The organism is Enterobacter cloacae complex sp. 418I7 (genome assembly GCF_050030705.1).
Lineage (GTDB): Bacteria > Pseudomonadota > Gammaproteobacteria > Enterobacterales > Enterobacteriaceae > Enterobacter > Enterobacter intestinihominis.
In genome coordinates this window covers 1143549-2066294 of sequence record NZ_JBLGUU010000001.1, presented here as the reverse complement: position 1 = coordinate 2066294, position 922746 = coordinate 1143549, and the positions used below count along the sequence as shown (strand labels likewise).

General features: G+C 55.3%; 888 protein-coding genes, 18 tRNA genes, 3 other RNA genes, 11 pseudogenes, 2 riboswitches and 1 other annotated feature (2 of these 923 running past the window's edge). Of the genes and pseudogenes, 419 read left to right on the top strand and 501 right to left on the bottom strand.

Annotated features, from left to right (window positions below):
• The 5 genes and pseudogenes from ynfE to ACQG0S_RS10015 form a co-directional block, all read left to right on the top strand.
• Positions 1-1808, top strand: a pseudogene (gene ynfE / locus ACQG0S_RS10035) (selenate/tellurate reductase subunit YnfE); it begins 625 nt to the left of the window's first position.
• A 10-nt stretch (positions 1809-1818) separates the two neighbouring features.
• A complete protein-coding gene (locus ACQG0S_RS10030; protein ID WP_022647979.1) occupies positions 1819-2436 on the top strand; it encodes a DMSO/selenate family reductase complex B subunit in 618 nt (205 codons plus the stop codon).
• Position 2437: 1 nt separating this feature from the next.
• Positions 2438-3292: a dimethyl sulfoxide reductase anchor subunit family protein gene (locus ACQG0S_RS10025; RefSeq protein ID WP_045308503.1), complete on the top strand. Its 855-nt coding sequence runs from the start codon at positions 2438-2440 to the stop codon at positions 3290-3292.
• 45 nt (positions 3293-3337) lie between these two features.
• Positions 3338-3952 carry a Tat proofreading chaperone DmsD gene (gene dmsD / locus ACQG0S_RS10020; protein WP_048966584.1) on the top strand — a complete coding sequence of 205 codons (615 nt, stop codon included), beginning with the start codon at positions 3338-3340 and terminating at the stop codon, positions 3950-3952.
• Positions 3953-4060: 108 nt separating this feature from the next.
• Positions 4061-4372, top strand: a complete 312-nt coding sequence (locus tag ACQG0S_RS10015; RefSeq protein WP_022647976.1) for a YebG family protein — start codon at positions 4061-4063, stop codon at positions 4370-4372.
• A gap of 56 nt (positions 4373-4428) precedes the next feature.
• On the opposite strand, the gene catA is transcribed toward ACQG0S_RS10015, so the two are convergent.
• Together catA and ACQG0S_RS10005 are read right to left on the bottom strand one after the other, a co-directional pair.
• Positions 4429-5088 (bottom strand): type A chloramphenicol O-acetyltransferase, encoded by a 660-nt coding sequence (catA, locus tag ACQG0S_RS10010; RefSeq protein WP_023300000.1) that lies wholly within the window; start codon positions 5086-5088, stop codon positions 4429-4431.
• Positions 5089-5174: 86 nt separating this feature from the next.
• Entirely contained in the window at positions 5175-6059 is an 885-nt protein-coding gene (locus tag ACQG0S_RS10005; RefSeq protein ID WP_046620166.1) for a LysR family transcriptional regulator, read from the bottom strand.
• Positions 6060-6173: 114 nt separating this feature from the next.
• Here ACQG0S_RS10005 and ACQG0S_RS10000 point away from each other — a divergent pair, with 114 nt between their 5' ends.
• The 7 genes from ACQG0S_RS10000 (at position 6174) to clcB (ending at position 13453) form a co-directional block, all read left to right on the top strand.
• On the top strand, positions 6174-7301 hold the full coding sequence (locus tag ACQG0S_RS10000) for an alpha/beta hydrolase (protein WP_072050125.1): 1128 nt from the start codon (positions 6174-6176) through the stop codon (positions 7299-7301).
• Positions 7302-7600: 299 nt separating this feature from the next.
• Entirely contained in the window at positions 7601-8344 is a 744-nt protein-coding gene (locus tag ACQG0S_RS09995) for a YoaK family protein (protein ID WP_048966585.1), read from the top strand.
• A 261-nt stretch (positions 8345-8605) separates the two neighbouring features.
• Positions 8606-9316: an osmoprotectant ABC transporter permease OsmY gene (gene osmY / locus ACQG0S_RS09990; protein ID WP_048966586.1), complete on the top strand. Its 711-nt coding sequence runs from the start codon at positions 8606-8608 to the stop codon at positions 9314-9316.
• Between the two features lie 18 nt (positions 9317-9334).
• On the top strand, positions 9335-10234 hold the full coding sequence (osmX, locus tag ACQG0S_RS09985; protein ID WP_048966587.1) for an osmoprotectant ABC transporter substrate-binding protein OsmX: 900 nt from the start codon (positions 9335-9337) through the stop codon (positions 10232-10234).
• 8 nt (positions 10235-10242) lie between these two features.
• Entirely contained in the window at positions 10243-10890 is a 648-nt protein-coding gene (gene osmW, locus ACQG0S_RS09980; RefSeq protein ID WP_022647970.1) for an osmoprotectant ABC transporter permease OsmW, read from the top strand.
• The gene (osmV, locus tag ACQG0S_RS09975; RefSeq protein ID WP_022647969.1) at positions 10890-12038 is read left to right on the top strand and encodes an osmoprotectant ABC transporter ATP-binding protein OsmV; all 1149 of its coding nucleotides are present in this window, start codon (positions 10890-10892) and stop codon (positions 12036-12038) included. Before osmW ends, osmV begins: the two co-directional genes overlap by 1 nt.
• Before the next feature lie 104 nt (positions 12039-12142).
• Complete coding sequence (gene clcB, locus ACQG0S_RS09970; protein ID WP_048966588.1) at positions 12143-13453, top strand: voltage-gated ClC-type chloride channel ClcB; 1311 nt, start codon at positions 12143-12145, stop codon at positions 13451-13453.
• Here clcB and bioD (ACQG0S_RS09965) read toward each other — a convergent pair.
• The 3 genes from bioD (ACQG0S_RS09965) to ACQG0S_RS09955 form a co-directional block, all read right to left on the bottom strand.
• Positions 13388-14083, bottom strand: a complete 696-nt coding sequence (gene bioD, locus ACQG0S_RS09965; RefSeq protein WP_038415982.1) for a dethiobiotin synthase — start codon at positions 14081-14083, stop codon at positions 13388-13390. The two genes, clcB and bioD (ACQG0S_RS09965), sit on opposite strands and share 66 nt — an antisense overlap.
• A 131-nt stretch (positions 14084-14214) precedes the next feature.
• On the bottom strand, positions 14215-15435 hold the full coding sequence (gene mlc, locus ACQG0S_RS09960; RefSeq protein ID WP_022647966.1) for a sugar metabolism global transcriptional regulator Mlc: 1221 nt from the start codon (positions 15433-15435) through the stop codon (positions 14215-14217).
• A gap of 121 nt (positions 15436-15556) precedes the next feature.
• Complete coding sequence (locus tag ACQG0S_RS09955; protein WP_169441077.1) at positions 15557-16462, bottom strand: LysR family transcriptional regulator; 906 nt, start codon at positions 16460-16462, stop codon at positions 15557-15559.
• A gap of 121 nt (positions 16463-16583) precedes the next feature.
• On the opposite strand from ACQG0S_RS09955, the gene ACQG0S_RS09950 reads away from it, so the two are divergent.
• The 5 genes from ACQG0S_RS09950 to ACQG0S_RS09930 all read left to right on the top strand — a co-directional run bounded on the left by ACQG0S_RS09950 (position 16584) and on the right by ACQG0S_RS09930 (position 20950).
• Complete coding sequence (locus ACQG0S_RS09950) at positions 16584-17837, top strand: MFS transporter (RefSeq protein ID WP_022647964.1); 1254 nt, start codon at positions 16584-16586, stop codon at positions 17835-17837.
• A gap of 74 nt (positions 17838-17911) precedes the next feature.
• The gene (locus tag ACQG0S_RS09945) at positions 17912-19396 is read left to right on the top strand and encodes a carboxypeptidase M32 (RefSeq protein WP_048966590.1); all 1485 of its coding nucleotides are present in this window, start codon (positions 17912-17914) and stop codon (positions 19394-19396) included.
• Between the two features lie 148 nt (positions 19397-19544).
• Entirely contained in the window at positions 19545-19850 is a 306-nt protein-coding gene (gene asr, locus ACQG0S_RS09940; RefSeq protein ID WP_046620052.1) for an acid resistance repetitive basic protein Asr, read from the top strand.
• Positions 19851-19942: 92 nt separating this feature from the next.
• The gene (locus ACQG0S_RS09935; protein ID WP_057979992.1) at positions 19943-20026 is read left to right on the top strand and encodes a hypothetical protein; all 84 of its coding nucleotides are present in this window, start codon (positions 19943-19945) and stop codon (positions 20024-20026) included.
• A 102-nt stretch (positions 20027-20128) separates the two neighbouring features.
• A complete protein-coding gene (locus ACQG0S_RS09930) occupies positions 20129-20950 on the top strand; it encodes a trypsin-like serine peptidase (protein ID WP_023299991.1) in 822 nt (273 codons plus the stop codon).
• A gap of 5 nt (positions 20951-20955) precedes the next feature.
• On the opposite strand, the gene mdtI is transcribed toward ACQG0S_RS09930, so the two are convergent.
• From mdtI to ACQG0S_RS09915, 3 genes and pseudogenes are all read right to left on the bottom strand, one after another.
• Positions 20956-21285, bottom strand: a complete 330-nt coding sequence (gene mdtI, locus ACQG0S_RS09925; protein ID WP_022647960.1) for a multidrug/spermidine efflux SMR transporter subunit MdtI — start codon at positions 21283-21285, stop codon at positions 20956-20958.
• Positions 21272-21634 carry a multidrug/spermidine efflux SMR transporter subunit MdtJ gene (gene mdtJ / locus ACQG0S_RS09920; protein WP_032624865.1) on the bottom strand — a complete coding sequence of 121 codons (363 nt, stop codon included), beginning with the start codon at positions 21632-21634 and terminating at the stop codon, positions 21272-21274. The genes mdtI and mdtJ overlap by 14 nt, the downstream gene beginning before the upstream one ends.
• A 117-nt stretch (positions 21635-21751) precedes the next feature.
• A pseudogene (locus ACQG0S_RS09915) lies at positions 21752-21922 on the bottom strand (hypothetical protein).
• A 132-nt stretch (positions 21923-22054) separates the two neighbouring features.
• On the opposite strand from ACQG0S_RS09915, the gene ACQG0S_RS09910 reads away from it, so the two are divergent.
• Positions 22055-23095, top strand: a complete 1041-nt coding sequence (locus tag ACQG0S_RS09910) for an AI-2E family transporter (RefSeq protein WP_003857467.1) — start codon at positions 22055-22057, stop codon at positions 23093-23095.
• Here ACQG0S_RS09910 and ACQG0S_RS09905 read toward each other — a convergent pair.
• Both ACQG0S_RS09905 and ACQG0S_RS09900 read right to left on the bottom strand, forming a co-directional pair.
• Positions 23092-24039 (bottom strand): zinc-dependent alcohol dehydrogenase family protein, encoded by a 948-nt coding sequence (locus ACQG0S_RS09905; RefSeq protein ID WP_048966591.1) that lies wholly within the window; start codon positions 24037-24039, stop codon positions 23092-23094. The genes ACQG0S_RS09910 and ACQG0S_RS09905 overlap by 4 nt on opposite strands.
• Positions 24032-25066 (bottom strand): LLM class flavin-dependent oxidoreductase, encoded by a 1035-nt coding sequence (locus ACQG0S_RS09900; protein ID WP_048966592.1) that lies wholly within the window; start codon positions 25064-25066, stop codon positions 24032-24034. Before ACQG0S_RS09900 ends, ACQG0S_RS09905 begins: the two co-directional genes overlap by 8 nt.
• Positions 25067-25274: 208 nt before the next feature.
• Here ACQG0S_RS09900 and yajD point away from each other — a divergent pair, with 208 nt between their 5' ends.
• On the top strand, positions 25275-25622 hold the full coding sequence (gene yajD, locus ACQG0S_RS09895) for an HNH nuclease YajD (RefSeq protein WP_006808895.1): 348 nt from the start codon (positions 25275-25277) through the stop codon (positions 25620-25622).
• A gap of 67 nt (positions 25623-25689) precedes the next feature.
• On the opposite strand, the gene ACQG0S_RS09890 is transcribed toward yajD, so the two are convergent.
• Entirely contained in the window at positions 25690-26136 is a 447-nt protein-coding gene (locus ACQG0S_RS09890; protein ID WP_048966593.1) for a hypothetical protein, read from the bottom strand.
• A gap of 255 nt (positions 26137-26391) precedes the next feature.
• On the opposite strand from ACQG0S_RS09890, the gene ACQG0S_RS09885 reads away from it, so the two are divergent.
• The 7 genes from ACQG0S_RS09885 (at position 26392) to pqqF (ending at position 33044) form a co-directional block, all read left to right on the top strand.
• Positions 26392-27411 (top strand): dipeptidase, encoded by a 1020-nt coding sequence (locus ACQG0S_RS09885; protein ID WP_048966594.1) that lies wholly within the window; start codon positions 26392-26394, stop codon positions 27409-27411.
• Between the two features lie 138 nt (positions 27412-27549).
• Entirely contained in the window at positions 27550-27621 is a 72-nt protein-coding gene (gene pqqA / locus ACQG0S_RS09880) for a pyrroloquinoline quinone precursor peptide PqqA (protein ID WP_002905689.1), read from the top strand.
• 55 nt (positions 27622-27676) lie between these two features.
• Entirely contained in the window at positions 27677-28594 is a 918-nt protein-coding gene (gene pqqB / locus ACQG0S_RS09875; protein ID WP_048965714.1) for a pyrroloquinoline quinone biosynthesis protein PqqB, read from the top strand.
• A gap of 2 nt (positions 28595-28596) precedes the next feature.
• Positions 28597-29352, top strand: a complete 756-nt coding sequence (gene pqqC / locus ACQG0S_RS09870; RefSeq protein ID WP_023306095.1) for a pyrroloquinoline-quinone synthase PqqC — start codon at positions 28597-28599, stop codon at positions 29350-29352.
• A gap of 2 nt (positions 29353-29354) precedes the next feature.
• A complete protein-coding gene (gene pqqD, locus ACQG0S_RS09865; protein ID WP_003857508.1) occupies positions 29355-29633 on the top strand; it encodes a pyrroloquinoline quinone biosynthesis peptide chaperone PqqD in 279 nt (92 codons plus the stop codon).
• On the top strand, positions 29620-30762 hold the full coding sequence (pqqE, locus tag ACQG0S_RS09860) for a pyrroloquinoline quinone biosynthesis protein PqqE (protein WP_045308495.1): 1143 nt from the start codon (positions 29620-29622) through the stop codon (positions 30760-30762). The genes pqqD and pqqE overlap by 14 nt, the downstream gene beginning before the upstream one ends.
• Positions 30763-30767: 5 nt before the next feature.
• Positions 30768-33044 carry a pyrroloquinoline quinone biosynthesis protein PqqF gene (gene pqqF / locus ACQG0S_RS09855; RefSeq protein WP_048965713.1) on the top strand — a complete coding sequence of 759 codons (2277 nt, stop codon included), beginning with the start codon at positions 30768-30770 and terminating at the stop codon, positions 33042-33044.
• Positions 33045-33129: 85 nt separating this feature from the next.
• Here the strand turns inward: pqqF and ACQG0S_RS09850 are convergent, their stop codons facing one another.
• Positions 33130-35559, bottom strand: coding sequence for a glucose/quinate/shikimate family membrane-bound PQQ-dependent dehydrogenase (locus tag ACQG0S_RS09850; protein ID WP_169441061.1), 2430 nt, complete (start codon positions 35557-35559; stop codon positions 33130-33132).
• Between the two features lie 634 nt (positions 35560-36193).
• Between ACQG0S_RS09850 and ACQG0S_RS09845 the strand changes: the two genes are divergently transcribed.
• Positions 36194-36394 carry a hypothetical protein gene (locus ACQG0S_RS09845; RefSeq protein WP_022647949.1) on the top strand — a complete coding sequence of 67 codons (201 nt, stop codon included), beginning with the start codon at positions 36194-36196 and terminating at the stop codon, positions 36392-36394.
• 46 nt (positions 36395-36440) lie between these two features.
• Here ACQG0S_RS09845 and ACQG0S_RS09840 read toward each other — a convergent pair whose 3' ends face one another.
• Entirely contained in the window at positions 36441-37307 is an 867-nt protein-coding gene (locus ACQG0S_RS09840) for an aldo/keto reductase family oxidoreductase (protein ID WP_048965712.1), read from the bottom strand.
• Positions 37308-37451: 144 nt separating this feature from the next.
• Here ACQG0S_RS09840 and tcp point away from each other — a divergent pair, with 144 nt between their 5' ends.
• Positions 37452-39110, top strand: coding sequence for a methyl-accepting chemotaxis citrate transducer (tcp, locus tag ACQG0S_RS09835; protein WP_048965711.1), 1659 nt, complete (start codon positions 37452-37454; stop codon positions 39108-39110).
• Positions 39111-39119: 9 nt separating this feature from the next.
• Here the strand turns inward: tcp and smrA are convergent, their stop codons facing one another.
• Positions 39120-39683 carry a DNA endonuclease SmrA gene (gene smrA, locus ACQG0S_RS09830; RefSeq protein WP_048965710.1) on the bottom strand — a complete coding sequence of 188 codons (564 nt, stop codon included), beginning with the start codon at positions 39681-39683 and terminating at the stop codon, positions 39120-39122.
• Positions 39684-40033: 350 nt separating this feature from the next.
• Entirely contained in the window at positions 40034-40945 is a 912-nt protein-coding gene (locus ACQG0S_RS09825; protein WP_046620072.1) for a LysR family transcriptional regulator, read from the bottom strand.
• A 175-nt stretch (positions 40946-41120) separates the two neighbouring features.
• Between ACQG0S_RS09825 and ACQG0S_RS09820 the strand changes: the two genes are divergently transcribed.
• The 6 genes from ACQG0S_RS09820 (at position 41121) to uspE (ending at position 47993) form a co-directional block, all read left to right on the top strand.
• The gene (locus ACQG0S_RS09820; protein WP_048965709.1) at positions 41121-42431 is read left to right on the top strand and encodes a M20 family metallo-hydrolase; all 1311 of its coding nucleotides are present in this window, start codon (positions 41121-41123) and stop codon (positions 42429-42431) included.
• Positions 42431-43876 (top strand): M20 family metallopeptidase, encoded by a 1446-nt coding sequence (locus ACQG0S_RS09815; RefSeq protein WP_048965708.1) that lies wholly within the window; start codon positions 42431-42433, stop codon positions 43874-43876. The genes ACQG0S_RS09820 and ACQG0S_RS09815 overlap by 1 nt, the downstream gene beginning before the upstream one ends.
• 41 nt (positions 43877-43917) lie before the next feature.
• Positions 43918-45444 carry a p-aminobenzoyl-glutamate transporter gene (abgT, locus tag ACQG0S_RS09810; protein ID WP_022647942.1) on the top strand — a complete coding sequence of 509 codons (1527 nt, stop codon included), beginning with the start codon at positions 43918-43920 and terminating at the stop codon, positions 45442-45444.
• A 9-nt stretch (positions 45445-45453) separates the two neighbouring features.
• Positions 45454-45969, top strand: a complete 516-nt coding sequence (ogt, locus tag ACQG0S_RS09805; protein ID WP_023306088.1) for a methylated-DNA--[protein]-cysteine S-methyltransferase — start codon at positions 45454-45456, stop codon at positions 45967-45969.
• A gap of 183 nt (positions 45970-46152) precedes the next feature.
• The gene (fnr, locus tag ACQG0S_RS09800; RefSeq protein ID WP_000611906.1) at positions 46153-46905 is read left to right on the top strand and encodes a fumarate/nitrate reduction transcriptional regulator Fnr; all 753 of its coding nucleotides are present in this window, start codon (positions 46153-46155) and stop codon (positions 46903-46905) included.
• A 137-nt stretch (positions 46906-47042) separates the two neighbouring features.
• Complete coding sequence (uspE, locus tag ACQG0S_RS09795; RefSeq protein ID WP_003857535.1) at positions 47043-47993, top strand: universal stress protein UspE; 951 nt, start codon at positions 47043-47045, stop codon at positions 47991-47993.
• A 38-nt stretch (positions 47994-48031) separates the two neighbouring features.
• Here the strand turns inward: uspE and ACQG0S_RS09790 are convergent, their stop codons facing one another.
• From ACQG0S_RS09790 to pntA, 3 genes are all read right to left on the bottom strand, one after another.
• Positions 48032-49144 (bottom strand): mechanosensitive ion channel family protein, encoded by a 1113-nt coding sequence (locus ACQG0S_RS09790; protein WP_022647940.1) that lies wholly within the window; start codon positions 49142-49144, stop codon positions 48032-48034.
• A gap of 107 nt (positions 49145-49251) precedes the next feature.
• Positions 49252-50640, bottom strand: a complete 1389-nt coding sequence (pntB, locus tag ACQG0S_RS09785) for a Re/Si-specific NAD(P)(+) transhydrogenase subunit beta (protein ID WP_022647939.1) — start codon at positions 50638-50640, stop codon at positions 49252-49254.
• Positions 50641-50650: 10 nt separating this feature from the next.
• Complete coding sequence (gene pntA, locus ACQG0S_RS09780; RefSeq protein WP_017384575.1) at positions 50651-52180, bottom strand: Re/Si-specific NAD(P)(+) transhydrogenase subunit alpha; 1530 nt, start codon at positions 52178-52180, stop codon at positions 50651-50653.
• 535 nt (positions 52181-52715) lie between these two features.
• Between pntA and ydgH the strand changes: the two genes are divergently transcribed.
• The 3 genes from ydgH (at position 52716) to folM (ending at position 55990) form a co-directional block, all read left to right on the top strand.
• Positions 52716-53660: a DUF1471 family protein YdgH gene (gene ydgH / locus ACQG0S_RS09775; RefSeq protein ID WP_048966461.1), complete on the top strand. Its 945-nt coding sequence runs from the start codon at positions 52716-52718 to the stop codon at positions 53658-53660.
• Positions 53661-53845: 185 nt separating this feature from the next.
• Positions 53846-55228 (top strand): amino acid permease, encoded by a 1383-nt coding sequence (locus ACQG0S_RS09770; RefSeq protein WP_023306086.1) that lies wholly within the window; start codon positions 53846-53848, stop codon positions 55226-55228.
• Positions 55229-55267: 39 nt separating this feature from the next.
• Positions 55268-55990, top strand: coding sequence for a dihydromonapterin reductase (gene folM / locus ACQG0S_RS09765; RefSeq protein ID WP_048966460.1), 723 nt, complete (start codon positions 55268-55270; stop codon positions 55988-55990).
• Here the strand turns inward: folM and ACQG0S_RS09760 are convergent.
• A complete protein-coding gene (locus tag ACQG0S_RS09760; protein WP_022647934.1) occupies positions 55987-56322 on the bottom strand; it encodes a GlpM family protein in 336 nt (111 codons plus the stop codon). The two genes, folM and ACQG0S_RS09760, sit on opposite strands and share 4 nt — an antisense overlap.
• 127 nt (positions 56323-56449) lie before the next feature.
• Here ACQG0S_RS09760 and rstA point away from each other — a divergent pair, with 127 nt between their 5' ends.
• The 4 genes from rstA (at position 56450) to tus (ending at position 60603) form a co-directional block, all read left to right on the top strand.
• Positions 56450-57166: a two-component system response regulator RstA gene (gene rstA / locus ACQG0S_RS09755; RefSeq protein ID WP_032671147.1), complete on the top strand. Its 717-nt coding sequence runs from the start codon at positions 56450-56452 to the stop codon at positions 57164-57166.
• Positions 57167-57555: 389 nt separating this feature from the next.
• The gene (iraM, locus tag ACQG0S_RS09750; protein WP_048966459.1) at positions 57556-57975 is read left to right on the top strand and encodes an anti-adapter protein IraM; all 420 of its coding nucleotides are present in this window, start codon (positions 57556-57558) and stop codon (positions 57973-57975) included.
• 325 nt (positions 57976-58300) lie between these two features.
• On the top strand, positions 58301-59599 hold the full coding sequence (gene rstB, locus ACQG0S_RS09745) for a two-component system sensor histidine kinase RstB (RefSeq protein ID WP_048966458.1): 1299 nt from the start codon (positions 58301-58303) through the stop codon (positions 59597-59599).
• 74 nt (positions 59600-59673) lie between these two features.
• A complete protein-coding gene (gene tus / locus ACQG0S_RS09740; protein ID WP_022647930.1) occupies positions 59674-60603 on the top strand; it encodes a DNA replication terminus site-binding protein in 930 nt (309 codons plus the stop codon).
• Here tus and fumC read toward each other — a convergent pair whose 3' ends face one another.
• Together fumC and fumA are read right to left on the bottom strand one after the other, a co-directional pair.
• Positions 60604-61998, bottom strand: coding sequence for a class II fumarate hydratase (gene fumC / locus ACQG0S_RS09735; RefSeq protein ID WP_022647929.1), 1395 nt, complete (start codon positions 61996-61998; stop codon positions 60604-60606).
• A gap of 182 nt (positions 61999-62180) precedes the next feature.
• The gene (gene fumA, locus ACQG0S_RS09730) at positions 62181-63827 is read right to left on the bottom strand and encodes a class I fumarate hydratase FumA (RefSeq protein WP_063137517.1); all 1647 of its coding nucleotides are present in this window, start codon (positions 63825-63827) and stop codon (positions 62181-62183) included.
• 199 nt (positions 63828-64026) lie between these two features.
• Here fumA and manA point away from each other — a divergent pair, with 199 nt between their 5' ends.
• Both manA and ACQG0S_RS09720 read left to right on the top strand, forming a co-directional pair.
• Complete coding sequence (gene manA / locus ACQG0S_RS09725; RefSeq protein WP_426750272.1) at positions 64027-65202, top strand: mannose-6-phosphate isomerase; 1176 nt, start codon at positions 64027-64029, stop codon at positions 65200-65202.
• Positions 65203-65301: 99 nt separating this feature from the next.
• On the top strand, positions 65302-66828 hold the full coding sequence (locus ACQG0S_RS09720) for a YdgA family protein (protein WP_022647926.1): 1527 nt from the start codon (positions 65302-65304) through the stop codon (positions 66826-66828).
• Between the two features lie 55 nt (positions 66829-66883).
• On the opposite strand, the gene ACQG0S_RS09715 is transcribed toward ACQG0S_RS09720, so the two are convergent.
• Positions 66884-67912, bottom strand: coding sequence for a Mal regulon transcriptional regulator MalI (locus ACQG0S_RS09715; RefSeq protein ID WP_022647925.1), 1029 nt, complete (start codon positions 67910-67912; stop codon positions 66884-66886).
• A 179-nt stretch (positions 67913-68091) separates the two neighbouring features.
• On the opposite strand from ACQG0S_RS09715, the gene malX reads away from it, so the two are divergent.
• From malX to add, 3 genes are all read left to right on the top strand, one after another.
• On the top strand, positions 68092-69684 hold the full coding sequence (malX, locus tag ACQG0S_RS09710) for a maltose/glucose-specific PTS transporter subunit IIBC (RefSeq protein ID WP_023299967.1): 1593 nt from the start codon (positions 68092-68094) through the stop codon (positions 69682-69684).
• Positions 69685-69733: 49 nt separating this feature from the next.
• Entirely contained in the window at positions 69734-70906 is a 1173-nt protein-coding gene (locus ACQG0S_RS09705) for a MalY/PatB family protein (RefSeq protein WP_048966443.1), read from the top strand.
• A gap of 96 nt (positions 70907-71002) precedes the next feature.
• Positions 71003-72001, top strand: a complete 999-nt coding sequence (add, locus tag ACQG0S_RS09700) for an adenosine deaminase (protein WP_022647922.1) — start codon at positions 71003-71005, stop codon at positions 71999-72001.
• A 56-nt stretch (positions 72002-72057) separates the two neighbouring features.
• Here the strand turns inward: add and ACQG0S_RS09695 are convergent, their stop codons facing one another.
• The gene (locus ACQG0S_RS09695) at positions 72058-73098 is read right to left on the bottom strand and encodes an oxidoreductase (RefSeq protein WP_023306015.1); all 1041 of its coding nucleotides are present in this window, start codon (positions 73096-73098) and stop codon (positions 72058-72060) included.
• A 239-nt stretch (positions 73099-73337) separates the two neighbouring features.
• On the opposite strand from ACQG0S_RS09695, the gene blr reads away from it, so the two are divergent.
• From blr to gstA, 12 genes are all read left to right on the top strand, one after another.
• The gene (gene blr, locus ACQG0S_RS09690) at positions 73338-73463 is read left to right on the top strand and encodes a division septum protein Blr (RefSeq protein ID WP_151884424.1); all 126 of its coding nucleotides are present in this window, start codon (positions 73338-73340) and stop codon (positions 73461-73463) included.
• A gap of 229 nt (positions 73464-73692) precedes the next feature.
• Positions 73693-73908: a transcription modulator YdgT gene (ydgT, locus tag ACQG0S_RS09685; RefSeq protein WP_000217941.1), complete on the top strand. Its 216-nt coding sequence runs from the start codon at positions 73693-73695 to the stop codon at positions 73906-73908.
• Positions 73909-73993: 85 nt separating this feature from the next.
• Complete coding sequence (locus ACQG0S_RS09680) at positions 73994-74434, top strand: DUF2569 domain-containing protein (RefSeq protein ID WP_015570663.1); 441 nt, start codon at positions 73994-73996, stop codon at positions 74432-74434.
• Positions 74435-74510: 76 nt separating this feature from the next.
• A complete protein-coding gene (gene rsxA, locus ACQG0S_RS09675) occupies positions 74511-75092 on the top strand; it encodes an electron transport complex subunit RsxA (RefSeq protein ID WP_022647920.1) in 582 nt (193 codons plus the stop codon).
• Positions 75092-75670, top strand: coding sequence for an electron transport complex subunit RsxB (rsxB, locus tag ACQG0S_RS09670; protein ID WP_048966444.1), 579 nt, complete (start codon positions 75092-75094; stop codon positions 75668-75670). Before rsxA ends, rsxB begins: the two co-directional genes overlap by 1 nt.
• Entirely contained in the window at positions 75663-77684 is a 2022-nt protein-coding gene (gene rsxC / locus ACQG0S_RS09665; RefSeq protein WP_048966445.1) for an electron transport complex subunit RsxC, read from the top strand. Before rsxB ends, rsxC begins: the two co-directional genes overlap by 8 nt.
• Positions 77685-78737, top strand: coding sequence for an electron transport complex subunit RsxD (rsxD, locus tag ACQG0S_RS09660; RefSeq protein WP_022647918.1), 1053 nt, complete (start codon positions 77685-77687; stop codon positions 78735-78737). It begins immediately after the preceding gene.
• Between the two features lie 10 nt (positions 78738-78747).
• Positions 78748-79368, top strand: a complete 621-nt coding sequence (gene rsxG / locus ACQG0S_RS09655; protein WP_022647917.1) for an electron transport complex subunit RsxG — start codon at positions 78748-78750, stop codon at positions 79366-79368.
• 2 nt (positions 79369-79370) lie between these two features.
• The gene (locus ACQG0S_RS09650) at positions 79371-80057 is read left to right on the top strand and encodes an electron transport complex subunit E (RefSeq protein WP_003857592.1); all 687 of its coding nucleotides are present in this window, start codon (positions 79371-79373) and stop codon (positions 80055-80057) included.
• Entirely contained in the window at positions 80054-80689 is a 636-nt protein-coding gene (nth, locus tag ACQG0S_RS09645) for an endonuclease III (RefSeq protein WP_015570668.1), read from the top strand. Before ACQG0S_RS09650 ends, nth begins: the two co-directional genes overlap by 4 nt.
• Before the next feature lie 608 nt (positions 80690-81297).
• A complete protein-coding gene (gene dtpA / locus ACQG0S_RS09640) occupies positions 81298-82806 on the top strand; it encodes a dipeptide/tripeptide permease DtpA (protein WP_023299961.1) in 1509 nt (502 codons plus the stop codon).
• Between the two features lie 105 nt (positions 82807-82911).
• The gene (gene gstA, locus ACQG0S_RS09635; protein ID WP_023299960.1) at positions 82912-83517 is read left to right on the top strand and encodes a glutathione transferase GstA; all 606 of its coding nucleotides are present in this window, start codon (positions 82912-82914) and stop codon (positions 83515-83517) included.
• 60 nt (positions 83518-83577) lie between these two features.
• Here gstA and pdxY read toward each other — a convergent pair whose 3' ends face one another.
• The 5 genes from pdxY to anmK form a co-directional block, all read right to left on the bottom strand.
• Positions 83578-84438 (bottom strand): pyridoxal kinase PdxY, encoded by an 861-nt coding sequence (gene pdxY / locus ACQG0S_RS09630; protein ID WP_022647914.1) that lies wholly within the window; start codon positions 84436-84438, stop codon positions 83578-83580.
• 66 nt (positions 84439-84504) lie between these two features.
• A complete protein-coding gene (gene tyrS, locus ACQG0S_RS09625) occupies positions 84505-85779 on the bottom strand; it encodes a tyrosine--tRNA ligase (protein WP_022647913.1) in 1275 nt (424 codons plus the stop codon).
• Positions 85780-85904: 125 nt separating this feature from the next.
• Positions 85905-86561 carry a pyridoxamine 5'-phosphate oxidase gene (gene pdxH, locus ACQG0S_RS09620; RefSeq protein WP_003857601.1) on the bottom strand — a complete coding sequence of 219 codons (657 nt, stop codon included), beginning with the start codon at positions 86559-86561 and terminating at the stop codon, positions 85905-85907.
• 57 nt (positions 86562-86618) lie between these two features.
• Complete coding sequence (mliC, locus tag ACQG0S_RS09615; protein WP_100248986.1) at positions 86619-86948, bottom strand: C-type lysozyme inhibitor; 330 nt, start codon at positions 86946-86948, stop codon at positions 86619-86621.
• Positions 86949-87035: 87 nt separating this feature from the next.
• Positions 87036-88160, bottom strand: coding sequence for an anhydro-N-acetylmuramic acid kinase (anmK, locus tag ACQG0S_RS09610; RefSeq protein WP_048966446.1), 1125 nt, complete (start codon positions 88158-88160; stop codon positions 87036-87038).
• Positions 88161-88415: 255 nt separating this feature from the next.
• Here anmK and slyB point away from each other — a divergent pair, with 255 nt between their 5' ends.
• Positions 88416-88883, top strand: coding sequence for an outer membrane lipoprotein SlyB (gene slyB / locus ACQG0S_RS09605; protein ID WP_048966447.1), 468 nt, complete (start codon positions 88416-88418; stop codon positions 88881-88883).
• 196 nt (positions 88884-89079) lie between these two features.
• Positions 89080-90441 (top strand): sensor domain-containing diguanylate cyclase, encoded by a 1362-nt coding sequence (locus tag ACQG0S_RS09600; protein ID WP_038415948.1) that lies wholly within the window; start codon positions 89080-89082, stop codon positions 90439-90441.
• 38 nt (positions 90442-90479) lie between these two features.
• Here ACQG0S_RS09600 and slyA read toward each other — a convergent pair whose 3' ends face one another.
• Positions 90480-90920, bottom strand: a complete 441-nt coding sequence (slyA, locus tag ACQG0S_RS09595; RefSeq protein ID WP_032623345.1) for a transcriptional regulator SlyA — start codon at positions 90918-90920, stop codon at positions 90480-90482.
• Positions 90921-91107: 187 nt separating this feature from the next.
• On the opposite strand from slyA, the gene ACQG0S_RS09590 reads away from it, so the two are divergent.
• From ACQG0S_RS09590 to ACQG0S_RS09580, 3 genes are read left to right on the top strand one after another with little or no spacing between them, the layout of a single operon-like run.
• Entirely contained in the window at positions 91108-91344 is a 237-nt protein-coding gene (locus ACQG0S_RS09590; protein WP_022647907.1) for a DUF1656 domain-containing protein, read from the top strand.
• Positions 91345-91346: 2 nt separating this feature from the next.
• The gene (locus ACQG0S_RS09585; protein WP_038417029.1) at positions 91347-92207 is read left to right on the top strand and encodes an efflux RND transporter periplasmic adaptor subunit; all 861 of its coding nucleotides are present in this window, start codon (positions 91347-91349) and stop codon (positions 92205-92207) included.
• On the top strand, positions 92207-94240 hold the full coding sequence (locus ACQG0S_RS09580) for an FUSC family protein (protein ID WP_426750799.1): 2034 nt from the start codon (positions 92207-92209) through the stop codon (positions 94238-94240). Before ACQG0S_RS09585 ends, ACQG0S_RS09580 begins: the two co-directional genes overlap by 1 nt.
• On the opposite strand, the gene sodC is transcribed toward ACQG0S_RS09580, so the two are convergent.
• From sodC to ACQG0S_RS09565, 3 genes are all read right to left on the bottom strand, one after another.
• Complete coding sequence (gene sodC, locus ACQG0S_RS09575) at positions 94219-94737, bottom strand: superoxide dismutase [Cu-Zn] SodC (RefSeq protein ID WP_022647904.1); 519 nt, start codon at positions 94735-94737, stop codon at positions 94219-94221. The genes ACQG0S_RS09580 and sodC overlap by 22 nt on opposite strands.
• Positions 94738-94817: 80 nt before the next feature.
• Complete coding sequence (locus ACQG0S_RS09570) at positions 94818-95714, bottom strand: aldo/keto reductase (protein WP_048965665.1); 897 nt, start codon at positions 95712-95714, stop codon at positions 94818-94820.
• Positions 95715-95762: 48 nt separating this feature from the next.
• Positions 95763-96002 carry a DUF1289 domain-containing protein gene (locus ACQG0S_RS09565; protein ID WP_023299951.1) on the bottom strand — a complete coding sequence of 80 codons (240 nt, stop codon included), beginning with the start codon at positions 96000-96002 and terminating at the stop codon, positions 95763-95765.
• 148 nt (positions 96003-96150) lie between these two features.
• Between ACQG0S_RS09565 and eptA the strand changes: the two genes are divergently transcribed.
• The 5 genes from eptA (at position 96151) to rnt (ending at position 100831) form a co-directional block, all read left to right on the top strand.
• Complete coding sequence (gene eptA / locus ACQG0S_RS09560; RefSeq protein WP_048965667.1) at positions 96151-97776, top strand: phosphoethanolamine transferase EptA; 1626 nt, start codon at positions 96151-96153, stop codon at positions 97774-97776.
• 41 nt (positions 97777-97817) lie between these two features.
• On the top strand, positions 97818-98417 hold the full coding sequence (locus tag ACQG0S_RS09555; RefSeq protein WP_022647900.1) for a TetR/AcrR family transcriptional regulator: 600 nt from the start codon (positions 97818-97820) through the stop codon (positions 98415-98417).
• Positions 98418-98470: 53 nt separating this feature from the next.
• Entirely contained in the window at positions 98471-99568 is a 1098-nt protein-coding gene (locus ACQG0S_RS09550; protein ID WP_426750267.1) for an alkene reductase, read from the top strand.
• 99 nt (positions 99569-99667) lie between these two features.
• Positions 99668-100075 (top strand): lactoylglutathione lyase, encoded by a 408-nt coding sequence (gene gloA, locus ACQG0S_RS09545; RefSeq protein ID WP_022647898.1) that lies wholly within the window; start codon positions 99668-99670, stop codon positions 100073-100075.
• Positions 100076-100171: 96 nt separating this feature from the next.
• Positions 100172-100831, top strand: a complete 660-nt coding sequence (gene rnt, locus ACQG0S_RS09540) for a ribonuclease T (RefSeq protein ID WP_003857625.1) — start codon at positions 100172-100174, stop codon at positions 100829-100831.
• 78 nt (positions 100832-100909) lie between these two features.
• Here the strand turns inward: rnt and grxD are convergent, their stop codons facing one another.
• A complete protein-coding gene (grxD, locus tag ACQG0S_RS09535) occupies positions 100910-101257 on the bottom strand; it encodes a monothiol glutaredoxin 4 (RefSeq protein ID WP_003832760.1) in 348 nt (115 codons plus the stop codon).
• 338 nt (positions 101258-101595) lie between these two features.
• Here grxD and ACQG0S_RS09530 point away from each other — a divergent pair, with 338 nt between their 5' ends.
• A complete protein-coding gene (locus ACQG0S_RS09530; RefSeq protein ID WP_048966162.1) occupies positions 101596-102354 on the top strand; it encodes a C40 family peptidase in 759 nt (252 codons plus the stop codon).
• A gap of 122 nt (positions 102355-102476) precedes the next feature.
• Positions 102477-103058 carry a superoxide dismutase [Fe] gene (gene sodB, locus ACQG0S_RS09525; protein WP_017693553.1) on the top strand — a complete coding sequence of 194 codons (582 nt, stop codon included), beginning with the start codon at positions 102477-102479 and terminating at the stop codon, positions 103056-103058.
• A 37-nt stretch (positions 103059-103095) separates the two neighbouring features.
• On the opposite strand, the gene ACQG0S_RS09520 is transcribed toward sodB, so the two are convergent.
• Both ACQG0S_RS09520 and ACQG0S_RS09515 read right to left on the bottom strand, forming a co-directional pair.
• Positions 103096-104262: an MFS transporter gene (locus ACQG0S_RS09520; RefSeq protein WP_045622824.1), complete on the bottom strand. Its 1167-nt coding sequence runs from the start codon at positions 104260-104262 to the stop codon at positions 103096-103098.
• 160 nt (positions 104263-104422) lie between these two features.
• Complete coding sequence (locus ACQG0S_RS09515; protein WP_003857632.1) at positions 104423-104512, bottom strand: YnhF family membrane protein; 90 nt, start codon at positions 104510-104512, stop codon at positions 104423-104425.
• Positions 104513-104809: 297 nt separating this feature from the next.
• On the opposite strand from ACQG0S_RS09515, the gene purR reads away from it, so the two are divergent.
• Positions 104810-105835 carry an HTH-type transcriptional repressor PurR gene (gene purR / locus ACQG0S_RS09510; RefSeq protein WP_006809011.1) on the top strand — a complete coding sequence of 342 codons (1026 nt, stop codon included), beginning with the start codon at positions 104810-104812 and terminating at the stop codon, positions 105833-105835.
• A 17-nt stretch (positions 105836-105852) separates the two neighbouring features.
• On the opposite strand, the gene punR is transcribed toward purR, so the two are convergent.
• Complete coding sequence (gene punR, locus ACQG0S_RS09505) at positions 105853-106764, bottom strand: DNA-binding transcriptional activator PunR (protein ID WP_048965705.1); 912 nt, start codon at positions 106762-106764, stop codon at positions 105853-105855.
• Between the two features lie 112 nt (positions 106765-106876).
• On the opposite strand from punR, the gene punC reads away from it, so the two are divergent.
• Entirely contained in the window at positions 106877-108076 is a 1200-nt protein-coding gene (punC, locus tag ACQG0S_RS09500; RefSeq protein WP_023299943.1) for a purine nucleoside transporter PunC, read from the top strand.
• A gap of 298 nt (positions 108077-108374) precedes the next feature.
• Positions 108375-109523: a cyclopropane fatty acyl phospholipid synthase gene (gene cfa / locus ACQG0S_RS09495; protein WP_022647893.1), complete on the top strand. Its 1149-nt coding sequence runs from the start codon at positions 108375-108377 to the stop codon at positions 109521-109523.
• A gap of 30 nt (positions 109524-109553) precedes the next feature.
• Here cfa and ACQG0S_RS09490 read toward each other — a convergent pair whose 3' ends face one another.
• Positions 109554-110195, bottom strand: coding sequence for a riboflavin synthase (locus tag ACQG0S_RS09490; protein ID WP_022647892.1), 642 nt, complete (start codon positions 110193-110195; stop codon positions 109554-109556).
• A gap of 225 nt (positions 110196-110420) precedes the next feature.
• Between ACQG0S_RS09490 and mdtK the strand changes: the two genes are divergently transcribed.
• From mdtK to ACQG0S_RS09470, 4 genes are all read left to right on the top strand, one after another.
• Positions 110421-111794, top strand: a complete 1374-nt coding sequence (gene mdtK, locus ACQG0S_RS09485) for an MdtK family multidrug efflux MATE transporter (protein WP_048965706.1) — start codon at positions 110421-110423, stop codon at positions 111792-111794.
• Positions 111795-111947: 153 nt separating this feature from the next.
• Positions 111948-112024 (top strand) — tRNA-Val (locus ACQG0S_RS09480).
• Positions 112025-112028: 4 nt separating this feature from the next.
• Positions 112029-112105: transfer RNA gene (locus tag ACQG0S_RS09475), tRNA-Val, on the top strand.
• Positions 112106-112227: 122 nt separating this feature from the next.
• Positions 112228-113823, top strand: a complete 1596-nt coding sequence (locus ACQG0S_RS09470; protein WP_169441058.1) for an FAD-NAD(P)-binding protein — start codon at positions 112228-112230, stop codon at positions 113821-113823.
• A gap of 28 nt (positions 113824-113851) precedes the next feature.
• Here the strand turns inward: ACQG0S_RS09470 and ACQG0S_RS09465 are convergent, their stop codons facing one another.
• Together ACQG0S_RS09465 and ACQG0S_RS09460 are read right to left on the bottom strand one after the other, a co-directional pair.
• Entirely contained in the window at positions 113852-114487 is a 636-nt protein-coding gene (locus ACQG0S_RS09465) for a carbonic anhydrase (protein ID WP_022647889.1), read from the bottom strand.
• A gap of 72 nt (positions 114488-114559) precedes the next feature.
• Positions 114560-115342, bottom strand: coding sequence for an MBL fold metallo-hydrolase (locus ACQG0S_RS09460; RefSeq protein ID WP_169441056.1), 783 nt, complete (start codon positions 115340-115342; stop codon positions 114560-114562).
• Positions 115343-115467: 125 nt separating this feature from the next.
• On the opposite strand from ACQG0S_RS09460, the gene ACQG0S_RS09455 reads away from it, so the two are divergent.
• Positions 115468-115608 carry a hypothetical protein gene (locus ACQG0S_RS09455; RefSeq protein WP_003857665.1) on the top strand — a complete coding sequence of 47 codons (141 nt, stop codon included), beginning with the start codon at positions 115468-115470 and terminating at the stop codon, positions 115606-115608.
• Positions 115609-115664: 56 nt separating this feature from the next.
• Here the strand turns inward: ACQG0S_RS09455 and ACQG0S_RS09450 are convergent, their stop codons facing one another.
• From ACQG0S_RS09450 to ACQG0S_RS09425, 6 genes are all read right to left on the bottom strand, one after another.
• Complete coding sequence (locus ACQG0S_RS09450) at positions 115665-117071, bottom strand: DUF1996 domain-containing protein (RefSeq protein WP_048965525.1); 1407 nt, start codon at positions 117069-117071, stop codon at positions 115665-115667.
• Between the two features lie 144 nt (positions 117072-117215).
• On the bottom strand, positions 117216-117383 hold the full coding sequence (locus tag ACQG0S_RS09445) for a hypothetical protein (protein ID WP_022647883.1): 168 nt from the start codon (positions 117381-117383) through the stop codon (positions 117216-117218).
• A gap of 118 nt (positions 117384-117501) precedes the next feature.
• Complete coding sequence (gene fumD / locus ACQG0S_RS09440) at positions 117502-117711, bottom strand: fumarate hydratase FumD (RefSeq protein ID WP_003857676.1); 210 nt, start codon at positions 117709-117711, stop codon at positions 117502-117504.
• 108 nt (positions 117712-117819) lie between these two features.
• Positions 117820-118632, bottom strand: a complete 813-nt coding sequence (locus ACQG0S_RS09435; protein ID WP_003857677.1) for a MetQ/NlpA family ABC transporter substrate-binding protein — start codon at positions 118630-118632, stop codon at positions 117820-117822.
• A 23-nt stretch (positions 118633-118655) separates the two neighbouring features.
• A complete protein-coding gene (locus tag ACQG0S_RS09430) occupies positions 118656-119324 on the bottom strand; it encodes a methionine ABC transporter permease (RefSeq protein ID WP_048965523.1) in 669 nt (222 codons plus the stop codon).
• Positions 119317-120339, bottom strand: a complete 1023-nt coding sequence (locus tag ACQG0S_RS09425) for a methionine ABC transporter ATP-binding protein (protein WP_048965521.1) — start codon at positions 120337-120339, stop codon at positions 119317-119319. The genes ACQG0S_RS09430 and ACQG0S_RS09425 overlap by 8 nt, the downstream gene beginning before the upstream one ends.
• Positions 120340-120738: 399 nt before the next feature.
• On the opposite strand from ACQG0S_RS09425, the gene ACQG0S_RS09420 reads away from it, so the two are divergent.
• From ACQG0S_RS09420 to lpp, 5 genes are all read left to right on the top strand, one after another.
• Positions 120739-122109 carry a pyridoxal-phosphate dependent enzyme gene (locus ACQG0S_RS09420; protein ID WP_063150599.1) on the top strand — a complete coding sequence of 457 codons (1371 nt, stop codon included), beginning with the start codon at positions 120739-120741 and terminating at the stop codon, positions 122107-122109.
• Between the two features lie 12 nt (positions 122110-122121).
• On the top strand, positions 122122-123267 hold the full coding sequence (locus tag ACQG0S_RS09415) for a trans-sulfuration enzyme family protein (protein ID WP_048965651.1): 1146 nt from the start codon (positions 122122-122124) through the stop codon (positions 123265-123267).
• Positions 123268-123355: 88 nt separating this feature from the next.
• Complete coding sequence (locus tag ACQG0S_RS09410) at positions 123356-123637, top strand: hypothetical protein (protein WP_418517247.1); 282 nt, start codon at positions 123356-123358, stop codon at positions 123635-123637.
• Between the two features lie 7 nt (positions 123638-123644).
• On the top strand, positions 123645-125066 hold the full coding sequence (pykF, locus tag ACQG0S_RS09405; protein ID WP_015570703.1) for a pyruvate kinase PykF: 1422 nt from the start codon (positions 123645-123647) through the stop codon (positions 125064-125066).
• A 312-nt stretch (positions 125067-125378) separates the two neighbouring features.
• Positions 125379-125615 (top strand): murein lipoprotein Lpp, encoded by a 237-nt coding sequence (gene lpp / locus ACQG0S_RS09400; RefSeq protein WP_001082307.1) that lies wholly within the window; start codon positions 125379-125381, stop codon positions 125613-125615.
• A 60-nt stretch (positions 125616-125675) separates the two neighbouring features.
• Here lpp and ldtE read toward each other — a convergent pair whose 3' ends face one another.
• The 9 genes from ldtE to ACQG0S_RS09355 all read right to left on the bottom strand — a co-directional run bounded on the left by ldtE (position 125676) and on the right by ACQG0S_RS09355 (position 134763).
• The gene (gene ldtE / locus ACQG0S_RS09395; RefSeq protein WP_022647878.1) at positions 125676-126689 is read right to left on the bottom strand and encodes a L,D-transpeptidase LdtE; all 1014 of its coding nucleotides are present in this window, start codon (positions 126687-126689) and stop codon (positions 125676-125678) included.
• Positions 126690-126786: 97 nt separating this feature from the next.
• Positions 126787-127203 (bottom strand): cysteine desulfuration protein SufE, encoded by a 417-nt coding sequence (gene sufE / locus ACQG0S_RS09390; RefSeq protein WP_003857730.1) that lies wholly within the window; start codon positions 127201-127203, stop codon positions 126787-126789.
• A gap of 14 nt (positions 127204-127217) precedes the next feature.
• Positions 127218-128438 (bottom strand): cysteine desulfurase SufS, encoded by a 1221-nt coding sequence (gene sufS, locus ACQG0S_RS09385; RefSeq protein WP_048965653.1) that lies wholly within the window; start codon positions 128436-128438, stop codon positions 127218-127220.
• Entirely contained in the window at positions 128435-129706 is a 1272-nt protein-coding gene (gene sufD / locus ACQG0S_RS09380) for a Fe-S cluster assembly protein SufD (protein WP_048965654.1), read from the bottom strand. The genes sufS and sufD overlap by 4 nt, the downstream gene beginning before the upstream one ends.
• Positions 129681-130427 carry a Fe-S cluster assembly ATPase SufC gene (sufC, locus tag ACQG0S_RS09375; protein WP_022647874.1) on the bottom strand — a complete coding sequence of 249 codons (747 nt, stop codon included), beginning with the start codon at positions 130425-130427 and terminating at the stop codon, positions 129681-129683. The genes sufD and sufC overlap by 26 nt, the downstream gene beginning before the upstream one ends.
• 9 nt (positions 130428-130436) lie before the next feature.
• Complete coding sequence (gene sufB, locus ACQG0S_RS09370; protein WP_003857739.1) at positions 130437-131927, bottom strand: Fe-S cluster assembly protein SufB; 1491 nt, start codon at positions 131925-131927, stop codon at positions 130437-130439.
• Positions 131928-131935: 8 nt separating this feature from the next.
• Positions 131936-132304 carry a Fe-S cluster assembly scaffold SufA gene (gene sufA / locus ACQG0S_RS09365; RefSeq protein ID WP_022647873.1) on the bottom strand — a complete coding sequence of 123 codons (369 nt, stop codon included), beginning with the start codon at positions 132302-132304 and terminating at the stop codon, positions 131936-131938.
• 321 nt (positions 132305-132625) lie between these two features.
• A complete protein-coding gene (locus tag ACQG0S_RS09360; protein WP_048965655.1) occupies positions 132626-133354 on the bottom strand; it encodes a MerR family transcriptional regulator in 729 nt (242 codons plus the stop codon).
• A 188-nt stretch (positions 133355-133542) separates the two neighbouring features.
• Positions 133543-134763, bottom strand: a complete 1221-nt coding sequence (locus tag ACQG0S_RS09355; protein ID WP_023299928.1) for a diguanylate phosphodiesterase — start codon at positions 134761-134763, stop codon at positions 133543-133545.
• Between the two features lie 339 nt (positions 134764-135102).
• On the opposite strand from ACQG0S_RS09355, the gene ycgZ reads away from it, so the two are divergent.
• The 4 genes from ycgZ to fdhF all read left to right on the top strand — a co-directional run bounded on the left by ycgZ (position 135103) and on the right by fdhF (position 138314).
• Positions 135103-135342 (top strand): regulatory protein YcgZ, encoded by a 240-nt coding sequence (gene ycgZ / locus ACQG0S_RS09350; protein WP_022647869.1) that lies wholly within the window; start codon positions 135103-135105, stop codon positions 135340-135342.
• A gap of 4 nt (positions 135343-135346) precedes the next feature.
• Positions 135347-135667 carry a hypothetical protein gene (locus ACQG0S_RS09345; RefSeq protein WP_032622175.1) on the top strand — a complete coding sequence of 107 codons (321 nt, stop codon included), beginning with the start codon at positions 135347-135349 and terminating at the stop codon, positions 135665-135667.
• A 29-nt stretch (positions 135668-135696) separates the two neighbouring features.
• Positions 135697-135975, top strand: coding sequence for a biofilm/acid-resistance regulator YmgB/AriR (locus ACQG0S_RS09340; protein ID WP_022647868.1), 279 nt, complete (start codon positions 135697-135699; stop codon positions 135973-135975).
• A 188-nt stretch (positions 135976-136163) separates the two neighbouring features.
• On the top strand, positions 136164-138314 hold the full coding sequence (fdhF, locus tag ACQG0S_RS09335; protein WP_048966242.1) for a formate dehydrogenase subunit alpha: 2151 nt from the start codon (positions 136164-136166) through the stop codon (positions 138312-138314).
• 52 nt (positions 138315-138366) lie between these two features.
• On the opposite strand, the gene ACQG0S_RS09330 is transcribed toward fdhF, so the two are convergent.
• The 6 genes from ACQG0S_RS09330 to ACQG0S_RS09305 are packed head-to-tail and all read right to left on the bottom strand — an operon-like array spanning position 138367 to position 144371.
• A complete protein-coding gene (locus ACQG0S_RS09330; protein ID WP_022647866.1) occupies positions 138367-139020 on the bottom strand; it encodes a helix-turn-helix transcriptional regulator in 654 nt (217 codons plus the stop codon).
• Positions 139021-139061: 41 nt separating this feature from the next.
• A complete protein-coding gene (locus ACQG0S_RS09325) occupies positions 139062-139574 on the bottom strand; it encodes a fimbrial protein (RefSeq protein ID WP_022647865.1) in 513 nt (170 codons plus the stop codon).
• An 11-nt stretch (positions 139575-139585) separates the two neighbouring features.
• A complete protein-coding gene (locus ACQG0S_RS09320) occupies positions 139586-140533 on the bottom strand; it encodes a fimbrial protein (RefSeq protein WP_032676314.1) in 948 nt (315 codons plus the stop codon).
• A 1-nt stretch (position 140534) separates the two neighbouring features.
• A complete protein-coding gene (locus ACQG0S_RS09315; protein WP_048966243.1) occupies positions 140535-143078 on the bottom strand; it encodes a fimbria/pilus outer membrane usher protein in 2544 nt (847 codons plus the stop codon).
• Between the two features lie 27 nt (positions 143079-143105).
• Entirely contained in the window at positions 143106-143783 is a 678-nt protein-coding gene (locus ACQG0S_RS09310; protein WP_022647862.1) for a fimbrial biogenesis chaperone, read from the bottom strand.
• A gap of 57 nt (positions 143784-143840) precedes the next feature.
• Positions 143841-144371, bottom strand: coding sequence for a fimbrial protein (locus ACQG0S_RS09305; protein ID WP_022647861.1), 531 nt, complete (start codon positions 144369-144371; stop codon positions 143841-143843).
• A gap of 354 nt (positions 144372-144725) precedes the next feature.
• Between ACQG0S_RS09305 and ACQG0S_RS09300 the strand changes: the two genes are divergently transcribed.
• Both ACQG0S_RS09300 and ACQG0S_RS09295 read left to right on the top strand, forming a co-directional pair.
• Positions 144726-145385 (top strand): winged helix-turn-helix transcriptional regulator, encoded by a 660-nt coding sequence (locus tag ACQG0S_RS09300; RefSeq protein WP_022647860.1) that lies wholly within the window; start codon positions 144726-144728, stop codon positions 145383-145385.
• Between the two features lie 77 nt (positions 145386-145462).
• Positions 145463-146092, top strand: a complete 630-nt coding sequence (locus ACQG0S_RS09295) for a helix-turn-helix domain-containing protein (protein ID WP_023299922.1) — start codon at positions 145463-145465, stop codon at positions 146090-146092.
• A 46-nt stretch (positions 146093-146138) separates the two neighbouring features.
• On the opposite strand, the gene ACQG0S_RS09290 is transcribed toward ACQG0S_RS09295, so the two are convergent.
• The 3 genes from ACQG0S_RS09290 to ydiJ form a co-directional block, all read right to left on the bottom strand.
• Complete coding sequence (locus tag ACQG0S_RS09290; RefSeq protein WP_003857766.1) at positions 146139-146333, bottom strand: YdiH family protein; 195 nt, start codon at positions 146331-146333, stop codon at positions 146139-146141.
• Positions 146334-146418: 85 nt separating this feature from the next.
• Positions 146419-146829, bottom strand: coding sequence for a 1,4-dihydroxy-2-naphthoyl-CoA hydrolase (gene menI, locus ACQG0S_RS09285; protein WP_023305978.1), 411 nt, complete (start codon positions 146827-146829; stop codon positions 146419-146421).
• The gene (ydiJ, locus tag ACQG0S_RS09280; RefSeq protein WP_426750256.1) at positions 146826-149882 is read right to left on the bottom strand and encodes a D-2-hydroxyglutarate dehydrogenase YdiJ; all 3057 of its coding nucleotides are present in this window, start codon (positions 149880-149882) and stop codon (positions 146826-146828) included. Before ydiJ ends, menI begins: the two co-directional genes overlap by 4 nt.
• A 199-nt stretch (positions 149883-150081) precedes the next feature.
• Here ydiJ and ydiK point away from each other — a divergent pair, with 199 nt between their 5' ends.
• Together ydiK and rprA are read left to right on the top strand one after the other, a co-directional pair.
• The gene (ydiK, locus tag ACQG0S_RS09275; RefSeq protein WP_022647856.1) at positions 150082-151197 is read left to right on the top strand and encodes an AI-2E family transporter YdiK; all 1116 of its coding nucleotides are present in this window, start codon (positions 150082-150084) and stop codon (positions 151195-151197) included.
• Between the two features lie 209 nt (positions 151198-151406).
• Positions 151407-151514: antisense sRNA RprA (gene rprA / locus ACQG0S_RS09270), an RNA gene on the top strand.
• 400 nt (positions 151515-151914) lie between these two features.
• On the opposite strand, the gene ACQG0S_RS09265 is transcribed toward rprA, so the two are convergent.
• The 4 genes from ACQG0S_RS09265 to ppsA all read right to left on the bottom strand — a co-directional run bounded on the left by ACQG0S_RS09265 (position 151915) and on the right by ppsA (position 158872).
• A complete protein-coding gene (locus ACQG0S_RS09265) occupies positions 151915-152121 on the bottom strand; it encodes a hypothetical protein (RefSeq protein WP_022647855.1) in 207 nt (68 codons plus the stop codon).
• Positions 152122-152479: 358 nt separating this feature from the next.
• Positions 152480-154855, bottom strand: a complete 2376-nt coding sequence (locus ACQG0S_RS09260; RefSeq protein WP_126490264.1) for a glycoside hydrolase family 3 N-terminal domain-containing protein — start codon at positions 154853-154855, stop codon at positions 152480-152482.
• A gap of 3 nt (positions 154856-154858) precedes the next feature.
• Positions 154859-156259, bottom strand: a complete 1401-nt coding sequence (locus ACQG0S_RS09255; RefSeq protein WP_038415905.1) for an MFS transporter — start codon at positions 156257-156259, stop codon at positions 154859-154861.
• A gap of 234 nt (positions 156260-156493) precedes the next feature.
• Complete coding sequence (ppsA, locus tag ACQG0S_RS09250) at positions 156494-158872, bottom strand: phosphoenolpyruvate synthase (RefSeq protein WP_048966246.1); 2379 nt, start codon at positions 158870-158872, stop codon at positions 156494-156496.
• 335 nt (positions 158873-159207) lie between these two features.
• Between ppsA and ppsR the strand changes: the two genes are divergently transcribed.
• The 8 genes from ppsR to ACQG0S_RS09210 all read left to right on the top strand — a co-directional run bounded on the left by ppsR (position 159208) and on the right by ACQG0S_RS09210 (position 167338).
• A complete protein-coding gene (gene ppsR / locus ACQG0S_RS09245; protein ID WP_017384644.1) occupies positions 159208-160041 on the top strand; it encodes a posphoenolpyruvate synthetase regulatory kinase/phosphorylase PpsR in 834 nt (277 codons plus the stop codon).
• 150 nt (positions 160042-160191) lie between these two features.
• Entirely contained in the window at positions 160192-161238 is a 1047-nt protein-coding gene (gene aroH, locus ACQG0S_RS09240) for a 3-deoxy-7-phosphoheptulonate synthase AroH (RefSeq protein ID WP_038415903.1), read from the top strand.
• 209 nt (positions 161239-161447) lie between these two features.
• A complete protein-coding gene (gene hemP / locus ACQG0S_RS09235) occupies positions 161448-161636 on the top strand; it encodes a hemin uptake protein HemP (protein WP_022647850.1) in 189 nt (62 codons plus the stop codon).
• A 76-nt stretch (positions 161637-161712) separates the two neighbouring features.
• A complete protein-coding gene (locus ACQG0S_RS09230) occupies positions 161713-163695 on the top strand; it encodes a TonB-dependent hemoglobin/transferrin/lactoferrin family receptor (RefSeq protein ID WP_169441050.1) in 1983 nt (660 codons plus the stop codon).
• Positions 163696-163730: 35 nt separating this feature from the next.
• Positions 163731-164759: a hematinate-forming heme oxygenase ChuS gene (gene chuS, locus ACQG0S_RS09225; protein ID WP_038417025.1), complete on the top strand. Its 1029-nt coding sequence runs from the start codon at positions 163731-163733 to the stop codon at positions 164757-164759.
• Positions 164756-165574 carry a heme/hemin ABC transporter substrate-binding protein gene (locus ACQG0S_RS09220; protein ID WP_032624390.1) on the top strand — a complete coding sequence of 273 codons (819 nt, stop codon included), beginning with the start codon at positions 164756-164758 and terminating at the stop codon, positions 165572-165574. Before chuS ends, ACQG0S_RS09220 begins: the two co-directional genes overlap by 4 nt.
• Positions 165574-166566 (top strand): FecCD family ABC transporter permease, encoded by a 993-nt coding sequence (locus ACQG0S_RS09215; protein WP_023299913.1) that lies wholly within the window; start codon positions 165574-165576, stop codon positions 166564-166566. The genes ACQG0S_RS09220 and ACQG0S_RS09215 overlap by 1 nt, the downstream gene beginning before the upstream one ends.
• Positions 166559-167338: a heme ABC transporter ATP-binding protein gene (locus ACQG0S_RS09210; protein WP_169441048.1), complete on the top strand. Its 780-nt coding sequence runs from the start codon at positions 166559-166561 to the stop codon at positions 167336-167338. Before ACQG0S_RS09215 ends, ACQG0S_RS09210 begins: the two co-directional genes overlap by 8 nt.
• Here ACQG0S_RS09210 and selO read toward each other — a convergent pair.
• The 14 genes from selO to thrS all read right to left on the bottom strand — a co-directional run bounded on the left by selO (position 167335) and on the right by thrS (position 179977).
• A complete protein-coding gene (selO, locus tag ACQG0S_RS09205; RefSeq protein WP_155025363.1) occupies positions 167335-168777 on the bottom strand; it encodes a protein adenylyltransferase SelO in 1443 nt (480 codons plus the stop codon). The genes ACQG0S_RS09210 and selO overlap by 4 nt on opposite strands.
• A 61-nt stretch (positions 168778-168838) precedes the next feature.
• Positions 168839-169552, bottom strand: a complete 714-nt coding sequence (locus tag ACQG0S_RS09200; protein WP_022647843.1) for an EAL domain-containing protein — start codon at positions 169550-169552, stop codon at positions 168839-168841.
• Positions 169553-169844: 292 nt separating this feature from the next.
• Positions 169845-170309, bottom strand: coding sequence for an NlpC/P60 family protein (locus ACQG0S_RS09195; protein WP_015570730.1), 465 nt, complete (start codon positions 170307-170309; stop codon positions 169845-169847).
• 72 nt (positions 170310-170381) lie between these two features.
• Positions 170382-171137 (bottom strand): vitamin B12 ABC transporter ATP-binding protein BtuD, encoded by a 756-nt coding sequence (gene btuD, locus ACQG0S_RS09190; protein ID WP_046618262.1) that lies wholly within the window; start codon positions 171135-171137, stop codon positions 170382-170384.
• Positions 171137-171688, bottom strand: coding sequence for a glutathione peroxidase (locus tag ACQG0S_RS09185; RefSeq protein ID WP_022650905.1), 552 nt, complete (start codon positions 171686-171688; stop codon positions 171137-171139). The genes btuD and ACQG0S_RS09185 overlap by 1 nt, the downstream gene beginning before the upstream one ends.
• Positions 171689-171721: 33 nt before the next feature.
• Positions 171722-172702 (bottom strand): vitamin B12 ABC transporter permease BtuC, encoded by a 981-nt coding sequence (gene btuC / locus ACQG0S_RS09180; RefSeq protein ID WP_023299909.1) that lies wholly within the window; start codon positions 172700-172702, stop codon positions 171722-171724.
• A gap of 103 nt (positions 172703-172805) precedes the next feature.
• Positions 172806-173105 (bottom strand): integration host factor subunit alpha, encoded by a 300-nt coding sequence (ihfA, locus tag ACQG0S_RS09175; protein WP_003857805.1) that lies wholly within the window; start codon positions 173103-173105, stop codon positions 172806-172808.
• Positions 173106-173109: 4 nt separating this feature from the next.
• On the bottom strand, positions 173110-175497 hold the full coding sequence (pheT, locus tag ACQG0S_RS09170; RefSeq protein WP_063137544.1) for a phenylalanine--tRNA ligase subunit beta: 2388 nt from the start codon (positions 175495-175497) through the stop codon (positions 173110-173112).
• A 15-nt stretch (positions 175498-175512) separates the two neighbouring features.
• Complete coding sequence (gene pheS, locus ACQG0S_RS09165; RefSeq protein ID WP_022647837.1) at positions 175513-176496, bottom strand: phenylalanine--tRNA ligase subunit alpha; 984 nt, start codon at positions 176494-176496, stop codon at positions 175513-175515.
• Positions 176497-176558: 62 nt separating this feature from the next.
• Positions 176559-176683, bottom strand: a sequence feature (Phe leader region).
• Positions 176634-176678, bottom strand: coding sequence for a pheST operon leader peptide PheM (gene pheM / locus ACQG0S_RS09160; RefSeq protein ID WP_001386830.1), 45 nt, complete (start codon positions 176676-176678; stop codon positions 176634-176636). (Overlaps the previous feature by 45 nt.)
• Before the next feature lie 117 nt (positions 176684-176800).
• Positions 176801-177157 carry a 50S ribosomal protein L20 gene (gene rplT, locus ACQG0S_RS09155; RefSeq protein WP_000124850.1) on the bottom strand — a complete coding sequence of 119 codons (357 nt, stop codon included), beginning with the start codon at positions 177155-177157 and terminating at the stop codon, positions 176801-176803.
• Positions 177158-177207: 50 nt separating this feature from the next.
• Positions 177208-177405: a 50S ribosomal protein L35 gene (rpmI, locus tag ACQG0S_RS09150; RefSeq protein WP_001124225.1), complete on the bottom strand. Its 198-nt coding sequence runs from the start codon at positions 177403-177405 to the stop codon at positions 177208-177210.
• A 97-nt stretch (positions 177406-177502) separates the two neighbouring features.
• Entirely contained in the window at positions 177503-178045 is a 543-nt protein-coding gene (gene infC, locus ACQG0S_RS09145; protein ID WP_059443439.1) for a translation initiation factor IF-3, read from the bottom strand.
• Between the two features lie 3 nt (positions 178046-178048).
• On the bottom strand, positions 178049-179977 hold the full coding sequence (gene thrS, locus ACQG0S_RS09140; protein ID WP_006809077.1) for a threonine--tRNA ligase: 1929 nt from the start codon (positions 179975-179977) through the stop codon (positions 178049-178051).
• A gap of 323 nt (positions 179978-180300) precedes the next feature.
• On the opposite strand from thrS, the gene yncL (ACQG0S_RS09135) reads away from it, so the two are divergent.
• Positions 180301-180393, top strand: a complete 93-nt coding sequence (gene yncL / locus ACQG0S_RS09135) for a stress response membrane protein YncL (protein ID WP_071785204.1) — start codon at positions 180301-180303, stop codon at positions 180391-180393.
• Positions 180394-180491: 98 nt separating this feature from the next.
• A complete protein-coding gene (gene yniD, locus ACQG0S_RS09130; RefSeq protein WP_003857815.1) occupies positions 180492-180599 on the top strand; it encodes a small membrane protein YniD in 108 nt (35 codons plus the stop codon).
• A gap of 149 nt (positions 180600-180748) precedes the next feature.
• On the opposite strand, the gene ACQG0S_RS09125 is transcribed toward yniD, so the two are convergent.
• From ACQG0S_RS09125 to ACQG0S_RS09115, 3 genes are all read right to left on the bottom strand, one after another.
• On the bottom strand, positions 180749-180982 hold the full coding sequence (locus tag ACQG0S_RS09125; protein WP_032622263.1) for a hypothetical protein: 234 nt from the start codon (positions 180980-180982) through the stop codon (positions 180749-180751).
• Positions 180983-181246: 264 nt separating this feature from the next.
• Entirely contained in the window at positions 181247-182005 is a 759-nt protein-coding gene (locus ACQG0S_RS09120; RefSeq protein WP_022647833.1) for a DUF481 domain-containing protein, read from the bottom strand.
• 5 nt (positions 182006-182010) lie between these two features.
• The gene (locus ACQG0S_RS09115; RefSeq protein ID WP_022647832.1) at positions 182011-182283 is read right to left on the bottom strand and encodes a hypothetical protein; all 273 of its coding nucleotides are present in this window, start codon (positions 182281-182283) and stop codon (positions 182011-182013) included.
• A gap of 17 nt (positions 182284-182300) precedes the next feature.
• Here ACQG0S_RS09115 and pfkB point away from each other — a divergent pair, with 17 nt between their 5' ends.
• The 3 genes from pfkB to ACQG0S_RS09100 all read left to right on the top strand — a co-directional run bounded on the left by pfkB (position 182301) and on the right by ACQG0S_RS09100 (position 184581).
• Complete coding sequence (gene pfkB / locus ACQG0S_RS09110) at positions 182301-183233, top strand: 6-phosphofructokinase II (protein ID WP_048966334.1); 933 nt, start codon at positions 182301-182303, stop codon at positions 183231-183233.
• A 91-nt stretch (positions 183234-183324) separates the two neighbouring features.
• Positions 183325-183615 carry a type V toxin-antitoxin system endoribonuclease antitoxin GhoS gene (ghoS, locus tag ACQG0S_RS09105; RefSeq protein ID WP_003857822.1) on the top strand — a complete coding sequence of 97 codons (291 nt, stop codon included), beginning with the start codon at positions 183325-183327 and terminating at the stop codon, positions 183613-183615.
• Between the two features lie 105 nt (positions 183616-183720).
• Complete coding sequence (locus tag ACQG0S_RS09100) at positions 183721-184581, top strand: fructosamine kinase family protein (protein ID WP_048966333.1); 861 nt, start codon at positions 183721-183723, stop codon at positions 184579-184581.
• 32 nt (positions 184582-184613) lie between these two features.
• Here ACQG0S_RS09100 and ACQG0S_RS09095 read toward each other — a convergent pair whose 3' ends face one another.
• Positions 184614-185150: a YniB family protein gene (locus tag ACQG0S_RS09095; RefSeq protein WP_048966331.1), complete on the bottom strand. Its 537-nt coding sequence runs from the start codon at positions 185148-185150 to the stop codon at positions 184614-184616.
• A gap of 140 nt (positions 185151-185290) precedes the next feature.
• Here ACQG0S_RS09095 and hxpB point away from each other — a divergent pair, with 140 nt between their 5' ends.
• The 4 genes from hxpB to tcyP all read left to right on the top strand — a co-directional run bounded on the left by hxpB (position 185291) and on the right by tcyP (position 189057).
• Positions 185291-185962 (top strand): hexitol phosphatase HxpB, encoded by a 672-nt coding sequence (gene hxpB / locus ACQG0S_RS09090; protein WP_048966330.1) that lies wholly within the window; start codon positions 185291-185293, stop codon positions 185960-185962.
• A 128-nt stretch (positions 185963-186090) separates the two neighbouring features.
• The gene (gene kduD / locus ACQG0S_RS09085) at positions 186091-186852 is read left to right on the top strand and encodes a 2-dehydro-3-deoxy-D-gluconate 5-dehydrogenase KduD (RefSeq protein ID WP_048966329.1); all 762 of its coding nucleotides are present in this window, start codon (positions 186091-186093) and stop codon (positions 186850-186852) included.
• 95 nt (positions 186853-186947) lie between these two features.
• A complete protein-coding gene (locus ACQG0S_RS09080) occupies positions 186948-187538 on the top strand; it encodes a metal-dependent hydrolase (RefSeq protein WP_015570742.1) in 591 nt (196 codons plus the stop codon).
• A 127-nt stretch (positions 187539-187665) separates the two neighbouring features.
• Complete coding sequence (gene tcyP, locus ACQG0S_RS09075; protein WP_022647826.1) at positions 187666-189057, top strand: cystine/sulfocysteine:cation symporter; 1392 nt, start codon at positions 187666-187668, stop codon at positions 189055-189057.
• 48 nt (positions 189058-189105) lie between these two features.
• On the opposite strand, the gene cedA is transcribed toward tcyP, so the two are convergent.
• Complete coding sequence (cedA, locus tag ACQG0S_RS09070) at positions 189106-189345, bottom strand: cell division activator CedA (RefSeq protein WP_022647825.1); 240 nt, start codon at positions 189343-189345, stop codon at positions 189106-189108.
• Between the two features lie 201 nt (positions 189346-189546).
• Between cedA and katE the strand changes: the two genes are divergently transcribed.
• Positions 189547-191796, top strand: a complete 2250-nt coding sequence (gene katE / locus ACQG0S_RS09065) for a catalase HPII (protein WP_038415893.1) — start codon at positions 189547-189549, stop codon at positions 191794-191796.
• A 92-nt stretch (positions 191797-191888) separates the two neighbouring features.
• Here katE and chbG read toward each other — a convergent pair whose 3' ends face one another.
• The 7 genes and pseudogenes from chbG to osmE all read right to left on the bottom strand — a co-directional run bounded on the left by chbG (position 191889) and on the right by osmE (position 197739).
• A complete protein-coding gene (gene chbG, locus ACQG0S_RS09060; protein ID WP_038415892.1) occupies positions 191889-192638 on the bottom strand; it encodes a chitin disaccharide deacetylase in 750 nt (249 codons plus the stop codon).
• Positions 192639-192649: 11 nt separating this feature from the next.
• Entirely contained in the window at positions 192650-194005 is a 1356-nt protein-coding gene (locus ACQG0S_RS09055; protein WP_063137546.1) for a 6-phospho-beta-glucosidase, read from the bottom strand.
• A 108-nt stretch (positions 194006-194113) separates the two neighbouring features.
• Entirely contained in the window at positions 194114-194959 is an 846-nt protein-coding gene (chbR, locus tag ACQG0S_RS09050; protein WP_255248587.1) for a transcriptional regulator ChbR, read from the bottom strand.
• 2 nt (positions 194960-194961) lie between these two features.
• Positions 194962-195309 (bottom strand): PTS N,N'-diacetylchitobiose transporter subunit IIA, encoded by a 348-nt coding sequence (gene chbA, locus ACQG0S_RS09045; RefSeq protein ID WP_022647820.1) that lies wholly within the window; start codon positions 195307-195309, stop codon positions 194962-194964.
• A 47-nt stretch (positions 195310-195356) separates the two neighbouring features.
• Positions 195357-196715, bottom strand: a pseudogene (gene chbC, locus ACQG0S_RS09040) (PTS N,N'-diacetylchitobiose transporter subunit IIC).
• An 80-nt stretch (positions 196716-196795) separates the two neighbouring features.
• On the bottom strand, positions 196796-197119 hold the full coding sequence (gene chbB / locus ACQG0S_RS09035) for a PTS N,N'-diacetylchitobiose transporter subunit IIB (protein WP_225303350.1): 324 nt from the start codon (positions 197117-197119) through the stop codon (positions 196796-196798).
• 275 nt (positions 197120-197394) lie between these two features.
• A complete protein-coding gene (gene osmE / locus ACQG0S_RS09030) occupies positions 197395-197739 on the bottom strand; it encodes an osmotically-inducible lipoprotein OsmE (protein ID WP_022647818.1) in 345 nt (114 codons plus the stop codon).
• 231 nt (positions 197740-197970) lie between these two features.
• Between osmE and nadE the strand changes: the two genes are divergently transcribed.
• Positions 197971-198798, top strand: coding sequence for an ammonia-dependent NAD(+) synthetase (nadE, locus tag ACQG0S_RS09025; RefSeq protein WP_022647817.1), 828 nt, complete (start codon positions 197971-197973; stop codon positions 198796-198798).
• 115 nt (positions 198799-198913) lie between these two features.
• Positions 198914-199792, top strand: a complete 879-nt coding sequence (gene cho, locus ACQG0S_RS09020; RefSeq protein ID WP_032624399.1) for an excinuclease Cho — start codon at positions 198914-198916, stop codon at positions 199790-199792.
• On the opposite strand, the gene ves is transcribed toward cho, so the two are convergent.
• The 7 genes from ves to astC form a co-directional block, all read right to left on the bottom strand.
• Entirely contained in the window at positions 199770-200327 is a 558-nt protein-coding gene (ves, locus tag ACQG0S_RS09015) for an environmental stress-induced protein Ves (protein ID WP_022647815.1), read from the bottom strand. The genes cho and ves overlap by 23 nt on opposite strands.
• Before the next feature lie 167 nt (positions 200328-200494).
• On the bottom strand, positions 200495-200989 hold the full coding sequence (gene spy, locus ACQG0S_RS09010; protein WP_022647814.1) for an ATP-independent periplasmic protein-refolding chaperone Spy: 495 nt from the start codon (positions 200987-200989) through the stop codon (positions 200495-200497).
• Between the two features lie 337 nt (positions 200990-201326).
• The gene (gene astE, locus ACQG0S_RS09005) at positions 201327-202292 is read right to left on the bottom strand and encodes a succinylglutamate desuccinylase (RefSeq protein ID WP_048966327.1); all 966 of its coding nucleotides are present in this window, start codon (positions 202290-202292) and stop codon (positions 201327-201329) included.
• Positions 202293-202301: 9 nt separating this feature from the next.
• Positions 202302-203627 (bottom strand): N-succinylarginine dihydrolase, encoded by a 1326-nt coding sequence (gene astB, locus ACQG0S_RS09000; RefSeq protein WP_023299902.1) that lies wholly within the window; start codon positions 203625-203627, stop codon positions 202302-202304.
• Positions 203614-205101, bottom strand: coding sequence for a succinylglutamate-semialdehyde dehydrogenase (astD, locus tag ACQG0S_RS08995; RefSeq protein ID WP_048966326.1), 1488 nt, complete (start codon positions 205099-205101; stop codon positions 203614-203616). Before astD ends, astB begins: the two co-directional genes overlap by 14 nt.
• Complete coding sequence (astA, locus tag ACQG0S_RS08990) at positions 205098-206132, bottom strand: arginine N-succinyltransferase (protein ID WP_022647810.1); 1035 nt, start codon at positions 206130-206132, stop codon at positions 205098-205100. Before astA ends, astD begins: the two co-directional genes overlap by 4 nt.
• Entirely contained in the window at positions 206129-207349 is a 1221-nt protein-coding gene (gene astC, locus ACQG0S_RS08985; protein WP_426750248.1) for a succinylornithine/acetylornithine transaminase, read from the bottom strand. The genes astA and astC overlap by 4 nt, the downstream gene beginning before the upstream one ends.
• A gap of 433 nt (positions 207350-207782) precedes the next feature.
• On the opposite strand from astC, the gene xthA reads away from it, so the two are divergent.
• From xthA to ACQG0S_RS08955, 6 genes are all read left to right on the top strand, one after another.
• Complete coding sequence (gene xthA / locus ACQG0S_RS08980) at positions 207783-208589, top strand: exodeoxyribonuclease III (RefSeq protein WP_023299900.1); 807 nt, start codon at positions 207783-207785, stop codon at positions 208587-208589.
• A 6-nt stretch (positions 208590-208595) separates the two neighbouring features.
• A complete protein-coding gene (locus ACQG0S_RS08975; protein WP_048966325.1) occupies positions 208596-209279 on the top strand; it encodes a TVP38/TMEM64 family protein in 684 nt (227 codons plus the stop codon).
• 6 nt (positions 209280-209285) lie between these two features.
• The gene (locus ACQG0S_RS08970; RefSeq protein ID WP_074174430.1) at positions 209286-210455 is read left to right on the top strand and encodes an ABC transporter substrate-binding protein; all 1170 of its coding nucleotides are present in this window, start codon (positions 209286-209288) and stop codon (positions 210453-210455) included.
• Positions 210428-211957: an ABC transporter permease subunit gene (locus ACQG0S_RS08965; protein ID WP_048966324.1), complete on the top strand. Its 1530-nt coding sequence runs from the start codon at positions 210428-210430 to the stop codon at positions 211955-211957. Before ACQG0S_RS08970 ends, ACQG0S_RS08965 begins: the two co-directional genes overlap by 28 nt.
• The gene (locus ACQG0S_RS08960) at positions 211957-212577 is read left to right on the top strand and encodes an ATP-binding cassette domain-containing protein (RefSeq protein WP_048966323.1); all 621 of its coding nucleotides are present in this window, start codon (positions 211957-211959) and stop codon (positions 212575-212577) included. The genes ACQG0S_RS08965 and ACQG0S_RS08960 overlap by 1 nt, the downstream gene beginning before the upstream one ends.
• Before the next feature lie 73 nt (positions 212578-212650).
• Entirely contained in the window at positions 212651-213958 is a 1308-nt protein-coding gene (locus ACQG0S_RS08955) for a sulfurtransferase (protein ID WP_048966338.1), read from the top strand.
• Here the strand turns inward: ACQG0S_RS08955 and ACQG0S_RS08950 are convergent.
• Entirely contained in the window at positions 213955-214572 is a 618-nt protein-coding gene (locus ACQG0S_RS08950) for a CDP-alcohol phosphatidyltransferase family protein (protein ID WP_048966322.1), read from the bottom strand. The genes ACQG0S_RS08955 and ACQG0S_RS08950 overlap by 4 nt on opposite strands.
• Complete coding sequence (locus tag ACQG0S_RS08945; protein WP_038415879.1) at positions 214562-215134, bottom strand: carboxymuconolactone decarboxylase family protein; 573 nt, start codon at positions 215132-215134, stop codon at positions 214562-214564. The genes ACQG0S_RS08950 and ACQG0S_RS08945 overlap by 11 nt, the downstream gene beginning before the upstream one ends.
• Before the next feature lie 75 nt (positions 215135-215209).
• On the opposite strand from ACQG0S_RS08945, the gene ACQG0S_RS08940 reads away from it, so the two are divergent.
• Positions 215210-215626, top strand: a complete 417-nt coding sequence (locus ACQG0S_RS08940; RefSeq protein WP_022647800.1) for a pyrimidine (deoxy)nucleoside triphosphate diphosphatase — start codon at positions 215210-215212, stop codon at positions 215624-215626.
• Here ACQG0S_RS08940 and ACQG0S_RS08935 read toward each other — a convergent pair.
• Positions 215586-215858, bottom strand: coding sequence for a YnjH family protein (locus tag ACQG0S_RS08935; RefSeq protein ID WP_045621416.1), 273 nt, complete (start codon positions 215856-215858; stop codon positions 215586-215588). The genes ACQG0S_RS08940 and ACQG0S_RS08935 overlap by 41 nt on opposite strands.
• Before the next feature lie 225 nt (positions 215859-216083).
• Between ACQG0S_RS08935 and gdhA the strand changes: the two genes are divergently transcribed.
• Positions 216084-217427: an NADP-specific glutamate dehydrogenase gene (gdhA, locus tag ACQG0S_RS08930; RefSeq protein WP_022647798.1), complete on the top strand. Its 1344-nt coding sequence runs from the start codon at positions 216084-216086 to the stop codon at positions 217425-217427.
• A 115-nt stretch (positions 217428-217542) separates the two neighbouring features.
• Here gdhA and ACQG0S_RS08925 read toward each other — a convergent pair whose 3' ends face one another.
• The 3 genes from ACQG0S_RS08925 to ACQG0S_RS08915 all read right to left on the bottom strand — a co-directional run bounded on the left by ACQG0S_RS08925 (position 217543) and on the right by ACQG0S_RS08915 (position 221181).
• Positions 217543-219465: a DNA topoisomerase III gene (locus ACQG0S_RS08925; protein ID WP_048966320.1), complete on the bottom strand. Its 1923-nt coding sequence runs from the start codon at positions 219463-219465 to the stop codon at positions 217543-217545.
• 4 nt (positions 219466-219469) lie between these two features.
• A complete protein-coding gene (gene selD, locus ACQG0S_RS08920; protein ID WP_022647796.1) occupies positions 219470-220513 on the bottom strand; it encodes a selenide, water dikinase SelD in 1044 nt (347 codons plus the stop codon).
• 116 nt (positions 220514-220629) lie between these two features.
• Positions 220630-221181, bottom strand: coding sequence for an NAD(P)H nitroreductase (locus ACQG0S_RS08915; protein ID WP_022647795.1), 552 nt, complete (start codon positions 221179-221181; stop codon positions 220630-220632).
• 167 nt (positions 221182-221348) lie between these two features.
• Between ACQG0S_RS08915 and sppA the strand changes: the two genes are divergently transcribed.
• The 4 genes from sppA to ACQG0S_RS08895 all read left to right on the top strand — a co-directional run bounded on the left by sppA (position 221349) and on the right by ACQG0S_RS08895 (position 226412).
• Positions 221349-223205, top strand: a complete 1857-nt coding sequence (gene sppA / locus ACQG0S_RS08910; protein WP_023299888.1) for a signal peptide peptidase SppA — start codon at positions 221349-221351, stop codon at positions 223203-223205.
• A 62-nt stretch (positions 223206-223267) separates the two neighbouring features.
• Positions 223268-224284, top strand: a complete 1017-nt coding sequence (gene ansA / locus ACQG0S_RS08905) for an asparaginase (protein WP_048966337.1) — start codon at positions 223268-223270, stop codon at positions 224282-224284.
• Between the two features lie 9 nt (positions 224285-224293).
• Positions 224294-224935 (top strand): bifunctional nicotinamidase/pyrazinamidase, encoded by a 642-nt coding sequence (gene pncA, locus ACQG0S_RS08900; RefSeq protein ID WP_426750242.1) that lies wholly within the window; start codon positions 224294-224296, stop codon positions 224933-224935.
• A 223-nt stretch (positions 224936-225158) separates the two neighbouring features.
• Entirely contained in the window at positions 225159-226412 is a 1254-nt protein-coding gene (locus tag ACQG0S_RS08895; protein ID WP_022647792.1) for a glycoside hydrolase family 18 protein, read from the top strand.
• A 51-nt stretch (positions 226413-226463) separates the two neighbouring features.
• Here ACQG0S_RS08895 and ACQG0S_RS08890 read toward each other — a convergent pair whose 3' ends face one another.
• Positions 226464-226736: a YeaC family protein gene (locus ACQG0S_RS08890; protein ID WP_022647791.1), complete on the bottom strand. Its 273-nt coding sequence runs from the start codon at positions 226734-226736 to the stop codon at positions 226464-226466.
• Between the two features lie 41 nt (positions 226737-226777).
• Positions 226778-227191: a peptide-methionine (R)-S-oxide reductase MsrB gene (gene msrB / locus ACQG0S_RS08885; protein WP_022647790.1), complete on the bottom strand. Its 414-nt coding sequence runs from the start codon at positions 227189-227191 to the stop codon at positions 226778-226780.
• A 341-nt stretch (positions 227192-227532) separates the two neighbouring features.
• Between msrB and gapA the strand changes: the two genes are divergently transcribed.
• The gene (gene gapA, locus ACQG0S_RS08880; protein ID WP_006809136.1) at positions 227533-228528 is read left to right on the top strand and encodes a glyceraldehyde-3-phosphate dehydrogenase; all 996 of its coding nucleotides are present in this window, start codon (positions 227533-227535) and stop codon (positions 228526-228528) included.
• A 74-nt stretch (positions 228529-228602) separates the two neighbouring features.
• Positions 228603-229487, top strand: coding sequence for a D-hexose-6-phosphate mutarotase (locus ACQG0S_RS08875; RefSeq protein WP_022647789.1), 885 nt, complete (start codon positions 228603-228605; stop codon positions 229485-229487).
• A gap of 66 nt (positions 229488-229553) precedes the next feature.
• Here the strand turns inward: ACQG0S_RS08875 and ACQG0S_RS08870 are convergent, their stop codons facing one another.
• Positions 229554-230300 carry a MipA/OmpV family protein gene (locus ACQG0S_RS08870; protein ID WP_023299885.1) on the bottom strand — a complete coding sequence of 249 codons (747 nt, stop codon included), beginning with the start codon at positions 230298-230300 and terminating at the stop codon, positions 229554-229556.
• Positions 230301-230732: 432 nt separating this feature from the next.
• On the opposite strand from ACQG0S_RS08870, the gene yeaG reads away from it, so the two are divergent.
• Together yeaG and ACQG0S_RS08860 are read left to right on the top strand one after the other, a co-directional pair.
• Entirely contained in the window at positions 230733-232667 is a 1935-nt protein-coding gene (yeaG, locus tag ACQG0S_RS08865; RefSeq protein ID WP_006809140.1) for a protein kinase YeaG, read from the top strand.
• An 89-nt stretch (positions 232668-232756) separates the two neighbouring features.
• Positions 232757-234040, top strand: coding sequence for a YeaH/YhbH family protein (locus tag ACQG0S_RS08860; RefSeq protein WP_137048206.1), 1284 nt, complete (start codon positions 232757-232759; stop codon positions 234038-234040).
• A 257-nt stretch (positions 234041-234297) separates the two neighbouring features.
• Here the strand turns inward: ACQG0S_RS08860 and ACQG0S_RS08855 are convergent, their stop codons facing one another.
• The 27 genes and pseudogenes from ACQG0S_RS08855 to ACQG0S_RS08725 form a co-directional block, all read right to left on the bottom strand.
• On the bottom strand, positions 234298-234618 hold the full coding sequence (locus ACQG0S_RS08855) for a hypothetical protein (protein ID WP_137048204.1): 321 nt from the start codon (positions 234616-234618) through the stop codon (positions 234298-234300).
• Complete coding sequence (locus ACQG0S_RS08850) at positions 234618-234857, bottom strand: hypothetical protein (protein WP_134677274.1); 240 nt, start codon at positions 234855-234857, stop codon at positions 234618-234620. The genes ACQG0S_RS08855 and ACQG0S_RS08850 overlap by 1 nt, the downstream gene beginning before the upstream one ends.
• A gap of 82 nt (positions 234858-234939) precedes the next feature.
• On the bottom strand, positions 234940-236280 hold the full coding sequence (locus tag ACQG0S_RS08845; RefSeq protein WP_426750239.1) for a phage tail protein: 1341 nt from the start codon (positions 236278-236280) through the stop codon (positions 234940-234942).
• Between the two features lie 58 nt (positions 236281-236338).
• On the bottom strand, positions 236339-236572 hold the full coding sequence (gene cor / locus ACQG0S_RS08840; protein ID WP_017382566.1) for a phage exclusion lipoprotein Cor: 234 nt from the start codon (positions 236570-236572) through the stop codon (positions 236339-236341).
• A 107-nt stretch (positions 236573-236679) separates the two neighbouring features.
• Positions 236680-237351, bottom strand: coding sequence for a hypothetical protein (locus ACQG0S_RS08835; RefSeq protein ID WP_048240576.1), 672 nt, complete (start codon positions 237349-237351; stop codon positions 236680-236682).
• Positions 237352-237666, bottom strand: coding sequence for a hypothetical protein (locus tag ACQG0S_RS08830; RefSeq protein WP_216316167.1), 315 nt, complete (start codon positions 237664-237666; stop codon positions 237352-237354). It abuts the gene before it with no gap.
• A 42-nt stretch (positions 237667-237708) separates the two neighbouring features.
• Positions 237709-241557 carry a phage tail protein gene (locus ACQG0S_RS08825; protein WP_426750237.1) on the bottom strand — a complete coding sequence of 1283 codons (3849 nt, stop codon included), beginning with the start codon at positions 241555-241557 and terminating at the stop codon, positions 237709-237711.
• 52 nt (positions 241558-241609) lie between these two features.
• The gene (locus ACQG0S_RS08820; protein WP_022650859.1) at positions 241610-242194 is read right to left on the bottom strand and encodes a tail assembly protein; all 585 of its coding nucleotides are present in this window, start codon (positions 242192-242194) and stop codon (positions 241610-241612) included.
• Positions 242194-242904, bottom strand: coding sequence for a C40 family peptidase (locus tag ACQG0S_RS08815; protein WP_023296258.1), 711 nt, complete (start codon positions 242902-242904; stop codon positions 242194-242196). The genes ACQG0S_RS08820 and ACQG0S_RS08815 overlap by 1 nt, the downstream gene beginning before the upstream one ends.
• Positions 242905-242906: 2 nt before the next feature.
• The gene (locus ACQG0S_RS08810; protein ID WP_016240208.1) at positions 242907-243665 is read right to left on the bottom strand and encodes a phage minor tail protein L; all 759 of its coding nucleotides are present in this window, start codon (positions 243663-243665) and stop codon (positions 242907-242909) included.
• A complete protein-coding gene (locus tag ACQG0S_RS08805; protein WP_047731790.1) occupies positions 243662-244000 on the bottom strand; it encodes a phage tail protein in 339 nt (112 codons plus the stop codon). The genes ACQG0S_RS08810 and ACQG0S_RS08805 overlap by 4 nt, the downstream gene beginning before the upstream one ends.
• Positions 244001-244002: 2 nt before the next feature.
• Positions 244003-247494, bottom strand: coding sequence for a phage tail tape measure protein (locus ACQG0S_RS08800; protein WP_426750234.1), 3492 nt, complete (start codon positions 247492-247494; stop codon positions 244003-244005).
• Positions 247495-247552: 58 nt separating this feature from the next.
• Positions 247553-247894 carry a hypothetical protein gene (locus ACQG0S_RS08795; RefSeq protein WP_071698626.1) on the bottom strand — a complete coding sequence of 114 codons (342 nt, stop codon included), beginning with the start codon at positions 247892-247894 and terminating at the stop codon, positions 247553-247555.
• Positions 247895-247980: 86 nt separating this feature from the next.
• Positions 247981-248265: a phage tail assembly protein T gene (locus ACQG0S_RS08790; protein ID WP_045342758.1), complete on the bottom strand. Its 285-nt coding sequence runs from the start codon at positions 248263-248265 to the stop codon at positions 247981-247983.
• An 8-nt stretch (positions 248266-248273) separates the two neighbouring features.
• Positions 248274-248657, bottom strand: a complete 384-nt coding sequence (locus ACQG0S_RS08785; protein ID WP_001549114.1) for a phage tail assembly chaperone — start codon at positions 248655-248657, stop codon at positions 248274-248276.
• A 32-nt stretch (positions 248658-248689) separates the two neighbouring features.
• Positions 248690-249109 (bottom strand): annotated as a pseudogene (locus tag ACQG0S_RS08780) (phage tail tube protein); the annotation flags it as partial.
• A gap of 59 nt (positions 249110-249168) precedes the next feature.
• On the bottom strand, positions 249169-249516 hold the full coding sequence (gene gp17 / locus ACQG0S_RS08775) for a tail completion protein gp17 (RefSeq protein WP_022648886.1): 348 nt from the start codon (positions 249514-249516) through the stop codon (positions 249169-249171).
• Complete coding sequence (locus tag ACQG0S_RS08770) at positions 249513-249962, bottom strand: HK97-gp10 family putative phage morphogenesis protein (protein WP_040117538.1); 450 nt, start codon at positions 249960-249962, stop codon at positions 249513-249515. Before ACQG0S_RS08770 ends, gp17 begins: the two co-directional genes overlap by 4 nt.
• Positions 249959-250297, bottom strand: a complete 339-nt coding sequence (locus ACQG0S_RS08765; RefSeq protein ID WP_022648888.1) for a phage head closure protein — start codon at positions 250295-250297, stop codon at positions 249959-249961. The genes ACQG0S_RS08770 and ACQG0S_RS08765 overlap by 4 nt, the downstream gene beginning before the upstream one ends.
• 8 nt (positions 250298-250305) lie before the next feature.
• Positions 250306-250632, bottom strand: coding sequence for a head-tail connector protein (locus tag ACQG0S_RS08760; RefSeq protein WP_032667407.1), 327 nt, complete (start codon positions 250630-250632; stop codon positions 250306-250308).
• A 42-nt stretch (positions 250633-250674) separates the two neighbouring features.
• On the bottom strand, positions 250675-251886 hold the full coding sequence (locus ACQG0S_RS08755; protein ID WP_426750231.1) for a phage major capsid protein: 1212 nt from the start codon (positions 251884-251886) through the stop codon (positions 250675-250677).
• Between the two features lie 9 nt (positions 251887-251895).
• Positions 251896-252744 (bottom strand): head maturation protease, ClpP-related, encoded by an 849-nt coding sequence (locus ACQG0S_RS08750; protein ID WP_023305924.1) that lies wholly within the window; start codon positions 252742-252744, stop codon positions 251896-251898.
• 13 nt (positions 252745-252757) lie between these two features.
• Complete coding sequence (locus ACQG0S_RS08745; RefSeq protein WP_426750229.1) at positions 252758-254062, bottom strand: phage portal protein; 1305 nt, start codon at positions 254060-254062, stop codon at positions 252758-252760.
• Positions 254062-255798, bottom strand: coding sequence for a terminase large subunit (locus tag ACQG0S_RS08740; protein WP_426750227.1), 1737 nt, complete (start codon positions 255796-255798; stop codon positions 254062-254064). The genes ACQG0S_RS08745 and ACQG0S_RS08740 overlap by 1 nt, the downstream gene beginning before the upstream one ends.
• Positions 255798-256271 carry a phage terminase small subunit P27 family gene (locus tag ACQG0S_RS08735; RefSeq protein ID WP_113787965.1) on the bottom strand — a complete coding sequence of 158 codons (474 nt, stop codon included), beginning with the start codon at positions 256269-256271 and terminating at the stop codon, positions 255798-255800. The genes ACQG0S_RS08740 and ACQG0S_RS08735 overlap by 1 nt, the downstream gene beginning before the upstream one ends.
• Positions 256272-256428: 157 nt before the next feature.
• Positions 256429-256779 carry an HNH endonuclease gene (locus ACQG0S_RS08730; RefSeq protein ID WP_044703918.1) on the bottom strand — a complete coding sequence of 117 codons (351 nt, stop codon included), beginning with the start codon at positions 256777-256779 and terminating at the stop codon, positions 256429-256431.
• Positions 256779-257369, bottom strand: a complete 591-nt coding sequence (locus ACQG0S_RS08725) for a hypothetical protein (RefSeq protein WP_426750797.1) — start codon at positions 257367-257369, stop codon at positions 256779-256781. Before ACQG0S_RS08725 ends, ACQG0S_RS08730 begins: the two co-directional genes overlap by 1 nt.
• Positions 257370-257534: 165 nt before the next feature.
• Between ACQG0S_RS08725 and ACQG0S_RS08720 the strand changes: the two genes are divergently transcribed.
• On the top strand, positions 257535-257792 hold the full coding sequence (locus tag ACQG0S_RS08720) for a hypothetical protein (protein WP_332941976.1): 258 nt from the start codon (positions 257535-257537) through the stop codon (positions 257790-257792).
• Here ACQG0S_RS08720 and ACQG0S_RS08715 read toward each other — a convergent pair.
• From ACQG0S_RS08715 to ACQG0S_RS08610, 22 genes are all read right to left on the bottom strand, one after another.
• Positions 257746-258081: a hypothetical protein gene (locus ACQG0S_RS08715; RefSeq protein ID WP_332941975.1), complete on the bottom strand. Its 336-nt coding sequence runs from the start codon at positions 258079-258081 to the stop codon at positions 257746-257748. The two genes, ACQG0S_RS08720 and ACQG0S_RS08715, sit on opposite strands and share 47 nt — an antisense overlap.
• A gap of 11 nt (positions 258082-258092) precedes the next feature.
• Positions 258093-259550, bottom strand: a complete 1458-nt coding sequence (locus tag ACQG0S_RS08710) for a glycosyltransferase family 2 protein (protein ID WP_426750223.1) — start codon at positions 259548-259550, stop codon at positions 258093-258095.
• A 554-nt stretch (positions 259551-260104) separates the two neighbouring features.
• The gene (locus ACQG0S_RS08705; RefSeq protein WP_023305915.1) at positions 260105-260332 is read right to left on the bottom strand and encodes a hypothetical protein; all 228 of its coding nucleotides are present in this window, start codon (positions 260330-260332) and stop codon (positions 260105-260107) included.
• 65 nt (positions 260333-260397) lie between these two features.
• Positions 260398-260592 carry a hypothetical protein gene (locus tag ACQG0S_RS08700; RefSeq protein WP_023305914.1) on the bottom strand — a complete coding sequence of 65 codons (195 nt, stop codon included), beginning with the start codon at positions 260590-260592 and terminating at the stop codon, positions 260398-260400.
• A gap of 68 nt (positions 260593-260660) precedes the next feature.
• Entirely contained in the window at positions 260661-260897 is a 237-nt protein-coding gene (locus tag ACQG0S_RS08695; RefSeq protein WP_032671572.1) for a hypothetical protein, read from the bottom strand.
• A 66-nt stretch (positions 260898-260963) separates the two neighbouring features.
• The gene (locus ACQG0S_RS08690) at positions 260964-261098 is read right to left on the bottom strand and encodes a hypothetical protein (protein ID WP_032671062.1); all 135 of its coding nucleotides are present in this window, start codon (positions 261096-261098) and stop codon (positions 260964-260966) included.
• A 4-nt stretch (positions 261099-261102) separates the two neighbouring features.
• A complete protein-coding gene (locus ACQG0S_RS08685; RefSeq protein WP_023296246.1) occupies positions 261103-261372 on the bottom strand; it encodes a hypothetical protein in 270 nt (89 codons plus the stop codon).
• A gap of 7 nt (positions 261373-261379) precedes the next feature.
• The gene (locus ACQG0S_RS08680) at positions 261380-262009 is read right to left on the bottom strand and encodes a glycoside hydrolase family 19 protein (protein ID WP_400176941.1); all 630 of its coding nucleotides are present in this window, start codon (positions 262007-262009) and stop codon (positions 261380-261382) included.
• Entirely contained in the window at positions 262009-262290 is a 282-nt protein-coding gene (locus ACQG0S_RS08675) for a phage holin family protein (RefSeq protein ID WP_045338888.1), read from the bottom strand. The genes ACQG0S_RS08680 and ACQG0S_RS08675 overlap by 1 nt, the downstream gene beginning before the upstream one ends.
• Positions 262277-262672, bottom strand: a complete 396-nt coding sequence (locus ACQG0S_RS08670; protein WP_017145563.1) for a phage holin family protein — start codon at positions 262670-262672, stop codon at positions 262277-262279. Before ACQG0S_RS08670 ends, ACQG0S_RS08675 begins: the two co-directional genes overlap by 14 nt.
• Positions 262673-262762: 90 nt before the next feature.
• The gene (locus ACQG0S_RS08665; protein WP_426750219.1) at positions 262763-263548 is read right to left on the bottom strand and encodes a hypothetical protein; all 786 of its coding nucleotides are present in this window, start codon (positions 263546-263548) and stop codon (positions 262763-262765) included.
• Between the two features lie 134 nt (positions 263549-263682).
• A complete protein-coding gene (locus ACQG0S_RS08660; RefSeq protein WP_032668764.1) occupies positions 263683-264261 on the bottom strand; it encodes a DUF1133 family protein in 579 nt (192 codons plus the stop codon).
• Positions 264262-264273: 12 nt separating this feature from the next.
• Positions 264274-265263, bottom strand: a complete 990-nt coding sequence (locus ACQG0S_RS08655; protein WP_232946186.1) for a DUF968 domain-containing protein — start codon at positions 265261-265263, stop codon at positions 264274-264276.
• Positions 265260-265649: a RusA family crossover junction endodeoxyribonuclease gene (locus ACQG0S_RS08650; protein ID WP_022650833.1), complete on the bottom strand. Its 390-nt coding sequence runs from the start codon at positions 265647-265649 to the stop codon at positions 265260-265262. Before ACQG0S_RS08650 ends, ACQG0S_RS08655 begins: the two co-directional genes overlap by 4 nt.
• Entirely contained in the window at positions 265646-265966 is a 321-nt protein-coding gene (locus tag ACQG0S_RS08645; RefSeq protein ID WP_232946184.1) for a LexA family transcriptional regulator, read from the bottom strand. The genes ACQG0S_RS08650 and ACQG0S_RS08645 overlap by 4 nt, the downstream gene beginning before the upstream one ends.
• Positions 265963-266190 carry a hypothetical protein gene (locus tag ACQG0S_RS08640; RefSeq protein ID WP_023305905.1) on the bottom strand — a complete coding sequence of 76 codons (228 nt, stop codon included), beginning with the start codon at positions 266188-266190 and terminating at the stop codon, positions 265963-265965. Before ACQG0S_RS08640 ends, ACQG0S_RS08645 begins: the two co-directional genes overlap by 4 nt.
• On the bottom strand, positions 266187-266846 hold the full coding sequence (locus tag ACQG0S_RS08635) for an MT-A70 family methyltransferase (protein WP_232946182.1): 660 nt from the start codon (positions 266844-266846) through the stop codon (positions 266187-266189). The genes ACQG0S_RS08640 and ACQG0S_RS08635 overlap by 4 nt, the downstream gene beginning before the upstream one ends.
• The gene (locus ACQG0S_RS08630; RefSeq protein WP_232946180.1) at positions 266846-267340 is read right to left on the bottom strand and encodes a hypothetical protein; all 495 of its coding nucleotides are present in this window, start codon (positions 267338-267340) and stop codon (positions 266846-266848) included. Before ACQG0S_RS08630 ends, ACQG0S_RS08635 begins: the two co-directional genes overlap by 1 nt.
• The gene (locus tag ACQG0S_RS08625; protein WP_232946178.1) at positions 267337-268263 is read right to left on the bottom strand and encodes a conserved phage C-terminal domain-containing protein; all 927 of its coding nucleotides are present in this window, start codon (positions 268261-268263) and stop codon (positions 267337-267339) included. Before ACQG0S_RS08625 ends, ACQG0S_RS08630 begins: the two co-directional genes overlap by 4 nt.
• A complete protein-coding gene (locus ACQG0S_RS08620) occupies positions 268226-268432 on the bottom strand; it encodes a DUF4222 domain-containing protein (protein ID WP_044703888.1) in 207 nt (68 codons plus the stop codon). The genes ACQG0S_RS08625 and ACQG0S_RS08620 overlap by 38 nt, the downstream gene beginning before the upstream one ends.
• Before the next feature lie 163 nt (positions 268433-268595).
• Positions 268596-269150 (bottom strand): YmfL family putative regulatory protein, encoded by a 555-nt coding sequence (locus ACQG0S_RS08615; RefSeq protein ID WP_023315870.1) that lies wholly within the window; start codon positions 269148-269150, stop codon positions 268596-268598.
• 22 nt (positions 269151-269172) lie between these two features.
• The gene (locus ACQG0S_RS08610) at positions 269173-269388 is read right to left on the bottom strand and encodes a Cro/CI family transcriptional regulator (protein WP_232946177.1); all 216 of its coding nucleotides are present in this window, start codon (positions 269386-269388) and stop codon (positions 269173-269175) included.
• 99 nt (positions 269389-269487) lie between these two features.
• Between ACQG0S_RS08610 and ACQG0S_RS08605 the strand changes: the two genes are divergently transcribed.
• Entirely contained in the window at positions 269488-270114 is a 627-nt protein-coding gene (locus ACQG0S_RS08605; RefSeq protein WP_023315868.1) for a LexA family protein, read from the top strand.
• A gap of 117 nt (positions 270115-270231) precedes the next feature.
• Positions 270232-270459, top strand: coding sequence for a ClpX C4-type zinc finger protein (locus ACQG0S_RS08600; protein ID WP_062932511.1), 228 nt, complete (start codon positions 270232-270234; stop codon positions 270457-270459).
• Here ACQG0S_RS08600 and ACQG0S_RS08595 read toward each other — a convergent pair.
• Positions 270449-270685 carry a hypothetical protein gene (locus ACQG0S_RS08595; RefSeq protein WP_058647394.1) on the bottom strand — a complete coding sequence of 79 codons (237 nt, stop codon included), beginning with the start codon at positions 270683-270685 and terminating at the stop codon, positions 270449-270451. The genes ACQG0S_RS08600 and ACQG0S_RS08595 overlap by 11 nt on opposite strands.
• A 682-nt stretch (positions 270686-271367) precedes the next feature.
• Here ACQG0S_RS08595 and ACQG0S_RS08590 point away from each other — a divergent pair.
• The 10 genes from ACQG0S_RS08590 to ACQG0S_RS08545 all read left to right on the top strand — a co-directional run bounded on the left by ACQG0S_RS08590 (position 271368) and on the right by ACQG0S_RS08545 (position 276619).
• Positions 271368-271727 (top strand): hypothetical protein, encoded by a 360-nt coding sequence (locus ACQG0S_RS08590; protein WP_426750213.1) that lies wholly within the window; start codon positions 271368-271370, stop codon positions 271725-271727.
• A complete protein-coding gene (locus tag ACQG0S_RS08585) occupies positions 271727-272554 on the top strand; it encodes a chromosome partitioning protein ParB (protein ID WP_426750211.1) in 828 nt (275 codons plus the stop codon). The genes ACQG0S_RS08590 and ACQG0S_RS08585 overlap by 1 nt, the downstream gene beginning before the upstream one ends.
• On the top strand, positions 272551-272967 hold the full coding sequence (locus tag ACQG0S_RS08580; RefSeq protein ID WP_426750209.1) for a hypothetical protein: 417 nt from the start codon (positions 272551-272553) through the stop codon (positions 272965-272967). The genes ACQG0S_RS08585 and ACQG0S_RS08580 overlap by 4 nt, the downstream gene beginning before the upstream one ends.
• The gene (locus ACQG0S_RS08575) at positions 272964-273251 is read left to right on the top strand and encodes a hypothetical protein (protein ID WP_063444214.1); all 288 of its coding nucleotides are present in this window, start codon (positions 272964-272966) and stop codon (positions 273249-273251) included. The genes ACQG0S_RS08580 and ACQG0S_RS08575 overlap by 4 nt, the downstream gene beginning before the upstream one ends.
• On the top strand, positions 273248-273784 hold the full coding sequence (locus ACQG0S_RS08570; RefSeq protein WP_341844276.1) for an ead/Ea22-like family protein: 537 nt from the start codon (positions 273248-273250) through the stop codon (positions 273782-273784). The genes ACQG0S_RS08575 and ACQG0S_RS08570 overlap by 4 nt, the downstream gene beginning before the upstream one ends.
• 1 nt (position 273785) lies before the next feature.
• Positions 273786-273995 carry a hypothetical protein gene (locus ACQG0S_RS08565; protein WP_063932246.1) on the top strand — a complete coding sequence of 70 codons (210 nt, stop codon included), beginning with the start codon at positions 273786-273788 and terminating at the stop codon, positions 273993-273995.
• A complete protein-coding gene (locus ACQG0S_RS08560) occupies positions 273992-274483 on the top strand; it encodes a hypothetical protein (RefSeq protein WP_242664559.1) in 492 nt (163 codons plus the stop codon). Before ACQG0S_RS08565 ends, ACQG0S_RS08560 begins: the two co-directional genes overlap by 4 nt.
• Before the next feature lie 35 nt (positions 274484-274518).
• Entirely contained in the window at positions 274519-274782 is a 264-nt protein-coding gene (locus ACQG0S_RS08555; RefSeq protein WP_022650818.1) for an excisionase, read from the top strand.
• The gene (locus tag ACQG0S_RS08550; protein WP_086523917.1) at positions 274757-275899 is read left to right on the top strand and encodes a phage integrase Arm DNA-binding domain-containing protein; all 1143 of its coding nucleotides are present in this window, start codon (positions 274757-274759) and stop codon (positions 275897-275899) included. Before ACQG0S_RS08555 ends, ACQG0S_RS08550 begins: the two co-directional genes overlap by 26 nt.
• A 219-nt stretch (positions 275900-276118) precedes the next feature.
• Positions 276119-276619, top strand: coding sequence for a YbaK/prolyl-tRNA synthetase associated domain-containing protein (locus tag ACQG0S_RS08545; protein WP_023299826.1), 501 nt, complete (start codon positions 276119-276121; stop codon positions 276617-276619).
• A 20-nt stretch (positions 276620-276639) separates the two neighbouring features.
• Here the strand turns inward: ACQG0S_RS08545 and yoaI are convergent, their stop codons facing one another.
• Entirely contained in the window at positions 276640-276741 is a 102-nt protein-coding gene (yoaI, locus tag ACQG0S_RS08540; protein WP_017384693.1) for a small membrane protein YoaI, read from the bottom strand.
• A gap of 285 nt (positions 276742-277026) precedes the next feature.
• Between yoaI and ACQG0S_RS08535 the strand changes: the two genes are divergently transcribed.
• From ACQG0S_RS08535 to ACQG0S_RS08525, 3 genes are all read left to right on the top strand, one after another.
• A complete protein-coding gene (locus tag ACQG0S_RS08535; protein WP_023299825.1) occupies positions 277027-278358 on the top strand; it encodes a glycoside-pentoside-hexuronide (GPH):cation symporter in 1332 nt (443 codons plus the stop codon).
• Between the two features lie 15 nt (positions 278359-278373).
• Positions 278374-280410, top strand: coding sequence for a glycoside hydrolase family 31 protein (locus ACQG0S_RS08530; protein ID WP_169441044.1), 2037 nt, complete (start codon positions 278374-278376; stop codon positions 280408-280410).
• Positions 280411-280516: 106 nt separating this feature from the next.
• The gene (locus ACQG0S_RS08525; RefSeq protein ID WP_003857881.1) at positions 280517-280963 is read left to right on the top strand and encodes a DUF441 domain-containing protein; all 447 of its coding nucleotides are present in this window, start codon (positions 280517-280519) and stop codon (positions 280961-280963) included.
• Here the strand turns inward: ACQG0S_RS08525 and ACQG0S_RS08520 are convergent.
• On the bottom strand, positions 280947-281738 hold the full coding sequence (locus ACQG0S_RS08520) for an AraC family transcriptional regulator (RefSeq protein ID WP_023305889.1): 792 nt from the start codon (positions 281736-281738) through the stop codon (positions 280947-280949). The genes ACQG0S_RS08525 and ACQG0S_RS08520 overlap by 17 nt on opposite strands.
• Positions 281739-281837: 99 nt before the next feature.
• Between ACQG0S_RS08520 and ACQG0S_RS08515 the strand changes: the two genes are divergently transcribed.
• Positions 281838-283025 (top strand): CynX/NimT family MFS transporter, encoded by a 1188-nt coding sequence (locus tag ACQG0S_RS08515; RefSeq protein WP_023305888.1) that lies wholly within the window; start codon positions 281838-281840, stop codon positions 283023-283025.
• A 32-nt stretch (positions 283026-283057) separates the two neighbouring features.
• On the opposite strand, the gene ACQG0S_RS08510 is transcribed toward ACQG0S_RS08515, so the two are convergent.
• Entirely contained in the window at positions 283058-283765 is a 708-nt protein-coding gene (locus ACQG0S_RS08510) for a CTP synthase C-terminal region-related (seleno)protein (protein WP_022647780.1), read from the bottom strand.
• Positions 283766-283915: 150 nt separating this feature from the next.
• On the opposite strand from ACQG0S_RS08510, the gene ACQG0S_RS08505 reads away from it, so the two are divergent.
• Positions 283916-284260 (top strand): DUF488 domain-containing protein, encoded by a 345-nt coding sequence (locus ACQG0S_RS08505; RefSeq protein WP_022647779.1) that lies wholly within the window; start codon positions 283916-283918, stop codon positions 284258-284260.
• Here the strand turns inward: ACQG0S_RS08505 and ACQG0S_RS08500 are convergent, their stop codons facing one another.
• Both ACQG0S_RS08500 and ACQG0S_RS08495 read right to left on the bottom strand, forming a co-directional pair.
• Positions 284261-284566, bottom strand: coding sequence for a hypothetical protein (locus tag ACQG0S_RS08500; protein ID WP_023299820.1), 306 nt, complete (start codon positions 284564-284566; stop codon positions 284261-284263).
• Between the two features lie 80 nt (positions 284567-284646).
• Positions 284647-284901 (bottom strand): putative hemolysin, encoded by a 255-nt coding sequence (locus ACQG0S_RS08495; RefSeq protein WP_080465260.1) that lies wholly within the window; start codon positions 284899-284901, stop codon positions 284647-284649.
• Between the two features lie 232 nt (positions 284902-285133).
• Here ACQG0S_RS08495 and ACQG0S_RS08490 point away from each other — a divergent pair.
• The 3 genes and pseudogenes from ACQG0S_RS08490 to yoaJ form a co-directional block, all read left to right on the top strand.
• Positions 285134-286222 (top strand): annotated as a pseudogene (locus tag ACQG0S_RS08490) (sensor domain-containing diguanylate cyclase); the annotation flags it as partial.
• A gap of 53 nt (positions 286223-286275) precedes the next feature.
• Positions 286276-286374, top strand: coding sequence for a YoaK family small membrane protein (locus tag ACQG0S_RS08485; protein WP_015570793.1), 99 nt, complete (start codon positions 286276-286278; stop codon positions 286372-286374).
• A complete protein-coding gene (gene yoaJ / locus ACQG0S_RS08480; protein ID WP_071785224.1) occupies positions 286375-286449 on the top strand; it encodes a protein YoaJ in 75 nt (24 codons plus the stop codon).
• Between the two features lie 52 nt (positions 286450-286501).
• Here the strand turns inward: yoaJ and ACQG0S_RS08475 are convergent, their stop codons facing one another.
• The gene (locus ACQG0S_RS08475; protein WP_022647775.1) at positions 286502-286750 is read right to left on the bottom strand and encodes a GlsB/YeaQ/YmgE family stress response membrane protein; all 249 of its coding nucleotides are present in this window, start codon (positions 286748-286750) and stop codon (positions 286502-286504) included.
• Positions 286751-287120: 370 nt separating this feature from the next.
• Here ACQG0S_RS08475 and yncL (ACQG0S_RS08470) point away from each other — a divergent pair, with 370 nt between their 5' ends.
• Together yncL (ACQG0S_RS08470) and ACQG0S_RS08465 are read left to right on the top strand one after the other, a co-directional pair.
• Complete coding sequence (yncL, locus tag ACQG0S_RS08470; protein ID WP_071524166.1) at positions 287121-287213, top strand: stress response membrane protein YncL; 93 nt, start codon at positions 287121-287123, stop codon at positions 287211-287213.
• A 123-nt stretch (positions 287214-287336) separates the two neighbouring features.
• Positions 287337-288836, top strand: coding sequence for an EAL domain-containing protein (locus ACQG0S_RS08465; RefSeq protein ID WP_045621396.1), 1500 nt, complete (start codon positions 287337-287339; stop codon positions 288834-288836).
• Between the two features lie 4 nt (positions 288837-288840).
• On the opposite strand, the gene ACQG0S_RS08460 is transcribed toward ACQG0S_RS08465, so the two are convergent.
• Complete coding sequence (locus ACQG0S_RS08460) at positions 288841-289086, bottom strand: DUF2543 family protein (RefSeq protein WP_022647773.1); 246 nt, start codon at positions 289084-289086, stop codon at positions 288841-288843.
• A gap of 76 nt (positions 289087-289162) precedes the next feature.
• Complete coding sequence (gene icd / locus ACQG0S_RS08455) at positions 289163-290413, bottom strand: NADP-dependent isocitrate dehydrogenase (protein ID WP_003857898.1); 1251 nt, start codon at positions 290411-290413, stop codon at positions 289163-289165.
• Positions 290414-290530: 117 nt separating this feature from the next.
• On the opposite strand from icd, the gene rluE reads away from it, so the two are divergent.
• From rluE to purB, 5 genes are read left to right on the top strand one after another with little or no spacing between them, the layout of a single operon-like run.
• Complete coding sequence (gene rluE / locus ACQG0S_RS08450; RefSeq protein WP_022650805.1) at positions 290531-291193, top strand: 23S rRNA pseudouridine(2457) synthase RluE; 663 nt, start codon at positions 290531-290533, stop codon at positions 291191-291193.
• Positions 291193-291666 carry an NUDIX hydrolase gene (locus ACQG0S_RS08445; protein WP_045623090.1) on the top strand — a complete coding sequence of 158 codons (474 nt, stop codon included), beginning with the start codon at positions 291193-291195 and terminating at the stop codon, positions 291664-291666. The genes rluE and ACQG0S_RS08445 overlap by 1 nt, the downstream gene beginning before the upstream one ends.
• 40 nt (positions 291667-291706) lie before the next feature.
• Positions 291707-292819 carry a tRNA 2-thiouridine(34) synthase MnmA gene (mnmA, locus tag ACQG0S_RS08440; protein ID WP_032103856.1) on the top strand — a complete coding sequence of 371 codons (1113 nt, stop codon included), beginning with the start codon at positions 291707-291709 and terminating at the stop codon, positions 292817-292819.
• A 27-nt stretch (positions 292820-292846) separates the two neighbouring features.
• Positions 292847-293476 carry a high frequency lysogenization protein HflD gene (gene hflD, locus ACQG0S_RS08435; RefSeq protein WP_006809213.1) on the top strand — a complete coding sequence of 210 codons (630 nt, stop codon included), beginning with the start codon at positions 292847-292849 and terminating at the stop codon, positions 293474-293476.
• 19 nt (positions 293477-293495) lie between these two features.
• Positions 293496-294866, top strand: coding sequence for an adenylosuccinate lyase (purB, locus tag ACQG0S_RS08430; protein WP_023299813.1), 1371 nt, complete (start codon positions 293496-293498; stop codon positions 294864-294866).
• An 84-nt stretch (positions 294867-294950) separates the two neighbouring features.
• On the opposite strand, the gene ACQG0S_RS08425 is transcribed toward purB, so the two are convergent.
• Positions 294951-295343, bottom strand: a complete 393-nt coding sequence (locus ACQG0S_RS08425) for a hypothetical protein (RefSeq protein ID WP_022647769.1) — start codon at positions 295341-295343, stop codon at positions 294951-294953.
• A gap of 475 nt (positions 295344-295818) precedes the next feature.
• Between ACQG0S_RS08425 and phoP the strand changes: the two genes are divergently transcribed.
• From phoP to ACQG0S_RS08410, 3 genes are all read left to right on the top strand, one after another.
• Positions 295819-296490 carry a two-component system response regulator PhoP gene (phoP, locus tag ACQG0S_RS08420; RefSeq protein WP_026094318.1) on the top strand — a complete coding sequence of 224 codons (672 nt, stop codon included), beginning with the start codon at positions 295819-295821 and terminating at the stop codon, positions 296488-296490.
• Entirely contained in the window at positions 296491-297954 is a 1464-nt protein-coding gene (phoQ, locus tag ACQG0S_RS08415; RefSeq protein WP_023299812.1) for a two-component system sensor histidine kinase PhoQ, read from the top strand. It begins immediately after the preceding gene.
• A gap of 91 nt (positions 297955-298045) precedes the next feature.
• Positions 298046-299167 carry a cupin domain-containing protein gene (locus ACQG0S_RS08410; RefSeq protein WP_048965701.1) on the top strand — a complete coding sequence of 374 codons (1122 nt, stop codon included), beginning with the start codon at positions 298046-298048 and terminating at the stop codon, positions 299165-299167.
• 92 nt (positions 299168-299259) lie between these two features.
• On the opposite strand, the gene ACQG0S_RS08405 is transcribed toward ACQG0S_RS08410, so the two are convergent.
• Positions 299260-299751: an REP-associated tyrosine transposase gene (locus ACQG0S_RS08405; RefSeq protein WP_022647766.1), complete on the bottom strand. Its 492-nt coding sequence runs from the start codon at positions 299749-299751 to the stop codon at positions 299260-299262.
• Positions 299752-299851: 100 nt separating this feature from the next.
• A complete protein-coding gene (pepT, locus tag ACQG0S_RS08400; protein ID WP_032624465.1) occupies positions 299852-301075 on the bottom strand; it encodes a peptidase T in 1224 nt (407 codons plus the stop codon).
• A 237-nt stretch (positions 301076-301312) separates the two neighbouring features.
• On the opposite strand from pepT, the gene potA reads away from it, so the two are divergent.
• The 4 genes from potA to potD are packed head-to-tail and all read left to right on the top strand — an operon-like array spanning position 301313 to position 305121.
• Entirely contained in the window at positions 301313-302461 is a 1149-nt protein-coding gene (gene potA, locus ACQG0S_RS08395; protein ID WP_169441329.1) for a spermidine/putrescine ABC transporter ATP-binding protein PotA, read from the top strand.
• Entirely contained in the window at positions 302445-303302 is an 858-nt protein-coding gene (gene potB / locus ACQG0S_RS08390; RefSeq protein ID WP_426750201.1) for a spermidine/putrescine ABC transporter permease PotB, read from the top strand. The genes potA and potB overlap by 17 nt, the downstream gene beginning before the upstream one ends.
• Entirely contained in the window at positions 303299-304090 is a 792-nt protein-coding gene (potC, locus tag ACQG0S_RS08385; protein ID WP_023305879.1) for a spermidine/putrescine ABC transporter permease PotC, read from the top strand. The genes potB and potC overlap by 4 nt, the downstream gene beginning before the upstream one ends.
• On the top strand, positions 304087-305121 hold the full coding sequence (potD, locus tag ACQG0S_RS08380; RefSeq protein WP_048966194.1) for a spermidine/putrescine ABC transporter substrate-binding protein PotD: 1035 nt from the start codon (positions 304087-304089) through the stop codon (positions 305119-305121). The genes potC and potD overlap by 4 nt, the downstream gene beginning before the upstream one ends.
• Before the next feature lie 34 nt (positions 305122-305155).
• Here potD and cobB read toward each other — a convergent pair whose 3' ends face one another.
• From cobB to lolC, 5 genes are read right to left on the bottom strand one after another with little or no spacing between them, the layout of a single operon-like run.
• Positions 305156-305977 carry a Sir2 family NAD+-dependent deacetylase gene (cobB, locus tag ACQG0S_RS08375; protein WP_022647760.1) on the bottom strand — a complete coding sequence of 274 codons (822 nt, stop codon included), beginning with the start codon at positions 305975-305977 and terminating at the stop codon, positions 305156-305158.
• Between the two features lie 14 nt (positions 305978-305991).
• Positions 305992-306903, bottom strand: coding sequence for an N-acetylglucosamine kinase (nagK, locus tag ACQG0S_RS08370; RefSeq protein ID WP_023299807.1), 912 nt, complete (start codon positions 306901-306903; stop codon positions 305992-305994).
• A 54-nt stretch (positions 306904-306957) separates the two neighbouring features.
• Positions 306958-308202, bottom strand: coding sequence for a lipoprotein-releasing ABC transporter permease subunit LolE (lolE, locus tag ACQG0S_RS08365; protein WP_022647758.1), 1245 nt, complete (start codon positions 308200-308202; stop codon positions 306958-306960).
• On the bottom strand, positions 308202-308903 hold the full coding sequence (gene lolD, locus ACQG0S_RS08360) for a lipoprotein-releasing ABC transporter ATP-binding protein LolD (protein ID WP_048966195.1): 702 nt from the start codon (positions 308901-308903) through the stop codon (positions 308202-308204). The genes lolE and lolD overlap by 1 nt, the downstream gene beginning before the upstream one ends.
• A complete protein-coding gene (lolC, locus tag ACQG0S_RS08355; RefSeq protein WP_017384712.1) occupies positions 308896-310095 on the bottom strand; it encodes a lipoprotein-releasing ABC transporter permease subunit LolC in 1200 nt (399 codons plus the stop codon). Before lolC ends, lolD begins: the two co-directional genes overlap by 8 nt.
• Positions 310096-310351: 256 nt before the next feature.
• On the opposite strand from lolC, the gene ACQG0S_RS08350 reads away from it, so the two are divergent.
• From ACQG0S_RS08350 to ldtC, 3 genes are all read left to right on the top strand, one after another.
• Positions 310352-311425: an acyltransferase family protein gene (locus ACQG0S_RS08350; RefSeq protein ID WP_022647756.1), complete on the top strand. Its 1074-nt coding sequence runs from the start codon at positions 310352-310354 to the stop codon at positions 311423-311425.
• Between the two features lie 145 nt (positions 311426-311570).
• Positions 311571-315017 (top strand): transcription-repair coupling factor, encoded by a 3447-nt coding sequence (gene mfd, locus ACQG0S_RS08345; RefSeq protein WP_032624473.1) that lies wholly within the window; start codon positions 311571-311573, stop codon positions 315015-315017.
• Between the two features lie 144 nt (positions 315018-315161).
• Positions 315162-316127 carry a L,D-transpeptidase LdtC gene (gene ldtC / locus ACQG0S_RS08340; RefSeq protein ID WP_426750198.1) on the top strand — a complete coding sequence of 322 codons (966 nt, stop codon included), beginning with the start codon at positions 315162-315164 and terminating at the stop codon, positions 316125-316127.
• Positions 316128-316201: 74 nt separating this feature from the next.
• On the opposite strand, the gene bhsA is transcribed toward ldtC, so the two are convergent.
• Positions 316202-316459: a multiple stress resistance protein BhsA gene (gene bhsA / locus ACQG0S_RS08335; protein ID WP_006809234.1), complete on the bottom strand. Its 258-nt coding sequence runs from the start codon at positions 316457-316459 to the stop codon at positions 316202-316204.
• Positions 316460-316704: 245 nt separating this feature from the next.
• Here bhsA and ACQG0S_RS08330 point away from each other — a divergent pair, with 245 nt between their 5' ends.
• The gene (locus ACQG0S_RS08330) at positions 316705-317340 is read left to right on the top strand and encodes a TetR/AcrR family transcriptional regulator (protein ID WP_023305873.1); all 636 of its coding nucleotides are present in this window, start codon (positions 316705-316707) and stop codon (positions 317338-317340) included.
• A 60-nt stretch (positions 317341-317400) separates the two neighbouring features.
• On the opposite strand, the gene ACQG0S_RS08325 is transcribed toward ACQG0S_RS08330, so the two are convergent.
• From ACQG0S_RS08325 to hinT, 8 genes are all read right to left on the bottom strand, one after another.
• Positions 317401-317940 (bottom strand): glycine zipper 2TM domain-containing protein, encoded by a 540-nt coding sequence (locus ACQG0S_RS08325; protein WP_017384715.1) that lies wholly within the window; start codon positions 317938-317940, stop codon positions 317401-317403.
• 194 nt (positions 317941-318134) lie between these two features.
• Entirely contained in the window at positions 318135-319439 is a 1305-nt protein-coding gene (locus tag ACQG0S_RS08320) for an NAD(P)/FAD-dependent oxidoreductase (RefSeq protein WP_017693633.1), read from the bottom strand.
• Between the two features lie 236 nt (positions 319440-319675).
• A complete protein-coding gene (ycfP, locus tag ACQG0S_RS08315; protein WP_022647750.1) occupies positions 319676-320218 on the bottom strand; it encodes an alpha/beta hydrolase YcfP in 543 nt (180 codons plus the stop codon).
• A 31-nt stretch (positions 320219-320249) separates the two neighbouring features.
• Positions 320250-321275 carry a beta-N-acetylhexosaminidase gene (gene nagZ, locus ACQG0S_RS08310; RefSeq protein WP_022647749.1) on the bottom strand — a complete coding sequence of 342 codons (1026 nt, stop codon included), beginning with the start codon at positions 321273-321275 and terminating at the stop codon, positions 320250-320252.
• Positions 321276-321286: 11 nt separating this feature from the next.
• The gene (thiK, locus tag ACQG0S_RS08305) at positions 321287-322111 is read right to left on the bottom strand and encodes a thiamine kinase (protein ID WP_048966196.1); all 825 of its coding nucleotides are present in this window, start codon (positions 322109-322111) and stop codon (positions 321287-321289) included.
• Positions 322092-322736 (bottom strand): penicillin-binding protein activator LpoB, encoded by a 645-nt coding sequence (gene lpoB / locus ACQG0S_RS08300; RefSeq protein ID WP_085929697.1) that lies wholly within the window; start codon positions 322734-322736, stop codon positions 322092-322094. Before lpoB ends, thiK begins: the two co-directional genes overlap by 20 nt.
• Before the next feature lie 13 nt (positions 322737-322749).
• Complete coding sequence (locus tag ACQG0S_RS08295) at positions 322750-323124, bottom strand: YcfL family protein (protein WP_038415836.1); 375 nt, start codon at positions 323122-323124, stop codon at positions 322750-322752.
• Between the two features lies 1 nt (position 323125).
• Entirely contained in the window at positions 323126-323485 is a 360-nt protein-coding gene (gene hinT / locus ACQG0S_RS08290; protein ID WP_006809243.1) for a purine nucleoside phosphoramidase, read from the bottom strand.
• Positions 323486-323838: 353 nt separating this feature from the next.
• On the opposite strand from hinT, the gene fhuE reads away from it, so the two are divergent.
• Positions 323839-326028, top strand: a complete 2190-nt coding sequence (gene fhuE, locus ACQG0S_RS08285) for a ferric-rhodotorulic acid/ferric-coprogen receptor FhuE (protein WP_032622149.1) — start codon at positions 323839-323841, stop codon at positions 326026-326028.
• Between the two features lie 138 nt (positions 326029-326166).
• On the opposite strand, the gene ptsG is transcribed toward fhuE, so the two are convergent.
• The 14 genes from ptsG to yceD all read right to left on the bottom strand — a co-directional run bounded on the left by ptsG (position 326167) and on the right by yceD (position 338493).
• On the bottom strand, positions 326167-327600 hold the full coding sequence (gene ptsG, locus ACQG0S_RS08280; RefSeq protein WP_006809245.1) for a PTS glucose transporter subunit IIBC: 1434 nt from the start codon (positions 327598-327600) through the stop codon (positions 326167-326169).
• Positions 327601-327897: 297 nt separating this feature from the next.
• Positions 327898-328692, bottom strand: a complete 795-nt coding sequence (locus ACQG0S_RS08275; RefSeq protein ID WP_023299800.1) for a metal-dependent hydrolase — start codon at positions 328690-328692, stop codon at positions 327898-327900.
• 10 nt (positions 328693-328702) lie between these two features.
• Complete coding sequence (holB, locus tag ACQG0S_RS08270) at positions 328703-329707, bottom strand: DNA polymerase III subunit delta' (RefSeq protein ID WP_048966197.1); 1005 nt, start codon at positions 329705-329707, stop codon at positions 328703-328705.
• The gene (gene tmk / locus ACQG0S_RS08265; protein ID WP_022647743.1) at positions 329704-330345 is read right to left on the bottom strand and encodes a dTMP kinase; all 642 of its coding nucleotides are present in this window, start codon (positions 330343-330345) and stop codon (positions 329704-329706) included. The genes holB and tmk overlap by 4 nt, the downstream gene beginning before the upstream one ends.
• Entirely contained in the window at positions 330335-331357 is a 1023-nt protein-coding gene (yceG, locus tag ACQG0S_RS08260; protein ID WP_038415832.1) for a cell division protein YceG, read from the bottom strand. The genes tmk and yceG overlap by 11 nt, the downstream gene beginning before the upstream one ends.
• Positions 331358-331359: 2 nt before the next feature.
• On the bottom strand, positions 331360-332169 hold the full coding sequence (pabC, locus tag ACQG0S_RS08255; protein WP_023299796.1) for an aminodeoxychorismate lyase: 810 nt from the start codon (positions 332167-332169) through the stop codon (positions 331360-331362).
• 120 nt (positions 332170-332289) lie between these two features.
• Entirely contained in the window at positions 332290-333531 is a 1242-nt protein-coding gene (gene fabF, locus ACQG0S_RS08250; protein WP_022647740.1) for a beta-ketoacyl-ACP synthase II, read from the bottom strand.
• A gap of 91 nt (positions 333532-333622) precedes the next feature.
• On the bottom strand, positions 333623-333859 hold the full coding sequence (acpP, locus tag ACQG0S_RS08245) for an acyl carrier protein (protein WP_003857954.1): 237 nt from the start codon (positions 333857-333859) through the stop codon (positions 333623-333625).
• Between the two features lie 154 nt (positions 333860-334013).
• Positions 334014-334748, bottom strand: a complete 735-nt coding sequence (gene fabG / locus ACQG0S_RS08240) for a 3-oxoacyl-ACP reductase FabG (protein WP_022647739.1) — start codon at positions 334746-334748, stop codon at positions 334014-334016.
• A 12-nt stretch (positions 334749-334760) separates the two neighbouring features.
• Entirely contained in the window at positions 334761-335690 is a 930-nt protein-coding gene (gene fabD / locus ACQG0S_RS08235) for an ACP S-malonyltransferase (RefSeq protein WP_022647738.1), read from the bottom strand.
• 15 nt (positions 335691-335705) lie between these two features.
• Positions 335706-336659 carry a beta-ketoacyl-ACP synthase III gene (locus tag ACQG0S_RS08230; RefSeq protein ID WP_003857960.1) on the bottom strand — a complete coding sequence of 318 codons (954 nt, stop codon included), beginning with the start codon at positions 336657-336659 and terminating at the stop codon, positions 335706-335708.
• 6 nt (positions 336660-336665) lie between these two features.
• Complete coding sequence (plsX, locus tag ACQG0S_RS08225) at positions 336666-337700, bottom strand: phosphate acyltransferase PlsX (protein ID WP_152811225.1); 1035 nt, start codon at positions 337698-337700, stop codon at positions 336666-336668.
• A gap of 81 nt (positions 337701-337781) precedes the next feature.
• Positions 337782-337955: a 50S ribosomal protein L32 gene (rpmF, locus tag ACQG0S_RS08220; RefSeq protein WP_003857964.1), complete on the bottom strand. Its 174-nt coding sequence runs from the start codon at positions 337953-337955 to the stop codon at positions 337782-337784.
• A 16-nt stretch (positions 337956-337971) separates the two neighbouring features.
• Positions 337972-338493: a 23S rRNA accumulation protein YceD gene (gene yceD / locus ACQG0S_RS08215; RefSeq protein ID WP_003857966.1), complete on the bottom strand. Its 522-nt coding sequence runs from the start codon at positions 338491-338493 to the stop codon at positions 337972-337974.
• Positions 338494-338633: 140 nt separating this feature from the next.
• Here yceD and ACQG0S_RS08210 point away from each other — a divergent pair, with 140 nt between their 5' ends.
• A complete protein-coding gene (locus ACQG0S_RS08210; protein ID WP_032624478.1) occupies positions 338634-339218 on the top strand; it encodes a Maf family protein in 585 nt (194 codons plus the stop codon).
• 79 nt (positions 339219-339297) lie between these two features.
• Here ACQG0S_RS08210 and rluC read toward each other — a convergent pair whose 3' ends face one another.
• Positions 339298-340245 (bottom strand): 23S rRNA pseudouridine(955/2504/2580) synthase RluC, encoded by a 948-nt coding sequence (gene rluC, locus ACQG0S_RS08205; RefSeq protein ID WP_072202596.1) that lies wholly within the window; start codon positions 340243-340245, stop codon positions 339298-339300.
• Between the two features lie 570 nt (positions 340246-340815).
• Here rluC and rne point away from each other — a divergent pair.
• Positions 340816-343923 carry a ribonuclease E gene (gene rne, locus ACQG0S_RS08200; protein ID WP_048966504.1) on the top strand — a complete coding sequence of 1036 codons (3108 nt, stop codon included), beginning with the start codon at positions 340816-340818 and terminating at the stop codon, positions 343921-343923.
• 40 nt (positions 343924-343963) lie between these two features.
• Here the strand turns inward: rne and ACQG0S_RS08195 are convergent, their stop codons facing one another.
• Positions 343964-344902, bottom strand: coding sequence for a LysR family transcriptional regulator (locus ACQG0S_RS08195; RefSeq protein WP_048966505.1), 939 nt, complete (start codon positions 344900-344902; stop codon positions 343964-343966).
• Positions 344903-345011: 109 nt separating this feature from the next.
• Here ACQG0S_RS08195 and ACQG0S_RS08190 point away from each other — a divergent pair, with 109 nt between their 5' ends.
• On the top strand, positions 345012-346223 hold the full coding sequence (locus ACQG0S_RS08190) for an MFS transporter (RefSeq protein ID WP_048966506.1): 1212 nt from the start codon (positions 345012-345014) through the stop codon (positions 346221-346223).
• Positions 346224-346298: 75 nt separating this feature from the next.
• On the opposite strand, the gene flgL is transcribed toward ACQG0S_RS08190, so the two are convergent.
• From flgL to flgB, 11 genes are all read right to left on the bottom strand, one after another.
• A complete protein-coding gene (gene flgL, locus ACQG0S_RS08185; protein WP_022647731.1) occupies positions 346299-347252 on the bottom strand; it encodes a flagellar hook-associated protein FlgL in 954 nt (317 codons plus the stop codon).
• A gap of 15 nt (positions 347253-347267) precedes the next feature.
• The gene (gene flgK / locus ACQG0S_RS08180; RefSeq protein ID WP_045307939.1) at positions 347268-348908 is read right to left on the bottom strand and encodes a flagellar hook-associated protein FlgK; all 1641 of its coding nucleotides are present in this window, start codon (positions 348906-348908) and stop codon (positions 347268-347270) included.
• A gap of 75 nt (positions 348909-348983) precedes the next feature.
• Positions 348984-349937: a flagellar assembly peptidoglycan hydrolase FlgJ gene (flgJ, locus tag ACQG0S_RS08175; protein WP_426750192.1), complete on the bottom strand. Its 954-nt coding sequence runs from the start codon at positions 349935-349937 to the stop codon at positions 348984-348986.
• Positions 349938-351035: a flagellar basal body P-ring protein FlgI gene (locus ACQG0S_RS08170; RefSeq protein WP_022647728.1), complete on the bottom strand. Its 1098-nt coding sequence runs from the start codon at positions 351033-351035 to the stop codon at positions 349938-349940.
• Positions 351036-351047: 12 nt separating this feature from the next.
• The gene (gene flgH, locus ACQG0S_RS08165) at positions 351048-351746 is read right to left on the bottom strand and encodes a flagellar basal body L-ring protein FlgH (RefSeq protein WP_023305861.1); all 699 of its coding nucleotides are present in this window, start codon (positions 351744-351746) and stop codon (positions 351048-351050) included.
• Positions 351747-351803: 57 nt separating this feature from the next.
• Positions 351804-352586, bottom strand: coding sequence for a flagellar basal-body rod protein FlgG (gene flgG / locus ACQG0S_RS08160; RefSeq protein ID WP_000625853.1), 783 nt, complete (start codon positions 352584-352586; stop codon positions 351804-351806).
• A gap of 11 nt (positions 352587-352597) precedes the next feature.
• Positions 352598-353353, bottom strand: coding sequence for a flagellar basal body rod protein FlgF (locus tag ACQG0S_RS08155; RefSeq protein ID WP_022647727.1), 756 nt, complete (start codon positions 353351-353353; stop codon positions 352598-352600).
• Positions 353354-353373: 20 nt separating this feature from the next.
• Positions 353374-354624, bottom strand: coding sequence for a flagellar hook protein FlgE (gene flgE / locus ACQG0S_RS08150; RefSeq protein ID WP_048966508.1), 1251 nt, complete (start codon positions 354622-354624; stop codon positions 353374-353376).
• Positions 354625-354650: 26 nt separating this feature from the next.
• On the bottom strand, positions 354651-355361 hold the full coding sequence (gene flgD / locus ACQG0S_RS08145; protein ID WP_048966509.1) for a flagellar hook assembly protein FlgD: 711 nt from the start codon (positions 355359-355361) through the stop codon (positions 354651-354653).
• Positions 355362-355372: 11 nt separating this feature from the next.
• Complete coding sequence (flgC, locus tag ACQG0S_RS08140) at positions 355373-355777, bottom strand: flagellar basal body rod protein FlgC (protein WP_003857997.1); 405 nt, start codon at positions 355775-355777, stop codon at positions 355373-355375.
• 3 nt (positions 355778-355780) lie between these two features.
• Positions 355781-356197, bottom strand: coding sequence for a flagellar basal body rod protein FlgB (gene flgB, locus ACQG0S_RS08135; RefSeq protein WP_045622629.1), 417 nt, complete (start codon positions 356195-356197; stop codon positions 355781-355783).
• A gap of 157 nt (positions 356198-356354) precedes the next feature.
• Between flgB and flgA the strand changes: the two genes are divergently transcribed.
• From flgA to flgN, 3 genes are all read left to right on the top strand, one after another.
• The gene (gene flgA, locus ACQG0S_RS08130; protein WP_022647723.1) at positions 356355-357014 is read left to right on the top strand and encodes a flagellar basal body P-ring formation chaperone FlgA; all 660 of its coding nucleotides are present in this window, start codon (positions 356355-356357) and stop codon (positions 357012-357014) included.
• A 93-nt stretch (positions 357015-357107) separates the two neighbouring features.
• Complete coding sequence (gene flgM / locus ACQG0S_RS08125) at positions 357108-357401, top strand: flagellar biosynthesis anti-sigma factor FlgM (protein ID WP_003858002.1); 294 nt, start codon at positions 357108-357110, stop codon at positions 357399-357401.
• 4 nt (positions 357402-357405) lie between these two features.
• Positions 357406-357831: a flagella biosynthesis chaperone FlgN gene (gene flgN / locus ACQG0S_RS08120; protein WP_022647721.1), complete on the top strand. Its 426-nt coding sequence runs from the start codon at positions 357406-357408 to the stop codon at positions 357829-357831.
• A gap of 58 nt (positions 357832-357889) precedes the next feature.
• On the opposite strand, the gene murJ is transcribed toward flgN, so the two are convergent.
• The 4 genes from murJ to rimJ form a co-directional block, all read right to left on the bottom strand.
• The gene (murJ, locus tag ACQG0S_RS08115; RefSeq protein ID WP_426750189.1) at positions 357890-359425 is read right to left on the bottom strand and encodes a murein biosynthesis integral membrane protein MurJ; all 1536 of its coding nucleotides are present in this window, start codon (positions 359423-359425) and stop codon (positions 357890-357892) included.
• Between the two features lie 129 nt (positions 359426-359554).
• On the bottom strand, positions 359555-360478 hold the full coding sequence (locus tag ACQG0S_RS08110) for a Gfo/Idh/MocA family protein (RefSeq protein WP_048966510.1): 924 nt from the start codon (positions 360476-360478) through the stop codon (positions 359555-359557).
• Between the two features lie 2 nt (positions 360479-360480).
• A complete protein-coding gene (locus ACQG0S_RS08105) occupies positions 360481-361131 on the bottom strand; it encodes a YceH family protein (protein WP_048966511.1) in 651 nt (216 codons plus the stop codon).
• A 9-nt stretch (positions 361132-361140) separates the two neighbouring features.
• On the bottom strand, positions 361141-361725 hold the full coding sequence (rimJ, locus tag ACQG0S_RS08100) for a ribosomal protein S5-alanine N-acetyltransferase (protein ID WP_003858007.1): 585 nt from the start codon (positions 361723-361725) through the stop codon (positions 361141-361143).
• A gap of 236 nt (positions 361726-361961) precedes the next feature.
• Here rimJ and mdtH point away from each other — a divergent pair, with 236 nt between their 5' ends.
• From mdtH to ACQG0S_RS08055, 9 genes are all read left to right on the top strand, one after another.
• Positions 361962-363170, top strand: coding sequence for a multidrug efflux MFS transporter MdtH (gene mdtH / locus ACQG0S_RS08095; protein ID WP_048966512.1), 1209 nt, complete (start codon positions 361962-361964; stop codon positions 363168-363170).
• Positions 363171-363290: 120 nt separating this feature from the next.
• Positions 363291-363851, top strand: a complete 561-nt coding sequence (locus ACQG0S_RS08090; protein ID WP_023305855.1) for a lipoprotein — start codon at positions 363291-363293, stop codon at positions 363849-363851.
• A 128-nt stretch (positions 363852-363979) separates the two neighbouring features.
• Entirely contained in the window at positions 363980-365026 is a 1047-nt protein-coding gene (gene pyrC / locus ACQG0S_RS08085; RefSeq protein ID WP_022647716.1) for a dihydroorotase, read from the top strand.
• A 75-nt stretch (positions 365027-365101) separates the two neighbouring features.
• Entirely contained in the window at positions 365102-365347 is a 246-nt protein-coding gene (gene dinI, locus ACQG0S_RS08080; RefSeq protein WP_022647715.1) for a DNA damage-inducible protein I, read from the top strand.
• Positions 365348-365621: 274 nt separating this feature from the next.
• Positions 365622-365876, top strand: coding sequence for a biofilm formation regulator BssS (gene bssS / locus ACQG0S_RS08075; RefSeq protein WP_023299782.1), 255 nt, complete (start codon positions 365622-365624; stop codon positions 365874-365876).
• 114 nt (positions 365877-365990) lie between these two features.
• A complete protein-coding gene (gene solA, locus ACQG0S_RS08070; RefSeq protein WP_048966095.1) occupies positions 365991-367109 on the top strand; it encodes an N-methyl-L-tryptophan oxidase in 1119 nt (372 codons plus the stop codon).
• A 50-nt stretch (positions 367110-367159) separates the two neighbouring features.
• A complete protein-coding gene (locus tag ACQG0S_RS08065) occupies positions 367160-367273 on the top strand; it encodes a YceO family protein (RefSeq protein WP_022647713.1) in 114 nt (37 codons plus the stop codon).
• Positions 367274-367499: 226 nt separating this feature from the next.
• Positions 367500-368066, top strand: a complete 567-nt coding sequence (locus tag ACQG0S_RS08060) for a cytochrome b (protein WP_022647712.1) — start codon at positions 367500-367502, stop codon at positions 368064-368066.
• Between the two features lies 1 nt (position 368067).
• Positions 368068-368646, top strand: a complete 579-nt coding sequence (locus ACQG0S_RS08055) for a YceI family protein (RefSeq protein WP_022647711.1) — start codon at positions 368068-368070, stop codon at positions 368644-368646.
• A gap of 38 nt (positions 368647-368684) precedes the next feature.
• Here ACQG0S_RS08055 and ACQG0S_RS08050 read toward each other — a convergent pair whose 3' ends face one another.
• Positions 368685-369734 (bottom strand): rhodanese-related sulfurtransferase, encoded by a 1050-nt coding sequence (locus tag ACQG0S_RS08050; protein ID WP_045307930.1) that lies wholly within the window; start codon positions 369732-369734, stop codon positions 368685-368687.
• Positions 369735-369952: 218 nt separating this feature from the next.
• Between ACQG0S_RS08050 and ACQG0S_RS08045 the strand changes: the two genes are divergently transcribed.
• The 3 genes from ACQG0S_RS08045 (at position 369953) to ACQG0S_RS08035 (ending at position 372710) form a co-directional block, all read left to right on the top strand.
• The gene (locus ACQG0S_RS08045; RefSeq protein WP_023305852.1) at positions 369953-370879 is read left to right on the top strand and encodes a Kdo(2)-lipid IV(A) acyltransferase; all 927 of its coding nucleotides are present in this window, start codon (positions 369953-369955) and stop codon (positions 370877-370879) included.
• 141 nt (positions 370880-371020) lie between these two features.
• Positions 371021-372256 carry a multidrug efflux MFS transporter MdtG gene (mdtG, locus tag ACQG0S_RS08040; RefSeq protein ID WP_048966096.1) on the top strand — a complete coding sequence of 412 codons (1236 nt, stop codon included), beginning with the start codon at positions 371021-371023 and terminating at the stop codon, positions 372254-372256.
• 79 nt (positions 372257-372335) lie between these two features.
• Positions 372336-372710 (top strand): MysB family protein, encoded by a 375-nt coding sequence (locus tag ACQG0S_RS08035; RefSeq protein ID WP_003858026.1) that lies wholly within the window; start codon positions 372336-372338, stop codon positions 372708-372710.
• Positions 372711-372717: 7 nt separating this feature from the next.
• Here ACQG0S_RS08035 and ACQG0S_RS08030 read toward each other — a convergent pair whose 3' ends face one another.
• The 3 genes from ACQG0S_RS08030 to mdoG form a co-directional block, all read right to left on the bottom strand.
• Positions 372718-372945, bottom strand: coding sequence for a YceK/YidQ family lipoprotein (locus ACQG0S_RS08030; RefSeq protein WP_003858030.1), 228 nt, complete (start codon positions 372943-372945; stop codon positions 372718-372720).
• Between the two features lie 84 nt (positions 372946-373029).
• A complete protein-coding gene (gene mdoH / locus ACQG0S_RS08025; RefSeq protein WP_022647707.1) occupies positions 373030-375558 on the bottom strand; it encodes a glucans biosynthesis glucosyltransferase MdoH in 2529 nt (842 codons plus the stop codon).
• Positions 375551-377104 carry a glucans biosynthesis protein MdoG gene (mdoG, locus tag ACQG0S_RS08020; protein WP_032622136.1) on the bottom strand — a complete coding sequence of 518 codons (1554 nt, stop codon included), beginning with the start codon at positions 377102-377104 and terminating at the stop codon, positions 375551-375553. The genes mdoH and mdoG overlap by 8 nt, the downstream gene beginning before the upstream one ends.
• A 255-nt stretch (positions 377105-377359) precedes the next feature.
• On the opposite strand from mdoG, the gene mdoC reads away from it, so the two are divergent.
• The gene (gene mdoC / locus ACQG0S_RS08015) at positions 377360-378499 is read left to right on the top strand and encodes a glucans biosynthesis protein MdoC (RefSeq protein ID WP_426750185.1); all 1140 of its coding nucleotides are present in this window, start codon (positions 377360-377362) and stop codon (positions 378497-378499) included.
• Positions 378500-378540: 41 nt separating this feature from the next.
• Here the strand turns inward: mdoC and ymdB are convergent, their stop codons facing one another.
• From ymdB to csgB, 5 genes are all read right to left on the bottom strand, one after another.
• Positions 378541-379077, bottom strand: coding sequence for an O-acetyl-ADP-ribose deacetylase (gene ymdB, locus ACQG0S_RS08010; RefSeq protein WP_022647704.1), 537 nt, complete (start codon positions 379075-379077; stop codon positions 378541-378543).
• A gap of 80 nt (positions 379078-379157) precedes the next feature.
• A complete protein-coding gene (locus ACQG0S_RS08005) occupies positions 379158-379478 on the bottom strand; it encodes a type 1 fimbrial protein (protein ID WP_045307928.1) in 321 nt (106 codons plus the stop codon).
• A 153-nt stretch (positions 379479-379631) separates the two neighbouring features.
• Positions 379632-379964: a curli assembly chaperone CsgC gene (gene csgC, locus ACQG0S_RS08000; RefSeq protein ID WP_048966097.1), complete on the bottom strand. Its 333-nt coding sequence runs from the start codon at positions 379962-379964 to the stop codon at positions 379632-379634.
• Between the two features lie 56 nt (positions 379965-380020).
• A complete protein-coding gene (gene csgA / locus ACQG0S_RS07995) occupies positions 380021-380476 on the bottom strand; it encodes a curli major subunit CsgA (RefSeq protein WP_003858043.1) in 456 nt (151 codons plus the stop codon).
• A 39-nt stretch (positions 380477-380515) separates the two neighbouring features.
• A complete protein-coding gene (gene csgB, locus ACQG0S_RS07990; RefSeq protein ID WP_023299774.1) occupies positions 380516-380971 on the bottom strand; it encodes a curli minor subunit CsgB in 456 nt (151 codons plus the stop codon).
• Positions 380972-381714: 743 nt separating this feature from the next.
• Between csgB and csgD the strand changes: the two genes are divergently transcribed.
• Genes csgD through csgG form a run of 4 tightly spaced genes read left to right on the top strand, consistent with a single transcriptional unit; the run spans position 381715 to position 384062 of the window.
• Positions 381715-382365 (top strand): biofilm master transcriptional regulator CsgD, encoded by a 651-nt coding sequence (gene csgD, locus ACQG0S_RS07985; RefSeq protein ID WP_006809293.1) that lies wholly within the window; start codon positions 381715-381717, stop codon positions 382363-382365.
• A gap of 4 nt (positions 382366-382369) precedes the next feature.
• Positions 382370-382759, top strand: a complete 390-nt coding sequence (gene csgE / locus ACQG0S_RS07980; protein ID WP_003858052.1) for a curli production assembly/transport protein CsgE — start codon at positions 382370-382372, stop codon at positions 382757-382759.
• Between the two features lie 26 nt (positions 382760-382785).
• Positions 382786-383202 carry a curli production assembly/transport protein CsgF gene (csgF, locus tag ACQG0S_RS07975; RefSeq protein ID WP_003858054.1) on the top strand — a complete coding sequence of 139 codons (417 nt, stop codon included), beginning with the start codon at positions 382786-382788 and terminating at the stop codon, positions 383200-383202.
• Positions 383203-383228: 26 nt separating this feature from the next.
• Positions 383229-384062: a curli production assembly/transport protein CsgG gene (csgG, locus tag ACQG0S_RS07970; protein WP_023299773.1), complete on the top strand. Its 834-nt coding sequence runs from the start codon at positions 383229-383231 to the stop codon at positions 384060-384062.
• 43 nt (positions 384063-384105) lie between these two features.
• On the opposite strand, the gene ACQG0S_RS07965 is transcribed toward csgG, so the two are convergent.
• The 4 genes from ACQG0S_RS07965 to ghrA form a co-directional block, all read right to left on the bottom strand.
• Positions 384106-384588 carry a DUF1097 domain-containing protein gene (locus ACQG0S_RS07965; protein ID WP_072200882.1) on the bottom strand — a complete coding sequence of 161 codons (483 nt, stop codon included), beginning with the start codon at positions 384586-384588 and terminating at the stop codon, positions 384106-384108.
• 96 nt (positions 384589-384684) lie between these two features.
• On the bottom strand, positions 384685-385239 hold the full coding sequence (locus tag ACQG0S_RS07960) for a TorD/DmsD family molecular chaperone (protein WP_048966098.1): 555 nt from the start codon (positions 385237-385239) through the stop codon (positions 384685-384687).
• A 19-nt stretch (positions 385240-385258) separates the two neighbouring features.
• Complete coding sequence (locus tag ACQG0S_RS07955) at positions 385259-385996, bottom strand: phosphatase (RefSeq protein WP_022647697.1); 738 nt, start codon at positions 385994-385996, stop codon at positions 385259-385261.
• An 84-nt stretch (positions 385997-386080) separates the two neighbouring features.
• The gene (gene ghrA / locus ACQG0S_RS07950) at positions 386081-387019 is read right to left on the bottom strand and encodes a glyoxylate/hydroxypyruvate reductase GhrA (RefSeq protein ID WP_048966099.1); all 939 of its coding nucleotides are present in this window, start codon (positions 387017-387019) and stop codon (positions 386081-386083) included.
• A 229-nt stretch (positions 387020-387248) separates the two neighbouring features.
• Between ghrA and ACQG0S_RS07945 the strand changes: the two genes are divergently transcribed.
• Both ACQG0S_RS07945 and ACQG0S_RS07940 read left to right on the top strand, forming a co-directional pair.
• Positions 387249-387336, top strand: a tRNA-Ser gene (locus ACQG0S_RS07945).
• A gap of 44 nt (positions 387337-387380) precedes the next feature.
• Positions 387381-387517, top strand: a non-coding RNA gene (locus ACQG0S_RS07940) — RtT sRNA.
• 62 nt (positions 387518-387579) lie between these two features.
• Here ACQG0S_RS07940 and ACQG0S_RS07935 read toward each other — a convergent pair.
• Positions 387580-388485: a LysR family transcriptional regulator gene (locus ACQG0S_RS07935; protein WP_023299771.1), complete on the bottom strand. Its 906-nt coding sequence runs from the start codon at positions 388483-388485 to the stop codon at positions 387580-387582.
• A gap of 109 nt (positions 388486-388594) precedes the next feature.
• Between ACQG0S_RS07935 and ACQG0S_RS07930 the strand changes: the two genes are divergently transcribed.
• From ACQG0S_RS07930 to ACQG0S_RS07915, 4 genes are all read left to right on the top strand, one after another.
• A complete protein-coding gene (locus ACQG0S_RS07930) occupies positions 388595-389455 on the top strand; it encodes a pirin family protein (RefSeq protein WP_022647694.1) in 861 nt (286 codons plus the stop codon).
• A gap of 20 nt (positions 389456-389475) precedes the next feature.
• Positions 389476-390153 carry an isochorismatase family protein gene (locus tag ACQG0S_RS07925; protein WP_003858068.1) on the top strand — a complete coding sequence of 226 codons (678 nt, stop codon included), beginning with the start codon at positions 389476-389478 and terminating at the stop codon, positions 390151-390153.
• 137 nt (positions 390154-390290) lie between these two features.
• Positions 390291-390378 (top strand) — tRNA-Ser (locus ACQG0S_RS07920).
• Between the two features lie 45 nt (positions 390379-390423).
• Positions 390424-390561, top strand: a non-coding RNA gene (locus ACQG0S_RS07915) — RtT sRNA.
• Positions 390562-390774: 213 nt separating this feature from the next.
• Here the strand turns inward: ACQG0S_RS07915 and ACQG0S_RS07910 are convergent.
• The 5 genes from ACQG0S_RS07910 to efeU form a co-directional block, all read right to left on the bottom strand.
• The gene (locus tag ACQG0S_RS07910) at positions 390775-392280 is read right to left on the bottom strand and encodes an alanine/glycine:cation symporter family protein (RefSeq protein ID WP_022647693.1); all 1506 of its coding nucleotides are present in this window, start codon (positions 392278-392280) and stop codon (positions 390775-390777) included.
• Between the two features lie 419 nt (positions 392281-392699).
• Positions 392700-393491: a phosphate starvation-inducible protein PhoH gene (phoH, locus tag ACQG0S_RS07905; protein ID WP_017384762.1), complete on the bottom strand. Its 792-nt coding sequence runs from the start codon at positions 393489-393491 to the stop codon at positions 392700-392702.
• 499 nt (positions 393492-393990) lie between these two features.
• On the bottom strand, positions 393991-395274 hold the full coding sequence (gene efeB, locus ACQG0S_RS07900; protein ID WP_063137566.1) for an iron uptake transporter deferrochelatase/peroxidase subunit: 1284 nt from the start codon (positions 395272-395274) through the stop codon (positions 393991-393993).
• A gap of 3 nt (positions 395275-395277) precedes the next feature.
• Positions 395278-396405 carry an iron uptake system protein EfeO gene (gene efeO, locus ACQG0S_RS07895; RefSeq protein WP_022647690.1) on the bottom strand — a complete coding sequence of 376 codons (1128 nt, stop codon included), beginning with the start codon at positions 396403-396405 and terminating at the stop codon, positions 395278-395280.
• A 41-nt stretch (positions 396406-396446) separates the two neighbouring features.
• Entirely contained in the window at positions 396447-397280 is an 834-nt protein-coding gene (gene efeU / locus ACQG0S_RS07890; RefSeq protein ID WP_038415809.1) for an iron uptake transporter permease EfeU, read from the bottom strand.
• A gap of 251 nt (positions 397281-397531) precedes the next feature.
• Between efeU and ACQG0S_RS07885 the strand changes: the two genes are divergently transcribed.
• Positions 397532-398716 carry a NupC/NupG family nucleoside CNT transporter gene (locus tag ACQG0S_RS07885; protein WP_045307918.1) on the top strand — a complete coding sequence of 395 codons (1185 nt, stop codon included), beginning with the start codon at positions 397532-397534 and terminating at the stop codon, positions 398714-398716.
• Positions 398717-398798: 82 nt separating this feature from the next.
• On the opposite strand, the gene ACQG0S_RS07880 is transcribed toward ACQG0S_RS07885, so the two are convergent.
• Together ACQG0S_RS07880 and putP are read right to left on the bottom strand one after the other, a co-directional pair.
• Entirely contained in the window at positions 398799-399218 is a 420-nt protein-coding gene (locus ACQG0S_RS07880) for a DUF3574 domain-containing protein (protein ID WP_023305840.1), read from the bottom strand.
• A gap of 72 nt (positions 399219-399290) precedes the next feature.
• The gene (gene putP, locus ACQG0S_RS07875) at positions 399291-400799 is read right to left on the bottom strand and encodes a sodium/proline symporter PutP (protein ID WP_022647686.1); all 1509 of its coding nucleotides are present in this window, start codon (positions 400797-400799) and stop codon (positions 399291-399293) included.
• 422 nt (positions 400800-401221) lie between these two features.
• Between putP and putA the strand changes: the two genes are divergently transcribed.
• Both putA and ACQG0S_RS07865 read left to right on the top strand, forming a co-directional pair.
• Positions 401222-405184 carry a trifunctional transcriptional regulator/proline dehydrogenase/L-glutamate gamma-semialdehyde dehydrogenase gene (gene putA / locus ACQG0S_RS07870; protein ID WP_048965881.1) on the top strand — a complete coding sequence of 1321 codons (3963 nt, stop codon included), beginning with the start codon at positions 401222-401224 and terminating at the stop codon, positions 405182-405184.
• 101 nt (positions 405185-405285) lie between these two features.
• Positions 405286-405681, top strand: a complete 396-nt coding sequence (locus tag ACQG0S_RS07865; RefSeq protein WP_022647684.1) for a lysozyme inhibitor LprI family protein — start codon at positions 405286-405288, stop codon at positions 405679-405681.
• On the opposite strand, the gene rutR is transcribed toward ACQG0S_RS07865, so the two are convergent.
• Complete coding sequence (gene rutR, locus ACQG0S_RS07860; RefSeq protein ID WP_022647683.1) at positions 405678-406316, bottom strand: HTH-type transcriptional regulator RutR; 639 nt, start codon at positions 406314-406316, stop codon at positions 405678-405680. The two genes, ACQG0S_RS07865 and rutR, sit on opposite strands and share 4 nt — an antisense overlap.
• A 245-nt stretch (positions 406317-406561) precedes the next feature.
• On the opposite strand from rutR, the gene rutA reads away from it, so the two are divergent.
• Genes rutA through rutG form a run of 7 tightly spaced genes read left to right on the top strand, consistent with a single transcriptional unit; the run spans position 406562 to position 411990 of the window.
• Complete coding sequence (gene rutA / locus ACQG0S_RS07855) at positions 406562-407653, top strand: pyrimidine utilization protein A (RefSeq protein ID WP_048965880.1); 1092 nt, start codon at positions 406562-406564, stop codon at positions 407651-407653.
• The gene (gene rutB, locus ACQG0S_RS07850; RefSeq protein WP_022647681.1) at positions 407653-408342 is read left to right on the top strand and encodes a pyrimidine utilization protein B; all 690 of its coding nucleotides are present in this window, start codon (positions 407653-407655) and stop codon (positions 408340-408342) included. Before rutA ends, rutB begins: the two co-directional genes overlap by 1 nt.
• Before the next feature lie 11 nt (positions 408343-408353).
• Positions 408354-408740, top strand: coding sequence for a pyrimidine utilization protein C (gene rutC, locus ACQG0S_RS07845; RefSeq protein WP_015570870.1), 387 nt, complete (start codon positions 408354-408356; stop codon positions 408738-408740).
• Positions 408741-408747: 7 nt separating this feature from the next.
• Positions 408748-409548: a pyrimidine utilization protein D gene (rutD, locus tag ACQG0S_RS07840; protein ID WP_022647680.1), complete on the top strand. Its 801-nt coding sequence runs from the start codon at positions 408748-408750 to the stop codon at positions 409546-409548.
• A gap of 9 nt (positions 409549-409557) precedes the next feature.
• On the top strand, positions 409558-410148 hold the full coding sequence (locus tag ACQG0S_RS07835; protein ID WP_022647679.1) for a malonic semialdehyde reductase: 591 nt from the start codon (positions 409558-409560) through the stop codon (positions 410146-410148).
• A 9-nt stretch (positions 410149-410157) separates the two neighbouring features.
• Entirely contained in the window at positions 410158-410652 is a 495-nt protein-coding gene (gene rutF / locus ACQG0S_RS07830; protein ID WP_023299762.1) for an NADH-dependent FMN reductase RutF, read from the top strand.
• A 21-nt stretch (positions 410653-410673) separates the two neighbouring features.
• The gene (gene rutG, locus ACQG0S_RS07825) at positions 410674-411990 is read left to right on the top strand and encodes a pyrimidine utilization transport protein G (protein ID WP_048965879.1); all 1317 of its coding nucleotides are present in this window, start codon (positions 410674-410676) and stop codon (positions 411988-411990) included.
• Positions 411991-412091: 101 nt separating this feature from the next.
• Here the strand turns inward: rutG and ACQG0S_RS07820 are convergent, their stop codons facing one another.
• Positions 412092-413012 (bottom strand): DMT family transporter, encoded by a 921-nt coding sequence (locus tag ACQG0S_RS07820; protein ID WP_048965878.1) that lies wholly within the window; start codon positions 413010-413012, stop codon positions 412092-412094.
• 117 nt (positions 413013-413129) lie between these two features.
• Entirely contained in the window at positions 413130-413300 is a 171-nt protein-coding gene (locus ACQG0S_RS07815; RefSeq protein ID WP_048965877.1) for a general stress protein, read from the bottom strand.
• A gap of 391 nt (positions 413301-413691) precedes the next feature.
• On the opposite strand from ACQG0S_RS07815, the gene wrbA reads away from it, so the two are divergent.
• Together wrbA and ACQG0S_RS07805 are read left to right on the top strand one after the other, a co-directional pair.
• The gene (gene wrbA / locus ACQG0S_RS07810) at positions 413692-414288 is read left to right on the top strand and encodes an NAD(P)H:quinone oxidoreductase (RefSeq protein WP_022647675.1); all 597 of its coding nucleotides are present in this window, start codon (positions 413692-413694) and stop codon (positions 414286-414288) included.
• Positions 414289-414306: 18 nt separating this feature from the next.
• Positions 414307-414534 carry a YccJ family protein gene (locus ACQG0S_RS07805; protein WP_022647674.1) on the top strand — a complete coding sequence of 76 codons (228 nt, stop codon included), beginning with the start codon at positions 414307-414309 and terminating at the stop codon, positions 414532-414534.
• 32 nt (positions 414535-414566) lie between these two features.
• Here ACQG0S_RS07805 and agp read toward each other — a convergent pair whose 3' ends face one another.
• Both agp and ACQG0S_RS07795 read right to left on the bottom strand, forming a co-directional pair.
• A complete protein-coding gene (gene agp / locus ACQG0S_RS07800; RefSeq protein WP_045622221.1) occupies positions 414567-415808 on the bottom strand; it encodes a bifunctional glucose-1-phosphatase/inositol phosphatase in 1242 nt (413 codons plus the stop codon).
• 105 nt (positions 415809-415913) lie between these two features.
• Positions 415914-416414: a DedA family protein gene (locus ACQG0S_RS07795; protein ID WP_048965876.1), complete on the bottom strand. Its 501-nt coding sequence runs from the start codon at positions 416412-416414 to the stop codon at positions 415914-415916.
• 158 nt (positions 416415-416572) lie between these two features.
• Positions 416573-416742: riboswitch (M-box (ykoK) riboswitch) on the top strand.
• Between the two features lie 60 nt (positions 416743-416802).
• Between ACQG0S_RS07795 and ACQG0S_RS07790 the strand changes: the two genes are divergently transcribed.
• The gene (locus tag ACQG0S_RS07790; protein WP_023299757.1) at positions 416803-417804 is read left to right on the top strand and encodes a magnesium transporter; all 1002 of its coding nucleotides are present in this window, start codon (positions 416803-416805) and stop codon (positions 417802-417804) included.
• A gap of 42 nt (positions 417805-417846) precedes the next feature.
• On the opposite strand, the gene ACQG0S_RS07785 is transcribed toward ACQG0S_RS07790, so the two are convergent.
• A tRNA-Ser gene (locus tag ACQG0S_RS07785) sits at positions 417847-417934 on the bottom strand.
• A 277-nt stretch (positions 417935-418211) separates the two neighbouring features.
• Between ACQG0S_RS07785 and ACQG0S_RS07780 the strand changes: the two genes are divergently transcribed.
• Positions 418212-419063, top strand: a complete 852-nt coding sequence (locus ACQG0S_RS07780; protein WP_023299756.1) for a hypothetical protein — start codon at positions 418212-418214, stop codon at positions 419061-419063.
• A gap of 17 nt (positions 419064-419080) precedes the next feature.
• Positions 419081-419608, top strand: coding sequence for a helix-turn-helix domain-containing protein (locus ACQG0S_RS07775; protein WP_023305829.1), 528 nt, complete (start codon positions 419081-419083; stop codon positions 419606-419608).
• Between the two features lie 37 nt (positions 419609-419645).
• Here ACQG0S_RS07775 and ACQG0S_RS07770 read toward each other — a convergent pair whose 3' ends face one another.
• On the bottom strand, positions 419646-421253 hold the full coding sequence (locus ACQG0S_RS07770) for a mechanosensitive ion channel family protein (protein ID WP_048965531.1): 1608 nt from the start codon (positions 421251-421253) through the stop codon (positions 419646-419648).
• Positions 421254-421426: 173 nt separating this feature from the next.
• Between ACQG0S_RS07770 and ACQG0S_RS07765 the strand changes: the two genes are divergently transcribed.
• The 3 genes from ACQG0S_RS07765 to ACQG0S_RS07755 are packed head-to-tail and all read left to right on the top strand — an operon-like array spanning position 421427 to position 424295.
• Entirely contained in the window at positions 421427-422434 is a 1008-nt protein-coding gene (locus ACQG0S_RS07765) for an ABC transporter substrate-binding protein (protein ID WP_048965530.1), read from the top strand.
• Entirely contained in the window at positions 422431-423462 is a 1032-nt protein-coding gene (locus ACQG0S_RS07760; RefSeq protein WP_038415793.1) for a FecCD family ABC transporter permease, read from the top strand. The genes ACQG0S_RS07765 and ACQG0S_RS07760 overlap by 4 nt, the downstream gene beginning before the upstream one ends.
• Positions 423459-424295: an ABC transporter ATP-binding protein gene (locus ACQG0S_RS07755; RefSeq protein WP_237764894.1), complete on the top strand. Its 837-nt coding sequence runs from the start codon at positions 423459-423461 to the stop codon at positions 424293-424295. The genes ACQG0S_RS07760 and ACQG0S_RS07755 overlap by 4 nt, the downstream gene beginning before the upstream one ends.
• On the opposite strand, the gene ACQG0S_RS07750 is transcribed toward ACQG0S_RS07755, so the two are convergent.
• Positions 424282-424369, bottom strand: a tRNA-Ser gene (locus ACQG0S_RS07750). The two genes, ACQG0S_RS07755 and ACQG0S_RS07750, sit on opposite strands and share 14 nt — an antisense overlap.
• A 144-nt stretch (positions 424370-424513) precedes the next feature.
• A complete protein-coding gene (locus ACQG0S_RS07745; protein ID WP_038415792.1) occupies positions 424514-426142 on the bottom strand; it encodes an ABC transporter substrate-binding protein in 1629 nt (542 codons plus the stop codon).
• 270 nt (positions 426143-426412) lie between these two features.
• On the opposite strand from ACQG0S_RS07745, the gene yccA reads away from it, so the two are divergent.
• Together yccA and tusE are read left to right on the top strand one after the other, a co-directional pair.
• On the top strand, positions 426413-427072 hold the full coding sequence (gene yccA / locus ACQG0S_RS07740; RefSeq protein WP_003858127.1) for an FtsH protease modulator YccA: 660 nt from the start codon (positions 426413-426415) through the stop codon (positions 427070-427072).
• Positions 427073-427160: 88 nt separating this feature from the next.
• Positions 427161-427490, top strand: coding sequence for a sulfurtransferase TusE (gene tusE, locus ACQG0S_RS07735; RefSeq protein ID WP_003858129.1), 330 nt, complete (start codon positions 427161-427163; stop codon positions 427488-427490).
• Here the strand turns inward: tusE and yccX are convergent.
• Entirely contained in the window at positions 427487-427768 is a 282-nt protein-coding gene (gene yccX, locus ACQG0S_RS07730) for an acylphosphatase (RefSeq protein ID WP_003858131.1), read from the bottom strand. The two genes, tusE and yccX, sit on opposite strands and share 4 nt — an antisense overlap.
• Before the next feature lie 93 nt (positions 427769-427861).
• On the opposite strand from yccX, the gene rlmI reads away from it, so the two are divergent.
• Together rlmI and hspQ are read left to right on the top strand one after the other, a co-directional pair.
• Complete coding sequence (gene rlmI, locus ACQG0S_RS07725; protein WP_063137578.1) at positions 427862-429052, top strand: 23S rRNA (cytosine(1962)-C(5))-methyltransferase RlmI; 1191 nt, start codon at positions 427862-427864, stop codon at positions 429050-429052.
• 60 nt (positions 429053-429112) lie between these two features.
• Complete coding sequence (hspQ, locus tag ACQG0S_RS07720) at positions 429113-429430, top strand: heat shock protein HspQ (protein ID WP_003858136.1); 318 nt, start codon at positions 429113-429115, stop codon at positions 429428-429430.
• Between the two features lie 32 nt (positions 429431-429462).
• Here hspQ and ACQG0S_RS07715 read toward each other — a convergent pair whose 3' ends face one another.
• The gene (locus ACQG0S_RS07715) at positions 429463-429876 is read right to left on the bottom strand and encodes a CoA-binding protein (RefSeq protein ID WP_006809337.1); all 414 of its coding nucleotides are present in this window, start codon (positions 429874-429876) and stop codon (positions 429463-429465) included.
• A 171-nt stretch (positions 429877-430047) separates the two neighbouring features.
• On the opposite strand from ACQG0S_RS07715, the gene csgI reads away from it, so the two are divergent.
• Together csgI and mgsA are read left to right on the top strand one after the other, a co-directional pair.
• Positions 430048-430710, top strand: coding sequence for a curli synthesis inhibitor (csgI, locus tag ACQG0S_RS07710; RefSeq protein ID WP_045308867.1), 663 nt, complete (start codon positions 430048-430050; stop codon positions 430708-430710).
• 80 nt (positions 430711-430790) lie between these two features.
• Positions 430791-431249 (top strand): methylglyoxal synthase, encoded by a 459-nt coding sequence (gene mgsA, locus ACQG0S_RS07705; protein WP_003858146.1) that lies wholly within the window; start codon positions 430791-430793, stop codon positions 431247-431249.
• A gap of 53 nt (positions 431250-431302) precedes the next feature.
• Here mgsA and helD read toward each other — a convergent pair whose 3' ends face one another.
• Positions 431303-433357 (bottom strand): DNA helicase IV, encoded by a 2055-nt coding sequence (gene helD, locus ACQG0S_RS07700; RefSeq protein ID WP_048965560.1) that lies wholly within the window; start codon positions 433355-433357, stop codon positions 431303-431305.
• A 122-nt stretch (positions 433358-433479) separates the two neighbouring features.
• On the opposite strand from helD, the gene ACQG0S_RS07695 reads away from it, so the two are divergent.
• Entirely contained in the window at positions 433480-433926 is a 447-nt protein-coding gene (locus tag ACQG0S_RS07695; RefSeq protein WP_022647660.1) for a YccF domain-containing protein, read from the top strand.
• Positions 433927-433944: 18 nt separating this feature from the next.
• Positions 433945-436107: a YccS family putative transporter gene (gene yccS / locus ACQG0S_RS07690; RefSeq protein ID WP_023299744.1), complete on the top strand. Its 2163-nt coding sequence runs from the start codon at positions 433945-433947 to the stop codon at positions 436105-436107.
• Here the strand turns inward: yccS and ACQG0S_RS07685 are convergent.
• Positions 436064-436690 (bottom strand): TfoX/Sxy family DNA transformation protein, encoded by a 627-nt coding sequence (locus ACQG0S_RS07685; RefSeq protein ID WP_023299743.1) that lies wholly within the window; start codon positions 436688-436690, stop codon positions 436064-436066. The two genes, yccS and ACQG0S_RS07685, sit on opposite strands and share 44 nt — an antisense overlap.
• A 217-nt stretch (positions 436691-436907) precedes the next feature.
• Here ACQG0S_RS07685 and sulA point away from each other — a divergent pair, with 217 nt between their 5' ends.
• Positions 436908-437417: an SOS-induced cell division inhibitor SulA gene (gene sulA / locus ACQG0S_RS07680; RefSeq protein WP_032610196.1), complete on the top strand. Its 510-nt coding sequence runs from the start codon at positions 436908-436910 to the stop codon at positions 437415-437417.
• 356 nt (positions 437418-437773) lie between these two features.
• The gene (gene ompA / locus ACQG0S_RS07675; RefSeq protein WP_017694761.1) at positions 437774-438826 is read left to right on the top strand and encodes a porin OmpA; all 1053 of its coding nucleotides are present in this window, start codon (positions 437774-437776) and stop codon (positions 438824-438826) included.
• Between the two features lie 65 nt (positions 438827-438891).
• Here the strand turns inward: ompA and matP are convergent, their stop codons facing one another.
• Entirely contained in the window at positions 438892-439344 is a 453-nt protein-coding gene (gene matP, locus ACQG0S_RS07670) for a macrodomain Ter protein MatP (protein WP_006809347.1), read from the bottom strand.
• 186 nt (positions 439345-439530) lie between these two features.
• On the opposite strand from matP, the gene ACQG0S_RS07665 reads away from it, so the two are divergent.
• Both ACQG0S_RS07665 and fabA read left to right on the top strand, forming a co-directional pair.
• Entirely contained in the window at positions 439531-441291 is a 1761-nt protein-coding gene (locus tag ACQG0S_RS07665) for an AAA family ATPase (RefSeq protein WP_023305819.1), read from the top strand.
• A gap of 68 nt (positions 441292-441359) precedes the next feature.
• Entirely contained in the window at positions 441360-441878 is a 519-nt protein-coding gene (gene fabA, locus ACQG0S_RS07660; protein WP_000227926.1) for a bifunctional 3-hydroxydecanoyl-ACP dehydratase/trans-2-decenoyl-ACP isomerase, read from the top strand.
• 71 nt (positions 441879-441949) lie between these two features.
• Here the strand turns inward: fabA and rmf are convergent, their stop codons facing one another.
• From rmf to rlmKL, 6 genes are all read right to left on the bottom strand, one after another.
• Positions 441950-442117: a ribosome modulation factor gene (rmf, locus tag ACQG0S_RS07655; RefSeq protein ID WP_003858162.1), complete on the bottom strand. Its 168-nt coding sequence runs from the start codon at positions 442115-442117 to the stop codon at positions 441950-441952.
• 253 nt (positions 442118-442370) lie between these two features.
• The gene (gene pqiC / locus ACQG0S_RS07650; RefSeq protein ID WP_022647654.1) at positions 442371-442937 is read right to left on the bottom strand and encodes a membrane integrity-associated transporter subunit PqiC; all 567 of its coding nucleotides are present in this window, start codon (positions 442935-442937) and stop codon (positions 442371-442373) included.
• A complete protein-coding gene (gene pqiB, locus ACQG0S_RS07645) occupies positions 442934-444574 on the bottom strand; it encodes an intermembrane transport protein PqiB (protein WP_022647653.1) in 1641 nt (546 codons plus the stop codon). The genes pqiC and pqiB overlap by 4 nt, the downstream gene beginning before the upstream one ends.
• 4 nt (positions 444575-444578) lie before the next feature.
• Entirely contained in the window at positions 444579-445832 is a 1254-nt protein-coding gene (gene pqiA, locus ACQG0S_RS07640) for a membrane integrity-associated transporter subunit PqiA (protein WP_426750175.1), read from the bottom strand.
• A 13-nt stretch (positions 445833-445845) separates the two neighbouring features.
• Positions 445846-447753 (bottom strand): ABC transporter ATP-binding protein, encoded by a 1908-nt coding sequence (locus tag ACQG0S_RS07635; RefSeq protein WP_022647651.1) that lies wholly within the window; start codon positions 447751-447753, stop codon positions 445846-445848.
• A gap of 12 nt (positions 447754-447765) precedes the next feature.
• Positions 447766-449874 carry a bifunctional 23S rRNA (guanine(2069)-N(7))-methyltransferase RlmK/23S rRNA (guanine(2445)-N(2))-methyltransferase RlmL gene (rlmKL, locus tag ACQG0S_RS07630; RefSeq protein WP_426750172.1) on the bottom strand — a complete coding sequence of 703 codons (2109 nt, stop codon included), beginning with the start codon at positions 449872-449874 and terminating at the stop codon, positions 447766-447768.
• A gap of 98 nt (positions 449875-449972) precedes the next feature.
• Here rlmKL and ACQG0S_RS07625 point away from each other — a divergent pair, with 98 nt between their 5' ends.
• On the top strand, positions 449973-451082 hold the full coding sequence (locus tag ACQG0S_RS07625) for a YcbX family protein (protein WP_022647649.1): 1110 nt from the start codon (positions 449973-449975) through the stop codon (positions 451080-451082).
• On the opposite strand, the gene zapC is transcribed toward ACQG0S_RS07625, so the two are convergent.
• Complete coding sequence (zapC, locus tag ACQG0S_RS07620) at positions 451079-451621, bottom strand: cell division protein ZapC (RefSeq protein WP_023299740.1); 543 nt, start codon at positions 451619-451621, stop codon at positions 451079-451081. The genes ACQG0S_RS07625 and zapC overlap by 4 nt on opposite strands.
• Positions 451622-451787: 166 nt before the next feature.
• Positions 451788-452798, bottom strand: a complete 1011-nt coding sequence (gene pyrD, locus ACQG0S_RS07615; RefSeq protein WP_023299739.1) for a quinone-dependent dihydroorotate dehydrogenase — start codon at positions 452796-452798, stop codon at positions 451788-451790.
• Between the two features lie 249 nt (positions 452799-453047).
• Between pyrD and ssuE the strand changes: the two genes are divergently transcribed.
• Genes ssuE through ssuB form a run of 5 tightly spaced genes read left to right on the top strand, consistent with a single transcriptional unit; the run spans position 453048 to position 457288 of the window.
• Positions 453048-453623 (top strand): NADPH-dependent FMN reductase, encoded by a 576-nt coding sequence (ssuE, locus tag ACQG0S_RS07610; RefSeq protein WP_048965565.1) that lies wholly within the window; start codon positions 453048-453050, stop codon positions 453621-453623.
• Positions 453616-454578: a sulfonate ABC transporter substrate-binding protein gene (locus tag ACQG0S_RS07605; protein WP_048965566.1), complete on the top strand. Its 963-nt coding sequence runs from the start codon at positions 453616-453618 to the stop codon at positions 454576-454578. Before ssuE ends, ACQG0S_RS07605 begins: the two co-directional genes overlap by 8 nt.
• Positions 454575-455720, top strand: coding sequence for an FMNH2-dependent alkanesulfonate monooxygenase (gene ssuD, locus ACQG0S_RS07600; RefSeq protein ID WP_038415787.1), 1146 nt, complete (start codon positions 454575-454577; stop codon positions 455718-455720). The genes ACQG0S_RS07605 and ssuD overlap by 4 nt, the downstream gene beginning before the upstream one ends.
• Before the next feature lie 9 nt (positions 455721-455729).
• Complete coding sequence (ssuC, locus tag ACQG0S_RS07595) at positions 455730-456521, top strand: aliphatic sulfonate ABC transporter permease SsuC (RefSeq protein ID WP_003858185.1); 792 nt, start codon at positions 455730-455732, stop codon at positions 456519-456521.
• Complete coding sequence (gene ssuB, locus ACQG0S_RS07590; RefSeq protein WP_022647644.1) at positions 456518-457288, top strand: aliphatic sulfonates ABC transporter ATP-binding protein; 771 nt, start codon at positions 456518-456520, stop codon at positions 457286-457288. Before ssuC ends, ssuB begins: the two co-directional genes overlap by 4 nt.
• A gap of 89 nt (positions 457289-457377) precedes the next feature.
• Here the strand turns inward: ssuB and pepN are convergent, their stop codons facing one another.
• A complete protein-coding gene (gene pepN / locus ACQG0S_RS07585) occupies positions 457378-459990 on the bottom strand; it encodes an aminopeptidase N (RefSeq protein ID WP_048965567.1) in 2613 nt (870 codons plus the stop codon).
• A 253-nt stretch (positions 459991-460243) separates the two neighbouring features.
• Here pepN and pncB point away from each other — a divergent pair, with 253 nt between their 5' ends.
• The 4 genes from pncB to ACQG0S_RS07565 all read left to right on the top strand — a co-directional run bounded on the left by pncB (position 460244) and on the right by ACQG0S_RS07565 (position 466055).
• Positions 460244-461446, top strand: a complete 1203-nt coding sequence (gene pncB / locus ACQG0S_RS07580) for a nicotinate phosphoribosyltransferase (RefSeq protein WP_023299736.1) — start codon at positions 460244-460246, stop codon at positions 461444-461446.
• Positions 461447-461614: 168 nt separating this feature from the next.
• Positions 461615-463015 carry an asparagine--tRNA ligase gene (asnS, locus tag ACQG0S_RS07575; RefSeq protein WP_003858191.1) on the top strand — a complete coding sequence of 467 codons (1401 nt, stop codon included), beginning with the start codon at positions 461615-461617 and terminating at the stop codon, positions 463013-463015.
• 606 nt (positions 463016-463621) lie between these two features.
• Complete coding sequence (gene ompF, locus ACQG0S_RS07570) at positions 463622-464680, top strand: porin OmpF (protein WP_022647640.1); 1059 nt, start codon at positions 463622-463624, stop codon at positions 464678-464680.
• Positions 464681-464864: 184 nt separating this feature from the next.
• Positions 464865-466055 (top strand): amino acid aminotransferase, encoded by a 1191-nt coding sequence (locus ACQG0S_RS07565; RefSeq protein WP_048965695.1) that lies wholly within the window; start codon positions 464865-464867, stop codon positions 466053-466055.
• 52 nt (positions 466056-466107) lie between these two features.
• Here the strand turns inward: ACQG0S_RS07565 and ACQG0S_RS07560 are convergent, their stop codons facing one another.
• The 7 genes from ACQG0S_RS07560 to cmoM all read right to left on the bottom strand — a co-directional run bounded on the left by ACQG0S_RS07560 (position 466108) and on the right by cmoM (position 476744).
• Positions 466108-466755 carry an MBL fold metallo-hydrolase gene (locus ACQG0S_RS07560; RefSeq protein WP_023299733.1) on the bottom strand — a complete coding sequence of 216 codons (648 nt, stop codon included), beginning with the start codon at positions 466753-466755 and terminating at the stop codon, positions 466108-466110.
• A gap of 20 nt (positions 466756-466775) precedes the next feature.
• A complete protein-coding gene (locus ACQG0S_RS07555) occupies positions 466776-467327 on the bottom strand; it encodes a YcbK family protein (protein ID WP_003858202.1) in 552 nt (183 codons plus the stop codon).
• A gap of 175 nt (positions 467328-467502) precedes the next feature.
• Positions 467503-469326 (bottom strand): L,D-transpeptidase, encoded by a 1824-nt coding sequence (gene ldtD, locus ACQG0S_RS07550; protein ID WP_048965696.1) that lies wholly within the window; start codon positions 469324-469326, stop codon positions 467503-467505.
• A gap of 179 nt (positions 469327-469505) precedes the next feature.
• Positions 469506-473954, bottom strand: a complete 4449-nt coding sequence (gene mukB, locus ACQG0S_RS07545; RefSeq protein ID WP_023299731.1) for a chromosome partition protein MukB — start codon at positions 473952-473954, stop codon at positions 469506-469508.
• Positions 473954-474658, bottom strand: coding sequence for a chromosome partition protein MukE (mukE, locus tag ACQG0S_RS07540; RefSeq protein ID WP_003858208.1), 705 nt, complete (start codon positions 474656-474658; stop codon positions 473954-473956). The genes mukB and mukE overlap by 1 nt, the downstream gene beginning before the upstream one ends.
• Positions 474639-475961, bottom strand: a complete 1323-nt coding sequence (gene mukF, locus ACQG0S_RS07535) for a chromosome partition protein MukF (protein ID WP_022647635.1) — start codon at positions 475959-475961, stop codon at positions 474639-474641. The genes mukE and mukF overlap by 20 nt, the downstream gene beginning before the upstream one ends.
• 3 nt (positions 475962-475964) lie before the next feature.
• On the bottom strand, positions 475965-476744 hold the full coding sequence (cmoM, locus tag ACQG0S_RS07530) for a tRNA uridine 5-oxyacetic acid(34) methyltransferase CmoM (RefSeq protein ID WP_006809373.1): 780 nt from the start codon (positions 476742-476744) through the stop codon (positions 475965-475967).
• A 120-nt stretch (positions 476745-476864) separates the two neighbouring features.
• Between cmoM and elyC the strand changes: the two genes are divergently transcribed.
• Positions 476865-477644, top strand: a complete 780-nt coding sequence (elyC, locus tag ACQG0S_RS07525) for an envelope biogenesis factor ElyC (RefSeq protein ID WP_022647634.1) — start codon at positions 476865-476867, stop codon at positions 477642-477644.
• Here elyC and ACQG0S_RS07520 read toward each other — a convergent pair.
• From ACQG0S_RS07520 to ACQG0S_RS07460, 13 genes are all read right to left on the bottom strand, one after another.
• Positions 477621-478514 carry a YcbJ family phosphotransferase gene (locus ACQG0S_RS07520; RefSeq protein WP_023299729.1) on the bottom strand — a complete coding sequence of 298 codons (894 nt, stop codon included), beginning with the start codon at positions 478512-478514 and terminating at the stop codon, positions 477621-477623. The genes elyC and ACQG0S_RS07520 overlap by 24 nt on opposite strands.
• A 130-nt stretch (positions 478515-478644) precedes the next feature.
• Positions 478645-479391 carry a 3-deoxy-manno-octulosonate cytidylyltransferase gene (gene kdsB, locus ACQG0S_RS07515; RefSeq protein WP_023299728.1) on the bottom strand — a complete coding sequence of 249 codons (747 nt, stop codon included), beginning with the start codon at positions 479389-479391 and terminating at the stop codon, positions 478645-478647.
• On the bottom strand, positions 479388-479570 hold the full coding sequence (ycaR, locus tag ACQG0S_RS07510) for a protein YcaR (protein ID WP_003858220.1): 183 nt from the start codon (positions 479568-479570) through the stop codon (positions 479388-479390). Before ycaR ends, kdsB begins: the two co-directional genes overlap by 4 nt.
• A gap of 45 nt (positions 479571-479615) precedes the next feature.
• The gene (locus ACQG0S_RS07505; protein ID WP_048966411.1) at positions 479616-480845 is read right to left on the bottom strand and encodes a winged helix-turn-helix domain-containing protein; all 1230 of its coding nucleotides are present in this window, start codon (positions 480843-480845) and stop codon (positions 479616-479618) included.
• 43 nt (positions 480846-480888) lie between these two features.
• Positions 480889-481866, bottom strand: coding sequence for a tetraacyldisaccharide 4'-kinase (gene lpxK / locus ACQG0S_RS07500; RefSeq protein WP_048966412.1), 978 nt, complete (start codon positions 481864-481866; stop codon positions 480889-480891).
• Positions 481863-483611 carry a lipid A ABC transporter ATP-binding protein/permease MsbA gene (gene msbA / locus ACQG0S_RS07495; protein ID WP_003858227.1) on the bottom strand — a complete coding sequence of 583 codons (1749 nt, stop codon included), beginning with the start codon at positions 483609-483611 and terminating at the stop codon, positions 481863-481865. Before msbA ends, lpxK begins: the two co-directional genes overlap by 4 nt.
• 36 nt (positions 483612-483647) lie before the next feature.
• Positions 483648-485912: a ComEC family protein gene (locus tag ACQG0S_RS07490; RefSeq protein WP_063137587.1), complete on the bottom strand. Its 2265-nt coding sequence runs from the start codon at positions 485910-485912 to the stop codon at positions 483648-483650.
• Between the two features lie 212 nt (positions 485913-486124).
• Complete coding sequence (gene ihfB / locus ACQG0S_RS07485) at positions 486125-486412, bottom strand: integration host factor subunit beta (protein WP_003858233.1); 288 nt, start codon at positions 486410-486412, stop codon at positions 486125-486127.
• Positions 486413-486582: 170 nt separating this feature from the next.
• Positions 486583-488256 carry a 30S ribosomal protein S1 gene (rpsA, locus tag ACQG0S_RS07480; protein ID WP_003858235.1) on the bottom strand — a complete coding sequence of 558 codons (1674 nt, stop codon included), beginning with the start codon at positions 488254-488256 and terminating at the stop codon, positions 486583-486585.
• A 111-nt stretch (positions 488257-488367) separates the two neighbouring features.
• Positions 488368-489051 (bottom strand): (d)CMP kinase, encoded by a 684-nt coding sequence (cmk, locus tag ACQG0S_RS07475; protein WP_015570968.1) that lies wholly within the window; start codon positions 489049-489051, stop codon positions 488368-488370.
• A 185-nt stretch (positions 489052-489236) separates the two neighbouring features.
• Positions 489237-490520, bottom strand: a complete 1284-nt coding sequence (gene aroA / locus ACQG0S_RS07470; RefSeq protein ID WP_038415776.1) for a 3-phosphoshikimate 1-carboxyvinyltransferase — start codon at positions 490518-490520, stop codon at positions 489237-489239.
• Positions 490521-490588: 68 nt separating this feature from the next.
• Entirely contained in the window at positions 490589-491677 is a 1089-nt protein-coding gene (serC, locus tag ACQG0S_RS07465; RefSeq protein WP_022647627.1) for a 3-phosphoserine/phosphohydroxythreonine transaminase, read from the bottom strand.
• A 162-nt stretch (positions 491678-491839) separates the two neighbouring features.
• Entirely contained in the window at positions 491840-492532 is a 693-nt protein-coding gene (locus ACQG0S_RS07460; RefSeq protein ID WP_023299721.1) for a DUF421 domain-containing protein, read from the bottom strand.
• Positions 492533-492659: 127 nt separating this feature from the next.
• On the opposite strand from ACQG0S_RS07460, the gene ycaO reads away from it, so the two are divergent.
• The 4 genes from ycaO (at position 492660) to pflA (ending at position 498961) form a co-directional block, all read left to right on the top strand.
• Positions 492660-494420 carry a 30S ribosomal protein S12 methylthiotransferase accessory factor YcaO gene (gene ycaO / locus ACQG0S_RS07455; RefSeq protein ID WP_022647625.1) on the top strand — a complete coding sequence of 587 codons (1761 nt, stop codon included), beginning with the start codon at positions 492660-492662 and terminating at the stop codon, positions 494418-494420.
• A gap of 405 nt (positions 494421-494825) precedes the next feature.
• The gene (focA, locus tag ACQG0S_RS07450; protein ID WP_017384832.1) at positions 494826-495683 is read left to right on the top strand and encodes a formate transporter FocA; all 858 of its coding nucleotides are present in this window, start codon (positions 494826-494828) and stop codon (positions 495681-495683) included.
• Between the two features lie 51 nt (positions 495684-495734).
• On the top strand, positions 495735-498017 hold the full coding sequence (gene pflB, locus ACQG0S_RS07445; RefSeq protein WP_022647624.1) for a formate C-acetyltransferase: 2283 nt from the start codon (positions 495735-495737) through the stop codon (positions 498015-498017).
• Between the two features lie 203 nt (positions 498018-498220).
• Positions 498221-498961, top strand: a complete 741-nt coding sequence (pflA, locus tag ACQG0S_RS07440; RefSeq protein WP_003858250.1) for a pyruvate formate lyase 1-activating protein — start codon at positions 498221-498223, stop codon at positions 498959-498961.
• 36 nt (positions 498962-498997) lie between these two features.
• Here pflA and ACQG0S_RS07435 read toward each other — a convergent pair whose 3' ends face one another.
• The 10 genes from ACQG0S_RS07435 to lrp all read right to left on the bottom strand — a co-directional run bounded on the left by ACQG0S_RS07435 (position 498998) and on the right by lrp (position 513008).
• Positions 498998-499519, bottom strand: coding sequence for an anti-virulence regulator CigR family protein (locus ACQG0S_RS07435; RefSeq protein WP_032624534.1), 522 nt, complete (start codon positions 499517-499519; stop codon positions 498998-499000).
• A 123-nt stretch (positions 499520-499642) separates the two neighbouring features.
• The gene (locus ACQG0S_RS07430; RefSeq protein WP_022647622.1) at positions 499643-500791 is read right to left on the bottom strand and encodes an MFS transporter; all 1149 of its coding nucleotides are present in this window, start codon (positions 500789-500791) and stop codon (positions 499643-499645) included.
• Between the two features lie 274 nt (positions 500792-501065).
• Positions 501066-501929: a dimethyl sulfoxide reductase anchor subunit family protein gene (locus ACQG0S_RS07425; RefSeq protein WP_023299719.1), complete on the bottom strand. Its 864-nt coding sequence runs from the start codon at positions 501927-501929 to the stop codon at positions 501066-501068.
• 1 nt (position 501930) lies between these two features.
• Positions 501931-502548 (bottom strand): DMSO/selenate family reductase complex B subunit, encoded by a 618-nt coding sequence (locus ACQG0S_RS07420; RefSeq protein ID WP_017384545.1) that lies wholly within the window; start codon positions 502546-502548, stop codon positions 501931-501933.
• A 10-nt stretch (positions 502549-502558) separates the two neighbouring features.
• A complete protein-coding gene (dmsA, locus tag ACQG0S_RS07415; protein WP_023299718.1) occupies positions 502559-505003 on the bottom strand; it encodes a dimethylsulfoxide reductase subunit A in 2445 nt (814 codons plus the stop codon).
• Between the two features lie 211 nt (positions 505004-505214).
• Positions 505215-506507 carry a serine--tRNA ligase gene (serS, locus tag ACQG0S_RS07410; protein WP_003858266.1) on the bottom strand — a complete coding sequence of 431 codons (1293 nt, stop codon included), beginning with the start codon at positions 506505-506507 and terminating at the stop codon, positions 505215-505217.
• Positions 506508-506599: 92 nt separating this feature from the next.
• A complete protein-coding gene (gene rarA, locus ACQG0S_RS07405; protein ID WP_048966914.1) occupies positions 506600-507943 on the bottom strand; it encodes a replication-associated recombination protein RarA in 1344 nt (447 codons plus the stop codon).
• A gap of 9 nt (positions 507944-507952) precedes the next feature.
• Positions 507953-508567 (bottom strand): outer membrane lipoprotein chaperone LolA, encoded by a 615-nt coding sequence (gene lolA, locus ACQG0S_RS07400; RefSeq protein WP_022647618.1) that lies wholly within the window; start codon positions 508565-508567, stop codon positions 507953-507955.
• A 127-nt stretch (positions 508568-508694) separates the two neighbouring features.
• Positions 508695-512378: a DNA translocase FtsK 4TM domain-containing protein gene (locus tag ACQG0S_RS07395; protein WP_048966913.1), complete on the bottom strand. Its 3684-nt coding sequence runs from the start codon at positions 512376-512378 to the stop codon at positions 508695-508697.
• Between the two features lie 135 nt (positions 512379-512513).
• On the bottom strand, positions 512514-513008 hold the full coding sequence (lrp, locus tag ACQG0S_RS07390; RefSeq protein ID WP_000228469.1) for a leucine-responsive transcriptional regulator Lrp: 495 nt from the start codon (positions 513006-513008) through the stop codon (positions 512514-512516).
• A gap of 543 nt (positions 513009-513551) precedes the next feature.
• On the opposite strand from lrp, the gene trxB reads away from it, so the two are divergent.
• From trxB to infA, 5 genes are all read left to right on the top strand, one after another.
• Positions 513552-514520 carry a thioredoxin-disulfide reductase gene (trxB, locus tag ACQG0S_RS07385; RefSeq protein WP_022647616.1) on the top strand — a complete coding sequence of 323 codons (969 nt, stop codon included), beginning with the start codon at positions 513552-513554 and terminating at the stop codon, positions 514518-514520.
• Positions 514521-514634: 114 nt separating this feature from the next.
• Positions 514635-516401, top strand: a complete 1767-nt coding sequence (gene cydD, locus ACQG0S_RS07380; protein WP_032624541.1) for a heme ABC transporter permease/ATP-binding protein CydD — start codon at positions 514635-514637, stop codon at positions 516399-516401.
• On the top strand, positions 516401-518122 hold the full coding sequence (gene cydC / locus ACQG0S_RS07375) for a heme ABC transporter ATP-binding protein/permease CydC (RefSeq protein WP_048966912.1): 1722 nt from the start codon (positions 516401-516403) through the stop codon (positions 518120-518122). Before cydD ends, cydC begins: the two co-directional genes overlap by 1 nt.
• A gap of 45 nt (positions 518123-518167) precedes the next feature.
• Positions 518168-518872, top strand: a complete 705-nt coding sequence (gene aat / locus ACQG0S_RS07370; RefSeq protein ID WP_023299713.1) for a leucyl/phenylalanyl-tRNA--protein transferase — start codon at positions 518168-518170, stop codon at positions 518870-518872.
• Between the two features lie 284 nt (positions 518873-519156).
• Positions 519157-519375 carry a translation initiation factor IF-1 gene (gene infA, locus ACQG0S_RS07365; protein WP_002211347.1) on the top strand — a complete coding sequence of 73 codons (219 nt, stop codon included), beginning with the start codon at positions 519157-519159 and terminating at the stop codon, positions 519373-519375.
• A 71-nt stretch (positions 519376-519446) separates the two neighbouring features.
• Here infA and ACQG0S_RS07360 read toward each other — a convergent pair whose 3' ends face one another.
• From ACQG0S_RS07360 to clpS, 3 genes are all read right to left on the bottom strand, one after another.
• On the bottom strand, positions 519447-519896 hold the full coding sequence (locus ACQG0S_RS07360) for a hypothetical protein (protein WP_048966911.1): 450 nt from the start codon (positions 519894-519896) through the stop codon (positions 519447-519449).
• 253 nt (positions 519897-520149) lie between these two features.
• Entirely contained in the window at positions 520150-522429 is a 2280-nt protein-coding gene (gene clpA / locus ACQG0S_RS07355) for an ATP-dependent Clp protease ATP-binding subunit ClpA (RefSeq protein ID WP_022647611.1), read from the bottom strand.
• Between the two features lie 27 nt (positions 522430-522456).
• Positions 522457-522777: an ATP-dependent Clp protease adapter ClpS gene (clpS, locus tag ACQG0S_RS07350; protein ID WP_006174393.1), complete on the bottom strand. Its 321-nt coding sequence runs from the start codon at positions 522775-522777 to the stop codon at positions 522457-522459.
• Between the two features lie 267 nt (positions 522778-523044).
• On the opposite strand from clpS, the gene cspD reads away from it, so the two are divergent.
• Positions 523045-523266 carry a cold shock-like protein CspD gene (cspD, locus tag ACQG0S_RS07345; protein WP_006174390.1) on the top strand — a complete coding sequence of 74 codons (222 nt, stop codon included), beginning with the start codon at positions 523045-523047 and terminating at the stop codon, positions 523264-523266.
• A gap of 70 nt (positions 523267-523336) precedes the next feature.
• On the opposite strand, the gene macB is transcribed toward cspD, so the two are convergent.
• Together macB and macA are read right to left on the bottom strand one after the other, a co-directional pair.
• On the bottom strand, positions 523337-525277 hold the full coding sequence (gene macB, locus ACQG0S_RS07340) for a macrolide ABC transporter ATP-binding protein/permease MacB (protein ID WP_169441030.1): 1941 nt from the start codon (positions 525275-525277) through the stop codon (positions 523337-523339).
• Positions 525274-526389, bottom strand: a complete 1116-nt coding sequence (gene macA, locus ACQG0S_RS07335) for a macrolide transporter subunit MacA (protein WP_022647609.1) — start codon at positions 526387-526389, stop codon at positions 525274-525276. Before macA ends, macB begins: the two co-directional genes overlap by 4 nt.
• Positions 526390-526548: 159 nt before the next feature.
• Here macA and ACQG0S_RS07330 point away from each other — a divergent pair, with 159 nt between their 5' ends.
• Positions 526549-527505: a VirK/YbjX family protein gene (locus tag ACQG0S_RS07330; RefSeq protein ID WP_169441028.1), complete on the top strand. Its 957-nt coding sequence runs from the start codon at positions 526549-526551 to the stop codon at positions 527503-527505.
• On the opposite strand, the gene ACQG0S_RS07325 is transcribed toward ACQG0S_RS07330, so the two are convergent.
• The gene (locus tag ACQG0S_RS07325) at positions 527502-529160 is read right to left on the bottom strand and encodes an ATP-dependent endonuclease (protein ID WP_426750164.1); all 1659 of its coding nucleotides are present in this window, start codon (positions 529158-529160) and stop codon (positions 527502-527504) included. The genes ACQG0S_RS07330 and ACQG0S_RS07325 overlap by 4 nt on opposite strands.
• Positions 529161-529451: 291 nt before the next feature.
• Here ACQG0S_RS07325 and aqpZ point away from each other — a divergent pair, with 291 nt between their 5' ends.
• From aqpZ to ACQG0S_RS07285, 8 genes are all read left to right on the top strand, one after another.
• Positions 529452-530147 carry an aquaporin Z gene (gene aqpZ, locus ACQG0S_RS07320; protein ID WP_026080729.1) on the top strand — a complete coding sequence of 232 codons (696 nt, stop codon included), beginning with the start codon at positions 529452-529454 and terminating at the stop codon, positions 530145-530147.
• A gap of 177 nt (positions 530148-530324) precedes the next feature.
• The gene (locus tag ACQG0S_RS07315; protein ID WP_022647606.1) at positions 530325-531224 is read left to right on the top strand and encodes a lysine exporter LysO family protein; all 900 of its coding nucleotides are present in this window, start codon (positions 530325-530327) and stop codon (positions 531222-531224) included.
• A 144-nt stretch (positions 531225-531368) separates the two neighbouring features.
• Positions 531369-533021 carry a hydroxylamine reductase gene (gene hcp / locus ACQG0S_RS07310; RefSeq protein WP_426750162.1) on the top strand — a complete coding sequence of 551 codons (1653 nt, stop codon included), beginning with the start codon at positions 531369-531371 and terminating at the stop codon, positions 533019-533021.
• A 10-nt stretch (positions 533022-533031) separates the two neighbouring features.
• A complete protein-coding gene (hcr, locus tag ACQG0S_RS07305; RefSeq protein ID WP_023299707.1) occupies positions 533032-534000 on the top strand; it encodes an NADH oxidoreductase in 969 nt (322 codons plus the stop codon).
• 238 nt (positions 534001-534238) lie between these two features.
• Positions 534239-535957 carry a ubiquinone-dependent pyruvate dehydrogenase gene (gene poxB, locus ACQG0S_RS07300; protein WP_022647603.1) on the top strand — a complete coding sequence of 573 codons (1719 nt, stop codon included), beginning with the start codon at positions 534239-534241 and terminating at the stop codon, positions 535955-535957.
• 38 nt (positions 535958-535995) lie between these two features.
• The gene (ltaE, locus tag ACQG0S_RS07295) at positions 535996-536997 is read left to right on the top strand and encodes a low-specificity L-threonine aldolase (protein WP_032624552.1); all 1002 of its coding nucleotides are present in this window, start codon (positions 535996-535998) and stop codon (positions 536995-536997) included.
• Between the two features lie 10 nt (positions 536998-537007).
• On the top strand, positions 537008-538444 hold the full coding sequence (locus tag ACQG0S_RS07290) for an SDR family oxidoreductase (protein WP_045623357.1): 1437 nt from the start codon (positions 537008-537010) through the stop codon (positions 538442-538444).
• Positions 538445-538536: 92 nt separating this feature from the next.
• The gene (locus tag ACQG0S_RS07285; protein WP_022647600.1) at positions 538537-539550 is read left to right on the top strand and encodes an NAD-dependent epimerase/dehydratase family protein; all 1014 of its coding nucleotides are present in this window, start codon (positions 538537-538539) and stop codon (positions 539548-539550) included.
• Positions 539551-539694: 144 nt separating this feature from the next.
• Here the strand turns inward: ACQG0S_RS07285 and ACQG0S_RS07280 are convergent, their stop codons facing one another.
• From ACQG0S_RS07280 to gspC, 15 genes are all read right to left on the bottom strand, one after another.
• Positions 539695-541521, bottom strand: a complete 1827-nt coding sequence (locus tag ACQG0S_RS07280; protein WP_426750159.1) for a glycoside hydrolase family 19 protein — start codon at positions 541519-541521, stop codon at positions 539695-539697.
• 134 nt (positions 541522-541655) lie between these two features.
• The gene (gene iagB / locus ACQG0S_RS07275; protein WP_023299704.1) at positions 541656-542096 is read right to left on the bottom strand and encodes a type III secretion system invasion protein IagB; all 441 of its coding nucleotides are present in this window, start codon (positions 542094-542096) and stop codon (positions 541656-541658) included.
• 102 nt (positions 542097-542198) lie between these two features.
• Complete coding sequence (locus ACQG0S_RS07270) at positions 542199-544901, bottom strand: glycosyl hydrolase family 18 protein (protein ID WP_023299703.1); 2703 nt, start codon at positions 544899-544901, stop codon at positions 542199-542201.
• Between the two features lie 253 nt (positions 544902-545154).
• Positions 545155-545952 (bottom strand): prepilin peptidase, encoded by a 798-nt coding sequence (locus tag ACQG0S_RS07265; protein ID WP_169441026.1) that lies wholly within the window; start codon positions 545950-545952, stop codon positions 545155-545157.
• A complete protein-coding gene (gene gspM, locus ACQG0S_RS07260) occupies positions 545949-546434 on the bottom strand; it encodes a type II secretion system protein GspM (RefSeq protein WP_022647595.1) in 486 nt (161 codons plus the stop codon). Before gspM ends, ACQG0S_RS07265 begins: the two co-directional genes overlap by 4 nt.
• The gene (gspL, locus tag ACQG0S_RS07255) at positions 546431-547564 is read right to left on the bottom strand and encodes a type II secretion system protein GspL (RefSeq protein ID WP_063152058.1); all 1134 of its coding nucleotides are present in this window, start codon (positions 547562-547564) and stop codon (positions 546431-546433) included. Before gspL ends, gspM begins: the two co-directional genes overlap by 4 nt.
• Positions 547565-547579: 15 nt before the next feature.
• A complete protein-coding gene (gene gspK / locus ACQG0S_RS07250) occupies positions 547580-548590 on the bottom strand; it encodes a type II secretion system minor pseudopilin GspK (RefSeq protein WP_169441024.1) in 1011 nt (336 codons plus the stop codon).
• On the bottom strand, positions 548587-549240 hold the full coding sequence (gspJ, locus tag ACQG0S_RS07245) for a type II secretion system minor pseudopilin GspJ (protein ID WP_169441022.1): 654 nt from the start codon (positions 549238-549240) through the stop codon (positions 548587-548589). The genes gspK and gspJ overlap by 4 nt, the downstream gene beginning before the upstream one ends.
• Positions 549237-549617, bottom strand: coding sequence for a type II secretion system minor pseudopilin GspI (gene gspI / locus ACQG0S_RS07240; protein ID WP_022647591.1), 381 nt, complete (start codon positions 549615-549617; stop codon positions 549237-549239). The genes gspJ and gspI overlap by 4 nt, the downstream gene beginning before the upstream one ends.
• Positions 549610-550095 carry a type II secretion system minor pseudopilin GspH gene (gspH, locus tag ACQG0S_RS07235; protein WP_023299697.1) on the bottom strand — a complete coding sequence of 162 codons (486 nt, stop codon included), beginning with the start codon at positions 550093-550095 and terminating at the stop codon, positions 549610-549612. Before gspH ends, gspI begins: the two co-directional genes overlap by 8 nt.
• Positions 550095-550544 (bottom strand): type II secretion system major pseudopilin GspG, encoded by a 450-nt coding sequence (gspG, locus tag ACQG0S_RS07230; RefSeq protein WP_038415752.1) that lies wholly within the window; start codon positions 550542-550544, stop codon positions 550095-550097. The genes gspH and gspG overlap by 1 nt, the downstream gene beginning before the upstream one ends.
• Positions 550545-550547: 3 nt before the next feature.
• Positions 550548-551756 carry a type II secretion system inner membrane protein GspF gene (gene gspF / locus ACQG0S_RS07225; RefSeq protein WP_155024278.1) on the bottom strand — a complete coding sequence of 403 codons (1209 nt, stop codon included), beginning with the start codon at positions 551754-551756 and terminating at the stop codon, positions 550548-550550.
• Positions 551756-553234 carry a type II secretion system ATPase GspE gene (gene gspE, locus ACQG0S_RS07220; protein WP_058676879.1) on the bottom strand — a complete coding sequence of 493 codons (1479 nt, stop codon included), beginning with the start codon at positions 553232-553234 and terminating at the stop codon, positions 551756-551758. Before gspE ends, gspF begins: the two co-directional genes overlap by 1 nt.
• 14 nt (positions 553235-553248) lie before the next feature.
• Positions 553249-555171 carry a type II secretion system secretin GspD gene (gspD, locus tag ACQG0S_RS07215; RefSeq protein WP_023299693.1) on the bottom strand — a complete coding sequence of 641 codons (1923 nt, stop codon included), beginning with the start codon at positions 555169-555171 and terminating at the stop codon, positions 553249-553251.
• Between the two features lie 13 nt (positions 555172-555184).
• Positions 555185-555916 (bottom strand): type II secretion system protein GspC, encoded by a 732-nt coding sequence (gspC, locus tag ACQG0S_RS07210; RefSeq protein WP_032671003.1) that lies wholly within the window; start codon positions 555914-555916, stop codon positions 555185-555187.
• 300 nt (positions 555917-556216) lie between these two features.
• Between gspC and ACQG0S_RS07205 the strand changes: the two genes are divergently transcribed.
• Positions 556217-557779 carry an ExeA family protein gene (locus ACQG0S_RS07205; protein WP_048966122.1) on the top strand — a complete coding sequence of 521 codons (1563 nt, stop codon included), beginning with the start codon at positions 556217-556219 and terminating at the stop codon, positions 557777-557779.
• The gene (locus tag ACQG0S_RS07200; protein ID WP_426750154.1) at positions 557779-558411 is read left to right on the top strand and encodes a hypothetical protein; all 633 of its coding nucleotides are present in this window, start codon (positions 557779-557781) and stop codon (positions 558409-558411) included. Before ACQG0S_RS07205 ends, ACQG0S_RS07200 begins: the two co-directional genes overlap by 1 nt.
• Before the next feature lie 3 nt (positions 558412-558414).
• Here the strand turns inward: ACQG0S_RS07200 and ACQG0S_RS07195 are convergent, their stop codons facing one another.
• The 3 genes from ACQG0S_RS07195 to ACQG0S_RS07185 all read right to left on the bottom strand — a co-directional run bounded on the left by ACQG0S_RS07195 (position 558415) and on the right by ACQG0S_RS07185 (position 560450).
• Positions 558415-559038 (bottom strand): helix-turn-helix domain-containing protein, encoded by a 624-nt coding sequence (locus tag ACQG0S_RS07195; RefSeq protein ID WP_022647582.1) that lies wholly within the window; start codon positions 559036-559038, stop codon positions 558415-558417.
• Positions 559039-559299: 261 nt separating this feature from the next.
• Positions 559300-560130, bottom strand: a complete 831-nt coding sequence (locus tag ACQG0S_RS07190) for an N-acetylmuramoyl-L-alanine amidase (protein ID WP_046618480.1) — start codon at positions 560128-560130, stop codon at positions 559300-559302.
• On the bottom strand, positions 560127-560450 hold the full coding sequence (locus ACQG0S_RS07185) for a heavy metal-binding domain-containing protein (RefSeq protein WP_003858361.1): 324 nt from the start codon (positions 560448-560450) through the stop codon (positions 560127-560129). The genes ACQG0S_RS07190 and ACQG0S_RS07185 overlap by 4 nt, the downstream gene beginning before the upstream one ends.
• A 97-nt stretch (positions 560451-560547) precedes the next feature.
• On the opposite strand from ACQG0S_RS07185, the gene ACQG0S_RS07180 reads away from it, so the two are divergent.
• From ACQG0S_RS07180 to artJ, 6 genes are all read left to right on the top strand, one after another.
• Positions 560548-561066: a lipoprotein gene (locus tag ACQG0S_RS07180; protein ID WP_022647580.1), complete on the top strand. Its 519-nt coding sequence runs from the start codon at positions 560548-560550 to the stop codon at positions 561064-561066.
• Positions 561067-561292: 226 nt separating this feature from the next.
• Positions 561293-562021 carry an arginine ABC transporter ATP-binding protein ArtP gene (gene artP, locus ACQG0S_RS07175; RefSeq protein WP_006809439.1) on the top strand — a complete coding sequence of 243 codons (729 nt, stop codon included), beginning with the start codon at positions 561293-561295 and terminating at the stop codon, positions 562019-562021.
• An 18-nt stretch (positions 562022-562039) separates the two neighbouring features.
• Positions 562040-562771, top strand: coding sequence for an arginine ABC transporter substrate-binding protein ArtI (gene artI, locus ACQG0S_RS07170; RefSeq protein ID WP_006174322.1), 732 nt, complete (start codon positions 562040-562042; stop codon positions 562769-562771).
• Between the two features lie 6 nt (positions 562772-562777).
• Entirely contained in the window at positions 562778-563494 is a 717-nt protein-coding gene (artQ, locus tag ACQG0S_RS07165) for an arginine ABC transporter permease ArtQ (protein ID WP_003858367.1), read from the top strand.
• The gene (gene artM / locus ACQG0S_RS07160; protein WP_022647579.1) at positions 563494-564162 is read left to right on the top strand and encodes an arginine ABC transporter permease ArtM; all 669 of its coding nucleotides are present in this window, start codon (positions 563494-563496) and stop codon (positions 564160-564162) included. Before artQ ends, artM begins: the two co-directional genes overlap by 1 nt.
• 173 nt (positions 564163-564335) lie before the next feature.
• Positions 564336-565067: an arginine ABC transporter substrate-binding protein ArtJ gene (artJ, locus tag ACQG0S_RS07155; RefSeq protein ID WP_015571008.1), complete on the top strand. Its 732-nt coding sequence runs from the start codon at positions 564336-564338 to the stop codon at positions 565065-565067.
• Positions 565068-565142: 75 nt separating this feature from the next.
• Here artJ and ACQG0S_RS07150 read toward each other — a convergent pair whose 3' ends face one another.
• The 11 genes from ACQG0S_RS07150 to nfsA form a co-directional block, all read right to left on the bottom strand.
• A complete protein-coding gene (locus ACQG0S_RS07150; RefSeq protein ID WP_023299687.1) occupies positions 565143-566612 on the bottom strand; it encodes a sensor histidine kinase in 1470 nt (489 codons plus the stop codon).
• Positions 566596-567303 carry a response regulator transcription factor gene (locus ACQG0S_RS07145; RefSeq protein ID WP_063199656.1) on the bottom strand — a complete coding sequence of 236 codons (708 nt, stop codon included), beginning with the start codon at positions 567301-567303 and terminating at the stop codon, positions 566596-566598. The genes ACQG0S_RS07150 and ACQG0S_RS07145 overlap by 17 nt, the downstream gene beginning before the upstream one ends.
• Before the next feature lie 72 nt (positions 567304-567375).
• Complete coding sequence (rlmC, locus tag ACQG0S_RS07140) at positions 567376-568503, bottom strand: 23S rRNA (uracil(747)-C(5))-methyltransferase RlmC (protein WP_046618486.1); 1128 nt, start codon at positions 568501-568503, stop codon at positions 567376-567378.
• A gap of 40 nt (positions 568504-568543) precedes the next feature.
• Positions 568544-569041: a YbjO family protein gene (locus ACQG0S_RS07135; RefSeq protein ID WP_087878582.1), complete on the bottom strand. Its 498-nt coding sequence runs from the start codon at positions 569039-569041 to the stop codon at positions 568544-568546.
• Positions 569042-569083: 42 nt separating this feature from the next.
• Entirely contained in the window at positions 569084-569929 is an 846-nt protein-coding gene (gene potI, locus ACQG0S_RS07130; protein WP_022647574.1) for a putrescine ABC transporter permease PotI, read from the bottom strand.
• Positions 569926-570879: a putrescine ABC transporter permease PotH gene (gene potH / locus ACQG0S_RS07125; protein WP_022647573.1), complete on the bottom strand. Its 954-nt coding sequence runs from the start codon at positions 570877-570879 to the stop codon at positions 569926-569928. Before potH ends, potI begins: the two co-directional genes overlap by 4 nt.
• 9 nt (positions 570880-570888) lie before the next feature.
• Positions 570889-572022: a putrescine ABC transporter ATP-binding subunit PotG gene (gene potG, locus ACQG0S_RS07120; RefSeq protein ID WP_006809449.1), complete on the bottom strand. Its 1134-nt coding sequence runs from the start codon at positions 572020-572022 to the stop codon at positions 570889-570891.
• Positions 572023-572165: 143 nt separating this feature from the next.
• Complete coding sequence (gene potF, locus ACQG0S_RS07115; RefSeq protein WP_048966121.1) at positions 572166-573278, bottom strand: spermidine/putrescine ABC transporter substrate-binding protein PotF; 1113 nt, start codon at positions 573276-573278, stop codon at positions 572166-572168.
• 351 nt (positions 573279-573629) lie between these two features.
• Complete coding sequence (locus ACQG0S_RS07110) at positions 573630-574106, bottom strand: YbjN domain-containing protein (protein WP_022647571.1); 477 nt, start codon at positions 574104-574106, stop codon at positions 573630-573632.
• Positions 574107-574169: 63 nt separating this feature from the next.
• Positions 574170-575072, bottom strand: a complete 903-nt coding sequence (gene rimK, locus ACQG0S_RS07105; RefSeq protein ID WP_032621711.1) for a 30S ribosomal protein S6--L-glutamate ligase — start codon at positions 575070-575072, stop codon at positions 574170-574172.
• A gap of 64 nt (positions 575073-575136) precedes the next feature.
• Entirely contained in the window at positions 575137-575859 is a 723-nt protein-coding gene (gene nfsA, locus ACQG0S_RS07100; RefSeq protein ID WP_048966120.1) for a nitroreductase NfsA, read from the bottom strand.
• 185 nt (positions 575860-576044) lie between these two features.
• Here nfsA and ACQG0S_RS07095 point away from each other — a divergent pair, with 185 nt between their 5' ends.
• Positions 576045-576314 carry a GrxA family glutaredoxin gene (locus ACQG0S_RS07095; RefSeq protein WP_014169305.1) on the top strand — a complete coding sequence of 90 codons (270 nt, stop codon included), beginning with the start codon at positions 576045-576047 and terminating at the stop codon, positions 576312-576314.
• Positions 576315-576344: 30 nt separating this feature from the next.
• Here the strand turns inward: ACQG0S_RS07095 and ACQG0S_RS07090 are convergent, their stop codons facing one another.
• Positions 576345-576719 (bottom strand): inner membrane protein YbjM, encoded by a 375-nt coding sequence (locus tag ACQG0S_RS07090; RefSeq protein ID WP_023299682.1) that lies wholly within the window; start codon positions 576717-576719, stop codon positions 576345-576347.
• A 274-nt stretch (positions 576720-576993) separates the two neighbouring features.
• On the opposite strand from ACQG0S_RS07090, the gene ACQG0S_RS07085 reads away from it, so the two are divergent.
• Positions 576994-578679: an aspartate:alanine antiporter gene (locus tag ACQG0S_RS07085; RefSeq protein WP_001024855.1), complete on the top strand. Its 1686-nt coding sequence runs from the start codon at positions 576994-576996 to the stop codon at positions 578677-578679.
• A gap of 235 nt (positions 578680-578914) precedes the next feature.
• Here the strand turns inward: ACQG0S_RS07085 and ACQG0S_RS07080 are convergent, their stop codons facing one another.
• From ACQG0S_RS07080 to ACQG0S_RS07070, 3 genes and pseudogenes are all read right to left on the bottom strand, one after another.
• Positions 578915-579493, bottom strand: coding sequence for a hypothetical protein (locus ACQG0S_RS07080; protein ID WP_048966119.1), 579 nt, complete (start codon positions 579491-579493; stop codon positions 578915-578917).
• 100 nt (positions 579494-579593) lie between these two features.
• Positions 579594-579791: pseudogene (locus ACQG0S_RS07075) on the bottom strand (ogr/Delta-like zinc finger family protein).
• 22 nt (positions 579792-579813) lie between these two features.
• Positions 579814-580211, bottom strand: a pseudogene (locus ACQG0S_RS07070) (hypothetical protein); the annotation flags it as partial.
• A 64-nt stretch (positions 580212-580275) separates the two neighbouring features.
• On the opposite strand from ACQG0S_RS07070, the pseudogene ACQG0S_RS07065 reads away from it, so the two are divergent.
• Positions 580276-581109: pseudogene (locus tag ACQG0S_RS07065) on the top strand (phage portal protein).
• Positions 581109-582122 (top strand): HNH endonuclease, encoded by a 1014-nt coding sequence (locus tag ACQG0S_RS07060; RefSeq protein ID WP_226842120.1) that lies wholly within the window; start codon positions 581109-581111, stop codon positions 582120-582122. The pseudogene ACQG0S_RS07065 and the gene ACQG0S_RS07060 overlap by 1 nt, the downstream one beginning before the upstream one ends.
• A 53-nt stretch (positions 582123-582175) precedes the next feature.
• Here the strand turns inward: ACQG0S_RS07060 and ACQG0S_RS07055 are convergent, their stop codons facing one another.
• A complete protein-coding gene (locus tag ACQG0S_RS07055; protein WP_225303551.1) occupies positions 582176-583414 on the bottom strand; it encodes a DUF4062 domain-containing protein in 1239 nt (412 codons plus the stop codon).
• A 161-nt stretch (positions 583415-583575) separates the two neighbouring features.
• Between ACQG0S_RS07055 and ACQG0S_RS07050 the strand changes: the two genes are divergently transcribed.
• The 4 genes from ACQG0S_RS07050 to arsC all read left to right on the top strand — a co-directional run bounded on the left by ACQG0S_RS07050 (position 583576) and on the right by arsC (position 587103).
• On the top strand, positions 583576-584379 hold the full coding sequence (locus ACQG0S_RS07050; RefSeq protein ID WP_048965813.1) for a DUF3800 domain-containing protein: 804 nt from the start codon (positions 583576-583578) through the stop codon (positions 584377-584379).
• Positions 584380-585014: 635 nt separating this feature from the next.
• Complete coding sequence (locus tag ACQG0S_RS07045) at positions 585015-585335, top strand: metalloregulator ArsR/SmtB family transcription factor (protein ID WP_048965812.1); 321 nt, start codon at positions 585015-585017, stop codon at positions 585333-585335.
• Positions 585336-585375: 40 nt separating this feature from the next.
• On the top strand, positions 585376-586665 hold the full coding sequence (locus ACQG0S_RS07040) for an arsenic transporter (RefSeq protein ID WP_048965811.1): 1290 nt from the start codon (positions 585376-585378) through the stop codon (positions 586663-586665).
• Positions 586666-586677: 12 nt separating this feature from the next.
• Complete coding sequence (gene arsC, locus ACQG0S_RS07035; protein ID WP_023299678.1) at positions 586678-587103, top strand: glutaredoxin-dependent arsenate reductase; 426 nt, start codon at positions 586678-586680, stop codon at positions 587101-587103.
• A gap of 27 nt (positions 587104-587130) precedes the next feature.
• On the opposite strand, the gene ACQG0S_RS07030 is transcribed toward arsC, so the two are convergent.
• Positions 587131-587682, bottom strand: coding sequence for a TetR/AcrR family transcriptional regulator (locus ACQG0S_RS07030; protein WP_032624580.1), 552 nt, complete (start codon positions 587680-587682; stop codon positions 587131-587133).
• A gap of 82 nt (positions 587683-587764) precedes the next feature.
• On the opposite strand from ACQG0S_RS07030, the gene ACQG0S_RS07025 reads away from it, so the two are divergent.
• Positions 587765-588979, top strand: coding sequence for an MFS transporter (locus ACQG0S_RS07025; RefSeq protein ID WP_157508127.1), 1215 nt, complete (start codon positions 587765-587767; stop codon positions 588977-588979).
• A complete protein-coding gene (locus ACQG0S_RS07020) occupies positions 588969-589781 on the top strand; it encodes a Cof-type HAD-IIB family hydrolase (protein WP_022647558.1) in 813 nt (270 codons plus the stop codon). The genes ACQG0S_RS07025 and ACQG0S_RS07020 overlap by 11 nt, the downstream gene beginning before the upstream one ends.
• 495 nt (positions 589782-590276) lie before the next feature.
• Here ACQG0S_RS07020 and ACQG0S_RS07015 read toward each other — a convergent pair whose 3' ends face one another.
• A complete protein-coding gene (locus tag ACQG0S_RS07015) occupies positions 590277-591509 on the bottom strand; it encodes an MFS transporter (RefSeq protein WP_022647557.1) in 1233 nt (410 codons plus the stop codon).
• A 167-nt stretch (positions 591510-591676) separates the two neighbouring features.
• On the opposite strand from ACQG0S_RS07015, the gene ACQG0S_RS07010 reads away from it, so the two are divergent.
• The 3 genes from ACQG0S_RS07010 (at position 591677) to deoR (ending at position 593847) form a co-directional block, all read left to right on the top strand.
• On the top strand, positions 591677-592405 hold the full coding sequence (locus ACQG0S_RS07010) for a phosphatase PAP2 family protein (RefSeq protein ID WP_023299675.1): 729 nt from the start codon (positions 591677-591679) through the stop codon (positions 592403-592405).
• Positions 592406-592412: 7 nt separating this feature from the next.
• Positions 592413-593021: an undecaprenyl-diphosphate phosphatase gene (ybjG, locus tag ACQG0S_RS07005; protein ID WP_022647555.1), complete on the top strand. Its 609-nt coding sequence runs from the start codon at positions 592413-592415 to the stop codon at positions 593019-593021.
• Positions 593022-593088: 67 nt separating this feature from the next.
• Entirely contained in the window at positions 593089-593847 is a 759-nt protein-coding gene (gene deoR / locus ACQG0S_RS07000; protein WP_048965571.1) for a DNA-binding transcriptional repressor DeoR, read from the top strand.
• A gap of 86 nt (positions 593848-593933) precedes the next feature.
• On the opposite strand, the gene dacC is transcribed toward deoR, so the two are convergent.
• Positions 593934-595139, bottom strand: coding sequence for a serine-type D-Ala-D-Ala carboxypeptidase (gene dacC / locus ACQG0S_RS06995; RefSeq protein WP_023299674.1), 1206 nt, complete (start codon positions 595137-595139; stop codon positions 593934-593936).
• Positions 595140-595382: 243 nt separating this feature from the next.
• Between dacC and ACQG0S_RS06990 the strand changes: the two genes are divergently transcribed.
• Positions 595383-596009: a glutathione S-transferase family protein gene (locus ACQG0S_RS06990; protein WP_048966820.1), complete on the top strand. Its 627-nt coding sequence runs from the start codon at positions 595383-595385 to the stop codon at positions 596007-596009.
• Here the strand turns inward: ACQG0S_RS06990 and ACQG0S_RS06985 are convergent, their stop codons facing one another.
• Entirely contained in the window at positions 596010-597128 is a 1119-nt protein-coding gene (locus ACQG0S_RS06985; protein WP_046618555.1) for a PQQ-dependent sugar dehydrogenase, read from the bottom strand.
• Between the two features lie 106 nt (positions 597129-597234).
• Entirely contained in the window at positions 597235-597618 is a 384-nt protein-coding gene (gene bssR, locus ACQG0S_RS06980; RefSeq protein ID WP_038415734.1) for a biofilm formation regulator BssR, read from the bottom strand.
• A gap of 217 nt (positions 597619-597835) precedes the next feature.
• On the opposite strand from bssR, the gene rimO reads away from it, so the two are divergent.
• Complete coding sequence (rimO, locus tag ACQG0S_RS06975) at positions 597836-599161, top strand: 30S ribosomal protein S12 methylthiotransferase RimO (protein WP_023299671.1); 1326 nt, start codon at positions 597836-597838, stop codon at positions 599159-599161.
• A 119-nt stretch (positions 599162-599280) separates the two neighbouring features.
• Here the strand turns inward: rimO and gsiD are convergent, their stop codons facing one another.
• The 5 genes from gsiD to iaaA are packed head-to-tail and all read right to left on the bottom strand — an operon-like array spanning position 599281 to position 605503.
• Positions 599281-600192 carry a glutathione ABC transporter permease GsiD gene (gsiD, locus tag ACQG0S_RS06970; RefSeq protein WP_048966435.1) on the bottom strand — a complete coding sequence of 304 codons (912 nt, stop codon included), beginning with the start codon at positions 600190-600192 and terminating at the stop codon, positions 599281-599283.
• A gap of 1 nt (position 600193) precedes the next feature.
• The gene (gene gsiC, locus ACQG0S_RS06965) at positions 600194-601114 is read right to left on the bottom strand and encodes a glutathione ABC transporter permease GsiC (RefSeq protein WP_048966434.1); all 921 of its coding nucleotides are present in this window, start codon (positions 601112-601114) and stop codon (positions 600194-600196) included.
• A gap of 5 nt (positions 601115-601119) precedes the next feature.
• The gene (gene gsiB, locus ACQG0S_RS06960) at positions 601120-602658 is read right to left on the bottom strand and encodes a glutathione ABC transporter substrate-binding protein GsiB (protein WP_023299669.1); all 1539 of its coding nucleotides are present in this window, start codon (positions 602656-602658) and stop codon (positions 601120-601122) included.
• Positions 602659-602681: 23 nt separating this feature from the next.
• On the bottom strand, positions 602682-604553 hold the full coding sequence (gene gsiA, locus ACQG0S_RS06955; protein WP_426750145.1) for a glutathione ABC transporter ATP-binding protein GsiA: 1872 nt from the start codon (positions 604551-604553) through the stop codon (positions 602682-602684).
• An 11-nt stretch (positions 604554-604564) separates the two neighbouring features.
• Positions 604565-605503 carry a beta-aspartyl-peptidase gene (gene iaaA / locus ACQG0S_RS06950; RefSeq protein WP_048966432.1) on the bottom strand — a complete coding sequence of 313 codons (939 nt, stop codon included), beginning with the start codon at positions 605501-605503 and terminating at the stop codon, positions 604565-604567.
• 189 nt (positions 605504-605692) lie between these two features.
• Between iaaA and moeA the strand changes: the two genes are divergently transcribed.
• Together moeA and moeB are read left to right on the top strand one after the other, a co-directional pair.
• Entirely contained in the window at positions 605693-606925 is a 1233-nt protein-coding gene (gene moeA / locus ACQG0S_RS06945; RefSeq protein ID WP_048966431.1) for a molybdopterin molybdotransferase MoeA, read from the top strand.
• A 1-nt stretch (position 606926) separates the two neighbouring features.
• Positions 606927-607679: a molybdopterin-synthase adenylyltransferase MoeB gene (gene moeB, locus ACQG0S_RS06940; RefSeq protein ID WP_048966430.1), complete on the top strand. Its 753-nt coding sequence runs from the start codon at positions 606927-606929 to the stop codon at positions 607677-607679.
• Positions 607680-607777: 98 nt separating this feature from the next.
• Here moeB and fsa read toward each other — a convergent pair whose 3' ends face one another.
• Positions 607778-608440 (bottom strand): fructose-6-phosphate aldolase, encoded by a 663-nt coding sequence (fsa, locus tag ACQG0S_RS06935; RefSeq protein WP_426750142.1) that lies wholly within the window; start codon positions 608438-608440, stop codon positions 607778-607780.
• 127 nt (positions 608441-608567) lie between these two features.
• Here fsa and ACQG0S_RS06930 point away from each other — a divergent pair, with 127 nt between their 5' ends.
• The 4 genes from ACQG0S_RS06930 to ACQG0S_RS06915 all read left to right on the top strand — a co-directional run bounded on the left by ACQG0S_RS06930 (position 608568) and on the right by ACQG0S_RS06915 (position 614293).
• Positions 608568-609467 carry a glycyl-radical enzyme activating protein gene (locus tag ACQG0S_RS06930; RefSeq protein WP_048966429.1) on the top strand — a complete coding sequence of 300 codons (900 nt, stop codon included), beginning with the start codon at positions 608568-608570 and terminating at the stop codon, positions 609465-609467.
• Positions 609468-609471: 4 nt separating this feature from the next.
• A complete protein-coding gene (locus ACQG0S_RS06925) occupies positions 609472-611904 on the top strand; it encodes a formate C-acetyltransferase/glycerol dehydratase family glycyl radical enzyme (protein ID WP_048966428.1) in 2433 nt (810 codons plus the stop codon).
• 166 nt (positions 611905-612070) lie between these two features.
• The gene (locus ACQG0S_RS06920; protein WP_023299662.1) at positions 612071-612886 is read left to right on the top strand and encodes a Cof-type HAD-IIB family hydrolase; all 816 of its coding nucleotides are present in this window, start codon (positions 612071-612073) and stop codon (positions 612884-612886) included.
• A 150-nt stretch (positions 612887-613036) separates the two neighbouring features.
• Positions 613037-614293, top strand: a complete 1257-nt coding sequence (locus tag ACQG0S_RS06915) for a DUF1479 domain-containing protein (protein ID WP_169441020.1) — start codon at positions 613037-613039, stop codon at positions 614291-614293.
• On the opposite strand, the gene ACQG0S_RS06910 is transcribed toward ACQG0S_RS06915, so the two are convergent.
• Positions 614290-615363: a LacI family DNA-binding transcriptional regulator gene (locus tag ACQG0S_RS06910; protein WP_032676354.1), complete on the bottom strand. Its 1074-nt coding sequence runs from the start codon at positions 615361-615363 to the stop codon at positions 614290-614292. The two genes, ACQG0S_RS06915 and ACQG0S_RS06910, sit on opposite strands and share 4 nt — an antisense overlap.
• 285 nt (positions 615364-615648) lie before the next feature.
• Between ACQG0S_RS06910 and ACQG0S_RS06905 the strand changes: the two genes are divergently transcribed.
• Positions 615649-616950 carry an MFS transporter gene (locus ACQG0S_RS06905; RefSeq protein ID WP_022647536.1) on the top strand — a complete coding sequence of 434 codons (1302 nt, stop codon included), beginning with the start codon at positions 615649-615651 and terminating at the stop codon, positions 616948-616950.
• Positions 616951-616967: 17 nt separating this feature from the next.
• Positions 616968-619331 (top strand): glycoside hydrolase family 31 protein, encoded by a 2364-nt coding sequence (locus tag ACQG0S_RS06900; RefSeq protein ID WP_169441018.1) that lies wholly within the window; start codon positions 616968-616970, stop codon positions 619329-619331.
• Between the two features lie 92 nt (positions 619332-619423).
• Here ACQG0S_RS06900 and ACQG0S_RS06895 read toward each other — a convergent pair whose 3' ends face one another.
• Entirely contained in the window at positions 619424-621019 is a 1596-nt protein-coding gene (locus ACQG0S_RS06895; RefSeq protein ID WP_023299657.1) for an ABC-F family ATPase, read from the bottom strand.
• Between the two features lie 222 nt (positions 621020-621241).
• On the opposite strand from ACQG0S_RS06895, the gene ldtB reads away from it, so the two are divergent.
• Positions 621242-622162, top strand: coding sequence for a L,D-transpeptidase (gene ldtB, locus ACQG0S_RS06890; protein ID WP_169441016.1), 921 nt, complete (start codon positions 621242-621244; stop codon positions 622160-622162).
• A gap of 41 nt (positions 622163-622203) precedes the next feature.
• Here ldtB and ACQG0S_RS06885 read toward each other — a convergent pair whose 3' ends face one another.
• The 9 genes from ACQG0S_RS06885 to mntR all read right to left on the bottom strand — a co-directional run bounded on the left by ACQG0S_RS06885 (position 622204) and on the right by mntR (position 632856).
• The gene (locus ACQG0S_RS06885; protein WP_015571043.1) at positions 622204-622920 is read right to left on the bottom strand and encodes a GntR family transcriptional regulator; all 717 of its coding nucleotides are present in this window, start codon (positions 622918-622920) and stop codon (positions 622204-622206) included.
• A gap of 14 nt (positions 622921-622934) precedes the next feature.
• Positions 622935-624257, bottom strand: a complete 1323-nt coding sequence (locus ACQG0S_RS06880; protein ID WP_023299655.1) for a PTS sugar transporter subunit IIC — start codon at positions 624255-624257, stop codon at positions 622935-622937.
• Positions 624258-624308: 51 nt separating this feature from the next.
• Positions 624309-625685, bottom strand: coding sequence for a glycoside hydrolase family 1 protein (locus ACQG0S_RS06875; protein WP_426750138.1), 1377 nt, complete (start codon positions 625683-625685; stop codon positions 624309-624311).
• Positions 625686-625846: 161 nt separating this feature from the next.
• A complete protein-coding gene (locus ACQG0S_RS06870; RefSeq protein ID WP_048966423.1) occupies positions 625847-626887 on the bottom strand; it encodes an aldo/keto reductase in 1041 nt (346 codons plus the stop codon).
• Positions 626888-626989: 102 nt separating this feature from the next.
• Positions 626990-628513: an efflux transporter outer membrane subunit gene (locus ACQG0S_RS06865; protein ID WP_022647530.1), complete on the bottom strand. Its 1524-nt coding sequence runs from the start codon at positions 628511-628513 to the stop codon at positions 626990-626992.
• Complete coding sequence (locus tag ACQG0S_RS06860; protein ID WP_022647529.1) at positions 628513-630084, bottom strand: DHA2 family efflux MFS transporter permease subunit; 1572 nt, start codon at positions 630082-630084, stop codon at positions 628513-628515. The genes ACQG0S_RS06865 and ACQG0S_RS06860 overlap by 1 nt, the downstream gene beginning before the upstream one ends.
• Positions 630081-631175 carry an HlyD family secretion protein gene (locus ACQG0S_RS06855; RefSeq protein ID WP_022647528.1) on the bottom strand — a complete coding sequence of 365 codons (1095 nt, stop codon included), beginning with the start codon at positions 631173-631175 and terminating at the stop codon, positions 630081-630083. Before ACQG0S_RS06855 ends, ACQG0S_RS06860 begins: the two co-directional genes overlap by 4 nt.
• A 101-nt stretch (positions 631176-631276) precedes the next feature.
• Positions 631277-632386, bottom strand: a complete 1110-nt coding sequence (locus tag ACQG0S_RS06850) for an anion transporter (protein ID WP_023299650.1) — start codon at positions 632384-632386, stop codon at positions 631277-631279.
• Positions 632383-632856: a manganese-binding transcriptional regulator MntR gene (gene mntR / locus ACQG0S_RS06845; protein WP_022647526.1), complete on the bottom strand. Its 474-nt coding sequence runs from the start codon at positions 632854-632856 to the stop codon at positions 632383-632385. Before mntR ends, ACQG0S_RS06850 begins: the two co-directional genes overlap by 4 nt.
• Positions 632857-633038: 182 nt before the next feature.
• Here mntR and mntS point away from each other — a divergent pair, with 182 nt between their 5' ends.
• Positions 633039-633167: a manganase accumulation protein MntS gene (gene mntS / locus ACQG0S_RS06840; protein WP_022647525.1), complete on the top strand. Its 129-nt coding sequence runs from the start codon at positions 633039-633041 to the stop codon at positions 633165-633167.
• 268 nt (positions 633168-633435) lie between these two features.
• Positions 633436-635019, top strand: coding sequence for a phosphoethanolamine transferase (locus ACQG0S_RS06835; protein ID WP_022647524.1), 1584 nt, complete (start codon positions 633436-633438; stop codon positions 635017-635019).
• A 554-nt stretch (positions 635020-635573) separates the two neighbouring features.
• Here ACQG0S_RS06835 and ompX read toward each other — a convergent pair.
• A complete protein-coding gene (ompX, locus tag ACQG0S_RS06830) occupies positions 635574-636092 on the bottom strand; it encodes an outer membrane protein OmpX (protein ID WP_003858450.1) in 519 nt (172 codons plus the stop codon).
• A 355-nt stretch (positions 636093-636447) separates the two neighbouring features.
• Between ompX and rhtA the strand changes: the two genes are divergently transcribed.
• The 6 genes from rhtA (at position 636448) to ybiO (ending at position 643057) form a co-directional block, all read left to right on the top strand.
• Positions 636448-637335: a threonine/homoserine exporter RhtA gene (rhtA, locus tag ACQG0S_RS06825; RefSeq protein WP_023305742.1), complete on the top strand. Its 888-nt coding sequence runs from the start codon at positions 636448-636450 to the stop codon at positions 637333-637335.
• A gap of 298 nt (positions 637336-637633) precedes the next feature.
• Complete coding sequence (dps, locus tag ACQG0S_RS06820; protein ID WP_000100801.1) at positions 637634-638137, top strand: DNA starvation/stationary phase protection protein Dps; 504 nt, start codon at positions 637634-637636, stop codon at positions 638135-638137.
• 361 nt (positions 638138-638498) lie between these two features.
• The gene (gene glnH, locus ACQG0S_RS06815; protein WP_003858455.1) at positions 638499-639242 is read left to right on the top strand and encodes a glutamine ABC transporter substrate-binding protein GlnH; all 744 of its coding nucleotides are present in this window, start codon (positions 638499-638501) and stop codon (positions 639240-639242) included.
• A gap of 93 nt (positions 639243-639335) precedes the next feature.
• Positions 639336-639995 (top strand): glutamine ABC transporter permease GlnP, encoded by a 660-nt coding sequence (gene glnP / locus ACQG0S_RS06810; RefSeq protein ID WP_010428919.1) that lies wholly within the window; start codon positions 639336-639338, stop codon positions 639993-639995.
• Positions 639992-640714 carry a glutamine ABC transporter ATP-binding protein GlnQ gene (glnQ, locus tag ACQG0S_RS06805; RefSeq protein ID WP_022647522.1) on the top strand — a complete coding sequence of 241 codons (723 nt, stop codon included), beginning with the start codon at positions 639992-639994 and terminating at the stop codon, positions 640712-640714. The genes glnP and glnQ overlap by 4 nt, the downstream gene beginning before the upstream one ends.
• 120 nt (positions 640715-640834) lie before the next feature.
• Positions 640835-643057, top strand: a complete 2223-nt coding sequence (gene ybiO / locus ACQG0S_RS06800) for a mechanosensitive channel protein (RefSeq protein ID WP_426750795.1) — start codon at positions 640835-640837, stop codon at positions 643055-643057.
• A 43-nt stretch (positions 643058-643100) separates the two neighbouring features.
• Here ybiO and rlmF read toward each other — a convergent pair whose 3' ends face one another.
• On the bottom strand, positions 643101-644012 hold the full coding sequence (gene rlmF, locus ACQG0S_RS06795; protein WP_023305741.1) for a 23S rRNA (adenine(1618)-N(6))-methyltransferase RlmF: 912 nt from the start codon (positions 644010-644012) through the stop codon (positions 643101-643103).
• A 242-nt stretch (positions 644013-644254) separates the two neighbouring features.
• Between rlmF and mcbA the strand changes: the two genes are divergently transcribed.
• The 3 genes from mcbA to ybiJ all read left to right on the top strand — a co-directional run bounded on the left by mcbA (position 644255) and on the right by ybiJ (position 645449).
• Positions 644255-644518 (top strand): DUF1471 family periplasmic protein McbA, encoded by a 264-nt coding sequence (gene mcbA, locus ACQG0S_RS06790; RefSeq protein WP_022647519.1) that lies wholly within the window; start codon positions 644255-644257, stop codon positions 644516-644518.
• Positions 644519-644636: 118 nt separating this feature from the next.
• Positions 644637-644903: a DksA/TraR family C4-type zinc finger protein gene (locus tag ACQG0S_RS06785; RefSeq protein WP_022647518.1), complete on the top strand. Its 267-nt coding sequence runs from the start codon at positions 644637-644639 to the stop codon at positions 644901-644903.
• A gap of 285 nt (positions 644904-645188) precedes the next feature.
• The gene (ybiJ, locus tag ACQG0S_RS06780; protein ID WP_003858474.1) at positions 645189-645449 is read left to right on the top strand and encodes a DUF1471 family protein YbiJ; all 261 of its coding nucleotides are present in this window, start codon (positions 645189-645191) and stop codon (positions 645447-645449) included.
• 116 nt (positions 645450-645565) lie between these two features.
• Here ybiJ and ybiB read toward each other — a convergent pair whose 3' ends face one another.
• A complete protein-coding gene (gene ybiB / locus ACQG0S_RS06775) occupies positions 645566-646528 on the bottom strand; it encodes a DNA-binding protein YbiB (protein ID WP_023305740.1) in 963 nt (320 codons plus the stop codon).
• Between the two features lie 256 nt (positions 646529-646784).
• Between ybiB and ACQG0S_RS06770 the strand changes: the two genes are divergently transcribed.
• The 5 genes from ACQG0S_RS06770 (at position 646785) to ACQG0S_RS06750 (ending at position 652152) form a co-directional block, all read left to right on the top strand.
• Complete coding sequence (locus tag ACQG0S_RS06770; protein ID WP_022647516.1) at positions 646785-647321, top strand: fimbrial protein; 537 nt, start codon at positions 646785-646787, stop codon at positions 647319-647321.
• 69 nt (positions 647322-647390) lie between these two features.
• Positions 647391-648065: a fimbrial biogenesis chaperone gene (locus ACQG0S_RS06765; RefSeq protein ID WP_022647515.1), complete on the top strand. Its 675-nt coding sequence runs from the start codon at positions 647391-647393 to the stop codon at positions 648063-648065.
• Between the two features lie 22 nt (positions 648066-648087).
• Positions 648088-650631 carry a fimbria/pilus outer membrane usher protein gene (locus ACQG0S_RS06760; protein ID WP_157858533.1) on the top strand — a complete coding sequence of 848 codons (2544 nt, stop codon included), beginning with the start codon at positions 648088-648090 and terminating at the stop codon, positions 650629-650631.
• A gap of 22 nt (positions 650632-650653) precedes the next feature.
• Complete coding sequence (locus tag ACQG0S_RS06755) at positions 650654-651643, top strand: fimbrial protein (RefSeq protein ID WP_022647513.1); 990 nt, start codon at positions 650654-650656, stop codon at positions 651641-651643.
• 5 nt (positions 651644-651648) lie between these two features.
• A complete protein-coding gene (locus ACQG0S_RS06750) occupies positions 651649-652152 on the top strand; it encodes a fimbrial protein (protein ID WP_023299643.1) in 504 nt (167 codons plus the stop codon).
• On the opposite strand, the gene dinG is transcribed toward ACQG0S_RS06750, so the two are convergent.
• Both dinG and rhlE read right to left on the bottom strand, forming a co-directional pair.
• Positions 652139-654316 (bottom strand): ATP-dependent DNA helicase DinG, encoded by a 2178-nt coding sequence (gene dinG, locus ACQG0S_RS06745; RefSeq protein WP_038415719.1) that lies wholly within the window; start codon positions 654314-654316, stop codon positions 652139-652141. The genes ACQG0S_RS06750 and dinG overlap by 14 nt on opposite strands.
• A 96-nt stretch (positions 654317-654412) precedes the next feature.
• Entirely contained in the window at positions 654413-655795 is a 1383-nt protein-coding gene (gene rhlE / locus ACQG0S_RS06740; protein ID WP_017693771.1) for an ATP-dependent RNA helicase RhlE, read from the bottom strand.
• 204 nt (positions 655796-655999) lie between these two features.
• On the opposite strand from rhlE, the gene cecR reads away from it, so the two are divergent.
• The 5 genes from cecR to ACQG0S_RS06715 are packed head-to-tail and all read left to right on the top strand — an operon-like array spanning position 656000 to position 661688.
• The gene (cecR, locus tag ACQG0S_RS06735) at positions 656000-656677 is read left to right on the top strand and encodes a transcriptional regulator CecR (protein ID WP_023299641.1); all 678 of its coding nucleotides are present in this window, start codon (positions 656000-656002) and stop codon (positions 656675-656677) included.
• Positions 656674-657669 (top strand): secretion protein HlyD, encoded by a 996-nt coding sequence (gene hlyD, locus ACQG0S_RS06730; protein ID WP_038415716.1) that lies wholly within the window; start codon positions 656674-656676, stop codon positions 657667-657669. Before cecR ends, hlyD begins: the two co-directional genes overlap by 4 nt.
• Positions 657662-659401 (top strand): ATP-binding cassette domain-containing protein, encoded by a 1740-nt coding sequence (locus ACQG0S_RS06725; protein ID WP_022647508.1) that lies wholly within the window; start codon positions 657662-657664, stop codon positions 659399-659401. The genes hlyD and ACQG0S_RS06725 overlap by 8 nt, the downstream gene beginning before the upstream one ends.
• Positions 659391-660524: an ABC transporter permease gene (locus ACQG0S_RS06720; RefSeq protein ID WP_022647507.1), complete on the top strand. Its 1134-nt coding sequence runs from the start codon at positions 659391-659393 to the stop codon at positions 660522-660524. Before ACQG0S_RS06725 ends, ACQG0S_RS06720 begins: the two co-directional genes overlap by 11 nt.
• Positions 660525-660581: 57 nt before the next feature.
• Complete coding sequence (locus ACQG0S_RS06715; RefSeq protein WP_022647506.1) at positions 660582-661688, top strand: ABC transporter permease; 1107 nt, start codon at positions 660582-660584, stop codon at positions 661686-661688.
• Here ACQG0S_RS06715 and ACQG0S_RS06710 read toward each other — a convergent pair.
• The gene (locus ACQG0S_RS06710; RefSeq protein WP_003858499.1) at positions 661650-662060 is read right to left on the bottom strand and encodes a YbhQ family protein; all 411 of its coding nucleotides are present in this window, start codon (positions 662058-662060) and stop codon (positions 661650-661652) included. The two genes, ACQG0S_RS06715 and ACQG0S_RS06710, sit on opposite strands and share 39 nt — an antisense overlap.
• Positions 662061-662193: 133 nt before the next feature.
• Between ACQG0S_RS06710 and ACQG0S_RS06705 the strand changes: the two genes are divergently transcribed.
• The 3 genes from ACQG0S_RS06705 to ACQG0S_RS06695 are packed head-to-tail and all read left to right on the top strand — an operon-like array spanning position 662194 to position 665152.
• Positions 662194-662955: an endonuclease/exonuclease/phosphatase family protein gene (locus ACQG0S_RS06705; protein WP_022647505.1), complete on the top strand. Its 762-nt coding sequence runs from the start codon at positions 662194-662196 to the stop codon at positions 662953-662955.
• Positions 662952-664190, top strand: a complete 1239-nt coding sequence (gene clsB / locus ACQG0S_RS06700) for a cardiolipin synthase ClsB (RefSeq protein WP_022647504.1) — start codon at positions 662952-662954, stop codon at positions 664188-664190. The genes ACQG0S_RS06705 and clsB overlap by 4 nt, the downstream gene beginning before the upstream one ends.
• Positions 664190-665152 carry a lysylphosphatidylglycerol synthase domain-containing protein gene (locus ACQG0S_RS06695; protein WP_003858505.1) on the top strand — a complete coding sequence of 321 codons (963 nt, stop codon included), beginning with the start codon at positions 664190-664192 and terminating at the stop codon, positions 665150-665152. Before clsB ends, ACQG0S_RS06695 begins: the two co-directional genes overlap by 1 nt.
• Before the next feature lie 532 nt (positions 665153-665684).
• On the opposite strand, the gene ACQG0S_RS06690 is transcribed toward ACQG0S_RS06695, so the two are convergent.
• The 6 genes from ACQG0S_RS06690 to moaA form a co-directional block, all read right to left on the bottom strand.
• Positions 665685-666392, bottom strand: coding sequence for a Bax inhibitor-1/YccA family protein (locus ACQG0S_RS06690; protein WP_003858508.1), 708 nt, complete (start codon positions 666390-666392; stop codon positions 665685-665687).
• 58 nt (positions 666393-666450) lie between these two features.
• Complete coding sequence (moaE, locus tag ACQG0S_RS06685; RefSeq protein ID WP_022647503.1) at positions 666451-666903, bottom strand: molybdopterin synthase catalytic subunit MoaE; 453 nt, start codon at positions 666901-666903, stop codon at positions 666451-666453.
• A gap of 1 nt (position 666904) precedes the next feature.
• Positions 666905-667150, bottom strand: a complete 246-nt coding sequence (gene moaD, locus ACQG0S_RS06680; protein WP_022647502.1) for a molybdopterin synthase sulfur carrier subunit — start codon at positions 667148-667150, stop codon at positions 666905-666907.
• Positions 667143-667628 carry a cyclic pyranopterin monophosphate synthase MoaC gene (gene moaC, locus ACQG0S_RS06675; RefSeq protein ID WP_006809528.1) on the bottom strand — a complete coding sequence of 162 codons (486 nt, stop codon included), beginning with the start codon at positions 667626-667628 and terminating at the stop codon, positions 667143-667145. The genes moaD and moaC overlap by 8 nt, the downstream gene beginning before the upstream one ends.
• A gap of 3 nt (positions 667629-667631) precedes the next feature.
• Complete coding sequence (gene moaB, locus ACQG0S_RS06670; RefSeq protein WP_022647501.1) at positions 667632-668144, bottom strand: molybdenum cofactor biosynthesis protein B; 513 nt, start codon at positions 668142-668144, stop codon at positions 667632-667634.
• 24 nt (positions 668145-668168) lie between these two features.
• Positions 668169-669158 (bottom strand): GTP 3',8-cyclase MoaA, encoded by a 990-nt coding sequence (moaA, locus tag ACQG0S_RS06665; RefSeq protein WP_022647500.1) that lies wholly within the window; start codon positions 669156-669158, stop codon positions 668169-668171.
• A riboswitch (molybdenum cofactor riboswitch) is annotated at positions 669146-669279 on the bottom strand. Its footprint overlaps the gene before it by 13 nt.
• Before the next feature lie 226 nt (positions 669280-669505).
• Between moaA and yvcK the strand changes: the two genes are divergently transcribed.
• Positions 669506-670414 carry a uridine diphosphate-N-acetylglucosamine-binding protein YvcK gene (yvcK, locus tag ACQG0S_RS06660; RefSeq protein WP_023299636.1) on the top strand — a complete coding sequence of 303 codons (909 nt, stop codon included), beginning with the start codon at positions 669506-669508 and terminating at the stop codon, positions 670412-670414.
• Positions 670415-670492: 78 nt separating this feature from the next.
• Here the strand turns inward: yvcK and uvrB are convergent, their stop codons facing one another.
• Complete coding sequence (gene uvrB / locus ACQG0S_RS06655) at positions 670493-672508, bottom strand: excinuclease ABC subunit UvrB (protein WP_003858519.1); 2016 nt, start codon at positions 672506-672508, stop codon at positions 670493-670495.
• Positions 672509-673256: 748 nt separating this feature from the next.
• Here uvrB and ACQG0S_RS06650 point away from each other — a divergent pair.
• Positions 673257-673979 (top strand): ABC transporter ATP-binding protein, encoded by a 723-nt coding sequence (locus tag ACQG0S_RS06650; protein ID WP_048966374.1) that lies wholly within the window; start codon positions 673257-673259, stop codon positions 673977-673979.
• Here the strand turns inward: ACQG0S_RS06650 and bioD (ACQG0S_RS06645) are convergent.
• Genes bioD (ACQG0S_RS06645) through bioB form a run of 4 tightly spaced genes read right to left on the bottom strand, consistent with a single transcriptional unit; the run spans position 673942 to position 677569 of the window.
• Positions 673942-674643 carry a dethiobiotin synthase gene (gene bioD / locus ACQG0S_RS06645; RefSeq protein WP_072200992.1) on the bottom strand — a complete coding sequence of 234 codons (702 nt, stop codon included), beginning with the start codon at positions 674641-674643 and terminating at the stop codon, positions 673942-673944. The two genes, ACQG0S_RS06650 and bioD (ACQG0S_RS06645), sit on opposite strands and share 38 nt — an antisense overlap.
• Positions 674636-675391 (bottom strand): malonyl-ACP O-methyltransferase BioC, encoded by a 756-nt coding sequence (gene bioC / locus ACQG0S_RS06640; RefSeq protein ID WP_048966376.1) that lies wholly within the window; start codon positions 675389-675391, stop codon positions 674636-674638. Before bioC ends, bioD (ACQG0S_RS06645) begins: the two co-directional genes overlap by 8 nt.
• The gene (gene bioF, locus ACQG0S_RS06635; RefSeq protein WP_022647495.1) at positions 675375-676532 is read right to left on the bottom strand and encodes an 8-amino-7-oxononanoate synthase; all 1158 of its coding nucleotides are present in this window, start codon (positions 676530-676532) and stop codon (positions 675375-675377) included. Before bioF ends, bioC begins: the two co-directional genes overlap by 17 nt.
• A complete protein-coding gene (gene bioB / locus ACQG0S_RS06630) occupies positions 676529-677569 on the bottom strand; it encodes a biotin synthase BioB (protein ID WP_017384942.1) in 1041 nt (346 codons plus the stop codon). Before bioB ends, bioF begins: the two co-directional genes overlap by 4 nt.
• A gap of 86 nt (positions 677570-677655) precedes the next feature.
• Here bioB and bioA point away from each other — a divergent pair, with 86 nt between their 5' ends.
• Positions 677656-678945: an adenosylmethionine--8-amino-7-oxononanoate transaminase gene (bioA, locus tag ACQG0S_RS06625; protein WP_032621683.1), complete on the top strand. Its 1290-nt coding sequence runs from the start codon at positions 677656-677658 to the stop codon at positions 678943-678945.
• A 47-nt stretch (positions 678946-678992) separates the two neighbouring features.
• Entirely contained in the window at positions 678993-679469 is a 477-nt protein-coding gene (locus ACQG0S_RS06620; RefSeq protein WP_003858531.1) for a kinase inhibitor, read from the top strand.
• A gap of 85 nt (positions 679470-679554) precedes the next feature.
• Here ACQG0S_RS06620 and hutH read toward each other — a convergent pair whose 3' ends face one another.
• The 5 genes from hutH to hutI form a co-directional block, all read right to left on the bottom strand.
• Complete coding sequence (gene hutH, locus ACQG0S_RS06615; RefSeq protein ID WP_048966832.1) at positions 679555-681075, bottom strand: histidine ammonia-lyase; 1521 nt, start codon at positions 681073-681075, stop codon at positions 679555-679557.
• Positions 681072-682760: a urocanate hydratase gene (gene hutU / locus ACQG0S_RS06610; RefSeq protein WP_003858533.1), complete on the bottom strand. Its 1689-nt coding sequence runs from the start codon at positions 682758-682760 to the stop codon at positions 681072-681074. The genes hutH and hutU overlap by 4 nt, the downstream gene beginning before the upstream one ends.
• Before the next feature lie 127 nt (positions 682761-682887).
• Positions 682888-683622: a histidine utilization repressor gene (locus ACQG0S_RS06605; protein ID WP_022647491.1), complete on the bottom strand. Its 735-nt coding sequence runs from the start codon at positions 683620-683622 to the stop codon at positions 682888-682890.
• A 19-nt stretch (positions 683623-683641) separates the two neighbouring features.
• Positions 683642-684580 carry a formimidoylglutamase gene (gene hutG, locus ACQG0S_RS06600; protein WP_048966833.1) on the bottom strand — a complete coding sequence of 313 codons (939 nt, stop codon included), beginning with the start codon at positions 684578-684580 and terminating at the stop codon, positions 683642-683644.
• Positions 684577-685800, bottom strand: a complete 1224-nt coding sequence (gene hutI, locus ACQG0S_RS06595; protein ID WP_063138031.1) for an imidazolonepropionase — start codon at positions 685798-685800, stop codon at positions 684577-684579. The genes hutG and hutI overlap by 4 nt, the downstream gene beginning before the upstream one ends.
• Positions 685801-686023: 223 nt before the next feature.
• On the opposite strand from hutI, the gene ACQG0S_RS06590 reads away from it, so the two are divergent.
• Positions 686024-687307 (top strand): putative acyl-CoA thioester hydrolase, encoded by a 1284-nt coding sequence (locus ACQG0S_RS06590; RefSeq protein ID WP_048966835.1) that lies wholly within the window; start codon positions 686024-686026, stop codon positions 687305-687307.
• 103 nt (positions 687308-687410) lie between these two features.
• On the opposite strand, the gene pgl is transcribed toward ACQG0S_RS06590, so the two are convergent.
• Positions 687411-688406, bottom strand: a complete 996-nt coding sequence (gene pgl, locus ACQG0S_RS06585) for a 6-phosphogluconolactonase (RefSeq protein ID WP_023305719.1) — start codon at positions 688404-688406, stop codon at positions 687411-687413.
• Between the two features lie 119 nt (positions 688407-688525).
• Between pgl and ACQG0S_RS06580 the strand changes: the two genes are divergently transcribed.
• Entirely contained in the window at positions 688526-689344 is an 819-nt protein-coding gene (locus tag ACQG0S_RS06580; protein ID WP_022647486.1) for a pyridoxal phosphatase, read from the top strand.
• Here the strand turns inward: ACQG0S_RS06580 and modC are convergent, their stop codons facing one another.
• The 4 genes from modC to ACQG0S_RS06560 all read right to left on the bottom strand — a co-directional run bounded on the left by modC (position 689345) and on the right by ACQG0S_RS06560 (position 692199).
• Entirely contained in the window at positions 689345-690403 is a 1059-nt protein-coding gene (gene modC, locus ACQG0S_RS06575) for a molybdenum ABC transporter ATP-binding protein ModC (RefSeq protein ID WP_017384950.1), read from the bottom strand.
• Positions 690403-691095, bottom strand: a complete 693-nt coding sequence (gene modB, locus ACQG0S_RS06570; RefSeq protein ID WP_006809548.1) for a molybdate ABC transporter permease subunit — start codon at positions 691093-691095, stop codon at positions 690403-690405. Before modB ends, modC begins: the two co-directional genes overlap by 1 nt.
• Entirely contained in the window at positions 691092-691868 is a 777-nt protein-coding gene (gene modA, locus ACQG0S_RS06565) for a molybdate ABC transporter substrate-binding protein (RefSeq protein WP_023299624.1), read from the bottom strand. The genes modB and modA overlap by 4 nt, the downstream gene beginning before the upstream one ends.
• A gap of 178 nt (positions 691869-692046) precedes the next feature.
• Positions 692047-692199: an AcrZ family multidrug efflux pump-associated protein gene (locus ACQG0S_RS06560; protein WP_003858549.1), complete on the bottom strand. Its 153-nt coding sequence runs from the start codon at positions 692197-692199 to the stop codon at positions 692047-692049.
• A gap of 127 nt (positions 692200-692326) precedes the next feature.
• Between ACQG0S_RS06560 and modE the strand changes: the two genes are divergently transcribed.
• The 7 genes from modE (at position 692327) to gpmA (ending at position 700143) form a co-directional block, all read left to right on the top strand.
• Entirely contained in the window at positions 692327-693115 is a 789-nt protein-coding gene (modE, locus tag ACQG0S_RS06555; protein WP_022647484.1) for a molybdenum-dependent transcriptional regulator, read from the top strand.
• 67 nt (positions 693116-693182) lie between these two features.
• Complete coding sequence (modF, locus tag ACQG0S_RS06550) at positions 693183-694655, top strand: molybdate ABC transporter ATP-binding protein ModF (protein ID WP_048966836.1); 1473 nt, start codon at positions 693183-693185, stop codon at positions 694653-694655.
• 201 nt (positions 694656-694856) lie between these two features.
• Entirely contained in the window at positions 694857-695873 is a 1017-nt protein-coding gene (gene galE, locus ACQG0S_RS06545) for a UDP-glucose 4-epimerase GalE (protein ID WP_022647482.1), read from the top strand.
• Between the two features lie 9 nt (positions 695874-695882).
• The gene (gene galT, locus ACQG0S_RS06540; RefSeq protein ID WP_048966837.1) at positions 695883-696929 is read left to right on the top strand and encodes a galactose-1-phosphate uridylyltransferase; all 1047 of its coding nucleotides are present in this window, start codon (positions 695883-695885) and stop codon (positions 696927-696929) included.
• Positions 696930-696931: 2 nt separating this feature from the next.
• Positions 696932-698080, top strand: a complete 1149-nt coding sequence (gene galK, locus ACQG0S_RS06535) for a galactokinase (RefSeq protein WP_048966838.1) — start codon at positions 696932-696934, stop codon at positions 698078-698080.
• Entirely contained in the window at positions 698074-699117 is a 1044-nt protein-coding gene (galM, locus tag ACQG0S_RS06530; RefSeq protein ID WP_023299620.1) for a galactose-1-epimerase, read from the top strand. The genes galK and galM overlap by 7 nt, the downstream gene beginning before the upstream one ends.
• 273 nt (positions 699118-699390) lie before the next feature.
• Complete coding sequence (gene gpmA / locus ACQG0S_RS06525) at positions 699391-700143, top strand: 2,3-diphosphoglycerate-dependent phosphoglycerate mutase (RefSeq protein ID WP_003858562.1); 753 nt, start codon at positions 699391-699393, stop codon at positions 700141-700143.
• Between the two features lie 61 nt (positions 700144-700204).
• On the opposite strand, the gene aroG is transcribed toward gpmA, so the two are convergent.
• Positions 700205-701257, bottom strand: a complete 1053-nt coding sequence (gene aroG, locus ACQG0S_RS06520) for a 3-deoxy-7-phosphoheptulonate synthase AroG (RefSeq protein ID WP_022647478.1) — start codon at positions 701255-701257, stop codon at positions 700205-700207.
• Between the two features lie 304 nt (positions 701258-701561).
• Between aroG and ACQG0S_RS06515 the strand changes: the two genes are divergently transcribed.
• Together ACQG0S_RS06515 and zitB are read left to right on the top strand one after the other, a co-directional pair.
• Positions 701562-701921, top strand: a complete 360-nt coding sequence (locus ACQG0S_RS06515; protein ID WP_022647477.1) for a protein YbgS — start codon at positions 701562-701564, stop codon at positions 701919-701921.
• Positions 701922-702020: 99 nt separating this feature from the next.
• A complete protein-coding gene (gene zitB, locus ACQG0S_RS06510) occupies positions 702021-702959 on the top strand; it encodes a CDF family zinc transporter ZitB (protein ID WP_048966839.1) in 939 nt (312 codons plus the stop codon).
• Here zitB and pnuC read toward each other — a convergent pair.
• From pnuC to mngA, 20 genes are all read right to left on the bottom strand, one after another.
• Entirely contained in the window at positions 702956-703675 is a 720-nt protein-coding gene (gene pnuC / locus ACQG0S_RS06505) for a nicotinamide riboside transporter PnuC (RefSeq protein ID WP_048966840.1), read from the bottom strand. The genes zitB and pnuC overlap by 4 nt on opposite strands.
• A gap of 22 nt (positions 703676-703697) precedes the next feature.
• Positions 703698-704741, bottom strand: coding sequence for a quinolinate synthase NadA (gene nadA / locus ACQG0S_RS06500; RefSeq protein WP_426750129.1), 1044 nt, complete (start codon positions 704739-704741; stop codon positions 703698-703700).
• A 330-nt stretch (positions 704742-705071) separates the two neighbouring features.
• Positions 705072-705147 (bottom strand) — tRNA-Lys (locus ACQG0S_RS06495).
• Between the two features lie 31 nt (positions 705148-705178).
• A tRNA-Lys gene (locus tag ACQG0S_RS06490) sits at positions 705179-705254 on the bottom strand.
• A 41-nt stretch (positions 705255-705295) separates the two neighbouring features.
• Positions 705296-705371: transfer RNA gene (locus ACQG0S_RS06485), tRNA-Lys, on the bottom strand.
• A gap of 3 nt (positions 705372-705374) precedes the next feature.
• Positions 705375-705450: transfer RNA gene (locus ACQG0S_RS06480), tRNA-Val, on the bottom strand.
• Positions 705451-705477: 27 nt separating this feature from the next.
• Positions 705478-705553, bottom strand: a tRNA-Lys gene (locus tag ACQG0S_RS06475).
• A gap of 161 nt (positions 705554-705714) precedes the next feature.
• A complete protein-coding gene (gene cpoB / locus ACQG0S_RS06470; protein WP_048966164.1) occupies positions 705715-706503 on the bottom strand; it encodes a cell division protein CpoB in 789 nt (262 codons plus the stop codon).
• Positions 706504-706512: 9 nt separating this feature from the next.
• Complete coding sequence (gene pal / locus ACQG0S_RS06465) at positions 706513-707034, bottom strand: peptidoglycan-associated lipoprotein Pal (RefSeq protein ID WP_003858578.1); 522 nt, start codon at positions 707032-707034, stop codon at positions 706513-706515.
• 34 nt (positions 707035-707068) lie between these two features.
• On the bottom strand, positions 707069-708361 hold the full coding sequence (gene tolB, locus ACQG0S_RS06460; protein WP_022647472.1) for a Tol-Pal system beta propeller repeat protein TolB: 1293 nt from the start codon (positions 708359-708361) through the stop codon (positions 707069-707071).
• A gap of 129 nt (positions 708362-708490) precedes the next feature.
• Positions 708491-709744, bottom strand: a complete 1254-nt coding sequence (tolA, locus tag ACQG0S_RS06455) for a cell envelope integrity protein TolA (RefSeq protein WP_023299616.1) — start codon at positions 709742-709744, stop codon at positions 708491-708493.
• A 28-nt stretch (positions 709745-709772) separates the two neighbouring features.
• Positions 709773-710201, bottom strand: a complete 429-nt coding sequence (tolR, locus tag ACQG0S_RS06450; RefSeq protein ID WP_003858589.1) for a colicin uptake protein TolR — start codon at positions 710199-710201, stop codon at positions 709773-709775.
• Positions 710202-710204: 3 nt separating this feature from the next.
• Complete coding sequence (gene tolQ / locus ACQG0S_RS06445) at positions 710205-710897, bottom strand: Tol-Pal system protein TolQ (protein ID WP_022647470.1); 693 nt, start codon at positions 710895-710897, stop codon at positions 710205-710207.
• A complete protein-coding gene (ybgC, locus tag ACQG0S_RS06440; RefSeq protein WP_003858593.1) occupies positions 710894-711298 on the bottom strand; it encodes a tol-pal system-associated acyl-CoA thioesterase in 405 nt (134 codons plus the stop codon). The genes tolQ and ybgC overlap by 4 nt, the downstream gene beginning before the upstream one ends.
• Before the next feature lie 148 nt (positions 711299-711446).
• The gene (gene ybgE, locus ACQG0S_RS06435) at positions 711447-711737 is read right to left on the bottom strand and encodes a cyd operon protein YbgE (protein WP_003858596.1); all 291 of its coding nucleotides are present in this window, start codon (positions 711735-711737) and stop codon (positions 711447-711449) included.
• Entirely contained in the window at positions 711737-711850 is a 114-nt protein-coding gene (gene cydX / locus ACQG0S_RS06430) for a cytochrome bd-I oxidase subunit CydX (protein ID WP_014169181.1), read from the bottom strand. The genes ybgE and cydX overlap by 1 nt, the downstream gene beginning before the upstream one ends.
• Positions 711851-711864: 14 nt before the next feature.
• Positions 711865-713004, bottom strand: coding sequence for a cytochrome d ubiquinol oxidase subunit II (gene cydB, locus ACQG0S_RS06425; RefSeq protein WP_022647469.1), 1140 nt, complete (start codon positions 713002-713004; stop codon positions 711865-711867).
• A 15-nt stretch (positions 713005-713019) separates the two neighbouring features.
• Positions 713020-714588, bottom strand: coding sequence for a cytochrome ubiquinol oxidase subunit I (gene cydA / locus ACQG0S_RS06420; RefSeq protein ID WP_023299615.1), 1569 nt, complete (start codon positions 714586-714588; stop codon positions 713020-713022).
• A gap of 681 nt (positions 714589-715269) precedes the next feature.
• A complete protein-coding gene (mngB, locus tag ACQG0S_RS06415; RefSeq protein ID WP_063163807.1) occupies positions 715270-717906 on the bottom strand; it encodes a mannosylglycerate hydrolase in 2637 nt (878 codons plus the stop codon).
• Positions 717907-717929: 23 nt separating this feature from the next.
• Entirely contained in the window at positions 717930-719846 is a 1917-nt protein-coding gene (gene mngA, locus ACQG0S_RS06410; RefSeq protein ID WP_048966895.1) for a PTS 2-O-a-mannosyl-D-glycerate transporter subunit IIABC, read from the bottom strand.
• A gap of 171 nt (positions 719847-720017) precedes the next feature.
• Here mngA and ACQG0S_RS06405 point away from each other — a divergent pair, with 171 nt between their 5' ends.
• On the top strand, positions 720018-720734 hold the full coding sequence (locus ACQG0S_RS06405) for a GntR family transcriptional regulator (RefSeq protein WP_032676359.1): 717 nt from the start codon (positions 720018-720020) through the stop codon (positions 720732-720734).
• Between the two features lie 86 nt (positions 720735-720820).
• Here ACQG0S_RS06405 and sucD read toward each other — a convergent pair whose 3' ends face one another.
• The 8 genes from sucD to sdhC all read right to left on the bottom strand — a co-directional run bounded on the left by sucD (position 720821) and on the right by sdhC (position 730483).
• On the bottom strand, positions 720821-721690 hold the full coding sequence (gene sucD, locus ACQG0S_RS06400; RefSeq protein WP_006809578.1) for a succinate--CoA ligase subunit alpha: 870 nt from the start codon (positions 721688-721690) through the stop codon (positions 720821-720823).
• On the bottom strand, positions 721690-722856 hold the full coding sequence (gene sucC, locus ACQG0S_RS06395) for an ADP-forming succinate--CoA ligase subunit beta (protein ID WP_046618869.1): 1167 nt from the start codon (positions 722854-722856) through the stop codon (positions 721690-721692). The genes sucD and sucC overlap by 1 nt, the downstream gene beginning before the upstream one ends.
• A gap of 96 nt (positions 722857-722952) precedes the next feature.
• Positions 722953-724179, bottom strand: a complete 1227-nt coding sequence (odhB, locus tag ACQG0S_RS06390; protein WP_023299612.1) for a 2-oxoglutarate dehydrogenase complex dihydrolipoyllysine-residue succinyltransferase — start codon at positions 724177-724179, stop codon at positions 722953-722955.
• Positions 724180-724193: 14 nt separating this feature from the next.
• Complete coding sequence (sucA, locus tag ACQG0S_RS06385; RefSeq protein WP_022647462.1) at positions 724194-727001, bottom strand: 2-oxoglutarate dehydrogenase E1 component; 2808 nt, start codon at positions 726999-727001, stop codon at positions 724194-724196.
• A 238-nt stretch (positions 727002-727239) separates the two neighbouring features.
• The gene (locus ACQG0S_RS06380) at positions 727240-727956 is read right to left on the bottom strand and encodes a succinate dehydrogenase iron-sulfur subunit (protein ID WP_048966893.1); all 717 of its coding nucleotides are present in this window, start codon (positions 727954-727956) and stop codon (positions 727240-727242) included.
• Between the two features lie 15 nt (positions 727957-727971).
• The gene (gene sdhA, locus ACQG0S_RS06375) at positions 727972-729738 is read right to left on the bottom strand and encodes a succinate dehydrogenase flavoprotein subunit (RefSeq protein WP_003858619.1); all 1767 of its coding nucleotides are present in this window, start codon (positions 729736-729738) and stop codon (positions 727972-727974) included.
• Complete coding sequence (sdhD, locus tag ACQG0S_RS06370) at positions 729738-730085, bottom strand: succinate dehydrogenase membrane anchor subunit (protein WP_003858621.1); 348 nt, start codon at positions 730083-730085, stop codon at positions 729738-729740. Before sdhD ends, sdhA begins: the two co-directional genes overlap by 1 nt.
• Positions 730079-730483: a succinate dehydrogenase cytochrome b556 subunit gene (sdhC, locus tag ACQG0S_RS06365; RefSeq protein ID WP_026080740.1), complete on the bottom strand. Its 405-nt coding sequence runs from the start codon at positions 730481-730483 to the stop codon at positions 730079-730081. Before sdhC ends, sdhD begins: the two co-directional genes overlap by 7 nt.
• Positions 730484-731122: 639 nt before the next feature.
• On the opposite strand from sdhC, the gene ACQG0S_RS06360 reads away from it, so the two are divergent.
• Positions 731123-732406: a citrate synthase gene (locus ACQG0S_RS06360; protein WP_006809584.1), complete on the top strand. Its 1284-nt coding sequence runs from the start codon at positions 731123-731125 to the stop codon at positions 732404-732406.
• A gap of 84 nt (positions 732407-732490) precedes the next feature.
• Here the strand turns inward: ACQG0S_RS06360 and nei are convergent, their stop codons facing one another.
• The 7 genes from nei to ACQG0S_RS06325 form a co-directional block, all read right to left on the bottom strand.
• Positions 732491-733282, bottom strand: coding sequence for an endonuclease VIII (gene nei, locus ACQG0S_RS06355; RefSeq protein WP_032624649.1), 792 nt, complete (start codon positions 733280-733282; stop codon positions 732491-732493).
• Positions 733283-733300: 18 nt separating this feature from the next.
• Positions 733301-734041, bottom strand: coding sequence for a 5-oxoprolinase subunit PxpA (pxpA, locus tag ACQG0S_RS06350; RefSeq protein WP_032624650.1), 741 nt, complete (start codon positions 734039-734041; stop codon positions 733301-733303).
• Positions 734028-734960 carry a 5-oxoprolinase subunit PxpC gene (pxpC, locus tag ACQG0S_RS06345; protein WP_038415695.1) on the bottom strand — a complete coding sequence of 311 codons (933 nt, stop codon included), beginning with the start codon at positions 734958-734960 and terminating at the stop codon, positions 734028-734030. The genes pxpA and pxpC overlap by 14 nt, the downstream gene beginning before the upstream one ends.
• The gene (gene pxpB, locus ACQG0S_RS06340) at positions 734954-735610 is read right to left on the bottom strand and encodes a 5-oxoprolinase subunit PxpB (RefSeq protein WP_022647457.1); all 657 of its coding nucleotides are present in this window, start codon (positions 735608-735610) and stop codon (positions 734954-734956) included. Before pxpB ends, pxpC begins: the two co-directional genes overlap by 7 nt.
• Positions 735611-735624: 14 nt before the next feature.
• Positions 735625-736368: a type 2 GTP cyclohydrolase I gene (locus ACQG0S_RS06335; protein WP_003858635.1), complete on the bottom strand. Its 744-nt coding sequence runs from the start codon at positions 736366-736368 to the stop codon at positions 735625-735627.
• 10 nt (positions 736369-736378) lie between these two features.
• Positions 736379-737791, bottom strand: coding sequence for a deoxyribodipyrimidine photo-lyase (gene phrB / locus ACQG0S_RS06330; protein WP_426750123.1), 1413 nt, complete (start codon positions 737789-737791; stop codon positions 736379-736381).
• A 598-nt stretch (positions 737792-738389) separates the two neighbouring features.
• Positions 738390-738596 carry a YbfA family protein gene (locus ACQG0S_RS06325; RefSeq protein ID WP_014069366.1) on the bottom strand — a complete coding sequence of 69 codons (207 nt, stop codon included), beginning with the start codon at positions 738594-738596 and terminating at the stop codon, positions 738390-738392.
• Positions 738597-738906: 310 nt separating this feature from the next.
• Here ACQG0S_RS06325 and kdpF point away from each other — a divergent pair, with 310 nt between their 5' ends.
• The 9 genes from kdpF to potE all read left to right on the top strand — a co-directional run bounded on the left by kdpF (position 738907) and on the right by potE (position 750839).
• Positions 738907-738996: a K(+)-transporting ATPase subunit F gene (gene kdpF / locus ACQG0S_RS06320; RefSeq protein ID WP_003858638.1), complete on the top strand. Its 90-nt coding sequence runs from the start codon at positions 738907-738909 to the stop codon at positions 738994-738996.
• Positions 738996-740675: a potassium-transporting ATPase subunit KdpA gene (kdpA, locus tag ACQG0S_RS06315; protein WP_048965910.1), complete on the top strand. Its 1680-nt coding sequence runs from the start codon at positions 738996-738998 to the stop codon at positions 740673-740675. Before kdpF ends, kdpA begins: the two co-directional genes overlap by 1 nt.
• An 18-nt stretch (positions 740676-740693) precedes the next feature.
• On the top strand, positions 740694-742742 hold the full coding sequence (kdpB, locus tag ACQG0S_RS06310; RefSeq protein WP_426750121.1) for a potassium-transporting ATPase subunit KdpB: 2049 nt from the start codon (positions 740694-740696) through the stop codon (positions 742740-742742).
• A 12-nt stretch (positions 742743-742754) separates the two neighbouring features.
• Positions 742755-743330 (top strand): potassium-transporting ATPase subunit KdpC, encoded by a 576-nt coding sequence (gene kdpC, locus ACQG0S_RS06305; protein ID WP_048965909.1) that lies wholly within the window; start codon positions 742755-742757, stop codon positions 743328-743330.
• A complete protein-coding gene (gene kdpD, locus ACQG0S_RS06300) occupies positions 743331-746018 on the top strand; it encodes a two-component system sensor histidine kinase KdpD (protein ID WP_048965908.1) in 2688 nt (895 codons plus the stop codon). It abuts the gene before it with no gap.
• On the top strand, positions 746015-746692 hold the full coding sequence (gene kdpE, locus ACQG0S_RS06295; protein ID WP_022647450.1) for a two-component system response regulator KdpE: 678 nt from the start codon (positions 746015-746017) through the stop codon (positions 746690-746692). Before kdpD ends, kdpE begins: the two co-directional genes overlap by 4 nt.
• A gap of 278 nt (positions 746693-746970) precedes the next feature.
• Positions 746971-747075: a leader peptide SpeFL gene (gene speFL, locus ACQG0S_RS06290; RefSeq protein WP_003858645.1), complete on the top strand. Its 105-nt coding sequence runs from the start codon at positions 746971-746973 to the stop codon at positions 747073-747075.
• Between the two features lie 255 nt (positions 747076-747330).
• A complete protein-coding gene (speF, locus tag ACQG0S_RS06285; protein ID WP_048965907.1) occupies positions 747331-749529 on the top strand; it encodes an ornithine decarboxylase SpeF in 2199 nt (732 codons plus the stop codon).
• Positions 749526-750839: a putrescine-ornithine antiporter gene (gene potE / locus ACQG0S_RS06280; RefSeq protein ID WP_022647448.1), complete on the top strand. Its 1314-nt coding sequence runs from the start codon at positions 749526-749528 to the stop codon at positions 750837-750839. Before speF ends, potE begins: the two co-directional genes overlap by 4 nt.
• A 110-nt stretch (positions 750840-750949) precedes the next feature.
• Here potE and pgm read toward each other — a convergent pair whose 3' ends face one another.
• Together pgm and seqA are read right to left on the bottom strand one after the other, a co-directional pair.
• Positions 750950-752590 carry a phosphoglucomutase (alpha-D-glucose-1,6-bisphosphate-dependent) gene (gene pgm / locus ACQG0S_RS06275; protein WP_022647447.1) on the bottom strand — a complete coding sequence of 547 codons (1641 nt, stop codon included), beginning with the start codon at positions 752588-752590 and terminating at the stop codon, positions 750950-750952.
• Positions 752591-752614: 24 nt separating this feature from the next.
• Complete coding sequence (gene seqA, locus ACQG0S_RS06270) at positions 752615-753160, bottom strand: replication initiation negative regulator SeqA (protein ID WP_003858650.1); 546 nt, start codon at positions 753158-753160, stop codon at positions 752615-752617.
• A 183-nt stretch (positions 753161-753343) separates the two neighbouring features.
• Here seqA and ybfF point away from each other — a divergent pair, with 183 nt between their 5' ends.
• From ybfF to fur, 4 genes are all read left to right on the top strand, one after another.
• Entirely contained in the window at positions 753344-754117 is a 774-nt protein-coding gene (gene ybfF, locus ACQG0S_RS06265; protein ID WP_048965596.1) for an esterase, read from the top strand.
• 128 nt (positions 754118-754245) lie between these two features.
• A complete protein-coding gene (gene ybfE, locus ACQG0S_RS06260; RefSeq protein WP_003858652.1) occupies positions 754246-754533 on the top strand; it encodes a LexA regulated protein in 288 nt (95 codons plus the stop codon).
• 155 nt (positions 754534-754688) lie between these two features.
• On the top strand, positions 754689-755219 hold the full coding sequence (gene fldA, locus ACQG0S_RS06255) for a flavodoxin FldA (protein WP_003858653.1): 531 nt from the start codon (positions 754689-754691) through the stop codon (positions 755217-755219).
• Between the two features lie 291 nt (positions 755220-755510).
• Positions 755511-755957 carry a ferric iron uptake transcriptional regulator gene (gene fur, locus ACQG0S_RS06250; RefSeq protein WP_003858655.1) on the top strand — a complete coding sequence of 149 codons (447 nt, stop codon included), beginning with the start codon at positions 755511-755513 and terminating at the stop codon, positions 755955-755957.
• A gap of 92 nt (positions 755958-756049) precedes the next feature.
• Here fur and chiQ read toward each other — a convergent pair whose 3' ends face one another.
• The 4 genes from chiQ to nagE all read right to left on the bottom strand — a co-directional run bounded on the left by chiQ (position 756050) and on the right by nagE (position 762055).
• Positions 756050-756376 carry a ChiQ/YbfN family lipoprotein gene (gene chiQ, locus ACQG0S_RS06245; RefSeq protein ID WP_048965598.1) on the bottom strand — a complete coding sequence of 109 codons (327 nt, stop codon included), beginning with the start codon at positions 756374-756376 and terminating at the stop codon, positions 756050-756052.
• 47 nt (positions 756377-756423) lie between these two features.
• Positions 756424-757821: a chitoporin ChiP gene (gene chiP, locus ACQG0S_RS06240; RefSeq protein WP_017694280.1), complete on the bottom strand. Its 1398-nt coding sequence runs from the start codon at positions 757819-757821 to the stop codon at positions 756424-756426.
• 447 nt (positions 757822-758268) lie between these two features.
• On the bottom strand, positions 758269-759936 hold the full coding sequence (gene glnS / locus ACQG0S_RS06235; protein ID WP_015571127.1) for a glutamine--tRNA ligase: 1668 nt from the start codon (positions 759934-759936) through the stop codon (positions 758269-758271).
• Positions 759937-760105: 169 nt separating this feature from the next.
• Positions 760106-762055 (bottom strand): PTS N-acetyl glucosamine transporter subunit IIABC, encoded by a 1950-nt coding sequence (gene nagE, locus ACQG0S_RS06230; protein ID WP_022647444.1) that lies wholly within the window; start codon positions 762053-762055, stop codon positions 760106-760108.
• Between the two features lie 325 nt (positions 762056-762380).
• Between nagE and nagB the strand changes: the two genes are divergently transcribed.
• The 12 genes from nagB (at position 762381) to ACQG0S_RS06170 (ending at position 769245) form a co-directional block, all read left to right on the top strand.
• Entirely contained in the window at positions 762381-763181 is an 801-nt protein-coding gene (gene nagB, locus ACQG0S_RS06225) for a glucosamine-6-phosphate deaminase (protein WP_003858663.1), read from the top strand.
• A gap of 54 nt (positions 763182-763235) precedes the next feature.
• A complete protein-coding gene (nagA, locus tag ACQG0S_RS06220) occupies positions 763236-764384 on the top strand; it encodes an N-acetylglucosamine-6-phosphate deacetylase (protein ID WP_003858664.1) in 1149 nt (382 codons plus the stop codon).
• 8 nt (positions 764385-764392) lie between these two features.
• On the top strand, positions 764393-765613 hold the full coding sequence (gene nagC / locus ACQG0S_RS06215) for a DNA-binding transcriptional regulator NagC (protein ID WP_022647442.1): 1221 nt from the start codon (positions 764393-764395) through the stop codon (positions 765611-765613).
• Positions 765614-765658: 45 nt separating this feature from the next.
• On the top strand, positions 765659-766411 hold the full coding sequence (gene nagD, locus ACQG0S_RS06210) for a ribonucleotide monophosphatase NagD (protein ID WP_003858667.1): 753 nt from the start codon (positions 765659-765661) through the stop codon (positions 766409-766411).
• Positions 766412-766661: 250 nt separating this feature from the next.
• Positions 766662-768326, top strand: a complete 1665-nt coding sequence (gene asnB / locus ACQG0S_RS06205; RefSeq protein ID WP_015571128.1) for an asparagine synthase B — start codon at positions 766662-766664, stop codon at positions 768324-768326.
• Between the two features lie 225 nt (positions 768327-768551).
• Positions 768552-768628, top strand: a tRNA-Met gene (locus tag ACQG0S_RS06200).
• 8 nt (positions 768629-768636) lie between these two features.
• A tRNA-Leu gene (locus ACQG0S_RS06195) sits at positions 768637-768721 on the top strand.
• A 23-nt stretch (positions 768722-768744) separates the two neighbouring features.
• Positions 768745-768819: transfer RNA gene (locus ACQG0S_RS06190), tRNA-Gln, on the top strand.
• A gap of 32 nt (positions 768820-768851) precedes the next feature.
• A tRNA-Gln gene (locus ACQG0S_RS06185) sits at positions 768852-768926 on the top strand.
• Positions 768927-768943: 17 nt separating this feature from the next.
• Positions 768944-769020 (top strand) — tRNA-Met (locus tag ACQG0S_RS06180).
• A gap of 41 nt (positions 769021-769061) precedes the next feature.
• A tRNA-Gln gene (locus tag ACQG0S_RS06175) sits at positions 769062-769136 on the top strand.
• A 34-nt stretch (positions 769137-769170) separates the two neighbouring features.
• Positions 769171-769245, top strand: a tRNA-Gln gene (locus tag ACQG0S_RS06170).
• A gap of 546 nt (positions 769246-769791) precedes the next feature.
• Here ACQG0S_RS06170 and ubiF read toward each other — a convergent pair.
• The gene (gene ubiF, locus ACQG0S_RS06165) at positions 769792-770967 is read right to left on the bottom strand and encodes a 3-demethoxyubiquinol 3-hydroxylase (protein WP_048966698.1); all 1176 of its coding nucleotides are present in this window, start codon (positions 770965-770967) and stop codon (positions 769792-769794) included.
• Between the two features lie 135 nt (positions 770968-771102).
• Here ubiF and miaB point away from each other — a divergent pair, with 135 nt between their 5' ends.
• From miaB to rihA, 10 genes are all read left to right on the top strand, one after another.
• Positions 771103-772527, top strand: a complete 1425-nt coding sequence (gene miaB / locus ACQG0S_RS06160; RefSeq protein WP_023305691.1) for a tRNA (N6-isopentenyl adenosine(37)-C2)-methylthiotransferase MiaB — start codon at positions 771103-771105, stop codon at positions 772525-772527.
• Between the two features lie 163 nt (positions 772528-772690).
• Complete coding sequence (locus ACQG0S_RS06155) at positions 772691-773737, top strand: PhoH family protein (protein ID WP_003858674.1); 1047 nt, start codon at positions 772691-772693, stop codon at positions 773735-773737.
• Positions 773734-774201: an rRNA maturation RNase YbeY gene (gene ybeY / locus ACQG0S_RS06150; protein WP_003858677.1), complete on the top strand. Its 468-nt coding sequence runs from the start codon at positions 773734-773736 to the stop codon at positions 774199-774201. Before ACQG0S_RS06155 ends, ybeY begins: the two co-directional genes overlap by 4 nt.
• 84 nt (positions 774202-774285) lie before the next feature.
• Positions 774286-775164, top strand: a complete 879-nt coding sequence (gene corC / locus ACQG0S_RS06145; protein ID WP_003858679.1) for a CNNM family magnesium/cobalt transport protein CorC — start codon at positions 774286-774288, stop codon at positions 775162-775164.
• A gap of 5 nt (positions 775165-775169) precedes the next feature.
• Positions 775170-776708 (top strand): apolipoprotein N-acyltransferase, encoded by a 1539-nt coding sequence (gene lnt, locus ACQG0S_RS06140; protein WP_048966700.1) that lies wholly within the window; start codon positions 775170-775172, stop codon positions 776706-776708.
• A 383-nt stretch (positions 776709-777091) separates the two neighbouring features.
• The gene (locus ACQG0S_RS06135; protein ID WP_022647438.1) at positions 777092-777997 is read left to right on the top strand and encodes an amino acid ABC transporter substrate-binding protein; all 906 of its coding nucleotides are present in this window, start codon (positions 777092-777094) and stop codon (positions 777995-777997) included.
• Positions 777998-778152: 155 nt separating this feature from the next.
• The gene (gene gltJ / locus ACQG0S_RS06130; RefSeq protein ID WP_015571133.1) at positions 778153-778893 is read left to right on the top strand and encodes a glutamate/aspartate ABC transporter permease GltJ; all 741 of its coding nucleotides are present in this window, start codon (positions 778153-778155) and stop codon (positions 778891-778893) included.
• On the top strand, positions 778893-779567 hold the full coding sequence (gene gltK, locus ACQG0S_RS06125; RefSeq protein ID WP_022647437.1) for a glutamate/aspartate ABC transporter permease GltK: 675 nt from the start codon (positions 778893-778895) through the stop codon (positions 779565-779567). Before gltJ ends, gltK begins: the two co-directional genes overlap by 1 nt.
• Positions 779567-780292: an amino acid ABC transporter ATP-binding protein gene (locus ACQG0S_RS06120; RefSeq protein WP_006809622.1), complete on the top strand. Its 726-nt coding sequence runs from the start codon at positions 779567-779569 to the stop codon at positions 780290-780292. The genes gltK and ACQG0S_RS06120 overlap by 1 nt, the downstream gene beginning before the upstream one ends.
• 119 nt (positions 780293-780411) lie before the next feature.
• Complete coding sequence (gene rihA, locus ACQG0S_RS06115) at positions 780412-781353, top strand: pyrimidine-specific ribonucleoside hydrolase RihA (protein ID WP_048966701.1); 942 nt, start codon at positions 780412-780414, stop codon at positions 781351-781353.
• Between the two features lie 67 nt (positions 781354-781420).
• Here the strand turns inward: rihA and ACQG0S_RS06110 are convergent, their stop codons facing one another.
• Entirely contained in the window at positions 781421-781903 is a 483-nt protein-coding gene (locus ACQG0S_RS06110; RefSeq protein WP_032621827.1) for a zinc ribbon-containing protein, read from the bottom strand.
• 214 nt (positions 781904-782117) lie between these two features.
• On the opposite strand from ACQG0S_RS06110, the gene leuS reads away from it, so the two are divergent.
• The 14 genes from leuS to lipA all read left to right on the top strand — a co-directional run bounded on the left by leuS (position 782118) and on the right by lipA (position 797073).
• A complete protein-coding gene (leuS, locus tag ACQG0S_RS06105) occupies positions 782118-784700 on the top strand; it encodes a leucine--tRNA ligase (protein WP_015571136.1) in 2583 nt (860 codons plus the stop codon).
• A gap of 14 nt (positions 784701-784714) precedes the next feature.
• Positions 784715-785284: an LPS assembly lipoprotein LptE gene (lptE, locus tag ACQG0S_RS06100; protein ID WP_022647432.1), complete on the top strand. Its 570-nt coding sequence runs from the start codon at positions 784715-784717 to the stop codon at positions 785282-785284.
• Positions 785284-786315 (top strand): DNA polymerase III subunit delta, encoded by a 1032-nt coding sequence (holA, locus tag ACQG0S_RS06095; RefSeq protein WP_022647431.1) that lies wholly within the window; start codon positions 785284-785286, stop codon positions 786313-786315. Before lptE ends, holA begins: the two co-directional genes overlap by 1 nt.
• Complete coding sequence (gene nadD / locus ACQG0S_RS06090) at positions 786308-786973, top strand: nicotinate-nucleotide adenylyltransferase (RefSeq protein WP_023299589.1); 666 nt, start codon at positions 786308-786310, stop codon at positions 786971-786973. The genes holA and nadD overlap by 8 nt, the downstream gene beginning before the upstream one ends.
• 268 nt (positions 786974-787241) lie before the next feature.
• The gene (rsfS, locus tag ACQG0S_RS06085) at positions 787242-787559 is read left to right on the top strand and encodes a ribosome silencing factor (RefSeq protein WP_003858696.1); all 318 of its coding nucleotides are present in this window, start codon (positions 787242-787244) and stop codon (positions 787557-787559) included.
• A gap of 3 nt (positions 787560-787562) precedes the next feature.
• A complete protein-coding gene (gene rlmH / locus ACQG0S_RS06080) occupies positions 787563-788030 on the top strand; it encodes a 23S rRNA (pseudouridine(1915)-N(3))-methyltransferase RlmH (protein ID WP_003858701.1) in 468 nt (155 codons plus the stop codon).
• Between the two features lie 28 nt (positions 788031-788058).
• Positions 788059-789960: a peptidoglycan DD-transpeptidase MrdA gene (gene mrdA / locus ACQG0S_RS06075; RefSeq protein WP_015571138.1), complete on the top strand. Its 1902-nt coding sequence runs from the start codon at positions 788059-788061 to the stop codon at positions 789958-789960.
• 2 nt (positions 789961-789962) lie between these two features.
• The gene (mrdB, locus tag ACQG0S_RS06070) at positions 789963-791075 is read left to right on the top strand and encodes a peptidoglycan glycosyltransferase MrdB (protein ID WP_048966702.1); all 1113 of its coding nucleotides are present in this window, start codon (positions 789963-789965) and stop codon (positions 791073-791075) included.
• 16 nt (positions 791076-791091) lie between these two features.
• Entirely contained in the window at positions 791092-792198 is a 1107-nt protein-coding gene (gene rlpA / locus ACQG0S_RS06065; protein WP_048966703.1) for an endolytic peptidoglycan transglycosylase RlpA, read from the top strand.
• A 139-nt stretch (positions 792199-792337) separates the two neighbouring features.
• Positions 792338-793549, top strand: coding sequence for a D-alanyl-D-alanine carboxypeptidase DacA (gene dacA, locus ACQG0S_RS06060; RefSeq protein WP_003858714.1), 1212 nt, complete (start codon positions 792338-792340; stop codon positions 793547-793549).
• Between the two features lie 107 nt (positions 793550-793656).
• The gene (gene ybeD / locus ACQG0S_RS06055) at positions 793657-793920 is read left to right on the top strand and encodes a DUF493 family protein YbeD (RefSeq protein ID WP_003858718.1); all 264 of its coding nucleotides are present in this window, start codon (positions 793657-793659) and stop codon (positions 793918-793920) included.
• A 94-nt stretch (positions 793921-794014) separates the two neighbouring features.
• Positions 794015-794656, top strand: coding sequence for a lipoyl(octanoyl) transferase LipB (gene lipB, locus ACQG0S_RS06050; RefSeq protein ID WP_023299587.1), 642 nt, complete (start codon positions 794015-794017; stop codon positions 794654-794656).
• A 291-nt stretch (positions 794657-794947) separates the two neighbouring features.
• Entirely contained in the window at positions 794948-795901 is a 954-nt protein-coding gene (locus ACQG0S_RS06045; protein ID WP_426750115.1) for a YbeF family transcriptional regulator, read from the top strand.
• A 206-nt stretch (positions 795902-796107) separates the two neighbouring features.
• Positions 796108-797073, top strand: a complete 966-nt coding sequence (gene lipA / locus ACQG0S_RS06040) for a lipoyl synthase (protein WP_048966704.1) — start codon at positions 796108-796110, stop codon at positions 797071-797073.
• A gap of 80 nt (positions 797074-797153) precedes the next feature.
• On the opposite strand, the gene tatE is transcribed toward lipA, so the two are convergent.
• Both tatE and ACQG0S_RS06030 read right to left on the bottom strand, forming a co-directional pair.
• Positions 797154-797357, bottom strand: coding sequence for a twin-arginine translocase subunit TatE (tatE, locus tag ACQG0S_RS06035; RefSeq protein ID WP_022647424.1), 204 nt, complete (start codon positions 797355-797357; stop codon positions 797154-797156).
• A gap of 128 nt (positions 797358-797485) precedes the next feature.
• On the bottom strand, positions 797486-798274 hold the full coding sequence (locus ACQG0S_RS06030) for a deaminated glutathione amidase (RefSeq protein ID WP_048966705.1): 789 nt from the start codon (positions 798272-798274) through the stop codon (positions 797486-797488).
• 67 nt (positions 798275-798341) lie between these two features.
• Between ACQG0S_RS06030 and crcB the strand changes: the two genes are divergently transcribed.
• Positions 798342-798725, top strand: a complete 384-nt coding sequence (gene crcB, locus ACQG0S_RS06025) for a fluoride efflux transporter CrcB (protein WP_017382474.1) — start codon at positions 798342-798344, stop codon at positions 798723-798725.
• 219 nt (positions 798726-798944) lie between these two features.
• On the opposite strand, the gene cspE (ACQG0S_RS06020) is transcribed toward crcB, so the two are convergent.
• The 7 genes from cspE (ACQG0S_RS06020) to ACQG0S_RS05990 all read right to left on the bottom strand — a co-directional run bounded on the left by cspE (ACQG0S_RS06020) (position 798945) and on the right by ACQG0S_RS05990 (position 806407).
• Entirely contained in the window at positions 798945-799154 is a 210-nt protein-coding gene (gene cspE, locus ACQG0S_RS06020) for a transcription antiterminator/RNA stability regulator CspE (protein WP_002439184.1), read from the bottom strand.
• Between the two features lie 190 nt (positions 799155-799344).
• Positions 799345-799920 carry a lipid IV(A) palmitoyltransferase PagP gene (pagP, locus tag ACQG0S_RS06015; protein WP_032621658.1) on the bottom strand — a complete coding sequence of 192 codons (576 nt, stop codon included), beginning with the start codon at positions 799918-799920 and terminating at the stop codon, positions 799345-799347.
• Between the two features lie 161 nt (positions 799921-800081).
• A complete protein-coding gene (locus tag ACQG0S_RS06010; protein ID WP_426750112.1) occupies positions 800082-803198 on the bottom strand; it encodes an efflux RND transporter permease subunit in 3117 nt (1038 codons plus the stop codon).
• Positions 803195-804394: an efflux RND transporter periplasmic adaptor subunit gene (locus ACQG0S_RS06005; RefSeq protein WP_048966707.1), complete on the bottom strand. Its 1200-nt coding sequence runs from the start codon at positions 804392-804394 to the stop codon at positions 803195-803197. The genes ACQG0S_RS06010 and ACQG0S_RS06005 overlap by 4 nt, the downstream gene beginning before the upstream one ends.
• Positions 804391-805647: a TolC family protein gene (locus tag ACQG0S_RS06000; protein WP_023305683.1), complete on the bottom strand. Its 1257-nt coding sequence runs from the start codon at positions 805645-805647 to the stop codon at positions 804391-804393. Before ACQG0S_RS06000 ends, ACQG0S_RS06005 begins: the two co-directional genes overlap by 4 nt.
• A gap of 11 nt (positions 805648-805658) precedes the next feature.
• Positions 805659-805952, bottom strand: coding sequence for a copper-binding protein (locus ACQG0S_RS05995; protein WP_046618907.1), 294 nt, complete (start codon positions 805950-805952; stop codon positions 805659-805661).
• Positions 805953-806005: 53 nt separating this feature from the next.
• The gene (locus ACQG0S_RS05990; RefSeq protein ID WP_023299582.1) at positions 806006-806407 is read right to left on the bottom strand and encodes a hypothetical protein; all 402 of its coding nucleotides are present in this window, start codon (positions 806405-806407) and stop codon (positions 806006-806008) included.
• Positions 806408-806749: 342 nt separating this feature from the next.
• Here ACQG0S_RS05990 and dcuC point away from each other — a divergent pair, with 342 nt between their 5' ends.
• A complete protein-coding gene (gene dcuC / locus ACQG0S_RS05985; protein WP_017382481.1) occupies positions 806750-808117 on the top strand; it encodes an anaerobic C4-dicarboxylate transporter DcuC in 1368 nt (455 codons plus the stop codon).
• Between the two features lie 94 nt (positions 808118-808211).
• Complete coding sequence (gene rna / locus ACQG0S_RS05980) at positions 808212-809021, top strand: ribonuclease I (protein ID WP_048966708.1); 810 nt, start codon at positions 808212-808214, stop codon at positions 809019-809021.
• Here rna and ACQG0S_RS05975 read toward each other — a convergent pair.
• Positions 809015-809641 (bottom strand): flavin reductase family protein, encoded by a 627-nt coding sequence (locus ACQG0S_RS05975; RefSeq protein ID WP_023299579.1) that lies wholly within the window; start codon positions 809639-809641, stop codon positions 809015-809017. The two genes, rna and ACQG0S_RS05975, sit on opposite strands and share 7 nt — an antisense overlap.
• 262 nt (positions 809642-809903) lie before the next feature.
• On the opposite strand from ACQG0S_RS05975, the gene rnk reads away from it, so the two are divergent.
• The gene (gene rnk, locus ACQG0S_RS05970; protein ID WP_022647414.1) at positions 809904-810314 is read left to right on the top strand and encodes a nucleoside diphosphate kinase regulator; all 411 of its coding nucleotides are present in this window, start codon (positions 809904-809906) and stop codon (positions 810312-810314) included.
• A 139-nt stretch (positions 810315-810453) separates the two neighbouring features.
• On the opposite strand, the gene ACQG0S_RS05965 is transcribed toward rnk, so the two are convergent.
• Complete coding sequence (locus tag ACQG0S_RS05965) at positions 810454-811692, bottom strand: zinc-dependent alcohol dehydrogenase (protein ID WP_015571156.1); 1239 nt, start codon at positions 811690-811692, stop codon at positions 810454-810456.
• 179 nt (positions 811693-811871) lie between these two features.
• On the opposite strand from ACQG0S_RS05965, the gene uspG reads away from it, so the two are divergent.
• On the top strand, positions 811872-812300 hold the full coding sequence (gene uspG / locus ACQG0S_RS05960; RefSeq protein ID WP_046618911.1) for a universal stress protein UspG: 429 nt from the start codon (positions 811872-811874) through the stop codon (positions 812298-812300).
• A gap of 60 nt (positions 812301-812360) precedes the next feature.
• On the opposite strand, the gene ahpF is transcribed toward uspG, so the two are convergent.
• On the bottom strand, positions 812361-813926 hold the full coding sequence (gene ahpF, locus ACQG0S_RS05955; RefSeq protein ID WP_048965630.1) for an alkyl hydroperoxide reductase subunit F: 1566 nt from the start codon (positions 813924-813926) through the stop codon (positions 812361-812363).
• A gap of 188 nt (positions 813927-814114) precedes the next feature.
• Positions 814115-814678, bottom strand: a complete 564-nt coding sequence (ahpC, locus tag ACQG0S_RS05950) for an alkyl hydroperoxide reductase subunit C (RefSeq protein ID WP_014882974.1) — start codon at positions 814676-814678, stop codon at positions 814115-814117.
• Positions 814679-815299: 621 nt separating this feature from the next.
• On the opposite strand from ahpC, the gene citR reads away from it, so the two are divergent.
• The 3 genes from citR to ACQG0S_RS05935 all read left to right on the top strand — a co-directional run bounded on the left by citR (position 815300) and on the right by ACQG0S_RS05935 (position 818183).
• A complete protein-coding gene (gene citR, locus ACQG0S_RS05945; protein ID WP_022647411.1) occupies positions 815300-816220 on the top strand; it encodes a DNA-binding transcriptional repressor CitR in 921 nt (306 codons plus the stop codon).
• A gap of 128 nt (positions 816221-816348) precedes the next feature.
• Entirely contained in the window at positions 816349-817572 is a 1224-nt protein-coding gene (locus tag ACQG0S_RS05940) for a phosphoadenosine phosphosulfate reductase (protein WP_045308962.1), read from the top strand.
• Positions 817557-818183 carry an IbrB-like domain-containing protein gene (locus tag ACQG0S_RS05935; RefSeq protein ID WP_032624678.1) on the top strand — a complete coding sequence of 209 codons (627 nt, stop codon included), beginning with the start codon at positions 817557-817559 and terminating at the stop codon, positions 818181-818183. Before ACQG0S_RS05940 ends, ACQG0S_RS05935 begins: the two co-directional genes overlap by 16 nt.
• On the opposite strand, the gene ACQG0S_RS05930 is transcribed toward ACQG0S_RS05935, so the two are convergent.
• The gene (locus ACQG0S_RS05930) at positions 818184-819344 is read right to left on the bottom strand and encodes a pyridoxal phosphate-dependent aminotransferase (protein WP_032676370.1); all 1161 of its coding nucleotides are present in this window, start codon (positions 819342-819344) and stop codon (positions 818184-818186) included.
• A 122-nt stretch (positions 819345-819466) separates the two neighbouring features.
• On the opposite strand from ACQG0S_RS05930, the gene ACQG0S_RS05925 reads away from it, so the two are divergent.
• From ACQG0S_RS05925 to ACQG0S_RS05915, 3 genes are read left to right on the top strand one after another with little or no spacing between them, the layout of a single operon-like run.
• Entirely contained in the window at positions 819467-820081 is a 615-nt protein-coding gene (locus tag ACQG0S_RS05925; protein ID WP_022647407.1) for a methylthioribulose 1-phosphate dehydratase, read from the top strand.
• Entirely contained in the window at positions 820078-820767 is a 690-nt protein-coding gene (gene mtnC / locus ACQG0S_RS05920; protein ID WP_022647406.1) for an acireductone synthase, read from the top strand. Before ACQG0S_RS05925 ends, mtnC begins: the two co-directional genes overlap by 4 nt.
• Entirely contained in the window at positions 820764-821306 is a 543-nt protein-coding gene (locus tag ACQG0S_RS05915; RefSeq protein ID WP_058645960.1) for a 1,2-dihydroxy-3-keto-5-methylthiopentene dioxygenase, read from the top strand. Before mtnC ends, ACQG0S_RS05915 begins: the two co-directional genes overlap by 4 nt.
• Positions 821307-821427: 121 nt before the next feature.
• Here the strand turns inward: ACQG0S_RS05915 and ACQG0S_RS05910 are convergent, their stop codons facing one another.
• Positions 821428-821652, bottom strand: a complete 225-nt coding sequence (locus tag ACQG0S_RS05910) for a helix-turn-helix transcriptional regulator (protein WP_058677436.1) — start codon at positions 821650-821652, stop codon at positions 821428-821430.
• A 106-nt stretch (positions 821653-821758) separates the two neighbouring features.
• On the opposite strand from ACQG0S_RS05910, the gene ACQG0S_RS05905 reads away from it, so the two are divergent.
• Positions 821759-822031: a helix-turn-helix domain-containing protein gene (locus ACQG0S_RS05905; RefSeq protein ID WP_169441004.1), complete on the top strand. Its 273-nt coding sequence runs from the start codon at positions 821759-821761 to the stop codon at positions 822029-822031.
• Positions 822032-822092: 61 nt separating this feature from the next.
• Here the strand turns inward: ACQG0S_RS05905 and ACQG0S_RS05900 are convergent, their stop codons facing one another.
• Positions 822093-822563: an SRPBCC family protein gene (locus ACQG0S_RS05900; protein ID WP_045622238.1), complete on the bottom strand. Its 471-nt coding sequence runs from the start codon at positions 822561-822563 to the stop codon at positions 822093-822095.
• 43 nt (positions 822564-822606) lie between these two features.
• The gene (gene mtnA, locus ACQG0S_RS05895; protein ID WP_022647401.1) at positions 822607-823623 is read right to left on the bottom strand and encodes an S-methyl-5-thioribose-1-phosphate isomerase; all 1017 of its coding nucleotides are present in this window, start codon (positions 823621-823623) and stop codon (positions 822607-822609) included.
• Between the two features lie 102 nt (positions 823624-823725).
• Here mtnA and mtnK point away from each other — a divergent pair, with 102 nt between their 5' ends.
• On the top strand, positions 823726-824925 hold the full coding sequence (mtnK, locus tag ACQG0S_RS05890; protein WP_169441000.1) for an S-methyl-5-thioribose kinase: 1200 nt from the start codon (positions 823726-823728) through the stop codon (positions 824923-824925).
• Between the two features lie 87 nt (positions 824926-825012).
• On the opposite strand, the gene ACQG0S_RS05885 is transcribed toward mtnK, so the two are convergent.
• The 4 genes from ACQG0S_RS05885 to ACQG0S_RS05870 form a co-directional block, all read right to left on the bottom strand.
• A complete protein-coding gene (locus tag ACQG0S_RS05885) occupies positions 825013-826254 on the bottom strand; it encodes an LVIVD repeat-containing protein (RefSeq protein ID WP_023299569.1) in 1242 nt (413 codons plus the stop codon).
• An 83-nt stretch (positions 826255-826337) separates the two neighbouring features.
• Positions 826338-827402, bottom strand: coding sequence for a sugar ABC transporter substrate-binding protein (locus ACQG0S_RS05880; protein WP_023299568.1), 1065 nt, complete (start codon positions 827400-827402; stop codon positions 826338-826340).
• Between the two features lie 19 nt (positions 827403-827421).
• On the bottom strand, positions 827422-828417 hold the full coding sequence (locus tag ACQG0S_RS05875) for an ABC transporter permease (RefSeq protein ID WP_022647397.1): 996 nt from the start codon (positions 828415-828417) through the stop codon (positions 827422-827424).
• Positions 828414-829916, bottom strand: coding sequence for a sugar ABC transporter ATP-binding protein (locus tag ACQG0S_RS05870; protein ID WP_169440996.1), 1503 nt, complete (start codon positions 829914-829916; stop codon positions 828414-828416). Before ACQG0S_RS05870 ends, ACQG0S_RS05875 begins: the two co-directional genes overlap by 4 nt.
• Positions 829917-830075: 159 nt before the next feature.
• Here ACQG0S_RS05870 and ACQG0S_RS05865 point away from each other — a divergent pair, with 159 nt between their 5' ends.
• The 4 genes from ACQG0S_RS05865 to ACQG0S_RS05850 all read left to right on the top strand — a co-directional run bounded on the left by ACQG0S_RS05865 (position 830076) and on the right by ACQG0S_RS05850 (position 832830).
• Positions 830076-831164 carry an oxidoreductase gene (locus ACQG0S_RS05865; RefSeq protein ID WP_063150844.1) on the top strand — a complete coding sequence of 363 codons (1089 nt, stop codon included), beginning with the start codon at positions 830076-830078 and terminating at the stop codon, positions 831162-831164.
• A gap of 57 nt (positions 831165-831221) precedes the next feature.
• Complete coding sequence (locus ACQG0S_RS05860) at positions 831222-831965, top strand: SDR family NAD(P)-dependent oxidoreductase (RefSeq protein ID WP_006809669.1); 744 nt, start codon at positions 831222-831224, stop codon at positions 831963-831965.
• A 183-nt stretch (positions 831966-832148) separates the two neighbouring features.
• Positions 832149-832451 carry a type II toxin-antitoxin system RelE family toxin gene (locus ACQG0S_RS05855; protein ID WP_169440994.1) on the top strand — a complete coding sequence of 101 codons (303 nt, stop codon included), beginning with the start codon at positions 832149-832151 and terminating at the stop codon, positions 832449-832451.
• On the top strand, positions 832426-832830 hold the full coding sequence (locus ACQG0S_RS05850; protein ID WP_022647392.1) for a helix-turn-helix domain-containing protein: 405 nt from the start codon (positions 832426-832428) through the stop codon (positions 832828-832830). Before ACQG0S_RS05855 ends, ACQG0S_RS05850 begins: the two co-directional genes overlap by 26 nt.
• Here ACQG0S_RS05850 and ACQG0S_RS05845 read toward each other — a convergent pair.
• Positions 832827-833024, bottom strand: a complete 198-nt coding sequence (locus ACQG0S_RS05845) for a YbdD/YjiX family protein (RefSeq protein WP_006809671.1) — start codon at positions 833022-833024, stop codon at positions 832827-832829. The genes ACQG0S_RS05850 and ACQG0S_RS05845 overlap by 4 nt on opposite strands.
• A 104-nt stretch (positions 833025-833128) precedes the next feature.
• On the bottom strand, positions 833129-835234 hold the full coding sequence (gene cstA / locus ACQG0S_RS05840; RefSeq protein WP_022647390.1) for a pyruvate/proton symporter CstA: 2106 nt from the start codon (positions 835232-835234) through the stop codon (positions 833129-833131).
• Positions 835235-835502: 268 nt separating this feature from the next.
• Here cstA and ACQG0S_RS05835 point away from each other — a divergent pair, with 268 nt between their 5' ends.
• Genes ACQG0S_RS05835 through ACQG0S_RS05825 form a run of 3 tightly spaced genes read left to right on the top strand, consistent with a single transcriptional unit; the run spans position 835503 to position 837785 of the window.
• On the top strand, positions 835503-836198 hold the full coding sequence (locus ACQG0S_RS05835) for a nucleoside recognition domain-containing protein (protein WP_063149477.1): 696 nt from the start codon (positions 835503-835505) through the stop codon (positions 836196-836198).
• The gene (locus tag ACQG0S_RS05830; protein ID WP_023305665.1) at positions 836195-836659 is read left to right on the top strand and encodes a YjiG family protein; all 465 of its coding nucleotides are present in this window, start codon (positions 836195-836197) and stop codon (positions 836657-836659) included. Before ACQG0S_RS05835 ends, ACQG0S_RS05830 begins: the two co-directional genes overlap by 4 nt.
• 13 nt (positions 836660-836672) lie before the next feature.
• The gene (locus tag ACQG0S_RS05825) at positions 836673-837785 is read left to right on the top strand and encodes a M20 family metallopeptidase (RefSeq protein ID WP_169440992.1); all 1113 of its coding nucleotides are present in this window, start codon (positions 836673-836675) and stop codon (positions 837783-837785) included.
• A 90-nt stretch (positions 837786-837875) separates the two neighbouring features.
• Here the strand turns inward: ACQG0S_RS05825 and entH are convergent, their stop codons facing one another.
• From entH to entC, 5 genes are read right to left on the bottom strand one after another with little or no spacing between them, the layout of a single operon-like run.
• Positions 837876-838289 (bottom strand): proofreading thioesterase EntH, encoded by a 414-nt coding sequence (entH, locus tag ACQG0S_RS05820; RefSeq protein WP_022647384.1) that lies wholly within the window; start codon positions 838287-838289, stop codon positions 837876-837878.
• Entirely contained in the window at positions 838289-839041 is a 753-nt protein-coding gene (entA, locus tag ACQG0S_RS05815; protein WP_015571174.1) for a 2,3-dihydro-2,3-dihydroxybenzoate dehydrogenase EntA, read from the bottom strand. Before entA ends, entH begins: the two co-directional genes overlap by 1 nt.
• A complete protein-coding gene (locus ACQG0S_RS05810) occupies positions 839041-839895 on the bottom strand; it encodes an isochorismatase (protein ID WP_058677445.1) in 855 nt (284 codons plus the stop codon). Before ACQG0S_RS05810 ends, entA begins: the two co-directional genes overlap by 1 nt.
• A gap of 10 nt (positions 839896-839905) precedes the next feature.
• Positions 839906-841516 (bottom strand): (2,3-dihydroxybenzoyl)adenylate synthase EntE, encoded by a 1611-nt coding sequence (gene entE, locus ACQG0S_RS05805; protein ID WP_063138051.1) that lies wholly within the window; start codon positions 841514-841516, stop codon positions 839906-839908.
• 9 nt (positions 841517-841525) lie between these two features.
• Positions 841526-842701 carry an isochorismate synthase EntC gene (entC, locus tag ACQG0S_RS05800; RefSeq protein WP_063138052.1) on the bottom strand — a complete coding sequence of 392 codons (1176 nt, stop codon included), beginning with the start codon at positions 842699-842701 and terminating at the stop codon, positions 841526-841528.
• A gap of 188 nt (positions 842702-842889) precedes the next feature.
• Between entC and fepB the strand changes: the two genes are divergently transcribed.
• Positions 842890-843849, top strand: coding sequence for a Fe2+-enterobactin ABC transporter substrate-binding protein (gene fepB / locus ACQG0S_RS05795; RefSeq protein ID WP_063138053.1), 960 nt, complete (start codon positions 842890-842892; stop codon positions 843847-843849).
• Between the two features lie 77 nt (positions 843850-843926).
• On the opposite strand, the gene entS is transcribed toward fepB, so the two are convergent.
• On the bottom strand, positions 843927-845153 hold the full coding sequence (gene entS, locus ACQG0S_RS05790; protein WP_023299557.1) for an enterobactin transporter EntS: 1227 nt from the start codon (positions 845151-845153) through the stop codon (positions 843927-843929).
• Between the two features lie 108 nt (positions 845154-845261).
• Here entS and fepD point away from each other — a divergent pair, with 108 nt between their 5' ends.
• Genes fepD through fepC form a run of 3 tightly spaced genes read left to right on the top strand, consistent with a single transcriptional unit; the run spans position 845262 to position 848052 of the window.
• Positions 845262-846266, top strand: a complete 1005-nt coding sequence (fepD, locus tag ACQG0S_RS05785; RefSeq protein ID WP_022647378.1) for a Fe(3+)-siderophore ABC transporter permease — start codon at positions 845262-845264, stop codon at positions 846264-846266.
• Positions 846266-847255, top strand: coding sequence for an iron-enterobactin ABC transporter permease (fepG, locus tag ACQG0S_RS05780; RefSeq protein ID WP_074142848.1), 990 nt, complete (start codon positions 846266-846268; stop codon positions 847253-847255). The genes fepD and fepG overlap by 1 nt, the downstream gene beginning before the upstream one ends.
• Positions 847252-848052: an iron-enterobactin ABC transporter ATP-binding protein gene (gene fepC, locus ACQG0S_RS05775; RefSeq protein ID WP_063138055.1), complete on the top strand. Its 801-nt coding sequence runs from the start codon at positions 847252-847254 to the stop codon at positions 848050-848052. Before fepG ends, fepC begins: the two co-directional genes overlap by 4 nt.
• Positions 848053-848140: 88 nt before the next feature.
• Here the strand turns inward: fepC and entF are convergent, their stop codons facing one another.
• The 3 genes from entF to fes are packed head-to-tail and all read right to left on the bottom strand — an operon-like array spanning position 848141 to position 853417.
• Positions 848141-851998, bottom strand: coding sequence for an enterobactin non-ribosomal peptide synthetase EntF (gene entF, locus ACQG0S_RS05770; protein ID WP_063138056.1), 3858 nt, complete (start codon positions 851996-851998; stop codon positions 848141-848143).
• On the bottom strand, positions 851995-852207 hold the full coding sequence (locus ACQG0S_RS05765) for an MbtH family protein (protein WP_032624700.1): 213 nt from the start codon (positions 852205-852207) through the stop codon (positions 851995-851997). The genes entF and ACQG0S_RS05765 overlap by 4 nt, the downstream gene beginning before the upstream one ends.
• Positions 852208-852217: 10 nt before the next feature.
• Positions 852218-853417 (bottom strand): enterochelin esterase, encoded by a 1200-nt coding sequence (fes, locus tag ACQG0S_RS05760; RefSeq protein WP_038415624.1) that lies wholly within the window; start codon positions 853415-853417, stop codon positions 852218-852220.
• Between the two features lie 146 nt (positions 853418-853563).
• Between fes and ACQG0S_RS05755 the strand changes: the two genes are divergently transcribed.
• Both ACQG0S_RS05755 and entD read left to right on the top strand, forming a co-directional pair.
• Positions 853564-855804, top strand: a complete 2241-nt coding sequence (locus ACQG0S_RS05755; RefSeq protein WP_046618946.1) for a TonB-dependent siderophore receptor — start codon at positions 853564-853566, stop codon at positions 855802-855804.
• 518 nt (positions 855805-856322) lie between these two features.
• Positions 856323-857012: an enterobactin synthase subunit EntD gene (gene entD, locus ACQG0S_RS05750; RefSeq protein WP_155025043.1), complete on the top strand. Its 690-nt coding sequence runs from the start codon at positions 856323-856325 to the stop codon at positions 857010-857012.
• On the opposite strand, the gene ACQG0S_RS05745 is transcribed toward entD, so the two are convergent.
• The 7 genes from ACQG0S_RS05745 to betT form a co-directional block, all read right to left on the bottom strand.
• Positions 856948-857787 (bottom strand): metal ABC transporter permease, encoded by an 840-nt coding sequence (locus ACQG0S_RS05745; protein ID WP_063139125.1) that lies wholly within the window; start codon positions 857785-857787, stop codon positions 856948-856950. The genes entD and ACQG0S_RS05745 overlap by 65 nt on opposite strands.
• A complete protein-coding gene (sitC, locus tag ACQG0S_RS05740) occupies positions 857784-858632 on the bottom strand; it encodes an iron/manganese ABC transporter permease subunit SitC (RefSeq protein ID WP_063137873.1) in 849 nt (282 codons plus the stop codon). The genes ACQG0S_RS05745 and sitC overlap by 4 nt, the downstream gene beginning before the upstream one ends.
• Positions 858629-859435 (bottom strand): iron/manganese ABC transporter ATP-binding protein SitB, encoded by an 807-nt coding sequence (gene sitB, locus ACQG0S_RS05735; protein ID WP_023299548.1) that lies wholly within the window; start codon positions 859433-859435, stop codon positions 858629-858631. The genes sitC and sitB overlap by 4 nt, the downstream gene beginning before the upstream one ends.
• A 2-nt stretch (positions 859436-859437) precedes the next feature.
• Positions 859438-860349, bottom strand: a complete 912-nt coding sequence (gene sitA / locus ACQG0S_RS05730; protein ID WP_032624705.1) for an iron/manganese ABC transporter substrate-binding protein SitA — start codon at positions 860347-860349, stop codon at positions 859438-859440.
• A gap of 211 nt (positions 860350-860560) precedes the next feature.
• Positions 860561-860845, bottom strand: coding sequence for a NadS family protein (gene nadS, locus ACQG0S_RS05725; RefSeq protein WP_003858821.1), 285 nt, complete (start codon positions 860843-860845; stop codon positions 860561-860563).
• Between the two features lie 2 nt (positions 860846-860847).
• Entirely contained in the window at positions 860848-861102 is a 255-nt protein-coding gene (locus tag ACQG0S_RS05720; RefSeq protein ID WP_032621825.1) for a hypothetical protein, read from the bottom strand.
• Positions 861103-861240: 138 nt separating this feature from the next.
• Positions 861241-863274 carry a choline BCCT transporter BetT gene (gene betT, locus ACQG0S_RS05715; RefSeq protein ID WP_022647365.1) on the bottom strand — a complete coding sequence of 678 codons (2034 nt, stop codon included), beginning with the start codon at positions 863272-863274 and terminating at the stop codon, positions 861241-861243.
• Positions 863275-863402: 128 nt separating this feature from the next.
• Here betT and betI point away from each other — a divergent pair, with 128 nt between their 5' ends.
• Genes betI through betA form a run of 3 tightly spaced genes read left to right on the top strand, consistent with a single transcriptional unit; the run spans position 863403 to position 867154 of the window.
• The gene (gene betI, locus ACQG0S_RS05710; protein ID WP_023299544.1) at positions 863403-863990 is read left to right on the top strand and encodes a transcriptional regulator BetI; all 588 of its coding nucleotides are present in this window, start codon (positions 863403-863405) and stop codon (positions 863988-863990) included.
• 13 nt (positions 863991-864003) lie between these two features.
• Positions 864004-865476 (top strand): betaine-aldehyde dehydrogenase, encoded by a 1473-nt coding sequence (gene betB / locus ACQG0S_RS05705; protein ID WP_048966883.1) that lies wholly within the window; start codon positions 864004-864006, stop codon positions 865474-865476.
• Between the two features lie 13 nt (positions 865477-865489).
• The gene (betA, locus tag ACQG0S_RS05700; RefSeq protein WP_048966882.1) at positions 865490-867154 is read left to right on the top strand and encodes a choline dehydrogenase; all 1665 of its coding nucleotides are present in this window, start codon (positions 865490-865492) and stop codon (positions 867152-867154) included.
• A gap of 93 nt (positions 867155-867247) precedes the next feature.
• Here betA and ACQG0S_RS05695 read toward each other — a convergent pair whose 3' ends face one another.
• The 5 genes from ACQG0S_RS05695 to budA form a co-directional block, all read right to left on the bottom strand.
• Positions 867248-867946: a GNAT family N-acetyltransferase gene (locus tag ACQG0S_RS05695; RefSeq protein WP_048966886.1), complete on the bottom strand. Its 699-nt coding sequence runs from the start codon at positions 867944-867946 to the stop codon at positions 867248-867250.
• A 107-nt stretch (positions 867947-868053) separates the two neighbouring features.
• On the bottom strand, positions 868054-868527 hold the full coding sequence (locus ACQG0S_RS05690) for a cold-shock protein (protein WP_022647360.1): 474 nt from the start codon (positions 868525-868527) through the stop codon (positions 868054-868056).
• 130 nt (positions 868528-868657) lie between these two features.
• Positions 868658-869428, bottom strand: coding sequence for a (S)-acetoin forming diacetyl reductase (locus ACQG0S_RS05685; protein WP_022647359.1), 771 nt, complete (start codon positions 869426-869428; stop codon positions 868658-868660).
• A gap of 20 nt (positions 869429-869448) precedes the next feature.
• Positions 869449-871170, bottom strand: a complete 1722-nt coding sequence (gene alsS, locus ACQG0S_RS05680; RefSeq protein ID WP_152811382.1) for an acetolactate synthase AlsS — start codon at positions 871168-871170, stop codon at positions 869449-869451.
• Complete coding sequence (gene budA, locus ACQG0S_RS05675) at positions 871142-871921, bottom strand: acetolactate decarboxylase (protein ID WP_088581799.1); 780 nt, start codon at positions 871919-871921, stop codon at positions 871142-871144. Before budA ends, alsS begins: the two co-directional genes overlap by 29 nt.
• Positions 871922-872026: 105 nt before the next feature.
• On the opposite strand from budA, the gene ACQG0S_RS05670 reads away from it, so the two are divergent.
• The gene (locus ACQG0S_RS05670) at positions 872027-872923 is read left to right on the top strand and encodes a LysR family transcriptional regulator (RefSeq protein WP_048966881.1); all 897 of its coding nucleotides are present in this window, start codon (positions 872027-872029) and stop codon (positions 872921-872923) included.
• A 226-nt stretch (positions 872924-873149) separates the two neighbouring features.
• Here ACQG0S_RS05670 and cspE (ACQG0S_RS05665) read toward each other — a convergent pair whose 3' ends face one another.
• Complete coding sequence (gene cspE / locus ACQG0S_RS05665) at positions 873150-873362, bottom strand: transcription antiterminator/RNA stability regulator CspE (RefSeq protein ID WP_022647355.1); 213 nt, start codon at positions 873360-873362, stop codon at positions 873150-873152.
• Positions 873363-874065: 703 nt separating this feature from the next.
• Here cspE (ACQG0S_RS05665) and ACQG0S_RS05660 point away from each other — a divergent pair.
• The 3 genes from ACQG0S_RS05660 (at position 874066) to ACQG0S_RS05650 (ending at position 875662) form a co-directional block, all read left to right on the top strand.
• A complete protein-coding gene (locus ACQG0S_RS05660) occupies positions 874066-874521 on the top strand; it encodes a hypothetical protein (RefSeq protein WP_023305643.1) in 456 nt (151 codons plus the stop codon).
• Between the two features lie 200 nt (positions 874522-874721).
• Positions 874722-875132, top strand: a complete 411-nt coding sequence (locus ACQG0S_RS05655) for an ASCH domain-containing protein (RefSeq protein ID WP_023299534.1) — start codon at positions 874722-874724, stop codon at positions 875130-875132.
• Between the two features lie 200 nt (positions 875133-875332).
• The gene (locus tag ACQG0S_RS05650; protein ID WP_032671566.1) at positions 875333-875662 is read left to right on the top strand and encodes a type II toxin-antitoxin system HigB family toxin; all 330 of its coding nucleotides are present in this window, start codon (positions 875333-875335) and stop codon (positions 875660-875662) included.
• Positions 875663-875745: 83 nt separating this feature from the next.
• Here ACQG0S_RS05650 and ACQG0S_RS05645 read toward each other — a convergent pair whose 3' ends face one another.
• The 19 genes and pseudogenes from ACQG0S_RS05645 to ACQG0S_RS05555 form a co-directional block, all read right to left on the bottom strand.
• A complete protein-coding gene (locus tag ACQG0S_RS05645; RefSeq protein ID WP_023299532.1) occupies positions 875746-876309 on the bottom strand; it encodes a hypothetical protein in 564 nt (187 codons plus the stop codon).
• Positions 876310-876441: 132 nt separating this feature from the next.
• The gene (locus ACQG0S_RS05640; RefSeq protein ID WP_023299531.1) at positions 876442-876780 is read right to left on the bottom strand and encodes a barstar family protein; all 339 of its coding nucleotides are present in this window, start codon (positions 876778-876780) and stop codon (positions 876442-876444) included.
• 198 nt (positions 876781-876978) lie between these two features.
• The gene (locus tag ACQG0S_RS05635) at positions 876979-877305 is read right to left on the bottom strand and encodes a hypothetical protein (protein WP_048966880.1); all 327 of its coding nucleotides are present in this window, start codon (positions 877303-877305) and stop codon (positions 876979-876981) included.
• A gap of 252 nt (positions 877306-877557) precedes the next feature.
• Positions 877558-877995: a hypothetical protein gene (locus ACQG0S_RS05630; RefSeq protein ID WP_065421698.1), complete on the bottom strand. Its 438-nt coding sequence runs from the start codon at positions 877993-877995 to the stop codon at positions 877558-877560.
• A pseudogene (locus ACQG0S_RS05625) lies at positions 877988-879685 on the bottom strand (RHS repeat-associated core domain-containing protein); the annotation flags it as partial. The gene ACQG0S_RS05630 and the pseudogene ACQG0S_RS05625, both read right to left, overlap by 8 nt.
• A 663-nt stretch (positions 879686-880348) precedes the next feature.
• Positions 880349-880705 carry an SMI1/KNR4 family protein gene (locus tag ACQG0S_RS05620; RefSeq protein ID WP_048966233.1) on the bottom strand — a complete coding sequence of 119 codons (357 nt, stop codon included), beginning with the start codon at positions 880703-880705 and terminating at the stop codon, positions 880349-880351.
• Between the two features lie 109 nt (positions 880706-880814).
• Entirely contained in the window at positions 880815-881252 is a 438-nt protein-coding gene (locus ACQG0S_RS05615) for a hypothetical protein (RefSeq protein ID WP_045309195.1), read from the bottom strand.
• 184 nt (positions 881253-881436) lie between these two features.
• The gene (locus ACQG0S_RS05610; protein WP_048966232.1) at positions 881437-881820 is read right to left on the bottom strand and encodes an Imm50 family immunity protein; all 384 of its coding nucleotides are present in this window, start codon (positions 881818-881820) and stop codon (positions 881437-881439) included.
• A 187-nt stretch (positions 881821-882007) separates the two neighbouring features.
• A complete protein-coding gene (locus tag ACQG0S_RS05605; RefSeq protein ID WP_048966231.1) occupies positions 882008-882454 on the bottom strand; it encodes a hypothetical protein in 447 nt (148 codons plus the stop codon).
• Positions 882454-883065, bottom strand: a pseudogene (locus tag ACQG0S_RS05600) (RHS repeat-associated core domain-containing protein); the annotation flags it as partial. The pseudogene ACQG0S_RS05600 and the gene ACQG0S_RS05605, both read right to left, overlap by 1 nt.
• Positions 883066-883156: 91 nt before the next feature.
• Positions 883157-883537, bottom strand: a complete 381-nt coding sequence (locus ACQG0S_RS05595; protein ID WP_045309197.1) for a hypothetical protein — start codon at positions 883535-883537, stop codon at positions 883157-883159.
• A gap of 356 nt (positions 883538-883893) precedes the next feature.
• Positions 883894-884298, bottom strand: a complete 405-nt coding sequence (locus ACQG0S_RS05590; RefSeq protein ID WP_048966229.1) for an SMI1/KNR4 family protein — start codon at positions 884296-884298, stop codon at positions 883894-883896.
• 207 nt (positions 884299-884505) lie between these two features.
• A complete protein-coding gene (locus tag ACQG0S_RS05585) occupies positions 884506-884880 on the bottom strand; it encodes a hypothetical protein (RefSeq protein WP_341474832.1) in 375 nt (124 codons plus the stop codon).
• 703 nt (positions 884881-885583) lie between these two features.
• Positions 885584-885886, bottom strand: coding sequence for a hypothetical protein (locus tag ACQG0S_RS05580; protein WP_045309199.1), 303 nt, complete (start codon positions 885884-885886; stop codon positions 885584-885586).
• 426 nt (positions 885887-886312) lie between these two features.
• The gene (locus ACQG0S_RS05575; protein WP_071892814.1) at positions 886313-886690 is read right to left on the bottom strand and encodes a hypothetical protein; all 378 of its coding nucleotides are present in this window, start codon (positions 886688-886690) and stop codon (positions 886313-886315) included.
• Positions 886691-887031: 341 nt separating this feature from the next.
• A pseudogene (locus tag ACQG0S_RS05570) lies at positions 887032-887546 on the bottom strand (RHS repeat-associated core domain-containing protein); the annotation flags it as partial.
• 361 nt (positions 887547-887907) lie between these two features.
• Entirely contained in the window at positions 887908-892089 is a 4182-nt protein-coding gene (locus ACQG0S_RS05565) for a glycohydrolase toxin TNT-related protein (RefSeq protein ID WP_162268820.1), read from the bottom strand.
• Between the two features lie 17 nt (positions 892090-892106).
• On the bottom strand, positions 892107-892544 hold the full coding sequence (locus tag ACQG0S_RS05560; protein ID WP_048965638.1) for a DcrB-related protein: 438 nt from the start codon (positions 892542-892544) through the stop codon (positions 892107-892109).
• A gap of 117 nt (positions 892545-892661) precedes the next feature.
• Positions 892662-893552, bottom strand: a complete 891-nt coding sequence (locus ACQG0S_RS05555; RefSeq protein ID WP_048965637.1) for an oxidoreductase — start codon at positions 893550-893552, stop codon at positions 892662-892664.
• A 105-nt stretch (positions 893553-893657) separates the two neighbouring features.
• On the opposite strand from ACQG0S_RS05555, the gene ACQG0S_RS05550 reads away from it, so the two are divergent.
• A complete protein-coding gene (locus tag ACQG0S_RS05550) occupies positions 893658-894779 on the top strand; it encodes a YbdK family carboxylate-amine ligase (protein ID WP_048965636.1) in 1122 nt (373 codons plus the stop codon).
• Here ACQG0S_RS05550 and ACQG0S_RS05545 read toward each other — a convergent pair.
• The 3 genes from ACQG0S_RS05545 to ACQG0S_RS05535 form a co-directional block, all read right to left on the bottom strand.
• The gene (locus tag ACQG0S_RS05545) at positions 894709-897864 is read right to left on the bottom strand and encodes an efflux RND transporter permease subunit (RefSeq protein ID WP_048965635.1); all 3156 of its coding nucleotides are present in this window, start codon (positions 897862-897864) and stop codon (positions 894709-894711) included. The genes ACQG0S_RS05550 and ACQG0S_RS05545 overlap by 71 nt on opposite strands.
• A gap of 9 nt (positions 897865-897873) precedes the next feature.
• Positions 897874-898938 (bottom strand): efflux RND transporter periplasmic adaptor subunit, encoded by a 1065-nt coding sequence (locus ACQG0S_RS05540; protein ID WP_048965634.1) that lies wholly within the window; start codon positions 898936-898938, stop codon positions 897874-897876.
• 111 nt (positions 898939-899049) lie between these two features.
• Positions 899050-901758 carry a cation-transporting P-type ATPase gene (locus ACQG0S_RS05535; RefSeq protein WP_048965784.1) on the bottom strand — a complete coding sequence of 903 codons (2709 nt, stop codon included), beginning with the start codon at positions 901756-901758 and terminating at the stop codon, positions 899050-899052.
• Between the two features lie 488 nt (positions 901759-902246).
• On the opposite strand from ACQG0S_RS05535, the gene ACQG0S_RS05530 reads away from it, so the two are divergent.
• Positions 902247-902495: a DUF1158 domain-containing protein gene (locus ACQG0S_RS05530; RefSeq protein ID WP_048965785.1), complete on the top strand. Its 249-nt coding sequence runs from the start codon at positions 902247-902249 to the stop codon at positions 902493-902495.
• Here ACQG0S_RS05530 and ACQG0S_RS05525 read toward each other — a convergent pair.
• Positions 902481-904049: an alpha/beta hydrolase-fold protein gene (locus ACQG0S_RS05525; RefSeq protein WP_048965786.1), complete on the bottom strand. Its 1569-nt coding sequence runs from the start codon at positions 904047-904049 to the stop codon at positions 902481-902483. The genes ACQG0S_RS05530 and ACQG0S_RS05525 overlap by 15 nt on opposite strands.
• 123 nt (positions 904050-904172) lie before the next feature.
• On the opposite strand from ACQG0S_RS05525, the gene ACQG0S_RS05520 reads away from it, so the two are divergent.
• Positions 904173-906317, top strand: a complete 2145-nt coding sequence (locus ACQG0S_RS05520) for a TonB-dependent siderophore receptor (RefSeq protein ID WP_048965787.1) — start codon at positions 904173-904175, stop codon at positions 906315-906317.
• 106 nt (positions 906318-906423) lie between these two features.
• Here ACQG0S_RS05520 and ACQG0S_RS05515 read toward each other — a convergent pair whose 3' ends face one another.
• Positions 906424-906765 carry a RamA family antibiotic efflux transcriptional regulator gene (locus ACQG0S_RS05515; protein ID WP_017694370.1) on the bottom strand — a complete coding sequence of 114 codons (342 nt, stop codon included), beginning with the start codon at positions 906763-906765 and terminating at the stop codon, positions 906424-906426.
• A gap of 32 nt (positions 906766-906797) precedes the next feature.
• Entirely contained in the window at positions 906798-907901 is a 1104-nt protein-coding gene (locus tag ACQG0S_RS05510) for a RomA family MBL fold metallo-hydrolase (protein WP_048965788.1), read from the bottom strand.
• 192 nt (positions 907902-908093) lie between these two features.
• Here ACQG0S_RS05510 and ACQG0S_RS05505 point away from each other — a divergent pair, with 192 nt between their 5' ends.
• The 3 genes from ACQG0S_RS05505 to nfsB all read left to right on the top strand — a co-directional run bounded on the left by ACQG0S_RS05505 (position 908094) and on the right by nfsB (position 909816).
• A complete protein-coding gene (locus tag ACQG0S_RS05505) occupies positions 908094-908684 on the top strand; it encodes a TetR/AcrR family transcriptional regulator (protein WP_023299509.1) in 591 nt (196 codons plus the stop codon).
• A complete protein-coding gene (locus tag ACQG0S_RS05500) occupies positions 908674-909042 on the top strand; it encodes an MmcQ/YjbR family DNA-binding protein (protein ID WP_022647330.1) in 369 nt (122 codons plus the stop codon). The genes ACQG0S_RS05505 and ACQG0S_RS05500 overlap by 11 nt, the downstream gene beginning before the upstream one ends.
• A gap of 120 nt (positions 909043-909162) precedes the next feature.
• Positions 909163-909816, top strand: coding sequence for an oxygen-insensitive NAD(P)H nitroreductase (gene nfsB / locus ACQG0S_RS05495; protein WP_003858884.1), 654 nt, complete (start codon positions 909163-909165; stop codon positions 909814-909816).
• Positions 909817-909843: 27 nt separating this feature from the next.
• On the opposite strand, the gene ACQG0S_RS05490 is transcribed toward nfsB, so the two are convergent.
• Positions 909844-910026: a hypothetical protein gene (locus ACQG0S_RS05490; protein WP_223861950.1), complete on the bottom strand. Its 183-nt coding sequence runs from the start codon at positions 910024-910026 to the stop codon at positions 909844-909846.
• 109 nt (positions 910027-910135) lie between these two features.
• Positions 910136-911005: a helix-turn-helix transcriptional regulator gene (locus ACQG0S_RS05485; protein ID WP_022647328.1), complete on the bottom strand. Its 870-nt coding sequence runs from the start codon at positions 911003-911005 to the stop codon at positions 910136-910138.
• Positions 911006-911112: 107 nt separating this feature from the next.
• Here ACQG0S_RS05485 and ACQG0S_RS05480 point away from each other — a divergent pair, with 107 nt between their 5' ends.
• On the top strand, positions 911113-912549 hold the full coding sequence (locus tag ACQG0S_RS05480; RefSeq protein WP_048965789.1) for an MFS transporter: 1437 nt from the start codon (positions 911113-911115) through the stop codon (positions 912547-912549).
• Between the two features lie 67 nt (positions 912550-912616).
• The gene (locus ACQG0S_RS05475) at positions 912617-913861 is read left to right on the top strand and encodes a mechanosensitive ion channel family protein (RefSeq protein ID WP_022647326.1); all 1245 of its coding nucleotides are present in this window, start codon (positions 912617-912619) and stop codon (positions 913859-913861) included.
• Here the strand turns inward: ACQG0S_RS05475 and ACQG0S_RS05470 are convergent, their stop codons facing one another.
• The 7 genes from ACQG0S_RS05470 to ACQG0S_RS05440 form a co-directional block, all read right to left on the bottom strand.
• On the bottom strand, positions 913862-914833 hold the full coding sequence (locus tag ACQG0S_RS05470; protein WP_023305626.1) for a LacI family DNA-binding transcriptional regulator: 972 nt from the start codon (positions 914831-914833) through the stop codon (positions 913862-913864).
• Positions 914834-914908: 75 nt separating this feature from the next.
• Complete coding sequence (locus ACQG0S_RS05465; protein WP_048965790.1) at positions 914909-916051, bottom strand: Gfo/Idh/MocA family protein; 1143 nt, start codon at positions 916049-916051, stop codon at positions 914909-914911.
• Complete coding sequence (locus ACQG0S_RS05460) at positions 916044-917069, bottom strand: sugar phosphate isomerase/epimerase family protein (RefSeq protein WP_048965791.1); 1026 nt, start codon at positions 917067-917069, stop codon at positions 916044-916046. The genes ACQG0S_RS05465 and ACQG0S_RS05460 overlap by 8 nt, the downstream gene beginning before the upstream one ends.
• Before the next feature lie 15 nt (positions 917070-917084).
• Complete coding sequence (locus tag ACQG0S_RS05455) at positions 917085-918320, bottom strand: MFS transporter (protein ID WP_023299501.1); 1236 nt, start codon at positions 918318-918320, stop codon at positions 917085-917087.
• Positions 918321-918628: 308 nt separating this feature from the next.
• A complete protein-coding gene (gene pheP, locus ACQG0S_RS05450) occupies positions 918629-920017 on the bottom strand; it encodes a phenylalanine transporter (protein WP_048965834.1) in 1389 nt (462 codons plus the stop codon).
• Positions 920018-920119: 102 nt separating this feature from the next.
• Positions 920120-922093, bottom strand: a complete 1974-nt coding sequence (locus ACQG0S_RS05445; protein ID WP_038415570.1) for a PhoX family protein — start codon at positions 922091-922093, stop codon at positions 920120-920122.
• A gap of 127 nt (positions 922094-922220) precedes the next feature.
• Positions 922221-922746 carry the 3' portion of a TonB-dependent receptor gene (locus ACQG0S_RS05440; protein ID WP_048965833.1) on the bottom strand. Its footprint extends 1658 nt past the window's final position, so 526 of the gene's 2184 nt are visible here — the last part of the coding sequence; its start codon lies beyond the right edge, outside the window; its stop codon occupies positions 922221-922223.

Genomic DNA, 922746 nt, shown 5'->3' with positions numbered 1-922746 from the left:
CCTACGGCAGCAACGACGGCAACAGTACATCAGATATCGAAAACACCAAACTGGTGGTGATGTTCGGCAATAATCCGGCAGAAACGCGCATGAGCGGCGGCGGGATCACTTACTACCTTGAACAGGCACGTGAACGGTCTAACGCACGAATGATCGTTATCGATCCGCGCTACACCGACACCGCCGCAGGCCGCGAAGACGAGTGGATCCCGATTCGTCCGGGCACCGATGCCGCACTGGTGGCAGGTATTGCGTGGGTGCTGATTAATGAAAACCTCGTCGATCAGCCTTTCCTTGATAAATACTGCGTGGGTTATGACGAAAAAACCCTGCCGGAAGGCGCACCTGTTAACGGTCATTACAAAGCCTATATTCTCGGCCAGGGTGATGACAAAACCGCGAAAACCCCGGAATGGGCGTCGCGCATTACAGGCATTCCTGCCGATCGCATTATTAAGCTGGCCCGTGAAATCGGTTCGGCAAAACCGGCCTACATTTGCCAGGGCTGGGGCCCGCAGCGTCAGGCCAACGGCGAGCAGACATCCCGCGCCATCGCCATGCTGCCGATCCTGACCGGCAACGTCGGCATTAACGGCGGCAACAGCGGCGCGCGCGAATCGACCTACACCATCACCATCGAACGTATGCCGCTGCCGGAAAATCCTGTGAAAACGCAAATCTCCTGCTTCAGCTGGACGGATGCCATCGTGCGTGGACCGGAGATGACCGCCCTGCGCGACGGCGTACGCGGCAAGGATAAGCTGGATGTGCCGATCAAGTTCATCTGGAACTATGCGGGTAATACCATCATCAACCAGCACTCTGATATCAACAAAACTCACGACATTTTGCAGGATGAGAGTAAGTGCGAAACGATCGTCGTTATCGACAACTTCATGACCTCGTCCGCGAAGTATGCCGATATTGTCCTGCCGGACCTGATGACCGTTGAGCAGGAAGATATCATCCCCAACGATTACGCCGGCAACATGGGATACCTGATTTTCCTCCAGCCGGTAACCGCCCCGAAGTTTGAGCGCAAACCCATCTACTGGATCATGAGCGAAGTAGCGAAACGTCTCGGACCGGATGTCTATCAGAAATTCACCGAAGGCCGTACGCAGGAGCAGTGGCTGCGCTACCTTTACGCCAAAATGGTTGCCAAAGATCCGCTGCTGCCGTCCTACGACGCGCTGAAAAAAATGGGTATTTATAAGCGCAAAGATCCAAATGGACATTTTGTGGCCTATAAAAAATTCCGTGACGATCCGGATGCCAATCCGCTGAAAACCCCGTCGGGGAAAATCGAGATCTACTCCAGCAAGCTGGCGGATATTGCGGCAACCTGGGAACTGCAAAAAGACGAAACCATCACCCCGCTACCGGTCTATACCTCAACCTTTGAAGGCTGGGACGCGCCCGAGCGCAGCAAATTCCCGCTGCAACTGTTCGGTTTCCACTTTAAAGCCCGTACCCACTCCAGCTACGGCAACGTGGATGTGCTCCAGGCCGCCTGTCGCCAGGAGGTGTGGCTTAACCCTGTAGACGCCGAGAAGCGCGGCATTAAAAACGGTGACACGGTGCGCGTGTTTAACGATCGCGGCGAAGTGCGCATTGCCGCCAAAGTCACCCCGCGCATTATGCCTGGTGTGAGCGCGATGGGCCAGGGCGCCTGGCATGACGCCAACATGAACGGCGATCGTGTCGATCACGGCTCCTGCATCAATACCCTGACCACACACCGCCCGTCACCGCTGGCGAAAGGCAATCCGCAGCACACGAACCTGGTGCAGATCGAGAAGGCATAAGGATTAACCGATGACAACCCAGTATGGATTTTTTATTGATTCCAGCCGCTGCACCGGGTGTAAAACCTGCGAGCTGGCCTGCAAGGATTATAAAGACCTGACCCCGGACGTCAGCTTCCGTCGTATTTATGAATACGCGGGCGGCGACTGGCAGGAGGATAACGGCGTCTGGCATCAGAACGTCTTCGCCTATTACCTGTCGATTGCCTGCAACCACTGCGAAGATCCGGCCTGCACCAAGGTCTGCCCGAGCGGGGCAATGCACAAGCGAGACGACGGTTTTGTGGTGGTGAACGAGGATGTCTGCATCGGCTGTCGCTACTGCCACATGGCCTGCCCGTACGGTGCGCCGCAGTATAACGCGGCTAAAGGCCACATGACCAAGTGCGACGGCTGCCACAGCCGCGTGGCGGACGGCAAAAAGCCCATCTGCGTCGAGTCCTGCCCGCTGCGCGCGCTGGACTTTGGCCCGATTGAAGAGCTGCGCAAAAAACACGGCCAGCTTGCTGCGGTCGCGCCGCTGCCGTCTGCGCACTTCACGAAGCCGAGTATTGTGATTAAACCTAACGCCAACAGCCGTCCGACGGGTGACACCACCGGCTACCTGGCAAACCCGAAGGAGGTGTGAGATGGGAAGTGGATGGCATGAATGGCCGCTGGTGATCTTCACCGTTTTCGGGCAGTGCGTGGCTGGCGCATTAATCGTGATGGGCTTCGCCTGGCTGAATGAACGTGATGACAAGGCCAGAATACGCATCGTGCGCAGCCTGTTTTTTCTCTGGCTGGTAATGGGTATTGGGTTTATGGCCTCGGTACTGCATCTTGGCTCCCCGCTGCGCGCCTTCAACTCGCTTAACCGCGTGGGAGCGTCAGCGCTGAGTAATGAGATCGCGGCGGGTTCGATCTTCTTTGCCGTGGGCGGTTTCTGGTGGCTGGTGTCGGTTATCGGTAAAATGCCCCCAGCTTTAGGCAAAATCTGGATGGTTGTCAGCCAGCTCCTGGGTGTCGTTTTTGTCTGGGCGATGACCCGGGTCTATCAGATCGATACCGTTCCGACCTGGTATACGGGCTACACCACGTTGGCCTTCTTCCTGACGATGGCTCTTACTGGCCCGATGCTGGCCGCGCTGCTGCTGCGGGTCGCAAACGTGACATACAAAGGTACCCTTGCCGCGTCTGTCAGCGTACTGGCACTCATCGCCTGCGTGGCGGTCGTCGTGTTGCAAAGCAATACGCTGGGGACGATCCAGAGTTCAATCCAGCAGGCTAACGCCCTGCTGCCGGATTATGGTTCGCTTCAGGTATGGCGCATCGCGCTGCTGGCGGCGGGTTTAGGCTGCTGGATCTGTCCACTTATTCGTCGTCAGGAACCGAAAACGCTCGGCCTGTTTGCAGGTTTCGTGCTGGTGGCGGGGGGTGAAATGATTGGCCGTGGGCTATTTTATGGTTTGCATATGACCGCAGGGTTAGCAATTGCAGGTTAACACAGGTGCGCGGGCTACCCCCGCGCACAAGTAAGGAAAGTTGTAATGAATGACGTCTCACACCGCGAATCGTTCGCGTTCAGCGCCCGGGTACTGGGCGCGCTGTTTTATTTTGCCCCGGACAGCGAGCAGGCCGCACCGCTGGTGAGTGCCCTGACCGCAGGTGACTGGGTGCAGGACTGGCCGCTGGCGCAGGAAAGCCTGCAGCCCGTGGCCAGTATGTTTAAGAACCCGTCGGACGAAGCGTTGAAAGACGCCTGGCAGCGTCTGTTTATTGGCCCGTATGCCCTGCCCGCCCCCCCGTGGGGCTCCGTCTGGCTCGATCGCGAGTCCGTGCTGTTTGGCGATTCGACCCTTGCATTGCGCCAGTGGATGCGTGAAAACCATATCGCCTTTGAGATGCAGCAGAATGAGCCGGAAGATCACTTCGGAACGTTGCTGATGCTGGCGGCATGGCTTGCCGAGAACGGTCGCGACACAGAACGCGACCAGCTTATGGCCTGGCATCTGCTGCCGTGGAGCACGCGTTTCCTTAGCGTATTCGTTGAAAACGCGGCCCATCCGTTCTATACGGCGCTGGGTAAACTTGCCCAGCTGACGCTGGCAGAATGGCAGTCCACTTTGCTGATCCCGATTGCAGAAAAAACGCTGTACCGATAACAGCTCCTGGCTTGTACATCCGTTGTGTAAGCCAGGTTCGGACATTTTTGCTGCAACGCAGATCCGGAACTGCTATACTGTATATAATTACAGTGCTGGAGGTGCAAAATGGCTGTTGAAACAAAATTCGTGGTCGTAAGAAAAGGTGAAGAGAAAATGACTTTTGCCAGTAAGAAAGAGGCTGACGCTCACGACAAACTGCTCGACATGGCAGAAGCGTTCACCGACTGGCTGCTGCAAAGCGGAATGCAGATGGATGAAACGCAGGCGGAAAACCTTGGTCTGTATCTTGCCGAGCAGAAAGAGTCCGTGCAGCATATCCTGCGTACCAGCAAGCTTCCCGAGCTCAATGCTGCAACGGATAAAACAGCGCCAGAGGCGGATAGCAGCAAAAAAATCCGGGCCGTCAAAGCCGCCTGATCGTCAGAACGACTCATCACCTGTCCTGCTGCCGCGGGCCGGAAACGGCTCGCGGCTTAATAGTGCGGTAAATTATCACACAACTCTTGCAACTCGTTGATTAGTCTGGCCACATGGAAACCATCACAGACAGAATGATGAACCTGAACGGCGAAAGGCAACAAGACTTTTCCATCCTGGTTAAAGTATTTTCCAAACGTGAACATGGGCGCAAAAAAGTTCTGCATGTTAGCCACGTTGATATTAAAACTGGTAAAACTGACCCACGGAATATCCGATATGAAGAATATATTTTCCCGGTACTCTTCTTTGGGCCAGTAGGCAAGATTATCACCATAGCGAGAAACGTCTTCTGCATAAACGTTCTGAAAGTGATGAATATTCCCGTCGAAGTGACTCCATAATGATGAAAACGTCTCCGTCTCTTTATGGAAAAGGGTATAGCTGGGATGCACCTCATTCCATATTACAAGCTCATTATCCTTCATAGCCATACGGAACTCAGAATGGCGATTAACGACTGTCGAAATAAGGGAAATAATCGAAGGATAAAATTTCCAGCCAACCTGTTTGATATGTTTCAGCAGCGCAGTGATATCCAGCTGAACCGTTTGGTTAATCGTGCATTGAGCAAAGCTCTGAAAGACTTCAAAATGTTCTTTCCTTGCCCAACTCGATAAGTCTACAGCCGTATATTCTGGCGTTATTTTTGTCATTTCTTTGCCTTAATTAAGCAGCGCTATATAAAATAGTAGCGTACCACAAACCCAGGAGCTGTATAGACCGTCGAGCAGAGGCTGCCTTAAATTTTCAACGTATCAATAACCGCTCTTAGCGCCGGGGACACGTTGCGGTGCGGGTAATAGAGGTAAAGCCCGTCCATCCGCAGGCTGTAGCGCTGTAAGACGCGTATAAGCGTGCCACGCTCCAGATCGTCAGACACCAGCTCAACCGGGACATAGGCCAGCCCGAGTTCCAGCCGGGCCGCTTCGGCCTCCATGTAGCTGTCGGAAAAGGCCCATTGCCCCTCAGGCCGGTGCGTAACTCGTTTCCCGTCCTGAACAAGCTCCCATTGATAGTGGTTACCGTCTGCAAACTGGTAGGCAATGCAGGGATGAGCATCCAGATCGGCGGGCGTCTGCGGGAAACCATAGCGCCGAAAATGCGCCGGGGCGGCAACCACAGCCATCTCCATATCGGGCGTGATGCGCACCGCAATCATTCCTTGTCCCACCTCCGGTCCCAGCCGGACGCCCGCGTCGAATCGCTCCGCAATGATATCCACGAACCGGCTCTCATTCATCAATTCCAGACGGATATCCGGGTAACGCTGTTTGAAGATAGCGAGCTTTGGCAGCAGACATTTCTCGATGGCGTGCTGGCTGGCATTAATGCGCACCGTGCCGGACGGCGTCTGACGGTAATGCGCCAGTCTGGTCAACCCGGTATCAAGCGCATCAAAGGCGGAGCCGGCGGTCTGGTAAAGCTGTTCCCCGGCGTGTGTCAGCGACAGCTTGCGCGTAGTACGCACCAGAAGCTGCACGCCCAGCCGCTCTTCCAGCTCACGAACCGATCGGCTGATCCCGGATTGCGCCAGCCCGAGCCGCTGTGCGGCTGCCGTGAAGCTTCCCTCCCGCACCACCTGGATAAAGAGATACAGTTCATTATAGTTTTCCCGCTTCGCCATCATGCCTCGTCAATTCATAACAAAATGATATTAATCCTAGCAGCTTTCGGCCTCTAATCAGCACTATTTCTGCTAACTATAATGGCCTCATTACAAAAACACACGGTACCTCTTATGAAAACATTCACCCAAAAACTGTCCGTTGCGCTGCTGTTATGCGCATCATTAAGTGGAGTGACAACAATGAGTTATGCAGAAACGCTAAATCCTAACGCCCCCGTTTCGATGGTGACAACCTGGGATAAAACCTTCGCCGAGAGCAATAAAGTCAACCACCGCAAAGTGACGTTCCAGAACCGGTACGGGATCACTCTGGTGGGCGATCTGTACATTCCCAGGAACCACGGCGACCAGAAATTGGCGGCGATAGCTGTCAGTGGGCCGTTCGGCGCGGTTAAAGAACAATCCAGCGGTCTGTACGCCCAGACTCTGGCTGAACAGGGGTTCGTGGCCCTGGCCTTCGACCCATCCTACACGGGGGAAAGTGGCGGCCAGCCGCGTAACGTTGCCTCCCCTGACATCAACACCGAAGACTTTAGCGCCGCTGTGGATTTCCTGGGGTTACAGAAAGAGGTCGACCGTAACCGTATCGGCATTCTTGGTATCTGCGGCTGGGGCGGTATGGCGCTGAACGCGGCATCCATGGATACCCGCGTGAAGGCGGTCGCCACCAGCGTAATGTACGATATGAGCCGCGCGATGGGTCACGGCGTGGGCAACGGGAAAGATCGCTATTCAGCGGCCGATCGTCGGGCCGTGTTGCAGTATCTGAACGCGCAGCGCTGGAAAGATGCTGAAAGCGGCACTTTCGCCCATGGCGGCCACGATATTAATGTCGATGAGAATGGCAAGGTGACGGCGGCCGAGCGCATTCTGCCGGAAGCACTGCCCACCGATCCGCATCCGGTACTGAAAGAGTTCTATGATTACTACCGTATGCCGCGCGGTTTCCATGCCCGTTCCGTAAACTCCACCGGCGCGTGGACTGCGACCATGCCGTTATCCTTTATGAATATGCCGCTGCTGAGCTATGCCGGGGAGATCACTATCCCAACGCTGATTGTGACCGGTGAAAACGCACACTCTCGTTATTTTGCGGAGGATGCGTTCAAGGCCGTCGGCAGCAAAGAGAAAGAGCTGGTGATTGTTCCCGGTGCAAACCATGTTGATCTCTACGATAACGTCGCAGGAAAAATCCCGTTCGCGCAGTTTGAGCAGTTCTTCAAAACCAGTCTGAAATAACATTCTAAGCCCCCGAAAATCACGGGGGCATCTCTTCTCATCGTCGTGAATGAGACCTATGTCTACACTGAATCAAATCCCATCCCGCTACAGCGAGCATGCACACTGGGACAGTATTTTTGCCCGTCAGTCTGCTCGTGGCATCTGCAATAAGGCATTATATTAACAGGGTTATTTTATTTAATTACAAAACCTCGCACTCCTCCCGTTGAAATAATAATTAAGCAATATCCTGGTCAGTCGGCGACATCACTTTGTTAGCTTGAGAAGTCAGGCAAAGCTCAAACTGGAGGTATTCTTTGCTGATTAAATTAAAGAAAGAACGAACGCATCAGGAGGATCGTCGTCTTGCACTCTGGCTGGCGACCTCCGCGGGACTGCTGAATGCCATTGCGCTGGGCGCGTTCGGCTTTTTCCCCTCTCATATGACGGGTAATACATCGCAGTTATCCAGCGAAGTTTCCTCCACCGATCTCAGTGATATTCTTTTTTTTGGCGCCATTATTCTGTCGTTTGTCACTGGCGCCATTGTTGCGCGGATTATTGTTATCTGGGGAATTATCCATAACGTCAGGCTTATATTCAGCCAGGTTTTATTTGTTGAAGGGCTATTACTTACCGGGGTATCCCTTTATGAAATGTATTTTCACTCCTTCGCCACGAATCAGGAGATTATTCTTTTCCTGTGCGGTTTGATGGGAATTCATAACTCCACCTCCACTCAGCTTTCCGGCGGTCGGGTGAGATCCACGCACATTACCGGTACGCTGACCGATGCCGGCATTTCGCTGGCCTCCGTTATGGTCGCCATGTTGCGCCGGGATTATTCCAAAGACACGGCCGCGCAAAAGAGCCAGCTCAAAACCCATTTAACCACCCTTTTCTCGTTTATTACCGGCGGGATTGCGGGGCTGATCCTCTTCAGAGAGTTTGGATTCCACGCGATGCTGGCACTGGGCCTGATGTTGGTGTTTATCGCCGCCTTTTCAATCGTTCGTATCTCGTGGCGCGTTCGAAAGGTACGCGCCGCGCTTAGTCGATAGGGTGATCAGCACGCCTCAAGTGACGTTGTCACTTGAGGCGTGCTTCTTTAAGACTATTCTGCCTTCCCACTGACAGCCCTTACGCCATAAGGCTTAACTCAGGTTGTCACTAATTTCATAGGGTTACTGTTTTACCCCCTTTGCTGGAACCCTTCCGTTTCGCTTGCTATAGGTGAAGTACCCCTGCCGAAACATGGCATAACAACAGGCAACCGCAACAGGTGGTTGCTATAACGCATGCGCACAGGGAGACACACCGCAATGCACCCATTACTTAAACGTTCGCTGCTTTTTGTCGGCGCGATTATCGTGGTCCTCGCTCTCCTCACCTGGGGAATTGGACTGGAGACGATTAAGGCGCGCCAGGTTGACCTGCTCTACCTCGGTCAACAGCACCTGATTCTGGTCTTTTCATCAATGTTCTTTGCCCTGCTGGTGGGCATTCCAAGCGGTATTCTGCTGAGCCGTCCGGCGGCACGGGGTATCGCCGAATACGTGATGCAAATCTTTAACGTGGGCAACACCCTGCCGCCGCTGGCCGTTCTGGCGCTGGCGATGGTGGTGATTGGCATCGGTGATAAACCGGCCATTATCGCCCTCTTTCTCGCTTCTTTGCTGCCAATTGTGCGTAACACCTATGCCGGGCTGTGCTCTGTTCCCGCGTCGTTGCTGGAAGCGGCAAACGGCATCGGCATGACCAAATGGCAGCGCCTGCATCAGGTCGAAATTCCTAATGCCTGGCCGGTGATGCTTTCCGGTATTCGCATTGCCACTGCGATTAACGTCGGTACCGCACCGCTGGCATTCCTGATTGGCGCCAGCAGCTACGGCGAGCTGATTTTCCCGGGGATCTATCTGAATGACTTCCCGACGCTGATCCTGGGCGCGGCGGCCACCGCCCTGTTCGCCCTGATTCTGGATACGCTGCTGGCGGCACTGGGTCGACAACTGAGCCCGCATCTCGCGCGATAATTATAACAAGGAGCTTCTATGAGACTGTTTTCCGGCCTGACGGCGCTGTGCGCCGCCGCGCTCTTCACCAGCCAGGCGCTCGCCGCGCCACTGATCCTGGCAACAAAGAGCTTTACCGAGCAGCACATTCTCTCGGCCATGACCGTACAGTATCTGCATAAGAAAGGATTTCAGGTGCAGCCGCAGACTAATATTGCGACGGTGATTTCCCGTAACGCGATGATTAACAAGCAGATTGATATGACCTGGGAGTACACCGGCACGTCGCTGATCATCTTCAACCATATCAACAAACGCATGTCGCCGCAGGAGTCATACGAGACGGTGAAACGCCTCGACGCAAAGCACGGTCTGGTGTGGCTTAAACCTGCCGATATGAACAATACCTATGCCTTTGCCATGCAGCGCAAGCGCGCCGAGGCTGAACATATCAATACCATGTCTGAGATGGTGGCAAAGATTGAGCAGATCCGTAAAACCGATCCAGATAACAACTGGCTGCTGGGCCTTGACCTGGAATTTGCCGGGCGTAGCGACGGGATGAAACCGTTGCAGGCGGCCTACAACATGGAGCTGGACCGCCCGCAGATCCGCCAGATGGATCCGGGGCTGGTCTATAACGCGGTGCGCGACGGGTTTGTCGATGCCGGGCTGATCTACACCACCGACGGGCGCGTGAAGGGCTTCGATCTTAAAGTGCTGGAAGACGATAAAGGCTTCTTCCCGAGTTACGCCGTGACGCCAGTTGTTCGAAAAGACACGCTGGAGGCTAACCCGGGGCTGGAGGAGGCGCTGAACACCCTCTCAGCCCAGCTCAATAACGACGTTATCACCGAACTGAATAAGAAGGTGGATATCGACCATCAGTCACCGCAGCAGGTCGCCCGTGATTTCCTGCGTAGCAAACAGTTGCTGTAGGAGGCGCTATGGAGACGATTCACTATATTCTCGACAACTGGGACTATCTCTTAACCCTGACGCTGCAACACCTGTGGCTGGTGGCGCTCGCCGTCGGCCTGGCGATTGTGATTGGCGTGCCGCTGGGCATTTTAATTGTCCGCCATAAATGGCTGGCAACGCCGGTGCTGGGGATTGCCACCATTGTGCTCACCATCCCGTCAATTGCGCTTTTCGGCCTGATGATCCCGCTCTTTTCGCTGATCGGTCAGGGCATTGGCGCCCTGCCCGCGATTACGGCGGTGTTCCTCTATTCACTGCTGCCGATTGTGCGCAACACCCACACGGCGCTCGACAGCCTGCCACCCGGCCTGCGCGAAGCGGGACGCGGCATCGGCATGACCTTCTGGCAGCGTCTGCGCTGGGTGGAAATCCCAATGGCGCTGCCGGTCATTTTTGGCGGCATCCGCACCGCCGTGGTGATGAACATCGGCGTCATGGCGATTGCTGCCGTGATTGGCGCGGGCGGTCTGGGCCTGCTGCTGCTTAACGGTATTGGCGGGAGTGATATTCGTATGTTAATTGCGGGCGCGCTGATGATTTGTCTTTTAGCGATTGTGCTCGACTGGTTGCTGCACCGTTTGCAGGTGGTACTGACTCCGAAGGGGATTCGATAATGATAAAACTGGAAAACCTCACCAAACAATTTTCACAGAAGCACGGCCAGACGTTTAAGGCCGTCGACAACGTCAATCTGAACGTGCCTGAAGGGGAAATGTGCGTGCTGCTCGGCCCGTCCGGCTGCGGAAAAACCACTACCCTGAAGATGATTAACCGTCTCATTACGCCAAGCAGCGGGACGATCCTGATTAACGGCGAAGACACCAGCGGGATGGACACCGTGACCCTGCGCCGCAACATTGGCTACGTGATCCAGCAGATTGGCCTGTTCCCGAACATGACTATCGAAGAGAACATTACCGTCGTGCCGCGCATGCTGGGCTGGGACAAAGCGCGCTGTAAATCCCGTGCCGAGGAGCTGATGGATATGGTGGCAATGGATCCACATAAATTCCTTCACCGCTATCCGCGCGAAATGTCCGGCGGTCAGCAGCAGCGTATCGGCGTCATCCGCGCGCTGGCAGCGGATCCTCCAGTCCTGCTGATGGATGAACCATTCGGCGCGGTTGACCCGATTAACCGTGAGGTGATCCAGAACCAGTTCCTGGAGATGCAGCGCAAGCTGAAAAAGACCGTGATGCTGGTGAGCCACGATATTGACGAAGCGCTGAAGCTGGGCGACCGTATTGCCGTCTTCCGTCAGGGGCGTATTGTTCAGTGCGCCAGCCCGGACGAGCTGCTGGCGAAACCCGCCAATGAGTTTGTCGGCTCGTTTGTTGGTCAGGACCGGACGTTGAAACGCCTGCTGCTGGTATCCGCGGGCGACGTCACCGACCAGCAGCCGACGATTACGGTACGCGAATCGACGCCGCTGCCAGAGGCCTTCGCCACCATGGATGACAACGATATTCGCGCCATTACCGTGGTTGATGATCTCGGCAAACCGCTGGGCTTTGTGAAGCGCCGCGAAGCGCGTAATGCCAGCGGCAGCTGCGGTGATATTCTGCATCCGTTCCGCATGACAGGTAAGGCCGAGGATAACCTGCGCGTGGTGCTTTCTCGCCTGTATGAGAGCAACACCAGCTGGATGCCGATTGTGGACGAGGACGGACGCTATAACGGCGAGATATCCCAGGATTATATTGCGGAGTATTTGAGCTCAGGGCGTACGCGCCGGGCGTTGAATATTCATAGCGAGAGTTAAGCATTCAGGCCGGGTACTGCCCGGCCTTTTTCCGCACGCATACCTTTTGCTAACCTCACGTTTTCCCGCCACAATATCGTATCGTCCCCGTTAATCACGACTTCATGCAACGTCTTCACGCTTACCCCGACATCCGCGCGATGTTTCGCCGTCTCCTGATTGCTACTGTCACCGGCGTGCTGGCAGCGCTGGCCGTTGCGGTGTTCCGCCACAGCATGTATCTGCTGGAGTGGTTGTTTCTCAGCAACGAAAGCGGAAGCCTGGTGAATGCCGCTGCCGCGTTATCGCCCTGGCGGCGGGCGCTCACGCCTGCGCTGGGTGGTCTGGCCGCGGGAGTGCTACTGTGGGGATGGCAGCGCATGACGGCACAACGTCCCCACGCCCCGACCGATTATATGGAGGCGCTGGAGACGGGTGATGGCCAGTTTGATTACGGCGCCAGCCTGGTGAAATCCCTCGCCTCGTTGCTGGTGGTCGCCAGCGGCAGCGCCATCGGCCGGGAAGGCGCCATGATCCTGCTTGCCGCCCTCGCTGCCTCCTTTTTTGCACAACGTTGTACGCCGAAATCCGAATGGAAACTGTGGATCGCCTGCGGTGCCGCCGCCGGGATGGCCAGCGCCTATCATGCGCCGCTGGCGGGCAGCCTGTTTATCGCAGAGATCCTGTTTGGCACACTTATGCTGGCCTCCCTCGGCCCGGTGGTGATTGCCGCTGTGGTGGCCCTGCTGACCACGCGCCTGTTAAGTCCCGGCGCGAATACGCTATATGATGTCCATCTCAGCGAGATGCTTACGGCGGTGGATTATTTCCTGATCGTTGGCGTGGGTCTGATGGCTGGCGTTTGCGGCCCGCTGCTGATGTGGCTGATGGCGGCCAGCCACAGGCTGTTTCTGCGTCTCAAACTTTCACCGCCTTGGCAGCTGGCGCTGGGGGGGCTGATCGTCGGGCTGCTGTCGCTGCTGACGCCGAAGGTATGGGGGAATGGCTATAGCGTGGTTCAGGCGTTTTTGCAGTCGCCGCCGCTGCTGTCGGTAATTGCCGGCGTCTTTATCTGCAAGCTCCTGGCGGTGCTGGCAAGCAGCGGGTCCGGCGCACCGGGAGGCGTGTTTACGCCAACCTTGTTCGTTGGTATGGCAACGGGAATGCTGTTTGCGCAGATCTTTGCGCTGTGGTTTCCTGGCTCTGAGACGGCGATCCTGCTTGGGCTGGCAGGAATGGCGACGCTGCTCGCCGCCACAACGCATGCGCCAATCATGTCGGCCTTGATGGTATGTGAGATGACCGGGCAGTATTTTTTACTTCCCGGTTTGCTGGTTGCCTGTGTTGTGGCGTCGGTATTGTCGAGAACGCTACGCCACGACTCGATCTACGGCCAGCATACCGCCGAAAGCCGAGAGATCGATATAGTGCGCTAATTCGCGCTGCTCGGCGCGGGGCAGATAAGGCAGTTCGCCTGCCAACGGGCCAGGCAGCTTTTTGCTCAGCACGTCGATGATTTCTGCGTAGTGCGCAAGGCCCGGGTTAATACGGTTCGCCACCCAACCAATCAGTGGCAGGCCGTCATTAGCGATAGCCTGCGCCGTCAGCAAGGCATGGTTGATGCACCCTTCCTGAATGCCCACGACCATAATCACCGGCAGCTGCTCCTGCACCACCCACTCGGAAAGGGGACGTAAATCGTTCATCAGGCTGCGCCAGCCACCGGTCCCTTCAACGACAACGTGATCAACCTTTTCACTCAGATTTGCCAGGCCATCAGAAAGCAGACTGTAGTTGATAAGCCCACTGTGAGCGACGCTGCTTTCCTCTTCGCTTAACGCGATGGGATTGACGGCATCATAAGGCAGTTCCAGAGACGAGACGCTTTGCAGAACCAGGGCGTCCTTATTGCGCAGCCCTTCTGGCGTCTCTTTACTGCCTTTTGCTACCGGCTTGTATCCTGCAACGCGTTTACCGCTTGCCGCCAGGGCCTGAAGTAACGCGCGGGATACGACGGTCTTCCCGACAGACGTATCCGTACCAGTAATAAAGAAACGCTTAAGCATGACTCATTCCACCTCTTGGGTATGCTTCAAAAAATATAAACCAGGTAAATAATTCAGTGGGGAAAGTCTACGGGAAGCGTGCGCTACCCGGCTTGAGATAGCGCAATTTTTCGTACATCTATGGAAAAGAGTTAGCCCTGAAGCAAACGAATCAGTAACGAGCCGTTGTACATCGCATCTTTTACCAGCGCGGCGCCAGCCATCGTACCCTGGTTGGAAAATTGCGTACTTTCGACCACGATGTTTTTACTGTACGCGGGAAGCGCCTGCTGGTTGATGCAGGCGGAAATTGCCGGAAAGAGGATATCCGCCGCCTGGCTGAGCGGGGAGCCGATCAGTATTTTTTGCGGGTTAAACAGGTTCACCATAATGGCCAGAATGCGCCCGACATTATTGCCCACGCCGGTAATGATGTCCTTCGCCAGCAGATCGCCCTGTCTTGCCGCTGTGCACAATGCCTCGACGCTCAACGGTTGACCGTGCAGCGTGGAGCTCATTGACTGGCTGAGCCGCACCTGCGCCAGCTCCAGCACGCTTTCGACGCTGGCAATCGTCTCCAGACAACCATGATTACCACAGTAGCAGCGTTTTCCGTACGGATCGACCTGCGTATGGCCAATCTCCACCAGGCTACTGCTGCCAGCATGCAACAGACGCCCGTCGGTGATCACACCTGCGCCAACGTTATGATCAATCACCACCTGAATTACGTCGCGCGCGCCCCGGGAAGCGCCAAATAACGCCTCCGCCATCGTCCAGGCGCTGATATCATGCTGAATGTAGACCGGTACACCGGTGTGGTTTTCCAGCACGTCGCCCAGCGGCATCTCTTTGACGTTTTCATAAAACGGCATGCGGTGCACAATGCCATTTTCGGTATCAATAATTCCCGGCAGGGTGATCGCAATCGCCGTTAAACGTTCAAGGCGCTGCTGGTGACGAATAAAGAACTGGTCGATATGGGTCAGAATGGCATCGAGGAGTGGTTGCTCTGCATCGAGCGGGAGTTCCAGCCGGTCTTCCACCACCAGCTTGCTGCTGAGGTCGCGCAGCGCGAGGAAGATTTCCCCGCGGCTAATTCGCAGCGACAGGTAGTGCCAGGCTTCCGTTTCCACCACCAGCCCTACCGCCGGACGGCCACGGCTGCCCGGCTCCTGAATTTCTGTCTCCTGAACCAGATGGGCTTCCAGCATTTCGCGGACAATCTTGGTAATACTGGCGGGTGCCAGTTGTGCCAGGCGCGAAAGATCGATACGCGAAACCGGACCCAGCTGATCAATCAGGCGATAAACGGCGCCCGCGTTGGTCTGCTTGATCTGATCGATATGCCCTGGCTGACTATCAGCAACCACCTCGTACTCCCTTATTTTCGAGCTTCGAAATAAACTGAGGGCTATGGTGAAGCACTTCAATGGCTGACGTCAAATTTTTACTTAGCCATGTGATTTACTGCACATTTTCGCCCGCTTTTCCCTATAAATAACGCCCGTGAGAAGCGGTAATTAATTGTTCTTTGAAACGCTGTGCCGCATGGCTCTGTTCATGATGTTTAGACCACACCAGCCACATCTCCGAGACCGCATCCTGCTCGGCAATATTCACCCAGCGCATTTCCGGCAGTTGTACCCGTTTAAACGAGGCCGGGAGAATCGACACGCCAAGTCCTGCGGCAACGAGACCAATGATCGTCATGGCTTCCCCCACTTCCTGCGCGATAGTCGGGACAAAGCCATATCGCCGCATCAGACCAAGAATATCGTCATACAATCCGGTACCCACCTGTGGGTCAAAAAAGACAAAGGGTTCTTTCGCCAGTTCAGCCAGCGTGACGCTATGCTGCGCGGCGAGCGGGTGATCCCGGGGGATCATCGCCATCAGCGGTTCGCGGAGGATCACCTGCCACGCCAGGGTATCAGGCAACTGCGTGTTACGCATTAGCCCCAGGTCGAGCGATCCTTCATTAAGCGGCGATATTTGCTCCCGGGTATTTATTTCGCGCGTCTGAATATGCACATCCGGAAAGTTACTGCGAAACGAGGATAGCGTTTGTGAAACAGCGCTGATGAAGGGGGCCGACGAGGTAAACCCGATGCGCAGCTCTCCCGTCTCCCCGAGATGAAGCCGTTCCGCTCTGGCGGCGGCGTCCACCACCATACTCAGGATCTGTCGGCTATCGGCGAGAAACTGTTTTCCCGCCGCCGTCAGGCTCACGCTGCGGTTGGTTCGCGCCAGCAGACGCGCCCCAACCTGCTGCTCAAGGATCTGGATCTGTTGGCTCAGCGGTGGCTGGGAGATATTCAGCCTTGCCGCAGCACGACCAAAATGGAGCTCTTCGGCGACGGCGACAAAATAGCGCAGATGGCGCAGCTCGATATTCATATTTTTAAAGTATCATTTGAGATTATTAATATATTAGACAGAATATTTACATTTTCCTACCCTAATCTTGTGGTCATACCCGTCACCAGAAACCACGGGGAAGTTTAAGCAAGGATTATGTGTGAGCCGTACAACGACCGTTGATATCGCGCCGGCCAGCGACATTGATGATTTACCCGCAGTACCGCAGCCGGTTCAGTTTATAAAACGTGGTACCCCCCAGTTTATGCGTGTCACGCTGGCGCTCTTCTCAGCGGGTCTCGCCACTTTCGCCCTGCTCTACTGCGTTCAGCCGATCCTGCCGGTCCTGTCGCATGAATTTGGCGTGTCGCCAGCCAGCAGCAGTATTTCGCTCTCCATTTCAACCGGGATGCTGGCGATCGGTCTGCTGTTCACCGGGCCACTTTCAGATGCCATCGGGCGTAAGCAGGTCATGGTAACGGCGTTAATGCTGGCCTCCGTGTGTACCTTGCTGTCCACCATGATGACTAGCTGGCACGGCATTCTGGTCATGCGCGCGCTGATTGGGTTATCTCTCAGCGGCGTGGCGGCGGTCGGGATGACCTATCTCAGCGAGGAGATCCACCCGAGTTTCGTGGCCTTCTCCATGGGGCTGTACATTAGCGGGAACTCTATCGGCGGGATGAGCGGACGCCTGCTCAGCGGTGTGTTTACCGATTTCTTTAACTGGCGCATTGCGCTGGCCGTAATCGGCTGCTTCGCCCTCGCTTCGGCGCTAATGTTCTGGAAAATCCTGCCGGAATCGCGCCATTTCCGCCCGACTTCTCTGCGTCCGAAAACACTGTTTATCAACTTCCGTCTGCACTGGCGCGACAAAGGTTTGCCGCGATTGTTTCTGATGGGATTCCTGCTGATGGGGTCATTTGTCACGCTGTTTAACTATATTGGCTACCGGCTGATGCTTTCACCGTGGCATCTTAGCCAGGCATTGGTGGGTTTGCTCTCTGTGGCGTATCTCACCGGGACGTGGAGTTCGCCAAAAGCGGGCGCCATGACCGCGCGCTTCGGCCGTGGTCCGGTGATGCTGGTGTCCACCGCTGTGATGTTGTTCGGACTGCTGATGACGCTTGTCTCTTCCCTGTGGCTGATTTTTGCCGGAATGCTGCTCTTCTCTGCGGGATTCTTTGCCGCGCATTCTGTTGCCAGCAGCTGGATTGGCCCACGCGCGCGCCGCGCCAAAGGTCAGGCTTCGTCTCTGTATCTGTTCAGTTACTATCTCGGTTCCAGCATTGCCGGGACTCTCGGCGGGGTGTTCTGGCATAACTACGGCTGGAACGGCGTGGGCGGATTTATCGCGCTGATGCTGTGCGCGGCACTGCTGGTGGGCGCGAGCCTGCATAAACGACTGCATTAACATTCAGCCCTCTTCGTGTTTAAATCGAGCCGATGCTAATTTTTGTCATCGGCTGATTCAGACACGAGGACTTCATGAAAAACAATAACTATCAACAACTCACCCGCACCTTCCAGCGCCTCTCCCGCTTCTCTCACCTCTCCTCCATCGCCAGCTGGGACATGTTTACCATGATGCCGCCCGGCGGCAGCGCCGCGCGCGGTGAAGCGCTGGCGGAGATGAGCGTCCTGCAACATCAGATCCTGACCGATAAAAAAGTGGGTGAATGGCTGGCGGCGGCAGCAGAAGAAGATCTGAACGACGTTGAGCAGGCCAACCTGCGTGAAATGACGCGCCACTACCAGCAGGCCACTTTACTGCCGGAATCGCTGGTGGAGGCCAAATCGCTGGCGGGCAGCAGGTGTGAACACGCCTGGCGTACTCAGCGTCCGGCCAACGACTGGCAGGGCTTTTCAGCCAACCTGAAAGAGGTGGTGAAACTCAGTCGTGAAGAGGCCCGCCTGCGCGCCGAGGCTAAAGGCTGCACGCCTTACGACGCGCTGCTGGATATCTTTGAACCCGACATGACCAGCGCTCGCCTGGATGTGCTGTTCGGCGATCTGAAGTCCTGGCTGCCGGAGCTGCTGGCAAAGGTTGTGGAAAAACAGGCTCAACGATCGTTCGTTCCGCCACAGGGTCCCTTCCCCACCGCCACCCAGCGCGAGCTGGGCCTGGAAGCGATGAAAATGCTTGGCTTCGATTTTAACGGCGGTCGTCTGGACGTTAGCGCCCACCCGTTCTGCGGCGGCGTTCCGGAAGATGTGCGTATCACCACGCGTTACGATGAAGACGAGTTGCTCAGCGCGCTTTTCGGCGTGATCCACGAAACCGGACATGCCCGCTACGAGCAAAACCTTCCGCGAGCGTGGGCCGGCCAGCCCGTTGCGCTGGCGCGCTCTACGGCGATCCATGAATCCCAGAGTCTGTTTTTTGAAATGCAGCTGGGCCGCAGTGAGGCTTTCCTGAAGCATTTGCTTCCGGCGGTCCATGCCCGTTTCGGCAGCCAGGCGGCATTCAGTGAAGAGAATTTTATTGCCTGGAATCAGCGCGTGAAACCGGGCTACATCCGCGTTGACGCAGATGAAGTGAGCTATCCGGCGCATGTGGTATTGCGCTATGAGATTGAGCGCGCGCTGATCAATGGCGAAATCGAAGTGGATGATATCCCCGCGTTATGGGATGAGAAAATGCAGGCCTGGCTTGGATTATCCACCAAAGATAACTACCGCAACGGCTGTATGCAGGACATCCACTGGACCGACGGCGGTTTTGGCTACTTCCCGTCTTACACGCTGGGGGCAATGTATGCGGCACAGCTGTTCCATGCCGCCAAAACTGCGCTGCCCGGGTTGCAGGCATCCATTGCCGGGGGCGATTTCTCGGCGCTGTTTGACTGGCTGCGTCAGAATATCTGGCAGCACGGCAGCCGTTTCAGCACGTCGCAGCTCATCACCCAGGCCACGGGTGAAGATCTGAATATCCGCTACTTCCGCGAACACCTGACGTCCCGCTACCTGTAAACGAACGCGCCGGGGGCCACCCCGGCGTTGTACATATGGTTACACGCCGATACCAATCACTCACGGAAACCCCGAATTTACAGGGATATAGTTATTTCAACGGCCCCGCAGTGGGGTTAAATGAAAAACCAAATTCGAGGGTATGAAAATGAAAAAAGTATTAGCGCTGGTTGTTGCCGCTGCTATGGGTCTTTCTTCCGCTGCATTCGCGGCTGAAACTACCGCCACCGCAGCGCCTGCGGCATCCACCGCTGCTCCGGCCAAAACGGTTCACCATAAAAAACATCACAAAGCGGCTAAACCAGCGGCAGCACAGAAAGCGCAGGCCGCGAAAAAGCACCACAAAAAAGCGACAAAACCTGCGGTAGAGCAGAAAGCCCAGGCGGCTAAAAAGCATCACAAAAAAGCGGCAAAACACGAAGCGGCTAAACCTGCTGCACAGCCAGCAGCGTAAGAGTACAAGCTTAACCGTGCCCTTCGGGGCACGTTGGTAAACCGGCGCTGAACGGGATTGCGGTCAGCGCCGTTTTTTTATCCGGAGGGCGTATGCTGCGGCGCTATCGGTTTGAGTTCATTCTTATCCTGCTAATTTTATGCGCGCTCATCGCCAGCCACTTTTATCTTTCCTGAATGTAGCACGCTGATTTTACTCCCACTTTCTCGCCGTCGCGTCTATAGTATTTTCATAGGGTTCACTTTTAATAATCATAATTACCCCCACCAGAGTGTGATATGCGTAAATCTGTTGTGTTGTTACTGGGAACGTTTAGCCTTTTTGCAGGCTTTTCACATGCGGATGAGGGCGACGATGACGCCATCAGCGCCAAAGAGGTAAAGACGCTGTTTTTTGGTCATGACGATCGTACGCGTGTCACCGATCCTACCGAAGCGCCCTGGGATGCCATCGGGCAACTGGAAACCGCCAGCGGCAATCTATGTACCGCAACTCTCATAACGCCACGCCTTGCGCTGACGGCGGGTCATTGCCTGTTAATGCCGCCCGAAGGCAAACCGGATAAAGCGATCGCCCTGCGCTTTGTCTCGCAGAAAGGGATTTGGCGCTACGAAATTCACGGTATTGAGGGGCGGGTGGATCCGTCGCTCGGGAAACGCCTGAAACCGGATGGCGATGGATGGATTGTGCCGCCCGGGGCGGCATCCTGGGATTTCGGTCTGATCGTTTTACGTTATCCGCCGTCCGGGATCGCTCCGCTACCGCTCTTTGATGGTGACAAAGACGCGCTCACCGCCGCCCTGAAAGCCGCCGATCGAAAAGTGACGCAGTCAGGCTACCCTGTTGATCACCTCGATTCGCTGTACACCCATACGGACTGCGTGGTGACGGGCTGGGCGCAAAACAGCGTGCTTTCGCATCAGTGCGATACGCTACCGGGTGATAGCGGATCGCCCCTGATGTTAAAAACCGTTAACGGCTGGCAACTGATTGGCGTTCAGAGTTCTGCTCCGGCAGCGAAAGACCGCTGGCGCGCCGATAACCGAGCGTTGGCGGTGACCGGTTTTCGCGACCGGCTGGAAGCCCTGGCGCAGCAGTAGGTCACTCAGGCCAGTTTAATCATGATCATGCCAGCGAGCAGTAATACCAGCCCTATCCAGCCTTTATGGTTTAAACGCTGCCCGAACATAATCCAGCCTGCCGCCAGGGTGGCGGCAATACCGAAGCCGCCCCACAGCGCGTAGGCCACGGAAAGATCGATGCCTTTCACCGCCTGCGACAGGGCGCTAAACGCCCCCAGAACCGCGGCAATCGATAACAGGCCGTAGGCTTTGCGACGAAAGCCGTCGGAGAACTTCAAAAAGACGTTCGCAATAATTTCCAGAACGATGGCGAAAGCCAGCCAGGCCGCGTGGATCCATTCAAACTGCTGCATGGGTCTGCTCCTTCTGCTGTTTGGCTGGTTTGCGCGTACCCGATTTAATCAGCACGATACCTGCCACCAGGGTCGTCAGCCCGGCAATTTTCATTGTCGTCAGGGTTTCATCAAATATCATGACGCTGAACAGCGTAATCAATAAAATACCAACACCTTCCCACAAAGCGTATGCCACGCCCAGCGCGATTTTTTTAACCGCGAAAGAGAGGAATATATAGGAAAGCGTAATCATGACCAGCATCAAAATAAATCCGGTGCTGCCGTCACTCACGCTCGCCCATTTCATCGACAAGGTGCCGGTAATTTCAGCAACGATAGCCAGAGCTAATAAAATCCAGTAAAACATGTTTTTCTCCTGCTTGAGAATATAATCCATCGAGGCTCGCTGCGAACAGCAAACCAAAAAAGTGGGAATTAAATCAGTTAGCTAAGCGCATAGCGCCAGCTCAGGCAGAAGACGTGACTATAGCGCGGAACGCCAGTGTTGTTCACCGGAAAGCGTGCAGAGGGAGGTAGAAAACAGAGCAGAGTTGTTTGAAAAATACGTCCTGAACAAATTGTCCATAAAATTACAATTATCCGCGGTGTTGCTTCTCGTCTTTGCGGATGAAAATTGTCCTCAGTAGTTGAACACGCCTGATTTGTATCATAAGCCAGGAATTTACTCAAAGCCTTTTCATTTCTTTACCCAGTCTGTTTGATTTTGGTTAGTTTTTTTAATCTGCTTTCCCCTCTATTATAAATAAAAAACTGTTCAGGAACGTCCATGGCCAAACCCATTATCACCCTCAACGGGCTTAAGATCGTCATCATGCTGGGCATGCTGGTGATCATTCTGACCGGCGTTCGTTTTGCGGCCGATATCATCGTGCCTTTTATCCTGGCGCTTTTTATCGCGGTGATCCTCAATCCACTGGTGCAGCGAATGGTGCGGCTGCGCATCCCGCGTGTGCTGGCGATAAGCCTGCTTATCAGTATTATTATCGTTGCGATGGTGCTGTTAGTCGCCTATCTGGGAACCTCCCTGAACGAGCTGGCGCGGACGCTGCCGACATACCGCTCTTCCCTGGCGACCCCGCTGCTGCAAATTGAACCCTGGCTGCAACGCGCGGGTATCGAAGTCTCGGTTGAGGAACTGCTTAAATACATCGATCCGAATGCCGCCATGACGATTGTCACCAGCCTGCTGGCACAGCTCTCCAACGCCATGACCTCGATTTTCCTGCTGTTCCTGACGGTTGTGTTTATGCTGCTGGAAGTTCCACAGCTGCCTGCAAAACTCCAGCACATCATGGTGCGTCCGGTAGAGGGAATGGGTGCTATACAGCGCGCGCTCGACAGCGTTTCACGCTATCTGGTGCTGAAAACGGCCATCAGCCTGGTGACGGGATTAGTGGTCTGGGGGATGCTCGCCGCGCTGGATGTGCGTTTTGCCTTCGTCTGGGGGCTGCTGGCCTTTGCGCTCAACTATATTCCTAACATTGGCTCCGTGCTGGCGGCGATCCCCCCTATCCTTCAGGTGCTGGTTTTCAGCGGTTTGTATGATGCCCTGATTCTGCTGGCAGGCTATCTGGTGATTAACCTTGTCTTCGGGAACATTCTCGAACCACGGATAATGGGACGCGGGCTGGGGCTTTCAACTCTTGTTGTGTTCCTGTCCCTGATTTTCTGGGGCTGGCTGCTCGGGCCTGTCGGCATGCTGCTCTCCGTTCCGCTGACAATTATTGTCAAAATTGGCCTCGAGCAGACCGCCGGTGGACAAAGTATCGCTGTACTGCTGAGCGACATGAGCCATAAGGCCGATTAATTGTCCATCGACAGCATAGGCTTGCCCGTTCTTCCCGCTTCGCGGTAGTTGCCCACTGCCCGCTGCCATTCCGACAGCGGGTAGAGGGTAACATCGCTACACTGGCTGGCGCGCAGTTTAGGCCAGATGCGCCGAAATTCCGCCTGCCACGCCTCAGCGCTCAGCGCGTCCAGATAGTTACGAATGTGAAACCACGCCACGCGCGGCAACAGCCGCTGCTGCCGGAAGGTCTGCCCGGAGAGTAGCCCGTAGCAGACAAAGGTACCGGTTTCGGGCATCACGCTCAGGATCGCCTCCGCCAGGCTGCCGCCCGTGGCGTCGTACACCACCTCCGCTTGCGCGGCGGCAGCGTTGACGGCGGCCGTATCATCTTGCGCAATCGGGACGATCCCCATTTCAGCCAGACGTTGAGCGTGCACGGGCGAGCGATGGATCCCGTAAACCGCCTCGGCACCCGCCTGGCGTGCCCATTGCCCGAGCAGAACGGCGCAGTCAGAACCGGCAGCGGTGAGCAGCACCGTTTTCCCGGCCGGAGGATAACGGTCCAGCATCATCTGAGCGGCAAGCGGGTTGATATACGCCCGCGCGGCAAGAAGCGAGTCGACGTCGTCCGGGACGGGAACCGCATACGCCACCGGGCAGTCGACATAGCGCTGCCAGGTTCCCTGCCCCCGTAACGGCAGGACCCGCTTGCCCAGCAGCGCCGGGTAAGCGGCGGGCGTTTCGGTCACTATTCCGACCCCTTCATAACCGGCTATTGCGGGCAGCGGCGTGCGATGGCGATATGCCCCGGTGATGGGGATGAGATCGGAGGCGTTCACCGGAGAAAAAAGCATGCGCACACGTATCTCTCGCGGCTGTCGCGGTGACAATGGTGTGGTTTCCGCTTGCAGTACCGATTCAGGCTCACCAAACCGGCGATACCAGAGGGCCAGATTACGCATTGCGATCGCGCCATCCCATTTCCGGTGCGACATGTTTCAGGATGGACTCGATCACATGTGCGTTGTATTCCACGCCCAGCTGATTCGGCACGGTAAGCAACAGCGTATCCGCTTCCGCGATCGCTTCATCCTTTTTCAACTGTTCAATCAGCTTGTCTGGCTCTGTGGCATAGCTGCGTCCGAAAATGGCCCGCGTTTTCTCATCCAGATAGCCAACGCTGTCGCTCTCATTGCGGCTTGAACCGAAATACATCCGGTCGCGATCGTCCATCAGGGCAAAAATACTGCGGCTGACCGAAACGCGTGGCTGACGGGTATGCCCTGCCTCGGCCCAGGCCTGTCGGTAGGCACGGATCTGTTTTGCCTGCTGAATATGGAACGGCTCGCCGGTTTCATCATCTTTCAGCGTTGAGCTTTGCAGGTTCATCCCCAGTTTTGCCGCCCATACTGCCGTTGCATTGGAGCCAGCCCCCCACCAGATACGATCGCGTAAGCCCTCTGAATGCGGCTCCAGACGCAACAATCCCGGCGGGTTTGGGAACATCGGCTGTGGGTTAGGCTTCGCAAACCCTTCACCGCGTAATACATCAAGCAGTACCTCAGTGTGACGGCGCGCCATATCAGATTCGTTTTCCCCGTCCTGCGGCACGTAACCAAAATAACGCCAACCATCAATCACCTGCTCCGGGGAGCCCCGGCTGATACCAAGCTGTAATCGCCCGCCGGAGATGAGATCTGCCGCGCCAGCATCTTCCGCCATATACAGCGGATTCTCGTACCGCATGTCGATCACGCCCGTCCCGATTTCGATGCGTTTGGTTTTCGCGCCTATCGCAGCCAGCAAGGGGAATGGCGAACTGAGCTGGCGGGCAAAGTGGTGCACGCGGAAATAAGCCCCGTCCGCGCCCAGCTCTTCAGCGGCGACAGCCAGATCGATGGACTGTAGCAGCGTGTCAGCTGCGGTTTGCGTGCCGGACTGGGAAGACGGCGTCCAGTGACCAAACGACAAAAATCCGATCTTTTTCATAGTGGAGTATCCTGATAAAGCATTGCGTTATCCCTACTCTACGCATTAACCGATGAGAATAAATGGTGATTATTTAACGGAATGCTTCAAATAAACTGACAGAAATACGCAAATCGCACGCTGCCTTCCCGCAGAGGAGGCATTCTCCTGGCATCTCAAAATGGGATATAGTGTGAACTGTTCTCTTTTTTAACAGGTAACATCAGCAATGGCTCTGATCCCCAAAAACTACGCACGGCTGGAAAGCGGCTACCGTGAAAAAGCGCTAAAAATTTACCCGTGGGTCTGTGGACGCTGCTCGCGGGAGTTTGTGTATTCGAATCTTCGTGAACTCACGGTCCACCATATCGACCACGATCACACCAATAATCCGGAAGATGGCAGTAACTGGGAGTTGTTGTGCCTGTTTTGCCATGACCACGAACACTCAAAGTACACCGAAGCGGATCAGTATGGCACCACCGTTGTCGCAGGTGAGGATGCGCAAAAAGACGTGGGTGTCGCCACGTTTAACCCCTTTGCCGATCTCAAGGCGATGATGAACAAGAAGAAGTAATATCGGCGGCTTTACTGCCCATACCTGCCGTATGGGCAGTCAGAAAGATAAAGGTAATGTATTCCAGTCACAGATTGAACAAGGAGACGGCCTTAATATCGGCTTCAGGATTCACGCGTTTTACAGCCTCTAAAAACGCAGCAAAGTTTTGATTAAACACCGTCAGATTATTATAAAACTGCACCTGTTTTTCACGGGTTCCCTCAAGATAGCTCACAGACCAGATCCGCCTGTTATTTACCACTGTCGAGCCCGGCTTAATTTTTACGATAGCCGCCAGCTCAATTTTACGGGTGACGCTATTTATGACCTCGTATAAATACTGCTCATCATAAAAGTAGGTTTTACCTGACGATCCGCCAAACCAGGAAGGATGGGTAGAGATTTTTTTCATTCCCCGGCTGTCGGCAACGATGCGCTTTGGATGCCGAATACGCCTGATGAAAAAGCGCATCACCATAATCAGTGCCGTGAAAGACAGCACCACGAAAATAAAATTAATGCTCTCCCGCATATTTCGTTACCTGCCACGCATAACTCAAAGTGGCGAAGTATAGCGTAGCCCGGTAGCTCAGGGAACGTACGCGATGCAATCGCAGATGGAACGGGAAATGCTCTTATCTCGCCACGCAATATGATGTGCGGATCTCCTCACGGTTAAGCGTTATTAACAATTGCTGCTAAGTTGTAAGTTTCTCCTTGCCGGACCGGACAAATCGGTTATCGTGCCAGGCAACTTTCGCAGCAATAAAAAACAGTGGGATGCGCTATGGCGATTTTTGATGGTCACAATGACCTGTTGCTTAATTTATGGCTTCATCATCGCCAGGATCCGGTAACGGCCTTCTTTTCCGGCATTGAGAACGGACACCTCGATTATCCGCGCATGCAGCAAGGCGGATTTTCCGGCGGGCTGTTCGCGCTGTTCGTGCCGCCGCAGGAGTATATCGCCCGCATGGCGCCGAACTACGCCAGCGAGCCGTGGCAACCGATCGACATTCTCTGGCAACAGTTGACGATCCTCAAGCAGCTTGTCGCACACTCCGATGGACGGGCGCGATTGTGCCTGAGCGCGGCAGATATCGAACGCTGCCGTCAGGATAAGGTGCTGGCGATGGTGGCGCATATTGAGGGTGCGGGCGGTTTTGACGGCGAGGGTGGCGATCTACAGGCTTTCTATGCCGCTGGCGTGCGCAGCATTGGGCCTTTCTGGAACATTGCTAACCGTTTTGGCACCGGCGTTAACGGGGCGTTTCCCGGCAGCCCGGACAGCGGCCCAGGGCTTACCGCAGAGGGTATCGCCCTCATTAAGCACGCTAACGCCCTGAACATGCTGATTGACGTTTCTCATATGAATGAAAAGGCGTTCTGGGATACTGCTCGTCATTCCTCTTCACCGCTGGTCGCCACCCATTCCAACGCCCATACGCTGTGCCCGCAACCGCGTAATCTGACCGATCGGCAACTGCTGGCTATCCGCGACAGCGGCGGCGTGGCAGGGGTCAATTTCGGCAACGCCTTTCTGCGCGCCGACGGTAAACGCGATAGCGATACCCCGCTGAGCACAATCGTTCGCCATATCGACTATCTTATTAACATCATGGGCGAAGATCATGTTGCGCTGGGCTCCGATTTTGACGGCATCACGTTACCTGATGATTTGCATGATGTGAGTGGTTTACCGCGGCTAATCAGCGCGTTGCGTGACAGCGGCTATGATCAATTTGTGCTGAATAAGCTGCTGTGGGGCAACTGGCAAAAGGTATTGCAAAATGTTTGGCAACAATAGGTTACGTTGTAAACATTACGTTAATTCCTTACATCTTTCGGGTTGAGCTTTGCCCCACTGTGACGCATTATTTGATGACCATCACAAAACTGGCACAAACAATGGTGTTGGTGCTGCATTTTTAAAGAGGAAAATACGATGTGGAAGAAACCTGCTTTTATTGATTTACGTCTTGGCCTGGAAGTGACGCTGTACATTTCCAACCGCTAATCGCTCAGCCCGCCATCCGTGCGGGCATTTTTGTTTTACTACCTGGCCTATCTTCATGTTTATTAAAGTCCTCGGTTCCGCCGCCGGCGGCGGTTTCCCTCAGTGGAACTGTAATTGCGCCAACTGTCAGGGTTTGCGCAACGGTACCCTTCAGGCGACCCCCCGCACCCAGTCGTCGATCATCGTCAGCGATAACGGCGAAGAGTGGATACTGTGTAACGCCTCGCCCGATATCAGCCAGCAGATTGCCCATACGCCAGAACTGAATAAGAAAGAGGTTCTGCGCGGCACGCATATTGGCGGCATTATTCTCACCGACAGCCAGATTGACCACACCACCGGGCTGCTCAGCCTGCGCGAAGGGTGTCCGCATCAGGTATGGTGTACGCCGGAGGTGCATGAAGATCTTTCCAGCGGATTCCCGATTTTTACCATGCTCCGGCACTGGAACGGCGGCCTGGTCCATCATCCGATTGCGCCGCTCACCGCCTTTAGCGTGGAAGCCTGCCCTGATTTGCAGTTTACCGCTGTCCCCATCGCCAGTAACGCACCGCCCTATTCGCCGTGGCGCGACCGCCCGCTACCGGGGCATAACGTGGCGCTGTTTATCGAAAACCGCCGCAACGGTCAGACGCTGTTCTACGCGCCGGGTCTCGGTGAACCCGATGACGACATCCTGCCGTGGCTTAAAAAAGCGGACTGTCTGCTGATTGACGGCACAGTCTGGCAGGACGATGAACTGCAGGCCGCTGGCGTCGGGCGCAATACCGGCCGCGATATGGGCCATCTGGCGCTCGGCGATGAACACGGCATGATGGCGCTGCTGGCCTCACTGCCGGCAAAGCGCAAGATTCTGATTCACATTAATAACACTAACCCGATCCTTAACGAGCAGTCGCCGCAGCGTCACGCCCTCACGCAGCAGGGAATTGAAGTGAGCTGGGACGGGATGACCATCACGCTTCAGGACTAACTATGCACATTCGTGAAACGCTCTCGCCGCAAGAGTTTGAACACGCCCTCCGGGCGAAAGGCGCCTACTATCATATTCACCATCCGTACCATATCGCGATGCATAACGGCGAGGCCAGCCGCGAGCAGATCCAGGGCTGGGTGGCGAACCGGTTTTACTACCAGACGACGATCCCGCTGAAAGATGCGGCCATTATGGCGAACTGCCCGGATCCGCACACGCGTCGAAAATGGGTGCAGCGGATCCTCGATCACGACGGCAGCAACGGTCATGACGGCGGGATCGAAGCCTGGCTACAGCTGGGCGAAGCCGTAGGGCTTAGCCGCGACGACTTAATCAGCGAACGCCACGTGCTGCCCGGCGTTCGTTTTGCCGTGGACGCTTACGTTAACTTCGCCCGCCGCGCCAACTGGCAGGAGGCGGCATGCAGTTCGCTCACCGAACTGTTTGCCCCGCAAATTCATCAGTCGCGTCTCGACAGCTGGCCGCAGCACTATCCGTGGATCAAAGAGGAAGGCTATTTTTATTTTCGCAGCCGCCTCAGCCAGGCCAGCCGCGACGTTGAACACGGTCTGGAGCTGGCGAAGAGTTACTGCGATAGCGCAGAAAAGCAGAATCGGATGCTGGAGATCCTTCAGTTCAAACTCGATATCCTATGGTCGATGCTCGACGCGATGACCATGGCCTACGCGCTACAGCGTCCGCCTTATCACACGGTCACCGACAAAGCGGCCTGGCACACAACCCGACTGGTATAAGCATGCAAAAAAACTCCATCGTCGCCTTTCGTCGCGGCTATCGCCTGCAATGGGAAGCCGCTCAGGACAGCCATGTCATCCTTTATCCGGAAGGCATGGCTAAACTCAATGAGACCGCGGCCGCAATCCTCGAACTGGTCGATGGCCAACGCGACGCGGCGGCCATCATTGCCATACTCAACGAACGGTTCCCGGAAGCCGGCGGCGTGGATGACGACGTCGTAGAATTCCTGCAAATCGCTTATCAACAGAAGTGGATTATTTTCCGTGAGCCAGAATAAACCCACCGTCAATCCACCGCTGTGGCTGCTGGCGGAACTGACCTATCGCTGTCCGCTACAGTGTCCTTACTGCTCTAACCCGCTGGACTTTGCCCGGCAGGATCAGGAGCTGACCACTGAACAGTGGATTGAGGTTTTCCGCCAGGCGCGGGCGATGGGCAGCGTGCAGATAGGTTTTTCCGGCGGCGAACCGTTGACGCGTAAAGATCTGCCGGAGCTGATCCGCGCCGCCCGCGATCTCGGTTTTTATACCAACCTGATCACCTCGGGAATTGGCCTGACGGAAAGCAAGCTCGACGCGTTCAGCGAGGCCGGTCTGGACCATATCCAGATTAGCTTCCAGGCTAGCGATGAAGTGCTCAACGCCGCGCTGGCGGGGAATAAAAAAGCCTTCCAGCAGAAGCTGGCGATGGCCAAAGCGGTCAAAGCGCGCGATTACCCGATGGTGCTGAATTTCGTCCTGCACCGGCACAACATCGACCAGATCGATAAAATCATCGAGCTGTGCATCGAACTGGACGCCGACGACGTCGAACTTGCCACCTGCCAGTTCTACGGTTGGGCGTTCCTTAATCGTCAGGGCCTTTTGCCGACGCGGGAACAGATTGCCCGCGCGGAACGCGTGGTTGCCGACTATCGGCAAAAAATGGCCGCCAGCGGCAATCTGACCAACCTGCTGTTCGTCACCCCTGATTATTACGAAGAGCGACCAAAAGGCTGTATGGGCGGCTGGGGGTCGATTTTCCTCAGCGTGACCCCGGAAGGCACGGCGCTGCCCTGCCACAGCGCGCGCCAGCTACCGGTGGAGTTCCCCTCGGTGCTTGATCAGAGTCTGGAATCCATCTGGTATGACTCTTTCGGCTTCAACCGCTATCGCGGGTTTGACTGGATGCCGGAGCCGTGCCGCTCCTGCGATGAAAAGGAGAAGGACTTCGGCGGCTGCCGCTGCCAGGCCTTTATGCTCACCGGGAATGCTGATAACGCCGATCCGGTGTGCAGCAAATCGCCGCATCATCATAAAATTCTGGACGCGCGACGCGAAGCAGCCTGTAGCGACATGAAAATCGGCCAGCTTCAATTCCGCAACCGTACCCGTTCGCAGCTTATCTATAAAACCCGGGAACTGTAGCGATAATGACCCCCCGCATCGTGGAGCTGGCAGGCGGTTTACGCGCAACGCTGGTGCATCAGCCGCAGGCGACACGCGCGGCGGCGCTGGCGCGCGTGAGTGCCGGAAGCCATCACGAGCCACCGCGCTTCGCCGGTCTTGCGCATTTACTTGAGCACCTGCTGTTCCGCGGTAGCCAGCGCTATCAGGGCGACGATCGACTCATGGCCTGGGTCCAGCGTCAGGGCGGTAGCGTCAATGCCACCACGCTGGCTCGCCACAGCGCATTTTTCTTCGATGTGGCCGCCGATAACCTGTCCGACGGCATCGCACGACTGCGGGATATGTTGCAGGCGCCGCTGCTTTCATGCGATGACATACAGCGCGAAGTGGCGGTCATTGATGCGGAAAACCGGCTCATCCAGCAGCATGATTCCGCCAGGCGCGAAGCGGCGGCACGCCACGCGATGGAAGAACCCACAGTTTTTCGCCGTTTTCAGGTAGGTAGCCAGGATTCTCTGGGGCAGGACACGGGATCGCTGCAAACCGCGTTGCGCGACTTTCATCGGCGCTATTATGTGGACGGACATCTGCAATTGTGGCTGCAAGGGCCGCAAACGCTGGATGCGCTGGCCGAGCTTGCCCATACGTTTGCGTCCGGTTTTGCTTCTGGTGGCATGCCTGAAACCGCTCCCCCGTTGCGTCTTAGCGCTGAAGCAGATTTTCAGCTGGCAGTGACAGAGCGACCCGCACTGTGGCGTTGTCCGTTAATTCGAAAAAGTGACAACGTCACCTTATTTCGGGAGTTTTTACTGGACGACGCCCCCGGAAGCCTGATTGCCGGGCTGCGGGCGCGAGGGCTGGCAGAAGATATCACACTGAACTGGCTTTATCAGGATAACGATAACGGCTGGCTGGCGCTAACGGTTGATAGCGAACGACCCGAGGAGAGTGACCCGCATATTACCCACTGGCTACGGGCGCTACAGCAAACGACGGATGAGCAGCAGCGGCATTATTATCGGCTGGCACAGCAGCGTTTCAGCGCCCTGCCGACGCTGGAGCAGCTGCGCCAGCGGGCGTTCGGTTTTGCGCCCGGTGCGGCGCCCGTAAGTTTTTCTGCCTTTTGTGCCGATTTACTGGCGGCGCCCACCTCGTATCTGGCCTGCAAAAAAATTGAAACCGCTGAAATTATCGCCAGTCAGGGGTTTGCTCTGCCGCTTAGCCATTGGCGTCGCCAGCCGGTTGCAGATGATAGCCCCATCGCGTTTTCCTTCTACCCGCAGACTGCCAGGTATGTTACGCCAGCCCCGACGTCAGAAGCCGCTCCGCTGCTGCATTTGTCGGCGCAGACACAACCGCCAACGCTGATCCTGCGCAGGCCTTTTTATTCGTGCCTGGAACGGGCGCAGGGGGTGGCGATGGGCAAACAGTTACGCCCTCTTCTTGCTGAACTGCGCCATATTGACGGCAGCGGCGAGTGGCAAACGGTTGACGGTAGCTGGCAGCTCACCCTGCGGCTTCCTGACGCCGTAGCTACGGCGGAACACATCATCGGGGCGATAATCGATCGCCTCTCCCACCCCGCCCCGGCTCTTACGCCAGTGCCAGAAGGCATTGCCATCCGTGAGCTGCTTCAGCAATTGCCTGAACGTCTGGCATCGGATCCGCCACGGGACGGCTGGCTGGCGGCGCTAGTTGGCGGCAGCGTCGCACACGCGCACGGGTTAGCCCGGCAGCTTGGCCTGCTCCGGGCGCCGGTTAACGCTAAGCCGACGCCATTAAGCGGTTGTCCCGGCGGGATCGAACACATTCCGCACGCCAGCGCGGATTCGGCGCTGCTGGTGTTTATTCCCCTGCCGCCGGGCGCGTCGCTCGCCGCGCTGCGGCTGCTGGCATTATGCTGCGAACCGCAATTTTTCCAGCGCCTGCGCGTGGAACAGCAGATTGGCTACGTGGTCAGCTGTCGTTATCAGCGTATTGCCGATCGCGATGGCCTGCTGCTGGCGTTACAGTCGCCTGACCGCTCTCCCGTGAACCTGTTGGGTTGCTGCAAACAATTTTTGCGTGAGCTGACTCTGTGCGATGAGACGGCGTTCAGCGTATTGCGACAGCAGCTGGCGATGCAAATCCGGTCACCGATGAATGCCAGCGCCACGGCAGTAGCCGCCCTGCGCCAGCGCTATGGTTTACCGGTGTTAACGCCGCAGGCTGTTGATGCCCTGCAACATGACGAGATAATCGCACTATGGCGCGAGATGACTCGCCATCGCCGTCGCTGGCGGGTGCTTTTCACGGGCTGACCGGACCCGCCGCTTTCTTCATATCCGTGTTTTTAGTCAAAAAAAAGCCCCGTACTTCGACGGGGCCAGGTTGCTTATTTCGCTGTTATTTATCCAGCGCGTAGGCAATCACGTAGTCACCACGATCCGGCGACTGGCGTGCACCGCCAGCAGAGATCAGAATGTACTGTTTGCCGGTTTTCGGTGATACATAGCTGATAGGTCCGCCCTGGCTACCCACCGGAAGACGCGCTTTCCACACTTCTTCCCCCGTAGAGGAATCAAAGGCGCGCAGGTAGTAATCCTGGGTTCCCGCAATGAAGACCAGACCGCCCTGCGTGGCCAGCGTACCGCCCAGCGTCGGCATACCGACAGGCATTGGCATACGCATTTTTACCCCAAACGGACCGGTATCCTGTACGGTACCGACCGGCACCTGCCAGACGATTTTCTGCGTTTTCAGGTCAATGGCGGAGAGAGAGCCAAACGGTGGTTTCTGGCACGGAATGCCCAGCGGTGACATGAAACGGTTTTTGTTGACCGAATACGGCGTTCCTTTCATCGGAACGGCGCCCATCCCGGCGTTCACGGCTTCACCACCCGTATTTGCCACCGCGCTCTGCGGATCTTGCTTAATCAGCTGAACCCACAGGCCCAGACGCATGTCATTGACGAAGATATACTGGTTGTTCGGATCGGTGGACAAACTGCCCCAGTTCATTCCCCCCAGCGAGCCCGGGAAGCTCAGGGAAATATCGGTTCCCGGCATCGTGTACAGACCGTCATAACGCATTGATTTGAAGCTGATACGACAGGCCAGCTGGTCAAACGGCGTCGCCCCCCACATATCCGATTCTTTCAGGGTTTCTGCGCCAATCTGCGGCATCCCCACAGAGCGAGGCTGCGTTGCCGGGTACTGTTCACGTGGAATATCCGCTGGTTTTACCGAAACCTCTTTCACTTCAGTGAGCGGTTTACCCGTCAGGCGATCGAGAACGTAAATTTGCCCCGCTTTAGTGCCCACTACCACCGCGGGCTTGTTGCCCTCTTTCGTTGGGAAATCAACCAGGCTCGGCTGCATCGGGATATCGAAATCCCAGAGGTCGTTATGCACGGTCTGGTATACCCACTTCTCTTTCCCGGTAGTCGCATCCAGCGCGAGAATTGAGGTGGCGTATTTGTGATCTTCCGGAATACGGTCAGCGCCCCACAGGTCGACAGAGGAACTTCCCATCGGGATAAACACGGTATTCATCGACGCATCCCAGGACATAGGGGCCCAGGAGTTTGCGGAGCTGCGTTTGTAGTGTTCGCCCGGCTTCAGAACATAGTTCGGATCCGGATTACGCGGATCGAACGCCCAGCGCAGCTGGCCGGTGATCACGTCATAACCACGTATTACGCCTCCCGGCATATCGGTGCTGACATTATCCGCAACGCGGCCGCCAACCACGACCGTGGTACCCGCCAGCGTCGGGGCCGACGTCAACACATAGGTTGGATCTGACGCGTCGCCCATTCCTTCATGCAGGTTAACGCTGCCGTCAGTGCCGAAATCCGGGCAGAATTTGCCGTTATCGGCGTCTAACGCGATCAGCTTACCGTCAATGGTATTCATCAGGATACGGCGCTGGCATGCCGCGCCCGGTGCGACCTGCGCTGGCAGAACCGGCGTGGAGCCGGCTACCGTTGGCTGTGCCAGCGGTTTGGTGGCATCAAAGTACGCCAGGCCACGGCAGCGCATCCAGATGGCAGACTTAGCGTTGATTTCCGCTTTCCAGATCTCTTTCCCGCTATCGGCATCCACGGCGATCACGTTGTTATGCGGCGTACAGAGGAAGACACGATCGTCTACCTGTAGCGGCGTTTGCTGATCTTCTGCGCCATTGCCATCCGGACTTTGCGGAATATCACCGGTATGGTAGGTCCAGACCGGTTTCAGGTTTTTCACGTTGTCACGGGTTATCTGGTCCAGCGCCACAAAGCGACTACCGCCAGCCGTATTACCGTAGTGATCCCAGTTCTGCTGTTTCGCCTCTTCTTTTACCGGCACCAGCGGGCGCTTTTCGCCGCTAAACGGCACGGTCGGATGGGGTTGAAACATCTGAACAAAGGTGACACCCATGCCGATAATAAGGACCGCGCAGACCGCTATCGCCCCTTTCGTGGAGGACGGTTTTCCTTCACGCTTACGCAATGCAGGCCAGGTGGCTGCTGCCAGCACCATCAGCCCGGCGGGTACCATTAATCGGGAAACCAGGGGCCAGAAGTCGAGTCCGGCATCGAAAAATGCCCAAATCAGGGTGCCAAGAAACACCAGAGCAAACAGCCCTACGGCAGAGGATTTGCGGCGGAAAAACTGAATAGCAGAGAGCAGCGTGAAAACCCCGGCAATGAGAAAGTACCAACTCCCCCCCAGGGAAGCCAGTTTAAAACCGCCGATGGCAAAAAACAGCCCCGTCACAAGAAGTACCACACCCACCAGCAGGCACCACGGGCCTAACCAGCCCAATGGGCGGGGATTATTGTCTGACATAAAAATGAATCTCCTGATTACTTTATATAAAGCAGGGTTTTATTAACTGCCACGATGTTAAAACCCTGCACAACGCTAATTGTTCGTATGCGAAGCATAAATTAAAAAGAGACCGTAGACAAAATCTATTATGTCGGAAGAAATGAAAACCAGCGAAATTACATGGGTTTAACAGGGTTAAAATAGCGAATATCGCTAACTACGTCACCTATGCTGGAATATATGACCAGCCGGAAGTTGCTTAAAGGATTAATATCAGGATTCCCCCAAGGCCGGTCTTATAGCGTCAGATTTTTACAGCTGAGCCTTCAAACAGAAGATTTAATTAAGCAATAACCATGAATAAGCACAGGGATAAACCTGAGTTAAGTTTCAGGAAGAAATTATCAATAATTTTAGAGCGTCTGGTGCGTTGAACATTCCGTCATTATCAGCACTGAAAATGTGACTTTCCGCATCAAAGCGGACTCACAGAGTGACAATACAAACACTATTAAATCACTTAATGAAGTCTTGAATCACAGAAAATCCAAACAGTAATTCACTGCGCCTTCACTAGCCATTGACTTTAAACCAAGACTAGCGCATATTTTACAGCACAAATTAACAAGACAATTTTTGGAGGACGTTTTCTATGCCAGCCCGTGATTATCCCGACAAGCGTGTTGCTCGCGGTGTAGCAAAGGAGGCCGATCTCAGGATGTTAAGTGCGCGCATCGATCCAGCGCTGATGGAGTACATCCGCATTACTGCGTATGAAACACGGAAAAGTAAGCAGGAAATCGTGGCGGAAGCGTTAGCACTTCACCGCCAAAGGAATCAGATTGCGTCATAAACACCAAAAGCCCGAAAAATCCCCCGGGCTTTTGCTGCTGTCTGGATTACTCCACCAGCGTATTTAACGTCTCCAGCGCCTCAGGCGGCAATACCAGATCGGCTGCCGCCAGGTTTTCACGCAGATGCGCCACCGAAGAAGTACCCGGGATCAAGAGGATATTTGGCGAGCGTTGCAGCAGCCATGCCAGCGCCACCTGCATAGGCGTCGCATCCAGTGAATCCGCCACCGCCTGTAGCCCGGAAGATTGCAATGGCGTGAAACCACCCAGTGGGAAGAACGGCACCCAGGCAATCCCCTGCTGCGCCAGCGAATCTACCAGCGCATCGTCACCGCGATTCACCACGTTGTACATGTTCTGTACGCATACCACGGAAACCATCTTCTGCGCTTCACCCACCTGCGAAGCGGTGACGTTGCTCAGCCCAATATGGCGAACCAGCCCCTGCTGTTGCAGCTCCGCGAGGGTGCTCAGCGGCGCGGCAATCGAGCCTTCCGCTGGTCCGTGGGCGCTAAACATAATCCGCAGGTTAACCACGTCCAGCACATCTCGCTTCAGGTTACGCAGGTTGTCATGCACCGCCTGCGTCAGCTCCTGGGCGGAAAACGCCGGCAGCCAGGAGGCGTCCTCGCCGCGTCGGGCTCCGATCTTGGTCACAATCGTAAGGTCGTCCCGGTAGGGATGAAGCGCCTCGCAAATAAGCTGGTTGGTCACATGGGGGCCGTAAAAATCGCTGGTATCAATGTGATTTACCCCCGACTCTACCGCTTCACGCAACACCGCCAGCGCCGCATTTTTGTCTTTTGGCGGACCAAAAACGCCAGGTCCGGCAAGCTGCATCGCGCCATAGCCAAACCGTTTAACCGTACGCGTTCCGAGCGTGAATGTTCCGCATTTATCTATGCTGCTCATGCTGACCTTCCTCATAAAAATGATCCGGGTTTACAACAGGTTCCGCAACGAAACCATTAGTTAAGCAATAGTAAAATTAAAGTTTAAATTCGCTACGACGATAGTATTGATGTAACCCTGCCTCTTCTATTACGGATGACCGCCATGCTGAAAAATCTGCACGTGATTACCGGTATTATCTTTGCCCTCACCATATTCTGTCTGCTGCAAGTTGTCACGGGAGGGTTGTTCTACTCTGCCGTTAACAACGATCGTCACAACTTTCAGAACTCCGGGTTGCTCAATGCCCAGCAGGAGAGCCTGAGCGACAGTGTGAACACCCTGGTGAAAACGCGCGTTACCGTCACCCGCGTGGCGATCCGCTACCTGAAAAACCAGCGCGACCCGGCCTCTCTCGCGGCAATCAATACGCTGCTGGGCACCGCGAACGGTTCGCTGGCCAAAGCCGAAGACTATTACAAAAACTGGCAGGTGATTCCGCAGGTGAAGGGGCAAAATGCCGCGCTCACCGAAGAGATGCAGAAAGCCTGGAAGAACATGCACGAGGTAATGCGCTTGTCCATTGCGTACTTGCGCGCCGATAACTATCAGGCCTATGGCGACCTGGACGCCCAGCAGGCACAGGATGAGATGGAGGCGGTCTATACCCGCTGGCGCGCGGAAAACAACGTCCTGCTGAAAGCCGCCGCCGAAGAGAACCAGAACAGCTTTACCCAGATGCAGTGGACGCTGGCGGCGATCTTCCTGACCGTTATCGCCGTGCTGGTGGTGATCTGGCAGGGTTTACAGCACCTGCTCCTGAGACCGCTCAACGCCATCATGAACCATATTCGCACCATCGCGAGCGGCGATCTGACGCAAAACGTCGCGATTACCGGGCGCAACGAAATGGGCCAGCTGGCCGCCGGTCTGCATGAGATGCAACAGTCGCTGGTCAGCACCGTCAGCGCCGTGCGCGGCAGCACAGATTCTATCTACACGGGCGCAGGAGAAATTGCCGCCGGGAGTAACGACCTTTCCGCCCGAACCGAGCAGCAGGCAGCCTCGCTGGAAGAGACCGCCGCCAGCATGGAAGAGCTGACGGCCACGGTGAAACAGAACTCGGATAACGCTCGTCAGGCGACGCTGCTGGCAAAGAATGCGTCTGAAACCGCCGCACGCGGCGGCCAGGTGGTGAATAATGTAGTGCGTACCATGAATGACATTGCCGACAGTTCTCAGCAAATTGCTCATATCACCGGCGTTATCGATAGCATTGCCTTCCAGACCAACATTCTGGCGCTCAACGCGGCGGTTGAAGCCGCCCGTGCCGGCGAACAAGGCCGCGGCTTTGCGGTCGTGGCAGGCGAAGTACGGACGCTGGCCAGCCGCAGCGCGCAGGCGGCAAAAGAGATCAAAGGGCTTATTGAAAACTCCGTCAGCCGGGTGAATACCGGCTCGGAACAGGTGAGCGAGGCGGGTGCGACCATGAAAGAGATCGTCGCGGCCGTGACACGCGTAACCGATATTATGGCTGAAATCTCGTCGGCGTCTGACGAGCAAAGCCGCGGTATTGAACAGGTCAGCCTGGCGGTCTCGCAGATGGACAGCGTAACGCAGCAAAACGCCGCGCTGGTACAGGAGTCGGCAACGGCGGCGGCGGCGCTGGAAGATCAGTCTGAACAGCTGCGCCAGGCCGTGGCGGCATTCCGGCTGAACATGCAGGAAAACACCGCTCCGCGGCCAAAAAATACAAAAGCACCGCAACTGTTGCGTCCCGCCACGGTCAGTGCCTCAGGTGACACAAACTGGGAGACGTTCTAGGCCTTACCGTTAACGGCTGCGCTTGGCGTGACGTTCCCAGTTCTCCTGTTTCGCCTCATCGGATTTTTGGAGTGAAACATAACATGCCCCGCTGCCGCCGTGATGCGGCAGCGCCACGCAGAAAGCCTGCACGTCCTCGAACTCGGTTAACCAGCGGGCAAGATAACTGCGCACCACGTTCGGGTGCGAATTCTGCTCGCGGCCCTTCCCGTGAATGATAATCAGGTTACGTAAACCGTCGCGGCTGGCCTGGCGAATGAAGGCGTACAGCATCTGGCGGCAGCGTTCGGCGGGCTGACGCAACAGATTTAAGCTGGCCTGTCGGGCGTATTTACCCGAGCGCAGCTTGTCAATAACGCCCTGCTGAACGCCCTCGCGCTGGAACATCAGCGGCTCTTCAAGCGGCAAGAGTTCCAGGAAACCCAGTGTGAGAAAGTTGTCGAGCTGCTCGGTATCGATCTCCTGGCGAACCCGGGTATTACGGCTTTGCTGCCAGTGGATATCGGTGCAGCGTTTCAGGGGCTGGACATCCTCCATGGCGTCAAGAAAAAGTGATTTGTCGTCAGGGTTCATGGAAATCCTCCGGGCACATCGGGGCTTGTACTATACCTGCACCGGGCAGGGGCCTCAATAACCCTTACCGCAAGGGGCAAGATAAATATTAATCTGATGAATATATATAGCTACCATTAAAGTTATTTAAATATTACTTAACTAAAACTACAGCAGAGTTAAAATAAGTGATTTGCGTTGAAATTTTGTAAAACCAATGACGTGCCGCCTTTCTTTTTTCAGGAAAGATGTTATACCTAAATATACCTGCCTCATGGATATAATACCCAGGATTTGCGAAAGGACGCACTGCTGTGTGTACTGTAGGGTCTGTCTGATGTCGGACAGGCTCTATTTTTTCTTTGGCAATTTCACGATAAAACTATTTTTCTCGCTTCCCTTCTGAATTGTGTAATTAATGATTCAGCCAGGGGCGTCTGGCGTGCATCACGGCGCTGAATTAAATAATAGGCCGCTCTGGGAAGTGTTTCCACAACCGGCAGCATGACCAGCCGGTGCGCCAGCAGCGGGTCGCAGCCCAACTCCTGCGGCAGCACGCTCAGGAAGTCACTTTGTGCGACAAGGCTAATACAGGACGAAAAGGTTTCGCAAACGACGCCAATACGCGGTATCTGCGAGCGATGATGAAATATATCCTCAAGCTGCTTATAATAACTTCCCCGCGGCGTTGGCATTGTCCAGTTATAATGAAGAAGTTCATTAATAGAGGTAGCCCCCAACGCCGGATGTCCTTCCCGACAAAATACCGCAAAAGGTTTCTCAAAGAGTTTTTCAAACGTAAATTCGTGATCGTAAGGCCCCTGATAATAGGTATTGATGGTAAAGTCCAGCTCACCCTGGCGTAATTCATTGATCATTGATACCAGCTGACCTTCCATAATCCGCACCTTGATCTGAGGATGCTGCGCATGAAAACGGGAGATAACGGCGGGCATCAGGCTGCGCGCCACGCTGGCACCCATCCCAATATTGATCTGCCCGGTCAGCTCCCCCTGACGCTGACGGATATCATCCTGCGCTGCGCGAAGCTCTTCCAGAATCAAATTAGCGCGGTGATAAAACCCTTCCCCGCACTCGGTCAGGGCGACACCTTTACTCCGGCGCACAAACAGCTGTGCCGCCATGCCCTCTTCCAGCTCTTTAATGGATTTAGTCAGCGCGGGCTGCGAAAGATTCAGCACCCGGCTGGCTCCGCGAATACTGCCCTGACGCGCCACTTCGACAAAAGCCCGAATTTGATGAAATTTAATCTGAAATGACATAGCCCGACCGATAACCGTTGTTTATCAGAGTAAAGAAACTGTCATCTACTTTAATGGAATCGGATGTGCGAGGGTAATTCCTGAACGGTTAAAACTGTGAAAAATCGCTTAGTGATAAGTAAAAACTATCACAGCGTGAAGCAGTTCACATATTTTAATGATGACAGGAAAAGATATGAACGCACTGGCGCAGTACATCCACACATTATCCCCCCAACTGAGCGCATGGCGTCGCGATTTTCACCATTTCGCGGAATCCGGCTGGGTGGAGTTTCGCACAGCCGCGAAAGTCTCGGAGATCCTGGACTCGCTGGGTTACGAGCTGGCGATGGGTCGCGATGTCGTGGATGCCGAAAGCCGGATGGGGTTGCCCGATGACGCAACCCTGGCGCGGGAATTTGCCCGCGCCCGCGCGCAAGGCGCACCGGAGAAATGGCTCGCGCCGTTCGAAGGCGGGTTCACCGGCATTGTCGCGACCCTGAATACTGGTCGCCCCGGCCCGACGCTGGCCTTTCGCGTGGACATGGATGCGCTTGATCTGAGCGAAGCGCATGACGACAGCCACCGGCCGTACCGCGACGGTTTTGCCTCCTGTAACCCGGGCATGATGCACGCCTGCGCGCATGACGGCCACACCACCATTGGTCTGGGGCTGGCGCAGGTGCTTAAGCAGCATGAAGCCCAGCTCAACGGCACCATCAAACTGATCTTCCAGCCTGCCGAAGAGGGTACGCGCGGCGCCCGCGCTATGGTCGCTGCAGGGGCGCTGGACGACGTGGACTACTTTACCGCCATTCATATTGGAACCGGCGTTCCGGAAGGGACGGTGATCTGCGGCAGCGATAACTTCATGGCGACCACTAAATTTGACGTGCGCTTTACCGGCGTTGCCGCACACGCTGGCGGTAAACCGGAAGAGGGCCGTAACGCCCTGCTCGCGGCGGCCCAGGCCGCTATCGCGCTGCATGGCATCGCGCCCCACAGCGAAGGCGCGTCCCGGGTTAACGTCGGAGTCATGCAGGCGGGCAGCGGACGCAACGTGGTTCCGGCTAATGCGTTACTTAAGGTTGAAACCCGCGGTGAAAGCGAGGCCATTAATCAGTATGTCTTCGATCGCGCGCAGGCGGTGATTACCGGCGCGGCAGCGCTCTACGGCGTAACAGCCGGGATAAACCTGATGGGGGCGGCGACCTCCAGTGCCCCCTCCCCGGCCTGGGTCGATTATCTGCGCGAACAGGCAAGCCAGGTGCCCGGCGTGACTCATGCCATTAATAAGGTCAAAGCGCCTGCGGGCTCCGAAGATGCCACGCTAATGATGGCCCGCGTGCAGCAGAACGGCGGCATGGCCTCGTATATGGTCTTCGGCACCGAACTGAGCGCCGGACATCACAACGAAAAATTCGATTTTGATGAGCAGGTGATGAACGTTGCTATCGAAACACTGGCGCGAACTGCGCTTAATTTCCCGTGGACGCGAGGTGTGTAATGCAGGAGAACTACGCTTTTATCGCTGATGCCATCGACACGCGATGTCAGACGTTTACCGATATTGCCGACGACATCTGGGATCATCCCGAAACGCGCTTTGAAGAGTTCTGGTCCGCCGAACGGCTTGCCAGCGCGCTGGAAGCCGAGGGCTTTACCCTGATGCGGGAAGCCGGAGGCATTCCCAACGCCTTTATTGCCAGCTACGGCAGCGGCAAGCCCGTTATCGCCCTTCTGGGCGAATACGACGCCCTGGCCGGGTTGAGCCAGCAGGCGCACTGCGCGACGGCGCAATCCGCCACCCCGGGGGCTAACGGCCATGGCTGCGGGCATAACCTGTTGGGTACTGCTGCCTTTGCCGGTGCGGTGGCGGTGAAAAGCTGGCTGGAACAGCACGGCGGCAGCGGAACGGTACGATTTTACGGCTGCCCCGGCGAGGAAGGCGGCTCCGGTAAAACCTTTATGGTGCGTGAAGGATTATTTGACGACGTGGACGCTGCCGTGACCTGGCATCCGGAAGCCTTTGCCGGGATGTTTAACGTCAGCACGCTGGCCAATATTCAGGCCGCCTGGCGGTTTAAGGGGATCGCCGCCCACGCCGCAAACTCCCCACATCTGGGACGTAGCGCGCTAGATGCCGTGACGTTGATGACCACCGGCACAAACTTCCTCAACGAACACATCATTGAAAAAGCGCGCGTTCATTACGCCATCACCGATACCGGCGGAATTTCGCCTAACGTGGTGCAGGCTCAGGCAGAAGTGCTGTACCTGATCCGCGCTCCGGAGATGGCCGATGCGCAGCAGATCTACGCGCGCATCGAGAAAATCGCCCAGGGCGCAGCGATGATGACCGAAACCACTGTCGAGTGTCGCTTTGATAAAGCCTGCTCCAGCTATCTGCCGAACCGTACGCTCGAAGCGGCCATGTACCTTGCATTGCAGCATTACGGCACGCCGGACTGGACGGAAGAAGAACGCGAATTTGCCCGTGAAATCCGCGCCACGCTCACGGCAAACGACCTGCAAAACAGCCTGAAAAACATTGCCGCAACGGGAGCCGAAGAGGGAAAAGCCTTTGCCCGACGCCATCAGGAGACGCTGCTGGTGGATGAAGTTGCCCCTTACGCCATCACCGATAACGTGCTGGCTGGCTCCACCGACGTGGGGGATGTCAGCTGGAAGATGCCTGTCGCACAGTGCTTTAGCCCCTGTTTTACCGTCGGCACCCCGCTGCATACCTGGCAATTGGTGGCGCAGGGGCGTACCTCTATTGCCCATAAAGGCATGCTGATGGCCGGAAAAGTGATGGGGGCGACCGCGCTGCATCTGCTTCAGGATGCCGACCTGCTGCGAAAATGTCGGGAAGAATTCGAACAACACATAACACAAAAACCGTACGAGTGTCCGATCCCGCAGGACGTGACACCGTCACCTTTAAAATAAAAAAACACAACACAACACAACAACAGTCCCGAGGAACGCCCATGAGTATGTCTTCCATACCTTCGCATTCCCCATCCGGTAAGCTCTATGGCTGGGTTGAAAGGATCGGCAATAAAGTGCCGCACCCTTTCCTGCTTTTTATCTATTTAATTGTCATCCTGATGGTCGCGACAGCCGTGCTGTCCGCCTTTGATGTGAGCGTGCGCAGCCCGGCCGACGGCAGCATGGTGGCCGTAAAAAATCTGCTCAGCGTGGAGGGGTTGCACTGGTTTTTGCCGAACGTGATTAAAAACTTCAGCGGTTTTGCGCCGCTGGGTGCCATCCTGGCGCTGGTGTTAGGCGCGGGTCTGGCCGAACGCGTGGGTCTGCTGCCCGCGCTGATGGTGAAAATGGCCTCGCACGTCAGCGCGCGTTATGCCAGCTATATGGTGCTGTTTATTGCCTTCTTCAGCCATATCTCGTCCGACGCGGCGCTGGTGATCATGCCGCCGATGGGAGCGCTGATTTTCCTCGCCGTTGGCCGTCATCCTGTTGCGGGCCTGCTGTCGGCGATCGCGGGCGTCGGCTGTGGGTTTACTGCTAACCTGCTTATCGTGACCACCGATGTGCTGCTCTCCGGCATCAGCACGGAGGCAGCCAGCACCATCGATGCGGCCATGCACGTCAGCGTGATCGACAACTGGTACTTTATGGCCAGTTCGGTGATTGTCCTGACGATTGTCGGGGGGCTGATTACCGATAAGATCGTTGAGCCGCGCCTGGGTAAATGGGAAGGCCGGAGCGATGAAAAGCTGGAGACGCTGAGCAAAGAGCAGCAGTTCGGCCTGCGCGTCGCCGGGATCGTCTCGCTGGCATTCATTGCGGCTGTGGCGCTGATGGTGGTGCCGGAGAATGGCGTGTTGCGCGATCCGATCAAACACACCGTACTTCCCTCGCCGTTTATTCAGGGTATTGTGCCGCTGATAATTCTCTTCTTCTTCGTCGTTTCGCTCGCCTACGGCATCGCTACCGGAAAAATCCGCCGTCAGGGAGATCTGCCGCACCTGATGATCGAGCCGATGAAGGAGATGGCGGGTTTTATCGTGATGGTGTTCCCGCTGGCGCAGTTTGTGGCCATGTTTAACTGGAGCAACATGGGCAAGTTTATGGCCGTGAGCCTGACGGACGCGCTGGAGGCGGCGGGGTTGAGCGGGGTTCCGGCGTTTGTCGGCCTGGCGCTGCTGTCGTCCCTGCTGTGCATGTTTATTGCCAGCGGGTCGGCCATCTGGTCGATTCTGGCCCCCATCTTTGTCCCCATGTTTATGATGCTCGGCTTTCATCCGGCGTTCGCCCAGATCCTGTTCCGTGTCGCCGATTCTTCGGTGATCCCGCTGGCGCCCGTGTCACCCTTCGTTCCGCTGTTTTTAGGCTTCCTGCAACGCTACAGACCGGAGGCTAAGCTGGGTACCTACTATTCGCTGGTCTTGCCCTATCCGCTTATCTTCTTAGGGGTATGGCTGGTGATGCTGGTGGCGTGGTATCTTGTCGGCCTGCCGATTGGACCGGGTATTTACCCGAGGCTGAACTAAGGAATACTGATGCTGAGATTACTCGAAGACAAGATTGCGACACCGCTGGGGCCGCTGTGGGTTATCGCGGATGAAGCGTTCAATCTTCGCGCTGTTGAGTGGGAAGAGCACAGCGACCGGATGGTTGAGCTGCTCAACATTCATTATCGCGCCGAGGGTTACGAGCGTATTACAGCCCGTAATCCTGGCGGGCTGAGCGATAAACTGGCGGCCTACTTCGAGGGCGATCTCAGCATTATTAATACCCTGCCAACCGCCACGGCGGGTACCCCTTTTCAGCGCGAGGTGTGGCAGGCGCTACGTAACATTCCCTGCGGGCAGGTGATGCACTACGGTCAGCTGGCAGAGCAGCTTGGCCGTACCGGCGCGGCGCGCGCAGTCGGTGCGGCGAATGGCTCAAATCCCGTCAGCATTGTGGTGCCTTGCCATCGCGTGATCGGGCGCAACGGCACCCTCACCGGCTATGCCGGGGGCGTACAGCGTAAAGAGTGGCTGCTGCGTCACGAAGGGTATTTTCTGCTGTAATTCCCAGGCTTTTTGTGCTTAATTTTCTTCCTGTTAGGCTAATAATCCTTAATCATTCTGTGGAATTTCAAGGAGATGGCAACTCGCTGCCGTCTCTTGTCTTTATTGGGGGTTTGCCAGACTTACGTCCTTACCAAAAAGATGTTAAAATTGACCAATATCAATTAAGGCTTGAGCAAACCTATGATCCCGGAAAAGCGAATTATACGACGCATTCAGTCTGGCGGTTGTGCTATCCATTGCCAGGATTGCAGCATCAGCCAGCTCTGTATCCCGTTTACTCTGAATGAGCATGAACTCGATCAGCTTGACAATATCATCGAGCGCAAAAAGCCTATTCAGAAAGGGCAGACGCTGTTTAAAGCGGGAGACGAACTGAAATCGCTCTATGCTATCCGTTCTGGCACCATCAAAAGCTACACCATTACCGAACAGGGCGACGAGCAGATCACTGGCTTCCATCTGGCGGGCGATTTAGTCGGCTTTGACGCCATCGGCAGTGGCCATCACCCGAGCTTTGCTCAGGCGCTGGAAACCTCTATGGTTTGTGAAATCCCGTTTGAAACGCTGGACGATCTGTCCGGTAAGATGCCGAACCTGCGTCAGCAGATGATGCGTCTGATGAGCGGTGAGATCAAAGGCGATCAGGATATGATCCTGCTGCTTTCCAAAAAGAATGCCGAAGAGCGTCTGGCCGCCTTTATCTATAACCTCTCCCGCCGTTTCGCGGAACGTGGCTTCTCCCCACGCGAATTCCGTCTGACCATGACGCGTGGCGATATTGGTAACTATCTGGGCCTGACCGTGGAAACCATCAGCCGTCTGCTGGGTCGTTTCCAGAAGAGCGGAATGCTGGCGGTTAAAGGTAAGTACATCACCATTGAAAACGGTGAAGCCCTGGCCATTCTGGCGGGTCACTCACGTAACGTGGCATAACTCTCCCGGATATCTTATGCCAGGTCGATAAATTTTCATGATTATTGATCTGGCAAAAACTTCCCCCCTGTTTCATTCAAGATATATAGGTTACTCTTTTACTTACAGACTGTGGTGACAGTAGTAAGGAGACCTGTATGGCAAAGTATCAAAATATGCTGGTGGCTATCGATCCGAATCAGGACGATCAGCCAGCATTACGACGTGCTGTGTATTTACATCAACGGATTGGTGGCAAAATTAAAGCCTTTTTGCCGATTTATGACTTCTCATACGAGATGACCACCCTTCTGTCGCCTGACGAGCGCACCGCTATGCGTCAGGGAGTGATCAGCCAGCGTACCGCGTGGATCCGCGAGCAGGCGAAGTATTATCTGGAAGCGGGCGTACCTATCGATATCAAGGTGGTCTGGCACAACCGTCCTTTCGAAGCCATTATTCAGGAAGTGGTGGCCGGTGGGCATGACCTGCTGCTGAAAATGGCGCACCAGCATGACAAACTGGAATCCGTGATTTTCACCCCGACCGACTGGCACCTGCTGCGCAAATGCCCTTGTCCGGTATGGATGGTGAAAGATCAGCCGTGGCCTGAGGGCGGGAAAGCCGTCGTGGCGGTCAATCTGGCCAGCGAAGAGGATTATCACAATTCGCTGAACGAGAAGCTGGTGAAGGAGACCCTTCAGCTTGCCGACCAGGTTAACCATACCGAAGTCCATCTGGTGGGAGCCTATCCGGTTACGCCAATCAATATCGCCATCGAGCTGCCTGAATTTGACCCGAGCGTGTATAACGACGCGATTCGCGGTCAGCATCTGCTGGCCATGAAAGCGCTGCGCCAGAAATTCAGTATCGATGAGAACATGACCCACGTAGAAAAAGGGTTACCGGAAGAGGTTATTCCGGATCTGGCGGAGCATTTGCAGGCCGGGATTGTGGTGCTGGGCACCATTGGCCGGACCGGTATTTCTGCCGCGTTCCTGGGTAATACCGCCGAGCAGGTGATCGACCATCTTCGCTGCGACCTTCTGGTTATCAAGCCGGATCAGTATCAGACGCCGGTTGAACTGGACGATGAGGAAGACGATTGACCCCAAAATGAAAGCCCGCCGGTAACGGCGGGCTTTTTTTATTGCGCTTCGCTCAACCGTTGCGCCGGTGCCTCGTCGCCAGCATTCATCCAGGGCGCGTGCAGAACCATGCTCGGCAGCGCCAGCTTGATTTCCTGCTGGTTCAGCCCCTCCAGAATACGAATATTGATCTCCTGCTGAATATCCATGTACTTGTTGTAATCCGCCGTATTAACGATATGGACCACCTCGAAGGTCAGGCGATCGCGATCGAAGCCCAGGAAATGGGCGCGGTCAAACTTCGTTTCCCCGACGTCGGTAATGATCTGTTTGACCATATCACCCACTGAACGCAGTTTTTCCGGCGCCGTGTCGCTGGCGACCCCGAAGGTAAAGACGATCCGGCGCGTTTGCATCCGCTTGTAGTTATGCAGCGTCTGTTGCAGCAGGATGGCGTTCCCGCAGACAATCTGCTCCCCGCTCAGGCTACGGATACGGGTGGTTTTCAGGCCGATGTGCTCTACCGTCCCGGCGACATCGTTAAACACCACAAAATCGCCGATTTCGAACGGCTTATCAAAACCGATGGAGAGCGATGCAAACACGTCGCTCAGGATCGTTTGCACCGCGAGGGCGATAGCAATACCCCCTACCCCAAGGCTGGCAACCAGAGCAGTGATGTTGACGCCCGCGTTAGCAAGGATAGACAGCAGCATCACTGACCAGACAATGGCACGGAGGATAAGCCCCGTGATCACCAGCGTCACCGGGTTTTTATGGCTTCCCGGCGCCAGCATGACGTGACGAAGCCACGACACCACCCCCTGATCCATCCACAGCGCCACCTGGATAGCGAAGACCAGAAACCAGGCGTGGCTCACGGTACCAAAGAGATGATCCGGTAAGTCGACGAAACGCAGGCTGAACAGCAGCGCCACGACAAAAAGCAGGAAGCGGCTGGTGCGGTTAAGCATATCCGTCAGGATAAAACGCATCCGGTTGGTGGTGGGATGCTTGTCGCCCCAGGTGGTGATCCCTTTCTTAACAAAGGCGATCAGGCGCGTCAGCAGCCAGTACACCAGCAGAGTTACAAAGACTACCGTGGCGACGCCAATCCAGAATGATGGCGTCATCATCAGCGCGATGATGTCAAAGCGGGACAGAAATTGCATTACACCTCCTCGTATTACACAAAGGGTAAAGTATAGACAGAGGAGAATGGCTGACCGCAGAAATAAGAAAACCGCCCCCAGGGGCGGTTTGACAGGATGAAGCGGAATTAAAGAGATTTCAGAATCGCATCCACGCTGGCCTTGGCGTCGCCAAACAGCATGTGGGTGTTATCTTTAAAGAACAGCGGGTTCTGCACGCCAGCATAGCCGGTGTTCATAGAGCGTTTGAAGACAATGACGTTCTGCGCCTTCCACACTTCGAGAACAGGCATACCCGCAATCGGGCTGCGCGGATCGTCCTGCGCCGCCGGGTTAACGGTGTCGTTGGCGCCAATCACCAGCACGGTGTCGGTGTCGGCGAAATCATCGTTGATCTCGTCCATTTCCAGCACGATGTCGTAAGGCACCTTCGCTTCCGCCAGCAGCACGTTCATGTGGCCTGGCAGACGCCCCGCCACCGGGTGAATACCAAAGCGAACCTTGATACCGCGCGCGCGCAGTTTCTCGGTGATTTCCGCCACCGGATACTGCGCCTGCGCCACCGCCATGCCATAGCCCGGGGTGATGATAACGGAATGCGAGTTTTTCAGCATCTCTGCGGTGTCTTCCGCACTGATTTCACGGTGTTCACCCACTTCCTCATCAGAACCGGTTGATGAACCGTCAGAACCGAAGCCACCCGCGATGACACTGATAAACGAGCGGTTCATCGCCTTACACATGATGTAAGACAGGATCGCACCGGAAGAACCGACCAGCGCACCGGTGACAATCAGCAGGTCGTTGCTCAGCATGAAGCCTGCTGCCGCCGCTGCCCAACCGGAGTAGGAGTTCAGCATGGAGACGACTACCGGCATATCTGCCCCGCCGATAGACGCCACCAAATGCCAGCCGAAGGCCAGCGCGATAATGGTCATCACCAGTAACGCCAGCACCTGCAAGCCTACGCTTTCGGTACGCACGAAGACCACCAGCAGCACAAAGGAAACGACCAGCGCCGCCAGATTCAGCTTGTGGCGGTTAGGCAGCATCAGCGGTTTGGAAGAGATCTTCCCGCGCAGTTTGCCGAACGCCACGATTGAGCCGGTGAAGGTCACCGCGCCAATGAAGATGCCGAGGAACACTTCGGTCAGGTGGATGTTCACCAGAATCGGTTCCAGACCCGGTTCGTGGTACAGATAGCTGTTGAAGCCCACCAGCACCGCGGCCAGACCCACGAAGCTGTGCAGAATAGCAACCAGCTCCGGCATCTCGGTCATTTCAACGCGTTTCGCCAGACGAATACCAATCGCACCACCGATGATCATCGCCACCAGGATCCACGCCACGTTGCCGGTGTCCGGCCCAAAGATGGTGGCAATCAGCGCAATCGCCATCCCGGCGATACCAAAGTTATTTCCCTGCTGAGACGTTTCGTGTTTGGAAAGCCCCGCCAGACTGAAAATAAACAGGATTGCAGCAACAATGTATGCGGCTGTAACTAATCCTCCAGACATATGCTACCCCTTAGCCTTTACGAAACATTTTCAGCATGCGCTGAGTCACGGTGAAACCACCGAAAATATTGATACTGGCGATCAGCACTGCAATGAAGCTCAGGAAGCTGATCCAGCCGCCATGACCAATTTGCAGCAATGCCCCAACCACGATAATCCCGGAGATGGCATTGGTAACCGACATCAGCGGGGTATGCAGCGCATGGGAAACGTTCCACACGACGTAGTAACCCACCACGCAGGAGAGCGCGAAGACGGTGAAGTGGCCAAGGAACTCTTTTGGCGCGACGTCCGCCAGCCAGCCAAACAGGATAATGACCAGCGCCATGATGGCGTATTTGCGCCACGGCGACGCAGGTTTCGCTGGTTCTGCAGGCTCAGGCGCCGCTTTCGGCGCAGCCTGAGGCTGAGCGGAAACCTGTATCGGCGGTGCAGGCCAGGTGATTTCCCCTTCACGCACCACGGTCACGCCGCGCACCACCACATCATCAAAATCAACGGTGATGTTGCCGTCTTTCTCTTTGCAGAGCAGCTTCAGCAGATTAACGAGGTTCGTGCCGTACAGCTGAGAGGACTGGGTTGGCAGACGTCCTGGCAGGTCGGTATAACCGATCACCTTCACGCCGTTCGCGGTCGTCGTGACCTGATTTGGCACGGTATACTCACAGTTACCGCCGTTTTGCGCCGCCAGATCGACAATCACGCTGCCCGGCTGCATGGAATCCACCATCTCACGGGTGATCAGCTTCGGCGCCGGTTTACCCGGAATAAGCGCGGTGGTGACAATGATGTCCACCTCTTTTGCCTGCGCCGCAAAGAGCGCCATTTCCGCCTTAATAAAGGCTTCAGACATGACCTTCGCGTAACCATCACCGCTGCCCGCTTCTTCCTTGAAGTCCAGCTCAAGGAATTCGGCGCCCATACTCTGCACCTGCTCCTTCACTTCCGGCCGGGTATCAAACGCACGAACAATAGCGCCCAGGCTGTTTGCGGCCCCAATAGCGGCAAGACCTGCCACACCGGCACCAATTACCATCACCTTCGCGGGTGGTACTTTGCCTGCGGCCGTAATTTGACCGGTAAAGAAGCGACCAAACTCATGCGCAGCTTCGACAATGGCGCGATAGCCGGCAATGTTTGCCATAGAACTCAGCGCATCCAGAGACTGCGCGCGCGAAATACGCGGCACGGAATCCATCGCCATCACGGTGACACCGCGTGCCGCCAGCTTCTCCATCAGCTCCGGGTTTTGGGCTGGCCAGACAAAGCTCACAAGCGTCGTGCCCGCGTTCAGCAGTTCAATTTCACTCTCTTCCGGTGCGTTTACCTTCAGAATAATGGGTGATTGCCAGACCTCAGCACCGTCCACTACGTCCGCGCCAGCCTGAGTAAAGGCCTCGTCATCGAAACTCGCCAGTTTGCCCGCGCCGCTTTCAATCGCGACGGTAAAACCCAGTTTAAGCAGTTGCTCCACCGTTTTTGGTGTTGCCGCTACGCGGGTTTCATTGGCTAACCGTTCTTTTGGTACCCCAATACGCATAGTTTTCCCTTCCATCGGTTTGTGATGATGGTTTGTCGATAATTGCCCGCGGTTCGTATCAATTTTCACCATCGCGATAACGACGGAAAATGATTAACCCCGGAAAATAAAACAGTAACAAACTTTCTATAACCTACTGAAAATAGCGCCCGTGATCTACCGCCAGAAAACACTATTTCTTATTTTATCTGTGAAAAATAAGCGATCGGGGTCACTGACAGAGATATTTACCTTAAATTCGCCTTCAGGACCGATAAATCGCGCAAGCGAAGCGGTAAAAACATGATATAGCGCCATAAAAGAACAACTCATTAACATTAAATTAACTTGTAAAAGTCATATGCTTAATCAGTTTTTCTTGTGAAACGCCTGTTTTTTTCACATATCACAAAATGTTATCGAATCAGGTCCTTTGCTGAGCACAGGCTGTGAAAAATGCCGCAGACAGCGACGGGTGTTAAATGCCATAATCGGGACCGTCTCAAATTAACAACAACACCAGTACATGGTTTGCGCAAGGCGAAGGATTATTTTTATGAAGCTTAAGAACACACTCCTGGCGTCCGCACTTTTTTCCGCGACCGCCCTGTCAGCGAATGCTGCGACAGAGTTGACGCCGGAGCAAGCGGCAGCGTTAAAACCTTTTGACCATACGGTCATTGTGGGTCGGTATAATTCCATTGGCGATGCCGTCGCCGCCGCATCAAAAGCCGCCGATAAAAACGGCGCTGCCTCGTTTTACGTTGTTGACCAGTCCGATCAGGGCAACAGCGGTAACCAGCGCGTGACTGTTGCGCTGTACAAAGAGAATGCCCCAAAGGCAGATGAACAGAAAAACCGCGTGATTAACGGCATTGTTGAACTGCCGAAAGATCAGGCTGTTCAGCTGGAACCGTATGACACCGTGACCGTTCAGGGCTTCTACCGCAGCCAGCCTGAAGTTAACGATGCCATCACCAAAGCCGCGAGAGAAAAAGGCGCTTACGCGTTTTATATCGTGCGTCAGGTTGATGCCAACCAGGGCGGAAACCAGCGCATTACCGCCTTCATCTATAAGCAAGATGCGAAAAAACGCGTAGTGCAAAGCCCGGATGCGATTCCAGCGGATTCAGAAGCCGGTCGTGCTGCGTTAGCAAAAGGCGGTGAAGAAGCGAAGAAAGTTGAAATTCCGGGCGTAGCAACGTCTGCGGCACCAAGCGCTGAAGTGGGTCGTTTCTTTGAAACCCAATCCACCAAAGGCGGTCGTTATACCGTTACGTTACCAGACGGCACGAAAATTGAAGAGCTGAACAAAGCCACTGCCGCGCAGATGGTGCCGTTCGACAGCATCAAGTTTACGGGCAACTATGGCAACATGACAGAAATCTCCTATCAGGTGGCGAAGCGTGCTGCGAAGAAAGGCGCGAAGTATTACCACATCACCCGCCAGTGGCAGGAACGTGGCAACAACCTGACCATCAGTGCTGATCTGTACAAGTAACAAAACGGTTTCATAAAGGCGGCGCAGTGCCGCCTTTTTTGTTACTTTTTTTCTGATTTCTGCCCCATGTCATTGCATGCATCCGTCACACTCCGTAAAATCCCGCGCCTTAGCGTGATCCACCATTTTTATGCGCCTTAGCGAAATAATTATTCTGGATTTGGACTTTTCATAACAGGAAGCCAATGGAAAAGAAACTTGGCCTGAGTGCGTTAACTGCACTTGTATTGAGCTCAATGCTGGGCGCGGGCGTATTCAGTTTGCCGCAGAACATGGCGGCCGTCGCCAGCCCGGCCGCATTACTAATTGGCTGGGGCATCACCGGCGTCGGGATTTTGCTGCTGGCGTTCGCCATGCTGCTGCTGACCCGTATCCGACCGGATCTGGACGGCGGAATATTCACTTACGCCCGTGAAGGTTTTGGCGAGCTGATTGGCTTCTGCTCCGCCTGGGGCTACTGGCTGTGCGCGGTGATCGCCAACGTCTCCTATCTGGTTATCGTCTTCTCGGCGCTCAGTTTCTTTACCGATACGCCCGAACTGCGCCTGTTTGGTGACGGCAATACCTGGCAGTCCATCGTCGGCGCCTCGGTGCTGCTGTGGATTGTTCACTGGTTGATTTTGCGCGGTGTTCAGACCGCGGCCAGCATTAACCTGGTGGCGACGCTGGCCAAGCTGGTGCCGCTTGGCCTGTTCGTCGTGCTGGCCTTCCTCGCCTTCCGTCTCGATGTCTTTACGCTCGATTTCAGCGGTATTGCGTTGGGCGTTCCCGTCTGGGAGCAGGTGAAAAATACCATGCTGATTACCCTGTGGGTGTTCATCGGTGTTGAAGGTGCCGTCGTGGTCTCTGCCCGCGCGCGTAACAAACGCGACGTGGGACGCGCCACGCTGCTGGCCGTCCTGGCGGCGCTGGGCGTTTATCTGCTGGTGACGCTGCTGTCGCTCGGTGTGGTGGCCCGCCCTGAACTGGCGGAGATGCGTAATCCGTCCATGGCCGGGCTGATGGTGAAAATGCTCGGTCCCTGGGGTGATGTGGTTATCGCGGCAGGTTTGATTGTCTCCGTCTGCGGCGCGTACCTGAGCTGGACCATTATGGCGGCGGAAGTTCCGTTCCTGGCCGCCACGCACAAAGCGTTCCCGCGCCTGTTTGCCCGTCAGAATAAAAACAGTGCGCCATCGGCTTCTCTGTGGCTCACCAACATCAGCGTGCAGGTCTGTCTGGTGCTGATCTGGCTCACAGGTTCGGACTATAACACGCTGCTGACCATCGCCTCCGAGATGATTCTGGTACCCTATTTCTTAGTGGGCGCATATCTGTTAAAAATTGCGACCCGCCCGGCACACTATGCGGTAGGCGTAGGTGCCTGTATTTACGGTCTATGGTTATTGTATGCTTCCGGCCCGATGCATCTGCTGCTGTCCGTGGTGCTCTACGCGCCAGGCCTGCTGGTATTTATCTACGCTCGCCGTACGCATCAGCTTGATAATGCCCTTAAGCGCCGCGAAATGGCGTTGATAGGTTTGCTGTTAGTCGCTGCCGTACCGGCAACGTGGATGTTAATGGGATAGCGCCGCCTGTCCCATTGTTGAACTGAAAAGGAGATTACGATGGGACACACGCAGCAACGCCCAATATTGATCACTGGCGCAGGCCGTCGCATCGGCCTCGCCCTCGCCCATCACTTTCTCAATCTTCGCCATCCGGTTATCGTCAGTTACCGCACGGAATATCCCTCCATTGAAGGGCTACGACATGCCGGAGCCGTCTGCATTCAGGCGGATTTCTCCACGGATGAAGGTATTCTTGCTTTCGCGGAAAAAGTGAAATCGACCACCCCCGGGCTGCGGGCGGTTATTCACAACGCCAGTACCTGGCTTCCTGAAAAAGCAGGACATTCGCTCAGCGAAACGCTCGCCTGCATGATGCAGATCCACGTTAATGCGCCTTATCTGCTCAACCATGCCCTACAGGATCTGCTGCGCGGACACGGCCATGCCGCAGGCGACATTATCCATTTCACCGATTACGTGGTGGAGCGAGGCAGCGATAAACACATCGCCTACGCGGCCAGCAAAGCCGCGCTGGATAATATGACTCGCTCGTTCGCGCGCAAGATGGCCCCCGAGGTAAAAGTCAACGCGATTGCCCCGGCGATGATTTTATTTAACGAGGGCGATGATGCCGAGTATCGTCAGCAGGCGCTTAACAAATCGTTGATGAAAATTGCGCCCGGCGAGAAAGAGGTGATCGACCTGATCGATTATCTGCTGACCAGCTGTTACGTCACGGGAAGGACGTTTGCCGTGGACGGTGGCCGCCCGCTGCGCTAGTGAAAGCGGCTCCAGAAGAAGATGAGCACCCAGGCGCTGAGGCTCCAGCAGACCACCGCCCCGCCCAGCGCCAGGGGCAGACGCAGAAAACCGGTGAAGTACCACAGCGACAGCAGATAAATGAAATACGGGATGATTGACCACATCCCGAATACAATGGTGGCCCGCAGCGCCTCTATACCCCGCTCAGAGGCCACAATATAGTGCGCAATTAACGCAAAGGTGGGAAACAGCGGGATAAGCCCGGCAATGTAGTAGTTCTTCGTTTTAGCCAGCACCCCAATCAGCAGCACGACCAGCGCACCCAGCGCGGCTTTGATCAACAGCCCCATTCTTTTCCCTTAACAATCAAATAACATTCCCGTGCAGGATAACGGAACTCCGGCTAATTATGAAAGATTAATGGAAGGTTAAGGTTGTGCGGTGTATGTTGACGTTTTTCGCGATGACAGACGTAGTATGAATAAGATTGTTTATGTTGAAGATGAACCCGAAGTGGGTCAATTAATCGCCGCTTATCTGGGTAAACATGATATTGAAGTGGTTGTCGAACCTCGTGGCGATCGCGCTGAAGACGTCGTCACCCGCGAAAATCCGGACCTGGTGTTGCTGGACATTATGCTGCCCGGAAAAGATGGCATGACGCTTTGCCGGGATCTGCGCGCGAAGTGGGACGGCCCGATCGTGCTGCTGACCTCTCTCGACAGCGATATGAATCATATTCTGTCCCTTGAGATGGGCGCGAATGACTACATCCTGAAAACCACGCCGCCGGCGGTCCTGCTTGCCCGTTTGCGCCTTCATCTGCGTCAGCGTGCCAGCGCTGAGCGTGAAGCGCCTGCGCCCTCTTTAACGCCGCATAAGGCGATGCGGTTCGGCACGCTTTCTATCGACCCGGTCAACCGACAGGTTATGCTTTCCGGGGAGCTAATTGCGCTCTCAACCGCAGATTTTGACCTGCTGTGGGAGCTGGCAACTCATGCCGGGCAAATTATGGACCGGGATGCATTGCTGAAAAATCTGCGCGGCGTAAGTTACGACGGAATGGATCGTAGCGTTGATGTGGCGATTTCTCGCCTGCGAAAAAAACTGCAGGACAGCGCCACCGAGCCCTACCGCATTAAAACCGTACGTAATAAGGGCTACCTGTTTGCCCCGCACGCATGGGAAACCTGAAAAAAAACTACACAGTAAATTTCGAAAAATAACTTGCGATGCATCAGGAATGTTATCGGTATACGTCGTAAGTTTTCGATTATATGCATCGTTAGTCATGAAATATCCCTTGATCACATTCCTCTTACCTGTTCAATTTCGATGTGCATTTTTCGCGTAAACAAAAGTAGCTCTAATGTATTTCATTGCTATAGTACAATATATATTCAGCAGTTCAGGAACCATTATCGATCAAAAATCCGTCACTTAAATGCACATTGTGTTAAAAATGAACTTTACAATTGACTAAATTATTATCTTATCCTTATGAAAACAAAGGGGATATAGTTAGCATATAAATAATATTGATCTTTTTCAATAGCTTACGCGTTTGCAGAAATCTAATTCTCATGCTAAACCTTATACTCTCTCAATTATTTAATGAACGAGGTATAGCAATGTCATGGAGAGTCATTAGCTCGGTAATTTGTCCTAACACGGGGATCGTTTATTCAAGCATCTTGGGACTCAAGTTCTTGAAACTCATCATTTGGTATGAAAGCGATGTTTATTTGTACCCCGGCGATAGGATATATCCGACAAAGAATGGCGTCTTCATTAATGGTGTTTTCAAGCCAATATCGATATACAACATCTCCCCTTACAACGAGATGTTATGGAGTGAAATTAAAAACAAGATGGCCTGCCCATACAATCGAAACCAGGAAGAGGAGATATGTACCTACGCGGTGCATTGCAACGCGCGTAAGTGTCCGCATGGGTTTGCCACGAATCCACTGATTGTCAGCACAGTCAAATCCAGACATTAACGAATGTTGGTAATGTTCAGGTTACAAAGATAAGTATCTTTGTCGCACCGTTTGCGCCGGATACCTCTCACTGGTAAACACCATAAATAAAGCCACCCGCAGGTGGCCTTTGTCATTGTTATTCTGATTCACAAATACTCTCAATCGCAAATAAACTCGTATAGCGAAGCGTAAACGGATTACCCGGGCATTGATGGAATAAAGCGATGCCGTGTTTTATTACCTTTCGACGATTACCCCTTTTCAACGCATCATGCCTGACTTGCGCCCATAGCGACCCTGCTGGTAAAAGACGTGTAGTGAAGCCCCTGTTTCGGTGAAATTAATGAAGAAGCTGTTTGTTCAGTTTTATTTACTGCTGTTTGTCTGCTTTCTGGTGATGACCATGCTGGTCGGGCTGGTCTATAAGTTCACCGCAGAGCGTGCGGGCAGACAATCCCTGGACGATCTGATGAAAAGCTCGCTCTACCTGATGCGTAGCGAGCTGCGCGAAATTCCTCCGCATGACTGGGCACGTACGTTAAAAGAGCTGGATCTGAATCTGTCGTTTGATCTGCGTATCGAACCCCTGAAGGATTTTGATTTAGCGCCGCCGGCGATGCAGCGTTTGCGCGATGGAGTCATCGTCGCCCTGGACGAGAAATATACCTTCATTCAGCGTATTCCGCGCAGCCACTATGTCCTGGCCGTCGGGCCAGTGCCCTATCTCTATTACCTGCACCAGATGCGCCTGCTGGATCTCGCCCTTCTGGGCTTTATTGCCATCTCGCTCGCTTTCCCTGTGTTCATCTGGATGCGACCGCACTGGCAGGACATGCTGAAACTGGAATCCGCCGCACAGCGTTTTGGGGAGGGTCATTTAACTGAACGCATACATTTCGACAGTGGTTCCAGTTTTGACCGTCTCGGTATTGCCTTTAACCAGATGGCCGATAACATCAACGCCCTGATTGCCAGCAAGAAGCAGCTTATCGACGGCATTGCGCATGAACTGCGCACTCCGCTGGTACGCCTGCGTTATCGCCTGGAGATGAGCGAGAACCTCACCGCCGCGGAATCGCAGGCCCTCAATCGGGATATTGGCCAGCTTGAAGCGCTGATTGAAGAGCTGCTGACCTATGCCCGCCTCGATCGGCCTCAGACGGAGTTGCACCTCAGTACGCCGGATCTTCCCGTCTGGCTACAGACGCATATTAACGATGTGCAGAGCGTTAACCCTCAGCGAAAACTGCTTACAGCCATTACCCCCGGCGCGTACGGCGCGCTGGACATGCGCCTGATGGAACGCGTGCTGGATAATCTGATGAACAACGCCATGCGCTACAGCGAAACCACGCTGCGCATAGGTTTAGATTTGCAGGGGAGCCAGGCAATTCTGTGTGTGGAAGACGATGGCCCCGGTATTGAGCCAGCGGAGCGTGAAAAAGTTTTCGAGCCGTTTGTGCGCCTCGACCCCAGCCGCGACCGTGCTACCGGCGGCTGTGGTCTGGGGCTGGCTATCGTCCGTTCTATTGCCCAGGCAATGGGCGGTTCGGTTCGCTGCGAAGCGAGCGAGCTGGGCGGGGCCCGGTTCGTCTTTAGCTGGCCGATCTATCACAACATTCCTCTTCCCATACCTGCCTGAACTAAACCGCACGCTGGCCTGACCCGGCGTGTTGTGCTATATCAGTAGTATGTTGTAACTAATTAAGGGCTATTATGGCGACTTACGATCTCATCGAAAGGCTTAACACCACATTTCGGGAAATAGAGCAGGCGTTACTGACCCTGACGGCGCAACTACAGGGCTGCCGCCTGCTGGCCGCCCGCGTCTTTTCCCTGCCCGAGGTGGCGAAAGGCGCGGAACACGACCCGCTGAACACCATTGAGGTAACGCAGCATATCGGTAAAGTGGCGCTGGAACTGACGTTGCAGCACTATCGCCGCCTTTTCATCCAGCAGCAGTCCGAAAATCGCAGCAGTAAGGCCGCCGTTCGCCTGCCCGGCGTCATCTGTCTGCAAACGGATACCGCAACGCGTGAAGCCATTGAGGCGCAAATTACGCATATTAATACGCTGAAAGCCGCCTTCGAGAAAATCGTGACCGTTGAGTCCGGGCTGGCACCGGCTGCCCGTTTTGAATGGGTGCATCGCCAGCTTCCGGGGCTGATCACCCTGAATGCTTACCGCACGCTGACGGTACTGCGCCACCCCGCCACGCTGCGCTTCGGCTGGGCCAACAAGCACATCATTAAAAACTTCACGCGCGACGAGATCCTGGCTCAGCTGGAGAAAAGCCTGAAATCGCCGCGAACGGTCGCCCCGTGGTCGCGGGAACAGTGGATTGAACGGCTGGAGCAGGAGTACCACAGCATTGCCTCCCTGCCGGCTGATACCCGTCTTAAAATAAAGCGTCCGGTCAAGGTGCAGCCTATCGCTCGTGTCTGGTATGCGGGACAGCAAAAGCAGGTGCAATACGCCTGCCCGACACCGCTGATTGCGCTCTACGATGCCGATCAGGGTGCGGTGGTGCCGGATATCGGAGAACTGCTGAACTACGATGCTGAAAACGTTCAGCATCGCTATAAACCCCAGGCACAGCCGCTACAGCTGATTATCCCGCGGCTGCACCTGTATGTGGCGCAGTGATTACCTGATGCTGCCCACCATCGCTTCCGGGCGGACCCAGGCATCAAACTCGGCGTCCGTCAGGTAGCCCAGCGCCAGCGCAGAGGCTTTCAGGGTAAGCCCCTCTTTGTGCGCTTTTTTAGCGATTTCGGCCGCTTTGTCATAACCAATATGGGTGTTTAGCGCCGTGACCAGCATCAGGGACTCATTCAGCAGCTGGCTGATTCGCTCGCGATTAGGCTCAATGCCCACCGCGCAGTGCTCGTTAAAGCTCTCCATGCCATCGGCCAGCAGACGAATCGATTGCAGTACGTTGTGGATCACCATCGGGCGATAGACGTTAAGCTCGAAGTTACCCGACGCGCCGCCCATGTTGACCGCAACGTCATTACCCATCACCTGACAGCACAGCATGGTCATGGCTTCGCACTGCGTCGGGTTTACTTTACCCGGCATAATGGAGCTACCCGGCTCGTTTTCCGGAATGCTGATTTCGCCGATGCCGCAGCGCGGGCCGGAGGCCAGCCAACGCACGTCGTTGGCGATTTTCATCAGCGAGGCTGCCAGCCCTTTCAGCGCGCCATGGGTATGGACCAGCGCATCACAGGTCGCCAGGGCTTCGAATTTATTCGGGGCGGTAACAAACGGCTGCCCGGTGATCTTCGCCAGCTCTTCGGCCACACGCACCGCGTACTCGGGATGGGTGTTTAACCCGGTGCCAACCGCCGTTCCGCCGAGCGCCAGCTCCGCCAGATGCGGCAGGCTGTTGTCTATATGCTTAAGATTGTGCTCCAGCATCGCCACCCAGCCGGAGATCTCCTGGCCAAGCGTCAGCGGCGTGGCGTCCTGCAGGTGCGTACGACCAATTTTTACAATGTCGCCGAAAGCCTGCGCTTTCTCGTTAAGCGTAGATTTGAGCACGTTGAGTTGCGGGATAAGCTGCTCGCGGATAGCGATGACGGCCGCCACGTGCATGGCCGTCGGGAACACGTCGTTGGAACTCTGGCTTTTATTCACGTCATCGTTCGGGTGAACCTTCCGCTCCATGCCGCGCACGCCGCCAAGGAGCTCGCTTGCGCGGTTCGCCAGCACCTCGTTCATGTTCATGTTGCTCTGGGTGCCTGAGCCGGTCTGCCAGATGGCAAGGGGGAATTCGTCGGGATGTTTGCCCGCCAGCACTTCGTCGGCGGCATTGATGATGGCGGAGGCTTTATCGGCATCCAGCAGGCCCAGATCCTGATTGACTTTGGCGGCAGCGCGTTTGGTCAACGCCAGCGCCTGGATTAGCGAGACGGGCATTTTCTCTGTCGAAATGCGGAAATGCTCCAGCGAACGCTGGGTTTGCGCGCCCCATAGCTTGTCGGCCGGGACGTCGATGGCGCCCATGGAGTCTTTCTCGCGGCGATGCATTGTCATTACTTACTCCTTGATAGCAAAGAAGGGATTGCTCACATGCTTAAGAGATAAGTATTGATGACTTCTGAGAAACGTTATGGCGCTTTGTGCGCTCTTTTTGATGTCGGGTGGCGGCTGCGCCTTACCCGACCTACGAGAATGTAGGCCGGGTAAGCGTCAGCGCCACCCGGCAATTTACAGAATTACTTCACACACGCCGAACACTGGGAAGACTGGATCTGTTTGAAGAAGTCGTTACCTTTGTCATCCACAAGAATGAACGCCGGGAAGTCTTCCACTTCAATTTTCCAGATCGCTTCCATACCCAGTTCCGGGTACTCCACGCACTCCAGGCTCTTGATACTGCCCTGTGCCAGCACCGCTGCCGGGCCGCCGATGCTGCCGAGGTAGAAGCCGCCGTGCTTGTGGCACGCGTCCGTCACCTGCTGGCTGCGGTTGCCTTTCGCCAGCATGATCATGCTGCCACCGTTGGCCTGCAACTGGTCGACGTAGGAGTCCATACGGCCCGCCGTCGTTGGGCCTAACGAGCCGGAAGCATACCCATCAGGCGTTTTTGCCGGGCCTGCGTAGTAGATGGGGTGATCTTTAATGTACTGCGGCAGCCCTTCACCGTTGTCCAGGCGCTCTTTCAGCTTCGCATGGGCGATGTCGCGGCCCACGATAATCGTCCCGTTCAGGGAAAGGCGCGTTGAAACCGGATACTGCGAAAGCTGCGCCAGGATCTCCTTCATTGGGCGATTCAGGTCAACGCGTACCGCTTCGCCCTCACCCGCTTTACGCAGTTCTTCAGGGATGTATTTGCCCGGGTTGTTCTCCAGCTTTTCGATCCAGATGCCGTCGCGGTTGATCTTCGCTTTGATGTTACGATCCGCAGAGCACGACACGCCCATCCCCACTGGACAGGATGCACCGTGGCGCGGGAGGCGGATCACGCGAATGTCATGCGCGAAGTATTTGCCGCCAAACTGCGCGCCCAGCCCCAGATTCTGCGCTTCGGCCAGCAATTCCTGCTCAAGCTGCACGTCGCGGAACGCCTGACCATGTTCGTTACCTTCCGTTGGCAGGCCATCGTAGTATTTGGTTGAGGCCAGCTTAACGGTTTTCAGGGTGCTTTCAGCAGACGTACCGCCAATCACAAACGCGATATGGTACGGCGGGCAGGCCGCAGTGCCGAGGGTGCGCATCTTCTCAACCAGATAGTTCTTCAGCTTGCCCGGGGTAAGCAGCGCTTTGGTTTCCTGGTAAAGATAGGTTTTGTTGGCTGAACCGCCGCCTTTGGCGATGCAGAGGAATTTGTACTCGTCACCGTCGACACTGTAGAGGTCAATCTGCGCAGGCAGGTTGGTGCCGGTGTTCACCTCTTTGTACATATCCAGCGCCGCGTTTTGCGAATAGCGCAGGTTATCTTCGGTGTAGGTATTGTAGACGCCGCGCGCCAGCGCCGCTTCGTCACCGCCGCCGGTCCAGACGCGCTGGCCTTTTTTACCGGTGATAATCGCCGTGCCGGTGTCCTGGCAGGTTGGCAGAATGCCTTTCGCCGCGATATCAGAGTTACGCAGGAATTGCAGGGCAACGTACTTATCGTTCTCGCTGGCTTCCGGGTCGCTCAGAATATCGGCAACCTGCTGCTGATGCGCCGGACGGAGCATAAAGGAAGCATCGTGGAAGGCTTGCTGCGCCAGCAGCGTCAGCGCCTGCGGGTCAACTTTGAGGATCTTCTGCCCTTCAAACTCAGAGACAGAAACGTAATCGCGGGTTAACAGGTAATACTCGGTCCGATCCTGACTGAGGGGGAAAGGATCCTGATAATGGAAGGGTTTATTCGACATTGTTCTCTCACTTACTGCTTCGGTCTGTTTATTCAGGGCAGATGTTCCGCTGCCCGGCTTAAAAGCGAGTCAGCTTATCCTACACAATTTTTTAACAAAAACTGAGACTAGTACGACTTTTTACATCCGCAGGTTACTTCCATTCGGTTTATTGCTTTAATACGCGAAGTTAATTCCACATATGAATCAGGGCTTGATAATGCAAAAACTCATCAACTCAGTGCAAAACTACGCCTGGGGAAGTAAAACTGCGTTAGCGGATCTCTACGGTATCGCCAACCCGGACAACCTGCCGATGGCAGAGCTGTGGATGGGCGCGCACCCGAAGAGCAGCTCAAAAATTGAAGATGCCAGCGGCCAGGTGCGCAGCCTGCGTGATGTCATCGATGCCGACAAAGCCGCGCTGCTCGGCGATAAAGTGGCGAATCGTTTTGGTGAGCTGCCTTTTCTGTTCAAGGTATTGTGCGCCGACCAGCCGCTCTCCATTCAGGTTCACCCGAACAAAAAAGCCTCTGAGCTGGGCTTTGCCAAAGAAAATGCCGCCGGTATTCCGTTAGACGCCGCAGAGCGTAACTACAAAGATCCTAACCACAAGCCGGAACTGGTTTTCGCCCTTACCCCTTTCCTGGCGATGAATGCCTTCCGCGAGTTTTCCGAGATCATCTCCCTGCTGCAACCGGTCGCTGGGGCTCACAACGCGATCGCCCACTTCCTGGAAAACCCGAACGCAGAAGCCTTGAGCGCGCTGTTTGCCAGCCTGCTGAATATGCAGGGCGAGGAAAAATCCCACGCGCTGGCGGTGCTGAAAGCCGCGCTGAACAGCCAGCAGGGTGAACCATGGGACACGATTCGCGTAATTTCCGCGTTTTATCCGGACGACAGCGGCCTCTTCTCTCCGCTGCTGCTGAACGTGGTGAAGCTCAACCCAGGCGAAGCGATGTTCCTGTTCGCTGAAACCCCGCACGCCTACCTGAACGGCGTGGCGCTGGAGGTGATGGCTAACTCCGATAACGTACTGCGCGCGGGCCTGACGCCAAAATACATCGACATCCCTGAGCTGGTTGCCAACGTGAAGTTCGTGGCGAAACCTGCTGCGGAGCTGCTTACTCAGCCGGTGAAAAACGGCTCAGAGCTGGACTTCCCGATTCCGGTTGACGATTTTGCCTTCTCCCTGCATGACCTCAGCGCAGACGAAACCGCCATTGCACAGGAGAGCGCCGCGATCCTGTTCTGTGTGGAAGGCGAAGCGACGTTGCATAACGGTAGCGAGCGTCTGCTGCTTAAACCGGGGGAGTCCGCTTTTGTCCCGGCAAACGAGTCGCCTGTCTTAGTGAGCGGCACTGGTCGCCTGGCGCGCGTTTTTAATAAGCTTTAGGGACTTACTGAATTTTTTAACAACTCTTGCTAAGCTAGTAACAGGCGTTGTAACACCAGGCGGTTTTAACCGCCTGGTTTCATTTTAGGGATAATCGCAATGAAAAAATCGGTCGTAGCGGTAGGAGTGATTGTTGCTTTAGGCGTGATCTGGACGGGTGCTTCCTGGTATACCGGGAAACAGCTGGAAAGCCGTCTGGCAGAGATGATGGCGCAGGCAAACAGCGAAATTAAGCGCAGCGCGCCTGAAGCAGGTCTGGAGCTGAGCTACCAGAACTACCAGCGTGGCGTCTTTACCAGCCATATGCAGGTGGTGGTGAAGCCGGTAGCGGGCAATCAGAACGCCTGGCTGAAACCGGGCCAGAGCGTGGTACTGGATGAAGTGGTCAGCCACGGTCCGTTCCCGCTGGCACAGTTGAAAAAGTTTAACCTGATCCCCTCTATGGCATCCGCCAGAACCGTACTGGTAAATAACGAGGTGACGAAGCCAATTTTCGATATGGCGAAAAATGAGTCGCCGTTCGAGATCAATACCCGCATCAGCTATGCCGGTGATACGCGTTCCGACATCGACCTGAAAGCGCTGAATTACGAACAAGGCACCGATAAAGTCGCCTTCAGCGGCGGTAATTTCCAGCTTGATGCCGATCGCGACGGCAAGAATGTCTCTCTGACCGGCGATGCCGCCAGCGGCCTGGTGAATTCAGTCAATGAATATAACCAGAAGGTCCAGCTTACCTTCAACAACCTGAAAGCCAGCGGCAATAGCCGTATGACCGATTTTGACGAGCGTATTGGCGATCAGAAGCTGAGCCTCGATAAGATCGCCATTGCGATTGAAGGTAAAGAGATGGCAGTGCTGGAAGGCATGGATCTGGACGGCAAGTCTGACGTTTCCAAAGACGGTAAAAGCATCAACACCCAGCTGGATTACAGCCTGAAAAGCCTGAAAGTACAGAATCAGGACCTGGGTACCGGCAAGCTGTCACTGAAAATTGGCAACATTGACGGCCAGGCATGGCACGAATTTAGCCAGAAATACAGCAAAGAGAGTCAGGCTCTGCTGACCGATGCCGCCCTGCAACAGAACCCGCAGGCGTACCAGCAGCAGGCGATGGCCGTGCTGTTTAATAACCTGCCGATCCTGCTGAAAGGCGAGCCGGTAATTACCGTTGCGCCACTGAGCTGGAAAAACGACAAAGGCGAAACCAACTTCAACCTGTCGCTGTTCCTGAAGGATCCGGCGGCCGCGACCGGCGAGCCGCAGACCCTGGCGCAGGAAGTTGACCGCAGCGTGAAATCGCTCGACAGCAAGCTGACCATCCCGATGGATATGGCAACCGAGTTCATGACGCAGATTGCGAAACTCGAAGGGTATGGTGAAGAAGATGCAGGTAAACTGGCAAACCAACAGGTGAAAGGCCTGGCGGCGATGGGCCAGATGTTCCGCATCACGAAGGTGGAAGACAACACCATTTCCACCAGCCTGCAATATGCTAATGGCCAGGTAACGCTCAACGGCGACAAAATGCCGCTGGAAGATTTTGTCGGCATGTTTGGTATGCCGACGCTGGGCATTCCGGCACCGGCTGAACCGGCTGCGCCGCCGGCAGTACCGCAGCAGTAAACGAAAAACCCCTCGCATGAGGGGTTTTTTATTGCCGGGCGATGTGCAGCGGAGATTACTTCACCGTCACTAACCGCGCCGCCACAATCTGATGCCCGGCCTGCACGTCCGTATTTTCAATACGCTGCATAATTCGGTCTGCCAGGGTGTACCCCATTTCACGAGCCGGCGTCGTCGCCCAGACGATGGGGAGATCGTCTAGCGCATTTTCACCGACATCCGCAAATGCCCCCAGCGCCACCTGATGGCCGAAGAACGTTTCTACCCCGCCCTCACCGCTCTGGCGTCCGGCGCGGATCAAGCCGAACCACGCCCCCATCGCAATCACATCGTTATAGCAAATCACCGCGCTGATTGTCGGGCTGTTGCGAAGCAACGTGCCGATGGCTTCGGCGGCTTTTTTCTGGCTGGACTCACACTCCACCACCCATTCGCTGTGAAACGGCAGGCCGTATTTGATGAGCGTGGAGCAGTAACCGCCCACCCGCTCCGCACGCGTCAGGGACGAGCTTTTACCGCCGAGCCAGGCGATGCGCTGATGGCCGCGATGAATAAGATGCTCGGTCAGCATTTGCGCGGCCTGCATGTTATCCGGCCGAAGGGTATCGGCTTCGTCGAGATAGCTGGCGCGCGACGCAAACACCAGCGGTACGCCTTTCTGCGCCGCGCGCTCACACAATTCACTGCCCACACCGGACGCGCCGGCCACGATCACCCCATCCACCCCTTGCGTCAGCAGCATATCCAGCCTGGAGAGCAGTTGCTCCGGTTCGCGCCCACCGTGGAGCAGGAAAACCATTCGTCCCTGCGCTTCAAGCGCCTCGGTAAGCCCGGCGGTCAGTTCTGCATAAAACGGCGACGCGAGGTCGCGAACAATCAGCCCTATCACCCCGCTTTGCCCACCGCGCAGCGCCGACGCCTGGCGATTACGCACAAAGCCCAGTTGCTCAACGGCCTCGTTGACGCGCTGACCCGTAGCAGGAGAGATGCGCCCCTTCCCGCTCAATACCAGCGAAACGGTGCTAACGGAAACCCCCGCCGCCAGCGCGACATCGTTGATGGTGATCTTTTTCGCTACAGCCATGTGGTGGCGTGACTCCTTGATAATGAGATCGCTAAAACGTTTTATCAATACGTTATCTTTATACTACCAGTAAAAGCCTGAGAATGTGATTTAGCGCGCACTAAAGTTTGATAAAACGTTTTATCTTCTCGCACCATCGCGGTCGTTAAATCTCTTTCTACCATTTAAGGAGTCGTTTTATGACGACGAAAGCAGCACAAAAAATATCGCTGTGGGAGTTTTTCCAGCAACTGGGCAAAACCTTTATGCTGCCCGTGGCGCTTCTCTCTTTTTGCGGGATCATGCTGGGGATCGGCAGCTCGTTAAGCAGCCACGACGTCATTACCCTGATCCCTTTCCTCGGAAATCCGGTACTGCAGGCGATCTTTATCTGGATGAGCAAGGTCGGATCGTTTGCCTTTAGCTTCCTGCCGGTGATGTTCTGTATCGCCATTCCTCTGGGTCTGGCGCGGGAAAACAAAGGCGTGGCGGCGTTTGCGGGCTTCGTTGGCTATGCGGTCATGAACCTTGCGGTTAACTTCTGGCTGACCGCCAAAGGGATCCTGCCGACGACCGACGCGGCGGTACTGAAAGCCAATAACATTCAGAGCGTGATTGGTATTCAGTCCATCGATACCGGGATCCTTGGAGCCGTGATCGCGGGAGTGATCATCTGGATGCTGCACGAGCGCTTTCATAACATCCGCCTGCCCGATGCGCTGGCCTTCTTCGGCGGCACCCGCTTTGTGCCAATCATTACGCTGGTTGTGATGGGTCTGTTTGGTCTGATCATCCCTCTGATTTGGCCGGTTTTTGCCATGGGAATCACTGGTATTGGCCGCATTATCAACGGCGCGGGTGATTTCGGCCCGATGATTTTCGGTACGGGTGAACGTCTGCTGCTGCCATTTGGTTTACAGCATATCCTGGTTGCCCTGATCCGCTTTACTGAAGCAGGCGGCACTATGGACGTTTGCGGTCATTCCGTTAGCGGCGCGCTGACCATCTTCCAGGCCCAGCTGAGCTGCCCGACCACGCACGGCTTCTCTGAAAGTGCGACGCGTTTCCTCTCTCAGGGGAAAATGCCTGCCTTCCTCGGCGGCCTGCCGGGCGCTGCGCTGGCGATGTACCACTGCGCCCGTCCGGAAAATCGTCATAAAATTAAAGGCCTTCTGATCTCCGGCGTTATTGCCTGCGTGGTGGGCGGTACGACAGAACCTATTGAGTTCCTGTTCCTGTTCGTGGCACCGGTGCTGTACCTCATCCACGCCGTACTGACAGGCCTGGGCTTTACCGTGATGGCTGTGCTCGGTGTGACCATCGGTAACACCGACGGTAACGTGATTGACTTCGTGGTATTCGGTATCCTGCATGGCCTGTCCACCAAGTGGTACCTGGTGCCGGTTGTGGCCGCCATCTGGTTCGCGGTTTACTACGGGATCTTCCGCTTCGCCATCACCCGCTTTAACCTGAAAACGCCTGGCCGCGATACCGATACGGCCACCAGCGTTGAACAGGCAGTGGCCGGTACCGTTGGGAAATCCGGATATAACACGCCGGCTATTCTGGCGGCGCTGGGCGGTGCGGATAACATTACCTCTCTGGATAACTGCATCACCCGCCTGCGTTTGTCTGTGGCGGACATGTCCAAAGTGGATACCAACGCACTTAAAGCTAACCGGGCTATCGGCGTGGTACAGTTAAATCAACACAATTTGCAGGTCGTCATTGGCCCGCAGGTACAGTCAGTGAAGGATGAGCTGGCAACCCTGATGCGAACCGTCGAAGCCTGATGCCTCGCCCCCCTCGTCATGAGGGGGTTTTACTTTACGGAGCACCGTCATGTTTGATTTTTCTACCGTCGTGGATCGACACGGCACCTGGTGTACCCAGTGGGATTATGTCGCTGACCGTTTTGGGGCTGCCGACCTGCTGCCCTTCACCATCTCTGATATGGATTTCGCTACCGCTCCCTGTATTACCGATGCGCTGCACCAGCGCATCAACCACGGCGTGTTTGGCTACAGCCGCTGGAAAAATGACGAATTTCTGGCTGCCGTGGCGCACTGGTTCCGGCAACGCTTTAACAGTCAGATTGATACCGAAACCGTAGTGTATGGGCCGTCGGTCATTTATATGGTCTCGGAGCTGATCCGCATATGGTCCGCGCCTGGCGACGGTGTGGTGGTTCATACCCCGGCTTACGATGCCTTTTATAAAGCCATTGAAGGCAACCAGCGTACCGTTGTTTCCGTGCCGATGCAGAAAACGGCGCGTGGCTGGGACGGCAATATGGCCGCGCTGGAAGCGGCGCTGGCAAAACCGGAAAACACGGTTCTGCTGCTGTGTAGCCCGCAAAATCCAACCGGCAAAGTCTGGACGCGGGAAGATCTGGCCACAATTGCAACGCTTTGCAGCCGTCATGATGTGGCGGTAATCAGCGACGAAATTCATATGGACATGGTATGGGGCACGCATCGCCATACCCCGTGGAATGAGGTTGCGGACGGTAAATGGGCGCTGCTGACCTCGGGTTCTAAAAGCTTCAATATTCCGGCACTGACGGGCGCCTGGGGGCTTATCGCCGATGACGACAGCCGTAACGCCTATCTGAATGCCTTAAAAGGGCGGGACGGACTCTCTTCCCCTTCCGTGCTGGCGCTGACCGCGCACATTGCTGCTTACCGGCAGGGCGAACCCTGGCTGGACGCGCTGCGGGCCTATCTCGAAGAAAACCTGCGCTACATTGCTGACGAACTGAATGCTGCATTTCCAACACTCAACTGGCAACCGCCAGAGGCCACCTATCTGGCCTGGATTGATCTCAGCCCACTCGGTATTGATGACAATACGCTGCAAAACGTGCTGATTGAACAGCAAAAAGTGGCCATCATGCCGGGATATACTTATGGGGATGAAGGAAAAGGCTATGTGCGACTGAACGCTGGCTGTCCGCGTAGTAAGCTTGAACAGGGCGTTCAGCGCCTTATCGCTGGCATCAACAGTCTGCTGTAAATTATTTGCGCAACGGAATATTCCCTTGCGCAAATAGCTTTTTCCCCCGTTTTGTTTTTATAATATGGCGCACTTTAACCAGCAAAGAGTGCGACCATGATTGATACACGCCTGCCTTTAACTGATATTCACCGCCACCTCGACGGGAACATTCGTGCCCAAACCATTCTCGATCTTGGTCGCCAGTTCAATTTAACGCTTCCTGCCGAAACGCTTGAAACCCTGATCCCCCATGTCCAGGTGACATCGAACGAGCCGGATCTGGTAAGTTTTCTGAGCAAGCTTGACTGGGGTGTGAAGATGCTGGCCTCGCTCGATGCCTGTCGCCGTGTCGCCTTTGAAAACATCGAAGATGCCGCTCGCAACGGCCTGCACTATGTCGAACTGCGTTTCTCTCCGGGCTATATGGCGATGACCCACAGTCTCCCCGTAGCGGGCGTGGTTGAAGCGGTCATTGAGGGCGTGCGTGAAGGTTGCAAAACCTTTGACGTTCAGGCGCGTTTGATCGGCATTATGAGCCGTACCTTCGGTGAAGCGGCCTGTCTTCAGGAGCTGGAAGCGTTACTGGCGCATCGCGACCAGATCACCGCCATCGACCTGGCCGGTGATGAGTTGGGCTTCCCGGGCAGCCTGTTCCTGTCTCATTTCAACCGCGCACGTGATGCAGGATGGCATATTACCGTTCATGCTGGCGAAGCCGCGGGGCCGGAAAGCATCTGGCAGGCCATTCGTGAACTGGGTGCGGAACGTATTGGTCACGGTGTGAAAGCCATTGAAGATCGCGCGCTGATGGATTTCCTCGCCGAACAACGTATTGGAATCGAATCCTGCCTGACCTCCAATATTCAGACCAGTACAGTGGCGTCGCTGGCGCAACACCCGCTGAAAACCTTCCTTGAACACGGGGTGCTGGCTTCACTGAACACGGACGATCCGGCGGTTCAGGGCGTGGATATTATTCACGAATACAACATCGCCGCGCCGCAGGCCGGGCTGAGCCGCGAGCAGATCCGTCAGGCGCAAATCAACGGGCTGGAGATCGCCTTCCTGACGCCTGAAGAGAAACAGGCGCTGCGCGATAAAGTTGCTCAGTAGTCCTCTTTACTGCCGGGTGGCGCTGCGCTTACCCGGCCTACGAAAGCGTTTGGCACTTATGCCAGACAGAGCGTTGCGCGATGTTTGGCAGATTCGATCCCCAGCTCGATGAGCTCCATAATCTGGATTGCCTGGCTCGCCGGAACCGGATTTTCACCTGAACCGTTCAGCGCGTCACGAATTGCGGCGTAATACGCCGGATAGTTCCCAGGCTGGGTCAACACCGTCTCTTCAACCAGTACCTCACCCTCCGCACGCGTCACCACCCCGTCCCGCATGTCGTAGCCCCAGTCCTCCTGCGGTAAGCGTTCGCCATTTTTGAGGCGCTCTTCCTGCGGATCCAGGCCGAACTTCACATAGCTGCCGCGCGCCCCGTGAAGGATATAGCGGGCCGATTCCGCCGCCGCAAGCATTGTCCCGTGCAGCACAATGCGCCGCTGCGGATAACTCAAAACGGCGTGGAAATAGTCGGTGGTCTGCGCCCCCGGCCTGAGCTGAGCTAAATCGACCGTCATGCTTACGGGCAGACCAAACAGATGAACGGCCTGATCGAGAAGATGCGGCGCTAAGTCATACCAGATGCCGCTGCCCGGTCCCGCCTGCTCGCGCCAGCGATCTCGCACCTGCGGACGATAACGATCGAAGTGAGACTCAAAAAAAGCAATTTCGCCGAGCGTGCCTTCGTTTATCAGCGCTTTGATCGTCAGGAAATCACTATCCCAGCGCCGGTTGTGAAAGACCGACAATAACCGACCCAGGCTTCGCGCCAGCGCATCCAGCTCGCGCGCCTGTGACAACGTCACGGTAAAAGGCTTATCGACAACGACATGTTTGCCAGCCTCCAGCGCCGCTTTCGCCAGGGGGAAATGGGTGTCGTTAGGGGTGGGAATGACAATAAGGTCAATATTAGGATCGTTAAACAGATGCTTAGGCTCCGTTACCACCGGCACGGCTGGCCAGTCGGCATGGACTTTGGTTTCATCGCTGCTTGTGATAGCCGCCAGTTCCATTCCCGGCGTGCCGGCAACCAGCGGCGCATGAAAGGTTTTGCTTGCGTACCCGTAGCCAATAAGACCGACGCGGATGTTTTCACTCATCGTATGCCCCCTCGCTGTGCGCTTATTTATCACTGGCCTTGTGCTTAACGCACAGATTAATAATGTGCCCTGTGAGTTAAAATAGCATCTCGCGACAGCTTTTTTTGTTACCTCGCATTAAAGTGTGTATATGGGGCCCGGGAATCGTTCCCAAAGCGCTTGCTCTGTCGAAAAGGCCGCTGTAACATTTGTAATCTGTATTTATGGATAAATTACAAACACAAAATATGTCATCAATAATTAATCGAATCATTGAATTAGCGGGATGGATTGTCCTTGGCGTTTCAGTCGTGTTGCTCGGTATTGCCAGCCATATCGATAACTACCAGCCGCCGGAGCCTGTTACTGTTGCTCAACAAAAGTAAGCCGCATCGTCATAAAGCGTGACACATTACGTCATGGAACGTATTGCCAGCCGTAATGAACGGGGTTACCCTTCTCTTCCAGGCATCTGCTGATGCCTGAATCTTCGCAAAGAAAACTCCTAATTTCGTCGCGTTACCCGAGTGGACAGTTTACGTCTTTATTAATCCGTTTATTATTCGAACGCATTACCTTTATGGGTATTACCCTTTTATATGGAAACTTATTAATATGACAGTTCAGGACTATTTATTAAAATTTCGCAAGATCAATTCCCTCGAAAGCCTGGAAAAACTGTTTGACCATCTGAACTACACGCTGTCGGATAATCAAGACATCATCAATATGTACCGCGCGGCTGACCATCGTCGCGCCGAACTCGTCTCTGGCGGTCGTCTGTTCAACGTGGGGGAAGTACCTAAATCTGTCTGGCGTTACGTTGTATAAGAAAGTAGCCTTCGGCGTGAAATGTTATATACTCTCCGCCCTGCAAATTTCTGTATAACATTTCGCGCAGACTATGGGAGAGCGTATGACCGCATTGCCTGGAGAGAGAATTGGGGGCTGGTTAATCGCCCCGCTGGCATGGCTGCTGGTGGCTTTATTAAGCGCTTCGCTGGCGCTGTTGCTTTACACCACTGCACTGGTTACTCCTCATGCTATCCAGACACTGATGTCTCAGAGCGCGCTCAATATTGCGACGTGGTTTGTGTCGTTCGTTTTCGCAATCGCGATGTGGTACTACACGCTTTGGCTGACCATCGCCTTCTTCAAACGCCGCAAAAGCGTGCCGAAACATTACATTATCTGGCTGCTGGTCTCCGTGCTGCTTGCCGTCAAAGCGTTCGCTTTTTCGCCAGTTTCTGACGCACTGGCGGTTCGCCAGCTACTCTTTCCGTTGCTTGCAACGGCGCTTCTGGTGCCCTATTTCAAGCGGTCGACGCGCGTTAAGAAGACCTTCGTTAACCCGTAATAACCTTACAGTTAACCTGTTGTGGCCTGTTGTCGTTTATCCGATAATAGGCGGCTCTTTTATTTCAGGCTAAATAATGACCGATTACTTACTGCTCTTTGTCGGAACTGTGCTGGTTAATAACTTCGTGCTGGTGAAGTTCCTTGGCCTGTGCCCGTTTATGGGGGTCTCCAAAAAGCTGGAGACGGCAATGGGCATGGGGCTGGCCACCACCTTCGTGATGACGATGGCCTCCATTTGCGCATGGCTGATTGATACCTGGATCCTGATCCCGCTGGACATGCTCTACCTGCGCACCTTGTCCTTTATTCTGGTCATTGCGGTGGTGGTGCAATTTACCGAAATGGTAGTGCGTAAAACCAGCCCTGCCCTGTATCGCCTGTTGGGTATTTTTCTGCCCCTCATCACCACCAACTGTGCTGTGCTGGGCGTGGCGCTGCTCAACATCAACCTTGGGCATAATTTCATGCAGTCGGCGCTGTACGGTTTTTCCGCGGCGGTCGGTTTCTCTTTTGTTATGGTCCTGTTCGCGTCGATTCGCGAGCGTCTGGCAGCGGCGGATATTCCCGCGCCGTTTCGCGGTAACGCCATCGCTCTGGTGACCGCAGGTTTAATGTCTCTGGCCTTTATGGGCTTTAGTGGTCTGGTGAAGTTGTAATGAGTACTATCTGGATTGCCATCGCGTCCATCAGCGTACTGGGACTCGTCTTTGGCATCATTCTGGGTTATGCCTCCCGCCGGTTTGCGGTGGAGGACGATCCGGTGGTTGAAAAAATTGATGAGCTTTTGCCGCAGAGCCAGTGTGGGCAGTGCGGCTACCCTGGCTGCCGTCCTTACGCTGAGGCGGTGGGCGTGCAGGGAGAAAAGATCAACCGCTGCGCGCCGGGTGGCGAAGCGGTCATGCTTAAAATAGCTGCCCTGCTGAACGTCGATCCGCAGCCTGTCGACGGCGATGAACAGGCGCAGGAGCCCGTTCGTGCCCTTGCTGTTATCGACGAAGCCAACTGCATCGGCTGCACCAAATGTATTCAGGCGTGCCCTGTCGACGCCATTGTAGGCGCAACCCGCGCCATGCACACCGTTGTGGCGGACCTGTGCACCGGCTGTAACCTCTGCGTGGCCCCCTGCCCGACGCAGTGTATAGAACTCCGCCCGGTTGAAACGACGACCGAAAGCTGGAAATGGGATCTTCAGACCATTCCGGTTCGCAATATTCCTGTGGAACAACATGCTTAAGTTATTTTCTGCTTTCAGAAAAGAGAAGATCTGGGACTTCGACGGCGGTATCCATCCCCCGGAAATGAAAACCCAGTCAAACGGTACGCCGCTGCGTCAAATTCCGCTGGCGACCCGCTACGTGATGCCATTGAAACAGCACATCGGCGCGGAAGGCGAGCTGTGCGTGAAAGAAGGCGATACCGTCCTTCGCGGCCAGCCGCTGACCTTTGGTCGTGGACGTATGTTGCCGATACATGCCCCGACTTCGGGCAAGGTGGTGGCTGTTGCCCCCCATACCGTTGCCCATCCCTCGGCGTTGTCTGAGATGAGCGTCATCATTGAAGCCGATGGGGAAGATCGCTGGATCGATCGTGACGGCTGGAGCGACTACCGTTCCCGCAGCCGTGAAGCGCTGATTGAACGCATTCATCAGTTTGGCGTAGCAGGTCTTGGAGGCGCTGGCTTCCCGACCGGCGCCAAGCTTCACGGCGGCGGCGATAAAATCGAAACGCTGATTATTAACGCCGCCGAGTGCGAACCGTACATCACCGCCGATGATCGTCTGATGCAGGACTGTGCCGCGCAGGTGGTGGAAGGTATTCGCATTCTTGCGCATATCCTGCAACCCCGCGAAGTGCTCATCGGTATTGAGGACAATAAACCGCAGGCCATTTCGATGCTGCGCGCGGTGCTGGCGGACAGCCATGATATCGCCCTGCGCGTGATCCCAACCAAATACCCATCCGGCGGGGCGAAGCAGCTGACGCAGATCCTGACCGGAAAACAGGTCCCCCACGGGGGCCGTTCGTCCGATATCGGCGTGCTGATGCAAAACGTGGGTACTGCCTACGCGGTGAAACGTGCGGTGATTGACGGAGAGCCATTGACCGAACGCGTCGTCACGCTGACCGGCGAGTCCGTCTCCCGTCCCGGCAACGTCTGGGCGCGTCTGGGTACGCCGGTGCATCATCTGCTGGAACAGGCTGACTTCTGCCCGGGGAGCGAGCAGATGGTCATTATGGGCGGCCCGCTGATGGGCTTTACCCTGCCGTGGCTGGATGTGCCAGTGGTGAAGATTACCAACTGCCTGCTCGCCCCTTCCCCAACGGAGATGGGCGAAACGCAGGAAGAGAAAGGTTGTATACGCTGTAGCGCCTGCGCGGATGCGTGTCCGGCAGACTTGCTGCCGCAGCAGTTGTACTGGTACAGCAAAGGCCAGCTGCACGATAAAGCCCAGGCGCATAACCTGGCTGACTGTATTGAATGCGGTGCCTGTGCCTGGGTCTGCCCAAGCAATATTCCGCTGGTGCAGTACTTTCGTCAGGAGAAAGCCGAAATCTACGCTATCTCCATGGAAGAAAAACGTGCCGCTGAAGCGAAGGCCCGCTTTGAAGCGCGCCAGGCGCGACTGGAGCGCGAGAAACAAGCCCGTCAGGAACGCCATAAGCAGGCTGCCGTGCAGCCTGCGGCGAAAGATCAGGATGCGATTAACGCTGCCCTCGCCCGTGTGCGGGAGAAGAACGCGACTGCCGCTCAGCCGGTAGCGATCGTGGCTGGCCAAAAGCCGGACAATAGCGAAGCGATTGCCGCCCGCGAAGCGCGTAAAGCCGAAGCGCGCGCACGTCAGGCGGAGAAGGCGCAAAACGCCAAACCGGAAGCCGACACAGACCCGCGTAAAGCGGCGGTGGAAGCGGCTATCGCCAGGGCAAAAGCCCGTAAAGCCGGTCAGCAGACAGTGGTGGTTGAACAGCAAGCGACCGATCCGCGCAAGGCGGCCGTTGAAGCCGCTATCGCCCGCGCCAAAGCACGTAAAGCGGCACAGCTTCAGCCTGCCGAAGAGAGTGAAGCGCCTGTCGACCCACGTAAAGCCGCCGTTGAAGCGGCCATCGCCCGTGCCAAAGCACGAAAAGCGGCACAGCAGGACGAACGGCCTGCGGCCGCCAACGACGATCCACGCAAAGCCGCAGTCGCCGCCGCGATTGCGCGTGTTCAGGCAAAGAAAGCCGCGCAGCAAGCCGTTAACGAGGATTAAATGGTTTTCAGAATTGCAAGTTCCCCTTATACCCATAACCAGCGCCAGACATCGCGTATTATGATGCTGGTGTGCCTGGCCGCGTTGCCAGGTATTGCCGTACAGTGTTGGTTTTTCGGCTGGGGTACGCTTTTCCAGTTAGTTCTGGGTTGCGCCAGTGCCGTCGCAGCGGAAGCAGCGATCCTGAAGCTGCGCAAAATGGAGGTGACTCGCATCCTGAGCGATAACTCCGCCCTGTTGACCGGCCTGTTGCTTGCCATCAGCATTCCCCCGTTCGCCCCGTGGTGGATGGTAGTATTGGGAACGGTGTTTGCGGTGATCATCGCCAAGCAGCTGTACGGTGGGCTGGGCCATAACCCGTTTAACCCGGCAATGATTGGTTACGTGGTGCTACTGATCTCCTTCCCGGTACAGATGACCAGTTGGCTGCCGCCGCATGAGATCGCCGCCACGGTGCCCGGCTTTATGGATGCCCTGAACGTTATCTTTACTGGCCACACCGCGATGGGCGCGGATATGAACGCGCTTCGCATGGGTGTGGATGGCATCAGCCAGGCCACCCCGCTCGATACCTTTAAAACCTCCCTGCGTGCCGGCCACAGCGTCGAGCAGGTGATGAAATCGTCTATTTACAGCGGCGTACTGGCGGGTGCGGGCTGGCAGTGGGTCAATCTGGCCTACCTGTTGGGCGGTGCCTTCCTGCTGCAACAAAAAGCGATCCGCTGGCATATTCCGGTGAGCTTCCTGGTGACGCTGGCCGTCTGTTCAACGCTCGGCTGGGTCATCTCACCTGAGTCACTGGCCAGCCCACAGCTCCATCTGCTCTCCGGCGCGACCATGCTCGGGGCATTCTTTATTCTCACCGATCCGGTCACCGCCTCTACCACCAACCGAGGTCGTCTGATTTTCGGCGCGCTGGCGGGCTTGCTGGTCTGGCTTATTCGCAGCTTTGGTGGCTATCCGGACGGCGTGGCATTTGCCGTACTGCTGGCTAACATCACCGTTCCGCTCATCGACTACTACACGCGTCCACGCGTGTACGGTCATCGCTAAGGGTTACGCCATGCTAAAGACTATGCAAAAACACGGCGTCACGCTGGCGATCTTCGCCGCCGCCCTCACCGGGCTGACCGCGCTGGTAAATGAACTGACGAAAAGCACCATTGAAGAGCAGGCAATGAAGCAGCAAAAGGCGTTGTTCGATCAGGTGATCCCATCAGACTTCTATGATAATAACCTGCAAAAAAGCTGCTTTGTCGTGCAGGCCCCGCAGCTCGGTAAAGGAAGCCACCGCGTTTATATTGCCCGTAAGGGCGAGAACCCGGTGGGTGCCATCATGGAAGCCACCGCGCCGGACGGTTACTCTGGCGCAATTCAGCTGCTGGTAGGCAGCGATTTTTCCGGCACCGTGCTGGGTACGCGCGTGACGGAACATCACGAAACGCCGGGCCTTGGCGACAAAATTGAAACACGCCTGAGCGACTGGATTTTACACTTTGCCGGTAAGATGATTCATGGCGAGGACGATCCTGCTTTCGCGGTGAAAAAAGATGGCGGTGAGTTTGACCAGTTCACGGGCGCCACGATTACGCCCCGCGCGGTCGTCAACGCCGTCAAACGCGCCGGTCTGTATGCCGAAACGCTGCCCGCGCAGATCAATCATCTTTCCGCCTGTGAGGAGTGACCATGAGCCAGGTTAAAGAGGTTATCGTCCAGGGACTCTGGAAGAACAACTCGGCATTGGTACAGCTGTTGGGATTGTGCCCGCTGCTGGCGGTGACGTCTACCGCCACCAACGCGCTCGGGCTGGGGCTGGCGACCACGCTGGTGCTGACCCTGACCAACTTCTCCATTTCTGTTTTGCGCCGCTGGACGCCATCGGAAATCCGTATTCCGATTTATGTCATGATCATTGCATCGGTGGTCAGCGTCGTGCAAATGCTGATTAACGCCTACGCATTTGGCCTGTACCAGTCGCTCGGGATCTTCATTCCGCTTATCGTGACTAACTGTATTGTCGTGGGACGCGCTGAAGCCTTCGCGGTGAAAAACAACCCGGCAATTTCCGCGCTGGATGGGTTTTCCATCGGCATGGGCGCGACTGCCGCCATGTTCGTCCTCGGCTCTCTGCGTGAAATTCTGGGCAACGGTACGCTCTTCGACGGTGCGGACGCGCTGCTTGGCGGCTGGGCGAAATCGCTGCGTATCGAGGTGTTCCATACGGACACCCCATTCCTGCTGGCCATGCTACCGCCAGGCGCCTTCATTGGCCTTGGGATGATGCTGGCGTTAAAATACCTGATTGATGAAAAACGTAAACGCCGCGCCGCTGAACGCAGCGTACAGGAAGGGATCCCCGAGAAAGCAGTATGAATAAAGAGAAACGCATTGCGATCCTGACGCGCCTGCGCGATGAGAATCCTCATCCAACGACAGAGCTGAATTTTAACTCGCCGTTTGAACTGTTGATCGCGGTGCTGCTCTCTGCGCAGGCCACTGACGTGAGCGTCAACAAAGCCACGGCCCTGCTCTACCCTGTAGCCAATACGCCGCAGGCCATGCTGGAGCTGGGGGTTGAAGGGGTAAAATCCTATATCAAGACCATCGGCCTGTTTAACAGTAAGGCCGAAAACGTCATTAAGACCTGCCGGATCCTGCTTGAGCAGCACGGCGGTGAAGTCCCGGAAGATCGCGCAGCGCTGGAAGCGTTGCCAGGCGTCGGGCGTAAAACGGCAAATGTCGTGCTCAACACGGCGTTTGGCTGGCCGACGATCGCCGTGGACACTCACATCTTCCGCGTTTCTAATCGCACCCGGTTCGCGCCGGGTAAAAACGTGGAAGAGGTGGAAGAAAAGCTATTAAAAGTGGTCCCTGCGGAATTTAAGGTAGATTGCCATCACTGGCTAATCCTTCACGGGCGCTATACCTGTATTGCACGTAAGCCACGCTGCGGCTCCTGCATTATCGAAGATCTCTGTGAATACAAAGAAAAAGTCTATCCCTGAAGGTACATCCACTTGTTACTGTTCAAGCCCTTAGATTAAACAAGGGCTCTGATATCTTCTCCCTTGGCCGTAATTTTCCCTCTCATTGTCCATAAAGTGTTGTCGATTCTGCGGATATTTAACACTCAAACAGGTTAATAGTTTTTTCATCACCAAAAATTTCTATACATCTGTGATCGCGATCACTCTGATAACTTGATGTTGGATTTTTGTTGTTAAAACCCTCTCCACGCCTTTGCCAGACAAGATCTCATCCATTACTCACCGCATATAAGACCAGTCATTTTTCAGAATATGGGCTATATCACTGCCTTTCACCCAAAATAGCAGAACATATCGCCATACAGCCATTCATCAGGGTCATTTACAGTGAAAAAAACCACCAATTCTCAACGGATGAAATTTAACGCTGCATAACATTTGCGTGAACCGATGATTATACCGCCACAGTTATATGTAACAGATTATTACAAACGTATTGCCAGATGGGGCTGGATAGTGAACATTACCCGCCGTTTCCCCTCCCAATATAACTATAAAGCGGATGGACTACGGTCATCACGCTATGAACACCCCCGTTAATATGGGATGTAAAAAAAGAGGTATATGTGTCTACTGCAAACAATAAACCAACAGATGAGAGCGTAAGTCTTAACGCTTTCAAACAGCCTAAAGCGTTCTATCTCATTTTCTCTATCGAATTATGGGAGCGTTTTGGCTACTACGGCCTGCAAGGGATTATGGCCGTTTACCTGGTTAAGCAACTGGGTATGTCCGAAGCCGATTCCATCACGCTGTTCTCGTCCTTCAGCGCTCTGGTCTATGGCCTGGTCGCCATCGGCGGCTGGTTAGGCGATAAAGTTCTCGGTACGAAACGTGTCATTATGCTGGGCGCCGTGGTTCTGGCGATTGGCTATGGTCTGGTTGCATGGTCCGGGCACGATGCGGGCGTGGTATACATGGGCATGGCTACCATCGCGGTAGGTAACGGCCTCTTTAAGGCTAACCCTTCCTCCCTGCTTTCTACCTGCTACAACAAAGATGATCCGCGTCTGGACGGTGCATTTACCATGTACTACATGTCCATCAACATCGGTTCATTCTTCTCTATGCTGGCAACCCCATGGCTGGCCGCGAAATTCGGCTGGAGCGTAGCGTTTGCGCTGAGCTTCGTGGGTATGCTGATCACCGTTGTGAACTTCCTGTTCTGTCGCAGCTGGGTTAAAGATTATGGTTCTAAACCAGACTTCGAACCCGTGCATATGGGCAAACTGCTGGCAACCATCGTCGGCATTGTGATCCTGGCCGCTGTCGCTACCTGGCTGCTGCACAACCAGGGTATTGCACGTGCCGTACTGGCCGTGGTTGCGCTGGGTATCGTGATTATCTTCGCTAAAGAAGCCTTCGCGATGCAGGGTGCGGCACGTCGTAAGATGATTGTGGCGTTCATCCTGATGCTGGAAGCGATTATCTTCTTCGTCCTGTACAGCCAGATGCCAACGTCCCTGAACTTCTTCGCAATCCGCAACGTTGAGCACTCCATCCTGGGTATCGCGTTCGAGCCGGAGCAGTACCAGGCACTGAACCCGTTCTGGATCATGATTGGTAGCCCGATTCTGGCCGCTATCTATAACAAGATGGGCGACCGTCTGCCGATGCCGCACAAGTTCGCTATCGGTATGGTGCTGTGCTCTGGCGCATTCCTGGTGCTGCCGCTGGGGACGAAATTCGCGACCGACGCGGGTATCGTGTCTGTTAACTGGCTGATCCTGAGCTATGCGCTGCAATCCATCGGTGAGCTGATGATCTCCGGTCTGGGCCTGGCGATGGTTGCACAGCTGGTCCCTCAGCGTCTGATGGGCTTCATCATGGGTAGCTGGTTCCTGACGACCGCTGGCGCAGCCATCATTGCAGGTAAGATTGCGAACCTGATGGCGGTACCGGACAACGTTACCGACCCGCTGGTCTCCCTGAACGTCTACGGCACCGTGTTCATGCAAATTGGTATCGCGACAGCCGTAATTGCCGTGCTGATGCTGCTCACCGCACCAAAACTCAATCGTATGACGCAGGACGACGACAAATCCGCTAAAGCGACCAACACCGCGAACGCGTAATGTCATCGGGAAACGACTGAACAGAAGCCGCTAATTGATTAGCGGCTTTTTTTTTATCTGAACGCGCACTAACATAGCGGGAACCTCAGCAAAAAGGAGTTACCGATGAAACTGTTCTATAAACCGGGCGCCTGCTCTCTTGCTTCGCATATCACCCTTCGCGAGAGCGGTAAGGATTTCACGCTGGACGGCGTTGACCTGATGAAAAAGCGCCTGGAAAACGGGGATGACTTTTTTGCGATTAACCCAAAAGGGCAGGTTCCGGCCCTGCTGCTGGATGATGGTACGCTGCTGACCGAAGGCGTGGCGATAATGCAGTACCTGGCCGACAACGTGCCTGATCGTCAGCTGCTGGCACCAACAGGCAGTATCTCTCGCTATAAAACCCTTGAGTGGCTTAACTACATCGCGACCGAGCTGCACAAAGGCTTTACGCCGCTGTTCCGCCCGGATACTCCGGAAGAGTACAAACCGACCGTACGTGCGTTACTTGAGAAAAAGATGCAGTACATTAATGAATCACTGAAAGACGATCAGTGGATCTGCGGTGCGCGTTTCACCATTGCTGATGCGTATCTGTTTACCGTTCTACGCTGGGCGCGCGCGGTGAAGCTGAACCTGGAAGGATTAGATCATATTGCGTCGTATATGGAACGCGTAGCGGCACGCCCTGCGGTTGCAGCGGCGCTGAAGGCAGAAGGGTTGAATTAATCCGAGCGCGCTGTATTGCCGGGTGGCGCTGCGCTTACCCGGCCTACACTATCCCTGCTCTTACAATTGGGTTGCGCTGAAATAATGCTCGGGCTTCGCGATGCGATCCTGCGCCGCGACCACCTGGAGCTCATATTCCTGCATCGTCTTCGTCGCAATCATGATTTCATAAACGGCTGCGGTTACGTGCTCCAGCGCATCGCGCAGGCTTGCGCCCTGCAATAGCTTCACCAGCAGCAAACCGCTGGTCACATCCCCAACCCCGACAGGCTGACGTGTACCGAAATCCACCAGCGGTCGACTGATGTGCCAGGCTTCATCCTTCGTCACCAACAGCATTTCAAAACGGTCCTGGCTCAACCCTGCGCGTGCCAGGTGCTTAACCAGCACAATCTCTGGCCCCTGGGCGATCAGCTCGCGAGAGGCGCGTACAGCCTCTTCTACGCTGTTGACTGGATGCTCGCACAGGATCTCAAGTTCAATCAGGTTGGGCGCAATAATATCGCTGGCAGGCAATGCATGACGGACATGAAACTCCGCAACGCCCGGCGCGACGATGCAGCCTTTTTCCGGATGACCCATCACCGGATCGCAGAAATATTTCGCCGCGGGGTTTGCCGCTTTCACCTGGCGCACAATGCCGAGGATATGTTCCCCCTGCTCCGCCGAACCCAGATAACCGCTCAGTACGGCATCGCAGCGTTTAAGCTGGTCGATATCCGCAATCCCCTGAACGATCTCCGTCAGATGCGACGGCGGCATCACGCAGCCGGTCCATTTACCGTACTGGGTGTGATTCGAGAACTGAACGGTATTGAGGGGCCAGACGTTGGCCCCGAGGCGGCGCATCGGGAATTCCGCAGCGCTGTTGCCAGCATGTCCAAAAACAACGTGGGACTGAATGGCGAGGATGTTCTTCATGTTGTACTTACCAAACCCTGTCAAAACAAAAGGGGCGTGGTTTCCCACGCCCCTGCGTACTTTTAATTACTTCCAGCAGACCAGACAGTAATTTTTCTTACCGCGACGCAGCAGCGTGTAGCGACCATAGAGACGGTCGTTCTCGGTAAAGGTGTATTCCGGATCGGCCTGTTTTTCGCCATTAATGGTGATCGCGTTAGAGGCGATGGTTTTACGCGCCTGACCGCGAGACGGCTGGAGCTCGGAGTCCACCAGCGCCTGCATCAGATCGGCGCCTTTTTCCATCTCTACCATCGGCACGCCATCCTGCGCCAGCTGTTCGAAGTCCGCTTCGCTTAAATCGCTCAGGGTCCCGTTGAACAGGCTCGCCGTAATGCGTTTCGCCGCTGCCAGACCTTCTTCACCGTGAACCAGTTTAGTCACTTCGTCGGCCAGCACATACTGGGCGCGCGGTGCTTTACCGCTGTTCTTGTCTTCTTCTTCCAGCGCATTGATTTCTTCGATATCCATAAAGGTGAAGAATTTCAGGAAGCGATAAACATCGGCATCCGCCGTGTTGATCCAGAACTGGTAGAATTTGTACGGGCTGGTTTTCTTCGGATCCAGCCATACTGCGCCGCCTTCGGTTTTACCAAACTTGGTACCGTCTGCTTTGGTGATCAGCGGCACGGTCAGACCAAACACCTGATTCTGGTGAAGGCGACGGGTCAGATCGATACCGGAGGTGATGTTACCCCACTGATCAGAACCGCCAATTTGCAGCGACACGCCGTGCAGCTTGTTCAGGCAGGCGAAGTCATACCCCTGCAACAGGTTGTAGGAGAACTCGGTGAAAGAGATACCCTGATCGTCACGGTTAAGACGCTGCTTGACCGCTTCTTTATTAATCATCTGGTTAACAGAGAAGTGTTTGCCGATGTCACGCAGGAACGTCAGCACGTTCATGCCACCAAACCAGTCGTAGTTGTTCGCCGCAATCGCAGCGTTGTCACCACAGTTGAAATCCAGGAACGGTGCAACCTGTTTACGGATCTTATCCACCCACTCCTGCACGGTGTCTTCGGTATTCAGCTTACGCTCAGCGGCTTTGAAACTTGGGTCGCCAATCAGACCAGTCGCACCGCCAACCAGGGCAACAGGCTTATGACCCGCCATCTGGAAGCGTTTCAGGCATAACAATGGAACAAGATGCCCCAAATGCAAGCTGTCAGCGGTGGGATCGAAGCCGCAATAGAGCGCGATCGGGCCTTGCGCCAGTCGCTCTGCTAACGCTTCCTCGTCCGTCACCTGGGCCACCAGGCCCCGCTCTTGCAATTGTTTAATCAAGTTACTGCTTGCCATCAAATTCTCCATGTATAAACGACTGCACCTTTGCCGGTACACGACTTTTCGCCTGATGCGAAAGGACCATAGAATAAAGCGCCAGCGCGGTGTGCGCTAGCGCTTAAATCAACAAATTTTGGGGATTACGGTGCCAGTCGGTCTATTTTCCAGCCACCGTTGTCGCGCTGGTATAAAAAGCGGTCGTGCAGGCGGTGCTCACCGCCCTGCCAGAATTCCATCTGCTCAATGGGGATGCGGAACCCGCCCCAGAAACTCGGCAGCGGCACTTCACCCTGCTGAAACTTCTGTTTGAGTTCGAGGAATTTACTTTCAAGTACGCCGCGGGCCGAGATTCGGCTGGACTGTTTAGAAACCCAGGCGCCAATCTGACTGTCGCGCGGTCGGCTGTGGAAATATTTCACCACTTCGAGCGTAGAGAGGCGCTCTGCCTTGCCGGTAACCATCACCTGGCGCTCAAGCATATGCCACGGGAAGAGCAGGCTAATACGCGGATTATTTTCCAGGTGATGCGCTTTACGACTACCAAGGTTGGTGTAGAACACCAGCCCTTTCTCGTCATAATGCTTAAGAAGAACGATGCGTTGATACGGCTGACCGTTTTCATCAACCGTGGCAACGACCATCGCCGTCGGGTCGGCCAGTTTCGCTTCGCAGGCCTGTTTCAGCCAGCGTTCAAAAAGCACCAGCGGTTCGGCGGGAAGATCCTGGCGGCGCAGACCGCCTTTGGTGTATTCACGGCGCAGATGCGCAATTTGCTGTAGTTCGTCGTTATCTGACATGGCGTTAGCTGAAAGTGAGATTGGGTGGCGCTATTGTGCGCGCCCCCTTCAAAAATCTCAACGCTTCGGATTTTCCAGCTGACAATTGTTCAGCACAATGCGGTCTCGCTTATAGACGGTGGCGCTGTCACCTTTTGACCAGAAGACGTAGATCCCATCCGTGTAACGCGCCCCGGAGGCGGACATCCCCTGCTTCAGCGTCAACAACTTATTGTCATAAACAAAGCTGGCTTCCTGGCGAGTGTTGTTCAGCTTCACCGTCAGCGGTTTTTCATCACAACGATATTCCAGCTTATCGGTTTGCATACGCTCAACGAACTGGTTATAGACGCTGCATCCGGTCATAAGAAAAGGTACAGCAATGAGAAGAAGTTTTTTCATGGGCAGATTCCGAAGACTATCCTGGTCCTGGAGGGCCTAACCGCCCTCCTGTTTTTCCCTATTTTACGGGTTATGCCTCCCGCTGAATTTCAGTTAACTCTGATTATGGCGCGGATTTGCCGGGAAAATAGCACCGAGGACGCTCGCCTCTCGCGCACCGGTTACGGAGGGTAAATTCCCGGGCAGACCGGCAACCGTACGCCAGGCAAGCCAGGCGAAGGCCAGCGCTTCCATGTCGTCTCCGCTGATCCCGGCTTCGTCAGTGGTCGTGACTTCGGTGCCCGGCAGCAGGGCGGCGAGGCGTGCCATCAGGAGGGGGTTGCGGCTTCCGCCTCCGCATACCAGCAGACGCTCGCACCCGCCGCTGAGCAACACCTGTTCAGAAATCGACACGGCGGTAAGCTCAGTCAGCGTAGCCTGCACATCCTGAGGCGCAAGGCCGGGGAAGCGTGCCAGATGACGTTCAAGCCAGCCGTAGTTGAAATACTCTCGCCCCGTGCTTTTCGGCGCTGGCAGGGCAAAGAATGGATCGCTTAACAGGGCTTGCAGCAAGGGAAGGATCACTTTCCCCTGGCTGGCCCACTGCGCGTCTTTGTCGTAGGGTTTACCGTTCTGACGCCAGATCCAGGCATCCATTAGCATATTACCGGGCCCGGTATCGTATCCACGCACGGGCTGCCCGGGAATGAGCATCGACAGGTTGGCAATCCCGCCAATGTTCAGAACCATTCTGCGCTCCACCGGGTGCGCCAGCAGCGCCTGATGAAATGCCGGAACCAGCGGCGCCCCCTGCCCGCCGAGGGCCATATCGCGTCGACGGAAATCCCCCACCACCGTCACGCCGGTTTTTGCCACAATCTGGTTATTATCGCCAATTTGCATCGTGTGCGGCGCCTCGCCGACAGGTTCATGCCAGACGGTCTGCCCATGGCAGCCTATTGCCACGACATCCTGCGGATGAAGTCTTTCTTGCTGCATCAGGGCCAGTACCGCATCAGCAAACAGCGATCCCAGACGCACATCCAGTTGGCCCAGTTGGGAAAGCGTCAGCTGTTGCCCCTGGCAGATGCTCAGGATCTCTTCTTTTAACGAGACCGGAATAGGCCAGGTCAGGCTTGCCTGCTGCGCCACCATGTTTTCATCAATGGCGGCCAGAACGACATCCACACCGTCAAGACTGGTACCAGACATCACACCGATATAGCGACCCGATTTCATGCGCTTTCCTTACGTTACATGGGCTAAGTGCAACCACTCCATCATAAATAACGCTGCTTTGCTATCCGGTGATAATATTTTTTAACAATCTCAGACCTGTAGCACAGACGGTTTTTGTTTATGTCCCGTTAAGCCCCGTTCAGGTAAAATTTATCTATTCGGCATGCAAAGATATGAACTGTGGTCAGGAATGCCATATAATTTAGCCATAACGGATGCCCCAACCGGGCGTTTTTTGGTGAACAGGAGAGTCAAATGATTTTACGTGTACTGGGCGTTTCGCTGATTGGTTTAACACTGGCGGGTTGTGTGAACGACAATTCACTCTCCGGCGACGTATATAGTGCTTCTGAAGCTAAACAGGTACAGAACGTGACCTACGGTACTATCGTTAATGCCCGTCCTGTTCAGATTCAGGGTGGTGATGACACGAACGTCGTGGGCGCAATCGGTGGTGCTGTGCTGGGTGGTTTCCTGGGTAACACCATTGGTGGCGGCACCGGTCGCTCTCTGGCTACCGCAGCAGGCGCAGTTGCAGGCGGCGTAGCGGGTCAGGGCGTTCAGGGTACGATGAACAAAACTCAGGGCGTTGAGCTGGAAATCCGTAAAGACGATGGCAGCACCATTATGGTTGTGCAGAAACAGGGTAATACTCGCTTCTCTGCAGGCCAGCGTGTTGTACTGGCAAGCAACGGTAGCCAGGTCACCGTCTCCCCGCGTTAATATCCCGACGGATGCGGTCCTTTCGGGCCGCATCCATTTACAAAAACTATCATTTTAAAAAATGTATTTATAAAAATACATTCACACGGCGTATAATTAATTCCCTCTGATATTGTTCCTGCGCAAAGTATTTTTTATTTCCCTCCTTTAGACTCGTCTGATTCTCTTTTTCCTCTTTTTAATTTTTTAACATTCTATGCTTGCGAACTGTCGATTTGTAATGAACCGCTTTGTGGCCTTTGCACTTGGGTGCATTTTTATCATTGCCGTGTTACAAGGTTGTTTTATAAAACTTGTTGAATGGGTTCCTTCATTCTCTCCGCTATTTTTCCCTACGCTCACTATTTTTCTTCTGGTATTCCATCTGTTTATCGCCTGTTTTATGGCAATGAAATACTGGTGTGATAAAAAACGGCTATATCTCGTTCCGATTGCGTCAGCCTTTGCCGGTTCAGCACTGCTGATGGTGGGTACGCTATCCAGTTTTCCAGGTTGGCTGGATCTCTATCAGTTCAACGAGGCGAACTATAATGACGCGATGATCTTTTATATGTTCCGACACCTCTTAATGGCGGTGCTCATGATGGCCTCAGCCTTACTTTATACGCTTCGCGTTTCCCCCCTTTCACGAAGCACCCACATCGGTATTGTTGTCGGATCGGCTCTCTTTACGGGCTGCATGCTTTGGCTGGCGTGGTTCTATTCCAGCCATTCCACGACGTTAACCCTGGATCTTGTGGATAATGAAACCCGGCAGTTCATGATTCTCTGGAGCCAGACCATCAACATCATTTTGGTCATTCTTTGGGTTGTCACATTAATCACCCTGATGGTCGTGACCCGGATAAGAAATTTGTTCTGGGCGGGCGGCAATTTTTTATGCGTCTGTTATGTCGTCACGCTGTTAATGCTGTTGTTAGGTGGATACGTAGAAGATGTATCATGGTACCGCGCCCGGTTATTCGAAACTGTCGCGACATTAATGATTATTTTCATTTTGCTTTCCGACGTCTTTAATTTGTATCGTGACTCGCACGTCAAATACCAGCAGTCATATCAAAATTCAATCCGCGACCCGCTTACCCGTCTTTATAATCGCAGCTATTTTTATGATTCATTAAACTACGCCCTCAGCACTGCAACGGAGGCACACCCGGTATCGGTGGTAGTAAGCGACCTTGACCGTTTCAAGCGTATCAACGACTGTTACGGGCATTTGCAGGGAGATAAGGTATTACAGTTCGTCTCTAATCTGCTGACGGATTCCGTGCGCCCCCAGGATATCGCGGCCCGAATCGGTGGTGAAGAGTTTGTGTTGATGCTGACAAATACCCCTTCAGACGCCGCGAGGCAGGTGGCCGAGCGCATTCGCCTCAAGCTGAGCGGGTTTGATAAAGCCAGCAGCGGCGGTCATCTGCCGGAACCTATTACCATCAGCATGGGCGTATTCACCGCAACCTCGCCGGAAACCAGTGCGGAAACCTGCGTGGAGAGCGCGGATAAAGCCATGTATGAGGCAAAAGAGACAGGGCGCAATCGGGTGGTGGTGTTCAGATAATAAGAAAGGCCTTGATTTCGCAAGGCCTTTACGTTCGGTCAGTCGCGAGACTGCAGATCGTGGATGTTCTGCTCAAGACGGGCGATGAGTCCTATCAGCATCTCCAGCTCAGCGGGGGAAATACCTTCAAGGATCTCCCCACGCGTTTTACTGATGACAGCTTCCATCTCAGTAATAATCGGGGCCGCTTTTTCCGTCAATTTGATCCGCTTGGCGCGACGGTCGCTGGCGCAGGTTTGTCGGGAGATAAGTCCCTTCTCTTCCAGTTGGTCAAGAGTGCGCACCAGTGACGGCTGCTCAATGCCAATCGCTTTTGCCAGTTGGATCTGTGACTGGTCGGGCGGGAGCTGATGAATGTTATGCAGCGTAACCCAGTGCGTCTGCGTGAGTTCCAGAGGTTTCAGGCGATGGTCAATCAGAGCACGCCAGATGCGTACCAACCTTGCCAGATCAGAACCTAATGGCGATTCCAATTTCATCTCCTTATAATTAGCTTGCTAAGTGATTATAGTGATTTTAGAATAGTTTGCAGTATTTGTATTGCCAAAACAAATGCAATCACGGTATTCATCATTCCTGAAAGGATGATTTACACTGAACGGTAATGCGCCATCGCATTGAAATATGCCATTGTGGCCCTCACCCCACTGCAAAGGATCACTGCTTGTGACGTTCTTTTCCCTCTCCGCAGGGTTGCCCCTCCAGGATCTGATTGTCGGCGCATCGGTCTACTTTCCGCCACTGTTTAAAGCCGTGATGGTCGGTTTTGTGATCTGGCTCATTGCGCATCGTCTGCTGCGCGACTGGATGTATTCCGGTGAAATCTGGCACCCGATGTTAATGGATCTCTCCCTGTTTACCCTTTCCGTCTGTCTTGGCCTTGCCGTGTTAACCGTGTGGTGAGAATAGCATTGAAAACGTTAAAATATTTTTCCACTCTTTTCGTTTTAGCGCTGGCGCTTATGGCCGGCTGGTGGCTCTGGAATTATTACATGCAGTCGCCCTGGACGCGTGACGGCAAGATCCGCGCAGAACAGGTCAGCATCACGCCACAGGTGTCCGGCAGTATCAGCGCGCTGCTGGTGAAGGACAACCAGTTCGTTCATGCGGGCGATGTGTTATTCCGCATCGATGAGACCCCTTTCCACATTGCGGTGCTCAATGCCCAGGCGCAGCTCGCAAAAGCTCAATCAGATCTGGCAAAAGCCAATAACGAAGCCGAACGTCGCCGACATCTGTCGAGGAATTACATCTCTGCGGAAGATCTCGATACCGCCAATATCAATGTAAAAGCCATGCAGGCCAGCCTGAAGGTTGCAGAGGCAACGCTGAAACAGGCCGAGTGGCAACTGACCCAGACCGTTGTCAAAGCTCCGGTGGATGGATGGATCACGAGCCTGTCGACCCGTGTGGGGGATTACGCCACCACAGGCCAGCCGGTCTTTGCCCTGGTAGATAGCCACTCTTTCTATGTTGTAGGTTATTTTGAAGAGACCAAGCTGCGCCATATCCGCGAGGGTGCGCCTGCCCGGATCACGCTTTACAGCGGTGCAGAAAAGTTACAGGGTCACGTTAGTAGCATAGGTCGGGCAATTTACGATCAGAGCGTGGAAACCGATTCTGGTCTGGTGCCTGACATCAAACCCAACGTACCGTGGGTGCGTCTGGCTCAGCGGGTGCCTGTTCGCGTCGAGTTAGAGCAACTGCCGAAAGACATTACTCTGGTCTCTGGCACAACCTGCACCGTCGCCATCGGATCGCGATGATGAACCTGGGAGCTTTCTCCTGGCGCAATACGCCGTGGATAAAAGCGACACGGCCGCAGTGGCGTTACGCGCTGCGTAACGGCATCGCCATGTGCCTTGCGCTTACGGTTGCCTATTATCTGAATCTGGATGAGCCTTACTGGGCGATGACCTCTGCGGCGGTCGTCAGCTTCCCTACCGTCGGGGGCGTTATCAGTAAAAGCCTCGGGCGCGTGGCGGGTAGCCTGCTGGGTGCGACCGCTGCACTGCTTCTTGCCGGCCATACCCTGAACGATCCCTGGCTCTTTCTGTTAAGCATGTCGGCATGGCTGGGGCTGTGCACCTGGGCCTGCGCCCATTTTACCAACAACGTTGCGTACGCGTTTCAACTGGCAGGTTACACCGCAGCCATTATCGCCTTTCCGGTCGTCAACGTGCTGGATACCACCGAGCTATGGGACATCGCCCAGGCACGCGTATGTGAAGTGATGGTCGGCATTCTGTGCGGCGGCGTCATGATGATGATCCTGCCCAGCACCTCGGATGGCACTACGCTTATCACCGCCCTTAAAACGATGCACGCGCGTTTGCTGGAACATGCCAGCCTGCTCTGGCAGCCTGATAGCAGCGATAACATCCGTCTAGCACACGAAAAGGTCATCGGCCAGATCCTGACCATGAACCTGTTACGCATCCAGGCATTCTGGAGCCACTACCGTTTTCGTCTCCAGAACACGCTCCTGAACTATTTACTGCACCAGCAATTGCGGATGACGAGTGCGATCTCAAGCCTTCGCCGGATGTTGCTGAACTGGCCTGCGCCGCCAGCCCATACCCGGGAAGTTATCGAGGCGCTGCTCGCCGCCCTTGCGCGTCCGGATACCGATATCTATACCGTGGCCCGCATTATCGCGCCGCTCGCCCCAACGGATGAATATGATTACCGGCACCGCGCCTTCTGGCAGCGTCTGAACTATTTCTGCCGCCTGTATCTGCGCAGCAGCCGCTGGTTAAAAGCCGTCGAAAATGCCACGCCCGTCACCGAATTTTCCGTTCCCGGTAGCCCAGCTCTGGCGCGCCATACCGACGCAATGGAGGCGCTGTGGAGCGGTTTTCGTACGTTTTGCGCGTTGACGGCCGTGGGCGCATGGGCCATCACCACGCAATGGGATGCGGGCAGTGCAGCCCTGACGCTTGCGGCAATCAGCTGCGTGCTCTATTCCGTCGCAGCTTCCCCGTTTAATTCCCTGACGCTTCTGCTGCGTACGCTGGTACTGCTGTCGCTGTTCAGCTTCGTGGTAAAATTTGGTTTGATGGTGCAGATAACCGACCTCTGGCAATTTCTGCTGTTTCTCTTCCCGCTATTAACCACCATGCAGTTGCTCAAACTGCAAATGCCAAAACTGGCCGGTCTGTGGGGGCAGTTGATTGTTTTTATGGGCTCATTTATCTCTGTAACGAATCCTCCGGTTTACGATTACGCTGATTTTCTCAACGATAACCTGGCGAAGATCCTCGGCGTGGGGCTGGCGTGGCTGGCTTTCGCCGTGCTACGCCCGGGCTCGGATGCGCGTAAAAGCCGCAGGCATATTCGTGAGCTGCGCAGGGGTTTTGTCGATCAACTGAGTCGCAGCCCGCATCTGCGTGAAAGCGAGTATGAATCGCTGGTTTACCATCATGTCAGCCAGCTGAACAACAGCCAGGATTCACTCTCCCGTCGCTGGCTACTGCGCTGGGGCGTGGTGCTGCTGAACTGTTCGCACGTGGTGTGGCAGCTGCGTGCCTGGGAGACGCGTTCCGACCCGCTTTCGCAGGTCCGCGATAATTGTATTTCCATGCTCCGCGATGTGATGAGCGAGCGCGGAGTTCAGCAACGCCCCCTGAGCGTCACGCTCGCCGAGCTTCAGCGTATTTGCGACGCTCTGGCGCACCACCATCAGCCTGCGGCCCGCGATCTGGCGTCCATTATCTGGCGGCTGCACTGCTCCCTGTCACAGCTTGAACAGGCGCCGCCACCCGGAACAATTGGCGATCAGATCACGCCGCAGGCATAGCGCGCCCCGCCGCCGCCAAGCGGTTTAGGTTGATCGGACATGTTATCGCCGCCCACATGGACCATCAGCGCCTTGCCTTTGACCTCGTCAATCTTTTTCAGCCGGGGCGCAACAACCGGATCGGTGGCTTTACCGTCGTTATTCACCACCAGCACCGGCAGATCGCCGAGGTGCCCCATACCTTCCGGGCCTTCATGCTTACCAGAGTTGTGCGGATCCAGATGCCCCCCAGCGGCCTCAGCGGCTGAAGGTTTCCCCTCTTTCATTGCAGGTTGACAGCTGCCTTTGGCATGAACGTGAAAACCATGTTCACCGGGTGGAAGGGCCTTGAGATCGGGAGCAAATTCCAGCCCTTTATCGGTTTCGGTGATTTTCACCGTCCCGATGGACTGGCCTACTCCCTGAGAAGTGACGAGATTCATTTCAACTTCTTCGCTGGCTGCCTGCGCTCCTGCGCAAACAACCAGCGTGACCACTGCCAGAGCAAAACGCTTCATATGACCTCCACGGGTTATTTTTTGCACCTTAAGTCTATACCAGAGGCGCAGATTTCACCGGAAAGTCAGACTCCACGCACTCAGGGTACGTCGTAGCCCAGCGCCGCCTTGCGGATGCGGAACCACTGCTGACGCGTCATATCCAGCTCTTCAGCAACAAGCGCAGCGCGGACGCGCTCAATTTTGCCGGAGCCGATAATCGGCAGCGGTTTAGACGGCAGGCGCAGGATCCAGGCGTAAACCACCTGCTCAATACTCTCCGCATTCAGTTCGCGGGCCACGGTTTCAAGCTCGTTACGCAGCGGCTGGAAGGCCTCATCGTTAAACAGGCGGCCGCCTCCCAGGCAAGACCAGGCCATCGGACGAATGCGTAACTGTTGCAGCTGATCGAGCGTTCCGTCCAGCAGCAGCGGCTGGTGAACAGGCGAGATCTCCACCTGATTCGTCGCCAGCGTAAACGGCAGGCGAGACTGCAATAGCGCAAACTGTGCTGGGGTGAAGTTAGACACGCCAAAATGACGCACTTTGCCGCTCTGGTGTAGCGTCAGGAACGCTTCCGCAACCTCATCCGCTTCCATCAATGGATCGGGACGGTGGATAAGCAGCAGGTCGATACGATCGGTGGCCAGGTTGACCAGTGACTGCTCGGCGCTTTTAACGATATGCGCGCTGTCAGTGATGTAATGCCCAAGTGCATGCTCCGGTTTTGCTGTGGTGGCAATACCGCATTTGGTCACAATCTCCATACGTTCACGCAGCGCTGGCGCACGCTTCAGCGCTTCGCCAAAAGCGGCCTCGCACTGATAGCCGCCATAAATATCAGCGTGATCGACGGTGGTGATCCCGAGATCGAGATGCTCTTCTATAAAGTCCGCCAGCTGGACCGGAGACATATTCCAGTCCATAAGGCGCCAGTAGCCCATAACGAATCGGGAGAATTCCGGGCCCTGCGGGGCAAGGGTAATACGCTGAACCATAACATTTTCCTCAAGGAAGTCATGTCACCAGTATACGCAATTACCCTGCTAAAACAGTGAAGGTTGCTGAGGTTCTTCGGTTTCAACCGCTTTGTTTGCACGAATTTTGCGCAGCAGACGTTGTCGGCAGAGCCGTAAGACCTCCTGCTTTTGCGCGTCGCTGAAATTTTGCCAGTTAAAACGTTCATCGCGTGTGCGCATGCAGCCACGGCAGTATCCTCGTTCATCAACCTGGCAAATACCCCGGCACGGGCTCTGGACAGGGAAAAATTCCAGTTGCTCTGCCACACCTACCTCCAGAACGTCATTATTCCCTACAGTGAAGACCCTAAATGGCCTGCATGCAAGGAGTGTCCGTCACAAACAGGGCATTAAGGTTTCGCTAATCTTCCCTTCTTATACTCGCCGCATTGATATAATGAATGGTCTGGTCATCATGTGGCTCACTAAAAAGTTACACTGTAACGATACGAAATTTACCCTCGCCTGTGCGCTTTTCTTCACCGTGTTCAATGCGCTGTTTATCCAGCGCAGCTGGTCAATTATCGCACCTGCCCGTCTGCACGACGTGCTTTTTGCCGCCAGTGTGCCGCTGGTTCTGTTCTGCGGCTGGGTCATTGTTTTTAGCCTGCTGAATATTCCCTTTATTCGCAAGCCGCTCATGATTGCCCTGACCATAGGATGCGCCGCCGCGACCTGGTTTATGTATACCTATGGCGCGGTTATCGATCAGAACATGATTGTGAACGTGTTTGAGACTAACTCCCAGGAAGCGACAGCCCTGGTAACGCCGCAGCTGATCCTGTGGCTGGCCGTCGCGGGTCTGGTCCCTTCCGTCATCTTAGCCCTGACGCGCATTCGAACCGGAAAATGGTGGTATGCCCTGCTAACACGTTTCGCCGCTATACTCGGTGCGCTGCTGGTGATCATTCTCGTCGCGGCAGTGTTCTATAAAGACTATGCTTCGCTGTTCCGCAATAACAAAAGCATCGTCAAAATGGTCACTCCGGCGAACTACGTGAGCGCCGTTGTGAAGTACAGCAAAATGCGCTGGTTTGCCGGCGACCAGACGCTGGTCCGCATTGGCGAGGATGCCCATAAAGGGGCGCTGATTTCCGGCCAACGTAAGAAAACCGTGCTGGTTCTGGTGGTGGGTGAAGCCTCCCGCGCTGCAAACTATTCGTTAAATGGTTACCCCCGTGAAACCAACCCCGAGCTGAAAAAGCGGGATGTCATCAACTTCCCACAGGCCTCCTCCTGTGGCACGGAAACCGCCGTTTCCGTCCCCTGCATGTTCTCCGGCATGACGCGAAAAAAATATGACGCGGACCTCGCCCATCATCAGGAAGGACTGCTCGATGTGCTTAACCACGCCGGGTTCAACCTGCTGTGGCGCGACAATGACGGCGGGTGTAAAGGTGCCTGCGACCGCGTGCCGCACACGGATATGACCCAGTGGAAACTGGAACAGTTCTGTAAGGACAAATCCTGTATCGACGACGTCAACCTGTACCGCCTGGACAACGTGCTGGACGGAATAAAGCAGGATACCGTACTGGTTATACACCTGATGGGCAGCCACGGTCCGGCTTATTACAACCGTTACCCGGACCGCTTCCGGAAATTCACCCCAACCTGCGATACCAATGAAATTCAGGATTGCGATCATCAGTCGCTGATCAATACCTATGACAACTCGATTCTGTATACCGATAGCGTGCTCAGCCGAACCATCGACGCGCTAAAAGCCCGGAAGGCCAGTATGAACACAGCGCTCATTTACCTCTCCGATCACGGCGAATCGCTGGGCGAAAGCGGAATTTACCTGCACGGTACGCCGTATATGCTGGCCCCGGAGCAGCAAACGCATATTCCGTTTATGTTCTGGCTCTCCCCGGACTATGCGAAAAACTTCGGCGTAAACACGGATTGCCTGCGTAACCATGCTGCAAAAGAGGCAGTTTCACAGGACAATTTGTTTGCCACGGTTCTGGGCATGATGGACGTGAAATCAGTGGTTTATCAGCCGCAGCTGGATATTTTGTCGCAATGTCGTCGCTAAGCGGGCTTGCATTAGACCGAACGGTCTATTAGAGTAAGAGCATGAGCAGACATACAGAACACGATACACGAGAACATTTGCTGGCTACCGGCGAGCGCCTTTGCATGCATCGCGGGTTTACCGGTATGGGGCTGAGTGAGTTATTAAAAACCGCTGAAGTGCCTAAGGGATCGTTTTATCACTATTTTCGATCCAAAGAGGCGTTTGGCGTAGCCATGCTGGAGCGGCACTACGCCAGCTACCATCAGCGTCTGGCAGCCCACTTCGCCAGCGGCGAAGGTGACTACCGGGATCGTGTTCTGAACTACTATCAGGAAACGCTGACGCAGTTCTGTCAGCAGGGCATCATCAGCGGGTGCCTGACGGTAAAACTGTCTGCCGAAGTGTGCGATCTCTCCGAAGATATGCGCACCGCCATGGATAAAGGGGCCAGCGGCGTAATCGCTCTGCTGGCTCAGGCGCTGGAAAAAGGCCGCGATGAAACAACGCTCTCCTTCTCCGGCGATCCGCTCACGCAGGCACAGGTGCTCTATTCCCTCTGGTTAGGCGCCAACCTGCAGGCAAAAATGTCTCGCAGCGCCGTGCCGCTCGAAAGCGCGCTGGCGCATGTGAAAAACTGTATTACCGCGCCTGGCGTGTAGCCGGCGTTTTTATTTACCCTTTTACTAGTCGACTGGTCTACTCAGGAGCCATTATGTCCGCTGAAAAGCTATTTACCCCACTGAAAGTGGGTGCCGTTACTGCCCCAAACCGCGTGTTTATGGCCCCACTTACCCGTCTGCGCAGCATCGAGCCGGGAGATATCCCAACGCCATTGATGGGTGAGTATTACCGTCAGCGCGCCAGCTCGGGCCTGATTATTTCCGAAGCCACGCAGATTTCTGCCCAGGCTAAAGGCTACGCCGGTGCGCCGGGTCTTCACAGCCCGGAACAGATCGCCGCGTGGAAAAAAATCACCGCAGGCGTTCATGCTGAAGATGGCCGTATTGCGGTTCAGCTGTGGCACACCGGTCGTATCTCGCACAGCAGCATCCAGCCTGGCGGTCAGGCGCCCGTTTCTGCCTCTGCCCTGAATGCGAATACCCGCACTTCCCTGCGCGATGAAAACGGTAATGCTATTCGTGTCGACACCACCACGCCACGCGCGCTTGAGCTGGACGAGATCCCGGGTATCGTGAATGATTTCCGTCAGGCCGTCGCCAACGCCCGTGAAGCGGGCTTCGACCTGGTTGAGCTGCACTCTGCGCACGGCTACCTGCTGCACCAGTTCCTGTCACCGTCTTCCAATCAGCGTACCGACCAGTACGGCGGCAGCGTTGAAAACCGCGCGCGTCTGGTGCTTGAAGTGGTAGATGCCGTGTGTAATGAGTGGAGCGCAGATCGCATTGGTATTCGAGTTTCCCCAATTGGTACCTTCCAGAACGTCGACAACGGTCCGAACGAAGAAGCGGATGCGCTGTATCTGATTGAAGAGCTGGCTAAACGCGGTATCGCGTATCTGCACATGTCCGAGCCGTACTGGGCAGGCGGCAAGCCCTACAGCGAAGCCTTCCGCCAGAAAGTTCGCGAGCGCTTCCACGGCGTGATTATCGGGGCGGGCGCTTATACGGCAGAGAAAGCCGAGGATCTGATCGGTAAAGGTCTGATCGACGCCGTGGCCTTTGGCCGTGATTACATTGCTAACCCGGATCTGGTTGCCCGTTTGCAGAAGAAAGCCGAACTGAACCCGCAGCGCCCTGAAAGCTTCTATGGCGGCGGCGCGGAAGGTTATACCGACTACCCTTCACTGTAATCCCGCTTTGTACATTGATAGCGGCGACCTTTCGCCGCTATACTAAAACATCGTTTCTGTTCAAAAAGATAATCCATTCCACTGGTTAATGAGGAAATTATGCGCCTACTTCACACCATGCTGCGTGTTGGCGACCTGCAACGTTCCATCGATTTCTACACTAACGTTCTGGGCATGAAGCTGCTGCGCACCAGCGAAAATCCGGAATATAAATACTCTCTGGCGTTTGTCGGTTACGGCCCGGAATCTGAAGAAGCGGTCATCGAGCTGACCTACAACTGGGGCGTGGACAGCTACGAGCTGGGTACGGCTTACGGCCACATCGCGCTGGAAGTGGATAATGCGGCTGAAGCCTGCGAACGTATCCGCAGCAATGGCGGTAACGTCACCCGTGAAGCCGGTCCGGTTAAAGGTGGCACCACCGTGATTGCGTTTGTTGAAGATCCGGACGGGTATAAAATCGAACTGATCGAAGCTAAAGACGCTGGTCGCGGTCTGGGCAATTGATCCCGCAGGGCGCACTATGCGCCCGTTGTTTTGCTGCATCCCCTCTCAAAATTTGCCATAATGCGCACTGCTTTTTCCCCCTTGTAAGAGACCCTGATGTCCGATAACGCTCAATTTACCGGTCTGTGCGACCGTTTTCGTGGTTTTTATCCCGTTGTCATTGATGTAGAAACAGCCGGATTTAACGCTAAAACCGATGCGCTGCTTGAAATTGCCGCCATCACGCTGAAGATGGATGAACAGGGCTGGCTTGTACCGGACACCACGCTGCATTTCCACGTTGAACCCTTTGAAGGGGCAAACTTACAGCCAGAGGCGCTGGCCTTTAACGGTATCGATCCGACAAACCCGCTGCGCGGGGCGGTAAGCGAATACGAGGCGCTGCACGCCATTTTCAAAATGGTGCGCAAAGGCATGAAAGAGAATGACTGTAGCCGCGCCATCATGGTGGCCCACAACGCTACGTTCGATCACAGCTTCACCATGGCTGCCGCCGAGCGCGCCTCGCTAAAGCGTAATCCATTCCATCCGTTTGTGACCTTCGACACCGCCGCGCTGAGCGGCCTGGCGCTGGGGCAAACCGTGCTCTCTAAAGCCTGCATCACGGCGGGTATTGCGTTTGACGGCACTCAGGCGCATTCCGCGTTATACGATACCGAGCGTACGGCGGAGCTGTTCTGTGAGATCGTCAACCGCTGGAAACGTCTGGGTGGCTGGCCGCTGCCGATGGGCGACGAGGCCGATCTTCAATCGTAGACTGGGTAATCAACAGCCCCACAGGACAAAAAAAAGCGACCAACATAATGTGGTCGCTTTTTTATATCCGCAGAAAACTTATTCTGCGTCCGGCTCTTCGGTTTTATACTTCGCCGCAGTCTCTTTGATCAGCTGTTGCAGTTCGCCGCGCTGATACATTTCAATCAGAATATCACAGCCGCCAACCAGTTCACCGTCAACCCACAGCTGTGGGAAGGTCGGCCAGTTTGCGTATTTTGGCAGCTCAGCGCGGATGTCCGGGTTTTGCAGGATATCAACGTAAGCAAAACGCTCACCACAGGCGGACAGCGCCTGAACCGCTTGCGCGGAGAAGCCGCAGCTTGGCAGCTTCGGAGAACCTTTCATGTACAGGAGAATCGGGTTTTCAGCGATCTGGCGCTGAATTTTTTCAATAGTGGTGCTCATGTCTTGCTTCCTTTAACTTCTGTTACGGCATCAGTCTGACATTGTAGCGGGTCAGGCCGACATCGGAAAATAACATTTTTGTCACGTCTCATTATTTTATCCGCTATCGCGTAAAGTTGCATTGATAATGACGTTTAAGGCTGCGCGCCGTGCGGTTTTGCTTAAGGAGCGAACAAGAGTGCGACAGAATGGTGAATTTTTTTGCACTTGCTAACGAAACACATTTTTTGAATGAAAAATGCTATTAACTTATTCCGATTTTATGGATTAGAATCGACTGGTTTTGTAAATCTCATGCGGGTATGTATTTTGGCTCGCACTTATCAGGGGACTGCCCAGTGGCGCGGATAACTAAAATCTCGATGACGCTCTGTGCTTTACTGTTTACCACACTCTCATTTACGCCAGCGGCGAACGCCTCCGAACAGGCACGGCATTCTGCTGTACAAAAAACGCATCTGGCAAAAACCACAGAACGTAAGAAAAAAACCACCAGCAAAACAGTAAAGAAGAAAACCACCGCTCACACCAAAAAAACCCCCTCCAGTAAAACCAAAACTCTCCGTTCCGGCACGCACAAAACCACCCGTACGACCGCCAGCCTGGTGAATGATAAATGCACCGTGCGCAAAGGCCATAAAACGAAATGCGCCAAAGTGACGAAGCTGGCTGACGTGCATAAAGCGCGTATGCAGAAAGCGCAAAAAACGGCGATGAATAAACTGATGGGGCAAATAGGTAAACCATATCGCTGGGGTGGCACCTCTCCGCGCACCGGTTTTGACTGTAGTGGGCTGGTTTATTATGCCTATAAAGATCTGGTGAAGTTTCGCATTCCGCGCACCGCCAATGAGATGTACCATCTGCGCGACGCCGCGCCTGTAAACCGTGGCGAACTGCAAAATGGCGACCTGGTGTTCTTCCGCACCCAGGGACGCGGCACGGCCGATCACGTTGGGGTGTATGTGGGTAACGGTAAATTTATCCAGTCACCGCGCAGCGGTCAGGACATTCAGATCACCTCCCTCAGTGAAGATTACTGGGTGCGCCACTATGTGGGTGCGCGCCGAGTGATGACGCCAAAAACCATTCGCTAGACCCTGCCCTGCCGCCTCCGTGGCGGGGTAAGTTCCTCTTTTGCATACCCTTTCAATTTGCTATTCTGTCCTTGTTGTCTGTAGGGTTATTGGCAACGTATAAAACTATAAGGAGAGTAGCAATGTCGTTCGAATTACCTGCACTACCGTATGCAAAAGACGCCCTGGCTCCGCACATTTCTGCGGAAACCCTGGAGTACCATTACGGCAAGCATCACCAGACCTATGTCACCAACCTGAATAACCTGATCAAGGGCACCGATTTTGAAGGCAAAACGCTGGAAGAGATTGTGCGCAGTTCAGACGGTGGCGTATTCAACAACGCCGCCCAGGTGTGGAACCACACCTTCTACTGGCACTGCCTGGCTCCAAATGCAGGCGGAGAACCTACCGGTGAGCTGGCCGCAGCGATTAACGCCGCGTTCGGCAGTTTCGCGGATTTCAAAGCGAAATTTACTGACGCAGCCGTTAAAAACTTTGGCTCCGGCTGGACCTGGCTGGTAAAAGAGGCTGATGGCAAACTGGCTATCGTTTCCACTTCTAATGCGGGTACCCCTCTGACCACCAGCGCAACGCCGCTGATGACCGTGGACGTATGGGAACACGCCTATTACATTGATTACCGTAATGCGCGCCCGAACTACCTGGAACATTTCTGGGCACTGGTTAACTGGGAATTTGTTGCGAAGAACTTCGCCGCATAAGGGACACGCAGAAGGGGCAACCCTTCTGCGTTTTTATTTATTCCGCCGTACACACCGCTTCTGGCTGTTTACGCCCGGACATCAACACCAGCAGCAAGCCGAGTGCGGCGATGATCGCCCCCATCACCGGCACAAAGCTGTAACCTAAACCACCGGAAATCACCGCCCCGCCCGCTGCGGCTCCCAGCGCATTTCCCAGGTTAAACGCACCGATATTCACGGATGATGAGAGCCCCGGCGCCTCATGCGCAACACGCATCACGCGCATCTGCAACGGCGGCACCACGGCAAAGGTTGCGGCGCCCCACACCACCATGGCAACCGCGGCGCCCACTTCGTTACGCGCCAGCCACGGGATCGCCACCATGATGACAATCAGCAGCGTTAAAAAACCTTTCAGCGTCCCGCTGACGGAGCGATCTGCAAATTTCCCGCCGAGATAGTTGCCAATCGAGAACCCGACACCAATCAGCACCAGCATCGCGGTAACAAAGAGTGGCGTTGCGTGGGTTATGTCGTGCAGCACCGGGGAGATATAGGTGTAGAGCGTAAACATCGCCCCTGCCCCCAGCACCGTGGTGAGCAGCGCGGACAACACCTGAGGACGCATCAGCACCGCCAGCTCTTTACGTACTTCCGGACGTTCTCCCGCACTCCCTTTGGGCAGCGAGAAGAACAGCGCGACCATCGCGACCACGCCCAGTCCGGCGGTTGCGAGGAAAGACATACGCCAGCCGATGGCTTCTCCGAGCCAGGTGGCAGCGGGAACGCCGCCGATATTAGCGATGGTGAGGCCCATAAACATAGTGGCTACCGCGCTGGCCTGCTTATGTTTTGGCACTACGCTTGCGGCAACAACCGAGCCCAGCCCGAAGAAAGCGCCGTGGTTCAGGCTGGTCAGAATACGGGAAAGCATCAGCGTGGTGTAATCCGGCGAAATCGCGGAAAGCACATTTCCGAGAGTAAAAATTGCCATCAGGAAAATCAGCGCATTGCGTCGCGCGCGGTGCGAAAGCAGCAGCGTCATCAGCGGTGCGCCCACCATCACGCCGATCGCATAGGCGCTAATCAACATACCGGCCGCAGGGATAGAGACGTCCACACCCCGGGCGATAACAGGCAATAACCCCATCGGGGAGAATTCAGTGGTGCCAATCCCAAAGGCGCCAATCGCCAGGGCCAGCAGGGGAAAATTGATTTTCATGAAAAGACTCCGGATACCGTGCCGTTACCCGGCACAGACTAAGAAGGCAAAAGCATGACATCAATCACAAAAAATGAGAAGTTAACATTTTGGCAAAAGATTTTTGCCGGAGAGGTAACAATAGCGGCAAGGGAGGGAGAAGACTCTCCCTCCACCTAAATCAGTGCAGCGCAGCGGTTAAACCACCCGCAACAATCAGGGCAAGAACAACAATGGTGGTAAACAGCGAAAACTTCAGATCGGTACTCATCAATTTTTCTCCTTTTATTCACCCTACGAAAAGTGAGCTTGCTCATTTTTACACAGTTCAGGTCAAAAATCTTCCAGGATTTAAACGGATATCCACTTTACCTCTTCCCCTTTTCATCAAGATAGGACAAAATTCCACGCTAAATTTATTAGCGTACCGGCCACTGACCCCCTCCTGACGTCCTGTGTCGTTTTCCCGGCGTGTCGCAACTCATGTTTGCGTAATAAGGGTGAGAGAAGGCAAACGTTTACCTTCATTTTTTTCAGGAGCTTAGGATATGGTCTGGAGTGACATTTAATGGCAACAATTAAAGACGTAGCAAAACGCGCAAACGTTTCCACTACAACCGTATCACATGTTATTAACAAAACGCGTTTCGTCGCAGAAGAGACGCGTAATGCCGTTTGGGCAGCAATCAAAGAACTGCACTACTCGCCAAGTGCGGTCGCCCGTAGCCTGAAGGTTAATCACACCAAATCGATTGGCCTGCTGGCCACCAGCAGTGAAGCGGCTTACTTTGCTGAAATCATCGAAGCCGTTGAAAAAAACTGCTTTCAGAAAGGCTATACCCTGATTCTGGGCAACGCGTGGAACAACATTGAAAAACAGCGCGCTTACCTGTCGATGATGGCGCAAAAGCGCGTCGACGGCCTGCTGGTCATGTGTTCTGAATACCCTGAGTCGGTGCTTTCCATGCTGGAAGAGTATCGCCACATTCCGATGGTAGTGATGGACTGGGGCGAGGCGCGCGCAGACTTCACCGACTCTGTTATTGATAACGCCTTTGAAGGCGGCTACATGGCCGGGCGTTATCTGGTAGAACGCGGGCATCGTGAAATTGGCGTGATCCCGGGCCCGCTGGAGCGTAACACCGGTGCTGGCCGTCTGGCCGGTTTCATGAAAGCGATGGAAGAGGCGCTGATTACCGTGCCAGAAAACTGGATTGTCCAGGGCGATTTCGAGCCGGAGTCGGGCTATCGCGCCATGCAGCAGATCGTCTCCCAGCCGCATCGCCCTACCGCTGTGTTCTGCGGCGGCGATATCATGGCAATGGGCGCGCTCTGCGCGGCGGATGAACTCGGCCTGCGCGTTCCGCAGGACATCTCGGTGATCGGCTATGACAACGTGCGCAACGCCCGTTTCTTTACCCCGGCGCTGACCACCATTCACCAGCCGAAAGATTCGCTGGGTGAAACGGCCTTCAATATGCTGATGGACAGGATCGTCAACAAGCGAGAACAGTCCCAGTCCATTGAAGTCCACCCGCGCCTGATTGAACGCCGTTCCGTTGCCGACGGTCCGTTCCGCGACTACCGACGTTAATCTCTTTACGGGGCCAGCTACGCTGGTCCCCGCAACCACTCCCGGTTCAGCGTTTCGCTGTCTCCCAGATAATCCAGTAGCCAGGCCATGGCGGGCGAGACGTCGTTTTGCTGCCACGTCAGACAGCATGCAGCATCCGGGAAAGGATTTTCCAGCGTCAGAGCCACCCACTCTCCCGCGTCGATGCGCGGGCGCGCAAAATGCACCGGCACCATGCCAACGCACAGCCCCGCGCTCAGACAGGTGGCTGACGACTCCCAGTCCGGCGCAACCACGCGGCGCTGATTATCCAGCAGCCAGGTAATGCGCTTGGGCAGCGAGCGGGAGGTATCTTCCAGCACCAGCGAAGGCCAGTTGCGTAAGGTGTCATCACTCAGCGGCCCGTCCAGCGCCGCCAGCGGGTGATCGCGCGCGACCACGCAGGTCCAGCTCAGCATGCCCATGTCGCGGAACGCGTAGCGCCCGCCAACCGGGATCGCCTGGGTTGCACCAATTGCCATCTCCGCCCTGCCGTCCGCCAGCGCATCCCATACGCCGTTGAACACTTCCTGCGACACACGCAGTTCGACGTCGGAAAAATGACGATAGAAATCGACGATCATCTGCCGGGTCCGTTCCGGCTTAACGATGTTATCCACCGCGATAGCGAGATGTCCGCGCCAGCCGTTGGCGATCTGCTGGCACTGCTCACGGGTGATCTGCATTTTTTTGATAACAGACCGGCCTTCCTTCAAAAACCACGCGCCGGCAGGCGTGAGCTCCACGTCGCGATGACGCCGCTCGAACAGCGGGACTGCCAGCCACCCTTCCAGCTGGCGCACCGTATAGCTGATAGCCGAGGGAACGCGGTGCAACTCCTGGGCGGCACCAGTAAAGCTGCCGTTACGCGCCACGGCATCAACCACTTCAAGGGAATAATCTGACCACATCTTTAGCCTGCAAATTTTTTGAATGCACCCACCAAATATTAGCGTTTCACAAGCCGCTTTGCACTCCCTACACTCTGCGCCAACGTACACCTGCCTCCTCAGGAGAAAAAAAGTGCAACCCAGGAAAGGATTTTTAGTCTGGCTCGGCGGCTTAAGCGTGCTGGGCTTTTTGGCGACCGACATGTATCTGCCCGCCTTCGCCGCGATGCAGGAAGATTTGCAAACTCCTGCCGCCGCCATCAGCGCCAGTTTGAGTTTATTCCTTGCAGGTTTTGCTTTTGCGCAACTACTCTGGGGACCGCTCTCTGATCGTTTTGGCCGTAAGCCCGTTCTGTTGCTGGGACTGGCGATTTTTGCCGTAGGCTGTCTGGGCATGCTGTGGGTCCGCGATGCCGCCTGGTTATTGGTGTTGCGCTTTATTCAGGCGGTCGGCGTCTGTGCCGCAGCGGTCACCTGGCAGGCGCTGGTGACCGATTACTACCCCGCCTCACGCACTAACCGCATTTTCGCCACCATCATGCCGCTGGTCGGCCTGTCTCCGGCGCTCGCTCCGCTGCTGGGCAGCTGGATCCTGGCGCATTTCGACTGGCAGGCCATTTTCGCCACGCTCTTTGCGATCACGCTGGTCCTGATGCTGCCCGCGTTCGGGCTTAAACCTGCGCATAAAAAAGAGACGCATCCGGACGCGAAGCCCATCACCTTTACCTCTTTACTGCGGTCGAAAGCCTATCGCGGTAACGTGCTGATTTATGCCGCCTGCTCTGCCAGCTTCTTTGCCTGGCTGACCGGTTCGCCGTTCATTTTGCATGACATGGGCTACAGCCCGGCGGCTATCGGCCTGAGCTATGTACCACAGACCATCGCCTTCCTGGTGGGTGGCTATGGCTGTCGCGCCGCGCTGCAAAAATGGGAAGGCCAGCAGATGCTGCCCTGGCTGCTGGTGCTGTATGCGCTAAGCGTGATTGCGACCTGGGCTGTCGGCTTTATTCCCGGCGCCGGGCTTGCAGAAATTTTGATTCCGTTCTGCGTCATGGCGATCGCTAACGGGGCCATTTACCCTATTGTTGTAGCCCAGGCGCTGCGTCCATTCCCTCAGGCGACAGGCCGCGCTGCCGCGCTGCAAAATACCCTGCAACTTGGCCTGTGCTTCCTGGCAAGTCTCGTGGTCTCTGCATTGATTGCAACCCCGCTGCTCACCACCACCAGCGTGATGCTGGTCACCGTTGTGCTGGCAGGATTGGGTTATCGCATGCAGTCCTCCGCCCATCGCGAGCAGAGTGAAAACGCGCAGACAGAAACGTCGCACGCCTGATTACGCGGGAAACTATGTTAAAAACCAGTGATTAGGTTGCTAACAATTTTCTGTTGAATCACCAAATTTTGCGGCCTATACTGAATTTGGTTCGATTAAATACGATAAATATTAAGTGTTAACGGGAGCCGGAGCGCTCCCGTTTTACCATGGAAGGCATTTCGGCAAGGGTTATCTCCCTTCCTCTGTTCTACGTCGGATATTAGCCTCGCGGGCATTTACCGTGAGATTTCTCACAAACCAAAAAAGCGTCTACGCTGTTTTAAGGTTCTGATCACAGCAAGGTGATGGAGAAGCTATGAGTTCATCGTGTATAGAAGAAGTCAGCGTTCCGGACGATAACTGGTCCCGGATCGTCAGTGAACTGTTGGGACGTGCGGGCATTACGATTAATGGCTCATCCCCCTCCGACCCCCAGATTAAACATCCCGATTTTTTCAAACGCGTGTTACAGGAGGGATCGTTAGGGCTGGGTGAAAGCTATATGGACGGCTGGTGGGAGTGTGAGCGGCTGGATATGTTCTTCTCCAGCGTTTTACGCGCCGGTCTTGAAAATCAGCTCCCTCGTCATTTCAAAGATACGTTACGTATCGCCTCCGCCCGCCTGTTCAATCTGCAAAGTAAAAAGCGCGCGTGGATCGTCGGTAAAGAGCATTATGACCTGGGCAACGATCTTTTCAGCCGTATGCTCGACCCGTTAATGCAGTACTCCTGCGGATACTGGAAAAAAGCGACAACCCTGGAAGAGGCGCAGCAGGATAAGCTACAGCTGATTTGCGATAAGTTGCAGTTGCAGCCCGGCATGCGCGTGCTGGACATCGGCTGTGGTTGGGGCGGCCTTGCCTGGTTTATGGCGAAACATTACGGTGTCAGCGTAGTCGGCGTCACGATTTCAGCTGAACAGCAGAAGATGGCACAGGAACGGTGTCTGGGTCTGGATGTCGATATTCGGCTTCAGGATTACCGCGACCTGAATGAGCAGTTCGATCGGATTGTTTCCGTGGGTATGTTCGAGCACGTGGGGCCAAAGAACTACAAGACTTATTTCGACGTCGCCGACCATAACCTGAAGCCTGACGGAATTTTCCTGCTACACACCATCGGCTCTAAACGCACCGATAACAATGTGGATCCCTGGATCAACAAATATATCTTCCCGAATGGTTGTTTACCCTCTGTTCGCCAGATTGCGAACGCCAGCGAACCGCATTTTATTGTGGAAGACTGGCATAACTTCGGCGCAGATTACGACACCACGCTGATGGCCTGGCATGAACGTTTCCAGGCTGCATGGCCTGAAATCGCCGACAACTATTCGGAACGATTCAAACGGATGTTCAGCTATTATCTTAATGCCTGCGCGGGTGCGTTCCGCGCGCGGGATATACAGCTGTGGCAGGTGGTGTTTAGTCGTGGGATTGAGCACGGCCTGCGCGTGGCCCGCTGAAAAATAACCCCGGGTAACCGGGGTTATTTTTTATTCTTCTTCCACGGCCTTTATTATCGCCGCCTCTTTCGCCGCCAGCACGCGCTCAACGGTATCCACGACCGCCTGGGTCTGCGGATCAATTTCGATATTTACGCGCTGCCCCAGTTTTTTTGCGCCAAGCGTAGTACGTTGCAGCGTTTCAGGAATTAAATGCACGCAAAAACGCGTCGGCGTCACTTCACCGACGGTCAGACTAATCCCATCGATGCCAATAAATCCTTTATAAAGGATGTATTTCATTAATGACGGATCCTGCACCTTAAACCAGATTTGACGGTTATTTTCCGAGGTCACGATTTTCGCCACTTCTGCGGTGGTCATAATATGGCCCGACATCAGATGCCCGCCAATCTCATCGCTGAATTTCGCCGCACGTTCAACGTTGACGGTATCCCCCACCACCAGCTCACCCAGGTTAGTGATGCGCAGCGTCTCTTTCATTAAATCAAAGCTTATCTGGTTACCGTTAATTTCGGTCACCGTCAGGCAGCAGCCGTTATGCGCTATCGACGCCCCGGTTTCAATGCCGTCGAGCATATATTCAGGCAGCTCAACTACGTGAGTGCGGAAATTCGGTTTTTCATCAATGGACACCACTTTGGCAGTGCCCTGCACAATACCAGTAAACATGCTTACAGCTCCTGTTCATTCCGAACGGCGATGACACCGTATAATCCCACCACAATAACAGTTGAAAAAACAGGTTGCCAGTGATGCGCAATTTCTGGCGATTTTTTCACTAGATAATTAGTTAAACCCCGCTACAATAGCTGGCATCCCTCTGTTTTTTCTTCTTGCTGCCAGTAACGGCGGCCTTTTTAGTCTCTCAAATAACTACAATACAAAGGTGTTCACGTGCAGAAGTATATGATCGAAGCGCGTCAGTTATTGGCACTGGCCATACCGGTGATCGTCGCGCAGGTAGCCCAAACCGCAATGGGATTTGTGGATACGGTAATGGCCGGTGGTTACAGCGCCACCGATATGGCCGCCGTGGCGATCGGAACCTCAATCTGGCTCCCGGCCATTCTGTTTGGTCACGGCCTGCTGCTGGCGCTGACGCCCGTTATCGCGCAGCTTAACGGCTCCGGTCGACGCGACCGCGTAGCCCATCAGGTGCGCCAGGGCTTCTGGCTGGCCGGGGGTGTCTCCGTCCTGATTATGATCGTCCTGTGGAACGCCGGGTATATTATTCGCGCCATGCATAATATCGACCCGGCGCTGGCAGATAAAGCAGTCGGTTATCTGCGCGCCTTGCTCTGGGGCGCGCCCGGTTATCTCTTCTTCCAGGTGGCTCGTAACCAGTGTGAAGGGCTGGCAAAAACCAAGCCGGGCATGGTGATGGGCTTTATCGGCTTGCTGGTGAACATTCCCGTGAACTACATCTTCATCTACGGTCATTTTGGCATGCCGGAACTCGGCGGCGTGGGCTGTGGCGTGGCGACGGCTGCGGTGTACTGGGTGATGTTCGGCTGTATGCTCACCTACGTTAAACATGCGCGATCCATGCGCGACATTCGTAACGACACCGCCTTTAGCACGCCTGACTGGTCGATGATGAGCCGCCTTACCCAACTGGGTCTGCCCATTGCGCTGGCGCTGTTCTTTGAAGTGACGCTGTTTGCCGTTGTCGCCCTGCTAGTCTCGCCGTTAGGGATTATTGACGTGGCAGGCCACCAGATCGCCCTGAACTTCAGCTCTTTGATGTTCGTCCTGCCGATGTCCCTGGCTGCTGCGGTGACGATTCGCGTGGGCTTCCGTCTGGGGCAAGGTTCGACGCTGGATGCGCAAACGGCAGCCCGCACCGGGCTGGGCGTCGGCGTCTGCATGGCAGTCTGTACCGCGCTCTTTACCGTGCTGTTGCGTGAGCAAATTGGCCTGCTCTATAACGACAACCCGGAAGTAGTGACTCTGGCCTCACACCTGATGCTGCTGGCGGCCATTTACCAGATCTCTGACTCCATCCAGGTAATTGGCAGCGGCGTGCTGCGTGGGTATAAAGATACGCGTTCCATCTTCTTTATCACCTTTATCGCTTACTGGGTTCTGGGCCTGCCGAGTGGGTATATTCTGGCGCTCACGGATCTGGTGGTGGATCGCATGGGGCCAGCCGGATTCTGGATGGGCTTTATCATCGGCTTAACGTCTGCGGCCATTATGATGATGCTGCGCATGCGTTTCCTGCAACGTCAGTCGTCTGCGGTAATTTTGCAACGCGCTGCGCGTTAATGACACAGTAGCCGCCGGCTGGCGGCTACTTTCTCTTCACTTTGCGCGGTAATGAAGCAATCGCGTGAAATCAGAGAGAAAAATGCATTTTCCCTCTTGCCACCTTGGGGCTGTGCCGCTAATATTCGTCCCCGTTGTCACCGACAACACAATGCGTTCATAGCTCAGTTGGTTAGAGCACCACCTTGACATGGTGGGGGTCGTTGGTTCGAGTCCAATTGAACGCACCATTCTGCGTCCGTAGCTCAGTTGGTTAGAGCACCACCTTGACATGGTGGGGGTCGGTGGTTCGAGTCCACTCGGACGCACCATTTCAGTCCTGAAATGGTGCAAAAATCCTCTTCTGAACGTCTTAATTTTTCCCTTTATTGAATGACTTAACCTTTCTCCTGCTACGCTTATTCTATGGTTCAGAAACGCAGGAACGCTTTCGATGAAAAAAATCGCCATTATCGGCTCAGGCCCAACAGGGATTTACACCTTCTACTCACTTCTTACCAACGCAGCGCCCCTTTCGATCACCGTGTTTGAGAAAGCAGATCAGCCCGGCGTCGGTATGCCTTACAGCGATGAAGATAACTCCCGACTGATGCTGGCGAATATCGCCAGTATCGAAATCCCGCCCATTTTTATCACCTATCTCGACTGGCTTAAACAGCAAAATGCAGCCCATCTTGCCCGCTATTGCGTCGACAAAGACAAACTGCACGACCGGCAGTTTTTGCCCCGTATTCTGCTGGGTGAATATTTCCACGACCGTTTTCTCGCCGTCGTTGCCGAGGCGAAAAAGGCTGGGTTTCATATCGAGGTTCACCCCAACGCAGAAGTCACTGATATTAAGGCTGATGCAGACGGTGTGGTCCTATCAGTGAACGATGCCCCTTTCTCAAGGCGGTTTGATCTTGCAGTGGTCGCCACCGGTCACGTCTGGCCTGATGAAGATGAATCCACCCGCGACTATTTCCCAAGCCCATGGTCGGGGCTGATGGACGCGGATATCCGAGCCTGTGAGGTGGGGATTATGGGTACCTCCCTCAGCGGACTGGACGCTGCTATGGCGGTAGTAATGCAGCATGGTCGGTTTAGCGGGGAGCAGTTCGTTGTCAATAAAGGTAGTGAGGGGCTAAACATCACGCTGATGTCCCGCTCGGGCGTTCTTCCGGAGGCCGACTTTTACTGCCCTATCCCTTATGAACCGCTGTCGGTGTTAACGGAGTCTGTGGCAGAAAGCGAAATTGCCAAAGGCCCTGACGGGCTGCTTGACCGCATCTTTGCGCTGATGGTGAAAGAGCTTGAGCTGGCCGATCCGCGCTGGTGCCAGGCGATAGCGATCGGCACGCTGAATGCTGACACGCTTCGTGATGTCTGGTTTGAGGATCGTAAAAAGCATGGTCCTTTCACCTGGGCCGAAGCGAATCTGAAAGAAGTGGAGCGCAATAAGTGCGAGAAACGCACCGTTGCCTGGCGCTATACCGTGCTTCGTCTGCATGAAGTAGTTCAGGCCATTGTCCCTTCACTCAATGAACGTGACAGAGAACGGTTTAAATCCGGGCTGGAGCGTGTGTTTATTGATAACTATGCCGCCATTCCACCGCAGTCTATCCGCCGGTTACTGGCACTGCGCGAGGCAGGGATCATTAGCGTAGTCGCACTCGGTGATGATTACGACCTGGATATCGGCAGCGATCAGACCGTCATCACCACGAAAGAAAAGCGTTATCGCTTCGACGTCTTTATCGATGCCCGCGGGCAGAAACCGCTCAGTAATAAGGATATTCCCTTCCCGACGCTGCGCAAACAGCTTGAGGAAACGGGGGATGAAATACCGGACGTGGGGGAAGACTACACGTTGCTGTCACCTGCGTCTCTGCGCGGACGTATCGCTTTTGGGGCGATCCCCTGGCTGATGCACGATCATCCGTTTGTTCAGGGTTTGTCTGAGTGCGCTGAAATTGGTAAAGCGATGGCGAAAGCGGCGGGGAATCCTGCATCTGGCGTGCGACGGAAGTTACCTTACACGGAGTTTTAACAGGGCTTCCCTGCCCTGCGGTGACGGATTACTCGAAGAAGACTTCCGGGTTTTCCGACAACGACACGAAGGATTTAGTGTTCTTGTCCAGGGCAAGGATTTTGCCGCTTTCAATATCATACACCCAGCCGTGCAGGCGAATGGCGTTGTTGCGCAGGCCTACCGCCACCGACGGATGGGTCTTGATGTTGCTCAGCTGAGCAAAGACGTTCTCCTGCACCATCGCATTCACTTTATCGATTGGCTGATCCCAGGTTTTCTTCTCAACCACCGCTTTTGCCGCATCAGAATAGCGCAGCCAGTGGGAAACGGCTGGCATCGGCTCCAGATCGGCGTTGTCAGCAATCGCCTTCATCGCGCCGCAGTTGGAGTGGCCGCAAATAACAATATCGGTCACGCCAAGGGCCACTACCGCGTATTCGATGGTTGCAGAGACACCGCCAGGCTCCGGCCCGAACGGTGGCACAATGTTGCCCGCGTTTCGAATGACAAAGAGCTGTCCTGGCTCCTGCTGCGTGACCAGTTCCGGAACCAGACGGCTGTCGGAGCAGGAGATAAACAGCGCTTTGGGATTCTGACTGGACGCTAAACTACGAAAAAGCTCTTTACGTTGCGGGAAAATCTCTTTTTGAAAGCTGAGAAAACCTTCAATGATATGTTGCATAGCCATTTCTCTTTTATCTGTTTTAGTTTAGGTATGATCGCGATCACACTCGTAAAATTTAACCACCGTGCCTTAGCGGAGACAAGCAATATATTTCTGGCCCGACCGCTGCACAATCTCATCTGCGTTCGCCGGGATGTTTTGCCCTTCAAAGGCCCCGTACAGTCGCTGGTACGTTTTCCCGGTCAGTCGACCGATCACCGATTCAACGGTGCGGGCAGGCAGCGGCAGCATATTCGGATAACTCCACATAAACGACACGGCGTCCTTACCAGGCGTAACCTGCAAAATATCACCGGCCAGCAGCACGCCGTCGCCTGACTGCCAGTGCAGCACCGTGCCGCCTGCAAAATGCCCGCCCAGACGCAGCAGCGTCACCGACGGCATAATCTCCAGGGCGTCCTCCTCCCAGAAGCGTATCGCCGGACTGTCACGCATCACCCACTGCCGATCGCTGGCGTGCAGATAGATCGGCGCGTTAAACGCGGCGGCCCACTCCTGCATGGTGGTGTAGTAATGTGGGTGCGAAATCGCGATCGCGCTGATGCCCCCGAGCGCGTCAACTAACGCTCTGGTCGCCGGATCGAGGTTGGCGATGCAGTCCCACAGAACATTGCCCTGCGGCGTACTCAGCAGAAGCGCCCGCTGGTTGATGGCAAAAGCGGGAACGGTTTTGATGCTGAACAGCTGCGGCTCCAGCTGTTGCCATTTGTTGGTGTGCGTGGTCGTAAGGCTGTCGAAGTCCGTCCATGCCTGGCCCGTCACCGGGACATACTGGCGCTCATCGTCGCAAATCGGGCAGTTTTTGGGCTGTTCATCGTAAGCGGTACCGCAGGTTTTACAGAGTGTAATCATCGGCTTTCCTCAGCAATAAAGCACTGAGTATGGCAGGGATTATCCATATGTGCTGAGGGGTGCCTGGCCCGCTTTTTTTGACTTATACTGTGCCAGTATCAAAAACTGAATAACGCAGGTGGCACATGGAAATTGATCTCGATAACTTAGTCTTTAACGGGCTGGATGAAGCAGAAGAGCGCAACGCGGAACGTCTCGACGATGCGGATAAAAAAGCCCAGGCGATTGTCGCCGATGACGACTGCGGCGATGCCTGCAAGATCTGACGAGAAAGCACCGGAAGCCCCGGTGCTTTTTTTATGCATGAGGTTTTCACGCGCTATCAGATCTCCGGCGTTTTGCTAAACCCGGTCAGCATCAGGATCAGGCTTTGTTGAGATGACCCCGTCTCAAACTGATAGTGATTTCCCTGACGATCGCCGCCGATATACCACGAAATATCGGTTTTCCCTTCTGCCAGCGCCTTGCGCACCGCTTTATCCACGTCCACCATCCGGTATTCGCGGGAGTGGTTCAGGTAAAGCACCGCATCCGAACGATAGTTGCAGGGCGGCCGTGAATGCCAGCTCACGGTGGCCGGATCCCAGTCGTTACTCGCCGGATAGAAGAAGATTTGATCCGCGCCGTTGGTTTCCACTTTCCCGCCATAAATTCTCACGCGGTATTTAAACTGGGCAGGATCCTGTCCGGCAGGCAGCGGAGGGATGTTGAACTTCACCAGCGACAATGTTTCGCTGTTTTTCGTGCGTCCACCGTTCTTCCAGTTATCCTGCACCAGTAAGACCTGGGGATCGGGCTGTGAAAGTGCGGGTTCCATGCTGCTGAGCCAGACGTTGGCCTTCGCTTTTGAATAACCATACGGCACGGTGGTGCCGCAATCCATTCCGCGGTTCATGCACAGGTCGGTCATAAAGCGCGCGGCATCTTCCGTCCAGCCGTTCATGAAGTCAGCATGCGCCGTATACAGGCTCCCCCATCGCTCTTCACGTTCACTGCCATGCATGGTGGGGTCGAGGGAAAGCTGGACTTTGCTGGTATCCAGAGAGCTAATTGTCGGAAGCACGTACGCAATATTCATGTTCACCGTCGGGATCTTCACCGGGAAGGCGGACGGACACTGTCCTTTCGTATCGTAGGTGGCGTTAGCCAGGCCGTGGGCGGGCTTCAGGTTGACCCCGTCCCAGCAGTTCGGGAACTGAATGCCGATATTAAACTGCACGGCATCCTTCGCCTTGCGTAAGCCGCAGACTTCACCCGTTCTGGTGGTGTAGCCCTTGCCGTTGGCGCATAAAAAGGTGATATGTGGATTTGGCGCGGTGCCGTGATGATCGCCCGCCAGCAGCGACAGCCCCGCCGGGAACGGGTGCAGCGGCCAGGCGTCAACGTTCGATGCCTGATAATAGGTTTTTTGATAGGCGGGTTTGACCACCGTTCCGTCCGGTAATTTTAGCGACGGAGCCCAGTAGGCCGAGCTGTCTGCTTTGTTATCGCAGGTGGTCTTTTCCTGGATACGCAGCGATTCACGGCTGGAGTAAGCATCCGTTTGCACGTTACCAAAAAAATCGTGCAGCATGGCCTCGTTGGGCATGCCGTACATCATAATGGCATCATCGCCGAGGGTATGGGAATAACTGCATACAACATGCGCCTGTGGACCAGCGTGTGCCGCCTGCATGGCAAGCAGTAGTACGGTGGCAGAAAGCGCGGGGGTTAACACTGTCCGTTTCATTATCATCTCCATCTGAGAAAGGAGATAGTGGTAACAAAACGGCTATCGTTTACCGAGGATTAGCCAGGGCATTTTTCCCTTCATTCTCACTTTACACGCATCACGCACAGCTCATTCCAGTACATTTCGCGCGTCCGGCGAAGTTCAGCGTGACGTTTTAACATAGAACCACTCCGGGTCGATGTTGGCTACGTCCACGCCATAGAGGCTGGCGACAGGCAGTATTGACTCAAGAACACGTTGCGCGCTGTTCTCCGCATTCGCTGGTCGGGGCGCAAAAAACCGCCGTAACGTGCTTATCCATTTTTTCATCGTCATTACCCTTCTCGCTTAACCTGGAGTCAGTTAAACACGCCTTCATCATGAAGAGGAAATAACAATAATGACTGTTGATATGCGGGATCTGAAAAACTCGCGAGACGCTGTCGTCCTAACCGGCCAGCGCTTTAACCACCGTTTCCATCGCTTTGGTGGTCAACTCACTGCGCTTAACGCGCTGGTTCGCCAGCGCGGTACGCAATACCCCGGCAATCACGATATGCTTGGGCTCCTGCCCTAAGTCACGCATCTCCAGAACGACCTTGCCAACCACCCGACACATCTCCTGGTACAGCGCTTCGTCTTTGGTCACATTGCCCATTGCCATCACTCCGTTGCCCTAAACCGTCAGCTTAAATCATTCGTCGGCTGGATACAAAAAAGAAGCCCGGCGTGTTGTTCGCCGGGCTTCGTCTGGAAAATCAGGCGATTAGTTGTTTACCGGGATGACCGCGCCTTTGTATTTGGTGCGGATCCAGTCCTGAATCTCTTTGGAGTGCAGCACGTTCACCAGCGCGACGATATCCTTCTTCTTCTCATCACCGCGATGAACGGTAATGATGTTGGCGTACGGGTTATTCTCACCGCTTTCAACCGCAATTGGATCGTGGACCGGATCCAGACCAGCATCAATTGCGTAGTTGGCGTTGATCACCACCGCAGCACCTTCGTCGTTGTTGTACATCTGCGGCAGCAGAGATGCCTCGACGTTAGGGGTGAATTGCAGCTTTTTCGGGTTCTCCACAATATCGCTGATGCGCGCGGTCACTTTATCGATGCCTGGCTTCAGTTTGATCACGCCCTCTTTTTCGAAGATGGAGAGAATACGCCCTTCCTCGGAAACCGCATCACGCATGATGATTTTGCCGCCTTCCGGCAGATCCTTCAGCGATTTGTATTTTTTTGAATAGATACCGATCGGCTCAATGTGGATTGCGCCTGCACTGACAAAATCATAATCCTTATCGCCCGCATGGTCTTTAAGCACGCTGTTCAGGTAAGGGATGTGCTGGAAATAGTTGGCATCAATGTCATGCCCTGCCAGCGCCGTGTTTGGCAGAATGTAGTCCTGGAACGGTTTAATCTCCAGATCAATACCCTGCTTCGCCAGAATCGGCTTAGCCTGCTCCAGAATTTCCGCGTGCGGGGTGTTGGACGCCCCCACGGTGAGCGTGTCCGCCCAGGAGGCAAAGCTCAGGGCGCTCAGGGTGGCTGCGGCGATCAGTGTCAGTGTCTTTTTCATGATGTGGTTCCTGTGTGTATTTATTAGCGTTTATCTAACAGTGAAGTAATGGCATCGCCGCAGAACTGGATAATGAACACGATGATCAGAATGGTCACCGTTGCCGCCAGCGTGACGTCACCATGGTTGCGCTGGAATCCTTCCAGATAAGCCAGATTTCCCAAACCGCCGGCACCTATCACCCCCGCCATTGCGCTGTAGCTCACCAGCGCAATCAGCGTCACCGTCATACCTGAAACCAGTGCGGGTGAAGATTCCGGCAGTAAAACCCGAAACACTAACGTGCTCAGCCGCGCGCCCATCGAACGCGTGGCTTCAATTACCCCTTTATCCACTTCCCGCAGGGCAATCTCGACCAGACGGGCGTAGAACGGCGCGGCGCCCACAATCAGGGCGGGCAGCGCGGCGTTAGCGCCAAGAATGGTCCCCACAACGGTCTTGGTGAACGGGATCAGCAGAACAATGAGAATGATGAACGGAATCGAGCGGAACACGTTCACCACAATCGACATCACGCTGTAGACCGTGCGGTTGTGGAATAACCCGCCGCGGGCGGTTAAAAACAGCGCCAGACCGAGCGCGATCCCCAGAACAAACGTCGCCACGCCGGAAAGCGCGGTCATGTAGAGCGTCTCCTGGGTTGCAGCCCAAAGCTGATCCCACTTCAGGTGCGGAAAGAGTTCTTCAGCCATGCTTGATTACCTCGCCTTCAATATCGCTTTGCTTCAGGTCGGCGAGGATATTGTTCAGTTGTCCATCCGATGCCACCACGTGCACCCAGAGCTGCCCGAAAACACCGTGAGCGGTTTGCGTCATTTTGCCGTGCAGGATGTTAAACGGCAGGCCGTAGCGCAGGGTCAGTTCACCGACGATCGGCCTGTGCGTGCTGTGCCCGGTGAAGGTGAGCTTGATGACCGCGCCCTCCAGCTCATTTGCCAGTTCGGTATTGAAGGTCTCTTCCTCCGCGTACTGGCTCACCTGGCGGACAAACTGCCGGGTGATTGGCTGCTGAGGATGCGTAAACACGCTCAGCACCTCCCCCTCTTCCACCACCTTGCCGTTCTCCATTACCGCCACGCGGTCGCAGATTTTGCGCACCACGTGCATCTCATGCGTAATGAGTACGATGGTCAGGTTAAAACGACGGTTAATGTCCAGGAGCAGATCGAGGATCTGATCGGTGGTCTGCGGATCCAGCGCCGAGGTAGCTTCGTCACACAGCAGTACGTCCGGATGATTGGCCAGCGCGCGGGCAATGCCCACACGCTGTTTTTGCCCGCCGCTCAGCTGGGACGGGTAGGCATTCTCGCGCCCCTTCAGGCCGACCAGCTCCACCAGCTCGGCAACGCGAGCCTGAATTTGCGCTTTTGGCACACCGGCAATTTGCATTGAAAAGGCGATGTTTTCCTTCACCGTGCGCGACCAGAGCAGATTAAAGTGCTGGAACACCATGCTGATTTTCAGGCGTGCCTGACGCAGCGCTTCTCCCTTCGCGGCGGAGATATCCTGACTGTTAATGGTGACGCTGCCGGTGCTGGGCTTTTCCAGACCGTTCAGCAGACGGATAAGCGTACTTTTCCCGGCCCCGCTGTAACCAATGATCCCGTAAATCTGTCCCTGCTCTATCGTCAAGTTGACGTTATCAACGGCTGTCAGCGCCAGCTTCCCGTTGTCAAAAACCTTCGAAATATTACTGAGTACGATCATTTTTATTCGTTATCCGTTACGCATATAGCGGTTTAGCAGTATGGATGTCCAAAAGATAGTAAACAGCCGTTATCAGCTTTTAAATGACCAAAAAAGAATTTCTTATAATGCGGCGGAATAAGCAGCGAACTGGCGGGTGAAAAGCATTTAGATGAATATCTGCAATAATTATCTGCCTTTTGCATATCAGGTCTCATTCATCCGACGAAATTGGTTAATTTTGCAGCACTATGTACTGATATAGCCATCCTCACATCCGGACAACTTTACGTCTTGCTGTCTTTCCACCCCAAAACATAAGGATTATTCCTTTCTGTTCTAAAACCCAGTGAAACGTTCTTTATTGAGAAAATTTAGTGGTCCTATCATCCGGTCATCACCTCTTCACAGGACATGACCATGACGCTTTACCACTCCGTCACCGAACTAATTGGCCATACGCCACTCATCCAGCTGCACAAGCTGGATACCGGCCCCTGCTCGCTGTTTCTGAAGCTGGAAAATCAGAATCCAGGCGGCTCGATTAAAGACCGCGTCGCGCTGTCGATGATTAACGAAGCCGAGCGTATGGGGCAGCTACGGCCCGGCGGCACCATTATTGAAGCCACGGCGGGGAACACCGGCCTGGGGCTGGCGTTGATTGCGGCGCAAAAGGGATACTCGCTGATCCTGGTGGTGCCGGACAAAATGAGCCGCGAGAAGATTTTCCACCTGCGCGCGTTAGGAGCGCAGGTCGTGCTGACCCGTTCAGATGTGAATAAAGGGCATCCGGCCTACTACCAGGATTATGCCCGGCGGCTGGCGAACGAACTGCCAGGCGCGTTTTATATCGACCAGTTCAATAACGCGGCGAATCCGCTGGCGCACCGCACCACTACCGCACCGGAACTGTTTGAACAGCTTGACGGCCAGATCGATGCCATCGTCGTCGGCGTGGGGTCCGGCGGTACGCTGGGTGGCTTACAGGCGTGGTTTGCAGAACATTCGCCGCAGACGAAATTTGTGCTTGCCGATCCGGCCGGGTCGGTACTGGCGGACCAGGTTGAGACCGGACGCCATCACGATGCCGGATCGTGGCTGGTTGAAGGGATTGGCGAAGACTTTATCCCTCCGCTGGCGCACATCGAAGGGGTTAACCGCGCCTGGCGCATTACCGATCGTGAGGCGTTCACCACCGCCCGCGATCTGCTAAAAACGGAAGGGATCCTGGCAGGCTCCTCCACCGGCACGCTGCTGGCGGCGGCGCTGAAATATTGCCAGGCGCAGACTACGCCAAAACGTGTGGTCACCTTCGCCTGCGACAGCGGCAATAAATACCTCTCGAAGATGTTCAACGACGACTGGATGCGCCAGCAGGGGTTGATTTCGCGTCCGCAGGCAGGCGATCTCTCGGACTATATTGCCCTGCGCCACGATGACGGCGCGACGGTGACTGCCGCCCCGGACGACACGCTTTCCACCGTGCTGGCCCGCATGCGCCTGTACGACATCTCCCAGCTGCCGGTGCTCGATAACAACAATGTTGTCGGCATCATCGACGAGTGGGACCTGCTGCGGCACATTGAGGGAAATGCCGATCGCTTCTCTCTCCCCGTAACGGCGGCCATGACGCGTCAGGTCGAATATCTGGATAAGCTGGCCCCGGAGAGCGCCCTGTACACCATCTTTGACCGTGGCCTGGTGGCGATTATTTATGACGAAGACCGCTTTCTGGGTCTGATCACACGCAGTGACGTACTCACCACCTGGCGTAACCGCCTGACGAAATAAAAGGAGCAAAAGATGAAAAACCTGGCCACCCTCAGCGTGCACAGCGGTGAGTATCACGACACGCACGGCGCCGTGATGCCGCCAATTTACGCCACGTCGACGTTTGCGCAACCGGCACCGGGTGAACATAGCGGCTACGAATACTCCCGGAGCGGCAACCCAACCCGCCATGCGCTGGAGACCGCCATCGCCGAACTGGAAGGCGGCACGCGCGGGTACGCCTTCGCGTCAGGGCTGGCGGCCATTTCCACCGTGCTCGAACTGCTGGATAAAGACAGCCATATCGTTGCCATTGACGACGTGTATGGCGGTACGTATCGCCTGATCGAAAACGTGCGCAAGCGCAGCACCGGGTTACAGGTGAGCTGGGTTAAGCCGGACGATGTAGCCGGACTTGAGGCCGCCATTCGCCCGAACACCCGCATGATCTGGGTGGAAACGCCGACGAACCCGCTGCTGAAACTGGCCGACCTGGAGGCCATCGCAGACATTGCCCGGCGCCATAATGCGATCAGCGTGGCGGATAATACCTTCGCCTCCCCGGTCATTCACCGGCCGCTGGAGGCGGGGTTCGACATTGTGGTTCACTCCGCCACCAAATATCTCAACGGTCATTCAGACGTGGTTGCCGGGCTGGCTGTTGTCGGGGCAAATAAGGATCTCACGGAGCGTCTGGGCTATCTGCAAAACGCGGTTGGCGGCGTTCTGGATCCGTTCAGCAGCTTCCTGACGCTACGGGGGATTCGCACCCTCTCCCTGCGCGTTGAGAAGCACAGTGCCAACGCGCTGGCGATTGCGCAATGGCTGGAGCAGCATCCGCAGATAGAGAGCGTGCTCTATCCCGGGCTGGAGTCACACCCCCAGTATGCGCTTGCCCGCAGACAAATGGCGCTGCCGGGCGGCATGATCTCCGTTGTGATTAAAGGCGATGCGCAACGCGCGACAGAGGTGATTCGTCATCTTACGCTCTTTACCCTGGCGGAAAGCCTGGGCGGGGTGGAGAGTCTGGTGAGCCAGCCCTACAGCATGACCCACGCCTCCATTCCACTGGCGCAGCGTCTTGCAAACGGCATTGTGCCGCAGCTGATACGCCTGTCGGTGGGGATTGAGGATGCGAAGGATCTGATCGCCGACCTTCAACAGGCGCTGGAAAACTGAGCAAAAAACGGCGGGCGTTGCGCCTGCCGTCATAAGATGACATTAGGCCTTAACGCCTTGATAACAAACTTATGTGAATCTGCACAGAATGTTTTTGAAACGCTGTTTCCATTTTCCTTTTTACTGTGAATCAGCGTATAATGCGCGCCAAATCCCTGGTGAATGGTTTCAGCGCTTGGAATACAAAAAACAACGTACAACTTCTCCTCTCCTTCGTTGGGCTGGCACTCAGGCACACTTTCTTCTGCACGCTCATTTGATGTCACCTATTCTTAGTGCGTGTCATATACTCTTTCGCAACACAGGTTTGACTCCGCGGCGGTGCGCCCCCGGAGCGAGATTTCCATATCCTTCCCAACTTAAAGACTAAGACTGTCATGAAAAAGACGAAAATTGTTTGTACTATCGGCCCGAAAACCGAATCCGAAGAGATGCTGAGCAAAATGCTGGATGCCGGCATGAACGTGATGCGTCTGAACTTCTCCCACGGCGACTATGCTGAACACGGTCAGCGTATTCAGAACTTGCGCAACGTGATGAGCAAGACCGGGAAAAAAGCGGCAATCCTGCTCGACACCAAAGGTCCTGAAATCCGCACCATCAAACTGGAAGGCGGTAACGACGTTTCCCTGAAAGCGGGCCAGACCTTCACCTTCACCACCGACAAATCCGTTGTAGGTAATAACGAAATCGTTGCCGTGACCTACGAAGGCTTCACCAGCGATCTGTCCGTTGGCAACACCGTGCTGGTGGATGACGGCCTGATCGGCATGGAAGTGACCGCGATTGAAGGTAACAAGGTTATCTGTAAAGTGCTGAACAACGGCGATCTGGGCGAAAACAAAGGCGTTAACCTGCCGGGTGTGTCCATTGCTCTGCCAGCGCTGGCTGAAAAAGACAAACAAGACCTGATCTTCGGCTGCGAACAAGGTGTGGACTTCGTTGCGGCGTCCTTCATCCGTAAACGTTCTGATGTGGTTGAGATCCGTGAGCACCTGAAAGCGCACGGTGGTGAGAACATTCAGATCATCTCCAAGATCGAAAACCAGGAAGGCCTGAACAACTTCGACGAAATCCTTGAAGCGTCTGACGGTATCATGGTAGCGCGTGGCGACCTGGGCGTAGAAATCCCGGTTGAAGAAGTGATCTTCGCGCAGAAGATGATGATCGAGAAATGCGTTCGCGCGCGTAAAGTGGTTATCACCGCAACGCAGATGCTGGACTCCATGATCAAAAACCCACGCCCTACCCGTGCTGAAGCCGGCGACGTGGCGAACGCCATCCTCGACGGTACCGATGCCGTTATGCTGTCTGGCGAATCTGCAAAAGGGAAATACCCTCTGGAAGCGGTCGGCATCATGGCGACCATCTGTGAGCGTACCGACCGCGTGATGAAAAGCCGTCTGGATTACAACAACGACAGCCGTAAACTGCGCATCACCGAAGCCGTGTGCCGTGGTGCGGTAGAAACCGCCGAGAAACTGGAAGCCCCACTGATTGTCGTGGCGACCCAGGGCGGTAAATCTGCGCGTGCCGTGCGTAAATACTTCCCGGATGCGACCATTCTGGCGCTGACCACCAACGAAACCACCGCGCGTCAGCTGGTGCTGAGCAAAGGCGTGATCCCACACCTGGTGAAAGAGATTGCCTCTACCGATGATTTCTATCGTCTGGGTAAAGAAGTGGCTCTGGAACTGGTTGATTGTGGCCTGGCTCAGAAAGGCGACGTGGTGGTTATGGTTTCTGGTGCACTGGTACCAAGCGGTACAACCAACACTGCATCTGTCCACGTACTGTAATATTTCAGGAACAAATTATTGTTTTGTTAAAAAGCGTCCTTCGGGGCGCTTTTTTTATTCCCGCCATTAACCAGAACTATTCAAAAAGCAAATCGGGTTTTTCTATTTAATCGCGATTTATCTAAGATGAATCCGATGAAAAATGCCTTTTTTAACATAGCTTTTTCGTCAAAATTGCCGATTTCGTTGCTTCTTTGAGCGAACGATCAAAAATAGGCGTAATCCCATCAAAAAAATATTCTCAACCCAAAAAACTTTGTGTAATACTTGTAACGCTACATGGAGATTAACTCAATCTAGAGGGTATTAATAATGAATCGTACTAAACTGGTACTGGGCGCGGTAATCCTGGGTTCTACTCTGCTGGCAGGTTGCTCCAGCAACGCTAAAATCGATCAGCTGTCTTCTGACGTTCAGACTCTGAACGCTAAAGTTGACCAGCTGAGCAACGACGTGAACGCAATGCGTTCCGACGTTCAGGCTGCTAAAGACGACGCAGCTCGCGCTAACCAGCGTCTGGACAACCAGGCTACTAAATACCGTAAGTAATAGTACCTGTTAATAAAATGGCGCACATTGTGCGCCATTTTTTTTGCCTTCGTCAAACCTCTACTGAAGCGCTTTCTCTCCCTCGCCTTCCGTCACCGCCGCTGAGACACGACTGTTCTGAACCGAAAGGACAGAATTGCTGGCTGACGAACCATTGCCTGCTGAAACGGCAACCGGGATCCCGGCTCTGCGCGCCAGAGCTTTGTCGATTAGCGTTTTATCGCTACCTGATTCCGCTGCGAAGGCGGTAAACGCCGCTGAGTGCGTGAACGGCACCGTCTGTGGGTTTTCGCCCTCAGCCTGCGCCAGCGGCCTGTGCACCTCGATATAACGTTTGCCGTCCGGCTCGACGGAGAACTTCACCGGCTCATTGATAATCTGCACCCGCGTACCGACGCGCACTCGTTCAAACAACGCTTTGATATCCGGCGCGTTCATTCGCATACAGCCCGAGCTGACCCGCAGCCCTACGCTGTCCGGCGCGCTGGTGCCATGAATAAGATATTCCCCATTCCCGATGCCCAGACGCAGCGCAAAGCGCCCCAGCGGGTTATTTGGCCCTGCGGGTACCACAGGCGGCAGTTTAATGCCCTGCGCCAGTGAGCGCGCTCTGATGCCCGCTGTGGGGGTCCAGGTAGGGTTAGGGATTTTCTGACTCACACGGGTGGTGCTGACCGGTGTTTCCAGCCCAAGCTGACCAATACCCAGCGGATAGACCTGCACGATATTTTCGCCAGGCGGATAGAAGTAAAGACGCAGCTCCGCCAGATTCACCACAATGCCCTCACGCTCGGTGTCCGGGAGCAGCATCTGGGAAGGAATGGTAATGACCGTTCCTGGCGCAGGGTTTACCGGTGCAATGGTATTATTGGTTTCAAGGATAAGCTGTGCGGCGGTATTAAACCGACGAGCGATAGCCTGGAGCTTATTGTCGCCTTCCTGAATGGTGTATGTCTGATTTTGCCCAATCAGGCGGCTGCCTGCGGGCGGTAAAGGATAATCAACCGCCCTGGCTGAATTAACAGCACTGAGCGAACCAAGGAGTAATAGAGTTATTAGAGACGCGCGCTTCATGCTGAGATTCCTTATTCACTGACCAAACGTCAGAAAGCTGAAAAACCAGCGAGGTGGAAACCACCCCGCGAAACAGAATGAATGCTGTTCTGTCAGTTTAGCTAAGGATTGCGGCTTTGGCGCGTATGGCGCGGATCATCGCTTCCAGTCCCTGGGAGCGGGACGGGGTGAGGTGTTGGGTTAAGGCCATTTTTTCAAACCAAGGGCGAACGTCAAAGGCGACAATATCCTGCGCCGACATCTGGTGATAAAGAATAAATACGACGGCAATAAGCCCCTTCACAATGGCCGCATCGCTGTCACCCTGTAAATCGATTACGCCATCATCCGTCTGCTGCATCTGGATCCAGACCTGGCTCTGGCAGCCCTGAATGATGTTGTCCGGGTTATGCGCTTCTTCGCTGAGCGGCGGCAGGCGCTGACCTAGCTCGATAATATAAAGGTATTTCTCTTCCCAGTTTGCGCAACGCCCAAAGTTACGCAGCAATTTATCTCTGTCCGGCAAATCTGCCATCTCTCGCCTCTCCGTTAGCCAAGCAGCTGGTGAATACGTTTTAGTCCCGCCACCAGTCTGTCGACCTCTTCCGTTGTGTTGTACATCACCAGCGATACGCGGCACATGGCCGGTACCTGATAATACGCCATCAGTGGCATCGCGCAGTGATGCCCGGTACGTACGGCGACGCCGTAATTATCCAGGAAACTGCCCACATCATAAGCGTGATGCTTGCCGAGGTTGAAGGCTATCACACCCAGACGGTCAGCAGGGCCATATAAGGTCAGATCCGGGACGCCGGCAAGCTCCTGCAAGGCATATTGCATCAGCAGCTGTTCGTACTCCTGAATCGCCGCCAGCCCCGTTTCAGATACGTAGCTAATGGCCGCGCCCAGCCCGATGATCCCGCCCGTGTTTGGCGTGCCCGCCTCGAAGCGCCAGGGCGCCCGGGCGTAGGTTGTGCCTTCCGTCAGGCTGACGGTGGCAATCATTGACCCGCCCCCTTCCCACGGCGGCATGGCCTGGAGAATATCCTCCTTCACATACAACACGCCGATGCCCGTCGGACCATACAGCTTGTGCCCGGAGAAGACGTAGAAATCGCAGTCCAGGGCCTGAACGTCAACCGCATGGTGCATCACCGCCTGGGCGCCATCAATCAACACTTTCGCACCGGCCTGATGGGCTTTGTCGACGATCAGCGCCACCGGATTTTCCGTCCCCAGCACGTTTGAAACGTGGGTCACCGCTACCAGCCGCGTTCTGTCGTCAAGCAGGGCGTCCAGCTGTTCAAGCTGAAGCGTACCGTCTTCGTTTAGCGGGATCACCCGCAGTTGCGCCCCCATACGCTCACAGAGCATCTGCCAGGGCACGATGTTAGCGTGGTGCTCCATCTGGGTGATGATGATGTTATCCCCCGCGTGCACCTGCGCATTGCCCCAGCTGTTAGCCACCAGGTTGATCCCTTCGGTGGTGCCACGCACGAACACCAGCTCTTCCGGCGAACGCGCGTTGAGAAACGCCGCAACCTGCGTGCGCACGTTTTCCATGCGCTGGGTCGCCTCGGCGCTCAGAGTGTGGATCCCGCGATGGACCGCCGCATAACCGTGGCGGTAAAACTCGGCTTCCGCATCCACCACCTGATTCGGTTTTTGCGCGCTGGCCGCACTGTCGAGATAGGCCAGCGGCAGACCGTTCACTTCACGGGTCAGTACCGGAAAATCTGCCCGGACTTTCTCTACGGGAAATGTCATGCTTCGCCTCCAGGCAGCCGCTGACCGATACGGGCCAGCACCTGCTGTTTAAGTCCGCCATCGGGCAGCGCTTCCGTCAGCTCAGCCGCAAAGGCGTAAATAATCATCTTTTGCGCGGCCTGCTGGTCTATCCCGCGAGAGCGCAGGTAGAACATCTGCTCATCGTCAATACGCCCGACCGTTGCGCCGTGGCTGCATTTCACGTCGTCCGCATAAATTTCCAGCTGTGGTTTGGTGTCCACCTCTGCCAGACGTCCCAGCAAAAGGTTGTTGTTGGTCATCTGCCCGTCAGTTTTGATGGCGTGCTGCGCCACATTGATCAGGCCGTTAAACACCGCACGTCCTTTGTCGCTGACGATGGTTTTGTGCAGCTGACGGCTGTTGCAGTAGCCTTTGTTATGCTCAAGCCAGGTGCGCGTGTCGCACACTTCTGACTTCACCGGCATCGCCAGGCTGTTAATACGCAGCGTAGTGTTCTCACCGTTCAGTTGGGTGCTGGTATTGTGGCGCAGCACCGCGCCGCCAAGCAGAAAGCTGTGGCTATACGCCGCGGCATCCTGGCCCAGCAGAATATCGTTGTGGGCGAAGTGGTGACTGAGCGAATTCTCAAACGCCAGCTTGATATGGTGCAGTTGGGCGTTAGCCGCCACGTTCATCGTCAGACGCGAGCCGGTAAAATGGCGGGTGTCGTTCAGACTAACGTAATGCTCAATTACCGTCGCTTCTGCCCCTTCTGCCAGCTCGAGATGGTGGCGATAGTGGGCGGTGTTGATCTCGTCGCCCTCAACACCCTGGGTGATATGCATCAGCAGCAGCGGTTTCGCCGGGCGCTGGTTACGCTTAACGTGAATATGGGTTAAAGACTGAGACAGGCTCTCTGTCAGATGCAGGAAGACTTCAGGCTGAACGGGCGCGTTCAGCGACTGACGCTCATCATTAATGGCGATATCGAACCCGCTCTCCTGTACGCTGTCGCTGAGTTCCTCACGAAACTGCCCGTCTACAAACACCAGACGCACGGCATCCACGCTCAGCGCCAGCACATCGCGCTGGCCGGGGCTAACCTGCGCCAGACGGGTGACAAACTCGCCGTTCAGCAGGCCGTCCAGCGGGGTATATTTCCAGTTCTCATGCTTACGCGTCGGTAAACCGAGACGCAGCATCTGCTGGAGATGGTGCTGAGCCTGTTCAGAGCGCGCTCCACCCTGGGCTTCAAACAGCCGGTGCCACTGCTGGAGTGCATTACTGCTGTTCGGTAAGCCAGCCATAACCCTGCTCCTCCAGTTGTTTAACCAGCGTAAAGTCACCGGATTTCACAATGCGCCCCTGATAAAGCACGTGGACATAGTCCGGTTTGATGTAGTCCAGAATACGCTGGTAGTGAGTCACGATAATAAATGAGCGGTTACCGTCACGCAGAGAGTTTACGCCGTCGGCAACGATCTTCAGGGCATCAATATCCAGCCCTGAATCGGTTTCATCGAGAATGCACAACTCCGGCTCAAGAACCGCCATTTGCAGAATATCGTTACGTTTTTTCTCACCGCCGGAGAAACCCACGTTCACCGAGCGGGTGAGCAGATCTTCGGGCATTTTCAGCAGCTTGATTTTCTCTTCCATCAGATCCTGGAAGTCAAAGCGATCCAGCGCCTCAAGCCCGCGATACTTGCGCACCGCGTTCAGCGCGGTTTGCAGGAAGAACTGGTTGCTGACGCCCGGGATTTCCACCGGATACTGGAAGGCCATAAAGATGCCCTCACCGGCACGCTCTTCAGGCGACATCTCCAGCAGATCCTTGCCGTTAAACTCAACGGAGCCGCTGGTGACCTCATAATCTTCGCGTCCTGCCAGCGTCGCTGAAAGCGTACTTTTCCCGGAGCCGTTTGGCCCCATGATGGCGTGAACTTCACCCGGTTTGACGTCAAAATTGAGCCCACGCAGGATCTCTTTCTCTTCCACGCTAACCTGTAAATCTTTAATGCTTAACATGTGCTTTCCTTAACCGACGCTGTGTTCAAGACTAATGGCGAGGAGTTTCTGGGCTTCAACGGCAAATTCCAGCGGCAGTTCAGAGAACACGTCCTTACAGAAGCCGTTAACAATCATTGAAATCGCATCTTCTTCACTGATCCCGCGTTGCAGGCAGTAGAACAGCTGATCTTCACCGATACGTGACGTAGTCGCCTCATGCTCGAGCTGGGCGCTGTTATTGCGGCATTCGACATAGGGGAAGGTATGCGCCCCGCAGTCCGCACCAATCAGCATGGAGTCGCACTGGGTAAAGTTACGTGCGTTGGTGGCTGTCGGCATGATTTTCACCAGCCCGCGATAGCTGTTCTGGCTGTGACCGGCAGAGATCCCTTTGGAGATGATGGTCGATTTGGTGTTTTTACCGATGTGGATCATCTTGGTGCCGGTATCGGCCTGCTGATGACCGCTGGTCAGCGCCACGGAGTAAAACTCACCGATGGAGTTGTCGCCGCGCAGAATACAGCTCGGGTATTTCCAGGTAATGGCGGAGCCGGTTTCTGACTGCGTCCAGGACATCTTACTGTTTTCACCTTCGCACAGCGCACGCTTGGTGACGAAGTTCAGAATACCACCGGTGTTGCCATCGCCCGGGAACCAGTTCTGTACCGTAGAGTATTTCACTTCCGCGTCTTTATGGATGATCACCTCTACCACCGCCGCGTGCAGCTGGTAGCTGTCGCGCACCGGCGCCGAACAACCTTCGATATAGCTGACGTAGCTGCCTTCATCGGCCACCAGGATGGTGCGTTCAAACTGGCCGGTTTTTTCCGCGTTGATGCGGAAATAGGTTGAGAGCTCCATCGGGCAGCGCACACCTTTAGGCACGTAGATAAAGGTGCCGTCTGACGCCACCGCCGCATTCAGTGCCGCGAAGAAGTTATCGTTACTGGGTACCACGGTGCCAATGTACTTTTTCACCAGCTCCGGGTGATCGTGAATGGCTTCCCCAAAGGAGCAGAAAATTATCCCCTGCTCCGCCAGCTTTTCACGGTAGGTGGTTGCCACCGAGACGGAGTCAAAAATGGCGTCCACCGCCACCTCTTTACCTTCGCGCACGGGCACGCCGAGCTGATTGAAGGCCTCTTCCACCTCTTTACTCAGGAAGCTGTTCTCGGCACCGGTTTGCTGTACCGCGCCGGGCTGCGAGGCACAGGTATCATCGCAGCTGCCGCATGAGGGCGCGGAGTAGTAGCTGTAATCCTGATAGTTCAGCTTATCGTAATGCGCTTTCAGCCAGTGGGGTTCTTCCATCTCCAGCCACGCGCGGAATGCGCTCAGGCGAAACTCCAGCATCCACTCCGGCTCGTTACGTTTCGCCGAAATGGCGCGCACGACCTCTTCGTTGATGCCTTTCGCCAGCTCATCGGTTTGCAGCTGCGTGAAGAAACCCTCTTTATAGTTGAGGTGTCCGCCGCTCCAGGTGTTTACATCACTCGTTGCTTCAGTATTACGAGACATAGTACCGCCTATACCCCAAAGCTTTCGCCGCAGCCGCATTCGTTCTGGGCTTTCGGGTTATGAAATTTGAATAACTGGTTTAAACCTTCCCGAACGTAGTCGACTTCGGTTCCATCAATAAACGGCATAGCCTGTAGCGCGACGTATAACTTTGCACCGTCGGTTTCAAAGACCAGATCGTCCTTTTTGGGTTCGGTTACGGTATCCAGCACGTAGCCAAATCCCGCGCAGCCCGTCTGCTTAACGCCTAAGCGTACGCCGAGGATGTCGGGATTTTTTGCCACCAGCTCATGAATATGCGCCGCCGCCGCGGGCGTCAGCGTTAAGCCACGCCAGGCAAAATCGGCCGGATTGAAGGTTTCTGAATGCAGTTCCATAGGTCCACCTCATCTGATAAGCCACCAGGGCATAACACCATGTTAGTGATAACGATTATCACTTCAACCCCCTGCGAGCAGGGGCTTTGGGCTAAACCGCCCTTTTTGGCTACTTTCATTAAGCATAGACCCTGTGACGGGATGCGGATGGGAGGGTTAGTTTTGTTCAATGCATTGATAAATAATGCATTTCATAAGAAAGGCGGTAAGGTGGCGGGCAATAATAAAAATTGTATTGAAAATACCTATTTTTAAGATAGCTATCTTCCATTAAGAAAGCGGACTCGAAAAGACAAAAAGGCCCTGACGGACCCCTTAACATCAGTGATGGAACGAGACGGCGAAACCCTGTTCACGCCAGTGGTCGAGCTGCTCCTGTTGACGAGGCGTAGGCGCTTTACCGGTCCAGACGAAAATTTTTTGCCCGGGAAAGAGTTCCGGACGCGGAGAATCAATCGGCTCAGCCAGCACGTCAATATGCCAGCCCTTATAGGCAAGACGGGCAGCTTCCAGCCACAAATGCGTACGGTCGTCGCACTCCCACCCAATCAGCAGCGCATCCTTACCTGCTTTTTTTCGCGACTCACCCAGGCTTGTAACGGCAAACTCAATCAGGACACCGTCGAGCAGGCTCGCCATGTGACGCACCGTATTCTGGTCCTGGTTCATTCGCTGACGCACAGGGGTGATGATGTTATCTATCAGAACATCCATCGCATGGTCGCGGCGGAACTCGCCGATTTTGGCGCGCAGTTTTGCCGGGCTGGCATAGCGCAGAACGGTTAACATTTCTTCCTGAAACGATGCCCAGTTCCCATGCGTCATCACTTCTGTATTTTCAAGAAGCGCTTTTACTTTACCGACCGAAACACCCGTTTTCATCAGGCGTTTGATCTCTTCGATACGCAGGATATCTTCATCGTCAAACTGACGATGACCCCCTTCACTTCGCTGCGGCTTCAACAATCCATAACGGCGCTGCCAGGCACGCAGCGTAACGGGGTTGATACCGCATCGTTCGGCCACTTCGCCGATACTGTAATAGGCCATTAACTCCCTCACGCACAATACTTCCATACCTAACCAAACCAACCTTATCAGATTGTACAAATCATTTGTATAACTAACTCCTCGTTCTGAGACAAGTGAATGGCTCAAAGAACCCCTCACTCGTTAATGTATTGTTGTATAAATTTAGCCGTACGTACAGGTCACTATAAAGAGTTACGTACAGGTTTTTATAAATCGTACTTTTTCTCGGGCCAGGCAATCGCCGGAATGCCCCCCAGACGCGGGCTGGCGAAAAGGTGCCCCTGGAACTGAGAAATCCCGGCAGATTCCAGCCACATCCACTCTTCAGCCAACTCTACGCCTACCGCACAGAACAGAATTTCCAGGGACGCGCAGCATTTAATAATTGACTGAATGATCGCCTGACGCGGGCCGCTCTTGTGCACGTTGGCAATCAAATCACGGTTGATCTTGATTCTGTCCGGCTGAAACTGGGCCAGCAGTTGCAGACCGGCGAATCCCGCGCCAAAGTGATCGATGGCCACGCTGATCCCGGCGCTTTTAAGCTGTCTGACCGCGCTGGTGAACTCTTCGAAGCGCGAGATGGCCTCGCTCTCGGTGAACTCGACTACAATTTGCTCCGGCACAAAACCGTTCGCCTCAATTGCCGTCAGTAAAAAATCGACGGCGCCAGGAACATTGACCAGCGTCATCGGCAGCAGATTAATGGACAACGTTTGAGTCTGTAGGCCCAGCGCGCTGGCCATCGACAAAGCCACCTGTTTACTCTTCAGATCCGATTCGTACAGCGCCTCACGCGACAGGTGGGCAAAATAGCTTTCCGGGGACTCACCGGACGGCGTGCGGATCAGGGCTTCCCAGGAAACTACCTGCTGCATAAACGGATCGACGATAGGTTGAAATGCGAAACTACAGTCCGCGCCCTTTGCCACTACTGTCGGCTGGGAGGATAACGGCGTATTTTCGGTGACAAACTCCCAGGCGTCAGCCGGAGGCAGCTCAAAGTAGTTGGCTTTTTCAGTGGCCTCAACGAAGGTGCGGAAAAATTGCAGGGCGCGATCGTTATAGGTCAGCTGATAGCGCGTTGTGCCTTTATCGAGTACCTGTTGCAGCACTTCGTTGGTGTCGTACTGACGAAGGTCGAAGAGCTCCATACCCACATTGCCAAAACGTCTTGAAGGCCCGTGATCGCTCAACAATTCGACCACGTTGTGATGCCGTGGGTCACGGCAGATGAGCTCATAGATCTCCTTAACGTTATCAGCGGGCCCTTCAAGTAACTGAAAAAAGTGTGTGCCGTTAAACAGCAAAATCCCCGTCACATCGAACTGGCGATTTCTACAATTTGCAGCAGCGACCATGTCTTCCAGCGCTTTCACTGGAACGTCCTCGCAGATATGACTGCGGTAAATGATGGTTGTGAGCATGCTAATCCTGAAGATTGAGGGGGTGACCACGAAAACACGTGGGGAAAACTCTGTTATAGCACATTAATTGCCCAACAAATAATTTACATCTCAACGATTTACACGGCTTTTTTGCGTCATTTACGGGCTTGTACAACTCTGCGACGCCGCTTCGGATTGTACAATATATCTTGTGAATACCGCAGTAAATCGTATAAGAATAAGCATATGATAAATAATGATTTTATAAAATATATTATAAAATATTTAAAAAATTGTACATTTTAAATGTACAGATTTGAAAATTATGTATACCTTAAATGTAACGTTACTGATTACAGAATTTTACAGGAGCGAAACATGCAGCAGAACGGATACGTCGCAGACTCAGCAACAGCGATTGCGCAGTACTTCGAAAAAGCCGCGCTTCCAACCCAACAGGAAACCCTGGGTCAGGTTGTTGTTGAAATCCTTAGCGATGGGCGGAATCTGAATCGCAAATCGCTCTGCACAAAACTGTTGAGTCGCCTTGAAAGGGCCAATGGTCCGGAAGAGGAACATCATTATCACCTGCTTCTTGGTCTGCTCTTCGAACGTTAATGTTATGAACAGCAGTGATGCGGACCGACTGATCGACCAGCTTATTGGAGAAGCCGCTCTTTCACTTTTGAAGGAGCGCGGTCCCGTGACGACCGAGGGATTGGTTCAGCGTCTGCGTAACATGCAAGCCTGTGAGACGGATCCCCAGCGGCGGGAGACATTAGCGAGGGTGATAGCTGAAATCAGCACAGGCACTGTCGCTTTTAAAGGTCGCAGAACCGCACAAGGACGAATACAGAGAGAGGGATCTCTCAAAAATAATCGAGACAATGTAGTGCCGTTATTTGGAAATGGAAAACCGTCCGATCCCAAAAAGATGCATTGACTACAACTTTACAGCAACGGTGAGAACAAATGAGACAAAATATTCAGCTTCAACCCGAATACCACTCCGCCTTTTTAGATAGCGCGTTGTCGGAGTATTTCCGTCACGCAGGCGATCGCTTTGCTGAAGAGTCTGCCATTTTTTCGACTGCGGTTCGTTGTGTTCTCGCTTCTGAAGGTCATCTGACCAACAAAGCGATCATTCTCTGGCTGATCCAGACGCTGGAAACTACCGACGATGTCGTTAAGGCGGATGTGATCCGCAAGACGCTGGAAATTGTTGTCGGTTATACCATGGACGATCTTTAACGCCTCTCCCTTCCCTACGGATAGCGTGTCATCGTCAATACTGACGAACAGACTGACGATGACACACCCTCTCTTCCCTGACGCCCTGTTAATCAAGCACGCTGAATGTGGCATGGATCCTGCTTAGTCAGCTAAGGGACTGGGCTTTCCAGTAAACATTGCTTCATTTCTTAACAGGTCTGTTATTGATGAAAAAAATCGCCAGCGTCTGCCCTTACTGTGGTGCAGGCTGCAAACTAAACCTCGTCGTGAAAAATAACCGGATTATCCGTGCCGAAGCCGCTGATGGCGTAACCAATCAGGGCACGCTTTGCCTGAAAGGATTCTACGGCTGGGACTTTCTTAACGACACACGGCTGCTTACCCCCCGTCTGACGCAGCCCATGATCCGCTACAGCAAAGGCGAGTCCTTTACCCCTGTTACCTGGGAAGAGGCCATTCGCTATACTGCTCACAGGCTTAAAAGCATCAAAGATCAGTACGGCCCTCGATCCATTATGACCACGGGGTCCTCGCGGGGAACGGGCAATGAGACCAACTATGTGATGCAAAAATTTGCCCGTGCGGTGCTGAACACTAACAACGTCGACTGCTGCGCCCGCGTCTGTCACGGTCCGTCCGTTGCCGGTTTACAGGAGACCCTCGGCAACGGTGCCATGAGCAATTCCATTAACGATATTGAAAACTCAAAATGCCTGCTGGTGTTCGGCTATAACTGCGCCGACTCTCACCCCATCGTCGCCCGACGCGTGCTTAAAGCACGTGAAAATGGCGCAAAAATCATCGTCTGCGATCCGCGTCAGATTGAAACGGCACGCATTGCCGATCTTCATCTTCAGTTGAAAAACGGCAGTAACATGGCGCTGGTCAATGCCTTTGGCTATGTCCTGCTTGAAGAGGAACTGTACGACAAAAACTACGTTGCCCGCTTCACAGAAGGGCTTGAGGCTTACCGACTGACGGTAAAAGATTACGCACCCGAGCAGGTTGAACATCTGACGGGCATTCCCGCGCGGGATGTTCGTCAGGCAATGCGCATGTTCGCGGCGGCGCCTTCAGCAACGGTAATGTGGGGAATGGGCGTTACGCAGTTTGGTCAGGCGGTTGATGTGGTGAAAGGTCTCTCCAGCCTGGCGCTGCTCACCGGCAACCTGGGCCGCCCTGCCGTCGGCGTAGGTCCGGTTCGCGGGCAAAATAACGTTCAGGGTGCCTGCGATATGGGCGTTTTGCCCAATATGTTCCCCGGCTACCAGGATGTCACTGACCCGGCGGTCAGACTGAAATTTGCCGATGCGTGGAAAATCAATGTCAGCCGGATGGACGATCGCGTCGGGACGCGTATCACCGAAGTGCCGCATCTCGCGCTGGAAGGTAAGATCAAAGCCTATTACATCATGGGGGAAGATCCGCTTCAGACAGAAGCCGATCTGGGCCTAGTCCGCCGCGGCTTTGAGTCCCTCGATTTTGTGGTGGTTCAGGACATCTTTATGACCAAAACGGCAGAGGTGGCTGACGTACTGCTCCCTGCCACGTCATGGGGAGAACATGCTGGCGTGTTCACCTGCGCCGATCGCGGCTTCCAGCGTTTTGGCAAGGCCATTGAGGCCAGCGGCAACGTCAAGCGCGACTGGGAGATCATCAGCCTGCTGGCCACGGAGATGGGCTATCCCATGCATTACGAGAATAACCAGCAGATCTGGGACGAAATGCGCGAGCTGTGCCCCCTCTTCTACGGCGTGACCTACGAAAAAATGGGCGAGATGGGCCATGTCCAGTGGCCCTGCCCAACCCTTGATCATCCCGGCACACCCTATCTGTACAGGGATAATCAGTTCGACACCCCCACTGGCAAAGGCCAGCTGTTTGCTGCCCCCTGGCGCGCTCCGGCCGAGACACCGGATACGGATTACCCGCTGGTACTTTGCACGGTGCGCGAAGTCGGTCACTACTCCTGTCGCTCAATGACCGGGAACTGCGCGGCGCTGCAAAGCCTGGCCGACGAGCCGGGCCGGGTGCAAATGAACCCGGCCGACGCGGATGAGCGTGGGATCGCCGACGGCCAATTGGTCTGGGTACGTTCACGCCGGGGTAAAGTGATCACGCGCGCCAGCATCAGCGAGCGCATCAATGCGGGAGCAATCTATATGACCTACCAGTGGTGGATTGGCGCCTGTAATGAGCTGACGCAGGATAATCTAGACCCGATCTCCAGAACGCCTGAAACGAAATATTGCGCCGTGCAGATGGAGGCGATCGAGGACCAGCGCTGGGCGGAGGATTTTGCGGCTTCTGCGTACCAGACCATGAAGACGCGGTTGATCGCTGCGGTTAACGTTTAAATGCATTGCCGGGTGGTGGCTATCACTGCCCGGCCAGCTATCCGCTGGCGTTTTACGCTATCTGTTCTGCATAATTATTTTCAAGGTAATCGCGAAGCAGGTTCGGACGGCTCTTTTTCTCCATCAGCCTTCTCAACAGTACGATCAGCTCGTAATCGCTTCGCAGATTAAATTTTTGCATCAGCATATATTTATGGGTAAAGACCGTTTTCTGGCTCATCTCCAGCGCCTGAGCGGTCTGCACTACCGACAGCCCTCGGTAAAAATTGACCAGAATACGAATTTGTTGCCGGGATAACCCTTTATGCTGGCAGTCGAAGCAGTTATGTTTAGTCCATGTGTAACCCGGTAATTGCGTCCTGAACCACGCGATAAACAGTACGCCACTGATACGATCAAGCGATGCACGGCGAGGGAGAAAAATAATGTCCTGAAAGCAGGAGGGCAACGCCGAAAAGCGCAGTTCATCGTCGACAAACCCTAGCACAATCCCTTTTTGCCGGGCGAGTAACTCGGGAAAACAGGTCAGTGTTTCACCCTGGCATAATGACAGGACAATAATATCGGCCTGACTGACGTTTTCATGGGTCAGCGCCAGGTTAAATGTGATGGCACGATGAAAGTTATGTTTAAAAAAATCCTCGAAAAATTCATGTAGCCCAGCCTGAAAAAATAGATCGGTTTCCTGAATCAGAATATTTAACATAGCTCATACCAACGTCTTTAAAAAAGGCATATCACCGGCGCTCAGTTGTACTGCATCGTCATCACCACAACTGCACTGATGCTTCCCGGCGTGACGCCACCCGTCACGGATTTAACCGAGGCCTGCATAGCCATTGTCGCGGTTCTGTCGGCACCAATAGTTTGAGTCATGCCAGAGCCTGTTCCTTTAAGCGTACCCGTTTGGGCATCGCGCATGGCTATCGCCACGTGCGTGGCCGAACCGCTGTTCATAAAATAGTCCGCGCCCGCCGCGGGATCGGGGCTGCCGGTAAAAGAGACGGTCACACTCTGCGTTCCCGTTGGGCACTGGGTGAACAGCAGACTAAATGGCACCGGATCCGATGTTGAGCCCGGCGTCGCCATATTGGTTGCCTGAATATTGCCCAGATTGACATCGAGGCTGTTACTCCCGCCATTAAATATGCACGGCGACGCAACGATATTTCCCGTCACACCGATGTTGACGCTATCAGCGGTGAAAGCCTTCCCGCTGAGTAAAGCCAGTAACAGCAGTGTCCCGTATATTATTTTCATCTTCGTACCTGCTACTGATAGGTCAAATTAAGGGTGGCGGAGGCATTTGCTGAACCTGACTCCACGCGGTTCAACGTCTGGTAATATCGGGCCGTTAACGGCAATGTCTCTTGCCCGCCGGCAGACTGCCGCAAGAATAGTCGGCTGTTCATCACCAGCGGCACACCGTTATAGATAAGCTGCACCCCAACCCCTTTTGCGGTGCCGGCATTCCCCTGCCCGGTTAAGGCCATCACGCTGGTATTGGCGCTGTCCGGATTCTGTATTCCACTGAGCGAGACCGTAATATTGGTTCCGGCGGCGCAAGTTAAGCCCAGGTTTTGCGTGTTCTGTGCTCCCGCTGGCGTGGTGCCCACCACAGTGCCGAACGCCGAGGCGGGGATATCCCCGATCGGAAACGTCAGCTGTGACGTATTCACCGTGCACGCCATGGCATTAATGGTTCCGGCGGTGAGCTGCGTGGTCAGGCCGTCACGATAGATGCCGTCGCTCCCCTGAAGCGTCACGACGCCGATCGCCCCCGGGGTTAACGCCCCCGATGAGACCGGGCCAGTCACCACCAGCTCAATCCTCCCGCCATACCAGTCGACATAGGAGGTCTGCGCATTGTACGAGAACGTATTGCTCGGGTTTTCAAAATAGGCGTTGGAGGAAAAGCGTATGCCTATCCCGCTGACGTTAGTGTTGTAAACATGATTGCCGTAGCTGCTCAACGTGGCGCTGTTGTAGCGCATGCTGAATCCCAGCATCAGCGGATTAGCACATCCAGTAAGATAGGAACCTGTGGCTGTCGCCGCGCCGGAAAAGACCACCGTGCCGACAGGCGCATCACGCTGCACGTTAATCGTCCCCACGGACAGGGTTGACAGCTGCGGCGTGATGGTGGTGCACGTACCGGCACGGGCGAGGTTTCCCGCCGCGAGCAAACAGAGAAGCAAAATCACGATAAGCCATTTCATGTTAACGTTCCTGACGGCAGGAGGCGCGCATGTCAGCGATCCCACCGAATGTTGAGTTTGTCGGCAGGCTGAAATTAGCGCGGCATTGCTGGCTGGGCTGACTCCCCCATGTCGCGACTAACGTCCCCTCCTCGCGCATACCGGTTAAATAAACCTGACCGCGATCGCCCACAATAAAACTGCTGCTCTCATCACCGACAAGGGTGACCACCGCCCCAAACGGAACGGCGCGTTCGTTGTCGGTCAAGGTCATCAGCACCCGGCGACCTGACTTCGGCAAATAATCGGCTCTCACCACCGCTCCCCGCGTCGGCGTCACCGTGCGGGTGTTGATCTCCAGTTCGACATCCTCCGGCATATTTTCCGGATCGAGAGTGAGATCGTTTTTTCGGTAGACCGAAAGGTTGCTCACGACCGTATAACCGCGAACATCTGTCCGTACACCGGGCTGATTGCGGATATCCACGCCGTGGGCGCCAGGCGCTTTAATTAAGGCGTTGGTCTCCCCCAGCGGCTGAGAAAGCGTGATGCCATCAGCATGGGCGAGAATGCCGCCTTGTAGCCCGTAATTCAGGCGTTCACTGTTTTTGTCATAACCATACCCCGCCGTGGCTTCGCCATAGGTGCCTCTGTAGTTCGCGTTAACGTTGCCGGTATAGCCCACGCCCTCTGTGCCGTATCCCTGCTGCACGTTCCAGTTCAGGGCTCGGTTTTCGAGTGCCACCCCGTTCAGACCGATGCTGTGTGTCGTCCCGTTATTCCTGCTGGCGTTCATGCCATAGTTCGCCCATGTCTGCGGCAAAAATTTATCCAGCGGAATGCTGATGTTGAACGCCAGAAGCTGGTCGTGATCAGCGTTTTTTTGGTTGTCGCGGGTTTCTGACGCTGAGCGGACATTTTTGCTGTAGGTCCATGTCAGGCCATAGCTGATGTTGTGCCAGTAGTTGCTATAGCCGACGCTCCACGAAGCCATCGACTTACCGTCATTCCAGTAATCTTCCTGCGCCGCACTGAGGGTGAGCGCGCCCAGGTTGTCCCCCAGCGTCTGGCTCATTGTCAGCTCGGCACGGTTACGTCGCCTGTCCTGAAGCGCGCTGCTGTCGCCGTACGAATCGAGGACCTCTTGCATCCCGTAATAGCCGCGGGTCGAGTAGCGATACCCGGCAATCGAAAAGTTCGTCCCGGAATTAATAAAATTCTTGCTGTATCGGGCCCGCCACGACTGACCGCTTGTTTTCGCGGCATGCTCCGGCGTTGACCAGCCCTGGGTGAGGTCTGCGGATATCGCCCCGAAATCGCCCATGTTCTTGCCCACCCCCAGAGCCGCCGACTGGTACTTATCTGCCCCCTGAACGCCGCCATAGAGCGTGAGGCCGTAAGGGAGGCCGTAGATTCCGGTCAGTTGCCCGAAGGGGGTTTTCTCCACGCTACGGTTATACGATCGATACTGCCCGGCGGTAAGGGCATATTTCAGGCGCCCCTCCCGTTGCAGGACCGGCAGCGAAGCGTACGGCAGGGTGAAATGTTGCTCACTGCCATCGGCTTCGACGATCGTGACATCAAGATCGCCCGCGCCGCCGGTGGGATACATATCCGCGATCTCAAACGCGCCCGGCGCCACATAGCTTTGGTAGATTTGATAGCCATTCTGACGCACCACGACCTGCGCGTTAGTTCGCGCAATACCGCGCACCACCGGCGCATAGCCTTTCAGGGAATCCGGTAGCATGTCGTCGTCGGACGCCAGCTGGACGCCGCGAAAAGGCATGCTGTCAAAGACATCGGCAGGGGCGGAACTGTCTCCGAGCGTAAGCTGGGCTTGCAGGGGAATAATCGCGCGCTGCATCAAGGTATAGACATTGTCCCACTTATCCTGGCCGGACGCATCGCGGGACCAGGTGGTGTAGTTGCGTAACCGCCAGGGACCGACGTTGATCCCCGGTCGCAGGTTTGCATACTGACTGTCGCTGCGGGTGCCTGCCCCGCTTCTTGACCGGCTGTTCGCGCCGCTCAGGCTGTAGTTGAGTATGGCCGCGGTAATGCCTTCATCCCACATCTCCGGCGGAACGTAACCTCTCGCTGGCAGATCTATGGCCGCCTGTGGGATGCTGATTGCCAGACGCTGGGCGCCAAACTGGAAGTCCGCGCTGGCCTGTGGAATCGCCTTGAGATCGGCGCATTCTCCTTGCCCGGCGTCGAGCTGCGGGAAAAGCGCCGTTTTCACGCCCCACGCTTTTAACTGCCTGATACTCAGGCACGGCTGCAACGTTTCACTGCCGTTAGCATCCTTCACTGCCATGAAACGAATATCCCGCGTTTCCAGCAGCCGATCGTCAAGAATAATATCAACGAGGTACGTCCCGGGCGCCTGCGAGCCGGATTCAAAGGCAGATAAATCCGCTTTTCCCATTCCGGGATTATCCAGTTCTACCAGTTCCGTATTAAACGTCTCACTGGCATACAGCGTGGGAGAGAAACCCGCAAGCGCGAGGGCAATGAATATTGCCAGGCGCGCAGGCTGCACTGTATTAAATGCCGTTGTCATGACGAGCACCCGATTAATGAAAAGGGATCACAAACTGGCCCGGTGTAATTCGCCAGGATTGCCATAATCGTTAATGACTTTAAACGTCAGCGTATTGCCATTGGTCCCATTCGGTAACGGGAAACGAACTGAGCCTGAAGGCATTACGTACGTGACATCGTCAAGTTTTTTACCCCCGACCGTTATTTCATTGAAATTGATAACGTACGGCGTAGGGTTATTTACCTGCAGAGCATTCCCCGCACGATGCCAGGTTAATTTGTTGGTTTGTTCCTCAGGGGTAGACGCACGAAGGCTCTCTGGCCGATAAATAAGTTTAATCCGCGTTTTGACGGCAATTTGCAGCGAGTTCATCTGCTTTGAGGCTGATGGAATAGCTTTAATGTTCAGCCAGAATAAACTCTCCTGCCCCTGAGGCAGCGAGCCTGTCATGACAATACGCTCAAGGTTTTTTTGCCCGCCATCCAGCCGATACAGCGGAGGCGTAATAATAAAAGGCGCTTTACCGGATTGCCCATCCTGAACATCAATCCACGACTGGATTAAATAAGGAACATCATCAGGATTGGTGATACTTATTGACGCTTCTTTTTTTGCCCCATCGAAAATAATGCGAGTGCCGCCAATAACTACTCCAGCACTGGCGGATGTTAACGTCAGCGATAACAGCGCCATCGCCAGGCCAGTTGTCGTTATAAAACGCATTTCAATACCTCATAAAACAAGGGGCCGGGAAGCCCCCTGCTAATTACTGCCAATGACTTAGTTGTAAACCACTGAGAAGTTCGCGACCGAGTTAGCCGGGCCCGCGGTTACGGACGCTGCGGTGGAGATATACTGCGCGTAGAAGTTCAGTGTATTATCAGCCGTACTGCTGAGCGCGTAGGTATAGCTGTTGCTGCCGTACAGCGGCAGATCGGCTTTATCTGCAGTCATCAGGTTAATCGCTACCCCTGTGGCCGCCCCCGCCACGGACGTATCAATCGCCAGCAGGCTGGCGTTGGTTAAATCCGGCGTACCGTCAAAACGGACTTTTGCATTAGTGACCGTCACAGGACAGTTTTTCAAAATAATATTAAACTGCGTCGCAGCCGTTCTGGCTCCCGCCGTCGGGAATTCCGTTTTATAATAATCGCCCAATACCACCACCTGGTTCTGAGATGCCACATCTACGTCGCAGGCAGAATCCAGAATATTTCCGTTAAAATTAACGGTACCTGCCGCTGCAAATGCATTGGTCATGGTGAGTACAGAACCTGCCGCTAACATTGCCATCATCAATTTTTTATTCATAATTCTCTTTCCTGTATTACTTTATTTATTACCGACATTCAGTTGCAGAAATAAAACCCCTTTCGACGAATCAAAATTTATACAACTCTTTTTCTACGCACAATCGATTTTAGGGTCTAGCTGTAGACTCTCTTTTAACAAAAACAAAACAAATTACTTTGGAAATATCTTAACAATAAAGTCCCCGGTCTACTTTTAAACCTAAGTCAAAAATGTTTCAAATTCAACTAATTAACACTCATTAATAGGCAAGTCTATAATTAGACTCGACGAAAATATTCCCTGACTAACTGTTTTTTAAGATAATTCTTTATGTCGATCAAAAAATGATCGCATCAGTGTATGAGGCCTCTTATGAACACCCGTATTGCGCCCGTTTCAGGCAATGAAATAACAACAGTGCTTGGCGCTAAGCCTCTTAAGCACATTGAAAAAATAATCGATAATGTTTTGCCGCATACGGAAAGATGCATCATGGCTAAAGGTGAAGTCATCCATTATTATTCCGGTGATATCCGCCAGTGCTTTTTACTGTTACATGGCAGCGTGGCATTGCATCGTCGAGGTGACGGTATCGTCTTAAATTCCGAATCCGCACCTTTTATACTCGGCGTGAGCAGCCAGTTTTCTTCTGAGCACCTCTACGTCAGAGCGCTGGAAACTTCAGAGGTGGCTAGCGTTACGCTGGAGCGTTTTAATCACGTAGTCGCACAACAGAATTTATGGGAGTCCTTCTCGAACCTGCTGATCTATACCGCATCGCGCGTTTACGAACATTGTGCCCAGATATCGCAGATGTCGGCTTACGACATTATCCGCTTTCAGCTGGTAGAACTGATGCAGGAGCCGGAAGCCATAAGACAAAGCATTACCGCCGCAGCCTATATCAAAAGCCGCACCTATCTTTCACGCAGCGGCATTATGCGGATCCTGGCGGAGTTGCGGACGGGGAAATACATCACTATGGAGCGCGGCGTGCTAATCGAGATCCATCACTTACCCCGCAAGTACTGAGGCTGTTTTTATCTCTGGAGAAGGTGGAAAATAAGAGCGACACTATAGAAAGTACAGTCTCTTTCCAGGTTAACGCTATGTCTTCTGACAAACCATCGCATCGCGGCTCTCCCTATGCCCAGGAACTGATTTCCCACTTACAGCCGCACTGCGCCACGTATAAAACCGATCCCGGTGAGCAACTTGATCTCCAGGTTAACGGGCAGAGTATGTGTTATTTAATTCTCGAGGGCACAATCGCGATATACAGAAGAAGCGACGACATGATGCTTACCACCGCGCGCAGTCCCGCCCTGTTTGGCCTCGCTAACCTGACGGACATATATTTTAACGATTATCTCAAAACGGTGACGCCATGCCTGATCGGCGTGCTAGCAACCGATCGGGTGGCAGAAGTTATCAAAGAGAAGGCGTTATGGGGGCTGCTTTCTAATCATCTGATGTTTGTCTATAACCGCCTTTATCACAACGTCATGCCGAAAGGTGCGCCAACGGCTTACGAGATGATTCGTCAGCAGCTCATGATGCTGATGCAGGAAGATGACAACTACCGACGCAGCGTGACGGCGGAAAGGTACATCCGGGATAAAACCCGGCTTTCCCGCAGCGGCGTAATGCGGATCCTGGCTGACCTGAAAACAGGCGGGTTCATCGAAATGGAAGAAGGCCGGCTCATTAAAATTAACAAACTGCCTGCCAAATACTGAGTTTCAGACACAAAAAAGGCCGCACGGGCGGCCTTTTCTTCACTGCTCAATGGACGTGAACGCCCAACCGCCAGGCAAAGTAGATCTCTTCTTTCAGCTCGTTTGAAGAGAGCGCCAGCAAATCCGTAAATTCCAGCTCAAGTTGTTTCAGCTTTTTCAGGTACTGCGCCGGAGACAGATTGCTTTTATCGCGACGTAAATATTCAATTGCCAGCTGTGTTGGGGTTATTTCAGTATCCATGATGTCCTCGCTTATGTTCAAAACGTGACCAGTATATCACAATCAGGCGGCTAATTTTTGACCAAAAGCAAGACATTCGGAAACTTTACACAACGGCCGTCGTCAGTCTGGATGAACAACACAGGCGATCCTGCTCGTCCAGTATATCAATCTGCCACACCTGATGACGACTTCCGGCGTGCAGTGCGCGGCAAACACCGCGCACGCGTCCGCTGCGAACGGAGCGGATGTGGTTGGCATTGACCTCCAGCCCGACCACCTTCTGCTCCCCTTCCGTACACAGGTAACCCGCGACCGACCCCAGCGTTTCGGCCAGCACGACGGACGCACCGCCGTGCAGCAGGCCAAACGGTTGATGAGTACGACTGTCTACTGGCATCGTCGCTTCAAGTTCATTATCGCCAATGCGCGTAAACTGGATATCCAGCAAACCGACCATGTTTTCCGCACCCATGGCATTTAAGGCCTGCAGAGTGACCGCACGTTTCCAGATCATCCGATAATCTCCAGTAAAGCCTGCAAGGGATGGCGAACGCCGTTACCTTCCACCCGTTTCACCTGGCTGCGGCAGGAGTAGCCCGTCGCCAGACAGCGGTTACGCGGCAGGCGCTGCATTGCCTGGTGCCACGACAGCTCGTAAATGCCGAGCGAGTTAGCGTGGTTTTTGACTTCATGACCGTAGGTTCCGGCCATACCGCAGCAACCCACGTTGACGCTTTCCAGCTTCGCGCCATAGCGGGCGAAGATAGAAGCCCACTGGGCAGGCGCCGTCGGCAGCGCGGTCACTTCAGTGCAGTGCCCAAACAGGTACCAGGATTCTCCGCTGACCTCCTGAGGGGCCGTTTGCTTCAGCACCGAAGGCAGCCACTCATGCACCAGTAAGACCTGAAAATCACCGCGCTTATCGCCGAGCGTCTGCTTATATTCATCCCGGTAACAGAGCACCAGCGCCGGATCGACGCCCACCATTGGCATATCGAGCTGCGCCACGCGATTCAGGAAATCTGAAGTTTTCTGCGCGGTTTTCGCGAAGCGGGTCAGGAAACCTTTAATGTGCTGCGCCTTGCCGTTCGGCGAGAACGGCAGTACCACCGGCTGGTAGCCAATTTTCTCTGCCAGACGGACAAAATCAGCCACCACCTGCGCATCGTAATAGCTGGTAAACGGATCCTGCACCACCAGCACCACCTTCGCTTTCTGCTCAGGGCTTAATGCTTCCAGTTGTTCCAGGGTCATGTTCGCCGAGCGGTGCCCCACCAGCCGACGCTGGAGCGATGGCACCGACAGCAGCGGCAGATCCACCATGCCGATATGTTTTTCAGACAGTTTGCGCACCAGCGGCTGATTGATAAAGAAGTTAAAGGTTTTTGGCGCACGAGCCATTAGCGGCGCGTAACTCTCCACCGTTGCCACCAGATGATCGCGCATCGGGCGCAGATAACGCGTGTGGTACAGCTGGAGGAAGCGGGAACGGAATTCCGGCACGTCAATTTTAATCGGGCACTGGGTTGAACACGCCTTGCACGCCAGGCAGCCGGACATCGCCTCTTTCACCTCATGCGAGAAATCGTATTCGCCTTTATTCGCATGCCAGCTGTTGCGGGTCCGTTCGATGAGCCTGCGCAGGCTGGTGCGTTTTTCCGGCAGCTCCAGTTCCAGCTTGAGCGGGTCAATGCCGCGGTCAGCCAGCAGGCGCAGCCATTCGCGCACCAGCGTCGCACGTCCTTTTGGGGAGTGGATGCGGTTGCTGGTGATTTTCATCGACGGACACATCGGGCTTTTCACATCGAAGTTGAAGCACAGCCCGTTGCCGTTGCACTCCATCGCGCCGCGCCAGGAAGCGCGAACCGCAATCGGAATTTGTCGGTCATAGGTGCCGCGCTTGACGGCGTCTACCTGCAACATCGGCGCATCAACACCCTCTGGCGGGCAGATTTTACCCGGGTTAAGACGGTTATCAGGATCAAAAGCGGCTTTCACCTTACGCAGCTCGGCGTAGAGTTGTTCGCCAAAAAACGCCGGGCTGTACTCGGCGCGGAATCCTTTGCCATGCTCTCCCCATAACAAACCGCCATATTTGGCCGTAAGGGCCACGACTTCGTCGGAGATCTCCTTCATCAGGATCTCCTGCTGCGGATCACACATGTCCAGCGCCGGGCGCACGTGTAGCACACCCGCGTCAACGTGCCCGAACATGCCATAGCTCAGACCATGGCTGTCGAGCAGCGCACGAAACTCCACAATATAATCCGCCAGATGCTCCGGCGGCACGCAGGTATCTTCCGCAAACGGAATCGGCTTCGCCGCCCCTTTCGCGTTACCGAGCAGCCCCACCGCCTTTTTACGCATCGCGTAGATTCGCTCGATGCCGGAGAGGTCGTTACACAGCTGCCAGCCAATGACGCCGCCTTCCCCCTGTGCAATCAGCTCATCCAGACGCTGGCAGAGCGTGCTCACCTGGCTCTCAATCAGCTCTGCGTCATCCCCGGCGAACTCGACGATGTTCAGACCGAGCATCTCTTTATCCGGCACGTCGGTAATCAGTTCGCTCACCGAATGCCAGACAATATCTTCCCGGGCCAGGTTCAGTACTTTTGAATCAACGGTTTCCACCGACAGCGCCCGCGCCTCCACCATAAACGGGGCATTACGCAGCGCGGAGTCAAAGGAGTTGTATTTGACGTTCACCAGACGGCGCACCTTCGGCAGCGGGGTGATATCCAGACGCGCTTCGGTGAAAAAGGCCAGCGTCCCTTCTGACCCGGTCAGTACGCGGGTAAGATCGAACTGGCTCAGATCGTCATTAAAGACATGGCGCAGATCGTAGCCCGTCAGGAAGCGATTGAGCTTCGGGAATTTGTCGAGGATCAGTTCGCGATTTTCGCGGCAGCGCTCCAGCACGGTGCGATAAATCCGTCCGCTGGTGGTGCTCTCTTTTGCCAGCGTTTCAGCCAGTTCGACCGGCAACGGCTGGGTATCGAGAATATCGCCCCCCAGCAGCACCGCCCGCACACCCATGACGTGATCGGAGGTTTTGCCGTAGACCAGCGAGCCCTGCCCTGAGGCATCGGTGTTGATCATCCCGCCAAGGGTTGCGCGGTTACTGGTGGAAAGCTCGGGCGCAAAAAAATAGCCATACGGTTTTAAAAACTGATTCAGCTGATCTTTGATTACCCCCGCTTCCACACGCACCCACCCCTCTTCCGGGTTGATCTCAATGATGCGATTCATATAGCGGGACATATCAACGATGATGCCCTGGTTCAGCGCCTGCCCATTGGTGCCCGTCCCGCCGCCGCGCGGGGTAAAGACCAGGGAGCTGAAACGCTCCTGCGACGCCAGACGGGCGATGAGGGCCACATCGGCGGTAGAGCGCGGGAAAACGACGGCATCGGGAAGAAGCTGGTAAATACTGTTATCGGTTGCCATCGTCAGCCTGTCGGCATAATCGGTGGCGGTATCACCTGTAAAACCCTGTTGCTCCAGTGCCTGCAAAAAATTAAGCACCAGTTGAACGACGCCCGGTGCCTGAGAAATCTGTGGGATCATTGCTGTCGACCCTAATGAGAATAGTGTGAAATCGTTTGCGTTGTGTCTGGAAAGTTTTATCACATTTTTTTCTTATGTGCTTCGTAGAATTACGGGCAAAATCCGCCTGTCAAAAATCGCTGAAATCACTAATGATTAGAGAGATGCGGTTTATATTCCCATCAGCCTTGCTGGTGTTCATTTAAGGAAAGTTTCGTTTATGGTCAATCTTCGTCAGCCCAGGGATGTCGCACAGATACTGCTGTCGGTGCTGTTCTTAGCCATTATGATTATTGCGTGTCTGTGGATTGTTCGTCCTTTCGTGCTCGGATTTGCCTGGGCCGCGACCGTCGTGGTCGCAACCTGGCCTTTACTCTTACGTTTGCAGAAACTGCTGTTTGGTCGCCGCGGCCTTGCCGTGCTGGTGATGACGCTGCTGCTGTTCCTGCTGTTTATTATTCCCATTGCGCTGCTGGTTAACAGCCTGGTTGACAGCAGCGGCCCGGTTATTCGCGCGGTCACCAGCGGTGACATGACGCTGCCGGATCTCGCGTGGCTGAACAGCATTCCTGTTGTGGGCGCAAAACTATACAGCGGCTGGCACAGCCTGCTGGAGATGGGCGGTAGCGCCCTGATGGCCAAAGTGCGCCCGTACATCGGCACAACCACCACCTGGTTTGTCGGGCAGGCTGCGCATATTGGTCGCTTCATGATGCACTGTACGTTGATGCTGGTCTTCAGCGCCCTGCTGTACTGGCGCGGCGAGCAGGTTGCGCTGGGGGTACGCCATTTCGCCACCCGGCTGGCAGGTAAACGCGGCGATGCGGCCGTGCTGCTGGCAGCCCAGGCCGTTCGCGCGGTGGCGCTCGGCGTGGTGGTCACAGCGCTGGTGCAGGCGGTGCTTGGCGGTATCGGGCTGGCGGTTTCCGGCGTACCTTATGCCACCATTTTCACCGTTGTCATGCTGATGACCTGTCTGGCACAGCTTGGTCCGCTGCTGGTGCTGGTTCCCTGCATTATCTGGCTTTACTGGACGGGGGACACGACCTGGGGCACGGTGCTGCTGGTCTGGAGTTGCGTGGTGGGCACCATGGATAACGTGATTCGTCCTCTCCTCATCCGCATGGGCGCTGATCTGCCGCTGATTCTGATCCTGTCCGGGGTGATCGGGGGGTTGATTGCCTTCGGCATGATTGGCCTGTTTATCGGTCCGGTGCTGCTTGCGGTAACCTGGCGTCTCTTCTCTGCCTGGGTGCATGAAGTGCCGCCACCCGGAACCGATCCGGACCTCATCTTAAGCGAACTTGAAGAGCTGGAAGATAAGAACGCGCAGTAATAACCTTTGCCGGGTGGCGCTAACGCTTACCCGGCCTACACTCTTCGCAGGAATACTTAAACGTTGCTAAACTATTTATTCTCTGCGCACTGGTCAGACCCGCCTTTTCATGCCTAAAACCGTCATTCTCTTCAAGAAATCTTTACCTCCCTTTAACTATTGAGACGAATCCGATCGACTCATAAAGTTGGCATGCCTACTATTAAGACACGGTTATAAATCAACACCTTGATTTATAAGCATGGAAATCCCCTGAGTGAAACAACGAATTGCTGTGTGTAGTCTTTGCCCATCTCCCACGATGGGCTTTTTTTTATTTATCTTATGCTGAGCGCACAGGATTTAGGCGTGTTTTAAACGAAAAAACCGTTCATTACAGACGGATGAATAGCGATGAAAGAGTTTTACTGTTTAGTTCCATTCGTCATAAGCATATGCCATTTCACTATCAACTGAATATCTTTCTCGTACCACCAGGTGTCCCTTTTACTCTGAATTATTAGTCGCCTCTGCCCGTTCATCAGCGCGAGCATGTTCACGTTGTAATGAGTATCACCACGTTTAAGGCGGCTGACCACTGCAGGAGCAGCGCCTGCACCTTTTTCTTCTGTCAATAATAGTTATGTGGGTTATTTTCCCGCCATAAGAAAAAAGATAAACGTCAAGGCAAGCACAGTAAATGATATAACAGCCAAACTGGCGTTCCTAAAAACGCCATCATTTAGCTTTATCTTTTATACTTTTTTCAACCTGAGCATGAAGATTCATGCAGTTTATATACCCTTCTCTACGCGCTGCGTTGACTTCCGTAGCGTGTCTTAACTCCATTGCTAACAACTTATCTTCCATGACAGAAAGGCGATAAATCAGGGCGCACACAATCATTAAAAGAATAATGAATAACACCGAAATATCTACAACCACTTAACCTCTCCAGTTACTTATTGAATCCTGAGTTCTGACGCTATGCACTGTAGTTCTTCGTTTTCCCTGCATTGCGTTGTCATGTAGCCGTTGCACAGGGAACTTAAATCAGACAGAGTCCGTATATTCATTTAAATTTCATCTTTTATAGCTCATCAAACCTATCAGGCTATCTGGCGCAGTCCTGCAACCAGCAGACGGTGAGGAGTAGCTATATCAGTTCCAGGCTCAGAGCAAGGCGGCTAAGACTATTCTTATGCGAACTATTTTTTTAAGTTATTAGTGCTTTGTAAGTTCATTTTCCTCATTTGATTGCTTGAAAGAGGACTCGCCTTTGTGGCCAGGCGAGTCCTGAATATTAATTTTTACAAATTTCACTCCTACTCAACATCTGCCATTCCCCCTCCAGCACCCGCGTCTCCCCGGTCACCTGCACGTTCACCACCTCGCGAATATCCGCCGAGGACGCGCCAACCTGTAGCTCAAATTCACCTGGCTCGACAATCCGCTTCCCGTCCCGGCGGGTGAAATTAAACATCTCCACCGGCAAGGTAAAGGTCAGGGTGGCGGTTTCTCCCGGTGAAAGCGTAACGCGTTGAAACGCTTTCAGCTCCTGAAGCGGACGAACCTGCGTCGCGACTTTGTCATGCACGTACACCTGTATTACTTCGCTGCCGCTGCGCTCCCCGATGTTGCTGACATCGACGCTTAACACCACCTCTCCGTCGACCGGGACGTGGCTTTCAGCGAGACGCGCCGCACTCCAGTGAAACTGCGTCCAGCCAAGACCGTAACCGAACGGGTAAAGTGCGCCGAAATGGAACGCAAACGGCGTGCCGCCGCTTTTCAGCTTGTGGTTATAGTAGTACGGCATCGCCCCGGCGTTTTTCGGCACGCTGACTACCAGCCTGCCCTGCGGCTCCGCGCGGCCGGTTAAGATATCGGCAATCGCCCAGCCCCCTTCCTGCCCCGGCGCCCAGGCCATCATCAGCGCGGCCACCTTCTCTTCCAGCCCCTGAAGGTTATAAGGACGCCCGCCCGTCATGACGACAATTACCGGCTTGCCGGTTGCCACCAGCTCCTCCAGCAGCTGTTGCTGCACGCCCGGCAGATTCAGCGAATCGGTATCCGATCCTTCCCCCACGGTGCCGCTCTGGAATAGCCCGGCGAGGTCGCCCACGCAGGCCACCACCACGTCACTCTCTTTTGCCGCGCTCACGGCTTCGGGGATCAAATCCGTGCGTTGTGAAACCGGCGATTGCTGCATCGGTTTACCGCCGCTGTCGCCCGGGAACACCGGCGCACCCGCCATCCGTTTTTCGATAATGTGGCACCCTTTGGCGTAACGTATCTGCGATGCGCCAAGGTACTGTTCCAGCGCCGCGCGCGGGGTTGTCACCTGCGAGGTCTCTTCAACCATATCACTGATGATCAGGTGAACCGGGAAGCTGTAGCCGCTCAGCAACGCCAGCGGATCGTCCGCCGTCGGCCCCACTACCGCTACACGGGGTTTTCCGCCGAGGGGCAAAATGCCGTTATTTTCCAGCAGCGTGATCGATTTTGTTGCCACCTCGCGCGCCACCTGCCGGGTCGCCTCATTCTGCAAATCGATACCTTTTTCGTCGGCGTACGGTTTTTCAAACAGCCCGAGACGGAATTTTTCACTTAGCACGCGCGCCACAATCTCATCCACTTTCGCCATTGAGATAAGCCCACGCTCTACCGCTTCCGCCAGATGACGCGCGCAGTCATCCTTCGGCAATTCCACGTCCAGCCCGGCGTTAAACGCCAGCGCCGCCGATTCTGCTGGATCGTGAGAAATCCCATGGTGCTGGTGCAGCAGACTGACGCCGCCGTAATCCGCGACAATAATGCCGTCGAAGCCCCACTGTTCACGCAGCACGGTGGTGAGCAGGAAATGGTCGCTGTGCCCTGGCTGATTATCGATGTCATGATAGGCCGGCATCACCGAACCGGCGTTGGCCAGCTTCACCGCCATCTCAAACGGTAGCAGGAAGGTATCGTTTAGCTCGCTGAAACCCAGATGGACCGGCGCATGGTTGCGCGCCCCTTCGCTGAAGGAGTGCCCCACGTAATGTTTCAGGGTCGCCAGCAGATCGCGCTTATCGCCCTGCAACCCCTTCACGTACGCCGTCGCCATCACCCCTACCAGCCACGGATCTTCCCCAAAGGTCTCTTCCGTCCGTCCCCAGCGCACATCGCGCGAGACATCCAGCACCGGGGCCAGCCCCTGCTGGCACCCGACAGACCGGGCCTCGTTGCCAATCTGCTCCGCCGCGCGCTGCACCAGCGCCGGGTCCCAGGTGGAACCGTAGTTCAGCGACGACGGGAACAGGGTTGCATCTTTGCACAGCAGCCCCACCAGACACTCCTCATGAAACAGCGCCGGAATGCCGAGCCGGGTCTCCTCCATCATCATACGTTGCAGGCGGTTAGCGGCACGCACGCCGGTTTTTGCATCAACAATGTGCGTGCCGAGCGGACGGGTGATCTGCCCGACGCCCAGCTTCAGCCTTTCGCTGAGGGACGCCTGTTCGCTCACGCCGGCGAACTCATCGCTCAAATCGCTACGCTCGCGGTGGTTGCCGTGTTCATCGAGGATCAGCCAGTACGCGTGCATCTGGGCAAATTTCTCTTCCGGCGTCATACGCGCCAGTAAATCAGCGACACGCTCGTGTACGGGACGTCCCGCGTCCTTGTAGATCACAGTCATGGTTTACTCCTGTAGTGCGGATTGGGTTACCGGGCTGAGCTGCCCCGCATCGTTTCGAATGTCTCGCTTGCTGGCCAGCTCACGGGCAATGGAATCCACCAGTCGGCTGTTGAGTTTGTAGATAGCAAGGAGCGCCACCATGCAGAGGAACAGCGCGCAGGGGATCAGGGTGAACAGGGCATTGATGGTTGCGAGAACGTGAGGCGCCTGGTTTGCCTGTCCGGGCGCGTAATCCACCATGCCCAGCACCCAACCGACCACCGCCCCACCCAGCGCCAGCCCAAACTTGATGGCAAACAGGGCGGTAGAAAAGACCAGCCCGTCCAGACGGCGGCCGCTGCGGTGTTCTTCGTAGTCCACCACATCGGAGAACATGGTCCATTGCAGCGGCGTGGTCAGGTTCTGAATAAAACTAAACACAATATTCAGACCGAATATCAGCCACACCTGCGAAGGCGGAATGAAGAAAATCAGCGCGCCAAAAATAACGAAAGAAATAATGGTCCACTGATAGGCACGTACGCGATCAAATTTCCCCAGCAGGCGTTCAGATAATAATGCGCCGCTTAAGGATGCCACCATGCCGGAAACAATAAAGGCAAAGACCAGTTCAGGACGTAACAGAACATAGTTAACGTAATACATGGTCGCAGAGCCACGCGTCACGACGGCGGTTAACAGTAAAATATTAAACAGAAAAACAATTCGCCACTGGCTGTTGGCGGCCAGCAGTTTTAAATCCGTCAGCATCGAGCCGGAGGTGTCATTGCGTGGCGAGTAACGCTCCCGGGTCATAAAGAAGCAGCAGAAGAATAAAATAATACCCAGCAGCCCCATCAGGCTCATGGCATAGAAATAACCTTTTTGCACATTCCCCTGACCTAATAATGAGACCAGCGGCAGCGCGATGACCGTTACAATCAACCCGCCGATAAACGACAGGCCAAAGCGCCAGGATTGCAGCGAGTGGCGCTCGCGCGGGTCGAGCGTCAGCGCGCCGGGCATGGCGCAGTATGGAACGTTAATCGCGGAGTAGATCAGGCTCAGGATGGCATAGGTTACGCAGGCATAGACAATTTTCGCCGTCTGCCCGGCATCCGGTACGTAGAAGGTAATCAGGCAGCTCACGCCAAACGGAATGGCAAACCAGAGCAGCCAGGGACGAAAACGACCGTGGCGGGTCTGAGTGCGGTCCACCAGCGCGCCAATGCACGGATCGACAAACGCATCGATCACGCGCACCACTAAAAACATGGTGCCCATAATGGCCGCCGGCAAACCGAATACGTCCGTATAGAAATACGCGAGAAATAACGTTGCCGTTTGCCAGACCAGCGCGCTGGCCATATCACCGAGGCCATAACCTATTTTATCTTTGGTACGTAATACAGAGGAGATTGTCATTGTTATTTGCCTTTTTATCAGGTTAAAACGTATTTCAACCAGTCGCGCATCATCCCGACGGATGTACGCGGTAAGGCTCAAGTATTAGCAACGCCCTGCCCACTAACAATTGTCTAAATTAACAGATAAATTATGATATTTGGTTTTTTGCTTTATTTGTGATGGTGAGCATATTCGCAGGAAAATAAAAAAGGCGAGGACAGATATCCTCGCCTTTTTCAGGTTATGCAGGTTTTACTTGTTCAGCTCTGCCAGGCTCAGCCAGGTTTGCACCACGGTGTCCGGGTTCAGGGAGAGGCTATCAATCCCCTCATCCATCAGCCAGGCCGCAAAGTCTTCATGGTCAGAAGGACCCTGCCCGCAGATCCCGACATATTTACCCTGTTTCTTCGCCGCACGGATGGCCATGGAGAGCAGCGCTTTCACCGCCTCGTTACGCTCATCAAACAGCTCAGAGACGACGCCGGAGTCGCGGTCCAGGCCGAGCGCCAGCTGCGTCATATCATTCGAACCAATGGAGAAGCCGTCGAAGTGCTCCAGGAACTGCTCGGCCAGCAGGGCGTTGGACGGAATTTCACACATCATGATGATCTTCAGCCCGTTCTCGCCGCGCTTCAGCCCCTGACGCGCCAGCTCATCCACCACCGCTTTCGCCTGATCCACGGTACGGACGAACGGGATCATGATTTCCACGTTGGTCAGCCCCATGTCGTTGCGCACGCGTTTTACCGCTTCGCACTCCAGCGCGAAGCAGTCGCGGAAGCTTTCCGACACGTAGCGTCCGGCGCCGCGGAAGCCCAGCATCGGGTTCTCTTCTTCCGGCTCGTAGCGTTCGCCGCCCACCAGGTTGGCATATTCGTTGGACTTAAAGTCCGACAGACGCACGATCACGCGTTTCGGGTAGAAGGCCGCGCCGAGCGTGGCGATGCCTTCCGTCAGGCGACCGACATAGAACTCTCTCGGCGAGTCGTAACCCTTCATCATCTCGCGGATTTCGTTTTGCAGCTTCGCGTCCTGGTCGTCAAACTCCAGCAGCGCGCGCGGGTGAACGCCGATCATGCGGTTGATGATGAATTCCAGACGCGCCAGGCCCACGCCTTCGTTCGGCAGGCAGGCGAAGTCAAACGCGCGATCCGGGTTACCGACGTTCATCATGATTTTCAGCGGCAGGTCCGGCATGGTATCCACGCTGGAGCTCTTCACGCTGAAGTCGAGGATATCGGCATACACGTAACCGGTATCGCCTTCGGCACAGGAGACCGTCACGTTCTGGTCGTCCTTCATGCGTTCGGTCGCGTCACCGCAGCCGACTACCGCCGGGATCCCCAGCTCACGGGCAATGATAGCCGCGTGACAGGTACGGCCACCGCGGTTGGTGACGATAGCAGCCGCTTTCTTCATGATCGGCTCCCAGTCCGGGTCGGTCATGTCGGTCACCAGCACGTCGCCAGGCTGAATGCGATTCATCTCGCTGATATCGTGGATCACTTTCACCGGACCGGCACCGATACGGTGACCGATTGCGCGGCCTTCCGCGACAATTTTGCCCTGCGCGTGCAGGGTGTAGCGCTCCATGACCTGACCGCGTGAACGGACGGTTTCCGGACGCGCCTGCACGATAAACAGCTTGCCGGTGTGTCCGTCTTTGGCCCACTCGATGTCCATCGGACGGCCATAGTGTTTTTCAATCTGCACCGCCTGCTTTGCCAGCTCTTCCACTTCGGCGTCGGTGAGCGAGAAGCGATCCCGCTGCTCCTGCGGCACATCTTCAATGGTGACCTGCTTGCCATGCTCTTGCGTCGGGGCATAGATCATGCGGATTTTTTTCGAGCCCATGGTGCGGCGTACCACTGCCGGACGGTTAGCCGCCAGCGTAGGCTTATGCACGTAGAATTCGTCAGGGTTCACCGCCCCCTGCACCACCATCTCGCCCAGACCCCATGCGGAGGTGATAAACACCACCTGGTCGAAGCCGGATTCCGTGTCGATAGAGAACATCACGCCGGAAGAGCCTACGTCGGAGCGCACCATGCGCTGTACGCCTGCGGAGAGCGCGACGCCGCGGTGGTCATAGCCCTGATGCACGCGATAGGAGATGGCGCGGTCGTTGAACAGGGAAGCAAACACATGCTTCACCGCCACCAGTACCGCCTCGTAACCCTGAACGTTGAGGAAGGTTTCCTGCTGTCCGGCGAAAGAGGCATCCGGCATATCTTCCGCGGTAGCGGAAGAGCGCACGGCAAAGGAGGCCTGCACGTCGTCAGCGGAGAGCTGGTTGTAGGCGTCATGGATGGCTTTTTCCAGTTCCGGCTGGAAAGGTGTGTCGATGATCCACTGGCGGATTTGCGCGCCGGCTTTGGCAAGCTCGGTGACATCATCAATATCCGTTTTATCCAGCAGGTCGTAAATGCGCTGGTTTACACCGCTCTGGTCTAAAAACAGGTTAAACGCATCGGCGGTTGTGGCAAACCCGTTTGGTACGGAGACACCCATACCGGACAGATTTGTAATCATTTCACCCAGGGAGGCATTTTTGCCCCCAACTCTGTCTACATCATTCATGCCGAGTTGGTTATACCAAAGCACCAGCGGTGACGAGCCATTGTTGGACATCGAAACAATCCTTTTGTGATATTTGATCGGAGTAAGAAACACCTGACTACGTATTTATACTGGCATATTTATTTCCGCTAAAAAAACGGTGAATCGTGTAAGCAATTTAAATTTTCAACTTTTCGGACAGTTTCCCCGCACTCGCTAACCCGATGATTCCTATAGATTCCGGCAAAAACCATAGAAATAACGCCGCTAATCAGAAAATGAAATCCACTTTTCAGGAAAATCAAAAACACCATTTCATTTTAAATTCAGATAAGTTCTTTGCTGTGCAATTAACTTTTTTAATTTATGCTTTCAGGCAATTACGTACGCTATTCTGGGTGGATAAAATGGATAATGCTGTCGATCGTCACGTTTTTTATATTTCTGATGGGACGGCGATTACCGCCGAGGTGCTGGGACACGCGGTGATGTCGCAGTTTCCCGTGTCGATAAACAGCATCACGCTGCCGTTCGTGGAAAACGAGAGCCGGGCCAAAGCGGTCAAGGACCAGATCGACGCCATTTACCAGCAGACCGGTGTTCGTCCGCTGGTGTTCTATTCCATTGTGATCCCTGAGATCCGCAACATCATTCTGCAAAGCGAGGGCTTCTGTCAGGATATCGTGCAGGCGCTGGTTGCACCCTTGCAAAGCGAGCTGAAGCTCGACCCAACGCCGATCGCTCACCGTACCCACGGGCTGAACCCCGGCAACCTGACCAAATACGATGCGCGTATTGCCGCCATTGACTACACTCTGGCGCACGACGACGGGATCTCGCTGCGCAATCTGGACCAGGCGCAGGTCATTTTGCTTGGCGTGTCGCGCTGCGGTAAAACCCCCACCAGCCTTTACCTGGCAATGCAGTTTGGCATTCGCGCCGCCAACTACCCCTTTATTGCCGATGATATGGACAACCTGGTGCTGCCTGCCGCGCTCAAGCCGCTTCAGCATAAGCTGTTTGGGCTGACCATCAACCCGGAACGACTGGCGGCGATCCGCGAAGAACGTCGCGAGAACAGCCGCTACGCCTCAATGCGCCAGTGCCGAATGGAAGTCTCCGAAGTCGAAGCGCTGTACCGGAAAAATCAGATCCCCTGGCTGAACAGTACCAACTATTCAGTAGAAGAAATTGCCACCAAGATCCTCGATATCATGGGACTGAATCGCCGCATGTACTAATATGCTAGTACATTAATCCAGTTTCAGTTATTATCATGCCATCCTCGGGGCGACGTGCCCCGAACTTGAAATCAGCAGGGATTGGTTTAAGGTGATGCCCATCACTTCCCGGTAGTCTGCCGATGAAGCAAAAAATTTCTGAGACATTCCATGAACAAAACCGACGAACTGCGCACCGCGCGCATTGATAGCCTGGTCACCCCGGCTGAACTTGCCCGGCTGCACCCCGTTTCCGCCGAGGTGGCGGACCATGTGACGGCCTCCCGTCGCCGCATCGAAAAAATTCTCAATGGTGAAGACAAACGTCTTCTGGTAGTAATTGGCCCCTGCTCCATCCACGACCTGGACGCGGCGATGGATTATGCACAACGCCTTCAGACGCTGCGCGTCACGTATCAGGATCGCCTGGAGATCGTGATGCGTACCTACTTTGAAAAGCCGCGTACCGTCGTGGGCTGGAAAGGATTGATATCCGATCCCGATCTGAACGGTAGTTACCGGGTGAATCACGGCATTGCGCTGGCGCGCAAGCTGCTGCTACAGGTTAACGAGCTGGGCGTGCCGACCGCTACCGAATTTCTGGATATGGTGACCGGACAGTTTATTGCCGACCTCATTAGCTGGGGCGCGATTGGCGCGCGTACCACCGAAAGCCAGATCCACCGTGAAATGGCGTCGGCGCTCTCCTGTCCGGTGGGCTTCAAAAACGGTACGGACGGCAATACCCGCATCGCCGTTGATGCCATCCGCGCGTCACGCGCCAGCCATATGTTCCTCTCCCCGGATAAAAACGGCCAGATGACCATCTACCAGACCAGCGGCAACCCGTTCGGACATATCATTATGCGTGGCGGTAAAAAACCGAATTACCATGCAGAAGATATTGCCGCCGCCTGCGAAACGCTGGCGGAATTTGACCTGCCGGAGCATCTGGTGGTGGATTTCAGCCACGGCAACTGCCAGAAACAGCACCGCCGCCAGCTGGACGTCTGCGATGAAGTCTGCCAGCAGATCCGCAGCGGCTCGACCGCCATTGCAGGAATTATGGCGGAGAGCTTTATCAAAGAAGGTACGCAGAAGATCGTCGCCGGACAGCAAATGGTGTACGGCCAGTCGATCACCGACCCGTGTCTGAGCTGGGAAGACAGCGAGCTGCTGCTGGAGAAGCTGGCTTCAGCCGTGGACACGCGATTTTAAAATCCTGCCGGGTGACGCTGCGCTTACCCGGCCTACGGTACGTGCCCTTCTCCCTCTCCCCGTGGGAGAGGGTCGGGGTGAGGGCATCAGACCGCACCTCTCCCCCAAATTTGATCCCGTCACACAATTTTCATAAAAACGCTTGCCGTGAATTTGCAGTTTATTGATAATGATTATCATTGTTACATTGATTGTTATTTATAAACATTATGTCACCGACCGATAACAGCGCGGCAACGCCAGTAAAAACACACACAGCGCCGTCCCCTGCTCCCACCGATCGCCGAATCGACAGCAAAAGCCTGTTGGGTGAGGAGGGACGGGTCATTATCGAGCATGACGGCCAGCACTACCTGCTGCGCCAGACCAATGCCGGAAAACTGATCCTGACTAAATAATCCAGACAACACATTCGCCAGCCACCCAGGTGATCCCCAGGCAGCCAGCGCTTTTCAATTCTTATGGAGAGTTGCTATGCCACACCTGCAATCCGCGTCTTTACGCCCGTCTCTTCTGGCGCTGGCAATTGTCAGCACCCTGCCGGGCGTTGCGTTTGCCGCCACAGACGATATCACCGTTACCGCCACCGGCAACGCCCGCAGCGCCTTCGAAGCCCCCATGATGGTAAGCGTGATTGACGCCACCGCGCCGGAAAACCAGACCGCCAGCTCCGCCGCCGACCTGCTGCGCAAGGTGCCCGGCCTGACGCTGGACGGCACCGGGCGCACCAACGGTCAGGACGTTAACCTGCGCGGTTACGACCGACGTGGCGTGCTGGTGCTGGTGGATGGCGTACGCCAGGGCACCGATACCGGACACCTGAACAGCACGTTCCTCGATCCGGCGCTGATCAAACGTATCGAAGTGGTACGTGGCCCTTCCGCCTTGCTGTACGGCAGCGGCGCGCTGGGCGGCGTAATTTCATATGACACCGTCGACGCCAGCGATATGCTGGACGCAGGTAAAAATAGCGGCTATCGCGTATTTGCTACCGGTGCAACGGGCGATCACAGCATCGGGATGGGCGCCAGCGCCTATGGCCGCACCGATACCCTGGACGGTGTGGTCTCCTGGTCCAGTCGCGATCGCGGCGACATTCGCCAGAGTGACGGCGCGAGGGCGCCAAACGACGAATCCATCAACAATATGCTGGCGAAAGGCAGCTGGAAAATTGATCCGGCTCAGACGCTGAGCGGCTCCCTGCGCTACTACAACAACGACGCGCAGGAGCCGAAAAACCCGCAGACCACGGATGCCAACAGCAGTAACCCGATGACCGATCGTTCCACCATTCAGCGCGATGCCCAGCTTGGCTACCGCATTGCGCCAGCCGGAAACGACTGGCTGAACGCCGATGCGAAAATTTACTGGTCCGAAGCGCGGATCAACGCCCAGAACATCGACGCCAGCGGCGAGTTCCGTAAGCAGACCACCAAAGGCGGCAAAGTGGAAAACCGCACCCGCCTGTTCAGCGACTCCTTCGCCTCGCACCTGCTGACCTACGGCGGGGAATACTACCGTCAGGAGCAACACCCTGGCGGCGCGACCACCGGCTTCCCGGACGCTAAAATCGACTTCAGCTCCGGCTGGTTGCAGGATGAGATCACCCTGCGCGACCTGCCGGTAACGCTTCTCGGCGGGACGCGTTACGACAACTACCGCGGCAGCAGCGACGGTTACGACGACGTGGATGCGGATAAATGGTCATCACGCGCCGGGTTAACCGTGAGTCCAACCGACTGGCTGATGCTCTTCGGCTCTTACGCCCAGGCCTTCCGCGCGCCAACGATGGGCGAGATGTATAACGACTCAAAGCACTTCTCTATCGGCAGCTTCTACACTAACTACTGGGTGCCGAACCCGAACCTGCGTCCGGAGACCAACGAAACCCAGGAGTTCGGTTTTGGGCTGCGTTTTGACGATCTGCTACTCGCCAACGACGCGCTGGAGTTCAAAGCCAGCTACTTCGACACCAAAGCAAAAGATTACATCTCTACCACCGTCGATTTTGCGGCGGCCACTACCATGTCCTATAACGTACCAAATGCCAAAATCTGGGGCTGGGACATGATGGCGACCTACTCGACCAGCCTGTTCAACCTCGACGTGGCCTACAACCGCACGCGCGGGAAAGATACCGACACGGGTGAATATATCTCCAGCATCAACCCGGACACCGTCACCAGCAAGCTGGATATCCCGGTGGCGCAAAGCGGCTTCTCCGTGGGCTGGATCGGCACCTTCGTCGAACGTTCAACGCACATCAGCAGCAGCTACAGCGAGCAGCCTGGCTACGCAGTAAATGATTTCTACGTCAGCTATAAAGGCCAGCAGCAGTTCAAAGGCATCACCACCACCCTCGTACTGGGGAACGCCTTTGATAAAGCCTACTGGTCACCGCAGGGCATTCCGCAGGACGGTCGCAACGGTAAAATTTTCGTCAGTTATCAATGGTAATTCCCTTCGGGGCAACGATTCAGAAGGATAAGATTATGGGTCACTACACACGCTGGCTTGAGCTTAAAGAAGAACATCCGGGTAAGTACGCCCGTGATATCGCCGGATTAATGCACATCAGCGAAGCAGAGCTGGCATTTGCGCGCGTTGGACACGACGCCTGGCGGCTGCGCGGTGAAATCCGCGAGATTCTGGCAGCGCTGGAGTCCGTGGGGGAAACCAAATGCATCTGCCGTAACGAATACGCCGTTCACGAACAGGTTGGAGCGTTTACTCACCAGCACCTCGGCGGTCATGCCGGGCTGGTGCTTAATCCGCGCGCGCTGGATCTGCGTTTGTTCCTCAACCAGTGGGCGAGCGCGTTTCACATTAGCGAAACGACCTCCCGCGGCGAACGTCAGAGCATTCAGTTCTTCGATCATCAGGGCGACGCTTTACTGAAGGTCTACACCACGGATCACACCGACGTTGCCGCCTGGGGCGACGTGCTGACCCGTTTTATCATTGCCGATAACCCCGCTCTGGCGCTGAAGGCTGTCGAAGCCCCCGCGCATTCCGACGGTGCAGATGCAGGCTCGGTGGAGAAAGAGTGGCGCGCCATGACCGACGTGCATCAATTCTTTAGCTTATTGAAGCGCCATAACCTGAGCCGCCAGCAGGCGTTTCGTCTGGTGAGTGACGATCTGGCCTGTAAGGTGGATAACAGCGCGCTGGCACAACTGCTGGAGAGGGCGCAACAGGACGGAAACGAAATCATGATCTTCGTCGGCAACCGCGGTTGCGTGCAGATCTTCACCGGTGTGGTGGAAAAACTGACGCCCATGAAGGGCTGGCTGAACATCTTCAACCCAACCTTTACCCTGCATCTGCTGGAGGAGACTATCGCGGAGACGTGGGTTACGCGTAAGCCCACGGCAGACGGACACGTTACCAGCCTGGAGCTGTTTGCTGCGGATGGAACTCAGATCGCCCAGCTCTACGGGCAGCGTACCGAAGGCGAGCCGGAGCAGAGCCAGTGGCGCCGCCAGATTGACGCTCTGACGCCAGAAGGGCTGGCCGCATGAAAAACTGGTTTGCCCTGCTCTGCGCCCTGCCGCTGGTCGCCGTCGCCGCGCCGGAGAGAATTGTCGCCCTCGGCGGCGACGTGACGGAGATCGTCTACGCTCTCGGCGCGGAATCTTCTCTGGTTGCGCGCGACAGTACCAGCCAGTGGCCGCAGGCGACAAACGCGCTGCCTGACGTGGGGTATCTCCGCCAGCTGAATGCGGAGGGAATTCTGTCCGTACGCCCGACGCTGGTGCTGGCAAGCGACCAGGCGCAACCCTCTCTGGCGCTGAAACAGGTTGAACAGAGCCACGTCCGGGTGGTTACCGTTCCCGGCACGCCTGACCTGCGCACGATTGACGAAAAAGTGCGGGTGATAGCTCAGGCGACGCATCATGAGGTGCAAGGGGAAACCCTGCGCAACTCGCTGCGTCAGGCGCTGGCGGCTCTGCCCTCAACACCGCTCAACAAGCGGGTGCTGTTTATCCTCAGCCACGGCGGAATGACCGCAATGGCGGCCGGGCAACAGACCGGCGCGGATGCGGCAATACGCGCCGCCGGGTTGCAGAACGCCATGCAGGGCTTTACCCGCTATCAGCCGCTCTCCCAGGAGGGGGTAATGGCCAGCCAGCCGGATCTAGTGGTGATTTCGCAGGACGGCCTTAACGCGCTGGGCGGCGAACAAAATCTGTGGAAACTGCCCGGCCTGGCGCAAACGCCAGCGGGGCGAAGCAAGCAGGTGCTGGCTATTGATGACATGGCCCTGCTGGGCTTCAGCGTCCGCACGCCGAAAGCCATACAACAGTTGCGTGCCAGAGCGGAGCAACTGCCCTGATGTCCCGGCGCATCACGTTATCGTTATGGCTTCTGGCGGGGTTGCTTACCGTCATGACGTTCATGGCTACCGGTTTTGGGGCGTTACGCCTGCCGGTGAACGTGCTGTGGAGCGGCAGCGATGAGACGCTACGCCAGATCTGGCTCACCATCCGTCTGCCCCGCGTGCTGCTGGCGCTGGTGATTGGCGGGTCGCTGGCGCTCGCCGGCTGCGTCATGCAGGGGCTGTTCCGCAATCCGCTGGCCGACCCGGGCCTGCTCGGGATCAGCAGCGGTGCGGCGCTGGCCGTCGCCCTGTGGGTGGTGCTCCCGCTCTCGCTGCCCGCGCTGGTGATGCTTTATGCCCCGATGCTGGCGGCATTTTTTGGGGCGCTGGCAGCCACAGGCGTGATCTTCCTGCTCAGCAAGCAGCGTGACACCTCTCTGTCACGTCTGTTGCTGGTGGGTATCGCCATCAATGCCCTGTGCGGTGCGGCAGTGGGTGTGCTTTCGTGGGTCAGCAATGACGCCCAGTTGCGTCAGCTTTCACTCTGGGGAATGGGAAGTCTCGGTCAGGCGCAGTGGTCAACGCTGCTCGCCGTGATCTCGCTGATGGTGCCTGCCGCTCTGGCGATCTGGCGTTGTGCCAGCGCGTTAAATTTACTGCAACTGGGTGAAGAGGAAGCGCATTATCTCGGCGTGGACGTTGCCCTTGTACAGCGAATATTACTGTTATGCAGCGCTCTGCTGGTCGCTGCGGCTGTCGCCGTCAGCGGCGTGATTGGCTTTGTCGGACTCGTGGTGCCGCACCTGATGCGCATGTGGCTGGGCGCCGATCACCGGGCAACCCTCCCCGGCACGGTTCTCGCAGGCGCTTTTCTGCTGCTGGTGGCGGATACGGTAGCCCGCACTCTGGTCGCCCCGGCAGAAATGCCGGTCGGGTTGCTCACCAGCATCCTTGGCGCCCCCTGGTTCTTATGGCTCATTTTTCGTCGTGGAGAACAGCATGGCTGAACGTTATACGGCTGAAAATCTGACTTTTACCCGGTCTGGCCGCACGCTGACAGATAACGTTTCGCTGTCACTGTCGCAGGGAGAGCTGGTTACATTGATCGGTCCCAACGGCGCGGGGAAATCCACGCTGCTGCGGCTGCTGACCGGCTACCTGAAACCCGACAGCGGCAGCTGTTCGCTGGCGGGGAAAGCGCTGGATGAATGGCACCCGGAGACGCTGTCCCGCTATCGGGCAGTGATGCGTCAGCATACTCAGCCTGGATTTGACTGGCTGGTGGAGGAGATCGTTGGAATGGGGCGTGCGCCCTGGTCGCGTCAACCTGAACCGTCGATTGTGCGTGAGGTGATGCAGCTGACCGGTTGCCTGCCGCTGGCTGGCAGACGTTATCATTCCCTCTCGGGCGGCGAGCAGCAGCGCGTTCAGCTCGCCCGCGCGCTGGCGCAGCTGTGGCGTGAGGGAACGCCGCGCGGCTGGCTGTTTCTCGACGAACCCACTTCAGCGCTGGATCTCTACCACCAGCAGCATCTGCTGCGCCTGTTGAAATCGCTGACCCGTCAGGGCCATCTTCACGCCTGCGTGGTGCTGCACGATCTCAATCTTGCCGCATTATGGTCGGACCGGATCCTGCTGTTACACAACGGCAGGATTGTTTCTCAGGGCATACCGGAGACGGTATTGCAGGCCGACGCGCTGGCCCGCTGGTACGGTGCGCAGGTGCACGTCGGCAGACATCCGGCGCACGCCGCACCGCAGGTTTTTCTCGCCCCTTAGCTTGAGCAGCTCACTTCCAGTCGCTTGCCCCAGTCCGGCGGGCGGCTGACATAGTCATCCTCCCGGTCGGCAAACGGCGTGCGCAGGGCGATATGCAGCCGATGCAGCTCGGCATAATCCCCCTGCTCAGCCTGCTCAATAGCCCGCTGCGCCAGCCAGTTGCGCAACACCATCGCCGGGTTAACCGCCTTCATCCGCGCCTGGCGGGTATCGTCATCAATCTGTTCCTGCTGTAAACGCGCCCGGTAAGTGGCAAACCAGTCATCAAACGCCTGTCGATCGATGAACTCGTCACGCAGCGGTGAAGCGGCGCTCTGCTGCGCAGTCTGGCTTAGCATACGGAAGGTTCGGGTATAGTCGCTGCCTTCACGCGCCATGATGGCAAACAGCCCATTCAGCAGCGCGTTATCGCCTTTTTCCTGCGTCATCAGCCCCAGCTTGTTGCGCATTAACACACCATATTCCCGCAGCAAAACCTCCTGATAGATATCGAGCGCATCGTTCAGGGCATCGACGTCGATAAACGGCGACAGGCTTTGCGCAAGCCGCTGAAGGTTCCACAGCCCCACCGCAGGCTGGTTGTCGAAACGGTAACGCCCCTGATAGTCCGAATGGTTACAGATGTAACCCGGTTGATAGTCATCAAGGAAGCCGTACGGACCGTAGTCAAACGTCAGCCCTAACAGGGACATGTTGTCGGTATTCATCACCCCGTGGGCAAAGCCGACGGCCTGCCAGCGGGCAATCATTGAGGCGGTGCGCGCGACAATATCACGGAACCAGAGAACATAGCGGTCCGGTTCGTTTTGCAGGTGCGGCCAGTGACGTCGAAGGGCGTAATCGGCAAGCTGGCGGACTTTATCCGGCTCGCGGCGATAGTAGAAGTGTTCAAAATGGCCAAAACGCAGATGGCTTTCCGCCACGCGGATCAGCATCGCCCCCTGCTCTATCGTCTCGCGGGCCACCGGCGTGTCGCTGGTGACAATGGACAGCGCGCGTGAGGTGGGGATCCCCAGGGCATGCATCGCCTCGGAAGCCAGACTTTCACGAATGGTTGAACGCAGCACCGCGCGGCCATCCCCCATGCGTGAGTACGGTGTTAACCCTGCCCCTTTCAGGTGCCAGTCGAGCGTTTCGCCATTCGGCAGAACCTGTTCACCCAGCAGGATGCCGCGACCATCGCCGAGCTGTCCCGCCCAGACGCCAAACTGATGTCCGCTGTAGACCTGAGCCAGAGGCTTCATGCCCGGAAGCAGCGTTTCGCCGCCCCAGACACCGGCGCCCTTTTCTGGCTGAAAAAATGTCGAAGGGATGCCAAGCGAATCCGCTAATGCATCGTTATGCCAGATAAGACGCGCGTTCTGTAAAGGCGTGGGCTTAAGCGCGGTGTAAAAGCCGGGTAATTCATCGTGCCAGTGAGCAGTAAAAGACAGGGTCATAAGTCCTCCTGCTTTAAGTGTAGAGGGTTTCCCTTGACGTAAACACGGGCGAAGAAAGGGGTTATTGCTGAACGAGGGTCGTTACGCGTTCTGCCGGGACTGCAGGCCACAGGGTTCCCTGCATTGCGCCAAAATTGAAGGGCAGCACGCGTTGTAAGATGCCGTGATCGTCAATTCCCGAGACCATGACCGACTGACAATGCGGCGCGATCTGCCAGAGAATGGCGCGCATAAATGGCTCGAAAGAGAGCGCCGAGACGCGCTGATGAATAAAGTTTTTATCCAAAATCACCCGTTTGAACAGACCATCATAAACCGGTTTAAGGGATGCAGCCCCTGCACCAAAGTTAGCCAGCACTAAGGGGAAATGGATCGCCATTCTTGCAAGCGTCAGATCGTCTTTCCCGTTATTTAAACCTGGATAGTTCTCATTAACAGTAAACTCAAGAAACGGATAACGATCAAGGATTGAAACAGCGTTCTCATTAGTTAATAAAAACTCAACAATTGCAGGTGTAATATTGATCCATGCAATTAACTGATGCTGAATAAAAAATAGCTTACAGGTATCGAGTAATTGCAGTTTTTCCTGAAACAGCACTAATTCATCTTCCTGAGAAAGATGAGGGATAACCAGTTCAGTCGGGATTCGTACGTCCGTACCCACGCCAGTAAAGTTAACCAAAATCTCTAAACCTTTAAGCAAACCTGCACTATCACGCGCCGGAAGGAGTAAAAGTTCAGACTGGTAAGCATTATCTAGCGTAATAATCATCGCCCTTGTCCTGCATTAAAGATGAGAGAGAACATCCTGGAGCAATTGCAGGCACAATTCCACTGTCTTGATTTTAATAAGATTAATTTCATTCTTTCCGTATTAATTTTCAGATTTTTCCCTGAATCTAAAATAATCTTATCCTGGTTATTGAATAATAGCCAGTTTTAGATAAAACAGGCACATGCTGACAAAAATAAGTGGGCAAAAATTTTACTTTAATCCACCCGCAAGAAAAGCCTGACGTCTATTTTCACCGCCAGGCCCTCCGCACTGCATCTTTATGCAGCGGTTAAATACGCCTGGCCTGCCAGAAATTTTTACGCCAGTAAACATTATCGAGAGAGGAGCGCATCACGCCGCGGCTGGTCGAGGCATGAATGAACTGATTATCGGTGTCATAAATGCCGACATGAAGGCCGCTTTCACCGGAACCTGTTTTAAAAAAGACCAGATCGCCGGGCAGGAGCTCGTCTTTATCAATTTCAGTGCCGATTTTCGCCTGCATACGCGTTTCACGCGGAAGCTGTAGGTCAAATTTATCGCGGAAAGTCATCAGCACAAATCCCGAGCAATCCACCCCGCCCCGGCTCATCCCGCCGTAGCGATAAGGGGTGCCGCGCCAGTTGCTGAGCTGATCGTTCAGGCTGGCAATGACCGTAATGGAATCGGAAAGCCGTGGGTTAGGCGGAGGTGCACGATGGCTGCTGCATCCTGCAAGAAATAGCGCCGCAACAAGGAGAAACCAGAATCGCATTTCAGACGAATCCTCTGCTTTTTTTGTTCTTTCGGTAATTTAGCGTGCATCTATGCGGCTGTGCAAGAAAGGTTACTCCTGCGTCGTGGAAATGAGCATCTTGTGGCCTTCAATATCCAGCCTCCGGAACGACATGTGGTAAGCACTCGCAAGATTGGGGGCCGTCAGCACGCTGTCGCGCGTTCCGCTGGCAATCAGTTTGCCACGCGCCAGCAACCACACCCGATGCGCGTGGCGCAACGTATGGTTTAAATCATGGCTGCTCATCACAATGGCGATGCCCTTGCGACACAGCGCGCTGAGCAGAGTATCCAGCGCTGCCTGCTGGGCAACGTCCAGTCCGCTCATCGGCTCGTCCAGCAGCAGCAACCGCCCGTGAGGATTTCCCACCGGATGAACCTGAAGGATGACGGCGGCCAGACGCACGCGCTGCCATTCGCCACCGGAAAGCTGGCTGGCCTGTCGGGTGAGCTTATCGTCTAACCCGAGCGCCGCAGCAACGTCATGGAGCAATGCTACCTGATTTTTATCAGGCAGGTGCAGCGTCAGGTAGTGCCAGACGGGCATTGCAAAGGGCGGAACCTGCTGCTGAACCAGATAGCTTCGACGGGAGGCGAGTGTAGAGGGTAGCCAGTTGACGAGCGATTGCCCGAGAAAGGTAATCTCCCCTTCCCCGCGGGTCAGCCCCGCCATGCGCGCCAGCAGCGTGCTTTTTCCGGCGCCGTTAGGCCCAACCAGGTGAAGGATTTCACCTGCGTTGACTGCGGCGGTAACAGGCTCAAGACGTCCCTTCCCGGCAACGCCTGTGAGCTGCATCAGCAGCGTCATTATTTCGCCAGCGCCAGCTTGATTGATTCCATCACGATAGGATCTTCAGGCGTCATGTCAGGCGAGAAACGCTGCACGACCTGACCGTCACGGCCAATCAGGAATTTTTCGAAGTTCCACAGAATATCGTCCGGATAGAGCGGCGCGCGACCTTTGCTCGCCATACGCTCATAGAAACCACTCTCTTCAGGCGCAACGGCGGTCGGCGCCGCGGCCACCAGTTTGGCATACAGCGGATGACGATTTTCCCCGTTCACATCAATTTTGCTGAACATCGGGAACGTCACACCATAGGTTGTGCTGCAAAAGGTCTTAATCTCCTCTTCGCTGCCCGGCTCCTGGCCCAGGAACTGGTTGCACGGGAAGCCGAGTACGGTAAAGCCGTCTTTTTCCCAGGCTTTATGAATGTTTTCCAGCTGTTCATACTGCGGCGTAAGGCCACATTTCGATGCCACGTTCACGATGAGCAGTACCTTGCCCTTGTAGCCTTCCAGCGTGGTTTTCTCGCCGTCAATGGTAGTCACTTCGGTATTCAGAATATCAGACTGCATAGCATTCCCTCAGGTTGACTTACAGGTTGTGTTTTAACGTCCAGCTTTTAATAGTAGCCAGATAAAGACCGGTGCGCCCAGCGTTGCGGTCACCACGCCTATCGGCAACTCAGCGGCCGTCAGCGCAAGCCGGGCGATGATATCGGCAATCAGCAGTGTTGCCGCCCCGGCAACCGCCGAGGCAGGAAGCAGGGTTCGGTGGTCCGTAATACCGCACAGGCGCAGCATATGCGGGATCACCAGCCCAATAAAGCCAATCGCCCCCGCCAGCGCCACGCTTACGCCCACCATCCAGCCGATGGCGATAACCAGCGCGTTGCGCCAGAAGCCAATCGGCATCCCGAGCTGGCGAGCAGACGTTTCGCCCAGCGCGAGAATATTTAGCGGCTGCGCCTGGAACGCCGTCCACAGGATGACCGGGATCAGGAGCACCATCAGCCACCCCTGACGCCAGTCAACGCCACCAAATCCCCCCATCATCCAGTACATTAACTGGCGCAGATCGAAAGAGGTGGAGAAGTAGACGGCCCATGTCATCAGCGCGCTACAGATGATCCCCAACGCTACCCCGGCAAGCAGCAGCCGGCTGGTGGATAAATGGCGACGAGCAAAGCGCAGAAGGATAAGGGTTATCAACAGCGCGCCAAGGATAGCGCTGAGGCTAATCCCCCAGGCGGAGAGCTCGCCTCCCCCCAGCATCACGGCGGCGATAAGCCCGACGCCTGCGCCATTCGACACCCCGAGAAGTCCGGGTTCCGCCAGAGGGTTTTCAAATAATGCCTGCATGATCGTGCCGCACAGCGCCAGCGCAGCGCCGACTAAAAGCACAGCCAGCGTCCGTGGCAGGCGGATCTGCCAGACAAAGAGCTGTCCCTCAGGCGTAAACCAGCTTTCCGGTCCCAGCCACCGATCGCCCGCACACAGGCTGACGGTGGTGGCGACAATCATCAGCACCCCGAGCAGACACAGGCGGCGGAGATCGGAGCGGTGCTGAAGACGGGCAAGATCAAGCATAGACGATAGGTTATCCGGTTGAGATATCATTGATTTTACGGCGGGTTTAGCAAATAGCGCAAAGAAAAAAGGCCGCGTGAGCGGCCTTTTTAGTTAGTTCATATTACTCTGCTTTGGGCGTTGCGTTTTCGACACGGCTTTTTAACTTCTGTCCGGGTCTGAAGGTCACCACGCGGCGGGCTGTAATGGGAATATCTTCCCCCGTCTTCGGGTTACGGCCCGGACGTTGGTTTTTGTCTCGCAAATCAAAATTGCCAAAGCCGGAGAGTTTAACCTGCTCACCATTTTCCAGAGCACGACGGATCTCTTCGAAAAACAGCTCTACCAGCTCTTTGGCATCCCGTTTGCTAAGCCCAAGCTTATCAAACAGATATTCTGACATTTCAGCTTTTGTAAGCGCCATAGGTTCAATCCCTCAATGATGCCTGGAATCGCTCTTTTAATGCCTCTACACATTTGGCGACGGTAGCGGCAATCTCCTCTTCTTCGAGTGTACGGCTGGTATCCTGAAGGATAAGGCTAATAGCGAGGCTCTTGAAACCTTCTGCTACGCCCTTGCCGCGGTACACGTCAAATAAGTTTACGCCAACTACCTGATTTACGCCAACTTTCTTACATTCGGCCAAAATATCTGCTGCGGGCACATTTTCAGCGACCACAACCGCGATATCACGGCGGTTTGCCGGGAAGCGTGAGACGTCCTTTGCCTGAGGAATGACGCGGTCTGCAACCGGGTTCCACTCCAGCTCGAATACGATGGTACGGCCATTCAGATCCAGCTTACGTTCCAGCTCCGGGTGAACAACCCCAATAAAACCAACACGTTTGCCGTCTAAATAGATCGCCGCACTCTGGCCCGGATGCAGGGCTGGAATCGCTTCTGCGCGGAATTCAATTTCGGATAATTTACCGGTCAGATCGAGAATCGCTTCCAGATCGCCCTTCATATCGTAGAAATCAACCGTCCCTTTTGCCAGGTCCCAGTGCTCTTCATAGCGGTTACCGCTAATGGCGCCGGCCAGCATGAGATCCTGACGGATGCCTAAATTGGCCTGAGTATCCGGTACAAAGCGCAAACCGCTTTCGAAAATACGCACGCGGTTCTGCTGACGGTTCTGGTTATAAACGATAGTACCCAGCAGTCCCGTCCACAGGGACAGACGCATCGCTGACATCTCGCTGGAGATCGGGCTTGGCAGGATCAGCGCTTCCTGACCCGGGTGGATCAGCTGTTGCAGCTTAGGATCAACGAAGCTGTAGGTGATCACTTCCTGGTAGCCTTTGTCGTTCAGCATGGTTTTCACACGCTTCAGTGACAGATCGGCTTCGCGATGGCTGCCCATCACCAGACCCGCCTGCACCGGCTCGTCAGGGATATTGTTGTAGCCGTACACGCGGGCCACTTCTTCCACCAGATCTTCTTCGATCTCCATGTCGAAACGCCAGGATGGCGCAACGGCTTTCCACTCATCCTGACCTTCAGTCACTTCGCAGCCCAGACTCGTCAGAATGTCGGTCACCTGCGCATCGGCAACGTGGTGACCAATCAAACGATCCAGCTTGCTGCGGCGCAGAGTAATGGTCGCACGCTTCGGCAGCGCCGCTTGGTTGGTCACATCGATAACCGGACCCGCTTCGCCGCCGCAGATGTCGATCAGCAGGCGAGTCGCACGCTCCATCGCTTTGTATTGCAGCGCAGGATCCACGCCACGCTCATAGCGGTGAGAAGCGTCAGTGTGCAGACCGTGACGGCGTGCGCGGCCGGTGATGGAGAGCGGGCTGAAGAACGCGCATTCCAGCAGGACGTTTTGCGTCTCGTCGTTGACGCCAGAGTGCTCGCCGCCGAAGATCCCGCCCATCGCCAGCGCTTTGTTGTGATCGGCAATTACCAGGGTGTCGGCGTTCAGTTTCGCTTCGCTGCCGTCCAGCAGAACCAGGGTTTCGCCCTCTTTCGCCATGCGCACAATAATACCCCCTTCGATACGATCTTTATCGAAGGCGTGCATTGGCTGGCCCAGCTCCAGCAGAACATAGTTGGTCACGTCAACCACAGCGTCGATAGAACGGATACCACAGCGACGCAGTTTCTCTTTCATCCACAGCGGGGTTGGCGCTTTAACGTTAATACCTTTCACCACGCGACCGAGGTAGCGTGGGCAGGCCTCAGGGGCGTCAACCTGAATCGGCAGCACGTCACTGATGGTTGCCTCAACCGGAGCGATCTCCGGCTCGTTCAGTTCGGTCTGGTTCAGAACGGCCACGTCGCGGGCTACACCGATGATACCTAAGCAGTCGGCACGGTTTGGCGTCACGCTGATTTCGATGGTGTTGTCATCAAGCTTCAGGTATTCGCGGATATCGGTACCCACTGGTGCATCCTGCGGCAGCTCGATAATCCCGGAGTGATCGTCGGAAATGCCCAGCTCGGAGAAGGAGCACAGCATGCCTTCAGACGGCTCACCGCGCAGCTTAGCCGCTTTGATTTTGAAATCGCCCGGCAGTACCGCGCCGACGGTCGCCACGGCTACCTTCAGGCCCTGTCGGCAGTTTGGCGCACCGCAGACGATATCCAGCAGACGGTCACCGCCCACATTGACTTTTGTTACGCGCAGTTTGTCGGCGTTAGGGTGCTGGCCACACTCAACCACTTCACCTACCACGACGCCGGTAAAGGCGCCAGAAACAGGATCCACGCCATCAACTTCCAGACCCGCCATGGTGATCTGGTTAGAGAGCGCGTCGCTGTCCAGCGTGGTGTTAACCCATTCGCGTAACCACAGTTCACTGAATTTCATTGTTCTTTCCTGCCCTTATTTAAACTGTTTGAGGAAACGCAGATCGTTTTCGAAGAACGCACGTAAGTCGGTTACGCCGTAGCGCAGCATGGTAAGACGCTCCATGCCCATACCGAACGCAAAGCCGGAGTATACTTCCGGATCGATACCTACGTTGCGCAGTACGTTTGGATGCACCATGCCGCAGCCCAGCACTTCCAGCCATTTACCGTTTTTACCCATCACGTCAACTTCCGCAGAAGGTTCAGTGAACGGGAAGTAGGACGGACGGAAACGAACCTGCAAATCTTCCTCAAAGAAGTTGTTCAGGAAATCGTGCAGTGTGCCTTTCAGGTTGGTGAAGCTGATGTTTTTATCAACAATCAGACCTTCCATCTGGTGGAACATTGGGGTGTGGGTCTGATCGTAGTCGTTACGGTATACGCGACCCGGCGCGATGATGCGGATCGGTGGAGCCTGCTCCTTCATGGTACGGATCTGAACGCCAGATGTCTGAGTACGCAGCAGACGGGTGGCGTCGAACCAGAAAGTGTCGTGGTCAGCGCGTGCCGGATGATGGCCAGGAATGTTAAGGGCATCGAAGTTGTGGTAGTCATCTTCAATTTCCGGGCCAGTCGCCACGGTAAAGCCGAGCTCACCGAAGAAACTTTCAATACGATCGATAGTACGGGTAACCGGATGCAGACCGCCGTTTTCGATACGGCGACCCGGCAGAGAAACGTCAATCGTTTCTGCCGCCAGACGCGCATTCAGTACTGCACTTTCCAGCTCAGCTTTACGTGCGTTCAGCGCCTGTTGTACCTGCTCTTTGGCTTCGTTAATCACTGCACCTGCTGCCGGGCGCTCCTCTGCTGGCAGTTCACGCAGGGTAGTCATCTGAAGGGTCAGATGCCCTTTCTTGCCCAGATATTCGACGCGGACATTGTCTAACGCGGCAACATCTGAGGCCTGGTTAATGGCGGCCGTTGCACTGGCAACCAGCTCTGCGAGATGTGACATGGTTTTCCTCATTATGTCGGTGCAGACACCGAATTGTTGGACGTAATCTCTCAAATTCAGGCACAAAAAAAGCCTCCATCGGGAGGCTTATCTGGCGCTGTTTTTCGTTTCATCTTTCACGCGCTAGCCTCCTGAAGTCAGGTGCTAAAGTAAAAGAAGAAGCGGAAAATAGCAGCATTCATGCTTGCGTTACCTTGTAGGGTAAAAACCGTTAAGACCTTATTGAAAAGCCTGGACGGGTAAATGTCAATCTTCTGATAAGGCGATATGAAAAGAGGGAGCAAAGCCCCCTCTTTCAACTGGCTTATGCCAGTGCTGCTTTCGCTTTTTCGACCAGAGCGGTGAACGCTACTTTGTCGAATACTGCGATGTCAGCCAGGATCTTACGGTCGATTTCAACAGAGGCTTTTTTCAGGCCGTTGATGAATTTGCTGTAAGAAATACCGTTCTGACGTGCTGCTGCGTTGATACGCGCAATCCACAGTTGACGGAACTGACGCTTACGCTGACGACGGTCACGGTAAGCGTACTGACCTGCTTTGATAACAGCCTGGAAGGCAACGCGGTATACGCGTGAACGCGCACCGTAGTAGCCTTTAGCTTGTTTCAAAATTTTCTTGTGACGTGCACGTGCAATTACACCACGTTTTACGCGAGCCATGTGTGCTCTCCTGTATCTATTCTAAGTTAAAAAAGTTAAACGTTAACGACTTATGCGTACGGCAGGCACGCGATGACCAGGCCCAGATCGCCTTTAGAAACCATGGCTTTTGGACGCAGGTGACGTTTACGCTTGGTAGCTTTCTTAGTCAGAATGTGACGCAGGTTAGCGTGCTTGTGCTTAAAACCACCTTTACCGGTTTTTTTGAAGCGCTTAGCAGCACCGCGTACGGTCTTAATTTTTGGCATTTTAATAACTTCCACTTCGCATTGTTAAATAAACGAAACATAGGCGAACAAAACCTATGGGGCCCGAAGGCTCCACAGATTTTGCTGCTTGAAGGCCTTACTGTTTCTTCTTAGGAGCGAGCACCATGATCATCTGGCGGCCTTCGATCTTCGTTGGGAAGGATTCGACTACTGCCAGTTCACTCAGATCTTCACGGACGCGGTTAAGCACTTCCATACCAATCTGTTGGTGGGCCATCTCACGACCGCGGAAACGCAGCGTGATCTTGGCCTTATCGCCATCTTCCAGAAAGCGAATCAGGCTGCGGAGTTTTACCTGATAATCGCCATCGTCGGTACCAGGACGGAATTTGATTTCCTTAACCTGGATAACTTTTTGCTTCTTCTTCTGTTCCTTAGAAGATTTACTCTTTTCATAAAGGAACTTGCCGTAGTCCATAATACGACAAACTGGCGGTTCGGCGTTAGGGCTGATTTCAACTAAATCTACTCCAGCTTCTTCAGCTTTTTCGATCGCTTCTCTCAGACTCACAATCCCCAGTGGTTCACCTTCAAGATCTGTTAAGCGAACTTCCTGGGCGCGAATCTCGCCATTGATACGATTCGGACGTGCCGTTTGAACTCGTTTTCCGCCTTTAATACCTTATTCCTCCAGTTGTTGAAGACTGCGGCTGCGAATCTCTTGTTGCAGCTTCTCAATCACTTCACTTACGTCCAGGCTCCCCAGGTCTTTACCACGGCGGGTGCGAACGGCAACTTTGCCTGCTTCCACCTCTTTATCACCACAGACCAACATATACGGGACACGACGTAAAGTGTGCTCGCGGATTTTAAAGCCAATCTTCTCATTTCTCAAGTCTGCTTTTACGCGAATGCCCGCATTTTGTAGTTTCTGCGTCAATTCTTTAACGTAATCCGCCTGAGAATCGGTAATGTTCATCACAACTACCTGCACTGGCGCAAGCCAGGTTGGGAAGAAGCCCGCGAACTCTTCAGTCAGGATGCCGATGAAGCGCTCCAGTGAACCGAGAATCGCACGGTGAATCATAACCGGCACCTGACGCTCGTTGTCTTCGCCAACATAAGAGGCGCTTAAACGCTGCGGCAGGGAGAAGTCCAGCTGTACCGTTCCGCACTGCCATGCGCGATCGAGGCAGTCATACAGGGTAAATTCAATTTTTGGACCGTAGAATGCGCCCTCGCCCAGCTGGTATTCGAACGGAATACCGTTCTCTTCCAGCGCCACGGCGAGATCCGCCTCTGCGCGATCCCATGTCTCATCGCTACCGATACGTTTTTCCGGACGCGTTGAGAGTTTGACCACGATCTTCTCGAAGCCAAAGGTGCTGTACATATCGTAGACCATACGAATACAGGCGTTAACTTCATCACGTACCTGATCTTCAGTACAGAAGATATGCGCATCATCCTGAGTAAAGCCACGAACACGCATCAGCCCGTGCAGCGCACCTGATGGCTCGTTACGGTGGCAGCTACCGAACTCCGCCATACGCAGCGGCAGATCGCGGTAGGATTTCAGACCCTGGTTGAAGATCTGAACGTGGCCCGGACAGTTCATTGGCTTGATGCAGTATTCACGGTTCTCAGACGAAGTGGTGAACATCGCATCTTTGTAGTTGTCCCAGTGGCCGGTTTTTTCCCACAGCACACGGTCCATCATGAACGGGCCTTTCACTTCCTGATACTGGTACTCTTTCAGCTTGGAGCGCACGAACGTTTCCAGTTCACGGAAGATTGTCCAGCCGTCGTTATGCCAGAACACCATCCCCGGCGCTTCTTCCTGCATATGATACAGGTCAAGCTGCTTACCGATTTTACGGTGGTCACGCTTAGCCGCCTCTTCCAGGCGTTGCAGGTACGCGTTCAGGGCTTTCTTATCGGCCCACGCGGTACCATAGATACGCTGCAACATTTTATTGTTGCTGTCGCCACGCCAGTAGGCGCCTGCGATTTTCATCAGTTTGAAGTGATGACAGAAGCGCATATTCGGCACGTGCGGTCCACGGCACATGTCGACATATTCTTCGTGATGGTACAAGCCAGGCTTGTCATCATGAGCGATGTTTTCATCAAGAATCGAGACTTTATAGCTCTCGCCGCGCTTCACGAAGGTTTCACGCGCTTCATGCCAGCTGACTTTCTTCTTGATGACGTCATAGTTCGTTTCGGCGAGCTCATGCATACGTTTTTCGAGCGCGTCGATATCTTCCTGTGTCAGGGTGTGGTCAAGGTCAACGTCGTAGTAGAAGCCGTTGTCGATAACCGGGCCGATCGCCATTTTGGTGTTGGGCCACAGCTGCTTAATAGCATGACCTAACAGGTGCGCACAGGAGTGACGAATGATCTCCAGACCTTCTTCGTCTTTCGCGGTGATGATCGCAAGCGTTGCATCGCTTTCAATCAGATCGGACGCGTCTACCAGCTCACCGTTTACGCGGCCTGCAATGGTTGCTTTTGCGAGTCCAGGACCGATATCCAGGGCAACATCCATTGGGCTTACAGCGTGGTCGAAATGGCGTTGGCTGCCATCAGGAAGAGTAATTACAGGCATTTTATATCCTTATTTGCAGTGATGCCCCACACATAAGAGCATATACAAAGAAAATAATCGTGATTAAACAGTAGATTACGAAACCATCTGACCAACAATCGTCAAATTGGTTCGTCATCATGCACCTGCCGATTCAGATAAATGCGGATTTACGGCAAGCAGCGTAATGGTAACACTATTAACAGGGCGAATGCACCTTCCCGCGACCGATTTGAACCGCTCATCCTTATGTCTGCGTTCATGAACTTTTGTTGACGGGGGCTCGCAATCCGAAAGTGCTGAGCTATTCTTGATCTGGTCCTTAAACATCGAAGGGGTATCACATGAATGTATCGAGCAGAACCGTTGTGATATTGAATCTACTTTCCGCTGCTGGTCTGGTATTGATACTGGCCGACAGATTCCACTGGTTTTAAGCCGAACCGCTGTTCTGGCATAACCTGTTGTCCCGGGTAAAGCGCTTTCTGGCGCAGACTTTGGTAGACTAAGGGTATCAACTGACAAGGATTGGGTTATGCCAACAAAAAGATTTGCCGTTAAGCACTGGAAAATGGTCGTGGTGTTAATCGCTATTTGCGGCGCGATGTTGCTGCTGCGTTGGGCCGCGATGATCTGGGGCTAATATTATGTCAGCGAAAACGTGCCGTGAATTTACTGAATAAATCTTAACTATCTTTACGATAATTTATGGTCCAAAACCGGTACGTCATAATCCGGTTTTCGCCAGGCTGTGACAGCGTATATATTCCATCACATGTGGCAGTTGAAATATCAGGACCACTCACCCGCCACCAGCTTGTGTACATCAAATGCATCATTCATTGACTGGCCGGTAGACTGGGAGCCAGGGGCAATGTTGGAGCCTGCTTCAACATCAGAGGCTTTAGCGATCCCGACTGGGCTGTTAACGTCACTGGCAGGTTGCGTCATATTATCAGCAGCAAATACGCCAAATGAAAGTGCGGAAAGCACCATCGCTGCTGTAGCGGTTTTGATTTTTTTCATAATTCTGTTCTCATACTTAATTAATGCAGAAATGCCTGAGGCGAGTTTTTTGCCTGTGCCGTAAGTGTAGATCTAGATCACACTTTTGCCTAGTCAAATTATTTATCAAATCGTGTCAAATAAACTGAAAAAGGCCTGGTCGCCTAATTATGGAGAAATTATGAAGACGAAAGCATGCCTATTATTTCAAAACGCCGTTTAGTATAAATAAGCACAGTTTCAAAAAATAAAAAACAGGCCGAGAATAGTCCCGGCCCGAAGAAATTACATTTTATAACCTAAAGAAATCGTGGTTCGGCGATCGGTATGTTCCGGCGCGGAATCAGGCGGTGAAGAGTTCCAGGTTACGTTGTACGCCACCTTGAGTCCAAAGTGTTCGTTGATAGCCACGTTCAACGCACTTTCAGAGTTCAGCGTTGTATCTTCAGCACCAAACACCGACACACCCTGGGTGAATTTAGCGTTGTCAGTCATTTGCCATGCGTAGGTGCCCGATGCATAACCCAGCGGCTGGGTTTCATCTTCGCCGTTGGTGTACTCGTCGTAACGGACACCCGGACCGAATTCAAAACGGAGGCTGTGCACCGGTCCATTCAGGAACTGACGACCATAACCCGCAGTCATGACATCGCGCTGGCGATAGCCGTTGTAGCGGTCAGTAAGCCAACTCGCCTGCCCGAACAGGTAGTCATAATCTGTCATGTTGTAACGGCTACGCCCACCTACCGCGTATTTCTCAGAGGAGCGTTCATCGTTAGCAGACGTGTTGCTGGCATTGCCCCACAGCGACCAGGCCGTGGTGTTGCCGTACCAGGTCAGGGTGCTGTCTGCGGTCATGGAGGAGCTTTTCGTGTTACCGGATTGCGCCAGATACCCGGCATTCACGTTACCTTCAAAGGGTTTTTTGGCAGTGGAGGGATCGTCCATGACAGTAAAAACGGTATCATCGGCGGTTGCATTCAGTGACGCAAATACGCCACCCGCCAGCATCAGTGCTGCGGGTACTGTCTTCAAAAGCTTCATTTATTTTAGGAGTCCGTACAACATAAAAAGAGACCGTCACGGTCTCGGAAACTTTCTTGCGGATCAATGACAAGGCGACCATAGAAAGGTAACAAATTATAAAAAGCCGCAAATAACATAGCAATAATTTCTTCTTTCATTTTTTGAATAAGAACGATCCCAAAACGCGATTTAATGTATATACCCGGCCAAGGTTTTTTGTCAGCATTCATTTTTAAAATCATACTGTTATTTACGTTGCCTTCCTGCCAAACGGTGCCAGGCTTAAAATAACCCATGATAAAAGGAGGTCATGATGGCTTCGATTTACACGCTGACGCTCTCCCCTTCCCTCGACTCTGCGACCATGACGCCGCAAATCTATCCGGAAGGTAAGCTGCGCTGTAGCGCGCCGGTGTTTGAGCCGGGCGGCGGCGGCATTAACGTGGCGCGCGCAATTACCCATCTCGGCGGAAAAGCAACCGCCATCTTCCCCGCTGGCGGCGCCACGGGTGAGCATCTGGTTGCGTTGCTGGCAGATGAACAGGTTGCCGTAGATACCGTTGACGCCAGAGACTGGACCCGGCAAAACCTGCATGTTCATGTTGAATCCAGCGGCGAGCAATATCGTTTTGTGATGCCAGGGGCGAAGTTGAGCGATGATGAGTTTCGTCAACTGGAAGAGAAAGTGCTGACCATTGAAAGCGGCTCATTGCTGGTGATCAGCGGTAGCCTGCCGCCGGGCGTCAAAACAGAAAAGCTGACGGCACTGGTTCAGGCGGTGCTCCAGCGCGGCATCCGCTGCATTGTCGATAGCTCAGGCGATGCCCTGAAGGCGGCGTTAGAGCCCGGACAACTTGAACTTGTCAAACCTAACCAGAAAGAGCTCAGTGCGCTTGTCAATCGCGAGCTCAACCAGCCTGATGACGTGCGTACTGCCGCAGAAGAGCTGGTACGCACGGGCAAAGCGCATCGCGTTGTAGTCTCTCTCGGTCCTCAGGGTGCGCTGGCCGTCGACAAGACGGGCTGCGTGCAGGTTGTTCCACCGCCGATGAAAAGTCAGAGTACCGTGGGTGCCGGTGACAGTATGGTTGGCGCGATGGTGCTGAAGCTGGCGCAGGGCGCTTCGCTTCTGGAGATGGCACGCTATGGCGTCGCGGCAGGGAGCGCTGCCACCATCAATCAGGGAACCCGTCTGTGTTCGCTTGCGGATACCCAGAAAATTGTCGATTACCTGGCGAAAAGCTGAACGTGCTTCCCCTTCCCGTGGAGGGGGAAGTCGCCAAATATGGCTTATCGACTATGCTAAGAAAACTTTCAGGATAACAACGAGGTGAATTATGAGCAGTGGTGATATCACCCGCTACGTCGTAACCGTCAATATTCATGAAGCATCGCTGACCGAACTGAATGAACTCAACAACGCTTTCACGCGGGCGAATTTTCTGCTCACGCTGACGGACGATGAGGGCAATATTCACGATCTCGGCTCGCTGGCCTTTGGCCTGATAAGCCCGCTGAGTCAGGAGGAGGTGAAGGCGCTGGCCAGTAGCCTGGTGGAAAGCGTGACTGACAAAGCCACGGAAATTGATGTGGATAGCTGGGAAAACTGGCATAAAAAAGAGCAATAAGTGCCCTGTACAAAATTAAACCGCTCAGTTGTGCGTTAGTTCCTGTTTTTTTATGGCCGTTTTGCGCTAACTTTATGATCTGGCAGACAACATGGGAGAGACATCATGTGGCAGGCTATCAGTCATCTTTTAAGTGAGCAACTGGGTGAAGGTGAAATTGAACTGCGTAACGAACTGCCAGGCGGAGAGATCCATGCCGCATGGCATTTACGTTACGCCGGGCGCGATCTCTTCGTAAAATGTGATGAGCGCGAATTGCTCCCCATTTTTACGGCCGAAGCCGATCAGCTTGAGTTGTTATCGCGCAGTAAAACAGTCAACGTTCCACAGGTTTTAGCCGTTGGCAGCGATCGTGACTACAGCTTTCTGGTGATGAACTATCTTCCGGCGCGCCCTCTGGATGCGCACAACGCCTTTATTCTCGGCCAACAGATCGCCCGTTTGCACCAGTGGAGCGATCAACCTCAGTTTGGGCTCGATTTCGATAACGACCTCTCAACCACCCCACAGCCAAACGCGTGGCAACGCCGCTGGTCGACTTTTTTTGCCGAGCAGCGCATAGGCTGGCAGCTGGAGCTGGCCGCTGAAAAGGGACTAGCGTTCGGCAACATCGACGCGATTGTTGAACACATTCAGCAGCGTCTGGCTTCGCATCAGCCTCAGGCTTCCCTTCTGCACGGTGATTTATGGTCGAACAACTGCGCGCTTGGGCCTGATGGTCCCTATATATTTGACCCGGCCTGCTACTGGGGCGACAGAGAATGTGACCTCGCGATGCTGCCGTTGCACCCTGAACAGCCGCCGCAAATTTATGATGGCTATCAGTCTGTCTCGCCGTTACCTGCGGGTTTCCTTGAACGTCAGCCGGTTTATCAGCTGTACACCTTGCTAAACCGGGCGATTTTGTTTGGCGGGAGTCATCTTTTGAATGCCCAGCGGGCGCTGGACCGTATCCTGGCGGCATAGCGGGAGGGGGCGGCAATACGCCCCCTTTTACATTACAGGAAGCCGAGCAGCGTAAAGAAGAAATACCCGGCCACAATGATAATAACCGGCAGGATATAGAGCGGGAAAAACTGCACAAAAATGGTATGACGCGGAACGACAATGCGCGATTCGATCTGCTCGCCGCTCATCCCGTCAGGGCCTTTCGCCTTCTCAAGTATCAGCTGATCTTCCACCCCTTCGCGTAAAAAGCGGGTCTGGCGACTCATGCGCGCGCCGGAGGCCTGCAACGCCATCGCGATAAAGATCAACGCATAGATTATCCAGAACCCGACATTCAGCTGGTGGTGAAAATCCGGGGTGGGCGAGTTGAACCAGAAGACGTTCAGGAATGGGGTGTTAAACCGCATCATCTCAATCATGACGTGGGCAAAATCAAGCATGACGGCATTAATGCCCGGCTGTTTTTCGCTGTGATCGTACATAAATTTAAGTACGGAGATCAGCGTTGAAATCAGGGCGGGAATGAAAATAACCCAACCAGCAATACGTTTTAAGACTGCGATGCGTCCAGCTTGTTGATACGTCATTAGTTCCTCTTCATAAAGACGCGTTATTTGTGCCTAAGTCTACCTGCTGTCGGTCATTTTCGCCCGATCTTTGGATGCAATATGCTAAATTGCTTGTGCTTAGCACCGTTCGTCTTACCCCAAGATAAGGAGATGTTGTAATGTCGACACCGCGCCAGATACTTGCCGCTATTTTTGACATGGATGGATTGTTGATTGATTCCGAACCCCTGTGGGATCGGGCTGAACTGGACGTGATGGCCAGCCTCGGCGTCGATATCAGTCGTCGTAATGAGCTTCCCGATACCCTGGGGCTGCGCATCGATATGGTGGTTGACCTTTGGTATGCCCACCAGCCATGGGTTGGCCCGGATTGCGACGAAGTTACGGCGCGCATTATCAACCGCGCTATCTCCCTTGTTGAAGAGAATAAGCCTCTGTTACCGGGCGTACGCGACGCTATCGCCCTGTGCAAGGCGCAAGGGCTGAAAGTGGGGCTTGCCTCTGCCTCACCTCTGCATATGCTGGAAAAAGTGCTGACGATGTTCGGGCTGCGCGACAGCTTCGACGCGCTGGCCTCGGCCGAAAAGCTTCCTTACAGCAAGCCACATCCGCAGGTGTATATGGACTGCGCCGCGAAACTGGGGCTGGATCCGCTTACCTGTGTGGCGCTGGAAGATTCGGTTAACGGCATGGTGGCGTCCAAAGCCGCACGTATGCGCTCCATCGTTGTGCCGGCTGAAGAAGGCCGACACGATCCCCGCTTTGCCCTCGCAGATGTCAGGCTGACGTCTCTTGAAGAATTGACTGCCCGCCATCTGCGCGGAGAGTAACGCTCTTTCAGGCAGCTTCGGCTGCCTGTATCACAAAATCAAAACAACGTTTTACTTTATTTGCTTTTCTCATTCCAGACTCCTATCCTTACGTGCAGAATGACAATAACCTGACTTCTGAGGCGCGTATGATACTGGATGCTTTTACTCTGGCAGGAAAAGTGGCGATGGTGACCGGGTGCGATACCGGTCTGGGGCAAGGCATGGCCATTGCCCTCGCCCAGGCAGGATGCGATATCGTGGGGGTAAACCGCAAGGTTCCTGACGAAACGGCAGCGCGCGTCACGGCGCTGGGACGGCGCTTTATCGCAATTCGCGCCGATCTCGGCAAGCATGAGAGTATTCAGAGCGTCGTGGATACCGCCGTCACAGAGATGGGCCGCATCGATATTCTGGTTAACAATGCCGGCACCATTCGTCGGTGCGATGCGCTGGAATTTAGCGAGAAGGACTGGGACGAGGTCATCGATCTCAATCTGAAATCGGTCTTTTTCCTCTCTCAGGCAGTAGCGAAACAGTTTATCGTGCAGGGTCAGGGCGGCAAGATCATTAACATTGCCTCCATGCTCTCCTTCCAGGGCGGCATTCGGGTGCCGTCCTATACGGCTTCGAAAAGCGGCGTCCTCGGGCTCACCCGCCTGCTGGCAAACGAATGGGCGCCGCTAGGTATTAACGTGAACGCTATCGCGCCAGGTTATATGGCGACAAATAACACCCAACAACTTCGCGATAATGAGCAGCGCAGCCAGGCGATCCTCGACCGTATTCCGGCGGGCCGCTGGGGACTTCCGGAGGATTTACAGGGTCCGGTGGTGTTTCTGGCCTCGGCGGCGTCGGATTACGTTAACGGCCATACCCTTGCCGTAGACGGTGGCTGGCTGGCGCGCTAACCGCCGGTTTGTGACAAAGAGTTACACCGTCACCTCTTTCACACACTGTATAAAAACCCTATACTGTATGGATTGACAGTTTACCGGGTTTTATCATGACGGCGGAAGGCCACCTGCTTTTTTCACTTGCCTGTGCAGTGTTTGCTAAAAACGCTGAACTGACCCCTGTGCTGGCCCAGGGGGACTGGTGGCATATTGTCCCTTCTGCCGTGCTGACCTGCCTGCTGCCGGACATCGACCATCCAAAATCATTCCTTGGTCAGCGGCTGAAGTGGATTTCAAAACCCATCGCCAGAGCCTTTGGTCATCGCGGGTTTACCCACAGCCTACTGGCCGTATTTGGCCTGCTTACACTCTTCTATTTGAAGGTTCCCGAGAGTTGGATAGTCCCGGCGGATGCCATTCAGGGCATGGTGCTCGGCTACTTAAGCCATATCCTCGCCGATATGCTGACGCCAGCGGGCGTTCCGCTGCTCTGGCCCTGCCGCTGGCGTTTCCGCCTGCCAATCCTCGTGCCGCAAAAAGGCAACCAGCTGGAGCGCGTTCTGTGCATGGCGCTGTTTGCCTATGCCGTCTGGATGCCGCAGACATTGCCCGAAAATGGTGCAGTGCGCTGGTCATCGCAGATGATCAACTCGCTGCAATTTCAGTTCAATCGTTTTATTAATCACCAGATTGAACATTAAACCGACAATATAATCACTTTTGTCATAAACCATTCCATATGGATATAAGCGCCACATCACACTTCTGATAACCTTGCGCCAACAGGTTCGGTAAAAACCGACCGTATAATAAATCAGGAGAACGGGGATGAATTTTCCACTCATCGCGAACATTGTTGTGTTCGTCGTATTGCTATTGCTTCTCGCCCAGGCTCGCCACAAACAGTGGAGCCTGGCGAAAAAGGTACTGGTTGGTCTGGTCATGGGCGTGGTGTTTGGCCTGGCCTTACACGCTATTTACGGCTCCGACAGCCCGGTACTGAAAGATTCCATTCAGTGGTTCAACATTGTCGGTAACGGCTATGTACAGCTGCTGCAAATGATCGTTATGCCGCTGGTATTCGCCTCAATTCTGAGCGCCGTAGCCCGGCTGCATAATGCTTCTCAACTGGGTAAAATCAGTTTCCTGACCATTGGCACCCTGCTCTTCACCACGCTGATTGCGGCGCTGGTGGGTGTGCTGGTTACCAATCTGTTTGGCCTGACTGCTGAAGGTCTGGTGCAGGGTAGCGCTGAAACCGCGCGTCTGACGGCGATTGAGACCAACTACGTGGGTAAAGTGGCCGATCTGACCGTTCCGCAGATGGTGCTCTCCTTCATTCCGAAAAACCCGTTTGCTGACCTTACCGGTGCAAGCCCAACCTCCATTATCAGCGTAGTGATCTTCGCTGCGTTCCTGGGCGTGGCTGCGCTGAAGCTGCTGAAGGACGATGCGCCGAAAGGCGAGCGGGTTCTGACTGCCATCGATACCCTGCAAAGCTGGGTAATGAAGCTGGTGCGTCTGGTCATGCAGCTGACGCCGTACGGTGTCCTGGCGCTGATGACCAAAGTCGTGGCAGGTTCTAACCTGCAAGACATCATCAAGCTTGGCAGCTTTGTGATTGCCTCGTACCTCGGTCTGGGCATCATGTTTGTTGTGCACGGCATCCTGCTGGCGGTGAACGGCGTTGGCCCGCTGAAATATTTCCGCAAAGTCTGGCCGGTGCTGACCTTCGCCTTCACCAGCCGTTCCAGCGCGGCATCGATTCCGCTGAACGTGGAAGCACAGACACGTCGTCTGGGCGTACCCGAGTCTATCGCCAGCTTCTCGGCCTCCTTTGGCGCCACCATCGGGCAGAACGGCTGTGCGGGTCTCTACCCGGCGATGCTGGCCGTGATGGTTGCCCCAACCGTGGGTATTAACCCGCTGGATCCGGTCTGGATTGCGACGCTGGTCGGTATCGTGACCATTAGCTCCGCCGGTGTTGCGGGCGTGGGCGGCGGCGCGACCTTCGCTGCGCTGATCGTTCTGCCTGCGCTGGGGCTGCCGGTAACGCTGGTTGCCCTGCTGATCTCTGTTGAACCACTGATCGATATGGGTCGTACCGCGTTGAACGTGAGTGGTTCAATGACCGCCGGTACCCTGACCAGCCAGTGGCTGAAGCAGACCGACAAAACGATTCTCGACAGTGAAGATGATGCCGAACTGGCACATCGTTAATCACTGCTGAAATAAAAAAACCGCCATCGGGCGGTTTTTTTATGGCTGTTATTCTTCAACCTCTTCATCCTGGCGGGTCTGCATTGCCCATCGCTGCGCCGATTCCGGCACCGTAAACGCAGGGGAACGACGGAAATGCTCGCCAATCAGCACGAAGGCAACGTATTTACCCCGCAGCATCCAGACATCGCGAAAACCATCCACCTTCAGGGCATGGTCTGGCGGCGCGGGCTCAACGCGGGGTACATAGCTAATAACCTGGCGGTTTTGTTGACGAAGAGGTTTCATAAGCGACGGGTTCACTAAAGCAAATTCTTAAAGCAGGAAATTTCTATCATAGCCGATTCTCCCCCCGCCCGTCGCGCCTGACGTATCGCAGATGGCTCCTTTCGCTAATCAATATCTGAAAACGCTTAGTTCGCCTGCTAATTCTTAACATTGTTCTATCCTTAATAGGGTTTTTAGGAATGAACAAAGGAGAAGCGTGCAATGTCGAACAATGATAAACCACATCAGTCACCCATTCATGGGACTGAAGAATCTCAACCGGGAATGGACTCACTTGCCCCAGCCGACGGCTCACACAAACCATCACCGGGTCCTTCCGCACCGGGTGAACAGCCTACCGCCCCGGGCAGCATGAAAGCCCCGGAAACGGAAAACGAAAAGCTGAAATCGCTCGATCCTCACCGCAAGGGCGGTGAAGGCCATGCGCTGACCACGAACCAGGGCGTTCGCATTGCCGATGATCAGAACTCCCTGCGCGCCGGAACGCGCGGCCCGACGCTGCTGGAAGATTTCATCCTGCGCGAAAAAATCACCCATTTCGACCATGAGCGTATCCCTGAGCGTATCGTCCACGCTCGCGGCTCCGCGGCGCACGGCTATTTCCAGCCGTACAAGAGCCTGAAGGAGATCACCAAAGCAGATTTCCTTTCCGATCCGAACAAAATCACACCGGTGTTTGTGCGTTTCTCTACCGTACAGGGCGGCGCGGGTTCGGCCGACACGGTGCGTGATATCCGCGGCTTCGCCACCAAATTCTATACCGAAGAGGGCATTTTCGACCTCGTCGGGAATAACACCCCGGTTTTCTTCATACAGGACGCGCATAAGTTCCCTGACTTTGTCCATGCGGTAAAACCAGAACCACACTGGGCCATACCGCAGGGACAAAGTGCGCATGACACATTCTGGGACTACGTCTCCCTGCAACCGGAAACCCTTCACAACGTGATGTGGGCGATGTCTGACCGGGGGATCCCGCGCAGCTATCGCACCATGGAAGGCTTTGGTATTCATACCTTCCGTCTGATTAACGCTGAAGGTAAAGCGACGTTTGTGCGTTTCCACTGGAAACCGGTCGCGGGGAAAGCGTCGCTGGTGTGGGATGAAGCGCAGAAGCTGACCGGACGCGATCCGGACTTCCACCGTCGCGAACTGTGGGAATCCATTGAAGCCGGTGATTTCCCGGAATACGAGCTGGGGTTACAGCTGATCCCGGAAGAAGACGAGTTCAAATTCGACTTCGACCTGCTCGACCCGACCAAGCTTATTCCTGAAGAGTTGGTGCCGGTTCAGCTGGTGGGTAAAATGGTGCTTAACCGCAACCCGGATAACTTCTTCGCGGAAAATGAGCAGGCAGCGTTCCACCCGGGCCATATTGTGCCGGGGCTGGACTTCACCAACGATCCGCTGCTGCAGGGTCGTCTGTTCTCTTACACCGATACGCAGATCAGCCGTCTTGGTGGACCTAACTTCCATGAGCTCCCAATCAACCGTCCGACCTGTCCGTACCATAACTTCCAGCGTGACGGGATGCATCGCCAGGATATCGATACCAACCCGGCGAACTACGAGCCGAACTCCATTAACGATAACTGGCCGCGTGAAACCCCGCCGGGGCCTAAACGTGGCGGATTCGAGTCGTATCAGGAGCGCGTGGACGGAACAAAAATTCGCGAGCGCAGCCCGTCATTCGGCGAATATTACGCTCAGCCTCGCCTGTTCTGGAACAGCCAGACCCCGATCGAACAGCAGCACATTATCGGCGGCTTCAGCTTCGAGCTGAGCAAAGTGGTGCGTACCTACATTCGCGAGCGCGTGGTCGACCATCTGGCGCATATTGATATCCAGCTTGCTCAGGGCGTAGCGAATAATCTCGGCATTACGCTGACTGACGAGCAATGCCATGCTGCACCGCCTAAAGACGTGAACGGGCTGAAGAAGGATCCGTCCCTGAGCCTGTACGCGGTACCTGGCGGGTCGATCAAAGGCCGCGTAGTGGCTATCCTGCTGAACGATAAACCGCGCGCCAGCGACGTGCTGGGGATCATGAGGGCGCTCAAGACTCAGGGCGTACATGCCAAACTGCTTTACTCACGCATGGGTGAAGTGACGGCCGATGATGGCTCCGTCCTGCCGATTGCCGCGACCTTTGCCGGGGCACCGTCCCTGACGGTTGATGCGGTGATTATGCCGTGCGGCGACGTTGAGAGTTTGCTCGGTAACGGTGATGCCGCCTATTATCTGCTGGAAGCCTATAAGCACCTGAAGCCAATCGCCCTCGCAGGCGATGCGCGGAAGTTTAAATCGCTGCTGAAGGTACCGGCTCAAGGGGAAGAAGGCATTGTCGAAGGTGATAACATTGACGATGCGTTTATGACCCGGCTGTTTGACCTGCTCGCCGCGCACCGCGTGTGGTCGCGCAGCAGCAAGATTGACCAGATACCGGCGTAAAAAAAGCCGGGTGGCGATACGCTTACCCGGCCTATATTTCGACTGATGTTGTAGGCCCGGTAAGGCGAAGCCGTCCCCGGGCTTTATTTTGCTCACAAATCCCTGAACGTCCCCAGACGATACCCACGCTCGGCAATCGCATACTTCAACGACGCCGACGTTAGCACGTCCAGTTCCGCCAGACGCGGCCAGCAGTAGGCGCTCTTACGTACGATGTTATCGACAAACGCCGGATGCGCCATTACCTCAAGCGAGCGCTCCCCTTTTGCGGCGGAGGCATCCAGCACCTTCAGGAACAGCGCTTCGTCGATATCGTCGCCATAAAATGCGCTGCTGAACCCCTCCGTTGACGTCACCGCAACGTCCGGCAGCCCGCGCACCTCCCGATCCACGCGCATCGCCACGCCTTTACGTTTGGCAAATTCTGCCACAAGCGGGAAAATCGCCGGGATCATATGCACATGATGATGACTGTCGATATGGGTGGGCTCGCGGCCAAACACATCCACAAAGCGGTTAAACTGGCAGTCCAGCTCGCGGGCAATCTCATCAAGCGGCAAAGCGTCCTGCTCCGCCATTTCCCAAATCCATTTACCCAGTTGCCCGTCGCGCGTCAGCCCCGGCATCGGTGAAAGGGGCAACCCAAGCGTCAGCACAAAGTGCATGCCCACGCCCAGTTCGGGCAGCTCACGGCTTAACTGCGCCGCATGTTCCACCGCCTCACCGTTGATGAGCGCTGTTGTAGAGGTCACGACGCCCCGGCGACAGGCTTCGATAATGCCGTAGTTCTGCCCTTTTGACAGGCCGAAATCATCGGCATTGACGATCAGCAGGTTTTCCATCGCGCCTCCTCTTAACGGTGTGTGAGTTTCAGTTTCTCAACCGTTGCAGCAAAGTTTGGCAGCCATTTCTCATGCGCCAGGATCATCTCACTCGCGAGTTTTTCAGCGTCACGGTCAGAATGCACCAGCGGGCTCAGGTTCAGCGCCAGCAGCACGTCATTCAGCTCGCCGCTCAGGGCCGCATTGCTCGCCGCCACTTCAAAGCCTTTGATGGTATGAATCAGGCCCATCACCTTATCGTCGAAGTGGGTAATGCGGGGATGCGGTTTTGCACCCTCGCGCCCAAGGATGCAGGTCATCTCCACGGCCCAGTCTGCCGGGATATTGTCGATGTGCCCATGATGCGGAACGTTCACATAGTGCTCGGCCTGCTTGTCATTGTAAATGGCGTTGATCACTTCACACGCGGCATCTGAATAGTATGCTCCACCACGCTGCTCAAGCTCTTTCGGTTTGATGTTCAGGTTCGGATCTTTATACAAATCAAAAAGCTGCTTCTCTACTTTCTGCACAACCTGAGCGCGTGCGCCACCTTTGTAGTATTCGCCCATTTCAATCGCCAGCATCTCTTTCTGCTTGAAGTAGTAAAGCAGATACGAGCACGGCAGCAGATTCAGGGAGCGGATCAGCCCTTCGCTGAACGGCAGATCGAAGATGTTTTTCACCGAGGCCGCGGTCAGGCGACCAGAGGCAACGCCATCAAGCAGTTCCGCAAAGCGCGATTGCCCGTTCACAATCACATCTTTGATAAAGACCATGTGGTTCAGGCCGAACAGGTCAATGGACAATTCATCGTTATCGGTTAGCGCCAGCACATCGCGGATGAACATCTTCATGCCGATCGGAATATTGCAGACGCCGATAAAGCGTTTGAAACCGGTGTGACGATAGACTGCCTCGGTGACCATCCCGGCCGGGTTGGTAAAGTTAATCACCCACGCGTTCGGGCAGATCTCCTCCACGTCTTTAATGATGTCAAAAATGACCGGAATCGTACGCAGACCTTTAAACAGGCCACCTGCCCCGTTGGTTTCCTGGCCCAGATAACCGTGGCTCAGCGGAATACGCTCGTCCAGCTCACGCGCCTTCAGCTGGCCGACGCGCAGCTGGGTGGTCACGAAGTCAGCATCTTTCAGCGCCTGGCGGCGATCCAGCGTTTTATGCACGGTTAAAGGCACGCCTGCTTTTTCAACCATGCGTTTGCACAGTTCAAAAATAATATTTAGCTTCTCCTGACCTTCTTCAACATCCACCAGCCATAATTCGCTGACCGGTAATTCATGATAACGTTTCAGGAAACCTTCAAGTAATTCCGGGGTATAGCTGCTGCCGCCACCAATGGTTACCACTTTTAATTTCTTTTGCATAAACTCTCCCTTAGCTTATCAGGGTAATCGCCTGCAAGGTATAGCGTACTCTTCCCGCTATTTGGGCAAGCCATTACGTCAATATTCCTGGCGGATAACCGCCGAAAGTTAATTAATTACCGTTAAATTTTTGCGGTAACTGTTCGGTGTGAATGAAGTCATTTTCTTAAAGGTTTTAATAAACAGGCTGGGGCTGCTGTAACCCGATTCGTAAGCGATATCGGTGACAGAGTAGTTAGTAATTTCCAGCTGTTTTTTGGCAAAATTGATGCGGATTTCATTAATAATTTGAACAGGCGTTTTACGGTAATAGCGCTGCGTGGCGCGCGTTAAATATTCCTGCGATTTACCCGACAGCGCCACCATGTTTTCCAGGGCGTTATCGCTGAACTGTCCTTTGTCGTGCATCAGCTCCACGGTACTGCGCAGCCACTGAGGAATATCATCCACCACCTGCTGTTCTTCACGGTGATGGCGAAGACGGTTCATGACGTAGAACGTCACGGTTTCAATAAATTCATCAAATTCATTGTCGCGGAAATTCAGCGAGGCGATAACCGTTTCAATCCAGGTCATAAACTCATTTTTAACGCGATAGACCTGTGACGCCACAAAGCAGAACGGAACCAGCGGCAGATAGTGCTTCTCGAAGAAACGCCTGCTCACCCCTACGTTAAGAATGCGCGTCGCACCAAACTCATAAAAGCTCTGGTGATAGGACCCCATCGGCAGGAAGACGAAATCGCCACGCTCAAGCAGGACGCGCTTACCGTTGATCTCCTGATAGTAGCGGCCGGTCAGAACAATCGTGAACTCGTAGTAGTCATGCTGGTGCAGACCGCTGGCGCTCTCCGTTTTGTTGTAAATCACCACGTGAAAATTCTTGCCATTAAACAGCTGCTGCTCATGTGCGGTTTTGATTTCCATCGTGCTGACCTCCTGGTGCCTGTTCAGACTTACTGCATCTTCTCGTGAAGCTCGATGAGCTCCGCTACCATCTCGCGCGCCAGCATGGATGTCATCAGGTGATCCTGCGCATGTACCAGCACCAGACTCACTTTCATCTTCCCTTCGCCCTGGTCGCTTTCGATGAGTTTCGTCTGCACCAGATGCGCTTCGTTTAACGCCGTACGGGACTGCTCCATCATGGTTTTCGCGGCAACAAAATCGCCCTGCTTAGCCTGCTTAAGCGCCGCATACGCCAGGCTTCGCGCCTGCCCGGAATTGATGATGAGCCCCATCACCACCTCTTCCAGATCGTTCACTGCGGTTTCTTCGGCAACGATACTCTCTAAATCTAACATCTTTAAGCTCCTTTACGCTGGCGCGGGTTGCCCCGCGCCGTGCAATTTTAGAATTTCAGTGCGAGGGCGATATCCTCTTCGCTCTCTTCTTCATCGATAACCGTTGCAGCCTTGTTCGCAATCGCCACGAACGGCATGTAGAGCAGGGTTGCAATCCCGAGGTTGAATATCGCCAGCAGGAAGGCGGCCACGCTACCGTTGGTGTTGAAGAACGCGCCCAGACCAGCTGGCATCGTCCACGGCGCAATGTTGGTCACCGGCGGGATAATGCCCAGGTAATACGCCGTCAGCGTAATCGCGGCCAGCAGCGGCTGAACCAGGATGAATGGAATGAACATCACCGGGTTCATGATAATTGGCAGACCAAACAGGATCGGCTCGTTAATCTGGAAGATGCCTGACGGCAGGGCCAGCTTCGCAACCTGACGATGGTCGGCGCGGCGAGAGACAATAAAGACCGCGATGATCAGACCCAGCGTCGCCCCGGTACCGCCCAGGAAGATATAGGAGTCAAGCATCGGCTTCGCCCACACATGGAAGGTTTTACCGGCCGCCAGCGCCGCATCGACGGAGCCGTACTACTGGTAAAGCGCGACGTTTTCCAGTGCCCACGGGGTCATAATACCGCTGTCCAGCGCCGCCAGTGCCAGTGAACCATGCACGCCGAAGAACCACAGCAGGGAGGTAAAGATGACATACGCCCAACCGACCACGCTACCCATCGACGCCAGCGGCGTTGAGATAGAGTCCATAATGATCTGGTGGAAGTTAGTCCCCCAGTGAGAGAGCGCCCAGGCAATAATCCCCATGATGGAGAGAATAATGAAGCCCGGTATCAACGCGGAAAATGAACGAGAAACGGAGGCCGGAACGCTATCCGGCAAGCGGATAACCCAGTTGCGGCGAATAATAAAGGTGAACATTTCGGCCACCACCAGTCCGATAATAATACCGGAAATGATGTTTGCCCCACCCAGCCAGTTGGCGCCCACGGCGTAAGCGTCGCCCACGCTGTACGGCGTGACGGTCATAAACGCGGCAATGGACAGTAAGCCCGCCGCCAGCGGATCCACCTTACGCTCTTCCGCCAGCGCCATTCCGATAAAGAAAGGCGCCATTAGCGACATAATACCCAACGTACCGTTGTATACGTTGCCGCCAATGGCTTTTAAACCATTAAGGGTTTCAATAGTGGAAGCATCTAACCTAATTCCTAATGAATAAAAAAAGGAACCTTCTCCAAAGCTGAGAAAAACGTTGTTAATTAAAACGAACATTGCCCCGGCTAATGTCAACGGCATTAATTTAATAAAGCCGTTCTTAATGGCATTAACGTGAGGCTGCTTTCCTATTTTAACAGCAAAAGGAAGGAGTACCTTTTCAAGTGAAGCGATGACTTTACTCATAGGAAAATACCCTTAAATGCCGCAACGACCGTTACGGCGTATTGTGTGTGAAATAACTCTTTGACGGGAAAAATAAAAAATTAATTAGCAGCTTTTTTAATCGCCGCAACAGCAGCTTTTAATACACCTAAACCATCAATCTTGCCGTATAAAACGGAATCGATCACTTCGACCGGCTTATTAGGGAGCAAACGTTGAATTTCTGGCAGCATATAAGCGATTTGTGGCCCGAGTAAAATTACATCTGCTGTCTGGCCCTTTTCGCCCGCCAGCGTTTCCGGAAACGCCTCAATCACCACAGGGACTTCATATTTTTCGGCCTGCGCGCGCATTTTTGAAACCAGCAGCGAAGTGGACATGCCCGCAGAGCAGAACAAGTAGATATGTTTCTTTTCCATGATAATTTCCCTCTTATTGGTCTGACCGCCGTCGCGCTATCACTCGACTCGCTATCCTGGCTGACGGGCAGTGTGCTGAACATTGTTTGTCGTTGAAGTGAGTATACGCAATGGTACAGGGAGGGGATAATTCTGGATAGACTCAAATTGTCTCTCATTGACCTGGCTTGTTGACTACCTTCACATTTCAGGCAAATATTTCGCGCTAAGAAATAAGATTTACGTATGCATAAAAAAACCGGCCATCAGGCCGGTTTGTTAACACTTTCAGGCAAGCGCGGTTACTGCGCCTTAGGTGCCTGTGGATCGGTGTCGTATTCAGCGCAGGTCTGGTAGCCCGAATTGATCACGTGACCGGTATCATCCAGGGCGACAAAGTAGGTTTCTGCCTTACCATTACGTTGACCCAGAATATAGGTCTGGCAGGTGCCACGCGCGTGGATCATAGTGACTTCTGAAGAAGGTTTACCGGCAATGGCTGCAACCTGGGAACGCGTCATGCCTTTTTTGACGTCTTTTACCACTGGCTGTGTGAACTGATCTGTGGTGCGATCGTAAGCTGTACACCCAGCCAGCATAGTCAGTACCGCCGCTGCGCTTAAAATTCCTGCTACGTTCTTGTTCATATTCCGTCCTCTTGTTTATCAGCGTGTTAACTAAGCATGGGATAAAAATTACTATTGTTCAACTTTGCGAGTTACGCCAGACGAATTTCGGAAAATTCTAATAAAACAACGATAAGCTGCTAAATCGCTGTAAAACAGTACACTCAAAACTGTGATCCTTGTCGTTTCCCCGACAAAGGGTTAGTTTTAACAGATCACACTTTCTGTTTGGTTCTGCATAGGGAGGGCGTAATGGCTCTGCAACAAGAAATTATTCAGGCGCTGGGCGCGAAACCTGCGATTAATGCCAATGAAGAGATCCGTCGTAGCGTTGATTTTTTGAAAGCTTACCTGTCCGCACACCCTTTCCTGAAGACGCTGGTACTGGGTATCAGCGGCGGTCAGGACTCCACTCTGGCCGGTAAACTAAGCCAGATGGCCATCACCGAGCTTCGTGACGAGACCGGTGACACCGCACTGCAATTTATTGCCGTACGTCTGCCGTATGGCGTGCAGGCCGACGAGCAGGACTGTCAGGATGCGATCGCCTTTATTCAGCCGGACCGAGTTCTAACCGTGAATATTAAAGGTTCGGTGCTGGCAAGCGAGCAGGCCTTGCGTGAAGCCGGTATTGAACTGAGCGATTTTGTTCGTGGCAACGAGAAAGCCCGTGAGCGCATGAAAGCGCAGTACAGTATCGCAGGGATGACCAAAGGGGTCGTCGTCGGCACCGACCACGCCGCGGAAGCCATCACCGGTTTCTTCACCAAATACGGCGATGGCGGCACGGACATCAACCCCCTCTTCCGCCTGAACAAGCGTCAGGGTAAGCAACTGCTGGCGGCGTTGGGCTGCCCGGAGCACCTGTATAAGAAGGCGCCAACGGCAGACCTGGAAGACGATCGCCCTTCCCTGCCGGATGAAGCCGCGCTGGGTGTGACCTATGACAACATCGATGATTATCTGGAAGGCAAAACGCTCGACGAAGGTACCGCAAAAATTATTGAAGGCTGGTATCTGAAAACCGAGCACAAACGCCGTCCACCCATTACGGTGTTTGATGATTTCTGGAAAAAGTAAAAGCAAAACGGTAACTCAGTTTTGCAGGCCGGGTAAGGCGTAGCCGCCACCCGGCTCTTTTTTAACCACCAAACACCTGCTACACTGTATGCCTGAACAGTATATGGAGCAGTATGTGAGCAGGCGTCAATCCGCCCCGCGTCTTGAGTTTGAAGCGGCGGCTATCTACGAATATCCCGAGCATCTTCGCCCCTGGCTTGAGGCGCTGCCTAAACAGCCTGGCGTCTATTTCTTCCACGGCGACAGCGACACCATGCCGCTCTATATCGGCAAAAGCGTAAATATCCGCAGTCGGGTGATGTCGCACCTGCGTACGCCGGACGAAGCGTCGATGCTCAGACAGTCCCGGCGGATCACCTGGATCGAGACGGCAGGTGAACTGGGCGCGCTTCTGCTCGAAGCCCGGCTCATCAAGGAACAGCAGCCGCTGTTTAACAAACGCCTGCGCCGCAACCGCCAGCTGTGTTCCTTGCAGGTTAACGCGGGAAAACCGCAGGTCGTTTATGCCCGGGAAGTGGATTTTTCGCATGAACCGAATCTTTACGGTCTGTTTGCCAACAAACGTGCCGCACTGCAAACTCTGCAATCCCTTGCTGATGAATTACAGCTTTGTTACGGCCTGTTAGGACTGGAAGCGACTACCCGCGGTCGCGCCTGTTTCCGCTCCGCGCTGAAACGCTGCGCCGGGGCGTGCTGTGGAAAAGAGAGCGTTGAAGAACATCATGCCCGATTTATGGCTGGCCTGGCCTCAATCAGCGTCAACTGCTGGCCGTGGGAAGGCGCGGTGGCGTTGAAAGAGACCCGCGATGCGATGACGCACTATCACGTCATCCGCAACTGGCTCTGGCTTGGCGCGGTTGAAAGTCTGGATGACGCTGCCGCCCTGCTGCGCACACCTGCCGGGTTCGATCAGGATGGCTACAAAATTCTCTGTAAGCCGCTGTTAACCGGTAAATATGAGATAGTCATGCTCAATGACCCGGCAGCCAGGTAATTTCACTGAACAGCAGCGACCCCTTCGTTTCCAGTAGACGGAGGGTATGGCTGCCCTCTTGCCAGCTGGCGCCCTGATCGGCGGTCAGTAATTTATCGCCCAGTTGCCAGGCGCCGCTTAATACGAACGCCACGCCACCGCGTGATGCGAAGGTAGTGAACGTTCGGGTAGCAACGCGCACCTTTGCCTGGCAGTGCTCCCGTCGGGTCATGACATTGAAATCCATCGACATCTGCCCCTCCGTGAGCACGGCTTTCACCGTCAAATCGCCCGCAAAGCCGTAAGGCTGATGGTGTTTCAGGGTATGGCAAAACGCCCTCCCCGCATCCAGCGTCACCTCGCCGCCTTCCAGCAGCGTAATCACCCGGTCAACGCCCGGAAACGCGGAGAATTCGCCGTTACTGGCGATGGAGGCGATGCTGGCCCGCCAGGAAAAATCCCGCGTCGCGGGAGGGAAACAGCAAATCTCACGCGTCTCGCCCGCGCCGTTACGCCAGAGACTGACGGGTATTTTACGGATATCAAAGAATTCCATGACCACTCCTGAAGGACGCACCGTGCGCCAGGGCATTTTCACAGACGTATTATCGGCAACGGTATGGCCAGACCTTAGGCATGGGGCAAAAGAAAAACCGCCGGTCCTGTCCACAGCGTTTTCGCTTGTGTAGACAGGAGCCCGGCGGTCTTAAGAGAGTGAACCGATTATTCGGCTGGTGCAGGCATTTTACCTTCCGGCGCTGCACGTTCTGTCAGACGCTTCTCAAAATTGGCATTAAATTGCTTTTTCTGTTCCGGCGTCAGAATGTTGTAAATCTTGTTCTGGGTTTCCATGTGGGCCAGCATGCGCGCTTTATGCTGCTCGGCCATTTTGTCGATCTGCGCTTCTGCTTTTGCTTTGTCGAAGCTGTCGCTGGCAATGATGTCATGCATCGCGCGGCGCTCTTCCAGCGGAGGACGTTTCATCTGGTCACGCTGACTTTTCCTGATGTCGCGGATCTGCTGCTTCTGCGCATCGGTCAGGTTCAGATCTTTAAACATCATCATCTCATGATGCATACCCGGCTTGCCTTTATGATGCATCATCATTTTGCCTTCTGCCGGCGCGGCGGTAGTGGTCGCGGTATCGGCGGCGAACGCCATGCTGGTAGCGCCCAGAGCCAGGGTAGAGGCAACAAACAGTGCAGTTAATTTACGCATAATGTCTTTCCTTACTTTCAGTTATTCTTCGGCGCTATGCCGTGTTGACGAGATTAACTTTACGGGGTTTATCGTCAATTAGTCAGAGCAACGGTAAAACAATGAAAGTATAAAAAACACGTTTTCGCCAATTATGGAGAAATTAAGGAAAAAGCGTGGAGAGATGAAACAAAAATATTCAACAGGATGATTTTAAAGAGATTATGGAGGAGTATAGCGAAGTGCCGTTTAATAATAAAGCAATTCTCCAGGAATATTCCGCAAACACTTCCAGAGCGCTTTTAACGTTAAGAAATTAATTCTTCGTTTCCCCTCCGGTCTGCGCGAGGGGAGACAATCAGGGCATTTTTTCCAGCATCAACCCGGCTCGTAAACCAAACGCGACTGACGGGTTAGGAAATAAAACATATTCCGTGGGGTTCTGTACCGCATAGCGCGTCTCACCATCTTCCGCCAGCAGGACGCCCTGGCGAAACGGCGTGAAGTTCAGCGTATGGGGCGCCATATGAAGCTGGAAAGCTTCACTTTGACGCGTGATCTGCTGTACGACCCGATAGCGCACGACGGGTTCCCGGGTGGGTTCCGGCGCAACCCCTGCGAGCAACGCCCGAAGCGCCTGATGCGTAGGGGCAAAACGCGTCAGGTCGTTTTGCCCGAACGGCAGCGCTTTTCCCAGCTCCAGCGTGCAGGACAGCGCGCCGAAATTCTCGCAGGTGAAGTGGGTAAACGTGCCGCCCGGCGTCTGGTGGAAAACCAGCGCTTCCAGTCCCGCGTCGCCAAGCCAGGTCAGAAACGCCTCATCCCACGGCTGATGGCGCTGCGGTAACACGCCAAAACGTACGTGGTACGAGGCGCGGATGGCGGTATGCAGATCGAGGTGCCAGCGCGTCTCCCCCGCCCCGGCAAAAAACGCCGTGACCACCTTCTCCAGCCATTGCGCACGTGTCGTTTCATCACTCTGTGGAAATTGCGCCCAGCGGCCACCAAATATTCGGTTGATGTCGCTCACGAGATACCGTTTGTTTTGCGCCAGCGCAGGCGGATTTCCCAGTACCACCAGCAGACGGCAGTGCAGCGTGATCTCTGCGCGATACAGCGCGCGCAGCAACAGATCGACAATCTCCACGGGCGCGGTTTCATTCCCGTGAATGCCGGTAGAAAGCAGCAGCGACAGGTTATATTGCCCCGTCGGCGTCAGTTCAAGCACGCCCGGCCCCAGCCATCGCCAGTGGAACGAGGGGCCTTCCCCCTCGTGCCGCTCCGGTGTCTCTTCAGCCAGCGTCAGCGCCAGAAAGTTTTCCATATTGTCTCCTTAGCGCTGGAACGGATAAACCGATCCCAGTTGCAGGATGGTTGATAATGCATCCAGCGCCTCGCGGCCTTCGCGCAGCAGCTGCGGATCAACCAGATCGGCCTGAACCAGACGGTCACGATAGTAGCGGTCCACCCAGTCATTGAGGGTATTGAACAGCGTGTCGTTCATCATCACCGACGGATTCACGGCCTGCATTTCCTCCGGCGTTAACACCACGCGCAGTCGCAGGCACGCCGGTCCCCCGCCGTTGGCCATACTTTCCCGCAGATCAAACACGCGCAGTTCATCAATCGGGTTATCCGCCTGCACCAGTTCGCTGAGATAGCGCCAGACGCCCTGATGGTTGCGGGACTCCTGCGGCAGCACCAGCATCATGCTGCCGTCATCCCGGCTCAGCAGCTGGCTGTTGAACAGATACGTTTCGACCGCATCCTGCACGCTTACCGCCTGCGTGGGCACCTGAATCGGCATAAATCCCGGCACGCGTTCGCGCAGCGTGGCCAGCAACTTTTCCTGATGGGCAAACGCCTGCTCGTGGCAGAACAGCACCTGACGGTTGGAAACGGCAATCACGTCGTTATGAAACACGCCTTGGTCGATCACCTGCGGATTTTGCTGGGCAAAAATCACCTGAGTAGGATTAACCTGGTTCAGCCGTGCAACCGCCTGGCTTGCGGCTAAGGTTTGTCTCGCCGGATAACGAACCGGCGCGGCGTGGCCGCCCTCTTCCCGTCCATAGATAAACATCTGCAAGCCTGGATCGCCGTAATCGCCACCCAGACGGTTGTGGTTTGCCGCCCCTTCGTCGCCAAACATCGCGACCTGCGGCAGCGCCGAATGCACCTCAAAATGCGCATCATGATTAAAAATGGCGCGCAGCACGCGCCCGGTGGTCTCCGCTTCGCTGGCGCGGTGGAATTTGTTGTTCAGGTTAGCGACGGTCAGATGCACTTTGCCGTCCAGCGTATCCGCCGACGGCGCGACGGTGGCGGCATTCGCTACCCACATTGAAGAGGCTGAACTGGCCGCGGAAAGCAGCTGTGGGGACTGCGTACCGGCTTTTTCAACCACCTGTTCATCCGTACCGCTGAAGCCCAGCTGGCGCAGCACGGCCACGTTCGGACGCTCCTGCGGCGGGATCACCGCCTGCGGGAAACCGGCATCGGACAGCGCCTTCATTTTCAATAGCCCCTGCTTCGCCGCCAGCTTCGGGTTTGAGACCTGGAAACGGTGCTTCGTCGAGGCTTCATTGCCGAACGACAGCCCGGCATAGTGGTGCGTCAGCCCCACCAGCCCGTCAAAGTTAACCTCACGCGCTTTCATGGGCGTCACCCTCTGTAAAATCCAGCCCCGGATTCAGCGTCTCCGGCAGCGTCAGCGCCGGGGTTTCCAGGCTTGCCATTGGCCACGCGCAGTAATCGGCGGCATACCAGGCGCTGGCGCGATGGTTGCCCGATGCCCCTACGCCACCAAACGGCGCGGTGCTCGCCGCGCCGGTCAGCGGTTTGTTCCAGTTCACGATCCCGGCGCGCGCTTCCAGCAGCAGCTGGTCGAATTTCTCGCGATGCGGGGATATCAGGCCGCTCGACAGGCCGTAGCGGGTGTTGTTGGCCATCTCGATCGCCGATGCAAAATCGTCATAGCGCCAGACGCACAGCAGCGGGCCAAAGACCTCTTCATCCGGCACGTTGCTCGTCGCACTCATCTCAATAATCCCCGGCGTCAGCAGCGATGTGCCCGGCTGAACCAGCTTCGGCTCCAGCAGGGTTTTCGCCCCGCGCGCCACGTGCTCCTGCCACGCTTTCAGCACGTTCAGCGCCGCCTGCTCGGAGATCAGCCCGCCGATAAACGGCTGCGGCTCGGTATCCCATTTCGCGGGAACCAGACGCCCGCTCACCTCCACCAGACGGTTAAGAAACGCATCCCCTTGCGCGCCGCGTTTAACCAACAGGCGGCGGGCGCAGGTGCAGCGCTGTCCGGCGGTAATGAATGCCGACTGAATGGTCAGGTGGACCGCAGCATCGATATCATCCGGATCTTCCACAATCAGCGGGTTGTTGCCACCCATCTCCAGCGCCAGAATTTTTTCCGGCTGCCCCGCCAGCTGACGATGCAGCTGATAACCCGTTCCGGCACTGCCGGTAAACAGCAGACCGTCAATGTCGCTCAGCGCACTCAGCGCCTGACCGGTTTCACGCCCGCCCTGCACCAGATTCAGCACGCCCGGCGGCAGCCCCGCCTGCTCCCAGAGTTTTACCACCGCTTCTCCGGTTAAGGGGGTTAACTCACTCGGCTTGAAGATGACGGTATTCCCCGCCAGCAGCGCAGGCACAATATGCCCGTTCGGCAGATGCCCGGGGAAGTTGTACGGGCCAAACACCGCCAACACCCCGTGCGGACGGTGGCGCAACGTGGCGGCGCCGTCCGGCATCCCGGTATGCTGCTCACCGGTGCGGGCGTGGTACGCCTTCACCGATATACCGATTTTATTGATCATCGCCGTCACTTCGGTTGTTGCCTCCCAGCGCGGCTTGCTGGTTTCGCAGGCAATGATGCGGGTCAGCTCTGCTTTATTGGCCTCCAGCAGCGCAGCAAATTTCTCAACCAGCGCCTGGCGCTCGGAGAATGGCCGTTTCGCCCATGCCGGAAACGCGCGGCGTGCAGCCTGGCAGGCCTGCTCAACCTGCCCGGCGCTGGCGTCGCTCCCCGACCAGAGCACCTCCTGGCCGACCGGGTTAGTTTTTGTCCGCGCATCACCTTCGCCCGTTACCCAGTCACCGTTAATCCATAGAGTCATGCTGTTTTCTCCTCAGGGCAGAGCCGCACCAGGCGAACCGTGTCGCCAGCGTTACATTTCAGGGCATCCAGTTGCGCAGCCGTCAGTACCAGACGCTCGCATGTTGGGTTGGTTCGCACCAGCATGGCGCGGAAGTTGGCGTAATTCTCGTTCGAGACCAGGCAGGCTGGCCACTCGCCCGGCGCGGGCTGGCCTTCTGAAACCTCAACCAGGCGGCTTTTACGGATGGCGCGTACGCGGTCAATATCGCATTCCAGCGTTGGACCGCCGTCAAAGATGTCGACGTAATTGCGGTAGCGAAAACCCTCTTTCTCCAGCACTGCACGGGCCGGGGCGGTTTGCGGGTGAACTTCGCCGATCACCGCCTGCGCTTCCGGCGTTAAGAAATGGGTATAAATAGGATGCTTCGGCATTAACTCGGCGATAAACGCCTTCTGACCGGTACCGCACAGGTAATCCGCCCGGCTAAATTCCATGGAGAAGAAGCGTTCGCCCAGGCTCTCCCAGAACGGCGAGTAGCCCGTCTCATCAATTACGCCGCGCATCTCCGCGACCACTTTTTCGTTGAAGCGGTCGCGAAAGGCGGCCATAAACATGAAGCGCGATTTGGAGAGCAGATAACCGTTACCCTCTTTGCGCCAGTCCGGATCGAGAAACAGGGTGCAGAGTTCGCTGGCGCCGGTATGGTCATTACAGAGAAAAAGCGTCGGCAGCGCGTTGTAGACGTTCAGCTCTTTCGAGGCGTGGACCATCGTGCCGACGCGGTAGTTGTACCACGGATCGTTAAGCCCGACGGCCACCTCGATGGCGCAAATCCCCGCCACGGTTCCCGTGTCGGTCTCTTCCAGCACGAACACATAGCCCTGTTCGCTTTTTGGCAACGTCCCCTGCCAGGTTTGCAGGGCGCGCTCAATGCGCGCCGACAGCGTTTTTTCATCGGCAGGCAGCGAGGTCAGCCCGCCCCCTGTCTTACCGGCAAGCTGCATAAGCCCGGCGAGATCGCCGTGCGCAACGGGACGGATGACCATCATGATGACACCCCGGACTTCACCTGTTCGCAGGCCAGCGCAAAACGATCTAACCCGGTTCTGACCTCTTTCTCACTGACGATCAGCGCAGGGGCAAACCGCACCACGTTAGCGCCGGCAATCAACACCATCACGCCCTGCTTTGCCGCTTCCTGTGAAATCAGCTTCGCTTTGCCAGCAAACTCAGGGGCAAGCTCACAACCTATCAACAGCCCCAGACCGCGGATCTCTTTGAACATGCCGGTCTGGTTATTGATGGCGGTAAGACGCTCAACAAACCACTGGTGACGCTGCTTCACGCCGCTAAGCACCTCAGGAGTGTTGATGATATCCAGCACCTGTCCGGCGACAGCGGTTGCCAGCGGGTTACCGCCGTAAGTGGTGCCATGGGTGCCCACGGTCATCACGCTGGCGAATGTATCGGTGGTCAGCATCGCCCCCACCGGGAAGCCGCCGCCGAGCGCTTTGGCTGTTGAAAGCACATCCGGGGTCACGCCATAGTGCATGTAGGCGTACAGCTCACCCGTGCGGCCCACGCCGGTCTGGACTTCGTCAAAAATCAGGACCGCGTTATGCCGATCGCACAGCTCGCGCAGCCCTTGCAGGAACGCTTTCTGGGCGGGCATGACGCCGCCTTCCCCTTGCATGGGCTCGACAATCACCGCACAGGTGGTGTCGTCAATCAGCTCGCTGGCAGAGTGTAAATCGTTATACGCCGCATGACGGATATCCGGCGGCAGCGGCGCAAAATCCTGAGAATATGAGGGCTGACCACCCGCACTGACGGTAAACAGCGTGCGGCCATGGAAGGCATTTTTAAAGGCTACGATGCCGCTCTTGTGCGCGCCGAATTTATCGTGCGCATATTTGCGCGCCAGCTTCAGCGCCGCTTCGTTCGCTTCCGCGCCGGAGTTACAGAAAAAGACTTTTTCTGCGAAAGTGGCGTCGATCAGCTTCTTCGCCAGACGCAACGCCGGTTCGTTGGTATAACCGTTGCCGGTATGCCAGAATTTCGCCGCCTGATCATTCAGCGCCTGCCGCAGCGCCGGGTTTGCATGCCCCAGCGCATTCACCGCAATCCCACCCGCAAAGTCGATATACTCTTTGCCCTGCTGATCCCACAGGCGAGAGCCTTCCCCACGTACCGGAATAAAAGCCGCCGGAGCGTATACCGGCATCATCCATTCATCAAAATTTTCACGCGTAACTGACAGAGACATAGCGACCTCACCCGGTAAATAAAAGGTTGTTTAAATGTTAAATAATTGAGTGTTTGCACTGTGAATGTAGATTGCAGCGTTCATGCCAGCCAGCGATAAAAATGCATAAACGGATTTGGGTAACAGAATATCAATGAGTTACAATATGGAGTTATTCACTTTTAATGCATAAATAGTGAATATTTTTACGGCAAGCGGCGCTTTGCCGCACGAAAACAAGAAAGAGTATGCACATGCCAAATATAATTCTGGAATTGTGATCGCTCGCGAAATTTATCGGTCCTTTACGCCCTGTTCGAGGGCAAAACGCGTCGAAATGGTGCAAATATTGCACCGTCGGCATTATCTGTCGCAGTAATTGGGCGAAGCGGATAACAGACGACGTAAATTCTGCTACCATCCTTGCACTATTCACCTTGCATTGGCAGCGACTATGAAATTTGTCTCTTTTAATATCAACGGCCTGCGTGCCCGCCCTCACCAGCTCGAAGCGATTGTTGAGCAACATCAGCCAGATGTGATCGGCTTGCAGGAGACAAAAGTTCACGACGATATGTTCCCGCTCGAAGAGGTAGCGAAGCTGGGCTATAACGTTTTTTACCACGGTCAGAAAGGCCACTACGGCGTTGCGCTGCTGACCAAAGATACGCCGGTGTCGGTGCGTCGTGGCTTTCCGGGTGACGGTGAAGAAGCACAGCGTCGTCTCATCATGGCTGAGCTGCCTTCCCCGCTGGGTAACATCACAGTGATTAATGGTTACTTCCCGCAGGGTGAAAGCCGCGACCACCCGACCAAATTCCCGGCCAAAGCCAAATTTTATCAGGATCTGCAAAACTACCTTACGACCGAACTCAACAAAGATAATCCGGTGCTGATCATGGGGGATGTGAATATCAGCCCGACTGATCTGGACATTGGCATTGGCGAAGACAGCCGCAAGCGCTGGCTGCGCACCGGGAAATGTTCCTTCCTGCCGGAAGAGCGCGAGTGGATGCAGCGCTTGCTTGACTGGGGGCTGGTGGATACCTTCCGCACCGCTAACCCGGAGACGCAGGATCGCTTCTCGTGGTTTGACTACCGCTCAAAAGGCTTCGATGACAACCGGGGCCTGCGTATTGATCTGCTGCTGGCGAGCGCCCCCCTGGCCGAACGCTGCATCGAAACCGGTATCGACTATGATATTCGCAGCATGGAAAAACCGTCCGACCATGCGCCGGTATGGGCAACGTTCAAGCTGTAATCCTCAGTGAATATAAAAAAAATCAGTCTCCTGTGCGCCCTTCTGGGCGCATTTGTTTTAATCGTTGTTTTGCTTCCTCCGGGCATGCTCTCCCTCGACACGCTAAAAATACACCAGCAAACGTTGCTCGATCGTGTGGAGCAGGCGCCCCTTCAGAGCGCGCTGATCTATTTTGCGGTTTACGTTCTGGTCTCTGCGCTGTCGATACCCGGGGCCGCGCTTCTGACGCTGCTCGGCGGGGCGATTTTCAGCCTGTGGGAGGCGATGCTGTTGGTGTCATTGGCCTCGACGCTCGGCGCCACGCTTGCCATGCTCGTCAGCCGTTATCTGCTGCGTGACTGGGTGCAACGGAGCTTTGCCGCACAGATGAACACGATCGATGTGGGGATGGTTCGCGATGGCGCGCGCTACCTTTTTGCCCTGCGCCTGATGCCGTTGTTTCCGTTCTTTCTGGTCAATTTGCTGATGGGGCTAACACGTATCCAGGTGCGTCACTACTGGTGGGTCAGCCAGCTTGCGATGCTACCTGCCACCGTCATTTATCTGAACGCCGGACGCGAGCTGGGAAAACTCACCACGCTGCGCGATATTGTGTCGCCGGGACTGCTGTTCGCCTTTACACTATTAGGGTTATTACCGCTGGTCACTCGCTGGCTGTTTTCCCGTTACATCCCTTCGATTAAAAAGTGAGGCATTATGCGCCGGGTGCGTTTTTGCGCGTTTCTGACGAGTCTGCTGCTGGCAACCTCTGCCTTCGCCGCAGAAAGCTGGCAATCCATTCAGCAACAGGCCACCGGGCAGACCGTCTGGTTTAACGCCTGGGGCGGTGACGAGGCCGTTAACCGCTACCTCGACTGGGTGAGCGGCGAGATGAAAACGCACTATGCCATTAACCTGAAGATCGTTCATCTGGCCGATGCCGCCGATGCGGTGAAGCGGATCCAGACGGAACAGGCCGCAGGACGCAGCAGTAACGGGTCGGTGGATCTACTCTGGGTAAACGGGGAAAACTTCCGCACGCTGAAGGAGGCAAACCTGCTGCTCACCGGCTGGGCGCAAACCCTGCCCAACTGGCGTTACGTCGATACCCGTAAACCGGTCACGGAAGATTTTGCCATCCCGACCGATGGGGCGGAATCCCCATGGGGCGGCGCGCAGTTAACCTTCATCGCCCGTAAAGCGAGTATGCCGATGCCTCCGGCAGATCCCCACGCGCTGCTGGCTTACGCTCAGCAGCACCCTGGCAAGGTGAGCTATCCGCGACCGCCGGATTTTACCGGCACGGCGTTTCTTGAACAGCTTCTGCTGGCATTGACCGCCCATCCGGAGGCATTAAAAAACGCGCCGGACGGCACCTTTGCAGAGATCACCGCGCCGCTGTGGAACTATCTTGATACGCTGCATCCCCTGCTGTGGCGCGAAGGGAACGATTTTCCGCCATCGCCTGCGCGCATGGATACGCTGCTGGCCAGCGGCAGCCTGAACCTGTCGCTCACCTTTAACCCCGCTCATGCGATGCAAAAGGTGGCGAGCGGTGAACTGCCTGCCGACAGCTACAGTTTCGGCTTTCTCAAAGGCATGATCGGCAACGTCCATTTTGTCGCTATCCCGGCAAATGCCAGTGCGAGCGCAGGGGCGAAAGTGGTGGCAAATTTCCTGTTGTCACCGCAGGCGCAGATCCGCAAAGCCGATCCTGCCGTCTGGGGTGACCCGAGCGTGCTGGATGGTGCCAAACTACCTGCGAAAGCGGCAAAACAGCTTCATGCCTTTACCCCTTCAGGCACGCCTGATGTGCTTCCCGAACCGCACGCCGCCTGGGTTAACGCCCTGGAGCAGGAATGGCTTCGCCGCTACGGAACCCGCTAAGCGGGCTGGTCTGGGCGGCAATGGCGGTCATCTATCTGCCACTGCTTCCCGCCAGCGGCATGCTGCTGGCCCCGGCGTTTTCTCTCAGTAACTGGGCGGCGCTGTTTGCCGACCCGCAGCTGCCGCAGGCGCTGGCCGCTACGCTGGTATCAACCCTCATCGCGACGCTGGGTTCACTGTTTATCGCCCTGAGCCTGCTTGCGCTTCTCTGGCCGGGTGATGGCTGGCAGCGCCTGAGCACCCGTCTGCCGTGGCTGTTAGCCGTGCCGCACGTCGCCTTCGCCACCAGCGCGCTGCTGCTGTTTGCGGAAGGCGGTCAGTTTTACCGGATCTGTACAGTCTGTTTGCCGCAGCTTGACCGCTACGGTATCGGGCTTGGCCTGACGCTTGCGGTCAAAGAGAGCGCGTTCGTTCTGTGGGCAATCTACGCCGCGCTGCCTGAAAAGCGCCTCGCACAGCAGAAAATTGTCCTGCATACCTTCGGCTACGGACGAATGCAGGCGCTTAACTGGCTCGTCCTCCCGGCTATCGCCCCCGCGCTGGGCGCCGTGATGCTGGCGGTGCTCGCCTGGTCGCTTTCCGTGGTGGATGTGGCGATCGTGCTCGGGCCGGGCAACCCACCTACGCTGGCGGTGCTGGCCTGGCAGTGGCTGACCCAGGGCGATGCGCAGCAGCAGACAAAAGGAACGTTGCTGTGTCTGGTGTTGCTCCTGCTGCTGGCCGCACTTGCCGCGGTGGGATACGGCCTCTGGACGGCATGGCGGCGCGCCCAGCCTGACCCCTCCGGGGTACGTCGCGCTTCGCATACCGCGTTGCCCGCACGGACGCTGGGCGGGTTACTGCCGTTGTGCGGCGTGCTCTGTGCGCTGGTTCTGCTGATGCTGGCACGCCGGGGCGAGATCGGCCCCGTCAGCGACAGCCTTTCACTGGGACTGCTGTCCAGCCTGACAGCGCTGGCCATCCTCATGATCTGGCTTGAGTGGGGACCCCAGCGCGGCGCGGTGTGGATCTGGCTGCCGCTTGCCCTCCCGGCGCTGCCCCTCGTGTCCGGGCAGTATGCCGTGGCGCTGTGGCTGGGCATCGACGGCCAGTACGCTGCGGTGCTCTGGAGCCATATGCTCTGGGTTCTCCCGTGGATGCTCCTGGTGCTGCAACCGGCCTGGCGCAGGCTCGATCCCCGGCTTATCCTCACCGCCAGAACGCTGGGCTGGCGACAGGCGAAAATTTTCTGGTTAGTGAAATGTCCCCTGATGGTTCGTCCGGCACTGCTGGCCTTTGCCACCGGCTTTTCCGTGAGCATGGCCCAGTACATGCCCACCCTCTGGCTGGGAGCGGGTCGTTTTACTACTCTGACGACGGAGGCGGTCGCCCTCAGCAGCGGCGGCAGCGTTCCGATCCTCGCCAGCCGGGCGCTGGGTCTGTTGCTGTTAACCAGCAGCGTATTTGCCCTTGCCGCGCTGCTCGCCCGGCTCGTGGGCCGTCACAGACAAGGATTACGTTAATGCTGAACGTGAAAAATCTCACCATTGCGCCACTCTTACGTGAGGTCAACTTCCGCGTCCCGGCAGGGGAGATTCTCACGCTGATGGGACCCTCCGGGAGCGGGAAATCGACCCTTTTCGCCTGGATGGTGGGCGCGTTATCCGCTGATTTTAAGGCGCACGGCGAGCTGTGGCTGAACGATCGTCGCTGCGATATGCTCACCGTGGAAACGCGCGGGATCGGCATTCTGTTTCAGGATGCCCTGCTGTTTGACGCCTTCAGCGTGGGGCAAAACCTGATGCTGGCGCTGCCGGCGCACGTTGCCGGACGCGCGCGGCGCGACGCGGTAGAGCAGGCTCTTGAATCTGCCGGGCTGGCAAACCTCTACGCCAGCGATCCGGCGACCCTTTCCGGCGGCGAGCGCGCCCGGGTCAGCCTGCTGCGCGCCCTTCTCGCCCAGCCGCAGGCATTGCTGCTCGACGAACCGTTCAGCCGACTGGATAAAACGCTCCGCGCCTCATTCCGGGCGTGGGTATTCGAAACCACTCGCCAGCGCAAGATCCCGATGGTGCTGGTCACGCATGATGAGGAAGATATCCCGCCCGGCGGAGAGGTGATTGAGATTTCTCGCTGGCAATAATGTGCTAACGCAATGTTTTTGGCTTCAGGAGAGACGACAATGCCACCCTCTTTTAATGACGTCAGGTTTTTCGATGAAACGTGTTTCTCAACTGACCGCGCTGGCTCTGATCTGCGGCCTCGCCTCACTCTCCTCCATGGCGGCTGATATGCCCCACTCCCTCACGCTGGACCAGCTCCAGGCGCAAAACGGCGCGGTAATTGATACGCGCATCAGTGCGTTCTATAACGGCTGGCCGCAGACGCTGCGCGGAACGTCCGGGCATGAACCCGCCGCGCTTAATCTCTCTGCAGGCTGGCTTGGGGCAATGAGCGATGAACAGCTCAGCGGCTGGGCAAAACAGCATCGGATTACGCCCGACATGCCGGTTGCGCTCTATGGCAACGATGATGACAACCAGACCGTCAAAACGCGGCTGGAAAAAGCGGGTTTTACCCACGTTTCCATCCTGAGCGATGCCCTGCAACAATCCGACCGTTTGCAACGTCTGGCACATTTTGAACAGCTGGTTTATCCGCAGTGGATCCACCTGTTGCAGCAGGGCAAACCCGTTACTGCCGCACCAGCCGGAGAGTGGAAGGTGATCGAGGCTGGCTGGGGTGCGCCGAAGCTTTATCTCCTGAGCCACATTCCCGGCGCGGGCTACATCGACACCAATGAAGTGGAAAGCGAACCGCTGTGGAATAAGGTCGCTGACGAAAAGTTGAAAGCGATGCTGGCGAAGCACGGGATCCGTCACGATACCACCGTCATTCTGTACGGTCGCGACGTATATGCCGCCGCGCGCGTGGCGCAGATCATGCTCTACGCGGGCGTGAAGGATGTGCGTATTCTGGACGGCGGCTGGAAGGCATGGTCAGACGCCAGCCTGCCCGTTGAGCGCGGAACGCCTGAGAACGTGAAGCCAGCCCCTGATTTTGGCGCGCCGATCCCGGGCCAGCCCCGGCTGATGGTGGATATGGAACAGGCCCGGGGAATGCTGCACCGTCAGGACGCCTCACTGGTGAGCATTCGTTCCTGGCCAGAGTTTATCGGTGAAACCAGCGGCTACAGTTATATCAAGCCAAAAGGTGACATTGCCGGTGCGCGCTGGGGTCATGCGGGTAGCGACGCGACCCACATGGAAGATTTCCACAATCCGGATGGCACCATGCGCAGCGCCGATGATATTGCCGCCATGTGGAAGACGTGGAATATCCTGCCGGAGCAGCACGTTGCGTTCTACTGTGGTACCGGCTGGCGCGCGTCTGAAGCCTTCATATACGCCCGCGCCATGGGCTGGCAAAACGTTGCCGTCTACGACGGCGGCTGGTACGAATGGAGCAGCCATCCGCAGAACCCGGTCTCCACCGGCGCGCGCGGCCCGGAGAGTACACGCTAGCGGGGGAGTGACTTCAGCGTCACGTAACCGCTCCAGATGCGCGTTGTGGTGGTCAGCCAGCACAACGTGCCAAACGCCCAGGCAAACAGCGTGAAGTGTGCCGGAAACAGGCAGCACAGCACAAACAGCGCGATGGTCTCCGTTCCTTCCGTTAATCCTCCAATGTAATAAAGCGACTTGTGCGCGTAGCCGGGGTTGTCGATATTATGCTTCCCCGCCAGCGCGGCAAAGGCCAGGAAACTGCTGCCCGTCCCCATAAACGCGAACAGCAGCCAGGCGGCGGCGATCGCATTGTCAGCCGGAGCGGCCAGCGCGAAGCCAAACGGTACCAGCGCGTAAAACAGGAAGTCGAGGGCGATATCAAGAAATCCTCCCGCGTCCGTCAGGCCACGGCGACGCGCCAGCGCACCGTCCAGACCATCCAGCAGCCGGTTCAGCACAATGGCGACCAGCGCTGGCAGATACCAGCCCAGCGCCAGAAACGGTAACGCCAGTACGCCAATCGCAAACCCGGTGAGCGTTAACCCATCAGGCGTAATAAACGGTTTATCCAGCGCGGCGGCCAGCTGATTTAACCCGGGCTTCAGCCGTGGATGCAGATGTTTATCCAGCATGCGGTTCACCTTTAAACGTGGCACACAGGCCCTGAGCCGGGATATCCAGCGCGGCGTTAAAGCGGGCGGAAAGGTTCTGAAAGGCAATCAGAGCCGTCATTTCGGTGATAGTCTCTTCGCTAAAGTGGCGCTTCAGCTGGTTTTTGATATTTTCATCCACCTGAGGCGGCGTGGCGGTGACCGCTTCCGCATAGGCCAGCGCCGCGCGCTCCTCTTCGCTGAACAGGGTGGAATTTTGCCAGTCGTTGACGGCCTGCACTTTATCCAACGCCCCGCTCCGCTCGGCCAGACGCAGGCTGTTGGCATCAATACAAAATGCGCAGTGGCAGATCTGCGAGACCCGCGTCATTAGTAACGAACGCAGAACCGGCGTCAAACGCGCCTTGCGCCGCTCCAGATAGCCGACAAATAGCGCTACCAGCCAGAAAAGACGCGGCATACGCCCCCACCAGCGCGTGGGGTTCAGCACCGCGCCGAAGTGTTTTTTCTGCATGGCAGCAATGGGCTTGAGGCTGACGGGAAGGGTTTCCATGGGCGCAACCCAGGCGGCTGTCTCTTTCACCTGATTCTCCTGATGACTGGACTCTTTGGCAGGGCACGATAATATGTCGTTTTTCGCTATTAATTATTGACGAACATGCTGAAAACACTCGATGTTGTTGCGGCCATCCTCGAAAAAGAGGGCAAGATCTTGCTGGCGCAGCGTCCCGAACATGCCGATCAGCCAGGAATGTGGGAATTTGCGGGCGGAAAGGTTGAAGCCGGTGAGACCCAGCAGGAAGCGCTGATCCGCGAACTACGCGAAGAGCTCGGCATTGAAGCCGTGCCCGCGCGGTATGTGGCAAGCCACCAGCGGGAAGTGTCGCAGCGGCTGATCCACCTCCACGCCTGGCACGTGCCGGAATTTAGCGGCGAGCTGAAGGCGCACTACCACTCGGCGCTGGTGTGGTGCACGCCAGAAGACGCGTTCACGTATGATTTAGCCCCGGCGGATATACCGCTCCTGGAAGCGTTTATTCTTTTACGCGACGCCAGACCAGCGGGTTTGTACTGAGGGTGCGTTCATCACGCTGGCACTGCAACAGCACGCCATCCGCCCTGACCACTGCGCCTTCGGAATAGTTTTGATCCTGATAGATACAGCACTGATTACACGGCTGCGCACGCTGGCCGCCAGCGCTAAAAACCTCTGGCGGCACGTTAACTTCGACATCCGGGCGAATGCGATCAGCCTGTGCCCCGGCGGACACCATCAAACATAACGCGACCATTGCGAAACGGTTCATAGACTTAATTTCCTTTGCATCGTTTATATCTATAACGGTAGATCCTGACGGGATCTTTAATTTATCTCGTCATCGCTTTTGGTTATGACGCGCGCCTTGTCATTAATTTCCCTTTCGGCCTAAATTTCTGCTTGCCTCTCAAAGCGGTGCGGGTGGTATAGTCAAAAAAACGACACAAAACATCTCCGCCACACGCACAAATTATTATAAGAGGTTCTTATATCTATGGATCAGACACGCTCTCTGGAAAGCTTTCTTGCCCATGTTCAGCAGCGCGACCCGCACCAAAGCGAGTTTGCCCAGGCCGTTCGTGAAGTCATGACCACCCTGTGGCCCTTCCTTGAGGAAAATCCGCGCTACCGCCAGATGGCGCTGCTTGAACGTCTGGTGGAGCCAGAGCGCGTCATCCAGTTCCGCGTGGCGTGGGTGGACGATCGCAATCAGGTACAGGTCAACCGCGCGTGGCGCGTGCAGTTTAACTCCGCCATTGGGCCGTTTAAGGGCGGGATGCGCTTCCATCCCTCGGTGAACCTGTCGATTCTGAAATTCCTCGGCTTCGAGCAGACCTTTAAAAATGCGCTCACTACCCTGCCGATGGGCGGCGGTAAAGGCGGGAGTGATTTCGATCCGAAAGGCAAGAGCGAAGGCGAAGTGATGCGCTTCTGCCAGGCGCTGGTCACTGAGCTCTATCGCCACCTTGGGCCGGACACCGACGTTCCTGCCGGGGATATCGGCGTGGGTGGTCGTGAAGTGGGCTTTATGGCCGGGATGATGAAAAAGCTCTCCAACAACAGCGCATGCGTCTTTACCGGCAAAGGTCTGTCGTTTGGCGGCAGCCTGATTCGTCCGGAAGCGACGGGTTACGGTCTGGTCTATTTCACTGAAGCGATGCTTAAGCGTCACGGGCTGAGCTTCGAGGGGATGCGCGTGGCGGTCTCCGGCTCAGGCAACGTGGCGCAGTACGCTATCGAGAAAGCGATGGAGTTTGGCGCGCGCGTAGTGACCGCCTCCGACTCCAGCGGCACCGTGGTGGATGAAGCTGGCTTCACAGCAGAAAAACTGGCGCGTCTGTGCGAAATCAAAGCCAGCCGTGACGGCCGCGTGGCGGATTATGCCCGAGAGTTTGGCCTGACCTATCTGGAAGGTAAACAGCCGTGGGGTGTGCCGGTGGATATCGCCCTGCCGTGCGCGACGCAAAACGAGCTGGACGTGGATGCCGCCCGGACGCTGATTAGCAATGGCGTGAAGGCGGTAGCGGAAGGGGCAAATATGCCCACCACCATTGAAGCGACCGATCTGTTCCTGGACGCGGGCGTACTCTTTGCGCCAGGCAAGGCGGCGAACGCGGGCGGGGTGGCAACATCCGGTCTGGAAATGGCACAAAACGCCGCGAGAATGGGCTGGAAGGCGGAGAAAGTGGATGCCCGTCTGCACCACATTATGCTTGATATTCACCATGCCTGCGTGGAGTACGGCGGTGAGGCTTCACAGACCAACTACGTGCGCGGCGCCAACATCGCCGGGTTCGTGAAGGTGGCCGATGCGATGATCGGGCAGGGTGTGATTTAGTTTCGCTGCATTCTCGCCCTTGCAGGCCCGGTAAGCGTTATCGCCACCGGGCTTTTTTACAGGCCGCAGAACTGCTTTTTGCCGGGTGGCGGCTTCGCCTTACCCGGCCTACGGTTTAAGCGGTGGTATTTTTGGCTGCGCTTTTTTTCTTTTTGAACGGTTTCTTCGCCCCGCCACCCGGGGCAACCATCCCCCGGAATCGCTTCACTGGCGTGCTGCGCGCCTGATCAATCAGCTGATAAAGCGTCCCCACCAGCGGCTGCATAAAGTCCTGGTAACGGCACTGCTTTTCGCTGATCTGCGTCAGCACCGACTCCCAGTGCGCGGTCATGTCCGGTCTGGCGGCCAGCTCTGGCAAGGAGTGAATCAGTGCCCGGCCCGGCTCTGTCGAATGGATATAGCGCCCTTTTTTCTCGAGAAAACCACGCTTAAACAGCAACTCGATAATCCCCGCGCGGGTTGCTTCCGTACCCAGACCGTCGGTGGCGCGGAGGATCTTCTTTAGATCTTTATCCTGCACAAAACGGGCGATCCCGGTCATGGCCGAAAGCAGCGTCGCATCGGTGAAGTGGCGCGGCGGCTGGGTCTGACGTTCAACCACTTCGCCTTTTTCGCACAGCAGTTCATCGCCTTTGGCTACGACCGGCAGCGGCGTGCCGTCGTTCTCTTCGTCACGCTCTTTGTTGCCGAGCAGCGTGCGCCAGCCCGCTTCCGCGAGGAAACGCGCTTTGGCGATAAATTTGCCTTTGGCAATTTCCAGCTCAATAACGCACTTGCGGAAAACCGCGTCCGGGCAGAACTGCATCAGATACTGACGCGCGATCAGGTTATAGACCTTTGCTTCGTTGTCGGTCAGGTTGACGTTGCTGGTGCGCGCCGTCGGGATTATCGCGTGGTGGGCATCGACTTTTTTATCGTCCCAGCAGCGGTTATGGGTATCCGGGTTTACCGCCGGTTGCGGCAACAGATCCGGCGCATGGATACCAATGGCATTCATCACCGAGTGGCGTCCGGCGAAGTGTTCCTCCGGCAGATAGCGGCTGTCCGAACGCGGATAGGTGATCAGCTTGTGGGTTTCATAGAGCTTCTGGCAGATATCGAGCACGTTCTGCGCGCTCAGGCCAAACTTTTTCGCGGCCTCGATCTGCAACGCCGAAAGGGAGAACGGCAGCGGTGCGGGCTCTGATTCCCGTTTGTCGTTATAGCTGGTAACGATCGCGGGCTGGCCGGTAATGCGGTTAACCACGTGCTCCGCCAGCGGACGATGTAGCAGCCGCCCCTCTTCGTCCTGATATGACTCACAGGCATCGCTCGGCTGCCAGACGGCGGTAAAGCGTTCGTCTTTCGGCGTGACGATATGCGCTTTGACTTCGAAGAAGTCTTTGGCGACGAAATTTTCGATCTCTTCGTCGCGACGCACCACCAGCCCCAGCACCGGGGTTTGAACACGCCCAACAGAGAGTACGCCCTGATAGCCCGCATTGCGTCCCAGGATGGTGTAGGCGCGGGTCATGTTGATCCCGTACAGCCAGTCCGCGCGAGCACGCGCCAGCGCGGAGACACACAGGGGAATAAATTCGCTGTTGGCGCGCAGGCGCGAGATCGCGCGCTCCACCGCCTGCGGGTTGAGGTCGTTAATTAAACAGCGCTGCACCTGCTGGCGCTTTTCCGGTGCCAGCTCCAGGTAGTCCAGCACTTCGTCGACAAGCAGTTGTCCTTCCCTGTCCGGGTCACCCGCGTGGACCACTTCCGTCGCCTCATGCAGGAAACGCTTAATGACGTTGAGCTGTTTGGTGACGGAAGGACGCGGTTGCAGACGCCACTTTTCCGGCACGATCGGCAGATCGTTGAGGTTCCAGCGGGCGTAGCGGCTGTCGTAGACATCCGGCTGCGCCTGTTCAAGCAGGTGACCGATACACCAGGTGACCACCTGCCCGTTACCGCATTCGATAAAGCCATCACCTTTGCGATGCGGCTTGGGCAGCACGTCGGCGATGGCTCGCGCCAGACTCGGCTTTTCGGCAATAAACAACCGCATCGAATTAACGGATCTCAATCATCGGGCGGCCACCGCGGGCGGTCACCAGCTCGCCAATGGCCGTCAGGGTGATGCCAAACTCGGCCGCCGTTGCCTGAACGTCAGCTTCTGCTTCCGGCGTCACCGCCAGCAGCAGGCCGCCGGAGGTTTGCGGATCGCACAGCAGATTGCGCCACGCTTCCGGCATTTCGCCCATTAAATGGCCGTAGCTGGCGAAGTTGCGCTGCGTCCCGCCCGGAACGGCGCCCTGAGCAATGTACTCTTCCACGCCCGGCAGCTTCGGCACATCCTGATACCAGACCTGCGCCTGCACGCCCGCGCCCTGACAGACTTCAGAGAGGTGTCCCAGCAGACCAAAGCCGGTCACGTCGGTCATGGCCTTCACACCGTCGATACTGGCGAATGCCGCACCGGCAAGGTTCATCTGGCACATCACTTCCGTTGCCAGACCAATATGCTCGGGCTTCAGCAGGGATTTTTTCTCGGCGGTTGTCAGTACGCCAATGCCCAGCGGCTTGGTGAGGAACAGCTTGCAGCCCGCCTGCGCGGTGCTGTTGCGCTTCACGCGTTCGGTTGGCACCACGCCGGTGACGGCCAGGCCGAAGATCGGCTCCGGCGCATCGATAGAGTGACCACCGGCCAGGGCAATACCCGCCTGCTGGCAGGCAAAGCGTCCGCCTTCGATGACATCGCGGGCAATCTCCGGCGGGAGGGTGTTAATCGGCCAGCCCAGAATGGCGATCGCCATAATCGGCTTACCGCCCATCGCGAAGATATCGCTGATGGCGTTGGTGGCCGCAATGCGTCCGAAGTCGAACGGGTTGTCGACAATTGGCATAAAGAAGTCAGTGGTGCTGATAATGCTGGTGCCGTTACCTAAGTCATAAACCGCTGCATCGTCACGCGTTTCGTTACCGACAAGCAGGTTCGGGTCGACAAACTTCGCCTGTTCACTGTGCAGGATGGTCTCCAGCACTTTCGGGGAAATTTTACAACCGCAACCGGCTCCGTGGCTGTATTGCGTTAAACGAATGGTTTGCTCGCTCATGGACGTCTCCTGTCATCTCAATCGCGCTATGGTAGCGCTCATTCCATAAAGAGGTAAGTATGACTGTCTGAATTCTGCGGCGGATGCTCAGAATCCAGACAGTTTAGCGCGTGTAATTAAAAACGGCTGACGAAAGGCGTGGTGTCCGGCACGCTAATGGTGCTGGAGGCTTTAAGTTGCGGGGTGCCGAGATAGAGGAAGCCGACAATTTTATCGTGTTCACCGCAGGAGAAGCCTTCCCGCACGGCGGCGCTCCCGGTCAGCGGCCCGGTACGCCAGATGCCGTTAAAGCCCTGCGCGACGGCGGCCATCTGCATTGCCATTACCGCGCAACCGGCAGACATCTCCTGCTCCCAGACCGGCACTTTATGGTCGGCCTGGCATTTAGCGACTACCGCGATGATCATCGGCGCACGGAACGGCGCGTTACGGGCTTTATCAATCCCCTTCTCATCCTGGCCTGCGGCAACCGCCCCCTGCTCCAGCAGCTGGCTGAAGCGGTCGCGCCCTTCGCCTTCAATAATAAAGAAGTGCCAGGGCTGCAATGTGCCATGGTCCGGCGCACGCATTCCGGCACGCAGAATGTTTTCCAACTGTTCGCCGACGGGGGCCGGGTCGGCCAGGCGGGAAGCGCTACGACGGTTAACAAGCAGTTCAAGTGCGTCCATTGGTTAACTCCTTTCGTGAAATTTACTCACAAAATTAACACGACAGCAGAATTTGTTACAGCGTGGCAGGCGATTCCTGCTGACAAGTGGCGGTTGGGTCATTACGATAACCGCACATTACCGTCCTGTGGCGACGGAAACAGTCCTTTTCTGGTTAGGGAGAATACATGCGAACCCTTTGGCGAATCTTTGCCGGTTTCTTTAAATGGACGTGGCGACTGCTCAACTTCGTCCGTAACCTGGTGATGAATATCTTCTTCATCTTCCTGGTCCTGGTATGCGCAGGTATCTGGATGCATCTCAGCAGCGCCAGCCAGGCGCAGAATTCGACGCGCGGCGCACTGCTCCTCGATATCACCGGTGTGATTGTTGATAAGCCATCGACCAGCAATCGTCTGGGCGTGATTGGCCGCCAGCTGTTCGGCGCGACTTCAGACCGCCTGCAGGAAAACTCCCTGTTTGATATCGTCGACACGATCCGTCAGGCCAAAGACGATCGCAACATTACCGGTATCGTGCTGGATCTGAAAGATTTTGCCGGAGCCGATCAGCCTTCGATGCAGTACATCGGGAAAGCGCTGCGGGAATTCCGCGACAGCGGTAAACCGGTCATTGCCGTCGGCGACAGCTACACCCAGGGGCAATATTATCTGGCGAGCTTTGCTAACAAAATCTGGCTCTCTCCGCAGGGCACGGTCGATCTGCATGGCTTCGCCACAAATGGTCTGTACTACAAATCGCTGCTCGACAAGCTGAAGGTCACTACCCACGTCTTCCGCGTCGGGACCTATAAATCTGCCGTGGAGCCGTTTATCCGTGATGATATGTCCCCTGCCGCCCGTGAAGCGGACAGCCGCTGGATTGGCGAGCTGTGGCAGAACTATCTCGGCACCATTGCCGCTAACCGTCAAATGACCGCTGAGCAGGTCTTCCCGGGCGCGCGCGGTGTGCTGGAGGGCCTGCGCAAAGTGGACGGCGATACAGCGAAATACGCGCTTGATAACAAACTGGTCGATCGGCTGGGTTCCAGCGCTGAAATCGAAAAAGCGCTGACCAAACAGTTCGGCTGGAGTAAAGAGGACAAGAACTACAGCGCCATCAGCATGTATGACTACGCCGCGAAAAAGCCGGATGACAGCGGTGACAGCATCGCCGTGGTGTTTGCTAACGGGGCCATTATGGACGGTGAAGAAACGCCGGGGAACGTCGGCGGGGACACCACCGCGTCGCAGATCCGCGATGCGCGCCTGGATCCGAAAGTGAAGGCGATTGTCCTGCGGGTGAACAGCCCTGGCGGCAGCGTCAGCGCCTCCGAGGTGATCCGTGCTGAGCTGGCCGCCGCGCGTGCCGCGGGCAAGCCGGTCGTGGTCTCGATGGGGGGCATGGCGGCTTCAGGGGGGTACTGGATCTCGACGCCAGCCAACTACATTGTGGCTAACCCAAGCACGCTGACCGGCTCGATTGGCATCTTCGGCGTGATCAACACCGTAGAGAACAGCCTGGATTATCTCGGCGTTCATACCGACGGCGTTTCCACCTCGCCGCTGGCGGATGTGTCCGTGACTAAATCTCTGCCGCCTGAGGTGTCCGAGATGATGCAGCTCAGCATTGAGAGTGGCTATAAGCGCTTCATCACGCTGGTGGCGGATTCCCGTAAAAAAACGCCAGACCAGATTGACCAGATCGCGCAGGGCCACGTCTGGACCGGCCAGGATGCGAAGAGCAACGGTCTGGTAGACAGCCTGGGTGACTTCGACGATGCCGTGAAGAAAGCGGCGGAACTGGCGAAGCTCAAGCAGTGGCACGTTGACTATTATCAGGACGAACCGACGTTCTTCGATATGGTCATGGACAGCATGTCCGGCTCCGTCCGCGCCATGCTACCGGAAGCGCTTCAGGCGTATCTGCCGGCGCCGGTGGCGACGGCGGCTAAAGCCATGAAAGCGGAGAGCGATAAGCTCGCGACTTTCAACGATCCGCAAAGCCGTTACGCGTTTTGCCTGACCTGTGCGAACGTGCGTTAAAAACCGTCCCCTCTTCCCGTGAAGAGGGGATTTTTTCTTTTGAAGAACAAGAACTCATTACCATGCAGAAGAAATCAATTTATGTCGCCTATACCGGCGGTACCATCGGTATGCAGCGCTCAGAAAATGGCTATATTCCGGTTACTGGCCACTTGCAGCGCCAGCTGGCGCTGATGCCTGAATTCCACCGTCCGGAAATGCCGGACTTTACCATCCACGAATATGAGCCGCTGATGGACTCCTCCGACATGACGCCGGAAGACTGGCAGCATATTGCGGACGATATTAAAGCCCATTACGACCATTACGACGGCTTCGTGATCCTGCACGGCACCGACACCATGGCGTTCACCGCCTCGGCGCTCTCCTTCATGCTGGAGAACCTGGGCAAGCCCGTCATCGTGACCGGTTCGCAGATCCCGCTGGCGGAACTGCGTTCAGACGGGCAGATCAACCTGCTTAACTCCCTGTACGTGGCCGCTAATTACCCGATCAACGAGGTAACGCTGTTCTTCAACAACCGACTGTACCGCGGGAACCGTACCACTAAAGCGCACGCTGACGGCTTTGACGCGTTTGCCTCACCTAACCTGCAACCGCTGCTGGAAGCGGGGATCCATATCCGTCGTCTGGGCACGCCGCCCGCGCCAAATACTGCAGGCGAGCTGATCGTTCACCCGATCACCCCGCAGCCGATTGGCGTGGTGACGATTTATCCGGGTATTTCCGCCGACGTGGTGCGCAACTTCCTGCGCCAGCCGGTGAAGGCGCTGATCCTGCGCTCCTATGGTGTGGGTAACGCCCCGCAGAACGGTGAGTTCCTGAAAGAGCTTCAGGAGGCGAGCGATCGCGGGATTGTGGTGGTCAACCTCACCCAGTGTATGTCCGGAAAGGTCAATATGGGCGGCTACGCCACCGGCAACGCCCTGGCGCACGCTGGCGTGATCAGTGGTTTCGATATGACCGTTGAGGCAACGCTGTCTAAACTTCACTATTTATTGAGTCAGGATCTGGATATTGATTCCATTCGCCGCGCCATGATGCAAAACCTGCGCGGTGAACTGACGCCGGACGAATAAGGAGTTCCCATGAAGCAACGCGCCCTGTTACTGGTCGATTTGCAAAATGATTTCTGTGCGGGCGGTGCGCTGGCCGTCGCGGAAGGCGACAGCACCGTCGACGTCGCGAATTCGCTGATTGAGTGGTGTAAGGCTCGTGATGAAGCGGTGGTGGCGAGTCAGGACTGGCATCCGGCAAACCACGGCAGCTTTGCCAGCCAGCACAACGTTGAGCCTTACAACCAGGGCGAACTGGACGGACTGGCGCAAACCTTCTGGCCCGATCACTGCGTGCAGCAGACGGAAGGCGCTGAGCTGCATCCGCTGCTGAACCAGAAAGCCATCGATGCGGTGTTCCACAAAGGTGAAAACCCAACCATCGACAGCTACAGCGCATTCTTCGATAACGGTCACCGCCAGAAGACGGCGCTGGACGCATGGTTACGCCATCATGAGATCACCGAGCTGATTGTGCTGGGCCTGGCGACGGATTATTGCGTGAAGTTCACCGTGCTGGATGCGCTCCAGCTGGGCTATACCGTGAATGTCATTACCGACGGCTGTCGCGGGGTGAATATTCAGCCGCATGACAGCGCCCAGGCGTTTATGGATATGGCCGCAGAAGGCGCAACGCTGTATACGCTGGCTGACTGGATGGAGACGCAGGCGTAAGCTTTTTTAGCCGGGAGGCGGCTTCGCCTTACCCGGCCTACTTTCTCTGGTTTTGTAGGCCGGGTAAGCATCAGCGCCACCCGGCAAAACCCCTCCCCGATCTCCCATAAAGTGAACTCCCTCGCATCACAAGCGAGGCGGCGATGGTATTCTCTTCAGGCTGTTTTTTCGCCACGCCTTTTCTGTGGCGTGGTTATTTTTATTCAGTCAAAGAGGAACTTATATGAAACGTTTGCCCTTGCTGGCAGCATTACCCTTGCTTTGCGCGTCACTGGCTTCCGCCGCGCCCCTGATGTCCGTGGGCTACTTCAATGGCGGTGGCGATGTTACCGCCGGACCGGGTGGCGATATCAATAAACTCGATGTCCGCCAGATCACACACCTCAACTACTCGTTTGGTCTGGTCTATAACAACGAGAAAGACGAAACCAACCCTGCACTGAAAGATCCGGCAAAACTGCATCAAATCTGGTTATCACCCAAGGTGGCATCCGACCTGGCGTTACTTCCTCAGCTTCGTAAACAAAACCCGAATTTAAAAGTGCTGCTTTCCGTTGGCGGCTGGGGCGCACGTGGTTTTTCTGGCGCAGCGGCTACCAAAGAGAGCCGCGCGGTGTTTATTCGCTCCGCGCAGCAGATCGTCAGTCAATACGGCCTGGACGGGATCGATCTCGACTGGGAGTTCCCGGTCAACGGCGCGTGGGGACTGGTCGAGAGCACCCCAGCCGACAGGGATAATTTCACCGCGCTGTTAAAAGAGATGCGTGACGCGTTTGGTAAGAAAAAACTGGTCACGATTGCGGTGGGCGCAAATGCAGAAAGTCCGAAAAGCTGGGTGGATGTGAAGGCCATTGCCCCCCTGCTTGATTACATCAACCTGATGACCTACGACATGGCGTACGGGACGCAGTATTTTAACGCGAATCTGTATGACTCCAGCGCCTGGCCAACGGTGGCTGCCGCAGACAAATACAGCGTTGATTTTGTGGTGAATAACTATCTGGCCGCCGGCCTAAAGCCGCAGCAAATGAACCTCGGAATCGGTTTTTACGGTCGTGTACCGAAGCGCGCCGTTGAACCGGGTATCGACTGGAGTAAACCGGATGCGCAAAACAATCCGGTCACCCAGCCCTACTTCGGGCCGCAGGAACTGGGCCTGTTCAAATCGCTTGGCTATGACCTGACCAAAGATACCTACGTGAAATACAACGATATCGTCCGCAAACTGCTAAACGATCCGCAGAAACGCTTTACCGAGCACTGGGACGAACAGGCGAAGGTGCCGTGGCTGTCGGTAAAATCCGCCGACGGGAAGGCGCTGTTTGCGATCTCCTATGAGAACCCGCGTTCCGTGGCGATTAAAGCAGATTACATCAAGGAGAAAGGTCTCGCCGGGGCGATGTTCTGGGAGTATGGCGCGGATGACAACAACCAGTTAGCGAAGCAGCTGGCGGAGTCGCTTGGGATCCCGCACTAAGGTGTAGTGTGCCGGGTGGCGGCTTCGCCTTACCCGGCCTACATGGGAGATTTATTTGAAGGTTGCAATCGGCTTCGGCGTGATGCCGAAGTCTTCTTTCAGTTCGCGCTTACTTTTCATCACCATCTGACCGTTAGTGTCGATGGTCATGTGCTGGGCGTTGGTATTGTGACGCGCCTGCCACAGCATCACCAGCTGCAAGCTGTTCTCTTTTTGCTCAGGTGTGAGCGCCACACCGTCCGGCCATTTTCCCAGCTCAACGGCCGTCACCAGTCGCTGATAAACCTCCGGGGTCATGCCTGCAATCATGTCATCAATATTCACGATCTCTCCCTTTCAAAGGAATAATTTGCTGAATCGTTTTTTCAACCCTTGGTCTGGTCGCCGTTTTCGTCATCGGTAAAGCTCATCGAAGCCGAATTTACGCAGAAACGCTCCCCCGTCGGCTGCGGGCCATCCGGGAAGACATGCCCGAGATGGGCGTCGCAATTCCCACAACGAATTTCGGTGCGCACCATGCCGTGCGAGGAGTCCGTCAAATAGCGGATCGCATCATCGCTGACAGGCTCGTAAAAGCTTGGCCAGCCGCAGCCAGAATCGTACTTAGTCTGGGAGTTAAACAGCGGTGCATCACACACCAGGCAGTGGTAGACGCCTTCCCGTTTATTGTGCAGCAAACGCCCGGTAAACGGCGGTTCCGTGCCGTGATTTTGCGTTACGTAAAACTGCATCTCTGTAAGGTTTTTTTTCAAATCGTCGGGGTTATGTTGGTTCGACATATGCTTACATCTCGCTGTTGAAACAGACATCTTTTAACCCAGATTCTAACAAAACATTAACACCCGCGCGTGCACTTTTGATCTAAACTTATGTGTCGCGAAAAGGCGGTCAGGCAATTGTGATCAATTTCACATTTTAATCCTGCAAGGCCTTTAAAATTCCGGGCGCAGCCCCCATGTGGTTGCTAGCTCAAAGGGAAAGTGAGGCGAGTCAGTCGCACAAACGTTAGTCACAGGATTGATTTGTCGCAATGATTGACACGATTCCGCTTGACGCTGCGTAAGGTTTTTGTAATTTTACAGGCAACCTTTTATTCACTAACAAATAGCTGGTGGAATATATGACTATCAAAGTAGGTATCAACGGTTTTGGCCGTATCGGCCGTATTGTTTTCCGTGCTGCTCAGAAACGTTCTGACATCGAAATCGTTGGTATCAACGATCTCCTGGACGCTGAATACATGGCGTACATGCTGAAGTACGACTCAACTCACGGTCGTTTCGACGGCACCGTTGAAGTGAAAGACGGCCACCTGGTTGTTAACGGCAAAACCATCCGCGTTACTGCTGAGAAAGACCCAGCTAACCTGAAATGGAACGAAATCGGTGTTGACGTTGTAGCTGAAGCTACCGGTATCTTCCTGACCGACGAAACTGCACGTAAACACATCACTGCGGGTGCGAAGAAAGTTGTTCTGACTGGTCCTTCCAAAGACAACACCCCAATGTTCGTTCGCGGTGCAAACTTCGAAACTTACGCTGGCCAGGACATCGTTTCCAACGCATCCTGCACCACCAACTGCCTGGCACCGCTGGCTAAAGTTATCAACGACAACTTCGGCATCATCGAAGGTCTGATGACTACCGTTCACGCTACCACCGCTACTCAGAAAACCGTTGATGGCCCGTCTCACAAAGACTGGCGCGGCGGCCGTGGCGCGGCTCAGAACATCATCCCATCTTCTACCGGTGCTGCTAAAGCAGTAGGTAAAGTACTGCCAGAACTGAATGGCAAACTGACTGGTATGGCGTTCCGCGTTCCAACTCCTAACGTATCCGTTGTTGACCTGACCGTTCGTCTGGAAAAAGCTGCTTCTTACGAAGAAATTAAGAAAGCAATCAAAGCTGCTTCCGAAGGCCCAATGAAAGGCGTTCTGGGTTACACCGAAGACGACGTTGTTTCTACCGATTTCAACGGCGAAGTGTGCACTTCCGTGTTCGATGCTAAAGCAGGTATCGCACTGAACGACAACTTCGTGAAACTGGTTTCCTGGTACGACAACGAAACTGGCTACTCTAACAAAGTACTGGACCTGATCGCTCACATCTCCAAATAAGTTGAGATGAGTGCTTGATCCTAAAAGGCGACTTCGGTCGCCTTTTTTATTGTTTTTAGACAGAGGATTGCTTAATGATTAATAAAATTTTTGCACTTCCGGTAGTCGAACAACTTACCCCTGTGCTCTCCCGCCGTCAGATTGACGGCGCCGATATCATCGTCGTCGATCATCCGCGCGTTAAAGCCTCCGTAGCGCTCAATGGCGCCCACCTGCTCTCCTGGAAACCAGAAGGCGAAGAAGAAGGCCTGTGGCTGAGCGAGGCCACCTCGTTCAAAAAAGGGGCGGCGATCCGTGGCGGCGTACCGATCTGCTGGCCATGGTTTGGTCCGTCAGCGCAGCAGGGATTGCCGTCTCACGGTTTCGCCCGTAACCAGCAGTGGACGCTGAAAGCCCACAACGAAGATGATAACGGCGCGGTGTTGACCTTTGAACTTCAGGCAAATGATGAAACGCGCGCCCTGTGGCCACATGAATTCACCCTCTATGCCCGCTTCAAGCTGGGTAAAACCTGCGAGATTGAACTGGAAGCGCACGGCGAATTCGAAACAACGTCCGCCCTGCACACCTATTTCAACGTAGGCGACATTCAGGCCGTTAAGGTGAGCGGACTTGGCGATACCTTTATCGACAAAGTGGACAACGCGAAAGAAGGCAGGCTGGACGACGGCGTTCAGAGCTTCCCGGACCGTACCGACCGCGTGTATCTGCACCCGGAAGCATGTAGCGTCATCCACGACAGCGCGTTGAACCGCGGCATTGACGTGGTTCACCACCACCATAGCAACGTGGTGGGCTGGAACCCGGGCCCTGCCCTTTCCGTCAGCATGGCAGATATCCCGGATGACGGTTACAAGACCTTCGTGTGTGTGGAAACCGCGTGCGTGACCGCCCCGCAGAAAACCAGCGAAGAAAAACCGTCCCGCTTAGGCCAGACGATCAAGATTGTGAAGCGCTAATATTTATCAGGCACCATAAAAAACAAACGGGGCGCAAGCGCCCCGTTTTAATACATCACGTTCTGGTCAGAACTTGTAGGTCACACCCACGGAGAAGATGCCGGACCAGGACTTGTCGACCATCGGACTGTCCTTCACTTCGTCGCTCAGACGGGTATAACGGCCAGTACCGTACACGTTCCAGTCACCGAGGAAGTTATACGAGGCGGTGAGTTCCAGGTACGGATCCCAGCCATCATCAGCGCTGTAGCTCTTCAGACCACTGCGGCGAGACTCAGCCTTAGACACGCCATAGTAGTAGTCATTGTAATTCTCGCTGCTGTACTGCACACCGATACCCGGCGTCAGGGTCACCGCGCCGTTGGTATAGCGATAAAGCCACGCCAGATCCCAGATGAAGCCATTGCTGTTGTCCAGGGTATCGCCCGCCAGCGCCGTGCGCAGGAAGCCATACTGGGTATTATGGACGTAAGAAAGCCCGGCCATCAGTGAGCTTCTGCGCTTGTCCAGCTGACGAAGCGCATTGCTGTCGCTGTCGCCTGGTTTAAAGTACGTTGGGTCGTAATAGGCCATGATGGAGAGCTTATCGGCCGTATCGTTCCACAGATAGTAGCCGCCGCCCAATCCACGGAACCAGAAGTTATCGCCTTCATAGGTGACAACGGGGACAGGATAAACGTCGCGGTCATACTGCTTGTACGGGCTGTTGATCACGCCAGCACCCGCGCCAACAGTCCACTGGCTCTCAGCCTGTACGGTGCTCGCTGCGGTAGCGGCAAGGATGCCCAATGCCAGAAGTTTGAGTTTGGTCACAATCCATTCTTTCCTGTAGTCAAATAATCAGCGGGTGAAGTGTAACCGCCATTCCCGTACATCCCAAAATTTTTTGCGCGCGAATCCATTTGATTAACCCGTTATTTTTCATTTTTCAGATGACATCCCGCTTTCATTTATGTGACCGATAAATGAAAAACCCCCTTTTCGCTTATAACCGCAGTGGAAATTTTTGGATGAGTTATTGATATGTCATTGAAAGTAGATTTTATCCGTATGCAAGTTTTGCAATTGCCATCTACGCTTTAATTTAAGAAGAGGTTTTGCTGAACACCCTGCGGTTCATAGCCTTCGACCTGGCACACAGGTTGCTGCTCTGGCAGTGAGGTGCGAAAGATTCTCTTCCGGGAGCCTCCACTACTCATACGAACGGCTCTTATCCTGTGCTAAAAAACGAAAGGACGGCATGCCATGAATATATTCGATCACTATCGCCAGCGCTACGAAGCTGCCAAGGACGAAGAGTTCACACTGCAGGAGTTTCTTACCATTTGTCGGCAAGATCGCAGTGCCTATGCCAATGCGGCAGAACGGCTATTGATGGCTATCGGTGAGCCAAACATGGTTGATACTGCCCTGGAGCCACGGCTTTCCCGTCTTTTTTCGAATCGGGTAGTCGCCCGATACCCGGCGTTTGAAGAGTTCTATGGTATGGAAGATGCCATTGAGCAGATCGTCTCCTACCTGAAGCATGCCGCTCAGGGGCTGGAAGAGAAGAAACAGATCCTTTACCTGCTGGGTCCCGTCGGCGGGGGTAAATCCTCCCTGGCTGAACGGCTGAAAGCGCTGATGCAGCGCGTGCCGATCTATGTGCTGAGCGCCAACGGCGAGCGCAGCCCGGTCAATGACCATCCGCTGTGCCTGTTTAATCCGCAAGAGGATGCGCAAATTCTGGAAAAAGAGTTTGGCATTCCGCATCGCTATCTCGGTACGATCATGTCGCCGTGGGCGGCAAAACGCCTGCACGAGTTTGGTGGGGACATCACCAAATTCCGCGTCGTGAAAGTGTGGCCGTCTATCCTCGAGCAGATCGCCATTGCTAAAACTGAACCCGGTGACGAGAACAACCAGGACATCTCGGCGCTGGTGGGTAAAGTCGATATCCGTAAGCTGGAACATCACGCGCAAAACGACCCGGATGCCTACGGCTATTCCGGTGCGCTGTGCCGCGCCAACCAGGGGATTATGGAATTTGTCGAGATGTTTAAAGCACCGATCAAAGTGCTGCATCCGCTGCTGACCGCCACCCAGGAGGGGAACTACAACGGGACGGAAGGTATTTCCGCCCTGCCGTTTAACGGGATTATCCTCGCCCACTCGAACGAATCTGAATGGGTGACCTTCCGTAACAACAAAAACAATGAGGCGTTCCTTGACCGCGTGTACATCGTCAAAGTGCCTTATTGCCTGCGGATCTCCGAGGAGATCAAGATTTACGAAAAACTGCTCAACCACAGTGAGCTGGTCCATGCCCCTTGCGCACCGGGAACGCTGGAAACGCTGTCGCGCTTCTCGATTCTGTCGCGCCTGAAAGAGCCGGAAAACTCCAGCATTTACTCCAAAATGCGCGTTTATGACGGCGAAAGCCTGAAGGATACCGACCCGAAAGCGAAATCGTACCAGGAATACCGCGATTACGCCGGGGTCGACGAAGGGATGAACGGTTTGTCGACGCGTTTCGCGTTTAAGATCCTCTCCCGCGTCTTTAACTTCGACCACGCGGAGGTGGCCGCCAACCCGGTTCATCTGTTCTACGTGCTGGAACAGCAAATTGAACGTGAACAGTTCCCACAGGAGCAGGCTGAACGCTACCTGGAGTTCCTGAAAGGCTACCTGATCCCGAAATACGCCGAGTTTATCGGCAAAGAGATCCAGACCGCCTACCTGGAATCCTATTCCGAATACGGCCAGAACATTTTCGATCGGTACGTCACCTACGCTGACTTCTGGATCCAGGATCAGGAGTACCGCGACCCGGATACCGGCCAGCTGTTTGACCGTGAATCCCTGAACGCAGAGCTGGAAAAAATTGAGAAACCGGCCGGGATCAGCAACCCGAAAGACTTCCGAAACGAGATTGTGAACTTCGTGCTGCGCGCCAGAGCGCATAACAACGGCCGCAATCCAAACTGGACCAGCTACGAAAAACTACGCACGGTTATAGAGAAGAAAATGTTCTCTAACACGGAAGAGCTGTTGCCGGTTATCTCGTTCAACGCCAAAACCTCAACCGACGAGCAGAAAAAGCACGACGATTTTGTCGACCGTATGATGGAAAAAGGCTATACGCGCAAACAGGTCCGCCTGCTTTGTGAATGGTATCTGCGCGTGCGTAAATCGTCTTAAAACAAGTGCCCGGTAACGCGCTTACCGGGCCAACAAAATGTCCGGCACTTACGGACGCTGCAAGTTGGCAAATGCAGTACGGGGGATATATGACCTGGTTTATTGACCGGCGTCTTAACGGCAAAAACAAGAGCACGGTGAATCGCCAGCGCTTCTTGCGCCGTTATAAAGCGCAAATTAAACAGTCGATCTCCGAGGCCATCAACAAACGCTCGGTGACCGACGTCGACAGCGGCGAATCCGTCTCCATTCCCAACGATGACATCAGCGAACCGATGTTTCATCAGGGGCGTGGCGGTCTTCGCCATCGCGTGCACCCAGGTAATGACCACTTCGTCCAGAATGACAGAATCGAGCGGCCACAAGGCGGAGGCGGCGGTTCTGGCAGCGGTCAGGGACAAGCCAGCCAGGACGGTGAAGGCCAGGATGAGTTCGTCTTTCAGATTTCAAAAGACGAATATCTCGACCTGCTGTTTGAGGATCTGGCCCTGCCGAATCTGAGAAAGAATCAGCACCGTCAGCTCAACGAATACAAAACCCATCGCGCGGGTTATACCGCAAACGGGGTGCCCGCCAACATCAGCGTGGTGCGTTCACTGCAAAACTCGCTGGCGCGACGCACGGCGATGACGGCAGGCAAACGGCGCGAACTGCGCGAGCTGGAAACCAGCCTGAAAGTGGTGGAAAATACCGAACCGGCGCAACTACTGGAAGAGGAGCGCCTGCGAAAAGAGATCGCCGAACTGCGGGCGAAGATCGACCGGGTACCGTTTATCGACACGTTCGACCTGCGCTACAAGAACTACGAAAAACGTCCGGAGCCTTCCAGCCAGGCGGTGATGTTCTGCCTGATGGACGTGTCAGGTTCAATGGATCAGGCCACCAAGGATATGGCTAAGCGTTTTTATATTCTGCTCTATCTGTTCCTGAGCAGAACGTATAAGAACGTGGAGGTGGTCTACATCCGCCATCACACTCAGGCGAAAGAGGTGGATGAGCATGAGTTTTTCTACTCGCAGGAGACCGGTGGCACCATCGTGTCGAGCGCCCTGAAGCTGATGGATGAGGTGGTAAAGGAGCGCTACGACCCGGCGCAGTGGAACATCTACGCCGCACAGGCATCGGATGGCGATAACTGGGCGGATGACTCACCCCTGTGTCATGAAATTCTGGCGAAGAAGATCCTGCCGGTGGTGCGCTACTACAGTTACATTGAAATTACCCGTCGCGCCCACCAGACGCTGTGGCGAGAGTATGAGCATCTGCAAGCGATGTTCGATAACTTTGCGATGCAGCACATTCGAGACCAGGATGATATCTATCCGGTCTTCCGGGAACTGTTCCAGAAGCAGAATTCGACAACCTCCAATTAAATGTTATTAATCAGCCAGTTAACTCTGTTTTTCTGGCTGATTTTATTGCATTTTCATCCTCATTTTTCTCCATGTTTTTCATTCACTTAAATTTTATTTTGGGGAATGCGATTTTGAAGAAGTGATTATGCAAAACTTCCTTTGAGCTTTAGGATGCCATCATGGGATGGAGGTTAAAATTCTCTCGTTCCGACCAAACCACACAAAAAACCAGCCGCTTATGGCTGGTTATTCGTCAGTGAAGCATGGGGAACTTTCTATATTGCAGGGCAATCATCATCTAATGCACGATTGATGAAGAACGTCACTCTACCCAATACCTCAACTTCTTCCAGCGCTGACCCTTCGATCGCTTCGCCGTCGTCTGTTATGAGCGATCGTCCCATCAGCTTGGCAAACTGTGTGTGCCCGTCGCACAAAATCAGCAACACATCTCCTGGTGTCTTCATCACTACAGGCTCGATAACCGCGAATCCCATATCAGTTTCAAGAACCCTGCTGTCGGCACCCATGTTGCACAGAATTTCGGGAGTGAGCTGGCGCTCAACGTAATCAGCTGCTGGTGATGCAAATCCCATCAGTGGACCCTCCCCATGTTACGCAGGATCCAGTATCTGTTATCACTGCCGTCAGTTGTCTTGTCAGCGAAGCCTGGCTGATTGCGCTCTATCCACTTGTTTGCATCGTCACGGGTGAAGTGCCAGTTAAAACCACGCAACTTTTCTATAAAGCTGTCTGTTCTCAGGTAGCGGTAGCCCTTTGGGTTAAGCTCTATGGCCGCAATAAAGGCGGCCTGAATATCTGAAATTCGGGGCATAATCTGCACTCCCTTTATTACTGTGTTTATATACAGTAGTTTCAAATGGAATGCAGATCAATTTGGGTTCGCCTATTAATTTTTAAGGCTGAATGTCTTCAGGCTGCTCTGTCAGTTCAAGAGAAGCTTCTGAAGCTCTTGTTTTCCAGATGCTATCCTCTGGCATATCGAGGCGAACGTCGATCCAGCTGTTGGCCGGAACATCCATAGGAGCCCCTTTTGTTTTGACGATCTCCCCTTCATCGCTCAGCATGTATTTCCGCTTAAAAAGCCGAATCGTCAGCCCACCGCTTTCTGTCTGCTCCGCTTCAACAACACCCAGTTCTCCCATTCCACCCGGGTCCATTGGCGGCAGCAGCTGCCATCCAGAAGAAGCCAGACCAGCTGAACCGGTAAGCGTATAAACACCTACATCAAGACGAGAAATGCTGATTCCTTCAGCTTCTGCATTCGCCGTACCGCAGCCGCACCAGATAAAGTCATTCTCATCAATATCTGTGCGCTGACTTTCTTCCTTTGATTTGACGATACGGGCTACCGGAGACGCTGCCTTGAGGCTTCCATCTGATGCTACGGTGGTATTGGTTGAGGTATAAAACTTTTGCCATGAACCCGCCGTGCCGCCAGCCATGCCCCTAAACCAAATTGTCGGGCTGGTTGTATCAAGTGCAGCTGCAATTGCACAGGAATATGATCCACCTGCATAAGCCAGAACCATCCCCCCCATACGCTGTGCGACAGGATTACTTCCATTTCCCTGTGTAGCGCCGAAAAATTGAGTTCTGTCTAAAGGGATGCCTGTTGAAAATTGATTTGGGACAGACTGTCCAAGGCCGAAAGCCCCCTGCATCAAAGCGACACCTGCAGTGGTATCGGTAATTGAGGATTGCAAATTTACTGTTGCAGCTGTTCCTAATCCGAGATTGGTACGTGCATCTGCTGCGGTCTTTCCTCCCGTACCACCCTGACTGATACTGAGGGCGGTAGTCAGGCCGCTTAGGCTGGTGATATCGTTGTTCGCCCCTTTTTTCGCCAGTGACTTCTGCCCCGGTACCGTTACTGCTGTACCGTTAATGGTGATAGTGACATCAGTAGCGCCATTCATTACATCAGCGAAACCGCTCATGTATCGCTGATACATAGTGAAGGTTTCAGCGATGTCCTGCGCCAGTCCATCCACGCTCAGGCTGTCGCTCAGAAGGATTGCGTATTTGGTTCCAGCTGGGATAGCAGGGCTTGCCGCTGGTGTAACGGTGAGAGAGGTTGCGCCGCCGATAACGGTGATCTGGAAAACCTGCGCTGGGCTGGTCAGCGCGATGACGGTACAGCCGTTACGAATCAGCGAGCCAGCAGCAGTGAAGTTTGTGCCGGTACCTGTAAGGGTGTTTCCGCTGATGGCGATAGTGCCAGTAGTATAAATCATGTTTTCTCCAGGCAATAAAAAACCCCGCCGGAGCGGGGTTTGTTCAAAACTGAATGGGTTAGTGGCAGGTGGTGCTGGTGAACGTGTTGGCGCTCACCCATGACCAGTTAAAGGGATAACCGGCGCGGTACTGCGTCTGATTGTTTTGTTTACGGACTCCGTAGATCTGGACGCTGCTTTCCTGTCCGCCGACCAGGGCTGTTCCGGTGCATACGGGTTGCTGCTTCTCAATAACGCCAGCGCAACCGGAGAGCAATACCGCTACCGCCAGGCAAAGAATCATATTTTTCATAGTGGTTATATCCCAGGGCATTCATGAAACTACACAATAACAATATGAATCAATGGGATATAATTGATTTGATAGATCAATTATTCAAAATTGATCGCTAAAAACGATCAATCATAATTGGCGCAGTTAATGGCCATAATCACGTTCCTCAGATTCGAATACGTAACGTTCTGAAGGTTGCCGCCGGGGGTTGTCTGCGGCCTGGCGAATATCCGCGTATTGCTTCCCTCAAGTTTTGCCATGCTCTTGTATATGGCCGAGTATGGTTGCGGCTGACCGCCAGCCGATATAACCCCGGTAATTAGCCCCAGCATGGCAGGCATACAGGCCCACTTCCCCGCCAGAGTTGTATTGATGTTGTATCCTGAGCTGGCATCCACCCCGGCGGTACCGAGGGTGACAACATCGCTCAGCGTGCGCGTTTCGTTTGTTAAAATCAGCGTCCCTGATGCATCCCACACAGCCAGCCCGTAGTCTGGCTTTGTCTGCGGGAAAATAGAGAAAAAATAAACGTACGCTGTGCCGGTTGCATTCGGTCTGAGAAAATCAATCGTGATGGTGTTCCCGCTTATCGTCTGAGTTATTTCGACCTCAACCGTGCAATGAACGAAGGCGACAACAGGCTGACCTGCGGGGAATGTGTGCGTCACTTTGGTATTAAACCCCGATGTTCCCTGAAGTGCCGCTGTCTTTCGTGCCTGTAGAGCGATTGGCGAGCTGTTCGCAGTCACCCATACTTCCCCGCTAGTCGTCGTCAGTAAAACGCCATACTCCGCCATTTATGCCCTCTCGATCTGGAAAATGAGATAAGCCGCTGCCGCAGGCTCAGTCCCTGCTGAGTAGTCGGTATCGCCTACATATGACACTGTTGCGGTTCCTCCCGAAATGGTGATCTTCCTCCGACTCGTTCCAAACTGATCGCCGTTCATGCTCTGAAAATAGGTGAGCCTGCAACCCGGTGGAAGCGCTACGGTGTAAGAGCCTGTTTTCTGGTTCTGGGCCAGCTGGAGATAGCCACAAACGCTGACAGGCTTAACGCCATAATTATTAACATTGCCTGAGGCGTCCCATGTCTGAACACCATATTCCGCCATCCAGTCCTCCTGAAAAAAAGAGGCCCCGTAAGAGGCCTCCCGTTACCATATCCCCGTGATTCTCCCGATCTGAACCCTCAACACATTGTTGGCATCCTTGACACCGATCGTTTGATTAGTCTGCTTCATGGCCCCTTCTCCCGCGGTTGAACCGTAGTTCTCAAGCGTGCCGGTTCTAAAGTTTATGGACAGGCCAGCCTGGTTCTGAACGTAGTTAACCGAGCTGATTGTTTCAGCAAGTTTCGCTCGCGTGATAGTGGCATCACCTATTACCGTATCCCTGATAATTACCTGCCCGTTCTGGATAACGAACGGTAAGGTCACCGTGGCTCCGGCCTGGTGAGTAACGGCGAAGCGGTCAGCCAGGAAGATAACCTGCGACTGCATGCCGGACGGCGTATTCTCCACGCCGATCCCCATCCCTGCCGCGTAAAGCTGACCATTGCTGGATAACCCGACCTTGATGCTGTACATCGCCTTCAGGTCGCCGTTGACGTTCGCAATGGCCTGCGCGTTGGTGGTGATCGCTGAAGTGTGCCCGTTGATGGTCGCCGTAATGCCGTTTATCTGCGTGGCCGTGGCCTGCTGATAATTGGAAAACGTCTGGTTCAGGCTGTTGATTGCTGCCTTGTTGCCGTTCACGTCAGTCTGCAAACTCAGCAACGAACGCGCTGTTGCCTCCCTGTCGCTTGCCATAACATTATCAATACGATCGATGCTGGCCTTACTGTCACTGTACTGCGCGCTGAGTCTCACCTGCTGATCAACCTGCGCCAGCGTACTCGTTATTAGCGCGATAGCGTTATTCTGGATGCCGCCGCTGGCAGTATCGGTTCTTGCTCCCAGCTCCTCCAGGCGGGATGCCATTGATGAAGTCGTGTCGGTGACAACCTGTCGCAACGTGGTGATATCAGCAGTATTTTGCGAGCTGGCTTGTTCGGCCGCATCTGCCTTACCTGATGCAGCGTCAGCTTTACTCGAAGCCGAATCAGCTTTATCAGAAATGACCTGAGTGCTCGCAGTGAGCTGATCAACAGCAGTAGCCCTTGCCTGAGCTTCATCTGACAGAGCCTGCCTTACCTCGGTAACTCCCGCCTCGTTCTGCGCAGTTTTTGCCTCAAGACGGGTAACATCCGTTACGCGTGCCTCCGTCTCAGTAGCGATCACCTCCCGGAGCTGTTCGAAAGTCGCAGAGTTAGCGCCCTGTTGGGCTGTCTGGCGCACGACAACATCGGCAATAGCCAGCGCGTTTCCGATGATTGCTTCAGCGGTCTGCTTGTTCGAACCAACCGCAGCAGCAAGGCCGTCTGCGTTCTCTTTGATTGCATCAGCCAGTTCTGCCAGTTTTCCGCTGCTGTCCACCGCGTTCTCGATCAAGTCTTTGAACGTATCGGAGCCTTTCATGTCCTCCAGGATTGCATCGGTGATATCGGATACATCGATGCTGGCCTGCCCGCGCACAAAGTCTGTATACCCTGATTCGTTTCCGCTGCGGTCCACCAGCTGCGCGCGGTACCAGAAAATTTGCCCTGCCTTAAGGCCCATCTGCTGATACTTGCGCTGCGGATAGGGAACGTCTGCCAGCAGCATCGCATCGTCTTCCGTCCCGGTCAGGCTGTACTGAATTTCCGTCTTCAGCGTGTCGTCGGTGTTCGCCGGGAATCCCCAGCTCAGCTCGATACCGAAAACCACATTATCAGAAGCGATGAAGCCGACCGGTTTCGGCGGATTGCCCACTTTACCCGTAAGATTCACTTCTGATGATGTCGCCCAGACTGATGAAACGTCGCTGGCGTTCACCGCCCTGACGCGGACCAGATAGCGACCCGAGTAGATACCCTGCACTTCAAAACCTAGAGAAGACGTTCGGGGCACGCTTACCCAGTTGCCGCTGTCACGCCGCCATTCCGCCTCGTACGCAACTGCACCCTGGACAGCATCCCAGGCAACGCGCATGGTGGTAATCGCAATGTTCTGGTTAACCGTAGAGTAACTGTCTACGACAATATTTCCTGGGGGAGCCTGAACCCCGGGTGGAATGACACTGACTGGCCGCTCGTCAAGTCTTGCACCGGTATCAACGGCGGAATAGATGTCAGGGTTGTAAGTCGTCCCGGTGACTTCAAAAGTGCCATCGTTGTTGTCCCGCGTTCCCGTAACACGGAAAAGCGCTATAAACAGATCGTCAGAGTCCACACCCCAGTTACATTCAGCCTCCGGCGTTTCGCTGTAGGGTGTGGTGACAGTGACTGTGTTTCCGTTAACGGCCTGGACGGTTCTGGCCTGAGCTGTGCCTGACGGAAGATTCAAAAACAGCCGGTTCCCGGCCTTCACATCAGCGGCGCGATCGAGGGTTATGTTGCGGCCATTAACCGCACTCACCCTGCCACCGATAGTTCTTCCGGCCAGCTCGTTAGCTGCCACGCCGATCACCTCACCAACGGGGGGAACGTCCATGCCCGTGCTGAAGGTCACCACCTCGCCGATACCGTTAGTGAGCAGCGCCCAGCGCCCCCGCCGGTTTGCCTCTGACTGCCTGGTGCAGCCGATCGCAGTCATTTCGAGCTGACGATAATCGAAGCGCATGGCCAGATCGTTATCGTAAACAGGCTCAGGCGTGTCTTTATAGTGGTTGGCAGGGTCTGACCAGTTCACCAGCGCGGCAGTGTTTCGGGTGGTTTCACTCGGATCCGCAAAGGTAAATTTTCCTTCAACAACGCTGGCGTGGTTATAGATGTGCCACACATCCCGTGGCATATCAGCCAGGACATACATCTTATTGTCGCCCCAGTACGTCATGCCGCGAAATATACCCGCCAGATCACGAAGTACGGTCCAGGCGTCATTACGGTCCTGGATATAAACGTTGCAACGAAAACGAGGCTCCGTCCCGCTGCCGCCCTTGCCGTCTGGTACCAGTTGATCGCAATACTGGGCGATGCGATAAAGTTCCCATTTGTCTATCTGAGTCGCATCGATTCTTTGACCCAGCCCGAAGCGCTCGTTCAGAATGATGTCGTAATAAATCCAGGCAGGGTTATCCGTCCACGCCCATTTAAATACGCCCTCCCATGTACCAGAATAAGTGCGGGTTTCGGGATCATAAGTATCAGGTACACGGATGATTCGCCCTTTCGGATTGCACACAACCTGAGGAATGCCATTAGGGAACTGCTTTGCGTCAAACTCAACATACAGCAGCGCTGTGTTAACGTAGCGAAGTTTGGCGTCAATAATTTCAGTAACGGCCACAACGCGCATGGTGTCGACGATATTCACGCTCGTGGAATCCGGCGTGATTCTGCGAACCCGCAACTGCCATCCAGTCGAGGCTTTCGGAAGATTGACGCGGTGACTGCGCTCATAAAGCGACGTGGTTTTGTCATCAACAGCACCGTTAACCACCGTTTCATACGGCCCACCATCGACCGACAGATCGATAGCATACTCAACGCGGGTGCCGACTTTATCGCCGTTGTTTTTCTGGAGTAAAAGAGTTGGCCATCCCAGGCGAATTCGCAGCGCAGAGAGCTGCGTGTTGGATACCGCGCGCACGTACGGCACAGCCTGTTTCAGCTCGTATGAAACCTGAAGTTCGTTTTCAATGCCGGGGAAGCCCTGAATGTAGTCCTGGTCCTGAGTACCGGAACGGAACTCATATTTCACATTATTGAAGTTATAACTTCCGTCGGCGTTCTGAAGAGGCGTGTAGGAAGATGAGTCACCAAGAAAAATGTTTTTACCATCAAGCCCGCCAGCGAACTCACCCTCTCCAAGCGCAATCAGCACCTTTGCCCTTGCAATGGACTGAATGCTGTCCGGTGCTTCAACGGGTGTTCGGGTCTGATTGCTGCCACCTTTACCGCGGCCTTTGATGATTGTCGTCGTCATATCGCGTCCATAAAAAAGCCACCGTCAGGTGGCTTGCAGTACGTGGTTTGGTTTATTGCTGATCTTCTGCATAAACCCCGGCGGATATAATGGCGCCGCCAATTTCCCGTTGCCCATAAAGCAGGGGGACGGGATTGCCAGATGCCGTCGTGTTAACGGGACCACCAAACGCATAGGAGGGTTTGTTATCAGGTTCCTGACGCATTCGCAGACCTGAAACCTGAGGAGAGAGCATTTGCACTACACCGCCAACGGCCATTGCGGCACCAACGGAAAACATGAGGTTACTTGCTGCGATACTAACTCCCGGCATCCATATGGCAGCAGCGACCAGAGCCGTTCCGAGCAACGCCTGGAATACTCCAGCTCTTTTACTACCCCTTATCACAGGGATTATTCTTAACTCATCACCCGGCCCCAGGAGTTCAAACTCTTCGTGCCCGATATTGCGACGATCCCGGAAAATAACAAAATCCAGTCCCTTTGCCCGAGCTTCACGCAGATAAGCATCAAAGCCGGCAATGGTGTTAGAAAGCGCCCTGAAAACTTCGCTGGCGGACGTTAGTGCACGGCGATGTGTCCTGCCAAATCGCTGAGCCATTGAGCCGCTGAGTTTGATAACGGTTTTTCTTTCCATTACATCAAATCCTTATAACGCAGAATTTTGATGGTACGGTCACGGTAATAGCCACCGTAGGGAATACGCTGGCTTAGCTGGCCATACATGTGATGCAGTAGCATGTTGCCATCAAGCAAAATCCCGGCATGGTTCGGGACGGTGGACTGAACCTGCATGATAACCATGTCACCTGGCTGAGCGGGACCGTCGTACTCACGGAAACCGCATTCCTGCCAGTTATCCATATAGAGGTTTTCACCCTGCTCCCACCAGTGGCGATCTACGCTGTAGTTGGGCAGTTCAATGCCGTGCTCGATGCGGAAATAGTCCATGATGAGAGACCAGCAGTCTGCATACCCGAGTACAAACTGGCGCCCTGTGAGGGGACGGTCTCCGCGAGGCATGACGGTGCGAATGTCGCCCTCCGGCCACGATGCAATAATCCAGGGCAGTTCCGTGGCATCACACATCAGCATGTCGAGCTCGCTCGGCTGAGTTGTTGCCCCGTCGCCGGGATGGCTGTGGACGATCGCCACCACAGTGCCCTGCTCTTCGGCGGCCGCATAATCCTCAGGATTAAGTTCAAATTGCTCAGTCGGCGACTCAGCATTATTTTTGCAGGGGATGTATTTCTCCACCCGCCCCTTCTGAATAACCACGCCACAGCACTCTTCGGGGAAGGATGCGGCGGCATGCGCCAGAATGGCGCTAACTGTTTTGTCGCGCATGATTATCCTCTCAGAAGTGAAGCGCCGGGGAACCCGCCATAATCCAGCTGTTCATTCTCTCCGAAGCGAGGTTTACAGCCCGTTGACAGCAATCCGGAGCAAACATCCTGTGAAGGATCGTCCACCCGATTGCCGTCTTTATCGAACCAGCCGTTTTGCCCGGCGTAGGTGCAGCCGTTCCCGGTTTTGTACCAGCCCCGCATGCACCACGTGCACATTGGCTGAATTTGCCGGGTCGGAATGAGTTGCCCTCGCAAATCGGCTGGACTTGAAAGCTCAAACTCTACGGTTTCATCGTCTGACCCTGATTTACGGTCGATGTAATAAACCTGTTTGCGCTCCTCGTTGGGATTCGCAGTCGGGTTCCCGCCAGGAAAATTTCTTGCGTCCAGGTAGTGAGCGAAGGTGTCATGGATGATCACCTTTGCTTTAGCCATCCCCTGAAACCTTCGGCACAGCGCGCCAATCGTACCGCTGATGTTTGCAACAGTGAGTGACGGCCGTGAACTCTGGCCGTCACTGCTTACAGATATGCCGGTCAGTTCATACGGCCACGCGCCATACTCCTGCCCCTGCCACCACACCGACTTCGGCTCAAGTTTTGACTCGTCGCCGCCTGCGGCGATGATTTCCGCCTCGGTATGCGGGATTGTCTCGTTGTGAAAGCGAAGAATACCCGCACCGAACGCTGAGCCGTCCACCTCGATCAGGCGGACGCGCTTACCCGGTTCCAGTTTCTGGACATCAGATGAAATACTCATGGATGGTATGCCTGTATGAATGTGCTGCTGAGGGTGTATTTTTTGTTGCCGTGGGTAGATATCTGGAAGGATTCCGCGCGCCATAAACCTGAAGGCTCAAGCGGTGGCTTCCAGATAAATGACTTCCACCCTGCATGTCTGTTCAGAAAGTTTTTAATGGCCTGAATGTAAGCCTCGTCGCCGGTAAAGCTCACGCTCCACTGAGGTGTTACCGGGTTGATGCCGTCCCCGGCCACCTGTGTATAGCCATCGCCAAACTGCGCCTTTCGGGTACGAAAATTTGTATCAACCTGAGAGGCAACCTTTGGGCACCAGCTGAAGGTTTCGACTGCCATGGTTAAACTCCCTTGATTAATCGCCACAGAGGCGAGCCCGGCATGCTGGCCTGTTCGTTAATGACACCAGTGATGGCATCCTTAAGCTGCCTGCCTGCTGCTCCGGCAGTACCCTGACTGGACGCCTGTGGAGATCCGCCCTGAATATTGATATCGCCGAAGTTAACTGAAGGCACACCGCCAGAGACCTGTGGCATCCCCACTGCGCGAACGGCAAGATCACCATTAGGTGCCCGCGTGAGGGGCATAATGGCTTCAGGACCTGCCTCGCCGAAAATCCCCGCACCCTTGGCAAAAGCAAACAGCTGAGGCGTCTGGAAAACGCCATTGCTGTAAGCGCTCAGGGACGGAGAGTCGTAAACGTTACCCTTCGCATTAAATGTGAAGTTCGCGCCAGCATTCTGAATGGCGGTACCGCTGCTGGCGGTTGCGGCTGACGAGGCACCAAAACTGAACAGTGATCCAATTGAGCTGACGCCATTAGCAACAGCCATGTTCACCAGAACGTTCTGGATGATCTTCAGTACGCTCACGCCCCAGTCCTTCCAGCTGTCAACGTTGCCATTGAGCATGTCGGTGATCGTGGTGACCGCGCCACCCATGGCCTGCTTCATGCCGTCAGCGGCCATGGAAGAATAATCAGTAGCTTCGTCCACCCAGTTCGCATAACCCTCAGACAGTCCCGTCATCCAGTCGTCACGCTGCGCATCAGAAGCTGCGTAATATCCCTCCTGGTCGCGCAGGCGCTCTTCGAGGTAGCGCTTATTAAGTGCCAGCCCCTGCTGATAGAACGTCTCGTCGATTTCACCAGCCTGACGCTGGCGGAGAAGATCGGTATTCTTCTGCTCAAACTCCTTACGCAGATTGAACTGCTCCTGAAGTCTTTCACGGAACCTGGTTCCCTGCCCATATCCCAGCAGTTGCGCTTCATTGGCTGCGCGGGCGCTGGCGTTACTGTCGGCAAGATTGGCTTCGTAATTTCGCAGTTGCTCACGTAATTTAACCTGGTCAATCAGCGCAGCATTCTGCAATACCGTCTTTTTCTGGGCTTCTGTCAGAGACGCAAGTTCGCCCTGGCTGACCTGGTATTTAACCTTCGCCAGTTCAGTATTTTGGCCTTGCAGGGCAATCTGCTCTTTTTGCTGCTTGATAAGGCGCTTATACACATCCTCGGTTTTCTCGCCTTCGGTTTTACCGCCCTTCGCCTTAGGTTTGTTGGCCTCATTATTCCGCCATTCAGCAAGGCCGTTATTAATCAACTCCTGACGGCCTGTCTGGAATTGCGGATCACTGGTTAACCCCAGATCATCGGCTGCATAACTCAGACGCAGGCGCTCTTTTGCTTCACCCTTCAGGCGTGACAACTCCAGATCCCGGCGGCTTTTTTCGAGGGCATCGGTTTGCTTTTTGTCGAGGTCGGCCTGAGGAAGCCTGATCGGGACGTTAGCCAGCCCCTGACGCGCCATAAGGAGTTGGTTACCCAGGCCGAGTAATCGATTAAGTTCATCGTGCTGCCCATTCATCAACAGAAGTGATTGATAAGCCCGGTTCTGATTCGCTGCCTCCTCCCGAATTAGCGTCACACGCCGATGCTCAAGACCTTCAAGAACCTGTTGGATAGAGGCAGATTTCTCCTGCATCTGGGCAAGCCTTTCCTGCTCAACAGATAACTGTTCAGTGGCTGTAGCCAGTCCACGGGTCACGGTATCCAAAGATGTCAGGTGGTTAATCATGAAACCACCACTGGTCGTTGGACCGGGATTACTGATCACTGACTGATAACCAGCTATCTGCTCTTTCAGATTTTCTATCTTGCTCTTTTGTTCATCTATCAGCCTGTTCTGCTCATTCAATGCTGCGCGCGTTTTCTCAGCATTGTCTGAAGCTTCAGGTAAAGACATTGCCTTCGACTTTTTACTGACTTCATCAATCGTGGTGGCGTATTCCTGCGCCGAACGCCGAGCCTGCTCCTGATTCTGATACATAGCATACCAGGCTCCTGCTCCCAGCATCACCAGACCCGGCACGCCGCCAATCAGGCCAAGCGCACCACTCATCAGGCGAGTGCCGACAGATGTTACGCTATTGAGATTGCTTTGAGTCGAAACACGATTTGAGATGTTACGGTTTAAAGCAGCCTGAGCGGCAGCCAGACGCCTTTCAGCGACAGCCTGAGCGTCGGCATTTTTAGCTGCTACCAGCCCTGCCTGCGCGCGTTCAAGTGCTGTTCTGGCTCGCACCTTTTCCGTAGCTGTACCACTGGCAAGAGCGGTAGTCAGTCTGGTATGGGCCGCAGTGACTTTTGCTTCAGCCGCCGCGACCTTTTCTTGCTGAGCCGCCTGAACATCTGCACTTCTTGAACTCTGTACTGCTTGCTGAGCCCGATAAACTTCAGCCCTGGAAGCCGCAACAGCAGACTGCGCCGCTTTATCCTGCGCGACTGCAAGGGCAACCTCTGATTTCGCAGCTGAAATTAGCGCACCTGTTGCACTCGTGGCACTGGTTACAACTCCGCTTAGGTAGCGTGCCAGTCCCACGCCAACAAGCGCCCCAGCGACTGTTGTAATTGTTGACATATTGTCAGCAACGTCACTAAGCGCGCCGCTCACTGCTGATGAAGTAAAAGAATCAAGCGTCTGGGCAACATTATCCAATCCGCCAGACAACGCATCAGTAGCACCGGTTGCCTGGTTTACACCGCCCACCCAGGCCATGAATGAGTTAGTTACTTTTTGAAGGGATCCAGAAACCGTTTGTGGCATGCTGGCAAATTCGCCCTGCAATGCTCCTAACTGGCTCATTAAAGCTGGGACAACCTTATCGATCGTAAGCTGTCCCTGGTCAGCCATGCTCTTGAGGTCTTTACGGGCTACACCCATTCCCGCAGCCAGAGCGCGGATTACCCGATCACCGGCTTCGTTAACGGCATTAAATTCTTCACCACGAAGAACGCCTTGTGCGAGCGCCTGGCTGAATTGAGTGATAACAGAACTCGCTTCCTGGGTGTTAGCCCCAGAAAGTTTGAGGCCGGTAGAGACAGCTTCTGTAATTTTCAGAACTTCGTCAGAGCTATAACCGTACTCGCGCATTGAGGCTGCTGCGCGGGAAAAAAGGTTTGCGTTATCTGAAAATGCCGTGCCGGTTCTTTGGCTGATTTCCATTAACTGACGCTGTGAAGCGGCAAAATCATCAGCAGAAGATGATGCCTGTTTAAGGCGAGCGTTTACGGAGTTCCACTCATCAGCAATCTGCACAATTTTACCCGTTGCAAAAGCTGCCGTAGCTGCGGCGGCAGCCCTTCCAGCAGATGCAAATCCGGCAGTCAAATCAGAGAGCGCCCTTTCGCTCTCTCTGGCAGCAGCAGCGGCCTGCCGACCACCATTCTGCATAGTGCGGTAATAATCCTGCCCCATTCGTGAGGCGCGGGAAATTTCCGTCTGGAATGATTGCGAGTTAGCGGAAATTTTAATAATCAATTCACGTAATGTTGCCATCACATTTCTCCAGGCGAAAAAAAACCCGCCGGAGCGGGTCTGTTTTATCTATGTTTTCTTATCTACAAGATAATACCGTTTTCTCATATGAGTCGGATGTCATTGAGGGCACTCTTTCGTAGAGCACGTAACTTGTTTTCCCATTATTTTCTGTTACGTCAAGAACTACGTCATAACCCCCCATTGCCTGAGGGACGAGTATGCTTATGCCATTTTCAAGCGGCAAGGAAGTTACTGGTGTTCCATTTCCAGCCCACTTCCCAGAGACACAAGATGAGAATGAGTTAACGCTCTTATCAGATCCCCCAATGTTTACAGGCTTTGTAGCCCTAACTGAGTCTAAAGATTTACATCCAGTAACGGCGAACATAACTAATAAAATACCAACTACCTTTTTCATTTTCACACCTCCAGAAGTAAGGAGGTTATTAAAATACATAAACGTGAGCAAAGGAAATTCGAAATTCTATTTTTTGACTTTAGCATTTAATTAGTTGCCGCTGCGTTTGATAAAGCAGCCTCAAGCCCTGCAAACGGGTCCTTCGGTTCTGATTGCTCATCGCCACCCCATCGCAGGATCGCATCGTCCAGCGGTACTTTTGCCCCCTGTGAGCCGTAGATGGCAGAGACGAGCTGAGCTGCCTGAATGTCGCCACGGATATCGCCAACCGGACTTTGCCTGTCGTACTCAATCCACATTAGAAGCTCGCTTGCCGTCATATTCTGCCGAAGCTCTGAGAGCGTGCGCCCCATCCGGAGCGCAAGCGACATCAGAAACTTTACGCCGGGGGTTGAGACTTTTCCCGCGCTTCGTCCGCATTGTTGATCAGGTCAAGCGCCTGTTTGAGCAGGCGTGAATGGACGGGGCCGTAGATTTCACGCACCTGCTCTTCTTCGTCTACGCTGAATACCGGTTGCTTATCGGTGTCGCACAGGACGTCAATGAAGAGCACCACGTCAGCGCAAAGATTACGGTGTGCCTTTTCCGATACCGACACATTTTCATCATCAGCACCCGCTTTCACCACTTCCTGCCAGCGCAGCCAGGCTTCACCTGACGGCTCACGGAGAACCACTTTGACGCCCTCCCACTCAGGAACGGCGACCGTCTTATGACGAAAACCCGACATCTTAGCCAGGGCGAGATTTTTAATATTCTTCATGCGACCTCTCAGGAGCCAGACTCGATGTTTTCAGGCTTACCTTTCAGGCGCAGGGAGAACGTTGCCGCCACTACGCCGTTGGTACCTGAAGACCAGGTGTGCTGGCGGATTTCAGCCAGGAACTTAAAGCCCTTGCCGGACGGGAAGATAACCTGGAAAGCGTAGGTCGTATCGTTGTCATAGGCCTCACGCAAGGCGTCCTGCGCCGGATTCTTGTAGAAGTTGCCGGACAGAGAGATTTCTGACGGAGAAGGCAGGCCGTTGATGTTCTCCTGCTCGGTAGAGCAAAGTGTTGTTACGTCGATATCCTGCTTCTGACCACCGGTGAACTGAATTTCTTTGATGGTGCAACTCAGATCGAGGAAGGTTGCGGAATCCATCGTTTCTTTGGTGGCTGGCAGGGAGGAAATAAGGATCTTCGTCAGCTGCGATTTTTCATAAAGTGCAGACATAGCTGTCTCCTGGAAAAAGAAAACCCGCCATCAGGCGGGTTCGTTGGGTGAATTAATTGTCAGGGGGTAACTTTAAAATCCAGGGTGGCACGGTAGAGCCGATAATCTGGCTCGTACCCGGGGATTTTTACCACCTCTGTAGGGGTTAACGGCTCAAGCGAAGCGAGCACCAAATCTCTCAGGGATCGTGATTCAGCGATCGAAGTGGAATACACATCGACCTGAACGGAAACCCTGCTCTCTGCCTGGCCACACAGTACGTCAGCGGAAACATCATCGACGATGGAAAAGATAATCCAGGGTGGAGAGACAGACGGTTTCCCGTCACTACCTAATGGCGCAACATAGGGGTATACCCGTCCTTCTGCCAGGGAAGAAAGCAAGGCGTAGATATTATCTTCATTCACTTGCTCAATACCTCATCAATAGCCTGATTCATCCTGGCAATGGCGACGCTGGCGGCCTCTTCCTCGCGAGTATCGTAAGCGGGTCGCACAAACGGATGTGCAGGCATGTTCGCGGTGCCCAGCTCAACGAATCGCCAGTAAAAGGCGTTTCTCGGGTTATTCGCCTTCATCGTGTTATCGCTGTTTCCGGTGCGCAGGTTAACGCCACGAATATGGACGCCGGAAGAAATCTCCCCGCGGCGGCGGCTTTTTTGGGTCACAACCACCACGTTTTTTTTCAGTTTTCCGGTGCGTACCGGTGCACGTGCGATCACCTCTTCCTTAAGCACTTCCGCGCCGGCGCGCGTGGCATCACGAAGAACCTTATTGTTTTCAGCGCGGCTAAGGGCCTCCAGATCCTTTGCGATGTCATTTAACCCGGAAAAATCGAGGCTCGTCTCTATCATTTTTCGATCCCCTGCTTACAAAGAATTTCGAGTTGTATACCGCGAGAATCAGGTATAGGCGGACCAATGATATTTAGAATGACTCCCTTGAACGGGCCAGTCACAACCCTGAGTCTTGACGCAGCAGTTATATCGTTACGAAATCGAGTCCATACCCTGATAGTGGCTACGGCCGTTTCTGCACCTGCCGCTACAAGCTCACGCCCGCTGATACCTTTAACTTCTGCCCATGTAGTCGCGCCGTCATGCCACGTTTCAACAGGCTGACCAGAAGGGTCTCTGGATGTTGTGATGTTCTGAATTACCACCCTGTCTCTCAGTCTTCCGGCCTGCATAAACCCTCCTACACCCCGTAAATTCGGTATGGCTGAAGCAGGGCTTCAACTGCAAGCGGGACCTCTGCAACGGTTTGCCCGATGGCAACGGATTCCCGGTTTGCATACCAGTGTCCGATAAGCAGTAGCATGGCTGCCTTCACATCATCATTGAGCAGGATCGGGTCCGGGTCGTCAGCGTAGCCAGGGCTGCTTTCCTTTTCATAGAGCGTTCTCCGTGTCCATGTCTGGACGTACCGGGCCGCCGCACCTGTGTAAATCTCCAGCAGAGCATCATCACCCGTAAAGTCGGTATCAATGCGGCAATGCTGTTTCACCACATTCTGATCAAGCATTTGTTTGCCCCGAAAAAAGCGGCCCGAAGGCCGCAATAGTTATCAGCTACCCGCGCCGGTGCTGAATGAACCGTACACGAACGCCTCAGGGCGTTTCACAGCCAGCGCCAGACGTTCTTCGCAACGGATGGTGATCATGTTTTTCTCGAAGTCGTCGGCGTTCTCCGTGGAGATAACCACGTTCGCATCTTCGCGGTCGAAGATTTGCGCACCAGCGTTAAATGCACCGGTCAGGAATTTACCCTGGAAGGCTGCCGCTTCCGTTGCAACAACCGGCAGGCCCCACAGAGTCGGACCAGTCAGCGCCGCAGGGTTCGCCAGAATGTAACGACCCAGGCTGTCTTTGGTCAGCTCGATCCGCGCCCAGTCAATGAAGTGAAGAACATGACCAGACGCCGGGAAGCGTGCCAGCTGTGCCTGCAACATTGCCAGACGCAGATCGTCAATCCCGCTCTGCTGTTCGACAGTGAACGCCGGATTGAACGCTGACGCCTGAGGAACGATGCCGTGCAGATGAACGCCGGTACCATCACCGAAGAGAATTTCCTGCTCTTCTGCATACTTCAGTCCGTAGCGCATTTCGGCATCAACGGTGGACTGCAACTGTGCGAAGTCATCCAGGATCTGCTTTGAGGCTTTGAACAGGTGCGCGATGGTGCTGACGCCAGTGATTTTCGGCGTGAACTCAATTTCGCTGTATGGTTTCTGCGTATTTTCAGGAACCACTTTCGCGTTATTGGTAAAGCCTGTCTGCTGCACCCAGAAAATAGCTGAGGAGGACGTACGACCTGGAGCAATCAGATCGCGGATGAACAGACGCTGTTTCGGTGCCGTATCGATACCCGGCAGGCGCTGTGGCTCTACAACACCATCAGGCACATCCACCGAAGTCAGGGCGGCCTTGACCGGGATGCTGATGCGCTTACCGCCTTCCACGCTGGAAGCAAAGGTTTTCAGGGCTTCAGCGGAGATCACCTGGTGGCCAACGGACTCGACAACCTGTTTCGCGTTTGCCAGCGGCATCTGGGCAACATGTTGCTCCAGTTCGCCCATTGCGGCCTTCAGGGTTTTTTCAGCTTCACGCAGCGCATTGAACTCAGAAGCCATTTTATCAACGGCTGCTTTTGTTTCTTCTGACAGCCTGCCTGACTTCAGTGCCTCTTTGAGTGCGTCTTCTGCTTTCGCGTTGAATTTGCCGGTTGCCTCTTCAATGCTGGCAGTGACTTTTTTCAGAATTTCGTTTACTTCAGACATAAAGGGTCCTTATTTGACTAACGCCGCAAGAGCGCTTTCAAGTGAATTGAGGGTTTCAGGTTTGATATCTTCGGCAGCGCCCGGCGTACCGTCGTTGGTGGTGACAGCGCCAGGCATGCCACCGGATAAGGCTTTAATGAGTTTTCTGCGCTCAGAGCGCGGGGTGTTGGTTTTAGCCAGCAGCGCATCAAGTTTGCGAAGCGCGGCCGCGGGTGATTCATCGCCATCACTGACCGCATCAGCAGAAAGCAGGCTGTCTGCCAGTCCCTTCGCCACAGCGTCACTGCCACCGATGTAACTCTCGGCATCCATCAGTTTCTGAACAGCTGCCATATCAAGGCCGGAACGCGCCGCGTAGATGTCTGCCATAGCGTTATCGAAGGGCTCCAGAGACTGTGCCAGTTCCGCGAAGTCATGGCGGTTACCCATCGCGTAGACCCAGCAGTTGTGGATCATCAGGAAGGCACCACGACCGATCTGAATATCATCCCCGGCCATCGCAATGACTGAGGCAGCGCTGGCGGCGATACCGAGCACCTTCACCGTCACACGGCCTTCGTATTCACGTAGAAGGTTGTAGATTGCCAGGCCTTCGAACATGTCACCGCCAGGGGAGTTGATATTGACCGTGACGTCGGCGCCATTCATCGCCCGTAGCGCACCGGCGATACGTTTGGCTGTTACGCCTTCACCCCAGTAGTCCTGCCCGATCACATCAAAAACAGAAATACTGTTGTCGTCGGTGGACGCGGCTTTGATCCCGCCATCCCAGCGATCCAGGGCGGAGGGTAAAGTTTCACAGGTGACTCGCGCGCAGGGGCGACCCGCCGGTGCTGCCGGAAGTTGTTTTTTGCTCATCAGGAAAGTGCTCCTAAGCGGCCTGTTTCAGCGGAGATTGTTCAAAGGAAATATCAGGGAATATGTGGTTATGCAGTTCTCTCAGGGCCAGAGCCTGAACAGCAGGATTGCTGCTTTCGAGATTTTTCAGTTGCGTCAGGTTGAGCTGAACGGTGTAAATGTCCCCCCCTTCAATCGGTGGCATATTTTCAAGACGGCGCACGTCATTACGGGACATCCACCCATTCTGGAGCGCGCTGGTATAGTACGCAGCACGGCCCGCGCTATCGGCGCGCAGCAGCCCTTCTACAGAGAACTCCGCGAACACCTCATCATCGCTGTCCAGCAGGCACCGTCCTATTTCCTGTTCTATGTTCACCAACAGGGGTCGCAGGGTGTGCGTCAGGAACTGGAGGTTCATGCCCTCCAGACTGGATGCCCAGCTGCTTTGCTTCGTGGTGTGACCGACCATGAAAGGCGGAACGCGAAACCAGCGGCAGATCTCCTCAATGCTAAAGGCGCGGCTTTCGAGCATCTGAGCGTCTTCGGGATTCATGGTTACGCCCTGGTACGTCAAACCTCCCTCAAGCACCATGATTTTCCCGGCGTTTTTTGAACCGGTAAATGCAGCCATGTAGCTGCGAAGTCTTTCACGTTGTTCGTCAGTCAGCGCATTCTCAGCAGAGAGAAACCCTGAACTTTGCAGGCCCTGTTCGAATATCTTCGCCGCGGACTCTTCAACCGCCATTGCAGAACCGATCACATCCCGGCCTGTTTTCATCGGCATCATGCCGCAAACACCGTCAAGACCGAACCCGCGAATGTGCATGATGTTTTTGACGGGAATGACGCGCTCGTTACCGTTTTCAGTGTATTTGTATTCCAGCGCCCCGGTCGTCAGACGTTTAACCACCATGTTCTGCGGCAGTAAAGGCACCAGCGAAACCAGGCGGTTTGCGATGAATTTCTTCTCAATGAAGGCGTTCCCGCGCAGGCAAATACTGGCGACCACCATCAACATAAAGCGTGATGGTGTCATTTCTGAATTGGGTCGGCGGCACAGTATCGAGTAGGCCGGATGATCGGTTGCCGCTTTACGCGAACCGTCAGGCTGTCGAACGTATATTTTCAGCGGAAGTGTTGAAATAGACTCGCTTAACAGCCTTACGCATGCCCACACAGCCGATAGCTGGATGGCTTTATCGGCCGTTACCACCTTTCCGCTGCTGCTGGTACCAAACCATTCCTCCCAGAACGTGCCGGTAGTCAGGCTGATAGGCACACCAAGCCAGTTAAGCAGAGCACTTTTAACCCTGCCTGGCCGTTTGTTTTTTTTCATCAGAAACCTACCATGATGGGATTATTGAAGAATCCGGAGAGATCCTGCTGGTCGTTGCCACCGTTAACCAGAACGCGGCTCATTGCTGTGAACAAGGCCGCAGGGCCATCAATCTTGGCCTCAGGTGTGGACTTATTCGGGAATATGTTCTCGTTCCGGTCCGGTTTGACGGTTACGTTGGACATCATCCAGTTCATCACCGGGTGATCGCTGTGATGGAAGCGGCCACCGTATACCAGCGCTTCGACCTCTTTCATCGCCTCAGAGAAATTGCGAACCGTCTGCGGCACTTCCACCAGCGGCAAACCTTCTTCTGCCAGCGCAAGGCTGAACTGCGTCGCACTCCACGGGTCGAAGCCAATTTCTTTCAGGCTCTCGCCAGCAACCCACAGCTGTAGCTCTTCCTTAATCTGAGCATGGTCGATTACATCCCCGTCGGTAAGGATCAGTTTGCCCATCCCGGCCCACTTACGATAGAGCTCTGCCATCTGGCGTGAACATTTCTCAAGGCGTCCTTCCGGTAGCCAGAATTTGAAATCCGCATGAACGTGGCCATCTGGCGCCCGCCAGACTTTCGCGGCCGCACAGATATCAATTTTGTTTGACAGGTCAACGCCCACCCAGGAGGGATAGGTTTTAAGTTCGTGCAGCGGGGCGATAAACTCGCATTTCTCCCATTTCATCATGTCCATCCAGGCTGACTCAGCGGTAACCCAGATATTCATGTGCTTGGTGAAAAAGTTAATTCTGGCCGAAACCTGCTCTTTCGCCTTTTTAGCCAGGCGGCGCAGGTCATCCCAGCGCTTACAGATACCCAGCCCCGGATTCGCCTTCTGCCAGACTTTTTCATCAAAGGGATCGTCACCTTCATCTAAGGTGTAGATGATGGCAAAAAACGTATCGTCTTTTACCAGTCCACGCAGCACCTTGATGGCGTAATCACGCAATTCGTAGCAGATGCCTTCTTTGTTGAAACCGGCGGTGGTGATACCGAAAAGCAGCGATTGCAGACGCGCGCCGGTTGCCGTCTCCAGAACGTCCCAGACGTCACGGGTTTTGTGAGCATGCAGCTCGTCGACGATGGCACAGTGGATGTTCAGGCCGTCGAGGTTGTTCGCATCTGATGATAAAGGCTCGAATTTGGAGGCCGTTTGCTCCTGGTAGATAGCGAGCTTGTTGAATTCGAAGATCCGCCCAAGCGTGGCTTTCGCCTTCTTGACCATATTTTTCGCGTCTTCAAAAACAATTCGTGCCTGGTCACGGGTGGTTGCAGCGGAATAAACCTCCGCACCGCCCTCGCCGTCGGCACCAGCCATATAAAGCCCCACGCCGGAGCAAAGCGTTGATTTGGCATTTTTACGGGCCACCTCAACATCTGCTGTACGAAAGCGCCGAACCATTACTGGACGACCGCTACCGTCATTACGCAGGACGGTTTCTCCCGTTTCTTCGTTAACCAGCGGGATCACGAAACCAAAAATATTAATCAGAATGAAAACGTGCCAGTCCATCAGCTCAATAGGCTGTCCTGCCAGCGCGCCTTTTACGTGAGGCACAAAATTATAGAAATTCAGAATGTGCTGTGCGCGCGGCTTACTGAAGAAAATACCGCGCTCTTCGCCATGTGCCAGATCGTCAAGAAAACGCTGACAGGCAAGGCGCACATACTCACAGGCAATAATTTCCCCCGCCACTACCCTCTCGGCATAGCGGATGCCTTCTGCAACCTTAGCCATTAATCCCTCGCTTTCATAAACTCGGCCAGCGGATCAACCGCATCAGGACCTTTTGCATTGACTTTAGAGCGGCTGGCTGGCGTCATGCCGAACTCACCAAGCATGGCTCGCAGACGTTTCCAGGCATCAGCTTTCATGATGGCGGCGGGGTGAGCCTTGATCAGCACATCACCGTTCTGCGTTTCGGTCCGGTAGGTGTAGCCCTCAACTTCAAGCGTGTCGCAGTGATGCCGGTATTCGGTATAAGCCTCAACCAGCAGCTCAAGGGCTCTGGCGTCCAGCTGAGACATCACACCGATAGCATCAAGCTCGTCGGCCATCCGTTTAAACCAGTATTTCCCCTGCTTGTCGAAATGCTTCGGCGTTGGGGGTACCCCAGCAGCGGGTTTTGGTTCGTTCTCATTGATCGGGCGTTTAGATGGGTTACCCCTCACCAAACGTAGATGGGTCGGGGTTTTCGGTGGTCCAGACATAATCGAAAACTCCTATTAATCATCGAATGGGGGACCCCATAAAAAAGTTTTCTAACCTGCGGCGATGTGAAAAGAGGTTAGGCGGCGGTCCTTTAGGGTGATTCCCCTGAGGTTTTTACCCGCCCTCCCCCTCGGTTGATTCAAATGAGTATTGATGTCATTTTAGTCTTTCGACCGCTGTCTTCGCCCTGTGGCAAGGCTTGCAGAGGCTTTCGAGGTTGGACAGGTCATCGGTCCCCCCATTTGCTTTGGCGGTGATGTGGTCCACCGTCTCAGCGGGTGTATACCTTCCATTTCGCAGGCATTCCTGACAAAGGTGTTTATCTCTGTCGAGAACGATTGGGCGCAGCCTGTCCCACTTACTGCCATAGCCGCGCTGATGTCGGCTCTGTCCCCGCTGATGCTGCTGCCAGCCTTCGTTAAGGTGCTGGGGACAATAGCCTGAGCGGTCAGTGGTTGTGCCAGGGCAGCCACGCTTGCGGCATGCTCTCGGTATTAACGCAGGCATCAGGCTAACCTCCACGCCCGGCGGCGTTCTGTGCGTAGCGCTGAGTCAGGGTGACACTCAACCGGCTCGCCGTCAGTATGGTCCACCAGCGAGTAACACGGATAGATCACTGAGCCGTCCCAAGCATCACCCACAGCGTAATCGGCGGGCTTGCTGCTGTCCCATCGAGAAAGGACTCGTTCAATATGCTGAGGCGGTACGCTGTAGCACACGCCGTGTATAAGGCGCGGCAGCGTGATGAAGTCAGACCGTGTCTTGTCAGCAACAATCAGACGTTCGGCTACCTGCATCTGATACTGTGGTGGTCGGCCAGTGCCCAGGTAAAAACTCACCAGCGATTCCGGGAAGCGGTTAAGCCAGCTCGTGACTGAAGTGAAGAACAAGTCCACTGGCATCGCATCATCTTCAACAACAACTACCCGGCAGGTTTGTTCTGCTGTCCACTCAAGCGCACGCCGATGATTCCAGTTCGCACCGTGGTTACCGTCATCAATAAGCAGATGGGCATCCAGCATCGCAGCGAGACGTTGTGCATGAACTATGCGAGAAACATGGCCGACCACCACAAACTTTATGTCTTCAGCCACCAGCGAATCTCCAATAAAAAAGCCGCACGATGGCGGCTACTGTCTGAATATCAGGGTGTTGCTTCGTTTTAACCCTGGTTAAGGTAAGCATTCAGCCCGTCAGTGGTTGGACACTGGCGCACTCTGTCGCGGGGGGATGGCTGATTACCTCCGAAAAGGAAAATACCCATGGGTTCCATGTCAGAACTGGAAAAAGCAGTTGCAGATTTGCAACGTGAATTAAAGATTGAAAAAGCCACCAATAAACTGGTTTTTTCTTTGATTATTGAAGCTGTTAACAAGCTGTCACCAAAACAGAATGTTGGGGACGTTCTGATGGATGTACTGAAGGAGGTTACACCGCCTGAAATTTCATCTGCCCCAGATGCTCACGAAGCGATTAAGAGAATTGAGAAAATAATTCAGAAGAAGCAACCGCGTTCGTAACTTCCTGAATTAAATCTTCAGCGGCTCGGTGCTGAGCCGCATTCACAATCTGATCGATTACAGTTATCGCGTGAGTTTCAGCGCGCTGCTTGTAACCTTCAAGAGTAAAGTCTGACGAAATATCTTCACGGTAAGGTACAGTCAGCATTGTCTTCTTATCGAGTTGTACTTTGACGTCACCGCCAATAGCATCAACCGTTGTACAGTCCAGTCCCTCCGCTGAAGAGTAACCGTTTATTTTTAAGCTAAACGATTTTTGAGTCGGAAACTCAACCTCATATGAAATCATAAGAACTCCTGTTATTTATGGCGCCACCAGGCATTTTCTTTGCCGATGCCATCAGTTTTGAAAACGGTATGTACCAGAGGGCCGGTGACCAACCTGTCAGCGAATGACTTCGCAACAATGCCGAACGCCAACATGTCGCCCACAGCGACGCCAGCCTGTTCTTTCTTCCAGAACCGATAACTCTCGATCCGGTAGTAAAGACGGATGATGCCGTGAGCGAACGCCATTACATCAGCGCGGGAACCACCCAGCAGACCAGCGTTAAGCATCACATCGTTGCGGTGCGCTTCGATAAACTCCTGATAGATGCGCTCCGGATGATTCTGCTTTGCCCAGGTATCGGCGTAGGTCTTTGGTTCTGAACCGACATACACCTTTCCGGTTTCCATTTCTTCCCACGGCGCGCGAAGCATTTCGACATCGGTACCATCAGTACACCAGACGAACCGGTATTCAGGGTGATCTCGCAGGTGCTGCCAGATGTGCAGCCATCGACGAAAGTAGACATTCATCTTCACGTCAGATACGAGATACAGCTCAACATCTGCCGGGGCCGTCAGTAATTCATCCACCAGCGCTATACGCCCACACTGGCGAAGCGAGGCCGCCCATTTGCTCAGCATGTCAGGCGAGGCCGCCATTTTAGTGCCGCGCTGCGGGTCAGGCTGACTGGTAAGCAGCGTTGTGATAACCACGTCGCGCTGCTGGCGGTATTCAACGTAACCAGTAAACCCGGCATCACGCCGTTCGTTGTGGACCTTCACGTTACGTTCCACCAGCGCCTGTCGGTCGGGACGCGGTACCGAACGCTCTACGGCTTCATGCTCATCGAGAGAATGGATCAGCTTTTCTGAACCGACCACATCACCGTAAGCCCACGTCGTCAGGCCAGCGTTATGGATACGTAGCGCGAGGTCACTGTGTTCATACATACCACGGCCGTATATCGGATCGAATCCACCTACTTTCTCAATGGCGCTGCGGTGGTAATACAACATCACGCCGCGCTGCCCGGTGTAAGCGATGTGCTTATCATCCCGGTACAGGACCGCCATATCCTTCAGCTTATTCGTCCCTGCCAGATCGAGAAACTGATAAGCCAGGTGTGGCTCGGGTGATTCGATGTAAGGCAAGTGCCAGTTATCAGCGATGGGCCAGGCGTCATCGTCCCACAGGAAGAGATGCTCACACCCGGCGTCCATTAGCGCGGTTAAACTGGCGTTCTTCGATGCAACAATGCCGAGTGATGTTTCATGGCGAAGCAGCTGCACGCCGTCAGGCACTACTGCGGCAGGTTTTGAACCATCATCGACTACCACTACCAGCGCGCCGGCTGGCAGGTGCCTCAGATGCTGTTCGAGAGAACGTTTTAAAACGTCTGCGCGCTGATGTGTCGAAATGGCAATGCCAATCCGTGACGCTGAAGCGCAGGCAGGCACATACGGGACACCATCAATAGTGACCTGCATTTGATTTTCCTTTTAGACGTGAGCCTGTCGCACGGCAAAGCCGCCGAAAGTTAACGGTTTGCCCAGGCTCACAGCTGAAAGACTTTCTTTGATGTGCGCGTGCGATGCGCATAAAACCAAAACCATGTAATTGCTAGGATTATTAATTTTGGATATGTTGACTACTCAGTCCGTTGATGGTGGGACATCAGCGAACCTAAACAAGAGGGATGGCTGATTACCTCTTATAAGGATTTTTATGGCTACAACTTCTTGCCCAAAGTGCTCATCTACAAGGTTCGAAATGAAGGAGCACCCTGTCTCGAACAGTAATTTTCGTATCCTTTTCATCCAGTGCGCTTCTTGCGGCGCTGCTGTAGGAACAACGGAATATCTCAATACCAATAGTTTGATTAAAAACCTTGCAAAAAAGCTTGGATTTAGTCTTTAAAAGATAAGAGCAGGTAGTCAATCGTTGCCTGCTCTTCCCCATATCTCACAGGGGATGCCGCCAACATTATCCGGTTGTGGGGACAACCATTATCAAGCCCACCAGCAGGTGAGCTTTGTAATGGCTACGAATCCACCGCGTTATGCAGTGCTTCCTGACTGGCAATATGCTCGTAACGAGATACCGTCTTTCCATTCTGGTTCATCACATAGGCGACCTCGCCGGGTTTCAGGAATACATTTTTGTCCATTCCCGATACCGCGATGCTCTGCTGCCCCGGATTGAACCCTACACTCAACCCGCAATGAATCTCTTCGCCGCCGCCCGGCGACATCACTTTTACTGTTAACATGCTTCTTCTCCTTCTTCTGGTAATAAAAAGCCCCGCTATTGCGAGGCTATAGGTTGGTTTAAGAGCTAATTTATTTTTGTGCAGTAGCTAACCACTACCCTGTTCTTTTCTGCACCTCTGGCTTCAGCCATCGCTTCGGTGTAACCAGTCAGGCTATCTAAGAAAGAATCACCTTTATTAACCCTCATCACAAAATTTCCTTTCTCACACAAATTCCAGTCCTGGTCATAATATTCCCAGGTTAAAAGATATTCGGACATGTAAAGCTCCTTGAAAAATATGTCCGAAAACATTATCACAGGCACTCAGTGAATGCCTGCTGCAATGCCTAGCCGTCAGAAAAAGAAACACCGAGGTCGATGATGACTTTTTTCTGTTTCTCAATACGACGTTCCAGCTCTGCTACAGCATGAGGCCGGATTGCCTCTTCAAAGGCAGCATCCTGATATGCTGACTGGATAGTCACACCGAGACCACCTCCGCCAGCGATGAGATCGCGCTGTTTTTGCAGTTCTCGAATGTTTTCCCAGATGCTATAGGCATGACTTAAATCCTGAACTTTCATCTGTGGCTCTCTCTTGGGTGGGTATGGAAATATCCCCGCTATTGAATGTGAACACAGCAGCATGCTTCACTCCTGTTTCTGGCAGTTAGCCTGCCACGCTTTGTTATGCGCCAGGATGTCTTTCTTCGTCTGGCGGTCCAGAACATCCCAGTCATGAGCGGTGCCGTAAATGGGTTTAACCCAGTCGCAAGCCGTGTCCACTACCTCAACCCTTACGGGTCCAGTTGTCCCGCAGCTCGCGATCAACATCGTCGCCAGGCATATGGTTAACAGTCTGCTGTACATTGCTGGCCTCTTTCGTTGCTTCTACCCGGCGTTCGGCTGCTGTGACCGTTGCCGCTGCGTTATCTTCGGTGCGCTGCTGGTCCGCTTTCGCTTCCGCTTTGCTGGTGCCGCGAATATGGCCCAGGCCAAAGGCACCGGCGATAGCGGAAATCACCAGTGCGGCCAGCCCGATTATCGTTTCGATACCCACACTCACCTCACACCAGAACAGATTTCGCCAGGTTAAACAGCGCGCGGCGTTTATCCAGCCCGTTTCTGCCACCATTGATAAGAAGCGTCACGCGCTCAACGTCGCCGGAATGAAGCAGGCAACCACGGGAGGCATAGAACCATGCGGCTGAGCGCGCGGCGTATTCATCCTGTTCAAGCAGCTCCGGGTGGGTAACAAGGTCCAGTTTCAACGCGTGGCCACAACTGCGATAGTTGCTCAGCCCGGTAACCTGTTTCAGCCCGCGACCGCGATATTTCCAGCCATCACCGGCAACCTGATTGCCCAGGTGTACTTTTCCCCACTCACCACCGTATACCAGATTGGCGATCGCTTTCTGGTTTGCCGGTTGCGTTGCCGTTCTGCCAAGTGCGGCGGATTGCTGTTGAGTGATGCGGTGGCTGCCGAACGTCGGTACCAGGTTTTCAACCGCGTAATTCAGGTTCTCCACCAGTCGGGTAAATCTGGTGCTTTCATGCCCCATCTGGGCAATAAACATGGCCTGATCAAGCGGTGCGGTGATGCCGTATTCCTTCATAGCGGCGTCGATATGCGGAAACCAGCGCGCAGCTAACCCGGCGCTGATACCAGCCGCCTTCAGAAATTGTGATTGGTTCATTAGTGCCTCAGTGCATCAATCAGGCGCGCCATGTTTCCCCGTGCCCAGAGAAGAGCAGCGCAAATCAGAACGTTCACAAGCACCACAAACCAGTGCGATTCGTGATACAGGCCGAACAGGTAACGGAAAGGGACGCTGGCATAAACCAGCACCGTGAAATAAGCCATCAGCGATATCAGTGGACGATGTCTCGCCCCTCCACGCTGGTAGAACATGAGGGCAAGAACGATCACCCCGCAGATGATGGCATTCGCCATTGCACTCGGATCACTTGTTACCATTGCTGGTCCCTCCTCCACGTAAACGAGAGAGAATTCCAAACAGGCTACCCAAATCCTGGCTGTTGACGAACGTCAGCAGCTTAATCGCAATAGCGGCTACGATTACCGCGCCCAGCGCATCAAGTGGCCTGTCGCTATACCCCGTCCATTTGGAGAAGTAAGAGCCAAGAAGTGGAGCGCCAATAACGCCGAAGATGAATGAGGTGATGAAGTAGCCCACCAGCTTAAGGCGGCTGATATTAACCGCCGTAGCGACATAGAACACTGCACCAGCGAATGCGCCAAACACCACACCATAATCAATGCCGGTTGCCAGGCCGAACATGCTGGCCCCCATCAGACCACCAGCCGCTACCGTAGTGCCAGAAACAGGATCGGACATTTAGCCCCCTCTTATTGCTGTAAAGCATCTTTTAAAAAGAAAAAGACCGCATAATGCGGTCTTTTATAATTTATCTTCTATTTATGTTTATTATCTTGGCAATAGCGATTTTGGCCCAACCCATCTAAAGCAATTCATTAACTCCTGAATTATAATCTGTATCTTTTTTAACGTTTCGGGTGATACATCAACTTCTCCATAAGAACCGTCACCCATTGTTGTTCCAAATTTAGATCCATTTAACATATTAAAGACAGCTATTCCAACTGGAATTTGCAATTCTTCTTTATTAATAGGCTGTATTTGCATAGGCTTTCTATCTTGACCGATACCACGAACTCTTTCATCCAAATGCTGTGTGGTATTTCTCACGCCCCTCAAATCAGGAAACTCTTCGCAAAAACTCTTATACAACTCCTTGACTTTCTCAGGGGTTGTTAATTCTTTAGAATTAGCGAGAGCGTTTAAGAATTTTTTAATTGAATCAATTGAGGATAGGAATGATTTAGCATAAACATATTTGAGTGCATTTGAATGGCTTTCTGGAGGAGTACCTCCATTCCATTTTTCTCTTCGCAATCTTGCTTCCGCTTCGATTATCACATATTCGTTATAACCACTTACCCCCATTTCTTCTCTTACCTGCTTCTCCAATTCAGATCGTTTCTTCATATCTAATTCGAATTCGGATAATAGCTGAGAGGAATCAGTATCACGGCCGGTTCGCTGCATTTCATTGATAAATAAATTGAGAGAAACATTGGCTTCGTAAAATGAGCTTTCAATGTGATTGAGAAGATTACCAATTTTCCATGCTAATTCTTCATCACCACATTCGATCGTTAAGCCAGGTTTTAAAAACTCGAATACATACATGATGGATCTCCAAGTATTATTGATTAAAATAATCCAATACTAATGAAACCCATTATAAGCAAAAACCCGCGCTACTGGCGGGCTTTCTTTGTTCTGTTGCTCAGTGCGCTTTACTGCCCCGAGCCTAACACAATTTAAGCACTTTTCTGCTCACTCTGCAACTTAAATCTGTCGCTATTTGTGCCGAACGCGTCACAAAGTGGTGCGTAAAGGATCGATTCTGCAAGACTAACCCATGTATCAATGCGACGACGGCACGTGATAAGGGTCCAGTCGGGGTGTTTTGAATTAAGCTCTTTAGCCATCTGGAGTTTGCTCTTGCGCAGACGATGACGATCAACAATCACGCCATACAACCCACGGTATTCTTCGTTCATCAATACGGCAGCAATAACGCCATCAATCTTCAGCCCCTCCTCGTCAGAGCAGAACGCCAGGCCAGTTTTGTTTTTACTGTCGAGAATTTCACGCAGGTATGCTTCCAGCTCGGGTTTAGTGATGCCGGATTTCTTCATGCGGCGCAGCGCATCGTTGATGGCGGATTTGGTTATTTTCCCGGATGCCAGCAGCTGGTTGAACATGTTTCCGCCCGAGCCACCACCGATATAAGACCAGCGGCCCCACATGCGGAGCTTTCCCTGTACCCAGATACTTTCGAGAGTGCGAAGGCGAACCAACTCGCCGGATTTGCCTACTTCTGAAGGATTGATCATTTGCGTCTCCACTTACGCCAGTACGCCGATTGCCAGCGCACGATCTAAAAACCGAAACAGCAGCGTTAACTGGTCGCCGTATTTCGCTTCAAATGCCACGGGATCAGCGTGTAACTCGTCGTGATGCGCTCTGCACAGCGGTATCACAAACAGGTCATGCGCCTTGGTACCCATTCCACCCTGCCCGTGGCCTATCAGGTGGTGGGGGTCGTCTGCCGGATTATTGCAGCAACTGCACTGCTGCGACTTCACCCAGCGGGTGTATTTCTCGTTTTCCCAGCGTCGGCGCTTTGGCCTCAGCATGAAAGATTCCGGCGTTTCAGGATCGACCTTCACCGCCACTATCTTTTTTGCCTTCTCCTGAAAGATTTGCGTAGCCGGTAATGACGGGACAATGTCGCTTTCCCTCATCACTGAACTGTGCTGTTCTGGCTTGATCCTGAGTGCCTTACTCGCCACTGATTCAGGAACAAGGTCAGCCAGATCGTTACGTACCATCCACCAGCAGAACTCAGGAAGCGAAAGAGTGTGGTCAGTGCTGAAACCTAAATCAATATTTACCCTTTCCAGCAGCCATTTTACCAGGTTCTGCATGGCAATTCCTGCCAGTCTTTCAGTGGTTTGCTCACGTAAATGGTTATCACATGACCAACAAAGACGAATGCTCCCCGGAGCGTGGCGCATAACCGTAAAGTCACTGGCATGCCAGTCAGTGTGAGGCCATTGGCATTCAAATTTTCTCTCCAGCCAGGCATCAAGGCTACTCAATCCACCAGCTCGCTGAATGACCCTCTCGTTAACGAAAATAGCCTGCATGTTGGCATCGTCAGTCAGGGGCTGGTGGGCTTCAGGGATTAATCCAGATGGCAGATGCTGGATGGCTTCGGATGGTGGCTCAATAACTACCCTCCCCTGACGGAATAGCCAGAGCAGTTCGTTACCAGGGCGGAACAGAACCACCCCAGACATCGGCGCAATTTCAGGCGTCAGTATGGCTCTCACCCAATTCCCCCCATTGTTGGTTGATGCCTGGTTATCGATATTTCTACCCTTCCGCCATGCACTTTAGGTCCCCACTCCACCAGCATTCTCTGCACCTGGCTGTCATCCTCCCAAATGCCTGCGTGCGTGAGCGCGTCAAACAACGCCTTGTTGTAGTTGTCGATGTCGCGGCGGCGGGCATCTGGCGGAAAGAGAAGGATCTCCACCGCAGCTGGTGATGATGATGGTTTTGGAAGGCAACGCAGTTGCTCAATGATCGCTGCACATGCCGCGCTCTGGTATGCCCTGCCCTTCTCGCTGATAAGATGGCGGCCTTTTAATGGCCCCTTGTTTGGGGCTCGCCAGTATGTGTTTACGCTCGGTGGGAACGGGAGCACCAGTTTCATAAACTCACTCCCTGTTTTTTCAGCCATTCAACAGCGTTATCTCTGGCCTTGTCTCCGCCGGATAGCAGGTCTTTGATGACCGTTACTGGATCTGCATCCCTTTCCGTTTTGATGACGGTTATGCCCCTGGCAGCGCCAGGAGCAACAGTGATGTAACCTTTTTTCTTAAGTGACTTCACGTGCGCTACAGCAGCGTTCGGTGATGCGCAGCCAATTAATCCGGCAAGCTCCAGCATCGTAGGAGGAAAGCCAGCCTTTTCGATGTGAACCTTGATAGCTTCAAACACTTCATTCTGACGCGGCGTTAATTCGATCATGACTCGACTCCATAACGCCCGTTCAGGCGTCCGATTACGCTGTTGAACATCACCAGGCTTACACCCATCGGTTTAACCTTCTCGTGGTACTCCTTCAGGATCGGAGGCACTACGACATTCCAGCTTGGCTTTGGATTCTGCTTTAGGGCTTTTTTGATGGCATCGTTGCATTGACGGGCTACATCACGCACAGCGTTCTCATGCTCGGTAGATAGCTTTTTCATGCAGCGCGCTCCTGTAGTTTTTTCATGGGAACGGCAACTGCCGGTATAAGCTCAACAGCTGGTGATTCAGATTGATTTCCCCAGTGGTCCCAGCCAGGCGCACCGCAACGGCTGAATAGTTCGATGCGTGGAACATCACCGTAAAGCTTCTCCAGACGGAAACGCGCCTCTGCTGGCTTCTGGCTGTGCTCACCGAGTGGACTGTAGATAACCTGCTTGATGCTGGCGCACTTGCGTTCAAGTCCATTTCCCCTGGTGGCGATCAACAGGTCTTCGGTATTGGCTCGGGTGTAGTTCCCGCCGTTCATGCGGGTCTGTGCGTTCAGCAGGTCTAAGAAGTCGTAAAAATCCTCTACACGGCCTGCCTGAAGTGTTTTGTTGATATGCTGCTCTGCCAGTGGGTTGAACTTTACCCAGGTAAAGCCCTTCATCGTGCGGACCTTAAAGCCCCACGCTTCAGCCAGTTCGATAGCTTCGCGGGTATGGGTTCCGGTAAACCACATAGCCAAAACTGCATCATCGGCAGCCAGGTCCCAAACCGGTAAGCGCTTCATGTCGATCAGTTTCATCGTGTCGTAGTGATCTTCTGCTGCACCGTTACTGGCTTTGTTGTCATAGAGCCAGGCTGGGTCAGCGTAAATCAGTGAGTATTTCATCAGACATTCCTCGCTCGGCCAGCCAGACACCATGCATCAGAGGGTGCTTTCACTTTCGGCGCCATGCTCAGGCAACGCTGACGCTCAATCAGTATCTTCATCCGCTGCTCTTCGTCCTTAGAGCGATTAAAGGCATCCAACAGAACTGTGGCCGCACGCTGGTAGAGCCCTTTTTCAAACAGGCCTTGAGCCTTATCCATCATCCTGGTTATAGCTGGATTCGGCGCTTCTTCCTGTTCCGATACAGCTGGTGCATCTGCCCGGTTAATTTTCAGTGCAGAACGCCCCTCGCTAACGTCACCACCCGGCGCTTTGGCAAAATACTGGTAGCACTTACCGTTATGCTGCCGTGTTGCGCGATTCAATTTGACCAGATGGCATACACCGCGCTGAACAGCATGAAGGCGGTATTGAGGCATTGAAGCTGCGATCTGTTTGTTAGTTAACCCAGGGTTTTCAGCGATGAAAATTTGAATATCTTTCAGAAGGCTCATGAGTTCGCTCCTCTGAAGCCCGCCGGGACTTTGCTGTAGTCGGTATTCTCGAAGCTGGATTTAAAGATTCCATCCTCACGCTCCCACTTCCCATTAACACGCGCTGGCCTTCCGGCATTCGCCCAGTTGGTAGCGGACTTCAGATACGCTGGAAACTTTGTTGGCTGGAAAAGCGTTTGTGGGCGCAGGTAGGCCGCCATTGTTAAATCGTCGCTCCACTTGGCGTTGCAGTAGTCCACTACCAGCAACAGCTCTTCAACGGTGAAGCCCTCCCCGATTCGGGCGCGAATGTTTTGCAGCGAGGTTGTTGAAACCTGATAACGCGAACTGGTCACCTGATTCAGATGGGTTAAAACCTGTTTAGCCTGATCGGTGATCAACACATCACCGTCTGGTTGCGGCGCAACCGGACAAATAGGGTTTTTAATATCTGTAGTATTCTCTGTTGTATTCTCTGTAAGAACATCAGTGCAATTTGACCTGATGAGAGCGGTTCGTTTTGACCCGATGGAACGTTCCACTTTGACCTCTTCCATCGGTTCATTTTGACCTGATGGAAGAGTGCATTTTGAACTCTTCGATTTGGTCACTTTGACCTCATCTAAAAGCTCACTTTCGTAGTTGATCGTGTAATAGTTCGTCATGTCGCGCTGAGACTTGTTCAGCTGCTCAACTTTGAGTACGCCAAGGTTTTTCAGGCGGGTGAATGTGCGCTTCAGGGTGGATTCAGACCAGAACGGAAACTGCTCCAGCCACTGCTCATTGGTGTTGTAAATCCAGCGCACGCCGTCACGCTCCAGTCCGGAGGTGGTTTCTTTCAGCCAGTAATTAACCTGCTGCAACGCAATGGCCTCGTTCAGCCCAATGCTGTAAGCAAGGTCAGGATTAATCACTATCGGGCGGGATGGCATTAACAGGCTCATGGTCGTCCTTTAACTCTGTAAATTTACGCTGGAATTGCTCAAGAGGGCTGAAGCACTCATGATCGTACCCTTCGCGAAGGTATATAACGCGTCGAGTCTCGGGCTCCCATCTGATGACCCGCACCGGGACGCCATAGTGATCTCTGAAACGCCGGTTAAGTTCTCGCATAGCGCTCTCCCCTTCCGACGCCAGACACCCACAATCGCCATAGCCCTGCTGTGGTTACATGGAACCCAGCGGCCTGATACCATCCGCTCATACCGAAACGACGAGGTTCCAATAACGGGAATACCACGTAGTTGCGGGAGACGGTTGTTTACCGTTACACTGTTCATGCGTTAGTTTCTCCACTGATACGACACGCCAAGGGGCCCGGAGCTGCACACTCGCGGGCCTCACCCATTTCTGGAAGGCAATAAACACGGGAAATAAGGTTCAGGAACGTCATGAGAGTGACCCTGAACTGATATGCGATATCGTTAAGACTTTGCCACTCGCTCCGGTCAACTACACCATCTTCAATGTAATGACGGTAAGCGTTGACCAGCTCACCAAGCCTCCCCACCAGCTCGGCCAGTTTCAGGCCAATCTCTTCGTTTTCATCATCAGGCACGGCGCCGGGAACGTGAATTCCGTTATCAGTTTCACGAGAGAACGCGTCAGCGATGTAACTTACTCCAGCAGCGCTTTGCAGCACCATTGCCCAGCCCATTGGAAAGATCTGGTCGCCACCAGCACGAAGGCGGTTAAAGAGTGAATTCTGGGTTTCATCCAGAATTTCCGCCGCTTCAGCGTATCCTCCTGGCAACGCGGCAATCGTCTTCCTGATTGCGGCCACTAGCCAGGCGGGCTGCTTCTCAACTTTCCATTCAGGTTCTATACCCACGGTTAACCCCTTATCTCTGTGGTTATTTCTGATCGCTTGGCGATGTATTCTTGCCATAACGTGCTGGGTTGAATTCCAGTTCACCAGCAGTTCGATACGCAGCTTCAGCAGCTCGTCCTTTTGGGATTAAGCGTCCTGGGCGGTTACGCCACTGGTAAACGGCCTCACTAGTGATGCCAAAAAATTCGGCAACTTTTTCAGTGCTGCCGAAATGTTGTTCAATCTCGTCGGTTGTCATGAAGCCTCCTTAGCTAAGTTTGATTAGATATTAATAACCAATCTAACTTAGGTCAATAAAAACTAAGATTGCTTAGTCTTTTTTAAATTTGGTGCTTTCATGGAAACGGTTGGTCAGCGCATTAAGGCCCTACGTAGGGTTACAAGAACTTCTCAAAAAGAACTGGGTAAATTCTGCGGTGTTAGTGACGTAGCGGTCGGTTATTGGGAAAAGGATGTGAATATCCCAAACGGTGAATCGCTGGTTAAGCTGGCGAAATTTTTCAATACATCAATAGATTACATTCTTTACGGCACCGAATTCGAAGGTGCCCTCATAACTAAAATGCGGCGTGTGCCAGTGATTTCTTGGGTTCAGGCTGGGCAGTTTACGGAATGTAAAACTGCTGATTTGTTCAGCGATGTCGATAAATGGGTTGAGACATCACTTCGCATTGGAGATAGCTCGTTCGCATTAGAGGTCAAAGGGGATTCAATGACCAATCCAAATGGCCTCCCAACAATACCTGAAGGGGCTACCGTTATTGTTGATCCAGATGTCGAACCCCTTCATGGGAAGATTGTTGTTGCGCGTATTGATGGCACTAACGAAGCGACTGTTAAAAAACTTGTCATTGATGGCCCACAAAAATTTTTAGTCCCACTAAATCCTCGCTACCCCAACATACCGATCAACGGTAACTGCCTTATTATTGGCGTTGTCAAAGGCGTTCAGTATGAAATCTAAGTTCCCTAACTCCTCAAAACACTAAACTAAGAAAAGTTTGGTGTTTACCCTTGACCTAAAAACTAAGTTAAGTTAGATTTTATTCATCAGCAGCGAACATTGTGGCGGTGAAAATAAATGAGCGTTAACAGTATCTACAAGTGCTCTTTCTGCGGAGTTACAGAACAGCAGGCAAAACGGATTATTGCTAAAGGTGGAAAAGACGAGGCGGCCATTTGCTCTGACTGCGTTGTTCAGTGCGTTACGGTGTTTGCAAATTTGGCTTCTATTTCGGCACTTGAAGAGCGCTCGATGATTGAAGCCGCCCACATCCAGGGCGGCGAGATAACAAAAATCAGCCTTTAATGGTGGGGTTAAAGCCCTCGATTCGCTCAACAAGCGAACGACTTGTAGAAACAATGTAAGAATCTTTGCCCTCATAAGACTGAGCGTGCCGATTAAGGTTCTCTATTACATCTGATTTAACTGATGGTAATGCTGTTGAAATTGAGTGAAGAGCAACAGTAAATGCGTTCTCAAGCGCCTCAATCCTTCGGGCGAGAGTTACCATATCAATTGGAGTTTGACTCATTTTAATTTCCTTCTTGGTTGTGTGAGAACTCCAAGAATACCACCGAGCCTGATGTGGTGAAAAGACAGGCAGCAGTTGCAGTACGGCATATGGCACATGTGCCGCAGCGGTCCGGGGATTCCTTGCATTACTTTTTCCAGATCCAGCGGGTAGCCGGAATGTGCAAGCCAGGCAAGTACGACGGCCAGAGACGTTTCACCAGCGTGGCGATCAGGTGACAGCCCAGACGATATCTGAGTGGCTATAAAAACAGATGGGAGCCGGTGGAATCCCGGCACACAACATGAAAGCGCACTCCATCAACTATCGGTTGTGGATGGCAGGTAAATAAACGAACGGAGTGCGCTTCCAGTTGTGTTAACCGTAGTAGCTGTACCAGATGCTGTGTGTAGTCTTGGCGGTCGGCAGTTTTGAATGTCCTTAATGTCGACCGCCCCTTTTCACAACTGAAAGCGCGTTCAGCGTTCAACTTGAGAGGCCGTAGTCGTTAAATCAACTCAGGAGAACGCGCTCCCAATTGTGGAGAAGCTAACTGGCGGTGGCAGCCGCCCGTTTCACTAAGTGCCCTGGTTGGGTGCTTATTAAAACGAAACCCCTTTATTTTTTGTCGCCAATCGGCGAGGGATTCGTGCAACCAAAATTCAGCGCTGTGCAGAGCGCGTATAACACGGAGAAACTATCCATGACGAACACACAGAACGTCACCGAGTTACAACCACGCATGACCCGGGAGCAGCTGATTGACGCAGCGCGTAAGGCAGCCCCTCTCCTTCCGCCAGCTTATTGCGGCATTATGAAAGAACTGGCTAACCGCCTGGACTATACCAGCGTCGCGCTTTGTGAAGCGATGGCTCAGCGTAAGGAACTAGCTGTTCAGAACGCCACGTTGCGTGAAGATGTCTCAAGTTGGGCCAAAGAGTGTGACCGCATTGTTGAACGCCACACGAAGACCAGAACCAATATTCATTTACTGGAAGCCCAGCGAGAATTGCGTGAGCTGTCACCCATCGTCATTTCCCAAAATAACGAGGTGGCTCTCTGATGGCTAACTCATTCAAGCAAATGACCCGTGACGGGACTATCAAGCGCACCGATACCGGGATGTTCATCAGCCTTGACCAAATCCATGTGCGGGAAGGTTTCAACAAACGCGAAGATGATGAACGTACCCGCCAGGCAGATGATGACCTCTTCAACTATCTGATGAACGGTGGCTCCGTTCCCCCGCTGGAGGTTATCGCCCGTGATGAAGGTGGAGTGTGGGTTGTTGAGGGCCACCGTCGGCGTCGCTGCTATGCGCGCTGCGCTGAAGCTGGCAAGCCGGTAGACCGCATTCACATCATGCCGTTCAACGGTAACGATGTTCAGCGGCTGGCTCGAATCATGACCAGTAACAACCAACTGCCGCTTTCCGATATGGAACAGGCCGCAGTTATTCAGGAGCTGCATAACGCCTTCAACCAGACCACCAGCGAGATAGCAAAACTGGTCAACAAGTCTGTCCCTACTGTCGAAAAGCTTCTGCTTCTTAGCACAGCCAATCACGACGTTCAGAAAGAAGTTAAGTCCGGGACCGTGTCTGTAGATGTGGCCGTTGACCGAGTAAAAGAGTTTGGCGAAAAGGCCGGTGAGGTTCTTCAGAAGGATAAAGCTTCTGCTGCTGCCAAAGGTAAGAAGAAAGTCACCCGCAGCGTTATAGCGCCAGAAATTAGCGTTAAGAAAGCGCGTCGCCTTGTAGAGCTGATCAGCCTGGCGGGTATAAGCGACACAGGTGTTATCTATCTCGAAGGATTGGTCCATGCAGAAGTCGTGGAAATTATCGACGAGCACAAAGCTATCGCCGTTCAGCGTCATGGAGCAGCATCATGATTACCGAAAAAAATAATGTTTTTTATTGCGACTGCGGATTTTTCTTTGAGAGGGGGCGCAGCGGCGCGCATAACTGTGAAACTGGTTTGCGTAAGAAACTTGCCGAATCGGAAGCCAAGCTCTCTGCGCTGGCTGCTGAGAATACGAATTGTCGCAATGCGGTGCAGGTATTCTGCGATGTCGTTGACGCAAATACAGACGCCATATGCGAAGAGGTTGGTCAGGACGGAGTGAAGGCCATCCTTGCAGCAATGAGTGCGACAGGAAACATGCCAGCTACCGACGCTTTCCTGGCTGAAGTGCGGGCGCAGGGTGTGGAGATGCTGCGCGAACATCCAGCAATCAAACTTTGCTCTTTAACTCACGTATGTGATGAGTTCGCTGCCCAAATTCGCAAAGGGGTGCGGTCATGATCAACTCGATAGACGCCCATCTGACCGATGATGTGATCAATGCAGCATTCGAAAACACGAATTTCGGTCGCACTGATTTCCGCACCATCCTGGCTGAAACAGTCATGAAGCGCGCCGCTGGGTATCACTCCGGCTGGACTGCAACAACCATCTGCATGGGGCTTGGCTTGCTGAGCTCGAAGAACCAGAGTGCTACTAAGCTCGGCCTGACGTTCGCTTTACATCACTACTACAAGCCATGCGTGCGTGAAGCACTGATGCCTGTCCAGGAGGCCGCCCAATGAGCAACATCGACAAACAGGCGCTGACAGACGAAGCAATCAGCAAGGCCTTTGCTGGTACAAATTTTGGCAGAGATGACTTTAAAAACATTCTGGCCGAAACGGTTATTGATGCCGCTGCGGGTTGGCGTTGCGGCTTCACAGCAACAACTATCTGTACTCAGCTTGGACTTTTGACACCGAAGGGTTGCGCGTCCGCACTTGGATTGAGGTTTATCAGTGAGCACGTTCAGCGCGAAACAAAGCGTCTGAAGGATGAGCTGGAAGCCGCAGAGAAGCGGATTACTGAGCTGGAGCGCAATGAAATTCGCGAAGAAGGAAACCAGTTTCTCGTCGTTCGGCACCCGGGGAAGCTTCCTGTCGTGAAACACTGCGCTGGCGAACTCGAAGGCTTTCTGCGCCAACTGCTTGAGCATGACCCTATGGCAACCATCGATATTGTTACACACCGCTATTACGGCGTTGGTGGTCAATGGGGTCAGGATGCAGACGAATATCTGCAAATGATGGCAGCCGCAGCCGGTAAAGGAGAGTGATATGCCCATAGCAGCCAACTACACCATGCATCTTTACTGCGACTGCAAGACCTGTACAGAAGAATCGTGGCACGGTCCAGAGTTTGGCGAGTACGTCGGTAACACGTGGTCAGAATGCGCGAAGGAGGCTCGTTCCCATGGATGGCGCATCAGCAAGGACCGAACCCGCGCTTTCGCACCACGCCATTATATTTCGAGGGCTAAACCATGAGCACACTTACCAAAGAATGGCTCCAGCAGACAATCGCGGAGCTTGAAGAAGAGCGCGATGCGACGCCAGGCGCAGTAAACGAAGATGTGGCCATGGCGCTTGCTGCGATGAAGTTAGCGCTGGCATCGCTCGAAGCGGAGGCTGTTGCTTTACGTGACGAACGCTCAGGTAGTGGAGGTATCAGCAAGAAGCCTGGCTTTAATGACCTACCGCATGGCACACCGTTATACGCCGCCCCGCCAGCGCCGGTAGCTCTTCCCGTCCAGCACTGGGAGGAACTGTGTCGTCAGAACCCCGACATGAGTATTGGTGATGCCATCATTCGAGCTGCTTGGTGGAACCACTGCGCCGCCATGCTTCAGGGGGGCGAACAAACAAACTACCGCGCTATCGTTGAGCGGATAGCTGAAATAATTCATGGCAAAGTGACTGATATCGATCTGCTTACGGTAACAGTTAAGAGCATGAAGGATAAATTGCAGAATTAAACACCGGGTGCAGCCGGTTAAGTGGAGAGAAACGCATGGGGCAGTTAGTAACACTTCATGAGTGGGCATCTGGTCCTAATGGATTCAAATATCCATTAAGCAACTCAGCATTAAACAAAATAGCAAAGACCAAACAGACTTATCCGCCAGCCTTAAAGCAAGGTCGACGCTGGGTTATAGATGAAGATGCTCGTTTTGTTGGCATGGTTGGCAGTGTTGATATTTCGTCATCATTATCAGACAAGGCCCGCCAGTTAGTGGAGAAAGCAATAAATGGCAGCTCGCCCCAGAAAACATAACGTCAAAATACCCAACCTTTACTGTAAGTTAGATAAGCGTACTTCAAAAATTTATTGGCAATATCGCCACCCTGTAACAGGTTCATTTATTGGATTCGGAACAGATGATGAAGCGGCAAATGCTGCTGCAATCGAGATGAACCGTATAACCGCAGAACAAGAAACTCAGCAATCTTATGCTCTGATTGATATGGCAATGAAGAGCTCAGGGAAAAAGGATCAAGGTATACGTGTTTCTGAGTGGATTAAAAAATACATCGAAATTCAGATGGAAAGGTTGCGTGACGGTGAGATAAAAAACCCTACTGTAAAATCCAGACGATTATGTTCTCAGATTCTCGCAGATAGAGTGCCAAACCTTCGCCTGAAGGATGTTGATACAAGACTCATTGCAAAAATTATTGATGAATATAAGGCAGAGGGAAAGCACAGAATGGGCCAACTGATAAGAAGCGTACTAAACGACGTGTTCAAAGAGGCGCAGCATGCTGGCGAGGTTGATCCTGGCTACAACCCAGCCTTAGCTGTAAAAAATCCAATAGCCAAAGTGAAACGAAGCAGACTTAGCATTGAACAATGGAAATTGATTTTTGAAAGCGCAGGCTCTTTGCCGCCTTGCGCTCAAAATTCTATGCTTTTGGCTTTAGTAACCGGGCAAAGGATAGGTGACATAGTCGAGATGAAGTTTAGTGACATTTGGGATAATCACCTTCATGTTACCCAAAATAAAACCGGAATGAAGTTAGCTATCCCCTTAAATTTAAGGTGCGATGCAATTGGGTTGACTCTGGCTGATGTTATTAGTAAGTGTCGCGATAGAGTAGTAAGCCCTTATCTGATCCACCATGTTAAGCATCACGCTTACGGTAAAGCGGGATCTCACGTTCCAGAAAAAACGATATCAAGATATTTTAAGGAGGCAAGAGATAAAGCAAATATCACCTGGCCTAAGGATTGCACTGCCCTTCCGCCGTTTCATGAACAGCGCTCGCTTTCATCAAGAACATACAAAGCTCAGGGTATAGATGTCAAAACTCTTTTAGGGCATAAAACCGAAGCAATGAGCGTAATGTATGGAGATGATCGTGGTCTAGAATGGAAAAAAGTTGTGATTTAAACAGGGAGTTTTGGGGAATTATTTTGGGGATGTTTTGGGGAAAGAGTTTTACTAATTAAATTCAGTCACTTAGATTTTAGCGAATTGCTCCAGAAACAGTCTTCCACCAGCAACGCATGAATCAACAGCCAGCGCTCCCGCTGGCTGTTTTCTTTCAGCCCTCTCCCTCCCGTGCTAATGTAGCAAGCTACGTATTGGCTAATCACAGGTGAAATCGTTATGTCTGATGACGTGACCGGGACGACAACCCATCAGCAGCTAATCAGCTTATTAACCGAGCAGGAGGCGCACTTTCGTGTGGTGGCGCATGAGGCCGTAGGGAAATGCGAAGCGGTCAGTGAAATTCGCGGGACCGATCTCCGCCAGGGAGCAAAAGCGCTGGTCTGTAAGGTAAAAGGCAACGGCGTTAAGAAACATATTCTGGCAATCCTCGCCGCCGATCGGCAGGCCGATCTGAGCCTGCTGGCCAGCCATTTCGGAGGGCTTAAGGCATCTCTCGCCAGTCCGGCCGAAGTGGATGCGCTTACCGGCTGCGTTTTCGGCGCCATTCCCCCCTTCAGCTTTCACCCGGATCTGACGCTGGTCGCCGATCCGCTGCTGTTTGAGCGCTTTGACGAGATCGCCTTTAACGCCGGTCTGCTGGAAAAATCGGTGATTATGGATACCCAGGACTATCTGCGTATCGCCCGTCCTGAACTGGTGTCGTTCCGTAAACAATAAATACAGAGGCTGGCTAACGGTCAGCCGTTTTCCAGCAGCAGCACGGAAGCAATCAAAATAATCGCGATGATAAAAAACGATGAGGAGATAATCAGCGTTTCGACAAACATAGGATCGTTCATGATGCCCTCTGCCTTGCCCATTTCCTTTTTTTTTACTCCCGCATAATGACAGTTAAATGACAATGACGCGTCCGCGAAATGACAATTTTTCGCTGAAACGATTCGCTGTTAACTCCCCTCCCCCGTATAAAGTCACTGTTTAAATACTTTATTTGTTACCGGTATCACGAAAAGAAATTTACGTAACCCCGATGCCAGATCTCGCAATTGTTAACCTTTTCATGATGGTTAACCTTGTTTACGGAGCACCTCATAAATAAACCTTACACTGGCAAGGTGAATACAATGACCGAGATAATTACCCGTAAAGAAAAAATCAGTTATGGGTTAGGCGATATGGCGAGCCATATTGGGCTGGATAACGTCATTATTTTTCTGACGTTTTACTATACGGACGTGGTGGGGTTACCTGCCGCATTCGTGGGCACTATGTTTCTTCTGGCGAGAACCGCCGATGCCATAATTGATCCGGCGATGGGCTATATCGCAGACAGGACGCATACCCGCTGGGGAAAATTCCGCCCCTGGATGCTGTGGCTGGCGCTGCCCTTTGGCGCAAGCTGTCTGCTGACCTACGCCGTGCCGGCGTCGCTCGACCTGCACGGTAAAATGATTTTCGCCACCGTCAGCTATACCCTGATGATGCTGATGTATACCGCAATCAATATTCCCTATTGCTCCATGGGCGCGGTAATTACGCCCGACAACGATGCGCGAATTTCCCTTCAGTCTTATCGCTTTTTCCTTGCCACGCTGGGTGGCGCGTTGTCGACATTCTTTATGATGCCGCTGGCAGAGTTTTTAGGCGGCGACGATAAATTACTGGGCTACCGCTGGGCGATGGCCATTATGGCGACCGTCGCGGTCATCATGTTCTGGATCTGCTTCGCCAATACGCGTGAACGTATTAAGGCTCCCGCCACCCACAATAATTATCTTGCGGAACTACGGGATTTATTACGAAACGACCAATGGCGCGTTGTCGCCGTCCTGGTATTAACCAATATTGGTTTTGGCGTTATTCGCCTTGGCGCAATGATGTATTTCGTCACTTATTATCTCGGTAGCGCAAGCTATTTTATGTGGATGCTCGGCGCGCATATTCTCGGGAAAGCCGCAGGCAGCGCGCTGGCCAAACGTCTGACGCAGAACGTCAGCAAAGTGCAGATGTTTGGATATTGTTCCGTACTGGCGGGGGTACTCAGCATCGCCCTGTTCTTTGCGCCTAAGTCGGTGCTTATTCTGGTGCCCATGACGTTTATCGTCTCCACCCTTTACCAGGCCACCACCACGCTAATGTGGGTGATGATGGCGGATGTCGCCGATTACGGCGAATGGAAACAGGGCAAACGCATGGACGGCGTGATCTTCTCCACCTTCCTCGCCGTACTCAAGCTGGGGATGGCGATCAGCGGCGCGATTGTTGGCTGGACGCTGGGCTTAAGCGGCTATGTTGCCAATGCCCCGGAACAAACTACCACGGCCATGTACTGCATCATCGCCCTCTTCACCGTCGTACCTGGCATCTTGTCGCTCTGCGCGTTTGCCACGCTGCGCTGGTACAAGCTCGACGACAGCACAATGCAATCCATCCATCTCGCCAAACACCCTGTTTAGAAGGACGCATTATCCATGAGTGAGCTGATTCAACATTCCAACTGTATCGAATGGCGTTTTGAACGCCAGATCCTGCGCATCGAACCCTGGGGAGAAAACAGTCTTCGCGTCAGGGCCACCTGCTCCCCGGCATTTGATGACGCCTTACAGGCACTGTTACCCGCCACCCCTTGCCAGGCCGAGATTGTCGCCGAAGCGGAAAGCCTGACGCTGCGCAACGGCAATATTACCGCGACCCTGAACCTTAAAGGTCAGCTGGCCTTCTACAATCAGCGCGGCGAACTGCTGCTGGAGGAGATGTGGCGCCAGCGTTCAACGGTGGGTATCGGTGCCAGCGAGAAGAGTCAGGATAAATATGTCAGCGCTCTGAAGCTGGATAGCCGCGAATTTAAACCGCTGAAGGGCGGCAAATATCAGCTCACCGTCCGGTTTGAATCGCGTCCGGATGAACGCATCTATGGCATGGGTCAGTATCAACAGCCGTGGCTGGATCTGAAAGGCTGTACGCTGGAGCTGGCTCAGCGCAACTCCCAGGCCAGCGTGCCCTTTATGCAGTCCAGCCTTGGCTATGGCCTGCTGTGGAACAACCCGGCGATTGGTGAAGCCAGCTTTGCAAAAAATCAGACGGAATGGCGCGCCCGCGTCACAGGAGAGATGGACTACTGGATCACCGCCGCTGACACGGTGGCGGATATCACCCGCCAGTATGTGAAAGCCACCGGTACTCCGCCCCCCGCCCCGGCGTATATCAGCGGGCTGTGGCAGTGCAAATTGCGATACCGCACCCAGCAGGAGGTGCTGGAGGTTGCGCGGGAGTATCGCCGCCGTAATCTGCCGCTGTCGGTGATGGTCATCGACTTTTTCCACTGGCCGAATCAGGGCACCTGGTGCTTCGACCCCGTAGACTGGCCCGATCCTGAAGGCATGGTCGACGAGCTGCGCGAAATGGGTATTGCGCTGATGGTGTCGGTGTGGCCAACGGTAGAGGCGCGCAGCCCCCTCTACCCGCTGATGAAAGCCAAAGGCTGGCTGGTCAGCAGTGAGCGCGGCGTGCAGGTCAACCTCGATTTTATGGGCAATACCACCTTCTTTGATGCGACCCATCCAGAGGCGCGGAAATTCGTCTGGGATACGGTGAAGAAAAATTACTACGACATGGGCATTAAGCTGTTCTGGCTGGACGAAGCTGAGCCGGAATATCGCGCCTATGATTTTGACAACTATCGCTACCACGCCGGTCCGGTACTGGAAGTGGGCAATCGCTACCCGCGTGACTTTGCGCAGGGCTTTTACGATGGGCTCCAGGCAAACGGCGAAACCGACATTGTTAACCTGGTACGCTGCGCCTGGGCAGGCAGCCAGCGATTCGGCGTGCTGGCGTGGTCGGGTGATGTCCACTCCTCGTTCCATGCTTTTCGCAATCAACTCGCCGCAGGACTGAATATGGGGCTGGCGGGGATCCCATGGTGGACGACCGATATCGGCGGCTTCCAGGGAGGGAACGTTAACGACCCGGCATTCCATGAATTGCTGATCCGTTGGTTCCAGTGGGCGGTGTTTACACCGGTACTGCGCATGCACGGCTATCGCGAACCGCAGATCCAACCTCCGGAGCGCTACCGTGACGGTATTCCTCAGTGTAACAGCGGTTCGCCTAATGAGCTGTGGAGTTACGGAGAAGAGAATTACGCCATCATGCAGCACTGGCTTACCGTGCGCGAAACCCTGCGCCCATATATTGACGCGCTGTACCAGCAGGCGCATCTGCACGGAGACCCGCTCATGCGTCCGCTGTTCTGGCACTATCCGAAGGATGAGCAGAGCTGGGCGTGTGAAGATCAGTATCTGTTTGGTGAAGATCTTCTGGTGGCGCCGGTTATGCAGGCCGGTCAGCGTGAGCGCGATGTCTGGCTGCCGACGGGCAATAGCTGGATCGCCCTCAACGGTGAGCGCTACGCCGGTGGGGAGCATATCCGGGTGCCTGCGGCGCTGGAAACCATCCCGGTGTTTATCCGCGAAGGGAGTCCGCTTATCCAGCAACTGGTGGACTGACGTCAGGCAAGTGCCCAAAAATAGACAATTTTTTCAGTAAAGCCTGCCTGCCGTCGCGTTTGCGCGTAAAGTAAGCAGGCTTACTATTTTTGGCAAGGATCCCGTCATGTTCGACCCTACACTACTCATACTTCTGGCCCTGGCTGCTCTGGGTTTTGTCAGCCACAATACCACCGTCGCGATTTCCATTCTGGTCCTGATCATCGTTCGCGTCACACCGTTGAACACCTTCTTCCCGTGGATAGAAAAACAGGGGCTTACCATCGGGATCATTATTTTGACCATCGGTGTGATGGCCCCGATTGCCAGCGGAACGCTACCGGCCTCAACGCTGCTGCACTCCTTTGTGAACTGGAAATCGCTGGTGGCGATTGCAGTGGGCGTTTTTGTCTCATGGCTTGGCGGGCGCGGCGTGACGCTGATGAGCAGCCAGCCTTCTCTGGTGGCCGGGCTGCTGGTGGGCACCGTGTTAGGCGTGGCGCTGTTTCGTGGCGTGCCGGTTGGCCCGCTGATTGCTGCCGGACTGGTTTCGCTGTTTATCGGGAAGTCGTAGTCAGGCTGGCGATATAGCGGGCGGGCGTCTGTCCCAGTCCTTTCTTGAACATGGTGATAAAGGCGGTGGTGGAGTCATACCCCAGCGCCTGCGCCGCCTGCTGGACCGACTTTCCGCCGATCAAAAACTGCAATGCGACAATCAGCTGGAGCTGGTGTCGCCAGCGGCGAAAGCTTAAGCCGGTCTCTTTCACCACCAGTCGCGCCAGATTGCGCTCGCTCATGGCAAAGTGGCTGGCCCACTGCGCCAGCGTCTGCCAGGCGGCAGGTTCGTTTGCCATGGTCTCACTCATCAGACGAATTTTCGGATGCGGAGATACCGGCAGCTGGAGATGCTCCTGCGGTTGCAGGGGCAGTTCATCAAACAGGACGTCAACCAGCCTTCCGGTAGCGGGAAGAGGCAGTTCCTCCTGTGACCTGTCCGCGAGCGCCAGCACCAGCTCCCGCACCAGGGGCGATATTTTCAACGTACAGGTACGCGTCGGTAATTCGAGCGCACCGGGTTCAATAAACAGCAGGCAGAGCTGCGCGCCGGGCGTCGCCTTGTTGCTGTGCGGCGTTTGACCCGGGATCCACACCGCATACTGGGGCGGTACCATCAGCATCGCGTTCTCTACTTCACAGGTGATCGCTCCTCCCAGCGCCATAATCAGCTGCCCTTTGCGGTGCTGATGCAGCGGAATGTACTGTTCTTGTGCCACCACGCGGATGCGAAAGGCCACCGCCGCGTCGTGCTGGCTATCGGGATCGTAGCCGTCGAGTCCCAGTCCATACATAAAGTTGTCCGATATTAGCGATAAACTGTCATTTTAGCCTGATTTCAACCACGACTTAAATCGGTATGGTATGCGCTCGCCTGAACGTAAGAGACAATAATGACTACTGCTATTCAACCTTCCGGGAAACAGGGCGCGCTGCTGGTTGCAGGCATCCTGATGATCGCCACGACGCTGCGCGTCACCTTTACCGGGGTCGCCCCCCTGCTCGACACCATCCGACAGGACTATGGCTTAAGCACGGCGCAAACCGGCCTGCTCACAACGCTGCCTCTGCTGGCCTTCGCCTTTATCTCTCCCCTTGCCGCAGGCGTCGCCCGGCGACTGGGCATGGAGCGCAGCCTTTTTATCGCTCTGCTGCTGATTTGCATCGGAATTGGCGTACGTTCGCTGCCGTCGGCCTCGCTGCTGTTTATCGGTACGGCGATCGTGGGCTGTGGGATTGCGCTGGGCAATGTCCTGTTACCCGGATTAATCAAACGTGATTTTCCGGGCCAGGTCGCAAAACTGACGGGGGCTTATTCGCTGACGATGGGGGCCGCCGCTGCCGCAGGGTCTGCGCTGATCGTCCCGCTGTCGCTGGGGAGTGGTGGCTGGCACGGGGCGCTGTTGATGCTGATGTTCTTCCCGCTGGTGGCGCTGCTGCTGTGGTTACCGCAATGGCGCCAGAGGCCGGCCGCCACCCTGACCGGCGCGGGCGCGTTGCACAATCGGGCAATCTGGCGCTCCGCACTCGCCTGGCAGGTGACGCTTTTTCTGGGCATTAACTCGCTGATTTACTACGTCATTATCGGCTGGTTACCCGCGATTTTACTTAGCCACGGCTACAGCGAAACGCAGGCTGGCTCCATGCACGGGCTTCTCCAGCTGGCAACCGCTGTTCCCGGTCTCGCCATTCCGCTGATCCTGCACCGTCTTAACGATCAGCGTGGCATAGCCGGGCTTGTCGCTCTGATGTGCGCCGTCAGTGCGGCCGGGTTCTGGTTCGCGCCGGGGCTGGCCGTCGTCTGGACGTTGGTGTTTGGCTTTGGATCCGGCGCCACCATGATCCTCGGCCTGACGTTTATCGGACTGCGCGCCAGCTCGGCCCATCAGGCCGCCGCGCTCTCCGGCATGGCACAGTCGATTGGCTATCTGCTGGCGGCCTGTGGCCCACCGCTGATGGGGAAAATTCACGATACCGCCGGAGACTGGCGCATTCCGCTGCTGGCCTGCGCGCTGGCTGCGGTAGTGATGGCCCTGTGCGGCATGCTGGCCGGGCGTGACCGGGAGATCACACCCCGCTGACATTCAAGGCAGACCTGACGGTCTGCTTTTTTTTATCCCTGCGCCGCCCGCAGCATGGCCTGTACCAGCACCACCGGGCGCCCTTGAAGCGCAGCCCGCTCATGCTGGAACAGGGTGATGACAAAGAAAGGATGGGTCAGCAGCTCTGCCGCGCGGATCTCGCCCTGCTCGTCCCAGCCCGTTACGCGCATGTCGCCCCGCTCAAGCTGGCTGGCAAACTCAGACGAGACGCCGTAATTGCAGTGATAACCTTCCTGAATTTCCGGCTTGCCGTACGCTTTGGCAATCAGCGTGTTGTTCCGCAGCTCAATCGCGTCGGTTTTTTCCACCAGCGAGCAGGCCAGCGGCGCAATCACCATCCTCCCCTCGGTATCGGTTTCGGCATGGCCTGCATCGTGCCAGCCCAGCACATTACGGGCATACTCAATCAGCGCATGCTGGAACCCGCCGCAGGTGCCGAGAAAAGGGATGCTGTTTTCACGCGCGTAACGCGCCGCAATAAACGCCGCCTCGGTGTTTTTATACGGGCTTGCCGGTACCAGCCAGATGGCATCGTACCCGACCAGGTCTTCGGGGTTGGTCAGCTCAGGCGTGGCGAGCCAGTCATAATCAGCGGTGAGATCCAGAACCGCAGCGGCGTCGTCAATCGCCAGCGGGATCGCCTGGTGCGCAATAACATCGGGATTGTAATCACCAACCAGCGCAATGCGCAGCGTCGTTTTAACCGGGGAGAGTTCCATGAGAGATTCCTTATGCCGGAGGATTTTCAGATAACATAAGGAACCTCAGACTACCGATCTTTTGCAATTATCACAATACCTTAAATTGGGTGGTTAAACGCCGGGTGCTATAGTGTTCTTGCCGAACGTCGCACGGTAGGAGGAAAACGGATGATTCAATGTAAGCGCGTCTATGAACAGGCAACGTCAGACGATGGTTACCGGGTGCTGGTAGACAGACTCTGGCCGCGAGGGATAAAAAAGACCGACCTCGCCTGTGATGAGTGGTGTAAAGCGCTAACGCCGTCCAGCGAACTGCGGAAAGCCTTTCACAGTGAAACGATCGATTTCACCGCGTTCAGTGAAGCCTATCGTAAAGAGCTGGCGCAGCAGCAGGATGAAGGCAAACGCCTGGCGGCCCTCGCCCGACAGCAGACCGTGACGCTTCTCTATGGGGCGAAAAATACGGAGCAGAATCACGCGCGTGTACTGGCGGACTGGCTGCGTGAACTGTGATTAACCGATTGCCAGCTCATCCACGTTGTGTGGCATCTCGTCGGGAGTAAGCGGCATCAAATGTTCCGGGCGAACAAACGCAAAACCGTGCTGATTATCAAAGGCGTAAACATCACCGGTGACCAGCCACAGCGCACGCGCTGATGTATCAGGTAAATGCGTCATGACGCCGTTAACCGGGTTCACAAAACGCTGACCCGGCTGACAAAGGCCAAACAGCTCCACGGATTTACCGATATTTCGACGGCCCGCCGTCGTACGCGCACCCACAATTATCGCCATGCTGCCCGGTTTTAACTGAAACATACTTCTTCTCGCAAACGTACCGCCAGAAACTGGCTAAGAATAATCCTAAAGAGAAGTGTATCGCAGTTTTATTGCCGTTGTCATCTGGTCGGTTGCGGATGATCGCGGCGGTAGAGATCCCATTCATCAATCACTTCCCCGCCTGGCAATTTGCACTTGGTACGTACACCCTGCGGGCTTTGAACAGGGATTTGCTCTCCCCCTTTCTCCAGACAGTACACTGACGCCGGATTTGCCATACCAATAGCGTGCGGCGGTTGAGGCGCATCAGGAGGGGTGGTCTTTGTTGAGCATGCGGCCAGCGGTAAAACCAGCGCCAGGAGAAGATATTTCATTATCATGATCCTTCAGGGTGTTGAAAACGTCAGAGTAACGGGTCATCGCCGTTTTCTCCATGATTTCTCCATTAAACCTGCACGATTCATCCCTATAGTGGTGTCTGTTCTCACTCTGACCAGAGAACATCATTCCGTAATCAAGATGTTTTGCCCCGATCTCAACATCGGGGCTTTTTTTTAGCCTCTCCTTCATCCGCTTTCAGAAGAATCTATAAAATTAATCCAGTTCATGTTTTACTATGACCGGAGTCTATATTTTCAGCATAACATGCAGATACAGAGGTCTTCTGCATGGGAGTCAACCTGCCTCATGTCAGATATCATTCTTGCCCGTGTTTCAGAAACCCTCTCCACCGAGCAATCTCTCGACAGTCTGGTGCGTCAGCTACTGGAAATGCTGGAAATTGTGACGGATATGGAATCAACCTACCTGACCAAAATCGATATCAACGCGCGTTTGCAGCACATTTTATATGCCCGTAACAGCAAGCAAATGCAGATCCCGGAAGGGTTCAGCGTGCCCTGGGACGAAACGCTCTGTAAGCGCGCCATGGATAGCGACACCTTGTTCAGTAACGAGGTGCCCGACCGCTGGCCGGAGTGTGAAGCGGCAAAAGCACTGGGTATTACAACCTATATGAGCGTGCCGGTTCACCTGGCTGACGGTTCTCTGTACGGCACGCTTTGCGCTGCCAGCACCGCACAGAAACAGTTCAGCGAGCGTGGCGAGCAGGTGATCAGGCTCTTTGCCGGGTTAATTGGTCAGTACATTCAGAAAGAGTCGCTTGTGCTTCAGCTTCGTGAAGCAAATGCGGCGCTCATTGCCCACTCTTACACCGACGCCCTTACCGGCCTGCCGAATCGTCGCGCCATTTTTGAAAACCTTACCACCCTGTTCTCACTGGCGCGCCATCTTAACCGCAACGTCATGATTGCCTTTATTGATAGCGAATCAATGATCAGTACGGTCATGAAGCGGGCGATCGGTTCCTCGTTCAGGTCGGCAATCGACTGACTCACCAGCAAACGCAGGACGAAATTATCGGCCGGCTCGGCGGCGATGAATTTCTGGTTGCCAGCCTGAGTCACAGCGATGATGGCGACGCCAGCACAGAGGTCAACGCTATCAAAACCCGCCTCAACGGCCGTATCGCGGGTGAATATGGGTTAGGTAATGTCACTATTCTCTATCCCGGTGCAAGCTATGGCGTCGTTATTGTTGATCCTCACTGCACAGATGAAGATAGTGCCCTGCGCACCGCAGACCTCGCGATGTATCAGGATAAAAAAGGAAAAAACAAAACAGGCTTTGTCGCGTTAGATTAAAACCGTACACTCTACGGCCTTATACAAACTCAAACAGGTGATGGCATGAGAATAGGGATCCTCTTTCCGGTGGTTATTTTTATCACGGCAGTAGTGTTTTTAGGCTGGTTTTTCCTTGGCGGTTACGCCGCGCCGGGGGCATAAATGAGAAAAACGACCCTCATCATGCTGATTGTCGCCATCGTGGCCGTCGCCGGTACGCAGTTAGGCTGGTGGTAACGCCCAAAGTAAAAAGGCCGCCCTCAGGCAGCCTTTTTAACACAGGTCAGATTTAGCTTTTGATTTTTCTGTAGATAAACAGAACAACCAGCGCGCCAATCACCGCGACGACAAAGCTGCCGAAGTTGAAGCCATCAACTCTGCCAAAGCCGAACAGGGTACTGATCCAGCCACCGACGACTGCACCCACAATCCCCAGAACGATCGTGACGATGAAACCGCCGCCATCTTTGCCCGGCATAATCCACTTCGCCAGGATCCCCGCAATCAGCCCAAAGATAATCCAGGATAAAATTCCCATAGCTTTCCTCTCTGTATGGTTTTTGTCATTAAATCAACGACACAGAAAAGGATAGCACAGGATCTGAGAAAGGAAATTTGTGATAAGAATCACACGGTTCGTTTGAGTAAAATCTGAGCAATAAAAATTGCCGTTCCACACTCATCGTGGGGTTGCATCTTTTACTGAGAAAGATTATCTTTCTCATTACTGAATAGTTGAGCAAATCACTCAGGTATTCAGTACGACATTGCTCACATTGCTTCCAGTATTTCTTGCCCACTTTTTAGTGGGCTTTTTTTTGCCTCACCCCACCAAAATCTGGCGTTTTTTCCCAGGAGGTGAACCGCTATTCTCTGTGGCTACTGAACAGCAAAGTGAATCTGATAACATGAACGTATCGAGCAAGTTCGTCATCTGCCTTAATCTTGTTTCTGCCAGTACGCTACTGTTACTGCTCTCAACACGGTTTGAGTGGTTCTGAGATGTAATGAGTCGGCATGGTGGCTTTCCTTTCAATTACGTGCGGGCTCAACGCGCATACTTGTAGCTTTAATGACCTGTGTTAAGATCCCTGCACCTCAGGACGTGGCGGGACAGCAGGAAAATGAACAAGGCCATTGCCGTTGCTATCATCTCAACCTTTATGGTCGTCCTGTCGCTGTATGCGGTTAACGCCATTATCGTTGAGCAGCAAAAGGACCGGCAGAGGGAGATCTCCCACACGCTCTTACGCTATTCCGAAGACTTGACGCAAAATATCGCCAGTACGCTTAAAAATACCTCCGCGAAGGGATGCGATAACGCCAGCCTGAACGTCTACCGTAATTTAAAGATGCAGAGTCTCTATTTCGCCGATGTGGGGTTTATTGAAAATGGGAAAATCACCTGCACCGCATTTTGGGGCAAGCTGGCAAATCCCATCGCTCTTCCCTCTGAGCTTCACAACACCCTGAACGGATTCAGTCTGGCGCAATTTTCACAGAAAGATTTTTTTGTAGGCAATGCGACAATTTATAACCATCTTATTATCTTCACATCACGTTCAGCCTACGATAAATTCTCTCCGGTCACCGCCAACTATTCACTTCGTTCTACCACGAAAGATTTCGACCGAACCTTTTTTACCGTTACGTCACCTACAGAAAACCTTAGCCGCTTGTCGTCACTGTTATTCACACAGACCGTGACGCAGTGCAGCACGCGCTGGGATTTGTGCGTTACCGTCACCCACCACAATGCCGGACTGGCATCGCTCTCCCGCGTAGTGATGGTGCTCCTGTGCTTGTTTTTATACTTTATCTGGGTATCCCTGACGCTGTTTTCTCTTCGACTTTATGAAGACCGACGTTCTCTGGAACGAACGCTGGTCAAGGCGGTGATAGCGAATACTATCAGCGTTCATTTTCAGCCCATAATTCGGGTTGCTGATAAGAAAATCGTCGGGGTTGAAGTCTTATCAAGATGGCAGGATAACAATCACAAAGAGGTTTCTCCTGAGCTGTTTATCCCGTTAATTAAAAAAATTGGTCTGTATAACGTTTATTATCAGAACATGATAAAGAAATCCCTGGCGGAAATTGCCGGGCTGGCGGCCGAACATCAGTTAATGATTTCACTGAACGTTGGCCGGACGGAAATTGAAGACGGCAAATTTCTGGCGGTATTACGTCATGCATGCTTAGAGAACGCTATTCCCTTATCGTTAATCAAAGTTGAGTTATCCGAGAATGGCGTTTCCACCTCGGCCATCCTTGAAGGGTTTTGTGAGGATCTTAAATCGGCAGGCGTCAAAATTTCAATAGACGATTTTGGCGTGCAAAACTCTAATCTGGCAAGGCTGTCCAATCTCAAATATGACGAAATCAAAGTGGATAAGTCGTTAGTGGATGGCATCAACGAGCATTATAAACAGGATATCCTGGTGATCTTTAGCGACGCGCTCGCTAAACTGCACAAAACCCTGGTGTTTGAGGGAGTCGAAAGCGAAACGCAATATCAGTTCATCGCGCAGAGATACCCCGATGCCCTCGTGCAAGGCTGGTACTTTTCAAAATCACTAACCCGGCACGACCTCGCCAGCCTGCTGGCTTACTCAGCGCGATGAAGCGTTATTCATTGCCCCATTGATTCAGGAAGTTCGCAATATCGTCAATGCGCGCTTCATCTATCTCCGCCTGGACAGCCATCTCCCGCTGCGCCTCTTCACTGATTTCCTCATTGTTGTATAAGCGAGTGAGCAGCAGCTGAAAATAGTGTGCCAGTGGCGTACGCTCCGCCTCTTCTGGCGGTTTTGCCGTTTCAGTCGCATACTCGTCGACGATGTCATAATACTTGAGCGGGATATCATGGGTCATAGCGTTGTTTTCCGTCTTGTGTGCATAAAAAACGGGAACCCTCAGGCTCCCGTTGTCATTTAACCCAGCGAGTGGATTACATGTTCGCGATAATCGCGTCGCCAAACTCTGAGCATTTCAGCAGTTTAGCGCCTTCCATCAGACGTTCAAAGTCATAGGTGACGGTTTTCGCGTTAATCGCGCCTTCCATACCCTTAACAATCAGGTCTGCGGCTTCGAACCATTCCATATGACGCAGCATCATCTCTGCGGACAGAATGATAGAGCCTGGGTTGACTTTGTCCTGGCCTGCATATTTCGGTGCAGTACCGTGAGTTGCTTCAAACAGGGCGCACTCGTCACCGATGTTCGCGCCCGGGGCGATACCGATACCACCCACCTGTGCTGCCAGCGCATCGGAGATGTAGTCACCGTTCAGGTTCATACAGGCGATCACGTCATATTCAGCAGGACGCAGCAGGATCTGTTGCAGGAACGCATCGGCGATCACATCTTTAATGATGATCTCTTTACCGGTGTTCGGGTTTTTAATTTTCTGCCATGGGCCGCCGTCGATCAGTTCACCGCCGAACTCTTCGGTCGCCAGCTGGTAGCCCCAGTCTTTGAACGCACCTTCGGTGAACTTCATGATATTGCCTTTGTGAACCAGGGTCACAGAGTCACGATCGTTGGTGATAGCGTATTCGATGGCGGCACGCACCAGACGCTTGGTCCCTTCTTCGGAGCACGGCTTGATGCCTATGCCGCAATGCTCAGGGAAGCGAATTTTCTTCACGCCCATCTCTTCGCGCAGGAATTTAATCACTTTTTCTGCATCAGCAGAATCCGCTTTCCATTCGATACCGGCGTAGATGTCTTCAGAGTTTTCACGGAAGATGACCATGTCGGTCAGTTCCGGGTGCTTAACCGGGCTTGGAGTGCCCTGGTAGTAACGCACCGGACGCAGACACACATACAGATCCAGTTCCTGACGCAGCGCCACGTTCAGGGAGCGAATGCCGCCGCCAACTGGCGTGGTCAGAGGGCCTTTGATAGCAACGCGATAGTCGCGGATCAGGTCCAGCGTTTCGGCTGGCAGCCAGACGTCCTGGCCATAAACTTGAGTCGATTTTTCACCGGTGTAAATTTCCATCCAGGAAATTTTACGCTCGCCTTTGTAGGCTTTCTCAACAGCGGCATCAACCACTTTCAGCATTGCCGGGGTAACGTCTACACCGATACCGTCACCTTCGATGAACGGGATAATCGGGTTGTGAGGAACGTTAATCTTGCCGTTTTGCAGGGTGATCTTTTTACCTTCCGCCGGAACAACTACTTTGCTTTCCATTAACCTCTCCTTCGAGCGCTTCTGGTTGTTACTGATCTTATGTTAATAAATTGTAATGAGCCTTCCGATAGTACCTGATTGTCCGACGCCATGAAAGGTCTTCGTTATTAGGCTATAATGCGGCAATTGATAACGCCTGAAAATACCATGACGAAAACTTCTTTTAGAAAACACCGGGTTGAGCGATTCAGCTCACGACAAGCCACCAGAAGAACGCCAGAACCCCAGCCAACGCGGGTCATACTGTTCAATAAACCCTACGATGTATTGCCGCAGTTTACCGACGAGGCCGGGCGCAGCACGCTGAAGGATTTTATCCCCGTTCAGGGGGTCTACGCGGCCGGGCGTCTGGATCGCGACAGCGAGGGGCTGCTGGTGCTTACCAATGACGGCGTGCTCCAGGCCAGGCTTACTCAGCCGGGCAAACGTACCGGAAAAATTTACTATGTGCAGGTTGAAGGCGAGCCGGACGACGCGTCGCTGGCAAAGCTGCGCAACGGCGTAACGCTGAACGATGGTCCTACCCTGCCAGCTGGTATTGAGCGCGTGAATGAACCCGAGTGGCTGTGGCCGCGCAACCCGCCGATTCGTGAGCGCAAATCGATTCCCACCAGCTGGCTTAAAATCACCCTTTATGAAGGCCGCAACCGACAGGTCAGGCGCATGACTGCGCATGTGGGCTTCCCTACCCTGCGACTCATTCGCTACGCCATGGGCAGCTACACGCTGGACTCGCTGGCTAACGGGGAATGGCGGGATGTTACCCCTAAGGAGAACTGATGTTTAAACCCCATGTTACGGTCGCCTGCGTGGTCCACGCGCAGGGGAAATTCCTGGTGGTGGAAGAGACCATCAACGGCAAAGCGCTTTGGAATCAGCCAGCCGGGCATCTTGAAGCCAACGAAACCTTATTGCAGGCAGCGAAACGCGAGCTCTGGGAAGAGACGGGTATCCGCGCCGAACCGCAGCACTTTATCCGTATGCATCAGTGGATAGCGCCTGACCAGACACCTTTCCTGCGCTTTTTATTCGCCGTTGAGCTTAACGAAACGTGCGCCACTGAACCGCACGACGACGATATCGATCGCTGCCTGTGGGTGACCGCAGACGAGATCCTGAACGCGCCAAACCTGCGCTCGCCGCTGGTTGCGGAAAGCATCCGCTGCTGGCAGTCTGCGGCTCGCCTGCCGCTGGATGTCATTGCAGAATTTAACTGGCCGTTTACAGAGGGTGTCAATGGTGGGGGGGCGTGATAGAATATGCCGCCTTGAAGTTCAATGTCGTGAGTATTCCATGTCAGATAACAGCCAGAAAAAAGTGATCGTCGGCATGTCCGGCGGTGTCGATTCCTCCGTTTCCGCCTACCTGTTGCAGCAACAGGGCTATAAGGTGGAGGGCCTGTTCATGAAGAACTGGGAGGAAGACGATGGCGAGGAATACTGCACTGCCGCTGCGGATCTCGCCGATGCGCAGGCCGTGTGCGATAAGCTCGGCATCGAACTGCACACCGTTAACTTTGCCGCAGAATACTGGGACAACGTTTTTGAACTCTTCCTCGAAGAGTACAAAGCGGGCCGCACGCCAAACCCGGATATCCTGTGTAACAAAGAGATCAAATTCAAAGCCTTCCTGGAATTCGCCGCGGAAGATCTGGGCGCAGACTACATTGCGACCGGCCACTACGTGCGTCGCGCGGATGTGAATGGTAAAAGCCAGCTGCTGCGCGGTCTGGATGGCAATAAAGATCAGAGCTACTTCCTCTACACGCTGAGCCATGAACAGATTGCCCAAAGTCTGTTCCCGGTCGGCGAGCTGGAAAAGCCGGAAGTGCGTAAGATTGCTGAAGATTTGGATCTGATCACCGCGAAGAAAAAAGACTCCACCGGTATCTGTTTTATCGGCGAGCGTAAATTCCGCGAGTTCCTGGGGCGCTACCTGCCTGCACAGCCGGGCAAAATCGTCACCGTTGACGGTGATGAGATTGGTCAGCACCAGGGGCTGATGTACCACACTCTCGGCCAGCGTAAAGGTCTGGGTATCGGCGGCACCAAAGAGGGCAGCGAAGATCCGTGGTACGTGGTCGACAAAGATGTCGAAAACAATATTTTGGTGGTGGCTCAGGGTCACGACCATCCGCGCCTGATGTCCGTTGGACTTATCGCGCAACAGCTGCACTGGGTCGATCGCGAGCCGCTGAAAGGCACGCTGCGCTGCACCGTGAAAACGCGCTACCGCCAGACGGACATACCTTGCACCGTCACCGCACTGGATGACGATCGCATTGACGTGCGTTTCGACGAACCGGTTTCCGCCGTTACCCCTGGCCAGTCAGCTGTTTTCTACAGCGGCGAAATTTGCCTCGGCGGTGGGATCATTGAACAGCGCCTGCCGCTGCCTGCTGTTTAAACCGTTTGCACACATAAAGGAGACCGTGTGGCGAAGAACTATTACGACATCACCCTGGCGCTGGCGGGAATTTGCCAGTCAGCCCGTCTGGTGCAACAGCTGGCGCATCAGGGTCATTGCGACGCTGATGCCCTGCACGTTTCACTCAACAGCGTTATCGATCTTAACCCAGGCTCCACGCTGGGCGTCTTTGGCGGCAGTGAAACCAATCTTCGTCTCGGTCTTGAAACCCTGCTCGGCGTGCTCAACGCCAGTAACCGTCAGGGGTTGAATGCGGAACTGACCCGCTACACCTTAAGCCTGATGGTGCTGGAACGTAAGCTGAACGCGGCGAAAGGCGCAATGAATACCCTGGGCGATCGCATCGCCGGGCTACAGCGCCAGCTCGACCACTTTGACCTCCAGTCTGAGACCCTGCTGAGCGCGATGGCCGGTATCTACGTCGACGTAATTAGCCCGCTCGGCCCGCGTATTCAGGTCACCGGTTCGCCTGCCGTATTGCAAAGCCCACAGGTACAGGCGAAGGTACGCGCTTCGCTGCTGGCAGGCATCCGTGCCGCCGTGCTGTGGCAACAGGTCGGCGGTGGCCGCCTACAGCTCATGTTTTCTCGTCATCGCCTGACGACTCAGGCAAAACAAATTCTTGCTCATTGTTAACCTCCCGGAGTTGCGAATTATGGAATTATCCTCACTGACCGCCGTATCCCCTGTCGATGGACGCTACGGCGATAAAGTCAGCGCGCTGCGCGGGATCTTCAGCGAATATGGCCTGCTGAAGTTCCGTGTTCAGGTTGAAGTGCGCTGGCTGCAAAAGCTGGCCGCCCAGACAGCAATCAAGGAAGTTCCTGCTTTTGACGCAAAGGCAAACGATTACCTTGATAAAATCGTTGCTGAGTTCAGCGAAGAAGATGCCGCGCGTATTAAAACCATCGAACGCACCACCAACCACGACGTGAAAGCGGTTGAATACTTCCTGAAAGAGAAAGTGGCAAGCGTCCCTGCCCTGCTCGCGGTATCTGAATTTATTCACTTCGCCTGTACCTCTGAAGATATTAACAACCTGTCTCACGCGCTGATGCTCTCTACCGCACGCAAAGAGGTGGTACTCCCTTACTGGCGTAAAATCATCGATGCGGTGAAAGCGCTGTCCGTGGAGTACCGCGATATTCCGCTGTTGTCCCGTACTCATGGCCAGCCAGCAACCCCATCCACCATGGGTAAAGAGATGGCGAACGTGGCGTACCGCATGGAACGCCAGTATCGTCAGCTGGAGCAGGTTGAGATCCTCGGCAAAATCAACGGCGCGGTGGGTAACTACAACGCCCACATTGCGGCGTACCCGGAAGTGGACTGGCACCAGTTCAGTGAAGAGTTCGTGACGTCTCTGGGGATCCAGTGGAACCCGTACACCACCCAGATTGAGCCGCACGACTACATCGCCGAGCTGTTTGACTGCATTGCGCGTTTCAACACCATCCTGATCGACTTCGATCGTGACGTCTGGGGCTACATCGCCCTGAACCACTTCAAGCAGAAGACCATCGCCGGGGAAATCGGTTCGTCCACCATGCCGCACAAAGTGAACCCAATCGACTTCGAAAACTCCGAAGGTAACCTGGGCCTGGCGAATGCCGTGTTGCAGCATATGGCGAGTAAGCTGCCGGTCTCCCGCTGGCAGCGCGACCTGACTGACTCCACGGTGCTGCGTAACCTGGGCGTGGGTATTGGCTACGCGCTGATCGCCTACCAGTCCACCCTGAAGGGTGTGAGCAAGCTGGAGGTGAACCGCGACCGTCTGCTGGACGAGCTGGATCACAACTGGGAAGTGCTGGCGGAGCCGATTCAGACCGTGATGCGTCGTTATGGCATCGAAAAACCGTACGAGAAACTCAAAGAGCTGACCCGCGGTAAACGCGTTGATGCTGAGGGTATGAAACAGTTTATCGATGGTCTGGCGCTGCCCGAAGAAGAAAAAGCGCGCCTGAAAGAGATGACCCCGGCAAACTATATTGGCCGCGCCATTACTATGGTTGACGAGCTGAAGTAATCACCCTCCCCCTTTCCACCCGGAAAGGGGGCTGCTTTTCATCATCGTATCGACGTTCACACCCCGTTACAGGCTCTGCCGGGATTACAACCTGTTGTCAGGCTGGTTGTTATTTTTCGCCGTGGAATAACTTTCCGGAATATATCGTTTTAAGCCGAACGGGCACAGCCTGAACTGGCACGGGGTCTCAACCGTGCATGGACGATCCATCTCCTGCCGGTTACCTGGACACGCGTTTTTCTGTTTGAACCCCATCCAGCCTATTGATGTATAGGGCATTGCCTGCGCTATCCATACCCTACGCCGCCGATCGTTAATCAGGATACCCTGGTTTGAGGTGGTGATGATTTCACCGGCACGAACGTAATAATCCCCTTTTAGCCAAAGGATATAATTCAGGCCATATTGTGTTTCAACTTTGCAAAAGATGGTTCCACTTTCCGGGCTCGCAATAGTCTCAACAACCTTCCATTCCATAGAATCCTCTTTACTCGCTATATTGCTGTTTTGTTGTGTAAAAATGCTGATTTTCTGGCACATCTTATGCAAATCTAATTTCGCACCATAAAATAAGCGTAGACAAAGACAGCCATAGTGAGAACATCCTTACAAAAAAAAGGGCAATCTTTACAAAACTGGCGTGCCCGTTCTGTCAAAAAAGCGACTCGCCTTCAACCGTTCATAAACGGATGGATGTTTTATCCGGATTGCGAAAGCGTGCGAAAACAAGTCAGTTTATATTACCCGCGTCTTCTGGGGACGTATAAGGCTTATGTGAGGTGGGTGGGCGATATGAAACAGGATCAGGTCAACATACTTAATAATCAGATGCCTGGGGTATTACCACCTGTCTTCGGAAGCATGAAAAAAATCATTTAATTTCATAACGCTGGTGTCAACCTGGATAATCAGCGTTAAACTATTCATACCATTTATAAAGGGAGAAATGATGATGCGCGTACTGGTTGTTGAGGATAACGCATTGCTACGTCATCACCTGAAAGTTCAACTTCAGGAGATGGGTCATCAGGTGGACGATGCTGAAGACGCAAAAGAGGCCGATTATTATCTCAATGAACACCTGCCGGACATCGCCATTGTCGATTTAGGGCTGCCGGATGAAGACGGATTATCTCTTATCCGCCGCTGGCGTAGCCATGACGTTTCCCTGCCGGTACTGGTGCTGACTGCTCGCGAAGGCTGGCAGGACAAGGTTGAAGTGTTGAGCGCAGGCGCAGATGACTACGTGACCAAACCCTTCCATATTGAAGAAGTCGCCGCGCGTATGCAGGCGCTGCTGCGCCGCAACAGCGGGCTGGCGTCACAGGTGATCTCTCTGCCGCCGTTCCAGGTGGATCTCTCCCGCCGCGAATTTTCAATAAATGATGAAGTAATCAAGCTGACCGCATTCGAATACACCATCATGGAAACGCTGATCCGTAACAACGGTAAAGTGGTGAGCAAAGATTCCCTGATGCTTCAGCTTTATCCGGATGCCGAACTGCGCGAAAGCCACACCATTGACGTGCTGATGGGCCGCCTGCGCAAAAAAATTCAGGCACAGTACCCGCACGACGTGATTACCACCGTGCGTGGTCAGGGCTACCTGTTCGAATTACGCTAAATGAAAGGGATTTTGCGCCACATTTTACCCCTTTCACTGCGGGTTCGCTTTCTGCTGGCAACCGCCGCCGTCGTGCTCGTGCTGTCCCTCTCTTACGGAATGGTGGCGTTGGTCGGGTACAGCGTAAGCTTCGATAAAACCACCTTCCGCCTGCTTCGCGGCGAAAGTAATCTGTTCTATACCCTGGCGAAATGGGAGAACAACCAAATCACCGTCGAGATGCCGGAAAACCTGAACCAGCAGAGCCCAACGCTGGCACTCATTTACGATGAAAAAGGAAAATTGCTGTGGGCGCAGCGCGACGTCCCCTGGCTGAAAAAGCGCATCCGTCCGGAATGGCTTAAAACCAATGGTTTTCACGAAATAGAAGCCGACCTCAACTCTACCAGCATCCTGCTGCGTGACGATCGGGCGTTACAGAACAAGCTCAATGAGATCCGCGCTGAAGATGACGACACGGAGATGACCCACTCGGTGGCCATCAACCTGTATCCCGCCACTCTGAACATGCCGCAGCTGACCATTGTAGTGATCGATACCATACCGGTTGAGCTAAAACGTTCGTATATGGTCTGGAACTGGTTCGTGTACGTTCTGGCTGCCAACCTGCTGCTGGTGATCCCTCTCCTGTGGGTTGCTGCGTGGTGGAGCCTCCGCCCGATTGAATCCCTTGCCAAAGAGGTGCGCGAGCTGGAGGAACATCACCGCGAGAAGCTTAACCCTGAAACTACGCGCGAACTGACCAGCCTGGTGCGCAACCTCAACCGCCTGCTGAAAAGCGAACGTGAACGTTACGACAAGTATCGCACGACGCTCACCGATCTTACGCACAGCCTGAAAACCCCGCTGGCAGTGATGCAAAGTACACTGCGTTCAATGCGCAGTTCGAAAATGAGCGTGGATGACGCCGAGCCGGTAATGCTGGAGCAAATCAGCCGTATTTCACAGCAGATTGGTTATTACCTGCACCGCGCGAGCATGCGTTCCGGAAGCGCCTTATTGAGCCGTGAACTGCACCCGGTAGCCCCGCTGCTGGATAACCTCACCTCTGCGCTGAACAAGGTTTACCAGCGTAAAGGGGTAAACATCAGTCTGGATATCTCACCGGAAATAAGCTTTGTTGGCGAGAAGAATGACTTTATGGAAGTGATGGGAAATCTGCTCGATAACGCCTGCAAATATTGTCTGGAGTTTGTCGAGGTGTCCGCGCGCGTAACGGATAACGAACTGCATATTATCGTTGAGGATGATGGTCCTGGCATTCCCCATAATAAACGCGAAGTGGTATTCGATCGCGGTCAGCGCGCCGATACGCTGCGCCCGGGCCAGGGTGTCGGATTATCCGTCGCCCGGGAAATTGTCGATCAGTACGAGGGCAAGATTGAAACCGGCGAAAGTCTGCTGGGCGGTGCCCGTATGGAAGTCATTTTTGGCCGCCAACAGCCCGGATTGAACGATAGTTAACCCGAAATGTGAAAAATACGCGGATCTCGCAGCCAGGGGTCGGTGCTTCCGTTATAATCCGTCTCAGTAAGAGCCTGCGGAATACAAAAATATGGATTATCAATTAACGCTTAACTGGCCCGAATTTATTGAACGTTACTGGCAAAAACGCCCGGTCGTTCTTAAACGCGGGATCAGCAATTTTATCGACCCTATTTCTCCTGACGAACTCGCTGGTCTGGCGATGGAAAACGAGGTAGACAGCCGTCTGGTGAGCCATCAGGACGGGAAATGGCAGGTAAGCCACGGTCCCTTTGAAAGCTACGATCACCTGGGCGAAAGCAACTGGTCTTTACTGGTGCAGGCGGTCAACAACTGGCACGAACCCACCGCAGCCTTGATGCGTCCCTTCCGCGCCCTCCCAGACTGGCGAATGGACGATCTGATGATCTCCTTCTCTGTTCCCGGTGGCGGCGTGGGTCCGCATCTTGATCAGTACGACGTGTTTATCATTCAGGGTACCGGTCGCCGTCGCTGGCGAGTGGGCGAAAAAGTGCCAATGAAGCAGCACTGCCCGCACCCGGATCTGCTTCAGGTTGATCCGTTTGAAGGGATCATTGATGAAGAGCTGGAGCCAGGCGACATTCTGTATATCCCGCCAGGCTTCCCGCATGAAGGTTATTCCCTGGAAAACTCGCTAAACTATTCGGTTGGTTTCCGCGCGCCAAGCGGCCGCGAGATGATCAGCGGATTTGCTGACTATGTTTTACAGCGCGAGCTGGGCAGCTATCGTTACAGCGATCCGGATGTTCCGGCGCGTGAGCACCCGGCCGATATTCTGCCAGAGGAGCTGGATAAGCTGCGCGGTATGATGCTGGATCTGATCAACGAACCGGAGCACTTCAGACAGTGGTTTGGCGAGTTTATCAGCCAGTCGCGTCACGAACTGGACGTCGCACCGCCAGAGCCGCCGTATCAGGCAGATGAAATTTATGATGCCCTCCAGCAGGGCGATAAGCTGGTTCGTCTGGGCGGATTACGTGTATTGCGCATTGGCGAAGAGGTATTCGTCAACGGCGAGCGCCTGGACTCTCCACACCGTCCGGCACTGGAAGCGATTGCCAGCCATATGGTGCTGTCTGCGGATACCTTTGGCGACGCGCTGGACGATCCCTCCTTCCTCGCCATGCTGGCCGCGCTGGTTAACAGCGGGTACTGGTTTTTTGAGGACTGAGTCATGATGTTTGCCGGGTGGCGGCTACGCCTTACCCGGCCTACAAAAGCCGTTCCCGTAGGCCCGGTAAGCGATGCGCCACCGGGCTTTTTTTACTTCCGCTCCCCCGCCGCAAAATCCTCAATCTCACCCGCCCAGTCTGCCGGATATAACCCCTCCCGCACGTCCCGATGAAACGTTGAATAGGGCCAGTCGACGACTTTCCCGACATAGCCATGCTTCAGCGGATTGATGTAGACGTAATCCATATGCCGCCGGTAATCCTGTTCATTGCGAATAGTGTGCTCCCAGAAACGCGGCTGCCAGACGTGGCGCATCTCAATGTTGCGGCTAAACATTTTTTTGATGTCGCGCCAGCGCGCTGAAAAGTCACTGTCCCCTTCCGGTAAGGTCCAGATACAGTGCATATGTTCAGGCAGGATAACCCAGGCGTTAATGGTGAAGGGCTTCGCATGCTTAACCGTGGCGGTAGCGGAACGCAGGCTGTCGATGTGGCGGGTAAGTAAATCGCTCTGGCGGTTTTGCAGATTGACGGTGAAAAACCAGGTCCCACCGGGGATGTAGTGGCGGCGGTAGTTTGACATTTGAACTCCCTGTTCATGTGCCGGGTGGCGGCTACGCCTTACCCGGCCTACAAAAGCCTTTACTGTAGGCCCGGTAAGCGCAGCGCCACCGGGCATTTTCTTACCGCTTCGCGGTTAACTCTGCTATCCGCACAATCACCTGCACCGCTTTTTCCATCCCTTCCAGCGTCACGAACTCATGCTTGCCGTGGTAGTTATATCCACCGGTAAACAGGTTCGGGCACGGCAGGCCCATAAATGACAGCTGCGAACCATCGGTTCCACCACGGATCGGTTTCATCACCGGCTCGATATCACAATCGCGCATCGCCTGCTGGGCGATATCAAGAATGTGCGGATGCTCCATCACCTTCTCGCGCATATTGTAATAGCTGTCTTCGATGATGAGCTCAATATAGCAATCCGGATGCAGCCCCTTGCCGACCTTTTTCGCGATCTCCATCATCTTACGCTTGCGCGCTTCAAAGGCTTTGCGGTCAAAATCGCGGACGATATAGTGCATCTGCGCGCTGTCCACGTTCCCCTTGATGCTGGTCAGATGATAAAAACCCTCATACCCTTCCGTCATCTCCGGGCTCTCTTCGGCAGGAACTTCCGCATGAATACGCGCAGCCAGCGACAGCGCATTCACCATCACCCCTTTCGCAGAGCCCGGGTGCACGTTATTCCCGACGATTTTGATCGTCACCGATGCCGCGTTAAAGTTTTCATACTCAAGTTCACCCACGCCGCCACCGTCGACGGTGTAGGCCCACTGAGCGTTAAACGCCTCAACGTCAAAATGTTTCGCGCCTTTTCCTACCTCTTCATCCGGCGTGAAGGCCACGCGGATATCGCCATGTGGGATATTTTTGCCCTTCAGCACCGCCAGCGCCGTCATGATCTCGGCGATACCCGCTTTGTCATCGGCCCCCAGCAAGGTTTTGCCGTCGGTGGTGATTAACGTCTGCCCCAGCAGCTGATGCAGTACCGGGAACATCACCGGCGACAGCACTTCGTCGCCAATGCCCAGCGCAATATCTCCGCCGCGGTAGTTTTCAACAATCTGCGGATTAACGTGTTTACCGCTAAAATCAGGTGAGGTATCGACATGAGAAATAAAGCCAATCGCCGGGATATCTCCCTCAACGTTGGCCGGCAGCGTTCCCATCACGGTCCCTTTTTCACTGAGCGTGACATCAACCAGCCCCATGGCCTCCAACTGCTCTTTCAGCAGATTTAGCAGCTTCCACTGGCCTTCGGTGCTTGGCACCTGTCGGACCCCCGGCTTAGATTGGGTATCCAGCGAAACGTAATGTAAGAAACGCTCAAGTAGTTTATCCATGCAGTCACCCTCACTTTTTGTGACAACATTATCATTAAGCAGCAAAACGCAAATATTGCGTCAGGTCACTTTTATCCCGCAAACGAGAACTTTTTACGTTTATATCGTTCTGCGTTAATAAATGTAGCTTATGAATAAGTGAGAAGGATTGGCGATTCAATGGGTTTGCCGTAGAATGTCCGCCCTCATTACGAGTCACCAAGGTGGTTACACACAAACCCCGCTTCAGTCTGCTGCCTGAGGCGTCTATATGGGACAGCGCGAAAATTGAATACACAACCCCGTTCCCTTTCACAGCTGGTGCAACTGGAACGAATTCGTAAAAGTTTCGATGGCAAAGATGTCATTTCCGATCTTAATCTGACCATCAATGACGGTGAGTTTCTCACGCTGCTTGGCCCCTCCGGCTGCGGCAAAACCACCGTCCTGCGCCTTATTGCCGGGCTGGAAAGCGTCGATAACGGCCATATCCATCTTGAGAACCAGGACATTACCCAGGTCCCTGCCGAAGATCGCCACGTCAATACCGTCTTTCAGAGCTATGCCCTGTTCCCGCACATGACCGTGTTTGAGAACGTGGCGTTTGGCCTGCGGATGCAAAAAACACCCGCCAGCGAGATCCCGCCGCGCGTTACCGAAGCCCTGCGCATGGTGCAGCTGGAGGCATTCGCCCAGCGCAAGCCGCATCAACTTTCTGGTGGTCAGCAGCAGCGTGTGGCTATTGCCCGCGCCGTGGTCAACAAACCACGCCTGCTCCTGCTGGATGAATCCCTCTCCGCGCTGGACTACAAGCTGCGCAAGCAGATGCAGAACGAGCTGAAAGCGCTTCAGCGTAAGCTCGGCATCACGTTCGTGTTTGTCACTCACGATCAGGAAGAAGCCCTGACTATGTCAGACCGTATCGTGGTGATGCGTGAGGGCAAGATTGAGCAGGACGGCACGCCGCGTGAAATTTATGAGGAGCCGAAAAACCTGTTCGTCGCCAGCTTCATTGGCGAAATCAATATTTTCAACGCCACGGTGATTGAGCGGCTGGACGAGCAGCGCGTGCGCGCCAACGTGGAAGGCCGCGAATGCAACATCACGGTGAACTTTGCCGTGGAAAAGGGACAAAGGCTCAACGTTCTGCTCCGCCCGGAAGATCTTCGCGTCGATGAGATCCACGACACGGCTGATGCCGAAGGTCTGATCGGTTACGTTCGCGAACGCAACTACAAAGGGATGACCCTCGAATCCGTTGTGGAACTGGAAAACGGCAAAATGGTGATGGTTAGTGAGTTCTTCAACGAGGACGATCCGGACTTCGACCACTCGCTGGATCAGAAGATGGTCATCAACTGGGTAGAAAGCTGGGAGGTTGTACTGGCTGATGAAGAACACAAGTAAGTTCCAGAATGTGGTGATTGCCACGATCGTCGGTTGGCTTGTGTTGTTTGTCTTTCTTCCCAACCTGATGATCATCGTAACCAGCTTCCTGACCCGCGACGACGCGAACTTCGTCGCGATGGTCTTTACGCTGGACAACTACGCACGCCTGCTCGATCCGCTCTACTTTGACGTGCTGCTGCACTCGCTCAATATGGCGCTGATTGCCACCGTTGCCTGTCTGGTGCTGGGGTATCCGTTCGCGTGGTTCCTGGCTCGCCTGCCGCAAAAAGTGCGTCCGCTGCTGCTGTTTTTACTGATTGTGCCATTCTGGACCAACTCGTTAATCCGCATATATGGGCTGAAAATCTTCCTCAGCACCAAAGGTTATCTTAACGAGTTTCTGCTGTGGCTTGGGGTTATTCATACGCCGATCCGCATTATGTTCACTCCGAGCGCGGTGATCGTCGGCCTGGTCTATATCCTGCTGCCGTTTATGGTGATGCCGCTTTACTCAAGCATTGAAAAGCTTGATAAACCACTTCTGGAAGCCGCGAGAGACCTGGGGGCCAGCAAGCTGCAAACCTTTATCCGCATCATTATCCCGCTGACCATGCCGGGCATTATTGCCGGATGTCTGCTGGTCATGCTGCCTGCGATGGGCCTGTTCTACGTGTCGGACCTGATGGGCGGGGCGAAAAACCTGCTGATCGGCAACGTGATCAAGAGCCAGTTCCTGAACATCCGCGACTGGCCGTTCGGCTCGGCCACCAGCATTACGCTGACGGTGGTAATGGGGCTGATGCTGCTGGTTTACTGGCGTGCCTCACGCCTGCTGAATAAGAAGGTGGAGCTGGAATGATCGGTCGACTGCTTCGCGGCGGTTTTATGACCGCCATTTATGCGTATCTTTATATTCCGATAATCATTTTGATCGTGAACTCCTTTAACAGTTCACGCTTCGGGATCAACTGGCAAGGGTTTACCACCAAATGGTATGGCCTGCTGATGAACAATGACAGCCTGCTACAGGCCGCTCAGCACTCGCTGACGATGGCGGTATTCTCTGCCACCTTCGCGACGCTGATTGGCTCGCTGACCGCCGTGGCGCTGTACCGCTACCGTTTTCGCGGTAAGCCGTTCGTCAGCGGTATGCTGTTTGTGGTGATGATGTCCCCGGACATCGTGATGGCCATTTCACTGCTGGTGCTGTTTATGCTGCTGGGCGTCCAGCTCGGTTTCTGGTCGCTGCTGTTTTCGCATATCACCTTCTGCCTGCCGTTTGTGGTGGTAACCGTCTACGCGCGTCTGAAAGGATTCGACGTACGCATGCTGGAAGCGGCGAAGGATCTGGGAGCCAGCGAGATGACCATTCTTCGCAAAATCATCCTGCCGCTGGCGATGCCTGCCGTGGCAGCCGGATGGCTGCTCAGTTTTACCCTGTCGATGGACGACGTGGTCGTGTCCTCCTTCGTCACCGGGCCGAGCTACGAAATTCTGCCGTTGAAGATCTACTCAATGGTGAAAGTCGGTGTTTCACCCGAAGTGAACGCGCTGGCGACTATTCTGTTGGTGTTATCGCTGGTTCTGGTGTTTGCCAGCCAGGTTATTGCTCGTGATAAAACAAAATCTCAGGGGACACAGAAATGAAAAAAATGCTTGCCGCTGCGGCACTGGTGCTCGGAATGGGTGCCGCGCATGCTGATGACAGCAAAACGCTCTATTTCTACAACTGGACCGAGTATGTGCCGCCGGGCCTGCTGGAGCAGTTCACCAAAGAGACGGGCATCAAGGTGATCTATTCGACCTACGAGTCGAATGAAACCATGTACGCCAAGCTCAAAACCTATAAAGATGGCGCGTATGACCTGGTGGTGCCGTCGACCTATTTCGTCGACAAGATGCGCAAAGAAGGCATGATCCAGAAGATCGATAAAACGAAGCTAACCAATTTTTCAAACCTCGATCCTGAGATGCTAAACAAGCCATTCGACCCGAACAACGATTATTCCATTCCGTACATCTGGGGCGCGACGGCAATTGGCGTCAACAGCGATGCCGTTGATCCAAAAACGGTTTCATCCTGGGCTGACCTGTGGAAGCCGGAATACAAAAGCAGCCTGCTGTTAACCGATGATGCGCGCGAAGTGTTCCAGATTGCGCTGCGTAAACTCGGCTACTCCGGCAACACCACCAATCCGAAAGAGATCGAAGCGGCGTATAACGAACTGAAAAAGCTGATGCCAAACGTGGCGGCGTTCAACTCGGATAACCCGGCTAATCCGTATATGGAAGGTGAAGTGAATCTGGGGATGGTCTGGAACGGCTCTGCGTTTGTGGCGCGTCAGGCCGGTACGCCGCTGGAGGTGGTCTGGCCGAAAGAGGGCGGCATCTTCTGGATGGACAGCCTCGCGATCCCGGCTAATGCGAAAAACGTCGATGGCGCCCTGAAGCTGATTAACTTCCTGCTGCGCCCGGATGTGGCAAAACAGGTGGCGGAAACTATTGGTTACCCGACACCAAACCTGGCCGCGCGGAAGCTGTTAAGTCCTGAAGTGGCGAATGATAAATCGCTTTATCCGGACGCTGAAACCATCAGCAAAGGGGAATGGCAGAACGACGTCGGTGACGCGAGCCGCCTGTATGAAGAGTATTATCAGAAGCTAAAAGCAGGCCGTTAATGCACAACGGGCGACGCAAGGTCGCCCGTTACCCTTACAGCCCCTTCAGGAGTTTATCCACAAAGGCTGGCACCACCTCGCTGGCCAGACCGTAATGCTTCTCTTCAAACTCACTCCCGACCTGGCTTGGCTCAAGATTAAGCTCCACCGTATGGGCACCTTGCAGTCGCGCTTCGTGAACAAACCCCGCCGCCGGATAGACATGTCCTGAGGTACCAATGGCGATAAAGACGTCCGCCATGGCCAGGGCGCTGTAGATCTCATCCATTCCCAGCGGCATTTCGCCAAACCAGACCACATGGGGACGCAGACGCGAAGGGAACTGACAGCAGTGGCAGCGGTCTTCGTCCAGCACGTCCTCTTTCCACTCCAGCACCTGCCCACTCCATGCGCACCGCACCTTGAGCAGTTCGCCGTGCATGTGAATGATGTTGTGGTTTCCGGCTCTTTCATGAAGATTGTCGATGTTTTGCGTCACCAGCAGAAAACGATCCCCCAGCGCCTCCTCCAGCTTTGCCAGCGCCAGGTGCGCCGCGTTTGGCGCAATCTCCGGCTGCTGAAGCTGGCGACGACGGGCGTTGTAAAACGCCTGAACCAGCGCCGGATCGCGGGCGAAACCTTCCGGCGTCGCCACATCTTCTACTCGGTGTTCTTCCCACAGCCCGTCCGCCGCGCGGAAGGTCTGAATACCGGATTCGGCGGAGATCCCCGCCCCGGTCAACACCACCACTCTGGGTTTATCCATCGCTTCTGGCATCATCCTGTCTCTGAAAAAGATCCGCTGACGCAGGCGTTCACGTAAGCGGCGTTTATTTTTGCGAAAACGGCTGAGTCGACCCTGGCGACGCGACAGCATAGTAACCTCGTAAACTAATCGGTGAGATGAAGGAATGCGGCTCCGCGCATGCCTCCTGCGTCCCCGTGTCGCGCACGCTCAATGCGCGGCACGCGGGCGACCGGCAATAAATGTCGGGGCAAACGCCCGGACAGCTGTTCCGTAATCGCAGTGAAATTTGACAGCCCTCCCCCGATCACCAGCAGATCCGGGTCGACGATGGTCAGGATATTCCCCAGACACACCGCCAGCAAATCAAGATAGCGCTCAACGTGCTCACGCGCCTGCGCGTCTCCCTGCTCCCACAGCGTAATGATTTGAGGGGCCTCAAGTTTCTGATGATAGAAGTGTTCATAAAGCCATGCAAACCCGCGCCCAGAAAGGTAACTCTCAATGCAGCCGTGCTGACCACAGCCGCAGCGGGTAAGCGGGAAATCACGACCAACGACGTCCAGGGCATCCACCGGCAGACGGATATGACCAAATTCTCCGGTAATGTAGCTGCGCCCGGTAATGGGCTTACCGTTAATGACAATCCCGCCACCGACGCCCGTTCCGAGGATCAGCCCCATCACCAACGGATAGCGACGAAACTCGTCGTCCCAGGCCTCTGAGAGAGCAAAACAGTTGGCATCGTTGTCTAAGCGCACGTCGCGCTCAAGGAGAGCAGAAAGATCGGCACGCAGGGGTTTGCCGCTGGCAGCAGGAACGTTGGCGGCATATAGCGTGCCGTCGTCGGTTTCGGGCATACCCGGTATACCAATGCCGACGCTGCCTTTGACGCCAAAGCGTTCATCCGCCTGCGCCACCAGCGCGGCAATGGCGGTTAAAAATTCATCGTAGCTATCGCGCGGCGTAGGCACGCGGGTTTCCCATTGTAGCTTAAGGTCTTTATCGAACACGCCGAGCGCAATCTTGGTGCCGCCAATATCAAATCCGTAATACATGATGCATTCCTCTGTTTGATTCAGCGGCCAAAAGACCGCTAAACCATGACGAAATTACTGGCCACTTAATACCCTCGCCGGATCAATTCGGCTTGCGCGACGCGCCGGATACCAGCTTGCCAGCAGACTCAGTAAAAGTGCTGTAACCAGCACATAAATGACGTCCAGCCAGTGCAGTTCAGACGGCAGGAAGTCAATAAAATAGATATCGCCTGACAGGAATTGATGGCCGATAAGCGCCTCAATCCCGTTGATAATCGGCGTCAGCTGAAGAGACACCACCACGCCGATGACCACGCCGCAGAGGCTACCAAACAGCCCCGCCAGCAAACCGTACCAGACGAAGATGGCGCGAATAAGACCGTCTTTCGCCCCTAAGGTACGCAGCACGGCAATGTCGCCGCTCTTGTCCTTAACGGCCATGACCAGCGTAGAGACGATATTAAAGCACGCCACGCCAATCACCAGCACCATCGCCAGATACATAATCGCGCGGATCATCTGGATATCACGGTACATATACCCGTAAGTGCCGATCCAGCTTTTGATGTAGACATAGTTATTGGTCACGCTGCCAGCGTCACGCACCAGTGTATTGGCGTTGAAAACGTCGTTAACCTTAATGGCAATGCCCGTCACGCTGTCGCTCATATCCAGATACTGGCGCGCATCTTCCAGCGGCACCATCGCGAAGCTGTGATCGAGCTGGCCGCTCAGCTGCAAAATACCAGTGACGTGCAGACGCACGCGCTTAGGCTGCTGCAATTTGTGATCAGCGCTGGCGTTCGGGATCATGATCGAGACCCAGTCGCCCTGCTTCACCTTCAGTGCATCGGCAACGCCTTTGCCCATGATGATCTGCTGTTCGCCAGCCTTAAAGTTTGCCCATGCACCATTTTGCACATAGCGAGGCAGCGCGCTCAGACGCTCCTCCTGACGTGGATTCACCCCTTTCACCTGAATGGCGCGCAGGTTTACCCCGCTCTCTACCAGCCCGGTAAAGTTGATGTAAGGTGCAGCCGCCGCAATGCCGGGTACCTTTTCCACTTTGTTAAGGGCATCACGCCAGCTGGACCACGGCTGGTTAACCGGCTCGATTTCACCGTGGGGTACAACGGCCAGAATGCGGTTATTCAGTTCGCGCTCAAAGCCATTCATGGCGCTTAAGCCCACGATTAGAACCGCCACGCCCAGGGCGATACCGATGGTGGAGATCACGGAGATAAGGGAAACCATCCCGCTCCGGCGACGACCGCGGCTAAAGCGTAACCCAATGAGTAACGATAACGGTGAAGCCATTACTCCGCTCCCATCAGCGTCAGTTCTGCATTCAGACGACCGTCGCGCATTTCCAGCTGACGGCCCATCCGCTTAGCCAGCTGCAAATCGTGCGTGACCACCAGAAACGCGGTTCCCTGCGCGGCGTTCAGTTCGCCGAGAAGCTGGAAAATGCTGTCTGCGTTACGCGCATCGAGGTTACCTGTCGGTTCATCCGCCAGCACCAGGCGCGGGTTGTTGACCAGCGCACGGGCGATGGCCACACGCTGACGCTCGCCGCCGGAAAGCTCAGACGGACGATGATTCCCGCGATGACCCAGCCCTACCGCGTTTAGCATGTCGCTGGCGCGGGCATTGATTTCTGCGGGTTTCTTTTTACCAATCAGCAGCGGCATCGCCACGTTTTCCAGCGCCGTAAAGTCCGGCAGCAGGTGGTGGAACTGATAGATAAAACCCAGCTCACGGTTACGCAGCTCGGCTTTCGCCGTAGACGACATTTTACTCAGCGGCTGCCCGGAAAAGATCACATCGCCTTCGGTTGGCGTGTCCAGCCCGCCCAGCAGGTGCAGCAGCGTACTTTTGCCGGAGCCGGAGCTACCAACAATTGCCATCATCTCGCCTTCACCCACGCTAAAGCTCACATTGTGCAGCACGTCGGTCTGCACAGCGCCTTCCTGATAGCGTTTGGACAGGTTGTCGCACTGCAACAGGGTCTTATTCATAACGTAAAGCCTCAGCGGGTTGAGTGGCGGCAGCCCGCCAGGAAGGATAAAGCGTAGAGAGCAGCGCAATAGCCATCGCGGCCAGCGCAATACCGACCACCTGGAGCGGCTCGATAGCCACCGGCAGCGCCGCACCATCAAGCAGCGCGCCGATAATCGGCATGAGATTGTTGAGCTGGCTGGCGAGCAGCGCACCCAGCGCCGCGCCGAGCAGCGCGCCGATGATGCCAGCGCTGGCGCCCTGAACCATAAATACCGCCATGATCTGGCGCGGCGTCAGCCCCTGGGTTTGCAGAATGGCGACTTCGCCTTGCTTCTCCATCACCATCAGCCCGAGCGAGGTGATGATATTAAACGCGGCAACGGCCACGATCAGGCTCAGCAGCAGCCCCATCATGTTTTTCTCCATGCGCACGGCCTGGAACAGTTCGCCTTTGCGGTCGCGCCAGTCCTGCCATTTCGTTCCTTCCGGTAGCGTCTGCTGGCTAAGGGTATCCACCTTCAGCGGCGCATCAAGCCACAGACGCCAGCCGGTGATATTTCCCGCCGGGTAGCGCATCAGACGCGAGGCGTCCTGAATGTTAACCAGCATCTGGTAACCATCGACTTCGCTGTTCGCCGCAAACGTGCCAATCACGTTGAACAGGCGCTGGCTTGGCAGACGCCCCATCGGCGTAAACTGACTGGCTGAGGGCACCATCACGCGCAGTTGATCGCCACGGTTGACCCCGAGCTGCCCGGCAAGCTGCTCGCCGAGGATGACGTTGTATTTACCCGCTTCCAGGTCGGTTTGTTTTACGTTGACCAGGAACGGCGTCAGCGGATCTTTTTGCGCCGGATCGATACCCAGCATCACCCCGACCGCCACGCTGCGGGCGCTTTGCAGCACCACATCGCCCGTCGTGAGGGGCGCAACGCGCGTGACACCCTGTAACTTCACCGCGCTTTCCGGCAGCTGTTGCGGGTTAACGGAGCCCTGAGTGGAAGAGAGAACGGCCTGCGGCATCAGCCCCAGGATATTGTTTTGCAGCTCGCGCTCGAAGCCGTTCATGACGGAAAGCACCGTCACCAGAGCCATCACGCCAAGCGTAATGCCAATAGTCGAAAGCCAGGAGACAAAGCGACCGAAGCGGTCCGCGGCGCGCCCACGCATGTAACGTAAGCCTATGAAGAGTGCGACAGGTTGATACATGAAATCCGTCTGTTTGCTGATAGCAGACCCACGAGTATATAAGCGAATCCGCTAAGCGTAAATGACTGAAACCGTAAGATTCAGTAATCATTTTTCCGAAAAATTCAGATAAATCATCATGCTACTGACTGAACTTCCGCCATACAGCCTCCACCTTTTCCGAAAATCGTCCTGATACAGACTGTTACCCGTTACATCGGGGTTTCATTTTACAACAATCGACCTTTCGTTTATGGCAACAAGGTCGTCACGCACAATGAAACAAAAAGCATTATGGATTAACCAGATAAAAGGGCTGTGCATCTGCCTGGTGGTGATTTACCACTCGGTGATCACCTTTTATCCTCACCTGGACGGGCTACAGCATCCGTTATCGGGCCTGCTCGCCAAATGCTGGGTCTACTTTAATCTTTACCTCGCACCGTTCCGTATGCCGGTGTTTTTCTTCATCTCCGGCTATTTGATTCGTCGATATATTGACGAGGTGAACTGGCGCACCAGTCTCGACAAGCGGATCTGGAGCATTGTCTGGGTGCTGGCCCTGTGGGGCGTCCTGCAATGGCAGGCGCTGACCCATCTGAATGCCTGGCTCGCCCCCGAGCGTGAACTGGCGACAGCATCCAATGCGGCCTACGCCGATTCCGTTTCAGGGTTTGTACTGGGAATGCTCACGGCCAGCACCAGCCTGTGGTACTTGTACGCCTTAGTGGTCTACTTCACGCTCTGTAAACTGCTGAGCCGCTGGAAACTGCCGATGCTGGGGCTTCTGGCGCTGGCAAGCATCGCCATTAACTTCCTGCCTTTACCGTGGTGGGGAATGAACAGCGTGGTGCGCAACATGATCTACTACAGCCTCGGCGCATGGTACGGCGCGCAGTTGATGACGTGGATGAAAGGGATGAATTTACGCCGCAGCTGGCTGGTACTTATCGCCTCTGGCGCGGTGTCGGTAGTGCTGTGGTTCGCTAATGTTCCTCTGCCGCTCTCACTGCTGTCGATCGTGGTCATCATGAAGCTCTTTTACAGCTTCGAGCAGCGTTATGCCGTTCATCCCAATAATCTGCTGAACGTCATCGGTTCAAACACCATCGCGATTTATACCACTCACCGCATTTTAATTGAGGCGTTTAGCCTGCTCCTGATTCGCGAAATGAATGCGGCGTACTGGCCGATCTGGGCGGAGTTAACGCTGATTCTGGTCTATCCGTTCGTCAGCCTGCTCGTCTGCACGCTGGTTGGACTGGGCGCACGTAAGCTCTCGACCGCCCTCTTTGGCGACCTTTTCTTCTCCCCTCCCGCGCGTCTTACGCCACAGCTCGCCAGCCGCTAACCTACCCTGCCCCCATCCGGGGGCACTTTTCCTCTTGTGCGGTTACGATTTGCTTATGCATAACGATCGAGGATAATAAAGACATTGCGTATCAGTGATATGCCCCAATACTGTTGGTATATCCCCAAGAGACCCTGACATAGCCATGCCTGAACACTATCGTTTTTCCTTGCCTGTAAAAGCAGGTGACCAACGCCAGCTGGGCGAACTGACAGGCGCGGCCTGCGCCACGCTGGTGGCGGAAATTGCCGAGCGCCATCCGGGGCCGGTGGTGCTGGTTGCCCCGGACATGCAAAACGCCCTGCGCCTGCACGACGAAATTCGTCAGTTCACCGACAGTCTGGTATTCAGCCTGGCCGACTGGGAAACGCTTCCCTACGACAGTTTCTCTCCGCACCAGGAGATCATCTCCTCACGCCTGTCGACGCTGTATCAGCTCCCCACCATGCAGCGCGGCGTGCTGATTGTGCCGGTGAATACCCTGATGCAGCGCGTCTGTCCGCACAGCTATTTGCACGGCCATGCGCTGGTGATGAAAAAAGGCCAGCGCCTGTCGCGCGATGCCCTGCGCGTGCAGCTTGACGGAGCCGGTTACCGTCATGTCGATCAGGTGATGGAGCACGGCGAATACGCGACGCGCGGTGCGCTGCTGGATCTCTATCCAATGGGCAGCGACCAGCCGTATCGTCTGGATTTCTTCGATGATGAGATCGACAGCCTGCGCGTGTTCGACGCCGACACCCAGCGCACGCTGGAGGAAGTGGACTCCATTAATCTGCTGCCCGCCCATGAGTTCCCGACGGATAAAACCGCCATCGAACTGTTCCGCAGCCAGTGGCGCGACAGGTTCGACGTGAAACGTGATGCCGAACATATCTACCAGCAGGTCAGCAAAGGCACCCTTCCGGCGGGGATCGAGTACTGGCAGCCCCTGTTCTTTAACGAACCGCTGCCGGCGCTGTTCAGCTACTTCCCGGCCAATACGCTGATTGTTAACACCGGGGATATCGACGCCAGCGCCAGCCGCTTTGAAAGCGAAACGCGCGCCCGCTTTGAAAACCGGGGCGTTGACCCGATGCGTCCGCTGCTGCCGCCGGAAATGCTGTGGCTGCGTACCGACGAGCTCAACGCCGAGCTAAAACGCTGGCCGCGTATGCAGCTCAAAACCGATTCGCTTGCCGATAAGGCGGCGAACACCAATCTCGCGTTCCGGACGCTGCCCGATCTGGCCGTCCAGGCGCAGCAGAAATCCCCGCTCGATAACCTGCGCAAGTTTCTTGATTCCTTCACCGGGCCAGTGGTGTTCTCCGTTGAGAGTGAGGGTCGTCGTGAAGCGCTGGGCGAACTACTAGGACGGATCAAAGTTGCACCGAAGCGCATTCATCGCCTGAGCGAAGCGACCGGAAATGGTCGTTACCTGATGATCGGCTCCGCCGAACACGGATTTATTGATACGCTCAATAACCTGGCCTTGATTTGTGAAAGCGACCTGCTGGGCGAGCGCGTGGCGCGCCGTCGTCAGGACAGCCGTCGCACCATCAACCCGGACACCCTGATCCGCAACCTGGCCGAACTGCACCCCGGTCAGCCGATCGTTCACCTGGAACACGGTGTGGGTCGCTATCAGGGAATGACCACCCTCGAAGCAGGCGGCATCAAAGGTGAATACCTGATGCTGACCTACGCGAACGACGCCAAACTGTACGTGCCAGTGTCGTCCCTGCACCTTATCAGCCGCTACGCCGGTGGCGCGGAAGATAACGCGCCGCTGCATAAGCTGGGCGGCGACGCCTGGTCACGCGCGCGGCAGAAGGCGGCGGAAAAAGTGCGCGACGTGGCCGCCGAGCTGCTGGACATTTACGCCCAGCGTGCGGCCAAAGAGGGTTATGCGTTTAAGCATGATAAAGAGCAGTACCAGCTGTTCTGCGACAGCTTCCCGTTTGAAACTACGCCGGATCAGGCTCAGGCCATAAATGCCGTGCTGAGCGACATGTGCCAGCCGCTGGCGATGGATCGCTTAGTCTGCGGCGACGTGGGCTTCGGTAAAACCGAGGTAGCAATGCGTGCCGCTTTCCTGGCGGTGGAAAACAACAAGCAGGTGGCGGTGCTGGTGCCGACTACCCTCCTCGCCCAGCAGCACTTCGACAACTTCCGCGACCGCTTCGCCAACTGGCCGGTACGCATTGAGATGCTGTCGCGTTTCCGCAGCGCCAAAGAGCAGACGCAAATCCTGGAACAGGCAAGCGAAGGCAAAATTGACATTCTGATCGGCACCCACAAGCTGCTGCAAAGCGACGTGAAGTGGAAAGATCTGGGGCTGCTGATCGTCGATGAAGAGCACCGCTTTGGGGTGCGCCACAAAGAGCGCATCAAAGCGATGCGCGCCGACGTCGACATTCTGACCCTGACCGCCACGCCGATCCCGCGCACCCTGAATATGGCGATGAGCGGCATGCGCGATCTGTCGATTATTGCCACCCCGCCGGCGCGCCGTCTGGCGGTGAAAACCTTTGTTCGCGAGTACGACAATCTGGTGGTTCGCGAGGCGATCCTGCGTGAAGTGCTGCGCGGCGGCCAGGTATATTACCTGTATAACGACGTTGAAAACATTCAGAAAGCCGCCGACAGGCTGGCAGAGCTGGTGCCGGAAGCGCGCATCGCCATTGGTCACGGCCAGATGCGCGAGCGCGAGCTGGAGCGGGTGATGAACGACTTCCACCATCAGCGTTTCAACGTGCTGGTATGTACCACCATCATTGAGACCGGGATCGACATTCCGACGGCGAACACCATCATCATCGAACGCGCGGATCACTTCGGCCTGGCCCAACTGCATCAGCTGCGCGGGCGCGTCGGGCGTTCGCACCATCAGGCCTACGCGTGGCTGCTGACGCCGCATCCGAAGGCGATGACCACCGACGCGCAAAAGCGTCTGGAAGCTATCGCCTCGCTGGAAGATCTGGGTGCTGGCTTTGCGCTGGCGACGCACGACCTGGAGATCCGCGGCGCCGGTGAGTTGTTGGGTGAAGACCAGAGCGGCTCCATGGAAACCATCGGTTTTTCTCTGTATATGGAGCTGCTGGAAAATGCCGTCGACGCGCTTAAAGCCGGACGTGAACCGTCTCTGGAAGATCTCACCAGCCAGCAGACCGAAGTGGAACTGCGCATGCCTTCCCTGTTGCCGGATGATTTTATTCCTGACGTGAATACCCGTCTGTCGTTCTACAAACGTATTGCCAGCGCGAAAAGCGAAGGCGAGCTGGAAGAGATTAAAGTCGAACTGATTGACCGTTTTGGGATATTGCCCGATGCGGCGCGCAACCTGCTGGATATTGCCCGCCTGCGTCAGCAGGCGCAGAAGCTGGGCATTCGTAAGCTTGAAGGCAACGAGAAAGGCGGCGTAATTGAGTTTGCCGAGAAGAACCACGTCGATCCGATGTGGCTGATTGGCCTTCTGCAAAAACAGCCGCAGCATTTCCGTCTTGATGGCCCGACGCGTCTGAAATTTACTCAGGATCTGACGGAACGTAAAATCCGCATGGACTGGGTGCGTAACTTTATGCGTCAGTTGGAAGAGAACGCCATCGCATAACGGTTTCCCCCGCCAGCGCCCGGCTGGTGGGGGACAATTTACAAACTCTTTGCACTTCGCCCGATCTTCCCGACCATACATTCGCCATAATTATCATTAACGCCTTATAAAACAATAACCTTATCATTTGTATGGATTATGATAATGATGATTTCTTCGCGTTTTACCCGCTGGTTAACTGTGGTTGCGCTGGCCGCGACGGTTGCCGTCGCGCTCCCTGCTCGCGCCAATACCTGGCCTCTTCCGCCCGCCGGCAGCAACGTGGTAGGTGAAAACCGCTTTCACGTGGTTGAAAACGATGGCGGTTCGCTGGAAGCGATTGCTAAAAAATATAACGTCGGGTTCCTGGCGCTGTTGCAGGCCAACCCGGGCGTAGATCCCTATGTGCCCCGGGCGGGCAGCGTACTGACGATTCCGCTGCAAACCATCCTGCCGGACGCGCCGCGTCAGGGCATTGTAATTAACCTCGCCGAACTGCGTCTGTATTACTACCCGCCGGGCAAGAACGAAGTGACCGTTTACCCTATCGGTATTGGTCAACTGGGGGGCGATACGCTGACCCCTACCATGGTCACCACCGTCTCTGATAAGCGCGCTAATCCAACCTGGACCCCGACGGCAAACATTCGCGCCCGTTATAAAGCTCAAGGTATCGACCTGCCTGCCGTGGTGCCTGCTGGCCCGGATAACCCGATGGGGCACCATGCAATTCGCCTGGCGGCATATGGTGGGGTTTATCTTCTGCACGGAACGAATGCGGATTTTGGGATCGGGATGCGCGTCAGCTCCGGCTGCATTCGCCTGCGCGATGACGACATCAAAACGCTCTACCGCGTGATCGCCCCTGGCACGAAAGTGAATATCATCAATACGCCGATTAAAGTGTCTGAAGAGCCGGGTGGCGTCCGTCTGGTTGAGATCCACCAGCCGCTATCGAAAAACATTAATGACGATCCGCAGACGCTGCCGATTAATCTGAATGCCTCGATGGTGAGCTTTAAAACGAATGCAAACACCGATGGCACAGTGATGGAGCGGGCGATGGAAGCGCGCTCGGGGATGCCAACCGATGTCACGCGGCATCATGAGGTTGCTCAGCAGTCAATGTAAACGGTAATAACGACAAACGCCCTACATTAGCAGGGCGTTTTTTTGCAGTGGCATAACGGAGGGTTGCGTTACGCTTATTTGTAGATAACTGCGGTACCGTGCAGGGTGTTAGGACCGGTCACAGAGGTGATGCGGAATGATTTCGCACCCATTTCGTCAGCTTTTTGTGCCAGCTGATCTTCCAGAGAGCCGAGGTTAGTCCCGGCAGTGGCAGAGATGGTACCGACTTTCTGCTGGTCTGCTGGAGTGGATTGCACTTCAACAGCAGCGAAGCTTGCGAAAGAGAGTGAACTCAGAACGGCGGCAGCGATGAGGGTTTTAACGTTTTTCATGATTTTATACCTTTGGGCAGATGATGTAGTGGTCGTTAGTTATTTAGTTAACGATCGATAGGTAAATGATAGATGTGATCCAGGTCACACGTCAACCCATTTTTATAATGGTCGTTAAATTAATTTCATTTTCCTTATATTTCATAAAGATAAAATTAAATTATTTTTAAGAAATCACCGCTGGTCGTCGCAGACGTTTATTTTTATAATGACTATTCAACAAAACAACAGAGGACCAACGGCACATGACAACCGATGTCACGCGTTGCGCAAAGAAAAGCCGTGGCCGACCAAAAGTGTTCGACAGGGATGCGGCGCTCGATAAGGCCATGACGCTCTTCTGGCAGCATGGGTATGAAGCCACGTCGCTCTCCGACCTGGTGGAAGCAACGGGCGCGAAAGCCCCTACCCTGTACGCAGAGTTCACCAACAAAGAAGGCTTATTCCGGGCCGTTCTGGACAGATACATCTCGCGCTTCGCGGCAAAACACGAAGCCCAGCTATTCTGTGAAGAAAAAACGGTTGAGCAGGCATTGCAGGATTATTTCTGCGCAGTCGCAACCTGCTTTACCAGTAAAGACACGCCCGCGGGCTGTTTTATGATCAACACCTCCGCGACCCTCGCGGCATCGTCGAAAGAGATTGCCAACACGGTCAAATCGCGCCATGCGATGCAGGAGGAGACGCTCAGCACGTTTCTGGCTCAACGCCAGCAGCGCGGTGAAATTCCGGCGCATTGCCGTCCGCAGGAGCTGGCCCAGTATCTGAGCTGTATTCTACAGGGGATGTCCATCAGCGCCCGTGAAGGCGCGACGCTGGAAAAACTGCAGGGGATTACGCAAATAACGCTGCGCCTGTGGCCTGAACTTCTTAAACTCTGACGCAAAAAAAAAGCTCCTCAGCCTGAGCGCATGAGGAGCTAAGTTCAGAGAACATCTTTTTTACACTTTGTTATTCAGTATCAGCTGACCATTGCTGTCGAGAGGGATCTGCGTACCAGGATCTTTATCCATGCGGATTTTGCCCTGCTGATCGCCAATTTTGTAGGTTACGTCGTAGCCCAACATTTTTTCAGACTTGTCATACACGGTTTTACAGCGCTGCTGCGTTGTGGTGTAGGTATCATTTTCCTGCATCGCACCCTGCACCTGGTTACCGGCATAACCGCCGCCCAGCGCACCAACCACCGTCGCGACATCCTTACCACGGCCACCACCAAACTGATGACCAATCACCCCACCAGCAACCGCGCCCAGCACGGAGCCAGCGATACGGTTTTCATCCTGAACCGGACGACGATGGGTGACAGAAACATTACGGCACTCCTGACGAGGCGTCTTGACCGTCTCTTTGATCGGTGTAGCGGAAACCACCTGCGCATACTGCGGGCCACGATCAAGTACGTTCAGACTGGCAACGGCAGCCACACCTAACGCAGCTGCGACGCCAATCCCTATACCCGCCAACATTGATTTATTCACGGGACTTCCTCCTTTGTTGCAATTGGTAGCAATTTTGCAGCGCAATAAACGCTTCGCCAATAAGATAAAGGATCAAAAAACCGCGGGATGAGCTGGGATAGCGTCTGTTTAAGAGAACTCTTAAGCGTCAGGAGCGAAATGCACAGCATGATGTGCTAAGAATTCCCTCCGGAGAGCCCGGAGGGAGGGAGAAATTAGTGCAGCTTCAGGCGTGGGCGGATAACGCGGTTGATGCGGCCGACCAGCATCATCAGGCCGGTTTTGAAGTAGCCGTGCAGCGCAATCTGGTGCATACGGTACAGAGAAATGTACACGAAGCGGGCGATGCGCCCTTCCACCATCATGGAGCCGCGCATCAGGTTGCCCATCAGGCTACCCACGGTGGAAAAGTTTGAGAGCGACACCAGAGAGCCGTGGTCTTTGTAGACATAGGCTTTCATCGGTTTGCCTTTCATCTGCGCCAGGATGTTATGCAGCACGAGGCTTGCCATCTGGTGCGCGGCCTGGGCGCGAGGAGGCACAAACCCGCCTTCCGGACGCGCGCAGGAGGCACAGTCGCCGATAGCGAAGATGTCCGGATCCCGCGTGGTTTGCAGCGTCGGCTCTGTCACCAGCTGGTTAATACGGTTTGTCTCCAGCCCACCGATATCTTTCATGAAATCAGGCGCTTTGATCCCCGCAGCCCAGACCATCAGGTCGGCCTGGATGTATTCGCCGTCTTTGGTATGCAGTCCGCCCTCATCCGCGCTGGTCACCATGGTCTGGGTCAGCACGCGCACGCCCAGTTTGGTCAGCTCGTTGTGCGCCGCGCCAGAAATACGCGGCGGCAGCGCAGGCAGAATACGTTCACCTGCTTCCACCAGCGTCACATTCAGCGCTTCATTAGTCAGTCCTTTGTAGCCGTAGCTGTGCAGCTGTTTGACCGCATTGTGCAACTCCGCCGATAATTCAACGCCCGTTGCGCCGCCGCCCACGATAGCAATGTTAACCTTGCCGTTAGCACCCATGTTGTTGGTGTACTTCAGGAACAGGTTAAGCATCTCCTGATGGAAACGACGCGCCTGATGCGGGTTATCCAGGAAGATACAGTGCTCTTTTACGCCTGGGGTGTTGAAATCATTGGACGTACTGCCCAGGGCCATCACCAGCGTGTCATAGGCCAGCTTGCGCTCAGGAACCAGCAGCTCGCCTTTATCATCACGCAGCTCAGCCAGCGTGATGGTTTTATTTTCACGGTTGATGTCCACCACCGAACCCAGCTGGAACTGGAAGTGGTGGTTACGCGCATGTGCCAGATAGCTGAGCGCATCCACGCCCTCATCCAGCGACCCGGTCGCCACTTCGTGCAGTAACGGCTTCCACAGATGGCTGTGGTTACGATCCACCAGCGTGATTTTGGCTTTCTTACCGCGACCCAGTTTCTTACCCAGCTGCGTCGCCAGCTCCAGTCCGCCAGCACCACCGCCGACAATCACTATCTTTTTCAATGGCGTAGTCAACGTGACCCCCTCAAATTATTAACCAATTGTTAATTAAAAGTTATATAAATAACCCTTAATTAACAACAGGTTACTGCGCTGAAACCATTCAGATTCATTGAGAATAGCACGTCAGGCGCATTGGTCATACCAAAATTGATATGTATCAAGTTTTGATGGTTTAAAAGTAGACAACTCTGACAAAAAAGAGGCCCGGCACGCTTTCACGTACCGGGCCTTTGTCAGGTTCAGGGAGTTCAGCCCAGCGTTTTAAAGGCCTTAATACGCTGCAAGTGCGGGGAAATATTTTTGAACTTGTGGGTCTGCTCTTCGTCCCAGACAATTTCGTAGTAATGATGCAGAAGTTCGGCAGCGCGGGAGCTGTCCAGCGCTTCATCGTTGCGGGAGAGGATCGCCAGACACCGGTCGCGGTTCTTTTCGCGGAAATTGCTCACGCATTTTGTTGCGATATCGGCGTACTCTTCCGGACGGTCAATCTTGCCTTCCATGTTTTCGTTTGGAAACAGGTTAGGATTAAAAATGACCTGACGGATATCGCACAAAAAACCGATGCGCTCTGCCCAGTATCCCCCCAACCCCACGCCGCAGATCAGCGGACGATCGTCGATATTGAGCTGCAACATTTTGTCCACTTCTTTAAGCAGATGCTGCATGTCATGTTTCGGATGACGCGTGCTGTAACTGATCAGCCGGACATCCGGATCGATAAACTGCAATTGCAGCACTTTCTCATGATTACCAGGACTGTTTGAGTCAAAACCGTGTAAATAAATGATCATCGTCTCACCACGCTACGCCTTCCGGGATGAATTAAAGGGCTGCTTTATGTGCCTGCCAGCGCTCGTTCAGGGCTTCAAGCCGGGCGTTTACCGTTTTCCAGCGCGCCGAGTCCATCAGCTCCTGACGACTAAATGAACCTTTATGATACAATTGTGTAACACGTTCAGCATTGATCGGCGACAGGTTATCCAGCACGCTCACCGCCCCTTTACGATTATTGCAGACGAGGATCATATCGCAACCCGCATCCAGCGAAGCCTGCCCACGTTCGGCATAGCTTCCCATGATCGCCGCCCCTTCCATGGATAAATCGTCAGAGAAAATAACGCCATTGAAGCCCAACTCCTGACGCAGCACGGTTTTAAGCCAGTGCGGAGAGCCGCTGGCCGGACGCGGATCAACGTCACTGTAGATGACGTGCGCAGGCATAATAGCGTCCAGCTTGTTATCGGTAATCAGCGAGCGGAAAACAGACATATCTTTAGCGCGAATGTCTGCTTCCGGGCGCGGATCGCGCGGGGTTTCTTTATGGGAATCCGCCGTCACCGCCCCGTGGCCCGGGAAATGCTTGCCGGTGGTTTTCATGCCCGCATCGTGCATACCGTCAATGAAGCGCGTCGCCATTGCCAGCGCGATACGTGGATCGTCATGATACGAACGCTCACCTATTGCCGCACTAATGTGTCCTACGTCCAGCACCGGGGCGAAGCTGATATCGATATCCATGGCGATCATCTCGCTCGCCATCAGCCAGCCTGCGTCCTGCGCCAGTTGACCGCCCTCTTCAGCACCCAGCAGCGCAGCAAAAGATTGTGCGGCGGGTAAACGCGTAAACCCTTCGCGGAAACGCTGCACGCGTCCACCTTCCTGGTCGACGGCCACCACCAGGCGATTGCGTGACGCCGCGCGGATCTGGCGAACCAGCTCGCGCAACTGCGCCGGATCGTGATAATTGCGGGTGAAAAGAATCAGCCCCCCTACCAGCGGGTGCGCCAGAATTTCGCGCTCTTCCGCATCAAGCTCAAACCCTTCAACATCCAACATTACTGGACCCACACCAACCTCTCTTATCCTTTCGTTTGTAACTGACGCCAGGCATCATTTGCCAGCGCAATAAATTGTTCGTCATCTGTCTGCTGAAGGCGCATTTCAAACCATCCCGCCATCAGCATCAGCACCCACGGACGCCAGCGCGCGACCTGCCGCGCAAGGGTGAGTACATTTATGTTGGCGTTTCGGGCATAGGCGGTTATCAGCTGCACGCGCGAAGCCTCATCAGGCATCCAGACCGCAGCGAGTTCAAGCGCCACGTCACCGTCCCCGGCATATTCCCAGTCGATAAGTTTCTCGCCCGCCGTGGTATGAACGATATTCCCCGCATGGACATCCATATGCAGCGGCGCCAGACGTAACGCCTTCGGCTCTCCCGCTTTACGCAGCCGCTTAAGCTGCGCCAGCCAGAAGGGCGTGCGTCGTCCAGGCGCAGCCTGCTGCCAATAGCTATCCAGTAATGGAAGTAACGTCACCCGCCAGCCCAGACGCGGCTGTCGATGCAGATGATACAGCATGGCTGCCAGCGTGGGCGTATCGGGAAGCTCGCTTTTGATCTCACCCGCAATAAACGCCACCGCCATCCAGTCCCTGATAAAGAGATGAGGTTTCGGGGCAAGGTCGCCGGGAAGGCGCTTCAGGGCGCGGAACTGGCGACGAAAATGGGCGGCAGGCGCGGCGGCATCGTGATGCTGACGTAAAACCAGCCGATGGTCGCCACGCTCAATAATGCAACTCGCGCCGCCAAGCCCGACGGGGGCTTGCGGCGCGATAACACGGTACTGGGGGAAATAACGCGTCTGGACATCCTGACGCGTGCGCTTATTGTTGCGTAACGGCACCTTTACCTGACCAGATAATTTCGCCGGTTTGAACCAGCATTAACTGCATCTGCAACGACGGCGTGTTCACGTTGCCTGTCGCGTTAGAATAAAGGACATACTGCGCACCAACGTTGCGGGCGATACCAATCGCTTTACTGCGCGAACCCAGGCTGTCCTGAGGCGACAGACCAAGCTGTTGCTTGGCGACCGCGAGTTGCTGGGCTGAGACCAGCGTAAATTTACCGTTGTTTGCCAGCGCGTTGCGCAGGGTTTCCGTCGCTTCTCCCGCATTCAGTGAACCGTTTGTACGGTTGTTCACGCTGTCCACCAGCAGCACACTGCCAGGCGTAACGCCCTGTGCCTGCAACATTTTGCCCACCATCGGCTGCATCGCGCCGTTCCAGTCATAGTGCCGCACTCGCGGCGCAGGCTGCGCGGTATCGTCCGGATGTTCGATCGGGCCAGGCTGCGCCGGAATAGTCGGTACAGACGGCACGGTTGGAACAGGTTGCGCCGGTGTTGTTGGCTGTTCCGTTCCCGGCTTCGCCTGATCCACCGGTGCAGGTTCTTCCGTTCGCGTCACACAGCCTGCCAGAAAGAGTGCGAACGCACTCAGGAGCGCATAACGGCTCATTGTTTTAATCAAGGTTCACTCCTTACAAATAAAGATAAAGTCTCACCTTATGTGCACCCAGATAGCTGGCGCTGCCGTAGAGCGTGACCGACGATCTTGCCGGGACCGTCACGCTACGCGGCGCCTCAAGCGGGTGCATCTCAAGACCTCTTACGTCATACCAGTAGAAGCGATAATGCACCGTCACTGGCTCTTGCCTTTCGTTATAGAGCGTAGAGGAGGCAGAAGACTGGATTTCGCTTATGGTCAGCGAAGGCTTTTCCGCCGTGATGCCCGCAGCAAGCACTGAGGACTCCATCACCAGCGTCTGTTCTTCACTGACCGGGATGGCGGGACGCGCGCTGCACCCAACCATAACCAGCGTCACGATCAGCGCTGCAATACGCCCAGTTAACATATTAAAGACCTTTATGTGCCAGCATCGGTCCCAGTGGACGTCCACCCAGAAGATGCATATGAATATGATAGACTTCCTGGCCGCCATGGCGATTACAGTTCATGATCAAACGGTATCCATCTTCAGCAATCCCTTCCTGCTCAGCAATTTTCGCGGCCACCGTAAGCATACGGCCCAGCGCCACTTCATGCTCGGTTTTAACGTCATTGACGGTCGGAATCAGAATATTGGGAATAATAAGGATGTGCGTCGGCGCCTGGGGAGAAATGTCGCGGAAAGCCGTGACCAGTTCATCCTGATAGACAATATCCGACGGAATTTCCCGGCGGATAATTTTACTGAAAATCGTTTCTTCAGCCATGACCTTTTCCTTTTAAGTTTAATCTGGCGTCGTGCGTCCGTTGTTAACACACATTGTCTGTTTTACTGTGTGACACAACACAAGAGTATGAGCGAGTTTCTCCTGTCCTTTCAACCTTCTCCCGTGATTTCTTTCCTGATTATCGCCCATCTGGGTGAAGAGGCATCGCTTTAGGACATTTCTTTTCTGAAACCTGATTTCAGTTCATCCCGAAACATCTGTTTACAGCGTTAATCACAATGCGTATATTTCGCATTTGCATTTTCATGCGCATTTTTAACATAGAAAACGACGTCAGCCCGTGCTAGCGGGACTGTCGCGCACTACCTTCACCATTCACTAAGGGTTTGATGATGTCTTTCATTAATCACACCAGGGATGGGCAACGTCAGCCTGCCGCAACACCTTCGTTGCTGGCCGCCTGCATTGCTATGGCATTGACGCCAACCACCGCTTTCGCTGCTTCAACAGCCGAAGATACCGTCGTCGTTGATGGGGGTTTTGATAACACACAGGATCTTTCTGCCAGCCAGGATCAGGATTACAGCGTAAAAACCACCACCACCGGCACCAAACTGTTGCTGGTTCCGCGCGACATCCCACAGTCCGTCAGCGTTATCAGCCAGCAACGTATGGCTGACCAGAATCTGCAATCCATCGGCCAGGTGCTGACGAACACCACGGGCATTACGGCGCAGGTGCAGGACAGCGACCGTACCGTATTTTACTCACGCGGATTTTTCGTCAGCAACTACGCCTATGACGACCTTCCAACGTCCATCAGTGAAGTGTGGAACTTTGGTGATACCGCCGCCGATACCGCAATTTATGACCGCATTGAAGTGGTCCGCGGCGCCACAGGCCTGATGTCCGGGACGGGCAACCCGGCGGCGTACGTTAATATGGTACGCAAGCATGCGGACAGCCAGGAATTTAAAGGCAACGTCTCCGCCAGCTATGGCAGCTGGGACAAGCAGCGTTACGTGCTGGATCTCCAGGCGCCGCTGGTGGAATCAGGTAAGGTACGGGGTCGTCTGATCACGGGTTATCAGGACAACGACAGCTTCGTGGATAACTACCACTACCGGAAGAAATTCCTCTACGGCGTGATGGATGCAGATGTTACCGACAGCACGACCCTCTCGGTAGGGTATGAGTATCAGGAAAGCCATACCGCCGACCCAACCTGGGGCGGGCTGCCGACCTGGTACAGCGACGGAAGTAAGACCAACTACAATCGCAGCCAGACCGTCGCGCCTGACTGGGCCTATTCAGATAAAGACAGCACCCGCATCTTCGCTAACCTGACCCAGCGTTTCGATAATGGCTGGGAAGCGCACATCAACGGCATGCATGCTGAAACCAACTTTGACTCTAAGCTGATGTATATGTCCGGTTATCCGGATAAAGAGACCGGCGCGGGCCTGGTGGGTTACGGCGGCTGGAACCGCGGGGAACGCAAACAGGATGCGGTCGATGCCTTCCTGCGCGGCGGCTTCGATCTCTTTGGCCGTCAGCACGAGATGATGTTCGGCGGCAGCTTTAGCCGTCAGCGTAACCATTACGACAACACCATGCCGGATGCAGTATACGGCATGGTTGATGTCGGCAACTTTAAGAACTGGAACGGGAACATTGCCGATCCGCAGTGGACGCCGTGGAAACTCTACAGCAAGGATGATATTCGCCAGTCTTCAGCCTATTCCTCTGCGCGTTTCTCACTCGCCGATCCGTTGCACCTGATCCTGGGGGCGCGTTACACCCAGTACAACATTCGCTATAACCCCGCTGGTTCGCCGAATACTCGTCTGGAAAGCACCAAAGATGATGTCACGCCGTATGCCGGCCTGGTGTATGACATCAATGAGGACTGGTCGACCTACGTCAGCTATACCTCTATCTTCCAGCCGCAGGATAAGCGCAATGCCAGTGGACGTTATCTCGACCCTACCACGGGTAAAAGCTACGAAGCCGGGGTGAAGGCAGACTGGTTTAATACCCGCCTCACCACCTCACTGGCGATTTTCCGCATTGAGCAGGATAACGTGGCCAGCAACACGTATACCTACATGCCGAGCGGTGAGTCGATTTATGAATCGCTGGACGGGGTGGTCAGCAAAGGGGTCGAGTTTGAGCTCAACGGTGCACTGACCGATAACTGGCAGCTGACCTTTGGCGCGACGCGTTACATTGCAGAAGATAAGAATGGCAACGCCGTCAGCTCCGATCAGCCGCGCACAACCATGAAGCTGTTCACCCGTTATCAACTGCCAATGCTGCCGGAACTGACCGTGGGCGGTGGCGTAAACTGGCAGAACAAAGTGTGGACGGACGTGGAAGGCGGTCCGGCAGGACGTTCCCGCGCGGAGCAAGGCAGCTATGGGCTGGTGAACCTGTTCAGCCGCTATCAGGTCACCAAAGACTTTGCTGTTCAGGCTAACGTCAACAACCTGTTCGACAAAGAGTATTACGACTACGTCGGATCGTATGTAGTGTATGGCGCGCCACTGAACGTTTCGGTGAGCGCGAGCTACGACTTCTGAGTATTAAGCCCGGTGGCGCTGCGCTTACCGGGCCTACCCATCACGTAGGCCGGGTAAGACGCAGCCGCCACCCGGCCCCCCAAACCGAGTAATAAAAAAGGCAGCCATTCGGCTGCCTTAGTCTCCCCAGATCACAGCTTAGTTGTTGCGGATGTACTCATCCATTTCGGTTTTCAGGTTATCGGATTTCGTTCCGAAGATTGCCTGAACACCAGAACCTGCAACAACGACGCCTGCTGCGCCCAGTTTTTTCAGACCCGGCTGGTCGACTTTCGCAACGTCGGCAACGCTCACACGCAGACGAGTGATACACGCGTCCAGGTTAGTGATGTTCTCTTTACCGCCGAAAGCAGCAACCAGAGCAGGTGCCATTTCGCTGGTCACACCGGCTTTGCTGTCTTCCGTTGCATCTTCACGACCCGGCGTTTTCAGGTCCAGTGCTTTGATCAGCACGCGGAAGACGGTGTAGTACACCACTGCGTAGCCCGCACCCACGATAGGGAACAGCCACAGCTTGCTGCTGTTACCGGACAGAACGATGAAGTCGATCAGGCCGTGAGAGAAGGACGTACCGTCACGCATACCCAGCAGGATACAGATTGGGAATGCCAGACCTGCCAGTACCGCGTGGATGATGTACAGGATCGGCGCAACGAACATGAAGGAGAACTCGATCGGCTCGGTGATACCGGTCAGGAACGAGGTCAGCGCTGCGGAGATCATGATACCGCCCACTTTTGCACGGTTCTCTGGTTTAGCAGAGTGCCAGATAGCAATTGCAGCGGCCGGCAGACCGTACATTTTGAACAGGAAGCCACCAGACAGTTTACCTGCCGTTGGGTCGCCCGCCATGTAGCGTGGGATGTCGCCGTGGAACACCTGACCTGCTGCGTTGGTGTATTCACCAATCTGCATCTGGAATGGAACGTTCCAGATGTGGTGCAGACCAAATGGTACCAGGCAGCGCTCAATGAAGCCGTAGATACCGAACGCCACAACCGGGTTCTGGTAAGCTGCCCACTGAGAGAAGGTCTGGATTGCCGTACCGATTGGTGGCCAGATGAAGGACAGGACCACACCGGTGAAAATCGCGGCCAGACCAGAAATGATCGGCACAAAACGTTTACCCGCGAAGAAGCCCAGATACTCAGGCAGCTTGATGCGATAGAAGCGGTTAAACATATACGCTGCAATCGCACCGGAGATGATACCACCGAGAACACCGGTGTCCGCCAGGTGCTTAGCGGCAATCTCTTCAGCAGGTAAATGCAGTACCAGCGGCGCAACCACAGCCATGGTTTTCACCATGATGCCGTAAGCAACAACGGACGCCAGAGCGGAAACACCGTCGTTATTGGTGAAGCCCAGAGCAACACCGATAGCGAAGATCAGCGGCATGTTAGCAAAAACAGAACCGCCTGCTTCGGCCATCACGTGGGAAACTACGGCTGGCAGCCAGCTGAAGTTTGCAGAACCGACACCCAGCAGGATACCTGCGATAGGCAGTACGGATACTGGCAGCATCAGCGATTTACCGACCTTTTGCAGGTTAGCAAATGCATTCTTAAACATAATTGAGAGTGCTCCTGAGTATTTGTGCTTTTTTTACGTTTTCACGCATTGGCCCGGGGGGAGTACCGCGCCGTGGACAGGACATCTAAGCGCCCTTTATTTATTACACAGAGTAAAATAATTCCCTCTGAGTTTGTTTGACGGCTATCACGTTTCAGTTCAAGACGGCCAAAAAACTTGCAGATATTTACATAAAGCATGTCTGGATGTGTCTAAAAACGCCATCACCGCCCCGAATGAGGCGGTGAACTTTACTCGCTTTAGTTATTAATTACGAGCCTAAAAATAACAGGTGTATCAGACAGATTGCAGGCGGGCGGGGTCGATATGGAACAGACTGGCGAAGTTTTCCGTTGTCACGCGAGCCAGTTCTTCAATACTGACACCTTTCAGAACGGCCATATACTCAGCGACATCCCGGGTCATCGCTGGCTGGTTCTCTTTGCCACGATGAGGCACCGGCGCCAGGTACGGGGAATCGGTTTCCACCAGAATACGATCCAGCGGAACATAGCGCGCCGCATCACGCAGTTGCTCAGCATTACGGAACGTGACAATCCCCGAGAACGAGATATAAAAGCCCAAATCAAGCAGCTTACCCGCCGTTTCTCTGTCTTCTGTGAAACAGTGTAGTACGCCACCGCAATCCGTCACCTTTTCTTCCCGCAGGATACCCAGCGTGTCGGCGCGCGCATCTCGGGTGTGAACGATAACCGGCTTATTCAGTTCCCGGCCAATGCGGATGTGGTTACGGAAGGATTCCTGCTGGCGAGGTTTCGTTTCCGGAGTGTAGAAATAGTCCAGGCCGGTCTCGCCCATCGCCACTACGCCCTCTTCTGCGGCAAGACGGCGTAAATCCTCAACGTCGTACGCTTCATCCTGATTCAGCGGATGCACGCCGCAGGAGAAGACGACATTATCGCGCTCGCCTACCAGTTCACGCATGGAGCGGTAACCCGGCAACGTGGTTGCCACGGCCAGGCAAAATTTCACATCGCGCGCGGCGGCTTTCGCCAGCACGTCGTCCACATTTTTATGCAGGGATTGATAATCCAGGCCATCGAGATGGCAGTGTGAGTCGACTAAAAACATAATGTCTCTCTCAGAGGTGGGAAACCGGCGGTATGACACCCGGTTGCAGGTAGTGTTCGATACGCAGTAACTGGTCAGTCAGTAAAAGCTCGCGATTGAGACCGGTTACCGTCAAAAGTTGTTCACGACTCTGGCAGATATCATGAAGGATAGCGTGCAGCGACTGCCCTGACAGGCGATTCGCCAGCGTGGTGACCAGCGCCCACACGTCAGGGTTAGTCAGAAGCGTAGCCCCCTGCTGAATTTTGAGCGCATCCAGCAGCAGCGCGGCCAGCCAGTGCAGCCGTTCCGGAGCCTGATCGCTGTTCAGCGCTGGCAGCACGCTCAGCCAGTCATGGATGTCGAGGGCTGATTCAACCGCACGACACAGCGTTTCACGCTGGGACCACACCTCGGGCTGTAATAAGGCCAGCGCAGCCGCAGGCGCACCGCTGCACAGGCGCAACGCTGAGAGCGCCGCGTCTTGTGACACCGTCACTTCCCGCTCAAGCCAGGCGAGTGCCCAGGATTCCTGAGGGACAGCAAGGTGGTGAAGACGGCAGCGACTGCGCAGCGTCGCCAGCAAGCGTTCCGGCTCGCGGCAGGAGAGGAAAAACCAGGTGTTTTCTGGCGGCTCTTCCAGGGTTTTTAACAGCGCGTTGGCTGCGGCTTCCGTGAGCAGCGCGGCATCTTTCAGCCACACCACTTTCGCCCCCACCAGACGCGCATATTCGTACAGTTTCTCACTGACCTCACGCACCGCGTCGATACCGAGCGTATTTTTGCCCTTCTCAGGTTCGAGGGTGTAATAGTCAGGATGCGTGCCCGCCTGCATGAGCTGGCAACCCCGGCACTTACCGCAGCTTTTATGTCCTTCCGGCTGTTGGCACATCAGAAAGCGGGTGATGGCGTAAATCAACGCATCATCACCCATTCCCGGCAGCGCCTGGATCAGTAACGCATGATGCCCCCGACCAACCTGATAGCTGCCGATCAGCTGTTCAAAGTGTGGGCGCAACCATGGATACCATTTCATGCCTGCTGCTCCTGTAGCCACTGCGTAACGGTCTGCTGAATATCACATGTAACGTCTTCAAGGGATTGCGTCGCATCGATGGTACGAATGGTCTTGTCCTGCCCGGCCAGTTCCAGATAACGCGCACGGGTGCGGTTAAAGAAATCAAAAGACTCCTGTTCGATGCGGTCCAGTTCGCCGCGGGCACGGGCGCGCTTCAGGCCCACCTCAGGGGTCACGTCCAGATACAGCGTCAGGTCAGGACGGAAATCGCCCAGAACCGCGTCGCGAAGCGTAGCCAGCATGGCCTGATCGATACCCCGGCCACCGCCCTGATACGCCTGGGTTGAGAGATCGTGGCGATCGCCAATCACCCATTTGCCTTCTGCCAGAGCGGGTTTGATCACCGTCTCCACCAGCTGAACGCGCGCCGCATAGAACATCAGCACTTCCGCTTTGTCGGTAATAACTTCATCGCCAACGGATTTGATATCCAGAACCAGGCTGCGCAGTTTTTCCGCCAGCTGCGTACCGCCCGGCTCGCGGGTGAAGACCATGTCGGCGACGCCAAGCGATTTCAGCGTATCCACCACCACGTTACGGGCGGTGGTTTTGCCCGCCCCTTCGAGTCCCTCAATGACAATGTATTTACTGCGCATTTTTTTCCTTAAGTGCCTTCAGATAGTCCTGAACGGAGCGATTGTGACTAGCCAGGTTGGTATTGAACGTATGCCCCCCTTTTCCGTCAGCCACAAAATAGAGATACGGCGTTTTGGCCGGGTGCGCGGCGGCCTTCAACGATGCTTCACTCGGCGTCGCAATCGGTCCAGGCGGCAGGCCGCTAATCACGTAGGTATTATACGCCGTTGGCGTTTCCAGATCTTTTCTGGAAATCCTGCCGTTGTAGTTTTCGCCCATGCCGTAGATGACGGTAGGATCGGTTTGCAAACGCATGCCGATGCGCAGACGGTTAATAAACACCGAGGCAACCTGGTCACGTTCGGCAGCAACGGCCGTCTCTTTCTCGATGATCGAGGCCATCGTCATGAACTGGTTTTGATCTTGATAAGGCAGGCCCTCTGCTCGCCCTTTCCAGGCAGCGTCTACCGCCGCGACCATTTTGTTGTGCGCTCGCTTCAGAATTGCCACATCCGTCGTGCCTGCCGTATACATCCACGTATCGGGCCAGAACCAGCCTTCCACCCACTCGGGATGTTCGAATTTTAAGGCGTCTGCCACGGTCTGGTAGCGGTCATCTTTCAGCGTATGCTTGATGTACGGCGCGTCACGCAGTTGCCTGAGATAATCGCTCAGACGCATACCTTCCACAAAACGCAATGGGAACTGGGCTTCTTTACCACTCTCCAGCAGTTGCAGCATCTCGCGCACGGTCATGCCAGGGGTGAAACGATAGGTACCGGCCTTGAAATGGGACAGGTCCGGCTGAATACGCAGCAGCCACTGGAATACGCGTGGACGATTGATAATTTTGTCGTCATACAGCTGCTGACCAAGCGCCTGCCGCCCGGTCCCCGCTTTCAGGGTAAAAATCGTCTCGTCTTTAATCAGGATCTGACTTTCAGCCAGCTGACGGACTTTCCACACTCCCGCTCCGCCAGCGATTCCGAACGCAACGATAAGAAGGAGGACAAAGCGTAACATTTTCTTCATGACTACCTGGTTTGCTCACATAACGGGGCCAGAAACTGGAACAGCTCGCGGGATGACCAGCACTTGCGGTCATAAGCGCGAACGGGGACAACGGGCATCAGCGCATTGCAGATAACAACTTCTTCGGCAGCCAGCAGCGCCTCTTCCTTAGCGTTAACTTCGACAACGCGAAAGCCTGCGCGTGCCAGCTGTTGCAAACAAAACTGCCGCATAATGCCGTTGACTCCGGCCTGCTCCAGCGAAGGCGTGAATACGTCACTGCCCTTCCGCCAGAGTAAATTAGCCGCACAGCATTCCGTAATGTACCCTTCGCTGTCAAGAACCAGCGCCTCCCCGGCCTCCGTCTGCTCAAGATGAGTACGAATAAGCACCTGTTCAAGACGGTTAAGATGTTTTATGCCAGCGAGCATCGGGTTTCGCCCCAGACGTACCGGGCTAAGCGCCAGGACTACGCCCTCTTCACGCCAGTGCGCGTAATGGGAAGGATAATCTGAAACGGAAAGGATCCGCGCAGGATGCTGGCAGGCAGAGCCGCTATAGCCCCGACCACCGCTGCCGCGGCTGATAATGACTTTCAGGACGCCGCTTGCTTTCTCTGACGCCAGCCGACGCATTTCACTTTCAAGAATGTCCCACTGCGAGAAGGGGATCAGTAATGCTTCGCAGGCTTTTTGTAAACGAAGGATATGGGCCCCGAGCAGGCACACGCCACCGTCGAGAATACGCGCGGTCGTGAAACAGCCATCGCCAAACTGGGTCGCCCTGTCGCTTGCCGGCAGCATTTCTTGCTCAAGGCCATTAATTAAAAACATAGTGGCTCCTTATGCATGGAGGCTCAGTCTGGCAGGATGTGGGTAGCCGGACAAGGGGATATCACCTAATAAAAAAGGCCCGGCAAGCGGACCTTTATTATTGTCAGCGACTAACCAGACTCAGACCTTTTTGAAGATCAGGGAACCGTTAGTCCCACCGAAGCCGAAGGAGTTACACAGGGTGTACTCCATACCGCTAACCTGGCGCGCTTCGTGGGGAACGAAGTCCAGATCGCAACCTTCATCTGGATTATCCAGGTTGATGGTTGGCGGTACAGCCTGATCGCGCAGCGCGAGAATAGAGTAGATTGATTCTACTGCACCCGCCGCACCCAGGAGGTGACCGGTCATGGATTTCGTGGAGCTCACCAGTACACGGCTGGCAGATTCGCCGAAGATAGACTTAACCGCCTGCGCTTCTGCTTTATCGCCCGCAGGGGTAGATGTCCCGTGCGCGTTAACGTAGCCAATCTGTGCCGGCGTAATGCCCGCATCACGGATGGCGTTTTCCATCGCCAGCGCAGCACCTGCGCCGTTCTCTGGAGGAGACGTCATGTGGTAAGCATCGCTGCTCATGCCAAAGCCAACAACTTCAGCATAAATTTTCGCGCCACGTTTTTTCGCGTGTTCGTACTCTTCCAGTACGATCATGCCTGCACCGTCACCCAGCACGAAACCATCACGGTCTTTATCCCACGGACGGCTCGCCGCCTGAGGATTATCGTTTCGGGTAGAGAGCGCACGCGCTGCACCGAAGCCACCGACGCCCAGCGGGGTACTGGCTTTTTCAGCACCGCCCGCAACCATAGCATCTGCATCGCCGTACGCGATGATACGCGCGGCCTGGCCGATGTTATGCACGCCAGACGTACAGGCTGTCGCGATTGAGATGCTTGGGCCACGCAGGCCGAACATAATGGTCAGGTGACCTGCCACCATGTTTACAATCGTAGACGGAACGAAGAACGGGCTGATTTTACGCGGGCCGCCATTCACCAGAGATGTATGGTTTTCCTCGATCAGGCCAAGACCGCCAATCCCGGAGCCGATAGCAGCGCCGATACGGGTAGCGTTCTCTTCCGTAATCTCAAGGCCAGAATCCTGCATGGCCTGAACGCCAGCGACAATTCCATATTGAATGAAGGCATCCATCTTGCGCTGTTCTTTGCGCGAGATGATCTCTTCACAGTTAAAATCCTTTACTAAGCCAGCAAATTTCGTTGCATAGGCGCTAGTATCGAAATGGTCGATTAGGCTGATGCCGCTCTGACCGGCAAGGAGAGCTTTCCAGGTGGACTCTACGGTATTGCCGACAGGAGACAACATGCCAAGTCCGGTCACAACTACACGACGCTTAGACACGTTTGTCCTCCAGGGAGGGATAAAAAAAGAGATTCGTGGGACTACAAAAGATAAAACTCAGGCGGTCGAATGACCGCCTGGAGATGTTCACTTACGCCTGGTGACCGTTGATGTAATCAATGGCAGCCTGAACGGTGGTGATTTTCTCAGCTTCTTCGTCCGGAATCTCAGTATCAAACTCTTCTTCCAGAGCCATTACCAGCTCAACGGTGTCAAGAGAATCTGCGCCCAGGTCTTCAACAAAGGAAGCGGAGTTCACAACTTCTTCCTGCTTAACGCCCAGCTGTTCGCCGATAATTTTCTTAACGCGTTCTTCGATAGTGCTCATACTCTTAAATTTCCTATCAAAACTCGCTTTCGCGATGGTTTTCGTAGTGTATAAAATGTTGAAAAATTTGCAACTAAATCCCGGCAGGTCTTACCACGATTTTACGTTATTTTGAGGCCATTTGCCCAAATAACGCAAATATTTTCGATCGTGATTAAACCATGTACATCCCGCCGTTGACGTGGAGGGTTTCACCAGTGATGTAACCCGCTTCGTCAGAGGCTAAAAATGCAACCGCGCTGGCGATTTCTTTAGGGTCGCCAAGACGACCCGCTGGAACTGCCGCCAGCGTACCCGCACGCTGATCATCGGTCAGCGCACGCGTCATGTCCGTTTCAATAAAGCCCGGAGCAACAACGTTTACAGTAATTCCGCGGGACGCGACTTCGCGCGCCAGCGACTTACTGAAACCGATCAGACCTGCTTTCGCCGCAGCGTAGTTAGCCTGACCAGCATTTCCCATGGTACCAACCACAGAACCTACAGTGATAATACGTCCATGACGCTTTTTCATCATAGCGCGCATTACCGCTTTTGACAGACGGAATACCGATGACAGGTTGGTTTCGATAATATCGTTCCACTCATCATCTTTCATTCGCATCAACAGGTTGTCGCGAGTGATCCCGGCATTATTGACCAGAATATCCACTTCGCCAAACTCTGCGCGAATATTTTCCAGAACAGATTCGATAGATGCTGGTTCAGTCACATTCAGTACCAGACCTTTGCCGTTCGCACCCAGATACTCGCTGATGGCCTGTGCGCCATTCTCGCTGGTCGCAGTCCCGATCACCGTCGCGCCGCGCGCAACCAGTGTTTCAGCAATAGCACGCCCGATACCGCGGCTTGCGCCGGTCACCAGGGCAATTTTTCCTTCAAAACTCATGGTATTCCTCTTTTATTGCGAGAGTGCCGCTTTCATTGCTTCCGGCTCGTTAATCGCCGAGGCAGTCAGGGTGTCTACAATACGTTTTGTCAGACCGGTAAGTACCTTACCTGGACCGACTTCATACAGATGTTCAACGCCCTGAGACGCCATAAATTCAACGGTTTTGGTCCACTGAACTGGGCTATAGAGCTGGCGAACCAGCGCGTTACGGATAGCCTCCGGCGCGGTTTCGCACTTCACATCGACGTTATTCACAACGGAAATCGTCGGTGCGTTAAAGGTCATTTTTTCCAGCTCAACCGCCAGCTTATCGGCAGCGGGCTTCATCAGCGCACAGTGAGACGGCACGCTCACCGGCAGCGGCAGTGCACGTTTTGCACCCGCAGCTTTACAGGCAGCGCCTGCACGCTCAACCGCTTCTTTATGACCCGCGATAACTACCTGGCCTGGCGAGTTAAAGTTTACCGGAGAAACGACCTGACCTTCAGCAGATTCTTCACAGGCTTTAGCAATAGAAGCATCATCCAGACCGATGATGGCAGACATGCCGCCCGTGCCTTCTGGCACCGCTTCCTGCATAAACTTACCACGCAATTCAACCAGACGGACCGCGTCAGCGAAGGCAATCACCCCTGCGCAGACCAGCGCAGAGTATTCACCCAGGCTATGACCCGCCATCAGCGCCGGCGTTTTGCCGCCCTGCTGCTGCCATACGCGCCACAATGCGACGGAGGCTGCCAGCAGTGCCGGTTGAGTCTGCCAGGTTTTGTTAAGCTCTTCAGCTGGGCCCTGCTGGGTCAGCGCCCACAGATCATAACCCAGCGCGTCAGAAGCTTCACGGAAAGTCTCTTCAATAACCGGATAGTTTGCTGCCATTTCAGACAACATCCCAACAGTTTGTGAGCCCTGTCCCGGGAACACAAAAGCAAATTGCGTCATTTTTTAATCCTTATCCTAGAAACGAACCAGCGCGGAACCCCAGGTGAACCCACCACCAAAGGCTTCAAGCAAGACCAGTTGGCCCCGTTTAATTCGTCCATCGCGTACCGCTTCGTCAAATGCGCACGGTACCGATGCCGCAGAGGTGTTGCCGTGGCGATCAAGCGTCACCACAACGTTATCCATAGACATGCCCAACTTCTTCGCCGTCGCGCTGATAATACGCAGGTTAGCCTGATGCGGTACCAGCCAGTCGAGTGCGGCGCGATCCAGATTGTTCGCTTCCAGCGTCTCATCAACAATGTGAGCGAGTTCGGTCACGGCCACCTTGAACACTTCATTACCCGCCATTGTCAGGTAAATCGAACTGTCCGGATTAACGCGATCGGCGTTAGGCAGCGTTAACAGCTCGCCGTAGCGACCGTCAGCGTGCAGGTGCGTGGAGATGATGCCTGGTTCTTCGGACTGCCCCAGCAGCACCGCGCCCGCGCCATCGCCAAAAATAATGATTGTGCCGCGATCGGTTGGATCGCAGGTACGCGCCAGCACATCAGCACCGATCACCAGCGCATATTTTACGGCACCCGATTTAACATACTGATCGGCGATGCTCAGCGCATAGGTGAAACCCGCGCACGCCGCTGCAACATCAAATGCCGGGCAGCCTTTGATGCCGAGCATGTTCTGCACCTGGCACGCTGCGCTTGGGAAGGCATGCGTGGCAGATGTTGTCGCCACCACAATAAGCCCGATCTGTTCTTTATCAATGCCAGCCATCTCAAGCGCTCGCTGAGCGGCTTCGTAGCCCATGGTGGACACAGTTTCGTCTGGCGCGGCGATACGACGTTCACGGATACCTGTGCGCGTGACAATCCACTCGTCAGACGTATCTACCATTTTTTCAAGATCGGCGTTGGTACGCACTTGTTTTGGCAGGTAGCTGCCGGTACCTAAAATCTTCGTATACATGTACGCTCAGTCACTTTTAGCTAATACAGATCCCAGGCGAGCGGCAATCCTCTGAGGGACTTGTCGCTGCACCGCCTGCACTGCCTGTTCAATCGCGACGGTAAATGCTCGCTGATTGGCGGCGCCATGACTCTTAATCACGATGCCGCGCAATCCTAACAGACAGGCGCCATTATACTGGTCGGGGTTGAGGTGACTGAATCGCCGCGTCAGGCTTTTTTGTAACCAACGCTTTAATAAAATCAGCCACCAGGACCTTTTTTTACCTTCTCCCTGCGATTTCAGCAGAGAAAGGAACATTCGTACGACCCCTTCCATGGTCTTCAACGTCACGTTTCCGGTGAAGCCATCACACACTAATACATCCGTTTTGCCCGTCAGCAACTCATTGGCTTCGAGATAACCAATATAGTTGATGGAGGGAACCTGTTTGAGTATTTCCGCAGCGTCGCGGATACTGTCCAGGCCTTTGGTCTCTTCTTCACCAATATTCAATAACGCAACGCGGGGATTGGTAATCCCGACCACGTCTTCTGCCAGCACCGACCCCATCACGGCAAACTGAGCCAGCATTGTACTATCACAATCTACGTTAGCGCCCAGATCGAGCACCACCGTTTTGCCCTTCTGCTGATGCGGTAACACCGTCACCAGCGCCGGACGCTCAATGCCCTCAATCGGCTTGAGCAATAATTTCGACAGTCCCATCAGCGCGCCAGTATTTCCCGCGCTGACGCAAGCCTGCGCTCGCCCTTCTTTCACCAGCTCCAGCGCCATGCGCATAGAGCTGCCGCGGCTATTACGAATAGCCTGCGATGGCCGGGCATCACTGGCAATAACTGACTGCGCAGGAATAATCTGCAGACGCGAACGTTGTTCAAAGTCAGCTTTTGCAAGTAATGGCGTGATTGTGTCGGGATTACCGACTAAAAGAAGTGTGAGTTGCGAATTAGAATTCAGTGCCTGCAATGCTGCAGGCACTGTCACGGTAGGGCCAAAATCTCCCCCCATGACATCTAACGCCAGGGTTAGACGTGTCAAGGTATCGTCGCAGCCTGGTTCGGTAAACTCCCCGTTTTCACGGGGAAGTTCCTCACTAAGCCTAATCACGCTGACGCGTGATTACTTAGTGATAACCTTGCGGCCGCGGTAGAAACCGTCAGCGGTGATGTGGTGACGCAGGTGTTTCTCACCAGAAGTCTTGTCTACAGACAGGCTGGTAACTGCGGTCAGCGCGTCATGGGAACGACGCATGCCACGTTTGGAACGGGTTGGTTTATTCTGTTGTACGGCCATGGACCTTACTCCTCAATTACTTACGCTTTAAGCTGGCTAATACGGCAAATGGATTTGGTTTTTGCGCTTCATCAGGCAGTTCCCCAAAGACCATGTCCGCCTCGGACACTTCACAGTGTTCAGAATCATGCACCGGAACGACTGGCAGGGAGAGGATGACTTCATCTTCAACCAGCGCCAGAAGATCGATTTCACCGAATTCGTTAACCTCAATCGGTTCATACGCTTCCGGGAGTGCTTCAGCCTGTTCGTCAGAACGAACCGGACTGAAACAATACGTTGTGTGAACATGCTGTACAAACGGTTTCCCGCAGCGCTGACATTCGAGCGTTACCGTCACCTTTGCATCACCGGTTAAAACGGCGAGGCGCTGGTTGTCGATAGCGAACGACATGGAGCACTCTACATCACTGTCCACACTGACTACAGATTCGGCAATACGCTCAGCCTGATCGGAAGAATAGATTCCTTCGTAATCGAGGCGTTTTTGAGCCGTACGAACCGGATCAAGAGTCAGGGGTAATTTTACCTTTTGCATAGGGCGCGCATATTAACTTTGTAACGTCATAGAGTCAAAGAAAAAGGCAACCAGAGCTGCCTTTTGCCAATTATTCGCACACATTGCGGCCTGTAGTTTAAAATGGCTGGCATCGATACGCTATATCTGGTGATAAAAATATGCCAAATCTCGTCCTTGCTTCCACTTCACCTTATCGCCGAATGCTGCTGGAAAAGCTCGGGATCCCGTTTGAATGCGCCGCGCCGGAGGTGGATGAAACGCCACAGCCGGGCGAGTCACCGCGTCATCTGGTGACCCGTCTCGCGAAAGAGAAAGCACAGTCGCTGGCCGTACGTTACCCCGCTCATCTGATTATAGGCTCCGATCAGGTTTGTGTGCTGGGCGGCGAAATCACCGGTAAACCGCATACGGAAGAAAACGCCTGCCAGCAGCTTTTGCGTGCGCGAGGCAGTATCGTGACCTTTTATACCGGCCTGGCGCTTTATAATTCCGCCTCCGGTCATCTGCAAACCGAGTGCGAGCCATTTGATGTGCACTTCCGTCATCTCAGCGAGGAGGAGATTATGGATTACGTGCGTCGGGAACGTCCTCTGAACTGCGCAGGGAGTTTCAAAAGTGAAGGACTGGGAATTGCACTGTTCGACAAGCTGGACGGGCGGGATCCCAACACGCTGGTGGGGTTGCCGCTGATTGCGCTCTGCCAGATGTTAAGGCGAGAAGAGTGTAATCCGCTGACGATGTGATTTTTGCCCAGCAGCGCTTCGCTTGTATGGGCCTACGGGTTTCGTAGGCCGGGTAAGCGCAGCGCCACCCGGCACATAATCAGCCGCGCAGAACTTTCAGGCAGCGTTTCAACTGATCATCCAGCGGCGCTTCAATACGGATAACTTCACCGGTATTAGGATGGGTAAACTTCAGCGCTGCCGCATGCAGGAACAGACGCGACAGCCCCGTACCCGCCAACTGCTTATCAAACTCGCGATCGCCATAGCGATCGTCGAACGCAATCGGATGGCCTGCAAACTGGGTATGGACGCGAATCTGGTGAGTACGCCCCGTCACCGGACTACAGCGCACCAGCGTTGCAAATTCGTAGCGCTCTTCTACTTTAAATCGCGTCTCAGACGGTTTCCCTTCCTGATTTACACGAACAATGCGCTCACCGCTTTGCAGAATATTTTTCAGCAGCGGCGCCTGCACCACTTTCACGTGGGACTGCCACTGGCCGCGCACCAGCGCCAGATAATCTTTCTGCATCCCTTTTTCGCGCAGCTGTTCATGCAGGGAACGCAGTGCAGAACGTTTTTTCGCCACCAACAGCACGCCTGAGGTATCACGGTCAAGACGGTGAACCAGTTCGAGGAAACGCGCTTCCGGGCGCAGCGCACGTAAACCTTCGATCACGCCGAAGCTCAGACCGCTCCCCCCGTGTACCGCCGTTCCGGACGGTTTATTCAGCACCAGAATGTGGTCGTCCTCATAAAGGATAACGTCGCTCAAAGCCGCGACTTTTTGCAGCTTCGGAGAAACGACCTCTTCTTCACGCTCTGCAACACGTACCGGTGGAATGCGGACTTCATCGCCCGCCACGAGCTTGTACTCGGGCTTCACACGTTTTTTGTTCACCCGCACCTCACCCTTACGCAAGATGCGATAAATCATACTTTTTGGCACACCCTTCAATTGGGTGCGCAAAAAATTATCGATACGTTGCCCCGCCTCGTCGTCGGCGATGGCAACCATTTTTACGGCTGGAGTCTCTGTTTTCATGGTTGGCGATTCTAAATAGCGTCTGACATTAGCGCCACTCATTTTTCTATGCTTATATTTACTTTTATCCGGACCACTCCCCTTTCGCGCAATCGATTTGGTGGTTATTAAACCAATCACCCCGTTGAAGTGAAGAAACTGTGAGTAACCGGGTGATAATTGGTAAAAGTCATCTTGCTATAACCCGGCGAGCAGTGGAATAATGAATCCGTTTTCCGCGTTAAATCCGGGTTTTGTAAGGATGTCGACGGAATGACCAATTTTGTCTGACCGATCATCCACGCAGCAATGGCGTAAGACGTATTGATCTTTCAGGCAGTTAGCGGGCTGCGGGTTGCAGTACTTCCCGGTATAAGGATTGTTCTCTGGAGAGTTTTCCCAGGCAATTCCCCTGATAATTGCGCTGTGTTTCCCTATGAAATACAGGCAACCGACACTCTGCGCCTCTTAAGCGAGCGACAACCGTGAGGTTGGCGACGTGAATAGACACGAGGCCATCGGTTCATACCCCGGAAAGCGTCACCTTGCCCGCAGCTTTGTCGTCAATGTAAGAATAACGAGTAAGTTACGATGAAAAGAATGTTAATCAACGCAACTCAGCAAGAAGAGTTGCGTGTCGCCCTTGTGGATGGGCAGCGCCTGTACGATCTGGATATCGAAAGTCCTGGACACGAACAGAAAAAAGCGAACATTTACAAAGGCAAAATCACCCGCATTGAACCAAGCCTTGAAGCTGCATTTGTCGATTACGGTGCTGAGCGTCACGGTTTCCTTCCTCTCAAAGAAATCGCCCGCGAATATTTTCCTGCAAACTACAACTCCCATGGCCGTCCGAACATCAAAGATGTTCTGCGTGAAGGTCAGGAAGTTATCGTCCAGATCGATAAAGAAGAGCGTGGCAACAAAGGCGCCGCGCTGACCACCTTTATCAGTCTGGCAGGAAGCTATCTGGTATTGATGCCAAACAACCCGCGTGCGGGTGGCATCTCTCGCCGTATCGAAGGCGATGACCGTACCGAGCTGAAAGAAGCACTGGCAAGTCTTGAACTGCCAGACGGCATGGGCCTTATCGTGCGCACCGCAGGCGTTGGCAAATCTGCCGAAGCGTTGCAGTGGGACCTGAGCTTCCGCCTGAAACATTGGGAAGCCATCAAGAAAGCGGCAGAAAGCCGTGCTGCGCCGTTCCTGATCCACCAGGAAAGCAACGTCATCGTGCGTGCCTTCCGTGATTATCTGCGTCAGGACATCGGTGAAATTCTGATTGATAACCCGAAAGTGCTTGAGCTGGCTCGCCAGCACATCGCCGCACTGGGTCGCCCGGATTTCACCAGCAAAATTAAACTGTACACTGGTGAAATCCCGCTGTTCAGCCATTATCAGATTGAATCCCAGATCGAGTCTGCCTTCCAGCGTGAAGTGCGTCTGCCGTCCGGCGGTTCTATCGTTATCGATACCACCGAAGCGTTGACCGCCATCGACATCAACTCCGCGCGAGCAACTCGCGGCGGCGACATCGAAGAGACCGCCTTCAACACCAACCTTGAAGCCGCTGATGAAATCGCCCGCCAGCTCCGCCTGCGCGACCTGGGTGGTCTGATCGTTATCGACTTTATCGACATGACCCCGGTTCGCCACCAGCGTGCGGTTGAAAACCGTCTGCGTGAAGCGGTGCGCCAGGATCGCGCGCGTATCCAGATCAGCCATATTTCTCGCTTTGGCCTGCTGGAGATGTCCCGTCAGCGCCTCAGCCCGTCTCTGGGTGAGTCCAGCCATCACGTCTGCCCGCGCTGTTCCGGTACAGGTACCGTGCGTGACAATGAATCTCTCTCCCTCTCTATTCTGCGTCTGATTGAAGAAGAAGCGCTGAAAGAGAACACCAAAGAGGTTCACGCTATTGTTCCAGTGCCGATTGCCTCCTACCTGCTGAACGAAAAACGTGCAGCGGTGAGCGCAATCGAAGCGCGTCAGGGCGGCGTTCGCTGCATCATCGTGCCAAACGACGAGATGCAAACCCCGCACTATCACGTGCTGCGCGTGCGCAAAGGCGAAGAGACAAGCACCCTCAGCTACCTGCTGCCGAAGCTGCATGAAGAAGAAATGGCGCTGCCGTCTGATGAAGAGCCTGCCGAGCGTAAACTGCCTGAGCAGCCAGCTTTAGCGACCTTCATCATGCCGGAAGCACCGCCAGAAGCGACGTTGGAAAAACCAGCGGAAAAACCTGCTGTGCAGAAAGTGGCTCCTGCCGCGCCAAAAGCGCAGCCTGAGCAGCCTGGTCTCCTGAGCCGCATCATCGGTGCGCTGAAAAAAATGTTTGCCGCCGAAGAAGTTCAGCCTGAGGAGCCGAAAGAAGCGCCAAAAGAAGCGAAACCAGAGCGTCAGCAGGACCGTCGTAAGCGTCAGAACAACCGTCGCGACCGCAACGACCGTGGCGATCGTAATGAGCGCCGTGATAATCGTTCCGATAACAACGAAGGTCGTGAACAGCGCGAGGACAACCGTCGCAACCGTCGCGAGAAGCAACAGCAGAACGTTGAAGATCGTGAGATTCGCCAGCAGGCGGGCGATGAGTCCGAGAAGAGCAAACAGCGTGACGAGCAGCAGCCTCGCCGCGAGCGTAACCGTCGTCGTAACGATGACAAACGCCAGGCTCAGCAGGAAGTCAAAAACCTGAATCGCGAAGCGCCTGTAGAACAGCAGGACACTGAGCAGGAAGAGCGTACTCAGGTTATGCCGCGTCGTAAGCAGCGCCAGCTGACCCAGAAAGTACGTGTGGGTGTTGTTCAGGCCGAAGAAAACGACGTTATCGCGGTTGAAGCGGTTGAAAGCACAACGGGTACTCAGGTTGCGAAAGTTGACCTGCCAGCCGTAGTGGAAAATCAGGTTGAGCAGGACGAAAGCAGCGAAAACCGTGATAACGCAGGTATGCCGCGTCGCTCCCGCCGTTCTCCACGCCATCTGCGCGTGAGCGGTCAGCGTCGCCGTCGTTATCGTGACGAGCGTTACCCGACCCAGTCTCCAATGCCAATAACCGTGGCGTGCGCGTCACCTGAGATGGCATCCGGTAAAGTCTGGATCCGTTATCCGGTTGCACGTCCGGAGCAGGCTGTTGAAGAACAGGCTGTTACCGAAGAGGTGATTGCACCGGTCGTCGCGGTGGAAGACGTCGTGACTGAAGCGGCAACCGTGGTCGAACCGCAGGTTGTTGAAACAGCGCCGCCGCAGGCTGTGGAAGTGGAAACGACCCATCCTGAAGTGATTGCTGCGCCGGTTGATGCCGCACCGCAGATCATTGCCGAAGAAGATACCGTGGTGGCTGAAGAAGTCGCGGAAGACGCTAAGCCTGTATCCGCAGCAGAAGAGCCCGCAGACGTTGCCGTCGAAACGGTGACGGAAGAGGTTGTTCAGGACGTCGAGATTCAGGTTGAACCTGTTGTCGAAGAGGTCAAAGCGCCTGAAGTGAAATCTGAGCCGGTTGAGATCGTTGAAGCTGTAGCGCCTGCTCACATTGCTACCGCGCCAATGACTCGTGCCCCGGCACCTGAGTACGTGCCTGAAGCACCACGCCATAGTGACTGGGTTCGTCCGGAATTCAACTTCGAAGGTAAAGGTGCTGCCGGTGGTCACAGTGCGACGCACATGGCTACTGCCCCAGCTACTCGTCCTCAGCCTGTTGAATAACGCACGCTAAGACTGAAAGCCGACCTTCGGGTCGGCTTTTTTATGGCTGTTGCAGGGGCTTTCTCATACCGGTGACCTCCGGCATTATCTGCCGCATCAGCTCCAGAAAACGCCGCAAGCGCGCCGGATAATAGCGTGACCAGGGATAAACCAGATGTACCGGTAGCGCTGCTGGCTGCCACTCTGGCAGTAAATGCACCAGTCGCCCTTCCCGAATATCATCCTGTACCGTCCAGCTGGATACCACCGCCACGCCTAGCCCGGTGAGTGCCGTATTGCGCGCTACATACAGGCTGTCGGTACTCAGGCGTGGCGTAATGGTAACTCTCGCCGGGGTGGGTGTTGCCTCGTGGAAGAGTTCCACATGGCGTTGATAAAAAGAGCTGATTGCAATCCAGGGGAGATGTTGCAGATCGTCCGGCGTGTTAACCGCGGGAAAACGGGCAAGGAGTGCCGGTGACGCTACCACAGAGCGCGGCACTTCAGCCAGTAGCACAGACACGGTTGCCGGATCGACTTCCACGCCCACCCGAATAGCACAGTCAAGGTTGTCGCCGAGGAAATCAACCGAGCGATCGTTAAGCATCCATTCGATTGAGAGTAGCGGATAGCGCTGCAAAAATTCGGTTAACGGTTTTAGTAGCTGATCCTGGCCAAACGCGTGAGGCGCGCGCACCCTCAGCACCCCGACTGGTTCATCTTCCGTCTGCCCCACCTCGTCTTCCAGCGCCAGCCAGCTGTCAATCACCCGTCTGGCATGCTGATAGCAACGTTCACCGTCATCGGTCAGCCGTGTCATATGGGTTGTGCGCAGCATCAGACGCACGCCCAGCATGGTCTCAAGCGACTGCAACCGTCTGCTCACCGTGGCCTGGGTTGTTGCCAGCTGACGTGCCGCCGCAGAAAGGGACCCCGTCTCCACAATGCGAACAAAGGTTCGCATCAGTTCTACACGATCTATACGCTCAGTCCGTTTCATATCATTTGCACCTATACGCTACACGTATAAGCGTTTTACCACCGCGCCCGCTACCGTCGCAAGGCGTACTGATAAAAAATAGCCGCACACGACGAATAAGGAACATCTTATGAACACAACCGCCACCCGGGCCGTAAGCCGCTGGGTAATCTTAATGCTGGCGCTCGGTGCGGGCTTCAGCGTGGCATCCATCTATTATGCCCAGCCTCTGCTGCCGCTGATGGGCTCAGACCTGCACCTGAGCATCGAAGGCATGGGCATGGTCCCGACGCTCACCCAGGCGGGTTATGCCTTAGGTATCCTGTTTCTGCTCCCGCTCGGCGATCGTTATGACCGCAGAACGTTGATCCTGATAAAAAGTGCAGCTCTGGCGCTGTTCCTGCTGAGTTGTAGCCTGACCGGACAACTGCACTCCCTGCTGCTCGCCAGCCTGCTGATTGGCATGGCCGCCACCATGGCGCAGGATATTGTCCCGGCCGCAGCGATCCTCGCGCCGGAAGGCAAACAGGGAAAAACAGTCGGCACGGTGATGACCGGCCTGCTGCTGGGGATTTTGCTCTCCAGAACCGTGAGCGGCGTGGTGGGTGAAGCCTTTGGCTGGCGAGTGATGTATCAGCTGGCCGCCGCAAGCATTGCCTTTATCGGCGTGGTGATGTGGGCCGTACTTCCCCGCTTCGCCGTTCATTCCACGCTGAGCTACCCGGCACTGATGCGCTCCATGGAACACCTCTGGCGTCGCTACCCGGCGCTGCGTCGGGCTGCGCTGGCTCAGGGTTTTCTGTCGATCGCTTTTAGTGCGTTCTGGTCGACGCTGGCGGTCATGCTGCTGGAACGGTATCACCTTGGCAGCGCCGTGGCGGGTGGTTTTGGTATTGCCGGAGCCGCAGGCGCGCTGGCCGCACCGCTGGCAGGCGGTCTGGCCGATAAGCTGGGCGCCGGTAAAGTGACCCAACTGGGTGCCGCGCTGGTGACCCTCTCGTTTGCTCTGATGTTCCTGATGCCAGCCCTGGGTGTACACGGCCAGTTGCTCCTGATTGCCCTCTCCGCGGTCGGTTTCGATCTCGGTTTGCAGTCCAGCCTCGTGGCGCACCAGAACCTGGTCTACAGCCTTGAGCCGCAGGCCCGTGGGCGCCTTAACGCCCTGCTATTTACCGTCATTTTCATCGGAATGGCGCTGGGTTCGGCATTAGGCAGCAATATCTATACGCTGGCAGGCTGGACGGGCGTGGTAGCACTGGCAACCCTGTGTGGTGCCATTGCGCTGGCTATCAGAGTGATTGAAAGCGCCCGGGTGGTGTCCGCTCAGGCAGAAAGTGTGTAAAAAAAATGCCCAACCCGGACGGGTTGGGCAGTCAAAACATGCCCAGTTTCAAGACATGTCAAACAGGTCAGAGTCTTATCTGTTCATCTGGAACAAAGACATTCCCTGCATATCGCTAAAGGCTTTATACGAGGCCTGCAACGCCGCCTGCTGCATGGTGTAGGACGAAATCACCGAGTTCCAGTCTACGTCAACCAGGTCGCTCATCTGCTGAGTCTGGCCCAGCGCGCGGTCTTCACCCAGAGAATCCAGCTTGCCCAGCTCGTCCAGCTTGATGCCGAGGTCCGCGCGAACGGTCAGCACGTTGTTGAGGGAGTTGCTCAGGCCACGGTTGGCTTTATCAATAGCCGCCGTAAATGCTTCAGCCTTCGTTTCGTCATCGCCAATCGGCTTATTCAGCGCTTCAATTGCGGAGTCGAGGATCTTGAACAAATTCGTTTCCGGCGTACTACCATCTGGCTCTGGCTTCGCATTGCTGGTGAAGCTATCGAAAACTTCAGTGCCCGTATGGCTGATTTGCATCGTGCGCGCAGAGTCAACCTGCTGGCTGATTGGCGTTCCGCCGCCCTTATAATCACCCGTAGCCTGGTCGAAAGCCGCCGCTTCGGTTTTGTAACCGGAAAAAATATAGCGACCGTTACCGTCCGTGCTGTTAGCCAGGTTCATGAGCTGATCGCGAATACCTTGCAGGTTCGTTGCCAGCGAAGCGCGGTCATCGTCACTTAACGTACCGTTGCCCGCATTGACAATCTTTTCCTGAGCAGCCTGGATAGCGGTTGTCACTTGCGATAACACGTTTTCTTCCAGCGAAACTTTCGTCGTAGCGAAGGAGCGCGCCAGCGCATACTGGCTATTTTGCGTTTGGGCCTGAGAGAGCACAACGGCCTGCGAAGCGGCAATCGGATCGTCAGACGGACGGTTGATACGCTTCCCCGTAGACATCTGCTCGCCGTAGCTGAGCCAGAGGCTTTGGGAGTTCGTCACGCCGCGCATGCTTTGCTCATACATCATTTGAGTACTAATACGCATTTTTATGCCTCAGCCTTAGCGGATATTGATCAATGCATCAAACAGCGTGCTCGCCGTTTGCAGCACCTGCGCATTCGCCAGATAGTACTGCTGATAGCGTTGCAGGTTGCCATACTCTTCATCCAGGTTAACCCCGGAGATTGACTGCTGTTGTTTGGTCAGCTGCGTAACAACGTTAACTTTGGTTTCGCTGCTGGTTTTCAGCGACGCCGTGGTGCTGCCCACCGTACTGACCAGCGCGGCATAAGCATCGTTAAAGGTTTTGTTCCCCCCCACCAGCTTGGCGCTCTGCAAATCCAGCAGCTTTTGGCCATTGGTATTGTCGCTTTCGCCGCTTCCTTTCGCGGAAGCCATCGCCAGTTTGGATTCGTCGCTGATCGCAACGTCCATATTCACGATAACGTCATTCACCGGCTTCACGATAAAGCTGTCTTTATTATTGGCCGAGCCGCTAATGTTGACGTTGAGGCCATCAAACGAAAGATTACCGCTGGTATCCGGCATAGCCGTGAAGCTGGTGTTGTCTGACAGACGGGTGATGGTCCAGTCGGTACCGTTGTACTCAACTTTGTAGTTTGTCGCCTGGACCTTGGTACTGTCCGTCATCGTTGCCGTCACGGACGCGCTTCCGGTGTTCTTACCGTTACTCAGCACTGCCGGGGAGCCAAAATCAAACAACTTGCCGCCTGCGTCCCCGTTGGCATCAAAGCCCGCCTGGTGCTGGGTATTCATGGCATCCGCAAACGCCAGCGCCATCTGGTTAAGCGTATTTCGCGCCTGATCCAGATCCTGAGAACGGAACGTTAACAGCCCCCCAAGCGACCCCGTGGTGATCTGTTTTTCTGAGATCTCCACGTTGCCTGCTGCGGCATCCACATACGCAATCGTTGTACGTGCAGGGTCCGCGCTGGATTTCACCGCAGCCAGCTGGCTGGCGTTGCTGCCCTGTACCAGGGTGTAGCCGTTGGCGATAGAGATGTTGTAGGTGCCGCTGTCCTGTACGGTCACGTCCACACCGACAATTTTGTTCAGTTCGCTCACCAGCTGATCGCGCTGATCGAGCAGTTCGTTCGGGGATGCGCCCGCCCCTACGCCAGTCAGCCGGGAAATCTGATCGTTAAGGTTGGCAATCTGCTTCGCATAGTTATTGATCTGATCGACGCTGGTAGAAATCGCCGTATTGACCTGCGCATCCTGATCGCGGAGATATTGATCGTTAGTTTTGAACTGGTTTACCAGACCATCTGCCTTCCCGAGTACCGTCTGGCGTGCAGCCGGATCTTCTGCGTTACTCACCAGCGTTTGCAGGCTTTTAAAGAAATCCTGGAGGTTGGCAGAAAGCGAGTTCGTGGTATCCGACAGCACGTCGTCAATTTTCGACATCTGCTGGTAGCGAGTGGTCAGGCCGCTGCTCTGGTTCTGCGCCGCGCGCAGCTGGTTGGTAATAAACGCATCATATTCACGCTGAACGCCGGAGACATAGACCCCGTTACCCACCCAGCCGCCGCCGGTCAGGGTGCTGTTTGATGCGCCCAGAATGGTAGTCTGGCGGGTATAACCTGCCACGTTGTAGCTTGAAATATTATTACTGACGGTATTGAGTGCCGACTGCGCAGCACTGAGGCCACTCATGGCGCTGTTAATCAAACTGGACATGGGGGTTCCTTTTATACGTTCAGACACGAGTCCTGATGAAGGTTATCGGCAACCTCCACCGGGACTTGAGAACTTTCAGAACAGATTTTCGAGATCTGTGCTATACGCTTTGCTGACCTTCTCAGACATGGATTTCAGCTGCTGGATCATGCTGGTCAGCTTGCGTGCATAGTTTGGATCGGTCGCGTAGCCGGCATTCTGCAATGCCTGAGCGCCCTGCTCTGGCGTGGTGGCCTGGGTCACGGCGGTGTAGCGCGGATTCCGGCTCAACAGCCCGACATAATCCGACAACGCTTCCAGATACGAGCTGTAGACGCGGAATTTGGCTTTCACCTTCACTGCCGCACCGTTCTCATATTCGGTGGTGGTAATTTCCGTGGTCGGCCCCTTCCAGCTGGAAGTGGCCTTCACGCCAAAGATGTTGAAGCTCGGCTCGCCGTTCTCCCTGCGGATCTGACGTTGCCCCCAGCCCGACTCCAGCGCCGCCTGCGCCAGAATCAGATGGTGTGGCACGCTGCTTTCTTCACTGGCAAGACGCGCCGGCAGGGAGAGCTGCGCCAGGAAGTCTTTGCTGTCGCCGGAGAGCGGCTCGTCACGCGCTTCTGTCGGCTTCGGCATCGCCTTACGCACCATCTGCGTCAGCGCCTGATTTTGATAACTGGTCACCTTTTCCAGATCAAACATCAGCGGCACCTGCGGCGGGGCCTCTTCAGGCGGGAGCCCCTGAGCGGCTGCGGTCTGTTTCACAATCATGTCCGCCAGGCCGAGCCCCTTTCCGGCGGTCATTTGCTGGGCAATCTGCTGATCGTACATGCTGGTGTAAAGCCGTGTGGAATCGCTGCTGAACATGCCATCTTTCGGCAGGGTTTCACGCATGCTTTTCAACATCATCTGCACGAACATGCCTTCCACCTGACGGGCAACCGGGCGGATATTCGCCGCCGGATCCTTGCCCGCTTTGGTTTTGAGCTCGTTGAGCGACTGGGCATCCCAGGCGGCACTGGTCAACAGTTTGCTATCGGTCAGCATTTAGATGATTTCCAGTTTAGCGCGCAGGCAGCCTGCACTTTGCATGGATTGCAGAATGGACATCAGATCCATTGGCGTTGCACCCAGCGCGTTCAGGGCACGTACCACGCTGTTCAGGTTGGCGCTGGAGCGCACGCTCTGCAACGATCCGCCGCTCTGTCGTAAATCAATCTGCGTTTGCGGGGTCACTACCGTCTGACCGCCACCAAACGGGGTATCCGGCTGGCTGACGTTGGCCGAGCGGTTAACCGTGACGGAGAGATTGCCCTGCGCCACGGCGCAGCTGTCCAGCGTCACTTCGCGGTTCATCACCACCGATCCGGTACGGGAGTTGATAATGACTTTTGCATCCTGCACCGACACGTTCACTTCCATATTCTGGATATCGGCCAGCATCCGCACCTGGTTGCTGCTACCGGTTGACGTGCGGATCTGCACGGTGCGGGCATCCAGCGCGGTGGCGCTGCCGTAACCCCGGCTGCGGTTGATGGTGTCAGCAATCTGCTGCGCCATCGTGAAGTCTTCGTTATTCAGTTGCAGGTTAATGGTGTTGCCGGTGCCGAACTGGGTCGGCAGCTCACGTTCGATGATCGCGCCGTTGGTAATACGTCCCCCGTTCAGCTGGTTCACCTGCACGCTGCTGCCGCCCGCCGACGCACCTGCCCCGCCAACCAGAATGTTGCCCTGCGCCAGAGCATACACCTGGCTGTCGACGCCTTTCAGCGGCGTCATCAACAACGTACCGCCGCGCAGGCTTTTGGCGTTACCCATCGACGAGACAACCACGTCGATGGTTTGCCCCTGACGCGCAAAGGCCGGATAAGACGCGGTCACCATCACCGCCGCCACGTTTTTCAGCTGCATGTTGGTCCCCGCCGGTACGGTAATACCGAGCTGAGAGAGCATGTTGTTCAGGCTCTGGGTGGTGAACGGCGTCTGGGTCGTCTGGTCACCCGTCCCATCCAGCCCCACCACCAGGCCGTAGCCAATCAGGGAGTTTTCGCGCACGCCCTGCACGCTGGTGAGATCGCGAATGCGATCGGCCTGCGCAACGGTAGCGACCAGCGACAGCGCCACGGCGAAGAGAAATTTATACATAGGTCACCTCGCTTACATCGGCGATAAGTTAAGGAAGAAGCGTTGCAGCCAGCCCATATTTTGCGCTTCGTTGATGTAGCCGTTGCCGACGTACTCAATGCGCGCATCCGCCACCTGTGTGGACGGTACGGTGTTGGTGCCGCTGATGGTGCGAGGGTTAACCACACCGGAGAAGCGAATGAATTCCGTACCCTGGTTAATGGCGATCTGTTTTTCGCCCACCACGTGCAGGTTGCCGTTCACCAGAACCTGGTCAACCGTTACCGTCAGCGTTCCGCTGAAGGTATTGCTGGCGTTCGCGCCACCTTTACCGTTAAAGGTGTTGCCGCCGGAGGCTTCCACATCCGCACGGGCGTTGCCGAACAGCCCTTGCAGATAGCGCGGTACGGTGTCGAAGCCAAAATTGGTTTTGCCGTCGCGGCTGGCGTTCGCCGACGAGCTCTTGCTCGCGCTGACGTTTTCCTGCAACACAATGGTCAGCGTATCGCCGACGTTACGCGGACGACGGTCTTCAAACAGCGGCTGATAACCGTAGTTAATCGGCTGCGCGGTCTGGAAAATAGAGCCGTTCACCACCGGCGAGGGGCCGGGAACGGGTTGGGCGGTAGTCGCACCCTGTACCAATGGTTTAGACGGGATCCAGGCACACCCGTTGAGGGTGACAGCCAGAACAGTCAGGATCGGATAACGAAACGCCGCGTTTTTTTGCATTGCCTTCATCTTCGAAAACAGGGAGCCGGTGCGACGTTTACCGCACCGGGCTACACCTTAGAGTTGCGTCAGTTTTTGCAGCATCTGGTCGGTCGTCGACACTGCTTTACTGTTAATTTCATAGGCGCGCTGGACCTGGATCATATTCACCAGCTCTTCCGCCACGTTAACGTTCGAGGTTTCCACATACCCCTGGTACAGCAGCCCCGCACCGTTCAGGCCGGGGGTACTTTCATTTGGCGTGCCGGAAGACTGCGTTTCGGTGTAGAGGTTCTCACCGATGCTTTCCAGTCCGGTATCGTTCATGAAGGTCGTCAGGTTGAGCTGACCAACCTGGACCGGCGCGGCCTGACCTTGCTGAGTGACACTGACGATACCGTCACGGCCAATGGTGATGCTCAGCGCGTTCGCCGGGATGGTGATCGCAGGCTGAACCTGGAAGCCGCCCGCCGTCACCAGCTGACCATTCTGATCCACCTGGAACGAGCCATCGCGGGTATAGGCGGAGGTCCCGTCAGGCAGTTGCACCTGGAAGAAACCCTGACCTTTGATGGCAACGTCTTTGCTGTTGTTGGTCTGGGACAGGTTGCCCTGGCTGTGCAGACGCTCGGTGGCGACAGGGCGTACGCCGGTACCAATTTGCAGACCGGACGGCAGCGTGGTTTGCTCAGAAGACTGCGCCCCTGGCTGACGAATCGTTTGATAAAGCAAATCTTCGAAAACCGCACGCTGGCGCTTGAAACCATTGGTGCTGACGTTTGCCAGGTTGTTGGCAATTACATCCATATTGGTTTGCTGTGCGTCCAGACCGGTTTTCGCGATCCATAAAGAACTGATCATAGGGAGTCCTGTTAACTCATAGCCAGAAGTTGGTTAGCCTTGCCTGCGTTTTCATCGACGCTGCTGATGATTTTCATCTGCATTTCGAAGCGGCGGGCGCTGGCGATCATGTCGGTCATGGCTTCGACCGGTTTGACGTTACTGCCTTCCAGCACGCCGGACATCACGCGGATGGTCGGGTCGGCCTGTAACGTGGCGCCACGCGTGGCCTGCGCCGCCTGGGTCAGACGGAACATCCCGTCATCACCACGCTGCACTTCGTTGCCTTCCGCTTTCACCAGCTTCAGACGACCGACAGGCGCAACGGTGTTCGCCGGGTCGCCCGGATTCAATGCCGAGATCGTCCCGTCTGCCGCAATGGTCAACTCTGACCCTTCCGGCACCGTCAGCGGACCGGCTTCGCCCATCACCGGATGCCCCTGAATCGTCAACTGTCCGGTGGCGCTCACCTGAATGTTACCGTTGCGGGTATACCCTTCTGCGCCGTCAGCCGTTTGCACCGCCAGCCAGCCGTCCTGCTGAAGGGCAACGTCCAGCGGACGCGCGGTGTAATCCATCTGGCCTGGCGTCATGTCGGCGCCCGGCGTGGAGGCGGTGACCAGCGTACGCGTGGGCAATGACAGCCCTTCTACCGGCACCGCACGCAGTGCGTTGAGCTGTGCACGAAAACCAGGCGTGGAGGCGTTCGCCAGGTTGCTGGCGGTAACAGCCTGCTGATTGAGCGTCTGGCTTGCAGCCCCCATCGCTGTATATATTGCGTGATCCATTGCGCTTTCCCGTCAGCTGCTTAACGCAGGTTAACCAGCGTGTTGAGGATCTGATCCTGGGTTTTGATGGTCTGCGCGTTGGACTGGTAATTACGTTGCGCGACGATCATGTTCACCAGCTCTTTACTCAGATCGACGTTGGAGGCTTCCAGCGCACCGTTAGTCAGCGTGCCGAAGTTACCGGAACCCGCGGTTCCCAGCAGGGCAACCCCGGAAGACTGCGTGGCAGACCAGACGTTATCCCCTTCGGATTTCAGGCCTTCGTTGTTGGCGAAGTTTGCCAGCACGATCTGGCCCAGCACCTGGGTCTGTTCGTTCGAATAGTTACCGACAACGGTACCGTCATCGTTGATCTGGTAGCTCACCAGATCGCCCGGCTTATAGCCGTTCTGGCTCGTCGCCACGATGTTGTTCGCACCGGTGTTCTGTTGCATGGAGCTCTGGAAGCTCAGAGAGAACTCGGCAGGCTCCGCACCGCTAATGATGCCAGTAGTAATGTTGATAGCTGGGGTGGCGTTTGGCGTAGCGCTTATCACGCCAGCAGCGTCGTAGTTATAAACACCCGCCAGGTTACCGTTACTGTCGAAGCTCATCTGTGCCGCTTTTTTTGAAGGAGAACCCGCTACGCTGCCATCCTGGGTATACACATCCCATTTGTTGTCAGTTGTTTTGACATAGAACAGGTTCATGTTGTGCGCATTACCCTGGCTGTCAAACACCGTCACGGTGCCTTTCTTGTTGTAAGAGTCAGGGTTGGCCGGGTCGAATGCGACGGTTGGCGCGGTATCGGTGGAGTTCAGGTTGATCTGCTGAGAGGCCGTGGTGGTGGACTTCGCCGCCATCAGCGTCGTTGGGATGGTGATCGCCTGCGGATTCGCACCGGTTTGCACCGTCGGCGGCGTGCCGGCAACCGGATAACCGGTTAACTGTAGCCCCTGCATGTTCACCAGGTTACGGTTTTCATCCAGCTTGAACTGGCCGTTGCGGCTGTAGAACACGGAACCGTTGGCATCCACCATACGGAAGAAACCGTTCTGGCTGATGGCGACATCCAGACCACGACCGGTGTTGGTGGTCGTCCCGTCGGTGAAGTCCTGGGTGATACCCGCAACCTTCACGCCCAGGCCCACTTTAGAGCCTGCAAACATATCTGCAAAAGACGCAGAACCGGATTTAAAACCATAGGTCGCGGAGTTGGCGATGTTGTTGCCAATGACGTCCAGGTTGGTGGCCGCAGCATTCAGGCCGCTGACCGCTTGAGAAAAGGCCATGACTTACTCCTGATAAGTATGAAGGCTTAGATAATCTGCCGAACTTCGTCGAGTGTGGTGGTACCGGAGGTACCCAAATCCAGTTTGTTGCCATCGCTACCTTTGATGACGCCCTGAACCAGGGCAAACTGTAGCGGCTGAGCCACCAGCTGCGTGGTGCCGTTGCTGGCGCTAATCGCAACCTGATACGAGCCGTTAGGCGCTTTAGTGCCGTCGGTCAGGCTGCCATCCCAGGTAAAGGTATGAACGCCCGCTTTAAGCTCGCCAATCTCAATCGTGCGCACCACGTTGCCGCTGGCGTCTTTGATGGTGGCGGTGACTTTGTCGGCCGGTTGCTGCAACTCAACGCCAAATGGCGTCGTGGTGGTGGTGGACGTGCCATCGGTGTTGCTGGTGCCCGCCAGAATCGTGGTCCCCGGGATCATCACCCCGTGACCGATCAGGTTGGCGGCCTGCAAGGACTGGCTGTTATCGATTTGACCGGAGACCGAGCCGAGCGTGGTGTTCAGTTTCTCAATGCCGCTGACGGTACTGATCTGCGCAAGCTGCGTGGTCAGTTCGTTATTCTGCATCGGATTGGTCGGGTCCTGATTTTTCAGCTGTGCCACCAGCAGGGTCAGAAAGCTGCTCTGTAAATCGGAGGCATTGCTCCCGGTGAGGGAGCTGGAACCGGTTGCACTACTGGTGCTGTTGACGCCGGTATTTGTCGGGTCATTCACGTTTACGGCGATGGACATGCGTGTCTCCTTTACTGGCCGAGAGTGAGTGTTTTGAGCATCATGCTCTTCACGGTATTAAGCACTTCGACGTTTGCCTGGTAGCTGCGTGACGCGGACATGGAGTTCACCATCTCCCCGACCACATCCACGTTCGGCATTTTCACGTAGCCGCTGGCATCCGCGAGCGGGTTGCCTGGCTCGTAAACCAGCTTGTCGGGCGCCTGGCTCTCAACCACGTCCGCCACTTTCACGCCGCCCGTTGCCGCACCCGGTGCAGCATCAACCTGGAAGACAACCTGTTTAGCGCGATACGGTTGTCCGTCAGGTCCTGTCACGCTGTCGGCGTTGGCCAGGTTACTGGCTGCCACGTTCAGTCGTTTGGACTGCGCCGTTAATGCCGAACCGGCGATATCAAAAATATTCAGCAAGGCCATTTACTAATTGCCCCCCTGCAGGACGGTCATCATGCCTTTGATTTGCCCGCCGAGTAGCGTCAGGCCTGTCTGGTATTGCAGGCTGTTATCGGCAAACTGTGTGCGCTCCCGGTCCATGTCGACGGTATTGCCGTCAAGCGAGGGCTGATCGGGGACACGATAAAGTAAGTCAGTTGTTGGCGCGGTCATCGCCTGAGCGGGAATATGCCGTGAGGATGTCAGGGCAAGTGAGACACCCGTCCCTTCGGCACGTCCACGCTCCATCACTTTTTTGAGTTCACTGGAAAAATCAATATCGCGCGCCTGATACCCGGGGGTGTCCGCGTTGGCGATATTGGCGGCTAAAATTTCCTGCCGCTGGGCGCGTAAGTTGAGCGCTTCCTGCTGAAAACGTAACGCGGCGTCGAGTTTATCGAGCATGTCTCCTCCGCTGATGAGAAAATTTCAGTTCACAGCTTAAATCTCACCCCGTCTCCCCTATCGACGGAATAAGCGCAAAATGCGTCGCTATTTGTTGCGTTGATGGAAAACCACTGCGGGTAGAATTTGCTTAATTCTGGACATGGTGGAACGTGCGATGCGGACTTTTAAACGTGGCCTTGCGGCGACCCTGCTGCTTTTGAGCCCTCTTGTGCAGGCTGAGGGGTTAGAGAACCAGCTCAATGCATTCTTTGCGCAGAAGCTGGCCGGTTTCAGCGATGACGTACGCGTGACCGTACGCACCCCGCCTAACCTTTACCCTTCCTGCGAAGCCCCGTCATTTAGCGTGACCGGCAGCACCCGATTATGGGGCAACGTGAATGTGCTGGCGCGTTGCGCCAACGAAAAACGTTATTTACAGGTTGCGGTTCAGGCGACAGGCAATTATGTTGTCGCCGCCGTTCCCATTCCCCGGGGCAGCCTGCTGCAACCAGACAGCGTAACGCTGAAGCGAGGCCGTCTGGATCAGCTTCCACCGCGGACGATGCTGGATATTAACCAGGCTCAGGAGGCAGTCAGCCTGCGCGATGTCGCCCCTGGACAGGCGATACAGCTCTCTATGCTGCGCCAGGCGTGGCGGGTGAAGGCGGGACAACAGGTGATGGTGGTCGCCAATGGCGAAGGCTTTAGTATCAACAGTGAAGGAAAAGCGCTGAATAATGCCGCAGTAGCACAAAATGCCCGGGTCAGAATGTCCTCAGGCCAGGTGGTCAGCGGCACGGTCGGTCCTGATGGGAATATTCTGATTAACCTGTAATCTTTTTAAAGATTTCGCGGCGACTGCCGATAAATATTCAACAAATGATGATGTCAGGCGCAAACGCCGCGAACCCTCGATGAGGACAACACTATGAGCATTGATCGTACATCAGCCCTGAAGCCGGTTAGCACTGTACAACCTCGCGAAACGAATGAGGCTGCCCCGCAAAAAACGCGTCTGGAAAAAACCTCGACGGCTAACAGCACCAGCGTCACGCTGAGCGATGCGCAGTCGAAGCTGATGCAGCCAGGCAGCAGCGATATCAACATGGAACGAGTTGAAGCGCTGAAAACGGCTATCCGTAACGGCGAACTGAAAATGGATACCAGCAAAATCGCTGATGCGCTGATTCAGGACGCACAGAGTTTCCTCCAGAGTAACTAACCGTATGAGTCGACTGTCAGAAATACTGGATCAGATGACGGTGGTCCTGAACGACCTGAAAACGGTGATGGACGCAGAACAGCACCACCTCTCTTCTGGTCAAATCAACGGCAGCGCGTTGCAACGCATTACTGAAGATAAAAGCTCGCTGCTGGCGACCCTGGATTATCTGGAAAAACAGCGACGCGCTGAGCAAGACACGAAACGCAGCGCCAATGATGAGATCAACGAACGCTGGCAGACCATTACAGAAAAAACCCAGCATCTTCGCGATCTCAACCAGCATAACGGCTGGCTGCTGGAAGGTCAGATTATCCGTAATCAGCAGGCGCTTGAGGTGTTAAAGCCCTATAAAGAGCCGGGGCTGTACGGTGCGGATGGTCAAACGGCCACGGCACGTATCACGGGCGGGAAAAAGATTTCGATTTGACGCACTAGCGGCATGTCATGAAGCGGGGAGCACCTTCTGGTGACTCCCCTTTTGGCGTTTATACCGTGCGGCGGGTAAACTCTTTCACCTTGAAGCCAAGCACCGCCAGCGTGGCAAAGTACGCCACCACCCCGACCACCACCACGGCCATCAGACGCATCAGGCGGTAAGGCATGGTGCCCTGCGCCCATTCAGGCATGACATACAACATGCCAACCAGCGCGGCCGCCATCACTACTACCGCGATCGCCAGACGCAGCAGGAAGCTTGCCCAGCCCGGCTGCGGGGTGAAGATATCCTGCTTACGCAGCTGCCAGTACAGCAGCCCGGCGTTGAGACAGGCCGCCAGACCAATCGACAGTGACAGACCCGCGTGTTTCAGCGGACCAATAAAGGCCAGGTTCATCAGCTGCGTCATGATCAGCGTCACAATGGCAATCTTAACCGGCGTTTTGATGTCCTGACGTGAATAGAAGCCGGGCGCAAGCACCTTCACGACAATCAGCCCCATCAGCCCCACTGAGTAGGCTACCAGTGCACGCTGGGTCATGGCGGCATCAAAGGCGGTGAATTTTCCATACTGGAACAACGACACCGTCAGCGGTTTCGCCAGGATCCCCAGCGCCACCGCGCTTGGCAGCGCCAGCAGAAAACAGAGACGCAGACCCCAGTCCATCAGGCGGCAGTATTCATCGTGGTTGCCGCTGGCGAAACTTTTCGACAGCGACGGCAGCAGAATAGTCCCCAGCGCCACGCCCAGCACCCCGGATGGAAACTCCATCAGCCGGTCGGCGTAGTACATCCAGGACACCGAGCCCGACACCAGGAAAGAGGCGAAGATGGTATTGATGATGAGCGAGATCTGGCTGACGGACACGCCGAGTATTGCCGGTCCCATCTGTTTGATAACGCGCATTGCGCCCGCATCTTTGAAATTAATGCGCGGCAGAACCAGCATGCCGATCTTTTTCAGGTGCGGAAGCTGGTAAGCAAGCTGTAACACCCCGCCGACGGTCACGGCCCAGGCCAACGCCAGCACCGGTGGGTTAAAATGCGGCGCGGCGAACAGCGTAAAGCCAATCATGCTGACGTTAAGGAACGTGGGGGCAAAGGCCGGCACGGAGAAGCGGTTCCAGGTATTCAGGATGGCACCCACCAGCGACGCCAGCGAAATCAGCAGAATATAGGGGAAGGTTATCCGCAGCAGTTGCGTCGTCAGGGCAAATTTATCCGCCGTGTCGGCAAAGCCCGGCGCCGTTACCATGATTACCCAGGGCGCTGCCAGCATCCCCAGTACGGTCACGATCGCCAGCGCCAGCGTCAGTAAACCGGAAACGTAAGCCACAAAGACGCGGGTGGCATCTTCGCCCTGCTTGCTTTTATATTCCGCGAGGATCGGGACAAATGCCTGTGAGAAAGCCCCTTCGGCAAAAATACGGCGCAGCAGGTTCGGCAGCTTGAACGCAACGAAAAAGGCGTCAGTCGCCATCCCTGCGCCAAAAACCCTTGCCACAATGGCATCGCGAGCAAAGCCAAGCACGCGGGAAAACATGGTCATCGAGCTGACGGCCGCCAGCGATTTTAATAAGTTCATTAACGTGAAGTTCCACAACCCTACGGATTTCCAGGACGGATAAGCGAAAGCGCCACCCGGCAAAGCCAACAAGCGGCGCTTAGTCTAACCGGATTTCAACGAATTACTATCGGCAGATGTTACAGCGAGTTATTCCGACATCGCTTCGCGCCAGAGTCGTTCCACGATGCGCTGCGCCAGAATGGCCTGCTCCCCGGACGTTTCAGGAACCGTCTGATTCTGCACGCAGGTAATGAAGTGACGCGCGCAGCCCACAAAGCCACGCTGCTCCAGGGTGCTCTGCCAGCCGGGAACGGGTAACGCGAGCACGCCATTGCCCTTCTCTTCCCGCCACTCTCGCATATCGGTGACGTCATACAGCGCGCCATCCGTAACGGCCTGCACGGACTCGCGTTGGCTGCCCGCACGACGATGCATGCTGGTCGTCACCTGTAAATGCTCAACGGCAAAATGATGTTCGGCGTAAACCATTTCACCCTGCTCGTTGGTCAGCAGCGTGCCGCTTTGCAGCTGGGCTTTTCCGTTACTCAGCCACAGGGCCGTATCCACGACGTGGAGATAATCATCCAGCAGCGTGAACCGCAGATCGTTCGGCCCCACGCTGTCGGTACGGTGCTTATCCATACGCAGAGAGGCAAACGAGCCGGACTGCGCTTTAAGCTTCTGATAGAGCGGCGCAAAACGGCGGTTGAAGCCGACCATCAGCGTCAGCTTTTTACGCGCGGCCATCTCAATCAGTCGTTCAGCATCCTGCACATTTTCCGCCAGCGGCTTATCAACGCAGACGTGAACGCCTGCGTTCAGCAACTCGCTCACCACCTGGAAGTGCGTCGCGGTTGAGGTATGCACAAATACCGCATCACATTCACGGGCTAAATCCTGGAGTGAGCCAGCATAAGGGATGCGCCAGGTGTTGCAGATGCGCTCTGCTTTCTCGCGGGTGGGCGACCACGCCCCTTGCAGCGTCCAGTCTGACGCGGCGCCTAAAACGGGCAGCCAGGCTTTTTGCGCAATCCCGCCCAGCCCCACCACTCCAATGCGTAATGTAGTCACGGTTAATCTCCCAGGTGTGCGAGTAAAGCATCCAGACGCTGCTTCAGCCCGGCAACCTCGTCTTCCAGGGCTGCCACGCGCGCGGTCAGGCTGTCGTTTGATGCTGGCGTGTCGGATTCGACGGCAAGCGTAGAGGACTCCACGTCGCCGCTAAACAGGTGCATGTAGCGGCTTTCACGCTTGCCCGGCTCGCGGGCCAGACGCACCGCGTAAGGACCGTCCTCGCGTGAGGCTAATCCCTCCAGCGTCTGTTCAACGTCCTGCATATCCTGAAACTCATGCATGCGGGAGGCGCGTGTGCGCAGTTCACCCGGCGTCTGCGCCCCGCGCAGCAGCAGCGTGGTGATAACCGCCACTTCTGCGGCGCTGAGTTTTAAATCGCCAAATTCGGAATTACAAAAGCGCTGTTCATATTTAGTGACGCGATTACCGAAGCCGCTGACGGTGCGCAGGTAGTGGCGCTTCACCAGCTCATCAAGGATATCCTGCACCTCATGCTCGCCAAGGTTCATCACCGGCTCACGGTTCGTCTTTTGGTTGCAGGCCATCGTGACGGCATTCAAGGAAAGAGGATACTGTTCCGGCGTCGTAACCTGCTTTTCCAGCAGGCAGCCAATCACGCGCGCTTCGGCGCCATTTAACTGATATTTCATCTTTTCTCCTTAACGACCCGCGGTCCACTCCTGCGTGGTGAGCGCGGTGAGGACATGGTCCCGCCACTCGCCGTCAATCAGCAGATAATCTTTGGCATAGCCCTCTTTCTCAAACCCCAGGCGGGCCAGCAGATCGCCGCTGCGCTTATTGTGCGGCATGTAGTTCGCCATAATGCGATGGATATGTTGCGTGCGCTGCATGTAGCGAATCGCCGCCGTCAGCGCCTCAAACATGAGCCCCTGCCCCTGCCATTTCTGGCCGATGGAATACCCGAGATAGCAGGCGTGAAACGACCCGCGTACTACGTTTGAAAAATTGGCAATGCCAACGATCTCTTTCTCTTCCGGATCGAGAAGCGCGAAATAAAACGCACTTCCCTGTTTGTGAAATTCCGCAATCATACTGAGGCGCGCCTGCCAGCCAGAGGGGTAGCAATGGCTCTCGTCCCGAACGGGTTCCCAGGGTTTTAAAAACTGGCGATTCTCGGCGTAATAATCCGCCAGACGCCAGGCATCACGCTCATGCACCAGACGAACGACCAGCCTGTCCGTCGTCAGACGCACTTTTGGCACATTACTGCGATAGCCAAACATCGATACCACTCCTTCCCGTCGCTTCTGCTCTGCCTGTTAGCTTTACTATACCTGCGCCTGTGCCTTCTGTGAAAACAGTGACATACCATTTTTATCGCTTTTCACATTTTTCGATGAGAACTCTCTATCAAAGCACCTTTTTGATAAAAAAATATTGTCGCCAGCAGGTATGTGAAAAAGCGCGGCGACACCGCAGAATATTAGCGTGCTCATCTTTTATTTTCCCTGGAGGGAAAATGTCCCGCGTATCACAGGCCAGGAGCCTGGGTAAATATTTCCTGCTCGTCGATAACATGCTGGTCGTGCTCGGCTTTTTTGTCGTTTTTCCACTTATATCGATTCGTTTTGTCGATCAAATGGGCTGGGCGGCGCTAATGGTCGGGATCGCGCTGGGCTTGCGCCAGTTTGTACAACAGGGTCTTGGCGTGTTTGGCGGGGCAATAGCCGACCGCTTTGGTGCGAAACCGATGATCGTCACCGGCATGCTGTTACGTGCGGCGGGATTCGCCACGATGGCAATCGCTCATGACCCCTGGCTGCTGTGGTTCTCCTGTTTCCTTTCCGGGATTGGCGGCACCCTTTTCGACCCACCGCGTACCGCGCTGGTGGTTAAGCTTATCCGTCCGCAACACCGGGGTCGTTTCTTCTCAATTTTGATGATGCAGGACAGCGCTGGCGCGGTAGTGGGCGCCCTGCTGGGAAGCTGGCTGCTGCAATACGATTTCCGCCTGGTCTGCGCCACCGGCGCGGTGCTGTTTATTCTCTGCGCGCTGTTTAACGGTCTGTTTCTGCCTGCATGGAAGCTGTCGACGGTAAAAGCGCCGGTGCGGGAAGGGCTTGACCGCGTGCTGAGCGATAAACGCTTCGTCACCTATGTTTTAACGTTGACCGGCTACTACATGCTCGCCGTGCAGGTCATGCTGATGCTGCCGATTATGGTTAACGATATTGCCGGCACGCCGGCGGCGGTAAAATGGATGTATGCCATTGAGGCCTGCCTTTCCCTGACTCTGCTCTATCCGATTGCCCGGTGGAGCGAGCGCCGTTTCCGGCTTGAGCACCGTCTGATGACCGGGCTGTTGCTGATGACGCTGAGCATGATGCCCATCGGCCTGGTGAGCTCACTCCAGCAGCTGTTTATGCTGATTTGCACCTTCTATATTGGCTCAATCATTGCCGAGCCGGCCCGTGAAACCCTGAGCGCGTCACTTGCCGACGCCCGGGCCCGTGGCAGCTACATGGGCTTCAGCCGTCTCGGACTGGCGCTTGGCGGCGCGCTGGGTTACACCGGTGGCGGCTGGCTGTTTGATGCCGGAAAAGCGCTCCATCAGCCGGAGCTGCCGTGGGTCATGCTCGGTATGGTCGGCTTTATGACGCTGATTGCCCTCTGGTGGCAGTTCAGTGATAAACGCAGCACCCGCGGGATGCTGGAGCCTGGCGCCTGACCTTCTGGGGGAGGATATTTACCTCCCTTCACTATCAGTTTTTTCTGCTGGTTTCTCCAGGATCACCCTGACATACTGGCGTATCAGGACAGATGCGCCGATTTTATGTTGAGGAACACCATGAAAAAGATCGTTATTGCCGCTGCGTTAATTGTCAGTGGGCTGCTGGTGGGATGTAACCAGCTTACGCAGTACACCGTCAGTGAGCAGGAAATTAATCAGGCGCTGGAAAAACATAATAACTTTTCAAAAGATATCGGCGTGCCCGGCCTTGCGGATGCACATATCGTCCTGACGAATCTCGCCAGCCAGATTGGGCGCGAGGAGCCTAACAAAGTCACCCTGTCCGGCGATGCCAGCCTCGACATGACCTCGCTCTTCGGCAATCAGAAAGCGGATATCAAGCTGAAGCTCAAGGCGCTGCCGGTCTTTAATAAAGAGAAAGGGGCAATTTTCCTGCAAGAGATGGAAATCGTCGATGCGGTCGTCACGCCGGATAAAATGAAACCGGTGCTGCAAACGCTGATGCCTTATCTCAACCAGTCGTTACAGAACTATTTCAACCAGCAGCCCGCCTACGTTCTGAGCGAAGACAAGAGTAAGGGCGAATCTCTGGCGAAGAAATATGCCAAAGGGATAGAGGTGAAACCGGGTGAAATCATCATTCCTTTCACCGACTAAATACTCCGTGCGCTCAGGCGCCCGTATTTTTTAACGGAATAGTGTGCAAACGAAAACGTTTCCGCTTATGATTTGTGTCCGGCAAAAACAGCCATCTTATGACTGATCCCTTTCAAGCCGGAGCTTCCATGACTGTACAATCCCAGGTTCTCAAAATCCGCCGCCCAGACGACTGGCATATCCATCTTCGTGATGGCGACATGCTGAAAACCGTCGTGCCGTATACCAGCGAAATTTATGGCCGTGCGATTGTTATGCCTAACCTGGTTCCGCCAGTCACCACCGTCGAGGCCGCGATCGCCTATCGCCAGCGTATCCTTGACGCCGTTCCGGCCGGGCACGATTTTACTCCGTTGATGACCTGCTACCTGACGGACTCGCTGGATCCCAATGAGGTTGAGCGCGGATTTAACGAAGGTGTGTTCACCGCCGCGAAGCTCTACCCGGCAAACGCCACCACCAACTCCAGCCATGGGGTGACGAGCATCGACGCCATCATGCCCGTTCTGGAGCGTATGCAAAAACTGGGGATGCCACTGCTGGTGCACGGGGAAGTGACCCACGCTGACATTGATATTTTCGATCGCGAAGCGCGTTTTATCGAAACGGTCATGGAGCCGCTGCGCCAGCGTCTTCCTGGGCTGAAGGTAGTGTTTGAACACATTACGACCAAAGATGCCGCAGAGTATGTCCGGGATGGAAACGAATTGATTGCCGCCACCATCACCCCGCAGCACCTGATGTTTAACCGTAACCACATGCTGGTGGGTGGCGTTCGTCCACATCTGTATTGTCTGCCGATCCTCAAGCGCAATATCCACCAGCAGGCGCTACGTGAGCTGGTCGCCAGCGGCTTCCCGCGCGCGTTCCTCGGCACGGATTCCGCCCCGCATGCCCGTCACCGAAAAGAGGCTAGCTGCGGTTGTGCAGGCTGCTTTAACGCCCCGACCGCCCTTGCAAGTTACGCAACCGTCTTTGACGAGATGAACGCGTTAGGCCATTTCGAAGCCTTCTGCTCCCTTAACGGCCCGCGTTTCTACGGTCTGCCGGTTAATGACACGTTCATTGAGCTGGAGCGCAAAGAAAGCCAGGTTGAAGCGTCGATTGCGCTCACCGACGATACGCTGATCCCCTTCCTGGCCGGTGAAACCGTAAGCTGGACGGTAAAAAGCTAAAAAATTGTCATCCCCCTGTTGTCAAACCGCCAATATAACTGTATAAATAAACAGTATATTACACAGGGGGCATTTATGCGTATTGAAGTCACCATTGCCAAAACCACCGTCCTGCCTGCTGGCGCACTCGACGCTCTGGCGGGTGAGCTATCCCGACGTATTAACAGCACTTTTCCTGAAAACGATGGCGCCATAACGGTACGTTATGCGACAGCAAACCATCTTTCCGTCATTGGCGGCGCGAAAGAAGACAAAGACCGCATCAGCGAAATTTTGCAGGAAACATGGGAAAGCGCCGACGACTGGTTTATCACTGATTAAAATTTGCTCCCTCATTGTGTTTTTTTGCCGGGTCGCCCCGGCTTTTTTTCGTTTCGTCTCCTGAAAGTTCAAAATATTTCAGTATCTTCTTAGAAAATCGTGAACAAGATGACGTTTTATTGTTCAAACAATCCTAAAAAGCAGAAAAATGTGTTGCTACCCGTTTATTTTTTCCTGCGGAACCCTTATTAATTGATATACTGAAAAAGCTTTCAGAAAAACATGCATTGAACCTCAAAGTCGTTGTCTTCTAACACGCATTAAGGGGGTTATAATGGAAAAGAATAATGAAGTCATCCAGACCCATCCACTCGTTGGCTGGGATATCAGCACCGTAGACAGCTACGATGCGCTGATGCTGCGTTTGCACTACCAGACCCCGAATCAGCTAAACCGTGACGAAGCGGAAGTTGGACAGACGCTGTGGCTTACAACAGACGTCGCCCGTCAGTTTATTTCTATTTTGGAAGCAGGCATCGCAAAAATAGAATCTGGCGACTACCAGGAAAATGAGTATAAACGGCATTGACCTTATGCCCCTTTTCCCTCAACAGGCACCCTCGCGGTGCCTTATTTATTTCGCTCTTGTATAAGCCCACATAGTTAATTACTCTGCTAACAAAGCGTTAGTAAAGAGAAGCCTATGAAATACGATTTGATCATTATCGGAAGCGGCTCCGTTGGATCTGCAGCCGGTTATTACGCTACGCAGGCGGGTCTGAATGTGCTGATGATTGACGCCCACCTTCCCCCTCATTCTGAAGGAAGCCATCACGGCGATACCCGTCTTATCCGTCACGCTTACGGCGAAGGTGAGCGCTATGTACCGCTGGTGCTTCGGGCTCAGACGCTGTGGGATGAGCTGGCCGCACTCACCGAAGAACGCATTTTTGAGCGCACCGGGGTTATTAATCTGGGGCCCGCCAACTCCACGTTTCTGGCGAATGTCGAGGAGAGCGCGAAAGCCTACCGTCTGGACGTTGAGCGTCTGGATGCGAACGACATAATGGCGCGCTGGCCGGAAATTTCTGTCCCTGAAGACTACATTGGATTGTTTGAAGCCAATTCCGGGGTACTGCACAGCGAAACGGCCATTAAGACCTGGATTGATCTCGCCGCCAAAGCGGGCTGCGCACAGTTGTTTAACTGTCCGGTCACGGGTATCACCCACCATGCCGGGGGTTCAACCGTCACCACGTCTGAAGGTGAATATACCGCCACGCGCCTGCTGGTGAGTGCGGGAACGTGGGTGACGAAACTGCTGCCGGATCTGCCCATCCAGCCGGTACGCAAAGTCTTCTCCTGGTTCCAGTCTGACGGGCGTTACAGCAGCCAGAACAAATTCCCGGCGTTCACGGGCGAGTTACCTAATGGCGACCAGTACTACGGTTTCCCCTCGGAAAAAGACGCGCTCAAGATTGGCAAACATAACGGCGGACAGGTAATTTCCTCTGCGGAAGAACGCAAGCCGTACGGAGCCTATCCGCAGGATGGTTCCGAAGCCTTCACGTTCCTGCGTAATATTCTGCCGGGCGTAGGCGGGTTGCTTTATGGCGCAGCGTGCACCTACGACAATACGCCAGATGAAGACTTCATCATCGACACCTTGCCTGGGCACGACAACACCCTGATCGTAACCGGGCTCAGCGGTCACGGGTTTAAATTTGCCTCTGTGTTAGGTGAAATCGCCGCCCAGTTTGCTCAGGGGATTGCGCCTTCGTTTGATCTCAAACCCTTCGCGCTCTCGCGCTTTAGCCGATAATACCGCTACAGGCTCCGAATAACCGGAGCCTGATTTGCGAGAGGATCATGATGCGCAGACTGGTGAATTACCTTATCAATAACATCCGCGAGCATTTCATGCTCTACATTGTCCTTTGGTCGCTGCTGGCGATTGTTGACGTCATCTTTATTGTATTCTTCTGAAAACCATCACTGACGTTTATTGACACCCCTTTAAACTTATTTAACTTATAGTTTTTATAAAAAGTCATCTCAAATTTATTGAACGAAGCGATTGAAATACATTGCGGAAACACATTCAAATTCGCTGAAATAAAATAACTAAATAACATTATTCCTTTTTTTCAGTTGCATTATTTAATTAATCCGGCCATTTTTATTGCTCAGACATTTGAGAACGGAAATTCATATGCAATGGCGTAACTCCTCCAGCCGCTACGGAATAATATCCATGTGTTTACACTGGCTATTTGCACTTGCTGTCTATGCCATGTTTGGTCTCGGCCTCTGGATGGTGACATTAAGCTATTATGACGGTTGGTATCATCAGGCCCCCGAATTGCACAAAAGCATTGGGGTTCTGCTGATGATGGGTCTGGTTTTTCGCGTGATCTGGCGACATCTCTCTCCGCCCCCTCCAGCCCCCAAAAGCCATGGCCGTCTTACCCGCATAAGCGCTGTTGGCGCACATATCGCACTCTATGCCCTGCTGTTCGCCATTCTGATCAGCGGTTATCTCATTTCGACCGCAGACGGCAAACCGATCAGCGTGTTTGGGCTCTTTGACGTCCCTGCCACGCTGGCTGACGCCGGTTCACAGGCTGACACCGCAGGTGTGGTTCATCTGTGGCTGGCATGGAGCGTGGTGATCCTGTCTGTTCTGCATGGCCTTGCGGCCCTGAAACACCACTTTATCGATAAAGACGATACGCTGAAGCGCATGCTTGGCCGTTCGTCAGTTGACTCTGGAGCATAAAATGAAAAAACGCCTGTTGGGTATCGCATTAGGTTCGCTGTTATTTACCACCGGTTCGGCCATTGCCGCCGACTATAAAATTGATAAAGAAGGCCAGCATGCCTTCGTCAATTTCCGTATTCAGCATCTGGGTTACAGCTGGTTATATGGTACGTTCAATGATTTCGATGGCACATTTAGTTTCGACGAGAAAAACCCTGCTGCCGATAAAGTAAACGTCACCATTAATACTAACAGCGTCGACACTAATCACGCCGAGCGTGATAAACATCTGCGCAGCGCTGAATTCCTGAACGTAGGCAAATTCCCGCAAGCTACTTTCGCGTCGACAGAAGTGAAGAAAGACGGTGATAAGCTCGCTATTACCGGTAATCTTACGCTGAACGGCGTAACAAAACCGGTAACACTGGATGCGAAATTAATCGGCCAGGGCGACGATCCGTGGGGCGGAAAACGTGCTGGCTTTGAAGCCGCCGGCAAAATTCATCTGAAAGATTTTAATATCACCACAGATTTAGGACCGGCATCGCAGGATGTAGAGCTGATTATTTCGGTGGAAGGCGTTCAGCAGAAGTCATAAAACAGGCCCGGCAGGCTTTTACGCCGCCGGGCAATGTTTTACTCCGGGTCCGGAATACCCAGTTTGGTATTCAGTCGGCCCCGGGATTTATTAAAGATCTTATTCCCGTTCTCGCGCCCGGCACGGCGACGACGTTGCTCTTCTTCAGGCAGGATACTCTCTTCACTGCACAGCTCGCTACAGCAGCCATTAAACTTCTCGGCACATGCAGGACACTGAATAAACAGAAGATGACAACCGTCGTTTTTGCAGTTGGTATGCGTGTCGCACGGCGTACCGCACTGGTGGCAGTGAGCGATTACGTCCTCTGAAATTCGCTCGCCCATACGCTCATCAAACACAAAGTTTTTACCGATAAAACGCACCGGTAACCCCTGCTCGCGGGCGCGGCGGGCATATTCAATGATCCCACCCTCAATATGCCAGACTTTATTAAAACCGTTGTGTTTCATCCAGGCACTGGCTTTTTCGCAGCGGATCCCCCCGGTGCAATACATAACGATCTTTTTGTCTTTATGCTCCTGCATCATCTCAACCGCTTTCGGCAGCTGTTCGCGGAAAGTGTCGGCAGGAATTTCCATCGCATTCTCGAAGTGGCCCACTTCATATTCGTAGTGGTTACGCATATCGATGAACACTGCATCCGGATCGTCGAGCATCGCGTTCACTTCAGCGGCCTTGAGGTACTCCCCCACATTAGCGGCATTGAAGTTCGGATCGTCGATGCCATCCGCCACAATACGCTCACGCACCTTCATGCGCAGCACCCAGAACGATTTGCCGTCATCATCCAGCGCAATGTTCAGGCGTAAGCCGTTAAGCGCCGGATCAAAACCATAAAGGAAATCGCGGAAGGCGCTGACTTTGCTTTCCGGCACGCTGATCTGCGCGTTAATACCCTCACGCGCCAGATAGACGCGACCAAACACGTTCAGGGCGGTGAAAGACTGGTAAAGCGCATCGCGGGTCGCCTGTGGATCGTTGATGGTAAAATATTTATAGAAAGAGATCGTTGTGCGCGGTTCGGTTTCGGCCAACATACGCGCTTTCAACATCTCATTCGAAACGCGGTTGTGTAACACTGGCATGGTGTACAAGTCCTGCAATCGTTGAGAAATAAAAATCGGTCGGCATGATATAGCAAACAAAGACAATTTACATCCACACAATTTACGCTACATTTCAGTCAACCTGATTAATCAGACTTAACACTTGCATATTCTTTCATGTTTCGATGACAGACATTTTGGCTATGCCTCAAAAAATGAGACAATAGCCCTTCAGGACGTTAGAACACAGGACAGACATGACCCAGTTACCGAAATTTACTGCCGCGCTTTTACACCCACGCTATTGGTTAACATGGTCAGGCATTGGCTTGTTGTGGCTAATTGTACAGCTGCCTTATCCCGTAATTTTCCGCATGGGTAAAGGACTGGGCCGCATTGCTCAACAATTTATGAAGCGTCGCGCCAGGATCGCGTATCGAAATCTTGAGCTTTGCTTTCCTCAGATGAGCGAATCTGAGCGTCACGACATGGTGGTTAAAAACTTCGAATCTGTCGGCATGGGACTGATGGAGACCGGTATGGCCTGGTTCTGGTCGGATAAGCGCATGGCGCGCTGGACGGAAGTGGCCGGAACCGGCATGGATCCGGTGCATAATCTCCAGGCCAACCAGACTGGCGTCCTGCTGATTGGCGTTCATTTCCTGACGCTCGAAATTGGCGCGCGCATGTTCGGCATGCAGGCGCCGGGTATTGGCGTTTATCGTCCCAACGATAATCCGGTGATCGATTTGATACAGACCAACGGACGCATGCGCTCGAATAAAAGCATGATCGACCGCAAAGACCTTAAAGGGATGATCCGCGCCCTCAAATCAGGTGAAGTGGTCTGGTATGCCCCGGATCATGACTATGGCCCGCAATCCAGCGTGTTTGTCCCGTTCTTTGCGGTGGAAGATGCGGCGACAACCACCGGGACCTGGATGCTGGCGCGGATGTCCAAAGCGGCTATCGTGCCGTTTGTACCGCGCCGTAAACCAGACGGTTCAGGCTATCAGCTCATCATGCTGGAGCCGGAACTCACGCCGCCGCTGGATGATGCAGAAACCACCGCGCGCTGGATGAATGCTATTGTCGAGAAATGCATTATGCTCGCTCCCGAGCAGTACATGTGGCTGCATCGCCGCTTCAAAACCCGGCCTCAGGGCGTCCCTTCTCGTTATTAATCTGCATGCGGTCTTCCGGGCCGCAAGCTGTTTTAGCTTTAAAAGCTCCCCGTCATTGCGGCAATCATACCCCAGGTGCATAATTAGCAGGCTTATTACCTCACTGGTCACGGTGCCCTGCACCTCATTATGCGGATAGTTATGTCCTCCACAGATGCTCCCATAAACTGGAAGCGCAACCTGACGGTTGCATGGCTGGGTTGTTTTCTTACTGGCGCCGCCTTTAGCCTGGTAATGCCCTTCCTGCCCCTCTACGTTGAACAACTCGGCGTCACCGGCCATAGCGCACTGAATATGTGGTCCGGCCTGGTGTTCAGCATTACGTTCCTGTTCTCTGCCATTGCGTCGCCTTTCTGGGGTGGGCTTGCGGATCGAAAAGGCCGCAAAATTATGCTGCTGCGCTCCGCGCTCGGCATGGCGATCATAATGCTGTTGATGGGGGTGGCGCAGAATGTCTGGCAGTTTCTGATATTACGCGCGCTCCTGGGTCTGCTCGGGGGATTTATCCCAAATGCCAACGCCCTGATCGCAACCCAAATCCCACGCCATAAAAGCGGCTGGGCATTGGGTACGCTCTCCACTGGCGGCGTAAGCGGCGCACTGCTGGGTCCGCTGGCGGGCGGGCTGCTGGCCGACCACTACGGACTGCGGCCGGTATTCTTCATTACCGCCAGCGTGCTGTTCCTCTGCTTCCTCGTGACGCTTATCTGCATCCGCGAGAATTTCACGCCGGTAGCCAAAAAAGAGATGCTGCACGCCCGGGATGTGCTGGCCTCGCTGAAAAACCCAAAGCTGGTGCTGAGCCTGTTTATGACCACCATGATTATTCAGGTGGCCACCGGTTCAATCGCGCCTATTCTGACGCTCTATGTCCGCGACCTGGCGGGAAACGTCAGCAACATTGCTTTTATTAGCGGCCTGATCGCCTCTGTTCCCGGCGTGGCCGCGTTGCTGAGCGCGCCGCGACTCGGCAAGCTGGGCGATCGCATCGGCCCGGAGAAAATTCTGATCTGCGCTCTGATCCTCTCCGTCCTGCTGCTGATCCCCATGTCGATGGTGCAGTCTCCCTGGCAGCTCGGCGTGTTGCGCTTTCTGCTGGGCGCAGCGGACGGCGCGTTGCTTCCGGCGGTGCAGACGCTGCTGGTCTATAACTCCACCAACCAGATTGCCGGACGTATTTTCAGCTACAACCAGTCGTTTCGCGATCTGGGTAACGTCACCGGGCCGCTGGTCGGCGCGGGGGTTTCGGCCAGTTTCGGTTTCCGGGCGGTCTTTATCGTGACGGCAGGCGTCGTGCTGTTCAACGCTGTTTATTCCTGGCTCAGCTTATCCCGGGCGCTACGCCCGGCGCGCATAACACAACATCGTGACGGCTAATTTACGCATTCATACTTGCAAAATCATATAATCAGCTATTCTTTCCCTGAATACCTTCACGAAAAACAGGGAGACACCAATGACCATGTACGCCACGCTGGAAGAAGCAATTGATGCCGCTCGCGAAGAATTCCTCGCCGATAATCCCGGCATTGAGGAAGAAGATGCTGACGTGCAACAACTCAATATCCAAAAATACGTCCTTCAGGACGGCGATATTATGTGGCAGGCCGAATTCTTTGCTGATGAAGGTGAAGACGGAGAATGTCTGCCGATATTGAGTGGTGAAGGTGCGCAGGCGGTATTCGACGGCGACTATGACGAAATTGAGTTACGTCAGGAGTGGCTGGAAGAAAATACGCTGCATGAATGGGATGAAGGTGAGTTTCAGCTCGAACCGCCGCTGGATACCGAAGAAGGTCAGGCCGCAGCGGACGAATGGGACGAGCGATAAGCTCTCGTTACTCGTAAGGGCCGTGGCTGGCATCGATGGGCAGCAGTAGCGTGTCGAAAATCAGCGAAAACGGCAGATCGAGCACGGTGAGATAGCGCCATGCGGAATCGCGGACATCCCATTGTACGCCGGGGTAGTACTGATTCCCGTGGCCCTGTCCGGGAATGGTGCGGCTGATGATGCTGCCGCAGCCGCTGAGCAGGCATGCCATCATGACGACGATGATCACTTTCATTTCTGACCTCTAAAAAAATACCGGCCTCACAGCCGGTATTTTATTTGGCAGGTGGCGCTTCGCTTACCCGCCCTACTTAACAACTTACTTCGTCTTCAGTGCCAGCGGATTCAGCTTCACGTCCTTGTAGTAGTTCACCCACGAAGAGTATCTCTCCGGAGAAGTCCACACGCGGTAGTGAAGCCGTGCCATCGTCACCGGATCGCTCAACAGCACCAGACGACGGTCGCGGTTAAGCTTTTCTGGCGTCTCGTTCAGCGCCTGCTCAACGTGGCGATCGCGGGCGATCTCCAGCACCTGGCTGGCGCGGTGACGCGCAGTCGCCATCGCGGTTGCCAGCGCGTTGAATGACGGGTTAAACACGGCGTGCATAAAGCCATCATCCAGCGTGCGTTTGCGGTTCTGCTCCAGATAGGTATCGGTATCCACCAGCACCTGCGGCGGAGAATACTCTTCCGGGATCAGGAACAGCTTCCAGCGTTTGGTACGCAGGCCCACCGTAGAACGGCTGGAGATCACCGACACAAATGGCGACAGGATTAGCGAGAAGACGATTGGCGCCAGCCAGAACAGGAAACGCAGATCCAGCCAGGCCATACCAACGGCCCACACCAGGCCCAGCAGCAGCTGAGAGCCGTGGCGCATAAAGGCTTCACTCCATGGCGTAGAGTCATCGTCACGCTGCGGTGAATTCCACACCACTTCCCATCCCAGGAACGCGCTCACCACGAATACCGTGTGGAACAGCATACGCACCGGTGCCAGCAGGACCGAGAACAGCACTTCCAGCAGCAGTGAAAGGGTTACGCGGCAGAAACCACCGTACTCCTTCGAACCTTTACACCAGATCAGAATGATACTGAGCAGCTTAGGCAGGAACAGCAGCACCATGGTCGACGCGAACAGCGCAATCGCCAGCTCCGGACGCCACTGCGGCCACACCGGGAACAGCTGGCGCGGTTGCAGGAAGTACTGCGGCTCCGTCAGGGCATGCACAACCTGCAACGCGGTCGAGAGTGCCAGGAACATAAACCACAGCGGCGCAGACAGATAGGACATGACGCCCGTCAGGAACACCGCACGGTGAACAGGGTGCATCCCCTTCACCAGGAACAGGCGGAAGTTCATCAGGTTACCGTGACACCAGCGGCGGTCGCGCTTGAGCTCATCCAGCAGGTTCGGCGGCAGCTCTTCATACGAGCCCGGCAGATCGTAGGCAATCCAGACGCCCCACCCTGCGCGACGCATCAGCGCGGCTTCCACAAAGTCATGCGACAGAATGGACCCGGCAAACGATCCTTCACCCGGCAGCGGCGCCAGGGCGCAGTGCTCGATGAATGGCTTCACGCGGATAATGGCGTTGTGGCCCCAGTAGTGAGATTCACCCAGCTGCCAGAAGTGCAGACCGGCAGTAAATAGCGGCCCGTAGACGCGGGTCGCAAACTGCTGGCAGCGCGCATATAGCGTGTCCATACCGGACGCTTTTGGCGAGGACTGAATAATACCCGCGTTCGGATTGGCTTCCATCAGACGGACCAGCCCGCTCAGACAGTCGCCGCTCATCACGGAGTCCGCATCCAGTACCACCATGTAGCTGTACTGGTTACCCCAGCGACGGCAGAAGTCATCGATGTTCCCGCTCTTACGCTTAACACGACGACGACGACGACGGTAGAAGATCTGCCCTTCGCCCTGCACTTCAGCAATCAGCTCCATCCAGGCTTTTTGCTCTGCCACGCAGATATCCGGGTTGTAGCTGTCGCTCAGGATGTAGACGTCGAAATGCGCCGCGTTACCGGTCGCCTTTACGGACTCCCAGGTGGCACGCAGCCCGGCGAATACGCGGTCAACATCTTCGTTACAGATAGGCATGATCAGCGCGGTACGGTGCTCAGGATTGAGGGGTTCATCCCCGACCGTCGACGCGGAAATGCTGTATTTGTCACGCCCCATCAGCAGTTGCAGGAAGCCCATCAGCGCCGTCCAGAACCCGGCGGAGACCCAACAGAACAGCACGGCAAACAGCAGAAGGATGCCGCTCTGTAAAATATACGGCAGCAGCTGCATGAAGGAGACCCAGATATCCTGGCCAATCATGTCAGCAGGGTTAATCAATGCCCAGCCCTGGTACGGCAGAATAGTTTTCATGTACCAGGTGGCGACAACCGTCTGTGCCAGCGTCAGCAGCAGCAGAATGTAACGACGAATCGTTCCCACGGTACGCCATTTTTGCTCGGACGCCTGCTGTTCTTTGGTCAGACGTGACAGATAGCGCGGCGTCACGTCACGCCCACGCAGGCGATCCCAGAAGCGACCCACCGGGTTGGTGCGCCACGGATCGGGGAACATAGAGGAACGCGTGGCCTTCGGCATCGCCTGTAGCTGGTCACGCCCTTCGTCATCCTTGATTAACTGCCCTTCTGCCAGCGAGTCTGGCCATGCCTGCTCCAGACGTGCCTTCACTGACCCCAGCGGCGTATCATCATCACGGGAAAAGTGACGATGTTCACCATCCAGCGCGGTGTGAACCGCGCGGATGTCGCTCGCAGGGAGTGCCGCTTTTTCAATGTCCGTTAGCGGCATGGCATCAATATATTCAGATGTATTATTCATTGGCAGGTAGCTGATAGCTCCAGGTTTCACTCAGCGGCTTATCGTTACTGACCAGCGCGGCGCGCATTTCAGTGGTCTGTTTCGGATCTTTCACCTTCACGCGCAGGGTCAAACGCCACCCTTTGGTGACCGGATTGTAACGCACGGCGTTCTCAACGATTTCACCGTTATCGCCAATGCTGGCCTGTGCCGTCACGGCAGTATCCGGCGCCAGTTTTTTCATATCCTGCCCGGTGAAGTCCACGATAAATGCCAGCGTGCCATCCGGCTGACGAATCAGGTTGGACTGCTTCACGTCCCCCGTAGAACGACGCGTCTGCATCACATACGCGTTATCCGGTGCGTGCAGTTTGTCTTCGTCACGGCTGAAGGTGATCGCATACTTGAAGTTCATCTCTTTACCGGCTTCAGGCAGCTGATCCGGTGTCCAGTACGCCACGATGTTATCGTTGGTTTCATCATTGGTTGGAATTTCAACCAGCTCAACCTTGCCTTTACCCCAGTCGCCTTTCGGTGTAACCCAGGCGCTTGGGCGCAGATCGTAGCGGTCGTCCAGATCTTCAAAGCGGGAGAACTGACGGCCACGTTGCAGCAGACCAAAGCCCTGCGGGTTTTCCATCGCAAAGCTGCTGACGGCGAGGTGTTTCGGGTTGTTCAGCGGACGCCAGATCCACTCGCCGTTACCAGCATGAATGGAAAGGCCATTAGAATCATGCAGTTGAGGGCGGAAGTTAGTCGCCGGAGACGGCTGATTCGGCCCGAACAGGAACATGCTGGTCAGCGGCGCGACGCCCAGTTTGCCCACTTTATCGCGCAGGTAAACTTTAGACTGCACGTCAACCACCGTGTCACGCCCTGGCATGATCACGAAGCGATAAGCGCCTGTCGCACGAGGGGAGTCCAGCAGCGCATAAATTGTCAGACGTTTGTCGGTTGGTTTTGGACGTTCGATCCAGAACTCGCGAAAACGTGGAAATTCTTCACCTGATGGCAGCGCGGTATCAATTGCCAGACCGCGCGCAGAAAGCCCGTACACCTGCCCCGCGCCAATCACGCGGAAGTAGCTGGCGCCAAGCATGCTGACGATTTCGTCGTTTTTATCTTTGCTGTTAATCGGGTAAAGCACCTTGAAGCCTGCGAAGCCGAGGTCTTTCACCGTGTCTTTATCGTGTTGCACATCGCCAAAATTGAAATAATCCGGGCTGTACTTGATTTTACGTACCGCGGTCGCCGTCACTTCATTGATGGCAACCGGCGTGTCGAAGTACATACCCTGGTGGTAAAATTCAAGCTTGAACGGGGTTTTAATATTGTTCCAGTACGCTTTATCGTGATTGAACTGGATCTGCTGATAGTCCGCGTATTTCATGTCGCGGAAAACGGAGGGCAGGTTACTTTTTGGCGCTTCGTAGCTCTTGCCCGCCATCGATTTAGCCTGTTTTGCGACATCATCGATGTTAAAGGCCAGTGCAGATGAGGTATACAGTGACAACAGCACTGCTACACCCAACCAACGCATTTTCATCATTTGTGGTTTATGTTTCATAATAAGTAAGCACTTCCCCCTTTGTGTGCTTATATCGATCCGATCCATTTTAATGGAAACTCAGGCAATCCGACAACATTATCACTGCTTTGTTCAGCTCGCTGGCTCATGGATTAAGCAAATGAAAGAACCCGCTTTTCACTTTGCGTGCTTATCCTGGAGACAGGGTGTCGGTCTTGGTGTAGGGTTGGCTCCGAATGTAACCATTATGAGCCTTAGGGATAAGGCGAAAAGTCTGAGAATGCGCAAAGTTATATGAGCACAACCCCTGTACAACGTGAATATTTCCTCGACTCGATCCGCGCATGGCTCATGCTATTGGGGATCCCTTTTCATATTTCACTGATCTATTCCAGCCACACCTGGCATGTGAACAGCCAGATGCCCTCCTGGTGGCTGACGCTGTTCAATGATTTTATCCATGCCTTCCGCATGCAGGTGTTTTTCGTCATTTCAGGCTATTTCTCTTACATGCTCTTCTTGCGCTATCCCCTCAAGCGGTGGTGGAAAGTGCGCGTGGAGCGCGTGGGCATACCCATGTTGACGGCCATTCCGCTGCTGACGCTGCCGCAGTTCATCATGTTGCAGCATGTTAAAGGCAAGGCGGAAAACTGGCCTAATCTCTCGTTCTATGAGAAATACAACACCCTGGTCTGGGAGCTGATTTCCCACCTCTGGTTCCTGCTGGTACTGGTGGTGCTAACCACGGTGAGTTTGCTGATCTTCAGTCAACTGCGCCAGCGCGCGAGCGCCGCATCCTCGACCTTCTTCGCCAACATCACCCTGGGTAAGCTGTCGCTGCTGTTTCTTGCGCTGGGGGTCGCGTATGCCGCCGTCAGGCGTACGCTGCTCATTGTCTACCCTCCCATTCTGAGCGATGGGCTGTTTAATTTCGTGGTGATGCAGACCCTGTTCTACATTCCCTTCTTCCTGATTGGGGCGCTGGCATTTATTCATCCCCGGCTTAAAGCGCTGTTTACCACCCCCTCCCCCTGGTGTGCGGTGGGTGCTGCGCTGGCCTTTGCCGCCTATCTTCTCAATCAGCGCTTTGGCAGCGGGGACGCGTGGATGTATGAGACAGAGAGCGTGATAACGATGCTGATGGGCCTGTGGATGGTTAACGTGGTGTTCGCCCTTGGCCATCGTCTGCTGAATTTTAAATCAAGTCGCGTCACCTATTTCGTTAATGCTTCACTGTTTATCTACCTGGTCCACCATCCGCTGACGCTGTTTTTCGGGGCGTACATTACGCCGCATATCAAATCGAATGCGCTGGGCTTCTTCACCGGTCTGGTCTTTGTGGTTGGCATTGCCATCGTGTTGTATGAAATCCACCTGCGGATCCCGCTTTTGCGTTTCCTGTTCTCAGGCAAACCTCAGGTTAAAGCGGGATAAAAAAACGGCGCCTCCAGAGCGCCGTTTTTGCTTTTCAGACATCAAAATGCCTGGCTGCGCGCGGTCAAAAGCCGCTGATACAGGTCGGCGGTGTGCTCATCGAAACAGACAAAAATGACTTTTTCCGGCATGGGTTTGAGGGAAAGGTAGTGATAAACGGTATTCACGGCGATCGTAGCTGCCGCTTCCTTTGGATAACCGTACACCCCGGTGCTAATGGCGGGGAACGCCATGGTCTTATAGCCGTTATCTGCCGCAAGCCGCAGGCAGTTACGATAAGCCTGCTCCAGAATCTCAGCCTCATGGCGGTCGCCACCGTGCCAGACGGGTCCAACGGTATGGATCACCGCTTTGGCCGGGAGATCGCCCGCAAGCGTAATAACAGCATGCCCCGGCGGGCACTCTCCCTGCTGCTGGCGCACGGTTTTGCATGCTTCAAGGAGCTGAGGGCCCGCGGCCCGGTGAATGGCACCATCCACCCCGCCCCCACCCAAGAGGGAGGAATTGGCTGCGTTGACGATCACGTCAACGTGCACCGTCGTGATATCGCCATGAATAACGTCGATTTGCGGTCTCATAAACACCCTCTGCAACCCGCCTTTTTCATCAGTGTATCGCAGAGGGAGAAGGAGAAAAACTGTCGCGAAAAAAACGGCGGTTAACGGTAATCCACCTGAACGACCGCAAGCGTTTTCTTTTCATTCAGGTATTTCATGGTGACAGCGGCCAGCGCTGAGTGAGGATGATGGCCCCGGAGCGCCTCGTCATAACTGATGGTATGCGTTTTCATACGGTTATTTTCCGGGCAGGAAATCGCAAACTGCCGATGCCGGGGCGTGACTTCGCACGGGTCAGCGACCACCGCGCCACGAAAATGAATCACCCCACCATTCTCTATAGTTGCTGAATAAGCCGGAGAAAAAAAAGAGGACAGGATCAGTCCCAGACCAGAAATAATACACGCTGCGGATTTGAACATTATTTGTACTCCTCAATGAAATTCGTCCTTGAGGGGTAAAAACGCTCCGTTATGACGTATCAATTTAAGCAACCCGTTTGCTGGGTTCTTGATATCAGCATAGCTTACCTGTGCAGCGCCGCCACTTTATTAAATCATTGATTTTATGAATGATTAAAGCGTGCTTGCCGGTGCGTTCCACTGCTGTAATAAATGAAGCGATTTTCCATCGGAAACGGTGACGATTATTTTTACCGCATCCCCTGAGCGAATATTTAAACTGATTCGCGTTAAATCAATCGGCTGATTAGCGGGTATAAAAAGAGTATTTTTCTGCCGCGATGTACTTTGCCCCCCCTGCCCCTGTCGGACAGATAACACCTCAACCTGACATTCGCAGGCGTCTGCCAGCGTGACCTGAGGAATAATGGTTGTCACATTTGCCTGCTGTGAGGTACTGAACGTTATCTGGCTGGCAAGCGCGGCAAGGAGAATGAATGTGCTCATGAGATCCTCCCGAAAAAAAACAGGGCGGATGCCCTGTTTTTTGGTACAGAAATGAATCAGTACTGGTGTGCGGTCGCGTTGTTGCCGAAGCCAACCTGGTGCACAGTCACCGTTGAGCCGGACGCTGTCTGGTCTACCGCCGCGCCGTTGCCGCCGCCGAACTGTTTCACGTTGATAACAGAATCTTTGCTATTCCACTGGTCGATGGTGGCGCTATTACCAAAGCCTTTTTGCAGCAGATCGATAGAACTGTCATCAGAGCCCTGGCCAACGTCTGCGCCGTTACCGCCACCATGCTGGGTAATGGTCAATTCAGAATCTCGGGCGTCCGTCTGCAAAGCAAGCGCGGAGTTACCGCCGCCGTACTGGTAAATGCTCAGGGTTGAGTCAGGGCCGTTATTGCCGCCACCCCAGCCACCACCGTGACCGCCGCCAAATTGTGGTACCGCACCTGCGAAAGCACTGCCAGAAACTACGATTGCTGCAATAACTGCCACTTTGAAAAGTTTCATGGTAAACCCCCATCGGATTGATTAAGGCGTCACACATCGCTAGCGTTGAATAACGCGAATAGCCATTTGCGACTGTCTCTGTACTACAACTGCTGTTTTCTGCGTACCATACTGCGTTATATTCGCCCTGTTACCCGAGCCTTTCTGGATAATCATGGCGGTGTTGCCAAAAGCGCCCTGCTTAATACTCGCATCGTTGCCGTTGCCGGTCTGATCGATATAAGCAAGGTTATACGTCCCTGACTGATCAACATTCGCGCGGTTATTCCCGCCCTCCTGGGAAATAACGGACAGCAATTTAGAACCGCCCTGGCGTACATCAGCATTATTTCCTGAACCCTGTTGACCAATAATGGCTGCCTGATTGTATGAAGCTTTACTTAATTCATTTATCGCAAAATTATATTCAGAACTGGCTAAATCTGAATCACCTGCGATTACAAACCCAGGCGCACCCAGTAATGTAAACATCATAAACAACGTTTTGTTTTTCATGCTGTCACCCTGGACCTGGCTATAAAAAAGGTATTCCTTACTCCGTTAACGCGATTCGTTTTGTTAACGCCGCGTTACGGAAAAGAGTATGTCTGCCGAAACATGTTTAATATCTCACCCGTGCGCCTTATTTTTATATTCCCCTTCACCTCAAAGTCGTAAATCTCGCCTGAAACGACGGGATACTCGCCTAAAGCAGAAACCAAAAATGTCTTCCTGCGCTTGTACAACAGCGAGACAGGCTGTCCAACCTGTACCGGCTTCTTCAGACAAAAACGACAATGCCCTTTGGCACGCGCGTGACACGAAGCAAGTTTTCTTAAGAAAAAATTCCGGCTTAGGGAAGTCTTATGTTTTTAGCAGAGTTCATACTTTTTACCGGCTGGCTTACAATAATAAAAAACCAGATAATACAACTCATTATAATATACCGTATGGTTTTTAAAATCTGTGCACGTTTATACACCTGTACAACTTTCCCCTTATCTTAAAATCTATCAACCCCGCAAAATACACAAATAAATATCGAATTTTACATTCTGTTACACGATTAACACTTGCTTTAAAGTTTGCAATAGCTAGATTGAAAACAGCAGTACGTTATTTGTTTTTAATTTTACCGCCTCCTTTGGAGGAAGGTTTTTTAACTACACACAGCAGTGCCACACCTGCAGTACTTCTGGTGCCCTTTTCAATAATACGAGGGCAGCTGCCGGGTGTCATAAATAACGTGGGGTTTCATCATGTTTAATGAAGTCCATAGCTTACCCGGTCATACATTATTGTTGATCACAAAACCTTCCTTACAAGCGACAGCGTTATTGCAGCATTTAAAACAATGCCTGTCACTTAACGGGAAACTTCATAACATTCAACGTTCTTTTGATGATATCGCTCCTGGCAGCATCATTCTTCTCGATATGATGGAAGCGGATAAAAAACTGATCCATTACTGGCAAGATAATTTAAGCAGGAAAAACAATAATATCCGCGTATTGTTATTGAATACGCCTGATGAGTATCCTTTCCGCGAAATTGAGAGCTGGCCGCATATTAACGGCGTGTTTTACGTTACAGAAGAAGAAAACCGTGTCGTGGAGGGTTTGCAGGGCATATTGCGGGGGGAGTGTTATTTCTCGCAAAAACTGGCCAGCTACCTCATTACCCACTCCGGAAATTATCGCTATAACAGTTCGGAATCGGCCCTTCTGACGCACCGTGAGAAAGAGATCCTGAACAAACTGCGTATTGGTGCTTCAAATATTGAAATCGCCCGTTCGTTATTTATCAGCGAAAATACGGTTAAGACGCATCTTTATAATCTTTTCAAAAAGATAGCTGTTAAAAATCGCACGCAGGCGGTGTCGTGGGCAAACGATAACCTCAGGCGTTAATAGCATGAAACGCACCCTAAGTTGGATTGCCGCCGCAGGCATTATGCTTGCTGCCGGAAACCTTCAGGCTGTTGAGGTGGAAGTTCCTGGACTGTTGACCGACCACACTGTCACCTCTGTCGGACACGATTTTTATCGTGCCTTCAGCGATAAGTGGGAAAGCGATTATCCGGGTAATTTAACCATCAACGAACGGCCCAGTGCGCGGTGGGGAAGCTGGATCACAATAACCGCTAATCAGGACGTTATTTACCAGACTTTTTTATTCCCAACGAAAAGAGACTTCGATCAGAACGTCGCTTTCGCACTGGCACAAACAGAAGAAGCTATTAACCGCCTACAGTTAGATAAAGCCCTTTTGAGCACAGGCGATTTAGCAAAAGATGAGTTCTAGCAACGACACCTATTTCGGAGGCTGTAATGCGTCTCGCACACACAGTGATTTCGTTAATGCTCATTGCGCCGTTGAGTTGGGCCGGAAATATGACATTCCAGTTCCGCAACCCTAATTTTGGCGGCAACCCGAATAACGGAGCCTTTATGCTTAACCAGGCGCAGGCTCAAAATTCCTATAAAGACCCCAGCTATGACGATGATTTCGGTATCGAGACCCCGTCAGCTCTGGATAATTTTACTCAGGCCATCCAGTCGCAAATATTAGGTGGCTTATTAACCAACATTAATACCGGAAAACCCGGCCGGATGGTCACTAATGACTTTATCGTCGATATTGCCAATAAAGACGGGCAGCTTCAGTTAAATGTGACAGACCGAAAAACCGGTAAGACGTCGACAATCCAGGTTTCCGGTTTGCAGACCAGTTCAACTGATTTCTAAACAACCCCGAAATAAGGACAATTATTATGCAGCGCTTTTTTATTTTAGTTGCAGTGTGCTTATTAAGCGGTTGTTTAACTGCCCCGCCAAAAGAAGCCGCTAAACCCACCCTAATGCCCCGTGCCCAGAGCTATCGGGATCTGACGCATCTGCCGGGCCCTACCGGGAAGATATTCGTCTCGGTCTATAACATTCAGGATGAGACGGGCCAGTTCAAACCGTATCCGGCCAGTAACTTCTCCACGGCCGTACCGCAGAGCGCCACCGCGATGCTGGTTACCGCCCTGAAAGATTCGCGCTGGTTTATCCCGCTGGAACGCCAGGGGCTGCAAAACCTGCTTAACGAACGAAAGATCATTCGTGCTGCACAGGAGAATGGTACCGTTGGCGTCAATAACCGCATGCCGCTACAGTCTCTCACCGCAGCCAATATCATGGTGGAAGGCTCGATTATCGGCTACGAAAGTAACGTGAAATCGGGCGGCGCGGGTGCCCGTTACTTTGGTATCGGGGCCGACACGCAGTATCAGCTGGATCAGATTGCCGTCAACCTGCGCGTGGTTAACGTGAGCACGGGTGAAATTTTATCCTCCGTGACCACCAGCAAAACGATTCTCTCATATGAAGTGCAGGCGGGGGTATTCCGCTTTATCGACTACCAGCGTTTGCTGGAGGCTGAAATTGGCTATACCTCTAACGAGCCGGTCATGCTGTGTCTGATGTCGGCCATCGAAACCGGGGTGATTTTCCTGATTAATGACGGCATCGATCGCGGCTTGTGGGATCTTCAGAATAAAAGTGACGTGAGTAATGCGGTGCTGGTGAAATACCGTGAGATGTCGGTTCCGCCGGAGTCATGATTGGCGGCGTATAAAAAGGCGAGATTTTCGTCTCGCCTTTTTTTTATTTACCTACCACAGGAACGTTCTGGCTCTTCTCGCGTCGGGCTGCAAGCCAGAGACCGCTGTTCTTCATAGCGTAGCCAAACAGTAATCCCAGCATGAGCGAAGGGACCACCAGCTTCCAGTCCCCCTGGCCTGCAAAGGTCGCGCAGGCACCCATGAACGTGCCGGGCACAAAGGACAACAGCAGATGTTTTGCCTGAACGCACATCAGGAAAGCCACAATACCAGTCATGACGTACCCCAGGATTTCCACATGCGGCGCCAGCGCGCTGCCCTTCATAATGATCAGCGCCCAGACCACGCCACTCAGTAACGTGCTGCCTGAAATAAAGAGCCCTTTAAAACCACCCTGCGGACAGGCGAAATAGGCCGTGCAGCCAAGAAAACCGGCCCAGCTCAACAAACCGAGAGATACCGCCACCCAACCCCAGAGGCCGGAGAGGATGCCAGTCGTGATTGCAATACAAAGTAATATGTTCATGGTGCGCATCTTAGCAGATGCGCACCCTAGAAATGAGATCAGAAGCACGTTACGTGCAAGTTGAAATGTATCGTTGCAGGATTTTAGTGATTTAAATCACTCTTCACTCTCTTCTTCCAGCTCATCCCACATGGCAGCGATAGCGTCACGCGTCAGCGGAGCCAGCGTTCTCCAGAACGGAGAGGTGGCGTGGGCTTCAACTTTACCCAGGAAGGTTCCGACCCACGGCAGCAGATACGTTTCGAACAGGGTTTCAATCGCCTCATTCTCATCATCACCTGCTTTATCTTCAATCCATGAGGCCGCCAGCAACAGGGTACCGATATGATCGGCAGGCATATCCGTCAGCGGCATGCCGCGTTCTGAAAGAAACGCCCGAACTTCCGCTTCGGTCGCACCTTCCTGCCAGGCAGAACGATACGGCGACACGCGACACTCTTCCCCCACGAACAGCGCGTTGTAATCCGTTGAAATCTGCTGCATATCGCAACTTTTTTGCAAGCGTTCCAGCAACTCATCCTGTTCCAGCGGCCAGTTCTGCGCCAGTTTACCTTCACGAATCAGGGTAAACAGCGGAACCAGCAGCGGATCCTGCGGCTGGCGGTAATATAAGGTGCCCAGCACGCGGCAAAGGATGGAAAACTCATTCATGTTTTTATTCCGTTATTAATTAAAGATCGGCAAATTCATCAATCGGCGCCATGCCGCGCGACTCAAGGAAGTCGAGCATACGACGCGGCGTGACGTTCAGGATCTGTTCTTCCGGGAAATTCACGTCCCGCAATATTTTCAGGCACTCGCTAAAATCACCCAGCGTGAAGGCCGTGTGTGAATCAGAGCCCAGCGCCACCATTCCGCCTGCGTCACGCACGGCCGCCGCAACGTCGCGGCAGTTGGCCTCACTGCCCTTACGCGAATGCACGAACGAGGAGTTGTTGATCTCCAGCGCCACGCGGTGCTTCGCTGCGGCCTGTGCCACGGCCTGAATATCGATCGGGTATTTCGGATTTCCCGGGTGGCTGATAATGTGCACATTGCCGCTGGCAATGGTGGCAATCATCGCCGCGGTGTTGGTCTCTTTATCCTGGGGCGCAAAGACCGGCTCGTGGAAGCCGGCGAGGATCAGATCTAACGAGGTCAGCATCGGGCCGGTGCAGTCAATTTCACCGTCGGTATTTTTGATGTTCGCTTCGATGCCTCGCAGTATCCCGATACCGTCAACCAGACGTGGCCAGATACGCATATTCACAAAATGCCAGTAGTGCGGCGCATCCGCCATATCCGGACCGTGATCGGTTATCGCAAACAGCTTGATGCCTTTCAGCTTCGCCTGAGCGATATAATCATGGAGGTTACTGTAAGCGTGAGTACTGGCGACGGTGTGCATATGCAGGTCAACGGGATACATCTTTCTCTCCTCTGCGGTTTTTCCAAAGGATAGCAGTTATCAGCGGCGAATATTAGCAAAAACCCGGCGAACGCCGGGTTTCTCTCAGTAGCCTCGCTGTCTGTCGACCTGTCCGGTCACCGCGTTGCCCTTCTCTATTTCGCTGATGGTATGCGAGATATACGCCACGGCCTCCGCCGGTCGCGTCACGGCCGCAATATGGGGCGTCATCGCCACGCGTGGATGTGCCCAAAGCGGGCTGTCTGTCGGCAGCGGTTCGCGGCTATACACATCCAGCATTGCGCCTTTCAGTTTACCGCTATCCAGCGCTTTCAGCAGATCGTCTTCCACAACGTGTACCCCGCGCGCCAGGTTCATTAAGTAGCTATCTTCTGCCAACTGGTTGAGGAGCGTGCCATTGATAATGCCGACCGTTTCCGCCGTATTCGGCAGCAGGTTAATGAGAACGCGTGTCCCTTTCAGGAACGCCGGGAGTTCGTCCGTTCCGGCAAAGCTCTCGACGCCCGGATAATCCTTACGGCTCCGGCTCCAGCAGCGCAGTGGGAAGCCCCACGGAGCGAGCGCTTCGGCGACTTTCGAACCCAGCACACCCGCCCCGAGGATGCCGATGGTGAAATCTTCACGCTGATAATCCGGGAGAGGTTCCCAGTGGGATTGCTGTTTAAACGCCTGATAATCGTCGAAGCGGCGGAACCAGTGCAGCACCTGGCTTACGGCGTATTCCTGCATCTGCTCCCCCATACCGGTATCTTCCAGACGAAACAGGGGAATATCTTCCGGCAGCATTTCAGGGTGAGCCTTCAGCTTACTGAGAATGGAGTCCACCCCCGCACCAAGAGCAAACACCGCCTTCAAACGGCGTCCCTGAAGCATTTCGACCGGGGGATGCCAGACCAGCGCGTAGTCGGCATGTTCATTATCGCCCTGTTTCCATTCGCGAACGCGTGCGCCAGGCAGTGCCGCCGTGAGCGCCTTAATCCAGTAAGCCGTATCAAAAGTGGGGTGATAGAAGATAATATCCATAGTCATTGCCTTTTAGTGCGCTGTTTTATTTTCATTTTCAACTGGCTTGTCAGCATAACAAATTTATCGCTAAACCGCGTTGCTGATAAAAGAGGCGCTTTTCGCACATTTCGAAATCAGGTTGCCTGAAGTTTGTCTAAACACGCTAAATTACTGAAAAAGTGGGTTGACGGCAGTACGGCTTTTCCTTACATTAGCGCCCGTCCCGACAACAACGGGATGACAATATGGTGAGGTGTCCGAGTGGCTGAAGGAGCACGCCTGGAAAGTGTGTATACGGCAACGTATCGGGGGTTCGAATCCCCCCCTCACCGCCATATTCAAGACGAGAGCTCGTACGAAAGTACGGGCTTTTTTCTTATATATTCTCCGCAAGGGGGGGATGAGAACCCCCGACCGGGGTTCGACAACTGGCGCAGCCAGTTGGACAGACTGTGAGCGTAGCGAACAGGCTGCCCGCAGGGCGAGCGAAGCGAGTCAATCCCCCCCTCACCCTAACCCTCTCCCCGGAGGGGAGAGGGGATAGTTAGGTGCTCGCATTCAGTTGCCCCCTGGAAACGTTACTCCTCCACCATCCGGGCATATTCTTCGGTGAGAAAATCCACCAGCGTCCTGACCGATGGCAGCAGGCCGCGCCGGGAAGGATACACCGCATGGATCACTTCCCGTCTGGGTTCCCAGGCATTCAGCACCCGAACAAGCTCACCTGAAGCCAGCTGATCCTTCACCATCAAAATGGGCAACTGTACCACGCCCACGCCCGCCATCGCTGCCTCCCGCAGCGCCAGCATATCGGTAGTCACCAGGCGCGGCGTGAAGTGAATGTCTGCTTTCGCCCCCTCCGGCCCGCTCAGCTCCCACTTATGCAGGTGTTTACCAGCGCCCATACTTAAACCCGGCCATTCGCTGAGCTCAGAAGGCATCGCCGGGTTGCCCATCCGTTCAATCAGTGTCGGCCCGGCAACCAGACAGTGACCCCTGTCCGCCAGCACCCTTAATACCAAATCGCTGTCATCAAACGGGCGCGGACGAACGCGGATCGCCACATCCACCCCCTCCCCCACCAGATCGACCCGGCGGTTGGTGGCTTCAAGCTGGAGGTTAATTCCCGGATAGCGCGCCATAAACCTCGCCAGCATGGGCCCCACGTGAACGTGCAGTAGGGTTACGGGGCAAGTGATCCTGACCATACCGCGCGGCTCAGCCTGTAAAGCAGCCACCGCCTCCTCCGCAGCTTCAGCCTCCACCAGCATGGCTTTACAGTGCTGATAGAACGTCTGCCCCACTTCAGTCACCGCAAACTGCCGCGTGGTACGTTGTATCAACCGAACACCCAGGCGTTCTTCCAGCTGCGCAATCCGACGGCTCAGTTTCGACTTTGGCTGATCGAGCGCCCGCCCCGCCGCCGCAAAGCCGCCATGCTCCACCACCTTCACAAACCATACGAAATCATTGAGATCCTGCATACGCCCCCATTGTTCTATTTAAGGAACAGTGAATGTCATTTTTGCTATCTACCGGGATATTAACCCTGAATATAAGCTATTTACATCAACAGGACATCAGGAGTTAATCATGAAAAACGTAACAGGCGTGTATACCGCACCTCGTCCGCACTGGGTCGGTGATGGTTTTCCGGTTCGTTCGATGTTTTCTTACCAGACGCACGGCGAACCGCTGAGCCCGTTCCTGCTGCTTGACTACGCCGGACCACATACCTTCCCGGCGGATGGCGCAAAACGCGGCGTGGGCGAGCATCCTCATCGCGGTTTTGAAACGGTGACCATCGTCTACTCAGGCGAAGTTGAGCACCGTGATTCCACCGGCAGAGGCGGCGTTATTGGTCCAGGCGATGTGCAGTGGATGACGGCAGGCGCAGGCATTTTGCACGAGGAGTTCCACTCCAGCGCGTTCTCGCAGAAAGGCGGTGAACTGAAAATGATGCAGCTGTGGGTCAACCTGCCCGCCAAAGACAAAATGGCGACGCCTGGCTACCAGAGCATCACTCAGGCGGATATCCCGGTGGTCACCCTGCCGGATAACAGCGGAACAATGCGCGTGATTGCTGGCCGCTTTGGAGAGGTAACCGGCCCGGCGCATACCTTCTCACCGCTTAACGTATGGGATCTCGCGCTGCACCAGGGCAGCCACCTGACGCTCAATCAGCCCGAAGGCTGGAGCACGGCGCTGGTTGTTGTTGAGGGCAGCGTGACAGTGAACGGCACCACGCCTGCGGGTGAGGCGCAGCTGGTCGTGCTGAGTCAGAGCGGCGACAAGCTGCATCTCGAAGCCAGCAGCGATGCCAAAGTGTTGCTGATGGCCGGGGAGCCACTGAATGAACCCATCGTGGGCTATGGCCCGTTTGTGATGAACAGTAAAACTGAAATCGCCGAAGCTATTCGCGATTTCAACTCCGGCCGCTTTGGCCAAATCTAAACGTAATAAAGGAGCGCATTATGTCTACCCCTGCAAACTTCAACGGTGCACGTCCCGTTATTGACGTCAATGATGCCGTTATGCTGCTTATCGATCACCAGAGCGGATTGTTCCAGACTGTTGGAGACATGCCAATGCCTGAGCTGCGCGCTCGTGCAGCAGCGCTGGCAAAGATCGCCTCGCTGGCGAAGATCCCGGTGATCACCACGGCGTCGGTTCCACAGGGACCGAACGGCCCGCTTATCCCGGAGATCCACGCCAATGCGCCGCACGCACAGTATGTGGCACGCAAGGGTGAGATCAACGCCTGGGATAATCCGGAGTTCGTGGCGGCGGTGAAAGCCACCGGACGCAAAACGCTGATTATCGCGGGGACGATTACCAGCGTTTGCATGGCCTTCCCGTCCATCAGCGCGGTGGCGGACGGATATAAAGTGTTTGCAGTGATTGATGCCTCCGGCACCTACAGCAAAATGGCGCAAGAGATCACCCTGGCGCGCGTGGTGCAGGCAGGCGTGGTACCGATGGACACAGCGGCAGTGGCCTCAGAGATCCAGCGCACGTGGAACCGTGAAGATGCGGGAGAATGGGCAGAGGTGTACACACACATCTTCCCTGCCTACCAGCTGCTGATCGAAAGTTACAGCAAAGCGCAGGACGTCGTGAAAAACAGCGAAGTGCTCGATTCGCAGCGTTGATCCTGCGCGGTGCGCCATAAGCTGATTAAGGCTTAACCGAACAGGCACGAATGCAGAAAATCTGCTTGACCGCTTTCGCGCAACTCCCTATAGTAGCGCCCCGTTGCCCCCCAAGCGGTCAGGCAGCAAAACAATATGGTGAGGTGTCCGAGTGGCTGAAGGAGCACGCCTGGAAAGTGTGTATACGGCAACGTATCGGGGGTTCGAATCCCCCCCTCACCGCCATATTTAAGATGAGAGCTCGTACGAAAGTACGGGCTTTTTTCTTTTATATTCTCCGAAAAGGGGGGGATGAGAACCCCCGACTGGGGTTCGACAACTGGCGGCAGCCAGTTGGACAGACTGAGAGCATAGCGAACAGGCTGCCCGCAGGGCGAGCGAAGCGAGTCAATCCCCCCCTCACCGCCATATTTTAAGAAGAGCTCGCATGAAAATGCGGGCTTTTTTTTCGCATGTTGCACGTCTGCGGGGGGATGAGAACCCCCGACCGGGGTTCGACAACTGGCGCAGCCAGTTGGACAGACTGAGAGCGAAGCGAGTCAATCCCCGCCGGTGCGGGTGATACCGCCTCACCCATAAAAAAAGCCCGCGCATAAGCACGGGCCCGTTTTAAACTATTCCTCAGTTATTCAACTTCCCCGCCGGCTGCTTTCCTTCAGGAGAAGAAACCTGCCCCGGCAATCCCCCCTCTTCATCTCTGCGCTCCCCCAGCCAGTAATCCGCATTTTTAATCCCAAGCCGAACCGGATCAAACTGTGGATCAATTCCCTGCGCATTCTGGGTTTCATAATCCTTCAGGCTGGCAAAGGCTTTTTTATGCAAGAGGACAATGGCAATAATGTTGAGCCAGGCCATCAGCCCTACCCCGATATCCCCTAATCCCCATGCCAGATCCGCGGTGCGGATTGTGCCATATACCGTGGAAGCCATCAGACATAATTTAAGCAGGAATGTCAGCCACGGACGGTGAATTTTACGGTTGATGTAGGCGATATTGGTTTCAGCGATATAGTAATAGGCAATGATGGTGGTGAAGGCAAAGAAGAATAGCGCGATGGCGACAAAGTAATTACCAAAGCCCGGCATCATACTTTCCATCGCTGTCTGCACATAGCCAGGACCGGCCGCCACGCCTGCAATACCGGTATAAAGGGCTGCGCCGTCGACGCCCTGAACATTATAAAGCCCGGTGATCAACAGCATAAACCCGGTCGCGGAGCAGACAAACAGCGTGTCGATATATACGGAGAACGCCTGAACCAGCCCTTGTTTCACCGGATGACTTACGGCTGCTGCCGAGGATGCATGTGGCCCGGTGCCCTGCGCCGCCTCGTTGGAATAGACGCCGCGTTTAACGCCCCACATGATAGCCTGGCCCAGAATAGCGCCAAATCCCGCTTCAAGGCCAAAAGCACTTTTCCAGATCAGCAGGATAACAGCAGGCAGTTTTTCAATATTGATCGCGATAATAACGCAGGCAACAATAATATAGCCGAGCGCCATAAACGGAACGACCATACTGCTAAAGCTGGCGATCCTTTTTACACCACCGAAAATAATGAAGCTTAACAGTACAGCCAGTATTGCCGCCGTAACGTTTGGGTTAAGACCGAAGGCAATATCCAGGCTGGCGGCAATTGAGTTTGCCTGTACGCCCGGAAGTAATAAACCGCAGGAGAAAATGGTCACAATAGCAAATAACCATGCGTACCACTTCACCCCCAACCCTTTTTCAATATAAAAGGCAGGTCCCCCACGATATTCGCCGTTAATTTTTTCTTTATAAACCTGACCTAACGTGGATTCAACAAAAGCAGAGCTGGCGCCTAAAAATGCCACTACCCACATCCAGAAAAGCGCACCGGGGCCACCAAAGGTAATGGCGGTCGCCACACCGGCGATATTCCCTGTCCCTACGCGGCCCGCCAGCGTCATCGTCAACGCCTGAAACGATGATACGCCGGCATCGGTAGCCCCGCCCTGAAACATCAGGGTAATCATATGTTTTATATGACGTAATTGCAGAAAACGACTACGCAGTGAGAAATAGAGACCGACACCCAGACATAAAAATATTAACGCAGGGCTCCAGATAACACCATTAATTGCACTAACCAGTTCGTTCATGTATGACCCTCAGCGTGATGTTCCAGAGGAAACGATCCCCTGGTGTGTTTCTTCTTAGAATTTAATTTGAACAAGTACGAAACATAGATAATTACCCAAAAGACACCAACTTAATTTTTACTGCTTAGTCATATTCTGTGACAACATTCACGTTTAATTTTCACCTAACAATTAGCGCGATAATTATATTCACAGGTATTTTGTGGGTATTGTAAATACATATCACATTTTTGCGATCTGTATAAAAAGCGTTCGCAGCAAATTAACAGTAATATTATTATTACCGCAAAACGGTGCGTAAATCCCGTTGAATGCTATAGGAAATAAATATGATTAAAAAAAAGCCATGCGAACAGAGGGAATAAAAGAAGCTTCCCGGCATGACGCCGGGAAGAAATGACTTAAAATGTGAAATGATCTTAGTCGGAGTACACTTCCAGCGTTCGTTGACACAGCGCTGAGCGGACGCAGTCCTCTTTTGTGAAGCGGACCACCCCTATCATCTCATCTTCCTCAAAACGTGACATGGCATCGCTCAGGCCAGACTTCACGCCCGACGGCAGGTCACACTGGGTAATATCGCCGTTGACGATAACCGTCACGTTCTCCCCGAGGCGCGTTAAAAACATCTTCATTTGCGCAGCGGTCACGTTCTGAGCCTCGTCAAGAATAACGACCGCATTTTCAAATGTACGTCCGCGCATATAGGCGAACGGCGCGATTTCCACCTTGCCAATCTCTGGTCGCAGGCAGTACTGCATAAAGGAAGCGCCCAACCGCTTCACCAGCACGTCATAGACGGGCCTGAAGTACGGGGCAAACTTCTCAGAAATATCGCCAGGCAGGAAGCCCAGATCTTCATCCGCTTGCAGTACCGGACGGGTAACGATGATCCTTTCCACGTCCTTATGAATCAGCGCCTCCGCCGCTTTGGCGGCACTGATCCAGGTTTTCCCGCATCCGGCTTCCCCGGTTGCAAAGATGAGCTGTTTACTCTCGATAGCATTCAGGTAGTGCGCCTGAGCTTCATTCCGCGCCACTATTGGCGATGCATCGCGGCTGTCCCGCGCCATGCCAATGGATTCTACGCCGCTCATCTGCACAAGCGAGGTGACCGATTCTTCTTCACGCTGTTTATGGCTACGTGAATCCCGTCTCAGCACACGTTTTGCTTCGCGACGAGCTTTGATCACTGCTTTCTGTCTTCCCATGGATAGCACCTTGAGTTGTTGGTATTCATCACACGCGCCAGCATCGGCACGATTATGCGCACGAACATCAGAGGGTTGGCTTCCTTGTAAGCCATTGCTTGCATTACCGGATGACGATACAGAACGGCTACGCGCACCGTTATGCACGTCGGTAGAAATCGTATTTAGAGGTGGAGGGGAGAATTTTGTGGTGAGGAAATCGCTGCCGGAGTCTGAGCCTCCGCGCCGGGTGCTGCGGTTGATGTGTTTACCTTGTCCAGTACAGGACGCAACCATTCGCGATCTCCATAGTGAGTCAATATCACTGCCGGGAACTACCGCTGTCTTATCTTAAGTACATCAGGAATTATCATAAATGCAACATTTATTTTACCTAGATGCAACCTTTAAGACTGCTCCTGCAGCGGAATCAGTCTCATATATGAATATTACAGAAATATAACAACAAGATAGTCATATGGAAAAATAATGTCCCCGCGAACTGTCGCAGGGACGATTATCAGGCTTCTATCAGACCCTGAGCGAGCCAGGTCTTCGCGTCACGCGCGCCGGGCAGGGCAAAGAAATAGCCGCCGCCGATGGGCTTGATGTACTCCTCCAGCGCTTCGCCGTTGAGCCGCTTCTGCACGGTGAGGAACCCTTTCTCCAGATCGTGCTGATAGCAGACAAACAGCAGTCCCATATCAAGCTGACCGGAATTGGTCACCCCCAACGAGTAGCTGTAGCCCCTGCGCATCATCAGGCTGGACTGGGTCTCTTTGGTGCGAGGATTGGCGAGACGAATATGGCTGTCCAGCGCGATGACATCTCCGTTCGGGTCGTGGGCGTAGTCGGGTTCATCGTGCTCGTGCTTCATGCCGAGCGGTGCGCCGGTTTGCTTATCGCGGCCGAAGATCGTCTGCTGCTCTTTCAGCGGCGTGCGGTCCCAGAACTCCACGTGGAACTGAATGATACGCACCGCCTGATAGCTGCCACCCACCGCCCAGGCCGGTTCGCCCTGATCCGCCGTCACCCAGACCACGTTTTTCATCAACACGGTATTGCTGCTGTCCGGGTTGGCGGTACCGTCTTTGAAGCCCAGCAGGTTGACCGGCGTCTCTTTCCCTTTACTGCGCGCGGCGTGGTCAGAGATAAAACCTTCCCGCTTCCAGCGCACGCTGAGCAGATCCGGGGTGTGCTTGATGATATCGCGCAGGGCGTGGATCACCGTATCCTGGGTATTGGCGCAGATCTGCAACAGCAGATCGCCGTGGCACAACGCCGCGTCGAGAGAGTCATTCGGGAATCGCGTCATTTTTTGCAGCGCTTTCGGCTTCTGCTTCGCCAGACCGTAGCGATCATCAAACAGCGATTCCCCCACCGACACGGTGATGGTCAGATTATCGGGAGCGATAAACGCCCCGAGGATCCCGGAATCCATCGGCGGCAGGCGCGGATTCGGTGTTTCCGGTGCCGGACCGCCCGCCGTAAGGAAGGCAATGCGCGTGGTCAACAGCCTGAACAGACGCTCAAGGTCAGCCTTATCACTCGCCAGCGAATCGAAAGCCACCAGCATCATCGAGGCCTGCTGCGGCGTCAGGATTCCTGCCTGGTGCTCACCATAAAACGGCTGCGTTTCCATACGCGCATCCGGGGAGAGCGTGCCGGGGGCACTTTGCGGTTTTGCCGCATGCGCCACCGGACAGCCGCCCGCCAGGGCAAACGCGCCGCCCAGCGCCCCTACCCCTTTTAACAACCGACGTCGGGAAGGTTCCGCCACGTCGTACTCATCATGCTTGTTCATCGCTTAGTCCAGACCCAGAACGCCACGCAGCAGGGAGAGATCTTCCGCCAGCGTCGTAATCGGGCCTTTCAGCGCGTTACGGTCAGCATCGGTCAGCTTGTCGTAGGTTTCGAACCCGTCTTTGGTACGGTATTTCGCCAGGATGGCGTCAACTTTCTTAAAGTTGGCATCCACTTTCGCCAGCAGTTCGCCGTTCTCTTTTTGCAGCTGGGGCCGCAGCAGATCGACAATTTTTTGTGCGCCGTCGACGTTTGCCTGGAAGTCCCACAGGTCGGTGTGGCTGTAGCGATCTTCTTCGCCGCTGATTTTGCTCGCGGCCACTTCTTCAATCAGACCCGCAGCACCACCCACCACTTTCGACGGCGGGAAGGCCAGCTCGCTGATGCGTTTTTGCAGCTCCAGCACGTCGCTGTTGAGCTGATCGGCGTATTTCTCCATCCCTTTGGTGGAGCTATCGCCAAACAGGGCTTTTTCCAGGCGGTGGAAGCCGGTGAATTTCGGATCGGCGGCCTTCTGCTCGTAGTCATCTTCGCGGGCGTCAATGCTGCCATCGAGGTCAGAGAACAGCTCGGCAATCGGCTCGATGCGCTCGTAGTGCTGACGTGTAGGCGCATACAGGGATTTCGCTTTTTCGATATCGCCCGCTTTCACCGCGTCGGTAAAGGCTTTGGTGCCTGCCACCAGGTCAGCCGTCTCTTTGGTGACGTAGGCTTTATAGGCGGTAATGGCGTCGCCGAGGCTCAGCAGCGCGGTGCCTTTGGCCGCGTCCGCCGTCGCTGCGCCTTTGACGATCAGCTTACCTTTCGGGTTAGTCAGCAGGCCGCAGGTCATGTCATATTCCCCCGGCTGAAGATTAGCGGTCATTTTCTGGCTGAAGCCAGGCGCGATATTTTCACGCTCTTCTACCACCATCACGCCTTTCAGGATCTCCCACTCCAGCGCTTTCTGGCTGTGGTTCTGAATAATAAACTGGGTTTTACCGCTGTTAACCGTGATGGTCATCGGCTCGCACTGTTTATCGTTGACGGTGACTTTTACCTGCGGAATATCTGCTGCCTGAGCGGCGAAGGCAGACGCGAACAGCGCTGCCACACCAACCTGTAACGCGCTACGACGGAATTGAATAGCCATGTCTCTTCCCTTTAAAGTATGTTGTAACTAAACAAAGCGCTTCACGGCGCAGTACGCGACGGCTGAGCGCTGGGGCGCGATGGCATGAAGAACAGCACCAGCGCCGGAATAAGATAGATAAAGTACATCGCCACCTCGCTGACGCTCGGCGTTTCCTGATAGCCGAAGATACCTTCAAGGAGCGTGCCGGTCAGTGAGTGGGTGGAGAGAACGTTACTAAGATCAAACGCCACGTCCTGGAAGTGGTTCCACAGGCCCGCTTCGTGGAAGGCGCGGATCGCCCCTGCCGCCAGTCCCGCGGCCACCAGCAGAATAAACAGGCTGGTCCACTTGAAGAACGCGCCCAGGTTAAGACGAATGCCGCCCCAGTAGAGCAGGAAGCCAAGCACAACCGCCGTGGCCAGCCCGAGCATCGCGCCCAGCGGCGGCCAGATGCCCACGTCCTGCTGAAAAGCCGCGAGCAGGAAGAACACTGACTCCAGGCCTTCACGCGCCACGGCGAAAAAAACCATCATGATCAGCGCCCAGCCGTGGTGGTTGCCTTTTTGCAGGGCGTTATCCACCGCCTGCTCAAGCTGTACCTTCACGTTACGGGAAACTTTGCGCATCCAGAACACCATCCAGGTGAGGATCACCACCGCTATTACGGCAACAATGCCTTCAAACAGCTCCTGCTCTTTCTGCGGAAATTCACCGGTGGTTTCGTTGATAAGAATACCCAGCCCCAGGCAGAGCGCCGCGGCAAGGAAAACGCCAACCCACATCACGCCAATCCAGCGTCCGCGCTGGGTACGCTTCAGATAACTGGCGATAAGGCTAACAATCAGGGCCGCTTCAAGGCCTTCACGTAACATAATGAGAAAAGGAACAAACATGCAGACACCTTAAATGTTTATCGCGGTCAACTGATGCAAAGAAAGGTAAATTCTTGTGATAGTGATTATCATTACGGCAACAAGAAAAACAAGCGAAATATGTGGAGTTTTGATGACCAGATGTAAACGCATTGCGGAGTAATAATTGCCTGAGTAACCGTTACGTTTATAAGGTATAACGAAAATGCCCATTTACGGTTAACCGGGGCTGTGGCTAAATGTCCACCTCGAAAACCAACTGAAAATAAACCATGTTTAAAATTGTTCATTTCCTGCTGGCGCTGGTGATTATTCTTGCGCTCGCCTGGCTGGTGAGTTTCGACCGCCGAAAAATTCGCATTCGTTTCGTTTTACAGCTGATCGTGATTGAAATCGCGCTGGCATTCTTTTTTCTGCATGCAGAAAGCGGCCTGTTCATTATTAAACATGTCTCCGGTTTCTTTGAATCACTGCTTAAATTCGCTGCCGAAGGGACGAATTTTGTCTTTGGCGGGATGGGTGAAAAAGGGCTGGCGTTCATTTTCCTTGGCGTGCTCTGCCCCATTATTTTTATCTCGGCGCTGATTGGTATTCTGCAGCACTGGCGTATTCTGCCGATCTTTATTCGGGTTATCGGGACGCTGCTGTCAAAACTGAACGGCATGGGCAAGCTGGAATCCTTTAACGCGGTGAGCTCACTGATACTCGGTCAGTCTGAAAACTTCATTGCCTACAAGGGCGTGTTGGGCGATCTCTCCTCACGCCGCCTGTTTACGATGGCTGCAACGGCGATGTCGACGGTTTCGCTGTCGATTGTCGGTGCCTATATGACCATGCTCGACGCCAGATTTGTCGTCGCGGCACTGATCCTGAACATGTTCAGCACCTTTATTATCCTTTCGGTCATTAACCCGGCCCGCCCGGAAGCCGAATCCGATATCAAACTGGAAAAGCTGCATGAATCCCAGAGCTTCTTTGAAATGCTGGGCGAATATATTCTGGCCGGTTTTAAGGTGGCGATGATTATTCTGGCGATGCTGATTGGCTTTATCGCCCTTATTAGCGCCGTTAATGCCCTCTTCTCCAGCGTATTTGGCCTGAGCTTCCAGCAGATTCTGGGTTACGTGTTTTATCCGCTGGCGTGGCTTATTGGTATTCCGCTGAGCGATGCCTTAAGCGCGGGCAGTATTATGGCAACCAAACTGGTGGCGAATGAATTTGTGGCGATGATCGAGCTGCAAAAAATAGCCCACCAAATGTCACCGCGCGGACTGGGGATTTTGTCAGTGTTCCTGGTGTCGTTCGCTAACTTTGCCTCCATTGGTATTGTGGCGGGGGCAATAAAAGGCCTGAACGAGCAACAGGGTAATGTGGTGTCGCGGTTTGGTTTACGCCTGGTGTACGGGGCAACGCTGGTGAGTTTGCTGTCGGCGAGCTTTGCGGGGTTGGTGTTGTAAGTTTTGTGCGGTTAATGCCCGGCGGCGCTTCGCTTACACGGGCCTACGATACAACAACGGCGGGATTTCCCGCCGTTTTTTATTAAAACTGTACGCACACCGGCTGGTCGACCCGCATCACCGACTCCTGTGCGAAGCGGGATTTATAAATGCCGCGTAAAGCCTCGATGTTTTTCTCGCTCTGCGCGTCTTTGCCGTGGATCAGCATCAGCGCCTTGCTCGGCTCGCGCGCCACCTTGCCGTCGTTACCCAGCCACTGACCGCGGGCATCAAATACCGTTAAGCCATCGCGAAAGCGCGGCGTCACGTCCTGGTCGACAAACTGCTGCCATTCGTTGCCTGTAATTTGCGCCCCGGCAGGACGGTTTAAGCCGAAATAGAGCGTGGTTTGCTGCATCTGATTTTCTGCTTTGCAGGTTTCCACCGCCGCATGCTGCGCGGGTGCGTTACAGCCCGCCAGCATCACGAATGCTGCCACCATTAGCCCTGTTTTAATTCTCATTGATGAAGACTCACATAGGTGAAAGGACTATCCCCTCTCCCCACCGGGGAGAGGGTTAGGGTGAGAGGGAAATTACTCAGCCTGGAGCTTAGACGGCGGCGCTGAGTGGTAATGCGCATCCGCTTCCGCAAAGCGCTTCTGCATAGATGCAGACGGCGCTTTACCCAGCAGGCTAAACACCACAATACCGAGGCTGCCGAAGATGAAGCCCGGGATAATTTCGTACAGGCCCAGCCACGCGAACTGTTTCCAGACGATAACGGTAACCGCACCGATAATCATCCCCGCCAGCGCGCCGTTGCGGGTCATGCGTGACCACAGAACGGAGAACAGCACCACCGGACCAAATGCGGCGCCAAAGCCCGCCCACGCGTAGCTCACCAGCCCCAGCACGCGGTTTTCCGGGTTAGCCGCCAGCGCAATCGCCACCAGCGCCACCAGCAGCACCATAAAACGCCCTACCCACACCAGCTCTTTCTGGCTCGCGCCCTTACGCAGGAACGCTTTGTAGAGGTCTTCGGTGATGGCACTGGAGCACACCAGCAGCTGACAGCTCAGGGTGGACATGACTGCCGCCAGGATCGCGGAGAGCAGGATACCGGCAATCCACGGGTTGAACAGGATCTGCGCCAGCTCGATGAACACGCGCTCGGCGTTCTGGTTCACCGCGCCCGCCTGCGCCGGGTTGTTATTGAAGTAGGCGATACCGAAGAAACCGACCGCGCACGCCCCCGCCAGACACAGGATCATCCACGTCATGCTGATGCGACGCGCGTGAACGATGGTGTGGTGAGAATCCGCCGCCATAAAGCGCGCCAGAATGTGCGGCTGACCGAAGTAGCCCAGGCCCCATCCCATCAGGGAGACGATGGCCACGAAGTTCAGCCCTTTCAGCATATCGACGTTTTCGATGCTCTTCTGCTTGATCACTTCCAGCGATTCGCCAAAGCCGCCGACGGTAAAAATCACAATTATCGGGGTCAGGATCAGGGCGAAAATCATCAGACTCGCCTGCACGGTATCGGTCCAGCTTACCGCCAGGAATCCGCCCACGAAGGTATAGAGGATGGTCGCGGCCGCACCGGCCCACAGCGCCGTTTCATAGCTCATGCCGAAGGTGCTTTCGAACAGGCGCGCGCCCGCCACAATGCCGGAGGCACAGTAGATGGTGAAGAACAGCAGGATCACCACCGCAGAGATAATACGCAATATGCGGCTGTTATCTTCAAAGCGTCCGGTGAAGTAATCCGGCAGCGTCAGGGCGTTGTTGTTGGCTTCGGTATGCACACGCAGACGGCCTGCTACCAGCTTCCAGTTGATCCATGCGCCAACGGTCAGGCCGATGGCGATCCAGCTTTCGGAGATACCGGAGATGAAAATCGCGCCCGGCAGCCCCATCAGCAGCCAGCCGCTCATGTCGGATGCGCCCGCTGAGAGTGCGGTGACCATCGGGCCCAAGCTGCGCCCGCCGAGGATGTAGTCGTCAAAGTTTTTAGTGGAACGCCATGCCAAAAACCCTATCAGGATCATGCCAAAAATATAAACGAGAAATGTCACCAGCATCGGTGTGCTAATAGCCATTCAAATTCTCCAAAATGTCGAGCGACAGCCGTCCGGGCTGCCTTGTTATGTCATCACCGGAACGTAGTGATGTGTGTATGTGTTTCCGTTGGGCGCGCTATCCTGCCGTATACGCATCCCACTGACAAACGATTTAACACTGCATTTACATGAATTTCATCCCTGGTTTTATACGTCTTTCCTATAGGTTGCACTCGCTCACGCTTTTATGGGTTGCACCTTTAAAAAGTGTTAAGCACCGCATAAAAACTGGGCTCAGAAACCGCCGCGCGTTCTTTTTCACAGCTAACTAATCGTTAACAATCCATTCATTTTCCAGCTTGCAGACCAGGTCACATTTAACACGGTTGCACAAAGTTGCAACATGGTGGATATTTCACGCTATCAACAGAACGCTATTACAGAACAACAGGAGTTTTGGCATGGGGATGACCACCATGGGGGTTAAGCTGGATGACGCTACCCGCGAACGGATTAAAACCGCTGCGACCCGTATCGACCGCACGCCGCACTGGTTAATCAAGCAGGCGATTTTTAACTATCTGGAAAGACTGGAGAGTGAAGAAGGTCTGCCGGAGCTGCCTGCCCTGCTGGCGGGCGCTGCGAACGAAGGCGAAGAGGCCGCGACGGCCGCTGATGAGAACCACCAGCCGTTCCTGGAATTTGCCGAGCAGATCCTGCCGCAGTCCGTCAGCCGCGCCGCCATTACCGGCGCCTATCGCCGTGCCGAAACCGACGCCGTGCCGATGCTGCTGGAGCAGGCGCGCCTGCCGGAAGCCGTTGCCGCTCAGGCGCACAGCCTGGCGTATCAGCTCGCCGACAAGCTGCGTAATCAGAAAACCGCCAGCGGACGCGCCGGCATGGTGCAGGGTCTGTTGCAGGAGTTCTCCCTCTCCTCGCAGGAAGGCGTGGCGCTGATGTGTCTGGCGGAAGCGCTGCTGCGTATCCCAGATAAAGCCACCCGCGATGCCCTGATCCGCGACAAAATCAGCAACGGCAACTGGCACTCCCACATTGGCCGCAGCCCGTCCCTGTTTGTGAACGCCGCCACCTGGGGCCTGCTGTTTACCGGCAAGCTGGTCTCCACCCATAACGAAGCCAACCTGTCGCGCTCCCTGAACCGTATTATCGGCAAGAGCGGCGAGCCGCTGATCCGCAAGGGCGTGGACATGGCGATGCGCCTGATGGGCGAGCAGTTCGTCACCGGGGAAACCATTGCCGAAGCGCTGGCGAACGCCCGCAAGCTGGAAGACAAAGGCTTCCGCTACTCCTACGACATGCTGGGCGAAGCGGCGCTGACCGCCGCCGACGCGCAGGCCTACATGGTCTCTTACCAGCAGGCGATCCACGCCATCGGTAAAGCGTCCAACGGTCGCGGTATTTATGAAGGGCCAGGCATCTCTATCAAGCTTTCCGCCCTGCACCCGCGCTACAGCCGCGCGCAGTACGACCGGGTGATGGAAGAACTCTATCCGCGCCTGAAGTCCCTGACCCTGCTGGCGCGCCAGTATGACATCGGCATCAACATCGACGCCGAAGAGGCGGATCGTCTGGAGATCTCCCTCGATCTGCTGGAAAAACTGTGCTTCGAGCCGGAGCTGGCGGGCTGGAACGGGATTGGTTTCGTTATCCAGGCCTACCAGAAACGCTGCCCGTTCGTCATTGACTACCTGATTGACCTGGCCAGCCGCAGCCGTCGCCGCCTGATGATCCGTCTGGTGAAGGGTGCCTACTGGGACAGCGAAATCAAACGCGCCCAGATGGAAGGACTGGAAGGCTATCCGGTCTATACCCGCAAGGTCTACACCGACGTCTCTTACCTCGCCTGCGCGAAAAAACTGCTCGGCGTGCCGAACCTGATTTATCCGCAGTTCGCCACCCACAACGCCCACACCCTGGCAGCGATCTACAGCCTGGCGGGTCAGAACTACTATCCGGGCCAGTACGAGTTCCAGTGTCTGCACGGCATGGGTGAACCGCTGTACGAGCAGGTGACCGGTAAAGTGGCCGACGGCAAGCTGAACCGTCCGTGCCGTATTTATGCCCCGGTAGGTACCCACGAAACCCTGCTGGCCTACCTGGTGCGTCGTCTGCTGGAGAACGGGGCGAACACCTCCTTCGTTAACCGCATCGCCGATACCACCCTGCCGCTGGACGAACTGGTGGCCGATCCGGTACAGGCCGTAGAGAAGATGGCGGCGCAGGAAGGCCAGATTGGTCTGCCGCATCCGAAGATTGCCCTGCCGCGCGAGCTGTATGGTGCAGGTCGCGTCAACTCGGCGGGTCTGGATCTCGCCAACGAACACCGTCTGGCGTCGCTCTCTTCTGCCCTGCTTAACAGCGCATTGCAGAAGTGGCAGGCCAAACCGATCCTTGAGCAGTCCGTTGAAGACGGTGAAATGCAGCCGGTGATCAACCCGGCAGAGCCGAAGGATATCGTCGGCTACGTGCGCGAAGCCACAGAAGCGGAAGTGGATCAGGCTTTGGAGAGCGCGGTGAACAACGCGCCAATCTGGTTTGCCACCCCGCCGCAGGAGCGTGCCGCCATTCTGGAACGCGCGGCGGTGCTGATGGAAGATCAGATGCAGCAGCTTATCGGCATTCTGGTGCGTGAAGCGGGTAAAACCTTCAGCAACGCCATCGCCGAAGTGCGTGAGGCGGTCGACTTCCTGCACTACTACGCCGGTCAGGTGCGTGATGATTTCGACAACGAAACGCACCGTCCGCTCGGCCCGGTGGTCTGTATCAGCCCGTGGAACTTCCCGCTGGCAATCTTCACCGGCCAGATTGCCGCGGCCCTTGCCGCAGGCAACAGCGTGCTGGCAAAACCGGCAGAGCAGACTCCGCTGATTGCCGCTCAGGGCATTAACATTTTGCTGGAAGCGGGCGTACCGGCGGGCGTGGTGCAGCTGTTGCCGGGGCGCGGTGAAACGGTGGGTGCCAAACTGACCTCCGATAACCGCGTGCGCGGCGTGATGTTTACCGGTTCGACCGAAGTAGCCTCCCTGCTGCAACGCAACATCGCCACCCGTCTGGATGCGCAGGGCCGTCCAACGCCGCTGATCGCTGAAACCGGCGGCATGAACGCCATGATCGTGGACTCCTCCGCGCTCACTGAGCAGGTCGTCGTTGACGTGCTGGCCTCTGCCTTCGACAGCGCGGGTCAACGCTGTTCCGCCCTGCGCGTGCTGTGCTTACAGGATGACGTGGCTGACCACACGCTGAAGATGCTGCGCGGTGCGATGGCGGAATGCCGCATGGGCAACCCGGGCCGTCTCACCACCGATATCGGGCCGGTGATCGACGCGGAAGCCAAAGCCAACATCGAAAACCACATTCAGACCATGCGTGCCAAAGGCCGTCCGGTGTTCCAGGCGGTGCGTGAGAACAGTGAAGATGCCCGCGAGTGGCAGACCGGCACCTTCGTGCCGCCAACGCTGATTGAGCTGGCAAGCTTCGACGAGCTGAAAAAAGAGGTCTTCGGCCCGGTACTGCACGTTGTGCGCTACAACCGTAACAACCTCAACGAGCTGATCGATCAGATCAACGCCTCGGGTTACGGCCTGACGCTCGGTGTACATACTCGTATCGACGAAACCATTGCCCAGGTGACCGGCAATGCTAAAGTCGGCAACCTGTACGTCAACCGCAACATGGTTGGCGCGGTCGTGGGCGTGCAGCCGTTCGGCGGTGAAGGTCTCTCCGGCACCGGCCCGAAAGCGGGCGGTCCGCTCTATCTGTACCGTCTGCTGGCAAACCGTCCGGAAAATGCGCTGGGCGTGACGCTGGCGCGTCAGGACGCGGAATATCCGGTGGATGCGCAGGTGAAAGCCGTGCTGACCCAGCCGCTGGACGCGCTGATTAAGTGGGCAGAAAACCGCCCTGAACTGCGTGCAATTGCGCAGCAGTACGGCGAGCTGGCGCAGGCCGGTACCCAGCGCCTGCTGCCGGGTCCAACCGGTGAGCGCAACACCTGGACGCTGATGCCGCGCGAGCGTGTGCTGTGCATGGCGGATGACGAGCAGGATGCGCTGGTGCAGCTGGCAGCCGCTACAGCAACGGGCTGTGAGGTGCTGTGGCCGGAAGATGCGCTGCATCGCGACCTCGCCAAACAGTTGCCAAAAGCGGTCTCGGCTCGCATTCGCTTTGCGAAGGCCGATGCCCTGCTGACCCAGCCGTTTGACGCGGTGATCTACCACGGTGATTCCGACCAGCTGCGCGAACTGTGTGAGCAGGTTGCGGCCCGCAGCGGTGCCATCGTTTCCGTGCAGGGCTTTGCGCGCGGGGAAACCAACCTGCTGCTGGAGCGTCTGTACGTGGAGCGCTCGCTCAGCGTCAACACCGCGGCGGCAGGCGGTAACGCCAGCCTGATGACAATCGGTTAATCGTGTAAACTTTCCCCGGTGACGCTACGCTTACCGGGGCTACAAAATCACCGTAGGCCGGATAAGCGCAGCGCATCCGGCTTTTTTACACGGAGGGAATGATGAAAAGAGTATTTCTCGCAGGCGCAGCACTGCTGCTCAGCGCCAGTGCGCTTGCCGACGAGTGCGACAAAGCGACCACCCAGACAGAACTCAGTGCCTGTGCGGCAGAGCAGTACCAGGCTGCGGATAAAAAGCTCAACCAGACGTACCAGGCCGCCATCAAACGCGCGGCAGCCCCTCAGCGCGACCTGCTGAAAAAGGCGCAGCAGGCGTGGATCGCCCTGCGTGACGCAGACTGTAAATTGATGGGTTCAGGAACCGAAGGTGGCACTATTCAGCCGATGATTATCAACCAGTGCCTGACGGAGAAAACTGCGGAGCGCGAAGCCTTTCTGGCCTCGTTGATGCAGTGTGAAGAGGGCAATTTAAGCTGCCCTTTCCAACCGGCTGATTAACGCACGCGGATCCCTTCAATAATCATCCGCTGCACGTTTTCCAGGGTGCTCTGGAAAAACGCCTCGTCCTGGAGCGTTTTACCGGTTACCGCCTCGACCTGGGCCGCGAAGTCAGCGTAGTGCTGGGTTGAGGCCCAAATCATGAAAATCAGATGCTGCGGATCGACGGGCGCCAGTTTTCCGCTGGCGACCCATCCGGCAATAATGGCCGATTTTTCGTCCACCAGCTGCTTTAGATCTCCCGTCAGCTCCGCCTGCAACAGCGGCGCGCCCTGTAACATCTCCAGACAAAACAGCCTCGATGCCTGGGGATAATCACGCGATACCTCCAGCTTCAGGCGTATGTACTCCTCTATCGCCACCAGCGGGGCCAGCTCTTCGCGAAATGCTTTAAGCGGTGCGAGCCAGATATCCAGGATCTGCTGCATCACCGCCACATATAGCGCCTCTTTCGACGGGTAGTAGTAGAGCAGATTGGTCTTGGACACCCCGGCCTGCTCCGCCACCTGCTCAAGGCGTGTACCGTGAATACCAAACTGCGAAAATGTCTCCAGCGCGGCGCTGAGGATCGCCTGTTTCTTGGCGCTCACCGCCTGCGAACGTTTACCGGGTGTTTTCACTGCGCCTTGTGTCATTTTCGCTCTCCATTTTCTGTCCTGCGCTCAGCATAGCAAAACCCCCGTCTCGCCACGACCTTCTGCACCCTCAGCGCGCATGAGTGCCTGTTTTCTGTGCAATGATTTTGACCACTTAGTCCACATTTTCGCTGTTAAATTTAACAGCCACCAGTTAACACCCTAATAACAAAGTATTTTTCAAAACTGGCACTCCCTTTGCAAAAACGTCGTGACACCTGCGACGTAATGAAGAGAGGTTCGTGATGAAAATTGGCGTATTTGTACCGATCGGCAACAACGGCTGGCTTATCTCGACCACGGCCCCGCAATACATGCCGACCTTTGAGCTGAATAAAGCCATCGTGCAGAAAGCGGAGCATTACCACTTCGACTTTGCGCTCTCGATGATCAAGCTGCGCGGTTTCGGCGGTAAGACCGAATTCTGGGACCACAACCTGGAGTCCTTTACCCTGATGGCGGGCCTGGCGGCGGTAACCTCGCGCATCCAGATTTACGCCACCGCCGCCACCCTTACCCTTCCCCCGGCAATCGTGGCGCGGATGGCCTCCACCATCGACTCCATCTCCGGCGGGCGCTTTGGCGTCAACCTTGTCACCGGCTGGCAAAAGCCGGAGTACGAGCAGATGGGGATCTGGCCGGGTGACGATTACTTCTCCCGTCGCTACGACTACCTGACTGAATACGTGCAGGTGCTGCGCGATCTGTGGGGCACCGGCAAAAGCGATTTCAAAGGCGACTTCTTCACCATGAACGACTGCCGCGTCAGCCCCCAGCCGTCGGTGCCGATGAAGGTGATTTGCGCCGGGCAGAGCGACGCGGGGATGGAATTCTCCGCCAAATACGCCGACTTCAACTTCTGCTTCGGCAAAGGCGTTAACACCCCTGCCGCCTTCGCGCCCACCGCGGCACGCATGAAAGCGGCCGCCGACAAAATCGGGCGCGACGTGGGCTCCTACGTGCTGTTTATGGTGATTGCCGACGAAACCGACGACGCCGCGCGCGCCAAATGGGAACGATACAAGGACGGCGCCGACGAGGAAGCCCTGAGCTGGCTGACCGAGCAGAGCCAGAAGGATACCCGCTCCGGCGCGGACACCAACGTTCGCCAAATGGCCGACCCGACGTCTGCCGTCAATATCAACATGGGCACCCTGGTTGGCTCGTATGCCAGCGTCGCCAGAATGCTCGACGAAGTGGCTGCCGTGCCCGGCGCCGAAGGCGTGCTGCTGACCTTCGATGATTTTCTCACCGGCGTGGAAACCTTCGGCGAGCGTATTCAGCCGCTGATGCAGTGCCGCGCCCACATCCCTGCCATGACGAAGGAGGTGGCGTAATGACGACCCTCAACGCTCGCCCGGAGGCCATCACCTTTGACGCGCAGCAGAGCGCGCTGATCGTGGTGGATATGCAAAACGCCTATGCCAGTAAAGGCGGGTATCTGGATCTGGCCGGGTTCGACGTCTCGGCCACGCAGCCGGTGATTGAGAATATCAAAACCGCCGTGAGCGCCGCGCGTGCTGCGGGCATGCTGATCGTCTGGTTCCAGAATGGCTGGGACGACCAGTACGTCGAAGCTGGCGGTCCCGGCTCACCCAACTTTCACAAATCCAACGCCCTGAAAACCATGCGCCAACGGCCTGAACTCCAGGGCACGCTGCTGGCGAAAGGCGGCTGGGATTATCAGCTGGTGGATGAGCTGGTACCGGAAGCTGGCGATATCGTACTGCCGAAACCGCGCTACAGCGGCTTTTTCAATACCCCGCTCGACAGCCTGCTGCGCAGCCGGGGCATTCGTCATCTGGTCTTTACGGGCATTGCCACCAACGTCTGCGTGGAGTCCACCCTGCGCGACGGCTTCTTCCTCGAGTATTTTGGCGTGGTGCTGGAAGACGCTACCCATCAGGCCGGGCCGGATTTTGCCCAGAAAGCCGCCCTGTTCAATATCGAAACTTTTTTTGGCTGGGTCAGTAACGTCAATGATTTCTGCGACGCGCTGGATCCCCCGCTCGCCCGCATCGCCTGAGGAGAACCGCTATGCCGAAATCCGTGATTATTCCGCCGGGCACCAGCACCCCGATAGCCCCGTTTGTCCCCGGTACCCTCGCCGACGGCGTGGTGTATGTCTCAGGCACGCTGCCGTTTGATAAAGACAACAACGTGGTGTTTATCGATGACCCAAAGGCGCAAACCCGCCACGTGCTGGAGACGATCAAAACCGTGATCGAAACGGCGGGTGGCACGATGGAGGACGTGACCTTCAACAGCATCTTTATCACCGACTGGAAAAACTACGCCGCGATTAACGAGATCTACGCGGAGTTTTTCCCCGGCGATAAACCGGCGCGATTTTGCATCCAGTGCGGGCTGGTAAAGCCTGAAGCGCTGGTTGAAATTGCCACCGTTGCGCACATCGCGAAGTGAGGCCGCCATGAAACTGTCCATTTCCCCGCCCCCCTTTGCGGGCGCGCCCGTGGTGGTGCTGATTGCCGGGCTCGGCGGCAGCGGGAGCTACTGGCTGCCTCAGCTCGCCGTGCTGGGGCAGGAGTATCAGGTGGTGTGCTACGACCAGCGGGGCACGGGGAATAACCCGGATACCCTGCCGGAAGACTACACCCTCGCACACATGGCCGACGAGCTCGCGCTGGCGTTAGCCGGGGCCGGGATCGCCCGTTACTGCGTGGTCGGCCACGCGCTGGGGGCGCTGGTCGGCCTGCGGCTGGCTATCGATAAGCCTGACGCCCTCACCGCGCTGGTTTGTGTCAACGGCTGGCTGACCCTCAATGCCCATACCCGACGCTGTTTTGACGTTCGCGAACGTCTGCTGCATGCGGGCGGGGCTCAGGCGTGGGTAGAGGCACAGCCGCTGTTTCTTTACCCGGCAGACTGGATGGCTGCCCGCGCTCCGCGGCTGGAGGCCGAGGAAGCGCTGGCGCTGGCCCATTTCCAGGGCAAAGCCAATCTGCTGCGCAGGCTGCATGCGCTGAAGCAGGCCGATTTCAGCCGCCACGCTGCACGCGTTCGCTGCCCCGTGCAGATTATTTGTTCCACCGACGATCTGCTGGTGCCGTCCGTCTGCTCCGCGGAACTGCACGCCGCCCTCCCGCATGCCCGCAAAACGGTCATGCGCCAGGGCGGGCATGCCTGCAACGTGACCGCGCCGGACATCTTTAACACTCTGCTGCTGAACGGGCTTGCCAGCCTGCTGCACAGCCCTGAACCCGCTTTGTAAGGAGCCTGAATGAGCGAAGCCATCACGCCCGCCGCGCTGGAAACGCTGTTTACCGGCGCACGTACCCATAACGGCTGGCTGGATATACCGGTCAGTGACGAGACGCTGCGCGAGATTTATGACCTGATGAAATGGGGGCCGACGTCCGCCAACTGCTCCCCGGCGCGCATTGTCTTTGTGCGAAGCCCGGAAGGAAAAGAGAAGCTGCGCCCGGCGCTCTCCAGCGGCAACCTTGAGAAAACGCTCACCGCCCCGGTCACGGCAATTGTCGCCTGGGACAGCGAGTTTTATGAGCGCCTGCCTGTACTGTTCCCGCACGGCGATGCCAGAAGCTGGTTTACCTCCAGCCCCGCACTGGCGGAAGAGACCGCCTTTCGCAACAGTTCGATGCAGGCCGCGTACCTGATCTTCGCCTGCCGCGCGCTCGGGCTCGACACCGGGCCGATGTCCGGCTTTGACCGGGAAAAAGTGGACGCGGCCTTTTTCACGGGCACGCTGCTTAAAAGCAATCTGCTGATTAACATCGGCTATGGCGATATGAGCAAAGTCTATGGGCGCTTACCGCGTCTGACCTTCGAAGACGCCTGCGGGCTGGCATAAGGAGCCATCATGACGACACCCGATCAACAAACCTTCCGTGATGCCATGGCCTGCGTCGGTGCGGCGGTCAATATCATCACCACCGACGGCCCTGCGGGAATGGCGGGCTTTACCGCCAGCGCGGTATGCAGCGTGACCGATTCCCCGCCCACTCTGCTGGTTTGCCTCAACCGTGGCGCGTCCGTCTGGCCGATTTTCAGCGAGAACCGCACCTTGTGCGTTAACACGCTGAGTGCCGGACAGGAGCCATTATCCAACCTGTTTGGCGGTAAAACGCCGATGGCGGAACGCTTTGCCGCTGCCCGCTGGCAGACAGGCGACACGGGCTGTCCACGTCTGGAAAATGCCCTGGCCTCGTTCGACTGCCGCATCAGCCAGGTGGTTAGCGTCGGCACCCACGACATTCTGTTTTGCGACATCGTATCCATCGTTCGCCACCCGGCACCGCAAGGGCTGGTGTGGTTCGACCGCGGCTATCACGCACTTATGCGACCCGCCTGTTAATCCGCATTCAGGAGACAGAACATGTTCGAACTTCCTCACTGGCAGTTGAAATCGACCTCCACAGAAGCAGGCGTGGTCGCGCCGGATGAAAGGCTCCCGCTCGGGCAGACAATGGTGATGGGAGTGCAGCATGCGGTCGCGATGTTTGGTGCGACGGTGCTAATGCCCATGCTGATGGGGCTGGATCCTAACCTCGCCATTTTGATGTCGGGTATGGGTACCCTGCTGTTCTTTTTTGTCACCGGCGGGCGCGTGCCCAGCTATCTGGGCTCCAGCGCCGCCTTTGTGGGAGTCGTTATTGCAGCGACCGGGTTTAACGGTCAGGGCATTAACCCCAACCTGAGCGTGGCCCTCGGCGGCATTATCGCCTGTGGGCTGGTCTACACCCTTACCGGTCTGGTGGTGATGAAAGTCGGCACGCGCTGGATCGAGCGGATGATGCCCCCCGTCGTCACCGGGGCGGTGGTGATGGCGATAGGCCTGAACCTCGCGCCGATTGCGGTGAAGAGCGTATCCGGCTCGCCGTTTGAAAGCTGGATGGCGGTGATTACGGTGCTGTGCATCGGCGTGGTGGCGGTCTTTACGCGCGGGATGATCCAGCGGCTGCTGATCCTGGTCGGGCTGATTGCGGCCTGTCTGATCTACGCGCTGCTGGCGAACGTGTTTGGTCTCGGCAAGCCGGTTGATTTCACACTGATTCACCAGGCCGCCTGGTTCGGGATGCCGCACATGACCTCGCCCACCTTTAACGCTCAGGCGATGATGCTCATCGCGCCTGTCGCGGTGATCCTGGTGGCTGAAAACCTGGGCCACCTGAAAGCCGTAGCGGGAATGACCGGGCGCAATATGGATCCGTATATGGGGCGGGCGTTTGTGGGAGACGGTCTGGCGACCATGCTCTCCGGCTCGGTCGGCGGCAGCGGCGTGACGACCTACGCGGAAAACATCGGCGTGATGGCAGTGACCAAAGTCTACTCGACGCTGGTCTTCGTGGCGGCGGCGGTGATGGCGATACTGCTCGGCTTTTCCCCAAAATTCGGCGCATTGATCCACACCATCCCGGCACCCGTGATTGGCGGCGCCTCGATTGTTGTATTTGGTCTGATTGCCGTCGCGGGGGCACGCATCTGGGTGCAGAATCATGTTGATCTGAGCCAGAACGGTAACCTGATCATGGTGGCGGTCACGCTGGTGCTGGGCGCAGGCGACTTCGCCCTGACGCTGGGCGGGTTTACGATTGGCGGGATTGGCACGGCGACCTTCGGCGCGATCCTGCTCAACGCCCTGCTTAGCCGCCGCAAAGGGGATGAAGCGCAAGCGGAAGCCATCACCCCATGAACCTGAAATAGCCGGGTGACGCTACGCTTACCCGGCCTACATGCCAATTGTAGGCCCGTGCAAGCGAAGCGCCGCCGGGCAAACGGGCAGCGTGCGCGTTGTTAGCTATCTGCCCCTTGTTCAGTGCTCAACCCGGCAATCGACTTACGTCGTTTTTTTAACTTTAACTCGCTCACCAGCACCCCGGCGACAATAAACGCCGCGCCCACCAGCGCCAGCAGCGGCAGACGCTCACCGGCGAGTCGCCCGAAAATACCCGCCCACACCGGTTCACCGGTATAGATGACCCTCGCCCGTGTCGGAGATACGCTGCGCTGCGCCCAGTTCATGGTGACCTGAATAATGGCGCTAAAAACGCCCAGCCCCAGCGCCACGACGATAAGCCCGGTAGACATCGGCGGGACGGACTCCCCTGCCGGCACCATCGTCGCGAACGCCACCAGCGACGCGGTGGCAAGCTGCACGACCGTCACCCGCTTGACGTCCACTTTTCCTGCCCAGGCGCTAATCAAAATAATTTCTGCCGCAATGGCAACGGCCCCCACCAGCGTGATGATCTCTCCCGGCCCCAGCGCCAGCAGATTATTTCCCGGCCCGGCTAATAAAATGAGGCCGATGAACGCCAGCACGATTCCAATGCACGACATCAGGCCCGGTATTCTGCCCAGGCACAGCCACTGCAACAGCGGCACCAGCGGTACGTACATGGCGGTGATGAAAGCGGATTTACTGCTGGAGATAGACTGAAGCCCCCACGTTTGCAGGCTATAGCCCATGGCAATCGCCACGCCAATAGCGACACCCGCTTTAAGCTCTGTCAGGGTCAACCCGCGCAGGGTTTTCAGCGAAATAAGCGCCACGGCAACCGCCGCGGTTGCAAAACGCAGCCCTACAAAGAAAAACGGATCGCTCATCGTGACCGCGTACTGAACGGCAAGAAAGGTTCCGCCCCAGAACATGGTGATCAAAATCAGGATGGCTTCCTGAGGCTTAATGGAGAAAGTAAAACGGGAAACGGACATGGGACACCAGCACGAAGAATCAATCCTGTAGTGTGCGATGCCTTTGATTACAGTTCAATGTAGCAGACATAAAAAAAACCGCCGGGAAACCCGGCGGCAGAGAGTTAACCCGGCGTACTACTTGTTGCTGCCGTGGCTATTTTTACCCCCTTTTTTGCCAGCCTCTGATGCGCGCTGAGGGTCATTTTTAAAATTTCCCCCGCTAGACTGGCCACCTTTACGACCTGCTTCTGATGCTCTTTCACGGTCTTCAGCGAAATTACCTGAACCACCACGATGGTTTACCATCTCTAACCTCCAGAGTGTGAAACATTAGACATCATATTGCATTCAGTAAAAGAGGATTCTTTCACCTCGCGGCTCAAGGACAGTGCCTTTATCTGTGCCGCGTGAATCTAAGCTTAGTGTAATGCGGCTATCCGGCAAGCGAGAGGTAATATTCTGCAACATGATCTCAGCCTTTCGTATGAAATATTGAGGAGGTCATCCATAAGCCATTCTTATATTTTGAAAAATCAGCGCCGCTAAAGTTGTTTCATTTTGCTACAAAGCACGTAACGAAAAGATATTGTTATATATCAAATAAATGCCGTTCATTTTTGCAGTCTGGCCGTGATGTCATATCTTTAAAGTAACGCAGCGATCCGCTGTAAGAAAAACCAACGAGGAGTGATGCAAAATGGCAAAAGTTCTGGTGCTCTATTATTCCATGTATGGACACATTGAAACCATGGCTCACGCAGTTGCAGAAGGCGCAAACAGAGTAGACGGCGTTGAGGTTGTGGTTAAACGCGTACCGGAAACCATGCAGGCGGAAGCCTTCGCCAAAGCCGGGGGAAAAACACAAAACGCCCAGGTCGCCACCCCGCAGGAGCTCGCGGACTATGATGCCATTATCTTCGGCACCCCGACCCGCTTCGGCAATATGTCCGGCCAGATGCGCACCTTCCTCGACCAGACGGGCGGGCTCTGGGCCTCCGGCGCGTTATACGGCAAGCTGGCCAGCGTGTTCAGCTCTACCGGCACAGGCGGCGGCCAGGAGCAGACGATCACCTCAACCTGGACTACCCTTGCACATCATGGGATGGTGATTGTGCCGATTGGCTACGGCGCGCAGGAACTGTTTGATGTTTCCCAGGTTCGTGGCGGGACACCGTATGGCGCGACAACCATTGCCGGTGGGGATGGTTCACGTCAGCCAAGCAATGAAGAACTTTCGATCGCCCGCTATCAGGGTGAATACGTCGCGGGTCTTGCCAAAAAACTGAACGGCTAACCCAACAGGAGGACAAGTATGCCAACTCAAGAATCCAAAGCTCACCACGTGGGCGAATGGGCAAGTTTACGCAATACCTCTCCGGAGATTGCAGAAGCCATCTTTGAAGTCGCCAGGTATGACGAAAAGCTGGCTGAGCAGATTTGGGAAGAAGGCAACGATGAAGTGCTGGTTCGCGCCTTCGAAAAAACCGACAAAGACTCGCTGTTCTGGGGCGAGCAAACCATTGAACGTAAAAACGTCTGAATGTTCCCCCCGCCCGCGCGGGGGGTTTTCTTCTATTTCGCCGCGTTGTTCATCACCGCATTGAATTTATCGATCGGACAGAAGCCGTTGCCATCTACCGGACAGCCCTTCAGCTCCAGCGTCACGCGCTGCGCAGGAGATTGCAGCGACAGCACGCTGGCATTACGCAACTGCTCAGAACTCTGGTAGACATACTCAATTTTCATCAGCTCCTGGTTAGTGTTTTTGTCATGCCAGCGCTGGAAGACAATTTTACCGCCAATCGGGGTTCGTTCCTGCTGGTCGTGCAGCTGATACGGCCTGAAATCCAGCGCGGTCAGCAGCGAGGCAATGTTGGAGTCGTGCCCCACCAGCAGGGTAATTTTTGGCGCTTTGGCCTGTTCGGTCACCAGCGCTTTATCAATGTACTTCACCAACGGTTTAGCCACGTTCTGCGCCACGTCCGTTGAGGTAAACAGCGAGTCCTGGTAGCCGTTTTTCAGCTTCGACAGCACGCGCCACTGCTGATCGGTTTTGATTTCCCCCCATGCCACCTGGTCTGCCGGGAATCCTTCGTAATACTGTAGGGTGAACGCATCCACCAGCGAGTTACCCACTTTCAGCGGCCCGGAGACGCCCGGCTCTTTTTCATAATCGGCGCTGAACGTATCTTTCGCCTCCGTCAGGGAACAGACTTTTTTCTCCTTGCAGGACGGCGAGTCGCTATAGTTTGTCAGCTGCTCCAGCAGTTTGTAGCTTTCATCCAGCTGCATTTTCTGCCGTTCTGTCTCCATCGCTTTCAGCGCTTTCTCACGAAACTCAGGGGAATTATCGGTAATGACCGGATTGAAGGTGGGGTCCATGGTGCCCATTTTTTCCTGATGATGCACAGGCACATCGCACCCCGGGAACGCGCCGGTGATAAAGAACTGCGCGGTCGCCACGGTGCGCTGGAGGCTGTTGGCGTAGGCATAGACGGTATCCGCTTGCGGGCATTCACCCGTCTTCACCATCCCCTGCTCTGCCAGCCACTCGCGTATATAGTGACCCATATACACTTCCAGTACGCCCCCTTTGGTGGTGAGCTGTCCACCCGGGACGTCCCACTCCGGCCACTGCTTCGGCGTGGACTGCTCCAGCACGCTGCCGTTATTGGCGAGCGGCGCACGCAGGTTGTGGCGGCTCATGATGAGTACCTGTTCCAGCTGATAGCCGTCCGGTGTGTCCTGCGCCTGTGCGCCAAAGGTCACGGCAAGGGTACCTGCCACGGCAACTGCGAGTAGTGCTTTTCTCATCCCTAATTCCTCACACGTTTTTTTAATGTCGCTTTGAGTGTGACAGATTCGTGACAGGTTTTTCGGGAAGCATTTCTCAAACTGATGAATACGTGACTCGCTGATTCAGAGGCTGATGCCGGTGACGATGCCGACATACAGCGCCGCCCATGCGCAGGCTGAAAGCAGGCTGATGGCGTAAACCTTTATCGCGCTCAGCCTGAGCATGCCCGCCGCCAGCGGCACGATATAGCGCAGTACCGCCAGGAAACGCGAGGTGAACAACACCAGCAGGCCATTTTTATGCAGCTGGTGCTGTACCCGCAAAAACTTCCCGGCATGTTTTGCCGTGAAGCGTGACACTCGCCGGGTATGCCCCATCAGCTGGCCGATATGGTAATTCAGCACCGATCCTGCCGTAGCGCCCATCACCACCGCCAGCCACGTCAGCGCCGGATGCATACTCGACTGGCTGACGGCAATCCCCGCCAGCAGCATGATCGATGCGGGCGGGAGCAAGGAAGAGATCAGTACCGTTGATTTACTCAGTGCCATAACAACGAGCAACGCGAAGAGATGCGTTGGATAATGCGCAAAATGATCCAGCAGCGTGTCCAGCCATGCCATTTTACTCTCCCCGGTAACATCAGAATTCCCCATTAGAAGTGAAAATAGTTAAATAAAACGTCAACATTCATTCAATAATATTCATTTAAACCATACTTAAACATTATTTAAATTCCTCAGCAGCCATTTTAAATCAGCGTATTATCCCTCACGTTTTACAACGATCTCGTTATGGCGAGGCTCCTGTACAAATACACGTTATCGCTCTGGTGGGTTCGAGAGAACCGGCACAGGGTAAAACAGGCACTGTCGAATCAAGGCTTTGCCAGTATAACTTCCCTTACGGGATACGGTGTACAGTGCTGAACCCAGGACGTGGGGATCTCCTTTCCGACATGCCCTGTCTTGCTCGCCCCTGAGAGATTTTATTATTCAAAGGGAAGTTACAATGTCTTACGCTATTCACAACCATAATCTGGCTTTTAACGACAGCGCCATCGCGCAATATATGAATACCGATTTTATCGTTATTGATATTTCATTATGCGTAGCTCTGGCACGCGAGCAGTTCTTTGAAAAATTAAAAGATGATGATATTCCGTCACATATTTTTATCGAAGACAACGGTCGCCTCGCGGGTTTGATTGCCGTACGTAAATTATTGCAGGCCACGGATACCGTACAGCCCGTTAAGGGGCTGATGATATCGGATTTTATCCAGCTTAAACCGGAAGATGAGCGGGCGGATGTCGCCGGGTTGCTGGCGCACGCAGGTGCGGATGTCGTACCGGTGGTGACCCACGGCAAGCTGGTGGGCTGCCTTACCGAGCGTGAAATCGCCCATCTGCTGGAAGATGACGTTACTGAAGATGCCCAGCTTCAGGGGGCAACGCTGCCGCTGGAGAAGCCCTATCTGGAAACCAGCGCCTTTAGCCTGTGGAAGAAACGCTCCGTCTGGCTGCTGCTGCTGTTTGTCGCGGAAGCGTATACCAGCTCGGTGATCCAGCATTTTGAAGAGGCGCTGGAATCCGCCATTGCGCTGGCGTTCTTTATTCCGCTGCTGATTGGCACCGGCGGAAACAGCGGGACGCAGATTACCTCGACGCTGGTGCGCGCCATGGCGCTGGGTGAAGTCCACCTTCGCGACGTGGGTCGCGTGCTGCGCAAAGAGATGAGCACCTCGTTAATGATTGCCGCCACGCTGGGCCTGGCGGGCTGCGTTCGTGCCTGGATGATGGGCATTGGGATGGAAATCACGCTTATCGTCAGCCTGACGCTGGTCTGCATTACGCTGTGGAGCGCCATTGTCTCATCGGTGATCCCGATGGTATTGAAACGTTGCAAAATCGACCCGGCGGTCGTTTCCGCGCCGTTTATCGCCACGCTGATCGACGGTACCGGGCTCATTATCTACTTCAAAATCGCACAGTATACGCTTGGGCTGGAATAACGAAAAAACCCTGCGATATTGCTATCGCAGGGTTTTCGAATTTGGCGGAAGCGTAGAGATTCGAACTCTAGAACCCTTTCGGGTCGCCGGTTTTCAAGACCGGTGCCTTCAACCGCTCGGCCACGCTTCCAAAGTGAGGCGCACTATAAACATCTCTGAGCATGATGTAAAGCAGGAAATTGCATTACGTTGAGCTTCTTGCGTCATTCCCTTCCGCTCCGATCACTTCTTCGTCATCGGCTGGCTAAAATGTAAACATTTATTTTTACATCACATAAACTTATTAGAATGAAAGTTTGTGATCTAGACTCTTTTTCATACACCGCAGCTTATCCGTGCAACATTACCACCTCAATATGCCCTTGTAAGACCCTATTCACGCAGGTCACTGCGATAAGAGATTTTCCATGAAATTATTCGATACCGATAACTACAGACTTATTCTCTGGCGTAAATTTCTGCCGTGGCTGATCCAGAACGGTGCGCAAAAAAACAACCCGCATGACTATTTTCTGGTGTACTTAAAAGATGCCGACAATACGCGTTATATTCTGAAGAAGCACGAAAGCAGCAACGTTGTGCTCTGCCCGATGCATAAAAGCGAAGATGTCAGTATGAGCGTGGAAGATATCAGCGAAATGCAGGCTGAAATCATTCACTATAAGCGCAATGGGTTTCAGGCTTACAAAGGCATTATCCCGTTTGCCTTTGACCATTATACGAAAATCATCACCTTAAAAACGGCCCTGGCTCGTCTGAAAGGGCGCTGTATTTCTGGCCTGAAATCTGATTCAGAAACCATCAGCCGGGACCGTTACAACTTGCTCAGGCTGCTGGTGACCGACTACGTCAACCAGCGCCCTTCGCGCGTTTCGTCTGGTTTCACCCAGCGGGAAGTGATCGCCATGCTTTACGGCACACTTTGGTATAAACATATCAAAAATGAGTCGTTTAGCAGAAAAATCGCGCTCTTACTTGAGTCGCTCGTGATCACGGGCGATCTCAGCGAAGAGGGTAAGGTGTACTACGTGCAGGGCCAGGCTATTACCACCATGGTCGAGTATGAAAAAGAGGACCAGCGGGTAACGCATCAGCAAAAAATGCAGAAAAAAATTACGCGTTTTATGTTTGCGATAACGCTATCTACGCTGCTGATTATTCTGGTTCTGCTGTCGATGGCCGGGGTCGTCGACCTCGCCGCTGTCTGGCAGAAAATACTACAGATTAAGCCTCTTAGATTTTTAATGAATTTTATCTAAAACCCTGCCCATTAATTATGAATTTTATTTTTATCAGCGATAACTATTACCTTTGCCACGGTGTCTCAAGCTCACTGACATCTACCCATTTGATTCGCGATGAGGAGGATATTCACCATCTTTATGAGGTCGATCCCGAGCTGGATTTTATCATTGCGATTGAACAGGATAAGTTACGCAATAAAACCATTCAGCAGGTCAAAAAAGTCAAGCGTGATTACATAGTCCTGATGCATGAGATAGAAGCCAACAGCGCGGTGAGAATTGATAATATTATCTATTCGTCGATGCATTTTACTGCTCACCCTTTTCAGCAGCTGATGCGTTTTTATCGGGCGCTCAGGACACACTCCTTTACCCGACGCGAATATGACGTGCTAAAGCTTTTCCATATGGAAAATCATGAAATCGCGAAAAAGCTGCAACTGTCACAAAAAACGACCAGCACCTACCGCGTGAGGATCCTCGAGAAATTGAATATGCGTTCAAAAAACATTCTGGCGATGACCCGTATAAAATCGGCGATTGTCGATCAGAAACTGTGATCTTTTGCCTTACCTCGAGAAAACCGGGGCCTCAGGTTTAGCCCTGAGGGGGTTTGGCGGGCGCGGTATACCAGTTCTCTTTGGCAACCATTACGCTGCCCTCTGGCTGCATAACAAAATTCGGAGACATGATCTGCACGTTAAATTCGTTAAACACATCCTGTATCTGGCTATGCAGTTCATTGCGGGCAACCGCGAGGGACTGGTCGGGCAGCAGACGAACCTGCAACTCGTAGGCGATATACCAGTCCATTAACCCTAACTGGCGCACCAGCGGCGGCTCAGAAAGATCAATCCCTTTTGCCCGTTTCGCGGCCAGCTCCAGCATGGCATGCACCTGACGCCATGGGGTGTCATAACCGATAGTGACGCTGACCGTCAGATTGAGTCTGCCATCGGGCTGTAGCGCGCTAAGGTTGGTGATCTTACCGCTCACCACCACCGCATTGGGCACGGTAACGACATAATTTTCCCGGGTAATAATTTTGGTCGCCAGCATGCCTATTTCACTGACCTTACCTTCGTTATCCGCCACCCGAATGACATCGCCTTTACGCAGTGCGCGGGAGTAAATCAGGACCAGACCGCTCATGGCATGGTTCATCACCCCTGCCGAACCCAGCGTTAACATCAGGCCGAAGAAGACGCTAATACCTTTAAACGCCAGTGAGTTTGCGCCGGGCAGAAACGGCCAGGCAGCGGAGAGAGCAAATAGCCAGACGGCGACGGAAATGAGCTTACGGGTTGCCCCCACGGTTTCCGGATGTACGCCGGGAAGTTGCAGACGACCAGCCTCCACCTGATTCAGCACCATCCTCAGAAGCTTCAGAATAAAAGCGGTAATGAGGAAAATGATCAGAACAATCGTCAGCCCCGGCAAAGCCGAGACAATCGCCAGGGCAATTTGCTGCACCACGCGAAGCGACCAGTCTCCCAGCGACGTGCCCCACACCCGCGTCCACGGAAACAGACTGAATGCCCAGCTCAGCCAGACGTAAAAGCCGATTAAACCCAACAGGAACATCAGCAAGGCGTAAAGCCGAATCTCAATGGCGCCAATGTACCGCCGCCAGCTTTGCGGCACCCGGCTGCGATTCTCCACAATACGCAGACGGTAGACGCGTCGAAACCAGCGCCAGGATCGCCAGGCGCCATAGCAGAGCAGCAAAAGCGCCAGCAGGCCAGCGGCAGCTTTTACCGTCGACAGCGCCAGCCAGCCGGTATCGTATTGATCGCGCAGCGCCATTCTCTGCGCTTCCATGCGCGCCAGCACGCGCTGCGCGGCCTGATCGAGGGTGAGATCGTCCCCTTCGTCCAAATCCCCTTCCGTCAGCAGCATCACGGGCTTACCGTTCATCACGATCAGCCGCCCCTGCTGGTTATAGCGGGTCACGGGGACGATAGTGAGCGGCTCACGCACGTCCGCCTCGGTAAAATTGCGCAGGGTGTTGCGGATGCGTAAAACGCGCTCCTCCGGCGTGGTCAGGCCAAATTTCGCCTGAAGCATGACGATCGGCTGATGAAAGATATAGACCGTCCGGGCGCGCTCCTGCTCAGAAGGCGCCTGGCGGGGCTCAGCGGCATACGATGAGAAGGCGCTCAGGGAGGCAAAACAGAACGCAAACGCGAGCAGGATCTTTTTCATCCTCACTACCCCAGATCAGAAATCTTGTTGTTTTTCAGGCAACCCGCGAATGCCAGGTGGGTATGTTGAGAATAGTCCAGCCTTTCGTTTCTGCAACAAGCGACGGTGAGCGTGTTGCTCTCAATCACAATATATGTATTATGTTATAACATAACAATTTGGGATTGTGTTCTATGTTACTTAAAAAAGGGTTATTTCTGGCTTTATTGCTCTCCACGGCGCCTGCCGCTTTCTCAGCAACCTCATGGCCCCTCACGATTGAAAATTGCGGCGTAAAGCAGACCTTTGCGCAGGCTCCTCAGCGCGTCGTGACCGTGGGACAGCATGAAACAGAATTACTGCTCGCACTGGGGCTGGAGAAAAAGATCGCCGCAACGTCGGTCTGGTTCGGCAAGCTCCCGGATCCGCTGGCAGATGCCGGGAAAAATATCCCCCGGCTTGCAGATAATTCCCCCTCCTTTGAAGCCGTGGTGGGACAGAAACCTGAGCTCGTTCTCGCGCAGTATCACTGGCACATTGGTCCGCAGGGAGAAGTGGGAACCCGTGAGCAGTTTGCCTCGCTGGGGATTAATACGTGGATCTCTCCTGCCGACTGCACGGATAAAGCGGTGACGGAAAAGTCAAACGCAGACGGAGCACGCAGCGCGCCGTTTTCGCTGGCCGAAATCACACGGGAAGTGACAGATCTGGCGACGATATTTGATGTTTCCGCGCGAGGTGAGCAGCTTAATCATACGCTGACGGAACGTATCAAAAAGGCCCAGGCGCGCGTCTCAGCGAAACCGCTTCGCGTCGTATTCTGGTTCTCAAGTAGCCGTCTGAATGGCGATCCCTGGGTGGCGGGGAATTACGGCGCGCCTGGCTGGATCAGCCGCACGCTGGGGTTGAAGAACATTATTGACTCTCATGACGAATGGCCGGCTGTAACCTGGGAACATATTGCCCAGTCGCAGCCGGACGTGATTGTTATCGCCGGGATGTCCCGCAGGCTCTACCCTGCCGATGACGTTGAAGTAAAAAAAGCATTCTTGCGTAATGACCCGGTGACGAAGAACATGCCTGCGGTCAGGAACAACCACATTATTGTGGTGCCGGCAATGTCGTTAAACCCTTCATTACGTAACGTCGATGCGGTTGAGCTTATCAGCGATCGGCTGGCTTCTTTCCAGGATGAACAATGAGTCATTTCGCTTTTGACCGCCGCCAGCAAGGTTTACTGGCAGCAGGCGTCATGGCGCTGCCGCTAATGCTGGTTTTTGCCGCCAGTATCGGTGATATGCCGGTGTCGTATGCCAGTACCGGGAAAGCGATCCTCAACGGACTGGGTTTGACCTCTTATGCGTTGCCACAAACGGAGGAGGGTATCGTCTGGCAATATCGCATGAGCCGGGCAGTGATGGCCGCGTGCAGCGGCGGTGGCCTGGCGCTGTGCGGGCTGGTGTTACAGTCGATCCTGCGTAACCCTCTGGCTGAGCCTTATCTGCTGGGGATTTCCGCGGGCGCCTCGCTGGGGGCCGTCTGCGTGATGCTTCTCGGCATGGGGGGAAGCGTGATTGGCGTGAGCAGCGGTGCGTTTGTCGGCTCCTGCGCCGCCTTTGCGCTCATCATGGTGATTACAAACGGGATGAGTGAAAGCCCGTCGCGCATTTTGCTGGCCGGTATTGCGGGCACCCAGCTCTTCAACGCCATGACCGCGTACGTCGTCAGCACGTCCGCCAATGCCGAGCAGTCCCGTAGCGTCATGTTCTGGCTGATGGGGAGTCTGAGCGGCGTGCGCTGGCCTGACGCGCTGCTGGCGCTGGCCGTTACGCTTGCGGGTTTACTGGTGGTATTGCTCTTTTCCCGGGCGCTGGACACCTTCACCTTCGGGGATGAGGTCTCCACCACGCTGGGGATCCCGGTTACCGCCGTGCGTATTGTCTTATTGCTGACCTGTGCCGTTGTCACCGCCACGTTGGTGAGCGCCACAGGCGCAGTGGGGTTTGTCGGGCTGGTCATTCCCCATGTGACGCGCATGCTATGCGGGCCGGGCCATCGCCGCTCGATCCCGCTGACGTTTCTCATCGGCGCCCACTTTATGATCCTTGCCGATATCGTCTCACGCACGCTGATCGTGCACCAGGTTCTGCCCATCGGGGTGGTGACTGCGCTGGTGGGCGCCCCCGTCTTTGTGGCGTTGCTTTATCAAAACCGAAAGGAGCATCCATGAATATAACAGTGGCCGGGTTAACCGTAACCCGACAGGCGCAGACGGTGCTTAAGGATATCGATCTCGACCTGCCATCCGGGCAGATTGTCGGCCTGTTAGGGCCAAACGGCTCAGGCAAGTCCACGCTGCTGCGCTGCCTCGCCGGGCTGTTTCCACGACACAGCGAATGTGTTGCGCTTAATGGCACAACGCTTGGCTTGATGCCGCTGAAAATACGGGCGCAGCACATGGCGTTTGTCCCGCAACATGCTGAGGTCGACGGGGAACTGACCGTTGAGGATATGGTCAGGCTGGGGCGTACGCCCTACCGGAAAACATTCCAGAGAACCACGCGCGACGATGAGGCTGCGGTTGAACAGGCGATTGGCCTGATGCAGTTATGCAGCTTACGCCAGCGGCGATGGCACTCTTTGTCAGGCGGAGAACGACAGCGAAGTCAGATAGCCCGCGCGCTGGCCCAGCAGCCGCAGGTGCTGTTGCTCGATGAACCGACAAACCACCTGGACATTCAGCACCAGCTGGACCTGATGCGGCTCGTTTCACAGCTGCCGCTTACGGTGGTGGTTGCACTGCACGATCTCAATCTTGCGGCCAATTATTGCCAGCGTCTGATCCTCCTGAAGGCCGGGCAGATCGCAGCCACGGGTGCGCCCGAAGCGGTGCTGACGCCCTCGAACATCGCGGATACCTGGTGCGTAAAAGCTCAGGTCTGTAAGGCCGACGCCGGGATCACGATAAGCTATAACATGGGTAACATGGCGGAGAGCCAGAACAAAAGCAAAAACCCCTGCGATATTGCTATCGCAGGGGTTTCGAATTTGGCGGAAGCGTAGAGATTCGAACTCTAGAACCCTTTCGGGTCGCCGGTTTTCAAGACCGGTGCCTTCAACCGCTCGGCCACGCTTCCTAAGTGAGGCGAACTATAAACACCTCACCGCGCGCTGTAAAGGGTGCGCGCATTCGTTCGCTTTAAAAATAGCCAAAATGCGTTTAATCGGTTGAATAGACAACAGATTGGCCGTTTTACCAGCATAATATCCACCGCGGATCGTTAGTGCTTTTTGATGTACATATCTTTGGTGTAGTAGTAGCCAAGCTTATCCGGCGTGAAGCCCCCTACCCACGGTTTCACCAGGTGCGTGCGCACGTAGTGATAGACAGGGATCGCCGGCACATCGCGCCCCAGCAGATCTTCTGCCTGCTGGTAGAACTTACCGCGCTCCTCCGCCGTTTTCGCCTTCGCCGCATTCACCAGAGCCAGATCGTATTCCGGATTGCTGTACTGAGTGGTGTTTTGGCTGTCACCGGTACGGAAGTTATTCAGGAAGGTTGCGGCGTCATCGTAATCAGCGATCCAGGCGTAGCGCACCGCGTCAAAGTTATGGGTGTGCATGGTATCAAGCATGGTTTTCCACTCCTGGTTTTGCAGCTTCGCCTCTACGCCGAGGTTCTTCTTCCACATCGAGCTGGCGGCAATCGCAATACGCTGGTGCGATTCCGAGGTGTTATAGAGGAGATTAAAGCTGAGCGGATGGCTGTCGTTAAATCCGGCTTCGGCCAGCAGTTTTTTCGCCTCGGCAATGCGTTTATCCATCGGCCAGCTGGCGTAATCAGGGTTCTGTAACTTGACGCCGCCAATATCCGGCTGGCTGATGAGCCATGCCGGGCGTTGCCCCTGCCCTAAAACTTTCCCGGCGATAATATCTTTATCCAGCGCCAGATTCAGCGCCTTACGCACGCGGGCGTCGCTGAACGGCGGCCGGGTGGTGTTGAATTCGTAATAATAGGTGGCAAGCTGCGGCGATACGTCCAGCTCGTTCCCCAGCGTTTTCTTCAGCTGAGCAAACTGGTTGATCGGCACCGTGTAGGCGATGTCGATTTCGCCCGCTTTGTAGCGGTTGACGTCAGCGGCTTCGGAGGAAATGGGCAGATAGGTCACCTTGTTGATGACGGTATGTTCGTTATCCCAGTATTTCGGGTTTCGCACCGCCACAATGCGTTCGTTCACCACCCACTGTGACAGTTTATAGGCCCCGCTGCTGACGAAGTGCTCCGGTTTGGTCCACTTATCACCGAAACGACCTACCAGGACTTTATCTATCGGCACCAGAGACGGGTGAGCCAGCATCGCCAGGAAAGCAGCATTTGGCTGGGTGAGCGTAACTTCCAGCGTGGTGTCATTGATGGCTTTCACGCCCAGCGACTCGGGTGCTTTTTTGCCTTCTGCGATATCAGTGCCGTTGACGATACGCATACTGCCGGGATAGCTGGCATACGGAGAGACGGTTTTCGGGTCGACCAGTCGCTGCCAGCTCCAGACAATATCTTCCGCGGTGATGGGGGTGCCATCGCTCCAGGTTATGCCCGGGCGCAGATGGAAAGTCCAGACGGTGTTATCTTTATTTTCCCATTTCTCCGCCAGGCGCGGCTGAATTTCACCTGCCGGAGAGACGCTGACCAGCCCGTCGAATAAATCGCTGATAATATTGAATTCGACATCGCTTTCGACTTTATGCGGGTCGAGCGAGGCGGGTTCACTGCCGTTGTTCCTGACCAGTTCCTGCTTATCTGCCAGCTGGGTTCCTGCTGGCACGTTAGCCGCCCAGGTTGCCGTGCTGGCGCACAGGACCCCTGCGGTTAACAAAGAGAGCGTAAAGTGCATGCGTGTTTGTGGTTTCATTTCCTTCGCCTTATTGTCTGTTTTTATGACGATCCGGAAATAACTCTTAGCGGCCTTAGGGAAATAACGCAATATTTTTCAGTGACCTATAAGAGGTTGATCTGAATACGCCTTGCATACCGCACTTCATTCTGAGTACAAAGGCTTTACCAGAATAAAAAACCAGCATAATCCCTAAGGGGCTGAGTAAAGATGGGTAAAACCACTTTGCGTCTGCCGCGCCGTTTCCTATTCTTTGCGCTAATTACATCTGTCATAAGAGAGTGACTCATGGATCGTATAATTACTTCTTCACGCGACCGCACATCGCTACTCAGCACCCATAAGGTGCTGCGCAATACCTATTTCATGCTCAGCCTGACGCTGGCGTTTTCGGCGATCACCGCGACGGCCAGCACCGTACTGATGCTGCCTTCTCCGGGCCTGATCCTGACGCTGGTGGGTATGTATGGTCTGATGTTCCTGACCTATAAAACCGCGGATAAACCGGTGGGTATTCTCTCCGCTTTCGCCTTCACCGGCTTCCTGGGCTACATCCTGGGGCCAATCCTGAACGCCTATCTGTCTGCCGGAATGGGCGACGTGATTGGTATGGCGCTGGGCGGTACCGCGCTGGTGTTTTTCTGCTGCTCGGCCTACGTGCTGACCACCCGTAAGGACATGTCCTTCCTCGGCGGTATGCTGATGGCGGGTATCGTGATTGTGCTGGTCGGTATGCTGGCGAACATCTTCCTGCAATTGCCTGCTCTGCATCTGGCAATCAGCGCGGTGTTTATCCTGATTTCATCCGGCGCAATCCTGTATGAAACCAGCAACATCATTCACGGCGGTGAGACGAACTATATCCGCGCCACCGTGAGCCTGTATGTGTCGCTGTACAATATTTTTGTCAGCCTGCTGAGTATCCTGGGCTTCGCCAGCCGCGATTAACTCACCGTGCTGTGAACAAAGCCCCGCTTATGCGGGGCTTTGTTTTTTTGGTAGACTGAGGCGGTTTTTGACTAACGCGTGAATGAATATGTTGAGTTTTGAAGGCAAAGAGATCGAAACCGATAATGACGGTTATCTGAAAGAGAGCAGCCAGTGGAGCGAAGCGCTGGCGGAGAAAATTGCGGAAAACGAAGGAATTACCCTCTCCCCGGAACACTGGGAAGTGGTGCGCTTTGTGCGCGAATTCTACCTCGAATTCAACACCTCTCCGGCTATCCGCATGCTGGTCAAAGCCATGGCGAATAAATTTGGCGAAGAGAAAGGCAACAGCCGTTATCTGTATCGCCTGTTTCCGAAAGGCCCGGCTAAACAGGCGACAAAAATTGCCGGCCTGCCAAAGCCGGTAAAATGCATTTAATAGCGAATACTGAAGTCAGCGTATTCCCGGCCGGGTTGATGCGGTTCCGTTAGCACCTTATCAACCCGCGCGCTGCGCGGTCCGCCCGCTTTCAGCCACGCCACCAGCTTCTCTACCCGATCCGCCTCACCGCAGGCCACAACCTCCACGCTGCCATCATCCATGTTACGCGCATACCCCGTCAGTCCGAGCTGAAGGGCTTCGCGCTGGGTGCTGTAGCGGAATCCGACGCCCTGTACAAGGCCATGGACCCAGGCAATGGTGCATACATTTGACATCATCCTTCTCCTTATCCGACTGGCGCGTTGCATTTCCTCGCTGAAGTCGGGAAAATGGCGGCCATTTCATTGGAATCGACAGAATAGCAAATTATGAGTGTACGTTTAGTGTTAGCCAAAGGGCGCGAGAAGTCATTACTGCGCCGCCATCCCTGGGTCTTTTCCGGCGCGGTTGCCCGCATGGAAGGTAAAGCCAGCCTCGGTGAAACCATCGATATTGTTGACCATCAGGGGAAATGGTTAGCACGCGGCGCATACTCGCCTGCATCTCAGATCCGCGCGCGCGTCTGGACGTTCGATAAAGAAGAAGCCATCGAAATCGACTTCTTTGTCCGTCGTCTGCAACAGGCGCAGCAGTGGCGCGCGTGGCTGGCAAAGCGTGACGGGCTGGACAGCTATCGTCTGATTGCCGGTGAATCCGACGGGCTGCCGGGCGTGACCATTGACCGCTTCGGCAATTTCCTGGTGTTGCAGCTGCTGAGCGCCGGGGCGGAATACCAGCGTGCTGCGCTAATTAGCGCCCTGCAAACCCTGTTCCCGGAATGTGCCATTTACGACCGCAGCGACGTGGCGGTACGTAAAAAAGAGGGCATGGAGCTGACCCAGGGCCCGGTCACCGGCGAACTGCCGCCTGCCCTGCTGCCTATCGAGGAGCACGGCATGAAGTTGCTGGTGGATATCCAGGGCGGCCATAAGACCGGTTATTACCTCGACCAGCGTGACAGCCGTCTGGCAACGCGCCAGTACGTTGCCGATAAGCGCGTGCTGAACTGCTTCTCCTATACCGGCGGCTTTGCGGTCTCTGCCCTGATGGGCGGCTGTGCCCAGGTTGTGAGCGTCGACACCTCACAGGAAGCGCTGGATGTGGCGAAACAGAACGTTGAGCTGAACAAGCTGGATCTGAGCAAAGCGGAGTTTGTGCGCGACGACGTGTTCAAACTGCTGCGTAAATACCGCGACCAGGGCGAGAAATTTGACGTTATCGTGATGGACCCGCCGAAGTTTGTAGAAAATAAAAGCCAGCTGATGGGCGCCTGCCGTGGCTATAAAGACATCAACATGCTGGCGATCCAGCTGCTGAACCCGGGCGGCGTTCTGCTGACGTTCTCCTGCTCTGGCCTGATGACGACAGATTTATTCCAAAAAATCATCGCCGATGCCGCAATAGATGCGGGTCGTGATGTACAATTTATAGAGCAGTTCCGTCAGGCCGCCGATCACCCGGTGATCGCTACCTACCCGGAAGGGCTGTATCTGAAAGGGTTTGCCTGTCGCGTCATGTAACTTGAAAAGAGAAATATTGCCCGCACATAGTGTGTATGTAATGTTTCCCGGGAGGTGACTATGATTGCCAGCAAATTCGGTATCGGCCAGCAGGTCCGCCACACCTTGCTTGGATATTTGGGTGTGGTCGTGGATATCGACCCGGAGTATTCCCTTGATGAACCGTCAGCAGACGATCTGGCCGTTGACGCAGAGCTTCGCGCCGCGCCCTGGTATCATGTGGTTATGGAGGGCGACGATGGTCAGCCTGTCCATACCTATCTTGCCGAAGCGCAGCTGAGTGGTGAACTACAGGATGAGCATCCGGAACAACCCACTATGGACGAGCTTGCTCAGACCATCCGCAAACAGTTACAGGCGCCAAGACTGCGTAACTAAAGGTGTAAAAAAGCCCGTCAAGCGGGCTTTTTTTATTTTGCCAGCCCCAGACGGGGGATGTCGATTGCCGGACAGCGATCCATCACCACCTTCAGCCCGGCATCGCGTGCCAGCACGGCCGCCTGCTCATTAATCACGCCCAGCTGCATCCACAGCGTTTTCGCGCCGATGGCAATCGCCTCCTGCGCCACGCCCCAGGCCGCCTCTGAATTACGGAAAACGTCCACCATATCCACCTTTTCCGGCACGTCCGCGAGCGTCGCATAGCCCTGCTGACCCAGCAGCGTTTTCCCCGCCACCTTCGGCGAGACCGGGATCACGTGATATCCCTGGTCCAGAAGGTATTTCATGACCCGATAGCTTGGGCGATCCGGTTTATCGCTCGCGCCGACCAGCGCGATAGTGCGCGTGGACGTCAGAATCTCGACAATGTCGTTCTCTTTCATGCTGTTCCTCCTGGTTTTTTTCAAAGTGTACGTCAAAGCAGACATCTCAACCACGCATCCCATACAGAAGTATGAGGGCAAAACGGCAGAATATGTCTATATGTTAGTAAACGTGTTTATCGAAAAATTTTGATACATTCTTACCAGGTAGTTTGTCTACAGGAGTCTGCTATGAAAACCGGCATTGCCTGGGCTGTGGTTGCGTTAATCATGCCGGTTTGTGTTTTCGCAACCACCCTCAGACTCTCAACCGACATTGACCTGCTGGTGCTGGACGGGAAAAAAGTCTCCAGCTCCCTGCTGCGGGGCGCAGACAGCATCGAGCTGGATAATGGCCCGCATCAGGTGGTTTTTCGGGTTGAAAAGACGATTCGCCTCGCCGACAACGAACAGCAGGTGTACATTTCGCCTCCGCTGGTGGTCAGCTTTAATACCCAACGCATCAGCCAGGTCAATTTTCGTCTCCCGCACTTTGAGACAGAAAAAGAGTCACTGGCATTTGATGCCTCACCGCGCATTGAGCTGGTGGACGGGGATTCTATGCCCATCCCGGTAAAGCTGGATATCCTGGCGCTGACAAAAAGGCCAAAAGGAACAGATTACGAAGCGGACACGGAGATCTATAACAGAGCCAGCAGGCGCGCCTCCCTGCCCCAGTTCGCCACCATGATGGCGGATGACAGTACCCTGCTTTCGGGCGTATCGGAGCTGGATGTACTCCCTCCTCAGTCGCAGACTCTTACTGAGCAACGCCTCAAATTCTGGTTCCAGAATGCCGATCCGGACACGCGCGCCCGTTTTCTGCAATGGGCGAAACGACAACCTTCGTCGTAAGCCACATTTTTTCGTCCTTTCTCTTGCAGCATCAGTCAGTTCCCGTCATCGTGTAGCGAGGTAACCTCACGGATAAGATTATGGAACTGACAACACGCACACTTCCGGCGCGCAAGCACATTGCTCTGGTTGCGCACGATCACTGTAAACAAATGCTGCTTAACTGGGTTCGTCGCCATCAGCCTCTTTTACAGCATCATGCCCTTTCTGCCACGGGAACAACCGGCAACCTGATCCACCGCGAAACTGGTCTGGAAGTGAATGCCATGCTGAGCGGCCCGATGGGGGGTGACCAGCAGGTCGGCGCTCAGATTTCGGAAGGTAAAATTGACGTTCTGATATTCTTCTGGGATCCGCTGAACGCGGTTCCGCATGATCCGGACGTTAAAGCGCTGCTGCGTCTGGCGACGGTATGGAACATTCCGGTAGCCACCAATCTTTCAACGGCAGATTTCATCATTGAATCGCCGCAGTTTAACGATCCGGTGGAGATTTTGATCCCGGATTATCAGCGTTATCTTGCGGAGAGACTGAAGTAGTTTTTTGCCCGGTGGCGCTGCGCTTACCGGGCCTACAGAATTTGCCCGGCGCGTTACGGCTTTCTCGCCACCGGCACGTCAATACTTTTCAAAATATCGACAAACACCGACGGCTCCTCTTTGTTGAACAAGAGCCACACGCGATGGCGCGCGCGGGTTATCGCCACGTACAGTAAGCGCCGCTCCTCTGCATCCGGGAAATCTTCCGGAACAGGCAATAACGCCTCTTCCATCACGGATTCCCGCGCCGGTGCCGGGAAACCGTCGCTCCCCTCTTTCAGCCCCACCACAATTACGTAGTCGGCCTGCTGCCCTTTACTGGCGTGAATGGTCATAAAATCGAGCTGTAGTTTTGGCCAGCGCGTTGCCGCTTTTTCCAGCGCCGTCGGCTTGAGGTGGTGATAACGCGCCAGGACCATAATCCGTTCATCCGGTTTCGCATAGCCGCTCAGTTTATCCAGCAGCGGTTCCAGCTGATCGTCCGCCAGCAGCGTGACGGCCTTTTTATCCCCCGACGTCAGGCTGTTAAGCGGCTTCGACAGCTGATGCGGGTTCTGCTGAATAAAACGGTTGGCAATTTCACCAATCCGCGAGTTGAAGCGGTAGGTGGTGTCCAGATCGCTGCGATCGCCTTCCCCAAAATAGTGATGGAAGGCCGTCGTGAGGGAAAGTTGCGCCCCGCTGAAGCGGTAGATAGCCTGCCAGTCATCGCCCACGGCAAACAGCGACGTATGTTTATTCTGCGCCCGCAGCGCCGAAAGCAGCGCAGCGCGCTGCGGCGAAATATCCTGAAACTCATCCACCAGAATGTGTTTCCACGGACTGACGAAGCGCCCTTTCTCCAGAATGATAATGGCCTGATGGATTAGCCCGGAAAAATCGACCGCGTTTTCGTCTTTCAGCGCGGTTTTCCACGCTTTCAGCATCGGCGCCATCAGTTTAACCCGCTTAGAAAACACGGCGCGGATCGCTTCCGGTGCGCTTTCTATCATCTCCGCCTGAGAGCCGCCGTGCATGCGCATCAGGCTTACCCACCGGTCGAGACGAGAGCCCAGCCGGCGCGCCAGCTTTTCATCCTGCCAGAAGCTGCCCTCCGGCACCTCCCAGTTGAGTTCCTCTTCAAGCCACTGACGCCAACCTTTCGCCTGCGCCTTTTTTTCACTGCACTGCTGACGCCATGCCTTGATAAACAGCGCCTGGCGAGCCTGAGCATCATTCTCCAGCTTGCTGACAACAGGGACTTTTTTGCTGCCCTGTTGAATAATGTGTAAAGCGAGGGAGTGGAACGTGCGCGCCGAGATATCCTGGGTATGCAAACGCGCCTGAATGCGCTCATCCATCTCCTGCGCCGCCTTGCGACCAAAAGCCAGCAGCAAAATCTGGTCGGCAACTGCCTCGCCCGTTGTCAGAAGCCAGCCCGCGCGCGCCACCAGCACCGACGTTTTGCCGCTCCCTGCGCCTGCCAGCACCAGTAAAGAGTGCTCGCCATTCACCACTGCGCGCGCCTGGGCAGGATTGAGAGGCGATGATTCCACCGTACTGAAGAAATCGGCATATTGCGTAAGCATCGCCTCAGTCCAGGTCTGGTTATGCGCCAGACGGCTTTTCTCGATATCGCTAAGCCAGGCCTGACACTTCCGCCACGCATCGCGACAGTTATCAAATTCCTCAAGCCGCGCCACCGGTAAAGGCAATGCCGTCAGCGCCTGGGTGATTTTTTGCTGAAGCCCGGCGGTTTGCTGGCGCGTCAGCCACTTCTGCTGCGTATTGCTTAGCGCGATATCGTCCAGCACCTGATGCAGCACCTGTGCGGCAATCACGCTCATCTCCTGGCTCCACTGGTGCCAGCGCGTGTTCAGATGATGGTGGAAGCGTTGTGTTTCCGCCCACTCGGTCCCGTGGAGTCGCACCACTTTCTCTGCCGGTAAAACGAACTCCAGCTCCCCCCATACCAGCCCTCGTTTACAGTGAATGGCCAGTAGCTGATTAAACGGAATAAGGTATTCGTGGCGTTCACCGGAGACTTTCACTCCCGCATTAAGAAGCACAACCTTGTCGTAAGGGTGCTGCGCCAGGCGTTTGCCCATTGAAGTTGCTTTCAGTTCCATATCCTGCCGGATCCACGAGGTCATAATTTGTCAGACAGTTTAACTGCCAGTTTTAAGGTGCTCCAGCCCAAAAAAACGTTACAATCACCGGGCGTTAATCATATCGAAGGAAATGAGGGTTTATGCGTACCGTTCTGAATGTGTTGAATTTTGTCCTTGGCGGTTTTGCCACCACCCTTTCCTGGCTTTTTGCCACCCTGGTGAGCATCGTGCTTATCTTCACCCTTCCGCTGACGCGCTCCTGCTGGGAAATCACCAAACTGTCCCTCGTTCCTTATGGAAATGAAGCCGTGCACGTGGATGAACTGGAGCCGGAAAGAAAAAATGCCCTGATGAATACCGGCGGCACGCTGCTGAATATTTTATGGCTAATCTTCTTTGGCTGGTGGCTGTGTCTGATGCATATCTTCGCCGGTATCGCCCAGTGCATTACGATTATTGGCATTCCGGTTGGCCTCGCTAATTTCAAAATTGCCACCATCGCCCTGTGGCCGGTAGGACGCCGAGTTGTTCCGGTCGAAGTCGCGCAAGCCGCGCGTGAAGCCAATGCCCGTCGTCGTTTTCAGTAATAAGGACTGGCCGCTCTCATGCTAAGCCCCCTGCTTCGTCGCTATACATGGAACAGTAACTGGCTGTATAACGTCAGGATATTTATCGCCCTCTGCGGCACCGTCGCTCTGCCGTGGTGGCTGAATGATGTGAAGCTCACCATCCCCCTCACGCTTGGGGTGGTGGCCGGCGCGCTGGCGGATCTCGACGACCGCCTGGCCGGTCGTTTGCGTAATCTGGTCATCACGCTGGTCTGCTTCTTTATTGCTTCCGCCTCCGTTGAGCTGCTTTTCCCGTGGCCCTGGCTGTTTGCCTTAGGGCTGACGGTGTCCACCAGCGGCTTCATTTTGCTCGGCGGCCTCGGGCAACGCTATGCCACTATCGCGTTTGGCGCCCTGCTGATTGCCATTTACACCATGCTGGGCGTCTCTCTTTACGATCAGTGGTATCAGCAACCGGTCCTGCTGCTATTGGGCGCTATCTGGTATAACCTGCTGACCTTAACCGGGCATCTTATTTTTCCGGTTCGTGCCTTACAGGACAACATTGCCCGCAGTTACGAACAGCTGGCCCACTATCTGGAGCTGAAATCCCGGCTGTTTGATCCGGATATCGAAGAGGACAGCCAGGCGCCCTTGTACGATCTGGCGCTGGCAAATGGCCAACTGGTCGCCACGCTGAATCAGACCAAAGCGTCTCTGCTCACCCGTCTGCGCGGCGATCGCGGTCAGCGCGGTACCCGGCGCACCCTGCACTACTACTTTGTTGCCCAGGATATTCACGAGCGCGCCAGCTCCTCGCATGTGCAATACGCTGACCTGCGCGAGAAATTCCGCTACAGCGACGTGATGTTCCGTTTCCAGCGTCTGCTGTCGATGCAGTCTCAGGCCTGCCAGCAACTTGCGCGCTCAATACTGCTGCGCACGCCCTATCAGCACGATCCTCGCTTTGAACGCGCATTCAGCCACCTGGATGCGGCGCTCGATCGCGTTCAGGCCAGTGGAACTTCGCCGGAACAGTTCAAAGCCCTGGGATTCCTGCTCAACAACCTGAGAGCCATCGATGCTCAACTCGCAACCATTGAGTCTGAACAGGCGATGGCGATGCCGGGCAATGACGCTGACAACCAGCTTGCCGACGACAGTCTCAACGGTTTCAGCGATATATGGCTGCGCCTGAGCCGGCATTTTACGCCGGAATCCGCCCTCTTTCGCCATGCGGTAAGGATGTCGTTGGTACTGTGCGTCGGCTACGCGTTTATCCAGATAACAGGATTGCACCACGGCTACTGGATCCTGCTGACCAGCCTGTTTGTCTGCCAGCCGAACTATAACGCTACCCGCCATCGGCTCGCGCTGCGTATTGTCGGGACATTAGTCGGGGTCGCCATCGGGCTGCCGGTGCTCTATTTTGTGCCTTCAGTAGAAGGGCAACTGATCCTGATTGTGATTACCGGGGTACTGTTCTTCGCCTTCCGCAATGTGCAGTATGCCCACGCCACGATGTTCATCACGCTGCTGGTTCTGCTCTGCTTCAATCTGCTGGGTGAAGGCTTTGAAGTGGCCCTCCCCCGCGTGATCGACACGCTTATCGGCTGCGCCATAGCCTGGGCGGCGGTGAGCTTTATCTGGCCTGACTGGCGTTTCCGAAATTTACCGCGCGTGTCCGACAGAGCAATGAACGCCAACTGCCGCTATCTGGACGCCATACTTGAGCAATACCATCAGGGTCGCGATAACCGTCTGGCCTATCGGATTGCTCGTCGCGATGCGCATAACACTGATGCAGAGCTGGCTTCCGTTGTCTCGAATATGTCAACTGAGCCGCGCGCCACGGCAGAAATCCGGGAGACAGCCTTCCGCCTGCTGTGTCTGAACCACACGTTCACCAGCTATATCTCTACCCTTGGCGCCCACCGAGAGAAACTGACGAATCCGGGCATCCTGGCACTGCTGGACGATGCCGTTTGCTACGTTGATGATGCGCTTCATCATCAACCTGCGGATGAGCCACGGGTTCACCAGGCACTGGATGAACTGGTGCAACGTATCGCACACCTTGATCCAGGCACCGACAACAAAGCTCCGCTGGTCCTTCAGCAAATTGGCCTGCTTATCGCTTTGCTGCCGGAAATTTGTCGGCTGCGACAGCAGATCGCTACCTGGCGGAATGATGGCCCTGCGACTCAGGCAGCGCATTAAACCACTCCGTAAGCTCCCGGCGAATATCCGCCGGGAGTGCCGCTTCATGTAACCCTTCAATCGCGCCTTCAAGCGCGAACAATACCCGGATACTCAGCGCTTTATTCTTAGAGCGCATTTTCAGCCAGCTCGTCTTCGCCCCCAACTGTCGTAGCGTCTCTTCATTAGTAATGCCCGCCTCCATAAGCAGGACCTCAATCTGAAAGGTCAGGTTCGGCAGATCTTTAAGCCGGTTACGCTGATGGCGCTGGTAGCGCTCTTTCCTGGCGGCATCGAGCGCAAACGAGGAGAGCTGAAGCAGTTTTTCCCTGTTTTGCCACAGACCTTCATCCACACGGTAGTAATTAAGCAGCACAGGACGTCCTCGTTTCATCAGGGTCAGAAAAGAAGAGGCGTTTTTTACACAGTATTTTGCACTTTGCTCACAGGCGCGAAGGTAAAGCTCACCGTCAGACACCATCGCGAACACCGCTTCATCCACGGCCAGGGTATAACCGCCAAACAGGGCGCGATGATGAATTTCGCCCAGCGGAGAGAGGTATTCTTGAGATTGATAAATCCGATCATAAGATATCTTTTTCATGATAATTCCATTAAAAATCATACAGTAACAACGATATTTCTTACTAACGGATCCGTTAGCAGGAAAATAGGCAACTTATTGCCGTTGGGCAAGATGATTTTTTCAGGTTCACCAGGAATGGATGAAATTTGCGAGTCGCTTTCCGAAAATGAGGTTGATCTTTATGCATACAGGGGTTACTGTATATCCATACAGTAACTACAGGGCTGGAATGAATATGTACACTTCAGGCTATGCAAATCACTTAACACCTTCTACTTCTGCCGCAGGCAATGCTGCGCAGAATTCTATCGGGCGTGAATCGACAGGGCTTATCAGTGAAGTGGTTTACCGTGAAGACCAGCCGCTGTTGACACAACTCTTACTCCTGCCGCTTTTGCAGCAGCTCGGGCAACAGTCTCGCTGGCAGCTCTGGCTGACGCCACAGCAAAAATTAAGTCGCGAATGGGTTCAGTCGGCTGGGCTGCCGTTAGCGAAGGTGATGCAGATTAATCAACTCTCCCCTTGCGATACGGTCGAGTCGATGGTCCGGGCATTACGTACCGGGAACTATAGCGTCGTGATTGGGTGGTTGCCTGAGGATCTGTCGCAAGAGGAACATTTGCGTCTGACTGAAGCGGCTGAAGAAGGTAACGCGATGGGTTTCATCATGCGGCCAGTTCGTGGAGATTCCTATCGCAGAGGACAACATCCCGGGCTAAAAATTCACTCAAATGTGTACCATTGAGTCATTTTAAGAGTTTTCCTGGAATTTTTTTCGACCGCAGTATGCAAAAAAAGTTCAACGCGCCAAAACTGCGGCAAGGCTTGTCTGACGCGGTTCTCGTTAATTTTACTGCACAAAATTCGTTCAAAAATTGTTAAATATTAGGTATACGGAACTTTTTTTTTCATATGCCTGACGGACTTCACACTTGTAAGTTTTCAGCTACGTTGTAGACTTTACATCGCCAGGGGTGCTCGGCCTAAGCCGAAGATATCGGTAGGTTTATATTTGACCACGCCCCCCGGTGAAGGATTTAACCGTGATTCCTCCGATGGAGATATTCATGGCAAATTTTGGATGATAACGAGGCGCAAAAAATGAAAAAGACAGCTATCGCGATTGCAGTGGCACTGGCTGGCTTCGCTACCGTAGCGCAGGCCGCTCCGAAAGATAATACCTGGTATGCAGGTGGTAAACTGGGCTGGTCTCAGTTCCATGACACCGGTTGGTACAACAGCAGCCTGAACAACGATGGCCCTACTCACGAGAGCCAGCTGGGTGCAGGTGCGTTCGGTGGCTATCAGGTTAACCCGTATGTTGGCTTTGAAATGGGTTACGACTGGTTAGGTCGTATGCCTTACAAAGGCGACAACGTAAATGGCGCTTTCAAAGCTCAAGGCGTACAGCTGACCGCTAAACTGGGTTACCCAGTAACTGACGATCTGGACGTGTACACCCGTCTGGGCGGCATGGTATGGCGTGCAGACTCCAGCAACAGCATCGCTGGTGACGACCACGACACTGGTGTTTCCCCAGTATTCGCTGGTGGCGTTGAGTGGGCAATGACCCGTGACATCGCTACCCGTCTGGAATACCAGTGGGTTAACAACATCGGTGACGGTGCTACCGTTGGTGTTCGTCCAGACAACGGCATGCTGAGCGTTGGTGTTTCTTACCGTTTCGGTCAGCAGGAAGATGCGCCAGTCGTAGCTCCAGCTCCGGCTCCAGCGCCAGAAGTACAGACCAAGCACTTCACTCTGAAGTCTGACGTTCTGTTCAACTTCAACAAAGCTACCCTGAAACCAGAAGGTCAGCAGGCACTGGATCAGCTGTACACCCAGCTGAGCAACCTGGATCCTAAAGACGGTTCTGTAGTGGTTCTGGGCTTCACCGACCGTATCGGTTCTGACGCTTACAACCAGGGTCTGTCTGAGAAACGTGCTCAGTCTGTAGTTGATTACCTGGTATCTAAAGGTATCCCAGCTAACAAGATCTCCCCACGTGGTATGGGCGAATCTAACCCAGTTACCGGTTCTACCTGTGACAACGTGAAACCACGCGCTGCACTGATCGACTGCCTGGCACCAGATCGTCGCGTAGAGATCGAAGTTAAAGGTATCAAAGACGTTGTAACTCAGCCTGCGGCATAAGTTATCGTCTTATAAAAAAACCCCGCCATGCGGGGTTTTTTATTATCTGAAGAAAAGTAAAAAGCTTATTTTTTACCTAACAGTGCCTGTAGATCGTTTTTCAACGTCGACATCTGGCTGGCATACTTCTCTTTGTGCTCGGCATCTTCAATCAGCTGCACCACCGTTTCCGACAGGGTTTTCCCGCGCCGTTGCGCAAGCCCGGCCAGACGCTGCCAGACCATGAATTCCAGGTCGATGGATTTCTTACGGGTGTGCTGATGCTCGGCATTGAAATGCCGTTTACGACGAGCACGGATAGTTTGCTTCATCCGGTTTAACAAGGCCGGATTAATGTGTTTCTCAATCCAGCCGTTGACCTGTACCGGTTCGTTTTCGAGGGTCAGCAACATATCCACAGCTTCTTGTGCCGCGCTGGCTTCGATGTAGCAGGTGATCAGCTCCCCTTCACGGTGCTTTTTGACCAGGTACTTCCATTTCCAGCCGCTTTCGAGGTTTTCCAGTTGTTGATATTTCATTGCGATCTCAGTGTTACCGTGTAACTCTGTTCAGAATATCAGTTTTTTGGCAATCTGCTGAAAAGAAATCATATCCTGTGAAACGTCGCAGGCGATCCGCATGACGAAAACCCGAATCCTGATTGGGCAGAGTGCGCCGCTTACGGTATACTCCACGGTTTTACTTCTGACTAAAAAACATCAACTTTGACCATTACGAAACTTGCATGGCGTGACCTGGTTCCGGATACCGAGAGCTATCAGGAGCTGTTTGCACAGCCAGACCTCACAAAAGAACACAAATTCATACTTAGCGAGACACAACCGCGTTTGCATTACGCGCTGGAGCAGATGTCATCCCCATGGGCTACATCTCCTTTCATGCTGCTCAAAGCCCCGGAAGAAGCCGAGTATCTGACGCTTCTCGGTGATGCCATGCGCCAGTTGCAGCCAAAAACGAATGCCGTTTTTGGTGGTCAGTATCATATTGCCGGACGCGACGTGACATTCGAACCTGCCACGCAGGCAGATGGACTGTTCGCTGCAAAAGGCGAGGTGATCACCGCCAACTGGGTGGAAGCAGAACAGTTGTTCGGCTGCCTTCGTCAGTTCAATGGCGATGTTTCACTGCAACCCGGGCTGGTACACCGCGCGAATGGCGGCGTATTGCTCATCTCCCTTCGCACACTGCTTGCGCAGCCGCTGCTGTGGATGCGCCTGAAAACGGTGGTGACGCAGCAACGTTTTGACTGGGTAGGCTTCGACGAGTCACGTCCTCTGCCTGTTTCCATTCCGTCTATGCCGCTGTCGCTGACCGTCGTGCTGACGGGTGACCGTGAATCCCTGGCTGACTTCCAGGAAATGGAGCCAGAACTCGCGGAGCAGGCGGTTTACAGCGAATTTGAAGACAATATTCAGATTGCAGATGCCGATGACATGGCGCAGTGGTGTCAGTGGGTTATGGCCGTGGCGGAACGTTTCGCGCTGCCCTCACCTGCCGAGGATGCGTGGCCGGGCTTAATCCGAGAGGCCGTACGCTACACCGGCGATCAGGAAACCCTGCCGCTCTGTCCGCTCTGGATCGGCAAACAGCTGCGTGAAGTGGGCGTTATCAGCGGCAACGGTACGTTCAACGGTGAGCAACTGAGCCAGATGCTGGCCCAGCGTGAATGGCGCGAAGGCTATCTTGCTGACCGTATGCAGGATGAAATTCTGCTTGAACAGATTCTGGTGGAGACCGAAGGCGAACGTATCGGGCAAATCAATGCCTTGTCCGTCATCGAGTTCCCCGGGCACCCACGCGCCTTTGGTGAGCCTTCCCGTATCAGCTGTGTCGTACACATTGGTGACGGCGAATTTACCGATATCGAACGCAAGGCCGAACTGGGCGGAAACATTCATGCCAAAGGCATGATGATCATGCAGGCATTCCTGATGTCTGAACTTCAGCTCGAGCAGCAGATCCCCTTCTCTGCCTCGTTGACCTTCGAGCAGTCCTACAGTGAAGTCGACGGCGACAGCGCCTCAATGGCAGAGCTGTGCGCCGTGATCAGCGCGCTTGCAGACGTGCCGATTAACCAGAATATTGCGATTACCGGGTCCGTGGATCAGTTTGGCCGTGCCCAACCGGTGGGCGGACTGAATGAGAAAATCGAAGGCTTCTTCGCAATCTGCCAGCAGCGCGGTTTAAACGGCAAACAGGGCGTGATTATTCCGGCACCTAACGCTCGCCATTTGAGCCTGAGCCAGGCGATTCTGGATGCGGTAGAGCAGGAACAATTCACTGTCTGGGCCATCGAAGGGGTTGAGGATGCACTACCCTTACTGACAAACCTGGTCTGGGACGGCGAAGGCCAGACAACCCTGATGCAGACCATTCAGGAACGTATAGCTCAGGCGACACAGCAGGATGCTCGTCATCGTTATCCGTGGCCGTTACGCTGGTTAAGTTGGTTTAGTGCGAACTGATCGGACTTGTTCAGCGTACACGTGTTAGCTATCCTGCGTCCTTCACTAAAATAAGGCTTACTGAGAACATGGTAGATAAACGCGAATCCTATACTAAAGAAGACCTTCTTGCCTCTGGTCGCGGTGAACTGTTTGGCGCGAAAGGCCCGCAGTTACCAGCCCCAAATATGCTGATGATGGACCGTGTCGTGAAAATGACCGAAACCGGCGGCAACTTTGATAAGGGTTACGTAGAAGCAGAACTCGATATCAACCCGGACCTGTGGTTCTTCGGTTGCCACTTTATTGGCGATCCGGTAATGCCTGGCTGCCTGGGCCTCGATGCTATGTGGCAGCTGGTTGGCTTCTATCTGGGCTGGCTTGGCGGTGAAGGCAAAGGCCGTGCGCTGGGCGTAGGCGAAGTGAAATTCACCGGTCAGGTTCTGCCTACCGCGAAGAAAGTCACCTACCGTATCCATTTCAAACGCATCGTTAACCGCCGTCTGATTATGGGCCTGGCGGACGGTGAAGTGCTGGTTGATGGTCGTCTGATCTATACCGCGAACGACCTGAAAGTGGGTCTGTTCCAGGATACCTCCGCTTTCTGATAACGGCTTTTAGCCCCTTCCAGAAAGGCGAAACCTCCGCATTGCGGAGGTTTCTTTTTAAAGAGACGGTATCAAGCAAGTACTGCCCTGTCTCCGATGGCTTCTCGCCAGCCCCCTAGCCATTGGGACCTTTGATTCAGGGCCTGATAGGGACACATTTCTTTAGAACGTCCGGCGATGCCAGCCTGATAACCACGTTGATGAGCCCTTTCCAGGCGATCTCGTTTCTGTCTCTTCATGCCTCGTTTCCCTCATTCTTTTGTCTGGTGGAAAGAAAACAGTGGTTGCAATATGTGCAAGCACAGTTAACGAATACCCCGAATCTGCGTCAGCGTCAACGTTCAAAATTCATACGGGTGTCATATTTGTGAGCTACATGGAAGATCGTTTGTACAAAAAGTGTGATGCGGGACAAGTAACAACCTGAACGTAAAACGAAAAAAAACCGCAATCAGCAAGAAGCTGAGTGCGGCTTTCGTCGATGAATTTTACTTATGGCAGGCGGGAAATCTCTCTTGCTATAGTAGCCGACTCCTGTGCCCATCCCTGCGCAAGTACTTTCACCATTTCGTCATAGCCATCTTTCTGCTGCTTGAGTTCAAGATGGAAAGGACGCTTAATCAGCTGACCCTGGTGATTCAGCAGCCACTCCCCGCTGATAACAACGGCACCATCATAGCGGCCATGGAATCCCGTCACGTTAACATTCAGAGTGTCCTGATCGCTTCCCAGAGGCTGCGAGGCAACGACCCAACCGGGGAGCTGGCTGCTCAGATTCGCCACCAGCGTATTGCGTAGCTGCTGATCCAGCGGGCTGGCCCACAGGTTATTGTTGGCGATTACGTACTGCACATCGCTGGTCTGGTAGACCACCCCGTTGCCCGCCAGGTAATCTGGCACGGCAACCTGCTCAACCCACAGCAGACGGCTGCCCTGCGAGGCACTGCTCTGCGCCCCCGACTGTGCGCTTAACGGCAGCTGGTAGTAGCTTTTGTTATCGCTTCCAGAGCTACAGGCCGTTAATACCAGTGCGCCTGCGATGATTAGCCATTTTTTCATTGTTTCGCCCTCTTAGGCTCAGGATCCTTTTTATCTTTCGCTTCAAACACCAGCGCGTTGCTCTTTTCATTGAGCGTTTTCAGAACGGGCTGTAGCTCGCGTAAAACCTGATCAAGACGTTGCATATCCGCCACCATCTTGTTGTAGGCCGCTGAGCCCGGCTGGAAGCCCTGCATACTGCGATTCAGTTCACGCAACGTTTTCTGCATATCCTGCGGCAGTTGCTGCATGGACTGGTTGGCCGTGATCTTGTTGATATTATCCAGGGTGGTTTGCAGACGTTGCATCGTCGCCTGGCTCTGATGCAGTGATCCCGTCGCAGCCTCAAGCATTGGATTCAGCGGCAGATTGTTGATCTTATCCAGCGTTTCCATCAGACGCTGTTGGATCTGCGCCAGGCCACTGCTGACCGTAGGAATGATTTTGTAGCCGCCAAATTCACGGACTCCCGTCATAGGTGGCGCTTTTGGATAGAAGTCCATATCGACATACAACGCCCCTGTCACCAGGTTGCCGGTTTTCAGCGAGCCACGCAGACCGCGATTCATCAGGTCGCTGATATGCTCCCCAATATCCTGATCCTCACCAATCTGGTTAATTAAACGCTCAGGCTCAATGCGTATCAGCACCGGAATACGATAATCATCATCAAGCATTTGCTTGAGTCCCGGAACAAAGTAAGGCACTTGCCCTACTGTACCCAGACGGATACCGCGGAACTCAACTGGCGCTCCTGGCTGCAAGCCGCGTACAGAGTCCTTAAAGAACATCAGATAATCGATGTGATCGGTATAGAGCGCATCCTGAATGCTTTTTTGATCGTCAAACAATCTGAAGGCGGTTTTTTCCGCCACCGGTTGTCCCAGATCTATACCTTCCGGCACGTCAAAACTGACGCCCCCACCAAACAGCGTGGTGAGTGAACCCATCTCAACGCGCATCCCCGCAGAGGTGAGATCCACAGCGATCCCACTGTCTTTCCAGAAACGAACGTTACTGGTCACCAGTCGGTCATTAGGCGCATTGATAAATAGCTGATAGCTGATGGTCCGTTTTTGCGGATCGAAGGTGCTCGTTTCAACCGAACCGACACGATACCCACGGAACAGCACCGGATCGCCCGGCGAGAGCTGGCCCGCTTTTTTGCTGTCCAGAATGACGCGGATCCCTTTTGCATCCGGTGGCGCAAGCGGCGGTGAATCCAGCAACTGATAGTTTGCTGGCTGGGCGCCTTTATTGCCGGGCTGGAGTTCAATGTAAGCCCCTGACAATAGCGTCCCTAAGCCGCTGATCCCTTCTCTTCCGACCTGCGGTTTCACCACCCAAAAAACGGAATCTTCATGGAGCAGTTTTTCCATGCCAGCATTCAGGCGGGCCTTAATTTCAACATGGGTTAAATCATCCGTCAGGGTCGCGCTTTCCACGACACCCACATCCACGCTGCGGCTCTTGATGGTGGTTTTTCCGCCCTCAATTCCCTCTGCATTGGTGGTAATTAGCGTGACTTCCGGTCCCTGATGGCTGTAATGATAAAACAGGATCCATGCACCGATCAGCGCGGTCACGATGGGGAAAATCCACACCGGCGACCAGTTTCTGACCTTCTGCACTTTAGCCTCTCCACTCTTATTTTCCATGCTCTTACTCTTCCTCATGGCTTGAATCGGGCTCACGATCCCACGATAAACGAGGGTCGAAGGTCATGGCCGCAAACATGGTCATAATGACGACCAAAGCAAACATCAGCGCTCCCATAGCGGGATAAATACTCATCAACCCACCCATACGCACCAGCGCTGAGAGAACCGCAATCACGAACACGTCAATCATCGACCAACGGCCAACAAATTCCACGACCTCATAAATCAGATGCATGCGCTCACTGTCACGCTTACCGTGCCCTTTTGCATCCCAGCAAAGCCAGGCAATGGCAATCATCTTTAAGGTCGGAACCATAATGCTGGCGAGAAATATGACGCCTGCAACAGGGTATGACCCTTCGCTCCACAGCAAAATCACCCCGGCAAGGATGGTCGAGGGCATTCTGTCGCCGAGCAGATCGGTGATCATGATCGGCAAAATATTGGCGGGCAGATAGAGCATGACAGAGGTCACCAGCAGCGCCATGGTCCATTGCAGGCTATTTTTGCGTCGGACGTGACCTTTTGTTTCACAGCGGGGACACACCTCGACATCCGCGGGCAGCACGGCGGTGCAGCAGGAGCAGGAGCGCAGCCCCTGACGGATACCCGGTACGCCCACCTTTACCGTCTGCGAGAGCGTCGGTGCCGGGGCAATATCGTCCCAGGTCCAGCGTCGGTCCACGCACTGGAAAGCGCGCAGTTGCAGCACGCAATACAGACACCACGGAATAAAGCTACTGCCAATCCCCACATCGCCGTAGGCCATCAGCTTCACGAAGCTGACCAGGATACCCGCCAGAAAAATTTCCGCCATCCCCCAGCTTTTCAGCTGGAACAGGATCCGCGCGAGTTTGATTTTAAGGGCGGTGGGCATCCTGACGCGATTGACCAGTAGCAGAATGACGACCAGGCAAAAAGCCGGGACTATCTGCACGAACAGAAGAAAGAAGGTGCCAAGGCTGGCGTAATCTTCCGAGAACATCACGCCTGGAATTTCCAGTAACTCCACCTGGCTTACCATCCCACCCACTTTCATAGAGATGAAAGGGAAGAGATTGGAGAGCAGTAACATGAACAGGGCTGTCAGCGCGTAAGCCGTAGGACGCTGCCTTGGCGCGTCCCACTCGGTCGTCAGCGTAGCTCCGCAGCGCGGGCAGGCAGCCTTATGTCCGTGACCAAGCTCTGGCAACGCCACGAGCATATCGCATTGCGAGCATAAAATATGCCGATCGGCATGGTGCTGGTCACACATAGATTATCCCTGTTTATGCGCCGTTTTTCAGAGACTCAAGGTACTCCCAGCGCTCAAATGCCTCTTCCAGCGCCTGCTCGGCCTGGGAGAGTTCAGCCAATACTTTCTGAGTATAGTCGTGAGGCTGCGTAAAGAATGACGCATCAGCGACCTGAATTTGCAGTGCTTCCAGTGCCGCTTCCAGCTCTTCCAGACGCTGCGGCAGTCCTTCCAGCTCGCGCTGCAAGTTATAGCTCATTTTAGCAGGAGACTTTTTGACAGTTTCTGCTTTCACAACAACAGGTTCAGCGACATTTTTGGTCTTCGCCTGTTTTTGCGCCAGCGACTGCGATTGCTGTCCACGCGCGTCATGATAGCCGCCCACATATTGACCGATACGTCCTTCGCCTTCGAAGATCCAGCACTCGGTCACGGTGTTATCGACAAATTGACGATCGTGGCTGACCAGCATCACGGTTCCCTGATAGCCATCAATCAACTCTTCCAGCAGTTCCAGCGTTTCGACATCCAGATCGTTCGTCGGTTCATCGAGAATCAGTAAGTTACTGGGTTTCAGGAACAGGCGCGCCAGTAAAAGACGGTTACGCTCACCGCCGGACAGCGCGCGCACAGGCGTCAGGGCGCGTTTTGGGTGGAACAGGAAGTCCTGAAGGTAGCCCAGCACGTGACGCGGCTTGCCGTTAACCATTACCTCCTGTTTGCCCTCAGCGAGGTTGTCCATCACCGTACGGTCCGGATCCAGCTCTGCGCGATGCTGGTCAAAGTACGCTACTTCCAGCTTGGTACCACAGTGAATACGACCGCTGTCTGCCTGCAACTGGCCCAGCATCAGTTTCAGCAGCGTGGTTTTACCGCAGCCGTTTGGACCAATAAGCGCAATTTTGTCGCCGCGCTGAACCTGAGCGGAGAAATCGTTTACCAGCACTTTGCCGTCAACCGAATAATTCACGTTCTCCATTTCGAAGACAATCTTGCCCGAGCGGGACGCCTCTTCAACCTGCATTTTGGCGCTCCCCATGACTTCACGGCGTTCGCTACGTTCGCGGCGCATCGCCTTCAGGGCGCGAACGCGGCCTTCATTACGGGTACGACGCGCCTTGATGCCCTGACGGATCCATACCTCTTCCTGCGCCAGCTTGCGGTCGAACTCGGCGTTTTGCAGCTCTTCCACGCGCAGGTTCTCTTCTTTCTCCAGCAGATAGGTATCGTAATCGCCCGGATAGGTCACCAGCTTGCCGCGGTCGAGGTCGACAATGCGCGTGGCCATGTTGCGGATGAACGAACGGTCGTGGGAGATGAAGATAATGGTGCCATTGAAAGTTTTCAGGAACCCTTCCAGCCAGTCAATCGCTTCGATATCCAGGTGGTTCGTTGGTTCGTCCAGCAGCAGTACCCTGGGCCCGCTCACCAGGGCACGGCCCAGCGCTGCTTTACGCAGCCAGCCGCCGGAGAGCGCCGACAGCTCCATATCCGCTTCCAGGCCAAGCTGAGCCAGCACTTCGTTAATGCGGTTTTCCAGCTGCCACAGGCCGTGGTGATCGAGCATCTCCTGCACTTTTGCCAGTTCGTTGAGATTTTTGTCGCTCGGGTCGGTCATGACCAGATGCGAAATCTCGTGGTAGCGCTTGAGGTATTCCGCCTGCTCTGAAATCCCTTCGGCCACAAAATCGTACACGCTGCCGGTAACGTTACGCGGCGGATCCTGTTGCAGACGAGAGACGACCAGATCCTGCTCGTAAACAATACGGCCGTCGTCCAGCCCCTGCTCACGGTTGAGGATTTTCATCAGCGTCGATTTACCTGCGCCGTTACGGCCGACCAGACAGACGCGCTCGTTATCTTCGATATGCAGCTCTGCATTATCGAGAAGCGGTGAGTCGCTGAAAGAGAGCCACGCGCCGTGCATACTAATTAAAGACATTTATTTTTCCTTTCAGACCGCGGAGATCAGCCAGCAGTTGTGGATTTGACGGTTACGGGCAAAGTCCTGAGACAGCGTTTTTTGGCTGATTTCTTGTGCTTTCAGTCCCAGTTCGGCCAGGCCGTCGTGATCCATGCGGAATCCGCGCTTGTTATTCGAGAACATAATGGTGCCGCCTTTACGCAGCAGACGCTTCAGGTCGGTCATCAGGCGCAGGTGATCGCGTTGAACGTCAAAGCTATCCTCCATACGCTTGGAGTTAGAGAAGGTCGGCGGATCGATAAAGATCAGGTCAAACTGCTCGTCGGTATCGCGCAGCCAGCCCAGCACGTCGGCCTGTAACAGGCGATGCTGACGACCGGTTAAGCCGTTAAGACGCAGGTTGCGCTCTGCCCACTCCAGATAAGTACGGGACATATCGACCGTGGTGGTACTACGCGCCCCACCAAGCCCTGCATGAACGCTGGCGCTGCCGGTATAGGAGAACAGGTTCAGGAAGTCTTTGCCCTTACTCATCTGGCCCAGCATGCGGCGGGCGATGCGGTGATCGAGGAACAGACCGGTATCAAGGTAATCGGTCAGGTTAACCCACAGGCGCGCATTATATTCGCCCACTTCGATGAAGTCGCCCTTCTCGCCCATCTTCTGATACTGGTTTTTGCCTTTCTGACGCTCACGGGTTTTCAGCACCAGCTTGTTTGGCGAAATGCCGAGTACGGCGATGGTGGCCGCAATCACATCCAGCATACGCTGACGCGCTTTTTGCGCATCAATGGTTTTCGGCGGGGCGTATTCCTGAACCACCACCCAGTCTGCATAGCGGTCAACCGCCACGTTGTATTCCGGCAGGTCAGCGTCGTAAAGGCGATAACATTCGATGCCTTCCTGCTTCGCCCACTTCTCAAATTTCTTCAGGTTTTTGCGCAGACGGTTGGCATAATCTTCCGCCACGCCAGACGGTTTGCTGTCCGCTGCTATCTCTGCCAGATGGTAGTTTTTCTGCACGCAGTCCAGCGGGCCGTTTTTCGCCTTGAACTGGCGATCGGCACGTAATTGCAGGCAGCTCAGCAGCTCCGGCGAGGCGCTAAACAGGGAGAGGTTCCAGCCGCCGAAATGCGCTTTCATGTTGCGGCCCAGCAGGCTGTGTAGCGCAATCAGCGCTGGCTCGCTGCCAAGACGCTCACCATACGGCGGGTTGCTGATCACCGTACCGTACGGGCCTTTTGGCAGCGGATTGGTCAGGTTCGCCACATCTTTGACGTCGAAGGTCACCAGCTCACCGATACCGGCACGACGGGCGTTGCTGCGCGCGCGTTCAATCACCCGTGGGTCGTTGTCCGAACCGTAAAAGTGAGAGGTGTACTCCGCCAGCCCTTTACGGGCACGGGACTGCGCGTCGTCTTTGACCTCTTTCCAGAGGGCTTCATCGTGCTGCGCCCAGCCTTTGAAGCCCCACGGTCCACGATGCAGCCCTGGCGCGCGGTCGGTGGCCAGCATCGCGGCTTCAATCAGCAGCGTACCGGAACCGCACATTGGATCGAGCAGCGGCGTACCCGGCTGCCAGCCGGAGCGCATCACGATAGCGGCGGCCAGTGTCTCTTTGATTGGGGCCATGCCGGTGCGATCGCGATAGCCGCGCAGATGCAGGCCTGCGCCGCTCAGATCCAGGGAAATACTGGCAGTGTCGCCGTTCAGCCAGACGTTGATACGCAGATCCGGGTTTTCACGATCAACGTTCGGACGTTCTCTATTACGACGCGTGAAGCAGTCCACAATGGCGTCTTTGACGCGCAGGGCACCGTACTGGCTGTTGCGGATCTCATCGTTGACGCCGTTGAAATGCACCGCAAAGGTGGCGTCCGGGGTGAAGATCTCTGTCCAGTCGATCATCTGTACACCGGTGTAGAGATCAAGATCGCTGTAGACCTTGCACTCTTTCATCGGCAGCATGATGCGCGACGCCAGACGGCTCCACATCAGGCTCTGGTAAATAAGCCGCGTGTCGCCCTCAAAATGGACACCACCCTGAACCACCTGGCACTCTTTCGCGCCCAGGGTTTCCAGTTCAGTTTTTAACAGCTCTTCCAGCCCACGGGCCGTACTGGCAAACAGAGAATTCATATCGTCACTTTTACTCATAGAAAATTGTCGCGCATTATAGCTAATATGGCGTGTATGTCATAAAGTTGAAGGCTTATTTTATTTAGCGGGAGTGTGCAGTGGCGACGTTATCCAGGCTTTTTATTCATCCGGTGAAATCCATGCGTGGTATCGGCGTGACGCACGCGCTGGCCGATATGAGCGGATTCGCCTTCGATCGTATTTTTATGATCACCGAGCCTGACGGTACGTTCATCACCGCACGTCAGTTCCCGCAGATGGTTCGCTTTACGCCTTCCCCGCTTCATGACGGATTGCATTTGACCGCGCCAGACGGTTCAAGCGTCGTGATCCGCTTTGCTGATTTTGCGCCGGTTGAAGCGCCAACGGAAGTGTGGGGCAATCATTTTACCGCGCGTATCGCGCCGGATAACATTAACCAGTGGCTGAGCGGCTTTTTCTCACGTGACGTTCAGCTGCGCTGGGTTGGGCCTGCGCTGACTCGTCGCGTGAAACGCCACGACGCGGTTCCCCTCTCCTTTGCGGATGGTTTTCCCTTCCTGCTGACCAGCGAGGCCTCGCTGCGTGATTTACAAACCCGTTGCAAAGCCAGCGTGCAGATGGAACAGTTTCGCCCGAATCTGGTGGTGACCGGAGCGGATGCCTGGGATGAAGATACCTGGAAAGTGATCCGCATCGGCAGCGTTATCTTTGATGTCGTGAAGCCGTGCAGCCGCTGTATTTTTACCACCGTCAGCCCGGAGAAAGGCCAAAAACACCCTTCCGGCGAACCGCTGAAAACCTTGCAATCATTTCGTACCGCGCAGGATAACGGTGATGTCGACTTCGGCCAGAACCTGATCCCCCGCTCCAGCGGCGTAATCCGCGTGGGCGACGAGGTCGAAATTCTTACCCGCGGGCCTGCAAGAGTGTACGGCGCAGGCCAGGAAGAAGAAATGGTTGACGTTGTCACCAACGTCGCTTCCGCGGTGGATATTCACTGGGAAGGCAAAGTTATTCGTGGTAACAATCAGCAGGTGCTACTGGAACAGCTGGAGCAGGCGGGTATCCGCGTACCTTATTCCTGTCGCGCGGGGATTTGCGGATGCTGTCGCATTAAACTGGTCGATGGTGAAGTGAGTGCCCTGAAGAAATCTGCGATTGGCAGTGACGGCACGATCCTGTGCTGTAGCTGTGTACCGAAAACATCCGTACAGCTGGAAGCTTAAACCGCCTGTTCGAGGCTGAAGGAATCGACGCGCAGCTGAGGCTTCAGCCTGTCATTCATCACTTTGATGGCATCACCTAACTGCATGACTCGCCCGGCAATGGTCACGCCGGGTTGGGCCAGCAAACAGAGCGCAGCGTTTTCACCGGGTTCAACCACCAGCAGATTCACCTCTTCTTCGGTATCGCTCAGATTGACGCTGGCCGCATCGCCGATAGCCGGGGTCCAGCTCATACCGTGCGCGAGGAAATGCCAGCTTTTCGGCATTTGTGGTTTCAGGAAACGGATCGCCACCAGCGCATTTAGTACCAGTTCAGCGCGCTGTTCTTTGGAGAGATTGAAGTCGCGGCATTTTTCTTCAAAAGAGAAATAGAGTGCAGCGTCGTCAACGCAAAAGCCTGAGGGAGCAAACGCGTCTGGCGTTAACATTCGGCGCGCAAAACGAGAGCGAAACAACATGCCATTGGCTAAGTCGAGCATCATACGGTCATGCTCGTCACAAAAATACCAGCGCCAGTTATCGTCAGGTTTAATTCGCATGTTTCTCTCCCGTCCCCAAAACGTCCTGTACTAAAAATGTCCTGTTTGCCGCTTCGCTTATAACACTATTAATAAAAGACTATAATGTCTAAATAAGCAACAATGACGGAATATAAAACAACCAGGGCTGGAAATAAAGCCCTGGTTGTCTGATTAAGAGAAAAGATTAGATATGCGTGACAATTTCTTTAATCAATGGCGGCCCTTTAAAAATAAAGCCGGAATAAATTTGCACCAGTGAAGCCCCTGCCGCCATCTTCTCACGTGCAGCGATGACGGAGTCAATGCCACCCACGCCAATAATCGGCAGCTGGCCTTTTAATTCCGCGGAGAGTGCGCGAATAATTTCGGTGCTTTTTAATTGTACCGGACGGCCACTTAATCCACCCGCTTCGTCACAGTTTTTCATTCCCTGGACGAGGGAGCGATCGAGCGTTGTATTGGTCGCAATCACACCATCAATATTATGGCGAACTAAACTGTCGGCAACCTGGATCAATTCCTCTGCCGAAAGATCCGGGGCGATCTTAACCGCGACCGGAACATATTTATGGTGGATCGCCTGTAGCGCCGTTTGTTTATTTTTAATGGCGCCAAGAAGATCGTCGAGCGCTTCGCCATATTGTAATGAACGCAGCCCTGGGGTGTTAGGCGAGGATATATTCACCGCGATATAACCGGCATAGGCATAGACTTTTTCCATACAAATCAGATAGTCATCTTTACCCTGCTCGACGGGCGTGTCTTTATTTTTGCCAATATTAATACCCAGCACACCATCAAAATGGGCTTTCTTAACGTTCTCAACCAGATGATCGACGCCAAGGTTATTAAAGCCCATGCGGTTGATCAGCCCCTCGGCTTCAACCAGGCGGAACAGACGTGGCTTGTCATTTCCCGGCTGCGGACGCGGCGTCACCGTCCCGATTTCGATCGAGCCAAAGCCCATCGCGCCGAGTGCATCAATGCATTCGCCATTTTTGTCCAGACCGGCCGCAAGGCCCAGTGGATTTTTGAACGTCAGGCCCATGCATTGGACGGGTTTTTCCGGCACGTTTTGACGCACCAGCGCGGCCAGAGGCGTTCCTGTAATACGACGTAACTGCTGAAATGTAAATTCATGAGCGCGCTCAGGATCGAGCTGGAAAAGGGCTTTACGAACGAAGGGGTAGTACATGAACTCTCCTGGATTCCCGGTGTGCAAACCGGGAGGGGATTATGTGCGATCCCGCCCGGAAAGGGAATTGACCTGTGGCAAAAAAAGCCATGTAAAACGCAATCGTTTACTTATCGGTTCGCTTCTTATGCTTTTTTCTGCATTCATCCTGAGGATAAATCATTTAGTGGAATAACCACGCAATGTCACACTCCTGAAAATTGTTATGAATGTTAGATAAAAGCAAACAATTAGTTATAAGGAGCAACCATGCGCGTCATTACCCTGGCCGGAAGCCCCCGCTTCCCCTCTCGATCCAGCGCACTGCTGGAATACGCTCGCGAAAAGCTTAATGCTCTGGATGTCGAAGTGTGTCACTGGAATTTGCACAATTTCGCGCCTGAAGATCTGCTCTACGCCCGTTTCGACAGCCCGGCGCTGAAAACCCTGATCGAACAACTTAAGCGTGCTGACGGGTTGGTCGTCGCGACACCAATTTATAAAGCCTCTTTTTCCGGTGCACTGAAAACGCTGCTCGATCTGCTGCCCGAACGCGCGCTGGACGGTAAGGTCGTCCTGCCGCTGGCCACAGGCGGTACGGTAGCCCATTTACTGGCGGTGGATTATGCCCTCAAGCCGGTTCTGAACGCGCTGAAAGCGCAGGAGATCCTGCATGGCGTCTTCGCTGACGACTCACAGGTAATCGACTACCAGCATCAACCGCATTTCACGCCGAATCTGCAAACCCGCCTCGACAGCGCGCTTGAAACCTTCTGGCACGCCCTTAATCGTCGGGATCGCCACGCGGCGGCATTTCATCAATCACAAGGAGTGGCGCATGTTTAAAACAGTTACCCGTATCGGGCTGGCAGGTCTGCTGGCAGTGGCATCGCTGGCTCAGGCGGCGGAGAAAACGCCGGAGAGCCTGCGTATCGGTTATCAGAAAGGCAGCGTCAGCATGGTGCTGGCGAAAAGCCATGCGTTGCTGGAGAAACGTTTCCCGCAGACCAAATTCTCATGGGTCGAGTTCCCTGCCGGACCGCAGATGCTGGAGGCGCTGAACGTCGGGAGTATTGATTTAGGCAGCACTGGCGATATCCCGCCGATCTTTGCCCAGGCGGCCGGGGCGGATCTGGTTTACGTTGGCGTTGAACCCGCCAAGCCGAAGGCAGAGGTTATTTTGGTGCCGGAAAACAGCGAGATCAAAAGCGTCGCCGATCTCAAAGGCCATAAGGTTGCTTTCCAGAAAGGTTCCAGCTCGCATAACCTGCTGCTGCGCGCGTTGCAGGAGGCCAGCCTCAAATTCACCGATATCCAGCCCGTTTACCTGACGCCTGCCGATGCGCGCGCGGCGTTTCAGCAAAAAAATGTTGATGCCTGGGCTATCTGGGATCCGTACTACTCCGCCGCACTGTTGCAGGGCGGTGTGCGGGTGCTGAAAGACGGCACCACCCTGAAACAAACCGGTTCGTTCTACCTGGCGGCACGTCCTTACGCTGAAAAAAATGGCGCATTTATTCAGCAGGTGCTGGATACCTTCTCTCAGGCCGATGCGCTGACCCAAAGCCAGCGTCAGCAGAGCATCACGCTACTGGCAAAAACCATGGGCCTGCCTGAACCGGTGATCGCCACCTATCTTGACCACCGTCCTCCCACCACCATAGCGCCGGTTGACGCCCACGTTGCCGCCCTCCAGCAGCAAACGGCAGACCTCTTTTATCAAAACCGCCTGGTTCCAAAGCAGGTGAATATTCGCGAACGCATCTGGCAACCCGCTGGCATTGAAGGAAAAAAATCATGAGTCTGAATCTTTTCTGGTTTTTACCCACCCACGGTGATGGACACTATCTTGGCACAGAAGAAGGCGCCCGCCCGGTCGATCACGGCTATCTACAGCAGATCGCCCAGGCGGCAGACCGCATCGGTTTTACCGGGGTGCTGATCCCGACGGGCCGTTCATGTGAGGACGCGTGGCTGGTTGCCGCGTCGATGATCCCCGTCACCCAGCGCCTGAAATTCCTGGTAGCCTTGCGTCCAAGCGTGGTGTCGCCCACCGTCGCGGCACGCCAGGCGGCAACGCTGGACAGGCTCTCCAACGGCCGCGCGCTGTTCAATCTGGTGACGGGCAGCGATCCGCAGGAGCTGGCGGGCGATGGCGTTTTTCTCGATCATACCGAGCGCTATGAAGCCTCCGCAGAGTTCACCCGCGTCTGGCGACGTCTGCTGGAAGGGGAAACCGTCACCTTCGAAGGAAAACATATCCACGTTCGCGATGCGCAACTCTACTTCCCGCCGGTACAGCAGCCGCGCCCTCCCCTTTATTTCGGCGGATCGTCGGACGTGGCGCAGGAGCTGGCGGCTGAGCAGGTCGATCTCTATCTGACCTGGGGCGAGCCACCGGAGCTGGTTAAAGAGAAAGTTGCTCAGGTACGCGCCAAAGCCGCAGAACATGGCCGTACGGTGCGCTTCGGCATTCGCCTGCACGTGATCGTACGCGAAACCAACGACGAGGCCTGGCAAGCTGCCGACCGTCTGATCGCTCATCTGGACGACGACACTATCGCCAAAGCACAGGCGGCGTTTGCCAAAACCGACTCAGTGGGCCAACACCGAATGGCCTCCCTGCACAACGGCAAGCGTGAAAATCTTGAGATCAGCCCGAACCTGTGGGCCGGGGTGGGTCTGGTGCGTGGCGGCGCCGGTACGGCGCTGGTCGGCGACGGTCCAACCGTAGCGGCACGCATTAATGAATACGCGGCGCTGGGGATCGACAGCTTTATCCTGTCTGGCTACCCGCATCTGGAGGAGGCCTACAAGGTGGGTGAACTGCTCTTCCCGCACCTGGATGTCGCTATCCCGGAAATTCCGCAGCCACGTCAGCTTCAGTTGCAGGGCGAAGCCGTGGCGAATGCGTTTATCCCGAGAAAAGTCGCGCAAAGTTAAGGAGCCACCATGTCTGCAACCGCACAAAAATGGCTGCTGCGCGCCGCGCCGTGGTTTCTGCCCGTCGGCATTGTCCTCGTCTGGCAACTGGCGTCTTCAACTGGCTGGCTGTCGAGCCGTATTTTGCCCTCTCCGGAGGGCGTTGTGGAAGCGTTCTGGTCGCTAAGCGCCAGCGGTGAGCTGTGGCAACATCTTGCCATCAGCTCCTGGCGCGCGGTAATCGGCTTTTCGATTGGCGGGAGCATCGGCCTGACGCTGGGGCTGATCAGCGGCCTGTCCCGCTGGGGTGAGCGGCTGCTGGATACCTCCGTTCAAATGCTGCGTAACGTGCCGCATCTGGCGCTTATTCCGCTGGTTATCCTGTGGTTCGGCATTGATGAGAGCGCCAAAATTTTCCTCGTGGCGCTGGGAACATTATTCCCGATTTATATCAATACCTGGCATGGGATCCGCAATATCGATCGCGGTCTGGTTGAGATGGCCCGCAGCTATGGCCTGTCAGGTTTTGCCCTGTTTACCCATGTGATCCTGCCGGGCGCCCTGCCCTCCATTATGGTTGGGGTGCGTTTTGCGCTCGGCCTGATGTGGCTAACCCTGATCGTGGCGGAAACCATTTCGGCCAACTCCGGCATTGGTTATCTGGCGATGAACGCCCGCGAGTTCCTGCAAACGGACGTGGTGGTGGTTGCCATTATCCTTTATGCCCTGCTCGGCAAACTTGCGGACGTCAGCGCCCAGTGGCTGGAACGTAGCTGGCTGCGCTGGAACCCGGCCTACACCGCTCAGGAGGCGAAAGCATGAATACTGCACGACTGAACCAGGGAACACCGTTACTGCTGAACGGCGTGACCAAACGCTACGGCGACAACACCATTCTGAATGCACTGGATCTGCATATTCCTGCCGGACAGTTTGTGGCCGTTGTTGGCCGCAGCGGTGGCGGCAAGAGTACCCTGCTGCGTCTTTTAGCCGGGCTGGAGGCGCCAAACAGCGGTGACATTCTGGCAGGCACCACGCCGCTGTCCACGATTCAGGATGATACGCGCATGATGTTTCAGGACGCGCGTCTGCTGCCGTGGAAAACGGTAATGGATAACGTCGGGCTGGGCCTGAAGGGCAGCTGGCGGGAGGACGCCCGGCAGGCACTCGCCGCCGTCGGGCTGGAGAATCGCGCGGGAGAGTGGCCTGCGGCCCTGTCGGGTGGGCAAAAGCAGCGCGTGGCCCTGGCACGCGCGCTAATTCATCGTCCCGGCCTGCTGTTGCTTGATGAACCGCTCGGCGCGCTTGATGCCCTGACGCGGATCGAGATGCAGGATCTGATTGAAACCCTCTGGCAGACGCACGGCTTTACGGTGCTGCTGGTGACGCATGACGTAAGCGAAGCTGTGGCAATGGCAGACAGGGTGCTGTTAATAGAAGAGGGTAAAATTGGTCTGGATCTGACGGTGGATATTCCACGTCCTCGCCGGGTGGGATCGGCCAGACTGGCGGAGCTGGAGGCGGAAGTGCTGGATAGAGTGATGAAACGTGGAGAAGCGGAGATTCAGCGGATAAAGGCTAATGCCTGATGCCCTCACCCCGGCCCTCTTCAACAGGGAGCACGGCGCAAGGGCAAATCGTAGGCCCGGTAAGCGAAGCGCCACCGGGCTTTTTTACATCAGGCCAGCGCCTTTGTAATCTTCTCGTACAGATCGCCAGACAAATTTTCCAGCCCTTTCAGCTGCTCAAGTGCGGCACGCATTTTCGCCTGAGGCTGCGCATCGTAGCGTTTCAGGCGGATCAGCGGCTCAATCAGACGAGACGCCACCTGCGGGTTACGGCTGTTCAGCTCGGTCAGCATTTCAACCATGAACTGATAACCGCTGCCGTCTTCAGCATGGAACGCGGCCGGGTTGCTGCTGGCAAACGCGCCAATCAGGGAGCGGACGCGGTTCGGGTTGCTCATGGTGAACGAACGGTGCTTCAGCAGGCTGCGTACGTTGCTGAGCGCATCGGCTGCCGGGCTGGTGGCCTGAAGGATGAACCACTTGTCCATCACCAGACCATCCTGATGCCACTTGTCGTCGTACTCCTGCATCAGCGCATCGCGGCACGGCAGCTCGGCGGCAACGCTTGCAGCCAGTGCGGCCAGCGCATCCGTCATGTTATCGGCCTCATGGTACTGCTTGCTGACCAGCGTGTTCGCCAGCTCTGCCTCACCAAATGCCAGATAGCGCAGGCAGGTATTGCGCAGGGAACGTTTACCGATATCCGCATGTTCCACCCGATACGCGTCCAGCTTGTTGGCGTTGTAAATTGCGAGGAACTCATCTGCCAGTTCGGTCGCCAGCGTGCGAGTCAGCGCTTCACGCACGGCGACGATCGCAATGGGGTCGATGATGTCAAACAGCTCGGCGATTTCAGTCGCAGACGGCAGCGTTAAAATTTCAGCCGCCAGCGCCGGATCAATATTCTCATCCAGCAGGATGGCACGGAACGCGTCTGCCACATGAACCGGCAGCGTCAGCGGCTGGCCCTGCTGGTAACGGTTCACGTTCAGCTTGATGTAGGTCGCCAGCAGGCTTTGTGCCGCATCCCAGCGCGAGAAATCGTTGCGCGCGTGACGCATCAGGAACGTCAGCTGCTGATCGCTCCACTTGTATTCGAGTTTCACCGGCGCGGAGAACTCGCACAGCAGGGCAGGAACAGGCTGGAAATAGACGTTATCAAAGATAAAGGTCTGCTCTGCCTGGGTCACGTTCAGCACGTTATGTACCGGGTGACCGCCCTTCTGTAGCGGGATCACGTTGCCTTCGTTGTCGTACAGCTCAACGCTGAACGGAATGTGCAGCGGATGTTTCTCTTCCTGCTCCGCCGTTGGCGGTGTGCGCTGGCTGATGGTCAGCGTGTACTGCTCAGTTTCCGGGTTGTAGTCGTCTTTGACCGTCACAATCGGCGTACCGGCCTGGCTGTACCAGCGGCGGAAATGAGACAGATCCACGTTAGAGGCGTCTTCCATCGCCTGGACGAAATCGTCGCAGGTGGCCGCACTGCCGTCATGACGCTCGAAGTAAAGCTGCATCCCTTTCTGGAAATTCGCTTCGCCCAGCAGGGTGTGGATCATGCGGATAATTTCAGCGCCTTTTTCGTACACCGTCAGGGTGTAGAAGTTATTCATCTCAATGACTTTATCCGGGCGGATCGGATGGGCCATTGGGCTGGCATCTTCTGCAAATTGCAGACCACGCATGGTGCGCACGTTGTTGATGCGGTTTACCGCCCGCGATCCCAGATCGGAGCTGAACTCCTGATCGCGGAAGACGGTTAAGCCCTCTTTCAGGCTCAGCTGGAACCAGTCGCGGCAGGTGACGCGGTTCCCGGTCCAGTTATGGAAATATTCGTGGCCGATAACGCGTTCGATATCGAGGTAATCTTTATCCGTTGCGGTATCGGTACGCGCCAGCACGTATTTGGAGTTGAAGATGTTAAGACCTTTATTCTCCATCGCGCCCATATTGAAGAAATCGACAGCAACGATCATATAGATGTCGAGGTCATATTCGAGGCCAAAGCGCGTTTCATCCCACTTCATGGAGTTGATGAGGGAGGTCATTGCCCACGGGGCGCGGTCAAGGTTGCCACGGTCCACGAACAGCTCCAGCGCGACTTCACGGCCAGAGCGCGTTTTAAAGGTGTCGCGCAGAACATCGAAATCGCCCGCCACCAGCGCAAACAGGTAGCAGGGTTTCGGGAACGGATCCTGCCACTGTACCCAGTGACGGCCATTCTCCAGTTCCCCTTCACCAATCCGGTTGCCGTTGGAAAGCAGGTACGGGTACAGCGTTTTGTCGGCAATAATTTTGGTGGTAAAGCGCGCCAGGACGTCCGGGCGATCCAGATACCAGGTAATGTGGCGGAACCCTTCGGCTTCACATTGGGTGCACAGGGCTACGCCTGACTGGTAAAGCCCTTCCAGCGCGGTATTGGCGGCAGGGCTGATTTCATTCACGATGCGCAGGGTAAAGCGTTCCGGCAGGTTGTCGATGACCAGCTGGTTGCCTTCTTCTTTATAGTCTGACCAGGCTTCATCATTAATATGCAGGGAAACCAGCGTCAGGTCTTCACCATCCAGACGCAGCGGCACGGCTGTCGCGCTCTGGCGCGTCACCTGGCTTACCGCCGTCACGACGGTTTTTGTGGCATCCAGTTCGAAGGTCAGATCGATATCGCTTATCAGGTAATCCGGCGCACGGTAGTCGTGGCGGTATTTAGCTTGTGGCTGTTGTGTCATAGAAAACCTTATGCATCGTTTGTCGAGTAACGATTCAATATATTCCGGTTGTGTAAAACGCGCTATGCAGAATGTTCATCTTTTCAGGCACAACGCCGTTTTTGCTACATTTTTATAACACGGGGCACGAAATGCGCTCGACCATAAAGTGTGCTTATGTTGTGATCGGGGTTCAATAAATCACTAAACAGGGTATACTCCGGAGTTGTTTATTGTACTAAACGCTCCCGTGAGAGGATGCTACAGCGCACCTATGACTCAATTCGCTTCTCCGGTTCTGCATACGTTGCTGGATACCGACGCGTACAAGCTGCATATGCAGCAAGCCGTGTTTCACCACTATCATGATGTTCATGTTGCGGCGGAATTTCGCTGCCGGGGTGACGACTTGCTGGGTATCTACGCAGATTCCATTCGTGAACAGGTCGATGCCATGCAGCATCTGGCGCTCACCGATGACGAATATCAGTGGCTTTCAGGCCTGCCTTTCTTTAAAGCGGACTATCTGAACTGGCTGCGTGAGTTCCGCTATAAGCCGGAACAGGTCACCGTCACCAATGATAACGGCAAGCTGGACATTCGTCTGACCGGCCCGTGGCGCGAAGTGATCATGTGGGAAGTGCCGCTTCTGGCCGTGATCAGCGAGCTGGCCCACCGCTATCGCTCCCCTGAAACCGGTGTAACGCAGGCGGTTGCTGCTCTGGAGAATAAACTCGTTGAGTTTTCCAGACTGACAGAAGGGCTGGATATGTCCCGCTTCCGTCTGATGGACTTTGGCACGCGCCGCCGCTTCTCTCGCGAGGTTCAGGAAGCCATTGTCAGACGTCTGCAACAGGAGCCGTGGTTCGTTGGCACCAGTAACTACGATCTGGCGCGTCGCCTTGATTTAACGCCGATGGGTACCCAGGCGCACGAATGGTTCCAGGCGCACCAGCAGATCAGCCCTGACCTTGCCAACAGCCAGCGCGCCGCCCTCGCCGCGTGGCTTGAGGAATACCCGGATCGGCTGGGTATTGCCCTTACCGACTGCATTACCATGGACGCGTTCCTGCGCGACTTTGGCCCTGAGTTTGCCGAACGCTACCAGGGTTTGCGCCATGATTCCGGGGACCCGGTTGAATGGGGTGAGAAAGCCATCGCCCATTACGAAAAATTGGGTATCGATCCCATGAGTAAGGTGCTGGTCTTCTCCGATAACCTTGACCTGGCGAAAGCCGTCGACCTTTATCGCCACTTCTCATCGCGGGTGAACCTGAGTTTCGGAATTGGTACGCGCTTAACCTGTGATATCCCCCAGGTGAAACCGCTGAACATCGTCATAAAGCTAGTGGAATGTAACGGTAAGCCGGTCGCGAAGCTCTCCGACAGCCCGGGCAAAACCATCTGCCATGACAAAGCGTTTGTCCGCGCATTACGTAAAGCCTTCGATCTGCCTCAGGTTAAAAAAGCCAGTTAACGGCTTCGGGGGAGCCTTCATGGCTCCCCTTCTCTTATTAATTTCTTATTTCTTCTCTTAAGACGGTGAAATTTACTTGTCTGATAGCGGATGGCAGGTAACATAGATATCCCCCCTATAAGGGCGGACAAGTGTTTATTTTTTCCGACTATTAACAGAGAGAATATTATGAGCGTTGTGCCTGTAGCCGACGTACTCCAGGGCCGTGTCGCCGTTGACCAGGAGGTCACCGTGCGCGGATGGGTGCGTACTCGCCGAGATTCTAAAGCTGGCATCTCCTTCCTCGCCGTCTATGACGGTTCCTGCTTTGATCCTGTACAGGCCGTCATTAATAATTCTCTGCCCAATTACAATGATGACGTTCTGCACCTGACAACCGGCTGTTCCGTGATCGTCACCGGTGTTGTGGTGGCCTCTCCGGGCCAGGGTCAGAGCTACGAAATTCAGGCGACCTCGGTGGAAGTGACCGGCTGGGTTGAAGATCCGGACACCTATCCGATGGCTGCAAAGCGTCACAGCATCGAATATCTGCGTGAAGTTGCGCACCTGCGTCCGCGCACCAACCTTATTGGTGCAGTGGCGCGCGTGCGTCATACGCTGGCGCAGGCGCTGCATCGATTCTTTGACGAGCAGGGTTACTTCTGGGTGTCTACTCCGCTGATCACGGCATCCGATACCGAAGGCGCAGGTGAAATGTTCCGCGTTTCAACGCTGGATATGGAAAACCTGCCACGTACGCCGGAAGGAAAAGTCGATTACGACAAAGACTTCTTTGGTAAAGAAGCCTTCCTGACGGTTTCCGGCCAGCTCAACGGCGAAACCTACGCCTGTGCGCTGTCTAAGATCTACACCTTCGGCCCAACCTTCCGTGCGGAAAACTCTAACACCAGCCGTCACCTGGCGGAATTCTGGATGCTGGAGCCGGAAGTCGCCTTTGCCGATCTGAATGACGTGGCTGGCCTGGCAGAAGCGATGCTGAAATACGTGTTCAAAGCCGTTCTCGAAGAACGCGCAGACGACATGAAATTCTTCGCTGAGCGTGTCGATAACGACGCCATCGCCCGTCTTGAACGCTTCGTCTCCGCAGACTTCGCGCAGGTGGATTACACCGACGCGGTCGCTATCCTGGAAAAATGCGGTGAGAAATTCGAAAACCCGGTTTACTGGGGCGTGGATCTCTCCTCCGAGCATGAACGTTATCTGGCAGAGAAGCACTTCAAAGCACCGGTTGTGGTGAAAAACTATCCGAAAGACATTAAGGCGTTCTATATGCGCCTTAACGAAGATGGTAAAACCGTTGCCGCGATGGATGTTCTGGCGCCGGGCATCGGTGAGATCATCGGTGGCTCCCAGCGTGAAGAGCGCCTGGATGTACTGGACGCGCGTATGCAGGAGATGGGCCTGAACCCGGCGGACTACAGCTGGTATCGCGATCTCCGTCGCTACGGCACCGTTCCGCACTCTGGCTTTGGCCTGGGCTTCGAACGTCTGATTGCTTACGTAACAGGTGTTCAGAACGTACGTGATGTGATTCCGTTCCCACGCACACCGCGTAACGCAAGTTTCTAACCGACCAAATCATTAATGGCCAGCAAATGCTGGCCATTATTTTATCCTGCAATGTCAGTTTTCGTCAGTCAAAAGTAAGCGTCTATAAACCACAACCCCGCAATTCCCTCTACCTGTTACGTTTTGTTTCCACGAAATATCCTTAGACAAAAAAACAACCCTATTCTTATTGCGCTTAATACAATCCTTACGCAATAGCACAAAAAACAACCACTTTCACAGCCATCTGGATGGCTTTTGTCGATTATAAGAAAAAATGAGCCGTTTAACTTCTGTTTATACGAAAGGCCTTTAGCTAAATTAAACATAAGGAAATCATATATATAAGAATAAAGGGGAGGTTTAATTCACCAGAACGCGCTGAAGTTTGAGGTGCTTCACAAAGTTCCCAAAAATACATATTTAGTTACACATATTTTCTTTTGGTAACTGAATCTTGAAGATTGTAGCACTTTCAGTGTAGCGAAACGGTTCTATGAATGGAAAGATGCCTGTCAGACACATAAAGACACCTAACTCTCATCAATAGTTCCGGAAATATTTATTGACAGAATTTATTGACGGCAGTGGCGAGTGTCATAAAAAAACCAATGAGGGTAATAAATAATGATGAAGCGCAATATCCTGGCAGTGGTAGTCCCTGCCCTGCTGGTAGCCGGTGCAGCAAACGCTGCTGAAATCTATAACAAAGACGGCAACAAATTAGATCTTTACGGGAAAGCAGTTGGCCTGCATTACTTCTCTGATTACGCGGGCAACGATGGCGACAACACTTACGCGCGTCTGGGCTTCAAAGGTGAAACTCAGATCAACGATCAGCTGACTGGCTACGGTCAGTGGGAATACAATTTCCAGGGTAACAACTCTGAAGGCGGCGATGCGCAGAACGGCAACAAAACCCGTCTGGCATTCGCAGGTCTGAAATTTGGTGACGCAGGCTCCTTCGACTACGGTCGTAACTACGGTCTGGTCTATGACGCAATCGGCATCACCGATATGCTGCCTGAGTTCGGCGGCGACACCGGCGCGAGCGATAACTTCTTCGCAGGCCGTACGGGTGGTCTGGCGACTTACCGTAACAGCAACTTCTTCGGCCTGGTTGACGGTCTGAACTTTGGTGTTCAGTACCTGGGCAAAAATGAACGTGATGACGCGGTACGTTCCAACGGCGACGGCTGGGCGACCTCTCTGAGCTATGACTACGAAGGCTTCGGCATTGTCGGTGCTTATGGCGCCGCTGACCGTACCAACAACCAGCAGACTCTGGAATGGGGTGAAGGCGACAAAGCTGAACAGTGGGCAACCGGCCTGAAATACGACGCGAACAACATCTACCTGGCAGCCATTTATGGCGAAATGCGTAACGCAGCGCGCCTGGGCAGCCGTGGTTTCGCTAACAAGTCTCAGGACTTCTCTGTTGTCGCTCAGTACCAGTTCGATTTCGGCCTGCGTCCGTCCATCGCTTACTACAAATCTAAAGCGAAAGACGTAGAAGGTATCGGTGACGAAGACTACATCAACTACGTTGATATCGGTGCGACCTACTACTTCAACAAAAACATGTCTACCTATGTTGACTATCAGATCAACCAGCTGAAAGACGACAACAAGCTGGGCATCAACAACGACGACATCGTGGCTCTGGGTCTGGTTTACCAGTTCTAATCAGCACACCTCGTTGCTATATGCTTAATGAACAGGGCTTCGGCCCTGTTTTTTTATTCCCGAGAGAAAATAATAGCGACTTTTGAAAAGCCGCACGCTTTTCGTCGCAAACGGTTGGCATTTTGTAAATCTACCGTTAACCTGATAGCGGATTTCACTTCTGTAATCACAATGGAACTTCGTCATGTTTGAGAACATTACTGCCGCTCCTGCCGACCCAATTCTGGGCCTGGCCGATCTGTTTCGTGCCGACGACCGCCCTGGCAAAATCAACCTGGGTATTGGTGTATATAAAGATGAAACCGGCAAAACTCCGGTACTGACCAGCGTCAAAAAAGCTGAGCAGTATCTGCTGGAAAACGAAACCACCAAAAACTACCTCGGTATTGATGGTATCCCTGAATTTGGTCGCTGCACCCAGGAGCTGCTGTTCGGCAAAGGCAGCACCATTGTGAGCGAAAAACGCGCCCGCACGGCGCAGACCCCAGGCGGTACCGGCGCACTGCGCGTGGCGGCAGATTTCCTGGCGAAAAACACCTCTGTGAAGCGTGTCTGGGTAAGCAATCCAAGCTGGCCGAACCACAAGAGCGTGTTTAATTCTGCGGGTCTGGAAGTCCGTGAATACGCCTACTATGACGCGGCAAACCATGCGCTGGACTTCGATGGTTTGCTGGCCAGCCTGAGCGAAGCCCAGGCGGGCGATGTGGTGCTGTTCCATGGCTGCTGCCATAACCCAACTGGTATCGATCCTACGCTTGCACAGTGGGAACAGCTGGCTAAGCTGTCCGTTGAAAAAGGCTGGCTGCCGCTGTTCGACTTCGCTTACCAGGGCTTTGCCCGTGGTCTGGAAGAAGATGCTGAAGGTCTGCGCGCATTCGCCGCCGTCCATCAGGAGCTGATTGTCGCAAGCTCCTATTCCAAGAACTTTGGTCTGTATAACGAGCGTGTCGGCGCCTGTACGCTGGTGGCCGCTGACGATCAAACTGTCGATCGCGCATTCAGCCAGATGAAGTCCGTGATCCGCGCTAACTACTCCAACCCACCGGCACACGGTGCGTCTGTAGTTGCGACGATCCTGAGCAACGATGCGCTGCGCGCAATCTGGGAACAAGAGCTGAACGATATGCGTCAGCGCATTCAACGCATGCGTCTGCTGTTTGTGAACACGCTGGCTGAGAAAGGCGCCGACCGTGACTTCAGCTTCATCATCAAGCAGAACGGCATGTTCTCCTTCAGCGGCCTGACCAAAGAGCAGGTGCTGCGCCTGCGTGAAGAGTTTGGCGTCTATGCCGTTGCCTCTGGCCGCGTGAACGTTGCAGGTATGACGCCTGACAACATGGCGCCACTGTGCGAAGCCATTGTCGCGGTGCTGTAACCTGCACCCATAAAAAAAGCCTGCATCGCGCAGGCTTTTTTATTGTAAGAGTTTACCAGACAGGCATTTCATCCTGAAGGAACGGGTTATGCAACCGCTCATCGCCCAGCGTTGACATTGGTCCGTGTCCAGGGATAAACGTCACATCATCACCTAACGGTAATAACTTCTGCTTAATCGACTGAATCAGCTGACCGTGATCGCCGCGTGGGAAATCGCTGCGTCCTACGCCCCCTTTGAAAATCACGTCACCGGAAATCAGCAGGCGTGACACGTCATCAAAGAAGACAATATGGCCGGGCGTATGCCCGGGGCAATGCAACACCTGTAAAGTTACATTCCCTACGTTAACGCGATCGCCTTCGTTCAGCCAGCGGTCCGGTGTCAGTGGCTGACAGTCATCCAGACCAAACATGCGGCTTTGGGCAGGCAGCCCCTGAAGCCAGAACTCATCTTCTTTTTCCGGGCCGATAATCGGCACACCGTAGTGTTCAGCCAGTTCAGCCGCTGCACCCACATGGTCAAGATGGCCATGAGTCAGTAAAATCTGCATCAGCGTTACACCGCTGGCAGCGACTTCCTGCTTGATTGTCTCAGCGTCGCCACCGGGATCAACAAGCGCGGCCAGTTTAGTTTGTTCACACCAGATCAATGAACAGTTCTGTGAGAACGCGGTAACCGGAATAATACGATAGTTCATACTGCTCCTGTGTTTCGTTATTACCAGTGCCGAACCGGCCCGGTATCAATATGCACAAAGTTGCTACGTGGGTAGTATCCTACACCACCTGCGCGCATAGATAACGCCGCTTTGCGAATATTGGCTAACGAAACGCCTTCAATATGGAAATCCATCGCCTGCCCTTTGGTGTGATAGCTTTTTTTCGCTACCCCACGGCTGTGGGCGCGCAGTTCATTGTTGGTATCCAGAGAGCGATAGCCAGAAATGAGTTGCACCGGCCTTTTGGTCCCCAGCAGTCCCTGCAAGCGGTAAAGCTGATCGAATAATCCAGGGTCGATGGCTTTGATTTTGTTCGCGCGGAAATCACGGAAAAAATGGTTGAGTCGTGCTAATTCATCCTGAATATAGCCTCTGCCATCGAAAAATTCCGCTTTAAGCGTCTCACCAGTATGCAGATTGTTGAGCGTTAAAATACGCGGACGAGGTGTCGAGAGGGTGGCAAATGCTGGCGTCGGAAGGATGGCTGCTGCGCCCAGCGCAACGCCACCTAGCGCCAGCAATTTGCGGCGATTAGCGTCAAATTTGTCCATGATAATCAGGTCTACAGGTAAAAGAAATTGTCAATATGCTTAGCGCACGAAGGGCACCATAACTGGCAAAGCCTGCTACGTCAAGGCGCCCAATCCCAGTGTATACGCGGCTTGCAGCCAGATCGCCTCATATTCACCATAACTTACGACAATCATTTTTACCGAACTACTTCATTTACCTGATTAATTGTTCCGCTTTTGGCAAGATTTGTGCGCCGGATCGCGCTGTCAGATCATAATTGTAAATATCTGTACGATACTGGGTACGTCCGTCCGCGCCCACAAACGCCGTCAGATAGTAAAGATTGACCGGAATATTGTGGCGGATATTGACGTAACGCGTATCCCCCTGCTTCAGGGCATCTGATATCCGCGTATCGTTCCAGCCTGCATCCTGCAACAGCATATTCGCCAGCTCCGAGGCCTTATTCACGCGAACGCAGCCAGAACTGAGCGCGCGTGCGTCTTTCTGGAACAGATTATGGTTCGGGGTATCATGCAGATAGATTGCGTCCGAACTTGGCATATTGAATTTGTAACGTCCGAGCGAGTTATGCGCACCCGGTGCCTGCTGGAAACGGAACGGCAGGTTCGAAGGCGTAATCGTTGACCAGTCGACCATCCAGGGGTCAATCGCTTCTTTGCTGTTCCAGCCACGCATCACCGTATAGTTATGTCGCTCCAGATATCCCGGGTCATTCCAGACCTTAGGCAGGATATCTTTGCGCGCCAGCGTCGGCGGCACGTTCCACGGCGGGTTAACCACCACGTTATTCAGCGCGCTGCTCATCATCGGCGTTTTGCGGTCAGGTCGACCCACAATCACGCGGGACGCCAGCACTTCGCTACCGTCCTGATAGTAGACCAGGGAGTACGCCGGAATGTTGACCATAATGCCGGTGGATAACGTGCCCGGCAGCAAGCGCAAGCGCTGGATATTCAACGCCAGCACCCCTGCCCGCTGGGACGGAGAGACGTTCAGCCAGTCGCGAGTCGATGGACCAATCACGCCGTCGGCGCCCAGCCCCTGCGCGGCCTGGAACTGCTTCACTGCCGCGACCAGTTCGCGATCGTAAGCGGCGGGCTTATTGCTCAGCGCAACGGCGGTTTTCTCTTTTACCGGCGCCGACGGGCTGACGACTGCGTTTTGCGTCTCGTCGCCGGGCAGCGCAATTTTAGGGCCGCTGTCAAGCATGCCAGACCGTTTCATAATTTCGCGAATCGCAGGCACATCGCTGCTCCATTGTCCCGGACGCAGCGTTGCTGTTCCACGCAACTGAGGCCACGGGCGGGAATCCGCGACCAGCTCAAGAAGCGACTGATGCATCGTGGCATACTGCGGGTGGGCGGGCGCAAGGCTTGCGATAAAGCGCGGCAGTTCACCGTTGTCCAGCGACAGCTGCCACTGATTAATGACGGACAGCGCGGGCGTCGCCAGCTTGTACGGTTTACTGCTGTATAACCAGCGGTTGCCGTTCACCGAAATCCCTGCCACAAACTGCAAGTAGCCCATCATGGCATCAGACAGCACCACGTCACGCGCCTGTCCGGTTACGGCAGGGTCGGTCAGGAGTTCAACCCAGGTCGTGAACTGTGGCTGAAAACCTGCAATCGCCACTTCAGCCAGTTGCTGCTGGAAGGCACGTACCGCCTCGCGATTTTCCCACATCGGTTTCATATCGCGCGCAGCGTAAAGCAGCGTGAGCTGGTTAATATAAGCGGGGGTATAGCCCGAGGGCAGCCCGGTCATAAGCTGCTGGCGTAATGATTCAGTATCGATGCCTTCCGGCAGCGGTTTAATGCCGGCCATGATGGCCGTCGCCGGAGACTGATCCAGCGGTTGTGACAGCGACGTCGGCTGCGCGCCCATCGTCGCGGAGCTGTCAGTCGGTACAATTTCAGGCTCATCGGCCTGAGCGGTAAACAGTGGAGCAAACATCACTGTCAGGCACAAACTCAGCGCAGACAGCTGACGACCACGATCTTTCTTAAGCAACATCCCTTGCCCCCTGTTTTTCACGACATGCCCAGTATTATGGAGCTTTCCTTCAGTATAGAAAGGCTTACACGCTGCTGCCTTACCTTATGTAAAGAAGTTTAAAGATAACGCAGCCCTGAACACAAGTTAAGTGAATAAAAAAAGCGACGCCTGAGCGCCGCCTTTTATCATACCCGGGGTTAAGAGGCGTCAGCCGTGCCCGGTAAAGACTCCGGAGGCTGCGGCGCAAAGCCACGCAAACCTACGACGTGTACATGTTCACTGTTCTGGAACACTTTACGCACCAGCTTATAGGTTGTCCCTTTTTCCGGACTGATGTTTTCCGGCGCCGCGATGATGAGCTGCATATCGAGTCGCTCGCAAAGCTCAAACAGCGTGGCGATGGAGCGGGCGTCGAGACGCGCGGCTTCATCGAGGAACAGCAGACGGCATGGAGAGATGTCCTTGCCACGCAGACGACGCGCTTCATCTTCCCAGCTCTGCACCACCATCACCAGAATCGACATACCGGTACCGATGGCTTCACCGGTAGAGAGCGCACCGGATTCCGCGCGCAGCCAGCCGTCTGAGCCACGGTTAACCTCAACTTCCATTTCCAGATAGTTGCGGTAGTCCAGCAACTCCTCGCCGATGGTTTGCGGCGTACGCTGGCCCATGTCAATCTGCGGATTCAGACGCTGATACAGCTTCGCCAGCGCTTCGGAGAAGGTCAGGCGGTTACTGTTGAACAGATCCTGATGCTGCTCATGCTGTTCAGACAACACGTCAAGCAGCGTGGAGTGCGCCTCACGCACGTTCACGTTCAGCCGCACGCTGTTGACCTGACCAAACGACACGCTTTGCAGGCCCTGGTTCAGCTGACGGATACGGTTCTGCTCGCGCTGAATGGTTTTACGAATAATATTCGCCACGCTGCGGGAGCTGATTGCCAGCTTCTGCTCGCGGGAGGTCAGCTCCTCCGTCAGACGGCCCAGCTCGATCTCCATCTGTTCGATCGCTTCAACCGGATCGTCGGTACGGATGATGTCCTGACGAATACGCTCGCGTAAGTGCTGATAAACCGCCACGAAGAACTGAATTTTGCGCTCAGGACGCTTCGGATCTTCGGACATGCGCAGCACGTCGCGCAGGTGTTCATTGTCCGCCACGGCCAGACGCAGCGCACCCAGCGCCTTATCCGACATAGAGCGCAGTTCATCGGCTGACAGGTACGCCAGCTCGCGACGGTGCAGACGACGCTCCACGTTGTTGTCTTTCACCATGCGCATCACCGCGCACCAGCCCGCCTTCGCGGTCACAACCTGTTCACGCATCTCAAAATAGTCGCGCTCCAGCTTGCGCAGACGACGCGTCAGGTTGTCCATCTCCGCCTCACAGAAGGTCAGCGCTTTTTCGAGCTGATTACGACGCGCACGGTTGTTGCTGAGCTGAGCATGCAGCTCATCGCGGCGAATACGCGCCCGCTCTTCTGCGCCGCTGTCGGCGCGCACGCCAATGTCCTGCAACTCTTTATGCAGGTCATTTAACAGCTCTTTCTTGGTGTCGAAGGAGCTTTTCAGCGACGCCATGACCTGGCTGTACTGGCTCAGCTGTGCAGCGTGAGTACGCATCGCTTCACGGGCGCGCGTTCGTTCCGCTTCGGCCTGCTCAAGACGCTGGCGCAGCTTTTCATTCAGATCGCTGTTCCCGCTCAGCATTTCTGCTGAATCGGAGTAGCCGAAGTGTGCGCGACGTTGCACCACTTCCGTGAGGGCAAACGCCTGCTGACGCGCTTCGCGCTGCACCTGCTGTGACCAGGCGTAATCTTCTTTTAACTGCTCAAACTGTTCCGGGTCGCTCTGGAGAACGGAAACCATCGGCTCCAGTTTTGCCAGCTGATTGCCGTGTTGCTGCACAAAGCGCGCCGCTTCCTGCGCTTCGTCCAGACGTTCCTGAATCTCATCCACGCGGTCGGCGAGCGTATCGTCCGCCAGCAGGTTCAGGCGCGGCAGGATGCGGTTAAGGGCCGCAACGCCTTCTTTCGCCTGCTCAAACTGCACGCGGCTTTGCTGGTTGTCATTTTCATGGCTGGCAAGCGCACGCTCCAGCTCACCGCGGCGGGTGTTGAGCTTACGAATTTCGGCTTCCGGATCGGGCTGGAAGGCAACGCCCAGATGGCTGCCGATAAAGCGGCTGAACGCCTGATGCAGACGCTGGGTTTTCTGCACGTCAAACGACAGGGTCGCAAAACGCTCTGAAAGCGTTTCACGCTCGGCGTGCAGGCTTTCAATACGGTTTTCACGCGCGGCGCGGCCAAACAGCGGCAGTTCCGGGAAGCGCGAATAGCGCCACTGGCGATCGGCGATTTTCACCACCACCGCTTTTTCCAGCTCGTCGACGCTGAATACGCTGTCATCAAACGACTGCGGATCCCCTTCGATGAGGTAGAGATCTTCCGGGCAGTCTTCCAGCCCTGCAAGCTGGTCAGAAATCAGCGACAGATCCGGCACCACAATCGCGTTACGGGACGGACCGTACAGCGCGGAGAAGTACGGCGCATCGTCCAGGCCGACGTCGTCGTAAATTTCAGACAGCAGCACGCCGCCGAAACGCTCAGCTAACGCATTCAGGCGCGGATCTTCTGAGCCGCCAGGCTGGCTTAAACGCTCGATTTCTTCATCGACGTCACGCTTGCGCGCGCCCACTTCGTCACGCTCAACAATCGCTTCGCGTTCGCGCTCCAGCAGCTGTTGCATGTATTCGGTGACGTCCTGGCTGGAGGCAAACTCCTGACCACACTGCTCGCTGAGCTGGTTCAGGCTGCTTTGTGCGGCCAGCCAGATCGGCGCACGCTGTAAGAGAGTCTTCGAACGGGACTGAAGCTGTTCCAGCTCCTGACGCAGCGTCATGCGCTGTTCGCTGGCGTTCGATACGGTATCGGACAGGGCCGCAATACGCGCTTCCAGCTCCTGATGCAGAGCCTCAAGCTCGTCGAAATCGTAATTTTTACCCTGACGTTTGCAAAATTCCGCCAGCAGACGCTCAGCTTCCTGCTGTTCACGCAGACGCTGTTCCAGCTCGTTCAGGCGCATGCGCAGCGGCTGCACCTGCTCGGCCAGATGGCGCTGATTAACGCCGTCGCGCAGTAGCTCACGGGCAACGTCCCATGCTTCGTTACGCGCCAGCGGACCGTTGATCGCCACCACCAGCTGGTACGCCTGCTCAAACTGGCTGTGTGCCGTTTGCGCCACGCTCATTTTCTGATCGAGAGAAAGCAGTTTCTCAGTGGCTTCCTGCTCTTTGGCCTGGAAGGTATCCAGCCATTCGTCAGCGCTTTCAGGGGTCAGGTCCGGCAGGTGGCACAGCTCTTTGGCACGCTGCAACGCCTGCAGCGCCTGGTTGTATTGGATCGCGCGGGTCTGCTGCACGTCCAGCGCCTGCTGGTAGTCTGCGAGCTGGCTTTTCAGCTCATCCACTTCCAGCTCGGCGGCTTCCGCGCGGGCTTCGTTCTCTTCCTGCAAATCGGCGGCTTCTGCCACCACTTCATTTTGCTCTTCAAGACGAATTTGCAGCTCATCGAGATCGGCTTCATAACGCTCGATTTTTTCCTGCTGACGCAGCGCGGTTTGCACCAGGTTCAGATGATCGCTGGCCGCCTGGTAATCGGCTTCCAGATCCCCTTCGGCACCGTTGTGCTCGCCCAGTTCGCGCGCCATTTCGACATGCTTATACTGCTCGGCGACCAGCTGTTTGCGGGAGGTAAACAGCTCGCGGCGGTATTCCAGCGCCTGATCGAGATGAATACGGCGCTCGTTGGCGTGACGCATATAGTCTGCCGCCACGTAGTTGGTGGCTTCGCTGATCAGGTGCTTAAACAGATCGCGGTCAGATTGCGTAACGCGAATCGCTTCCAGCGTCATGCGGTTTTCACGCAGCGCGGCTTCCATATCCTGGAAGGCCTTACGCACGCCGCTGTTTTCCGGCAGCAGGTAGTCGCGCAGGGAGCGGGTAATGGCGCTTGAGATACCGCCGTACAGGGAGGCTTCAATCAGACGGTAGTATTTACTACGATCTGACGCGCTGCGCAGACGACGGGCCACCACGCCGAGATCGAACATCAGAGAGTGGTAGTCGGTAATGGAGTTAAACTGCTTAAACTGCACGCCTTCGATGGCTTCCAGCTTGTCTTTCAGCTCCTGGAGCGTCAGAACGCGCGCCTGACGTTCATTCAGGGTTTCCGTCAGCAGCGCGGTCGGCTGCACGGAGGTTGGCAGCCCCTGGATCGCAAACGGTTTGATATCTACTTTACGGTCGCGGCCGGCAACCTGCTGCAGGCGCACGCCTACAACCACGCGCTGATGACGGGAGTTGATCACGTCCAGCACCGAATAACAGACGCCCGCTTTCAGCTTACCGTGCAGCCCTTTATCTCGGGAGCCGCTCGTTGCACCCGCTTCAGTGGTGTTACGGAAGTGCAGCAGGGTCAGGTCAGGGATCAGCGCCGTCACGAAGGCCGCCATGGTGGTGGATTTACCTGCCCCGTTACCGCCGGAGAGCGTTGTCACCAGCTCATCCAGATCGAAGGTTCGGGCAAAGAAGCCGTTCCAGTTAATCAGCGTTAGTGAGCGAAATTTACCGCGTTCAATCATTACTCTTCCTCCCCGCTATCCGGCTGATTCTCTTCGTGCTCGTCATTGAGCTGCAAATGGTTTTCCACCGGCATCGCTTCACCGTCACGGATCATGCGCAGCTGTGCTTCACGCGCATCGTCACCCGCACGCACGTCGGCACCAAAGCGGAAGACCGATTCGGTAATGCGGAACTTGCTGCTGTCGTGACCCATGAACCAGACCATTCCCAGACGGCGCAGACGGTTCAGGGAAGAGCGAACTTTTTCCTGTAATTTCTGACGGTCCAGATCGGACCCCGTCGAGCGATTATTTACCAGCTTGAGCAGCTTGCTTTCATCCGCCAGCGACAGCAGCTCATCGTAAAGCTCCTGCTGGGTGAAGATCCCTTCATTCGCCAGACGTTCCGGGCTGAGGTAGAGGTAGCAGAGAATTTTGCCGACCATCATATCCAGTTCGGAAAGCACCGAGCGCGGAATAAGCGTAGTAGAGCGCGGACGCAGGTAGAAAAACCCTTCCGGCGCGCGGATCAGCTCAACGTTATAGCGAGCGTAAAACTCTTCCAGATACTCCTGAAAGTCCATCAAAAAGGCGTGATTATCCAGCTCGTCAAGGCCAATGTGACGACCGGCACGCAGTTGGCTGTCCAGCGCCGGAAACAACGGATTCGCCAGCGCCTGTGCCAGCTTAACTGGCATCACTTGTTCAATATTTGTCAATGACATGCGCCTGTACCTTGGCTCCGTAATCGTTAATCGGCTGCCACTTCGGCGGCAGTCCGGTGAAATCGGCTTGTGCGATGCCCAGGCGCACCGCCTGGTCTACAACAATGCGGGCTACATCGAAGTGGCGCGCTCGCGGATACTGCGCCAGATAGTCGCGTACCACGAGGCCAAGATCCAGCGGTGCTTGTCTGGCTTTATAGACAGCGAGCTGTTCTTCGATCATCGCCGCAAGCTGCTCGCGAATTTCGTTAAATTCTTCGTATTCCAGATCCGGCGGCAGTTCCCCGGTAACCTCTTCATCACGCAGCGCCATCTCTTCGTCGCGCATATCCAGAAGACGATCGGCGTTGGCGTAGGTCAGCGCCCACGGCGCATCAAAGTAGGTCTGTACCGACTGGCGCAGACGCTGAGCAAAGACGCGGTTCTTATCCATATCAATGGCGGTACGGATAAATTTATGCACGTGGCGGTCGTAACCGATCCACAGGTCGATCGACTGCTGGCCCCAGCTGATAATGCGGTCAAGCTTACTCTGCAAATCAAACACCAGACGGTCGATAAAATGCAGATCGTCGTGCGCCATCGTCGCGTCCTGGATGCGCAGCAGGTTGGCCTGTAGCTTATCCCCAGCCGCCTCCAGCGTATCCTGCAACTCACGTAGCGTACCGGACGTTTCTGACAGCAAAAGTTCACAGCTGGAGATGGCCGCACGCCAGTCTTTATTCAGCAGTTGAGCGATATCGTCTTTGACCTGCTGCTGCTGTTCGTCCATCAGACGTTGAGTCAGATCGATACTGTCGAAAATCTCGGCGACCGAGTATTTTAGCGGCGCGTAAACGTTGCGATGCCAGTGGAATTCGTCACCGTTTTCATCAGCCGCGTCGGCGGCACGCTTCAGCTCGCCTGCAACAATGGAGAGCTGCATGGAGAGACGCAGCGTGGAAAATTCGCGCTGGCGGATGTAATAGTCGGTAATGCCAATGCCCAGTGGCGTAAGACGATAGATGGCGTTTCCTTCCGCCTGCTCGCTGGTAAAGCGGTTCAGCAGACGTTGACGCACCATATCATTGATTGCGTTGTTGGCACGCACGCTAATGGTTTCGCTGGTTTGCTCAAACGCATCACTGACGTGGCGGAACGCATCCACCAGTTCGCCTTCACTCATTTCGCCATCCAGGCGTTCGCCGTTTAGCGTCGCAACCGCCAGCAGGAATGAGAGTCTGTCTACCGGCAGCGAGATGGAGAAATCGTTTTTCCTGGCCCAGGCAACCAGTTCGGGGACTGTCTGGGAAAATTCACTCATAGATTATCCTTGCATCTGCGGCTTGCGCGCGGTGACGTGGATATAGCGGCCAAGGCTCAGATAAGGCTCCTGGCGGCAGTACCGCGTCTCTATTTCTGTTAAGGCGTCTAAACAGTCATCCTGTTTTTGTTTATCACGCAGATAATCATGAAACACCCTCACGCCAGTTTTGCCGGTAATTTCCCAACCGATCTCCTCCAGCCAGCCATAGACCTGCTGCGGTTCACGGGGGAAATCCGGTGAAAGCGTGCGTCGTTTCTTTTTATACATGCCCTGCTGTACATAGCCAAAATTGCCGACCAACACGTTTCGCATCAGCAGGCCGTTGGCATTGTAAAACATCAGCGATAACGCACCGCCCGGGCGCAACATCGACCACAGCGTTTTTAACATCGCTTGTGGTTCGGCGACCCATTCGAGCACAGCATGAAACAATATCAGATCAACCTGCGTTTCCAAATGCTGCGGAATGTCCTGAGCGGCGCAATGTATAAAATGCATGTTGTCGCTCACACCTTTCTCTTCTGCCGCTCGCCCGGCGCGCGCAACCATCTCGGCAGAAAGATCGCAAAGCGTGACGTGATGTCCCCGCTGCGCCATCAGAATTGCAGTCTGCCCTTCCCCACCGCCGGCATCCAGTACGCGCAACGGTCGGTCACCAAATTCAGCCAGCAGCTTATCCAGATCCTGCCAGAGGATCGTCTGACGAAGCTGACCTTTGGTGGTGCCATAAATGTTGCGCGAAAACTTTTCCGCGATGTCATCAAAATTGCGATCCCGCATTGGGAGGGTTCCACTCACTGCAAAACCGCTATTTTGTCACACCCGCGCGGAGAATGAACCACTCTGGTGTAATATCACGGGCAATCGCCTGCTGTATGGTTAAAAAAGGAACCAAAAAGGATGCTTTTTACCCTAAAAAAATATATCGGAGGCATGATGCTTCCCCTTCCCCTGCTGTTGCTTCTCATCGCGCTGGGGCTGGCATTGATATGGTTTAGCCGCTTTCAGAAAAGCGGTAAATCCCTCGTCACCGTGGGCTGGCTGGCGCTGCTGTTACTCAGCCTGCAACCGGTCGCTGACGGTTTGTTACGCCCGATTGAAAACACCTACCCTACATGGCAGGGAAAACAGAAGGTGGGCTATATCGTGGTGCTGGGCGGCGGGTATACCTGGGATCCGAACTGGGCGCCCAGCTCGAACCTGATCAACAACAGCCTGCCGCGCCTGAACGAGGGGATCCGCCTGTGGCTGGCCAATCCGGGATCGAAGATGATCTTCACGGGCGCTGCGGCAAAAACCAACCCGGTAAGTACCGCTGAAGCAGGGGCAAGAGTGGCTGAATCGCTTGGCGTACCACGTTCCGCCATCATCACGCTGGATAGCCCAAAAGATACCGAAGAAGAAGCTGCTGCGGTGAAACAAGCCATCGGTGATGTGCCGTTCCTGCTGGTGACCTCTGCTTCACACCTGCCGCGCGCAATGATTTTCTTTGAGAATCAGGGCCTGCATCCGCTTCCTGCTCCGGCAAACCAGCTGGCCATTGACGCCCCGCTCAACCCGTGGGAACGGATAATCCCGTCCCCAGTATGGCTGATGCACAGCGACCGCGTCGGTTACGAGACGCTTGGCCGCCTGTGGCAGTGGCTTAAGGGTTCGTCAGGCAAGCCAGGGCAGGAGTGATTTTGCGGCCAGATCGAAACTGGCCCGATTAAAGCGCCCGGTGTTGACCAGTTGCGCTACCTCATCCCAGAGAAGATAGAGCCAGCGTCGCCAGAGAAAGGCCTCCGCAACGGGGGCGCGCTGAAGATAGTGCCAGAGCAAATCTTCCGCCGCCCCGCCCTCGCTCAGCCTGAACAGTTCGTACTCGCGCGGCGCCCAGAGCATGATCCCCGGCCCGACCATTGCCAGAAGCTGATCGCTGCGCGAGTCTTTAAGCATACTGCGCAGCGTGAAGTTGCCGTGAACCAGCACGCAGTTGTCGTTAAAACCCTCAAACAGCGTCGGCAGACACTCCCGGGTGCGGAATAAAATACGTTTGTCCTGCATCGTTAAACCGGTGTTGTTGAACTGGTTCAGCGTGCCCCACAGCACTTCAACACGCTGGCGATACCACAGCGGCCACAGGTTTTCTTGGGTGCTGTCTACTGCGCCAACAAGACCCCGGCTGTCCTGCCGATGCCAGGCAAGCAGAGCCTCGACAATTTGATCTTTCAGCTGTTCCCAGCGCTCCGGTGTACGCGTCGGGGCTTCAACAGAAACCCCGCGTAAACGTTCGATAAGCAAAACATCCGGGCCGGGATGCTCCTCATGGGTCATCACGCCGTAGACCGTCGGCATACGGACTGTCCCTTCCCGCGCCAGCATCGACATTTTCCAGGCCAGCTGTCTGGCGACGCCCGGCGAGGTAAAACTTCTGGCCATCAGCGGCATGGGGTTTCCCTGACTGTCGTACAACGACCAGAGTGCGGTATCGGCCTTTTCATTCACGCATTCCACCCGGCTTAGCTGTTCGCCAAGGAGATGGCTGAGTTCAGCACGCAGCTGTTCCATATGAGATTACCCCCATTAAGACTACTGCTTTTATAATGAGCGCGCGAACCCCGGATGTCACCCGGTCGAGATCAATAATGAAAAAGAAAAGGAAGAGAACATCCCCCCAGAACGAGGGGATGGCAGCGAATTAACGCAATTCGACGCGTACGCGATCGAGATCTTCAGGCGTATCCACGCCGGTGCCAGGGACTTCCTGGGCAACCGCAACGTGAATTTTCTCGCCGTACCACAGCACGCGAAGCTGTTCGAGCATTTCGATATGCTCAAGCGGGCTTGGTGCCCAGGCGACATAGCGACGAATAAAGCCGGCGCGGTAGCCGTAAATACCGATGTGGCGCAGGAAGGTTTCGCCGATCGTCTCTTTCGATTGCGCGAAACGATCGCGATCCCACGGAATGGTGGCGCGGGAGAAATAGAGCGCGTAGCCCTCTGCGTCCATGACCACTTTCACCGCATTCGGATTGAACGCCTCTTCAGCGTGGTGAATCGGCACCGCGAGGGTCGCCATGCCAACCTTACGCTGGGCCAGGTTGTCGGCCACCTGACGGATAATAGCCGCCGGGATCATCGGCTCATCGCCCTGCACGTTCACAATCACCGTCTCGTCACTGAAACCGCATTTTTCGACGACTTCCGCCAGGCGCTCGGTGCCTGACTGGTGGTCGGCACGGGTCATGCACACTTCCCCACCCGCGGCCTCAACCGCTCGCGCGACATCCGGGTGATCGGTGGCGACGATGACGCGTCCGGCGCCCGATTCGCGTGCCCGTTCAAGGACATGCACAATCATCGGTTTACCGTTGATATCCACCAGCGGTTTACCTGGCAGGCGCGTTGAAGCATAACGCGCAGGGATAATGACAACAAAACTCATGGTTTGATCTCTTCTGCCACCAGGGAACGGGCTTCATTTTCCAGCAGGACCGGAATACCGTCACGCAGCGGGAACGCCAGGCTGTCCAGTTTGCAAATCAGCTCTTGTTTATCCTGGCTGTAATACAGTTTGCCGTTGCACACCGGGCAGGCAATAATTTCAAGTAAACGGTGATCCATAGTTCCTCCGTATGGGTAATTGCTAAAGCTTACCACATTCTTTTTTCAGGGAGTGCCTGTTTCCCAGCCACCTCGACAGGTCGTAAACAGCCCCGCAGGCACGCGACCGAGTACAATTTCATACGCCCCCTGCCAGCGCGCAAATTCACTGAGCGCAGACGTTAGCCCTTTTTCCAGGCCAGCCGTGACTTTTATGCCCTCTTGCAGCCAGAGCGCGATAATTTCAAGCGTGCCGGTTTTACGGTGCATTTTAGCGTCCATGCGCCCGACAAGCTGCCCTTTATGAAGCAACGGCAAAACAAAATAACCGTACTGACGCTTTTGCGCCGGGGTGTAGCATTCCAGACGGTAGCTGAAATCAAACAGCTGTTCGGCCCGCTTTCTGTCCCAGACTACGGGGTCGAATGGCGAGAGCACGGCACTGTGGGTCGCCTGGAGTTTGCCCTCTTGCGCCTGCGCCAGCAGAGGGAACAAATCCGCATGCAGCCACATTTCACCTAACGACTCAACCGAGACCGGCATCACGCGCTGTTCACGCTGCCACGTTTCCAGCAGCGGTTTTAGCTGCGGCTGACGCAGGCGATAATAATCCGCCAGCCACTGTGGGCGGAATATGCCCAGGCTGCGGGCGCTGTTCCCGAGCATGATGGCTTCGGCTGCGTCCTGAGACAGCAGGTCACGCGTATCGTCCCAGTGAGGCATAACGCGGTGCGTGAGGTCATAAACGCGCTGAAAGTTGCGGCGCTCGACCACCATCACTTTGCCCGACGTAAACAGCCCTTCAAGATGGCGTTTGTGCGGTTTCCACTCCCACCATCCGCTTGCGCCTTTTCGCGGGTGTTCAAAATCCGCGGAGCGTACCGGACCGTTTTCCTGAATATGGGCAATCAGTTGTTCTATTTCATCCGCGTGTTCCACCATCCACTCCTGACGGTATTTCCAGCCCATTTTGTCCGGGGCGAGCATGCGGTGACGCACCAGTGCAAAATCGCTGCGCGGGAGAAAACAGGCTTCATGCGCCCAGTATTCCATCAGTTCGCCCTGACTTAGCGCATTATCCAGCCACTGCGGAGGATAGTTTCCCAGGCGGCTAAACAGGACCAGATACGGGCTACGCGCCACGATGTTAATGGTGTCGATTTGCAGCAACGACATGCGTTGCACGGTAGAGAGGATATCCGCTGGCTGTGCGCGGCGGCGGGACTTTTTCAGAAGCCCCTGGGCGGCAAGATGCAGGTTTCGTGCGGCTGCAAGTGAGAGTTGCGGTAGAGACATGCGTTTTCCTGTCAGTCAAAGCGCCACCGGAACCGCGTAGAAGTTACTGCACTAACGCGAGCAGTTCCTTGAGCAAATGTTCCGGCTGTTCGCCGCTGAGTTCAGCATCAACCGGCAGATACCACCAGTTTTCTTTCGCAAAGGCCCGGCATTTTACCGCGTCTTTTTCCGTCATGATCAGCGTCTGGCCCGGTGCGGCCAGCCTCTCAATCTCTTCGGCAACCAGCGCCTGGTGATCGGCCAGCGGTACCCGTTTCTCCAGCCGCGCGCCGCACTGCTCCAGCGTCGCGAAGAAACGCGGCGGATGACCAATCCCGGCCATCGCAATCAGATGATCCAGTAACGCGACGTCTTTACGCTCGCCGGTCAGCATATTCACTGCCTTTCCGGGACGAAGATGCATCGGGATCTCACCCGCTCTGGCTTCACCACCGTTTACAATCACGGCATCGACGCTCTTCAGGCGCGACGCACGCTCACGCATTGGACCGGCTGGAAGCCACCAGCCGTTGCCAAAACGCCGCACGCCGTCAATAACCACGATCTCTTTGTCACGCGCTAGCGCGTAATGCTGCAAACCATCATCGGTAATTATGATTTGTACGTCATGCTCTGCAAGCAGTGCCTTTACGGCATCACTGCGCACCGGCGATACCGCAACCGGCGCGCCAGTACGTTGGTAAATCAGTACCGGCTCATCACCGGCTTCAGCGGTTGTCGTAGCTGGGCTCAGCACCAGTGGATACTGCGCCGCTTTACCACCGTAACCGCGTGAGACAACTCCCGGGCGGATACTGCGCTTCTGGAGCTGTTCTACCAGCCAGATCACCACCGGCGTTTTGCCGTTTCCCCCCGCCGTCAGGTTGCCGACCACCACTACCGGTACCGGTGCGCGCCAGGCGCGCTTGATACCGAGGCGATAAAGCAGACGAATAGCACCGCTCACCAGGCCATACAGCCAGGAGAGCGGGAGAAGCAGCACCCACAGAGGGGATTCACCCGACCAGATGCGTGCAATCATTGACCGAACTGCATTTTATGAAGCTGCGCGTATACACCACGTTGTTCCAGCAGGTCCGCATGGCTGCCGCGTTCAACGATAACGCCGTCTTCCACCACCACGATTTCGTCAGCCTGTTCGATGGTCGACAGACGGTGCGCGATAACCAGCGAGGTACGGTTTTTCTGTAATTCATCCAGAGCCGACTGGATAGCGCGTTCAGATTCCGTATCCAGTGCGGACGTTGCTTCATCGAGGATCAGAATCGGGCTGTTGCGCAGCAGCGCTCGGGCAATCGCGATACGTTGACGCTGACCACCGGAGAGCAGCACCCCGTTTTCGCCAATGATCGTATCCAGACCGTTATCCATTTTGTTAATGAAGTCCATCGCATAGGCCATACGCGCCGCATTCTCGATCTCTTCACGGCTGTACTCTTCGGTACGGGCATACGCAATGTTGTTCGCCACCGTATCGTTGAACAGATGCACGTTCTGCGAAACCAGCGCGACCTGGTTACGCAACGACTGTAGGGTATATTCCCGCAGGTCGTGACCATCAAGCAGGATTTCGCCCTGGTCGATATCGTAGAAACGGGTAATCAGGCTGGCAATAGTCGACTTGCCCGAACCGGAACGACCGACCAGTGCAACGGTTTTACCCGCCGGGATGGACAGGCTGATATCACGCAGCGCCGGCACTTCACGGCCTGGATAGGTAAAGGTCACGTTGCGGAATTCCAGGTCACCTTTAGCGCGCTCGATCACGCGTGTACCTTCATCTTTTTCCTGTTCGGAATCGAGGATGCTGAACAGCGTCTGACAGGCTGCCATCCCGCGCTGGAACTGGGCGTTGACGTTAGTCAGCGATTTCAGCGGACGCATCAGCGCAATCATGGATGAGAACACCACGGTAATGGTACCCGCAGTCAGGGTTTCCATGACGCTCGGGAAGCTTGCTGCATACAGGACGAAGGCCAGGGCCAAAGAGGCAATCAGCTGAATGATCGGATCGGAAATCGACGAGGCCGATACCATTTTCATCCCTTGCAGGCGCATTCTGTTGCTGACCTTGTCAAAGCGTTTGGTTTCGACTTCCTGACCGCCGAAGATCAACACTTCCTTATGGCCTTTCAGCATCTGCTCGGCGCTGGTAGTCACCTGCCCCATCGTATTCTGCATATTTTTACTGATGTTACGAAAACGCTTTGATACCACGCGGATCGCGATGGAGACAATCGGCGCCAGCACAATAAGGATCAGCGACAGTTGCCAGCTGTAATAGAACATCATCGCAAAAAGACCGATGATGGATGCGCCTTCACGCACAACGGTAATCAGTGCGCTGGAAGAGGACGACGCCACCTGCTCTGAATCGTAGGTAATACGCGACAGCAGGGTACCGGTTGACTGTTTGTCAAAGAATGAGACTGGCATCCCCATCATGTGGCTGAATAACCGACGGCGCATGGTCATCACCACTTTACCGGATACCCAGGAGATGCAGTAGCTGGATACATAGCTGGAGATTCCGCGTAAGATCATCAGCCCAATAACCACCAGCGGCATCCATAGCAGCACTGAACGATCCGTTTTACCAAAACCGTCATCCAGTAACGGTTTGAGAAGCGATAACATAAACGTATCGCTGGCTGCGTTGAGGATTAACGCTACGCCCGCCACGATCAAGCCTGCTTTGAAAGGTGCAATCATCGGCCAGAGCCGGCGGAACGTTTGCCACGTGGAGAGATCTTTGTCGTTATGCATTCAAAAAACCAGCATTTGTTGAAATAGCCGCATATTCTACCCGTTATCTACGGGCGCGCCAAACCACTGATGATACCAACGCGGTAAATAGTGTTCACGTAAGCGGCGAATTTGCCGACTTTGGTGCGAAAACGTCACAGTTATCTGTCCGGACTGCGGGGTATCAAGCCAGAGATATCCCTCAGTTCGATAGCGCCTGACTACTTTGATGGAAGGGAAACGCCACGCGTTATAGCGGGCCATCGAGGCCAGCGAAACCTGCCCCTCCACGCGCTGTAGCAGCGGTGTTGAAGATGACGTGTTACTCCCATGGTGCGGCACCTGAATCAGTGTAGCCGCAAGTTGACGCCAGCGGTGGCTCAACATTGCCAGTTCTGCCTGCGCTTCAATATCTCCGGTCAGTAAAACGCTCTGTTCGCCGTCATCGATTTTTACCACACAGGAGCGGTTGTTACCTTTCGCCGGGGTGTTTTCGGGTGGCCAATGCACGGAGAACGTTAACCCATGCCACTGCCATCGCTGTCCACGAAAGCATGGAAGATGTCCGGCCCAGGCTAAGGGGCTTCTGATCCACATTGCAGGCCAGGCAGCTTTTAGCGATGCCAGTCCCCCCGCGTGGTCGAGATGTTCATGGCTCAGGATCACCCCTTCCGGCCTCAGATGATGCCAGCGTAGCCAGGGGATAATCAGCTGCTGCGCGCTGTCCCCACCGGGCCATGCCAGCCCGGTGTCATACAGAATGGCCTTCCCGTGACGCTCAATGACCATCGCCAGCCCTTGCCCTACATCCAGCATATGCAGGGACCAGCTGTCAGTTTTAATCCTGTGCCAGAGGGGAAATGCCATCACCACGCTGCCTGCCAGACAGACTGCGGGTACTGCGCTGAAGGCCCTGAATCGCCAGCCAATGATCAGCAGCCACGGCAGTAACGTCAGGTATTGCCAGCGTTCATCCACGTCCTGCCAGCCATTCGGTAAACGCATCAATAGCCAGAAAAGTCCTGCCAGAGACTTATCGGCAGCCAGCCAGACGATACTTTCCAGCGTCGCCACCGGAAACAGATGCAGAAACATGCCGAGCAGGATCAGTGGAACTGAGATAAACGTTACCAGAGGAACAGCAAACAGATTCGCCACCAGCGAGGAGAGACTGAAACCATGGAAAATCAGTACCTGAAGCGGCAACAGAAGCAGCAGCATTCCAACCTGCAAATACAACAGCGTAACCAGCGGCCGCAGGCACCGGCCACGTTGCCAGTGCGGGAGAGGCAACCACTGATACCAAAAAATAAGCGCGGCGACCGCAACCGCGGATAACGCCAGGCTTTGTGACAGTACCGCCAGCGGATCGAAAAACAGGATCGCCGCCACGCAGGTAAGCCATACCTGCCAGGGCGACCACTGACGACCGCCCATTTTTAATGCGGCCAGCACCACAAGCGCCATAACCGTACGCAGCGCAGGCGGCTGCAAGCCCGTTAGCCATGCGTAAAACGCGGCAAAATGCAGACCTGCCAGTAAAGGCACTTGCCAGATAATCCAGCGGCCCGGCAGGAAAAATTGGATGCCCCGAGCCAGTAGCCAGACAGCAGAAGCGGCCAGCGCAATATGCAATCCCGAGATTGCCATCAGATGCATCGTTCCGGTCTCACGCATCAGGTTTTTTATCTCCCGCGAGACCGACAACCGCTCCCCCATCCCCAGCCCCAGGATCACGGGCCCCCACTGATATGCTGAAAGCGTATTCTGTAGTGATGTCAGGTATTGCGAACGCAGGCTACAGCGTGCGTCGACAATCTCCGCATGGGTAAACCGTCCGCTCAGCGTCTGGTGTCGGGCAAAGGCGTTTTTCTGCGAATCATAGCCGCCATCGTTGAGTTCTCCGTGTACCGCCCTGAGCCGCAGGGTCATTGCCCAGCGTTGACCCACGCAGACATTTTGAGGCAGGTAGTTGCCGTAGAGTGACACGCCCATGGCAGCCCACACACGTTCTCCATTGAGGCTGATAATCCTTCCCTGATGCATCGTTGCGCCGTCCGTTGCGGTAATGACCACCTCGGCCTGCTGCGGGGCTTTCGTTAAATGGTTCATCGGCCACACGCTTTCCTGAGCGGCCAGGATCCCCCAGCACATAAAAAGCAATGCGAGGCCTGAAAACCTGAGCCATTTTCTCTGCTGTACGGATAACGCAATTCCTGCGGCAATCAGCAACCAGACAATATGCAAGTCTGGCAAAACGGGTAACCAATAGAGCGGGATTATGGCCAGAATGGCGCACATACTGATAACGTGGATCCCCATCTTCACCTCCATGTTTCAGGCGATTATGCGGCGGGACTGTTGCGTCGTCAGACAGAAAAAGCGTGATTTACAGCGGGCGCTGCAACGTTTTTAAGCGTTTACAGCAAGGAGAAAATGAGAATGCGGCGCGTATTCAGAAATGCAGGGGCGGGATACAAAAAAAGCACCCTAAGGTGCTTTCTTTAAACTCAGTTTAACCCTGATGATTAAACTCAGTTACCGTAAATATTGGCGCGATCGCGCAGTTCTTTACCCGGCTTAAAGTGCGGAACATACTTTCCTTCCAGCTCCACTTTATCGCCAGTCTTCGGGTTACGCCCGGTACGTGGTGCACGATAGTGCAGGGAAAAACTACCGAAACCGCGGATTTCAATGCGCTCGCCCTGGGCAAGAGTGGTAGCCATATGCTCCAGCATCTCTTTAACGGCATCTTCCACAGCCTTGGCAGGGATATGCGGTTGCTGACTGGCAAGTCTTTCAATCAATTCTGACTTGGTCATGATTCCTCCGGTTCCTTTCAAACCCATTAGCTGAACAGCTTATTAAACAAGGGCGGCCGTAGCCGCCCTTTGTTATTGATTACAGGACGAATCCTGCAATCTGTCAAGTCTGCTCTCCATCCTTCGCGCTGTAAATGCGTTACAGCTCAAATGATGGTGCGAACCTGAACTTACTCGCCTTTAGCTGCTTTGAAAGCTTCAGCCATTGCGTTGTTAGAGAAGTTTGCATCTTCCTGTTTGTTCACAGTTGCGATTGCATCTTTCTCATCAGCTTCGTCTTTAGCACGAACAGACAGGCTGATTGCACGGTTCTTACGGTCAACACCGGTGAACTTAGCTTCAACGTCGTCACCAACGCTCAGAACCAGAGTTGCATCTTCAACGCGGTCACGTGAAGCTTCGGAAGCGCGCAGGTAACCTTCAACGCCGTCAGCCAGTTCTACGGTTGCGCCTTTAGCGTCAACAGCAGTCACTTTACCGTTTACGATTGCGCCTTTCTTGTTCAGTGCAACCCAGTTGTTGAACGGATCTTCTGCGAGCTGTTTAACGCCCAGGGAGATACGTTCACGCTCTGCGTCAACCTGCAGAACAACTGCTGCGATTTCGTCGCCTTTTTTGTATTCACGAACTGCTTCTTCGCCTGCAACGTTCCAGGAGATGTCAGACAGGTGAACCAGGCCATCGATGCCGCCGTCCAGGCCGATGAAGATACCGAAGTCAGTGATAGACTTGATTTTACCTTCAACACGGTCGCCCTTGTTGTGGGTTTCCGCGAACTGCTGCCATGGGTTGTTTTTGCACTGCTTCAGGCCCAGGGAGATACGACGACGTTCTTCGTCGATATCCAGAACCATCACTTCCACTACATCACCAACGTTAACAACTTTGGATGGGTGGATGTTTTTGTTGGTCCAGTCCATTTCGGAAACGTGCACCAGGCCTTCAACGCCTTCTTCGATTTCAACGAAGCAGCCGTAGTCGGTCAGGTTGGTAACGCGACCAGTCAGTTTAGTACCTTCTGGGTAACGCTTAGCGATAGCTACCCATGGATCTTCGCCCAGCTGTTTCAGGCCGAGGGATACACGAGTACGCTCGCGGTCGAACTTCAGCACTTTAACAGTGATTTCGTCGCCCACGTTCACGATTTCGCTTGGGTGCTTAACGCGTTTCCACGCCATGTCGGTGATGTGCAGCAGGCCATCAACGCCGCCCAGGTCAACGAATGCGCCGTAGTCAGTGAGGTTCTTAACGATACCTTTGACTTCCATGCCTTCCTGCAGGTTTTCCAGCAGCTGATCGCGTTCTGCGCTGTTTTCGGATTCGATAACGGCACGACGGGAAACAACAACGTTGTTACGCTTCTGGTCCAGCTTGATTACTTTGAACTCAAGCTCTTTGCCTTCGAGGTGCAGGGTGTCACGGACTGGACGAACGTCTACCAGAGAACCTGGCAGGAACGCACGAATACCATTCAGCTCAACAGTGAAGCCACCTTTAACTTTGCCGTTGATAACACCGACCACAGTTTCAGCTTCTTCGTAAGCTTTTTCCAGCGTGATCCATGCTTCGTGACGTTTAGCTTTCTCACGAGACAGCAGGGTTTCGCCGAAGCCGTCTTCTACTGCGTCCAGAGCAACGTCAACTTCGTCACCTACCTGGATTTCCAGCTCGCCCTGGGCGTTTTTGAACTGCTCAGCCGGGATGGCGGACTCAGATTTCAGACCGGCGTCAACCAGTACTACGTCTTTGTCGATAGCAACAACAACACCGCGAACGATGGAACCCGGACGGGTTTCGATTTCTTTTAAGGATTCTTCAAACAGTTGAGCAAAAGATTCAGTCATGTTTAATCTTCAGGTTAATATTAACGTCCACCTGGCTCCGTGCCGGATGGGGTTGTTTCACATACCCGCCGTCAATCCATTGCAGCGGGGGTACTGCTAAATCGGTCGCGATTACGCGAGTGCCAGTTTTTGGCGCGCATATTGTAGCGCTTTTTCAATCACTTGCTCAATAGTTAAACTGGTTGAATCCAGCACTAATGCGTCTTGCGCGGGAACAAGTGGTGCGACGGCGCGGTTACGATCGCGGTCATCGCGCTCTTTTATCTCGGATAAAAGGCGATCAAAGTTAACACTAAACCCCTTTTCCTGCAACTGAAGCATGCGGCGTTGAGCACGTTCTTCCGAAGAGGCGTCAAGGAAAATTTTCACTGGCGCATCAGGGAATACCACGGTTCCCATGTCGCGGCCGTCGGCGATCAGCCCCGGCGCTTCGCGGAAACCGCGCTGGCGACGTAACAGCGCTTCACGAACGCGTGGGAAAGCCGCCACCTGAGAGGCCGCATTGGCCACTTCCTGCGTACGGATTTCACCGCTGACATCTTCCCCTTCCAGGATCACTTCAAGGTTGCCATCAGTAGAGACAAAGCGCACATCCAGATGTGCAGCCAGCGGTACCAGCGCTTCTTCAGACGCAACATCTACATGATGATGCAGCGCAGCCAGCGCCAGCACGCGATAGATTGCTCCCGAATCTAAAAGATGCCATTGCAATGCTTCCGCCATCGCTTTGCACAGAGTACCTTTCCCTGCGCCACTTGGCCCATCAATGGTGATTACCGGGGCAATTGCCGTCATCTTTTTCTCCTTAATTAAGGCATACCGTTTACATGAACGCCGCGCATTATACGCGCCAACGTGCGCAACTGTTACCTTTGCGTGCAAATTACGGAATGATTGAAGCAGAGTGTAGAAGAAATGAAAGAGGATGACTGTCAGAAAGCGTAAGGAAATGCCGCATCAGGAGATGCGGCATACGATCGTCAGGCCAGGGTGCTAATGCGCGCCAGCTGTTCGAAGTAGTCCGGGAAGGTTTTCGCCGTGCACTTCGGGTCAAGGATGGTGACTGGCGTATCTGACAGCGCCACCAGCGAGAAACACATCGCCATGCGGTGATCGTTGTAGGTGCCAATTTCTGCAAATTGCAGTTTTGCCGGCGGCGTGACGCGAATGTAGTCTTCGCCCTCTTCTACCACCGCCCCCACTTTACGCAGCTCGGTTGCCATTGCGAACAGGCGGTCAGTCTCTTTTACGCGCCAGTTATAGATGTTACGCAGCGTGGTGGTGCCTTTCGCAAACAGCGCAGCGGTGGCGATGGTCATTGCCGCGTCAGGAATATGGTTCATGTCCATGTCGATGGCGTTCAGCTCACCGTGCGTACAGGAGATGAAGTCATCGCCCCAGGTCACAACCGCGCCCATTTTTTCCAGCACGTCGGCAAAACGAATGTCGCCCTGCACGCTGTTGCGACCAATACCCGTCACTTTTACCGTACCGCCTTTAATCGCACCCGCGGCCAGGAAGTAGGACGCGGATGACGCATCCCCTTCAACCAGGTAGTTGCCCGGAGACTGATACTGTTGGCCTCCGCGAACCACGAAGCGTTGGTATGACTGGTTTTCCACCTCAACACCAAAGGTTTTCATCAGGTGCAGCGTGATATCAATGTACGGCTTAGAGACCAGATCGCCTTTAATGCTAATCACGGTATCATTTGGAGCCAGCGGTGCGGTCATCAGCAGTGCCGTCAGGAACTGGCTGGAGACGCTACCATCAACCTCAACGTTACCGCCAGTGAAACCACCGCGCAGACGCAGTGGCGGGTAATTTTCTTGCTCAAGATAATCAATCTGCGCGCCGCCCTGACGCAGGGCATCGACCAGGTGGCCGATCGGACGCTCTTTCATGCGCGGCTCGCCGGTCAGCACAATATCGTTGCTCCCAAGACACAGCGCAGCGGCCAGAGGACGCATCGCCGTACCGGCGTTACCCAGGAAAAGCTCCAGCGCTTCAGCGGAATGTAATGCGCCGCCGTTACCGGTGACTTCACAACGGGTACGATCGTCTGACAGCGCGTACTGAACGCCCAACGCTTTCAGTGCATTGAGCATATGGCGCACGTCATCGCTGTCCAGCAGGTTGGAAAGGACGGTGGTGCCGTTTGCCAGAGCTGCCAGCAGCAGAGCGCGGTTCGAGACACTTTTTGAACCAGGCAGATTAATGGTGCCATCTACCCGCGCGATAGGTTGTAACGTCAGGGATTCCATGAAACTTAACTCTCAACTCAACATAATAAAAACCCCGCAGGAACGCTGCGGGGGTGAAAAACAGCCAATTAACCGTGACGACGTTCGAAGTCGATCATGAAATCAGTCAGGGCTTTAACGCCTTCCAGCGGCATCGCGTTATAGATAGAGGCACGCATACCGCCTACCACACGGTGACCTTTCAGCGCATGCAGACCCGCCGCGAAGGACTCTTCCAGGAACACGTTATCCAGGTTGTTGTCCGCCAGCTGGAACGGCACGTTCATGCGCGAACGGTTAGTTTTGGCGACATCGTTACGGTAGAAATCGCTCTTGTCGATCACGCCGTACAGCAGTTCAGCTTTTTGCTGATTGATCTTGTCCATCTGCGCCACGCCGCCTTTTTGCTTCAGCCATTTGAAGACCAGGCCGGAGAGATACCAGGCGAACGTTGGTGGAGTGTTGAACATGGAATCGTTGTCGTTCAGGACGGTGTAATCCAGAATTGACGGGCAAGACTTATGGGCTTTCCCCAGCAGGTCTTCACGCACGATAACGATAGTCAGACCCGCAGGACCGATGTTTTTCTGGGCACCCGCGTAGATGACGCCGTAGCGGCTGACGTCCAGCGGCGTGGACAGAATGGTGGAGGAGAAGTCCGCCGTCACAATGACATTTTCGCCAAAGTCTGGCTCTTCGTGAATAGCGATACCGTCGATGGTTTCGTTCGGGCAGTAATGAAGATACGCGGCGTTGTCAGAAAGCTGCCACTCACTCATCGGCTTCACGGCGCGCATACCGTCAACGGTCACTTTGGCATCGATAACGTTCGGCGTGCAATATTTGTGCGCTTCTTTTACCGCACTGGCCGCCCAGTAGCCGGCATCAACGTAATCAGCGGTGGATTTGTCGCCCAGCAGATTGAGCGGAATACCCGCAAACTGACCGCGTCCACCGCCGTGACAGAACAATACTTTGTAGTTCGAGGGAATGTTCAGCAGATCGCGAAAATCCTTTTCTGCCTCTTCCGCCACCTGAATAAACGCTTTACCCCGGTGGCTGACTTCCATCACCGACGTACCCAGACCGTTCCAGTCACACAGCTCCTGTTGAGCCTGTTTGAGCACGTCTGCCGGTAACATTGCCGGACCTGAACTGAAATTAAAGACTTGAGCCATTTCCCCTCACCACGCTAAAAGCCATAAGTTATAACTGTGGATATCGGTTTTATCATTCAGTGACACGCGCCGCAATGTCTAAAACTTATGGCCGAAGAAATGTGCCCCTCGTCAAACAAAACAATCTGCCGTACCGTTGTCGCAAAACCGACAAAATCGCTGTCAGGTAATGCGTTTAGCCCGGCTAACCTTCGTCCATTCTGGATTTGTACAGCGAGGGCATAATTGATGATCGCCCGCCTGCATGACCACCACGTGGCTGCATTTTATGCAGGCATACTGGCCCGCATCAGGGACGGTTTTGTATCGCTCGATAAGCATATCCGGCAGTATGCACAGGCCGGGCTTGACCTCATCGTCAGGATAGTAATAAACGCTGATTTGACCGTTCGTTTCCATAATCGCCAGACGCACCTGCCCCAGTTGTTCAACGCTGCTTATACGTAGCTCCATAAAGAACTCAAACTCCGTCATATTGGCGCTTTGCACATTCTCCCAAGCCAGTTGACCATCTTCGACAATCACCACCGGTTTTCCTTCGAACAGATCTTCCAGTTTTTCACTTTTCGACATCAGCCACATGACCAGCCGGTACAGCAGCGCAAGCGTCACGAAGACGATAAAAACCGGCACCATCGGCACATCGTCATAAAAGGCAACGTCCCCTGCCGCCGAACCCAGCGTCAGGATAATCAGCACTTCAAACAGGGACATCTGCCGCACGCCGCGACGTCCGGTGATTTTCAGAAACAGGAAGACGAGTACAAAGGTGTACAGGCTACGCAACGCCACTTCGCCTAAAAACTCAGGTGGGACTTTATCAAACGCCATCCGCTGGAGATCAAATGCTTTCATTTTTTTATGCCTTAACAGTAGGTTACTGCTTATAAGCATAGCCCAGCCATTTATTTTCGCCGGAGATAGCACCCGTCACGCAAAACCCGTATCATTGCGCGCTTTACGTACGATAAAAGTGAACGCCATGACTCAAACGTTTATCCCCGGCAAAGACGCCGCTCTGGAAGATTCCATCGCTCGCTTCCAGCAGAAACTGACCGACCTGGGCTTTAATATCGAAGAAGCCTCCTGGCTGAATCCGGTGCCTCACGTCTGGTCCGTGCATATTCGCGACAAAGACTGTGCGCTGTGCTTCACCAACGGCAAAGGCGCGACCAAAAAAGCGGCACTGGCCTCTGCGCTGGGTGAGTATTTTGAGCGTCTGTCCACCAACTATTTCTTCGCCGACTTCTGGCTGGGTGAAACGATTGCCAACGGCCCGTTCGTTCACTACCCGAACGAAAAATGGTTCCCGCTACCCGAAGACGACGAACTGCCGGAAGGCATTCTTGATGCCCGCCTGCGCGCGTTCTACGATCCGGAAAACGAACTGACCGCCAGCATGCTGATCGACCTGCAATCCGGCAATGAGGATCGTGGTATCTGCGCCCTGCCGTTCACCCGTCAGTCTGACGAGCAGACCGTTTACATTCCAATGAACATCGTAGGCAATCTGTATGTGTCTAACGGTATGTCTGCCGGTAACACCCGTAACGAAGCGCGTGTACAGGGGTTGTCTGAAGTTTTCGAGCGTCACATCAAAAACCGTATTATTGCTGAATCCATCAGCCTGCCGGAGATCCCGGCTGACGTGCTGGCGCGCTACCCGGGCGTGGTGGAATCCATCGCCAAACTGGAAGCGGAAGGTTTCCCAATCTTTGCTTATGACGGCTCTCTGGGCGGCAAATATCCGGTTATCTGCGTGGTACTGTTTAACCCGGCAAATGGCACCTGCTTCGCCTCTTTCGGCGCGCACCCGGACTTCGGCGTGGCGCTGGAGCGTACCGTGACCGAACTGCTGCAAGGTCGTAGCCTGAAAGATCTCGACGTATTCACCCCGCCAACCTTTGATGATGAAGAAGTCGCCGAGCACACCAACCTCGAAACGCACTTCATCGACTCCAGCGGTTTGATCTCCTGGGATATGTTCAAACAGGACGCAGACTATCCGTTCGTGGACTGGAGCTTTGCCGGTACGACGGAAGAAGAGTTCGCCACCCTGATGGCGATCTTCAACGCGGAAGATCAGGAAGTCTATATTGCCGACTATGAACACCTCGGCGTTTATGCGTGCCGTATTATTGTGCCGGGTATGTCGGACATCTATCCGGCAGAAGATCTGTGGCTGGCGAACAACAGCATGGGCGCGCATCTGCGTGAAACCCTGCTGGCCCTGCCGGGCAGCGAGTGGGATAAAGAAGATTATCTGAACCTGATCGCCCAACTGGACGAAGAAGGACACGATGATTTCACCCGCGTACGCGAACTGCTGGGTCTGGCAACCGGAAAAGATAACGGCTGGTACACGCTGCGCATCGGCGAGCTAAAAGCGATGCTGGCGCTGGCGGGCGGCGATCTGGATCAGGCTTTGGCCTGGACCGAGTGGACGATGGAGTTTAACCAGTCCGTCTTCTCCGCCGAGCGCACTAACTATTACCGTTGCCTGCAAACGCTGCTCCTGCTTTCTCAGGAAGACGACCGCGAGCCATTGCAGTATCTGAACGCCTTCGTCCGCATGTACGGTGCAGATGCCGTTGAAGCTGCCAGCGCTGCGCTGAGCGGTGAAGAACCGTTCTATGGCCTGCAAGCGGTTGACAGCGATCTGAAAGCCTTCCCGGCGCATCAGTCACTGCTGAATGCGTATGAAAAATTGCAGAAGGCTAAAGCCGCTTACTGGTCAAAATAAGCGCATATAACATTAATGGCTGTAGGCGTATTCAATCGCCTGAGCTATATTACGGGGCAATTTCATTGCCCCTTTTTTTTATTTTTCCGCAATGACGTTTAATTGTAATAATTAAGTTAACCACGGGTAAATATAAAAACGCTTACCTGGGCTTTACTGTTACTAATTCTAATAAATACTCCATTTTAATTAACTGTTCCACGGGAGGCTGAAGGAAAAAATTCAACTCTTTTCATAACTTTTAAAATTTATTTTTATACGGATAATCAAATACTTACTCCGCTTTTGCTGTAAAACCATACACACTGCGGGCCTATAAGCCAGGCGAGATATGATCTATATCAATTTCTCTTCTATAATGCTTTGTTAGTATCTCGTCGCCGACTTAATAAAGAGAGAGTTAGTGTGAAAGCTGACAACCCTTTTGATCTATTACTCCCCGCTGCGATGGCGAAAGTTGCCGAAGAAGCGGGTGTCTACAAAGCAACGAAACATCCGATGACGACGTTCTTTCTGGCCATTACGGCTGGGGTGTTCATCTCCATCGCTTTCGTCTTCTATATCACAGCCACCACCGGCACTGCCGGGATGCCTTTCGGCATAGCGAAACTGATTGGTGGTATTTGCTTCTCACTGGGCCTGATCCTCTGCGTCATCTGCGGCGCCGACCTCTTCACCTCAACGGTGCTGATTGTTGTGGCAAAAGCCAGCGGAAGAATTACCTGGGGTCAACTGGGGCGCAACTGGCTCAACGTCTACGTTGGCAACCTGATTGGCTGTCTGCTCTTTGTTCTGTTGATGTGGCTTTCTGGCGAGTACATGACCGCCAACGGCGGCTGGGGGCTTAACGTCCTGCAAACCGCCGACCACAAAATGCACCATACATTTATCGAAGCCGTTGCTCTCGGCATCCTTGCAAACCTGATGGTCTGCCTGGCGGTCTGGATGAGCTACTCTGGTCGTAGCCTGATGGATAAAGCCATGATTATGGTTCTGCCGGTTGCGATGTTTGTTGCCAGCGGCTTTGAGCACAGTATTGCGAATATGTTCATGATCCCGATGGGGATTGTTATCCGCAACTTTGCAAGCCCGGAGTTCTGGACTGCTGTTGGTTCAACCCCGGAAAGTTTTTCACACCTGACTATTATGAATTTCATTACTGATAACCTGATCCCCGTCACTATCGGGAACATTATCGGTGGGGGTCTGTTAGTTGGGTTGACATACTGGGTCATTTACCTGCGTGGCGGCGATCATCATTAATGGTTGTCTCAGGCAGTAAATAAAAAATCCACTTAAGAAGGTAGGTGTTACATGTCCGAGCTTAATGAAAAGTTAGCCACAGCCTGGGAAGGTTTTACGAAAGGTGACTGGCAGAATGAAGTCAACGTCCGTGACTTCATTCAGAAAAACTATACCCCGTATGAAGGTGACGAATCCTTCCTGGCTGGTGCGACTGATGCAACCACCAAGCTGTGGGACAGCGTAATGGAAGGCGTTAAACTGGAAAACCGCACTCACGCGCCAGTTGATTTTGACACCTCCGTTGCTTCTACCATCACTTCTCACGATGCTGGCTACATCAACAAAGCCCTTGAGAAAATCGTTGGTCTCCAGACTGAAGCACCACTGAAACGCGCAATCATCCCGTTCGGTGGCATTAAAATGGTTGAAGGTTCCTGCAAAGCGTATAACCGCGAGCTGGACCCAATGCTGAAAAAAATCTTCACCGAATACCGTAAAACCCATAACCAGGGTGTATTCGATGTTTACACCAAAGACATTCTGAACTGCCGTAAATCTGGCGTTCTGACCGGTCTGCCAGATGCCTATGGCCGTGGCCGTATCATCGGTGACTACCGTCGCGTTGCGCTGTACGGTATCGACTTCCTGATGAAAGACAAATACGCGCAGTTCGTCTCTCTCCAGTCTGACCTGGAAAACGGCGTAAACCTGGAAGCGACTATCCGTCTGCGTGAAGAGATTGCTGAACAGCACCGTGCGCTGGGTCAGATCAAAGAGATGGCGGCTAAATACGGCTGTGATATCTCTGGTCCTGCAACCAACGCTCAGGAAGCTATCCAGTGGACCTACTTCGGCTACCTGGCCGCGGTTAAGTCTCAGAACGGTGCAGCAATGTCCTTCGGCCGCGTATCCACCTTCCTGGATGCGTATATCGAACGCGATATCAAAGCAGGCAAAATCACCGAACAAGACGCTCAGGAAATGATTGACCACCTGGTCATGAAACTGCGTATGGTTCGCTTCCTGCGTACTCCAGAATATGATGAGCTGTTCTCTGGTGACCCAATCTGGGCAACCGAATCTATCGGCGGTATGGGCGTAGATGGCCGTACTCTGGTAACCAAAAACAGCTTCCGCTTCCTGAACACCCTGTACACCATGGGTCCTTCTCCGGAGCCGAACATCACCGTTCTGTGGTCTGAAAAACTGCCACTGAACTTCAAGAAATTCGCCGCTAAAGTGTCCATCGACACCTCTTCTCTGCAATACGAGAACGATGACCTGATGCGTCCGGACTTCAACAACGACGACTACGCTATCGCGTGCTGCGTAAGCCCAATGGTTGTTGGTAAGCAAATGCAGTTCTTCGGTGCGCGTGCAAACCTGGCGAAAACCATGCTGTACGCAATCAACGGCGGCGTTGACGAAAAACTGAAAATGCAGGTTGGTCCTAAGTCTGAACCGATCAAAGGCGACCTTCTGAACTTCGACGAAGTGATGGAGCGCATGGATCACTTCATGGACTGGCTGGCTAAGCAGTATGTCACTGCGCTGAACGTCATCCACTACATGCACGACAAGTACAGCTACGAAGCCTCTCTGATGGCGCTGCACGACCGTGACGTCGTTCGCACCATGGCGTGTGGTATCGCAGGTCTGTCCGTTGCGGCTGACTCCCTGTCTGCAATCAAATATGCGAAAGTTAAACCAATTCGTGACGAAGATGGTCTGGCTATCGACTTCGAAATCGAAGGCGAATATCCGCAGTTTGGTAACAACGACGCTCGCGTTGATGACATGGCGGTTGACCTGGTAGAACGTTTCATGAAGAAAATTCAGAAACTCACTACCTATCGTAACGCTATCCCGACTCAGTCTGTTCTGACCATCACCTCTAACGTTGTGTATGGTAAGAAAACCGGTAACACCCCAGACGGTCGTCGTGCTGGCGCGCCATTCGGCCCAGGTGCTAACCCAATGCACGGTCGTGACCAGAAAGGTGCGGTTGCCTCTCTGACCTCCGTTGCTAAACTGCCGTTTGCATACGCGAAAGATGGTATCTCTTACACCTTCTCTATCGTGCCAAACGCGCTGGGTAAAGACGACGAAGTACGTAAAACTAACCTCGCGGGTCTGATGGATGGTTACTTCCACCACGAAGCGTCCATTGAAGGTGGTCAGCACCTGAACGTGAACGTGATGAACCGTGAAATGCTGCTCGACGCGATGGAACATCCTGAGAAATATCCTCAGCTGACCATCCGCGTATCTGGCTACGCAGTACGTTTTAACTCCCTGACGAAAGAACAGCAGCAGGACGTTATCACCCGTACTTTCACTCAGTCCATGTAAGTGGAATTGACTGAAATCACGCGTTAAAAAGCGTACAATAAAGGCTCCACGCAAGTGGGGCCTTTTTAACACCCTCGCTTCATCAGTCTCTTTTGTCCGCTATCTATACTTAATGGATAACAGCCAAAACAGACTCGACATAGCCTTTGAGCTGTGCATCTACATAGGCCCCCGGATGGGCCAAATTCGGAGATATCACCGCAATGTCAATTATTGGTCGCATTCACTCCTTTGAATCCTGTGGCACCGTCGATGGCCCGGGGATCCGCTTTATCACTTTCTTCCAGGGCTGCCTGATGCGCTGCCTGTACTGCCATAACCGTGACACCTGGGACACCCATGGCGGTAAAGAAGTCACCGTTGAGGATCTGATGAAAGAGGTGGTGACCTATCGCCACTTCATGAACGCGTCCGGTGGTGGCGTGACGGCATCCGGCGGTGAAGCCATTCTTCAGGCTGAATTTGTGCGCGACTGGTTCCGCGCCTGCCATAAAGAAGGTATTCATACCTGCCTCGACACCAACGGCTTTGTGCGCCGTTACGATCCGGTTATTGATGAACTGCTAGAAGTGACCGATCTGGTGATGCTCGATCTCAAGCAGATGAACGATGAGATCCACCAGAATCTGGTTGGCGTCTCAAACCACCGTACGCTGGAATTTGCCAAATACATTGCCAACAAAGGCGTCAAGACCTGGATCCGCTACGTGGTGGTGCCGGGCTGGTCAGATGATGATGATTCTGCACATCGTCTGGGCGAATTTACCCGGGATATGGGTAACGTGGAGAAAATTGAACTCCTGCCCTATCACGAGCTGGGCAAACACAAATGGGTGGCAATGGGTGAAGAGTACAAGCTCGATGGCGTGAAGCCGCCGAAAAAAGAGACGATGGAGCGCGTCAAAGGTATTCTTGAGCAGTATGGCCACAAGGTCATGTATTAACGAAAAGGCCCGGTGAAAACCGGGCCTTTTTATATTCTATTTAAAGACGCCGTTAATCACGGAAGTCACAATCGCGGTACTCAGCGCAATTAAGACCAGGTCGTCACCCACCACGCGCCATTCATAGCCCGGATAAGAAGGAAGCTGACCCAGCATATCGGCTGGCACGGTTTTCTTCGCAATGCCCGGAGGCAGTGGCTTACCGCGCGCCAGGTTTTTCGCAATACCCGGAGGCAGAGAGTCGTAGCCCGTTAAGCCGTAATTCAGTGCCAGATGGCGGGCATGATCGAAGCTCACGCGGACGTCAACATCATGACCCACATCGTTGCTGTTTTTAAAGCTCTTATCCGATTTTCCTGGATTATCCTGGCCGTTATTGTGCTTATTACCATGGTTACCAGCGTTCCCGTTACCATGATTGCCGCTATTACCTTGTCCGCCACCGTTTCCGTGACCACCGCCATTCCCGTTTCCAGGATTAGCCATGGCCGGAGCCGTTGCAAACGTTAAAGCCAACACTACGGCAAGTGCGGTAGTGGAAAAACGACGAGTAGACATGATTGCTGCCTTTTAGTGGTAGAACTCATTTGAATTATCGCCAGGCAGTAAAAACTCACAATAAGTAAAAGTCTTATATGTGACAGGGACAAAAAAGCCTGTCATCGACAGGCTTTTATTTAATCAGGCATGTGCCACTGGCGTTGGGTGCTCGCCCGCTTTGCGCAGCAGCATTAACAGATAAATAAACGATACGCTGGCGATCATGATAAACAGCAGATTATCAGAGTAATTTTGCATGAGCATAGCGGTAAAAGTCGGCCCCAGTAAACTGCCGATGGTGTAACTCAGCAACAATGCCTGGTTCATCGCCACCAGCTGGTGATGCTCAACTTTCTCACAGGCCCAGGCCATCGCGACCGGATAGAGCGTAAAACCCGCAGCCCCCAGAATGAACAGCGCAGGCGCCATCGCGGCGTTGCTGAGCATGGCGAGACAGCCCATGATGACCACGAAAACCTGGACGCGCAGCACCAGCAGACGACCAAAGCGGTCCGCCAGGCGGCCAATCGGCCACTGGCCGACAATCCCCGCGCTGACCATCACCGCCATCCAGAAACCGATCCCGGAATCGCTGACGCCCTGATGGTTGAGATAGAGCGGCATCAGGCCATAGAGCGACCCCAGCACAATCCCGGAAATAATACAGCCGTTAATCCCCAGGCGCGCCTGACGCAGTCTCAGCATCGGCCAAACGTGCGTGGCCTCCTGATGCTCACTGCTCTGGTTCACGATACGGGTAAAGAGCAGCGGCAGAATTGCGGCCAGCACCATCCCTGTTACCCATGGCAGAACGCTCATCAGGTCGGTTGGGAATTTGCTGACCATCAGTTGTCCCAGAACGGTACCGACGTAGTAAACCATCATATAAGCCGCCAGCAGACGCCCGCGATTACGGGACGTGCCGCTGCACATCAGCGCACTTTCAACCACCACCCAGATCATGGCGCAGCCAACGCCCGCAATAAAGCGCCAGACCATCCAGCTCCAGAAGCCGACCATCAGTCCTAAACCGGCGCATCCGACGGCAAAGATCAGTGACGCCAGATAATAACTGCGGTTAAAACCAAAGCGCTTAATAAGGCTGCCCGTTAATAAGGTTCCCAGCAGATTGCCCGTAAAAAAGGACGAGCTAACCATACCCACCTGCCAGGTTGGTAAGTTTTCATGGGCGAGCCATAGCGGGACGAGTGTGTTCAACACCGCGATCGCCAGGGTCAGCAAAAGCAGGCCACAGAGCAACAAAAGCACCGGGCGGGTATAGGTGGTCATGGATTAAAAACCGTGAGGAAGTTCAGATTTCGTGCGCATCATGCCACTGGCAAAAACAAAGTCAATCCACCGATTCAGGCGTCACGCACGATATGCGCCTTGTCGATTTAAAAAACTCATCCTGCTAATGCAAAGCCTGCTACCAATATTAATTATCTATTTGTTTTTATTTATTTCCGGGAATTTTAACAGCGAAACATCAGTCGAAAAATTTCATGAATGAAAAAAGAAAAGCCGGGCACTATGTCCCGGCTTTTTATAACAAAATCTAAAATTAGCTGGCGACAGCCATACCGACCGTCATATGCAGACCGTAAAATACGCCGCGACCAATTAACTCCCCTGCCAGCACCAGCACAAAGGCCAGTGACAGCAACGGTAGCGCAGGCGCGTAACCTTTAAGCTGAGGGGCAATCCAGCACACCAGCGCCGCCGTCAGCAGCACCACACGCCAGGCCATCAGAGAACCGTAATCCGGTACCAGCGCCGAAGCCTGTTGGATAGAGCTGTGAATCGTCGCCAGCTCCGCTCCCTGCATAAGCGCTACAACGGTACTGATGACCAGTGCCAGCAGCGAGACCGCGGGCAGCAGGCGCATCGCCCAACCATTAATGCCAGCTACACGCAGAAGCAGATAGCCCAGCAGCGGCCCGCCAATAAACATGGTCAGGAAGAAGCTCATCGGCGTCCAGACGCTGTACCAGGTCGGAACGGTATCGATGGTGTTGTACACCCGGACCATCATCCAGACGAAGACAACGCCCAGTACCATGGTGACGATGAGCCACAACGCACGTAACCCTGACGGCAGCTTTTTCAGCGCTGCCAGTAACCACCCCAGCCCGCCAACTGCAAAGAAGATTGCGCCGCTGGCAATCTCGTTACTCAGCGAAGAGGCACCTACACGGTTCAGGGAGTTAAACGCGCGCATCGGTGAGCCCAGGTGCAGCGTAGAGGCGATAAACCCAATCCCCATCAACACCCACAGGCCAAACATGCTCAACACTAAACGCTGCTGCTGTTCAGCATTGAGGTTCCCTTTTAACAGCGCCAGCGCAAGGACGATAAACCCGCCTGCAACACACTGCCCAAAGACCGTGAAGATCATAAGCGGCCATTCATGCCATCCACTTCCCATCTCACACCTCCTTCGGGTTTGCCAGGTAGCCGGTGGTGTCACCCGTCGGACGGCTGTTGGCGTTAGGTTTAATCACAATACTCGGCTTCGTGAAGTGCGCAGACGGCAGCGGCGCGACCGCAGCAAGCTGACCGTGTTTTTTACGCAGCTCTTCAATCGGGCCAAAGTCCAGCGCGCGCAGCGGGCAGGACTCGACGCAGATGGGCTTTTTGCCGTCCGCCACGCGGCTGTGGCAGCCGTCGCACTTGGTCATGTGGCCTTTAGCCGCGTTATACTGCGGCGCACCGTACGGGCAGGCCATGTGGCAGTAGCGACAGCCAATGCAGACATCCTCGTCCACCACCACAAAACCGTCGTCGCGCTTGTGCATTGCCCCGCTCGGGCAGACCTTAGTGCAGGCCGGATCTTCGCAGTGGTTGCAGGCAATCGACAGGTAATAGGCGAAGACGTTCTGATGCCAGACGCCGTTATCCTCCTGCCAGTCGCCGCCCGCGTATTCATAAATACGACGGAAGCTGACGTCCGGGGTCAGGTCTTTATAATCCTTGCAGGCCAGCTCGCAGGTTTTACACCCGGTGCAGCGGCTGGAATCAATAAAAAATCCATACTGGGTTGTCATCGGTTACTCCTTACGCCTTTTCAACCTGAACGAGGTTTGTGTGGGATGGGTTGCCCTTCGCCAGCGGCGATGGACGCTGCGTAGTGAGAACGTTGATGCAGCCCGCCTGATCGATACGGTTCGCATCCGGGTTATACCAGGCCCCTTCCCCCAGCGCGACAACGCCAGGCATCATGCGCGGAGTCACTTTAGCTTCGATATGCACTTCGCCACGTCCGTTGAAGATACGTACGCGATCGCCATTACTGATGCCGCGCGCTTTCGCATCCATCGGGTTGATCCACATCTCCTGTCGGCAGGCCGCTTTCAGAACGTCAACGTTGCCGTAGGTGGAGTGAACACGCGCTTTGTAGTGGAAACCGGTTAACTGAAGTGGGAATTTCTCCGTCAGCGGATCGTTGTAGTTTTCGAAGCCAGGCGTATAGATCGGCAGCGGATCGATAACGTCCCCTTCCGGCAATTCCCACGTGGCGGCAATTTTTGCCAGCTCTTCGGAGTAGATCTCGATTTTGCCCGACGGCGTGGTCAGCGGATTGGCCTGCGGATCGTCGCGGAAGGCTTTATACGCCACGTGATGCCCTTCCGGATCGCGCTGCTTGTACATGCCCTGCTTGCGGAAGGTATCGAAGTCCGGCAGGTCTGGAATGGCTTTGCGTGAGAGCTCGTGCAGATGGCGCATCCACTCTTCCTGAGTACGCCCCTCTGTGAACTGCTGCTCAACGCCAAGACGTTTCGCCAGCTCGGACGTCATCTCATAGATAGTTTTGCACTCGAAGCGCGGTTTGATGGCCTGGTCTGTGAAGATCACATAGGACATGTTGCCGCAGGAGGCGTCCAGCGCGAAATCCATCTGCTCAGAGGCGGTGCAGTCTGGGAGCAGAATATCGGCATACTTCGCCGATGAGGTCATGTGGCAGTCGATCACCACAATCATTTCGCACTTCTTGTCGTCCTGCAAAATTTCGTGGGTGCGGTTGATCTCTGAGTGCTGGTTGATCAGGCAGTTACCGGCATAGTTCCAGATCATTTTGATTGGCACATCCAGCTTATCTTTACCCCGAACGCCGTCGCGTAGCGCGGTCATTTCCGGGCCGCGCTCGATCGCGTCCGTCCACATAAACATGGAGATGCTGGTCTGAACCGGGTTATCCAGCGTTGGCATACGTTCAAACGGTACTTCATACGAGCCTTCACGCGCCCCGCTATTACCGCCGTGAATGCCGACGTTGCCAGTCAGAATCGAGAGCATAGAAATAGCGCGGGTGGCAATTTCGCCGTTCGCGTGACGCTGCGGTCCCCAGCCCTGGCTGATATAAGCCGGTTTTGCTGAACCAATTTCACGGGCCAGCTGAACAATACGTTCGACTGGAATGCCGGTGATGGTGGATGCCCACTCAGGGGTTTTCGCTACCCCGTCGCTGCCCTGACCAAGAATATACGCTTTGTAATGCCCGTTAGCCGGTGCGCTGGCTGGCAGCGTCTTCTCGTCATAGCCGACGCAGTATTTATCAAGGAACGGCTGATCGACGAGGTTTTCAGTGATCATCACATACGCCAGCGCATTGACCAGCGCCGCATCGGTACCAGGGCGGATAGGGATCCACTCGTCTTCTCGCCCCGCGCCGGTATCGGTGTAGCGCGGATCGACGATGATCATACGTGCGTTGGATTTGGCGCGCGCCTGCTCAAGATAATAGGTTACCCCACCGCCGCTCATACGCGTTTCGCCCGGGTTGTTGCCGAACAATACCACCAGCTTGCTGTTTTCTATATCCGACGGGCTGTTACCGTCTGCCCAGCCGCCATAGGTGTAGTTCAGGCCCGCGGCAATCTGTGCGGAAGAGTAGTCGCCATAATGGTTGAGATAGCCGCCGCAGCAGTTCATCAGGCGCGCTACCAGCGTTTTACCCGGCGGCCAGGAGCGGGTCATGGTGCCGCCCAGCGTCCCGGTGCCATAGTTCAGGTAGATGGATTCGTTGCCGTACTCTTTGATCAGGCGCTGCATGTTGGTCGCGATAATATCGTAGGCCTCGTCCCAGCTAATGCGCTCGAACTTCCCTTCTCCACGCTTACCGACACGCTTCATCGGATATTTCAGACGATCCGGGTTATAAACGCGACGGCGCATTGAGCGGCCACGCAGACAGGCACGAACCTGGTGTAACCCTTCGTAGTTATCATCGCCGGTATTGTCGGTTTCAACGTATTTGATTTCACCGTCCACAACATGCATACGCAGGGGACAACGGCTACCACAGTTAACGGTACAGGCACTCCACACCACTTTTTCCGGGGCTGAAGCGGGAGACAGAGCCTCCGCCGCCGACGCCAGACGGGTAAAAGGAAGCGTAAAGGCGCTGCTGGCAACCGCCAGACCACCTATTGCCGTGGTTTTCATCAACCCACGGCGAGTGACCTCGGCAGCCATTAACGCTTCAGGCGCTTTGATTTTCATAAAGACTCACTTTGGTTGCTCACAAAGAAAAGAGAGGCGGCGCATACCGCTATGTAGTTTTATATATAACGAATTCCTTCGTTACAGGTGTTTTATGCTAACTTTCGTTCGGAGGAGTATTACTACTTTAGAGGGAGGGAATATTGCGTCGTATCAAATCAAAGATATAAAAAAAGCGCCCTGAGGCGCTTTTTTGTTTTGCAGCAAAATATTAGCCGATGAACTGCTGGCCTTTCATGTAAGGACGCAGCACCTCAGGGATCTCAATACGACCATCTGCCTGCTGGTAGTTCTCCAGCACGGCAACCAGCGTACGGCCAACCGCCAGACCAGAACCGTTCAGGGTATGAACCAGACGGGTCTTCTTGTCGGACTTGCTGCGGCAACGCGCCTGCATACGACGCGCCTGGAAATCCCAGACGTTAGAGCAAGAGGAGATTTCACGGTAGGTGTTTTGCGCAGGCACCCAGACTTCGAGGTCGAAGGTTTTGCAGGCGCCGAAGCCCATGTCACCAGTGCACAGCGCCATACGGCGGTATGGCAGCCCCAGCAGCTCCAGCACTTTCTCTGCGTGACCTGTCATCTCTTCCAGCGCGTCCATAGACTCTTCCGGACGAACGATCTGCACCATCTCAACTTTATCGAACTGGTGCATACGGATCAGACCGCGCGTATCACGACCGTAAGAACCGGCTTCAGAACGGAAACATGGAGAGTGCGCAGTCAGTTTGATTGGCAGATCGTCTTCGTCGATGATCTCATCACGCACGAGGTTGGTCAGCGGCACTTCCGCGGTTGGGATCAGAGCGTAGTTGCTGCTGTCAGCTTCTTCGTCCAGCGGACGGGTATGGAACAGATCGCCGGCAAATTTCGGCAGCTGGCCTGTACCGTACAGCGTATCGTGGTTAACCAGATACGGAACGTAGGTTTCGCTGTAGCCATGCTGCTCGGTGTGCAGATCCAGCATAAACTGCGCCAGCGCGCGGTGCAGGTGAGCAATCTGACCTTTCATTACCACGAAGCGAGAACCGGTCAGCTTAACCGCAGCCGCAAAGTCCAGGCCCGCGTGCATTTCGCCCAGCGTCACGTGATCGCGCACCTCGAAGTCAAACTCGCGAGGCGTACCCCAGCGTTTCACTTCAACGTTGTCGTTTTCGTCTTTGCCGACAGGGACGCTGTCGTCAGGAATGTTCGGGATCGCCAGAGCGATATCACGAATTTCAGCCTGAAGAACGTCCAGTTCAGCTTTCGCCTGATCCAGCTCTTCACCCAGTTTGTTCACTTCCAGGCGTAATGGCTCAATATCTTCCCCGCGCGCTTTCGCCTGGCCAATGGATTTCGATCGAGAATTACGCTCTGCCTGCAGATTTTCTGTTTGTACCTGCAAAACTTTACGACGCTCTTCAAGAGCGCGCAGCTTATCTACATCCAGCTTAAAGCCCCGGCGTGCCAGTTTTTCAGCGACTGCGTCTGGCTCATTACGCAGCAGATTGGGATCGAGCATGCTTATCCTGTGCTTATCGAATTAAAAGAGGAAAAAGTGACCACAGCCTGCGGCCACAGAGATATATTGCCAACATTACCGCAACGATTGAACTAACGGTAGCGTTTTATAGGGCTATTTTGATCCTGTCCGGCAAGCCAGGCGAGCTTTTCGCCAATCTTACCCTCAAGACCTCTATTTGTGGGGTGATAATAGCGGGTTTGTGCCATCTCCTGCGGGAAATACTCCTCGCCGGCGGCGTAGGCGTTGGGTTCGTCATGGGCGTAGCGATACTCCTGCCCGTAACCCATCTCTTTCATCAATTTGGTTGGCGCATTGCGCAGATGAACCGGCACATCGTAGTCCGGACGTTCACGTGCATCCGACATCGCCGCTTTGAAGGCGGTATACACCGCGTTACTTTTCGGTGCGCAAGCCAGATAGACAATTGCCTGCGCAATGGCACGCTCGCCCTCCGCAGGCCCGACGCGGGTAAAGCAGTCCCAGGCGGAAATAGCGACCTGCATGGCGCGTGGATCGGCATTACCGACATCTTCTGACGCAATCGCCAGGCAGCGACGCGCGACATATAACGGATCGCCACCGGCGGTGATGATACGCGCATACCAGTAGAGCGCCGCATCCGGAGCGCTGCCGCGCACGGACTTATGTAAAGCAGAGATGAGGTCGTAAAAACGATCGCCTTTATTATCGAAGCGCGCGCTGCGCTCACCGGCAATTTCGGTGAGCAGTTCAGGCTTTAATACGCGCTTGCCCGCATCGTCCACTTCGGCCATATCGGCCATCATTTCGAGCGTGTTCAACGCACGACGGGCATCACCGTTAACCAGTTCGGCGATAGCAAGACGCGTCTTGTCCGGCAGAACGATATCCTGTCCGCCGTAACCACGCGCGTTGTCCTCCATCGCCTGCGTCAGAACTTTTTCGATATCTTCCGTGGTCAGCGATTTAAGCAGATACACGCGCGCCCGGGAGAGCAGCGCAGAGTTCAGTTCAAACGACGGGTTTTCCGTGGTGGCGCCGATAAAGAAAATCGTACCGTCTTCAATGTGCGGCAGAAAGGCGTCCTGCTGGCTCTTGTTGAAGCGGTGAACTTCGTCGACAAACAGAATGGTGCGACGTCCGGCATTGCGGTTTTGTCGCGCCCGCTCGATCGCCTCGCGGATCTCTTTCACCCCCGACGTGACCGCCGAGATGCGCTCAACGTCCGCGTTGGCATAGCGGGCGATCACTTCAGCGAGCGTGGTTTTTCCGGTGCCGGGTGGCCCCCAGAGGATCATGGAGTGCAGATGCCCCGCCTCAATAGCGCGCGGCAAGGGTTTCCCCGCAGCCAGCAGATGTTGCTGACCGATGTACTGCGCTAAATTTTCTGGCCGCATACGGGCGGCCAGAGGTTGAAACGCATTATCTGAAAAATCGAGCGACAGGTTGCTCACTCATGCCTCTTACTTATTGCGTTGGTCGTCCACCGTTACGCCCTGCGGCGGGGTAAAGGTGAATTTCGATGCATCAATGGCGCCGTTTTGCTGAGACTTCAACTGATAGCTGCTGCGCTGATCGTCCTGCTCAACCGCGCCGAACTGATTGATGGTACCGTTGCTGCTCACGTTAATGGTGAACTGCTTCAGATTACCGTTGCTGCCTTTTGGCGTCAGGACGAACTCATCACCGTTTTGTTTGATGTTGTACTGCTGCCAGTCGCTGGACTGGTTACGGGCAATGAGCATAAACGGCGTATTGCTGGTCGCGTCTTTGAGCCAGGTGGCGGTCGCCTGCTCAACAAACGGATTGTAGAACCACAGGGTTTTACCGTCAGACACCAGAACGCTTTCATCCGGCTGGGTCATGTGCCAGTTGAACAGATTTGGGCGTTTTACCCACAAATCTCCCTGGCCTTCCTGCACCGCGTTGCCGCTGCCGTCAGTCACTTTTTGCGTGAAGCTGGCGTGGAAACTGCTCACTTTATCCAGTCGGCTTTTAAGGTCGCTGGCTGCATCAGCCCAGACGCTGCTGGCAACAAAACTGGAGAGTAATGCACAGGCGATGGCGATTTTTTTCATTGTTATTCCTTAAAATACGTCTTCCCGATATGGGGGTTCCGTTTCTATTCTGTACCTGCCCGAAGGCAGGCGACAGAAGAATATGCTTAATTTTTGCTGATTTACCCTTCTTTGCAATCGCTGAAGATTACTCAAAAGGCGGTGGCGCCAGCACCTCACGGTTACCGTTGTGCCCCTGTTCGCTCACGATGCCCTGGGCTTCCATCTGCTCAATGATACGCGCCGCGCGGTTGTAACCGATACGGAACTGGCGCTGCACGCCGGAGATGGACGCTTTGCGTTTTTCGGTGACGAAATTGACCGCCTGGTCGAATAACGGATCCAGCTCTTCGCCGCCGTCAAAACCACCGCCGCCACCTTCGTTTTCGCTGTCAGAGGTGATGCCGTCAACATATTGCGGTCGCCCGCGCGCTTTCCAGTCCTGCACAACCGCGTGCACTTCCTGGTCGCGAACAAACGCACCGTGAACACGCACCGGCGAGGTGGAGTTCGGCCCGGAATAGAGCATATCACCCATCCCCAGCAGCGACTCTGCTCCGCCCTGGTCAAGGATAGTACGGGAGTCAATTTTACTCGACACGGTAAACGCGATACGAGTCGGGATGTTTGCCTTAATAAGACCGGTGATTACATCCACGGACGGACGCTGCGTTGCCAGTACCAGGTGGATGCCCGCCGCACGCGCTTTCTGTGCCAGACGCGCAATCAGCTCTTCCACTTTCTTGCCAACGGTCATCATCAGGTCGGCAAATTCATCCACCAGCACCACGATGTAAGGCAGTTTTTCCAGCACCGGATGCTGGGCATCCATGCTGTCACCTGGCTTCCAGTATGGGTCCGGAATCGGACGGCCCATACGCGCCGCCTCGGCGATTTTCTCGTTATAACCGGCCAGGTTACGCACGCCCAGCGCCGACATCAGCTTGTAGCGACGCTCCATTTCATTGACGCTCCAGCGTAATGCGTTGGCGGCGTCCTTCATGTCGGTAACCACTTCCGTTAACAGATGCGGAATGCCTTCGTAGACGGACAGTTCGAGCATTTTTGGGTCGATCATGATGAAACGCACGTCTTCAGGCTGCGCTTTGTAGAGCATACTGAGGATCATGGCGTTCACACCGACCGATTTACCCGAGCCTGTTGTACCCGCAACCAGCAGGTGCGGCATCTTCGCGAGATCGGCAACCACCGGATCGCCGGCGATATCTTTACCCAGCACCACGGTCAGCGGGGACGGGTTGTCGCGGAATTTGGTGTTATCCAGAACTTCACGCAGATAAACGGTCTGGCGTTTCTTGTTTGGCAGCTCAAGGCCAACGTAAGGCTTGCCTGGGATCACTTCCACCACGCGTACCGCCACGGTGGACAGAGAACGCGCCAGGTCGCGGGAGAGGTTAGAAATACGCGCCGCTTTTACGCCCGGTGCCAGGTTCAGTTCGAAACGGGTGATCACCGGGCCCGGTGAGTAGTTCACCACGTCCGCTTTAATGCGGAAGTCAGCCAGACGCGCTTCCACCAGACGGGCCATCTGCTCAAGGGCAAAGGTATCCACCGGCTCGACTTCCGCTGGCGGTGGCGTTAACAGATCCAGCGACGGTAGCGGCGTACTTGGTCGTTGCAGCGGTCGGCTGTCTCCGTTACGCATCAGCAGCGGGTGAATCAGGCTCTCCTGCGGCTGTGGTGCTGGCTGCTGGAACTGTGGCTGAGGCGGTGGAGAAGGTGTCTGCGGCTGCGCATACGCCTGCGGCGCCGGCTGTTGCGGCTGCACGTAAGCCTGTGGTGCAGGCGGCTGACGCACCGGCTCCGCTTCCGGCATTACGCTCGGCGTGAACAGCGGTTCGCTTGGGCCATCATCCACCAGATCTTTCATTGGTGAGAATTCGAAATCCGACAGCGAGAACGGGTTTGCCCCCGAAGGTTGCTCACCGGAATAACGCTGCTGCTGCGTTGCTGCAAACTGGCGCGCCAGCTCCGCTTCGGCCGCATCATCGTCGTCCTGCTGTGAAGGCACGTGATGCTGTGAAGGCACGTCATGCTGATACTCTTCGCCGTAACGCTGATTCTGCTGGGCAGCAAACTGACGCGCAAGCTCATCCTGATGCAGTTCGTCGGCATCATCTTCGTAGTCGGACTCACGGGCTTTTTCTTCCGCCATACGCTGGGAAGGCAGTTTAATGCCATAAGAGGCCAGCTCCCGGCGAGTCGGTACGCGCACGCGGTTAGGGCGCGGCAGCTGTGGACCAATGCCCTCTTTCACCTGAGGACGCGGGGCGCTGTCGGTTGCCGGGCTGAATAGCGGAGCGGACGCGGCAGCGGCTGCCGTTGCCTGCTTCACGGCTTCTGCACCCGACGCAACGGCTGGCGTAGGTTCTACAGGTGGAACGCTGACCGAAGGCGCTTTTGCAACAGGCTCCTGCACCGGCTCGGGCACGGGCTGATACCAGGCGGCAAGCTGCTCGCGCTCACGGGCGCGGCGCTCTTCCACTTCTTCAAAATAGTATAATGGCGGACGGGATGGCTTCGCTTCCTCCACCACTTCGGGTTCAGACACCGGTGCAACGTATGGCTGTTCAGGTACAGCGGGTTCGGGCGTATAAGCCTGATACGGTTGTTGCGGCACGCTGGCAGGCTCAGGCGGCTGATACGGTTGCTGCCACTGTTCCTGCTGCACAGGAATATAACTTTCAGGCTCAGGCGCAATGGTCGGTTCAGGCGTATGGACGCCTGGCGCAGTCTGCCAGTCTACCTGCGGTTGCTGGATCGCGGACTCCGGTGCCGGAACAGGCGAGGACGGCATCACGGCTTCAACAGGCGCAACATGGGCCTGAGCAGCCGTCGTTGCGGCAGCAGCAGCGGCTACCGGTTCAGTCACGGAGTGGCCATTCAGCAGCGGATCGTATTCGTCATACTCTCCCGGCGTGGCTCGATGGCCAGAGAACAGTACGTCATCAGGGTCGACGGCCGCACCGCGATACTCAATCTGCTCGTCTTCATCCATACGTTTGCCGGAGAACAGCGCGGCATCCGTTTTACGGCCTAACGGGTTAGCAAATTTTTCAGCGACGCGCTGGCGGCGCGCCAGAGCACCGCGCAGAATACGCGCGCGGCGAGATTCACGCCGCTGTACAGGCGCCTCGTCTTCCTCTTCGTACTCATCTTCATACTCGTCTTCATCGACCCACGTATCGTCACGACGGGTACGGTTGCTGGCGAACGTCAGCAGCGTCAGAATAAAGCTGCCGATCTTCTCAGCAATGCTCACCCAGGACCAGCCGGTAAACAGCGTCAGGCCCGCCGCCCAGATACAGAGCAGCGCCAGCGTGCCGCCGCTGCTATGAAGCATCGGTTGCAGCGCGGAGCTCAACAGGCTGCCGATCACCCCGCCGGAGGCGAAGTACCAGATATCATCAGCGTTGATCGCCGCCAGCCCACAGGAGGTGAGGATCAGCGCCAGGGCGCCAATCAGGCGCAGCGAAACGGCAAAATAATCGATGTAGTCGTCGTTCTGTCGATGACGCCAGGCAAACCAGCATCCGCCAATAATGATGACGGGAAGGGTATAAGCCATCACTCCGAAAATGAAAAAGAGCGTGTCCGCAAGCCAGGCACCGGGAACGCCACCTAAGTTATGAATAGGCTCATGCCATGCGGTTTGCGACCAGCTGGGATCTGAGGGGTTGAAACTGAGTAAGGCGGCCATCAGCCAGACGGCAAAAAGGGCAATAACAATCAGTAACGCCTCGAGGAGACGACGTCCGCTGCTTAGCTTAGATAATGTGACTTCTTTGTCTTCAGTGTATTCCTGGCTCAAGAAAGGCTCTCCAGGTATCAGGCATGTCCTGCCTGTGTGCTAAAACGGACAACAGCGCCGGGTATCCCCGGCACTGTTGCTGTATGGATTAACAGGAGTGTAATCAAACTACACTGATTTTGCACCTGTTCCGTGTTAGCGCGTCTTAATAACCAGACGATTGCTCTGTTTGACCTCTTCCATCACCACATAAGTACGGGTGTCGTTCACGCCTGGCAGACGCAGCAGGGTTTCACCCAGCAGCTTACGGTAGGCGGACATATCAGGCACACGGGTTTTTAACAGGTAGTCAAAATCACCGGAAACCAGATGACACTCTTGAATTTCTTCAAGTTTTTGTACAGCGGCGTTAAATTGCTCAAACACATCCGGCGCACCACGATTCAGAGTAATCTCAACAAATACCAGAAGTGAGGCATCCAGATAATGCGGGTTTAGCAGAGCCGTATAGCCCTGGATAAAACCCTGTCTTTCCAGTCGACGCACACGCTCAAGGCACGGCGTCGGGGAAAGTCCCACACGTTTTGAAAGCTCGACGTTGGAAATACGCCCATCCTTTTGCAATTCATTAAGAATGTTACGATCGATACGGTCGAGATCTTTGCCAGGGCGCTTCTTGCTATCTACCATTATTATTGTCTCTCTGTATTCCTTCCCTACTCCTGCCTGGACCCTGTGCACATCACTGTTCAGAGCCTGCACCCGTTATTCATCACATCGCCTGGTTATGTATTAGACGCGATGTGGATTCGGGTTCTGCGGTAAGAAGACCGTTGCCCGAAAGCAGTCACAGACATCACGTATGGCGTCTGTCCACACCATGCGTAGATTTCACTGACCCGGTAAAAATGGCATTTACGTGCATGTCTATTCGGCATGCAGTTCATGCGTCTTTTTTTCTTCCTTGAATGTTTTCGCAAAAGCGCAGGGGATTGTCAAAGCAAAACATCGATTTTTAGTACAAGATGCCGGATATTCATTACGGGGGGGTATTAATCATCATTTTATTGCCTTATAAACGCGCGATTTTCAGTAGCAGACGTGATATGACCGTGTCTGATCCATAGGGCGTGACTATTGCATATATCGGAAGCAAAACTGTCGTGCTCTTTTTTTACGGCAACAAATTCCCTACAATCCAGCCCATTGCCTGCCAACAACAATGGGGATCTCATGGGCACGACCAAACACAGTAAGCTGCTAATCCTTGGTTCTGGACCTGCGGGATATACCGCAGCGGTCTATGCTGCACGCGCTAACCTGCAACCGGTACTGATTACCGGGATGGAAAAAGGCGGTCAGCTGACCACCACCACGGAAGTGGAAAACTGGCCGGGCGACCCGAACGACCTGACCGGGCCGCTGCTGATGGAGCGCATGCACGAGCATGCTGCTAAATTCGAAACCGAAATCCTGTTCGACCACATTAATAAAGTGGATTTGCAGAACCGTCCGTTCCGTCTGACCGGCGACAGCGGTGAATACACCTGCGATGCGCTGATCATCGCTACCGGTGCCTCTGCCCGTTATCTCGGTCTGCCGTCTGAAGAAGCATTCAAAGGGCGCGGCGTATCAGCCTGCGCGACCTGCGACGGTTTCTTCTATCGCAACCAGAAAGTTGCGGTGATCGGCGGCGGCAACACCGCTGTGGAAGAAGCGTTGTATCTGGCGAACATCGCCTCAGAAGTACACCTGATCCACCGTCGCGACACCTTCCGCGCCGAGAAGATCCTGATCAAACGCCTGATGGATAAAGTGGCGAGCGGCAACATTGTGCTGCATACCAACCGTACGCTGGAAGAAGTGACCGGCGATCAGATGGGTGTGGCAGGTCTGCGAATTCGTGATACGCAGAACACCGACACCGTCGAAACGCTGGAGGTGGCAGGCCTGTTTGTGGCAATCGGTCACAGCCCGAACACGGCCATTTTCGAAGGCCAACTTGAGCTGGAGAACGGCTACATCAAAGTGCAGTCTGGCATTCACGGCAATGCGACGCAGACCAGCATCCCAGGCGTCTTCGCGGCTGGCGACGTGATGGACCATATTTATCGTCAGGCGATCACCTCTGCGGGCACCGGCTGTATGGCCGCGCTGGACGCAGAACGCTATCTGGACGGACTGGCAGAACAAGGTAAATAATCTTTACAAGTCAGTAACAAACGTAAATAAAGGCGGCCACTGGTCGCCTTTATTTTTGCTCACGTGTAACATGCAGATGTCTAATTTCTTATAACGTCACCTGCAAAGTACGCAATGGAAAAAACCCGTCAACAAGAGTTAACGCGCTGGCTGAAACAGCAAAGCGTTCTGTCCCGCCGCTGGCTTATGATTTCCCGCGTTCTGGGATTTATCAGCGGTCTGTTGATTGTTGCCCAGGCATGGCTGCTGGCCCGCATTCTCAATCATATGATCATGGAGAGCATCCCGCGCGAAGCGCTGCTGCTGCCGTTTATCGTTCTGGTGCTGGTTTTCGTCCTGCGTGCGTGGGTGGTCTGGCTGCGCGAACGGGTTGGGTTCCATGCCGGCCAGCACATCCGCTATGAGATCCGCCGCAAAGTGCTCGACCGGCTTTCGGAAGCCGGGCCTGCGTGGATCCAGGGCAAACCGGCCGGTAGCTGGGCGACGCTGATCCTTGAGCAAATCGACGATATGCACGATTACTATGCGCGTTATCTTCCACAGATGGCGCTGGCAGTGTTTGTGCCTCTGATGATTGTTATCGCCATCTTCCCTGTTAACTGGGTAGCGGCTCTGATCCTGATGGGAACCGCCCCGCTCATCCCGCTGTTTATGGCGATGGTCGGCATGGGCGCGGCAGATGCTAACCGTCGCAACTTCCTTGCGCTGGGTCGGTTGAGCGGTCATTTCCTGGACCGTCTGCGCGGAATGGAAACCCTGCGGATCTTTGGTCGTGGTGAAGCGGAAACCGAAAACATTCGCCTGGCGTCGCAGGATTTTCGTCAGCGCACCATGGAAGTGTTGCGCATGGCCTTCCTTTCTTCCGGCGTGCTCGAGTTCTTTACCTCCCTGTCGATTGCGCTGGTGGCGGTTTACTTTGGCTTCTCCTACCTCGGCGCGCTGGACTTTGGCCACTACGGTACGGCGGTCACGCTTTCCGCCGGGTTCCTGGCGCTGATCCTGGCCCCGGAGTTTTTCCAGCCGCTTCGCGATCTCGGCACCTTTTACCATGCCAAAGCGCAGGCGGTGGGTGCTGCCGACAGCCTGAAAACCTTTATGGAAACGCCGCTGGCACATCCGGAGCGTGGTGAGGTGACGCTGAATACGAACGATCCGGTGACCATTGAAGCACAGGATTTTTCTGTTCTGTCGCCTGAAGGCAAAGTGCTGGCCGGCCCGCTGAACTTTACCCTGCCTGCCGGGCAACGTGTGGTGCTGGTGGGTACCAGCGGCTCAGGTAAAAGCTCATTGTTGAATGCGCTGTCAGGTTTTATGGCGTACACCGGATCGCTGCGTATCAACAAAACGGAGCTGCGCGAGCTCGATCCTGATGCCTGGCGTAAACAGCTAAGCTGGGTGGGTCAAAACCCTCAGCTGCCTGCCCCGACGCTGCGCGAGAATGTGCTGCTGGCAAGGCCGGATGCACGTGACGATGAGCTGCAATCGGTCCTCGACCGCGCCTGGGTCAGCGAGTTTTTGCCGCTGCTTGCGCAGGGTGTCGATACCGTCATTGGCGATCAGTCTGCCGGGCTGTCAGTGGGCCAGGCACAGCGCGTCGCGGTTGCCCGTGCGCTGCTGAACCCCTGTTCGTTAATGCTGCTGGACGAACCCGCCGCCAGCCTGGACGCTCACAGCGAGCAGCGCGTGATGGATGCGCTTAACGCAGCCTCACGCCAGCAAACTACCCTGATGGTGACCCACCAGCTGGAAGGTATTGCCGACTGGGATCAGATCTGGGTGATGGAAAACGGACACATTGTTGAGCAAGGCGATTACGCCGCGCTTGTTGCCGCGCAGGGGCCCTTTGCGACCCTGCTGGCGAACCGTCAGGAGGATATCTGATGCGCGCCCTGCTTCCCTATCTTGCTTTGTATAAACGCCACAAATGGATGCTGACGCTCGGGATCGTACTGGCGATTATCACTCTGCTCGCCAGCATCGGCCTGCTTACGCTTTCTGGCTGGTTCCTCTCCGCGTCTGCGGCCGCAGGCTTTGCCGGGCTATACAGCTTTAACTACATGCTGCCTGCCGCCGGGGTGCGCGGCACGGCGATTACGCGAACTGCCGGGCGCTACTTCGAACGCCTGGTCAGCCACGACGCGACCTTCCGCGTGCTGCAACACCTGCGTATTTATACGTTCAGCAAATTGCTGCCCCTCTCCCCTGCCGGGCTGGCACGTTTTCGGCAGGGCGAATTACTCAACCGCGTAGTTGCGGATGTGGATACGCTGGATCACCTCTATCTGCGCGTCATCTCGCCCATGGTGGGCGCGTTTGTGGTGATTGTCGTGGTCACGCTGGGGTTGAGTTTCCTGGATGTTCCCATCGCACTGACGCTCGGCGGCATCATGCTGATGACGCTGATTATTCTGCCGCCCCTGTTTTATCGTGCAGGTAAAACCACCGGGGAAAACCTGACGCGTCTGCGCGGGGAATACCGCCAGCAGCTCACCTCCTGGTTGCAGGGTCAGGCCGAGCTCACCATTTTTGGTGCCAGCAAGCGCTACCGCACCCGTATGGAAAATACGGAACTGAACTGGCATGAAGCCCAGCGTCGCCAGTCTGAACTGACCGCGTTTTCTCAGGCGCTGATGATGTTAATCGGTGGGTTTGCCGTTATCGCCATGCTCTGGATGGCCTCCGGTGGCGTGGGCGGTAACCCGCAGCCTGGCCCGCTGATTGCGCTGTTTGTTTTCTGTGCCCTGGCAGCCTTCGAAGCCTTAGCCCCGGTCACCGGCGCCTTTCAGCATCTCGGCCAGGTGATTGCCTCTGCGCTGCGCATTACGGATATTGCAGAGCAGGAGCCGGAAGTGAAGTTCAGCGCGGGTCAAACCGCTGTGCCGGAGCAGGTCGCGCTGACGCTCAGCAACGTCACCTTCGCCTACGACAAGCAGGCGCAAAACGCGCTGGAAGACATCAGCCTTTCTGTTGATGCCGGGCAGCGCATTGCGATCCTTGGCCGTACGGGATGTGGCAAATCGACGCTTCTGCAACTCCTCACGCGCGCCTGGGACCCGCAGCAGGGCGAGATTCGGTTTAACGACCTTCCGCTGTCTGATTATAGCGAAGCGGCCTTGCGTAAAACCGTCAGCGTCGTGCCCCAGCGTGTGCACCTGTTCAGCGCTACGCTGCGCGATAATCTTCTTCTGGCGGCACCGGACGCCTCTGACGATACGCTGCGGGCGATGCTGGAACAGGTTGGGCTGCACAAGCTGCTTGAGGACGACGGGTTGAACAGCTGGCTGGGTGAAGGGGGCCGACAGCTTTCCGGCGGCGAACTGCGTCGTCTGGCCATCGCGCGCGCCTTGCTGCACGATGCGCCGCTGATGTTGCTGGATGAACCGACAGAAGGTCTGGATGCGACAACCGAGAGTCAAATTCTTGATTTACTGACAAAGGTGATGAAAGGCAAAACCGTGCTGATGGTCACTCACCGTCTGCGCGGGCTGGTGAATTTCGATCGAATAATTGTGATGGACAACGGACACATAATTGAGCAAGGTAATCACGCAGAGCTGCTGGCAAAACAGGGTCGCTACTACCAGTTTAAACAGCGCCTGTAGACTATATTTGTAGCGTCCTCTCTCGCGTACTGGAGTTCTGTTGTCATGCGCCTGGTGCAGCTTTCTCGCCATAATATTGCGTTCCCTTCTCCGGAGGGGGCGCTGCGTGAACCTAACGGATTGCTGGCTTTGGGCGGCGATCTCAGCCCGGCGCGTCTCTTAATGGCTTACCAGCGCGGCATCTTCCCGTGGTTTTCTCCCGGCGACCCGATTTTATGGTGGTCTCCGGACCCGCGAGCCGTGCTGTGGCCCGGGCAGTTTCACCTGAGCCGCAGCATGAAACGTTTTCACGCAAATTCGCCCTATCGCGTCACGCTCAATCACGCCTTCGGGCAGGTAATCGAAGGCTGCGCTGAAGATCGTCATGAAGGCACCTGGATAACCCGCGATATCATTATCGCCTACCACCAGCTTCATGAGCTGGGCTACGCGCACTCCATCGAAGTATGGAAAGATGATGACCTCGTTGGGGGAATGTACGGGGTGGCGCAGGGCACGCTTTTCTGCGGCGAGTCGATGTTCTCCCGCGCCACGAATGCGTCGAAAACCGCGCTGCTGGTTTTTAGCCAGGAATTTGCCCAACGCGGCGGACAACTGATGGATTGTCAGGTGCTGAATGAGCACACCGCCTCGCTCGGCGCGGTTGAAATTTCCCGCCGACGCTATATCGAACACCTTGAACAGTGCCGACAGGAGACTCTTCCGCGCGATTTTTGGGTTCCCAGAATGCTCTTTATGCCCAATGCCTAAATGTTTTCCGCATATTTTTTATGAGGGTGTTATAATTACGCCGCAGAGTAGCTTCTGCCTGTTGCCCCGCCGCCGTTTGGGACCCTCGCTTCAGATAACGTCCTGACGTTTATCCTGTCGTATCCCCTTTACGAATGCGCTTTCCGTTCGGTTGTACCGTGACGCTTGGGCAATACGCTGAAATTGTTTTGCTGCGTTTTAAACGCGCAATTCTTTACTTAATTGATGAATTTCGGCATTATCTTGCCGGTTCAAAACTTGGTAGTGATACCCCAGAGGATTAGATGGCCAAAGAAGACAATATTGAAATGCAGGGTACCGTACTTGATACGTTGCCTAATACCATGTTTCGCGTAGAACTGGAAAACGGTCACGTGGTAACTGCGCACATCTCCGGTAAAATGCGCAAAAACTATATCCGCATTTTGACGGGCGACAAAGTGACTGTTGAACTGACCCCGTACGACCTGAGCAAAGGCCGCATTGTCTTCCGTAGTCGCTAATTGTTTTCGCCTGTAATGGCAGATGAATATTTAAAAGGTCGGGACAATCCCGGCCTTTTTTATTTATGGCCTTAGTGTGGCTGTGTCGGCAGATGTATTGTCATGCACGGGTTCATGGGTACGATTAAATCTTCAGCTATCGCGTGGGTAATGTCATGCAACAGTCCCGTCAGGTGCGGCAACATATCGCGGTCAAAATGCGAAACCAGCAGCACGTGGTTTAACGCCCGGCAGTAGTCACATTTCGTTTCTGTATCTTCCAGCAACCACTCTTTTTGTCGCGGCTGTTCCGCTTCGTCCTCAAATTCCACCACCTGAAAATCACGCATGGATTCTGTGAGGCCGGATTTTACCTCTTCCAGATAAGCTCCGAGACAGCGGCAAACGGGCTGCGTTTGTGGGAGCGAATGACAGTCGAGCAGGATTTCAGTGAGCAGGTTACAGCGTTCGGCAAGAGTTGGGAGAGCGGGGTTGAGGGAGAGTTCGGTGTAGAGCTGGGCGAAGCTATTAATATTAGTCATATGTAATCCTTTATGCACGCAAGATTGTCTGTGCACACACTTTCAGGACGCCAATCCCGGCACCCGATTTTGCAGGTGCGACGCCATTTTATTACTGTAGATTTATCCAGCAACTGACTTCGAAAGAAACTGGAAAGCGCCTCGCAAAATTCCTCTGCGGCCTGATGCCCTCACCCCAGCCCTCTCCCACTGGGAGAGGGAGCAAACAAAAAAAACGGCAACCGAAGTTGCCGTTTTGCTTTTACCTTTCAACTCAGTGAGCCGCTTCCGGCTTGTGCTTCGCCGCGCTCTGGAAATCGTACGTCAGCTCGTTCTTCGCCTGATCCAGCGCCACGGTCACCTGGCCGCCGTCAACCAGCGACCCAAACAGCAGTTCGTTCGCCAGCGGTTTCTTCAGGTTGTCCTGAATCACGCGCGCCATCGGACGGGCACCCATCGCACGGTCGTAGCCTTTCTCAGCCAGCCAGTTGCGGGCCTCCTGGCTCACTTCCAGCGACACGCCTTTCTGATCCAGCTGAACCTGCAGCTCGACGATGAACTTATCCACCACCTGATGGATCACCTCGGTAGACAGGTGATCGAACCAGATAATGTTGTCCAGACGGTTACGGAACTCCGGCGTGAAGATCTTCTTGATCTCCTCCATCGCATCGGTGCTGTTATCCTGATGGATCAGGCCGATGGATTTGCGCTCGGTTTCACGCACCCCGGCGTTGGTGGTCATCACCAGTACCACGTTGCGGAAATCGGCCTTGCGCCCGTTGTTATCGGTCAGCGTCCCGTTGTCCATCACCTGCAACAGGATGTTGAACACGTCCGGGTGCGCTTTCTCGATTTCATCGAGCAGCAGGACCGCGTGCGGATGCTTGATCACCGCGTCGGTGAGCAGGCCGCCCTGGTCAAAGCCCACGTAGCCCGGAGGCGCACCAATCAAACGGCTGACGGTGTGACGCTCCATATACTCGGACATATCAAAGCGCAACAGCTCAATGCCCAGCGCTTTGGAGAGCTGCACCGTTACCTCGGTTTTACCCACACCGGTCGGGCCGGCGAACAGGAAGGAACCGACAGGCTTGTGGTCATGCCCCAGGCCAGCACGGGCCATCTTAATCGCTTCGGTTAAGGCCTCAATAGCTTTATCCTGACCAAAGACCAGCATTTTCAGGCGATTGCCGAGGGTGCGCAGCGTATCACGGTCGCTCTGAGAGACGCTCTTCTCAGGGATACGTGCGATACGGGCCACCACGGACTCGATATCCGCTACGTTCACGGTTTTCTTACGCTTGCTCGCTGGCATCAGGCGCGCACGCGCACCCGCTTCATCAATCACGTCGATCGCTTTATCCGGCAGATGACGATCGTTAATGTATTTCACCGCCAGCTCCACCGCCGCACGCACCGCTTTCGCGGTGTAACGCACGTCGTGGTGCGCTTCGTACTTGGTTTTCAGACCGTTGATGATCTGCACCGTTTCGTCAACCGACGGCTCGGTAACGTCGATTTTCTGGAAACGACGCGCCAGCGCACGATCCTTCTCAAAGATGTTGCTGAACTCCTGGTACGTCGTAGAGCCCATCACGCGGATCTTGCCGCTGGAGAGCAGCGGTTTGATCAGGTTGGCGGCATCTACCTGACCACCGGAAGCCGCGCCTGCGCCGATGATAGTGTGGATCTCATCGATAAACAGGATGCTGTTGGTGTCCTGCTCCAGCTGTTTTAACAGCGCTTTGAAACGTTTTTCAAAATCACCGCGGTATTTGGTGCCCGCCAGCAGCGAGCCGATATCCAGTGAGTAGATGGTGCAGTCGGCAATCACTTCCGGCACGTCGCCCTGCACAATGCGCCAGGCCAGACCTTCGGCAATCGCGGTTTTACCCACGCCAGATTCCCCCACCAGCAGCGGGTTATTCTTACGGCGACGGCACAGCACCTGGATGGCACGCTCCAGCTCTTTGTCGCGGCCAATCAGCGGGTCGATACCGCCAACGCGAGCAAGCTGGTTAAGGTTGGTGGTGAAGTTTTCCATACGATCCTCCCCGCCTGCTTGCTCTTCATTGCTGTTGATCTGTCCGCTGGGATCCGATGCCTGGTTAGGCTCGTCTTTTCGCGTTCCGTGAGAGATGAAGTTGACCACGTCGAGCCGGCTGACTTCGTGTTTACGCAGCAGGTAGGCCGCCTGGGACTCCTGCTCACTGAAGATGGCGACCAGCACATTGGCGCCCGTCACTTCGCTACGTCCGGAAGACTGGACGTGGAAAACCGCGCGCTGCAGCACGCGCTGGAAGCTGAGCGTCGGCTGTGTGTCGCGCTCTTCTTCACTGGCTGGCAGCACCGGTGTGGTTTGTTCGATGAAGGCTTCGAGTTCCTGACGTAGCGCCACCAGATCCACGGAGCAGGCTTCCAGCGCTTCGCGGGCAGATGGGTTGCTAAGCAGTGCGAGCAGCAAATGCTCGACGGTCATAAACTCATGTCGGTGCTCACGCGCTCTGGCGAAAGCCATGTTTAAACTGAGTTCCAGTTCTTGATTGAGCATAGGCACCTCCCCCAATTTTATGCCTTATCAGGCCTTTTCCAGCGTACACAGCAACGGATGCTCGTTCTCCCTTGCATAGTCGTTCACCATCGCTACTTTGGTTTCCGCTACTTCGGCAGTAAAGATGCCGCAGATCGCTTTGCCACGATAATGAACGGTAAGCATCAGTTGCGTTGCACGTTCAACATCATAAGAAAAGAACTTTTGTAGCACGTCAATAACAAATTCCATCGGCGTGTAATCATCGTTCATTAACATAACTTTATACATAGATGGCGGTTTTAGCGCGTCGCGCACTTTATCTTCCGCCAGCTGGTCAAAATCCAGCCAATCGTTGGTCTTACCCATTATGCATAACCACTTTGAATCTACCTCAGATGTTAGATAACAATCATCTATTACTGTCATCCGCGATGTCTGTCACAAACTGTTGCAATAGCGTTAACTGCCTCAAATTTTGGTTGATTATTGTCCCAACTCCAGCGCCAAACGCTTGACGGCTTCTTCCGTTTCTCTAAATTGTACAAGCGTGAGTTGGCGAGGTTTTGAACAGCCCCCACTCCACCACCGGTTCATTCCATCTTAATTTATAAGATTTACGAAGGATGTCGAAGCATGGAAATGGGTACTGTTAAGTGGTTCAACAACGCCAAGGGGTTTGGCTTCATTTGCCCCGAAGGCGGCGGCGAGGATATCTTCGCTCACTATTCCACCATTCAGATGGATGGTTACAGGACGCTCAAAGCCGGGCAGTCCGTCCGGTTCGATGTACACCAGGGGCCAAAAGGCAATCATGCCAGTCTGATCGTCCCCGTTGAAGCAGAAGCGGTTGCATAGCTCTCTGATTCATTGTGTACACCCTGCAGGCAAAATGCCAGCCCGATCGGCTGGCATTTTTATTTTCGGGTTATTCGCGCGCCAGCGCATCCACCGGATCCAGCCGCGCCGCGTTTCGCGCCGGTAGCCAGCCGAACAGAATACCGGTGAAGGTGGAACATAAAAACGCCGTCAGGATCGCCATCGGCGAGAAGCCAATCTCCCAGCCCGGTAAGAAGAGCTGGAGCGCAAAGGCGATCATCATCGAGAGCGCAATCCCCATCGCACCGCCCACCAGACACACCAGCACCGCTTCAATCAAAAATTGCTGCAGCACGTCGCTGGCTCTGGCTCCGACCGCCATGCGGATGCCGATCTCCCGCGTACGTTCGGTCACCGACACCAGCATAATGTTCATCACCCCTATCCCGCCGACGACCAGCGAAATCACCGCCACCAGCGTCAGGAACAGCTGAAGAGTACGTGTGGTCTTTTCCGCCGTTTTCAAGAGGCCATCCATATTCCAGGTGAAGAAATCCTTTTTCCCGTGGCGCAGGGTTAACAGCCGCTCCAGCTGCTGTTCCGCCAGCCCGCTGTCGTAGCCCTCCTTCACTCGAACGGTAATAGAGTTAAGCCATGACTGCCCCATGATGCGCCCGGAAATGGTGGTGTACGGCAGCCAGACGCGCAGGATTTTACTGCTGCCGAACATCGACTGCTTCTCTTCCGCCACGCCGATCACCGTCGCTGGCATGTTGCCTACGAGGATCACTTCCCCCACCACATTGGTCTTATTCGGGAACAGCTGCCTGCGGGAGTTAGCGTCTAACACCACCACCTGCGCCCTGCCCGCCAGCTGTTCAGCGTTGAAGGTCGCCCCTTCGCTGAAGGTCATGCCGTAGACGTTGAAGTAATCTCCGCTGACGCCGTTAGCGCTGGCCGCCACGTCGATGTTGCCGTAGCGCAGACGCAGGTTTTGCGAGACGGCAGGCGTGGCGGAGTTCACCCACGGCTGCTTCTGAATAGCCGCCAGATCGTCGTACTTCAGCGCCTGCTGATACTGCGGCTCGTCGTCGCCAAAATCTTTGCCGGGGTAAACGTCGATGGTGTTAGTCCCGATGGCGCGAATATCTGCCAGCACCAGCTGTTTCGCCGCATCGCCCACCACCACAATCGACACCACTGAGGCAATACCAATAATGATGCCAAGCATGGTCAGCAGAGTGCGCATTTTGTTGGCCGCCATCGCCAGCCAGGCCATGGTCAGCGCCTCGCGGAAACCGCTGGAAAACTGGCCCCAGCCGGTTGCGGCCGGCAGCGGCTCTTTCGGCGCCGCCGCTCTGGACTGACGTGGCGGCGGGTTGCTGACCAGCTCGCCGTCGTGGATCTCGATAATGCGTTCCGCCTGCGCTGCCACCTGCGGATCGTGGGTGACGATAATCACCGTATGCCCCTGATCGCGAAGCTGATGCAGGATCGCCATCACCTCTTCACCGGAATGGCTGTCGAGCGCACCGGTTGGCTCATCGGCGAGGATCACCTGCCCACAGTTCATCAGCGCGCGGGCAATACTCACGCGTTGCTGCTGACCGCCGGAAAGCTGCGAAGGCTGATAATCAACACGCTCCGCCAGCCCAAGACGCGTTAATAGCGCCTTCGCGCGTTCGAGGCGTTTTTTGCGCTCGACGCCCGCATACACCGCCGGCACTTCCACATTCTGCGCCGCGCTCAGGTGTGAAAGCAGATGGTAACGCTGGAAGATAAAGCCAAAATGCTCGCGACGCAGCTTCGCCAGCGCGTCGCCGTCCAGGGTGGAAACATCCGTCCCGGCCACGCGATAGGTGCCGCTGGTAGGCTTATCCAGACAGCCGAGAATGTTCATCAGCGTTGATTTACCCGAGCCCGATGCCCCGACAATCGCCACCATTTCACCGGCTTCAACGCGCAGGGAGATGCCTTTCAGCACCTCCACCGGCCCGTCGCCGGACGGATAGCTGCGACGAATGTCATTCAGCTCAAGCAGCGCCGTCATTGCGCGGCTCCAGGCAGGCTTTCGCTGGTGACCACTTCCTCACCCTCTTCCAGCCCTTTTACCACCACCACGTCGGTGTCGTTACGTGCGCCAATCACCACTTCCCGCTCGCGGGTTTCACCGTTGCGCAGCACCTTAACTTTGTAGCGATTATCCCCGGCGGATTCGCCCAGCGCGGAGAGCGGAACCGTCAGCACGTTTTTCACGCCGGTCAGCTGGATATGCACCTGAGCGGTCATGTCCAGACGCAGCACGCCCTGCGGGTTTGGCACCTCAAAACGCGCATAGTAGAAGATGGCGTCGTTGACCTTCTCCGGCGTCGGCAGGATATCTTTCAGCACCCCTTCATAGCGGGTTTGCGGATCGCCCAGCACCGTAAACCAGGCTTTCTGCCCCGGCTTAAGGTGAATGACGTCCGCTTCAGATACCTGGGCTTTCACCAGCATGGTGCTCATATCCGCCAGGGTCAGGATGTTCGGCGCCTGCTGCGCGGCGATGACCGTCTGGCCTTGCAGGGTGGTTATCTGCGTCACTTCCCCGGCCATTGGCGCAACGATTTGCGTGTAATCGAGGTTGGTTTTCGCCGTATCCAGCGAGGCCTGATTCCGCTTGATTTGCGCATCGATGGTGCCAATCTGCGCCTGCTTCACCGCCAGCTCCGTGGCGGCTGTGTCCAGATCCTGTTTCGAGATGGCCTGCGTTTTCGCCAGCGCCTGCTGGCGCGACAGGGTGACCTGAGCGAGATTACGCTCCGCCTGAGCCTGAGCGCGCTGCGCGCGCAACTCCATCAGCGTCGCTTCCACTTCGCGGATCTGGTTTTGCGCCTGCTCAGGATCGATCACGCCCAGCAACTGGCCTTTTTTAACCTTATCGCCAATCTCAACCGACAGGGTTTTAAGCTGACCGCTGACCTGCGCGCCCACGTCAACCTTACGCAGGGCATCCAGCTTCCCCGTCGCCAGCACGTTTTGTTGCAGCTCGCCCGGACGAACAATCAGCGTTTGATACTGTGGTACCGGCGCGTTCAGTACCTTCCATAACCAGAATCCGCCTGCTAACACCACTACCGCCAGCAGCAGAAACAGCTTTCTGCGTTTTCCCTTCAGGTTCATAAATATTCCAAATAATTGTTCTGGCTATCATCACCGTTGATTTTATCTAAACCACTCCTCAACGAAACCCCCGATCCCCGTTATCGTCGGGAATTGTTTACCCGATGTTGATAAAGCGCCTGCTGAAATAGCGAAATTCCACCAGAAGCAGGATCTAACATGTCTTCCATCGTCGATACACCTTATTCAACGCTGTCCCAGCCTAAATCGGGCTGGCAACTGTTTAAAAGCCTGGCATCGGGTTCCCTCACGCCGGGGCTGGCGTGGCAAAATCCGGCCTATCGACGTAAGTTTATGTTGCGCTCGCTGGCAACGCCGTTCACCACTGCGCGCCTGCTCGGAAACCTTGCAAAACAGCCCCGTCTGATGCAGATCCTGCGCGTGCAGCCCGGCCTGCCGTGCCGCCTGCACCGACCGTGGCTGACCGTCAATATGGGCCGTCAGAATACGCTGGACGCATTGGACAATCACTATCAGATGATGAGCCGCCATCTTCCGGCGTCACTGCTGAACGGCTACCTTTCCAGCCAGGGCATCACGCTGGTGACGTTAACGGGCAAAGAGGAGCAGCAGTTTAGCGTTCGCCTGAGCGCGGATGCGTTTCTGGACAAAGAAGGGGAAGCGACCCTCACTTTTTGTGACCACCAGAACACGGTGCTGGCCGAGCTGACCTTTACGCTGTGCAAATACCAGGGCAAGTCAACGCTCTTCATCGGCGGAATGCAGGGGGCGAAAGCGCATGTCCCGCACGAGCACATTCAGCTGGCGACCAAAGCCTGTCACGGACTGTTCCCAAAACGTCTGCTGGTTGAAGCGGTCATGACGCTGGCAGGCGCCTTCCCCGTCGAGCAGATCCTCGCGGTGAGTAACGCCACCCACATCTACCGCAGCTGGCGCTATCGCAAGAAAAAAGAGGGAAAATTGCTGGCTGACTATGACAGCTTCTGGCGCTCCCTTGGCGGACAGCAGCAGGAGAACGGCAACTTTGCCCTGCCACTGAACATGCCACGCAAACCGATGGAAGAGATTGCGAGTAAAAAACGGTCCGAGTACCGCCGCCGCTATATCCTGCTTGATAGCCTGCTCCAACAGGTATCGCAGGCGACTGCCCGTTAATCGGCTCTCCCGCGTGCCAGCCAGAGGACGCGGGAGAACATTTTACGCAGCAGCGTGGGCACCGACTCCACGCCCCGCCTGCCCGCTTCCGTCGCGACTTCAATGGCCAAATCCGGTTTTGACGACCGATGGATAGCTTTGGCGATCACCCGACGCATATTCATGGGCACATCCACCGGGATCATCGCCACGCGGTGAAAGACGTCGTCAAATCCCTGGCGGTACATAAAGTGCTCCATGTCCATCGCGGGCAACGTGGTCAGATGTTCCCGCTCCTCTTCACGATCGTTATTGAGCAGGCTGCGCACGGTCGCCGCATATTTTTTACCCGCCTCATCGCCATCCACCAGCACGTGCCACTCTATCCCCATCCGGCGCGCAAATTTGATCAGCGGCTTTAAGCCAGACTGAGCAAATTCGATCACTTTGATCCCTTCGGCATCAAAGTGGTGTCCGCACTGGCGAGCCAGCTCGTTTATCACCCAAGTTTCGGTTTCCCCTTCCACCAGCAACCAGCAACGGGCAAACAGGGAAGAGGCACGGTTAAAACGGATATGAAACGCAATGCGTCGGCCATCTTCGGCATTTAACCCGCCGGGCCCGAGCCGGTAGGCGGTGACCCGCGAGGATTCACGCACCAGGCGGCAGACATACTCCACCGGCGTCAGGGAGAGCAGCTCGCCGGAATTCGTGGTGGTGACACGCTGCAACGGCAGCAGATTAAGAAGATGCCACGCCACGGAAAGCATAATCGGGTGCAGCCGCGTTTCCGGATCTTCCACCAGCAGCAGCGGGCGCGCGTCCCGATCCAGGCGCACCGTCCCTTTCGCCTGTAAAAGCGTGGAGAATAATCCCAGCAGGATCACCCGATGCGTGCGCCCGCTGGGGCGGTCGATCATGCGGTTGATAATATCGAGATAGCGCCAGCTTCGTTGCTCGTCGTGCGAGCGGCGGCGCATCAGGCGGTGGCGCGCCTGCCCCGTTCCCTGCTCAGAGAAGTAGTGCTCCAGCAGTTGCACCATGGCAGACAGCCCCTGACGGATCTGGCCGTCGGTGAGGTTCTGCGGCCGCGAGACCAGTTCACGGGCGAGGAAATCCAGCTCGCGGGCGGTTACTTCCACCTCGGGCATATTCGGTACGGTGCCGTTACGGATCCGCCGCATAAAGCGCGCGTCTCGTAAGCGCAACACGGGGGAGAGGCGAATAAGATGGCGGGCAAGCTCGTCAATATTATCGAGCGGGATCGGATTCCCATTCTCATCAAGAAATTCACGCAGGGTTAATACCCCGTCGTTTTGCGCCATTTCGCCCTCAAGGCGATAGAAAATACGCTGGAACCCATCTTCACAGGGCACCCAGCAGGGCGACATAGGGCGAAAACGACGCACGCGATGGCGACCGGGCTCGGATTCGCGGAAGGTCAGAATGATATGCAGGTGTTTCTCGCGCCCGTTGACATCCCCCGGCGGAAACCAGAAGTCATCATGGACGAAGTGGTACAAGTTCTCTTCGGGCGAAAGCAGCAGCGTCAGGGCATCCAGCAGGCTGGATTTACCCCAGGCGTTTTCGCCTATCAGGACGTTGTTCTGTTCCAGTTGCAGCGACAGGCGGTTAATCCCGCGAAACCCGACAATCTCCACACGTTCGAGTAGCATACATCCCCCGCATTTCGGCCACTTTTTCCTTCAAGTTATCAGCAGTATAGCGGCAGGCTGTAGGTCACGACAGCAGAATATACGCCCCCTTAAATATTGGGCTATGCTCTAATTACCTCCGTTCTGAACAAGGATTGACATCACATTGCCTTAAATCAAATTTAGTGAATTTATTTGAGTGGCGAAGGGATGTTGATGGTTTCAAAATACTGGCTCTTTGAGTCGTCATCCCTTTATGGCGATATAACCCGCGCGCAGGAATGGGCGCGGACGTTTATTATTGAGGTGGTTATGTTCAGAAAATTAGCGGCAGAATGCTTTGGTACATTCTGGCTGGTGTTTGGTGGCTGCGGTAGCGCAGTACTGGCAGCCGCATTTCCGGAATTAGGTATTGGATTTGTCGGCGTCGCGCTGGCATTCGGTTTAACCGTATTAACCATGGCATTCGCCGTGGGGCATATTTCCGGCGGTCATTTCAACCCGGCCGTCACGTTAGGTTTATGGGCGGGCGGACGTTTCCCGGCGAAAGATATTATTGGCTATATTATTGCCCAGGTTATTGGCGGTATTATTGCCGCGGCGGTGTTGTACGTCATTGCCAGCGGAAAAGCCGGGTTTGACGCCGCGGCCAGCGGATTTGCGTCAAACGGCTTCGGCGAACACTCTCCAGGCGGCTACTCAATGCTGTCTGCTATCGTGATTGAAATTGTGCTCACCGCAGGTTTCCTGTTGGTGATCCACGGCGCAACGGACAAATACGCGCCTGCGGGCTTTGCCCCCATTGCTATTGGTCTGGCGCTGACGCTTATCCACCTGATCTCCATCCCGGTGACCAATACCTCCGTTAACCCGGCACGCAGCACCGCGGTGGCTATTTTCCAGGGCGGCTGGGCGCTTGAACAGCTGTGGCTGTTCTGGGTGATGCCAATTATTGGCGGTATTCTGGGCGGCGTGCTGTATCGCACCCTGCTGGAAAAACGCGATTAATTAAGTGCGGCCTGTAATGTCGGGTGGCGCTAAAGCTTACCCGACCTACGTGAGTGTGCACTTTGTAGGCCGGGTAAGGCGCAGCCGCCACCCGGCTTTCTTTTGCCGCTTTACTGTACAGCCTTTATTGGGTAGTGTCTCTGGCGCTTAAATGATACTCAAAAGGACCGGCTGTTCATGTTCTCAGGACTCCTCATCATTCTTCTGCCCCTGATTGTGGGCTACCTTATTCCGCTGCGTCATGAATCAGCCTTAAAGCTTATTAATCGTTTTCTCAGCTGGATTGTTTACGTCATTCTGTTCTTTATGGGGATCAGCCTGGCCTTCCTGGATAATCTGGCGACGAACTTGCTTTCCATCCTGCATTATTCTGCGGTTACGGTAGTGGTTATTCTGCTGTGCAATATTGCCGCGCTGTTCTGGCTGGAACGCACTATTCCCTGGAAAAATCACCACCATCAGGAAAAGCTTCCCTCCCGAATTGCGATGGCGCTGGAATCATTAAAGCTGTGCGGCGTGGTGGTGCTCGGTTTTTTACTGGGGCTAACCGGATGGGCTTTTTTACAGCACGCTACGGAAGCCAGCGAATATACGCTGATTTTCCTGCTCTTCCTGATCGGTATTCAGTTGCGAAATAATGGCATGACGCTGAAACAGATTGTCCTGAACCGCCGGGGCATGATGGTTGCCGTTATCGTTGTGGCCAGCTCAATGGCGGGGGGAGTGATTAACGCCTTTATTCTCGATCTGCCGCTGAAAACCAGCCTGGCAATGGCATCCGGTTTTGGCTGGTATTCGCTCTCCGGTATTCTGCTGACCGAATCGTTTGGTCCGGTGATCGGCAGCGCCGCCTTCTTTAACGATCTGGCGCGCGAGCTGATAGCCATCATGCTGATCCCCGGCCTGGTACGCCGCAGCCGCTCTACCGCGCTGGGCCTGTGCGGGGCCACCTCAATGGACTTTACTCTGCCGGTGTTACAGCGCTCGGGAGGTCTGGAGATGGTTCCTGCCGCTATTGTACACGGCTTTATTCTGAGCCTGCTGGTCCCCATTCTGATGGCGTTCTTCTCAGCCTGATACTGCTTTGGCGGTAGTGAACCTGCCGCCAAAATTGCGCTAAATCAATAACCCTCCACTTAGTATAAGAAAGCACTTTTCTCCGTTGTGGCACAGGCATAACCTTAAACATGTATCTCACATATAACTTTAACAGGTGTGATTATGTTTTGTGTGCAATGTGAACAAACCATCCGTACCCCGGCAGGCAACGGCTGCTCTTACGCGCAGGGTATGTGCGGCAAAACCGCAGAAACGTCCGATCTCCAGGACCTGCTGATTGCGGCGCTGCAAGGCTTATCCGCCTGGGCCTTCAAGGCCCGTGAATATGGCCTTGTCGATCACTATGTCGACAGCTTTGCGCCGCGCGCATTTTTCTCCACGCTGACTAACGTTAACTTCGATTCGCCACGCATTGTGGGCTATGCCCGCGAAGCGATTGCCCTGCGTGAAGCCCTGAAAGCGCAATGCCTGAATGCCGACGCCAGCGCCCGCGTGGACAACCCGATGGCGGAACTACAGCTGGTGAGCGACGACCTGGGCGAGCTACAGCGTCAGGCCGCCGAATTTACTCCCAATAAAGACAAAGCGGCGATTGGCGAGAACATCCTCGGCCTGCGCCTGCTGTGCCTGTACGGTCTGAAAGGTGCTGCGGCGTATATGGAGCACGCGCACGTACTCGGCCAGTACGACAACGACATTTATGCCCAGTACCACAAAATCATGGCATGGCTGGGCACCTGGCCTTCCGACATGAACGCCCTGCTGGAATGCTCGATGGAAATCGGCCAGATGAACTTCAAAGTGATGAGCATTCTGGATGCCGGTGAAACCAGCACCTACGGCCACCCAACGCCGACGCAAGTCAACGTCAAAGCGACCGAAGGTAAATGCATCCTGATCTCTGGCCACGACCTGAAAGATCTCTACAACCTGCTGAAGCAGACCGAAGGCACCGGCGTTAACGTTTATACCCACGGCGAAATGCTCCCCGCGCACGGCTACCCGGAACTGCGTAAATTTAAGCATCTGATCGGTAACTACGGCAGCGGCTGGCAGAACCAGCAGGTGGAGTTCGCCCGCTTCCCTGGCCCAATCGTCATGACCTCTAACTGCATCATCGACCCTACCGTGGGCGCGTATGACGACCGTATCTGGACCCGCAGCATCGTCGGCTGGCCGGGCGTGAGCCACCTTGAAGGCGATGATTTCGGTCCGGTTATCGCACAGGCGCAGCAGATCGCAGGCTTCCCGTACAGCGAAATTCCGCACCTCATCACCGTCGGTTTTGGCCGTGAGACCCTGCTGGGTGCGGCGGATTCCCTGATTGACCTCGTCAGCCGTGAAAAACTGCGTCACATCTTCCTGATCGGCGGCTGTGACGGCGCGCGCGGGGAACGTAACTATTTCACCGATTTCGCCACCCGCGTTCCGGAAGACTGTCTGATCCTGACCCTGGCCTGCGGTAAATACCGTTTCAACAAGCTGGACTTCGGCAACATCGAAGGTCTGCCACGCCTGGTGGATGCTGGTCAGTGTAACGATGCGTATTCAGCCATCATTCTGGCGGTCACGCTGGCAGAGAAACTGGGCTGCGGCGTGAACGATCTGCCGCTGTCGCTGGTGCTCTCCTGGTTCGAGCAGAAAGCGATCGTTATTCTGTTGACCCTGCTCTCTCTCGGCGTGACCAACATCGTCACCGGGCCGACCGCGCCAGGCTTCCTGACGCCGGACCTGCTGGCCATCCTGAACGAGAAATTTGGTCTGCGTTCCGTGACCAACGTTGAAGATGATATGAAGCAACTGCTGAGCGCGTAAGGAGTAACTCATGACCATGCCAACCTCACAATGTCCGTGGCGGATGCAGGTTCATCACATCCAACAGGAGACGCCGGATGTGTGGACACTGTCGCTGCTGTGCCATGACTACTACCCGTACCGCGCAGGTCAGTATGCGCTAGTGAGTGTGCGTAATTCGGCGGATACCCTGCGCGCCTACACGATCTCCTCCACGCCGGGCGTGAGCGAATACATAACGCTCACCGTCCGTCGTATTGATGACGGCGCAGGCTCCCGGTGGCTGACCCGTGACGTGAAGCGCGGGGATTACATCTGGCTGTCTGACGCGCAGGGCGAGTTCACCTGTGACGACAAGAAGGAAGACAAATTCCTGCTTCTGGCGGCAGGCTGTGGCGTAACGCCGATTATGTCGATGCGCCGCTGGCTGGCGAAATACCGTCCTCAGGCCGACGTGCAGGTGATCTTTAGCGTGCGTTCCCCGGAAGATGTGATTTTTGCCGAGGAATGGCGAAATTATCCGGTGACCCTGGTGGCTGAGCACAACGCGACGCACGGTTTTGTCGCGGGGCGTCTGAGCCGCGAAATGTTGCAAAGCGTGCCGGACATTGCGGATCGTACCGTGATGACCTGCGGCCCGGCGCCGTACATGGAGATCGTGGAGAAAGAAGTGAAAGCGCTCGGCGTGACCCGCTTCTTTAAAGAGCAGTTCTTCACGCCTGTAGCGGCAGCGGCGACCAGCGGGATGAAGTTCACGAAGCTGCAACCGGCGCAGACCTTCTTTGGTCGCGTGGGCACCACGCTGCTTGAAGCGCTCGAAAGCAATAACGTGCCGGTAGCGGCAGCCTGTCGCGCGGGTGTGTGCGGCTGCTGTAAGACGAAGGTGGTTTCCGGTGAATACACCGTCACCAGCACCATGACGCTGACCGATGCGGAAATTGCAGAGGGTTACGTGTTGGCGTGTTCATGCCATCCGCAGGGAGACCTGGTGCTGGCATAATCTGGCGCAGTGCCCCCATTTGTTGCCGGGTGGCACTGCGTTTACCCGGCCTACTTTGTACATGTTGGCTCTTCGTAGGCCCGGTAAGCGTTAGCGCCACCGGGCTTTTTGCCGGGTGACACTGCGTTTACCCGGCTTACGTTGTGCCTACTGCCTGTGCGTATGGAATACCAGGCAGCCAATACAGTGACTTTCTTCTAAGCTTGTAAGCGATATCACATAAAGGAGAAGGACCACCATGAAACAAACCGTGGCTGCATACATAGCGAAAACCCTGGAACAGGCTGGCGTAAAGCGTATCTGGGGCGTCACCGGCGATTCGCTGAACGGACTCAGCGACAGCCTTAACAAGATGAAGACCATTGAATGGATGCCCACCCGCCATGAAGAGGTCGCCGCCTTTGCCGCGGGTGCCGAAGCGCAGCTCACGGGCGAACTCGCCGTCTGTGCAGGTTCCTGCGGACCGGGAAACCTGCACCTTATCAACGGTCTTTTCGACTGTCACCGCAACCATGTTCCGGTGCTGGCGATTGCCGCACATATTCCGTCATCCGAAATCGGCAGCGGCTATTTTCAGGAGACGCATCCTCAGGAGCTGTTCCGTGAATGCAGCCACTACTGCGAGCTGGTCTCGTCGCCGGAGCAGATCCCACAGGTGCTGGCGATAGCCATGCGTAAGGCGATCCTGAATCGCGGGGTTTCGGTGGTTGTGCTGCCGGGGGACGTGGCGCTGAAGGCTGCACCTGAAACCGCCACCACCCACTGGTACTCTGCGCCACAGCCAACCATTACCCCTGCGGATGAAGAGCTTAAAAAGCTGGCGCAACTGCTGCGATACTCCAGCAATATCGCCTTGATGTGCGGCAGCGGCTGTGCCGGCGCGCATAAAGAGCTGGTGGAATTTGCCGCTAAGCTGAAGGCGCCAGTTGTGCACGCCCTGCGCGGGAAAGAGCACGTTGAATACGATAACCCGTACGATGTGGGCATGACCGGGCTGATCGGTTTTTCCAGCGGCTTCCATACCATGATGAACGCCGATACGCTGATCCTGCTCGGCACCCAGTTCCCGTACCGCGCGTTCTACCCGACGGATGCGAAAATTATCCAGATCGACATTAATCCCGGTAGCATCGGCGCGCACAGCAAGGTGGATATGGCGCTTATCGGCGATATTAAATCCACCCTCGCCGCCCTCCTGCCGCTGCTGGAAGAAAAAACGGACCGCAAATTCCTCGATAAAGCCCTGAGCGACTATCGCGATGCGCGTAAGGGGCTGGACGATCTCGCCAAACCGAGCGAAAAAGCGATCCACCCGCAGTATCTGGCGCAGCAGATCAGCCACTTTGCCGACGACGATGCCATCTTCACCTGCGACGTGGGTACGCCCACCGTCTGGGCCGCGCGCTATCTGAAAATGAACGGCAAACGACGCCTGCTTGGCTCGTTCAACCATGGCTCAATGGCCAACGCCATGCCGCAGGCGCTGGGCGCAAAAGCGACGGCACCGGAACGTCAGGTGGTGGCGATGTGCGGCGACGGCGGGTTCAGTATGCTGATGGGGGATTTCCTGTCGGTGGCGCAGATGAAGCTTCCGCTGAAAATCGTGGTCTTTAACAACAGCGTGCTGGGCTTTGTGGCGATGGAGATGAAGGCCGGAGGCTACCTCACGGACGGCACCGAGCTGCACGACACCAACTTCGCCCGCATCGCCGAAGCCTGCGGTATCACCGGTATTCGGGTGGAGAAAGCCTCAGAGGTGGACGAAGCCCTGCAACGTGCCTTCTCCATCGACGGCCCGGTACTGGTGGATGTGGTGGTCGCTAAAGAAGAGCTGGCAATCCCGCCTCAAATCAAGCTGGAACAGGCTAAAGGTTTTAGCCTCTACATGCTGCGCGCCATCATCAGCGGGCGCGGTGACGAAGTGATCGAACTGGCAAAAACCAACTGGCTCAGGTAAAACATTTCACAAGACCTCTTAAATGAAAGGGATGTGAAATGATTGATTTACGTAGTGATACCGTTACCCGACCGGGCCGCGCCATGCTCGAAGAGATGATGGCCGCCCCGGTCGGGGACGACGTCTACGGCGATGACCCGACGGTCAACGAACTCCAGCGCTATGCGGCCGAGCTGAGCGGTAAAGAGGCTGCCCTGTTCCTGCCCACCGGCACGCAGGCTAACCTGGTGGCGCTGCTGAGCCACTGCGAGCGCGGCGAAGAGTATATCGTCGGCCAGGGGGCGCATAACTACCTGTACGAAGCCGGCGGCGCGGCGGTGCTTGGCAGCATTCAGCCGCAGCCGATCGATGCTGCGCCGGACGGTACGCTGCCGCTGGACAAAGTCGCGGCAAAAATCAAAGCCGATGATATTCACTTCGCCCGCACTAAACTGCTGAGCCTCGAAAACACCCATAACGGTAAAGTCCTGCCGCGCGAATACCTGAAAGCGGCATGGGATTTTACCCGCGAGCGCAAGCTCGGCCTGCACGTTGACGGCGCACGTATCTTCAACGCCGTGGTGGAGTACGGCTGCGAGCTGAAAGAGATCACCCAATATTGCGACTCGTTCACCATTTGCCTCTCTAAAGGGCTGGGCACGCCGGTAGGTTCCCTGCTGGTTGGCAGCGCGGACTACATCAGACGCGCCAACCGCTGGCGCAAAATGACCGGCGGCGGGATGCGTCAGGCGGGTATTCTGGCGGCTGCCGGACTGTACGCCCTGAAAAATAACGTGTCACGCCTGAAAGACGATCACGACAATGCGGCGTGGATGGCAGCGCAGCTGCGTGAAATCGGCGCTGATGTCATGCGTCATGACACCAACATGCTGTTTGTCCGCGTCGGCAATGAGCATGCTGCCGCGCTGGGCGAATTTATGAAAGCCCGAGGCGTGCTGATCAACGCCTCCCCGGTCGTGCGACTGGTGATGCATCTTGACGTTAACCGCGAGCAGTTGACCGAGGTGGTGAAACACTGGCAGGCGTTTTTACAGCGTTAAGGAGCATACCGTGCCGCAACGTATTCTGGTGCTCGGTGCCAGCGGGTATATCGGTCAGCATCTGACCACTGCGTTAAGCCAGCAGGGGCACCAGGTGCTGGCAGTGGCACGCAACACGGAACGCCTGCAAAAGCTACATTTGCCTGGCGTGACGTGTCACAACGTTGACCTTAACTGGCCGAAAGCGCTTCCTGCGCTGCTGGAAGGGGTCGATACGCTTTACTACCTTGTTCACAGCATGGGCGAAGGCGGCGATTTTATCGCCCACGAGCGTCAGGTGGCGATGAACGTACGTGATACGCTGCTGCAAACGCCGGTAAAGCAGGTGATCTTTCTAAGCTCGCTTCAGGCGCCTGAGAACGAGCAGTCAGACCATCTGCGCGCCCGGCAACTGACGGCAGAGACATTGCGAAGCGCCCGTATCCCCGTCACCGAACTGCGGGCAGGGATCATCGTCGGCGCGGGTTCCGCCGCGTTCGAAGTGATGCGCGATATGGTCTACAACCTGCCTGTGCTGACACCGCCGCGCTGGGTACGCTCGCGCACCACGCCCATTGCGCTGGAGAATTTACTCCACTATCTGGTGGCATTGCTGGATCATCCGGCGGCGGCGCATCGTGTGCTGGAGGCGGCTGGCCCGGAAGTGTTGAGCTATCAGGCGCAGTTCGAACATTTTATGCGGGTGAGTGGCCGCCGCCGCTGGCTGGTGCCCGTCCCCTTCCCGACCCGCTGGATTTCGGTGTGGTTTTTGAATGTGATCACCTCCGTGCCGCCGACGACTGCCAAAGCGCTTATACAGGGACTGAAACACGATCTGCTGGCGGACGATCGTGAACTGCGTGCCTTGATCCCTCAGGAATTGATCCCCTTCGACGATGCCGTACGCAATACGCTGAAAGAAGAAGAGAAGCTGGTGAACTCCAGTGACTGGGGCTACGACGCGCAGGCGTTTGCCCGCTGGCGGCCCGAGTACGGCTATTACCCAAAACAGGCGGGCTGTACGGTAAAAACCACTGCCAGCCTCTCAGCGCTGTGGGACGTTGTGAACCAGATCGGCGGCAAAGAGCGCTATTTCTTCGGCAATATCCTCTGGCAAACGCGCGGCGCGCTGGATCTGCTGGTGGGTCACCGGCTGGCAAAAGGCCGTCCTGCCGCCCCGTATCTGAACGTGGGCGATACGGTCGACAGCTGGAAGGTGATCATCGTTGAGCCGGAAAAACAGCTGGCGCTGCTGTTTGGCATGAAGGCACCGGGGCTGGGGCGGCTCTGCTTCACCCTTAAAGACAAAGGCGATCACCGCGAGCTGGACGTTCGGGCGTGGTGGCACCCGCACGGAATGCCCGGGCTGTTCTACTGGCTGCTGATGATCCCGGCACACCTGTTTATCTTCCGCGGAATGGCGAAACGGATTGCGCAACTGGCAGAAGAAAAGCGGGAAAGTAACTAAATAAAACTCTTAATCTTTCACCTTTCCCATTGCAACACATCGTAATTCACGAAAGAATGCGCACGAAATTCTTTTCAACACAGTGGATTGTTATGAAGGTACTGGTTACCGGGGCGACCAGCGGCTTAGGCCGAAATGCGGTCGAATTTCTGCGCAACAAAGGCATCAGCGTGAGGGCCACCGGTCGCAACGAGGCGATGGGCAAGCTCTTGCAAAAAATGGGCGCTGAGTTTGTCCATGCCGACCTGACGGAGCTGGTCTCCTCTCAGGCCAAGGTGATGCTCGCCGGTATCGATACGCTGTGGCACTGCTCCAGTTTTACCTCCCCGTGGGGTACCCAGGAAGCCTTCGATCTCGCCAACGTGCGCGCCACGCGCCGTCTGGGCGAATGGGCCGTCGCCTGGGGCGTGCGTAACTTTATTCATATCTCTTCCCCGTCGCTCTATTTTGATTATCACCATCATCGTGATATTCAGGAAGATTTCCGCCCTGCGCGCTTTGCCTGTGAATTTGCCCGCAGTAAAGCGGCTGGCGAAGAGGTGATCGACCTGCTGGCCCAGTCAAATCCGCACACCCGCTTTACCGTGCTGCGACCACAGAGCCTGTTTGGGCCGCACGACAAAGTCTTTATCCCGCGACTGGCCCAGATGATGCACCATTACGGCAGCGTGCTGTTACCACGCGGCGGCGATGCGCTGGTAGACATGACCTATTACGAAAATGCCGTTCACGCCATGTGGCTGGCGAGCCAGCCGGAGTGCGATAAGCTGGTGTCGGGCCGCGCCTATAACATTACCAACGGCGAACCCTGTACCCTGCGCAGCATTGTGCAAAGGCTGATTGATGAGTTAAAAATCGACTGCCGGATCCGTTCTGTTCCCTACCCGATGCTGGACATGATTGCCCGCAGCATGGAGCGCTTTGGCAGTAAATCGGCGAAAGAGCCTGCGCTGACGCATTACGGTGTGTCGAAGCTCAACTTTGATTTTACGCTGGATATTTCTCGGGCGGAGAACGAGCTGGGGTATAAACCGATTATCTCGCTCGATGAAGGGATAGTGCGTACGGCGGCGTGGTTGCGGGATCACGGGAAGTTACACCGGTAAGCGTTCCAGCCTCATGTAGGCCGGGTAAGCGCAGCGCCACCCGGCAAAAAACAGAGAGTGCGGACTGATGCCCTCACCCCGGCTCTCTCCCACAGGTAGAGGGTGCAAACATTAAAACGGCAACCCGAGGGTTGCCGTTTGCTTTTACAGAGCCGTCCAGGCTTCAGCCCAAGCCAGGCCTGCACCCGGCTCATAGTACGTCGGCGCACTGTTACACCAGCCGCTGTACGGGAACGGTTTGCACTGGAACAATTTACCGTGGTTGTTCACGATATCACCGGCGTTGTACTTGCTGTTCGCGCTCCATGCCGGGTAAGACGTATCTTCTCCGGATGGCGTTGCCGCTTTCGCTTTCACGTTCAGCAGGTAAGACGTGGTGCTGCTCAGCTCGCCATCGCTGACGGTCAGGCTCACTTCATACTGCTGCGCCGTTGCAGACTCAGGCGCCTTAAAGGTCACCACCGCTTTATCTTCGCCGGTCACGGTCTGGCCATCCTGAGAACGCCAGGTATAGGTCAGCTTGTTGCCGTCTGCGTCGGTAGAGCCTTCCGCGCTCAGAGAAACCTGCGCGCCCGCTTCAACGGCACCGATTGAGCCCGCAATCTGCGCAACCGGCGCGTGGTTCACCGCGACAGGTTCAACCGGAGTTTCATCCGGAACTGGCGCTGGCGTTGGGGCCGGCGTAACATCTTCAGAAGGTGTTGGCGTTGGCGTGACCGGGGTTTCGTCCGGCGTCACCGAGGAACCGTCGTCATTCACGATATTCACGTTATAGAACTTCTGCACGCACTTGCTGTAGTCGCCCTCTTTGAACGCGCTGAACGGTGTCTGATAGCCCACCAGCTGGCAAGAGTAAGTCTTGCCGTCCGGGGTATCCGCGCTCCATCCCCAGTCCTGTTCCCAGTAAATCTTCAGGGCGCCTGCGCCACCTTCGTCAAACTGCTTCATGTTGGCGCAACCCAACACTTCGTTCGCCGGAACAGGGACTTTCAGGTAGTTCGCAAATTCTTTGTAATACTTGATACGGTTCTGAGACTGCGCAATTTCAGTCGGGCCGCCGCACTCAACGCCACCGTTGATGATCTGGGTTGTTACACCGAAGCCCGGGACCAGGCCGTTGGCTTTATCGTGATCGTTCGGCTGCCATGTACCGTCGATCACCTGCAACATGCTTGGTTTTGGCGGCTGTGGATAGGCGAAGAAGAAGATAGCACTGGCCAGGTTCAGCCAGGTGTCCGCCACCAGCTCAGGTTTATCGAGCAGGGTACGCACGTCGCCGTACATCGCTTCAGAGAATGGACCGTAGTTGTAGTTGTAGGACAACTGTTTCGCACCGCGTCCGAAATAGCTCAGGAAATCGCCGTCTTTGTCTTTACCGCAAGGCCAGGTCTGTCCCTGCCAGACGTCCGGGTTACATTCGCCGTTATAGCCGCCCTTCTGCCCTTCGCTCCAGCCCATTTCACGCACGTGGACCAGCGCCTGACGCCATTCGGCTTCCGGACGCCAGCTTTCGTGGCCGCCGGTTTCCTGGGCAAAGTGGGCAAACATGGTCGCCAGCTCTTTGCGGCAGATAGCGTCGCTGTCACGACCGTCGTTGTAGGTCTTACACCGCGCCGGGAATTTACCCACGGCTTTCAGGAAGTTGCTGTAGGTATAAGCCTGTGCACGCAGCGGGAAGAGATATTCCCAGTCGCTGGCTTTCACAATCCCTTCAACGCGTTTGACGTTGTCCGGGTTCGCCGCGCGGCCTGGCTCAATCAGTTCGACCTGCGCGTTGTCCAGGGTCTGAATAGTCTCTTTAACGGAGGCCATCAGCGGGAAGTTAGTGAGCTCATGCTCTTTCTTCGCCAGATCGCTGGCTTTCATGGTGTACGGCTCGCCGGTGGTCGCCTGCAAAGAGGCGGCCTGCGCCATAAAAGGTGCAACGCAAGCACCAGCAACAAGTACACTCAGTAACGTCCTTTTGTTCATTTCAGTTTTCCTGTTCGTTTCAAATTAAATGTTAATATCCCGGCTTAGGTATTATTCCGTTAATACATAAACCACATTCAGCTGTTTTCACTTTTCGAAGAACACCTTCAGGAATTCTTCAAAAATAAAAAACGTTAATCGCGTGCTGCTAATTTTAATTGCTGATATTTAGCCCAGACCTTATGGGCATATTTCATCCGCTGCGGATAATTCTCTTTCTTCAACCCGGCGTTATAAGCGCCTACCGCTTCCCAGTTATAGCCATATACTCTTATCATTCCGGAGAGAATGGAGGCACCCACCATGATGGAGGTACACGGCTCGGTCATTAAGCGATACTCATCGATGCCTCTGCTTTCCAGCGCGGTAAAATGCGAGCTGTTGATTTGCATCAGCCCGACATCCCGCGTGCCATCGCGGTTTTTCCCAACCGCGTACGGATTCATACCGGATTCCACATTCGCTATCGCGTACAGTAAATAAGGGTCGACATGATAATAACGCGCCGCTTTATCCCAACAGTTTGCCAGAGCACCCTGGCTTATTATTAATAACAACAAAATGAGCTTTTTCATTTTTACCTGCTGACTTTATTGGTTATTTCTCCTTAGAAACATCCTGTAAAATGAATTTTTAATTACTCCCCCTCAGAAGGGGGGAGTAATTAATGGGTTAGATTATTTGCAATCTGTTGATGCGCCTTCTTTTACCCATACGTCGCTATTTGCTGGGTTATCACCACGGGTCCACCATTTCGCACGGTAAACGTTACCTTCATAGGTGGTGGTGTCGCCGCCGTTGTAGACCAGGTCAGAACGCCAGTTCATCTTCACGTTGCTTACCAGCTCCCACGCGTCCATACCGAAGCCAGGCTGATTGCCCTGAGTCCAGTATTTCGCTTTCCACACGAGGTGGTCGAAGCTTACGGTATCGCCGTTGTTATAGATTTTGCTCGCGTCCCACGCAGCGTATTTGCTGGCGTTGGCATCGACAGGTGCGTCGCAGCTGCCGGCGGTATCATCAGCTGGCGGGGTTACGTCGTCAGCCGGAGGGGTTACGTCGTCAGCCGGTGGTGTGACGTCATCGGCAGGAGGCGTTACCTCGTCAGCTGGCTTAGGCTCCACCGTCACCTGCACGTCAGACTGCACGCTGGTTTTACCGTCCGTCACAATAACGCTCAGGGTGTAGGAAGAGGTATTGTGCACTTCTGGCGCAGTGATGCGAACGTTCGCCGAATCAGTGCCGGTCGCGTTCATATCAGCCGGTACGCTCCAGCTGTAGGTCAGCGCGTCACCATCAGGATCGGATGCCTGTGCGTGCAGAGAAATTGCTTCACCGGACTGAACGGTAACGGCTTCCATAGCATTGATTACCGGCGCCTGGTTGGCTTTAGGCGCTTTATTCACAACCTGGACGTCAACAGCATTGCTCAGCCCTTTAGCGTCGGTTACGGTCAAACGGAAGACCAGGTTCTGGTCGCTTGTCACAGCCGGAACGCTAAAGCTGGCTTTTGCTTTGGTGCTATTGGCGATGGTCACAGAAGGGCCTGAAACCTGCGTCCATTTATAGGTCAGCGCATCGTCGTCCTGGTCGCTGGAAGCAGAGCCATCCAGGGTCACGGTTGCAGGACCGGTGACATTTTGATCGGCAGCTGAAGCCACTGGCGCATGGTTAGTCTCAACAGGCAGATCCGGGATGGAACTTCCGCCCAGCAGGCTTTCGTTCATGGCGTTCAGGATATCGCCGTTATCAGACTCGATAGACCATGCGAACAGTCCGCCCAGGTTTTTGTTCAGTACGTATTTGCCTTTCGCCATAACGGAACGGGCGTTATCGTACGTCACCAGCTCACCGGTGGACTTGTTGAACACGTACGGCGCTTCAGCCGCTTCGTCATATTTGTATTCCCAGCCCGGTTTGCCCAGCATCTGGTTGACGATTTGACGATAGTCAACGATACCGTTTTCCCATGTCCCTTTAATTGGTCCGGTTGCGGTGCCGGTAAATGGATTATCGCCGGTATAACCATGAACGCCGGTCCAGCCGCGGCCATACATACCTGCGCCTACCACGATCTTGCCTGGCTTAACGCCCTGCTCCAGCATCGCTTTTACCGCGTTATCGGTGGTGTAGTTAGTGTCTGGTTTCCAGGAAGCACCGTACAGGGCGGTCTGGTGGCCCAGATCGGTATTGCTCCAGGCACCGTAGAAGTCGTAGCTCATCAGGAAGATATGGTCGAGGTACTGCTGCGTGGTGTTATAGTCCACGTCTTCGATCTTATCTTTACCGGCACCGATTGCAGTAGTCAGCTCGTAGGTACGACCGGTTTCCGCAGACAGTTCATTCAGCATCTGACGCAGGTCGTGCATCAGCGCGGTGTAGGTGGCTTTATCGGTCTGAGGATTGCCGAGTTTGGCGTTTTCACCGCCGCCGCCCGGGAATTCCCAGTCAATATCCACGCCGTCAAACACTTTCCAGGTGGTCAGGAAGTCTTTTACCGACGCCACGAAACGGTCACGCAGTACTTTGTTATCCATCTGATAGAACGGATCGGACAGGGTCCAGCCACCAATGGATGGCAGAATTTTCAGGTCAGGATGGGCTTTTTTCATCGCCATCAGCTGCCCATAGTTACCTTTGTAGGGATCGTCCCAGTTGCTTACGCCTTTCTGCGGTTTCTGCAACGCAGCCCATGGATCGTGAATGGCCACGGTGTAGTCCTGACGGCCAGCACAGGCGCGTTTCAGGGATTCCAGTGCACCTGAAGATTTGGCGCTGTCGTTAATACCGTCGCCGCCGCAAATTGGAATAAAGCCATACAGCAGGTGGTTAATGTTCGCGACCGGGATCTTATCCGCAGAGAAGTTTCGATCGTAAACGCCCCACTCAGGGAAATAGGCACCGACGACTTTATCGGTATGCTGAGCGAAAGCTTTGTTATTTTCCAGCAGCGGCGTATTCAGCGGCAGCAAATGGCTTCCGTCGGTATCCGCCACGATAATCAGTTTGCTTGCGCTTTTGGTACAACCGCTGTCGTTACACAGTTCGACCTGTTCCTGATAGCGGCCCCCTTTTTTGACTTTGAAGGTCGCAGAACCCGCCGCGCTGCCCGCGCCGGTCCAGACGGTCTTGCCGTCCAGCAGCACTTTTGCAGACGTTGGGGCGTCACCGCTCCAGACGTTCCATTCCACTTTTACATCAACACCCTCTTTATGCACTTTGATGAGGTTGTTGTAATCCTGTGCCGCCTGATCCACTTCTACCAGCGCAAATTTATCATTGCCCGATGTAATAGAAGGCGTACCCGGCGCAGCTGCAAATGCGGAGCTGGTGGCCGCCGCAATAAAGAGCGCCAGATATTTTGGTTTCATAAATTTCATTTTTATTTCCTGATAAATTTATTTATAACGTAATAACCCATGCCTTCCGTGAGATCATGGATGCGTTTCGCGTAATGCGTATTTAACCAACGTGAGTGCCGTGAACAAAAAATTGTTGCTGCGCTGTATTCCTCCATAAAAAGATACAAGCCAAATCCCGTGTAGCTTATATCTCCTACGATACACCGAGTGTAAAGAGTCGTCCTTCTCTCCCAGCATCAAAAAGATTTATAAAAAACCTTGACCAGTATATTTAAAATATGAAAGCAAACTGCTGACTAATAAACACCACGATTCCAGAAAAGGCGAGGTAAGGACCAAAAGAAATAGTGAGGTTATTTTTATTTAAATTATTGACGGCGAAATAACCGACAATACCGCTTAACGCTGCCGCCAGTTCAATGGAGGGTAATGCCTGCCAGCCGCACCAGGCGCCCAGCGCCGCCAGTAGCTTAAAATCCCCGTAACCCAGCCCTTCTCGTCCGGCGATCAGACGAAAAGCCCAGTAGAGCAGCCAGAGCGACAGATAGCCCGCCACCGCGCCAAACAGCGCATCGCGTAGCGGCAATGTGTGGTCAATAGCATGGAGCACTAACCCCGCCCACAGCAGCGGCTGGGTCAGGCAGTCCGGCAACAACTGATGCTGCCAGTCGATCATGGCCAGCGGCAGTAAAAAAGCCGCCAGTAACCACAAAGAGAACAGCGCCTGAACGTCCGGCATGCACCAGGCCGTGATGCCAAAAAACAGCGCGGAGAACAGTTCCACCATAAAGAGTCGCAGCGGGATCGCGCTGCCGCACTGGTGGCAGCGCCCCCGTAATAACAGCCAACTGAGCAGCGGGATATTTTCCCATGCAGCAAGCGTGTGCTGACACACCGGGCAGTGCGAGGCAGGAAAGAGCAGATTGCCGCTCCCCTCCTCATCCATCACCATTCCCGGTACGCGCTCGGCAACAACGCCGAGAAAACTGCCCATAATCCCGCCCAGGATAGCACTCATCATCGGGAAACCGAGCGGACAGGCCTCCCGCATCAGCGTGAAGGTATTCATGCGCTTTTTGACCAGGTAAGCTGCACCTGTGCTTTCACATCGCTGAGGTGGTCAACCGGCGTGAGGTTTATTTTTTGCAATGTCACGCCGGAGGTCTGATTAATTTCACGCAGCCAGCTTTTTAATTCATATACATTTACCCGATTCACCACGAACGATAAAGTTTGCCCCTCCTGGCGCACATCCGTCAGTGAAAGATTAATTTCATGAGCGCTGTTCTCGACCACCGTACGCGGATTATTCGTTTTAACTAACTGGACCTGAAGATGATTTTTATCAATTTCACTGCGCATCCAGTTGAGCGTCTCTTTTTGTCTTTTAAGCGTCGATTTACTATTTTGGATCATATTATCCAGGGGAATTACTCCTGTGTAATACACCGCAGCCCCCACAATGGCAACGGCACATATTTTTAAAATGATTTTTTCCCGAGCGCTGTAATTCTGATAGCGTGATTTCAGCTGCGCGATTCGCTCTTTCATTTATGTTTCCCTGCGATCATGGCGGTATACGGTTCGGTTGTTGAAACAGGTTGTAAGGTAAAATCAAAATTCTCACTGGTCTGGTTCACAAACGCCTGCAACGCGGGCTGGCTTTGCGCGCTAACGCTCAGCGTCAGGGTGTTTTGCTGCGCATCGTATTCCAGCAGATCGATCTCCATCGCAGGGACTGACTGCCGGGCTTTCTCCAGCTCCTCAAGCTGAAGAAAGAACCCCTTGCTCTGTTTTTTCAGGCTTTGGCCAAAGTGATATTTGATATTGGTCTGCTGGCGCATGCTGGGGAAATGGTGCTGATAAACCTGAACGATCTCCTGCTGAACCCGATTTTCCTGCTGCACCAGCATCCAGGCCATCGCAATGCGCGGCCCCAGCAGCAGACCAACGGACAGCAGGCCCGCCGCTATCATCGCTGCTTTCATGCTTTTTGCGGCCTGGCCATGACCGGCCTTAAGGCTGAATTCACCGTGAAGCAGATTCACACGACAGGTTTTCCACTGCGGCTGGATCAGCACCAGCGGGTGCTGCCAGGCATGCTGTACGTCAACGTGAACGTCCGCGGGCGCGTCGCCGTAGCAACACACTTCCCGGTCTCCGGCTTTCTGCATCAACAGCGGCAGCAGGGTTCCCTCCATTTCACCCGCCACGTGGGGAGATAAACGCAGCCAGTAGCCTTTATCCTGTGCGACCAGCGTGCTGCCCCCTGCCGCCACGGGCAGCAGCCAGGCATCAGGCAGGGCCTGAATCACGTTTAATCCGGCCTCGTGACAGCGGGTCAATGCCGCACGCAGGCGGTCGGCGTCAATGGCAACGGCGTCGACGTCAGCGCCTTTTTTGTAGAGCACTGTCCAGTGGAGGTTGTCCACGTCGCCAATCAGCGTCTCTTCCGCCATCCACGAGAAGGCCATCGCCTGAGAAGCCACCTTTTTCGGCAGCGTGAAATGGCGGAAAATCATGTCGCTGGCGGGCAGCAGGAGACAAACGCGTGTAGCCAGCGGGTGTTCGGCCAGCATCTCCAGGCTGTCGAGCACCTCGACGCGCTCGCTGCCAGACTCACAGCACATTATTTTCCCGCCCTCGCGGCTGTCGGGGCGAACAAAAAGTACCTGTTTCATAACGTTCTACTTTTCTTATTCAATCATTCGGTAACGACGCTGCCACGTCACGATCTCACCGGCTTCGTTATTCATCTGAAGCTGGCTGACCACGCGAAGCGTTAATTCATCGGTATTGCCGCTGTAATTCACGCGGAAGTACCGGCTGTTTATAGAAAATTGATCTGCCACCTGCGGGAGATCGTCTTTTAACTGCGGGAAGGTCTGCTCCAGCGCTTTGCTGAACGCGTCCATATTTTCCCAGCCCGATTCCGGACGTGTATCCAGCAGACGAACCGCGTCATCCTGCGTGAATTTTCCCGGAAACATGGCCGCCAGCACCATGGCCTGTTCCGGTTGCAGGGTGTTAACGTCCACCTTGCTGGCGGCGTCCGGCAGCGCGCATAACAGCTTGCTCACCTTCGGATATGCCGTAACCGGGAACGCTGGCAGCAGTTTGATCTCCGCGATGCTGCGCATCATCTGGTTTGCCGGTTGCCGGGCGGGCACGACGCCAGCCCACGCATCGCTTTCGGCACCCTCTTTCGCCGTGGTGCTGTCACCATCGAGATAATCCACCAGCTGGAAATAGACCGCCTCCGCCGTGCCCGGACTGAGCCCGCTTTCCGTCAGGAGTTGTTCAACAATCCGCTCTTTACGCGGTTTTTCCGCCACCGCGGGAGCGCTTTGCCCCTGGGGCGCGACGTCGGCGGTCAACAGGTTATTGACGTTAAAGCAGTCCTGAGCGTCTTCCACCTGGCTCACGACCGTGTAGTCTTCTCCCTGCGTCTCCAGCGGCTGATGCCAGTCGCCATCCAGCGCCAGCGGCTTGCTCTCGCCGCTGGCATCGGTCTGTAACCTGTCCTTCACCACTTTTTCCTGGGCCTGCATCGCCCAGCGCAGCTGCTGCTGGCTTATCTGATAATGCGTTTTCTGCAAATTACGGCAGAACTGCTGGCTGATTTTGGCGGCCAGCGCCGACATCATCACCAGCAAAATCAGCACCACCAGCAGGGCGACGCCCTTTTGTTGACGGATTCGGTTCATGGTCTGGTCTCCGGCGAAGGCGCAGGGGTTGCGTCCGGAGTCGTCGCAGGCGCGTCGGCGGCTTTCTCTGGGGCAGCGGCAGCGGCCACCTCCGGCATATCCCCCGGCGTGGTGAACACCCAGCGCCAGGTATCCCCGTTTTCCATCGTCATCGTAACCTCCACGCCGTCCGGCAGATGGGCGGCGTCGTGCCAGGCTGTCTGCCAGCCCTGACGATAAAACCGCCACTGCAATGCTTTTACGCCGCTGACAATCGGCACTTCGTCAGGCTTAACGTCCACCGGGCCGTCAATGACCGGCCAGACGTCGCGGTACAAACGCCCCTCTTCCAGCCGCCAGCGCACGCGCTCCAGCTGGACCGTTCCGCTCACGCCATTCAGGGTGGTCAGTTCAAGGGCATCGCCCTCCTGACGGAACAGATCTGGCTCATTACGCGGCGCTCGCGCCTGTAGCTGGAAAAAGTCGCGCTCCATCAGACTCCAGCCGCGCTGAAGCTGGTTGAGCTTAGCGGCGCTGGCATCGGTGGCCGAGCTGGTACGCATCGCGCCGTCCAGAATTTGCCAGGCCAGGGTGCTGATTACCGCGAAAATAGTCAGCGCAATCATGATCTCCAGCAGGGTAAATCCGCGCTGGCGTCGCGTTTTCTTCACTTGCTCTCTCCCGGCGGAATGATGTGCAGGGAAATAACCGGCTGGCTCTCATCGCCTTCCGCATAGACGCGAATGGAGTTCGCCCAGCCGTTGTCGGCGGTTTTCACCCGCTGCTTACGCCAGTTCCAGCTGCGCCCGCCCATGATTTCCGTCCCCTGCTGCTCAGCATCCGGGAAGTCGGTTTTGGTGAGTTGCGCTTCCGCCAGCTGATTTTCCGCCACCCAACTGGCCTGCAAGGTATCGGCCAGACCATGGGTAAAACGCACGTTCAGGGAGACCGAGTTCATTAGCGCCAGCGCGGCGGTGGAGAAAATCACCAGCGCGACCATCACCTCCAGCAGCGTCATCCCCTTTTGCTTTGTGTTGTCGTTAGCCATCGTTTTCTACCGATACCGGCGCCGCACCCTGCGACACCACGCGGAAATGGTGCTGTTTGTCGTAACTTTGCAGCGTCAGCGTAAAGCGGCTGATTTCACCGTCCGGTAAAAAGATCACCTGTGGCTCGGACGCCACCGTCGCGGCCAGGCGCTGCGGCGAGAGCGACACGTGCATCTCTTCCGGAAAATCACCTTTGGTGGTAATACGTCCGGCAGATAATGGCACCCAGTGACGCTCGCCATTTTTATCCGCGATCGTCACCAGCTGATATTTATCAGTGGCGATCACCAGCCCGACAATATTTCCGTCCATCACCGCACGGTCTGAACCATAATCAACGAGCGCTTTTAATTGCTGGCCAAATATATCCGCGCCGCTGCGCGAAGGAATGGTGGACACCACCATCATGGCGCAGCTGGCAAATATAACCAGCGCCAGAATAATTTCCAGCAACGTAAAGCCGCGTTGATTTTTCATTACTTCTCGTTCTTATCCAGAGACCAGTTGGTAATGTCATCGGCAGTATTCGCTTCGCCGTCCGGACCCGCAGAGAAAATGTCCACCGCACCGTGTTCACCTGGGCTGACCAGAATATAATCGCTGCCCCATGGATCCTGCGGCAGGCGGCGAATATAGCCATCCGTGCGATAGCCGTTCGGGATTGGTGCGATTTCCGGCTTCGTCACCAGCGCCTGCAAACCCTGCTCTGTGGTCGGGTAGCGGTGGTTGTCCAGCTTATACATATCCAGCGAGCCTTCGAGCGCGACAATATCGCTGGTCGCCTTTTGCGTATCCGCTTTTTCTTTATTACCCATTAAGTTTGGCACTACCATACTCGCCAGAACGCCAAGAATAACAATCACCACCATTAATTCGAGCAATGTGAAGCCCGCCTGGCGAGCCAGGTTTTTACGTTTTAGAGCCATGATTTAACCTACCATATTATTAAGTTGCAGAAGCGGTTGTAATATTGAAAGAACGATGAATAAAACAATCGTCGCCATGGATACCACCAGCGCCGGTTCAAATACCGACAGCGTTAATGTAATTCGATGCTGTAATGCCGATTCCTGATTTTCTGCAGCGCGATCCATTAAATTACCTAATTCCCCGCTCTCTTCACCGGAGGCAATCATATACAGCATGGTTGGCGGGAATAATTTCGCCTGTTCCAGCGCCGCATACAGCGACGCCCCCTGACGTACGGTATCGGCGGCCTGCTCAAGCACCTGACGGGCATAGAGATTTTCAATACCGTCCATCGCGATATACATCCCCTCCAGCAGCGGCACGCTGCTGGCCTGCAAAATGCTCAGGGTACGGATATAGCGGGCGCTGTTGATGGCGCACACCAGCTTTTTAATCGGCGAGCCGTTCACCAGCCAGCTGTGCCAGCGAAAACGGTTTTTCACGTTTCGCACCCAGGTTTTGAAGCCGACGAACGCCCCCGCCAGGCTGCCGACAATACAGATACCCCAGGCTTGCAGGAAATCACTTACCGCAATCAGCGTCCGGGTGGTGATCGGCAGTTGCTGTTTCATGTGGGTAAACTGCTCAATCACCTGCGGCACCACCGCCACCAGCAGAATGCCGATCACCGCGATAGCGACCACGGTGAGGGTAATCGGGTAGACCATCGCCTGCGTCAGCTTGCTTTTCATCTTCTGGCGCTGCTCGTTGTACTCCGCCAGCTTCTCCAGCACGTCGCCCAGATGGCCGGTCTTCTCACCGGCCATCACCAGCGTGCAGTAGAGTTTGTCGAAGGTGCGTGGAAACTGGCTAAAGGCGTCGAACAGCGTATGCCCCTCGACCACCTTCTCGCGGATCTCCATCACCATCGCCGCCAGCTTTTTATCTTCCGTCTGCTTAGAGATCGCCTTCAGCGCACTTTCCAGCGGCAGCGCGGCGTTCACCAGCGTCGAAAGCTGGCGGGTAAACATCGACAGCACCGGGGTAGAGAGCTTCGCCCCGGTTTTCGCTTTCCCGCCTGTCGCCGTTTCGCGGGTTTCGGTGATACTCACGGGCATCAGCTTTTGCTCGCGAAGCCACTGGCGAACCTGCTTCTGTCCCTCGGCCTGTAACGTCCCGCGCTGGGTTTTTCCCGCGGCACTCGTCGCCGTCCAGGCGTAGAAAGCCATTACGCATCCCCCCCACGCTCGGCGGTGACGCGCATGACTTCTTCCAGAGACGTCACGCCGCTAATCACCTTCAGCAGCCCGTTTTCACGCAGGCTGTAGGCCTGCTTAAAGAGCTGCGTTTCTATGGACATTTCGTCCTTATCTTCATGGATGGCGCGGCGCATGGTACTGTCCACCACCAGAAACTCATGAATACCGGCGCGGCCCTGATAGCCGCTCTGACGGCAGTGTTCACACCCCACCGCGCGATAAATCGCTTTTGGCGGCGCGTCCATAAAGCTGAACAACGCTTTTTCATTGGCATCCAGCGGACTGGTGGTCCGGCAGTGCGTACACAGCCGACGCACCAGACGCTGGGCAATGACACCGAGCAGCGATGAACCGATTAAAAACGACTCCAGCCCCATATCCCGCAGACGGGTTATCGCCCCTGCGGCACTGTTGGTATGCAGCGTCGACATCACCAGGTGACCGGTCAGCGACGCCTGCACCGCGATCTGGGCGGTCTCACCGTCGCGAATTTCCCCGATCATCACCACGTCCGGATCCTGACGCAGAATCGCGCGCAGCCCGCGGGCAAAGGTCATGTCCACGCGCGGGTTAACCTGCGTCTGCCCCACGCCTTCCAGCTCGTATTCGATCGGGTCTTCCACGGTCAGAATGTTGCGCTCGTGACCGTTCAGCGCCGAAAGAATGGCGTACAGCGTGGTACTTTTACCGGAACCCGTCGGGCCGGTAACGAGGATGATCCCGTGCGGGCGGTCAATCAGCCCTTTCAGCTTCTCCAGCTCTTCATCAATCAGCCCAAGCTTGTTGATGTCGGGCTTGAGATTGCTTTTATCGAGCAGGCGCATGACCACGCGCTCGCCGTACTGAGACGGAATGGTCGACACACGCACGTCGATGGCCTTACGGCCAATGCGCAGGGAGATACGTCCATCCTGGGGGAGACGTTTCTCGGCGATGTCGAGTTTCGACATCACCTTAATACGCGACACCAGCAGCGGCGCGAGCTTACGCGCCGGTTGCAACACCGGGCGCAGCACGCCGTCAACACGAAAGCGGATGCTCAGCGTGCGCTCGAAGGTTTCGATATGAATATCCGACGCGCCGTCCTTCACCGCCTCGCCGAGAATGGCGTTGATCAGGCGGATCACCGGTGAGTTTTCGTCGTTATCGAGCAGATCTTCGTTATCCGGGATCTCCTCGGTTAAGGCCATCAGATCGATATCCGCGTCCATGTCGTCCACCAGTTGCTGCGACACGCCGCTGCTCTGCTGCCAGATTTTGGCCAGCATCTCGTCAAACGCTTCCGGCGTCACAGTGACGGGGATGAAAGCACGGCCCAGCACCCGGCGCACCTCCAGCAGAGCATGCGCAGGAGTGTCGTCCCGGATATAGACATCATTGTTGTAAAACAGAACGCCGTTATCTTTTGCGTAGCTGCTGCTACACAGTGTTTTACTCAGTTCGTCCACGTTACCCCTCCGCGCTATTCTTTAAACGGATTGCGCGTGGCGCTGGTTTTCACCGGTGCGGCGCCAGTGCTTGCAGAGGGAAACGCGGGCAGGACGGCGTTGTCAGTCGGCTCAACAATACCGAGCTTTTTCTCCTCCACTCGCTGCATCTGGCGCACCCGGATCTGGTCATATTTCTCTTTCGAGGCCGCGCTGTAGTTGTCGTCGTCACGCAGGACGGTGGTATGAATAAACACCATCAGGTTGCGTTTGGAAGTATCCTGCGAGGTGTAGCGGAACAGCTGACCGACCAGCGGGATATCGCCGAGCAGGGGCACTTTGGACACGGACTGTTTGGTCACATTTTCCATCAGACCGCCAAGCACCACCGTCTGGCCACTGTGGACCATCACTTCGTTATTAATCGTGCGCGTGTTGAAGGTTGGGCCGAGGCTGGAGTCTTCCGTCGCGCTGTTGTCGACACTCGACACTTCCTGCTCAATCTTCAGATGGATCATGTCGCCATCGTTAATCTGCGGCACAATCTTCAGCTTGGTCCCTACGGTTTTACGCTCAACCGAGTTAAAGACGTTGTCGCCGCTGGTGGTTTGCGAACCGGAAAGCACCGGCACATCCTGACCGACGTTGAACGACGCTTCTTTGTTATCCAGCGTGACCACGCTTGGCGTGGAGAGGATGTCATTTTTGCCGTCAGTGGAAAGCGCGGTCACCAGCGCACCGAAGTCACCGTTAAAGAAGCCGGTCGCAAGGCCAGTGAAACTTGCCCCTTTCATGGTGCCATTTTTAATCTGGCTGATTGGCAGGCCGGTGGAGCCAAACTGCACCCCGCCGTGCTTGCTGGTCCACTGCACGCCAAGATCCAGGCCGTTACCGTCCTGCACTTCGGCAATGATCGCTTCCACCAGCACCTGCGGACGGCGAATATCCAGCTTGTCGATCACTTTCTCGAGGGAGTTCATCACGTTAGGCTGTGCGGTGATCACCAGGGAGTTGGTTGACTCGTCGGCGGTAATATTCAGATCGGTTGAGGCGCTCGCGGATTTCGCTTTGGCCGCACCCGGCTTGTCTTTCAGCTGCTCACCAATCCCGGTGAGAACCGGCACCACTTTGGTGGCGCTGGCATACTTGAGGTAGAAGACGCGGGTATTGCCCTCGTTATTCTGCTCACGATCCAGCTGATGAATAAGGGAACGGGTGCGCGCCCGCGCATCTTCCGCGCCGCTGATCACCAGGCTGTTGGTTTCGTCATCCGCGACGACTTTAGTCGCCAGCTGCGGCGCGTTCTGCCCTTTCTGTTCTTCATTGTTGAGGTTATTCAACATCTCCGAGAGTTCTTTGGCGGACGCAAAGCGCAGCGGGATGATTTCGCGACGCTGGATGCCGTCTTTATCGACGCGCTGCACCAGATCCACCAGCCGGTTCACCACCGAGGCTTTACCGGTTAACAGCAGGACGTTGGACGGCTCAAAGTGGACCACGTTCCCGATACCGGTGGCATCGTTGAGCTGACGCAGCAGCGGGGCCAGCTCACGAACAGGCACGTTTTCCATGCGCACCACGCGGGTGATGATCTCGTCACCTTTGCCCGGATTTTTGCTGTCTGCCAGCGGCGCACCTGCGGTACGCGCCACGCTTGAGCGCACCACTTTGACCATGCCGTTGTCCATCGGGATCACCGACAGGCCGTAGAGATCCAGCACGCTCAGAAAGAATTGATAGTACTCATCTTCCGTCAGCACGTTGTAGGTTCGGACCGAGACGGTTCCCTGGACGGACGGATCGACCAGAATGGTTTTATTGAGATTTCGGCCTACCGTATCGATAAACTCGCGAATATCAGTATTTTTAAAACTCGCGCTAAAGTTAGCTGCAAGCAGCGAACTGGAATATAACGACAGTGCGGTCAGCGCCACGCACGCCCAGGGAATTTTTTTCATGTCTGCACACTTTTTAATTGTTTAGAACATTAATCCGAATATTTTCAAGGTGAGCGTGACGTCGTACGATGACCTCCGCTTCTTTCATTTTTGACCAGTTGGCAATAATGCTTTTCGCTTTTGCTTCATCGGTCATATCGACAGAGTTAACCTGAACCGCCACATCGCCTTTTACCAGACCTGACTGGCTGTAAAAGGCGGAGGCATTCCTTGGGTTTATCCTGTAGCCTTCCAGTCGGCCCTTTTCAATTATGGGTTTTAACACCAGATAATCATCAAGATGCACACTCTCTGCGCCAACATCTTTTGTCGATTTCGTTACCGGGCCGCTATCCACGCCACCCTTAAAATAGTCCGGTTTATTTAATGCCAGAACCTGCGTAGTACCTTCATAATTAACCACCACATTATCTTTGTTTATTTCCTGAATAAATGCGTCGTTAAATCCAGAGAGAGGTTCACCCTCACGGTAGCTTCTCTGACCGCCTGGCGTTTTGATGACAGCAAAGGAGAGCCAGGCGTCATCGCTGTTCACAATACCTTCGATTTCAGCTGCCAGCGGGGCTTTCACCGCACCCGGTAAGATTTCCTGACGCACGGCTGCCGTAAATAGCGAAAAGGATTTCTCTTCGCGCGTTTTTTTCAGCGGCTGTTGATCGGCATTAGCCAACTTATTCATAACTTTTTTATAATCTTTAAAGGTGAGATACCCTTGCTGGCCGCAAAAGATCAGCAGCACAAACATAATACAAGGCGTTATCCACCGTGAAAGAAATGAGAACCTCATTTTTTATCCGGCCTATAGCAAAGCAAAAATAAGCAGCGTCATACTGCGCCAATATGGATGAAAATAGTAATAAGCTGGTGCAAATGCGACCACTGACTTCGCCGCTAACTTTCATAAAGAAAAATATTGACCGTATAAAATCCAAATGTTAGACGCTGCCAGCAGGATATTTTTACCCTGTTTGCAAATTGACCGTTCAGGGGCGTTACCTTACTTTCTGATGCTGTTGCTATTCCTAATCAGAGACGGTAAGTCGTTATGTATCAGAGCCACTTTAATTTTAAAAATCCGCCATTCAGATCGATCACCCGTTTATCCGGGGATTTTCTGGTGCCTTATCATCAGGATGTGTTCAACCTGTTGAAAGAGAAAACCCAGCAGGCGGGAATTATCGGGCTCTTTTGCGACGACGCCCCGCTTCTGGGTCACTTCAGCGATGCGCTAAAAACCCGCCACAGTAACGTCCTTGTTATCAATGCGTTTCCCAAACTGAGTGCCAGTAGCCTGCTGTACAAGCTCAATCCGGTAACGAAAGAGAGCAAGAATCGCCTGCAGGCGGTGGATGCCATCCTGCGCCAGTGGCACGAGGGAAAAGCGAAAACCAGAGTGCTGGTGATTTCACACGCCGAAGCCATGAAAGAGAGCTGCCGTGAAGTCCTGGGTACGCTGCTCACGCGAGCCCAGGAGCTGAACTTCCGGCTCTCCGTGGTGCTGACGGGCACTGCGGATCAGGAAATCCTGCTTAAGCAACCTGAACTGCGCGAATATACACACACTCGTCATGTCCTGCGCCCCCTGACCTGCCGCGAATTCCTGGGCTATGTGCAGGCGCAATGCGAAGAACACGGCTGTGAAAATTCGCCGTTAACGCCGGCCCGCGTGCGCAAAATGCACACGTTGACCAAAGGCAACATCAGCAAACTTAACGAACTGGCGCACCTGTCAATGCTCGCCGCCTGGACGGAACGCGCGTCGCAGGTCAGCCCGCGTCATTTACGCCTGGCGGCGGGAGAGATCCTGCCCGCGAAAAAACACGGTAAGCGTCTGGCAACCGTGGGGCTGTTCGCATCGGTGCTGTTTGCCGCCTGCGGCTGGTATTTAACCTCATCCATCAGCGGGCATCTTCCCATCCAGCTGCCGGTCCCCGTCAGCTGGAAACAGCCGACGCGAAAAACGGAGGCGCCCGTGGTGCCGGTTATCGACAATGAAATGGTTAATCAGCCGGATGCGATGCACCAGCTCTATCTGATGTGGGGATATGACGCCTCGGCCGAAGATGCGCTGTGCCAGAATGCCGCTAAAGTGAACCTGATGTGTAAACAGGGGAACGCGTCGCCGGAGACGCTGGCGCAGGAAGGGTATCCGTGGGTCAGTGAACTGAAAACCAGCGGTCACCTTAACTATGCGGTGGTCGCCAGGGTCGGAGATACATCAATTGACCTGTTAATGAATAACCGGACCTGGCAGGTGAGCCGAAGCTGGTTTAACCGGCATGCGACCGGCAACTTCACCCAGTTGCACCGCCTGACACCGGAAGGAAAAGACGCGATCGGCGCGGCCAGCGACAGCAAAGACATGGCCTGGCTCGATCAGCAGTTAAGCCTGGCGCTGAACCAGCCCGAAACGCATGCCCGGATCTGGACCGCTGAGATGATGAAACGCACCCGTGAGTTTCAGCAAAAAATGCATCTGCACGTGGATGGCATCCCCGGCGAAGAAACGCTGATGCAGCTGATGCGCGTAACCAACAGCACGCCGAGCGTACTGATTCAGGCCACCCGCACTACCCCGGACGCAAAAATGCAGGAGAAGAAAGCCTAATGTCGACCATCTGCCTTGCGGCCCAGCGCAGCTATACAACCGGGGAAGCGGTCTGGTTTTCGTACCGCCTCCCCAGCCTGAAAAACGTATTCGGCAAAACAGCATTATGGATGGTCGGCCTTTGCGCCATGCTGGTTGTCGGCCTGTATATGCATGTCTACTGGAACATGCGCCACCCGGCGCCTGAACCGGTCAACGCCAGCGTTGCCAAACCGGAAACCCAGCTTTCGGAGATGCACTACGTGTATGTGAGTAAACCGTTCCCGCATCCGCAGCCTAAAGCTGCGCCAGTGCCTGTTGATGTTCCACCGATGCAGGATCTGCCGATCATCAGTGATGATGCCGACTGGCAGCAGGCGCCCGACGGCGCGGTGCCGCAAGGCCCCTCGCGGGATACCCTACCCGGAACTGAGGCGCATGAGCACTATACCGCCCCCGCCAGCACGAGCAGTGAAGAGTCATCATTAACGGAATTATTTAAACAGGCATTAAAAGAGCAGGAGCAGGATTATTCTCAAGGAAAAATTCCCGCACCGCCGGTTGACGAAACGCAGAATAATTCACAAGCAAGTGTTAAAAACAGTGAAAACAGCCGTTCCCCTTTCAGTGATAAAGGAGACCGGCGGGAGTAGGCATTAATATTTTTCAGGCAGTGCGGTGAGGTTAAGCAGTCGACCTTTTTCCACCACAATATATTGACCTTTTTTCAGATCGGAGAGGATTTTAATAATGGTGCTACGTGCCAGGTTAGTGTATTCCTGAATGTAATCATAAACGTTAATATCACGCTGATGCTGTACAATCAGGTCGTTGATCTCATATAAAAATTCACGAACAACAGAATATGCGCTGCGAGCGACCAGAATATCATCGCGCTTGCTCATCAGGCATATGTACCAGGAAAGCACTTTTGTCAGTTCAGGCCACAGATTTTTCTCGGTCATCAGCTGGGCGAAGACCTCTTTCTTGATCGAGCGAACAACTGTATTCGACCGAACAAGGCCGTACATATGGGTGGCGTTGTAATACATCGACGACAGGCCGAAAATGCATTGCCCGGTAACGGTGAACAAGCACAGTTCGTCAGAGTCACGTCGAAATTCGACTTCGCCGCTGACAATAATATGAATTAAACCGGAATCAGCAGTGGAAATCTTCTGCCATTTTTTTAACGTTCTTTCTTCAACGCATGAGGTTGCAGAAATAATCTTTTCCATTTCATGTTGCGGACGTAATTTTTTTCCATAGATGCTTAACATTGTTATACCCGTTTTAAGATGTGATTTTAAAAAAACATGGCAACGGCATTCATACCGAACCATAAATATTTTCCTGATGAAAAACTCAAGAATAAAAAAAAGAGTAAAGTTTTTTATTCGCTAAATTGCTTAGCGTGCTATGTGTCCATCTTAAATCCGAATAATTTTAAGTCAATTAACTAAAAATGAAATGAGATTGTACTTAGGATTAATCTAATAGAAACTTGCGGAAATATACTCATTTGGGGGTAAGCCAAAGGTTTACCCCTGCCCGTATTTCTCTAAAAGTGCTTCGGCAATCGCCATGGTTTCAACATCCGCTACGCCATTCCATAACTGCGGACGGAAATGCATCTGGAACACCATGATGATGCGTTTTTGCTGTGCAGGCGTGCTGTTTTCTGGCACCTCGTAACCGTAGCGCGCCAGCAGATCGAGCAGTGCTGCGGTATCAACCTGCTGATAATGCGGTCGCCCGTTGATATAAAAATTTACCCGTGCCGGTTCGGGCCAGGCTCCGATGCCCTGCTGCGCCAGCTCGCGCCACGGAAACTGCGGGCCAGGGTCGTCTTTACGCTGCGGGGCGATATCCGAATGGGCCACAACGTTCTGCGGTTTAATGTCGTAGCGGGCGATGATGTCTCTGGCAAGCGGGATCAGCGCCGCAATTTGCCCCGGTTCGAAGGGGGTAAAGGTTTTCACGCCATCGGTTTTCCGCCAGCCGCGGTTTTCCAGCTCAATGCCGACGGAGGTATCATTTATGCGGTTGGTCCCACGCCAAAAGCTAATACCTGCATGCCAGGCCAGCTCGCTCTCCGGCACCAGCTGCCAGATACGCGGTTTGCCCTGCGGAGCTGGGGGCTTTGCGGGGATGAGATAGTGAGAGCTGACGTTTTTATCGGTCAAGGTCGCAAGCGAGGTGTCGAAATCATCGGCGGTGTAATGGATCACCAGCACCTTTATGCGCGGGTAGGCCGCCTGCGCCTGATGGCGCGTATCAAGTTCGTACGCGCCTTTATCAACAATGCCCTCTTCCGAGGCGCATCCTGCCAGCAATAATGCCAGCAGGAGGGTTGAGAGCGAACGCTTCATCGACGGGTTTTCACCGCCGTGCCGCTTACGCTCACCATCAGCATGCTGGCATCTTTCCCGACCGTTTCGTAGTCGATATCAATGCCCACCACCGCATCCGCGCCCAACGCTTTGGCCTGCTCGCCCAGCTCCTTAAACGCAATGTCACGCGCTTTACGCAGTTCTTTCTCGTAGGCACCGGAGCGCCCGCCGACGATATCCCGAATGCCGGCAAAGAAGTCCCGGAAGATGTTGGCGCCCAGAATCGCCTCACCGGTGACCACGCCGCAGTACTCGGTAATGGGTTGACCTTCCAGGGTTGGTGTTGTTGAAAATTGCATACTTCCTCTCCGTCTTTAGCGTTCAATGCGTTAGCAACTGCATTATCGGTTCGTTACGCTATGATTGAAAGGATAGTTAATAAATAAGGAAATCAACATGCGCTACTCTGCTTTAACGCTTTTAGTGCCCTGCGCGCTGGTGCTCAGCGCCTGCACTACGCCGGTCACGCCAGCCTTTAAGGATATCGGTTCCCGCAGCGGCCCCTGCATTGAGGGCGGCCCGGACGCCGTGGCGCAACAGTTCTATGATTACCGCATTCAGCATCGCGGTAATGACCTCACCGCCCTGCGCCCGTACCTGAGCGATAATCTGGCGAAACTGCTTAATGACGCCTCGCGCGATCCGCAGCAAAACGCGCTGCTTTCATCCGATCCGTTCTCCAGCCGCGCCACGCTGCCGGACAGCGCCGACGTCGCCAGCGCGTCCACCATTCCGAATACCGACGCACGGAATATTCCTCTGCGCGTGAAGCTAACCCAGGGGACGCAAACCTGGCAGGATGAGGTGCTGATGATCCGTGAAGGCCAGTGCTGGGCAATAGATGATGTGCGCTACATTGGCGGCAGCGTTCATGCTCCGGCGGGCACCCTTCGCCAGTCGATTGAGAACCGCTAACGCATACGTTAAATAAACGTTAACCCCGTAAAATGTCCGGCATTTCATGCGGAATGCCGACATTTATTCTCGCCCCCCTTTCCCGTCGCTATTTTGTGCTATGTTTAAGAGGAAACACGGGTTATATTTAACTTTTAACGCAGAAATATTGCATAACTATTCTGTCAACGGTACTATCTGCGGCCTCAATTGCTATAGATTGCCTGGATGAGTAAAGACTGCCCCGATGAGTATTAAACTAAACGGCATTAACTGCTTCTACGGCGCACACCAGGCGCTGTTCGACATTACGCTGAGCTGCCCGGAGGGCGAAACGCTGGTTTTGCTCGGCCCAAGCGGTGCGGGAAAAAGCTCCCTTCTGCGTGTTTTAAATCTGCTTGAAATGCCCCGTTCGGGAACGCTGGCCATCGCCGGTAACCATTTTGACTTCGCGAAAACCCCTTCTGATAAAGCGATTCGTGAACTGCGTCAAAACGTGGGCATGGTTTTCCAGCAATATAATCTCTGGCCGCATCTGACAGTGGTGCAAAACCTGATTGAAGCCCCGTGCCGCGTGCTTGGCTTAAGCAAAGACCAGGCGATGGCGCGAGCTGAAAAGCTGCTGGAACGTCTGCGTCTGAAACCGTACAGCGACCGTTATCCTCTGCATCTCTCTGGTGGTCAGCAACAGCGTGTGGCGATCGCCCGTGCGCTGATGATGGAGCCAGCGGTGCTGCTGTTCGACGAACCAACCGCAGCGCTGGACCCGGAAATTACTGCCCAGATCGTGAGTATCATTCGTGAACTGGCGGAAACCAACATTACCCAGGTCATCGTGACCCACGAGGTGGAAGTGGCGCGCAAAACCGCCAGCCGCGTGGTCTACATGGAAAACGGGTATATTGTTGAGCAAGGTGATGCGAGCTGCTTCACCAACCCGCAAACCGATGCCTTCAAAAACTACTTATCACACTGATGTGTTAGGGAAATTATAATGAAAAAAGTATTGATTGCCGCGCTGCTTGCTAGCGTCAGCCTTTCCGCTACCGCAGCCCAGACCATCCGTTTCGCCACTGAAGCGTCCTACCCTCCGTTTGAATCCATTGATGCGAACAACAAGATTGTTGGCTTCGACGTGGACCTGGCAAATGCCCTGTGTAAAGAGATCGACGCGACCTGTACCTTCAGCAACCAGGCGTTCGACAGCCTGATCCCAAGCCTGAAGTTCCGCCGTATCGACGCCGTGATGGCCGGTATGGACATCACTCCGGAGCGTGAAAAGCAGGTTCTGTTCACCACCCCTTACTACGACAACTCGGCGCTGTTCATTGGTCAGAAAGGTAAATACGCCTCCGTTGACCTGCTGAAAGGCAAGAAAGTCGGCGTGCAGAACGGCACCACGCACCAGAAATTCATCATGGATAAGCACCCGGAAATCACCACCGTGCCGTATGACAGCTACCAGAATGCGAAGCTGGACCTGCAAAACGGCCGTATCGATGCGGTGTTCGGGGACACGGCTGTCGTGACTGAATGGCTGAAAGCGAACGACAAGCTGGCCGCCGTGGGTGACAAGGTGACAGATAAAGACTACTTCGGTACAGGTCTGGGTATTGCCGTACGTCAGGGCAACACCGAGCTGCAGCAGAAATTCAACGCTGCGCTGGAAAAAGTGAAGAAAGACGGCACCTACGAAACCATCTACAAAAAATGGTTCCAGAAGTAATTCCTGATGAATGAAATTTTTCCTTTAGCAAGCGCCGCCGGGATGACCGTCGGCCTTGCCGTTTGTGCACTGATTATCGGCCTCGTACTGGCGATGTTCTTTGCGGTGTGGGAGTCCGTTAAGTGGCGCCCTGTCGCATGGCTCGGTTCAGCGCTGGTAACTGTGCTGCGTGGACTGCCGGAGATTCTGGTGGTCCTGTTTATCTATTTCGGCTCCTCACAGCTGCTGTTAACGCTGTCGGACGGCTTTACGATTAATCTCGGCTTTGCGCAGATCCCGGTGCAAATGCAGATTGAGAACTTCGACGTCAGCCCGTTCCTGTGCGGCGTAATTGCGCTCTCCCTGCTCTATTCGGCCTATGCGTCACAAACGCTGCGCGGCGCGCTGAAAGCGGTACCGCAGGGACAGTGGGAATCCGGTCAGGCGCTGGGCCTGTCGAAAGCGGCGATCTTCTTCCGCCTGGTGATGCCGCAGATGTGGCGTCATGCCCTGCCAGGGCTGGGCAACCAGTGGCTGGTACTGCTGAAAGATACCGCGCTGGTGAGCCTGATCAGCGTGAACGATTTAATGCTGCAAACCAAAAGTATCGCCACCCGTACGCAGGAGCCATTTACCTGGTACATCGTCGCGGCGGCTATCTACCTGGTGATCACGTTGCTGAGCCAGTACGTTCTGAAGCGTATTGATCTGCGCGCAACGCGTTTTGAACGGAGACCAGGCTGATGCTGGATTATTTACCCGAACTGATGAAAGGGCTGCACACCAGCCTGACGCTGACCGTTGCGTCTATCATCGTAGCGCTGATCCTGGCGCTGTTCTTCACCATCGTCCTGACGCTGAAAACGCCGGTGCTGGTGTGGATTGTCCGTGGCTACATTACGCTCTTTACCGGTACGCCGCTGCTGGTGCAGATCTTTCTGATTTACTACGGTCCAGGGCAGTTCCCGTCGTTACAGGAATATCCGGTTATCTGGCATTTGCTCTCTGAGCCATGGCTCTGCGCCCTGATAGCTCTCTCACTGAACAGCGCGGCCTATACCACGCAGCTGTTTTACGGCGCGATCCGCGCGATCCCGGAAGGCCAGTGGCAGTCCTGCGGTGCGCTGGGCATGAGCAAGAAGGACACGCTGGCGATCCTGCTGCCATACGCCTTTAAGCGTGCGCTCTCTTCCTATTCCAACGAAGTCGTTCTGGTGTTCAAAAGCACCTCTCTGGCCTACACCATCACCCTGATGGAAGTGATGGGCCACGGGCAGCTGCTGTACGGACGTACCTACGACGTGATGGTGTTCGGTGCGGCGGGTCTGGTCTATCTGGTGGTCAACGGTCTGCTGACGCTGATGATGCGTCTTATCGAGCGTAAGGCGCTGGCGTTTGAGCGCAGGAATTAATCACGCCAATGCATAAAACGGTATTCATTGAGCGGGTAACCTGATGGGTTATCCGCTTTTTTTTGCAATAAAGCTAATATTTAATCATTTTTATTGAATATAAATTCATTAGATGGCATTGTATATCCAGGCCGCAGACACGGCGCATAAATAAGACAGACGGGAGCATTACAATGAAAAAGTTAGTTCTGGCCGCATTACTCGCAACCTTCGCCGCAGGCGCATCCGCCGCAGATAAAATCAATTTTGGCGTTTCTGCCACCTATCCGCCGTTTGAATCGCTGGATGCCAGCAACCAGATCGTCGGCTTTGACATTGACCTGGCGAAAGCGCTGTGCAAGCAGATGCAGGCCGACTGCACCTTTACTAACCACGCGTTTGACAGCCTGATCCCGTCCCTGAAATTTAAAAAATACGATGCGGTGATCTCCGGCATGGATATCACCCCAGAGCGCAGCAAGCAGGTCGCGTTTACCGACCCGTACTACGCGAACTCTGCGGTAGTGATTGCGAAGAAAGGAGCTTATAAGTCTTTCGACGAACTGAAAGGCAAGCGCATCGGCATGGAAAACGGCACCACGCACCAGAAATATCTCCAGGACAAGCATCCTGAAGTGAAAACCGTGGCCTATGACAGCTACCAGAACGCAATTATCGACCTGAAAAATGGCCGTATCGATGGCGTATTTGGCGACACCGCGGTCGTGAATGAGTGGCTGAAAACCAATCCGCAGCTGGGTACAGCGACGGAGAAAGTGACCGATCCGCAATACTTTGGTACCGGCCTCGGCATCGCGGTACGTCCGGATAACAAAGCCCTGCTGGAAAAACTGAACGGCGCGCTGAAAGCGATCAAAGCTGACGGCACATACCAGAAAATCAGCGAGCAGTGGTTCCCGCAGTAATCTCTTTTTGCCGGGTGGTCTGGCCTACGGGGGTGGTCTGTAGGCCGGGAAAGCGCAGCGCCACCCGGCAATTTCTCATAGCGGCACAAAGAACCTGAACCGCGCCCCGCTCACGGACTCCATCAGCCTGATCCCGCCACCGTGCAGCTCCAGCATTCTCTTCACGATTAACAGCCCTAATCCCCCACGGTTCTCCCGCGACGCCTGAGGATTTAACGCTGACGGTCGCTGGAACAAATCGTCGCGCAGCGAGGCATCTACGCCCGTACCATTGTCTGCCACTTCGACCTGAAGTCGTTCATTCTCCTGCCAGACCGCCAGACGAATTTCTCCGCCGCTCGGCGTATGACGGATGGCGTTATCCAGAAGATTAGTGACCACGCGCTCGATCATCGACACGTCGGCGTTCACCAGCGGCAATCGCCCCGGTACATCAATACGCAGGTTCACCTCGCGCGTGCGGGCGGTAAGTTCAAACTTCTGCGCCACGTCGGAAATCAGTTCAGCCATGGCAAAACGCTCGCGCTGGGGCTTGATGCCGCCGTGCTCAAGACGCGCCAGCTCGAACAGCTGCTGCGACAGATGGCGTACCTTTTGCCCCTGACGCAGCGCGGTAGCGAGGTACTGCTGATGCTCCTGCGGCGACAGCGTGGCGGATTTCAGCGACAGCGTTTCCAGATAACCCAGCAGCGACGTCAACGGGGTGCGTAAGTCGTGCGAAATGTTGGCGATAAACTCCCGGCGCTGGCGGTCGCTGTCGGCCAGCCGATCCCACTGAGAGGTGATTTTGCGCGCCAGCTCGATAAAGGTATTGCGCAGGATCGCCACTTCATCCTGGCCGGCAGGCTCGAGCGGCTGGGCCGCCAGCTGCTTAATCGCGCTGATGCTGTCCTGCTCCAGCCCGGCCACGTCCAGCGTGAGCTGTTTAACCGGGCGCGTCACCCAGTACCAGAGCAGCAGCCCCGCCAGCAGACCAAACAGCGCCACCAGCAGCATCGACCACAGCGCCGTACTCCAGAGCGCTTTGTGCCAGGCCATCTCCGCCAGCGCGTTGGACTCCTCCCCCTGCAAAATAATGTACAGATACCCCTTCAGCTCGCCGTCCTGCCGCAGCGGGGTGGCGCTGAAGACTTTCTTATTCTGGCTTCGGGGATCGTCGCCAAACACCGGCATCACCGTCCCGCTCAGGAAATTCTGTATCGGCGCGAGGTCAATTTTTTGCCGCTGAATGTGCCCCGGCGGGGCGGCATCGGCCAGGATATCGCCATCAGGCGAGACAACATACAGCTCGACGCTCGGATTAAAGGTCATCAGCCGGTCGAACAGCGGCTTTAAGGCGCTGCGATCCACCCTGCCCTGCGTATCCAGAATCGCTTCCCGCTGCGCAATCTGCTGCGCCAGCCCGCCGGAGAGACGCTGCACCATCGCATTGCCGTACTGCATGCTAACGTAGAGCTGTACCGCACAGGCGACGGTGGCGCAGAGCAGCAGTAACACCGTAAACAGCAGCGTCAGGCGCTGGCTCAGGCTAAAGCGACGCATCATGATTCTGCTCCGCAAATTTGTAGCCTTTGCCCCAGACGGTGCGAACGATCTCCGGCTCGGCGGCATCTTTCTCTATTTTGATGCGCAGGCGGTTAATATGAGTGTTGACGGTGTGTTCGTAGCCTTCGTGCTGATACCCCCACACCTGCTCCAGCAATGCCAGCCGTGAAAAGACCTCTCCGGGATGGCGGGCAAAAAAATAGAGCAGTTCAAATTCACGCGGGGTGAGATCGACGTGTTGACCGTTAAGACGCACGGTGCGCGCCAGCGGATCGATAGTCAGACCGTGCGCCTGAATAATGCCGTCCGTCTGCGCCTGGCCCATCGCCTGCTGACGACGAAACAGCGCCTTAATGCGGGCAATCAGCTCCTGCACCGAGAAAGGTTTTGCCAGATAATCATCCGCCCCGGTTTCCAGGCCGGTAATACGGTCAGTTTCACTGCTGCGGGCGCTAATGATGATAATGGGCAGGTAGCGGGTCATCTGGCGGATACGGCGGCAAATCTCCAGACCATCAACATTCGGCAGCATCAGATCGAGGATCACCGCGTCCCACGGCTGTTTTTTCAGAAGCGGTAACGCCTTTCCCCCGTCCGGCTCGTGGGTAATGGCGTAGCCTTCATCTTCCAGGTTAAGACGCAGGAGTGCCGCGATATCGTGGTCGTCTTCTACCAGCAGGATCTGCTTCATGGGTAAGCCTTCAATCATTTGTTATGACGTAAGCTTACCTGATTTCGAGCGGGGGAAGAGTTCACATTTTGTTTAAGATTTCACGAGCAACGTCAGCACTTCGTAATGCGCAGTGTGCGGGAACATATCAAAGAGCTGAACGCGCGCAATGCGGTAGCCCGGCAGGCTGGCGATATCCTTCACCATGGTCTGCGCGTTACAGCTGGAGTAGACGATGTACTCCGGCGCCATCTGGCTCAGGTAGTCGCAGAGCGCCTGGCCGATACCCCGGCGCGGCGGGTTCACCAGCACCAGCTCCGGCACGTTGCCCTGGCCGGTGGCGAACCGGGTCGAGTCCAGCGCCTGGAAGTGCAGATTCGTCAGCCCCAGCTCCGCGGCGGACTGTTTCGCGCAGGCGATGGCCTCCGCAGAAATTTCAATCCCGGTGAGCTGCATGTCTGGCGTGGCACAGTGCAGGCCAAAGCCGCCGACGCCGCAGAACAGATCCCACATGTGATGAACCTGTAACGCACGCACCCAGTCGCGTGCGGTCGCGTACAGCGCGCTGGCGACGGTGGGGTTAGTCTGGAAGAAGCTTTGCGGACGGATCCACAGCGGCACGCCGTTGAAATTCTCCGCCAGCGCATGCTGTTCGGTGAAGAAAATCTCTTTCTCTCCTTCCATGATCGCCATATGCACCGGCTGAATATTAGCGGTAATGACCTTGAGCTGCGGAAGCTGTTCCTGCAGCCACGGCAACACCGCGCGAAGCTGCTCCAGTTTGGTTTCCGAACGCAGCACAAAGCGCAGCATCATCCCGCCGTCGATTTGGCTTTCGGTCAGCAGAAGGTACTTAAGCTCGCCGCGCCTGCGGGCAACGTTATAGGGCGTTAACCCCGCGCGGGCGATAAAGGGTTTCAGGGCGGTAAACACCGGCTCAAACGAGGCGGGATACAGCGGACAGCCGGTGAGATCGACGGGCGTGCCGTCACGGTGCAGCATGCCCAGCAGCGGCTTTTCGACGCTGCCGCTGACCACCATTTTGGCTTTATTACGAAAGCCCTGCTCCGGCCCGCTGACGGGTGCGCACCACTCGCCCACCGCGTGTGCTGCCAGCAGCTGTTGCAGGTCGGCCATTTTGGCGGTGAGTTGTTGAGGGACCGGCTGTTCTATCCACTGACAGGAGCGGCAGCGTCCGGCGTCATAGAGTGCGCACTGCATATGAAAACCTTAAGAATCACGAGGGCTGCGATTATACACATTATTGCAGGCGGAAGAACCGCCGACTGGAGGCGGGAACATAGAGCAGGCAGAGCACCAGCATGTCCGGCAATTTTTGCATCACTAAGGAATGGAAAATCTCGCGGCGGGAGCCGCCGGGAATGCTGAACAGCTCCGGATAGCCATAGCCCAGCGAGGCGGCCCACAGATAGCTGGCGGCGGTGATCTGCGTAAGAAAATATACCCAGCGCGCCCAGTTGCGCCCCTTTACCAGCGAGAACGCACAGTAGATCTCAATAAACACCAGCATCAGGCTGCTGAGAAACACCAGCGTCAGATTCCACGTCTGCGCGCTGCGGTGAATGAACTCCCCCATGCCTCGCGGGCCCAGCGTGTTCATAATCATCAGCACATCCAGGCAGCGGATCATAATAATGGCGAGCGCCGCCACCTGCACCAGCGCAGGGACGTTCGGACGGGCGTGCGAATGACGTGTTTTTTGCAAGAATCCCAATGTTTTTACTTCCCTGAAAAACAGTGCCGCGTCATACGCGGCACATCACTGGAAATAATAATTCCTTCAGCCGCGTCTTGCACGCTGGATATCGCGCACGCGCTGCTTTTCCGCGCGCGCCATCAAATACCAGGCGATAAATCCGACAATTCCGACCACGCCGAGGATGATGGAGGCCAGGGCATTAATCTCCGGATTCACCCCCATGCGCACGCTGGAGAAGACCAGCATCGGCAGCGTCGTCGCGCCTGGGCCCGAGACAAAACTGGCAATAACCAGATCGTCGAGCGAGAGCGTGAACGCCAGCAGCCAGCCGGAGATCACCGCCGGCATAATCATCGGCAGCGTAATGATAAAAAAGACCTTCAGCGGCGTGGCGCCAAGATCCATCGCCGCCTCTTCAATGGAGCGATCCAGCTCGCGCAGCCGCGAGGAGATGACCACCGCCACATACGCCGTACAGAAGGTGACGTGCGCCAGCCAGATGGTGAGCATCCCGCGATCCGCTGGCCAGCCGATGGCGTGCGCCAGCGCGACAAACAGCAGGAGCAGCGACAGACCGGTGATGACGTCCGGCATCACCAGCGGGGCGGTGATCATAAACGCAAAACCATTTGCTCCGCGAAAACGGCCGAAGCGCACCATCACCAGCGCGGCAATCGTGCCCAGCACGCAGGCCATCGTCGCCGCCAGCGCCGCAATGGTCAGGCTCAGCCCCACCGCGCTCATCATCGCATCATCGTGGAACAGCTCGCTGTACCAGCGCGTCGACCAGCCCGCCCAGACGGTGACCAGCTTAGAGCTGTTGAACGAGTAGATCACCAGCATCAGCATCGGCGCATACAGGAAGGTAAAGCCGATAATCAGGATCAGAATTCGCCACGGGGAGCGTACTACCGGTAAGTTGTTCATCCGTGGTCTCCCATCTGTTTCTGCTGATGTTTGTGGAACCACATGATCGGCACGATCAGCAGCAGTAACATGACAATCGCCACCGCCGAGGCCACCGGCCAGTCGCGGTTATTGAAAAACTCCTGCCACAGCACGCGGCCAATCATGATGCTGTCCGGCCCGCCGAGCAGTTCGGGGATCACAAACTCCCCGACCGCCGGGATAAACACCAGCATCGATCCGGCGATGATCCCGCCTTTTGTGAGCGGCACAATGACGCTGAAGAACGTCTTCAATGGGCGTGCGCCGAGATCCAGCGAAGCTTCCACCAGCGAGTAATCGATTCGCGTCAGCGCCGTATAGATTGGCAGCACCATAAACGGCAGATAGGCATAGACAATCCCGATATACACCGCAAGGTTGGTATGCAGGATCGTCAGCGGCTGGTCGATCACCCCAAGCCACAGCAGGAAGTTATTCAGTATGCCGTTATTCTTCAGGATCCCCATCCACGCGTACACGCGGATCAGGAAAGATGTCCACGACGGTAAAATGACCAACAGCAGTAAAATATTTCGCGTCGACGGCTTGCTGTGCGCCACTGCCCACGCCAGCGGGTAGCCCATCAACAAGCAGCAGATCGTTGAGATCGCCGCAACCTGTAACGACTGTAAATAGGCTTCGAAATAGAGCGGATCCTCAGTCAGTTGCAGGAAATTCCCAAGGTTTAAGGTCAGCGTCAGTTGCCCGTCGGCCCACTCCCACAAATCGGTATACGGCGGGATCGCCCGCGCCATCTCCGCCAGGCTGATCTTAAAGACGATCAGGAACGGCAGCAAAAACAGCAGGATCAGCCAGATATAGGGCATGGCGATGACCAGCTTGCGGCCATGCGCCATCTGCACGCGCGCCAGCCAGTGCGAGAAACCGCCCGGTTTTTTGACGCGGGCTGGAGGTTCAAGTGTGCTCATGACCGCTCCTTATACCGTCAGGACTACGCAACTGTCCGCATCCCAGCACAGGCTCACTTCGTCGCCCCAGGTTGGCTGTCCCTTGCGATACCGGTGTTCGTTCTGTAACTGGGCGCTGAGCATCTGCCCGCTTTTCAGGCGGACATGGTAAATCGACAGATCGCCGAGATAGGCGATGTGTACCACTTCGCCCACGGCAAAGTTATAGCCATCGGCGGGCGGCTCATCGCAAAGCATGATTTTTTCCGGGCGCAGGGCAACGTAAACCGGCACGTTGTCCACCACGGAATTATCAGAATCAACCTTAAGCGGGTGCACCAGCCCCGGCGATTCAATCACCAGACCGTCTTCCTGGCGTTCCTTCAGCAGCCCTTCGAAGACGTTTACCGAGCCGATGAACTCCGCGCTGTAGCGGGTTGTCGGGTGTTCGTAAATCTCCTCCGGCTCGCCTATCTGCACGAACTTACCGCGATTCATGATCGCAATGCGCCCGGCCATGGTCATCGCCTCTTCCTGGTCGTGCGTCACCATCACGCAGGTCACCCCTACGCGCTCAAGGATATCCACCACTTCCAGCTGCATCCGGTCGCGCAGCTTTTTATCCAGCGCGCCCATCGGCTCGTCGAGCAGGAGTAATTTCGGCCGTTTGGCCAGACTTCTTGCCAGCGCCACGCGCTGACGCTGGCCGCCGGAAAGCTGATGCGGCTTACGCTTCGCGAACTCCTGCATGTGCACCAGGCTCAGCATCTCCGCCACGCGCGCGGTGATTTCGGCTTTCGGCAGTTTGTCCTGCTTCAGGCCGAAGGCGATGTTCTGCTCGACGGTCATGTGCGGGAACAGGGCATAGGACTGGAACATCATGTTAATGGGCCGCTGGTACGGCGGCACGCTGGAGAGGTCTACCCCATCCAGCACGATCTGCCCGGCGGTAGGTTGTTCAAACCCGGCCAGCATGCGCAGCAGGGTCGATTTACCGCAGCCGGATGCGCCGAGCAAAGCAAATATTTCACCTTTGTAGATCGTCAGGCTGACATCGTCCACGGCATGCTGGCCGTCGAAGGATTTGGTGAGGTTACGAATTTCAAGAAGCGGGGTCAGCGCTTTACGGACTTTCGCCTGCGGGCGGGGGATCGCGTCATTCACGGGGTGCTCTCCGGCATAGATCAACACTGGTGCAAACGCACCGTCAGGGTGCGCATCGCCGGGCGGCGCTAACGCTTGCCCGGCCTACGGGATTTGTCGGCCCGGTAAGCGACAGCGCCACCGGGCAACGATATCAAACGCCGTTACTTACCGCTTTTCACCTTCGTCCACGCGCGGGTACGCACACGGTCAATTTTCGGTTCCTGCACTTTCAGGGTGAACAGCTTGGCAAACACATCGGCTGGCGGGTAGATCGCCGGATTATTGCGGATTTCTTCGCTCACCAGCGGCACGGAGGCCTTGTTACCGTTGGCGTAGTAGACGTGGTCGCTGATGTGGGCAATCACTTCCGGACGCATCAGGTAGTTGAGGAACTGATACGCTTCCTCTTTGTTTTTCGCATCAGCCGGCATCGCGAAGACGTCGAAGAACGCCAGCGCCCCCTCCTTCGGAATGAAGTAGGAAACATTCACGCCGTTTTTCGCCTCTTTCGCACGGTTCGCTGCCTGCCAGACGTCACCCGCCCAGCCGATGGCCACGCAGATATCCCCGTTAGCCAGGTCGTTGATGTACTGAGAGGAGTGGAAGTAGCGAATATTCGGACGCAGCTTTAATAGCAGGTTGGTCGCCGGACCGGTGTAGTCGTCGGCCTTGCTGCTGTTTGGATCTTTGCCGAGATAGTTAAGCACGGTGGCGAAAATCTCTTCCGGCGCATCGAGGAAAGAGACGCCGCAGCTTTTCAGCTTCTCGAGGTTTTCCGGCTTCAGCACCACGTCCCAGCTGTCCAGTTTGACGTCCGGGCCCAGCGCCGCTTTGACTTTATCCACGTTAAAGCCAATACCAGTGGTCGCCCACAGGTAAGGCATGGCGTATTTGTTGTCCGGATCATGCTTCGCCACCAGCTTCAGCACTTCCGGATCGAGGTTTTTCCAGTTCGATAACTTGTTCTTGTCCAGCGGCTGGAAGACACCGGCGGTCAGCTGACGCTCCAGGAAGCTTGCAGAGGGCACCACCAGGTCGAAACCGGTACTGCCCGCCATCAGTTTGCCTTCCAGTACTTCGTTGGAATCGAATACGTCGTAGACAACCTTAATGCCGGTCTCTTTTTCAAAATTCGCGACGGTGTCCGGCGCAATATAGTCAGACCAGTTATAGACGTGCAGCGTTTTTTGTTCCGCAGCGAGCGTGCCGGCAGAGACGGCCATCAGAGCACCCGCAACCAGACCCGATAACCATTTTTTATTCAAGGCGATCATATTGTTATTCCTTCTGAAAGCTCGTTAACAAACGAACCAAAACTGTGCAGCCTGAAGATATGCAATATTCATGCATAGTTTGTCGCTCTGCCCGAAATAAAATATACCCCTCTTCCCGGCAGGTTCCGCTCGCTTTTTTTAAGCACCGCAAGAATAACTGTAGCCCGTGTCTCCGGCTATAGCCCAGACGAAAAAACGCCTTTTATCAATTTTTTATGCAGATTATGTCTACGTGATAAGCCGAAACGGCCCGAGAGGAGGTGAAAAATTCTTTAAAGAAAGGTTAAAAGCAGCAGAAAAAGCGGTGTTATGCAGCCGCTCTGGTAGCGACTGCGCAAAAGTCAGACAGGCTTAGTGGAGAAAATTGGAAGATGCATCATTATTCTCGGCATCATCTTCCGCGCTATACAGCAGGTGATGTGCGTTGGCTTCCATCATTACCATGGAAATTTGCTCTTCGCTCAGGCGCATAAACCAGGCGAACTGTTTGAAGGAGAGCCCCGCGCCGGAGAATAAAGACTGGCAAACCACCAGCTTCGGCAGATTATCATCCTGTATGTCGAGAAACGCTTTCACCGTCAAAGAACTGGCGTTAATCGCTGACAGATCGGATGCCAGTGCAAGCAGCGCTGAAGGCTTCACTTCAGCCAGCGCCGAGAACAGGATCACGTCGTTAATCAGATCGATTTTGGCATCAAAAATACCATCGAAATTTTGCATGTGAGGCAGATGCAGCGCCTGGCAGGAGTCGCATTCGAAAAAAGTAATACCGGCATCATCGAGCCATTGACGTAACGTATCCAGTGTAGGTACGACCTGTAAATCCATCGCTGTGCAGCCTCTTAAATAAAAACGTTGTCCAGCTTACGCAAAAAGTGCGCGCCGATCCATTTAACCGCCCGTTTTCAGGCAAAATCCCGGCGTCGCATGGCGTTCAATCCATGCGATCATTTTACCTGCAATATCGACGCCTGTGGTTTTTTCCACCCCTTCCAGCCCCGGCGAGGCGTTAACTTCCATCACCAGCGGCCCGCGGTCGGCACGCAGCAGATCGACCCCCGCCACATCCAGGCCCAGCGTCTGCGCCGCTTTCACCGCAATCTCGCGCTCGCGCTCGCTGATAAGGGCCACCCGCGCGATACCGCCGCGGTGCAGGTTAGAGCGGAAGTCGCCCTCTTTCGCCTGCCGCTCTATGGCGGCCACCACTTCATCGCCCACCACAAAGCAGCGGATGTCGCACCCTTTGGCCTCTTTAATATACTCCTGCACCAGAATATGGGCATTCAGACCGCGAAAGGCGTCAATCACGCTTTCCGCCGCCTGACGCGTCTCCGCCAGTACCACCCCAATACCCTGCGTGCCTTCCACCAGCTTAATGACCAACGGCGCACCACCCACCATGTCGATTAAATCGCTGGTGTCGTCCGGGGAGTGAGCAATCCCGGTGACGGGCAGATCGATCCCCTGGCGCGCCAGCAGTTGCAGCGAGCGCAGCTTATCGCGGGCGCGTGAGATCGCCACGGATTCATTGAGCGGATAGCTTCCCAGCATTTCAAACTGGCGCAGCGCGGCCGTGCCGTAATAGGTGATCTGGGAGCCAATGCGGGGAATTACCGCATCAAAATGCGGGAGTTTGCGGCCTTTGTAATGAATCGACGACGCCGCAGGGTCGATGTTCATATAGCAGGACATCGGATCGAGGATCTCAACCTGATGTCCGCGTTTCGCCGCCGCTTCTCGCAGGCGTTTACATGAATAGAGCGTTCCATCCCGGGACAATATGGCAATTTTCACCCTGCACCTCTCTAAAGACATGGGAAAAGCCTGCCTATCATACACGAGGCGCAGGAGGAAGGGACTATCGCGTTGCCCAGCCCTGTTTGTGCAGGTAATCAAGAATGAACGGGCGGTTTTCTTTAATGATGGTGCGACGAATATGGTCGCTCCAGGTATCGCGGCGGTTGTTGCTGTCGCGCGTCAGATAGTAGTTCGCCAGCTCTTCATCGTATTGATGCAGAACGTCCTGATCGACCGGCTGGTAGTGGTTTTCATGCACCAGCATCGCAGCAGGAATACGCGGCTTCAGATCCGGGTTATCCGCCGGCCAGCCGAGGCACAGACCAAACAGCGGCAACACGTGTTTCGGCAGCTTCAGCAGTTGCGTCACGCTTTCGATGTTATTACGCAGCCCGCCGATATAGACGCCGCCAAGCCCCAGCGATTCCGCCGCCGTGAACGCGTTTTGCGCCATCAATGCCGTATCCACCACGCCCAGCAGCAGCTGTTCCGCCAGCCCCAGCTCCGCCTTAGGACAGATTTGCAGGTGACGGTTAAAATCGGCGCAGAACACCCAGAACTCAGCCGCCTGGGCAACGTGCTTTTGTCCGCCCGTCAGCGTTACCAGCTGCTCACGCATCGCCGGATCGGTGATGCGGATAATGGAGCTGCACTGCAAAAAGCTGGAGCTGGAGGTGCCTCTTGCGCTGTCGATGATCGCGTCCCGCTGCGCCTGGGTGATCGGCTCATCGGTGAAATGGCGAATGGAACGGTGGGAACGAAGCAGGTCAATGGTTGGCGTCATTTTGTCTCTCTTTGTATTGCGTAAAACGTATGGCAGCCAGTATAGGCAATGATCCACCTGATGTAATTGGCGAAACATAGCCTGACTGTATCAAAGTGACAGGTGAAACCTTCTTTCCATGACGGCAGGTTATCGTGCACTATAGGGATTATTCGCCGTCAGGCTTGTTTTTTGAGGAGAGAGAAATGTTTGCAGTAATTTTTGGTCGTCCAGGATGCCCTTACTGTGTGCGCGCGAAAGAGCTGGCTGAGAAACTGACTGAAGAACGTGATGATTTCAACTTCCGTTACGTGGATATCCACGCGGAAGGCATCAGCAAAGCCGATCTGGAAAAAACCGTGGGTAAACCGGTTGAAACCGTGCCGCAGATCTTCCTCGATCAGAAACACATCGGCGGCTGCACCGATTTCGAAGCGTACGCCAAAGAGCACCTGGGCCTGTTTGCCGCTCAGTAATGCTAAGACGCCCTCACCCTGAGGGCGTTTTTATTTATGGTGCTTCCGCTGTTGCAGCAGGCTGCGCATAAATAAGAAACAGAGCGCGCCCAGCGCACACCAGAAAACGCCACTCAGTAGCCACGCCACTTCCTGCCAGACGCTTCTCGACGAGAGAAACAGCACGCGCATCAGAAGCAGGCAGAGGGGCGCCGCAAGGATGGCCCCCAGCAGCGGCATTACCACCTCGCCTTTGCGCGAGAGAAAACTGGCCACTACCCCCGGCAGGATGAAGAACAACAGGCCCAGCTCGGGATGACCGGACGCTCTGAAGGCGCCCTTCACATTAAAAGCAAGCGACATGCAAACGACCGTAAACAGCAAAAAGCAGCTGATTACGCCAACCCAGTTTCGTTTAAAGTTCAAACTATCCTCCTGACTTATCTCTATCAAATACAAAAATCGTCCGGTGGACGCCCAGTCAGATAAAGCATTGCGGCAATCCTTGCCAAAGCACGCACACAAGTCGTGCGATAATAGGTGGCTGTCGGTAGCTATTACGATTAAACTAACCGCCTGCTAGTGTTTAGGGTATTTATCAGGAAGCAGGGAGGTGCAAAGTGATTCCCTGACTCTGAAAACAGTAGCCCAAATAGTCCTTTCATTCAACAACTTACTGGTAAACAAGAAGTTAGCCTCCGTGAATATAAACGTCGCAGACTTGTTAAATGGGAATTACATCCTGTTATTATTTGTGGTACTGGCACTGGGCCTTTGTCTGGGTAAATTGCGCCTGGGTTCAGTTCAACTTGGTAATTCCATTGGCGTTTTAGTCGTCTCCCTGTTATTAGGTCAGCAACATTTCAGTATTAACACGGACGCGCTTAACTTAGGTTTCATGCTGTTTATTTTCTGCGTTGGCGTGGAAGCCGGTCCGAACTTTTTTTCCATTTTCTTCCGAGACGGCAAAAATTATCTGATGCTGGCGCTGGTGATGGTCGGCAGCGCCCTGCTGATTGCGTTAGGGCTGGGCAAACTGTTTGGCTGGGACATCGGCTTAACGGCCGGTATGCTGGCAGGCTCGATGACCTCCACGCCGGTGCTTGTTGGCGCGGGGGATACGCTTCGTCATTCTGGCATGGCAGGCACGCAGCTTTCCGCCGCACTGGATAACCTGAGCCTGGGCTATGCCCTGACCTATCTGATTGGTCTGGTGAGCCTGATTGTGGGCGCGCGCTATCTGCCAAAACTTCAGCACCAGGATCTCCAGACCAGCGCCCAGACCATTGCCCGAGAGCGTGGTCTGGATACGGACTCCAAACGTAAAGTATACCTGCCGGTGATCCGCGCCTACCGCGTCGGGCCAGAGCTGGTTGCCTGGACCGACGGGAAAAACCTGCGCGAGCTGGGGATCTACCGTCAGACCGGCTGCTACATCGAACGTATCCGTCGTAACGGCATTCTGGCAAACCCGGACGGTGACGCGGTGCTCCAGATGGGCGATGACATCGCCCTTGTTGGCTACCCGGACGCCCACGCGCGTCTCGATCCGAGCTTCCGCAACGGGAAAGAAGTGTTCGACCGCGACCTGCTGGACATGCGTATCGTCACCGAAGAGATTGTGGTGAAGAACCACAACGCCGTGGGCCGCCGTCTGGCGCAGTTGAAGCTGACCGACCACGGCTGTTTCCTCAACCGCGTGATCCGCAGCCAGATTGAAATGCCTATCGACGATAACGTGGTGCTTAATAAAGGCGATGTGTTGCAGGTCAGCGGCGATGCCCGACGTGTTAAAACCGTTGCCGACCGTATCGGCTTTATCTCGATTCACAGTCAGGTGACGGACCTGTTAGCCTTCTGCGCCTTCTTCATTGTTGGCCTGATGATCGGAATGATCACCTTCCAGTTCAGTAACTTTAGCTTCGGCATCGGTAACGCTGCCGGTCTGCTGTTCGCCGGGATCATGCTGGGCTTCCTGCGAGCGAACCATCCCACCTTCGGCTACATCCCTCAGGGAGCGCTGAACATGGTGAAAGAGTTCGGTCTGATGGTCTTTATGGCGGGTGTCGGCTTAAGCGCCGGGAGCGGCATTGGCAATGGCCTGGGTGCGGTCGGCTGGCAAATGTTGGTTTCCGGACTTATCGTCAGCCTGGTACCGGTAGTCATCTGCTTCCTGTTCGGCGCCTACGTGCTCCGCATGAACCGCGCCCTGCTCTTCGGCGCGATGATGGGCGCGCGCACCTGCGCACCGGCAATGGAGATCATCAGCGACACCGCGCGCAGCAACATCCCGGCGCTGGGCTATGCAGGCACCTACGCCATCGCCAACGTGCTGCTGACGCTGGCAGGTACGCTGATCATCATTATCTGGCCAGGACTCGGATAAATCTCAAGTTTGCGCGTGGCTGAAAAAATTTTCGTTACGCGCAGAACTTTTTACACAGGTCACAGTCATAACTATTGCCACTGCTTTTCTTTGATGTCCCCAATTTGTGGAGCCCATCAACCCCGCCGTTTTGGTTCAAGGTTGATGGGTTTTTTGTTGTCTGAAGTTCGTGACCTTTTTAATCAGGTAGTTAGAGCTCCATTTCGATAGGAATGGCGGCGGATTTTTGTGTAATCTATTGAATGTTTTTTCTAAATTCTCGCCAATCATCGGTGATTTTAACCATAAGTCTTTCGCAGCAATGCCCTTTCAGGCCGATATCTTTATGAGCCTGTTGGTTCAGAACCTCTAAAGCCGCATAGGCCATATCACCTATTTTTCCTTGTGTATCAGCATACTTGTAGTAAGCGCTCTCCTTAGGCTCCCCTTCCAATTTTTCAATTTCATTTATGTAAATGCTTTCCATAGCATGTCTGTGTTCTTTGATCAGATCTCTAAATTCACCATCAAAGTATACAAATGCAGTAATTTCTAACTGTGCAAGGTTACGCATAGACTCATTGAACGTTTGTGGATGCAAATCGTTATCTCCAACAGTTACGGCACAGTGAGCTTGTGCCTTATGAGAACGCCCCCAGAAAGCAATTTTTTCAAAATGACTCAAAGTAGTTTCGTATGCCTTAACTTTTGATTCCCAATACTTTTCCTTCTTGAACTTAGTGAGTCCCCATCGACTACCTGCCCAAGCACCTGCAAAACCGACCAATGCAGGAATAATCTTTTCGATAAAAGAGAACGAACTTGCAAAATCCATGTGTACTCCGGATTTAAATACTTTTTAAAAGTTCATCCAGCTTACTATAACAATAAAAAAAACCGCCAGCGGCGGGTCAGAATCAGTAAGCAAATTGCTTCTACATATTTTTGGGATGAGGCGCTGCTGCGCTGATTTTTTGCGGACGGCATACTGACCGTACAAAAGTTTCATGCGACACGATGGTATGCCCGTACTCGATATTAGTGCACAGGTTGTAGCGTTCTTTGGTTTGATTGGAAACTTGGAAACTGTTTCAGATATGTGCCGCCTGTACGCACATAGAACAATTCATCATAATAATCAGATCTAATTATTAACTAAATAGCAATAATGAGAGATGATTGTTCGCAATTTTGAACTAATTGTTCCATTGCGAACTCATCAATTTTCACCTCAAACTCAATACTGGTTGTGAAACCACTGTCAGCGCTGGCCGTATGCATGAACGTGGTGATTGTCCATTCCGCATCATCTATGAGCTGCTTAAAGCCGCTAATCTTCCCTTCACGGGCATTTACGTGTAGAGATCGGCACGGCCTTCTCAGTTAAAGGGAGAAAGACGCCACACCACGCTGTAGAGCTCCCATTGCATTTTGGCGGCCCTGTTGGCATAGGCCCGGTTCAGCACCAGCACATTTTCATCCGCACCCACCAGATAATCTCCCTGCTTCGCCTCCAGCTCCATTGCTGTCATGGTTTTCTTCCGGTGCTTAACGCTTTACGCCCAGCTTTCGTCCTAGCGGTCCACCGAAAATGCCCAAGCCCGATACGGCAAAAAACTGACCGGACACACCGCCGTACATCACAGCTCACCGATTGCGGTGAAACATAACATTCTCACCAGCACCTTTATCCCGCGTCCGCTGCTGAGCCAGTAGGCATTCAGCCGCTTTGTTCAGGACTATCAGGTGTCTGGTAACGCCTACCTGGAGAAACGGACGAACAGACTGGTGGACATTCTGTAACTGAAGCCATCGCTGGCGAAATACACACGCCGCTGGATCGACCTCGATACTTACTGGTTTGTGCAATACGGCATGACCACGCAGCCGTATAAGTTCACTCAAGGCAGCAACTTCATCTGATGGAGCCGGATATGAACCATGAAATTTACGGCCTGCTGGCATACCTGTCCGCTATACTTAAGTCCTGCTCAACGAGTTCGCCACCCTGTTCCGCCAGAAGTATTACATTAACGGCAGCCACGCGAGTTTCATCTTGTACATGACCGACACCGCGCAGAACCAGGAGGTAATAAACAATATCCGCCAGGCCATGAAAAACGCAAGGGGCCGGGCAAATTCCGCAACCTGTTTATGTACTCGCCTAACGGCAAAAAGACAGAATTCTGATCATCCCTCTGTCAGAGGTGGCGGCTAAGGATGAGTTTTCGAACAACAAGAATGTGAACCGGGACGACATGATGGCAGCACATCTTGTACCACCTCAGATGATGGAAATTATGCCGAGTAATGTTGGGGGTTTGGGGATGAGGAGAAAGCGACCAAGTTTTTTTTTCGAAATGAGTTACTGCCGTCACAGAAAAGAATGGATAAAGTAAAAAACTGGTAAGAGACGAAATTTTGCGATTTAAGTCATATTATCTGGGCTGATGATGCTTGTAAATCAACATGTTTTGCTGTTCGATAGAACAAACCAAAAATCTGATCAGTGGGAAAAGTTCGTGGTACAACAAGCATGGTCCTTTAAAGCAATTGAAAAAGGCAACGTAAGGTACTGGGCAAATGATGGCTATAACGACGATTACTCAGTTTTCTATCGCTACAATAATTCTGTCCCAAATTACAAAAATGTCAAAGAAGGAGATCTTGTAATAATTAGAAATAGAGATAATATTTTAGGAATCTCTATTATAGAAAAATTAGAAACATACGACACTGAAAAAAATGTGTATAAATGCCCCCATGACGAATGCAATGCAAAAAAGATCCGCCCACGCAAAACAATGATGCCAAAGTGGCGTTGCGATAACGGACATGAATTTAATGAGAGAAGGTTGGTTTTAGAGCCTGCTATAGGATTTATAGCTACTTATGGTTCCGTTTTTAAGAAACTAAAAGACATCCCTCTTGATAAACTTGAAGCTGAAAGCTTGCGCTATAACGTTCAGTTATCCATACAGGAAGTAAATATACAGTGGGCAAAAGAACTATTTGATGCTCAAATATCGTCGATTCTTCTTACTGCAGGAGAAGCAGATAACGACTCTCCAGATTTGCTTGAAGGTGATCAGAGGAAACTAGTAGATAGGCAGATCAGGCAAAGACGTGGACAGAAAACATTTCGAGATAAGCTGTTAAAGTCCAGCCCTATATGCGCAGTTACAGGATGTGAGCTTGTAGATATTCTTGAGGCGGCACATATTGATGCTTACAGAAATGAAAGTCATAACCATATAAGCAACGGATTGCTGCTCAGAAGCGACATTCATACTCTGTTTGATCTAAATTTATGTGCTATACATCCGGAGTTTTTGACAATTCATTTCTCTAAAAAAGTCATCAATGAAGGCTATGATATTTATCATAATAGCATAATAAACACGATACATCGTATATCTCTGACAGCACTCATTAAAAGATGGAGTGCGTTTAAAGAAAACTGAAACCACATCATCATATCAAATAAAAAACAGCCGAGGACTTCCCCGGCAGTTTTTTATTTTTTTATTGCACGAAGAGTTGTCATAAGATTCTCACCATAAGGAGTAAGCGTCCAATATGTCCCTTTGTCTTTTACGCTCCGATTCCTTTCACTTTTCGTTATTAAACCAAGCGCTCTCAATTGAACTTTCACCGTTTGAAATGATGATGACTTCATTATTATTGAAAGTATATTCAGCCCCAAAACATCTTCATTATCCGTAAGCTGATCACGCACAATTTTTGATATAGAAGAATTAACTGCAGAATGTAATCCCTCATCAGCAATTTCATCTATCATCATCGGTGAAACATAGGAAAAAATCTCATTCCAGCTAATTTTCGCACTAGCAGAGTAACGTTTTCCATCATGGGTCCATTGAGAGGGGGATGCATTAAATGTATACTCAAATTCAAATAAATCATCACCCTGAGATAAAGTTTCACTTCCAACTGGAGCAGTTGTTTTGCTGGCAACAAGTTGGCTCTCAAGCTCTTCAATTGTTCTTTTTAATTTCAGTATTTCTTGAGCTTCACTTTCACTGGCAACAAGATTACCTTTAACCCAGCCAACAGCAGGTGATTCTCGTGTAAGTTTGATTAAACTTCTACTGACCTGACTTCCGAGTTCTGCAGGGGACTCCCAGAAGCGACAAAGCCGATTTTTAACCAACTCTTCAAATCTCGCCAGTTTTTCTTTACCATCAGAGGTTGACTCGCAAAGTCTTGCAGCCAAATTTTCCTTGTTTTTGTGGATAAAACCAATAACCGGTTTTCCAGTTTCAACTGCGTAACGATACTCCATTTCCGTATAGCTTAGTCCATCGGGTCCAATAGATCCGTATCGTCCTGCTAGGATGACTATATAATAATCACTGTCATCAATTACTTTCTTTATCAAACTCCATTGATCGCTATTAGTTGCCGGGAATAACTCCATCCCTGCTGGCATACAATCAAGCTCCAATAGTGCCTGCATCACTTCTTGGCGTTCTTCTTCTAAATCTGAAAACGTTGAACTAACAAATACCTGATAGCGCTTATCCAAAATCAAGATCCTCTCAAAATTTGCATAACCTAATTTAAACAAACTACTGAAACCATTCTGTGAGCGCGCGCTCGTATCCCCGCCACGCCTGCCCGCTTTAAATAATAGTTTTATGGCTGGAAAGTGCGGCAGTTCTGGTGGGTCAGCACCGTTACGCTCCTTTTGATCATGCAAATCTACACGCAACTCGGCACTTATGGTGTACATAAACCCAGCAAAAGTCCGCCATGCCCCCACGCAAAACCTAAGCCACTCAAGTTCGCATTGAATAGCCTTCTTGTTACAGATTAAAACTGATCCTTATCAATCACTTAGTGATGTGGTTAAATCATAATCCTACGCTGAAATTTTACTCATGAAGGAAAAACATGGACGCAACTGATCCTGGGAAGCTGATATGGCATGTCGCCTGCGATGAGTCAGGCATTGATGGTCAGCGATTTTATGGATTTGGCAGCCTGTGGATGAAGTACCAAAGGCGTGGCGACTTCGTACGCATCATTCGTGAGCTTAGGGAAAAGCATAACTGTAGCGATGAAATAAAGTGGCAAAAAGCTCATTCAAAGAGAAATGCTGCTTTTTATCATGACCTCCTTGAAACGTTCTTCAAACACCAATGGCTGGCGTTCCACTGCATCATTGTAGAAAAATCAAAAGTAGAAAAATCCTTCCATGGCGGCGACTACGATCTGGCTATGCGTAAGCATTTTGGCAAGCTGATTGAAACTAAAATAGGCAACGTTATCAAGGCTCATCCAGATAGGGAATGCGAGTTCCGTGTGGAAGTGGACCCACTTCCATCGCGGTATAAAAAAGCTGATGAGGCATTTGAAGTCATTACTAACCACACGTTAGCAAAAAGGTTTGGCCGTAGAGACATTATCAAGAGCGTCGTCACAAAGGATTCAAAATCTTCTGAACATATTCAAATTGCAGATTTTCTTCTAGGCGCAGTGATGTGCGCCTATCAAGGCAAAGCAACTTCGGATGCGAAGTTAGCAGTTGCCAACAAAGTTGCGTCTTATTTAGGGTGGGATTCGCTTATGTATGACACTTGGCCAAAAGAGCGCAAATTTAATATTTGGCTTTTTTTCGACAGAACGAAAGGACCAAGGGATATCCTTACGCGAGATGTGAATTTGAAGTATGAATTGCCCAAGTCTAAAAAATAGAGCCGACCTCACAGCCGGCACGGTTGGAGTCCCAGTCGTTCGACGAAGTTACCAACTAGGCGGTATCAACTTTCGGGGGGCCGCCTCTAATTCCCCAAAACCATAAATTCAGTTCAATGATAGTAGCGTTTTAAAGTTTCAAACTCAACAAAATGCATAACAATCATGTTGTAAGGCCTATAACACTAATTATCGCTCTCAAGTGAGGAATCACTAATGTGTACTTCCTTGCTGTCTAACAGCGTAATCGCAATGTCCTTGCCCTCAACACTATAGTCAGAGCTAGCGACAATCTGTATGTAAAAGTTCTATCCGTCCGCTGGGCAAGTGACATCCTGAATATATCGTTCACATTTCCTCTCAACATCACAGTTATACATACAGCAAAAATATGCTTTTAACGCTAAAAAAGTTTCACTCACCTAACCCATTGATTAATAATGGAGTTCAAACCCATGCTGCTCTAGTATAACTTATGCCATTAGTTATACTCCTACGGACGTTGATTCATGTAAAAGATGCGCAACCCAACTACAGACTGCCATCTCGCAGCATCGGATCTACTTCTGCTTCTCTGCAGCAACCAAAACATATATGATTAAACGCATATAAAAATCACACATCCAGGAACACCCATGCTCCACCCGCTCCAGCTCTTCAAAATCCTCTCCGACGAAACGCGGCTCGCCATCGTCATGCTGCTGCGTGAAGCGGGGGAACTGTGCGTATGCGATCTCTGCGCCGCCACCAACGAGCCGCAGCCGAAAGTCTCCCGCCATATGGCACTGCTCCGCGAGACCGGGCTGGTCATCGACCGACGTGAAGGGAAATGGGTCCATTACCGTTTATCTCCGAACATGCCCGCGTGGGCAGCGTCCATTATCGATAACAGCTGGAACTGCCTGCGTGAAGACACCCGCCTGAAGCTGAAGGGTAAAGTTCCGGGTGCATGCTAAGCAAAACATATTCACAAAATCAGATACAATGGAGTAAACAATGTTTCTGGCAGGAGCGATTTTTTTATTCACGCTGGTGCTGGTCATCTGGCAACCCAGAGGGCTCAGCATCGGCTGGAGCGCGACCATTGGCGCCGCGCTGGCGCTGGCGAGCGGCGTTATTCATATTAACGATATTCCGGTGGTCTGGAATATCGTCTGGAACGCCACGGCCACGTTTATCTCGGTGATCGTTATCAGCCTGCTGCTGGATGAGTCCGGTTTTTTCGAGTGGGCAGCGCTGCACGTTGCCCGCTGGGGGAACGGTCGGGGGCGGTTGCTGTTTACCTGGATCGTGCTGCTGGGTGCGGCCGTTGCGGCGCTGTTCGCCAATGACGGTGCGGCACTGATCCTGACGCCTATCGTTATCGCCATGCTGCTGGCACTCGGGTTTAGTCAACAAGCCACGCTGGCGTTTGTGATGGCGGCAGGCTTTATCGCCGATACCGCCAGCCTGCCGCTGATTGTCTCCAACCTGGTCAACATTGTGTCGGCAGACTTCTTCTCGCTGGGATTCAGCGAGTACGCCTCGGTGATGATCCCGGTTGATATCGCCGCGATTGCCGCAACGCTCATTGTGCTGCACCTGTTCTTTCGCAGGGAAATTCCTCCGACGTACGATCTGGCGAAACTCCGGGAGCCGGCAAGGGCCATTAACGATCTGCCAACCTTCAGGACGGGCTGGATCGTGCTGCTGCTACTTCTCGTCGGATTCTTTGTGCTTGAGCCTCTCGGCATCCCCGTCAGCGCCATCGCGAGCGTGGGCGCGCTGATTTTGTTTGTCGTCGCAAAACGCGGGCACGCTATCAATACCGGAAAAGTGCTTCGCGGCGCACCGTGGCAGATCGTTATCTTCTCGCTGGGAATGTATCTGGTGGTGTATGGCCTGCGCAACGCCGGGCTGACAGAGCATCTCTCAGACGTTCTGGATCGCTTAGCCGGTTATGGACTCTGGGCCACCACGCTGGGCACCGGATTCATCACCGCCTTGCTGTCATCCATAATGAACAATATGCCAACGGTACTGATTGGCGCGCTCTCAATTGATGGCAGTTCGGCAACAGGTTTGATAAAAGAGGCGATGATTTACGCGAACGTGATTGGCTGCGATCTGGGGCCGAAAATCACCCCCATCGGTAGCCTGGCCACCCTGCTCTGGCTGCATGTACTGGCGCAGAAAAACATGATCGTTTCCTGGGGCTACTATTTCCGGACGGGCTTGATAATGACGCTGCCGGTCCTGTTTGTAACGCTTGCCGCGCTGGCGTTACGTCTCTCCGTTACACTGTAGTGAGTACCTGATATGAGCAACATTACCATTTACCACAACCCGGCCTGCGGCACGTCGCGCAATACGCTGGAGATGATCCGTAACAGCGGTACGGAACCCGAAATTATTCTCTATCTTGAGAACCCACCGTCGCGTGATGAACTGACCAGGCTGATTGCAGACATGGGGATTCCCGTGTGCGATCTGCTGCGCAAAAACGTCGAGCCTTACGAGCAACTGGGCCTTGCCGGGGGAAATTTCACCGATGACCAGCTTATTGATTTCATGCTGCTATACCCCATTCTGATTAACCGTCCGATTGTGGTGACGCCGCTGGGTACACGTCTGTGCCGCCCTTCTGAAGTCGTTCTCGACATCCTTCCGGACGCGCAAAAAGGGGCATTTACAAAGGAAGATGGCGAAGTCGTCGTTGACGCCAGCGGGAAAAAAATCTCCTGACATCAGGCGTGGCCGGGGCGAGCGCTATCAGACGGTATCCTCGCCTGCAATCCGTCCCACTATCGCCCGGATCTCCTCCCGGGTTAACGGCGACCGGTCGGTTACAAAATGCAGCGTCATCCCCTCGATAAACGCATCCAGCGCACGGGCGGTGGCCGGATCAAACCACTGCTCAAGCGTAGTCTGGCTCATCTTCATCCAGTCCTGCATCACCGTTTTCAGCGCGGCGCTGCGGTGCATAAAAGCGTACAGCTGATACATCAGCGCCATATTGTGTGGCGTGGTCACGGCTGAACTGTGGATCAGCGTGGTAATGGCCTCGCACGCCCTCTCCCGCCCGGTCACCCCCGCGAAGAAATCCCGGTACTGCTGAGACATCTGCTGCGTAAACCACGTGAACGCCTCCTCCAGAAGCGACTCCATCCCGTCGAAATAGTAGGTCATCGACCCCAGCGGTACGCCTGCGCAGGTGGCAATTTTGCGGTGCGTGACGGCATGAATACCGTGCTCAGCAATGGTGTCCAGCGTCGCCTGAAGTATCTTCTCGCGGCGGTTAGGGTCGTTTGGTGGTCTGCTCATAAAATCCTCATCCGGTTTATGTACAAATGTACACAAAGTTGCTAGTGTTGTCGCTATTGTTGTACTTCTGGTGCTGATCCCAATGACGCTAACTTCTCCTCGCAAAGCCCTGCATCTGCGCATGTGGGCGCTGTTTATGTTCTTCTTCATCCCCGGGCTGCTGATGGCTTCCTGGGCAACGCGCACCCCGGCAATCCGCGATACGCTATCCGTCTCGACGGCGGAGATGGGGATCGTGCTGTTTGGCCTGTCGATTGGCTCGATGAGCGGCATCCTCTGCTCGGCCTGGCTGGTGAAGCGCTTTGGCACGCGCGCGGTGATCCGTACCACCATGTGCTGCGCCGTGGTGGGAATGTTCGGTCTGAGCGTGGCGCTGTGGTTCGCCTCGCCGCTGATGTTTGCCCTTGGGCTGATGGTATTTGGCGGCAGCTTTGGTGCGGCTGAAGTGGCCATTAACGTCGAGGGGGCCGCCGTCGAACAGGCGATGAACAAAACGGTGCTGCCCATGATGCATGGCTTTTACAGTCTCGGCACGCTGGCGGGCGCGGGCGTGGGGATGGCGCTGACGGCGCTGGGCATTGCGGCCAATGTGCACATTTTGCTGGCGGCGCTGGTCTGTATTATCCCGATCCTCACCGGCATCAGGGCTATTCCCGCAGGCACAGGACAACACGCCTCGGACGAACAGAAGTCTGCGGCAAAAGGGTTGCCCTTCTATCGTGATTTCCAGCTAATGCTGATTGGCGTGGTGGTGCTGGCGATGGCATTTGCTGAAGGCTCCGCCAACGACTGGCTACCGTTGCTGATGGTGGACGGGCACGGATTTAGCCCCACCTCCGGCTCGCTGATCTACGCTGGATTTACGCTCGGCATGACCGTCGGACGCTTTACCGGCGGCTGGTTTATCGACCGTTACAGCCGCGTGGCGGTCGTCCGTGCCAGCGCCCTGCTGGGTGGGCTGGGCATCGCGATGATCATCTTTGTGGATGTGGACTGGATTGCCGGTGTGTCGGTGATCCTGTGGGGGCTGGGCGCCTCCCTTGGCTTCCCGCTGACCATTTCCGCTGCCAGCGATACCGGCCCCGATGCGCCGACGCGCGTGAGCGTTGTGGCGACCACGGGCTACCTTGCCTTCCTGGTGGGGCCACCGTTGCTTGGATTCCTCGGTGAGCACTACGGGTTGCGCAGCGCCATGCTGGTGGTGTTAGGGTTAGTGATTATTGCCGCCCTGGTGGCGCGTGCGGTGGCAAAACCGGAAGCAGAACAAACGACAATGGAGAAGGGATATGAGCGTTAAACTGATTGCAGTCGACATGGATGGCTCCTTCCTGAGCGATGCGAAAACCTATAATCGCGCGCGTTTTCTGGCGCAGTACGCGCGCATGAAAGCGCAAGGCATCCGTTTTGTGGTCGCCAGCGGAAACCAGTACTACCAGTTGATCTCATTTTTCCCCGAGATCGCCCATGAAATCGCCTTCGTCGCCGAAAACGGCGGCTGGGTGGTGGATGCGGGCGAAGACGTGTTTAACGGCGAACTGTCGAAAGAGCATTTTCTGACCGTCGCCACCCTGTTAAACGACGTGCCCGGCATTGAGATAATTGCCTGCGGAAAAAACAGCGCCTACACGCTGAAAACGTATAACGACCTCTTCAAAGAGATTGCGGCGAAATACTATCACCGCCTTGAAAGCGTCAGCAGCTTTGACAACCTCAACGATATTTTCTTCAAGTTCGGGCTTAACGTCTCTGACGACGAAATACCGCGCATTCAGGCGCTGCTGCATGAGAAGCTTGGCGACATCATGGTGCCGGTGACCACGGGTCACGGCAGTATCGACCTGATAATCCCTGGCGTGCACAAAGCTAACGGCCTGCGGATCCTGCAAGCGCGCTGGGGCATTGAGGACAGTGAAGTGGTGGCCTTTGGCGACAGCGGTAACGACGTGGAGATGCTGCGCCAGGCTGGGTTTGGCTTCGCGATGGCCAACGCCAGACCGCATATAAAGGCTGTGGCCCGCTATGAAGCGCCGAACAATAATGACGAAGGGGTGCTGGACGTGATTGATATGGTGCTGGAGGGGAAGGCGCCGTTTAATTGATTCCGTGCGGTCTGGTGCCCTCACCCTAACCCTCTCCCACAGGGCTGAGGGATCCCCAGTAATTTTTTTATGCAGAAGCAATAAAGTTGCTTTCTAAATGACTGAGGGCTGTCAGCGATGCCCTGGTCCGGCTGTAAATCGCTAAGGCGTTTCCTGCAGGCCGGGGCGAGGCGCAGGGATGCGCCGAGAGGGCGGCTTTACAGGGACGTTGCCTCCGCCCGTACCCGATAAGCCGGAAGGAATAAGCCGAGGGCACCGCGAAGCGGCGATTTACCGCCGGGAGCCCGGGTCGCCAGGGTGGTGGCGACTGAGCCACCCTGGCACGTTCACCGGTCATGTCGTTACAGAGTAGCAAGGAACATAAAGTGAACGGAATGACCACCACAGCCGTATGTTCCCCTCACCCTAACCCTCTCCCCGGAGGGGCGAGGGGATTGCTCAGTGCTCGCATTAATTTGTGGGGATCCCTCAGCCCACAGGGAGAGGGAATAAGGATTACGGTTGCAGTGCGCTTCCGACGCGTTTGTCCTTCAGGAACACCACCATCAGCCCTACCCACAGCACACCGTTTGCGAGGTTGAACAGGCTGAACAGCCCGTTACCGCCGAAAGCATAGGCATGTTTGCTCACCTCAATACCGACAGTGAAAATCAGCATTTGCAGCATCCCCATCGCGGCAGACACCGTGCCTTTACTCATTTCACTGGCGAACAGCGTCAGGCGCACCAGGCCAGCATTCGCCACGCCGATACCAAACGCGTAAACACTCAGCCCCGCCGTCATCCACAGGTACGCATGAGACGAGGCTACGGTCGCCACCGCCGCGATAATCAGCCCTGCCGCTATGGGCCAGCCGCCCAAAATAATCAGCGAACGCACGGTACGGCGTGACGTCAGACGCGCCAGCACCAGGTTACCGATAATCAGCGCGCCAAAAATCGGCACCTGTAACAGGCCATACTCATAGCTGCTAAGCTGTTCGCCGCTGATGATAATGACCGGCGACTGGGCAATCCACGCCAGCAGCGGCAGGCTGACAAAGCCCGTCGCCAATGCGCCCGCGACAAAACGGCCATTTTTCAGCACCGCCTTATAATCCCGCCCCAGCTCTTTAAGCGAGAGCTTTTCGCCCAGGCGGGTGGCGGTTTCCGGCATCGCACGGTGCAGGCCAAAGAAAGAGATAGCCGCAAGCGCGGCAAAGAGGACGAACATCCCCTCCCACGGCGCGACGTGAACCCATGCGGCTCCCACCAGCGGTCCAAGAAGCGGTGCAATCAGCGCCACGTTTGCCATCAGCGCGGTAATTTTGATACACACCGCCTCCTCAAACGACTCCTGAATAGCGGCATAGCCCACGGCGCCAATAAAGCACAGGCTCACGCCCTGAAGGAAACGCAGCAGCGTGAACTGCTCAATACTCTGCGCCAGCAGCGTGGCGAGACAGGTGACGATAAACCACACTACGCCCGTCAGCATCACCGGACGGCGGCCAATACGATCCGACAGCGGCCCTAACAGCCACTGTAAAAACATGCCGCCCGCCAGATAGGCGGTCATGGATGTCGGCACCCACTCAATACCTGCGTTGTACTGCTCAACCACAGCCAGCATGCCGGGCTGGATCATGTCGTTGCCGATGTAGGTAGAGAATTCGTAAAGCACCAGACACAGAGGAAAAAGTAACGCCTGACGACCCAGACGATTACCGGAAGAAGAACGGTTTATCATGCAATCTCTTTAGTATGAAAAAATCGCGATGAGTGTAATGAATTGCCGCTGTCTGAGATAGCAAATTAACGTGAAAAAACAGAAATAACGCACTTATCGTTGTTGTTTAAGGTTTCCTTAAGTTGCCCTCCCTATGATAGTGCTATTTCACGTTATTGACCGAAACTATGACACACGCCGTCAGCCCTTCAGAATTATCTAAGTTACCGACAAATAAGACAAAACGTCTTTACCGTTTGCCTGCCCGCTTTTATGGTTATCAACTTTTCGTGCTTATTGCCCTTGCGGTGCTTTTTACCTGGCTTTCGCGCGATGAATCGCTTGACCGATGGATAACCGGTTTCTGGTATGACGCAGCGGCGCATCATTTTCCGCTACAGCAAAACCCGCTGCTGGATCTGCTGAACCATCGGCTGGCGAAATATGTGACCATTGTTATCGCTGCCGCATCGCTGATTTACGGCGCTTACAAACGCAATGCCCGACTGGTAACGGCCGCGCTTCTGATGGGGCTGGGTGCGCTGGTAGTAGGGGTGCTGAAAAGCATAAGCCACCACAGCTGTCCGTGGGATCTGGTGGAATATGGCGGCAGGTCCGTTTCGTATCCCCTGTTCAGCGCCGTTCCGGCAGACAGCGGACCGGGACGCTGCTTTCCCGGCGGCCACGCCTCCAGCGGGTTTATGGTGATGGGGCTGTTTTTTGCCTTCTGGCGTGAACGTCCGCGCCTGGCATGGTCCTTTGTCGCGTCAGGCGTTGTTATGGGGCTGGTGATGGGCTTCGGGCAGGTCATGCGCGGCGCGCATTTTTTCTCTCACAACCTGTGGGCCGGGTGGTGGGTTTGGTTTTCCCAGGTGCTGGTTTACGGGCTGGTTTCCGCCCGGTTTGCTAAAGAGTAACGAGATTATGTTAGAAAATCTGAACTACGAACTGTTTTACCTGCTCAACGCCACGCCGTCGTCACCGGAATGGATGATCGATCTCGCCACCTTCATTGCGAAAGATCTGATTAGCATTGTACCGGCGCTGGCGGTGATCCTCTGGTTATGGGGACCTCGTACACAGGTCACCGCCCAGCGCCATCTGGTGATCAAAATGGCGATGGCAATTGGCGTGAGCGTGCTGGCAAGCTACGTGCTGGGTCACGCCTTCCCGCACGATCGTCCGTTTGTCGATCGCGTCGGCTACAACTTCCTGCACCATGCGCCGGATGACTCGTTCCCGAGCGATCACGGCACGGTGATCTTCACCTTTGCGCTGGCCTTCCTGTTCTGGCATCGCCTGTGGTCCGGCGTAGTGCTGATGGGCGTGGCAGTCGCCATCGCCTGGTCCCGCGTCTACCTGGGAGTGCACTGGCCGCTGGATATGGTCGGCGGTTTCCTGGTGGGGCTGATGGGCTGCGTCAGCGCAGCCATCCTGTGGAGCCTCTTTGGCCCGGCGCTTTATCGTGGATTATCACAGGCCTATCGCGTTCTGTTTGCTCTTCCGATCCGCAAAGGCTGGATACGTGACTAACCCCGGTCCGTCAGGTTACACTTGAGCCCCCGCCCTGCGGGGGCTCACTTTTTTAGCCCGAGGATCTATGGAAACACGTCGCGATGACCGCATTGCTCAGCTGCTCCAGGCGCTGAAGCGCAGCGATAAGCTGCATCTTAAGGAAGCCGCTACCCTGCTTGGCGTGTCTGAAATGACCATTCGTCGCGATCTGAACTGCGACAGCGCCCCCGTTGTGCTGCTTGGCGGGTATATTGTTCTGGAGCCGCGTAGCGCCAGCCATTATCTGTTAAGCGATCAAAAAACACGCCTGGTGGAGGAGAAGCGCAAAGCCGCGCGGCTCGCCGCCTCGCTGGTGCAGCCGCATCAAACGCTTTTTTTTGACTGCGGTACGACAACCCCGTGGATCATCGAGGCCATCGACAGCACCGTTCCCTTTACCGCCGTCTGTTATTCGCTAAACACCTTCCTGGCCTTGCAGGAGAAACCGGCGTGCCGGGTGATTTTGTGTGGCGGCGAATTTCATGCCAGCAACGCCATTTTCAAACCGCTGAATATTCAGGACACGCTGAGCAATGTATGCCCGGATATCGCCTTTTACTCTGCGGCGGGCGTGAATGTGAAACAGGGGGCAACCTGTTTTAATCTTGAAGAGTTACCAGTGAAACAGTGGGCGCTCAACGCCGCACAGCAGCATGTGCTGGTGGTTGATCACAGTAAATTTGGCAAGGTCCGTCCGGCAAGGATGGGAGAGCTGTCGCGCTTTGACGCCATCGTCAGTGATTGCCGCCCGGATGACGAGCTGGTGGCATACGCGAAAGCGCAGCAGGTGAAGTTGATGTATTGAGGTTATGCCGGGTGGCGCTGCGCTTACCCGGCCTACGTTCGAGCCGTTGTAGGCCGGGTAAGGCGAAGCCGCCACCCGGCAAAAACTTAGCTGAACCAGCTGCCAAACCAGCCGTGGAATTTCATTAACACAAAGTCCCACATCCGGCTGAAGAAGCCGCCCTCTTCCACCGCTTCCATTACCACCAGCGGACGCTGCTCAATAGATTTGCCGTTAAGCTGGAAATCTATCGTCCCGACCACCTGACCTTTTTTCAGCGGTGCGGTGAGCTGTGGCTCGGTCAGGGTATAGCTGGCTTTCAGGTTTTTCAGCTGACCGCGTGGAATGGTGACGGAACCCGCTTCACCCGCTCCCAGGTTCACTTCACTTTTATCACCAAACCAGACGCGCTGACTCACGAAGGTAGCGTCCGGCTTAATCGGCGTGACGGTTTCAAAGAAGCGGAAACCCCAGGTCAGCAGTTTTTCGGATTCGTTAAAACGAATACGGTCGGTTTTCGTTCCCAGCACCACTGAGATCAGGCGCATATCGCCCTGCGTCGCAGAAGCCACCAGGTTGTATCCGGCCCCGGCAGTTGTACCGGTTTTCATGCCGTCCACGTTAACGTTGCTACTCCACAGTAGACGGTTACGGTTAGGCTGGCGGATATTGTTGAAGGTAAACTCTTTCTCTTTATGGATAGCGTACTCATCCGGCACGTCATGGATCAGCGCTTTGCCCAGCAGCGCCATATCGCGCGCGGTACTGAACTGACCCGGCGCATCCAGGCCGTGAACAGTTTTAAAAGTGGTATTGGTCAGACCCAGTTTTTTCGCGTAGCCATTCATCAGCCCAATAAATGAGTCCTGACTGCCCGCGACGTAATCGGCCAGCGCAATACAGGCATCATTTCCCGACTGAATAATGACCCCTTTATTCAGATCGGACACGGAGACCTGGTCGCCAGGCTTCAGGAACATCACGGACGAGCCGCGCAGCGCCGGATTACCGGTCGCCCAGGCATCTTTCCCGACGGTGACCATGTCATTCAGCTTGATCTTGCCCGCTTTCAACGCCTGGCCGACCACATAGCTGGTCATAATTTTCGTCAGGCTCGCCGGGTCGAGTTTTTCGTCGGCGTTACCTTCCGCCAGCACTTTCCCGCTGGCGTAATCCATCAGGATCCAGGCGCGCGCATCAACAGGCGGCGCTTCGGGCGCTGTCTGTTCCGCCGCATGGAGCGTTGGGGCAAAAAGGAAAAGCAGCGCCGAGCCTGCCGCCAGGCTGCGCAGAGAGGAAGTTTTTTGCGTCATAAATGCCACCCGAGTGTCCATTCTAAAAATCACGTCACAATCACCGTGTCGCAAGAAGCGATGAGTAATAGCGCACTACAGCCTTCAAAGAAACCTGTTCCAGGTAAAGTTTTTAAAGTTTATGCAATAACATTCAGATACGCTTTGATTGCGGTGTTTTTTTTAGCATCTGTTGCGTAATTGTTAGGTTTATCTCACCATGGCGAAAAGCTGACTCGGATTCACATCTCATCGGGAGTAAATATGATTACGCTGTGGGGCAGGAACAATTCGACCAACGTGAAAAAAGTGCTCTGGACGCTGGAAGAGCTGGATTTACCGTTTAAGCAGGTTATGGCGGGCCTGGAGTTTGGCGTGAATAAAGACGCGGACTACCTGGCGATGAACCCAAACGGACTGGTGCCGCTACTGCGCGATGACGAGACAGACGCCACGCTGTGGGAGTCTAACACCATCGTGCGATACCTCGCCGCGCAGTACGGCCAGGGTCGGCTGTGGGTAGAAAATCCAGCCCAGCGCGCGCAGGGCGAAAAATGGATGGACTGGGCAAACCAGACGCTTTCCCCAACGCACCGCGTGATCCTGATGGGGCTTATCCGTACGCCGGAAGCCGATCGTGATTATCCCGCCATTCATGCCGCCCAGGACGCGTGCGAGTCGCTGTTTGCGATGATGGACGGCGAACTGGCGAAGCATACCTGGTTCTCCGGCGACACGTTCGGCGTGGGCGATATCGCCGTCGCCCCTTTCGTCTGGAACCTCACTAACATGGGTCTCAGCTGGACCCCGCGCCCTCACCTTGAGCGCTGGATCCAGCAGCTCAGCGAGCGCCCGGCGTATCGCAACGTGGTGATGATCCCGGTGACCTGATTACGACCCGGACGGGCTGACTTTCCAAAGCTGCCCGTCCGTCTCGTCGGTCAGCACGTACAGATAACCATCCGGCCCGACGCGCACATCGCGAATTCGCTGATCTTTATCCCCAAGAATGCGCCCGTCCTCCGTCACGGTATTGCCCTTCACGCTCAGCACGATGACGTCTTTCTCCTTCAGCGCGCCGATAAACAGCTTGTTTTTCCACTGCGGGAAGACGTCGCTGTTGTAGAACGCCATGCCGCTGACGGCGGGCGACACTTTCCAGACAAACAGCGGTTTTTCAGTGCCCTCAACGTGCTCGCCTTTCGCTTCCGGGATTTTCAGGCCGCTGTAGTTGATCCCGTGCGTCGCCATCGGCCAGCCGTAGTTTTTGCCTTTTTCAGGAATGTTGATCTCATCCCCGCCGCGAGGGCCGTGTTCATTAAGCCACAGCGCGTCGCTCCACGGGTTCATCGCCATCCCCTGCGGGTTGCGAATGCCGTAAGACCAGATTTCAGGCCGTGCACCGGCTGTGTTCACAAACGGGTTATCCGGCGGCACTTTCCCGTCCTCCGTCAGGCGCACCACCTTGCCCTGAAGCTTATCCAGATCCTGCGCCGTCGGGCGCTGGTTGTTTTCACCTAAGCCAATAAAGAGATGGCCTTTGCCGTCGAACACCAGCCGTCCACCAAAGTGGTTGCCAGTAGAGAGCTTCGGCATCTGTCGGAATACCACCTGGAAGCCCTCAATGCGCGAGAGGTCATCGCTCAACCGCCCGTAGCCCACCGCGGTGCCCGCTTTTCCATCATCACCCGCCTCGGCGAAGCTGAGCCAGATCCGCCGTGATTGTTCAAAATCCGGGGCCAGCACCACGTCCAGCAATCCGCCCTGGCCGCTCGCCCAGACCTTCGGCACGCCGACAATCGGATCGGAGAGCCCTTTCCCTGCCTGCCAGTGCTTAAGCTGCCCGTCTTTTAGCGTGATCAGCAGCCCCTTATTATCAGGCAGAAACGCCAGCGACCAGGGGTGATCCAGTTTTGTCTGTAGCACGTCGACCTTAACCGTCTCGGGCGCCGCAAGCAGCGAAAGCGGGAATAACAGTACAGGGAGGAAAAGCAGCGAGGATCGAGGCATAACGCACTCCTTTATCGGCATATGGCTTAAAGATTAGCCACTGTTCCCGGGTGCGTTAACACTTTTACAAAAGCTTAATCAAAAGGGGGAGTTGCCTCCCCCGGGTTCAGTGTCGGGCAAGCGTTTCCGGCTTGTTCAGACACATGATGCAAAGCGCGAGCGTGGTCAGGCAGTTTTCAAGCTTCTCCGCGTTAACGGCAATAAAATTCGGGCAGTCGTGACGTCCGTTCATCAAACAGACCCCTGCGATGGAAAGCACCTCGGCGGCGCGGCGCAGCGCCACTAATTCGTTTTCAGCGCAGTGCGCTTTCAGGATGGGTGCTTTTTCACGCATGAAATTGCAAAGTTCAAAGAAATTTTCACGCAGATTTTCGCTTTCGCTGACTGACATATACCCTTTCGCCTTGCGGAGTTGCAGATATGCAGCCAGGTCGATTCGGGCGTTGATCAGCTTGTTAAGCAGATCGCGTTTCAGTCTGTCAACGGACATGCTATTTCCTCCTCTGTCAGCCATGTTACCCTATTAATAATAAGGTCATTTTTTGTACAATGTGATGCCTGAGATCAATAAACGATAACTGATTAACATTCTTTACAATGTTACAACGATTGCCCGCCTCAACTGCGCCATCAAGAGTGTATAAATCCCCCGCGATACGCTGTAAAATCCCGCCCTGATAACTCCATAATTGATGAATTTTTAACCTATGAGCAATGTTACGCACCCGCCGAAAATCGGCTTTGTCTCCCTGGGCTGCCCGAAGAACCTGGTGGATTCCGAACGCATCCTGACTGAACTTCGCACTGAAGGCTATGACGTGGTGCCAAGCTACGACAACGCCGACATGGTGATCGTCAACACCTGTGGGTTCATCGACAGCGCGGTCCAGGAGTCACTGGAAGCCATTGGTGAAGCCCTGACGGAAAATGGCAAAGTGATTGTCACCGGCTGCCTGGGCGCGAAGGTGGATCAGATCCGCGAAGTGCACCCGAAGGTACTGGAGATCACCGGCCCGCACAGCTACGAGCAGGTGCTGGAACATGTTCATCACTACGTACCAAAGCCAAAGCACAACCCGTTCCTGAGCCTGGTGCCGGAACAGGGCGTGAAGCTGACGCCGCGCCACTATGCTTACCTGAAAATTTCCGAAGGCTGCAACCATCGCTGCACCTTCTGCATCATCCCGTCGATGCGTGGCGATTTGGTGAGCCGTCCGATTGGCGAGGTGCTGGCAGAAGCCAAACGCCTGGCCGACGCGGGCGTGAAGGAGTTACTGGTCATCTCCCAGGACACCTCCGCCTACGGCGTGGACGTCAAACACCGCTCCGGCTTCCATAACGGCGAGCCGGTAAAAACCAGCATGGTTGGCCTGTGCGAGCAGCTTGCTAAGCTCGGGATCTGGACGCGTCTGCACTACGTCTACCCTTACCCGCACGTTGACGACGTGATTCCGCTGATGGCGGAAGGCAAAATCCTGCCGTATCTGGATATCCCGTTACAGCACGCCAGCCCGCGCATTCTGAAGCTGATGAAGCGTCCTGGATCCGTTGACCGCCAGCTGGCGCGCATCAAGCAGTGGCGCGAGATCTGCCCTGAACTGACCCTGCGCTCCACCTTCATCGTTGGCTTCCCGGGTGAAACCGAAGAAGATTTCCAGATGCTGCTCGACTTCCTGAAAGAAGCGCGTCTGGATCGCGTGGGCTGCTTCAAGTACAGCCCGGTTGAAGGCGCAACGGCCAACGAGCTGGCGGACCAGGTACCGGAAGAGGTCAAAGAGGAACGCTGGAACCGCTTTATGCAGCTGCAACAGCAGATCTCTGCTGAACGCTTGCAGGAGAAAGTGGGCCGCGAAATTCTGGTCATTATCGACGAAGTGGACGAAGAAGGCGCGATTGGCCGCAGCATGGCGGATGCGCCTGAAATCGACGGCGCGGTGTACCTGAACGGGGAAACCAACGTCAAGCCGGGCGATATTATTCGCGTGAAGGTTGAAAACGCCGACGAGTATGATTTGTGGGGCAGCCGGGTTTAATCTTTAACCCCTCACCCCGGCCCTCTCCCCAAAGGGGCGAGGGGGAACAGACCGCACCGAGCAGTCCCCTCTCCCCTCAGGGGAGAGGGTTAGGGTGAGGGGTAAGTTCCTGCAAAAACCTACCCCTTAATCCTCGGATCCAGCGCGTCGCGCAGCCCATCCCCCAGCAGGTTAAACGCCAGCACGGTCAGGAAAATCGCCAGGCTCGGGAAGATCGCCACGTGCGGGGCGATCACCATATCCGCCCGCGCCTCGTTCAGCATCGCGCCCCACTCCGGCGTCGGCGGCTGTGCGCCTAACCCCAGAAACGACAGGCTGGCCGCCGAGATAATCGACACGCCTATGCGCATGGTGAAATAGACCACGATAGACGAGACCGTTCCCGGCAGAATATGGCTGAACAGGATTGTGGCATCGCTGGCTCCCATGCTGCGGGCCGACTCGATAAAGGTCTGCTGCTTCAGCACCAGCGTGTTGCCACGTACCAGGCGCGCGAAAGCGGGAATCGTGAATACCGCCACGGCGATGATGACGTTCGCCATGCCGCTGCCCATCACCGCCACCACGGCAATCGCCAGCAGAATACCGGGAAAGGCAAACAGCACGTCGCAGATACGCATGATGATGCGGTCCCACCAGCCTTCATAGTACCCGGCCACCAGCCCAAACACGGTGCCAATTGCTGCGCCCATCAGCACCGCAAAGACCCCGGCCGCCAGCGAGATCTGCGCCCCTACCAGCACGCGGCTAAAAATATCGCGCCCGAGCGAGTCCACGCCAAACCAGTGCATCATCGACGGTCCATCGTTCAGCCGGTCGTAATCGAAGTAATTTTCCGCATCAAACGGGGCTATCCAGGGGGCGATAATCGCCACCAGGATCAGCAGTAACACAAACAACCCGGCGACCATAGCGACGGGCTGACGACGGAATCGACGCCAGAACTCAACCCACGGGGTGCGAATATGGTCCGGCCTGATCCCCGGCATAGCGTTTAAAATGGCCTGGCGACGCCAGTTCAGTAATCGCATCTTACTTATACCTGATGGCCGGGTTAATGGCGGCGTACAGCACATCCACCACTAAGTTGATAAGAATAAACTCCAGCGAGAAAAGCAGAACTTCAGCCTGAATAACCGGATAGTCACGCATATCGACCGAGTCGACCAGCAGGCGCCCCAGCCCCGGCCAGTTAAAGACCTTCTCAACCACGATAGAACCGCCCAGCAGGAAGCCGAACTGTAGCCCCATCATCGTGACCACCGGGATCATCGCATTACGAAAACCATGCTTCAGAATGACCCATTTCTCACTCACCCCTTTTGCCCGCGCGGTGCGAATGTAATCTTCGCTCAGCACGTCGACAAAGGAGGCGCGGGTGAAACGGGCCATCACTGCCGCAACGGCTGCGCCAAGCGTCATAGAGGGCAGAATGTAGTGCTTCCAGGTGTCGGCCCCGACGGTGGGCAACCAGCCCAGCTCGACGGAGAAAATCTGCATCAGCAGCATACCCAGCGCAAACGCCGGGAAAGAGATACCGGTGACTGCCAGCGCCATACCGAGCTTATCCGGCCAGCGGTTGCGCCAGACGGCGGCGACAATCCCCGCGCCCAGGCCAAACACAACCGCCCAGCTCATACTGGCAATCGTTAACCAGAAGGTGGGCATAAAGCGGCTGGCAATCTCCTCCGACACCGGACGACGCGACACCATCGAGATGCCGAAATCGCCCTGAAGGACATTGCCAATGTAGCGCAGAAATTGCCGATACAGCGGCTGATCAAGACCGAGCTGTTGACGTACCAGTTCGATAACCGTCGCATCCGCTTCCGGTCCGGCAATCAAACGCGCCGGATCGCCGGGCAGCATGTGGACAAACAAAAACACCAGCACGGCCACAATCAGCAGCGTCGGGATAAGCCCCAGCAGGCGTTTACACACATAATTCAGCATGAGTTTTATTTTAGATCCGCGTCGTCAAAGCTAAAGCCCGTATCCGGCATGATGTAAAAACCGGTCAGCGCTTTATTGTGGGCTGAGACCAGTTTTTCCACCACCAGCGGCACCCACGGCGACTCTTTCCAGATAATGTCCTGCGCCTCTTTGTACAGGCGCGCTTTCTCTTCCGGTTTGGTGGTTTTCAGGGCATCGGCCAGATCCTTATCCACCTGCGGATTACTGTAGAACGCGGTATTGAACAGCGTTGGCGGCCAGTTCTGGGAAGCAAACAGCGGCGACAGGGACCAGTCCGCTTCACCGGTTGAAGCCGTCCAGCCGGTGTAGAACATCCGCACGCCGCTCTCTTTCTGTCCTTTGCCTTCCACTTCCGCCGCGCGCTGTCCGGCATCCATCGCCGTGACCCTGGCTTTAATGCCCACCTGCGCCAGCTGCTGCTGGGTAAATTGCAGCACCTTCTGCGCGGTACTGTGGTTATGCGACGACCACAGCGTGGTGCTAAAGCCGTTCGGATAGCCCGCCTCTTTCAGCAGTTCCCGCGCTTTCGCCGGATCGTACGGCCACGGCTGATAGCTCTGCGCGTACTCAATGGTTGGCGGCATCACGCCCGTCGCCGGGGTGGCGTAGCCGGCAAAGGCCACCTTCACCAGTGCCTGGCGGTTAATGGCGTAGTTGATGGCTTCGCGCACCTTCGGGTTATCAAACGGTTTCTGCGTGACGTTCATGCTGATGTAGCGCTGCATAATCGACGGGCTGGCCACCAGCTCCAGCTTGCTGTTTTTCGCCAGCAACGCTGCCTGTTCGTAGGGGATCGGGAAGGCAAACTGCGCTTCGCCGGTTTGCAGCATCGCGGCGCGGGTATTGTTGTCCACGACCGGCCGCCAGGTGAGGGTATCCAGCTTCGGCAGCCCCGGCTGCCAGTATCCGGCGAATTTCTTCACCTTCACATAATCGGTCTGGTTCCAGGTAAGCAGTTCGTACGGTCCGGTCCCCACCGGGTGGAAGCCAATCTCTTTGCCGTATTTCTTCAACGCCGCAGGGGAAATCATCACCGTCGCGGGATGCGCCAGGATATTGATAAACGCCGAGAACGGCTCTTTGAGGGTGATCTTCACCGTCGCCGGATCAATCACCTCGGTTTGGGCGATATTTTTATACAGGTTGTAGCGCTTAAGACCGTTTTCCGGATTGCTGGCTCGGTCCAGGTTGACCTTAACCGCCTCGGCGTTGAAGTCGGTGCCGTCCTGGAACTTCACGCCGGTACGGAGCTTAACGGTATAGACCAGCCCGTCGTCCGACACGGTATAACCTTCCGCCAGCACGTTTTTCAGCTTCATCTCGCGGTCCAGGCCGAACAGCCCCTGGTAGAAGGATTTTGCCACCGCCTGAGAAAGGGTGTCGTTAGCATCATACGGATCCAGCGTCGTGAAGTTAGACCCCACAGCCACCACCACGTCTTTCGCCGCGATCGCGGGGGCGGCGGCCAGCGCAGCCGTCACGCTCGCGGCAAGCAGCCATTGACGAGCAACAAAAGGAACCATTGTGTTCTCCTGCCTGTTGTAAGTTATAACCGCGAGAATGCATTGCCCTGACGCGGGGGTGCGACAAAATGACCGGGACCGACTTCACGCAGCGCCACGCGCTCCAGAGTTTCGCCCCGTTTACGAATATTGCTCGGCATTTCGTCCTGCAACAGCACGCGCTGGGCGTGACGATGCTCAGGATAGGCAACCGGTACGGCGGCCATCAGCTTGCGGGTGTACGGATGCTGCGGGTTTTCAAATACCGCCCGACGGGGGCCAATTTCAACAATTTGCCCCATGTACATCACCGCCACGCGATGGCTGATCCGCTCAACCACCGCCATATCGTGAGAGATAAACAGAAACGCAATGCCCAAATCCCGCTGTAAATCGAGCAGGAGATTGATGATTTGCGCGCGGATGGAGACATCCAGCGCTGACACGGACTCATCCGCAATCACCACTTTCGGATTCAGGGCCAATGCCCGGGCTATGCAGATACGCTGTCGCTGACCGCCAGAAAATTCGTGCGGATAACGCCAGGCATGCTCCGGTTTCAGGCCCACGCGCTCCAGCAGCCACGCGACGCGGCGCTGCGCGGCTTCACCGTCGAGCAGGTTGTGCACCCGCAGCGGCTCCATAATCGAGTACCCCACCGTATGGCGCGGATCGAGCGACGCATAAGGATCCTGAAAAATAAACTGAATATCCCGGCGTACCGCCTGCAATTTACCATTGGGGAGTGTATCGATGCGCTCACCGTTGAAGGTGATGCTCCCCTCCTGCGACTCAACCAGCCTGAGCAGCGCCCGCCCGGTGGTGGATTTACCGCAGCCGGACTCCCCCACCAGCGCCAGCGTTTCGCCCGGCCAGAGATCAAAACTGACGTATTCAACCGCATGCACTTCGCGCTTCACGCGGTTAAGGATCCCGCTGCGCAGCGGGAAACGGGTCACCAGGTCACGCACTTCAAGGATCGGCCTGCCGGAAACCACCGTGTTCTGCTCGGTTTCGTCTTCCTGCTGGCCCTGTTCGGTCTGAGAGAACAGCGGAAAACGGCGCGGAAAATCACTGCCATTCATGGCGCCCAGACGCGGGACCGCCGCCAGCAGCGCTTTAGTATAAGGATGCACCGGCGCATGAAAGACCTGCTCCACCGTGCCGGTTTCCACAGCATTGCCCTGATGCATAACCAGCACCCGATCGGCAATATCCGCCACCACCCCCATATCGTGGGTGATGAATATCACCCCCATCTCCATCTCCTGCTGCAACACCTTAATCAGTTGCAGGATCTGGGCCTGAATGGTGACATCCAGCGCCGTGGTGGGTTCGTCCGCAATGAGCACCGCCGGACGGCACGACAGCGCCATCGCAATCATCACCCGCTGGCGCATGCCACCGGAAAGCTGATGCGGATAGCGGGACAAAATCGCGTGCGCCTCAGGGATACGTACCAGCTCCAGCATCCGTTTAGCTTCGTTGAGCGCCTCATCACCGCTCAATCCCTGATGCAGGCGGATAGATTCGGCAATCTGCTCGCCCACCGGGAAGACCGGGTTCAGGGAGGTCATCGGCTCCTGAAAAATCATCGCAATATCCGCCCCGCGCACCCCCTGCATCCGGGACGCGCTCAGCTCGTTGAGATCGATAACCTGACGGTTGCGACGGCGCAACAGCATCCGCTCGCTGGTGGCCTGCCCGCCCGTCTGCTCAAGCAGACGCATCAGCGCCAGCGCGGTAACCGATTTACCGGATCCGGACTCGCCGACAATCGCCAGCGTCTCGCCGCGCCTGAGCGAAAACGATAAATTCTGTACTGCAGGGATGAACTGCCGCTCTTCCTGAAAGGCAATATTCAGTTGGTGGACAGCCAGCACTTCGCAGTTGTCCAGCTCTTCACTGTGCGGCACGCAATGCCCCCTTATTCACGATAAATGCCTGTGCTGGGCGCATCGCCGGCATACCCCCACGCCCGGTACATCCCTTCACTGTTGAACGGCAGCGCCACGTTGCCCTCCCGATCCACCGCGATTAAGCCACCTTCTCCGCCCAGGGCTGGCAGTTTCTCCATTACCACCCGCTCGCAGGCCTCACTCAGACTTAATCCGCCGTAATCCATTAGCGCGGTAATGTCGTAGGCCGCCAGCGCGCGAATAAACACTTCGCCAGTGCCGGTGCATGACACCGCCGCCGTGGCGTTATTAGCGTAACACCCGGCCCCCGGCAGCGGACTGTCGCCGACGCGTCCGGGAAGCTTGTTGGTCATACCGCCTGTCGACGTCGCGGCGGCGAGGTTACCGGCTTTATCCAGCGCCACCGCGCCTACCGTGCCCATTTTGCTGCGTTCATCGAGCGGCGCGGCATGGTCCAACTGCGTCATCCCCGCTGTACGGGCCTCCAGCAACTGCCGGTAACGCTCCTCGGTGGAAAAAAGATCGGGCGAGACCGTATCCATCCCGTGCTCGACGGCAAATTTCTCCGCCCCCGCCCCGGTCAGCAGCACATGCGGGCTTTGATCCATCACCAGACGCGCGGCCAGCACGGGATTGCGCAGTCGGCTGACGCCCGCCACCGCTCCCGCTTTCAGGGTGATACCGTCCATCACGCAGGCATCCAGTTCATGCGTTTCATCGCGCGTAAAGACCGAGCCAATACCGGCATTAAACAGCGGACACTCCTCCAGCAGGCGCACCGCTTCGGTCACCACGTCCAGCGCGCTTTCGCCCGCTTCCAGCATGCGCTGGCCTGTTTCCACAATGGCGTTCAGCGCATCAATATAACGCTTCTCCTGCTCGAGACTGAGCTGTGCACGGGTGATTGCCCCGGCACCGCCATGAATTGCGATAACCGCTTTACTCATTTCGCATCACCCATCAGCCTGGCTGGCTGCTTTTTCTATAAATATCATTATCGTCGACGAATCTTCAGATGATTTTTGAATATAGAAAGACGCAACTGTGATGTAAAGCGTACACCCATCGGGTCATACAGTTAGCCGCACTTTTCTGCCATAATGAGCGCTTTCGTTGTTACTCCGCAGGAGCCCACCATGGATTTTACCGCCGGACTGATGCCGCTTGAGACGGCACTCTCGCAGATGCTTGATCGTATTACTCCCCTGCACGACGTTGAGACGCTGCCGCTTGTGCGCTGTTTTGGCCGTATTGCCGCGCGCGATATCGTCTCGCCGCTGAACGTGCCGGGGTTCGATAACGCGGCGATGGACGGCTATGCCGTACGTCTGGCGGATTTGCAAACGGGTCAGCCGCTGCCGGTGGCAGGTAAAGCCTTTGCCGGGCAGCCGTTCAACGGTGAGTGGCCAGCGGGCACCTGCGTGCGCATTATGACCGGCGCGCCGGTGCCAAAAGGCTGTGAAGCCGTGGTGATGCAGGAAGAGACCGAACTAACGGACGACGGCGTGCGTTTTACCGCCAGCGTCAAAGCGGGACAGAATATCCGCCACATCGGGGAAGACATTACCCTCGGCGCAACGGTCTTTGCCGCCGGGCAAAAACTGACGGTCGCCGAACTGCCGGTGCTGGCATCGCTTGGCATCGCGGAGATTGACGTTGTCCGCAAGGTACGCGTGGCGGTGTTCTCCACGGGAGACGAGCTACAGCTTCCGGGTCAGCCGCTGAACGAGGGGCAGATTTACGACACCAACCGTCTGGCGGTGCACCTGATGCTTGAGCAACTGGGCTGCGAGGTGATTAACCTCGGCATCATTCCTGACGATCCGGAGAAACTGCGCGCGGCGTTTATCGACGCGGACGCCTTTGCCGACGTGGTGATCAGCTCCGGCGGCGTTTCGGTTGGCGAAGCGGATTACACCAAAACCCTGCTTGAAGAGCTGGGTGAAATCGCCTTCTGGAAGCTGGCGATTAAACCGGGCAAACCGTTCGCGTTTGGCAAACTTCCGCACAGCTGGTTCTGTGGCCTGCCGGGTAACCCGGTCTCTGCCGCGCTGACCTTCTACCAGCTGGTGATCCCGCTGCTGGCGAAGCTCTCAGGCAACAATGCCGACCCGCTGCCGGAACGTGTGCGCGTGCGGGCGGCAACGCGCCTCAAAAAATCTCCGGGCCGTCTCGATTTCCAGCGCGGCATTCTGGCACGCAACGCCGATGGCGAGCTGGAGGTGAGCACCACCGGGCATCAGGGTTCGCACATCTTTAGCTCCTTCAGCCAGGGTAACTGCTTTATCGTGCTGGAGCGCGATCGCGGCCACGTTGAGGCGGGCGAATGGGTTGAAGTGGAACGCTTTAACCACCTGTTCGGAGGCTGACATGACGGTGGAACTGAGCGACCCGGAGATGATGCGCTACAACCGCCAGATCGTGCTGCGCGGGTTTGATTTCGAGGGTCAGGAAGCGCTCAAGGCGGCCAGCGTGCTGGTTGTCGGCCTTGGCGGGCTGGGCTGCGCGGCGGCGCAATATCTGGCTGCGGCGGGCGTCGGCCGCATGACGCTGCTGGATTTCGATACCGTGTCGGTGTCGAACCTGCAACGCCAGACGCTACACAGCGACGCGACGGTTGGTCAGCCGAAAGTGGAATCTGCGCGCAGGGCGCTGGCGCGAATTAACCCCAACGTTCAGTTCACCCTGATTGACGCGATGCTGGATGACGACGCGCTGTTTGCGCAGATTGCACGGCATGACCTGGTGCTGGACTGCACCGATAACGTCGCCATTCGCAACCAGCTCAATGCGGGCTGCTTTGCCCATAAAACGCCGCTAATTTCCGGCGCGGCCATCCGCATGGAGGGGCAAATCAGCGTTTTCACCTACGCTGAGGGAGAGCCCTGCTACCGTTGCCTGAGCCGTCTGTTTGGCGAGAATGCGCTGACCTGCGTCGAGGCGGGCGTGATGGCGCCGCTGGTTGGGGTGATTGGTTCCTTGCAGGCGATGGAGGCGATTAAGGTGCTGGCGCATTACGGCACGCCCGCAGCGGGCAAAATCGTGATGTATGACGCGATGACCTGTCAGTTCCGCGAGATGAAGCTGATGCGTAATCCGGGGTGTGAGGTGTGCGGAGGTTAAACCCTGCTGCGGCCTGATGCCCTCACCCCGGCCCTCTCCCACAGGGAGAGGGAGAAAATCGTAGGCCGGGTAAGCGTCAGCGCCACCCGGCAACAGCATCAAATAGACGTCCGCCCAAACGCCCCCTGCCAGTCCTGCTCAAACTTCACAATTGCCGCATCTACTGCCGGAGAGGTAATAAACTGCTGCGCCACGTCCAGCGGTAGCGTGATGGACTCGCACCCTGCCAGCAGGCAGTCCAGCGCCTGGCGCGGGGTTTTAAAGCTCGCGGCGAGCACCTTTGACTGCGGTGCGTGCAGCGTCAGCAATTGTTGCAGTTCAATCACCGTCTGGATCCCGTCCCCGCCCTGCGCGTCCACGCGGTTCACGTAAGGGGCCACATACTCAGCACCCGCCAGCGCGGAGAGCATCCCCTGCGCTGCGCCGTATACCGCGGTACCCAGGGTCGGGATCCCTTCTGCTTTCAGCATTTTGATCGCCGCCAGCCCTTCAGCGGTCACGGGCACTTTCACCACCAGGTCATTGATTATCGCGCGCAGCTTACGTGCGTCTTCCACCATCCCCTCGGCGGTCTTCGCCATCACCTGGGCGAACAGCCGGCCCCTGCCGCCCAGCGCGTCGTGCAGCGCGAGCAGCAGTTCTTCCAAAGGCGTTTTACCCGCCGCCACAATGCTTGGGTTAGTGGTCACGCCCGCCAGCGGGAAGATACGCGCCAGCTTTTTGACTGCCGCAACGTCAGATGTGTCGAGATAAAGTTCCATGATGTCACCCTCAAAATTTGCCTGCATTTACCCTATCACGAGAAAACCTGCTCATGAATTGACCCATATCAAGATAACTTTCATTCGAAAGTAATTTAATCTTCATATGTAATCAGAGGGCAAAAAAATGATCTTCAACATACAGCGTTACTCCACCCACGACGGCCCCGGTATTCGAACCGTGGTGTTCCTGAAAGGCTGCTCGCTGGGCTGTCGCTGGTGCCAGAACCCGGAAAGCCGCTCCCGCACGCGGGACGTCCTGTTTGACGCCCGTCTGTGTCTGGACGGCTGTGACCTGTGTCAGCAGGCCGCGCCAGGGTGTGTTGAACGTGCGCTGAACGGGTTGATCATCCATCGTGAAAAATTAAGTGAAAAGACGCTCACTGTCCTCACCGACTGCTGCCCGACGCAGGCGCTTACCGTCTGCGGTGAAGAGAAGCAGGTGGAGGAGATTATGGCCACCGTGCTACGCGACAAGCCCTTCTACGACCGCAGCGGCGGCGGGATCACCCTTTCCGGCGGCGAGCCGTTTATGAATCCTGACCTGGCGCACGCCCTGTTTAAAGTCAGCCATGAACAAGGCATTCATACTGCGGTTGAAACCTGCCTTCACGTGCCCTGGCATTATATCGAGCCTTCACTGCCGTATGTCGATCTGTTCCTGGCGGATCTGAAACATGTCGACGGCGAGGTGTTCAAGCAGTGGACCGATGGTTCTGCTAAGCGGATCCTGGACAACCTGAAGCGCCTGGCTACCGTCGGGAAGAAGATCACCATCCGCGTGCCGCTGATCCAGGGCTTTAACGCCGATGAAGCGTCGGTTACCGCCATTACCAACTTCGCCGCCGATGAACTCGGCGTCGATGATATTCATTTTCTGCCGTATCACACGCTGGGCATGAACAAATACACCCTGCTCGGCCAACCCTACTCTGCCCCTGACAAACCGCTGGATAACCCTGCCCTGCTGGACTTCGCGCAGCAGTATGCCTGCCAGAAAGGGTTAACCGCGACCTTACGAGGATAAACTTATGACCACCCTGAATCTCAACACCCTCAGCGAGCGCATCAAGGCGCACAAAACGGCTCTGGTGCATATCGTTAAGCCGCCGGTCTGTACCGAACGCGCGCAGCACTATACCGAAATGTACCAGCAGCATCTGGACAAGCCGATCCCGGTACGTCGCGCGCTGGCCCTCGCCCACCACCTGGCAAAACGTACCATCTGGATCAAGCACGATGAGCTGATTATCGGTAACCAGGCCAGCGAAGTGCGTGCCGCGCCGATCTTCCCGGAATATACCGTCTCCTGGATTGAGAAAGAGATTGACGATCTGGCGGACCGTCCAGGTGCAGGCTTTGCGGTGAGCGAAGAGAATAAACGCGTTCTGCATGAAATCTGCCCGTGGTGGCGCGGCCAGACGGTACAGGATCGCTGCTACGGTATGTTTACCGACGAGCAGAAGGGCCTGCTGGAAACCGGCATCATCAAAGCGGAAGGTAACATGACCTCCGGTGACGCACACCTGGCGGTGAATTTCCCGCTGGTGCTGGAGAAAGGGCTCGACGGCCTGCGCGCGAAAGTAGCCGAGCGCCGCTCGCGCATCAACCTGACGGTACTGGACGATCTGCACGGCGATCAGTTCCTGAAAGCCATTGATATCGTGCTGGAAGCCGTAAGCCTGCACATCAGGCGCTTCGCCGATCTGGCTCGTGAGATGGCCGCCAGCGAAACCCGCGACAGCCGCCGGGACGAGCTGCTGGCGATGGCGGAAAACTGCGACATCATCGCCCACCAGCCGCCAAAAACCTTCTGGCAGGCGCTACAGCTGTGCTACTTCATTCAGTTGATTCTGCAAATTGAGTCCAACGGTCACTCCGTCTCCTTTGCCCGTATGGACCAGTACCTTTACCCGTACTATCGCCGCGACGTGGAGCTGGACCAGAGCCTGGATCGCGAGCACGCCATCGAGCTGCTGCACAGCTGCTGGCTGAAGCTGCTGGAGGTGAACAAAATCCGCTCCGGCTCGCACTCCAAAGCCTCTGCGGGCAGCCCGCTGTATCAGAACGTCACCATCGGCGGCCAGAAGCTGGTCAACGGCGAGCCAATGGACGCGGTCAACCCGCTCTCCTACGCAATTCTGGAATCCTGCGGCCGTCTGCGCTCCACCCAGCCAAACCTGAGCGTGCGCTACCACGCGGGCATGAGCAACGACTTCCTCGACGCCTGCGTGCAGGTGATCCGCTGCGGCTTCGGGATGCCGGCGTTTAACAACGATGAAATCGTCATCCCGGAATTTATCAAGCTCGGCGTGGAACGAGAGGACGCGTATGACTATGCGGCGATTGGCTGCATCGAAACCGCCGTCGGCGGAAAGTGGGGCTATCGCTGCACCGGCATGAGCTTTATCAACTTCGCCCGCGTGATGCTGGCAGCGCTGGAAGGCGGTCGCGATGCCACCAGCGGCCTGGTATTCCTGCCGCAGGAAAAAGCGCTTTCGGCCGGTAATTTCGGCAATTTCGACGAAGTGATGGCGGCGTGGGATAACCAGATCCGCTACTACACCCGCAAATCCATTGAGATCGAGTACGTGGTGGACACCATGCTGGAAGAGAACGTCCACGATATTCTCTGCTCGGCGCTGGTGGATGACTGCATCGAACGCGCGAAAAGCATTAAGCAGGGCGGCGCGAAGTATGACTGGGTTTCCGGCCTTCAGGTGGGGATCGCCAACCTCGGTAACAGCCTGGCCGCGGTGAAGAAGCTGGTGTTTGACCAGGGCGTTATCGGTCAGCAACAGCTGGCGGCGGCGCTGGCGGATGACTTCGAGGGGCTGACCCACGAGCAGCTGCGCCAGCGCCTGATCAACGGCGCGCCGAAGTACGGCAACGACGACGACAGCGTGGACCTGCTGCTGACCCGTGCCTACGAAACCTACATTGAAGAGCTGAAGCAGTATCACAACCCACGCTATGGCCGTGGCCCAATTGGAGGTAACTACTACGCGGGCACGTCGTCTATCTCCGCAAACGTGCCGTTTGGCGCAGCAACCATGGCGACGCCGGACGGACGTAAAGCGCACACCCCGCTGGCGGAAGGGGCAAGCCCGGCCTCCGGTACCGACCACCTCGGCCCGACGGCGGTGATTGGCTCCGTGGGTAAACTGCCGACGGAAGCGATCCTCGGCGGCGTGCTGCTTAACCAGAAGCTGAACCCGTCGACGCTGGAAAACGACAGCGATCGCCAGAAGCTGATGGTGCTGCTGCGCACCTTCTTCGAGGTGCATAAAGGCTGGCATATTCAGTACAACATTGTCTCGCGCGAAACGCTGCTGGAAGCGAAGAAACACCCTGATCAGTATCGTGACCTGGTGGTGCGCGTCGCGGGTTACTCGGCGTTCTTCACCGCCCTGTCACCGGATGCGCAGGACGATATTATTGCCCGTACCGAGCATACACTGTAAAAAAACGCCCGGTGGCGCTTCGCTTACCGGGCCTACATTGTCTCCCCTTAGGCCGGGTAAGGCGAAGCCGCCACCCGGCTTTCTGACTTTCATTCGAAATTAAATTTGTGCTCCCCGTCACCTTGTTATTAGAATGTTTCAAAACGCAGTGACCCAGGAGCACAGTATGACCGTAAAAGTTATCGTCACCGATATGGACGGAACTTTCCTTGATGATGCCAAGCAGTACGATCGTGACCGCTTCCAGGCACAGTTTGAGCAGCTTAAAGCCCGTAACATCGAATTTGTTGTCGCCAGCGGCAACCAGTATTACCAGCTCATCTCCTTTTTCCCGGAGCTGAAAGATCAGATCTCCTTCGTCGCGGAAAACGGCGCGCTGGTGTTCGACCACGGCGAACAGATTTTCCACGGTGAGCTAACGCGTCATGAGTCGCAGATCGTCATTGGTGAACTACTGAAAGACAAAGGGCTGAACTTTGTGGCATGCGGGCTGGAGAGCGCGTACGTCAGCGATAAGGCTCCAGAAGCGTTCGTGAAGCTGATGTCGAAACACTACCATCGCTTAAAACCCATCAGCGATTACCGCGACATTGACGACGTGCTGTTTAAATTCTCCCTGAACCTGCCGGACAGCGATATCCCGAATTTGGTCGATAAACTGCATGTCTCCCTGGACGGCATCATGAAGCCGGTTACCAGCGGCTTCGGTTTTGTCGATTTGATTATCCCGGGCCTGCACAAAGCCAACGGCATCAGTCGTCTGCTGAAACGCTGGAAAGTCTCCCCGCAGGCGTGCGTCGGCATTGGCGACAGTGGCAACGATGCGGAAATGCTGAAGCTGGTGAAATATTCATTTGCGATGGGCAATGCGGCAGAAAGCATTAAAGCGGTCAGCCGTTACACTACCGACGATAACAACCATCAGGGCGCGCTGAATGTGATTCAGGCCGTGCTCGACGCCCACTCCCCGTTCGACGTCTGATCCCCTACCTGCCGGAGCCTCACTCCGGCCCCTTCACTCTTTTTCCATCCTGTGGCGCCCGTCAAGGTTTTAAACTTGCATTAACTTATTTTTAACTTAAAGTATCACTTGTAGACACTTTTACTTTCGAATGAAAGATGAGAGGCAGTTATGACCTTTACCAGCGAAACGTTGCCAGCGGACCACAAAGCAGCAATTCGTCAGATGAAACGCGCGCTACGGGCCCAGATCGGTGACGTGCAGGCAGTGTTCGACCGGCTTAGCGACAAAATCGCCGCCCGCGTGGCGGAAATTAACGCCCTTAAAAATAAAGGTGAATCCGTATGGCCGGTAATCCCCTTTACGGATGTGAAAAACGGTACGATCACCGCCGAACAGCGCGAAGCGGTTAAACGTCGCGGCTGCGCGGTGATCAAAAGCCACTTCCCGCGCGAGCAGGCGCTGGCATGGGATCAATCGATGCTCGACTACCTCGATCTGAATAAGTTTGACGAGGTTTACAAAGGACCCGGCGATAACTTCTTCGGCACCTTAACGGCCTCTCGCCCGGAGATTTATCCGATCTACTGGTCTCAGGCGCAAATGCAGGCGCGCCAGAGTGAAGAGATGGCACAGGTACAGTCGTTCCTGAATCGTTTATGGACATTTGAGAGCAACGGTAAGCAGTGGTTCGACCCGGACGTGAGCGTAATTTATCCGGACCGCATTCGCCGCCGCCCACCAGGAACAACCTCGAAAGGACTTGGCGCACACACCGATTCCGGCGCGCTGGAGCGCTGGCTGCTGCCCGCTTATCAGCAGGTCTTTGCCCGCGTGTTTGACGGCAACGTTGAGAAATACGACCCGTGGAATGCTGCGCACCGTACCGAGGTGGAAGAGTACACGGTGGATAACACCACCAAATGCTCCGTGTTCCGCACCTTCCAGGGCTGGACGGCACTGTCGGATATGATCCCCGGCCAGGGACTGCTGCACGTGGTGCCGATCCCGGAAGCGATGGCTTACATTCTGCTGCGTCCGCTGCTGGACGACGTGCCGGAAGACGAACTGTGCGGCGTGGCGCCGGGGCGCGTGCTGCCGATTTCTGAGAAGTGGCATCCGCTGCTCATCGAATCGTTGACCAGCATTCCCGCGCTGGAAGCCGGTGATTCTGTCTGGTGGCACTGCGATGTGATCCACTCGGTCGCGCCGGTGGAAAACCAACAGGGCTGGGGCAACGTGATGTATATTCCTGCCGCGCCGATGTGCGAGAAAAACCTCGCCTACGCGAAAAAGGTCAAGGAAGCGCTGGAAACCGGCGCGTCACCGGGAGATTTCCCGCGCGAGGATTATGAGAAAAGCTGGCAGGACCGTTTCACCGTGAACGATCTGAACATCCACGGCAAGCGCGCGCTGGGCATGGCTTAACTGTCGTAAAGCCCTTCCCGCTCAACGGCGGTGCGTCGTTTTCCCTGACGTATCCGCCGTACCGATTCCCGCACGGCCAGCGTGCCGTTCAGCAGCAATGTTCCGACCGGCGCGTCCGGGCGCATCAGCCGCTGCTGGAGCATATATACCGCTTCTGTTCCCAGCTCATCGCGCGGGACATGCACCGCCGTCAGAGGCACATCCTGAATCGCCGCGAGATTAAAGCCGTCGATGCTCATCACCGAGACATCCTGCGGCACGCGCAGACCGTGTTTTTGCAGGGCGCTGATGGTCCCCGCCGCCATAAAGTCGCCGCCCACCAGGAACGCCGTCGGCAGATCTTTCCCTTTTTGCTGGTGAAGCCACTCACTCACCAGTTGCTCCGTCTCTTTGGCGCTAAAGCTTGGCACCATCAGCAGATCGCGCCGGTCGCTAAACCTGAGGTTATGGCCGTGCCACGCGTCGCGGATCCCCGACAGGCGCAGCTCCATGGTATAGCGACGCAAACACAGCACATTCATCACCTCCCGGTGCCCCATCTCGAACAGGTACTCCGCCGCCCGCTCGCCAATGGCGCGGTGATCCGGCGCGACGGCGGGCAGGCGCATGTGGCGGTCCCGGCAGTTAATCAGCATGCAGGGTTTGCCCACGTCTACCGCCAGATCGTGGATATGCGGATCGTCGATACCGAGGAGGATCGCCGCCTGGGTGTCCACTTCGTTCATGCGGGCCAGAAACAGCTGGGCGTCGCTGTCGTTCTCCTCCAGCGCACAGTAACGCAGGCGAACCTCGTGCGAGGCCAGCCCTTTGCTCACGCTCTGGATGACGCGGTAATAAAAGATGTCAGACCGCTCGTCAAACGCCCGCTGCGGGGCAAACACCATCAGGCTGTTAAGCAACAGACGCCCCGCCGCCATGCCCTCTATTACCCCCAGCTCCCGCGCGCATGCCAGCACCGTTGCCCGTGCTTTTTCGCTGGTGTTTGCCTTCCCCGCCAGCACGCGGGAAACGGTGCTGATGGAGAGCCGGGTACGGGCGGCGATTTCGGTGATTTTAAGCCTTTTATCCATTTTGTGATCTGGCTCCGGATGTGAAATGAAAAAATTTTCACAACATCTTTATCAGGTAATAACTTGCGAGAAGGCCATAATGCCGAAAATTAAACCTCGGTTATGAGAAAGTTTGCACAAAATCCACTATTTCCTGCTCAATTTCTCTCTTAAGGTGAACCTGTCACACAACTTCCATACTAGTTGTATAGCAGCTTAGCACTCTAAAACAGATAACTTTCAAACGCCTGACGCTGTGTGACACCTGAACCTTTGTCCCTTACCGTCCGTCTTGTGGAGAAGAAAATGAGTCAGGACATCAACAACACCGTTGCGACAAGCAAAACCCGTCGCGTCATTAAGAATCTGCGCTGGTACGTACTGGTGCTGTTTCTTCTTGGCGTGACCGTAAACTACATCACCCGTAACTCGTTAGGTATTCTCGCCCCCGAGCTGAAAGAGAGCCTCGGCATCACCACCGAGCAATACTCGTGGATCGTCGGCGCGTTCCAGATCGCCTATACCATTTTCCAGCCCCTGTGCGGCTGGCTGATTGACGTTATCGGCCTCAAGATTGGCTTTATGGTCTGCGCCGGGATTTGGGCGCTGATGTGTATCTTCCACGCAGGTGCCGGGAGCTGGCTGCATCTCGCGATCCTTCGCTTCTTTATGGGCGCGTCCGAAGCCGCCGCCACGCCAGCGAACGCCAAAACCATCGGTGAATGGTTCCCGAAATCAGAGCGTCCTGTTGCCGCCGGTTGGGCGGGCGTGGGCTTCTCCATCGGTGCGATGCTGGCTCCGCCAATCATTTACTTCGCTCATGCGTCGTTCGGCTGGCAGGGTGCGTTTATGTTTACCGGCGTGCTGGCGCTGCTGTGGGTGATCCTATGGTGGATCTTCTATCACAACCCGGAGCAGCACCCGAACCTGAGCCGCGACGAGCTGGCGTTTATCAAACAGGATAACGAACCCGCTCCGGTCAGGCTGCCCTTTCTGACCGCGCTGAAAACCGTCTCGAAGAACAAACGGTTCTACGGTATCGCCATTCCGGCCTTTATGGCGGAACCCGCCTGGGCGGTGCTGAGCTTCTGGGTGCCGCTGTACCTCGCCAAAGAGCACGGCATGGATTTGAAACAGATCGCGATGTTCGCCTGGCTGCCGTTCCTCGCCGCCGACCTCGGCAGCGTGGCGAGTGGCTACCTCACCCGGCTTTATACCCGCTGGTTCGGCTGCACCCGCGTCAACTCGGTGGTGGCAAGTTCAGTGACCGGCGCGTTTCTGATGATTTCTCTGGCCGTTGTGGCCGTGACCCGCGACCCGTATATCACCATCGTGCTGATCTCCATCGGCGGTTTCGGCCACCAGATTATCTCCTGCATGCTGAGCGCGCTGGTCGTGGAGTCGTTCGACAAGGGCCAGATGGCGACGGTTAACGGCATGCGCGGCTCGGCGGCGTGGATCGCCAGCTTCCTGTTCTCTCTTTTGATTGGGGTGACCGCCGACAAAATCGGCTTCAACCCGCTCTTTATCGCCATGGGCTTCTTTGACCTGATTGGCGCTTTGTTCCTGGTGGCATTTATTGCTGAACGTCGCGCCAAGCGCGCCTGATAGTGGATGTATTGCATATGAAAACCCTGAAAAACTGGACCATCGATACGCAGTCAGCGAATCATCTGGAACTGCTGGTGGATAACCAGCACCGTCTGTGCCTGTATGTGCTGGAAGAGAATCTGTTCCGCGTGCTGATCAAGCGTAAAGGCCAGCTGGCGCTGGACCGCACCTGGAGCATCGCGCCGGAACAAGACGTACCGTGGGAAGGCCGCCGTCGCGACGATGTCAGCGGCTTCACCTGCCCGGCCTGGACACTGACGCAGCAGGGCGATGCGTTAACCGTAGCGACCGAACAACTGCGCGTCACCGTCCACCAGCCCCTGTGGCTGGAGTGGCACTACCGCAATGAAGCGGGCGAGTGGCAGCCGCTGGTTAACGACCGTCCCACCAGCGCCTACCTGCTCAATGCCCACGGTGACGGCGTGGCGCACTATCTCAGCCGTCGCAAGGATGAACGTTTTTACGGTCTGGGTGAGAAAGCGGGGGATTTACAGCGTAACGGCAAACGCTATGAGATGCGTAACCTGGACGCGATGGGCTATAACGCCGCCAGCACCGATCCGCTTTACAAGCACATCCCGTTCACCCTCACCCGTCGCGATGACGTGAGCTACGGCCTGTTCTACGATAACCTGAGCAGCTGCTGGCTGGATCTGGGTAACGAGATCGACAACTATCACACCGCCTACCGCCGCTGGCAGGCGGAAGCGGGCGATATTGACTACTACCTCTTCACCGGCAAGCGCGTGCTGGACGTGACGAAAGCCTTCGTGCGCCTGACGGGGAAAACGCTGTTCGGACCGAAGTGGAGCCTGGGCTACAGCGGCTCAACCATGCACTACACCGACGCGCCGGACGCGCAGGACCAGCTGATGAACTTCATCCGCCTGTGCGATGAGCATGCCATTCCGTGCGACTCGTTCCAGCTCTCCTCCGGCTATACCTCGATTAACGGCAAGCGCTACGTCTTTAACTGGAACTACGACAAAGTGCCGCAGCCGAAGGTGATGAGCCAGGCGTTCCACGACGCGGGGCTGCGGCTTGCGGCAAACATCAAGCCGTGTCTGTTGCAGGATCATCCCCGCTACGGCGAAGTGGCGGAACGCGGCCTGTTCATTCGCGATTCAGAAACCGATGCGCCTGAACGTTCCAGCTTCTGGGATGACGAAGGATCGCATCTCGACTTCACCAACCCGCAGACGGTGCAGTGGTGGCAGAACGGCGTGACCACGCAGCTGCTGGAGATGGGCATCGACTCCACCTGGAACGACAACAACGAGTATGAAGTGTGGGACGGGGAGGCGCGCTGCTATGGCTTCGGCCAGGCGATCGCCATCAAGCATATTCGCCCGGTGATGCCGCTGCTGATGATGCGCGCCTCGCTGGAAGCACAGCAGCGCTTTGCGCCGGATAAACGTCCGTATCTGATCTCCCGCTCCGGCTGTGCCGGAATGCAGCGCTACGTTCAGACCTGGAGCGGCGACAACCGTACCAACTGGGACACCCTGCGCTACAACATCCGCATGGGCCTGGGCATGAGCCTGTCCGGACTGTTCAACGTCGGTCACGACGTCGGCGGTTTCTCCGGCGACAAGCCGGATGCCGAGCTGTTCGTGCGCTGGGTACAGAACGGCGTGATGCATCCGCGCTTTACCATCCACTCGTGGAATGACGATCGCACCGTGAACGAACCGTGGATGTACCCGGGCATGACCCCTGCGATTCGCAGCGCCATTGAACTGCGCTATCGCCTGCTGCCGTATCTCTACACCCTGCTCTGGCAGGCGCACGCCGACGACGAGCCGATGCTGCGCCCGACCTTCCTCGATCATGAACACGATGCGCAGACCTTTGAAGAGTGCGACGACTTCCTGCTGGGCCGTGACCTGCTGGTGGCCAGCGTCGTCGAAGCCGGGCAGCGCGAGCGCCGCGTCTGGCTGCCGGATAACGAAACCGGCTGGTACGATTTTTACACCCACACGTGGTATGCGGGCGGGCAATCGATCGTCCTTGATGCGCCGCTGGAAAAGCTGCCGCTTCTGGTGCGCGCAGGGGCCGGTTTGCCGCTCAGCGAACGCATCCGTCACGTGAGCGCCGATAAAGACGATACCCGTGAGCTAAAACTGTTCCCGGTGAAAGGCGTCGGCACCACCTCCGGGCTGCTGTTTGAGGATGACGGCGAAAGCTGGGGCTACCTGAACGGCAATGCGCTGTGGGTGGAATGGGAGATGGTGTGCGACGGCGCAAGTATCAACCTGAAGGTGAATGCGCGCGGCGACTATCGTCCGGCATGGAAGGCGCTGAAGGTGTCATTACCGACGGGGGAAAAACGTACGCTGCGGGTGAACGGGGTTGAAGGGGGCGAGTGGGTGGTTTAGTGCGGCCTGATGCCCTCACCCTAACCCTCTCCCACAGGGAGAGGGGATAGAACGTAGGCCGGGTAAGGCGAAGCCGCCACCCGGCTATTTTTTTAACTCTCGATACCTTTACTGCGCAGGTAATCTTCGTAGTTACCGGTGAAGTCCACCACGCGCTCTGGCGTGATTTCGATCACGCGGGTCGCCAGGGAGCTGACGAACTCACGGTCGTGAGAGACGAAGATCAGGGTGCCCTGATACATCTCCAGCGCCATGTTCAGGGATTCGATCGATTCCATATCCAGGTGGTTGGTTGGTTCGTCCATCACCAGGATATTCGGTTTTTCCATCATCAGCTTGCCGAACAGCATACGGCCCTTTTCACCACCGGAGAGCACTTTGGCGGGCTTTTTGATGTCGTCCTGGCTGAACAGCAGACGCCCCAGAATGCTGCGTACCGCCTGCTCGTCGTCGCCTTCCTGCTTCCACTGGCTCATCCAGTCGAAGACGGTCAGATCGTTTTCGAACTCATATTCATGGTCCTGCGCGTAGTAACCAATCTGCGCGTTTTCAGACCATTTCACGGTACCGTTATCCGGTTGCATTTCGCCCACCAGAGTTTTCAGCAGGGTAGATTTACCCACGCCGTTGGCGCCCAGGATAGCAATCTTCTCGCCCACTTCCAGCAGCAGGTTGAAGTTTTTGAACAGCGGGCCTTCATCGAAGCCTTTGGTGAGGGCTTCCACTTCCAGCGCGTTACGGAACAGCTTCTTGTCCTGCTCGAAGCGGATGAACGGGTTCTGACGGCTGGAGGCTTTTACCTCTTCCAGCTTGATTTTGTCGATCTGACGGGCACGCGACGTTGCCTGGCGCGATTTAGAGGCGTTGGCGCTGAAGCGGCTCACGAAGGATTGCAGGTCCGCAATCTGCGCTTTCTTCTTGGCGTTGTCGGCAAGCAGACGTTCACGCGCCTGGGTTGCCGCCGTCATGTACTCATCGTAGTTGCCCGGATAAACGCGCAGCTCGCCGTAATCCAGATCCGCCATGTGTGTACACACCATGTTCAGGAAGTGACGGTCGTGCGAGATGATGATCATGGTGCTGTCGCGATCGTTCAGCGTCTGCTCCAGCCAGCGGATGGTGTCGATGTCCAGGTTGTTGGTCGGTTCGTCGAGCAGCAGGATGTCTGGATTAGAGAACAGCGCCTGCGCCAGCAGCACACGCAGCTTCCAGCCTGGCGCAACTTCGCTCATCGGACCATAATGCTGTTCAACAGGAATGCCGACGCCCAGCAGCAGTTCGCCCGCACGCGCTTCCGCAGAATAACCGTCCATTTCGCCGTACTGCGTTTCCAGGTCGGCCACTTTGTAACCGTCTTCTTCGCTCATCTCAGCGAGACCGTAGATACGATCGCGCTCCTGCTTCACTTCCCACAGCTCCGCATGCCCCATGATCACGGTGTCGAGCACGGTGAACTCTTCGAAGGCGAACTGATCCTGACGCAGCTTACCGATACGCTCGTTCGGGTCGAGCGACACGTTGCCCAGCGTCGGCTCCAGGTCACCGCCGAGGATCTTCATAAAGGTGGATTTTCCGCTACCGTTGGCACCAATCAGGCCGTAACGGTTGCCGCCGCCAAATTTGACGGAAATATTTTCGAACAGCGGCTTACTGCCAAACTGCATAGTGACGTTGCTGGTAACTAACACGGAGAGATTCCTGCGAAAAGTGTGATAAACGCGGCATTATGCCACAATTCCGAATTGAGATCCTGTGTTGCGGTAATCCACTAAACTTTAACAAAATCGAAAAAAATGTGATTTCGTACACATCTGAATTCCCAGTTAACGGGAATGCACATATAATGCGCTCCCATTACAGATTCAGACTTCTCAACTCATCGCCAGAATGGCTTAGATACCTCGCATAACATGAACATGAAATTAACAACGCTTTTTGCGGCGGCGTTAGCCGTAGTAGGTTTTTGTAAGACCGCGTCTGCGGTGACGTATCCCCTGCCGACAGACGGAAGCCGTCTGGTGGGTGAAAACCAGGTGGTGACAGTTCCGGAAGGTAACACTCAGCCGCTGGAATACTTCGCGGCGCAGTATCAGCTCGGCCTGTCTAACATGCTGGAAGCGAACCCGGGCGTTGACCCGTATCTGCCGAAAGCGGGTACCGTACTCAACATTCCACAGCAGCTGATCCTGCCGGATACCGTGCACGAAGGTATCGTGATTAACAGCGCCGAAATGCGTCTGTATTACTACCCGAAAGGCACCAACACCGTGATCGTTCTGCCTATCGGTATCGGTCAGCTGGGTAAAGACACCCCGCTGAACTGGACCACCAAAGTGGAGCGTAAGAAAGCGGGCCCAACCTGGACGCCGACCGCCAAAATGCACGCTGAGTACATTGCTGCCGGTGAACCGCTGCCGGCCGTTGTGCCTGCTGGCCCGGATAACCCGATGGGTCTGTACGCGCTGTACATTGGTCGTCTGTATGCCATCCACGGTACTAACGCCAACTTCGGTATCGGCCTGCGCGTAAGCCACGGCTGCGTACGTCTGCGTAATGAAGACATCAAATTCCTGTTCGATAACGTGCCGGTCGGTACGCGCGTGCAGTTCATTAACGAACCGGTGAAAGCGACGTCAGAGCCGGACGGCAGCCGTTACATTGAAGTGCATAATCCGCTGTCCACCAGCGAAGATCAGATCAACAACAACGAAATCGTACCGATTAAGCTGACCAGCGTGGTGCAGTCCGTTACCTCTCAGGCGGATGTTGACACGACCATCGTTGACCAGGCGATTCAGAACCGTTCCGGTATGCCGGTGCGTTTGAACTAATCGCGAGCACGAACAAAGCGGGCCTCGAGGCCCGCTTTTTTTTATCCGTTATTCACAATAACGATGCCGCCATGGTCATAGCGATAGTGACAATGGGCGTACTCCAGCGGCGTACCATCTTCCAGATAGATCACCTGCTCGACCTCCAGCACCGGGTCGGTTGGCTCACAGACCAGATGCTGCATATCCAGCGCACTGGGCTTCAGCGCCCGCACCACACGATACGATCCCATGATCTTCAGCCCCAGCGTCTCCTGCACATACCGGAATACCGAACTTTCAAGATGGGTTTTGTTCAGGCCGGGCACCAGATTGAGCGGCATCACCGTGGCGTCCAGGGACATCGGCTCACCGTTGAGTAAACGCAGACGGATGAAGTCATAGATCGGCGTATCCGGATTTATCATCAGCGAGGCCTGCTCTTTCTCGTTCGGGAAGCGAAGTTCGAAGTGCACCACCTGGCTCGTCACCGTGCCTAAATGTTCCCAGGTTTTGGTCGCCCCAAAGTAGTCGCTGCCGGAGAGATCCCACTGGGAAAGCTGGAGGAAATTTTTGCGGATGAACGTGCCCTGTCCCTGCCGGGTATAGACCAGCCCTTCTACGATCAGCTGACGCATCGCCTGCTGAATGGTCATCCGGCTGGTGCTGAATTCCGCCGCCAGCGCGAACTGGTCCGGCAACGGTTCATTGGCGGCGTACTGCTGGGTAATAATGCGTTTCTTAATTTCCCGCGCTATGGTGATGTACTTCGCCGCCATCTTCCTTCCTTAAATTAGTTTTCTGTCCCGCTGTTTTTCACGGCCACTCGCTCGGCCACCTTGAGGAAAGGCAGGTAGAAGAATACACCAAATACGATGATTGCCAACTGCACCACCACCGCCCGCCAGTCCCCCGCCGTCGCCAGCCAGGCGCTGAGGATCGGCGGGGTCGTCCACGGGATCATCACCACGCAGCGCGACATGAGCCCCAGCGTGGTACAGAGCCACGCAAAGTAAATCCCGATAGCGGGCAGCAGCACAAACGGGATCATCAGCGGCAGGTTAAAGACAATCGGCAGGCCGAAAATCACCGGCTCGTTGATGTTGAACAGACCCGGCGCCAGTGACAGACGCGCCACCTGCTTCGCTGATTTCTGTCTTGAGAAGATGAAGATAGCGATCAGCAATGAGATAGTGCTGCCCGTCCCGCCCACCATGCCAAAGGTCGGCACAAAAATGTTGTTGATGATGTGTGGGATCGGCTGGCCGTTGGCAAAGGCCAGCATGTTCTCGTTGGTGTTGATCAGCAGAAACGGCTCCAGCACCACGCTGTTGACTACCGACTGATGAATACCGAGCGTGAACAGGAAGTTACCGAAGCTGTAAATGAAGATCGTCCCGGGCAGACTGGTGTTGATCAGCCGCAGCGGCTGCTGAATGAATGTCGTAATGAGATGGATCAGATCCGTATGCAGCACGTTCGCCAGTATGGCCGCCAGCACCGCAAACAGGGAGAGCGTGAGGATTGTCGGGATCAGCGCGGTAAAGGATTTGCTCACCGCCGGAGGCACGTTCTCCCCCAGCGAAATGTGCAGCGCCTTCAGCCGTGAAATGGCGATAAACAGCTCGGTTGAGAGCAGCCCAATCAGCACCCCGGCGAAAATGCCGGTGGAGCCGATATTGGCGAACGTCAGCACCTGGGTGACGTTCACCGTGGCGTCGCTGCCGACAGGCGTAATCTGTAAGCGCATCGGCATCATGATGATGAAGCTGCTGACGGCGATAACCACTGCCGAGACCGGATTGTCGAAATCTTTGTTACGCGCCAGCGACCAGGCGATCATCGGCGCCAGCAGCAGCGCGGCGATGTTAAGCGTGCCGTTGATAATCGCCTCGCCCCACACCTTAAACTGCGTGAGCGTGTCGCCTTCCAGCACCCATGGAAACACGACGTTGTTCACCAGCACCGCCAGACCGGCGAGGATGAAAATCGGCATCACCGTGGCGAAAGCGTCGCGCAGGGAGCGAAGATGCACCTGGTTTGCCAGGCGCGCCGAGAACTCAACAAATTTATCGACAAAAGACTGCATGTGCGGTGTTATTTTTGTTTCAGACATAGCGGAGTATTCCCATCAATCAGTCACAAAAACGGCCCGGCAGCGTACGGCTTACATCTCGCGTCCGTTAGTATGGATAACCTGTTTTAACCACGCGTAGCTCTTCTTCGGCACGCGCTTAAGGTCTTTCAGGTCGTGATTTTCACGGTTGACGTAGACCACGCCGTAGCGCTTACGCATGTCACCCTGCGAGCTGAGAATGTCGATTAAGCCCCAGCCGAGGTAGCCCATTACCTCTGCCCCGTCCTCGAATATTGCCGCTTTCATCGCCTCGATGTGCGCCCGGTGGTAGTCGATGCGGTAGGTGTCCTCGATCGGGTTTACCCCGTCCCAGGACTCGATCACGCCGATGCCGTTTTCAATCGGGAATACCGGCATCCGCCAGTCGTTGGCATAGCGGGTGATGATGGTGCGAAAGCCCAGCGGGTCGATCTGCCAGTTCCACTCGGTGGCTTTCAGGTACGGGTTATTTTTCTCGCCATGCAGCAGGTAATGGTTCACCGGCGTGCCTTCCGGGATGGCATCGCTGTCCAGCGTTTTGCTGGCGTAATAGCTGAAGGCCATAAAGTCGTTCTTCGTGCGCGCAAACAGCGCGAGATCGTCTGCGCGGTAGATATCACCCAAGCCCTCCTGCTCCACCACCGCCATCACCGCCGGGCTGTAGCCCTGTCCCGCGAAGACGCGCAGCAGGTTCTGGTTGAGGAATTCGTCGTACTGCTGGGCGCAGAAGATATCGCGCGGTTTGCAGGTGGCTGGATAAATCAGCTGGTGCGCCAGCATGCCGCCCATCAGCTTGCCTGGCTTAGTCTGGTGCAGGTATTCGGTCAGAGTCATGTGCGCCACCATCGCATGGTGCTGAAGCTCATACAGCTCGCGCAGGGTTTGCTCGCCTTTCATGTAACCGGAAATGCGAAAAGCTTCCGGCATATGGAAAATGTTCTGCTCGTTGAAGGTCAGCCAGTACTTCACGCGATCGCCGTAGCAGTCGATCATCTTCTTGCCGTAGCGGATAAAGGCCTCCATCACCCGGCGGTCGTTGAAGCCGTTGTACTCCTGCGCCAGCGCCAGCGGCATATCGAAGTGGTAGAGGCAGACCATCGGCTCAATACCGCGGGCGAGCAGATCGTTAATAAAGCGGTCGTAAAACGCGATACCTTCGGCGTTGAACTCGCCGTCACCCTGCGGGCAGACGCGGCTCCAGGAGATCTGGAAGCGGTAGCAGTTCATGCCCAGATCCTGCATCAGATCGAAATCTTCCCGGTAGCGGTGGTAGGAGTCGGTCGCCACTTTCCAGTCGGAGATGTTTTCTCCTGCTTCCCGAATGTCATATACCGACATCCCCTTCCCGCCCTCATTCCATGCCCCTTCCGTCTGCATGCTGGATACCGAGTTGCCCCATAAAAAGTTGGCTTGCAGTGATTTGTTCATGGTCTCTCCCTATATGACTAGTCATTTAAATTTCATGACTAGTCATATAGATCGAGATGAAACATCAGGCAAAGAGAAGGAGCATTTTTTGTGAGGTGGGTTGAAATAAAGACCAGAGATAGTAGCCCCGGTAAGCGAAGCGCCACCGGGGAAAAGGAAGGTTACTGCTGCGCGAGCTGACTACGACGGTATTCCCCCTGCCGCTCCAGCATCCAGCCTGGATATTCGCGCGGCAGCGCGCTGACGGCATCAAGCTGTTTAAGCTCGTCTTCGCTTAAGCTGATCCCGGTGGCGGCAATATTATCGTCCAGCTGATCGACGCGTTTCGCACCAATAATGACGCTGGTCACCGCTTTTTGATGCAGCAGCCATGCCAGCGCGATTTGCGCCACGGAGACGCCCTTACGCTCGGCAATGACGCGCATTACATCCACGCAGTCGAAGGCGCGATCTTTATTCACCGGCGGGAAGTCAAATTCCAGACGGCGGCCTCCGGTTTCGCTCTGCCCGTCACGACCGTATTTTCCGCTCAGCAGGCCGCCCGCCAGCGGGCTCCAGACCATCAATCCGACGCCTTCGCTCTGCATCATCGGCACCAGCTCGCGCTCCAGGTCACGTCCGGCAATGGTGTAATACGCCTGCAACGATGCGAAACGCGCCAGCCCAAGACGTTCAGAAATACCGAGCGCTTTGGCAATCTGCCACGCAGTCCAGTTCGAGACGCCGATGTATCGCACGTGACCGTGCTGCACAAGGTTATCCAGTGCGTAAAGCGTCTCCTCAATGGGGGTCGCGGGGTCGAAACCGTGCAGCTGATAGAGATCGATATGATCGAGCTGCAGGCGGCGCAGGCTGTTCTTTACGCTGTCGATAATGTGATAGCGCGAGCCGCCGCGTGAGTTCACTCCCGCCGTGCCCGTTTCACCAAACACCTTTGTGGCGACCACCACGTTTTCACGTGGAACGTTCAGGTTTTTCAGCGCCTGCCCGAGGATCTCCTCCGAGCGTCCTTCCGAATAGACGTCGGCAGTGTCGATAAAGTTGATGCCCGCGTCCAGCGCGCGGCCCACCAGCTGCTCGGCTTCGTTTTGCCTAAGCTGGCCAATCTTGCCCCACATGCCGCCCTCGCCGCCGAAGGTCATGGTGCCGAGGCAGAGTTCAGAAACAAACAGTCCGGTATTGCCCAGTTTTTGATAACGCATAACGCTTTCCTCGCATGTCGATTGGGTGTCTGTTAGTTATACCCGCCCCCCAGCCATCGCGAATGTGGCGTTCCTGTCCGTTTCTTGCCCAATCCTCTGAATCTATCCGCGCGGGGCATCGCCAAAGACGCTGTAGTCTGGCAGCTGAACCTGCTGATACGGCTCCCAGCCGCCGCCGAGGGCTTTGTAGAGCGCCACCAGGTCAAGCGCGCTCTGCACCTGCGCCTGCGCCCGCTGCTGTTCGGCCTGAGCGAGCTGACGCTGGGCGTCCAGCACGTCAATAAAACTGGCGATCCCCTGCCGGTAGCTGTCGCTGGCGAGATCAAAAGCGTTTTGCAGCGCGTCGATGGTTTTCGCCAGGCCCGCCTCACGCTGCTGGTCAGTGCGATAGCTCACCAGCGCGTTTTCAACGTCGCCGAGCGCCGTCAGCACCGTCTGACGGTAGTCCAGCACCGCCGCCCCTTGCTGTGCGCGGGCCACCTTGACGCTGGAGACCAGCCGACCGCCCTGGAAGATGGGGATGGAGACCTGCGGACCGAAGCTGTAAAAGTGGCTGCTCCAGTCGGTCAGCCAGCCGGATTCGCTGTTACGCAGGCCAAACTGCCCGGAGAGGGTGAAGCTTGGGAACAGTTCGGCTACCGAGACGCCAATTTGCGCCGTGGCGGCATGGAGGTTCGCCTCAGCTTCGCGCACGTCCGGGCGCCGACGCGCCAGCGTTGACGGAATGCCGGTTTGCACAATATCCGGCAACGCTGGCATCGGCTGCACGGATTGTAATTCGGCATCCAGCGCCCCCGGCGGTTTGCCGAGCAGGATGGCCAGCCCGTTCATCGCCTGGCGTTCCTGCGCCTGATACTGCGGCAATTGGGCTTCAAGATTGCCCAGCTGCGCCCGGGCGTTTTCTACGTCCATCTGCGGTGACAGCCCGCCCCGCTGGCGGCTTTCGGTCAGATCCAGCGTCTGCTGCGCGCTTTCAATTTGCGTATTAAGCGTGGCAATGATGCTCTGCGCTCCTCGCAGCTGTAGCCACGCCCGCGCCACTTCGGCTTCCAGCGAGACCAGCGCATCGTTACGCTGCTCGATCGCCGCCCGCTGCTGCGCCTCGGCCGCTTCTACCTGACGGCGCACCTTGCCCCACAGGTCGATTTCCCACTGAGCGTCGAAGCTGCCCTGATAGAGGTTAATCGGCTGCGTCAGCGGGCCTAACGCGCTTCGCAGCTGCGGATCGACATTACTCAACTGGTCATACACGCCGTGGGATTTCAGCTCCCCTTCCAGCCCAAGCTGCTGGCGCGTCGCCTGCACATTGCCATTCACCGACGGGAAAAATGCCCCGCCGGCCTGGTTAATCTGTTCGCGCGCGCCGGCAATGCGCAATACCGTTTGCTGTAGCGTCAGATTTCCGGCGATGGCGCGTTCAATCAGGCTGTCGAGCTGCGGCGAGCCGAAAGTTTTCCACCAGCGCGGGTTAGTTGCCGCGGAGGACGTTTGTGATTTCACCGCGCCGTCGCCCTTATCGTTCCAGTGCGTGGTGGCGGGCGGTGCAGGCTGTTGGTAGTCCGGCCCGACGGCGCAGCCCACCAGCAGCATCATTATCATCAGGGGGTGTAAACGTCTGTGTATCATCAGTGTGCTCCTGCACTCCCCTCGCTCTTAACCGGCGAGAGCAACAAACAAAACGGAATCAGTAAGAAGGCCACCGCGCTCAGAATGGTGAAGACGTCAATGTAGGCCAGAAAGCGCGACTGCTCGATCATGGTCTGGTACATCCGCCCGGTGGCAATGCCGGTCGGATCGCCCACCTGAGTGGTGAAGTTCTGGATCGCCTGGGCGCTTTCGCGTATCGCCAGCTGGAACTGCTCATTAAACGGCGAAGCGTGGTAAGCCAGATGCGCGCTGTGCGCCTGCGAGCGCTCGGTGATCGCCGCCGTCGAGAGCGAAATCCCAATCGAGCCGGCCACGTTGCGGAACATGGTAAACAGCGCCGCCGCGTCGGCGTTAAGCCGCCTCGGGATCGAGATAAAGGCGATGGTGGTGAGGGGCACAAACAGGAACCCGAGTCCAATCGACTGGGCGCTGCGAAACAGCACCAGCGTTTCGAAATCGATATCCGGCGTCAGCGTCCGGGACCAGAAGAACGACACCGCCAGGCAGGTAAAGCCGAAGGCGATGATCCAGCGCGTCTGCACCACCGGCATCAGCTTCAGTACCAGCGGAATAGTCAGCACAATCAGCACCGCGCCGGGCGAGAGCACCAGCCCGGACCAGGTGGCGGTATAGCCCAAATCCTGCTGCGCCAGTTGCGGAATAACCACCGAACTGCCGTAGAGGATCATCGCCATCCCCGCCATCAGCAGGCTGGAGATCGCAAAGTTGCGATCCTTCATACAGTGCAGATCCACCACCGGCTTTTTGGCATACATCAGCCAGTAGATCGCGCCGATAATGCCGACCAGCGTCAGTACCGCGAAGGTGCGGATAAAGTTCGAATAGAACCAGTCATCATCTTCGCCCCGGTCGAGCATCACCTGCAAACAGCCAAGTCCGAGAGCGATCAGGCCGATCCCCGTCCAGTCGACGGTGAGCTTCTCTTCCGACTTTTTCTCCCACGGCGGATCTTCCAGCAGCTGATAGATGGCCAGCACCGTCACAATCCCTACCGGAATATTGATAAAGAACACCCAGCGCCAGGAGTAGTTATCGGTGATCCAGCCTCCCAGCGTCGGGCCAAGTACCGGCGCAACGATAATGGCAATGGATGAAAGGCCAAAGGCTTTGCCCCTGTCCTCCGGCTTGAAGTAATCGAGCAGCACCGATTGCTGCGTGGGCTGCAACCCGCCGCCAAAAAAGCCCTGCATCACACGGAACAGGATGATTTGCCAAAGCTCGGTGGCGATGCCGCACAGGAACGAGCAGATGGTGAACATCACAATGCAGATCAGGAAGAACTGCTTGCGGCCAAACAGCCGGCTCAGGAAGGCCGAGATCGGCAGCACGATGCCGTTCGCCACCAGGTAGCTGGTGAGCACCCAGGTGGATTCGTCATAGCTGGCCGAGAGCGACCCCGCGACGTGGGGCAGCGCCACGTTGACGATGGTGGTGTCCAGAATTTCCATAAACACCGCCAGGGTGACCACAATCGCCACCGCCCACGGGTTACTGGCGGGCTTCCAGTTTTCGTGGCTGCTGTCCGTCATTCCACGGTGACCTTCGGTTCAACCGACAGCCCCAGCGGCAGCGGTTTGTTCGGATCCAGCCCCTTATCAATGACGATTTTCACCGGCACGCGCTGAACGATCTTCACAAAGTTACCGGTGGCGTTTTCCGACGGGAAGGCGGAGAAGCGCGAGCCGCTGCCCTGCTGGATGCTGTCAATATGGCCTTCGAGCGCCATATCCGGCCAGGCATCGACGGACACGGTCACTTTGTCGCCCGGCTTCATACGCTCAAGCTGCGACTCCTTGAAGTTCGCCACCACCCACACGTTCGGGGAAACCAGCGAGAACAGCGCCGTGCCGGCCTGCACCAGCGTACCGGGCTGGACGTTGCGTTTGGTGACGAAACCGTCGAACGGGGCGCGGACTTCGGTATAAGAGAGGTTCAGGTTGGCGGTTTCCAGCTGCGCTCTGGCCTGATCGACCTGGCGTTCGCGGGCTTCGACGTTAGTCTCCTGCTGGCGGATTTGCAGCTGGACCTGCTCCGCCACCTCCAGCTGCGCCTGCGCGCTGGCCAGACCCGCCTGTGCACTCCGCAGTTGAGCGTTCGCGGCATCGATGCTTTGTTGTGTGGTCGCGCGGGGGTCAACGCCGCGCTGACGGCGGTACTCCGCCTGAGCGTTGGCCATATCCGCCTGGGCTTTCAGTACCTGGGCTTTGGCTTCATCGCGCTGGGCGGGATATTGCACCTTCGAGAGCGCCAGCTGCGCCTGCGCCTGATGCAACTGCGCAACCGCCAGCCCAAGCTGGGCCTGAGCCTGATCGCGCTGGGCGGTGGTATCACGCGGATCGATCACCACCAGCACATCCCCTTTCTTTACACGCTGGTTATCCCGCACGCGAAGTTCGGTAACGTAGCCTGCCGTTTTTGGGGCAATGGTCACTACGTCGCCGTCGGTGAAGGCGTCGTCGGTGGTCTCTTCGTTACGGGTCAAAAACCACCAGACCAGCGCCACAATCACCATCACGATGACCACGATGCCAAGGATAATTAACGGTTTTTTGCCCGGGCGCTTGCGCTCGTTATTGTTTTGATCCTGCTCGTCAGCAGGTGGATTTTGATCTTCTGCCATAGTTCAGCAACGGTCCTGTCAGTGAGCGGCATCACACTATGCCGTTCACTAAAGCTAGGACGTTGCTATACATTTGCCAGGAAAAACTGACAAATTGCGCACTATATGAGAAGGAATAGTCCGAAACCGACCGCCGCAGACCAGAGCAGCATCGGGATTGACCATAAATGGAAGCGCCACCAGATGCGGCGATCGTTGGCCATCCGCAGGGCGATGAGGTTGGCCAGCGAGCCGGGCAGCAGCCCAAAGCCGCCGACGTTGACCGCCCACGCCAGCAGTACCGTTGGGGGAACATAGTTAAGCAGCAAAATGGTGGACGGCACGTTACTGATCACCTGCGAGAGACCAATCGCCGTCAGCCATAGTCCCGGCTGCGACAGACCGCTGACGCTATGGAGAACGGTCTGCAATACCGGGAGCTGGATCAGTAGATGGACGTCAATAAACATCGCCATAAACACCAGCAGCAGCGTCCAGTCAACGCTCACCAGCACCCGCCGGGCGAGGAACAGGAAGCCACACGCCACCAGCAGCGCGCCCGCCAGCGCCTGGTTTAACTCCAGCGCGGTAATGAAAACGATATACAGTCCCAGGCAGCTCCAGACGAGACGCGGCTGCCACTGGGGGCCGGTGGTACCGCTGTGGTACTGCAACGATTTATTCGGGAAAGCAAACCAGCCCACCACCAGCAGCGTCGCCACGATCGCCAGCGCCAGCGGCGCCATCTGCCAGGTAAATGCGGTAAACGACAGGCCGGAGCGTCCCCACAGCAGAATGTTCTGCGGGTTACCGATCGGCGTGAGCAGCGAGCCTGCATTGACGGCCAGCGCTTCAAAGATAATCAGACGGGTAACCGGTATTTCGCACAGCTTACGCAGCGTGAGCGTAAGCGGCACCACGATAAACAGCGCTACGTCATTAGTGAGGAACGTCGACAGCAGCGCCGCCGAAAAGACCATGAACAGAGCCAGTTTGCGCTCGGTGGCGAAGCGGCGCACCATTTTGCGCCCCAGCACGTCAAAATAGCCGCTCAGCTCCACGCCTTTGGTGAGCATCATCAAACCGCTCAGGGTAATAATGGTGCGCCAGTCTATGGCCGCCGGCCAGGTGTGCGGCGTGAAGGGAACAAAGACGCTGAGCCCAACGCCAGTGATAAGTAAAAGATGGAAAAAACGATCGCGTTTCAGGGCCTGCAAGCCGGGGATGTTCATTCAGCGGCGGGGCCATATTTGAGCGTAAATTCGCGGAACTTCACCAGCGTCTCTTCGCTGACGTGGTGTTCCATACCTTCGGCATCCCGACGGGCAATTTCCGGGCTGACGCCCAGCACCAGTAAAAAATTCTCGACGATCTGATGGCGCTCGCGGCTCTCCTGCGCCAGCTTTTCGCCTTCAGCGGTGAGAAACACCCCGCGCCAGGGGATCATCTCGATCAGCCCGACCGACGCCAGACGTTTTAACATTTTGGCAACGGTTGGCTGCGACACCCCCAGGCGTGCGGCCATATCCACCTGGCGCGCTTCTCCAACTTCACGAATCAGATCGGAGATCAGTTCGACATAATCATCAATCAGCTCCCGGCGGTGCGCCTCACGCACCTGACGGAAGCCTTCCACATGCTCTTCAACGTTCACCAGTTGCGTCGTTTTTTTTGTTGTTGGCTTACCTGCGCGACGGTTCATTGTGCTTCCTCAATGGGTTGACGCTTCCAGCGCCCTGTAACGGAGCGCACATTGTAAACCATAGCTCTACAAGCACAAAAAATTAACGAATTAGCCATAGCTATACAATATAGCCTGTGCTATATCTGTATGTAATGCAGTCACCCTTCACGGATCGAAGGGATAATGAATCAGGAGGTCTTATGAATGAATTCAAGAGGTGTATGAACGTGTTTACTCACTCTCCTTTTAAAGTGCGTCTAATGCTGTTGAACATGCTGTGCGATATGTTTAACGCCAAACCGCATCAGGACGACAAATCTTCTCACTAAGCGGCGTCGCGGCACGCCGCTTCATTTTCCTGTCACACTTTCGTTGTAAACTCGCTTTTTCCTGATTATTTTTGCGGATTTGCAGCCCCCTTCGCAAAACATCTGTTTAGCAAGTGTTGACCTTGATTCACGCTCGCACTATCTTCTTGCAGCCCTGCACAATTTGCGGCTCGCTGAAGCGGACCTCCATTCCCTTTCCACGCACTGTCCGGCAGGCTTTGACCCTTGACGCCAGGGTGAGCACATGGCGTTTTCGTGATAGTGATCTATGAACGTAACCCTGATTGATACACTTGTTACCCGCAGCCGGGCCCTAAGCCCGTGGACGGGATTTTATTTTTTGCAATCGCTGTTGATTAACTTTGCTCTTGGCTACCCCTTTAGCCTGCTTTATGCCGTCGGGTTCACCTGCATTCTTCACCTGCTATGGCGAAGCGCACCGCGCATGCAGAAAGTGCTTATCGGGATCTGTTCTCTGGTGGCTGCCGCCTATTTCCCGTTCGGCCAGGCCTATGGCGCGCCGAACTTTAATACCCTGCTGGCGCTCCACTCCACCAATATGGAAGAGTCTACAGAGATCCTGACGATCTTCCCGTGGTACAACTACGTGGTTGGCCTTTTCATTTTTGCTCTCGGCGTGATTGCGGTTCGCCGTAAGCAGGTCGGGAAAAAAACATGGGGTAAAATTGAAAGCCTGTGCCTGGCCTTTAGCGTAGTGACGTTTTTTGTTGCGCCGGTACAAAATCTGGCCTGGGGCGGCGTGTTTAAGCTTAAAGATACCGGGTATCCGGTGTTTCGCTTCGTTAAAGACGTGGTAGTGAATAACGAGGAAGTGCTCGACGAGCAGGCGCGTATGGCCGAGCTTTCCACCATGAAAGATACCTGGAACGTGCTGGCGGTGAAACCGAAGTATCACACCTATGTGGTGGTGATCGGTGAAAGCGCGCGTCGCGATGCGCTCGGCGCGTTTGGCGGTCACTGGGATAACACGCCGTTTGCCAGCTCCGTCAACGGTACGCTGTTTACCGATTACGTGGCGGCCAGCGGCTCGACGCAGAAATCTCTCGGTCTGACGCTCAACCGTGTCGTGGATGGAAAACCGCAGTTTCAGGATAATTTTGTCACCCTGGCCAACCGGGCAGGTTTTCAGACGTGGTGGTTCTCCAACCAGGGGCAGATCGGCGAGTATGATACCGCCATTGCCAGCATCGCGAAGCGTGCCGACGAGGTACAGTTCCTGAAAAGCGGTGATTTCGAAGCCGATAAAAACACAAAAGATGAAGCGTTGCTAAAAATGACCGCGCAGGTCTTTGCCACTCAGCGCACCCAGCCGCAGCTGATCGTCCTGCACCTGATGGGGTCACACCCGCAGGCATGCGATCGTACCGGGGGAAAATATGCGGAGTTTGTGCAATCCAAAGAGACCTCGTGTTATCTGTACACCATGACGCAAACCGACGATCTGCTCAGCAAGCTGTACGCGCAGCTGCGCAACAGCGGCGATAGCTTCTCGATGGTCTATTTCTCTGACCACGGTCTGGCGTTTAAGGAGCGCGGTAAAGAGGTGCAGTATCTGGCCCACGATGACAAGTTTCAGCAGAACTTCCAGGTACCGTTTATGGTGCTGTCGAGTGATGACAAAACGCATCGCATCATCAAAGCGCGCCGTTCCGCGAACGATTTCCTGAAATTCTTCTCACAGTGGACGGGGATTAAGGCGAAAGAGATAAAAAATGATTACCCGTTTATCTCCGGGAAGAAGGGCCCGCCAGTTTACATTACCAACTTCAGGTTACAGAAAGTTGACTATAACCATCTGGGGACGGATATTTTCGATATTAAGAGTAAGTGATCTCTGCCGTCTCGTGCAGGCTGATGCCCTCACCCTGGCCCTCTCCCACGGGGCTGAGGGATCCCCAGTAATTTTTTTATGCAGAAGCAATAAAGTTGCTTTCTAAATGACTGAGGGCTGTCAGCGATGCCCTGGTCCGGCTGTAAATCGCTGAGGCGTTTGCCTTCCGGCCGGGGCGAGGCGCAGGGATGCGCCGAGAGGGCGGCTTTACAGGGACGTTGCCTCCGCCCGTACCCGATAAGCCGGAAGGAATAAGCCGAGGGCACCGCGAAGCGGCGATTTACCGCCGGGAGCCCGGGTCGCCAGGGTGGTGGCGACTGAGCCACCCTGGCACGTTCACCGGTCATGTCGTTACAGAGTAGCAAGGAACATAAAGTGAACGGAATGACCACCACCGCCGTATGTTCCCCTCACCCTAACCCTCTCCCCGGAGGGGCGAGGGGATTGCTCAGTGCTCGCATTAATTTGTGGGGAACCCTCAGCCCACGGGGAGAGGGGGCAAACAAAAAAAATCCGCCACATTGGGCGGATTTTTTACTGGCTCACCGAAGTGATTAGAAGCGGTAACCTACGCCCGCGATCCAGGTGCCAACGTCAACGTTGCGGATACGGCTCTGCTCATAGGAGAAGTCCAGAGCAACGTTTTCGATTGGGTTGAACTGCATACCTGCGCCATAGGAGAAACCGTAGTCGCTGTTGCTTGCAGTACGGTTCAGACCCTGGTTTTCGGTCTGCTGGAATTTACCGTAGCCAACACCTACAACACCGTAGATGCTTGCCCAGTCATTCAGGCGGTAAGCAGGACCCGCGGTGATGCCGTAGTACTGACCTTTATTGTAAGAGCCATTTTCAGTACGATCTTTCTCGGTGTAAGTGAAAGAACCGATCACACCCAGCGGGTTGTTGTCTTGCTCGTAACGGTACTTCAGGTTGAAACCGTTGGTTTTGTTCATCACGCCCTGCATATCGCTCTGAGCGTAACCACCAGTTACAGTTGAAGTTGCCGCTACAGCGGTACCTGCGGAAACAGCCAGAACAGCTGCCAGTGCTGAAAGACATGCAATTTTTTTCATAACCACCTCAAATGTGCTTCAAGTAAGTCCGTAAGTTTTAAATATATCAAAAAAATCTGTGAAACTCTTTGTCATTCACGATGTCTAATGCGACCTTTCCTGTAACAGAACATTTCCAGCATCAGCTATCTCGTTCAAATAACTCCAGATTTTCACCTGTAAATGCTAATAGTGCGCGTCATCGCCATTTAGTTCATCCAGATTATTCCTAATCTTTCAGGCGATAAAATCAGCAACGTTTTCTCATTTTACGGATTTTCCCTGGATTTTTTTTCAACAGTAGCTCAACCGTTGCAGGTTATTTCCATTACACTGCGACTTTTACCTCTTTTGACAAAAATTGACAGGAGAAAGGATGCCAGGTTTACCTCGTAAATCGTCGGTCTGGATGCCGGTGGCAGTCATACTTATCGCGATGATGTCCATACAAAGCGGCGCGTCGCTGGCAAAATCGCTGTTTCCGCTGATTGGTGCGCCCGGCGTCACGGCGCTGCGTATCGCATTAGGCACCCTGATCCTCGTGGTTGTCTTTAAACCCTGGCGGCTACGGTTTAAAAAGGAGCAGCGACTGCCTCTGCTTTTTTATGGGCTGGCGCTGGGAGGGATGAACTACATGTTCTACCTCTCTATTCAGACTATCCCGCTGGGGATCGCGGTCGCGCTTGAATTTACCGGCCCGCTGGCGGTGGCCCTCTTTTCTTCTCGTCGCCCGGTAGACTTTATCTGGGTCATACTGGCCGTGCTGGGGCTATGGTTCCTGCTGCCGCTCGGCCAAAGCGTTTCACAAATCGATTTGACAGGGGCCGCTCTGGCGCTGGGCGCAGGGGCGTGCTGGGCGGTGTATATTCTCACTGGTCAGCGTGCGGGCGAAGAGCACGGCCCCGCGACGGTCGCCTTAGGCTCGCTGATTGCCGCGGTTATCTTTGTCCCGATCGGCATGGCACAAGCAACGGACTCAATATGGCAGTGGTCAATCCTGCCGGTTGGGCTGGCGGTCGCCATTCTTTCCACGGCGCTGCCCTACTCTCTGGAGATGATCGCCCTGACGCGTCTGCCTACGCGTATTTTTGGTACGCTCATGAGCATGGAGCCCGCGCTGGCTGCCATCTCTGGAATGATGTTCCTCGGCGAAACCCTGACACTGGTGCAGACGCTGGCGCTCTGTTCCATTATCGCGGCGTCAATGGGCTCTACATTGACCATGCGCCCGGAACCAAAAGTACATAAGATTGACCTCAACTAGCCCTTAAATTCTGCATGGCTTACCGGCCATGCAGAATATAGGTCTCGTCAGCCCTTCAAATAATTTCTTACAAACTCTCTTATATTGCCAAAATATTTCACCTACCCGCCTTGTCACTTAACGAATTAAGATTGATCTGCATCAATTTATATAAATAACTTTAAAATCATTAAGTTAAAACTTCAACCATCCTTTCGCTATTAAACCGATAGGCAGCGCCAAACCGCAGAGAAAAAATCCGGTGCTATACTTAATCCCGTAATTACCTGGGACACAAACATCAAGAGGATATGAGATTATGAGTACCGCTAAACTGGTGAAAACGAAAGCGTCTAATCTGCTTTATACCCGTAACGATGTATCGGATAGCGATAAAAAAGCGACCATTGAGCTGCTGAATCGCCAGGTGGTCCAGTTCATCGATCTTTCGCTGATCACCAAACAGGCCCACTGGAATATGCGCGGTGCAAACTTTATTGCCGTTCATGAAATGCTGGATGGCTTCCGCACAGCACTGGTGACTCATCTGGATACCATGGCCGAACGCGCCGTACAGCTGGGCGGTGTGGCTCTGGGTACCACGCAGGTGATCAACAGCAAAACGCCACTGAAAAGCTATCCGCTGGATATCCATACCGTTCAGGATCACTTGAAAGAGCTGGCGGACCGTTATGCGATTGTCGCGAATGATGTTCGTAAAGCGATTGGCGAAGCAAAAGATGAAGACACCGCTGATATCTTCACTGCCGCGTCACGCGACCTGGATCAGTTCCTGTGGTTCATTGAGTCAAACATCGAATAATCCCTGCGGATTGTCTGAATAACCCTCGCCCCTGGCGGGGGTTTTGCACATTTATGGTGCACACTTTTGTCCGCAACGGCCGCAAAAGTGAATAAAATGTAATAATCACCTCACACAACCGTTAACGGAAGATTGTTTTTTCGTCAGATTCTGCGCTAAATATCCCCCTGTCAGAAGACCTTAACGAAGCGCACCAAAACGGTGCTCCATTCTGGTGCAACCTGACAGAATTGCCACGCTTTTTGTGCAATGCGTGACATTATCCCCTTTGCAAAACAACAGCTTGTAAAACTGGCACGATTTTTTCATTGTGCCTGAGGTTCTCGCAGGGGATCGCCCCGTGGATATAAAAGGAAATGCTATGAAGTCTGTATTAAAAGTTTCACTGGCTGCACTTACCCTGGCGTTTGCGGTGTCCTCGCAGGCTGCCGACAAACTGGTTGTGGCGACTGACACGGCGTTCGTACCGTTTGAATTCAAACAGGGTGATAAATACGTTGGTTTTGACGTTGATCTGTGGGCCGCTGTCGCAAAAGAACTCAAACTGGATTACACCCTGAAGCCAATGGATTTCAGTGGCATTATCCCGGCACTGCAAACCAAAAACGTTGACCTGGCGCTGGCGGGCATCACCATTACCGAAGAGCGTAAAAAAGCTATCGATTTCTCTGATGGCTACTACAAAAGCGGCCTGCTGGTGATGGTGAAAGCGGATAACAACGACGTGAAAAGCGTGAAAGATCTCGACGGTAAAGTGGTCGCCGTGAAGAGCGGCACCGGTTCCGTTGATTACGCGAAAGCCAATATCAAAACCAAAGACCTGCGTCAGTTCCCGAACATCGACAACGCTTACATGGAACTGGGCACCAACCGCGCAGACGCGGTGCTGCACGACACGCCTAACATCCTTTACTTCATCAAAACCGCCGGTAACGGCAAGTTCAAAGCGGTAGGTGATTCCCTGGAAGCTCAGCAGTACGGTATTGCGTTCCCGAAAGGCAGCGACGACCTGCGTAATAAAGTTAACGGCGCGCTGAAAACCCTGAAAGAGAACGGCACCTATAACGAAATCTACAAAAAATGGTTCGGTACCGAGCCTAAATAATTTCACCTGACTTCAGGTTTGTAACGCCCGGTGGCGCTACCGCTTACCGGGCCTACGTTTTTCGTTTTTCACCACGGTATACAGGAATACATCATGCAGTTTGACTGGAGCGCCATCTGGCCTGCCATTCCTCTCTTGCTTGAAGGCGCTAAAATGACCTTGTGGATTTCGGTCCTCGGTCTGGTTGGCGGGTTAATTATCGGTCTGGTGGCCGGTTTCGCCCGCACCTACGGCGGCTGGATTGCAAACCACATCGCACTGGTTTTCATCGAAGTGATCCGCGGCACCCCCATTGTGGTGCAGGTCATGTTTATCTACTTCGCCCTGCCGATGGCCTTCAACGATCTGCGCATTGACCCGTTCAGCGCAGCTGTCGTCACCATTATGATCAACTCCGGCGCCTACATTGCGGAAATCACCCGCGGTGCGGTGCTGTCGATTCATAAAGGCTTCAGCGAAGCTGGCCTGGCGTTAGGTCTTTCCCGTCGCGAAACGATCCGTCACGTGATCCTGCCGCTGGCGCTGCGCCGCATGCTGCCGCCGCTGGGCAACCAGTGGATCATCAGCATTAAAGACACCTCGCTGTTTATTGTTATCGGCGTGGCCGAGCTGACCCGTCAGGGCCAGGAGATCATCGCGGGTAACTTCCGCGCCCTGGAAATCTGGAGTGCGGTCGCCGTTGTCTACCTGATTATCACGCTTGTCCTGAGCTTTGTTCTGCGTCGTCTTGAAAGAAGGATGAAAATCCTGTGATTGAATTTAAAAATGTTTCCAAGCACTTTGGTCCAACCCAGGTGCTGCACAATATCGATTTGAACATCAGGCAGGGTGAAGTTGTGGTGATCATCGGGCCGTCGGGTTCCGGAAAATCCACCCTGCTGCGCTGTATTAACAAGCTCGAGGAGATCACCAGCGGCGATTTGATCGTCGATGGTCTGAAGGTGAACGATCCGAAAGTGGACGAGCGCCTGATCCGCCAGGAAGCGGGCATGGTGTTCCAGCAGTTCTACCTGTTCCCGCACCTGACGGCGCTGGAAAACGTGATGTTCGGTCCTTTGCGCGTGCGTGGGGCCAGCAAAGCGGCGGCAGAAACGCTGGCAAAAGATCTGCTGGCGAAAGTGGGTCTGGCGGAGCGTGCCCACCACTATCCTTCCGAGCTGTCCGGTGGCCAGCAGCAGCGCGTGGCCATTGCCCGTGCGCTGGCGGTGAAGCCAAAGATGATGCTGTTTGATGAGCCAACGTCCGCACTCGACCCGGAGCTGCGTCACGAGGTGCTGAAAGTGATGCAGGATCTGGCAGAAGAAGGCATGACGATGGTGATCGTTACCCACGAAATCGGCTTTGCCGAAAAAGTGGCGTCCCGTCTGATCTTCATTGATAAGGGCCGCATCGCGGAAGACGGTAATCCGCAGGCGCTGATTGCGAACCCACCTAGCCAGCGCCTCCAGGAGTTCCTGCAACACGTCTCCTGATAGCCATACACAGAGCCGGGCATGCCCGGCTTTTTTATGCCGGATTGTTCCCAAAAACTCCCCTCCGCTCCGCGCGCTCTATACTTATCATTTTGCACGATATTTTTGTCGGAGGACGCCGTGCCGTGGATCCTGTTGCTACTGTTTACCCTGTTTAGCGCGCCATCACTTGCTGTAACCATTCCCGGCGTCACCACCGGAGCCACCGCCACCGCCACCGCCACCCAGCAAAATGCGCCGCCAGAACCCGACGATGAAAAGAAAAAAGCCGCTTACAGCGCACTTGCCGACGTGCTTGAGAACGACACGTCCCGGCAGGAGCTTATCGATCAGCTGAGGAAAGTGGCCGCCACACCGCCTCAGGATCCGGTTCCGACTATCGCGCCGCCGGAAGTCGAAGACGAAAAGACGGTACTGGAAAACGTCACCGATATCAGTCGCCGCTACGGGGAAGCCCTGTCGTCGCGTTTTGCCCAGCTCTATCGCAACCTTGTTGGCACCTCGCATAAGCCTTTTAATCCCCACACCTTTTCTGCAGCCGCGACCCAGTTTTCTATTCTGGCCGCCGCGGTATTCATTTTTTACTGGCTGTTGCGCCTGTCTGTCTGGCCGCTTTACCGGAAGATGGGCCACTGGGGACGTAAAAAGAATCAGCATAAAAGCAGCTGGCTGCATCTTCCGGCAATGATTACCGGGGCCTTTATCATCGATTTGCTGCTGCTGGCGCTGACGCTGTTTGTCGGCCAGATGCTGGCCGACCGTCTTAATACCGGGAACAAAACCATCGCCTTTCAGCAGGGGCTGTTCCTGAACGCCTTTGCCCTGATCGAGTTCTTTAAGGCGCTCCTGCGGTTAATATTCTGTCCGCGCGTGCCGGAACTTCGCCCGTTCGCCATTTCGGATCGGAGCGCCAAATACTGGGCGGTTCGGCTCAGCGTGCTGAGTGGGTTAATCGGCTATGGCCTGCTGGTTGCCGTCCCGATTATTTCCAACCAGGTTAACGTGCAGTTCGGGGCCCTGGCGAACGTGCTGATCATGCTCTGTATTACCGTCTGGGCGCTGTACCTCATCTTCCACAATAAAAAAGCGATCACCGACAGTCTGCTTCACCTGGCCGATCGCTCCCTCTCCTTTTTCAGCCTCTTTATTCGCGCCTTTGCGCTGGTGTGGCACTGGCTGGCCAGCGCCTATTTTATTGTGCTGTGTTTCTTCTCGCTGTTCGATCCGGGCAACAGCCTGAAATTTATGATGGGGGCGACGTTCAAAAGCCTGGCGATTATCGGCATCGCGGCCTTTGTTTCTGGCCTGCTCTCCCGCTGGCTGTCGAAGACGATCACCCTGTCGCCGCAGGTTCAGCGTAATTACCCCGAGCTGCAAAAACGGGTAAATGGCTGGACATCGGTGTCGCTGAAGGTGGCGCGTATTTTGACGGTCTGCGTGGCAATTATGCTGCTGCTGAATGCGTGGGGACTGTTTGATTTCTGGAACTGGCTGCATAACGGTGCGGGAGAAAAGACCGTCGATATTCTTATTCGTATCGCGCTGATCCTGTTCTTCTCCGCCGTCGGCTGGACGCTGCTGGCAAGCCTTATCGAAAACCGTCTGGTGTCGGATGTCCACGGCAGGCCCTTGCCAAGCGCCCGCGCCCGCACACTGCTGACGCTGTTCCGCAACGCGCTGGCGGTGATCATTAGCACCATTACCATCATGATTGTGTTGTCGGAAATCGGCGTAAATATCGCCCCACTGCTGGCGGGTGCCGGTGCCCTGGGACTGGCGATCTCCTTTGGTTCGCAGACGCTGGTGAAGGATATTATCACCGGCATTTTTATCCAGTTTGAGAACGGGATGAACACCGGGGATCTTGTGACCATTGGACCGCTCACCGGCACGGTGGAGAGGATGTCCATTCGCTCCGTCGGCGTACGTCAGGATACCGGGGCGTACCACATTATTCCGTGGTCATCGATCACCACCTTTGCCAACTTTGTGCGCGGCATTGGTTCGGTGGTGGCGAATTATGATGTCGATCGTCACGAAGATGCAGATAAGGCGAAACAGGCGCTGCGGGATGCGGTGAGCGAACTGATGGAGATGGAGGATATTCGCGGGCTGGTAATTGGTGAGCCGTCGTTTGCGGGCATCGTCGGGCTGACAAACACTGCCTTTACCTTGCGCGTGTCGTTCACCACCCAGCCGCTTAAGCAGTGGACGGTGCGCTTTGCTCTCGACAGCATGGTGAAAAAACACTTCGATCTGGCGAACGTGAGAGCGCCGGTGCAGACGTATCAGGTATTGTCGCCGCCCGCTTCGCCGCTCCCTCCGCAGGAGCCGACGCTGTAACCGAGCCGGGTGGCGGCTTCGCCTTTCCCGGCCCGAGAAACGATTATTTGCGACGTTTGTTATCGTCCATAAAGGACCAGGCAATAAAGCGGCTCTGCTTCTGACCCTGCGCCATCTCTTTTTTGACCACCTTCACCGCGCCGGCTTCGGTCAGCGCGCGGTAAAGCGGCGGCAGGTTATCGCCACGAGAGACCAGCGTGGTAAACCATTTCACCTGACGACCGAAGCCTTTACTCTCGGCAATCATGCGCAGAATAAAGGCCACTTCCCCGCCCTCGCACCACAGCTCCTGCTGCTGGCCGCCAAAATTCAGCGCGCCATCTTCGGCCTGGCCCAGGTTACGCCGCTTGCGTTCACTTCCCGCACGCGCGGACGCGGCGGAGTCGTGGAATGGCGGGTTGCACAGGGTGGCATCATATTGTTCGTTCTTATGAATTATGCCGTTGAAAATAGCAGCGGCATCCTTCTGACGACGTAGACGTACGGCCCGGCTTAACCCCGGGTTAGCGTTGATAATGGCCTGCGCGCTGGCGAAGGCCTCATCACCGATCTCGCTGCCGGTAAATCGCCACTGGTACTCATGTGCGCCTATCAGGGGGTAGATCAGGTTCGCGCCCGTACCGATATCAAGGACGGTAGCCTGTTTCGGCACTACGCCATCGTGGTCATCCGCCAGCAGATCGGCAAGATGATGGACGTAATCCGCACGGCCCGGGACCGGCGGGCAGAGAAAGCCATCAGGGATGTCCCAGTGCGTCACACCATAAAAATGGGCCAGCAGCGCTTTGTTCAGCGTTTTAACCGCCAGCGGATCGGCAAAGTTTACCGACGGTTCACCGGCTGGTGTCTGAACGATAAAACCCTGCAATTCAGGGCAGCTCAGACACAGGGCTTTCATATCGTAGCGGCTACGGTGGCGGTTACGCGGGTGCAATCCCGGCTTGTGGGAAGTCATGGCATTCTCCTTTAAACAGCCGCGTAAGATACCCTGTGACGGCGCGGGGGTAAATATCTGTCTGAGTCGCACAAAAAAACGACAAAAATCAGCGACCTGTATGTCTATGATCTGTCAACAAATTGTCAGAATTTATCGTTCAAAAAATAAGCAGATCATCATCAAATTTTTGCGCTAAATCACACGCATCAGGCTTCTAAACTTAACAGGAATCACCTGTTGTTTCCCCTGAGGATGTGATTATGAAAAAGTATCTGACCTTTATTATTGCGGGTGCGCTGGCAGGCGCATCATTCTCTGCCTTGTCCGTTCAACCTCTGACCGACAGTACCGACACCAGCCAGCTACGCGCGGCCGGGACGGTCTCTGTCAGCCGGGCAAGCAACCTTGATGACCTTCAGGACAAGCTGGCCGAAAAAGCTCGTCAGGAAGGCGCTAAAGGCTTCGTGGTGAACGCCGCCGGTGGCGATAACCATATGTACGGTACCGCGACTATCTATAAATAACTTACCGCCTTCCAAACTGCATCTGTCCGGCAGATGCAGTTCTCTCTGCCTGCGCCTTGACTGTGCGTTTTTTCACCCCATATTAAAATGCATGACTTGATCCTTTCAGGAGAACATCATGGCTTCCGGCTGGGCGAATGACGACGCCGTTAACGAACAGATCAACAGTACCATTGAAGATGCGGTTGCGCGTGCTCGCGGTGAAATTCCGCGCGGCGAAAGTTTGACGGAATGCGAAGAGTGCGGGGATCCCATTCCTGAGGCACGACGTAAAGCCATTCCCGGAGTACGGCTTTGCATCACCTGTCAGCAGGAGAAAGATTCAAAAAATGCTTCACATTCAGGATATAATCGTAGAGGATCGAAAGACAGCCAGTTACGTTGACTTTCCTTTACCGTAGTTAACCGCACCAACAGTTTACTTTACGCTCACGACTTTCAGCGAAGCGCGTAGCAAAACGTGCCCTTCTGATTGTGTCTGTAAAGCGTATCCGCAAGAAGTGTCAATTGCGCTTCTGATTTTATTAATAATCAATAAGTTATTTGTCATTCAATTTTTTTGACCAACCACGTCAATTCTCTTCGATTTTATCTTCCGCTAAAAAGCGTGATACTTATCACATCGACGGAACATCGTCCCCTTAACAGAATAACCTGCGAGAATTGACCTATGAAAACCATCAAATATGCTGTTGCCGCTGTTGCCCTGTCCGCTCTGTCTTTCGGCGCTTTCGCTGTAGAGCCAGTCTCCTCTACTCAGGCACAGGATCTGAACAAAATCGGTGTGGTGAGTGCTGAAGGCGCGACCACGCTGGACGGTCTGGAAGCAAAACTGGCTGAAAAAGCTGCCGCCGCGGGCGCAAGTGGATACACCATCACTTCCACTAACGGTAATAACAAACTGAGCGGTACTGCGGTTATCTACAAGTAATCGAACAAATTATGCTCCACCCTCGCCATACCCTCTGGTGAGATGCTCCAACCCTCATTGACCCTGTTGTTGTTACCCTTGTTTGCCCGTCCGCCACTGGACGGGCTTTTTTTTGCTTAAAATGACTGCGCCACGCGCTGCAACCCGGCTTCCACGGACTCGACTTCCCCTGCAGCCAGCAGGCAGCAGGCCATTTGCAGCTTGATTGACTGCGGAACCGGCACCTTCCCGGCCAGACACTGCACAATCCAGCGCGCGGTGACCTGCGGATCTTTCGACTCAGGCAGGATCGCATCTCTGTTCTCTTCCCCACGTTCGACAACGACCCGCGTCCCGGCGGGCTCAATCAGCATCAGCTGTGGACAACGCTGCGGGTTGGCGTAAACCTCGCCTTCTGTCCCGTGCATCAGCAGCGCGCGTCCACCGATTTCGGCAAAGAATTGCCCGACTCGCGTCACGTATTCCGGATGGGAGACGCTGGAAAGACGCAGCGCGGCGTCTTCGGCAAACGGCGTCGCCAGCTTCGCCAGGGTGTGAGCGCTGTTACGTACGCCCATGCGCCAGCGCATGTCCAGCTGCTTTTCCAGCGGTGGGCAGAGCGCGCTAACGGGGATATAGACCGGCTGATTCCCCTCCAGCTTTGCCTGTGCCTGACCGGCATGGAGGGTCGGTTCAATACCTAACAACGCCAGGATGGTTTCTGTCAGCACGCGCGTCGGATCTTCGCTCACGCCATGCACTACTACCGGGAAACCGAGTTTCTGCAACAGAATAGCCAGCAGCGGCGTGAGGTTTGCCTGCTTACGCGCGCCGTTGTAGGTCGGGATCACAACTGGCATCGGCTTCGTGACGGGCGGGGTTAAGCGCATGGTCTGCGACTGCATGGCCTCATAAAAGCCGCGCATCTCCGCCTCACCTTCCCCTTTAATACGCAGCGCAATCAAAATGCCGCCCATTTCCAGTTCCGGCACGTCGCCATTCAGCATATGCGTGTACAACGCGCGGGCTGTTTCCTGGTCCAGATCGCGAGCGTGGTTTTTCCCACGCCCTACCTCTTTGATAATTTTGCGGTAATCCACGACATTTCTCCTGACTGCATTATCTTGTTAACAATATAGCCCGATGAACACAGACCCGATAGTGTTTTGTGATCATTATCAACCTGCTGTTTTCATATAAAAAAATTAAACTCAAGTACTATTTACATTATTTGTGATTGGGACAAAAGATCCGCAGCGACCCTTTTTTTGATTAAATAAACATCGAAAAATCATTAAGGGTCAACGGTAAAAACGTCCAGGCAACGCTTTTACCAGAATCACATCAGGATTAACTATGAACAAGGTTGCATTAGGTTTTTTTATCGCCGCAACGGTGGGATGTTCTGCATCCGCATTTGCGGCAACTAACGGTGAAGGTCAGATTAATTTCACCGGTGAAATTATCGATTCTGCTTGCCAGGTAGTGAATGGATTAAGTAATCCATTAAACGTTCAGTTGGGTAAGGTGTCTAAAACGGTATTTACCGGCGCAGGCTCTACCAGCACATCAACGAAGTTTGATATTAAGTTAACCAATTGTCCGGAAACAGTGACCTCGGCTGCGATTAACTTCGGCGGTACGCCGGATGCGGATAATAATGCCGCGCTGGCATTAACGCCAGATACCGATGCGGCAACCGGTGTAGCCATTCAGTTGATGGATGCTTCCGGGCAGCCTGTCACTCTGTATACGCCTTCGCAGCAATATCCTTTAGCCTCCGGCACGGCAGTTAACGACCTGGAATTCGGTGCGCGTTATATTCAAACTCAGGCCGCCATTACCGCAGGCCCTGCCAACTCTGTATCGACTTTCACCGTTATTTATAACTGATCTTATCAATCCTGAGATATTAATGCTTTTGCGGGCATTAATATCTCTTCTATTTATTGAGAAATCTTTATGCGCCACGGTTATTTACTGAGCACTCTTTTACTGATAGCAGCCTCTGCACATGCGGGTGTCGTGATTAATGGTACCCGGCTGGTCTATCAGGGAGATAAAAAGGAATCATCTCTTGGCCTGTCAAACCCAGATACGACGGATTATCTGGTACAGTCCTGGGTCGATTCTGGCGGTAAAAACCCGGCCAAAGCCCCATTCCTGATCACCCCGCCGCTTTTCCGTCTGGATGCAAAAGAAGATAACGTTCTGCGCGTGGTACGCACGGGCGGAAATTTACCGGAAGACAGGGAATCTCTGTACTGGTTGAATATCAAAGCGATCCCTTCCTCAAAACACGTTGAGGGAGTAAATACGCTGCAAATTGCCATTAATACCCGCATTAAATTGCTGTATCGCCCGTCCGCGGTAAAAGGCCGACCAGAAGATGTGGCGGATAAGCTTGAATGGCATCGCGAAGGTAACGACCTGGTGGTGAATAACCCTACGCCTTTCTATATGAATTTCCAGACCGTCACGCTTAACGGTCAGAAAGTCACAAAAGCGACCTGGGCTGTTCCGAAATCAGAAACACATTTTGCCATACCGGGTAATGTCGGGGGCTCAAACGTGACGTATTCCATTATTAATGATTACGGCAGCATCAGCCATTCCTGGTCGAAATCCGTTCATTAATTGTTCCGGTAATAAAATAATCATGTACAGCCACAAAAAGCCGTTCACCTGCCGAATGTCTTCATTGCTGGTCATTCTCTGTGGCCTGGCAATAGCGATCTTTGCGCAGCAGGTTATGGCTGATGATTATTTTAACCCCGCCTTGCTGGATATTGATAATCCCCAGCAGGGTAAAACCGATCTGTCTGTCTATGAAAAAGGTCCCGGCCAGGCACCGGGGAAATATGAGGTCGCGGTGTTTATCAATAATAATAAAATTGATACCCGCAACGTGACCTTTACGCTTGAGAAAGATTCGCAGGGCAACGACACGTTACAACCTTGCTTTAGCATGGGTGAATTAAAAAGCCTCGGTATCAAGACCCAAAAGTTTCCTCAGCTAATGGCCAAAGGCCAGTGTGCCGATCTAGGTGTCATCCCTGCTTCATCTGCAATCTTTCACGTTCGCAACCAGCAGCTGCTGCTAAGCATTCCGCAAAAGGCGCTCGGACAGGTGCCACGCGGTTACATCGACCCGAAAGAGTTTGACGAAGGGATCAACGCGGGCCTGCTTAATTACAGCGTCAACGCCAGCCAGAGCCATGCGCGCCAGCAGGGTGAAGAGGATAGCAGTAGCCAGTACGTGAACCTGCGTCCGGGTTTAAACGTTGGCGCATGGCGCCTTCGCAACTATTCCACCTGGAATCGCAGCACCACAGGCAATGAGGAGGAACAGAAATTCACCTCCGTTTATACCTATGCGCAACGCGATATTGTGGCGATGAAAAGCGATATCACCGTTGGCCAGAGCTCATCACCTGCTGATGTTTTTGACAGTGTCCCTTACACCGGCGTGGAGCTGAAATCCGATAACGACATGCTTCCCGACAGCGAAAAAGGCTATGCGCCTATTATTCGTGGCACCGCCCACAGCAACGCGCTGGTGATGGTGCGCCAGAACGGGTACGTGATTTATCAGAACACGGTCGCGCCGGGGGCCTTCGAAATTAACGATCTCTACCCCACCGGCAGCAGCGGCGACCTCCAGGTCACGGTGAAAGAAACTGACGGCAGCGAAAGCCATTTCGTGGTGCCGTTTGCCTCCGTTCCGGTATTGCAGCGTGAAAAAAACCTGCGCTACAGCGTAACTGCCGGGCGTTATCGTTCTTATGACAAAGATGTTGAAAAGACCCCGTTTGCTCAGGGGAGCGCCATCTATGGTTTACCCCACGGCTTCACGGCCTACGGCGGCGTGCAGCAGAGCAGACATTATCAGTCGCAGGCGATAGGTGCCGGGAAAAACATGGGCGATTTAGGGGCGTTCTCCATTGACGTGACTCGCGCCAGAGCCCTGCTGAAAAAACAGCAGTCCAGCACAGGCAAATCGTGGCGCGTACGCTACAGCAAAGATTTCGCCGGTTCAGGCACCAACTTTTCGCTTGCGGGCTATCGCTACAACAGCAAGGGGTTTTACACCCTGGACGACACCATGGAGTCGTATACCCGCGCCGACAACTGGTCTGCGCCACAGCAGCGCCGCGCCCGTACCGAAGCCACCATCGACCAGACGCTACCAGAAGGCTGGGGATCGGTCACGCTGAGCATGGTGAAGGAAACCTACTGGAGCCAGAATCAGGACATGACCTCCATGAGCGTCAGCTACAACAACAGCTGGCACGGCGTTAGCTACAGCCTTAGCTACAGCATGAATAAAAACACTCACGACAGCGATCTGGACGGTAATGCGGTGACGAACGACAACCAGTTCTCGCTGAGCGTTTCGGTTCCGCTGGATCGCTGGATGCATAACACCTGGGCCACGTACAACCTGAACAACACGAAAGATGGCACCACGCAGAACATCGGCCTGAACGGTACGGCCCTGAAAGAAGACAACCTGAACTGGAATCTCCAGGAGGGGCTGAGCAGCACCGGCAGCGGTAACTCCACCAGCGTTAACGCCGACTACAAAGCGACATACGGTGAAGTGAGCGGTGGCGTCAGTCAGGATAAATATCAGCAAACACTGAACGTCGGCTTGCAGGGAGGCGTGATTGCCCATGCAAACGGCATCACGCTAAGCCAGCCGCTCGGTGAGACCATTGCGCTCGTGAAAGCCCCGGGTACGCACGGCACGCATATCACTAACCAGACCGGCGTTGAAACCGACTTCCGCGGCTACACCGTCGTACCGTTCGTCACCGCGTATCGCCACAACACTATTGCGCTGGATACGGAAACGCTGCCGGAGGACGCCGACGTCACCCATGCGGCACAAATTGTGACGCCAACCCGCGGAGCCATTGTGCGCGCCAGCTTCACGACGCGCGTGGGCAATCGCGTCCTGATGACGCTCACGCAAAACGGTAAACCGCTGCCGTTCGGCGCAACGGTTACCACCGAGGACAAGGACAGCGAATTTATCGTCGGGAATGACGGCCAGACCTATCTCTCGGGTCTGCCACAGCAAGGGCATCTCCGCGTTTCCTGGGGACAGGAGGCAAACGAGCATTGCGTCGCTGACTATGTGCTCACGGATGAGAAAGCGAAAACCAGCATCATTAACGCTGCCGCGCAGTGTCACTGATCTCCCCTAAAGGCAAAACATTATGCAAATGATTAAACAGTGCTTTTTCTTACTGATTCTGGGAACCGCTGCGTTATTCATGCCGCATGCGAAGGCGACCTGCACCACGCCGGATCTCCCCAAAATGATCAACGTGGCATCCATTTCTGTCCCGACGACGCTGGCAGTTGGCGCAACTATCCCGGGTACAGAGCAGAGCGTTCATGTTGCCGGGCATTGCGATCAGAGTACCGACAGCGGCCTGGAGATTGTCTCCTGCTACTACGGCACCGGAGCGGAAATGCCAGGGCTCAGGGGGGTATACGAATCCGGTGTGCCGGGGATTGGCGTAGCATTGATGAATGATCACGGGCAGCGAATTAGCGGCGCTGGCGGCGTGCAGTGCGATTCACGTGGAACGCCTGTTGGCTACGTCTCTACCGATGGAACACAGACTTTTAGCTTTGAAATAACGCTTGAGCTGGTTAAAACGAGTGACACCGTGACATCCGGTACGCTGGTGCAGTCTCAAACCGAATTTGGCATTGGCGTTTTCGGCCATGAAGGGATCGGCAACCCTAACCACATCGCCTATGCAGGTAATGTTATTCTTCATCAGGTCACCTGCTCCGTTTTACCGAAAAATCTCACCGTTAATTTGGGCGATTTTCCCGTCAGTGATTTCATCAGCGTAGGTTTTTTATCCAGCCCTGCTCAAAAATTTAATATCACCGTCAACTGTGACACAACCGTACAGCCTGAGCTAAAAATCACCAGCGCGAATGGATATGACACAGCATTTGAGGGGGTGATCAAACTCACGCAGCAGACCGGCATGGCTACAGGCGTCGGAGTAAGAATGCTATTTGATGACCATCTCGCCACCTTCGGTACCTATGTAAGTACCCAAAATCAGGCCGTAGCCAACGAAACGCTGGTGATCCCGTTTGAGGTTCGCTACGAGCAGGTCAGCAATGTAGTCACCCCCGGGCCAGCCAATACTGTGGCAACCATCACCCTCGCTTATAAGTGAACGTCATGAAAAAAACCGCATTGATTCTCGCGCTGGGGCTGATCGCCCAGGCCCACGCCGATGATATACAGATCCAGATGACGGGTAACATTTACGCCAACACGTGCGTCATTGACAGTGCCAGCCGCAACCTGACGGTGGACTTAGGCCAGGCGGCATCGGGTAGTTTTAAAGACGTGGGCGATACCGGCGAGTGGAAGGACTTTTCCCTTTCGGTGTCGCACTGCCCGGCCACGCTGGCGCTTGCCACCGCCTTTTTCTACGGTCAGGCCGACAGCACCCATCCCACCAAATTTGCCAATCTCGGTAGCGCAAAGGGGCTGGCACTGGAGCTGGCAGATCGTCAGGACAAGATACTGATTGCCCCGCAGGCCGCCTTTAACGCTGCCATAAACCCGTCAGACCACACGGCCACGTTCCCACTGGCCGCACGCTATTACGCCACCTCGATGCCCATCTCTGCCGGCACGTTCAGCAGCGTGATCCAGGTGACCTTCACTTACCAGTAGGACCGCGCCCCTTAGCACGGAAGCTTTTTCGACGCCCGGCAGCCAGTTTTGTCGGGCGTTTTTTTACTTCCGGCACGTCCGGCTGCTCAATCGGGAAGATCGGCAGCGCATTCAGCAGCCGCTGGCCGTAGTTTTTGGTGAGCAGTCGTTTGTCATAAATCACCACCTCGCCCCAGCAGCCGTGGCTACGGATCAAGCGCCCGACCTGCTGAATCAGGTTAAACGACGCTGCAGGCAGGCTTTGCACTTCAAACGGATAACGGTTAAGGCTTTTCAGCCATTCGCCTTCGGTGATCACCACCGGGCTGTCGATGGGCGGGAAGGCGATTTTATGGATATGCACCTGCGTCAGGTAGTCGCCTTTCAAATCAAGCCCTTCCGCAAAGGACTGTAACCCCACCAGCACGCTGCGCTCGCCGTTATCAATGCGTTTACGGTGGGTTTCCACCAGCCGATAGCGCGGCTGATCGCCCTGCACCAGCAGGAGTAAGCGCAGATCGGTGACGTGCTCCAGGAAGCGTTGCATCGCCCGACCGCTGGCAAACAGCACCAGCATACCGGGGTATTTTTTACTCTCAACCTGCTCGCGGAAGTAGGCCGCCATTTCCGCAATATGCTGCTCTTCGTTATCGATAAGCGGCTCATAATTCATGCGCGGAATGACCAGCTTGCCCTGCTCACAGTGGTTGAACGGCGAGTCCAGGGCCACAAAGCGGTCGCCCGCTTTCTCTTTCAGGCCGCTCATCTCCTGCAACCTTGAGAAGCTGTTCAGGGAACGCAGAGTCGCTGACGTCACTACCACGTGCGGAACGCTGCGCCAGATCAGCTTTTCCAGCTGATCGGCCACGCGGATGCCCACGCAGTGGAAGAAGAGATGTCCCTGCCCGTCTCGTACTTCGCGGGTGGCCCACTTAGTCACCGGCGCGCCGGACGCCTGCGCCATCGAAGCCAGCCGCCAGAGTTTGCTCTGCGCTTCAAACATCCCCAGCGCACGATTCATTTGCAGCAGAATGCGGTGCAAACGCACCACGTCGTGAGTACCGGTTTTCTCGCTGAGATCGTTTAAGAACATCTCCGCCAGCCCGCGCAGCTTTTCCAGGTGCTTCGCCAGCTGCTGGCAAATCTCCATCACTTCCTGCGGCAACTCACCCATCGCAAAGCGGTGTTCCGCCTCCTGGGTGGCGGGGAGATACAGGTTAAGAATATTATTCAGCGAGGCGATGAGGCTGTACACCTCTTCACAGTGCTCGCTCAACCGCTCCGGGACCGCCAGCGGCGGCGTGGTTTTCGGACGGAACTGCTCCATGCAGGTTGCCACCAGTTTGCAGAACAGATCCAGTTGCAGGCGAAACCACGGGGCGGTAATTTCCGCGCTCATCTCCAGCGCATCTCGCGCCACGTCGGGCAGATGATGGCCTTCATCGAGCACCAGCAGCAGGTTTTTGGGCTCCGGCAGGACCGCTTCACTCTCCAGTGCAGCCATGACCAGCGCGTGGTTGGCGACAACCACCTCCGCTTCCTGAATCTCACGCCGGGCGACAAAGAACGGGCACTCGCGATAGTAGTGACAGTTACGGTTCAGGCAGCTTGCTTTATCGGTGCTGAGCCTGCGCCACAGGTCGTCGCCGATCGCCTGGTTGGTGTGATCCCGCAGGCCGTCCCACTTGTAACCGTCGAGATCGGCCTTCAGCTTTGCGCACTGCTCCTGCTCCGCCTTGTTGTTTGGCGTCAGCTCGTCATCAAGAAACGCGAGCAGATCCTGTTGGGAGGGTTCACTGCTGGCCAGAGCCGCCAGATTGCGCGGACAGACGTAGCGCCCGCGACCAAAGGCGGCGGTAAACCGTAAATCGGGGATAATTTTGCGCAGCAGCGGCAAATCTTTGCTGAAGATCTGATCCTGCAAGGCCACGTTAGCGGTACTGACCACCAGCGTTTTATCTTCTTCCCGCGCGATGGCAATGCCGGGAATAAGATACGACAGGGTTTTCCCGACGCCGGTCGGGGCTTCAATCGCCAGATGTCGCCCGTCGTCCCCGGCGAGCGTTTTTGCCACGTCGGCAATCATCTGCCGCTGCGGGGCTCGGGGAATAAAATCGGGGATCTGCTGTTGTAGCGCCTTATACCATGCGCCAATTTGCGCCTTGAGCGCAGCGGTTAAAGCCATCGGAAACCTGAAATACTGTATAAACAGCCACTATTGTGGCACTTTCTCTCCGCTGCCGCAAAAAGAAAAGCCCGGCTTTACGACCGGGCTTCCAGATTACTGCGGGTTAGCAGGCTTACGCGGGCGGCGTCGGCGCTGCCCCTCGCCTGCCGGTTTCCCTTCGCCGCTACGCCATGGGTTTTCACCGGCCGGTTTGCTGTCGTTATTACGACGCGGCGGTTTGCCCGAAGATTTCGGCGCGCCGCCTTCGGCACGACGCGGCTGCTGACCGCGACCACCGCCGCCCTGACCGCGCCCGCCACCCTGACGACCGTTCTGAATTGGCTCGGCTTTGATTGACGGGTCAACTTCATAGCCCGGGGTTTCAATACGCGGGATCTCTTTCTTCAGCAGGCGTTCGATGTCGCGCAGCAGCTTGTGCTCATCCACGCAAACCAGAGAGAGCGCTTCCCCGGTTGCCGCCGCGCGTCCGGTACGGCCGATACGGTGAACGTAATCTTCCGGCACGTTTGGCAGCTCGTAGTTCACCACGTGCGGCAGCTCTTCGATATCCAGACCGCGTGCGGCGATGTCGGTTGCCACCAGCACGCGTATGTCGCCAGACTTGAAGTCTGCCAGCGCGCGGGTACGCGCGCCCTGGCTCTTGTTGCCGTGAATGGCCGCGCTGCGGATGCCATCTTTATTCAGCTGTTCCGCCAGGTGATTGGCGCCGTGCTTGGTGCGGGTAAAGACCAGCACCTGCTGCCAGTTGCCCTGGCCGATCATCTGGGAGAGCAGTTCCCGCTTGCGCTTCTTATCTACAAAATGCACGTGCTGCGTCACCTGCTCGGAGGCGGTGTTGCGGCGCGCGACTTCCACTTCCAGCGGGTTATGCAGCAGCTTTTCCGCCAGCGCCTTGATCTCGTCGGAGAAGGTCGCGGAGAAGAGCAGGTTCTGACGACGCGTCGGCAGCTTCGCCAGCACGCGGCGAATGTCGTGGATGAAGCCCATGTCGAGCATACGGTCGGCTTCGTCCAGCACCAGAATTTCGATGTTATCGAGCTTCACCGCGTTCTGGTGTTCGAGATCCAGCAGACGCCCCGGGGTTGCCACCAGCACGTCGACGCCGCCGCGCAGCTTCATCATCTGCGGGTTAATGCTTACCCCGCCGAAAACTACCAGCGAACGAATGTTGAGATAGCGGCTGTATTCACGCACGTTCTCACCAATCTGGGCCGCCAGCTCGCGGGTTGGGGTGAGGATCAGCGCACGCACCGGACGACGGCCTTTGGCGTGTGGCTGGTTTTTTACCAGCAGCTCCAGCAGCGGCAGGGTAAAGCCCGCGGTCTTACCAGTACCGGTCTGCGCGCTTGCCATCAGGTCACGGCCCTGCAAAACGGCCGGGATAGCCTGCTGCTGAATAGGGGTTGGCTCAACGTAGCCCTGCTCTGCGATGGCGCGCAGAATTTCCGGGTTCAGACCAAGGGAATCAAAAGACATAAAAACTCCGAACCGCCCCGACCATCACAGGTGTAGTTTTCAGGGAGATATAACGAATAGAAGGACAAAAACCACAATGTCGCGAAGGAGCGGAGTGTAGCAGCTTTTGTGACGTGGCGCATAAAATATCCCCGGCGATGACTCGACGTTTGCGCAAATCAGGCATAATCTTAATCAATCGATTGATTAATTTTTAATGCTGCTATGAATACAACCCCAACGACAACCAAAGGCGAACAGGCGAAAAGTCAGCTTATCGCCGCCGCGCTGGCGCAGTTTGGCGAGTATGGTCTGCATGCCACCACGCGGGATATCGCCGCGCAGGCCGGGCAGAATATTGCGGCCATTACCTACTATTTTGGCTCAAAAGAGGATTTATACCTCGCCTGCGCCCAGTGGATCGCGGATTTTATCGGCACCAGCTTTCGCCCGCACGTGGAAGAAGCCACCGCGCTGTTCAGCCAGCCAGAGCCGGACCGGGTTGCCATCCGCCAGCTGATCCTTAACGCCTGTCACAACATGATCCGCCTGCTGACGCACGACGATACGCTGAACCTGAGCAAATTTATCTCCCGCGAGCAGCTCTCCCCCACTGCCGCGTACCAGCTGGTGCACGATCAGGTGATCGCCCCGATGCATAGCCATCTGACCCGGCTGATCGCCGCCTATACCGGACGGGACGCCAGCGATACGGACACCATTTTGCATACCCACGCCCTGCTGGGCGAAGTGCTCGCCTTCCGTCTGGGGCGTGAGACCATCCTGTTACGTACGGGCTGGACACAATTCGATGAGGATAAAGCCGCGCAAATTAGCCAGGTCATTACCTGTCACGTTGATCTGATCCTGCAAGGCTTAACGCAAAGGAGCCAGAAGTCATGAAAAAACCTGTCGCCATCATTCTGGTGGTTGTTGTCTTGCTTGCTGCGGGAACAGGCGGCTGGCTGTGGTATCAGAGCCAGCAGGATCGTGGCCTGACGCTGTACGGCAACGTGGATATCCGCACCGTGAACATGAGCTTCCGCGTCGGCGGACGGCTGGCCTCGCTGAGCGTTGACGAAGGCGATGCCATCAAAACCGGGCAGACGCTGGGGATGCTGGACAAAGCCCCGTTTGAAAACGCGTTGATGCAGGCAAAAGCGGGCGTCGCCGTCGCTCAGGCGCAGTACGACCTGATGCTGGCGGGCTATCGTGATGAAGAGATCGCCCAGGCGGCCGCTGCCGTTAAGCAGGCAAAAGCCGCCTATGACTATGCGCAGAATTTCTATAACCGTCAGCAAGGCTTATGGAAAAGCCGCACCATTTCCGCCAACGACCTGGAAAATGCGCGCTCATCCCGCGACCAGGCGCAGGCGACGCTGAAATCTGCCCAGGATAAGTTAAGCCAGTACCGCACCGGTAACCGCGCGCAGGACATTGCCCAGGCGAAGGCCAGCCTTGAGCAGGCGCAGGCGCAGTTAGCCCAGGCGGAGCTGGATCTGCACGACACCACGTTAATCGCCCCGTCTGACGGTACGCTGATGACCCGCGCCGTGGAGCCGGGCAGCATGCTCAGCGCGGGCAGCACCGTGTTAACGCTCTCCTTAACCCGTCCGGTGTGGGTGCGCGCTTACATTGATGAGCCGAATCTTGGCCAGATGCAGCCGGGCCGCGAACTGCTGCTCTACACCGATGGTCGCCCGGACAAGCCGTATCACGGCAAAGTGGGCTTCGTCTCCCCAACGGCCGAGTTCACGCCAAAAACCGTTGAAACCCCGGATCTGCGTACCGACCTGGTGTATCGCCTGCGCATCATCGTCACCGATGCGGACAACGCGCTGCGTCAGGGCATGCCTGTTACCGTGACCTTAAACGACGGGGAACAACATGAATGATGCGGTTATCCAGCTCAATAATCTGGTCAAACGCTTCCCGGGAATGGCTAAACCGGCGGTCGCGCCGCTGAACTGTACGATTCAGAAAGGCTATGTGACCGGGCTGGTGGGGCCGGACGGCGCGGGTAAAACCACGCTGATGCGGATGCTGGCGGGATTGCTGAAGCCGGATGAAGGCAGCGCCAGCGTGCTTGGCCTCGATCCCATCAAAGACGACGCGGCGCTCCACGGCATACTCGGCTATATGCCGCAGAAGTTTGGTCTGTATGAAGATCTGACGGTAATGGAAAACCTCAACCTGTATGCCGATCTGCGCAGCGTTACCGGCGAAACCCGGCAGAAAACCTTCGAGCGTCTGCTGGCGTTTACCTCCCTCGGCCCGTTCACCGATCGGCTGGCGGGCAAACTTTCCGGCGGGATGAAGCAGAAGCTGGGGCTGGCCTGCACGCTGGTGGGCGAACCGAAGGTGCTGTTGCTGGATGAACCCGGCGTCGGCGTGGACCCGATTTCCCGCCGCGAGCTGTGGCAGATGGTGCACGAGCTGGCGGGTGACGGCATGCTGATCCTCTGGAGTACCTCTTACCTTGATGAAGCAGAGCAGTGCCGTGACGTGCTGCTGATGAACGAAGGCGAACTGCTCTATCAGGGCGAGCCCACCGAGCTGACGCAAACCATGGCCGGGCGCAGTTTTCTGCTACACAGCGCGCAGGAATCCAACCGCAAGCTGCTGCAACGGGTGCTGAAGCTGCCCCAGGTGAGCGACGGGATGATTCAGGGCCGTTCGGTGCGCGTGATCCTCAAAAAAGAGGCCACCGCCGACGATATCCGGCGTGCGCAGGGGATGCCTGAAATCGACATGACAGAGACCGCGCCGCGCTTTGAAGATGCGTTTATCGATCTGCTGGGCGGGGCGGGAACCTCAGAATCACCGCTTGGCGCCATTCTGCACACGGTGGAAGGCACGCCGGGCGAAACGGTCATTGAAGCGAAATCGCTCACCAAAAAATTCGGCGATTTCGCTGCCACCGATAACGTCAATTTTGCCGTGAAGCGCGGCGAGATATTTGGCCTGCTCGGGCCGAACGGTGCAGGGAAATCCACCACCTTTAAAATGATGTGCGGCCTGCTGGTACCGACCTCCGGCAAAGCGCTGGTGCTGAACATGGATCTCAAAGTCAGCTCCGGCAAGGCGCGCCAGCACCTGGGCTATATGGCGCAGAAGTTTTCGCTCTACGGCAACCTGACGGTGGAGCAAAATCTGCGATTTTTCTCCGGCGTCTACGGCCTGCGGGGACGGGCGCAGAACGAGAAGATCGGCCGCATGTGCGACGCCTTTGGCCTGACCGATATCGCCTCACACGCTACCGACGCGCTGCCGCTTGGCTTCAAACAGCGGCTGGCGCTGGCCTGTTCGTTGATGCACGAGCCCGACATCCTCTTTCTTGATGAACCTACGTCAGGCGTGGATCCCCTCACCCGCCGTGAATTCTGGTTGCATATCAATAGCATGGTGGAAAAAGGCGTGACCGTGATGGTCACCACCCACTTTATGGACGAGGCAGAGTACTGCGACCGCATCGGGCTGGTCTATCGCGGCAAGCTGATTGCCCACGGCACGCCGGACGACCTGAAAGCGCAGGCCGCCGACGACGCACAGCCGGACCCGACCATGGAGCAGGCGTTTATCACCCTCATCCACGACTGGGATAAGGAGAATCCTCATGCGCAGTAACGCCCTCTCCTGGCGCCGGGTGCGCGCCCTGTGCGTCAAAGAGACGCGGCAGATTGTGCGTGACCCCAGCAGCTGGCTGATTGCGGTGGTGATCCCCCTGCTGCTGCTGTTTATTTTTGGCTACGGAATTAACCTCGATTCCAGCAAGCTGCGGGTTGGGATCCTGCTGGAGCAGCAGAGCGAAGAGGCGCTGGACTTCACCCACGCCATGACCGGCTCGCCCTACATCGATGCCACCATCAGCGACAACCGGCAGGAACTGATCCAGAAAATGCAGGCCGGTAAAATTCGCGGTCTGATCGTCATCCCGGTCGATTTCGCCGCCAACATGGCACGCCCGGGCGCCGATGCGCCAATTCAGGTGATCACCGACGGCAGCGAACCGAACACCGCCAATTTCGTGCAGGGCTATGCGGAGGGGATCTGGCAGCTCTGGCAGATGCAGCGCGCCGAAGACCGGGGGGAGAAGTTTGAACCGCTGATTGACGTGCAGACGCGCTACTGGTTTAACCCCGCCGCCATCAGCCAGCATTTTATTATCCCGGGTGCAGTCACTATCATCATGACGGTGATTGGCGCGATCCTCACCTCGCTGGTGATCGCCCGCGAATGGGAGCGCGGCACCATGGAGGCGCTGCTCTCCACCGAAGTGACGCGCGTCGAGCTTTTGCTCTGCAAGCTGATCCCCTACTACTTCCTCGGCATGCTGGCGATGCTGCTCTGTATGCTGGTCTCGGTATTTATTCTTGGCGTGCCGTACCGCGGTTCGCTGGTGGTGCTGTTCTTTATTACCAGCCTGTTTTTACTCAGCACGCTGGGAATGGGGCTGCTGATCTCCACCATCACCCGCAACCAGTTTAACGCCGCGCAGGTGGCGCTTAATGCCGCCTTCCTGCCGTCGATTATGCTCTCCGGCTTTATCTTCCAGATTGACAGTATGCCAGCGGTGATCCGTGCCGTGACCTACATCATTCCGGCACGCTACTTTGTGAGCACCCTGCAAAGCCTGTTTCTGGCGGGGAACATCCCGGTAGTGCTGATTATCAACACCCTGTTTTTGCTGGCGTCGGCGGTGATGTTTATCGGGCTGACGTGGATGAAAACGAAAAGAAGATTAGATTAGCCATCGGATTTTGTAGGTCGGGAAAGCGCAAGCGCCACCCGACAGGAGGACGACGCGATGTTTCACCGTTTATGGACATTGATCCGCAAAGAGCTGCAATCCTTGCTGCGCGAGCCGCAGACCCGCGCCATTCTGGTGCTGCCGGTGCTGCTTCAGGTTGTACTGTTTCCGTTTGCCGCCACGCTGGAGGTCACCAACGCCACCATCGCCATTTACAACGAAGATAATGGCAAGCATTCCGTCGAGCTGACACAGCGTTTCGCCCGCGCCAAAGCCTTTACCCATGTCCTGCTGCTGCAAAGCCCGCAGGCGATCCAGCCCACCATCGACACGCAGAAAGCATTATTGCTGGTGCGCTTCCCGGCGGATTTCTCCCGCAATCTGGACACCTTCCAGACCGCGCCGATGCAGCTGATCCTCGACGGGCGTAACTCCAACAGTGCCCAGATAGCGGCGAACTATTTGCAGCAGGTAGTGAAGGACTACCAGCAGGAGCTGATGGCGGGCAAACCCAAACCCAACAACAGCGAGCTGGTGGTGCGCAACTGGTACAACCCGAATCTGGACTACAAGTGGTTTGTGGTGCCGTCGTTAATCGCCATGATCACCACTATTGGCGTGATGATTGTCACCTCGCTGTCCGTGGCACGCGAACGTGAGCAAGGTACGCTGGATCAGCTGCTTGTCTCGCCGCTCGCTACATGGCAGATATTTGTCGGCAAGGCGGTGCCGGCACTGATTGTCGCGACGTTCCAGGCCACCATCGTGCTGGGGGTGGGAATATGGGCGTACCAGATCCCGTTTGCCGGATCGCTGGCGCTGTTTTACTTCACGATGGTGATTTACGGCCTGTCGCTGGTGGGGTTTGGGCTGCTGATTTCCGCGCTCTGCTCAACGCAGCAGCAGGCGTTTATCGGGGTGTTTGTCTTTATGATGCCGGCGATTTTGCTTTCAGGGTACGTGTCGCCAGTGGAGAACATGCCGGTGTGGTTACAGGATCTGACATGGATAAACCCGATTCGTCACTTCACGGATATCACCAAGCAAATCTATCTGAAGGATGCGAGTCTGGATATTGTGTGGGGAAGTTTGTGGCCGCTACTGGTCATCGCGGCCACAACGGGCTCAGTGGCCTATGCGATGTTTAGACGAAACATCGCGTAGCTTTTTCTCTTTGGTGAGCAACGACACCACCGCAGGCCCTGCGAGGATAGCCAGACCCGCCAGGGCCAGCAGCAGGTTGTTTTGCAGCACGCGTGACAACAGCCACAGGACGATCATTGCCGCACCAAAATACCAGGTGGTGGTGAGCTCTTCGAGCACATCACCCACTTCACGCCAGCGCGCGTCGTGGTGACGCTGTAAAAACAGCATCGACAGCACGGTCACGCCGTAAACCACACATAACCCTAAGCCGACACGCACCAGCGTGCCGCTCATCCAGCCCATCACCAGTACGGCCACGACCAGTAAATGCAACATTATCTGCCAGCAACTCAAACCGGTTGCGACACGAACGCGTTGTTGCCACTTCATGGCTTCTCTCCTGAAGGATTTTTCTCTGCTAATTCAGACTACCGCACTTTACGGAAAATTCCGTAACGCCGCATCTTTTTGTGACGCCTACTACACTTTATTTTCATCGGGATAGTCACCCAGGAAGGTGTTTATGAGCAAAAGAACGCAGCATTTCTCGCTTAAGGTGCTGACGATAAATATTCATAAGGGCTTCACAGCATTTAACCGCCGCTTCATTTTACCGGAGCTGCGCGACGCGGTACGCACCGTCAGCGCCGATATTGTCTGCCTTCAGGAGGTCATGGGCGCGCACGAAGTGCACCCGATGCATTTCGAAAACTGGCCCGACACGCCCCATTACGAGTTTCTGGCGGATACCATGTGGAGCGATTACGCCTACGGGCGCAATGCGGTCTACCCGGAGGGGCATCACGGTAACGCAGTGCTGTCGCGTTTTCCTATCGAGCATTATGAGAACCGGGACGTCTCCGTTGGCGAGAGCGAAAAACGCGGGTTGTTATACTGCCGCATCACGCCACCGGCGCTCGATTTTCCCATTCATGTGGGCTGCGTTCATCTTGGCCTGCGTGAGGCCCACCGTCAGGCTCAGCTACAGATGCTGGCAGACTGGACCAATGCACTGCCGGAGGGCGAGCCCGTGGTAGTGGCCGGTGATTTTAACGACTGGCGACAGCGGGCCAATCATCCGCTGAAGGTGAATGCGGGGCTGGAGGAGATTTTTACCCGCTCACGCGGTCGTCCCGCGCGGACGTTTCCGGTGCGCTTCCCCCTGCTGCGCCTTGACCGCATCTACGTAAAAAATGCCCACGCCAGCAGCCCGACGGCGCTGGCTTTACTCAACTGGCGACATCTCTCCGACCATGCCCCACTCAGCGCGGAGATCCACTTATGAAATGCACATGGCAGGAAGGTAACCGTATTACGCTGCTGGAAAATGGCGATAACTTTTATCCGGCAGTCTTTGAGGCGATTAGCCACGCACAGCAGAAAGTCTTTCTGGAAACGTTTATCTGGTTTGAAGACGACGTGGGCAGGCAGTTGCACAGCGCGCTGCTGCAAGCCGCTCGTCGCGGTATAAAAATCGAGGTCCTGCTCGACGGATATGGTTCGCCGGATCTCAGCGACGAATTTGTTAACGAGCTCACCGCCGCAGGGGTGGTATTCCGCTATTACGATCCCGGCCCGCGTCTGTTCGGGATGCGCACCAACCTGTTCCGCCGAATGCACCGCAAAATTGTGGTGGTGGACGAAACGGTGGCCTTCGTGGGCGGCATTAACTACTCCGCCGAGCATATGTCGGATTACGGTCCTGAGGCCAAACAGGACTACGCGATCCGCATTGAGGGACCGGTGGTACAGGACATCCAGCTGTTCGTGCTGGAAAACTTACCCGGCAAAGAGGCCGCACGCCGCTGGTGGCGACGCCGCCATCGCCCGGAAGAGAACCGCAAGCCCGGCGAGGCGCAGGCGCTGTTCGTCTGGCGGGATAACGAGGAGCACCGGGACGATATCGAACGTCACTACCTGAAGATGCTGGCGAACGCGAAGCGCGAGGTGATTATCGCCAACGCCTATTTCTTCCCCGGTTACCGGATTTTGCACGCCATGCGCAACGCGGCCCGACGCGGCGTAAGCGTGAAGCTCATCGTCCAGGGTGAGCCCGATATGCCGATTGTGAAGGTGGGCGCGCGTCTGCTCTATCGCTATCTGGTCAAAAGCGGCGTGCAGATCTATGAATATCGCCGCCGCCCGCTGCACGGCAAAGTGGCCGTGATGGATGACCACTGGGCGACCGTTGGCTCAAGCAACCTCGATCCGCTGAGCTTATCGCTCAATCTGGAAGCGAACCTGATCATCCACGATCGCCAGTTTAATCAGACCCTGCGCGATAACCTTCAGGGTCTGATCAATAAAGACTGCGTGCGTGTGGATGAGTCCATGGTGCCGAAACGCAGCTGGTGGAACGTTGGCATCGGTGTGGTGGTGTTCCACTTCCTGCGCCACTTCCCGGCCATGGTGGGCTGGCTGCCCGCGCATACGCCGAAACTGGCGCTGGTGGATCCGCCAGTGCAACCCGAAATGGAAACCCAGGACCGCGTAGAGGCGGAAGATGGAGGGAAAACCTGATGTCGAAATCTCATCCTCGCTGGCGGCTGGCGAAAAAAATCCTGACCTGGCTGTTCTTCATTGCCGTCGCGGTCCTGCTGGTGGTGTATGCCCAAAAGGTCGACTGGGAAGAGGTGTGGAAGGTTATTCGCAACTACAACCGGACAGTCCTGCTGGGGGCGGTTGGCCTGGTGATTGTGAGCTACCTGATGTACGGCTGCTATGACCTGTTGGGACGCGCCTACTGCGGGCATAAGCTTGCCAAACGGCAGGTTATGCTGGTGTCATTCATCTGCTACGCCTTTAACCTGACGCTGAGCACCTGGGTGGGCGGGATTGGTATGCGCTATCGCCTGTACTCCCGCCTTGGCTTACCGGGCGGCACCATCACGCGTATTTTCTCGCTGAGTATCACCACCAACTGGCTGGGGTATATCCTGCTCGGCGGGGTGATTTTCACCATTGGCGTGGTGCAACTGCCTGCGCACTGGTACATCGATGAGGCCACCCTGCGCATTCTGGGCATCGTACTGCTGCTGATCATCGCCGCCTACCTTTGGGCCTGCGCCTTTGCCAAACGTCGTCATATGACCATTAAAGGGCAGAAGCTGGTGCTGCCGTCATGGAAGTTTGCCGTCCTGCAAATGGTGGTTTCCAGCGCCAACTGGATGGCGATGGGGGCCATTATCTGGCTGCTGATTGGCGAAGATGTGAATTACTTCTTCGTGCTGGGCGTGCTGCTGGTAAGCAGTATTGCCGGGGTAATTGTGCATATTCCGGCGGGGATCGGCGTACTGGAAGCGGTGTTTATCGCGCTGCTTGCAGGGGAGCATGTGTCTCACGGGACGATTATCGCTGCCCTGCTCGCGTACCGCATGATCTACTACTTCCTGCCGCTGGCGCTGGCAACGGTCTGTTATCTGGTGCTGGAGAGTCGGGCGAAGAAGCTGCGCGCCAAAAACGAGAAGGCGATGGCAAAATAAAAGCAAAACGGCAACTTCGTTGCCGTTTTTAGGGTTTGTTCCCTCTCCCTGTGGGCTGAGGGATCCCCAGTAATTTTTTTATGCAGAAGCAATAAAGTTGCTTTCTAAATGACTGAGGGCTGTCAGCGATGCCCTGGTCCGGCTGTAAATCGCTGAGGCGTTTGCCTTCCGGCCGGGGCGAGGCGCAGGGATGCGCCGAGAGGGCGGCTTTACAGGGACGTTGCCTCCGCCCGTACCCGATAAGCCGGAAGGAATAAGCCGAGGGCACCGCGAAGCGGCGATTTACCGCCGGGAGCCCGGGTCGCCAGGGTGGTGGCGACTGAGCCACCCTGGCACGTTCACCGGTCATGTCGTTACAGAGTAGCAAGGAACATAAAGTGAACGGAATGACCACCACCGCCGTATGTTCCACTCACCCTAACCCTCTCCCCGGAGGGGCGAGGGGATTGCTCAGTGCTCGCATTAATTTGTGGGGAACCCTCAGCCCTGTGGGAGAGGGTCAGGGTGAGGGCATCAGACAGCGCCACCCTGACTAGCGACGGTTGCCGAAGATACGCAGCAGCATCAGGAACAGGTTGATGAAGTCCAGATAAAGCGTCAGTGCGCCCAGAATCGAGTATTTGCGCAGGTTTGAACTGTCGCGAACATCAATTTGTTCACCGATGTTTTTCAGTTTCTGGGTGTCGTAGGCGGTTAAGCCCACGAAGATCACCACCCCGATATAGGTCACCGCCCACATCAGCGCGTCACTCTTCAACCACAGGTTCACCAGCGACGCCAGCACAATCCCTATCAGCCCCATAAACAGCATGTTGCCGAAGCCGCTCAGGTCACGTTTGGTGGTGTAACCGTACAGGCTCATCACACCGAACATCCCGCCGGTCACCACAAAGGTGCTGGCGATGGAGGAGTAGGTGTAAACGATGAAAATACTGGAGAGCGTCAGCCCGGTCAGCGCCGAATAGAGCATAAACAGCGTGGTCGCCATGCCCGAACTGAGCTTGTGCACCAGCCCGGAGAGCACGAATACCAGCGCCAGTTGCGCAATAATCAGCCCAAAGAAGGTGATTTTGCTGGAGAAGATAAACATCATCAGTTCAGGCGTGTTTGCCGCATACCACGCGATAAACGCGGTAAGCAGCAAGCCGACCGTCATCCAGCCATATACCTGAGCCATGTAGGTTTGCAGCCCGCTACGGGTCTGCTGTACTATCGAATCGGAACGCGGAAATCGGTCCATGATTCACTCCTGATTAAGTTAACACACACGTTAAGACTAACACATCCACGTAAACCTGTTACCAGCGGCTGGCAGCCTGTTTGTCGCTGTCCCGCGATTCCACCCAGCGCTCACCTTCCGGCGTCGCTTCACGCTTCCAGAACGGCGCTTTAGTTTTGAGGTAATCCATGATGAACTCCCCCGCCGCAAAAGCACTCCCGCGATGGGCGCTGGTGACGCCGACAAACACAATTTCTTCGCCGGGCCACATTTCGCCGATGCGATGGATAACCGTAACGCGCCCCAGCGGCCAGCGGCCTCGCGCCTCTTCGACAATGGCCGCCAGCGATTTTTCGGTCATTCCCGGATAGTGCTCCAGCGTCAGCGCTTTTACGCTGTCGCCGAGATTATGATTACGCACTTTCCCGGTAAAGGTCACGACCGCGCCGTCTTCGTCGCGCCCGGCCAGCCAGTCATATTCCGTGCCCACGTTAAAACGCTCATGGCCAACCAGAATTCGGGTTTCCGTCATCTCAACCCCCTGTGACCGGCGGGAAGAAGGCCACTTCATCCCCATCAGCCAGCGGGTGGGTCAACTCCACCAGCGTCTGATTCACGGCGGCCAGCAATTTGCCTTCATCCAGCGCCAGCGCCCAGCGGTCGCTTTGCGCCGCCAGATGCGCACGCAGGGCGGCGACGTTTTCGAAAGAGCCGTCCAGCGTCAGGCTGTCGGTATTGATCAGCTCACGGACCTGGGCAAAAAAGAGCACCTTAATCATGGCTTTCCACCTTAAAATCACCGGATTTGCCGCCGCTTTTTGCCAGCAGACGCACCGGGCCAATCACCATATCTTTCTGCACCGCTTTACACATGTCGTAGATGGTTAGCGCCGCCACGGAGGCTGCCGTTAACGCCTCCATCTCCACACCGGTTTTCCCGGTTAAGCGGCACAGGGACTCGATACGCACGCGGTTATGCTCCGGCTGCGCCTGCAAATTTACCTCCACTTTGCTAAGCATCAGCGGATGGCAGAGCGGGATGAGGTCCCAGGTGCGTTTAGCGGCCTGAATACCGGCGATGCGGGCGGTGGCAAACACATCACCCTTGTGATGGCTACCGTCGATAATCATCGCCAGCGTCTCCGGTAGCATGGTGACGAACGCTTCAGCACGCGCCTCGCGCACCGTTTCGGCTTTGGCGGAGACATCCACCATATGCGCTTCGCCAGCGGCGTTTATGTGGGTCAGTTGTGACATAGCTTATTTCTTTAAATGGGGATGGAAATTACACGGACGGGTACGGGCATCCAGCTGCGGGGCAATAATGTTTTCCCACGCGGTGCGGCAGGCTTTGGTCGAGCCAGGCATGGCGAAGATCAGCGTCTTGTTCGCTACCCCCGCGACGGCACGGGACTGGAGCGTAGAGGTGCCAATCTCTTCAAATGAGAGCATGCGGAACACTTCGCCGAAGCCTTCTACTTCGCGATCGAACAGCGGAAGCAGCGCTTCCGGCGCCTGGTCGCCTGCGGTAAAGCCGGTGCCGCCAGTGATCAGTACAACCTGGACGTCATCACTCGCAATCCACTGTGAAACCTGAGCGCGAATGGCGTAACGGTTCTCTTTGACGATCGCTTTATCAACAATCTGGTGCCCGGCTTCGTGTGCCGCCTCGCGCAGCCAGTGGCCGGAGGTATCATCCTCTTCACCACGACGTTCGGAAACGGTAAGAATAGCAATGCGTGTCGGGATAAATTCCGCGCTTACCTGACTCATCTTCTGGTTCCTTCTAAAGCCTGATTACCCGCCGATATAGGACAGGTTCTGAGTAATGCCGGTGTTGCCCTGATGCAGGAAATGGGTCTGCTTTTTGTGCGTCAGCGCCTCGGAAATGCGTGCTTCAAGCGCGTCCTGTTGGGCGTCGTCTTCCAGCAAATCGCGCAGATCGACGCCGCCATCCCCGAACAGGCAGAGGTGCAGCTTGCCAACAGAGGAGACGCGCAGGCGGTTGCAGCTGGCACAGAAGTCTTTTTCATAGGGCATGATCAGGCCGATTTCGCCTTCATAATCCGGATGACAAAAGACCTGCGCCGGGCCATCGCTGCGCTGGCGGATCTGGTGGATCCAGCCGCGTTTCAGCAGTTCGTCACGCAGGACCATGCCGGAGATGTGATGGCGACGGAACAGCTCGCTGCCCTCCCCGGTCTCCATCAGCTCAATAAAACGCAGTTGAATGCGGCGCGGTTTGATCCACGCCAGAAAGGTGTCCAGCTGATGGTGGTTCACATCACGCATCAATACGGTATTGACTTTGACCTTGTCGAAACCGGCGGTGAACGCGGCATCGATGCCGTCCATTACCTGCTGGAACTTATCCTGGCCGGTAATGGCGTGGAACTGACGGGCGTCCAGGCTATCGACGCTGACGTTGATCGCCGTCAGCCCCGCATCGCGCCAGTTCGCCACGTCACGCGCCATGCGGTAACCGTTGGTGGTCACCGCTATCTGGCGGATACGTTCGTTTTCACGCACGGCGGCAATGATGTCAGGGAAATCACGGCGCAGGGAGGGCTCTCCCCCGGTAAGACGCACTTTTTCCGTACCGAGTTCAGAGAACGCGCGCGTGACGCGGCGTACTTCTTCCACGGAGAGAAAGCCATTATTGGTGACGCTGCCCGGCTTGTAGCCATCGGGCAGGCAGTAGGTGCAACGGAAGTTACACACGTCGGTAATCGACAAACGTAAGTAGAAAAACTTACGCGCGAAAGCATCAGTAAGTTGTGAAGCCATGTACACCTTTCCAGATCGGGAGGCACAGTCATTTCTTTCTGTACCCTGGTGGCAAATCCGCCACGGCCAGGGCGCCATATCTCTCGACACAGGCGCCAGGGCTAGAGTGTATGTTTTCAGTTTTGAAAACGTGGTTATGGCGATAGTAGCGTGGAAATCGCCACTTCGCCATTGTCGCTTTTCGCTATATAAATTTATACATAACGATGTTATCGTGCATTTTCACTACAGAATACGCAAAAACAGCGCTTTCGCATTGATATACGTCATTATGGTTTGTGAGAGGCATCGTCTTTTAGGAGTAGTTGCGTTACTGTGACGCAAGCTTAACAGGATAAGGAATAGGTATGCGCAATCGCACTTTTGCGGATCTGGACCGCGTGGTCGCTCTTGGAGGAGGTCACGGTCTGGGACGGGTTATGTCGTCGTTATCGTCACTGGGCTCACGCCTGACGGGCATCGTGACAACAACGGACAACGGCGGCTCAACCGGGCGGATCCGACGTGCTGAAGGCGGGATAGCCTGGGGTGATATGCGCAACTGCCTCAACCAGCTCATTACTGAGCCAAGCGTGGCCTCGGCGATGTTTGAGTACCGTTTTGGGGGAAATGGCGAACTTTCAGGCCATAACCTTGGAAATCTGATGTTAAAGGCGCTGGATCACCTGAGCGTGCGCCCTCTGGAAGCGATCAATTTAATTCGTAACCTGCTAAAAGTGGATGCGTTCCTGATCCCGATGTCCGAACAGCCGGTAGATTTGATGGCGATCGATGCTGACGATCACGAAGTGTATGGTGAAGTGAATATCGACCAGCTTCTTCTTCCGCCAAAAGAGCTGATGACCTACCCCAGCGTACCCGCAACGCGTGAAGCGGTTGAAGCGATTGGCGAGGCCGATCTGATCCTGATTGGGCCGGGGAGTTTTTATACCAGCCTGATGCCGATCCTGCTGGTGAAAGAGCTGGCGCAGGCGCTGCGCAGGACGCCTGCGCCCATGGTCTATATCGGTAATTTAGGCCGCGAACTCAGTCCGGCCGCGGCAAGCCTGTCGCTGGCGGATAAGCTGGACCTGATGGAACAGTATGTTGGTAAGAAAATTATCGATGGTGTCGTGGTCGGGCCAAAAGTAGATGTGTCGGGGATTGGCGATCGCGTGGTGGTGCAGGAGCCGCTGGAAGCCAGCGATATTAAATATCGCCACGACCGCCATTTGCTGCGCGAGGCGCTGGAGAAGGCGATTCAGGCATTAGGTTAGGTTCGTTTTGTGCGGCCTGATGCCCTCACCCCGGCCCTCTCCCACAGGGAGAGGGAGAAAACCCCACCGGGCAAAAAACTACGATGCCGCAATAAACAGATCCCGCAGCTGATGCAGCTGATCGCGGATTTGCGCAGCCTCTTCGAACTCCAGATTCTGCGCGTGCTGCATCATCTGCCCTTCCAGCTCGTGGATCTTTTGCTGCAACGCTTTCGGGGTCAGCGCGACGGTATCCTCTTCCACCACTGAACGGGCCTTGCCGCGGCCTTTCGCTTTGGTCTTCGCAATGTTCTGACCCAGCGCCAGGATATCCACCACCTTCTTGTTCAGCCCCTGCGGCGTGATGCCGTGCTCTTCGTTATAGCGCTGCTGCTTCTCGCGACGACGTTCCGTTTCGCCAATCGCTTTGGCCATCGACGGGGTGATTTTATCCCCGTACAGAATCGCCTTCCCGTTGACGTTACGCGCGGCACGGCCAATGGTCTGGATCAGCGAGCGCTCGGAACGCAGGAAGCCCTCTTTGTCCGCGTCCAGAATCGCCACCAGCGACACTTCCGGCATATCCAGACCTTCTCGCAGAAGGTTGATACCCACCAGCACGTCGAACTCGCCCAGGCGCAGGTCGCGGATGATCTCCATACGCTCCACGGTATCAATATCCGAGTGCAGATACCGCACCTTCTCGCCGTGTTCTTCCAGATACTCCGTCAAATCCTCCGCCATACGTTTGGTGAGCGTGGTCACAAGCACGCGCTCGTTGATGGCAGAGCGGGCACGTATTTCCGAGAGCAGATCGTCCACCTGCGTCGCCACCGGACGCACCTCGATAATCGGATCCAGCAGCCCGGTCGGACGCACAACCTGGTCCACCACGTCATCACCGGATTTCTCCAGCTCGTAGTTGCCCGGCGTCGCCGATACGTAGATGGTCTGCGGAGCAAGCGCCTCAAATTCTTCAAACTTCATCGGACGGTTGTCCAGCGCTGACGGCAGTCGGAATCCGTACTCCACCAGCGTCTCTTTACGCGCGCGGTCACCGCGGTACATCCCGCCGATCTGGGGGATGGTAACGTGGGATTCGTCGATCACCAGCAGGCCGTCCGCCGGAAGGTAGTCAAACAGCGTCGGCGGCGCTTCGCCCGGCCCGCGTCCGGAGAGGTAGCGTGAGTAGTTTTCAATGCCGGAGCAGTAGCCCAGCTCGTTCATCATCTCCAGATCGAACTGGGTACGCTGGCTCAGGCGCTGCTCTTCCAGCAGCTTGTTGTTCGCCAGCAGCACCTTGCGGCGGTCTGCCAGCTCAATTTTAATCTCTTCCATCGCCTGTACGATACGCTCGCGTGGCGTCACGTAGTGCGTTTTTGGGTAGATGGTGAAGCGCTGGATCACCGACTCCACATGACCGGTCAGCGGATCGAACAGCGACAGGCGTTCAACCTCTTCATCGAACAGCTCCACGCGCAGCGCCATGTCGTCCGATTCCGCCGGGAAGATATCAATAACCTCACCACGTACGCGGAAGGTCCCGCGCTGGAACGCCTGATCGTTACGGGTGTACTGCAGCTCCGCCAGACGGCGCAAAATTGCACGCTGATCGATGATCATCCCCTGCGTCAGGTGCAGCATCATCTTGAGATAGAGATCCGGATCGCCCAGGCCGTAGATCGCCGACACCGAGGCCACCACCACCACATCACGACGCTCCAGCAGCGCCTTGGTCGCCGACAAACGCATCTGCTCGATATGTTCGTTCACCGAGGCATCTTTCTCGATAAACGTGTCGGAGCTGGGAACGTAGGCTTCCGGCTGGTAGTAGTCGTAGTAGGAGACGAAATACTCCACCGCGTTTTCCGGGAAGAACTCTTTCATCTCACCATACAGCTGCGCCGCCAGCGTTTTGTTCGGCGCAAGAACCATAGTAGGACGCTGGAGATCGGCGATGACGTTGGCAATAGTGAAGGTTTTACCCGAACCGGTTACCCCCAGCAGGGTCTGGTGCGCCAGCCCGTCTTCCAGCCCCTCTTCCAGGCGACGAATGGCCTCGGGCTGATCCCCGGAAGGACGGAAAGCAGAATTCAATTTGAACGGTTTACTCATGGGCGACGACCTGATGACAGAATAAGCGGCAGGTGAGTAATTTTACTCGTTGTGGCCAGGATTGCCAGTAAAAAACACTGGATGGAAAACCAGTAGCGTGTCAGGATATTTAGCGTAGCGCAGAGAGGATTAGTGCGTTCGCGAGCTAAATTTCAACTGTGACAATATAAAACACCAGCCTCAGGGGGTTATCCCCAGAACTATTACTTTTTTAACATTTGTCAAGGGCGGTTATGAAAGTTTTATGGCAACAGGTGTCGCTGGCGCTGAGGGAATTGCTTTTATCTAATTCGTTAAAAAATATAGACTATTTCCTAAAGCCGCGTTTCGCATCAATTTGGGCGTAACCCGCGTATTCTCTCGCTTATCGCGTGTTTTCTAACTCTAATGCACAAGGTTATCCACAGGAATAGTGGATAACTGCCTCCAGCCCGTACAGCATGCACTCCAGCAAATTCCCGGTTTTTCCCACGAAGCGGCAGTAAAAAATTTTTATCACTCTTTTTTGCCTGGAAAACGTTCATTTTTTCATAAGTAACCGGCGAGATCTTAATCACAATTCCGTCATTTTCCCTGCACCACGATTCGACACGCACGGCACCGGGAGCGTGCAATTCGAACAAACGTTAAGCTTTTAGCAGTGGGTTATTCCTAAAAATGGCTCTTTTTTAATCATTATTTTGTTTCTGGCAGGCGTTTTGCAGATATCAGCCTGAGCATTACCCCACACATTTTTAAGGAGAGAAAGATGTTGAGTCTGCGTGCTGTAAATCAGTTTTACGGAAGCCAACATACGCTATGGAACGTGAATATCGATTTCCCGCAAGGCATCTGTACGGGCATTGTTGGCCTGCCTGGCATGGGTAAATCCACGCTCATGAACTGCATTACCGGAAAGGTGCCCGTTGAGAGCGGCACCATCATATGGCATGAGGCTGGCGCGCCGCCGCGTAATTTGCTCAGCCCTGCGTCAGCATTCACGGCGCCGCCAACGATAGGCTACGTCCCGCAGGATCGGCGGATATTTTCCCAGCTGACCGTCGATGAAAATCTGCATATCGCTATGCGGGCGACGGGGAAATCCGACCCGACATCAAAAAATGACGTGTACGCCCTGTTTCCGGAACTCTATCCGCTGCGACAAATGCGTGCCTCTGCGCTGTCCCCCGACGACCAGTATCAGCTGGCCCTCGCCAGTGCGCTGGTTAATCGCCCGCGCGTGTTGATTCTGGATGAGCCCATGTATGGCGCAGGGCAAGGCTTCGCCCGCAGGCTGGGTCAACTGCTGGTACGGTTGAATCGGGAGCTGGGAATGACGGTGCTGTTAGCGGAGCAACAGCTGTCGTTTATCCGCCGGGTAGCGGATCGTTTCTGCATGCTCTATCGCGGGCGTAACGTGGCACAGGGCCACGTTAACGAGCTGGATGACAACCTTATTGCGCACTGGATGGCGCGGGACATAAGGCGCTGAGGTCAAGATAGCGTCCAGTTTCCGCCTGCTCTGCGCCGTCGGCAAGCCACGGGATCTCGCCGAGAAACGGCGCAGGCAGCACCCGCTTCAGCGTCGCCAGATACTCAGCATGACGTTTACCCGGCGCAACCACGTCATTGGCAATCCACCCTGCCAGACGCAACCCGGCCTGCTGCACGGCCTGAGCGGTCAGCATGGCGTGATTGATACAGCCAAGCTTCACCCCCACCACCAGAATGACCGGAAGCTGTTCGGCCCGCACCCAGTCAGCAAAGGTCTGCTCGTCGGACAGCGGGGTAAACCAGCCGCCAGCCCCCTCCACCAGCACCCAGTCGGCCTGCGTTTCCAGGTCGCGTAATCCGGAAGAGAGCACCGAAAAATCAATCGGACGATCTTCATCGGCGCTAACGATGTGCGGCGAGGTGGGTTCAGCAAAGGTATAGGGGTTCACCGCAGAATAGGCCAGCGCAAGGCTGCTGTTACGCTGTAGCGCCAGCGCATCAGTATTGCGTAAGCCTTCCGGCGTCATCTCGCTGCCGGAGGCTACGGGCTTATACCCGGCCGTTGTTTTCCCCAGCAGACGCGCCGCCTGCAACAGCGCGGCGCTGGCAACCGTTTTACCGACTTCGGTGTCCGTACCGGTAACAAAATAACGTTCAGTCACGTTCAATAATCCCATGAAAAAGATGATAAGAGAGCGGGAACCGGCCCCGATCCTGCGGCCAGGCCAGCCCGAGACGCTGGAGTTGTCCGCGGGTAAGGGGTTTCTTCTCCCGACCGGCGTGCAGGTGCGTCGCGCCTATGCCCTTAAGAGAGCGCATGGCGCTTAACGCATCGCTAAATTCGAGGGTGACGGTCTGGACCTCGCTGCGATAACGCCAGCCTGCCAGCGCCTGAGTGACCTGTTCGTGCGAGAGAAACCGGTTGGCGTGCGGCTGCGCATCCACCGCCCTCCACGCCTGATTCAGCTCCGGCAACGAACTTTCCAGCAGGGTGGTAAAGGCCACCGCTCCGCCGGGCCGTGCCACGCGGTAAAGCTCGCGTAGCGCCTGCGACAGGCTGGTGCACCACTGCACCGCCAGATGGCTCCAGACGAGGTCAAACAGCGCATCCTCCAGCGGGATGGCCTCGATATCGGCCACCAGATAACGGTCTGCTGACTGCTGCTGGCGGGCTTCATCCAGCATCTGCGCAGATAAATCCAGCGCCGTGACCTGGCTGCCCGTTGCGCGCCAGTAGCGGCTATTGCCGCCTGGCCCGCAGCCCGCGTCGAGCACCTGCGCAAAACGCCCGTCACCGAGCGCGGCCAGCAGCCCGCGCGCGCTCAGGCGTTGCAGCTCATCGTGCTGTGAATAGCTTTGCGCTGCCCGGCCAAACGCAGCGGCAACGGCCTGTTTATTGACGGGAGACATACAGTGCCTCCAGAAGCGTATCGATATCCTGCGGCTCGTGCGCTGCCGTAAGCGTCAGACGCAAGCGCGCGGTGCCTGGCGGCACGGTGGGTGGGCGGATCGCCGTGACCCACTGCCCGCGTTCTCGTAGCGCCTGTGCCAGCATCAGCGCCCGATGGTTTTCACCCACAATCACGGGCTGAATGGCGCTGTGCGAGTCGGTAAGCCGGTAAGGCAGTTCGCTTACCCCCCGGCGGAAACGCTGAATATGGTCGGCCAGGCGAGCCCGGCGTTCAGCGCCGTCTTCGCCGCGGATCACCGCAAGCGACGCAGAGAGTGCCACGGCCTGCGCCGGGGGCATGCTGGTGCTGTAGATCAGGTGCCGGGCGAACTGCACCAGGTAGTCGGCCACCGGCTCGCAGCACAACACCGCGGCACCGCTGACGCCGAAGCCTTTTCCAAAAGTGACCACCAGCAGTTCCGGCCTGACGCCCTGCTGATAAGCGCTTCCGCGCCCCTCCTCGCCGGTGACGCCAATGCCGTGGGCATCGTCGACCAGCAGCCATGCGTTTTGCTGTTTTGCGGCATCGTGCAACGCGGCCAGGGGCGCGCTGTCGCCGTCCATGCTGAATACCCCTTCCGTGACCGCCAGCTGAAGCCCTGAACAGGGTTTACCCAGCAGGACGTTCAGCTGAGAGGCATCGTTATGGGCAAAACGCCGCAGCTGTGCCGGGCTGAGACTGGCGGCTTCAAGCAGGGAGGCGTGGCTCAGGCGGTCCGCGATGATGCGGTCGTCTTTGCCCATCAGGGCGGCAATCACCGCCTGATTCGCGGCAAAACCGGAGATAAACAACAGCGCCCGCGGGTAGCCCAGCCAGTCGGCCAACGCTTCCTCCAGCGCCTGATGGGCCGTGGTGTAGCCGCTGACGTGCCCGGAGCCACCGCTGCCCACGCCGTAACGATCCGCGCCCTGCTGCCAGGCACGAACGATCTGCGGGTGCTGGCTCAGGCCCAGATAATCGTTGCTGGAGAAATTACAGAACCGCTCTCCTTCCCGGGTGAGAAAACGGCCTGCACCGTTTTCCACTACCCTGCGTACCCGAAACGCATCCGCCGCCCGCCGCTCGTCGAGCGCGGTCCTGATACGTGCCTGCCAGGTCATACGGCTGCCGCGTTGTAGAACTGGTCAGTGTCGGCGTTGAATATCTGCTGCTCCAGCTGCTGTTGTTGCTCGTTATCCCCCGCCTGTACCCCGGTCTGGTGTGGGTTCAGCCCCAGCTTGCGGAACAGCTGAACGTCTTTGTCCTCTTCCGGGTTTGGTGTGGTCAGCAGTTTGCAACCGTAGAAGATGGAGTTGGCCCCGGCCATAAAGCACATCGCCTGGGTCTGCTCGCTCATCTGCTCGCGACCGGCAGAGAGGCGAACATAAGAGGTTGGCATCATGATGCGCGCCACCGCGATGGTGCGGATGAAATCGAAGGCATCCACGTCCTCATTATCCGCCAGCGGCGTACCTTTTACCTTCACCAGCATGTTGATGGGCACACTTTCCGGCGGGGTCGGCAGGTTCGCCAGCTGTAACAGCAGGCCGGCACGATCTTTTACCGTTTCGCCCAGTCCCACGATCCCGCCGGAACAGACCTTGATCCCCGCATCACGCACTTTATCCAGCGTGTCCAGACGCTCCTGATAGGTGCGCGTGGTGATGATGTTGCCGTAGAATTCCGGCGAGGTATCGAGGTTGTGATTGTAGTAATCCAGCCCTGCCGCCGAGAGGCGCTGCGCCTGCTCCTCGTTTAGCGTACCCAGGGTCATGCAGGCTTCAAGCCCCATCTCCTTCACCCCCTTCACCATCTGCTCCAGATAGGGCATGTCGCGGTCATGCGGGTTTTTCCACGCCGCGCCCATGCAGAAGCGGGTTGAGCCAGCGTTTTTGGCCTTGCGCGCTGAGTCGAGCACCTGCTCGACTTCCATCAGGCGCTCGGATTCAAGACCGGTTTTATAGCGCGCGCTTTGCGGGCAATATTTGCAGTCTTCCGGGCAAGCCCCGGTTTTAATCGACAGCAGCGTGCTGACCTGAACATGACGCGGATCGAAGTGCTGGCGGTGCACCTGTTGCGCCTCAAACATCAGCTCCAGGAAAGGTTTGTTGAATAATTCAGTGACTTGCGACATCGTCCAGCGTGCGTGGTGAGCCATCGGGCTTCTCCAAAGGGTTTTGTTAATTGTCGGTTCGGTTTATACTTGTAAACCTAAAACTTTTCAAAATGGTTTACAAGTCGATTATGACCCAGGACGATCTCGCCTTCGATAAGCAGCATATCTGGCACCCTTACACCTCCACGACCCGCCCCCTTCCCGTCTATCCGGTAGCCTCGGCCCACGGCTGCGAGCTGCATCTCGCCAGCGGCGAGCGGCTTGTTGACGGGATGTCCTCCTGGTGGGCGGCGATCCATGGCTACAACCACCCGCGTCTGAACGCGGCGATGAAAGCGCAGATTGACCAGATGTCACACGTGATGTTTGGCGGGATCACGCATCAGCCCGCGGTGGATTTATGCCGTCGCCTGGTAGCGATGACGCCTGAATCGCTGGAGTGTGTTTTCCTGGCTGATTCCGGCTCGGTGGCCGTGGAAGTGGCGATGAAAATGGCGTTGCAGTACTGGCATGCGAAGGGCGAAACGCGCCAGCGGTTCCTCACCTTCCGCAACGGCTACCACGGCGACACCTTCGGGGCGATGTCGGTGTGCGATCCGGACAACTCCATGCACAGCCTGTGGAAAGGCTACCTGCCGGAAAACCTGTTTGCGCCAGCCCCGCAGAGCCGCTTCGACGGCGAATGGGACGAGATGGACATGGTGGGCTTCGCGCGGTTGATGGCGGCCCATCGCCACGAGGTTGCCGCCGTTATTCTCGAACCGATTGTGCAGGGCGCGGGCGGAATGCGGATGTATCACCCCGAGTGGCTGAAGCGCATTCGGAAGATGTGCGACCGCGAAGGGATTTTGCTGATTGCCGATGAGATCGCCACCGGCTTTGGTCGTACCGGGAAGCTGTTTGCCTGCGAGCATGCGGGGATCGCGCCGGATATTCTGTGCCTGGGGAAAGCGCTCACCGGCGGCACCATGACGCTCTCCGCCACGCTCACCACCCGCCAGGTTGCCGACACCATCAGCGACGGCGACGCGGGCTGCTTTATGCACGGCCCGACGTTTATGGGCAACCCGCTGGCCTGCGCCGTGGCAAGCGAAAGCCTCGCCATTCTGGAGAGCGGCGAGTGGCAGACGCAGGTGGCGGTGATTGAGGCGCAGCTGAAGCAGCAGCTAAGCGTGGCGGCGGATGCGGAATACGTCGCGGACGTCCGCGTGCTGGGCGCCATCGGGGTGATCGAGACAACGCATCCGGTGAACATGGCCGCGTTGCAGCGCTTCTTCGTTGACCAGGGCGTTTGGGTGCGACCTTTCGGTAAGCTGATTTACCTCATGCCGCCGTACAGCATTTCTCCGGATCAGCTCCACAAGCTGACCGGGGCAGTGGTTAAAGCCGTTAACATATCAGCGCATTTCACGATTTAACCCCATGCGTTACACTTTCTGAATGAGTGAGTAACGAGGGAAATAGGATGAAAATCATCAGTAAAGATTTGCGCGACGGCGAAAAGCTGCCGGAACGTCACGTGTTTAACGGGATGGGTTATCAGGGAGATAATATCTCTCCCCATCTGGCGTGGGACGATGTACCAGCGGGAACCAAAAGTTTTGTCGTGACCTGCTACGATCCGGATGCGCCAACCGGCTCGGGCTGGTGGCACTGGATCGTGGCAAACCTGCCCGCCGACACCCGCGTGCTGCCGCAGGGTTCCGGTTCCGATCTGGTTGCCCTGCCCGACGGTGCGATTCAGACCCGCACGGACTTTGGCAAAGCGGGCTACGGCGGCGCGGCGCCGCCAAAAGGGGAAACGCACCGCTATATCTTCACGGTGCACGCGCTGGATGTGGACAAGATTGAGGTTGACGAAGGGGCGAGCGGGGCAATGGTAGGCTTTAACGTCCATTTCCATTCGCTGGGCAGCGCGTCGATTACGGCGATGTATTCATAAAAAAAGCCGGGTGGCGGCTACGCCTTACCCGGCCTACATTTCGCATTCGTAGGCCCGGTAAGCGCAGCGCCACCGGGCAAAAAAATCACAGCACGGAAGGTAGCAATCCTGCAAGGGTTTCTTCTTCCAGAAGCTGTATCGCCTTATCAATATCCGGCGCAAAGAAGCGGTCCTCATCGTAGTGCGTAACGTGCTCGCGCAGCGTATGACGCGCCTGCTCCAGCAGCGGGCTGGATTTTAGCCCTTCGCGCAAATCAATACCCTGACACGCCGCCAGCCATTCCACCGCCAGCACGCCGCGGGTGTTGGAGGCCATCTCCCACAGTCGACGCCCGGCAGCCGGGGCCATCGAAACGTGATCTTCCTGATTTGCTGACGTTGGCAGGCTGTCCACGCTGTGCGGATGCGACAGGGCTTTGTTTTCGCTTGCCAGTGCTGCGGCGGTGACCTGGGCGATCATAAAGCCCGAGTTCACCCCACCGTTGCGCACCAGGAATGGCGGCAGCTGGGACATGTGTTTATCCATCATTAGTGCGATTCGACGCTCGGACAACGCTCCGATTTCGGCAATCGCCAGCGCGATATTATCTGCGGCCATCGCCACCGGCTCGGCGTGGAAGTTGCCGCCGGAGACCACCTCGTTTTCCTGAGCAAACACCAGTGGGTTGTCGGACACCGCATTGGCCTCCACCAGCAGCACTTCTGCCGCCTGGCGAAGCTGTGTCAGGCATGCGCCCATCACCTGCGGCTGGCAGCGCAGAGAATACGGATCCTGCACCTTCTCGCAGTTGTGATGCGAATCGGCAATGTCGCTGGTATCGGTAAGTACGTGGCGGTACATGGCAGCGGCATCAATCTGACCGCGCTGGCCGCGCACCTCGTGGATGCGGGCATCGAACGGACGACGCGAGCCGAGCACCGCTTCAGTGGTCAGCGCACCACACACCACCGCGGAGGCGAACAGTTCTTCCGCTTCAAACAGGCCGCGCAGCGCAAAGGCCGTCGATGCCTGCGTGCCGTTGAGCAGCGCCAGCCCTTCTTTTGCTGCAAGAGTAATCGGCACTAAGCCGGCTTTTTTCAGCGCCTCTTTCGCAGGCAGCCACTCCCCTTGCCAGCGCGCCTTGCCTTCACCCAGCAGGAGCAGTGACATATGCGCCAGCGGCGCCAGATCGCCGGAAGCTCCGACGGAGCCCTTCGCCGGGATCCACGGATAAACTTCAGCATTCACCAGCGCCATCAGCGCCTGGATCACGCTCAGACGAATGCCGGAAAACCCACGCGCCAGGCTGTTGATTTTCAACACCATCATCAGGCGGACGATCTCATCGTCCAGCGGCTGGCCAACCCCTGCCGCGTGCGAGAGCACCAGCGAACGCTGTAAATTCTCCAGATCGTGCGTGGCAATGCGGGTCTGCGCCAGCAGGCCAAACCCGGTATTGATGCCGTAGGCGGTGCGCCCCTCCGCTACAATCGCCTCCACGCAGGCCACGCTGTCATTAATGGCACGGTGGGCGCTTTCATCAAGGGCGAGTGTCACCGGCTGACGCCAGACGTGACGCAGCTGTTTGAGCGACAAAGAGCCGGGAGTAAGTGTTAACGCGTTCATGCAGGCTTTCCTTGTGTGGCGGGGATCATCGGCAGGTTCAGGCCCTGCTCTTTGGCACAATCAATGGCAATCTCGTAACCCGCATCCGCGTGGCGCATCACGCCGGTTGCCGGGTCGTTATGCAGCACGCGAGCAATACGTGCCGCCGCTTCGTCGGTACCGTCACAGACGATGACCATCCCGGAGTGCTGGGAGAAGCCCATCCCGACGCCGCCGCCGTGGTGCAGCGACACCCAGGTTGCGCCACTGGCGGTGTTCAGCAGGGCATTCAGCAGCGGCCAGTCGGAGACCGCATCCGAGCCGTCGCGCATGGCTTCGGTTTCACGGTTCGGACTGGCGACAGAGCCGGAGTCCAGGTGGTCGCGGCCAATGACGATCGGCGCGGAGACTTCGCCGCTGCGCACCATTTCGTTAAAGGCGAGGCCGAGTTTTTGCCGCCACTCCAGCCCGACCCAGCAGATACGCGCTGGCAGGCCCTGGAAATTAATGCGCTCGCGCGCCATGTCCAGCCAGCGGTGCAGGTGCTCGTCGTCGGCGACAATTTCCTTCACTCTGGCGTCGGTTTTGTAGATATCCTCCGGGTCGCCGGACAGGGCAACCCAGCGGAACGGCCCGATGCCGCGGCAGAACAGCGGACGAATATAGGCGGGCACGAAGCCGGGGAAGTCAAAGGCGTTATTCACCCCCATCTCTTTCGCCATCTGGCGGATGTTATTCCCGTAATCAAAGGTCGGAATCCCCATCTTACTGAAGGCGAGCATCGCGGAGACGTGTTCCGCCATGGCGCGTTTAGCCGCCAGTACCGTGCCCTCAGGATCGGTTTCCGCTTTTTGCTGGTAATCTTCCCACGTCCAGCCTTTTGGCAGGTAACCATGAAGCGGATCGTGAGCGCTGGTCTGGTCGGTGACCAGATCCGGACGCACGCCGCGCGCCACCAGTTCCGGCAGAATATCCGCCGCGTTGCCGCACAGGGCAACCGACACGGCTTTGCCTTCAGCGGTGTACTTTTTGATGCGCGCCAGCGCGTCATCGAGGTTGTCGGCCTGTTCATCAACATAGCGGGTACGCAGACGGAAATCGATGCGGCTCTGCTGGCACTCAATGTTCAGGGAGCACGCGCCCGCCAGCGTCGCGGCCAGCGGCTGCGCGCCGCCCATGCCGCCCAGTCCGGCGGTGAGCACCCAGCGGCCTTTCAGTGAGCCGTTATAGTGCTGTCGGCCCGCTTCCACGAAGGTTTCATAGGTGCCCTGCACAATCCCCTGGCTGCCGATGTAGATCCAGCTACCCGCGGTCATCTGGCCGTACATGGCCAGCCCTTTTGCGTCCAGCTCGTTGAAGTGTTCCCACGTCGCCCAGTGCGGCACCAGGTTGGAGTTGGCAATCAGCACACGGGGCGCATTTTTATGGGTTTTGAATACGCCAACCGGTTTGCCGGATTGCACCAGCAGCGTTTCGTCGTTTTCGAGATTCGTCAAAGACTCGACAATCGCGTCATAGCACGCCCAGTTGCGCGCGGCGCGGCCAATGCCGCCGTAGACCACCAGCTCATGGGGATTTTCTGCTACCTCAGGATCAAGGTTGTTCATCAACATGCGCAGCGGTGCTTCGGTGAGCCAGCTTTTTGCGGTGAGCGTGGTGCCGCGCGCGGCGCGGACATCCTGCTTGCGGTATTTATCTGACGACATTGTGTGTTCCTCATAAGGGACAGGTGATGCATTTAGATATACTTGTATAGACAAGCACACACAAGGTCGGATTTAACAAAAAAGATACAATTTTGCTATATTGCGTTAGCGATCACGCTTATAAAACTTATGACATAAAGTGGCCCTGCAACCGGTAACGATTCCCCGGGAACAGCAGCTTCGCATGCGACACGATCTGCGAGGATGACCAGGTACGACGGCGGATCAGCAGGCAGGGATCGTGCTCTTTAATACGCAACAACTCGCACTCCTGAGGCGTGGCGCGCACGGCCTCCACGATATGCTCCCCTTCCGTCAGCGGGGCGACGAGCGAGAGATACGCATGCGGTGTGGTTTGGGTGTAATCCTGGTTCAGGTAGTCCGGGATCCGCTCCGCGTTGACGCAGCGATCTTCAATCTGGACCGGAATATCGTTCTCATAATGCACCATCACCGAATGGAAGATCCGGGTGCCCTCTTTAACGTTCAGCTCGATGGCCTGTTCGGCGCTGGCCTGCGTCTCTTCAAGCACCAGCACTTCGCAGTGGTGCTGATGGTTGCGGGCGGCAATTTCATCGGCAATGCTGCGGATTTCAAACAGCGCCGACTGTCCTTTTGGCTCGGCGACAAAGGTTCCGACACCCTGCAAACGCACCAGCAACCCTTCATCGGTCAGTTCCCGCAGCGCCCGGTTAATGGTCATTCGACTAAAGCCATACTGCGCGACCAGTTCAGCTTCGGAGGGAATACGGTCGTGCGGACGCCAGACGCCGGCAGCAATTTTTTCGCTGATCGCCTTTTTCACCTTCTCATAAAAAGGTGCGGGTGGGCTGGAGGGTTGCTGCGGTGAGCGTGAAAACATGCTGACTCCTGTAATGTGGTTATGCCCACCAGTGAGCAATTTGCCAGGCCAGTCGGGCGGCAAGCTTCGCCCCCTGACCGTCCCGGTCGTAGTGCGGATTATATTCCACCAGATCCGCCGCCTGTAGTTTACCGCTTCGGCAGATACGCTCAATCACCGGGAACAGATCCAGCGCCGGGATCCCCAACGCCGCAGGGGCGGATACGGCGGGCATTTCTGCGGCGGGCAGCACATCGAGGTCAATGGTGAGATAAACCCGGTCTGCCTGCGCAAGCACGCTATCCAGCGCGGATAGCGCATCCCGGCGAAAATCGAGATCTTCAACCAGCATCACGTTCAACCGTTCAGCTTCCTCCCACAGCGCCTGGGTATTCGCCGCACGGCTTACCCCCAGGCAGGCGTAGTGAAACGACCGCGACTGCGACGCGCAGTAGTGCGCCAGCTGGCGGAACGGCGTGCCGGACGTAGCCCGTTCAGCCTTACGTAAATCGAGGTGCGCATCCAGGTTGATCACCGCAATGCGATCGTTCGGAAAGGCATCCAGCACGCCGCGCCCGTGCGCCCAGGCGGTTTCATGTCCACCGCCGAAAACCAGAGTACGCATCCCGGATTGCTGGCACGCGGTAATGGCCTCGCTCAGCGCCTGCTGTGCCGCCTCCAGCGCATTGCCTTCAACAAAAATGGAGCCCATATCCACGAGGCGCGCATGCCCCTGATGGCTCGCCATATTCGCCAGCGCGCCGCGCAGCACATCGGGAGCCTGTGCAGCACCGGGCCTGCCCTGGTTACGCTTAACCCCTTCATCACATTCAAAGCCCAGCAGGGCGATGCCTGACGGCACGGGTGCAAAGTGTTCGCGCTGCTTTATGGTCTGGAAGAGACGTTTCGCGGTGCTGGATTCGGCGCTGTCGTCACGACCCTGCCAGACCTGCCGGGAAACGGGATGCCACAATTTCATGCTACCTGCCCCCGAAACACGCGTTGATATAAAGGATTCCGCCCCGGCTCGTAAACCATCTCAACCGGATGATTCGCCTCCCAGACGACGAAATCAGCCACATAACCGGGCTTTAATTGCCCGTGCGTCGCGCCACGACCTAGCGCCTGCGCCGCATGCCGCGTCACGCCAGCCCAGGCCTCTTCCGGCGTGAGGCCAAACTGGACGCAGGCCATGTTCATTGCCAGATGCAGGCTGGCAAACGGGCTGGTGCCCGGGTTGTAGTCGGTAGCCACCGCCATCGGCACGCCCTGTTCTCTGAGCTGCTCCACCGGTGGACGCTGGCGCTCCTGAAGAAAATAGAACGCGCCGGGGAGCAATACCGCCACCGTGCCGCTTTGCGCCATCGCCTGAATACCTGAATCATCGAGATACTCAATATGATCGGCCGACAGCCCTTTATACTGGCTGACCAGCGCCGCGCCGCCCAGATTCGACAGTTGCTCTACATGCCCTTTAACCGGTATCCCGAGCGCGGCGGCGGCCCGGAACAGGCGCTCGGTTTGCACCGGGGTAAAGCCGACGTTTTCACAAAACACGTCCACCGCTTCAAATAACTCTTTTTGCCACAGCGTGGGCATGATCTGCTCACAGACCAGCGTGAGATAGGCATCCGGATCCTGTCGGTACTCGGCAGGAACGGCGTGCGCGGCCAGCAGCGTCGGGCTGATATCGACCAGATTGTTCAGGCTGAGCTGGCGGGCAACCAGCAGCATTTTCTCTTCGGCCTGGGCATTCAGTCCGTATCCCGATTTGATTTCAACGGTCGTTACGCCTTCATTCATCAGCCGCTGGAGCCGCTGCTGTGCCACCGTCAGGAGCATTTCCGGCGAACTGTTGCGGGTCGCCGTGACCGTGGCGTTAATACCGCCGCCCTGCGCGCTGATGGTCTGATACGACACGCCGTTAAGCCGTTGTTCCCATTCCGCTGCGCGATCGCCGCCGAACACCAGATGGGTGTGGCAATCGATCAGGCCGGGAGTAACCAGACGCCCGTCGAGATCGACACACTGACGATGCCCGGAGGGGATCTCGGCTTCAGGAATAACGGCCGCAATCGTCTGGCCGCGCACGACGAGGGCATGTTGTTCTTTCAGACCATAGGGTTCCGGCTCACCTGTTGCCAGGGTCGCCAGTCGCGCATTTCGCCATATCACATCATCGGGATGAAGCTGCTGCATGTGCCTTCCGCTTGTCATGGGTTGTATAGACATTTATTTTCATCTGTCACCTGCTGTCAACCGCCTTGCAGGAAAATGTTATTTATTTGTGATGACTTTCCCGTCGCCTGCGGGCAAAAATGCAACTTTTCCCGTTTTTATCTTCCCGTTTCGCTCAACTTAGTATAAAAAAGCAGGCTATTTCGTCTATTCAGATAAGACTTGCATACCCAGGAGCATTACCTTGAATATTTCCAGGATTTCCCGTCTGGCGTTGGCACTCGCCTTTGGCGTGACTTTATCCGCTTGCAGTTCAACACCACCGGATCAGCAACCATCTGAGCAGGTTGCTCCGGGCACCGCTTCCCGTCCGATCCTGTCAGCGGCTGAAGCGAAGAACTTCACCCGTGCGCACTATTTCTCGGCGATGGATCCCAATGCAGCCCCATGGACGCCTTCTTCTATTAACCTGCCGAAACAGCCAGACTTCGTTGTCGGCCCGGCCGGAGCAGAGGGCGTTACGCACACCTCAATTCAGGCAGCTGTTGATGCCGCAATCACCAAACACAGCGCATCTCGTCAGTACATTGCCATCCTGCCGGGTGAATACGAAGGAACCGTTTATGTTCCGGCTGCACCGGGAAGCATTACGCTTTACGGACTTGGCGAAAAAGCGGTCGACGTGAAAATTGGCCTGGCGATTGATTCAGAGATCGACAGCACCACCTGGCGCCATCTGGTGAACCCGGCCGGTAAATACATGCCAGGTAAACCGGCGTGGTATATGTTTGATAACTGCCAGCGCAAACGTGCCGCCACCATTGGCGTGATGTGCTCGGCGGTATTCTGGTCACAGAACAATGGCCTGCAATTGCAGAACCTGACCATTCAGAACACCCTGGGCGACAGCGTTGACGCAGGTAATCACCAGGCCGTGGCGCTGCGTAGCGATGGCGACAAGGTACAGATTAACAACGTCAATATCCTGGGCCGCCAGAATACCTTCTTCGTGACCAACAGCGGCGTGCAGAATACCCTTCAGAACAATCGTCTGACGCGTACTCTGGTCACCAACAGCTACATTGAAGGCGACGTGGATATGGTCTCCGGTCGCGGCGCGGTGGTGTTTGATAACACCGACTTCCGCGTGGTGAATTCACGTACGCAGCAGGAAGGTTACGTCTTTGCCCCAGCCACGCAGTCCAATCTGTTCTATGGCTTCCTGGCCGTGAATAGCCGCTTTACTGCTGCTGGCGATGGCGTGGCGCAGCTTGGCCGCTCTCTGGACGTGGACTCCGCCACTAACGGCCAGGTCGTGATCCGCGACAGCGTGATTAACGAAGGCTTTAACATGGCGAAACCGTGGGCGGATGCGGCGATCTCGAAACGTCCTTTCTCCGGCAACATCGGCACGGTGGATGATAAAGACAACGTGCAGCGTAACCTGAACGACGCTAACTTCAACCGCATGTGGGAATACAACAACCGCGGTCTGGGTAGCAAGGTGGTTGCTGAACCGAAGCAGTAAAATGCCTGCTGCCGGGTGGCGGCTACGCCTTACCCGGCCTACCTCATGCATTAACCACGCATAAAAAAACCTCGCATGTGCGAGGTTTTTTTTCGTCTACGGATCAGTGAGCGTTAATTACAACCCACATCGGCCCTTGTCCGACCGCATAGCGTCCTTTCTCTTCCAGTAGACCCTGCACGCCTTTGATTTCATAGAGCGCGATGTGGTGGGATTTCTGCCCCGCAGCAATCAGGTATTTGCCGCTGTGATCGACATTAAAGCCGCGCGGCTGGGTTTCTGTCGGCTGGAAGCCCTCAACTGCCAGAACGCTGCCGTCTTCTGAGACGCTGAAGACGGTGATCAGACTGGAGGTACGGTCACAGGCATACAGGTGGCGGCCATCCGGCGTGATGTGAATGTCTGCCGCCCAGCGTGTGTCGGAGAAATCAGCTGGCATCATGTCCAGCGTCTGTACGCACTCGATCTGCCCGTTAGGATCGTTCAGCTCCCAGACATCTACCGAGCTGTTCAGCTCGTTAACGACATAGGCATACTGCTGATTCGGGTGGAAGACCATATGGCGCGGGCCTGCGCCTTCCACGGTGGTGACTTCCGCCGGGCTCTGCGCGACCAGATGACCGTCATCGCTCAGGGTAAACAGGCAGATGCGATCCTGCTTCAGCGCTGGCACCCACAGCGTGCGGTTATCCGGCGAAATGTTGGCGGAGTGGCAACCTTCAAGCCCTTCTACCACGTCGACGGTTTCAACGGGAATACCGTCTTCCAGGCGGGTGACGCTCACGCAGCCTGCATTGTAGGAGCCGCTGAAGATAAAGTTGCCTTTATGGTCGGTAGAAATATGGGTCGGGCTGCCCGGCAGCGGCGCTTCTGCGGTATAGGTCAGCGCGCCGTCATCCGGGGAGATGCGGTATGCGAGTACGCGGAATTCCGGGCGTACCCCGACATAAAGAAAACGTTTATCCGGGCTGACGACCATCGGCTGCACCTGGCCTGGCACATCAACAACCTGAACCAGCGTAAGCGAACCTTCTGTATTCAAACGCCAGACATGGATCTGCTGACTTTCAGGACTGGCGGTATAAACGGTTTGTTTCATGAATACTCCTGATTATTTTTAACGGTGAATGCTGAATTGTAGTCCGGGATTTTGCAGGGTTCCGCTCTCGGTGTACCATCCCGACAGACCTTAAATTCAACATTAACCCGGAAGAAAAAATGACCTCGCGAGTGATTGCCCTGGATTTAGACGGAACACTGCTTACCCCTCAGAAAACCCTGCTCCCCTCTTCTCTTGAGGCCCTCAAACGAGCCCGGGAAGCGGGGTATCAACTTCTCATCGTAACGGGTCGACATCACGTAGCCATTCATCCTTTTTATCAGGCACTGGGCTTAGATACACCTGCAATTTGTTGTAATGGCACTTATTTGTATGATTATCAGGCAAAAAAGGTTTTAACCTCTGATCCGCTTCCCGTTCCGCAGGCGCTGCAATTGATTGATTTACTGGATGAGCACGCGATTCACGGCCTAATGTATGTGGATAACGCCATGCTGTATGAACGCCCTACCGGCCATGTGATCCGCACCAGCAACTGGGCCCTGTCTTTGCCGGAAGCGCAGCGACCGGTGTTCACTCAGGTTTCCTCCCTGCGCCAGGCGGCGGAAGACGTCCAGGCAATCTGGAAATTTGCCCTGACCGATGAAGACACCGCCAAACTGAACACCTTCGCAAAACATGTCGAGCATACGCTGGGTCTGGAATGTGAATGGTCCTGGCACGATCAGGTGGATATCGCCCGTAAAGGCAACAGCAAAGGAAAGCGTTTGACCCAGTTCGTTGAGTCACAGGGCTGGTCAATGCAGGACGTGATTGCCTTCGGCGATAACTATAACGACATCAGCATGCTGGAAGCGGCCGGAACGGGCGTGGCGATGGGCAACGCCGATGATGCGGTGAAAGCGCGTGCTAACGTGGTGATTGGCGATAACACCACCGACAGCATCGCGCAGTATATTTATACCCACCTGCTGTAATCAGGCGGTGATAGAGACGCTCTTGATTTGCGCGTAAAGCCACAGGCCAGGCTTGATGCCTAACTCATCCCTGGCCCACGGGCTGATGCGCGCCCACAGCGTTCTGTTGCCCACTTCCAGTTGCACTTCTACCTGGCCGTTATCATCAAAACACTGCGCCACTTTTGCGCGCAAAATATTGCGGATACTGGTTTGCAGCGGCGGTTGCAGCACCAGGGAGACATCCGACGCCTGAATGCGGATCCGTAACGTGGACTGAATCGGCGTATCGATTTTATTCACCCACAAATGCTGGTCACCCAGCGCCAGCGCGGTCATCGCATAATGTGGATGGTGCTCCAGCACGCTCACCTTCAGAATGCTGCTCTGCTGCTCCTTTGGCAGCCACGGATGCATAACGCTGCTGCCCCATACCTCTTCCAGATTGCCGAATGCCTTCACCCTGCCCGCCTCCAGCACCAGCACTTTGTCGGCCAGATGTAAGATCTCATCCAGCGAATGGCTGACGTACAGCATGGGCACGTTGATTTCCCGCGCCAGACGTTGCAGATACGGCAGCAACTCGCGCTTGCGCGGAATATCCAGCGAGGCCAGCGGCTCATCCAGCAGCAACAATTCCGGCGCGGTTAACAGGGCGCGGCCAATCGCCACGCGCTGTTTTTCACCACCCGACAGCGAAGAAGGGAGACGATCGAGCAGCGGTTCGATGCCCAGCAGCGCCACCAGCTTATCGAACTGTCCGGCCATGCTTTTTGCCATGCCATAGCGCAGATTTCCGCGCACGCTGTAGTGCGGAAACAGGCGCGCATCCTGAAACACATAGCCGATGCGGCGCTTATCCGGTGACAGGCAGACCTTCTTCTCCGCGTCGTTTAAGACGCGGTTATTTAACACAATACGGCCAGACTGGGGACGCGTCAGGCCGCTAATCGCATTAATCAGCGACGTTTTCCCTGCCCCGGAAACGCCAAAAATGGCGGTGATACCGCTGGCAGGCAGCGTTTCGTTAAGCGTCAGAGTGTGGCTGCCCAGGGTTTGCGTAAAGTTGAGTTCCAGCATCACGGTTTCCCCATCCGTTCACGGCTGAGGCGCGCCAGCCATTCAGACACCAGCAGCGAGACCAGGGCGAGTACAATCGAAATAATACACAGCCGGGCCGCCGCACCTTCGCCACCCGGGGTTTGAATCAGGGTATACATGGCCGACGGGATGGTCCGCGTCTCGCCGGGAATGTTGGACACAAAGGTGATGGTCGCGCCGAACTCACCCAGTGAGCGGGCGAAGGCTAACACCGTACCGACGATAATGCCCGGTAAGGTGAGCGGAAGCGTAATGGTCAGGAATACCCGCCAGCGGCCTGCACCCAACGTGCGGGCGGCCTGCTCTAGCCGGATATCCACCCCTTCCAGCGCCAGGCGGATAGCGCGCACCATTAGCGGGAAGGACATTACTGCCGCGGCCAGAACCGCGCCGCGCCAGCTGAAAGCAAAGGTCAGGCCGAACCAGTCGTACAGCCATTCGCCGATAAAACCGCGTCGCCCCATGGAGATCAGCAGCAGATAGCCGACCACCACAGGCGGTAACACGAGCGGAAGATGGAGAACACTGTCAAGCAGGGCTTTGCCTGGAAACTTCACGCGAACCAGTAACCAGGCAAAGAACACCCCAAAGGGCAAACTCAGCGCAACCGCCAGGGAAGAGACTTTCAGGCTCAGCAGCACGGCCTGCCATTCAGGTTCGGTCAATATCATTCGTGAGTCGTAAATCCGTAACGTTTAAAGATAGCGGACGCTTCAGGCCCCTTCAGGTAGTCAACGAAGGCCGTCACGGTCGCATTTTTATGTCCATCAACTATCGCAACAGGATATTCTACTTTCTTATGCGAGTCTTCCGGGAAGGTACCGACCACCTTCACACCTTTACTGGCGACGGCATCGGAGCCGTAAACGATCCCGAGTGGGGCTTCGTTACGCTCCACCAACGCCAGCGCGCCGCGCACATCTTCTGCGGGAGCCAGCTTCGGCGATAAGGTCTCCCATGCGCCCAGTTTTTGTAGCGCTTCTTTCGCATAAATCCCGGCAGGGACATGCTCCGGATCGCCTACCGCCAGACGGCCACCGTTGAGCAGACGGGTCCAGTCCGTCTGTTTGTTGATGGCGATGTCGCCCTGCTTACTGTTTGCGGGCGCGACCACCACCAGGCTATTTCCCAGCAGGGTTTCGCGGCTAGCCGTATCAACAGATTTTTTCTCCACCGCGTAGTCCATCCATTTCTGATCGGCAGAGATGAACAGATCAGCCGGAGCCCCCGCTTCGATCTGGCGGGCCAGCGTGGACGAGGAGGCAAACGACGAAACGACCTCGACGTTTTTCTCTTTTTTGTATACCGCAGCAATATCCTGCATCGCGTTAGTCAGCGACGCCGCCGCAAAGACCGTGATTTTTCCTTCATCCGCCAGCGCGTGGCCGGTGAGTGAGAGAGTCAGCGTTGCCCCTGCGAAAAGGCGTACCCATGAACGTGCCATTTGAAGCTCCTGTGCGTATCGTTATATACAAACAAATATAACGACATATCGCAGGCGTTCCTAGCGCTAAATCGTACCCATTAATGCGTAAACTCAAGGAACGTTGTAAAAGATATCGGCGGGAGAGGAATAAACTTGAGAGCAAAACGCCCGGGCTGGCCGGGCGTTTTGGAGGAAATCATTGCTGCTTTTTAGGCTGGTCACGACGATGACCAATGTTCGAAAAGACGTTGAACACTTCACCCAGGCCGTAGATGGCACCGAGGATGATAGCCATCACTACTGGCACCATGATTACCGCGAATACCAGACTTTTCAACAACTCTAACATGGTTTTCTCCAGATCTTGTGAACGGCTTATTCTACCCTGAAAAGTAAGAAAAACATCCCCTTTTGTGCGGTGCGCTTTCCGCACCCGGACATTTGGGTCACAATAACCTTTTTGCCGGGACATTGTTATGCAGGCCGAAATTCTCCTCACCCTACGACTTCAGCAGAAGCTTTTCGCCGATCCGCGACGCATCGCCCTGTTAAAACAAATAGAACAAACTGGCTCGATTAGCCAGGGAGCCAAAAACGCCGGCATCAGCTATAAAAGCGCCTGGGATGCGATTAACGACATGAACACCCTGAGCGAACAAACGCTGGTAGAGCGCGCCACCGGCGGAAAAGGCGGCGGCGGCGCCGTGTTGACGCGTTACGGGCAACGCCTGATCCAGCTCTATGACTTACTGGCGCAGATCCAGCAAAAAGCATTTGATGTGCTGAGCGATGACGACAACCTGCCGCTGGACAGCCTGCTGGGCGCCATCTCCCGTTTCTCTTTGCAGACCAGCGCCCGCAACCAATGGTTTGGTACGGTGACGGGGCGCGATCATTCGCAGGTGCAGGAGCATATTGAGATCCTGCTCGCGGACGGCACAACGCGCCTGAAAGCCGCCATCACCGCGCAAAGCGGTCAACGCCTCGGGCTGAACGAAGGTCAGGAAGTGCTGGTATTACTCAAAGCGCCCTGGATCAGCATCACGCTTAACCCTGAGCAGGCCGCCGAGGCCGACAACCAGCTACGCGGGCGTATCAGCCACATCGAGCGCGGCGCAGAACAGTGTGAAGTGCTGATGACCCTGCCGGATGGACAGTCGCTCTGCGCCACCGTTCCGGTGAACGACGCGACCGAATTAGATGAAGGTGCTGTGGTGACCGCATATTTCAATGCAGACCGGGTAATTATCGCCACATTGTGCTAAGCGCATTGACAACCCCACCAACACTGAGTATCCCTGACATCTGTTGCTGCAAAAAATGGGATAACACATGTCATCATTGCATATTTCGCAAGGCACGTTTCGTCTTAGCGATACCCGTACCTTATCGCTGCCAGAGTTAACCCTTCGCGCCGGAGAAAGCTGGGCGTTTGTGGGCACGAACGGCAGCGGAAAATCGGCGCTGGCCCGCGCCCTGTCGGGTGAATTAACCCAGCTGAAGGGTGAGCGTCAGTGCACCTTTACCCGGCTGACGCGCCTTTCCTTTGAACAGCTGCAAAAGCTGGTCAGCGATGAGTGGCAGCGTAACAATACCGATTTGCTCAGCCCCGGCGAAGAAGATACCGGCCGCACGACGGCGGACATTATCCAGGATGAGATAAAAGATCCTGCCCGCTGTCAGCAGCTGGCGGAGCAATTTGGCATTACCGCCCTGCTTAACCGCCGCTTTAAATATCTCTCTACCGGCGAGACGCGCAAAACGCTGCTGTGTCAGGCGCTGATGAGCGAGCCGGAACTCCTGATTCTGGATGAACCGTTTGACGGACTGGATGTGCAGTCCCGCGCGCAGCTGGCAGCGTTGCTGGCGTCGCTTAACCAGCAGGGATACACCCTTGTGCTGGTCCTTAACCGCTTTGATGAGATCCCGGATTTCGTACATTACGCGGGCGTGCTGGCGGACTGTAGCCTGACCGAAACCGGCGAGAAAGCCGTACTGCTCCGGCAGGCGCTAATTGCACAGCTGGCCCACAGCGAGAAACTGGACGGTATTGCGCTGCCGGAGCCGGATGCCCCTTCGGCACGCCACGGGCTGGATCCTGACCAGCCGCGCATTGTGCTGCGCGATGGGGTGGTTGCTTACGACGATCGCCCTATTCTTAATCATCTCAGCTGGACGGTTAATCCTGGTGAGCACTGGCAGATCGTCGGCCCCAACGGGGCGGGTAAATCCACGCTGCTCAGCCTGATCACTGGCGATCACCCGCAGGGTTACAGCAACGATTTGACCCTCTTCGGCCGCCGCCGCGGCAGCGGGGAAACCATCTGGGATATCAAAAAGCATATCGGTTATGTCAGCAGCAGCCTGCATCTGGACTACCGGGTGAGCACTACGGTGCGAAACGTGATCCTCTCTGGCTTCTTCGACTCCATTGGTATTTATCAGGCGGTATCCGACAAGCAGCACAAGCTGGCGCAGCAGTGGCTGGATATTCTGGGTATGGACAACCGGGTAGCCGATGCGCCATTCCACAGCCTGTCGTGGGGGCAGCAGCGGCTGGCATTGATCGTCCGCGCGCTGGTTAAGCATCCTACGCTGCTGATTCTTGATGAACCGTTGCAGGGGCTGGATCCCCTCAACCGTCAGCTGATCCGCCGCTTTGTGGATGTCCTGATTAGCGAAGGTGAAACCCAGCTGCTGTTTGTCTCCCACCATGCTGAGGATGCCCCGTCCTGCATCACCCATCGGCTGGAATTTGTACCTGACGGCGAGCATTACCGCTACCTGCTGAGCAAAATCGATTAACGCGTGGAGGGCGCTGCCCTCCGCTTTTCAGACAACCTGCAACAATACATCTCTATCTCTTTGATCTACAATGCACTCAGTCTGTGAAAAAGCGCCTGTGAAAACCAGTGTAAACGATACCACTATTTTATCCCATGTCACACTTTTCGCGTCTCTGATATGCTATGGTTAATTCATACCATAAGCCTAATGGAGCGAAATATGCGAGTTCTGGTAACAGGTGGTAGCGGTTACATAGGAAGTCATACCTGCGTACAACTTCTGCAAAGCGGCCACGATGTCGTCATTCTTGATAACCTGTGCAACAGTAAGCGCAGCGTGCTGCCGGTCATTGAACGCCTTGCGGGTAAACAGCCGACTTTCGTGGAAGGCGATATCCGCAATGAAGCATTGATGACTGAAATCCTTCACGATCACGCGATTGAAACCGTTATCCACTTCGCGGGCCTGAAAGCGGTGGGCGAATCGGTAGCAAAACCGCTTGAGTACTACGACAACAACGTCAACGGTACCCTGCGTCTGATCTCCGCCATGCGTGCGGCGAACGTTAAAAACTTTATCTTCAGCTCTTCCGCGACCGTCTACGGCGATCAGCCAAAAATTCCTTACGTTGAAAGCTTCCCGACCGGTACGCCGCAAAGCCCGTATGGCAAAAGCAAGCTGATGGTAGAGCAGATTCTGACCGACCTGCAAAAAGCCCAGCCTGAGTGGAGCATCGCGCTGCTGCGCTACTTCAACCCGGTTGGCGCGCATCCGTCAGGCGACATGGGTGAAGATCCGCAGGGCATTCCAAATAACCTGATGCCGTATATCGCGCAGGTTGCCGTAGGGCGTCGCGACTCCCTGGCGATTTTTGGTAACGATTATCCCACCGAAGACGGCACCGGCGTGCGCGATTACATTCACGTGATGGATCTGGCCGACGGCCACGTGGCGGCGATGCAGCAGCTGGCGGATAAACCGGGCGTGCATATTTACAACCTCGGCGCCGGCGTCGGCAGCAGCGTGCTGGATGTGGTGAATGCCTTCAGTAAAGCCTGCGGCAAGCCAGTGAAGTATCACTTCGCGCCGCGTCGTGATGGCGACCTCCCGGCTTACTGGGCCGATGCCACCAAAGCGGATAAAGAGCTTAACTGGCGTGTTACCCGCACGCTTGATGAAATGGCACAGGATACCTGGCACTGGCAGTCACGCCATCCGCAGGGTTATCCGGATTAAGGATTTGTCATGACACAATTCAATCCCGTCGATCACCCGCATCGTCGTTTTAACCCGCTCAGCGGGCAATGGATTTTAGTTTCACCGCATCGCGCCAAGCGCCCCTGGCAGGGGGCGCAAGAGACGCCTGCCAAACAGACGCTGCCGCAGCACGATCCGGACTGCTTCCTCTGTCCGGGCAACACGCGCGTGACGGGCGATACAAACCCGAACTACAAGGGCACCTTCGTTTTCACTAACGATTTTGCGGCGCTGATGACCGACACGCCGGACGCGCCGGAAAACCACGACCCGCTGATGCGCTGTGAAAGCGCCCGCGGCACCAGCCGCGTGATCTGCTTCTCTCCCGATCACAGCAAAACGCTGCCGGAGCTGAGCGTTGAGGCGCTGAAAGAGGTGGTCAGCACCTGGCAGGCGCAAACGGCGGAGCTGGGCCAGACCTATCCGTGGGTGCAGGTATTTGAAAATAAAGGCGCGGCGATGGGCTGCTCTAACCCGCATCCGCACGGCCAGATCTGGGCGAACAGCTTCCTGCCGAACGAAGCCGAACGTGAAGACCGGCTGCAAAAAGCCTATTTCGCCCAGGACGGTTCGCCGATGCTGGTGGATTACACCCAGCGTGAACTGGCGGACGGCAGCCGCACTGTGGTGGAAACCGAGCACTGGCTTGCGGTAGTCCCTTACTGGGCGGCGTGGCCGTTTGAAACGCTGCTGCTGCCAAAGGCCCATGTTCAGCGTATTACGGACCTCAGCGACGCCCAGCGAGACGACCTTGCCCTGGCGCTGAAAAAACTGACCAGCCGCTACGACAACCTGTTCCAGTGTTCCTTCCCCTACTCCATGGGCTGGCACGGTGCGCCGTTTAACGGCGAAGAGAATCAACACTGGCAGTTACATGCACACTTCTATCCGCCGCTGCTGCGTTCTGCGACGGTACGTAAATTCATGGTGGGCTATGAAATGCTGGCGGAAACCCAGCGCGACCTGACGGCGGAACAGGCGGCAGAACGCCTGCGTGCCGTTAGCGACGTCCATTACCGCGAATCAGGAGTTTAAAAATGAGTCTGAAAGATAAAACACAATCCCTGTTTGCTGAAAAATTTGGCTACCCTGCCACCCATATTATCCAGGCGCCAGGCCGCGTTAATCTGATCGGCGAGCACACCGACTATAACGACGGTTTTGTCCTGCCGTGTGCCATCGACTACCAGACGGTGATCGCCTGCACGAAACGTTCAGATCGTAACGTGCGAGTGATCGCCGCGGATTACGGCAACGAAATTGACGAATTTTCCCTTGATGCGCCGATCGTGACCCACGACAGCCAGCAGTGGTCGAACTATGTTCGCGGCGTGGTGAAGCATCTTCTGAAGCGTAACAAGAATTTCGGCGGGGCCGATCTGGTGATCAGCGGCAACGTGCCGCAAGGGGCGGGATTAAGCTCTTCCGCATCGCTGGAAGTGGCGGTCGGCACCGTGTTCCAGCAGCTTTATCATCTGCCGCTGGACGGGGCGCAGATCGCCCTCAACGGTCAGGAAGCGGAAAACCAGTTCGTGGGCTGCAACTGCGGCATTATGGATCAGCTGATTTCCGCGCTGGGCAAGAAAGAACATGCTTTGCTGATTGACTGCCGCTCCCTCGGGACCAAAGCGGTTCCACTGCCAAAAGGTGCGGCTGTGGTGATCATCAACAGCAACTTCAAACGCACCCTGGTGGGGAGCGAGTACAACACCCGCCGCGAGCAGTGTGAAACCGGCGCGCGCTTCTTCCAGCAGCCAGCCCTGCGTGATGTCTCACTTGACGAATTTAACAAGGTTGCCCACGAACTGGATCCGGTTGTCACTAAGCGCGTGCGTCACGTGCTGACGGAAAATGCCCGTACCGTAGAAGCCGCCTCCGCGCTGGCGAAAGGTGACCTGAAACGGATGGGCGAGCTGATGGCCGAATCGCATGCCTCCATGCGCGACGATTTCGAAATCACCGTGCCACAAATCGACACCCTGGTTGAAATTGTGAAAGCCACGATTGGCGACAAAGGCGGCGTGCGTATGACCGGGGGGGGATTTGGCGGCTGTGTCGTCGCCCTGGTGCCGGAAGAGATGGTCCCTGCCATTCAGGACGCGGTGGCTAAACAGTACGAAGCCAGAACGGGCATCAAAGAAACTTTCTATGTCTGCAAAGCATCACAAGGAGCCGGACAGTGCTAAACGAAACACCTACTCTCGCACCGGATGGTCTGCCGTATCGCCTGTTGACCCTGCGCAACAGCGCCGGGATGGTGGTTACGCTGATGGACTGGGGCGCAACGTTACTTTCTGCCCGCGTACCAATGCCTGACGGCAGCGTGCGCGAAACCCTGCTCGGCTGCGCATCGCCCGAGCAGTATATCGAGCAGACCGCTTTTCTGGGCGCATCCATAGGCCGCTACGCCAACCGCATCGCCAGAAGCCGGTTTACGCTGGACGGCGTAACCTATTCCCTGCTTGCCAGCCAGGGTGAAAATCAGTTGCACGGCGGCCCCGAAGGGTTTGATAAACGTCGCTGGAAGATTGTGCAGCAAAATGACGGTGAGGTCTGGTTCTCTCTGGACTCCCTCGACGGAGACCAGGGCTTCCCGGGCAATCTCACCGCAACCGCACGCTTTACCCTGACCGAAGATAATCGTATCGCCATTGAGTACCGCGCGACCGTCGACAAGCCGTGTCCGGTCAACCTGACTAACCACGCCTATTTCAACCTTGACGGCAATCAGACCGATGTCCGCAGCCACAAACTCCAGATCCTGGCGGACGCGTATCTGCCGGTCGATGAGATGGGGATCCCTTATCAGGGGCTGAAACCGGTAAGCGGTAATAGCTTTGATTTCCGTCAGCCGAAAACCATCGCCCAGGATTTCCTGAGTGATGACGATCAGCGCAAGGTGAAAGGCTACGACCACGCTTTCCTGTTGCAGGCGAAAGGCGATCTTTCTCAACCTGCCGCACAGGTCTGGTCTGCGGATGAGAAGTTACAGATGACGGTCTACACCACCGCCCCTGCCCTGCAGTTCTACTCCGGTAACTACCTGGAGGGGACCACGGCGCGTGAACATAACGACTACGCCGCCTGGCAAGGTCTGGCGCTGGAGAGCGAGTTCCTGCCGGACAGTCCTAACCATCCTGAATGGCCGCAGCCTGACTGTGTGCTGCGTCCGGGTGAAGAGTACGTAAGCGTCACAGAGTATCATTTCATTCCGCGCGCATAATGTCCGGCGGCGCTACGCGTGCACGGGCCTACGAATGTAGGCCGAATAAGCGAAGCGCCATCCGGCAAAAAGCCTGGCCCTCACCGCGAGGGCTTTTTTCTGCTCAGCTTGCTGAAAATAGCGGCGATCGCAGACAAAATCATAACCCTGGATTCACATGCATCTTACACTCTCGAACTATTTTCGCTATGGTTAGGGTTAAGCGTTGCTGCTGGCACAGTCACGGCAATATAATGAGAATTGTTATCATTCAAAATGCTTGAGGAGTAAGAAATGGCTAATACTAAGCTTGTCCTGGTGCGCCACGGCGAAAGCCAGTGGAACAACGAAAACCGCTTCACCGGTTGGTATGACGTTGATCTGTCCGAGAAAGGCGTGAGCGAAGCAAAAGCGGCAGGTAAGCTGCTGAAAGAAGAAGGCTTCACCTTTGACTTTGCTTACACCTCTGTGCTGAAACGTGCCATCCACACCCTGTGGAACATTCTGGACGAGCTGGATCAGGCCTGGCTGCCGGTTGAGAAATCCTGGAAACTGAACGAGCGTCACTACGGTGCGCTGCAAGGTCTGAACAAAGCAGAAACCGCAGAAAAATACGGTGACGAGCAGGTTAAGCAGTGGCGTCGTGGTTTTGCGGTCACGCCTCCAGAGCTGAGCAAAGATGACGAGCGCTACCCGGGCCACGATCCGCGTTACGCGAAGCTGACTGAGGCTGAACTGCCGCAGACCGAAAGCCTGGCGCTGACCATCGACCGCGTTGTGCCTTACTGGAACGAAACCATTCTGCCACGCCTGAAAAGCGGCGAGCGCGTCATTATCGCTGCTCACGGTAACTCCCTGCGTGCGCTGGTGAAATACCTGGACAACATGGGTGAAGATGAAATCCTCGAGCTGAACATCCCTACCGGCGTGCCGCTGGTGTACGAGTTCGACGAAAACTTCAAGCCAGTTAAACATTACTACCTGGGTAACGCCGACGAAATCGCTGCAAAAGCGGCGGCCGTGGCGAACCAGGGTAAAGCGAAGTAATTTTCGCCGGACATAAAAAAAGCGTGGAGCAATCCACGCTTTTTTATTGCCCGCGATAAACTTAACCGCGACGCGCTTTTACCGCATCCGCCAGCTGACGCAGGATCGCATCGGTATCATCCCAGCCAATGCAGGCATCCGTCACGCTCTTACCGTAGACCAGCGGCTCGCTGCCCTCCAGATTCTGATTGCCTTCCACCAGATGGCTCTCAATCATCACCCCAATCACTGCGCGTTCACCGTTGGCGATTTGCTGACAAACGTCTGCACCAACTTCCATCTGCTTTTTGAACTGTTTGCTTGAGTTCGCATGGCTGAAATCGATCATGATCTGCGGCGCCAGTCCCGCTTTCTCCAGACCCGCCTTCACTTCCGCCACGTGTTTTGCGCTGTAGTTAGGCTCTTTACCGCCGCGCAGAATGATATGGCAATCGCCATTACCGCTGGTATTCACGATAGCCGAGTGGCCCCACTTAGTCACCGACAGGAAGCAGTGCGGCGCGCCAGCCGCATTGATGGCATCAATAGCGACTTTGATGGTGCCATCAGTGCCGTTTTTGAAACCCACCGGGCATGACAGGCCAGACGCCAGCTCACGGTGAACCTGCGATTCAGTCGTACGCGCACCAATAGCGCCCCAGCTCATCAGGTCAGCCAGATACTGCGGGGTGATCATATCGAGGAATTCTCCGGCAGCAGGCAGCCCGCTGTCGTTAATCTCCAGCAGCAGCTTACGCGCAATACGCAGGCCGTCGTTGATCTGGAAACTGTTGTCCATGTGCGGATCGTTGATCAACCCTTTCCAGCCCACGGTGGTACGCGGTTTTTCGAAATAAACGCGCATCACAATTTCCAGTTCGCCCTTCAGCTCTTCGCGCAGGGTGAGCAGACGTGACGCGTACTCTTTGGCCGCAGCAGGATCGTGAATGGAGCACGGTCCGATGACCACCAGAAGACGATCGTCGCTACCTTTCAGGATCTTGTGGATCGCCTTGCGGGCATGAGACACCGTGTTGGCGGCATTTTCGGTGGCGGGGAATTTTTCAAGGAGCGCTACGGGAGGTAATAACTCATTGATCTCTTTAATGCGTAAATCGTCGTTCTGATAATTCATCTTCTTTCCGGCTCTGCCATATCTTTAGTAATGAAAGCAATGCTTTCAATCTAACTTGTCGGTCACGAAGTGTAAACGGGCTTTTACACTTCGCGCAGATAATTCCTGGAATTCGCCTAAAATACGCAACAAAATAGCGAAAAATGAGATCTCGCCTAAGCTTTTTACTTGTAACGACTGTTTTTAAATATTTATACGCGATTCCATCCTGACATAATTCAGGAATCTGGGATCTTTCGCCACTGAACAAGATGCACTGTTGGAGAATGTTATCCAGCGTAACGATAAGAACAGGAGCACCATGATGAAAATGACGAAACTGACTACGCTTTTCCTGACGGCAACCCTTACCCTGGCAAGCGGTAGCGTACTGGCAGCCGATACAGGCTCCTCCGGCAGCAACGGCGACGCAAATGCCGCTGCCGAAGCGGGCCAGGTTGCGCCGGATGCAAAACAGAATATCGCGCCAAATAATGTTGATAACAGTAATATCAACACGGGCAATACCAACACCGGCGGTACGAATACCGGCACGATGAACCATGACGGTATGAGCACTGACGAAGTTCACAAAAACTCAATGTGTAAAGACGGGAAATGCCCGGACCCGAATGACAAAGTGGGCAGCGATGCCAATACCAAAACGGACGGTACTACCCAGTAATCTTCCGTAAGGTAAAAGAGGGAGAGCGAATGCTCTCCTTTTTTATTTAAGCTCTTAAAAACGCTACACTAAAAATAATAATAAATCAGGAACGATACCATGGTGCACTCCCACTCCCATTCCCACTCCACTGGCGATGAAAATGCCAAACGGCTTCTGCTGGCTTTTGGCGTCACTGCCACCTTTATGATTATTGAGGTGACAGGCGGACTGATCTCCGGATCGCTGGCGCTGCTGGCCGATGCCGGGCATATGCTGACCGACGCTGCCGCGCTCCTGTTTGCTCTGCTGGCCGTGCAGTTTGCCCGTCGCCCTCCCAATGCCCGCCACACCTTTGGCTGGCTCAGACTGACCACACTTGCTGCGTTCGTGAATGCGATTGCACTGGTGGTTATTACCATTCTTATCGTCTGGGAGGCGTTTCAGCGCTTTCGTCATCCACAACCGGTAGCCGGAACGACGATGATGGTGATTGCTATTGCCGGGTTGGTCGCCAATATTCTGGCATTCTGGATATTGCACCGAGGCAGCAGCGAAAAAAATCTGAACGTACGGGCCGCGGCGCTTCACGTGCTGGGCGATCTGCTGGGTTCCGTAGGTGCCATCGTCGCCGCGCTGATCATTATGGGTACGGGCTGGACCCCCATCGACCCGATTCTTTCCGTGCTGGTATCGTGCCTTGTATTACGCAGTGCCTGGCGGCTGTTGAAAGAGAGCGTGAATGAACTGCTGGAAGGCGCTCCCACGTCGCTGGATATTGGCGAGCTAAAACGCAATCTGTGTCGTTCCATTCCTGAAGTCCGTAACGTTCACCACGTTCACGTCTGGCTGGTGGGTGAAAAACCGCTTATGACGCTGCACGTTCAGGTTATTCCGCCCCACGATCACGATGCGTTGCTTGAACGTATTCGGCACTTCCTTGAGCATCACTACGAAATTGCGCACTCCACCATCCAGATGGAGTATCAGCCCTGTAACGGGCCAGACTGTCACCTGAACGAGGCGCAGTCCGGCCACTCACACGAGCATCACCATTAGCGGGAAAGCGCACGAGAGCCACGCTCACGCGCGCTGTTGATCCACATGCGGCTACCGTTCAGGGCAATGACGGTCAGCAGCATATACTCCAGCGACATGGCATAAACGCCCTGACGGGCAAAAATCACCACGCTAATCACGTTGATGACCACCCACAGCAGCCAGTTTTCAACGTATTTACGGGTCATCAGGATCATTGCGGCAATCGACAGCACCATCATGCAGGAATCCCAGAACGGGAAGGCATCAGGCTGAAGCTCAGGCATCGTCACGTTTAATCCCAGACCCGACATGGCCGAGACCGCCACGCGCGTCAGGAAGGCAAATACCGGGTCAATAAAGACGGTCATAAAGCCGATTGCCACCACGCAGGCCGCGAGCCAGGCAATGGCTTTTGGCAACGGCAGCCAGCGGATTTGCAGCTCCGCCTCCTGCTGACTGTTTTGCCGCGACCAGGCGTACCAGCCATAGATATTGGCCGCGAAGAAGAACAGCTGCAGAAGCAGGCTGGCGTAGAGCTGGATCTGGAAGAAGATGATCGCAAACAGCGTGACGTTTATCAGCCCGAACGCATAGTTGCTGATCTTCTCAAGGCTGGCCAGCCAGATACAGAGTAAACCGGCCAGCGTACCTACCGCTTCAATCCACGACAGGTCATAGCCGCCCGCACCAATCGGGATATGAACCAGGATGTTCTGTGTGCTAAAAAAATCCATTTTTTCTCCGGGGCGTAATAAGTTAAGTACGTAGTGTAGCCGCAAAATCCAGCATACGGTTAAGCGGAATTAACGCGCCTTCGCGCAGGGCGGCGTCTACGTGGATCTCATGCGCTGCGCCACCGATCTCCAGCCCCTCCGCTATCGCCTTAAGTCCATTCATCGCCATCCACGGGCAGTGCGCGCAGCTTCGACAGGTCGCCCCTTCTCCGGCGGTTGGCGCTTCGAGCAGCTCTTTTTCTGGTACGGCCTGCTGCATTTTATAGAAGATACCGCGATCGGTCGCCACGATGAGCTGCTTGTGCGGCAGGGTTTTTGCCGCGTTTATCAACTGGCTGGTTGAGCCGACTGCGTCCGCCATCTCAACAATCGACTGCGGCGACTCCGGATGCACCAGAATTGCGGCCTGCGGGTATAAGCGTTTCATCCTGGTCAGTGCCTGGGTCTTAAACTCGTCGTGAACGATACAGGCGCCCTGCCAGCACAGTACATCCGCACCGGTCTGTTCTTGTACGTAGTTTCCCAGGTGACGATCGGGCGCCCAGATGATTTTCTCCCCCAGGCTGTCCAGATGTTCAATCAGCTCAACGGCAATACTGGACGTTACTACCCAGTCTGCCCGGGCTTTCACCGCCGCAGACGTATTGGCATAGACCACCACGGTACGGTCAGGGTGGGCATCACAGAAGGCGGTGAACTCATCAATCGGGCAACCGAGGTCAAGAGAACATTCGGCATTCAGCGTAGGCATCAGAATCGTTTTTTCCGGGTTGAGGATTTTTGCCGTTTCACCCATAAAACGAACCCCCGCGACCAGCAGCGTGGAGGCTGAATGCTTAGCACCGAAACGCGCCATCTCCAGGGAGTCTGAGATACAGCCGCCCGTCTCTTCCGCCAGCTGCTGAATTTCCGGGTCGGTGTAGTAATGCGCCACCATCACCGCATCACGCTCTTTAAGGAGGCGCTTGATTTTTTCACGATAGAACTGCTTCTCATCCCGGCTTAGCGGAGCTGGCTTCGGCGGGAAGGGATAGATTGCGGTTTCGGGATCAAACATCACACTCATTATGGCTTCTCGTTTTACTGGCTTAACAATATTGCCTTTGTTTTGCATGAGATAACAAAAATGAGGCAATGGTGTTTTATATACTAAACAAGATAGCGAATTTGAGGGGGAATGTCATCGGGAATTGATGCCGGTAGCATTTGTCGGCTGGTGGCTTCGCCTTACCCGACCAACAAGGCACTGGCGAAAGACAGATAGCAAAAAGGCGCCTTTAGGGCGCCTTTCTACACTGGTGGGTCGTGCAGGATGATTCGGCTTCGCCTCGCCCATCGGGCCGTTGCTAAAGCAACGTTATCCTTCACGTGTAGTATCTGAGTAAGACATTAAAATTGGTGGGTCGTGCAGGATTCGAACCTGCGACCAATTGATTAAAAGTCAACTGCTCTACCAACTGAGCTAACGACCCCTTACGGGATGTACTTCAAATCTATTCAGGCTGGTGGGTCGTGCAGGATTCGAACCTGCGACCAATTGATTAAAAGTCAACTGCTCTACCAACTGAGCTAACGACCCATTCGGGTGTTGCCTGAATTATCACTCGGAACCAATAAAATTGGTGGGTCGTGCAGGATTCGAACCTGCGACCAATTGATTAAAAGTCAACTGCTCTACCAACTGAGCTAACGACCCGAGTGGTGGGTGATGACGGGCTCGAACCGCCGACCCCCTCCGTGTAAAGGAGATGCTCTACCAACTGAGCTAATCACCCACTCTGTACTGCCGGAACTGCTTTAAGTGGTGGGTCGTGCAGGATTCGAACCTGCGACCAATTGATTAAAAGTCAACTGCTCTACCAACTGAGCTAACGACCCACTTTTGCGCTGCTTTCACGTTGTTTGATATCCCGTGGCAACGGCGGCATATATTACTGATTTAAGAATTCTGCGCAACAAAAATTTCGATGAAGATCACTTAACTGCTTAGGAATCATGCTGCACGACCAGAAATAACGCGATTTCTGGTCATGCGATAATCAACCCATCGAACTCAAACGTTTTTGCGCTTGTTTGGCGCCGTCTGTACCCGGGAATTTCGCAACCACCTGCTGATAAACCGCTTTGGCTTTTGCAGTGTCGCCTTTGTCCTGCATGATCACGCCGACTTTATACATCGCATCAGGCGCTTTCGGTGATTTCGGGTAATTTTTCACCACAGAGGCAAAATAAAACGCCGCATCATCCTTTTTACCCTTGTTGTAATTCAACTGACCCAGCCAGTAGTTCGCATTTGGCTGGTAAGTAGAATCAGGGTACTTCTTAACGAAGTTCTGAAACGCAACGATAGCATCGTCCTGGCGCGATTTGTCCTGTACCAGGGCAATGGCCGCGTTATAGTCCGTATTCGCGTCACCGCTCTGTACAGGCGCACCTGACGACGGGGAGGCATCTGCCGCAGGTGCAGGCGTCGCCGCACCGCTTTGATCGCCTGCTGCTGGCTGTGCTGTTGCTCCGCCGCTGTTCAGGCTATCCATCTGCAACAAAATTTGCTTCTGGCGCTCCACAACCTGATTAAGCTGATACTGGCTCTCCTGAATCTGACCACGAAGGGAATCAATATCATTCTGGTTATCGGAAAGCTGCTGCTGGAGTTGAGTTAAAAGTTGGCTGTGAGCGTTAGAAATACGCTCGAGTTGTGTAACCCGGTCTTCTACCGAGCCTGAGCCGACACTACTGATTGGTGCCTGAGCAAAAGCGGCCCAGGGGGCCGCTATTCCAACCAGTAACGACAGACTCATCAGATGATGTCTGAAGTTACTGCTCATGCAATTCTCTTAGTAAACGAGTACGGCACGACGGTTTTTGGAGTAAGCCGCTTCGTCGTGACCCAGTACTGCTGGTTTTTCTTTACCGTAAGAAACGATGGAGATCTGGTCAGCAGAAACGCCTTTACCCTGCAAATACATTTTAACAGCGTTTGCACGACGTTCACCCAGGGAGATGTTGTACTCCGGAGTACCACGTTCGTCCGCGTGACCTTCTACGGTGACTTTGTAAGACGGGTTGCTACGCAGGAAGTTTGCGTGCGCATCCAGCATCGCAGCGAAGTCAGAACGGATGTCGTATTTATCCAGATCGAAGTAAACGATGTTGTTCTGCTGTAACTGCTGCATCTGAAGACGCGCTTGCTCTTCAGAAGACATATTGCCATTGCCGTTAGCGTCCATACCGGTGCCGGCACCCATCATGCCTTCGCCGCTCTGGTCATTGCTTGCGTTCTTGTTAGAAGAACACGCTGCGATTGCCATAACAGGCAGAGCGATCATCAGCCCCTTCAGCACTTTGTTCAGTTGCATTTCTAAGATTCCTTTAGTAATCAATTAATTATTATTACAGATACGGCGACCAGGCAGGTGATTTTACCTGTCCATCAGTTGCCGGAAGACGCGCTTTGAAACGCCCATCTGTAGAAACCAGATTCAGCACGGATCCCATCCCCTGAGAAGAGCTGTAGATTACCATGGTGCCGTTAGGTGCCAGACTTGGCGTTTCATCCAGGAACGTTGACGACAGTATTTGTACGCCTCCCGTTACCAGATCTTGTTTGGCAATGTGCTGCTGACCACCCGCAGTGCTGACCATTACCATTGTTTTACCATCGGCACTGACGTCAGCATCCTGGTTCTGAGAACCTTCCCAGGTAATACGCTGCGCTGCTCCGCCGTTGATATTCACTTTATAAACTTGTGGACGACCCGCCTGGTCGGACGTAAAGGCCAGATTCTGGCTGTCCGGGAACCAGGTTGGTTCAGTGTTATTGCTACGACCATCCGTGACCTGACGGATCTGACCAGAACCAATATCCATTACGTACAGGTTCAGGCTACCGGTTTTAGACAGGGCAAAGGCCAGCTTAGTCCCATCCGGAGAGAACGCAGGTGCACCGTTGTGGCGCGGGAATGAAGCAACCTGGCGCACGGCACCGTTAGACAGCGTCTGAATAACCAGCGCGGAACGGCCGCTCTCGAAGGTCACGTACGCCAGCTTAGAGCCGTCAGGAGACCATGCCGGAGACATAAGCGGCTGTGGAGAACGGTGAACGGTGAACTGGTTGTAGCCATCGTAGTCAGAGACGCGCAGCTCATACGGGAACTGTCCGCCGTTGGTCTGAACCACGTACGCGATACGGGTACGGAACGCACCTTTAATACCGGTCAGCTTCTCGAACACTTCGTCACTCGCCGTATGGCCAGCGTAGCGCAGCCACTGCTTGTTCACTTTATACGTGTTCTGAGCCAGAACGGTACCCGGCGCACCGCCGGTATCAACCAGCTGATACGCAACGTTATAGCCGCCGTCTGGTGCAGGCGTAACCTGACCGACAACTACCGCATCAATACCCAGCGCAGACCATGCAGCAGGCTGAACGTCCTGCGCAGTACCCGGCTGCTGAGGCAGGCGGGAACGATCTAATGGGTTAAATTTACCGCTGTTACGCAGGTCAGCTGCAACAATGCCGCCAATATCTTCAGGCGCAGCGCCCGGGCCTGCCCACTGGAACGGAACGACACCAATCGGACGCGCCGAGTCCACCCCCTGGGTGATCTCGATACGTACTTCTGCGTGCAGTACAGCTGCCCACAGCATTAAAAAACTAACTGCTACACGTAATGCCTGCTTCATCATATCTCCCTTATCTGGGTAACCTTACCCACGATAATTTAGCAGAATGTTAACAAACCCAAATAGACAAAACTACTTATCCTGTTTACGACCATAGACTGTTTTTCATACTTCCGTTAGAAGAGTTGATTACAGCTTAAAGTCCAGTTTGGCATCTTTTATCCTTTCATAAACAGCCTCGCTAGGCGGTTTAGGAATGTTCGCCGATCTGGCTGCGGCCAGCGCAGCCTGACAGAGCGCAGGATCGCCCCCTTCAGACGTCACGCTTTTCAACCTGCCGTCTGGCGCAAGATTGATGTGCAGTACGCATTGCTTGCCCTGATACAGGCCTGCATCAAAGAGTCGGCTCTGAATCGCAACCTGGATCTGTTTGGCATAAGCACTGATATCTGCACCTGTTGCCCCACCGTTGGCTCCGGAGGTACCGCTGTCTTTTGACGGCTGTCCATTTCCTTTCGCCCCACCGCCCGTTTTCGGTGCATTCTTACCGGAACTCAGGTCGCCCAGCAGATCGTCAACTCCTGCGGCTGCGGCAGCTTTCTCAGCGGCAGCGGCCTTTTTAGCAGCGGCTTTTTCGGCTGCTGCTTTCTTATCGGCAGCGGCTTTCTCAGCTGCAGCTTTTTTATCAGCAGCGGCTTTTTCCGCAGCGGCGGCTTTTTCTGCCGCAGCTTTCTCAGCGGCAGCCGCTTTCTTCGCCGCTTCGGCGGCCGCTTTTTTCTCTGCTTCCTGGGCGGCTTTCTTCGCGGCTTCTGCTTCGGCTTTCTTCTGTGCGTCAGCAGCGGCTTTTTTCGCGGCTTCGGCTTCCGCTTTCTTCTTCGCATCAGCAGCGGCTTTCTTCGCGGCTTCTGCTTCGGCCTTCTTCTGCGCGTCAGCAGCGGCTTTTTTCGCTGCTTCTGCGGCTACTTTCGCCTGAGCATCTGCCTGCGCCTTAGCGTCTGCTGCGGCTTTGGCTGCCGCCTCCTCCGCCTGCTTCTGCTGTTCCTGCGCTTTCTTCGCTGCGGCTTCAGCCTGTTTCTGCTGCTCCGCCTGCTCTTTCGCGGCTTCCTGCGCCTGCAAACGCTCTTTCTCAAGCTGCTTCAAACGTTCCTGCTCGGCGGCCTGCTTTTCACGCAGCTCTTCCGCCTGCTGTTGCGCCTGTTTTTCACGCTGCTCTTCAGCGCGTTTTGCGCTCGCCTGCTGCTGTTGCTGACGATTATAGTTCTGCACTACCGCACCGGGATCTACCATGACGGCGTCGATGGATGAGCCTCCACCACCGCCCGATGCATCAATGTGCTCATCGAACGAACTCCAGATCAGCGCTGCAAAAAGAATCACATGCAGCACTGCGGAGACGATTATCGCTCGCTTAAGCTTGTCGTTCTGTTCGGTTGCCTTTGACACTATCGGTTCCCAAAAACTACGCAGATGATCAAATAGGCTGAGTCATTAAGCCAACTGACTTAACGCCCGCGCTATGTAGCAAGTTCAGCGCTTTGATAATTTCATCATATGGTACGTCTTTCGCACCACCGATTAAGAAGACCGTCTTCGGATTTGACTCCAGGCGTCGTTGCGCTTCAGCAATAACCTGCTCGGGCGGAAGCTGATCCATACGATCTTTCTCTACCACCACGCTGTACTGCCCTACGCCGGAAACCTCAATGATGACCGGAGGATCGTCATTGGTGCTTACCGCCTGTGATTCTGTCGCATCCGGCAGATCCACTTCCACGCTCTGGGTGATGATGGGCGCTGTCGCCATAAAGATCAGCAGCAGCACCAGCAGCACGTCCAGTAACGGAACGATATTGATTTCGGACTTGAGCTCGCGACGACCTCGTCCACGCGATCTGGCCATGGTTTACCCCTTGTTGCTCTCGGTGCTGGTAAACGCCTGACGATGCAGAATCGCGGTGAACTCTTCCATAAAGTTGTCGTAGTTCAGTTCCAGTTTATTCACGCGCTGGTTCAGACGGTTGTACGCCATTACCGCCGGAATTGCCGCGAACAGACCGATTGCGGTCGCGATCAGTGCTTCTGCGATACCCGGTGCCACCATCTGCAAGGTTGCCTGCTTCACCGCCCCCAGGGCGATAAAGGCGTGCATGATCCCCCACACCGTACCAAACAGGCCGATATACGGGCTGATGGAGCCAACGGTACCGAGGAAAGGAATATGCGTTTCAAGATTTTCCAGTTCGCGATTCATGGAAATGCGCATCGCACGCGACGCACCTTCTACCACGGCTTCCGGCGCATGGTTGTTAGCACGATGTAAGCGAGCGAACTCTTTGAAACCACTATAAAAAATTTGTTCGGAGCCTGAAAGGTTATCACGGCGTCCCTGGCTTTCCTGATAGAGACGAGAAAGCTCTATACCCGACCAGAACTTATCTTCAAACGCTTCGGCTTCGCGGCCAGCGGCATTGAGGATACGCGTTCTCTGGATGATGATGGCCCAGGATGCGATTGAAAAACCAATCAAAATCAACATGATAAGTTTAACCAGAAGGCTTGCCTTCAGGAACAAATCAAGGATATTCATGTCAGTCACTGCTTAAACTCCGCGACAATAGACTTAGGAAGCGCACGAGGCTTCATTATGGTTGGATCAACACAGACAATCAGGACTTCAGCTGAGTTCAGTACCGTGTTCTCTGCATTGACTATCCGCTGCGTGAAAACCAGTGAAGTTCCGCGCATTGATGTAATTTCTGTTTGGACTTCGAGCATATCGTCGAGTCTGGCAGGCGCAAAATACTCAAGCGTCATCTTGCGTACCACGAAGGCAACTCGCTCAGCCAACAGCACCTGTTGACTAAAGTGATGATGGCGCAGCATCTCTGTGCGTGCCCGTTCATAAAAAGCAACGTAGCTGGCGTGGTAGACCACACCACCGGCATCGGTATCTTCGTAATAGACACGTACCGGCCATCGAAACAGCGTTGTATTCACTTTACATCCCGGTAATACAAGAAAAGTTGGGGCTTTCAAACTTCGCTACTATACGCGCGGGAATGATGGTTTGGAATGGGGGAAAGTAAACGGAGAGTAAATTTTTATGGGCTCGGGTAAGCCCATATCATTAACGGACATTTCTTATTCAGAAGAAGAAGAAAATCAAACCGGCGAGAAGAACCAGATCGGCAATCAGCGGGCAGAAGATGCCCTGCCAGTGAAGCGCTTTCGGACGAAAGCCGACACCGTGAATCACACCTGCACACACCGCCCACATAATCAGGAAGCCGTGCCAGATCTCAAGCTCGCTGGTTTTAGCCGCGAAGCGCGACGGGTCCCAGAAGATACAGCCCGCCAGCAGTAATGCCATAATGAGGGAAAGCGCCCGCAGGGGGCGCTTGTCCATTACCGCATATAACGTTGCGATAATATTCATTAGTGCTTATCTTCACCTGCTTTAGACGCTTCTACATGCTCAAGCGCCAGGGCAGTGATGACACCAAATGCACAGGCAAGAAGCGTCCCTAAAATCCATGCGAAATACCACATATTCAGCTCCTTACTTAATACATAGAGTGGGTGTTGCTTTCGATATGTTCTTTAGTGATGCGACCGAACATTTTCCAGTAACACCAGGCGGTGTAGAGCAGGATAATCGGCACGAACACGCAAGCAACGTACGTCATCAGGTTCAACGTCAACTGGCTGGACGTTGCATCCCACATGGTCAGGCTAGCATTCATCATGGTGCTGGATGGCATCACGAATGGGAACATAGCAATACCTGCCGTCAGGATAATGCACGCCAGCGTCAGGGAAGAGAACACGAACGCCATAGCGCCTTTCTCCAGACGAGACATTAACACTGTCAGCAGTGGCAGCAGCACACCCAGAGCAGGGATAGCCCACAGCGCAGGCATATTGTTGAAGTTCACCAGCCATGCGCCAGCCTGACGCGCCACCTCTTTGGTCAACGGGTTAGACGGTGCGGTATGGTTAATGGCGGAGGTCACCACGTAGCCATCAATACCGTACACGACCCACACGCCTGCCAGCGCGAAGCAGACCAGCGTCACTAGCGCCGCCACCTGAGCGGTCGCACGGGAACGCAGGTGCAGTTCACCTACGGTACGCATCTGGAGATAGGTTGCGCCCTGGGTGATGATCATCGCCACGCTCACCACGCCCGCCAGCAGACCAAACGGATTCAGCAGCTGGAAGAAGTTACCGGTGTAGAACAGACGCATATATTCGTCGACGTGGAACGGTACGCCCTGTAACAGGTTACCGAACGCCACACCAATGACCAGCGGTGGAACGAAGCTACCAATGAAGATGCCCCAGTCCCACATGTTACGCCAGCGGGTGTCTTCAATCTTGGAGCGGTAGTCAAAACCTACCGGACGGAAGAATAAAGAGGCCAGCACCAGAATCATCGCCACATAGAAGCCGGAGAACGCAGCCGCGTAAACCATCGGCCAGGCAGCGAACAGCGCGCCGCCTGCGGTGATCAGCCACACCTGGTTACCGTCCCAGTGCGGGGCGATGGAGTTGATCATGATTCGACGCTCGGTGTCATTACGACCGAGGAAACGGGTGAGCATGCCCACGCCCATATCGAAACCATCGGTGACCGCAAAACCAATCAGCAGAACGCCGATCAACAGCCACCAGATAAAACGCAATACTTCATAATCGATCATTTGATGACTCCTGTCTTAGCGTGCCGGCTGAGTAGTCGTAACAGACTGCTCGTAGTGATAGCGACCGGTTTTCAGGCTGCTTGGGCCAAGGCGCGCGAACTTGAACATCAGGAACAGTTCAGCCACCAGGAACAGGGTGTACAGACCGCAAATCAGCAGCATGGAGAAGATCAGGTCGCCTGCGGTCAGGGAGGAGTTCGCTACCGCTGTTGGCAGCACCTCACCGATCGCCCATGGCTGACGGCCATATTCCGCAACAAACCAGCCGGACTCGATAGCAATCCATGGCAGTGGGATACCGTACAGCGCGGTGCGCAGCAGCCATTTTTTCTCACCGATACGGTTACGAATGACTGACCAGAACGAGGCCGCGATGATCAGCAGCATGATAATGCCGCAACCCACCATGATGCGGAACGCGAAGTACAGCGGCGCAACGCGTGGAATAGAGTCTTTGGTTGCCATCTGAATCTGCGCTTCCGTCGCGTCGGAGACGTTCGGGGTATAGCGTTTCAGCAGCAGACCGTAACCGAGGTCTTTCTTCACGTCGTTAAATTGATCGCGAACGGCCTGGTCGGTAGAGCCGGCGCGCAGCTGTTCCAGCAGCGAGTAGGCTTTCATCCCGTTACGGATACGCTCTTCATGCTGCACCATCAGATCTTTCAGGCCAGTCACCTGTTTGTCGACGGAGCGCGTGGCGATAATACCCAGAGCGTAAGGAATTTGAATGGCGAAGCGGTTTTCCTGCGCGTCCTGGTCAGGTACGCCGAACAGGGTAAACGCTGCCGGTGCCGGCTGGGTTTCCCATTCAGCTTCAATTGCGGCGAGTTTGGTTTTCTGCACGTCACCCATTTCGTAACCGGATTCATCGCCCAGAACAATAACGGACAGTATCGCGGCCATACCGAAGCTTGCTGCGATAGCGAAAGAACGCTTGGCGAACGCGAAGTCACGGCCGCGCAGCATATAGTAGGAGCTGATGCCCAGCACGAACATCGCGCCGCACACATAGCCAGACGCCACGGTGTGCACGAATTTAACCTGGGCAACCGGGTTCAGGACTAGCTCAGCGAAGCTGACCATCTCCATACGCATGGTTTCGAAGTTGAAATCAGATGCGATTGGGTTTTGCATCCAGCCGTTCGCCACCAGGATCCACAGTGCGGACAAGTTGGAGCCTAATGCCACCAGCCAGGTTACCGCCATATGCTGGACTTTACCCAGACGGTCCCAACCGAAGAAGAACAGACCTACAAAGGTGGATTCGAGGAAGAAGGCCATCAGACCTTCAATGGCCAGCGGCGCACCGAAAATATCCCCTACATAGTGGGAATAGTAAGACCAGTTTGTCCCGAACTGGAACTCCATGGTCAGACCGGTTGCCACGCCCAGCGCAAAGTTGATACCAAACAACTTGCCCCAGAACTTGGTCATATCTTTATAAATCTGTTTGCCGGAGAGGACGTAAACCGTTTCCATGATGGCCAGCAGGAACGCCATACCGAGCGTCAGCGGCACAAAAAGGAAGTGGTACATCGCGGTCAAGGCAAACTGTAAGCGCGACAGTTCGACTACGTCTAACATTATGACTCCTTGCTCATCGCATGAAGACTCCGAGAGTGAACCCCGTTAGATAAGGATCCACACGCATGCCCCAATACAAAGTTATCTGCTTCCCTTCTTCGTTGCTTATTCTCTACAGGAGGAAAAAGCAATGATGAAAGGTTACAAATACGTTAAGAAAAAACCAAATTGATCCCGTAAATATAATACGCTGCAAAACCCTTACAATAAACAGGTTTTTATTCGAACAGATTTACGTTTTTCGACGGCGATCAATTTATAGCAAAATTACCACTTTTCGGCCATTTTGATCGGGAACAATTTAACGCCTTTTGGAGCCTTTTTCCAAGGATTAAACATTGATTTAAATCAAAAACAGCCGGCACTGTTAATGATGTTTCTTTGTGACATGGATAGTAAAAACCTTGTTAATAACATGTATATTTAAAGGCATTAATGGTTATAAAAGCCAGAAGATAATATAAACAGTTGTGATTTTTATTAACGCGTGTGAAAAAAGACCTTTTTGCAGGGAGAGAAACATATAATGTTATCCGCTTCACAGTATTTTTCTTTCGCTTTACTACCCGCCTAAAAGATTACATTTCATTCACCTTCGCTAATCTTAAAATTAACACCCTTTGGTGACTATTTGATGAAATAAAGGCCGCAGGGGATGCGGCCTTGATATTGTTCTTGAGATTACCTTTCAATTTTTATGCTGAAGGTGCGTGACTGGCCTGGCCTGAAAGACCCCGTAATGGCTGAGCCCTCCTCCCCTTGCGCTTTGCACACCTCATTCATGTCCGTTTCGCAACAGGCCTGGACCTCACGGTTCACAGACAAAGCCACGTCACAGGAGCGGGTCTCCGAAGGGTTGTACAGACGAAGAATCATCTCGTCACGATCCTCCGCTTTTTTCAGCGCACTGAGTACACATCCGTTAGGCGCCAGCGTTAGCAGGCTATAGCTACAGGGTGTGGTGAAAGAGGCACGGTTAAGCTTCATCGCATCCCACGGAATTTTGTTATAACAGTGCACTGGCGTTAACCACGACTTCGCCTGCTGCGCAACGCCAGCACTGACGGGCGTACCATTAAAACTGAACAGGCTAAAGCGACAGGTTAACTGGCCCCGCATCTGCGAATCAGGCACCGGCATTTTGATCCCGGACGGTCTGCCAGGGCGCAGAAGTAAGTCTTCCTTCCCAAGCAACCCGACGCCGCGAAGCAACGTCAGGGCAAACGTGTTTTGACGCTCACCTGTTACTTCAAATTCGCGCAACCCTTCGGTAAATAGCGCCATCCCGTTACGCCGTTCCTGGAGCACCGCGTAGTTGAGCAGATTCCACACCGGCAGCGGCGCTTCCTTCCATCCCTCCTCCTGCCAGTTTGCCATCGCTTCATCCTGTACAGGGCGCGTCAGCGAACCAAACTGGGTATCGGCTAAGACCGTCTCTGTGGTGAATGGTGTCGGGATCAGCACCCGCACACGGTGGTCATCCGCGTGATTTCCGAGACGTGCCTTGACGTCGATACGTCGGCTGTTATGGCTGAGCGTGACCGTGAGTTCTGCCTCAAGCGTTCCCGTCTGCTGACGCGCAGAACGTTCAGCGAGATCCGCTGGCACTGCCATTCGATGGCGGATCACCGCCCTGCTCTGCCAGGCCTCGTGGATCACCTCAACCTCATGTTCGCCCTGCGCGGAAGAGAGTCTCCACTCTTCCCGTGAAGGCGAGTAGTCGTACTCATCGCCATCATCCGAGCTCTCTTCAATTTCCAGCGCGCGGTCATAGATAAGCCCGGACGCTTTATCGAGCAGACGCAAAGTACCGTCCTCGTTTAACGTTACTTCCCAGAAAGCATTTTCCAGTAACGCCTCCGGCGATTTATCTGGCGTCTGCAGTTTGCCGGCCACGTGCGGCTCGATATAGAGCGTGCGGTAACCCATAGATGGCAGGATCTGGTTGAGCTGGATGTCAAACTCCATGAAGGGATCGTAGTTGCCGTAATGCACTATCTGCCGGTCAATCAGCCCGGGGTCTATCTCACGCGCGCTGCGGAGATAATAAGGGATTTCATTTCCCTTTTCGTCCAACAGGCGGAACTGGCTGGCGCGCAGACGTATCGTGGTGTTGATCACTTCCTCACGCGGCCAGGGCGTGAGGTTAAACATCACCAGTTTGTCTTCCTCGCTCTGCGGCATGTTGTCGACAATCTTGCGCATATAGAAGCACGTCAGGTTATCAGCCATGTCTTCCGCCAGCTCAAAGCGTGACATCACCTCGCGATGCACTTTATCGCTGCAGCAGCAGCCGATACTGTCGTGGGCGTGATTCTTGAGGATCTCTTTCCACATTTTTTCCAGCAAGCCGTGGTGATAGTCAAAGCCCAGCGTCCAGGCAAGCGTAGCCAACGGCTCGAGGACGTTGACGATTTTATTCTCTATCCGGGCGTGGGCGATTTTGATGTCCATCCGCGTGGAGCCGATCGTCCGGTGCACCCGCATATATTTACCGTCAATAAATTCCCCTTTCAGCGTCGCCAGTTCATCGCGGTGCGCATCGATATGGTCAAACACCTCCTCGAAGCGGCTCATCACAAACTGACGCTGCGGATAGATTTTGCGCAGCTTATCCATCACCGCAAATATGTTCTGCTGGAGCGGCATCTGATCATGGCCGTTAGGCAGCAAAATTTCTTTCGTCACGGAGGCTTTTTCGAGCACCTCGAAGTAGTTGTCGAGCCGTTTGCGCAGTCCGGCTTCATCCTCCGGTAAGTACTTACCAATCGCGTAGCCCAGCGGCAGCACCTGTGCCGTCACTTCGCTGCCGTCCTGGCTTTGCCAGAGAAATTCGGTTTTATCGGTACCGTGCCGCTCGGAACAGCCGCGCCAGAACATGGTGCGCGTGATGCCAAAACCGTTGTAAATGTGTGGCAGCTGGGAAGACATGCCGAAGGAGTCCGGCAGATAGCCAATTTTCATCGGCTCGCCAAAGGCCAGACAGTCGCGCATGCCGTACATCAGATTGCGCACAATCGACTCGCCGGAGACAAGGGTGGTATCCGTCTGGGTATACCACGGCCCGATAATCAGCTTCCCGGCCGCCACCAGCGCCTTCACGCGTGGCCTGTTTTCCGGTTTCACGGCAAAATAATCTTCCAGCACCGCCGTCTGGCCGTCGAGAACGTAGTATTTATACTCTGCGTCCTGCTCAAGACGGGTGAGGATCTCTTCCATATTATTGACCAGAAGAATACGTGACGCTTCGGTGGTGAAGTACCACTCCCGGTCCCAGTGCATATGTGGCGTGATATGAACGCGAGATACAGCTTTCATCTTCGTTTCCTGTCAGTGCGTGTTTAGGATGGTATGTCTTCAGTCACGTAGGTACCGCTCTTCACGGCCTGGCGTCGCCAGAGCAGTAAAATGAGCGTAGAGATTGCGGCGCCCACCAGCGCGGCGCCAAACCACCCGGCAGCGGCTATCACGCCGCCCAACCCGGCATCATGCAGTAAGAAGAGAGAGAAAATGCCCGCGCCCGGGGTGGAGAGCCCAATACCCATCGCTCCGACAATCGCTCCGGTCGCCATTGACCCCAGAACAAATGAGCCGATGACTCGCAACGGATCCTCGATAGCCATCGGAATTGCCCCTTCGGTGATGCCCGCCAGCCCCAGCAGCCAGGTGGATTTTCCGGTCTCAATTTCGAACTGTTTAAACAGATTCGGAGCCAGCATCGTTGATGCCGTCACGGTAAAGGCCGAAACCATTTTGACGGAGGCGAAGATCGCATAAGGCCCGTATACGCCGTTGGCCATCGCGCCCAGACAGAACGCGTAAGAGGCTTTGTTGACCGGACCGCCCAGATCGAACGAGCACATAAAGCCCAGGATCGCCCCCAGCAGCAACGCGTTCGCACCAGAGAGACCATTAAGCCAGGCGGTCAGGGCGTTATTGATCCAGGCCACCGGTTCGCCGATTACAAACAGCATCAGGCTGCCTGCGCCCAGTACGCCAATCACCGGATAGAGATAAAAGGTCAGAAAGCCGTTGTAGCGGCTACTCAGCCGGATGTGGTTTTTCACCCAGCGCATCAGGTAGCCCGCAATCAGCCCGCCGACGATGGCCCCCAAAAAGCCGGAGCCGATCATATTGGCGGCAAGACCTGCCGCAAATCCCGGCGTAAGCGCAGGTTTATCCGCCAGCGAGTAAGCGGTATAGGCCGCCAGAACAGGAACCATCAGAATGCCGAGCATCCCACCGCCCAGTTTGCGGTACATCCACAGCCACGAGTTTTCCTGATCGAACAGGTGCTGCAAGCCAAGGATTTGCGCCAGGAGTACCGACACGGCCAGCACCGTGCCGCCAGCGACGATCAGCGGCACCGCAAAGGAGATACCGCTGAGCAGCGCTTGCTTGAGTTCGGTTTTAACGGACTTTTTCGCGTCCGTGTCGACGTGCGCAGGACGGGCATCGGATACAGGCTGTAGCGCCAGCGCACGCTCAATGAGCGCTTCCGCATGGCGCAAGGGTTCCGCGACGGGCACGGAAATGGCGGGGATCCCCTGAAAACGCTCACGCTCTTTGATCGCCACTTCCGCCGCGAAGATACACGCTTTTGCCTCCTGCAAATGCTGCGCGGTGATGCGCCCCTCAATACCGTTTGCCCCCTGCTTTTCGACCACTACATTGACGCCGAGCTTACGTCCCGCTTTTTCGAGATATTCCGCTGCCATGTAGGTATGGGCGATCCCGGCCGGACAGGCGGTAACGCAGACGATCGTCGGGGCATTCTCTGCGACGGCGATTTCTTGCGCCTCAGGCGCCGTTTCCAGCGCAGTAAGCACCGCTTCCGCGCTGGTCGCCGTCATCACGTGCGCCCTGAGATCGTCATCCGCCAGGCGGGACGTCAGTTCCGTCAGCACCTGAATATGCGTTGATCCCGCTTGTGCGGGAGGAATGGCGAGCAAAAAAATCAGCTCGACCTCCTCCGGTCCGTCCACGCCTTCCCAGACCAGCGGCTCGCGCAGTGTTGCCACGGCAAAAGCCGCTTCCTTTACTGCCGCTGATTTACCATGGGGTACGGCCAGCCCCTCGCCCAGCGCCGTCGGGCCAAGCGATTCGCGATGGAAAACCTCTGCCAGAAACGTATCGGCGTCGGCTATTTTGCCCAACGCTACCAGCCGCGTCGCAAGCTGACGGATTGCCTCATCACGGCTGGTAAACTGCGCCTGCACGCAGACAGCACGGGGGTCGGTCAGAGTCGTCAGGTTCATAAGATCCTCACCTATCCAAAGTTATTGTCTGGGGAGGATTGTGGCAGACTGGATAATACATTTATGTGATCATTTTCACTAACAACGATATTTGTATTTAATTTGTATTATTTACAAATCAGTCACTGAAGGCATAATTCCCCTAAAAAGGTATTAAAAAGGCGTAACACAATGGGTAATAAACCGATGTACCGGCAGATCGCCGATGCGTTCCGCGAGAAGATTAACGCCGGGGAATTAAAACCCGGAGACGCGCTGCCGACGGAATCCAGCCTTCAGGAGGCATTTAACGTTAGCCGTGTCACCGTGCGGCAGGCTTTGAAGCTGCTCGCCGACGAGCAGATCATCGAAAGCATTCAGGGCAGCGGCTCGTATGTAAAAGAGGAGCGGGTGAATTACGATATTTATCAGCTTACCGGCTTTTACGAAAAACTGGCGGATCGCAACGTTGATACGCACAGCGACGTCAGCGTCTTCGAAGTGGTGAAAGCCGATGAGCGGCTCGCGGCAAAACTGGCGCTCAATCCGGATGATAAGGTCTGGCACGTCAAGCGCGTACGCTTCATCAGGGAAAAGCCGGTGAATCTGGAAGAGACATGGATGCCGCTGGCGATGTTTCCCGACCTTACATGGGAAGTGATGGAACAGTCGAAATACCATTACATTGAGCAGGTCAAAAAGCTAGTTATCGATCGCAGCGAGCAGGAGCTGGTGCCAGTCATGCCATCGGACGAGGCGATTGCCGCCCTGGCGCTCGATCCGGCAAAACCAATTCTTGAAAAAGTTTCCCGCGGCTTCCTTAAAGACGGCCGGGTATTTGAATTCAGTCGCAACGTGTTTAACACCGACGACTATAAATTCACTCTGGTGGCTAAACGCAGGCAATAAAAAAAGGCCGCTTTACAGCGGCCAACCATGTCGAAACGGACATTTTTTTATACTTCAACGCGCCCCATTCGGGGAGCAGAGAGGACTTACTTAATGATGGATTTCAGTGCTTCACCGATATCCGCCAGGCTGCGAACGGTTTTCACGCCTGCGGCTTCCAGTGCTGCGAATTTCTCATCAGCCGTACCTTTACCGCCAGCGATAATCGCACCCGCGTGACCCATACGTTTGCCTTTCGGCGCGGTCACACCCGCGATATAACCCACCACCGGCTTGGTCACATGATCTTTGATGTAAGCAGCCGCTTCTTCTTCCGCGCTACCACCGATCTCACCGATCATCACGATCGCTTCGGTCTGTGGATCTTCCTGGAACAGCTTCAGGATGTCGATAAAGTTAGAGCCTGGGATCGGGTCACCGCCGATGCCCACGCAGGTGGACTGGCCGAAGCCGTAATCGGTGGTCTGCTTAACCGCTTCATAGGTCAGGGTACCGGAACGGGACACGATGCCCACTTTGCCCGGTTTGTGAATGTGGCCCGGCATGATGCCGATTTTGCATTCGCCCGGGGTGATAACGCCTGGGCAGTTCGGGCCGATCATGCGCACGCCTGCTTCGTCCAGCTTCACCTTCACGGTCAGCATATCCAGCGTCGGGATGCCTTCGGTGATGGTGATGATCAGCTTAATGCCTGCGTCGATCGCTTCCAGAATAGAGTCTTTGCAGAACGGCGCTGGAACGTAGATCACGGTCGCGGTTGCGCCCGTCGCTTCTACTGCTTCACGCACGGTGTTGAACACCGGCAGGCCCAGGTGCGTGGTGCCGCCTTTACCTGGCGTTACGCCGCCAACCATCTGCGTACCGTAGGCAATCGCCTGTTCGGAGTGGAAAGTCCCCTGGCTACCGGTGAAGCCCTGGCAGATAACCTTGGTATCTTTATTAATTAAAACGGACATTATTTCCCCTCCACTGCGGCAACAACCTGCTGAGCTGCATCCGTCAGACTTTTCGCTGCAATAATATTCAGGCCGCTGTCAGCCAGTTTTTTCGCGCCGAGTTCAGCGTTATTCCCTTCCAGACGTACAACAACCGGAACGTTAACGCCCACTTCTCCTACCGCGCCGATGATACCGTCGGCGATCAGGTCGCAACGTACGATACCGCCGAAGATGTTCACCAGAACCGCTTTTACGTTGTTGTCAGAGAGAATGATTTTGAACGCTTCGGTTACGCGCTCTTTGGTTGCGCCACCGCCCACGTCGAGGAAGTTCGCTGGCTCACCGCCGTGCAGCTTAACGATGTCCATGGTGCCCATTGCCAGGCCCGCACCGTTAACCATGCAGCCGATGTTGCCATCCAGCGCCACGTAGTTCAGCTCCCACTGGGCAGCCTGCGCTTCACGCGGATCTTCCTGAGACTGGTCGCGCATTTCGCGCAGATCCGCCTGGCGGAACAGCGCGTTGCCGTCAGCGCCCAGCTTGCCGTCGAGGCAGATCAGGTCGCCCTGGGTGGTGATCACCAGCGGGTTGATCTCGATCAGCGCCAGATCGCGCTCCAGGAAGATGGTCGCCAGCCCCATGAAGATCTTGGTGAACTGCTGAACCAGCTTGCCTTCCAGACCCAGTTTGAACGCCAGCTCACGTCCCTGGTAAGGCATTGGGCCCGCCAGCGGATCGATTGCCACTTTGTGGATCAGGTGCGGGGTCTCTTCCGCCACTTTTTCGATTTCCACGCCGCCTTCGGTAGATGCCATGAACACCACGCGACGGGAGCTACGGTCTACGACTGCGCCGAGGTACAATTCTTTCGCGATGTCGGTTGCCGCTTCAACCAGGATCTGGTTGACCGGCTGGCCATTCGCATCTGTCTGGTAGGTTACCAGACGCTTGCCGAGCCAATGTTCAGCAAACGCACGGATCTCTTCTTTGCTCTTAACAACCTTCACACCGCCCGCTTTACCACGGCCACCAGCGTGAACCTGACATTTAACTACCCACGGGCCGGAACCGATTTTAGATGCGGCTTCTTCTGCTTCACGCGGGGTAGTACAGGCATAACCCACCGGAGCCGGTAAGCCTGACCTGGCAAACAGCTGTTTGGCCTGATATTCATGTAAGTTCATGTGTTCTATCCATCCTTCAGGGTAATCGTTATCTTCAAACCTGTAGACCGGCGCTACGCTTATCCGGCCTACAGGGCAGGTGATGCTAAATAGTTACTAAACGTCCAGCAGCAGACGCGTTGGATCTTCCAGCAGCTCTTTAATGGCAACCAGGAAGCCTACGGACTCGCGGCCGTCGATCAGGCGGTGATCGTATGAGAGCGCCAGGTACATCATCGGCAGGATCTCAACTTTACCGTCTACCGCCATTGGACGATCTTTAATGGCGTGCATACCCAGGATCGCGCTCTGCGGCGGGTTGATGATCGGGGTAGACATCAGCGAGCCGAACACGCCACCGTTGGTAATGGTGAAGTTACCGCCAGTCAGGTCTTCAACGGTCAGCTTGCCGTCGCGGCCTTTCACGGCCAGCTCTTTGATTTTCTTCTCAATGTCAGCCATACCCAGGGTGTCCACATCACGCAGAACCGGGGTGACCAGGCCGCGTGGGGTAGAAACCGCCATGCTGACGTCGAAGTAGTTGTGGTAAACCACGTCATCGCCATCGATAGACGCGTTCACTTCCGGGTAGCGTTTCAGCGCTTCAACTACCGCTTTCACGTAGAAGGACATGAAGCCCAGACGGATACCGTGACGTTTTTCAAACGCGTCACCGTACTGCTTGCGCAGGTCCATGATTGGCTTCATGTTGACTTCGTTGAAGGTGGTCAGCATCGCGGTGGAGTTTTTCGCTTCCAGCAGACGCTCGGCCACGCGCTTGCGCAGGCGGGTCATCGGCACGCGTTTTTCGCTACGTGCGCCCAGAGCTGGCTGTGCCGCTGGTGCTGCCGCAGGGGCTTTCGCTTCCGCTTTCGCCTCTGAAGGCGCTTTTGCCAGATGCTTGTCGATATCTTCGCGAGTCAGACGGCCACCCACGCCGGTGCCTTTGATGGCTGCCGGATCGAGGCTGTGCTCAGCCAGCAGGCGACGGATCGCCGGGCTAAGCGCGTCATTGGTTTGCTCTTCCAGAGACGCCTGCTGGCGCTGGGCTGGGGTAGACGCTTTCTCTTCAGATTTCGCGCTGGACTCTTTGCCCGCGCTGTTGCCTTCACGCAGGCGACCCAGGATCTGGCGAGAAGTCACGGTCGTACCTTCGTCTTCCAGGACTGCATCCAGAATGCCATCCGCTGAAGCCGGTACTTCCAGTACCACTTTGTCAGTTTCGATTTCTACCAGCACTTCGTCACGGGTTACCGCGTCGCCTGGTTTTTTGTGCCAGGTGGCGACGGTTGCATCTGCTACGGACTCAGGCAGGTCGGGAACAAGAATATCTACGCTACTCATTATGTATCCTTTAATTAATCGACGTTCAGCGCGTCATTGACCAGATCTTGTTGCTGCTTCTGGTGAACGGACATATACCCTACCGCCGGAGAGGCGGAGGCCGGGCGACCTGCATAACGCAGGGCAGACCCAAATGGAATCACTTCACGGAAATGATGCTGGCTGCAATACCATGCGCCCTGGTTGAGCGGCTCTTCCTGGCACCAGACAAAATCATGAACGTGAGCGTACTGTTTCAGTACTTCCTGCATCGCCTGATGCGGGAACGGATAAAGCTGCTCGATACGCACGATGGCGACATCTTTCTGATCGTTCTTACGGCGCTGTTCCAGCAGGTCGTAATAAACCTTACCAGAACACATTACGACACGCTTAACGGCCTGCGGATCCAGCTCGTCAATTTCACCGATGGCTGGCAGGAAGGTGCCGTTAGCCAGTTCATCCAGGCTCGAAACCGCCAGCGGATGACGCAGCAGGGATTTTGGCGACATTACCACCAGCGGACGGCGCATACCGCGCAGCGCCTGACGACGCAGCATGTGGTACACCTGAGCCGGGGTGGACGGCACGCAGACCTGCATGTTCTGCTCGGCGCAGAGTTGCAGATAACGCTCCAGACGCGCGGAGGAGTGCTCCGGCCCTTGCCCTTCATAGCCGTGCGGCAGCAACATCACCAGACCACACATACGGCCCCACTTCTGCTCACCGGAGGAGATGAACTGGTCGATGACGACCTGCGCACCGTTGGCGAAGTCACCGAACTGCGCTTCCCAGATAGTCAGGGTGCGAGGTTCTGCGGTGGCGTAGCCGTATTCGAAGGCCAGAACCGCTTCTTCTGACAGCACGGAGTCCCAGACCTTGAACTGGCCCTGACCGTTATGCACGTGCTGAAGCGGAGTATAGGTTGAACCGTTAGACTGGTTGTGTACAACCGCATGACGGTGGAAGAAGGTGCCACGACCCGCATCTTCACCGGACAGACGAACCGGAATACCTTCGTCAACCAGCGTCGCATAGGCCAGCGTTTCCGCGCCGCCCCAGTCGAACAGCTTTTCACCCGCCGCCATGGCCTGGCGGTCGCCATAGATCTTGGCCACGCGGGATTGCATCTCGATCGCTTCCGGCACGGTGCTGATGCGTTTAGCCAGCTCCTGCAAACGCTTCATCTCAACCTTGTTCGGGTAGCTCTCGTCCCACTCGTGGTTGAGGTACGGCGACCAGGTAAAGGAGTGCATGTTCATTGGGCGCAGCTCTTTGACCACGCATTCACCCGCGTCCAGCGCGTCGCGATAAAGATTGACCATTTCGGTCGCATCTTCCAGCGTCGCCACTTTTTCGCTTTCCAGCTTGTCAGCATAGATTTTACGCGGCGTCGGGTGTTTTTTGATTTTCTGGTACATCAGCGGCTGGGTTGCACTTGGCTCATCCGCTTCGTTGTGGCCGTGACGGCGGTAGCAGAAGAGGTCAATGAATACGTCGCGCTTAAAGGTGTTACGGAAGTCCAGCGCCAGACGGGTAACGAAAGCAACGGCTTCCGGGTCATCCGCGTTTACGTGGAAGATTGGCGCCTGAACCATTTTACCGATGTCGGTGCAGTACGGGGTAGAACGCGCATCCAGCGGGTTAGAGGTGGTGAAGCCCACCTGATTGTTGATTACGATGCGAACGGTACCGCCCACTTCATAACCACGCGCTTTCGACATGTTCAGGGTTTCCTGAACCACGCCCTGCCCTGTGACTGCCGCATCACCGTGAATGGTGATTGGCAGCACTTTATTGCTGCTCGGCTCGTCCAGACGATCCAGACGCGCACGCACGGAACCGATAACCACCGGGCTGACGATTTCCAGGTGCGACGGGTTAAACGCCAGCGCCAGGTGAACCTGACCGCCCTCGGTTTCGATATCCGACGAGAAGCCCATGTGGTACTTCACGTCACCGGTGCCGAGGTGCTCTTTATGTTTACCCGCAAATTCGTCGAACAGATCCTGCGGTTTTTTACCCAGCACGTTAACCAGCACGTTCAGACGGCCACGGTGCGCCATGCCCAGCACCACTTCGCGCGTGCCGCTCTTACCGGCATGACGAATCAGCTCTTTCAGCATCGGGACTAACGCATCGCCGCCCTCCAGTGAGAAGCGTTTTGCGCCCGGGAATTTCGCGCCCAGATAGCGCTCAAGGCCTTCGGCTGCCGTCAGTTCGCTCAGGAAACGTTTTTTCTCGTCTGCTGAGAAATTCGCGTGACCCGCCACGGATTCGATACGCTGCTGGATCCAGCGTTTCTCTTCGGTGGAGGTAATGTGCATATATTCCGCGCCGATGGAGCCGCAGTAGGTTTGCTTGAGCGCATCAATCAGATCGCCCAGTTTCATCGTGTCTTTGCCGATGGCAAAGGAACCTACGTTAAAGCTTTCCTGGAAATCGGCCTCGGTCAGATCGTGATAAGCCGGATCGAGATCCGCTACACGTTCCTGCTGCCACAGTCCCAGCGGATCGAGATTCGCATGCTGGTGACCACGGAAGCGATAAGCGTTGATAAGCTGCAGGACTTTTACCTGCTTCGCATTGGTGTCAGGGTCGGAAATCGCAGAAGAGTAACGTGAGGCATCCTTCGCCAGACGACGGAAATAATCACGTGTTTTTGAATGGAATTGATCCGGTTTGACCCCTGTACCAGGCAACTGCTGGAACATGGAACGCCAGTTTGCGTCCACTGAGTCAGGATCGGTTAAGAAGTCTTCATAGAGCTGTTCTATCCAGCTCTGGTTTGAACCAGAGAGGTAAGAAGAGTCCAGCCAGGCTTTCATTGCGCCGTTCTGCATCGTGATCCCTTAAGCATTTTTATGCTTACTTTCGCCGTAGAAACTACCACGCACACCACGTGTACGTGCCGGGGTTCACCTGCGAGCTCTTTTCATTTGGCCCGCGAAGGAACCTTTAGAAACTGTCTAAACTTCAGGGCAGTTTTTAAAGGTTTCTGCAATTTGCCCGGTGGCGCTACGCTTACCGGGCCTACTGTTACGTAGGCCGGATAAGCGCAGCGCCATCCGGCGTTGTTACTTACGCACTGCGCTGCAACAACATCGACTTAATATGGCCGATGGCGCGCGTCGGGTTCAGCCCCTTAGGACACACACTGACGCAGTTCATGATGCTATGGCAGCGGAATATGCTGAAAGCGTCACTTAACCCTTCCAGACGATTCTCGGTTTCGGTATCGCGGCTGTCGATCAGGAAGCGATAGGCAGCCAGCAGACCCGCAGGGCCGATAAATTTATCCGGGTTCCACCAGAATGACGGGCATGACGTTGAACAGCATGCACAGAGAATACACTCGTACAACCCATCGAGTTTTTCACGCTGCTCAGGCGACTGTAAGTGCTCGCGAGCGGGTGGATTTTGCCCATTATTCAATAAGTAAGGCTTAATCTTCTCATATTGTGCATAGAATTGCCCCATGTCCACCACCAAATCACGCACGACCGGCAGGCCAGGCAGAGGACGGATGACAATTTTCTGGCCTGCTCGCTGTAGCGCTGAAATTGGCGTGATACAGGCCAGACCGTTTTTGCCGTTCATGTTTACACCGTCAGAGCCACATACCCCTTCACGGCAGGAGCGGCGGAACGACAGCGTAGGATCTTTTTCTTTCAGCTGGATTAAAGCATCCAGCAGCATCATGTCACGACCTTCTTCCGCTTCGAGGGTGTAATCCTGCATACGCGGAGCATCGTCTACATCCGGGTTATAACGATAAACTGAGAATTCGAGTTTCATTATCCTGTCTCCGCATTAGTAAGTACGAATCTTCGGCGGGAACGCCGGACGCAGTTTCGGTTCCATGTTAACGCTACGACGCGTCATGGTTTCCGACTCTGGCAGATACAGGGAATGGCACAGCCAGTTTTCGTCATCACGATCCGGGAAGTCGAAGCGGCTATGGGCGCCACGGCTTTCGGTACGGAAGTTTGCCGACATCGCGGTCGCGAACGCGGTTTCCATCAGGTTATCCAGCTCCAGGCACTCAACGCGCTGGGTGTTGAACTCGCTCGAGGTATCGTCCAGACGGGCATTCTTCAGACGCTCGCGGATCGCTTTCAGCTGCTCCAGCCCTTTGGCCATCGCGTCACCTTCACGGAATACCGAGAAGTTGTGCTGCATACACTCTTGCAGCGCTTTACGGATTTCCACCGGATCTTCGCCGTTACGGTTGCCGTTCCAGCGGTTGAGGCGCTCAAGAGAGGCATCAATTTCGTCGTCGGTCGCATCACGCAACGCGCCCTGCTCGGCAATAGATTCCTGGAGATGCAGCCCCACCGCACGGCCAAATACCACCAGGTCCAGCAGGGAGTTGCCGCCCAGACGGTTTGCGCCGTGCACGGATACGCAGGCAATTTCGCCTACCGCGAACAGACCAGGGATGACCACGTCTTCACCCTGCTCGTTCACGGTCAGTGCCTGACCGGTCACTTTGGTCGGAATACCGCCCATCATGTAGTGACAGGTTGGGATAACCGGAATCGGCTCTTTTACCGGGTCGACGTGGGCGAAGGTGCGGGACAGTTCCAGAATGCCCGGCAGACGGGATTCCAGCACTTCTTTACCCAGATGGTCGAGTTTCAGCTTCGCGTGCGGGCCCCAAGGGCCGTCGCAGCCGCGGCCTTCACGGATTTCGATCATGATGGAACGCGCCACCACGTCACGGCCCGCCAGGTCTTTCGCATTCGGGGCATAACGCTCCATGAAGCGCTCGCCATGTTTGTTCAGCAGATAGCCACCTTCACCACGGCAGCCTTCTGTCACCAGCACGCCCGCACCGGCGATACCGGTTGGGTGGAACTGCCACATCTCCATGTCCTGCACCGGCACGCCAGCGCGGATAGCCATCCCAACGCCGTCACCGGTGTTGATGTGGGCGTTGGTAGTGGACTGATAGATACGGCCTGCGCCGCCGGTGGCCAGCACGGTTGCGCGCGCTTTGAAATAGACCACTTCACCGGTTTCAATGCACAGTGCGGTACAACCCACCACCGCGCCATCGGCGTTTTTCACCAGATCCAACGCATACCACTCGGAGAAGATGGTGGTGTGGTTTTTCAGGTTTTGCTGATAAAGGGTGTGCAGCAAAGCGTGACCGGTACGGTCAGCCGCTGCTGCGGTACGTGCCGCCTGTTCGCCGCCGAAGTTTTTCGACTGGCCGCCAAACGGACGCTGATAGATGGTGCCATTTTCCAGACGGGAGAACGGCAGCCCCATGTGGTCCAGCTCCAGAATCGCTTCCGGGCCGGTTTTACACATATATTCGATGGCATCCTGGTCGCCGATGTAGTCGGAACCTTTTACCGTATCGTACATGTGCCATTCCCAGTTATCTTCATGGGAATTACCCAGCGCAACAGTGATACCGCCCTGCGCAGATACAGTGTGGGAACGGGTCGGGAATACTTTAGAGAGCAGCGCACAGGTCTGGCCGCTCTGGGAAATTTGCAGTGCGGCACGCATACCTGCGCCACCCGCACCAATCACAACAGCATCAAATTCTCTGACTGGCAGTTTCATTACACACCCCACACCACAACAAATCCATAAATGACGTAAACCAGCAGAGCAACAACAATAATCAGTTGCAGCGGAAGGCGAATCGCCAGCGGTTTAACGTAATCGGTCAACACCTGCCACATGCCAATCCAGGCATGAATAAGGATTGAGAACAGGGCCAGCAGGGTGAACACTTTGGTGAAGGCCGATCCGAAGAAACCACTCCAGATTTCCCACGTCAGTGTGCCGCTAGTGGCGAAGAAACCGATCATATAGATGATGTAGAGCGTGAGGACGATGGCGGTAGCGCGGACCAGGATGAAGTCATGTACGCCGTTGCGTCCTAATGCGGAGGCGTTGCTTACCATACGAGAACTCCTGCGAGAAGTGAAAGCACGACAGTGATCACAAATGAAATGTTAGCGGTACGTTTACCGGCCTCGAACGTCTCTTCCAGGTAGCCAAAGTCCATCAGCATATGGCGAACGCCGCCAACCACGTGATAGGCCAGCGCGGTCAGAATGCCCCACATGATAAATTTCACGAAGAAGCTGTTCATGATGGCTGAGGCCTGGAGGAATCCTTCAGGAGATGAGAGGCTGGTTCCCAGTAACCACAGCAAGATACCAACCGCCACAAACGTAATCACACCAGAAACACGGTGCAGAATGGACGCTATTGCTGTTACAGGGAATCGGATCGTTTTGAGATCCAGATTGACAGGTCTTTGTTTTTTCACATTTCTTATCATGAATAACGCCCACATGCTGTTCTTATTGTTTCCTTCCTCCGGACTGCGATGCGGGTCAGACAGCGTTCCTTTTCTATAACTGCGCGTCATGCAAAACATTGCTTCCAAATGCTAAAACGACACGTTACAACGCTGGGTGGCTCGGGATTGCAGGGTGTTCCGGAGACCTGGCGGCAGTATAGGCCGTTCACAAAATCATTACAATTAACCTACATACAGTTTGTTGGGTTTTCTCTGGAACAGTGATCGGGGTCACGATAACAACATCTTTTTAATTTTTAATCATCTGATTTGACAAATGTTAAACAATATTGTTACAAACGTCATCAGAAAAGGCATATAATGCGCAAAAGTTATGAGGTCTCTCTTTCACCTGACAAATAGTTATGTAACAGTGTGATGGTATTGACCGAAGTTATCAGGACAGTTATTAGTGATATACAGGTTTGAATAATTCGGACTGCAAAAACGCTGATTTGCTGTTGTTTCACTGATATTTCATTCGTTTACCTGCAAGGCGCCATAGCTCTGTACCCTGGTTTCTCCTCGTGAGCTGAGCGGTAAGCCAAATAACAATCTGGTAACGATGATTAACAGCTGAAAGCAAATCCGGTAAAGCGCAGTCTTAAGCATAAGGCGCTAAGGAGACCGTAAATGGCTGATACAAAGGCAAAACTCACCCTAAATGGTGATGATGCTATTGAACTGGATGTGCTAAAAGGCACGCTCGGTCAGGATGTTATTGATATCCGTACGCTGGGTTCCAAAGGGGTATTCACCTTTGACCCTGGATTCACCTCCACCGCATCTTGCGAATCCAAAATCACCTACATTGACGGTGACGAAGGTATCCTGCTCCATCGCGGCTTCCCCATCGATCAGTTAGCCACCGAATCCAACTATCTGGAAGTGTGCTACATCCTGCTGAACGGCGAAAAACCGACGCAGGCCCAGTACGATGAATTTAAAACCACCGTGACCCGTCACACCATGATCCATGAGCAGATTACCCGTCTGTTCCATGCGTTCCGTCGTGACTCTCATCCGATGGCGGTCATGTGCGGTATTACCGGTGCGCTGGCGGCGTTCTACCACGATTCTCTGGACGTGAATAACCCACGTCACCGTGATATCGCGGCGTTCCGTCTGCTGTCCAAAATGCCTACCATGGCGGCGATGTGTTACAAATACTCTATCGGTCAGCCGTTTGTGTATCCACGCAACGACCTCTCCTACGCAGGTAACTTCCTGCGCATGATGTTCTCCACGCCGTGTGAAGAGTACGAAGTGAACCCGGTGCTGGAACGCGCGATGGACCGTATTCTGATCCTGCACGCTGACCACGAACAGAACGCCTCGACCTCTACCGTCCGTACCGCAGGCTCTTCCGGCGCGAACCCGTTCGCCTGTATCGCTGCGGGTATCGCCTCCCTGTGGGGACCGGCGCACGGCGGCGCGAACGAAGCGGCACTGAAGATGCTGGAAGAAATCAGCTCCGTTGAGCACATTCCTGAGTTCGTGCGCCGCGCGAAAGACAAGAATGACTCCTTCCGTCTGATGGGCTTCGGTCACCGTGTTTACAAAAACTACGACCCGCGCGCGACCGTCATGCGTGAGACCTGCCACGAAGTGCTGAAAGAGCTGGGCACCAAAGATGATCTGCTGGAAGTGGCGATGGAGCTGGAACACATTGCGCTGAACGATCCGTACTTCATCGAGAAGAAACTCTACCCGAACGTCGATTTCTACTCCGGTATCATCCTGAAAGCGATGGGCATTCCGTCTTCCATGTTCACCGTGATCTTTGCCATGGCGCGTACCGTAGGCTGGATTGCGCACTGGAACGAAATGCACAGCGAAGGCATGAAAATCGCCCGTCCTCGTCAGCTGTATACCGGCTACGAGCAGCGTGACTTTAAGTCTGATATTAAGCGCTAAAAAACACGCCCGGCGGCGCTTCGCTTGCCGGGCCTACAAGTGCGAGATGTAGGCCGGGTAAGGCGTAGCCGCCACCCGGCTTTTTTACATCTGGCACCCAGGACACCAGTAAAACGGTCTGGAAGAGATCGTCGCCTTCTCAATCACCCCGCCACACCGCTCACACTTTTTACCCGCCCGATGAAACACCTTGAAGCGAAACAACGCCCCGTGATGCTTGTTCTCATCCACCATGCCGCGCGTGTTGTACGACAGCCGTGGAATATCCAGCAACGCGTGCGACAGCGCCTCCAGCTTTTCATCGCTTAGCTGCGACGCTTTGTGCTGCGGCGCCAGCCCCACTTCCCAGAGGATCTCCACCCGCAGGTAGTTTCCCAGCCCCGCCAGAAATGCCTGATCGAGCAACAGCCCGGAAAACTGCCGGTTGCGGAATGTGGGCGATAACAGCCGGGCTTTCACATCGCTTGCCGTCAGGCGCATATCCAGCACGTCCGGCCCAACCCGCTGTAAGAACGGGTGCGTGAGCAACTGCTCCGGCGTTAACATTTCGATATCAGAAGCGCTGTAGAGCAGGATCGCCTTATCCGCCGTTTGTAGCCGCACTCGCAGCACGCGGGTCGTTTGCGGCTGCTCGTCCGCCTTTACCACCCGCCAGACGCCGTAAAGCTGATTGTGGCTATATAACGTAAGGTTATGGGAAAAGTGGGTGAGCAACGCTTTGCCGCGCGTTTCAATGTGGGTCACCGTCTGTCCCACCAGCTCTGTTTCAAACGGTTTTAGTTGAGGAAAGGCAAACCAGACGTGTGTCAGAGTTTTGCCCTTTATCGCCGCCTCCAGGCTATCCGCCGCGCGGCGGATCTCCGGACCTTCTGGCATGTTATTGTCCTTTCATGATTATTCTGCGCTGACAACAATGCCCTCTTCCGAGAACGCCGCCCGCAGGCGTCGTGCAAACTGGAGCGCATGCTCGCCGTCACCGTGTAAGCACACCGTATCAGCCTGAACGTTTGCCGTTGTACCCTCCGTTGAGGTTACTCGCCCGAAGCGCACCATCTCCAGCGTCTGCGCCAGCGCTTTACCTTCGTCGGTGATCAGCGCACCGGCCTGCGTACGCGGAACCAGGCTGCCGTCCGGCAGGTATCCCCGATCGGCAAACACTTCCTGCCGCGTAGTCAGCCCCAGCCGTTCGCCGGCACGGATAAGCTCGCTGCCCGCCAGGCCCACCAGAATCAGACGCGGATTGCAGTCCCGTACCGCGCGGGCAATGGCGTCTGCCAGCGCCGGATCTTTTGCCGCCTGGTTATAGAGCATGCCGTGCGGCTTGACGTGGCGCATCTCGCCCTTCTCAGCGCGCACTATCGCCTCCAGGGCGCCGATCTGGTAGAGCATTTGCGCGTAAACCGTCTCAGGCGGCAGATCCATCGCCGTGCGACCAAAGTTTTCCCGGTCCGGAAAGCTGGGGTGAGCGCCTATCGCCACGCCGTTTTTCACGGCATTGCGCACGCTCGCCAGCATGGTCTGCGCATCGCCGGCATGAAACCCACAGGCGATATTCACCGAGGAGACCAGCGTCATCAGCGCCGCATCGGCGCTGCTGCCCTCCCCCAGATCGGCGTTTAAATCAATCTTTACCATCGAGCCTCCACGCCAGCTGTTCGAGATAACGCTGCTGATCCTGACGGGCTTTCAGCGCCTCCTCCAGCGAACACTGCACAAAATGAATTGGCTGACCGAGAGGAATTTGCGCCAGATGGTAGCGATCCGCTTCAATAATGCAGGCAATACGCGGATATCCTCCCGTGGTTTGCGCATCGTTCATCAGTACGATGGGCTGTCCGTTGCCCGGCACCTGAATCACCCCCGGCAACAGACCATGGGAAAGCAGCTCCCGGTCAGTCGTGCGGGTCAGCGGCTGGCCCTGAAGCCGGTAACCCATGCGGTTACTCTGCGGGCTGATCTTCCATGGCGAGCGCCAGAAAGACTCTTTTGAGGCCTCATCGAACTCATGATATTCCGGCCCCGGCAGGGCGCGGATCAGGTTCCCCCACAACAGCTGCTTCACGCCCTGCGTGGTGGTGAAATGCCGCGCTGATGGCTTAATCGCCAGGCGATCGCCGTCGCGCAGCAGCCGTCCTTCATGTCCGCCCATTCCCGCTTTCTGGTCGGTGCTGGATGAGCCCAGCACCTCCGGCACGTCGATACCTCCCGCCACCGCAAGATAGCTGCGCACGCCGTGCAGAGGACGCTTGAGCGTCAGACGCTGTCCGGCTTTCGCCCGCAGGCGCCAGCCGGTCCACACCGTTTTGCCGTCCAGCGTCGCGTCACAGCCCGCGCCGGTTAAGGCAAACCAGGTTTCCTGACCAAACTCAATCACGCACTGACCCAGCGTAATTTCTAACGCCGCCGTGCTGCCGGCGTTGCCTACCAGCAGGTTGGCAATCTCCAGCGAGGGACGATCAAGCGCACCGCAGTAGCTCACGCCCGACTGACGCAGCCCAAAACGCCCGGCATCCTGTACCGAGGTGTAAAGCCCTGCGCGAATAAGCGTTAACATATCCCCTCCTTTTGCGGGATAAAGCGCAGGGTATCCCCCGGACGCAGGAGTATGGGCGCGTCCTGGCCTGGTTCAAATAACGGCGTGGACGTGTGCCCGATAAGCTGCCAGCCTCCCGGCGAGGCGAGTGGATAAATTCCCGTTTGCTCGCCACCAATCGCCACGCTGCCCGCCGGTACGCTCAGGCGCGGCTCAGCCCGGCGCGGCGTATGCAACTGGGGCGATAACCCGCCCAGATAGGGGAAACCCGGCTGAAATCCCAAAAACCAGACAACATAGTCGACTGAGCTATGCAGCTCCACAACCTGCTTCTCCGTTAATCCACAGTGTTCGGCCACCACGCCAAGGTCGGGGCCTCCCTTGCCGCCATAGACAACCGGGATCTCAATCGTCCGCGATTCCGGCTCCAGCGCCTCGCTCTCCTCCCACCAGCGTTGCAGGCGCTCAATGGCATCCAGCGCCCCCGTGTGCGGATCACGCAGCACCACGGTGATATTATTCATACCCGGAATAGCTTCAACCACGCCAGGTAGCTCGGGCAGTCGTTGAGCCAGACGCCAGATACGCTTTTGCGTGGCAAGCGTCACCGGAGGCTCAAGTTCCAGAACCACTGCGGTCTCACCCAGAAGATAACAACGCGCTCGCTGCACTTAACTACCTCTCATCAGGCCGGATTAGGGATATCAATAAACGTCACATCCAGATCGGTATTTTCCGTCAGCCACTCGCTGAGGGCGCGGATGCCGCCACGCTCGGTAGCGTGATGGCCTGCCGCGTAAAAATGCAGGCCTTGTTCACGGGCAGAGTGAATGGTCTGCTCGGAAACCTCGCCGGTAATGAAGGCGTCGACACCGAAACGCGCCGCGCTATCAATAAAGCCCTGGCCGCCGCCGGTGCACCATGCCACGCGCTTCACGGTATCCGGCCCGGTGTCGCCGCACCACAGCGGACGACGCCCCAGGCGTGCTTCGATCCACGATGCCAGCTCCAGACCCGGAACCGGCATCGACAGTTCACCCCACGGCACCAGGGGTTCAATTTCGCCCATCACGGTAATCCCCAGCAGCTGCGCAAGCTGAACGTTATTCCCCAGTTCAGGATGCGCATCGAGCGGCAGGTGATAGCCGTACAGGTTGATGTCATTCGCCAGCAGCGTTTTGAGACGGTTGCGCTTCATGCCGCGAATAATCGGTGATTCGTTTTTCCAGAAATAACCGTGATGGACAATCACCGCGTCGGCTTCCTGACGCACCGCCTCATCCAGCAGCGCCTGGCTTGCCGTTACGCCGGTGATGATTTTTTGCACCGTCTCGCGACCCTCCACCTGTAAGCCATTCGGACCGTAGTCGCTAAACGAGGCGGTGTTGAGTTTTTCGTTAATCAGGCGTTCCAGTTCACTGTTTTTCATCATCATTCTCTCAAATTTTTCGGGCGGTTTCGTACGCCGCCAGCGTGGCGACGCGCGCCTGTTTATGGTCGACAATGGGACGGGGATAGTTCAGGGTAACACGCTGTTTATCCGCCCATGCCCAGGGTTCATGAATGGCTTTGGCGGGGACATCCTTAAGTTCAGGCAGCCAGCGACGGATAAACACGCCGTCGACGTCAAATCGTTGTCCCTGCGTGGTCGGATTAAAGATCCGAAAATAGGGAGCCGCATCCGTGCCGGTGGAGGCCGCCCACTGCCAGCCGCCGTTATTCGCCGCCAGATCGCCATCGATCAGCTGAGAGATAAAATAACGCTCTCCGGTTCGCCAGTCGATAAGCAGATCCTTCACCAGGAAGCTGGCGGTAATCATACGCAGACGGTTATGCATCCACCCGGTTTCATTGAGCTGCCGCATAGCCGCATCAACAATCGGGAAGCCGGTGAGCCCATGCTGCCATGCCTTAAGCAGCTTCTCATTCGACTGCCACTGTACCTTATCGGTCCAACGAATGAAGGGGCGATGTTTACATAAATCAGGATGATACGTCATCAGATGGCGATAAAACTCACGCCAGATCAGTTCGTTCAGCCACACTGCGCCCGCCCCCCCGTCTACCGCCTGAGGCTGTTCCGCCAGTAGCCGATGTAAACACTGGCGCGGGGAGAGCGCGCCTAGCGCTAAACAGGCCGACAGGCGGCTGGTGCCTTCAATCGCTGGAAAATCCCGCCGCGCCTCGTAATCCGCCGCCCCCTGCGCGCAGAACTGACGCAACCGGGCGATAGCCGCTTTCTCGCTGGCGGGGAATACCGTTTCATCAAACGACTGCTGGGGATAATTCAGCCTGATGTCCTGCAGATCCGTTATCGTTTCCCCTCTTATGGCCGGGGCGGGAACGCATTCTGGCAGCCCCTCTTTCAGGCGTTTGATAAAAGCATTTTTAAACGGCGTGAAAACTTTATACATTTCGTGACTGCCGGTCATCACGCTGCCCGGTGCGAGCATCACGCTGTCATCAAAGCCTTCACAGACCACGCCCGTAAGGTTTTTCTCCAGCTGACGATCCCGCTGCTGCTCGTTAAATTCATACTGGTAGTTGTAAAAAAGACGCGTTACCGCGTGCTGCTTACAGATTGCCTGCACCATCTCAAGCTGTGCGGCAAAATCATGGGCCTCTTTATAGATCAGCGGAATGCCTTTTTCGGCCAGTGAATGTTGCAGGTCATTCAGATACGCGCTGAGTAATGCCGCTTGCCGGGGCGCCATGTCATGCTGCCGCCACTGTTCAGGCGTGGCGATAAACAGGGCCAGCACATTCGCGTCTTTAGCGCGGCAGGCGGCCGCGAGAGCGAAGTTGTCGTGAATGCGTAAATCCGCGCGAAACCAAACCAGATGGGTGGGCATAAAACTCCAGGCAATTGTCCATTATGTCCGTAAGGGCATGCCGTAAAAGGAAAAAGGCACGCATTGAACTACTTTGCCATGAAGTGTAGACGGGATGAAATAAAAAAGGCCGCCCGAGGCGGCCTTAACGCTACTTGTCCTGCGCTACCGGGGTAAAGGCATTAAACACATCCGGTTTATCACTCTTTACAACGAGTGCGCTGGCGACAATGAACGCGATGCATAAATAGCGTTTCACTATGCGGTCCCTGCAGCTAACCGCTCCACCTATCACCACCGGTGATAAATCGGTGGACACAAGCCCGGGTAGGCGGGCTGCTTTACGGCTATGGATACACCTTTCCCAGGACCGATGCCCATTTGCGAGATGGCGGAAAGGGACGTGGCATCATAATTAACACCAACGCCAAAAGTAAGTTATTTAAGTAAAATTAGGAATTTATAAAGGTGAAGTGGATTGCGAACTTTTTAAAGAAGGGTATGATAAAAATCCCGGGTAGGGGCTGCAAGATTACCCAACGGACCGCGAATCCCGAGGGACAAAAAAACCGCCACTTTGCTGTAGGCGGTTTTTTTATGGCTACGATGTCACACCGTATCAGTAGAAATCGCAGGTTGCTTTCTCGGCCTGATCCATCCACACCGGCTTTTCGCTGGTTTTCGCCCAGACGCGGTGCAGATAGCTGTAAAAACGTGCGCGATCTTTCCAGAACAGCATCACCGGCAGGGCCAGCACGCCAGCCACTACGGCGAAAGTGCGACGCATGAACACGATATGAGCCGGATACTCTTTATAAAGATCCATATTTTTCTCCCCTGTAGTTGGCCGGAAACCGTCTCCGGAAAATGTGAAATCTGTGACCTGGTTAAAATAATACCGCTTTGTTTGTAATTTTACTACTCATCCGACCACTTATTTTCATCCATTTCGTGAATATTTACATTCACGCCCGTAATTAAGTTACAAAAAAGTTAACAGTTTACTTAACAATAGTTAAATTGTGGTCTTTCCCATTTTTATACTTTTTTTACACCTGCCCTTCTGATTTTTGCGAAATCTTTGCGCCACAAATCCTACCGTTTGTACAACAACAAAAGTCACCCGGAGGTGGAGTGTGAGTGCAGGTCTGATTGCCGGCATCGTGCTGGTGTTCCTGTTATTGGGTTATCTGATTTATGCCCTGATTAATGCGGAGGCATTCTGATGGCTGCTCAGGCGTTTTTGCTTATTGCCAGCTTTTTACTGCTGCTGTTTGTGCTCGCCAGGCCGCTGGGAACAGCGCTGGCGCGGCTGATAAACAACGTGCCACTGCCGGGTACGCGAAAAATTGAAAACGTGCTCTGGCGCATTTCAGGTACCAGCGACCGCGAAATGAGCTGGGGCCAGTACCTGATGGCGATACTGCTTCTGAATATCGTGGGGCTTATTGCCCTCTTTACGCTGCTCATGCTCCAGGGCAATTTGCCGTTGAATCCGCAGCAGTTACCAGGTTTATCCTGGCATCTGGCGCTGAACACGGCGGTCAGCTTTGTCACCAATACCAACTGGCAGTCTTACGCCGGTGAAACCACGCTCAGCTACTTCAGCCAGATGGCCGGGTTAACCGTGCAAAACTTTCTGTCTGCAGCCAGCGGTATCGCGGTGATCTTCGCCCTGACGCGCGCGTTTGCCCGTCAGAATGTCAGCACGCTCGGCAACGCGTGGGTTGATGTCACGCGCATCACCCTTTGGATCCTGGTGCCTGTTGCGCTGATTATTGCCCTGTTCTTTATACAGCAAGGCACTCTGCAAAACCTGCTGCCTTATACCCCTTACACCTCGCTTGAAGGGGGCAGGGAACTCCTGCCAATGGGGCCAGTGGCGTCGCAGGAAGCAATCAAGATGCTGGGCACCAACGGGGGCGGCTTCTTCAACGCCAACTCATCGCATCCGTTTGAAAACCCAACGGCATTAACCAATTTTGTACAGATGCTGGCGATCTTCCTGATCCCCGCCGCGCTCTGCTTCGCCTTTGGCGATGTGGTTAACGATCGCCGCCAGGGCCGTACGCTGCTGTGGGCCATGTCGTTAATCTTCGTGGTCTGCGTAGCACTGGTGATGTGGGCCGAATGGAACGGCAACAGCCACTTCATGCAGCTGGGGGCTAACAGCAATATCAACCTGGAAGGCAAAGAGAGCCGCTTCGGCATTCTTGCCAGCAGCCTCTATGCGGTGGTCACCACGGCGGCCTCCTGCGGGGCGGTGAACGCCATGCACGACTCTTTCACCGCGCTTGGCGGCATGATCCCGATGTGGCTGATGCAGATTGGCGAGGTAGTCTTCGGTGGGGTCGGTTCGGGGCTGTACGGCATGCTGTTGTTCGTTCTGCTCGCCGTGTTTATCGCCGGGCTGATGATCGGCCGCACGCCGGAATATCTCGGCAAAAAAATCGACGTCCGCGAAATGAAATTAACCGCGCTGGCAATCCTGGTCACCCCCGCCCTTGTGCTGCTCGGTACCGCGCTGGCGCTGATGACCGACGCCGGGCGCAGCGGCATCTTTAACCCGGGCATTCACGGCTTTAGCGAAGTGCTTTACGCCGTTTCGTCTGCCGCAAACAACAACGGCAGCGCCTTTGCAGGGTTAAGTGCCAACTCACCGTTCTGGAACTGTCTGCTGGCGTTCTGCATGTTCTTCGGTCGTTTCGGCGTGATTATTCCCGTCATGGCGATCGCCGGAACACTGGTGAATAAGAAGATCCAGCCGACCACTACCGGTACGTTACCGACTCACGGCGCGCTTTTCGTCGGCCTGCTGATTGGCACCGTTCTGCTGGTAGGTGCCCTGACCTTTATCCCCGCCCTCGCGTTAGGCCCGGTTGCGGAATATCTCTCTTTACGCTGATTTTGCGGAGAATTTGTCATGAGTCGTAAACAACTGGCCCTGCTCGAACCAACCTTAGTTCGTCAGGCCCTCATGGATGCGGTAAAAAAACTGAGCCCGCGAGTGCAGTGGCACAACCCGGTGATGTTTATTGTCTGGACTGGAAGTTTACTCACCACCGCACTGGCGATTGCCATGGGAACGGGACACCTTTCAGGAAATGCAACCTTTACCGGCGCCATCAGCCTGTGGCTGTGGTTTACCGTGCTGTTCGCCAACTTTGCCGAAGCGCTGGCGGAAGGCCGCAGTAAGGCGCAGGCCAGCAGTCTGAAAGGGGTCAAAAAAACCGCCTTTGCGCGCAAATTACGCGAACCTAAATACGGCGCGCAGATGGACCACGTTCCGGCGGATGAACTGCGCAAAGGTGACGTGGTGCTGGTGGAAGCCGGGGACATCATCCCCTGCGACGGGGAGGTAATTGAGGGCGGCGCGTCGGTAGACGAAAGCGCTATTACCGGGGAATCCGCGCCCGTGATTCGTGAGTCGGGCGGAGATTTCGCCTCAGTTACCGGCGGAACGCGCATTCTTTCCGACTGGCTGGTGATCCAGTGCAGCGTTAACCCGGGCGAAACCTTTCTCGACCGGATGATCGCCATGGTGGAAGGCGCACAACGTCGTAAAACGCCGAACGAGATCGCCCTGACCATTCTGCTGGTGGCGCTCACCATTGTGTTCCTGCTGGCAACGGCGACCCTGTGGCCCTTCTCTGCCTACGGCGGTACAGCGGTCAGCATCACCGTACTGATCGCCCTGCTGGTCTGTCTGATCCCCACCACTATCGGCGGCCTGCTTTCCGCGATTGGCGTGGCGGGGATGAGCCGTATGCTGGGCGCGAACGTCATCGCCACCAGCGGACGCGCCGTTGAAGCGGCGGGTGACGTAGACGTACTGCTGCTGGATAAAACCGGGACCATCACCCTGGGTAATCGTCAGGCCTCTGACTTTTTACCTGCTCCCGGCGTGGATGAAAAAACGCTGGCCGACGCGGCGCAGCTTTCTTCGCTGGCCGATGAGACGCCGGAAGGTCGCAGTATTGTGATCCTCGCCAAGCAGCGCTTTAACCTGCGCCAGCGCGACGTACAAAGCCTGCACGCCACGTTCGTGCCCTTTACGGCGCAAACACGGATGAGTGGAATTAACATTCAGGACCGAATGATCCGTAAAGGCTCCGTTGATGCCATCCGCCGTCATATTGAAGCCAATAATGGACATTTCCCGCCGGAAGTCGACCACCTGGTGGAAAGCGTAGCGCGTCAGGGGGCAACCCCGCTGGTGGTGGCGGAAGGTGCAAGCGTTCTGGGGGTTATCGCTCTGAAGGATATCGTTAAAGGCGGTATTAAAGAGCGTTTCGCCCAGATGCGTAAGATGGGCATTAAAACGGTGATGATCACCGGGGATAACCGTCTGACTGCGGCGGCCATTGCCGCCGAAGCGGGCGTGGATGATTTCCTTTCCGAAGCGACACCGGAAGCGAAGCTGGCACTCATTCGCCAGTATCAGGCGGAAGGTCGTCTGGTGGCGATGACCGGCGACGGCACCAACGACGCCCCGGCGCTGGCGCAGGCCGACGTGGCGGTGGCGATGAACTCCGGTACCCAGGCGGCAAAAGAGGCGGGCAACATGGTGGATCTCGACTCGAACCCGACCAAGCTGATCGAAGTGGTGCATATCGGGAAGCAGATGCTGATGACGCGCGGCTCGCTGACCACGTTCAGTATCGCCAACGACGTGGCGAAGTATTTCGCCATTATCCCGGCGGCCTTTGCGGCAACCTATCCGCAGCTGAATGCCCTGAATGTGATGCACCTGCACTCTCCAGCCTCGGCCATTTTGAGCGCGGTGATCTTCAACGCGCTGATTATTGTCTTTCTTATTCCTCTGGCGCTGAAAGGGGTGAGCTATAAGCCACTGACGGCCGCCGCCATGCTGCGCCGTAACCTGTGGATTTACGGTCTGGGTGGGCTGGTGGTGCCCTTTATTGGGATCAAGGTTATCGACATGTTGTTAACGCTGTTCGGGCTGGTTTAAAAGGTGAATCTCATGACGATGTTACGTCCCGCTATACTGTTGTTTATTCTGCTGTCTCTGATTACCGGCGGGCTTTACCCGCTGATGACAACCGCGCTGGGCCAGTGGTGGTTTGAGGACCAGGCCAACGGCTCGCTGATTATCCAGAACGGTGAAAACCGCGGCTCGCGTCTGATTGGGCAAAACTTTACGGACCCGCGCTACTTCCATGGACGCCCTTCCGCCACTGCGGAAAGCCCGTATAATCCAATGGCCTCCGGCGGCAGCAATCTGGCTGGCAGTAATCCTGACCTGGACAAAGCCGTTGCTGAACGCGTTGCCGCCCTGCGCGCCGCGAATCCGCAGGCCAGCCGTGAGGTGCCGGTTGAGCTGGTCACCGCCTCCGCGAGCGGGCTGGATTACAGCCTGACGCCGGACGCAGCGGCGTGGCAGATCCCACGCGTGGCCGCCGCCCGTCAGCTGACCGTCGAGCAGGTGAGCCAGCTGGTTGCAGAACATACGCAAAAGCCGCTGGTCAGCTTCATCGGCATGCCGGTAGTGAACATTGTTGAGCTGAATCTGGCGCTGGATGCGCTAAGGAAGAACTAAATGACCGATGAGCCCATGCGCCCGGATCCGGACAGGCTGCTTGAACAAACGGCTGAAGCCCACCGCGGCAAGCTGAAAATTTTCTTCGGCGCCTGCGCGGGCGTCGGGAAAACCTTCGCCATGCTGACGGAAGCACAGCGGCTTCGGGCGCAGGGGCTTGATATTCTCATCGGCGTGGTGGAAACCCACGGTCGCAAAGAGACGGCGGCGCTGCTGACGGGGCTGGCGACGCAGCCGCCCCAGCGTATCAGCCATCGCGGTCGGCTGGTGACGGAGTTCGATCTTGATGCCGCCCTCGCCCGCCGCCCCGCGCTGATCCTGATGGACGAACTGGCGCACAGCAACGCGCCTGGCTCACGCCACCCGAAGCGCTGGCAGGATGTTGAGGAGCTGCTTGAAGCCGGCATCAACGTCTTCACCACGGTGAATGTTCAGCATCTGGAAAGCCTGAACGACGTGGTAAGCGGGGTAACCGGTATCCAGGTGCGGGAAACCGTCCCCGATCCGTTTTTTGATTCTGCCGATGAAGTCGTACTGGTTGACCTGCCGCCTGACGATCTGCGCCAGCGCCTGCACGAAGGCAAGGTGTATATTGCCGGCCAGGCCGAACGCGCCATCGAACATTTTTTCCGCAAAGGAAACCTGATTGCCCTGCGCGAGCTGGCCCTGCGCCGCACCGCCGATCGCGTGGATGACCAGATGCGCGCCTGGCGAGACCTGCAGGGGCGGGAGCGCGTCTGGCACACGCGTGACGCCATTCTGTTATGCATTGGTCACGGCAGCGGCAATGAAAAACTGGTCCGCACCGCCGCCCGGCTTGCGGCGAAGTTTGGCAGCGTCTGGCACGCGGTGTATGTCGAAACGCCACAGCTTCACGGCCTGCCGGAAAATCAGCGTCGCGCCATTTTGAGCGCGCTGCGGCTGGCGCAGGAGCTGGGTGCCGAAACCGCAACCCTGTCCGATCCGCAAGAAGATAAAGCCATTCTGCGCTACGCGCGCGAGCATAACCTGGGCAAGATTGTCATTGGACGTCGCCAGCATCGCCGCTGGTTTAGCCGCGAATCTTTTGCCGACAGGCTGGCACGCCGCGCGCCGGATCTGGATTTAGTCATCGTCGCGCTGGATGACAAGCCCGCCCCCCTGCCCGGCCGTACGCCGGACGCACGCACCTTTGGCGATAAATGGCGCGTCCAGATCCGGGGCTGCCTCGTGGCCGTGGTCCTTTGCGCCCTGATTACGGTGATTGCCAGCCAGTGGCTAATCGCCTTCGATGCCGCCAATCTGGTCATGATTTATCTGCTGGGCGTCGTTGTGGTCGCGCTCTTTTATGGCCGCTGGCCGTCGGTGCTGGCAACGGTGATCAACGTCATCAGCTTCGACCTCTTTTTTATCGCTCCGCGCGGGACGCTTGCTGTCTCGGACGTGCAGTACATTCTGACCTTTGCCGTGATGCTTACCGTCGGGCTGGTGATCGGGAATCTGACGGCAGGCGTGCGCTACCAGGCACGCATTGCCCGCTATCGCGAGCAGCGCACCCGCCATCTGTATGAGATGTCAAAATCGCTGGCGGTCGGTCGCACGCAGCAGGATATCGTCCAGACCAGTGAGCAGTTTATCCGTTCGACCTTTCACGCCAGTAACCTGATTTTGCTCCCCGACGAGCAGGGGCGCCTTCGCCCGCTGACCTCCCCTTCGGGGATGACGCCCTGGGATGAAGCGATTGCCCGCTGGAGCTTTGATAAGGGTTTACCTGCCGGTGCCGGCACCGACACGCTGCCCGGGGTGCCTTACCAGATCCTGCCGCTGCGCAGCGCGGATAAAAATCACGGGCTGGTCATCGTCGAGCCGTCTAACCTGCGTCAGCTGATGATCCCCGAGCAGCAGCGCCTGCTGGAAACCTTCACCCTGCTGGTCGCCAGCGCCCTTGAACGGCTGGCGCTCACCGCCAGCGAAGAGCAGGCGCGGCTGGCAAGCGAGCGCGAAAGTATTCGCAATTCGCTGCTGGCAGCGCTGTCTCACGATTTGCGCACCCCGCTTACCGTGCTGTTTGGTCAGTCCGAAATTCTGACGCTGGATCTGGCGGCGGAAGGATCAAAACATGCGATGCAGGCCAGCGAAATTCGTCAGCACGTGCTAAATACCACGCGTCTGGTGAACAACCTGCTGGACATGGCGCGCATTCAGTCCGGCGGGTTTAACCTCAAAAAAGAGTGGCTCACCCTTGAGGAGGTTGTCGGCAGTGCGCTGAAGATGCTGGAGCCGGGTCTCGGCGGGCGCCATATCGAGCTGGACATGCCGGAACCCCTGACGTTAATCCATGTGGATGGCCCGCTGTTTGAGCGCGTGCTGATTAATCTGCTGGAAAACGCGGCTAAATACGCCGGGACAAAGGCCCGGCTGGGGATTGCTGCCAGGGTGGATAAACGTGTGCTGCGGCTCGATGTCTGGGATACCGGGCCGGGTATTCCGGCCGGCCAGGAGCGCGCCATATTCGAAAAATTTGCGCGCGGTAATAAGGAATCTGCCATTCCGGGCGTCGGGCTGGGGCTGGCGATCTGCCAGGCGATTGTTGACGTGCATGGCGGCACCATTTCCGCAGAGAACCGCCCGGAAGGTGGGGCACGCTTTTGTGTTACACTTCCTCTTGAAACCCCACCAGAACTTGATGAATTACCAGAGGATTTGTGATTAACGTTCTGATTGTTGAAGATGAGCTCGCTATCAGCCGATTTCTGCGTACCGCGCTGGAAGGCGACGGTTTGCGCGTTCATGAAGCCGGAACGCTTCAACGGGGGTTAATTGAAGCCGCCACCCGCAAGCCAGATCTGGTGATCCTGGATCTGGGACTCCCGGATGGCGACGGCATCGATTTTATTCGTGAGGTGCGTCAGTGGAGCCAGATGCCCATTCTGGTGCTCTCTGCCCGCACCGAAGAGACGGATAAAATCGCCGCGCTGGATGCCGGAGCGGATGATTATCTGATCAAACCGTTTGGCATTGGCGAGTTACAGGCCCGGCTTCGTGTGGCGCTGCGTCGACACAGTGCCACCACTCCTTCTGAACCGGTGTACGTCTTTGGCGATATCCGCGTCGATCTTGCCGCCCGCCGCATCGTGCGAGGGGAAGAAGAGATCCACCTTACGCCTATCGAGTTTCGTCTGCTGGCCGTGTTGCTCAGTAACCACGGAAAAGTGTTAACGCAGCGACAGCTGTTAAGCCAGGTCTGGGGACCGAATGCTGTCGAACATAGTCACTATTTACGCATTTATATGGGACACCTTCGCCAGAAACTTGAAGCCGATCCCGCGCGTCCTCGTCATTTATTAACAGAAACCGGTATCGGATATCGGTTTATGATCTGAATAAGTATTCACTTTATTTTTAAATAAAGAACACACCAGCCTGAATATAGGCATGAAAATAATGACGAGATTATTTTCATGCCTATATTCGCCCTCACTAAACATATTTAGAACACCAACTTAACACCAAACCAACAAAACAGCATTTTGATCTGCGTTATTCACTCATAACGACTAATTATTTCTGAAATGATCGGTTATTGGTGATCTGTTTCACAGTTAATCCCTTTTTCCTGGATAAAATGACCGTGCTTTCAATTACTGAAAGGAAAATGAACATGGAAAACAATAATCGTTTAATGCCCCATATAAGGCGGACAACACATATCATGATGTTTGCCCACCGAAACTGTTTTGACTTTCATCTCTTTAACGCCCGGTAGTCCTTCGACTTCTGGCGCATCTGCTTACAGGTTATCCTGAAAAACGCTATTTTACAGGCTGTTGCCTGTGAACACCTGCGCTCATTCCTTGTGATTCAGATTCTCCGCAACCGGGCGGACTGAATTCTACTCAGCAAAAAAGCAATTAACTGATTTCGTATCAGCGGACGCGCTTTGCTTTTTTTTCCGGAAAAAATCGATTTCTTTACCGCAAGAAGTCGAGGGACCCATATTGCCTGAAATAAAGAGATAAAGATGAAAACGTTAAAAATTGCCGTCAGCCGTGCCTGCCCTGAATGCTTTACCACTTCGCGGGAGATCGTGGATATCACCGCATCGGATTATATTGATGTGGCAGCCGTGGTTCTGGCCGTCAGTGATATTTTCAATGGCGCCATAGAAGAAATAGAAGCCACGGGATTCGGTATTCCGGTGTTTATTGCCACGCATAAAGAAGAAAGGGTTCCGGCTGAATTTTTGTCGCGTATTCACGGCGTTTTTGAGTACTCCTACACCAGCAATGCGTACTACGGACGCCAGCTTGAAGCGGCTGCGCAGAAGTACGAAACCCAGCTCCGTCCGCCGTTCTTCCGCGCGCTGGTCGATTACGTCCAGCAGGGGAACAGCGCGTTTGACTGCCCCGGACATCAGGGAGGCCAGTTCTTCCGCCGCCATCCGGCCGGAAACCAGTTTGTCGATTTCTTTGGCGAAACGCTTTTCCGCGCCGATCTGTGCAATGCCGACGTGGCAATGGGCGATCTGCTGATCCATGAAGGTGCGCCATGCATCGCCCAACAGCATGCGGCAAAAGTCTTTAATGCGGATAAAACCTACTTCGTGCTGAACGGCACCTCCTCTTCCAATAAGGTGGTGCTCAATGCCCTGCTCACGCCAGGCGATCTGGTGCTGTTCGATCGCAATAACCATAAATCTAATCACCACGGAGCACTGTTACAGGCGGGAGCGACGCCGGTGTATCTGGAAACAGCGCGCAACCCGTACGGGTTTATCGGCGGTATTGACGCACACTGTTTCGACGAGAGTTACCTGCGGGAACTGGTGTCAGAGGTCGCGCCTGGTCGCGCGCGGGATGAACGTCCCTTCCGTCTGGCGGTGATCCAGCTGGGCACCTACGACGGTACCATTTATAACGCCCGTCAGGTGGTGGATAAGATTGGTCACCTGTGCGATTACATCCTGTTTGACTCCGCCTGGGTGGGTTACGAGCAGTTTATCCCGATGATGGCCGACTGCTCGCCGCTGCTGCTGGAGCTGAACGAAAACGATCCGGGCATTCTGGTTACCCAGTCGGTGCATAAGCAGCAGGCGGGCTTCTCGCAAACCTCGCAAATCCATAAGAAGGACAGCCACATAAAAGGCCAGCCGCGCTATGTGCCGCATAAACGCCTCAACAACGCCTTTATGATGCACGCCTCCACCAGCCCGTTTTATCCGCTGTTTGCCGCCCTGGATATCAACGCCCGCATGCACGAGGGGCAAAGTGGGCGCAACATGTGGATGGACTGCGTGGTGACGGGTATTGAAGCGCGGAAACTGATCCTTCAGAACTGTCAGTTTATTCGCCCGTTCGTGCCGGAGACGGTGGATGGCCGTCCGTGGGAAAGCTGGGATACGGCGGAGATCGCCACCGATCTGCGCTTCTTCCATTTCGTTCCGGGCGAACGCTGGCACGCCTTTGAGGGATATGCCGAGCATCAGTATTTTATCGATCCCTGCAAACTGCTGCTGACCACGCCAGGCATCAACGCCCGCACCGGCGAGTATGATGATTTCGGCGTGCCCGCCACCATCCTCGCCAACTTCCTGCGTGAAAACGGCATCGTGCCGGAAAAATGCGACCTCAATTCCATTCTGTTCCTGCTCACCCCGGCGGAGGACATGGGCAAATTGCAGCAGCTCGTCGCCCAGCTGGTGCGCTTCGAAAAACTGCTCCAGAGCGATGTGCCGCTGAAAGAGGTTCTGCCCTCTCTTTATAAGCAACATCCGGAACGTTATGCGGATTATTCCCTGCGTCAGATTTGTCAGGAGATGCACGACCTCTACGCCCGCCATAACGTGAAGCAGTTGCAGAAAGAGATGTTCCGCAAGTCTCACTTCCCGCGCGTCATGATGAACCCGCAGGAGGCGAACTATGCCTATCTGCGCGGTGAGGTCGAGCTGGTGTCACTGCGCGACGCGGAAGGCCGTATCGCCGCGGAAGGCGCGCTGCCTTACCCACCGGGGGTGTTGTGCGTGGTTCCGGGGGAAGTCTGGGGCGGTTCCGTGCTGCGCTATTTCGCCGCGCTGGAAGACGGGATCAATCTGCTGCCGGGCTTCGCGCCGGAGTTACAGGGGGTTTACGTCGAGGAGTGTGACGGGCGCAAACAGGTGCGCTGCTACGTCATTAAACAACCCACCGCTCAGCCGTCTCTGCTGAAAGGAGAAAAATTATGAGTAAGTCCAACAAGATGGGCGTGGTACAACTCACTATCCTCACCATGGTGAATATGATGGGGTCCGGGATCATCATGCTGCCCACTAAGCTCGCTGAAGTGGGGACGATTTCGATTATCTCCTGGCTGGTAACGGCAGTCGGCTCAATGGCGCTGGCGTGGGCGTTTGCCAAGTGCGGGATGTTCAGCCGTAAGTCTGGCGGCATGGGCGGCTATGCCGAATATGCGTTTGGTAAGTCCGGTAACTTTATGGCCAACTATACCTACGGCGTGTCGCTGCTGATCGCCAACGTGGCGATTGCCATTTCCGCTGTCGGTTACGGTACGGAGCTGTTTGGCGCGACGCTGACCCCGGTGCAGATTGGGCTGGCGACCATCGGCGTGCTGTGGATCTGCACCGTCGCCAACTTTGGCGGCGCGCGCATCACCGGACAACTCAGCAGCATCACCGTCTGGGGCGTGATCATTCCGGTTGTCGGTCTGTGCATCATCGGTTGGTTCTGGTTCAGCCCGACGCTGTACGCCAATTCCTGGAACCCGCATCACGTACCGTTCTTCACCGCCGTGGGATCATCCATCGCCATGACGCTATGGGCTTTCCTCGGTCTCGAGTCAGCCTGTGCGAATGCGGAAGTGGTGGAAAACCCGGAAAAGAACGTGCCGATCGCGGTACTCGGCGGGACGCTGGGGGCGGCGGTGATCTATATCGTCTCAACCAACGTGATTGCGGGAATTGTGCCCAACATGGATCTCGCTAACTCCACGGCGCCGTTCGGGCTGGCGTTTGCGCAGATGTTTACGCCAGAGGTAGGGAAAGTGATCATGGGACTGATGGTGATGTCCTGCTGCGGCTCGCTGCTGGGCTGGCAGTTCACCATCGCCCAGGTATTCAAATCCTCCGCTGACGAAGGTTATTTCCCGAAAATCTTCTCCCGCGTCACCAAAGCGGATGCGCCGGTACAGGGTATGCTGGCGATTGTGATTTTCCAGAGCGGTTTGTCGCTGATGACCATCAGCCCGTCACTGAACAGCCAGTTTAATGTACTGGTCAACCTGGCGGTGGTGACGAACATCATTCCGTACATTCTGTCGATGGCGGCACTGGTAATTATTCAGAAGGTGGCGAAGGTGGATCCGCGCAAAGCCCGGGCGGCCAATATCGTGGCGCTGATTGGGGCGATTTACAGCTTCTATGCGCTCTACTCGTCCGGTCAGGAGGCGATGCTGTATGGCGCGATGGTGACCTTTATGGGCTGGACGCTGTACGGTCTGGTATCGCCGAGATTTGAACTGAAGAATAAGCATAGTTAAAAAAGAAGCCCGGTGGCGCTAACGCTTACCGGGCCTACGAGATCAATGTTTTCTCCCTCTCCCTGTGGGAGAGGGCCGGGGTGAGGGCATCAGCCCGCACCAGACACCATTTACGCGTTTTTCAGCACTTCGCTGACAATCTCTACCGCTTCTTTCTCAATCTGCTGGCGGTGCTCAGCGCCGAGGAAGCTTTCGCAATAGATTTTGTACGCATCTTCCGTACCGGATGGACGCGCGGCGAACCAGCCGTTTTCGGTCATCACTTTCAGGCCGCCGATGGATGCGCCGTTACCCGGTGCTGCCGTCAGACGCGCGGTGATCGGATCGCCCGCCAGGGTGCTGGCGCTGACCATCTCCGGAGAGAGTTTGGACAGAGCGGCTTTCTGAGCAGAGGTCGCGCCAGCCTGAATACGGTTATAGCTTGGCGCACCAAAGCGTCCTGCCAGGTCGTTGTAATGTTCCTGCGGGTTCTTACCGGTAACCGCGGTGATTTCCGCCGCCAGCAGGCACATGATGATGCCGTCTTTATCGGTTGACCATGGGGTGCCGTCGAAGCGCAGGAAGGATGCCCCCGCGCTCTCTTCACCACCAAAGCCGAAGCTGCCGTCGTGCAGACCGTCAACAAACCACTTGAAGCCCACCGGCACTTCCACCAGCTTGCGGCCCAGCGCATCGACCACACGGTCAATCATGGCAGAAGAGACCAGCGTTTTACCCACCGCAACCTCTTTGCCCCACTGCGGACGGTGCTGGAAGAGATAGTTAATCGCAACAGCCAGGTAGTGGTTCGGGTTCATCAGCCCAGCCGGGGTGACGATACCGTGACGGTCGTAGTCCGGGTCGTTGGCAAACGCCAGATCGAACTTGTCGCGCAGCGCCAGCAGGCCCGCCATCGCGCATTCGGAGGAGCAGTCCATACGGATCGCGCCGTCTTTGTCCAGGTGCATAAAGCGGAAGGTCTGATCGACGTGATCGTTCACGATGGTCAGATCCAGCTTGTAGTGCTCGGCAATGCGTTTCCAGTATTCAATACCGGAGCCGCCCAGCGGATCCACGCCCAGCTTCAGACCGGCTTTCTGGATAGCGGCCATATCGACGATATCCGCCAGCCCTTCCACGAACGGCTGCACCAGATCCTGCTCTTTCACGTGGCCGGACGCCATGGCTTCATCCAGCGAGATGCGCTTCACGCCGTTCAGACCGTTAGCCAGTAACGCGTTGGCGCGATCTTCCACCACTTTCGTGACGTTGGTATCCGCCGGGCCACCGTTAGGTGGGTTGTACTTGATGCCGCCATCTTCCGGTGGGTTGTGGGACGGGGTGATCACAATACCGTCCGCCTGCGCGCCACCTTTTTTGTTATGTACCAGAATAGCGTTAGAAACCGCAGGCGTTGGCGTGAAACCGTTGTTCTCCTGAACAATCACGTCTACGCCGTTTGCCGCCAGTACTTCCAGCACGGAGATAAAGGCAGGTTCAGACAGGGCGTGGGTATCTTTCCCAACATAGCACGGACCGGTGACGCCATTTTTGGCGCGCTCTTCCGCGATGGCCTGAGCAATGGCCAGAATGTGCGGTTCGTTAAAGCTGTGGCGCGCCGCGCTGCCGCGGTGGCCAGATGTACCAAACTTCACTGCGTGTTCTGCGTTGCCCACCACCGGCTTCAGCACGTAGTACTGCGCGGTCAGTTGAGCGACGTTAATCAAATCGCGTTGTTGTGCAGGTTGTCCTGCACGGCTGTGATTTGCCATTGCCTGGTCCTTCTGATGCAAGGGTTAAATTGTACCGCAAACCTTTTCGATCAATTCCGCCGGGAACTGCATGGACTGCATGATATGTTCGATCATGCTGCACTTGCGGCCCGTATTGGTATTGGTGATCACCCAGTATGGCGTACCGGGAACATGTTTGGGTTTGGTTTGGTTGCCATTTTGCAGCAGGGTCTGCTCGTCACCTGCGAAGTAAACGCGCGTGCGACCGTGCAGCGACTCTGTCGCTTCTGCAAATGCGTTGTTATCCAGTGAGTAAAGTGTAGACAGCACCAGCATAAAGCGGTTAACCGCCTTTTTCTGCTCTGCATATTCATCGGACAGCAGCAGCTCGCGCATCGCGCGCACTTTGTCTTTTGCCGGCATGACGGCAGGTTTTACTTGTGCAACAACGCTCGGCTGAGACACAACATCTTTAGTGACAGGAGTGGGCTGTGAGGCGGCGGAAATTTTAAGCATGCGCCGTAAAATGTCGGACGCGCTCTCCCCAATATGCCGCGTCTGGCTGGCAATATACTGATAGAGTTCGTCATCAACTTCGATTGTTTTCATCTTAATCCAGTGCGATATCTTATCTGAATACAAGTCGTTGAGATTATAAGGTCTAATCCCAACAGCGGATAGCGTCAAACCAGGTTGGCGGCAAAAGTCAGATTAAACTGGATCCTTGCCCCCGGGCGGCAGAATGGTCAACATGATACCCTAACCTGACAAACCTAAAAAAAGAACTTTGCCATGAAATTGAATACCCGAGCGCAAACTGCACAATCGCCGAACAATAATTCTCCCATCGTACTGGTTCACGGCCTGTTTGGTAGTCTGGATAACCTGGGCGTGCTGGCGCGCGATTTAGTGACCGATCACGAGATCCTCCAGGTTGATATGCGCAATCACGGTCTTTCAGGGCGCTCTGAGGAGATGACCTACGCAGCCATGGCGCAGGATCTGCGGGACACCCTCGATGCGAATAATATCCAGAAAGCGACGCTCATCGGGCATTCAATGGGCGGTAAAGCGGTGATGGCGCTTACAGCGCTGGCCCCTGAGCGAATTTCCGGTCTGGTGGTCATTGACGTTGCGCCCGTCAATTACGACGTTCGCCGTCACGATGAGATTTTCGCTGCGATCAATGCCGTGACAGAGTCAGGCGTCTCCACACGCCAGCAGGCGGCAGCCGTTATGCGCGAGCATCTCGATGAAGAAGGCGTGGTCCAGTTCCTGCTGAAATCCTTTGTTGACGGACAATGGCGCTTTAACGTCCCGGTACTGTGGGATCAGTATTCGCATATTGTGGGGTGGGAAAATGTCCCCGCCTGGCCGCACCCTACCCTCTTTATTCGCGGCGGCAACTCCCCTTACGTCACTGACGCGTACCGTGACACGCTGCTGGCGCAATTTCCGCAGGCTCGCGCTCACGTCATCGCCGGTGCCGGGCACTGGGTCCACGCGGAAAGACCGGATGCGGTCTTGCGCGCCATTCGCCGCTATCTTACTGATACAGCGAATTGATTAAAAAGCCAGCGACCGGAAGACGACGGGCTTCCAGTCGTTGGCGTGTGGATATGGGTGATGTATGATGGCGCGCTTATCGCCCGGGCATTAGCAGGGCGGCGTGTTTCCCCCGAAGTCTCAGAATCATGGCCAAAGAACAAACGGACCGTACGACACTAGATCTGTTCGCGAATGAGCGTCGACCGGGACGACCGAAAACGAATCCGCTTTCGCGCGATGAACAGCTGCGTATCAATAAACGCAACCAGCTTAAACGCGATAAAAATCGTGGGCTTAAGCGTGTCGAACTCAAGCTGAATGCCGATGCCGTCGATGCGCTTAACGAGTTAGCTGACGCGCGCAACATCAGCCGCAGCGAACTGATCGAAGAGATGCTGATCGCCCAGCTTGAGACGTTACGCGGCAAGGCGTGAGTCAGAAAATCCCCAATATTACCTTTTTCATGTAGCACAGAGTGCAGTCCTGCGTGATAGCTGTTTCCGCAGGGTTGCCTGTTCTGCTATTATTGCCCTTATCCGTGGACAATTTGCGCCACCATACCATTAAGTTTCAAGAGGTTATTTTACTCATGGCAATCATCGGCATTTTCTTTGGCAGTGATACCGGCAATACAGAAAATATCGCAAAAAACATTCAAAAACAGCTCGGTAAAGACGTTGCTGATGTGCATGACATCGCCAAGAGCAGCAAAGAAGATCTCGAGGGCTATGACATCCTGCTGCTGGGCATCCCGACCTGGTACTACGGTGAAGCACAGTGTGACTGGGACGATTTCTTCCCGACGCTGGAAGAAGTCGACTTCAACGGCAAGCTGGTTGCCCTGTTTGGCTGTGGCGATCAGGAAGACTACGCTGAGTATTTCTGTGATGCGCTGGGCACTATTCGCGACATCATTGAGCCGCGCGGTGCGGCGATCGTTGGTCACTGGCCAACAGCGGGTTACCACTTCGAAGCTTCCAAAGGTCTGGCAGATGACGATCACTTCGTTGGCCTTGCCATTGATGAAGACCGTCAGCCAGAGCTGACCGCAGAGCGTGTAGAAAAATGGGTTAAGCAGGTTCGTGAAGAGCTGAACCTGGACGATATCCTTAACGCCTGATATCCCTGCGGCGCAACTCCGGTTGCGCCCGTTGTCCAGGTAAAACCGATTAAATTAATTGCTACAAACTTTTAACTTTTTCGTCCAGACCTGTACAATATCCCCCTGGTAAAAAGTGGGTGCCATCGAACAAGTTTGTTGGTGATACCACGTTTTTATAAGCATACTTTGCTTGAGACTTGCAGTTTTCATTTAGCCATGGCAGTTCTATAATGAGACGCATTATCCCAAGTGCATTTTCTGTCACTTCTTCTTTTGAAGTGAATCGTTTAGCAACAGGACAGATTCCGCATGACTGACAACAATACCGCATTAAAGAAAGCTGGCCTGAAAGTAACGCTTCCTCGGTTAAAAATCCTTGAAGTGCTTCAGGGGCCAGACAATCACCATGTCAGTGCGGAAGACCTTTATAAGCGTCTTATCGATATGGGTGAAGAGATTGGGCTGGCAACCGTCTATCGTGTGCTGAACCAGTTTGATGACGCGGGCATTGTTACTCGTCATAATTTCGAAGGCGGTAAATCCGTGTTCGAGCTGACTCAGCAACACCACCACGATCACCTGATCTGCCTCGACTGTGGCAAGGTCATTGAATTTAGCGATGATTCCATTGAATCACGCCAGCGTGAAATCGCCGCCCGTCATGGCATCCGCCTGACCAACCACAGCCTGTACCTGTACGGTCACTGTGCTGAAGGGGATTGCCGCGAAAATGAACATGCGCACGACGCAAAATAAGTCAGTGTTCATACTCTGAGCCAGCCGTGAGGTTGGCTTTTTTTTGCCTGGAAAAAGCCCGGTAAGCGCAGCGCCACCGGGCGTAAAGCAACTTATTTATTGTTATTGCGAATCTCGTCCCAAATCTTATCGCAACGCTTCGCCACTTCCTGATCGTTACCGGTTTTACGCGCCTGAATACAGGCCTGGTAATCCATCACGCGAACGTTTTCCTGCGTGGCGAATTGCTCATGGGCTTTGTCTTTTTTTAGCTCGTTCAGCACGCTTTGACAGGCTTCAATCTTCTCAGGTGAACCTTGTGCGGTATTGATGCACGCGCTATACGCCTCTTTCAGACGGGAGTCTTCTTTCGGCGCCTGATCCTGCGCGCACGCCACCAGCCCGAATGCCAGCAGCGCAACGAATACCCTTTTTTTCATCATGTTCAGTCTCCATAACGGCGGGACACAGCCCGCCACAACATTCATCAGAAGATGGTAAATGGCGCAATGACCATGAATTTCACGTCGCGCTCATCCTGGAAGATGTTGCCGTAACCGCCCGCGTAGCTCGGGATATCGGAGTGGTTGTCATACTGGGTGAAGTGCAGTTTGAACATCGTGCCTTTCGCACGACCCTCCTGCAGGGTATAAATCGCATCCAGACTGTATGAAGACTCTTTCAGACGGTAGTTCGGATCGTAGTAGGCGTCTGGCGTAGCCATATCCGCTGGCTTCGCGTCCCAGGCGTACGCGTAGGACGCACCCACTGCCCAGCCAGGCAGGTTCCAGTTCTTCAGGTCATACATTGCGCCGAAGAAGACCGCCTTTTCGCCGTCGGCGTTGAAGTCAGAGCGGTTATCCCACCAGATATCCAGACGACCATTGGAAGAGGCGTAGGTTGGCGTCATACGTTGCAGGAAGTAGCCCTGCTGCCCTTCTGCCTTCACCCATGTACCCTCCAGACGCAAATCAACCTGACCCACTTTGTAGCCGAAGGTCAGCGCCTGTAACCACGCGGTGCCGTCATAAATATCATTTACGCTGCCATCGCTGACCTTGTCGCGCGTACCGTAGAACTGATAGCTGGTGCTCAGCGGGCTACCTGCGATATCAAATTTGTAGCTGGCTTTAGCAAAGTACTGATCGATATAGCCTTCTGCCTGACCAAAAGCCGCTTCCAGCACCAGATCGTTTTTGAAGTCGTACTTCGCCCCCAGCGAGTGGAGATAATCAACTTTGGTTTTTTTATCGTTTTGATAGAACTTGTCCATCTCAATGTGCCACGGCGCTTTGTACTCGTTGGTCCACATATAGGAGAAGCTCAACGCCCCCGCATCGCCGTAGTCAAAATTAGCACCGGCTTCCGCGCCCTGATAGGTACCTGGCATAAAGCTCCAGTGCGGCGCTAACAGCGTCTGACCGGTTGGCTGGATATAACCACCACGCGCCCAGACCGGGCCATATTTGAATTTTGCAGCCGCTTTATACAGGCTGATTCCGCTTTTATCGCCGGACCAGTCTTCGTCGTAAGCTTTATTGCTGGAGGAGAACGCAATTTCGTTCGGATGGCCGCTGTCGCCATTTTCGGCCATTTCAATTGCGGTGAACGCTGCAATATCGATCCCGAACATATCGGCGGCATATCCCGACTGGAAATCCAGGTTGGCGTTCCAGGTCGAGTGAGAGAGGTTAGTTTTGTATTTATCTTCAGTGACGTCTTTACGGTCACGCTCACGTTGCCAGTAATAAATACCGCCCGTAAGGGTGGAATCTTCAATGAAACCTGCTGCTTTTGCCTCTGGCGCAACCACCAGGCCCGACATTGCTGTCACACCGGCGATAGCCAGCGCCAGCGCACTACGTTTGCCACTGAACGTACGCATAGATTATTCCTCTTTGACGAATTAAAACGCCTTAAACGGCGAAAAACAGAAAAGACCAAATGGTCAGGGGTAGTCAGAAATACCCTCGAATTAACTACCGTCTTTAGGTTATTTTTCGCGACGCGAATTATCAATGCTTTTAATCAGGCAAAAGTCAGGATTATGACGAAGAGCACATATTTCGTAGTGCTTTGTAACATTTACCGTGAAGCGAGTACTGGCGGGGGAATACGCTAATTTTCAGTAAGTAACATTGAGATTGAGAATATATTTTTCAGCGTTTCTGTTTTTGGAAAACAACAAATTTTTTTTAAATAAAATAAGTAGCACCACATTGACCTGGAATGTGGGCTTTAAAAGATTATCCCGATGCTTAACGACATGATCGTTAAATAAAAAAACGCCGCATTACGCGGCGTTTGTTTCTCATTGACCAGAGCAGCGTTATTATTCGCCGATCTTAGTCCAGGTATCACGCAGACCCACGGTACGGTTAAATACCGGTTTTTCTGCCGTGCTGTAACGACTGTCCAGGCAGAAATAACCCTCACGTTCGAACTGGAACGCTTTACCGGCTTCAGCGGCTTTCAGAGACGGCTCGGCATACCCCTGCTTGATAATCAGCGACTCAGGGTTAATAACCGCCAGGAAGTCTTCCGCTGCGCCTGGGTTAGGCACGCTGAACAGACGGTCGTAGAGACGGATCTCAACCGGCAGCGCATGCTGCGCGCTCACCCAGTGGATTACGCCTTTCACTTTACGGCCATCCGCCGGATCTTTGCTCAGCGTCTCTGCGTCGTACGTACAGAAGATGGTCGTGATGTTACCTTCCGCATCTTTCTCTACGCGCTCGGCTTTGATTACATAGGCGTTACGCAGACGTACTTCTTTGCCCAGCACCAGACGCTTGTACTGCTTGTTCGCTTCTTCGCGGAAGTCGGCACGATCGATCCAGATTTCACCGCTGAACGGCACGTCGCGGGTGCCCATTTCCGGTTTGTTCGGATGGTTAGGCATAGAGACCAGTTCGCTCCCGCCCTGCGGATAGTTTTCGATAACCAGTTTCACTGGATCGATCACCGCCATCGCGCGCGGCGCGTTTTCGTTCAGGTCTTCACGAATGCAGGATTCCAGAGACGCCATTTCGATGGTGTTGTCCTGCTTGGTGACGCCGATACGTTTGCAGAACTCACGAATGGAGGCGGAGGTGTAGCCACGACGACGCAGGCCAGAGATGGTCGGCATACGTGGGTCGTCCCAGCCTTCAACGTGCTTGTCAGTGACCAGCAGGTTCAGCTTACGCTTGGACATCACGGTGTATTCCAGGTTCAGACGAGAGAACTCGTACTGACGCGGATGCACAGGAATGGTGATGTTATCCAGCACCCAGTCGTACAGACGACGGTTGTCCTGGAATTCCAGCGTGCACAGAGAGTGCGTAATGCCTTCCAGCGCATCGCTGATGCAGTGGGTGAAGTCGTACATCGGGTAGATGCACCACTTGTTACCGGTCTGGTGGTGTTCTGCGAACTTAATGCGGTACAGCACCGGATCGCGCATCACGATGAACGGAGACGCCATATCGATTTTGGCACGCAGACACGCTTTACCTTCTTCAAAGCCACCGGCACGCATTTTTTCAAACAGCGCCAGGTTCTCTTCCACGCTACGATCGCGGAACGGACTGTTCTTACCGGGCTGAGTCAGCGTACCGCGGTATTCACGGATTTCGTCAGCAGAGAGCTCATCGACGTATGCCAGACCCTTGTTAATCAGTTCAACCGCATAGGCATACAGCTGATCGAAATAGTCTGAGGAGTAGCAGATATCGCCTGACCAGTTGAAGCCCAGCCATTGCACGTCGTTTTTAATCGACTCAACGTATTCGATGTCTTCTTTTACTGGGTTGGTGTCATCGAAACGCAGGTTGCACTGCCCCTGGTAGTCTTGCGCAATACCAAAGTTCAGGCAGATCGATTTGGCGTGACCAATGTGCAGGTAGCCATTTGGCTCCGGCGGGAAACGCGTGTGGACTGTGGTGTGCTTACCACTGGCCAGATCTTCATCGATGATCTGACGAATAAAGTTACTCGGGCGGGCTTCTGCCTCACTCATCGTGGATTCCTCAAAGCGTAAACAACGTATAACGGCATATGATCTTATAAGCCGGACGTAGTGACAACCCTTAAAACGTCCCGGAAGAAAATAATGGGGGCAATTGCTGCAAAAAAAAGCGGCGGAGGATATCCCCCGCCGCTAAAGGCATAACTCTACTCAGGAGCGATTACTTGCCTTTAATCTCATACAGTGGCGTTTGGCCTGCAACTACCTGCCCCTGCGCCTGGATCACCAGACCGCTGAAGTCGTCGATGTTGCTGCACACTACCGGGCTTATCATGGAGCGCGCGTTGGCGTTCAGGAACTCCAGATCCATTTCCAGAATCGGCTGGCCTGCCGCCACTTCAGCGCCCTCTTCCACCAGGCGAGTAAAGCCCTGACCGTTCAGCGCAACGGTATCGATACCCATATGGACAACGATCTCCGCGCCTTTTTCCGTTTCCAGGCAGAACGCGTGGTTGGTGTTGAAGATTTTCACGATAGTACCGGCTGCCGGAGAGACCACGGTTTTGTCCGTTGGTTTCACCGCCACGCCATCACCGACCGCTTTGCTGGCGAACGCTTCGTCAGGCACCTGCTCAAGCGCAACAACGTCACCTGTCACCGGAGAAACCAGCGCAGCGATGGTCACCGCATTTGGCACAGCCTGCGGTTTTGCAACCGGCGCGTCAGCTACTGGCGCGTTATCCGTTGAGGCGGCAGCGACCGGCCCACGGGCAACCACTTTTTTCATTTCATCGCCGATAGATTCGGCTTTCGCACCCACGATAACCTGGATGGTTTGTTTGTTCAGCTTCACCACACCAGACGCACCAAGGCGTTTGCACATTGCATCGCTCACGCGCGCGGAGTCGCCCACGGTCAGACGCAGACGGGTAATACAGGCATCGATCGCTTTCAGGTTGTCGGTGCCACCCACAGCGGCAATATAGCTGGTTGCCAGCTGGGTTAAACCCTCTTCGGTATTGCTGTTGGCTTCACTGGTCACAACATCATCTTTCGTATCTTCGCGGCCCGGCGTCTTCAGGTTAAACATACGAATAACCGCGCTGAACAGAACGAAGTAGATAACGAAGAAGATCAGGCCCATCACCACCAGCATCCAGACGTTGCTGCTTGCCGCTGGCAGGTTGTACATCAACACATAGTCGATAGCGCCTGCGGAGAAGGAGAAGCCTGCATGGATACCCAGAAGGGTGGCAACGAACAGGCTGATACCGGTCAGGATCGCGTGCATCAGATACAGCAGCGGAGCCAGGAACATGAACAGGAATTCCAGTGGCTCGGTCACGCCGGTCAGGAAGGCGGTGATCGCAACGGACAGCAGCATCCCGCCAACCATTGGGCGACGCGCTTTCGGCGCAGCCAGGTACATTGCCAGCGCGGCGCCAGGCAGACCAAACATCATGATTGGGAAGAAGCCGGACATGAACATGCCCGCGGTGCCGTCACCTGCGTAGAAGCGGTTGATATCACCGTGGAATACCGCGCCAGCCGCGTTGGTGAACTCACCAATCTGGAACCAGGCGATGGTGTTCAGTACCTGATGCAGACCGGTTGGGATCAGCAGACGGTTAATGAAACCGAAGATGCCCGCGCCCATTGCGCCCGCAGACACGATCCACTCGCCACCCGCATGGATAGCATGCTGAACCGGTGGCCAAACGTAGCCAAAGATGGCGGCGAGGATCAGACAGAAAAAGCCCGTCGCAATCGGCACAAAACGTTTACCGCCGAAGAAGCTCAGGAAGTCAGGCAGTTTGATACCCGCCCAGCGGTTGTACACGGCGCCACCGACCAGACCGGTAATGATACCCGCCAGTACACCCATGTTGATTTCCGGGTTGATGGTTACCATCGCTTTCGTGAGGATGAAGTAACCTACCGCCCCTGCCAGTGCCGCAGCACCGGCGCTGTCTTTTGACCAGCTTGACGCCACGCCGATGGCGAAAATCAGCGCAAGGTTGTCAAAAATGGCGCCGCCTGCCTGGGCAATAAACGGCACATTAAGAAGATCGGGTTGCCCGAATCGCAGCAGCAATGCTGCAACCGGTAGCACGGCGATAGGGAGCTGCAAAGCCCTACCGAGGCGCTGGAAAAAACCTAAAATATTCATCCTATTCCCCCTACGAGACCCTTTGTTAAGACTCGCGCATAAACTATGTTTTTATTGTGTCACGAACGATAGATACTGTTGATGATTCACTGGCAGTGTGAGTGTGTGAAAAATTAATTCGTATCGCAAATTAAACACCTATTTTTTGTGATTATTGTCACCAAATATCGTATTAAACCCTCCCTTTCACTGGCTAACCACGAAAACTTATTTTATCATTCAAAAAATCAAGACGGATTGATCCGGCCTGAAAGGTTCCAGGTTACGCTTAGTTCAGGTTGCACTAATCATCCGCCCACTTTTACTTAAACTTTAGAGGTGAATAATGAGACTGATTCCCCTGGCAACAGCTGAACAAGTCGGAAAATGGGCTGCTCGTCATATCGTTAACCGCATCAACGCGTTCAAACCAACAGCCGATCGTCCTTTCGTACTCGGTCTTCCAACCGGTGGAACTCCCCTGACCGCATATAAGGCTTTGGTTGAAATGCACAAAGCGGGCCAGGTTAGCTTTAAACATGTTGTGACCTTCAACATGGACGAATATGTCGGCCTGCCAAAGGAACATCCGGAAAGTTACCACAGCTTTATGCACCGTAATTTCTTCGACCACGTTGATATTCCGGCTGAAAACATTAACCTGCTGAATGGAAACGCGCCTGATATTGACGCAGAATGCCGTCAGTATGAAGAAAAAATCCGTTCCTACGGTAAAATCCACCTGTTTATGGGCGGCGTAGGCAACGATGGTCATATCGCGTTCAACGAACCGGCATCTTCACTGGCTTCCCGTACCCGTATTAAAACGTTGACCCATGACACGCGTGTGGCTAACTCCCGCTTCTTTGACGGCGACGTCAATCAGGTGCCGAAATACGCGCTGACCGTGGGTGTGGGTACACTGCTGGATGCCGAAGAAGTGATGATTCTGGTGCTGGGCGCAGTGAAAGCGCAAGCGCTTCAGGCTGCCGTTGAAGGCAACGTGAACCATATGTGGACTATCAGCTGCTTACAGTTGCATCCAAAAGCGGTTGTCGTGTGTGACGAACCGTCCACCATGGAGCTGAAAGTGAAAACGCTGAAATACTTCAACGAGCTGGAAGCTGAGAACATTAAAGGTCTGTAATTGAATAACCGCCTCTTTTATCAGGGGCGGTCGCTTTTTTAACCGGGGGTCGATATGTACGCTTTAACCCACGGTCGGATTTATACCGGCCATGAAATTCTGGATGACCATGCGATTGTAATCGCCAATGGCCTGATTGAACGTGTTTGCCCGCTGGCGGAACTGCCGCCGGAGATCGAACAACGTTCCCTCAATGGAGCAGTAATCTCCCCCGGTTTCATCGACGTACAGCTTAACGGCTGCGGCGGTGTCCAGTTTAACGATACCGCAGAGGCGGTAACGGTTGAAACGCTGGAAATCATGCAAAAAGCCAACGAGAAATCGGGCTGCACCAGCTATCTGCCAACGCTGATTACCAGCAGCGATGACCTGATGAAACAGGGTATCCGCGTCATGCGCGAATACCTGGCAAAACATCCGAATCAGGCGCTGGGTCTGCACCTGGAAGGACCATGGCTGAATATGGTCAAGAAAGGCACCCATAACCCGAACTACGTGCGCAAACCGGATGCCGAGCTGGTGGATTACATGTGCGCCAATGCCGATGTGATCACCAAAGTGACGCTGGCACCGGAAATGACCGGCACGGACGTTATCAGCAAACTGGCCGCCGCCGGGATTGTGGTATCTGCGGGCCATTCGAACGCGACCCTGAAAGAGGCGAAGGCCGGTTTCCGCGCAGGTATTACATTTGCCACACACCTTTATAACGCGATGCCGTATATTACCGGTCGCGAACCGGGACTGGTTGGCGCAATTCTGGATGAACCAGACGTCTACTGCGGCATTATCGCCGACGGCTTGCATGTCGATTACACCAACATCCGCAACGCCAAGCGCCTTAAAGGCGACAAGCTCTGCCTGGTCACGGATGCTACCGCTCCGGCAGGAGCGAATATTGACCAGTTCATTTTTGCTGGTAAAACAATATACTACCGGAATGGACTGTGTGTGGATGAGAACGGCACGCTGAGCGGTTCTTCTCTGACGATGATCGAAGGGGTACGTAACCTCGTTGAACATTGCGGCATTGCGCTTGAGGAAGTGCTGCGCATGGCCACGCTTTATCCGGCGCGCGCTATTGGCGTCGATAAACAGCTCGGCGGTATTGCGCCAGGTATGGTTGCAAACCTGACGGCGTTCACACACGATTATAAAATTATTAAGACCATCGTTAATGGTAACGAGGTCGTCACTGAGTAAGTAAAAGTATGACACCAGGCGGACAAGCTCAAATCGGTAATGTCGATCTCGTTAAACAACTTAACAGCGCGGCAGTTTATCGCCTGATTGACCAGCACGGGCCAATCTCACGCATTCAGATAGCCGAACAAAGCCAGCTTGCTCCCGCCAGCGTGACAAAAATTACACGTCAGCTTATTGAGCGCGGCCTGATCAAAGAAGTGGATCAGCAGGCCTCCACCGGCGGCCGCCGCGCGATTTCCATCGTCACTGAAACCCGCAATTTTCAGGCCATTGGCGTTCGCTTAGGCCGTCATGACACCACGCTTACGCTCTACGATCTGAGCAGCAAGGCCATTGCCGAAGAGCACTACCCCCTTCCTGAGCGCACACAGGAGACGCTCGAACACGCGTTACTGAATACCATCGCGCAGTTTATCGAAAGCTGTCAGCGCAAGATCCGTGAACTCATCGCCATCTCGGTGATTTTACCCGGTCTGGTTGACCCGGAAAGCGGCGTTATTCGCTACATGCCGCACATTAAGGTAGAGAACTGGGGGCTGGTTGAGGCGCTGGAAAAGCGCTTCAAGCTGACCTGCTTTGTTGGTCACGATATCCGCTCGCTGGCGCTGGCGGAGCACTACTTTGGTGCGAGCCAGGACTGCGAAGACTCTATTCTGGTGCGCGTTCACCGTGGTACAGGTGCGGGTATCATCTCGAATGGCCGCATTTTTATTGGTCGTAACGGTAACGTAGGCGAGATCGGTCATATCCAGGTGGAACCGCTTGGCGAGCGCTGCCACTGCGGTAACTTTGGCTGTCTTGAAACCGTTGCCGCCAATGCCGCCATTGAACATCGCGTCCGCCACCTGCTGGAGCAGGGTTATCAGAGCCGCGTCACGCTGGGCGACTGTAAGATCGGTGCCATCTGCAAAGCGGCAAACAAAGGCGATGCGCTGGCCTGCGAAGTGATCGAACAGGTAGGACGCCACCTGGGTAAGACCATCGCCATTGCCATCAACCTGTTTAATCCGCAAAAAGTGGTGATTGCCGGCGAGATCGTTGAAGCCGAAAAAGTATTACTGCCTGCCATTGAAGGCTGCATCAATACCCAGGCGCTGAAGGCATTTCGCCAGAATTTGCCGGTGGTGCGATCTACGCTCGATCACCGCTCGGCAATTGGCGCATTCGCCCTGGTAAAACGTGCCATGCTCAACGGGATCCTGCTGCAACATTTGCTGGAATCCTGATCGGACCTTATAGTAACGCCTTCTTTTTTTGATGTCGGATTGTCCATGACCATTAAGAATGTAATTTGTGATATCGACGGCGTGCTGATGCACGACAACGTTGCCGTGCCAGGTGCTGCGGAGTTTCTTCACCGCATCATCGACAAAGGAATGCCACTGGTTCTTCTCACGAACTACCCTTCACAGACTGGTCAGGATCTGGCAAATCGCTTTGCTACCGCGGGCGTCAATGTCCCGGACAGCGTGTTTTATACCTCTGCGATGGCGACCGCGGATTTCCTGAAGCGTCAGGAAGGCAAAAAAGCCTACGTGGTTGGCGAAGGCGCGCTGATCCACGAGCTGTATAAAGCGGGCTTCACCATCACCGACGTGAATCCGGACTTTGTCATCGTGGGCGAAACGCGCTCCTTTAACTGGGAGATGATGCATAAAGCAGCCTACTTTGTCGCCAATGGTGCACGTTTTATCGCCACTAACCCGGATACGCATGGTCGTGGTTTTTATCCCGCCTGCGGTGCGCTGTGCGCCGGTATCGAAAAAATATCAGGCCGTAAGCCGTTTGTTGTCGGCAAACCGAGCCCGTGGATCATCCGCGCTGCACTGAATACGATGCAGGCACACTCAGAAGAAACCGTCATTGTTGGCGACAACCTGCGCACCGATATTTTGGCCGGCTTCCAGGCCGGGCTTGAAACCATCCTGGTGCTTTCTGGCGTTTCACAGCTTGATGACATTGATACGATGCCGTTCCGGCCAAGCTGGATTTACCCCTCTGTCGACGAAATCGACGTTATTTGATTCAGAACCACGCCCCAGGGCGTGGTTTTTCATTTCTGCTGCCTGAAAATATCACTTCATCTAACGAAATCAGCTCTTCATTGAGAAATCATCAATAGAATGGCTTAATGCATACTCTTTTTTTAAGATTCGGCAATTGCCATTGCACTTTTTACGTTTTCATCGGTAAAACGCTTGCGCCCCCTCCCCCTTTTGCGGCATTTTCATAAGCAAGCAACATCACAACGCAACAGGGTTAACGGAGAAGGTTATGTGTTCTATTTTTGGCGTACTGGATATTAAAACTGACGCGGGCGAACTGCGTAAAAAAGCACTCGAATTGTCCCGCCTGATGCGCCATCGCGGTCCGGACTGGTCAGGCGTATACGCCAGCGATAAAGCGATTCTGGCTCACGAACGTCTCTCCATTGTTGATGTCAACGCTGGCGCACAGCCGCTGTATAACGAGAAAAAAACGCACGCGCTGGCTGTTAACGGTGAAATTTACAACCATCAGGCGCTGCGCGCCGAGTACGGCGATCGCTACGCGTTTCAGACAGGCTCAGACTGCGAAGTGATCCTGGCGCTGTATCAGGAGAAAGGCCCGGAGTTCCTCGACGACCTGCAAGGTATGTTCGCCTTCGCGCTGTACGACAGCGAAAAAGACGCTTACCTGATTGGCCGCGACCATATTGGTATTATCCCGCTGTACATGGGACACGATGAACACGGTAACTTCTACGTTGCCTCAGAGATGAAAGCCCTGGTACCGGTGTGCCGCACCATCAAAGAGTTCCCTGCAGGTAGCTACCTGTGGAGTAAAGACGGCGAGATCCGCCCGTACTACCAGCGCGACTGGTTTGATTATGAGGCGGTGAAAGACAACGTGACGGACAAAGCCGAACTGCGTCAGGCCCTGGAAGAGTCAGTGAAAAGCCACCTGATGTCAGACGTACCTTATGGCGTACTGCTCTCCGGCGGTCTGGACTCCTCCGTGATCTCCGCGATTACCAAGAAATTCGCCGCACGTCGCGTGGAAGATCAGGAGCGCTCTGAAGCCTGGTGGCCGCAGCTGCACTCCTTTGCCGTGGGTCTGGAAGGGGCACCTGACCTGAAAGCCGCCCAGGAAGTGGCGAACCATCTCGGCACGGTGCACCATGAAATTCACTTCACCGTACAGGAAGGTCTGGATGCGATCCGCGATGTGATCTATCACATTGAAACCTATGATGTGACCACCATTCGCGCCTCCACGCCGATGTATTTGATGTCGCGGAAGATCAAAGCGATGGGCATCAAGATGGTGCTCTCCGGCGAAGGTTCTGACGAAGTGTTTGGCGGTTATCTCTATTTCCACAAAGCACCGAACGCCAAAGAGCTGCATGAAGAAACGGTGCGTAAGCTACAGGCGCTGCACATGTTTGACTGCGCGCGCGCCAACAAAGCGATGTCCGCCTGGGGTGTGGAAGCCCGCGTGCCGTTCCTCGATAAGAAATTCCTCGATGTGGCGATGCGCATCAACCCGCAGGACAAAATGTGCGGCAACGGCAAAATGGAGAAACATATCCTGCGTGAATGTTTTGAATCCTACCTGCCGGCGAGCGTGGCGTGGCGTCAGAAAGAGCAGTTCTCCGATGGCGTAGGTTACAGCTGGATCGACACCCTGAAAGAGGTGGCGGCAAAACAGGTTTCTGATCAACAACTGGAAACTGCGAGCTTCCGCTTCCCGTACAACACGCCAGCCTCGAAAGAAGCGTATTTGTACCGTGAGATCTTTGAGGAGCTGTTCCCGGTTCCAAGTGCAGCCGAGTGCGTACCGGGTGGTCCATCGGTCGCCTGCTCTTCTGCTAAAGCCATTGAATGGGATGAATCCTTCAAAGCCATGAACGATCCGTCAGGACGCGCAGTGGGCGTTCACCAGTCTGCCTATAAATAATGTTCAGAGTATCATCAGGCCCTCCGGGGCCTGATTTTTTTTCCTCTCTTTTCCCCGCATAAAATCGATTAATAACCAATAATTGTCGAATATTCGGCCTCGCTGTTCGCAACCTAACCAAACAGTCACATTCCGGCTATTTTCATTGAAAAAGGTGTTGACGCTGCAAGGGTCTATACGCATAATGCGCCCCGCAACGCCGATAAGGTAACGCGAAAAAAAGATGGCTACGTAGCTCAGTTGGTTAGAGCACATCACTCATAATGATGGGGTCACAGGTTCGAATCCCGTCGTAGCCACCATCTTTTTTGCGGGAGTGGCGAAATTGGTAGACGCACCAGATTTAGGTTCTGGCGCCGCAAGGTGTGCGAGTTCAAGTCTCGCCTCCCGCACCATTCCCAGGTAAGCGTTGCACGGATGGGGTATCGCCAAGCGGTAAGGCACCGGTTTTTGATACCGGCATTCCCTGGTTCGAATCCAGGTACCCCAGCCATATTTCTTCGATCATGCGGTTCTCCGCGGTATTGGGGTATCGCCAAGCGGTAAGGCACCGGTTTTTGATACCGGCATTCCCTGGTTCGAATCCAGGTACCCCAGCCATCGAAGATTGCAGTACTGGCTACGTAGCTCAGTTGGTTAGAGCACATCACTCATAATGATGGGGTCACAGGTTCGAATCCCGTCGTAGCCACCATATTTATGTTATCGAATACGATTCGGTAAACTGAACATTGTTGGGGTATCGCCAAGCGGTAAGGCACCGGATTCTGATTCCGGCATTCCGAGGTTCGAATCCTCGTACCCCAGCCACTTTAAAGTCGTTAAGCAGTTTGTTTAACGCAATTGGGGTGTCGCCAAGCGGTAAGGCTCTGGTTTCTGATACCAGCATTCCGGGGTTCGAATCCCTGCACCCCAGCCACTTAAAACAAACAAGCCCGCTCTGCGGGCTTTTTTGTTTTTGTTGCTCAGAATAGTGCGGCCTGATGCCCTCACCCTAACCCTCTCCCACGGGGCTGAGGGATCCCCAGTAATTTTTTTATGCAGAAGCAATAAAGTTGCTTTCTAAATGACTGAGGGCTGTCAGCGATGCCCTGGTCCGGCTGTAAATCGCTGAGGCGTTTGCCTTCCGGCCGGGGCGAGGCGCAGGGATGCGCCGAGAGGGCGGCTTTACAGGGACGTTGCCTCCGCCCGTACCCGATAAGCCGGAAGGAATAAGCCGAGGGCACCGCGAAGCGGCGATTTACCGCCGGGAGCCCGGGTCGCCAGGGTGGTGGCGACTGAGCCACCCTGGCACGTTCACCGGTCATGTCGTTACAGAGTAGCAAGGAACATAAAGTGAACGGAATGACCACCACCGCCGTATGTTCCCCTCACCCTAACCCTCTCCCCGGAGGGGCGAGGGGATTGCTCAGTGCTCGCATTTATTTGTGGGGTACCCTCAGCCCACGGGGAGAGGGAATAAAGATTAGAGTCCGAGGGCGTATTTCAGTGCCTGACGCTTCAGACCACCGGCACGTTCCGCTGCCATCAATCCAATATTGCGCAATATCCGCACCGGACCCACGTCATTGCTGAACCCGGCATAGAACAGATCCATCCCCGACTGCATAATGAAGTTATCCGCCATACGGCGCGTCTGGTAGCGCTTCAGTACCTCATGGCTGGCCCAGGCTTCCGCGTGGGCGCGAGCGTTACCCAGCACATCCAGTAACGCATCGACGTCACGGTATCCCAGGTTAACCCCCTGCCCCGCCAGCGGATGAATGGTGTGCGCCGCGTCTCCCACCAGGGCCAGCCCTTCACGGGCATACTGCAACGCATGGCGTCGCATCAACGGGAATGCGCCAGCGGCAACCGGGGTCACGTTACCCAGACGGCGCGGGAAGTGCTGGCGGATTTCGCGCTGCAACTGATCCATGGACAGCCCCTGCAACTGTCGAATGCGCGCCGGCTTGTCGTACCACACCAGCGAAGCCCAGTTATCAAACAACGGTAAGAATGCATGCGGGCCGTTCGGCGTAAAATGCTGCCAGGTGCTTTCGCCCGGCGCGTTTTCTGACTGCACGGTGATCAGCATGCAGGATTGCTGATACTGCCAGGCATGGATCCCAATGCCTGCCATCTGCCTGACCTGCGAGTTCGCGCCATCCGCCCCCACCACCAGCTTTACGGCCAGCTCATCGTCGTTATCCAGCGTCAGGAGATATCCACCTTCATGACGATGCAGGGCTTTCAGCGAGTCCGGAACGCGCAGCGTCACCTTCGGGTGCGCCTCCAGCGCCTGCCAGAGCGCCTGCTGGAGCACGTTGTTTTCCACCATATAGCCCAGACGCGGCAGTTTCAGCTCGGCGGCGTCAAACGAGACGTGAGCATTTTCCCACTCCCAGGTTTCAAGACGGCTGTAAGGGTGCGCGCGCATCGCCAGCACCGCCTCCCAGACGCCCAGCCCGCGAAGCAGATCAACAGAGGACGCGCTGATGGCGGAAATACGCACGTCCGGTTGGCTGGAAGGATCGAATACCGGCGGAGCCGCCTGTTCAATAACGGTTACGTCAAATCCCTGCTGCGCCAGCCCCAGCGCCAGTGCGCCGCCGACCATACCGCCGCCAACAACGGCAACTTCGGTGTTCAGGAGTGTCATGGTCACTATTCCTTATTGGAGAATACCTTAAGTTTACCGGATTTTTGCGGCCCTGAGGTTGACAACCTTCATACTGGTCACAACCGCACCAAAGCATTACAATACGCGGCTTGCAATCCTGAGCTGAGCAAGTCGATGACTAAAAAACTCCATATAAAAACCTGGGGCTGTCAGATGAACGAATACGATTCATCTAAGATGGCCGATCTGCTGGATACCACCCACGGATACCAGCTGACTGAAAATGCGAAAGAAGCCGATGTGCTGCTGCTGAACACCTGTTCAATTCGTGAAAAAGCACAGGAAAAAGTCTTTCATGTGTTAGGCCGCTGGAAGCTTCTCAAACGGAAAAATCCGGACCTGATCATTGGCGTGGGTGGCTGCGTCGCATCGCAGGAAGGTAAGCTGATCCGCCAGAGAGCTCCCTATGTGGATATCGTTTTTGGCCCTCAGACCCTGCACCGCCTGCCAGAGATGATTAACCAGGTTCGCGGCAGCCGTAGCCCGGTGGTTGACGTGAGTTTCCCGGAGATCGAGAAATTTGACCGTCTGCCAGAGCCGCGCGCTGATGGCCCGACCGCCTTCGTCTCCATCATGGAAGGCTGCAACAAATACTGTACTTACTGCGTGGTACCTTACACCCGTGGTGAAGAAGTGAGCCGCCCGGCAGACGATATCCTGTTTGAAATCGCGCAGCTTGCCGCGCAGGGCGTTCGCGAAGTGAACCTGCTGGGCCAGAATGTGAACGCCTGGCGCGGGGAAAACTACGACGGCACCACCGGCAGCTTTGCTGAACTGCTGCGTCTGGTGGCGGCGATTGACGGCATTGACCGCATTCGCTTTACCACCAGCCATCCGATGGAATTTACCGACGACATTATTGACGTCTATCGCGATACGCCAGAGCTGGTGAGCTTCCTGCACCTGCCGATCCAGTGCGGCTCTGACCGCGTGCTGAACATGATGGGTCGTCCACATACGGTGCTGGAGTATAAGTCCACCATCCGCAAGCTGCGTGAAGCGCGCCCGGATATCCAGATTAGCTCCGACTTTATCGTCGGCTTCCCTGGCGAAACCGCTGATGACTTCGAGCGCACCATGAAGCTCATCGGCGAGGTGAATTTCGACGTCAGCTACAGCTTCATCTTCTCAGCACGCCCGGGCACCCCAGCGGCCGATATGGTTGACGATGTGCCGGAAGAAGAGAAAAAGCAGCGTCTCTATATTTTGCAGGAGCGTATCAACCAGCAGGCCAACGCCTGGAGCCGTCGTATGCTCGGCACTGTCCAGCGTATTCTGGTGGAAGGCACTTCCCGTAAGAGCATCATGGAACTGTCTGGTCGAACCGAAAATAACCGCGTGGTGAATTTTGAAGGCACCCCGGACATGATTGGTAAGTTTGTGGACGTCGAGATTGTCGAAGTGCTCACGAACTCGCTGCGCGGGAAGGTGGTACGCACTGAGGACGAAATGGGTCTGCGTATTGCACAGACTCCGGAATCCGTTATCTCTCGCACCCGTAAAGTCAACGATTCTGGCGTAGGTATTTACCAGCCCTGATCCCTCTGGCCTGCCTGTCCGGCAGGCCTTGTATTTCCTCTCATCACCCCCAATATCTACCGCAACGCTTGCGCCTTTATTCTATGGCGTGAATAATTTCGGTAATGACCGTTTTATTACGCCGTGTGGCCACAGGTCAGTTAACCAAATAAAGAGGAACAGTTTGAACATAGATACGCGTGAAATTAGCCTTGAGCCCGCAGACAACGCTCGCCTGCTGAGCCTGTGCGGGCCGTTTGATGACAACATCAAACAACTGGAGCGACGTCTGGGTATCGAAATCAATCGTCGCGATAACCATTTCAAACTCACCGGACGCCCAATCTGCGTCAACGCCGCGGCAGATATTCTCCGCAGCCTGTATGTTGATACCGCCCCGATGCGCGGTGAGATCCAGGATATTGAACCTGAACAGATCCACCTGGCCATCAAAGAGGCGCGCGTGCTTGAGCAGAGCGCGGAAAGCGTGCCGGACTATGGCAAAGCCATCAACATTAAAACCAAACGCGGCGTGATTAAGCCTCGTACCCCGAACCAAGCACAGTACATCGCCAACATTCTCGACCATGACATCACCTTTGGCGTGGGTCCGGCGGGTACGGGTAAAACCTATCTGGCCGTTGCTGCTGCTGTCGATGCGCTTGAGCGTCAGGAGATCCGCCGTATCCTGCTGACCCGCCCTGCTGTAGAAGCCGGTGAGAAACTCGGCTTCCTGCCGGGCGATTTAAGTCAGAAAGTGGACCCCTACCTGCGCCCGCTGTACGACGCGCTGTTCGAAATGCTCGGCTTCGAGAAAGTTGAAAAGCTCATCGAACGTAACGTGATTGAAGTGGCCCCGCTGGCCTACATGCGTGGGCGTACGCTTAACGACGCGTTCATCATTCTGGATGAGAGCCAGAACACCACCATCGAACAAATGAAGATGTTCCTGACGCGTATTGGCTTTAACTCGAAAGCGGTTATTACCGGTGACGTCACCCAGATTGACCTGCCGCGTAACACCAAATCGGGTCTGCGTCACGCCATCGAAGTCCTGGCCGAGGTAGAGGAAATCAGCTTCAACTTCTTCCACAGTGAAGACGTGGTACGCCATCCGGTGGTCGCGCGTATCGTTAACGCTTATGAGGCCTGGGAAGAGGCAGATCAGAAGCGCAGGGCCGAACTGGCCGCAGAACGTAAGCGCGAAGCGCAGGAGCATGAACAGAAATGAGTCAGGTGATCCTCGATTTACAGCTGGCCTGTGAAGATAATTCCGGCATGCCAGAAGAGGCACAGTTTCAGAAATGGCTGGATGCCGTTATCCCCCAGTTTCAGGAAGAATCAGAGGTCACGATTCGCCTGGTGGATGAAGCAGAAAGCCATGAGCTCAACCTGACCTATCGCGGGAAAGATAAGCCGACCAATGTGCTCTCTTTCCCATTCGAAGCCCCTCCGGGCATTGAGATGCCGCTGCTGGGCGATCTGATCATCTGCCGTCAGGTGGTTGAGCAGGAAGCCAAAGAGCAGCAAAAGCCGCTGGAAGCGCACTGGGCACACATGGTGGTGCACGGTAGCCTGCATCTTCTGGGTTACGACCATATTGAAGATGACGAAGCGGAAGAGATGGAATCCCTCGAGACAGAGATAATGCTTGCTCTGGGCTATGAGGATCCGTACATTGCCGAGAAAGAATAGTCAGTCACTGACTACCATGCCGCCGCGCAGGGACATAGCGCGGCGGTTAACGTTGAACTAACAAGAGAACCCTTAACAAACGCCATGAGCGACGACAATTCACACAGTAGCGACACGACAACCACTAAAAAGGGATTTTTCTCCCTCATCCTGAACCAGCTTTTCCACGGCGAACCGAAAAACCGTGATGAACTGCTGGAGCTGATTCGTGATTCCGGGCAGAACGACCTTATCGACGAAGATACGCGCGAAATGCTCGAAGGGGTGATGGACATCGCCGACCAGCGCGTCCGCGACATCATGATCCCCCGCTCGCAGATGATTACCCTGAAACGCAACCAGACGCTGGACGAGTGCCTCGATGTGATTATCGAATCGGCTCACTCACGTTTCCCGGTCATCAGCGAAGACAAAGATCACATCGAAGGGATTTTGATGGCGAAAGATCTGCTGCCGTTTATGCGCAGCGATGCCGAAGCCTTCAGTATGGAAAAAGTGTTACGCCCGGCCGTGGTTGTGCCGGAAAGTAAGCGTGTGGATCGGATGCTGAAGGAGTTTCGCTCCCAGCGCTATCACATGGCGATTGTTATTGATGAATTTGGTGGCGTTTCCGGTCTGGTCACAATCGAAGACATCCTCGAGCTGATTGTGGGCGAAATCGAAGATGAATATGACGAAGAAGAGGATATCGACTTCCGTCAGCTGAGCCGCCACACCTGGACCGTGCGCGCGCTGGCCTCCATTGAAGACTTCAATGACACCTTTGGCACCAGCTTCAGCGATGAAGAAGTGGACACCATTGGTGGTCTGGTGATGCAGGCCTTCGGCCATCTTCCGGCCCGCGGTGAAACCGTTGACATCGATGGTTACCAGTTCAAGGTCGCAATGGCTGACAGCCGACGTATTATTCAGGTTCATGTCAGAATGCCGGACGACTCACCGGTGCCAAAACTGGAAGATTAATGTAAATGGCATTTGCCCCACTCTTTGAACGCCAGCGCGTCCGTTTGCTGCTGGCGCTGTTACTCGGAGCCAGCGGTACGCTGGCTTTTTCTCCTTACGATATCTGGCCAGCCGCTATTCTCTCCCTGATGGGGCTACAGGGTCTTACCCTGAATCGTCGTCCGGTACAGGCCGCGGCCATAGGCTACTTCTGGGGGCTGGGGCTGTTTGGCTCTGGTATCAACTGGGTCTACGTCAGTATCGCGCAATTTGGCGGAATGCCGGGGCCGGTTAACGTCTTCCTGGTTGTGCTGCTCGCCGCCTATCTTTCGCTCTACACTGGCCTGTTCGCCGGTATTCTATCTCGTCTGTGGCCTAAAACGACTTGGCTGCGCGTCGCGATAGCGGCTCCCGTTATCTGGCAAATCACCGAATTTCTGCGCGGCTGGGTACTGACCGGCTTCCCGTGGTTGCAGTTCGGCTATAGCCAGGTGGACGGCCCGCTGAAAGGTCTGGCTCCCGTCATGGGCGTGGAGGCGATTAACTTCCTGCTCATGGCGGTCAGCGGCCTGCTGGTGCTGGCTCTGGTGACACGTAACTGGAAGCCGCTGGTTGCCGCGTTAATCCTGTTTGCCCTGCCTTTCCCACTGCGTTATATCCAGTGGTTCACGCTGGAGCCCGCGCGCGCCACGCAGGTATCGTTGATACAGGGCGATATCCCGCAGTCATTGAAATGGGATGAGAATCAGCTGCTGAACACGCTGAAAATCTATGCCAACGCCACCGAAAAGGTGATGGGTAAATCGCAGCTCATCATCTGGCCTGAGTCTGCGATCCCGGATCTGGAGATCAATCAGCAGCCCTTCCTGAAGATGATGGACGATCTGCTGCGCGCGCGCGGCAGTACGCTGATTACCGGAATTGTGGATGCGCGTCTCAATCAGCAGAACCGCTATGACACGTACAACACGATCATTACGCTCGGTAAGGACAGCGAATACAGCTATACCTCCACCAATCGTTACAACAAAAATCACCTTGTACCGTTTGGCGAATTTGTTCCGCTGGAGTCTATTCTGCGCCCACTGGCACCGTTCTTTGACCTGCCGATGTCCTCATTCAGCCGGGGCCCTTACGTTCAGCCGCAGCTGCATGCGCACGGGTTTGCCCTGACGGCCGCTATTTGCTACGAGATTATCCTCGGCGAGCAGGTGCGCGATAACTTCCGCCCGGACACCGACTATCTGCTGACCATCTCAAACGATGCGTGGTTCGGTAAATCGATCGGCCCGTGGCAGCACTTCCAGATGGCACGAATGCGTTCTCTGGAGCTGGCACGTCCGCTGTTGCGCAGCACCAATAACGGCATCACCGCCGTGATTGGCCCGCAGGGTGAAATCCAGGCCATGATCCCGCAGTTCACCCGTGAGGTGCTGACCACGAAAGTCACGCCAGCTACGGGCCTGACGCCTTATGCGCGCACCGGGAACTGGCCGCTGTGGATCCTGACCACGCTGTTCGGTTTTGCCGCCGTAGTGATGAGCCTGCGTCAGCGTCGTAGATAACCTGGCCTTCTGTTGCCGGGTGGCGGCTACGCCTTACCCGGCCTACTCTCCGGCGCAGCCGCCACCCGACAATTTCCTCCTAAACTTCAATTCTGGCACGCCTGTTGCTTTGTTTAATTACGCAAACGCTGTCTGGCTTAACGTGCAACCTTGTCGCACCAGCATGGATCTCCGGTAGCACCGAAACGGTGCAACGAGAGATTATTGCCTCTGAATGGTGCGGCGCGCTTCGCAAAAATAAACAATAACGCAGCAAAATCTTTACATTAAGCCAGACTAAATGTTAACAAGCTTGCATAACACTGCACTCGCATTGCGCGAGATATAACAACATCACAATGGGTATCAAAGCGTCACTGGCGCTGATAAGAAAGGAGTTGGGTATGCAATTACGTAAACTGGCCACAGCAATGCTGGTTATGGGAATGTCTGCGGGCATCGTTCACGCTGAAGACGCTCCGGCAGCAGGAAGCACTCTCGACAAGATTGCCAAAAACGGCGTGATCGTGGTCGGCCACCGTGAATCTTCTGTCCCGTTCTCTTACTACGACAACACGCAAAAAGTCGTGGGCTATTCACAGGATTACTCCAACGCCATCGTTGAAGCCGTGAAGAAAAAGCTGAACAAACCTGACCTGCAAGTGAAGCTGATCCCCATCACTTCACAGAACCGTATTCCTCTGCTGCAAAACGGCACATTTGATTTTGAATGTGGCTCAACCACCAACAACCTTGAGCGTCAGAAACAGGCCGCTTTCTCGGACACTATCTTCGTTGTAGGCACCCGCCTGCTGACGAAGAAAGGCGGCGATATCAAAGATTTTGCTGACCTGAAAGGCAAAGCGGTTGTCGTGACCTCCGGTACCACGTCCGAAGTGCTGCTGCACAAGCTGAACGACGAGAAGAAAATGGACATGCGCATCATCAGCGCGAAAGATCACGGCGACTCCTTCCGTACCCTGGAAAGCGGTCGTGCCGTTGCGTTTATGATGGATGACGCTCTGCTGGCAGGCGAGCGCGCCAAGGCGAAGAAACCAGACAACTGGGAAATCGTCGGGACTGCGCAGTCGAAAGAAGCTTACGGCTGTATGCTGCGTAAAGGCGATGAAGGCTTCAAAAAGCTGATCGATGACACCATCGCTCAAGCGCAAACCTCTGGCGAAGCGGCAAAATGGTTCGACAAATGGTTCAAGAACCCAATTCCACCAAAAAACCTGAACATGAACTTTGAACTGTCTGACGACATGAAAGCGCTGTTCAAATCACCAAACGACAAAGCTCTTAACTAACTAGAACGACAGGGGCGGGATCTCCTGCCCTCTCGATTGTCGGGAAGCATGGACAGACTATACGTTGAGTGGTCGTTCCCCACTCAGCGCAAAAATTGAGCTTCTCACCAATCTTCGAGGGTAGCGCTGCTACCCTCTTTTTTCTGGAGTTTACTATGTCAATTGACTGGAACTGGGGCATCTTTCTGCAACAAGCCCCGTTCGGCAACACCACCTATCTCGGCTGGCTGTGGAGCGGCTTTCAGGTTACCGTTGCGTTATCGATAACGGCGTGGATTATCGCGTTTCTTGTCGGTTCGCTGTTCGGTATTCTGCGTACCGTCCCTAACCGTTTTCTCTCTTCGATTGGCACGCTCTATGTGGAACTGTTCCGTAACGTTCCGCTGATCGTGCAGTTCTTTACCTGGTATCTGGTGATCCCGGAACTGCTGCCGGAAGATCTCGGCATGTGGTTCAAGGCCGAGCTGGATCCTAACGTACAATTCTTTGTCTCCTCCATGCTGTGTCTGGGACTGTTCACCGCTGCGCGCGTCTGCGAGCAGGTGCGTGCCGCCATACAGTCACTGCCACGCGGACAAAAGAATGCGGCACTGGCGATGGGCCTGACCCTGCCACAAGCCTACCGTTACGTACTGCTGCCTAACGCTTACCGCGTCATCGTTCCGCCGATGACCTCCGAGATGATGAACCTGGTAAAAAACTCGGCCATCGCCTCAACCATTGGTCTGGTAGATATGGCGGCGCAGGCGGGCAAACTGCTGGATTACTCCGCTCACGCATGGGAATCCTTCACGGCAATCACGCTCGCCTATGTTCTGATTAACGCTTTCATCATGCTGGTGATGAACCTGGTTGAACGCAAAGTACGCCTGCCGGGCAATCTGGGGGGCAAATAATGTACGAATTTGACTGGAGTTCCATTGTTCCCTCCATGCCTTATCTGCTGGATGGCCTGGCGATCACCTTAAAGATTACCGTAATCGCCATTATCGTCGGTATTGTCTGGGGCACCCTGCTGGCAGTGATGCGCCTGTCGAGCTTTAAACCGCTCGCCTGGTTTGCTACGGCTTACGTTAACGTGTTCCGCTCCATTCCACTGGTCATGGTGCTGTTGTGGTTTTACCTGATTGTTCCCGGCTTTTTACAGAACGTGCTGGGACTGTCGCCGAAAACCGATATCCGCCTGATCTCTGCCATGGTGGCATTCTCTATGTTTGAAGCCGCCTACTACTCCGAGATCATCCGCGCAGGTATTCAGAGTATCTCGCGCGGGCAGTCCAGCGCTGCGCTGGCGCTCGGTATGACGCACTGGCAGTCCATGAAGCTTATTATTCTGCCACAGGCGTTTCGCGCCATGGTTCCGCTGCTGCTGACGCAGGGCATCGTCCTGTTCCAGGATACCTCCCTGGTCTACGTGCTGAGCCTGGCAGACTTCTTCCGTACCGCCTCCACCATTGGCGAACGTGACGGAACGCAGGTTGAGATGATCCTCTTCGCGGGCGGGGTCTATTTTGTGATTAGTTTAAGCGCATCGCTGTTGGTCAGCTGGCTGAAGAAAAGGACCGTATAATGATTTCCCTGAAAAATGTTTCTAAATGGTATGGGCACTTTCAGGTGCTGACCGACTGCTCAACAGAAGTGAAAAAAGGCGATGTGGTGGTGGTATGCGGCCCGTCCGGCTCCGGTAAGTCGACGCTTATCAAAACCGTTAATGGGCTGGAACCTGTCCAGCAGGGCGAGATTGTCGTTAACGGCACCAAAGTGAATGACCGCAAAACCAACCTTGCCCAGCTTCGCTCCCACGTTGGGATGGTGTTCCAGCATTTTGAGCTGTTCCCTCACCTCTCCATCATTGAGAACCTGACGCTGGCGCAGGTGAAAGTGCTGAAGCGCGACAAAAAAGCGGCGCGTGAAAAGGGACTGAAGTTGCTGGAACGCGTCGGGCTGTCTGCGCATGCGGATAAGTTCCCTGCGCAGCTTTCAGGTGGCCAACAGCAGCGCGTGGCAATCGCGCGTGCGCTGTGCATGGATCCGGTGGCGATGCTGTTTGATGAGCCGACGTCCGCGCTCGATCCTGAGATGATCAACGAAGTGCTGGACGTTATGGTGGAACTGGCGCACGAAGGGATGACCATGATGGTGGTGACGCACGAAATGGGCTTCGCCCGTAAAGTGGCCAACCGTGTGATCTTCATGGATGAAGGGAAAATTGTTGAAGACTCACCGAAAGAAGAGTTCTTCGCAAATCCTAAATCTGAACGTGCAAAAGACTTCCTCGCCAAAATCCTGCATTAATCTTTTTAGTGCGCAATCTGTGGATTGCGCACTGCTTCACGCTTTAGATCTCTTTTTCTATTCGGCGTCACATCGCAGCGTTAACCTTGTCACAAATAATGCTAAGAATGGAGAACGCCATGGCACAGCCTATTATTCTCGACTGCGATCCGGGTCATGATGACGCAATCGCACTCGTCCTTGCTCTTGCCTCCCCTGAACTGGACGTAAAAGCTGTCACCGCCTCTGCAGGGAACCAGACGCCGGATAAAACCCTGCGAAACGTGTTGCGCATGTTAACGCTGCTAAAACGCACCGATATTCCGGTCGCAGGTGGCGCCATTAAGCCGCTAATGCGCGAGCTGATCATTGCGGATAACGTTCACGGTGAAAGTGGGCTGGATGGCCCGGCGCTGCCGGAGCCGGGTTTCGCACCACAAAACTGTACTGCCGTCGAGCTCATGGCGAAAGTTCTGCGTGAAAGCGCAGAGCCCGTGACGCTGGTGGCGACCGGCCCACAGACCAACGTAGCGCTGCTGCTGAACAGCCATCCTGAACTGCACAGCAATATCGCCCGTATCGTCATCATGGGCGGGGCAATGGGGCTGGGGAACTGGACGCCAGCCGCGGAGTTCAACATCTTTGTTGACCCGGAAGCCGCAGAAATCGTCTTCCAGTCGGGCCTGCCGATTGTGATGGCGGGGCTGGACGTTACCCACCGCGCACAAATTATGGCGCAGGACATCGAACGATTTCGTACTGTGGGTAACCCGGTTGCAACAACCGTGGCAGAGCTGCTCGATTTCTTTATGGAGTATCACAAAGCCGAGAAGTGGGGATTCCACGGCGCCCCGTTGCATGACCCATGCACCATCGCCTGGCTACTGAAGCCGGAAATGTTTACCACGGTCGAGCGTTGGGTTGGTGTGGAAACACAGGGGAAATATACCCAGGGAATGACGGTGGTGGACTATTACTCGCTGACGGGAAACAAGCCGAATACCACAGTGATGGTGGATATCGATCGGGAAGCGTTTGTGGATTTGCTGGCGGAGAGGCTGGCTTATTATTCTGCGGCCTGATGCCCTCTCCCACAGGGAGAGGGAGCAGACACTAAAAACGGCAACGACGTTGCCGTTTTGCTTTTACCTACGGCTCAAACGGCCGACGCTGGAACTGGTCGTGCCCGCATTTCGGACACAGCGACAGCACCTCCGGCGTATAAACGGCGATATGGTGGTGGCACTTCTCACACACCAGGTTCCCCAGCCCCACCACTTCGCCGCTGTGATAGACACCGTGGTGGTTTAAATCCTGGAATACCTCGCGCCACTCCAGTTGGGTTTTATCGGTAATATCCGCCAGCTCCTGCCACAGGCTCTCTTTAATTACCCGCATAAAAACACTGTCGGCGATTTCGTCCTGGCTCTCTTCATAGCTTCGCGCAAACTCTTCCAGGTCGCGGCGCACGGCGCGCGTCACCTCTTCCACTTCGGTTCGCGATAACTCACCCGTTTGCGTCACGCGTGCGCGTGCCTGTTCGACCAACGCGTCGATATCACGCTCGCCGTTACGCAGCCTTTCCGTCAGAGTCGCTACCAGTTCACGGTAAAATTGAGCAACCTTGTTCATCATTTTGCCTCCCGGGTAAGTAACTGTCTCTAATAATAGACCTTATTTCGTCGCCGCTTTGTCAGGTGAAGCACAGACCCGGTAAATTCCTGCAAAGTGCATTTGCGTGAAAGGCTGTTTTGACGCGGGCGTTTGGGCTATGCTATGCGGATCTGAATCACCACATCCATTGGCTACATTTGTAGCTGTATTGAACACAGGACCACTGGCTGCCATGCAAGAGCAATACCGCCCGGAAGAAATAGAATCAAAAGTCCAGCAACACTGGGACGAGAAGCGCACCTTTGAAGTAACCGAAGACGAGAGCAAAGAGAAGTATTACTGCCTGTCGATGCTTCCCTATCCTTCTGGTCGACTACACATGGGCCACGTGCGTAACTACACCATCGGTGACGTGATTGCACGCTACCAGCGTATGCTGGGCAAAAACGTACTTCAGCCTATCGGCTGGGATGCGTTCGGCCTGCCTGCTGAAGGCGCGGCGGTGAAAAACAACACGGCACCGGCTCCGTGGACGTACGACAACATCGCGTACATGAAAAACCAGCTGAAAATGCTGGGCTTTGGCTATGACTGGAGCCGCGAGCTGGCAACCTGTACCCCGGAATACTACCGCTGGGAGCAGAAGTTCTTCACCGAGCTGTATAAAAAAGGCCTGGTCTACAAGAAAACGTCCGCCGTTAACTGGTGCCCGAACGACCAGACCGTTCTCGCGAACGAGCAGGTTATCGATGGCTGCTGCTGGCGCTGTGACACCAAAGTAGAGCGTAAAGAGATCCCGCAGTGGTTTATCAAAATCACCGCCTACGCTGACGAGCTGCTGAACGATCTGGATAATCTGGATCACTGGCCTGACACCGTTAAGACCATGCAGCGCAACTGGATCGGCCGTTCCGAAGGTGTGGAAATTACCTTTAACGTAGAAAACTACGACCAGACGCTGACCGTCTACACCACCCGTCCGGACACCTTCATGGGCGCGACCTACCTGGCCGTGGCCGCAGGTCATCCGCTGGCGCAAAAAGCGGCGGAAAACAATCCGGAGCTGGCGACCTTTATCGACGAATGCCGCAACACGAAAGTGGCCGAAGCCGACATGGCGACGATGGAGAAAAAAGGCGTTGATACCGGCTTCAAAGCGATCCACCCGCTGACGGGCGAAGCGATCCCTGTCTGGGCCGCCAACTTCGTACTGATGGAATACGGCACAGGCGCCGTGATGGCCGTGCCGGGTCACGATCAGCGCGACTACGAATTTGCCACCAAATACGGCCTGACCATCAAGCCTGTTATTCTTGCTGCTGACGGCTCTGAACCCGATCTCTCTGAGCAAGCGCTGACTGAAAAAGGCACCCTGTTTAACTCCGGTGAGTTCAGCGGCCTGAGCTTCGAAGAGGGCTTCAACGCCATCGCCGACAAACTGGCCTCGCTGGGCGTGGGCGAGCGTAAAGTCAACTACCGTCTGCGCGACTGGGGCGTTTCCCGTCAGCGTTACTGGGGTGCGCCAATCCCAATGGTGACCCTGGAAGACGGCACCGTGATGCCAACGCCGGAAGATCAGCTGCCGGTGATCCTGCCGGAAGACGTGGTCATGGACGGCATCACCAGCCCGATCAAAGCCGATCCTGAGTGGGCAAAAACCACCGTCAACGGTCAGCCAGCGCTGCGTGAAACCGACACCTTTGACACCTTTATGGAATCCTCCTGGTACTATGCGCGCTACACCTGCCCGCAGTACAAAGAAGGCATGCTGGATTCCGATGCTGCAAACTACTGGCTGCCGGTAGACATCTATATCGGTGGCATTGAACACGCCATCATGCACCTGCTCTACTTCCGCTTCTTCCACAAACTGATGCGTGACGCAGGCCTGGTCAACTCCGACGAACCGGCAAAACAGCTGCTGTGTCAGGGTATGGTGCTGGCAGATGCGTTCTACTACGTTGGCGCGAACGGTGAACGTAACTGGGTTTCTCCGGTTGATGCGATTGTGGAGCGCGACGAGAAAGGCCGTATCGTGAAGGCGAAAGACGCCGAAGGTCATGAACTGGTTTATACCGGCATGAGCAAGATGTCCAAGTCTAAAAATAACGGTATCGACCCGCAGGTGATGGTTGAGCGTTACGGCGCTGACACCGTGCGTCTGTTCATGATGTTCGCCTCCCCGGCAGATATGACGCTGGAATGGCAGGAATCCGGCGTTGAAGGGGCAAACCGCTTCCTGAAACGCGTCTGGAAACTGGTTTACGAGCACACCTCACAAGGTGATGCGCCAGCGCTGAACGTGGCTGCACTGAGCGAAGATCAGCAGGCGCTGCGTCGTGATGTTCATAAAACCATTGCGAAAGTCACCGATGATATTGGTCGTCGTCAGACCTTCAATACCGCAATTGCGGCTATTATGGAACTGATGAACAAGCTGGCAAAAGCCCCGCAGGACGGCGAGCAGGATCGCGCGTTAATGCGCGAAGCGCTGCTGGCGGTCGTTCGCATGCTGAACCCGTTCACGCCGCACGTTAGCTTCACCCTGTGGCAGGAGCTGAAAGGCGAAGGCGATATCGATAACGCGCCGTGGCCAGTGGCGGATGAATCCGCTATGGTGGAAAACACCACGCTGGTTGTGGTGCAGGTTAACGGTAAAGTGCGCGGTAAAATTACCGTCGCGGTCGACGCAACCGAAGAACAGGTTCGCGAGCGCGCAGGCCAGGAGCATCTGGTCGCGAAATACCTTGAGGGCGTTACCGTACGTAAAGTGATCTACGTACCCGGTAAACTGCTGAATCTGGTCGTTGGCTAAGCGCGGGAGGAAACGTGCGACACCTGGCAACAATACTCTTATCTCTGGCGGTGCTGGTCACCGCTGGCTGCGGCTGGCACCTGCGCAATACCACGGCAGTGCCTGCTCAGATGAAAACAATGATCTTCGACTCATCCGATCCGAATGGACCGCTGAGCCGGGCCATTCGTAACCAGCTGCGTTTGAACGATGTTGAGCTGATCGAGAAGGGAACCCTGCGTCAGGATGTTCCTTCGCTCCGCGTCCTGAAATCAACGCTGTCACAAGACACGGCATCGATCTTCCAGGATGGACGAACCGCGGAATATCAAATGGTGCTTACCGTTGATGCGGCCGTTTTAATGCCAGGTAAAGATATTTACCCTATCAATACCAAAGTCTACCGCTCGTTCTTCGATAACCCGCAGACGGCCCTGGCAAAAGACGCCGAACAGCAGATTATCATCAAGGAAATGTATGATAAGGCCGCGGAGCAACTGATCCGCAGACTGCCTGCCATTGCCGCGTCGACGAAAAAAGGCGCTGACGTTATCGAAACACCGGATGCCAGCACGCCGGATATGCCAACGTCGCTGGGTAACTGATGATCAGGTTGTATCCTGAACAACTCCGCGCGCAGCTCAACGAAGGGCTGCGCGCGGCCTATCTGCTACTCGGCAATGACCCCCTGTTACTTCAGGAAAGCCTTGATGCGGTTCGCCATGCGGCAGCCGCGCAGGGTTTCGATGAGCATCATACGTTCCAGATCGATAACAGTACCGACTGGAACGCTATCTTCTCGCTTTGTCAGGCCATGAGCCTGTTTGCCTCTCGTCAGACAATCCAGATCGTGCTGCCAGAGAATGGTCCTAACGCGGCCATCAATGAACAGCTGACCATGCTGGTGAGTTTATTACACGGCGATCTGCTGCTTATCGTACGCGGTAACAAGTTCACGAAAGCGCAGGAAAACGCGGCCTGGTTTACCCAGCTTGCCACCAATGCGGTACTGGTCACCTGCCAGACGCCAGAACAGGCGCATCTGCCAAAATGGGTTGCCGCGCGCGCAAAGCTGCACAATCTGCAACTGGATGATGCCGCCAGCCAGCTCCTTTGCTATTGCTATGAAGGCAACCTTCTGGCACTGGCGCAGGCGCTGGACAGGCTCGCCCTGCTGTGGCCCGATGGCAAGCTGACGCTACCGCGCGTGGAACAGGCGGTGAATGATGCCGCGCACTTTACTCCCTTCCACTGGGTTGATGCGCTGCTGTCGGCGAAAAGTAAGCGAGCCCTGCACATACTGCAACAGCTGCGCCTGGAAGGGAGTGAGCCGGTCATTCTGCTCCGCACGCTCCAGCGCGAATTACTGCTGCTGAACAACCTTAAACGTCAGTCGGCACATACGCCCCTGCGCGCCTTATTCGATAAACATCGCGTCTGGCAGAACCGTCGGGCGATGACCACGGAGGCGATAAACCGCCTGAGCCAGGAGCAGTTGCGTCAGGCAGTGCAACTTCTGATGCGCGCCGAACTGACGTTAAAACAGGACTACGGCCAGTCTGTCTGGGCGGAGCTGGAGAGCCTCTCTTTGCTGCTCTGCCATAAGGCGCTGGCAGACGTATTTATCGATGGGTGATATGCATTCTTTACAGGCAATGTATGGCGGGACCTTCGACCCGGTACACTATGGGCATCTTAAACCGGTAGAAATCCTCGCGAATTTGATTGGGTTGCAGCGGGTAATCATCATGCCCAACAATGTTCCTCCGCATCGTCCTCAGCCAGAAGCAACCAGCGAGCAGCGCAAAGCGATGCTCGCGCTGGCTATCGCAGATAAGCCTCTCTTCACGCTGGATGAGCGCGAATTGCGCAGGGATACCCCTTCCTGGACATCGCAAACGCTGCGGGAGTGGCGCGCTGAGCAGGGGCCCATGCAACCGCTGGCGTTTATCATCGGCCAGGATTCCTTGCTCAACTTTCCCAGCTGGTACCAGTACGAAACCATTCTGGAAAACAGTCATCTGCTGGTCTGCCGCCGTCCGGGCTACCCGTTGACCATGCGCGACGCGCAGCATCAGCAATGGCTTGACGCGCATCTGACGGACAATATAGAAGACCTGCACAGTCTACCCGCCGGGAAAATTTACCTCGCTGAAACGCCGTGGTTTGATATTTCCGCGACCCTCATCCGCGAGCGTCTCCAGCAGGGTTTAGACTGTGACGATCTCCTGCCCTCGCCCGTGCTGGCCTATATCCACGCACACGGTTTGTATCAGAAAAGTACAGATGCCTGATCATCACCGGCGAAATTGTCTGTTAATGTTTATCCTGCCTTGACAGGCTAAGCCATACTGATATCCTCCGCTGCCAGACTTTCCCGCCGATCGCTGCTTTACAGAAATTGTTTTACAAAAATGGCGATGCAATCTCAGGCGGAGGGTGGGATGATACCCGCCTTCAAAAGCCGGGCGGTGACATTTGTCCCGCGACTGGCGTCAGTTCAGGTATACTGACTGGCCACGAATTCATAGTTGTACAATCTCATTCACCCAGGGGGAAAACTTGCAGGGTAAAGCACTCCAGGATTTTGTTATCGACAAAATTGATGACCTGAAAGGTCAGGACATCATCGCTATCGACGTTAAGGGTAAATCCAGCATCACCGACTGCATGATCATCTGCACCGGGACCTCAACTCGTCACGTTGTTTCGATTGCTGACCATGTTGTTCAGGAATCGCGCGCGGCAGGGCTGCTTCCGCTGGGCGTTGAAGGTGAAGCGACCGCTGACTGGGTGGTTGTCGATCTCGGCGATGTGATTGTCCACGTCATGCAGGAAGAGAGCCGTCGCCTGTATGAGCTGGAAAAACTCTGGGGTTAATGCGTGAAGTTGCAACTGGTCGCCGTCGGCACCAAAATGCCGGACTGGGTACAAACCGGTTTTACTGAGTATCTGCGTCGTTTCCCAAAAGATATGCCGTTCGAACTGGTGGAGATCCCAGCAGGAAAGCGCGGCAAGAACGCAGATATCAAACGTATTCTCGATAAAGAGGGAGAGCTGATGCTGGCTGCCGCAGGCAAAAACCGCATCGTGACCCTCGATATCCCGGGAAAACCCTGGGATACGCCGCAGCTGGCGCACGAACTGGAGCGCTGGAAGCAGGATGGTCGTGATGTCAGTCTGTTGATTGGCGGACCAGAGGGGTTATCTCCCGCCTGCAAAGCGGCAGCAGAACAAAGTTGGTCACTCTCGGCGCTGACGTTGCCCCACCCGCTTGTGCGGGTTCTCGTGGCAGAAAGTTTGTATCGCGCATGGAGCATCACTACCAACCACCCTTATCACCGCGAGTAATGACAGACCAGGGTAATTTAAGCAGCGGATGAAACTACAGAATTCTTTTCGCGACTATACGGCTGAGTCCGCGCTGTTTGTGCGCCGGGCGCTGGTCGCCTTTACGGGGATTTTGCTGCTTACCGGCGTGCTGATCGCCAACCTCTATAATCTGCAAATTGTCCGCTATACCGATTACCAGACCCGCTCAAACGAAAACCGTATCAAGCTGGTACCCATCGCGCCCAGCCGCGGCATTATCTACGATCGTAACGGCACCCCGCTGGCGCTAAACCGCACCATCTACCAGATAGAGATGATGCCGGAGAAAGTGGATAACGTGCAGGATACGCTGAACGCGCTGAGAAGCGTTGTCGACCTGACTGATGACGACATCGCTGCGTTCAAAAAAGAGCGCGCACGTTCTCACCGCTTCACCTCTATTCCGGTAAAAACCAACCTGACGGAAGTGCAGGTCGCCCGTTTTGCCGTTAACCAGTACCGTTTCCCCGGTGTGGAAGTCAAAGGCTATAAACGTCGCTACTATCCTTACGGCTCCGCGCTGACGCACGTCATAGGCTACGTCTCCAAAATTAACGATAAAGACGTCGAACGCCTTGATAAAGACGGCAAGCTGGCTAACTACGCCGCAACCCATGATATTGGCAAGCTTGGGATTGAACGTTATTACGAAGATGTCCTGCACGGTCAGACCGGGTATGAAGAGGTTGAAGTTAACAACCGTGGCCGCGTGATCCGTCAGCTCAAAGAGGTTCCCCCACAGGCGGGACATGACGTTTATCTGACGCTCGACCTGAAGCTACAGCAGTATATCGAAACGCTGCTGGCGGGTAGCCGGGCCGCCGTAATCGTGACCGACCCGCGTACCGGCGGTATTCTGGCGATGGTTTCTATGCCAAGCTACGATCCGAACCTCTTCGTGGATGGCATCTCCAGCAAGGATTACTCCGGCCTGCTCAACGATCCAAACACCCCGCTGGTGAACCGCGCCACGCAGGGGGTTTATCCTCCAGCCTCAACGGTAAAACCGTATGTCGCCGTTTCTGCGCTGAGCGCGGGCGTCATTACCCGTAATACCAGTCTGTTTGACCCTGGCTGGTGGCAGTTGCCTGGCTCTGAAAAACGCTACCGTGACTGGAAAAAATGGGGTCACGGCCATCTGAACGTGACCAAATCACTGGAGGAGTCGGCGGATACCTTCTTCTATCAGGTCGCCTACGACATGGGTATTGATCGTCTGTCTGAATGGATGAGCAAATTCGGCTACGGACATTACACCGGTATAGATTTGGCGGAAGAACGTTCCGGCAACATGCCAACCCGCGAATGGAAGCTGAAGCGCTTTAAAAAACCCTGGTATCAGGGTGATACCATTCCGGTGGGGATCGGCCAGGGCTACTGGACGGCAACGCCGCTGCAAATGAACAAGGCGATGATGATCCTCATCAACGATGGCGTTGTGAAAGTACCGCACCTGCTGCAAAGCACCGTAGAAGACGGCAAAAAAGTGCCATGGATACAGCCGCACGAGCCGCCGGTGGGTGACATTCATTCCGGGTACTGGGAAATTGCCAAAGACGGGATGTATGGCGTAGCCAACCGCCCTAACGGGACGGCGCACAAATATTTCGCTGGCGCACCGTATAAGGTTGCCGCGAAATCAGGTACGGCTCAGGTCTTCGGTCTGAAAGCGAATGAAACCTATAACGCACATAAAATTGCCGAACGTCTGCGTGACCACAAGCTCATGACGGCGTTTGCCCCTTATGATAACCCGCAGGTTGCGGTGGCAATGATTCTTGAGAACGGCGGCGCAGGCCCGGCGGTGGGTACCATAATGCGTCAAATCCTCGACCACATCATGCTGGGTGATAACAACACCGAACTGCCAGCTGAAAACCCGGCAGCCGCTGCGGCGGAGGACCAATAATCATGACGGATAATCCGAATAAAAAATCGCTGTGGGACAAGATCCACATCGACCCTGCCATGCTGCTGATCCTGCTGGCTCTGCTGGTGTACAGCGCCCTCGTTATCTGGAGCGCCAGCGGCCAGGATATCGGCATGATGGAGCGTAAAATTGGCCAGATCGCCATGGGTCTGGTCATTATGGTGGTGATGGCGCAAATACCACCGCGCGTGTATGAGGGCTGGGCGCCCTATCTCTATATTTTCTGTATCATTTTGCTGGTGGCAGTAGATGCGTTCGGTGCTATCTCGAAGGGGGCGCAACGCTGGCTGGATCTGGGGATTGTCCGCTTCCAGCCGTCAGAAATCGCCAAAATCGCCGTTCCGCTGATGGTGGCGCGCTTCATTAACCGCGACGTCTGCCCGCCGTCGTTGAAGAATACCGCCATTGCGCTGGTGCTGATTTTCCTGCCGACGCTGCTCGTGGCCGCACAGCCTGACCTCGGTACCTCGATTCTCATCGCCCTCTCCGGCCTGTTCGTCCTGTTCCTGTCCGGCCTGAGCTGGCGTCTGATCGGCATCGCGGTGGTCCTGCTGGCTGCCTTTATTCCTATTCTCTGGTTCTTCCTGATGCATGATTACCAGCGCCAGCGCGTGATGATGCTGCTCGATCCCGAGACCGATCCGCTGGGCGCAGGCTATCATATTATTCAGTCGAAGATTGCGATTGGCTCCGGCGGCTTGCGCGGAAAAGGCTGGCTGCACGGGACACAGTCGCAGCTCGAATTTTTACCGGAACGCCACACCGACTTTATCTTTGCCGTTCTGGCTGAGGAGTTAGGGCTGGTTGGCATTCTGGTGCTGCTTGCACTCTACGTGCTGTTGATCATGCGTGGGCTCTACATTGCCGCACGCGCACAGACCACCTTTGGCCGGGTTATGGCGGGTGGATTAATGTTGATTTTGTTCGTTTATGTCTTCGTAAATATTGGTATGGTGAGTGGTATTCTGCCGGTTGTTGGCGTACCGCTGCCGCTGGTGAGTTACGGGGGCTCGGCACTGATCGTGTTGATGGCCGGGTTTGGTATCGTCATGTCGATCCATACCCACAGGAAAATGTTGTCCAAAAGCGTATAAAAATAAGGGGATCGCAATGCGTAAGCAGTGGCTGGGGATCTGCATCGCAGCAAGTTTACTTGCCGCCTGTACAAGTGATGATGGTCAGCAACAGGCAACCGTCGCGCCGCCGCAGCCTGCGGTCTGTAATGGCCCGATTGTTGAAATTAGCGGTGCCGATCCCGTTTATGAACCGCTGAACGCCAGCGTAAATCAGGATTATCAGCGCGACGGTAAAAGCTATAAAATCGTTCAGGATCCTTCCCGTTTCAGCCAGGCCGGCTTTGCTGCCATCTATGACGCTGAGCCAGGCAGCAATCTGACCGCGTCAGGTGAAACCTTCGATCCGATGCAGATCACGGCGGCACACCCGACACTGCCTATTCCAAGCTATGCGCGCATCACTAACCTGGCGAATGGCCGGATGATCGTGGTACGTATCAACGATCGTGGCCCTTACGGCAACGATCGCGTGATCTCCCTGTCACGCGCGGCAGCCGACCGTCTGAATACCTCAAATAATACAAAAGTGCGTATCGACCCGATTATCGTGGCGCAGGATGGTTCGCTGTCTGGCCCGGGCACGGCCTGTACCACGGTCGCGAAACAGACCTACGCCCTGCCCGCACGCCCGGATCTAAGCGGAGGTATGGGGGGCGCTTCAATGCCAGCAGAGCCCGCGCAGCCGCAGGGTGAAGTGCACGCCATCAGCAACGATACGCTACAAAGTGAAGATGCGACAGGCGCCCCGGTGAAAAGCAGTGGTTTCCTTGGTGCACCCACCACGTTAGCGCCGGGCGTGATTGAATCAAATGAACCTGCCCCAGCGCCTGCGCCCGTTGTTGCTGCACCCGCTGCACAACCCGCTCCGGTAACCGCACCTGCTGCTACGCAGACTGCGGCGCCTGCGACGGCGAGCGGCAGCTACGTGGTTCAGGTTGGCGCCGTCAGCGATCGGACCCGTGCAGAGCAATATCAGCAGCGTTTAAGCAAGCAGTTTGGCGTGCCAGGCCGCGTTGAGCAAAACGGTGCGGTATGGCGCATCCAGATGGGTCCGTTTGCCAGCAAATCGCAGGCAGCATCCCTGCAACAGCGTTTGCAGAGCGAGGCGCAGCTCCAGTCGTTTATCGCTGTTGCAAAATAATTAATCGGTGGTATCCGAAATGTCAGTTTGTGTAAACCACGTTAACACTCTCATGATGAAAGTCGGATGCCTGCCCGTATAGCATTTGCTATAGTAAGGCACTTTTTTTAATTCCATCACGGATGTCGTAGTTCTGACCATGAAGACCACTTTTTCTGCTCGTTTTGTGCAGCGCATGGCGCTGACCACGGCCCTTTGCGCTGCTGCGTTCTCCGCAGCTCACGCGGATGACCTGAACATCAAGACCATGATCCCTGGCGTTCCGCAGATCGACGCGGAATCCTACATCCTGATTGATTACAACTCCGGCAAAGTTCTGGCAGAACAGAACGCCGATGCCCGCCGCGACCCGGCCAGCCTGACCAAAATGATGACCAGCTATGTTATCGGCCAGGCCATGAAAGCGGGTAAATTTAAAGAAACCGATCTGGTGACTATCGGTAACGATGCGTGGGCAACCGGCAACCCGGTGTTCAAAGGTTCATCGCTGATGTTCCTGAAGCCAGGCATGCAGGTTCCGGTCTCTCAGCTTATCCGTGGCATCAACTTGCAGTCCGGTAACGACGCCTGCGTGGCAATGGCCGATTTTGCAGCGGGCAGCCAGGACGCGTTTGTGGGCCTGATGAACAGCTACGTCTCTGCGCTGGGCCTGAAAAACAGCCACTTCCAGACCGTTCACGGCCTGGACGCCGAAGGTCAGTACAGCTCCGCGCGTGACATGGCGCTGATCGGTCAGGCGCTGATCCGCGATGTGCCAAACGAGTACTCTATCTACAAAGAGAAAGAGTTCACCTTCAACGGCATTCGTCAGACCAACCGTAACGGCCTGCTGTGGGACAATAGCCTGAACGTCGACGGCATCAAAACTGGTCACACCGACAAAGCCGGCTATAACCTGGTGGCTTCTGCCACTGAAGGCCAGATGCGTCTGATCTCTGCCGTGATGGGGGGCCGCACGTTTAAAGGACGCGAAACGGAAAGTAAAAAACTGCTGACCTGGGGCTTCCGCTTCTTCGAAACCGTGAATCCGCTGAAAGCCGGTAAAGAATTTGCCTCTGAACCTGTCTGGTTTGGCGATAACGACCGTGCTTCCCTGGGTGTGGACAAAGATCTCTATCTGACGATCCCACGCGGTCGTATGAAAGATCTGAAAGCCAGCTACGTGCTGAATACCACCGAGCTGCACGCCCCGCTGCAAAAGAATCAGGTCGTGGGTACCATCAACTTCCAGCTGGATGGCAAAACCATCGATCAGCGCCCGCTGGTGGTGCTGGAGGAAATTCCTGAAGGCAATTTCTTCGGCAAAATCATTGATTACATTAAGCTGATGTTCCATCACTGGTTTGGTTAAAAATTGAACACTTGAAAGTGTGATTTTGATCCCCATATACTACGTATCAGTAAAACTCCCGCCCCGTGGCGGGAGTTATTATTTTTTATACACACGCCGGAGCTGACATGAAAACCAAACTTAACGAACTGCTTGAATTCCCTACCCCTTTTACTTACAAAGTAATGGGTCTGGCGAAACCTGAGCTGGTTGATCAGGTGGTTGAAGTGGTACAGCGCCATGCGCCGGGCGACTACTCTCCATCAGTCAAACCGAGCAGCAAAGGTAACTACCACTCGGTGTCAATCACCATCACTGCGACACACATTGAGCAGGTTGAGACGCTGTACGAAGAGCTCGGCAATATTGAAATTGTTCGTATGGTGCTGTAGTCCTTCTGCGGTTACCCGGTTTGCCGGGTAACCCACTTCCCCGCTGTGATATACTCCCCGTTACCTATTCTCCCTTGTCTTCGGAGACATCCTTTTGTACCAGGATAAAATTCTTGTCCGCCATCTTGGGCTACAGCCTTACGAGCCTGTCTCTCAGGCTATGCATGACTTTACCGACAGGCGCGATGACACCACGCCTGATGAAATCTGGCTGGTTGAACACCTGCCGGTGTTCACTCAAGGCCAGGCAGGAAAAGCCGAACATTTATTGATGACGGGCGATATCCCGGTGATCCAGAGCGATCGCGGTGGACAGGTGACCTACCACGGCCCGGGCCAGCAGGTGATGTATGTTCTGCTTAACCTGAAACGCAGAAAGCTGGGCGTGCGTGAGCTCGTGACCTTACTGGAGCAAACCGTGGTGAATACGCTGGCTGAGTACGATATTGACGCTCACCCTCGCGCCGATGCCCCGGGCGTTTATGTGGGAGAGATGAAGATCTGTTCGCTGGGGCTGCGTATCCGAAAAGGCTGCTCGTTCCACGGGCTGGCGCTGAATATCAATATGGATTTGGCCCCCTTCCAGCGCATCAACCCATGTGGGTATGCCGGTATGGAAATGACGCAAATGCGCCAGTGGGTCGATACCGCCACGCCTGACAATATCCGGCCCGTGCTTCTGAAGAACTTTTTAGCACTGCTTAACAATCCCACCTACGAATATATTGCTGCTTAACTTACCTTGGGCAGTGGCTCAATTATTTGACCAGCCACTGCTTAATTACCGCATTTACGCTTTACAATAAACCGCATATTCTATATTTTCGAGTCGCCCATATATTAGCGTCACATATTAATTAGAACCTTAATAGAACCATCACCGGGTTTCGTGTAACGTGCGTGACAATCACCCAACTGCTTGTTTTCGATAAATAATGGAAACTTACTAAACACTTTACGAATCTCTGCAAGCATAATAAATAAATTCAACTATCATTCATATTGTGAATGGATACGGAGTAAGAGCGTGGAGCCTACTAATTTACCAGCCAAACGCCTGAATGAAACCAGCGGCGAAGATAAGCCGCAAATTTTTCGGACTTTACGTAATATTGATCTCAATTTATTGACTATTTTTGAGGCGGTATATGTCCATAAAGGTATCGTTAATGCTGCGAAAATTCTTAATCTCACGCCCTCTGCTATTAGCCAGTCAATTCAAAAATTGCGCGCGATATTTCCCGATCCGTTATTTATTCATAAAGGCCAGGGCGTAACCCCAACCGCGTACGCTACCCATCTGCACGAGTACATCAGCCAGGGTCTGGAATCAATACTGGGCGCGCTGGATCTCACCGGCAGTTATGATAAGCAACGAACTATCACCATAGGCACCTCTCCCTCAGTGGGCGTTCTGGTCATGCCGGCCATCTATCAGGCGGTGAAACAGCATGCGCCACAGTTGCTTATCCGCAACGTGCCCGTCACCGATCCGGAAACACAGCTGGCGCAATTCCAGACGGACCTGATCATCGACGGCAATAGCTTTACGGCCAGAGCGTTAGGGCATAACGTACTTTATACCGACACTCTGGCGCTCGTTTGTCGTCAGGCTCACCCTGCGTTGAGCGCACCTTTGACGCCAGAAAATTTGCGCCATTACGAACATGCGACATTTATGTCCGAAGGACAGGGTCAGGATCCTCTGCGACAACGTATTGACGAACTCTTCCCGGACCGTCCGATCAGCTTTAGCAGTTACAATATGTTTACCCTCGCGGCCCTGATTGGCAGCAGCGACTTGCTCTGTATCATGCCTGTGCGTCTCTTCACTTTGCTTCAAAAGTGCTGGCCACTGGAGAGCATTCCATTAAGTCAACTTACGACGGAATCTATTGAAATCTCACTGCATTACAACAAGCTAAGCCTGCGCGATCCGGTGCTGGAAAACGTCATCAATGTGATCCGCCAGACTTTTTGATCCGCCTTTCAGCGTAAGGCCCTGCCGCATGCGGGGCAAAAGGCACAAAACAACAACTATTTTACAAATTGGCGACCTGGCAGGCTGCTTTACCGCCCCTTTAAATGTTATACTGCCTGTCGTTCGTTCAAAAATAGTTGATAATTACAACATTCCCTTGAATTGAAACGCTTTCCTTCGATATTCGCAACTGGAACACGCACGCTATGAGTAAACCCATTGTGATGGAACGCGGTGTTAAATACCGCGATGCCGATAAAATGGCCCTTATCCCGGTTAAAAACGTGGCTACAGAGCGCGAGGCGCTGTTAAGAAAACCGGAATGGATGAAAATTAAACTTCCGGCTGACTCTTCGCGTATTCAGGGGATCAAAGCGGCGATGCGCAAAAATGGCCTCCACTCTGTCTGTGAAGAGGCCTCCTGCCCTAACCTTGCTGAATGTTTCAATCACGGTACCGCGACGTTTATGATTCTGGGTGCCATCTGCACCCGCCGCTGTCCGTTCTGTGACGTTGCTCATGGCCGTCCTGTTGCGCCTGACGCTAACGAACCGCAAAAACTGGCGCAGACCATTGCCGATATGGCGCTGCGTTATGTTGTTATCACCTCCGTTGACCGTGACGATCTGCGCGATGGCGGTGCTCAGCATTTCGCTGACTGCATTACCGCCATCCGCGAAAAAAGCCCGAACATTAAGATTGAGACGCTGGTGCCGGACTTCCGTGGCCGTATGGACCGCGCGCTCGATATCCTGACCGCGACGCCACCAGACGTGTTCAACCACAACCTGGAGAACGTACCGCGTATCTACCGTCAGGTGCGTCCAGGTGCAGATTACAAGTGGTCGCTGAAGCTGCTGGAGCGCTTTAAAGAAGCCCATCCGCATATTCCTACCAAGTCTGGCCTGATGGTGGGACTGGGTGAAACCAACGCTGAGATCATTGAAGTGATGCGCGATCTGCGCCGCCACGGCGTCACCATGCTGACGCTGGGGCAGTACCTACAGCCAAGCCGTCACCACCTGCCTGTACAGCGTTACGTGAGTCCGGATGAGTTCGATGAAATGAAAGCCGAAGCGATGGCGATGGGCTTTACCCACGCTGCGTGCGGTCCGTTTGTTCGCTCCTCTTATCACGCCGATATGCAGGCGAAGGGCGAAGAAGTGAAATAAAGCTGTAAAACTTATTTACAGTAAAACAAAAAACCGGCCTCGTGAGCCGGTTTTTTTATGCAAGCCTTGCAGCATTGCCATTACTCTTTGTGTGAAAGCTTCTGTGCTGCGATGTCATCTTCGGCACTTTTCTTCGCTGCCGCGTCGTCATCGTTCATTGCTTTCTTAAAGCCTTTAATGGCAGCACCCAGGTCTCCACCCAGCGTGCGTAACTTCTTGGTACCGAACAGCAGGACGACCAGTGCGGCAACCACCAGCAGTTTGGTAATACTAATCTCACCCATAAATACCTTCTTTACATGAAACAGGCTGCATTCAGCGCCAAAGAAACCTGAACGTATTAACGGTCATCAGGCGCGCGCACACAATAGCAATCTGTAACAAGGTGAATCAAGCATTGTTGAAAAAAACATCATATTAATTGCGGTGGCGCAAACCTGCGGTTGCGCAGAACAGGTAATTGCTGACGCGCAAGCGTTATTCGTGCTGACGTTATCTCTGTCAGCAGTAAAGCAGGCGCTTCCGCCGCCGCGGCTACGGTCACTCCCAGCGGATCGACAACCCTGCTCTGCCCGATATTTTTATTGCCACATTCACCCGCAGCCACTACATAGCAGGTGGTGTCCAGCGCGCGTGCGGCCAGTAGCGTTACCCAGTGATGCTCCTTAAGCGGTCCTCTGACCCACGCGGCGGGCAGAACCAGCACCTCGGCCCCCTGTAGTGCCAGGTTCAGCGCCAGCTCCGGAAAACGGATATCGTAGCAGGTCATCAGGCCAACCTTAAAACCCTCCACCTCAATCAGCGGCGGAATTACACTCCCCGGATCGACCAGTCGCGACTCCTGGACGCTGAACGCATCATACAGATGAAGTTTGGCGTAGCTTGCGACAATTGTGCCTTCACGTATCGCCACCAGCGTGTTCACCGCCCGCCCCGGCGTGGAGGGAACATGGATAGTCAAAATGGTGGTGAGCGCGTTACCGACGCTTTCGGACAGCAGTCGTTTCAGAAACGCCCCTTCCAGCATTTGCGCAGACTTTACCGACAGGTCCGGATCGCCATCATCGCGCGCCAGTAACGCTTCAGGAAGCACCAGCAGCGCCGCCCCTTTTTGCTTCGCCTGGTTCATCAGGGAGATGCACTTGTCCGCGTTTTCATTCCAGTCCGGCGTCACCGCAAACTGCCCTACTGCAACATACATAATTGTCTCCCGGTTAAAAACAGCGTTACACTCGACGCACTTACACAGCAAATAGCAGGTATTGACAGTGTTACAACTACTTATAGCCGTTTTTATTGGTGGGGGCACGGGTAGCGTTGCGCGCTGGCTCTTAAGCATGCGGTTTAACCCGCTGCATCAGGCCATTCCGATGGGGACACTGGCGGCAAACCTGATCGGGGCATTTATCATCGGGATGGGGCTGGCGTGGTTTAATCGCATGACCAACATCGACCCTATGTGGAAGGTACTGATTACGACCGGTTTCTGCGGCGGTTTAACGACGTTTTCTACCTTCTCTGCGGAGGTGGTGTTTCTGTTTCAGGAAGGCCGGATGGGCTGGGCGCTGACGAACATTGCCGTTAACATGCTTGGCTCGTTTGCGATGACTGCGATCGCATTCTGGTTATTTTCCTCCGCCAGCGGACATTAAGCGCGACAACCTTAATGTTGGCTTAATTTTTCTCTGTCATTCTTGGCTCAATATTGAACGAGGGTGATAGCATGAGAGAGAATCTGTCAGGCGTGGGTATGGTATTGCTAAGCGTCGCGATCGTCGCCAGCTTTCTGAAGATCTATCTTTTTGGTTGATTCATAACGAAAAAAACCCGCTCATTGAGCGGGTTTTGAAATTCTTGCTGACGCGTCTGAATTACAGAGCGATTACGTTAGCAGCAGAAGGGCCTTTGGCACCGTTAGTGATTTCGAACTCTACGCGCTGACCTTCAGCCAGAGTTTTGAAACCATTAGACTGGATTGCAGAGAAGTGTACGAACACGTCTTTGCTGCCATCTTCAGGAGTAATGAAACCGAATCCTTTGGACTCATTAAACCACTTAACGTTACCTTTAATCTTAGACATCAAAATTACCTTTACATTAAAAAACGACACAAATGCTGTGTCGGGTATCAGTACAACAATTGTGAGGCGTTTTGTCCAGCGGATCTTTGATAAAAAGTGACAAAAGTCGCGTTAATTTTCGCTGTCCGATTTTTATCCTTTACATTTCAATGTCTGTGCGTTTTTTGGCCGATTTACCAGACAAATGCAGTTAAAACTGAAACCGCATCCAGGCAAAGTAAACGTTACCGTTGTTATACGTACCCGGTATGTAGGTCATCTGAAACGTTGCCGGACCATAGCCGATTGAGGCAAGCGGCAACAGTACCGGAACAGGAATGTATTTCCAGTTATCACGCGCCGTAAACCCTGCCGTATAGCCCAGTCCCAGACGGAAGTTGTCGTCTGATAACGGACGCCAGGTTTTTTCCCAGCCGTAGCCACCAATAGGCTCCCATTTATTGTAGGAGTCCTTAAACGCCATCAGGTACAGGCCATGCCAGTTACCTTTTTCATCCCAGCGAGACTGACCGAAACCAGCCCCCCACGGACGCTCGTTATAACGGTCTGTTTTTTCTTTATCGTAGGCAAAACGTGCATGCCACGTAATGGCCGGAATATAGAGATCGTAATGTTCAGGTTCGTTCCATGTTTGCGCGACGTTATCCGTGAAGGTGGTGAACCAGCTTTTATCCGCTGTATTGCTCTGTGCATTAACAGCAGACGCAAATGATAACTGCGCAATAATAAACAATAAAATCAGGGGGAATTTAATTCGTACAATCACAATGCCATTACCATATTTAGTATTCGGTGCAGACCTTAGCACAGAATACTTGAATGAACGCTTAACAGCATGGGTGTTATTCCTAATTACCATCCCGTTCCTGAGAATAGTCTGACGATACATAAACTGCATGCCTGAATAAGCACATGCAGTTGACATTTTTAACGTTGATGTAACAATTTGTAGAGTGCGGGAATAACTAACATCGACAATAACGGTGCAGTAACCATGCCACCAATCATCGGTGCAGCAATACGTTGCATCACCTCCGAGCCACTCCCATTGCCCCACATGATGGGCAGCAGTCCCGCCATAATCGTGGCGACCGTCATCACCTTCGGACGCACGCGCAGCACGGCACCTTCGTGGATCGCCCACAATAGCACCGTATTTCCCCCTTCTGGCTCAAGCCTGTGATATTTATCAAGCGCATGATTCAAATATAGAACCATAATTACGCCGAATTCTGCTGCCACCCCGGAAAGGGCGATAAAGCCAACGGCCCCCGCCACAGACAAATTATATTCAAGCAGCCATAGTAACCACACCCCACCAATAAGCGCGAAAGGCAATGTCCCCATTATTATCAGGACATTTGATATCCGCCTGAAGGTTAACCATAAAAGGACGAATATAATCATCAGCGTGACAGGTAAGACTATTTTAAGCGTCGCGGTCGCCCGTTCCAGATATTCAAACTGCCCGGACCAGGAGAGAGATACGCCCTGCGGCAATACCACCTTCTCCTCCACCCGTTTTTGCATTTCATCTACGGCGGACTTCAGATCGCGCCCGCGTAAGTCAACGTAGATCCAGCTGGAAAGGCGCGCATTTTCACTTTTTAGCATCGGTGGGCCTTCCGTCACGACGATATCGGCCAGTTCCCCCAGCGCCACCTGGCTACCGCTGGCGGTTACTACCGGCAACACCCGCAACGTGTCGACGTTATCACGCAAATCGCGGGGATAACGCAGGTTGATGGGGTACCGCTCGCGTCCCTGGATCACCTCACCAATGTTATCGCCCCCGACCAGCGTGGAGACCAGGCTTTGCAGTTCATCGACGGAAACGCCGTAGCGCGCGGCTTTTTGCCGGTCGATACGAATATCCACGTAGCGCCCGCCTTCCAGTCGCTCCGCCAGCGCCGAGGAGACGCCAGGAACGTCCTTCACCACCTGCTCAATCTGCCGGGCCACGCGCTCAATGTCGGCAATATTATTGCCGTTCACCTTAATGCCGACCGGGCTTTTGATCCCGGTTGCCAGCATGTCCAGACGGTTACGGACAGGGGGCACCCACACATTGGCAATGCCCGGCAGCGACACGGTTTTATCGAGTTCCTCCACCAGCTTTTGCGGCGTCATTCCAGGCCGCCACTGCTCGCGGGGCTTAAAGTGGATAGTTGTTTCCAGCATGGTTAATGGCGCGGGATCGGTTGCCGACTCCGCCCGACCAGCTTTGCCAAACACGCTCGCCACCTCCGGTACGCTTTTGATCAAGCGGTCCGTCTGCTGAAGCAGCCGCGATGCCTCGCGAGCAGAGATCCCCGGCAGCGTGGAGGGCATATAGAGTAAATCCCCTTCATCCAGCGGCGGCATAAACTCACTGCCCAGGCGGCTCAGCGGCCAGAGCGTGGCGATCAGCAGCAGACATGCCAGTGCCAGTGTCGTTTTCGGGAAGGTCAGTACCTTATCAAGCAGCGGCTCATACAGGCGGATCAGGAGGCGGTTTATCGGGTTTGCCTTCTCATCCGGGATTTTCCCGCGAATAAAGAAGCCCATTAGCACCGGCACCAGAGTGATCCCAAGCCCGGCGGCCACGGCCATCGACCAGGTTTTGGTGAACGCCAGCGGCGAGAACATTCGCCCCTCCTGCGCTTCCAGCGAAAATACCGGTATAAATGACAGCGTGATGATTAACAGGCTGCAAAACAGCGCCGGTCCCACTTCAACCGCCGCCTTTTCCGCCAGACGCCAGTACTCTCCCGACGCAGGCTCCTTGCCCGGATTATCATGCCGCCACTGCTCCAGCACCTTGTGCATGTTTTCAATCATGACAATTGCCGCATCCACCATCGCTCCGATGGCAATGGCGATCCCGCCGAGCGACATCATATTCGCGTTAATGCCCTGATAGTGCATCACCACAAAAGCCCCGAGGATCCCCAGCGGCAGAGAAACCATCGCCACCAGCGCGGAACGCAGGTGGAACAGGAACAGCGCGCACACCAGTACCACCACGGCAAACTCTTCGAGCAGCTTGTGCGTCAGCGTTTTGACCGACTCCTCAATCAGCGTGGAGCGATCGTAGACCGGAACAATCTCGACGCCCTGCGGCAGCGTTTTTTGCAGCTCGCTCAGTTTCGCTTTTACCGCGCGAAGGGTTTCCAGCGCGTTCTGCCCGTAGCGCATCACGATTACGCCGCCAGCAACCTCCCCTTCACCGTTAAGCTCCGCCACGCCCCGGCGGATCTCCGGGCCAATGCCAATGGTGGCGACATCTTTCAGCAGGACAGGTACGCCATCGCGGGTGGCGATCACCACATTGCGAAAATCCTCCAGCGAGCGCAAATAGCCCATTGTCCGCACCATATACTCCGCTTCGCCCATCTCCAGCAGGGCGCCGCCGCTCTCTTTATTGGCGGCCTGCACCGCGCCGGATAGCTGGCTGTGGGTAATATTCAGCGCGCGCATTTCCGCCGGGTCCGCCACGATCTGATACTGACGCACCATTCCGCCAATGCTTGCCACTTCAGATACATTCGGTACCGTCTTAAGCTCGAACTTAAGCGTCCAGTCCTGAAGGGCCCGCAGATCTGCCAGGCTGTGTTTTCCACTACGGTCGATCAGCGCATATTCGTAGATCCAGCCGACGCCCGTCGCATCCGGCCCCAGCGACACCTTCACGCCCGGCGGAAACTGCGCCTGTATCTGGCTTAAATATTCCAGCACCCGGGATCGCGCCCAGTAGAGATCGGTGCCATCCTCAAACAGCACATACACATAAGCGTCACCAAACATTGAAAAACCGCGCACGGTTTTGGCACCCGGCACAGACAACATGGAGGTTGTCAGCGGCCAGGTCACCTGATCTTCAATCACCTGCGGCGCTTTCCCGGGGTAACTCGCTTTGATAATGACCTGCACATCAGACAGATCGGGCAACGCGTCCAGCGGCGCGTGCTGCACCGCCCACCAGCCCCAGCCGGCCATCATCAGCGCGGCCAGGATCACCAGCAGGCGGTTACGCAACGAGGCGCGAATCACAGCGGCAATCATGGCGTCACCTCCGGCATCACGCTACGCAGGCTGGCTTCGGAATCAATCAGGAATTGCCCGGACGTCACCACCTTATCGCCCTCTTTGACCCCGGACAGGATCGCCGTCCAGCCCTGCGCCGTCAGGCCGGTTTTCACTGTCACAGGCTGAAAATAACCGTCCCCGGTAGCCAGCAGCAGACGCGCAGACTCTCCGCTGTTAATCACCGCTTCTTCCGGCACCGCCAGCACCTGCGGGCCTTTCAGCTCTTCCGCACGGCTGACGGAGAGGTACATGCCCGGCTTCAGCTTATGTGCGGAATTTTCCAGCACGATACGGGCTTTCAGGGTTCGCGTGGCCACCTCCATCTGCGGCAGCAATTCGCTGACCGTGCCGTGGAACTGCTCCCCCGGCCAGCTTTCTGAGGTTGCTACCACCTTGCTGCCCACCGCCAGAGACTGCGCCTGCGTTTGCGGGTAGTCGACCACCAGCCAGACCGGATCGAGGCTGGCGATCTCAAACAGCGGCGCCGTTGCGGTGATTTGCGCCCCTTCCCGCACGTCCAGCTTCACCACATAGCCCGCCCGGTCGGTGCGCAGAATGAGCGTGGTCTGCGGCTTACCGCTACGCTCCAGCAAACGAATGACCTCTTCTGGCATAAACTGCAACGCCAGCCGCTCGCGAGCGGCGCGGGTCAATGCGGCATCGCCAAGCTGACGAACCGCGAGATACTCCTGCTGGGCGGCGGTCCACTGCGGGATCCACAGTTGCGCCAGCGCCTCTCCGGCTTTTACCTGCTGCTGCGGCGCATTAACAAACAATTTTGACACCACGCCATTGGCCGGGGCTGACAACACCGAGACGTTACGTTCATCCGTTGCAACCGTGGCAAAGGCCGAGAACGGCGAAACCAGCTGGCGCATCTCAACGTTGGCGGTTTTCATCCCCAGGTTTTGCTGCTGTTGAGTGCTGATGGCCACGCCTGACGCCGCCTGCGCTTCATCGGCGTAGCGTGGGACCAGATCCATATCCATAAAAGGGGATTTACCCGGCTTATCGAAGCGCTGACCGGGCACCATGGGGTCGTACCAGTAAAGCACCTTGCGTTCTGAGGGTTGTGAAGCCGCATCCGGCTGATGCGTCTGCTTCTGTCCGACAAAATAGCCGCCAGCGACAGCTATCGTGATGGCAATCGCCATTAACGTTGTTTTTTTCATTGCGCCAGCTCCTGCGGGATCAGCCAGTTCACGGCAGCCCAGGTTCGCGCCATTTCGCGCTCCGCCTGGTTCGCCGCCAGTTCCGTATCCAGTACGCCACGACGCGCCTCCAGCAGGGCCGGAAGCGCCGACTGTCCAGAACGATATTGCGCCGTCAGCACCGCCAGCCGTTGTCGCTGCAACGGTAGTACCTCATCCCGCTGACGCTGCCACACCGTTTGCGCAGCCTGATACTGCGCCACCAGCGTTTGCACCTGGGCAATGTGTTCGCGTTTGAGCAGCGTCAGTTGATCCACCGCCTGCATTGAGCGGGAAACATCGGCGGCGTAATCCTTGTCCTGACGTTTTGACTGGAACAAAGGCAGATCCACGCTGAACATCACGCCAGCCATATCGTCATAGCCTTCGGCGCGGTGGGCGTAATAGACCTCCACATCCACATCGGGTATCGCTGCCACGGCAGATTGCGCTGAACGCGCTTTCGCGGTCTCTGCTTCACGTCGCGCGGCCTCCACTTCCGGGTGTCTGGCAATCCCCTCCTGCAACGTTTTTTCATCGGCAGGAAGGCGCTGATAGCGCGGCAGCGGACCGCGAACCGCCGTAATAGCGTGCCCTGTTAGCTCCAGCAGACGGCTTTGCGCCAGCTGCACATCCCGCTGCGCCAGCGTCTCTTTGTCGCGCATGGCGCTGAGGATCATTTGCAGGGCCAGTACGCTGTCCGGCGTTGCGCCTCCCGCCCCGACGCTCGCCTTCTGCACGCCCCGCTGGCGTTCCGTTTCACGGACCAGCGTTCTGGCCGTTTTCAGCGCCTGCTGTGCCAGCGCCAGATCCAGCCAGGCCTGGGCGGTATCACGCTGAAGCGCGGCACGTACGGCCTCGGATTTTGCCAGCACGCTTCGCGCCTGCGCCTGAAAAGTCTGTGCTTTACGTTCCCGCTTCTCTGAGCTGACGTAGCTTTGCATGATGCCAACCTTCTGCATGGTCATCCCTTCGCGCGTAAGCCGCCGATCGTTGCTGCCCTGTACCGGCACGTTTTCAATACCGAATTTCAGTTTTGGATCAGGTAATTGCGTGGCGGAATCCGCCATCGCATCCAGCGCCTGCGCTTCGTTACGGCTGGCGGAGAGTTCTGCCGAGTAGCGCTGGGCTTCGGTCAGGGTGTGTTCGAGCGTCCACGGCTCCGCCTGCGCGGCGGAGGTTAACAGGCCGAACAACACCCCACCGAGCCACAGGCTCAGTGTGTGTTGTTTCATGGTGACCTCGCTTAGCGCGCTGGCGTCAGCGAGATAATCTGGAAACCGTCACCCGCACGCTCAAGCGTGAAGGTCACCTCATCCCCCGGTTTGGCGCCATTCAGCGTGGCACCCGAAGATAAAGTAAACGGCATGGTCATCGCTGGCCATTTTAGTTCCGGTATGGCCTCGTGACGGAGCATGACGGCATTGTCAGAGATCGACTGAACCACGCCGCGGCCCTGCCAGGTCTGGTTTGCCTGAACGGTATAAGAAGCGAAAGAGATGGACGCGCCAACCAGCGCGGAAAGGAATAGGGTACGCATGATAAAACTCCTGTTAAACGTTAAGTAAATAAAATCAACGAATTAACAGGTTTTTACTCCCGAAACCGGCAATAGCGGATCGTTGCCGGCGGCCCCACAGCAGGAGGGGTAACAGACCACGCAGAATGGCTTGCAGATGAACACTCTGGCGTCGTTAAGGTCAGCGTCATGGCGGCAGGCAGCGCCACCAGATGCGGCTGGGCAGGTTCTTTTTGTACCTGATCCGGCACACAATGTTTTTCACACAGCGGTGAAGCACCGGCAGCATAATGCAGCCCCGGTTCCGCCATCATATCCATATGCTGGATGGTGGCCACCTCACCGCGCAAATCCATTGAACATTGATGGGAGGCAACGGCCACCTGACTCTGGATTAACAGCCAGCCAAACGCCAGCAAAAACATCAGCAGATGTTTTTTGATAAAGCGCAGGCGATACGTCCAGCTGGCGTGCATATTCAGATCGTCGGATAGGGTAAAAGTGAACCGAGTATAAGCAGGCAAAAGAATGAAAGAGAAGTAGTTTTAAAGAGATTTACGTTTTTAAATCGATTGTCGGCAAGTAATACTCAAAACCTTAACACTTCACCATCAATTTAATGACATATAATATCTATTCATCAGGTCAATAACGTCTTAATATAAATGACGCAGGGTTAGCAAAAATATCGTCATCATTGCCTTTAGTAGTCTCTTTCTTGATTTTAATCAGCAAGGACTGGCCATTTATTCGGCACATTTCAGGCTTCTTTTTTATTGATTATTTGTCTCTCGGGCAGCAAGGATACAGGGGAAATCATGCTTACTTTTCTCGAACTCCTCATTGGAGTCGTGGTCATTGTCGGTGTAGCACGCTACATCATTAAAGGTTACTCAGCCACCGGCGTGCTATTTGTCGGCGGCCTGACGCTGCTGATCATTAGCGCGCTAATGGGTCATCAGGTTTTACCCGCCAGCGAAGCCAGCACCGGATATACCGCTACCGATATTGTGGAATATATAAAAATTCTGCTGATGAGCCGCGGCGGCGACCTGGGCATGATGATCATGATGCTCTGCGGATTTGCTGCCTATATGACCCATATCGGCGCGAATGATATGGTGGTAAAGCTGGCTTCTAAGCCGCTGCAATATATTAACTCCCCCTATCTGCTGATGGTCGCGGCTTATTTCCTGGCCTGTCTGATGTCATTAGCCGTTTCCTCAGCAACAGGCCTTGGCGTGCTGTTAATGGCGACGTTATTCCCGGTAATGGTTAACGTCGGGATCAGCCGTGGCGCAGCGGCGGCTATTTGCGCCTCTCCGGCGGCGATTATTCTCTCCCCTACTTCCGGTGACGTGGTGCTGGCAGCGAAAGCCGCGGAAATGTCGCTGATTGACTTCGCCTTCAAAACCACACTGCCAATCTCCATCACCGCTATTCTCGGCATGGGCGTGGCGCATTTCTTCTGGCAACGCTACCTCGATAAGAAAGAGAACGTCAGCCATGAGATGATGGACGTCAGTGAAATCACCACTACCGCCCCGGCGTTTTATTCCATCCTGCCCTTCACGCCGATTATTGGCGTGCTTATTTTTGACGGCAAATGGGGCCCTCAGCTGCACATCATCACTATCCTGGTGATCTGTATGCTGCTGGCGGCCATCCTGGAATTTGTTCGTGGCTTTAATACCCAGAAGGTGTTCACGGGTCTTGAAGTCGCCTTCCGCGGTATGGCGGATGCCTTCGCGGGCGTGGTGATGCTGCTGGTTGCCGCAGGGGTGTTTGCTCAGGGGCTGAGCACAATCGGCTTTATCCAGAGCCTGATCTCTATCGCCACCTCGTTCGGCTCGGCCAGCATTATCCTGATGCTGGTGCTGGTGGTACTGACCATGCTGGCGGCGATGACTACCGGCTCCGGTAACGCGCCGTTCTATGCGTTTGTTGAGATGATCCCTAAGCTGGCACACTCCTCCGGCATCAACCCGGCTTACCTGTCCATTCCGATGCTCCAGGCCTCCAACCTGGGTCGTACCATTTCTCCGGTATCGGGCGTGGTGGTTGCGGTGGCGGGGATGGCAAAAATCTCTCCGTTTGAAGTGGTAAAACGCACGTCAGTGCCGGTGCTGGTTGGCCTGATTATCGTTATTATCGCCACCGAAGTGCTGGTTCCCGGCGCTGCCTAAGCGAAATTCCTGCTTTCCAAAAAGCGCCTGCGGGCGCTTTTTGTGCTTTAATAACCCCCAGAAATTAATCGCGCCCAACCAATCAGGAAAGCAAATGTTCAGGAAGGATATCGTTATCCCGTCTGGCGCAGTAGCGCTTGCACTCTGTGTCTTCTCAATTCAGGCAGATCCGCTTAAGCCAACCCAGTACGGCGATTTCGATCGCTACGTTCTGGCTCTTTCCTGGCAAACGGGATTTTGCCAGAGTATGGTCGAACGCAACCGTGACGAACCGGAAGAGTGTCGCCTGCAAAAAGAGAGCAGCAACAAAGCCGATTTTCTGACCGTCCACGGCTTATGGCCAGCACTGCCGAAATCTATTGCCGCTCGCGGAGTGGATGAACGCCGCTGGATGCGCTTCGGCTGTGCCACTCGTCCGGTTCCGAATATGCCGGAAGCAAAAGCCAGCCGCAAATGTGACGCCGCAGAGACCGGACTATCGCTAACGGGCGCGGCAAAGCTTAACAGCGTGATGCCCGGCGCGGGCGGCAACTCCTGCCTTGAACGTTATGAATACGCGAAACACGGCGTATGCTTTGGTTTTGATCCCGACGCTTACTTCGGCACCATGGTGCGCATGAACCAGGAAGTGAAAAATAGTGCGGTTGGGGAATTTCTGGCGGAAAACTATGGCAAGACCGTCCGCCGTAGCGATTTTGATGCAGCCGTGGCCAAAAGCTGGGGGAAACAGAACGTAAAAGCGTTCAAGCTTACCTGCCATGGCAATCCGGCTTATCTGACCGAGATGCAGATCTCGCTAAAATCCAGCACCATTAACAACTCGCTCTCAGCCAGCACCTTTGCGCCACAGCCGCATCCGGGCAACTGCGGCAAACAGTTTGTTATCGATAAAGCTGGTTACTGATTGTTCCTGCGCGCATCCGGGCGTACCAGATCGAAGCGATGGCTGTCGCTGATGCCGTAGTAGGCGGACGGTCCACCCGCACGCAGAATGGGCTGCGCTTTCGCGGTCTGGTAAATCCCCTCTTCCAGCAAACTCTCAGCGATATGGACGCCCACCACTTCGCCGAGCACCAGCCAGGTATCAATCGGTGTCCCATCCGCGCCGGTCAACTGAATGCACTGTGACAATCGACACTCGAAATTCACCGGGCTTTCCGCCACGCGCGGCGAGCTCACAAGCTGGCTGGCTACGGGCGTCAGGCCGGCAAAGGTAAATTCATCCTCGCCATGAGGGAGTGTGGCGGAGGTTTCATTCATCGCCTCAGCCAGATCGCGCGTTGCGAGGTTCCAGACAAACTCTTCCGTTTCGGTAATATTCCGCACGCTATCCTTCCAGCCGTTGCTGGAAAAACCAATGATCGGTGGGCGATAGTTAAAGCAGTTAAAGAAGCTGTACGGGGCAAGGTTCAGTTGACCGGCCTTATCACAGGATGAAATCCAGCCAATCGGACGCGGACCGATAATGGCGTTCAGCGGGTCGTGCGGCAGACCGTGCCCCTGAGACGGTTGGTAAAAGTACATATCGCTCTCTCTACGCTGGGGCTGCAATGCGCATTGCCCGGTTTAAGTTTTACCAGCGTAACGAAATTTCCGTTCAGCGTGAATCGGGATGCCGGGTTTATTGCCAAAAATTCATATGGCGCACGAATGTGACCTTCATCACTTCAAACTTAGGGTTTCAGACAGTATCATCAGATAAGTTAAACCCTCGCTGCCAGACGGCGAGGGTTTTCTTTTGGATTGGTTTCTGCGTTACACGCAGCATTAACGACATGGAGTAAAAATGTCCAGACCTACGATTATCATCAATGAACTCGACGCAGAACGTATTGACCGACTGTTGGAGAAACCAGAATTCGCCTCGCTGCCGGTAGCCGATGCGCTGAACGAAGAGCTAGACCGGGCGCAGATGTGTACGCCTGAGACCATGCCGCATGATGTGGTCACCATGAACAGCCAGGTGAAGTTCCGCAACCTGACCACCGGGGAGGAACTCACCCGTACGCTGGTCTATCCGGCGCAGATGACCGACAGCAGCATGCAGCTTTCGGTGCTGGCACCCGTGGGCGCGGCGCTGCTTGGACTGCGCACGGGCGATACTATCCACTGGGAACTCCCGGGCGGCGCCTCAGCCCATCTGGAAGTGCTTGAGCTGCTCTACCAGCCCGAAGCCGCTGGCGATTACCTGCGTTAATCCCTTCTGAACAAGCGACCCCGCTTTGCACAGAGGATGCACCTGCATCCTCTTTCCGCAAATTCACCCGATTGTCTTATATCGGACAAAAACCGCTTAATCCATGTTTACTCTGTCGTAGTGCCGTGGGGACGAAACCTCACACAACGCCGCCGGGGAAGGCATTCACCAGTCCCTTCACTTTCTGCTGCGCTGCCTCCGGGGTGTCTGCGCCAGGCACCAGGATCACCTTGCGGCACTCCTCCTCCCGTTTTTCGAAGATCTTATAGGCGCGCTCCGCATCAGCCAGCGGAAGATAGTGGGTCACAATATCTTCCGGTGTAAGCAACCCTTTTTCGATAAGCGGCAGCAGCTCTCCCAGCCAGGCGTGGACGTGCGTCTGCCCCATCTTAAAGCTCAGCCCTTTATCGAAGGCATCGCCAAACAGGAAGCCATGGATGAAACCGGCGTACACGCCCGGCACGCTGACCACGCCGCCGCGTCGCACCGCAGCAATGCATTGGCGCAGGGCTTTGCCGCTGCTGCCTTCAATTTTCAGGTTACTGAGGATCGTTTCCGTCGTGCTGCCTTTGGCCTCAAACCCGACGGCATCAATCACCGCATCCACCCCGCGCTGCCCGGCCGTTTGCTCAATGATTTTCTCCGCCGCGTCGTTATCGTCATCAAAGTTAATCGGGATCGCGCCGTAGCGCTCCTGGGCAAACCGCAGTCGATAGGGATGATGGTCAACCACAAAAATCTGCTCTGCGCCGAGAAGCCGCGCGCAGGCAATGGTCAGTAACCCCACCGGCCCGGCCCCGAATACGGCGACGCTGGAGCCTTTCTGGATCTGCGCATTTTTCGCCGCCTGCCAGGCGGTAGGCAGAATATCTGACAGGAAAAGCGCTTTGTCGTCTGACAGCAGCTGAGGCACTTTAAACGGCCCCACGTTGCCTTTCGGCACGCGCACATACTCCGCCTGTCCGCCCGGCACGCCGCCGTAAAGATGGCTGTAGCCAAACAGCGCGGCAGGGGCGGGAATTTGCTTTTTGTTCAGCGCCGCGCCCTGCCCGCGGTTCGTGTTTTCGCAGGCCGCGTACTGTTGCATCTGGCAAAAGAAACAGTCACCGCAGGCAATCACAAACGGGATCACCACCCGGTCACCTTTCTGCACGTTCTTCACTTCGCTCCCGCACTCCACCACCTCGCCCATAAATTCATGACCAAAGATATCGCCGTGCTGGACCTTGGGAATTTTTCCGCGATAAAGATGCAAATCAGAACCACAGATCGCCGTGGCTGTTACGCGCAGGATGATATCGTCAGGCTGTTCGATGCCCGGATCGGGGACATTATCGACCCGAACATGATGTGGACCGTGATAGGTGAGAGCTTTCATGCAACCTCCGAAAGGGTGTGGGTAAGCTTATAAAAGGGTAGCTACCTCTCGGGATATGCCCCGGAATCCGCCTGTTTTGAGATTTATCCTGGCGAGATAAAAGTGCTGTCGGGATTACAGAAACCATTTATATTTTGTGGTTGAATGATTGCAGCGTTTATAAACAAGGAGAAACGGGTATGTATCAAACAATCATTATGCCGGTTGATGTTTTCGAAATGGAACTGAGTGATAAGGCTGTACGTCATGCGGAATTTCTCGCGCAGCAGGACGGAGTTATTCATCTTCTGCATGTTTTACCGGGCACTGCCAGCCTGAGCCTGCATCGTTTCGCTGCTGATGTGCGTCGTTTTGAAGAGCATTTACAGCATGAAGCCGAGACGCGCCTGCAAACCATGGTCGGGCACTTCAGCATCGATCCTTCCCGCATAAAAACCCACGTCCGGTTCGGTAGCGTGCGTGACGCCGTTAATGAACTGGCCGCGGAGCTGAACGCAGACGTGGTGGTGATTGGTTCGCGCAACCCGTCTATCACCACTCACCTGCTGGGGTCGAACGCCTCCAGCGTGATCCGCCACACCCACATTCCGGTGATGGTCGTCAGATAAAAAAAAGAGGCCACCTTTTGGTGGCCTCTTGTATTGCAGGTGTCGTCTTGCTTTCTTTTATTATGCAGTTTTGGTGCGGATCAGGTAATCAAACGAGCTCAGCGACGCTTTCGCCCCTTCGCCAGTGGCGATGATGATCTGTTTGTACGGCACGGTGGTGCAGTCGCCCGCCGCAAATACGCCCTTCACGCTGGTTTCGCATTTCGCATCGATGATGATCTCGCCCATGCGGTTACGCTCAATAGCGCCTTCCAGCCAGGTGGTGTTTGGCAGCAGGCCAATCTGAACAAAGATCCCTGCCAGCGCTACGCTGTGGATATCGCCGCTCACGCGGTCACGGTATTCCAGACCAGTCACTTTGCTGCCGTCGCCTTTCACTTCTGTCGTCTGGGCATTGAGCACAATGTCGACGTTATTCAGGCTACGCACCTTATCCTGCAACACCTGGTCCGCTTTCATCTCAGGGGCGAACTCCAGCAGGGTAACGTGTTCCACAATTCCCGCCAGATCGATAGCCGCTTCCACGCCGGAGTTACCGCCGCCGATCACCGCGACGCGTTTACCTTTGAACAGCGGGCCGTCACAGTGGGGGCAATAGGTCACGCCTTTGGTGCGATACTGATCTTCGCCCGGGACGTTCATGTTGCGCCATTTCGCGCCGGTGGCAATGATCACGCTGCGCGCCTTCAGCACCGCGCCGGACGCCGTTTCAATCTGGTGCAAACCACCCTCGACCGCCGCCGGAACCAGTTTGCTGGCGCTCTGGCTGTCAATGACATCCACGTCGTAGTCGCTGACGTGCGCTTTCAGCGCACCGGCCAGCTTCTGGCCTTCGGTTTTCGGCACGGAAATGTAGTTTTCAATGTCTACGGTATCCAGAACCTGACCACCGAAACGCTCGCCCATCAGACCGGTACGGATCCCCTTACGTGCGGAGTAAACCGCTGCCGCCGCGCCCGCCGGACCGGAGCCAACAATCAGCACGTCGTACGCATCACGTTGGTTCAACTCTTCCGCCGCACGTTTTTCTGCGCCGGTATCCACTTTGGCGATGATTTCGGTCAGCGTCATACGCCCCTGGCCGAACTCCTGACCATTCAGGTAAACCGCTGGAACGCCCATCACGTTGCGCTCGGTGATTTCGTTCTGGAACGTACCGCCGTCAATCGCCGTGTGCTTAATGCGTGGGTTGAGCACTGACATCAGGTTCAGCGCCTGCACCACGTCCGGGCAGTTGTGGCAGGAGAGCGAGTAATAGGTTTCAAACTCAAAATCACCGTCGATATCGCGGATCTGCTCCAGCAGCGCCTGCGCTTCTTTTGACGGATGACCACCGGTCCACAGCAGCGCCAGCACCAGGGACGTAAATTCGTGCCCCAGCGGAGAACCCGCGAAACGCGGCCCCTGGTCAGACCCTGGGTTGGCGATCAGGAAAGAAGGCTTACGGACTGCCAGCGTGTTGTCTTCTTTGAAGGTCACTTTCGGCGACAGCTCAGCAATCTCTGTCAGCAGCGCTTTGATTTCTGCCGATTTCGCGCTGTCGTCCAGCGTGGCAATCAGCTCAACAGGTTTGGTCAGTTTCTCAAGGTAGGCCTTGAGCTGGGTTTTCATGTTAGTGTCGAGCATTATTCTTCCCTCTCTTAAAACGTCATCATGCAAGCCGCCTTATACGGGCTGCCTGAATGCAACTTGCATCATGGTGCTGGAATGAAATGGGCGCGGGGAGCGCCCATTGATTGCCGGGTGGCACTTCGTTTACCCGGCCTACGAAACTGTAGGCCTGTGCAAGCGTAGCGCCGCCAGGCTTTACAGACTTAGATCTTGCCGACCAGGTCCAGAGATGGCGCCAGCGTCGCTTCGCCTTCTTTCCATTTCGCCGGGCACACTTCGCCTGGGTGAGAAGCAACGTACTGAGCCGCCTTCACTTTGCGCAGCAGGTCAGATGCATCACGGCCGATACCTTCAGCGGTAACTTCGATAGCCTGGATAATGCCCTGCGGGTCAACAACGAAGGTCGCACGGTCAGCCAGGCCTTCATCTTCACGCATGTTGTCGAAGTTACGGGTCAGGGCGCCAGTCGGGTCGCCGATCATCGCGTATTTGATTTTCGCGATAGTTTCAGAGCTGCTGTGCCACGCTTTGTGGGTGAAGTGGGTATCGGTAGAAACAGAGTAAACGTCTACGCCCAGCTTTTGCAGTTCTTCGTAGTGGTCTGCAACGTCGCCCAGTTCGGTCGGGCAAACGAAGGTGAAGTCAGCCGGATAGAAGAAGAACACGCTCCAGCGGCCTTCGGTATCTTTCTCAGTAACTTCGATGAACTCACCGTTTTTGAACGCCTGGTTTTTGAAAGGTTTAATTTTGGTGTTAATCAAGGACATCTGTACTTCCTCCGTGTTTTCGTTGAGGTGTAAGGTAACCAACTTTGTTCATCGGGGCTAATGCGTATGCTTTATCAAATCAATCAGCCAAACCTTACAACAGCAACAAGACAGCAAGGTGAACCTTTTACAGGAAAGCCTGAAAGTAAAAAGGCCGCCTCAACGGGCGGCCCTGATACCTGAATTCCCCGCAGGTACATTCAGTGCCAGCCGAAGCTGGCGTTGCGTTGCGCTCTACATACCTTGTATCAAGGCCGTAACAGCGGTTTGATTACAGCACCCCTGCGCGCAATGAGCAATGCATAAGAGGGATAGTCCTGCCTATGGCTGTGATAGGCAGATTCGAACAGGTCATTGAAACATTATAAATTTAATTTCATTATGGGTTTCACGCTATATATAAACGCCATTTGTCATTCAAATAATTCAATCACACTTTAAAGATAAAATTATCTTAATAACTCTTGAAGATATGTTTCAATAATCCAAAGCCGTGATATATTAAGATCACTTAAATTTTAAATTAAGCGAGTTATTCACACGGATTGTAAAGGGTAACTACACTCTGTCGTACTCCATGGTGTGATAACGACAGCAAACTCAACTCACTCAGGACGAAACATGGCAAACCTCTACGACCTAAAAAAATTCGATCTCAATCTGTTAGTTATCTTCGAATGCATTTACCAACATCTCAGTATCAGTAGGGCTGCCGAGACGCTTTATATCACACCATCCGCCGTCAGCCAGTCGCTGCAACGCCTGCGCGGTCAGCTTGATGACCCCCTGTTTATCCGTTCAGGGAAGGGAATTACGCCCACCACGGTAGGTACCAACTTGCATCATCATCTGGAAAAAAATCTCAATCAGCTTGAGCAGACGATCAACATGATGCATCACTCGGACATCAAGAAAAAGTTCGTTATCTATTGCACTCAAATGGTGTCTCCTGGTTCGATGCTGGAACCGTTGAAGCTTTTAATATCTGAGGAGAATTATGAGATAGAACAAAGAGATATGCTTATTTCCTCCGAATCAGCGGAAGATTTGTTGGCCTATCGTAAAGCCGATCTCATCTTCTCTATCGCACCTATCCACAATCGCTCTGTGGTCTGCACCCACTTCACTACGGTGCCGATAGCCTTAATCTGTAGAGCAGACCACCCAAGGCTCGCTGACACAGCTACGGTGGACGCGCTATACCAGGAGAAATTCACTTTTTACCAGAGTGCTCATCCGGGTGTAAAAGAGTTCCAGAGTCGGGCCAATGACGCTTTTCCGGAAAGAAATATTGCTTTTCGCACCGACTCCCTTAGCTCTCTCATCTCTATGGTCAGTTCATCTGATTTGTTAGGCTATATCCCCGTGTCGATCTATGAAACATTTAAAGAATCTTTGAAATTAAAAAGGCTTGAGCCACCGTTTGCGCTGCCTGAATTAAAGATCTATATGCTCTACGGCCGTTCATCACTGAATAGCTCTGTTTTTTCAACATTCATTGAAAAAATGCATAAGCTCTGCGTTTCTCCGCCGTCTGCGTAAAATACATTTGCATGGTGAATATAATTAAAGCGAACCGAAAAAAATGACTCCGTGAAATTAAGGATAAATAATTCCATAATATCGTTTTGATTTTCCCAAGACATTTAACACGCAGGACGCGATTAATCATGTCGAACTATAAAATCCCTTTACAGGAAAATGTTTTAGACGCTTCTGCGGAACGCATACACTGGACGCTTAACAATTTCCCCAAGGTATGCGTTTCCTTTTCCGGTGGAAAAGATTCTACCGTGATGCTGCATCTTGTTGCCCAGAAAGCACGGCAATTAAAGCGAAAAATAGACGTCATCTTTCTGGACTGGGAAGCGCAATTCTCGTCGACCATTCAGCATGTTGACGCTATGAAAACGCTCTATCGGGATGTTATCCACCAGTTCTGGTGGGTAGCGCTTCCGCTCACGACCCAAAACGCCCTGTCACAGTTTCAACCTGAATGGCAGTGCTGGGAACCCGGAACAAACTGGGTTCGCCAGCCACCAGAAGATGCCATTACCGATTATCACTATTTCGATTTTTATCAGCAGGGAATGACGTTTGAAGCCTTCGTGCGCGAGTTTGCCGAATGGTATGCGCAAAGACGTCCTGCCGCAGTCATGGTGGGGATCCGCGCCGATGAATCTTACAACCGCTTTCTGGCTATCGCGTCGGCGCGTAAGCAGCGCTTTTCTGACGATAAACCCTGGACGACCGTCGCCCCGGGTGGGCACGCCTGGTATATCTACCCACTGTACGACTGGAAAACCGCCGACATCTGGACGTGGTTCGCGAAATCAAAATGTTGCTATAACCCGTTATACGACCTGATGTACAAGGCGGGGGTGCCGCCGCGTTATATGCGCATCTGCGAACCGTTTGGTCCGGAACAGCGTCAGGGCTTATGGCTCTATCATGTCATTGAACCCGAACGCTGGGCGGCTATGTGTGAACGCGCCTGCGGCGTGCGAAGTGGAGGTATTTATGCCGGGCACGATAACCATTTTTATGGCCACCGGAAGATCCTGAAACCTGACCATCTCGGCTGGCGCGAATACGCCATGCTGCTACTCGACAGCATGCCGCAAAATACGGCGGAACATTACCGAAATAAAATCGCAATTTATCTCCACTGGTATCAAAAGCGAGGCCTGGACGATATTCCCGATACGCAGGAGGGTGACATTGGCGCAAAAGATATCCCTTCCTGGCGACGCATTTGCAAGGTTTTACTCAACAATGACTACTGGTGCCGGGCTCTCTCATTTAGTCCAAACAAACCTAAACACTATCAACGCTACAGCGAAAGAGTGAAAGCCAAACGCAAGGAATGGGGGATTTTATGCAGCAGCAAATAATCAGAGAAATGCAGACGTACCTGCAGGCCCTTTCTGAAGAAGAGAAAATCGGCGCTATTAATGCCTTTCGCCAGGCATTACACGAAATCAGCCCTTTTAATAATCAACCCGTCGACTGCGTATTGTGGATAAAACAGACTGACATCACCGCCAATGACTACAACCCAAATAATGTCGCTCCGGCGGAGAAGCGGTTACTCAGCAAATCACTGGAGCTGGATGGATTCACACAACCTATCGTTGTGACGGAAAATGCGCCTGAGAGCTATGAAATTGTCGATGGATTCCATCGCCATGAGCTTGGCAGTCATCGGGCTATTCTGAAGCGTCAACTTAAAGGTTACCTCCCTGTTACCTGCCTGCGTAAAGCACGCCAGGAAAAGTTCGATCGCATGGCTACAACCATTCGTCACAACCGCGCGCGTGGACGCCACCAGATCAATGCCATGTCAGAAATCGTGCGAGAACTGGTGCTTATGGGCTGGAGTGAGCAGAAAATTGGCCTGGAGTTGGGTATGGACAGCGATGAAGTGCTGCGACTGAAGCAAATCAATGGTCTGCTGGAACTCTTCGCGGACCGTCGTTTTTCAGAAGCCTGGACGGTTGAATAGTCAGAGCGAATTTAAGCGCGCAGCCGCTGCCAGCAGCGTCGACTCCTGCTTCGCAAAGCAAAGACGAATCAGTTTATGCGGGAAGGGATCGGCGCAGAACACCGACAGCGGAATGGCCGCCACGCCCACCTCTTTCGTCAGCCACTGGCAAAAACTGACATCATCCAGATCGGATATCGCGCTGTAGTCCGCCAGCAGGAAGTAGGTGCCTTCGCATGGCAGGATCTCCAGCCGACTCTCGCTCAAGGCAGTCACAAACCGATCCCGCCGCGCACGGTAAAAAGCTGGCAGGTCCCGGTAATGTTCAGGTTCAGCGCGCAGCATATCCGCCAGCGCCAGCTGGGCGGGTGTGTTTACGGCAAACGTCAAATACTGGTGCACTTTACGCAGCTCAGCGCTGATGGCGGCGGGCGCCACGCAGTACCCTACCTTCCAGCCGGTCATATGGTAGGTTTTCCCAAATGATGATACCGCGATTGCGCGCTCGCGAAGCTGCGGATGCGCCAGCACGCTGGCATGACCCTCCTCGGCAAAGCAGATGTGCTCATACACCTCGTCGCTCAGAACATAGATTTCACGTTCGGCGATGGCCTGCCACAGGGCGGCAAAATCGCTTTTCTGCCACACCGTCGCCGATGGGTTGTGTGGCGTATTCAGGATCACCAGCCGGGTTTTATCGCTCAGCAGCGCGGCAAACGCCTGCCAGTCCGGACGAAAATGCGGCGGCTGGAGCGCCACGCGTTTCACCACGCCACCGGCCAGTTCAATCGCCGGGGCGTAGCTATCGTAGCTCGGGTCAAAACAAATCACCTCATCGCCCGTACGCACCAGGGCGGTTATCGCCGCATACAGCGCTTCGGTCGCCCCTGCGGTTACCGTGATATCGCTGTTCGCGTCAGGCTTATGGCCGTATAACTCCGCCGTTTTATCCGCAATGGCTTCACGCAACGCCTGCACGCCGGTCATCGGCGCATACTGGTTGGCTCCCTGCGCAACGTGGTACGCCAGACGCTCCTGCAAATATTTCGGCCCGTCAAAATCCGGGAAACCTTGTGAGAGGTTAATGGCGTTGTGCTGCTGCGCCAGGGCGCTCATCTGCGTAAAAATCGTCGTGCCGAGATTCGGAAGTTTACTCTGCGGGATCAACGGGTTATTGCTCATTGTAGTGTGCCTGCCTGTAATACTTATGTTGCTGACACTATAACACGATGTTAGTCTTTGGCAATCAAGACGCTTAGACGTCTAAATGATATAAATATTCCTGACCGAGAGGGTAAAAGGAAATGACAGACAACCTGCAACTCACACACCTGGTCGAGGCCTGCCGCTGGATTGGCGCTAAAGGCTGGGCGCCCGCTACCGGCGGCAATATGTCCGTGCGTCAGGATGAACATCTGTGCTGGCTGAGCGAATCCGGAAAAGACAAAGGCAGCCTGACCACCGCCGATTTTCTACAGGTTGAAATCGCCACCAACCGTGCGCCTTCTGGCCGTAAACCGTCGGCAGAGACCGGGCTGCATACCCTCATCTATCGCCTGTTCCCGGAGGCTAACGCCGTCCTGCACGTTCACACCGTCAATGCCACGGTGCTGTCGCGGCTGGTCAACGAGACCGAGCTGAAGATCTCCGGCTTCGAGATGCAAAAATCCCTTACCGGGCAGACCACGCATCGGGATACGGTGGCCATCCCGGTGTTTGATAATGACCAGGACATCGACGCCCTCGCCTCTCGCATCGCCCATTACGCGCAGGAACGCCCGCTTAATTATGGTTTTCTTCTGCGCGGTCATGGCTTAACCTGCTGGGGACGCGACGTGGCCGAAGCCCGCCGTCATCTGGAAGGTTTAGAATTCTTATTTGAATGCGAAATGCGTTTACGACAATGGGAGAGAGTATGATTCGCGCGATTGTGACGGATATTGAAGGGACCACCAGCGATATCCGTTTTGTCCATGATGTTTTGTTCCCTTACGCGCGTGAGCGGCTGGCGGCCTTTGTGACCGCGCAGCAGTACGCCGAGCCGGTCAAATCGATTCTGGACAACCTGCGCGATGAAATCAGCACTCCGCATGCCAGCGTCAGCGATCTCATCAACGTGCTGTTTACCTTTATGGATGAAGACCGCAAATCGACGGCGCTCAAAGCCCTGCAAGGCATCATCTGGCAGGACGGTTACGTCAACGGTGACTTTACCGGCCATCTCTACCCTGATGTACTGCCCGCGCTGGAAAAATGGAAGGCACAAGGGATTGATCTCTATGTTTATTCCTCTGGCTCCGTCGCCGCGCAGAAACTGTTATTTGGCTACAGCGACGAAGGTGATATTACTCATCTGTTCAGCGGCTATTTTGATACCCGCATCGGCGCCAAGCGTGAGGTGCAGTCTTATCAAAATATTGCGGCGCAAACGGGCATCGCCCCGTCGCAGATCCTGTTCCTGTCGGATATTCATCAGGAGCTGGACGCGGCTGAACAGGCGGGTTTTCGCACCCTGCAACTGATACGCGGTGAAGATGACGGCGCAAGCCATCACCATCAGATCCACCAGTTTGACGAGATTAACCCGGAGCAGATCCCTTCATGAGCGCATTGACCATTTATTCCGATAAAGACGCCAGTCATCACCTGTGGCACAGCACCGACGCCGCCGAGATTGCCCAACAGCTCAACGCCAAAGGCGTGCGGTTTGAACGCTGGGCGGCAGACCGTGATTTAGGGCAGGATCCCGCGCCTGAAGCCGTGATTGAGGCGTATCAGCATGCAATCGACAAGCTGGTGGCAGAGAAAGGTTATCAGAGCTGGGACGTGATTAGCCTTCGCGCCGACAATCCGCAGAAAGAGGCGCTGCGCGCGAAGTTTCTGAACGAACACACTCACGGCGAAGACGAAGTGCGCTTTTTCGTGGAAGGGGCGGGACTATTCTGCCTGCACATCGGCGATGAGGTGTATCAGGTGCTGTGCGAGAAAAACGACCTGATTTCCGTACCTGCAGGCACGCCGCACTGGTTTGACATGGGTTCAGAGCCGAACTTTACCGCCATTCGTATTTTCGACAATCCGGAAGGCTGGGTTGCCCAGTTTACGGGCGATGCAATCGCGGATGCGTATCCAAGGCTGGCATGATCTTTTCTCCCTACCCCGCAAAGTAATGCGAGCACCGTGCTATCCCCTCGCCCCTCTGGGGAGAGGGTTAGGGTGAGGGGAACATACGGCTCAGGGGGTCAGTTCCATACTCAGGCATTAATTAAATACTGGCGATAATCCTCTGCACATCTGTGCCAACCAGCCTCGCCAGATGCACAAACTCCACCACGTCCAACCTACGCTCACCGTTTTCCACTTTAGCAATAAACGATTGTGGTTTTCCCAGTGCCTCCGCAAGCTGCGCCTGAGTCATCCCCTTCTCTTTACGCGCTTTCTTCAACGCATTGATAACACGCTGGTATTCATCCGAGTAAACTGAAGCCATTGTTCCGATTCCATACAAATATCCTGAAATCGAATATCCTCCCGCTGCCTTCTTATCCCAAAATAGGATAATTGAGCACGTAACGAACACATGTAAGGAGGACACAATGCAACATCAGAACTGGCACCCGGCCGACATTATCGCTGCACTAAAGAAACATGGAACAAGCCTGGCTGCGTTGTCCAGAAAGGCTGGCCTTTCCTCATCCACACTGGCAAATGCGCTTACCCGACCATGGCCTAAAGGTGAACTGCTTATCGCTCAGGCGCCAGACATTCCACCCGATGTGATATGGCCGGAAAGATACTTTGATGAAAAGGGAGAGCGAGTATTTCGTCAGATGAGGAATACCAAAAAGAGAAATCTGTCTTTAACATAATCAATGAATTCTCCCCCCTCACCCCAGCCCTCTCCCTCAAGGGAGAGGGGGTCTAAGGGCACTACCGTTTCAGCCCTTTCACATACCCCACCAGCTGATCCAACACCACGCCCCACCCTTCGTGGAAGCCCATCTGTTCATGCTGCTCGCGGATCTCCTTCGTTGGGTGACGCGCTATCGCCGTGTAGCGGGTCTTGCCCTCACCCACATCTTCCAGCAGCAGGATCGCCGTCATAAACGGCTTTTCAGCCGGCTTCCAGCCCTCAGTATAGCCATCGGTAAAGACCAGCTTGTTCCCCGGATCGATTTCAAGAAATACGCCCCGGTTATCCATCCGCTGCCCGTCCACCTCAAACACGGTATTGAACCGCCCACCCACGCGCAGATCGAGGTCGCATTCAGTCACCTTATGGGGAGCAGGAATGAAGAAGTTTTTGATGTGCTCCGGTGTGGTCCAGCAGAGCCACAGCAGGTCGCGCGGTGCGTCCACCACGCGTTCCAGTTTTAAGTCTGTTTCAGGATCGAGCGTCACGATAACGTCCTCTAAAGGGAACCCCTTACAAGGATAGTCCCACTCAGGCGAATTTCCCTTTCGCTACCTCTTCAGGGGTGACCACGCCCGTATCCAGCACCCAGCCGCTAATCAGCGAGGCGGGGGTAACGTCAAACGCCGGGTTATAGACCTGCGCCTCTTGCGGCGCCCACTGCACCGCGCCAAAGCTTCCCGCCACGCCCGTCACTTCGCTGGCCGCGCGCTGCTCAATCGGGATCGCGTCACCGTTCGGGCAGTCCCGGTCGAGGGTCGTTTGCGGGGCGGCGACGTAGAACGGAATACCGTGGAACTTCGCCAGCACCGCCAGGGAATAGGTGCCGATTTTGTTCGCCACGTCGCCGTTGGCGGCAATGCGGTCTGCCCCCACCCACACGGCATCCACCTGCCCTTTTGCCATCAGGCTGGCGGCCATGGAGTCAGTAATCAGCTGATACGGCACGCCCAGCTCGCCCAGCTCCCATGCGGTCAGCCTGCCGCCCTGCAACAGCGGACGGGTTTCATCCACCCAGACGTTGCTGACGTTGCCTGCCTGATGCGCGCGGGCAATCACCCCCAGCGCCGTCCCGACGCCCGCCGTTGCCAGCCCGCCGGTATTGCAGTGGGTCAGCAGGCGGCTGCCGGGCTTCACCAGCGCGCTACCCGCTTTCGCAATCGCGTCGCAAAGCCGTTTGTCTTCATTAATCAGGCGCAGCGCTTCAGCCACCAGCGCCGGAACGAACGCTTCCTGCCACAGCGCAATCTTCATGCGGTCGAGATTGTTCATCAGGTTCACCGCCGTCGGGCGGGAGGCACGCAGGGTCTCCAGCGCCGCCGCCAGCTCGTCGCGGCTTTTACCGCTTTCCGCTAACAGCGCCAGCAGCAGGCTTGCAGAGAGACCAATTAACGGCGCGCCACGCACGCGCAGAGCGTGGATATGCCCAACCAGCGCCTCCACCGTCGAGGCATCCAGCCAGCGTTTCTCCTGCGGAAGCGCCTGCTGGTCGAGAATATAGAGCTGATTATTCGCCACCCGCAGGCTGGTCGTCTGTAATGTCTGCATGTCGTTAATTCCCTGTTGCGTTGTTGTAGCACATTGTGTCAGGATGAAATCCAGATGTATAGACGTCTACATGTCTTAATTAGCAAAACTGAGGAGCAGGCCATGTCGCAATACCGTACCTTTACCGCTCAGGACGCCGTGGAGTATGCCAGGCAGTTTGGCGGACTTGACGATCCGTCATCGCTGGTGGAGGCGCAGGAAATCGGCGACGGTAACCTCAACCTGGTCTTTAAAGTTTTCGACCGCGCGGGCGTGAGCCGCATCGTCGTTAAGCAGGCGCTGCCCTATGTGCGCTGCGTCGGCGAGTCCTGGCCGCTGACGCTGGATCGCGCTCGCCTGGAGGCGCAAACCCTGGTCGAGCATTACAAGCACAGCCCTGAGCACACGGTGAAAATCCACCACTTTGACCCGAAACTGGCGGTGATGGTGATGGAAGATCTCTCCAGCCATCGCATCTGGCGCGGCGAGCTGATTAACAACATTTACTACCCGCAGGCGGCGCGGCAGCTGGGTGAATATCTGGCTCACACCCTGTTCCACACCAGCGATTTTTATCTGCATCCGCACGAGAAAAAAGCGCAGGTTGCAAAATTCATCAACCCGGAGATGTGCGAGATCACCGAAGATCTGTTCTTTAACGATCCGTACCAGATCCACGCGCGCAACAGCTACCCGGCCGATCTGGAGAACGATGTTGCCACCCTGCGCGACGACGCCCAGCTTAAAATCGCCGTGGCCTCCCTGAAGCACCGCTTCTTTTCGCATGCCGAAGCCCTGCTGCACGGGGACATTCACAGCGGCTCGATTTTTGTGGCCGACAGCAGCCTGAAGGCCATCGATGCCGAGTTCGGCTACTTTGGCCCGATTGGCTTTGACGTTGGCACTGCCATCGGCAACCTGCTGCTGAACTTCTGCGGCCTGCCGGGGCATCTGGGCATTCGCGATGCCGCCGCCGCGCGCGAGCAGCGCCTGACCGATATTCAGGAACTGTGGAACACCTTCGCGGAGCGCTTCCAGGCACTGGCGAATGAGAACACGCGCGATGCCGCGCTCAGCGCGCCGGGCTATGCCTCTGCGTTCCTGAAAAAGGTCTGGCACGATGCCATCGGATTCTGCGGCACCGAGCTGATTCGCCGCAGCGTCGGGCTTTCCCATGTGGCGGATATCGACACCATTCAGGATGAAGCGATGCGTCACGAATGCCTGCGCCACGCGATAACCCTCGGCAAGGCGCTGATTGTGATTGCTGACCGCATCGACAGCGCGGAAGAGCTGGTAGCGCGAGTGCGGCAGTACAGTTGAGAACGTTTGCCCGGTGGCGCTGCGCTTACCGGGCCTACGGGTGCAAAATGTAGGCCCGGTAAGGCGAAGCCGCCACCCGGCAAAAACTCACCCCAGATACTCAATCACTGACATCCCACCGTTATAATCCGTGCTGTAAATAATCCCCTGCGCATCCACAAACACGTCGCACGACTGGATCACCTGCGGGCGATTGGGCCGCGTATCCATCATCTTTTCCGGCGCCGCGGGCACCAGCGCCCCCGTTTCCACCGGGCGATACGGATTGGAAATGTCATACGCGCGCACGCCCGCGTTCTGGTACGTCGCGAAGATCAACGTTGAGCTGACAAAGCTCCCCGGCCGGTTTTCGTGCAGGTTGTGCGGGCCGAAATGCGCCCCTTTCGCCACGTAGTCGGTTTCATCCGGCTGCGGGAAGGTAGAAATGCTCACCGGGTTCGACGGCTCGCGGATATCAAACAGCCAGATCAGCTTCTCGCCGTCCTGCTGGTTATCCAGCACCGCCTCGTCCAGCACCACCAGCAGGTCGCGATCCGGCAGCGGAAGCGCGGTGTGCGTCCCGCCGCCAAACGGCGGGCTCCAGTTACGATGGCTAATGAGCTTAGGCCGGGTGCGGTCCTTCACGTCCAGCAGCGTCAGGCCACCGTCGCGCCAGCTGCCGTACGCGGTATCGCCTGCAATAATCGCATGGTGCAGGGCGTAGCGTTTGCCTTCCGGCCAGTTCGGCTGTTCGCCTTCGGCCTGATTCATCCCCGGCAGCCACCAGCGTCCCGCCACTTCAGGCTTGCGCGGGTCCGCCAGATCGATGGTCAGAAAGATGTAGTCGGTAAAGCCGTCTATCAGCGCTGAGACATACGCCCAGCGGCCACCGACGTACCAGATGCGGTGAATGCCGATGCCGCTCAGCGATAAAAAGCCTATCTCGCGTGGCCTGTCCGGTGTGGAGATATCAAAGACGCGAAGCCCGGCGCTCCAGCCTTTATCCTGCACATCGCTGACGGTCTCCCCCACCTGGCGGGTGTAGTAGACCTTCTCGTCGGCAAAACGCGCATCGGCAAACAGATCCCGGGCGTTGATCACCAGCAGCAGGTCGTCATGCGCCTGGAGATGCACATTCCAGGTACCCGGCGGCGCAGGCACGTATCCTGCGGCTTTTGGTTTTTTCGGATCGCGCACATCCACTATCGAAAAGCCCTGCGACACCATATGGCCGATATAGGCGAAACCGCGGTGCACCATCAGCTGCACGCCGTCCGGGCGACCGCCCTGATCGCTATGGCCAATTAGCCGCATATTGCGGCTGTATTCGGGTTGAGGTAATGCAGACATGTATAAGTCCTTTCGCCGGATGGCGGCTGCGCCTTATCCGGCCTACAACACCGTAGGCCCGGTAAGCGAAGCGCCACCGGCCATTATTTTGACCTGGCTTCCAGCGTCGCAAACCACGGCGCAACAAAATCTTCCGTCTGGCCCCAGCCCGGAATGATTTTCCCCAGAGACGCCACGTTCACCGCGCCCGGCTGGGCGGTCAGCAGCGCCTGCGGAATGGCCGCCGCCTTGAAATCGTAAGTGGCAGGCGTCGCTTCTCCGGCAATCTTATTGGCAATCAGGCGTACGTTGGTCGCGCCAATCAGCTTCGGATCCACCGCCACGCTCACTGCCCAAGGGCTACCCGGCTCGCGCATCAGCTGTAAATCCTGGTTGGAGATGTCGATGCTGTAGAGTTTGATCTCGGTTCGGCCGTTCTCTTTCAGCGCCTTATACGCGCCCTGGCTGAAGGCATCCCAGGTACCCCAGATGGCATCGATTTTACCTTTCGGGTATTTCGCGAGGATCGCGCCCACCTTGTTGGCAGTGTCGCCCTGCACGTCAGAGGAGACCGCGCCGATGGACTCCAGCTCTTTAATCTCCGGGTACTGCTTTTGCAGTTCTTTGTAGGCCGCCTGACGGCGCTCCATCGGCGGGAAGCCCGCGACCCATAGCTTGACGATATTGGCCTTGCCGTTGAAATCTTTCGCCAGCTGGCCGAAAGAGAGGTTGGTCAGGGAGGCATCGTCCTGCTGGGTAACGGTTACGCCCGGGATCTCGCCGTTCACAGCGGTATCAAACACCGAAACTTTGATCCCGGCATCCACCGCCTTCTTCACCAGCGCGGTGGAGTACGGATCGCGCCCCTGAGAGAGAATAATCCCGTCGTATTTCTGGCTGATGGCCTGGTTAACGAAATCCTGGAATTTGGCGTCGTCCCCGTTACTTAAAAAGGTGCTGACCTTAAAGCCGAGCTTTTTCCCTTCCTGAATCGCCCCGGCAACAAACTGCGTGGTGTTGTCGTCCGAGCCCAGGTTGCGGATCACCGCGATGCGGATCGGGCCGTCATGGCTGGCAATGGCGGTCGGAACCGGCGCGGGGGTAGCCGCCAGGCCCGGCAGAGAAGTGAGTAACCCAAGAGCTACCAAAGAGAGCGCAATCTTTTTCATTTATTATCCCGTTGTGTTGTCAGCGTTTTTGTATGTAGGTAATCGCCAGCGCTACCGCGAGCACCAGCCCTTTTATAATGTCCATGGCGTAATACGGCACGGAGAGCATCACCAGCCCGTTCGACAGCACGCCGAGGATCACCGCCCCCACCAGCGTACCCAGCGCGTTCGGCTTGCCGGATCCGGCCAGCGAGAAGCCGATCCACGCCGCCGCCACCGCGTCCATCAGGTAGCCGCCGCCCGCATTCACCTGCGATGAACCAATACGCGAGGCCAGCAGAATGCCGCCCAGCCCCGCCAGCAGAGAGGCAATCACGTAGGCTGCCACCTTGTAGCGGGTGGTGCGAATGCCGGAGAGGCGCGCGGCTTCGGGGTTGCCGCCAATGGCATACATCCGGCGTCCATGGGTGGTCAGCGACAGGCCCAGCTGTGCCAGAATCGTCACCACCAGCATGACGATCACAATGGTCGGCACCTGCCCGAGCAGGCCAAACGCCGCCGGAATGGTCCCTTCCGCCATGTCGCCGCTCGGCAGTACCATGTTCTCGGTAATCGACCCGCCGTAGCTGTAGGTCATCGCCACACCCTGAATGACAAACAGGCTGGCAAGGGTCGCGAGCATGTCCGGAATGCGCAGGATGACGATCAGAAAGGCGTTAAACAGGCCGACCAGCGTACAGAGCGCGAGGGTCAGCAGAATCGACTCGGTGGTGCCGAAGCCGTGCCAGACGAAAAGCGAAATCACCAGCGCGTTCGCCAGCGACGCGGTAGATCCCACGGAGAGATCGAACCCGCCGACGGTCAGCGAAATAGAGACGCCAACGGCAATCACCGTCACGATGGCAATCGAGCGCAGAATGTTGATGATGTTGTTCGGGTCGAGGAAGCTGTCCGACGCCAGGCCAAACACCGCCACCAGCGCGACGACGGTCAGCAGCATGCCCCACTTATAAAGAAAATCGAAAATCTGCTGACGGCCAGACGCCGCCGTGGTCACTGAAAGGGCCTTGCTCACGACGCCGTTCCTCCGGTTGAATAATAAAGTAGTGTTTCTTCCCGGGCCTCTGCCCCGGCGATTTCCGCCACGATGCGCCCGTCCCACAGCACGCAGATGCGGTCGCACAGACCGACCAGCTCGGCAAATTCACCCGAGGCGTAAATCACCCCTTTGCCCTCGCGCGCCAGGCCGTCGATCAGCTGAAACAGATCGGTTTTGGCCTTCACGTCCACGCCTTTGGTCGGCTCGTCGAATATCAGCACGCTGGCGTCATTGCGCAGCCATTTCCCGATGGCGACCTTCTGCTGGTTACCGCCGGAAAGCCGACGCAGCACCTGCCCCGGCCCGCGCGTGCGCACGCCGACGCGGGCAATCACCTCTTCCGCCCAGCGCCACGCCTGACGATGACCAAACAGGCTCCAGCGCGAGAAACTGTTATCGGCGCACACGGCAAGGTTCATGCTCACCGGCTCGTCGATAAAAATGCCCTCTTTGCGCCGCTCCTCCGGCACCAGCGCCAGACCGCGTAGCACCGAGTCTGCCGGATCGCGCGGTTTCCAGGCCTGATGGTTCAGCTCGCCACGCGCCACGCGGCTTTTGCTGGCGCCAAACAGCGCCTTGCAGAGTTCCGTTTTCCCCGCCCCCGCCAGCCCGGCAATGCCGAGGATTTCACCTTTGCGCAGATGCAGGGAGATATCTTTCAGCAGCGCGTCGTCGTGCAGGCCTTCCACCCGCAGCAGCATCTCTTCACCGTGCGGCGGTCGCGGGGGCGGATAGATATCGCTCAGCTCGTGGCCGAGCATCTTCTCGACGATCTCCTCTCCGCTCAGATCCGCCATCGGGCCGGACTCAATCAGCCTGCCGTCGCGCAGCACCGTCAGGGTGTCGCAGATGGCCTTCAGCTCGTGAATGCGGTGAGAAATAAACACCACGCCAATGCCCTGCTGTTGCAGACGTCTTACTACCGCAAACAGACGCTCGCTTTCGTGCGCGTCCAGCGGCGCGGTGGGCTCATCGAGAATGAGAAAACGGCAGTGGTGCGAGAGCGCCCGCGCCAGCAAAATCTGCTGCTTTTCAGCCAGCGTGCAGCTGTCGATGGAACGGCGAACGTCCAGCGAAACATCCAGCTGCGCCAGCGCCTGCAGCGCCTGCTGACGAATCGCGCGCCAGCTGTAGCGGTGTCCCGGCTGCGCCAGCTGGTCGAGCATAATGTTCTCCGCAATGCTCAGCCCGGGGATCAGCGCCACGTCCACCTCCTGCTGCACAAGGTGGATACCCAGCCGTTTGGCGTCCAGCGGCTCGCGGATGCTTACCTGCTGGTTGTTAATGCAGATTTCGCCTTCATAACGATCGTGCGTCCCACACAGCACCGCCATCAACGTCGATTTTCCCGCGCCGTTGGCGCCGGTCAGCGCATGCACCGACCCGCCATTCAGGGTGAAATCCACGCGCGACAGGGCCTGAAAGCCGGAAAAGGCCAGGCTGATACCGCGCATCTCAAGGCGACTGGAAACCATCTGCGTAAATCCTTCATTACTCTTCTGATTTAGCGAATTTTTCACAGCTCCGGTTGACTGACAACGACGGAAAAGGCATAAGATAAAGCGAAATATTATTAGCCATCCGGATGTCCAGACATAACATCGGGTTAGCGCTTGCTAAAAAAGGACAACTTCATGAGCAACACCAATATCCGCGTCGTGCCCGGCCCGGCGAACTACTTCTCTCATCCGGGAAGCCTTGCGCACCTGGATGATTTCTTTACTCCGGAACAGCTTTCCCGCGCGGTGTGGATCTACGGCGAGCGGGCTATCGAGGGCGCACGCCCTTATCTGCCGCAGAGTTTTAACGCAACGGGGGCAAAACATCTGCTGTTTAAGGGCCATTGCAGCGAGCGTGACGTCACTCATCTGGTGAACGCGTCGGGTGGTGAAGCCAGCGTGGTGATTGGCGTGGGCGGCGGTGCGGTAATGGATACCGTCAAGGCCGTGGCGCGTCGTCTGGGCGTGCCGTTCGTGGGCATTCCCACCATCGCCGCCACCTGCGCGGCGTGGACCCCGCTCTCTGTGTGGTACAACGATGCCGGGCAGGCGCTACAGTTTGAGATTTTTGACGACGCCAACTATCTGGTGCTGGTGGAGCCGCAAATCATCCTTAACGCCCCGGCGGAATACCTGTTGGCAGGCATCGGCGATACGCTGGCGAAGTGGTACGAAGCGGCGGTACTCGCCCCTGAACCGGAAAACCTGCCGCTGACCGTGCGTCTTGGCCTGAACGGTGCGCTGGCGATCCGCGACGTGCTGCTGGAGCGCAGCGAAGAGGCGCTGGCCGACCAGCAGCGCGGCGACCAGACGCAGGCGTTTCGGGACGTGGTGGACGCCGTTATCGCCGGTGGCGGTATGGTCGGCGGTCTGGGCGAACGCTATACCCGCGTGGCGGCGGCACATGCGGTGCACAACGGCTTAACCGTGCTGCCGCAGACGGAAAAATACCTCCACGGCACCAAGGTGGCCTACGGCATTCTGGTGCAGAGCGCCCTGCTCGGTCAGGAGGACGTGCTGACGCAGCTGGTGGCGGCATACCAGCGTTTTAACCTGCCGACCACGCTTCGCGCGCTGGAGGTCGATATCCATAACCGCGACGAGCTGGACAAGGTCATTGCTCACACCCTGCGCCCGGTGGAGTCGATTCACTTTTTACCGATTACGTTAAGCCCTGACGTTCTGCGCGCCGCGTTTGAGAAGGTGGAATCCTTCAGCCGTTAATCGCGCCGACGGGCTATACCTAATGATGATTCTCTCCACTCTTGCAACGAGGTCATCATGCAGATCGATTTAACAGGTAAAAAGGCGCTGGTCACCGGCGCCAGTCGTGGGCTGGGTCGGGCAATTGCGCTGTCGCTGGCACGCGCCGGTGCCGATGTGGTTATCACCTACGAAAAATCCGTCGATAAAGCCCAGCAGGTCGTCGATGAAATCAACGCGCTGGGGCGACACGGCGAGGCGATTCAGGCCGACAGCGCCAGCGCGCAGGCGATTCAGGATGCGGTCACGCAGGCGGCGCGCTCCCTCGGCGGGCTGGATATTCTGGTCAATAACGCCGGGATTGCACGCGGCGGCCCGCTGGAGTCCATGACCCTGGCGGACATCGACGCTCTGATCAACGTCAATATCCGCGGCGTGGTGATCGCCATTCAGGAAGCGCTGGTGCATATGTCTGACGGCGGACGCATCATCAACATCGGCAGCTGTCTGGCGAACCGCGTGGCGCAGCCGGGGATCGCCGTCTACTCGATGACCAAATCGGCCCTAAACTCCCTTACCCGGGGTCTGGCCCGCGATTTAGGCCCGCGCGGCATTACCGTCAACCTGGTTCATCCCGGCCCGACCAACAGCGATATGAACCCGGAAGACGGCGAGCAGGCTGACTCACAGCGTCAGCTTATTGCCCTGGGCCATTACGGCCAGCCGGAAGACGTCGCGGCGGCGGTCACCTTCCTTGCCAGCCCGGCAGCCGGGCAGATCTCAGGCACCGGTCTGGACGTGGATGGCGGTTTGAACGCCTGATCGCAATTTTCCTGCAAGCCTCTGTCGCCCAGCAGAGGCCTTTTCGAGCCGCCTCGACGGTTTGCGTTTTGCCTCTTACCTGCGCTTTTTTTCCGCTCTACAGTACCCCATAAGAAATTCGGAATTTATCTAATAGTCTTATTATTTCCTTATATTTTGTGTGGGCGTACAGTGGAGGTACGGATGAAGATCGTGTGGTCAAAAACAGCAGAGAAGCAATTTTCTAAAATCGATACGCGATATCAGAACCGCATTAAATTCAGGCTGGAGAAGATGGATGATAAAACATCACCTGTCTCGGATATCAAGAAATTATCTTCTCCCGAAAACCACTACAGGTTTCGATTAGGTGATTACAGGGTCATTTACACCTTCGGAGACCCGCCGGGTGATATCTGCTACGTAGTGGCAGTAAAACGCCGGACAACCACTACCTACCTTCATGAGGAGCATACGGAATATGACTATTCAGTTCATCAAGGATGAAGAAGGAAAAAAACAGTATGTTGTCATACCCTACGGTGAATATTTTCGCATGCGTTTAGCCATGCTTGAGTACGATGACGATGATGAAAACGACTGGGAAGACATCCCTTACGAATCAGACATCTACGATAACGTAGGTTTACCGGGTGAAGTGTGCGACATCATGCATAACGAGAACGTCAGCCTGCAGGCCGCCTGGCGCATTTTACGCGGTATGTCCCAGCAGGAGGTGGCGGAGAAGCTTGGCATCAGTCAGTCCGCCGTATCACAGCTGGAAGCGCTGGACTCCCGTCCGCAAAAGCGCACACGCGAAAAGCTGGCGGCAATTTATGGCTGCAAGCAGGAGCAAATCAGCCTCTATTTACCGAAAGAGGGTTAACAGCACTTCGCCCCGCCCTTGCCGCCGTAACGGGCGTCCTGGCGGTCGCGGAAAAATTCTTCGTAGGTCATTGGCGTCTGATCCGGGTGGTTGACGCGCATATGCTCGACGTAGTTGTCGTAATCCGGCACGCCAATCATCATTTTAGCGGCCTGGCCCAGGTATTTACCTGCTTTGGAAAGGGTGTCGAACATAGTCAGTTTCTCGTTTGTTTCCCTCACCCCGGCCCTCTCCCGGAGGGAGAGGGAGGATAAGAAATGTAGGCCGGGTAAGGCGAAGCCGCCACCCGGCACACGGGTTAATGCGCCCCTTTCGCCTGGGTGACAATCTCGTCCAGGTTCTCAGGCATTGGCTCATACGGCGTCTCTTTCGCCGTTGGCGTGTCGACTTTCAACGCCGCCAGCGCGGTTTTCAGAGAATACAACGCCAGCACCACAACCACCACCATAAAGAAGATGGTAAGCCCGGCGTCCAGACGGTTGTTAAACACCAGCTGGGACAGCTGAGATTCGGTGTACTGCGCCGGGATCTTGCCGCTGTCGATCATCGCCTGGAACTTGTTGGCAATGGCCAGGAAGCCCACCTTGTTGTCCGGGCTGAAGGCTTTCTGCCAGCCTGCTGTCAGGGTACAGATCAGCAGCCACGCCGTTGGCACCAGCGCCACCCATGCGTAACGCTGGCGCTTCATCTTGAACAGGACTACGGCACAAAGCATCAGCGCCATGCCCGCCAGCATCTGGTTGGCGATACCGAACAGCGGCCACAGGGTGTTAATGCCGCCCAGCGGATCGACCACGCCCTGATGCAGGAAGTAGCCCCACGCCAGCACGCACAGTGCCGTCGCCAGCAGGTTAGCCGGGAGCGAGTCGGTCCGCTTCAGGTTCGGGGAGATGACGCCCAGCAGATCCTGCAGCATAAAGCGCGCCGCACGGGTTCCCGCATCCACCGCCGTCAGGATAAACAGCGCCTCGAACAGAATGGCGAAGTGATACCAGAACGAGACATCCATCAGCCCGCCCAGCGCACCGTGCAGGATGTAGGCCATACCCACCGCCAGCGTCGGCGCCCCGCCCGCACGGGAGATAATCGACTGCTCGCCGACCTCGTTAGCGATATGCGTCAACGTATCAGGGGTGATCGCAAAGCCCCAGCCGCTCACCACCTGCGCAGCAGAGGCGACCACGTCAACAGTGCCGGCCGGGGCCAGTACCGCCATCGGGCTGTTCATCGCGAAGTACACGCCCGGGTCGATAATACAGGCCGAGACCAGCGCCATAATCGCCACGAAGGATTCCATCAGCATGCCGCCATAGCCAATCAGGCAGGCCTGATTTTCATTCGCCAGCATCTTCGGCGTGGTCCCGGAGGCGATAAGCGCATGGAAGCCAGACACTGCCCCACAGGCGATGGTGATAAACAGGAACGGGAACAGGTTACCGGTCCAGACCGGGCCGGTGCCGTCAATGAATTTGGTCAGGGCAGGCATGGTCAGGGTCGGGCGCATAATCAGAATGCCGATCGCCAGCCCGACGATGGTACCAATTTTCAGGAACGTAGAGAGGTAGTCACGCGGGGCCAGCAGGAGCCATACCGGCAGCACCGCCGCCACGAAGCCGTAGCCCACCAGCATCCAGGTCAGCTGCACGCCGGTGAAGTCGAAGAACGGTGCCCAGGTCGGGCTTTCCGCCACCCAGCCGCCGGAGATAATAGCAAACACCAGGAACACCAGGCCAATGACTGAAACTTCACCAATGCGTCCCGGACGCAGATAGCGAATGTAGATCCCCATGAACAGCGCCAGCGGAATGGTGAAGGCGACGGTATAGGTTCCCCACGGGCTGTGGGTCAAGGCTTTCACCACAATCATCGCCAGTACCGCGAGGATGATGACCATGATCATAAAGGTCGCCACCAGCGCAATCACCCCGGCAGTTGCCCCCATCTCCTCTTTCACCAGCTCACCCAGCGAACGACCGTCGCGACGGGTGGAGACGAACAGCACCATGAAGTCCTGCACCGCGCCCGCCAGCACCACCCCCGCGAGGATCCAGATCATCCCCGGCAGGTAGCCCATCTGCGCGGCCAGTACCGGCCCCACCAGCGGGCCTGCCCCGGCAATCGCCGCGAAATGGTGACCGAACAGCACTTTTTTATCGGTCGGCACGTAGTCCAGACCATCGTTATGACGCACGGCCGGCGTCATGCGTGTGCCGTCTACGCCCAGTACCGTCTTCGCGATATAACGGCCATAAAAACGGTATGCGATCAGATAAATGCAGACGGAGGCGACCACGATCCAGAGCGCATTGATCTGCTCCCCCCGGTTGAGGGCGATGTAGCCCAGGGCAAAGGCTCCCACAACGGAGAGCCCTGCCCATATAAGGTATTTCCCTGAGTTGTTCATAATGGTTATCCGTTGTTGTGAAACAGTGAGATGTTACATTTTGTTTCTAGAACAACGGATAAAATTTAACAACTTTGAAACGCAATAATGCGTGGTCAAACCAGACATTTACACCACATTGTTAAGCCGATCACTTTCGTAGCGTCACCGTTCACACTTTTACCTTTTTCGGCCAGACACCGCCTTACGGAATGATTTGTATCATTTTTTTTGGCCATAACCTCGCCAGAATGATCCTGCGCAATCGCGTGCATACAAGGAAAAGGATATGAACAGTTCAGTACCTCAGGATAGTCAGGTCGGGCCGGGCGCGTACTTCGCGCTGGCGTTTGCAGCCGTTTTCTTCTCGGGTCTGTTAGGCGGACAAGAGTGGTACGGCGTCTTTGATTTCACCACCCTCAACGGCGCATTTGGCAAAGTGGTCAGCAAAGCCAGTCTGGATGACGGTACGTTAACCACAGCCAGCAGCACCTTTCGCGGCACCGGCGGCAGCGGCGCGATGGACGGGTTTCTCTTCGCGCTCGGTTTAATTCCCGCGGTGATGTTCGCCCTGGGGATGATCAACGTGCTGGAGCACTATGGCGCCCTGCGTGCCGCGCGAAAACTCTTAACTCCTCTGCTGCGCCCGCTATTGGGGATCCCTGGCACCACCGGGCTGGCGCTGATTGGCAGCCTGCAAAGTACCGACGTGGGCGCGTCGCTTACCCGTAATCTCTCTGATGAAGGGCAAATCAGCGAAAAAGAGAAAGACGTTTTCGCCATGTTCCAGTTCTCCGCCGGGGCGATGATCACCAACTTTTTCTCTTCCGGGGCGATCCTCTTCACGCTGCTCGCCGTTGACGGCACGGCGGCGGTGCCCACCTCCATCGGGGCCTGTATCGCGGTGATGTTTATCATGAAAATTGTCGGCGCCAATCTGCTGCGCCTGATCCTGACGTTTACCCATAAAGGAGACGCCGCATGAGTGCCCCACAGTCCAATCCCGTCATTACCGATGTGTTTATCGAAGGCGCGCGCAAAGGCTGGAGCATTGCCACCAGCAGCACGCTGCCCAACGTGGTGATGGCCTTTATCATCATCAAGGCGCTGGAAATTACCGGCGCGCTGAAAGGGCTGGGCACGATCTTCTCCCCGCTGATGGGCCTGTTTGGCCTGCCGGGCGAAGCGGCCGCCGTGCTGATTGGCGGCTGGATGTCGATGGGCGGCGGGATCGGCGTTGCCATCGGCCTGTTTGATAAAGGCATCCTCACCGGCGAGCACCTGGCGATCCTGGCGCCCGCCATCTACCTGATGGGCTCGCAGGTGCAGTACCTGGGCCGCATTCTGGGGGTGATTGGCACCCGCGCCAAACGTATTCCGCTGATGATCGCCCTCTCGGTGGTCAACGCTTTCTTAGCCATGCTGCTGATGCGCATTATTCTCTGAACAGGACGTGAACATGAACCTTGACCATTATATCGAAGAGCTGAAAACCCTGGTGAACGTAGACTGCGGCACCCAGACGATTGACGGCGTCGCCGCTGTTGCAGGCATCATGCAGCAACTGTGGCAGCGCGAAGGCTGGCATACGGAGCAGGTGAACCTGGGCGACAAGGTGGGCCCCGGCGTCTTCGTCAGTAACAAGCCGCAGGCGGAACGGTTCGACGTGCTGCTGGTCGGGCATCTGGATACCGTATTTCCCGCCGGCACCGTGGCCGCGCGTCCGCTGAGCGAGGATGAAACCCGCCTGTACGGCCCCGGCGTCTCGGATATGAAGAGCGGACTTCTGAATATTTTGTGGGCAATGCGCGCGCTTGACGCCGCAGACAACGATCGTCTCGCGATTGCCGTTGCGATGAACCCGGACGAAGAGACCGGATCTGTCCATTCCCATGAGTGGATTGGCGAGCTGGCTAAGCGTTCCCGCTGCGTGCTGGTGTGCGAAGCCGCCCGCGCCGACGGTTCGCTGGTGAAAGCGCGTAAAGGGATGGCGGGCTATCACCTCACCTTTAGCGGCGTGGCGGCACACGCGGGCAATGACCCGGAAAAAGGCCGCTCGGCGATCACCGCGCTGGCAAAGAGCGTTATCGCCATCAATGCGCTGACGGACTGGGATCGCGGCACTACACTTAACGTCGGCGTGATTCAGGGCGGCAGCGCGGCGAACGTGGTCGCGGACAGCGCTGTGGCAGAACTGGACGTTCGCTTCTGGGAAAACGACGAGTATGACCGGGTGAACCAGGCGCTGGAGTTGTTATGTGAACAAGGCTTTTTAGACGGCGTGACCACCACGCTGACGCGGGTTAATCACAAACCGGCGATGGCCGCGAGCGACGCGACGCAGGCGCTGATGCAGCAGGTTGAAGCGGCGGGTAAAGCGGAAGGCATCGACATTACCTGGCAGGCAGTCGGCGGCGGCAGCGACGCCAACCACACCGCCGCGCTCGGCATCCCCACGCTTGACGGCTTCGGGCCGGTTGGCGCCGGGTTCCACAGCCCGGCGGAATGGCTGGATAAAGCGTCCATTGCGCCGCGAATTCGGCTGTTGACGCGGGTGGTATCGATGTTGTAACAACCGCCCGGTGGCGCTTCGCTTACCGGGCCTACATGTTTCGTAGGCCGGGTAAGGCGAAGCCGCCACCCGGCACTCCCGCCGCACAATCTAACCCAGCACCATCGTACTCAACCGACACGTACAGCACCGCCGCCCCTGCTCGTCGAACACCACAATCTCCCAACTCTGACTGGAGCGGCCCAGATGCAGCGGCTGACATACGCCGCGCACCTTACCGTGAGAGACCGCGCGGTGGTGCGTAGCGTTCAGTTCCGTGCCCACCACATTCTGCCCGTCGCGGGTCATCAGAAAACCGGCCATCGACCCCAGCGTTTCCGCCAGCGCCGCCGACGCACCGCCGTGCAGCAGGCCAAACGGCTGGTGGGTGCGCGCATCCACCGGCATCTCCGCTTCCAGCGTATCGTCCCCGAGGCGGGTATAGACGATGCCAAGGTGTTCCACCATCGTGTTCTGGCTAGTGGCATTCAGCTCGTCGAGGGATAAATGACGTTTCCAGATCATTACGCCCCCAGCGTGGAGCCGCCGTCCACCACGATATCCTGCAAGGTGATATGGCTGGCGGCATCGGATGCCAGGAACAGCACGGTCGCGGCAATCTCCTGCGGACGGGCAATTTTACCGAGCGGAATGCCGAGTTTGAACTGCTCGCCGAAGCCGCGAATGCGCCGCTGTTCCGCATCATCGCTGGTCCACAACGTGCGCTGCATGTCGGTATCCGTAGAACCCGGCGACACCAGGTTACAGCGTACGCCGCTGCCCGCCAGCTCCAGCCCGACGGTCAGCGCCAGGCTTTTCAGCGCCGCTTTCGACGCGCCGTAGGCGCTCATGCCGATGCGCGGCGTGTGCGCCGCGTCAGAGGCCACCGTCACAATCGCCCCGCCCTGCTGATGACGGAACTGGCCCATCGTCTGCTGGAACAGGTTGAACGCGCCGCCGACGTTGACCGCAAAGGTCTGCTGCCAGTCCTCCTGCGAAAGCTGATCCGTCGCGCCCATACGCAGAATGCCCGCCGCGTTGACCAGCACGTCGAGCCGCTCAAGGCTGCTGAGCAAACGCCCGCAGACATCACTCGCCTGCGCCGCATCCGCCACGTCCAGTGTTTCGGTGGCAAACGGATATTCGCCGTGAGGGAAAGCCAGATCGAACCCGGTCACCTGCGCCCCGGCCTCCACAAATGCCAGCGCGGTCGCATAGCCAATGCCCTTACCCGCGCCCGTCACCCAGACGGTTTTACCGGTAAAATCAAAAGCCATCACTTCACCTCGCGGGAGAGCAGCGCCCACCAGGCATCGAGGGTCGGATTTTTTGCCAGCATCACGAAATCAATGTCGCCGTGCACTTTGCGCCAGCGGGCGGCCAGCGCCATCATCCGTACTGAATCCAGACCGTAGTCGATCAGGTTTTCGTCATCCATCGGCTCGTCGGACTCGTCCAGCAGCGGCAGGATCAGCTCACGCAGCGCGGCTTTCGTTGCCGGAACAGACGGCAGCAGCTCGTCGGTCATCACCACGCGGCCCGAACGTCCGGCCACGTATTTCAGCGACATCAGGTGCTCGTCGCGGGTGAAATCCGCCAGCGCGTCGGCGATAAAGAACGGTTTGATGTCGCGCATAAAGGCGTCGGTGGCGGTGGTCATGCAGCCGATGTGGGCGTACACGCCGGTGATCAAAAGCTGGTTGCGGCCGGTCTCTTTCAGCATCTGCTCCAGCGGGGAGCGGTGGAACGCGCTGTAGCGCCACTTCACCAGCACAGTGTCCGCTTCGTCCGGGGTCAGCTCAGCGACGATGCGCTGCTGCTCCGGTGAGCGAGTCAGACCCGGCCCCCACATATCGTTCAGCAGGGCGCGGTCTTCATCGCTCTGATCTTTCGGCTGCGCGGTGTAATACACCGGAATATTGTGCTCTTTGCAGTACGCGCGCAGTTTAGCGATGTTCGCCACTACCTGCTGCATCATGTCGCTATTTTCGCCCCAGAATTTCAGGAAGTACTCCTGCATATCGTGGATCAGCAGCGCGGCGCGTTCCGGTTCAAACGCCCAGCTTACTTTACTGGTCGGCAGTTCGGCGGCGGTTGGCAGCGCATATGCGGTTAATTTTGGAATAGCCATTCTCTGTTCCTCAGCCCCGGGCGCGTTCAGCAAGCCACAGGCGCAACTGTTTCTTATCAACTTTGCCGACCGGCGTGAGCGGAAGCGCATCCACGCTCTCCACGCGGTCCGGCAGCTTAAATTCGGCAACGCCCTGCTCGCGCAGGAAGCGGCGCACCTCCACCGCGCGCAGCGGCTGTTTCACCACCAGGTACGCGCAGCTTTTTTCGCCCAGCAGGCTGTCCTCCATGCTCACCAGCGCGGCGTGGATCACCGCGTCGTGGCGCAGCAGCAGGTTTTCGATCTCTTCGGCGGCGATTTTCTCGCCACCGCGGTTGATCTGATCTTTCTCGCGCCCCTGCACGGTGATGTAACCCTGCTCGTCGATGGCGATCAGATCGCCCGAGCAGTAGAAGCCGTTGGCATCGAAGGCGCTGGCGTTGTGGTCCGGGCTGTTGAAATAGCCGCGGAAGGTGTAAGGGCCGCGCGTCATCAGACGCCCGACCTCCCCGCGCGGCAGCGGGTTACCGTCCTCGTCCGCCACCCACACTTCATCGTCCGGGCACATCGGGCGGCCCTGGGTATTGATGATGCGCTCCGGCGCATCGTCGAGGGCGGTATAGTTCACCAGCCCTTCCGCCATGCCAAATACCTGCTGAAGCTGGCAGCCAATTTCCGCCGGAATGCGCGCCGCAAGCGTGGCGGAGAGGCGTGCGCCGCCCACCTGGAGCAGCCTGAGGGATTTCAGCTGGGCGTTCCCCGCGCCGTCGGCAATCGCCTGCAACCACAGGCTGACCGCGGGCGGCACCAGCGAGGTGACGTTTATCTGATGCTGCTCCATCAGCGGGAAGCAGAGCGTGGCGCTCGGATCGTTCGCCAGCACCACGCAGCCACCCGCCGTGAAAACGCCTAACGATCCTGGCGAGCTCATGGCGTAGTTGTGCGCCGCGGGAAGCGCGTTCAGATAGCGGGTGTGCGCAGTGATACCGCAGATTTCGTTGCTGCGACGGATGCTGTAGTCGTAATCGTTATGCGTGCGCGGGATCAGCTTCGGCGTGCCGGTGCTGCCGCCGGAGAGCTGGAAGAACGCCACTTCGTCGGCGGGCGTCGGGTTCGGGATGAAATTGTCCGCCGGGCGCGCAATCGCCGCCTCCAGCGCATGTTCGCCCTTATCGCCACGCAGCAGCACAACGCGTACCGAGCGATGCGCATCCACAAAGGTGTTGAGAAAATCGTCGCCCGAGAACAGCGCGTGGTCGCGATCGGCAATCAGCACGGCGGGTTTGATCTGCTCCGCGTAGGCGTTGAGTTCACTGCGCTGATGGCTAAAGAGCGCGTTGACCGGCGCGACGCCGATTTGCAGTAGCGCGAAGAAGGTGATGTAGAACTCGGCCACGTTGCCAAGCTGCACCAGCGCGGTCTCCCCGCGATGCAGCCCCTGCGCCTGAAGGGAGGACGCCAGATTCGTCACCGCCTGATTAAACGCGCGGTAGGTGATGCGGCGATCGCCGTCAATTATCGCGACCGCATCGCTGTCCGCATGGTCCGTCAGGATGTGGGTCAGCGGCAGATCCTGCCAGTAGCCTTTTTCACGGTAGCGGCGGGCAAACTCCTCAGGCCAGCGGGTAAAAGGGATGGTCATGAGTATTCCTTAGTGCAAACCAAACACGTTGAGCATGGTGGAGAGCTTCACGCCCGTCTCGCGCCACTCGCCGACCGGGGAGGAGGCAGGCACAATGCCCGCGCCGGCAAACAGGCGAACGGTATTTTGATGCAGCCGCGCGCAGCGGATAGTTACCACCCACTCGCCGTTACCTTCGCTGTCGCACCAGCCGACGATGCCGCCGAACAGCTCGCGGTCGAACGGCTCCAGCTCGGCAATCAGCTCTTTTGCCGCCTGATGCGGGAAGCCGCTCAGCGCGGGCGTCGGGTGCAGCAGGCAGGCCAGCGTCAGGGCGTTCTCGTTTTCACGTGCCTCACCTTCTACCGGCGTGGCCAGATGCCACAGCGTCGGGGTGGTGATGAGCTGCGGGGAAGCCGGCATGCTCAGATGATGGCTACGCGGTTCCAGAATGGTTTTCATCGCCTGCGTGACCAGATCGTGCTCGTGGCGGTCTTTTTCGGAGGCCAGCAGCTTAGTGCCCGCTTCGCGATCCAGCACATCGTCCGGCTGACGGCGCGCAGAGCCTGCCAGCGGCAGCGAGCTAAAGTGCGCGCCCTCTTTGCGCAGCAGCAGTTCCGGGCTGGCGCCCAACAGCACGCCGCCGTCTTCCAGCGGTACGTGGAAGTTAAAGCTCGCCGGGTTCTGGGCGATAAGACGCTCCATCAGCGCGCTGCTATCGATCTGTTTGTCGGTAGCGATATCAATCAGGCGCGACAGCACCACCTTATTCACCTGCGGCGTAGCGGTGAGCGACGCGGCGCGAGCAACCATCTCCTCGAAAACCGGCTGCGACGGGATCTCGGTGCGCTGTTTCACGTTCAGCGTCTGCGCGCCGGAGGCGTAGCGTGCGGACTGCTGACGCGCCGGGCGGGAGAAGGTTTGCCAGCGTTGCGGAATAAACAGCGATGACGGTTTGCGGGTATCGAAGGGGATCGCCCCTACCATCACCGGATGGGCAATGCCGCTGTTTTTCGCATTCCGGAAAGCCTGAGCTAATTTCTGCTGAAAGGGACCCGCCGGATCGTCACCGCCGACGGCGGGTTCAGAAAAACGGGCGAAACAGCCGGACGTGGTAAAACTGCGGTAAGGCGACATAAAGAAAAAGCTGTCTGATTGCAGCGTTGTCGCGGTGTGCTGAACTTCCTCAGCCAGGGACGTGTCCATATCATCCTCCTTAAAATGATAAAAGAAGCAATAATGATTATCATTTATATTTTCGTCGGCTAACCTAATCCCACATCGCCCCGCTGTCAACCGTCGGGCAAATAACTTGTGCGACAAACGCTTGCATCCCTTCCCTACAGCCCTGAAAATGAGAAGCATTATCTTCAATAAAATCAGGATGCCGCTCTGTGAAAATCGCTGCCGTTTGCCGCAATGCCCTTCTTTTAACAGGACTTTTTGTTTTAGGACTAACCTCAGCCGCCGCCGCCGACTGGCCGCGTCAGGTCACCGACAGCCGCGGCGTTCACACGCTTGAGAGCAAACCGACGCGCATTGTCTCCACCAGCGTGACCTTAACCGGCTCCCTGCTGGCCATTGACGCGCCGGTCATTGCCAGCGGCGCGACCACGCCAAACAACCGCGTAGCGGATGCGCAGGGCTTCCTGCGTCAGTGGGGCGATATCGCCAAACAGCGTAAGGTTGCCCGGCTGTACATCGGCGAGCCGAGCGCCGAAGCCGTCGCGGCCCAGATGCCGGACCTGATTTTGATCAGCGCCACCGGCGGGGATTCCGCGCTGGCGCTCTACGATCAGCTTTCCGCCATCGCGCCGACGCTTATCATTAACTACGACGACAAAAGCTGGCAGGAACTGCTGACCCAACTGGGGACGATCACCGGGCAGGAGACACAGGCCGCAGAGCGCATCGCTGCCTTCGACAAACAGCTCGCCAAGGTGAAACAGCAGATGAAGCTGCCGCCACAGCCGGTGAACGCCATCGTCTACACCGCCGCGGCGCACACGGCGAACCTGTGGACGACAGACTCCGCGCAGGGCAAGCTTTTGCACCAGTTGGGCTTTACGCTGGCCGACGTGCCTGCCGGGTTGCACACCTCAAAAAGTCAGGGCAAACGCCACGACATTATCCAGTTAGGGGGTGAAAACCTGGCGACGGGGCTGAACGGCGAAGGGCTGTTCGTGTTTGCCGGCGATCAGAAAGACGTGGACGCGATTTACGCCAACCCGCTGCTGGCGCATCTGCCGTCGGTGAAGAACAAGCGCGTCTGGGCATTAGGAACCGAGACGTTCCGCCTGGATTATTACAGCGCGATGTTGGTGTTGCAGCGTTTGAATTCAATTTTTAAATAAGTGGCACGTTCCCCGTAGGCCCGGTAAGCGCAGCGCCACCGGGCGTTTTGTCGGGTGGCGGCTACGCCTTACCCGACCTACAGGGTCTGCCTGAACCGACGCAACTCCACCAGAACCGCCAGTAAAATCACGCCAACAACGGCTAACACAAACCCGCTGCTGCTCGCCGACGCCACCGGGGTCATTATCGCCCCCAGCCCGCCGAGGATCGCCGCGCCAATCGCATCGCCCGTGACGTTCTGCGCCGTCCACAGGCCGTTAATGCGCCCGAGCATCCCTTCCGGCGTCTGGGTCTGGATCAGGGTGTACTGTAAAAGAGAGCTGACCGCGCTCAGCCAGCCGAAAATCACCAGACACATCACGCCCAGCGCCCACACCGGCATCAGGCTAAAGAAACCAATGGCGATAAACGAGGCCAGCGTCGCCACCAGCATGATCAACCCCGGTCTCGCGCTCTGCGCCAGGTTGCCGCTGGTCAGCGCCCCGAAGGCCGCACCGAGCGGAATGGCGGCGTACAGCACACCAATCTCTGAGGCGCTCATCTGCCACTCACCCGCCAGCGCCGGATACAGCACGCGCACGGCGCTCGCCATCGTCAGCAGGCCGCCGAGCAGCGCAATGCCGCCAATCAATGGGTTGCTGAACAGGAAACGAATCGCGGCCATCAGGGACTTCAGCGGATGCTCGCGCGGCTGCGGCGGGGGTGGCAGGAGCGGCAGACGCAGTAGCGTCAGGGTGGTAATAAACGTCCCCGCCGCGGCAAGGCCGTAGTTCCACGCCACGTTGCCGGTCGCCAGCAACAGACCACCCACCATCGGCGAAATCACCGAGCCGAGCCGTACGGTGAGCATGGTGATCGCCCCCGCCTGCATCAGGTTCTCGCGCCCGACCAGCGCGGGCGTGGCCGCCAGCAGCGCCGTCACGCCTAACGAAGCAAAAAAGCCGTCCCACAATCCCAGCACGTAAATGGCCACCAGCGACGGCTCCGGCAGCATGGCGTTCAGACACAGCCCGACAAAGCCCACCCCGCAGGTGCCGCGCGCCAGCAGGATCAGCTTTTTACGCTCGTAGCGGTCCGCCAGCACGCCGCCCACCATCAGGCCGATAAACATCGCCCCGCCGGTTAAGGTGACGGATAACCCTACCAGCCAGCTGGAGTGAGTCATGGTCTGGATCTGCACCGGCACGGCCACACCAAGCAGACCGAGGGACAAAATGGAGATAAAGCGAGCGATAAAAACGGCGCGATACGCCGGGTGTGTTTTGAGCAGGCTGAGGTTAAGCAGCCAGGATTTTTGATTCATGACAAAGCCTTGAGTCTATTTCTACCCATTCCATGGGCGCACATGCTAACATAGCCAAATAAGATAGATAACGATAATCACTATCATTATCAAATCATGGATGTAGCTATGTCGTTTTCCTCTTCTGCGGTGCGCGCCCTTGCCGTGCCCGTTTTATTGCTACTGCTAATCCTTGCGATTGCACTCAGCCTGCTGGTCGGCGCAAAACCGCTGCCCGCGTCCGTTATTGTCGATGCGCTATCCGGTACCTGTCAGAGCGCCGACTGCACCATCGTGCTCGACGCTCGCCTGCCCCGCACCCTTGCCGGATTGCTGGCTGGCGGTGCGCTCGGCCTTGCCGGTGCCCTGATGCAAACCCTCACCCGCAACCCGCTGGCGGACCCCGGCATTCTCGGCGTTAACTCCGGCGCCAGCTTTGCCATCGTGCTCGGCGCAGCGCTGTTTGGATTTACGTCCCCCTCTGAACAGCTGATGATGGCTTTTTGCGGCGCGCTGGCGGCCTCGCTGGTGGTGGCGTTTACCGGCAGCCAGGGCGGCGGCCAGCTCAGCCCGGTACGCTTAACGCTGGCGGGCGTAGCGCTCGCGGCGGTACTGGAAGGCTTGTCCAACGGCATCGCCCTGCTCAACCCGGACGTGTATGACCAGCTGCGCTTCTGGCAGGCGGGTTCGCTGGATATTCGTACCCTTGAAACCTTAAAGGTGGTGGTGATCCCGACGATCGTCGCTGCCGCCGTGGCGCTCTGTTTAAGCCGGGCGCTGAACAGCCTGAGCCTCGGCAGCGATACCGCGACCGCCCTCGGCAACCGTGTGGCGCGCACGCAGCTGACGGGGCTACTCGCCATTACCGTGCTCTGCGGCAGCGCGACCGCCGTGGTCGGGCCGATTGCCTTTATCGGCCTGATGATGCCGCACATGGCGCGCTGGCTGGTGGGGGCGGATCACCGCTGGTCGCTGCCGGTCACGCTGCTGGCGACCCCTGCCCTGCTGCTCTTTGCCGACGTACTGGGCCGCCTGCTGGTGCCGGGTGAACTGCGCGTCTCGGTGGTCAGCGCCTTTATCGGCGCGCCGGTTCTGATCTTCCTGGTTCGACGCAGACGCGGGGGTGGCGCATGATGGCCCCGTCCCGTCGTTTACTTACCAGCGTCGCCCTGCTGGTCGTCGCCAGTCTGCTGCTGGCGGTCTGGAGCCTGCAAAGCGGTGCCGTAACGCTTGATTTCGCGCAGGTCTTTCACGCTCTCACCGGCAGCGCGCCGCGTAACATCACCATGGTGGTCACCGAATGGCGACTGCCGCGCGTGGCAATGGCGATCCTGGTGGGCGCGGCGCTTGGCGTCAGCGGCGCGATATTCCAGTCGCTGATGCGTAACCCCCTCGGGAGCCCGGACGTGATGGGCCTGAATACCGGCGCGTGGAGCGGCGTGCTGGTGGCGATGGTGCTGTTCGGGCAGCATCTTACGGCCATTACCTTTACGGCGATGGCGGGCGGCATTCTCACCTCCCTGCTTATCTGGGCCCTGGCCTGGCGCAACGGCATCGACACCTTCCGTCTGATCATCATCGGGATCGGCATCCGTGCGATGCTGATGGCGTTCAACACCTGGCTTCTGCTACAGGCATCGCTGGAAACCGCGCTCTCCGCCGGGCTGTGGTACGCCGGCTCCCTCAACGGTCTGACGTGGGGAAAAACCTGGCCCGCCGCGCCGCTGATTTTGGTGATGTTTATTGGCGCGTTGCTGCTGGTCAGGCGCATGCGGCTGCTGGAGATGGGCGACGACAGCGCCTGCGCGCTGGGCGTGAGCGTAGAGCGCTCGCGCCTGATGCTGATGCTGGTGGCGGTCTTGCTGACCGCAGCGTCTACCGCCATCGCCGGGCCGATCTCGTTTATTGCCCTCGTGGCCCCGCATATCGCGCGGCGTCTTAGCGGTACCGCGCGCTGGGGATTAACCCAGGCGGCGCTGTGCGGCGCATTGTTACTGCTGGCCGCCGATCTCTGCGCTCAGCAGCTGTTTATGCCTTATCAACTGCCGGTGGGCGTGGTGACCGTCAGCCTCGGCGGGATTTACCTCATCGTCTTGCTCGTTCAGGAGTCACGCAAGAAATGACAGATTCAACATTCCGCTTGCGCGGCGAAAACTTAACCCTCGGCTACGGCAAAAAAATCATTGCCCGGGATTTATCCGTGTCCATTCCGGACGGCCACTTCACCGCCATTATCGGCCCGAACGGTTGCGGCAAATCGACCCTGCTGCGCACGCTGAGCCGCCTGATGTCGCCGGTTGAGGGTAGCGTGTTCCTCGACGGGGAGCAGATCCAGCGCTTCGCCAGCAAAGAGGTGGCGCGCCGAATTGGCCTGCTGGCGCAAAACGCCACCACGCCGGGGGATATTACCGTGCAGGAGCTGGTCTCCCGCGGGCGCTACCCGCACCAGCCACTGTTTACCCGCTGGCGCAAAAAGGACGACGAGGCGGTGAAGCGCGCGATGCAGGCTACGGGCATCACCGATCTGGCCCAACAAAGCGTCGATACTCTCTCCGGCGGACAGCGCCAGCGCGCCTGGATTGCAATGGTACTGGCGCAGGAAACCTCGATTATGCTGCTGGACGAGCCGACAACCTGGCTCGATATCAGCCATCAGATTGATCTGCTGGAGCTGCTGAGCGAACTGAACCGCACGCAGGGGTACACCCTGGCGGCAGTGCTGCACGACTTAAATCAGGCGTGCCGCTACGCGACGCATCTGATTGCGCTGCGCGACGGCGAGATTGTGGCGCAGGGCGCGCCGAAGGAGATTGTGACGCCGGATCTGATCGCGCGGATCTACGGCATGCGCTGCATGATTATTGACGATCCGGTGGCGGGTACGCCGCTGGTGGTGCCGTTGGGCAAGCGTGCGGTCTGATGCCCTCACCCCGGCCCTCTCCCACGGGGAGAGGGAGCAAACCATCCCCTCTCCCTGTGGGAGAGGGTTAGGGTGAGGGGCATTTGCACTATCCTAAAATTTCCTTCAGTACCGGCCCAATCTTTTCAAACGCCTGCGGTGAAATAATATCCACGTGGGCGCAGTCCTGGCTGTACACCTCCAGCGCACTCACCCACGGCGCCCATGCGGCCTGCGGATCCATGGTTCGCGTGCGTTCGGCGACAAACAGCGTCGCTTTACCGTCGAACCGTGAACTATGCGCGGTGGTGAGCAGCCGCACCGCATCGGCGTAGTTGCCTTCAATAGCGTTAAACAGCTCGCTGGAACCTTGCCCCTGCTGGGCGGCGATAAACGCCTGACGCTCGCGCTCAATTTCCGCCAGCACCTCCGGATCGAGGCCATTAGCCTCTTTCTCCGCCCAGTTCTGGGTTTCCGGCGGCCAGGTATCCAGCAGGCCGAGGAACGCCACCGCTTCACCCTGCTCGCGCAGACGCGCCGCAATGCCCTGCGCCAGCGTGCCGCCGAGGGAATAGCCGAACAGATAATACGGCCCCTGCGGCTGCTGCTTACGCAACGTGTTCAGATGATGTTCGATCACCGCATCGAGATCCGCACACTGCTCCATCGGCCCCTCAGGCCGGGGAGACTGAATACCGACGATTGACCAGCGCGGGCTGAGGTAGCGCGCCAGGACGCTAAACTGCCAGGCAAAGCCGGATGCCGGATGGAAGCAGAACAGCGTCGGGCCGTTGCTTTCACGCAGCGGGAGAACAGTTTCATACCCCAGACGCTGCGCCTGCTCGTCGCTCATCTGCGAGTCCAGCAGGGCGCTAAGCTTACTCACCGTCGAGGCGACCATAATCTGGCCCGGCGTGACCTTACGGCTGAACGCACGGCTGAGCTGAGCCGCGAGGCGCATCGCCAGCAGCGAGTGGCCGCCGAGGGCAAAGAAATCGGCTTCGATATCGTTCACTGCGCAGCCCAGCAGGGCAGAAAACGCCTGCGCCACGGCGACTTCGGTTTGTGTCTCAGGCGCGCGACCAGAGGTTTTGCTGGTCAGCTCCGGCAGCGGCAACGCCTTGCGATCCAGCTTGCCGTTGGCGCTTAACGGCAGCGCGCTGATTTGCAGCAGCACCACCGGCACCATATGTGGCGGCAGCTGGGCTTTGAGTGATGTTAGCAGCGCGTCGCGATCCAGCGGTAAGCCGGATTCGGAGACAACGTACCCCACCAGCTGGCGGGCATCGCCACCCGTCGCCGCTGCCTGGTTGAACACGCAGGCGTGCGCCACGGCCTGGGCCACATCCGGCAGCGCGAGCATCGCCCGATCGATTTCGCCCAGTTCGATACGCTGTCCGCGGATTTTTAACTGGTCATCGCTGCGGCCCAGATATTCCACCGCGCCGTTGTCCAGCCAGCGGGCAACGTCCCCGGTGCGGTACATCCGCTCGCCGGGGGCAAACGGATCGGCGATAAAGCGGCTGGCGGTAAGGTCGGGGCGTCCCAGATACCCCTGCGCCAGCTGGATGCCGGTGAGATACAGATCCCCCGCCACGCCGAAGGGCACCGGGCGCATCATCGCGTCCAGAATGCGCAGCCCCGTATTCCACACCGGGAAGCCGATCGGCACGCTGTTCCCTTCCACCGCCGCCAGCTCGGGGCCGTACGCCGGATACCAGCTGACGTCCACCGCCGCTTCGGTCGGGCCATAGAGGTTGTGCAGCGGCGCATGGGTGAGCTGTTCCCACTCGCGGCACAGCGCAGTCGGCAACGCCTCGCCGCTACAGAACACCTGCTTCAGCGTCCTGCAACAGTCGACGTTTTCCGGCGTCAGCGAGGCGACGAACGCCGCCAGCATCGACGGCACGAAGTGGGTGGTGGTTACGCCATATTGTGCGAAGAAGCTCTGCATCGCCTGCGGATCGCGGTGCGCGTCCGGCTCGGCCATCACCAGCTTCGCCCCGGCAATAAACGGCCACCAGAACTCCCACACCGACACGTCAAAGCTGCACGGCGTTTTCTGCGCCACCACGTCATGCGCCGCCAGTGAATAATGATCCTGCATCCACTTCAGGCGGTTAACGATGGCGGTATGGCCGACCATCACGCCTTTTGGTCGTCCCGTCGAACCGGAGGTAAAGATGATGTACGCGGTCTGCTCCGGCTTCGCCAGGCGCAGAGGTTCAGCATCGGTGGCCGGTAATAGTGTGTTGTAACTAAAGGTGGCGATCGGCAGATCGTTAAAGCGCGGAAGCTGCTGGTCGGTGGTAATGAGCAGCGACGGCTTCGCGTCCTCCAGCATCATCCGCAGACGGTCGTCCGGGTAACCGGTATCCAGCGGCAGCCAGGCGGCGCCAGCTTCAACAATCCCGTGCAGCGCCAGGGTCAGGAACACCGAGCGCGGGAGCGCCACCGCCACGCTGTCGCCCGGCTTCACGCCGCGCGCGCGCAGCAGATTTGCCAGCGCGACCACCTGCTCGCGCATCTGGCGGTAGTTCAGCTCAGTATGGGCATCCGCCAGCGCCGGGGCGTCCGGCGTTTTGCTCGCCTGCTCCGCGACAAGGTCCGCCAGCGTGGTGGACGGCAGCGCCAGCCCGGTATCGTTGATTCGCGCCAGCCGGGCGTATTCCTGCTCTGATACGGTTTCCACGTCGCCACAGCGCAGGTCCGGGTTGGCGGCAAACTGCGTCAGCATTGCGTTCAGCCGCGCCGCGTGCCCCTTCAGCGTCGCCTCGTCGTAACGCTGCCTGTTGGCGAGGATCTCAATGCTTAGTCCGCCCTGCTCGTCCGGGAACAGCGCCAGCTCCAGATCGTTCACCGGGCCGGTCGCCAGCGTGTGGGTAATGGCCTCCACGCCGTCGATATCCAGCTGATAATCGAACACCTTGACGTTCAGCACCGGACCAAACAAGGGTTCGTCCCCTGCGGCCTGCCCGCTGTCGCGCACGATCTGCTCGGCGTCGTAGCGCTGATGGCGGCGCATCTTTTTCAGCTGGTTCGCCAGGCGCAGCGCCAGCGCCGACAGGCTCTCGTGCGGGCTAATATTTACCGCCAGCGGCAGGACGTTGAGCACCGGTCCGGTCGCGGTCAGCGCGGCGGAGCCCATGCGGCGCATAAAGATAAACCCGGCGGCGTAGTCCAGCCGTCCGGTCAGGCGGCCCAGCCACAGCGCCACCAGCGCAAGCGCCAGATCGGTTCGCTGCGTTTGTCCGGCCGCCTGTGCAAGCTGGCTGAACGCACGGCCGTCCATCGCCATTTTCAGGCGCAGGATGTCGGTGGTGGCGGCACGTCCCGGCAGGGGCGCCGAAGAGAGCGAGACCGGAGAAGGAAGCTGTTTGCGCTGTTCGGTCCAGAAAGCACCGTCGCGCTGATACGCCTCGCTGTCGCGATAGCGCTGATACTCCTCTACCACCTCGGCGAACGGAGTAAACGGGGAGGCGGGCGCAGGTTGACCTTTCTGCCATGCAGCGTAAATGGCGGCGATTTGACGAGTAATGGCCGGGAAACTGAAGCCATCTACCACCAGATGATGATACCGCTGATACCAGTACCAGTGGTTTTCTCCCACCTGAATCAGCTGGTGAAACGCCAGCGGCTGACCGCTGTCGACGCGCAGGTTCTGGTTGAGATCGGCCTCCATCAGCGCCACGGCGGCGTCGTGGGAGTTAACGCGCACAATGGACGGCTCCGGCAGGATCATGGCCTCATCGACCCACTGCCACACCTCGCCGTTATCCTCGGTGAAACGCATCCGCAGGGTGTCGGCCTGCATCATGCCTTCAGCGATGGCTTTTGCCAGCAACGGCGCGTCGATAGCGCCTTTCAGTTCGGTGTAGTGCGCCACGCTCCAGGCGTTTGGCAGGGAGGAAAGCTGCTCTGCCATCCAGATCCCCGGCTGGGCGGCGACAAGAGGGAGACGGTTCATGCGCGCTCCCCCGCAAAATAAGACGGCTCAAGCGTCTGCCACTGTTCCGCCAGCCACTGCTGGCACGCCTCCTGAGATTGCGGTTCGCACACCACGCGCCAGCCCGCGGGCAACTCGCACTCCTGCGGCCACAGGCTGTACTGCCCCTGGTCATTTTGCAAAATGGCGAACTGTCCCTGCGGATTATCGAAAGGATTGCTGAATTCCATACAGACTCCGTTATTGAATAAGCGGCTGCCAGAGGGTCATCAGCCCCTGTGTCAGCCCACCGCGCCAGCAAAGCGCATCGTGTCCGCCGTCAACCTGACGCCAGAAAACCGGTTGCTGAGTGTGTAGTTCGGCGAGGATCGCCTGGTTTGCGCGTAAGATAAGCGGCTCGTTGCGCCCGGCCTCAAGCACGATGCGCAGCCCGCGAGCGGTTTTTTCACCCGCTTTGAGTTGTTCAATGAGCAGCCCGTCCTGCTGCGCGCCGCGGTGCGGCCACCAGTAGGATCCGGACTGGCTGAGGATGCAGCCAAAACGCTGCGGCCAGTTGAGGCCCGCATAGAGGGAAGAGAGCCCGCCGAAGCTTTGGCCCGCCACCACGGTATGGTCGGCGCGGTCGCTGAACGGGGCCATGCTTTTCACCTGCGGGAGGAGTTCGTCCTGCACCGCCAGCCAGAAATCAGGGTTGCACGGCAGCTCGCGGCTGCGGTGTGCGGTGTCAATGACGTCGATTAAGACATAAACCGCAGGCGGCAGTTTGCCTTCATGGGTGAGCGACGCCAGCGCAGGCCAGACGGGCATGCTTTCGGCCCAGAACTGCCCGTCAAGCAGCACCGCCAGCGGGCGCTCGGGGCTTTCATCCCCGGTGGTAAAAATCCACACGCGGCGATGGTTCTTCAGACGCGCGCTGTGCCACTCAATGCAGACAGGCTTTTTATAGGGCGTATCGGGATGATTCCAGCCGGGCTGTACGGGCGCCTCCGGCATCTCCAGCGCCGAGACGGCGTGCCCGCGCCCGCCGCGCCAGCTCTGGGCATTCAGCGGATCGGAAACCGCGTGCGGCAGCAGTTTGCGCCAGCCTTCGCGCAGCGCCATGCGGTCCGGCTGCTCGCCTTCAAACACTGCGCTGGCAAAATCATCTTCATTGTCGGAGGGGATAAAACAGTAGCTGCCGCGCCATTCGGGGCTGAACTCGCCCTGCCACTGCCAGACGTCGGTATCCGGGATACGTTCAAGGGACTGCGGACGGGCATTTTGATGGTGATCGGTCACGCCGGTGACGTAGAGCCAGACGCGTTTAATCGTCGACGTTTTCTGCGTTCCCGCCGGGTCCCGCCACCAGAATGTCACGCGATAGTTTTCCTGATGACGTTCCCGTTCCGGCCCGTTTTTCGCCTGCCACCACGCTTCACTTCCGGTTGTTAACGCCGTCACCCTTATAACCCCATGTTTAACAGTCTTTTTTGTTTCAGAGCAAATTTTATTGATAATATTATTGATAACTATTTGCATTTGCAATAGCGTAATGCCCGCGCTGTGGGAAGCGCGCTCATTAAATAACCATAAAAGCGGGACGTACAATGAATAAGAAGATTCACTCTCTGGCCTTGCTGGTCAATTTAGGGATTTATGGTGTCGCGCTGCCCGCCATGGCAGACGACAACACCGCCTCCGCGCAGCACGAAGACACCATGGTGATCACCGCCGCCGAGCAGAATTTGCAGGCGCCGGGCGTGTCGACCATCACCGCCGACGAGATCCGCAAAAACCCGCCCGCGCGCGACGTGGCGGAAATCATCCGCACCATGCCGGGCGTTAACCTGACCGGCAACTCCACCAGCGGCCAGCGCGGGAACAACCGCCAGATTGACATTCGCGGCATGGGCCCGGAAAACACCCTGATCCTGATCGACGGCAAGCCGGTCACCAGCCGCAACTCCATCCGTCTGGGCTGGCGCGGCGAGCGTGACACCCGCGGCGATACCGGCTGGGTCCCGCCGGAGATGATCGAGCGCATCGAAGTGATCCGTGGCCCGGCCGCTGCACGCTACGGTAACGGCGCGGCGGGCGGCGTGGTGAACATCATCACCAAAAAATTCGACGACCAGTGGCACGGCTCCTGGAACACCTACCTGAACGCGCCAGAACATAAGGACGAAGGTTCGACTAAACGCACCAACTTCAGCCTGAGCGGCCCGCTGGGCGGCGACTTCAGCTTCCGCATGTTCGGTAACCTGGACAAAACCCAGGCCGATGCGTGGGACATCAACCAGGGTCACCAGTCTGAACGTACCGGTGCCTACGCCAACACCCTGCCCGCAGGCCGTGAAGGTGTGGAAAACAAAGACATCAACGGCGTGGTGCGCTGGGACTTCGCACCAATGCAGTCGCTGGAGTTTGAAGCGGGCTACAGCCGCCAGAACAACCTGTATGCGGGCGACACGCAGAACACCAACAACGACAACGCGCTGGTGAAGAAGAACTACGGTAAAGAGACGAACCGTATTTATCGCCAGAACTTCGCCGTGACCTGGAACGGCGGCTGGGATAACGGCATTACCACCAGCAACTGGGCGCAGTACGAGCACACCCGCAACTCCCGTCTGGGTGAAGGACTGGCGGGCGGTACTGAAGGTCTGTTCAACAGCAATAAATTCACCGACACCGATCTGTCCGACGTGATGCTGCACAGCGAAATCAACCTGCCGATTGATTTCATTGTGAACCAGAACCTGACGCTCGGCACCGAGTGGAACCAGCAGCGCATGAAGGACTCGACCTCCTTCACGCAAACCCAGCAGGGCGGCACCATCCCGGGCATGAGCGAAGACCGTAGCCCCTACACGTCAGCGGAGATCTTCTCCCTGTTCGCCGAAAACAACATGGAGCTGACCGACAGCACCATGCTGACCCCTGCCCTGCGCTTCGATCACCACACTATTGTCGGCAATAACTGGAGCCCGTCCCTGAACCTGTCGCAAGGTCTGGGGGATGACTTCACCCTGAAGATGGGCATCGCGCGCGCCTATAAAGCGCCAAGCCTGTATCAGACCAACCCGAACTACCTGCTGTACAGTAAAGGCCAGGGCTGCTACGCCAGCTCCGACGGCGTGGGCTGCTACATGATGGGTAACGACGATCTGAAAGCGGAAACCAGCATCAACAAAGAGATTGGCCTGGAGTGGAAACGCGACGGCTGGCTGGCGGGCGTGACCTGGTTCCGCAACGACTATCGCAACAAGATTGAAGCGGGCTACGCGCCGATTGGCCAGACGTCCACCGGCAAAGTCACCACCGATATCTACCAGTGGGAAAACGTACCGAAGGCGGTAGTGGAAGGTCTGGAAGGCTCCCTGAACGTGCCGGTCAGCGACACCATCAACTGGACCAACAACATCACCTACATGCTGCAAAGCAAGAACAAGGAGACCGGCGATCGTCTGTCGATCATCCCGGAGTATACGCTGAACTCTACCCTGAGCTGGCAGGTACGTCAGGATGTCTCATTGCAGTCGACCTTCACCTGGTACGGCAAGCAGCAGCCGAAGAAGTACAACTACAAAGGTCAGCCGGTGACCGGGTCTGAGAAAGACGAAGTCAGCCCGTACAGCATCGTTGGCCTGAGCGCGACCTGGGACATGACGAAAAACGTCAGCCTGACCGGCGGCGTGGACAACGTCTTCGACAAGCGCCAGTGGCGCGCCGGTAACGCCCAGACCACGGGTAATACCACGACGGGTGCGTATATGTACGGTGCGGGTGCGTATACGTATAATGAGCCGGGTCGCACCTGGTACATGAGCGTGAATACGAGGTTCTGATACAGGCAGTGACTTCCCCCTCTCCCTGTGGACTGAGGGATCCCCAGTAATTTTTTTATGCAGAAGCAATAAAGTTGCTTTCTAAATGACTGAGGGCTGTCAGCGATGCCCTGGTCCGGCTGTAAATCGCTGAGGCGTTTCCTGCAGGCCGGGGCGAGGCGCAGGGATGCGCCGAGAGGGCGGCTTTACAGGGACGTTGCCTCCGCCCGTACCCGATAAGCCGGAAGGAATAAGCCGAGGGCACCGCGAAGCGGCGATTTACCGCCGGGAGCCCGGGTCGCCAGGGTGGTGGCGACTGAGCCACCCTGGCACGTTCACCGGTCATGTCGTTACAGAGTAGCAAGGAACATAAAGTGAACGGAATGACCACCACCGCCGTATGTTCCCCTCACCCTAACCCTCTCCCCGGAGGGGCGAGGGGATTGCTCAGTGCTCGCATTAATTTGTGGGGAACCCTCAGCCCTTTGGGAGAGGGCCGGGGTGAGGGCATCAGGCCGCACAATACTGAAGGGAAAACCATGCACACAACCCACAGCACATTTTCTCTCGCCGGCCACACCCTTCACCGCATCACTTTCGACCCCACCACCTTCACCGACGCCGATCTCCTCTGGCTGCCCCATCACGCACAGCTGGCTGACGCCGGACGCAAGCGCAAATCCGACCACCTGGCAGGCCGCATCGCCGCGGCGCATGCGCTAAACGAGCGCGTAATCCCCGGCATCGGACCCAGCGGCGAACCGCTCTGGCCGCAAGGTATTTCCGGCAGCATCACCCACAGCGGCACGCAGGCGATGGCCGTCGTCACGCAATACCCTGCGCTTATCGGCATCGATTGTGAAACGATCCTTTCCGAAAACGAAGCCTGGGAAATCAAAGACGGCATTATTGATATGCAGGAAGAACCTGTGCTTTCCCGCTCGGGATACCCGTTCGCCCTCGCCCTGACGCTGGCGTTCAGCGCCAAAGAGAGCCTGTTCAAGGCCCTCTTTCCGCAGGTGCAGGCCTGGATGGGTTTTGACAGCGCCCGCGTTACCCTGCTCGACGACAGGACGCTTATGCTGGCATTGACCCGTCATCTTGCAGGCTTTGAGGAAGGCACTGCCTTCACCCTTCACTGGCAGCAGCACGGCGAACAGGTCATCACCCTGCTGTCACACGCTCCTGCCGACGTGCCTTCACGCTGGTCAACACAAACGTCACGATAAACACCAACGCGAACAGGACCACAATGGTCGGCGCGGGCGCGCTGTCGAGATAAAACGAGGCATACACGCCGCTTACCGAAACCAGCGCTGAAACGGCGACCGCCACCAGCAGCGCCATGTGAAAGCGTCGGGTAATCAGCACCGCCACCGCGCCGGGGGCAATCAGCAGCGAAATCGACAGAATTATACCCACCGCTTTCAGCGTCGCCACGATGGTCAGCGAAACCATGCACAGTAAGCCGTAGTGCAGCCAGCGGGTGCGCAGGCCGCTCGCCTGCGCCTGCTGATAGTCAAAGCAGAACAGCAGAAAATCGCGCCACTTCAGGCCAATCACCAGCGCAATCAACCCCGCGACGAGACCGCTTTGCAAAATGTCCATCCCGTTAATGCCCAGCATATCGCCGAACAGAATGTGGTCGAGATGCACCTCAGGTTTGACGGCGATATAGAGGATCAGCCCGGCGCCGAACATGCCGGAAAAGACGATCCCCATAACCGTATCTTGCTTGATTCGGCTGTTATCCTTCAGGTATCCGGTGGCGACCGCGCAGAACAGACCAGCCACGAATGCGCCCAGCGCCAGCGGCAGGCCCATCATCCAGGCCAGCACGACGCCGGGAAACACCGCGTGGCTCATGGCGTCGCCCATCAGCGCCCAGCCTTTCAGCACCAGAAAAACCGACAGCAGCGCGCAGGGCACGGCCACCAGGAGTGAAATCAGCAGCGCGTTGTTCATAAACGCAAAATGGAACGGTTCGAGGATCAGCGTCATCATGGATGTGCCTCCCGCGCCCGACGGCGGCTGGCAAGCAGCCCGTGCTTCGGCGCAAAGACGAACGCCAGCAGGAACAGCAGCGTCTGGGCGACCACGATAATGCCGCCGGTGGCGCCGTCCAGGTAATAGCTGGCCCACGCACCGAGGAAGCTGGTGATGCTGCCAATGGCGACGGCAATCATCAACAGGCGCGGGAAGCGATCGGTCAGCAGCCAGGCGGTCGCACCGGGCGTAACCACCAGACAGATCACCAGAAATGCGCCGACGGTTTGCAGCGCCGCCACGGTAGAGACCGCCAGTAGCGTAAAGAAGAGAATTTTCTGACGTTCCGGGCGCAGACCGATGGCGCGGGCGTGGTTCTCATCAAAAAAGGTCACCATCAGATCTTTCCATTTGAACAGCAGGATAACTATCGACACCACGCCGATAATCGCCAGCTGAACGATATCTTCCGGGGCGATGGCGAGAATATTGCCGAGGACGATGGTCTGAATGTTCACCGAGGTCGGGTTGAGTGAGACCATAAACAGCCCCAGCCCGAAAAACGAGGAGAAGATCAGCCCGATAATGGCGTCCTCCTTCAGGCGGCTGCGCTGGTTGAGAAACAGCATGCTGCCCGCCGCCAGCCCGCCCGATAAAAACGCCCCCAGCGAGAACGGCAGTCCGAGCATGTAAGCGCCCGCTACGCCCGGCACGATGGAGTGCGACAGCGCATCGCCGATCAGCGACCAGCCTTTGAGCATCAGATAGCAGGAGAGAAACGCGCACAGCCCGCCCACCATCGCCGAGACCCACATCGCGTTGAGCATGTACTCGTAGCCAAAGGGTTCGAGAAGCGCGTTCATTTGGCCTCCTGTCGGTGCGTGACGAAGGGGCGTTCGTCGTCGGTAATAATGCGATCTTCCGAGCCGCTGAGCACCACGTGGCGCAGCACGCCGCTAAAGGCGCGCTCAAGATTCTCGGCGGTAAAGGTGATATCCGTCGGGCCGCTCGCCAGCACGGTGCCTTTGACCATCACCGTGTAATCGCAGAATTCCGTGACCGAGCCCAGATTGTGGGTCGAAACCAGCATCGTTTTACCCTCGTCGCGCAGCTCCCGCAGCAGGCTGATGATCCTGGCTTCGGTTTTGACGTCCACGCCGGTAAACGGCTCGTCGAGCAGGATCACCTCGCCCTGCTGGGCAATCGCCCGCGCCAGAAACACGCGCTTCTTTTGGCCGCCGGAGAGCTCGCCAATCTGCCGATGACGCAGCTCAAGCATATCCACGCGCTTCAGGGCGTCGGTTACAATCTGCCTGTCGCGCTCTTTAGGTCGACGCAGAAACCCCATATGCCCGTAGCGGCCCATCATCACCACGTCCTCGACCAGCACCGGAAATGACCAGTCGACCTCTTCCGACTGCGGCACGTAGGCGACCAGGTTCAGGCGCAGCGCCCGGTGAGGCGGAAGCCCAAGAATGGAGATAGTGCCGCTCGCCGCCCGCACAAAGCCCATCACCGCCTTAAACAGCGTGGACTTGCCGGAACCGTTAACCCCCACCAGGGCGGCAATCGATCCGCCCGGCACGCTGAACGACGCGTCGCGCAGCGCCGTGTGGCCGTTGCGGTAGGTCACGGTCACGTCGGTTACAACAATCCCCTTCTGCATGGTTACTCCTTCATCCCGTCGCGGATGCCCTGCACCAGCGTGCGGGTGGTGACGTTCAGCAGATCGATATAGGTCGGCACCGGGCCGTTTTCTGCACTCAGAGAGTCGACGTACAGCACGCCGCCGTAATGGGCGCCGGTTTCCCGCGCCACCTGACGAGCGGGCTTATCCGAGACGGTGCTTTCGCTGAACACCGCCGGAATGTGATGTTTTTTCACCAGATCGATAACCTTGCGCACCTGCTGCGGCGTGCCCTGCTGATCGGCGTTGATCGGCCACAGGTACAGCTCTTTCAGGCCCAAATCCCGCGCCAGATAGGAGAACGCCCCTTCGCTGGTCACCATCCATCGCTTGTCTTCCGGGATCGCCGTGACCTGCTTACGCAGCGGTTCGAGAGTGGCGGTGATCTTCTGCTTGTAGGCGTCGGCGTTACGCTGATAGGTCTGCGCGTTGGCCGGATCGTACTTCACCAGCGCGTCGCGGATGTTATCGACGTAAATCAGGGCGTTGTCCGGCGACATCCACGCGTGCGGGTTGGGCTTGCCGTTATAGGGCCCTTCGCTGATGCCCATCGGGGTGATGCCTTTGGTAACAATCACCTCCGGCACGCCGTTCAGATGCTGATAAAAGCGCTGGAACCACAGCTCCAGATTCATGCCGTTCGCCAGGATCAGCTGCGCCTTCTGCGCGCGTTTGATATCGCCCGGGGTGGGCTGGTATTCGTGAATTTCCGCGCCCGGTTTGGTGATGGAGGTGACCTCTGCGGCATCCCCCGCTACGTTTTTCGCCATATCAGCGATAACGGTAAAAGTGGTGATGACCTGGAACTTTTCAGCCGCCAGCGCGCCGGTTGTGGTCGCGGTCATAAGCAGCGCGCCGAGCAACAGACGCTTCAATCCTTGCCGTGGATGCATCGCAGAAGTCTCCTGAGGTGATTAAATTAAAAGCAAAATTAGCCCGTGCTATAAGGTATAGCACAGGCTATATTTAAATGAAAATAATTATCATTAAAGTTGTGTCAACGGAGGGAGAGCCTGATGGCGCTTCGCTTATCAGGCCTACGGTAAAGCAGTTTTGGAGTTTTGTAGGCCGGGTAAGCGCAGCGCCACCCGGCATAAGGGCGACTCACTGCCCGGCAAGTGCCTTATAAAATGCAGGATTCTCCCGAATCACATTAAGTACCTTCGCCGCCAGCCCGGTTGGGTTGCGACGTTTAGACTCCCAGCTCTTTATCGTATCGACGCTCGTGCCAAGCGCCTTCGCCATTTCGCTTTGCGTGATATTGAGCTGCTCTCTGATGGCGCGCACATCAGCAACTTCATAGCGGGTTACCCGGGAAGCGGCTTTTCTTCCGTTATGGATCTCAACGGCCTCTTCAAGCGAAGATTTTAATTCATTAAAAATACTCATTATCAGCCTCCACCTGCCTGATTAGGGTACATAGTACACCTCAAATTTACGGCACTGGAAGCAGTATTTTTCAGAATGGAAGTCAGCTTTTTAAGTTCTGCTTTCTCTGTCTCTGTCAGGCTGTCCTTTATGCATTTTGGATAGGCCATAATGAAATAGATCACCTTTTGCAGATCCTTTAATTCATCATCCGTAGCAATGCTTTTAATCTGTCGGGTAAAGAGTGATGTTTCGATAAACTCTATCGCATGACTCATCCATAGTTCCTTCCCTAAACGCAGCAAAAGCCCGAATGCTTCAGCATCAGGCTCTTGCTGCATGGTTACTCTTCCTTGAGTAATGCTGCGCCAAATAACTGTATTTACATACAGTCTGAAGGTATTTTAAGAATCCGTTTAGACATCCGGGAACATCACGCTATTCCCCGGCGCTTCCCTGTGGAGATGGATAAAGTTCAGGTGCCGTTCATACTGGTCCAGAATATCCGTAATTACCTGCTCCTTGCTGTAATCCATCAAATCATTCCCCTGGCTCCCTTCCAGCAGGAAGGTCTCCAGCCGGTAGTAGGTCGACTTCCCGCTGCGCGCCCGGTAGGTGAATCCTGGCACCGAATACTGCTGCGGCCAGATCTGATAAACAAAGTTCTGCTCGTCGCCCATGTGCACCAGCAGATCCAGGTGCCCCAGGGTTTCGCCCTCTTCAGGTGGCAGGTTTTTCAGCTCCACGTAGGCGCCACGCAGCTTCAGCTCCTGCGCCACCTCTTCCATCGCCGGGAAGCAGACCGTCTCCATCATCTGGCTGGTGTAGCGCGTGCCCGGGTAGTTCATCAGGCGCGACAGGCGTTTCTTCCAGCTCAACCTGTCCTGCGCGCCCATCGGCCGCGGGGCGGTGTCGCGGCTGGCGCTGACGCGGCGGTAGTCTTCCACCTTAAGCGATTTATACAGCCCGGCCATCACGAAGAAGATCACGAAGCTGAACGGCAGGCCCATGATCACCGTGGTGTTCTGCAACGCAGAGATACCGTTGGTCATCAGCATCCCGAGCGTCAGCAGGCCGATGGCGACGGACCAGAAGATGCGCAGCCAGTTCGGCGCATCGCTGTTGATGTCTTTAAGCTTCGAAGTGAAGTTCCCCAGCACCAGCGCGCCGGAGTCCGCCGAGGTGACGTAGAACAACAGGCCGGTAATGGTTGCTACGGACGCGCTAAAGGTAAACGCCGGGTACTGCGCCAGCAGGCTGTAGAAGCCGCGCTCCGGGTGCACCATCGCTTCCTGGGCAAAGGTTGCGTTGCCGTGGATGATCTCATGCAGCGCGCTGTTGCCGAAAATCGACAGCCACAGCAGGGTGAAGGTGAACGGGATGATCAGCGTGCCCATCACGAACTGACGGATGGTGCGCCCACGCGAAATTCGCGCCAGGAACAGGCCGACAAACGGCGACCAGGCCACCCACCACGCCCAGAAGAAGAGCGTCCAGTTGTTCATCCACTCCACCGGGCGGTCAAAGGCGAAGCTGTTCAGCGTCATGCCCATAAAGCGGTTCACGTAATCACCTACGTTGAGCACTAAGGCGTTGAGCAGGAATGAGGTGTCGCCCATAAACAGCACGAACAGGATCAGCCCCAGCGCCAGCGCGACGTTCAGCTCGGAGAGCACGCGAATACCTTTATCCACGCCGGAGGTCACCGAGATGGTAGCGATGATCACCGACAGCGCAATTAGCGCCGCCTTCGCCGCCATCGAATCCGGGATGTCAAACAGCACGCTCAGCCCGTAGTTAAGCTGCACTACGCCAATCCCGAGCGTGGTGGCGATGCCGAAGATGGTGCCGATCACCGCCGCGATATCGACGCTGTGGCCAATCGGGCCGTTGATCTTTTTCCCGAAAATCGGGTACAGCGCGGAGCGGATGGTAAGGGGCAAATTATAACGATAGCTAAAGTATCCGAGCGCCATGCCCATCAGGGCATACATTGACCAGCCCGTCAGGCCGTAGTGGAACAGCGTCCAGACCATCGCCTGACGCGCGGCCTCCATCGTCTGCCCTGCCCCTTCCGGCGGCTGCATATATTGCGTGACCGGTTCCGCCACGGAGAAGAACATCAGGTCGATGCCAATGCCCGCGGCAAACAGCATCGCGGCCCAACTCAGCAGGCTGAACTCGGGCTTGGACTGCTCCGGCCCAAGCTTCACCGAACCGAAACGCGAGCAGGCAATGCAGACGACGAAGACGATATAGAGCGTCGCCGCCAGAAGGTAGTACCAGCCGAAGGTCTTCGACACCCAGTTCAGGGTGCGCCCAATCCACTCGGCAGAAAAATCACGAAAGAAGATGGTCGTCAGGGAAAACAACAAAATCAGCCCGGCGGACGTAAAAAAAACGACCGGGTTGATTTTGTCTTTTTCTCTGTCTTGTGAAAGGTCTGTCATCCAGTATCCCCACTGTTTTTGTAACTATTAAAATCCAAAATCGCAACAATTAAGACACATTTTATATTGAACGTCCAATCAAAAACCGCTTTAATAGATTACCAACGCTGATGAATGGAGTGGCAAAAATGCCCAAAGTGGGGATGCAGCCGATCCGGCGCAGGCAGCTCATCGATGCCACGCTGGAAGCAATTAATGAAGTGGGAATGCATGACGCAACCATCGCGCAAATCGCCCGTCGGGCGGGCGTGTCCACGGGGATCATCAGCCACTATTTCAAAGATAAAAACGGTCTGCTGGAAGCAACCATGCGCGACATCACCGGTCAGTTACGCGATGCGGTATTAAGCCGTTTACGCGCCCTGCCGGACGGCAGTGCAGAGCAGCGTTTGCAGGCGATTGTCGGCGGCAATTTTGATGAAACCCAGGTCAGCGGCGCGGCGATGAAGGCCTGGCTGGCCTTCTGGGCCAGCAGCATGCATCAGCCGATGCTCTATCGTTTGCAGCAGGTCAGCAGCCGCCGGTTGCTCTCAAATCTGGTATACGAATTCCGCCGCGAACTGCCGCGTGAACAGGCTGAAGAGGCTGGCTACGGGCTCGCCGCACTGATTGACGGGCTGTGGCTGCGCGCCGCGCTCAGCGGCAAACCGCTGGATAAAACCCTGGCCCAGTCGCTTACCAGCCACTTTATCAGCCAGCATTTACCGACCGAATAACCGAGGAGGAAGCATGTCCCGAATGGCAGAACAGCAGCTTTATATCAATGGTGGTTATACATCCGCCACTAGCGGTCGCACCTTCGAGACCATCAACCCGGCGAACGGTGAAGTTCTGGCGAGCGTGCAGGCCGCCGGGCGTGAAGACGTGGACCGCGCCGTGGATAGCGCACAGCGCGGGCAAAAAATCTGGGCGGCGATGACCGCCATGGAGCGCTCACGCATCCTGCGTCGCGCCGTCGATATCCTGCGCGAGCGCAACGACGCGCTGGCAAAGCTGGAAACCCTCGACACCGGTAAAGCGTTTTCTGAAACCTCGACCGTCGACATCGTCACCGGCGCGGACGTGCTCGAGTACTACGCGGGGCTGATCCCGGCACTGGAAGGCAGCCAGATCCCGCTGCGCGAGACCTCCTTCGTCTACACCCGCCGCGAGCCGCTGGGCGTGGTGGCGGGCATCGGCGCGTGGAACTATCCGATCCAGATCGCCCTGTGGAAATCCGCCCCGGCGCTGGCGGCGGGCAACGCGATGATCTTCAAGCCGAGCGAAGTAACGCCGCTTACCGCCCTGAAACTGGCGGAAATCTACACCGAAGCGGGCGTGCCGGACGGCGTGTTTAACGTTCTGCCGGGTGTGGGCGCGGAAACCGGCCAGTACCTGACCGAGCATCCGGGCATCGCCAAAGTCTCCTTTACCGGCGGCGTCGCCAGCGGCAAAAAGGTGATGGCAAACTCGGCGGCCTCGTCCCTGAAAGAGGTGACGATGGAGCTGGGCGGTAAATCCCCGCTGATAGTGTTTGACGATGCGGATCTGGATCTCGCGGCAGATATCGCCATGATGGCCAACTTCTTCAGCTCCGGTCAGGTGTGCACCAACGGCACCCGCGTGTTCGTGCCCGCGAAGTTCAAAGCCGCGTTTGAGCAAAAAATCGTTGAGCGCGTGGGCCGCATCCGCGCGGGCGACCTGTTCGATGAAAACACTAACTTCGGCCCGATGGTCAGCTTCCCGCACCGCGACAGCGTGATGCGCTACATCGCCAAAGGCAAAGAGGAAGGTGCGCGCGTGCTGTGCGGCGGTGACGTGATGAAGGGTGACGGCTTTGATAACGGCGCGTGGGTTGCCCCGACCGTGTTCACCGACTGCACCGACGAAATGACCATCGTGCGCGAAGAGATCTTCGGCCCGGTGATGTCCATTCTTTCCTATGACACTGACGAAGAGGCCATTCGTCGCGCCAATGACACCGACTACGGTCTGGCGGCGGGCATTGTCACCGCGGATCTGAACCGCGCCCACGGCGCTATTCATCAGCTCGAAGCGGGCATCTGCTGGATCAACACCTGGGGCGAATCCGCCGCGGAGATGCCGGTGGGCGGCTACAAACACTCCGGCATTGGCCGCGAGAACGGCGTCATGACGCTTCAGAGTTACACCCAGGTGAAGTCCATCCAGGTTGAGATGGGTAAATTCCAGTCCATATTTTAACCGGGAGGTTTATTTGCAATTTGACTACATCATTATCGGGGCCGGCTCTGCCGGCAACGTTCTGGCAACACGACTGACTGAAGATCCGAACACCACCGTCCTGCTGCTTGAGGCGGGCGGGCCGGACTACCGCTTTGACTTCCGCACCCAGATGCCTGCCGCGCTGGCCTTCCCGTTGCAGGGCAAGCGCTACAACTGGGCGTATGAAACCGAGCCAGAGCCTTTCATGAACAACCGCCGCATGGAGTGCGGACGCGGAAAAGGGCTGGGCGGCTCGTCGCTGATCAACGGCATGTGCTACGTGCGCGGCAACGCAATGGATCTGGACAACTGGGCGAAAGAACCGGGTCTGGAGCACTGGAGCTATCTCAACTGCCTGCCCTACTACCGCAAGGCAGAGACCCGCGACGTGGGGCCGAACGACTACCACGGCGGTGACGGTCCGGTGAGCGTCACCACCTCTAAGCCGGGCGTGAACCCGCTGTTTGAAGCGATGGTGGAGGCAGGCGTGCAGGCGGGCTACCCGCGCACCGACGATCTCAACGGCTATCAGCAGGAAGGCTTTGGCCCGATGGATCGCACGGTCACGCCGCAGGGCCGACGCGCCAGCACCGCGCGCGGCTATCTGGATCAGGCCAAACCGCGCCCGAATCTGACCATCCGCACCCACGCCATGACCGATCACATTATCTTTGACGGCAAGCGCGCGGTGGGCGTCGAGTGGCTGGAAGGCGAAAGCACCATTCCGTCAAAAGCGACAGCGAAGAAAGAGGTACTGCTGTGCGCGGGCGCTATTGCGTCACCGCAGATCCTCCAGCGCTCCGGCGTGGGCAACGCTGAACTGCTGAAGCAGTTTGATATCCCGCTGGTACATGATTTACCCGGCGTGGGGGAAAACTTGCAGGATCACCTGGAGATGTACCTTCAGTATGAATGCAAAGAGCCCGTTTCCCTCTACCCTGCCCTGCAGTGGTGGAACCAGCCGAAGATTGGCGCGGAGTGGCTGTTTGGCGGCACAGGCGTGGGTGCGAGCAACCACTTCGAAGCGGGCGGGTTTATCCGCAGCCGCGAGGAGTTCGAGTGGCCGAATATTCAGTATCACTTCCTGCCGGTAGCGATTAACTACAACGGCTCGAACGCGGTGAAAGAACACGGCTTCCAGTGCCACGTCGGCTCCATGCGCTCCCCGAGCCGTGGACACGTGCGCATTCAGTCGCGCGATCCGCACCAGCATCCGGCGATCCTGTTCAACTATATGTCCCACGAGCAGGACTGGCAGGAGTTCCGCGACGCGATCCGCATCACCCGTGAGATCATGCACCAGCCGGCGCTGGACAAATACCGTGGGCGCGAAATCAGCCCGGGCGTCGAATGCCAGACCGACGAACAGCTGGACGAGTTCGTGCGTAACCACGCCGAAACCGCCTTCCATCCGTGCGGCACCTGCAAGATGGGCTATGACGAGATGGCGGTGGTTGACGGTGAAGGCCGCGTTCACGGGCTGGAAGGATTACGCGTGGTGGATGCGTCGATCATGCCGCAGATTATTACCGGCAACCTGAACGCCACCACCATCATGATTGGTGAGAAGATTGCCGACGCCATTCGCGGGCGCGAGCCGCTGGCGAAGAGCACGGCGGCGTATTATGTGGCGGATGGGGCGCCGGTTCGCCGCTGAGTGCGAACTTCTCCTCTCACCCCGGCCCTCTCCCAGAGGGAGAGGGTGTCATCGTCCCCTCTCCCTCTGGGAGAGGGTTAGGGTGAGGGGAAATTATTGCCGAAATGCTTCAAGCCGCTTAATCTGCCGCCCCTGGGCGTCAAAATTCTCCGCCGCCAGCCACGCGCGCAACGCCGCGTCCCTTTGCGGCCACTCGCCGTCAATAATAGAGAGCATGTCGCTGTCGCGGTTGCGCCCTTTACGCACCAGCCTCTGGCGCAGGCGCCCTTCCCAGACAAACCCCAGCCGCTCCGCCGCGCTGCGTGAGGCGGTGTTCATCGAATCGCATTTCCACTCCAGCCGACGGTACTTATGCTCAAAGGCATTTTTCAGCAGCAGCCACACCGCTTCGGTACCCACGCGGGTGCCTTTCATCTTGCGCGACCAGGTGACGTGGCCAATTTCCACCGATCCCAGAAAGCGTTCAATCGCCATATAGCTCACCAGCCCTACCGCCTTTTCGGTGCGCAGATCGATAACGGCAAAGGGCACCAGGTCGTCATCCAGCACCTTTCCGAGCACCCAGTGCGCAGTAGCCTCAACGCTCACAGGCTGGGTGCTGGCAAGCCACGTCCAGTCGCTGTCATCGCCCAGTGCGTAAGCTTCAAACAGATCCGCCGCGTGGCGTTCTGCGTCCAACGGTTCCAGACGACAATACTGGCCGGTTAGCGGCGTGCGAGTTAGCGCTCGGGCACATTTCCAGTCGGGGACGATATCGTTAACGGTTTGACCATGTTGATTGATTTCGGGCACGGCGGTGACTCCCTGCAAGGTAAGGAGTTTGTTATAGCAGGTTAAAAAGCGGTCGAAAAGGAAGAACGTGCAGGCCGGGTAACGCGTAGCCGCCACCCGGCATAAAATTACTTCAGCAGCTTAACCGTCGCGTCGATGTCGATTTCATCTTCGGTGAAGATCATCGTCGTGTTCTGGAAGGTGGTGATCGCCAGCTTCTTCACCGTGCGCATCTCGCCCGGCTTTTTCTCACTTTTCGGCTTGATGCTGTTCATCAGTAGCCCCACCGACAGCACCGCGTTCTCTTTGTCGATTTTGGTCTCAACGGGCTCTTCTTCGCTGAACACCACGAAGGATTTGATCGAGGTGAGCTTCACGCGCTCGCCCGCGATATAAAGATGCTTGCTCTCCGGGATCACCTTCACCGCATACGCGGAAAGGCCTTTGGTGTTTGTGGTGGGTTCGAAGGTCACCGCCGCATCTTTCTTAATCAGATCAGGGTTGGCGACCTTAATCACGTGAAAATAGCGGTTGTCGCCGTTTTCATCTTTGATAAATCCGAAGCCTTTATCTTTAAACCACGTTGTGATTGTACCGTTCATCGCTGTTACCGCCTGTCAGATCTTAAGACTAAAGTTTTGCAGCGCGCAGTGTAATGCACAATGGCTGAGGAGACAAAAAAAAGCCCCTGCACGGGAGCAGGGGAAAGTTCATGTCAGAGCTTATTAGAATTTAGTTGAACACCATCCCACCATCAATCAGCAGTGACTGACCGGTCATGTAGTCGGAGTCTGGTCCGGCGAGGTAAGAGACGCAGGCGGCCACATCTTCCGGTTCGGACAAACGGCCAAGCGTGATGCGTTTGGCAAAGGTTTCCGTTCCGTAGCCGAGCGGTTTACCCGCCGCCTCGGAGACCTGACGGTCGATCTCCGCCCACATCGGCGTTTTGACGATGCCCGGGCAATAGGCGTTAACGGTGATCCCCAGCGGCGCGAGATCCCGCGCGGCGGTCTGGGTTAAGCCACGCACCGCGAACTTGCTGGAGCTGTACACCGCCAGTTCCGGGTTGCCGGTATGGCCCGCCTGGGAGCAGGCGTTGATGATTTTACCGCCGTGCCCCTCTTTGCGGAACGCGTCAATCGCGGCCTGAATGCCCCAGATCACCCCTTTCACGTTGATGTTGTAAACCTTGTCGACAATTTCCGGCGTGATGGATTCGATTGGCGTGGACGGCGCCACCCCGGCGTTATTGACGATGACGTTGAAGCCACCCAGCGCAGTGCGGGCTTTTTCCACCGCCGCAAACACCTGGTCGCGGTCAGAGACGTCCACCTTCACGGCGACGGCTTTCCCGCCGTTGCGGGTGATCTCATCCGCGACCGCTTTCGCCGTCTCTTCGTTGTAATCCGCAATAGCGACGGCAAAGCCGTCCTTCACCAGGCGAAGCGCGATCGCTTTGCCAATCCCCTGGCCGGAGCCGGTTACGAGAGCCACTTTTTGCATTTCTCTGTCCTTATATTGATTCACAAAATCTGGCTGAGATGGAGCTGGCCCATCAGCAGCGGGTTATCGCTGTAGTCGACGGGAATGGCCACCACGGCCGGGCCATCGACATCCATTGCGGCACGCAGCGTCGGTTCGAGCGCGTCGGCGCTCTCGACGGCAAAGCCTTTCGCACCGAAGGCGTCGGCATAGGCTTTGAAATCGACCGGGCCAAACTCCACGCCGGAGAGACGCTGGTATTTTTTCTCTTCCTGGATCGCCACCATGTTGTAGGCGTTATCCACCCAGATGATGTGCAGCACGTTGGCATTGAGGCGCACGGCGGTTTCCAGCTCCATGCTCGACTGCAAAAATCCGCCGTCCCCGGAGACCGACACCACCTTGCGCCCCGGGTTGACCAGCCACGCGCCAATCGCCCACGGCAGCGCCACGCCCATGGTCTGCTGACCGTTGGAGATCATCACCTGACGCGCGCGGAAGCTGTAGAGGTAGCGGGCGATCCAGATGTGGAAGCTGCCCATATCGACGGTGAGCGTTACGTCGTTATTCACGATGTCCTGCATGGCGCGCACGATGCGCAGCGGATGCAGGGCAAACTGGTTTAGCGATGCGCCGCGACGGTCGAGGAGGTCACGCTGATGCTGGCGATCGACAAGAATTTCCGAGGCGCGCTGGCTGAGTTCAAGTTTGTGCTCGATTCGGCTGGCAAGCAGATTCAGCGTGGCGGCAATATCCCCGACCAGTTCCAGGTCAGGAACATACTTGCGCTCCTCATAGGCGGGCAGCACGTCAATGTGCACCAGCGTCGCGTCGCCGCTGTTCCACATGGACGGCTCGTATTCCACCGGGCTGTAGCCGATGCAGATAATCAGATCCGCCAGATGCAGCAACCGATCTCCGGCCTGGTTGTTGAACAGGCCGACGCGCCCGGCGAAGCGGGTGAAGTGTTCCTGATTCACCGCCCCGGCGGCCTGATAAGTGCTGGTGACCGGAATGCGGCTTTTCTCCAGCAGCGTGCGCAGCGCGGCGCTGTTCGCGGGCTGGCTGGCCATCAGGCCGAGTAAAATGACCGGGTTTTTGGCGTTCTCGATAAGCTTCGCCACGTCGTTAATGGCGGACTCCGGTGCCGGGCCCATCAGCGCCGGGCCGCTGGCGGGTAAAATCGCCCCCGTGGTGGGCTGGTCGACAATATCCTGCGGCAGGCTGACAAACGCCCCGCCCGGCCTGCCCTGCTCGGCAGCGCGAAACGCGTTGGACACCACCTCGGCAATCGCGTCAGGCGAATTGACTTCGACGGCGTATTTGGTCACCGGGCTGAACATGGCGACAGTGTCCATGCTCTGGTGCACCAGCTTGGCTTTATCCGCCCGCTTCACCGCCCCGCCCAGCGCGACGACCGGGTCGCCTTCGCTGTTGGCGGTGGCGATGCCGGTGATCAGATTGGAGCAGCCCGGCCCGGAGGTGACCAGCGCGACTCCGGCCTTGCCGGTTAACCGCCCTACCGCTGCCGCCATAAACGCCGCGTTGGCCTCGTGACGCACCGGGATAATCTCGATGGAGGAGTCCAGCAGGGAGTCAAAGACCTTGTCGATTTTTGCGCCCGGGATCCCGAACACCTGCTTCACACCCTGCGCTTCCAGCTGGCCGACAACCATATCGGCGCCGTGCGCCCACTGACGTGACTGTTTCTCACTGTTCACGGTAGTTCTCCTGTTAGTTTTCGACGGCGCGGATAGCCGCATCAAGGTTGCTGGGGTGCAGGTTGGCCTGTAAAAACGCGCTGTCGGCGGGCAGGTCAATCATCAGCTTGTGGATTTCGCCGAAGGTGAGCACGCCGCTCTCCAGCTGATAGTCGAGCAGATGTCCCCCGCCCTGACGGTCGTCGGTGATAAAGTGCTCGTGATAGCCCGCCACGTTGATGCCCTGCATATGCTGCGGGGTGCGGAACCCGACCAGAACGCCCTCGCGCTGGTTAAAGCGGAACACCGGCTGGTCGTCCAGCACGTCGGTCATTGCCCGGTACGGCGGCGTCTGGCGCGGAACGGTGCGGGTATGCGCATGGCGGAAGTTGCCATCGATGCGCAGCGCGCAGAACAGGTTATCGGAGGGGATCTGCTGGTCGATCACGTCGTGGATCTGCTGACGGCTGACCGGACCGTTAAAGGTTTTGCGGTACTGCGGCTGGAACCAGGTCATCACCGCGAACGGCGTTTTTTGCTCCGGCTTAGCGGCGCGGGCGCTGCCGTCGGCGCGCAGCTGGTACACCTGGCTGCTGAAGGCAATCATTTCACCGTCCAGCTCGTTAAAGGTGCCGAGACCAAAATCACCGTGTGCCAGCAGGTCGGCGATCGTCGTCTCCCCTTCGTAGACGCCGCTTAGCAGGGCGCTCATTAGCGATGTCTGATAGATCACGCTGTCAGGATGCTGAGCCGAGAACCCACGCAGGGTCTCGCATAAACTCGCCTCACAGTCGCATGCAGATGAATGCATCATCATGCCCGTCCTCTTCAACTTTATTTATAAAGGTTAAATAAATGTTGACCCGATTCAGCAGAGAGTTCCAATATAGAATCCATGCTGGTTTGAGACGTTTTTGATATGGAACTTCGTTATCTGCGCTATTTTGTCGCGGTTGCACGCGAGCGACACTTCACCAGGGCGGCCAAAGCGCTGGGTATTTCACAGCCTCCACTGAGCCAGCAGATTAAACGGCTTGAGGAGGAAGTGGGCACACCGCTGTTCAGGCGCCTGACGCGGGGCGTGGAGCTGACCGAGGCGGGAGAAGCCTTCTATGAGGACGCCTGTAAGATCCTGGCGCTGAGCGACGCTGCGCTGGAGAAAGCCCGGGGCATCGCGCGCGGCCTGAACGGCAGCCTGTCGATTGGCATCACCAGCTCCGACGCCTTTCATCCCAAAATTTTCGCGCTGATTCGTCAGTTTCAGGTGCAGAACATTGCGGTGCAGGTTCACCAGGTGGAAGCCAATATGTCTTCGCTGACGACAATGCTGGCGGAGGGTGAACTGGATATCGCCTTTGTGCGCCTGCCGTGCGAAAGCAGCAAGGTGTTCGAGCTAAAAATCCTCGACCGGGAGCCGATGGTGGTGGCGCTGCATCGCGATCATCCTCTGGCTGCGTGCGATTCGCTGGCGTTAGAGCAGCTTCGGGATACACCGGTGGTGCTGTTCCCCCAGGAGGTCGCGCCGGGGCTGTATGACCGCGTTTACGGCAGCTGCGAGCGGGCCGGAGTCGATATGCAACACACGCTGCAATCTTCACAACTTTCCTCTTCTCTGAGCATGGTCTCCGCTGGCGGCGGGTTCGCGCTGGTGCCGAAATCGATGGCCGCTATTTCTCCGCCGAATGTCACCTATCACGCGCTGAGCGCGCCGGCGCTTTATACCGATATCGCACTCTGCTGGCGGCGCTTTGAACGCTCGCGGACGGTGAAACGGTTTCTGGCGATGATGAGCGAGGGGGAACGGGAGCAGGGATGAACCTTTTCAGAAACTGCGGACTGTATTGATGCTCAATTTATTGCGAAGCAGTTTTTGAGGCTGAATTTGAAGGGAGTATGGGCAGGCTGCCATATAAAACTCAGTACCATTACCCTTTAAAAATAAAAAACCCGCACAGGTGCGGGTTAATTTTTATCAGTACAGCTTAACTGCTCGGATTATTGTCTTCATCGCTATCGTACGCCGCACTGATATTTAGCGCGGGTTACAGTGGAGAAACGTTTCCAGCTGCTGGACCTTTTGCGCCATTCTCAATGGTAAAGGAAACTTTCTGACCTTCATCAAGCGTTTTGAAGTTGTCGCTCTGAATTGCAGAGAAATGTACGAATACATCTTTGCTGCCGTCGTCAGGGGTGATAAAGCCAAAACCTTTATCTGCGTTGAACCATTTTACTAAACCAGTCATTTTATTAGACATAGATAAATCCTTAATTTATGAGCCACTTAAGCGCGGCGATGATGGCCTGTATTTCGAGAGTTACTTATTTGGCACTTAGGAGGAGGCTCACGAAGAAGGAGTATCTACTGATAACACCTGAACTGAGGACTGCTTTACTAAAACTGCTTTCATAAGGTCTGTATTCCAAACCGATGACGCTATTAAGACACAGCGAAATTTATTGCGCAATGATTATTATTATTTATTTTAACCATTTAAACGCCCGGATGGCTGGTCGCGGTGCCAGACATCGTTCTGGCTTGAGGTCTACCATGTACTACAAAATGGCTACGCTTTCACTGTGCCGGGAGTTTGGGGTGTTTTGTTCACAGGCGGGAAAATCATCCCGCGCCACGCAGACGTTATTAGAAGGGATGCTCAAAATGAAAAGGTCTGCGTAAGACGTAATCGCAGTGCAAACTGTGCCCGGCGGCGCTGCGCTTGCGCGGGCCTACGGGTCGTATCGCGGTGGTTTTGGAGGCCGGGTCGGGCGTAGCCGCCACGCGGCAATCCCCTTCTGGAAGCCGCCTCGCAAACCTGCAAGCAACCTTATGTAATTCAGGGTTATCCCTTTTCATCCCTTCTTCACGGTCGTAAAGTGCCTGCGTTGCGGCACATCCGTAACCGGGCGTAGGAACCCGTTAGCATAACATGACACTTTTCTGCACGACGAGGATGCTAAATGGCTACTACACCTAACTTTTCTTATGCGCTCTCTGAAGAAAGCGCTGTTCATCAGCTCATCAACGCTTCAATTTCCGATTTTGCGAATCTTTTCGAGCTGGCTGATACCTGCGCCGCGTATGTCAGCGTGCTGGTGGAAACTGACGACACAGTGACGTTTACCACGCTCTGCAAGCGATTGCTGGCCGCGCTGAAGCGGCTGCGTGAGTGCTGTGACTCAGAGCTTCCGTCGTATCTGGTTGAGCAATTGATTGCAGGTGAAAAGATTACTTCCTGCGTGCCGGACTGCTGGCAGGAAACGGTGTTGCAGGTGGATTATGCCGTGGCATTAACGCTGGCGGTGATGGGCGGGACACTGCCTGCGAGCGTGGCGAAAGAACTCACCGGGCTACTGCATGATATGGTCTGGTTGCTGGCAGAGTTTGTGAAGGAGCCGTATATAACGACGCACTGAGGCGGGTGATGGGAGGCCGGAGTTCTGCTGGGTAAGAAGCGGATCCCCGGCCATACGCAAAATTTAATGTTGTTTTTGAATGTCTGGTAAGAGCGAAGAGCGGACAAAGTAGCAGAGGGAAAGCATCAATGTTAATGTCCGGAAAGTTCATGTTAAAACTCTGTATGACATTTTTCATCGACGATTAAAAAGGGCTCTTAATGGCTACTGTTGAGGTATTAAAAGTAAAGTATCCAGGCGCAGATGCCTGGCAAATGGGAGACAGCCCGGAACTGGCCAGCGAGCTTGCGGACCTGATTAAAAAAGGGATTAAAACGGCCTCCTGCGGATCCTTTGCCTCTTACCAGCAAGAAAAGTCTGCCCCGAGGATTGGAAGCTATAACATTATCCTTGATGGCCTGAATGCCCCGGTCTGCGTGACCCGGCTGGTTTCAATGCGACTGGTGCGTTTTTGTGATGTGACTGAGGAGTTTGCCCGCAAAGAAGGTGAAGGCGATTTAAGCCTTCAATACTGGCGAAATGAGCATCAGCGATTTTTTACCCGCGAAGGTCATTTTTCTAAAGATATGGAGTTGATCGCAGAAGAATTTGAAGTGGTTGAAGTGCTGTAAGACGAGAGAGTCCGGCTGGCGTCTGCTGCTATTAATAACAATGTCCGCTCCTGGCACAAAGTGGACATTTCTTTCACAGTCACCTCTTACAGTGTTCACACTCATTAAATGATCGCCTTTATCACGAGCAAATGAAAACTGCAATCCATTACAATTCCCACATTCTCAACCCGCCGACCACCACCTTAAATGTTTCCAATCTGGAAACAAGGGGCAAAAATGCCCGCAGTCTCAAGAGCGCTTTCGACGCGGCCACCAGACATTTTCCTATTCAAGAACTCGCTCTGGAAGATCTTTACTGGGTACTAAAAGGAGACCACTACCCATCACCAGACGACATGCGAAAGCGCTTCCCCAGCCGGGAGAGGATGAAATACCGGGAAAAATGGTGGGTCATTGACGTAGGTGGCGGGTATTTAAGAGTAATGTTATTTACTGATTTTGAGCGCGGAAAGCTCTTCATCAAACACACCAGCACTCACGCAGAGTATGACAAGCTCACGTACCTCTACCGGAGAACGAAAGAATGAACTTTGCAGCAGCCATCAAAGCGGCGAACAATCTGACAAGCGAGGCATATCCCATTCATTTATTTAAATAAAAAACATGTACCCTAGCCATAAAAATAATCATAGAATGCATTAAAACCTTCATTACCGATAAGAGGCGCAATTCTTTTCCGCAACTCATCAATAAAGTCACCTTTCACTTCGTCATTATCATCTGCTATATCAAAGATACCGTATTGACCATATACCAAATCAATAAGCTCAGCTAATGAAAATATAAATCCAGAGAGACTGCTAGCTATTTTAAATGGTTCAATTACATCATAACTAGCATAGACAGAGGTATTCCCTTCTTCGATAACCGCAATTAAAGGTTTACCTCCACCTAAATCATCACCAATAACAAGATAATTATCCGGTAAGTATTCATAACCACTTTGAGCCTTCGAGAGCTCACTGATAGAGTGAATTTTAATTGGCGTGAAGCCTGTTTCAATGTTTAATTTTTCCGGATTGTAATTTTTATATAAGTAATCAACATCTGTGGAACGAGGTAGGTTGGTTGGAAATGCATTGTCCAAGTCATTAACGGTATTGAAATTTCCGGATACCGAGTATTCATTACAAATAGCGGCTAGTTGCTTCAACGCCTCTTTAATCCCTCTCATCAGCCCTCCCTAAAGTATCTATGATTACACTCCACATAGTGAGTGAAAAATATACTTTCCGCAACATACTTCCGTTCAGAATAATATCAATTAATAAAAAACAGGCGAATTTTTCTTTTCGCCCGCCATATTTCACTTATGTTGTGCACAAAGCAATAACAAGATAGTTGGCTCCTCACCAAATAAAATACTTCTATTATTTACCTCTTGAATTGACAAAAGAAAATCATGCTTCAATCCCTCATTCAAATTGTTGATATTACTTATCTTAAGTAATAAAAACTCGTCTTGCTTTAAGTTTAAAGATGTCATCCCCTCTTCTGGGAATCGCAAACTAGTCAGGCAATCTATGAATGCATGGAAATTATTACCATAGAAATCAGGAAAGCCAAACAAGTGCTTAACCCTATCATGAAATTCTGTAACATCATTTATTTCTTTAAAGTCAATAGATAAAGTAATTACTTTCATTACTTCCATCCTCCCAGACCGATCTCTATGAAAGTGTTGTAATGGTCGTGACTATAAAATGCTTGACCTGTATTACCTAAGCTATACCTTTTCAACTGGGAAGTGGATAAGACTTTTAGCTTCATAAATATCACTCAGCAATAGCGATAGCATATTAATTAAAAAAAATCACCACTAAAAAATAATTTATTAAAATAACTACAAAATTGCCGGGAAGAATCCCGGCATATATTTACTCTTCTTCCAACTCAAAAGTAATTGCTTTATTGTTGAGAAATTCTCTATTACCGACATAATTTTCTTATAATTGCCGGAGTGAATTTGAATAAAAAATTCATCTTTTTTCTTTGCTATTTCGAAATCAGCCCCCCAATCAGATGAAGAATCTTTTATAGAAAACCCAAATGCATTATCTGAAGAATGACTCAAAATGTATGAATCACTCTTTTCGAAAACAACTTTAATTCCAAAGAAGATATCATCTTGGTGAGAGCTGTTTACAATCAAATGATATTCAATGCTCATAATTATCTATCACTCCCAGGAGGTCGACCTCTGACAACAGGGTAATCAGCTGGATTTCGGATACCCATATGGGTTAAATTAGGGTCCGTTGAAATATTACCCAAATCGTCTAACTGGCTTCATTCGGTCCATAATCCTGCCGCTCCCGCAGCAGGTGGTAGTTCCGCCACAGGATGTGGGTTAAACTATTAACAAAATCAATAATCTATCTTTGAACATGTAACTAACTGACAGAGGAGATGCCCCCCGACTTTAAATCATTTTTTTGTAATATATCCTTAAAGAATGCTCGTCATCACTGATAATAAAAACCCTGTCTGGATCTTCAAAAAGGAGACATATGTCATAAGTATCATTTATTTTAAAAAGGCTTGCTAAAAATAAACGAAAATCGTTCACATGGACACATACACTGGCAACACCCTCATAGATAAAGCAACAGAAACCCTCGTTATCCACATGTAATATATCTATCGTTTTTTCGACCAATTCCTTTACATTAACCGGTTGTTCAAAATGAAATCCTTCAATTTCATCTTTTATGGAGTTAACTCTTTTTAACTCCTCACGATGCCAAGTAAAATCCTTCTCATTCACTAATGAGATAGAGTAGGAGTCAATCCCATCGATACTTTTTGCAAATCCCTTTGCTCTATGCATGATTAATTTTTCTTCAATTCTACTAGTCATAATAAATATGATGATCATTGGTTGAAGGCACATTAATCTTTTGATACCTGGACTCTTTAAAATCATAGGTTCTAGGATCTGCGCCTGGTTTAGATTTTCCAGCATGTGTATGTGGACCTGGAGCCCTTGGATCGGCGGTATGCTCAACAACTACCTTTTTATGCCCCTGAGCATCTGTATATTCATAATATCTACCATGAGAACCAAGATCTTCTGAATATTGATAGTTAGTGCTTCCCCTTCTCCTCTTATCACTTCCAACAATCCATTGTCTCTCTGGCTGTTGAGAGCGTGGGATACCTGCGGTGTCTTTCGCTTTATTTAAAGCCTGTCGTCTGTTTGTACCAGTACATGAAAGACCCAGCGGATCAATCCACCCCAACGGATTCGGCGCATACTGATATAGGTTCCACCCGCCATTCAGCCCAATCGGATCCTGCACAATAAACCGCCCGACCTGCGGGTCGTAGTAGCGGAACAGATTATAGTGCAGCCCCGTTTCACCGTCAGCGTACTGCCCGGCATAGCGCAGCGGCTGGTGTGCCATCGCCGTGCGGTTCATCAACCGTGAGAACCCTTCGCTCTGATGGCGCACCTCGCCAAAGCTGCCGTACTGGCCGCTCCAGCGCACCGCGCCGCGCTCGTCGGTCACTTCCAGCGGGGCGCCGTTCAGGTCGGTACTGAACCAGTAAATCTCACCGCTGCTCTGGTCATGAAGATGGTCCACCCGCGCCAGCGGGCTCCAGGCCTCATTCGGGTCGTAGATATAGGTGCTGCACGGCCCGCTCCCCTGCTGCTCCTGCAGCAGGCGATAGCCCTGCCACAGGAAGCGGGTATTGGTGGTGCCGTGCGCGGTGGTGACGATTTTGCGCGTGCGGCGGCCCAGCGCGTCGTAGTGATAGCGCGCCTCAAACCGCCCTTCCGGCCCGGTTCCCCGGGCGGACACCAGCCGGTTCTCGGCGTCATACGCATAATGCTGCTCGTACAGCCCGATGCGGCGGCTGACCAGGTTGCCCCAGTGGTCGTATTTCATAAACAGCGCCTGCCAGTGCTGCAGGCGGTTATCCGTAACCGGTACCGCATCGTCACTGGCGGCGAGGTTATCCGCGGCGTCATAGCTGAACTGCGCGCGGCTGTGTCCCTGTCGGGCCTCGTAGTGCTTCAGCAGACGCCCTTCGGCGTCGTAGCCGTAGTCCACCTCACCGCGCAGGGTGTCGCTGACGCCGGAAAGCTCACCGCGCGCGGTGTAGCGGTACAGGCGTTCCAGTAGCGCCTGCTCCGGCAGGGTAACGTCCGTGCTCAGTTCGCTGCACTGCAGGGTGCGTCTGCCGAGGCTGTCATACTGGCGGAACTGCTCGCGCGCGCCCTGGGTGCGGCGCACTTCCCGGTGCAGGCGGTCGCGGGTGAACTCGGTCACCAGCTGCTGCCCGAAGCGGATGGCGCTGACGTGGCCGGAGCCGTAGTGCAGCCAGGCCAGCTTTTGCCCGCCGGGCAGCGTCAGGCCGGTCAGGTTGCTCAGGGCATCCCATTCGTAGCCCACCGCGCCGTTAATGCCGGACTCGCTCAGCACGCGCCCGGCGGCGTCGTGGCGGTAAGCGATCTCATCACTTTCGATACCCAGGGCAACGCCTTCGGCGGTTGGCGTACGGCGGATGCGGGTAATCTGGCCGCTCGGGTCGCGGAAATGGCGATTTGCATGAAACAATAATGCTACCGCCATACCCTGATCAATTAAGCTATCTGCACGATAACTATTTTACTTTTTAAACAGCAGATTAAACACAGAAACTTACTTACACATAGTACTGTTTTATGGTCGACTATATAGGTATTATCTATCCCAGCCGTAAAATCGAAGCCTGAGCCAGATATGCACAGAGTCTTTTTTCACACTTCAAGATCTAGTAGCCAGAAACGACGAGATTGGGATTATCATCAATATTTCATTCATATTATGAATATCATCACTGGTAACAAATAAGTAGAATTTATCATTATAAAAAGTCAAATGGTTTATTTTATAACGTGCTTATCTAATGTTCTAAACCTAACAATGCTGTCGACTTTAATATGAAGATTTAAATACAAGCATACGTGATACTCTTATTTTAATATTTATCCATTTAATAACCTCTAAATTTAAAAATAAGCCATAATCATATTGTTAATATGACTTAATTTTGAAATATCATAAATCAACAGTTACATTCATTCCTGCATCAAGGGAAGTCTTACAAATTATCTTGTGAAATTCAGTAAAGCCATTAGTAATTTTATAGATATTGCCGCACTCATTTTGCTCAGCGATCTCAAACTCTTGGATATCATCCTCAGCATGTAGATGTGTTCTATCTCAATAATAAACCCCATGACTTTCACTTCCATTTAGAATAAGATAAAAGTTACCTCCAGGCTCATCACCAATAATTAACTTATCATCAATAAAATCAAGTTCATTTAAAAAATTTTCATTTTGACGAAAAATGTCGTGGTTTGGATTTTTCATATTTATTCCAAAAAGGGCATAAAAGGCGATAACCCCTTCATCGACGCCTTCATACTCTAACTCACAAAAACCCGGAGATTTTACAATAAAGCCATTTTTCAACCTGAGGAAATCTTTATAATCTTCAGGCAAACTGATTATGAATTTTTCCTCCAAAATTTTAATTTCATCTTTATTTGCAGGCTTACCGCATGAAATAGGCATAAGCTTTCCTCACTAAGGTCATGACTTCTTGATCTTAGATACTCCACACTATGGAAAAATTGTCTGTGGTAATAAAAGCCGGAACTTAATGGTTTCCGGCATATTTCATTCATTTATCTAAATCAAAAAACCATTCAATGAAAGAATTAAAGTCTACCCATTGAGGCTTTAATTCCCCCTGTAGGAACTTAGTTAAAGCATCCCCTACATTGATAAATAAAACCTCTCCAGTTTTTTTGTTATAAAAATACCCACCCTCGTTTTGAAAACCATCCAAGGGAATATACTCGTTTGGTATTTTTAATATTTCATGTGTTCTTTTAAGATCAAGTTGGTACGAGGAATTTATAACAAACCAGCAGATCTGATAAATTTCATGATTCCTGCTATGAAAAGTAGCCCCATCCTCAACGCGCAAATAAAATTGAGCAAAATCAGAAGAAAGGTCAATACCTAAAGAAAGCAAAGCATCACTATACTCTTGAGTGATATCATCATACCACCAACCTCGAGATTGACTCATTAGCGTTATTTTATTAGATAACATAATCTCTCAACCACATTTTGTTTTTCGGCTATTTAATTATTCTAGCTCTCCCCCTTCAATATGCTTCACGGCACAGATTAAACCAATCTCATACTAAGGGAATAGGATATACTTATTCAGTAGACCGAACCAACTTTAAATTATAAAAGCCAGGAAAATTTAAAAATCCATCCCGACCTTTAGCTTACTGACTAATATATACGGAAGGTCCCATCAATTGTATATGCGAACACTTCAAATTTAAAAAAATATCTGCCCCCTTTATTATAACTTCACTATGGGGAGTCTTTTTTTGTATTTCTATTTTTGCTGGCATATCCGTAAACATACCTTCTATTTTTAAGAATTTTACTCCACTGCAATTTATACCACACTTATATCTATTATAGCCTTTAACCCATTTTTGGGGAGGATTGTCATGCAATTCATTAACAAGGTCAAAACATATTATTACCGTAGCAACTTCGCGGTCTATTTTAATATCAAAGATGTCGATTTCATTCACTTCAACATCTCTACTGAAAACCTTATTAAACAAAATACTACCTTCGATTTCATTCCAATACATATGACTCTTCTCAAATTTCATGATTGTCTAATGTGCCAGAAACTGAACCTATCCAGGCAATTTCGAATGTTCTTTTTAAAATAGTCTCAGAGGGACATCACCAACACCGTAAGACTCTTGCTCCGGTTTTTTATCAAATCATAAGCATTACCTAAAACGTCCTGGGAGGATGAACCTCCCATTTCAATCATTTTTTATCTGACCATGAGAAACCGAAATCAATATATCCTTCAGCACTTATCACTAGACACCATTTATTTTCTCCATCAAAAAAGTAATGATGCTGAGGGATATTTTTTATTGCCATATCAAGAAATAAAAAAAACTGCTTGGGATTCAACCTGACAGAAAAATCAAGAGACGAGTCATTTATATAGTAAATATCATCACTATTTGAAATCACATCATGAACATCAGTATCATAAATGAATTTATTTATATCTACCAACCAATCCTTATAATCTCCATGTAGTTCTAAAGACCTATGAGCATTGGTCTTTGACCAGTCAATTTTTGAACCAGCCCAACTATAACTATCGGATAACTCATCCGCAATGTGTTCCCAGTCATCCACAATTTCTGGTTGTTCAGGAAGCAAAGATATTTCCTTCCTGATTTCATCATCGAGCGTCATTAAGAGCCTCTCCATGGTTTTGATGGTAAATTAAATAAATATTGAATTTTTGTTACAACGGATTCAGGTGCATCAAACATGAAGTGCTCCCCTTTATCTTTACCGCTAAACACATTGATATGAGCTCCGCTTCGCTCATCATACTCAACTCTAGAACCTGTTTTTCCGTCAATTGTTGTCATCCCGACAGGTTGACCTTTAGTCGAACCAAATTTGCCTGTGTTAACTTTTTCGGCTTTAAAACCTCGCTCTTCTAACCATTTAAGAGCCTTATTTCTGGCCTGTTTATATGAGTCTTTGGATGAACAGGTAGACAATCCCAGCGGATAAATCCACCCCAACGGATTCGGCGCATATTGATAAAGGTTCCACCCGCCATTCAGCCCAATCAGATCCTGCACAATAAATCGCCCGACCTGCGGGTCGTAGTAGCGGAAAAGGTTATAGTACAGTCCCGTTTCACCGTCAGCGTACTGCCGGGCATAGCGAAGCGGCTGATGCGCCATTGCCGTGCGGTTCACAAGCCTTGAGAACCCTTCGCTCTGATGGCGTACCTCGCCAAAGCTGCCGTACTGGCCGCTCCAGCGCACCTTGCCGCATTCGCCGGTTATCATGAAATCGATTGACAGCACGAGGTTGAAAAGAGCTGTAGATACAGCGTGATTTTAAGATAAATATTGACCTTATCTGGGATCGGTATATTCATCCTTTGGTTAAGCGTGTATTCACTATGTCATTCACATAATGTTCAATCGACATATTGTGCTCCCGATTAATCTGAGAAATCAATGCGCTAAGATGCTCTTGCGATTCATGAAGGGTAGTGGCAATAAGATTATCAAAATCGTTCTGAGTAAATCGTTTATGTCCTTTCAACGTCGAGTGCTGAAGCAGAGTGTGCGCGGTCACTTCCAGCACGGCCCGCCGGTAATGATCGGACAGCAGGACGTCAAGATCGGTCTGACTAATATCAAACTCAAAATAAAAGCTGACAAATCCCGATTCAACAGGTAATGAATATATAAGCCTGTCATTTAACTTATTAACATAAGGTTCGTAACCGTCTCCCATCAATCGTTGCATTTATCTTTTCCTTCTTTCGTCATCAATCTGAAGCTATGTAATAATATTCATCAAGCATGTAAATGCAATACCATTCCAAATTGGGCTATTGCACGCATTGCCATTTAACATGCTATTCTTCAGCATTAACATTAAATTATACGTACGCTGAAGCTTACGGTTTTAATCTTGGTTTTCATATCAGAACAATATCAATGATTACCAATAAATATAAACAAATCAAACACAAACCCAGTTATTAAATTTACAAGCATTAAATTAATGACTGACATTAAATAGTTTAATTAGTTACTTTCCTTTAGATTTCGATAACAACAAAATCACTTTTGTGAATTTTATACACTACCTTATTGCTTTCAAAGAAACAATTCCTCTAAAAATTCTGAGAACGAACCAGAAACCAATTCAACTTCCTTATCATCCATCAAAAAAACAAACACTTTCCCTAATGAATCATCAGATTTGAGAGATAGCAGAAAAGAATTCCCCCCGTCATCATATGCAAAAGGAACCATATTCCTCAATTTGCCAAACGACTCAACAAGGTCACGGTAGAGTTGTTCTATAGGCAGGTCACCATATTTTATAGGGTTAAACCCGCCAAGCATAAACGGATTACCATCTTCATTTTTATGAGGATATCCGCCATTATTTTTCAGATAAAAATCAAGAAATGAAGCGGGAAGATGATTATCAAAACTCGTATTGAAAGCATTTATCTCGTATACAGTTAGTTTATTTTCTGAACCAGTAAGACACATAGTAATTTCACCCTAACGCATCTACAGGTGCGTATTTTTGTAAAGGTTCCGCACGTATTAAATTATACAAAGGACTGAGTTCGAAAGTTGGTTTAATGCCCACCTCAAACCACAACAATCGAAGAAATTATTTCTTTCACCATTTCTGATATTGTTCGAAAAAGACACCCAGCGCAGAAATATATAAATTATCACCAGACACCGCCATCAGATATCCTTCCAAAATGCAGTATCGCTCGCCCCTGTTAACTTAATAATTTCCGATATAGAATATGTTTTTAAAACATGCGAACCAACACCTCTGATAAATAGCTCAAAACTATCAGCTATCGATTCCCATCCATCCATAGTATGCTCACTTGTAAGAGCATAAACTTTGCCATCATGATTATTAAGTAAAATAGTATAACGGTCTGATATTGCAACACATATCACACCATCTGGTCTATGCTTGCCAATCCACCAATGGTTAAATTCATCATTGTTAATACTGATTATTTTCTCCAAATAATCACCACCATGGCCGAAAGATATATTCCCCAAAGAGAAGTTATCAATATCATAATTATTGACAAACTTAATAAAATCCTTTGAGAAATTTACACGAAGTTTTTCCTCAGAAAGTTTGATATTGTTTATCAGGCGAAATTCTTTTTTTCAAAATCAAATCATCCATCTCTCCATTAAAAGGAGAGAACTTCTCATGTAATTTAACTTCAATTTCATTTATTGTTAATAACACAATTATTACTCTCAATTCGTATGTCAAACATCGCCATTGCCAACATGAGTACGTCCAGGTGCGAGTATAGCATATATTCCAAATATCGACATGTTAACGTATTATTGTAACTCCTTTATAATTCACATGCTCAGGAAATACGTTAATCTAGGTTTCATCTATTTTCGGTAACTGTTCTACTTCTTTTATTCTATATAACTCGCTTTAACTTAAGGAACCCGATGCATATCAGATTATTGACTCCAAAATTCCTGGCGTTTTCTTATATAACAATTTGAAGTACGTGTTCCTGATATTAACGTTCTGGTATCTATTTAGAATGCATGATGAGGTCCTCCGGTGTAATGAGGATCAACCCGCGTCTGGTATAGATTGTTACCTCTGACTTCAAATCCCCTACATAACCCAATCGGATCCTGTACAGTAAACCGCACAATCTGCGGGTCGTAGTAGAGGATGGATTATTAATTTTATGTTTGTGGTTCAAGAAAGGATTATTTCATATCAAAACCGGGCGAATTTCTCACCCGGCCTTCATTCTTTCTAGCTTAGACAGTTTATTACTAGCGAGTCTAACTCTATCCATGCATCTTCTAATTTAAAAGCCAAATCTGGTTTGTTTTCCACTTTATCAAAACTAGCATACGCATTTCTTATCATTTGAGGTATTGTATATAAATACAAAGCTAATTCTTTATCTATGGATTCATTATTTTTCAAAAGATTAGCAAGCTCTTCTAAACTAGAGACCAATTCATTATACTGTATATCATTGAAAATCATATTAATTCTAACAATATTAACAAAATCATTATCAATTATTTTTTTCTTTACATCATTTAACATAAATGACCTATTAAAATATTAAGGTTTCGTGAAATGCCTTACCAAAATTAAAACTTTTTGGTGCGCCGCATCAGCATTTCGAATAAACGGTGTTTGTAAATTCTCTGCTGATGCCTGGCTTCTGGTGGAGGAAATCCAAGAGTCACGCGAATGCGGAGCACCTGCAATATGTTAGGCCGGTGTTATTTTATGCTAAGCTGTTGTACTTATTTTTTTATCCGCTCACAAACTCTCGCGTTTCCAGGCGTCACCGCTCTTATGACAGTATTACCATTACATAACCCCCACAGAGCAAACCACCCCAGCGGATACAGTGCATACTGAAAAAGATTCCACCCTGCATTCAACCCAAGCGGATCCTGCACAATTAACTGCCCAACCTGTAGGTCTTAGTAGCGGAACAAGTAATTTCTTCTCAGTTTCAAACTACACTTCAAAAGGATACAATGAGATATTTTTTATGGCTGTTGAAAACGAAACAAATTTACTACCACCTGGGTAGGACTCAACATCTAAAAAAATGATCTGACCACCTAGTGAAACAGTTAAAACCCCGTCACTCTCATAAGAGATGACCTGAGAAACAAATAACATTCCATCACCATCCACCTTGATTTCAGGTGTCTCCTGACAAACATCATTAATATTCAAGCCCCATTTAAAAATGTCATCTACATCAAATTCGACATTATAACAACCATTTACTTCCGGTGGTTCACCACACCATACAGCCACTCCATTGCCTAAAGATGAGGTGAACTCTACTTTATTTCCATCAAATTTTACTACTGTTATGTTTGTCATTTTAGTATCGGTACTCTCACAACAAGATTATCAACATTCATGACATTATTTGCAGGATCTAATGTCCATGTTTCTTCATGGTAATGATGTTTAGTAGGTTTACTATTCATTTCATGGTTACCATAACGGATACTTCTCTTACCGTCAGCCGATACGATTCGGTCTGGGTCTGGTAATCCAGTTCTTGGATGGATATTTGTATGGGGGCCGGGGCCAAGGAAATCATCCCAACGATTAAGGGCATCCTCTGGTTTAACTGGCTTAGGAGCATAAGTCTCATTGTGGTACCCCTGCCCTGGAGGATTAGGATTTTTTCCACCAGCATTAGATTCTGTCTTGCATAAACCCAGCGGATCAATCCACCCCAACGGGTTCGGCGCATACTGATAAAGGTTCCACCCACCATTCAACCCAATCGGATCCTGCACAATAAACCGCCCGACCTGCGGGTCGTAGTAGCGGAACAGGTTATAATGCAGCCCCGTTTCACCATCAGCGTACTGCCCGGCATAGCGAAGCGGCTGGTGTGCCATCGCCGTGCGATTCACCGCCCGTGAGAACCCTTCGCTCTGGTGGCGTACCTCGCCAAAGCTGCCGTACTGGCCGCTCCAGCGCACAGCGCCGCGCTCGTCGGTCACCTCAAGCGGCGCGCCGTTCAGGTCGGTATTGACCAGTAAATCTCACAGCTCTTCTGGTCACGAAGGTGATCCACCCGCGCCTGCGGGCTCCAGGCTTCATTCGGGTCGTAAATATAGGTGCTGTACAGCCCGCTTGTCTCCTGCTCCAGCAGCAGGCGTTAGCCCTGCCACAAGAAGCGGGTGTTGGTGGTGCCGTGCGACGTGGTGACGATTTTCCGATTAGAAAACAGTACTTACCAGACTAAAAAAGATTGATGCGGCAGAATTACACTCACATTCTTTGATTATTATTACCAAAGCATGAAAATTAGTACCAGCCTAAGAAACACCAAAAACTGGCACCTAATTTTACATACTTTTTGAAACTAGAACCATTTGGTGATTCTGGCAAGGAAGGATTGACAGGCATCACTTTCAGTTGCAAAAAACTCAACCTCTGTGCGTTTTCCATGTTCACTATAAAAAACACACCATAGCCCTCCATCGAGGATCAAACATAATGTCTCATCCTTAACACCATCAATAGAGTAGCTATTTCTGGGTATGTTTAATTTATTTAACTCACTTTGTAACTCTACTCTATCCACAGGTTTTGCCTTCTGTTTGCTTAATTACTTTCAAATGTCCGGAATCAATATAACTCTGTACAGACTGTTGGAGCTTATATTGAGTGCCCATACCCATTTCACCAAACCAAGGGGCAATTTTACTTTCCTGTACGTTTGGTATTGGCTTCATAACTTCATAAATAGTATAAGGTTTTGCATCAGTTCCTGGAGGCAAAGCACGCATCGGATATGGGGTTCCGACAGGTGATGTATAAGTACCACCCGGATATCCATAACGATCAATTTGTGTTCCTGGTTTCAATAAAGTTATCTTGGTTTCACCATAGGCACCATCATTTGGAGGCCAATAAGTGACCAGGTCTGTGCCACTTAAGCCCCACGGATCAATCCACCCCAACGGGTTCGGCGCATACTGATAAAGGTTCCACCCACCATTCAGCCCAATCGGATCCTGCACAATAAACCGCCCGACCTGCGGGTCGTAGTAGCGGAACAGATTATAGTGCAGCCCCGTTTCACCGTCAGCGTACTGCCCGGCATAGCGCAGCGGCTGGTGTGCCATCGCCGTGCGGTTCATCAACCGTGAGAACCCTTCGCTCTGATGGCGCACCTCGCCAAAGCTGCCGTACTGGCCGCTCCAGCGCACCGCGCCGCGCTCGTCGGTCACTTCCAGCGGGGCGCCGTTCAGGTCGGTACTGAACCAGTAAATCTCACCGCTGCTCTGGTCATGAAGATGGTCCACCCGCGCCAGCGGGCTCCAGGCCTCATTCGGGTCGTAGATATAGGTGCTGCACGGCCCGCTCCCCTGCTGCTCCTGCAGCAGGCGATAGCCCTGCCACAGGAAGCGGGTATTGGTGGTGCCGTGCGCGGTGGTGACGATTTTGCGCGTGCGGCGGCCCAGCGCGTCGTAGTGATAGCGCGCCTCAAACCGCCCTTCCGGCCCGGTTCCCCGGGCGGACACCAGCCGGTTCTCGGCGTCATACGCATAATGCTGCTCGTACAGCCCGATGCGGCGGCTGACCAGGTTGCCCCAGTGGTCGTATTTCATAAACAGCGCCTGCCAGTGCTGCAGGCGGTTATCCGTAACCGGTACCGCATCGTCACTGGCGGCGAGGTTATCCGCGGCGTCATAGCTGAACTGCGCGCGGCTGTGTCCCTGTCGGGCCTCGTAGTGCTTCAGCAGACGCCCTTCGGCGTCGTAGCCGTAGTCCACCTCACCGCGCAGGGTGTCGCTGACGCCGGAAAGCTCACCGCGCGCGGTGTAGCGGTACAGGCGTTCCAGTAGCGCCTGCTCCGGCAGGGTAACGTCCGTGCTCAGTTCGCTGCACTGCAGGGTGCGTCTGCCGAGGCTGTCATACTGGCGGAACTGCTCGCGCGCGCCCTGGGTGCGGCGCACTTCCCGGTGCAGGCGGTCGCGGGTGAACTCGGTCACCAGCTGCTGCCCGAAGCGGATGGCGCTGACGTGGCCGGAGCCGTAGTGCAGCCAGGCCAGCTTTTGCCCGCCGGGCAGCGTCAGGCCGGTCAGGTTGCTCAGGGCATCCCATTCGTAGCCCACCGCGCCGTTAATGCCGGACTCGCTCAGCACGCGCCCGGCGGCGTCGTGGCGGTAAGCGATCTCATCGCTTTCGATACCCAGGGCAACGCCTTCGGCGGTTGGCGTGCGGCGGATGCGGGTAATCTGGCCGCTCAGGTCGCGGAAGTAGCGGTACTCCGCGTGGCGCTGAGTGCGCCCGATCAGCAGCCCGCTGTCGTCATAGCTGAACTGCTGGACGCGACGGGCGATGCCGCCGTCGGCGGCAGGCCGGCCGTTTTCTTCGAGCGCGCAGAGGAACCCTCGCGCGTCCCATTCCATATGGCGCACGGTCTCGTCCGGGCGCGTTTCGCTGAGCGGGCGGCCCACGGCGTCGTAGGTGAAGCGGTATTCCGCCCCGTTGCCGTTATCGAGTCGCAGCAGGTTACCGCGCGGGTCGTAGCGCCACTGGCGCACGCGGCCAATACGGTCGGTGAGGCTGACCGGGAGGCCGAGCGCGTTATAGGCCCAGCTCACCTCGCTTTCCAGCGGGTCGCGCCAGCCCGTGAGCTGGCCGCGTTCGTTCCACACCAGCGACTCGCGGCTGCCGTCCGGATGGATCACGGCGCTGAGCAGCCCGGCACGGCTCCACTCCCGCCGCGTGATATTCCCTTCTGCATCTTCGCTGGCAATCAGTTGCCCGAAGCGGTCGTAGGTGAAGCGGGTGACGCTGCCGGAGCAGTCGGTGCGCTGCGTCAGCAGCCCCTGGTGGTTCCAGGCCAGGCGCACCACGCCGCCGATGGCGTCGGTGATGCTCTCCGGGAGGAATTCTTCATCATCGGGATAGCGATACGCGGTGGTGCTACCGGCCGGATCCGTCTCCGACAGCAGGCGACCGCGAAGGTCGTACATGGCCTGCGATGAGGTACCGTCCGGGTAAACCGTGCGGGTGATGCGGTCGGTCAGGCGATGCCAGTGATACTCCGTGCGGCGGCCCGCCGGGTCCGTCTCGCTGGTCATGCGGCCGTATTTGTCCCACGTGCTGCGGCGCATCGCCCCGCCCGGCAGAATGACGTGGCAGAGCTCGCCGTCGCGGTAGACAAACGTCGTCTGGCGACCGTCGTAATCCGTGAAGCGCGCGATGTTGTCGTCGTCATCCACCAGCCAGTGCGCCTGCGCGCCGTCTTCGCGGGTCGCGCGGCGGGTGCCGTTCTCAAAATCGTATTCGAACGTCAGCCGTTCGCCGCCGCTATGGCGGAAGCCGACCACGCGCGGCAGGCCGTCAATCTCCCGCCAGCGGTATTCGCTCAGCAGGCCGTTGGCGTCCTCATGAGCGCTCATCAGCCCGTCCTGCCAGCTGAAGCGTCGGCGCACGCTACCGCCCCGGCCGGTCACGGAGACCAGCTGGCGCTGTTCATCATAAGCGTAACTGACCAGGCAGATCTCGTCATCCAGCCAGGCGCCAACGAGCCTGTCGCGGTCGTAGCGGCAGACCACGCGCTGGCCCGCACAGTCGGTCAGGGCATGCAGGGTATTATCCGCATTCCACTCAAAGAGGATATCGTTGCCGCAGGGTTCGGAGAGGCGCTGGAGCAGCGACGGGGCAGCATCCCGCAGCGGCGCATAGTGCCAGCGCTCGCCGCTGACGTCATACACCGACCAGCTGTCGTCCTGGTGATGTTCAAGCCAGTTTTTTTCGCTTTCGCAGTAGGAGCGCATCCCTTTCGGGACCTTCGGGAAGGCGACGTAATCGCCGGACGGTGCGCGCCACACCAGGCCGTCCTGATAAGGCTCCAGGCGGCTTTCCCAGAACAGGCTCCATCCGCGGCCCAACACGCTGTCGCCGGGATTGCCGCTGCGCCAGTAGCGCTGCCAACGCACCGGAAGACGGGAAGGCAGGACGAAGTCCAGCTCATCATCCCCGCTGAGAAACTTCTGTCCGCTGACGATATCCACCGGGCGGGCGATGATCCCCGCGGCCGCCACGCCGGTCATCAGCGTGCCGGCGCGACAGGCGATACGGGCCAGCTTGTTGATGCCGGGGATTTTGCCCAGCAGCTTAGAGAGCGCCCCGACTTTGCCAGCGGCGCCGCCCCAGCCACCGAGAAGCCCGGCGAACAGCAGGGTAAGATCGGAGACCTTATAGAGCCACTCGGGCACTTCAGACTGAATGGGGAGGGTTTGCTGCGGATCGCCGCCGATAATGACGTTGTCCGAACCGGTCATCACCTTCGCGTCGCAGGTGGTGCGATCCCCGATGCGTGACGCAGGCTGGCTGTTAATGGAGACTCGCTTAGAGCCTTCGGCCATCTGCTGCGAGCCGTCGTCAGAACAGTCGACGGTGCTATCGGTGGCAAGCGCGGCGGGTTTACCGTTGATAAACACGTTGGGCGAGCCGGAGGTGATGACGCCTTTCTTCGTCATGCTGGATGCCCCGGCGTCGGCGATGCTGTCCCTGGCGGCAGTCGCCAGCTCCCCGGTGTAATACCCCACGGCCAGACTGGCGCCGACAAGCAGGACGCCCACGCCAAGACAGGATGCGCCGAGACCGGCAATAAACATGGCCCCCGCCAGAATGCCCCCGGCGGCGGCAATCAGGCCACCGACAATCGTTCCGGCAATCATCCCGGCCAGCGCACCGGAGTGGCCGATATCATCACCAACGCGTGCTGCTTCAAACATAACAACGGTCCCTGAAGTTAATGGTGGAAGCGGAAGCTCCTGAGAAGATCGCCAAACAGCGCGCCGTCGGCATCGCCCAGCGCACGGGTGCAGGTCATAGTGAACACCAGGATTTTATCGCCGTCGACGTTAAACACGGCCTGCTGCTGCCAGATGCGTTTCCCGTCGCGCAGGTAGCTGGCATGGACGGTTTCACCCTGTAAAAGGCTGTCGCCCAGCGTAGCGGCGCTGCGCTCACCCTGCTTCCAGCCCTTGATGTGCTTTGCCATCAGGGCGAGCTGGCGATCGATATACGCGGCAAGCGCTTCGCCGGGGTTGAGGGCATCGCGGGAAATGTTGAACGCGGGCGCATCCGCTGCAGGCGGCGCGAAGACATTGACGGTACGGTCCTGATAGCCCTCAGGAAAAGCAATCATTCCTTCATTAAACAGGCACTGCGAAGATGGTTCTGACATTGAGCGGGTCCCACCACATTTTTTCAGAAGCGGTAAGTTTCGCATATGTGTTTAAGGCTGACTATCCCCAGATTATTGCTCCACCGTCACGCTCGCCGAACGGAAAAACAGCGGCCGTTAGCCCGGCCCCTCGCTCCCCGCCGCCAGCAGCGGTACCACCACGTCGCTGATGGGCACCGCAATACCATGCTTGCGGCCATAGCGCTGGATCACGCCGTTACGAATATCCCACTCCATCGGGCGTTCGGCCTGACGGTCGGCAAGGATTGACGTGCCTAAATCCTCGGGCGCGCGCTGGAAGTTCGCCAGAATCTCCTGGGCCACCGCATCGTCCAGCTTCGCCCCTTCGGCGCGGGCGACGGCAAGTCCCTCGTGCAGATAGGCCAGGGCCAGCTCGCTGATATCCTCGCGTCTGAACATCCCGGCGCGGCGGTTGGCCAGCACCATCAGCCCGGCGACCGCGTTTTGCAGCAGCTTGCGCCAGGCGACGGTGGTGAAATCTGTCGAGAGCTCAACATCACAGCGCGTCCCGCGAAGCGCCTCGACCACCCGCTGCACCTGCGGCACATCCGGTAGTGTCAGACGCGGTTTTGCCCGCAGCCAGACGGAGGCGTCCGGCTCGCGCTGCGCCGGGAACCAGACCACCGACGGCAGCACCGTTGCGCCGTTGACCAAAGGCGCAAGCTGGGCTTTCTGCTCCACGCCGTTTTGCAGCGCGCAGACCACGGTGTTTTCATCGCACAGGGCGCGCAGCCACCCGGCGCTGTCGGCATTTTGCGTCGTTTTTACCGCCACAAAAACGAGGTCTACGGGGCGCGTAATGACGGTGGGATCGGTGAGTACCGGACCGGGCACCACAGTTTCATCCTCATCGTGACGCAGGCGTAATACCGGATGCGCGGTGCGACCGCACAGCAGCGGCGTACGGCCCGCGTCATGCAGCACCGCGGCAACGGTGGTGCCAATCGCACCGGGACCAATCAGCGCAATGGTTGGATAGTCAGACATGGGTCACTCCCCTTTTGCTAAGCCTGCTATCAGTTATACCACCCTGAAAAGAGCGCGCCACGCCCATTGTCTATACTCAACACATAACAGACAACGGAGTGCGCCATGCCCTTACCCGATTTCAAGTCCTCTGAACCTTATACCCTCGGCATTGAGCTCGAACTCCAGGTGGTTAACCCGCCGGGTTACGATCTGAGCCAGGACTCCTCTGCCCTCATCGCCGCCGTCAAAGACGACATCAAAGGGGGCGAAGTCAAACACGACATCACCGAAAGCATGCTCGAAATCGCCACCGGTGTCTGCCAGACCATCGACCAGGCGGCGGCGCAGCTCTCCGTGATGCAGCAGAGCATCCTGCGGGCGGCGTCGGAGCAGCACATCCAGATCTGCGGCGGCGGAACGCACCCGTTCCAGAAATGGCAGCGGCAGGAGGTGTGTGACGACGAGCGCTATAACGTCACGCTGGAGCGCTTTGGCTATCTGATTTTGCAGGCAACGGTGTTCGGCCAGCACGTGCACGTGGGATGCCGAAACGGGGACGACGCGATTTACCTGCTGCACGGCCTGTCGCGCTTCGTACCGCACTTTATCGCCCTCGCCGCGTCGTCGCCTTATATGCAGGGCACGGACACCAAGTTTTCCTCGTCGCGGCTCAACATATTTTCCGGGTTCCCGGATAACGGCCAGATGCCGTGGGTCAACAGCTGGCAGGAGTTCGAGGGGCTGTTCCGCCGCCTGAGTTCCACCAGCATGATCGACAGCATTAAGGATCTGCACTGGGACATCCGCCCCAGCCCGCACTTTGGCACCGTAGAGGTGCGGGTGATGGATACGCCGCTGACGCTCGGTCACGCCATTAACATCGCCGGGCTTATTCAGGCGACGTCGCACTGGCTGCTGACTGCGCGGCCCTATAAGCATCAGGAACGGGATTTTCTGCTATACCGCTTTAACCGTTTTCAGGCCTGTCGCTACGGGCTGGAAGGCATTCTGACCGACGTGCATACCGGCGAGCACAAAACCGTGGCGGAAGATATCGCCTGGCTGCTGGAGCAGGTTGCACCGTCGGCCGAGAAACTCGGCGCGACGAGCGCCATCAAGGAAATTGCCCTGCTGTTAAAGCAGGGCAAGAGCGAGGCGCAGCGCATGCGGGACTTTATCGCCGATGGCGGCTCGCTGATTTCTCTGGTGCAGAAGCACTGTGAGCTGTGGGCGACGAGTCCGTAAGGCCGTGCCCCCATTCGCGAAGGCGCTGGAACAGCACGAACAGCGCCGGGATGAACACTATCCCCACCACGGTGGCTACCAGCATGCCGCTAAACACCGTGGTGCCAATGATACGACGGCTCTGGGCACCCGCCCCGGTCGCCAGCATCATCGGCAGGACGCCTATGATGAACGACACGGCGGTCATCATTACCGCGCGGAAGCGGCGTGATGCCCCTTCCCGCGCGGCATCGACAATCGCCATTCCGTCCATACGACGGGCGCGGGCAAACTCCACGATAAGAATTGCGTTCTTGGCGGCGAGGGCTATCAATAGCACCAGACCAATCTGCACGTACACGTCGTTGGCATAGCCTGCCAGCCACAGCCAGACCAGCGCTCCGCCGATGGCGAACAGCACCGAGAGCATCACGCTCGCCGGCAGCGTCCAGCTCTCATACTGGGCGACGAGGAACAGCCACGCCATCACCACCGCCGCCAGCACAATCCATATCGCCTGATTCCCGGTCTGCTGCTCCTGATACGACATGCCGCTCCAGGCGTAGTCGTACCCGGCTGGCAGGTTTTCCGCCAGAATCTCGCCCATCGCCGCCATTGCGGTGCTGCTGCTCACCCCTTCCGCTGCCGAGCCGCTCACCGATACCGACGGGAACTGGTTGTACTGCTGAATAAATGGCGCGCCGACGGTCGGCGTGATGGTGACGAGGTTGCTCAGACGCACCCGCTCGCCGCTGTTGCTGCGCACGAACAGCTCGCTGATTTGCTCCGCGCGCTCGCGCCACTGCATTTCGTTCTGCATCACCACGTGGTAGACGCGGTTGTTGACGCTGAAATCCCCGGCGCGCGTGCCGCCAAAGGCGGTTTGCAGGCTGCTGAAGATGCGTGACACCGGCACGTCGAGGCGGGCCGCGCGCTCGCGGTCAACGGTGAGCGTCATCTGCGGCACGTTGCTGCTCCAGGTGGTGAACACGCGGCTCAGATGCGGGTGCTGGTTGGCTTTCGCCAGCACCTCGCGAGTTACGCGCTCCAGCTCCGCCGGGCTCTGCCCCGCCTGTGCCTGAATGCGCAGGTCGAAGCCGGAGGCGTTGCCCAGCCCCGGCAGCGTCGGCGGTGCAAAGGTCATGATGGTGGCTTCCGGCAGGGCCAGCAGCTGGCGCTGAAGGGTGCCCATCACCTCATCCAGCGGCGGACGCTCGCTCCAGTCTTTGAGCATGATGGAGATAAACCCGCCGTTCGATGCGCTGGTGCCGTTGAGGATGTTAAACCCGGAGACCTGAATCACGTCTTCCACCGCCGGGTTTTTAGCGATCAGCTCGCGCGCGGTGGTCATCACCGCTTCGGTACGCTCCAGCGAGGCTGCCTCCGGCAGCTGGACGCTGGCGAAGAAGTAGCCCTGATCCTCCTGGGGCAGGAAGCCCTTTGGCATCGACATAAAGCTGAATACCACCACCGCCGCCGCGCCTGCGGTGGCCAGCAGCGCCAGCCACGGACGGAGGTTGAACACGCTCACGATCCGGGTGTAAAGCGTGCGCGTGGCGTCCAGCCCGCGGTTGAACCCACGGAAAACGGCGGCGGGCTGTGCCGGACGCGGGCGCAGCAGCATCGCGCAGAGCGCGGGCGTCAGGGTCAGCGCCACGAGGCTTGAGAGCGTGACGGCGGTCGAGAGCGTCACCGCGAACTGGCGGTACAGCTCGCCCACGATCCCCGGCAGGAGCGCCACCGGTACAAACACCGCCAGCAGCACCAGCGTGGTGGCAATCACCGGCCCGGCAATCTGACGCAGCGCCAGCGCGGTCGCCGCCGTGCGGCTCTGCCCTTCCGCCATCAGCGTTTCGACACTCTCCACTACCACGATGGCGTCATCCACCACCATGGTCAGCGCCAGAATGATGGCGAACAGACTGAGCGTGTTCGCGGAGTAGCCGAGCGCGTAGAGCACCGCAAAGGTGCCCACCAGCGACACCGGAATGGCAAGGGCGACAATCAGCGTCGCGCGCCAGCTTTGCAGGAACAGGGACACCACGACCACCACCGCCAGCATCGTCAGCGCCAGCGAGACGCCAATCTCTTTGATGGTAGCGGCCACAAACGAGGTGGTGTCGAATTTGACTTCATAGACCAGATCGTCCGGGAAGCGCGTGGATAACCGTTCCAGCTCCGCGCGCACCGCATCGGCAACGCGCAGGGCGTTAGCGGACGGCGTCGGGTAGATGCCAAGGTAGGCGGAGTCATGCCCGTTCAGCTGCGCGCCCGAGCTGTAGCTGCGCGAGCCAAGCTCAATGGTGGCGACGTCCTTCAGGCGCACCAGCTGCCCCATCTCCCCGGTGCGGATAATGATGTTGGCAAAGTCGTCGGCCTGGTTTAAGCGCCCCAGCCCGTTGATGGTTAGCGTCTGCTGCTGGCCGTTAAACACCGGCGGCGTGCCGACCTGGCCTGCCGCCCCCTGCACGTTCTGCTCGCGCAGCGCCTGCGCCACGTCATCGCTGGTCACGTTCAGGGCATTCATGCGGTCCGGACGCAGCCAGATGCGCATGCTGTAGTCGCGCGCGCCAAACATCTGTACCTGCCCGACGCCCGGCAGACGCGACAGCGCCTCGCGCACCTGGGTGCTGGCGTAGTTGCTGACGAACAGCGGCGTGTGGGTGTTATTTGGTGAGTAAAGGCTTACCCCCATCATCAGGTTGGTGGCGCGCTTGCGCACCTGCACGCCGTTTTGCTGCGCCTCGGTCGGCAGCTGCGCCACGGCCTGCGCCACGCGGTTCTGCACGTCGATGGCGGCGAGATCCGGATCGGTGCCCGCCGCAAAGGTGATGTTCAGGCTGTAAGAGCCCTCATCCGAACTGGTGGACTCCATATAGAGCATATGATCCACCCCGTTCAGCTGCGTCTCCAGCGGCGTGGCGATGGCCTCCGCCACGTCAGCCGAGCTGGCGCCCGGCCATGACGCTGACACATTCACGACCGGCGGTGTGATCTGCGGGTACTGCTCCACCGGAATAATCCTCAGCGCGATGGCCCCCAGCAGGGTGATGACCAGCGCAATCACCATCGCAAAGCGCGGGCGTTTGATGAAAAACGTCAGCATGATGGCTCCTTAATTCAGTATCTGAACGGCAGCGCCAGGCTGCACGCGCTGCGCACCGTCAGTAATTGCTCGCTCACCGGGCTTAACGCCGGAGGCAATCTGGAACTGCTGGCCCATCTGCCCGGCGACCTTCAGCGGACGCATTTCGGCTTTATCCTCGGCGTTAACCACCCAGGCGAAGAACCCGTCGCCATTCTGCTGTACGGCAGCGGCGGGCAGGGTCAGGACAGGCTGCTCGCTTGCCGGACGCAGGTAGACGTTCACATTGCCGCCGGGCAGCAGCTGATGGCGCGGGTTGGCGAACTCGGCGCGCAGCATCACGCTGGCGGTACGCGGGTCGACGCGGTTGTCCACGGAGGTGAGTTCCCCGCTGACGCGCTGGCCGTTGCTGTCAATCAGCGCCTGCCAGGCCTGTTTCATGGCGCTGATATCCGCATGCTGTCCGGCTTTGGTGGCAAACGCGCCCTCTTCCAGCGCAAAGGCGATGCGGATCGGATCGAGCTGGACCACCTCCACCAGCACACCGCTGGCAGGATCCACCAGGCTGCCGACGTGAAAGTTGCTGTGCCCCACGCGTCCGTCAATCGGTGAGGTAATGCGCGTGTAGTTGAGGGTGACGCTGCGGGTGTCGAGACGGGCTTTCGCCTGCTCCAGCGCGGCGCTCGCTACGTCGCGCTGCATGCGGGCGTTGTCCACATCGTGGCGGCTGATGGCGTTGCTGCTGCCCAGGCTTTCGAAGCGGGACAGCTGCTGTTGCGCCTGACGCAGCGTGGCTTCGGCGCTTTTCACTTCGGCCTGCGCCAGGCGCAGGGCGGCGCGCGGCTCGGCGTCGTCCAGCTCGAACAACACGTCACCTTTTTTCACGTACTGGCCGTCTCGAAAGTGGATTTTGGAGATGACGCCTTCCGTACGCGCGCGCAGTTCAACGGTGTGAATCGCTTCGATGCGACCCGGGATCTGACGTTCGGCGGCGTGGGCGGTTTGCTCCACGGTGGCGACACGCACGGGAATGACTGCGGCGAATGCGGGCGGCAGGGTAGCGGCGAGGAGTATGAGCAGGAGCGGGAATTTCATGGGAGTACCTCAGTATTTTCCCCTCACCCTAACCCTCTCCCCAAAGGGGAGAGGGAACTTGAACACCCTCTCCCCTTTGGGGAGAGGGCAGGGTGAGGGGTAAGGTTTTAGTTATGCAGCCTTACGGAACCTGCGGGTCAGTCGCTTCTCGATTTCGACGACGAAGAACATCACCCCCGCCACCGCCAGCGTCACGAACCAGTAGCGCAGCGGCAGTGCTTCGGTGCCGAACAGCATCTGCATAAACGGCAGGTAGATGATCGCCGCCTGGAGCAGGAACAGTACGCCCGTTACCAGCCAGATCCCTTTGTTCGCCAGCAGGCCGCGGTTCAGGGAGAACCCTTCGGTGTTGCGGCAGTTAATCATGTACACCCACTGGGCGCAGACCAGCATCTGGAGCAGCACGGTGCGGATGAACTCCGCGCTGTGCCCGCGCGGGGCCAGCCAGGCTTCCAGCGCAAAGGCGGCGATGGCAATCATGGTGCCGACGAAAGCCACGCGCCATACGGCGTAGGCGTCCATCACGTGCTGCCCGGTCTGACGCGGTGGGCGGCGCATTATGTTGCGCTCGGCGGCCTCGAAGGCCAGGCCGAAGGAGAGCGTGGCGGAGGTCGCCATGTTCATCCACAGGATCAGTACCGGCGTCAGCGGAATGATGTTCCCCGCCAGCAGCGCAATCACAATCAGTAGTCCCTGCGCCAGGTTGGTCGGCATGATGAACAGAATGGTCTTCTTCAGGTTGTCGTAAACGCGACGCCCCTCTTTCACCGCGCTGGCGATGGTGGCGAAGTTATCGTCCGTCAGGACCATGTCCGCCGCCTCTTTGGTGACTTCCGTGCCTTTGATGCCCATCGCAATACCCACATCCGCCTGACGCAGCGCTGGCGCATCGTTCACGCCGTCACCGGTCATACCGACGATTTCGCCTTTGTCCTGTAACGCTTTCACCAGGCGCAGCTTATGCTCCGGGCTGGTACGGGCGAAGATGTCATACTTCACCGCCGCTTCGGCCAGCTCCGCGTCGTCCATCTTCTCCAGCTCATAGCCGGTGACCGCCTGCTCGCTGTTAGTGATCCCCAGCATCTGGCCTATGCTCATCGCCGTCTGCGGGTGATCCCCGGTGATCATCTTCACGCGGATCCCCGCCTGCTGGCAGGCGTTAATCGCCTCAATCGCTTCCGGACGCGGCGGATCCATCATCCCGGCAATGCCGAGGAAGATCAGGCCGTGGCTCAGGTCGTCGTGAGTCAGTGCCTGCTCACCGTTCGCTGGCCTGAACGCCGCGGCGACCATGCGCAGCCCCTGACGCGCATAGCGCTCCATCTCCGTTTCCCAGTACGCGCGGTCAAAGGCTTGCGCACCGTTGCGGGTCTGCTGCTGCTCACACAGGGCGAAAATCACGTCCGGCGCGCCGGTGATCAAAATCTGCTCCTCACCGCCAATCTGGTAGTGGGTGCTCATGTACTTGTACTGCGAGTCGAACGGGATCTTGTTGACCAGGGTGGTCTCGACCGGTGCGAGTTGGGCTTTTGCCGCCAGCACCTTCAGCGCGCCCTCGGTCGGGCCGCCGGTGATGCCCCACAGGCCGCGCTCGTCCTGAATCAGCTGGCTGTCGTTACACAGGTCGATGGTGCGCAGGTACTGCTCCAGCACGGTGCCCGGCTGGATCTGCACCGGCTCGTCGCTGCCTTCGAGGTAGAGGTTGCCCACCGGCTCGTAGCTGTTGCCGTCCACGCGATAGCACGTATCGGCGGTAATGATGGCTTTCACCGTCATCTCGTTCATGGTCAGGGTGCCGGTTTTATCCGAGCAGACCACGGTCATCGCGCCCAGGGTTTCAACCGTCGGCAGCTTGCGGATAATCGCCCGCTTACGCGCCATCGCCTGTACGCCCAGGGAGAGGATAATGGAGATAATCGCCGGCAGACCTTCCGGCACGGAGGCTACCGCCAGGCTAATCAGGGAGAGCAGCAGCTCGCCCATCGGGATCTCGCGGAACACCAGGCTGAAGACAAACAGCGCGGCCATCATCGCCAGAATGATGGCGAAAATCGCTTTGCCCAGCTTGTCCATCTGCACCAGCAGCGGGGTGCGGTGCTTTTCAATGCCCGCCATCATCTGGTTGATGTGGCCGAGCTCCGTATCCTTACCGGTCGCGGTGACCAGGCCAACGCCACCGCCCGCGCTTACGGTCGTCCCGGAGAAGACCATATTGGTGCGGTCGCCCAGCGGCAATTCACCGCTCAGCGGATTAATGTGTTTATCCACCACGGTGGATTCGCCGGTCAGAATTGCCTCTTCCACGCGTAAATTATGCGCTTCTATTAAGCGCATATCCGCCGGAATACGATCTCCTGCGCGCAACACAATAATATCGCCCGGGACGATTTCCGTCGTCGGGATGGTTTCATGGTTACCATTACGAATAACGCGCGCCTCGCTGGAGAGCATATTGCGAATACTCTTCAGGGATTTTTCTGCGTTACTTTCCTGAATGTGGCCAATTAAGGCATTGATTACCGCCACGCCCAGGATAACCAGCGTATCAACCCAGTGTCCCATTACAGCCGTTAATACGGCGGCCGCCAGCAGGACGTAAATCAGGACATCGTTAAAATGCGCGAGAAAACGCAGCCAGCCCGGCTTGCCTTTTTTCTCCGGCAGCGCGTTCGGGCCATGCTTCTGCAAACGTGCCTGCGCCTCGGTGCGGTCCAGTCCATTCGCCTGGCTCTGCGCCTGAGCAAGCACCTGCTCTACGGTCTGCTGGTACGCCTGCCCGCCTGCGGGTGGCATATTCTGCGAGAAATTTTTTTTGGTCATGGTATTTTTCCTTCAATATCCGGTGGACGGAAGCCGGAATTCCTTTCTGGCTTTAAATAATTCATTTTTAAGTCTTGCGGGTTAAATTGATCTACCGCAATATATTGACTACCCGGTTATTCAAAACTGATTAAAATTATTTCGACGCGTTGATTTTTACAAAATATTTCTAAACCAACACTAAACGAGGAGGAAGCATGCTTGGTATTTATCGCGGGCGGCGCCTGGCGTTATACATTGTCGCAGCCATTGTTATTGCGACGTTAATTGGATATAGCACCTATAGCTTTGTAAAATTATTTTCGTGAAAAAGACGTTTATTTACATTACGCGATATTAATTTAATCGCCCCGGAAATATTATCTATTTCCCGTTATTAACTCGCAGAATAACGGTGGCCTTTCACTCAATTTTGCCAGTGGGGATGATATTGCTTTACGTTTCAGGATGCCGGACAATGACATTTTTAACTCACGATTAACATTACGATGAAACACCCGTTAGAATCGCTGCTCACCGCAGGGGGCATTTTGCTGATGGCCCTGCTCTCCTGTCTGCTGTTACCTGCGCCGTCGCTGGGTCTGGTGCTGGCGCAGAAACTGGTTCAGAGCTTTCATATGGTCGATCTGAATCAGCTGTACACCATTCTGTTCTGTCTGTGGTTTTTGGTGCTCGGCGCCATCGAATTCTTTATCCTGCGTTTCATCTGGCGCCGCTGGTTTTCACTGGCGTCGTAAGCCAGTAAGATCGCGCATCCCGTGGATCAGTGCTTCACACCAGGCCGCGTAGTCGTGGCCGCTGGATGAGGGGTGGAAGCTGACGCGATAGCCTTTTTCCTTCAGCACCTGTTCAAAATCCTGCGTGGTGCGATAAATGCCGCCGCCCGGCCCCGTGGTTTCAAACTTTCCGGCCTGTAACCAGAAGCGCACCGGATACGGCGGCGACTGCTGGTACTGACGCGTCAGCCAGCCGGGGGCGTCACCTTTCGGCGCCCACCAGTAGGAGCCGGAAAGGCTCAGCACGTTGCCAAACAGGCGCGGATAGCGCAGCGCCACCCATGACGAGGCAATTCCCCCATAGCTCGACCCCGCCAGCACCGTTTTCTGCCGCTGCATCGCGATGCCCTGCCCGCGCAGCCACGGCAGCAGCTCGTGCGCCATAAAGTCAGCAAATTCCGGGTTCGGCGGCAGCTCGTTGCCGCGACGGGCGTGATCGAGGCTGTCGATAAACACCACGTTAATCGGTGGCAGGTGATGCCGGGCAATCAGACCGTCCAGCACGTTGGCAAAATGGTATTCGTCCTGATAAATCTGCCCGTCGAACAGAATTAACGTCCAGCGTGCGGGCTGTGCGCCGCGCGGTTTGTAGATCATCACGTCGCGGGCGTTGCCGAGGATGTGGCTGGAAAAACTCTGACGGCTCAACGTCCCGTGCACCAGCGGCTTTGCCATGGCCTGAACGGAGCAGTAGCGCGCCGGGCTGAGATCGAGCAGCGAGTAACGGTTCCATCGATCCGCCTTCTGCTCCCCAAAGGTGTTCGGGTTAAGCGGATCGGCCTGTGCGCTCACCAGGATGGCACGGCGTTGATCGCGGGCAGAGCCTTCAACGATCGGCACATCGGGGGCGAGCTTATATTGCATCACCGTATCAGCGGGGACCACGTAGCTGCGGAACCAGACGTCGCTGTTGCCCAGGCGGAACAGCGGATCGTGATCCCCCGCCGGAGAGCCGAGAATGAAGACGTTATCCCGCGCGCCGCGCCACAGAAAGGTCACGCGCTTATGGTTCGCATCTACCGGTTCCACCATTGGCGTTCCCTGTCGACGCTGCGCCTGCCAGAACGCCTCGGTACTTCCACCGGCAGAAATGACGTTTGCCAGCGCCTTTAGCGTCGGGCTTACTGGCGCCAGCATCTGCACGCGTGGTAATGGAGAGGTCTCTTTCATCCGCCACTGAAAACGCCACGGCTTACCGGCTTCGCCGTGTAGCACCAGCGAGGTGTTCTGTTTCACCGGCAGGGCAAACAGCAGCGTGTGTTCCCCGTCCGCAGGACCATTTTCGATCAGCGTGCGGATGCGGCGGTTTTGCCCATCCAGCAGGCGCGCATCCGTCACGCCATTCAGCGTGGCGGAAACGTAATTTTCACCCAGTTCAGGCAGGGAGAAGCAGACTTCGCCGCTGGCATCAAACTTTCCCTGAACATCGCCCTGCCGGGACGACTGCTCGCACGTTGCCGCCACGGCGGGCAGCGCGCCGATCCCCAACAGCAACCCACTCCATACCCTCTTCATTACCGCTTGTTCCCCAACGAAATTTGTTAACAACGCTAATGCAAATGGTAATAATTTGCAATATCATCAACGGCGATTTACCGGTGTTTTTATGGCGATAGCAACCAAGGACGCTCAATAAAAATGTTTAAAAATAATAAGATAATGTATCTCTGGCTGATGAGTCTGGCGACGACCAGCGTCGCGGCTCAGGCAGAAACGAAAGAAGAAACGATTACGGTGACGCAGGGCGTGAGTGAAGAGCCCACTGCGCCCGTAAAAGGCATTGTGGCGACGAAAACGCTCTCCGCCACCAAGACCAGCGCGGAGATTGTGAAGACGCCGCAGTCGGTATCGGTGATCACCCGCGATCAAATGAACATGCAGGACGTCACATCCGTTTCGCAGGCACTGCGCTACTCGGCGGGCGTGTTTACCGAATACCGGGGCTCGTCTAACCGTAACGACGAGGTGTTTGTGCGCGGCTTTAGCTACGTGCCAAAATTCCTCGACGGCTTAAGCTTTGGCGCAACGGCCTCATCACAGACGGGCACAGTTGACCCGTGGCTGCTGGAGCGCGTGGAGCTGGTGCGCGGCCCGGCGTCGGTCCTGTTTGGTCAGGTGAATCCTGGCGGGTTAATCAGCATGACCAGCAAGCGCCCGACGGCGGAGGCCATTCACAACGTGCAGTTCCGCACCGGCAATAACGATCTCGCCGAAGGTGCGTTTGATTTCGGCGGCAGGCTGAGCGACGACGGCCGCGTACTGTATCGCGTGAACGGTATCGCCCGTACGCAGCATAATCAGGTGGACGATTATAAAGAGACGCGGATGGCGATCGCCCCGGCGATCACCTGGTACCCGAACGATCAGACCCGCTTTACGCTGCTGACCAGCTACCAGAAAGATCCGGATGCCGGATACCGCAACTTCCTGCCCGCGTATGGCACGGTGAAAAGCGTCGACGGGAAGTACATCCCGCGCGACTTTAACGTCAGCGATCCGAATTACAATCAGTCCTGGCGCGAGCAGACGATGATTGGCTACGAGCTGGAACACCAGTTCGCCGACAACCTCACCTTCCGCCAGAACGCCCGTTACGCCACCATCAAGCAGAAATACCGTTATCTGGTTTACGCCAACAGCGCGGCCAACAGCACGGTGTTGACCCGTCGCGCCCAGCGTGAAGAGCGCACGACCAATGAATTTGGCCTCGATAACCAGCTGGAATATCTGCTGGAGACCGGGAGCGTCAGCCATACCCTGCTCGGCGGGTTTGATTACAAGACAAGCAAGGATAAACAGCTGCTGGCGCGCGGGAGCGGCTCACAGTATGACCTCGACTGGACAACCCCGGTTTACGGCGTGAACGTGGATGAAAGCACCTTCAAAACGGCCTCCGACGAGCAGCAAAATCTCGACCAGATGGGGCTGTATCTTCAGGATCAGATGAGCTGGAACAACTGGGAGTGGCTGGTTTCCGGGCGCTACGACTGGAGCGAAGTGCGTACCAACGACTTCACCGATAATAGCTTTACGCAGCAGAACGACAGCAAATTTACCTGGCGCACTGGCCTGCTGTACGCGTTCGATTTTGGTCTCTCGCCGTACATCAGCTACAGCACGTCGTTTGAGCCGAACCTGCAAACCAACCGTGCGCCGGGCGTCGCGCCATTCAGGCCTACTACCGGGGAGCAGACCGAGATTGGCCTGAAATATCAGCCGGTCGACACCACGCTGATGACTCTCGCGCTGTACGATTTAACTCAGGACAACGTAGCGACCTATAACAGCGCTGAAGGCTGGTTCGAAAATGCGGGCAAGGTGCGTTCGAAAGGCGCTGAAGCGGAAATCCACGCCACGCTGATGGATAACATCAACCTGATTGGCTCCTACACTTACACCGATGCAAAAACCGAAAGCACCACGGTGGCGGGAACAGAAGGCAAAACGCCTGCGCGCATTCCAGCGCATATGGCATCGGCGTTTGCCAGCTATACCGTTCCGGGAGGGGCGCTCAAGAGCCTGACCGCTGGCGTGGGGATGCGCTACATCGGCACCAGCTACGGCGATGCGAAGAACACCTTTAAGGTGCCATCGGTGGATCTGTATGACGCGATGCTGCGCTACGATCTGGGCGAGATGAACCGCAGCCTGAAAGGGGCAAGCGTGCAGTTCAACGTCAATAACGTGGCGGACACGAAGTATGTGGCGTCATGCGCAAGCGATACGGCGTGCTTCTACGGGATTGGCCGGACGGTGACGGCGACGGTGAATTATCGGTGGTAAGTGATTTGTAGGCCCGGTAAGCGCAGCGCCACCGGGCAATTACGGGCACCGAGCCCACAAAAAAGCCGGGTGGCGGCTACGCCTTACCCGGCCTACACGCGACATGTTAATGTGTCTGGCTATGGTTCTCTTTGCGGTACGCCCCGGGCGGCTGGTTAAAGGTGCGGGTAAAGATGCGGGTAAACGTCTGCTGCGAGTCAAACCCGTAGCGCAGGCAGATATCGTACACGCGCTCGTCTGACTCACGCAGATCGCGCGCCGCCATCAGCAGCTTGCGTTCGCGGATGTAGCGCCCCAGACTTTCGCCTTTGTACTGCATAAACAGCCGCTGTAAATGCCATTTTGAGTAACCCGCGTGGCGGGCAATCTCTTCGATGCGTAACGGCTGGTGTAGGTTGTCATCGATCCATTCGACAATCGTATCAATGACCTGAGCGGAAATCGTCATACTGCTCTCCCCCTCTGCTTCTCGCTTAAACATTATTCCCACCACTCGCGAAATTGTTGCGTGGTATCACTCACCCGCACGGGCTCGCCCAGCTCCGGTGTCAGCAGCCGGTAGTTTTTATCCTTACTGGCTTTCGCCAGCTGGATCAGTGGATCGTTCCAGGTATGTTTCGCCAGCACAAAACGCCCGTTATGTCCCGGTACGACCGCTCTGGCATTGAGATCTGCCGAGGCCTGCGCCGTTTCCGCCGGATGCATGTGAATGTACTTCCAGTCCTGGTCGTACTGGCCGTTTTCCATAATGGCTAAGTCCACTCCGCCAAACTGCTCGCCAATTGCTTTGAAGTGCGGGCCATAACCGGAATCTCCGCTGTAGTAGACCTTCTGCTCCGGAGAGACAAACATAAAGCTGCCCCACAGGGTCTGGTTACGCTTAATGCCGCGCCCGGAAAAATGGCGCGCCGGCAGAACATGTACCGTCAGCGCATCGCTGATACGTACCGACTGGTTCCAGTCCCGCTCGTCGATAATCTCAGGGTTCATCCCCCAGTAGCGCAGATGCGAACCCACGCCCAGCGGGGTGACCACGCGCTTAACCTTCGGCAGCAGCGCCTTGATGGTGGCGTAATCCAGATGATCATAGTGATCGTGGGAGATAATCAGCAGGTCGATCTCCGGCATGCTCTCCGCACGCCACGGGTACTCCCCCGCAAAGGCTTTATTGAGGAAGGAGAACGGTGCGGCGTAGTTACTCAGAACCGGATCGATCAGGATTCGTTGCCCCGCCAGCTGCATATACCAGGAGGAGTGGCCGAGCCACACCAGCGTGTCCTGTTCAGGCGACAGGCTCGCCAGATCGGTTTTCACCAGCGGCAGCGGCTGCGCAGGACGGGCGTTTTCGGTTTTACGGGTAAGAAACTGCCACCACGCCACCAGCATATTTTGTTGCCCGGTAAAGCCCGGCGTAGGGAGCGTGTTATGGAATTGCCCGTCGCGATAGTGCGGAGAGGCCTCCACTTCAGAGAGCTGCGCACCCTGCGGTGGCCGGCCAAATCCGGCATTCAGTACAAACGGTAAACTGGCAGCTGAAGCAATAATCATAACTAACACCACGCAGATGAATAGAGGCTTTTTCATTATCCTGACCCGCCAACGCGCCCTGTCCGATAGTTTGCGCGGGTTGAACTTGATTATGAGTGAGTAAGCACTCATTATAGATAGGATGATTACGCCGTCAAGAAGGTTTTCGATCTTTGACATTCCGCGTTGCAGCGTGGCAAAGCACGTGTTTCAATCAGGGTTTTTACAATTGACGGGAGGAAAAATTTAGTGGCACGTCCGAAGAGTGAAGATAAAAAACAGGCCTTACTGGAAGCAGCAACGGCTGCGTTTGCGCAGTCAGGTATTGCCGCCTCAACGGCGTTAATTGCCCGTAATGCGGGCGTCGCTGAAGGGACACTGTTTCGCTACTTTGCTACCAAAGACGATCTGCTGAATGCCCTCTATCTGCATCTGAAGCAGGATCTTTGCCAGACCATGCTGGCAAACCTCGATCGCACCATCACCCAGCCAAAAGAGCATACCCGTAATATCTGGAATAGCTATGTGGACTGGGGCATTCGTAACCCCCTGGCGCATGCGGCTATCCGCCAGATTGGCGTCAGTGAAAAGCTGAACATTGAAACCGAGCAGGCGGTGAAAGACATGTTCCCGGAAATACACGAACTGTGTCACCGCTCGGTGCGCCCGGTGTTTATGTCTGACGAGTTTAAGACCTTCGGTGATGCAATATTCTTATCGCTGGCTGAAACCACCATGGAGTTTGCCGCGCGCGATCCGTCCCGTGCCGTCGATTTTAAAGCGCTGGGCTTTGAAGCCATGTGGCGCGGGCTTGCTGAGGAAGAGAGCCATGGACAGTAAAGCCTTGCAGGAACATGCCAGACGCGTCGCGCTGGAAATGCCTTTTACCGAACATTGCTGGCCGTTTGGCCCGGAGTATGACGTGTTTAAGGTGGGCGGGAAAATTTTTATGCTGATGGCGACCGCTCACGGTCGGGCCCACGTCAGCCTGAAATCCGATCCGGAAAAATCGCTGCTCAATCAGCAGATCTACCGTGGCGTGGAGCCTGGCTACCATCTGAATAAAAAACACTGGATCTCCCTTTATGGCACGGACGACATCACGCCTGAACTGGTCACCGACCTGATTACGGATTCGTGGAATCTGGTCGTTGATAAACTGCCGAAAAAAGATCAGAAGTGGATTCGGCCAGCCTGATTGTTCGTCTGAGACGAACAGAATAAGCGCTCGAATCGCACTTATCTTTTCCCGCTTCGCGCGGTAATCTGCTTTCCTTTCACGCCCGCCCGCGGGCGGATTTCATCACCAGGAGTTGTTATGGATATTATTTCTGTCGCCCTGAAACGCCACTCTACCAAGGCGTTCGACCCAGCCAAAAAACTGACCGCAGAAGAAGCGGAAAAAATCAAAACGCTGCTGCAATACAGCCCGTCCAGCACCAACTCCCAGCCGTGGCACTTTATTGTTGCCAGCACTGAAGAGGGTAAAGCGCGCGTGGCAAAATCCGCGGCGGGCACCTATGTGTTTAACGAACGCAAAATGCTGGATGCCTCTCACGTGGTGGTGTTCTGTGCGAAAACCGCGATGGACGATGCCTGGCTTGAGCGCGTCGTCGATCAGGAAGAGGCTGACGGCCGTTTCGCCACGCCAGAAGCAAAAGCCGCGAACCACAAAGGCCGCTGCTATTTTGCCGACATGCACCGCGTGGATCTGAAAGATGACGACCAGTGGATGGCGAAGCAGGTTTACCTGAACGTCGGCAACTTCCTGCTGGGCGTGGCCGCGATGGGCCTGGACGCAGTGCCGATTGAAGGCTTCGATGCCGCAATCCTCGACGAAGAGTTCGGCCTGAAAGAGAAAGGTTTCACCAGCCTGGTGGTGGTGCCGGTTGGGCATCACAGCGTTGAGGATTTCAATGCCACGCTGCCGAAGTCTCGCCTGCCGCTGAGCACGATTGTGACTGAATGCTAATGAAAATGGGCCGCTGCATGCGGCCCGTTACGCTTTACTGATGACAAGCCTGCGATGCGGATGGACCTCACGATCGTTTCCCCAGGCAAAAGCAATCCAGCGCTCTTCCAGCTCAGCGTAGGAATTTACGGGCGTTAACGTCCACTCTTCTCCCACCGTACCGTCCGCCACACTAATGCGATAGTTCATGGTAAACGCCCAGTCGATCATGCGCAGCCAGAACCGTTGCCCGTCTCCCGTTTGTTCGCTGTCAGAGACAACGATGTCGTATTCGCTTAGCAGAGCCAGCTCTTATTCCCTGAAAGCCCCTCACAAAAAATTATTTCCCCTGCGCCTCCAGCCATGCCATCGCCCTCTCACCCGCCTCGTCCACCGGTAAATAGACCAGCAGCCGCGATCCGTTTCGCGGCGCAGAGTACCAGTACATCTGCTGGAGATGAAAATCCCCCAGCTCGGGATGGGTGAACAGCTTGAGCTGGTTCTCCACGCCGCGCACGTCGTTACGCTGGTGCCACAGGGTTTTGAACTCCTCGGACACCGCAAAAAAACGCGCCAGCTTCGCTTCCCAGAGCGGGTCGCCACGGTGCTCGGCCATTGCCGCGCGGAAGTAGGAGACGAAAATCGGCAGCACGTCGTCACGTTTGCCGAGCCGCGCGCGCCACGCCGGATGGGTGAGGAACAGGTAAATACAGTTGCGATCTTCCGGCGGGATAGCGTTGAAATCGACGCCCATCAGGTGTCCGAAGCTGTCGTTCCACGCCACGATATCGAAATTCGGTTTCTGAATACTGGCAGGCTTCGGCATCAGGGTATCCAGCAGGCGACGCGTGCCTTCGCTGATCCCCTCACAGCACACCGCCTGCGGGGCTTCGCCCGGCGGCAAACCGGCAAGCACAAAAAGATGCCGGGCTTCGGTCGGGGTGCATTGCAGCGCTTTTGCAATGGCGGCCATCACCGCGCTGGACGGATTGACGTCCCGGCCCTGTTCCAGCCAGGTGTACCAGGTCACACCGACATCCGCGAGCATCGCTACCTCCTCCCGGCGCAGGCCCGGCGTGCGGCGACGGCCGCTGCGCGGTAAGCCGAGCCGCTGCGGATCGAGGCTTTCGCGCCGGGCACGCAAAAACGCGCCCAGCTGCTTGCGGGTGTCATCCTGGAGAGAGGTGACAGGTTCAGACATCAGCGCCATAACATCTCCTGCATGGTAGTGCCAGTACCAGTATAAGCAAGAACTGGTACCCGTTTATCAGATGGTTGATGCTACGACTCTACGCTGTTTGACGCAATGGAGTCACCATGAATACGTCAGTTGTTTCACCGGGTCGTGCGGGCCTGATATTGCTGTTAACCGGCCAGATGCTGCCGCTGATTGATACCTCGATCACCAACGTGGCGCTGGATTCCATCACCCATTCGTTACACGCCACCGCCACCGAACTGGAGCTGATCGTCGCACTCTACGGCGTGGCCTTTGCCGTCTGCCTGGCCCCCGGCAGCAAGCTGGGCGATAACCTTGGCCGCCGTCGCTTGTTTATGTGGGGCGTGGCGAGTTTTGGCCTGGCCTCGCTGCTGTGCGGCATGGCGGGCAATATCGAACAGTTGCTTGCCGCGCGCATTATTCAGGGCGCGGGCGCCGCGCTGATCATGCCGCAAATTCTCGCGACGTTGCACGTGACGTTAAAAGGAACGGCACACGCCAAAGCGATCAGTCTGTTCGGCGGTATCGGCGGTATTGCGTTTATCGTCGGCCAGATGGGTGGCGGCTGGCTGGTGTCGGCGGACATCGCCGGGCTTGGCTGGCGTAACGCCTTCTTTATCAACGTGCCGATTTGTCTGGTGGTGCTGGCGTTGAGCCGTCGCTACGTACCGGAAACCCGCCGCGACACGCCGTCGCGCATTGACTGGACCGGTACTGTCCTGCTGACGGCGATACTGTGCTGTCTGCTGTTCCCGATGGCGCTCGGCCCGCAATGGCACTGGTCGTGGCCGCTGAAGGCCGCGCTGCTGGCGATTGTGCCGCTGGTCTATTTGATGGTGTTAAACGCGCGTAAGAAAGAGCGAGAAGATGCCCACCCGCTCATCGCGCCGCGCCTGTTGCAGCTGCGCAGCATCCGCTTTGGCGTGCTGATCGGGATACTCTTTTTCAGCGTCTGGTCCGGGTTCATGTTCTGTATGGCGCTGACCATGCAAAGCGGTCTGGGGATGGCGCCGTGGCAGTCCGGGAACAGCTTTATCGCGCTCGGCGTCACCTATTTTATTTCCGCCTGGTTCGCCCCACGCCTGATTGCCCGCTACAGCACCAGCGCCATCCTGCTGACCGGGCTTGCGATTCAGCTTGTCGGCCTGGTGGCGCTGATCGCCACGTTCCGTCACTGGGGAATGCAGAATACCGCGCTGACGTTGGCCCCGGCCACCGGGCTGGTGGGTTACGGGCAGGCGCTGATTGTAAACAGCTTCTACCGTATCGGGATGCGCGATATTCAGCCTGACGACGCGGGGTCCGCGAGCGCGATTTTAAGCACGCTGCAACAGGCTGCGCTGGGGCTTGGCCCGGCCATTTTCGGCGCGATTTTGCTGCACGGGCTGCAAAATCATCACGGAGATTACACCCAGGCAGTCAACGTCTTCCTGATGGTGGAAACGGCCATGATGGGGGTGCTGGCGCTGGCCACGCTGCGTATGCGCCATCGTCTGTGTTTACCGGTCGTCAAGGCCTGTCCGGCGACAAAATAAAACTGCCTGAATTTGCATAATAGATCCGCAGCCGCCATTATGGGGCTGCATCAATACAGGAGACGTTATGCAGGAATTAATTGCTCAGGTTGAAGAGTTAGGGATTGAAATTAATCACACCACCTCTTTAGTGATTATCTTTGGTATTATTTTTCTTACAGCCATTATCGTTCATTTTATTCTGCACAAAGTGGTGCTGCGCGCCTTCGAAAAACGCGCGCAGGCCAGCAGCCATTTATGGTTGCAGATCATTACGCAGAACAAGTTATTTCACCGTCTGGCGTTTACCCTCCAGGGGATAATCGTCAACGTTCAGGCGGTTCTGTGGCTGCAAAAAGGCAGCGAAGCGGCGGAAATGCTCACCACCTGCGCAAAATTGTGGGTGATGGTCTATGCCCTGCTCTCCTTCTTCTCGCTGCTGGATGTGATTTTTAATCTGTCGCAGAAAATGGCCACCGCATCACAGCTGCCGCTGAAGGGGATATTCCAGGGCATCAAGCTGGTGAGCGCCATTCTGGTGGGAATATTAATTATCTCCCTTCTGATCGGTCAGTCACCCGCCATTCTGATAAGCGGCCTGGGTGCGATGGCTGCCGTTCTGATGCTGGTCTTTAAAGACCCGATACTGGGCTTAGTGGCCGGTATTCAGCTCTCCGCCAACGACATGCTGAAGCTCGGGGACTGGCTGGAGATGCCGAAATACGGGGCCAACGGCACGGTGACCGACATCGGCCTGACCACCGTTAAAGTGCGCAACTTCGATAACACCATCACCACCATCCCGACCTGGGCGCTGGTGTCCGACGCGTTCATCAACTGGAGCGGCATGTCAGCCTCCGGTGGTCGCCGCATCAAGCGTAGCCTGAATATCGATACCACCAGCATTCATTTCCTCGATGAGCAGGAGCAGCAGAAACTGATTCAGGCGAAACTACTGAAGCCGTATCTGGCCGCGCGTCATGAGGAAATTAACCTGTGGAATCAGCAGAACGGCGAAGGGGAATCGGTATTAAACCTGCGCAAGATGACCAATATCGGCACCTTCCGTGCCTATCTGAATGAATATCTGCGTAACCACCCGCGTATTCGTAAAGATATGACGCTGATGGTGCGCCAGCTCGCGCCCGATGCCAACGGGCTGCCGATTGAAATATATGCCTTTACCAACACGGTGATTTGGGCAGAATACGAAGATATTCAGGCCGACATCTTCGATCATATTTTCGCGGTGGTGGATGAATTTGGCCTGCGTATTCACCAGTCGCCAACCGGAAACGATATTCGCTCGCTGGCTGGCGTCATCGCCAGATAATCAGGTGCTGGCGCGGGAAATAAAGCGCCAGTCCATCATGACCCTTTCCGTGGGCGCATCCGGGTTGTCGATCTTATTTAACAGCAGATTGACCGCCTTGCGCCCGATATCCCGCGACGGTTGTTCAATGGTGGTGAGAGAAATCATCTCCGCCAGCTCGGTGCCGTCAAAACCCACCACCGCGATATCTTCTGGCACCCGCAGCCCTGCCTGCTGAATGGCGCGCAGCGCCCCCGCCGCCAGCGTATCAGAAACGGCAAACACCGCATCCGGCGGGTTTGCCGTTAACAGATTTTGCATCGCCGCCATGCCCGCACTGGAGCTGAGCTCACTGGCGTACTCCACCGCCTGATAGTCCAGATCCCGCAGGTGTATGACGCTCTTATAGCCGCGTTCGCGCAAACGGGCATATTTGTAGCTGAGGTCGTGGTTGATGAGCGCAATGCGTTTGCGGCCCTCGTCGGCAAGCTGGCTGACAACATGCTGAGAGGCATCAACATCATTAATCCCCACGCAGGAGACCGCGCCCGCATCGGCGTATTCGGCGCACTGCACCCACGGCGCGTTGCCAATCAGCGCGGCCAGCTCCGGCAGCTTCGAGAACGCATCCATGGTGATAATGCCGTCGACGATTTTGCCGGAGAGCAGGCTTAAGCCCGAGCGGGAGCGCTCAATATCCGAGCCGGAGTTGCACAGCAGAATGCGGTAGCCGTTTTTCTCCGCCTCGGCTTCGATGCCCTTCACCACTTCGGCACAGAACGGGTTGGCGATGTTCGAGACCATCACCAGGATCATATAGCTGCGGGCGGTGCGCAGCTGACGCGCCAGCAGATTGGGCTGGTAGTTACTCTCCTGGATCGCCTGCAAAACGCGCTCGCGGTTTTTCGCCTTCACGGTATCGCTGTTATTCAGTACGCGAGAGACCGTTGCCACGGATACCCCGGCCAGTTGAGCGATTTTCTGAATTGACATAGCGACGATACATCCTGCGGTTAACGTTTTGTGCAGGCTACCATAAATTGGTTGCCCGGCGAACCGGGCAATGCGTCAGTATTCCACACGCACCCAGCGCTGCTGCTGATGGCTTTTCACAATCGCATCAAGGATATACATCACACTGGCGCCATCGTGGAAGGTGGCAAACTGCGGATTATCCGGCATCGCTCCCGCCTGCACGGCACGGTAAAATTGCGCCATCATATTTTTAAAGGCATCCGGCCAGCCTTCAATGTGTCCGCCGGGGAAATGGGCGCTGTCGGCCACATCACGGTTCATCAAACCCGGATCGTCGCTGAGCGTCTGGTTTGCCCGGGTGCGATGGCCGATCCACAGCTGCTGCGGGGTTTCCTGATCCCACGCCACCGACTGCTCGCTGCCGTTAATTTCAAAGGTCAGGCGGTTTTTTCGCCCCGCGCTCACCTGCGAGACGCTAAAGCTGCCCTTGCTGCCGTCGTCAAAACGCAACAGCACCGAGCCGAAGTCTTCGGTAGTGACCAGTTTATCTTCATAGTGAGCATGTTCGTCGTGCGTAAACGTCTGACTGCCCGCCACGTTAGCCTTGCGCGTCGGCCAGACGATGGATAAATCAGCCATCACCTCAGTAATGCGCCTGCCGGTGACATACTGCACCGTATCGCACCAGTGGGAGCCGATATCCGCCACCGCCCGCGATGCGCCGCCGAGCGCGGCATCCACCCGCCAGTTGTAGTCGGCTTCCAACAGCATCCAGTCCTGCAAATAGCTGCCGTGCGAGGCAAACAGCCGCCCGAGGGTGCCCGCGCGCATCATGCTCGCCGCCTGGCGCACCATCGCAAACTGACGATAGACAAAGCTCACGCCATGCACCACGCCCGCCTGCTCTGCCAGCGCCACCAGCTCGCGCGCCTCGTCCGGCGTCATGCACAGCGGCTTTTCGGAAAACACGTGCTTGCCCGCGCGCAGGATCTGGCGGTTAATCTCCGCGTGCAGGTGGTTCGGCGTGCAGTTGTGCACCGCATGCAGATTGGAGTGCGCGAGCAGTTCTTCCACGCTGGCGTAAGCATGCGGCACATTTAGCTGGCGCGCCTTTTCCTGCGCCTTAACGAGCGAACCGTCGCAGAGCGCGACCACCTGCACAAACCCGAGACGCCTGAGCGCCTCGATGTGTGCCGGGCCAATAAACCCGCTACCGATAATCCCGACGTTAATCATGGCTGCCCCCTGCGGCGAAATCATCAAACGCCCGTCCGGAAACGGGAATAATGTGGCGGCGGATAAATTCGCTGCCTTCACTCGCGCCGGTATCGCCATCCTTCAGGCAGCACTCCCACTCCAGCACCGCCCAGCCGTCGTAGTCGTACTGGGTCAGCTTGCTGAAGATGCCCTTAAAGTCGATCTGCCCGTCGCCCAGCGAGCGAAAACGTCCGGCGCGGTTGATCCACGGCTGGTAGCCGCCGTAGACGCCGCTGCGCCCGCTGGGGCGGAACTCCGCGTCCTTGACATGGAACGCTTTAATGCGCGCATGGTAGAGATCAATAAAGGTCAGGTAATCCATTTGCTGAAGCAGCATGTGGCTCGGGTCGTAGAGTATGTTGCAGCGCGGATGGTTATCCACCAGCGCCAGAAAACGCTCGAAGGTTACGCCGTCGTGCAGATCTTCCCCCGGATGCAGCTCAAAGCAGACGTCCACGCCCTGCTCGTCGAAGGTATCCAGTATTGGCCGCCAGCGGGTTGCCAGCGCCTCGAACGCCTCCTGAAAACGCTGCTCGTTGTGCGGCGGCCACGGATAGAAAAACGGCCAGGCCAGCGAGCCGGAGAAGGTGGCGTGCGCTTTCAGCCCTAATCGGGCCGAGGCGACCGCCGCCTGCTTCAGTTTTTCCGTCGCCCACGCCTGACGCGCCGCATCGTTACCGCGCACGGATGCGGGTGCGAAGTGGTAAAACGCCTCGCTGTAAACCGGGTTCACCGCCACAAGCTGCCCTTCCAGATGGGTCGACAGCTCGCTGATGACCAGCCCGTGCGCGGCCAGCTTTGCGGTGATGTCGTCGCAGTAGGCCTGACTCTCTGCGGCTTTCTCCACATCAAAGATATGCGGATGGTTGCAGGGGATCTGCACCGCTCTGTAACCCTTCGACGCCGCCCATCCTGCCAGCCCGTCGAGCGTGTTGAAGGGCGCTTCCCCGCTAATAAACTGCGACAGAAAAATACCCGGTCCTTTCATTGTCCTCATACCACCTCCAGAACATTACGCCTTGTCATCGTCATACTTAAACGTGAGAAGGAAAATCAGCGCGATCGCCGCGGCAGCCACCGCCGGGATCCACCAGAATGTAACCCACGCCTGCGGCACGGTCTGCCCTGCCACCAGGCGGTTGTAAAGCGCCCCTGAAATCTGCGAGCCGAGCAGCATGCCGATGCCGTAGGTGAACATCACGATCATGCTCTGCGCCTGGCCTTTGACCTTTTCTCCCGCCACGCGGTCGGTGTAGATAAAGCCGACGACAAAGAAGAAATCGTAGCAGACGCCGTGCAGCAGAATGCCCAGATACAGCAGAATGCGCCCCTCCTCGCTGACACCCAGCGCGAACATGGCATAACGTACGAACCACGCCAGCATGCCGATCAGCAGCATATATTTCACGCCCAGGCGGCGGAACAGCAGCGGAATAACCAGCATGAAGACGATCTCAGACATCTGCCCGAAGGACATGGCGGTGCTGACGTCGGCAATGCCGGCATCCGCCAGATACGAGGCGGTGTAGGCGTAATAGGTGCCGAGCGGGACGGAGATCAGCATTGCGCAGACGGAGAAGACGAAGAAGTGGCGGGTTTTGAGCAGCGCGAAGGCGTCCGCGCAGAAGAGATCGCGCACCTTCACAGGCAGGCCTTTCGCCGGTGCTGGCGTGTGCGGCAGCGTCAGGCTATAGAGCGCCAGCAGCACGGAGCTGACCGCCGCTACCTGGAAGATGGTCACGCTGGACGCCACGCCGGTGACGCCGATAAAAATGCCCGCCACGATCCAGCCGATGGTGCCAAACACACGCACCACTGGGAAAGTTTTATCCACGTTTGCCAGGCTGTGGAACGCGATGTTGTTGGTGAGCGCCAGCGTTGGCATGTAGCAGAGCGTGTAGCCAAACAGCAGGCCAATCAGCAGCGCGCCGTTCTCAGCAATCAGCGCCCCCGGCACGAACCAGAGGATCGCCGCGCCCGCGAGGTGCATCACCGCCATCACCTTCTGTGAAGCGAAGAAGCGGTCCACCAGCATCCCGAGCACGAACGGCGAAAGAATGGAGGCGATGGGCCCGGCTGAGAACGCATCGCCAATCAGCAAAGACATGTTGTGCCGGGTCATCACCAGGCCAAGCGTGACCGACCAGCTACCCCAGATAAAAAATTGCAGAAACATCATCAGCGACAGACGCGGCACCAGCAGCCGGTGCTGCGTTATCGCCTTTTCACTACTCTCAGTTGACACCATGATAAGCCTCACCCGGAAAAAGTAATCGATTACAAATTAGTTCAAATGAAAAGTAATCGATTACAAAACAAAGATCCTGTGGATCGAAACAGAATTGGGAGAGGGGTCACGATAATGGTGAAGCGGAGGTGCCGGGTGGCGGCTTCGCCTTACCCGGCCTACTAAATAACGATAACGTCCCCGAACATGTAGGCCCGGTAAGCGCAGCGCCACCGGGCGTGAAGGCAGGCAGTGTGGTGCGGTCTGGTTTGGTGCGGTCTGGTGCCCTCACCCCGGCCCTCTCCCACAGGGAGAGGGAGAAAAGCGCGCTACTTTTTACGTGAGAGTTTAAAGGCAACAAACAGGAGCACCACCCACACCGGCAGCAGCATCGCTGACAGGCGCATCTCATCCATGGTGCACATCAGCACCAGAATCAGGCCGAGGAAGGCGATACAGATGTAGTTCCCCGCCGGATAGAGCAGCGCCTTGAACTGCGTCTCGCGCCCCTTGCGGCGCATCGCGGCGCGAAAGCGCAGGTGCGCCAGGCAGATCATGATCCAGTTCAACAGCAGCGTGGCGACAACCAGCGCCATCAGCAGGCCAAACGCCTCTTTCGGCAGCAGATAGTTGATCAGCACCACCAGCGAGGTGATAGCCCCGGAAAGGAACAGCGAATTGATCGGCACGCCGCGACGGCTGACGCGGGTGAGGAACTTCGGCGCATTGCCCTGTACGGAGAGGCCAAACAACATGCGGCTGTTGGAGTAAACCCCGCTGTTGTACACCGACAAAGACGCCACCAGAATGACGAAGTTCAGCGCGGAAGCCACCACGTTGCTGTTCAGGTCATGGAAGATCATCACGAACGGGCTGCTGTCAGATTTTACTTCCACCCACGGATAGAGCGCCAGCAGCACCACCAGCGAGCCGATATAGAACAGCAGGATACGGTACACCACCTGGTTGACCGCTTTCGGAATGCTTTTGTGCGGATCGCGCGCTTCAGCAGCGGTGATGCCAATCAGCTCCAGACCGCCGAAGGAGAACATAATGACCGCCAGCGAGAGGATCAGCCCTTTCCAGCCAGTCGCCAGGAAGCCGCCGTGCTGCCACAGGTTGTCGATCGATGCACGCTCGCCGCCGTGGCCGGAGAACAGCAGCCACAGGCCAAAGCCGATCATGCCGATAATCGCCAGCACCTTGATCAGCGCAAACCAGAACTCGGTCTCGCCATACAGGCGCACGTTCACAAGGTTAACGGCGTTAATAATGATGAAGAAGGCCGCCGCCCAGATCCACGTCGGGACATCCGGCAGCCAGTACTGCATATAGATGCCTGCGGCGGTCAGCTCCGCCATGCCCACCAGCACAAACATCACCCAGTAGTTCCAGCCGGAGAGGAAGCCTGCGAACGGACCCCAGTATTTATAGGCAAAATGCGCGAAGGAGCCGGACACCGGCTCTTCAACAACCATCTCGCCGAGCTGGCGCATGATCAGGAAGGCGATAATCCCTGCGAGAGCGTAACCCAGCAGAACCGCCGGGCCAGCCATTTGAATGGCGGGGCCGATGCCGAGAAACAGCCCGGTACCGATCGCGCCGCCAAGGGCAATTAACTGAATATGTCGATTTTGCAAACCACGTTGCAGCGTCGGACTCTGATCCGACGAAGCTTCAGCGCTACCATGGCCTGAAGCGGATGACGCGTCTTTCACGCCCTACCCCTGTCTCTTTTTTAGAAGGGGCACGTTTTAACACTTCATGCTGGTGGTAGCAAGCTTAACGCCGGGCCAGCGCATGCGCCCGGCGGATAAACGTCACGACCCGATGATCCCGCCGTCTGCTTTGACGATCACCACCGTTGACGATCGCGGACGCCCGTTCGGGCTCGCGTCTGGCCAGCTGGAAACAGCGCGAGGGTTGGCCGGGTCGGTAATATCATCCCCACCCTCCCCCGGATGCTGAATGTTGATAAACAGCGTCCGGTTGTCTGGCGTAAATGCAATGCCGGTGATTTCGCACCCGCGCGGCCCGGTCAGGAATCGGCGATACTCGTTGGTGCCTGGAATGGTAGCCACCATCTGGTTATTGCCCATCCCCTCGTACGCTTTCTTATTGATGGTGCTGGAGGAGACATCGGTCTGGATCCACAGGACGCCCTGGTGGTCAAACGACAGGCCGTCCGGGCTGCCAAATTCCGCGCCCTGCATCGAGCCTTTGGCCTTCGGATCGTCGCCGTCGGTGCGCCCGGCCATGACCAGAATATCCCACTTAAAGCGTGAGGCGGCAGGATCGGCCCCCTCTTCGAGCCAGTGCATAATATGCCCGTACACGTTGTTGGCGCGCGGGTTAGCGGCGTCGACCGGTGCCTTGCCCTCTTTCCCGCGATCGCTGTTGTTGGTGAGCGTACAGTAGACGCTGCCGCTGGCGTGCGGATCGACGGCTATCCACTCGGGGCGATCCATCTTCGTTGCCCCCACCACGTCGGCCGCCAGACGGGTTTTAATCAGCAGATCGCCCTGGCTTGCAAAACCGTTGCTTTTATCCAGGCCATTTTGCCCGAAGACAAGCGGCAGCCAGTCGCCGCTGCCGTTTTCGTTGAACCTGGCGACGTACAGCGTGCCGGACGTCAGCAGCTGCATATTGGCTTCGCGGTTCGCGGGATCGTATTTTTTATCCGAAACAAATTTATAGATGTACTCAAACTTTTGGTCGTCACCCATATAAACCACCACGCGATTATCCGCGGCGAGCGTGACGGCTGCCCCCTCATGCTTGAAGCGGCCCAGCGCGGTGTGCTTGCGCGGGGTGGAGGTCGGGTTGTAGGGATCGATTTCCACGACCCAGCCGAAACGGTTGGGTTCGTTAGGGGTTTTATCGACGCTGAACCGCTCATCCACCTCGTTCCAGCGGTATGATTCATCGCTGTCGCTAATGCCGTAGCGTTTTTCCAGCGGGTTGAGATCGGCTTTTTTCACAAATATGTCCGACCAGTTCTCCTCGCAGGTGAGATAGGTCCCCCACGGCGTGTGGCCGTTGGCGCAGTTCTGCATGGTGCCCAGAACGCGTTCCCCCTGCGGATCGGCGGCGGTTTTCATTAAGTCCTGATGCCGCGCCGGGCCGGTAAGCTGCATCGGCGTATTGACGGTAATACGGCGGGCGAACGAAGACGGACGCACCACCTCCCAGCCGCTGCCCGTTTTTTTCACTTCCACCACCGACACGCCCATCGCGTTCTGCCCCTTGCGGGCTTTGTCGAGGCTCCAGTTCGCCGTACCGTCCGTAAACAGCATTCCGTTGTCGATGTATTCATGGTTCATCGCCAGCAGGCCATGCTCCGGGCTTTGCCCCCCCTGCGGCAGGCTAAACCACGCCATGCCGTCGTGGTGCATGCCCGCCTGCACGGCCTGTTCGTCTGTGGTATTGCTGGCGTCCGGTTTAAACGCCGGCATGTTGTTTTTGATGCCTGTCGGATCGCCCCAGCGATAGAACGGGCGGGCAATATAACCTTCCGGCACCCTGACCGTATCTTCCGTGGAGACGTCGATGCTGGTAAAGCCCAGGGAAACCGCTTTTGCCAGCGCGGACGGTTTTGAGACCGCGGCAATCGCATTCTCGGGTGTGATCAGATACGGGAATGATACGGCTGCCCCCGCTACGGCCCCCATCTGGAGAAAACGGCGGCGGGAGAGGAACACCTCTGCCACCTCGGAGAATACCGGGTTAGCGCTGCGGTTACTGATATCGTCGCGATGTTCTTTTTTAAATACGGATTTGAGGGGTCTGCCCATAGCGGCTTCCTGTCATTGGCCAAGAGGTAAGGATGTGGCGACCAGTGTAAGAAGCTTTTATTACAATTTTATAACACGACAACGAAGGGATTGGGGCGTCCCTGCCCCGGATAACGAGGTGGAACGCTTAGAACTCGTAGCCAACCGAGACCTTAAAGGTACGCGGCTCGCCCTGAGTGATGTAAGTACCGGAATCATCCACGCTTGACCAGTAGTTCTCGTTGGTCACGTTGTCGATGCCTGCGCGCACGGTCATCTGGTTTTCATTGTGGTTCACCGCGAAGCGATAGCGCATACCCAGATCCAGCGTGGTGTAGCTGTCCAGCTTTTTGGTGTTCGCAAGATCGGCATACTGCGTGCCGGAGTGGTTAACGCGCGCGGTCGCCGTCAGGCCCTCAATCGGCTTGATATCGTATTCTGCGCCCAGCACGGCGTAGAAGTTCGGAATACCGATCGCGTCGTTCCCCTGGTTCACGCCGTTTTTAGTTTTGGTCAGCTCGGCCTGAAGCCAGGTGGCGCTGGCGTTCAGACGCATCCCGAGCGTTGGCTCGCCGAAAACGTTCAGCTCCACGCCACGGTTACGCTGTTCAGCGTCCAGGCCGTAGTGGCCGCTGTCGTCGAGGATGGCCGAAGGCATTTTGATCTCAAACAGT

Coding starts and splice junctions, on each gene's coding strand:
- ACQG0S_RS10030 (WP_022647979.1), top strand. CDS start 1,819: ATGACAACCCAGTATGGATTTTTTATTGATTCCAGCCGCTGCACCGGG.
- ACQG0S_RS10025 (WP_045308503.1), top strand. CDS start 2,438: ATGGGAAGTGGATGGCATGAATGGCCGCTGGTGATCTTCACCGTTTTC.
- dmsD (WP_048966584.1), top strand. CDS start 3,338: ATGAATGACGTCTCACACCGCGAATCGTTCGCGTTCAGCGCCCGGGTA.
- ACQG0S_RS10015 (WP_022647976.1), top strand. CDS start 4,061: ATGGCTGTTGAAACAAAATTCGTGGTCGTAAGAAAAGGTGAAGAGAAA.
- catA (WP_023300000.1), bottom strand. CDS start 5,088: ATGACAAAAATAACGCCAGAATATACGGCTGTAGACTTATCGAGTTGG.
- ACQG0S_RS10005 (WP_046620166.1), bottom strand. CDS start 6,059: ATGGCGAAGCGGGAAAACTATAATGAACTGTATCTCTTTATCCAGGTG.
- ACQG0S_RS10000 (WP_072050125.1), top strand. CDS start 6,174: ATGAAAACATTCACCCAAAAACTGTCCGTTGCGCTGCTGTTATGCGCA.
- osmY (WP_048966586.1), top strand. CDS start 8,606: ATGCACCCATTACTTAAACGTTCGCTGCTTTTTGTCGGCGCGATTATC.
- osmX (WP_048966587.1), top strand. CDS start 9,335: ATGAGACTGTTTTCCGGCCTGACGGCGCTGTGCGCCGCCGCGCTCTTC.
- osmW (WP_022647970.1), top strand. CDS start 10,243: ATGGAGACGATTCACTATATTCTCGACAACTGGGACTATCTCTTAACC.
- osmV (WP_022647969.1), top strand. CDS start 10,890: ATGATAAAACTGGAAAACCTCACCAAACAATTTTCACAGAAGCACGGC.
- clcB (WP_048966588.1), top strand. CDS start 12,143: ATGCAACGTCTTCACGCTTACCCCGACATCCGCGCGATGTTTCGCCGT.
- bioD (WP_038415982.1), bottom strand. CDS start 14,083: ATGCTTAAGCGTTTCTTTATTACTGGTACGGATACGTCTGTCGGGAAG.
- ACQG0S_RS09955 (WP_169441077.1), bottom strand. CDS start 16,462: ATGAATATCGAGCTGCGCCATCTGCGCTATTTTGTCGCCGTCGCCGAA.
- ACQG0S_RS09945 (WP_048966590.1), top strand. CDS start 17,912: ATGAAAAACAATAACTATCAACAACTCACCCGCACCTTCCAGCGCCTC.
- asr (WP_046620052.1), top strand. CDS start 19,545: ATGAAAAAAGTATTAGCGCTGGTTGTTGCCGCTGCTATGGGTCTTTCT.
- ACQG0S_RS09935 (WP_057979992.1), top strand. CDS start 19,943: ATGCTGCGGCGCTATCGGTTTGAGTTCATTCTTATCCTGCTAATTTTA.
- ACQG0S_RS09930 (WP_023299991.1), top strand. CDS start 20,129: ATGCGTAAATCTGTTGTGTTGTTACTGGGAACGTTTAGCCTTTTTGCA.
- mdtI (WP_022647960.1), bottom strand. CDS start 21,285: ATGCAGCAGTTTGAATGGATCCACGCGGCCTGGCTGGCTTTCGCCATC.
- mdtJ (WP_032624865.1), bottom strand. CDS start 21,634: ATGTTTTACTGGATTTTATTAGCTCTGGCTATCGTTGCTGAAATTACC.
- ACQG0S_RS09910 (WP_003857467.1), top strand. CDS start 22,055: ATGGCCAAACCCATTATCACCCTCAACGGGCTTAAGATCGTCATCATG.
- ACQG0S_RS09905 (WP_048966591.1), bottom strand. CDS start 24,039: ATGCGTAATCTGGCCCTCTGGTATCGCCGGTTTGGTGAGCCTGAATCG.
- ACQG0S_RS09900 (WP_048966592.1), bottom strand. CDS start 25,066: ATGAAAAAGATCGGATTTTTGTCGTTTGGTCACTGGACGCCGTCTTCC.
- yajD (WP_006808895.1), top strand. CDS start 25,275: ATGGCTCTGATCCCCAAAAACTACGCACGGCTGGAAAGCGGCTACCGT.
- ACQG0S_RS09890 (WP_048966593.1), bottom strand. CDS start 26,136: ATGCGGGAGAGCATTAATTTTATTTTCGTGGTGCTGTCTTTCACGGCA.
- ACQG0S_RS09885 (WP_048966594.1), top strand. CDS start 26,392: ATGGCGATTTTTGATGGTCACAATGACCTGTTGCTTAATTTATGGCTT.
- pqqB (WP_048965714.1), top strand. CDS start 27,677: ATGTTTATTAAAGTCCTCGGTTCCGCCGCCGGCGGCGGTTTCCCTCAG.
- pqqC (WP_023306095.1), top strand. CDS start 28,597: ATGCACATTCGTGAAACGCTCTCGCCGCAAGAGTTTGAACACGCCCTC.
- pqqD (WP_003857508.1), top strand. CDS start 29,355: ATGCAAAAAAACTCCATCGTCGCCTTTCGTCGCGGCTATCGCCTGCAA.
- pqqF (WP_048965713.1), top strand. CDS start 30,768: ATGACCCCCCGCATCGTGGAGCTGGCAGGCGGTTTACGCGCAACGCTG.
- ACQG0S_RS09850 (WP_169441061.1), bottom strand. CDS start 35,559: ATGTCAGACAATAATCCCCGCCCATTGGGCTGGTTAGGCCCGTGGTGC.
- ACQG0S_RS09845 (WP_022647949.1), top strand. CDS start 36,194: ATGCCAGCCCGTGATTATCCCGACAAGCGTGTTGCTCGCGGTGTAGCA.
- ACQG0S_RS09840 (WP_048965712.1), bottom strand. CDS start 37,307: ATGAGCAGCATAGATAAATGCGGAACATTCACGCTCGGAACGCGTACG.
- tcp (WP_048965711.1), top strand. CDS start 37,452: ATGCTGAAAAATCTGCACGTGATTACCGGTATTATCTTTGCCCTCACC.
- smrA (WP_048965710.1), bottom strand. CDS start 39,683: ATGAACCCTGACGACAAATCACTTTTTCTTGACGCCATGGAGGATGTC.
- ACQG0S_RS09825 (WP_046620072.1), bottom strand. CDS start 40,945: ATGTCATTTCAGATTAAATTTCATCAAATTCGGGCTTTTGTCGAAGTG.
- ACQG0S_RS09820 (WP_048965709.1), top strand. CDS start 41,121: ATGAACGCACTGGCGCAGTACATCCACACATTATCCCCCCAACTGAGC.
- ACQG0S_RS09815 (WP_048965708.1), top strand. CDS start 42,431: ATGCAGGAGAACTACGCTTTTATCGCTGATGCCATCGACACGCGATGT.
- abgT (WP_022647942.1), top strand. CDS start 43,918: ATGAGTATGTCTTCCATACCTTCGCATTCCCCATCCGGTAAGCTCTAT.
- ogt (WP_023306088.1), top strand. CDS start 45,454: ATGCTGAGATTACTCGAAGACAAGATTGCGACACCGCTGGGGCCGCTG.
- fnr (WP_000611906.1), top strand. CDS start 46,153: ATGATCCCGGAAAAGCGAATTATACGACGCATTCAGTCTGGCGGTTGT.
- uspE (WP_003857535.1), top strand. CDS start 47,043: ATGGCAAAGTATCAAAATATGCTGGTGGCTATCGATCCGAATCAGGAC.
- ACQG0S_RS09790 (WP_022647940.1), bottom strand. CDS start 49,144: ATGCAATTTCTGTCCCGCTTTGACATCATCGCGCTGATGATGACGCCA.
- pntB (WP_022647939.1), bottom strand. CDS start 50,640: ATGTCTGGAGGATTAGTTACAGCCGCATACATTGTTGCTGCAATCCTG.
- pntA (WP_017384575.1), bottom strand. CDS start 52,180: ATGCGTATTGGGGTACCAAAAGAACGGTTAGCCAATGAAACCCGCGTA.
- ydgH (WP_048966461.1), top strand. CDS start 52,716: ATGAAGCTTAAGAACACACTCCTGGCGTCCGCACTTTTTTCCGCGACC.
- ACQG0S_RS09770 (WP_023306086.1), top strand. CDS start 53,846: ATGGAAAAGAAACTTGGCCTGAGTGCGTTAACTGCACTTGTATTGAGC.
- folM (WP_048966460.1), top strand. CDS start 55,268: ATGGGACACACGCAGCAACGCCCAATATTGATCACTGGCGCAGGCCGT.
- ACQG0S_RS09760 (WP_022647934.1), bottom strand. CDS start 56,322: ATGGGGCTGTTGATCAAAGCCGCGCTGGGTGCGCTGGTCGTGCTGCTG.
- rstA (WP_032671147.1), top strand. CDS start 56,450: ATGAATAAGATTGTTTATGTTGAAGATGAACCCGAAGTGGGTCAATTA.
- iraM (WP_048966459.1), top strand. CDS start 57,556: ATGCTAAACCTTATACTCTCTCAATTATTTAATGAACGAGGTATAGCA.
- rstB (WP_048966458.1), top strand. CDS start 58,301: ATGAAGAAGCTGTTTGTTCAGTTTTATTTACTGCTGTTTGTCTGCTTT.
- tus (WP_022647930.1), top strand. CDS start 59,674: ATGGCGACTTACGATCTCATCGAAAGGCTTAACACCACATTTCGGGAA.
- fumC (WP_022647929.1), bottom strand. CDS start 61,998: ATGACAATGCATCGCCGCGAGAAAGACTCCATGGGCGCCATCGACGTC.
- fumA (WP_063137517.1), bottom strand. CDS start 63,827: ATGTCGAATAAACCCTTCCATTATCAGGATCCTTTCCCCCTCAGTCAG.
- manA (WP_426750272.1), top strand. CDS start 64,027: ATGCAAAAACTCATCAACTCAGTGCAAAACTACGCCTGGGGAAGTAAA.
- ACQG0S_RS09720 (WP_022647926.1), top strand. CDS start 65,302: ATGAAAAAATCGGTCGTAGCGGTAGGAGTGATTGTTGCTTTAGGCGTG.
- ACQG0S_RS09715 (WP_022647925.1), bottom strand. CDS start 67,912: ATGGCTGTAGCGAAAAAGATCACCATCAACGATGTCGCGCTGGCGGCG.
- malX (WP_023299967.1), top strand. CDS start 68,092: ATGACGACGAAAGCAGCACAAAAAATATCGCTGTGGGAGTTTTTCCAG.
- ACQG0S_RS09705 (WP_048966443.1), top strand. CDS start 69,734: ATGTTTGATTTTTCTACCGTCGTGGATCGACACGGCACCTGGTGTACC.
- add (WP_022647922.1), top strand. CDS start 71,003: ATGATTGATACACGCCTGCCTTTAACTGATATTCACCGCCACCTCGAC.
- ACQG0S_RS09695 (WP_023306015.1), bottom strand. CDS start 73,098: ATGAGTGAAAACATCCGCGTCGGTCTTATTGGCTACGGGTACGCAAGC.
- ydgT (WP_000217941.1), top strand. CDS start 73,693: ATGACAGTTCAGGACTATTTATTAAAATTTCGCAAGATCAATTCCCTC.
- ACQG0S_RS09680 (WP_015570663.1), top strand. CDS start 73,994: ATGACCGCATTGCCTGGAGAGAGAATTGGGGGCTGGTTAATCGCCCCG.
- rsxA (WP_022647920.1), top strand. CDS start 74,511: ATGACCGATTACTTACTGCTCTTTGTCGGAACTGTGCTGGTTAATAAC.
- rsxB (WP_048966444.1), top strand. CDS start 75,092: ATGAGTACTATCTGGATTGCCATCGCGTCCATCAGCGTACTGGGACTC.
- rsxC (WP_048966445.1), top strand. CDS start 75,663: ATGCTTAAGTTATTTTCTGCTTTCAGAAAAGAGAAGATCTGGGACTTC.
- rsxD (WP_022647918.1), top strand. CDS start 77,685: ATGGTTTTCAGAATTGCAAGTTCCCCTTATACCCATAACCAGCGCCAG.
- rsxG (WP_022647917.1), top strand. CDS start 78,748: ATGCTAAAGACTATGCAAAAACACGGCGTCACGCTGGCGATCTTCGCC.
- ACQG0S_RS09650 (WP_003857592.1), top strand. CDS start 79,371: ATGAGCCAGGTTAAAGAGGTTATCGTCCAGGGACTCTGGAAGAACAAC.
- nth (WP_015570668.1), top strand. CDS start 80,054: ATGAATAAAGAGAAACGCATTGCGATCCTGACGCGCCTGCGCGATGAG.
- gstA (WP_023299960.1), top strand. CDS start 82,912: ATGAAACTGTTCTATAAACCGGGCGCCTGCTCTCTTGCTTCGCATATC.
- pdxY (WP_022647914.1), bottom strand. CDS start 84,438: ATGAAGAACATCCTCGCCATTCAGTCCCACGTTGTTTTTGGACATGCT.
- tyrS (WP_022647913.1), bottom strand. CDS start 85,779: ATGGCAAGCAGTAACTTGATTAAACAATTGCAAGAGCGGGGCCTGGTG.
- pdxH (WP_003857601.1), bottom strand. CDS start 86,561: ATGTCAGATAACGACGAACTACAGCAAATTGCGCATCTGCGCCGTGAA.
- anmK (WP_048966446.1), bottom strand. CDS start 88,160: ATGAAATCGGGTCGCTATATCGGTGTGATGTCTGGTACCAGTCTTGAC.
- slyB (WP_048966447.1), top strand. CDS start 88,416: ATGATTTTACGTGTACTGGGCGTTTCGCTGATTGGTTTAACACTGGCG.
- ACQG0S_RS09600 (WP_038415948.1), top strand. CDS start 89,080: ATGCTTGCGAACTGTCGATTTGTAATGAACCGCTTTGTGGCCTTTGCA.
- slyA (WP_032623345.1), bottom strand. CDS start 90,920: ATGAAATTGGAATCGCCATTAGGTTCTGATCTGGCAAGGTTGGTACGC.
- ACQG0S_RS09580 (WP_426750799.1), top strand. CDS start 92,207: ATGAACCTGGGAGCTTTCTCCTGGCGCAATACGCCGTGGATAAAAGCG.
- sodC (WP_022647904.1), bottom strand. CDS start 94,737: ATGAAGCGTTTTGCTCTGGCAGTGGTCACGCTGGTTGTTTGCGCAGGA.
- ACQG0S_RS09570 (WP_048965665.1), bottom strand. CDS start 95,714: ATGGTTCAGCGTATTACCCTTGCCCCGCAGGGCCCGGAATTCTCCCGA.
- eptA (WP_048965667.1), top strand. CDS start 96,151: ATGTGGCTCACTAAAAAGTTACACTGTAACGATACGAAATTTACCCTC.
- ACQG0S_RS09555 (WP_022647900.1), top strand. CDS start 97,818: ATGAGCAGACATACAGAACACGATACACGAGAACATTTGCTGGCTACC.
- ACQG0S_RS09550 (WP_426750267.1), top strand. CDS start 98,471: ATGTCCGCTGAAAAGCTATTTACCCCACTGAAAGTGGGTGCCGTTACT.
- gloA (WP_022647898.1), top strand. CDS start 99,668: ATGCGCCTACTTCACACCATGCTGCGTGTTGGCGACCTGCAACGTTCC.
- rnt (WP_003857625.1), top strand. CDS start 100,172: ATGTCCGATAACGCTCAATTTACCGGTCTGTGCGACCGTTTTCGTGGT.
- grxD (WP_003832760.1), bottom strand. CDS start 101,257: ATGAGCACCACTATTGAAAAAATTCAGCGCCAGATCGCTGAAAACCCG.
- sodB (WP_017693553.1), top strand. CDS start 102,477: ATGTCGTTCGAATTACCTGCACTACCGTATGCAAAAGACGCCCTGGCT.
- ACQG0S_RS09520 (WP_045622824.1), bottom strand. CDS start 104,262: ATGAAAATCAATTTTCCCCTGCTGGCCCTGGCGATTGGCGCCTTTGGG.
- ACQG0S_RS09515 (WP_003857632.1), bottom strand. CDS start 104,512: ATGAGTACCGATCTGAAGTTTTCGCTGTTTACCACCATTGTTGTTCTT.
- purR (WP_006809011.1), top strand. CDS start 104,810: ATGGCAACAATTAAAGACGTAGCAAAACGCGCAAACGTTTCCACTACA.
- punR (WP_048965705.1), bottom strand. CDS start 106,764: ATGTGGTCAGATTATTCCCTTGAAGTGGTTGATGCCGTGGCGCGTAAC.
- cfa (WP_022647893.1), top strand. CDS start 108,375: ATGAGTTCATCGTGTATAGAAGAAGTCAGCGTTCCGGACGATAACTGG.
- ACQG0S_RS09490 (WP_022647892.1), bottom strand. CDS start 110,195: ATGTTTACTGGTATTGTGCAGGGCACTGCCAAAGTGGTGTCCATTGAT.
- ACQG0S_RS09470 (WP_169441058.1), top strand. CDS start 112,228: ATGAAAAAAATCGCCATTATCGGCTCAGGCCCAACAGGGATTTACACC.
- ACQG0S_RS09465 (WP_022647889.1), bottom strand. CDS start 114,487: ATGCAACATATCATTGAAGGTTTTCTCAGCTTTCAAAAAGAGATTTTC.
- ACQG0S_RS09460 (WP_169441056.1), bottom strand. CDS start 115,342: ATGATTACACTCTGTAAAACCTGCGGTACCGCTTACGATGAACAGCCC.
- ACQG0S_RS09455 (WP_003857665.1), top strand. CDS start 115,468: ATGGAAATTGATCTCGATAACTTAGTCTTTAACGGGCTGGATGAAGCA.
- ACQG0S_RS09450 (WP_048965525.1), bottom strand. CDS start 117,071: ATGAAACGGACAGTGTTAACCCCCGCGCTTTCTGCCACCGTACTACTG.
- ACQG0S_RS09445 (WP_022647883.1), bottom strand. CDS start 117,383: ATGAAAAAATGGATAAGCACGTTACGGCGGTTTTTTGCGCCCCGACCA.
- fumD (WP_003857676.1), bottom strand. CDS start 117,711: ATGGGCAATGTGACCAAAGACGAAGCGCTGTACCAGGAGATGTGTCGG.
- ACQG0S_RS09435 (WP_003857677.1), bottom strand. CDS start 118,632: ATGAAAAAGACACTGACACTGATCGCCGCAGCCACCCTGAGCGCCCTG.
- ACQG0S_RS09430 (WP_048965523.1), bottom strand. CDS start 119,324: ATGGCTGAAGAACTCTTTCCGCACCTGAAGTGGGATCAGCTTTGGGCT.
- ACQG0S_RS09425 (WP_048965521.1), bottom strand. CDS start 120,339: ATGATCGTACTCAGTAATATTTCGAAGGTTTTTGACAACGGGAAGCTG.
- ACQG0S_RS09420 (WP_063150599.1), top strand. CDS start 120,739: ATGACGCTTTACCACTCCGTCACCGAACTAATTGGCCATACGCCACTC.
- ACQG0S_RS09415 (WP_048965651.1), top strand. CDS start 122,122: ATGAAAAACCTGGCCACCCTCAGCGTGCACAGCGGTGAGTATCACGAC.
- ACQG0S_RS09410 (WP_418517247.1), top strand. CDS start 123,356: ATGTTTTTGAAACGCTGTTTCCATTTTCCTTTTTACTGTGAATCAGCG.
- pykF (WP_015570703.1), top strand. CDS start 123,645: ATGAAAAAGACGAAAATTGTTTGTACTATCGGCCCGAAAACCGAATCC.
- lpp (WP_001082307.1), top strand. CDS start 125,379: ATGAATCGTACTAAACTGGTACTGGGCGCGGTAATCCTGGGTTCTACT.
- ldtE (WP_022647878.1), bottom strand. CDS start 126,689: ATGAAGCGCGCGTCTCTAATAACTCTATTACTCCTTGGTTCGCTCAGT.
- sufE (WP_003857730.1), bottom strand. CDS start 127,203: ATGGCAGATTTGCCGGACAGAGATAAATTGCTGCGTAACTTTGGGCGT.
- sufS (WP_048965653.1), bottom strand. CDS start 128,438: ATGACATTTCCCGTAGAGAAAGTCCGGGCAGATTTTCCGGTACTGACC.
- sufD (WP_048965654.1), bottom strand. CDS start 129,706: ATGGCTGGCTTACCGAACAGCAGTAATGCACTCCAGCAGTGGCACCGG.
- sufC (WP_022647874.1), bottom strand. CDS start 130,427: ATGTTAAGCATTAAAGATTTACAGGTTAGCGTGGAAGAGAAAGAGATC.
- sufB (WP_003857739.1), bottom strand. CDS start 131,927: ATGTCTCGTAATACTGAAGCAACGAGTGATGTAAACACCTGGAGCGGC.
- sufA (WP_022647873.1), bottom strand. CDS start 132,304: ATGGAACTGCATTCAGAAACCTTCAATCCGGCCGATTTTGCCTGGCGT.
- ACQG0S_RS09360 (WP_048965655.1), bottom strand. CDS start 133,354: ATGGCCTATTACAGTATCGGCGAAGTGGCCGAACGATGCGGTATCAAC.
- ACQG0S_RS09355 (WP_023299928.1), bottom strand. CDS start 134,763: ATGCTCACAACCATCATTTACCGCAGTCATATCTGCGAGGACGTTCCA.
- ycgZ (WP_022647869.1), top strand. CDS start 135,103: ATGCAGCAGAACGGATACGTCGCAGACTCAGCAACAGCGATTGCGCAG.
- ACQG0S_RS09345 (WP_032622175.1), top strand. CDS start 135,347: ATGAACAGCAGTGATGCGGACCGACTGATCGACCAGCTTATTGGAGAA.
- ACQG0S_RS09340 (WP_022647868.1), top strand. CDS start 135,697: ATGAGACAAAATATTCAGCTTCAACCCGAATACCACTCCGCCTTTTTA.
- fdhF (WP_048966242.1), top strand. CDS start 136,164: ATGAAAAAAATCGCCAGCGTCTGCCCTTACTGTGGTGCAGGCTGCAAA.
- ACQG0S_RS09330 (WP_022647866.1), bottom strand. CDS start 139,020: ATGTTAAATATTCTGATTCAGGAAACCGATCTATTTTTTCAGGCTGGG.
- ACQG0S_RS09325 (WP_022647865.1), bottom strand. CDS start 139,574: ATGAAAATAATATACGGGACACTGCTGTTACTGGCTTTACTCAGCGGG.
- ACQG0S_RS09320 (WP_032676314.1), bottom strand. CDS start 140,533: ATGAAATGGCTTATCGTGATTTTGCTTCTCTGTTTGCTCGCGGCGGGA.
- ACQG0S_RS09315 (WP_048966243.1), bottom strand. CDS start 143,078: ATGACAACGGCATTTAATACAGTGCAGCCTGCGCGCCTGGCAATATTC.
- ACQG0S_RS09310 (WP_022647862.1), bottom strand. CDS start 143,783: ATGCGTTTTATAACGACAACTGGCCTGGCGATGGCGCTGTTATCGCTG.
- ACQG0S_RS09305 (WP_022647861.1), bottom strand. CDS start 144,371: ATGAATAAAAAATTGATGATGGCAATGTTAGCGGCAGGTTCTGTACTC.
- ACQG0S_RS09300 (WP_022647860.1), top strand. CDS start 144,726: ATGAACACCCGTATTGCGCCCGTTTCAGGCAATGAAATAACAACAGTG.
- ACQG0S_RS09295 (WP_023299922.1), top strand. CDS start 145,463: ATGTCTTCTGACAAACCATCGCATCGCGGCTCTCCCTATGCCCAGGAA.
- ACQG0S_RS09290 (WP_003857766.1), bottom strand. CDS start 146,333: ATGGATACTGAAATAACCCCAACACAGCTGGCAATTGAATATTTACGT.
- menI (WP_023305978.1), bottom strand. CDS start 146,829: ATGATCTGGAAACGTGCGGTCACTCTGCAGGCCTTAAATGCCATGGGT.
- ydiJ (WP_426750256.1), bottom strand. CDS start 149,882: ATGATCCCACAGATTTCTCAGGCACCGGGCGTCGTTCAACTGGTGCTT.
- ydiK (WP_022647856.1), top strand. CDS start 150,082: ATGGTCAATCTTCGTCAGCCCAGGGATGTCGCACAGATACTGCTGTCG.
- ACQG0S_RS09260 (WP_126490264.1), bottom strand. CDS start 154,855: ATGACTGTGATCTACAAGGACGCGGGACGTCCCGTACACGAGCGTGTC.
- ACQG0S_RS09255 (WP_038415905.1), bottom strand. CDS start 156,259: ATGACAATCTCCTCTGTATTACGTACCAAAGATAAAATAGGTTATGGC.
- ppsA (WP_048966246.1), bottom strand. CDS start 158,872: ATGTCCAACAATGGCTCGTCACCGCTGGTGCTTTGGTATAACCAACTC.
- ppsR (WP_017384644.1), top strand. CDS start 159,208: ATGGATAATGCTGTCGATCGTCACGTTTTTTATATTTCTGATGGGACG.
- aroH (WP_038415903.1), top strand. CDS start 160,192: ATGAACAAAACCGACGAACTGCGCACCGCGCGCATTGATAGCCTGGTC.
- hemP (WP_022647850.1), top strand. CDS start 161,448: ATGTCACCGACCGATAACAGCGCGGCAACGCCAGTAAAAACACACACA.
- ACQG0S_RS09230 (WP_169441050.1), top strand. CDS start 161,713: ATGCCACACCTGCAATCCGCGTCTTTACGCCCGTCTCTTCTGGCGCTG.
- chuS (WP_038417025.1), top strand. CDS start 163,731: ATGGGTCACTACACACGCTGGCTTGAGCTTAAAGAAGAACATCCGGGT.
- ACQG0S_RS09220 (WP_032624390.1), top strand. CDS start 164,756: ATGAAAAACTGGTTTGCCCTGCTCTGCGCCCTGCCGCTGGTCGCCGTC.
- ACQG0S_RS09215 (WP_023299913.1), top strand. CDS start 165,574: ATGTCCCGGCGCATCACGTTATCGTTATGGCTTCTGGCGGGGTTGCTT.
- ACQG0S_RS09210 (WP_169441048.1), top strand. CDS start 166,559: ATGGCTGAACGTTATACGGCTGAAAATCTGACTTTTACCCGGTCTGGC.
- selO (WP_155025363.1), bottom strand. CDS start 168,777: ATGACCCTGTCTTTTACTGCTCACTGGCACGATGAATTACCCGGCTTT.
- ACQG0S_RS09200 (WP_022647843.1), bottom strand. CDS start 169,552: ATGATTATTACGCTAGATAATGCTTACCAGTCTGAACTTTTACTCCTT.
- ACQG0S_RS09195 (WP_015570730.1), bottom strand. CDS start 170,309: ATGCGATTCTGGTTTCTCCTTGTTGCGGCGCTATTTCTTGCAGGATGC.
- btuD (WP_046618262.1), bottom strand. CDS start 171,137: ATGACGCTGCTGATGCAGCTCACAGGCGTTGCCGGGAAGGGACGTCTT.
- ACQG0S_RS09185 (WP_022650905.1), bottom strand. CDS start 171,688: ATGCAGTCTGATATTCTGAATACCGAAGTGACTACCATTGACGGCGAG.
- btuC (WP_023299909.1), bottom strand. CDS start 172,702: ATGCTTGATCTTGCCCGTCTTCAGCACCGCTCCGATCTCCGCCGCCTG.
- ihfA (WP_003857805.1), bottom strand. CDS start 173,105: ATGGCGCTTACAAAAGCTGAAATGTCAGAATATCTGTTTGATAAGCTT.
- pheT (WP_063137544.1), bottom strand. CDS start 175,497: ATGAAATTCAGTGAACTGTGGTTACGCGAATGGGTTAACACCACGCTG.
- pheS (WP_022647837.1), bottom strand. CDS start 176,496: ATGTCACATCTCGCAGAGCTGGTTGCCAGTGCAACGGCCGCCATTAAC.
- rplT (WP_000124850.1), bottom strand. CDS start 177,157: ATGGCTCGCGTAAAACGTGGTGTAATTGCACGTGCACGTCACAAGAAA.
- rpmI (WP_001124225.1), bottom strand. CDS start 177,405: ATGCCAAAAATTAAGACCGTACGCGGTGCTGCTAAGCGCTTCAAAAAA.
- thrS (WP_006809077.1), bottom strand. CDS start 179,977: ATGCCTGTAATTACTCTTCCTGATGGCAGCCAACGCCATTTCGACCAC.
- yncL (WP_071785204.1), top strand. CDS start 180,301: ATGAATGTATCGAGCAGAACCGTTGTGATATTGAATCTACTTTCCGCT.
- yniD (WP_003857815.1), top strand. CDS start 180,492: ATGCCAACAAAAAGATTTGCCGTTAAGCACTGGAAAATGGTCGTGGTG.
- ACQG0S_RS09125 (WP_032622263.1), bottom strand. CDS start 180,982: ATGAAAAAAATCAAAACCGCTACAGCAGCGATGGTGCTTTCCGCACTT.
- ACQG0S_RS09120 (WP_022647833.1), bottom strand. CDS start 182,005: ATGAAGCTTTTGAAGACAGTACCCGCAGCACTGATGCTGGCGGGTGGC.
- ACQG0S_RS09115 (WP_022647832.1), bottom strand. CDS start 182,283: ATGGGTTATTTTAAGCCTGGCACCGTTTGGCAGGAAGGCAACGTAAAT.
- pfkB (WP_048966334.1), top strand. CDS start 182,301: ATGGCTTCGATTTACACGCTGACGCTCTCCCCTTCCCTCGACTCTGCG.
- ghoS (WP_003857822.1), top strand. CDS start 183,325: ATGAGCAGTGGTGATATCACCCGCTACGTCGTAACCGTCAATATTCAT.
- ACQG0S_RS09100 (WP_048966333.1), top strand. CDS start 183,721: ATGTGGCAGGCTATCAGTCATCTTTTAAGTGAGCAACTGGGTGAAGGT.
- ACQG0S_RS09095 (WP_048966331.1), bottom strand. CDS start 185,150: ATGACGTATCAACAAGCTGGACGCATCGCAGTCTTAAAACGTATTGCT.
- hxpB (WP_048966330.1), top strand. CDS start 185,291: ATGTCGACACCGCGCCAGATACTTGCCGCTATTTTTGACATGGATGGA.
- kduD (WP_048966329.1), top strand. CDS start 186,091: ATGATACTGGATGCTTTTACTCTGGCAGGAAAAGTGGCGATGGTGACC.
- ACQG0S_RS09080 (WP_015570742.1), top strand. CDS start 186,948: ATGACGGCGGAAGGCCACCTGCTTTTTTCACTTGCCTGTGCAGTGTTT.
- tcyP (WP_022647826.1), top strand. CDS start 187,666: ATGAATTTTCCACTCATCGCGAACATTGTTGTGTTCGTCGTATTGCTA.
- cedA (WP_022647825.1), bottom strand. CDS start 189,345: ATGAAACCTCTTCGTCAACAAAACCGCCAGGTTATTAGCTATGTACCC.
- katE (WP_038415893.1), top strand. CDS start 189,547: ATGTCGAACAATGATAAACCACATCAGTCACCCATTCATGGGACTGAA.
- chbG (WP_038415892.1), bottom strand. CDS start 192,638: ATGGAAAACCTGCTGATCGTCAATGCCGATGATTTCGGCCTGTCAAAA.
- ACQG0S_RS09055 (WP_063137546.1), bottom strand. CDS start 194,005: ATGCAAAAGAAATTAAAAGTGGTAACCATTGGTGGCGGCAGCAGCTAT.
- chbA (WP_022647820.1), bottom strand. CDS start 195,309: ATGTTAGATTTAGAGAGTATCGTTGCCGAAGAAACCGCAGTGAACGAT.
- osmE (WP_022647818.1), bottom strand. CDS start 197,739: ATGAACAAGAACGTAGCAGGAATTTTAAGCGCAGCGGCGGTACTGACT.
- nadE (WP_022647817.1), top strand. CDS start 197,971: ATGGCTCTGCAACAAGAAATTATTCAGGCGCTGGGCGCGAAACCTGCG.
- ves (WP_022647815.1), bottom strand. CDS start 200,327: ATGGAATTCTTTGATATCCGTAAAATACCCGTCAGTCTCTGGCGTAAC.
- spy (WP_022647814.1), bottom strand. CDS start 200,989: ATGCGTAAATTAACTGCACTGTTTGTTGCCTCTACCCTGGCTCTGGGC.
- astE (WP_048966327.1), bottom strand. CDS start 202,292: ATGGAAAACTTTCTGGCGCTGACGCTGGCTGAAGAGACACCGGAGCGG.
- astB (WP_023299902.1), bottom strand. CDS start 203,627: ATGAAAGCGCGTGAGGTTAACTTTGACGGGCTGGTGGGGCTGACGCAC.
- astD (WP_048966326.1), bottom strand. CDS start 205,101: ATGACTCTATGGATTAACGGTGACTGGGTAACGGGCGAAGGTGATGCG.
- astA (WP_022647810.1), bottom strand. CDS start 206,132: ATGATGGTCATCCGTCCCGTTGCGCACGGCGATCTCGCCGGGCTTATG.
- astC (WP_426750248.1), bottom strand. CDS start 207,349: ATGTCTCTGTCAGTTACGCGTGAAAATTTTGATGAATGGATGATGCCG.
- xthA (WP_023299900.1), top strand. CDS start 207,783: ATGAAATTTGTCTCTTTTAATATCAACGGCCTGCGTGCCCGCCCTCAC.
- ACQG0S_RS08970 (WP_074174430.1), top strand. CDS start 209,286: ATGCGCCGGGTGCGTTTTTGCGCGTTTCTGACGAGTCTGCTGCTGGCA.
- ACQG0S_RS08965 (WP_048966324.1), top strand. CDS start 210,428: ATGGCTTCGCCGCTACGGAACCCGCTAAGCGGGCTGGTCTGGGCGGCA.
- ACQG0S_RS08960 (WP_048966323.1), top strand. CDS start 211,957: ATGCTGAACGTGAAAAATCTCACCATTGCGCCACTCTTACGTGAGGTC.
- ACQG0S_RS08955 (WP_048966338.1), top strand. CDS start 212,651: ATGAAACGTGTTTCTCAACTGACCGCGCTGGCTCTGATCTGCGGCCTC.
- ACQG0S_RS08950 (WP_048966322.1), bottom strand. CDS start 214,572: ATGCTGGATAAACATCTGCATCCACGGCTGAAGCCCGGGTTAAATCAG.
- ACQG0S_RS08940 (WP_022647800.1), top strand. CDS start 215,210: ATGCTGAAAACACTCGATGTTGTTGCGGCCATCCTCGAAAAAGAGGGC.
- ACQG0S_RS08935 (WP_045621416.1), bottom strand. CDS start 215,858: ATGAACCGTTTCGCAATGGTCGCGTTATGTTTGATGGTGTCCGCCGGG.
- gdhA (WP_022647798.1), top strand. CDS start 216,084: ATGGATCAGACACGCTCTCTGGAAAGCTTTCTTGCCCATGTTCAGCAG.
- ACQG0S_RS08925 (WP_048966320.1), bottom strand. CDS start 219,465: ATGCGGTTGTTTATTGCCGAAAAGCCGAGTCTGGCGCGAGCCATCGCC.
- selD (WP_022647796.1), bottom strand. CDS start 220,513: ATGAGCGAGCAAACCATTCGTTTAACGCAATACAGCCACGGAGCCGGT.
- ACQG0S_RS08915 (WP_022647795.1), bottom strand. CDS start 221,181: ATGGACGCACTTGAACTGCTTGTTAACCGTCGTAGCGCTTCCCGCCTG.
- sppA (WP_023299888.1), top strand. CDS start 221,349: ATGCGAACCCTTTGGCGAATCTTTGCCGGTTTCTTTAAATGGACGTGG.
- ansA (WP_048966337.1), top strand. CDS start 223,268: ATGCAGAAGAAATCAATTTATGTCGCCTATACCGGCGGTACCATCGGT.
- pncA (WP_426750242.1), top strand. CDS start 224,294: ATGAAGCAACGCGCCCTGTTACTGGTCGATTTGCAAAATGATTTCTGT.
- ACQG0S_RS08895 (WP_022647792.1), top strand. CDS start 225,159: ATGAAACGTTTGCCCTTGCTGGCAGCATTACCCTTGCTTTGCGCGTCA.
- msrB (WP_022647790.1), bottom strand. CDS start 227,191: ATGTCGAACCAACATAACCCCGACGATTTGAAAAAAAACCTTACAGAG.
- gapA (WP_006809136.1), top strand. CDS start 227,533: ATGACTATCAAAGTAGGTATCAACGGTTTTGGCCGTATCGGCCGTATT.
- ACQG0S_RS08875 (WP_022647789.1), top strand. CDS start 228,603: ATGATTAATAAAATTTTTGCACTTCCGGTAGTCGAACAACTTACCCCT.
- yeaG (WP_006809140.1), top strand. CDS start 230,733: ATGAATATATTCGATCACTATCGCCAGCGCTACGAAGCTGCCAAGGAC.
- ACQG0S_RS08860 (WP_137048206.1), top strand. CDS start 232,757: ATGACCTGGTTTATTGACCGGCGTCTTAACGGCAAAAACAAGAGCACG.
- ACQG0S_RS08855 (WP_137048204.1), bottom strand. CDS start 234,618: ATGGGATTTGCATCACCAGCAGCTGATTACGTTGAGCGCCAGCTCACT.
- ACQG0S_RS08850 (WP_134677274.1), bottom strand. CDS start 234,857: ATGCCCCGAATTTCAGATATTCAGGCCGCCTTTATTGCGGCCATAGAG.
- ACQG0S_RS08845 (WP_426750239.1), bottom strand. CDS start 236,280: ATGATTTATACTACTGGCACTATCGCCATCAGCGGAAACACCCTTACA.
- cor (WP_017382566.1), bottom strand. CDS start 236,572: ATGAAAAATATGATTCTTTGCCTGGCGGTAGCGGTATTGCTCTCCGGT.
- ACQG0S_RS08835 (WP_048240576.1), bottom strand. CDS start 237,351: ATGGCGGAGTATGGCGTTTTACTGACGACGACTAGCGGGGAAGTATGG.
- ACQG0S_RS08830 (WP_216316167.1), bottom strand. CDS start 237,666: ATGGCGGAATATGGTGTTCAGACATGGGACGCCTCAGGCAATGTTAAT.
- ACQG0S_RS08825 (WP_426750237.1), bottom strand. CDS start 241,557: ATGACGACGACAATCATCAAAGGCCGCGGTAAAGGTGGCAGCAATCAG.
- ACQG0S_RS08820 (WP_022650859.1), bottom strand. CDS start 242,194: ATGGAAAGAAAAACCGTTATCAAACTCAGCGGCTCAATGGCTCAGCGA.
- ACQG0S_RS08815 (WP_023296258.1), bottom strand. CDS start 242,904: ATGCGCGACAAAACAGTTAGCGCCATTCTGGCGCATGCCGCCGCATCC.
- ACQG0S_RS08810 (WP_016240208.1), bottom strand. CDS start 243,665: ATGAGTATTTCATCTGATGTCCAGAAACTGGAACCGGGTAAGCGCGTC.
- ACQG0S_RS08805 (WP_047731790.1), bottom strand. CDS start 244,000: ATGGCAGTCGAAACCTTCAGCTGGTGCCCAAAGGTTGCCTCTCAGGTT.
- ACQG0S_RS08800 (WP_426750234.1), bottom strand. CDS start 247,494: ATGGCAACATTACGTGAATTGATTATTAAAATTTCCGCTAACTCGCAA.
- ACQG0S_RS08795 (WP_071698626.1), bottom strand. CDS start 247,894: ATGAAAAAGGTAGTTGGTATTTTATTAGTTATGTTCGCCGTTACTGGA.
- ACQG0S_RS08790 (WP_045342758.1), bottom strand. CDS start 248,265: ATGTCGCTTGCGCTCCGGATGGGGCGCACGCTCTCAGAGCTTCGGCAG.
- ACQG0S_RS08785 (WP_001549114.1), bottom strand. CDS start 248,657: ATGAAGAATATTAAAAATCTCGCCCTGGCTAAGATGTCGGGTTTTCGT.
- ACQG0S_RS08770 (WP_040117538.1), bottom strand. CDS start 249,962: ATGATAGAGACGAGCCTCGATTTTTCCGGGTTAAATGACATCGCAAAG.
- ACQG0S_RS08765 (WP_022648888.1), bottom strand. CDS start 250,297: ATGCAGGCCGGAAGACTGAGAGACAGGGTGGTAATTCAGAACATCACA.
- ACQG0S_RS08760 (WP_032667407.1), bottom strand. CDS start 250,632: ATGCTTGATCAGAATGTGGTGAAACAGCATTGCCGCATTGATACCGAC.
- ACQG0S_RS08755 (WP_426750231.1), bottom strand. CDS start 251,886: ATGTCTGAAGTAAACGAAATTCTGAAAAAAGTCACTGCCAGCATTGAA.
- ACQG0S_RS08750 (WP_023305924.1), bottom strand. CDS start 252,744: ATGAGCAAAAAACAACTTCCGGCAGCACCGGCGGGTCGCCCCTGCGCG.
- ACQG0S_RS08745 (WP_426750229.1), bottom strand. CDS start 254,062: ATGAAAAAAAACAAACGGCCAGGCAGGGTTAAAAGTGCTCTGCTTAAC.
- ACQG0S_RS08740 (WP_426750227.1), bottom strand. CDS start 255,798: ATGGCTAAGGTTGCAGAAGGCATCCGCTATGCCGAGAGGGTAGTGGCG.
- ACQG0S_RS08735 (WP_113787965.1), bottom strand. CDS start 256,271: ATGTCTGGACCACCGAAAACCCCGACCCATCTACGTTTGGTGAGGGGT.
- ACQG0S_RS08730 (WP_044703918.1), bottom strand. CDS start 256,779: ATGCCTGCGTTAATACCGAGAGCATGCCGCAAGCGTGGCTGCCCTGGC.
- ACQG0S_RS08720 (WP_332941976.1), top strand. CDS start 257,535: ATGGGTTCCATGTCAGAACTGGAAAAAGCAGTTGCAGATTTGCAACGT.
- ACQG0S_RS08715 (WP_332941975.1), bottom strand. CDS start 258,081: ATGATTTCATATGAGGTTGAGTTTCCGACTCAAAAATCGTTTAGCTTA.
- ACQG0S_RS08710 (WP_426750223.1), bottom strand. CDS start 259,550: ATGCAGGTCACTATTGATGGTGTCCCGTATGTGCCTGCCTGCGCTTCA.
- ACQG0S_RS08705 (WP_023305915.1), bottom strand. CDS start 260,332: ATGTTAACAGTAAAAGTGATGTCGCCGGGCGGCGGCGAAGAGATTCAT.
- ACQG0S_RS08700 (WP_023305914.1), bottom strand. CDS start 260,592: ATGTCCGAATATCTTTTAACCTGGGAATATTATGACCAGGACTGGAAT.
- ACQG0S_RS08695 (WP_032671572.1), bottom strand. CDS start 260,897: ATGAAAGTTCAGGATTTAAGTCATGCCTATAGCATCTGGGAAAACATT.
- ACQG0S_RS08680 (WP_400176941.1), bottom strand. CDS start 262,009: ATGAACCAATCACAATTTCTGAAGGCGGCTGGTATCAGCGCCGGGTTA.
- ACQG0S_RS08675 (WP_045338888.1), bottom strand. CDS start 262,290: ATGGTAACAAGTGATCCGAGTGCAATGGCGAATGCCATCATCTGCGGG.
- ACQG0S_RS08670 (WP_017145563.1), bottom strand. CDS start 262,672: ATGTCCGATCCTGTTTCTGGCACTACGGTAGCGGCTGGTGGTCTGATG.
- ACQG0S_RS08665 (WP_426750219.1), bottom strand. CDS start 263,548: ATGTATGTATTCGAGTTTTTAAAACCTGGCTTAACGATCGAATGTGGT.
- ACQG0S_RS08660 (WP_032668764.1), bottom strand. CDS start 264,261: ATGATCAATCCTTCAGAAGTAGGCAAATCCGGCGAGTTGGTTCGCCTT.
- ACQG0S_RS08650 (WP_022650833.1), bottom strand. CDS start 265,649: ATGAAACTGGTGCTCCCGTTCCCACCGAGCGTAAACACATACTGGCGA.
- ACQG0S_RS08645 (WP_232946184.1), bottom strand. CDS start 265,966: ATGATCGAATTAACGCCGCGTCAGAATGAAGTGTTTGAAGCTATCAAG.
- ACQG0S_RS08640 (WP_023305905.1), bottom strand. CDS start 266,190: ATGAAAAAGCTATCTACCGAGCATGAGAACGCTGTGCGTGATGTAGCC.
- ACQG0S_RS08635 (WP_232946182.1), bottom strand. CDS start 266,846: ATGAAATACTCACTGATTTACGCTGACCCAGCCTGGCTCTATGACAAC.
- ACQG0S_RS08630 (WP_232946180.1), bottom strand. CDS start 267,340: ATGAGCCTTCTGAAAGATATTCAAATTTTCATCGCTGAAAACCCTGGG.
- ACQG0S_RS08625 (WP_232946178.1), bottom strand. CDS start 268,263: ATGAGCCTGTTAATGCCATCCCGCCCGATAGTGATTAATCCTGACCTT.
- ACQG0S_RS08620 (WP_044703888.1), bottom strand. CDS start 268,432: ATGCGAGAACTTAACCGGCGTTTCAGAGATCACTATGGCGTCCCGGTG.
- ACQG0S_RS08610 (WP_232946177.1), bottom strand. CDS start 269,388: ATGACAACCGACGAGATTGAACAACATTTCGGCAGCACTGAAAAAGTT.
- ACQG0S_RS08605 (WP_023315868.1), top strand. CDS start 269,488: ATGGAAACGGTTGGTCAGCGCATTAAGGCCCTACGTAGGGTTACAAGA.
- ACQG0S_RS08600 (WP_062932511.1), top strand. CDS start 270,232: ATGAGCGTTAACAGTATCTACAAGTGCTCTTTCTGCGGAGTTACAGAA.
- ACQG0S_RS08595 (WP_058647394.1), bottom strand. CDS start 270,685: ATGAGTCAAACTCCAATTGATATGGTAACTCTCGCCCGAAGGATTGAG.
- ACQG0S_RS08590 (WP_426750213.1), top strand. CDS start 271,368: ATGACGAACACACAGAACGTCACCGAGTTACAACCACGCATGACCCGG.
- ACQG0S_RS08585 (WP_426750211.1), top strand. CDS start 271,727: ATGGCTAACTCATTCAAGCAAATGACCCGTGACGGGACTATCAAGCGC.
- ACQG0S_RS08580 (WP_426750209.1), top strand. CDS start 272,551: ATGATTACCGAAAAAAATAATGTTTTTTATTGCGACTGCGGATTTTTC.
- ACQG0S_RS08575 (WP_063444214.1), top strand. CDS start 272,964: ATGATCAACTCGATAGACGCCCATCTGACCGATGATGTGATCAATGCA.
- ACQG0S_RS08570 (WP_341844276.1), top strand. CDS start 273,248: ATGAGCAACATCGACAAACAGGCGCTGACAGACGAAGCAATCAGCAAG.
- ACQG0S_RS08565 (WP_063932246.1), top strand. CDS start 273,786: ATGCCCATAGCAGCCAACTACACCATGCATCTTTACTGCGACTGCAAG.
- ACQG0S_RS08560 (WP_242664559.1), top strand. CDS start 273,992: ATGAGCACACTTACCAAAGAATGGCTCCAGCAGACAATCGCGGAGCTT.
- ACQG0S_RS08555 (WP_022650818.1), top strand. CDS start 274,519: ATGGGGCAGTTAGTAACACTTCATGAGTGGGCATCTGGTCCTAATGGA.
- ACQG0S_RS08550 (WP_086523917.1), top strand. CDS start 274,757: ATGGCAGCTCGCCCCAGAAAACATAACGTCAAAATACCCAACCTTTAC.
- ACQG0S_RS08545 (WP_023299826.1), top strand. CDS start 276,119: ATGTCTGATGACGTGACCGGGACGACAACCCATCAGCAGCTAATCAGC.
- yoaI (WP_017384693.1), bottom strand. CDS start 276,741: ATGAACGATCCTATGTTTGTCGAAACGCTGATTATCTCCTCATCGTTT.
- ACQG0S_RS08535 (WP_023299825.1), top strand. CDS start 277,027: ATGACCGAGATAATTACCCGTAAAGAAAAAATCAGTTATGGGTTAGGC.
- ACQG0S_RS08530 (WP_169441044.1), top strand. CDS start 278,374: ATGAGTGAGCTGATTCAACATTCCAACTGTATCGAATGGCGTTTTGAA.
- ACQG0S_RS08525 (WP_003857881.1), top strand. CDS start 280,517: ATGTTCGACCCTACACTACTCATACTTCTGGCCCTGGCTGCTCTGGGT.
- ACQG0S_RS08520 (WP_023305889.1), bottom strand. CDS start 281,738: ATGTATGGACTGGGACTCGACGGCTACGATCCCGATAGCCAGCACGAC.
- ACQG0S_RS08515 (WP_023305888.1), top strand. CDS start 281,838: ATGACTACTGCTATTCAACCTTCCGGGAAACAGGGCGCGCTGCTGGTT.
- ACQG0S_RS08510 (WP_022647780.1), bottom strand. CDS start 283,765: ATGGAACTCTCCCCGGTTAAAACGACGCTGCGCATTGCGCTGGTTGGT.
- ACQG0S_RS08505 (WP_022647779.1), top strand. CDS start 283,916: ATGATTCAATGTAAGCGCGTCTATGAACAGGCAACGTCAGACGATGGT.
- ACQG0S_RS08500 (WP_023299820.1), bottom strand. CDS start 284,566: ATGTTTCAGTTAAAACCGGGCAGCATGGCGATAATTGTGGGTGCGCGT.
- ACQG0S_RS08495 (WP_080465260.1), bottom strand. CDS start 284,901: ATGAAATATCTTCTCCTGGCGCTGGTTTTACCGCTGGCCGCATGCTCA.
- ACQG0S_RS08485 (WP_015570793.1), top strand. CDS start 286,276: ATGAGAATAGGGATCCTCTTTCCGGTGGTTATTTTTATCACGGCAGTA.
- ACQG0S_RS08475 (WP_022647775.1), bottom strand. CDS start 286,750: ATGGGAATTTTATCCTGGATTATCTTTGGGCTGATTGCGGGGATCCTG.
- yncL (WP_071524166.1), top strand. CDS start 287,121: ATGAACGTATCGAGCAAGTTCGTCATCTGCCTTAATCTTGTTTCTGCC.
- ACQG0S_RS08465 (WP_045621396.1), top strand. CDS start 287,337: ATGAACAAGGCCATTGCCGTTGCTATCATCTCAACCTTTATGGTCGTC.
- ACQG0S_RS08460 (WP_022647773.1), bottom strand. CDS start 289,086: ATGACCCATGATATCCCGCTCAAGTATTATGACATCGTCGACGAGTAT.
- icd (WP_003857898.1), bottom strand. CDS start 290,413: ATGGAAAGCAAAGTAGTTGTTCCGGCGGAAGGTAAAAAGATCACCCTG.
- rluE (WP_022650805.1), top strand. CDS start 290,531: ATGCGGCAATTGATAACGCCTGAAAATACCATGACGAAAACTTCTTTT.
- ACQG0S_RS08445 (WP_045623090.1), top strand. CDS start 291,193: ATGTTTAAACCCCATGTTACGGTCGCCTGCGTGGTCCACGCGCAGGGG.
- mnmA (WP_032103856.1), top strand. CDS start 291,707: ATGTCAGATAACAGCCAGAAAAAAGTGATCGTCGGCATGTCCGGCGGT.
- purB (WP_023299813.1), top strand. CDS start 293,496: ATGGAATTATCCTCACTGACCGCCGTATCCCCTGTCGATGGACGCTAC.
- ACQG0S_RS08425 (WP_022647769.1), bottom strand. CDS start 295,343: ATGGAATGGAAGGTTGTTGAGACTATTGCGAGCCCGGAAAGTGGAACC.
- phoP (WP_026094318.1), top strand. CDS start 295,819: ATGCGCGTACTGGTTGTTGAGGATAACGCATTGCTACGTCATCACCTG.
- phoQ (WP_023299812.1), top strand. CDS start 296,491: ATGAAAGGGATTTTGCGCCACATTTTACCCCTTTCACTGCGGGTTCGC.
- ACQG0S_RS08410 (WP_048965701.1), top strand. CDS start 298,046: ATGGATTATCAATTAACGCTTAACTGGCCCGAATTTATTGAACGTTAC.
- ACQG0S_RS08405 (WP_022647766.1), bottom strand. CDS start 299,751: ATGTCAAACTACCGCCGCCACTACATCCCCGGTGGGACCTGGTTTTTC.
- pepT (WP_032624465.1), bottom strand. CDS start 301,075: ATGGATAAACTACTTGAGCGTTTCTTACATTACGTTTCGCTGGATACC.
- potB (WP_426750201.1), top strand. CDS start 302,445: ATGAAGAACACAAGTAAGTTCCAGAATGTGGTGATTGCCACGATCGTC.
- potC (WP_023305879.1), top strand. CDS start 303,299: ATGATCGGTCGACTGCTTCGCGGCGGTTTTATGACCGCCATTTATGCG.
- potD (WP_048966194.1), top strand. CDS start 304,087: ATGAAAAAAATGCTTGCCGCTGCGGCACTGGTGCTCGGAATGGGTGCC.
- cobB (WP_022647760.1), bottom strand. CDS start 305,977: ATGCTGTCGCGTCGCCAGGGTCGACTCAGCCGTTTTCGCAAAAATAAA.
- nagK (WP_023299807.1), bottom strand. CDS start 306,903: ATGTATTACGGATTTGATATTGGCGGCACCAAGATTGCGCTCGGCGTG.
- lolE (WP_022647758.1), bottom strand. CDS start 308,202: ATGGCTTCACCGTTATCGTTACTCATTGGGTTACGCTTTAGCCGCGGT.
- lolD (WP_048966195.1), bottom strand. CDS start 308,903: ATGAATAAGACCCTGTTGCAGTGCGACAACCTGTCCAAACGCTATCAG.
- lolC (WP_017384712.1), bottom strand. CDS start 310,095: ATGTATCAACCTGTCGCACTCTTCATAGGCTTACGTTACATGCGTGGG.
- ACQG0S_RS08350 (WP_022647756.1), top strand. CDS start 310,352: ATGAAACAAAAAGCATTATGGATTAACCAGATAAAAGGGCTGTGCATC.
- mfd (WP_032624473.1), top strand. CDS start 311,571: ATGCCTGAACACTATCGTTTTTCCTTGCCTGTAAAAGCAGGTGACCAA.
- ldtC (WP_426750198.1), top strand. CDS start 315,162: ATGATGATTTCTTCGCGTTTTACCCGCTGGTTAACTGTGGTTGCGCTG.
- bhsA (WP_006809234.1), bottom strand. CDS start 316,459: ATGAAAAACGTTAAAACCCTCATCGCTGCCGCCGTTCTGAGTTCACTC.
- ACQG0S_RS08330 (WP_023305873.1), top strand. CDS start 316,705: ATGACAACCGATGTCACGCGTTGCGCAAAGAAAAGCCGTGGCCGACCA.
- ycfP (WP_022647750.1), bottom strand. CDS start 320,218: ATGATCATTTATTTACACGGTTTTGACTCAAACAGTCCTGGTAATCAT.
- ACQG0S_RS08295 (WP_038415836.1), bottom strand. CDS start 323,124: ATGTTAACTGGGCGTATTGCAGCGCTGATCGTGACGCTGGTTATGGTT.
- hinT (WP_006809243.1), bottom strand. CDS start 323,485: ATGGCTGAAGAAACGATTTTCAGTAAAATTATCCGCCGGGAAATTCCG.
- fhuE (WP_032622149.1), top strand. CDS start 323,839: ATGTCTTTCATTAATCACACCAGGGATGGGCAACGTCAGCCTGCCGCA.
- ptsG (WP_006809245.1), bottom strand. CDS start 327,600: ATGTTTAAGAATGCATTTGCTAACCTGCAAAAGGTCGGTAAATCGCTG.
- ACQG0S_RS08275 (WP_023299800.1), bottom strand. CDS start 328,692: ATGTTTTTAGTCGACTCACACTGCCATCTCGATGGCCTGGATTATCAA.
- holB (WP_048966197.1), bottom strand. CDS start 329,707: ATGAAATGGTATCCATGGTTGCGCCCACACTTTGAACAGCTGATCGGC.
- tmk (WP_022647743.1), bottom strand. CDS start 330,345: ATGCGCAGTAAATACATTGTCATTGAGGGACTCGAAGGGGCGGGCAAA.
- yceG (WP_038415832.1), bottom strand. CDS start 331,357: ATGAAGAAAATGTTACGCTTTGTCCTCCTTCTTATCGTTGCGTTCGGA.
- pabC (WP_023299796.1), bottom strand. CDS start 332,169: ATGTTTTTAATTAATGGCCTTGAGCAAGAAATGCTGCCGGCAAGCGAC.
- acpP (WP_003857954.1), bottom strand. CDS start 333,859: ATGAGCACTATCGAAGAACGCGTTAAGAAAATTATCGGCGAACAGCTG.
- fabG (WP_022647739.1), bottom strand. CDS start 334,748: ATGAGTTTTGAAGGAAAAATTGCCCTGGTGACCGGCGCAAGCCGCGGT.
- fabD (WP_022647738.1), bottom strand. CDS start 335,690: ATGACGCAATTTGCTTTTGTGTTCCCGGGACAGGGCTCACAAACTGTT.
- ACQG0S_RS08230 (WP_003857960.1), bottom strand. CDS start 336,659: ATGTATACGAAGATTTTAGGTACCGGCAGCTACCTGCCAAAACAAGTG.
- rpmF (WP_003857964.1), bottom strand. CDS start 337,955: ATGGCCGTACAACAGAATAAACCAACCCGTTCCAAACGTGGCATGCGT.
- yceD (WP_003857966.1), bottom strand. CDS start 338,493: ATGCAAAAGGTAAAATTACCCCTGACTCTTGATCCGGTTCGTACGGCT.
- ACQG0S_RS08210 (WP_032624478.1), top strand. CDS start 338,634: ATGCCAAATCTCGTCCTTGCTTCCACTTCACCTTATCGCCGAATGCTG.
- rluC (WP_072202596.1), bottom strand. CDS start 340,245: ATGAAAACAGAGACTCCAGCCGTAAAAATGGTTGCCATCGCCGACGAC.
- rne (WP_048966504.1), top strand. CDS start 340,816: ATGAAAAGAATGTTAATCAACGCAACTCAGCAAGAAGAGTTGCGTGTC.
- ACQG0S_RS08195 (WP_048966505.1), bottom strand. CDS start 344,902: ATGAAACGGACTGAGCGTATAGATCGTGTAGAACTGATGCGAACCTTT.
- ACQG0S_RS08190 (WP_048966506.1), top strand. CDS start 345,012: ATGAACACAACCGCCACCCGGGCCGTAAGCCGCTGGGTAATCTTAATG.
- flgL (WP_022647731.1), bottom strand. CDS start 347,252: ATGCGTATTAGTACTCAAATGATGTATGAGCAAAGCATGCGCGGCGTG.
- flgK (WP_045307939.1), bottom strand. CDS start 348,908: ATGTCCAGTTTGATTAACAGCGCCATGAGTGGCCTCAGTGCTGCGCAG.
- flgJ (WP_426750192.1), bottom strand. CDS start 349,937: ATGCTGACCGATAGCAAACTGTTGACCAGTGCCGCCTGGGATGCCCAG.
- ACQG0S_RS08170 (WP_022647728.1), bottom strand. CDS start 351,035: ATGTATAAATTTCTCTTCGCCGTGGCGCTGTCGCTGGTCGCTACCGTT.
- flgH (WP_023305861.1), bottom strand. CDS start 351,746: ATGCAAAAAAACGCGGCGTTTCGTTATCCGATCCTGACTGTTCTGGCT.
- flgG (WP_000625853.1), bottom strand. CDS start 352,586: ATGATCAGTTCTTTATGGATCGCGAAAACCGGTCTGGACGCACAGCAA.
- ACQG0S_RS08155 (WP_022647727.1), bottom strand. CDS start 353,353: ATGGATCACGCAATATATACAGCGATGGGGGCTGCAAGCCAGACGCTC.
- flgE (WP_048966508.1), bottom strand. CDS start 354,624: ATGGCCTTTTCTCAAGCGGTCAGCGGCCTGAATGCTGCGGCCACCAAC.
- flgD (WP_048966509.1), bottom strand. CDS start 355,361: ATGTCCATCGCCGTAAACGTGAATGACCCGACAAATACCGGCGTCAAC.
- flgC (WP_003857997.1), bottom strand. CDS start 355,777: ATGGCCTTGCTGAATATTTTTGATATCGCCGGTTCGGCATTAACGGCG.
- flgB (WP_045622629.1), bottom strand. CDS start 356,197: ATGCTCGATAAACTCGACGCCGCGTTACGTTTTCAGCAGGAAGCGCTC.
- flgA (WP_022647723.1), top strand. CDS start 356,355: ATGCGGACTTTTAAACGTGGCCTTGCGGCGACCCTGCTGCTTTTGAGC.
- flgM (WP_003858002.1), top strand. CDS start 357,108: ATGAGCATTGATCGTACATCAGCCCTGAAGCCGGTTAGCACTGTACAA.
- flgN (WP_022647721.1), top strand. CDS start 357,406: ATGAGTCGACTGTCAGAAATACTGGATCAGATGACGGTGGTCCTGAAC.
- murJ (WP_426750189.1), bottom strand. CDS start 359,425: ATGAACTTATTAAAATCGCTGGCGGCCGTCAGCTCGATGACCATGTTT.
- ACQG0S_RS08105 (WP_048966511.1), bottom strand. CDS start 361,131: ATGAAATATCAGTTAAATGGCGCCGAAGCGCGCGTGATTGGCTGCCTG.
- rimJ (WP_003858007.1), bottom strand. CDS start 361,725: ATGTTTGGCTATCGCAGTAATGTGCCAAAAGTGCGTCTGACGACGGAC.
- mdtH (WP_048966512.1), top strand. CDS start 361,962: ATGTCCCGCGTATCACAGGCCAGGAGCCTGGGTAAATATTTCCTGCTC.
- ACQG0S_RS08090 (WP_023305855.1), top strand. CDS start 363,291: ATGAAAAAGATCGTTATTGCCGCTGCGTTAATTGTCAGTGGGCTGCTG.
- pyrC (WP_022647716.1), top strand. CDS start 363,980: ATGACTGTACAATCCCAGGTTCTCAAAATCCGCCGCCCAGACGACTGG.
- dinI (WP_022647715.1), top strand. CDS start 365,102: ATGCGTATTGAAGTCACCATTGCCAAAACCACCGTCCTGCCTGCTGGC.
- bssS (WP_023299782.1), top strand. CDS start 365,622: ATGGAAAAGAATAATGAAGTCATCCAGACCCATCCACTCGTTGGCTGG.
- solA (WP_048966095.1), top strand. CDS start 365,991: ATGAAATACGATTTGATCATTATCGGAAGCGGCTCCGTTGGATCTGCA.
- ACQG0S_RS08065 (WP_022647713.1), top strand. CDS start 367,160: ATGCGCAGACTGGTGAATTACCTTATCAATAACATCCGCGAGCATTTC.
- ACQG0S_RS08060 (WP_022647712.1), top strand. CDS start 367,500: ATGCAATGGCGTAACTCCTCCAGCCGCTACGGAATAATATCCATGTGT.
- ACQG0S_RS08055 (WP_022647711.1), top strand. CDS start 368,068: ATGAAAAAACGCCTGTTGGGTATCGCATTAGGTTCGCTGTTATTTACC.
- ACQG0S_RS08050 (WP_045307930.1), bottom strand. CDS start 369,734: ATGCCAGTGTTACACAACCGCGTTTCGAATGAGATGTTGAAAGCGCGT.
- ACQG0S_RS08045 (WP_023305852.1), top strand. CDS start 369,953: ATGACCCAGTTACCGAAATTTACTGCCGCGCTTTTACACCCACGCTAT.
- mdtG (WP_048966096.1), top strand. CDS start 371,021: ATGTCCTCCACAGATGCTCCCATAAACTGGAAGCGCAACCTGACGGTT.
- ACQG0S_RS08035 (WP_003858026.1), top strand. CDS start 372,336: ATGACCATGTACGCCACGCTGGAAGAAGCAATTGATGCCGCTCGCGAA.
- ACQG0S_RS08030 (WP_003858030.1), bottom strand. CDS start 372,945: ATGAAAGTGATCATCGTCGTCATGATGGCATGCCTGCTCAGCGGCTGC.
- mdoH (WP_022647707.1), bottom strand. CDS start 375,558: ATGAATAATACATCTGAATATATTGATGCCATGCCGCTAACGGACATT.
- mdoG (WP_032622136.1), bottom strand. CDS start 377,104: ATGAAACATAAACCACAAATGATGAAAATGCGTTGGTTGGGTGTAGCA.
- mdoC (WP_426750185.1), top strand. CDS start 377,360: ATGAGCACAACCCCTGTACAACGTGAATATTTCCTCGACTCGATCCGC.
- ymdB (WP_022647704.1), bottom strand. CDS start 379,077: ATGAGACCGCAAATCGACGTTATTCATGGCGATATCACGACGGTGCAC.
- ACQG0S_RS08005 (WP_045307928.1), bottom strand. CDS start 379,478: ATGTTCAAATCCGCAGCGTGTATTATTTCTGGTCTGGGACTGATCCTG.
- csgC (WP_048966097.1), bottom strand. CDS start 379,964: ATGAGCACATTCATTCTCCTTGCCGCGCTTGCCAGCCAGATAACGTTC.
- csgA (WP_003858043.1), bottom strand. CDS start 380,476: ATGAAACTTTTCAAAGTGGCAGTTATTGCAGCAATCGTAGTTTCTGGC.
- csgB (WP_023299774.1), bottom strand. CDS start 380,971: ATGAAAAACAAAACGTTGTTTATGATGTTTACATTACTGGGTGCGCCT.
- csgD (WP_006809293.1), top strand. CDS start 381,715: ATGTTTAATGAAGTCCATAGCTTACCCGGTCATACATTATTGTTGATC.
- csgE (WP_003858052.1), top strand. CDS start 382,370: ATGAAACGCACCCTAAGTTGGATTGCCGCCGCAGGCATTATGCTTGCT.
- csgF (WP_003858054.1), top strand. CDS start 382,786: ATGCGTCTCGCACACACAGTGATTTCGTTAATGCTCATTGCGCCGTTG.
- csgG (WP_023299773.1), top strand. CDS start 383,229: ATGCAGCGCTTTTTTATTTTAGTTGCAGTGTGCTTATTAAGCGGTTGT.
- ACQG0S_RS07965 (WP_072200882.1), bottom strand. CDS start 384,588: ATGAACATATTACTTTGTATTGCAATCACGACTGGCATCCTCTCCGGC.
- ACQG0S_RS07960 (WP_048966098.1), bottom strand. CDS start 385,239: ATGAATGAGTTTTCCATCCTTTGCCGCGTGCTGGGCACCTTATATTAC.
- ACQG0S_RS07955 (WP_022647697.1), bottom strand. CDS start 385,996: ATGTATCCCGTTGACCTGCATATGCACACCGTCGCCAGTACTCACGCT.
- ghrA (WP_048966099.1), bottom strand. CDS start 387,019: ATGGATATTATCTTCTATCACCCCACTTTTGATACGGCTTACTGGATT.
- ACQG0S_RS07935 (WP_023299771.1), bottom strand. CDS start 388,485: ATGCAGGATCTCAATGATTTCGTATGGTTTGTGAAGGTGGTGGAGCAT.
- ACQG0S_RS07930 (WP_022647694.1), top strand. CDS start 388,595: ATGAAAAACGTAACAGGCGTGTATACCGCACCTCGTCCGCACTGGGTC.
- ACQG0S_RS07925 (WP_003858068.1), top strand. CDS start 389,476: ATGTCTACCCCTGCAAACTTCAACGGTGCACGTCCCGTTATTGACGTC.
- ACQG0S_RS07910 (WP_022647693.1), bottom strand. CDS start 392,280: ATGAACGAACTGGTTAGTGCAATTAATGGTGTTATCTGGAGCCCTGCG.
- phoH (WP_017384762.1), bottom strand. CDS start 393,491: ATGGGAAGACAGAAAGCAGTGATCAAAGCTCGTCGCGAAGCAAAACGT.
- efeB (WP_063137566.1), bottom strand. CDS start 395,274: ATGAACAAGCATGATGAGTACGACGTGGCGGAACCTTCCCGACGTCGG.
- efeO (WP_022647690.1), bottom strand. CDS start 396,405: ATGGCTATTCAATTCCGTCGTAGCGCGTTACAGGTTGGTGTGGCAGCG.
- efeU (WP_038415809.1), bottom strand. CDS start 397,280: ATGTTTGTTCCTTTTCTCATTATGTTACGTGAAGGCCTTGAAGCGGCC.
- ACQG0S_RS07885 (WP_045307918.1), top strand. CDS start 397,532: ATGTTTAAAATTGTTCATTTCCTGCTGGCGCTGGTGATTATTCTTGCG.
- ACQG0S_RS07880 (WP_023305840.1), bottom strand. CDS start 399,218: ATGAGAATTAAAACAGGGCTAATGGTGGCAGCATTCGTGATGCTGGCG.
- putP (WP_022647686.1), bottom strand. CDS start 400,799: ATGGCTATTAGCACACCGATGCTGGTGACATTTCTCGTTTATATTTTT.
- putA (WP_048965881.1), top strand. CDS start 401,222: ATGGGGATGACCACCATGGGGGTTAAGCTGGATGACGCTACCCGCGAA.
- ACQG0S_RS07865 (WP_022647684.1), top strand. CDS start 405,286: ATGAAAAGAGTATTTCTCGCAGGCGCAGCACTGCTGCTCAGCGCCAGT.
- rutR (WP_022647683.1), bottom strand. CDS start 406,316: ATGACACAAGGCGCAGTGAAAACACCCGGTAAACGTTCGCAGGCGGTG.
- rutA (WP_048965880.1), top strand. CDS start 406,562: ATGAAAATTGGCGTATTTGTACCGATCGGCAACAACGGCTGGCTTATC.
- rutB (WP_022647681.1), top strand. CDS start 407,653: ATGACGACCCTCAACGCTCGCCCGGAGGCCATCACCTTTGACGCGCAG.
- rutC (WP_015570870.1), top strand. CDS start 408,354: ATGCCGAAATCCGTGATTATTCCGCCGGGCACCAGCACCCCGATAGCC.
- rutD (WP_022647680.1), top strand. CDS start 408,748: ATGAAACTGTCCATTTCCCCGCCCCCCTTTGCGGGCGCGCCCGTGGTG.
- ACQG0S_RS07835 (WP_022647679.1), top strand. CDS start 409,558: ATGAGCGAAGCCATCACGCCCGCCGCGCTGGAAACGCTGTTTACCGGC.
- rutF (WP_023299762.1), top strand. CDS start 410,158: ATGACGACACCCGATCAACAAACCTTCCGTGATGCCATGGCCTGCGTC.
- rutG (WP_048965879.1), top strand. CDS start 410,674: ATGTTCGAACTTCCTCACTGGCAGTTGAAATCGACCTCCACAGAAGCA.
- ACQG0S_RS07820 (WP_048965878.1), bottom strand. CDS start 413,012: ATGTCCGTTTCCCGTTTTACTTTCTCCATTAAGCCTCAGGAAGCCATC.
- ACQG0S_RS07815 (WP_048965877.1), bottom strand. CDS start 413,300: ATGGTAAACCATCGTGGTGGTTCAGGTAATTTCGCTGAAGACCGTGAA.
- wrbA (WP_022647675.1), top strand. CDS start 413,692: ATGGCAAAAGTTCTGGTGCTCTATTATTCCATGTATGGACACATTGAA.
- ACQG0S_RS07805 (WP_022647674.1), top strand. CDS start 414,307: ATGCCAACTCAAGAATCCAAAGCTCACCACGTGGGCGAATGGGCAAGT.
- agp (WP_045622221.1), bottom strand. CDS start 415,808: ATGAGAAAAGCACTACTCGCAGTTGCCGTGGCAGGTACCCTTGCCGTG.
- ACQG0S_RS07795 (WP_048965876.1), bottom strand. CDS start 416,414: ATGGCATGGCTGGACACGCTGCTGGATCATTTTGCGCATTATCCAACG.
- ACQG0S_RS07790 (WP_023299757.1), top strand. CDS start 416,803: ATGTCTTACGCTATTCACAACCATAATCTGGCTTTTAACGACAGCGCC.
- ACQG0S_RS07780 (WP_023299756.1), top strand. CDS start 418,212: ATGAAATTATTCGATACCGATAACTACAGACTTATTCTCTGGCGTAAA.
- ACQG0S_RS07775 (WP_023305829.1), top strand. CDS start 419,081: ATGAATTTTATTTTTATCAGCGATAACTATTACCTTTGCCACGGTGTC.
- ACQG0S_RS07770 (WP_048965531.1), bottom strand. CDS start 421,253: ATGAAAAAGATCCTGCTCGCGTTTGCGTTCTGTTTTGCCTCCCTGAGC.
- ACQG0S_RS07765 (WP_048965530.1), top strand. CDS start 421,427: ATGTTACTTAAAAAAGGGTTATTTCTGGCTTTATTGCTCTCCACGGCG.
- ACQG0S_RS07760 (WP_038415793.1), top strand. CDS start 422,431: ATGAGTCATTTCGCTTTTGACCGCCGCCAGCAAGGTTTACTGGCAGCA.
- ACQG0S_RS07755 (WP_237764894.1), top strand. CDS start 423,459: ATGAATATAACAGTGGCCGGGTTAACCGTAACCCGACAGGCGCAGACG.
- ACQG0S_RS07745 (WP_038415792.1), bottom strand. CDS start 426,142: ATGAAACCACAAACACGCATGCACTTTACGCTCTCTTTGTTAACCGCA.
- yccA (WP_003858127.1), top strand. CDS start 426,413: ATGGATCGTATAATTACTTCTTCACGCGACCGCACATCGCTACTCAGC.
- tusE (WP_003858129.1), top strand. CDS start 427,161: ATGTTGAGTTTTGAAGGCAAAGAGATCGAAACCGATAATGACGGTTAT.
- yccX (WP_003858131.1), bottom strand. CDS start 427,768: ATGTCAAATGTATGCACCATTGCCTGGGTCCATGGCCTTGTACAGGGC.
- rlmI (WP_063137578.1), top strand. CDS start 427,862: ATGAGTGTACGTTTAGTGTTAGCCAAAGGGCGCGAGAAGTCATTACTG.
- hspQ (WP_003858136.1), top strand. CDS start 429,113: ATGATTGCCAGCAAATTCGGTATCGGCCAGCAGGTCCGCCACACCTTG.
- ACQG0S_RS07715 (WP_006809337.1), bottom strand. CDS start 429,876: ATGAAAGAGAACGACATTGTCGAGATTCTGACGTCCACGCGCACTATC.
- csgI (WP_045308867.1), top strand. CDS start 430,048: ATGAAAACCGGCATTGCCTGGGCTGTGGTTGCGTTAATCATGCCGGTT.
- mgsA (WP_003858146.1), top strand. CDS start 430,791: ATGGAACTGACAACACGCACACTTCCGGCGCGCAAGCACATTGCTCTG.
- helD (WP_048965560.1), bottom strand. CDS start 433,357: ATGGAACTGAAAGCAACTTCAATGGGCAAACGCCTGGCGCAGCACCCT.
- ACQG0S_RS07695 (WP_022647660.1), top strand. CDS start 433,480: ATGCGTACCGTTCTGAATGTGTTGAATTTTGTCCTTGGCGGTTTTGCC.
- yccS (WP_023299744.1), top strand. CDS start 433,945: ATGCTAAGCCCCCTGCTTCGTCGCTATACATGGAACAGTAACTGGCTG.
- ACQG0S_RS07685 (WP_023299743.1), bottom strand. CDS start 436,690: ATGAAAAAGATATCTTATGATCGGATTTATCAATCTCAAGAATACCTC.
- sulA (WP_032610196.1), top strand. CDS start 436,908: ATGTACACTTCAGGCTATGCAAATCACTTAACACCTTCTACTTCTGCC.
- ompA (WP_017694761.1), top strand. CDS start 437,774: ATGAAAAAGACAGCTATCGCGATTGCAGTGGCACTGGCTGGCTTCGCT.
- matP (WP_006809347.1), bottom strand. CDS start 439,344: ATGAAATATCAACAACTGGAAAACCTCGAAAGCGGCTGGAAATGGAAG.
- fabA (WP_000227926.1), top strand. CDS start 441,360: ATGGTAGATAAACGCGAATCCTATACTAAAGAAGACCTTCTTGCCTCT.
- rmf (WP_003858162.1), bottom strand. CDS start 442,117: ATGAAGAGACAGAAACGAGATCGCCTGGAAAGGGCTCATCAACGTGGT.
- pqiC (WP_022647654.1), bottom strand. CDS start 442,937: ATGAAAAAATGGCTAATCATCGCAGGCGCACTGGTATTAACGGCCTGT.
- pqiB (WP_022647653.1), bottom strand. CDS start 444,574: ATGGAAAATAAGAGTGGAGAGGCTAAAGTGCAGAAGGTCAGAAACTGG.
- pqiA (WP_426750175.1), bottom strand. CDS start 445,832: ATGTGTGACCAGCACCATGCCGATCGGCATATTTTATGCTCGCAATGC.
- ACQG0S_RS07635 (WP_022647651.1), bottom strand. CDS start 447,753: ATGTCTTTAATTAGTATGCACGGCGCGTGGCTCTCTTTCAGCGACTCA.
- rlmKL (WP_426750172.1), bottom strand. CDS start 449,874: ATGAATTCTCTGTTTGCCAGTACGGCCCGTGGGCTGGAAGAGCTGTTA.
- zapC (WP_023299740.1), bottom strand. CDS start 451,621: ATGCGAATTAAACCTGACGATAACTGGCGCTGGTATTTTTGTGACGAG.
- pyrD (WP_023299739.1), bottom strand. CDS start 452,798: ATGTACTACCCCTTCGTTCGTAAAGCCCTTTTCCAGCTCGATCCTGAG.
- ssuE (WP_048965565.1), top strand. CDS start 453,048: ATGCGCGTCATTACCCTGGCCGGAAGCCCCCGCTTCCCCTCTCGATCC.
- ACQG0S_RS07605 (WP_048965566.1), top strand. CDS start 453,616: ATGTTTAAAACAGTTACCCGTATCGGGCTGGCAGGTCTGCTGGCAGTG.
- ssuD (WP_038415787.1), top strand. CDS start 454,575: ATGAGTCTGAATCTTTTCTGGTTTTTACCCACCCACGGTGATGGACAC.
- ssuC (WP_003858185.1), top strand. CDS start 455,730: ATGTCTGCAACCGCACAAAAATGGCTGCTGCGCGCCGCGCCGTGGTTT.
- ssuB (WP_022647644.1), top strand. CDS start 456,518: ATGAATACTGCACGACTGAACCAGGGAACACCGTTACTGCTGAACGGC.
- pepN (WP_048965567.1), bottom strand. CDS start 459,990: ATGACACAACAGCCACAAGCTAAATACCGCCACGACTACCGTGCGCCG.
- pncB (WP_023299736.1), top strand. CDS start 460,244: ATGACTCAATTCGCTTCTCCGGTTCTGCATACGTTGCTGGATACCGAC.
- asnS (WP_003858191.1), top strand. CDS start 461,615: ATGAGCGTTGTGCCTGTAGCCGACGTACTCCAGGGCCGTGTCGCCGTT.
- ompF (WP_022647640.1), top strand. CDS start 463,622: ATGATGAAGCGCAATATCCTGGCAGTGGTAGTCCCTGCCCTGCTGGTA.
- ACQG0S_RS07565 (WP_048965695.1), top strand. CDS start 464,865: ATGTTTGAGAACATTACTGCCGCTCCTGCCGACCCAATTCTGGGCCTG.
- ACQG0S_RS07560 (WP_023299733.1), bottom strand. CDS start 466,755: ATGAACTATCGTATTATTCCGGTTACCGCGTTCTCACAGAACTGTTCA.
- ACQG0S_RS07555 (WP_003858202.1), bottom strand. CDS start 467,327: ATGGACAAATTTGACGCTAATCGCCGCAAATTGCTGGCGCTAGGTGGC.
- ldtD (WP_048965696.1), bottom strand. CDS start 469,326: ATGTTGCTTAAGAAAGATCGTGGTCGTCAGCTGTCTGCGCTGAGTTTG.
- mukB (WP_023299731.1), bottom strand. CDS start 473,954: ATGATTGAACGCGGTAAATTTCGCTCACTAACGCTGATTAACTGGAAC.
- mukE (WP_003858208.1), bottom strand. CDS start 474,658: ATGTCATTGACAAATATTGAACAAGTGATGCCAGTTAAGCTGGCACAG.
- mukF (WP_022647635.1), bottom strand. CDS start 475,961: ATGAGTGAATTTTCCCAGACAGTCCCCGAACTGGTTGCCTGGGCCAGG.
- cmoM (WP_006809373.1), bottom strand. CDS start 476,744: ATGCGGGATCGCAATTTTGATGACATCGCGGAAAAGTTTTCGCGCAAC.
- elyC (WP_022647634.1), top strand. CDS start 476,865: ATGCTTTTTACCCTAAAAAAATATATCGGAGGCATGATGCTTCCCCTT.
- ACQG0S_RS07520 (WP_023299729.1), bottom strand. CDS start 478,514: ATGGAACAGCTGCGTGCTGAACTCAGCCATCTCCTTGGCGAACAGCTA.
- kdsB (WP_023299728.1), bottom strand. CDS start 479,391: ATGAGTTTTGTTGTCATTATCCCTGCGCGTTATGCTTCAACGCGCCTG.
- ycaR (WP_003858220.1), bottom strand. CDS start 479,570: ATGGATCACCGTTTACTTGAAATTATTGCCTGCCCGGTGTGCAACGGC.
- ACQG0S_RS07505 (WP_048966411.1), bottom strand. CDS start 480,845: ATGTCTCTACCGCAACTCTCACTTGCAGCCGCACGAAACCTGCATCTT.
- lpxK (WP_048966412.1), bottom strand. CDS start 481,866: ATGATTGCACGCATCTGGTCGGGTGAATCCCCTCTGTGGGTGCTGCTT.
- msbA (WP_003858227.1), bottom strand. CDS start 483,611: ATGCATAACGACAAAGATCTCTCCACGTGGCAAACGTTCCGCCGGCTC.
- ACQG0S_RS07490 (WP_063137587.1), bottom strand. CDS start 485,912: ATGGGGATCCACGTTATCAGTATGTGCGCCATTCTGGCCATAATCCCG.
- ihfB (WP_003858233.1), bottom strand. CDS start 486,412: ATGACCAAGTCAGAATTGATTGAAAGACTTGCCAGTCAGCAACCGCAT.
- rpsA (WP_003858235.1), bottom strand. CDS start 488,256: ATGACTGAATCTTTTGCTCAACTGTTTGAAGAATCCTTAAAAGAAATC.
- cmk (WP_015570968.1), bottom strand. CDS start 489,051: ATGACGGCAATTGCCCCGGTAATCACCATTGATGGGCCAAGTGGCGCA.
- aroA (WP_038415776.1), bottom strand. CDS start 490,520: ATGGAATCCCTGACGTTACAACCTATCGCGCGGGTAGATGGCACCATT.
- serC (WP_022647627.1), bottom strand. CDS start 491,677: ATGGCTCAAGTCTTTAATTTCAGTTCAGGTCCGGCAATGTTACCGGCA.
- ACQG0S_RS07460 (WP_023299721.1), bottom strand. CDS start 492,532: ATGAAAGCATTTGATCTCCAGCGGATGGCGTTTGATAAAGTCCCACCT.
- ycaO (WP_022647625.1), top strand. CDS start 492,660: ATGACTCAAACGTTTATCCCCGGCAAAGACGCCGCTCTGGAAGATTCC.
- pflB (WP_022647624.1), top strand. CDS start 495,735: ATGTCCGAGCTTAATGAAAAGTTAGCCACAGCCTGGGAAGGTTTTACG.
- pflA (WP_003858250.1), top strand. CDS start 498,221: ATGTCAATTATTGGTCGCATTCACTCCTTTGAATCCTGTGGCACCGTC.
- ACQG0S_RS07435 (WP_032624534.1), bottom strand. CDS start 499,519: ATGTCTACTCGTCGTTTTTCCACTACCGCACTTGCCGTAGTGTTGGCT.
- ACQG0S_RS07430 (WP_022647622.1), bottom strand. CDS start 500,791: ATGACCACCTATACCCGCCCGGTGCTTTTGTTGCTCTGTGGCCTGCTT.
- ACQG0S_RS07425 (WP_023299719.1), bottom strand. CDS start 501,929: ATGGGAAGTGGATGGCATGAATGGCCGCTTATGATCTTCACGGTCTTT.
- ACQG0S_RS07420 (WP_017384545.1), bottom strand. CDS start 502,548: ATGACAACCCAGTATGGATTTTTTATTGATTCCAGCCGCTGCACCGGG.
- dmsA (WP_023299718.1), bottom strand. CDS start 505,003: ATGAAAATCAAAGCGCCTGAAGCGTTAATGGCTGCCGAGGTCACTCGC.
- serS (WP_003858266.1), bottom strand. CDS start 506,507: ATGCTCGATCCCAATCTGCTGCGTAATGAGCCAGACGCAGTCGCTGAA.
- lolA (WP_022647618.1), bottom strand. CDS start 508,567: ATGAAAAAAATCGCCATCGCCTGTGCATTACTCTCCAGTTTTGTTGCC.
- lrp (WP_000228469.1), bottom strand. CDS start 513,008: ATGGTAGATAGCAAGAAGCGCCCTGGCAAAGATCTCGACCGTATCGAT.
- trxB (WP_022647616.1), top strand. CDS start 513,552: ATGGGCACGACCAAACACAGTAAGCTGCTAATCCTTGGTTCTGGACCT.
- cydD (WP_032624541.1), top strand. CDS start 514,635: ATGGAAAAAACCCGTCAACAAGAGTTAACGCGCTGGCTGAAACAGCAA.
- cydC (WP_048966912.1), top strand. CDS start 516,401: ATGCGCGCCCTGCTTCCCTATCTTGCTTTGTATAAACGCCACAAATGG.
- aat (WP_023299713.1), top strand. CDS start 518,168: ATGCGCCTGGTGCAGCTTTCTCGCCATAATATTGCGTTCCCTTCTCCG.
- infA (WP_002211347.1), top strand. CDS start 519,157: ATGGCCAAAGAAGACAATATTGAAATGCAGGGTACCGTACTTGATACG.
- ACQG0S_RS07360 (WP_048966911.1), bottom strand. CDS start 519,896: ATGACTAATATTAATAGCTTCGCCCAGCTCTACACCGAACTCTCCCTC.
- clpA (WP_022647611.1), bottom strand. CDS start 522,429: ATGCTCAATCAAGAACTGGAACTCAGTTTAAACATGGCTTTCGCCAGA.
- clpS (WP_006174393.1), bottom strand. CDS start 522,777: ATGGGTAAGACCAACGATTGGCTGGATTTTGACCAGCTGGCGGAAGAT.
- cspD (WP_006174390.1), top strand. CDS start 523,045: ATGGAAATGGGTACTGTTAAGTGGTTCAACAACGCCAAGGGGTTTGGC.
- macB (WP_169441030.1), bottom strand. CDS start 525,277: ATGACGGCGCTGCTTGAGCTGAATGACATTCGTCGCAGCTATCCGTCC.
- macA (WP_022647609.1), bottom strand. CDS start 526,389: ATGAACCTGAAGGGAAAACGCAGAAAGCTGTTTCTGCTGCTGGCGGTA.
- ACQG0S_RS07330 (WP_169441028.1), top strand. CDS start 526,549: ATGTCTTCCATCGTCGATACACCTTATTCAACGCTGTCCCAGCCTAAA.
- ACQG0S_RS07325 (WP_426750164.1), bottom strand. CDS start 529,160: ATGCTACTCGAACGTGTGGAGATTGTCGGGTTTCGCGGGATTAACCGC.
- aqpZ (WP_026080729.1), top strand. CDS start 529,452: ATGTTCAGAAAATTAGCGGCAGAATGCTTTGGTACATTCTGGCTGGTG.
- ACQG0S_RS07315 (WP_022647606.1), top strand. CDS start 530,325: ATGTTCTCAGGACTCCTCATCATTCTTCTGCCCCTGATTGTGGGCTAC.
- hcp (WP_426750162.1), top strand. CDS start 531,369: ATGTTTTGTGTGCAATGTGAACAAACCATCCGTACCCCGGCAGGCAAC.
- hcr (WP_023299707.1), top strand. CDS start 533,032: ATGACCATGCCAACCTCACAATGTCCGTGGCGGATGCAGGTTCATCAC.
- poxB (WP_022647603.1), top strand. CDS start 534,239: ATGAAACAAACCGTGGCTGCATACATAGCGAAAACCCTGGAACAGGCT.
- ltaE (WP_032624552.1), top strand. CDS start 535,996: ATGATTGATTTACGTAGTGATACCGTTACCCGACCGGGCCGCGCCATG.
- ACQG0S_RS07285 (WP_022647600.1), top strand. CDS start 538,537: ATGAAGGTACTGGTTACCGGGGCGACCAGCGGCTTAGGCCGAAATGCG.
- ACQG0S_RS07280 (WP_426750159.1), bottom strand. CDS start 541,521: ATGAACAAAAGGACGTTACTGAGTGTACTTGTTGCTGGTGCTTGCGTT.
- iagB (WP_023299704.1), bottom strand. CDS start 542,096: ATGAAAAAGCTCATTTTGTTGTTATTAATAATAAGCCAGGGTGCTCTG.
- ACQG0S_RS07270 (WP_023299703.1), bottom strand. CDS start 544,901: ATGAAATTTATGAAACCAAAATATCTGGCGCTCTTTATTGCGGCGGCC.
- ACQG0S_RS07265 (WP_169441026.1), bottom strand. CDS start 545,952: ATGAATACCTTCACGCTGATGCGGGAGGCCTGTCCGCTCGGTTTCCCG.
- gspM (WP_022647595.1), bottom strand. CDS start 546,434: ATGAAAGAGCGAATCGCGCAGCTGAAATCACGCTATCAGAATTACAGC.
- gspL (WP_063152058.1), bottom strand. CDS start 547,564: ATGAAACAGGTACTTTTTGTTCGCCCCGACAGCCGCGAGGGCGGGAAA.
- gspK (WP_169441024.1), bottom strand. CDS start 548,590: ATGAACCGAATCCGTCAACAAAAGGGCGTCGCCCTGCTGGTGGTGCTG.
- gspI (WP_022647591.1), bottom strand. CDS start 549,617: ATGGCTAACGACAACACAAAGCAAAAGGGGATGACGCTGCTGGAGGTG.
- gspH (WP_023299697.1), bottom strand. CDS start 550,095: ATGAAAAATCAACGCGGCTTTACGTTGCTGGAAATTATTCTGGCGCTG.
- gspG (WP_038415752.1), bottom strand. CDS start 550,544: ATGGCTCTAAAACGTAAAAACCTGGCTCGCCAGGCGGGCTTCACATTG.
- gspF (WP_155024278.1), bottom strand. CDS start 551,756: ATGGCTTTCTACGCCTGGACGGCGACGAGTGCCGCGGGAAAAACCCAG.
- gspD (WP_023299693.1), bottom strand. CDS start 555,171: ATGAAAAAAATTCCCTGGGCGTGCGTGGCGCTGACCGCACTGTCGTTA.
- gspC (WP_032671003.1), bottom strand. CDS start 555,916: ATGTTTGTGCTGCTGATCTTTTGCGGCCAGCAAGGGTATCTCACCTTT.
- ACQG0S_RS07205 (WP_048966122.1), top strand. CDS start 556,217: ATGTATCAGAGCCACTTTAATTTTAAAAATCCGCCATTCAGATCGATC.
- ACQG0S_RS07200 (WP_426750154.1), top strand. CDS start 557,779: ATGTCGACCATCTGCCTTGCGGCCCAGCGCAGCTATACAACCGGGGAA.
- ACQG0S_RS07195 (WP_022647582.1), bottom strand. CDS start 559,038: ATGTTAAGCATCTATGGAAAAAAATTACGTCCGCAACATGAAATGGAA.
- ACQG0S_RS07190 (WP_046618480.1), bottom strand. CDS start 560,130: ATGAAGCGTTCGCTCTCAACCCTCCTGCTGGCATTATTGCTGGCAGGA.
- ACQG0S_RS07185 (WP_003858361.1), bottom strand. CDS start 560,450: ATGCAATTTTCAACAACACCAACCCTGGAAGGTCAACCCATTACCGAG.
- ACQG0S_RS07180 (WP_022647580.1), top strand. CDS start 560,548: ATGCGCTACTCTGCTTTAACGCTTTTAGTGCCCTGCGCGCTGGTGCTC.
- artP (WP_006809439.1), top strand. CDS start 561,293: ATGAGTATTAAACTAAACGGCATTAACTGCTTCTACGGCGCACACCAG.
- artI (WP_006174322.1), top strand. CDS start 562,040: ATGAAAAAAGTATTGATTGCCGCGCTGCTTGCTAGCGTCAGCCTTTCC.
- artQ (WP_003858367.1), top strand. CDS start 562,778: ATGAATGAAATTTTTCCTTTAGCAAGCGCCGCCGGGATGACCGTCGGC.
- artM (WP_022647579.1), top strand. CDS start 563,494: ATGCTGGATTATTTACCCGAACTGATGAAAGGGCTGCACACCAGCCTG.
- artJ (WP_015571008.1), top strand. CDS start 564,336: ATGAAAAAGTTAGTTCTGGCCGCATTACTCGCAACCTTCGCCGCAGGC.
- ACQG0S_RS07150 (WP_023299687.1), bottom strand. CDS start 566,612: ATGATGCGTCGCTTTAGCCTGAGCCAGCGCCTGACGCTGCTGTTTACG.
- ACQG0S_RS07145 (WP_063199656.1), bottom strand. CDS start 567,303: ATGAAGCAGATCCTGCTGGTAGAAGACGACCACGATATCGCGGCACTC.
- rlmC (WP_046618486.1), bottom strand. CDS start 568,503: ATGCAGTGCGCACTCTATGACGCCGGACGCTGCCGCTCCTGTCAGTGG.
- potI (WP_022647574.1), bottom strand. CDS start 569,929: ATGAACAACTTACCGGTAGTACGCTCCCCGTGGCGAATTCTGATCCTG.
- potH (WP_022647573.1), bottom strand. CDS start 570,879: ATGAGCACACTTGAACCTCCAGCCCGCGTCAAAAAACCGGGCGGTTTC.
- potF (WP_048966121.1), bottom strand. CDS start 573,278: ATGATCGCCTTGAATAAAAAATGGTTATCGGGTCTGGTTGCGGGTGCT.
- ACQG0S_RS07110 (WP_022647571.1), bottom strand. CDS start 574,106: ATGGATTTACAGGTCGTACCTACACTGGATACGTTACGTCAATGGCTC.
- nfsA (WP_048966120.1), bottom strand. CDS start 575,859: ATGACGCCAACCATTGACCTGCTTCGTTCCCACCGTTCCATTCGCCAT.
- ACQG0S_RS07095 (WP_014169305.1), top strand. CDS start 576,045: ATGTTTGCAGTAATTTTTGGTCGTCCAGGATGCCCTTACTGTGTGCGC.
- ACQG0S_RS07080 (WP_048966119.1), bottom strand. CDS start 579,493: ATGGATTTTGCAAGTTCGTTCTCTTTTATCGAAAAGATTATTCCTGCA.
- ACQG0S_RS07060 (WP_226842120.1), top strand. CDS start 581,109: ATGATGCTTGTAAATCAACATGTTTTGCTGTTCGATAGAACAAACCAA.
- ACQG0S_RS07055 (WP_225303551.1), bottom strand. CDS start 583,414: ATGTACACCATAAGTGCCGAGTTGCGTGTAGATTTGCATGATCAAAAG.
- ACQG0S_RS07050 (WP_048965813.1), top strand. CDS start 583,576: ATGGACGCAACTGATCCTGGGAAGCTGATATGGCATGTCGCCTGCGAT.
- ACQG0S_RS07045 (WP_048965812.1), top strand. CDS start 585,015: ATGCTCCACCCGCTCCAGCTCTTCAAAATCCTCTCCGACGAAACGCGG.
- ACQG0S_RS07040 (WP_048965811.1), top strand. CDS start 585,376: ATGTTTCTGGCAGGAGCGATTTTTTTATTCACGCTGGTGCTGGTCATC.
- arsC (WP_023299678.1), top strand. CDS start 586,678: ATGAGCAACATTACCATTTACCACAACCCGGCCTGCGGCACGTCGCGC.
- ACQG0S_RS07030 (WP_032624580.1), bottom strand. CDS start 587,682: ATGAGCAGACCACCAAACGACCCTAACCGCCGCGAGAAGATACTTCAG.
- ACQG0S_RS07025 (WP_157508127.1), top strand. CDS start 587,765: ATGACGCTAACTTCTCCTCGCAAAGCCCTGCATCTGCGCATGTGGGCG.
- ACQG0S_RS07020 (WP_022647558.1), top strand. CDS start 588,969: ATGAGCGTTAAACTGATTGCAGTCGACATGGATGGCTCCTTCCTGAGC.
- ACQG0S_RS07015 (WP_022647557.1), bottom strand. CDS start 591,509: ATGATAAACCGTTCTTCTTCCGGTAATCGTCTGGGTCGTCAGGCGTTA.
- ACQG0S_RS07010 (WP_023299675.1), top strand. CDS start 591,677: ATGACACACGCCGTCAGCCCTTCAGAATTATCTAAGTTACCGACAAAT.
- ybjG (WP_022647555.1), top strand. CDS start 592,413: ATGTTAGAAAATCTGAACTACGAACTGTTTTACCTGCTCAACGCCACG.
- deoR (WP_048965571.1), top strand. CDS start 593,089: ATGGAAACACGTCGCGATGACCGCATTGCTCAGCTGCTCCAGGCGCTG.
- dacC (WP_023299674.1), bottom strand. CDS start 595,139: ATGACGCAAAAAACTTCCTCTCTGCGCAGCCTGGCGGCAGGCTCGGCG.
- ACQG0S_RS06990 (WP_048966820.1), top strand. CDS start 595,383: ATGATTACGCTGTGGGGCAGGAACAATTCGACCAACGTGAAAAAAGTG.
- ACQG0S_RS06985 (WP_046618555.1), bottom strand. CDS start 597,128: ATGCCTCGATCCTCGCTGCTTTTCCTCCCTGTACTGTTATTCCCGCTT.
- bssR (WP_038415734.1), bottom strand. CDS start 597,618: ATGTCCGTTGACAGACTGAAACGCGATCTGCTTAACAAGCTGATCAAC.
- rimO (WP_023299671.1), top strand. CDS start 597,836: ATGAGCAATGTTACGCACCCGCCGAAAATCGGCTTTGTCTCCCTGGGC.
- gsiD (WP_048966435.1), bottom strand. CDS start 600,192: ATGCGATTACTGAACTGGCGTCGCCAGGCCATTTTAAACGCTATGCCG.
- gsiC (WP_048966434.1), bottom strand. CDS start 601,114: ATGCTGAATTATGTGTGTAAACGCCTGCTGGGGCTTATCCCGACGCTG.
- gsiB (WP_023299669.1), bottom strand. CDS start 602,658: ATGGTTCCTTTTGTTGCTCGTCAATGGCTGCTTGCCGCGAGCGTGACG.
- iaaA (WP_048966432.1), bottom strand. CDS start 605,503: ATGAGTAAAGCGGTTATCGCAATTCATGGCGGTGCCGGGGCAATCACC.
- moeA (WP_048966431.1), top strand. CDS start 605,693: ATGGATTTTACCGCCGGACTGATGCCGCTTGAGACGGCACTCTCGCAG.
- moeB (WP_048966430.1), top strand. CDS start 606,927: ATGACGGTGGAACTGAGCGACCCGGAGATGATGCGCTACAACCGCCAG.
- fsa (WP_426750142.1), bottom strand. CDS start 608,440: ATGGAACTTTATCTCGACACATCTGACGTTGCGGCAGTCAAAAAGCTG.
- ACQG0S_RS06930 (WP_048966429.1), top strand. CDS start 608,568: ATGATCTTCAACATACAGCGTTACTCCACCCACGACGGCCCCGGTATT.
- ACQG0S_RS06925 (WP_048966428.1), top strand. CDS start 609,472: ATGACCACCCTGAATCTCAACACCCTCAGCGAGCGCATCAAGGCGCAC.
- ACQG0S_RS06920 (WP_023299662.1), top strand. CDS start 612,071: ATGACCGTAAAAGTTATCGTCACCGATATGGACGGAACTTTCCTTGAT.
- ACQG0S_RS06915 (WP_169441020.1), top strand. CDS start 613,037: ATGACCTTTACCAGCGAAACGTTGCCAGCGGACCACAAAGCAGCAATT.
- ACQG0S_RS06910 (WP_032676354.1), bottom strand. CDS start 615,363: ATGGATAAAAGGCTTAAAATCACCGAAATCGCCGCCCGTACCCGGCTC.
- ACQG0S_RS06905 (WP_022647536.1), top strand. CDS start 615,649: ATGAGTCAGGACATCAACAACACCGTTGCGACAAGCAAAACCCGTCGC.
- ACQG0S_RS06900 (WP_169441018.1), top strand. CDS start 616,968: ATGAAAACCCTGAAAAACTGGACCATCGATACGCAGTCAGCGAATCAT.
- ldtB (WP_169441016.1), top strand. CDS start 621,242: ATGAACATGAAATTAACAACGCTTTTTGCGGCGGCGTTAGCCGTAGTA.
- ACQG0S_RS06885 (WP_015571043.1), bottom strand. CDS start 622,920: ATGGCGGCGAAGTACATCACCATAGCGCGGGAAATTAAGAAACGCATT.
- ACQG0S_RS06880 (WP_023299655.1), bottom strand. CDS start 624,257: ATGTCTGAAACAAAAATAACACCGCACATGCAGTCTTTTGTCGATAAA.
- ACQG0S_RS06875 (WP_426750138.1), bottom strand. CDS start 625,685: ATGAACAAATCACTGCAAGCCAACTTTTTATGGGGCAACTCGGTATCC.
- ACQG0S_RS06870 (WP_048966423.1), bottom strand. CDS start 626,887: ATGCGTTATCAAAAACTGGGCAATACCGGACTGTTTGTTTCTGAACTC.
- ACQG0S_RS06865 (WP_022647530.1), bottom strand. CDS start 628,513: ATGATACACAGACGTTTACACCCCCTGATGATAATGATGCTGCTGGTG.
- ACQG0S_RS06860 (WP_022647529.1), bottom strand. CDS start 630,084: ATGACGGACAGCAGCCACGAAAACTGGAAGCCCGCCAGTAACCCGTGG.
- ACQG0S_RS06855 (WP_022647528.1), bottom strand. CDS start 631,175: ATGGCAGAAGATCAAAATCCACCTGCTGACGAGCAGGATCAAAACAAT.
- ACQG0S_RS06850 (WP_023299650.1), bottom strand. CDS start 632,386: ATGAACATCCCCGGCTTGCAGGCCCTGAAACGCGATCGTTTTTTCCAT.
- mntR (WP_022647526.1), bottom strand. CDS start 632,856: ATGAACCGTCGCGCAGGTAAGCCAACAACAAAAAAAACGACGCAACTG.
- mntS (WP_022647525.1), top strand. CDS start 633,039: ATGAATGAATTCAAGAGGTGTATGAACGTGTTTACTCACTCTCCTTTT.
- ACQG0S_RS06835 (WP_022647524.1), top strand. CDS start 633,436: ATGAACGTAACCCTGATTGATACACTTGTTACCCGCAGCCGGGCCCTA.
- ompX (WP_003858450.1), bottom strand. CDS start 636,092: ATGAAAAAAATTGCATGTCTTTCAGCACTGGCAGCTGTTCTGGCTGTT.
- rhtA (WP_023305742.1), top strand. CDS start 636,448: ATGCCAGGTTTACCTCGTAAATCGTCGGTCTGGATGCCGGTGGCAGTC.
- dps (WP_000100801.1), top strand. CDS start 637,634: ATGAGTACCGCTAAACTGGTGAAAACGAAAGCGTCTAATCTGCTTTAT.
- glnH (WP_003858455.1), top strand. CDS start 638,499: ATGAAGTCTGTATTAAAAGTTTCACTGGCTGCACTTACCCTGGCGTTT.
- glnP (WP_010428919.1), top strand. CDS start 639,336: ATGCAGTTTGACTGGAGCGCCATCTGGCCTGCCATTCCTCTCTTGCTT.
- rlmF (WP_023305741.1), bottom strand. CDS start 644,012: ATGACTTCCCACAAGCCGGGATTGCACCCGCGTAACCGCCACCGTAGC.
- mcbA (WP_022647519.1), top strand. CDS start 644,255: ATGAAAAAGTATCTGACCTTTATTATTGCGGGTGCGCTGGCAGGCGCA.
- ACQG0S_RS06785 (WP_022647518.1), top strand. CDS start 644,637: ATGGCTTCCGGCTGGGCGAATGACGACGCCGTTAACGAACAGATCAAC.
- ybiJ (WP_003858474.1), top strand. CDS start 645,189: ATGAAAACCATCAAATATGCTGTTGCCGCTGTTGCCCTGTCCGCTCTG.
- ACQG0S_RS06770 (WP_022647516.1), top strand. CDS start 646,785: ATGAACAAGGTTGCATTAGGTTTTTTTATCGCCGCAACGGTGGGATGT.
- ACQG0S_RS06765 (WP_022647515.1), top strand. CDS start 647,391: ATGCGCCACGGTTATTTACTGAGCACTCTTTTACTGATAGCAGCCTCT.
- ACQG0S_RS06760 (WP_157858533.1), top strand. CDS start 648,088: ATGTACAGCCACAAAAAGCCGTTCACCTGCCGAATGTCTTCATTGCTG.
- ACQG0S_RS06755 (WP_022647513.1), top strand. CDS start 650,654: ATGCAAATGATTAAACAGTGCTTTTTCTTACTGATTCTGGGAACCGCT.
- ACQG0S_RS06750 (WP_023299643.1), top strand. CDS start 651,649: ATGAAAAAAACCGCATTGATTCTCGCGCTGGGGCTGATCGCCCAGGCC.
- dinG (WP_038415719.1), bottom strand. CDS start 654,316: ATGGCTTTAACCGCTGCGCTCAAGGCGCAAATTGGCGCATGGTATAAG.
- rhlE (WP_017693771.1), bottom strand. CDS start 655,795: ATGTCTTTTGATTCCCTTGGTCTGAACCCGGAAATTCTGCGCGCCATC.
- cecR (WP_023299641.1), top strand. CDS start 656,000: ATGAATACAACCCCAACGACAACCAAAGGCGAACAGGCGAAAAGTCAG.
- hlyD (WP_038415716.1), top strand. CDS start 656,674: ATGAAAAAACCTGTCGCCATCATTCTGGTGGTTGTTGTCTTGCTTGCT.
- ACQG0S_RS06725 (WP_022647508.1), top strand. CDS start 657,662: ATGAATGATGCGGTTATCCAGCTCAATAATCTGGTCAAACGCTTCCCG.
- ACQG0S_RS06720 (WP_022647507.1), top strand. CDS start 659,391: ATGCGCAGTAACGCCCTCTCCTGGCGCCGGGTGCGCGCCCTGTGCGTC.
- ACQG0S_RS06715 (WP_022647506.1), top strand. CDS start 660,582: ATGTTTCACCGTTTATGGACATTGATCCGCAAAGAGCTGCAATCCTTG.
- ACQG0S_RS06710 (WP_003858499.1), bottom strand. CDS start 662,060: ATGAAGTGGCAACAACGCGTTCGTGTCGCAACCGGTTTGAGTTGCTGG.
- ACQG0S_RS06705 (WP_022647505.1), top strand. CDS start 662,194: ATGAGCAAAAGAACGCAGCATTTCTCGCTTAAGGTGCTGACGATAAAT.
- clsB (WP_022647504.1), top strand. CDS start 662,952: ATGAAATGCACATGGCAGGAAGGTAACCGTATTACGCTGCTGGAAAAT.
- ACQG0S_RS06695 (WP_003858505.1), top strand. CDS start 664,190: ATGTCGAAATCTCATCCTCGCTGGCGGCTGGCGAAAAAAATCCTGACC.
- ACQG0S_RS06690 (WP_003858508.1), bottom strand. CDS start 666,392: ATGGACCGATTTCCGCGTTCCGATTCGATAGTACAGCAGACCCGTAGC.
- moaE (WP_022647503.1), bottom strand. CDS start 666,903: ATGACGGAAACCCGAATTCTGGTTGGCCATGAGCGTTTTAACGTGGGC.
- moaD (WP_022647502.1), bottom strand. CDS start 667,150: ATGATTAAGGTGCTCTTTTTTGCCCAGGTCCGTGAGCTGATCAATACC.
- moaC (WP_006809528.1), bottom strand. CDS start 667,628: ATGTCACAACTGACCCACATAAACGCCGCTGGCGAAGCGCATATGGTG.
- moaB (WP_022647501.1), bottom strand. CDS start 668,144: ATGAGTCAGGTAAGCGCGGAATTTATCCCGACACGCATTGCTATTCTT.
- moaA (WP_022647500.1), bottom strand. CDS start 669,158: ATGGCTTCACAACTTACTGATGCTTTCGCGCGTAAGTTTTTCTACTTA.
- yvcK (WP_023299636.1), top strand. CDS start 669,506: ATGCGCAATCGCACTTTTGCGGATCTGGACCGCGTGGTCGCTCTTGGA.
- uvrB (WP_003858519.1), bottom strand. CDS start 672,508: ATGAGTAAACCGTTCAAATTGAATTCTGCTTTCCGTCCTTCCGGGGAT.
- ACQG0S_RS06650 (WP_048966374.1), top strand. CDS start 673,257: ATGTTGAGTCTGCGTGCTGTAAATCAGTTTTACGGAAGCCAACATACG.
- bioC (WP_048966376.1), bottom strand. CDS start 675,391: ATGTCTCCCGTCAATAAACAGGCCGTTGCCGCTGCGTTTGGCCGGGCA.
- bioF (WP_022647495.1), bottom strand. CDS start 676,532: ATGACCTGGCAGGCACGTATCAGGACCGCGCTCGACGAGCGGCGGGCG.
- bioB (WP_017384942.1), bottom strand. CDS start 677,569: ATGGCTCACCACGCACGCTGGACGATGTCGCAAGTCACTGAATTATTC.
- bioA (WP_032621683.1), top strand. CDS start 677,656: ATGACCCAGGACGATCTCGCCTTCGATAAGCAGCATATCTGGCACCCT.
- ACQG0S_RS06620 (WP_003858531.1), top strand. CDS start 678,993: ATGAAAATCATCAGTAAAGATTTGCGCGACGGCGAAAAGCTGCCGGAA.
- hutH (WP_048966832.1), bottom strand. CDS start 681,075: ATGAACGCGTTAACACTTACTCCCGGCTCTTTGTCGCTCAAACAGCTG.
- hutU (WP_003858533.1), bottom strand. CDS start 682,760: ATGTCGTCAGATAAATACCGCAAGCAGGATGTCCGCGCCGCGCGCGGC.
- ACQG0S_RS06605 (WP_022647491.1), bottom strand. CDS start 683,622: ATGTTTTCACGCTCACCGCAGCAACCCTCCAGCCCACCCGCACCTTTT.
- hutG (WP_048966833.1), bottom strand. CDS start 684,580: ATGAAATTGTGGCATCCCGTTTCCCGGCAGGTCTGGCAGGGTCGTGAC.
- hutI (WP_063138031.1), bottom strand. CDS start 685,800: ATGCAGCAGCTTCATCCCGATGATGTGATATGGCGAAATGCGCGACTG.
- pgl (WP_023305719.1), bottom strand. CDS start 688,406: ATGAAACAAACCGTTTATACCGCCAGTCCTGAAAGTCAGCAGATCCAT.
- ACQG0S_RS06580 (WP_022647486.1), top strand. CDS start 688,526: ATGACCTCGCGAGTGATTGCCCTGGATTTAGACGGAACACTGCTTACC.
- modC (WP_017384950.1), bottom strand. CDS start 690,403: ATGCTGGAACTCAACTTTACGCAAACCCTGGGCAGCCACACTCTGACG.
- modB (WP_006809548.1), bottom strand. CDS start 691,095: ATGATATTGACCGAACCTGAATGGCAGGCCGTGCTGCTGAGCCTGAAA.
- modA (WP_023299624.1), bottom strand. CDS start 691,868: ATGGCACGTTCATGGGTACGCCTTTTCGCAGGGGCAACGCTGACTCTC.
- ACQG0S_RS06560 (WP_003858549.1), bottom strand. CDS start 692,199: ATGTTAGAGTTGTTGAAAAGTCTGGTATTCGCGGTAATCATGGTGCCA.
- modE (WP_022647484.1), top strand. CDS start 692,327: ATGCAGGCCGAAATTCTCCTCACCCTACGACTTCAGCAGAAGCTTTTC.
- modF (WP_048966836.1), top strand. CDS start 693,183: ATGTCATCATTGCATATTTCGCAAGGCACGTTTCGTCTTAGCGATACC.
- galE (WP_022647482.1), top strand. CDS start 694,857: ATGCGAGTTCTGGTAACAGGTGGTAGCGGTTACATAGGAAGTCATACC.
- galT (WP_048966837.1), top strand. CDS start 695,883: ATGACACAATTCAATCCCGTCGATCACCCGCATCGTCGTTTTAACCCG.
- galK (WP_048966838.1), top strand. CDS start 696,932: ATGAGTCTGAAAGATAAAACACAATCCCTGTTTGCTGAAAAATTTGGC.
- gpmA (WP_003858562.1), top strand. CDS start 699,391: ATGGCTAATACTAAGCTTGTCCTGGTGCGCCACGGCGAAAGCCAGTGG.
- aroG (WP_022647478.1), bottom strand. CDS start 701,257: ATGAATTATCAGAACGACGATTTACGCATTAAAGAGATCAATGAGTTA.
- ACQG0S_RS06515 (WP_022647477.1), top strand. CDS start 701,562: ATGAAAATGACGAAACTGACTACGCTTTTCCTGACGGCAACCCTTACC.
- zitB (WP_048966839.1), top strand. CDS start 702,021: ATGGTGCACTCCCACTCCCATTCCCACTCCACTGGCGATGAAAATGCC.
- pnuC (WP_048966840.1), bottom strand. CDS start 703,675: ATGGATTTTTTTAGCACACAGAACATCCTGGTTCATATCCCGATTGGT.
- nadA (WP_426750129.1), bottom strand. CDS start 704,741: ATGAGTGTGATGTTTGATCCCGAAACCGCAATCTATCCCTTCCCGCCG.
- cpoB (WP_048966164.1), bottom strand. CDS start 706,503: ATGAGCAGTAACTTCAGACATCATCTGATGAGTCTGTCGTTACTGGTT.
- pal (WP_003858578.1), bottom strand. CDS start 707,034: ATGCAACTGAACAAAGTGCTGAAGGGGCTGATGATCGCTCTGCCTGTT.
- tolB (WP_022647472.1), bottom strand. CDS start 708,361: ATGAAGCAGGCATTACGTGTAGCAGTTAGTTTTTTAATGCTGTGGGCA.
- tolR (WP_003858589.1), bottom strand. CDS start 710,201: ATGGCCAGATCGCGTGGACGAGGTCGTCGCGAGCTCAAGTCCGAAATC.
- ybgE (WP_003858596.1), bottom strand. CDS start 711,737: ATGAATATTATCGCAACGTTATATGCGGTAATGGACAAGCGCCCCCTG.
- cydX (WP_014169181.1), bottom strand. CDS start 711,850: ATGTGGTATTTCGCATGGATTTTAGGGACGCTTCTTGCCTGTGCATTT.
- cydB (WP_022647469.1), bottom strand. CDS start 713,004: ATGATCGATTATGAAGTATTGCGTTTTATCTGGTGGCTGTTGATCGGC.
- cydA (WP_023299615.1), bottom strand. CDS start 714,588: ATGTTAGACGTAGTCGAACTGTCGCGCTTACAGTTTGCCTTGACCGCG.
- mngB (WP_063163807.1), bottom strand. CDS start 717,906: ATGAAAGCTGTATCTCGCGTTCATATCACGCCACATATGCACTGGGAC.
- mngA (WP_048966895.1), bottom strand. CDS start 719,846: ATGAACCTGACGACTCTGACCGACCCCCGTGCTGTCTGCGTGCAGGCG.
- ACQG0S_RS06405 (WP_032676359.1), top strand. CDS start 720,018: ATGGGTAATAAACCGATGTACCGGCAGATCGCCGATGCGTTCCGCGAG.
- sucD (WP_006809578.1), bottom strand. CDS start 721,690: ATGTCCGTTTTAATTAATAAAGATACCAAGGTTATCTGCCAGGGCTTC.
- sucC (WP_046618869.1), bottom strand. CDS start 722,856: ATGAACTTACATGAATATCAGGCCAAACAGCTGTTTGCCAGGTCAGGC.
- odhB (WP_023299612.1), bottom strand. CDS start 724,179: ATGAGTAGCGTAGATATTCTTGTTCCCGACCTGCCTGAGTCCGTAGCA.
- sucA (WP_022647462.1), bottom strand. CDS start 727,001: ATGCAGAACGGCGCAATGAAAGCCTGGCTGGACTCTTCTTACCTCTCT.
- ACQG0S_RS06380 (WP_048966893.1), bottom strand. CDS start 727,956: ATGAAACTCGAATTCTCAGTTTATCGTTATAACCCGGATGTAGACGAT.
- sdhA (WP_003858619.1), bottom strand. CDS start 729,738: ATGAAACTGCCAGTCAGAGAATTTGATGCTGTTGTGATTGGTGCGGGT.
- sdhD (WP_003858621.1), bottom strand. CDS start 730,085: ATGGTAAGCAACGCCTCCGCATTAGGACGCAACGGCGTACATGACTTC.
- sdhC (WP_026080740.1), bottom strand. CDS start 730,483: ATGTGGGCGTTATTCATGATAAGAAATGTGAAAAAACAAAGACCTGTC.
- ACQG0S_RS06360 (WP_006809584.1), top strand. CDS start 731,123: ATGGCTGATACAAAGGCAAAACTCACCCTAAATGGTGATGATGCTATT.
- nei (WP_032624649.1), bottom strand. CDS start 733,282: ATGCCAGAAGGTCCGGAGATCCGCCGCGCGGCGGATAGCCTGGAGGCG.
- pxpA (WP_032624650.1), bottom strand. CDS start 734,041: ATGGTAAAGATTGATTTAAACGCCGATCTGGGGGAGGGCAGCAGCGCC.
- pxpC (WP_038415695.1), bottom strand. CDS start 734,960: ATGTTAACGCTTATTCGCGCAGGGCTTTACACCTCGGTACAGGATGCC.
- ACQG0S_RS06335 (WP_003858635.1), bottom strand. CDS start 736,368: ATGAAAAACAGTGAACTGGAACGCCTGATTAACGAAAAACTCAACACC.
- phrB (WP_426750123.1), bottom strand. CDS start 737,791: ATGCCCACCCATCTGGTTTGGTTTCGCGCGGATTTACGCATTCACGAC.
- ACQG0S_RS06325 (WP_014069366.1), bottom strand. CDS start 738,596: ATGGATCTTTATAAAGAGTATCCGGCTCATATCGTGTTCATGCGTCGC.
- kdpA (WP_048965910.1), top strand. CDS start 738,996: ATGGCTGCTCAGGCGTTTTTGCTTATTGCCAGCTTTTTACTGCTGCTG.
- kdpB (WP_426750121.1), top strand. CDS start 740,694: ATGAGTCGTAAACAACTGGCCCTGCTCGAACCAACCTTAGTTCGTCAG.
- kdpC (WP_048965909.1), top strand. CDS start 742,755: ATGACGATGTTACGTCCCGCTATACTGTTGTTTATTCTGCTGTCTCTG.
- kdpD (WP_048965908.1), top strand. CDS start 743,331: ATGACCGATGAGCCCATGCGCCCGGATCCGGACAGGCTGCTTGAACAA.
- speFL (WP_003858645.1), top strand. CDS start 746,971: ATGGAAAACAATAATCGTTTAATGCCCCATATAAGGCGGACAACACAT.
- speF (WP_048965907.1), top strand. CDS start 747,331: ATGAAAACGTTAAAAATTGCCGTCAGCCGTGCCTGCCCTGAATGCTTT.
- potE (WP_022647448.1), top strand. CDS start 749,526: ATGAGTAAGTCCAACAAGATGGGCGTGGTACAACTCACTATCCTCACC.
- pgm (WP_022647447.1), bottom strand. CDS start 752,590: ATGGCAAATCACAGCCGTGCAGGACAACCTGCACAACAACGCGATTTG.
- seqA (WP_003858650.1), bottom strand. CDS start 753,160: ATGAAAACAATCGAAGTTGATGACGAACTCTATCAGTATATTGCCAGC.
- ybfF (WP_048965596.1), top strand. CDS start 753,344: ATGAAATTGAATACCCGAGCGCAAACTGCACAATCGCCGAACAATAAT.
- ybfE (WP_003858652.1), top strand. CDS start 754,246: ATGGCCAAAGAACAAACGGACCGTACGACACTAGATCTGTTCGCGAAT.
- fldA (WP_003858653.1), top strand. CDS start 754,689: ATGGCAATCATCGGCATTTTCTTTGGCAGTGATACCGGCAATACAGAA.
- fur (WP_003858655.1), top strand. CDS start 755,511: ATGACTGACAACAATACCGCATTAAAGAAAGCTGGCCTGAAAGTAACG.
- chiQ (WP_048965598.1), bottom strand. CDS start 756,376: ATGAAAAAAAGGGTATTCGTTGCGCTGCTGGCATTCGGGCTGGTGGCG.
- chiP (WP_017694280.1), bottom strand. CDS start 757,821: ATGCGTACGTTCAGTGGCAAACGTAGTGCGCTGGCGCTGGCTATCGCC.
- glnS (WP_015571127.1), bottom strand. CDS start 759,936: ATGAGTGAGGCAGAAGCCCGCCCGAGTAACTTTATTCGTCAGATCATC.
- nagE (WP_022647444.1), bottom strand. CDS start 762,055: ATGAATATTTTAGGTTTTTTCCAGCGCCTCGGTAGGGCTTTGCAGCTC.
- nagB (WP_003858663.1), top strand. CDS start 762,381: ATGAGACTGATTCCCCTGGCAACAGCTGAACAAGTCGGAAAATGGGCT.
- nagA (WP_003858664.1), top strand. CDS start 763,236: ATGTACGCTTTAACCCACGGTCGGATTTATACCGGCCATGAAATTCTG.
- nagC (WP_022647442.1), top strand. CDS start 764,393: ATGACACCAGGCGGACAAGCTCAAATCGGTAATGTCGATCTCGTTAAA.
- nagD (WP_003858667.1), top strand. CDS start 765,659: ATGACCATTAAGAATGTAATTTGTGATATCGACGGCGTGCTGATGCAC.
- asnB (WP_015571128.1), top strand. CDS start 766,662: ATGTGTTCTATTTTTGGCGTACTGGATATTAAAACTGACGCGGGCGAA.
- ubiF (WP_048966698.1), bottom strand. CDS start 770,967: ATGACACTCCTGAACACCGAAGTTGCCGTTGTTGGCGGCGGTATGGTC.
- miaB (WP_023305691.1), top strand. CDS start 771,103: ATGACTAAAAAACTCCATATAAAAACCTGGGGCTGTCAGATGAACGAA.
- ybeY (WP_003858677.1), top strand. CDS start 773,734: ATGAGTCAGGTGATCCTCGATTTACAGCTGGCCTGTGAAGATAATTCC.
- corC (WP_003858679.1), top strand. CDS start 774,286: ATGAGCGACGACAATTCACACAGTAGCGACACGACAACCACTAAAAAG.
- lnt (WP_048966700.1), top strand. CDS start 775,170: ATGGCATTTGCCCCACTCTTTGAACGCCAGCGCGTCCGTTTGCTGCTG.
- ACQG0S_RS06135 (WP_022647438.1), top strand. CDS start 777,092: ATGCAATTACGTAAACTGGCCACAGCAATGCTGGTTATGGGAATGTCT.
- gltJ (WP_015571133.1), top strand. CDS start 778,153: ATGTCAATTGACTGGAACTGGGGCATCTTTCTGCAACAAGCCCCGTTC.
- gltK (WP_022647437.1), top strand. CDS start 778,893: ATGTACGAATTTGACTGGAGTTCCATTGTTCCCTCCATGCCTTATCTG.
- ACQG0S_RS06120 (WP_006809622.1), top strand. CDS start 779,567: ATGATTTCCCTGAAAAATGTTTCTAAATGGTATGGGCACTTTCAGGTG.
- rihA (WP_048966701.1), top strand. CDS start 780,412: ATGGCACAGCCTATTATTCTCGACTGCGATCCGGGTCATGATGACGCA.
- ACQG0S_RS06110 (WP_032621827.1), bottom strand. CDS start 781,903: ATGAACAAGGTTGCTCAATTTTACCGTGAACTGGTAGCGACTCTGACG.
- leuS (WP_015571136.1), top strand. CDS start 782,118: ATGCAAGAGCAATACCGCCCGGAAGAAATAGAATCAAAAGTCCAGCAA.
- holA (WP_022647431.1), top strand. CDS start 785,284: ATGATCAGGTTGTATCCTGAACAACTCCGCGCGCAGCTCAACGAAGGG.
- nadD (WP_023299589.1), top strand. CDS start 786,308: ATGGGTGATATGCATTCTTTACAGGCAATGTATGGCGGGACCTTCGAC.
- mrdA (WP_015571138.1), top strand. CDS start 788,059: ATGAAACTACAGAATTCTTTTCGCGACTATACGGCTGAGTCCGCGCTG.
- mrdB (WP_048966702.1), top strand. CDS start 789,963: ATGACGGATAATCCGAATAAAAAATCGCTGTGGGACAAGATCCACATC.
- rlpA (WP_048966703.1), top strand. CDS start 791,092: ATGCGTAAGCAGTGGCTGGGGATCTGCATCGCAGCAAGTTTACTTGCC.
- dacA (WP_003858714.1), top strand. CDS start 792,338: ATGAAGACCACTTTTTCTGCTCGTTTTGTGCAGCGCATGGCGCTGACC.
- ybeD (WP_003858718.1), top strand. CDS start 793,657: ATGAAAACCAAACTTAACGAACTGCTTGAATTCCCTACCCCTTTTACT.
- lipA (WP_048966704.1), top strand. CDS start 796,108: ATGAGTAAACCCATTGTGATGGAACGCGGTGTTAAATACCGCGATGCC.
- tatE (WP_022647424.1), bottom strand. CDS start 797,357: ATGGGTGAGATTAGTATTACCAAACTGCTGGTGGTTGCCGCACTGGTC.
- ACQG0S_RS06030 (WP_048966705.1), bottom strand. CDS start 798,274: ATGTATGTTGCAGTAGGGCAGTTTGCGGTGACGCCGGACTGGAATGAA.
- cspE (WP_002439184.1), bottom strand. CDS start 799,154: ATGTCTAAGATTAAAGGTAACGTTAAGTGGTTTAATGAGTCCAAAGGA.
- ACQG0S_RS06010 (WP_426750112.1), bottom strand. CDS start 803,198: ATGATTGCCGCTGTGATTCGCGCCTCGTTGCGTAACCGCCTGCTGGTG.
- ACQG0S_RS06005 (WP_048966707.1), bottom strand. CDS start 804,394: ATGAAAAAAACAACGTTAATGGCGATTGCCATCACGATAGCTGTCGCT.
- ACQG0S_RS06000 (WP_023305683.1), bottom strand. CDS start 805,647: ATGAAACAACACACACTGAGCCTGTGGCTCGGTGGGGTGTTGTTCGGC.
- ACQG0S_RS05995 (WP_046618907.1), bottom strand. CDS start 805,952: ATGCGTACCCTATTCCTTTCCGCGCTGGTTGGCGCGTCCATCTCTTTC.
- ACQG0S_RS05990 (WP_023299582.1), bottom strand. CDS start 806,407: ATGCACGCCAGCTGGACGTATCGCCTGCGCTTTATCAAAAAACATCTG.
- dcuC (WP_017382481.1), top strand. CDS start 806,750: ATGCTTACTTTTCTCGAACTCCTCATTGGAGTCGTGGTCATTGTCGGT.
- rna (WP_048966708.1), top strand. CDS start 808,212: ATGTTCAGGAAGGATATCGTTATCCCGTCTGGCGCAGTAGCGCTTGCA.
- ACQG0S_RS05975 (WP_023299579.1), bottom strand. CDS start 809,641: ATGTACTTTTACCAACCGTCTCAGGGGCACGGTCTGCCGCACGACCCG.
- rnk (WP_022647414.1), top strand. CDS start 809,904: ATGTCCAGACCTACGATTATCATCAATGAACTCGACGCAGAACGTATT.
- ACQG0S_RS05965 (WP_015571156.1), bottom strand. CDS start 811,692: ATGAAAGCTCTCACCTATCACGGTCCACATCATGTTCGGGTCGATAAT.
- uspG (WP_046618911.1), top strand. CDS start 811,872: ATGTATCAAACAATCATTATGCCGGTTGATGTTTTCGAAATGGAACTG.
- ahpF (WP_048965630.1), bottom strand. CDS start 813,926: ATGCTCGACACTAACATGAAAACCCAGCTCAAGGCCTACCTTGAGAAA.
- ahpC (WP_014882974.1), bottom strand. CDS start 814,678: ATGTCCTTGATTAACACCAAAATTAAACCTTTCAAAAACCAGGCGTTC.
- citR (WP_022647411.1), top strand. CDS start 815,300: ATGGCAAACCTCTACGACCTAAAAAAATTCGATCTCAATCTGTTAGTT.
- ACQG0S_RS05940 (WP_045308962.1), top strand. CDS start 816,349: ATGTCGAACTATAAAATCCCTTTACAGGAAAATGTTTTAGACGCTTCT.
- ACQG0S_RS05935 (WP_032624678.1), top strand. CDS start 817,557: ATGCAGCAGCAAATAATCAGAGAAATGCAGACGTACCTGCAGGCCCTT.
- ACQG0S_RS05930 (WP_032676370.1), bottom strand. CDS start 819,344: ATGAGCAATAACCCGTTGATCCCGCAGAGTAAACTTCCGAATCTCGGC.
- ACQG0S_RS05925 (WP_022647407.1), top strand. CDS start 819,467: ATGACAGACAACCTGCAACTCACACACCTGGTCGAGGCCTGCCGCTGG.
- mtnC (WP_022647406.1), top strand. CDS start 820,078: ATGATTCGCGCGATTGTGACGGATATTGAAGGGACCACCAGCGATATC.
- ACQG0S_RS05915 (WP_058645960.1), top strand. CDS start 820,764: ATGAGCGCATTGACCATTTATTCCGATAAAGACGCCAGTCATCACCTG.
- ACQG0S_RS05910 (WP_058677436.1), bottom strand. CDS start 821,652: ATGGCTTCAGTTTACTCGGATGAATACCAGCGTGTTATCAATGCGTTG.
- ACQG0S_RS05905 (WP_169441004.1), top strand. CDS start 821,759: ATGCAACATCAGAACTGGCACCCGGCCGACATTATCGCTGCACTAAAG.
- mtnA (WP_022647401.1), bottom strand. CDS start 823,623: ATGCAGACATTACAGACGACCAGCCTGCGGGTGGCGAATAATCAGCTC.
- mtnK (WP_169441000.1), top strand. CDS start 823,726: ATGTCGCAATACCGTACCTTTACCGCTCAGGACGCCGTGGAGTATGCC.
- ACQG0S_RS05885 (WP_023299569.1), bottom strand. CDS start 826,254: ATGTCTGCATTACCTCAACCCGAATACAGCCGCAATATGCGGCTAATT.
- ACQG0S_RS05880 (WP_023299568.1), bottom strand. CDS start 827,402: ATGAAAAAGATTGCGCTCTCTTTGGTAGCTCTTGGGTTACTCACTTCT.
- ACQG0S_RS05870 (WP_169440996.1), bottom strand. CDS start 829,916: ATGGTTTCCAGTCGCCTTGAGATGCGCGGTATCAGCCTGGCCTTTTCC.
- ACQG0S_RS05865 (WP_063150844.1), top strand. CDS start 830,076: ATGAGCAACACCAATATCCGCGTCGTGCCCGGCCCGGCGAACTACTTC.
- ACQG0S_RS05860 (WP_006809669.1), top strand. CDS start 831,222: ATGCAGATCGATTTAACAGGTAAAAAGGCGCTGGTCACCGGCGCCAGT.
- ACQG0S_RS05855 (WP_169440994.1), top strand. CDS start 832,149: ATGAAGATCGTGTGGTCAAAAACAGCAGAGAAGCAATTTTCTAAAATC.
- ACQG0S_RS05850 (WP_022647392.1), top strand. CDS start 832,426: ATGACTATTCAGTTCATCAAGGATGAAGAAGGAAAAAAACAGTATGTT.
- ACQG0S_RS05845 (WP_006809671.1), bottom strand. CDS start 833,024: ATGTTCGACACCCTTTCCAAAGCAGGTAAATACCTGGGCCAGGCCGCT.
- cstA (WP_022647390.1), bottom strand. CDS start 835,234: ATGAACAACTCAGGGAAATACCTTATATGGGCAGGGCTCTCCGTTGTG.
- ACQG0S_RS05835 (WP_063149477.1), top strand. CDS start 835,503: ATGAACAGTTCAGTACCTCAGGATAGTCAGGTCGGGCCGGGCGCGTAC.
- ACQG0S_RS05830 (WP_023305665.1), top strand. CDS start 836,195: ATGAGTGCCCCACAGTCCAATCCCGTCATTACCGATGTGTTTATCGAA.
- ACQG0S_RS05825 (WP_169440992.1), top strand. CDS start 836,673: ATGAACCTTGACCATTATATCGAAGAGCTGAAAACCCTGGTGAACGTA.
- entH (WP_022647384.1), bottom strand. CDS start 838,289: ATGATCTGGAAACGTCATTTATCCCTCGACGAGCTGAATGCCACTAGC.
- entA (WP_015571174.1), bottom strand. CDS start 839,041: ATGGCTTTTGATTTTACCGGTAAAACCGTCTGGGTGACGGGCGCGGGT.
- ACQG0S_RS05810 (WP_058677445.1), bottom strand. CDS start 839,895: ATGGCTATTCCAAAATTAACCGCATATGCGCTGCCAACCGCCGCCGAA.
- entE (WP_063138051.1), bottom strand. CDS start 841,516: ATGACCATCCCTTTTACCCGCTGGCCTGAGGAGTTTGCCCGCCGCTAC.
- entC (WP_063138052.1), bottom strand. CDS start 842,701: ATGGACACGTCCCTGGCTGAGGAAGTTCAGCACACCGCGACAACGCTG.
- entS (WP_023299557.1), bottom strand. CDS start 845,153: ATGAATCAAAAATCCTGGCTGCTTAACCTCAGCCTGCTCAAAACACAC.
- fepD (WP_022647378.1), top strand. CDS start 845,262: ATGTCGTTTTCCTCTTCTGCGGTGCGCGCCCTTGCCGTGCCCGTTTTA.
- fepG (WP_074142848.1), top strand. CDS start 846,266: ATGGCCCCGTCCCGTCGTTTACTTACCAGCGTCGCCCTGCTGGTCGTC.
- fepC (WP_063138055.1), top strand. CDS start 847,252: ATGACAGATTCAACATTCCGCTTGCGCGGCGAAAACTTAACCCTCGGC.
- entF (WP_063138056.1), bottom strand. CDS start 851,998: ATGAACCGTCTCCCTCTTGTCGCCGCCCAGCCGGGGATCTGGATGGCA.
- ACQG0S_RS05765 (WP_032624700.1), bottom strand. CDS start 852,207: ATGGAATTCAGCAATCCTTTCGATAATCCGCAGGGACAGTTCGCCATT.
- ACQG0S_RS05755 (WP_046618946.1), top strand. CDS start 853,564: ATGAATAAGAAGATTCACTCTCTGGCCTTGCTGGTCAATTTAGGGATT.
- entD (WP_155025043.1), top strand. CDS start 856,323: ATGCACACAACCCACAGCACATTTTCTCTCGCCGGCCACACCCTTCAC.
- ACQG0S_RS05745 (WP_063139125.1), bottom strand. CDS start 857,787: ATGATGACGCTGATCCTCGAACCGTTCCATTTTGCGTTTATGAACAAC.
- sitC (WP_063137873.1), bottom strand. CDS start 858,632: ATGAACGCGCTTCTCGAACCCTTTGGCTACGAGTACATGCTCAACGCG.
- sitB (WP_023299548.1), bottom strand. CDS start 859,435: ATGCAGAAGGGGATTGTTGTAACCGACGTGACCGTGACCTACCGCAAC.
- sitA (WP_032624705.1), bottom strand. CDS start 860,349: ATGCATCCACGGCAAGGATTGAAGCGTCTGTTGCTCGGCGCGCTGCTT.
- nadS (WP_003858821.1), bottom strand. CDS start 860,845: ATGAGTATTTTTAATGAATTAAAATCTTCGCTTGAAGAGGCCGTTGAG.
- ACQG0S_RS05720 (WP_032621825.1), bottom strand. CDS start 861,102: ATGAGTCATGCGATAGAGTTTATCGAAACATCACTCTTTACCCGACAG.
- betT (WP_022647365.1), bottom strand. CDS start 863,274: ATGACAGACCTTTCACAAGACAGAGAAAAAGACAAAATCAACCCGGTC.
- betI (WP_023299544.1), top strand. CDS start 863,403: ATGCCCAAAGTGGGGATGCAGCCGATCCGGCGCAGGCAGCTCATCGAT.
- betB (WP_048966883.1), top strand. CDS start 864,004: ATGTCCCGAATGGCAGAACAGCAGCTTTATATCAATGGTGGTTATACA.
- ACQG0S_RS05690 (WP_022647360.1), bottom strand. CDS start 868,527: ATGAACGGTACAATCACAACGTGGTTTAAAGATAAAGGCTTCGGATTT.
- ACQG0S_RS05685 (WP_022647359.1), bottom strand. CDS start 869,428: ATGCAAAAAGTGGCTCTCGTAACCGGCTCCGGCCAGGGGATTGGCAAA.
- alsS (WP_152811382.1), bottom strand. CDS start 871,170: ATGCGGCTATCCGCGCCGTCGAAAACTAACAGGAGAACTACCGTGAAC.
- budA (WP_088581799.1), bottom strand. CDS start 871,921: ATGATGCATTCATCTGCATGCGACTGTGAGGCGAGTTTATGCGAGACC.
- ACQG0S_RS05670 (WP_048966881.1), top strand. CDS start 872,027: ATGGAACTTCGTTATCTGCGCTATTTTGTCGCGGTTGCACGCGAGCGA.
- cspE (WP_022647355.1), bottom strand. CDS start 873,362: ATGTCTAATAAAATGACTGGTTTAGTAAAATGGTTCAACGCAGATAAA.
- ACQG0S_RS05660 (WP_023305643.1), top strand. CDS start 874,066: ATGGCTACTACACCTAACTTTTCTTATGCGCTCTCTGAAGAAAGCGCT.
- ACQG0S_RS05655 (WP_023299534.1), top strand. CDS start 874,722: ATGGCTACTGTTGAGGTATTAAAAGTAAAGTATCCAGGCGCAGATGCC.
- ACQG0S_RS05645 (WP_023299532.1), bottom strand. CDS start 876,309: ATGAGAGGGATTAAAGAGGCGTTGAAGCAACTAGCCGCTATTTGTAAT.
- ACQG0S_RS05640 (WP_023299531.1), bottom strand. CDS start 876,780: ATGAAAGTAATTACTTTATCTATTGACTTTAAAGAAATAAATGATGTT.
- ACQG0S_RS05635 (WP_048966880.1), bottom strand. CDS start 877,305: ATGAGCATTGAATATCATTTGATTGTAAACAGCTCTCACCAAGATGAT.
- ACQG0S_RS05630 (WP_065421698.1), bottom strand. CDS start 877,995: ATGACTAGTAGAATTGAAGAAAAATTAATCATGCATAGAGCAAAGGGA.
- ACQG0S_RS05620 (WP_048966233.1), bottom strand. CDS start 880,705: ATGCCTATTTCATGCGGTAAGCCTGCAAATAAAGATGAAATTAAAATT.
- ACQG0S_RS05615 (WP_045309195.1), bottom strand. CDS start 881,252: ATGTTATCTAATAAAATAACGCTAATGAGTCAATCTCGAGGTTGGTGG.
- ACQG0S_RS05610 (WP_048966232.1), bottom strand. CDS start 881,820: ATGTATTGGAATGAAATCGAAGGTAGTATTTTGTTTAATAAGGTTTTC.
- ACQG0S_RS05605 (WP_048966231.1), bottom strand. CDS start 882,454: ATGACGCTCGATGATGAAATCAGGAAGGAAATATCTTTGCTTCCTGAA.
- ACQG0S_RS05595 (WP_045309197.1), bottom strand. CDS start 883,537: ATGCAACGATTGATGGGAGACGGTTACGAACCTTATGTTAATAAGTTA.
- ACQG0S_RS05590 (WP_048966229.1), bottom strand. CDS start 884,298: ATGTGTCTTACTGGTTCAGAAAATAAACTAACTGTATACGAGATAAAT.
- ACQG0S_RS05580 (WP_045309199.1), bottom strand. CDS start 885,886: ATGTTAAATGATGTAAAGAAAAAAATAATTGATAATGATTTTGTTAAT.
- ACQG0S_RS05575 (WP_071892814.1), bottom strand. CDS start 886,690: ATGACAAACATAACAGTAGTAAAATTTGATGGAAATAAAGTAGAGTTC.
- ACQG0S_RS05565 (WP_162268820.1), bottom strand. CDS start 892,089: ATGTTTGAAGCAGCACGCGTTGGTGATGATATCGGCCACTCCGGTGCG.
- ACQG0S_RS05560 (WP_048965638.1), bottom strand. CDS start 892,544: ATGTCAGAACCATCTTCGCAGTGCCTGTTTAATGAAGGAATGATTGCT.
- ACQG0S_RS05555 (WP_048965637.1), bottom strand. CDS start 893,552: ATGTCTGACTATCCAACCATTGCGCTGATTGGTCCCGGTGCGATTGGC.
- ACQG0S_RS05550 (WP_048965636.1), top strand. CDS start 893,658: ATGCCCTTACCCGATTTCAAGTCCTCTGAACCTTATACCCTCGGCATT.
- ACQG0S_RS05545 (WP_048965635.1), bottom strand. CDS start 897,864: ATGCTGACGTTTTTCATCAAACGCCCGCGCTTTGCGATGGTGATTGCG.
- ACQG0S_RS05540 (WP_048965634.1), bottom strand. CDS start 898,938: ATGAAATTCCCGCTCCTGCTCATACTCCTCGCCGCTACCCTGCCGCCC.
- ACQG0S_RS05535 (WP_048965784.1), bottom strand. CDS start 901,758: ATGACCAAAAAAAATTTCTCGCAGAATATGCCACCCGCAGGCGGGCAG.
- ACQG0S_RS05530 (WP_048965785.1), top strand. CDS start 902,247: ATGAAACACCCGTTAGAATCGCTGCTCACCGCAGGGGGCATTTTGCTG.
- ACQG0S_RS05525 (WP_048965786.1), bottom strand. CDS start 904,049: ATGAAGAGGGTATGGAGTGGGTTGCTGTTGGGGATCGGCGCGCTGCCC.
- ACQG0S_RS05520 (WP_048965787.1), top strand. CDS start 904,173: ATGTTTAAAAATAATAAGATAATGTATCTCTGGCTGATGAGTCTGGCG.
- ACQG0S_RS05515 (WP_017694370.1), bottom strand. CDS start 906,765: ATGACGATTTCCGCTCAGGTCATTGATACGATTGTCGAATGGATCGAT.
- ACQG0S_RS05510 (WP_048965788.1), bottom strand. CDS start 907,901: ATGAAAAAGCCTCTATTCATCTGCGTGGTGTTAGTTATGATTATTGCT.
- ACQG0S_RS05500 (WP_022647330.1), top strand. CDS start 908,674: ATGGACAGTAAAGCCTTGCAGGAACATGCCAGACGCGTCGCGCTGGAA.
- nfsB (WP_003858884.1), top strand. CDS start 909,163: ATGGATATTATTTCTGTCGCCCTGAAACGCCACTCTACCAAGGCGTTC.
- ACQG0S_RS05490 (WP_223861950.1), bottom strand. CDS start 910,026: ATGATCGACTGGGCGTTTACCATGAACTATCGCATTAGTGTGGCGGAC.
- ACQG0S_RS05485 (WP_022647328.1), bottom strand. CDS start 911,005: ATGGCGCTGATGTCTGAACCTGTCACCTCTCTCCAGGATGACACCCGC.
- ACQG0S_RS05480 (WP_048965789.1), top strand. CDS start 911,113: ATGAATACGTCAGTTGTTTCACCGGGTCGTGCGGGCCTGATATTGCTG.
- ACQG0S_RS05475 (WP_022647326.1), top strand. CDS start 912,617: ATGCAGGAATTAATTGCTCAGGTTGAAGAGTTAGGGATTGAAATTAAT.
- ACQG0S_RS05470 (WP_023305626.1), bottom strand. CDS start 914,833: ATGTCAATTCAGAAAATCGCTCAACTGGCCGGGGTATCCGTGGCAACG.
- ACQG0S_RS05465 (WP_048965790.1), bottom strand. CDS start 916,051: ATGATTAACGTCGGGATTATCGGTAGCGGGTTTATTGGCCCGGCACAC.
- ACQG0S_RS05460 (WP_048965791.1), bottom strand. CDS start 917,069: ATGAGGACAATGAAAGGACCGGGTATTTTTCTGTCGCAGTTTATTAGC.
- ACQG0S_RS05455 (WP_023299501.1), bottom strand. CDS start 918,320: ATGGTGTCAACTGAGAGTAGTGAAAAGGCGATAACGCAGCACCGGCTG.
- ACQG0S_RS05445 (WP_038415570.1), bottom strand. CDS start 922,093: ATGGGCAGACCCCTCAAATCCGTATTTAAAAAAGAACATCGCGACGAT.